Below are 922,746 nucleotides of genomic sequence, written 5' to 3'. Positions count from 1 at the left end.
GCTATTGAAGCTCTTTTAGAAGCTTTAAATCATTACACGGGGACCATTCTTTTTGTTAGCCACAATCGCCATTTTGTCACTCATCTTGCTAAAAAGGTCATAGAGATAAGCGACACCGGCGTACAAACTTACGATTGTAGTTACGTAGAATACATTGAAAAAAGAGAAATGGATTTGCTCAGTAAAAATTTAAAGTCGGTAAAGATGAAAGCTGATGAAAAGCTAACTGAAAAGTCAAGTTATCAGGATCAAAAAAACCTACGTAGCCAAAAATCACAACAGGAAAAAATAGCAGCTCAAGTGGAAAAAAAATGCCATCAACTTGAAGAGCAAATCAAAGACCTGGATGAAAAAATGGCAGCAGCAGATTTTTATCTTCATACACCTAACGAAGAAATTCAAAGATTCATAGCCCAAAAAGAGAAGCTAGAAAAACAATTTGAAGAAGCTTTACAAGCATGGGAAGAAGCAGCCTCTTCTGTATAAAATAATAAGCATGATAAAACTGTCTGCTGATAAGGTGCTATCATGCTGCTTAGTCCTTTCTCCCCTTTTGTATTTTAGGAAAATAAAAAAAGGAAAGCTTTTTTAAGCATTTTTTCAATCAATATACTTTTGACAAAGAATTGCTTATGTGGGCAAAACTTGCTTATAAACATTATAGTTTTAATTATTTATCTTTCTAACGAAGATATTTCCCCTTATGCTGGAACATTACTAATTTACTGAGGCATTCTTTTAAGCAACCCTACCCTTTATCTTTTCAATATTTTAGGAACCCCCCTATAAATCTGTGTTAGAAGTCAGGGTATATAAGGATTCCATAAAGGCTTTTAGGTTAACTTGAGAAGCTTCTCCCCTCCCCCTTTTTTTTAACCATGGAATAGAAAAGACTTTTGTTAAAATAAAGATAGCTAATCTATCCCTTCAGACTTGCACTTCAATTTTTTCTCATTTCTTAATTTATTCGTAAGAAACTAGCTCCTTGGGCTCCTAAGCCTCAACTGACCAGGCGTGGGGATTTTTTAACCGCGGAATAAGCTGATGCATTTCTGGACCAATGATCTCAAGTAAATGTTTATCTAAATAAGTCTTTAGCTCGGGATGATGCTTAGCAAGCCATAAACGAAACTTAAAAGTTTTACTAAAAAGTTCTTGTTTATATACAGTGGGATCAGAAATATTAAGATTGACTACAAACTGTCCGACATCTATGTGAAAAGGGACAGTACCAATCGCTCCCGTATTTTGCATTAAAGCATGATCATTATCGGCATATCCCCGCTGATATTCTGACAATATCATTTTAAGAAGGTTGTCTATAAGCTTTTTTGCTTCATCCATTTGATTATTTGTAACAAAATTATTAATAGTCGAGCATAGCATAGTGGCTCGCTTTTGAAGCAAAAATTCCATTTCATCCATGTTAAGCTGATGAGCAAAACCTAACTTATCGTAAATAGTAAGGGACTTCTTTAAGTCGTGGCTTTTATTAAGATGCACATACACTAAACCTGTCTCTGGCTTTAAATGTTCATAAGCTATCTTCCAGCTTGTAAATAGCATATTAAGCTTATTATGTTTTTTTTCTATTTTTGCTAGCCTATAGCGATTGACAAAGGGAATAGAAGCAAAATAATCTAGCCAGGCTTGAGGTCGAAAACGTTGATACTTGATAAATTTTAAAACATATAAGCCATCTTCGCTTGCAAACACATAGGATTGGCATCCTTTTCCCAAATATCTAAATTTTTGAGAAAGGATTTGATGTAGATCTTCCTTTTCTGACAAGGACAAGGGAGGAGTGACCCATTTTTCATTATAAGATAAGTTAGAGCTGATATTACCTAGGGTAAAGCCTCCCGTCAAAGCATAATAAAGACGGCCTGCACCATAAGCGCATATAATAAATAGACTAAAAAGGAAAAAAAATTTTAAATACTTTTTCATAATAAGCTTTAGATTTGTGGTAAAATTTGCAAGCTGGGAGTTTTAAAGTAAAAAGATTATATTTTTGTTCTCATTCATACGCAAGCTATTTGTCAGTAATAGTAAGGGAGATTTTTAGTAGCATCTATTTAGAGTCTTTTTATTCATCTAAGCAACCAAGCGATAAGGAATGCATTTCGTTGGTAAGTATATGCTTTTAAGCTTAAGGTATGCTGAGATTAACTTTTATTATCTTAAAATAGGCAGTCAAAGCTTATGGGCAGACATCCCTTTACAAGATCACTATAATTCTCTATTCTATCGTTCTTTAACTGTGAGGTATATATGCTAAAAATTGATCTTAAAGGAAAAAAAGCTTTTATTGCCGGTATAGGTGATGATCAAGGGTATGGATGGGCTATTGCTAAATCCCTTGCGGAAGCGGGTGCCGAGATATTAATAGGGACATGGACACCTATGATGAGAATGTTTTGTAATAGTTTAGCTAGCGGTAAATTTGATGAATCACGTGTTTTGTCTGACGGTTCCCTTATGCAAATAGCCAAAATATATTCACTTGATGCCTCTTTTGACTCCATGGATGATGTGCCTGAAGAAATTAAAGAAAATAAAAGATATAAAGAAGCTACTGAATATACTATTTGTGACGTAGCTGAATCTATCAGAAAAGATTACGGTAAAATTGATATTTTCGTGCATTCTTTAGCTAACGGTCCTGAAGTTCAAAAAAGCTTGCTTGACACCTCCAGGAAGGGATATTTGGCTGCAATTAGTGCTTCGTCTTATTCTTTCGTAAGTTTACTTGCTCATTTAGGTCCCCTGATTAATGCAGGTGGAGCTACTCTTTCTCTTACTTACATTGCTTCTGAAAAGGCTATCCCAGGATATGGAGGTGGAATGAGCTCGGCCAAAGCAGCTTTAGAAAGCGATACACGCACCTTAGCGTGGGAAGCGGGACGCAAGTGGAACATTCGTGTGAACACAATTTCCGCAGGCCCTCTTCGCAGCCGTGCTGCCAAAGCGATTGGATTTATAGAGCGTATGATTGGTTATAGCGAGGCTAACGCTCCTCTAGCCAAAAGTTTACAAGCGACAGAAGTGGGAAATGTGGGAGCTTTCTTACTCTCCCCCCTAGCCTCTGCAATCACAGGCTCGCTTATCTATGTGGATAATGGTTTACACTCAATGGGAGTAGCTGTCGACAGCCCTACTTTATCGAGTGTGTAAGCAACAACATATAAAATTTTAAAATCTAGGTTGAATGGCTTCATGGATTCATGGATGCTTTCAACCTTGATTTTATCTGGAATAAAATATAACAAAATAAATATTTTAATTGATAAAAAGCAATTGCTAATAGGCTTTCTTTATTACCGGTTTGGATATCTTTATAAAAACTTACAAAATTTTTTATACCTTTTTGAGCCGCCTCTTAAGCACTCCTATATTTAATCAAACCTCTCTTTAAGAAGAGAGAGCGGCTAGGAAGGTGATTCCCCTTTTTAAGCTTTACAGAAGTAGTTTCTTTAAAAGATATTACAAAGCTTTTAAGCGCAGGTAACGTTTAGGAAATAGGAAGAAATCTTCTTTTTTCCATCGACGTCGCAAAGGATACTTCTTTTTATACCAGGTAAGGGCTTCTTCGGCACGCCCTTCAGCTACAGCTTGCATTAAGCTTCTTTCTAATACATCAGGCGAGAAAAAGGTGATTTGAGAATAAAGAGGATCCTTCCACAAGCAAATTGTATGGTTTCCTATATGAAAAAATGGGTCTATTTTTAAGGTTATTTTACTCTCTAGGATGAGGCCTGCCAAGGCAGCTACTTGAGTAGCAAATGAGCAGCACTGATTACCTATAATGGCGTAGTTGGAGAAGGAATAATTTTTTATGAATTTTAAGATTAAGTGAAATTGCGAGGCTGTTAAATTTATTTTAGCTGCAAAGGTGGGATAATGGCGGCCAGGACCGTGTTGAAAAAAGCCATCATGCTGCGTCTGCCATAAATAAGCAATAGGGTTTTTCTCGCCCTGTTCAGCTTGAAGAAATACTCCTTCCATATAGCGGGGCTGCATACATCCTAATTCTCCCGAATGGCCTCCTTCTAGGAATACATAGCTGCTCTTTTCTTGGCTATCCTCCTCTAGTACTCCCTGCAGGTAAATCCAGGCATGCCCAACATCTCCATTTTTTGTACCGTCGCTAGGATGTTTAGCTAAAGTTTTAAAAAATGACCGCGGGCATGAATAGTCTAGATGCCGTGCCTCGACTAGAATAACTAAAAAGTAAGGGCTTTTTTCTTCACATACTTTTCTTGGGCAAGCTTGCTCTAAATGATGATAAAAAAGCCGGTAACTCTCACTTTGAGGCTTGTATGTACAAGCGCAAAGAAAGACCAGCAGCAATAATTTTAGTCTACACATCGCATAATTTGTAATCGGACTTTAAGTTTACAGGTGGCCTGGCGCCTTAAGGTTCTAATAAATACATTCCAATCATAAGATTGGAAACGATTAATCCCTTTAAGCTGATTTTGACTAGATCGGTTTCCACGCATTAGATGGCCCATAAATTTGCCCTCTCCCGCTTCTTTAACAATCCTTAAAGACAAAGCTATGTGGGAAGTATTTAAAATAAAGGTTTCCCCTAATTCAAAGGTAGAAGCTAATTGGCCTTCTAAACTTATTTCAGCTGTAGGATCAACGTCAAAAAAGAAAGAAAGCTCTCGGCATTTTTCGCGCTCTTCTAGTTCAGGTACAGCCGATAAAGCAAAATCTAGTTCAATTTCTTGATCTTTAATATTAAATTCTAGATTTTCCCAATTGCTTTTCTGGCATACAAAAGAATGAACCTTATACTCGTTCCCCCAAATGATGCTCAATGGATGAAAAGCATTTTCCTCGAACCCTTTAAAAAGAGCTTTTTTATCAATCAAGCTGTAGGCAAAGGTCTTCTCTTGATGGGTAAGCCAGCGGCTTTCTTGCCAGGAGCCTGCAAAAGTGAAAGGTAGACTTTTAACAGGCAAAAACTCTCCCGTAGGACGTATCTGTACGGCCTGTAGATGGTAAGCGGCTTCTTTTAAAGCTCGGCTAGAGAATTCTTTACCAAAATAACCTAGATATAGATCATATAAAGTCGGCTGAGGCTCATCCCTAGCTTGATAAAGCTTAAGCCATGGTCCAATATATGATTTTGTAGGCGCATGCCAAGTAGCTGCTAAATGCTGCCAAAAAGCGAGCCATTCTGAGTACTGAATATGCGTATAGGCTAGCTGTAAAGCAATGCAAATATCAGCAATAAAAGAAGGAATAAACCAGGCTGCCTGCATTTTCATCGAAAGAAGCTGCTGCAAAAGCTGCTCTCCATAGGTTTCAAATGCTTTGTTTTTTAACTCAATACCTAACATTTTCGCAGCAGCAGCAATTTTTAGCCCGATTGAATAGGTAGAAGCTTGTTCGGTATAAGCTTTTAATAGAAAAGATAGCAGATGACTTATCGCGGATTCTAAACGGTGTCGAAGATCAACCCCTAAAACAGCATGAAACTCTTTCAATATATAATAAAATGCAGGTAAAAGTTGAGCCCCAAAAAATTTATCTTTACAATGAGGGTACTCATGCATGTACACTGGAAAATTACCATCTAGTGGATTCTGAAAGTAAAGTAAGCGTTCTAAGCTATCTTTTGCTTCGGCTATTTGCTCGCCTGTTTTACTTCTTAGTAACGCCAGGATAAACCAAACATTTTCAGCAACAGGAATAGTTTGCGAAAGATCATCTTCTGGCTCAGGATAAAAGTAATGAATAAAGCCAGTTTGCTTGCTCTGCCTTTTGCGTCCGGCTGCTAAAGCCATCTCATTAAGCTGACGTTCCAAGGTGTTATGGATGGGTAAATCATCTTGCATGGTTATAGCCTTGTTCCTCCTGCAATTTCAATGTTTTGTCCGGTTATATATGAGGCTTGGTCAGACAGTAGGTATCCTATTAATTGTGCCACTTCATCTCTACGGCCTACCCGCTGCATAGGAATTTTTGTTATAGGATGAGGGAGATCCAAAGATTCTTCTAAATATCCTGGAGAGATCATATTTACTCGCACTTGATCAGCTGCAAGCTCAAGAGCTAGCGATTTAGTTAGCATCAAAAGACCTGACTTGGAGACTGTATAAGCGGTTGCATAAGTATCTGCACGGTTTGCATTCAAGCCAGCAACTCCAATATTGACAATTGATCCCTTCCATTTTTTGATGCTAGGTAAAAGATTCTTTATCAAACAATAAGGAACATGTAGATTAGTTTGAAATAGATCATGCCATTGACATATGCTTGTCTTTAAGCTAGACCCGAGTAGGTAATTTCCCACGTTATTAATTAAATTTTTAGTCTCAGCAAAATGCTTTTGATATTCCTTAATAAAGCGTTGGGTAGACTCAATGGTAGAAAAGTCGCCTTGGACTGCCTGGACAGGCACCTGGTAATAAGAGCATTTCTCTACAACAAGCTGAGCCTCCTCCTTGCTTGTATTATAATGGACGGCTATCGCATGCCCTTGCTTAGCTAACTCTAAACAAATCGCTGCGCCTAAATTTTTAGCTCCCCCTGTTACTAATGTCCACTTCATGTTGAAAGCCTATTTCCATATTCTAACTCGACAAATGCACAAGATGCTAAAGAAATAGCCTTTTCCTTTCTTATCATCACTTTTACCCAATGAAGAGAAAATTTATCTGCTAGCTTAAGAACAAGCTCGTGAGCTAAAGTTTCTAGCATTTGATAGGCACCTTCTTGGGCAACTTGACTGCAAAACTCTGCTAAGCTTGCATAGCAAACAGCCTTTGATAAGTCATCTGAAAGGGTGATAAGCGCAAAATCTATTTCGTAGCATACATCTATTGATAATTCTTGAGGATGCTTACGTTCGTATGGGTAGACACCGATAATACAAGAGAGACGATAATTTTTAAATCCGACGATTCCTAACATATTAAAAGTTTTGGTAAGGGTGTTGTATATACCATTCAATCAAGCTATATAGCTCTCGATTTAAGCTTAACCCTAAAGCTTTTTCGGGAGAGATCCAAATGTAGTGATCAGCTTCTGCATTAAGAATAACATGATTTTTAGAAGAATTTGGCGATAAACGTGCAACGTAGTCATTCATGACAAAATGATTGGGGTTAATAAATTCAGAAGAATATATAGAATCGTGGACCAAAGCAAAACGCAAATCTTTAATAAATAATCCTGTTTCTTCTAAAACTTCGCGAGTTACCGCTTTCTCTCTGGACTCCCCCAGCTCAACTTTTCCTCCTGGAATGGTAAAGTCCACCTTCCATTTAAAAGAGTGCACGAGCAAAATATCTCCATCATCGGCTACAATTAGGGCTCCCACAGTCACGAGAGGATATAGATTAGTACTTTTTGATACTTTCATTTACTGTGCGAGCGCTTCTTTTAAACCTTTTATGATTCCTAACGATGAAGCAGGGGGAGCAATAATATCTGCTTTGGCTTTAAGCTGCAAAGGAGCATCAGCCATAGCCACTTTAATGTGAGCTTGTTCAAACATACTTAAATCATTTAGATCATCGCCTGCGGCAATAACTACTCCTTCATATCCTAATTGATCAATTAGCTGGCGAAGAGCATAGCCTTTATTAGCTTGTGAGTGAGTGGCTTGAACGACATAATAACCCTCACCAAAAGGATCTTTAATAACAGGCGCATGCAATTCTAAGTTTTTTTCCATCCTTTCTGCGACATATTGAGCTGTCTCCTCCTCCCCAAAACATTTAACGGAAGGAAATTCTTTAAAAGAGATCTCCTTAAAATTTTCTACAGCAATCCACTCCTCATTAAAGCTTTGGCGTCGTTTTTCTAGATAGTATCGAAGGTTTGGAGAAAAATGGCTGGGACGGTAATAGCATAGGTTGTTTCCTTCTAGGCCCGTATAGATTACAAAATCAGTAGATGTACTTTCACAAATTTTTTCCATAGAAAGAAGAACGGAGCAATCCAAATATTTTTTAATGATGACTCTACGATCTGGCATGGACAAAAGTATAGCTCCATTGTGAGCTGCATAATAATAGCTAAAGGGAAGCTCTTTTAATACCTGATGGCCAAACTCAAATGTCCGTCCTGTTACAAAAACAAACATAGCTCCTTGCTGATGTAGGGTTGTCAAATAATGAATCACTGCGGGTGGAATGTTTTGCATTTTTACTGCTAGAGTTCCATCGATATCAAGAGCTATCAAACTACAAAAATTTTTAATCATGCATTTACGATAACATACGGACTCAATAAAGCTTAACCAGATTTTTGCGTTTGGACTTTTCTTTTTGGTTAGCCTTTAGTCTTTCTTTTAAAAGGAACTTTTTTGAGCATGTTTTTATAGGGTGCGTCTACTCTTGACACCCCTAACTTGATAGATAGACTTAACGCATGTGAGCTAAAGGGTAAACTTAAAAAGATTGATATGACAGATAGTAACCCTGCTCTTGAGAATATTTAGACTGAGCTTTGAAAAAAAATTCTGTCCTGTGCTGGTGATAATGTTTTGTGTTAAGAAAGGCTTTATTTATCATTGCCTACTTAAAGGCTTGCAAAATTTAACTGACTCTCTCTACAGGATTTTAAATAAATCTACACCCATATCCTCATTAGTATTTTTTAATATTTAAATGTATTTAGGTTAAATTAGCGAAGTTATGATGAGAAGATAGACGGTTAAATTAAGCAAAATCCTACTCTTCCAGGAGCGTAAAACGCTCCTGGAATAACTGGCTCATTAGAAATTTATTTTTTGCTTGTGGAATTATTCTTATTTTGCTGATGCGATTCTTGTTTCTGCGATGAAGAATTAGTTTTTGCGTTAGACTGTTGTGAGGAATTTTTTTGCTGATGTTGTTTTTTTGTATCCATAAGAGACCTCCTAAGAATTTATTTTTAAGGACATCTTCTTATTCGCATATTGCTTGTAAATCTGTCAATTTAAAATTAAAAATATACAAAAAGTGAAGCTCATAAGGTTAATTATTAGCAATTTAATTTCTAGGTAAAATTATCCAAAGAAAGTCATTTGCCTTTCATTAAATTTATTTTTTTTTGCTGGCATCTGCCTTTTAGGCTTGGAGGGTTCAAAAACGCTTTTTTGATTAGCATTTTCTTCTAAATGCGCTAAAATCTCTTTAGCTCTTAAAATAACTTGTAAAGGAAGGCCTGCTAGACGGCCTACATGAATTCCATAACTTTTATCTGTGCTTCCCCGCACAATTTTGCGCAGGAAAACAATGACATCTTCTGCTTCATGAACGGCTACATGATAATTGACTGCGCCCGGCACGCGTTCTTCTAATTTTGTTAACTCCCAATAATGCGTTGCAAATAGAGTTTTAGCCTGGCTACCTTCGGTTGTTAATAAATACTCAGCTACTGACCAAGCGATTGAAATTCCATCATAGGTACTTGTCCCTCTTCCAATTTCGTCTAAAATGACCAAAGATCTGCCAGTAGCATTATTTAAAATATTTGCTGTTTCAGTCATTTCGACCATAAAAGTGGATTGGCCTCGGGAAAGGTCATCGCTAGCTCCTATGCGTGTAAACACTTTATCGACGACACCGATATGAGCGCTTTTAGCAGGAACAAAAGAACCTATTTGCGCCATAATAGTTATCAAAGCTACCTGGCGAATATAGGTAGACTTGCCTGCCATATTAGGGCCTGTAATGAGCAGTAAAAGATTAGCCTCATTATCCATGAGAGTGTCATTAGGGACAAATTTTTCTCCCGTATTAATGGCTTCAATAACGGGATGCCGGCCGCTAATAATTTGTAAAATGCTACTATGATCTACGATAGGCCGCGTATAATCATAGAAAAGTGCTACTTCCGCTAATGAACGTAAGGCATCAATTTTGGCTATAGCTTGAGCAATGCTAAAAACTTGCTTTGTATACTTGGTTACTTCTTCGCGAAGGGCATTAAATAGGCCTGTTTCGATGGCTAAAATCCGCTCTTCAGCATTTAAAACTTTTTGCTCAAATTCTTTTAGCTCTGAAGTGATGTAACGTTCCCCATTGACCAGGGTTTGCCTACGCTGAAAAGTTGCGGGCATACGATCAGATTGACCTTTGCTCACCTCTATGTAATAACCGAACATGCGCGTAAAACCTACCTTTAAGGTTTTAATTCCTGTCTCCTCGCGTAAACGCGTTTGATAATTAGCTAACCAAGCTCTGCTATCTTGACGGATGGAACGCAATTCATCCAATTCATTATTATAGCCCTCCCGAAAGACTTGTCCGTCACTGATCTTTAAGGGTGGCTCATCGACTAAAGCGCGAGCGATTAGATCTGTCATTGAGGTCGGATTTTCTAACTTTTGTTCCTCTTGCTCCAATAAGGTTGAGTAAATGGTCAAAGGCTGCAAGGCTTGCTTAAGTTGGGGAAATTCTTCAAAAGAACATTTTAAAGCTACCAAATCTCGGGGCGAGGCATAGCCGGAGCTAATTTTCATCATTAAACGTTCTAAATCCCTGACTCTTCCTAGCAATTTTTTAACTAAATCAATAGCTGTTTTATTATTGAAAAAAGCCTCAATAGCATCTTGACGACGCTTAATTTCTTCTATAGATAGAAGTGGAAGCTTTACCCAGTTAAGCAACAAACGTGCACCCATGGGAGTACAGGTCTTATCTAGGATGTTCAATAGAGTACTTTTCCTAGAGCCATCATACAAGCTGGCTGTAATCTCTAAATTTCTTTGCGTGATGCGATCAAGAGACATAAATTGCGAGGTAGAATAGGTACGAACTTCCTGAATATGCTCGATCGATAAGCACAAGTTGTCCTGAAGATAATTCAAGATAGCCCCTGCTGCATTTATACCTGCTAGCATGCCTCTTAAGCCAAAACCATCCAAATTATGAACACCAAAATGGTTGATTAAAAAGTTATAAGCCGTTTGATGTTCAAAACGCCAATCTTCTTGAGCTGTTAAGAGAAAATCTTGTGCCTGTCGAAGATTTTTTAATAAGTCTTGATGCTTAGATTGAAATTTGTGAGAGACCAAGCATTCTGAAGGACGTAAACGAAAAATTTCGTTGAGTAGTTCTTGCTCATTTTCAAACTCTACCACTCTAAACTCACTAGTGGTTAAGTCAATAAATGAAAGTCCAAAAACCTCTCCTACTCGATGAATAGAAGCAAAAAAGTTGTTTGCTTTATCGGATAATAAGGTAGAGTTAATCACAGTACCAGGGGTAACAATTCTAACAATTTCCCTTTTTACTATCCCTTTAGTGGTTTTAGGATCCCCTATTTGTTCGGCAACAGCTACTCTAAATCCTTTAGATACTAATCTATCTATGTAAGCTTCGCTAGTGTGATGAGGAATGCCTGCCATAGGAATCTCGCCTCTTTTAGTAAGCGTAAGATCTAATTCCTTAGCAATTAAAACAGCATCCGCATCAAACGCTTCATAAAAATCCCCTAGGCGAAAAAGTAAAACAGCTTCTCCTGCTGCTTGCTTGCAAGCTTGCCATTGGCTCATCATAGGTGAAACTTTAAATTCAGAACTAACATCAAAAGAGGGAGTATTCATAATTTATTTAATCTTTTAGATTCATCGAATGGGATTATTTTGACAAACTGAAATGAGTTATGCAAGGAAAAAGGAGTAAGAGGTGCTGTTTTAAATAGGGAAAGAGATATCCATAGGGTCCCCGATTACTCGCCCTAAAAAAATTTATTCTTATAAAGTATTTAAAATATAATTTTTTATTCACAGAAGAAGCAAATCAGAGATTTAGGCTGAGGATAGAGCTTAAAAAAGTTTTAGCGAACTATACCTGCTTTAGATGAACATAAGATTTATTTTTCGGCTCATTAAATCCTCTGTTACAGAAGGCAAAGCCTTCAGGCAATGCATTGAGTAGAGGACAAAATAATATTTTTTTGCCCCTATCAATCCTTCCTAAGGTTTATAAATAAAGCTAAGCTTATAGGAAGCTTCATAAGCTTGGTACTCCTTAGAGAAGATGTAGATTTATTATTTAAATAAAAAGCGTGGCTCTAAAGATGGATTAGCTTAAGGGAATACAAATAATTTTTTTCAGCTATGAATAGCTTCGATAAATAATCTTAAGCAAGGTCTAAGCTAATTAGGTTAATTAGTTTTTCCATAAAATCTCTTAAAAAAAGTTAGCTAAAAAAGTAAATTTCTTTGCTCTATGCCTCGTAAAAAGAAATAGATTAATTTAATGAGCTTTGTTATGCTTCGGTCTAAGAAAGCATCTATGTGTTTAAAGCCTAGTTTTTTTGAATAAAAAATCAGAAGATGAGGTTTAGACAAATTAGAGGAATTTTTTCTCGTTTTCCTCTTTAAATATTTGAGAAAATAATCCACACCATTAGCCGAAATTTAAAGCTTTAATTTAGCGTGAGTATTTGAAACAATGCAAGCAAGTACATCTTACCACTTTTCTCCGGTAGTCCCCATTTCCTTCTTGGAAAAAATTAATATTTACTACCAGGCTGAAGAAGCTTTTAAAAATTCTTTCAATCCATTAAATCGAGGACTTAATTTAGAGCTCATAAAGAAATTGTTTGAAGAAATTGTGCAAGATCTATCTTACCCCCCTGAAGTCATCCTTCAATCTAAGTTAAATTTAATATTGATGGATATGCTAAGAAATGAACTGAGCGACCTTGCGGTGGTTGATGAAATTATTGACCAACTCTGTCCTGAGCAAGCGATATTATTAATTTTTTGCTTAGCCGAATCTTTATATTCGGCTAAAAGTGAAGATGATAGCAGGGCAACTTCTCTCTTAAAATTATATTATAAGCTTCAAAGCTATCCTCAGTGTCCTCCTTATCTAGCTAGTGTAGCAGCCTTTCATGCAGGCAAAATTTGGGCAGTAGGTGATAATAACAAAATAGAGAAAAATTTATTGCGAGCTAATGAATGTTATGACAAAGCTATTAAGTATTTATCGACTGATCTAGAGGTTTATCAGGTTAACGATCGTACGGCTTTAGAGCTCTACTACAACTCCCTGCCAACTTATGAAATAAATCATCTACTCTCTCGCATATATATCGACAAAGCTTATCTTTATTCTAAAGAGTCTAAAAATTGGTCCGCCTGCCTGTTAACTGCAGCAATTATTTATAATGAGATAATAGAAAATTCTCTCGATCGGACGAGCGTGGAAATGGCAAGATTGTCTTTAAAAAAAATGTATGAACAGCAGGTGATAGTTCCCAGATTGCTTATCCATACTCAAACCGAACTAGCTAATTTAATTAAAATCATTAGAACTTATCAGGAAACTATAAGAAATTCTTCCTCTTTTTTAATGGATTCCCCGCAACCTTGGCTTGAGTCATTTGGTACCCTCCCACAATTTTTAACCTTCCTGTTAGAGCCTTTAGACAAAAAAACATTAGGCTATGCAAACTCTATAATTATAAATCTAGTAGACGCAGGATATAATTTACATGAGCAAATAGAAACTAATTTGTCCCAAGAGAAAAAGAATAAAATAGCAAGTATCTTAGGAATAGCTTGCCTCACTTCTGCAAGAGAAGATGCAGCAGAGAAGCCTGAACTTGTTTATAGACGCTTACAGCATATTAGCCCTAAGGCTGATTGTTATTTCGATGCTTTACATGATTTGATAGTAAAAAAATATTATGAAGTAGCTAAACAAACATCTTCTAAATTAGCTGCTTATGAATCAATTAGAGAGCATATTTTAGATGCAATTGAAAATTTGAATGATGCTACTCTCTCCCCCCTATCTCCTCAGTTATTACTAATTAACACAGCTTTAAAGCTTGCTCAAAAATGGGAAATAGAAGCTGAAGCTGAAAAGCTGCTTCTAGATGCTAAATTATAGCCTCTAATCTCTCTTAAAAAAGTGTAGACATTCGAAGAACATGAGGTGAAGGAATGGCATGCAATAGTAAAGGCCTTCACTTTTCTCTATTTTACCTACTTTTTAATATTTTAACCTTTTTAGCAGTAGAAAAACTTGGATGGCATCTGAAAAGCCTGAGGGAACATACGGCTAGAAACCTAAATGGATATCTTAATTTTAATAGTTAAATTTATAAGTTGATAATCTATCGATTCATTAATACGGGTTCTTGCCATAAAACTCAGTAAAGCTTGCCTATTTCTAAGCTTCTTCTGCCCTAAGCCAGTCTGCTTGCTTGCCATTGGCTGCCAGGAAAGAATGGCCTTTAAGCTAGCATCTTTCTAACTTATCTCCTTTGCGGTTAGCCAACTAAGAAGGATTGCCATTCTGATCGCTTCGATTGAGGGTACCTTTTAGAGAAAGCTCTCTTTTGTAGACAATCGTACCGCCATGATGGGGTTTGCTTGGGAAGAAAATAGAGATTATAAAAGAAGAGGCTAGCCACTTGGTTCTAAAAGCAACTTGCATGCAAGCTTAAAAGCCCTTTTGCCTGATAGTTTATCAAAAAATAAGATAGAACGCTTGTCGCCTTTTTCAATATTCATAGCTTTAAGGCTCCTCTGCTTGCTGGAAGAAGGCAGCTAGGTATTTATATTTTCTTCTTGAGTCACTTATTTTTTGCTTTTAAAAAACTTATAAATATATATAGTCTTGAATGAAACAAAATATAAAATAACCTAAGCAGCTCACTATTAACAAGATGGTATCCATGACGTTCTTTACAAAATATAAACTTTTTTTCGTTTTTCCCACGTTATTTGTGTCTTTCTTTTACTCTTTGGCGCTTTTTGCTGAAATATCACCTGCTAGGGAAGATACACAAGGTCAAACTATCCAAGCTATCGCCTCTTTGCTTTTTTATATTCAAGAAGATATTGAATCTACTGCCCAAGAGGACTCCCCTCTTTCTCCTCTTACATTTGCGCCGGAGGAAATTGAATATTTATGGGCAAGAGCCATAGCATTCTATCCTGCCCTCTTTCCCATAAAAGAAGCTTATGAGAAAGCCCATTATATAAATGATGAAGGTATGCTAAAAAGATGCGAGGAAGAAGTTCGTTCGATATGGTTAACTCTGAATGATGAGCCTCAGTCCTCCGCAGAGCCATTGAATAAAACTTTAGCAGAGCGAACCTATAGCTTCAAAAATGTTTCAGATAATCCTCTAGTTAATAATAAAATTAAAAAAGAACTGGCTCCCTACCTATTACCAGCTAACTCAAAAATTACCGCCATTGCAGATCAAATCTTCCAAACCTCTAGGGTTACCTTTAACTCACAAACATTAACAGAAGCAGGTTTTAATATACTTTACAAGCAACCTAGAAGCTTTATCATTGTAGCTAAGCATCCTAGTTTACCTGATTATTTGATTAAGCTTTATTTTGATACTGAACTTCGCATTAAACGTAATGTTCCTGGTTGGAAATGGTTTGCTCGGCGTTGTGCAGGCGCTAATTTAGTAAGAAAAGTAATAAAGAAAAAAAATATTCAGTATTTTACTGTGCCCCAAAAATATATTTATGTATTGCCCTCTTTCCATGCACCTGCTAAAGCGGCCGGCGTAGATCCCAAAGTAGCAATATTGATCGTACAAGACATGCAGCTTGTTCCTAAGGAACAAAATTATTTAGCATGGAGAAGTAAGGTAACCCCTGAGATACTCAATGAACTTTATATTATTATCAGTCGCGCCAATGGATCAAGCTATAGACCTGATAACATTCCCTATACTTTATCAGGAAAATTTGCTTTTATTGACACTGAGTATCCTTTTAGAGATCCTGATTTCAAAAGTATACGCCCCTACTTATCTGCTGAAATGTGCCAATACTGGGATCAGCTCGTCAAGCAAGGCGGTCCTCTATAAAAAAGCAAGGTGTTAATGTAAAGTGGCACAATAGTTACAAAACATCTGTTAGCAAGTTTTCAATTGAATTGCCATAGATAGTACTTGAATTGACAAACATGGGTTACCTGGCAGATACTATTTCTGTCAGTTGTAACTCATCTAACATCTTTCCTGGCGCAAGTGTTTTGCATCTAAGAATTTTTGTAAAGGCGTCTTACCAAAACAATACTTTCCTGTATATGTTCCTTCGTTATTTTACTCCTTCTTCCATTTATCTACATCCCCTTGTAATTCTTCAACATTTTTAAACACTTTTTTCCTAAAAGCTATGGCATAAAATTCGTTCGGGATGGTCTGGTGAAACCTTTCGCAGATTCCATTTGTTTAAAGGATGTCGGGCTTTCGTGCGAAAATAGTCCATATCTTCGATGGCCAGATAAAGTTCATACCCATGGTGCTCTCTTGCGCCACAGTACTCTGTCCCACGGTCGGTTAACACTCTTAAAATCCGAACATCCTGCCCTTTAAACCAAAGAATGACTCGATCATTTAGCATATCCGCTGCTACCCAAGCATTTTTCCTATCATATAATTTGACGAAGGCTACCTTAGAATGAGTATGATCATTGTCTGTTGATAAATGCGTCCCACACCTTTAATAGTGCCTACATAATAAGTATCTTTAAGCTAGTAAATAGCCTGGATGTTCAGTTTCAATTTCGCCATGTGCCTCTTTTTCTTCCTTGGCTTTTTCAAAAGCTTTTAATTGGTCCTCTGTTAATATCATTTCTTCTTAAAACCATCTTAGCTTCCAATGCTTTGAGGCGTTTTTGGAAAGTCTTAAAGATTATATTTTAAGCCAAACAGAACGCACACCCCCTGGCGAAATGAGAACTCCTTGTTTCTTCAAGCTCATTACATACTCTTAATTGTCCATAAGCTGGCTTTTGAAGAGAAAAATCAACCACAGCTTTTTCGATAGATTCGTCCAATCTGCTTATTATGCAGGGCTTTTTGCGGGTCAGATCCTGAAGAGCTGCCTCTCCACCTGTTTCGTAAAGCTCTTTAAATCTATAAAAGCTATCTCTAAAATATCCCATCATCTTGAAAGCTTTAAGAGACATTTCCTAATGTTTCAGCTAACTTTAACACTCCTAACTTGTTTGTCATAACTTTCTGATGAGTTGCTAAATTTGATATTTTGATACTCCTTGTTGGTCTTAAAGCCATTCACCTTAACTTCAGCACTATCATTTTTTATGAGCGCCAGGACTTTAAGTTTCGCAGCTTTTAAATCGTGTTTCCTTTATTTTTATCACCAATGTCAGTTTAAGTCCTGTCTATTAAAATTAAGAATAGATTTATGAAGATTGATCAGTTTTCAAAAAAATTATTTATGTATTTTGATAGCTCCAAAATGACATCCTCAAATTTAACTTCCTGTTTACCCATGGTAGAAAGAAAGTTATTCCAACGTTGCTGAGTTTCCTTGGTGTCATAAAAGGCCCGTGTAAATGCTATCGGACGCTGTAAAGGAGTTTTGCGGTTTGCAAACACTTCGCGAAGGGCAACATTTAACTTTTCGGGTTTAATTTCATGATGTCTTAAGATAGTCCAGAGATCGTAAAAATCTTTCATCCGAGTATTCACAAGAGCAAGCTTTACAATTGATTCTAGTTTTTCCGCTATAACAGTTTCTAAAGTATAGCCTAGCAAGACTGGTTTTGGCATTCCAAGAAGCGTGGGATATTGAATACGCTGAGGTTTGGGGATGATGACATCATTAAATCCAATGTCAATAAGAACAGGCATTTTTGTCGTGAATAACTTTGCCGAGAAACTACTACTTACACCGTTGTAATCCCCACCAGTTTGTGTATTACGAAGTATGAGTTTTTGCGTGTCAAAAGAGATCCCATCTTCCTCGCAACTCATTCCTGAAACTTCTGTAATGATGCGTTGTAAATTATCAATCTGGTTAGATGTTCTAGCAAGTAGATCGATATCCATAGTGGCGCGATGATCCATTGAATCCCAGACTTTCAGCATGAGGCCACCTTTAAGAAAAAATTTCTCTGCATAAGGACTAAGGCTAAGGCGATACAAAAATCGTTCTATAGCATAGTAGCGGAGAATTTCATCAAATGGCCGATTTCTTTGCTCCGATAGATTCTTTAACCGTTGACGTATCGACTCGCCAAGATTCTTTCTAGGTTTTTCAACAGCTTTATCCACTGACAATCGTCTCCATAATTGGCTTTAGAATCTTCTTAACACGAAATAATTTAGCATATTCAAAGAGTTTATCTAAATTTGTCTTTCTGCTGTGCCAATACATCTTTAGCGCCTCAAGAACGACATCCATGCCGATTTTGTTGCGAAATTTCACACAATCAACCAAGGTTTTTTCTATGTCAAAAATCTTAAATATACACCCATCAATTGCGTGTTCTTGAACTCCTGTTTTTAGTAGCTCTTCAGTATACCAAAAATAGCGCATGGGTGGGTAAGAGATGGCAGGCTTATGGGTCTGACTTGGTAAAGCAACGTAAACGAAGTGAGGAATTTGAGTAGTGATCTCATGAAATGCTAGAGCAGAAATAAGACAAATGACCCCCCTTGGAATCTTTTTAGCAACGGGAATAAAGTCAGGCAAAGAAGGGGCAGGCATTTCGACTAATCGATATAAGCCTCTGCTAACAATTTCTAAATCTCCTCTATCTCGAAGGGTATAAAGTTCCCGTCGATGTATACCTATAGCAATAGCTTCCGACATAGTAAGAATTCCTCCTTGCTTCCGAAATGCTGCAAGTGCTAATTCAAGCTTTGATTTTTTTTTCATGGTACAAAATAGCGGATTTTTTCATTAATATCCGTAATATTGTACCAAAGCGTTTTGAGAGTCAAGAAATTCATGACATAGAAGGAGAAATTCATGGACAATTTAAATACGTATACATGTGATTGGCTCATTGATATAAAGTGCCAGTTTTAATTAGCGAGATACATTCATAGCTAGAAATATTTTTTTTAATATTAATAATTACTTGAATATCACCTTCTAACTTTTCTTACGGTTAGTAAGTATATGTTTTATTAAAAGCATTTTTTTTAAAACCACTTAAAAAACACAAGGTGCACATCACCCTTGAAAAAGAAAAAGACATCTCTCATAATGGTATAGTTCTATAGAAATTTAGGGAGTAACATAACATGCGTCGATCTATTTGCTATTGTGAACCGGCCTCTGCTCAAGCGGGAGAAGTTAATAATTGGAAGTTTGTTTATACTTCTGCCACCTCTCTTCCTAAAGGTACACGCCTAAAATTTGATATGCTGAGTAATGGTCGAGATATCGATTGGCAAATTCCAAGCTCTAATGTCAAAAAGATAACCAATATTATCTATGGAGAGCTTGAAAGTGGCAAAATAATTTCCGCAAAGGAAGTATCCTCAGCAGCTCACTTTACCCCGGATTTTGAATTTATTCTACCCAGTGCCTTAGAAGCCGGTAGCAACTTTACTATAGTGATTGGTACTACCGATATTAAAAAAGCTAATAAAGAAGGCAATCGGGCCCAGACAAATTCTCAACGTAGGCGACCATTCAATATTTATATAGATCCAACCGGGCAAGGAAACTATGGTGAACCAGAAGTGTTTTGCTTAGATATAAAAGGCAATACTCTCTGTTCGATTCGCGTAGTAGCTCCTTCTTATGTTACGCGTAATAAACGCTTTGATGTTATCGTGCGCTTTGAAGATCAATATGGAAATTTAACCAGTGATGCACCTGACGAAACACTCATAGAGCTTTCTTATGAACATTTACGCGAAAATCTCAATTGGAAATTATTTGTTCCTGAAACTGGCTTTATTGCTCTTCCTAATCTTTACTTTAATGAGCCAGGTATCTATACGATCCGGCTTTTAAATACCTATACGCAGCAAGTCTTCCAATCTCCTCCTATTAAATGTTTTGCAGATAATAATAAAAGTGTTTTTTGGGGAATCTTGCATGGCGAATCAGAAAGAATTGACTCCACAGAAAATATTGAGAATTGTTTACGTCACTTTCGAGATGATAAGGGGATGAATTTCTTTGGAGCCTCTCCATTTGAAAGTCAGGAGGAGACTTCTAATGAGATGTGGAAGCTTATTAGCCAAAACCTCTTAGAGTTTGATGAAAATGATCGTTTTACTACCTTTCTAGGAACTCAGTGGTCTGGAATCCCTGAAGAAGAAGGAACACGGCAAATTGTCTTCACTAAAGACCATAAACAACCTTTACGTAAAAAAGATGCTAAATATAGTACTCTTAAAAAGATTTATAAAAGTTTTTCTCCTAAAGAAATTATCTCTATCCCTACTTTTACTATGGGCAAAGGTTATGAATATAACTTCAAAAATTTTGATCCAGACTATGAAAGAGTGGTAGAAATTTACAATGCTTGGGGCTCTTCTGAATGTCTGAAGAAAGAAGGGAATTTACGTCCCATCCAATCGCATGGAAAAGTAGGAGTGCAAGAAAGTGCAGAAGGCTCTATTCAAAAAGCTCTTTTAAATAATTGTCGCTTTGGATTCGTGGCAGGAGGCTTGGATGATCGTGGTATTTATGCACCTTTTTTTGAAGGAGATCAGGTCCAATATTCTCCCGGGTTAACAGCAATTATTGCCGCGGAGCATACCCGTGCTTCTTTAGCTGAAGCTCTTTATACACGTTCTTGTTATGCCACCACTGGAGAGAGAATTATTGTTGGTTTATATATAGCAGGTATGCCAATGGGTAGCGAGATTTCTACCGCTCAAAAGCATGGACTACTTATTAATAGACATATCTCAGGCTTTGTTGCCGGCACTACCCGCTTAAAATCTGTGGAAATTATACGCAATGGAAAAGTTCTTAAATCTTTTCATCCGGAAAGCTACAGCTTAGATTTTACCTTTGATGATATGACTCCTTTAGAGACCGTTACAGTAGCTAGCAAAGATAAAAAACCGCCCTTTGTTTTTTATTATATTAGAGTGGTGCAAGAAGATGGCCACATGGCTTGGTCTTCTCCCATCTGGGTAGATTATGTCCCTAGTGCACCTAAACGCCCCGTTTCTAAAAATGCTAAGCCTACCGTAAAATTAGAATCTCTCAAGATTGCTGAAGAAGAGGAAGAGGATAATGATTTTGATTATGAAGATGATGAGGATGATGACGAATAAAAAACAAAAGCTTCACTCTTTTAAAACTGCACACCTACATTTCTAGATAAGCGATCTTGTTTAGGAAAAAGCACAAAGCTTATTAAGCAAGGGATGATTAAAAATGTGTGACTATGTCAGCATTCAAGTTTTTTTTAATTTTAAAATTCAAAATTGAGCTAATAGCTAAGCTTTATTACTCCTTATTATATAAAGGTAGTAGGGTTTAGCTTTTTCTATCGAAAGCTCTGCCCTTCCCTGCCCTTGAATTTATAAATGCTATCCTAAGAAAGAAGAACATAAGTTTTAAAATCATCCTAACTTTTTGCATAAATTTCTTAAAACACCTCTGGGCGAAGGCTTAGCTACAGGTTTACTCAAAAACTAGCCTTTTTAATTCTTGAACTATTAAATTTTTAAAACTTAAACTGACTTGATAAGCTTAAGTAATTCTAAGCCTAAAAGATAAAGAGAGGATAAAAAAGGATGGAAGGCTCCAAATCTTTATTCTCGCCTTGATGAAATTTAATTTATCTCTTTACGCTTTACATGCTAGGCTCTATTATCCCTAATAGATATTTAACAAGGTTTTTGCATGTCTAATTTAATGCTTACTGTCTTCATAGCTTTTGTCATTGTCTTAATTTCTCTTGCTTTGCTAGGAATTAGCTGGTGGTTCACAGGCAGAATAAAAATTAAGCCTGGGGCTTGCGGCCGTACTCCTAGGCAATTACAAAAAGAGAAATGTACAGAGGAGAGCGCCTCTTGTGGGCTATGTAAGAGAGGAGGAAAAAAAGATGAACTTTTACAATAAGGATAATCCAGAGTCTCTTCAGCAAATGTTTGGGAGCATCGCTCAGCAATATGATAAAACTAATGCTATACTTTCTTTTCAAATGCATAGATTGTGGAACAAAAAACTTATTTGGGCTGTAATGAAAAACCAAAACCCTTCCACTTACTTAGACTTATGCTGTGGCACTGGAGAAATTGCTTTTAAATATTTAAATAAGCGCTCTTTACCTTGTAAGGCTTACCTACTAGACTTTTGTCCAGAAATGCTTTATTGTGCTAAAGAAAGAGCGAACCATTTAAATCTTCAACCTCATACCCTTACTTATTTGCAAGCCGATGCTCAGAAAATCCCTTTGGCTGAGGAATCTATTGAAAGCGTTACGCTAGCCTATGGGATCCGTAATATTCCCCACCCTCAGCAATGTTTTAATGAAATTTATCGGGTGCTAAATACTGGAGGCACCGTAGGGATTTTAGAACTTACGCAACCTACACAGCCATTGATAAAGGCTGGACATAAATTATATTTAAAAACTATTTTGCCTATCATGGGCCAATTAGTAACTTCTAATCGCAAAGCCTATGAATATTTGTGTAATAGCATTCGTTCATTCATATCCCCTCAAGAATTAGAGAGCATGCTTAAAATAGCAGGATTTAAGCAAACTTCTGTGATTACCCTTATGGGCGGCATCGCTACCATTCTGGTCGCTAAAAAAGGTAATTAAAAAGCTTTTAGCTTACTTCTTTACACTCTCCTATGCTTTTAAGTAAGGAAGGCAGTTGATAAAGGCTTTATTTTCTTTTTAAAAAGGAGGGAGCTTTTTTAAGTGATAAAATTTTAATTTTGGGCTGTTTTATAGTCAAAGAAGCTTCTTCGTACGTTTCAATGATTCTCTTCTATAGAGAAGAAATGGCTTTTAGGCTTAGGTAGAAAATATATCTCTGCGGGAGGAAACCTTAAATATCACTTACGCAAGCCCTTGATTTTGAGCTTATTATGTTAATAAGACTGGGATGCAAGGCGAATTAACTCCCCTCTTAACAATTTTTTGAGAGGTGAGCGGGGAATGGCTTGTAAAATATGCACCTTTCTAATACGTTCAAATGGCAGTACGCGTTGATCATATAAAGTTTGCACAGATTGTACTAAAGGAGTAGTGCTAAATAAATGAATGGCATACCCTAACCGCTCATCTGGAATAGCTCCTAGCACCATATCTGTATGGATGCCTTGCTCTAACTTTATTCCTTCCAAAATTTCTTCCAAGCGTCCTACTTCTACATTTTCTCCTCCAATTTTTATGAAATCCCCTTTTCTGCCCTTTAACTTTAAAAGATTGTGATGTAGGGTGCCGACATCTTCAGTAACAAGCCACCCCTCTGCTACAGGATAGATAAGCTGCCACTCCTCTGCTTTAAAAGAGGCATAAGCAGTTAATAAAGCAGGGCTAGAAAGACAAAAGCATCCTTTCTCATTTGTTTTGACTTGTACATGAGGAAGGATTTCTAAGGGGGGAAATTGAGAAGTAGAAAGGCTATGTAAACTAGCCGTGGCCACCTGAGAAGAGCATTCAGTTAATCCGTAGCTAGGCAGCAAGGGCCAACCTAATTCACGTGCTTGGGTATACAAGGATCCTTGTAGCGCCCCTCCTCCTACTATAACTGCACGCAAGCTTTTAGGGGCTGGTAATTTATTGACCACTAGATCATAAACTTGTGCAGGCACAAGAGCAGTTAATGTTCCTTTTTTAGCTAAAAGCATTTCATAAAAATGCCGCACTGACCATTTTGTAGCGAAAGTGTCAACTGCTGCTCCGCTTAAATACCCACGTGCTTGGATAGCTAGACCTCCCACATGAAATAAAGGTAAAGGATTAATCCAAATGTCCGTTGAGGTAGCCTGAAGATGATGGTTAACTGCTTGGGCAGAAGCTAATAAAGCATCTTTAGAAAGGGCCACCAGTTTTTGTTGCGAGGATCCCGAGGTGGTTAACCATATATGCCTCTCAAATTTATTGATAAGCATTTTTCCTGTCTCCCAGAGCGAAGGTTTTATTACAGGGAGACGAGGATTTAACAATAGATGCGATTCAGCAGACTGCCAGTTAATCTTAATCATAGGTTAGCTATCAGATGATTATAAAATTTAAATTTCTTTATGCTTTTTGCCATACCTATGGCCTTGTTGCGTAAATGACCTAATAGTTGATCTGTTTAAAGGCTTATCAAGTTAGTACCCATTGTCCTTGGGGCATTCCAAGTTTTGTCATCTTGTTCATCGCCAAAGATTTAGCATATAATTCTGCTCGCTGATAGTCTAGCTTCCTAGAGCGAAAATCTCCTCCAAAGCTTCTTTTAAAACGCTACATCGCCGTTTCGGCAAGCGATCTTCTATGATAGCCACTAAGCTTTTTCCAAAGCTGCCTAGCCTCATTATCTCCACCCAAGCCTTGAATGACTTTTAAGTTATCATTCCTTTTTTTCATCCAAGGTTTGTCCGTCTCTTGGCTTAGCCTTCCTCCTCTTCTTGGAGGCACTACAGGATCTATCCCCCGAACATAAGAGGATCGATAGAAAGCTTGTCTATCATAAGCACCATCTCCGTAAGTGGTCTTTACGCTCTTTGGCAGCTTGGGGATCATTTGGCTCGCCACTAAATCATCAGCTTTATTGCTAGTTGTTAATTCACTCAAAATAATCTCATGCGAGTCTGGGCAAACGCTTAAGTGAATCTTTCTCCAAGTCCTCCGCTTTACTTTGCCATGCTGGCGTACTTTCCACTCTCCTTCACCATAAACTTTCACTCCAGTGGAATCAAAGACTATGTCTGTCGGACGCTTACGGCTTAGCTTTGTAAGCTCTTGCCCAAGCTCTTTAGCACGCCTACAAATGCGGGTATAACAAGGAACAGGCAATCCCAAAGCCAGCAAAGTAATCAGCGATGACACAAACCCTCGCACAGCACGGAGGGGTAAATGATAAACCGCTCTAATCATCAACACGCATAGGATAGCGTCAGCAGAGTAAATTCTTGGACGGCCCTTCTTCCCCGTGCTTTTATTTTCCCTCCATCCTTTAATGGTTTCATCCGAAAACCATAAAGTTATGCTTCCTCTTTGTTCTAAAGCTTTGTTATAATCGGACCAGTTACGTATGCGATAGTTAAGCTTTTTTTCCATAGCCTGCCTATATTTTTGTTTAAGCAAACTAAATTTTACAGCTCTTATGTGTTAAAGAGCAATCTTATCGCATACACTTCTTAGCATTTACGCAACAACGCCCATACCTATATAAAAATATATTAGGAAAGCTTTAACTTGATGAAAGATTACTATTATCTCATTGTTATCCATCTTCTCAAGCAAAAAATAGGAAAATGATCTCTTTCTCGGTAGAAGTATTTTAGTTCTCCCTTGAAAAATTAAGAAAGCCTTTTTACTATTTTATAGTAAGCCTAAGACTTAAAATAATCTTTGTTTTATCGGCTACTCAAATAAATACTATCCATTTAAAACCATAAAATATATTAAAATAAATATTCTATTCTATAATTTAGCCGAATATTATACCCAAGGCTTTGTATGTTAGATAAATATATTAAGATTAATTCCTATCAAAAATTTCAAATTGCCTTAAAAGAAAAAGAGATATTTCTCGACGAGACTAAATGTATTGTTAACCACGGAACCTTAGGAGAACGTGTAGTTAGCCGTACTCTATCTAAAGTAAGAGTAGGCTTATGGAATACCATCATGGATTTTGTTTTAGAAATATTTTCAAAAGCTTACAGAAAAGCTAAGCTAATTATTAAAGATAATCTAGAAAGGTTTGCCTACATGGCTCGCCATCCCCAAAAGCCGTGTATAGTTCTTTTTAAGAAACACTTGGAAACCAATAACCTAAGCGTAGAAGAAGAAAGACAAGCGTATAAATTACACAGGAGCTATTCGAAAGAGCAGGCCAACGCCGAGCTTGAAAAATTAAGTAAACCTATCGGCTTTTTAGATCATTTAGACCGGAAGATTTCCAGTGAAAGTATCTCCGATGTCTGTAAAAATAATTTAGCTAACAATGAAGTTGATAGCAAGAGAGATGACTTCCTCTTGAATGAAGCGATGCGAGAGAAACAGGTAGCAAACCCAGAACCTTCGATATATCCACAAAATATCACAATTTTAACTACCTTTCATGAGGGTAACACTTCGCTAGCCATTTTTAATGCTAACCTCGCAGATATTGAACACGAAAAAGCTGAGGTCAATTATGAAGCTGCAGAGGAGGCTGGAGACACTACACTCCCCTTCGCCCCTCAAGAGATTGATAGCCATGCTTTCCCTGAATTCCAAGAGGAGAAGGTGAATGTTTGCCAGGAAACTTTTATTTTTGAGTCTAGTGAAGCAAGTATATTGGTTAAACAATCTTTTGCTTCTGAGCATAGCTCGTTTGAGGATGATGCTATAAAGGCAAAAAAGATGGAATTAAACCACCAAATTGATGAGCTATTAAAAGATATTGGCCATCTAGCCTCTCAGCTTGCAGACTTAGATGAAGAATGCACGAGCCAATTATTTGAAAACCAGCTTCGTATAGAAGAAAATGCCAAGCTGTGGTGGTGGGCAAAGAAGTCTATAAAAGAGCCGCTGAAAATTAAAGAAGAATATGAGGAAAAAATGGCTAAAATAATAATTTTAAAGGAGATAAAAGAGGCTGAGCATGCCAATTTAATAGAACAGCAAAGAAAGTTAACTTCCAGGCAACCTCTGCTGTTTAAATACACTGCTATATAATATAACCACTTTTAAATTATAGAGAATTATGGAAGACTGCATCGCGCTCATTAGTTTTATTAAATCTCTTTATCAAATCCATGAAAGAAAAATTTATTACTATCCTACTTTTTTTCTCATCTGCTCATGATTTGCCTTAATTTTTTGCAGCTAAGCCTATCTACTTTATTAATCTATCTTAGACTATGGGGTTCTTCTTCGCCTATTGAGCTGCTAGCTACCCTCTATTGGAAGGTAAAATAGCCTTTTCCTGGGGGAAAAAATCAAACATTTGGTTATTAACGAAAAAATGCCCTGCATTAGGGGAGAATTTTATAGATGCGCAATAGAAAACATCGATTGGCAAGGTATATAGATATGTTCCTGTTTCTATTTCCCAAAAGTGAATACTCTTGTCATATACGCCGATTGCTATTGCTATCAAGTTGCTGTCCGGAGAAAATGCTACATGGCTATTCCCAATAAGTCCTGCCCAGGTATGCATACATTTTCCAGTTTCGACTTCCCAAAGGCAAATGCTATGATCATCATATTCACTTACGACAAGCCACTTACCATCCGGAGAAAACAAAAAGTTAGCATTTTGAGCCAAATTTTTTCCAAAGGTATGCTTGTATGCTCCCGTGCGAGCATTCCAGAGCTTGATAAAGCCATCTGCTTCCATTTGCAAATAAGTAGGCGGTGCAGTATTTGTAACAATCCACCTGCCGTTTGGGGAAAAAGCTACCCTCACAACTGGCTGAAGCTCTTCTAACTCCCATATGCACTTACCACTCTCTATTTCCCAAAGGCGAACAGTATGATCATCAGACGCTGTGACAATCAGCTTATCATCTGGAGAAAAAGCTAGGCTAGTGACAGAGAGGAGATGTCCTTGTAAGGTATGAAGACATTCGCCTGTTTCAACTCTCCATATGCGAGCAGCATGGTCAGCAGAGCTTGTGGCAATTAGCTGGCTATTTGAGGAAAACACTAGTGTGGTTATGTCTTGCTTATGTCCTTTCAAAGCACGTAAGAACTCTCCTGTTTTTATATTCCAAATAAAAGGTGTATGGTCATCAGAGCCAGTGGCTATCCATTCATTATTTGGAGAAAAAGCCATAAGCACCTTTTTTTTCTGGAAATTTTCCAAAGTATATAAAAGCTTTCCAGCTTTTACTTCCCAGATGCAAGGCTTAAATCCAAAGCTGTCAAAATAATTTAAAGTGGCAACTAATTGACCGTCTGCAGAACATAATAAGTAGCCAGACCCTAAATCATTTCTTGCCCCTCCTATATGTAAGATTCTTTGTACACGACCAGCTTTTATATTGGCTTGAGCTGCTAGTTGATCTTTGGGATGAATTTCTAATTTTTCTGATAGAGAATATAGGTGAGGAAAATTTTGTTTGAAAAGATGTCGCCAATGCATTTTTTCTGAAAATAGCTGATACCATTTGGTATTTACGCGGTGAGCAACAGAGGAGTCCTTAACAGACAAAAAGGAAAAAATATGTAGCAGCAATTCATTAGGCAAGCTATCAAGACTGCCTTTAGCATACATTAAAGGATGATGAAGATTGGCTTGATTAGTAGTAGATAAAATTTTAGCGAGAGAAAAAGGGGACGGCATCATATTGAACGTAGTCTCACCTATTATTGATAGATGATTTATAATATTTATTTAATATTCCTTGACTCTTATTTTATTCTTTAAGAAGAGCTTAAGTCAACCACTAATCTCTTCATAAAAAACTAGCCCAGTAACATACATTTTTTGATGAGAAATATATTATTATTCTTTTGCAAAAAAAAGAGTTATAAATTTTGATTTACATCATTCACTTATCCTTAAGCTCTTAAGCAGCCCCCTCCTCCTCGGGCCGTGATCGATTACTTTATTAGATAAAAAATCTTTAACTTTTAATATTTTTATGATGGGCCATAGGTCTTTATTATGCCCTCAAAATTTCCTTATAAGGATTAGATGTTAAATTTTTTTAATAAAAAAACAATTTCCAAAATGACAGCTAAGGTTTATTCAAAATGTTGGCTTGCAAGAAGCTCATCAAAGCCCAGACCATAACCTTGTACAGGTTGTAAAAAGGGGCCCCGATTGTTTATCCTTTCTGAAAAAGGATTATCCTGATAAATATGATGAGATAAGAGCCCGCAGGGCTCTGATGTAGTAAGTGAAGCTATATAAGCTGCACTCATTTGCCCTAAAGGATGATCCAAATAAGAAGTTACTATCAAACGCTGTCTAATATCTACCTGCTTCAATCTTTGTATAGCTGGCTTCATGATCAATACCTGGGCAGCTTCAGGCTGTCCATAGGCGCTTTTAAAAAATTCATCCGCTGCTAAAGGCACCTTGAAGGTTTCAAATGCTTTTTTCCAAGCTTTATAGGTAAAAGGAAAGGGATCTTCTATGTAATCAATAGATGTTTTAGGAACAGGTAAGCGTTCCATGAAGGACCAAAATTGTTCTGCATTTAATTTAGCATTAAAGTCTAATCGCCATTTGGCATTAGGAAACAAATGAGCCATCTCTGCAAAGATATCTTCTTCTAAAGAAAGATTATGACCTAATTTTACTTTAAAAAAAGTAAAGCCATTTTTCCACGCCTTTTGAAGATTAACAATACTGGAGGCATCCAAATGAGCCATCAGATAATGGCTCATAGGAATTTTAACACTTTCTAATAAATTTCGTTTATTCGCGCGCGCTTTTGCATCCGCGTGAGCAAAATAAATAGATTGGGCTGTTAGACGTGTACATTTTCCCTTTTGCAATAAATCAAGTTGCTGCTGCAAAGATAAATCGCCTAGCTCTTCCCAGGGGTGGCAGTCTGCATAGCCTACAATACCATCTTCAAAAGTTACTTTCAACAACGCTCCGCGCCTTAAAGAGTGAAGGATTTTTGATTGAATAGGCTGTTTGCTAGTTAATTCATAAAAGGAATGTTGGATTTTCATTGCAACCAAAAGCCTAGCGACAAGCACACCCCAAAGAATAGGTTTAATAAAGCAGCCATTCCTAGAAAAGTATTATAGATTTTAGAGGGTTCATAAAACCAAATGCAGCGTATAAGAGTAAAACCTAAAGGCAAGGTCACGAAGGGCAAGAGTCCGGCCTTGTAAAACCCTAGATCACTCCAAAGCAAGCTTAAAAAATAAGGCAAAAGAATTAAAAGGGTGATCTCTAAACGGGCAAAAGTTTTCCCAAATTTTACTGCAACCGTTATTTTTTTTGCCTTTTCATCACTCTCTATATCCCGTAGATTATTGATAGCATTAACTGCGGCTGCTAATAAACCAATCTGCAAACCAGCCAAAAAAGCTTTTTCTGAAACTTTACCAGCTTGCAAATAAAAACCCGCTTGGGTTCCTATAATTCCAAAAAAAATTATCACAAAAAATTCTCCTAGCCCATAATAAGCTAAGGGAAAGGGCCCCCCCGTATAGCCGTAAGCTAGTATCGAGGCAACGATAAGCAAAATTAAAAAAAGGATACCGCCTTGCATGATCATAGGCATGCCTATTATAAAGGCCAGAGCTAGACAAAAATATCCGCCATATAATACTTCATGGAAACTCAGCCAGCCTTTTTGTGTCGCGCGCTCCGGCCCTAATCTCGCTGCGTTATCAGCCCCTTTTTTAAAATCGAGAGCATCATTAATTAGATTTACAGCGACTTGAATGAAAAGGCCTGCTAGCAAAGCTGAAGCAAACGCTATTCCTTTAAAATAGGAAGTATAATTAAGGGCAAGTAAAGTTCCGACAAAGATAGGAACAACAACTAATATCAATGTCTTAGGGCGAGCAGCCCAAGTAAAAGCCTGCCATCTAGCTGGCTTTTTAAGAAAGTTACCATTCATCATTTAAATAACCTTTTATTCTTTTAAGGCAGCCTAGGAAAAGTAGAAAAATCAGGTGGCCGTTTTTCTAAAAAAGCTTTTTTTCCTTCTTGGGCTTCTTCAGTCATGTAATATAACATTGTAGCATTTCCGGCCAGTTCTAAAAGGCCCACTTGGCCGTCGCAATCGGCATTAAGAGCCGATTTTAAACAGCGTAATGCTAGAGGAGAATGCTGTAGCATTTCGCGGCACCAGCGAATAGTTTCTTGTTCGAGCTCTTCATAAGGAACCACACAATTTACCAGCCCCATTTCTAAGGCTTGCTGCGCATTATATTGGCGGCAAAGATACCAAATCTCACGCGCTTTCTTTTGGCCGACAATACGAGCTAAATAGCTGCAGCCTAAGCCTCCATCAAAAGAGCCTACACGTGGACCCACTTGCCCAAAACGAGCGTTATCGCTAGCGATAGTCAAATCACATACTATATGTAGGACATGTCCTCCTCCTATAGCATAGCCTGCTACCATAGCCACAACAGGCTTAGGTAAAGAACGAATCTGCTTTTGTAAATCCAATACATTGAGACGAGCCACTCCATCGGCGCCGATATACCCTTCATCTCCTCTAACGCGTTGGTCGCCACCAGCACAGAAAGCCTCTTTTCCCTCCCCTGTTAATATAACAACACCAATAGAAGATTCATTACGGCAGACTTCAAAAGCATCTTGCATTTCTATAACAGTCTCGGGCCGAAAGGCATTGCGTACCTCAGGACGATTGATAGTTATTTTAGCAATACCCTCTTCTGTTCTTTCTAATTTGATATCCACATATTGTTTAATAGACGTCCAAAGAAATGACGTTACGGACATGATAAAACCTCTTGAATAAATGATTGAATAATTTTAAGAAAAAGAATGGATTGCTCCCAGAGAGCTCGATGTCCAGCATGCGCGATGCTCTCCACACGTGATAAGGGATGAGAAAAAGTAAGTTCATGCGCCTTAGCTAAAAATTTGGTGTCTAATTGTCCGCTGATCCAAAGGATAGGAAGGGGCAAGCCTTTTAAAGCTTCAGATAAGTCATCCTGATGGCCTGTGGAAAAAAACCTCAGTTGATCTTGTAAATTTTTACGTAAAAACTGATGTTCTGAGCGCTTGACCGGAAAGCTTTTACCCCCGAAAACAGCTTGGCAATTCCAATCTCGTATAACATCTTGCCAGGGATCATTTCCAAAACGATCGGCCCAGGCCTTATCAGCTTGTAGTCTCCTTATCTTCTCTTTTTTGGAAGTCAATCCTGGGTGAGCTGAGATGATAATTCCTGCACGCCACTGGTTAGGATTATCCACTAAAGCATGCATTGCTAACCTTCCTCCTAACGAATAGCCCATTAGAATGTCATCATGCCTTGGCTGAGCCAAACGGTTAAAACGCTTGGCCCATCCCCATAGCCCATCAGCAGCAGGAGCAAGAGAAGAGTGTCTAAGGCTATATGCATGTAAATTAGGAAGGTTAAACCTTTGCCAATCGGTGGGAAGGCCTAAAAAACCATGAAGGGCATGAATTTTAGTCATAAACTTTCTACACAATTCCAAAAGCGCATAGTTGCTTGTTCATTTGGCACAATTTCAACCAACCGGTGTCCCCCATAAGATATACTGTTGGGTAGATGGGTGTAATGCTCATAGCGCATATTCCATAAATCTGCAAGAGCTTTAAAACGAAGGCAATGTTGGTTTTGTATCCGTTTATTTGCGTGCAAGTGGGCAAAAATTTTCCCCCCACCATTATTAATGACCAGGAGATTAAGATCTATTTCTTTCAACTGTTCTAATATCCAAGGTGCTGCAAGATCATAAAGAGTGGTTAAATCGCCCATAATCCCCCAATTTTGCTGGCGGCAAGAACACATTCCTAGAAAAGTAGAAAGTTGACCATCAATACCATTCAATCCACGATTAGCAAAAATATTTTCATGTTCTTCCTCTCGTGTGGCATAAGCGTCCCATTCTCGTATGGGCAGGCTATTGCCCAAGTACACTAAGGAGGAAGAGGCAATTTGCTTAGATAAATGATAAATAAGAGAAGCCTCAGATTGAGGCTCTTCTTTTAATAATGCTAAAAGTTTACTTTGATAACGCTGGTCTTCCTTTAGCCATGAGCTACAAGATTTATTTATAGCATAGCTATATTGATAAACAGAAAAAAATTCGTGCAAGGATACCGAGTAGTTTAAGCCCCAGCTTAAACCTGGGAAAGGTAATTCGCTGATCGAACAAACGTTTATTCTACCTTTAAGCTCTTCTAAATCGCGCCATAGACGGAAGGTGGGAATGCCACCTATGCGTAAAATCCCATCAATTGGATAGCCTGCCTTTTCAGCGGCCTTCCATATGTTATCACCTCGCGTTATGCTTAGCGTACGCAAGTAAGGATTTTCTCGTAGGCCTGAGGCTGCTTCTAGATAAACAGGAGCTTGATAATCAGCTAAAAATTTTACGGTAGCTGGCCTTGCCTGGCAAGATAGCCCCCCCACCACTACAAAAGGATATTTATTTTTTTGGATAAATTGATCCAGAGCTGCTTTTGCAGCCTCTATGTCCCCCTTTTGATGGGCCACTTTTGTACATCTATTATCTAGCTCTTCCCATGCGCTAAAATTTTGATTGAGGGGTTCTTCTAAGCAAACATTTATATGAGCTGCCCCATTTTGTTTCCACTTTTGAAGTGTACAGGGCTCGCCAGCGGCAATGTCTTGTTCAAAGACAGCATAATGGCCAAATATGCCTACTTGCTCAGCTGTCTGGGGCGATCCTGTGCCGCGAAAACGGCGGGGGCGATCGGCTGTTAATAAAATCAAAGGTATGCCAGTATAATAAGCCTCCATGGCAGCTGGCAAAAGCTCACCGACTGCTGTTCCCGAGGTAGTTAAAACTGCTGTGGGGCGATGCATAAGCTTGCTACGCCCTAAAGCAAAAAATGCAGCTGAACGTTCTTCGGGCCAATAATAAAGTTTAAACTGCTCCGTTTTCTCCAAAGCAGTGATAAAAGGGACATTACGGCCGCCAGGGCAGATACATATTTCTTTAACACCTCTATAAATCAGCTCTTGCAGGACTTGTATAACTAGCTTTTCATTATCTTTCTTAGGAAGGAGGTCCATATTCATAATGCTATCATCTCTTTGGTCGAAAGAAGCTTTAAATTAATTTCTTGCCATTCATGGTGCCATTGGCTAGCGGGTACAATTCCACAGCCTGCTCCAATTTTTGCCCCTTGGCTATTCCATTGAACATTACGAATGCCTACAATGCATCTAGCTTGCCTTTTATTATCGAAAAGGCAGCCTACAGGGGCACCATAACGCCAGCGATCGATCTTGTCATTGTATAAATGTAACCATTTCCTCCCTTCTTCTTTAGGAAAAGCCCCTAACGCAGGCGTAGGATGTAAAGCTTTTACAAGGGCTAAAAAATTTGAAGGTCCCTTCATTTTCAATTGGATAGGTGTCATAAGATGAGAAATTTTAGGAAGCTGTAATATTTGTAATTCTCCAATGGTTACTACTCCTAAAGAAGATAAAGATTCTTGTATGCCTTCAATGACCACCTGATGCTCATATAATTCCTTTGAATCCTGGATGAAAATAGAGTCAGAGTCCCTATATCTTTTAGTACCTGCGCAAGCTACTGTTTCGATCAGCCCTTCAGAAGCATTATGATAGTTGAATAATATTTCAGGAGAAGCTCCTAATATTCCTTCTGTCTCTTCCCAATATCCATATACATGGAGTTGCTGATCTTTTACATAATTAATTAAATGCTTAAGAGAACTGCCTAATCTATCTGGTGTCATAGTGCTTAAACTTTCTTCAAATATATAGGGCACAGCTTTTTTTAATTTTTTATTGTAAAAATGAGTGTGCAATTCTTTACAAGTATTTTCAAAATGAGCTAAGTAAGGATTTTTCCAGCTTAAAGGTAGAGGCGTAGCGGGATATGTATGCATAGCGGCTAGAAGTTCATGGTAGCTGACGATAGCTGTATATTTGTGCTGGAACCAAGGGCAAGGGGAGGATAGAAAAAAATCAGGAAAATAAAAAAAAGGGCTTGGTGACTCATAAATGTTTTCTAACCAGGTACGTGTTCCCCAGCCAATCAAATAATTATCTTTATTTAGGCGAATTAGGCTCCCCGATTCTATAAAGCAGCGCCAATCTTGCCTGGCCAGCCTCATGTTGCCTCCATCAAATTTTCTTTTATACTTCAAAGAATAATTTCTTTTTTAAATTAGGAAATCAAGGATAAGTATAAGGCCTTTCTCTATCTACTATATTTTGTAAAGCAGCTAAATCAGAGGCTTGGATTAGATCTTTGCTAAGAACTTGTATGAGTATCTCTCGTACTTTTGGACTTTTAAGAGAGGGTGAATTGATAAATTTAGCGGCTAACGTTTTTTTTACTTCTAAGTTAGTGATAGCATTTTCTAGCTGAACTTTATCAATGCTCATAGGCATTCTTGTTTTATCTTGTACGACTCTCCATTGGTTTTGCATAAGCTGTTCGGCCTCTTTAACTCGCATATTTATCTCCTGGTTTACCTGCTTAGTTTGCTCGAGGGTGAGAGAAGGGTACTTGAAAGCTGCAGGCGGATCTTTGCTGTCATTAGAGGAGGAAGACTCGCGTGTTATAGGCATGCTTGGAATGGGAGGCTCCTGCTTTAAGCGGCGCAATTCTTGCTTTAAATCTGCGTCCGTAAATGATTGTACACTAGCCGCATGCAGTTGATATAAGCTAGTCAAAGGAAGGGCAAAGCTTAACGTTTGTATGCTCACAGATAGAGGAAAAAATAGTAAAGTCATTGCTGCCCTACGGAGTGAAAGCTGATATTTTCTCATTGTGTACCTCTTTGTTAGTTGGCTTACCTGATGCCATCTCAACTTTTTTTTGGCAAGTGCCAATTTTAATAGAACTCTATTAAATGCAATTCGTTTTTTTTATTTAGTTTAATTTCCTTTATATATATAGTTTCCTGAATTATATAACCTTCATTGATGTAAGGATTTCTCAACTATGGCTAGTATTTTAAATGTTCCTAGAGAACCGTATCATTTAAATTTCGCACGCAAGCAGCTTCAATCGCCCATACAAAGAAATTATAATCCGTGCCAAGCGTTAAAAACAGCCCTCATTAAAGAAATCGTAAAAAAAAGTTTGCTTGAGTTAGCCATAGCTTTATCTTTTACTGGATTAGCTTGCTTGTTTGTAGCTACTCCATTAGGTATGGCCACGCTACTGCTTTCTACGATTGCCAGTTTGGCTATTACTACGTTGCTGAGGTTAGCACGAGCATACTGTATCTTCCGTGTATTTCAGCTAAAGCATTCTACTTCTAGGAAGGCAGTTGAAAAGAAAACACAATTTACCTCTTGGGTAGGTTTTATCAACGCTCTTATTCCCACAGCTTTTCGTCAGTTAGTGGATGCTAATACACGCGAGGTAATCGTACATGAGGGAGGGCATGCCCTAGCTGCAAAAATTTTAATAAAAAATCCTCTGGTAAACGTTTCTATTACTCCTTTTAATGGCGGTCAAACCACTTACTACGTTAGATCTTTAACTACGATAGGGCAATATATCGGACGCGCTAATTCTGAATTGCTAATCGTAGCTGCAGGCCCTGCTTTAGCAGTTTTAGCAGCCACTGCGGGTTACAGTGCTTCTCTTGCATTAAGTAAATCTCATCCTGAGCTTAGCAGATATCTTAAAACAGCTACTCTCAGCACCATCAGCCAGCATTTCTTATATGCTTTGTCCGCTTTGTGGACGACCACCTCTATACAAAAACATGATTTTGTCAATTTAATGGCTGCTGGGCTATCTCCAATTGTTGCGGCTATCTCCATCGTCGCTCTACCTATATTAATAAGAGTAGGTTTTTATATTTATCATCGAAATAAGGGTAGCCAAAAGGAAAAAACTAATGAAAAAGAAAAGATTGCTTTAAATAATAATGTTAGATTTCAAAGCCCTTTATATAACTCTCTAACACTTGAGGCTCCGCCTATCTAAAAGTTTTGTTTTTTCCCGATCAAATCTATTAGAAATTAGGTGATTGACTGAAATTAAAGAGATTTGCTAATTTAATTTCTATGAAAAAATTTACCTATCTTTTGTCTGAAACTTTTATTCCTCTTATTGGCAGTTAGCTGCCAAAATATATACTTTTCTTCATACTTATATTTATCGTTTAAAGTGCAAATAGCAAGGTAAGCTTTCTGCCTATACCCTCGACTATCAATAGGAATAAAATGAATACGAAGTTTTTGTTTGTGAGTACTGGATTTGCGCTATTTGCTATGTTTTTTGGTTCAGGAAATCTAGTTTTTCCCTTACTTGTAGGTATCGAAAGTCAAGGCCATTATTTAATTTCTTCATTAGGTATTATTTTTACAGGCGTACTTGTTCCTTTCTTAGGCGTTTTTGCTATGCTTTTATACAAAGGGGAAACAAATGAATTTTTAGGCACGATGGGAAGCTTTGCAAAATTTTGGTTTCCTCTTATTGCTTTATCTTTGATGGGGCCTTTTGGTGTACTTGCTCGTTGCATTACAGTAGCTCATGGAAGCTTTACGCTGCTTTTCCCTGACTGTTCTCTTATTGTTTTCAGCCTAGCTTTTTGCGGCATCCTCTTTTTGCTCACAACAAATAAAAGTCAGCTTATTCCTTTCTTAGGTTCTGCTTTAACCCCTTTTTTACTGCTTCTTTTATTAGCAATTATTGTAGCAGGTATGTGGTATGGCCAGCTATTGGAGCCTTACAATCCAAACTACTGGTCTGCTTTCCACGAGGGAGCTTTGCAAGGTTATCAAACGATGGATCTTCTAGCTGCCTTCTTTTTTTCGACTTTTGTTATAAAGCATCTCTCCAATCATTTTTCGGCTACTTCTGATAATAGTCAGCTTGTTAAAGTGTTTATAAAATCAGCTTTACTTGGCGGTGGCCTACTTGCTATAGTCTACTGTGGACTTGTTTACTTGGGAGCGGCTTTTGCTTCCGATTTAAAGGGAATAGCTCCCCAAATGCTTCTAGGAATTATCTCTCAAAAAACCCTTGGAGCTCTCTCTGCCCCTGTTGTCTGCTCTGCTGTTATCTTGGCATGTTTTACTACTGCCGTGGTATTGACCTCTCTTTTTGCCGATTTTTTCAAGCAACAAGTCTGCCGAGAAAGTATTCATTCCTCTCTTTCCCTTCTGTTCACTTTACTTATTGCTTTCGGGGTATCTACCAGAGAATTTTCCGGTATTGCTACCTTTTTAGCTCCTATTTTAGAGACATTATACCCCGCCCTCATCGTCTTGACTTTGATCAATATTGCCCACAAATTAGGAGGCATAAAGTTACGTCGATGGCCGGTAATGCTCACCTTTGCAGTAAAGTTATATTTTTTGATAGAGTAATAATCATGGAGTCCATATTTGAAAGTTTACTTATCAAGTAGGCTCTTTGCTTATATTAAAATTTAAGATAGGTAAGCATTATCAACAAGAAAGCAGATGAAAAACGTGTGTTTTTTGCTCTCGAAGTTAAGGCTCCTTGGCCTGAAAAATTGCCTAAGGGGCGTGTTTTAGATCCTCACACACGTCATGCTACCTTAGCTTTTGTAGGAGAAATTTCTCTTTCTGCTCTGTTTCAACATGCCTTTCCCCACCCTTCCTTCAGAGTAGGCCTAGTAGGAGCTTTTAATGAATGCCTTTTTTTACCTTTTCACCATCCTAATGTCGTAGCTTGGAAATTTGATTGGTATGATGAAAGTAAAGAATTAAGGGAGTATCGCCACAAGCTTTTAAATTGGCTAAGTATGCATCAGTATCCCCTGCGAGACAACCATAAAGATTGGCTGTGTCATGTAACCCTATCCAGAAAACCTTTTGATCAAAAAGAGTGGCAAGCAGCTTTTATGCCTTTACCCATGCTAACGCAGTCACTTCATCTTTATGCTAGTTTAGGTCACTTAAACTATCATCCTCTATGGTCCTATTCATTTATTCCCCCTTTTCAGGAAATTAAGTATCCTAATCAGACTGTTTATCTAATTAATGGAGAAAATCTTAATCAGATCTACCAGCATGCCTTTGCTGCCCTAGCTTTTCATTATCCTCCCCTTACCTCTTATCATCATACAAAAAACTATGATCAGTTAAAGGAGATTATTGCTGATTTAAATTTTTTGATTGCTCAGGTAAAAGCTGATCAAGACTGTCCCCTTAAAACCCTTCATGTGTATAAAGACATCCAGACAAAAGACTCTATTCTTCAATTTGAAATGATAATGGTTAAATAATTTAGAACTACTAAAGCTTTTTATTCATTTAATCTTTACCTAAAGAACAGGCTCATGCAAAGAATAGAATGGAAAGATTAAAGAGCAATAGGAGCTTATCAAAGAGGAGGGTATAGAAATCAAGCAAAGGCACTCACGCTTCAATCTTTTTATATGCTCATGGGATGATGAAGTTAAGATCAGCTTTCTAAGCAGCCGTTGATTAAATAGCAATCTTTAAGTATTTTTTCTGGCCATGTACTTAATATAATAGCTATAAATCCAGCAAGAACGCAAATGTTAGTAAATAGCGTGCTTCAAAAAACTTGAGTCTGAATACCTAATTCTTTAAAAGCTACCTCTCTACCTTGGGAAGATGATTATACAATAGCTGCATTTTTATAAAAAGCAGCTCAAAAGCATATAATAGTTTAAAAGGCAAAGAAAGCTATTTAACAATTTGTTGCTTTATAACTCGTCAATTTTTTTATAGCCTATAAAAAGTTTTATGAGTGCAAGAAGGACACTGGCTAATATGTCGCTAAAACTTCCCCACGTATATTTATGTACACCACCGCATCACTTATTTCTATAATAATCATCCGCTGATGCTGTTTTGTTTCTTTTTCTCCCCCCCATGCGTCACCAGCTTTTTGTGTGGTCCATTGAATCACGTACTGGCCTGGTAAAAGCTTAAAAACTTTTGATACCCTACGATTCATAAAGCTTTTTGGTGTTAAATCCATATCTTCTTCATTAAATTTAACAGAAGTAACGATAACCTGGGGCATTGCGCTATCTTCAATAGATAAATGCACTTCAACTTTATTGGCTACCATAATAGCATCTAGAGAAGGAGAATAAAAAAGTAAAAAAGTAAAAAGAAAAAAACAAGTTTTTAAAATTATTTTTAGCATACAATTCTCTTTAGGTTAAAAAATTTATTCGATAAACCCGAAAAATAAATTAGCACGGAAATTCTATCCTTGTTATATCATAACTTTTTAACATTTTCATTTAAATTTTCAAAGCTATGCAAAAATTAATGAATTCCCAGGTAAATTTATTAGAAATTGCCCGTCAGGCCATGCTAGCTAAAGGGTTATCTCCTGATTTCCCTTCAAAAGTACAGGCTCAGTTAAATAGACTACCAGCTCTAGTACTTGATAGCTCTAATGAACGTAGTGACATGACTAATAAACTGTGGTTTTCAATTGATAATGATGATTCATTAGATTTGGACCAGTTAACCTATGCAGAGCGTATAAACGATCATTTAATAAGAGTATATGTAGCCATTGCGGATGTAGATGCGTTAGTTAAAAAAGATACGCCTCTTGATCGACATGCTCTGGCAAACACCACCTCTGTTTATATGCCCATGATCGTCTTTCCTATGCTGCCAGAGAAGTTATCCACTAATTTAACCTCGCTTAATCCTAATGAAAAGAGAGCCTCTATTGTAGTTCAAATGGATGTAGAGGAATCAGGTAGAGTAGTGGATTATCATCTGTTTCAAAGCTACGTTTTTAATTATGCTAAACTTGCTTATAATAGTGTGGATGCGTGGTTGGAAACGGGAGCTTTACCTCCCGAGCCTATTCAAAAAATAAAAGAGTTGGCTTCTCAGATACGCTTGCAAGATGAAGTAGCTCAACGCCTGAAAAAACATCGCCAATCTTTAGGCTTCTTAACATGGGAAACTTACGATCCGCAACCCATTATAAAAGAAGGCCAGGTAGTAGATCTTCAAGAGGTAAAAATTAATCGTGCGCGTGAATTAATAGAAAATTTAATGGTTGCCGCTAATACCTGTATCACTTTATTTCTACAAAAAACTAAGTGCCCGATAATTAAACGGGTTATTTGTCACCCCAAACACTGGGAGCGCATTGTACAAATTGCTGATAAACATAAATTTCCTCTCCCTCTTAACCCTGATTCAAAAGCTCTTGAAAATTTTCTAATTAAAATGCGTGCTGAGGATCCTTTAAATGCTCGTGATTTATTTTTAGTGATTATCAAGCTTTTAGGACGGGGCGCATATACCGTACAATCCCCTGCTGATAAACCCAACCAACATTTTGGCTTAACCTTAGCGCCCTATACGCATGCTACTGCCCCTAATAGACGTTATTCAGATCTGATTGTGCAACGTCTGCTTAAAGCCCGCCTTGTAAATCAAGCTTGCCCTTATTCTCTTTCTGTTTTGCAAACCATGCTTCAAACATGCACAGAAAAAGAAATATGTGCAGACAAAGCCAAGCGCAGTGTAATGAAATCCGTATTAGCTTTATATCTAGAAGATGCAATCGGTAAAACTTTTGATGCTTTTCTAACAGGTAAAGGAGAAAAGGGTAACTGGATCCGACTGATTAGTACCGCCATTGAAGGCAAGCTTATCAATGGCTATCAAAATATTGAGGTAGGAGATCGGTTGAAAGTTAAGCTAGTTTCTGTCAATGCTGAAAAAGGTTTTTTGGATTTTGTCCAGGAAAAGCATTAATATATTATCTCTTTATGACAAAGCTATAATTTTTTAAGCTTGTAGTTGGGTAAAGAGCTGCTTAGAAGCATATAATCCTATAACCTTCTGCACAGGTTTATACCTAAAGCTTAACTTTTTCCTTGAATCCTCCCAGGGGTTTAGTGGAGCACTTCTTAATTCAAAGATGTGTATTTTATCCTCATGTAACAATCTCGATTCTATTTAAGAAGATATAAGATACTCATACCATCACTGTAAATAAGCTTTTTTCCGCCTTGCTTTAAGGGGCCGAAAAAAAATAGGGTCTGAATAAAGCAACTCCTGCCTCCATCTCTCCTTTTTCATTAAGTCCTTATCTTTTTTCTTTTTTGATGCGGCAATTTCCCTCATGATGGTCGACTCCCCTTCCTCTCGAAGGTATTTAAAAGTTTGGTTGGGATTAATAATGGGCTCCTACACTAAACCATGGTAGACTTGCCTAGTTTTAGGCTTACCTATAAATATTTTCTTTATTACAATGAAGATATGCACCCTAAGGAGGAGCTATATGACTGCACATTCTCATAGAGTAAAGGTCACTATTGACGTTTCTGAAGACGAAAGAACTTATATTAAAATACTAGCTGCTAAAAAAAGAATGACTATTAGTGATTTTATTATGTCTTTTGTTAGACCTAATATTCCTCATGATCAGCCCGATGCTGAAACTCAAAAAGCCATGCGCGATGTAGACGAAAGAAAGAATCTCACTCATTGCAAAACGATAGAAGAATTTTGGGCAGTAGTGGGAATAGACCCGAATGCTTGAGATTGAATTCACCAAAGCAATAAAGAAGGATTTAAAAAAGTATCAATATCAAAAAGATATACTTCTCGCCCTTCATGAAGTTATTGGCATATTAGAGAACCAGCATCCTCTGCCTTCTAAAAATCGGAATTATCATTTAACTGGCAATGGGGTAAATCATAGGGAATATCATGTTAAAAATGATGTCTTACTCATCTATCAAATCGATGGTAATATTTTATTTTTAACTCGATTTGGGTCTCATTCCGAGCTTTTCTAAAAAGATATGAGAGGATATCTTAAAGCTTACATTCCTCAGCAAAAAAAATAATTAGGAATTTTGAAGACTAATCAAGTAAGATGTTTTCTTTAAGAGTTTAAGCTAAACGACTAAAAGCTATGCAAATAGATACGCAAAACGTTGATCATTTAGGATTGGTAGCTGGAATGTGTGAGGAGATAGGGTTAGTTGACCTTATTTATTAATTGCTCAACATTCAGGCTATAAAGAAGGATTTAAAGAAGTATCCACATCAAAAAGATAACCTTCCTACCCTTCGTGAAGTTATTGGCATATTGGCGAAATAGAGTTCCCTGCCCCTTTAGAAAGTTGGGAAAGCAATAATTTATTCTTAAATTGCAGATTGCGGACATTCTTCAGGCTTAATCCTTCCACTTCTAAGCATCTAGGAATTTTCCACAAAAAGTGGAAGCGTTTTTTTTCAATTTTCCATGCATAAAGTTTTTTTAATCCCACTAGATTATTACGCCAGCAGACCACAAGCTTACCATGAGGCGAAAGGCGAACCTTTGGTGTAGAAAAAGACAGGGTCTCCTGAGCAATCTCTTTTTTATGTTCCATATTCCATAAGCTAAGCTTGGTAATACTGCGGTGTGAGTAGGCCTGAGGCGATTCTATAATTTTTTCAGCAATAATCATTAGAGAACCATCTAGAGATAGATCAAAGCTCTGCACCCGATTATTAAAATCTATTTTATTTGCTTTATCTGCATTGCTCTCCCATATAGAGATTGTGGAGCAGCTTTCCTGAAAGATGAGCCGAGAATCATCTAAAAAGCGTATATTGGTAATAGACGAAAGTTTTTTAGCTAGTTGTACTTGAGGAGTTCGCCAATCGATTTTCCAGATTTTGGTTTGTTCTGAACGCAGCTCATGTTCAATTGTGATGAGAGTAGCTATAGGAAAAACACTAGGGGAGAGGACAAGACCAATTTTTTTCCCACTAAGAGAAGAGATAGAAACAGTTGCTTTCCGTACCTTGGAAGCGATATCCCATATTTCAAATTGATTTTGATGGGCATTAACGAGGTGGCAATTATCTTCGGATAAAGCACATCCCAGTAGATCATTCACTCTAAACGTGTCGCGTTCTTTCTCGTTTTTAGCTTGAGAGAGAGTGATACAGGCCATTTCCTGCTGGCGCTGGATTCCTAAGATATAGTGGGCATGCGCGGAAAGAGCACAAACATCTGGGTCTTGCTTAGATATAGGCAAAGCATGTTCTGTGTTTGAAATAGCCCTGTAGAAAAGCCTCATACCCGATGAAGATTCGTATTCATAAAGCCTACCATTCGAGTTCAGAAGATAAATTGCCTCATCATTAGAAGAAAAACGTAAAGCGCGGAGGCGCGCGTTAAGAGGAGTTTCTTTCTTGCTATAAAAGCTTTCTAAAGTTCTGATAAAAATTTTTTCATTAGAAATTCTGAGCAGGCGTTTATTAGCTAAAAGGAATGTTATATTTGCCATACCAGATCTCTGAGTAGAGAATTGCTCTCGTACCATTAATTGATAATTCTTCGCGCTATCTCGCATGCAAAGCATGTCTGTACCTAGGAAGTAGGCAATAAGAGAACTGTTTGGCAAAAATTGCAAATTGCTTATCCCACTTTTTTCTGAAAAAAGTGGGACTATTTCCTTATTCTTGCTATCCCACGCACATACTTCTTCCCCTTTTTCTCCTTTCACGTTGAGCAGTAGGTCTCCCTTGGGAGTGAACTGAATATTACTAATATTGTCTATTTTCCCTTCCAAATAGATGGTCTTGTCATTTAACAGTTCTAATGTCGGAAAGGAATAAAATTTTATGCATTTACTTTGATAAATTTTAACTGCCAACACCGATTTCTCCTGAGAAAAGATAATATCATTTCCCCTCTCCTCTACTAGACCCTCTCTTCCCATCTTATTATCTTTTATTAGTATATCTTTTACTCGCTTAAACTGAGGAAAGTCTTCCTTATTTAAGTCTATCCTCCAACGGCAAATTGCCTTTTGGTCAGCCTCTATATTTGTACACCTACTTTTTAATCGAGTTCCACTAAGAATTAAGCCGTCGTTTGTAAGTGTAAATAAGGAAAAAGAGTCCATGTTTTCCAACTTTAATTGCCCCCTCTTTACTATTTTTAAAGGCTCAGTTTCCCCTCTCTCGATAGATTGAGTTTCCCATATCTCGATTTTTCCCTGGCCATAAGCCCTAAAAAGAAATTTTCCATCTTGAGAGAAGAGTAAAAAAATGCGTGAAATAGAGGGAGAAGTTGATGACCCAAGTGATGTCCTTGGTTTTGGTTTATTTACCTCCCATTCAGGTAGTGGGCTTGACATTTTACGAAAAGTTATTAGATCCCAAACATAAAGATTTTCCGCATCATTGGATACTAAATACCTTCCATCAGGAGAGAGAGCTGCCGCAAGTACAGGGTGAGGATGCTGTAAGTAAGGCCGATGTCCAAACTCGATATTTTCAAGATTAGCGCCATCCAAAATGGCATTTCTCAATGAACAATCCTTCAGCTCTGCATGGCTCAAATTAGACTCTGATAAGTTAGCCTTTGCCAATGAGCAATCTCTCAGCTTGGCATAGCTTAAATTAGCCTTTGATAAATCGGCTCCATCAAAAATCGCATGCGAAAGCCTTATATGCGGAATCTGAATTCTTTCAAGTTTCTGATCTACAAAAGAAAAGCCTGTCTTTTTTAAAATCATCATGGCATTGGCTGCGGCAACGCTCAACTTTGAGCAATCTTTAGAAGACTTAACAATCTTTAGGAGCATATGCTGGATTTCTAATAGTCCGGAAGCTTGCTGTAAATAATCTGCCGCAAAATAATGGACTATGTGGGAGTTCATTAATTGGCCGTTATTAGAAATTGCCTGGATAAACTCATCCTCCTTTTCTTGAATAAGCTGCTTCCACTCCTTACAAACCAGCTTTGCTTGGCTTTGATCTTTTGCGCCCAATTTTGCAAATATTTTTGAACTAATCTCTGTATAAGTCCTCAGTTTCATGTCTGGAGACTTTCTTTCCTCTATTGCTTTAAACTCCGGAAATATAAAATGATAAGAGCCTTGTGCTTCAGAATTAAGGGCTGGATAAATGTTATGAGCTTTATTTGATGAAATACACATATAACTATCTCCTAAAAAAGCCAGGTTAAAAGGTCAGGTTATTAGAATATTTTAAAAAATTAACAAACTCTCTTTTGTCTTTTTCATTCCTCCTCGCCCAGATTGATGAAGCTTATATTATATATTTTACCTCATCACAAATTTTGTCAAACCCAAATCCACTGAACTTTCTTATTCATAACCTTTTATGCCATTAGACCTCATTGAATTCCTTTAATTCTTGGGAGGGCTTTTGGCAGCATATAAAGCTAGAGACCCATAAGGTCCTTCTACAATAAAAACAAATGGCTAAAAAGCGAAAAAATAATTAATCTTAACATTATTAAAAAAACCTTAATTAGCTAATGTCTAAAAAAGTTTTCATATTCGAGCCTAGGGGTATAATTAAGTAATGGCTAAACTTTTCAAGGACTTAAGAAGCGATGGCAGTAGAAGAAGGTAGTAAAATCCTTTTCTTAAAAATGGGGGATTGGGGAGCTATAAGAGAAAGTTACAAGCATGAGGGTAGGCTATCCCCTTTCCACTACTCCGCAGACTTGGTTAAGGCAAGTATGACTGAAATAATAAGTAGGCAGCTAATTAACAAATCTACCTAAACTCTAATAAAGATTTTTACTTTAAGATAAGACGAGCTTTTCTCTTAGAGTCGGCAACAGATAGCTAAGAGTGGGTTAAGACTAGCCCTAGTGAAAAAATTAATGGAACCAGGCAAGAGATAGGGGCATGCCTGGTAAAAAACCACTCTTAGAAAGCCTGTCACCTATATTGAGATACATTTTCATGCGAGATTATAGCTAAATTTAAAGCGCCTTAGCTATTTAAAGCAAAAAAATATTGCATAATTTAAAATAATTATAAAGAATGGAGATGCGAAGGTTGTTTTTTAAACTCAAAAAAACAAAATAGCAGGCCATCAATCAAGATGGATGCAATTTTAGTTTTCAAACCATGAGGAGGAAGCTATGACAAGCACAAGTCCTACAATTTTCACCCAGCAGTCTCCAACTTTTACCCCCATAACTACCCATCTACCGCCAACAAAAGGAGAAGCTATTGCTAAAGTAATTTTTCGCCTAATTGGTCAGATTTCGAATAAACCAAAATATATCTACGATGTAAGCATACATCCTGAAAAAAAAGATGTAATAGCGAGCGTTAAACATAAAGATTCAAGTTTGATAAAGCACCATCCTCACTATTGGAATGTTAAGTATATAAATTTTCCTAAAGAATTTACCTTAAAGCAAATTTCCGAATTGATGATTCGACAGCATCCTGCGGTAAAAGTATCTAAAGAAAAGAGCATTGAACAGTTAAATTTAGAAGCTGAAAGCTATGATCGACAATATCCCGTTAAGGTAGAAATAGGAATTAAAGGCACGACCCACCAGGGAAAAGAATACTATTTAAAGCTATGCCCTGACAACCTTGAAAATAGCGCAGCTTATATTAAAGATGAACAGGGAAATGTGGTGCAAATTAGCCTCAACTTAGGACCTCTTAAGGATTATCGATATAAAGATATCCGTAACAATGTTTTACCTGATTTTAACTCTAAATATCAAGTTAACTTAGCTCAAGAAGCAAAAGGACCCTGCTTACGGTTGACTACTTTAGCCCCGCTTACACAACAAGTAGCTCCCGCCTCAGGGGAATTCCAGCAAGTCGCTTCGTCTTCATCTATTTCTTCTTCCCAAATACTTCCCCGAGCTGTGCCTTTGTTCTCTATCCGCAATACTCAGGACTTGGTTAATTATCTGACCGGTGAAGGCTCTAAAGATCCTTTAATTGACGAGATTGTTAAGAAGATGGTGGATAGCTTTACCCAGCTTCAGCAGCCTTCAGCAGAGGCGATTAAGGAAGTTATCAAACTATTTGATAAGTTGGAGGATTATGATCAATTTCGCATTCTCAAAAGTTTGATCACGCATTTTGTGGACAACCCTCTCACCGATAAGAAAATTTTACACGCACTGACAGACATTTTGGTGCATTTTCAAAAATTTATTTATCAGGATAATTTAGAAATCTCTTTTCACAAATCTGGTCAGCTTTCTTCTATGTCAGCAGAGTTTTTAGAAAGGCTTGAGCCTACGCATTTTGGGAAGATGCTGAAAATTTTAACAGATAATCTTGCGCCGACTGCTCAACCTAAGAAAAATTCTTTAATCAAACAACACCTCAGGGTAATCATTGCCCTAATTGAAGCTATGTTAATCAAGGAGGTAGAAGGCGTCGATAAAGAAATATACATAAACGCTTATGAAGCGATTAGCCAATTTACAAAAGATAAAGACTTAGAGGTGGCTTATCTTGCCAAGTATGGGGAAAATTCTTTTCTCAAAATATCAGATGACCAAACTACTGGAGACATCGTTAAAGATGTATGCTCTCGTACCTTTTACTTCCTAAGAGCGGTAGCAAAGATAGCAGATGCGGTTGACCTATTTGAACCTTGGCATATTGCTTCTGCTTTCGAGGCTCCAGCGGATTTTCAACAGGCTTTCGCCTTTCAGGGACCTGGAATTGTAAAAAAAGTTAAAGAAAAGTGGTTTCCTGAGGATTGGTTTAATGTGCTCTTTAAAGTGCGCTATACGCTTTTTGAATATCCCCATATCTTTGTCAAAGCCATTAACGCCTTAAGTACAGATGTTGAAATTCAAAAAAAAGAGACGCTCCATCATCCCTTTTTCCTAATGGGGTTTGTAAATCTGCTTTGGGAAGTGCTTCATTTTCCCCCTTCTGCTTCTTTAGACGACCTTGAGTTAAAAAAGGTAGCTGTTCAGGTTTTTAAACAAATTTACCAAGCCAATGACACGCAGAAAAATTATAATCCCCAGGAGGCATTTAGCTTAAAGAAAGAGAGGAATAGAACACAACTTCAAGAAATTACTAAACGTTATTTATTAACTTGCACGACTCATCCGCAGCAAGAGATTAGAGAGCTTGCTAAGGGAGTTGTAAACGCTTTGCCAATGGATAAAAGTCCAATTACCTCTTTTGAGTCTGCTCCACTAACCGATCTTTTCACTGAAGCTATTAAAAAAGTTCCTCTTTTTGAAACTATGCAACGCATTGCAGAAAAATTAAGGAAAGATGACCAACTTAAGAAAGAAAGAGCCTATTATATTTCTCCTAAAGCTAGCGATCCCGAACGGCAATTCTCTAACCCGCAACCTCTGGCAGAAGAATTAAAAGAGTTTTTCAGAAATGAGAGTGCTTATGCTCTTCATCTTGAAGGTGAAGGTGGGGCAGGGAAAACACTTGCTATGAAAATGCTAGCGGATCAGCTTTTAAAGAACTATTCTCATAAAAGTTATTTTCCTCTTTATACCTATCTCCCCAAGTTAAAGGATCCTATTCATAAAGCTCTGGAACATACTCTGGATTTTTATGGAGTGGATCGAGGTCAAGCCAATCAATTAAGGGATCGCAAAATTTTATTGATTTGCGATGCTTATGATGAAATTAACTTTGACAGATTTTCTCGTCGGTTTGAAGACCCTAAAAAAATTAATATTTATGTGACGAATGGATTTAAAGATAAAGAAATTTCCAAGGTTATCTTTGTCAGTAAAACAGGAACAGCAAAGAAAAGATGCTTTAAACCCCAAGGTGAAGACTTGCAAAGGCTACGTCTTACTCCCTTTGACGAAGCCCAAATTGTGGCCTATCTAAAAAAATTTGTGGCAGAGCGCCAAAAAGATAAAACCCTTCTTTGGACCGAACAAGAGTATTTGGATAACTTTCAAGCAATAAAAGACTCTTCTTTAGGGAAGGTTATTTCCAATCCTTTTCACCTAAAAATTACGGTGGAGGTTCTTCCTATTATTGTAAAAAAATACTTAAGCGAATGCCCCGACCTAGAATTGGAAAGCATATTTTTTGGAAGAAAAAAATTTGTTGTTTTGAAGGAATTATTCGATGTTTTTGCTTGTGTAACAGCTTATCGATCAAGTGTCAAAACTGAGGGAGAGAGTTATATAGCCCCCGAAAAATATTTGACTTATTCTGTTCAATTAGCCTTAAAAATGAGAAGTTGTAACAGGACTTTTATTCCTTGGCCACCCGAAAGTTTCATTGGAATTAAAGAACAGGAAAAAAACGATATTCGAAATAGCTTTAAAGATTTTTTTGAACCAGCTAAGAGCAGGGAAAAATTTTATAAAGAATGCCTAATTCAAAGAAATGAAGGATGGTCTTTTATTCATAAGGATTACCAAGAATATCTAGAGTTTTTAGGAAAGAAGTCGCCGGCAGAATTAGAGGAGTTCATGAAGAGAATTGTTAAGGAATATAAATTTAAGGAGCTTTTTAGCCATGACAGATGAAGCACAAGGAAACAAGAGAGGAGCATATCCCCTTTTTAAACTTAACGCCAGCTAATATACCCAACTTTTAAATAGGATCTTTAAAGAGCTTCATTTCAGTAAAAAATTTCTGCTTTCCTCTACAGAAATTAATGAAAGAAGCTCTTTTTTTTACCTTAAACCTCTTTCGGAATTTTTCAGTCCTACTTGAAAAGGAGAATTTCTTTTGATGGAAGCCAACAAATCTTTTGCATCTATCAAACACGAGCTATATTTAAAGCAGCTGAAGCTCTAGAAACAGCCTTTCTAAGCAATAGCTTAAAGAAGTCGATCTTTCCAGGCTTTTTTGAACGTTCTTAATTTTTTCCTCAACGAACTCTAACGGTAGAATTTCGCCGCGTTGATAAGCTTGGATAAGGTGTTTATGAAAGTCAGGGTTTTCTAGTAATTCTAAGCGTCCTCCCACATCTAGCAAATGTAAATCTCGATACCAAGATAAAATGTTTTTTAATAATGCTGTAGCCTGCTGATTTACCTGCATAGCTATCGCACCTTCTGTTTCTTTCTCAACTAAATTCTTCTGATAAGCGTTCATTTGATCGGCCGGTATCTTTTGAATTTCAGTTGTCCCAGCTTTTTCTTCTACTTTTTGAATTTCTTCAATTTGATGGGCAATTTGAGATGCATACGAGGAAAGTTTGGTATAGGTAGTCATTTTGCCTTCAGCCAATAATGATAAAATTTGGTTACGGCTAGGATCTTTTATCTTGGAAGCAGCATTTTTATTGGGAGATTGAAAACGAATCGTACGGCATCGCGACAAAATGGTAGGTAGAAGAGCATGCGCATGGCTAGAAAGTAAGATAATAAGGCTATTTAAAGCTTGTTCCTCAAATGTTTTAAGTAAAGCATTTGCACTATAATTTAACATCCTTTCGGCATCATAGAGCATAAAAATTTTCCAAGGGCTTTCATAGGGGGGCAAATAGACCTCTTCACAAAATTGACGCATCGAAGCGATACTATGCATCCCTATTTTACCTTCAGGACGGTAAATGTGAACATCTGGATGAACATTTCTATCAATTTTTGAATAAGAGTTTTCTCCCATTAGCAATTTTGCCAAGGAAAAGGCAAATTGATCCTTGCAAGCTCCTTCAGGTCCCGCAAACAATAAAGAATGCCCAATGGCTTGCTTTTGAACCATATTCACTAGATAATCTTTCACGTGCTCATTGCCTAGGATGTGGTCAAAAACTTCTCTCATATTGCTTGTCATAACCCAGGTTACCTTACAACCCTCGTATTAAGAAGGAATATAATTAAACTATTATTTATAAATTTAATTTATAGTTTTTCAATGGATGACTTTTTCTTCTAGCCACTGCTTAGCCTGGCGAAAGACAGCATCTTCGGCTTGATTAGCGTCAATGACCTGAATGCGCTCAGGAGATTGTCTTGCTAAACTTAAAAATCCTTGACGCACACGCTTATGGAAATCTAAACGCTCCGCTTCAATGCGGTCTACTTCCCCTCGTCCTGCATTTTCTTTGGAAGCTTTTCGCGTGCGCATAAGACCAATTTGTGGATCAACATCTAAAAATAAAGTAAGGTCTGGATTTAAATTTTCACTCACACACTCACAGATTTGCTTAACATAGTCCATCCCTAAGCCACGGCCTATGCCTTGATAAACAATTGTAGAATCATTAAAACGATCGCACAGCACCACTTTTCCTTTTTCAAGAGCAGGCTTAATTAATTCTTCTAAGTGTTGGGCACGCGCTGCTAAAAACAGCAGCAATTCAGCTTTATAACCAATCGGTAGATCAGCATTTCTATTAAGAAGCCATTCTCTAATATGAGTGCTTAATCGAGAACCACCCGGCTCCCGAGTTTTCACTACAGCGTACCCAAATGAGGTTAAAACGGCAGCTAACTTCTCTATAAGAGTTGTTTTACCGGCTCCTTCGCCGCCTTCTATTGTGATGAATAATGTCATAGGCTATTATTTTCTTCCAAAGTTTCTGTATCAATATGAGTAGGGCCTTCTAAATCAATTTCTGTTCCTGTTGCTACCCCATCAAGACTTTCTTCTTCTATGGCTACACCTACGCTAGCATCTTCTATACTTTCTTCTGCACTTTTCACTTTCTGAATAGCGACAAGATAATCATTATCACGTAAGTTGGCTAGTCTAACTCCTTGCGTATTACGTCCAAGCACGCGTAATTCACGCATACTAATACGGATAGCTTGCCCACTTGCTGTCATCATGACCATCCCATCCGTATCCGCTACGCAAAGAGCGCCTACTACATTTCCGTTCCGCTCGCTAGTCACAATTGAACGCACTCCCACGCCGCCACGATTTGTTTGCCTAAAATCTTCTACGAGGGAGCGCTTGCCAAAGCCATTCTCACAAACGACCAGAATGGTTTCATCCCCCTTTACGACTTCACAGCTGACGACATAATCATTCTCTTCTCTTAGGCTAACTCCTTTTACCCCTCGAGCCATACGACCCATGGGCCTAACCTTATCCTCAGCAAAGCGAACTGCCATACCCCTATGGGTAAATATCATCACTTGATACTCTTCTTTTACTAAGCGAGCTGCTACCACCTCGTCACCTTCATCCACATCTAACGCCCATATACCTTTACGACGTGGATTGCTGAAGTGGCTAAGCTCAGATTTTTTAACCACGCCTTTACGTGTAGCCATCAATATGCAGGCTTGCTCATCAAAAGAAGAAACACGCATGATGGTGGCAATCTTTTCATTAGGTTGAATATCTTCTAGCAAGTTAACGAGCGGTTTACCTTTAGATTTACGACTCGATTCTGGTATCTGCCAGACTTTTATCCAATAGCAACGCCCTAGATTTGTAAAAATTAATAGGTAGTCGTGCATGGTGGCAACATACAAGCCTTTAATGGTATCGTCCTCACGCTTCATCTGCATACCTGCAACCCCTTGGCCCCCTCTCCTTTGTTCACGGAAGGTATCCATAGGCATACGTTTAATGTAGTCATCTTCCGAAATAGTGATGATCACAGGCTCATTAGCAATCAGATCTTCCATGTTCATCTCGCTTTCGGCCGCGATAATCTGAGTCTTACGGGGAGACTTATGCTTTTCTTGAATTTCGTTCAGTTCATCTTTAATAATTTGACGGACCATGAGTTCGCTTGCAAGCACAGCTTTAAAATAGTTTATTTTCTCTAGTAAACTCTGGTACTCTTCATTAATTTTGTCATGCTCTAAAGCCGTCAGTTGATATAAACGTAAATCCAAAATTGCCGTGGCTTGCTTATCTGAAAAGGCAAATCTCTCAATTAAAGATTGTTTAGCCTCTTCACGGTTATTGCTAGCACGGATCAATCTCACAACTTCATCCAAATGATCGATAGCTTTTAAATAACCTTCCAAGATATGAGCGCGTGCTTCAGCTTTAGCCAATTCAAAACGGGTACGACGGCGGATAACTTCTATGCGATGTTCAATCCAGGCGCTAATGATATTTTTTACATTCATAATGCGCGGTAGACCTTTATCCAAGGCCAACATATGGCATCCAAAAGTAGTTTCCATATCGCTGAATTTATAAAGCTGATTGATGGTCACATCAGGGACTTCATTTCGTTTCAGCTCTAGCACAATCCGCATCCCATCTTTATCGGATTCATCGCGTAAATCAGATACTCCTGCCAAAGTCTTACTATTGATCAGGTCTGCAATCTGTTCAATTAAACGGGATTTATTAAGATTATAAGGAATTTCATCGATGACTAAGCGCTGGCGGTCCGGGTTATCTTCCATTTCTTCTACACGGATGACACCCCGTAAAATGATTTTACCATGGCCTGTATGAAAAGCTTCTTTCACTCCCCGATATCCACAAATAATTCCCCCTGTAGGAAAATCGGGCCCGGGCATTATTTGCATGATTTCTTCGATAGAAGTCATCGGTTGGTCTAGCACGAGTAAAGTTGCTGTAATTAACTCGTTAAGATTATGGGGCGGTATGTTAGTGGCCATACCCACCGCAATTCCTGAAGAACCATTACATAGCAAGTTAGGAAATTTAGCAGGAAAAACGACCGGTTCTTTCTTGGTCTCATCATAGTTAGGAACATGATCTACCGTATCTTTATCCAAATCTTCCATTAATTGCATAGAAGCATGAGTGAGTCGTGCTTCTGTATAACGCATGGCAGCAGGAGGGTCTCCATCAATCGAACCGAAGTTCCCTTGGCCATCAATTAAAGTGTAGCGCATCACCCAGCCTTGCGCCATACGCACTAAAGTGGGGTAGATGACCATTTCACCATGAGGATGGTAGTCCCCTGAAGTATCCCCTGATATTTTTGCGCATTTACGATGTTTGGCTCCCGGCGACAAGTTTAGCTGCCGCATCGCATAAAGAATACGGCGCTGAGAAGGCTTTAATCCATCGCGAACATCTGGTAATGCGCGTGAAATAATCACAGACATCGAATAACGCAAATAGCTGTCTTTCATTTCATCTTCGACATTACGAGGGATAATCACCTCATTTTTCGTATACGACATATTTACCTTAAAGTTGACGATTTGTTAGCTTATATATCTAAGTTTTTTACAGAAAGTGCATGCTGTTCAATGAAAGCTCGCCTTGGAGGTACTTCTTCACCCATCAGCATGGTAAACATATGATCAGCAGCTATCACATCAGGAAGGGTCACACGCAGCAATGATCTTTTAACTGGATCCATTGTAGTCTCCCAAAGCTGGTCTGCATTCATTTCACCTAAGCCTTTATAACGTTGAATTTCAATGCCTTTGCGGCCATTTACCCTTAGAAAATCAAGAATTTCATGAAGGGTAGAAAAATTATGGGTATGGTTATCTTCCTTAATTTCCATAATCGTTCCACTAGCCACAAGATAATAAGTCAAGTCATACCCAAAGTTTGCCAGCTTATTATTTAGCTGTTCAAGATGCTCCTCTTCATATAATTCCATAAAATTTAGACGCGTAGGTCTAAAAATTCTCATTTCCGGAGTAATTTCTTCTTCAGGGATAGAGGCTAAGGTTTGTTCATGCTGAGCTTTTTGCAAGCGCTCGTTCCGCTCTTTAAGCTCTTCAAATTCATCTAATGAATAAGCAAAGTGTACACCATCAGGCAGCGTAACCTGAAAACGAGGCAGCATCCCTTGAGGATTTTTTGCATGCAGAAATTCTCGGAAAGTGATTCCTTTACGCTCCATGCGTAAAACAAAGGATTCTAACTCTACCATCAGCTGAAGTAAATCTTTCATCTGGAGAATAGACATAGGCTCTTGATCTTTGGGAAGCTTCATTTTCACGTCGCTAATCCCCAATTCTAACAAGTATTCATCCATCTCTTTTTCGGAGTGAATATAGCGGCTAGTCTTTTTCCTAGAAACTCTATATAGAGGAGGTTGAGCAATGTAAATAAAGTTATTCTCTACTAAAGCAGGCATGTGACGATAAAAGAAGGTGAGAAGTAAAGTACGGATATGCGAGCCATCTACATCAGCATCCGTCATGATAATAATTTTATGATAACGCAGTTTTTCCAAGTGAAAACCATCAAGACCAATGCCACATCCTAAAGCAGAAATAATTGTTCCTACTTCGGTATTCTGAAGAACTTTTTCCAAACGAGCTTTTTCTACATTAAGAATCTTTCCGCGAATAGGCAAGATAGCCTGGAAACGTCTGTCCCTACCATTTTTAGCTGAGCCTCCTGCTGAATCACCTTCCACAATATAAATTTCGCATAGCTTAGGATCTTTTTCTTGGCAGTCTGTAAGCTTTCCAGGTAAGCGTCCACTGTCTAAAGCAGATTTACGCAAAGTCAATTCACGTGCTTTACGAGCAGCTTCCCGAGCTTGCGCAGCAAGAATAGCTTTATCCGAAATAGTTTTGGCGATTGCGGGGTGCTCGTCAAGGTAGATGGTTAACTCTTCACCAACAATTTGCTGGACGACGGAGCCTACGTCGCTATTACCTAGACGCTGCTTTGTCTGGCCTTCAAATTGAGGATTGGCAACTTTAACAGAAATAACAGCTGTCAAGCCCTCTCGCATATCTTCACCGCTAATCGATATTTTATCTGATTTTAGGAGATTATGGCTTTTAATATAGCTATTTAATACCCTTGTAAGAGCCGTTGAATAGCCAGTAAGATGAGTTCCTCCATGTCGTGTAGCAATATTATTGACATAAGAAAAGATAGACTCGGTATAAGTATCGTTCCATTGCATTGCCACTTCAAATTCAATGGGGGCATCATCACCGGGCCTAGATCCAGAAAAATATAAGGGCTCAGGAAAAAGGACATTTTTGTTTTCATTTAGATAAGATACAAAGGAAGAAAGACCTCCGCTATAACAGAAATGCACATCATCTTTATCTTCATTTCTTTCATCATGAAAATAAATATTGATCCCTTTATTGAGAAACGCTAACTCTCTTAAACGTTTGGCTAGAATATCATAGTCGAATTCTACGACTGATAAAATAGTATCATCCGGCCAAAATGTTATCTTAGTTCCCCGCTTCGTTGTCTCACCTATTTGTTCTATAGGTCTTACCACATGCCCTTGAGAAAATTCAATTTCATGAGTTTGGTTATTTTTATAAACCTGGACAACCATCTTTTTAGAAAGGGCACAGACACAAGAAACGCCTACCCCATGTAAGCCACCCGAGACTTTGTAAGTGTTTTTATCAAATTTACCGCCAGCATGTAAAATAGTCATCACCACTTCTATAGCTGAAACATCACGACCCTGCTTGATCGATTCTTTTTCATGCTTTTCTACAGGAATACCCCGGCCATTATCTTCAATAGTCGCAGAGCCATCTTTATGAAGGGTCACGCAAATGGCGGTGCAATAGCCTGCCATAGCTTCATCAATACAGTTATCTACGGCTTCATACACCAGCTGATGCAAGCCATTAGAAGAGGTGTCGCCTACGTACATACCAGGGCGCTCTCTAACAGCTTGCAACCCTTCTAAGACTGTGATAGAACTAGCATCGTACTCTTTAGTTACTTGCTTAGCACCTTCTGAACTTAACGTATCGTTAGTCATGCATACATCCTATAATATTTATCATCCAATCCGAAAAACGATGTTCTTGAGATGAATATGAGGGAACTTGGTTTTTAAACTAGCTATAATTCGATTTTTATCATTTTGGCTTAAAAGACTGTGTAAAGTAGAGTTTTTTACTTTAACATGCAGAACGCCATCAATAAAAGACATGGCTTGTGTCATAGATGCTAGCTTAGCTCCAATGACTTCAGGCCATGCTGCTAACACAAGATCTGGACGAAGGCGATAATTCTCGCGAATTTGAAAAACGAGCTGAGAAAGCACATCCGAAATTTTGTGTGTGGTAATTGCAGTGCCATCATAATTCTTAGGAGTTCTTCGAATTGCTTTTTGCACCGTTTAATTCCTTTAAAAAAGTAAGCTTTTTAACATAAAAGGTCTCGTCTTATCAAGGGTTTTTATGCTTTGTTTACTCTACTTCGCCTACAGGTAATGCTAAAGTAAATTATTCATTTACCTTCCCTAAATGATCAGAATTAATAAAAAAGATTAAGGAAGTTAAAAGTTAGAATAAATATGAGCATTTTTGCAAACTAGCTTTTAGCTATCTATCCATTAGCATGCATTTTAAGCTCCAAAACGCGCATTAACGATAGGCTTTGGAAGTTGAAAAACAACATCTTCGGTAGTAAACACTACATCTTCAACCTCTTTAACCCCTAAAGTAATAAGTTTCTTAATACAATCTTGCACGATTCCCTCAGGGGTAGAGGCACCTGCTGTAAGGCCTATAATTTTTACACCTTTTATCCACTGGGGATCAATTTCGCTATCATCGTTGATTAAATAGGAAGCAATTCCTTTATTAGCTGCTAACTCACGTAAACGGTTAGAGTTTGAGCTTTGTGGATCACCGACTACTAAAACTAAATCGGTAGCATCGGTAATCTCACGCAATGCAAGCTGTCTATTTGTAGTAGCATAACAAATAGAAGAACTAGGCAAAGTAACAATATGAGAATATTTGGCTATCAAAGCTTGCGTAATTTCTCCCACATCATCCAAGCTTAAAGTGGTTTGGGTAATGTAAAAAAGCTTATCACTACTTTGAAAAGTAAGATTTTCTACATCTTCCACCGATTCCACAATAGTTGTTACCTCAGGAGCTTCTCCTGCGGTTCCAATAATCTCTACATGATGGCGATGACCAATTAATATGATCTGATATCCTAAATTAGCAAAGCGTTTAACAGCTGAGTGAACTCTAGTGACTAAACCACAGGTGGCATCAATTTCAATTAAATTGCGTTTTTGGGCCGCGGCGCGTACAGCTGGTGAAACGCCATGCGCTGAATAAATGAGGCGTGCACCCCTAGGAACCTCATCTACCTCTTCTATGAAGATGGCGCCTTTAGCTTTCAAACTTTCTACCACATGTTTATTATGGACTATTTCGTGCTTCACATAAATAGGGCGACCCCATAAAGAAAGAGCTTTTTCTACTGTCTCAATAGCCCGTTCCACGCCTGCGCAAAATCCCCGAGGCTTAGATAACAGTAATTTCATAAACTTTTATTCCTATAAGGCTAGCATTGGAAAGGAGTTTATTTTATCACAAATTTGATATTGAGTAAAGGCTATTTCCCTAGTCAATCCATTCAATCTAAGGGGTACATCTACCTAAAAAAAATTTAAAAAAAAGAGGTTGATTAAACACTAGGCAGATGCTTCCGCATGTTTATTTCGAGTTTTTAAATGTTCGATAAATCCTTTACAAGCCTCTTCGATCATATCCAACACCTCATCAAAGGCTGTCTCTCCCTTATAAAAAGGATCAGGAATGTTTTGATGATGATAAATTTGACTAAATGCGGTCAATAAATGAATCTTTGCCTTTTGCTTTACTGTTTTAGCGCGCAAGTATAAATGATGCAGAATTTCCTGATCTGCAGCAAAAATGTAATCAAAATCTTCTAAAAACTTTGGATGAAAGGCTTGTGCAGGAGAAGTTAGATAAATGCCGCGCTTGGAAGCGGCCTGCCTCATACATGCATCAGGAAGTTGCCCTACATGCCATGAGCCTAATCCACAGCTTTGCACTTTTACATTTTTTAAAGCAACCTCTTGATTAATGAGGTGACGTAAGATTCCTTCAGCAGCTGGCGAGCGACAAATATTACCTAGGCACACAAATAATATAGTGATCACAGATATCCTTCATTGAACATCAGCAGCACAACGGAAGCCATAGGTTCCATTCACAGTACCTGGATTGTTCCGATGCCGCCTTGAGCACCGTAAGTCTTCTTTTAGACTTTTCCAACAGCCTCCCCTTAAGACCCGGTAAACACCTTGTAAAGGCCCTTTAGGATTTTCCGGCTCTTGAATGGATATCTCATAGTAATTATAACCGTACCAATCTTGACACCATTCATAGACGTTTCCTACCATGTCATAGAGGCCATACCCATTAGGAATATAACTCATCACCGCAGTAGTATCCGAACTGAAAAAGTTAGCTTGAGATTTTTCAATCTCTTCACCTGTAGGATAAAGAGAATTTTCTTGTCCACCTCGTGCTGCAATTTCCCATTCTGCTTCTGTAGGAAGGCGTTTTCCTATCCACTTGGCATAAGCTACAGCCCCATACCAGGTTACCCCCACCACTGGATGTTTAGCATATCCCGATTCAATACTTAATTTACCGCCACTACGTTTGATTCTTGAATCACGCATACGGATAATATCTTGATGATTGCTATCTTTTTCTCCACCCATGACCTCTAAAAAGCGGACAAACTGCTCGTTAGTTACCGGATGGATATCGATAGCAAAACCAGCTAAAATTACTTGATGGCGAGGTACCTCATCGCGGTTTCCATCATTACTACCGCGATAAAAACTCCCTCCTGATACAATGACCATATCAGTTAAAAGAGGTTGAATATTTTTTACTTCTTTATATTCGGGGCGGTAAGATTTTACGCTGGTATCAATCTGAAAGACAGCAGCCGGATCCGGATCTGTTTGAGGCCTTTCTAATTGGGCGGTACGAAGGATAGGCCTTAATGTAGCCGCTTGCTTTTCGTCATGCTTAATTACTTTTTGGGTAGCCCTTTCTGCCTCTTTTAATGCAGGTTGATCAAGTATATAAACCTCTGCTAAACCCTCCTCTGCTAAACCCTCAACAGAAAGAGCTTTAGCAGGCGAAGCTTGCATTTTATCAAGCTCGTACACAAGCGATTCTGGACGCTTAGCAGGATCATTTTGTAGACAACTTGATATTAATCTATCCCAGTTCCACCGCAAGTCTGGACGCTCGGAAGGCATTTCAAAAATGCCTTCTGGAAACTCATTCATCAATAAATAATACGCCAGCACTCCAAAAGCATAACAATCCACTTGCACATCTACTATTTTGGATGTATCCAAGCGTTTTTGCTCAGGAGCTAAAAAAAAGTAAGTCTGTAAAAAAGAAGCGTGCAAGGGAATTAACTTTGAATTTTCCACCGAGCTTACGTACCGTTCCTGCCCTGCTTTAATAGGATTTACGGCAGATCCAATACCTAAAGATTCGGCTACATTCTTATATATGCGCGTTAAGACAGATCCTACACCGACAATACGCGAAAGGCCGAAATCCGAAAGATAAAGGTCAATTTGTGCTCCTAGTCTATTACTTACCAAAATATTATTAAGCTTAAGGCCACGATGGACAAGTTTTTTTCCATGCGCATAATCCAATGCTTCAGCAATCTGTCTGAGCAGACGAAATAATTCTTCTTCCTCTAGTCGTTTGCCCCGGCCCACCATATATTGCATTAAATTGGTTGTTTCACCCAATTCATCTACTACACAATCGGTAACTAAAAAGTATTGTCCATGCGAGTAGGAAACATTATGAATTTTAACTATATGCGGATGATCTAGAGCGGATAAATTAGCTACATCTTCTTCAAAACGCTGAATAAAAGCTCTATCGGCACTCAGCTCTTCCGGAAGAACTTTTAGGATATAATGCTTTTTCATAAAGCGATGCTCGGCTAAATAAACATTCCCTAGCGATCCTTGGCCTATCTGTTTGATAACAGTATAATCCCCTAATATTTTCGCTTCTTTTGTTCTAAGTTCCATACTTTCCTAATTATTTTTGAAAATGACCACGCTTTTCATCTAAAAGCTTTTGGGCCAGATTAATTACACGACTAAAAGCATACCATTGCTTAGCTTTATCTAACAATCTTTGGGCTAAATCATATTGATGAAAAGCAAGAGCTATCTCAACATAATAAGGAATGTCTATACGCGATAATACTACATTTTGTTCGAGAATGCTGTTAAGGTAAGTCGATAAAACCTGCCCCTTGGCATCTTTCTGGGTAAATCCTAAGATCATCCGATAGAGACTTGTATCGTAAGGCTCTATAGCTACTGCTTTCCTAGCATGGCTTAATATTTGTAGACGTGCAGCCTGCCGCTCTTCTTCTGTTTTAGCTCTTTCGAAAAGTTTAATGTAGAGTGCAGCTTTAGCTTTATAAGCGAGAAAATGTTGGGGATCGTGAAGATAGGCATTGTAAAACAGCTCAAAAAATTGTTCGTATAAACCCAAATTTGCTTTACTCATTGCTAATAAGTAGCTTAGATGATAAAAATTAGGATTCTTTATAAAAAAAGGTTCAAATTGTGAAATGATTTTTGTGGCTGTCTTGTCAGGATCATAGCCAGCATCTTCTAAATAAATCTTTAAAGCTTGGTCATAAATTAGCTTTTCGTCTGGGGAGATGTTAACAGCCTCTACAGCTGGAACCTCTTTTAAAGATTCAAGGAAAGCTTTAAAGGATTTTTCTTGCTCCTGATCTTTATAATAAGCAATCGCCCAATTTTTTTGTGTTAACCCTCTATCTTTAGGGGAAACCTGGGGGGGTTGTGCTTCAACTGGCAAGGAGCTTTCACAGTTTGAAGCCTCTAATTTCTTTTCTGGCACAGCTGCAATTTCGGCTCTCCATGCCAGAAGAAGAGATAATAAAGCTTTCAATAATCTTTCTTTCATCCACTTATCTCTGGAGTAGAAACGTAGGGCTAAAAAAACCATTAGATATCCCATATCTTTGAAGGAAAATTATTTCACCAATTACTTAGATTTTTAGACATCTTCTTAAAAAAATTATAAGATTTAAAGTCTAGTATGATTAAAACCTTATCGACTCAATCAGCTATCTTTAACAGGTAAGGCTCATTGACTGCCGTAAAAACTGGAAATTTCATGATCTATCTGCTTAAAAGTTGCCCGTTATAAGGTCATTAAAAAACATGAGAATGAGCATCAAGGGTAGAGTAGTCTATTCTTTTTACTTCGAATGTCTGGTATCATGATAAAAAATACACCTCCTAAGAGACAAAATCAAGGGTAATCTTACACCCAATAAATATCGGATTTAACTCTATCATTTCTCTTCCCCTGACAAGGGCTCGTCTAGGGGAATTTAAATTGCATGATTAGAGAGATGTATGCTAATGTTCTTAATTTATCTTTAAACTTCAACAAAAAAGTCTACTTATGGATAAGCGAACCGCGCTATTTGTTTTGTGTCTAGCCTTGACCTTATTTGGTGTTAATTGGTACTTCGAGGGAAAAAATCAAGAAAACCTAAAGGAATGGACAGCCCAGCAAAAAGCTAAAGCTCTACAGATCGAGCAACAGTTAGATAAAGAGATTAGCCAGAAGACTGAAAATCCTAGCAACCTCCCCTTAATTAATTTGTATGCTGATGAGAACGCCACAAATTTTCTCACTACGGGTGTGGAGATTAATAATGTGGTGATGGCCCTTGCATGGGACGAACACCTTCCTCAAATTGCGTATAGCAGAAAACTTCTAGAAGATAGCAAGCCACGCGCATTTAAACTTCTTTTTAAAGAAGGCTCTATCGAACAGCCTGTAATTTATGCAGCAGAAAATGGAATTAAATTGCAAGTAAGCGAGCTTCCGGATTTTGGTTCATTTGATTTACAAATTGTAGAAGCTAATGGAAAGATTAACCCTAAAATGGCTGCTCCAAAAATCATATGGGGAGAATATAAAGATGGGCAGCTATCTATTCCTCTGGTCAAATTAGCCCTGCTAAAGCAGAAGGAGCAAGACTATGAGAATCAAATTAGAAATTACCTTCCTTCCAATGCTATTGCTTTATTAAATACCGCTTCGGGGTATCTACCCGTAGGAATTTATGAGCAAGAAAACGGTAGTCTTAAGTTAATGAATGAATTTATGGGCACCGAAAATATTATTTCAATGCCTAAAGCTAAACGAGCGTCCCCCTCGCTGCAAAAGGCAGAGGAAAAGTTTTTTGTGTTAGAAAATGCCTACCAGCAGCTTGTTTTTTCTAACCATGGGGGTTCCATTGTAGAAATTAATCTTCCTTTTCAAAGCGCTAAAAATCCGGCCAGTGTGGTAAAAGAAATTGAATATGATCGTGACATGGTTAAAAACCATCCTTCTAATGCTCATTTTCCTGCCCATGCTTATTATACTCCTGACAGAGCCTTGCATCAAAAAGGATCATTAGGCGGATATTATCCGCTTTTAAGACGCGATTTAGTAATAAAAGGGCAGAAAAAACCTACACGTCTACCACCACGCTTTTATGCAACTAATATTGTTTCAGAATATCCTGAATTTGCAGAGCTTATCTATGAAGTGAAGAAATTTGATAGCCATACAATTGTATTTGAGGCTAGCCAATCGCATCGAAAAATAACGAAAACATATACTTTAAGAAACGATGAGCAAACAGCCCCCTATACTTTTGACTTAACAATTGAGATAAAAGGAGACAGTCGCGGCTTATGGTTAACCTCAGGAGTTCCTGAGGTGGAATGGATATCTGGAAGTCCAGCACCTGCTTTAAAATATAGAATTACTCGTAACCATAAATCCTCGGTAGAAAATATTGACCTGCCTAAAGATGCCTTCACGGTAAGTTCTGTGTATGTAGATTGGATTGTGGATTCCAATGGCTTTTTTGGCATAATCCTTGATCCTTTATCTAAAATTGATGCAGGATACAGAGTACAGCAGGTTCCAGGAACGATAGCCCCTTCACGTTTGGTTCAATTGGACCAGCAGTATAATCGTTTTAAAGCAGCTAACATGCCCGGATACATGTCACTACTACCCCTTGCTAGTGACGGAGGCTCTATGAACTTCCGTATCTTCAGCGGCCCGTTTGCTGATAGTATTTTGAAAAAAGTGGATGCCATGTATAGTGATTCCACAACAGGATACAATCCTGACTACATTGCCTCTCAAACTTTTCATGGATGGTTTGCCTTTATCTCTGAACCATTTGCTAAGTTTTTGTTTATTTTGATGAAATTCTTTTATCGCCTCACAAGCTCATGGGCATTTTCAATTATTTTATTAACTATAGCATTACGGCTGATGATGTATCCCTTAAATGCATGGTCTACAAAATCCATGTTACGTATGCAGCAAATTGCTCCTGAAGTAACGGCTATTCAAGAAAAGTATAAAAAAGATCCTAAGAAAGCTCAGCTGGAAATTATGTCTTTATACAGAGAGCGAGGAGTTAACCCCATATCAGGTTGCTTTCCTTTACTGATACAGATGCCATTTCTTATTGGAATGTTCGATTTATTGAAATCCACTTTTGAATTACGGGGAGCTAGCTTTATTCCGGGATGGATTGATAATTTAACAGCCCCTGATGTGCTATTTAGTTGGAATACCCCTCTCTTTTTTATTGGAAATCAATTTCACTTACTTCCTATTCTTTTAGGCGGAGTGATGTTCATCCAACAACGCTATATGACTACAGGCCCTAAAGATCCTAGCCAGATGACAGAGCAACAAAGGCAGCAACGCTCGATGAGTACAATCATGACCGGAGTATTTGCCGTGATGTTTTATAATTTTCCTTCCGGGCTCAATCTTTATTGGCTATCCTCTATGCTACTAGGTATTTTACAGCAATGGTGGACTTCAAGGCAGCTTCAAAAAAAAGCCTTGCGTCCCCAAGTTATAGAAGTCGGCCAAAAAATTGTTAAAAAATAAAAAGGATGGCCTAACCCTTTTCAACAATCGTGCGAGTCCTCTCGCACGAGATTAAACCATAGCTGGGACAATCGAAATGCACGCATGGAATGAATTTCTCGCCTTACAGGAAATTGAACTAGGCAGTGAAACCGTCCATAAATGGCTGAAATCCTTAAAAATTCTCCGTTTTGATGCGGCTAATTTATATCTGGAAGCTAAAGATTCTTTTCAAGCCCTATGGTTTGAAGAACATATGCGTCAAAAGATCCTCACCAAATTTGTTAACAACAATAATAAAAAAATAAAAGTTCACTTAAGTGTTGCAAACAGCTTACCTCGTAAAGCAAAAAGCTCTTCATTAAAAAGTGCAGCTTTATCCAGTCACGCCCCCTTCACCTTATGTTTTGATGAATTAGACCCTTACTGTACATTTGAACATTATGTTTCTTCAGAAAAAAATATATTAGTAGAGAAATTATTACTTAGCTTGGCTCATTCTGGTCCATCTAAAGAACTAGGTACATTTAATCCTATTTTTATCCACGGTAGCTCAGGAGCTGGTAAAACGCATTTACTGATGGCTACTGCTCAAGCTCTGCGTAGTCAAGGGCTTCATGTCCTTTACTCTCGAGCCGAAACCTTTACTGAACATGTAGTCTCAGCCATTCGTGTAGGAGAGATGAGTATTTTCCGTCAGGCTTATCGTAATAGTGATGTCCTCATCATAGATGGGGTCCAAGAATTTTCTAAAAAAGGGGCCACTCAGGAAGAATTTTTTCATACCTTTAATACTCTTCACCTGGATAATAAACAGATTATCTTAAGTGCAAACTGCTCTCCTGCAGAACTTACCTACATTGAACCCCGCTTGGTTAGCCGTTTTGAATGGGGAGTTGTCCTTAATCTATTTCCCCTGTCTAGAGAAGAATTAGCTCTTGCCATTCGTAAGAAAGCCCAATTCTTTAACTTTCCTCTTCATGCTAAAATTATTGAGTTTCTATTAGATAATTTTCCTAGCAGTAGTAAAGCGCTGATTCGTGCTCTAGAAGCTTTAGTTTTACGCTCGCATCTCAATGAGCAAATGGCAAAGCACTCCACCGTAGGTATAACTGTCCCTATCGCTAAACAGATTTTAAGTGATCTACTGATTGAAGAAAAACAATATGTACTCACCCCCGACAAAATAATTAAAAGTATCGCTGAAATATTTGGCATTAAATCAGAAGATATTTTGGGAAAAGCGCAAAGCCGAGATTGTGTTTTTCCTCGACAATTGGCAATGTATCTCTGTCGGCAGACACTGCAAATGCCTTTTACAAAAATTGGCGATATCTTTTCTAAAGACCATTCCACAGTGATGTCTAGTGTACGTCTGATAAAAAAAGGCATGGAGATGAATGATAAAGATATTATTAGCGCCTATCAATCCATTCAGAAAAAAATTGATTTTAATGAGCCTAAAAGCTGAAGCATAGCTGTAGCAGAAAGTGTTTCTTAACCAATGACTTCTACCTGTAATGATTTCATATAAGCTTTTTCACATGGTCTCATTAATTTAAGGATCTATGCACATCTAAATAATATGTCTATTAAAAAAATTCTATTCAAGAGGTTGTTAAGAAGGCCCACTCAATTAGGTTCTCAAGCATTCAAGATTAGAGAAGATACTTCTTTTAAATAGGTCCAAGCATAACTTGGGGGATACCCAAGTTGTATTACATCCACTCTAAATAACTTTTTTTAGCTAAACCTGCCTATAAACGGTTATTTTGAGTTTTTAGGTAGAAATATCACTAAGCCCCTTAGAAATTGCTTGCTGGAAAAGACCCTCCTGCTTATAATTCGTCTTTTCTTCGGAGTATAGCGCAGCTTGGCTAGCGCGGCTGCTTTGGGAGCAGTAGGTCGGGGGTTCGAATCCCTCTACTCCGATCAAAAAGGCTCCTATGCCTTGACATAGGAGCCTTTGACTTCTAAAGGCTTTTTATATGCACCTATTGATCGCCTGGCTATACTGGAATCCCTCTAAAGATATTTTCACTCTTCCTCTTGTTAACAGGCCGATTGCCTGGTATGGCCTTTTTTTTGTATTGGGCCTTATATTAAGTTATTCCATCGTTCTTCATCTTATGCGAACTATGTTGTTGGAACGCTGTTGTCCTCAAAAAAATAGTAAAGATATATCCCCCATAGCCTTAGCCTTAACTGATCGTCTTACATGGTACGTAGTTACGGGTATCATTATTGGTGCTCGTTTAGGCCACGTTTTTTTTTATGATTGGCCTTATTATCAACATTACCCTATAGATATTTTAAAAGTTTGGGAAGGAGGTCTGGCCAGCCATGGAGGTGCTGTTGGCATTTTATTAGCCCTAGCTATTTACCGCTTATCTATTCGTAAAAAATTTCCTAAATTAACTTTCTTAACAATTGCAGATATGATAGCCGTGCCTGCAGCTTTAGCTGGCGCTTGTATTCGTGTAGGCAATTTCTTCAATCAGGAAATACTAGGGACACCTTCCCAAGCGCCCTGGGCGGTAATATTTGGAAATCCTGCCGATCATAGCCTTCCTCTGCCTCGTCATCCAGTCCAACTTTATGAAGCCTTTGCTTATCTAATTATCTTTACTCTCCTCCTTTTAATTTGGCAAAGAGCTCTCGTGCGCAAGAAATCTGGCTTTATGACCGGGTTATTTCTTATATTGCTTTTTTCCACTCGATTTTTTTTAGAATTTTTTAAAAGTTCGCAAAGTGCTGTTATTGACGAATCAAAAATGCAAATGGGCCAATATTTAAGCTTGCCTTTTATCCTCAGCGGTTTTTTTCTAATTATTTATACTAACAAAGCCTACAGAGCATTTACACGAGAAAACGAGAATATTTAATTGGCATTGTTCTTTATTAGATATATGCTTATAATGATTCCTATAATCATATAGCGGAGTCTTTAAAAGTGGCCAAGTTAATATTTGATCATAATGGCGAGGAGATCGAATTGCCTGATGATTCACCAATTGCTGAAGTTTGTGAAGAAGCAGGAGTGCCTTTCGCCTGTACCGAGGGTGTATGCGGAACCTGTGTTATCCTTGTTAAAGAGGGAAAAGAAAATCTCTCCTCCCCTACACAAGAAGAAGAAGATTTTCTTGGAGAAGGCACCTGCGATGAGCGACTTGCCTGTCAGTGTCGCATCAAAAAAGGCAATGTAAAAATATCATTTTAATGAAAAGGTTAAGAGCATGACAAGCACACAAAATCAAGAAAATACCATCATCCATCGTCAGATGACTATTGAGCAAATTTTATCTCTTTTTCCCTTTAAAGCGCAAAAATTAGCGCAAGAAATTACGCGTGCAGGACTTCATTGCGTAGGATGCCATGCAGCTACCTGGGAAACCCTAGAGGCTGGCATGCTAGGCCACGGAATGAATGAGGACCAAATTAATACGCTAGTAGAAAGACTTAACAACCTTTTACAAGAAGAAGCGGATTTATCTACCATTACCATCACTGAACGCGCTGCCAAAAAATACTTAGAGATTTTAGCCGAAGAGGGCAAACCAGGCTGGGGCATTAGATTCGAAGAGAAAATGGCGGGCTGCAGTGGTTTTGAATATGTATTGGACTTCTCTGAAAAAGCTGCTGAAGATGATGAGACATTTGTTTCCCATGCTATCGAAATTCACGTAAAAAAAGCTATAGTGCCTCGGCTTTTAGGTTCAGAAATTGATTATGTGGATGGACTCCAGGGAGCTGGTTTTAAAATTAGTAATCCCAATGCACGTTCATCCTGTGGCTGCGGCTCCTCTCATAATTACTAGGGGCTAATGTTTATTCTAGCTTAATTTAGGCAGTAATCTATTATTGTTCATTTCCAATAATTTTTATGCTTAGATTTTGATGTTATCTGAGCTTTTTTATTGCAAATCCCGCAAGGTAGTAATAAAAAGTTTGACATATTTACATTATAAGTTTGACTGAAGCTTTTTATGCACACTTATCTTCGACTTGCTTTCTTAGAATTTCTTTAAAGTGGTAAGCGGTCACGGGAGTAGAACTACTTAAGCTCCTGATAATAAAAAGCTAATGTAAATCAAAAAGTGCAATAAATAGAAAAAACAGCTATTTGCAAGCATTTTTGGCTTTGCAGATGCCCTCAGAATTACCTCTAAAGCTGGGCCTACCCCGTGACCGCTTACTTAAAGTGAAAAATTTAGAAAGCATACGAGTTAAATAATGACAAAAGAGGCCCTTGATTTGTTAGGGGCCTACTTATTTTCCTACTTAATAGGCCCCCCCCCCCGCGCAGAGGTTTATACTTTAGCTACTTTCAATTAATTCTTGTCCATAGAAACGTTCTAATACACGTAAGGGCGAGGTTTCTGGGTCCTGTAAACTTTCTACAGGAAGGTAGAAGGTTTGCTCCATGACATATTGGCCCGAAAGAGCCGCATGGGAAGCTTGATCTGTATATACTATCCAGCTGCTCCCAGGTGGAAACAACACTTCTTGCTGTTTAGCATTTTTTTGATACTCTTTATCTCCCTTCATTAAATCATGCAAACTCATCATATAATGATCATAAAGGGTGCGATAGTCTTTAGTAATGCCTACTACTTTTAACAACCAGGCTAGACCAGGGAACGGTTTTTTTAATTTTACTCCAAATTTTTGCACTACTTCAGAAAAAGGCTCCCCTAATTTCCAAACCCTAGGTTGTTGGGCTGGATTAATATTTGAAAAAAAACGCATGATTCGTTTTCCCTTTACAGGTGAAGAAGGAAAAGCATCGACATGGAGCAAAGTATCATCTTTACGCCAGGAACTAGATCTTCCTGCTATTTCTGCAGGACGAAAACTTGTACGCGCTTGATTTAAATGCCCTTTATAATGGGGAAATAGCTTTTCAATAAAGAGGCGACTTTGCAGAGCATAGCGCTGCATCATATTTTTTAATTTCTGCTCTTCCTCTCCTCTACAAATTGTTCCACCTAATCGATCTCTTATCACATCATAACTGATGTTCTTTGATTTAGGAGCTACAACCTGAGGAGAAAGAAATTGTAATTCATCTTCGTGTAAGTTAAAAGTTAGATGAGGAAAATAGACTACTTTGCCTTGCTCTAAAGTTTGAATAGCATCCTTTTTTATTTCTTCAGATAACGGATTTTCAAAAGATGTAATATCAAATGTTTTTATAACTTCTTGCATATTGGCACTCCATGAATAAGAATAAAAAGGATGTTAAAGAAGACAGATTATATTTGCTAATCTATTTTTGGCTTTTATAGCTAAAGGACTAAAATGTAGGCAGATCTATTTGAAATGTAAAGGATTCCATTCCTTATTTTTTGTATTTTTTTTCGTATAAATGCCTTTAAATATTGCTTATGGTGTGTATGCCCATACATCAATGGCAGGGTAATACTATCTATTAAGCAAGATAAACCTCAAATGGGATTAAAAGTCCATACATATCTCTTATCTTTATCTTTTCTTTAAAGTAGAGGATTAATGTGAATTCTATTAAAGCAGCCCTTACAAAAGTCTATAAGGAGAGGGTTTATGAATTTTCAAGCAATCAATGCAGCTGATATAAACCTAGTTTTAAGACAGCTGAGGTATCCAGAGGCCTCTAATAAAAACGTTCTTCACCCCAAGCCTTTGTCGCATCAGATGTGTCGCGGAATCACCTATGTGGGCACAGCCATGCAGCAACACGCTAATAGTAGACGCTGGCATGGAAAAATTATCGTTGTTTTGAGTAAAAGCTTTGTAGCTACAGGCTATCTATTAAATACGCCGATGGCCATAATTGAAGGATTGGTAACGGCAGCTTTAGCGGCTATAGCCCTTGCTGGCCATATACTTTTAAATGCCCGCTCGCCTCTTTTTCAAAAAATTACTCTTAAGCTATGCGCTCACTCCCTAAATTCAGCTTTGATCACTGACCTTCAAGTGACCTGCCTAAAGCAAGGCTTTTTCTCAAAATATCACAGTCTCAATGCAGCTGCTAGCCACGCTATCCATGGCATTTCTGCACTTATTCCTCAATTAATAGGGCATACTTTTGATCGTCAAGCTGGTAGATTACCTACTGATGGTAGCTTAGCACCCTCTGTGATAAAAGCTATTCGAATAGCTCTGGAGATAGCTCCTGCAGCTTTGCAAGACATTTCACGAGGGTTAGCAAGAGATTTTTCTTCCAGCATTAGGAATAATCTCTACGATAACATTACTTTAGAGATATTTTTACGCCAAAATCCTGACTGTATTGATATGTTGAATCGTTTGAATTTTGAAAGCCTACGTGATATCCATTATCGCTTACGGTTACTAAATTTAGTCGGAAGCTATCTAATGCAAGCAAGCTTATTAGAGGGATATCAAAATACTCATCATATTTATCGCTATAATGTGAATACTCATGCAAAGGATATAAAATATCAGACACACATCTTATACCTTATCAAGGCTGCTTTTATAGACTTATATGATAATGAGGAGTTAGTTTGCTTACTTAGTAAAGAAAAGGATAAAGTAAAAGCAATAGAAGATGGCCGAGAGCTGCTAGAAACGCTTTATAATATTAACCTGCAACTTGCCAATTACGCTCAATTACAAGAGCTCCGTGCTGAAATCGTATGTCCCCTTCAATTTAGAGCAGTAGACTTAAAGCCGTATAATGCAAGGTACCAACGTCTTGTTCATGCTAAAAATTGCCTAAATCAACTTTCTTCTGAAGAACAAGCAATTCTTATGAAAAAATTACTACAATTAGGCTCTTATGATATAGAAAAACAGGGTCTTTCCAAAAAGCGTGCCAAATTTGTACAACAGCTTTTTAATGAGATTGGCACCTTATCAGGAGAGCTACACCAAGGCAATTTACTATCTAGAACTTTTGTAGATGTAAATATTTTAAACCAAGGCGATGTGTACAGAGCTTTCGGAGCTGAAAACTTATTTGTCCAAGCTTGCCAAAAAGCCATTCAAGAGATTCAAGAGAGGACACAGGAGAATGCTCCCTAGCTTTTCCATATCCTTAGACTTTTTTATAGGCTTTTTGGCTTCTACCCAGTGCCCTCTTTTTATATAGGCCAGCAGCTTATTTAACCCCTCATACTTTGTTAGCATATAATTTTAGCTTTCAAAAAAAGTTAAAAGCTTTCATTGAGATAAACATCTTTGCAGGTAAGTTAACTTTTTTCTTTTTTTGTTTCTAATTGCTAGTATCCTTTAACTCGATGATATACTTTTTTCTTGTTGACTAATTTTTAATGAAATATTGTTATACCTTATCAATTAATTAAAAATAATTTTTTTGTCTATGTTTTCTCAACCGCTTCCCTTTATTAAAGAATATCTAAATCAACTGGAAGTTGCCCTCAAACAAGAAAATCCTCATAATAATTTATCCAAAATTCAATGGTGTTGGCTAGCGTTTTGTTTGATGGGAATATTAGTTACTAATTCAATCTGTTGGGCAAAATTTGAGAGGGCTGGGCTTAAAAGCTATAAAAAGATGGCTTTATCGGCCATGTTTAGACGTGCTAAGATTGCTTGGAATAGTCTGCTAATTTGTAGTGTTCGCGCGGTCCTGCATAAACATGGCATCACAGAAGGGGTCCTTGTTATCGATGATAAAGATCACAGTCGATCAAAAAATGCTGAGAAGTTGCATCATTTACATAAAATCCGTGATAAAAAAACGAGTGGTTATTTTTGTGGTCAAAATATAGTATTTCTTCAGCTAGTGACTAAAAAATTTTGCATTCCCGTCTCCTTTGCCTTTTATTCTCCCGATCCTGTACTCACAAGATGGCAACAGGAAGTGAGGAAGCTAAAAAAGTTGGGAATCTCTAAAAAAGACCGTCCAAAAGAGCCTAAAAGGTCAATAGAATATCCAAAAAAGTATACACTAGCTTTACAATTACTTAAAAATTTTGCCTGTGAATTTCCTGCTTTTAAGGTCACTTGTGTACTGGCTGATGCTCTTTACGGCAACAGCTTGTTTGTAGATGGAGTAGAAGGTATTTGGCCTGGAGTGCAAATCATTACTCAACTTAGAAAGAATCAAAAAGTCATGCGAGGTAAAAAGTCTCTCTCATGCCAAGAGTACTTTGAAGCCTACAAAGGCTGGAATCAGGAAATTTTCATTCGCGGTGATAAAAAAAATGGAGTGCAAGCCGGGGGAGCAAGATTATATGTTCCTTCTCATCACAAAAAACGATTAGTAATAGCCCTTAAATATGAGGGCGAAAATGAGTATCGCTATCTTATGGCTGCAAATCTTTCATGGAATATGAAAGATGTGATGCAAGGATATACTTTAAGATGGTTAGTAGAGGTTTTTATTGAAGATTGGAGTAGTCATTGTGGGTTTTGCAGTTTGGCCAAACAGTGCGGCGTTGAGGGATCAGAGCGACCTTTGATTCTAAGCTTGCTGTTTGACCACTGCTTTCTTTTTCATTTGTCTCAAACAAATCTCATCAAGAACAAACTCCCTTTAGCAACCTTGGGGAGTCTAGTAGAAAAGTCTAGAGTGGATGCTTTGTGTCAAGTCATAAGAGAAATTGTTGAGCATGAAAATTCAAAAGAACTCTTCCGTGATTTCGAAAAGACGCTAGATGAAATCTTTGTTTTAAGGCCTTCTCGTAAACATTTAAATGCAGTACAAGAAAATGTAACCTTTGAGTCATCAAGAAAAGTTGCCTAACTGTCAAGAATAAAAAAGTATATCATCGAGTTTAAAATGCTGGATTTTTTTCCTTTCACAGCCTTTCTATTTATCAATAAAAAATTTATTTTAAGCAAATAATTGTACTATCTTTATTACTAATAAATCGGATAGTATTAAGGCACAGCTTTAATCATATTGGGACCTTATGAATAAATTAGGTGGTATTAACTCTACGGCTCCTTCAATGCACCAGATTGTGCAAGCCGATTCTAGTCAAAAGGATATGTTGCATCCAACGCCTTTATGCCACCGTCTCCATTATGTAATCAGCAACCTTGGAACCCAAGCCTTGCAACATCTTGATGCAATAAATGATCAAGGGGCTTTAAAAAGAGGCATAATTAAAGGAATTCTTACCGGTGCTTATCTTTTAAACACTGTTTTTGCTAGTGTTGAGCTAATCTCAGCCCTATTTTTTTCTGTTCTTGCCTTTTCCATACAAAATTTTAGGAAAGACAGCAACTCCTCTATACAAAAAATCACTCTTAAAAGTTTTGCTTATACACTAAATATAAGCGCTATTGTTGTGGAGCAGTTTTTACAAATAATCAATATGTCATTCTCCAAATACCATAGCTATAATGCTTTTTTAAATGATGGTCTTCCTATCTTTGCCATGCTATCGGTACTTCCTTTTGGCAGCAAGACTAAGCTGTCTAAAATAAAAATAACTCCTACTAGCCTATTTTCTTACGCTGAAGTCCGTGCTTTACGTTTTCTTATTGACTACACTCCTTCGCTGCTTGATGATATCACTAAAGGGGCAGCAAGGGATTATGCAGTGTATGGTGCAGCACGTAAATTGTCTACCCACTACCCTCTTTCAAATGATGCTTTTCCTTCTACGTTTTTACGATATTACACTCCTGAGCGTCAGTTAAATGGTGAATACTATCATTATCTATTGTGTCTTCTTTTGAATGCTTACCAAACTTCTTATCTGCAGGAAATCACTCAGAAACTGGTTTTAAAACCTTCACCTATTTTAACGAATATTCCTGAAGATGAAAGTGCTTCTTTTATTTCTAACAGTTTAATTGCAGATGAAAAGGATGCTGCTTATCAAAACGACCTTAAATATATAATTAAGCTTGCTTATAAAAATATTTATGAAAATCCAGATTTAGTTTGTACGTTAAGTCAAACATTAGATGAAAAAAAAGCTTTAATTGAGGGGCGTGAAATTTTAGCAAGTCTTTTGGCCACAAGCCAAGTCGCTAATTATGCTCAATTTCAAGAAATCATTAGCCAGATTATATGCCCTGCTAAATTTAACTCCCCTTCCTTACAAGTTTTTAATAAAAGGAATCAGCTCATTACCAGTGCTAGACAAAGGATTGCTCAACTTTCCGTTCAAGAAGAGGATATATTAATTAACAAGCTTTTGAAAACAGGAAATTACGATCTTTATGCGCATCCTTTAACGGAAGAGCGCCTCAAACTTATTGAAGGGCTATTTAAAGATATTGTAAACTTAGCTGGGGCCCTTTATCACGGGCCTTTGTTACTACAAAATTTTAATAATCTCCACCAAGAAGCCTGCCAAGAAGCTCTTACAGAAATTGAAAAAAATGAAAATTTAATTAATTTTTTCACTAAATGTACCGCCGTTATTAAAAACTTTGGAGATGATCTTTATTAATAAACTACATCAGATTTTCTTCTGTCATCATTAGCTAAAAATACATAGCTGCCACTTTTAAAACAAAAAAACTTTTTTCCAATAATTAATCAAACAGAGCCAGCGCTTACCTGCTCTTTGCCCTTTTATCTATTTTTAAAGCGCCTAATAATAGCCGCAGGAAATGAAACATCGTCTCAACTATTATTGCTAGCTTAGCTTTTTGCAAAGAAGCAATCCTGCTTTCCAGAAGAAAAGAAAAGCTCCCCTGAACTACTCTGACAATCAATCACGAGCAACAGATTGAAAGTGATCCTTGATAATAAACCCTCCCTGTAGGTTAACCCTTCGGTACGCTTTTTCTTTAAAGAGAATTTTTCATTGGCTCTTCTTCGCCCTCAAAGTAAATTTTGAAAATTTTTTAATCAGTAATTAAGAGAAGGGAGCTTTTTCCTTGTCGCGCGTGAGTAATCAAAAAAATCTCCTGAAGAACAAAATCTATCTTTTAATCTGCTTAAGTAGGAATAAATATCTAGAATTTATTTCAGTAAAAACGTAAATAAAGAAGTTTTGAAAAATTACGCACCTATATCATGCTTGCTAGGCCAATGAAAAAATATAAGATACCTTCCTTAATTTCTACCTTAGCTTTCTTATCCCTTATCACAATCAATTTTACGAGCTGTTTAAAACAACGTCAACCCAATATTTATAAGTTTCCTACTAGAGCTTTAGAAGAATCGCTCCTCTCAACAATTAATGAAGGGCCATTTACTCCGGGTGAATGGCCCCAGGCCCACTGGTGGTTAATGTTTGGCGATAGCCAACTCGATAAGCTTATAAGCAAGGCGTTATCTGATAATCCAGGTATTAAAATTGCTCAAGCTCGTATAAAAATAGCCAATTATGCTGCTCGAGCAGCAGGTTCTGCTTTATGGCCTACGCTAGAACTTGAAACCGATATAGCTCGGTCGCGCACAAGTAAAACAGGTACAATTGCATCTATAGCTTCATCCTCCCCCCCAGCCTCAACTTTTACTACCCCTCCAGCTTCCCCTACTCGTTCCGGGGGCTTTATTTTTACGCAGACAGAAATTAATTTAGACGCCCATTACCAGCTCGATATATGGCAGCAAAATTTAAATAGCTTTAAAGCTGCTGTAGGCGAAATTTTAGCTAGCAAAGCAGATACAGCTTTTTCCTCCGTCATATTAAGTACTTCTATAGCCCAAACTTATTTCCGTTTGCAGGTTTCCTATGCGCAAAAAATATTGGCTTTAAAGAAACTTCATAATCGCGCTGAGTACCTCCAATTGGTAGAAAAACGCGTTAAAAATGATATTGATAACCAATGTGTTCTAAAAAAGGCTCAAACATATCATTTAGAAGCACAATTGCTACTCAAGCAAGTCCAACTTAAAATTAAAGCCTATAAAAATCAACTGCAAGCCTTAATAGCAGGAGATTTCTGTGAGCCGATAGAAGCAATCGCGATTGAAAATCAAGACCTCTTTCTCTTTTCGCTACCTACAAATCTACCCTTTAACCTTTTAGCGCATAGGCCTGATGTGACAGCAAGCGTCTGGCGAGTAGAAGAAGCGGCAAAAAAAATTAAAGTCGCACGAGCGGCTTACTATCCAAGCTTTAACATAATGGGGCTTTTTGGCTATCAAACTCTTCACCCTCATGACCTTTTTAAATGGAGAAGTATTTATGGGCAAGCAAGCCCCGCCATTAACTTGCCCATTTTTGAAGGAGGACTCCTTCAAGCTAATTTAGGCACAGCGCATGAAGAATATTACATTGCCATCGAACAGTATAATCAATCTATTCTCACAGCAGTCCAAGCTGTGTTAGATAGCATAGCGGAGTTAAAATATGCTTTTGAAGAAATGCAAGATTCTGTACAAATCACCAAGCTATCAGAAGAAAACTCACTACTTATTAAAGAAAAATTTAAACATTATCTAGCTTCTTACTTAGATGTATTAGACGCCGAGTTTGACCAAACCTCTAAAGAGAATAAAAAGCTAGTAGCCTTAGAAAATTATTACATTCGATTTACAAGCTTAATCAGTGCATTAGGGGGTGGATACGATAATGAAAGCCAATGAAGAAACGTCCAGGATGATAGAAGATACAATAAAAGATTCAGTAGCCCGGCCGCAGAAGATTAATAAATCCTCTGAAAAATCGCCTAACCCTGATAGTCTAGATAGCCAAGAGCCCTCATCTTCCCCTTTATCTCCCTCTAATACTATCAAGAGAAATAGAAAGCTTTGGGGATTTACATTAATCTTGGTCTTAGCAAGCCTAAGCTGGGGTTTACTCTATGTGCTATATCTTCAAGGTTACGAAACTACAGATGATGCTTACGCGAGTGGGAATATGATTAACATTAATCCCTCTATCACCGGTTCTGTAATTGCTTATTACGTGGATGATACGGATTTTGTGACCGAAGGCCAACTTTTAGTACAACTCGACCAAACAGAATATTTACTCAAATACGAGCACTCTCTGGCCTCCTTGGCTTCCACAGTCTTAGAAGTACGTCAGCTTTATGAGAAAGTAAAAGCAAGCCAATCGACCTTAGAAGCACGCAAGATTGCTTTGTCAAAAGCAAATTATGACTATGAAAATCGCTCGCACCTTGTAGAAATGCAAGCTATCTCTAAAGAAGAATATACTCATTCTAAAGCCGACTTATCTATAGCGAAAGCTACTCACCAAATTGCTGAGGCAGAGCTAGCGGCTGCTATAGCAGCCGTTGGAAATACATCTTTAGAATGCCATCCTCTGCTTATTGAAGCCAAATCTCAAGTCCGTAAAAGCTATTATGATTTACAGCATTGCCGCATTTATGCACCCGCCACAGGTTATGTAGCTCAACGTACCGTTAACGTAGGACAATCCGTACGGCCGCAAACGCCTCTTATGGCTATCATTTCCCAGAATGATTATTGGGTAGAAGCAAACTTTAAAGAAACTCAATTAAAATTTATGCGTATTGGCCAACCGGCTACGATCAATTTTGATATGTATGGTTCAAAGATAGAATATGTAGGAAAAGTCGTGGGCATAGCTTCAGGTAGCGGCAGTAAGTTCTCTTTAATCCCTCCTCAAAATGCGACAGGAAATTGGATCAAGATTGTTCAACGCCTACCTGTACGTATAAGCGTTGAGCCTGAGCAAATGAAAAAATATCCTTTGCGCTTAGGAATTTCTGCTAAAGTTAAAGTAGATATTAGCAATCAAGATTTACCTATGCTTGCCAGCACCTCTCCAGGCCGCCCTCTAGCTGCTACTACAGTGTTTAATGTTCATTTAGAACCCATCGATCATGTAATCGACGAAGTAATTCAAGCAAACTTAAAGAAAAAAGATGATTAGCGATGAAGAATGAACAATACGAACAAGGATATAGGCTTACTTTACTTAATGTGGCACTAGGCTTAGGAACATTTATTCAAGTGCTAGATACTTCGATTGCAAATGTAGCCATTCCCTATATTGCTGGCAATTTGAATGTAAGTACTGAGGAAGGCACCTGGGTGATCACTTCATTTTCTGCTAGCAATGCTATCATTCTTCCCCTTACCGGTTGGTTATCTGATTATTTTGGCCGAGTACGCCTTTTTTGCTGGTCTATCGCTCTATTTACCATTACCTCTTTCTTTTGTGGATTTTCTTCATCTCTTAGCATGCTTGTTTTTTTTCGTGTATTGCAAGGCGCTGTGGCGGGCTCGTTAATTCCCTTATCCCAAACTCTATTATTAGCTAATCATCCTCCGGAAAAGCAGGGGAACGCTTTAGGTTTTTGGGGAATGATTGTTATTGTAGCTCCAATTCTAGGACCTATTCTAGGTGGTTACTTGACCGATTTTTATAGTTGGCCATGGATATTTTATATGAATGTTCCTATTGGTTTATTTTCTGCCAGTGTAACCTGGTATTTACTTAAAGATAAAGACAGCCAAGTGGTAAGAAATCCCATCGATTGGATTGGGATTGCTTTGTTATCGCTAGGAGTAGGATGCTTACAGATTATGTTAGATAAAGGCAAGGATTTGGATTGGTTTAAATCTAACACTATTCTCGCACTTGCAATTGCTTCTATCATCGCCTTAAGCTATTTTATTATATGGACTTATTATCAACCTTATCCTGTAGTCGATCTTTCTTTTTTTAGAAATATCAATTTTGCTTTTGGCTGCCTTGCAACTACGATTGGCTTTTTATTTTATTTTGGTAGTACTGTGACCCTTCCTCTTTGGCTGCAAACAGAACAAGGCTATACCCCTTTTTGGGCAGGTTTGGCGGTAGCTCCTGTAGGGATTATCCCTTTTCTACTCTCTACTAGTGTAGGAAAATATATGAGCCGCTTTGATCTTCGCTTTATTTCGTCGTTAAGTTTTCTGTTTTTTGCTTTAAGTTTTTTTTACCAAGCTCATTTTACTACGGCTATTAGCTTGCAAGCAATTATGCTTGCCCGTTTCCTCCAAGGATTGGGGGTAGCTATTTTCTTTTTACCTCTTGTACAACTCTCTTTGGGTAATATCCCCAAAAACCGCTATGCAAGCGCCTCGGGTCTTTATAATTTTATCCGTATTCTTGTCGGGAGTGGATTTGGAACATCTTTGTCTATTGAGTTATGGACTCGCCTTAAAACCTTTCATCGTGCTCGCCTTACAGAAACTTTAACAATTTTCAACTCTTCTACAGAAAAATTCTATGAAACTCTAGAAAATTATCATCCTTCTTTTACATCCGACGTTTCTAATCAACTTTTAGAAAAGCTGATTGAGCAACAAGGCTATATGCTTTCTACCAATGATTTAGCTTGGCTAGCAGCTTGGGGCTTTTTAGCTATGATTCCTTTAATTTTTTTGTGTAAAAAAGTTAAGATGTCTAATAGTAAATCCTCTACTACGACTGCTCATTAAAGCAAGATGGTTGGCTCTAATCAAACTTTATTTAACCTTATCCTAATAAAGAAGCCTGCTGAGCGCCTGCTATAAACTACCTCTTGCTAATGAGCGACAGAGGGATGTCTACAAGCTCGATGTTATCCTCTGTATATTGCGCTTGTAAATGTTAGAAATAAAGCTAACTACTCCTTAACTTTCCACAATTTTAGTTCGTTGGCTCTTTAATATTTCCTTTAAACTTAGATAAGCACTTTCAGCGCTGATTGCTCCCTCGAAATAACTGTGTATAAGGCTTTCTTCTTTTTCTTTAACTTCCTTAGATAGAGACATCCACAAAAAGCGATTGATAAGAGCAAGATAGGAATCTTCTAAGCAATAATAACGCTTAATAAACTCCACTAACTTATCCCACTGCATTCTAAAAGAGCTATCCTGAAGTAATGCTTCAAATTTTTCTAGAAAGGAAGGAACGGGCCAATCTGCAAATTGCTTTAAGAGCTCGCAATACTTTAAAACTTCCGGCAGCATTAATTTTTGCGCTAACCGTATAAAAGCTTCTAGCGTTCCTGTTTTATGCCGACGCACTTCATAAAAAGGAATTTTGCCTGACTGAATGCAATCACTCAATGAGCCGTCGCCTGTACAGCCTACAATTTCTCCACTCAAATTTATTAGTTTGGTAAAATCTGAAGCTGGTAAAGGAAGAACGCAAACTAGCCGTAAAATTTTTCTTGGCGCCAAATTAATTTGATTTAATACTGTTTCTCTGACAGAAGGTACAAAATCGACTACAAGGATTTTAGAAAATCCATAAGCAAGCATCCAACTATCGCTAAAGTGAAGAAACTGTTCTTTTTTCTGCAGAGGAAGAATAATAGTAAGATGGCGGCTATCATGCAGATGGCGGCGGCACATCATCTCAATAAAAATTTCTCTATGAGCAGAAGAATGAGGCAAGTAGGCTACTTCTATAGCATAATCCATTAAATAATTTTTAAGATGCTCAGCATGGGGCTGATCAACTTGCCATAAATACTGGCATAAAGCTGTACAGCTCCAATGAGAGGTTGTATGGTGATTATTAAGAAAAACCCCCTCTTCAAATGCATTTAAGCCTATGCTAAACCAATGACGTTGAAGGTAATTGGCTATCCCTTGAAAATTTCCCGCTTCCGCAAAATAAAGAGATTTTGAAGCTAACCCAGGATTATCAAAAGTATTCAAGGCCAAAGCGATGTGAACAATAGCTAAGCTTTTTTTCATTAAAAGATAAAGCTTTTCCGCTTCTGCTTTTTTTTGCCGATAATAATAGTAAGATTGAATAGATCGCTGCACTTCATTAGAAAGCTCTTGAATGGCTACAGCTGCCTGAGGATGTGTTTCTTGCAAAGTTTCATACTCAGCTAAAAGTCTATTATGCTCGAGTAGTAATTGATCTAGCTGCGCTTCACATAAAAAATTTTTCTTCCCCTCTAAAATAGGTTCTAAGATAACGCTGCAAGCTTCCTCGGTTTCTTGAAAAGCATAAATATTTTCCTTTTTTATATGATAAGGATAAGGATCAATGGAAGGCAAAGATTGCTTATGCGTATAAGCAAGATAAACCTCTAAAGCAGGGTGATGTTCTTTTAAAATTTTAGCACATTTAAATAAGGTTACATAATCCCCTATTCCATCAGAATGCACGGCAGAAAGTAAAAAAACTGACCCAGGAATTTTAGGAGGATGTTGGAGATAAAGAGGTTGGAATAGGTGAAGAAAAGTAAAGCCTACCAAATTATATAAGGCATCCTCTACTTGTAACTTTTCTTCAGCAGAAACTTTTGCCTCTTTTAAGGCTATCCAATAACTATGTAGAGATTCAATTAGAAGAGGATTTAGTTTTCGGATCAAAAAAGGATCTTCAAAAGGGTTCAGACTATCAAGCATTTATTTTCTCCATAAGAGATCCTTTTCTATATTTTATTTACCAATTTTAGCCTCTAGCAAAACATCAGGGAGCTAAAAAATTATAAATTTTTACAGCCATCCCTTATAAAGTTCTAGTTATTCCAGCAAAAAATAAGCTCTACTTTTACCTCCGGATGTAAGCTATGATGTACAGGACAACTTGCAGCTATCCTTTCTAAAGCTTGCTTTTGTTCAAGAGAAAAATCTTGAGGAATCTGTATCTTTATTACAATGTTTCCAATGCGACGGATAGGTTGAGTAGTCATGCTTTTTTCTACTTCCAGTCGCATCCCAGTTACATCCCAGTTTTTTCTCTGCGCGTATAAAGCTAGAGTTGTCGCTATGCAAGTTGCTAAAGCACTTGCCATCAAATCTGTAGGAGAGAATGATACACCTGTTCCCCCACTATCTAAAGGAGCATCTGTCTCCAGTATAGCTCGTGGATCCTCACGAATAACTTGACAGTGCAGCTCACCCGTATATAAAACAGTCACTTTAACCATAGATATCCTCTAATAAACATTCATTAACTTGGTATCTTCCTAGCTTGCTTTCTTATAACATTTTTCACTATTTTTCCTCTTAGTTTCTTTCAAACAGGCCATCAAATAAGAAAGGTAAGACCTATTCAAATAGTTGATTAATTCTCTATTATTTAAATTTTAATAAAATGATTTTTCTATCTAGCGAACAGGATAAAACTTAAAATTTCTTATCCCTCGCTATCTCGGCCTCCTGCTTGCTCTTAAATCTCATTCCTTTGACTTTAATTTTTTCTCTTTCGTAAAGATTAAAAAGAGGGACTCTATTAAAAACGGTTAATAATTGCCATTTAAGCAAACAATAGTGTTAGATGGGGGACGTTAAAAGGTTTCTTACCTTTTAGATAAATTTCCTGCTAGCGTTTCCACCCTTTATAAAGATAATTTTCCTCATAAACTTTTCCTTGATCCCAAGAGACTATTTTTGCACTGCTCTATCAAGCTGCTTGTTCATGATATCTGTAGAAAGTAAAATCTGCTACCTTGTAAACTCTTCGCATAACAAGTTAGCTTCCTATTGCCCGCCTTGGAAGAAAAGCAAGAAGTTATCTTAAAAATTTATGTTTACTTAATCCTAGAGAGTTGATTATTTCATGAAAACACCTACCAAATTACCCCATCCAAAAGCTGCCTCATGGGAGCCTGCCAGCCAATGGTATAAAAGCCTTGTCGGCGAAGAAGGTCATTACTATCACCAGCAAATTATTATTCCGAATTTGTTACGGTTGCTAAACCTTCAAGCTTGCTCCTCTCCTGCTATATTAGATATTGCTTGCGGATCAGGCGTGTTAGCTCGCCATCTTCCTACCCATACAAACTATATGGGTATAGATCTTTCCCCTACTTTGATCAAAGAAGCCAAAAAATTGGATACTAACCTTCAGCATCATTACCGGGTAGCAGATGCTACAAAAAATCTTTCTTTAGATAACACGAAATTTACCCATGCTACCATTATTTTAGCTTTGCAGAATATTTCATCTCCTTTGCAAGTGTTTCACAATGCTTATAAACACTTGGAAAAGCAAGGAGTGTTAATAATGGTTCTTAATCACCCTTATTTTCGGCTTCCTCGTCAAACTTCCTGGCAGATAGATAAGGACAAAAAGCTTCAGTACCGTCGCGTAGATAGATATATGTCCCCTCTAGAAATTCCTATCTGTGCTCATCCTAGTAAGGGACAACACTCTGCACAGCTCACCTCTTATCATTTCCCCCTCTGTAACTATTTTCATTGGTTAAAAGAAGCTGGTTTTAACGTATACGATATGGAAGAGTGGTGCTCTAATAAGGTTAGCACAGGTGCAAATGCTAAAATGGAAAATCGTAGTCGCCAAGAATTTCCTCTTTTTATGACTTTATGTGCTCAGAAATAAAAGGTTTTCCCTATAAAGGGATGTCACGTTTTTCTACTTTATTACCCAAGTTTGTAAAAAAAGAAAAGCTGCATGGAAGCTTTTGCTTAAGAAAGCTACTTTATCTTTAGGAAAAGATCTAAAATGCTACCTAGCTTAACGCGAGCTATCGGATAAGAAAGCACTCAAAGGCTGCTTCAATTATACCTAAACTGTAAGCCAGCACATGTGTTACAAGGTAGAAGGAACCCTACAACTAGCTTTACAGGTTTAGCTGGCTGCCCTATCTTTTCTACGAACAGCTTATCAAACTCTTCTTCGAACTGCTTCCATTCAATCAATTTGGATAGCTGGATAAGAGGATAATCCGGATTAAGTTCATCGCTAAAGCGGGATTTAAAAAGACGGCCTTGTTGGTTATCTAGCCTGTTTGGTTTCATAGTAAACTTTGCAAGAAATTAAGAGCTTTATAATGATTTACTTGTAAAGAAAATATAGCATTAGACCTCTTTCGAAACTGGAATAAAATGTAAATTTTAGTATAATGGTGACTCAACATTTAAAGGAGGCACCATGAAATTTGATAAGATAGAGAAATTAGATGATGAACGATTTCGCAGATTGACAGGGGTAAAGCGTGGTACCTTTGATAAGATGGTGCAAATTTTACAGCAAGCCGATGCAGCTAAGAAGATTAAAGGCGGGCGTAAATATAAACTACGTTTAGAAGACATGCTGCTAATGACCTTGGAATATATACGAGAATATAGGACCTATTTTCATATTAGCCAAAGTTATGGAATTAGTGAAAGCTCAGCTTATAAAGCGGTGAAATGGATTGAAGATACGTTAATCAAGCATCCAGATTTTGCTTTACCGGGACGTAAAGAGCTTTTGAAAAACGATACGGAATATGAGGTTATTTTGGTTGATGCTACAGAAACGCCTATTGAGCGCCCTAAAAAAAACAAAAGCGCTATTATTCAGGGAAAAAGAAAAAACATACCCTAAAGACCCAAGTTGTAGTCGATAAGAAGAGTAAAAAAGTAATTTGTACCTCATTTGGCAACGGCAAAAAGCATGATTTTAGGCTATTCAAAGAATCCCAAGTTAAAATCAATCCACAAATAAGAGTGTTAACCGATTCAGGATATCAAGGATTAAAAAAGCTGCATGCCCAAACCCAGATGCCCAAGAAAAGAAGTAAGAAGAAGCCTTTAACTCAAGAGGATAAAAGAACAAACCAAAGTTTATCCAGAGAAAGAGTTGCCAATGAAAACGTGATTGGCCTCCTTAAGCGATTTAAAATTGTAGCCGATCGCTACAGAAATAGACGTAAAAGATTTGCACTTCGCTTCAACTTGATTGCAGCAATCTATAACTGGGAATTAAATACGTGAGTTTCGAAAGAGGTCTATTAAAAAAAAGCTCCTAGAATCTTACTTCAAGGCGAAAACACTTTAAATCATATTGGACTATATAGTAGGAGATAGTGCTCTCTATACGCCAAATACCTTACAAGTCTTTAAAAGAGAACAAAGCTTATTTGTCGCGCGTGTGCCCCTGCAAATCAAAGAGGTAAAAGAATTCATATTTGAAGCGCCTTACGACAAAACTGTAAAGATAGTAGAAGTCTATCGAGCTTTTAAGACTACATCTTGCTATGCAGGCGTTGAACAAAGATGGGTAGTCATCTTTAGCCAAGCGGCCTATCAAAGAGAATGCCGTACTTTAGCTAAGCCTTACCTTAAAGACAGTGAAAAAGAGGCTAAAGCCTTTATTAACCTCATGCAGTAAGAGTTTTCATGTCCAAACGATGCTGAAAATGCCAATTAGATAAGTTTGTAAAAAAAACTTAAATAAATACAGATTATAGAACCTCGATTTATTGCAACTCAAAAGCATACTACGTTTAGTCGTCCAAAGCTGAGCAAAAGCATTCTATATCTAGCTATCGCCTATAAGGCATAGTAGCTTGCTCTTTGCTTAACAAGTTAGCGGATACCCCTCTGGTGATAAAGATAGAAATTCGTTTGACTTGCTTTTTTAATTTTTTATATTGTCTTTAGAAAATAAAAATGCTAAGCAGTTATCACTGCCCAAGGAAATAAAATGCATCCTATCTCATCGACATCTATTGAAAGCTTGCCTAATGAATTGCTACTCCCTATCTTAGAGGCTTGCGCAGCTCCTTCCTTATTTAGCGTCTGTAAAAGATGGCATCATCTGCTGGCTTCTGAAGTGATGCCTTCTCTTTATAAAAAAATAGGTAAAGTACATGTTTCCCAAGGGGATATTAGCAAGCAGGCTTTTATTTTAGATAGGATTTATAAGCTGGATGATAGGCTTTCTGAAGGAGAAAAAGCTAAGGCAATCTTCAAGGAGGCCTTTACTCTAGCTAAATCCCTTGCTCCTGCGGAGCTAGAATTTAAATGGAAAACCCAGGAAAAAAGGTGTTTTACTTTGGCTAACTATGCCTCTTATCTTATAAATATTAATCGTCTGTTAATGTGGAAAGCACTGCCTGGTGGAACGGAATACTTAAGTCAAGAAAAAATCAAGTATTTACCTTTAGAAAAACAAGGGGAGCTTCTTAGAGGTTGGATTGAAGAAAATTGTAAAAATACCACGGCTTTAGATTTATCTTGGGTAGGCTTGACTTATTTACCCTCGGAGATAGGCCAATTGCCTCAGCTGCAAGGACTTAAGTTAAGCCGCAACCAGTTCACCAGTCTTCCTGCAGAAACCGGGCAGCTGTCTCAACTGAAAAGGCTTGATTTAAGCCAGAACCAGCTCACCAGCCTGCCTGCAAAAATCGGTCAGCTGTCTCAATTGCAAAGGCTTGATTTAAGCCAGAACCAGCTCACCAGCCTGCCTGCAAAAATTGGTCAGCTGTCTCAATTGCAAAGGCTTGATTTAAGCCAGAACAAGCTCACCAGCCTGCCCGCAGAAATCGGTCAGCTGTCTCAACTGCAAAGGCTTGATTTAGGCCAAAACCAGCTCACCAACCTGCCTACAGAAATCGGGCAATTGTCTCAGCTGCAAAACCTTTACTTATATCTAAACCAGCTCACCAGCCTGCCTACAGAAATCGGGCAGCTGTCTCGACTGCGACACCTTTGCTTAAATCAAAACCAGCTCACCAGTCTGCCAGCAGAAATCGGGCAGCTGCCTCAGCTGCTATGGCTTGAATTAAATCACAACCAGCTCACCAGTCTGCCTGCAGAAATCGGGCAATTGTCTCAGCTGCAAACGCTTTACTTAAATCAAAACCAGCTCACCAGTCTGCCTGCAGAAATCGGACAACTGTCTGAGCTGCAATGGCTTGAATTAAATCAAAACCAGCTTACCAGCCTACCTGCAGAAATCGGGCAATTGTCTCAGCTGCAAAACCTTTACTTAAATCAAAACCAGCTTACCAGCCTTCCTGGAGAAATCGGGCAGCTGTCCGAGCTGCAAACGCTTGAATTAATTCAAAATCAGCTCACCAGTCTGCCTGCAGAAATCGGGCAGCTGTCTCAGCTACAATGGCTTAACTTAAATCAAAACCAGCTCACCAGTCTGCCTGCAGAAATCGGGCAACTGTCTCAGCTGCAATGGCTTTACTTAAATCAAAACCAGCTCACCAGTCTGCCTGGAGAAATTGGGCAATTGTCTGAGCTGGAATGCCTTGACTTAAATCAAAACCAGCTCACCAGCCTTCCTGCAGAAATCGGGCAGCTGTCTCAGCTTACCAAGCTTGAATTAGCGGAAAATCCTTTGAAAGATATCGCCGAAAAAAAAAGGCAGCGTTTTCCATTGTAGAATGGCTGTAAGTACTTTTTAATTTGGGGAGGGCTAAAATGAAATAAAAAACTTTTAGCCATCTTATCTTTAAACAAGTTTTCTTCCAGCAACTAAGCAAGCTTAAGCTAACCTACAGATTTATAACGACAAGAAGCTTTTCTCTTTTTCTGCAGATTACTAGGCTGGGAGAACAACCTTTCTTGACAGGAAGAAACTAGGCCTATTGTATTCCATCATGCGGTAGAAGAATTAAAACATTGCGCCAAAAAGAGCCGTTTTTCTCAAATAAGGCAAAGAATTAATCTCATTCTTTTAGCCAAATCAAAATTGCCGCGTTACTTAATCGCCAAAACCTGTGGCTACTCCTGAATGCTTGGAAGGTCTCCCCCCTTTCGTTAAATCCTTTCCTTTCCTTAAATCTATACGAATTCGTTAGACTTGCTTTTTTAAGTTTTTTATATTGCCTTTAAAAAATAAAAATGCTGAAAAGTCATCACTACCCAGGGAAATAAAATGCATCCTATCTCTTCGGCCTCTATTGAAAGCTTGCCCAATGAATTGTTGCTCCCTATCTTAGAGGCTTGCGCAGCTCCTTCCTTATTTAGCGTCTGTAAAAGATGGCATCATCTGCTGGCTTCTTAAGTGATGCCTTCTCTTTATAAAAAAATAGGTAAAGTACATGTTTCCCAGTCAAGGGCTGCTATCCTAGATATGTTGCTTGAAAAAGTGTAAAGTATTAGTGCTCCCCGTAACAGCTTTAAGTTTTTTTAGTGCAAAATACTTTTAAAACGGGTGAAGGTCTTTTTTCAACTATTTCCTTTAACTCATGTTAGCTTACAAAAAATTTTGTTTAAACGTTTTTAGCAGGTGGAGTAGGTAGTAGATGCAAATACAAAAGAACAAAAAAAACTGAGGGCTAATCTAAAGATGTGAAAAAGTTGAAAAAAAAAGAAGGAAAGCTTCTAAAGCTTGTACAAATACAGCCTAGCTTTTTCTTTTTCTATTAAAAATAAAAATTGATCAAAATTAATTGTACTAAATGAAAAATTTTACCCTCTAAAGCTTTTTTTCTAATACTTTTTCTAGTACTTTCATGAGCAAGATTATTTGGAATAGAATCTTATTACTTTTCATATGCAAGGGGTATAGGTTTATTTTTCCTTCAGTACGAATTACCTCTCTAGCACGAGGGCGCTTTTTTCTTGCACCCGCTTTAGAAGCATTTGCATAATCTCTAAAAATAATCCCTCATTTAAGTCATCATTATGAAAAAATTTATCATAAAAAGTTTTAAGTACTTCTTGTAGGTGAATTTCATCCACGCTTGCCATCCATAAACCCCATTTACCTAATTGATTAGCCCAAAAACTTTGGTTTTCATTAACAAAGAAATTAATTAAATCATACAAGATGGTGGCAGTCAGTGATAAACCCTGCTGAAATTGCCTTTCTATCTTTGCTTCCTTCTCTTTTATTTTTACCGCTGAGGTCTCCATTTTTTTAACCTTTATTGCTCGTCGAATTTCTTCTAATTCTTCTTTCAGCCTTATAATTTTTTTGTTGTGCTGCTCAGCTGTATGATTATCCTCTGCCGCCTTTAATAGATTTCTTTTATCTTCAATCTTACGCTTTAATTGTTGTTCTTTAGCCTTTAAGGTATTTAAAGTCTCAGGATTTAATAAATTTTTTATAAATTGATCATTTAGATACTTTTTATTAAGAGCCTGAGCCGTTAAATCAGTGATTCCTAAAATAGAAGCTCGAACAGGATGCATGGCTGGTACTAAAACAGCTGTTAACGCATTTCTAACTCGAGAAGTCTTTGTAATGTGCTGTATAAACGTCTCTAGGAACGTAGTCTTAGATGCTGTGGGATCGCCTCCTAACTTACCCATTTTGATAATATTAGCAATCATGTCTACGTAAACCGTTTGTTTATCATTAGCTCCTATAAAGAAGTTGTTTAAAGTAGTATCAATATCGGCAGCTTCCAAGGTCGCATCGGGAGAGATTTTATGCAGCACTTTTTGCTTTTCTCTAAGTTCTATAACTATTATTTCTAATAGAGGATTAAGATAAATAACGAAATATTCCTGGCTTGCGGGATCTAATTCCATTTCTGGATGTTTTTCGCAGATTTTCTGCAAAAGAATATCAGCAATCCTTTTTACAGCTGCTCCGTTGGTTGGATCCTCAATTAAAAGCCTTAGCTGGGGGTGAGAAATATCACCAATATGATACTTTGCTAAAAATGTTAAGGTAAAATCTATTAAAATATCAGGTAGATGGTTTTCTAGAAAATTCACCTTGCTAATTTTAAGCTCCTTCCAAGAACATTTAAGTCTACTCGAGCACGACTCCCATAATTCCTCAACAAGCTTTCCTTTAAGTCGAGGCTGCAGATGGCTCTCAAGCATCCTGGCGAAAAAGTAGGTGGAGTGTTGCACATCGATAGTCATGGTATAGGAAACAAAAGATCTTATTATTTCCTTATGAATAAGAGGAAAAGTTTCTGCCAGGAACTCCATCCGTTTTTTTTCTTCAGATAAAATTGTAAAGATTCCTTTTAATTGTTGAGCTAAAACTTTGGTGGCATTTTGTCTAACTACATTGAGAATAAATTTTTTGCTTATCCTAACAACAGTGTTGTTTATAGTATCAATTTTGCTAGCAAATTTTGGAGGAAGCAAAGATTTAAGAAATTGGTGAAGTTCTCCCACCATATTTTGAATTTCAGATTCGATAATGATGTTGTCTAATAGCTCTTCAAAAGCATCTAGTACTATAACCTTCCCTTGGACAAGTTCTTGATGGCCCGTTGGCAAAGCATAATTTAGAAGCTTTTCAACGAGGGGCAAGAAAAATTTATTTTCTTCTACAGCCTTATACCCTTCTATATCTTCTTTTTTGATATAAGAAGGAATATCAATTAAAGCGCGTGCTAAATCAGGTAGATTGTATAGAGGCTCTCCCTTCGTATCCTTAGCTATCAGCTCCTGCGCTATATGCTCGCGCCAAACAGTTTCGTTTTCTTTTCCTTTAACCTGAGAGAGGTTGCCGCTAACAATTTTTTCTGCTTTAATTAAATTAACTAGCTGATTATTAAGCATTTGCGCTGAATTATCAAAAAGGTTTTTGTAATCTTCATCAGTAATGAGATTTATTAAAGTAGCTATACGATTAAAAAGCAGCGCAGATAAGCGTTGCATATTGTTAGTTAAGTGACGCTCTACCATACCGGAGAGCTTATTCTCCAAAAAGTATTGAAATTCATCCATGTGACTTTCCAATTTATATCTAATAAGCCACTGAACGGCTGCAACATAAAATTTAGAAATCATAATATCATATTTTACATCACGAGGACCTGTATATTCTGCTAAAGAATGAATTTCTTCCGGATGGTTGTACTTTTGGCTTGCCCATTGGCGAATGGGATCCAAATAAAGTTGTAAATCTTCATTTGTTGTTACAAGATTCATTTTTCGCAAATAGGTTTCCATCTTCTCGAACACGCCTTCTTTGAGAACCCCATCTTTATCTTTTAGCTCTTTAAGTAAAATATTAAAAAAGCTCTTGGTGGAGGTATCAAGCTCAAATTTATAACCATGCTTAATAACTTTTTTAAGAATAGTATTGACCCAAGGAGAAATGATTTTGGTTATCCAATCTAATACTTGAGGAATGCTCTCCGGAAGATTTTGAGCATTCCTTTCTACGGTTTGGGTGAGGGGTCGTATTTTCTCCTGGAAGATTTCTTGGCTAATTCGTGACATAAAATCAGCAACGAACTTGCCCACTTTTTGTAAAGAGGGATTTAAATCATGAATGTCTTCCTCAAAAAAGAAATTATGGCTAGGTTGTGCTGTCTCTGGTTTATTCTCCACTATTTTTATCTCTCGGATAGCACTGGCTACTTCCACAGAAGGCATGGAGGGAGTAGTTAATAGAGCGGAGTCAGGAGCTGCTTCTTTGTCCTTATTTATGTATTCCATCAGTCTAATTTGTTTATTGCTTAAACTTATTTTCTTTGTTTTAAATAAGCTAAATAAACGTGCAAATATTCCAACTATAAAACGGCGGATTTTTCCCCATGTAGACAATCTTTCCACTGTCAGGGGAATTTCAATCTTTAGGGTTGGAGTTTGGCGAGATTGTGCGGTTACAGGCACAGTAATATGATCAATTTTCAGCTGATTGTTTGGATGCAATAAAGGCTTTACTTCGCGATTGAGGGCCGTGCTCATATGGATAGCTGATAATGAGGTCAAAAGAATTTTATTGAGCAAATGCTCATTGAATGACTGGCGGCCAATAGTCCTAGTAATGACTCTGAGAGCTGTTTGTCCAATCTTATCAGCAGTATTACCTACCAATTGACGAAAAATAAATTTGCCGATCAGAGGCATTTTTTTCTTTGCTTTGTAAAGCATTATATCGTAACCAAGTCTTGCAACTTTATCTACTTCAACAGGAAGATTTTTCTGAGCATGGATTACTTCTTTTTGATGCTTATTATCTTCTGCTACTATTTCCTCTTTTAGCTTCAGTTTATTTTGCAAAATTTTTTTTGCTGATAGCAACTGATTAAGCAATCTGTCATCATTACCATTAAGGCCAACTTTTTCTTCTATTTGCTTTATGCGTTCTTCTATAGCCTGTATATCTATTTCAAGCTCTTCCAAGGAAGGATATTGCTTGATCAATTTCTTCATAACCTCTCGATCAAGATATTTATCTTCCATCAAAGGAATTAGGCGATTAAGGCCAGGCCTATAGGATTGACGAAGATTATGCAAAGAGTTAGTAATCAGCTTGCTGGACATATTGCGTAGGGCTTTTAGGTTAAATAAACGTGGAAGAAAACTGCCAAATTGGCCTGCACGCAAACCTACGTCAATAAAATGAGCAAAATGAGGGTTATTGTCTTTTGCATTTTCTTCTTTGTAGTAGGCTTTGATAATTGCAATAACTGATTTTACCCCATCTTTCTTAGGATCTCTTTTTTTTACTTCTTGGATCAGGTTAACGATTTCCTCTATACGTATTTTAACAATATCAAAAAAGATCGCTTCTTTTTCTTTAGAAAATCCGTAGAGCTTTCCTTCTTCGTTAGCTAATTGGAATAAAAGCTGTAGCAGTTTTTTTTCTGCTGCTTCATGAGGAAGCTTGTGGAAATAAGGAGCCAGCTTATTAAGATTATAGTAAATGAGATCATCTGCAAAAGCTTGAATCATTATCTCTACAGTAGACGGTAGTATATTACTTGCTATTACAAGATTAAGCTCTTCCGGCTTTGACATTTGTTTAATAAGAAGCTCTAATGCTTCGTTAAAGCCTATTTTGATTAATTCAGAGCATCCATCTAAGGCTAGCTCTTTAAAATCACTTGCGGTTTTACCTAGTTCAACCAATTCATTGTATTGCTCAGGAGTTAAAATCATTTGAGCTATTTCTTTAGCTTCGTTGAACAGTTCAGTAAATTCTTCAGGAAGTTTTATAGTGGATAATAGGTTTTCTAATCCCTTGATTTTTTTGCCATCTTTAATCACATCGGGTAAAAGAGTATTTAAGAAAAGCTTAGAGATTTCTTCTGCCGTGTTATTTTCTATCACAAACTCTTTGCTGCCATTAAGCGCGAGGAAAGTTTTAAATAAAATATCTTCCTCAATTGCTGGTACTCCTCCCATTTCTTGGAGCTTTTGTAAGTATTTTTTGCAAAGATTATAGTCTCTAATCTCTTTTTGAGTTTCAGGCTTGCATTTAATAACCTCTTGAGCATACTTTTCAAGTTTTGTATGCTCGCTAACGGCTTTTTCTGCTTCTTCATAGCTATCAGCAACATTTGTAAGGTGATTGCTTATGACCTCTACTATTTTATCAAATAGCACGGTAAATTGCTCATCTCCCATATTGTCTAAAATCTCAGCTAGACGTCCTGAAACTAAATCAGTTATATTTTTAGCATTCTCTTGTAAAGAAGTTTCAACAATGAGAGGGAGTCTATTTTGGAGGATATGATTAGCTTTATTTTTGTAAAAAATAATTTTCTTTTCCACTAGCAAATGTAAAGCTTGTTGGAAAACATGATTAATCATTTCTTCGGAAGGCTTGTAAGGCTCATCATCAAACAAGCTAAGAAGTGATTGGGTATGATTAGACTCAAAAAGCCAATCTACAATTTTAGTACTACAAGCCTCCAGGTGCTCTTTAATATTCTTGGAAGGTAAACTTTTAGGAGCACGTGGAAGCACAAAATCAACTCTGCCATCCATCTTTCTTAACAATTCTGCTTTAAAGGCCAGATGAAACTCTTTACGCTTTTCAGGCTCTTTAGGCTGAATATCTTGCACTGCCCAGCCCAGCAATTTATCAATTTGTTCTATAGCTTTTTGATTAACTTCAAATTTTTGAATTAATTCAAAAATAGGTTTTACGGAAAGACTACCGATCTTAATAGCTTGTTGAGCTAGATCACTGACAATATGAGGAATTTCTTCCGATTTCTCATTTACCCATTTCACAGGGGAAGCGATGTACTGTTTATGTATGCATTCCATCGCTAGTTGAGCTAGTTGGCGGGAAAAATCTCTCATACCCTCTAATGACTCATTAAAGTGTGAGGGGGTTTCCTGATCAGAAGAGGCTACAATTCTAAGCTTGTGGGGAAATTTATAAAGTTGAGTATGTTTAAATTTTTCAATTACTCTTAAATTTCTTTTATTTAAAGGAACATTATATAACTTTCCGCAACTAAAAAAACGTAGAGTGTGGCGCCATATTCTAGCAATCTTCTGAGAAAAAGAAGGGTGAGGATCATTTTTTTGAGGAGTAGAACTTGACACAGGTACAGTTAGCTTAGCAGGTTCAATAGAAGGAAAAGCATGCATAAATTCACTTAAATTTAAATTATTATTTGATCCCTCAAGTATATTAGATCTAACCTTTAAAGTAAATTAATGGAAGATTAAGGTCTTATAAATTTAGACCGGCTTAAATACCAACTAAGCATTTTTTAAAGTACGCTATAAAACTTTTTATTTCTAGTGTAGTGGGTAGATAAATCCCTAAAACTTTTTACTGAGAGGTCATTTAATCTATAGAATCGTCCTAAATGGGGAGGCAGCCAGAGGTAGGGCGCTACTTAAGTTATTACTGCTAAAAAGATAATGTTAACAAAAAAACTATAGTAAAAAATGGTTGAGTGTAAGCATATTTGGCTGCCTAGAGGCCTGTAGAATCCCCCCTCTATCGCTTGATATATTCCCGTGGCAACTTACTAGCAAACGCTCTCCTACTAAAGCCTACCTTTTCATAGCAAAACAGCGAAAAAATTCACTTCTAATTTTTTCTTTATAATGATAGAGAAAAAATAAATAATTAAGATTTTTTATAAGCATTGCCTTTAAAATTCAAAAACCGCTCTATTTTTTATCAAAGAGAAATGATTAGAGAGAAAATCTGTAAACTATTAAATCGATTCTAAAGATGCTTAGTGCAAAAAATATCATTCTTAAGTCCTTGTTTTTCTATCTTTTTATCTCAACATGAGCCTTTAGCCTATAATATTTTCTTTATTTGCGCAGGGCGACTCTATATAAGGAAAGATTACTATATACTTTAATTTATAAGGCCATCCTATATGTTAACTACCTATTTTAAAGCAGCGCAGGAAGGAGCCCTTGCTTCTTCTTACATTAACTTCGAAGACTTACAAGATGCTGATAAAACTCCTATTCAGTATCAACGGCTTTTTTTAAGAAAGATAGAAGAGCTCTCTGCTATTATTGAGAGGTTTAATAATTTGGATTTAGATGTAGTAGAAGCATGGGATGCCATTCGCGGGCAGATCATTCATTTAAAGTTGTCGGTTAAAAATGAAAATAAAATTTATGAATTGTTTAAAGAGGGTTTATCGTTACACGCCGAGTTTGAATTAAGAAAGGAGCGCTTAGAAGTACATTTTACAGACTTGGAATGGAAATTTAGGTTTAAGCCACACAGCGCTGAGAATAGCTTTAAGATAGCTTTTAAAAGGTTAAAATTTTTTACCCATTACTACTCTTCGCCTAAAGAGCAGGAACAACCCTTCAATACCGAATGGTTATATCAAAGGATCACTAAAATTCATTGCAGCCATGAGCATCAAAAAGAGCTTCTAAGGCTTATCTTTAATATCTGGTCTAATAGAGAAGGAGATTCCCCCCTAATATACCAATTACGCATTCAAATGGCAGCCCTTGAAGGTTATATCAATACCTTATCTTCTTTGTCAGTAGAAGAACAAAAAAGTGAAGAAACACCTACTTATAAAACTCTCTATGATAAGATCATTTTAACTTGCCAACAGCTAATCTTAAGACATAAGCAAAAAAGTTTGAGAGATGAGGAATGGGGCTTATTTTGTAGCGAAATCTGTAAAGTTCCTCTTAAATACCAGGATGAAAAAGAGCTGTGGGAATTTATCTCCGAGCAATTGAAGGTGAATGTTGCCGAAATAAGGTATCAACGTTATCTGTGGCAATATAATGCTTATTCTGAGAGTAAATGTTTTAGAAAAGAAAAATTTGAGACCTTACTTTTTACACTTGAAGATCTTTCTAATTGCTATGCTCAAGGAACTCTAGAAAAAGCTAAATGGGATTCGTTATGCGAAAAAATAGTTCAAGAAAGCTTTTTACCGCTAGGACAAAAGCAAGAATTAATTGAAGTATTTTTAAGAACATGGAAGACTCCTTCAGACTCATGGTTATCTACTCTCTGGCATATTCCTAATTATTTAGCAAGCTATTGGAAAGATGAAAAAGACGAGGAAAAAGTCATTTGGAAGGACGAAAAAATTTTTACTCTTTTAAACTCTGTGCACGAGTGGGTAGTAAATAACGAAGCTTTCATCCATGATAGGCTTTCTACCAGGCCTAATCACTCCCCTCTTGTGAAAGAAAAAGTAGAACAATTGATAAAATTTTTAAGGAACTTGCAACTCTCGCTTTCAAATGATACTGGTTCTAAGATTTGTAAATCTCCTGTCTATAATCAGAGGATGAAAGAGTCTCATATAGCCTATTTATCTAAACTTCGAGAGATATTAAAAGATGCTAAAGAAGATTTTGAATTATATAAATCGTTAGGTGAAGAGTCAGCTAGTGGTTATGCATTAGTGTTAAAGCATTTGTGTGATCACATGTTTACAGACATTAACGGCGTGGCATTAATGAGAAAGGCATTGCAAGAAACAATGCCTATAGGATTAGAAGAGTTAATTAAAAAGGAGACGCGCTTTATAGTTTATAGGCAAAGCAATCTTTTATTATTACCTAAAGAAGTGCAACACGCCGCTATAGTAGCTTTACCACCAAGCTACAAGCTTCCCTTGCTCGATTTATTAGGGTGGAAAAACCTGAAATATAAGGAGCATCATCAGCAGTGTAAGATTCCTTACAAGGTTTTAAACTTCACAATTAGTCAAAAAGATGGCTCAGAAAAAATAGTAAATTTTCATCGGTTTGCTAGACCTACCTCGAAAGCTGGCTTAAATGCTGAATTTGATATTTTTGCAGCTGGTTCGCGTCGCATATTATTGATTAATTTGCAAAGTAAAGCTCTTAAAAAGCATGAATCAGAAAGAGCTAAAACCGATGCATTGATTAGCCTTAACCATGAAAAATGGCTATCAACTTTTGCCGCTATTTTCCCCTTAAATCATTCGGCCCTATTCTACCCTAACGAGGCACACATAGATCCGGCCCCTCATATTCCTCGCTATAAAACTACGCAAGCCTTTATGGCAGCACTTATGGAGAAAATTATTTCTCCAGGAATAGTAGAAGAATCAAGTAATCGGGCTGACTATGTATTTCCTAAAGCGTGGAAGATTAGCCTGGAATTCAAGGAATTAGTCACTAAATGTATGTATGAAGTAAAGGAAATTTTTTTTAAAGATGTGGATCCCTTGATGCAAAGCCATCGACGTATTTTCATTAAATTGTTTAATGCTCGCCTTATATTAGCCCTCCTGCCCTTTATGAAAGCAGATGCTTTTGCTTGCTTCTCATCTGATTCCACAGATCGAACAGATATCGTAGTGAGCCTCTTGCTAAAAATGGTATTAATCATGTGCGATTTAGAAGATAAACCGATTTATCTAGAAGAGAAAGAAGCTCCTTTATGGAAAGAAATGGTGGCAATTTTTGAGGCTTCTACCTTGGTAACGGCCCCGCGCCAGCTTCATAAAAATGTTTTAGGATTAATGCAAGCATTCGAAATTTTTGATAAGCCTGGAGTTAGAGAAAGACTCCGCCATGCAAAAGAGCTAATGGGGGTTAGGGGTGCTGAGTTTCCTTTCATTTACAATAAAGAGGAATGGCAAATTGAAGCTCTGCCCCATGAAAAAAGGGAAGATTAAACAAACTTCGACAAGTGATTTAGCTAAGCTGAGGATGAAAAAAAAGGTGTTTGTAAAACTTTAATGGCATTTTTTAAAAATTATAGGCGTATCATCTAAAACGATTTCATCCTTTGGAAGCTTGCTTGCTCCTTAAAAAGATGGTTTTTATTAAGCAGAGCAGGGCCTAAAGAGCTGCTGCAAAATAATACGCTTTAAAAAAACTGAGTCTGTATACCTAACCCTCTGAAAGTTGACTCTCTACTTAACGAGAGCAGTTTTATAAACTATCGGATTACATAAGAAATAGCTTGAAAGCGTATAATAGGAATTTTATTATATCGATAAATATCATATCAAGGGTGATAGGCTTCTTGAAAAGGAAGATGTTTAGTAAGCAATGCAGCCATGCTATAAATAAAAATTTTAATAAATTTAAAACATTACGGTTAAACTCTTAAAAACAATAAGCCTAGCCCATAAGATGGGAGGGATGCTTATGCATCCCTTACCCTCTTAAAGGCTTAAGCAATGGTCAAAACTCTTTAATTTCAAGTTTTCCAATATTTACCTATCCATGAAAGGTAGCTGTTAAACATGCAAAAAAACTTACCTTTATAAAGGTCATCTATTTAAAATAAATATCAAATAGACCTCCTTTAAATTTTCAACCTATCACAATGTTTAATAATTTATTAGGCACAAAAATAACTTTTTTTACCATTTGGCCTTCTAAATGTTTAGTAACCAAAGGGTTTTTTTCTGCGGCGTTAAGGATGGCTTCTTGGGATAAATCAATAGGTAACGTTAATCTAGCCCTAAGCTTACCGTTGATCTGGACGATGTAAGTAACATGCGAATCGACTAAAAAATTTTCATCAATTTGGGGAAATGCGGCAAAGGATAATGCTTCCTTACAATCTAGTAACTCCCAAATTTCCTCGGCAAGATGGGGAGCAAAAGGCATTAAAGCTTGTGTAGCCATCTTAACGACTGAACGAGGATATAAAGGCAGTTTTGTAAAGTCATTTATAAATTCCATCATTTTAGCAATAGCGGTATTGAATTGCAAAGCTTCAATATCTTTTTCTACTCCATAAATTAGGCGATGGCCTAATTTAAAAGCTTCTTCAGAATCTTCGTACGTTAGCTTATCTGAGGTAGCCATTTCATAGAAACGAACAAGAAAACGTCGGCAACCACTCACCGCTTCTGAACTCCATACTTTCTCTTTATCTAAGGGCCCTAAAAACATTTCGTATAACCGCAACGCATCGGTACCATATTCTTCAATCACTTCATCAGGCGAGACACCATTAAGCTTAGATTTAGACATCTTATCAATCTGGCTTTTAAGCTCTTCTCCTGATTGCCGATGAAAGTAATGGCCTTCTCTTTCAATCACCTCTTCAGGTGACACATAGGCTCCTAAGCTATCTTGGTAGGAACGTGCTACCATTAAACCTTGATTGCGTAAAGTCTTAAAAGGTTCACAAAAGCTGACATATCCGCAATCGAAAAGCACTTTGTGCCAAAAGCGAGCATACAAAAGATGCAAGACAGCATGCTCTACTCCTCCCACATACATATCCACAGGGCCCCAATATTTTTCTGCTTCTTGGCTCCAGGCTTGTTGATCATTATGAGGATCACAAAATCGCAGATAATACCAGCAAGATCCTGCCCAATTAGGCATCGTATTTGTCTCTCGTCGAGCCTTCTTACCCGTTCTACTATCAAAGATATTTATCCACTCTTCTACTTTACCCAAGGGGCTTTGGCCATCGCCTAAGGGTTTATAGTTAGACACGGCTGGCAACATTAAAGGAAGTTCGTCTATTTCAAGAACGCGTTTCGTACCGTCTTCAAAATGCAAAATAGGGAAAGGTTCCCCCCAGTACCTTTGGCGCGAAAATAACCAATCGCGCAATTTATAAGTAACCGTACTTTTACCTATCCCTTTTCTTTCTAGCCACTCAATGATCTTTTTTGTGGCCTCAGCTTGCTTTAACCCATTTAAGGAAATTTCCTCATTTTCACTCTGGATACATACGCTCTCCTCCGTTACAGCTTGATAGACCATCGAATCTTCTGGATGACCGTTGTAGACATATACCAGTGGAAGATCAAATTTTTTAGCAAACTCAAAATCGCGCTCGTCATGGGCAGGAACAGACATAATAGCGCCGGTACCATATCCCGGGATCACATAATCCGAAATCCAGAGGGGAATGTCTTTGCCATTGGCAGGGTTAATGGCATAAGCGCCTGTAAAAACGCCACTTTTATTCTTATTTAGATCTGTTCTTTCCAAATCTGTTTTAGAAGCCGCTGTTTTTTGATACTCTGCTATGTAAGCGTGTTGGGTTTTTGAAGTAATCTGTGCAACTAAAGGATGCTCAGGAGCTAAAACCAGATAAGTTACACCAAAAAGTGTATCAGGACGAGTAGTATAAACTTCTAGGCAACAATCGCTATTTTTTATCGGAAAGCTTATAGAAGCTCCCTCACTTTTTCCAATCCAATTAATTTGTAATTTTTTTAAACTTTCTGGCCAATCTACTAATTCTAAGTCTTTAATTAAGCGCTCAGCATAGGCAGTGATTTTTAGTATCCATTGGCGTAAAGGCCTGCGTTCAACAGGATGTCCCCCTTCCTTGCTAAAACCATTTTCAATCTCTTCATTGGCTAACACTGTTCCTAAGACAGGGCAATAGTTCACCATCATTTCTGCTTCGTAAGCTAATCCTCTTTTATATAAAAGTGTGAAAATCCATTGCGTCCATTTGAAATAAGAAGGATCGCTAGTAGAAATCTCCCGATCCCAATCGTAGGAATAACCTACACGTGAAAGCTGACGCTTAAAATTAAGCACATTATTTTTTGTGGTTTCGGCTGGATGTGTGCCAGTACGGATAGCATATTGTTCTGCAGGCAATCCAAAACTATCCCACCCCATAGGATGTAATACATTAAATCCCTTTTGCCTTTTATAACGTGCCAAAATATCTGTAGCTGTGTATCCTATAAGATGTCCTACATGTAAACCTGCTCCCGAGGGGTAAGGAAACATGTCCAAAATATAATACTTAGGCTTTGAGGGATCAATTTCTGCTTTAAAAATTTTATTATCAGACCAAAATTTTTGCCATTTTGCTTCAATTTTTTTATGATCATATTTCATTCTTTTATCCAAAGTAGTATACATATAAATTTATGAGAAAGAACCGTTAGAACTTTATGCGAAAGAACAACAAAAAGTCAAAAAAAAAGGAGCTCGGCTCCATCCAAAAAAGTAAAGAAGATCGCCTGTATGAAAATTTGCTGAAAGTTACCCAAGAATTTATGGGTGGTAAAGGGTACTTAGCGATGAGTGAATCCGAGCTTTTTGAACGCTTGCACCTGCCCGAGCAGTACCGCGAAATTTTCGGTAGAGTCCTCACTCATTTACATCAGTCAGGCTTAGCTAGCCTGGAGCATAAGCGTTATGCTTTGAAAAGCTCGTCAGCCGAAATTGTTAAAGGCATTTTAAGTGTCCATCCAAGAGGATTTGGATTTCTAAAAGTTGAAAATCCCTCTATTTATTCAGAGGACATTTTTATTCCCAAGCATTCAATTCAAAATGCGGTAGAGGGGGATATAGTTGAAGTGTGTGTGGAGCCTCCCCCTTTTAAAGAAAAGGGACCGGAAGGTAAAGTAGTGGCCATTCTAGAACGAGCACGCACTCATGTAGCCGGGATAATAAGAAAAGTAGATCGCTATGGCGAAATTCTAGCCTATGTTCCTTTGCTGGGCCTTTCTCAAAGGGTGATTGTTGAGCCTTCAAAAGAAAGGAAACTTCAAGAAGGCGACAGAATAGTTATGCAGGTCACAGATTGGGGCAGTAAAGATACAGAAACATGCTGTAAATATTCTCACTACCTCGGGCATATCTCCGATCCTTCCTGTGACGTTAAAGCAGCAATCGAAGAATTTGGCTTACATTCTAATTTTTCTGAGCAAGCTATTGACGAGGCTGAAAGGATAGGGACACGAGTGGCCACAAAAGATCTTCTAGGAAGAGAGGATTTTCGTGAGATTGAATGCTTTACCATTGACCCGGATACAGCTAAAGATTTTGACGATGCCATCCATCTTTCCAAAGATCAACAAGGGCATTATCATCTAGGAGTGCATATTGCAGATGTATCTTATTACGTAACGCCTGGGACCGCTTTAGATAAAGAGGCTGCTATGCGTTGCAACTCTACTTATTTTCCTGGAACCTGCCTTCCTATGCTTCCCTCTGTTTTATCTGATAATTTATGCAGCCTTAAGCCTCAAGTAAACAGGCTTACCGTTTCTGTTTTAATTACTTTTGATCGTAGTGGAAACGAAATCGATTATCGTATTACCCGGAGTGTGATCAAAAGCAAGAAACGTTTTACCTACAAAGAAGCTAAGCAAATTTTAGAAGGTAAAAAGCTCTCTCCTCATGCTCCTACTCTCCATCTTATGGTAGAATTATGCAACTTATTGAAGAAAAAACGCTTTGAAAGAGGAAGTATTGAGTTTGCTTTGCCTGAACTGATCATTTTAGTGGATGAAAAAGGGGTTCCTCAGGGTACAGATTATATTACCTACGATATCACTCATCAATTGGTTGAAGAGTTTATGCTGAAAGCCAATGAAACAGTTGCCAGGCATTTGACCTCGCTAGGTAAAAATCTGACCTATCGTGTTCACGATGAGCCTGCTGAAGAAAGCATGAAAGAATTTGCCGCGTTAGCAAGAGCTTTTGGCTATAATTTATCGGATACGCCTAGCAATGCAGAAATTCAAAAACTTTTTGAAGAAGCTATGCATTCTTCCTATGGACAATATCTGGCTACCAGTTATATACGTCGCATGCGTTTAGCTATTTATTCGCCTGACAATATAGGTCACTTTGGTTTAGGCCTAACCCATTATTGTCATTTTACAAGCCCTATACGCCGTTATATTGACCTAGTAATTCATCGCTCGCTTTTCCAAGAAGAAGAAACCTATGAAGCTTTAGAAATAGTAGCCAATAATTGCTCAGAAAAAGAAAGGCAAAGTGCTCGAGCAGAAGCTAGTGTAAAAACTCTCAAAAAATTGCGTTTGCTATATTCTCGCCAGCAAAGAGAGCCCTACAAACAGTATGAAGCTGTTGTCACCCGTGTAAAAAGTTTTGGAATAATCTTTGAGGTTCTAGATGTAATGCTTGAAAGCTCTTTACATGTATCCGAGCTTAATGGAGATTACTATGTCTATGATGAAGGCAATTTAGCTTTAAAAGGACGTCATACCCATCAAACTTTTGTAGCAGGAGACAAAATCACTATTATGCTCAAAAAGGTTGATTTTATTACCTTAGAAAGCTCCTGGACACTTGTCCCTGAGGCAAAATCTAATCCACTAAAATCAAAGAAAATGATGAAACCCCTACCTTCTCGTCCTGTTTCTAAACCTAGGCTAAAAGATTTTCTATATACCGCCTCAAAAAGAAAAAGCTCAAAAATTTCCCCAGGCAAGAAAAAGTTAAGAAAATAATGGAAAAACTTCCTTTAGATTTTTATTTAAGAGACGATGTCCTACAGATTAGCCAAGAGCTATTAGGTAAAGTATTGATGACCTGCATCAATGGAGTGTATACGGGAGGAATTATTACTGAAACGGAAGCTTACAGGGGTCCTGAAGATCGAGCTTCCCATGCGTATGGCGGCCGTCGTACCAAACGGAATGAGGTGATGTATCATGCAGGTGGACATGCTTACGTGTATCGCATCTATGGAATTCACGCCATGTTTAACATTGTTACTAACAGTATTGAAATTCCCCATGCTATTTTGATTCGCGCTATTAAACCTATTATTGGCGTTGAACAAATGATTAAACGGCGCAATAAAACTAAAAATAAAGCTAACCTTACGGGTGGACCAGGGACATTAGCACAAGCTTTAGGCATTGATACTATTCATAATGGCTTACTATTGACAGGACCCCTTATCTGGCTAGAAGATCATCACATTTGTTGCGAAAAAAAGAATTTAGTCATAGGACCGCGTGTAGGCATCGACTACGCAGGTGAGCATGCTCAACTCCCCTGGCGTTTCATCTATGCGTTAGAAATGTAATTAGGATAAAATTTTAATACTTGTAAGCTTCTGACTTTCTTTTCCTATTTTTAAGATGGCCCTATCTTTACAACTTTTGAATAATTAATTCTTTTCTGCTATAGTAGTTTTATGAAAAAATACTTCATTACAGGTCTTGCCGTTCTTTTACCTTTAACTTTGACTCTCTTTATCGTAGTTTTTGTTTTTAATAGACTCACTGACCCTTTTGCAGGTATTACTAAAGAAATTCTTAGGCAAAATCATTTTCTTGAAAAGACCCCTCCTCAACTGCAACATTTAATCAGCCAAGTTATTATTGTGACCTTGATCTTTTTCTCTACTGTTTTTGTGGGAATGATTGGACGTTGGCTTATAGTTAGATATATTCTCCGATTTACAGAGAAAATTCTACGACGCATTCCTTTTATTCGCTCAGTCTACAATACTTGTAAAGATGTAATCAAAACATTATTTATTTCAGAGGGCAAATCTTTTAAGCAAGTTGTCATGGTGCCCTATCCCAATGCTACCACTTATTGTATAGGTTTGATTACACGAGAGAATATGGTAGGTTTAGGCAGCCATTCAGATGAAGAGCTAGTGGCTATTTTTGTTCCCTGCACCCCCAACCCAACTTCTGGCTTTTTAATGATGTTTAGGAAAAATGAACTGATTTATTTGGATATGAGTGTGGAAGAAGCTTTTAAATATATTATTTCCTGCGGAGTAATTTCTGTCTCTTTTAATCCTTTATTACCCTCTGCAGATATGTTATCTGCATCCCCGAGCGTACCCTTATGAAAAAATACTTTTTAACGGGATTGGCACTCCTTTTGCCTGTTATCCTTACACTAGCTATCGTAGCTTTTATAGTAAATTTATTGACCGATCCATTCATTCATCTTCTAAAAGCAGCTTTTCATTACTATCACCCTGCTAATGATTATCCCTGGAATTTAGATCAAACTCTAGGGCTGCTCCTCATTATTCGTCTATTTATTTTAATCATGGTCGTTATATTTATTATTTTTATAGGATTCTTAACGCGTACATTTTTCATGTATTCTCTGCTTAGCTTTACTGACAATTTGATTCGTCATATTCCTATCATTAATAGGGTGTATAAGTCCCTCCAAGATGTTATTCATCCTCTTTTTTCTTCCACCAGTTCATCTTTCAAGCAAGTTGTGCTTGTCCCCTATCCTCATGAAAACTCTTTATCTATTGGCTTTTTAACCTCAAATACCCTAAAAGAGACCGGCGAGATCAGATTAAAAGATAAAGTGGCAGTTTTTGTACCCGGTACACCCAATCCTACTTTCGGTTTTATTCTGATGTTTCCCCAAGATAAAGTCAGGTTAATTGATATGAAAGTTGAGGAGGCTTTCAAGCTTTTGGTGTCTTGTGGTATTATGCTTCCTTCCATACCAGGGAGCTCTGATCATGCAAAAACCTAATATCATCTTCATTCCTGTATTCTCTAACCAGCAAAAACTAGGATCTATCTGCCATTATATCCAGCATCATTTTGAAGTAGGGGATAACGTTTTAGTTGTCGCTCCTAATGAACAAGCTACTCGCTATATCGATGAATTGCTGTGGAAATTTTCCCCCGAGAGCTTTCTTCCTCATATAGCTTCAAATACTCCTTCATCAGAAAAAGTGGTCATCACTTCTGTGGCTCAAAATTTAAATCAGGCTCTTGTTTTGATAAATCTGTGTGCAGAAGTAAGCCCTATTGCAGAGCACTTTAATGTTGTTTATGAGCTGTATGATCAAACTCATCCTGAAAAGCTAGCGCAATCGCAACGCCGTCAGCAGATTTACACTTCAAAGCAGTTTACTATCGTCCACTCGGCAGCTTTGAAGTAGAGGGTAGATAAAAAGAATAAATTTAAAGAATATTTTTGCTAAAGCGTGAGTCCCCAGTTTTATTAAGAAATTCTTTCATTATTAGGGAAAATGAAAGCCACATTATCTTCTTTGTTTCTAATTTCTTCCATTAAGTAACGCGCTTGCCTAGCTTGATCTTGATAGGCTTGTGATAATTTAGGAAGATTATTATTAGCCATTACATAAGCGATGAAAATAGTCCCTACAGCAGCTATCACACTCCTAACATAGGCAGAAGTAAGCACAGCGAGGGAAGCCACAGCATGAGGAAGAAATAAACCACTCACTACTACAGCACTTGTCGCTGTGATTACTACTACTCGTTTGGTTAGGAAAGCTTTGATGCTTGACTCTCTTTCAATATTTTTTAATGTTCTTACTGCAAGCGACTTCGCTACCGGTCGATCTACAACAATTTTAAGCTTTTGTTGAAGGGTATCTATCAGATTTAAACGAAATTTATACCCAAATATTTCAAAATTAGCCCTAGATTGCCTATATACATATGCATATTGCATAAAAAACCTCAAAATAAATTATCAAGCCATCAATAGCAAATGTATTAAAGTACTAATCATGCATTAATTAAAGCAAAAATTAATAAACGCTTTCTTTTACCGATGAAGAGAGGTGAAAAAATTTAAAAATTAATTTTGATAAAATGGAAAAGGTCTTGTAGAGAGCTTATATAATTCAGTGCGTTGCATATTAACCACATTAACCTATGCCTATATTCTCTTAAATTTCCGTATTCTCTCCCTTTAAAGATAACATGATCTTTGACATTAATAAAGCACCATTTATAAAGAAAAAAATTAGAGCATAAGGAGTTAACATGTAGCCCTAGCTAAGCGATAAAAAATAGAGTTTAGAAGTTTCCAATTTATATAAATAAGCAAATTTAAAACTTCCATTTAATCCCGCTTTAAACTTTTATCCTAGAGGATAAATCCAATATTGCTTAAAAAAATTATTGTTTTAACCTAAAAAATTGCTTGCTTTATCATGCCATAAATAATTTTGCATTTTTATTTCATTTTTTAAATTCTGCTTATATTATTTTTTTTTAAATAATCATCATGCTTCTTCCTCTAAAATTAAAATATTATTTAGCAGATAAATATTTTTTTATAGCTTCTTTATTTTTCTTCTCATAATTATTTGCATGGGATTTTTTTTCAATAAATATCTAGCTTCCTTAGATATTAAAAATTGTTTTGTAATTAATAAATTATTTAGCTTTTTATTTTATCTCTCGGAAAATGCCTAGTCATCTTTCCATTCGAAAATATTGACAAGATGCAGGGATTGTTGATATGAAAACCCTCAGGTGAGGCTAATGTTTGCATGATGTTTTTAGGCCGTTTTTAGAGTCATACCCTTTTTATTGACTGTTAAACAGCATCTAAAGGTTTAAGGGTATTTCTATAAAGAATTTTTCATCTCAATATTTTACCGAAAAGTCCTAAATTTAAAGCTTATTTTTTTAACAGGTGCTTTTTTATAAAGAGACGGCTCCCCCACAATATGGTCATTGATCAAATTTTCCTCTAGATAAAACATTTGTTGCACAACCGCAGGACGGCTTAGCTTTTCATATCGCTACAGGCTTTTTAGTTTTCCCTTAGTAAAGCTTGCTGCAGCTTACAAGAACTTCTTAAAAACTCAGCTGATCAAGTAGTAATCGATTAATTTACAAATATTTAAGTAGAATAACAGCGTATAATAATAAGGTTGAGCGTTTTTAAGAGGCTTACCTGGTTTAAGCTTAGAGCCAAAGCTTTTTTTTCTTTAAGATAGTATTTACTCAACAGATCTAAGTGTCTTATTTAAGAAAAGCTTGGCCTGTAAGGAAAAAGGGGCGCACCCACTAGACAAAAAATCCATTTTAACAGGAGAGCAGCCTTATGAACATTTCTGAAACATTGGAAAATTTAAAAGTTCAATTAGGAGGGGGAATTATCAAAAAAACTTATTTTCTTGGAGAAGTAATCGTAGAGGTAGGCAAAGAAAATATAAAAAAGGCGCTTATATGCTTAAAGCAGGTAGGTTACGAGGTCTTAATAGATCTTACAGCCATTCATTCTCTGCTGCCTAACAAAAAAATAAAAATTGCATACTGGCTATATAACCCTATTCATTGTGAGCGTATGCGAATAATCAGCTATACCGAAAGTGACATGCTACTCCCTTCAGTAACAGATATATGGGAAGAGGCTGAAGGGTATGAGCGCCAGCTTTTTAATTTATTTAACGTTCGATTTACAGAGCATTACACGCCTAAAGGAATCTTGGTAGCCAAGGAGTGGGAAAAGCCTTCTTCATCGCAAGGATACGTACAACAAGAAGAGTGTATGAAATTTAAAACTTTCCTTAGCAATCAGGACCCTTCACTAATCATTCCTTGTGTCCATGCTAATCCTCCTATCGATTGAAAAATTTTAAATAATAAGGCTATAAAGCTTATGTAGTTAGAGGTAATAACAGCTTAATGACGAGCTGCTTTTCGCACAGGCCTTGTTGCGTAAATGATCTAATAGCTCGTCTGTTTAAGGCGCAGCCTTTATCTAGAAGCTAGCACCCACTGCCCTTTGGGCATTCCAAGCTTTGTCATCTTATTCATCGCTACAGATTTAGCATATAATTCTGCTCGCTGATAGGGTAGTTTCCTAGAGCGAAAATCTCCTCCAAAGCTTCTTTTAAAGCGGTACATCGCCGTTTCGGCAAGCGATCTTCTATGATAGCCGCAGAGCTTCTTCCAGAGTTGCCTAGCCCCTCATCTCCTCTAAAACCTTGAATGATTTTTAAAGCATCATTTCTTTTTTTCATCCAGGGTTTGTCCGTCTCTTGGCTTAGCCTTCCTCCTCTTCGTGGAGGCACTAAAGGATTTATACCCTGAATATAAGATGATTGGTAGTAAGCTTGCCTATCATAAGCACGATCTCCATAAGTGGTTTTTACGCTCTTTGGCAGCTTGGAGATCATTTGGCTCGCTACTAAATCATCGGCTTTATTGCTCAATGTCAATTCACTCAAAATAATCTCATGCGAGTCTGGGCAAACGCTTAAGTGAATCTTTCTCCAAGTCCTCCGCTTTACTTTGCCATGCTGGCGCACTTTCCACTCTCCTTCGCCATAGACCTTTACCCCCGAGGAATCAAAGACTATGTCCTGTTGGACGCTTACGGCTTAAATTTTTAAGCTCTTGTCCAAGCTCTTTAGCGCGTCTACAGATGCGGGTATAGCCAGGAACAGGCAGCTCCTAAAGCTAGCAAAGTAATCAGAGACAAGAGAAATCCTCGTACAGCGCAGAAGGGTAGATGATAAACAGCTCTAATCATCAACACGCATAGGATAGCTTCAGCAGAGTAAATTCTTGGGCGTCCCTTCTTACCCGTGCTTTTATTTTCCCTCCATCCTTTAATGGTTTCATCCGAAAACCATAAAGTTATGCTTCCTCTTTGTACTAAAGCTTTGTTATACTCAGGCCAATTACGTATGCGGTAAGTGAGCTTTTTTTTCATAGCTTACCTATATTTTTGTTGTAGCAAACTAATTTTATAGCTCCTAGCTGTTAAAGAGCAATCTTATCGCATACCCTTCTTATCATTTACGCAACAACACCTCAATTAGGGAAATATGTTCTAATTTTTTTGAGAAAACCATATCCTTTATAATCCAATAAACAACGATAATCTCATGACAATAAATTTTTTATCCAAAGCATGCCTATTTATTGATCATAAGGCTGATTACATTCCTATTGCCAGCACGGTGGTTAATTTAGTCGATATCTTTCAAAAAATAGTTGTCTTACCTTTAAAGCAAAAAGAAAATGTGCCTCATAACCCTTACTATGCTCACCTTAAACAAAAAACTTTTAAACGCTGCATAATTTTGCTGATTCCTGTGGTGGGAAATATACTCGTTGGAATTTGGGATTTTACTCATGCTAGCAAAGAGAATAATAGAATCGCTCTGCACACTGCAATTCAGAAGAATGATAAGAATGCTTTTAAAGAGGCTATCCGCAGGCTTAAAAATGATAAGGAGGCCATTCTTATCGCTGTTCAGTATGATGGCTTAGCCCTTCAGCATGCTAGTCTAAAGCTTCGAAATGATAAGCAAGTCGTCCTTGCGGCTATTAAGCAATACGGTTGGGCGCTTAAGTATGCTGGCAAAGAGCTACGGAACGACAAGAAAACCGTTCTTGCGGCCATTCAGCAAAACGGTTTGGCACTTGAGCATGCTAGCGAAGAGCTGCGGAATGACAAGGAACTCGTTCTTGCGGCATTTCAGAAAAATAGTTGGGCGCTTCGGCATGCTAGCGAAGAGCTTCGGAATGACAAAGAATTCGTTCTTACGGCTGTTCAGTATGATGGCTTAGCCCTTCAACATGCTAGTCTAAAGCTGCGGAATGATAAGCAAGTCGTCCTTGCGGCTGTTAAGCAATGGGGTTGGACGCTTAAGTATGCTAGTGAAGAGCTGCGGAATGACAAGGAATTCGTCCTTGCAGCAGTTCAGAAAAATAGCTGGGCGCTTCGGCACGCTAGCGAAGAGCTTCGGAATGATAAGCAAGTCGTCCTTGCGGCAGTTCAGAAAAATAGCTGGGCGCTTCGGCATGCTAGCGAAGAGCTTCAGAATGATAAGCAAGTCGTCCTTGCGGCTGTTAAGCAATGGGGTTGGACGCTTAAATATGCTAGCGAAGAGCTGCGGAATGACAAGGAATTCGTTCTTGCGGCTATCCAGCAAAACTTTTTGGCGCTTTGGTATGCTAGCGAAGAGCTGCGGAATGACAAGGAATTCGTTCTTGCGGCCGTTCAGCAAAGTGGTTTGGCGCTTAAGTATGCTGGCGGAAAGCTGCGGAATGACAAGGAATTCGTTCTTGCGGTTGTTCAGCAAAAAGGCTTAGCGCTTGAACATGCTAGCGAAGAGCTGCGGAACGACAAGGAAATCGTCCTTGCGGCTGTTCAGCGATACGGTTTGGCGCTTGAGTATGCTAGCGAAGAGCTGCGGAACGATAGAGAGGTCGTTCTTGCTGCTATTAATCAAGACAGCCGGGCACTTAGGTATGTTAGCCAAAAGCTTCAAAAGGATTTAACACCTAGGGATTAGGCAAAAACAAACAAATTTATAGCAACATTTTTTAAAAGCTTATGTCCTTTAAGGCAGGACGAGTTTAAATTAAAAATGAAAAAAGTTTGACTAATGCTATATAAGCTTTGATGCATCTTTTTCTTTTGAGAAGGAGGTACCTTATTGCATAAATGATCTAATAGCTCGCGCGTTTAAGATGCTTACATTTAAGGCATTATTTCTTTCTTTCATTCAGTTTTTTTTAACCTTCCTCCTCTTCTTGGAGGTGTTAAAAGATCTATACCCCAATATAAAATAGAAAGCTTGACTATCATAAGCGCCATCTCCATAAGCAGTTTGCACACTCTTTGATAGCTCAGAGATCATATGGCTCGCTATTAAATCATCGGCTTGATTACTCGACGTTAATTCACTTAAAAATAATTTCATGCGAGTCTGGGCAAACGCTTAAGTGAATCTTTCTCCAAGTCCTCCGCTTGGCTTTGCCATGCTGGCGCACTTTCCACTCTTCTTCGCCATAGACCTTTACCCCCGAGGAATCAAAGACTATGTCCTGTTGGACGCTTACGGCTTAAATTTTTAAGCTCTTGTCCAAGCTCTTTAGCGCGTCTACAGATGCGGGTATAGCCAGGAACAGGCAATCCCAAAACCAGCAAAGTGATCAGCGATGACACAAACCCTCGCAAGGCTTAGGAGGGGTAAATGATAAACCGCGCTAATCATCAACACGCATAGGATAGCGCCAGCAGAGTAAATTCTTGGACGGCCCTTCTTCCCCGTGCTTTTATTTTCCCTCCATCCTTTAATGGTTTCATCCGAAAACCATAAAGTTATGCTTCCTCTTTGTTTTAAAGCTTTGTTATAATCGGATCAGTTACGTATGCGGTAGTTAAGCTTTTTTTCCATAGCCTGCCTATATTTTTGTTTAAGCAAACTAAATTTTATAGCTCTTATGTGTTAAAGGGCAATCTTATCGCCTACACTTCTTAGCATTTACGCAACAACGCCTCTCGCACATGAGTCGGATTAGAATATAAATAAAAACATTTCTATCGAATCCCTGATTTTTTTATATATCTATGCAAGCCTTAAAAGATAATGCTAATCTGGACATAAGTCTATTTTATCATCAACTACTCCTTTACAATTTCCTTAATACTTTTCACCCTCTTTTTTCTCTTCTTGATTAGTTTTACAGTTTCTAAGAAAGCTTTAAATATTTTTTTGTTTTCTTTAGATATTTTTACATTAGCAGTAGCTCCTGTTTTTACTTCAGCATCAACGAAATACTCAGGATGAAATTGAAGAAAAATTTTAGGGCTTCCTCCCCTATCACTCTCCAAAGCTTTAGGGATTTCTTCTTTTTCGCTTGAATAAACAATGATTTCTTCTAAGTGATCGCCGATCCTATCCAAAGCTTGGTGATGGGCAGAAATACTACTAAATTTGCCATTGGCTACTTCTCTTAATAGGCCGCGAGAATGACCCACAGCAACTTCTTCAATATGGTATGTTTGGCGGCTTACTTGCCCTTCAACATGTTGTTTCAAGGTGCCTCCATAAAAAACATTGCCTACGTGCGAGCCTCTACAAATGCCCATTAATGGAATACCTTTTATTATGGCTTGTTGGATCAATGCAAACTCTAATAAGCTTCTTCTATAATCAGAATCAGTATGGGTGTGAGGGTCTTTTTTATCTCCATAAAATTCTGGTTCCAGATCAGCTCCTCCAGGTAAAATGATAGCATCGACATAAGAAGAAAGCTTAACAGCTATAGAATAGAGCTTGTATATTTCAGAATTTTCTAATTGCTTTAATTGATCATCCCTTATCCCTTTCATAATTTGTTCTGGGATGCTTGTACAGAAAGAGGAATTTTTCTGGATTAATCTAATTTGATTTTTTACCTGCTGGTCTAAGAGGAGAAGATTAATATTGTCCATCAAGTAATTATACTTTACAGGGATACCCTCTACCTCTTTTATGGCTAAGTTTACTTTAGTAGCGGTCAACCCAGGCTGACAAAAATTCCACGGAATGAGAATGGTAGGTTTAGTAACCGCATATCCTTTTCCTCCCATCCTATTAAACTTGTGTTTAGCATCAAATAGTAAACAGTCCGTTAGCTCGCAATCTATAAAATTACTGCTACGACTCTCGTCAATTTCAACTTCTAGGAAATTGCTACCGGTCAAGATAGAAGAAATGAAATCTACCGATTTAAGATTGCTTCCATAGAAATCTACATATTTTAAATCACAATTACTAAATTTTATGTTGTTTAAGCTACTACCAGCTAAACCCACCTCACTCATTGCACAACCATCAAAAGATGTGTTTATCATTTTGATTTTAAGCCACGCAGCATGATTGAGATTGCAATTTATGAAGCAACAGTCTTTAAATAAAGAATCTGTTAAATTTATGTATTTAAAGTTACAATTCTTGAAGGTAATATTGTTAAAATCTACGTGCGTTAAGATATCAGTGCCCCAATAAGGTTTTAATCCCATTCCTTCTATAGGATTTACAGTCATTCCAATCTCTTTTAAATCCAGAGAGACTACTTCTAAAGAATAATTCCCTTTTCTTAAATAATCCGTAAATTTGATTGAACAGGTCGCATCATCTTTTCTTCTCTCTTTTATTTCTCTTAAGATCTGTAAATATTGGCCTTTATTAACACACTTTATTTTATTGCTCATTTTATCTCCCCGTTAGCCAAGCGGTAATATTTAAAAATATCATTAACGAGTGCTCTTCATCCTTCTTAGAGCTCAAACGTTCACGAAAGATACCGAGCTTTAGGTGCAATTATACAGGCATCGGCAAAACCAAAAGCAGGAGGAAATAGCTATTATTTCTATTTGCTGCGCTTTTAGATTCCTATCATTCCCTCAGCCTCAGCCATTTAATGCACCCATGAACGCTTACTTTTAGGATATTTTCTCTTCCTCCCTCAAAATTTTTATAATAGTAAGCCAGTTAACAATTTATAGAGTTGCTTTTGATGATTTCTTAAGTAAAAATTATTTAATGTTTTTAATGTTAAATAAAACCATTTATTATAACATCTACTTCAAAACATATTTAAAAGGCATTTTTCTCAATAATTTCTTCATTTTATAGAGTGTTTTTTCTTACCCCTCCTTCCTCGAAGCCTCTATTTATTAAGGAGAAAAGGCCATTTCTTTTCCATTAAACGCGCAATTGGCCGACATTCACGAGCTATGGTATGCAAGTTGGTCAGATCCTCATACAGCATCCTATTTTCTTTTTTAGTAACATCTTGAGTAAAATTATGAGTAATTAGATTGATAATATTTCTAGCATCACTGACTCGCCCTTGTTTGATTGCCTTATATACACATTCGAACAGCTCTAGCCAGGTTTCTTCCGCCGATTCCTCTCCTTTAAGCTCCTTAATATGATTATAAACGACATAAGGTTGATAAAGATGGCGAATTACCCAACAATGGTGAAATATAATAGCAAAAATAATTGCAACGGTCAGCGCCAAAAACAACTCACTTAAATACTTTTCTATGATGGGTATTTGCTGAAGAGCTATTACAAGAAAACAAATAATAGCTGAAGTGATTAAGACATATAAGCCAAAATGGGCTCTCGGATTACTAGAAATGCGCGAGAAAAAGCCGGGTGATAGCCTTTCCTGTACCGCTTGAAAGGGAATCATAGTTAAAAATATGATAAGGCCGAAAATTGAGACTGAAAAAAAGCCAAGATCAAAAAACTTCTCTACTTTTATTTCGGCAAAAGGAAATCCAAGATAGACAAATGCGATAAAAAGGCACCATATTCCTCCTATGGTAAAAAGAGAAGATAGAGAAAGCTTAATAAAATTAGAAAATCTAAAACGCAACACTTTTTGAAAGGGCGACATTTTATACTCCTTAAAGTTGGTGTTTATTAGTATATTTCTTCTCTAAACAAGATAATTACTCATAAAATCATTTGCTATTTGGAAAGTAAAACACTTAAGGCCTACCCGAGAATCTTACCAGCAAGCCTTAAAAGAAAGCCTATTTAACAAATAGGCAACTTACCTAGTATAGTATGCGTCGCTTCAAAACAAAAGCTTAAAACTTTATTAATAGGCATATTTACTTCTCGATGGCCCCTCCCTACAGAGAAGAAAAAAAGAAAACAACCACTTTTATAGACTTTCATTTAGTTTTACTTCTCTTGGCTTGTTAATGTAAGCCAGCTTATCAGATTTACTCATCCTGACTTAGCATGATCAAAAAATTATGTCCTTCCCAAGCATTCTAGTCTAGTTTGAGTGCCGATATTTCAAATCCTTAGTGCCCTATCTTTCGCTTTTTTAACAGACTCTCCCTCCCGATAGCTTAAGATAGATCCTCCCTTCAGTAAATTGATTTCAATCGTTAAACTTTGAAATGAAAAAATATGACTGTTTTGAACCATTTCCTTAAGGTTTGCATTGACGTTAAGGAATATGCAGGCATTTCTTACTCCATTGAATCCTTATAATTTAATTCGTTTTTAAGAGATCTCTTTTGAATTTTTACTAGATGAAAATTTGTCAAGATAACACCGGGCGAAAAGGCGTTAACGCTGATATCTTGAGCCCTTTAGTTAGCCAAGGTAAAGTTTTTGGATAGTTGTCCTCATTCTACGTATGACAGAGAAGAGATTACGGAAGATAAAGATCCATTCCTCCTTTTTTGGAACCATTCTATATATCCGAGCCAACTTTTTATCATTTAGGGAAAACTCAATAGACTTGGGTGAAGGATGGCGAGCCATTGATTCAGGCTTCCCCCATACCAATTCTCTTCCTTTAAAATAGTAAGCAATCTGCTTTAAGACTATTCTGCTAAGGCTAATAAGCACTCTCATACGGCGCTTAAGTAAGATACCTTCATTCCCTCAGAAAGCTTTGCTTAAGGCGAATAATTGAATTTTTAAAAAATTGAAAATGAAATAAGGAACGTGAACTTCTCAGGCTCCTACAGATATGAAAGTTGCGCCTAATGCAGGAGAGGTTAAATACCTTAATTTCTCCAAATTTCTTTGCTCTCTCGTAAAGATTTCGTTTGAGGAATTGGCGGCATAGGATCTTCAATCTATCGTGGCCTATTTCGCAGCAAGGCAACATGGCAAATATTACTTATTGCCAAACTTTAGCACGCCTTCAACAGAAAAGAAATCGTAATGATAAGTTAGATCTTTAAGTAAACTTCACGTTTTAATTAAAAAACATAATTTTGCAAAGTCGTTCTTAATTATTTAATGGCTTTTTTGTATGGCATTACCTAAAAAAGGTAGAACTTAAATTTTGACTTATTGAATTTAAAATTGGATGAGAGAAAGATTCTTGTGAGACTGCTTAAGCTTTTTTTTGCATCACTTGCAGTATTGCATAAATTAACAAATCTCCAGTTACTGGGGGTGCACTTCGAACTTTTGACTGGATTGCTCTTAAAAAAAACCTCACATCTTGTTCATTTTTAGACGCTTAAATTTTACTTTAAAACAAATGTATCTTAAAGGATGCTTCCTTAATCAGAAAATGGATAGAGTTGGAAGTAGCTTTTCTTGGTAGATTAGTTGTTCAATATATGGTACAATGAAGAGAAAATACAAAATACTCGTAACAGATGAGTTTGAAGAATGGCTTGAGAGGGAACCCGCAAAATCTCGAGTTCAAATTGCTAAACGAATCGATAATATCCAAGAAGAAGGGCATTTTGGAGATCACAAGTAAGTAAGAGACCATGTTTGGGAACTTCGATGGGATAATGGACGAAGAATCTATTACTGTTTGATCCCAGTAAGCCAGGTATTACTACTGTTAGGGGGAAATAAAAATGGCCAAACTAAAGACATCAAACAGGCAGAAAAAATTTACAAAGAGTGGGTTTATGACTAAATTTAAGAGAACGCCTCGGGAATACAATCCAATGAAAGATCTTTTAGATGAAGAGCTTATTGCAAAAGCTGTTTGGGAGTGCTTAAAAGAAAATGATCCTGATGGTGTGATTGAAATTCTGGAAGCTCATATCAGTGCCAAGAATAAAAGCCAACTTGCTAGAGAGCATGATTTACCTAGAACGACCCTATATCATGCCTTTAAAAGCAAAAATCCTACCCTTCACACACTTGCTAAACTGGTAAATGCAACCGTTTAAAAGAGCAGGTTATGAGAAGAAGTACGAAATATCAAGATTGGCTTCTTGAAAAGCTTAAAGATCATGATGAAGCCGATGTACATCTAAACGATGCTTTGGAAGAAAGCCTTAAAGGCGATGAAGAGTCTCAGCAACTCTTTCTTATTGCTCTCCGCAATGTCGCAGAAGCTCAAGGTGGTATTGGTGCTCTCGCTAAAAAGGCTTACGTAGGGCGCGAAAGTCTTTATAAGACTCTTTCAGGCACAGGCAACCCAAAGTGGCATATACTTGTTTCTCTTGGCGTCGCGATGGGGCTTAATTTGAGATTAAGTTAGATTTTAAGAAATTAATTTATTGAACAAAAAATACTATATTTATTGATTGAGTTAGCGAAAATATACTATTTACAATTTATGTTTATTGTAGAATAGTAATTACATTATGAAAATCAATTCAATAAGATTACCTTCTTTTAATGTATCAATTTTTTCCAAAACAAAAAGGGAAGAATTTCTAGATTTCATTACTTGGATCTTCTTTCGCTTATCTCTTTTATAGGATGCAAGGCAGCGAGAAGAATATCACCAATTTTCCGTGAGGAGCTAGTCGAATTGAAATTACCCTTAAGAATCCTTTTTACTTTAGCGTTATGCGCGTAAAAGGAGAGCTATATCCGCATCGATATCCGATCTGAAGGCCTATTTGGCCAAGTACAGGATATTATGGCAGGTCACAATAAAGCTTCTATTCACTATGCGCGTCACATCCCATTCTTTTTAGGAGGTTGATTATGCGCGAACATTGTAGCTGCACTGCCACTAGAGACATTAAAAAGCAAAAATATATTTACTATAGCTGCAATAACTCCAAGCGAACATGCCAAAAGATTTGGGTTAGAGAGGAGCAGCTTTTAGCTCCTCTAATGGAATATCTTGATCAGATTCAAGCTACCCGATGCAGCAATTGAAGAGATTGTGACCTAGCTTAAAAAATCTTATACACATGGAGAAAAATTTTTTAAACATTCCCAAGACGCGCTTTGTAAAGAGCTACATCATATTCAAAACCCTCTATCCAAGCTCATTGATATGCATCTGGATGGAGCGCTTGATTAATTCCAAGCTCGAAGAATATAAGAAGGGACAGGGAGAGATAACCTCAGAGATGAAAGCACATGCCAACGCCAGTAAAACCTGTCTAATCACGGCAAAAATAGCGTTGGATTTGGCAAAACGAGTAAAGGAACTCTTCATGAGGTCGAAGATGAGCGAAAAGCAACAATTGTTGAATTTTGTCTTTTCGAACTTGAAATTGGATGGTAAAAAGCTGTCCGTAATACTGCTTGAGCCGTTTTTTTGCGTCACTTGCAGTGTTATATCTATTAACAAATCTCCGGAAGTAGGATTCGAACCTACGACCAATGGATTAACAGTCCACTGCTCTACCGCTGAGCTATTCCGGATCAGAAAGCGGTATATTACATAATAAGCTTAATATTTGGCAAGAAAAAGCGGCAAAATAAATTGCCGCTTTTATATTTTAGTAGTCCATCCCTCCAGGAGGCATGGCAGGGGCAGCTTTTTCATCTACAACATCAGCAATGAGTGCTTCTGTAGTAATTAACAAACCAGCTACTGAGGCTGCATTCTCTAATGCACATCGAGCAACTTTTGTAGGATCTAAAATTCCCGCTTTGATCATATCGGTAAATTCACCTGTTAAAGCGTTGTATCCTTGAGCATCTGATAATTTTTCTACTTGCTGAAGAATAATTGAACCTTCTTGACCTGCATTCTCTGCTATCTGACGAAGTGGAGCGCTAAGTGCTTTAGCAATAATTTTTGCGCCCGTTTTTTCGTCACCCTCTAAGCTTTCTGCTAAGCTTAGAACGGAAGGTACGCAACGTATATAAGCTACACCCCCACCAGGTAAGTACCCTTCCGCTACTGCAGCGGCAGTGGCATGATGCGCATCATCGACACGATCTTTCATTTCTTTCATTTCCACTTCAGTAGCTGCACCCACACGGATCACAGCAACACCACCGGCTATCTTAGCCAATCGTTCTTGTAGCTTTTCACGATCATAATCAGAATCAGTTTCTTCAATTTGGCGTTTGATAAGGGATGCACGCTCCTCTATCTTTTTCTTATCGCCCATGCCTTCAACAACCGTTGTTTCGTCTTTATTAACGATAATTTTCTTAGCGCGGCCTAGCATCTCTAATGTTGTACTTTCGAGCTTCATGCCAAGTTCTTCGCTGATCACTTGAGCACCGGTTAAAATGGCAATATCTTCTAACATGGCTTTACGACGATCGCCAAATCCTGGAGCTTTTACTGCACAAAACTTTAGCCCCGTGCGCAGACGATTTACTACTAAGGTAGCCAATGCTTCCCCTTCTACATCTTCAGCAATAACAAGCAGAGGCCTTCCGCTTTCAGCACAAGCTTGCAAGATAGGAATAAATTCTTTTAAAACTGAGATCTTCTTTTCATAGACTAACACAAAAGCATCTTCTAATACACACTCTTGGGTTTCTGGATTGGTCATAAAATAAGCAGAAAGATAGCCTCGATCAAAATTCATTCCTTCGACTACATCCAGAGTCATCTCAAAGCCTTTAGCTTCTTCGACCGTGATGGTTCCGTCTTTCCCCACCCTTTCCATAGCTTTAGCTATGATTTCTCCAATCTGCTGATCATTATTGGCAGAGATAGTGGCTATCTGAACAATCTCTTTAGAGTCTTGAACTTTTTTACTGCGGGATTGTAATTCTTTAACAACTGCTTTGACAGCTTTTTCAATACCACGGCGTAAACTGAGCGGATTTGCTCCTGCAGCCACATTACGAAGACCTTCAGCATAAATAAATTCAGCAAGCACTGTAGCGGTAGTTGTACCGTCTCCAGCTTTATCAGCTGTCTTACTAGCTACTTCTTTCACCATTTGAGCGCCCATATTCTCATGCTTGTCTTCCAACTCAATTTCTTTAGCTACGGTTACACCATCTTTTGTAATGTGAGGTGTTCCATATGCTTTATCAATAATCACATTGCGTCCTTTGGGACCTAGTGTAACTTTTACGGCATCAGCAAGAATGCGCACCCCTTTAAGAATCTTTTGACGAGCATCTTCTTTAAATTTAATATCTTTCGCGGTCATAATCTGTTTCTCCTTGAACCTATGTTATTCTACAATACCAATAATATCATCTGCCTTTAAGATGACATACTCTTCATCTTCTAGTTTGATATCTTGGCCTGAATATTTCTCCATAATAATGATATCGCCTATATTTACAGGGATAGGGATCAACTGCCCCTTTTTATCTTTTTTACCAGTACCAATGGCTACAACCTTGGCTTGCTCTTGCTTTTTCTTTGCGCTGTCCGGCAAAATGATGCCACCTTTCAACTTTTCTTCCTGCTCAAGACGACGAACAAGCACTCTGTTACCTAGAGGCTTAAATTTGATGTTCAAGTTTTGTTTTTCTTTTGTTTGTGTCTGTTCCATAAAAACTCCCTACTTTGCAAGATTTAAATACATGTTCCAGAGGATAGAAGCCTCACTATATTTTAAGAGATTAAATTTTCGCAAGCTAAATTTAGCAATCACCAACAGAAAGTGCTAAAACCTCTAACTTTTGTTTTTGGTAGTTTTTTTAGCTACGCTCTTTTTTTTGCCTAGCAAAGAAGCTAATTCTTTTACCAGCTCTTGAAATTTATGAATGGCTGATTCAACAGGTGCAGCCGAGCGCATATCTACTCCAGCTTTTTTTAATAACTCGATCGGATACTGACTAGAGCCGCTCTTTAAAAAAGATAGATAAGCATCACGTTCTTTTTTACCTCCCTGTGATACTTTTTCTGAAAGGGCTAAAGCGGCACTAATGCCTGTAGCATATTGATAAACATAAAAATTATAGTAAAAATGGGGAATCCTTGCCCATTCGTACTCTATTAAGCGATCGATTGTGGCAGGACCAAAATAATTCACATTAAGCTTGAAGAATTGCTCTTTAAGCATTTTTGGGGTAAGAGGTATATTCTTTTCGGCTCTTTCATGAATAAAAAGTTCAAATTCAGCGAACATGGTTTGACGGAATAATGTAGCACGAATATCTTCAATCTGCTGATTAAGCAAAAATATTTTCTCTTCTTTAGATTGAGCTTTTTTAAGCAGATAACGCATTAATAAGTCTTCATTAAATGTAGAAGCTACCTCTGCTAAGAAAATGGGATAATCGGCATATTGATAAGGCTGATTTTTACGACTTAGGTAGCTATGCATGCTATGGCCTGCTTCATGCGCAAGCGTGAAAACATCCCTTACAAGCCCCTTATAATTCATCAAAATATAAGGCATACTATCGTAGCAACCACTTGAGTAGGCTCCAGAGCGCTTATTTATGTTTTCATATCGATCTACCCATCGTTCCTCTATAAGCCCCCTTTTTAAAATATTTTGATATTCTGTTCCTAAAGGTGCAACCGATTCTATTACAGCCTCTTCTGCTTCTTCGTAACTCATCTTTATATCTACGTGGCTAGCTAAAGGAACATACATATCATACAAATGAAGAGGGCCTATGTTTAAAAATTCTTCCCGCAAGCGGATGTAATGATGAAGAACATCTACATTAGCATTTACAGCAGAGATCAAGGAATGATAAACCTCTACGTCGATGTTATTCGGCAGAAGTGAAGCCTCTAAACATGATTGGAAATTGTGGGCCCGAGCATTAAAAATATGAGCTTGCACATTTCCATTTAATAATTCACACATAGTATTCTCATGCTGCATATATTTGCTATGCATCTGCTCAAAAGCATTTTTCCGCAAAGTGCGATCTTGCTCCCGTATGAATACTCCATAGGAAGATTGCGTCAATTCATGCTTTTTTCCTTGGCTATCGCTCACTTTTTCAAATTTAAAATCTGCATCATTGATAGCAGAAAAAGCTTTAACTCCTGTAGACATTGCTTCCCCTGACAAGGCTACTAGCTCTTCCTTTTCTGCTGATAAAGTATATTTTTTCAGCCGAACAATTTTTTCTAGGTAAAAACGATAGCTTTTTAAAATCTCGGCTGCCCTTAATTTTTTTAACTCTGCACCCGGTAAAGCAAGAAGTTCAGGCTCAAACCAGGCGCTTTCCTGGTTAAAAGCATGATGTAAATGAGTAATTTTAGCCAAAGCTGCTTTATATTCATCATTAGTAATATCTTCGTCATGACGTAAGTGAGCATAGGTATATAGCTTAGAGAGCTTTCTAGAAATGTCAAAGAGCACTTCTAATGCTTTTTCAAGAGTTTTAGCATCTTTTCCCAGCTTGCCTCTAAAGCGAGCTAGTTGAGGCCAATGAGGAGATTTATCCATTTCAGCTACGGAGATGAAATCTTTTTGCCAATCGGCTAAAGAATAATAAAGAGATTCTACATTCCAACAGTCCTTTTTAGCTACTTGTGAACGTTTTTTGAGCATATTGTACCTTTTGTAATGAAAGGCTTGAATATACCTATTCACGAATTGTATGTACAGCATGACGGGAAGCAATCATAAGAAGGAGGAAAGTAGATATAAGAAGAAGTAACAAAATAAGCTTCAGCGTTACCTAACTTAATTGGATTTTAAAGCCACCCTTATCATTGATTGATAATTTTAAGAATTAAATCAATCTTCTTTGAAAAAAGCCTGGGGGCTTTTTTTCAAAAGGTTTGCTGATCCTATTCATCGCTCATCTTTATTAGCTAAATCAATTGATTAAAACCTATCCATATTTTGGCAAGAAGGCGCTAATTCTTGCATTCTCTAAGAGAATAAGCAATTTAAACCTTGAGAAGCTATTTATTAACCCTATGAACATATCCTATTAATATTGAAGTTTTTAAATTTGTGATCTATACACTACTTTTTTTAAGAAAGAGAAGACATATGCCAGGAAGATTTGAAGGACTTACAGACACCCAATGGAGAATCTTACAACCGCTTTTGCCGCAGAATCATCCAAAAAATTAAAAGAGAAAGCCTTATACTCTCTGCAGAAAAATTTGTAACAGCTTATTTTGGATTTTGATTACAGGGTCACGTTGTTGTGATTTTCCTAAAGGACCGAATTGGGGATCAAGAGCTGCTACTCATCGGTGTCTAGGTAAATGACAAGAAGATGGAGCTTTAAATAGCTTGCTATCGGCATTAAAGGAATGCGCGGACAAGAATGATTAATTTGGAAAGGATAGCCACTGGATGTAAAGCTACTTATATGAAAGCTGCATGTGCATAGGATTGAAAATAATAGAAAATATTCCACTTGCTACCAACGCAAGAATCTTGATTATTTAAAAAATTGTCAGCCACTTTGTCACTCAAAAAGATATTTATTTAAATGACAAAGTGTTCCTCAACCCTTATTCTTTTAAAGGGGGTAAAATAAGACTTTAAAAAACATCTCTTTCACTTCCCAGGTTAAATGCTTTATTTAAGAGCATATTCCATACTATTGTTAGCCAACTGCGTTAAGGCAAAAGGTGAAGCATTTTCTGGATTAAGATTCCGTATGCTGTCGAATCTAGCACGATTATTTCCTAGATTGAATCCTAGTAGCCCATACATAGAAAGCAATAGCATATATTCAAAACCACTTGAAACAGCCACATCAGAATTTAAAAGCATAAATTTTGTATGAAGAAAGAGATACAAGAATAAAATTCCATAACTATTGACGTTTAGCTCAAAATCAAGTTGATTGATTAGTCGATTATCCCACTTTAGCTGGCTAATTAAGAGTTCGACAGCTTTGCTTGTTACATATCCACCTGCAGAAGTTAAACCAAGTGTAAGCATGGCTGAACCTGTATGCCAATCATTTGTCATGATGCAAGCAATTGTAAAAGCTAAAAGTGCCAGCGATAGAACACCTGTTTTAACATACTCTGTTTTTCGAGCAGTAATTTCTAAACGACTTGCGCCTGTTTGGCTATCTAATCTTTCATAATCTCTTTCTTGCAAAACGCGGGTAACTGCCCCTAAACAACCTAAAGTACTATAGGAAAGAGTAGCGTTAAAGGGAAATAGAATGCCTGGTAAAACTTTACCTACTGTATCAAGCGTCCTTCTTCCGATACTCAGAAGTCTATTTTTGAGTGTCTTGGGATGATCCTCAATTTCGCGTAAATACTCTTTATATTTATAGCGGTTTTCTATCATCCAATCGTGAGCCTTTAAGCCATATCTACAAATGAAATTAGCTGCTGTATAACTTAAAGTTAAAATTCCTGCATGATAATCCACGTGAAGAATCTTTTTAGAATTTTCTGGCATTTGCTGACTAGCAATGATAAGTGCCGATCCAAAAGAAGCTAGAGCTAAATAGTGGACGGTTAAAGCCCATTTATTGGCTTTTTCTCCCAACATAAGCTGCCTTTTACGATTTTCTCTTGCCCAAGGGTATTCATTTTTAGGAAGCTTTCTGGGTTTGTTTAAAATGTTATGAGCCACAAAGAAAGCCATGGAAGCGTAGGTGATCACACGTATACTCGTTTTCATGTGGTAGGCATCATTGGAAGAAATACCTAAAGCTTCACAAATGTCGTCCAAATTAAGGTAGAGATTGGTAAAGGCAAATAAGCCTTCCGCTGCAAGACTGGCAAAAAAAGGATTTACCCATTGAGCGACTTTCTTGGGTGTACAGTAATGTGAATAAAGACGTACGGTAGCTCCCAATCCAGCAGCACTTAAGACCTCCACAGGGGAGTTGCCCCAGGTTGTAGCATTTAATGCAGTCAATGTGGTGGAGCTGATAAGCAGAAAAGGGAGAGTCGTCTGCCATGTTAATTTACACATACTAGGCAGCTTAGTCACTTTAGGCCGCTTAATGGCTTTTTTCTTTATCGGACGAGAAGAAGCACGCCCTACAGAAATTTCTTCATCCGAAGAAGAAAAACGTTCTATGTCACTATTGATAGCAGGAGGATTGGGAGACAAAAAATCTTCTGTCTCACTCCCTCCTTCCAATGAAGTATAAGGATAAGTAGCTCTTTCGGCATCACTGCTCTCCAAGTCAGAATCAAAATGATTTTCAAGGGACCTATGCCTATAATGATTAATAAATGAACTGATGCTCATAAATATATAAACCTAATTTTTAAATATTATTGAAATTATCCATGTTTTCAGAAGAGATTATAATTAGCAGAATGTCTTTATCTTTTAACCTTAAAAAACCTTTAGTCAAGTTTTTTTTAAACATCTAGCTTTTTGCTCTCCCCTCTTTTTATGAACTTTAGAAAAGAGAGAAAAATTTGGCTCTATTACATGCTTTGATTCCTATTTCCCTCTTTGCAAAGCATAGAAACAAACAACACATCGCCAAAAGCGATGTATATATGTTTAAACTTCTTAAGACCTTTAAATAGATCAGGCAAAAGAAACTTACAAACTTAAAATACCATCCGGCCATCTCGCTCTAAAGCTTATTCCTCCAGGTATTCTTAAAGCTTTAAAATAAAAATTACAAGTAAAAAAAGTTACTTAACACTCTAGTTAAATATAAAAAGCTTAGATTTAAACAAATATGTAAAAGAACCTTTAACTCATTTATTTATTGATTAGATAAGAACAGACTGTTTGTTTTTTATTTAGGGTTAAACGAAGAAAAAGAGTGGCAAATTTTTGTAAGCCCTGGCGAAAAAACATTTTCTCAATGAGAATTTCTATATTCCATGCAATTATTAGCGGCCTGCGCTAGTGCAAAGCTTGAAGCATTTTCGGGATTTAAATTGTGCACACTACCAAATCTTGCACGATTATTTCCTAAGTTAAATCCTAGCAATCCATACATAGAAAGTAATAGCGCATATTTAAAACCACTCGATACATCCACATCAGAATTTAGAAGCATAAACTTGGTATGGAGAAAAAGATATAAGAACAAGATCCCGTAGCTATTGACGTTTAATTCAAAATCAAGTTGATTGATCAGTCGATTGTCCAAATTTCGCTGGCTAATCAAGAGTTCAACAGCCTTACTTGATAAATATCCTCCCACAGAAGTTAAACCAAGCGTAAGCATTGCTGAACCCGTATGCCAATCATTGGTCATCATGCATGCGATTGTAAAAGCTAAAAGCGCGATAGACAAAATGCCTGTCTTAACATATTCAGCCTTTCTAGCTGTAATTTCTAAACGTGTAACTCTCGTGTAACTATGCAACCTTTCATAACTTCTCTCTTGAAGAACGCGTGTAGCAGCTCCTAGACATCCAAGAGCACCATAAGAAAGAGAGGCATTAAAGGGAAATAAAAATCCTGGCAAAACTCCACTAAAAGTTTCAAGAGTTCTTCTTGCAAGGATCAAAATTCTATTCTTAAGTGCTGTAGGCTCTCTGTCAAGACCTTGAAAATATTCTCGGTAGAACCTATAATTTTCTAACGACCAATCATGAGTCTTTAAGCCACACCTAAAAATGAAATTGGCTGCCGTATAACTCAAAGTTAAAATGCCTGCATCAAAATCTAAATGAAGAATTTTTCTAGAATTCTCTGGCATTTGTTGGCTAGCCACGATGAGAGTTGCTCCCAAGGAAAGCAAAGCTAAATAATGAGCAGCCAAAGCCACTTTATTAGCTGATCCTCCTAAAATAAGAAGCCTAGTACGTAGATCAGAATCCTGAGAAGGTAATTCTTTAGGTTTTGCTAAAATATTATGGGTGACAAAAAAAGCAGTGGAAGCATAGGTGATCGATCGAACAAGAGTTTTAAGGATATTTTCATAATAGCCGGACAATAATCTTCCCTCTTGACTCATATCATCCAAATTAAGGTAGAAATTGGTCAGTGCAAATAAGCCTTCTGCCGCTACACTGGCGAAAAAAGGAGGGGCCCATTGGGCAATCTTTCCAGAAGAGCAATAGTGTGAATAGATACGTAAAGTAGCTCCTAATCCGGCGGCACTCAGCATCTCAACTTGCCGATTATCCCATTGTGCTGCATTTGCACCTATAATGCCGGCAGACAATCCATACAGTAAAGGTAAGGCTGTTGTCCAGGTCGATTTGCAGCTGTTTGCAAAATCATTCTCTCTTAAAGGAGCAATACCCTCATTTGCCCTTTCAGATTCACTCTCATTTTCTTCATTAGAAATTTGATGGGAGGGATTGCCAAGAACCTGATTTAGGCTTCCAGCCTCCAGCCTTCTGTAGGGTTGGACACTATCCTCATTTATACGTGCGAAAGATCGCTCACTACAATAATTGCCAATTCGTGAAATAATGCCCATCAATCTATCAGCCTAATTTATATTTGTTATAATTATTTTTAATGGATGCAAAGTAAAGTTCTTATCTTCTCAATTCTAGTATTGATCTTTAGAAAAATAATAAAGCTATTCCTTAAACAGTCTCATCCGCATTTTTATCCTCCTCTACCTCTTGGTCTCCATCAGGCCCAGGACCAAAATTAATGGCATAAAGATTTTGCCGCTTCTCCTCCTCTACCTCTTGCCCCTGATCGCCTGTGGGTCCAGGGCCAAAATGGATGGCATGTAAGCGATTGCTAATCTTTAATCCTGCACCCAATATTGGCGTTAGGCTTAAGCCAGCTATCCCGAGAAAAAAACATATAGACTTTAACATCACCTTACTCCTTTAAACTTGTTCTTAATCTCTTTTTTAATCGCTAACAACTAAAAATACTATTAAAAATTTATTTAAAACTTCTTTTTAAACATAAAATGTTCATGGCTAAACGAATATGCTAAAATAATTTTTATTTTTTTTATGAAGGTTCTTAAAACTTTTAATTGCCTTTCTCTTAGGATATGAAGACAAAAAAAGAAACGATATTTTTTTTATTCAAGCGCTTAATTAGGAAATCCTTATAATAAAGCAGCCCCTTAAGAAAAAAATTTTATTGCAGAATATTAAATTAGGGCGTATCCCTTTTTGGGAGGCAGGGAATATTTTTAATTAAATTAAGGGTAGCTTGAAAAGCTTAAAGTGATGGCATGACAATCAAGCTAATTGTAAAACAAGGTTAAAGGATATGGCCAAACTTACGAATAATAAAAGATATACAGGAATTTTTGTCGTACAAAACGATCGAGGCTTACATACAAGACCTTCAACGGAAATTGTCAAATGCGCTACAAGCTTTAGATCAGAAGTCCATCTCATTTACCAAAAAAGTTATGTGAATGCTAAGTCTTTACTAGGTATTCTTATGTTGGCCGCTACTAAAGGCTCTAAAATTCAAATAGAAGCCGAAGGCGAAGATGCCGAAGAGGCTGTTGCTAGCCTAATTGCCTTAGCTAGAAACAATTTTAATATTAAATATTGATTGAACCAACGTTCATTCTTCCTCAATCGCCAAAGTTTTTTCCAAGACTTCGCGCGTACAAAAGACTGGAGCATTATTCATTAATGCAAGAGTTATACAATCGCTAGGCCTAGCATCAATCTCTACAATGTGACGTCGTCCCCCTGCATCTTGTTCTAAAAATAGGCGTGCAAAATATGTGGTATCCTGGATGTCATTGATAACAACTTGTTTAATTCTAATTTCATACCCGCGGAAAATATAACTAATAAGATCATGAGTAAGAGGCCTAGCTTTCTCTGCACCTGTCAAAAAAATTTGGAGATTACGGCCAATAGCAGGATCAGTATAGATAGCAAATTTTTTTCCCTGCCCTTTCAAGACTACTACCGTATAAGAGCGAGTTTGCATGATTTTATCAAAGGAAAGCTGAATAAGTTCGGAAAGCATAAATAATAAATCCTGAGTAAAAGAGGAGATCTCCTCGTTGATCTAAAAATTAACCGTTATTAACCTTAAGCTGTAAATCTATTTAGTTGATATTCTAAAGATTTTCTCTTTTATCTGTCTTTCCTTTCTTCTGGAAAGAGGCTTACCATCCTTTCCTCCAATGATTTACCGGGGCAAGGAAAAAAACTTTAAATTCCACAAAAGGATTTAAAATCCTAAAATTTCGACTATTTTAATTCTGTAAAAATTTTCACTTCCCCATCATTATAGCCAACAATAATCCTTCCCGCTAGACGAATAAAAAGGCCAGATTCTACCACACCTACAATTTCGCTCAGTCGCTGGTGCAATTGCTCAGCTTTTTCTAACTTTTCTTTGAAATAAATATCGTAAATATAATTTCCATTATCTGTGCAATACAACTTTTTTTCATCATGGGTCCTTAATTTACCTTGATAACCTAGCTGTTCAATACGATAAATAGTTGCAGGATAAGCGAAGGGAACAATTTCAACGGGTAAAGGAACTTGCCCGAGCTTTTTAACAAGTTTAGCTTGATCCACAATAATGATCGCTTCCTTACTCATGCTAGCTACAATTTTTTCTCTTAGTAGCGCTCCGCCACCACCTTTAATCATTGTTTTGTCAGGATCAATTTCATCAGCTCCATCCACCGTTAGATCAATAGAAAAAAGAGTATTGATATCAATTAAAGGAATGCCTTTTTCTAATGCTAACTTTTGAGATTGAGAGGAAGTAGCCACGGCTTGAATTTTAAGGCCCTCCTCACATCGTTGAGCAAGCTTTTCAATAAAAAAACTTGTAGTGGAACCAGTACCTAATCCTACTGTCATTCCGTTTTCAACCAAATTTGCCGCCGCATAGCCGGCCGATTTTTTAGCAATTTGCTGGCCGATAAAACTATTATCTGACATTATAATCTCTTTTAAAGTTTATTCGCATTATTAGTAGGCCTATGATTACATTACAAGAACTTTGTGTTTACTTAGATAAACTTTTAGAGCCCAGCTCCATCAAGGATTATGGCTTGAATGGCTTACAAGTCGAAGGAAAAAAAGAAATTTTAAAATTAGCTACAGCCGTATCGGCAAATTTGGAAACTCTTCAAGCGGCGGTTCACTGGAAAGCAGATGCTTTACTTGTACACCATGGCCTATTTTGGAATCAGGATAGCTATCAAATTCGAGGAATAAAAAAAGCTAAACTAGCTTTGCTTTGCCAACATAATCTTTCTCTAATCGCCTATCACCTCCCCTTAGACATCCATTGTGAATGGGGCAACAACTGGAGGGCTGCATTAGAAATGGGGTGGGATAATCTTCAACCCTTTGGTCTAGCTAACGGTCTATATTTAGGAGTTAAGGGCCGTTTGAAAAAAATGAGTCGTCTAGATTTTCAAAAAAAGCTGGAAGATTATTATGCCCATGTTGCTCATATAGCTCCAGGAGGGAAGGAAGAAATTGAAACTGTAGGTCTAGTAGCGGGAGGCGGTTATAAATTCTTATCCTACGCTGCGGATGAAAAATTAGACGCCTTCGTCTCAGGCAATTTTGATGAACCAGCCTGGAGCCAAGCCTATGAAGAAAAGATTAATTTTTTTGCTATGGGACATTCCGCTACTGAAAAAATTGGGCCTAGAGCTTTAGCTGCTCATTTGCACGAAAAATTTCAGATGGAATGCAGGTTTATAGACATCTATAATCCTTTTTAAGAAAACCAAGCTTAATATAAAAAACTATTTTATTTGGGTCTAAAGGGAGATTTACAAGAGCCCTTTATCAGCTTCAAATGTCCTATCTTTCTTCATCCGTATGCTTTAATTTTTTAGTCGCTTCTTAAGGGTAAGCTCACTTGATGAGTTTAAGGTAACTCACACAACCGGCACGAGAGGATTAAGATATCCTGGATTTGCTTTTAGCTAATAGAGCAATTTTTTCTTATCTACTTATTTCCTTTTACGGCTATTTAAGCGATGGGTCGGAAATCTTAAACCTTTTCATCTTTATCTTTCCCCTTTGGGCCTGATCTCTTTTTATCTTAATCTGTTTTGTAGATATCTCTCCTCTACCCTTTTACAAATAATTGGCTAGCTCTTTGCTCGCTATCCATCCTCTTTTTAAGCTAAATAATTTATGAAGAGGTAATTTATTTAGCTTTACATAATGGGAAATGGAGAGTAAGAAAAATTATCCTCATTATAAATCATCTTGCTATGCAGGAATAAATTTTTTCATACACTCATCTAGTTCATTGACAGAAAAATACTTAAAATTCAAAATAGCATCCATTCTCACCCTTTTTAAGGACTTACATGCCCAGCTTAATAGAAACTCTAGCTGAACGTGGCTTTATTGAAGCTTGCACAAGTGATGAGCTGAAAGATATATTAACACAGCCTACAAAAGTTTATTGCGGATTTGATCCTACTGCCGATAGCTTACATTTAGGCCACCTGATCTGCATGATGGGGCTTGCCTGGTTTCAACGCTTTGGACATACTCCCTTCGTTATATTAGGAGGAGCAACAGGCATGATTGGCGATCCTTCAGGTAAAATTTCTGAGCGACAAATCTTAGATGAAGAGACATTACTAAAAAATCTTATAGGTATTCGTAAAAATTTTGAAAAAATCCTTGATACTCATGGTCGTCCTAATGCAACGGTTTTTTTAAACAATTATGATTGGTTCAAAAATTTTTCGTTTGTAAGTTTCTTGCGCCAGATAGGTAAGTATTTTAGAATGGGCCCCATGCTTTCTAAAGATTCTGTTAAAGGACGTATGACTTCGGAAGAAGGCATGAGCTTTACAGAATTTGCCTATCAAGCCTTACAAGGATACGATTTTCTTCATTTATTTCAGAATTATGGGGTAAAAGTGCAAATAGGTGGAAGTGACCAATGGGGCAATATTACAGCAGGAACAGAGCTCATTCGAAAAGCACTTGGTCAATCCTCTTATGGCTTAACCTTTCCTCTATTAACCCGCAGTGATGGACAAAAATTTGGAAAATCTGAAAAAGGAGCCATCTGGCTTTCAGCAGATAAGCTTTCTCCTTATGAGTTTTATCAATATTTAGTACGTGTTTCTGATGTCGATGTCATTAAAATGATGCGCATGTTGACCTTTATGGATATGGAGGAAATTAGAAAATATCAAGAGCAAATGCAGCAACCCGATTACGTACCCAATACTGCTCAAAAACGCTTAGCAAAGGAAGTTACGCGTATCGTTCATGGAGAAGAAAATCTTAAAATAGCTTTAGGAGTTACCGAAGCGGCAGCCCCAGGAGCAAAAGCTAATTTGGATGCTCCCACACTTGAATTAATGGCGCAGAATATGCCCTCTCGTATCCTTAATAACAAGACGGTAATCAATGCTAAATTGCTTGAACTGATATGCCAAGTAGGACTTTTGCCTAGTAAGAGTGAAGCAAGGCGCTTGGCTCGAAATGGAGGAATATATTTAAATAACAATAAAGTTGAAGATGAGAACTATATCATACAACCTGATGACTTAATAGCAAATCGCCTGATGTTGTTAGCCGTTGGTAAAAAGAATAAGATATTAATAAGTATTGAAAATTAACATTTTCCTAGACGAACAGCTCTATCCTCAAAAATATAATGCCTAAAGTAAAGAATCTTCTTGAAACGAAAAGTTGATTGATTATCATAAGGTTTAAATATTTTTAGCTGCGTTCTACAGTTTTTCCAAGAAAGCAAGGTTAGGAAAAATAAAAAAGCTTGCTAGTAAATAAAGTAAATACAAAAAATAGCCCATAAACTCATCGCATATTCAATTAAGGAGTTCTAAAATTATGACAACTATGACCAAGAAAAGTACTATGACAAAAAAGAAATTGATCAATTCGATTTCTCAAGATAAAGGGATACATCCTAATGATGTACGCCATGTCATACAATCTTTTCTAGATAAAATGACTGAATGCCTCTCAGATGGGGATCGCCTTGAATTTCGTGATTTTGGTGTCTTTGAAGTGGTCGAACGAAAGCAAAAAATCGGTCGTAATCCTAAAAAAGCCGAGGAACCTATTGTTATTCCTGCACGCAATGCTGTTAAGTTTACTCCTGGTAAGAAAATGCGTAAACTCATTGAACGACCTCGTTCTATCTAATCATCCAATCGTTTAAGGATATAGGATAAGGAATAGAGGATTGTACATCCTTAATTCCATCCTTATCCCCTTATGGTGAGTCTTTAAAATATAGATAGCTAAGCATCTGTTTTCCAGTCTCTTTAACAGTGGATAAAAATTCATAAGATTTTTATTTCTTTATTGAGCAGAGGGTATAATCTTTTGGAAATAGGGTTTAACTTTTCAGCTGCCTAAGAAGTTTTAGTGGCCAAATTGCGCTTTGTTGTATTATACTTTACCCATAATTAAGCAAAGGCAGTCATTATCATGACCTTACCCAGATTATTAATCATTTCGGCCATTATTCTGTTTAGCATCATTGGCGTGGCAGCTTTATTCAAAAATAAGTCTCCTCACTCAAATTTTATTATTGAGCCCGCTACCTCTCATCCTCCTATTGAAATTGAGATAAAAAGCAATTCTTTTTCCAACTCTGCTCTTCCCTCTCTTTCTCAAACACCATCTTCTCCTCTTCCTACACCCTCCCTAAAAGCTAAGGATAAAGAATTATCCGATAAAGATTCTGATGACCATCTTAACTCTTCTGAGAAGGTATTAGAATTAAAAGCACAGCTCACTGAAGAAAACAGGGTGCTGGAATTTTTTAATACCACCAGTCCTAAATTTCCTATTGTAGAGACCATCACTTATAAAAGCCGCGTCAATTGGCAAAAAGGCAGGCCTGCCTGGCTATCGGATTATGCGAATTACTATAAAACTTCGCGTCATTTTATCGCTCGCAGTCTCAATGGAAAGCCTGATTATCTTAAACAAGATATAAGCGAAGGTGCACGCTTCAATATTTTACATCCTCACAAAATGATTCATTTTCATCTTTTGATTGACTTATCGCGCTGCCAGATGTGGTTCTACTATTATGATATAAATGCTAAGGAAAAAGTATTAGTTAAAACATATCAAGTAGGATTAGGGCGTTTGGATCCTTCCACAAACTCCGGCTTATTGACTCCTATTGGAATATATTCTTTAGGTCCGCGAGTAGCCGTCTATACCCCTAAGATAATGGGGATCCATCAAGGCGCAAAAGTAGAAATGATACGCATATTTGGGACACGCTGGATTCCTTTTGAAAAAGAACTTCACGGAACAACGGCACCAGCTAAGGGCTTGGGTATCCATGGCATGCCATGGCTAATAAAAAATGGCACATTAGTTGAAGATACCAATAGTCTAGGTAAATATGAAAGCGATGGCTGTATCCGTATGGCTGCTGAAGATATAGAAGAGCTTTATTCCATCATTATTTCTCGTCCTACCACTATTGAACTTACAAAAGATTTTTTTAAGGCCGAAAATAACATGCAAACGATCATTGAGATTGCCAACAAGTAGTGTCAAATTAAGTTCCTTTTTTCTATACTTTGCTCGAATAAATTTGAAAAAAATCCTGTAACTAGGGAGCGACTGTTTGGACATTTTACCACACGAAAGACAGATTCAAGAATATGTTAAAACTATAGAGCATCTTAAAAAGCAAAATAATGATAATCCGATTTTCAACACAGAAATTAAAAAACTTGAGCAGAAACTAGAAAAGCTTAAAGAGAAAATATATGCCGAGCTAACTCCCTGGCAGCGCGTTCAGATCTGCCGCCACCCTTCCCGCCCTCAATCTAGCGACTATATAAAAAACATATGTCAGAATTTTTATGAACTTTGTGGGGACCGCACGTATGGAGATGATCCTTCGATTATAGGGGGATTAGCTAAAATCGGCCCTATGAAATGTATGGTGATGGGCCAGGAAAAAGGCTGCGATACCGAAAGTAGAGTCCACCGAAACTTTGGGATGCTAAACCCTGAGGGCTTTAGAAAAGCCTTAAGGCTTATGCAACTAGCTGAAAAATTTAACCTTCCTATCGTAACATTTTTAGACACACCTGGCGCTTATGCTGGCTTAGAGGCTGAGGAAAGAGGACAAGGATGGGCAATCGCTTTAAATATACGCACGATGGCACGTATAAATACGCCCATTATTGTTACTATCATAGGTGAAGGTTGCTCAGGAGGCGCATTAGGCATGGGAGTAGGCGACGTGGTAGGCATGATGGAACATGCTTATTATTCTGTAATTTCTCCAGAAGCATGTGCTTCCATTTTATGGAAAGATGCAAAGAAAAATACGGAAGCTGCTAGTATTCTTAAATTAAATGCTGAAGATATGCTGCCTTTAAATATTATCGACGCCATCATCAATGAGCCCTTGGGAGGAGCGCATCACGATCCGCAAAAAGCTTATATAAATATGCAGCAATTCATTTTAGAGCAATGGCAAACACTTCGCCACATTCCCAAAGACATTTTACTTGAACAACGTTATCTTAAGTTTCGTAAAATGGGCCAGTTCACTAGCCATGCTAACAGATAGACTAGCCTCAACCTACACCCCTAATAAAAAGATAGAAGCAAAAGAAAGGAAGAGGAGTGTTTTTAGGGGCTCATTTCTTAACAATAAGAAAATATTCCTTAATTTATAGCCTTTAACCTCTCATTGGTTTTCATTTTTTTATATCACGTGTAGCCCTAACACAATATCTTGGATTTTAGGTTTAATATTAACATGATAAAAATTTTTAAAATTTCTTTTGATAAACATGTGCATACTACCCTCATCGTGTTTATTATATTAGCAATGTTATTACTCACGGTGGCCTCGCAGTTAGAAATATTGGCCTTAGGAATAATTACTAAGAAAGGGCCAGACATATTTGAGCTTTTCGCCCCCTTAAAAGAGGGCTCTTTGCAAAAAGTTGATAAAATAAGCTTGGCAGAGGTGCATCAACGCTTCGAGCAGCTAGATAGCAATCATAAAGGCTATATTACATCTGCCGAAATCGACCATTTTATGGCTAAGCTTAAAAATAAAAATCTTCTGGAAGAAGCTACGCGCCGTATCAATCATATATTGCCTATTAAAGAAAATCTGTCCAGTCTTGCTTTATTTTTAGTATTTGTTGCTTTTTTTAAAGCCCTTACACTGTTTGCTCATCGCTTCTCGACACGAGTCTTAGCTATTCGGGTGAGTAGTAAATTACGACAGCAGTATTTTGAACATATTCAAACCCTACCTTTAAAATTCTACCATGATCATCATATTGGCAGCTTATCCGCACGTGTAGTGGGTGATTCCTCAACCATCGCTGAAGCTATCAATGCTTGTCTCGTTAACTACCTTCAAACGCCTTTTACTGTATTAACTACCCTCTTGATGTGCTTTCTCACCTCATGGAAACTATCTTTGATTATATTCATTGGCTTCCCTCTAATTGTATTTCCTATTATTTTTCTAGCCAAACGTGTTAAACGTATTTCAAGGCAAATCCAACAAAATCAAGAACGCTTTGCTTCCGTTATAATTGATTTTCTAGCGGGTATTCAAACTGTAAAGCTGTTTGGGATGGAAGAGTTTTCGTTAAAAAAATACAAAGATCAAAATCAGAAAATGGCTGCACTTGAAAAAAAAAGTGCTTGTTATGATCTTGCTTCTCGCCCAATTATCCATACCATCGGAATGTTTTTCTTAGCCACGGCTCTTATGTATGGTTTATATGTGCTACACATGAGCATACCTGAAGTATTATTTTATTGTGGCTTATTATACATATTTTATGAACCCATTAAAAAATTTGCTGAAGAAAATAGCCATATTCAACGAGGAATCGCCGCTGCTGAACGGATGTGCGAAGTGTTGGATCTAGTTCCCTGCATCCGTGATGTTGATGGGGCGGAAACGATGGCTACATTTGAAGATTCTATTGAATTTGACAATGTGTGGTTTCGTTATGACCAGGATTGGGTTTTAAAAGGATTGAGTTTCAAAGTAGAAAAAGGTACCACGGTAGCCATTGTAGGGCCCACCGGAGCAGGCAAATCTACTATTGTTCATCTTCTTCCTCGCTTGTATAACATTCAGCAAGGAACGATACGTATTAACAATAAATCAATCACAACTTTTACTCAAAAATCACTTAGAGAACAGATTGCTTTTGTTCCTCAAAAACCCTTTCTTTTCCTTGATACAGTAGCTGAAAATATTTCTTATGGAAAAAACTTATCTATCCAGCAAATTGAAAATGCCGCTAGAAAAGCTTATGCTGAAGAATTTATTCTTCAATTACCTAAAGGATACGACACAGAATTAGCTGAAACAGGAAAAAATCTATCAGGCGGCCAGCAACAACGCTTAGCTATAGCGCGGGCTTTAGCCAAAGATGCTCCTATCCTTATTATGGATGAAGCCACCTCCGCTTTAGATGCTAGCAGTGAAATACATATTAAAAATGCAATTCATCAGCTACGAGGGCAAGTCACCCAGATCATTATTGCTCATCGCCTCTCTACCATTGAAGACGCTGATAAGATTATCTATCTAGAAAAAGGAGAAAAACTAGCCGAAGGTACTAAAGAGGAATTGCTACAAAATTGCCCAGGCTTTAAAAAAATGTGGGAGCATATGTATCATGCCAACCAAACATCCTAAGGAGGAAATGAGAAAAAAGAAAGCAGTTGTTATTCATTCAGGTGGTATGGATTCTTCTATCTGTTTAGCGCTTGCTATGCAAGAGCTTGGAAAAGATGCAGTCACTAGCCTATCTTTTTACTATGGCCAGCGGCATGCTTCTGAAATTATACAAGCAGAAAAAATTTGCAAAGATTGGAATGTAGCGCATGCCACGCTTAACTTAAGCTGCTTAAGTCAAGTTACCACCAATGCACTAATTAACCCAGCGGTAGCCATCGAGAAAGATCCACCTACTACTCCCAATACGTTAGTAGTAGGCCGAAATGGATTAATGGCTCGCCTAGGAGCCATTTATGCGGATTATCTTGGAGCTTCCTTTATCTATTTAGGGGTGATTGGCGTGGAAGGTAACTATTCAGGATATCGAGATTGTTCTCGAGAATATTTTGACCTTAAGCAGAAAATTTTGCGTATAGATCTAGCCAATCCACACTTTAAAATTTTAACCCCTTTAGTCTCACTGACTAAAAAGGAAACGTTGGAAATAGCTCATCGATTAGGTATCCTTGAATACCTCTTAAATACAACTATTACCTGCTATGAAGGGATTTCCCAAGCAGGCTGCCAACAATGCCCTGCTTGTAGGCTCCGTAATAAAGGCCTGCAAGAGTTTAAAGAGGCTAATCCAGGCGTCTTATTGAATGTGGAGCCTTAAATCGCAGTAAATTAAAAAATTTTAACGAGAAGATGGGGCTTTAAACTAAATAAGGCACCTTGTGTTTTATAACCTCAGCTTCACTTAGTAGGCTCCTTTAAGCTAACGCTTTATTCTTTCTTGCTCCAAAGAGTGAACTTTTTTTTAAAGAGAATAATCTTTATAAAAAAAGGGGCTTTTTCTTATGAAGGCTATATATATCAGCATGGTTAGCACTAAAGAGATCTTCCAAAGCTAGGCTAGCACTTAATAAGGTTTATATTCATGGTGAAGAGATGGGCTCTTATCTTTACAGCATTCGCACCCTTTCAAGATTTAGCTAAGTTTAGCCAAGCCTTTAGCTGCTCTGGTGTAATTCCAAGTCCTGCAAGTCGGCTTTGGTCTATTTCTTTAAGATCTTCCATCACGTCCTCTATAAAAAAAGCTTGCTCTTCTTTATTGGGCAATTTTAAAGTTTGGGAAAAAATGTATTTTTGCAAGCCTTTCTCTGTGAGCTGATTAAGGACAATATCGCGGATAAGGGCACGTCGTTGCTGCCGATAACGTACTCGTATTTCATCAAATCCCAGGGCTTTTACCGTTGAATCATACATGGAGCACGTTCGCATATAAGAGAACATATATAAATCAAGGAGCGGACGAATATCTTGTAGTTCGTAGATCGCAATTACCGCGGAGGTATAATCCTCTCTTTCTACATCATTAAAGGATAAGGGGACAAGATTACTTTTGATTAACGGAATATTTGCGCTAAGTCGCGCCGTGCGTTTATTTACATCAGAAAATCCTTGTAAAAAGGTAAAAAGTAATATTTGGCTGATAAGTATCAAACCAGTGATCATTGTAGGCAAGGGGCATACGTTCATAAAGAGGACGTCTCACTTGTTGAATGGCTTTTGTGCTTGCTGTTCCAAAACAATTACTTGTTTTGCTCATTTCTCGCTTAGCAAGCTGTATAGCATAGTATTTTGTTCCTCGTTTTTGCCCAAGTCGTTCCAGAAGCCCTTCACTTATCATCTCCGCCAGCCATCTTCGCACACTTCGCTCCGAATAGCCGCTGCCTAATTTCTCAAGCAAAATAGGTAGGCTAATAGGCTCTACCTCCTGGCTTAACTGCTGGAATACGGCCAGCTTTTTATCTTTAGTGCTTTTCATTAGACTTAACTTTGCCCTGCGTTCTTAACTTAGAGGAATATTACATCAAATACGGCCATTTTTCAAGAAAGATGGCCGTATTAATTTAAATACGGCCATCTTGACGTTTGTTCGGTAGCATAACTTTTTGATGGAGACAGCAAACAGCTTGAGCAAATATAAGGGAAAGCAAAAAAGGGCACCATTTGCACTATTTAAAAAAAAGGATTTTTTATAATAGAATTTCTCTTTACCTCGTTCATCAAATACCCTTATAAACCTCGTTAGACTCTAGATTTTTTTAGATTAACCACCCTTCTACTCCATTTATCGGACACTCCTATTTACCTTGCTTTTAAATGACTTAAGCTAAGTTCAAAAAGGTACATTTTTAATTAAGCTCTTAAAATTTGGAACTTCACTTGATCAAATTTAAATTTATTAGATAGCCTAATTTAGCATGGACAAAAGGGTGCTTTGTGATAAAATTTTCGTACGCAGACTTTTTCGAGCTTATTTTGTTTTTTATTGCATTTCTGTATGGCTTTTTATCGATTGACCCCCTTAAAATCCTAAATTTTTGATAAATTCTATAAATCTTTAAAAAGATTTTCTTAAAGTGATAAATACTTTTACTGGAAATAACTGGTTAGCGCAGAGATAGGAGCAAAGAGTTAAGGGGGTAAAGATTTTGCAATTCATAAGGTTATAGAAATGTTTTCTTAACAATTTATTAATATTTATTTAAATTAGGATAATAACTATTATTAAAAAAGGGGTAAACAATGAAAATTAATGAAGCCTACAGAGCTGTTTATAAAGCAAGAAACTATTGTGATCATAACCAAAAAAAAAGCTTAACCCAGCAGGAACGTAAGCTACTTTGGATATGTTGTACTACCTTGCAAAACCCTACGAAAAGCACACTTACCCTTCAACAAAGCCATCAGCTTAAATATTTACTAAAACGTTTAGATGCTCTTCCTACTAAGCCTTGTGATACTATGCATCCCTTATGCAGGGTGTTTCTTATCCTTTTAAAAAAGATTGCTAATCTGTGCCATCTTAGAATAAGTCTTAGTAGATTAGAAAACAAACTGGAAGACACTTTCTCTACCTATATGAAAATTGAACCCAATTTGCTAGAAAAATTTATCCATATAAAAGCTGAATTAGATGCTAATGAAGATGAATTGCAAGCTCATAAAATTTTAAAAAGCATTGAATCTTTTTGCTTACTATCTGCCTATTCTTCCCATATTAATAAGGCATTTTTGCAAGGTGAATCCCCTCAAGCACTACGCCGTTTGATTTATGATAAGACGGGCCTTAAGCTTGATAAACAACCTCTCCATGCAAAAACAATTGAAGCTATCTCAAAGGCTCCCCAGATCCTTTATAAAAAATATTGTTATGCTCACCAAAGGGGAATAACTGATCTTTTTTTTAAAAAAGCATTTAACAAAAAAGATAAAAATTTTCAAACGAAATTAAACCGCCTTCATGCTTTTAAAGTTAAGAAAGAAAAAAAATTAAGGGGAAAAGAGGAACTTATATGGAAAACATTTGAAAAGTTTATTAAAGAAGTGGAAAGGCATACCAAAAGTAATCGTAAAGAAAATAATTTTTACGCTGACTTTGCTACCCGAGCAAAATTTAACGATTATTTAAGGGAAGAACAGTTTATAGGCAAAAAGTACAGAAAGAATAATGTAAAAAAGAAAATGACTCAGGAAAAAATGATAAAATTGGAAAAATATTTAGCCGGACTACTAAATATTTGGGAGGGGCAAGTAAATCCTAATATTCCTCTTAAACCTCTTCTAAACAGGCCTAATTTTAATCGTATTAACCTCTTCAATCCAATTGTTAGACCTCTTAAATTTTTACCTATACTTGCTGATAATAAAACTACAGCAACTACTATCCCTCTGCAGGAAAAGATCATAGAAACAAATAAGCTAAATACTGTTTATCAAGAAATGCTGAAAGATCTCGAACTTCTTCATTATGCTAGCAACCTAAGAACTTATCATCATATCAAACAAACCATTCATGGCTTCTTCAAGATTTACTCCAATCGCTCTCAACTTTGGGATTATTATCTTAAACATTCCTCTTATGATTCTGCAACCTATATATACGATCTAACAGGCGTCTACCTACATACCGAACAGGCTAAAGATACAATAAAATTTTTAATTAAAACTTCGGCTAAATTATTCTTTAACACTTATCAAAAAGCCAAGGCTAATGCTCGTTTAAAGGAATTCTTCAACCAAGCATTTTCATCCTATAATTATTGCTTAGAAGCTCGCTATACATATCTGTGCGATAAATGGGTAGCCGCGGAATCTCAAAGCGCCTGCCTAGAGAAAGAACCTCTAGCAGAAATAATGAAAATTGACCCGCATATCACTAAGGAAAAAAATATTGAAAAACTTGTTGAAATCTTTGAAGATTTGCAAGCAAGGCAATATGCTAAAGATCACGAAATAATAATAAATAAAGCTTGGAACAAGCCTGAGGGGCCTAAGTATCAAAAGGTTTTCAAAGATAATAAGTTCAACAGCTATTACAACGTCCACAACTTCGAACAAGCTTTATTAGTAGAGATGAAAATAGTAGGACAAAAATGTATGAATGGTACGTATACAGAAAAAGAAGTTAAAGAACTTATTCAAAAAATGGTAGACGCCGATATTATTGATTAATAGTATTATTAATACTTTTATTTTCAGCTTTAAAAACGCCTAGTTACTTTTGATTGGCTCTTTTTCCTCTCTGTTCATTTATCGCTTAAATAGCCAATTGAATGTCCTCAGAAATAGATGTGGCCTCCGCAATTATTAAGAAAAACTTACTGCCCCGTGGATGTTCTAAGCTTTTAAGGCTATTGGAGTGCTAAGTAGGCTAGGTCTTCTATAATTCTTAATTACCTTAAAGAATTGAAGGTTTACTTTAGACTTCTTGAGTAATTAAATTTCAATTTCATAGTTGTAGATCCATCGCCATAAGATTAAAGCGCAAGCCAAGCCTTCTTCTTCGATTTCTGTATCTATCGCTTATGATTTTAAATCTTTTCAAACTCCCAATCACATTTTCGTTTACCACTCTTTCCGAAGATATTGCTCGGTTTTGCTTTTTTTCTTCCTGAGTTAACGGTTTTCTCTTTCTAGATTTTTTTGGTAGCCTGGAGTTTCTTTGAAGTTTTTTTATACCTGTATATCCACTATCGCTTATCGCGCAGCGGCTATCAGTCCAATCGGGTCGCCCAAGGGGACTTCCCCCTTAGGCTCCCACAGACACGTACGTGAAACTCTCGCTTCATACGGCTCCTATTGTTCTTCAAGCTTTCCAGCCTTTTCTCCACCCCCATAAGTTCCTCGTATTTCTACTTGACTTATTGAGTTGAATTGAACAATTCCAACCCCTTCGCTCCCTCTTCATTACAAAGACTTCCTCACTACTACGAGTTGATCTGCCCCTCATACATGCTTCGATATTTCCCACTTTGTGTTCTTCACTTATATGGTTTTCTCTTAACATCATCTATGAGGTTCCCACGTTCTATATAAAAGCCTAGACTAAGTTCACGCTATCTTTATGCCGGACGCCATTTAGGCAGTAAACAGGTTTCCCCTAAATTTATCTTGGAAGAATACGCAACCCCCAGTTTTGACGCCATTGAGCAAGCTTTCGACACTTGGGTCAATAGTTCACTTTCGTTCGTCTCCTTAGTCCTCACCTGATATGTTTATCATACCTTTTCCTTAACGCTCACTACCTTGGCTTTTGACCAAAGCAGCTTAAGGTGGTTTGAAATCTCTTCCTGCAAAGCGACTTCGAGGGAGCCATTTTCCCTCATCTTTCATATAGTTACGCACATCTACAATGTGCTCGTGGCACACGCGCACCTTGCTTTCTTTAAACAACTTATAATCATGCTTTTTACCATTGCTAAAGGCTGTACAAATAACTTTCCTACTCTTCTTATCGACTACCGCCTGACTTTTTAGGGTATGCCTTTTCTTTTTTCCTGAATAGAGATGCTTCTGCTTGTCGTTGCGATTCCTTATCTTTTTTTTCCTTAGCTCTTCTCCTCTTAGGTCGCTCTACAGATGATTCTGATGCATCTATAAGCACTACTTCGTATTCACTCTCCTTTTCCAGAAGAGCTTTCTTTCCAGGAAGCGAAAATTCTCCACTTTTAATTAATGTGTTTTCCACCCATCTACATGCTCGATAACAACCACTTTCGCTCAATCTATAACTTCTACCCAAATGAAAATAAGTTCGATACCCTCTTAAATACTCCAACGCCATCAAAAGCTTGTTTTGGATAGTTAGCCCACCTTTTCTTCCTGCTCTTCTGTATCTCCTGTTTTGTGCTTCTACTAAAACCTCGACCATTCTTTCAAATGTTTCAAGCTTTACTCCCGTCACCCTTTTAAATTGTTCGGCAGACAGCACTTTAAGTTCCTCATATTTCCCCATATCTTTCTCCTTAGTTTAAAGGATAAGAATATAGCAAAAATCTAATTAAGCAAGAAGTCTTTTTAAGGATCAAACATATGTTTCAAGTTTTTTAAGCCTTTGCCTTAAATTTTATTCTTTAAAAAAACTACGCCTACATAGCCGATCCTCTAGAAGCTGCTTCCGGTATTTTAAGGGAAGGTTTACAAAACAAAGGATGAAATCGTGTAAAGAATGGCTCAAAAACGTACTCTTAAAAAAGAATGCTGCGCAAACCGCTATTTTCCTTGTTGATCTGCCAGCCTGCAGTCTTTATTTTTTCATTAGAAACTTTTTTATTCCCTTGGAAAGAACTTTGCAATGAAGGATTCCATTGTACATCGGGCCAGCCATAGAATTTACTAATCTTCTTATACAGCTCTTTACGAGGAATATGAAAATCATCACAAAGGTTATAGATTCCTGCTAGCTTATTTTGCTGGGCATAAGCCATGGCAGAAACAATCTCATCAAGATAGATAAGGTTGGTATAATTATCCCCTGTGCCTGCGCAGACAGTGCCTAGCATACGCTTAACGCGCTCTACGATTGAACGTCCTGGTCCATAAATCTCCCCTAAGCGGAATACACATATTTGGCGGTAGGAAGTAGCAGCTTGAAATAGTATTTCTTCGGTAGACAACAAAATTTTGCTATTCGTTTGAGTAGGGTGGGGTTTAGTCTCTTCATCTACCCATAACCCTCCCTGCTCACCGTAAACCGAAGAACTACCTGTATAGATCACCTGGGAGACATGCGTATTCTTAAGAGCCTTGGCTAGCTTCTCAGCTGTACCTAGATAAGTTGGCCTATAATCTGCCGGGCTATCAGGAGCTACAGCCAAAATAACAACATCTTGTTTTTCTAACAACTTTTGCCAATCCTCGCCCAAAATATACACGTGATCTGTCCACTGTCTTAATTCTGAAGCCTTTTTTAAGCAACGCGTTGTGACAGTAATCTCATGCCCCTCATTCTTCCATTTTATAGCTGCCGATCTTCCTACATAGCCACATCCTATGATACAAATCTTCATGCATACACGAATGGTTAAAGGTAGCCAAGCTTTTCAAAGCAATTTTTTAGTTCTGTATTTTCGGCCTTATCAAAAGCTCCTGAGCTAGCGAGCCATTTGATATAATCACGCGGCACATCTTTTAAGGGGACCCCTTGATGCTTACCGAAAGGCATATGGTGAAGTTCGCGAGGTTTATTAATCAATTTAAAGATTGTTTCCATATCTAAATCATCGGTCATTAAAGAGAAGACTTGATGCAAGACAATAACATCATCAAGGGCTCGGTGGGCCTTGTTTGCTTCTATTTGATAGATCTCTCTTAAGAATTGTAAAGTATGTTTAGGAAGATCGGGACGATAACGTCTTGCCCATTTTAAAGAATCTAGAAATGACCATGAGGGCATTTGAATTTGATGACGCCCAAACTCTTGACGAAGAAAATGAAGATCAAAAGCATCATTATTATGGGCAATCAGAACCACATCGCCTTCACAAAAGTCTATAAACTCTTGTCCCACCTGCGCAAAGCTGGCGCATTTGGCAACCATCTCATCCGTAATATTGTGTACAGCAGTAGCTTCAGCAGGAATAGGACATCCTGGATTGATCAACTTCTCAAAAGAAGTATTATTTACTGGATCAAAAGCTGCAATCTCGATAATACGATCCCTATCAGCTTTAATACCCGTCGTTTCAGTGTCATAAAAAATAGCACGTCTTGGCATAGTGAGGCAGCATCCTTTTAACGTTATTATTTTACATTAAAGTCTTTCAACATTGTTCTTAGCTACTTTATATCCTGAAAAATTTAAAGATACTATATCAGCTGATCATGGTAATTAGCTTAACATGCCTTAAGAGAAAGAGAATAGAACATTTGACTCCCTTTTAAAGGGCCGAACTTAGCATAACTTAAATAAAAGAAGATTTGAGCAAATAAAGCTAAGTGCTTGTTTGGATCGAGCACAAGTACTTATGTCCATCTTTAACTACTTTTATACATTTTTTTATTTTCTTATTTTAGCCGCTTCCCCTTGTTTTACTACATCTATAAAGCGAGCTTTACCTGCTACCACAGCGGCGATAATAGGGAAGAATGTTTCTATCAAAAGAGGAATAGTATGGATATAATTACAAAGAATTTCCCCTGCAACCTTCTTATCGCTAGCTGGCAAGATGGTACGGTAAAAAACAATTTTAGCCCGTTCATCTAAGCCGAAACCAGGAATATCGATTTCTTTATTGAATAAATGTAAAACGCGTGCTACTTCAGTGATCGTTTGGCTCTCAAGAGCAATAGGAATAGGAGCAAATAATTGAAGAAGTTCTTCATCATTTAATAAGCCAATAAAAAGAGGAAAAGCTTCATTTTGCACTTTAAAAAGAGTATATATCTGCTTAGTCTCTGGTTGATGTTTTACATCTACAGATTTATTGATTAGGTATTCGTAAAGACTATCAATAGTGAGGGGAATCATATTTTTCTCTAAAACTTTTAAAAACCTACATTTGGCGCAAAATTATTTGGTTGCTTTTCTCGAATGACCTCAGGATTGTTAGTAGAAGGAACAACAGAGTATTCATCCTCTCTTGGCAAGCGATAACAAGCAAAAAGGAAGCCAATACAAATTAAATAAAACATCGAATAAATAAAAATTTGTTTGTTTTGCATATCCCCTCTTCTTCAGGCAGTGATAAAATCAATGATACTATCCTATTCGCTAATATTTTGGAAATCTAAAGCCTTATTTTTTTTGCATTTTACCTCTGCCTTTTGTTCAAACCTCTTTGCATGAGGTAAAAGGCAAGCTTAATGTTTAGTGTAAAAGAAAATAAGTTTTCAATAATACAAAGGCAAAGTAGAGTTGTTTAGATAAAAAAATGCAAGCGTTTATTTCTTGTTCTTTGATCATTTTCGAAGAAAAAAATTTAAGCTAAAGCTTGTATTACTCATAATGAAATATCTTTGTTCTCTATCCTCTCTTTAAACGATGAAGGTAGACTTTCCTCCGATTCATTATTTTCAAATGCACCTAGGTGTGTAACTCCATTAACAGATTCAGCTATAATAATTCCTTTTCCTTTTATTTCTAAAAGATAAACTGCCGTTTTTGGGGTTAACGAGCGATATTCGATGACTTTAATTAAACTGGTAGCGTTCAATTGATGAATTTTTCCTCTAAGCAATCTTTTAATCATCCAGGAAGCTATCAAAACTACTGCCACAATTAATCCTAAAGTGGTTAAGATATTGATAAGTTCATGAAAAAATCGAGCTCCTTCATTGTCGTCAGTTTTTGGGGAGAATTCGACTTTTGAAGTAGGGTGGGCAGAGTGAATAGGAGTTTCAAAATTTTCAGATTGATTTTTCTCCAGGGTATCAGAGTGGTCTTCCTCCAAGGCAGGAGAAAAGTGGGCCAAAGTCTGTGGATGATCGAAAGCTTGTTCACTATACCCTTGCTTACAAAGTATGTAAGCTGTGCAAACAATAACGAAACAAAGAAAATTATTTTTCATAAGATCTGATGGGTTAGAAATTAATAAGTGCAATTCTAGCATTTCAATATATTTTTGCACATTTTCTTATTGCCTTTTGTGAGTTTTTTGATAAGCTCAGATCTTTAAAGAGCAAGTCAGGTATGCGATCTCCTTATCACCTTCAAAATAACAATAGCCTTGTATTTCAATTCATGGTCAGTGAATACTTAGCCATTTGCCAAGCATTTAAAAGCTTTGAGATAGCGGTCCAAAATAACAATTATGAAGCCGCTAACATGGCACTCATTAGATTACTAGGCTATCAAGATAAAAATCTTTTTCCCGCCTTTTTTGGATATGCGGATAAAGGTCTACTCCAGCAATTGCAAAGTAGCTGCCAATCTTTTAACCTTAATGATGAGGACAAAAAACAGCCTGCGCAAAAATTAAACTTACATGCTCAAAAAACTTATTCTCTCTGCTATCAAGTTTGGAAGACAGTTGAAAACAGACCTTTATCGCCCTCATCTCCCTTATTTGAGCTAGCGTCTCCTTACATTCCAAAAATTCAAAATTTTCTCAACAAGATAGGGCGTTTAATTGCTAAATTATTCTTGCAATTTGAAGATGATGAAACCATACTGTTTTTTCTATTAGAGAATCATCAAACTGTGGATGAAGTCTATAAAGCACCATTTGTGAAAAAAGTTTTTACTAAAATGTTCCCACAAGGATTGAAAACAGCAGAAAAATATATAATTAAACAGTACAGTAAGCGAGGCTATTATCATCTTTTGCCTCAAGTTTTAGAAGCTGCGAAAGAACTTCAACAAAAAAAATAAAATGTCGTCTTTAAAAAGTGAATATTTATCCCTAATCGCTCAAGTGCAAAGCTACCTTATCCAAGAATTTTCTTCAAAAGCATTCTTAGAAGTTAGCCGATCAAGCTATGCGGATTATCGCCTATTTGCAGCTTCTTGCTTACCCCAAGCCATTAAAAAGGCATTGCCACCTCAATTTCCGGAAGCGTCTAAGGTTGAACCTTCACCTGTAGTTGCAGCTCCTCTCTCTTCTACGGTAATTACCCATGAAAAGCATCCAAAAGATACGCTTGAAGTGTTACCTGCTGATAGTAAAAGCAACTTGACAAGCGAGCAACTTCTTTCTTCTTCCTCCTCGCCAAACAGCACAGAATTTGTACCTAAAGCTATTAATTTGGAATTTTCAGCACCTGCTCTCACCTCTCCAGATTTTTCAGATTTTCATAAAATTTTTGCCGAGCGCTTCCCTGATCAAATGGTTCTAGCTGAGATTCCAAACGATGAAGCTGCGAAAAATGTTAAACAAATGTGGAAAAATGATAGCCAGCGAGATTGTTTATTATTAGTTTTAATAAGTGCATCTTCTGATCCGCGCCACGCTTTATTTTTAGCTAACCTACGTAAAGCTATTCAGATAGTCTATCGTGTACATACAGAAATTATAGAGAAGAATTGCTTAGACTCCAGCCAAAAAAATTTTATAATTGAGCTTGCCCCTTTGGATATATATTTCCAAGAGCCCCCCCGCAAAGTAGAGCTTTGGAATTTTATTTCTTCTCAACTTTCCAGGTAGGTTAAAATGTCGCTGTATGCCTCTGTTATCCTTGATAGTGCCCTGGACAAGCCTTTGGAATATAGCATTCCCCCTGAGTTTACTTTGCACGCTAAACCCGGTGTACGTGTTGAAGTACCCTTACGCCGTCAATTTCAACGAGGATATATCCTGAAGGTACAAAACCAGGCTACTTTTCCTTCCGTAAAGCCCATCGCTAAAATTTTATCAGAGGGAGAGCTTATCACTCCTCCCTTATTTGAACTAGCTTTATGGCTAGCCAAATATTATTGCACACCTCTCCACCAAGTTTTCAAAATCTTGCTACCCGCCAGTGTACGCAAAGATATACAGCACAAACAGCAATTTTATGTCCTGCGTAAAAAAACGCGTGAGGAATTAAAGATTTATTGCGAAAAAATACGTAACAGATTTCCAGCGCAAGCTGAAGTCATCGATATCATGCTTCAAGTAAAAAAAGGGATTTTACTCAGTGAATTGCTAGAAATATCCAAATGTTCTCGCAGCTCTGTAGATACGCTTATTAATAAAGATTATTTACAAATGGATATTGTGCGTATTGATCGTTCGCCCCTTATCGATGAAGAATATTTTAAGACCAAAGCTAAACAGCTTAATGCAGAACAACTTCAAGCTTTTGAAAAAGTAAAGCACAGCCTTAGCGAAAATCAATTTGAAACCCACCTTATTTTCGGGGTCACAGGAAGTGGTAAAACTGAAATTTATTTACAGGCTATAGAGCAAGCTTTAATGCAGAATAAAGGAACAATTATGTTAGTTCCGGAAATCTCTTTAACAGCTCAAACTATCGAACGTTTTCGCAGCCGTTTTGATCATAAAATTGCCATTCTTCATCATCAATTAAGCCAGGGAGAACGCTTTGATGAATGGCACAAAATTCGCCGTGGAGAGTCCCCTATTGTGATTGGAGCTCGCTCAGCAATCTTTAGTCCTGTTCCTAATTTAGGGCTCATTATCGTAGATGAAGAACATGAGCAATCCTATAAGCAATCTGAGGAACAGCCTTGCTACAATGCCCGCGATGTAGCGGTCATGCGAGGAAAAATGAGTAATAGCACAGTCATTCTTGGGAGTGCAACGCCAAGCTTAGAAAGCTATTATAATGCTTCGATTAGCAAATATACTTTAAGCAAACTTACCATGCGGGCCGCTACAGCAAACATGCCTCGCATGCATATTGTTGACATGGCAAAAGAATTTGAAAAAGCTAAAGGATATACGAATTTTTCAGAAAAGCTTATCACAGGAATAAAGCAGCGTTTTGAACAAGGGGAGCAAACCATCTTATTTCTTAACCGCCGTGGTTACCATACTACTCTACTCTGCCAGCAATGTCGGCAAGCAGTCAAATGTGAACATTGTGATGTCACCATGACTTTTCATTTAGGCGACAACGCTTTAGCTTGCCATCTATGTGGCTACACACTCACTCCTCCCCCAAAGCAGTGCCCTAATTGTCATCATGACCATCCCATGAAATATAAAGGGGTAGGAACTGAATTGATTGAAAAAAATATACATGCTTTATTCCCTGGCATTCGTACAGTACGCATGGATGCAGATACTACGAAGCATAAAGGCAGCCATCAGAAGCTTTTAAAAACTTTCAGCAGTGGCAAAGCGGATGTATTGATTGGCACCCAAATGATCGCTAAGGGTCTTCACTTTCCTTCGGTTACCCTTGTTGGAATATTAAATTGTGATTCTACCCTTAATCTCCCCGATTTTCGTGCTTCAGAGACAGTTTTCCAATTAATTACACAAGTTTCTGGGCGAGCAGGACGTGGCCAAATAGCAGGTGAAGTGATTCTACAAACAAGTTTACCTGATAATTCAACGATTTGCTTAGCGGCAGCTAACAATTATGAAATTTTTTTTGAAGAAGAACTAAATGTAAGGCAAGCTTTTAATTATCCTCCTTTTTCTAATCTAATCAAAATTACCTTTTCGGGCCCAGACCAAAAAAAGACCTCGGATTATGCTCATTATACGCGCTCGTGGCTTATGGATCATTCAAATGAAATTTGTAAATGGCATGAAATTATTCCTGCAGGATACGCAAAAGTTAAAGGTCAGTATCGGTATCAATTTCTTATCTGTTGTGCTAATGTGTATGCTTTGAATCGCGTTTTAGAAAGTTTCCGTCATACCCATCACTCTTTGCAAACGGTAAAAATGCGAGTAGATGTAAACCCTGTCTCTACATTTTTTTAAAACCTTGGTAGTACTCTTCAAAAAAGTTTTTTTAGTGATGGCGTCCTTTAGAATAAAAGAGCTAGACCTCGGAATGATAAAAAATACTCCCCTTAAGCTTGAGTTTTGCTACAACCTTCCACTTCTTCTAAAGCTTTTAGAGTAACCTCATTTAAATCTTTTCGATACTGGAGATGATCTGCAAGCACTGTAATGTAGCGAAAAACTTTTTGTACCTGTTGCCTGGTGGTACTATCGATTTCATATTTAATACCCGTGTACTTATCAATAAATGAATCTTTCTCGATCTCAAATTCCTTATCTTGCAAAATCATGCGTATTAATAAATTTTTGGCCTTATTATTATCTTTAATAGACTCATAGGCAATCAATGCTAGCTCAATTATTTGCTGGCGTCCTGGGCTAGGACATTTATATCTACACTTTTGTAAAGCTATCAACTCTAGCAATATAGCTAGTAAATTAATTTGAATAACCGCCTCTAAATCTTGAATGCAAGCTTTGACTACTTCTTTTTTAGAATAGCTATCTTCCTGCTCAACACCGAAGATGTTTATATATCTTTCAGAAGACATAACGTACTTAATAGAGTATTTTATATATATTTCTAGGTTTTTTTCGTAAGCTGCCTCGCTTTTCTCTGTAGAGGGTAAAGGGATCTCATTAAAATTAAAAATTTGATAAATTTCATCGTTAGCATCTTCCAAGGGCTGCATTTGATAAGCAGGGCTATAGCTTGCTTTTTCAAAACTTTTAAGTTTAAAAAAAATCTCTCTTTCTTTTAGTCGAGTAGGAAGGTGCGACGTTAGCCCTTGCATGTGTTCTAGTTTAGCGATAGGATTAGCTAATAAAAGGGAAGCATATTGCTGATGCTTGCACAACTGTAAAGTAATTAATTCTAAGAGCTCTTTTTGCTCATTCTTGTCTTCCGGTATGTTAGCCAGCAGTTTTAAATGCTGCAGAGAGTTTATAAGACCCTTCTTGTCTTCCAAAAATTCTATAAATTCGAAACGATCTATATCAGCAAGCTTTTGAGGATCAAATTCGTTTTGATCAGCATCTTGGAGAATAGGCATATATTTTTTAGCCTCATTGATTAAGTCTGGCATAGCTTCTACAGCTACTGCAAAACCATAAGCTTCGGAAGGTGAAAAATCTTCACTCATTTTGAAATCTTCGCCTATAAAATCAAAAGCCACTCTTAGTGACTGCGCTATCTGTGCGCTCTTAATTTTATGAAAATGCTCATGCCTTATCCTATCATATTTGCTTAAATGATTAAGTTGAGAGATGAGTAACCAAGGACTTTGGACCATTAGAAAACTCTGGATACAAAATCCCCAAGCCTGCACGGTATGATTTTGCAACAGTTCTGAGCGGCAAAATGATAGGAAATTTAAAGAGGTGAGAAAAACAGTATAAGCCAACGCAGCTACAGTTTCAGCTACAGCTAAAAGGCTAGTTGCCACACTACAAGTAATTGATCCTAAAGCAATAAGATTTAAGCTGCGAGACTTTAGATAAAAACTCATTAACTTTTGACTGAACCGATGTGTTTTACTGCTTAAAGGAGGGAAATGAAGGTGGCTAATCGAGTAATGATCTTCTACCGTTGCTATAGTAAATATATTCATAAAAATTTTACTCCCGGATAAAAAAAGCGAAATAGCCTATTTTAAGTGGCTTATCTATTTGTATTGCCATCAAACGCCCCATTCTTTTTATGTCAGGTAGATAGAAGTTTGCAACTTAAACGTTTATAATTAAGGCAGATAGACCAATCCGATCCTAGTAGGTGCTTAGTCGCAATATAATAGAGAATAAATTAAAAAGGCAATCTTTAGTTTCAATTGAGGAGATAAATAATAAGGGTTCGGCTTATTATTAGCTCACATCATCCTCTACTTTTTTAAAGATAAATTTTACATTTATCAAATTTTGATTTAAAAATATTCAATTAACCTTTATAGTTTTTATAACCTTATTTATTCCTGGAGAATTTTATTCATGCTACCGATGATCCCCAAAGACAAAAAACCATTAGCCCTCAAATCCTGTTGCTCAGATACAGCGGCATGCTGTGCCACCTCTTCTTCCTCTGACACCCTCTTAGCTAATGATAAAATTGATAATCTAGCTCTTCAAGAAGGAACTTTTCATTTTGATTACGATGGAAATAAAATTCATTTTATTAGCCTTGGATGCCCTCGAAATTTGGTGGATAGTGAAGTGATGTTAGGTATTTTGTTGAAAGCAGGCTATGAAGTTACCCAGGAATTATCTCAAGCAAATTATTTGGTCATCAATACTTGCGGTTTTTTGGAAGCTTCTCGTAAAGAATCTATGGATACAGTTAAGCATGCTCTACAACAGCGCAAAAAAACTGCCAAGCTGGTGGTCACAGGTTGCATGGTACAAACTCATCACGAGGAAATGGAAAAGCAATTCCCTGGTATTGATTATCTTCTAGGATCGGGAGACGTACAAGGTATATTGCAAGCTGTTCAGTCTACACAAAAAGGTAAGCTGGTTTCCAATGGACGCAGTTTTTTGGAAAATGGGGAGATTCCTCGCCAATTATCCACTCCTAAGCACTACGCTTATCTTAAAATTGCGGAAGGCTGCCGAAAGCGTTGCGCTTATTGTGTCATCCCTACTATCAAAGGACCTCTTAAAAGTAAAAGCAAAGAGCAGATTTTAAAAGAATTTAATTATTTGCTTAACGAGGGTGTACATGAAATTATTCTTATTGCTCAAGATCTTGGAGATTATGGTAAGGATATGGGGTCGAGAAATCAAGCAGCCTTGATCGATTTATTACAATCCATGCTAGCCATAGATAAAAAGTTCTGGCTGCGTTTACTTTACCTTTACCCCGATGAAATCACTGATGAACTGATTGCCCTTATCAAGAGTGATGCTCGCATCTGCCCTTATTTAGACATGCCTATCCAGCACATTAATAACGAGGTGTTAAAATCTATGCACCGCGCCACTTCAAGAGAAGATGTTATTAAGACTATTACCAAGCTGCGCCATGAAATTCCTCATATCGTCATCCGTACAAGCTTAATTGTAGGCTTTCCGGGGGAAACGGCAGACCAATTTGAAGAGCTGGCTCAGTTTATCCAAGATTATCCTCTAGATAATATTGGGATTTTCAAATATTCCCGTGAGCCAGGATCTTACTCTTTTAATCTACCTAACCAGATAGAGGAAGAGGTAAAAGAGAAACGTTATCGTAAATTAATGAAAATCCAACAAAAAGTACTAAAAAAAGCTAATAGCAAGTATGTGGGAAAAAAATTGATGGTCATCGTAGAAGGGTATCATCCAGAAACCAATCTATTAATGGTCGGTCGCTTCTATGGTCAGTGTCCTGAAATTGATGGCCAAATAATTATCAATGACAGCCGTAAAGTTAAAGCATTCGGAGAATTATATTTAGTGGAGATCACGGAAGCTGCCGGTTATGATCTAATAGGAAGAGTACTATAGGTATTTAAAAGCTATTAAGCTTAATTCGCAAGGCTTGCCATTATGAATTTTAGCCAGTATCAAGCACGATAAGACACTATATTACAAGAACTCAGAGGATAAAGATTAAGTAAGCAAAGATTAGGAAAAGCTTTAAGCAATAATAGTAAGATTGATCCAGGTTTTTCCTTATTCAGTTAAGGCGGGTTTGACCTATTATTATAGGTAATCAAGCTATTAGCAAAAAAATAGCCTTGTTATCGTTAAGCTAAAGGGAAATCTTTAAGTAGCAAGAGAAGAAGAATGCCTTTAATAATTAACCTTTGCAGCCTGCAAAAACCACTTAAATTAGCTTATCTTACTCGCCTCTTTATCTTTAATTAGGTAAGAGATATATTGCTTACTTGTCAGTCCCAAATGTACGAGTTTCTCTTTAAAGACAAAGCAATGAAATAAAAAGCCCAGCTTTCTTTTTTTTATAACTAAGCAATAAAAATATAAACTAACGTTGAAAAAATATGAATCCTACTCAAGATAACATGACCACCCCTTCTCTTCCAGCTTATCAACATCACGAAGAATTTAAAAATCGTTCGCGCAAGCTTGCCGAGCTAAGAAGCCTTGGAATCGATCCCTACCCCCATCATTATGCTCCCACTCACTCCACTCAAGCTGTTATTGAACAATATCAGCATGCAAATATTGGACATAGTGACGATGCGATGGCAGCTAAGACACCTTCTGTGCGTATAGCAGGAAGACTGGTACTTTTTCGTGCAATGGGGAAAAATGCCTTTGCTCATATTCAAGACGAAACTGGGCGTCTGCAAGTCATGTTTAATCGTGACCTTACTGAATTGTCCGGCTATCATCCTGAACAAAGTGAAGATGGCGCTGAACATCTTTCTGCCTATAAACTTATTGAAAAAAAAATAGATTTAGGTGATATCCTCGGCATCGAAGGATTTCTTTTCCATACAAATAAAGGTGAATTGACTATCTTTGTCCATAAAGCCACTTTACTATGTAAAACCCTTTTACCCTTAGCTGATAAGTATGCAGGGCTTGCCGACAAAGAGCTTCGCTATCGCAAACGTTGGCTGGATTTGATCAGCAACATGGAAGTGCAAGAAACCTTTCGCATACGCAGCAAAATTTTACGTTTTATTCGTAACTATTTTGAAAATCATAAATTTATGGAAGTCGAAACTCCTATATTGCAGAGTATATATGGTGGGGCAGAAGCTCGTCCCTTTACTACCACTTTAAATGCCTTAGAGCAGGAGATGTTTTTACGCATTTCTTTAGAAATCCCTCTTAAGAAATTAATCATTGGGGGAATGGATCGTGTATTTGAAATAGGAAAAGTTTTTCGCAATGAAGGGATTGATCGCAATCACAACCCTGAATTTACTTTACTAGAAGCTTATGCGGCTTACTGGGACTACAAAGATATGATGAGTCTTGTTGAAAACCTATTTGAAAAACTAGCTATAGAATTACATGGAACTACAAAAGTCCTAGCTACTCTGCCAGATTCAAAAGAACAGATAACGATTGATTTTAAAGCCCCCTGGCCGAGAATGAAAATGAAAGAAAGCCTTTCTCATTATGCGCAGATAGATGTTGAAAAGCTTTCAGAGAATGAAATGAGGAGCATGCTACTTGAGAGTGGACATGTAGATCCAAAAAAACTTGCTAATATGTCTAAAGGTTTACTTATCGCCGCACTATTTGCTGTACATGTTGAACCTCATCTGATCCAGCCCCATCACATCATCGACCACCCTATTGAAACCACCCCCTTATGTAAATTACATCGTGAGGCTACAGAGCGGGCAAATGGTATGGTCGAGCGTTTTGAAAGTTTTGTGCTGGGGCAAGAAATTTGCAATGCCTACAGCGAACTTAATGATCCAGAGTTACAAAGAAGCTTACTTGAACAGCAGTCCCAGCGTCGTGAAGCTGGTGATGAAGAAGCTTCTCCTTTAGATGAAGAATTCATTGAAGCTATTTGCCAAGGAATGCCTCCTACAGGGGGTGTAGGCATTGGCATAGATCGTCTCGTCATGCTGATGACCCATTCTCATTCCATAAGGGATGTATTATTTTTCCCCTGGATGAAACCACAAGAATAATTCCTTTGCTTTCTAGAAGTGAGCTACTTAATAGGTTGTAGGCTCACTTCACCTAATTCATTAGAATATTAATATTTCTCTAAACATTTATTTATATTTTTGCCCACTAAACCTATGCATCCCTACTCGTAAAAAACCCTAACTCTAAGCCACCCTCCCCCTGCCTAGCACCTTTAAAGCCAGCACAACGATTGATCAAAAAAATTAGAAAATCTCCTTCTTTAAGCATCTGAGAATTTATGTTACCAAAGTAAAAAATAAACTTTGCTATAACCTTTAGAAAAACAAATATTTTCTTGACATAATAGAGAAAACTCATTTAAAAGCTTAAATTTATTTTTCAATAAAATCGTTTGGGTGTTAAAACCTCTCTTTCATGTAATAAAAATTATGCGACTTTCTTCTCCCCTTTTACATTCCGCTACCTTATCCTTACTAGCAGCTATAAACAATCAAAGAAATTTAAAGAATTCATATGCAAATTACTCCCCTCTTAGACCCTTCGCCTTGCATCTTTTATCAAAAGCCAGAAATAGAAGCAAAAAGTACTAACAGCTTCGTTTCTGATGTTCCCATTACAGAAGAGAGTAGGAGCGCTCCTCCATTATCTTCTTTTTCCTCCTCGATATTATCCATAAATAAAAGCACGCGAGAGGAAAGGCTTTTGACCCAGCGTCTGACAGCCTACTTGGGTAAGGAAAAAGACTTATTAGGAGAAACCATCGCTCACCTTTACGCTGAATCTTCTTTATACACCCCCGAAGAAAAAAACAAACTAGCTAAGCTCGTATCTTACCTTAAGCTACCTTGGTTTATGATTAAAGAAGAAGAAAGAAAGCAGCTGATAGAGCAGGGAATAAAAGATTGTTTAGATCCACGCTTACAACCTTTTCATACAACCTTAGCCTATATTGCCGACACTTTAGCTTCAAGTCTAACTCTCTCATTTAAAGAAAAATTAGAAGTTTTAAAAGATTACTATACTACTTTTCTTAACCAACTCTTAACTGCTTATTCCGTCGAGAAACGAGAAGCTTTGCTTGCTTTAAAAGCCCAGGTTTGCGGGGATTCTATTGATTTTCTTCTCCTGGATATAGACAAAGCGCGTGCTATGCTTTCTATCGATGAGTTAGGATTGCCTTGTCGCACCAATACGCATGGCAGGCATGCGGTCGCCTCATTATACGGGCTCCATTGCAAAGCCAATCCTACTGCTGCGATAGTCTCTGACTATCTAAAGCCCGCTTGGGAATACGCGGCTGCTTCTTTAACTCAAGCTTTTTCTTCAGAATCTTTAATTGCTGCCCCTACCTCTTTCCTTAAAATATCTAACCTCCTAACTTTTAATTGGCAAGCTTCTATAGATCAGGGAGCAAAAAAAGTTTTTAATCAACAGCTGCACCAAGGTAAAACTTCTCAGCAAATCTTTAAAGATACTCCTCAGCTTAAAGAAAAGCTATGTAGGGTCACATACATGGAAGCTCGTACAGTCCAGGTCGGCTATACTATCGGCCATGCTGATGAAAGTACCCGCCCTCAAGCTATGCTACTAGCCGATCTAATTAGCGTTATAGAAATGTTTGATTTATTAAGTGATGAACGCTTGCTGACTACTCAGGAGGTTATTGAAAGCTGGCCTTTTCTTTTAGAAGAAGTGCACCAGTCTTACCCTTCCGATCCTGAAAGGCTTTTCCGGGAATATAAAATTTGGATGGAACAGCTATCTGAGGAACAACGTTTAAGCGAATTTTCGTCTGAAGGAGAGTTTAGCTTAAAATCCGAAAAACAAGCCTTGGATATTTTTCGCAAAGACTTTTTAAAAAAGAAAGAAGAAAGCAACTTCTGGCAACTTTTAGCCATATTAAAGTTACATCCTAAGTTAGCCTCAAATGCCTCGTTAGGCTCTTTAAGTGATTTGCCTGCAGCTTTACGTTGGACGGCTAAGCTATTTCCAAAAAAGCCTATAGAAGAGCTTTTTCGCCTTATACCTCCTTTATTGAAGAAAATTGATAAAGAATCATTTAGTAGTTTAGTGGTTGCCAGCCTCCTCATTTTACCTAACGATGGCAAAGCCGATAACTATATCGTAGAGCTTACTTGGAAAGATCAAGAGCTAGAAAGCTTAAAGCTGGCTTGCATTGATAATGACCGGGCTTTTGAGCCTGCTATTATTCCTTCAGGAAAAGGGCATAGCATCCATTTAAAATGCCTACCTTTATTGTTCAAAGGGTGCATGAGCCAATCTATAGCCCCTTCAGTCAAGAAATTCGTGGTCAATTTAAACTCTGTCGATTTCTTGCTGCAGTGGATTAAACAACTAGATAAAAGAAACCATCAGTACCAAAAACTCATTTACCAAGGGCAGCTAACTAGAGAAGACATTTTTGATGAAGCAACCGATAAAAAACTAGATCTCCCACTTTTATTGCCTAAAGGGCTATTAACGACATTCTTTACAAAATTGCAACTACTCCAAAACATATTTAAACAAGATAATGTGACTCACTATGACCTTTTTAAAGCTTTAGAGCCCACTACTTTTGCCTGCTATCAAGTCCTGATGCGAATGTATGCTAATCCTTTAGATGCTCTATTAGCTCTGCATCACCTTCACACAAGCGTTGAGGATCTCTTAGAGCCAACTGCTTTATCTATAGTGGCTGCTTTGCCATGTTTAGTGCCTTTAGAAGAGGAAGTGAGCGACTTTCTAATCACGCTTAACTGGTCAGCTTCTATACCTACCTTACTTAAATCCCTGAAAATAGTTGCAGGCCTTTCCTTCTACCCGTCTCTTCCTCTTTCTTTGATACAAAAGCAAAATCTCTTACTGATAGCTATTCAATTAGGTAAACCTTCCTTAGTTAAGTTAGCGCTACAGTTAGGGGCCAAAGTTAACCAAGTGGATGAAGCTGGACAAACAGCCTTGCACAAGCTGATGCGTACCTATGATTTACCTAACTTAGAAGATGAGCAGGTATTCTCTATTGTCGAGCTTTTGCTAGCGCAAGAAGATATTGACCCGAATGTTGTTGACGATCAGCATTCCCTTCCTCTTTTCTCTCTCATTAATCGTGCTGCCCTTGCACCTAAGCGTTTTTCCTTTATATTAGCTAAGCTGGTCAATAAGGGAGTGGATTTGGATTACCCCGATTACCTTCATCAAGGAAGAACCCCTTTAGAAAAAGCCATGGCTCAAGATAACTTATTTGTATTCATAGAGCTTGCTAAAAAGGGGGCGGGCACTAAAACGCATCCAGCTAAAATTTTAGAGTTTGCGACAAAGCATGCACAAAACTCTGAGATAGGAGAGGCTTTACATCTTTTAGAAACTCAATTACCCGCCTTTGCTTACTTACGATCTCTTGCTCTTTTTACTTTACCGGCTACTGGGCATGGGTTTGAATGGGAAGGAGTGGACTCTGGTCCAGCTGCATTACATCCTCTTGTCATACAACAGCTTCCGTTAAATGCGGGGTTAGAGTTTATTAAGCTTTCCGGCACTCCTGGGCGCAGCGCCATCGTAGCAGTAAGTTATCTCCATCGTAAGCTTCATTTTAAACCTAATCCGGAGATGGCAGGCAGGGAATATGCGGTAGGAAGCTTGCATCGCTTAATCATTGGGCATGGAACGCCGGAGACAGAGCTATTTAAATGCTACAATGCCCGTCATAACCCTTACCCTTTATTAATTTCAGAAACAAGCGAAGGACAAAATTTAGACGAGGCCTTAAAAGCTGGCAACACTTTGACTGATTTGGATTTACATCGATTGCATAATATGATGCTCCTCGCCATGCTCGTCAATCCAGAAGATGGCAAACCCGATAACTACATCTTACAATCTTTTATCAATCATCAAGGGGAGGAAAAAAAGCAGCTAGTGTGTGTAGACAACGATCATGCCTTTATTCCTTCTTTTTCAAAACAAGGAAAACTGCAGGTCAAATGCATTCTATTCTGCTTAAACCAGATGCATGAGTCTCTTCATCCTAAAACAATCAAACGTTTTTTACAGATTAAGCCCTTGGAACTTCTACAAACGTGGCTAAGAAATTTAGATAAACAGCAGCAACGTTATGCCAAGCTCTTTACCGAAGAAGACCGCGACTTTGTTTATATTTACCATAAGCAAAATCCGGTAGTTTCTATCCTTTTACCGCCTAGAACAGTAGCTAAAATCTATCAAAAGCTCGCCTGCCTCCAACGCGCTTTAGAAAACAATGCCAGTTTAACCCCTCTAGAGCTTTTAATCCGCTTAGATCCTCCTCTAGGAAGATGCTATACCGATCTTCTGCAATATGCTACCCTTTCCCCCTATGAGCGCTTTTTAAAAGGGCCAGGGCAATATTACGAAAGAAGTCCTAATGGCCTAGTGACTAGCAGTACAAGTCACTCCCTTTTAAAGTCAAGCAATATGCCTACTAAAGACTTAGCCAAGCATGAAGGGCGTTACCTCCCTCAAGAAGCATTAAAAGAGCTACAAACTTTGAAAGAGCAAAGCAATCCTAAGTACCTTCAAACGGTTGCTGCTGCCATAAAGACAGGAAATATTAAAACTTTTCATGAACTTTTGACTAACGACTTACGCGAAGCTGTCCTAGATTTTATAGATATCTCTCAGCACAAGCAGCAGCTTGCTTTGCTTAAAGCTATGACCTCTTCCTCATTCGAAACTTTATCTTTACAATACTGCCAAGCATTAAATGATGCTCTTTTAAGAAACCTGCTAGAAGCTTCGGCTGCCCTTACTAAGCTAGATGCCAGCCATTGTGAAGCTTTAAAGTCCTTTTCTTTCTCCGAATTGCCGTGTTTGACCTATCTTAACCTCTCTAGCTGCACCCGTCTTTCTAAGCTTATTTTAAAAGCTCCTAACCTGCGCTTTCTTGCTTTAAAAGGCAATCAAGCCCTAACTTTTATAGAGCTAGAAGCTCCCCTTTTAGAAGAACTGGAGCTAGAGGGTTGCACACGCCTTTCTTTCCTCCAGATTAAAGCCTTGGCTAAAAAATGCCTTTATCTTAAGAGTTTAACCTTAAGAGGGTGTGATCTACCTTTATTGCCATCTTCTGAGCTTATTAATCAGCGGCCTTTGCTTATTCGTTATAATTTAGAAAGTTTTTCGGGGGAAGAGATGAGGCACCTTCAAGGCCTGTTCGATAATTCTCTAACCTCGCTAAAGCATAGAGGAGCCATACCCCCGCTAGTATTTAGAGCATTAATGGATGGGCTTAAAGTAAATACTTCGCTCACTAAGCTAAACCTGCATAATAATCAACTTGGCGATCCAGGGGCTAGCACTTTAGCTGATGCCTTAAAAATTCATCCTTCACTCAGTGTGCTTAAACTTAACGGAAATAAAATAAGCAATCAAGGTGCTACCGGTTTAGCTAAACTCCTAGCAGCCAATCCTTCACTCAATAAGCTAGTCCTTAACCACAATCAGATAGGCAATCCTGGCACTACTGCTTTAGCTAATGCCTTAAAAACTCATTCCTCGCTCACTTGTCTCATACTTGGGAATAATTTCATAGGCAATACAGGCACTATCTCTTTAGCTAAAGCTCTTGAGGCAAATACCTCGCTAACGAGACTAGACCTCCAAGCCAATCAGATAGGCTCTGAAGGCGCTACAGCTTTAGCTAAAGTGCTCAAAATAAATACCTCTTTAAAAGAGCTAGATTTTCATATTAATCAAATAGGCGATCTTGGCACCTATCATTTAGCTAACGCCTTAGCAATTAACAGCTCCCTTACAAAGCTAGATTTACAAAGTAATCAGATCAGCGATAAAGGTGTGAATGCTTTAGCTAAAGCCTTAGAAATCAATTCGTCGCTCAGGGTCCTCAAACTTAGCGGAAATGAGATAAGTAACCAAGGAGCTAGCAGTTTAGCTAAAGCTCTCGAAATTAATTTCTCAGTCGTTCATCTCGAACTTTGGTGCAATCAGATAAACGATGAAGAAATTTTACTATCTATCGATAAATTGTTAGAAAGAAATCAAAAACAACAAAAACAGGTAGAAGAACAAAAATTTCCAACAGCTACTTTAACCAAAAAAATAGGGTCTTACCCTAGTAAGAAAGAGTCAGAACATGAGCTAATTTACCTAGACCAGACTACTCATAACTTCTCTATAGAAAAGTCTTTTTTAAGTGAAAGGATGGTGTTAGATTCTCTTTCCGCTGAGCCTATTCGACTGCTTGCTTTGCAACTCTGGACCGTACTTAACACCTATTTTTCATCGCCTGACTTTCAGCAAGCAAATGAAAAAATCAAACGCACGACGGCTCGCTTTCAGATTCAGTTACTGGATCTTCAATATTGTGATTATTCTCTATTTAACCCTACACAGCTTCAGCAAGCCTATAATTATTTAAATACTATATCCTCTTACCTGGCTGATAAAGGAATTACTTCAAAGACACACTTTTTTAAAGATAATAAGGAGTGAAAATGAAAGAATTTTCTAAACAGTGATAAGTTAAGTAAGAACGATTTCTTTAACTTAACTAAGTTGGTTAATACCTTAGGAGCGCTTATACAGTAGGCATTGTTGCGTAAATAAAAGTAAGTGCCAGCTGAAAGATCGCTATTATAGAGCTCGAGAAGTATAAAGTTTAGTCTGCTAACAGAGGGGCTTTAGGCAGGCTATAAAAAGACTTACTTAGCACATACACAATTGATCCGTTTATAACAAAGCTTTAGTGCAATGAGCAAACCTTATAGGTTTAGAGATGAGACCCTTGAAAGATGAGAAAAATGAGACGGCCAATTATTAGGATTAATCCCACTATTCTACTTGTTATAAGTACCTAAATATAGGCTTCAAAGGATTATTCATCTAACAACCGTAAAGCAAGCTGCTCTCCATTTTGGGTAAGATAAATTTCTTCATCAGAAATTTTTTTTATAAAGTTTGCTTGTATAAGCAATTTGCAAATAGCTTTAACTCCTTTATGCGTAATTCCTGCTTTTTCACCCACTTGATAGAAATTTAAAGGGGCTTCTTTATCATTTAAAGCTTCAAGAGCTTGATAGGCGCATATAATAAATCTTTCATCGGCTGTATGAGCTTTATGGGACATGTATTCCTTATATATTTTCAATTTTTTTTAAACGGGCACCCTCTGGGGTATCGTCAATAAGATAACCTTTGCTTACAATAAAATCCCTTAAAGCATCTGCTTGTGCCCAGTCTTTATTTTCTCGAGCTTTTGTACGATTAAGCAGGGCCTGCTGTAACTCATCCGGAATATCTTCATTAACTTTTTCGAAGTTAAGCACCCCTAAAACAGAGTCAAATTCGCGCATAGCCTGTAAGACCTCCTGAGCTTCGGTAACGCTCATATTTTGGGTATCGCTAATGGCATTTACTTCTCTAACCAATTCGAAAACAGCAGCTAAAGCTACAGAGATATTTAAGTCATCGGTTAAAGCATGGCTAAATGCATGGTAGGCTTTCTGCACAAGAGGTCCAACTAAACCCTTTTCGTTACCTTTATTATAAGTTAGAAGCCTTTGAATAAAATCATTAAGTCTTTGCAAAGCAGCTTTAACACTTTCTAAACCAGAAAAAGTAAAATTAAGTTGAGTCTTATAATGCGTTTGCAGGAGCATGTAACGCACTTGTGGTCCTGTGAAGCCTTTTTCTAAAAGATCTCGTAAGGTATAAAAATTCCCTAGGCTTTTTGACATCTTTTTATTCTCTACCACTAAATGTTCTGCATGCATCCAGTATTTAACAAATATTTTATCGCTATAAGCTTCGGATTGAGCTATTTCATTTTCATGATGAGGAAATATATTGTCTACCCCTCCACAGTGAATATCGATACTTTCTCCTAAAATTTTTATTGCCATAGCAGAACACTCTAGATGCCAACCTGGACGTCCAGGCCCAAAAGGACTTTCCCAAAAAATTTTTCCATCTCGCTCGGGATTATAATGCTTCCAGAGAACAAAATCTGAGGCGCTTTCCTTGTCATATTCATCTGCTGTGAGGCGCTCCGAGGCTCCTGATTGCAATTCCTCTAATTTGAGATGGGATAAACATCCATAGCGAGGAAACTTGCCGATAGCATAATAAATACTTCCATCGCCTCCTCTATAAGCAACTCCTTTATGTAATAAAGTTTGTATCATTTGGATCATGTCTTCCAAATAATCGGTAGCCGCAGGATAGTGTTCAGCAGGTTCAATATTAAGGCTTTTTAAATCTTCAAAAAATGCTTGAATATAAGGCTTTGTGTACTCTTGTAAGGTTATATTGTGAGCAATAGCACCTTTGATAGTTTTATCGTCTACATCTGTAAGATTCATGACTTGCATCACTTTATAGCCGAAAAATTTTAAAGTACGTCTTAACACGTCCTCAAAAATATAGGTTCTAAAATTGCCAATATGAGCAAAATTATAAACTGTCGGGCCGCATGTATACATACGGACCATTCGATCGTCAAAAGGTTTAAATATTTCTTTAGTTCGTTTTTCAGTATTAAAGAATTTGAGTGAATTTTTGCTTTTCTCGGCTTGCTCTATCATTATTTGCTATACTCATTTAAGTATCTATTTTTCAAAATCTTGTTTCTAATCATTTTTGCAAGTTTTATCCTAACAAACTATTAACATCCTTATGCTTTATTCAAATATTGGTTCTCTAACAGCCGATAATTGACCTTACCTGTACCCATGATAGGAATAGAATCAAGCTTATAGACCGCATTTACCTTGACTAAATTGCTAAATCCTCCTTCTTTTAAAATCTTGTTCACTTCATCGACTGTAGCCTCAAAACGGGTAAATAGATAAAGCTTGGTTTTTTCTCCATCCACTTCGTTGGCGCACATGGCTAGTAAGGGTCCCTCGTTTTCTACGGCATCCCAGCCCTTTTCCTCTTTCACATGTAAAAGCACGTTTTCAACTGAAGCTAAACTTATCATTTCGCCTCCTATCTTCACAAAACGCTTCATACGCCCAGAAATCGTTAAAGCATTGTTAGCGTCTAGAAACCCTAAATCCCCAGTCTTATACCACTCTTTACCATCTACCATTACAAAAGGATTAGACACCCCTGGATTGAGATACCCAGAAAAAACATTTGGCCCTCGTGCTAGAATTAATCCTTGGGTATCGGGAGGAAGAATTTCGAGAGTTTCAGGATGAACAATCATTAGCTCTACATTACTTAGGGGCTGGCCTACGCCTTTATGGGGTTGGTTAGGCCTATTAATAGTTAGTACGGGGGAACATTCCGTAATTCCATAGCCTTCAAGAAGATGATTTTTTTTCCCTATTTTTTCTATTTGCTGAAATAAGTCAAGAGGAGCTTTCTCTGCCCCCGTTACGCATAAACGCATTTTCTTCAAGTTTTCCGCTTTAGCCACTTTTAGCATGCCTTTTATAAAAGTAGGCGCCCCACAAATAAGGGTAGCTCCCCATCTTTCAAAAGCAGAGGCAAGCCCCTTTCCATCGGTCGGATTGGGATAAAAGGTGGTTCTAAAGCCCGAAAGAACTCCTAATAAACTACTCACAGTAAATCCAAAGGAATGAAAAGGAGGGAGCATGGCGAGAAATACATCATCACTAAAAATTTCTACATCATTTAGAGAAGCTCTTAAATTAGAAAGAATATTGGCATGCTTTAAAGGAACCCCTTTAGGCATGCTTTCCGTACCACTCGTAAATAGAAGAACGGCTACATTTTCGGGATTATTACTAAAACCTAGCTTTTTAAATATCTTATTATTGCTTTGTTTTGAACGCCATAAGGCCTTGAGCTTTTGCTTAATTCCTAAATGCGGGCGTACGTCTTCAAGCATTAAAAGTTTTTCTTCAATACCCTTCAACTCTACATTCTCTAAACGATCTAGAAAAGTCCATGAAGTTAGGACCACCTCAATCTTAGAAAGAGAAACTACGGATTCCAAATGACGAGAACCTACTGTCCAATTAATCATTAAAGGAACTTTCCCGGCTAGCTGTACAGCCAGTATAAGGATAGCAGTACCTGCAGAGGAGGGAAGAAGGATTCCAATATATTCGCCTGGTAGTTTTCGGATGTATTCAGCAAGGAGGATAGCACGTAACTTCATTTGAGAATATGTTAGAATGCCTGTACGGTCGTCGCTGCAAGCGGGTTGCTTACCCCTTTTTGAACATACATTAAAAAAAGCTTCAGGGATAGTATGACCTGGTGCAATGTAACAACGTGTACGAAATCCATTTACCTCCCATTTAGCAGAGGCTTTTGCATGGGTCTCTGTTATAAGCCGAGTAGTGATTTTTTTTGCGGCATATCCCATGAGTTTATTGACAGTGGTTAAATCCGTAACAGTTACTCCTTTAACGTCAAACTTTTCATCTAGATAAACCACCAACTCAGCCATATCCAACGAATCCAATCCTAAATCTGAAGACAAGATCATGGAAGATTTTATCTCTTTTCCCTCTATATCAGCCACTTCTGATAACTTATTAATGATTAGCTCCTGCACTTCATTAGGAATAGTGTCTAAAGGGATAACGGCTTCAGCAGGAGCTTTTAGATCCTCAATTTTAGGAATTTTATTGTTCCATATACTATAAGGAACAAGCACTAGTGTATCACCAGGAGCTTTATTATTTTCTTTAGAAAGGCCATCCGGCTGATTATACCAAGATTCTAAATATTTATTTATTTCGATACGTGTACCTTTATAAGGGAAATCTTCAGGTGCCACCTCAAAAGAAATGATTATCTCTCGTCGAGGTGTAAATAAAATTAAATTTTTGAGGACATGCTTGATTCCCTTTATAATTGTAGGAAACATAAGAGGAGATGAACCGGGTGTAAAAGCTCTTGAAAAGCTACTACCCCATAATCCTTTTGTTCTAACCAGTACGACATTTAGAGTAGGAGCTCCTTGTATGATTTTATGAGCCCCTGAAGCCCCTCCAATGATCTCGAGATTAGTGTCCTTGGTCTTACCCGCCGGGTAAACAAGAAAATTTTGCTTGTTATTAAGGCCGTCTATCACAGCCTGAAAAACCTCTTCATTTTTCTTGCGCTTTAAGCTGTTAGTGGTAGTATGAAAATTGGGCACTGGCAAAGCGTCTATAAGACGAGCAAACCTATTAATCGCCGGATGATAATACATATAGTCTGTAATCATGGGGCGAATAGGAAATTTTTTTATTACAGCCATAGAAACAGCTATTGGATCAACAAAAATGGCAGGATGGCTGGGAAGAAATAAAACCCCTCCTGGCCTTTTTAGAGTTTGGGAATTGATGTTTTCGAGCCCTTCTATTTTGATGCGATATCTAAACCATAGCATGCACTTCAATAAATAATAGGTAATAATAAACAAAAATTTTTTCATCATGTGGAAATTCCTTATAAGCTTTTATAGCCGAGCATTTTCATTTAATGGATTAAAATTTACAAGAAGAATTCTAGCTCCTTCCACGCTCTACTAATAGACCAGCCTTCTCTCCTAGCTTAATTCTTCGTTATTGATTAAACCGCACTAATTTCTATAAAGGAAAAGCCCATACATGCTCAGATTAAGAGATAGACTTCTTTTTTTCCCAATAGGCATGAGGAAAAGTTCATAAATAAAAAGTAAACAGGCTATCTAAAAAAATTAGTAACAGTAAATTTCATCCCTCGCATGCTAATTTGCATAAAAATTAATCAACCATTGAGAAGCATTCTGATTTACCACTTTTATCCTAAGGGCATCATCAATATATAAAAATGGTTAAGTTAAAAAATTTATTCCCTCTATCCTACCTATTTCCTACATTTTTTTCTTGCAAAAGAGAAAAAGTATAAATAAACTGCACTCTTATCTTTGTGAAGGAGAAATTACTGATGCAGCTAGCCATACCCTCTAGTTTTACACTTACAGACTCCTGGCCCTGCAGGCTTTTGATAAGCTTAGCAGGCTCTTTTTTAATAGCGCTAGGTGCTAAGGTTAGTCTTACCCTCCCCTTTTCCCCCGTTCCATTTACCTGTCAAACTTTAGCCGTTCTTTTTCTAGGCATAACTTTAGGCTCTAGGCAAGCTGCTGCTGCCACTCTTCTTTACTTACTAGAAGGCACATGCGGATTACCAGTTTTTAGTCCCTTAATTGCTCAACCTCTTATTTTGATAGGCCCTAAAGCGGGCTATCTTTTGGCCATGCCTTTACAAGCTTATCTAGCAGGCAAAGCCTCTTCACAAAAATCTATGCAAGATAATTTAGTAATTCTTACTCTTGCATGTTTACTTGTTTTAGCCCTAGGGGCTAGTATTTTAGCAATTTTTGTAGGGGGAAAAAATGCAATTTACATGGGATTATATCCTTTTTTATTTAGTGAGGTTTTAAAAATATTTATAGCGATGGGTTATCTAAATTCTCGTAAAATTCAAAGATGAAATTTTTATCTCTTGGTAAAGTTATGGGAGAAGTCCTTAGAAAAAGAATTTTATTTAGTGTGTACAAAACATCTCTTTTTTAAAGAAATGAATCCAGCTTTGTTAAAAGCTATCCTATACCAAAGCCTTTTGTGTCTTACTCCCCAGCCATGATAAAATAAAAAAGCTTTCAACTAATTAAACTTCCGTTCTTATCCAATCCTTGCTTAAAAGTCTTAATATATACCATTCCAAGGTAAAAACTGGGTTTTCTTCCTTAGAAAATTTATACAAACTACTCACCATCCTGGAGCTAGAGAGGTATAAAATTTTAGTAATATTACTTATCTTTAAAATAGCTCGGAGGCTTTGTGAATATCCCCTAAGCTCAGCGAGGTTTAAAAACACCTTATGGCTAAGCCTTCTTTACTTTTTTTTCTTAAAAGCATTTATTCTCTTAAATCTTCATGAGCATCTGTCAAACAAATCATATCGCTATATTCGTTTAAAAATTGCGAGAACAAGGGCGACGTCAATGCTTCTAAATCCACCTGTTTTTCCTTTTGATAGGTTACTTTCAAACCATGCGAGCCATACACAGCTCCTTCGATCCACTCACCGATAGCAGCGCTTCCCCTCTCAAAAGGCATAGCATGGGCCAAATAATATCTTAGTAAAGCCATCGTGTTTTTTAATTCATTAAGATTTTCTTGAGGCACTAATACAGCCTTGGCAAAAATAGAAGCGATCTCCTGAAGGGTTTCATTGATAAGCAAATTATCCTGATGGATTAAAATCACCGTGGAGCATTTCAACATACGTTCGACAGGACGATTTTCTGCATCACGATAAAGCCAAGTAAAATATTGGGTACTAGCAAATAACTTTTTGTTTACTTGCAAACGAGCTGTACCTAGTAGAAAGAAGGATTTGAAGTTTTTTGTATGGCCTTCATAATATTGTTGTCCATCTTGGGAAACAAGTTTAGGAGAAGGAAATTGTTTGTTCATCATAGAAAAAAATGAAACCATCTTGGTACGAATATATAACTCGATATTACTTTCTTTCAATTTTTTCATTGCTTGTCTACGTTCTCGAATTTCGTTTATAGATAGATCTTCTTCATTTATTTGCAATAAACTAATTTGGGACTCGTTAAAATAATGCTTAAACTCTTCCAAGCTTGTTGCCCGATTCCATTTCAAAGCAGTGTAATCTTCACTTTCTAATAGTTTAATTTCTAAAGAAAAATTATGATTTAAACATGTCTCGGCTAACTTCTTGTTTCTTTGAGATGATTTAGTTTCAAGAGCCATATCTTGCAAATGATTTGCTAATAATCCCAAAATTTTAGCATTATAATCTTGATAGACCCCATCTAAGATTGTATGGTACCAATCATTTAATCCGTCAATATCCCTTCGCAGCCCGAATTTAGCGGCTTCCAAAGTCTCATGGGCCTCTGCTATTTTACGCCGTTGAGTGCCAAACTGTTCTAACAAATTGAAGAAAAGAGCAGTTAAGGAATTATTATCTTGAGGAGAAATTTTAATTTTTCTTATTCCTTCGCGGATTATCTCTTTGCTTTTAAGCTGATAATCTTCTTGATAGCCGCCATATCTCATAGGCTCTCGGTCTACGATGTAGTTTGGAAATATATTATTCATTAACCCTCCTAGCTAAAAAAACAATAAAGTAATTAATAGCTATTTAATTTTAAAAGAACATTACTATATTCCTTAAAACTTTAAATGTAAAGAATTGAAACCTATCGATTAGACAGGAGCCTTCAATAAAGATCTGATAAGCAAATGGATCTTAAAAAGAAACGCTTGAAAGAGATCGATATGCTAGCCTAAAAAAGCGGGGTATAATAATTAGAGTTAACAAAGTGTACAGCAAAAAGCTTAAGGTCACGAGCGATTGGTATTAACAGGGTAAGAGATAGTTTGTCTTTCTTAAAAGAAATAGAATAATAGGATCTGAAGGACGATTCGAAGCAATCTGTCAGAGAGCTTAGGAATGAGCAACTGATATGAAAAGAGGATGTTTCTTTTCTTGGCCGAATACAAAGAGAAAAAGATTAACTAGGATTACCTATAATAAAGAGGATGTAGATAACCTACCACTGGCTACTTAAATGTAAATTTTATTATGAATAGCTCTCTTATGCATGCCTAGGATTTGAAGAGGCCAAATTATCTGCCAGCATACTTTAGCTCGCAACAAATTAAGATTAATTTATAAGTAAAAAAAAATGTGTCTTAGGCTAAAACCTAAGACACATTAAAGAAACGATACTCTAAGAGGTTTAAGCTTAGAAATAATATTTTAAGTTTACACCAACGTCATGGTTGTAATTGCTTCTTTCATGACGACGAGTTGTCGTATCAAAGAAACGATATTCAACAGCTAAATCCACATTGTAGTAGATTGGGTATGCAACGCCAGCGATTGCGTGCCATGCAAACTGATTATCGTTTTTATGGTATCTATGTTGTGCATAACCAGCATAGTTATAATGACGCTCATTTTTAATGTGAGCATAACCAATACCAACGCCAACATAAGGAGCCATAGTCCATTGCATGTCGAAATCGTAGAGGACATTAACCATTGCTGCCCATGTATCGCGGTGTCCACGATGACGATGGTTAGCTACTAAGTCACCATTGTGATAATGGTGGCGTTTTTTGCCCTTGTTATATCTGTAAGCAACTTCAGCTTCTAAATGGAAGCGATTGCACCAGCGGTATCCCAGATCTACAGTGCCGAAATAGCCTGTATCGTATTTACCTCTATGTTTTTTAGCATGTTGGAGAAAGTTTGCTGCTCCAGTTGCACCTACATAAAAGCCTTCCATGTCTACTGCTTTCACGCACTGCGGCACGAGAAAAGCGGCAAACAATATTGTTAATAGAACAAATTTTTTCATAACGAGTTCCTTGGTTACGTTGTTTTAAGGATGTCTCAACAACTGGTGAACATACCCTATGTTATTAAATTTTTCAATAGAGAAAATTAGTTTTTTTTCCTGCAGTACAATCTTTTCTTAAAAAAAACCTAATTTTTTATAAAGTAAATATCATTTAATATTTTTTTAAATGGCTTAAATCTTATTAATAATCAAAGAGATAAAATATCTCTATTTGGCTACTCTCTCTCCTCATAATTTTTTTTCATGGCGGGGATAAAAGTTTATTGCTTATGAAACTTTCTATAGCTATCAATAAAATTGAGGGTATAAGATAGGGAGAGAATTGAGATCCTCCAGATCTAAATTGGTCTCTAACGCGTAACCTAAATCCATTGGCTAAGTTTTAAAAGGAATTATGAAAAAGAACATAGGCACTGCTGATCGAATTTTAAGATTTACTTTAGCCTTTTTATTGGGCGGATTTGCCTTTCAATTTAAAAGCTGGCTTTTAGGCGTCATGGCTCTGTTTACCCTTTATGAAGCATTAGCAAGCTGGTGCATACTTTATCATTTGATAGGAAAAAACAGCTGCTCTCTGCCTACAAAGCCTAAAAGCAAGTAAGCCCTCTAGCTATTTTAAAACAAACTTAACAAAACGTTTACCTAAATATTTATAATTATATGCTTTTGAGCCGCTCTTTATGTAGTCACCTAATTAATCAAAAGCTTGTTTTTATGGTGAGAGTCAGCTTGGAAAAGGGTTAATATCTTTTGTGGATATGCAGACCTAGTTTCTTTAAAAGGTATTAGGAAGCCTTTTTTATCTTAAGCATGTTAAAAATTGTTATCTTAACACAATACAGCCCCTCCTCTAGCTGAAGAATCACTTTGTATGATGAATAAAAGCGATAAAGGAGAACTTCCTATCCTAGAATTTTTAAGTAAAAGATTATTAGAATATATAGCTTAGATTAAAGAGGCTTGAAAACAATTTTTTAAAGACTTTTCTTGATTTGCAGAAAGCATAAAACTTTACTATGCACTACCTAGCATGGCAACAGCTTTAGTTCTCCAGGCTGCATAATCAAACAAGCTTTAATTTTTCTCAATTTGGCTATAGATTTCTGCAAAGTAAAAATTATTATAAAATCATCACGCTCTCAAATTTAGCTCAACAAGACCTTTTTTGGTAAGCGGTCACAGGGATAAAACTGTTTAAGCTTTTGATTTGCAGAAGATAATGTAAATCAGAAAGTCGTGCAAATAGGAAAACCAGCTATTTACAAGCATTTTTGGCTTTGCAGATGCCCGCAGAATCGCATCTAAAGCTGGACTTGCCCCGTGGCCGCTTATCTTTTTTTGTTATATAGGCTCTTATGAATTTCAACTACATGATTTAGAACTTCTTATGAGAGATTAGGTATTACCTAATTTACATTTTTTAAGTTATTTTTTACATGCAATAGTAGCTGCTTTAAGGTTTATTATGTATTAAATTTGATAATGAATTGTGCTAATTTTCTACCTACATTTAGCACATCTTCTTGATCTTTGATATTTTTTAAATTTCCTTCTTCGCTAAATGCTAGATGTGCTTGTGAGATGGATTTCTGCTGAGGAATTATATAACAAAAAATATTGCAAAACATGGAACGTACATGCACAAGTCCCCGCATACCGCCAAGCTGCCCTGGGGAGGCACTCAAAAGAGCAACTGGCTTTTCAAAAAAACAGGATAGGAAAGGCTCGTTCTCTTCCGCTTTTCTGGAAGTCCAATCGATGACATTTTTCAAAACCGCCGGTATTGAGCTATTATATTCCGGGGAAGCAATCAGAAATCCATCATGTTGAACCATTAACTTTTTAAGTTTTAAAGCATTTTCTGGCAGACCTTGTTGATCTTCAATATCCTGATCATAGAGAGGTAAGGGGTAATCTTTTAAATCTATAAGAGTGACTTCGGCTTCAGCCTGCTGAGCGCCAGCTGCCGCAATTTTAATCAGTTTCTTATTTAGAGAGTCTTTGCGCAAACTGCCCGCGAAAGCTAAAATTCTAGGTTTTTTAGACATATCCATTACCATTTATAATTTCATTAACATCATACTTAGTCGATTAACATATAGAATGTTTAAAAAGCTGTCATCAGATTAATCTAATGACAGCTACGAAAAGAATCAAACAGCAGGCTTAATTAACGAGGACAGGGAGTGGGGCAGCCTGATTTTCCGCATATATGCTTATAGTAATATTTGGGAACATATTTAACATGACGATCGGAAACCCATTTTTTGCTTGGTATACATTCTTGAACATCATAGCATTCGGTTTCATATTTACAAACAGTCTCGGTATAATACTGAGGAACCATTCTACATTTCTGAACTTCGGTGTATTTTGGTACTTGGCGAGTACATTTTTTTGTACGGTATTTATTCTCTGTTACACAACGTTTGGTATAATAATAACAAGGCTCGTAATGAACATATTTACACCAGCATTCGCCAGTAGGGGCATCTGCTGCTCTATCTGCACAAGGGTGATCTTCTCCCTCGATAGAACAGGAGCCTGGATGCCAACGGCGGCCATCATGGCTCCAATAATGCTCTTCGGTGGTATTCTGATTGTTCTGATTCCATTCTTGCCCTTTTTGAGAGCTAGAAGCTTGGCTCTGAGCAAAGGCTGCGCCAGCAGAAGTAGCTCCGGACGTCTCTTGTGCATAGCTATGCGAAGCAACAAAGAGACCACACATTACCAAACCTGTGAGCAAAAGTTTCTTCATATTATAATCCTCCGAACATTTTTGAATGTTTGCGTCTACAGAATTTATCCTTTCTGTGAACGAATAATAATCTTTTCGCTTTGGCTGCACTTTGCAGCTTTTTGCGGCTAAAGTTTTATCAAACCTCACTTTCATTTTTTTTAAGTTTTGTGTAAATATTTTTTTTAACAATTTAAAAAAAAATTATTTATGTGATTGCCTTTATACCGATTGAAGAAAACAATTGATTCCGCGGCCCTATCCTTATCAGAAGATTACGTAATGTTAACCTTTTTTAGAAAATAGATAACTTGTATAGCTTCAGCAATTCAGGGAAAGGATTGGACCATTTAGTAACAACGGCTAATTAAGCGCTGTTAATGGGCTAGATTTTAATTCAAAAAGCTCTATTGAATGATTGGCTTTGATCGGGAGAAATTTAGCAGTTTTTTATTTTTACTCCCTTTATCTATCTTTTTAAAATTAAGATATTGCTAAAGGCATTGAAATACAGTAGTTCTTACAGGTTTAAAAACAATTAAAAAAACATCTTACATGAAAAAAGATGTTAGATAAGCTATATATGTATACCGCTGACGCACTAAAAGATATTTCCGATGATATGAAATGGGTAACGCGTGTTCCAGAACAAATAGGAGCAGCCTACGAGCTTGTATCTAGTTTTTCTAAAGAGGAAATGGAAAAGCTGTCTGCCGATTACTGGGCCGTTGAATTAGGTTCTATCTATGCAGGAATTCCTCAAAGGTGGCTTTTAGTCTATTCTGAATAAGCTTTTATAAGGGAAAAGAAAACTTTAGATAGGCAAATAGAAAAAGAGCTGCAAGCAAAAGTCAAAGAATTAAAGCAGCTTGCCTCAAAGGCTTTTGATTGCGAAAAAGATGCTAAAGCAGCCTTGAGAGCTTTTGAAAAAAAACTTAAATATCATCGTCTAGACAAAATAAATACTATTCAAAACGAAGCAAGCAAGAACCTGGCAGGCCTAAAAAAGAGCAAGCTTTATTAATCCAGTATAGAATGGAGGCAGCCTTAGCAAAAGATGAGCAAAAAATTTCCAATAGCTTACAAAGAAAAGGAAAATTTATCCTGGCCACTAATGAGCTGAATGCCGAGCTTCTTTCAAATGATGATCTGTTAGACAATTATAAAGGCCAACAATCGGTGGAAAGAGGATTCCGCTTTCTCAAAGATCCCTTATTTATGACTTCTTCGGTATTCCTTAAAAATGAGCAAAGGATTATAGCTTTAGCTATGATTATGTGTCTTTGCTTGCTAGTTTATACCCTTACCCAGCGCCATTTACGTCAACAATTAGAAAAGCTGTCTACCTCCATTCCTAATCAATTAGGAAAATCTACAAACATGCCTACCCTGCGCTGGATTTTCCAAGTTTTTGAAGGTGTACACCTCTTAATCAAACGTACTCCTGAGGGTATAAAAGAGTTAATCCTTAATCTAAATCCTAATATGAGGCATATTTTGCAGGTTTTAGGCCCTCCTTTTCAGAAATTATATGCTAATGGTAATTAACTTGCGGAATGTGGGCAACATGTACGTTTAACATTCTTCCTGGAAAAACTTTTAAAGAACTCCATCCCACTGCTACGTGAGAGATCTTTAAGGAAATGTGCCGTGCTTGGATAGGTTCCTCCGTTAAAGGAAATCGATAGTTTATACTATTAACAGCAATGCTAGTATAAGTATTTTCAGGAAGGTTGCTACTGACCAAATCTGATACTTGGGTATTGGTTAGACCAGTAAGTGGTTGCTCCTGATTAAAATGATAGATTGATGACATTTTCTATCTCTTTTTAATAGTTACATTTAACGTTTAATTTTAATTAATATAATCCTCCTTGTTATTCATTAAATTTTTTTAAGTACTTTAAGTCTTTAAGTTATACTTTGCCTCTTCTCCCTTACAATAGTCTCTCAGTCTCTTCTGTTTTTGAAAATGCATAAACAGGGCTAATCGTTTTGTGCAAGTTTGCATAATTATTAAAGATTTCTTAGTATGCTGCGTATTCCTATTGCTGTGTTTCTTGCTATAGTTATTGCTTTTTTGTCTGTTGAAGCTTCCACCTGTACAGAGTTACAATCTTCAGAGATATAAATCTCCAATTTTATGCCTCTTGCAAAAATTGCTTTCAAATCACTCACCGCTCTTTTCTCCTCTTCTTCATCAAGCTGGGGATCACCTAGTAGATAGTCTGCTACTAAATTTGCATTCACTATTCTGGGGGTATCGCGATAACGTTGGCTTGCTGCTTCAGTATTAAACTGTTGAAGAAAAAATGCTTTTGCCGTTTCCCGCCCCACAGACAGTGTTGATCTTCGTAAAGTGATTTTTCGCGCCTTTAATGGTTGTTCTTGCCCAAAAAAAGAATGATTTAATGTTTGGACCATTACACTTGAAAAAGTACCTTCTGGAACATGTGCGGCAATCAACTCTCCTACTATACGCTCGGCTCTACGATTGGGTAATTCTGCGAAATTAATTCTTTGTAGACTATTAATATTCATGCCAGCCCCCTTTGTTTTTTTTATGGTAAAGGGCTTTTTGATAAGCCCTGTTTAAGTAAAAGGATTCTTTCCATTTAATTTAATTTTCTATATAAAATATTGTCAATATTTTTTGGATAAGTAGCTCAATATTTGTGCTTTAAGTCAGAGTTTTTTTTCTTTTTTTTAATTCAAAAAAGTTAACTTTTTTATCCGAAACTAAATAATTTTTTAGTTTCCTTAAGTGAAAGCGCAAAGCCCTTTGCAAAGCTTCTTGGTTTCCATCTTGGATGCTTCAAAAATATAATAATTTCGTGGTTCTCTTAAGGGATTTTATTTGAAAGCTTTTTCTTTTAGACTTCCTTCCCACTATACTTTTCCCATGCATCCAGCTAGACCATGTGTTAGGTGAGCTCTTAAGCTTAACTTAAGTTCCGTCTTAAGCTTGTTCTATTCGGTGTTATCATAAAAATAAATTCATACCATTAGCTTATAGCTTAGAAAAGTCCTGCCTTGGAAGCCTTTTAAGTTTTATACTGCTACCTTTTCTTTGCAGTTTTATTTTCTTCTTTATCGCTTAGTCTGAACGGCTCTGTAGTGATTAACATTCGATATTTGATTATAGAAAGTTTTCTCTATACAGCTACAGAAGCTTTACGGACAAGTTTTAGTCCTTATGCTTTTAACTTGCTTCATAGCTTGGTCTTAGGAAAATACCGCTGTGGCTGATTTTATAAGTAAAGACCGTATCTCTTAAATGCCTGCATTTGGAAATTCCTCCCTACTTATTGATTTCACCGAGGAATACTGTTATGGAGTTATTCCAAAATAGGCTCTCACATTTTTAGACTGAGAAAACTTTGTGGGGTCACCTATAGACATTTTAAAGGTTCTCGCTGTAATTAAATCTGTTCTCGGGATTGTTTGTAAGAGCAGAATGTTAGCATCGGCATTACCAATTTTTTGGGGTTTTTCTTCAAGTTTAGCAAGTTGCCTTTCTATCGTCTCACATGTACCCAATAAAGTTTTAATAGACAATTGGACCAGTGGCAAAAATTTTCTTAGCTTGCTCCTCATACAACAAGCTTAAGACGGAACTTAAGTTAAGCTTAAGAGCTCACCTAACACATGGTCTAGCTGGATGCATGGGAAAAGTATAGTGGGAAGAAAGCCTAAAAGAAAAAGCTTTCAAATAAAATCCCTTAAGAGAACCACGAAATTATTATATTTTTGAAGCATCCAAGATGGAAACCAAGAAGCTTTGCAAAGGGCTTTGCGCTTTCACTTAAGGAAACCAAAAAATTATTTAGTTTCGGATAAAAAAGTTATTTTTTTTGAAACTAAAAAAAAGAAAAAAAAACTCTGACTTAAACCTCAAATATAGAGCTACTTATCCAAAAAATATTGACAATATTTTATATAGAAAATTAAATTAAATGGAAAGAATCCTTTTACTTAAACAGGGCTTATCAAAAAGCCCTTTACCATAAAAAAAACAAAGGGGGCTGGCATGAATATTAATAGTCTACAAAGAATTAATTTCGCAGAATTACCCAATCGTAGAGCCGAGCGTATAGTAGGAGAGTTGATTGCCGCAAATGTTCCAGAAGGTACTTTTTCAAGTGTAATGGTCCAAACATTAAATCATTCTTTTTTTGGGCAAGAACAACCATTAAAGGCACGAAAAATCACTTTACGAAGATCGACACTGTCTGTGGGGTGGGAAACGGCAAAAGCATTTTTTCTCCAACTGTTTAATACTGAAGCAGCAAGGCAACGTTATCGCGATACTCCCAGAATAGTGAATGCAAATTTAATAGCAGACTATCTACTAGGTGATCCCCAGCTTGATGAAGAAGAGGAGAAAAGAGCGGTGAGTGATTTGAAAGCAATTTTTGCAAGAGGCATAAAATTGGAGATTTATATCTCTGAAGATTGTAACTCTGTACAGGTGGAAGCTTCAACAGACAAAAAAGCAATAACTATAGCAAGAAACGCAGCAATAGGAATACGCAGCATACTAAAAAATCTTTAATAATTATGCAAACTTGCACAAAACGATTAGCCCTGTTTATGCATTTTCAAAAACAGAAGAGACTGAGAGACTATTGTAATGGAGAAGAGGCAAAGTATAACTTAAAGACTTAAAGTACTTAAAAAAATTTAATGAATAACAAGGAGGATTATATTAATTAAAATTAAACGTTAAATGTAACTATTAAAACGGAAGTTCCATTTTTTTTATAAGGTTAAAGTGTTTAATTATTTTATTATTAAAGCTTTATGGCTTTTTTATAAAATTTTGTAGTCACCAAAATTTTAATTAAAATTGTTTTTAATATTTACATAAATCTTTTTATTAGTGTATTTTGTAGGTATGCATATAGTGAAGTCAAAATTTAAATCAGCTGCCGGCAAAGTTTATGAAACAATTTTGCTACGAGAATCCTATAGAGAAGGCAAAACCGTCAAAAAACGCACGGTGGGTAATCTATCCAATTGCACACCTGAAGAAATTGCTGCTATCGAGTTAGCTTTAAAACATAAAGGTAATCTCCAAGCTTTAACCTCGTGTAGTGGAGCCACAATGCAAGAGGGATTATCTGTCGGTGGCGTATGGGTGATCTACCAAATGGCTAAACGTTTAGGAATTGTGGATGCACTTGGCAATAGCCGAGAAGGTCAGCTCGCGTTGTGGCAAGTGGTAGCACGCGTATTGGAGCAAGGCTCAAGGCTTTCTGCCGTCAGGTTGGCAGAAACGTATGCCATTGCACCTGTAATTGACTTGCAAAAGGGCTTTAACGAAGAAGATCTTTATAAGAATCTTTTGTGGTTATGCCAAAGCCAAGCCTCTATCGAAGATCGATTATTTACTAAAAGTTTTTGCAAGAAACCTCCTCACTTATTTTTGTATGATGTCACTAGCTCGTATTTAGAAGGCGAGAAAAACGAGCTTGCCGATTGGGGTTACAACCGAGACAAAAAGAAAGGTAAGAAGCAAATTGTGATAGGCTTGCTAAGTTCAGCCGATGGCACACCCGTATCAACCGAAGTGTTTAAAGGCAATACCCAAGATACTTCTACCTTCCATGCTCAGATCAAAAAAGCTAAAGAACGCTTTAAATGCGAGAAAGTCACTTTTGTAGGCGATAGAGGGATGATTAAAAGCGGGCAGATCGAAAATTTACAAGAGCAGGGTTTTCATTATATTACCGCTATGACAAAAGCTCAAATAGAGACCTTAATGAAAAAAGGTGTGATCGAATATACGCTATTTGATAATAACTTGGCTGAAGTCAAAGAAGATGGGATAAGATATATTCTTAAGCGCAATCCTGTGCGCGCCCAGGAAATCGCCCATTCTCGTCTCAGCAAGCTAGCTAGCATTGAAAAATTGGTCGCTATGCAAAATGCCTATCTACATGCGCATCCCAAAGCACAGGTAGAAGTAGCGCTGAAAAAAATTAAAACTAAAATCGAGCGTTTAACGCTTAAAACTTGCGTGACAGTTAGCGCACAAGATAGAAGTTTATCTGTATGCCTCAATCAAGAAATACTAGCTGAGGATGCTAAGCTAGATGGTTGCTATGTGATTAAAACCGATCTTGCTTGCGAAGAAGTGAGCATGCAAGAAGTACATGATCGTTATAAAGATTTAGCTAGAGTAGAATCAGCTTTTAGAACAGTAAAAAACGATCTTGAGATACGGCCAGTCTATGTACGTTCAGAAGAAAGTACAAGGGGCCATGTTTTAATTGTAATGTTAGCCTACATGATTATCAGAGAACTTGATAAAGCCTGGAAGGACCTTTATTTAACAGTAGAAGAGGGCTTGCGCAGTTTATCTACTTTAACGCTAATAGAATGGACAGTAAATGATGGCTTAAGTTTTCAGCAAATCCCCGAACCACGTCACCAAAACAGACAAATGCTTGAAGCCTTAAAAGTAGAGTTACCAAAAGTTTTACCAAAGAATCATGCGCATGTAGTCACTAGGAAGAAGCGCCGATAATTCACTTAAATTATTAATAATCAACAGCTTGATTGCTACCGATTGTTTCTAAAAAAGTGGAACTTCCGTTAAAAAGAGGTAGAAAATGTCATCACTCTATCATTTAAATCAGGGGCAACCACTTACTGGTCTAACCAATACCCAAGTATCAGATTTGGTCAGTAGCAACCTTCCTGAAAATACTTATACTAGCATTGCTGTTAATAGTATAAACTATCGATTTCCTTTAACGGAGGAACCTATCCAAGCACGGCACATTTCCTTAAAGATCTCTCACGTAGCAGTGGGATGGAGTTCTTTAAAAGTTTTTCTAGGAAGAATGTTAAACGTACATGTTGAGGAGGGAAATCTTCTTAATACAACTTTAATAGCATGTCAAATCTTGGGAAATCATGCTGGAAATAGCTACCTAGAAGCGAGAGGATTAAAAGAAATTAAAAAAGCATATAAAGAATGCTACAATATTACTCTCATCATCTCAGATGATTGCAATTTCTGTGAGTTAACTCTAAAGCAGCAAAGATTTTACATCATAGCCAGACAAGCCGGACAAATAGCTCAAACTACCCTCGCACTAAGTTTGGCAATAGCCCCTTTTGTTCCTATAATTTTGCTCTAGTTGTTTAGAAGAATTACTATTTTTAAAAGGAGTTAAAGTTATGCATCCAATAAATGCTTATACAGATTATCAAGTAAATGCTTATACAGGCTATCAAGTCCAACCAGTTCAAATAATGAGAGCTGAGGAGATACAATCAGAACTGGAACTGTTTTTAGATAATAATGGAATTATCTCAGTTTCAGAATGCCAAAAAAAAACGTGTGAAGAATTGGCTGAGTTTTTTGAAGTACAGGTTAATGAATTTAGCAAGGGGGCTGAAGCTGCCAAAGCTATTTTGAATGACACGAAAAATAGCTTAGACTATTCGCAATGTATGTCCGAAGCCGAAAAAAATGTAGAAAACATGAATAACATCTTGAATGCTCTTCGCAATAAACAAGCCTCTGTTACAATTTTTGAAACGCGCTATGAAGAAATAAAGAAAGCTCTTCAGGCTATGCGTTCCACCATTCCTTTAGGCCAAAGTATATTTTTAAGAAAAGATATGGAAATGATAAATACAATTCGTTCTATTCCGCAAGAAAAAGTTTACACTTCACTACCCCACGGCAATTTTTATGAACCACAAGTCCCTACATTGACTTTAGCGAGTTGGTTTCAAAAATACTTCCTTAATAAATGCTACGAGGGAGTAAGTGTGGGGCGTAAACTCGATCGCATTTATAGCCATGAGTTAAATACGATGTGCACGCTGATTGGTTTGAAAAAGAAGAAAACCAAAGAAGATGAAGCGCATGACAAAAAACCGTTTACTACTTCTCCTAAAAAACAAATTAAAGGATCTAGCACCACAACAGAAAGTAGGAAAGAGGCACATCAAATTGGGCGACCTTTATCCAATTTAATGACAGCAGTGTCTACAAAAGCATCTTCAGTGTTTTCCTTTAAACTAGGGAAAGAAAAAAGGCATGGTAAAGAAATGATTCTGGAAGATAAAAAAATATGGCAAGAAAACACTCTAGCCCATATCAAGCACGATTTATCTGAAATGCTAGGCAAATGGAACTACTCTCATTTTGAAGTAGGAACTTCAGAAGACCTTATTAACAAATATCACATCTCACCCGATTTAGCAAGTGAAGCAGACTATATCATACTTTTTCATAAAAAGTATGAATAGCTTTAATTAGACACCATCTAACACCATCGATATTTACCGATATTCCAAAAACTCAGCTTATTGAATTTCTTGTGTGGAAAAAAATAAGCTGAGTTTGGTTAAGATTCTTATCCTAGGCGCTACATAACCTAACAGGCACAGGCTACCTGACAGCCATTAATTCTGTCTGCTGTAACTTATCTAACATCTTTTTTCACGTAAGATGTTTTACAGTAGGCCTCTTTGGAAACCGTAATAAAATGCAAATTTTAGTAAGATGGTGACTCAATATCTAAAGGAGGCACCATGAAGTTTGATAAGATAGAGAAATTAGATGATGAGCGATTTAGACGATTGACAGGGGTCAAGCGTACCACCTTTAATAAGATGGTGCAAATTTTACAGGAAGCCGATAAGGCCAAGAAGATTAAAGGTGGTCGTAAATATAAACTAAGTCTAGAAGACATGTTGTTGATGGCATTGGAATATATGCGCGAATATAGGACCTATTTTCATATTAGCCAAAGCTATGGAGTTAGTGAAAGCTCAGCTTATAAAGCGGTGAAATGGATTGAAGATACGTTAATCAAGCATCCAGATTTTGCTTTACCGGGACGTAAAGAACTGTTGAAAAGCGATACGGAAATATGAGGTTATTTTAAATGATGCTACAGAAACGCCTATTGAGCGCCCTAAAAAAAACAAAAGCTCTATTATTCAGGGAAAAAGAAAAAACACACCCTAAAGACGCAGCTTGTAGTCGATAAAAAAAGCAAGAAAGTGATTTGCATTTCCTATGGTAATGGCAAAAAGCATGATTTTAGGCTATTTAAAGAATCCCAAGTTAAAATCCATCCATAAATAAATAAGGACACTTGTCATTAACTGGCATTTAACCTAATCTTTTTTCTGATTAATATTTTTTATCAACACCTTCATTTATTGTTATCTGGGTTCTTGTTTCAATTCCAATTTCACTTTTCAATAACGCGGCTATAACATAATTTTTCTCCTTATATTGTTCAATAATCTTTTCATATTCATTGACTAAGCGTAATGTCCTACCCACCGAAAAAGCTGCTTCTTCTGTAGACATACCTTTTTGTTTGCATAGCAATATTTGCTTGAAAGTGGATATATACCTTTGTATCGCCGGCAAAGAGTGTTTTGTTTCTCTGCTCACCTGCTGAACAGTCTTTTGCTCAATAAAGAGCTTTTCAATGATCATTGTTTTGTGAGTTAAAGTAGGGCCTATATCATGGATAGATCCTCTTCTGGGAAGAACCTCACGGTTTTCTAATTCCCACTCCTTAATATATTTGCCTACGCTGTGGGGTGATATCTTTAACAAAATAGCTAATTCTGCGTGGGTTAAGCAACCTTCTTGATCAAAAGCTTGCTTACACATCCGCGCCACAGCTTCTTTTTTTATAACCCTTAATTTTTTCCCTTTGGCTCTTTCTAAAGCATCTTGCGAGCTTACCAAATCTAAAATTACCGTTGTTAAACGTGTATTTTGAATAGATTTTCCATAAGATGAAAATTCGTTGCGGTGGACTGTCGGCCATGTAACTTGTCCCGGCTGCATATGAGAGGTCTGCGGATAAAATTGATGCACCATATCCGCTATTGATTTAACCAGTACTTGCCTTGTCCTTGTTCCTCCTAGCTGCGGGCACTCATGAGAAAAAAATGCTTCCAAAGCACCTTCAAAGCATTTAAATGCTTGAGGGCAAAATGTAGCATGGTTAGCATCGATGTTTTTCTTCATGGCAGCCTCCGCTCGTTCCTGATAGAGTCGTTCGACGACATCATTCTTTTTTTTTCATCTTGAGCGTGATAATATTGGGCACCAACTATATGAACTTCCTCCAATCTTTGTTTAAAAAAGGCTTTATCTTTAAACTCTTCATATAGCAGAGAAAAGGTTTTGGTAGCATAGATGGAAATTCCTACCGTTAAGGCTATTTCAAACTCATTGAAATGTTTGCTTTTAAGAAAGGCTACTCTTTTAAACTTCTGTAGATAGTTTTCCACAGCTTCTATGCTATGCTTAATATGCTGGGCAATAGCCACAGGCTCTTTGCCCTCCAGCCAAAGCCGTATGGCAATAGCTCTATGGCTGACACCAGGGCCTATATCTTTTTGTTGACCTCGGGTGGGTAATAAGATGCCTATTGTTCTAAGCTCTTTAATATCTCTTCGAATGGTTCTTATATCGCACATTAATAATTCTGCTAGGTCCTCTTGCGTTAAGTATCCTCCTTGCTCTTTAGCTTCTTCAGCTATACGCACAAGTCTTCTCCTTCTTAGCTCAACACTTCTATCTTTATTATTATCTTGGGAAAAATTTCCTTTGTCTCGTTGGTCAAACAACGTCAAAACTACAGGTAACATCTTGCACTCTTTTAAAGATTTGCCAGCTCCTTCTTCAGCTGCTACACAATGATATTTAATTTGCCCTGGTTTTAAATGGCTTTGGTTAAGTTCGGAAAAGTACACTTCCTCAATCAGACCTACTAAAATTTGAGCTTCCCAAGGACTAATTCCTGTTCCTTGAACAGCCAAATTTTTCATCTGCTGATGGATGTTTTTGATTTGAAGTCATCTTTCTTGATCTTCTCTAGAATTTATAGTAACATTTTTCATGGCGTTCCTTTTTATGGATGTTTTTGTTTTTTCTTTAATTAAACATTATAAAGGTGAACGCCAGTTTTTTTAATAGATTTTCCGTTTTAAAAAAAAATCTATAAAAAAGACAGATGACCTAATCGAAAAAGTGTTAACTGATTCAGGTTATCGAAGATTAAAAAAGCTGCATATCCAAACACAGATGCCTAAGAAAAAGGGTAAGAAAAATCCTTTCATTAACGAGGACAAAAAAGCAAATCAAAGCTTATCAAGAGAAAGAGTTGCTAATGAAAATGTAATTGGCGTTCTCAAAACAATTTAAAATCATAGCCGATCGGTATAGAAATAGACGTAAAAGATTTGCGCTTCGCTTCAACTTAATTGCAGCAATCTATAACTGGGAATTAAATGAGGAGTTTCGAAAGAGGTCTATTAAGGTACCAATGAAGAATTAGGGTAATTTAGCCTTTAATCGTTCGAGCCAGATGGAGCGTTGTGAGTAGGCAATCATGCAGCTAATGACCCTATCTAACGAGCTTCTCGGGTCATTAATTTCGAAATTTAAAAATGACTTTAATTTTAAAATCATTCTTTTTTATCCGTTTTCTTCCGCTAGACTGCATTCATTTTTTTCATAATTCTGCTTAACAATTGCTAACTAGATTATCAATGCCTAGATGGCTTAGGCTCTTTTATCCTCACCGTTAATCTCCTAGCGGCTGCAAATAATTGAATTTCAGCTTAAATATATTCCAAAATAAAAAAATACTATTAACGAAAACGGATAAGAATTTTCTAAAAATTTTGTTAAAATAGATATCAATTATTTAAGGCTTCTGCTACGATATCTGTTTAAACCTAACCAAAAGTTGAAGTACATGACATTTAGCGAATTAAATTTACATGCTGGGATTTTAAAAACTCTTGAAAATGAAGGGCTTACAACTCCCACCCCTATCCAATTAGAAGCTATCCCGAAAGTATTAGCGGGCTACGACTTGCGCGCATCCGCACAAACAGGCACCGGTAAAACCGCAGCTTTCCTTTTACCTGCTCTAAACCGCTTAACCACCCCCTCTGCTGTTCCTGGGCAAGGACCGCGTATATTAATTTTAGTTCCTACGCGCGAACTTGCAATGCAAGTAGCCGAGGAAGCTAGGCGTTTTAGTGCAAATTTATCAAGAGTAAAAACAGTATGCATTTACGGAGGAGCTCCTTATCCTCTACAAAACCGTGAGCTCTCACGTCCTTTTGAAATTTTAGTGGCAACGCCTGGAAGACTTATTGACCATATGAGCCGTGGCCGTATTAATTTTAATCGTATAGAAATGCTTGTGCTTGATGAAGCAGATCGTATGCTTGATATGGGATTTATCGAACCTGTGGAAAAAATATCGGCAGCTATTCCTAAACAAAGGCAAACGCTTCTTTTCTCTGCTACTCTTAAAGGAAATGTATTAAATCTTTCCAATCGTTTAATGAATAATCCTATAGAAATCAGCGTGATTTCTGAAAATTCCCGACACGAAAACATTGAGCAAAGACTACATTTCGTAGACGATATGCATCATAAAAGTCGCCTTTTGGATCACTTATTAAATGATCCATCCGTTAACCAGGCTATCATTTTTACGGCAACTAAGCGTTTTGCAGACCAACTTGTTGATATTCTGTATGAGAATGGACACCCTGCTGCAGCCTTGCATGGAGACATGAATCAAAGGCAGCGTTCAAAGACAATCATGCGTTTACGTGATGGCGAGATAAGAGTGTTGGTGGCTACCGATGTAGCAGCACGTGGTATCGATGTACAAACAATTAGCCATGTCATTAATTTTGATCTTCCTACAAATGCAGAAGATTATGTTCATCGCATAGGAAGGACAGGAAGAGCAGGGGCCAAAGGTATTGCACTTTCATTTGCAGCCTCTAAGGACATGCGTCTTGTTCGTCAAATTGAACAATTTACTGGCTATACCATTACCCCTTCAGTGATAGCTGGTATGGAGCCTAAATCAAAGCCTAGCAAGCCTTCTTCATCCTTTAAGCAAAAAAGGCCTTTTAAACCTCATTTTAAGCGTGCTCAGCGCTATTAAAAGAAGCCAAAAGCGAGGGTTCCCTAGAGTAACCCTTTCTTTTTTAAAAAGCTTTTTCCCCTCATCTACTTTAATTTCTATTTAAGCAAACCAAGCTTTATAGCTCTTAAGGGTTAAAAAGCAATTCTTGCCTACACTTCTTATCATTAAAGCTGCGATGCTCCTTTTTATTCAAACAAAGTAATCTCTACGATTGCAAATCCCTTGCAAATAATTTTTTAAGGTCGTATAAACTTATTATTTATTAATTTTTTTTAAAACATTAGTTTTTCTATGATTACCATGCTTTTATTATTTATTGGAAGTTTGCTGTTTTTGCCTTTGCAAGCTAGTCAAACTCTCCATAAGGAGATTGATCAAAAAGAATTGCATGGTAAAAGCATTGAATGGGAACAAACAGGTCTTACTCCCTGTAATGAACTCATCGTGTCCTGGGACGCTCAACGGCCTAAACATGGCTATTATCTAATTAAGATTAGCTTATTAACAGATAATAAATGGTCTCCCTGGCTCAACTATGCTTATTGGGGGTCCTCCCATCAATACACTTTTAACTGTCATCCTAGAAACTCTTCATGTAAAACCTATCAGGATGTGGCTAAGCCATTAGGTAGGAAAAAAGCTACGGGCTTTAAAATTAGAGTAGACTGTAGCGAAAGCTCTCTACTGAAAAACATGCATACGCTGCATGCCAGCTTCACTAATATTCAAGAGCACAAGGTTAGTTTTGGTTTAGCCCCACATTATTCTATTAATTTAAATGTTAAGGGATTGTCTCAAGTTACATTACCTGATGAACGCCATATGAGACTTTGTTCTCCTACCTCGACAACAGCTGTGATTAATTATTTATCACCTGGTATCCATCTATCCGCTCTAACTTTCGCCGATCATGTTAAAGATTCAGCGTTTGATATTTATGGAAATTGGTTGTTGAATACTGCTGAGGCATCTAATCTTCTCGGCCCCTCATGGCATAGCTATGTAGCCAGGCTAAATAATTTTGATCAAATTATGGAGAGTCTTAGCAGAGGCTTTCCCGTAGTAGTGAGTATAAAAGGCCCTTTAACGGGTAGTGCCTCCCCCTATAGCTCAGGTCATTTAATTGTTGTCAAAGGGTATGAAGCAGAAAAGCAGCAAGTACTATGCATGGACCCGGCTTTTCCTACTGATCAAAGCACCCTTGTAAGTTATAGTCTCAAAGATTTTCTAGTAGCCTGGAACAGAAGAAAAGGAATAGCTTATTTATTTTATAGATAAGCAAGCGATCTAATAAGTCATTTCCTTTAAAAATAAATACCCTCATCTACCCCTGTAAGCCTTCTCATAGGAAAAAGTAAACTCGATAAAGTCCTTAATCTTTTATGGATGTATTAGAAGATCATTCACTCATTATCATGAAAAATCTCACCCACGTTCGTCTGCTCATCTTTTTTTAATTATTTTTCTTGTGAATAATGTAAGTTTATTTCTAATATTTCCTAATATTTTAAGGTCGTTTCTAATTACATGGAATATTATGATGCTTATCTTTAAGGTACTTGTATGCTATTTACTCGCAGCATCTTCTTTTTTATATGGTACTCTCACACTTGAAAACTGTTATGATCTAGCTCTAAACTATAGCGAGATGATAACGGTTGCCGAGCTTAAAGCTCTAATTGAGCAAGACCGTACGCGTGAAGTTTACGGCCTACACCTTCCCCAGATGACCGCACAAATAGACTTTCTTACAAAGGGAAATTTGAAGCGGGTGCGGCATCAAGAGCGTACGAAAAATGCTCGTGTTTCTCTTGTTATTCCTCTTTACAACTTTGGGCATTCAACCCACACAATTAACGCCCAAAAAAGTAGAGAAGAGTCATCTTTTATTAAAATGACTACAGCTCGCCAAAAGATTCTACACGCTACCAATCATGCTTATTTTACTTTAGCAGAAGCACAAAAAATTATCTTAATCATTAAAGAATCCATCCGCTCTTTAAAAGGCCAATTACGAATCAGCAAAGATTTTGCAGAACAAGGTCTTATTCATGAAAATGAAATTTTAGTAGTAGAATTAGAATTAGCTCTCAGGCAGCAAGATTTATTGCAAGCTCAGAGTAATGTATCCATAGCAGCTACCCAACTAAATCGCTTAATTGGATACCCTTTAGATCGGCAGACTGTAGTTATAGATCTGCTTGAGCCAATACCTTATCATGCAAATCTTAACCAGCTATTAGAAGAAGCACGAAGCAATCACCCTCATTTAAAAGCCCTACAAGCAGATATTAAAGCCGCTCGCTCTACCCTTACAGCCGAGAAAGGAAAGCTCTACCCTTCAATTTATGGCTATACGAATTATAGTACCTCTGATAACTATGCTCTACCCTATCGACATGGTCTAGATGCGGGCATAGGCATCCAATTATCTCTCTACGATGGGGGGTCCACATGGGCAAAGCTTAGACGCTTAAGAAAAGAGATGTGTGAACTAGAACAGCAATATATTGCCGCAGAAAAAGATATGGAGCTATATATACGTACAGCTTTCTCTACTGTTGAAAATACCATTCAGAAGATTCCTCTTGCTTTAAAAACTATCCAGGTTGCTGAACACAATCTGACTCTGGTAAAAAATCACTTTGCTGAAGGTCTTATCACTAATGAAGATCTTATGATAGACGAAGAAAAACTGCTACACGCGCGCCATAATTATTATCAAACGCTCTGCCAATATTATAAAGCTAAAGCCGATCTGGCTTATGCTGCCGGCCTCAATTTTTTATAAGCAAGGAAGTAAACATGACGAGAAATAAATTTGTTCATTTTCTTTTTATGACCTTAATCATTCAAGGCTCATTAAAAGGAGAAGAAATTTGCGCAATAGGACATATACAGCCTTCTTCTAAAAGCTTAATGGGAGCCCAGGTATCAGGAAGGGTTGAAAAAGTTTTAGTCGAAGTGGGAGACAAAGTAGTAAAAAACCAGCCTTTAGTTCAACTAGATAAAAATTATTACGAGATAGAATTAGCGCTAAAAACAGCGGCATTGGAAGGAGCTAGAGTGGAGCTGTCTGATGCCGAGAAAAATTTCCTCCGCATGCAAAAGCTATGGGAAAGGCCAGATGGACAATTACCTTCTATTCCTTTAAAAAAATATGAAGAAGCCAAAAGCAAATACGATCATTCTCTTATTCATGTAAAACAATTTCAAGAAGACTTAAAGCGTGCTCAGTTATATTGGGAAGAAACTACTATTAAGGCTCCTTTTGAGGGAATTATTACAAAAAAACTTGTAGATATGGGGGAATACATTACCGTGCAACCTGTCACCAGCATGGTTGAAATCCAAGCTTTGAATCCTCTTTATCTTGAATTTTCTATTCCACAAGTGTATGCATCTACCCTAAGATTGGGTACTCCTCTTAGCTTCGAAATTGATGGAACCCATTTAGATTGCAATCACGCTCAAATAGATCTTTTTTATCCAACTCTAGATGAAACTACACACTCATTGCGGTGTCGAGCCATCCTTGATAACAGTGATTATAAAATTCGCCCCGGATCTCTTGCCCGAGTAATCATTAAAGCAGGTCAAGTAGCTAATAACCCTTAATTTGAGGAACACAAACCGTGATTTTGTCTGACCTATCGATCAAGCGACCGACTTTTATTTCTATGATTACCTTTGGCTTAGCAATTTTTGGGTTACTTGCCTATAAAGAGCTTGGCGTAGATCTTTACCCTAAAATCGACTTTCCTATCATCACCATTATTTCATCTCTTCCTGGTGCTGACCCCGAAAGCATAGAAAAAACAGTTACCGAGGTTATCGAAGAAGCCGTTGCTACCCTTAACTCTATTAAGCATCTTCGCTCGACTAGCGCTGAAGGGATATCTCAAGTAGTGGTAGAATTCGATTTAGAAAAAAACATTGATATTGCCTATCAAGAAATACAAGCTAAGTTAGGGACAATTAGAAAAGAGCTACCAAGCGATCTTCAAGAGATAGTGATAGGAAAATTTGATATTGACTCAGCTCCTATTATGGCTCTCCTTATTTCTGGAGATTTACCTATTCAGCAATTATCTTACCTTGCAGATAAGAGCATAAAAGATAAACTTCAACAAGTCTCAGGAGTAGGCCAAATTAAACTAATTGGTAAACAAGAACGTACCATTTGGATCTCCTTAGACCCTTATAAAATGGAAGGATTTTCTGTCACCGTGCAAGATATTTCCACTGCTCTTAAAGCCCAACATATTGAGCTGCCAGGCGGGCGTATATCTTCTTCTACGCACGAATTGGCCGTTAAGACAAAAGCTGAGTGGGAAGAGATAAAAAATTTGAAGGATATTGTTGTCGCTTACCGCCATGGTTATCCTGTGACACTGACTGATATAGGACATATTGAAGATGGGTGGGAAGAGCCAAGAACTTTAGCTAGATTAAATCATCAACAAGCTATTGCTCTTCTTATTACAAGGCAGTCTGGCACAAATACAGTGAATGTAGCTCAAGCTCTTAAAAAAACTATTGGAGAGATTCAGCAAGAGCTAAGGCCCCAAGGCATTAATATAGAGATTGCGCAAGATCTGTCCCTCTTCATTGAACATTCTATGAAAGACATTAATTTTCACCTAATGTTTGGCGGCCTATTAGCGGTCATCATCGTTTTCTTATTCTTAGGAGACTTAAAGATTACAATGATTAGCGCTTTAGCAATTCCTATAAGCGTTATTTTAACTTTTATTCTTTTACGTATAGTAGGCTTCACACTAAACAATATGACCATGCTAGCTCTGTCTTTATCTATTGGAATTTTAATAGATGATGCTATCGTAGTCGTGGAAAACATCTATCGCCATTTAAAAAGGGGTAAATCTGCTAAAGAAGCTGCAGCAATAGGTACTCAAGAGATTGGATTAGCTGCTTTTGCTATTACAATGTCTATCGTCGCTGTGTTTTTGCCTGTCGCCTTTATGAAAGGTATTATTGGCCGCTTTTTCTACCAGTTCGGTATCACAGTAACCTTTGCTGTTTTAATTAGTCTTTTCGTTGCCTTCACACTCACCCCCATGCTTGCTTCTCGTTTCCTTACCTTACACATGTCCACAGGCAAGCTAGCATTAAGCATGGAAAGAATACTCGATAGCTTGGATAGAGTTTACACAAAACTTTTATCAAAAGCTCTTAACTACAGCAAGACCACTCTCCTGCTAGCCATTAGCTTACTTATAGGCACTTTATTTTTAGGAAAATACATTCGCTCTGAATTTATTCCTTTAGAAGATCGCAGCGAGTTTTTTATCAAAGTTAAAGTTCCTTTAGGTTCCTCATTAGTTGTGACTGATGAGGCCATACGAAAAATCCTTCAAGATATTTCTCCTCAACCCTGGGTTAAGTATACTTTCACTACTATAGGAAGCGATAGTTTCAATAGAGTAAATGAGGGCACTGTATATGTCAAAATGACCGATAAAGAAAGCCGCTCTTTAAGTCAAGCAGAAGCGATGAAGTTTGCTCGTGAGAAATTATCTTCTTTACCTCATATTATAACAAGTATAGAGCCAGTTCCTGCAATAGGGGGCGGTGGGCGAAGAAATGCTGCCATTCAACTAGATATCAAGGGTGCAAACCTTGAAAAGATTGACCAGATTGCTAATCAGATCAAAAATCATTTAGAAGAAACTTCTGGTTATGTAGATGTAGACACATCCTATGAAAAAGGTAAACCTGAGATCGAAATTTCTATTAAACGAGATGAAGCAACTGCTTTAGGGGTCTTACCTATCTTTATCGCCCAGGAAATTAAAGCTCTCGTGGGCGGCTTAGAGGTCAGTAAATTCCGTAGCAATGGAGAACGTTATAATATCAGCCTGCGACTAAGTGAAGAATTTCGTAACAAGCCCCAAGATATTTTCCAACTTTCTGTAAAAAATAATAAAGGAAAATTAATCAAACTAAGTAACCTAGTCAATATTAAAGAGAAGCAGGGACCTGTCCAGATTAATCGCTATAATCGCGCAAGATTTATTTCTGTTTTCAGTAATCTACAAGAAGGAAAAAAAGTTCTTGGCGACGCTATTAACGAAATAAATAGCTTTATATCCCAAATAAAAATGCCTCTAGGTTACCGTACAAGTTTTTCAGGCGCTGCAGAATCGATGAAAGAATCTTTTCAGCATTTAATTTTTGCTTTACTGCTGGCCGTAGTCATCATCTATATGGTTCTCGCTTCTCAATTTGAGAGTTTTGTACAACCTTTAGTTATTATGCTATCGCTTCCCTTCTCTATCATAGGAGCCTTAGGAATACTGATCATAACGGATATGACACTAAGCATTTTTACAATTATAGGCATTATTATGTTGCTAGGATTGGTAACAAAAAATGCCATTTTACTTGTTGACTACATCAACACCTTAAGAACACAAGAGGGAATGGATAGAAAAGAGGCTATAATGCTAGCAGGTCCTACCCGGCTACGTCCTATTCTAATGACCACATTAGCCATGATTTTTGGAATGCTACCTATTGCCCTAGGCCATGGGCCTGGCTCTGAATCCCAAGCCCCTATGGCTATGGCTATTATCGGAGGCCTTTCAACCTCTATGCTACTCACCCTGATTATTGTGCCCATTGCTTATTTGATTGCCGAGGAGCTACCTGGAAAGACAAGCCAACTTTTTAAGAAACTTTGTAAACTTAAGGCTCGCTTAACAAAAAGCTCTTAAACAAGGATCTATGTATACTTGCTTCTGTAATGCTGCTTAGGAAAATAAAATTTAACTTACTCTACTTATCTTATCTCGGCAGAAAGATTGATAAGCTGGCTTATACTTAAAAAAAACCTCACAGCGGATTACTGTCTAAAATAACGCAAGTTAGAGGATAATGAAATAGCTGAAAAAAAGATCGTCACATGGCTAAAAGTATTTTACAAAAAAGCTTTAAACGTGGGAGATCAAAAATAAAGGAAGGGGATTGTAATAATTTTTCGTAAGAGTAGCTAGAACATATAAAGATGACCATGTCCAATATATTCTACCTTCTAAAGAAATTATGTCTGTAAAACCAAAAAGCAATTAACCCCGTTTCCAAGCTGATTTTCTTCAGCCACTTTCCGCTAACAACTCATAGCTTATTTTTCATCTCTTGGGGTAAGCCTTACGGCAAGCGATTAATTAATTCCTTAAAAGGCTAGGGAGTGACCCTAGCAAAAAAATTCCCGAAAGGTATCATCAAAGAGCGCAACTACCTTTTGTCCTCTTAAATCAGCAAGCCCACATGATCTTCTTTCTATAAAATGAGCAATAGCAGCCGTAATGTTGCCTCCTACTACCTCTCCAAAAAGTATAATCAAAAAATAAATGCCATAAAAGGAGAGACGCATCGCTTACCTCTTTGAGGGTCTAATATCTGCTAAGTTAGATTTTATGCTTTCTTTAAATTAATTCCTTCTGGTAACTCAGCAAAGTTTTACCAGTAGTCCTTTTCATTGTCATTGTTACCTTTTTCTTAAAAGAAGGAATGGATTTTACATCATATAACGTCAAATCTATGGCATCAATCAATTTTTTTTCATCCAGACTTTCTAGATCTTACCTTAGAGAGAACTAAGCTTTTAAAGAATATTACCATAAATTTATTTGCTTTTACCTAATCCCTAGGTTTTAAATCCTTTTGAAGCTGTTGGCTAGAATGCCTAAGTGCCCGGCTATCCTGCTAGACAGCGAAGGACTTCCGGGTCGTTCCTCAGCTTTTCGCTAGCGTACTTAAGCGCTAGGCCGTATTGCTTAACAGCCGTAATGACAACTTCCCTATCATTTCGAAGCTCTTCGCTAGCATATTCAAGCGCTGAACCGTCTTGCTGGACAGCCGCAAGGACGATTTCCTTGTCGTTCCTCAGCTTTTCGCTAGCGTGCCTAAGCGCCCAGCCCCATTCCTGAACAGCCGCAAGGACGATTTCCTTGTCGTTCCTCAGCTTTTCGCTAGCGTGCCTAAGATCATTACCGTGTTGCCGAACAACCGCAAGAAAGAATTTTCTATCATTTCGAAGATCTTCGCCAGCATATTCAAGCGCCCAGCTACATTTCTGAACAGCGGCAAGAACGACTTGCTTAACGTCTCGAAGCTTTGGACTAGCATATTTAAGGGCCTTACCGTCTTGCTGAACAGCGGAAAGAACAACTTGCTTAACGTTTCGAAGCTTTGGACTAGCATATTTAAGGGCCTTACCGTTTTGCTGAACAGCAGCAAGAACAACTTGCTTAACGTTTCGAAGCTCTGGACTAGCATATTTAAGGGCCATACCATTATGCTGAACAGACCGAATTGCAGCGCACAGAGCGTCTTTATCATCCTCTTTACTAGGAGCAAAATTCCAAATCCCAACGAGTATATTTCCCAACACCGGAATCAACAAAATCGCGCAACGCTTAAAAGTTTTTTGTTTGAGGTGAGTATAATAAGGGTTTCTAGAAAGATTTTCTTTTTCCTTTAAAGGTAAGACAATTACTTTTTGGAAGATGTTGACTAAATTAACCACCGTACTGGCGATAGGTATGTAATCAGCCTTATGATCAATAAATAGGCATGCTTTAGATAGAAAATTTATTACCATGGTATTCTCGGTGTGTATTCTTTTATAAAGAGTATGATTTTCTCAAAAAAACTAGAACATGTTTCCCTAATTGATTGACCTATCAACCTATCAAATAAATAAGCTTGTTTAAAAACTAAACTTTAATTGGTTGATTAATTAAATGTATTAGGTAAGATATTAAAATAAATTATACTAATTAATAGTTTTTTTAGCTAGGATAATGATTCTTTTCTTCGGGGCAGGATGTTTTGATGAGAATATTTGATAAACACCTTGCCTAGTAATCCTCTCAAATAATTGGGTGCATAAGCGGCACTTCGTCTAGCATCTGCCCTTCCTCACTGCGAATCAAAAGTTCTTATTATGTATAATAGATTCTTATTCTTATAATAAATTTTCACCACACAAACCTCCCCAGAGCCGCAAACTTTACCACCTACCTTTCTCTTCTAAGGATATTTTATTCCTATTCCCCTGTAGGAGATAGTATGATCAGCAGACTATCGTCTGTTTTTGCTACGTTTTTAGGATCCTTAATTTGCTGCTTTACAACTTCCAATTTTTCCTCTATTTCTTTTAGCTGGGCTTTCAAATCATTAGCGTTTTCTTCCTCTGGAGACCTGTTTATCTTATGATGAATTTCTATCATCTGCTGCTGTAAATCTCTCGCTTGTGTAACAACTTGATGCTGAGGATCTGTGATAAATTTAATATAATTATTTAGACGCTGGGCAATTTTTTCGTTATCGACAGAGGTGTCTATCACCTCATCTTTTGTAAATCTTTTCAAGTCCTCTGCTGTTGGCAAAGTAGGAGGATCTTTATCTAACCAGGGCTGCCCCTCTCTTTTTAGCTCTTCTAGGGATAAATCAAATTTCGAACTAAAGATAATGAGAGGGAGAATCAATTCTAGTTGTTTTTTTACCTCTGCTGCTCCCTCTTCAGAAGAAAGTCCTTCTAGATTTCCTGCATAAATATTATCCGCAAGGCCGTCACTAGCTAAGATAACGATATCATCGCGATTTACTTCTGCCGAAAAAGTTGAAATTTTCTCCAAATCACTTTTTTGCATTTCCCCTACTTGAAGGGCCCCTCCCGAATCTGCATGATCCATAGGATTTTGTTTAGTGATGGTGTTAAGCTGCTTTGCGGTGCCTTGAGCACGATTAACACTAACGGCTATTGTGTCCCCAATAGCCCCTCCATTGACTAGATAAACATCACTACGATCAGCAATATTCGCAAAAGTTGCAAATACAGCTGTAGCTGCCTTTGCATAAGTGTTATCATCTACCTTGACAGATTTTGAGGCGTTTACAAAAACTTCTTTTGTTAGCTCTTCTAATACAGTTGGCTCAAGGTTTTTATTAAGGCTGCCCTTTCTTATGAATGTTTCCATGCTTTTTGTGAAGGCTTGAGCTGCTTTCATTACATATTCCCCTGAGGAGGAGCCATCACAAACTATCCCATAATTTTTTCCATTCAGCTGCCCTGCTGCGCCTCTGTCCATGTTTCTAAAAATTTGTTCAGTTGGGGAGCCTTTAATCTTATATTCATTAGCAGGAACTGTACTCTCATGATACATCACCCGTGACTTACCTGCGGATACTTTTAGCCCTTGCGAGCCGTTATCATCATTTGTTCCTATTTTTTTAAAATAAATATCTTGGGTGTATTCTTGATCTTTTGCACTCAGGCTATTAAAAAAATTTTCATACGCTTGCTCAGCTTTTACGGTTACAGAAAATCCAAAAGTTTTACTAAAAAGGTGTTGAATCTGTCTTAGAATTCCTCCTTTTTTGATTTCTTGACGATGCTCATCGACCGCTGTCTTTAAATCAGCTAAAATTTTTGGATGCTTGTCTTTATCTTCGGTACTGATAGAAAGATTAGTTCGATTAAGAACTTCTCTAAGCTTTTCACGATTAGGGGTTTGTTCTGATACTGTTGTTCGGATTACTGCCGTGTTACTAAAACTTCTTTGATCCGTAGCTTTGGATGGTACTTCTATATTCTTTTGCAGCTGGCTAGTTTTTACTATCACTTGAGGATGGGCAAGAGAAAGGCCGGGAATTGCTTGAGGATTAGAAGAGGAGCTTTTCTGAACCTCTTGTTGATTATAAAGACGATTGGTCTGCCAATTATCATGGGTAGGGGATCTTTCTTTGTTGAAGATATTCATATTCTCCTCCTAAATGCTAACTTAATCATCTTGTAAATAAACTTTTTTAATAACTATGCAATAATCATGCCATTCCTTAATAATTCTATTAACCAGGAAGAAGCTTAACTAAAAAAGCCTGGTAAAAAGCTTCCGATCTCATTTTTTTATTATTTGAAGGAAGTTTACTGGCATATTTTTGTCTGATTATTTAGGATGAATTTTATAACTAATACTTGCGAGGTTTGCTGTGCTTGAAATAGCTGATATTGAAAGATTTCTTGGAGCTGAAGCTGATTCTTTACTCCACTACCAATGTAAAAAAGTTTCCAAAGAGGCACTTCATTTGCCCGGGCCAGAGTGGTTAAGTAAAATTCATGGTGTTAGCGATCGTCCCGTACGTGTACTTGCCAGCCTTCAAGCGCTCTTTAATCATGGGCGCTTGGGAGGAACAGGATATCTTTCCATCCTTCCTGTTGATCAGGGTATCGAACATTCAGCAGGTGCTACTTTTGCTCCTAACCCTATCTATTTTGATCCGCAAAATATTATGAAATTAGCTTTAGAAAGTGGCTGTAATGCGGTAGCTTCAACCTTAGAAACATTAGGACTTGTCGCACGAAAATATGCACATCGACTTCCTTTTATAGCAAAAATTAATCATAATGAGCTTCTTAGCTATCCTAACCGTTATGACCAAATTCTTTTCGGAAATGTTAAGCAAGCTTGGAATATGGGAGCAATGGCCGTAGGTGCCACCATTTATTTTGGTGCAACAGAAAGTAATCGTCAGATTAAGGAAATTAGTGAGGCTTTTTCACAGGCGCATGAATTAGGCATGGCTACCATTCTTTGGTGTTATTTACGTAACCCAGCTTTTAAAGTCGATGGCATAGATTACCATGAGAGTGCTGACCTCACAGGCCAGGCCAATCATCTGGGAGCAACCATTGGAGCAGACATTGTAAAACAAAAATTACCTCTTAATAATGGGGGCTATAAAGCTCTAAATAAAGATAAGAAAGGCAGTTACGGCAAATATGCTGAAGCTATGTACACAAACCTTTGTACTGATCACCCTATCGATCTTTGCCGTTATCAAGTATTAAATGGCTATAGCGGCCGTGTGGGGCTTATCAATTCAGGAGGAGCTTCTTTAGGGCAAAAAAACTTGGAAGAAGCAGTTCGTACAGCTGTGATTAACAAAAGAGCTGGAGGGATGGGCCTAATCAGTGGACGTAAAACTTTTCAATGCCCTCTTGACGAAGGCGTAAAAATCTTCCATGCCATACAAGATGTATATCTAAACAAAGCTATTACTATTGCCTAGCAAAGAGTTTAAAAGAGATCAGGAAAAATTTAAGTTATCGAAAAGGTTAAAAGATAAAAAGATATTCAACAGTTTGCACCCTCATAAATTTTAAGGAGATAGGCACTAAAAAGGATTAGGAAAGGATCTAATAAAGCCGAATTTGCGCTGCGAAAAATTTTTTAGCGATTTGGCTTTCAATGAACACTGCTTATTAATGGAGAGTCTATTGTTTCTTATGCATGGACTTCTCCAACATATTCTGATAGGCAAGTAGATTAGTATGCCTAACTTGCTCATAAATTTCTGATTTTTTTTTTAGATTTTTTTATCTGCTCTTTAAGTAAACCTACATGATAAATAAAGAGCTTTTAAGGGGCAAAAAAAGCCTCTATTATAAAATTTAATCCGGTAAAAAAGCTATGCCTAGCTTTAAAAATTTGATGATCTCTTTAGTCGTCTCCTCATTTCTTTGAAATCTAGTTTTTTTAAATCGATGATGCGCAAAAAGCTAGCCAAAAGCTTAAAAGACCGCATTTTTCTAGATAGCTTAAGAGTTAGATTTTTATCGAGCTTTATGGACACTCGATGCTTTAAGTTCATTAGCAAGAAGAGCTATAGCCTAATAAAAATTATTAGTAGATTACCTTCAAAGAGCAAAAGAATTTAAAGTTAAAATATAAAATTTAAAGCCTATTTAGGCAGCTTTTCAATTTAATTTATTTACTTTTATAACCACTAAGATTTTATAAATAAATAGCTTAAATATTTAATCTTGCACAATTGAGCTGTAAAATGCAAAATGCAGTCTTATAGATAGAAGGTAGAAGATATGAAGCTTGCGCAGATAGCATGGATAGCTTTTTTTTTGATGGGTGTAGCATGGAGTGAAGTGAATGTCAGCGATGCATCAAAAATGAATTTCCTGGCCGAGCCTCAAAAACTTATCCTTCCTTATGGATTACCTGAAATTCCTTGGCCTAAAGATAACCCTTATCATGCAAAAAAAGCAGAGTTAGGACGGCTTTTATATTTTGATACTAGGCTCTCATCAGATGGAACTGTTTCTTGTGCAAGCTGTCATGCGCCCTCTGAAGGTTTTTCAGACCGCAGACCTGTATCCATAGGAATTAAAGGACGATACGGTAGCCGCCACTCGATGACTATTATCAATTCCGCCTATCAACCTTTACTATTTTGGGACGGTAGAGCTAAAACTCTTGAAGAACAAAGTAAAGGGCCTATTGCCAATCCTAAAGAGATGACTTTAGCCGATAACCCTCATGAGGCCCATTGGCAATGCCAAGAACGTGTAAAAAACATTGCAGGCTATCGCCTTCTCTTTAAAGAAGTATTTTACAATGAAGAGTGTACAATAGATGATATTGCCAAAGCTCTTTCTACATTTGAACGTACCCTTTTATCTGGAAATTCTCCTTATGATCGCTACATTAAAGGTGACAAATCAGCCATGAACGCTGAGCAAGTGAATGGTTATCAAGTGTTTTTATCAAAAGGATGTATTGATTGTCATCATGGAGTTAATTTTAGCAGCGGAGATTTTGCTAACATTGGGATAGGGATGGCTTCTTCTAAGCCAGACTTAGGACGCTATGAAATAACAAAAAGAGATAAAGATTGGGGAGCTTTTAAAGTACCTATCCTCAGAGAAATAGTTAGCAATCATCCTTATATGCACGATGGAAGCCTTAAGACTCTAGAGGAAGTGATTGAGTATTATGATAAAGGAGGCACGCCTAATCCTAACCTGCACCCTTTGATGAAGCCCTTACATCTTAAAGAAGAAGAAAAAAAAGCTCTTCTTAGTTTCTTAAAAGCCCTCGATGGTGAAGGTTGGCAGCACATTCAATCGCCTTCGACTTTTCCTGAATAGTAGTGTTTCTATGGGTCTACTTTAAGAGGCTCAGTAGGATAAAAATATTAGAGGAATTTAGTTGATTTATTCGTCCCTCTAATAATAAAAAATGATTAAAAAGGTTATAAACATGAGCAAGCCAAAAGTTGTAATTGTGGGAGGAGGATTTGGTGGCCTTAATGCTGCTAAAGCTTTAAAAAAAGCAGCAGTAGACATCTTACTACTTGATAAAACTAATCATCACCTTTTCCAACCACTTTTATATCAAGTGGCCAGCGCTGCACTATCGCCAGCTAATATTGCTTCACCTATTCGTACCATCTTCTCTAAACAAGAGAACGTAACAGTTCTTTTAGCCAACATTACCGCCGTAGATAAAGAAAAAAAGGTAGTAATAGCAGAGAATGGGGAAACTTATAATTATGATTATTTAATCCTTGCTCCAGGCTCTCAGCATACCTATTTTGGACATGCAGAATGGGAAGTATTTGCCCCTGGTTTAAAAACATTGCAGGACGCCATAAGAATTAGAGAACGTATTCTTTTAAGTTTTGAAAGAGCCGAAAGATGCACCAAACCTGAGGAAACCTTAAAATTTTTACAATTCGTCATTGTGGGTGCAGGTCCTACAGGAGTAGAAATGGCAGGCGCGATTGCTGAAATTGCTCATACCTCTTTAATCCATAATTTTCGTCATATTAACCCTGAGCACGCACGTGTTTATTTGATTGAAGGCTCTGAACAAATACTATCTAGCTTTCCTAAAGATTTAGCCGAAAAAGCAGCTATAGATTTAAGAAAGCTGGGAGTGGAAATAATTTTAAAAACCAGGGTAACAGAAATAACTTCTGAAGGAGTAAGAATAGGAGATAAATTTATCGACAGTCGTAATGTCATTTGGGCGGCCGGTAACCAAACTTCTCCTTTATTAGATACATTGGAAGTCATGCAAGATCATTCCGGACGAATACATGTCAACAATGATTTATCTGTCCCTGGTTATCCAGAGATATTTGTAATTGGCGATGCTGCTCTTCTCTTAGACAGGGCAGGTCTTCCTTTGCCGGGTATAGCTCCCGTGGCCATCCAACAAAGCCATTACGTGGCTAAGCTTATAAGAAAGAATATTTGTGGCAAACAAAGAAAACCTTTCAAATACTTTGACAAAGGAATGATGGCAACAATTGGAAAAGCAAAAGCCGTAGCGGTCATAGGAAAATTAAAAATCTCAGGCTTTATTGCCTGGCTAGCATGGTGTTTTATCCATATCCATTTCCTTATCAGCTTTGCCAACCGAGTAGTGGTTATGCTCAACTGGTTTTATTTATATTGTCGTAATCAGCGTTGCATACGGCTTATTACTCGTCCCCTAACTGATAAAGATGAACCCCTTCGTTGATCAAACCTTTAAATTTTTTTAGCTTTTCAAGCAATACTACCTTAGCCAATAGGCACACATTTATCTTTGAGAGAATAAATGGTCGTACGCGTTCACTTAAGGCTTTAAGCCACTAAAAAGGCTATCCTAGCCAATTGTTTTACCCTTGCTTGATAAGCATTTGTGCATATTAGGCACCTAACTTTTTGAAGTGTTTATCTAAAGTAGATTGAGTGAAAAAACTTTTTAAAGGCTAGAGAGCTTTTTTTTCCCTAATAGTTTATTAACGCTAACAAGCAAAATGTCATATATCAATGCCAGCTTGCTATAGAACCGTGATTTCTCACCACATTTCAGAATAATAGAATTTTTGGTAAGGAGGCCCTAAGCATCTAAGAATAATTCTATGGCGTTCTTTCAGGTTGGTAATTTGCAATTTTTTATGGTCAATAAAGACCATATGTAGGCCTAGGAAACAGAAAAACACCCAGCGTGTGGTTGGCTTTTGTGTAGGTTTCTTAAGCTGATTTAAGAAGTTCTCACCATTTTCTCGCAATTTTTCTCGGATTTTATATTCAAGCGCAGAATAGACCAAAAGGCATAGAGTCATTACCATTAAAAGAGCTTCTATCCTTTCTGGCTTTTTTAAAAAGAAAGAAGAGACAAGGAAATCGGGGCTTTTCAAAAATCTAAATCCTCTTTCTACACTTTGCTGTGCCTTATATGTTTTCAATAACTCTTGAGCAGGAAAAGTAGTTACGTCCATGTCATTAGTTGCTAAGATGAAAAACCCTTTGCTCCTCTCTAACTCTGCTTTGTTAAGCAAAGAGCAAGCTACTGTACCTTCTAGGCGATAGCTAAGTATAGAAGGTGCTTGCCCAGCTTTTGGTCGACCAGACGTAGCATGCTTTTGAGTTGCTAAAACTTGAGGTTCTAAAATCTGTTGTAGCCTTGCACCAGACGAATACACGCTTCTCCTTGTTCTAATAGGCTCTCATAGTTTCCATCTACATGCAAACTTGTCGCATCCAAATGTAAACTTTTTACTTGGATACCAAGCACTTTGATCGTATGCAGAGCTATCTTAGTAAAAAGCTCGGTCACTCCCAATTCAAATAACTTGTCAAGCGCTCTGCCTAAAACATTATCATCAATTTGCTCTGGAATGACTGACGTACCTAGCAAATGATCGATGGGTTTGTCTTCAAAGTACTCAGAATACATGTAAAGCGTCCGACTTACAAATCTCAATCCGTTTAAAATCACGCATTTAACAGCTTGCCCATAGGTTAGATGCTTATTCTTCGCCTGGTTACCTACTGCTTGGTCAATAATGTCAACTAACCCTATCTCCTTACACATTCCAGCTACTAATCCTAAATGATCGACGTTTTGCGTATCTATCTGCATAACTTTTAGTCGTTTAGTTTAATCCCTTAAAGAAAACATCTTACTCGATTAACCTTCAAAACTCCTAATTATTTTTCTTGCTGAGGAATGTAAGATAGAAACTAGCAGGCCCATTTTTTTAGGCAAAAAGGGTATAGGCTAAACTTCGTGAGTCGAACTTGTTAAAAGAAAATTAAATAATAAAACCTTCGATTATCAAATAAAAATTTAGGCAATTTCGGTGGAAGAAGGGGTAGTTTTATATATAAAAGTTTCTAAGATGATGCATAGCATCCTCCATAAAAGCATCTAAATGGTTAAATTGCGAAGTTAACATTTGTTGGCGATAGCTTAATAACTGCGGGTTGGCTTTATAGAGAAAACTTAGTAATTGTTTCATCTTATTAATTTTATTGCGAACGGGACTTGTTAAAGGTATCTCTGACAAGTAGGTTCTAAGATAAGTATCTAAAGAATCCCAGATGGGTATAAAAGCCTTCCCTGAAAAATAAGCACGTATCTGATGAAAGATAAATGGGTTAATTACGCTTCCCCGTCCAACCATGAGGGCATCACAGTGGGTTGCTTTCAACATACGCACAGCATCTTCTACACACAAAATATCTCCATTGCCCACCACAGGGATTTTCAAAATAGACTTAGCTTCAGCGATCAAATCCCAGCGTGCAGGAGGTCCATATCCCTCTACTTTAGTTCGGGGATGTAGAGTAATAAAACATGCCCCACTTTCTTGCGCGGCAAGTAAATTTTCTTTAAAAAGAGAAGTGTCTTCATATCCTGAACGCATTTTAACCGTCACAGGAACCTTTACAGCTTTTACTAAAGCCCTTGCCACTTCATAAAGATGCCGAGGTTCTTTTAAGAGACTTGAACCTGCACCTCTGCCTGTCACTTTATTAGAAGGGCACCCACAGTTTAAATCTATGCGAGGCGCTCCCCTGCGAGCTATTTCTAGGGCCATTTCTGCCATTAAGTTAGGTTCCGACCCCATCAATTGAGCTGCTAAAGGAATAGGAGAAATTTCATGAGGGTCATAAACTCTAGCTAAGCTGGGCGCATGAGCATTGCTCGGCACCCGAATAAATTCGGTAACACCCTCATCGAATCCTCCCATGGTCGCCATCGCTTTACGAAAGCAGCGATCTCCTACTCCTTCCATGGGAGCAAGAAAAAGATAAGGACACCCAAAGGCGTCTTTTGAAAGTAAATCCATGATGGTTGATGCCTTTAGCTTACTTAATTACCAAGTCTATATTTTTTAGATATTAAAGCTTAAGCGTTAGGTTTATTTATCTATAGTTAGTAAGATTTTTTTATATTTAATAATTTTTCTAGGCAGCAAACGAGTGACTGTAACCTATTTTCAAGGAACAAGGCCAAAGACAAGAAAAATGATCCACATAATCTTCCGCAAATAAACCTGCTGCCTATAGTTAAAAAGTATAGATAGAGAATGTCCATTGGGTAGTAAAATTTCTAGAGAATTTACAAGAAAGACGCCTAGCTATGAAAAGCAGGTAAGATTTATTCCTACTAACAAGTAAATTTTATGAATATTTCTACTTAATTAAACCTAGGCTTAAAGACCTAATAAAAAAAATTTAAGAATAAAAAGAGGCTTTGATTTCTGAAGAGCGGTATAATGCCGCTCTTCTATTCATCAATTATTTTTCTTCTTCATCCTCTTCAATATCTTCTAATTCATCCTCATCTAATTCCTCAAAGTCTACTTCTCCGAATAAAGAATTAAATAAATTGATATAAGCCAAAAATTTTACATTGCTAGCAAGATCTTTTTTCTCTGGATTACTCTTACGTTTAACGATTTCTTCCTGAATCACTTTAATGACTTCTAGGATAACATCATCCTCATCTCCTTCAGCTTCTTCAGTGATTATCTCCTGCTTGAGTTCTTCTAAATCAGCTGAAAATTGGTCTAAATCCAACAAATTTAAAGATTCTATATCTGTAATCATAATTTTTAATCCTTTTGGGTTAAGGGGTAGAATAACATTATGGCAGTATCGGCTTCATCTACGCAAGCAAGATTTTCATCTTAAAAGAAATTCCTTCTCCTAGTAATATAGGTTCCTTACAAATATTTTTGGAGACACATCATGTCGCATCCTCAGCACTCTAACAAAGTAGTTTTTAAAGGTGCCAATTTCCTACCCCTTTTTATTGCTTGCACAGTGGGTGCATGCATAGGGTTCGCTCCCTCGCCGGCGGGTGTTGAGCCCAAGGCGTGGCAGCTGTTAGCCATTTTTTCTGCTCTGATTGTGGGATTAATAGGAAAAGCACTGCCTATGGGAGCCATTTCTTTTTTAGCTCTGACTACTCTTATTGTCACTCAGACTCTTACGTTGAAGGAAGCTTTAAGCGGTTTTTCCCATCCTATCATTTGGCTTGTTGTTGCTGCCTTCCTTATCTCCAAAAGTTTTATTAAAACAAAACTGGGAATGCGTTTAGCCTATCTATTGGTGGCTTTTTTAGGAAAAAAAACTTTAGGGTTAGGATACGGGGTAGCTTTTACCGAACTTATCTTAGCTCCTGCTATTCCTAGTAATACGGCACGGGCTGGAGGCATTATTTTTCCTATCGTCAGAGCGTTAGCTGTTAGCTTCGGAAGCTCGCCTGAGCGCCATTCTCAACGCCTCATAGGAAGCTATCTTACCCTTACGGCCTACTACTGCAATTTAATCACTAGCACCATGTTTATTACAGCCATGGCAGCAAATCCCCTCATCGTAGCAGTACTGCTTAACCATCATATCCCCATTACCTGGGGCCAATGGGCCTTAGCCGCCAGCCTTCCTGGAGTACTAAGTTTAATCACCATTCCCTATCTTGTGCATAAATTATATCCCCCAGAAATTAAAGAAACCCCTGAGGCTAAAGATTTAGCTATCAAAAATCTTCAGCAAATGGGGCCTATGTCAAAATATGAATGGATCACTTTGGTGGTATTTTTCTTGTTAATTGTTTTATGGATTTGTGGAGAGTCCTACCTTAGCATAGATAGTACGACAGTGGCCTTCTTAGGAGTATGCATTTTACTTTTAACAGGTGTGCTTACTTGGGAAGATATTAAGAGAGAACATGAGGCTTGGGATACGCTGATTTGGTTTTCTACGCTAGTGATGATAGCCACCTATTTAAATAATTTTGGATTAATTGGTTGGATGAGCAGCCACCTACGCGCTATGATGACAAATACTTCCTGGTACTGGGCATGGCCCATGTTGGTGCTTTCCTATTTTTATAGTCATTATCTTTTTGCTAGCAATACAGCTCACGTTAGCTCTATGTATGCGGCTTTTCTAACTGTCGGCCTACATCTACATATTCCCCCTTATCTTATAGCTCTTTCACTTGCCTTTTCTAGCAGCTTGTTCGCCTGCCTTACCCATTATGGAACCGGATCAGCACCTATTTTATTTGGATCTGAATATGTAAATCTTAAGACTTGGTGGAAAATGGGATTTATAATGAGTTTTATCTTTTTGACTATCTGGATAGGAATAGGGTCTTTGTGGTGGAAAATTCTTCATCTATGGTAGGCACATTTACTTCACCTTGCTTTGCTTCCTCCTTATGATGTTAAGGCGGGAAGCATAGTGATTGCTAATTGCAAGAAAAGGCATGCTTAAAAACGTTTGACATACACATGGCAATAAGGCTCTTTACCCACTTTAACATAGTAATCTTGATGATATTCTTCTGCGGGATAAAAAAAGCTTGCTGGCAAAAGACGGGTAGCTACTTTAATCCCTTTCTTTTCCAATTTTATTACCAAATTTTCGGCTATCTTCTTTTGAGCCTCCGAGAGATAAAAGATTGCCGAGCGATATTGTTCACCCTTGTCGGGTCCCTGACGATTGTGCTGTGAGGGATCATGAATTTCGAAAAATAATTTAGCCAATGTTTCATAAGTCACAATTTCAGGGTCAAATATAATTTCCACGCTTTCTGCATGGCCACTCATTCCCGTACAGACCTCTTGATAGGTTGGATGCACTGTTGAGCCTCCTATATAACCTACGGTAGTACTAATTACCCCTTCAACTTTTTTAAAAAGATGTTCGACTCCCCAGAAACAACCGGCAGCAAAAATAGCTCTGGCATAGCCCTCTTGAGTAAATGCAGGGTTAAATGTTAGCGATGTTGAATTTACACAGTGCCGCTGATTCTTTCTTGTCAGCCTCTCTCCAATAAAAAGATGTCCTAGATGCCCGCTGCAGCGTCGACAAAGAATTTCTGTACGCTCCCCATCTGCATCAAGCTTGCGCTCCACAGAACCCTTAATTTCATCCTCAAAACTAGGCCATCCGCATTGAGAAGGAAATTTATCAGAGGACATATATAAAGGAGCGTCACAATAACGGCATAGATAAATACCTCCTTCAGCAAAGTGGTAGTATTTACCCGTTCCAGGTTTTTCAGTCCCTTTTTTTAGAATGATAGATTCCTCGTAAGAATCTAAGGCATGATATCTTTCCATATAAACCTTTTATGTTATTCTTTCCCCTTTTTCCTAAGAGCCAGAGATCATTATAATATTTAAGAGCAAAAGCCTCAAGCCATCATCCATTTAAGTTTACAATCATTCTACCATTAAATTGTTAGACCCAGTTACATGCTTACGCATTTATTTGAAATGCTTACTACATTTTTCACTCGTCTACCTTTTCCTTAAATACTTAATTCGTGAAGTGGAGCACTTTACAATTAAGAAAGCTGGATTAACAAAGGACATTTAAAGCAAAAAAGCAGCATAAATGAAAGTTTTCTGTCTAATAGCAAGACAAAAGCTACCCAAGTATTTTACCAATGCTCACATATTTCCCGTTAAGCGTTCTTACCTCTATTAATTTTTTCATACTCATATTGATATTAATTATTTTAATAGCCTATAATAAAGTAATCAGGAGGAAAAAGTATGGGTGCTCCTATCAATAATAATTTTCGAGATCTTTATGAAGATGCTCATCTCATCGTTAGTAATAATCCTCTTGCCTCTACTCCCAAGCCTTTTGATATAAATGCTACCGAGCGAGCAGAAAAAGCCAAAAAAGATTTTAAAAAAAATCGAGAAGGCAAAAAAGATAAAAATGAAAAAGATAGTGAGGAAGAGGAAGATAAGCCTTTACCACGTCCTATGGGGCTTTAAGACGCTAGGCATAATTTATTAAAAACTCCTAGCTCTTTATCTTTCGGTTTATTTTTTTATCTGATTTTTAAGACTATCCCTATATTTAAGGTGTCTTACAATTTTTAATATAAACGCTCTATCCATTCATTTTTGGCAGCCCCAGTAAAGGTTGAAATAAATTAAATTGTGACGGCAAAAAAGCTTTCGCATATTGGAAATGCGTTCTACAAAAACTATACTATTTATCTTAAGGATTTAAGGATTGAATACCAAGGGGTTAAGAAATTTTGCTAAAGGTGTGGTGGCTTCGGTTGTTTAGACAGTTTTTTGCAAAATTAAGTAAGAAACTCTACCTTTTTAAGGTTTGTTCGATACAACATTAATCATCTTCTTCCAAAATTTAATTCGAATTTTACGTAGCTTGGAGTTTCAATGACCATGTTGGTTTTACGCCTATTATCTTATCTTACTTTTTTCATTTTCACCTAATTAATTATTATTCCATATGCCTCCGCTGGGGTCTTGTATTTTAAAGACTGATGGGGACGGTTTTTATTGTAAAACTCAAAATATCTGGTAAGTCCTTGATAAACCTCAAGTCCGTCTTGATAATCTCTCAGATATACATCTTCATACTTGACTGACCTCCACAAACGCTCTACAAATATATTATCTGTTGCTCTTCCTTTTCCATCCATGCTAAAAGCAATATTTTTTCCTCTAACAAAATCTACAAACCTGTTGCTTGTAAATTGTGATCCTTGATCTGTATTAAAAATCTCTGGAATACCTTTTAAAAATGCTTCTTTTACAGCTTCAATACAAAAATCAACATCTAGCGTATTTGAAAGGCGCCAAGAAAGAACATATCTACTGTACCAATCCATCACCGCTGTTAAATATAAAAATCCCTTCTTCATTGGTATGTACGTTATGTCCGTACTCCATACTTGATTACACTTATTTATCTGCAAGCCTCTCAATAAATAGGGGTATATATGATGCTCAGCATTAGGTTTACTTAAGTTCGGTTTTTGATAGATGGCTTCAATACCCATTAATCTCATAAGCCCACTAATCCGCCTTCTACCTACTTTTAAACCCTGATTATGCAAACAAATAGTCATCTTTCTAGATCCATAAAAAGGATGCCTGGTATATTCTTCATCTATCAAGCGCATTATTTTAAGGTTGAACTCACTTTCTTCTCTTGGATGATAATAATAGGTAGATCGTTCTATCCCAAGAAGTACGCATTGTCTTTCTACTGAAATCTCTTTTGATTGACGGTCAACTAAAGAGCGCTTTTCAAGCCTTGTCAGTATAGTTTTTTTTTAAGCCAATCTAACTCAACCTTTAAACGCCCGATCTGTTGATAAAGGTTGTCAACCAACTTTTGATCTGTCTTATTAACTTTATCCATGCTGCTAAAGAGTACGGGTAAAGCTTCTATGAGATGCTTTTTCCATTGAGAAATTTGAGTTGGATGCACCGAATATTCTGTAGCAAGCTCGTTAATGGTTTTGAACCCTTTAAATGCTTCTAATGCAACTTTTGCTTTGAACTCCGACGAGTGTCTTTTTCTTTTTGTGGACATAACTTTTCCTCTTTAATATTAAGTTTTTATTTTAAACTGAGGGAAAGTTTCTTACTTAAACTTTGTCCAAAAAAGCGGAGCCACTATAAGGTCCGTTTATTTTATATATCTACTTTCCTCTCTAAAATTGATGAATTTTCAAAGATTAAAGTTTTATAGACTCCTTTTATCTTTGACATACTTTTAATAAACGAGCTATTCATTTTGTATGTCTTTCTAGGATAATAAACATTTTAACTAGCCTTTAAGCCTAAAGGCTAGTTAGCTCTCATGCTTTTACCATAAAGAATAGAAATAGCTAAAGCTACTACCTTATAAAAACTCATGTCTTCATAGCTTAAGCATGAGAGCTTTATAATCTACAAAATTAATGGGGCATCATTTCTAAAAGCTTCTTTTATTTTCACTGCTTCGTAGAAGCCTTTGGGACGGATCCTAGTTAATCCTTTCCCCCCTACTTTGTTAAATAATTGAATTGACTCGTTGATAGCCTTAAAAGCTTGATGGGAAAGACCTTTTTCCAAATAAAGCCTAGCAAGGTAGTATTTGGACTTAGCGCCAATCATAAGATCGTTTTTGGATAGTTGCGAAGCCTTTTCAAAATAGTCTTGAGCTTTTCCAAGATCTCCAAAAGGACAGTCTTTATCTAAGTACAATTCTCCTAACATCAAGCAAATTTCTCCCGATCTTACATATTGCTGCATCATCTGGATGGCTCCTTGGAAAGGCACGCCTTTTTCAATTCCTCCTATTTCAAGTCTCTCGCGTGCTTTATTATAATATTCCTCTTTTTTTTCTTTATCCGCTTCTTGCTGTGCTAACTTTAAGTAGACTCTGCTCAATTGAATATTACAATATCTTTCATTAAACAGATCACGTTGCCCTGCAGGCATGCTAGGATTTTGTTTAAAGAGATTGAGATATAATTTTTCTGCTTGTAGCAAATCATCCTTATCGCCCTCTAAGAGGGCCCAACCTTTGCCTTGACGTTGGAAAACTATAAAGTCAAAAGGATTGGGATTATCATACCCATCCCGCTGGGTTGTTATTACTTCCTGGATATCAATAGCTTTTTGAAAATATTTTTTTGCTTGATCTAGCCCTTGGGTATGAAAATAGACTTTTCCTAAGTAGTGAAGAGCCTGAGCACATAAAGCTGGAAGTTCTTTGTGCGCTTTTAAATTATCACAAATTTGCTCAGCTGTTGTGTGATTTATTTGAACTTTCACAAGTTTTAAGCTTTTCTTAAAAGCTTGGCGAGCTTCGAAAAAATTATTGGATTGCAAATAATAATTTCCTAAAACATTGTAAAGGTGAACGAAATACGGCTTTAATTCTTCTTGCAACTCATATTTTTCTGCATGTCTTAAAAGAGTTTCTAGCTGATTTTCAATGGCTTTTGTTTTATTTAATCCATCGGCAAAACGCATGTCTAATTTAAAATTGTTTCTAAAAAAAACAAGAAGCTCTTTTAACGTTTCTGAAGGCTTTACTCCTTGTTTTTCCGCTTTTTCAATTAGCAACTCTTGCAAAGAGGAATGGACCTCCCATCCATCTTCTCCATCCATAGCAATCAAAGCATAGCTTTCTAGTAAATCTAATATGGGATTAAACAAACTAGTGTTACCTACATGCTTATCAAACCACAGCTGTAAAATAGATCGATCTATAAAGTAAGGATTTAAAAAGGGTATAATAGAGAGAAGGGCTTTGCTTTCGCTTTGTTTTTGTTCGCATTCTTCTACACTCAAAGAGTGGACAGCCTTTATAATCCGGGTAGCATCATCGATAGAACGTAAAGAAACTTTCTCGGATATCCCCGCAACCTCTTTTAATCTTTTAACATAGGATTCTATTGAGGCATCAAAGCTATTATCTTGTGGCGCATCTTTTAAATAGATAGCTGCTTGCTTAATAACTAAAGGAAGGTAAAAAAGTTCACTCGCTAATTGACGTTTTGAATTATTTGCTTTCTTAAGAGCCCAATGATCATCACCGAGATTAAGATTAAAAATGTCGAGAGCTTCTTGCATACTAAGCGTATTGCTTTGCATATCAAAAGGCTCAGCCCCATTTAACTTTTCCTTAGTAACAAGCAGAATCTTTCCTTTTTTATTATTTGGAAAAAACTTTTGCAACTTTTCGTAACTTTTGGCATCGACATTGTCCACTACAAAAAGCCAATAAGGCCTTCTTGCAAGCTTTTTATTGACTTTCTTGATAATAACTTCTTCTTGAGCTGCAAGCGGCACATGAACTCCTAAATCCTCTGCAAGTTTTCTGTACGCATGCAAAAATGTATCTTCGTCTCTCATGTCAGCAAAGAAAACCGTTCTTATTCTATCAGGTTGTTCTTTCATTTTCTTTTCATAATGCATTGCATATCGTTTAGCTAAAGTTGTTCTGCCCGACCCAGCCATGCCTACAATTGCTACCTTTTGAATGTTAGATTCTGGCTCTTTAAAAAATTCTTCTAGTTTATCCAAATTTTTTGTTTGAATCCAGTTTCCCTGCTGAGATGAAATTTCGTCCGAAAGTCCAACATGCACAGTTTCTTCTTTAAATGCTTTTTTTACATAGTCGGTAATTAGAGGGCGCAAGACATATAATACTAAAACACTACAGGTGGTCCCTATAAATAGCTTTTGCTTTTCAAAAGAGGTCATATTTTTAAAACGTTCCTGCTTTTGGCTAATATATTCTCGCACACTTTTAATTCTCTCTTCGTTCCCGCTCTTTTCTTTTATTTCTGTATGTAATCTTCTTTGCCCTTTGAAAACCCTTACAGCACTTGGCTGTAATTTATCCTTGAAGTTGGGGCGGCAGAAATATTTTCTTTTAGTCCAATAAGATCGCAGGCCTTGATTCTGGGAAATCCCTGAAAAAGTTAAGCAATTTATTTTATGATGCCCCAGCAGAGAGGTAGATGAATGGCTATTATAAAGGCCATGAAAAGCAGTGGATATAGATTTAGAATAGAATAAGGAAGAAATAACTCTAGGTCCTGCAGAGAAAGAAGGAATACTTCCTAACTTAGAATAAAGTCCTCTGCTAAGAGGAAAAGCTGATTTTGAAGAAGAAATTGACATATTGTTCACCTTAATTAATGTTAGAGAACATGTTTAAAAGCAATCTAGAAGCCAATTAACCTGGCTTAAATTTTTAATTTGTTTATAGCTTAAGTCCCGCATCTTTTGGATATTCACTCATCTTAACATTATATGTCAAAAACTTATCTAAAACTTTTTCTCCCCTCTTCTGAGTTCTAACAATTTTTTCGTAAGAGGTCACGAGATATAAAAGGTTTTTTAGATATCAGAAGGTATGGGTTGCTTGGTAGCAGCTGAATGGATAGCATCTGCTAGAAAATATAGAATAGATTCTCCTTGTCGATAAAAAGCTTTTATACAGCTATGCAGCACTTCCCTCCATCTCTTACCATAGATAGACTGGCTACCTAGACATAACTTCCGTACAATGACTAGATTTCTTAAAGATTCTTCGGCAGCATTATTGGTCATAGAAAAAGCAGGATCTTTCAAGTAAGCATGGAAATGTTTGACCTGCTTTAAAAGCTTGTGGCAAAAATTCTGCAACTTTTTGGTGCTACTCCAGCACTGCAACTCTTGCAATTCTTCTTGTATATAACGCCAGTTAAGATATCCATACTGTAGCCAAGTAGACTGACTGATTTGTCCTTTTTCTAGCCGATGCTTATCTTTAAAAAGCTCTTGCAAGGTATCATATAGGGCTCCTGAACGCTGGGTATCTTCTAAAGATATATTGGGCTGTTCTGCGTGTCCTTGTATATTATGGATTAGATGAGCTAGACAGTATTGTTTGATCTTTACCTTAATTTAATGAATAGCTAAACCTCGATCACTCACTAAGCAATGACTCTCCTGATCGACTAATGCCTTTAGGATAGCTCCATTTTGATAAGGTCTTAGTGCCTAAGCAATCACATTTCCTACGCGTAATACTAACAAATGTTCGTTAGTGGCGGCATGACGCCAGCTCATCGCATCTATATGCAAAGGCTGCTGTGTAGTAATAGCTGCTTTAACGATTGTTTCATAAGGCGAAACAAGTAAGGCAGCAGTGCGAGCTTTAACTTTAGAGATAAAACCTTGGCTTAAAGCTATGTTAGGCAGTAAAGCACTAATAATAGTGCGCACGGCATGATGGCTCTGGCGATATTGGCCCATCAGCAGATTAATAAAGCCTTCTAACCTAGGACCAAGCAAGAATTGCCCATTTTCTTTAAGTTCAGGCCGTTTTTCTAGATGGCAGCAAGGACATCTGCTCGTTACTAAATCTATTTGATGCACCAAAGGTTTAATTTCAGAAAGCTCGATCTGCTGCCATGAAAGAAACTTATCAGCTGCATGCATAGCGAAGTGGCAGTTTGGACAAACTTTTAGGCAACGCACCTCATGCGAGCTAACCGCACTAGTAGGTAAAAGTTGACGGCTAGCACCAGAATGATAAGATCGATTTTCTACTTTAAGTAATGGTGAACGATTAGCGTTTTGATCCTTCGATGGGGGCTTGGAACTATTCTTAGAATTTTGATTAAGCTGCTCTTCCAAGAGCAATGCGCGCTTTAAGCTTGATGATTATTTTTTCTAGTCTATTCACTAAGACTTTTAATTGTACATTTTCAGCTCGAAGCTGGGCATTTTCAACTCTTAGCTGTATAGTCTCAGCCCTTAGGTCTGCATTCTCTGTAAATAGCTGCTCATATGAAGGTTACATACTATCCAACATATGACTAAGCAAATATAAACTCTAGAAATTATTTTATTTATCAGAGAATAACTGGCAACCCCCGTGACCGCTACATAAACGCCAGTTCTAACTTTAAGATTGTTTAATGATTAGCTATTAAAATTAAGGGAACCGTTTTATCTTTCACATGCTTTTAATAAAGAGTTTTTCGTTTTGTATGCCCCGTATGCTAAAAAACATTTAATGTAGTACATGAGCTAAAGGCTAATTATACGCTTTTGAACTACTCCTTATGTATCCCCATACTTTATAAAATCCCTTTCGTGAAGCAGAGAAACATCTTTCAGAGGGTTGGGTATGCAGACTAAGGTGCGCCACGAACTTTGACAAGCCAACGGCGGGTCAAAGATGCTGTACAAGAGATTAGGGAAGGCCCCTAGTAACCGATGACTTAGGCATAGGTTACAAACCACCTTAAGCTGCATGGGTAAAGAGCCCATGTGGTGAGCGTTAAGGAAAAGGTATAGCAAGACTATATCAGGTGAGAGTTAAGGAGACGAATGCAAATGAATCACTGATGACGTGTCGAAAGCATAGGGATGATGTCAAAACTGGGGGGTCTTAGTTAACCCAGGACAAATCTAAGGGAAACCTAATATTAACTGCTTAGATGGCATCCGGCATAAAGGTGACGTGAACTTAACTACAGGCTCTTATACGGAACGTGGGAACCTGTCGCCTTGATGAAAAGGGAGAAGTTCAAATGGAAGCCCCATAAGAACCAGAGTACCGATGCAAGGAACAGGGGCGGAATAGCCCGTAGTAGTGAGGAGACCTCTGTAATGGAGGTGGAGCGAAGGGGACTATATTGTTTAGCTTAAGATTAATCGAACAACTGGAAACAGGAGGAATCGATGAATACAGCAAAGTCGTATTGTATTTCTAAATCCATTGTATGGGAAGCATACAAGAGAGTAAAAGCTAACAAAGGAGCAGCAGGTGTTGACGAAGAGTCTATAGAAGAATTTGAAAAGAATCTTAAAGACAATCTGTATAAACTTTGGAATCGCCTATCGTCGGGGAGCTACTTTCCGCCTCCCGTAAAGATAGTTGCCATACCAAAAAGTGATGGAAAGCTGAGAAAGCTGGGAATACCCACAGTATCAGACAGAATCGCACAGATGGTCGTTAAGCTGTATCTAGAGCCAGAGATTGACCCACATTTTCATCCTGATTCTTATGGGTACAGACCTGGAAAATCAGCGTTAGAAGCCGTAGGAGTCGCTAGACAGAGATGTTGGCGCAACGACTATGTTATTGACCTTGATATCAAAGGATTTTTCGATAATTTAGACCACGAGCTCGTGATGAGAGCCGTAAGGAAACACACCGAAAGCCAATGGATTCTTCTGTATATAGAACGCTGGCTAAAAGCGCCAGAGCAAGATGCAGACGGGAAACTTATAAAAAGAGATAGAGGGACTCCACAAGGGGGTGTAATCAGCCCTTTACTAGCCAATCTATTTCTTCATTATGCCTTAGACGAATGGATGAGGAAATGCTATCCAGGTAATCCATTCGAGCGTTATGCTGATGATATAGTGGTTCACTGTCAAACGGAAGCGCAAGCCAACGAAATAAAGAAAGCTATTGCAGAACGCTTAGCTCAATGCAAACTGGAGTTGCATCCTGCAAAGACAAAAATCGTCTATTGCAAAGATGATGAACGAAGAAAAAGATACCTAAACGAGAAATTTGATTTTTTGGGATATACTTTTAGAGCCAGAAGATCAAAGAATCGGTATGGAAAGCTCTTCATCAACTTTAGTCCCGCAGTAAGCAATAAAGCAAAGAAAGCAATAACGAGTACGATGAGAAGTTGGAAAATGCATCTGCGCAGTGACAAGAAGATTGTAGATTTATCAAGAATGTTTAACCCCATGATAAGAGGTTGGATCAACTACTATGGTAAATATTACAAATCAGAACTCTATCAAATTTTCAATGTTGCAAACCGTACATTAGCAAGGTGGGCGGAAAGGAAATACAAGAAGTTAAGAGGCCACAGCAGAAGGGCAATGCATTGGTTGGGAGGGATCGCAAAACGAGAACCTCAGCTATTTGCTCACTGGAAAATGGGCGCCATACCTGCGACTAGACAATAGGAGCCGTATGAGCTGAGAGGCTCACGTACGGAACTGTGAGAGCGTGAGGGTGTGATCCCCTCGCGCTACTCGACTTTTTTTAAAGCGTATTAGCTCTCATGCTTTTGCCATAAAGAATAGAATTAGTGAAAGCTACTATTTTATAAAAATTCATTCTTCTATGACTTAAGCATGAGAATCTCAAGTTTTATCACATTAAAGGGACAGCATTTTAAAAGTCTCTCTTGTTTTTATTTTTTCTGCTTCTTCGAGAAACTTGGGATGCCTTCTAGTTAAGCCTTTCCCCCCTATTTTATTAAATAATTGAATCGCCTCTGTAAGGGCATCCCAGCCTTGATTAGAAAAACCTTTTTCAAGATAAAGACTAGCTAGGTAGTATTCGGACTTAGCGCCAATCATAAGGTCAGTTTTGGATAGTCGAGCAGCCTCTTTAAAATATCCTTGCGCTTTTTTAAGATCCCTAAAAGGGCAATTTTCATCTAAGTATAACTCTCCTAACACCAGATACATCTCTCCCTTCTTCACATGCTGCGAATCTGATTGATCTTTTATATGGATGGCTCCTTGAAAAGATACCCCCTTTTCCTCACCTCCTGTTTCAATTCTCTTGCGCGCTTTCTCATAATATTCCTCTTTTTTTACTTTATCCGCTTCTTGCTGCGCTAATTTCAAGTAGACTCTGCTCAACTGAATATTACAATATCTTTCATTAAATGGATCGGACTGACCTGCAGGTATACAAGGGTTCTGCTTAAAGAGATTAAGATATAATTCTTCCGCGTCTAATAAATCCTTTTTATCCCCCTCTAAGAGGGCCCAACCTATCCCTTGGCGCTGGAAAATTAGAAAGTCGAAACGATTTGGAGTATCATACGCATCCGGTTTGGCTCTTATTATTTTTTGAATTTCAATAGCTTTTTGAAAATATTTTTTTGCTTGATCTAGTCCTTGTGTATGAAAATAGACTTTTCCTAGATAGTGAAGAGCCTGAGCACATAGAGCTGGAAGTTCTTTGTGCGCTTTTAAATTCTCACAAATTTGATCAGCTGTTGTATCAGTTATTTGAACGTTCACAAGCTTCAAACTTTTCTCAAAAGCTTGGCATGCTTCAAAAAAATTATTGGACTGTAAATAATGGTTACCTAAAACATTATAGAGATGAACAAAACAAGGTTTTAATTTTTCTTGTATGTTATATTTCTTTGCTTGCTCCAACAGAGTTTCTACTTGATTTTCAATAGCTTTTGGCTTATTTAATCCGCTCGCAGAACGCATATCTAGTTCAAAATTATCTTTAAGCACAACAAGAAGATTCTCTAAAGCTTCTGGAAGCTCAATTCCTTCTTTTATCGCTTTTTCAGCTAGCAGATCTTGTAAAGAGGAATGAACTTCCCATCCATTTTTCCCAACTCTAGCTATTAAAGAATATCTGCTTAGCAAGTTTAATGCGTCGTTAAACAAGCTAGCATCATTTGCATGCTTCTCAAAATACGACTGCAAAATGGAGTGGTCGATAAAGCAAGGATTTAAAAAGGATAAAATAGAAAGAAGGGTCTTACTTTCGCTTTGTCTTTGTTCGCATTCTTCTACACTCAAAGAATGGACAGCCTTTATAATCCGAGTGAGATCATCAATAGAACATAAAGGAACTTCTGCAGATATCCCTACAATCTCTTTTAACTTTACAATATATGATCGTATAGCTGTCTCAAAACTATTATTTCGCTGCGTATCTTTTAAGTGGATGGCTGCTTGCTTAATAGCTAATGGTAAATAAAAAAGCTCTTTCGCTAGGTCGCATTTTGAGCTATCCGCTTGCTCATAAGCCCAATGGTTTTTACCAAGATTACGATTAAAAATCTCGAGAGCTTCTTGCGTAGTAAGCGTATTGCTTTGTATATCGAAAGATTTGACCCCGCCTAAATTATCCGAAGTAACAATTAAAATCTGTCCTTCTCCATTATTTGGAAGAAACTTCTGCAACTTTTCGTAATTTTCAACATTAACATTGTCAACCACAAAAAGCCAATGAGGCCTTCTTTTAAGCTTTTTATTGACTTTTTTGATGATAGTTTCTTCTGAAGCGGTAAGCGGAGCCTTAACTTCTAAAGCCTCTGCAAGTTTTCTGTACGCACGCGAAAATGTGTCTTCGTCTCTCATGTCAGCAAAAAAAACAGTTCTTATTCTAGCAGGTTGTTCTTTCATTTTCTCTTCATAATCTATTGCGTATTGCTTAGCTAAAGTTGTTCTGCCAGAGCCAGATATTCCTATAATCGCCACCTTTTGAAGAGTAGAGCCTGATGTTTTAAAAACATTTTCTAATTCAATGAGATTTTGTGTTGAAATCCAAGATTTCTCCTCCTTGCGGATTTCTTTTGAAAGGCCCACGTGTGGAATTTCTCCATTCCATGCTTTAACAGCATAATCGCTAAATATTGCTTCACTACTCTTCCCTATAAGTCCATATACAAGAGACCTTTCTAAACCCCACATAAACTTTTCAAAAATTGTCATAGAGTTGAAAAGCTCGAGCTTTTGGCTAATATATTCTCGCACACTTTTAATTCTCTCTTCGTTCCCACTCTTTTCTTTTATTTCTGTATGTAATCTTCTTTGCCCTTTGAAAACCCTTAAAGCACTTGGCTGTAATTTATCCTTGAAGTTGGGGTTACAAAAATATTTTCTTTTAGTCCAATAAGATCGCAGACCTTGATTCTGGGAGATCCTTGAAGAGGTTAAGCAATTTATTTTGTGATGTCTCAGCAGAGAGGTAGATGAATGGCTATTATAAAGGCTATGAAAAGCAGTAGAGATGGGCCTAGAACAGAACAGAGAAGAGGAAATAGCTTGAGGACCTGCATGGAAAGAAGAAATACTTCCTAATTTAAAATGAAGTCCTCTGCTTAGAGGAGAAGCTGATTTTGAGGAGGAAATCGACATATTGTTCATCCAAGTTTATGTTAAAAATGTGTTTCATAATAGGCTAAAAGGCTATATCCTAGCTGAGCTTTTTAATTAATTTACAGCTTAAGTTGAGCTTCTTTTGGATATTCGCTAATCCAGTATTATAAGTCAAAAAATTATCAAAAATTATCAAAAATTTTCTTCCCCCAGTAAATCTTTATAAATTCTAATCAGATTGTTTCTCCCTGTTTTTAGGTGGTTGTGGTGTACGAATAAATTTGAGTATAGATCAATAAGGTTTACCAAAATAATTATCACCACGAATAAACTTATTATAAACAGATCAAAATGCTTTCTAAGAGCCTTTGCTTCCCATCTTATTAATTTCAAGGGTTTTATTAAGCAAATATTAATTTTGTTAAGAGGTATTTTTAAATTTAAAATAACACCGCAAAAATTTTATCATAAGCATGTAATTTTTAATGTTTTAAATTTTTTTTATAATTAATTTAGATGAAATAAAAAATATTATTGTTTTCTTAATTATTAAAAGATATATCTTTGGAAAAAAATTTAAAAGGCATTACATGGTTGTTGAAATGCCAGTAAAAGATAGGGAGTGATAATACATGAATCCAACCAATCTAACGAATATGAGGCAGCCTGTTACTTCTTCAGACCTTAAACCGTCCCCCTCTTCTAGGGAAAATATCATCACATATGGGAAAACTGATTTAAAGATATGCGCAGAATTAGGACTGCAAGACTTGTACCGCTTAAGATTAGTTTGCAAAGAATGGAAACAAATCGCTGAAGAGACTGATTTATGGAAAAAGTATTATGGTAATAAAAGTTGCTTTAATTTTTCGAAAGAAAAAAAGCAGCCTAGTATTGCATACAAGAAAGAAACTTTTAAGAATCCCAGCACTTTGATTTCATTATCTTCAGAAATTTATGAACAAATCCTTCCTTCTTTTGATAATTTAACAAATGATGAATTAAAAAAAATCATGAATAAGGACGTTTTTTCATCAAAGGCTAGCTTAGAACAAGCCGAGAAAGCCTATACATTAGCTTTGCAAATTGCTGTACAAAAAAAAGATACTATCCAAGAAAGCTTCTGTATAGAAAAGTTAGGTGATATCTATTTAGCAAAAAGAACTTCTGAAACGCTTCTTCAGGCTGCAGGGCTTTATAATTATGCGTTACGGGTCTTTTCAGAAGATATGAAGAAACAAGAAGTTCTTAAAGAAAAATTGTCAATGGTACAACAAACACTTATCTATGGGTGTCAGGGTGAAATTTTGGATTCTAGCTCGATGAGTAAACAATTTACAGCTAATCGTGAAGCATTAAAAGAGTTTAGAAAAATAATAGAGACGAAAGTCCAAGTTCTTGGCTCGAATCCTTCATCTGAGAAAGTAAGAGATCTTTACAAGGAAATTGCTAAATGGATGAAAGATTTCTTTGAAATTCTTGCCAAGCAGAGTATTGATACCTTAGGAGCTGTTCCCTGTGAGTATGCCATGATAGGCTTTGGTTCCCTAGCTAGAGAAGAGATGACTCCTTATTCCGATTTAGAATTTGGCATTCTAATCCAAGAAGATAGTGAAGATAATAGAAAGTATTTTAAGCGCCTGACTACTCTAATTCACCTTAGCGTTATTAACTTAGGAGAGACGATTCTTCCTGCTTTAAATATTCCCTGCATAAAAGATGCTAGTTTTTTTGATAGTGTTACTCCTAGAGGCTTTGCTTTTGATGGGGCAGGAGTAGAAGAGAAAGGTTGTAAAACTCCTTTCGGCAATAATGGTAAGACGTTTGAGCTTATTCAAACTCCTGAAAAGATGGCTCAGTACATCGCTAAAGATAAAGAAGGACAATGGTGGCATAAAAAAGAGCCTCATCTTCCGATGGAGCTTCTGAACTTTACCCATCTGTTAGGCAATCTTGAATTAACTGATCAATATAAAGAAAAAATTCAAGAAAAACTTAAAGTTCCTTATCAGGAACCCTTTAATCTACGCCAGTACTTGGCCATGAAGCACTTATTTCAAGCGGATATGGCGACATTTAATCCAGTAATGAATGAGTTAGAAAGACAAGGCATGCTTTTTAAAGTTAAGAATGATCTTTATCGTTTCCCTCACCTTGCTTTGGACCGACTAGCCCTACTTAAGGAAATAACAGCTTCCGATACTTTTGGTAGAATTGAGGAGTTAAATAGACAAGATATTTTAACAGAGGGCGCAGCTGAAAAGTTAAAGGATTGGATGAGTATCGCCCTATTTATGCGACTTAAAACCTATTCTCATTATCAGGCGCAGAGAGAAATGATGAACCCTCTTATACAGCCTTTTAGCTTAGAGAAGCCTCAACTCATAAAAGAACATTTCACTTTTAACAAAGACGTATTAAAACAAGTCGAGGGAATTTACCGCACATTTATCCCATTTTATCAAGGTATGATAAAATTTTTATCTGGCGATGAATCAATCCTTAAATCTTCCGACTTAAATGATGACTCCTTCCAAACGAGAGGAGATATTGCTTTAAGGCTTTATCAGCATGAAGAGGCAACAAAATGTTATCTTTCAGCAATAGAAGCAAATCAAGAAAATTCTGAGCTACTAAATTCCTTAGGAATACTCTACCAAGAACAAGGCGTGTTAGCAGATGCCATTAAGTATATTGAAAAAGCTCTCGATACTGATCTTAAGCTTTTTAGTGAAAACCCTGCCCCTGTGGCTAGAGATTATAATAATTTAGGACAAATCTACCTAGAACAAGGCAAGTTAGTAGAAGCTGCTGAGTATATTAGAAAAGCACTCGAGATTGATCTAAAGCTTTTTAATGAAAACCCTGCCGCTGTAGCTAGAGATTATAATAATTTAGGATTAATTTACATAAATGATGGCAAGTTAAATGAAGCTTTTGAATATATTAGCCAAGCTCTAGCAATTAACGAAAAGTTTTTTAAAGATAACCCTCTCACCACGGCTATACATTACAACAATTTAACATTAGTATACATAGAACAAGGAATGTTAGATGAGGCCACCAAGTGTATCAAGCAAGCCCTCGACATCAGTCTTAAGCTTTTAGGCGAAGACCATTCAAACGTGGCGCGCCTTTACACTAATTGGGGAGCAATCTACGAGAAGCAATATAATTTTGAAAAGGCCGCTGAAAAGGTTAGTCAAGCTCTCGACATTGATCTCGTGCTCTTTGGCAAAAAACATCCTACTGTAGCACATTATTATAATAACCTTGGAATGATATATCGAGAACAAGGCAAATTAGAAAAAGCTGCAGAGTACGTTGAGCAAGCGCTCGATATTGGGCTTCAGCTTTACGATAAAAAACATTTTACTATGGCTGTCTATTACACTAATCTAGGTATGATATACTACGATCAAAGGGATTTAAAAAAGGCACTTCATTATGCCAAGCAAGCTCATGCTATAAATTGTGAACTCTTGGGGGGAAATCATTTAAATGTAGTAAAGAACTATAATAATTTAGGACTCATCTATCAAGAGAAGGGGAAGCCAAAGGAAGCTATTAGGTTTATCAAGCAAGCGCTCGCTAACCGATCTAATTTTTTAGGAAAAAGCGATTTCATGTTCGCTTCACTTTATAATAATCTTGGAACAATATATCGAGAACAAGGTAAATTAGAAAAAGCTGCGGAGCATATTGAGCAAGCGCTTAGCATTAGTCTTAATTTGTATGGTAAAGATCATGCGGAGGTGGCTAATTATTATAATAATTTGGGAACTATCTATCATGCACAAGGCAAGTTAGAAAAAGCAGCTGATTATTCCACTCAAGCGCTCATTGTTGCTCGTAAGTTGTATGGTGAAACTCACCCCAATCTGGCCAAATATTACAACAATTTGGGAATGATTTATAAAGATTTAGGTACTTTAGAAAAAGCTGCTAAATATGTTGAACAAGCGCTCAACCTTGACCTTCAAATTCCAAGTAAGATTCATCCCAATATAGCCAAATATTACAACAATTTGGGAATGATTCATAAAGATTTAGGTAATTTAGAAAAAGCTGCTAAATATGTTGAACAAGCGCTTAATATTGACCTTCAGCTTTCGGGTGAAACTCACCCTGATTTGTTAACCTATTATAATAATCTACAGGCGATTTACCTAGCTCAGGAAGATTTAGAAAAAACTATTAAGTATATTAATAAAGCTGTCTTTATTAATCGTATGCTTCATGGAGAGACCCATTCTAAGATAGCAAGCCTTTATAACAAATTAGCTTCAATTCATAAAAAGCAAGGCAAATTTGAAGAGGCAGCTAAGCATTTAAATCAAGCAATTTCCATTGCTCATAAGCGATATAGTAAACCTCACCCTAAGCTGGCTAAATATTACAGTGATTTAGGGATGATTTACCAAGATCACGGCAAACTACAAGAGGCTATTAAGTCTGTCACACAAGCTCTTGACATACACCTTAAACTTTTTGGAGAAAATCATCCCACGGTGGCGACAGATTACAATAATTTAGGAATGATATATAAAGATCAAGGCAAATTAGAAGAAGCTGCAAGATACGTCCATCAGGCCGTAGATATTCACCTTGAGCTTCATGATGAAGATCATGCCACTTTGGCCAATTATTATAATAACTTGGGAGTTATCTACCAAGCCCAAAAGCAATTAGAAAAAGCTGCTGAGTATGCCAGGCAAGCCCTCAATCTTGGCCTTCGGCATTTAGCTAAAACTGACACTAAGCTGGCGCTATATTATTATAATTTGGGGATAATTTATCAAGAACTTAGGCAAGCTAGAAGAAGCTATTAGATGTATTATACAAGCTCTTGATTTACACCTTAAACTTTTTGGAGAAAATCCATCCCACTGTGGCGACAGATTACTATAATTTAGGAATAATGTATAAAGCTCAGGGCAGCTTAGAAAAAGCTACAGAAAATTTCACACATGTTCTAGATATTTATCTTAAGCTATAGGGTGAAAATTATCCAAAGATACCCCCACCTTTATAACAAATTAGGTACACTCTATCATGCTCAAGGCAATCTAGGAAAGGCATACAAATATGTTAGTAAAGCTCTTGAAATTGCCTACGTCTCTATGGAAAAAACCATGAAGTGGTAATAAATTTCTACAAAAACTTACAGGCTCTTATGCTACAAGCTTACTTTACTAACTCACCTTACGCAGGCATAAAATTCCTTTGTAAATTTTGCAATTCTTGATAGGCCATCTGATTGGCTCTAAGGATTAACTTATATTTTAAAGCAAAGTGGTTGAGTGAGGTGTTAATTTTAAGAAATTCAAGTTTGCAGTAAGCGATAAGAGATGAAAAAATATGATTTCTTTGAGAGCGAGCAATTTTGGTGGGCGATTTTTCAAGGCTAGTATTTTGCTTTATTGATTTGTGATACTGGTGAGTCGACCTGCGGAACTTCCCCACAGGCCTCTCTTAGAACGGTACAGGAACCTCTCAATTCATACCGCTCCCAATTAAGCAAACGCTCCTATCATTCCTCTTTTCCAATGTACAAATAGTCCTGGGTCTTTTCTGACCATTTTTTCCATAAAGGTAATTGCTCTTGTTTTGTGACCTGCAAGTCTCTTGTATTTGCGCATAGCCCTTGTGATTAATGATTTATTAAAATGACGGCAGATTTGATATAAAGCTGCTGGCCGATATTTCCCGTAGTATTCTAGCCATCCTCGGATGACTGGATTATACATTCTGGCTATATCTTTAAGCTCCAAATCTGTCTTATTTCTTATTTTCCATTGTCTTATGGCTGCTTGCATAGATTTTAACGCTGTTTTACTTACGGCTAGTGTAAAACTTACAAACATGCTATTTCGTTTGCTATTTTTGACCAATCTTGGCCGAAAGGTATATCCTAAGAAGTCAAATTTGATTTCCTTGTATTTTTCCTTACGATCTACATCTTTGCAGTAGACAATCTTTGTTTTATCGGGATGAAGTGTCAAACCACATTTTTCCATTCGCTTTTCAAGCATATGTAGGATTTGTTTTGCTTCTTGTTCCGTCTTACAATGTACTAGTGGTCGAGTAGCGCGAGGGGATCACACCCTCACGCTCTCACAGTTCCGTACGTGAGCCTCTCAGCTCATACGGCTCCTATTGTCTAGTCGCAGGTATGGCGCCCATTTTCCAGTGAGCAAATAGCTGAGGTTCTCGTTTTGCGATCCCTCCCAACCAATGCATTGCCCTTCTGCTGTGGCCTCTTAACTTCTTGTATTTCCTTTCCGCCCACCTTGCTAATGTACGGTTTGCAACATTGAAAATTTGATAGAGTTCTGATTTGTAATATTTACCATAGTAGTTGATCCAACCTCTTATCATGGGGTTAAACATTCTTGATAAATCTACAATCTTCTTGTCACTGCGCAGATGCATTTTCCAACTTCTCATCGTACTCGTTATTGCTTTCTTTGCTTTATTGCTTACTGCGGGACTAAAGTTGATGAAGAGCTTTCCATACCGATTCTTTGATCTTCTGGCTCTAAAAGTATATCCCAAAAAATCAAATTTCTCGTTTAGGTATCTTTTTCTTCGTTCATCATCTTTGCAATAGACGATTTTTGTCTTTGCAGGATGCAACTCCAGTTTGCATTGAGCTAAGCGTTCTGCAATAGCTTTCTTTATTTCGTTGGCTTGCGCTTCCGTTTGACAGTGAACCACTATATCATCAGCATAACGCTCGAATGGATTACCTGGATAGCATTTCCTCATCCATTCGTCTAAGGCATAATGAAGAAATAGATTGGCTAGTAAAGGGCTGATTACACCCCCTTGTGGAGTCCCTCTATCTCTTTTTATAAGTTTCCCGTCTGCATCTTGCTCTGGCGCTTTTAGCCAGCGTTCTATATACAGAAGAATCCATTGGCTTTCGGTGTGTTTCCTTACGGCTCTCATGACGAGCTCGTGGTCTAAATTATCGAAAAATCCTTTGATATCAAGGTCAATAACATAGTCGTTGCGCCAACATCTCTGTCTAGCGACTCCTACGGCTTCTAACGCTGATTTTCCAGGTCTGTACCCATAAGAATCAGGATGAAAATGTGGGTCAATCTCTGGCTCTAGATACAGCTTAACGACCATCTGTGCGATTCTGTCTGATACTGTGGGTATTCCCAGCTTTCTCATCTTTCCATCACTTTTTGGTATGGCAACTATCTTTACTGGGGGGCGGAAAATAGCTCCCCGACGATAGGCGATTCCAAAGTTTATACAGATTGTCTTTAAGATTCTTTTCAAATTCTTCTATAGACTCTTCGTCAACACCTGCTGCTCCTTTGTTAGCTTTTACTCTCTTGTATGCTTCCCATACAATGGATTTAGAAATACAATACGACTTTGCTGTATTCATCGATTCCTCCTGTTTCCAGTTGTTCGATTAATCTTAAGCTAAACAATATAGTCCCCTTCGCTCCACCTCCATTACAGAGGTCTCCTCACTACTACGGGCTATTCCGCCCCTGTTCCTTGCATCGGTACTCTGGTTCTTATGGGGCTTCCATTTGAACTTCTCCCTTTTCATCAAGGCGACAGGTTCCCACGTTCCGTATAAGAGCCTGTAGTTAAGTTCACGTCACCTTTATGCCGGATGCCATCTAAGCAGTTAATATTAGGTTTCCCTTAGATTTGTCCTGGGTTAACGACGCCCCCCCCAGTTTTGACATCATCCCTACGCTTTCGACACGTCATCAGTGATTCATTTGCATTCGTCTCCTTAACTCTCACCTGATATAGTCTTGCTATACCTTTTCCTTAACGCTCACCACATGGACTCTTTACCCATGCAGCTTAAGGTGGTTTGTAACCTATGCCTAAGTCATCGGTTACTAGGGGCCTTCCCTAATCTCTTGTACAGCATCTTTGACCCGCCGTTGGCTTGTCAAAGTTCGTGGCGCACCATCATCGGCGTATCTACACCATGGTATGTCAGGATAATCCCTTGTCATCCATGCGTCAAATACATAATGAAGAAATAGATTCGCAAGCACGGGGCTGATTACTCCCCCTTGAGGTGTACCCTTCGTTCTTTGAACAAGGGTTCCATTTTCTAGTTGGAGTGGTGCTTTCAGCCATCTTTCGATATACAAAATAACCCATTTGTTATCTGTATGTTTTCTTACTGCTTTCATTAGAAGGTCATGGTCTATATTGTCAAATAGACCTTTGATATCAAATTCCAGCACCCAATCGTATTTCCAACATCTTTGCCTAGTGATCCCTACAGCATCCAAAGCTGATTTATTCGGCCTATATCCATAGGAATTTTGATGAAAATGGGGCTCTACTGTTGGTTCAAACATCAGCTTTACAATCATTTGAGCTATTCTATCACTTACCGTAGGTATTCCCAAGATTCTTTCTCCACCACTTTTCTTTGGTATTGAAACCGCTTTTACAGGCGGTGGAAAATAGCTTCCCGAGGACATTCGGTTCCAGATTTTATAAAGATTGCTTTTAAGGTTTCGATCGAAATCTTCTAGCGTTTGCTGATCTATGCCAGCTGCTCCTGCGTTTGCTTTTACAAGTTTATAGGCCTCCATAACAAGTGTTTTAGAAATAATAAAAGGTTTTGTTTCACTCACGATTTCCTCCTAGAAATCTAGTTGAATAATGAATGTTACTACTTAATCCAACCTCTTTGCTTCAGCCGCATTACCAGCCTTCTTCGCTACTACAGGTTGTTCCGCCCCAGTTTTTGGCATCGGTACTCTCATTCTTATGATTTTTTTGTCATTTGAATTTCTCCCTTATCATCCAAGCGACTGGTTCCCGCAGTTCCGTACAAACGCCCAAATCAGACTCACGCCATCTATACGCCGGATGCCATCTACACAGTAATCAGGTATCTTGTAGATTCTTTACAGGAGATAGAAGTGCCCCTGCTTTTGACATCAAATCTCTGGTTTACGACGCATCAACAATGGTTCAGTTTTATTCGTCTTTCTGATTCATACCTTCCAAGTTTTATCTCGACTTTTCCTTAATGCTCACCACCATTACTCTTAATAACAGCAGCTTAAGGTGGTTTGAAGCCCGTTCCTGAAAACCGACTTCGGAGGGTCTTCTCCATCATTTGTACAGCTTATGCACAAAGCTTTTAGTTCATGTTTAACTTCTTTGTGCGCCTGCGGCGCACCCTCTATGCGCCACCTTTTGTGGTAGATTTCATAGATTCGGTCAGCCTCTTGATTTAGGTCGTTAGTTACAATGTGGAGAACCCCTGTAGAACCGTCTTTGTTTTTGAAGAACTTTGTGATTAAAGCTACGGGGAAGGCTAATTCTTTAAGCCAAACTATCCTTTTATCTCCGTCTTTGAAATTAAACGTATTTAAATTCTGATACTGGCCTTTTTTTCTTCCTTCCTCAGAGAAAGCAATTAATCGATTAGACTTTATGCCAAATATAAACATCTTTTTGAGTTTATAGTGGATAAATTCCATATTATCTTTAGCGCCAAACCAATTGTCAGCCAGCACATACTCAAACTTCACTTGATTGGCAACTGCCTGTTGGATAAGCGCTCTGAAATGTTGGTTTTTAGTAATGGATGACTGCTTTTTTTCTTTCTTTGTTTTCACATCACAAAAATGCATATCTTTTTTGATTACTTCAAAGCCGATGGGAAAAGTGTGATCTCCATAGCTAATAAGGCAGGAAAGTAGATTAATCCCTTTTACACTCCTTCCTTGAGTATGAGAAAAGTGCCAACAGACGATTTCGTTTTCATCTGTATAGGGCTTTTCCTCTATCGTATCGTCAATAATCAATACACCTCCTTTATCTTGCTCTAGATGGCGCACTTGCTTTTTAACATACTGCCATAGTTCTTTCGATCCCCCTGGATTGCTGTTAAGAAAACGGGTGATTTTATCATGGCTAACCTGGCCATCTAAAAGATTGGATAGCCCTGTAGCTGTGGCTTGTTGGTTTTGGCTGATAAGATAATCTGTATAAATATCAAGAAGATCAAGTTTCATTTTTTTCTCCTCTTTTCAAAGAAAAAAATATACCTTTAGAATAATTTTTTCAACTCATCTGTGCGTAAGGTGAGTTACTAACATGAAGAATTAACAGATACTCAATGGTACATTTTAGAAACGCTACTTCCCTCTAGAAACATTAAGCTCTCTATGCGTAATATGAGTAGATAATGAAAGCTTGGAAAGCTACTTTTTGGGTACTCTAAAGAAAAATTTAACGTCTTTCAAGAAGATAGATAATAGAAAGAACTATGACTTAGATAAGTAGAACGACAACAGTTATTAAAAAAATAATGAGTACTAACCTTCCCTCTCATAGAAAATGCTGTATATCTTAATAATAAAAAGATATTAGAAAAAAACGCGTTTGGACGACCCGCTCATAAGCTAATAAAAACACCTCATAAAAATTTTATACTTAGAAGGTGTTTTACGGCTGCCATTTTTAATCTCAAGCGAAAAATCAGTAAAAAATTTTTATTTGAAAATGCTTTTTATCTTATCCAAAAAAGAGTTACTTTTAGGTAAATTGGCAGGACCTTGCAAGGTAGAAAACTCTTTCAGCAATTTTATTTGCTTTTCGGAAAGCTGTGTAGGTGTTTCCACAAATATTTTAACTAGTAAATCTCCTTTTCCTTGTCCATGCACGCTGGGAAAGCCTTCATTCCTTAGGCGGAATACTTTTCCATTTTGGGTGCCTTCTGGGATGGTAATGCGACAGGTATGGCCATAAAGACCAGGTACATCTTTTTTACATCCTAAAGCAGCTTCTGTAAAGCTAATCGGTAGATCTAGCAGAACATCATTCCCTTCACGTTCAAAAATTTCATGCGGCTCGACGTTAATAAAGACATAAAGATCTCCTGCGGGCCCACCACCATGCCCTGCATCTCCATAACCGCTCATCTTAAGGCGCATGCCACTATCCACACCTGCTGGTATATGAATTTTAACATGCTGCTTTTCTTTAATTAAGCCCTCTCCTCGGCAATCTTTACAGGGCTCAGTGATAATTTCCCCTTCTCCATGGCATTGAGGACAGCCCATAGACATGCTAAAAAAGCCTTTCTGCTCATATACTTGTCCAGCCCCATGGCAACGCGGGCACTTTTTCTTGCCCTTAGAAGAGGGGGTACCTTTACCATGGCAAGTCTTACAAGTGACATAGTTATTGATGGCTAATTCCTTATCAACACCCTTAGCTGCTTCTAGAAATGAAATAGTGATATTGGCACGTTTGCTAGCTCCTTGGCGGCGCATTTGAGCTGAGCCTCCCCCAAAGTCATTTCCACCAAAATAACTTTCAAATATAGACTCCCCACCCATGCCACCAAAAGCACCCATGAAAGTACGTAAAGCTTCATCGACAGAAGAAAATCCTGAAAACCCTCCTCCAGCTGCTCCTGCCGCTGCTCCTAATCCTTCTTTACCATAGCGATCGTAAGTTTGGCGTTTTTTATCATTACTTAAAACTTCATAGGCTTCTGAAATTTCTTTAAAGCGTTTTTCAGCTTCAGCATTGCCGGGATTTTTGTCAGGATGGTATTTGATGGCTTTTTTGCGATAAGCCTTTTTAATCTCGTCTGCTGTGGCAGTTCGCGGAATTTCCAATGTTTCGTAATAGTCAGCCATAATGCTCACATAGATGTCTTGAGAGTGCATGTCTTTTAACAAAAAAACATAACACTCGGTGGAATTTAAAAACTTTAGCCTAAAGGGTATAGGTACTCATTGTAATAATAAATCTGAACACCCTTTGGGGAACTTATATTAAATCAATCGGCTTGTTACTTAAGCAAGCCTATCGGGTTTTAACGCTGTCTTTTGTATTTTAAAGCAGCCTTAGATTTTGCGCGCTTTTTAACCGATGGTTTAGCATAAAAGCGATGGGCTTTGACGGATTTCATTACACCCTCTTTATCTAATCTTTTCTTCAAGGCACGAAGGGCTTTATCGATGGGTTCGCCAATACGGACTTTTACTAATGACATTTCGCTCAATTCCTAATTTTATAAGTTTAGTAATCACGGCAACACTTTTGCCAGTTTTCTAATGATGAAAGCATCATACACAATCGATGAGTAATTTATCAATACTGAATACTCTTTTGCAATTCTTTCTCTATTTCTGCTTGGGTTTTACGCAAATATAAAATCTCGAGAGGCTCTTTTTGCATGATCTCTCCCCTTCTCCATTTATCTTCCGATAAACGACTTAAATAAAGCGCATCGGGGCTTTTTTCTTCCCATGTCCACTGCTGGTTAGGATACATATTTTCTATCTTTTGTTTAAGTAGGAGACTATTAGGAGTAAGCAGATAGTTTACATTTTGTAGATATACGCCTACTTCGCTTAAGGGAAGAAGTTGTACTTTTCCGTCCCTCTTATAAGCTCCTCGGCTAGCTTGGCCTTTTAGTACGTACACTCCCCCTATCTTTGCATCAAAAAGTGCAGCATACGAACCCTCCTGAGAAGGAAGAAATCCTTCCAAACTACAAAAAGTAACCAATGGCTTTCTTAGGGAAAAAGCGACTGCTTTAGCAACTACTACTCCTACCCTTATACCCGTATAAGAACCCGGACCAATTCCTACCGCTACATAGCTCAAGTCTGCCGCTTTTCTCCCCAAAGATTTTAATCCCCGTTCAATTTCGGGCAAAAGGGATTGAGAAGAATTTAATCCAAATGGAAAATTTCCTTGAAAGATTACTTCTCTCCCATCAAAGAAGGCTGCGCAGCCGCGCTCACTACTAGTGTCGATTACTAACGAAAACATTCTCTTAAGTCAATCCTACGGGGAAGAGTAAGTTTTTCTAAGGTACGTATAAAAAAGCTGTCGGTCATTCCAGAAATATAATCAACCACCATTTGTACTAAAGAAGTAGAATTTTTGTAATGCTCATTTTTATTAAAAGTATAATTTTTCCACACGTAACTTTCTTCATTTAAATGATTAAGATCTTCTAATAATAATTCAAATAAAAGACGATACGCTCGCTTGATTTTGCTAGATTCCACTTTGAGTTGAGGATGCACATAGATATGAGCAAAATTAAAATCACGCAAAAACTTTAAGGCTTCAAAAGCTTCCATAGAAATACCTATGTAAGCTTGCTCGTAACTCATTTTAATAATTTCTTTAGCAAGAGTCGCCAGAATTTCTTGATTTGTGGTACCTAAAAATGTTTTGGGCACCTGTTCTTTAGATATGATTCCTAAGCGAATAGCATCTTCAATATCTTTGCCTATGTAGCTCATTGTATCGCATAGTTTCACTAAGCATCCCTCTAAAGTTCCTGGAATTATGTTATACTCCGGTTCTCTTGCTTTCTGTTTTTTATCGTTAAAGTGATCTTCCCATGTTTTATCAAAGCTAGGATGGATCAAAGAGCTGTTCATTGCACCATCGTGGCAAAGAAAACCATCATAGACAGCAAGTCCAAGGTTAAGAGGTTCTATGTCAGTAAAAAGCCGGCATGATTGCAAAGGATGAGCAAACGCCCCATTCTCAAACATTATTGACAGTTCAGATAAATACTCCTCACCTTCGTGACCAAAAGGAGGATGTCCCACATCATGACCTAAAGAGATAGCTTCTACCAGATCAAGATTCAAGCGTAAAATCTCTGCAATTCCCCTAGCAAAGCTACTAACAAATTGTACATGTAAGCCACGATGAGTAATATGATCATTATCGACTAAGTATACGACCTGAGTTTTATCATTATAGCGAGCATACGCTCTAGAGTGGATAATTTTATCTACATCTCGTTTATAGGGTAAACGATAATCTTCCTCATTACCAGCCTGCCGACTATGGGTTGATGTACGTGCGGCTAAGGGATGCAAATAAGCTTTTTCCTGTTTTATTAATGCATGACGATAAAAGGAAAGAGTTTCACTAAAAGGGATAGTCATGTATTTACACTCATTCTTTTAAAAATTCCTCATAGTAAATCTTAGTGAAAAATAATTTATAAAACAAGTCGTTTGAGTTATAAACCAGAAAGAATAGCTGATAGAAAAAAAAGTCTTTCCAATCTTATTTAAAAGCAGCCTAGTTGACCCATATTAATAATTAAAGATTGTATTTAAATATTTTTTTTTAGAAACTTAACTTTCTTGTTTTTCTTAATAGGCTAGCTTAGAATAAAGCTTATCTAAAAACAACGCTGATAAGTACACCTTTGGCAGGATCTCTGCTGCCTAGGAAAAAACGCTTTCTTAATTGAATGTTTATTCTTTATCCTCCATAATATTATCACTCATATAATTTAAATGGTAAGAGGCCAAGTTTGAATCTAGAAGATATTGAAGACAGTTCTTTTACTCAGCAGCTGGAAAATGCTGTGATCAAGACACTTGAAAATCAACAAAAAACAGAGAAAAGAAACTCCTTTCCGAACGAGCTATGTATATTTCCTCTTTTGAAAAGACCTTTTTTTCCTGGGATGGCAGCTCCTATAGTTATTGAACCTGGACCTTTCTTTGAAACTCTAAAAATAGTGGCTAAAACTGATCATAAGTCTATCGGTTTGATTTTAACCAGGCAAGAAGATGTTGATATCTATAAAGCTAGCTTTGGGGATCTTTATCAAGTAGGGGTTATCGCTCGTCTGTTGCGAATCATTCCTTTAGAGCAAGGAGGCGCACAAGTTATACTTAACATGGAAAGGCGACTACGTGTTTTACGCCCTCTTTCTAACTCCAAAGTTTTAAAAGCCAAAGTTTCTTATTTTGAAGATAGTCCTACGCTTACCTCTGAGCTTAAAGCCTATGCGATCAGTATTATTTCTACCATTAAAGAATTACTGAAATTAAATCCGCTTTTTAAAGAAGAATTACAAATTTTTCTTAGTCATTCTGATTTTACCGAGCCTGGGAAACTTGCAGATTTTGCTGTAGCTTTAACAACCGCTTCCCGAGAAGAGCTGCAAGAAGTATTAGAAACGTTTGACATCCAAAAACGCATTGATCGAGCTCTTTTACTGCTTAAAAAAGAATTAGACTTAAGTGTTTTACAAAATAATATCAATCAAAAGATTGAATCCACCATCTCTAAAAGCCAGAAAGATTTTTTTCTGCGCGAGCAACTAAAAACAATTAAAAAAGAGTTGGGTATTGAAAAAGATGACAAGTCTCTTGACAAAGAAAAATTTGAAGGACGTATCAGAGAACGTAAAATACCTGCTGATGTATTAAAAGTCATAAAAGATGAGATGGAAAAGCTCTCTGTACTAGAGACGCAATCTGCTGAATACGCTGTATGCCGAGGATATTTAGATTGGTTGACCAATCTACCTTGGGGTATTCAAAGTGAAGAGTGTCAGGATATTATGAAAGCTGAAAAGATCCTTGCGCACGATCATTATGGCCTAGAAGACATCAAGCAACGCATCTTGGAATTTATAGGAGTAGGTAAGCTTGTTGGAGGGGTAAAAGGCAGTATATTGTGCTTGGTCGGCCCTCCAGGAGTCGGCAAAACCAGTATCGGTAAAAGCATAGCTCGAGCCTTAAATAGAAAATTTTATCGCTTCTCTGTAGGTGGCATGCGAGATGAAGCTGAAATTAAAGGACATCGCCGTACCTATATTGGAGCTATGCCAGGAAAATTAATTCAAGCACTCAAGTTTTGCCAGACCATGAATCCCGTGATCATGCTAGATGAAGTGGATAAAATGGGAAGTAGTTACCATGGAGATCCAGCATCGGCATTGTTAGAAGTTCTAGATCCCGAACAAAATCGTGAATTTTTAGATCACTACTTAGATGTTCACTGTGATTTATCTAATATTCTCTTCATTGTGACTGCCAATGTTTTAGACACAATCCCCGAGCCCCTTAAAGACCGCATGGATATTTTGCGCCTTTCGGGCTATATTATGCAGGAAAAAATTGAGATTGCCAAAAAGTATTTACTTCCTCGCAACCGTAAATTAATGGGATTAAAGGCTAAAGATATCACCTTTACGACTGAAGGCTTAAGAGCTATTATCAATGGTTATGCACGTGAAGCAGGAGTAAGAAGCCTTGAAAATAATATTAAAAAGATCATGCGTAAGATTGCCTTACGTATTGTCCGAGAGGCATCCATAGCTGCAGAAAAACCTCGTAAAAATAGCAAGCCAAAGGATACAAAAGTCTTAACTTCTTCTTATAGTGTGACTCCCACCAGTTTACATGAATATCTCGGTAAGCCTATATTTACCTCAGATCGTTTTTATGAACATAATCCTATAGGGGTTAGCACAGGCCTAGCATGGACTTCAATGGGTGGAGCCACCCTTTACATTGAAACAATTAAAGTAGCCGCAGAAAAAACGGAGATGAAGCTAACGGGCCAAGCAGGCCAGGTCATGAAAGAATCTTCTGAAATTGCTTGGAGCTATTTACATAGCGCCTTAAACAAATATGCTCCCAGTTATAGCTTCTTTGAAAAAGCGCAAGTTCATATTCATATCCCTGAAGGGGCTACCCCCAAAGATGGCCCATCGGCGGGCATTACCATGGTTACAGCCTTATTATCTTTGTTGACCAATACCCCTGTGCTTAACAATTTAGGAATGACAGGAGAGCTAACTCTAACCGGCCGCATTTTGCCTATCGGCGGGGTAAAAGAAAAACTAGTAGCAGCTAGACGCTCGGGTCTAAAAACTCTTATCTTTCCTAAAGATAATTTAAGAGATTATGAGGAACTTCCTGATTACATCAAAAAAGGAATAGACATACATTTCGTACAACATTATGACGAAGTCTTTCATATTGCCTTTCCTGATCTGGGGCATACTCTAGGCGCTAAGTTGGACAAATAGAGATTTTAAAGAATTCTCTATCATAGTTTGACCTTTCGGGAATGCATGAATAATAGCTTATACTTCTGAGCAGCTTCTTACGTAATCATCGACTTAATAGAAAAACCTCTCTTTTTTAAGGAGAGAGGGAACTCTCAGAAAGATGTTCCCCTTTTTAGACTCTATAGACGTAGGGTCTTTAAACGGTAAGATTTAAATGCCGCATGGAGAGGTTAGCACTTTATAAAAAACTTTATCTTCTGTTTAGGCAAGCTTTTATTAATAAAGGCCAAATTCAAGCAAGCGACTATCCACGCTACTATTAGTAATAACATGGCGACGACTCGCTGACAATCCAATTTCTTTGACCAAAGGAGTATTAGCCGTAAATATAAAGCCTCGCGCAGGTTTAGAAACATTATGCTTCATGAAGTCCCCCAGCGCTCTGTATAAAGGAATAAGAGTGTCTACATTGTCTAATCTTTTTCCGTGAGGAGGGTTTGTTAAAATCATGGTAGGCAATATTGAAGGACTAAATTCTCTAAAATCAGCTTGCTTAACTAGAACGTCCTTTAAAAACCCTGCAGCCCGCAAATTACCTTGACAGATACGTGCTACATTTTTATTAATATCTATCCCAAATAAATGATTTTTTGGGATCGCTTGTCTTAAGGCATCTACTTCTGTTTTTACTTTTAACCATTCTTCAAAAGAAAAATGAGGTAAAAGCATAAATCCCCACTTTTGACGCAAATATCCAGGTGCCGTACGAGAAGCGATTAATGCAGCTTCTATTAATAAGGTTCCTCCCCCACAACAAGGATCTAGTAAAATTTCGTGAGGTTGATAATCAGCTAGGCGTAGCAAGGCTGCAGCTAAAGATTCCTGCAAAGGGGCTTCTGCCGACTCTTGCCGATAACCTCTTTTATGCAAGGGAGTTCCAGAAGTATCTACGCTTATAGTTGCTTGATTATCGTGAATAAATAGATTTAATTGTACATCAGGATTTTTAACATTTACACTTGGGCGATTGCCGGTTTTTGCACGTATTTGATCACATATAGCATCTTTAAGAACCTGTGCTGCGAACAAGCTATTTTTTAGCTGCCGATGGGAAACATTGGCATCTATGGCAAAATTTTTTCCTGAAGGTAAATATTTTAACCAATCAATACTGCTTCCCCCTTTGTACAAGCCTTTTTGATCATAGCAGGGAAACTGAGCAAGTGGAAGTAAAACCCTTCCTGCTATACGAGAACAATAATTAAGGCGAAAAATAGCGGGGAAACTTTTATCAAAGACATAAACTCCTCGAAATCCTTCTCGTACCTGAGTAAAGCCTAATTCCGCTAATTCTTGGATTAATAAAGATTCTAGACCTTGTCCGCAAGTCACAAAAAGATGATTAGGATTTTCTAACACAATAATACCTGCTTAATTATGCATAAATAAAATAACATCGCCGTCTTTAACCACATATTCTCGTCCCTCAGAGCGAGCCTTTCCAGCTTCACGTGCGGCTACACGTCCTTTATAAGTAACCATATCTTCATAAGAAACCACTTCTGCACGAATAAATCCTTTTTGGATGTCTGAGTGAATTTTACCAGCTGCTTCTGCTGCCGAGGTACCTCTATTGATGGTCCAAGCGCGCGTTTCAATTTCCCCGGTGGTGATATAGCTAATAAGCCCTAACATCTCATAAGAGGCTCTAATTAAGCGCTGTAGCCCCGATTCTTGCAGTCCCAAGCTATCTAAAAATTGTTGGCGTTCACTTAAGTTAAGCTGAGCAATCTCCTCTTCTATACGGGCACAAATAGAAATCACAACATTCCCCTCTGCAGCCGCATAATCACGCACACGTTTTACATAAGGATTTTCCATGTCAGGAAGATCGTCTTCAGAAACATTAGTAGCATAAATGACTTTTTTCATGGTCAATAAGGGATAAAGCTGAAGAACTTCTCGTTCTTCAGGTGTAAATTCTAACATTCTCACCGGCTTGCTGGCATTTAAATGCTCTTGCACACGATTAAGCACTGCTAAGGTTAAAGCAAGCTCTTTTTTTCCTTTAAGCTGCTTTTCAACGCGCGGGATAGCATTTTCAATCATCTGCAAATCTGCTAAGCACAGCTCCAGGTTAATCACTTCGATGTCTCTGATAGGATCTGTTTGTCCTGATACATGCACGATATCGGAAGAATCAAAACAGCGAACCACATGAACAATAGCATCTGTTTCTCGAATATTTGCCAAAAATTTGTTACCTAAGCCTTCGCCTTGAGAAGCACCAGCAACTAACCCAGCAATATCGACAAACTCCATAGTCGCATAAATGATTTTATTGCTATGGGAGATCTCCGATAAGACATGCAGTCTGGCATCTTGTACTTCTACCACCCCAACATTCGGGTCGATAGTACAAAAAGGATAATTTGATGCAGGAGCTTGATTGGATGTTAGGGCATTAAATAAAGTAGACTTTCCCACATTTGGAAGACCTACAATACCGCAAGAAAGTCGGCCGGCTGCCATATAGATACCTCATAGTAATTAGTGGCAAAAGTATAGGATGAAATAGTAAAAAAAACAATAGAGAATCATGGGGAGGTCATAGAATAGGAAAAAATAGTGTTACAATATTTCTCCTTGCTATTTTCTTACGAAAATTAGAGGTTAATCTTAATTTTAGGTTTATAAAGGCGATATTCGTAAAAGATTGGTTTCTTAGTCAAAAGGCACTCGTTCCTTTAAAAGATATCCTCCACTTATTATTTCCTAATAAAATTCCCTGCCTTTATGAAAGAACTTTTCTGGTTTATTGAATTATCTTAAAGGATCTTTACAATCAAACCTCCTAGCTTAAGGCTTTAAGCTCAAGCCTTTTATTATAGAGATAACCTATCATACAGCACTTCTAGGTGCGCAGAATAAAGTTAAAAAATTATCATTTTTTGAATTAAAACTTTTTTGTAAATTTTAAAATAGACCTCTTTCGAAACTCACGTATTTAATTCCCAGTTATAGATTGCTGCAATCAAGTTGAAGCGAAGTGCAAATCTTTTACGTCTATTTCTGTAGCGATCGGCTATAATTTTAAATCGCTTAAGGAGGCCAATCACGTTTTCATTGGCAACTCTTTCTCTGGATAAACTTTGGTTTGTTCTTTTATCCTCTTGAGTTAAAGGCTTCTTCTTACTTTTTTTCTTGGGCATTTGGGTTTGGGCATGCAGCTTTGTTAATCCTTGATACCCTGAATCGGTTAACACTCTTGTTTGTGGATTGATTTTAACTTGGGATTCTTTGAATAGCCTAAAATCATGCTTTTTGCCGTTGCCAAATGAGGTACAAATTACTTTTTTACTCTTCTTATCGACTACAACTTGGGTCTTTAGGGTATGTTTTTTCTTTTTCCCTGAATAATAGCGCTTTTGTTTTTTTTAGGGCGCTCAATAGGCGTTTCTGTAGCATCAACCAAAATAACCTCATATTCCGTATCGCTTTTCAAAAGCTCTTTACGTCCCGGTAAAGCAAAATCTGGATGCTTGATTAACGTATCTTCAATCCATTTCACCGCTTTATAAGCTGAGCTTTCACTAATTCCATAGCTTTGGCTAATATGGAAATAGGTCCTATATTCTCGTATATATTCCAAGGTCATTAGCAGCATGTCTTCTAAACGTAGTTTATATTTACGCCCGCCTTTAATCTTCTTGGCTGCATCGGCTTGCTGTAAAATTTGCACCATCTTATCAAAGGTACCACGCTTTACCCCTGTCAATCTGCGAAATCGTTCATCATCTAATTTCTCTATCTTATCAAATTTCATGGTGCCTCCTTTAAATGTTGAGTCACCATTTTACTAAAATTTACATTTTATTCCAGTTTCGAAAGAGGTCTAATATATTTAGTTCGACCTGATTTACTCTAAAAAACTTCATCATTGCATCAGTTTTAGAAAGGAAAAATGTAATTTTTCTTTTAGTGTTAAGCTAAAAAAGTAGAAATCCAAGAATTTTTGTTAGTGAGAATGAAAATTGGCTAAAATTTAAGAGTTTTAGCGTAGGAGGTAGCCTTCAAGATAGGTTTTTAAAGCAATTTTAAGAAGAAATTAAGCTTATTTAGCCTGAATAAAGACGTTTGGGAGAACTTTGAGCGACTAGCCAGTTATAGATTAAACGCATGTTATGGCCAATCCCGCATAAAATGGCGTTAAAGCAATCTCCCAAACGGCCTTTAAGATAGTTGCGACCCAGTTTACCATCATTCTTCATATGGCCGATATGAGGTTCTATGGCTTGGCGCCTTTTAAGTTGGGACTTAATCCACTGTGTAAGGCCTTTTCTTTGCCCAGAGATAAATATGGTTTTACCTTCTACTGTATGGCCTCGATAACCTTTATCTACAAATGCTACTTCAATGTTTTTGCCGCTGTTGTTTTGAGCATTTCTAATAGCTTCTTCAAGGGTGTGCCCATCGTATGGGTTGCCATGAATGGCCCTAAGATCTAAAGCTAATCCCTCTTGATGAGTGATGACTAGCGAAGCTTTGCAGCCAAATTCATATTTTTTCTCTACTTTACCTTTAGCAATACATTCCACATGAGGTTCATGCAGGCTATAAACTTTGCGAGAATCATTTCTTTGTTGAGCATAAATACGCTTGATAATTTCTAAAAGATAAGAGCTTTCTGTCTCAAGAGCTTGCCCTTCTGTCTTTCTTTCAAAATCACGGATTAATCTTCCTAAATAATTATGCAGCCTTTTTTCTTCTCTTTTAGCTCTTTTCAGCTGACGGGCATGGGCATAGCGAGCACGCATGCACAATGCTGTTTTAGCTAGCTTTTTGTAGGTTTGGCGCAAAGTGATTTGGCTACTATCGGCCATTTTTACAAGCGCTTGAATAGACTTAAAGTAAAGTTTAGCATCGGTAGGAAAGGCGATGGCTTTAGGCATTACGGTTGTATCGGCAATGACTTTTTTAAGGCTTTTTTTTTCACTGCGCCTGTCAAAACAGCTGCTGCAATCGTCCCTTGTAAAATCTTGCTAAGTCCAGCTTCGCCTAATCTATGCCTCCATTTGATTAAAGAAGTAGGGTGGATAGGCAGCGCATGATGCCAAAATTCATACCCACAAAAGTATTGCCAATAAGGATTTTCTACCCATCGATGCACCACATTTACATCCGAAAGTCCATACATATGCTGTAAGATAAAGAGCCCTACAACTAGCTTTACAGGCTTAGCTGGCTGGCCTATTTTTTCTACAAACAGCTTATCAAACTCTTCTTCCAACTGCTTCCATTCAATCAATTTGGATAGCTGGATAAGAGGATGATCTAGATTAAGTTCATCGCTAAAGCGAGATTTAAAGAGGCGACCTTGTTGGTTATCTAGCTTGATTGGTTTCATAGTCAACTTTGCAAGAAATTAAGAGCTTTATAATGATTTAGGCGTAAACACATTATAGCAATTGGGGAGAAAAAGTGCTTTCAAAATATTGTTCAAGCATGAAACACACTTTAAATCATGTCAAACTATTTAGATTACTTTCTTGCAAAAGCTTGTGGATATCATTTTCCCTATTACCTTTAAGTCTTCCACAATTAAAGGGTCGCTTGCTCACTAAAATTAATGGAGTGTTTAGTTATAATCTAACTAGTTTTAAGAACCTGACTTTAATTTCTTTGTTAAATTATTGTAATTTCTACTTCGATTTTGTCATCCACCCCCTAAAAAGCTTACCTAACGCTTGTTAACTTTAAGTAAATTTTGGAAAAATTAATTTTCATCTCGTTTAGGAGGAGGGGTCATCCAAAACTCCTTGACCATTCAGAAAGAAAAGAATTATACTAGACTTGTAGAGTGAAAGAATGTCTTGTCATCATTTGCGCGCGGGCAAATATTTAAATTTTTCGTTATAACTGATAAAATTTCTTTATTTTTGCCAATTTATTCCTAAGCAGAGGCTGTGGCCATGGGCGAAAAAACCGAAGAAGCAACACCAAAAAAATTAAGAGATGCAAAAAAGAAGGGTCAGGTAGCTAAATCTCAAGACCTTCCTTCTGCTTTTACCTTCATTGTCTCGGTTTATGCAGTCGTAGCACTAAGTTCAACCCTTTATCAGCAACTTGGGGATTTTACAGTAGGGACTTTTCGCATGATAGCCACCACTAACTTGGAGGTAGCTATTCCTCAACTCTATTACCAATCAGCCATTGTAATCTTTATAGCTAGTATTCCTCTGATGGCTATCGTATGTGTAGTCGGCGTTATCGTCAATTTTTTAACTGTTGGCCCGGTTTTTGCTGTAGAAGTATTTAAGTTTGACCCCAAAAAATTTAATCCGATACAAAACTTAAAAGCAAAATTTAAGCTTAAGACTTTAATTGAATTGTTAAAGTCGACATTAAAGTTATTGATTGCTAGCTACTTAATCTACCAGGTTATGATGAAGAGTTTACCCATTTTGATAAAAACAGTGTCGATGCCGATGATATCTGCTTTGTTGGTTTTTGATGCTTTTTTAATGGAAGTGGTGGCTAAAATAGGCTTATTTTTTATTATCATCGCGGTAGCCGATTTTATCTATCAGAAGAAAACATTTGCTAAAGAAATGAAAATGGAAAAATTTGAGGTTAAGCAAGAGTATAAAAACTCGGAAGGGGACCCACATATTAAAGGTAAACGAAAGCAAATTGCCCATGAGATTGCTTATTCAGAAGGACCCGCAGCAGGTGTTAAAAAGGCCAAAGCAGTGGTCACTAACCCTACTCACCTAGCCATAGCGATAGGATACGAACGAGAAATAGACGCAGCCCCTTACATCTTAGTAATGGGTAAAGATTTACTAGCAGAAAGAATTATTAAACTTGCCGAAGAATACGAAGTTCCGGTTTTACGGAATATTAAATTAGCCCATCGACTCTGGGAATCTGGGGAAATATATCAGTACATCCCCGAAGACACCTATGAAGCCTTAGCAGAAATACTACGGTGGGTTAGCTCGTTAAATACTGAGGCTCAATACGATTATATAGGGGAAAAGTGACAGATGAACTTTTTTAGAAAAATTTTGGACGGAATAACTGCCCGCCTAGGAGGAGAAAGATCGCTTGAAAATATTTCAAGATCAAGTGATATATTCCTTGCTTGCTTGATCATCGGTATTTTAATGATGATTATCCTTCAGCTGCCCCCTTACCTCATTGACTACTTAATTGCCTTTAACTTAGCGATGTCAGTGGCTCTCTTAATGGTGGGGATGTATATCCCTAGTGCTGTGCATCTATCTATCTTTCCTTCTTTACTGCTAATTACTACCCTTTACCGTCTAGGCTTAAATATTGCTTCCACTCGTCAAATTCTATTACATGCTGATGCAGGCGAAATTATTTATGGTTTCGGTAACTTTGTTGTCGGCGGTAACTTTGTAGTGGGAGGAGTTATATTTCTTATCATTACCTTGGTCCAATTTATTGTAATCACTAAAGGTGCTGAACGGGTGGCAGAGGTAGCCGCACGTTTTACTTTGGATGCGATGCCTGGTAAGCAAATGAGTATCGATGCTGATATGAGGGCAGGCATTTTAGACCAAAACCAAGCCCGTGAAAAACGCCTAGCCATCCAAAAAGAGAGCCAGCTATATGGTGCGATGGATGGTGCAATGAAATTTGTGAAAGGTGACGCGATTGCAGGCATTGTAATTACCCTCATTAACATTATAGGTGGAATTATTATCGGTAATACGATGAATGGAATGACCATGGCGGATGCCGCCCAAACCTATAGCGTTTTATCGATTGGTGATGGTCTGGTATCTCAGATTCCTTCTTTATTGATTACTATTACTGCAGGTTTGGTTACTACACGTGTTTCTAATGAAACTTCCGATTCCAACTTAGGTGCTGAAATCTCAGGGCAAATTTTAAAGCAGCCTAAAGCTCTGCTCCTTGCTGCAGCCTTTTTAATGGGCATGGCCATTATGCCTGGATTTCCTGCCGCTCCCTTCTTAATACTTTCTGCAGGAATGGGTTTAATTGGCTACTCTCTTATGTCAGCAGCAAGGCAGAAAAGAGAAGCTGCGGGCGGCCTTACCTCAGCGGGAGGAGGAACTATTTCTTCAGTAGCCGCAGCAAGCCCTAGCATAGACACTTCTGTTTCCGGCCATAAAGTGATTGCAGGTGGAGGCATTGATAATTATGCTCTCACCCTCCCTGTGATTCTAGAATGTGGGAAACATTTAAGTGGAGAGATCCAAAAAGCCCAAAAAGGACAAAGTTTTGTCGATCAAATGATTCCTAAGATGCGTCAAGCTCTCTATGCAGATCTAGGAGTGAGATTTCCTGGCGTGCACGTACGTACAGACTCCCCTGTCCTTGAATCCGATGAATATTCCATTCACCTGAATGAAGTTCCTATTATCCGAGGAAGGGCTTTAGAAAACAGCGTGCTAACAAACGAGAGTGAAGAAAATCTTAAGCGCTACAACCTTCCTTACGTGAGCTATAAGAACTCATTAGGGATGCCTTCCTTATGGGTAAATATACAAAACAAAGAGCTTTTAGATAAAGCAGGTATCAAATATTGGAATGCCTTAGAGGTGATGGTTTTGCATGTGTCTTACTTTTTTCGCCATTATGCTAATGAATTTGTGGGCATCCAAGAAGTAAAATCGATGATTGAGTTTGTAGAGAAATCTTTTCCTGATCTGGTCAAAGAAGTTACCCGTTTAATTCCGCTCCAGAAAATGACCGATATCTTTAAACGTTTAATTCAAGAACAGGTCTCAATCAAAGACTTACGCACAATTTTAGAAGCTTTAAGTGAATGGGCCCAAACAGAAAAAGATACAGTTTTACTGACGGAATATGTACGTTCCTCCCTTAAACGCTACATTAGCTTTAAGTATTCACAAGGGCAATCTGTTCTTTCAGTTTATATCTTAGACCCTGAAATTGAGGATATGGTGCGCGGTGCTATTAAACAAACTTCTGCCGGCTCCTATTTAGCTTTAGACCCCGATTCTGTTCAATTAATTCTACAAAGCATCCGCAATACCGTGGCGCCTCCCCCTCCTGGCGGGCAGCCCCCCGTTATCTTAACAGCCATCGACGTTCGCCGTTTCGTTCGCAAACTTGTAGAAATGGAGTTTTCTGATATTTCGGTAGTCTCCTACCAAGAAATTGTTTCTGATATTCGTCTTCAACCCTTAGGGAGAATACAGATAGGATAGCCTAATTTTAACGTTAAGTTTCACAAGAAGGTAAGCTATGGTCGTAGATCTTGGACATTTACAAAACCCGGATGGATTAAAACAAATTCTGATGGGAATGAAAGAGGATCAAGCATCCGATAAATTGGTAGCAAAAGCTGCTATTATCGCTTCTGAGCAGAAAGCAGAATTGCAAGAGCAACAATCAGAGGAAAAAAATCCCTTAGCGGCAGCGCTGCGCCGCTCAGATCGTCAGATTAAAGCTCACACCTCTAGTGTGAAAAAAGCTAAGGAAGCCAAATTAGCGCAGAAAAAGTTAATGCCGCCTAAAGAGTTAGAGGAAAGGGCTCAAGAATTTTCAAGAAGAAACCCTCAATTTCCTCCTGCAGGCTTACTCGCCTTAACAGAAAAGCTTAAAGATGGCATGAGTAAGCAAGATATCTTGGAAATGATCCAAAAAGAATATCCCAATCCTATTGAAGCTAGCTTAGCATTAGAATTTCTTATTTCTGTGACCTTAGAGGATTTTAAAGAAACTCTTCAGTTTGCTCAGGTAGATTTAAACAAGGAAATCATTGATAAACGTGAACAGGAAGTAGCACAAAAGGTCGAGAAGGAAGCCAAAAAGGCTACACAAGAAGCCACAGAAGCTGCCTTAAAAATTGTGCAAGGAGGGGATCTCAATAAATTATTAGATTATTTGATGTCCACCCCTATTGAAGCTACAGCTATTTATAAAATGTTAGATGAAGGCTATGGAAAAAACTTAAAAAAAATTGAGTCTTTCCTTTTAAAAAAATGTGGGATAGAAATAAATAAGCTGAAGAAGCTAGAGGACAAAGAAGACGTGGCTCACATGAAAAATACGATGGCTCTTTTAAAAAAGTTGCAAGCTATCATGGGCGTTGACAGATATTTTGAAATTCGAAACGCTAACAAAACTACAAAAGCCGCTAGAGCTGGCTAGAATTTTTAACCACGATTGACTATGGCAAAATTTACTGCCCATGAAGTTTCTAGGCAATTCTTATATTTGGCCGCAGAAAGATTTTTGTCGTCGGATAAAATCATCCAGGCAGCCGTGAAAGCTGGTGCACAGACAATAGAAGATAAAATTACTTTGATCAACCAGATGCGTGATGCAGTTAGACAAGTTTCTATCCATCATATCTTTCGCTCTGTCCAACATCGCGATGAAATGTTTAGTGCTATCCTTGAAGCCTTAAGTGACTTAGAAGATCAATTAGAAGAAGAGCTAATTAAACAAGAAGAAGAACAGCAGCTACATATTAACCCTAATAATGAATGAGGTTTTAATGCCTTCTCATAATCTAGAATCGCTTTTGAAAGATCTTGGAGAGAAAATTGAACTTTCGCATTTAGAGCCTACAGGCAATAATAATATTACCCTTCTTTTAAAAGGCAATAATGAGGTGGTGTTGCAGAAGCATAACTCTCAGCCTTATCTGATCATTTCCTTCGAAATCCTTGAATTGCCTATCGGCCGCTTTCGTGAAAATATCTTTCGAGAAGCGCTTAAATTTAATCATCTAAACAAAGCTCATGAAGGCATATTTGCTTTTAGTAAAAAAACTCAAATGTTTTTTTTGTTTGATATGTTACCTTTTGATGAAATCTCCGGAGAGCAAGTGAACACAATTATGCAGAATTTATCAGAAAAAGTGACTCTTTGGAAAGAAGCTCTTAACCGCGGAGAAATTCCCACCATCGGTTTTTCTAGCTTAACTTCTCCAGGAGGAGCTGGTAGCTTTTTTGGCATACGGCCTTGATAGGCTGATATTTTTTTTAAGGGCAGGCAGGTAAGCTCTCTTCATCATTTCAAAGAGACTTTTGGCCAAGAAAATCTAAAAGCAAGCATAAAGCTGCTTATCTTATTTTGAAAATTAATGGCTAGGATGATTTAGCCATTTTTTTGTATTTATTCTTATATAGACTATCTATTAATTTGCAGGCATGACAATGATAACGCCCCAGCTTTGTAACTCGCTTTTGGCTACACCTTCAGCTCCCGGCTGGAAGGCGGTAGGCATAAAACAGCACCACGGAATTAATGTTCCCCTGTTTTCTTTACATACCAAAAATAGTGGGGGTATAGGCGAATTTCATGATTTAAAATGGGTGATTGATTGGTGCCATCAAGTTAATTTTAATGTGATCCAACTTCTTCCCCTCAATGATACGGGTCCCGAACCTAGCCCCTATAGCTCTATTTCAGCTTTTGCTTTAAATCCTTTACATATAAGTCTTTCTTCCCTTCCCGGTGTAGAAACTTATAAAGATTTAGCAGGCTTACTTGCTGAATTGCAATTACTCACAAAAAAACAGCGTGTGGATTACCCTACCCTCCATATTAAACGCGATCTTTTTTTACAGCTCTACTATCAATATACTTATGCCCATCAATCTCAATCGCCAGGCTACCTAAATTTTACTAAAGAAAATCCTTGGCTGCAGGGCTATGCTCTTTTTAAGGCATTAAAAGAAATTAGCAAGTGGCAACCTTTAGATAGCTGGCCTTCAGAACTTCAAGATCCTTGCCCAGCAGAAATAGAGCGGCTGCAAAAAAAATATGAGACCCCAATTTCCTATCATATATTCCTCCAATATCTTTGTTTTAAACAATTTGAAGAAGTACGAAAGTATGCTCAATCTAAGAACATCTTATTAAAAGGCGATATCCCTATCCTTATCAGCCGAGAAAGCGCCGATGTATGGCTTCATCGCAAACTTTTTATCATGGATCAAAATGCTGGTGCTCCCCCAGATATCTATAGTCAAGAAGGGCAAAATTGGCACTTTCCTCTTTACCATTGGCAGGAGATGGAAAAAGACCATTATACCTGGTGGCAAGAGCGTTTAAAGGTGGCTGGTCGCTTATATGATATTTTTCGCATTGATCATATTGTGGGCTTTTTTCGTATATGGGCCATACCGTTAGGTCAAGCTAGCGTTCAGGGAAAGTTTTTTCCTGAAGATGAAACACAATGGGCTCCTTTAGGTAAGAAAAATCTGACGATGATGCTAAAAAATTGCTCGATGCTACCCATTGGTGAAGACTTAGGAGCCGTCCCTTCGAAGGTAAGAGAATGCTTAAAAAACTTAGGGATTTGTGCTACAAAAGTTATGCGATGGGAGAGAAATTGGGAGGGAGATAAAAGCTTTATTGATATCCATGCCTATCCACCAGAAAGCATGACTACAGTTTCTACCCATGATTCAGAAACATTAAAACAGTGGTGGAAAAACCATCCCGAGGAAGCCCTTTATCTATGTCAAGCCAAAGGATGGAAGTATGAGCCTGATTTATCATTTGAGAAAAATCTAGCCATCCTTAAAGACAGCCATCGCTCTCCTAGCCTTTTTCATATTAATCTTCTCCATGAATACTTTTCCCTTTTTCCCTACATGGCATGGGATAAGCTCAGCGATGAGCGCATTAATGACCCTTCGGGGCAATCCAATAACAATTGGACCTATCGCTATCGACTTTGTTTTGAAGAGATTTATCATAATAGCGAATTAATAGCTCTTATGAAGAGCTTAGTTGAAGTTAACAATTAAATGAAAATGCGCCTGATTTTCTTTATCTTTTTTATTTTTTTCTATTCATCTTTGGGGGAAACAACAGAGCCTAGCCACCCTAAGATTAAAGCACTTTACAGTAGCTTAAATCCTCATTCGATTGCAGAACACCTTGCCTTCTATCAGCTTTATCCTCATAGCATAGAAGGCAAAAAAGCTTGCCATGAGGCATGGCAACTTCTTAATAAAAACAGTGGCAATGAAAAAGTCTCTTTATCCTCTTTACCCGATGTGAATTCTATCCTTCAAACGATCATTGCTTTAATTAACAAAGAACCTAATGAAGAGCTCCCTTCTCTTTCAGGGGCAGAGCTAAATGTGATAAATAAGCTCTGCAGCCAGCTAGACAATAGAAGGCTAAAAGGCTATAAGGCCACTTCAGAAGCAGATATTATCGCTTTGCCTTCCCAAGAGATTGATTTAGCACGAGGGATCTTTTTATCGCAGCTAGGTGAGGGACCGGCAGCCTTTTTACAAATTGATAGCTATGAAGCCCTGATAGATTTAATGGCTCTTCAAATATTAGCTCAAATTCCTACCCCTGCTACTCCTGAACAAATAATCAAAGCGATTAATCATTTTGTGTTTACCGAAATGGAGTTTCGTTTTCCTCCTCACTCTTTATATGCTAAAGATATAGATATTTATACATTTTTACCCGCTGTACTTGATTCTAGGAAAGGAGTCTGCTTAGGGGTTTCTATTCTTTACCTTAGCTTGGCCCAACGTCTTAGTTTACCCTTAGAGATGGTTACCCCACCTGGCCACATTTACGTCCGCTATCATCAAGGTGATAAAGTTATCAACATAGAAACAACGGCGCGAGGAGTTGATCTTGAAAGTGAAGAGTATTTGAGCCTCGACACATGCCAGCTGCAGTTGCGTGATCTTAAAGAAGTTATTGGCTTTGCTTATATCAACCAAGCTTCTGTATTTTTACAGGAAGAAAAATATGAGCAGTCCTTAGCCATTTATTTAAAAGCCCTTCCCTATTTACCTCACGATATCTTGCTAAAAGAGCTTTTGGGCTTTAATTATTTATTTGTAGGGAATCCTGAAAAGGCAATTGCTTTGCTAGAGGAAGTTAAAAATTATATTCCTATCTACACGATTAGCTCCAGTACTTTAGCAGAGGATTATCTTTTAGGGAACATAGACGCAGAAGGAATAAAAGCCATATTTATGCGAGTAGATGAAACAGCTGCCTCCATCCTCGAAAAACAAAGCCGACTAGCCCAAGCTATAAAAAAATATCCTCAGTTTCGAGCCGGAATGGCCGCTTTAGCTATCACATGGTTGCAGCTTCATCGCGAAGGAGAGGCACTTGAAATATTGGAGAAACATCATGCCCTTCAGCCCCTTGATCCTACTACCCACTATTACATGGCTGCACTCTATGCAGAAAGAATGGATTATAATAAAGCATGGAATCATCTAAAATTAGCAGAAAAAATTGCACATGGGCGTAATCATTTTCCACTTGCTTTAAAAGAGCTTAGATATAAAATTGCCTACTTATGCCCTGAATTTCTTGCGGATTAGATTGAAAGAAACTCAATACATGCTTGCAAGCTAACAGTAGTTAAAGCAATCCTATAGCTTAAAGATGAGTTAGCAAAATTTTAATGCTTACAGTGTGAAAGCAAGATGAAGAAAAAGCATTCTACATTTACTTCTGTTAGTTAAAATCCTTTTTTCTTAGAGGTAATAAAATTAAGAATGGATGACATTTGAATTCGTAATCTACATCTTAAAAGGATATAGCCGATGATAAAAAAAATCTCCCCCGCCCTTCTATTGATACTCATCATGACAGGTTTGGCTTTTTTTTACTTGGCTCCTCGCAAACAGTTTCTCCATTATCCCCAAAATACTATTTATCGTAGTCAAACGGTCCAGATCGCCGTACCTTCTTGCCCCTTGCAAGCCAACTCTTTGATAGTAGAATCTATATTTCCCGAAAAAAGTCTCTCTCAATGGACTAAAAGACAGCATGCTGAGTCTTATCATCTTCTGGAGAATACAGCTCAATTATGGAAAGATAATGAATTTATCGATAACTTTATGATTATTGCTACCATTCCTCCACGTATGCATGCGGATAATTTTTTCTGGGAAATTATTCCTTACACAAAAAAAAATTACAATTTATTTGAGCAGCTTTTAGTGCTAGGAAAGTTAACCTTTGATAGTCCCTGCCTTCCCAAAGCTGAACGTCAATCCATTAAAAGGAAATATCAAGACTATCTACCTTTCTTTTCCAAAAGTTATAGGCCTATTCCTGAAGACAACTTTTGCCCTCCGGTAGATGTCTTTTGCCAGCCAGAAATTATTACCAAGCAACTCCTCTACGAAGGCAAACATACTCATCTACTCTACAATCATGCCCCCATAGGAATAGGTGAAGAAAAACTTCATTTTATAATTATCCCTAAAGCTCATCGTACAAATTTTATGGAACTTACCTTGGAAGAATATGTAGAAGCTCAAGAGATTTCCTCTAAACTTATTTTATATTATAAGCAAAGAGGCTATCCTATTGTCTATATTTTTCATAAGTCAGGAAAGTATGCCGGGCAAACTGTACCTCATTGGCATGAGCACCTTATTTTTGCGCCGCGCCGCACCCATGAATTTATAGGAAAATTAATTGTCTTGCAAAAAATGCTTTTCCCTACCTCTCCTCTTAATGAGAAGAAATTTAAAAAGCTTGTTGATAAATATCGCCTACAAGTAAAAGAGGCTTTAAACTCTTTAAATGATAGGAATTACACTAAGGAATAGTTATGGCAAAGATTAAAATTTATACTAAAACCGGTGATAAAGGCGAAACATCATTATTTTCTGGCCAGCGTGTCCTTAAAGATGATCCTTTCATCGAAGCTTTAGGCTCTGTGGATGAATGCAATTCAGCGATTGGAACGGCTCTTTCCCTATTACCTAATGATCCACAATTACAGCTAACTAAAAAACAACTAGAAACCATTCAACATACTTTGTTTGATCTGGGAGCCGCCATCGCTACTCCCCTCAGTCAGGCTTCAGCAAGTAAAGTTGAGCGCACACGTTTTGATCAGGAAGGCATTGAATTTTTAGAGAAATGGATTGATCTAATGGAAGAGCAACTCCCCCAACTTCATACTTTCATCCTTCCTGGCGGCCATCCTGCCGGCGCTTTTTTACATCTAGCACGCAGCATTTGCCGCCGCGCCGAAAGGGATGTGATCCCTCTTAGCAGAAAAGCCGATATCTCAAAAAACGTTACCATTTATCTTAATCGCTTGTCAGATTATCTCTTTGTGTGCTCCCGATATGTCAATCATCTTTGTAAGCAACCGGAGACCTTCTGGACTATGCATAAACATTCTTCCCTTCTTGAAAGCTAAAGGAAAAGTGATCACCTCTAGAGGAGGTTATCTCTTGAAAGCTTAAATAAATTTAATAGAAAAAGACTCTTACATCGCTTATGAATTTTTCCTTTCAGGGCAACGCCTATTACCTATAGATAAAAAATGTGCTTAATCACACTCTCCTATATTTTTTGCAATGAATCAAAGCGTTTTATCCATTCATACAGTCTTAAGAAGTGCTTAATAGCGTTGAACTATCGCTTCTACAAAAAGGTATTAGCTGGGGTCTTTCGAAAGAATACTTATATCATTTTTTAAAGCTTTTTTCTCAAGTTTTTGAAGATGCTTAAAATATTTCTTAATACACACCATGATTTCATACCGAACCTTTCTTTCAGGGGTAGAATTTTTATTTGGCAAAAATTTACATTTTTGCTTGGCAAAATCTTTGACATCTAAAGAAGAGTCTAACAATGGCGAGTCTCCCTCTTGTTGGCGCTTTTTATCTAGCTTAAGCAGTTTTTTAGTAGCAAGGAAGTTACCCACTTCTATAGCGTGATATATAAAAGGAAGAGTTCCAGCTACATGAAGGTCAGCTCCTTTTGCTAATAGAAGCTTAATAATTTCAGGATAAAACCGTTTCTTACCGATAGTATAATGGAGAGGAGTTTTCCATTTCTTATCTATGACATTTATATCCGCCCCATAATCAAGTAAGCGAGACGTAATCCCCATTAGACCTCGCTTTGTTGCTAGATGAAGAGGAGTAGATCCTCTTTTACTGTTACAATCGCTTACTTGCGCATCTGCTCCTTTGGAGAGAAGGTAATGCACTAATTCTTCCTGACGAGAACACACGGCTTCACTTAAAAAACTCTTTTGTTCCTTAAAGAAAGCACAAAGAATCGACGAATTTTTAGCTTCTATAATTTGCTTGACTCGTTTGATCTGCCCCTGACGGCAAAACCACTGCAGGGTAGAAACATGCGGGTCTTTTCTTTCATCAATAAAAATTGGAAGGCTCTCATCTCTAGATAATTGGGTAAACTTTTTACACACTAGTCTTAGTTGGCGCATTTCCTCAGCACTTAGATAACGTAAGATAGCGAGAAACAATTCATCGGGCCAAGATTCAAATGGGCTTGCCTCCAGAGAGTATTTTTCACGAAGAACAGTAGATACAGAGATAGCCGAATTATTTTTTATTGGATGCATAAGGTTAATCTCCTGAATTCCTGCTTCCCTAATAAAAAAGAGGGTTGTGGTTCAATAGTAAGCGATCACGGAATATAAAAGGCTTTTTAGATATCAGAAGGTATAGGTTGCTTGGTACGAGCTGCATGGATAGCGTCTGCTAGAAAATCTAGAATAGATTTTCCTTATCGATAAAGAGTTTCGGTACAGCTAGGCAGCACCTCCCTTCATCTTTTGCCATAGGTAGGCTGGCTACCTAGGCATAACTTACATGCAATGACTAGATTTCTTAAAGATTTTTGGGCGGCATTATGGAGCATAGGAATAGCAGGATGTTCCAAGTAGCACGGAAGTGTGTGATCTGCTTCAAAAGCTTATGGCAAAATCTCTGCAATTTCTTTGCATTAGTTATAACCGAACTCAACCTGCTTTTATCACTTATAGGATCAGAAAAAGTTTTCCTGTTTTTATGCCAAACAGGGCTCTTGCCATCTGCCATACGATTTGAGTAATTCCACCAACTTGTCATCAGCTTCAGCGAAAGGAATATTTTTTTGGACACATTCTTTGCCTACATATAGATCGATCATTCCCGCCTTAGATCCTACATATCCGAAGTCAGCATCAGCCATCTCCCCTGGGCCATTGACAATGCAGCCCATAATAGCAATCTTTACTCCAGGCAGATGTGAAGTTCGCTCGCGTATCCTTTTAGTCACTTCCTGGAGATCGAATAAAGTTCTGCCACAGCTGGGACAGGAGATAAAGTCGGTCTTAACCATGCGCATACGAGCCGCTTGCAAGATACTAAAACTTAAATGACGCAAATAATTAATATCATGAGGGACATCCAGCCATATTCCTTCTCCAAGTCCATCGCAAAAAAGAGCCCCATATTCCATCGAAGATTGAATCACCAGATCTTCTTGGCTGCCGCTATAGTGAAAATTAAGGATGACGGGAATACCGATCTGGTTTTGCTTTAGCCAATCAAAAAAGCGTCGTGCTTTAAAAACGCGAGAAGAAGAGGGACGAAATATAATCAAGGAAGGCTGTAAAGAAGGAATAGCTTCCCATTCGTCAGGAGATTCATCACTAAGGGCTAGTGCCCAAGAAGCTTGAGAGTTTAACAAAAACTTATGCTGATTAACATATTGACGAGCTTCTATCAGATTCAATAAAGGTACTGCTCCTTCTTGAGAATGAGAAGAAAAAATGCTTATTCCTATTTCTTGTAAAGGTTGCAGCACTTGCTTATAAAAGTGACCATCCGGAATAACAAGACCATCTACTGAAGAGATTTTAGGTTGAGGCCGTCCCAACTGCACTTCGCAACCTAGATGCTGATAAAACAAGGCATCTTCTTGATTGTTTTTAGATGCTGAGACCCAAACTGTGCCATCTTTATGCATGCCGACGTGCTTTGGATAAGTAATTGCACGCCTTTCAATATTCTGGAAATCTCGGCAGTGCTCTTCAAAGATTAGCTCATTTTGTTGAGAATATTCTTGAGTAAATTTAATTAAACGTCTGCAAGGGTCAATCTCATGCCAGGGATCCTCCGTCAAAGACACCCGAATAGTATCTCCAATTCCATCTAACAGTAAACTCCCAATTCCCATGGCAGATTTTATCCTTCCATCTTCCCCTTCGCCAGCTTCTGTAACCCCTAGGTGTAAAGGATAGTCCCACCCTAATCTATACATCTCTGCTACAAGTAAGCGATAAGCCAAAATCATGACCTGAGGATTAGAAGATTTCATAGAAAATATAAAATCATGGTAGTCATTTTTACGACAGATTCGTGCAAACTCTAGAGCAGACTCTACCATTCCTGCAGGCGTATCTCCATACCGGTTCATAATCCTATCGGAAAGAGAGCCATGATTAGTTCCGATGCGCATCGCGCGCTTCAATCTTTTACATTTTTCTACTAAAGGGGTAAATTTTTCTTCAATTTTCAGTAATTCTTGAGCATACGAATAGTCATCATAATCGATCACTTTAAAGCTTGCTCTTTTATCGACAAAATTGCCCGGATTGATACGCACCTTATCAACGAAATCTATCACCCGCATAGCAGCGGGAGGAAAAAAATGGATATCTGCCACAAGCGGGATCGAATATCCTTTTTGAAGCAAGCCATTTTTTATGGCCTCGCAGCTGTCAGCTTCTTTCATACCTTGTACAGTCACACGAGCAATTTCACAGCCAGCATCGGCTAAACGCATAATTTGCTGGGTTGTCGCTTCAGCATCCCTTGTATTGGAAGTCGTCATAGACTGAATGCGAATAGGATTGTTACCCCCCACTCCTACAGGGCCAACCATCACCTCACGTGTCGGGCGTCTTTTCAGCTGTGCAATGGATTCGCAGTATTTCATGAAATATACTCACTATAAAATTTCCTTTAAGCCATGAATTCTATCTTGATAATCCTAATATTGCAAGCAATCCTTCAAGAGGATAAGGATAACCCTTAAAAGCTCTTTACTCTTTTATTATTAGCTTTAAAAATTGAAATAAAATTGGCTCTTCGGAGGTTTAGGTGGTAAAACATTTCTTTAAGGAGAAAAATAGTTAAATAAACCTTTTACCCGTAAACCTCCGAAGAGCCAATCAATTATCTATTTTTAGAAAACGTACAATCCATCTATTAAAAGTAAATACCAAGGCAAAAGCAGGGATAGAGATAAAAGAGCAAACCACTGAGATAGGAATTATAAGATAAAAATGCTTAATAAAATCTTTGTACAATTTTCCTGTAAGTTAAACTGCTTATATCTTAAGCTGCTTTATTGATTTCAAATAGGATTATTTTTAAAATGTAATCTACAAAAATTGATAAGCAAAGGGTTGCCATGCGAACAAATTTTTTATCTAACACCTGCCGATTTATCGTTAATAAGAGCGACTATTTGCCTTTTGTTAGTACTCTAACTAATTTAGCCTATATCTTTCAAAAAGCTGTTGTTTTACCTATCAAGCAAAAAGAGAGTATGCCTAAAAGCTCCTACTATAGTCACCTTAGTCAAAAAAGCTTTGGGCGCTGTATAATCTTGTTGCTCCCTGTATTAGGAAATATAATCGTTGGAATTTATGACTTTGCTCATAGAAAAAGTTACAATAAAAATACCGCGATAGAGCCAACCCAGTATAATGATGGCCCATCTACCCCTGCCAATCAACTGCTTAAAAATGATATAAAAATAAATCTTACCACTAAAGAGCAAAACGATTCGGATCTTGAGCATACTAACGAGGCTCCACTGTTTGGAAAAGTGTTTTATCAGGCGTGCCTTGAACTTGTCCAGAAAGATGGGTTGGTCCTTAAGTATACTCCTACGTTTCGCAATCATAAAGAATTCGTTCTTACTGCTGTACGGCAAAATGGTCTGGCCCTAGATTATGCTAGCCAAGAACTTCAAAACGATCGAGAGGTGGTGCTTACCGCTATTCAACAAAATGCTTCAGCCGTTCGGTATGCTAGCCAAGAGCTTCAAAATGATCCGATAATTATTGCCCTAGCTACAAGCAAATAAACTTACAAAAAGCTAAAGGCATCGCTTAAGTACGAAATCTCTTCCTAAAAAATCCTCTTAATAACCTGGGGAGGAAAAACTTTATTGTAAGCAATGCCGGAAGCTTAGCCATTTGGACCAGGTCGAAAGCAAAGAAACATTCTTAGGCTAAAAGTTTATTGGCTATTAGCATACAAGGCTTTTATAAATAAAAAGATTTTGCCTCTCCCTTTTATATCTCGTGGCCGCTTACTATTTTTAGGTATCTACTTAAGAGAGCGACTAGAGGTGATTTTTTCTTTCTTACAAAGAGATAGCTTCTCTCGTAAGCTTTTTGCTCGTTTGAAACAAACCAAGGAAATTACTAAAGGGATAAATGCAATCCTCCCATGCTTCTCATGTAAAGGGGCTAACAAAAAATAGCAAATCAAGAGAAGTAAGTCTTAAACGCAAATGTTTTTCATATTGACAAATGCCTACGTTATCCTTAAATTGATACTTCCTATCTTACAAGCGGAGAGTTGAAATGGCACAAAATTTCACAGAAGCCGTCATAAAAGCGTTAGAAGAAGCTTTCAAAATTGCTCAGCAACATAACAATACAGAAGCCACTGAAAATAATCTGCTTAAAGCTTTTTTAGATGATCCGCAAGGTTATTTCACTTCTATTCTTACGACTCTTAATACAAAGCCACAGGTATTAATAGAAGAAGTGCAGCGTGCTATCGAGCAACAGCCTACTTATGCAGGCTCCCCTCAACCTCCACAAACCGCCCGTAACTTACAGATGCGCATTGCTGATGCTCAGAACATAGCTAAGCAAATGAATGATACTTATACCAGTAGTGATCATTTTTTACTTTCTTATTGGAAAAATGGTGGAGAACCTTTTAACTCTTGGAAACAAGCTACAGGCATTTCTTTGAAAAATGTTGAGGAACAAATTAAAAAAATTCGAGGAGCGAGACATATGGATTCGCCTAACGCAGAAGCAAGTTTACAAACCTTGGAAAAATATTGTAAAAATCTTACTCAGCTTGCTAGCCAGGGCAAATTAGACCCTGTCATTGGCCGTGATGAAGAAATCCGACGTACTATGCAAGTCTTAAGTCGCCGCACTAAAAACAATCCCATGCTAATTGGGGACCCAGGAGTTGGAAAAACAGCAATAGCCGAAGGGCTAGCTCAAAGAATTATTTCCCAAGATGTGCCCGAATCCCTCAAAAATAAGCAGTTGTTAGCCCTCGATATGGGTAGTTTAATTGCGGGTACCAAGTATCGAGGTGAATTTGAAGAACGTTTAAAAGGCATCTTAACTGACATTGAAAATAGTGAAGGGCGCATCATCTTATTCATTGATGAAGTTCACACTCTGGTGGGAGCTGGTGCTACAGAAGGGTCGATGGATGCTGCTAACCTATTGAAACCCGCTCTTGCGCGCGGGACTCTCCATTGCATTGGAGCAACGACTCTTAATGAGTACCAAAAGTATATTGAAAAGGATGCCGCCTTGGAACGCCGCTTCCAGCCTGTCATGGTTCAAGAGCCTACTTTAGAAGATTCTATTGCTATATTAAGAGGCCTACGCGAACGTTTTGAAATCTTTCATGGCGTACGTATTACTGAATCAGCTATTCATGCTGCAGTGTTCTTATCCTATCGTTATATTACTGATAGACGCCTACCTGATAAAGCTATCGATTTGATCGATGAAGCTGCTAGTATGATTCGCATGCAAATTGGAAGCCGGCCGTTACCTATTGATCGTAAAGAACGGGAGCTAAGTAGTTTAATTGTAGAACAAGAAGCTTTGCGACGTGAAAACAGTCCCTCTTCTAAAGAGGAAGCTGATAAGCTTGAAGCTAGAATTGCTCAAATCAAAGAAGAGTTAGCAGTTTTAAGAGATCAATGGAATCATGAGAAGAAACTTATAGAAGAAGTACAAAAGAAGAAAAATGAGCTTGAGCAGCTGCGATTTTATGCCGAAGAATTAGAACGCAAAGCTGATTATAATAAAGTAGCTGAAATACGTTATAGCACGCTCCCTAAGGTGGAGGCAGAAATTACTGCTATTCAAAGTAAGCTCAATGAAAAAGTGGCTCGCTTACTCCAGGAAGAGGTAGATGAAAATTTAATCGCCCATATTGTTTCCAAATGGACCGGTATTCCTGTCAGTAAAATGCTAGAAGGAGAAGCCGAAAAGCTTCTTAAATTAGAAGAAGTGCTAGCAAAGCGCGTCGTAGGTCAAGAGCTTGCCGTCACTGCCGTCAGCGAAGCTATCCGACGTTCTCGCTCAGGCTTAAGTGATCCAGGGCGCCCTGTAGGTGTATTTCTATTCCTAGGCCCTACAGGGGTAGGAAAAACGGAGTTAGCTAAAGCGCTTGCCGAACAACTTTTTGATCAAGAAGATGCTATTATTCGCTTGGATATGTCTGAATATATGGAGAAGCATAGCATAGCTAGAATGATAGGCTCTCCTCCTGGATATGTGGGATATGAGGAAGGAGGGCAATTAACAGAAGCTATACGTAGGCGTCCTTACGCAGTGGTTTTATTTGATGAGATTGAAAAAGCCCATTCTGATGTCTTTAACCTTCTTTTGCAAATCTTTGATGAGGGCCGCATTACAGATAGCAAAGGAAGAACAATTAACTGTAAAAATGCTATTTTTATTATGACTTCCAACATTGGCTCGGATTTGCTATTAGAAAAGCTTGAGAAAAATCAAACGGGATTATCTAAAGAGCAAATTTTATCTATTTTACAGCCTGTAATAAAAACTTATTTTCGACCAGAATTTATTAACCGCTTAGATGATATCCTTCCCTTTCTGCCTTTGCAAGAAAAAGACATGGAAAAAATTGTCGCTCTTCAACTTAAACAGCTAGCTAAACGTTTAAAAGACCGCGATGTTAATTTAGAATGGACTCCAGAAGTTTTAAGTCATCTTTCTCGCGAAGGGTATGATCCTTTATTTGGGGCAAGACCCTTAAAACGCTATATTCAAACAGAAGTGATCAACATGCTTTCTAAAGCTATTCTTGAAGGCAGGATTCCTTCGAAAAGTTCTATTGAATTATATATGGAAAAAGACAAGATTGTGTTTAGAATAAAAGAAGGCCCTAAACCTTAAGGAAAAGAGCAAAGGTCAAACACCGACCTTTGAGCTCTTTTGCTCATCAGAATCTTAAGGTTCTTTGTACCTAGTGAATTCTTGCATCCAGCGGTTATTAACAGATTCACCAGTAAGGAGAAAATACATTAATATCAGCCCTATCCCGTAACTGAGATGGAAAATGCCCACAAAACAACCTAGCGTAAAGACTAGCATTTTCTTAAAACATCTCCAGGCAAAAGAGGCTTGTTTATTCACCCCAACAGATTGACGCAACAATATCAAAGAAATTGCCCCTATGCACAATGTCATGATTAAAGCTAAAATTGAGCCCAACGCCATCACTAATGTGGCTAAAAAGGCTAGCATTCTTAGATAAGAGGGATAATTTCCTTGGGACAAAGATTGAACGGATTCAAATATCTCCCCCGGATTTTGGCTTGATTCGAAACTAACTTTCTCAGCATCCTCTGCTGAAGAAGAATTTATATCCAAGAAAACATATTCGGTAATCTTTCCCTCACTGTCTTCTTTTAAAGGCTCGCTATCTCTAGCTTCTCCTCTTATATCTGATTTCTCTTTATTGTTTGACATCGACATACTTTTTATAACTAATTTTATTAAATCCATTGAGAGCAGCAATGCGATAGCCTTCCGCATAAGTAGGGTAATTAAAGACCTGATCAATAAAATAATCTATTTTTGCATTAAAACTCATGGCCACTTGACCGATATGGATGACTTCTGTAGCACTTCGTCCAATAATATGGACACCCAAGATTTCTAGTGTCTCGGCATGAAAAAGGATTTTAAACATTCCGGTATTACTTCCTACAATATGGCTGCGGGCGATCTCATAATAATAAGCTCTTCCTACTTCATAGCGAAAGCCCATCTCTCGCAACTCATCTTCATTATAGCCGCAACTTGAAATTTCAGGTATAGTATAAATACCGATAGGGTAAAGATTAGGGAATAAACGATGATGCACGCCAAAAGCATGGCGCGCTGCTAGACGTCCTTGCTCCATACTAGTCGAAGCTAAGCAAGGCCCGCCAATCACATCTCCTACGGCATAAATATTAGGTCGTTCTGTTTGAAATAGCGCATTGACAGGAATATACCCTTTGTTATTAACGCTTAAGCCCGCGTTTTCAATATGTAAGCCATCCACATAGGCGCTCCGTCCTAGCGCAAAAAGTAGCGCATCTGCTGATATCTCTGTACCATCCTTGCATTTTACATAAGCTTTATCATTAATACGAGCAATTTGAGCAGCCTCTTTATTTCCTAGAAAACGTAATCCCAAGTCCTTCAAGCAAGTTTGTAAAATAATGCCAATCTCGGGATCTAAAGAAGGTAAGATATGGTCTTTTTTATCAATGACTGTAACCTCGGTTCCTAAAGCAGCGAAAAAGCTTGCATATTCTGAGCCAATAATTCCTCCTCCTAATACAATGAGGCTGGAAGGAACTTTTTCTATCCCTAAAAGACGCGTTGAATCAAAAATAACATCATTATCGAAAGGTATATTATTAGGATTTCTCGGCTTGGAGCCGGTAGCGATAACAACAAACTCAGTGTTAATTTGATGAAGTAGCCGATAATCATCATCCATAACAATCAACATGTGAGGATTTTCAAAACGTGCTGTTCCATAAATAAGACGAATGCCATTTTTTCTTAATTGCCGATAAACAGTGCTTCTTTCTTCTTCAATCACTTTATGTAGCCGTTGGTTCAGTTGAGGAATAGAAACCTCTTGTAAGGCAAATTCCCCGCTATTAAATCCTCTCTCATAAAAGCGGGTTAAATCAATAATTGCTTCTCTAAGAGATTTAGATGGAATGGTACCTGAATACAGGCAGTTTCCTCCCGGTTCGGGTAATTTATCAATTACAATTACTTTTTTACCTAATTTGGCTCCTTGAATTGCTGCTTTTTGCCCTGCTGGGCCTGCGCCAATGACCACTAAATCGACTGTCATTTCTTCCATTCAAAAACTCGCATTGTTTAATAGGTTGGTAGGATAATGAGATATGCCTTGTAATGATTAGACTTTATCTAGGCGAGATATATTACAAGAATGCAAGTTTGTCAAATATAAATTTTAATGATAAGATAAAGCTAGCAAGTCATAACAAAAAATGAGTGGTCTTATGCCTAAAACTAATTTTACTAAAGTGGAAGAGTCTTTAATCCAAGGACTTGACAAATTAAACATAAAAAAAATCATCGACTCTACCTCCAAGGATATTAACGAAAAAAGAGCGTTAGATGAAATCCGTATTAATAAAAGAAAAACTGCTATCTATATGATCTCTGAACTTAAACGTCTTCATAAAAATGATGAACGTATTTATCTAAAACTTGGCACTAATCTTTCCCATATAAAAAAAATGTTAGAACATCCTTTAAAGCTGAATGCAGAAGAATGGGGAAACGTATTAAAGTTGCTAGATAAAATTGAGGCCTACAAAAGAGCATTTGCTCAAACTATAAAAGAAGTGAACAACGAAGAAATGGTAGAAAAAGAAAGAAAAAAGCAGAGCGATAAGCGCTTTAATATTCAAGAAAAGTGGCTTCCTATCGACTGAAATTTCTAATTGTATTTTCTAGGGTCTCCTTTATTATATTTTTCCTTGCTTATAACCCCTATAAATGCTAATATCCTCTTTTCAAATAATTACGCTTCATCGGAGTTACAGTTATGTCAAAAATCTGTACTGTTACAGGAAAAAAACCCGCCCGTGGTTATAAGTACACAATCAGAGGGATTGCTAAAAAGAAAAAAGGGATTGGCCTTAAGGTTACTGGTAAAACTAAGCGACGTTTTCAACCCAATCTTGTTTCTAAACGTATATGGTTCGGCGATGAAAAACGCTTTGTGACTTTACGCTTATCTACACAAGCTTTAAGAACTATTGATAAGGTGGGTGTCAGTACGATTATACGCCGCTTAAGAGCTCAAGGTCACACAGTTTAAAAAAAAGAGTGTAAGTTAAAGTTATTCTACAAACTTACACTCCTTGTAATTTTTTAATACTTATATGCCCCCCCTATTCCTCCTTCCAGCTTCTTCTCTAAGATTGATTAGGCAGTTGTTCCTTAATTGTTTTAAATCCAAAGAAAAAGATTTACCACCTTTTATCAGTCTTACTCATTTTTAATAGTTAGCTTTAGCTTAAAAGCAAGCAAAGCTACCCGCACGACTTTTGCAAGCTACTTACTGTACGTTTATAGTGCTATTTTTTAAGCATGATGGTGTTCTTTTGTATGTAAAGCCCATCCATTAGGTAAAAAACAAAAACTCCTAACTTTTAAAAGAGCGAAAAAAGTTAAGTTTCTCCTTAGCCATGCGGTTAGAATAATCCTTTTTAAACTCGAAGGATACAATCTAAAAAATTTAGCTCTTAAAAGCTAGCTCTTTTCTTGAAAGTAGGTTTTTTATTAAGTATATGTTTACCTATAAAAACCTTTTCAAAAGGATAGCATGCTTGATTTATCTACAGCTAGCTAGCCATCCACTTTTAAATTTAAAAGGAGAGCCTAGCTAACAACCGCACCAGGTGAAATATCTTGAATAGAAAGAAGTTCTAGTTTTTTCTCATCAGAGGCTGCTAAAAGCATTCCTTGGCTAACAGTTCCCATTAAAGTGGCAGGCTTTAAATTAGCCACTACGATAACTTTCTTCCCAATTAATGCTTGCGGTTGATATTGTTGGCTGATCCCTGAAACTATCGAGCGAGTCTCAAAGCCAAGATCTACTTCTAGCAACAATAATTTTTTACTTTTAGGCAGGCTCTTTGCATCTTTGATTACTCCTACGCGTAAATCTAACTTCTGCAGCGCTTCAATATCTACCATTTCTTTTAAAGGAGCGTAAACCATCTGAGAAGGATGATCTTTCTTTGCTTGCTCAGCTAGCGTCTGAAGATGATTGAGCTCCTTCTCAATCTGTTCATCTTCTACTTTTTTAAATAGTATCTGTGGCGTTTGAAGTTGCTGATGAGCAGGAATAGATGTATTTAAAATTTGAACCCAATTCCCCTTCTCTAATTGAGAAACATAGCCTAGAAGCTTCCACACTTTATCGGCTGACTCGGGAATGATAGGAGAAGAAATAAGTGCTAAGCATTTTAGACACTCTAAACAACAGGCGATAGTGGTAGCTACCGCATGCTTACTATCAGGGTTTTTTGCTTCCTTCCAAGGTTTTTTAGCATCGAAATAGACATTTCCTAGCTGGGCTAATTCCATAATTAATTGGCTAGCCCGGCGAACTTTAAAGGTTTCATAGCAGCAAGCGGCTTCATTGGCAAGTTTATTAATATTAAGTAAAAATTCTTCATCAATTGGCTCTAGAGCTTGCACGGCAGGCATCTGCCCTTCGCAATGATTTTTAGCAAATACTAAAACGCGATTGACCAAATTTCCATACTTACCTAGCAAGTCCGTATTGCAGCGCGACTGAAAATCTTTCCAAGTAAATTCCGCATCTGATGTTTCAGGAGCATTAGCTGCTAGAGTATAACGAATTTGATCTGTCGTATAATGATGAAAAAATTCTTCCAAATCAATAAACCATCCATCCGATTTGCTAAACTGCCTCCCCTCTAAATTTAAAAATTCATTGGCTGGGAGCTCATCGACTAGTTTAAAAGGTTGATTTTGCCCCATGGTCATAGCGGGAAATATAGCGGCATGAAAAGGGATATTATCCTTACCCAGAAAATGAACCAGTTTAGTATTAGGGTCACACCAATAAGATTTCCATAATTCAGGATCGCCTTCTTTTTGAGCCCATTCTACGCTTGCCGATATATATCCAATAGGAGCATCAAACCAGACATATAAAGCCTTTTGCTCCGCTTCTGGTAAAGGAATAGGAATCCCCCAGCTCATATCGCGCGTAATAGCACGCGGGCGTAAATCCTCTATATAGCTTTTGATAAAATTTACAACATTTGGCTTCCAATGCTTGGTCTCCATCCATCTCAAGAGTCTCTCTTTAAACTTATCAAGGAGTAAAAACCAATGCTTGGTAGGGCGAAGGACTAAAGGTGCCTCTGACAGCTGAGAACGAGGATTAATAAGATCTGTAGCTTCGTAGCTAGCGCCACATTTGGGACATTCGTCACCTCGCGCCTGCGCAAATCCGCATTTAGGGCACGTTCCCACGACATATCGATCGGCTAAAAATCGCTTATCTGCTTCAGAATATAGCTGGTCAGTAACTCTTTCTTCAATATATCCATTGGCCAGCAAGTCTAAAAAATACTGTTGAACTAAGGGCTGATGGCCTTCCCATGTAGTCCTGGAGTAATTATCAAAAGACACATTTAATTTTTTGAAAAATTCTCGATTAATCGTGTGATAAATATCTACATGTTCTTTAGGAGACCGGCCTGCTTTTTCAGCACCGATCGTGATAGCAATCCCATACTCATCTGAACCACACACATACAAAACATCATTTTGCATTAGGCGTTGAAAACGCGCATAGACATCTCCAGGTAGATAAGCACCAGCAATGTGGCCAAAATGGAGCGGCCCATTAGCATAAGGGAGAGCAGAAGTAATGAGTATTTTTTTTTGCATGAGATTATAATATTTCCTATTCAGTCAATTTTCCAAGCTAAGGATACATCTATTCAGAAAGCACTTTTTGGTTTTTGAACCACTAATACTTCTAGATTAGTTAAAGGAACGATTTTCCATCCTAACAATATCTTCTTTTCCATATCCACATATAAAGGGCCAGGAACAGCTTGGGTATAAAACTTTTCCGCCTTACTAGGTGCAGCCTCGGGACTAGAATATTCAGTCTGAAAACCCTCTAATGAAGAATGAGCTGAGCGAATAACTTCTTGTTGATAAATAGATAAGCTTCCCCAGGATACATAATGGCCTGGATAACGCTTGTTAAGAAAGCTCCAATCCACTTTAATTGCCCCATACCAGGTGATAGCATTAGAGAAAACCCGCCTTGTTTCTCTACATAAAGCCGCTTTTTCTAAGTTAAACATGCGATTATCATATTGGTGCATTTCAAAAAGAAAACGTAAAACGCGCTCTTTGCTCTCGTAAGACAGATCTGAAGCACGTCTTAAAGGCACCTTCCCATAAGGACTGTGGCTGGGTGCTTGATTTATTACTTTATATCCAATAATGCCAGTTATTGCAGCAAACATAAGAGTCAATAAGATGGCTACACATAAATAAATAATGTAAGCATAATCAGCAGTAGGATATGTCTCCAGCATTTTCTTTCCTCATCATGCCGCTTAATCGACGAGAATTTTACGAGCTCTTTTTCTCTCTGGAGCTCCTTTAGAAGAGCTTCCTGCGTCTTTTTCTCCTAAATAATGCCGAGTAACCTCTTTCTCCTCCTGCTTCTTATTTTCAAGAGCGACTGGTTCAAGGTGATCTTTGCCCGCAACGATTTCTTCTAAGATCTGTAAGGCTCTATTTTGTGTGTCTGATTTTACACGTGGATCTCGCCCCGTTAAAATCATATTTTCAGCTAAAGAAATGGCATAGCCTACCATCTCAAACTGATTTTTAAATTTCTTTTTTAAGGCTTCATTGGTGATATTTTTTTGTATCATTTATAAACTTCCCTTTCTGTAAATTTAATATATGCGATGCATTTCAGCTACAATTATACTTTTTAAAGCTTCGTAAGCTACATCCAATTGCTCATTAATAATTTTGTAGTCATATTTCTTTCCTTGCTCTATTTCTCTGCTTACACAGGATAAACGCTCTTCGATCACGCTAAGAGATTCTGTTTGACGCGCTAGCAAGCGCTTTCTTAACTCTTCAAGGGAAGGGGGTGCTAAGAAAATAAAAGTTCCTTGAATTTTATCTTTTAGTTTAAGCCCGCCTTGTGTATCGATAACCAGGACAATATGGTAACCTTTTTGCTGCTGTTCTTCAATCCAAACACGTGAGGTTCCATAATAGAAGCCATAAAGCTCTACGTACTCCAGAAACTCCCCTGCTTTAATCTTAGCTTCAAAATCATTTTTATCAATGAAATTGTAGTCTACACCATCTGTCTCTCCTACACGAGGCTTTCTTGTCGTGTAAGAAATACTGGGTTTTACATTCGATAGTTCTTGAACCAGTCTTTTAACTAAAGTCGTTTTACCTGTGCCTGTAGGAGCGCTAATAATAAATATTCGCCCTGTATATTGCTTGCTACTCGACATTTTGAATAATCTCACGGATCCTTTCCAGTAGACTTTTGATTTCTACGACCCGCCGTGAAACCTCTAGTTCGGAAGATTTTGCTCCAATCGTATTAATCTCTCTATTCAACTCTTGAAGAATAAACTCCAGCTTCTTCGCTACAGCTTCCTTTTGCGAAGATAAGACATCCTTAAATTGCTTAAGATGAGCTTGAAAAAGAGTAATTTCTTCACTGATGTCAATCCTTTCTGCATAAATTCCTATCTCCCGTAAAAGCCGTTCTTCATCTTCTCTTGGTCCTATGGAAAATTCTTTTAAACGCTCGGCTAGTTTCTCTCGATAACGCTTAGTCGCCTGAGGTGCATAGTGGGCAATTTGCTCAATATCTTGATGTAAAGTCTCTAAGCATTGAGAAATATCAATAAATATAGGGCGGCCTCCGTGTAGCTTCATTTCCACAAAGCTTTGCATAGCTTTCTCAAAAGCTGTACTTAGAGCTTCTCGATAAAGCTCTTCATCCTCCATCTGCTCGTCAAATAGCAGGATGCTAGGTTGCTCAGCCAACATTTTCAAGGTTAGCTCGTGCATTACAGGAAGCTTTAAAGTAAAAGCTAAATCCTCGGCAGCCTTTTGAATCTTTAGGGCTAGAGGGAGATTGGCTACTACATTTAAAGGAGTCGTCTGATTAAACACTACGGAAAACTTAACAGTTATCTGCCCTCTTCCTATTCGCGCAGAAATCCATTTTTTTATTTCAGCATCAAAACGCATTAACTCTTTTGGGAGTAATACATTTATTTCTAAATGCTTACGATTAACCGATTGAATTTCTGCGGTAAATCTTCCTAGTGCTGTCTCTATAGCACCCCGGCCATAAGCCGTCATACTTCTTAACATTTAAAAAAGCTTAAATTTATTAATAAGGGCGCATTTTATCAAAAATTTGCATAAAAATATAGCTTAATCTCTGGCATGTAGAAATTTGGAAGATTGCCTTTATCCTCAGAGGGGTGTAATTAAAAGTGTTGGCAAGATAAGGAAGGATTAATACATACTGAAAGCTTAGCAAAAGGAGGTTGCATATGCTTAACGAAGAAGAAGTTAATAATGTAGTAAATCGCTTAAAGAATCATCCCAACTTATTAGAATCCATTAGAGAATTATTAGATATTACCGAAGGAATTAAAGGAATTGAAGTGGCGGATGATGCTGAATTTGCTCTTATTCCCGAAGTTAGGGGTTTAGGGAAAAAATGCCTTGAGGATTGGGCAGAGCATCAAGTAAATGAACAAGAAGCTAAGGCTCGGGAAATGAAATTAAGGCAACGCTCAAAAAAAAACTAAGTTGGCATACAACATTTGGGATAGTAGGTATGGAAGAGAGATGCTTCCTACAAGCAGGAAAATTGATTAGGCCATTTTCCTTATCTTCTAAGGTTAGATGTAGAGGGTATTCTTTACCTTTAGAGCGAGCAATAACCGACTTTGGAGCAGATATTGCGTTTGGAAAAGTAGGGGAAAAGATGAAGGAGCATTATGGAATTGAAGCTTCTTCTTCCATGGTTAGATTGATTACCCAAAAGCATGCAAACAAAATAGCTAAGCTAAAAAAAGAAACGTCGAGTCAAGAAGCAATCATTATTAGTGAAACAGATGGGAGTATGGTACCCATTGTGGAGATAGATGAGGTTGACAAACAAGCAAAAAAAGATGCAAGAAAAGCAAGAAAAATATGTTGGAAAGAAGCCAAACTAAGTTTGGCAAGAGGCAAGGACAAAGTCAACCGCTTTTATGCTGGTAGTATTGGAACAGCAGAACAAGCAGGCCAACAGATGCTAGAATGTGCTTTTCTAGCGGGTCTGAAAGAAGGTAGTTATGTGCATGCCATAAGTGATGGAGCGCCGTGGATAGCTGAACAAGTAAAACTAAAGTTTTGCAATCGAAGCGGCCACTTAATTGATTTTTATCATTTATGTGAATATTTATCCGAGGCTGCGATTTGGTGCAATATTTTTGCGCCAAAAAAGTGGTTAGAAGAAAGTAAAGAAAAGTTAAAAGCTGGAAAAAGCCGAGAAGTTTTCAAAGAGATTGAAATTAAGTTCAAGGCGCTAGATCATCCTGAGCAGGAGAATGGCTTAGTAAGATGCTATAGGTATATGGAAAAAAGACTGGATATGATGAATTATAAAAGTGCTTTAGATAAAGGCTTACCGATTGGGTCAGGTGAGATAGAAAGTAGCCTTAAGGCATGTGGTACAAAAGAGGCTGAAGATAGCGGGAGCTTGGTGGAGGGTAGAAAATGCTAATGCGATGTTGAGCTTAAGAATAGGTAGATTAAATGGTTATTGGGAAGCTTACTGGAATTCCTACAAAGCTGCCGCTTAAAAAAGATTGCCAACACTTTTGTTTACACCCTCCTCAGAGCGTTCTGATGAAAATTATTTGACAAAGACCTTGCCTAGCAATCCCCTCAAATGCCCTAGACAGCACCTAACCTGACCAACCTGAGTTAACTGGCAGATACTATTTCTGTCAGTTGTAACTTATCTAACATCTTTTCTTGCGCAAGATGTTTGGCATCTAAGAATGTTTGTAAAGGCGCCTTGCCAAAACAATACTTTCCTGTATGTGTTCTCTCGTTATTATACTCATTCATCCATTTATCCACATCCTCTTGTAATTCTTCAACCTTTTTAAACACTTTCTTCCTAAAAGCTAGGGCATAAAATTCGTTCTGGATGGTCTGATGAAAACTATCGCAGATTCTATTGGTTTGAGGGTGCCTGGCTTTAGTGCGAGAATGGTCAATGTCTTCAATGACCAGATAAAGTTCATACTCATGATGCTCTCTTGCTCCACAGTACTCTGTACCACGATCGGTCAATATTCTTAAGACACGAATATCTTGCTCTTCAAACCAGGGAATGACTTGATCATTTAAGCATATCCGCTGCTACCAACGCATTTTTCCTATCATATAGTTTAACAAAAGCTACCTTAGAATAGGTATCGATCACTGTCTGTTGATAAATGCGTCCCACACCTTTAATAGTGCCTACGTAATAGGTATCCGGGGATAATAAGTAGCCTGGATGTTCAGTTTCAATTTCGCCATGTGCTTCTTTTTCTTCCTTGGCTTTTTCAAGAGCTTTTAGTTGGTCCTCTGTTAATATCATTTCTTCCTAAAGCCATTTTAGCTTCCAATACTTTGAGACGTTTTTGAAAAGTCTTAAAGATTGTATCTTTAGCCAAACAGAGCGCACACCTCCTGGCGAAATGAAAATCCCTTGTTTCTTCACAGCTCGTTGCCTACTCTTAATTGTCCGTAAGCAGGCTTTTGAAGAGCAAAATCAACAACAGCTTTTTCGATAGACTCGCCCACCCTGTTTTTTATACAGAGTTTTTTACGTGCCATATCCTGAAGAGCTGCTTCTCCACCTGTTTCATAAAGCTTTTTGAATCTATAAAAGCTATCTCTATAATATCCCATCATCTTATACGCCTTAAGATACATTTTCTAATGTTTCAGCTAGCTTTAAAACACCAAGTTTATTTTTTATAACTTTTTGATGAGTTACTAAATTTGACGTTTGATACTCCTTATTGGTCTTAGAGCCGCTCGCTTCAACTTCAGCCTTGCCAATTTTAATGAGCGACAAGACTTTAAGTCTCGCGGCTTTTAAATTATGTTTTCTTTATTTTTATTACAAATATCAGATTAAGCCCTATTTATTACATTTTTTTGGGGAGGGCTGCTTTATAGATAATCTTACAAACTTTTTGCCATCCCTAGTTGCACTTCACGCTGTATACTCCTTTGATTAAAGAATAGCTATCTTCCATTCTTTAACCAAAGGCTCTAAATGTTATTTTAAGGATACATATTTAGAAAACTATTTTTCTTTACCAGGCGATTACTCACATTTTTTATGAAATAATATAATATAATCAGCTTCTCTTGCTATACTAGGCGAAACTCCATACTTTGTTATAAGGTCTTCTGAAGTACCGATCTCCCATTTTTCATACTTCCACTGAGCTAGCATTTTGGGTAACTCCTTGGATATCTCTGCAAGAACATTTTCTTGTAAAGCTTTTACTTCTTCTAAACTTTTCTCTTTACTATGTCTAAGCATATTTCCACCCCAAGCTGAGCCACGACTGATAGAAACTTTGGACCAACTAATAGACGGATGCTCCATCTCTTGTTTATCTGCCTTTGAAGTAGATCCTTTAATAGACTTTCGAGAAGAAGAATGGTTTTGAATTACTTCTTCCTCTCCTTTATTTTTTTTCTTCTTGAGCCCTATGATTGTACACATTGTGTTTAGCTGATGGCTATACATACAATCCCTCTTACGCGCTATACTGACTCCTTTATAACACTCCTCAATAATATGGTTATGAAACCATCCACTTAAAGCTACTAGGCTAATTTGTGGTTCATAGAAAGTTCCATGAGCTGAAGAAATGTAAGTTTTTTCCTGAGGGACTGAAGAAATGATTTGCATCATTTCTACATCTTTTCTTAAAATTATGCTATTGCCTAAGGGGATGGAAGAACGCATATCTTGAAGGGTTTTTTCTGTTTTTTTAAACTCTTTATGATGGGTTGAGTTAGATGCTTTTTTTCTATGAAGGGCGCTTATAATATTTTTTATGCTTTCTACTTCTTTTTCTGCGGAAGATAGACATACAGAATATTGTTCACTATCATTAGATGTTTTTAAAATAGTAAAAGCTTCTTTTTCTAACTCTCTAATTTTATGAAGCTGCTTATCAAAAATGCGGTTCAGTTTATCACATGTTTGTTGCTGACAATAGTTGCTATCAAGAATCCCTTCATTATCTATAAACATCTCTAATTGATCGGCTAACTTACTTATTACTGGGGCCTGGATTTGGTTAGAGAATAACACTGTTTCTTTAGCGGAATTTATAGGTAAGGGTGTAATGTTTTTAGTCTTTATCTTTTGGCAATTTTTGGTGCTGCTATTTTTAGCATGTATACTGTTTTTATGGGAGTTTCGCCTCTCATAGCTAGGGTCCTTGCATCTTTGTTGAGCAAAATCTAGAATTGCTACAACTATGTTTCCTAATACAGGAATTAATAAAATGCTACAGCGTTTAAAGCTTTTTTTATTTAAATAACTGTAGTAATAGTGGCTTGATGGATTTTCTATGGGTTTGAAAGTCTGAATAGCCACTTTTTGAAAAATGTCTATTAAACTTGTTACAGTGCTTGCTAAGGGAAGTCGAGTAGCGCGAGGGGATCACACCCTCACGCTCTCACAGTTCCGTACGTGAGCCTCTCAGCTCATACGGCTCCTATTGTCTAGTCGCAGGTATGGCGCCCATTTTCCAGTGAGCAAATAGCTGAGGTTCTCGTTTTGCGATCCCTCCCAACCAATGCATTGCCCTTCTGCTGTGGCCTCTTAACTTCTTGTATTTCCTTTCCGCCCACCTTGCTAATGTACGGTTTGCAACATTGAAAATTTGATAGAGTTCTGATTTGTAATATTTACCATAGTAGTTGATCCAACCTCTTATCATGGGGTTAAACATTCTTGATAAATCTACAATCTTCTTGTCACTGCGCAGATGCATTTTCCAACTTCTCATCGTACTCGTTATTGCTTTCTTTGCTTTATTGCTTACTGCGGGACTAAAGTTGATGAAGAGCTTTCCATACCGATTCTTTGATCTTCTGGCTCTAAAAGTATATCCCAAAAAATCAAATTTCTCGTTTAGGTATCTTTTTCTTCGTTCATCATCTTTGCAATAGACGATTTTTGTCTTTGCAGGATGCAACTCCAGTTTGCATTGAGCTAAGCGTTCTGCAATAGCTTTCTTTATTTCGTTGGCTTGCGCTTCCGTTTGACAGTGAACCACTATATCATCAGCATAACGCTCGAATGGATTACCTGGATAGCATTTCCTCATCCATTCGTCTAAGGCATAATGAAGAAATAGATTGGCTAGTAAAGGGCTGATTACACCCCCTTGTGGAGTCCCTCTATCTCTTTTTATAAGTTTCCCGTCTGCATCTTGCTCTGGCGCTTTTAGCCAGCGTTCTATATACAGAAGAATCCATTGGCTTTCGGTGTGTTTCCTTACGGCTCTCATCACGAGCTCGTGGTCTAAATTATCGAAAAATCCTTTGATATCAAGGTCAATAACATAGTCGTTGCGCCAACATCTCTGTCTAGCGACTCCTACGGCTTCTAACGCTGATTTTCCAGGTCTGTACCCATAAGAATCAGGATGAAAATGTGGGTCAATCTCTGGCTCTAGATACAGCTTAACGACCATCTGTGCGATTCTGTCTGATACTGTGGGTATTCCCAGCTTTCTCAGCTTTCCATCACTTTTTGGTATGGCAACTATCTTTACGGGAGGCGGAAAGTAGCTCCCCGACGATAGGCGATTCCAAAGTTTATACAGATTGTCTTTAAGATTCTTTTCAAATTCTTCTATAGACTCTTCGTCAACACCTGCTGCTCCTTTGTTAGCTTTTACTCTCTTGTATGCTTCCCATACAATGGATTTAGAAATACAATACGACTTTGCTGTATTCATCGATTCCTCCTGTTTCCAGTTGTTCGATTAATCTTAAGCTAAACAATATAGTCCCCTTCGCTCCACCTCCATTACAGAGGTCTCCTCACTACTACGGGCTATTCCGCCCCTGTTCCTTGCATCGGTACTCTGGTTCTTATGGGGCTTCCATTTGAACTTCTCCCTTTTCATCAAGGCGACAGGTTCCCACGTTCCGTATAAGAGCCTGTAGTTAAGTTCACGTCACCTTTATGCCGGATGCCATCTAAGCAGTTAATATTAGGTTTCCCTTAGATTTGTCCTGGGTTAACTAAGACCCCCCAGTTTTGACATCATCCCTATGCTTTCGACACGTCATCAGTGATTCATTTGCATTCGTCTCCTTAACTCTCACCTGATATAGTCTTGCTATACCTTTTCCTTAACGCTCACCACATGGGCTCTTTACCCATGCAGCTTAAGGTGGTTTGTAACCTATGCCTAAGTCATCGGTTACTAGGGGCCTTCCCTAATCTCTTGTACAGCATCTTTGACCCGCCGTTGGCTTGTCAAAGTTCGTGGCGCACCGTAATCTGCATGCCTATCAATAAAAATGTATAGTTTAGCCAAGGTGCTTATTTGCATGTTCCCCCCCTTTATTTAGATATAATAGATTAAACATCTATTATCAAATTTACCTTTTAAAGTCCAGAATAAATCTTAGCATTTAAATCTAAATCCTGATCACCATGAAGTCACTCAGATTAAGCGATAAAGGAAAAAGGCGTTCTTGCGTAAATGATAAGAAACGTATGCGATAAGATTGCTCTTTAACGCTTAAGAGATATAAAATTTAGTTTGCCAAGACAAAAATATAGGCAAGCTATGGAAAAAAAGATTAACCACCGCATACGTAATTGGTCCGAGCATAACAAAGCTTTAGCGCAAAGAGGAAACATAACTTTATGGTTCTCAGAGGAGTCCATTAAAGGATGGAGGGAAAATAAAAGCGCCGGGAAGAAGAGTCGCCTAAGAATTTACTCCGCTAATGCTTTCTTATGCGCATTGATGATTAGGGCTGTTTATCATTTGCCCCTTTGCACTTTGCGAGGATTTCTCTTGTCTCTGATTACTTGCTCGTTTTGAGACTGCCTGTTCCTTATTATACACGCATTTGCAGGCGTGCTAAAAAGCTTGAACCAGAGCTTAAGAAGCTAAGTCATAGGCTTCCCAACCGACATAGTATTTAATTCCTCTGGGATGAAGGTTTATTGTTCTTTCCAATTAAAGGTTTTGGGTGGTTTTCAACCAATATTTTGCGCCATTCAGGCTCAAATTGTTTACAACAAGCCTCTACATCACAAAAAATAGAGATTAATAAATCGATATCTTTTTCAATCATTTTGACCTTCCATGTTTAAAATTTTTTGGTGAAAAACATTTTTAAACCATGTGAAGATCTTTTTTTAACTATTTCCTTATTTGTCAACTTAAATCTTCATGCAATTTCCCTGAATACTCGCCGCTTAAAAATTTAGAGAGTAATTTGAGGAGCTTCTCGATCTTCAAAATTAAGCTTTATGAAGCCTTTCTTGGCGAAGGCACAGCTTTCAAAATCTCTTTTTGCTTTTCAGTGGATTTAATAGCTCTAAGACGGCGCTTATCAGATTTTTCATCTAACTCTTTAGCCAATGTTAGCGCTTTACGCTTTTGAACGCGTTGTTTTTCAATGGCTTTTTCTTCTTCCACTTTTTTCTCTTTCTTAGATTCTTGAGATCGAGATCGATAGGTAAGTTTTTTCTCTTCAGATAGAGTTGCTTTAGCAGCTAATGCATGCTTTGAATTAACAGAAGAGTCAGCTACATGGTGATTAATGAGATGAGCTTGACTATTCACTTTTTTCTGAATGTCAAGCTTAAAGGTTGTTTGAAGGCTTTTAGCTATCCTTTCTAATAAGGAAATATCTTGATGCGACATCTCTTCTACTTGATCTTCTAAATTTTCTTTAGTGATATCGATGGAGATTTCTATCGGTGTCTTATCGGTTTTATCTTGCTTTTTTAAGATAATGCTTGCAATTTCGCTAGGTTTCAATCCTTTACCCACATATTTTACTGTGCCTTCGCGACGTTTACCGACTTTAAGCCAAATCTTACCCTCATTAAGCTTAGTAATTAAAGCTTCTATTCTTTCTATACTGTCGTGCTGATTTAGCTTCACTCTTTTGATCGTATAGTTTTTTTTTCCATTTTCACGTGATATGCTCACTGCCACTTCATATAAACGAAGGGCATTAATGTCGTTAAACAAGTCTTGCGAATTTATTTTCATACCTATACCTTAATTTTTAACCTTAAATTATCATATACATATATTAACTTTCAAATACAACTAATTTATAAATATTATATTAAGATTGTAATGAAGCTCAGTTAGCTAGGGAAAAACTAATTAGAAAGTTAAAGAGAATTGAGCATTTCTTATGCCAAGTTGATGCCTAACTGGCCCAAAACTTTGGCGATGGATCGGGCATACTCCATGCACCTTAAGTGCTTCTAAATGCTTGGCCGTTCCATACCCTTTATGTTGATCGAAACCATAAAGAGGCCATTGTTGATGATACTCAATCATCAGACGGTCGCGAGTTACTTTGGCAATAATAGAGGCAGCTGCAATAGATTGCGATTTAGTATCCCCTTTGATGATCTTTTGAGTAGGAATGCTAGGATGCGGAAGCTTTAAACCATCTACAAGCAAAAAATGAGGCTCTAAGCTTAACTGCGCAACTGCCATAAGCATAGCTGCTATAGTGGCCTGATAAATATTAATTTTATCAATAGTAGGAGAATCAATTACCCCTATTCCATAATGAATATCTTCATGGCGGGTAAGTATATTATACAATTCCGTACGTTTATCGCTGGATAATTGCTTGCTGTCGTTAACTTCGGGAATTAAAAGGCCTACAGGAATGATGCACGCTGCTGCAACTACAGGTCCTGCTAGAGGGCCTCGCCCTGCTTCATCGATACCTGCAATAATCTGATAACCTTGTTGCCGGGCTTCTTCTTCAAATGTAGTGAGGCTAAGCAAGCGCTTAGTTTCACGCTTGCCAATTTTCTTTAACTCTGACATTGAGTCATTTTAGCTTTCGTTAGCAACATTTGCAGCTACAGGCTCTTTTTCAACTGCAGCGCTTTTGCGATTAAAGCCTACGCGACCTTTAACTTTAGAAGCTTTTCCTGAAGTTCCTCTAAGATAGTACAATTTAGCACGACGCACTTGACCTTCTTTTATGACTTCAATTTTTGCTATGCGCGGGCTATGTAAAGGAAATAGACGCTCCATACCTTCTCCATAGGCTACCCGATGTAAAGAGAATGTTTCGGAAAGCCCTGAACCTTTACGGGCAATTACTGTGCCTGTAAACACCTGAATACGCTCTTTCTGACCTTCAATAATACGAGTATGCACACGGATAGTATCGCCAATTCTAAAATTGGGAATATCTTTTTTAAGCTGTTCGTTTTGGATCATTTCGACCAAAGCATGTTTTCTCATTTTTTCTACTCCTCAAGATTTATATTTAACTTTTGCCATAAATCGGGTCGTACACGTTGAGTTTTTTCTAACGATTTTTTACGACGCCATTCGGCGATCTTTTTATGGTCCCCACTTAATAGAATTTCGGGGACTGCTTTACCTTCATAGCTCTCTGGCCGAGTGTAATGAGGGCACTCTAATAATCCATTTTCAAACGAATCTTCGGCGGCCGCACTTTCATGCCCCAGTACACCAGGTACAAACCTAACGAGTGCATCAACAAGAACTATGGCACTTAAGCACCCATTCGTTAATACATAGTCTCCAATGCTAATCTCTTCATCTACCTCATCTAAAATACGCTCATCAATGCCTTCATAATGCCCACATAACAGAATAAGGTGATCTTGTTGAGCTAATTCTCTACATTTATCTGCCTTGAGGAGGGGCCCTTGGGGCGACATATAAATCACTTTAGCGCCAGGCTTTTTAACACTATGGATGGCACTAAGCACAGGTTGGGGCATCATGACCATTCCAGGTCCACCCCCATAAGGTCTGTCATCAACTTTATGATAGCGATTGTCTGCAAAAGTACGTATATCAATGAGATTGATATCTAAAAGGCCCTTTTTCCTGGCCTGCATGATAATGCTTTCATCAAACGGCCCTTTAAAATAGTTGGGAAATAGCGATAAGATATCAATCAGCATTGGTGTAAGTTTTTAAGTGCTCACTTTTTTACGAGCCTTACGTTTAGCAGCATATTTTGCTCGTAATGCTAGTTTCTTATCCACCAAACCACGTACAAGGCTAGGGGCGCTTTTTTTAATTAAAGCTTCTGCAGAATCGGTTAAGACAGCACCTTGGCTGAGCCAATGTTGTGCACGTTCTGCATCTAAAGAAAATTCTTGCTCTACCTGTGTAGCAAACGGATTGTACCAACCGATTGCTTCAACATATTTTCCATCACGTGGCGAGCGGCCATCAGCCACCACCAAACGGTAGAATGGACGATTGTGACGGCCTTGCTGTCGCAATCTAATTTTTAACGCCATAGGGATCCTCCCATCATTTTTTCTAAATTTTTTATATTAGGCATATTCTTAAAGAACTGCTTTGCTTGTTTAAATGATTTAACTAGCTTATTGATATCTTCTATTCCTGTCCCACTTCCTTTTGCTATTCTTTTGCGCCTGGAGACGGAAAGCTCTTCACTTTCTGCTCTTTCCTGAGGAGTCATAGATAATATAATAGCCTCTATTTTAAAGAACTCTTTTTCATCAATTTCTAAAGATTTAAGCGCACTCATGCCGGGCAGCATTCCTAAAAGGCTCTTAAGAGAACCCATTTTTTTTACCGCTTGAATTTGCTTAAGATAATCTTCATAAGTAAACGTAGCTGAACGTATTTTTTGTTCTAAGTTTTTGGCATCTTCTTCACTTATATGCTCTTGAGCTTTCTTTACCAAATTAATGGTATCACCCATACCTAAAATACGATGAGCCATAGACGAGGGATTAAAAACTTGAAGATCATCAGCTTTTTCGCCTATCCCTTCAAATTTTAAAGGTGCGCCTGTCACTTCTCGTATCGATATGGCTGCCCCTCCACGAGCGTTTCCATCCAACATGGTCAAAATTGAACCAGTTATAGCCATACGTTTGTTAAATTCTGCGGCACTGTTAACAGCATCTTGTCCCGTCGTTGCATTGGCAACAAATATAATTTCTGAAGGCTGCAAAACTTTTTTGATTTCTTCTAACTGCAGCATAAGTTCTTCATCAATATGCAGTCGCCCTGCTGTATCTACAATCAAAACATCAAATTCTTCTTTTTTAGCTTTTTCTAATGCATGTCGAGCCACTTTTATAGGATCTTTTTCCTCAGGAAGGTTAAAGACAGGGATTTCAATTTGCTGTCCCAACGTCAATAATTGTTCAATAGCTGCAGGTCTTTGTAAATCACAAGCTGCTAATAAAGGTTTTTTACATAGTCCTTTTTTCTTTAAATAGCGTGCTAATTTAGCAGCATGTGTCGTTTTGCCTGCTCCCTGAAGCCCACATAACATAATAACAGCGGGCTTCCCTTCTAACTTTAGCTCAGCTTCTCCCCCACCCATCAAAGAAACAAGTTCTTCATGAACAATTTTGATAAACTGCTGGCCTGGAGTAACTGCTTTGATAACCTCATCGCCTAAAGCTTTCTCTTTAACCCTTTTAATAAGAGTTTTAGCCACTCCATAGTTAACATCCGCTTCAAGCAGGGCTAAGCGCACTTCACTAACAGCGTCAGAAATGTTTTCTGCGGTAAGTTTTTTTGCACCAGCCAGTTTTGAAACTAAACCTCGCATTTTTTCAGTTAGAGCACCAAGCATGAAAATCCTTAAAAATTTCAGTGGAGACAATACTTGAAAACTTATTCATTTTCAAGGAAAAAGAATCGATCTAAACCAGCCCAATCTTTATCAACTCTATAATTTCTCCATCCAGATTGACTAAATAGTTTACATAGAGAGGGCCCTTGGCTACTTCCCATTTCAAGCCACACTTTTGCTAGAGGAGCAAGACATGCCTTCATTTGCTCACTTAAACGCTGATACATCTCTAAACCAGTAGGTCCCGAAATCAAAGCTAGGCGGGGTTCGAAATCCCGCACTTCATGGTCTAACCCTGCAAACTCATACTCGGCAATATAAGGAGGATTACATACTAGATAATCTACCTTTTTGCCCTCAAAAGGTTTTAATAAATCGCCCTGTAAAAAATGCACTTCTACCTGATTTTCTTTTGCATTTTTTTTAGCAAGCTCAAGTGCTTGAGGAGAAATATCAGACAAAGTAACTTCTAAAAGAGGAAACTTTTTCTTCAATGAAACTCCTATACATCCAGATCCACAACATACATCCCATAAATGCAGGCCGCACACTTCAACCTGTTCGAGTTGTTTAACAATCTTATCAACGAGAATTTCTGTTTCTTGCCGAGGAATAAGGACATCTTTATTAACAGATATCTGGCATCCATAAAAATCCATTTTTCCATGGATGTAGCCAAGAGGTTCTCCTTTAGCCCTGCGAGCTAGGCGCTCTCGGCAAATTTTTAATTCCTGCTCTTCTAAAGGACGATCAAACTGCTGGTAAAGTTGTATACGAGAGAGTTGTAAAGCATCACATAATAGATATTCAGCTTGAAGTTTAGGATTTTTGATTCCTTTTTGTGCTAAATATCCAGTTGATAAATCTAATATATCTTGAACGGTATTCAACCTTTACTCTTTATCTATTGTATTAGGGGCAGAGCTTTAAAAAAAATGCCTATTAGAGATAAAAAAAACCGCATCGCACCCCCTGCATGAAAGCTTAAGAATTTTTTACATCCTTTCTGCCTGATAGTCTCATTCTTTATCTTATTTGCTCTTCAAGTTTAGCATACATGAAAAAAACTTGTTCACTGACAGTAATAATTAAAGAGCCAGCAAAAAATAAATGCAGGGATTAAGCTCTCTCAACTTCCAAACATTTCTTTATAATAGTGAGCTACTAATGCAGAGGTTATATCTTCCATATCCCCTTCCATAATTTTATCCAAATTGTATTTGGTAAGATTGATACGATGATCTGTTAAGCGATTTTGTGAAAAATTATAGGTACGAATACGTTCTGAGCGATCCCCACTGCCTACTTGAGCTGCACGGTTTGAAGCTAACTCTTGAGCTTTTTTCTGTTGCTCTATCTCAGTAATTTTAGCTTTAAGTAAACGCAATGCTTTTTCTTTATTTTTATGCTGGCTGCGTTCTTCCTGACAATAAACGACAAGACCTGTGGGCATATGAGTTAATCGCACTGCACTATCCGTGGTATTTACGTGCTGCCCTCCTGCTCCTGAAGATCTATAGGTATCCACGCGTAAATCTTTTTCATCAATTTGTACATCTGAGTCTTCATCGGGTTCTAAAAGTACAGCTACAGTGATAGCAGAAGTATGAACTCTACCCTGCGCTTCAGTGGCAGGCACCCGCTGAACACGATGAGTTCCCCCTTCATAGCGCAAATTCCGATAGACGTTTGGACCGGATAGAACCATGACGTATTCTTTAAAGCCACCCATATCAGAAGGGGTGCAAGATAATAATTCATAATTCCATTGTTTATTGTCAGCATACATTTTATACATACGAACGCAGTCTCCCACAAATAAAGCAGCCTCATCACCTCCTGTGCCCGCTCGTAACTCTAGGATGGTAGGACGATTATCATTAGGATCAGGAGGTACAAGAAGTGTTTCCAAATGTTTTTGCAACTCAGGAAGCTTGCTTTCAAGTAGATGAATGTCTTCCTGTAAAACATGAGAAAATTCAGGATCGCTCTCAGCTTTTAGAAGTTCTTTATTGTCGGAAAGTTCTTGTTCAGCTTTTTTAAGATCATCCCAGGTAACTTTGATCTCAGCTAAGTAAGAATGCTCCCGCGTCAGTTCTTTATATTTTTTTTGATCATTAAAGATCTCAGGATGGCCTAAGATAGCTTCAACTTCAGCTAAGCGGAGGAGGAGCTGTTGGACTTTTTTTTCAATCATGATGAGGGAGATAAGTCTACAAAGCTTTCCTCTAACAAAGTTGTGGAGGAAAGCTTTATAAGGTAGAATTTAAAGAATTATTTCTTTTTCTTTTTGGAATCTTTTTTTGCTTCTTTTTCTTTAGGCTGCTCTTCTAATTTTCCTTCAGGCTCTTCGTTATTCACTTTGCTTTGAGCAGTAGCATAACGTTTTTTAAATTTATCAACGCGGCCTTCAGAGTCAACTAAAGCTTTGCTACCCGTAAAGAAAGGGTGAGAAGCTGAAGAGGTTGATAAATGATAAACAGGATACTCAGTGCCTTCAAATTTATCCATTTGTTTTGGCTGTAAAGTAGATCCACATACGAATTTATGTCCTGTCGAAGAATCAACGAACAAAATTTTTTGATATTTAGGATGAATATCTTTCTTCATCAGAATTAACTCCCAAAAAGGTTAACAAATTTAATTTTCTTAAGTTACGAAAAAATGATAAAATGTGTTCAATAAAAAAACAAGCCTTTTCTTCGCTGTTTTTCAACACATTTATTTTCAGAGTAGAAAACCTGGGCGAAGCTAAACAGGTTTTGTACTTAATGATTGGCAATTGATTGAAATTTTTGCTTCTTAACTCTAAGATGTCTAAACACTCGTATTTGCAAACCTTAACACCCAATTTTTTATTATGTTTTATCATTCTTCTCTATTCTCAAACTACGACAAGGTTCCTAAAAGCCTTAAAATCCTAATTTGCATGACAGCTATAGTTACTGTATGTAGCGCAGCACTAGAGCCTCTTTTTATCGCTATCTTTAAAATATATGGACCTCAAGAAATTTTAGGGCTCTCCCCCTGGGGTATGGCTAACTCCTATTATTGGCAACTTATTACATCTCTTTTTATTCAAAAACATGCAAATGGCATTAATTTATTTTTACTTATTAACCTTACCTTTAATATGTATATGCTCTGGCTTTTTGGATCCCAACTTGCTGAATATTATGGAGATAAATCTTTTCTAGTTCTTTATTTTATTAGCGGCATTCTTGCAAACCTAGCAGCTTTAGCTGCTGTTTCCCTCTTATCACCTTATAAGATGTTTATTATTGCAGGCTTGACTCCCTCTCTGTTAGCCATCTTTGTAGCCTGGGCCATGCTTCATCGAGAGACCACCCTTCTCCTCTTTTTTTTAATCCCTATTCAGGCTAAATCGCTTCTAGCTGTTGTAATTGCTTTTTCTCTTCTCATCCCCTTATCGGCACTAGATTTTGTGAACCTATTCTACCATATGGTAGGCATAGCGTCCGGCTATCTTTATAGCGCAGTTGTTTGGCAACAACCGACGCCTTACCTATACATGCAAAACATAGACAAAATTTTTATGGGGTGGGGCCACAAAGTGCATACTAAAATCCGACGCTACTTTTTTTCCACCCCGCAAAAGAGTAAAATTGTTGATATCAAAACAGGGAAAGCTAATCTAGGAGATGATGCATTTATTGACGAGATGCTAGCCAAAATTTCCCGCTACGGAGAACAATCTTTAACGCGGCAAGAAAAAGACCGCATGCGTAAAATTTCGGAAGAAAAAATGAAAGGGAACTAGGAAAGCTTGCATTTTGGGCAGCCAAATCACACTCTAACTTATCAGCTCTCTTGATCTCAAAGTGGCGTACGGTGACTTTTTATGATTATAACCCCTTCCGAAAACTAAATTTTGCTTGTTACCAAGTATATTTTATAGAACATGAGATAGCTTTTCCATGGAGGAAGATCGCACGAGTAAACGAAATAGGAGCTAGGAAAGAGGCATCTTCTGCTTACTAAATATAGTTTTAATAAAGATCCTTCCTGCGCAAAAAATTGAAACTTTTCCGCGCAATACTAAGAACTTAAAATCTATGCGCTATGCACTTTCTCTTCCAAGAACAGAAAACTTATGCTAGGACGATTTGAAGGCCTTACAGGCATCCAAAAAGAAGAAGCTCCCGGGCGCTTATATTATGGGGCCCTCCCTCCACAAAGCTTAAAGGGCAAGCCTTACCTCACTTGGAAAAAGCTTTATAAAGACTTTGAAAATACAATCAGCAAGAGGACGGCTCTGCAAGCTTTGATAAGAGTACCCAATTTTATTTTTCTACCTTATTCTCCAGATTTAAATCCCATTGAAGCCTCTTGAGCTAATTTAAGAAGATCAGAGACGCCAATTTAAGTAAATTTTCCCTCTTGCTCAAATCATTGATTACTCTTTTTAAGTAGGAGTCAATGATAAAAAATATAAAATTTAAATCACTCTAAAAAACATAATTTTGTTCTTCTTAAGATTATGTAAGATGTCTATCGCCAAAAATATTTGTCAAATAAACCTTATCTCCCTTATTCGCTGACCGTTTGCTAGAAGACCTCTCATTTATTAAAGGTTATTAATAGGCAGTAAACGCTCAGTTACAAGATTAAATCCCTTAACAACCTAAGCATCCATATTTTACTGCACATGAACGCAAAATAAGCTTTCTAATTATTTAATTTAGCTATGGGTCTACTTGACAAACAAACTTTTGAAACATTAAAGTTATGTGCTATATTTAAACCACTGCTCTTTTCTATCAAAAAAACTAAACCTTTAAAGACGCCAAGCAAGCATAAGAGCTTAAAGCCGTTAATTAAAATGAATTTAGTAAGTAAAATTTATATACTTTCTATCACTCTCGGAAAAATTAACTAATGCACTCTGCTTTTTTTCCTTCTTCTCCTTTATCCTCTTCCTTTTTTTCTTTGCCTGAGGAATTGTATTTGCATCTCTTTTCCTACTTTAATGCGAAAGAATTATGTCAGCTTCAGCGAGTATGCAAATATTTCCAAAGAATGATCGAAGATCCTTATCTGTGGAGCAAACGCTTAAAAAAAGATTACAACTATCACTTCACCTCTTACCAAAAGCAAGCCAATCTATTTTATAAGAATCAAGGCCGGTTACCTATGCAGGTAGCAGGGCTTCTCCCCCTCTCTTCTTACTCTGACAATTGGAAAACAAAGTATCGTAATCTAGTAAAAATAAAAACAAACATGGTTAATGGAGAATACACTTTCTCTACTTTACGAGAGCATGGCTCGTATGTTAAATGCTTAAAAATAGTGAATGGCTCGCTTTATAGTGGCTCTATTGACAGCAACATAAGCATTTGGAACATAGGTAATCAAGAGCAGCAAACTATTCTGAAAGGGCACAAATCTAGCGTGAATTGCCTTAAAACTGGGTATGGTCACCTCTTTAGTGGTTCTAGCGATAAAGCAATTCGCCTGTGGAATATTCAAACAAAAAAAAGCCAACGTGTTTTTCATGGGCATGAAGGCATCGTTACTTGCCTGAAAATAGACAATGGTATGCTATATAGTGGGTCTAGTGACAATACCATACGCATATGGGATATTGAGACTCAGCAACAGCTTACCGTATTAAAAGGGCATACTTGTAGAATTGAATGCTTAAAGCTAATTAATGGCCTGCTCTTTAGTGGTGCGCAAGACAGGACTATAGGATGTTGGGATATTGAAAGAGGAAAAGAGATTTGTTGGTTGAAGCACGACAACTGGGTGACATGTATGAAAGTGGCTCATGGCAAACTTTTTAGTGGCTCAGCCTGGGAAAATACAAAGGTAAAAATATGGGACATAAAAAAAGGGCTGATAACCCATTTACCTACGGAAGATGATTGGGGAATTACAGACTTAAAAAAAATGGGTAATAATATAATTAGCAGCTCGGGAACAGGTTCGATAAAAATATGGGATGCTAATACAGAGCAATGCCTCCTTACTTTAAATGGGCATACGAGAAGAGTTAATAATCTTCAAATTGCCTATGGAAAAATCATCAGCACTTCTGATGATACAACCATACGAATCTGGGACTCTCTAAAATCACAATCAATGGTGACCTTAAGAGAAAACACTGAAAAGACAACCTGTCTTAAAGTAAGACATGGAAGAATATTGACCGGCCATGCCACTGGTTCTATCTGTGAATGGGATTTTAGAGATTCTGTTCTTCAAGATGAAAGCCCTTCTCTTCTTCTCTAAATATTTCCAACTTTTTTTCCCTCCCCTTTAATTATACTACCAAAATTAAAAAGCAAGAAATAGATGATACGCTACTTGTAAGGTGTTTTTCTAGCTTTTTATGTCTACCTTCGATAAGATTAAAAACATTTATCAAACGAAAAAACATTCTTTGACCAAACTTTTTAAGCCATTAAAAGGATTTGAATAGCTAAAGCTATTGGCAGCGTTGAGATTGTTCTAGACATCGTTTAAGATGATCCTGACAAAGAAAAAAGCCCCATTGAATAACGCCTTTAATAACCTAGAAAATTCTTCCAGTCGTTTAAATTTTGCTAACTCCTTTTCTAGTTATCCAACAGATGCTTATAGTGTTTAGAGGAACTACGCTATTAAACTTTAAAGAATAAATCAATCTTTGAAAGGTGGCCTTCTTCTTAAAGATGAATTTTTATTAAGTAAAGGGTAAGATAAAAAGCCTCTCAAAAGCATACTACTTGGCTAGATAAAAAAATTATAAGCTAAATAAATTGCTTAAAAATTAGAAGATTAGGATTTGCAAGTAGGGAAGATGTGAGCAAGCTTCTACCGGTCGAGTCGACTTTTATAAGTACTTCTTTAGTTTTTTAAATAAGCAATCTAGCTATTCGTCAGTCAAAGCCTTTTTTTCTTGGCGACATTTTTTAAAAAAATCACGCATGAGGGCGGCTCCATATTCCTCTAGAATGCCTCTTTTAATGTTAAGATTGTGCGTAGGATGAACCTTCTCAAACACATCCATCCAACTCCCATTAGCCCCATGGCGTAAATCAGGTGCCCCCCATACTAGAGTGGAAATTCTTGATAAAAACATAGCTCCTGCACACATACAACAGGGCTCTATGGTGGTATAAAGTGTGGTGCCAGTCAACCGCCAGTTCTCCATTGCCCCTGCCCCTGCAGTAATGCATAGCATTTCTGCATGAGCAGTAGCATCTTTGAGCAGTTCTACTTGGTTATATCCCCTAGAGATTACTTGTCCTTCATGCACCAGAACAGCCCCTATAGGAACTTCGCCCTGCCTGAAAGCTTTCCATGCCTCTTTCAATGCTTCAAGCATAAATTTTTCGTCTTCTGACTGAGGCTTAAACGTAAAAGGAAAAAGCATAGCTACCCATTCAATCTTTTCTGTAGTAATGCCATTTGCTTTTTCAATGATTCTGTATCTTGAATATATTTTTTTTGCATTCCAATCAATTTTTTCTCATACTTATCCGCTAAGCGAGCGATTTGCTCTTCATAGTAATCTTTCAAAGATTGCTGGCTTAAATGTTCGTCCTGAGCATCTTCTACAGCTGCTAAGGCTTTTTGCTCTTCTTCAGCACGCTTATTAAGCTTTTCATAAATTTCTTTAGGAAATACTACCGAATTCATAACGGAAAAAAGATAAGTACGTACAGCTCCATATTGACTAGCTGCGCCCTCCACGATCTGTTGTGATTTATCTGCCTCAATTTCAGTTAATTGGGTAAAATCATTAGATATTTGCAACAACGCCCCTTCAAAATAGTCATAAAGCTCGGCATTCTTGAGGAGCCATCGATTAATGATAAACTCAGCAATTTTTTCTCCATTTTCTTCCTGCTCTAAAGCTAAGGTATAAGCATTTACTATCTCTTCATTAGTTAGCTTGTTTAAGTTCTTACCTAAAAAATATTTCTTTACAAATTTAAAATCGTTTTTAAGATGCTCGTGTTTAAGGTCTTTTTTTACCTCCTCAATGATTTGAGGCATCCATGATATTAACATTTTAGATTTTTCTTTATAAGTGGCGTCTTTCAGCATAGAGTAGTTCCTTACAAGGGTGTTTTAATTATGCACGGTCCAAGAATCTACCAACTTAGCAGAGAAAATGCAAGAAGAGAACCTTTTATTAAGGGGGGTTAATTTAAAAACTATGAAATAGGCCCTTCATCCTAAAAACCTCTTTTCTTCTTTTTTCTTTTACATTTCTCCTTTTATTCGCCATGGCTCCCTCCCGCCCTAACAAGATTGCTCTTGATTTTTAATAGTTACCTAGGTAAGATGGGATGATAGAGTGAGAAAAATAGATTTACATTTTTTTAATATATTAAGTCCCCATAACTATGGTCGGGCTTTAAACTTAAACGGGGGATTTTCTGAATGTCTCTAGACAAAGGAACGAAAGAAGAGATTACAAAAAAATTTCAGCTTCATGAAAAAGACACAGGCTCCGCTGACGTCCAGATCGCTATTTTAACAGAGCGTATTGCTGAATTAAATGAGCACCTTAAGCGTTCTCCTAAAGATCACGCTTCTAGGCTAGCTCTCTTTAAGCATGTTGGCCTAAGAAGACGTTTATTGGATTATTTAAACTCAACCGACACTTTGCGCTACTTGTCGCTTATTAAAAAGTTAAAATTAAGAAAGTAACGCAAGCAGCTTTATATTAAGTGGGGCAGATGGCCCATACCACTGCCCTTGTTAATCAAAGCTTAAGACTATTTATCCTTAAGAAGGCCTCAAGTTTAAGGAGAATTTTAAAGATTATAGAAATCAGAAATCGCGCTTTAAATCAGTCATTTAAAGTATGTTTTCTGAGTTCTATCTATTAGCCTTCTTTATAATCTTCGATGACACTTGCTGGAAAAACAGCATAAAATTATGCATATTTTTTTAGCCTTCGACCTATCTATAAATTCAAACTACATTTTAGGAGTATAATATGCAACCACACCTCATGAAGGTTAAAGTAGGCGAGCAAGAACTAATATTTGAAACAGGAAAAATTGGTAAACAAGCCAATGGGGCTGTTTTAATAAAAGCAGGCGAAACTTATCTTTTTAATAGCGCTTGTGCGGCAGCTAACGCGGCTGATAATATTGATTTTTTCCCTTTGAAAGTTGATTACCAAGAAAAATTTTCTGCGGTGGGTAAAACGATTAGCGGCTTTATAAAAAGAGAAGGGCGCCCTTCCGAGAAAGAAACCCTTATTTCACGCCTTATAGACCGTCCAATACGTCCCATGTTTCCCGAAGGCTATTATAATGAAGTTCAATTATTGTCTTACGTATGGTCTTACGATGGCATTAATATGACAGAGCCATTGGCAATCTGTGGCATTTCAGCCGCTTTAGTGATCTCCGATATTCCCTTATTAAAACCTATAGCTGGTGTACGTATTGGCTTAATAGATGGGAAGTGGCTTGTCAACCCCACTCAAGAGCAGATGACCAAATCTAAATTAGATTTAATGTTAGCAGGAACCGAAGATGCTATTCTTATGATCGAAGGCCACTGTGATTTTCTGACCGAAGATCAACTCATGGAAGCCATTGAAGTGGGCCATAATAGTATCAAAATTATTTGCCAAGCTCTACTCAATTGGCAAAAAGAGATTGGTAAAGAAAAAAATCTGACCACCCTTAGAAGCTTGCCTACAGAACTCATAGGAGAAGTTGAAAAACTTGCTACGCCTCTTTTAGAACCTGCTTTAAGAAGCAATCTAAAGCAAGATCGTGAAGAAAAATTGAATGCTATGAGAAAAGCTGTGGTAGATACCCTTTTACCTGAAGGAGAAGAACCTAAATATTCCGTTAACCAGGTTAATGCGGCTCTTAAAGATCTTCAGTCTAAATACATGCGTAAAATGATCTTAGAAGAAAATATTCGTAGCGATGGACGTGACAGTAAACAGATTCGTTCAATAGATATCGAGCAAGGCCTTCTGCCTCGTACGCACGGTAGTTCATTATTTACACGCGGTGAAACACAAGCGGTAGGTGTATGTACATTAGGTGGGGAAGCTATGTCTCAAAGATATGAAGATCTCGATGAAGAGAGTAGCCGTAGATTTTATCTTCAATATTTCTTCCCTCCCTTCTCTGTAGGAGAAGTAGGACGCATAGGCGCCCCAGGACGCCGTGAAATTGGCCATGGAAAATTAGCAGAAAGAGCTTTGTCAGCTATTATACCTGCTCGAGATATCTTTCCTTATACCATGCGCTTAGAATCCACCATTACAGAATCCAATGGTTCCTCATCGATGGCTACAGTATGTGCTGGCTGTCTTTCTATGATGGATGCAGGAGTACCTATTAAACGTCCAATTGCAGGAATTGCCATGGGATTGATCTTAGAAGAGGGACGGTACAAAATTTTGTCTGACATATTGGGAATCGAAGATGCTTTAGGCGACATGGACTTTAAAATTGCTGGTGATCAGCATGGCATTACAGCCTTCCAAATGGATATCAAAGTAGAAGGTATTACCCCTGCTATTATGCAAGCGGCTCTAAATCAAGCTAAAGAAGGTAGAATTCATATCCTTAACAAGATGTTGGAAGTTTGTCCTACTTTCAAACCGCAGATGTCTATCTATGCCCCGCGTATTGAAACCATGCAAATTAAACCTAGTAAGATTGCAACAGTGATAGGTCCAGGGGGAAAACAAATTCGAGCTATTATCGAAGCCTCCGGGGTAGAAATTGATATCAACGATGATGGTTTGATTAGCATAGCCTCTACAAACTTAGAAGGTATTGAAAAAGCCAAAGCTATTATTCATGGCCTAACAGCTGAAGTAGAAATAGGTAGAACATATACAGGTAAAGTTACCTCTGTAGTAGCTTTTGGAGCATTTATAGAAATTTTACCGGGTAAAGAAGGATTATGCCATATCTCTGAATTTGAACATACACGCATTGAAAACTTAGCCGATCATGTCAAACAAGGAGAAGTAATCTCTGTAAAAGTTTTAGATATCAACGAACGTGGCCAGCTTAAGTTAAGCCGCAAAGCCCTTCTTAGTAAATAATGCTGAGGAGATCGATAGTCTATTTCTATCGATCTCCCTTCATTTTATTCATTCCTTAATATATTCATATTTTATTATCATATCACTTTTCGCTTATCTTTTTGTGTCAAACTTTATTCCTTTCAATCTCATCTTAAGCCCCGCTACTTGGCTAAAAAATTTCTTTGCTATGTTCTTAGTAGGTGATCTAAATTTCTAAAACAGCTAGCTAGACCTGCTATCAGAAATCCCTTCTTAACAAACAATCATACCCTCTATTAGCAAGCCTCTTATTTTAACCTCAATTCTTTAATTTTAATGAGTATCTGATAAATTTTGGTAACTCTTAAGATCGCGATCTTTAAACAATGCTTTTGCGCTTACAGCCCCTTAATTTTCGCTCTACTAGCTTTCTTAAAGCTTTCTACTTAAGTCATTGATAATTAAAGCTCATTGATTTTGTGTCTTATCACTACCTTAGAAAGAAGGTTATTATAAAAGTAAATACTCCTTTTGCTTAATTCTTCCTAGCTTAAGCCTATCTTAAAGCTCCGTCAGCTAGCTATTAGCGAATAAGCTTATCCGGATATCCACCCTAAGATTAATAAACGCAGCATGAGTATTTTTAATTGCTTTCTAAAAAATTGCTTAACGCACCCATCAAGCAACATAAGGCATTAATTAGTCTCAAAAAAAGTATTCAGAAGACTTTTTAAAGCGTAACCTCTCTTCCCAAAAGCTAAGTAAAAAAATTAGCATATAGCTGATCTATCTTACAAGTGAGTAGGCCAAGCCAATCCTCAAGGCGCTTGCATAACTTTTAAACCCGCCATCCTAATTAAGGAAAATTAAAAAAATCTTATAATTACGATATTTAAGTTCTTTACAAATTTGAAGGGTATAGATATAAACTGCTTTAACACTGGCCAAAAAACTACAAACGGCAACATATCAACCATTTATTCAACTTTAGGCCCCATAACTGTAGGTAGTAATGAATAATATTTTTTCTTGGAATCCTCCTAGACCTCTTCTCAAGCAGCTAGAAAATTATTGCCGTGACTTAAATAAAACCCTCCCTACAACTGAGAGAAATAAAGACCCCACGCAAGACCTTACTGCTTTTTTCCAAAATTTTGTGCAAACAATCGAAGTAGAGCACCGCCCTCTTCGCAAAATCTTTGTACGTTGGCTAGGAAAAAAAGATTTAGTAGATAGCAATGGAAAGCTTGAACCTACTTTAATTGCGAATTATCTTTCTCCGCTTTGGAAAAAGGACCCTAATAAATGCCAAGCTAATCTCTATCTTTTATTCAATTACATGACCAAAATTACGAAAAGGTTTATTAAAAATAAATTCAGCGTAGCAGTAACTCCCTCCCTTGAAAAAATTGATATTAAAACTTTGGATCAGAAATTTTATAAAAGTTACCATAAAATTTTATCTACCGCGCAGTTCATTTGCTCGCTAGAAAAAATAAAAGATGAGTCAATTAAAATCATTATCACTGAGCTGAATGTCTGGTGTCTCCATTATTTAGTAGAATCAGCAAAAACGCCCTTAATCAATTTTGCTCAGGATAAATACAACTATCCATTTAGCGAATATATAGACGATAATGCTCCTCATTATCACCGGGAAGATGGAGGAGCAATTGTAAATATTTTTCTTAGGGAAATCCAGAAACGACACAATTGGCTAAAAGATATCAAAATCAGCCTCATAAAAAATGATGAATTTGAAAAATTAATTATTAATTGCTGTCAGATATTAAAAGGACGCTATCTTCCTGCTGAACCGAACGATCTGGAGAATATTCTTATAGAGATTAATAACAAACCAGCAGACAATGATTTTACTTTTGTAGATTATTCCGAAGCGTTCAAATTCTATGAACATGATAACTCAATTCTCCCTAACAAAAATATAAATGAAATTTTAGGTAGTGTTTTTAAAGGCAATCATTTAATTGTTGGGGTGGTATTAAAAATTGATGGCCAGTCTCTCTATTTTTTCCATGGCAATAATAAAGAAAACTTACAGAAATTTTTAACTACATTTAAAAGCCTTCAAGGAGCTCACGGAGCGTATCCTGATATTGTATTACTCAAAGAACTTTTAATTCGTACAGGCTATAGAATTACATCCCTATTAGACCACTATCCTATTCCCCAGAGAAGAGCTTACGAAACCTACCTAGAGATTCCTCCGTTAGAAGAGCGTGAGATTACTCTAGAGGAAGTAATAAATACCCATCAAAAACTTTTTGAGTACGTGAAATTTTTATCTGAATCAGCAGAAAACTCGACACTTACCTCACACTATTTGCAGTTTCTTTATAAACTACTCGCAGCCACAAATCCGGTCATAAGAGTAGAAAATCCTCTTATATATAAAGCAGCATTTCATTGTTTAATTAAGATAAAAAAACATCTTAGCCAGCTCAGCTATAATAATTTCCAAGATTGCCAAAATAAATTCATTCTTGTCTTCGAACATTTTCAACAGCTTCAAATATTGTACAAAAGAGAAGAAATTGAAACTATTCCTGAAGTCCTAAATTCCCAACCTACTCCTAAAGGAGTGGTAAGCAATGGATATACTTTTACAAGCGGTATTGCTTGCTTTGGAAACATTACGGAAGGGCTTTTGCAGATGCTTGCGGAAGGATCTCATCAGCCTGATGGAGAGCCTCTTAAACCCTCTGTAATATTTGACACCAATAGTTACTACGAAATCAGTGAGAGCACAGGCGGCCTTAAAGATTGCTTAAAAGAACGTTTTTCCTGCCAAACTGCCCAGCTAAGTAATTTTGAAACAATTCCGGACTTGGAAAATTATGACGTTATCTTTACAGATATCTATCCTAATCGGGTGGTAAGGCTTGTCATAGAAGAAATAAAAGTTAAAGAGATTATTAAAACAATTTTAGAAAAAAGAGATTCTATCTCTGTTACACATAAAGATAATAAACGTCCATTAGCAATGGTCCTTGATTGTGCCACTACGTTTTTCATGCATGAAGAAGTCCGCAGCCTAGTAGAAGAATTTGAAACCCCTATTAATGAAGGAAAATTGATTCTTATTTTAACCAACAGCCTAGCTAAGTATGGACAGCTTGGGCTAGATAAATTTCCGGGCGGAATAGTACAAGTTTATAGTTCCGATACATCCGCAGATGATTTATTAAGAGGTTTATTAACAAGCAGTGCAAACGATAACTTTTCCAAAGAAGCTTTCTGGTTTTTTCATCTTATGCTCAAACATTGCAGTGAAAATATTATAAATTATCTAGAAAAAATAAGAAAAAATACTGACTTTGTTTATAAGGAATTACAAAAACAGGGATTAGTCATAGAAAAAAAACAAGACATTACCGATCAAGGCTCCACTCAAAAGAATAATACTAAAAAACCTTTAATTCAAATAGGTTATAGAGATGAAAAAGTCCCGATGATAGGGATTCATATGAATGGTTTTCAAAGAGAACTTTTTGGAAAGGAGGATGAGCAATTTTTACATATTTTGGTAGTTATCATGCAGTATTATTTGTATGCTAGATATATCAAAAATAATCTACCTGTCACCATGAGCCAAAGCTTTGGATTTGCGAATGCCAATTTAATTGAGTGCTGGTCTGCATTGAGATTAACAATAGGCCTAGAGGAGGAAAAAGATTTACGTTCATATGCTGCGATAATCGGTCAAATTAAAGAAGAGCTAGATTGCTTAGTCGAAGATGATTTAAAAGAAAAGGTAAAAGATAACATCCTCAAGCTATCCAAGCAACAGGATTTAAAAAAATTATTTTATCATTACCATTCTAACTTTGTAGACGAAGTTCAAGGCGGTTTATCATCTTTTGTTAACTATCTTTGCACTCTTAAGGACTGCTAAGAAACCTTTTAGAATATTAAATAAGGCGAGTTACCTGATAAGGAAATAGCTCAAAGGAGAGCTTGAATCTATCTCACCCCTTGGTCAATTCATAAACCTGCAAACTAACAATCTTTGCCAATCCTTAATATTTTTCTTTCCTTTAACTACCATTCGCTGGAACTTTCTTTGCAGCTAAGATATCCATTTAACCTGCCATCTTATTCTTTTTAAACTAGAAATGACCCTTCTCCAGTCCTTTTGCCAGGATTTAGTGGCCTATAAATCCAAAGAAAAATTTCTCATGTCAAAAGCTTATCTCTAAGGTTCCGCTACCTGGCGTTTATTTCGGCAGCAATATTTTCTCAAACTTATAGATAACCTTTTCCTTTTGCTAATAAATAAGGGATGTCTTCTTTTCCTTTACACTGCTAATCGATTGTTTGCCCTCTGCGCGCCTCTTCCTGCTGAAAAAAACGTTGGCTGCTACGCGCTGCCAATCTAACTTTGTGGCTAGCTTAAGTTGCATCTAAGCAAGGTTTACAGCATTCTATCTTGGGCGATCTTAGTGGCATCTAAACACTATGAAAGAGCTCCTGGTCAGCAAAGCTTCACTCTTCTCTTTGAAGCACATCACATGACCGTAAATCTTTAATGAACACTCGACCAAATAGCGGTACAGATCTTTTTCGAGGATGCATAGGGTTAAGCGTCTAATACGCTTTAAAAGAACTTAGTCTATATACCCCACCCTCTGAAAGATGCCTCTCTGCTTAGCAAAAGGGATTTTATAAAGTACATGATAGCATAAGGAGTAGATTAAAAGCGTACAACTTATTTTTTACACTCCTTAAGAAGCTTGGGTGCTAAAATCTTGCGTTGTGTGCCCATAACTCTTCAAAACCATTTTGGCATCATATCTTAGCCATCATAGAAAGGTACTTATGTAAGACGAATAAAAAAACATGTGCTAGTGAAATACCTTCTTCACATGGTTTGATTTTTTTACAAAAAAAATTAAATAGTGAAGATCATGATGGTTAAGAGAGAGATTGATTAATGTCCCATTTCGGAGATAGAGGATAACTGTAAAAAGCTTGAGCCTTAAACAGTGCAAAATGTAGCTTGAAAGCTATTTGAGGCCTCTAATTGGCAAGAACAATAGAAGAAGTAGATGGCCAAAATTATCATTAAGCGAAGCGCTGGTTATGAGTATAATGTTTTATAAAAAGTGGCTATATCACATGCATAAACTTTTAATATGTTAGGGAACCCTTATCAACTCAAATATCGTCATCCTGACCGCCGCTAAGTTGTCTTTGCTAATTTAATAAAGAGAAGGGTAGCTCATGCTTACACCACCCGTAACCCCTGCAGCCACTTTGCTCGTAAGGAAAAATAAACATCAATGAGCTAGATGATGGAGTATAGGCTATGGTGTGAAGCAGTATAGGATTGTTATATTCTTATCCAATGAATAGCGTTAAATATGAGTACGAATATTTAGATTTTTATCCATGTTTGAATCATTGCACCTGGATCAATAATGCCCTGGAGTTTTACAGAAGCTTTATTGACCTTCGTGTTACCAATTTTAATGACTTTTAAATTCATGTTGTCTAAAAAAGGAGGCAGTTCTTCAAATGAATGATTTCCATTCAGATTTAGCTCTTGTAAATTAACCAATTCTTTTAGTTCAGAAGGTAAAGAAGTTAAATTATTAGCGCAAAGATTTAAATGCTGTAAGCCTGTCAGGTATTTAAAATAAGCAGGTAAATTTGTTAACTTTGCGCCACTCAGTTCTAAAAACTGGATTTGTTCAATTTGCTGCATGATATCTTTTAAGCATATTCTTTCAGCTTCTTTCGGATTAGAAAAATCATGGTTTAAGTATGTGTGCAGAATATGTCGAGCTATCGTGTGACCTTTTAAACTTCTCGAATACTGCACATAGATACGACCTTTCAGATACACATTCTTAACAATAAATTCACACAGTTGCTTGATTTCTTTTAACTGATTAATTTTCTGGGATATCTCACTAACACTTTTTGCTGCATCTTTTATGCCCTCATTAGAAGGAATCGATAGATCATAATCATTCTGCCCAGTTAAATGAGATTCAAGGAAATCAGGACAGGATCGGGAATCTAAACTAGAGGTTTGTGTTAATGCTTGCATACTGTACTCCTTTTTAACAAAATTTTTATTTTATTATAAAAAAAATGTCAATAAGTATTTAATACCAAACGATCTGGAAAAATTTTTTTTCAAGATAATATTTACCAACAAACCTGTCCAGGTAATGTTTGAAAGTGTTTTAAAAACTGATTTTGTATAATTAAGCGGAATTAAAACTTTCTTTTCTTTTTCTCCCATCTTTTGTAGAAGTGAAGAACTTACTTAGCAAAGATCAGGCTATATTTACTTAGTATTTAAAATTTTATTTAGTATCCTTAATAAATTTATTAAGCAATTACGCACGTTAGCTAGTAAAAGAACATATCCAGCTGCGGGCATTTACGTAAGAAATATTTTTTTTAATGTAAGATTACCTTTTATAGGTACACTAGGTTTAGGCCCTCAAATTTACCTAGGTAAATTTGAGGGCCTTTATCTATAGGGAGAGGCAGAACAGTCGATATATTGAAAACTTTATATATTAACTAGATGATGTTCGATTTCAGGGATGGGACAATCCGTCAAATCTTTGGCCACTTCAGCCACTATAGTTTTTTGTGTGCTAGTATTTATATGATGGCGCACTAATCCTAAAAACGCCGGATTAGCCATTAAATAAAGCCGTGTAAATTCACCTTTATAATGGGCAGCGCAGATATAATCTCCTAAGGATCTAGCAAATTTCTCCTTTTCAACCTCTTTAGGATCCGTTTCAGGTTCATAAGCATGACGAGTGGTGCCTCCACTTTGAAAGTTACGTCCAGGTTTTCTCCCTTCTAAAACCTGATCTTGTAAGCGGCTTTCAGGGTGATTGAGGACAAGAAGTTCTTCAATTTTAGGAAACTTTGCTAAACGATAAATCTTAGCTTTCGAGCTATTGGCAACTACGATCCAAGTTAAGGTATGTGGCATTCTTCCTCCTAATGCTATTAAAACAATTAATTTTATTCTTAAAAAAGCAACTGATTATTCTATTGTCTATCTTTTAGTCTCGAAAAACAGATTAAAACTTTTCTAAATTTTTCTATCACTTATGATTTATAAAGTCCGTCTACACCTTTTATAGAAAGGTTTTTTAATTGATGAAGCTCTCAAGAGGCTTATATTTAATCTATCTTTTAAAAGCATTTACTTAGCCCATAATCTAGTATTTAGCTTTTTAAAATACTATAAAAAATACAATTAGGCTCAGCCTTTATCTATTTCAAGTTATCACGTTACTTATTCTTAAGCCTATTTACCGAGCTTACAATAACACTCTTTTTTCCTCCTAGCTACAAGATTTTTTTATCCTTTCTTTTTCCTATTTATCCTTTAAATTCTTATTCCTTTTCCTACAAAAAAAATCCAGCTTTATTAGAATTTGGACACAGGCACAAAATAGTCTTATCAATCTAATTGCTACAGATAAATAAAACGATCCCTGCTCACCCATATGCTAGAGGCTTAAGGGTCTACAAAAAAAATTACTTAAAAAAAGCTCAGTTATCTTTTGTAGGGCTATAACTACTTATAGCCGGTGAAGTGCCCTTTTAGATAAAGTTAAAGATAGACCTTTTAAGTAATAACAACAACTTTAGCACTTAAAAAAAAACTACTTCAGCTTTTTTAGCAATTTAGCATTTTGGTGCCACTTTTCTGTATTTCATTCCTCAGTAGGTTAGTTACTAAACACAAGTTAGATGCCATGCCTAGAGTTGCCAATGCTTCTTCTATTGCATGGAATTATATAAATCTACACGAAAATATTCGATCGGCTTTAAAAGTTGGCAGTAAAACCTTTGCCGCTTCATTTCGGCTACCTTTGCATTTAAGTATGTGGCCATTCTTAAATATAATGTCACTTAAGATAACCCCTCTGTCACCAAACTGATCGGTTCTTTTTACGCTCCTTGTTTGTTTTAAAAAGCTTGTTTGAACTATCCCATACAGGGATGGCAAATAGACAAGCTCAGCAATATTACTTGGAGCTCTACTTTAACTTTAAAGATGGTTAAATCTTCGATCACTTAAAATTAAGCGATGAATCTTCTATTTAGCTAACGATTTTAAAATGAGGCGACCTTTTAAGGCCTTTTAAAGCCTAATCAATTTTCCATTCTACCATACCCGCCTATATCCTCATTAGTGGCTGCACAGCGCCCATTCACAGCGTTTTTAAGCCAACCCCTGGTGGGTAGCAATAAAAGCTCTTACAAGAGCTTATAAGATGAAATAAGTAAGCTTTAATCTTAGCAACAAAGCCCTGGCTTAAATAACCTCTCCTTAATAAAACCTTTAGATTTTAAGGGAGAATAATCGGGTCGCCCAAGGGAACTTCCCCCTTAGGCTCCCACAGACACGTACGTGAAACTCTCGCTTCATACGGCTCCTATTGTTCTTCAAGCTTTCCAGCCTTTTCCCCACCCCCATAAGTTCCTCGTATTTCTACTTGACTTATTGAGTTGGATTGAACAATTCAACCCCTTCGCTCCCCCTTCATTACAAAGGCTTCTTCACTACTACGAGTTGATCTGCCCCTCATACATGCTTCGATATTTCCCACTTTGTGTTCTTCACTTATATGGTTTTCTCTTAACATCATCTATGAAGTTCCCACGTTCCATACAAAAGCCTAGACTAAGTTCACGCTATCTTTATGCCGGACGCCATTTAGGCAGTAAACAGGTTGCCCCTAAATTTATCCTGGAAGAGCTTTTAACCCCCAGTTTTGACATCATCCTTAAGCTTTCGACACTTGGACCAATAGTTCACTTTCGTTCGTCTCCTTAGCCCTCACCTGATATGCTTATCATACCTTTTCCTTAACGCTCACTACCTTGGCTTTTGACCAAAGCAGCTTAAGGTGGTTTGAAATCTCTTCCTGCAAAGCGACTTCGAGGAGCCATTTTCCTCATCTTTCGTATAGTTACGCACATCTATAATGTGCTCGTGGCACACAAAAACCCAGCTTAGCTTTTTTTCGTAGTTTAGCACGCATTTCTAAATGGTAATAAGCGTATTTACTTGTTCTCAAGTATCCACAGTGGATTAAAAGTTGAAAATGAAAAAGCTTGATCTTTGGCCAAAACGTTTTATTTGGATTTGCCGTATGCACAGCCAAGCAGCACTGTCAACAGCTGTTAAGTAATGCGTAACAGGGCAGGCCATAGTGCTAGAAAGTATTAGCTGATAGCTAACCGAAGAGAGTAATTCAAATTCTCTACCTTTTTAATTTAATTTTCAGAAAAAATGCTGTAGCGTTTTATAGGAGGAGCTTTGTTTTGCTTTTTCTTGAAAAGCTGGGGCTAGTTGGGTAAGATTAAAACGTTTGAGGTTGAAAAAGTTAAGATAATTTGAAAAAAGCATGCAAACCTTGCTCGCTTCCCATCTGAAGATGAATTTAAAACATCTTATATCTCATCTGTTTCCTTCCTCACGAAAAGACAGTATAACTCTTTAAATGGAATTTTCCAATGGGGGGGGGGGGTATACAGACCGCAATAAATATAAAAAAAGCTAGAATGATAAAGGAAAAAAGGTGGAATAAAGCAAGATAGGCTAACAGGAGGACAGAAGAGCTTTTGGAAGCGATAGTTGAGTAAAAAAAAAGCTTGGCGGCGACCTACTCTCCCACACTCTTGTGTGCAGTACCATCGGCGATAAGAGGCTTGACTTCTGAGTTCGGTATGGGATCAGGTATTTCCCTCTCTCTATTGCCACCAAGCAAAATTGTTTTTAGCTTTAAAAAAGCTAGGCAAATGATTAGTTAAGAAATCGTATCAGCTTTTAGCTTTAACGCTTCACACACATAAATCAACGCTTGAATTTCTCTTTCTTACATTGGCTTATTTTGCGTCAGCTTGTAGTCTTTGTTACTTTGACCCAACTTGTCTCGATAAAAGAAAGTTGGTCAAGCCAATCGACTGATTAGTATTGGTTAGCTCAACACATTACTGTGCTTACACATCCAACCTATCTACCATGTAGTCTTCATGGTGTCTAATTGGGATACCTTATCTTGAGGGAGGCTTGGCGTTTAGATGCTTTCAACGCTTATCCTTTCCGAACATAGCTACCCGGCTATGCACTTGGCAGTACAACCGGCACACCATTGGTTCGTTCACTTCGGTCCTCTCGTACTAGAAGCAACTCCTCTCAAGTATCCTGCGCCCACAACAGATAGGGACCAAACTGTCTCACGACGTTTTGAACCCAACTCGCGTACCGCTTTAATTGGCGAACAGCCAAACCCTTGGGACCTTCTTCAGCCCCAGGATGCGATGAGTCGACATCGAGGTGCCAAACCGCCACGTCGATATGAACTCTTGGTGGCGATAAGCCTGTTATCCCCGGAGTACCTTTTATCCGTTGAGCGACGGCGATTCCACTTTCCACCGCCGGATCACTAAGCCCTACTTTCGTACCTGTTCGACTTGTTGGTCTCACAGTTAATTTGCCTTATACCTTTACGCTCTACTCGTGATTGCCAACCACGATGAGGCAAACTTTGGACTCCTCCGTTACTCTTTAGGAGGATACCGCCCCAGTAAAACTGCCCGTCTGGCAATGTCCGTTCCCCAGATTCATGGGTGAACGTTAGATTCCCGACTTGTCAAGACCAGTATTTCACCGTCGACTCCATCTTACCTGACGGCAAGACTTCTAAGTCTCCTGGTTATCCTACACATGACAAGTTAGGAGCCAATACCAGAGTACAGTAAAGGTTCACGGGGTCTTTCCGTCTTATTGCGGGTAAACGGCATCTTCACCGCTACTACAAGTTCACCGAGCCTCTCGTTGAGACAGTGCCCAGATCGTTATACCATTCGTGCAGGTCGGAACTTACCCGACAAGGAATTTCGCTACCTTAGGACCGTTATAGTTACGGCCGCCATTCACCAGGGCTTAAATTCGAAGCTTCGCATTGCTGCTAACCTCTCCTTTTGACCTTTTGGCATTGGGCAGGCATCACACCATATACTTCGACTTAGACGTCTTTGCATAGTGCTGTGTTTTTGTTAAACAGTCGCCTGGGCCATTTCTCTGCGGCCACGCTCCGCTTCACATGCTAGATGTGTCACGGCTCATGGCTCCCCTTCTCCCGAAGTTACGGGGATAATTTGCCGAGTTCCTTAACGAGAGTTCTCTCGCGCGCCTAAGAATATTCTTCCCACCCACCTGTGTCGGTTTTGGTACGGTCACCTTCGACAGCTAGAATCTATTTCTTGGAAACATCGCTCTACACCATCGGTTCATTTGCACTCCCCTTGTCCACTATCTAGAATCCTGCTGACGGATTTGCCTATCAGCCTTCCTCGTAGTGTCACGGACTCTTCCAATCGTCCGCGTGCTTTACTTATTTCGTCAATCCATCGCTGTTGTCTTCGGTGGCGCAGGAATATTTAACCTGCTTTCCATCGCTTACGCTTTTCAGCCTCAGCTTAGGGACCGGCTAACCCAGGGAAGACGAGCTTTACCCTGGAAACCTTGGGTTTTCGGCGAGGCAGATTTTCACTGCCTTTATCGTTTACTCATGCCATGCATTCTCACTAGTATGCGCTCCAATGCTCCTTTCGGTACATCTTCTGTGCCCATACTACGCTCCCCTACCGCGCATATTTTACAATATGCACCCGCGAATTCGGCTCTATGCTTTAGTCCCGGATATTATCGGCGCAAAGTTTCTCGATTGGTGAGCTGTTACGCACTCTTTAAATGATGGCTGCCTCTAAGCCAACATCCCAACTGTTTTAGAAACTTTACTTCCTTACTCACTTAGCATAGAATTAGGGGCCTTATTCGGCGATCTGGGCTGTTCCCCTTTTGACAATGAAGCTTAGCCCCCACTGTCTATCTCCCGGACTGCTTTACAGTATTCGGAGTTTGATTTCCTTTGGTAGACCGGTAGGTCCCCGCGTGAATTCAGTGCTCTACCCCTGTAAAGAATACGTCCGAGGCTAACCCTAAAGTTATTTCGAAGAGAACAAGATATCTCCACGTTTGATTGGCCTTTCACCCCTATCCACAACTCATCCAAAACTTTTTCAACAGTTACTAGTTCGGTCCTCCACAAGGTGTTACCCTTGCTTCAACCTGGTCATGGATAGATCACGTGGTTTCGTGTCTACGCCATATGACTTATTCGCGCTTTTAACGCTCGCTTTCACTTCGGCTCCGGAACGTAGGTCCCTTAACCTTGCCATATAGCGTAACTCGCTGGCTCATCATGCAAAAGGCACGCCGTCAGCCATTCCCTTATAAAGGGCATAGGCCTTCGACCGTTTGTAAGCTGCTGGTTTCAGGTTCTATTTCACTCCCCTAACAGGGGTTCTTTTCGCCTTTCCCTCACGGTACTGGTTCGCTATCGGTTATCAACGAGTATTTAGCCTTGGGAGGTGGTCCTCCCTGCTTCAAACCGGGTTTCACGTGTCCGGCTTTACTCAGGTGCCTATCCTGTCAGGTCCTCTTTTCGTCTACGGGACTATCACCCTATATTGTCCAGCTTTCCAGCGGTGTTCGACTAAGATTTCCTGATCTTTTGATAGGTCCTACAACCCCAGAGTCATTGACTCTGGTTTGGGCTTTTCCCATTTCGCTCGCCGCTACTTTGGGAATCTCTTTATTGATTTCTTTTCCTCTACTTACTAAGATGTTTCAGTTCAGTAGGTCTTGCTTCTTTAACCTATGGATTCAGTTAAAGATGATGAGGTATTACTCTCACCGGGTTTCCCCATTCGGATTCCACCGGGTCTACGCTTTCTTCCAGCTCACCGATGCCTATCGCGGGTTTCGCGTCCTTCATCGCCTGTTGATACCAAGGCATCCACCAGCAGCCCTTAATAGCTTGACCAAAAAATTTAATTTTTGGACTAAAGCTGACGTTTTACAATTACGTCATTAAGTTTAATGAGCATACTTTATTTTGTAAGTGTTTTCCACTTACTTTCGCCAATTGTTCAGTTTTAAATTTACATTTAAAACTTAGGTAAGAAGTTTACTCTTCAAGCGTCGATTTATGTCTGTGAACTTATCAGTGTTTAACGTTTTGCTTTCGCTTAACGTAAGATGCGTTTAATCGTTATTGCTAACGATTCGCTATTAACATGATACTTTTACTTTAATCATCAATCTTATCTTTTGAAGATTAACTCTTTTGTTTGATTTCTTATTAATCACTTGCCTTTCAAGATAACTGTTCTGCCTGAGCAGAGCCTGCGTGATAGCAGGTTATTTAATACAAAAATTTTTTATCGAAAATGGTGCGGTTACCAAGATTTGAACTTGGGACCTCGACATTATCAGTGTCGCGCTCTAACCAACTGAGCTATAACCGCAAGTGCAAACAATGGAGGCTAGGAGATTCGAACTCCTGACCTTCTGAATGCAAATCAGACGCTCTACCAACTGAGCTAAACCCCCAAGTATCTGGGTAACCTCTCATCGAGTCTGATTTGTGCTGATTAGACTTATAGTTCCCTCAATTTACCTAATGATAAATTTTAATACTTTTAAAAGATAGTATGAGGGCACCTTCGATGATTTACATTTTCGTCAAGAAAGCTTCTAGCTTCTTTGACAATAATAGGAAGACAATGTGCAGCTAAAGTTTGTTTCAACCTAAGAATGGTTATTCCTAACGCATTCTCTGTCCTTAAAAGGAGGTGATCCAGCCCCACCTTCCGGTAGGGCTACCTTGTTACGACTTCATCCCAGTCATCAGCCTCACCTTAGACGCCTCTCTCCTTGCGGTTGAGCCAGCGGCTTCGGGTAAAACCAACTCCCATGATGTGACGGGCGGTGTGTACAAGACCCGGGAACGTATTCACGGTGGTGTTGCTGACCCACCATTACTAGCAATTCCGTCTTCATGTAGTCGAGTTGCAGACTACAATCTGAACTGAGATCGGCTTTTAGGATTTGCTTCACCTCGCGGCTTCGCTGCCTTCTGTACCGACCATTGTAGCACGTGTGTAGCCCCAGACATAAGGGCCATGCGGACTTGACGTCATCCTCACCTTCCTCCTGGTTAACCCAGGCAGTCTCATTAGAGTTCCCACCCAAAGTGTTGGCAACTAATGATAAGGGTTGCGCTCGTTGCTGGACTTAACCAAACACCTCACGGCACGAGCTGACGACAGCCATGCAGCACCTGTGCAGATGCCCCGAAGGGAAATTACATCTCTGTAATGATCATCTGCATGTCAAGCCTGGGTAAGGTTCTTCGCGTTGCATCGAATTAAACCACATGCTCCACTGCTTGTGCGGGTCCCCGTCAATTCTTTTGAGTTTCACCCTTGCGAGCGTACTCCTCAGGCGGTATACTTATCGCGTTAGCTTCGGCACAACCAGGGTTGATTCCGGTTACACCAAGTATACATCGTTTACGGCAAGGACTACCAGGGTATCTAATCCTGTTTGATCCCCTTGCTTTCGCGCCTCAGCGTCAGGTGTAAACTAGAAAATCGCCTTCGCCACTGGTGTTCTTCCACATATCTACGCATTTCACCGCTACTTGTGGAATTCCATTTTCTCCGTCTACCCTCAAGAAAGGAAGTTTCAAATGCTGTTCCGAGGTTGAGCCCCGGGATTTCACATCTGACTTTCCTTCCCGCCTACGCGCCCTTTACGCCCAATAAATCCGATTAATGCTTGCACCCTCCGTATTACCGCAGCTGCTGGCACGGAGTTAGCCGGTGCTTCTTTACCTGGTACGCTCAAGTTCTCTAGATGTTAGCTAGATCCCCTTGTTCCCAGGCGAAAGAGTTTTACGACCCGAAGGCCTTCATCACTCACACAGCGTCGCTTCGTCAGGCTTTCGCCCATTGCGAAAGATTCTCGACTGCAGCCTCCCGTAGGAGTCTGGGCAGTTCTCAGTCCCAGTGTTGGCGGTCAATCTCTCAATCCGCCTAGACGTCTTAGCCTTGGTAGGCCTTTACCCTACCAACTAGCTGATATCCCATGGGCCTCTCTTTAACCGCGAGGTCCGAAGATCCCCCACTTTAATGATTTCAAGATGCCTTGTTATCACCACATTCGGTATTAGCGATCGTTTCCAATCGTTATTCCCAAGTTAATGGTAAGTTACCCATGTATTACTAACCCTTCCGCCACTAAATGTATTGCTACATTTCGTTCGACTTGCATGCCTCATCCACGCTGTCAGCATTCAATCTGAACCAAGATCAAATTCTCAAGAAAAATATATTCTTTGAAAACTTGATAAATGATTTATTTATCTCTGATTCTATTAACGAGATTAAAAGTTGCCTTTTAATCTTCGCACAAACTTTATGTTTGCTTGCACATTGTCTTTCTATCACTGTCAAATAGCTTTTTGCGTCACTCGTTGGTCACGCTTTTTTTGTTCTTCTTCTTAACTTTTCACTTAAGAAGCAGTAAACATACAAAATATCGAATTATTTTCGCAACCCCTATTTTCCTTTTTCCTCTTTTTTTTCCTAAACTCCTGAAAATTAGCAAACTTTTTCCTTAATTATCTTTGGCACCTAGCTTTTTTGTCTTATAGGCGAAGATAATATCGCTGGCTTAAAAAAATGGGTTAGGAAAATCAATTAAGTTGAAATAGGCACTTAGAGGGCTTATACTGTGAGAGTTAGTATAGCATATTCCTTTTATCATTCAACTATTATTTGCAGTATCTTTTTTATGCCCACCTAACTTTAACGCGTGCCCTACCAGTGATTAGCAAAATGAAGCGAACTCATTCATAAGCTATCCACTCAACTTTTATATGAATAAGCTCACACTACTTTTCATTTAGCTGTTTGGCGTATATAGCAAGAGCTTTTAATAGCAAAGGAATTTTGCTTGGCCTACTCTTCAAAGCTTTCTAATAGGTATTAACATTTTCCACTCATCTTATCAGCCAGAATCAACAAACGACAGCTACAAGGCTATCCAATCTTTAAGAAAGCCAGATTAGCCTTGATAAAACCTACCGGCTTTCTTAGTACCAAGCCAGAGATCAAAAGAACTAGAGTAGTAGGTTAAAAAGCAAGTGAACCATCTAGAACAGAGTAGGAGAGGTGTATTGATGCTTGATGAGACGAGGGAAGAAAAGCTCTATCCAAAGGAAAACAACTGTGTAGTGGTCTTTTCTCGTCGACAAGGGAGATCAAATATAAGAGGTAAATTACTTTCTAAACCTTATTTGCTAGGAAGAATATATTTTTCCTATCGGTTTTGAAGAGATTAAGAAATAGTGTATTTATGCCAGGTGAAAACAAAGAAAGAAAAAAGGCAGCCATCCCTCACTAAAAGCCAACTTTTAGCATACTTTATCCAACAAGTAGTTACAACTCTAAGTTAAGTTCGAGTAGATGCTGGCTGAGCAGGAGTTTGACGTTAAAGACTTTAGTCAACTTATTCATAGTAAACTTAAGAGAGCTGCCTAGAGATGGCATAAAGCCTAATTGATCAATTGCTTTCTCTTAAAGAAGCTAAGGGGAAAAAGGTCGGTGTCAAAATTTTAAACTCTTTACTTTTAAAAGGGAGATAAAAGGATAGCTTAGCCTGGCAAAATTACCCTTCTTTTTCAGCTTTAATCACACAAACCCTAAAAAATCGAAGACGGACCCAAAGATATTTCTTCCATTTGCTGTAAGATATAAGCTAATCCTTAAAGCCAATCTGATGACGTCGCTAGAATTCCATCATTCACAAAAGAATAGTAGGAGTGCTTAAGGTAGGCCATAAAGTTGCTGAAATAAATGGTACAAAAGGAAATCTTCAAAGAGTTTGGGAGAATTACTAGCAATTGCTAAGGCTAGCTTGAATAAAGAAATTTAAAAACTTAATGGGGAGGACAAGGAAATAACAAAAGGATAATCATCACTTGAGTTCAAAATCTTTTCGAAAAAAATGGGGGGGGGGGGTTATCCCTAGTAAGTCCCATCCCTTGATGCAAGTTAGGCAGACCAGAAGCTTTTAATAGAATTAATCTACAAAGCATCGTCTTTTGATAATTTAGGAAGCCCCCTATTTTTAAGCCCTTTAGCTAGAGATTATTATTAAAGCAGCTGCTAACCAAAATGGCCTTTACTTACAAAAGTTTTGCCAACAGCCTCTACCTTTTGTCGCCAATCTGCTGCTTTAAAATATTTATTCAATAAAGGTTTCTTCATCAGCAAGAGACTCTTCTTTAATGTAACCCAGCTGAAATAAAGGGTCCATATTATGGTAAATATATCTGCAGAACTCTTGTAATTCATCTTCTAGCTGCCACAGCTTGAGCTCTTTAGCACTTACTCTGCTTAGATCTCGAATACCATGCTCTTCGGGAAACTTCAAATCATACCAAATTTTGGTTACGAGCCGTCCATCTACTTTTGTTCTTGCTTCCACAGCATTATAAATGCTTTCACCAGGTAGGAAAGAAAAATGAATGGCACTGCGCATCATGTTAATGGTGTCTGCGGGAGAAATCCCTATTAATTTTATCGCTCTCCTTAACTCTTCCCTCAAGTTAGTGTCTACAATAGCAGGATCATCTGTATTTAAGTTAACGGCGATGCCTTGTTCTAACAAAGCTTTTAAAGGCACTTCTTCTATTTTAACGCCTGTAGTTGCTTGCACAGTAGTCAGACATATTTCAACTAGTTTATTTCTTTTTAAAAGTTTTAAATTTTTTATCAGATTTGTTGTGTCCGCGATCATCGTTCCATGCCCTATACGCTCGGACACCTTTAAGACACTAGAAAGCTCATCTTTCACATATTTATGTATGCTATCATAATGCGAACTGGCAAATTCAAGAGTATGATAGGTAACTTTAACTGCAGGATAATGCTTACGCAAGGTTTTAATAATAGCTATTTGATCATAAAAATTATTTATTGAATTGGCAGTATTCTGAGGGCCATCCACTGTCAAGCCAACTATTCGTTCTTTTTCATCAGTTGCAATGTATGCCGAGGCTGCCAATGCCCAAGCAAAAAATTCACCTAGCGAGTAATGGCGCATAACTTCAAAGATTAATTTAATAGTAATGGGATTTCTGGCATCAAATACATTCGGCCGCAGTTTAACATTCTGTTTTTTTAATAGAATATTAATCTGCTGATTAATATCTAGTTCGGCTTGATCAAGCTCATCAGTCATCACCTTTTTAAAGGCTTCTACGTATGTCATATTGAGTAAACTTTTCCACTCCTCCTCCAGATTCTCCATCTTTTTCTGTGGATCTTGGCCTACTTTATCTCTACATCTGCCTTGTAGCTTTCTTTTAAACTTGTTTTTTTCGCTATCCGTTAATAAGGCATCTAGAGTATGTTTCGGGTTAATAAGGTATTCAATAAAATGCTCAATTTTATCAATAGGCATCTCTTCGATGTGCTCATATTCATCAGCTTTAATTTGAAGTTCCACCTCTTCAATAAATGTGCTAGGTACAGGCACTACATACAAGCCAAACATGAGTTCATTATAAATAATATTGCTTAGCTCTGCTTGATATAAAATAATCAGAAGTTGCTCACTTAAAGGAATTCTATCTAAGATACTGCCTATCGGTCCAAAGGTTTCATCAAACTTTCTACTAAAAAAATCCTCTTTAAACTTAAAAGATAATTTCTCAGAAAGGGGCTGATTAACCGGAACGCAGCACAGTTGGTGTAAAAATGTACGTAGCGGCATACTATACCGTTCTTCAATTTCTTGCCATGTAAGCCTAGCAGGAGTATTATCGCTCTTTAGCCCATTTTTTGTGGGCGTCTTCTTCCTTCTCCAAGCTTTTTTGGCTTCGTCATAATAGAGGCTATATTTTTTTACTAACTTTTCAAGCTCCCAGGGTGGTATAGCACCCTCTGTGTGCTCATGTAAATTTGCAAAAGGAAAAGGTCCTTCTTTTTTGCTTCTCGCTCCATACATAGACTGAAATGAATACTCTTTCAGATGGTCAGTTAGATGGTCAGTCGTCACTCTTACATTATTATGCAATTCTTCTAGGACCCTATAAACGATTTTATTAACCCTTTCATCGCCTAATAGTAAAACCTCAGAGGGAGAAATATCTTGACGCTGGAGGGGCGAAGGGGGTAGAGATTTGGATCTTATAGATTTGCATTTAGCAGAAGTGCTCGAAGAAATTTTTTTTGGAACGGCATTAAACCTTTCTAAACTGGCAATAAGAGTGCAATCAGGACGCCGTAGATCTTTCACATAACTGTGTAAATCTGCTGCACAACTATAAGTATAATCATAGAAGGAAGAAAACCAACTTGTCATTTATTACTCCATCATACAATTTATAATAAATTTTAGCACACAAACGTTTGAGTTTGAATCTAAAGCAGTAGTTGACCATGGCACAATAGCCACTAATTAAATAATTTGCAATACTATTTTGATGTATGAATCATGGAATAGATTAACCCCCTTTATTAAAAGGGGGTATCTGAAAAGATTAAAAGAGGCTAATTCCATGCTGCAAGAATAGCTAGCAAGAGAAGAGCGACAATATTAACAATTTTTATCATGGGATTAATTGCAGGACCCGCCGTGTCTTTGTAAGGATCGCCGACAGTATCCCCGGTGATAGCAGCATGGTGAGCAAGAGAACCTTTTCCACCATAATTCCCCTCTTCAATTAGCTTCTTAGCATTATCCCATGCACCTCCACCAGAGGTCATAGATAAACCTACGAAAAGACCTGTCACTACTACCCCAAGAAGCATTGCGCCTAGGGTTACGAAGGCTTCATCTTGCCCTGCAACATACAGAATTACAAAATAGACTAGAAAAGGAGCGCATACTGGCAGCAAGGAAGGAATAATCATTTGTTTGATTGCAGCTTTTGTCAGCATGTCGACTGCGCTTCCATAATCTGGACGTGCAGTTCCTTGCATAATTCCTGGGATTTCTTTGAATTGACGGCGTACTTCTACGACTACAGCGCTTGCTGCACGGCCTACAGCCATCATACACAAAGCTCCGAATAGATAGGGAAGAAGGCCGCCGATGAACAATCCTACCACTGTATAAGGATTTTGCAAATGGAAGTTCGCCATATTTTCAGGAAAATAGTGAGCCAAGTCTTGTATAAAGGCTGCAAAAAGGACAAGTGCAGCAAAGCCAGCTGAACCTATAGCATAGCCTTTTGTTACAGCTTTAGTGGTATTTCCCACAGCATCAAGTGCGTCTGTAGTTTTACGGATAGATTCTGGTAAATTACTCATTTCTGCAATGCCCCCTGCATTATCTGTCACAGGACCATAGGCATCCAAAGCAACGACCATTCCGGCTAAAGCTAACATACTTGTAGCTGCCACCCCAATCCCAAATAAACCTGCATTCAAGTAAGAGACAAGAATACCAGCACAGATTACAACGACTGGAAGGGCAGTAGCTTCTAAAGAGATAGCTAAGCCTTGGATAACATTTGTACCGTGTCCTGTAGTAGACGCTTCTGCAATACTTTTCACAGGTCTATATTTTGTCAAAGTATAATATTCTGTAATCCACATAAGTAGACCAGTTACCACCAGACCAGTAAGTGCGCAACAAAAAAGATTAAATCCATTAAAGACATGATTATTTGCTTGATAAGCAATATCAAAGCCTAATAGCCAATGAGTCAACCCTGCAATAGCCATGGCAGAAAAGACTGCGGTAGCAAAAAATCCTTTATAAAGAGCTTTCATAATATCATGGGTAGCCCCAAGACGTACGAAAAATGTTCCGAGAATAGAGGCTATTACGCAAACTGCACAAATAGCTAGAGGATAGTACATCATTTTTTCTAAGATAATACCTTGAAAAAACATGCCAGCAAGCAGCATAGTCCCTACGATGGTAACCACATATGTTTCAAAAAGGTCTGCTGCCATTCCTGCGCAATCCCCTACATTATCCCCTACATTATCAGCAATAACAGCTGGATTACGTGGATCATCTTCAGGAATACCTGCCTCAATTTTTCCTACTAAGTCCGCACCGACATCTGCACCTTTGGTAAAAATTCCTCCCCCTAATCGAGCAAAAATAGAAATTAAGGAAGCACCGAAACCTAAAGCGACGAGAGACTCAAGAAGTTCGCGAGCAGGAATAGCAGAATTTTTTAAAAAAATGTAATATCCTGCAGTCCCTATTAAACCAAAGCCAACAACCAAAAGACCCGTAATGGCTCCCGATTTGAAAGATACATTTAAGGCTTGCTGAAGGCCTTGCTTTGCAGCTTCTGTGGTACGAACGTTTGCTCGCACAGAGATATTCATGCCAATATAGCCTGTTAGCCCAGATAAAACAGCTCCAATTAAAAAGCCAACGCTTACATACCAACCCAATAACCAGGTTAGAAGTGCAAATACTACGACTCCCACTAGGCCAATCGTTTGATATTGACGATTTAAATAGGCACGAGCCCCCTCTTGAATAGCTGCTGCTATTTCTTGCATCCTTTCATTGCCCGTGCTTAGGGATAAGACAGAACGTATTGTCAAAATTCCGTAAAACAAGGCTAAAAGGCCGCATACGATTAAAAATCCATCTTCGTATGACAACATTAGTTTTCCTCTTTGATTTTGGTTAATGAAAAAAATAAAAATAGTAGAGAGAGAGGAATTAGTTCAACAGGAAAAGATAAAACTTATGAAAGATAGAACCTATATCTGTATAGTTAAAATATCTTGCCAGCAGGTAGTATAGCGAGGAGAACAATTTTCTTGCCTAGCTTTCCATGGCTGCTTAATGCCTTCTGCAGCCATTTTTATTACTCGGCGGCCATATTGATGATTTAATTGATCTATTAAATTTATTAAGGTTTGCTCTTTTTTATTGCTAAAATGATTTTCTTCAAAAAGGTCAAGTTGGTAGTCACCTTTTGATACTAGCCCTCCCAGAGTCAAACCTGTCTTTTTATATAAAAAACCTTCGCGAAATAGGCGCCTTACTCCTTCCTTAGCATAAGTGATGATTTTGGGTGTATAGTCACTAGGTTGAGGTAGGGTAATTTGCATGTTATTGTAGTAATAAGGGGAATGATGATGCTTATTAGTCATCAAAAACACATCTATAAATGAAGCTCTGCTTTGCTGGTTGCGCAATTTCTCAGCCGCTATGGAAACATACGTTGAAATAGCTTCTAACAACTCATTTAAATCTGAAACAGCTTTGCTAAAAGAGCGTGAACAAGTGATGGATTTTTTAGATGCAGGCGCTTCTTTTAGGGATAGGCATGAGACTCCTCGCAGTTCCCATGCTATTCGTAAACCGGTAACTGAAAGATTTTTTTTTATCCATAGGTCTTCAGAATTTTTAAACTCACTGGCTGTGTGTATATTCTGGCGATGTAGATAAGAGGAAATTTTCTTTCCAATCCCCCAAATCTCATCAACAGAAAGTTGGCGCAGCACCTTTTCGCACATTTCAAAAGCCTCCATGGAAAAAACATTTTGGCAAGCAGAATATCTCTTAGCCATATCATTGGCTATCTTAGCAAGAGTCATGGTAGGGGCTAGGCCAATAGATGTAGGTATCCCTGTATGTTGGAGGATGATGCGCTGAATTTCTCTGCAATAAGCTTCCTTATCTACCGCATCTACCCTTAAAAAAGCCTCATCGATAGAGTATATATCTATTTCGGGTGAAAATTGCTGCAACGTGCGCATCACACGATGAGACATATCACCATATAGGGTATAATTGGATGATAAAACTTTTACATCATATTTCCTAAATAAATCCCTATATTCAAAAGCGGGAGCGCCCATTAGGATTCCTAAAAACTTAGCCTCTTTAGAACGGGCTATGATACACCCATCATTGCTTGAAAGCACTACTACAGGCTTTCCAATCAAACGCGGATTAAAAACTCTCTCACAAGAAACATAAAAATTATTACAATCCACCAAAGCATACATAAGTTTATTGCGGCCGGTGGATGACATAAGTAACAACCCCCCATACTTGAAAATCCAGGGCAGCATTTACGTATAAAGTCGAATAGGATGAATTAGCTGAAACTAACTGTATGCCTTGTGGTCCTAATACATAGCGTCTGACCATAAACTCACCGTTTATAATAGCTACTATGATTTTACCACTTAAGGGTTCTAGACTTCGGTCCACAACCAGAATATCTCCTGAAAAAACCCCTGCTTCACGCATAGAATCTCCCTGCACCCGTACAAAAAACGTGCTTGCAGGATGCTTGACCACCAGCTCGTTTAGATCCAAACGCTTTTCTATATAATTTTCTGCTGGTGAAGGGAAACCTGCCGAAACACTGTCTTGGAATAAAGGAATCCATAACTGTTTGGCAACCGAGGAGCTTGGATAAAAAATTTCATCTATCGTCTGTGTTTTCATGCAAAACTTCCTAATAAAACTACTTAAACCCTAGAGCATAAAATTTGCTTAGGTTTTTTTAAATTTAACCCCAACTATATTAAAATAAAGCAACTAATAAAAGCGTTTTTTAGGAATAGAGCTTCCCGGCCCCTGCCCATTACCTCAATTTCTTGTAACTCTATCAATCTTAAGAGACTGACAATCTTAAGAGACTGACTTTAAAGTTCTAATGAAAGGGATTTTTTACAAGTCAACTAAGAAGCTAAGCAGCCGTTCCTGTAGGAACTTAAGAATTTCAATCTTCTCAAATCCACTCATGCTATCTTTCTAAGCCTTAATGTACCCTAGAAAATACTGGACGGAGCCAACTTAAGTTATCTAGCAAAAACCATTTCTTTTAACTATACCTTATCTAGCATCTTTATCTAGCATCTTTTCTTGCGCACGGCATGTTAAACTAAAAATGTTTATAAAAGCCTCTTGCCAAAACGCTACTTTCCCGTATCCATTTTTATCCTTATTATGATTATTCATTCATTAATCCCCAGCTCCTGGAACCCTTCAACATTTTTAATCACTTTATTTCTAAAAGCTATAGCATGAAAATTGTTTGTGGATAGCTAGATAATACCTTCCGCAGCTGCTCCTCTTTAGAGGGAAGCCTATCTTCACTTTGGATATCCACATCCTCTTACTAACTATTTTAAAAGCTCCCTAAAGTTCAACAAAAGTATCTTAGTAAGACCTGAGTAGGCCTAAAGCTTCATTTGCGCTTTAACTTTAGCCTTAATCTAAATACTGCTTGTTTTGTGTGAAGCAAGTAGCTACACTTATCATAAAAAAATTGTAGATATCTCGTGAACAATACCGTTTATATTAACTGTGACAATATAAGTAAATCCTTTGGGACTCATCATTTATTTAAGGGTATCTCCGCCGGCATTTTCCAAGGAGATAAAATTGGAATTATCGGGCCTAATGGGGCTGGAAAATCTACCTTTATGAAAATATTGGCTGGTAAAGAAAGTGCCGATGAAGGAACAGTAGCGATTAGACGCAACTTACGGATTGCTTATGTCTCTCAAATGACTTCTTATCCAGATCAATCAATTTATGAAATTCTAAGAGAAACTTTAAGCTATAATGATCCTCATTTACTACCTCATGAAGCAGCCATGCGTATTGAATGTATGATGAGTAAAACAGGATTTCCAGACATCCAGCAAAGCGCTAAACTTTTGTCAGGAGGTTGGAGAAAACGCTTAGATATTGCCAAAGGACTTATTTGCAATCCTCAGCTACTGCTTTTAGATGAGCCTACTAATCACTTGGATCTGGAAGGCATTCAATGGCTTGAAAAATTACTCCAGCAGGAAAATCTAACCTTTATGGTTATAAGCCATGATAGATATTTTTTAGCCAAGATATCGTCTCGCATGTTTGAATTAAATGCCCAATTTCCCAAGGGACTATTTACGGCAGCAGGCAATTATGAAGAATTTCTACTTAGGAGAGAGCAATTTTTAAGTGGCCAGGCACAGTACCAAAAATCTTTATCATCCAAAGTACGTTATGAACAAGAATGGTTAAAGCAATCTCCTAAGGCACGTACCACTAAAGCTCAGGCACGCATACAGCAGGCAGGCAAGCTAATTGATGAACTAGCAGATGTTCAAACAAGAAATAAGCAAACACGTTCTCACATTAACTTTACTTCTACTGACCGTTTAACCCAAAAGCTGCTCGTTACCAAAAACCTCTCCAAATCTGTAGATAATAAATTGTTATTTTCTAAGTTAGATCTTACTTTTTCTCCTGGCATGCGTTTAGGAATCATTGGAGCCAATGGAACCGGCAAGACAACATTATTAAAAATGTTTGCAGGAATGATACCACCGGATTCAGGAACACTTAAATTGGCAGAAGGCTTGCGTATTGTCTATTTTGATCAACACCGTTCTCAGATGCCCGCCCACCTTACTTTAAGAGAAGCTTTAGCAACCAACGGAGAATATGTAAGTTATCGGGGACAACACATTCATGTCAACTCGTGGAGCAAGCGCTTTTTATTTTCTCCTGATCGTTTAGACTTACCTATTAGTCAATTATCTGGTGGAGAAAATGCTCGCATATTGATTGCTCGTTTAATGCTACAGCCGGCAGATATATTATTGCTTGATGAACCTACCAATGATTTGGATATACCTACTCTTGAAGTCTTGGAAGAAAGTTTATGTGAATTTACTGGGGCGATAGTTCTTATTACCCACGATCGCTACATGATGGATAAAGTTTGCAATGTAGTTTTAGGACTAGGGTTAAAAGAGCCTATTCAGCTTTTTGCTGACTATTCCCAATGGGAAAAATATAAAGCTAAATTTGAGGCTTTCGATAGCCTTAAAAAAGAAAAGCCTGCTGAGAAAGCTCGTGATAAAGTTGAGCCTTTAGTACCCAAACTATCCTACAAAGAAAAATATGAATTAGAGCAAATAGAAGCGAGCATCATTAAATACGAGGGACAAGAAAAGAAGCTTCATGAAGATATAGAAAGCGCTTCAGATGCTAACTTGCTACAGAAAAATTGTATGGAATTAAATCAGCTACAAGCAGAATTGGAAAAACTTTATGAGCGTTGGCAATTTCTTGCCAGTAAACAAACTTGATCAATGCTTTTCCAGCCAAGCAAGAAACAATTTTATAGATTTTGAAAACACCCAACCCGTTTAAGACGATCTCTTCTTGGAGATCTCGCTCTCTACTTAGAGGAATAGCTTTTAAATATGGGATTGCGCAAAGGGCTGGTTAAAAGTGTGTTACTTTATCCATGCATTTATTGGATAAAGGCTCATTGCCTTGTTCATGATCATGCCTAATTTTAATTATCTTTTTATTTAGATAGTATGCTAAGAAGCCTTATTACCTACATCATTCTCTTTTTCTTATGAAAATGCCTTAAAGCTAGCTATGTTTTACAAGGAATGATCACCGAATATAGAAAGCAGCTCTTTTGGCTATCCCATCAACAAGCCCACAGCTTAGGGTTTCATTTATCTATCTTTTCTTGTTTTTTCATAGATAGTAGGTGAAGTTGTCTCTTTTAAAACTAATCTATCATTACCCTTTTTTTATAAAAAGGCTAATAAGAGTATTGATAATAGCCACTACCACAGCAAAAGCTAGCGCCGAAAACGCGTCATTTACAAAAAACCCTGGAACTATCCAAGAAGCTAACATAACGCAAAAAGCGGAAACAAATAAGGTGGATAAGCCTAATGTTAAAATTGTAAGAGGAAAAGTTAGAATTAATAAAAAAGGGCGAACAAAAGTATTGATAAGCCCTAATGCTAAAGCGACACCCAAAGCATTTCTAAAATTTGAAAGGCGAATACCAGGTAAAAGGTTAGCAGTAATAAAGATAGCTATGCTGTTTACAATTAATGAAACAATCTTTTTCATATAAAATCCTTGCTAAGTAGTTAGTCCTGCAATATGTAGATGGATGGCTAAGATCTAGCTGCTTAATAAAACCTATTTTCTCATGAACCTGAATCATCTGCCTGTATCCGAGAGGATCGTGGGTGTAATTATATACATACTCTCTTGGCGTGCTTCATTAAATACTTTATTCATTGCGTACCTACCCCCTTATTTTGGCAGAGATGGCTGATTGTTAACTTAAGCTCGGCTCTTGAGCTGCCGCATTGCCCAATTAACATGAAACACTCATAGTACATAAAAAAAACTTATTAAGCTCTTTTTTTTCAGCTACCGCTGAAAGATAGCAATCAAAAAAGTTTGAGCAAATTTTTGCTAGCCTTCTATAAGCAATTCAAATTTCTAAACCCGTAACCTCAAAAAAGCGATAATATAAACTTTTTTCTGAAAATTCTTTATGAAAAGCTACTAAAGCCTCCTCCCCTTCTGGCCTTATAGGAGGGCTTATGTATTGGATATCATCTTTAAACTGAGCTTACATAACATAACAATAGGGAAAAGATTGGATAAAAGTATAATTTGCTAAAGCTAGGTCAGCATTAGAGCTTTTAGAAAAGAATTTTTTCTCATTTCAATTTTCCAATGAGGAAAGTTTTTGGGTAGATAATGCCACTGGCAGCCGGTTCTTAATACATAAAAGATAGCTTTCAATAGCTCTCTTTCGGTTAAGGAAATAGTTGAAAAAAAAGGCCTTCCTATGCTTTAAAAGTATTCTGCACTAAAAAAACTTAAAGCTAGAAGGCCGAAATGATTGAAAAAGATATCCACTGATTAATCTCCATTTTTTGCGATAAGATGATTTTTGTAAGCAATCGGAGGTTAATGGCACAAATTTTTGGCTGGAAGCCACTTATAAACCACTCACTGGAAAAGCAATAAAAGAAATAGATGATCAAAATTATCATTAAGTGAAGCGATGAGTACTGCCCCTTTCCTAAAAGTGGCTATAGAACATTTAAAGATTATTATAGGCGATAAGTCATTCCCTCGCTGAAGAAATAATTTCCTCCTGTTCTTTCCTATCATAAGTTCATCACTTTAATGAAAACATGCTTATTTCACCTTCTTGTTTATTCACAAGCTTGCTTATGGGAGTGTATAGGCATTTAGCCTATCACTTCTACTCTATTGGCAATGTGCCATACTCGTCGCATTCAACTCCTCTCCAAGTTTTTAAAAAATAGCAAAAAGCGGATTACTTGTTTAAAGATAAGATAGCTAAAAGTTTTTCACTCCATTTTAGCTCACCACCAATTTAAAAAGTACTTAAGGCCATTCTACAATTGGAAACGCTGCCTTATTTTTTCTGCAATATCTTTCAAAGGATTTCCCGCTAATTCAAGGCTTTGCCTTCGCAGCCGAGACAGCTGCCCAATTTCTGCAGGCAGGCTAGCGAGCTGGTTTTGATTTAATTCAAGCCTTCGCAGCTGAAACAGCTGCCCAATTTCTGCAGGCAGACTGGTGAGCTGGTTTTGATTTAATTCAAGCCTTCGCAGCCGAGACAGCTGCCCAATTTCTGCAGGCAGACTGGTGAGCTGGTTTTGGTTTAAGTAAAGCCTTTGCAGCCGAGACAGCTGCCCAATTTCTGCAGGTAGAGCGGTGAGTTGATTATAGCCTAAGAAAAGCCCTTGCAGCTGAGACAGCTGCCTGATTTCTGCAGGAAGGTTGGTGAGCTGGTTTTGGTTTAAGTAAAACCACCGCAGCTGAGACAGCTGCCCGATTTCTGCAGGAAGGCTGGTGAGCTGGTTTTGGTTTAAGTGAAGCTCTCGCAGCTCAGACAATTGCCCGATTTCTGTAGGCAGAGCGGTGAGCTGGTTTTGATTTAAGGAAAGTATTCGCAGCTTAGGCAATTGTCCAATTGCTCCAGGCAGACTGGTGAGCTGGTTTTGGTCTAAGTAAAGCTCTTGCAGCTGAGACAGCTGCCCGATTTCTATAGGCAGACTGGTGAGCTGGTTTTGGTTTAAGCAAAGCTCTTGCAGCTGAGACAGCTGCCCGATTTCTATAGGCAGACTGGTGAGCTGGTTTTGGTTTAAGCAAAGCTCTTGCAGCTGAGACAGCTGCCCGATTTCTACAGGAAGGCTAGAGAGCTGGTTTTGATTTAAGTCAAGCCTTTGCAGCTGAGATAACTGGCATATTTCTGGGGGTAAATAAGTCAAGCCTACTCCAGATAAATCTAAAGCCGTGGTATTTTTACAATTTTCTTCAATCCAATCTCTAAAAAGCTCCCCTTGTTTTTCTAAAGGTAAATACTTGATTTTTTCTTGGCTTAAGTATGCCGCTCCACCAGTCAGTGCTTTCCACATTAACAGACGATTAATATTTATAAGATAAGAGGCATAGTTAGCCAGAGTAAAGCACCTTTTTTCCTGGGTTTTCCATTTAAATTCTAGCTCCGCAGGAGCAAGGGATTTAGCTAGAGTAAAGGCCTCCTTGAAGATTGCCTTAGCTTTTTCTCCTTCAGAAAGCCTATCATCCAGCCCATAAATCCTATCTAAAATAAAAGCCTGCTTGCTAATATCCCCTTGGGAAACATGTACTTTACCTATTTTTTTATAAAGAGAAGGCATCACTTCGGAAGCCAGCAGATGATGCCATCTTTTACAGACGCTAAATAAGGAAGGAACTGCGCAAGCCTCTAAGATAGGGAGCAGCAATTCATTGGGCAAGCTTTCAATAGAGGCCGAAGAGATAGGATGCATTTTATTTCCTTGGGTAGTGATGACTTTTCAGCATTCTTATTTTTTAAAGGCAATATAAAAAAAATTAAAAAAGCAAGTCAAACGAATTCGTATCCTTATCAATGAAAAACAATTCAAAGATAATTTACCGGCGCTTTTTTTCAGATAGACCTAAGGAAAGGGGGGACCTTCCAAGCATTCAGGAGCAGCTACAGGTTTTGGCGATTAAGTGACGCAGCAATTTTAATTTGGCTAAAAGAATAAACTTAATTCTTTGCTTTATTTGAGAAAAACGGCTCTTTTTGGCGCAATTTTTTAATTCTTCTATCGAATGATGGAATAAAACTCTTTCAAAACTTACATATTTAATTCCCAGTTAGAATTTGCTGCAATTAAGTTGAAGCGAAGTGCAAATCTTTTACGCCTATTTCTGTAGCGATCTGCTATAATTTTAAATCGCTTAAGGAGGCCAATGACATTTTCATTGGCAGCTCTTTCTCTTGATAAACTTTGATTTGTTTTTTATCCTCTTTAGTTAAAGGATTCTTCTTACTTTTTTTTGGGCATCTGGGTTTGAATATGTAGCTTTCTTAATCCTTGATAACCTCAAATCTGTTAGCACTTTTGTTTGTGGATGGAGTTTAACCTGGGATTCTTTGAATAGCCTAAAATCATGCTTTTTGCCATTACCATGTGAAGTACAAATTACTTTTTTACTTTTCTTATCGACTACACCTTGGGTCTTTAGGATATGTTTTTTCTTTTTCCCTGAATAATAACGCTTTTGTTTTTTTTAGGGCGCTCAATAGGCGTTTCTGTAGCATCAACCAAAATAACCTCATATTCCGTATCGCTTTTCAAAAGCTCTTTACGTCCCGGTAAAGCAAAATCTGGATGCTTGATTAACGTATCTTCAATCCATTTCACCGCTTTATAAGCTGAACTTTCACTGACTCCATAGCTTTGGCTAATATGAAAATAGGTCCTATATTCGCGCATATATTCCAAAGCCATCAACAGCATGTCTTCTAAACGCAGTTTATATTTACGCCCGCCTTTAATCTTCTTGGCCGTATCGGCTTGCTGTAAAATTTGCACCATCTTATTAAAGGTGGTACGCTTGACCCCTGTCAATCGTCTAAATCGCTCATCATCTAATTTCTCTATCTTATCAAACTTCATGGTGCCTCCTTTAAATGTTGAGTCACCATTTTACTAAAATTTACATTAAGTAGTAGGAGATGAGGTGTAGGGAGTTTATCCCTTAAGAGCTTATCTAGAGCAAGAATGCTGTCCTTATATATTAGCTGTGCTATCTAACTACCATGTGAGCGTAGGTTTTGTTTGATCGAAATTCAGTCCAACGTTTCCTTGCAGAAATTAAGCCAAAAGACTGGCAGAGCTTATCAACAGGAAAAGGAGCAAAAGGCGAACGCTATTATCAGTGGTATCGTCTAGAAGTCAATTCAAATAGCACTTAAAGGGTGGGCACGCTGGTTTTTATTAAAACGTAACGTAAAAGATCCTCGTGATGTAGCTTATTATATACCTTGTTGTCCCAACAATGTTACTTTACAAGCTATGGCTAAAGCTGCAGGGAGCCGCTGGACGATAAAGGAATGCTTTAAAGCTTCTAAAGGAGAAATTGGGCTTGATCACTATGAGGTGAGAAGTTACATCGGTTGGTACTCGCACATGATGCTTTGTTGATTAGCTTTAACTTATTTTTCGGGCTTGCGCGATGCTTTCAACCCGCTGGAGAAGAAAAGAAAGCTCTTTAGGCTTCATATGAAGAAGTTTCTAAAAGCACCGAAATTTAATTTAATTAGATATACCTTGCAAGAAGCTAGGCGTCTAGGGATAGATGCCCACACCTCTATTAAGCAATGTTGGAGTTATTGGCTAGAATGGTCTAATTGGCATCATAAGCATCAAGCAAGAACCTGTTACTAACACTATCAAAGGCAAAGAAAGCTATGTTTATATTTACCACTGTAGTACTAAGAAGCTAAATTTTTTTAAAGCTATAACTTTCGAGAATACGTCCTGCTATCTCACGCAATTCTTGCCATGCTAAACGTACGAGCACGTAACTTAAGATAAAAAACCAACGCATAAGGTGATTTATCTGAACAAAAGAATTGCAAGCAAAAAGATAACTTCGGAAAATTGCTTTAGCAAGACGCATGGGCAATTCTTTAAGCTGCTTACCGATTAAGAAGATAAACTTGTAAAATTTTTGCAAAAACTTAAACAAACCTTTTTTAGAGGCTTCTAGAGCACTACTTAGCAAGTGTTTTGCAAAGCCCTGAAGCTTTTTCGCTTTTCCTAAAAAAAATTCTAGCATTTGCTGCCTCTTTTGCTTAAAACCGCCTTTAGGATTAAAAAATTGCTTTACAAAGCGAGGAACTATTGCTTTAAAAACGTCTTTTACTGAATTAACAATCAGATGTTGGCTAAAGCGCGATGCTTTTAAAGCTGATAACGTTAAGTTTTGCATAATGCTACTTAAGTGTGTCAAATGGTGGTTTAACTTTGCTCTGCCCGTTTGGAAAAGATTGACGCTGCGCTGGATTTGCGGCTTAGCCCATCCAATGAAGGGAAGAGCCGCATTGATTACAGTTAAAGTCATTATTTCTGCATGTTTAGAAATCTTTAGTCCTAAAGTTTGTAGGGTTTCATTGATTCGTTTCAGTTGATGTATTAGGTTATCGTTAAACTTCTGAATTTCCAGACGAGGCTTTTCTATCTGCTTTTTTAAATGCTTCTTAAAGGTATTAAATTTAGCTTTCAAATCATTGATATAAAGATTAAGAGGGCCAGCAAACTCTTCTTTAGCTATTTTCCACAATAATAATGCAAATTCGCGAGCCAGTTCTGCTTGCTTATCACCTCGTTGATAAGTCTTTTGCAAAAGCATCTTTGTAACTGCTTCCGCGGTTTGAATGCTTCTTTGCATGATAGGCAAATAAGGCTGCAATAGACGATAGCTTAAAGCAACCATAGAATGCTTTAAATGTACAAACAAAGCCTGGCTTGTGCGTTGAATCCATTGAATGTATTCCGCAGTATGCTTAAAAGCGTGCGAAAACAAGTTTTTTATACTGTAGATAACATTCTTGCTAGCTTCATGGCTTTTAAGTGCGTACCTTAGCTTGTGATGCATCATCTGGAAAGGCTTTAAGGAAAGATAAAATAAAAGGGGGACAGTATTTTCAACGACCCATTTAGGTAATCCGTATAGCAACAAATAAGGGGGTAGAGTGAATGCCAAAAAGATATATTTGCCGGCTCGTGCAACCACTAAAAAATTTTGCATGAATTTGCCAATTTTAGCCGTTGCTTCTCTTTCAAGGCGCAAACGAGAAGATCTTATTGTATCTACGGGCTTTGCCACAGGCGCTACCTTTGCCATAGGATTGCGAATCATGGCATAGAGATCATTGCCTGGCGTACACCTTCCTATACTGTCGCGCGCTACAGGACCCTTCATGTATCTTTATATTTTGGTTAGTTAGTAGGAATATCTATATTATTTATAATAAATTTTAATTGAATTTTACATTTATTATCAAGGGAAATAATCGTCTATAAGCTTTCCCCTGTCTAAATTTTCATTTTACTTGCATCAATTGGCTTAAATCCTTATAATCAGCTTGCTTTATGACTTTAGGAGTATAAAATGGTTCGTATTAGTAAACAAGCAGAAAGACGCAGCAAATCTCATCGCAAGCCTAGCCTTCCTGCTAAAAAAACTGGACCCCGTAAAGAAAATTTGAAAGAGGGATTTAAATCCCACTCAAATGCTTTGGAAGGCGCTATTGCCAAACAAGCTTTTATTCCAAAAATTAAGTAATCTAAGGATCGAGTTATGTCAAGACATCCAAGCTTTGGAAAAGCCAACAAAGGGGCCACCAAACGTAACGTTTTAAAAAGATTTGAAAGAATCGATGTATTAAAAAAATTAGGACGCTGGGATGCGGAAAAGAAAACTCGCATAACAGGTTTACCTAAAACACCAGTTCTTTAAAAGAGTTACGGAGCCCCTACAGGCTCCTGGCTTTCCATCTTTTAAAAAAATTTTTCTTCTTCTTGCATTCAATAGGTCTTTGTGTTAACAAAGTAGCTTTTAACCCACTTATTACATTTGTGCAAATACACGTCCACAATAAGCAAAAAAATTTATCTTTTCCCCTGCGCTTAGTCAAAAAAATTGCTGATGCTGTTATTAAGTTAGAAAATCAAAGTTGTGATGAACTATCTATATATTTTGTAACACCTCTCGTAATTTCCCAGCTCCATCAGCAATATTTTAATGACCCCTCGACAACTGACTGTATCTCTTTCCCTATGGATACAAATAATCATGGAGAAGGGCCGGAGAAATATAGAATTCTAGGAGAAATTTTTGTTTGCCCTCAAACCGCCTTTGAATATGCTAAAAAGCATTCAGGCGATCCTTACGAAGAATGTACTTTATATATTGTACACGGGCTGCTTCATTTAATGGGATACGAGGATACTGAAAGAAAGAAAAAGCTGATCATGCGAAAAGCGGAAAAAAAACACATGGTTAATTTAAAGAAACTTAATCTATTACTATTACCTAAATAGATAATAAAGGAGAAGTAGTTGTTTCTCATTTGGATGTTCTTTTTGACACTTTTTTTCCTCCTCGGATCCTTTCTCCTCACAGCGGTGATTAGCTCTTTCCGTCGTATGCATAAAAAAGATGCTCAAAAGCAAATTAAAGCGATGAATTCTTTTTTTTTGTACAGATCCTTTCATCATATTTTTTTTCCTCATCATGAATATGAAAGCCTATTTTTCACAGCGATTTGTGCTCAAAATTTAGCGCGTTTTGGTTATACAGCCTGCGGCATCATTTTTCTGTCGCAGACCACTCTCTTTAACTCCCTTCGCGAAAGGCCTGATTACCTGAATACATTATGGATAATTATAAGCCTTCTCATTTTAATTCTAGCCTCTTTTGTTCTGGGTGATTATCTACCAAGATTATTAGGCACACATCTACCAGAAAAAGCTCTCAAAATAGGGTTTTCTTTTTCTTCTGTTTACTTTTTTCTTGCATTTCCTCTAGCTTTTATTTTTCTAAAAATCTCCCATTTAAGATCTTATGACTTATACTTCGATTCAACGCAGGTACCTAGTGCTCAAGCTAAAAAAGAGATTATTGAATTAATTCAAGAAGCAGAAGTTAGCCCCACTCTAAATTTTCATGATAAAAAACTTATAGAATCTGTTTTAACTTTCAAGGAACGCTGTGCTCGTGAAGTGATGGTGCCCCGCCTCAATATGTTTAGCTTATCTGCAGACACATCCATTAAAGAAGCAGCCCGGCTTTTGCAACATGAGGGGTACAGCCGCACTCCTATCTATCGACATTCGTTAGATAATATCGTAGGAGTACTTATGTACAAAGATGTTTTGAAAAAATACATGGAATATGAGGAAAAAAAAGACTCGAGGATTCTTGATACACCCATTGAAGCTATACAAAAAAGCATTTTATATACACCGGAAACAAAAAAAATTTCCAATCTTCTACAAGAATTTCGCCAAAAACAAGTTCATTTTGCCATTGTGGTGGATGAATATGGAAGTACAGAAGGAATCATCACTATAGAAGATATATTGGAAGAAATTGTAGGAGAAATTGCAGATGAATATGATCAAGAAGAAGAAACTGTTAAACAATTAGCGGACGGTTCTTGGATTATTGATGCTAAAATGAGCATTTTTGATGTAGAGGCACAGCTTGGCATTCAAATTCCCCAGGAAGAAGAATATGATACTGTAGGCGGCTATGTATTCCATGTAGCTGGCGCCATTCCCTCTACAAACTTTATCATCCATCATGATAACTTTGAGCTAGAGATTTTAGAATCTAGCGATCGTTCAGTAGAAAAAGTGCGTATCAAACCTATTGAATCTTCTCCTCTTCTAAATGAAGAAAAGTAACCTATTAAAGAGAAGCTCTCTGACCTAGCTTCCTCTTCTAGTCCTATTTCAATCTTAGAAAGAAATTAAAGCTAGGCAAAAAATGTGCAAATTTCTACTCATGGCTAGTGCCTAAAGAATTAACTTAAGATCCTATGTAAATACAAGTTTAATCCTATGGTAATCAAACTTGCATAATCTTTTTAGATTAATGACCTGGACGTACGAAAGCTTTTGCCCCTGCCAGAGCATATTCTTTAGCTTCTTTATCCCCTGGATTGGCACAAGCTCCTATATTCATTCCCAAAGGACATCCTAGATTTGCCTCAGGAATCACATCAAGATTACCGGAATCTATATAGAGTTGATGTCCTATCTCTTTAGCCATAGCCCTTATTTTAGGCTCATTCACCTCTGCTTCTAATGAAGGATAACCTTCTAATGCATGAGTAAGCTGTAGCAATTTGTCTACCTCAAGATTAGCTAGGCCCGTACGGTCCTTGCCGCTTCGGCATCCAAAGTGTACCCCATCGCTTACTAAACTAGTTAACATGAGTACCCGAGAGACTAGAGCATAATAATTATTACCAAAAGCTTCTAATTTTTTACCTTCAGGGATATTTAATATAGATTCTACATCTTTCAAAAGATTTTGTAAGATTTTAACTTTCATCATTTTTGATTTTAAGTCAGAGGAAGTATTATTCTCCTCTATTTCTTTTTTCACCGCTAGTTCATATTCTACGACTTTTTGCGCTAGGTGTTTTATAGCTATTTGATTGGCCTCCCATTCTAGTGCATAAGCCTGCGTTGACCATTCTAAAGATTTAAAATAAAGGTCATTGCAGGGTATGTTCATATAGGTAATTTGAAATTGAAACTCTTGACCTTTAACTACCAAAGGTTTTCCATGCCAATATTCGTAAGCCTCTTTTGCTTCCTTTAGAAGCATGGCTTCATTATCTGCATTAGCCAATTTTCCAAAATAATTAGCCCAATCTAACACTGATGAGGGGGATAATAAAGTGACGGCTGCAAAATCCAATTTTATAGGAATTTCGCCGCTTGCTTGTCCTGAATGTTTTTTTAAATATTCTAGCGCATGTTCTTCTAGTATTTTTTTTACGATTTGTCTATTAATTTGCTCGCGAATTTCTTTGTTTGTCTGGTCAAACTCCACTGGGATAGCCGAACGAGTCACATTGTCCATTTTGATCGCTTTCATATCCGAAGTAGGAGAGGATAGATAAGGAAGGTAGGTTGTTCTAAAGAAGTTAGGGACAGCAGGGTTTTGAGTATCTTGGCGATTGCGCGGTGCGGCCGAGCTGTAAGGTTCTCCCACAGCTTTTAGTTGCACTTGAGCTGCGCCGAGCTCCTCTTTACTAAAATTGATTGTTTTATCGTACACTTCTCTCCACCAATGGTTAAAATGTACGACGCCTTGAAAATAGGCGTTTTGATAAATTTTGAAGCATTCGTCCGTTAAAGAGAGGAGATCTTTCTTATGCTGAGGCCATTTTTCAGCAGACTGCCTACATGCATCCTGTAACGCACTCATGATCTCGTTTTCATATTCTTTCGCAAGCCTTTTTCCTTTCTCCACAATAGGATCATTCGGCTTAATAAATTGCTCGATGTTATCGCTGTTAATGCCTAATCTTTCGTGGATTAAAAGAGCTTTTTTTCGTATCTGCTCGTTAAAATTTAAGATTAATTCAGAAAGAAGAGCAGGAGGAATTTCGTAATTAAGTATTTCTTGTATCCGTTTTGCAAGGTCATCTGCGGCATGATTGCCTGCTGTCAGAACATGTTGGATATAGGTATCGATATTTTCCCTTTTATAACGCGAGGAGAATTTACCAGCAAAAGTCACTCCTTCATCTTCTGTTTTTTCTTTCTCTGCAATTAAAGTCCATTCTGTCATTTCTCCTGAATCTGTCACCTGGGAGATATTATCATGAGAAATATCATCCTCAGGATGCATAGACCTGCTAAGACTTAGAGATCTATCTAAAGAAGGAAGCGTTTGAGCAAATTTGATGAATTCAATTTGCTCTAGCAAATGGTCTCTTTGTACTGTAATTTCTGCTAACTTACGCTCCACCGCCTCTAATTCTTGTTTTAAAGGTGGTTCATCTTTTAAAGTCTGATATTTACTTTTTAAACCCTCATATTTCATCTGTAGCTGTTCAACTTGAGAGACATATTCCCTTATCGTCTCTTGTGCTTGTGATAATTTACTGCTAAGATCCTCGCGTATTTGTTGCTCTTCTTTTAAAAATGTGGCTACAAAGCTTTCCTGGCTAGCAAGTTTTTTTCTTAGATCTATGGCTTCTTGCTTATTTAGCTCTAGCTCATCAATCCTCTGTTGTAGCTCCAAGTTTTCTTGCTCACGATCTTTCAAATGACTTGTGAGATTTATCACTTGATGTTTTAGCTTGCCATTTTCTATTTGTACACTTTCTACCGTTTCTTGAACGTTTGCTAAGCTTTCATGAGCCAGTTGCGAAGCCCTTGTTGCTGCTTCAAGGTTGGCCTCTTTACGCTGCAAGCTCTCTTGCGTACGCTGCAACTGCTGAATCAGATCATTTTTTTCTTTTTCAGCGTTCTCCAAGTTTTGTCGTATGGAATTGGCTTTCCTTTCCAATTCTTCAACTAATTGTTGTTGTCGATGTAAATCCTGATTTAATTTCTCCAAGTCTTCAGCTGAACCAAGGCTAGAATGTTGTTGAGCAAATGTTTGCTCTTGAGCTAAAGCTTTTCTTGCCTCTGCCAAATTTGCATAGGCTTTTTGCAATTCGTCTTGCGTCGTTTGGTAGATATTTGTGGCACCAATAAGCTCATCATTTTTATTGTCTATTAAAAGTTGAAGCTTCTCTTTTTCGCTAATAAGGTTTTCATTCTTTCTTCTAATTTTTTCAACTTTTTTATTAAGCTTTTTATTTTCATCTTTTGCCACAATCAATTGATTGTCTAATTTTTCTATTGTTTGCTCGTGGCTTCTAATTACTACATTTTGTTGCTGAATTAAAGCTTCCTTTTGCTTTAACTTTTCTTCAAGTTGCGCAATTTTTCTCTTAAAAGCCTCGTCTGTCTTACCTGTGGTACTCAAAGTGGAAGCAGAATGAGAGTTCGATGAGGTAGGCAATTCTTGCTTGGGCTTAGCTCCATAATATTTATGGTAAAGGTCATGAATCCCAAGAATAATGTTTCCTGCAATAGGCACACAGTCTAGTAAACCTCTTTTTCCGTGCCCCCAGCTGTCTGAAGAAATAACCTGGATATTGCGTTCATTTAATGGAGCGTTATACAAACTTTTTTTCGGCGAAAACTTTTCAAATAAGAGGATAGCAAAGTGAGCAATCGCTGATCCTATACTTATAATAGGAATATAATCAAAAAATTTATGAAAGCTGGATACGGGAGAAGTAGGAGTAGAAGGGGGAAGCATGTTTATCTCCTCTATTTGTTCAATAAATATTATAAAACATATTAAAAATATAAATAAACTTAAATTTTAGAAATCAATCTTAAACTATCTTATAAATTAAGATTTCAATTAAATTTCATCACCAAAACAAAACAACAAAATATTTTCCTTTCTAAATTAAAGGATAATCTATTTCTTTTCAATGATTTTAATGTTTTCCTTCTTGGCATCTTTATTTTTTCAAACTGAGGAGAGATACTTCCATTAAAATATCCTTTAAAGACAACTACAAATGTCAAGAATTTATAAAGCATTTTAAGCTGTGAAAACAATAATACTTTAATAAAAGTTAACAATTAAAAATTAAAATTATTCTAATATTAATCAAGCAAAAATAGTTAAAAAAAAGAGATTTTTTTAAGCAATTAAATAAATGAGTTATTTAAGGACAGGCAAGGTAAGCGGGCATGGGATATAAAAAATTTTAGATAACAGAAGGGATAGTTTGCTTGTTAGGAGCTGCATAGATGGCGTCTGCTAGAAAATCTAGAATAGACTTTTGTTGACGATAAAGAGTTTCGATACAGCTATGCAGCTCCTCGTCCATCTTTTGCCATCAATAGACTGGCTACCTAACTTACGTACAATGGCTAGATTTCTTAAAAATTCTTCGGCAGCATGATGGGTCATAGGAATAGCAGGATCTTTCAAGTAAGCATGGAAATGTTTGATCTGCTTTAAAAGCTTGTGGCAAAACTTCCGCCATTTTTTAGTGCTACGCCAGTACTGCAGTGTTTGCAATTCTTCTTGTATATAACACCAGTTAAGATACCCATACTATAGCCTAAGTAGACTGGCTGATTTGTCCTTTTTCTAGGCGATATTTATCTTTAAAAAGCTCTTGCAAGATATCATATGGGTGTCCTAAATGCTGTATATCGTCTAAAGATATATTGGGCTGTTCGCTTGCCTTTGTAGAGTACGGATTAGATGAGCTAAACAATACTGTTTGATCTTTACCTTAATTTGATGAATAGCTTTAGCCTCAATCACTCACTAAACAATAAATTTTCTGACCGACTAGCGCTTTTAGAGTAACGCCATTTTGATAAGCTCTTAATGCATAAGCAATCCCATTTCCTACACGTAGTACTAGCCAATGTTCGTTAATGGCAGCATGACGCCAACTTGTCGCATCTGTATGCAAAGGCTGCGGTGTGGTAATAGCTGCTTTAACGAGTATCATATAAGAGGAAAAAAGTAAGGCAGCGGTGCGAGCTTTAACTTTAGAAATAAGACCTTGGCTTAAAGCTACATTAGGCAATAGCGCACTAATCAGGGCACGCACGGCACGATGATCTTAGGCAGTATTGTTCCCTCAGCAGATTAATAAAGCCTACCAGTCTTAAGACCGATCAAGAATTGCTCATTTTCTTTAAGTTCAGGACGTATTTGTAGATGGCAGCAAGGGCATTTGCTCGTCACTCGATCGATTTGATGCACCAAAGGTTTAATTTCAGGAAGCTCGATCTGCTGCCGTGCAAGAAACTTATCAGTTGCATGCATAGCAGCGTGGCAGTATGGACAAACTTTTATACTACAAACCTCTTGCGAGGTAACTGCGCTAGCAGGTAATAACTTACGGCGAGCACCAGGGTGATAAGGTCGATTTTCTACTTTAGCTAATAATGAACGATTAGCTTTTTGATCCGTCGACGGTGGCTGGGAACTATTCTTAGAATTTTGATTAAGCAGCTCTTCCAAATGAGCAATACGCGCTTCAAGCTAGCTGATTACCTTTTCCAATCTATTCACCAGGGTTTTTAATTGTACATTTTCAGCTCGAAGCTGGGCATTTTCAGCTCTTAGCTCTGCATTCTCATTAAATAGCTGCTCGTATGAAGGTTGCATAGTACTTAATATATGATTAAGTAAATATAAACCCTAGAAATTGTTTTATTTATCACAAAGTAATTGATACCTCCCCTGACCGCTTACCAGGCAAGACTGACTTAAGCTAATCGCGATAAAGATTTGATAGAAAGAGAGGGTTCGGGCTTTCTAACTTCCCCTCAGGATGCTTTAAAGCATTTTATTAAGAAAAAGCCTGATAAGGCAGATCGGCTTAAAGTATTTTTAATTGCATGGCACAGCTACTATGCCTTAATGTAAGGCAAAATCTACTTTGCATTGTTTTATCCCTTTCAAGAATGCTTGATTAATTTCTTTATCACTTAAGCAATAATCGGCTTGCAAGGGCTAAATATATTTGCAAATAGATAGAAACATGATGCCACTAGACTTTCGTTTGCTTTTTTTCCTGTAGCCATGGCTCATCCTTTCTAACCTAACTGCTAGTAAAAGCAGCTGGCGAAAGTGGATAGAGAGCAAAAGTGTAAGCTAAAAGCAGAGCAAAATAAGGCGCCAAAGTTTAGCCACCGCTTAAGAAAGAAGAGGAAGAATGTTTTTTGAAAGCAAAGTTAGTCATAACCAAAGGGACAAAGCTTTAGCTGAAAGAGCTTTAAGGTAAAGCTTAAGTAAGCAAGCCTATATAAAAAAGGGAAAGCTAAAATATTAATATTCCTTACAAAAAATGCACATGCTATCCAGGTTCTTACTAGAGAAATCCAACAACTTTCTTCCTGCATATCCTAGATAGCTTTCGTTAGAAGAATTCTTTAAGGAAAAAATTTGGCGTTTAATAGGAGATGGTTAATGTTTCAAGGCGATGGCGGCAAAGCAAAGAAGGCTTTTAAAGAAAAATTTAATCTAAGAAAACTTTAAAAAATCAAATGTTTGAATGTGTAACAAATTATTTACTAATTAATCGTATGTTTGCATGTTAATAATGATTAATATACATTCAAGCAAAATTATTACAAATATAAAATATCTAATCTCTTCTAATAATAAGAAAACTTTTTCATTTTATTATTATTAACGCTGCAATTAGGATTGCAAAAAAAAATGTAGTGGGTTATCTTCCCTTGTATTATCACTTTTATTTAAAGCTTTTATGATTTTACAGCTTGCCTACTATGGAGATCCTATTCTTCGTAAGAAAACGGAGACTATTAAAGAATTTAATTCTGATTTGCGTCAGCTTGCAGCCAATATGCTAGAAACGATGTATGCAGAAAAAGGCATCGGCTTGGCAGGTCCTCAAGTCCATCAATCTATTGCTATATTTGTTACCTGTGTACCTACCTATATGAATGATGAGACTACCCTTCCTGGCGTGGAAAGAATTTTTATTAATCCTAAAATTCTTTCCTATAGTGAAGAAAGTGACACCCTACCAGAAGGCTGCCTTTCCATCCCTAAAGTTTCAGGGTTAGTTACACGCCCTTTAAAAATTGTGGTCCAAGCGATGGACTTAGATGCCAAAACATTTACCGAAGAATTCGTAGGCTATGAAGCTCGCTGCATCTTACACGAAAATGACCATCTTAATGGAAAATTATTTATTGATCGTATAGCAAGCCGATCGGACCGTCAGAATATAGAATCTAAACTTCGAGAAATTAAAAAGAAATACTCTTTTAAAAGTTAAAGCTCTAAATATTTTAGTTGTTTTTCAAGAGGCAGTATTTTATAAAATTACTCACCCTTAAGGCATTATCATAAATGGTAGAAGGTTGTTCATAGGAAGTTAAAAACTGATCTCTTCTCTTTTATTAAAACTTTGCAAAAAGGCAAAAATTTAGCTCTTTATTGAATAAGCAATTTTATAAAGATTAGGCTTTCCTTCTTCTCCTGAAACACTCATAAATGTAGTTTTTTCGGGGTAAGCCCTTTGCAAAAACTTGTTAAAACTAATAAAGTCAGGAGTAAAAATGTTTCCCTCCCATACTACACATGGCGGAATGGATACAACCCATCATCCAGCCTTGCTTGATAACAAGCCCCCTTTTCAAGCTCAGCTAAATTTTAAAATTTTATCGCTTACTCCTATCATAGGCACATTCGTTACCAAATACATCCTCAAGACCATTGACAAGGAACTTCAAGAAGTAAATCTAGATAATAATTTACGTAGAAATTCTCTTTATGATTTACGTATTTATTACAGCAAGATTGAACAATATCATGATTCTAGCCTTATTTCAAACCTAGTAAGCTTAGTAGCCATTGTTGCTCTCGTCACTTTAGTCGCCTCCAAGATTATTTTCATTGCAGCTACTTGCCTAGTGGCAGGAACAGTTTTCGGCGTCCTTATGGCTGCCACCTTGCGGCAAGTTAAATGGATTGATCAGTCGATAAAGCAGATTAATCAAGAAACATGAAAGCCCGAATAACGTTTATAAACGTTATTCGTTAAGCTTTTTATGGTTATGAGGATTCGGTATTTTCTAGGGTAAATGGCATGCTTTGCGCTTGATTAGCACGGCCTATAGCATTAGTCCATAAGGAGAGAATAATACAAGCAGCAAAAAAGATTACTGCTAGCCAAGCGGTAAATTTTTTCAAAACGTCAGCGGTAGATGTTCCAAATAACGACTCGCTTGCTTCTCCCCCAAAAGAGGCTCCTAACCCTGAGCTTTTACTTTCTTGGATCAAAATGACAAAGCACAATAAAGCACATAGCATCATGAAAAAAACCATAGTGGTGTAATATAAAAATGTCATTTAGTAATCCCTTCTTCATAAATAGAGTTAAAACAATTAATAATTTGAGCAAAATCTTTTGATGAAAGAGAAGCTCCTCCTACAAGTAAACCATCAATATCGGGCTGTTCTAAAAATTTTTTTGCATTTTCTGGTTTCACAGCTCCCCCGTACTGAATAATAATCTGTTCAGCAGCTTTTTCATCCCAGCCTTCATTTATTAATTGACGGCAAAATGCGTGCGCATCCTGGGCCGTTTCAGCTCCTGCTGGTTGAGGCATGCCTATAGCCCATATAGGCTCGTAGGCAATAATAATATGCCTGAGCTGCTCTACTGAAATATCCGCCAGCCCCTCTTTAAGCTGCCTAGCCAATACTTCATGAGTCTGTTGCGCTTCTCTCTCTTTTTTTGATTCACCCACGCAAAAAATCACTTGTAAATTATCCTCTAAAGCCCTTTTAATCTTTTTATTAATAAGATCATCTGTTTCATAGAAAAGGCGTCGCCGTTCGGAGTGACCTATAATCACAAATTCTGCCCCTGCATCTTTTAGCATTTTCCCGGCAATTTCTCCGGTAAAAGCCCCTTCAGATGCATCATTTATATTTTGGGCTCCCACAACTAAAACAGTATCTTTTGCTGCTTCTGAAGTAGCTTTAATAGCAGTAAAAGGTACCGCTAAATAAATTTGAGCTTGAGGGGTATTAATTAATGATACTAGCTCTGGAACAAAAGCTGTAGCCTCCTCAATTGTTTTATACATTTTCCAATTGCCAGCGATGACTACGGGACGGCTTGCGGACGTCATGAAAATTCCTTTTTTAAAAGTGATATTATCATTTTTTCTACCTAAAAAGCAAGCCATGCCTACGAATGTTTTGCTTCAGCCAAGAGGAATGCTGTAAAGTACACAATTTAAGGAAAATGAATAATTATATCCTTTATTTTAACGCAAATCTCTTTAACTTAAGGAGGTTTATAAGTTCCTTTTTTTGCTCTTAAAGGCGCTTTTCTTTTTCTAGCAAATCCAGCATTTTATAGCCAAACTGTGAAGAGAGAGATAAAAATTACTTAGCCTCTCTTTTCTCTTAAATACGAACTTCTTTATACTCTATATTACCTTAGAAAAAATAGGATATAAATTTCATTTTATGCATCTTCCAGCCTCAGAACCAGTAGTTTTATCTGTCACTCAATTGACTCAGGCAATCAAACTGTCTTTAGAAGGAACTTTCCCCAATGTATGGTTACAAGGAGAAATTAGTAATTGTAAACCTCATTCTTCTGGGCATGTATATTTCTCTCTTAAGGATGCCCATGCGCAGATCAGCGCTATCATCTGGCGACAAGAAGCGGCTTTATTGCGATCCCCTCCTAAAGATGGTATGCAAGTTTTAGTGAGGGGGGCAATTAATGTCTATCCTACACGAGGAAATTATCAGATTGTGATCTATGAGATGAAGCCAGTAGGTCTGGGGGAGTTGCTAATAAAGCTAGAAGAACTAAAACAAAAAATTCACCAACTTGGATGGTTTAGAAAAGAGCATAAGAAGCCCCTTCCTCGCATGCCTAACCGTATAGGTGTAATTACTAGTCCTACAGGAGCAGCTATCCAAGATATTTTAAACATTTTAACAAGACGTTCGGGAGGACTTAACCTTCTTATTAATCCAGTGCGAGTTCAAGGCTTAGAAGCGGCACAGGAAATCGCCCAAGCGATCCATTTTTTTAACGAACATGATTTAGTAGATGTAATAATTGTAGGCCGAGGGGGAGGGAGTATTGAAGATTTATGGTGCTTTAACCAAGAAATTGTGGCGGAGGCAATTTTTTATAGCCGTATCCCCATTATTTCTGCAGTAGGCCACGAAACAGATCATTGCATTGCAGATTATGTTGCTGATGTTCGAGCTCCTACTCCTTCTGCAGCTGCAGAAATCGTAATTGCTGATAAACTTGAGCAACTTAAACACTTAGAACAAATAAAAAGAAGGCTTACGCAAAGCATTTCTCACAAAGTTTTCCTATCCAGGCAACGCTTAAGCGCATTTCTTAAACAGCCTATGCTCTCTTCGCCTTATTATCTGTTAGGGCCGTGGATCCAAAGGCTAGATGATAACCGCCAGCAGCTCGATTATCTAATCAAGCAAAAAATTTGTAGGCTGCATCTTATCTTGGATGCTTCTAATAAAAGGCTGCGAACTCTCAGACCTTCTTCTCAAATTGCATACTTGCAAGAGAAAGTAAAATATTGGGATAAAAATATTTACCATCAAATGAGGCATATTATAGATTCCAAAAAAGAGCAATTAGAAAGTATTTCAGTAGCTTTGCACCTAATCAACCCTAAAAACCTTTTAACCAAAGGTTATTCTATTCTCTTTTCTGAAAAGGATAATTCAGTTATAACTTCCGTAACTAACATCCATAAGAATCAAGACCTTCGGATATATTTGTCAGATGGGGAAGTTCTTTCAACTGTAAAGGAAATTAAAGCCAGTGAATGAAAAAGAACTTAGTTTTGAAGCTGCTTTTGTACGGCTGGAAGAAATTTTAGAAAAAATGAATTCAGGGGCGATTAGCTTAGATGAATCATTAAAGCTATATGAAGAAGCTGATAGGCTTATTTCTAGCTGCCAAAAAAGGCTACTAGAAGCAGAGCGCAAAATTGAAATATTAGTGAAAAATCGTAATGGTGAGGTAGTATTAGACCCAGATAAAAAGCCACTCACGCAAGAATTTAATTCATAGTAAGGAAAGAAACAATAAAATGAGCACGACTATCCTGGAGACAATTCAATCCCCCGAAGACATCAAACCACTTCCTTTAGCCGCTTTAAACACTCTTGCCGATGAGATCAGACGACGTATTATTGAGGTAATGTCGATTAATGGAGGACATCTTGCTTCTAACTTAGGAGCCATTGAACTAACTCTTGCCTTACATAAAGCTTTTTCTTCTCCTCTGGACAAATTTTTATGGGATGTAAGCCACCAGACCTACACGCACAAAATTTTAACGGGACGCAATCAACTATTCCCTACCATCCGCCAATACAAAGGGCTATGTGGCTTTAGCCATCCTAAAGAATCCCCCCATGATCATTTCTATGCAGGACATGCTGGTACAGCCCTATCCTTAGGCTTAGGCCTGGCAAAAAACCGCGATCTAACCAAGCGTTCTGAGTATATCATCCCTATTATTGGGGACGCTACCCTTACCTGCGGCTTATCTTTAGAGGCATTAAATAATATTCCTCGGGATTTAAAACGCTTTATTGTGATCTTAAATGACAATGAAATGTCCATCTCTAAAAATGTAGGCGCTATTACGCGAATTTTAAGTCGTTTACTTAGCAACCCAACTACCGATAAGATTTATCAAGAGTTAGACACTCTGGTTTCAAAAATTCCTAGCTATGGACCTTTTTTGGCCAAACAGGGTCATAAAATTACTGAATCAATGAAAAATTTGGTAAGTCCTGCGGCTTTCTTTGAGCATTACGGCCTTTCTTATATCGGTCCCATTGATGGCCATGACATCAAAAAAATGGTAGAAATTTTTGAAGAAATTAAAGATGCCAAATGGCCTGTCCTTCTCCATATATTAACTAATAAAGGGCAAGGCATGGAAGAAGCCGTTAAAAATCCCATTTCTTATCATGGAGCACGACCCTTCAACCCAGGAACCGGTAAATTTTTACCAGCATTAACAGCCAAACTTACTTTTCCAAAAATTTTTGGAAGCCATCTTTTAAAGATGGCCGAAAACGATCCCAGTGTAGTTGCCGTTACACCTGCAATGTCTGCAGGTTCATGTTTAGAAGACTTTATGAAAAAGTTTCCTGAACGCTGTTATGATGTCGGAATTGCTGAATCTCATGCAATTACTTATTGTGGAGGCTTGGCATATGGTCGTAAAATGAAGGTATTTGCCTCTATTTATGCTACCTTTCTCCAAAGAGCTTTAGATAATGTCTTTCACGATGTATGTTTACAAGAGCTCCCTGTCATCTTTGCCATCGACAGAAGTGGAATTTCAGGCCCCGATGGAGCGACTCATCATGGAATTTATGATCTTTCATTTTTAAATGCTATGCCCAATATGATCATCAGCCAGCCTCGTGATGGCCATATGCTACGCGAGCTGATGGAATCAGCACCTACATGGGGCCATCCAGCTGCGATACGTTACCCTAATATGATGACAGAAGATAGAGAAGAACCTTTAAATTATCGCTTTCCCGGAAAAGGAGAAATTTTAGCCGAAGGCGAAGAGATATTAATTATTTCTTTAGGCCATATGAATACTATAGCCTTTCAAGTACGTGAGATTCTTCAGCAACAAGGCTATCATCCTACTATTATGGACCCCATTTTCGTAAAGCCTTTAGATGCAGACCTTATTTGTAAGATGCTGATGTCTCATCAAAAAATTGTCACTTTAGAGGAACATTCGGTCGCTTCTGGAATGGGTAGTATTATCAATCATTTCTTGCTTTCTAAAGGCTATACAAACATTCAAGTATTAAATTTTGGTATCCCAGAACTTTTTCTTGATCAAGGGAGCCATGCAGAGATTATTCAGGAAATTGGTTTAAGCGCACTCCAAATTGCTCATCGTATTCTCTTACATTTTTCCTTGCAAAAAACTCAGCAAGCTCACGCTTAAGGTATATACATGCATATTGCGCTTTTTCCTAACATGATAAAAAAAACATCTGGGGAAATTGCTCAACAAATTGCTGCTTTCCTTAAAAAAAGAAACGCACATGTTTATGCAGAAGATGAGGTAGCTGATGAAATTGATGCAGCATACCTATCAAGCATTTCTCCTGATAAAATCGATTATATTATTTCTTTAGGCGGTGATGGAACCATTCTTCGTGTGATTCAACGTCATCCCGAACTAACAGCTCCTTTAATGGCCATCAATTTTGGTGGCTTAGGATTTATGGCCGACATACCTATTCAGGAAACTTATCAAAGTCTTGAGAATCTTTTAGCAGATAAAATTGTTATAAGTGAACGTATGATGATGGCTGGGAAAACAGAGGATAATCGAACGTGCTATGCTGTTAATGATATTATTTTCCACCGGGCTGAAAATCCTTCCCTGATCGAAATTTCAATTTTCGTCGATGATATTTATTTAAATACCTATTGTGCCGATGGAATTATTGTGGCTACACCTAGTGGCTCTACAGCTTACTCAATGGCCGCAGGAGGTCCTATTTTAACTCCTAACTTAAAAGCTTTTGTCATTACTCCTATCTGTCCTCACACGACCTCCAATCGCCCTATTGTTCTTCTGCCCTCTCATCAAATCCGTATTGAATACATAAGCAAACTCAAGCCTATTGAAGTTACCTATGATGGATTTTCTAGCTTCCAAATGAAAACAGGGGAAAAATTTTATTTAAGCTGTGCTCAAAAAAAGTTTCGCTTGGTTAATATGCTCCATCATGATTTTTACTCTACACTTCGCTCTAAGCTAGGTTGGTCAGGAAAATTGAAGGCGGATGAAATATGAATACCCATAAAAAAACCCTCCAATTTCCTAATTATTTTCCTTCTTTTATAATTTTTTAATATGTCTATATTGGCTCTTCAAGCATAATAGCCATCAAGAAAGCGTCTTCTTTAAGACACTATCTTTGAATCTTAACAAGGCTTTTATTAAAATTAGTTTCAAGCTAAAAAAATTTAAACGTTTGTTTTTAAGGGAATTATGAAAATTTCATTCCAAAAAACTGATGAAATTAAAAATTCTAGTGGAAAGTTTATTAGCTAATGCGTATCTAAAAAGGGTAAATCCTTTTTTTTTGAAGTATACAAATTGTAGTACGGAAATGAATGAGACCAAAAATTACCTAATCAATAATGATCGTGCAGAGTAAATTAAATTTAAACCCAAGGAGTTAGTATGAAACAAGCTATAAAATTCTTTTCATCAGTGGCCTTATTTTTAAGTGTAATTGCATTAACAGGCTGCTGTGGAAATCGTGCTGGCTATGAGCCATGTGCAAAGCCTTGCTCTCCCCAGCCCTACTATACCAAGCCTTATGTTAAAAATGCTCCAAGGCCATGTGCTCCAGCACCAGTCTGTGACCCTGTTTGCTATTAAGAAATTAAGTAAAAAAGTTAAGCATTTTCTTAATTGAAATTAATGACTATTGAAACAAAACAGAAGGAAAAAAAATGAAAAAAACCTTTAACTTATTATCTTTAGCAATAGTTGCCACAGCATTGACTGGCTGTGGTTGCGGCTGGTGGACTAACAGCGAAACTGGCACTTCATGCGCTCCAAGAGCCTGTGAGCCTCGTCAAGCACCTTCCCCCTATATTTGGGAGAATACTACCAGTAGTGATACAACCTATTATTAGTTATAATCCCGACAGCATTAAAGCTGTCGGGACCTAATGGCTGTCACAATAATTGCCCCTTTTAATGGCTTAGGCATTCACTTAAGCTAAAAAAAAGGGCGATTAAACTAAACGACATATAAACATGTTAAATGCAGAGATAAACAAGGAAAAGCAGGATCGAAAGAACCTTAATATATTTTGAGCCAGTCGAAGCCATCATTAGATTAAGGTTTGAGATTAAATGATAAGCTCTTAGATTCATGATAACTTATCGCTGAAATTCACGAACATTCTCTCTACAATAAAAAATAGTGAAGGTTTTGTTCAATCGTGTTATATACATCTACTGTAGAAACGAGATTAGACCAACATTTAAGTTATTTAATCTACTATGACCAAAAACAAACGAAAGGAGTCATCAATGAAGAAACAACTAGGAATAATAGCCTCGTTGCTTTTTTTGTGCACTACCGCACTCATGTGGGTAGGTTGCGCTGATAACAGAACCAGCAATTCAGCCCCTGTTTATGAACAGCCAGCACCTATTTATCAAACAAACCAAGCATCTGAGGGAGTCACTTCAACTTCACCAGTTGCTGCAGCAAAAGCATTTTTCGCATCAAAATTCTCTAGCAAGCAAGCTAGTTCTGATGCTCAATACGAGCCAGATTGCAAACCTCCAGCTGGTTGCAAGCATCCTTCTGGAAGTGAACTTGTCTGTAAAGACGGTCTGATTGTTACTGCTCGTAATCCAAGAATATGCATGCTAAATGATCAATATCCTTTAGAATTTGACGTTAAAGCTTGTGATGATCTTTGTGAAGCGAATGTAACAACTACCCTACCAGATGGCGTAACATACATTAGAAGCCAGCCTGAAGGACGCGTGGATGGACGTAAAGTATCATGGAATTTTGGTTCCATGAGCAAAGGTGAATGCCGTCCAGCAAAAATATGGCTAAAGTGTGATATCGAAGGTGAACTTTGCGCCTGCTTCTGTGCTACAGCAGTCCCTGTTCGTTTTTGTTCCATACTTTGTGCTAAACCAGTTCTTACTTGCAAAAAAACTGGACCTGAGCAAGTAGCTCCAGGTGAACCTGTTGAATATGCAATTACTGTAACAAACCATGGAAGCTGCGCAGCAGAAGATGTGGTGGTCACAGATAATCTACCAGAAGGTGTAGAACATGTAAGCTGCCAAAAAACTTTAGTCTATAAGCTTGGCTCTTTAGAACCTTGCCAATCTAAGACTGTTAACATCTGCACTACAGCTGTTAAGCGTGGCAAGTTCACCAACACTGCCGTTGTGACCGCCTGCAATGCTGATTCTGTATCTTGCGAATCAACAGTATGCATTTCTTGCTGTCAAATGGAGTGCACAAAAGTAGGACCAAAAGAGCAACAAATCGGCAAAAATGCTGATTACCAAATTATAGTCATGAACACAGGTGACCTACCTTTGACAGATGTGGTAATCGTTGATCATGCTCCTCCTTCAACATCGATTGTAACTGCTAATGGAGCAACAATTAGCGGTAATACAGCGACCTGGAGATTAAGAGAAATGAAGCCAGGTGAAAAAGTATCTTTCAACACTACGCTTACCACCTGCGTAGCGGGATGCTTTACTAACAAGGTAGACGTCACAAACGCTCAAAATTGCAATGGTCATTGTGAATCGATGACTCATTGGAAAGGACGCCCTGCATTAAACGTATCAGTAGCTCAGACAGAGAACCCTATCTGTATTGATGACTCTACAGCCTACAATATTGTAGTTGTGAACCAAGGTTCAGAACCGGACAGTAATGTACAAGTTGTAGTTACCTTCCCAGAGGAAGTTCAAGCGATAGGAGTGTCTGGTGATGCTTCAGGCCAAATTTCTGGTAATACAGTTAAGTTTGCACCTGTTAAAAACGTAGCAGCTAGACAAACACTAAGATATCGTGTGGATGCCAAAGCAAAAAAATCTGGCGATGCACGCGTTAAATTTGAAGTTTCTTCAGATGCAATCAAGACACCTATCGTTCAACAAGAAAGTACGATAGTGAACTAATAAAGTAGTCTTAGGCTCTTTATGTAAAGGCTGGCTTTTGAAAAGCCAGCCTTTTTTATTCCCCTTCCTTGAAGATTTATGCGCTTTTAAAAAACTAGTTGCCAGTGTAAAAAGGGAATTAGCCTTTAAAGGTATCGCTTAATTGAAGGGGCATTAAGTTTCTCAAATATTCGATTTCCTAAGAAGCTGCCCAAGAGCATCTCCTTGTTCTTTTAAATTTCTTTTTATTCCAACCTTTACAAGTTAAAGAAAGGTGCGTTAATTTTTTTATGCCTATGCCTGATCTAAAAGATGGAGTTAACCTTAAAATTTTTATAGGATGTTCAATAACTTCTGAATTGCGTATGCATCTTAATCAAAGCTTATTATGGAAGCAAAATAAGATAGCGCCAGAGCTAAATAGTCCTTTACGAGAAATACATTTTCAGGATAAAGATTATATAGGCATTTATCCAACTACCGATAAAATATCTTTAATGGATTTAAAGAAAATAGAAAAAGAAATTTTACAATTATTGACAACTTACTGCCCTCTATTACCGGCAGAAAAAATCAGAATACTTATATTTTCACAAGTTTTTATCTCATAAAAGATTATTACGAGGACTCTACTGCATGGTGCGCCTTATTCTTGCTTCACAGTCAACACGTCGTAAAGAAATACTAAGCTATTTCAACCTGCCTTTCAAACAAGTTTCCCCATCTTTTGATGAACATAGCGTTATTTATAAACGTGACCCTATAAAATATGTTTCTTTAATAGCCGAAGGTAAAGCAAAAGCGGTAAAAGACATTTGCAATCACGAAGCAATTTTAGCAGCAGATACAATCGTATACCGCTCAGGTAAAATTTATCATAAACCCCAAACTGAGCAAGAAGCTTTTAGTATGCTCTGGGATCTAGCAGGCAAATGGCATAGTGTTTTCACAGGAGTCGTCCTCTTATACAAGGCGAATTTATACACCGGTTGGGAAGAAACCCGCGTTTTATTTAATTACCTAACAAAAGAAGATATCTACCGCTATCATCAAAAAATTCATTGGGCCGACAAAGCAGGTGGCTATGCGATACAAAGAGCGGGCAGCTTAATCGTAAATAAAATTGATGGGTGTTACTATAATGTGATGGGGCTTCCTCTTAATACCCTTCGCTCTTTGCTAAAAAAGTGTGAAATAGATCTGTGGGACTATGTACCCTAAGATAAAAATTAAGTGGTTGTATGGCTTGCTATGCTTTTTATTTCCTTATACCTCTGTAATGGCAGGTAAGGATAAAGGGTATACAGAGTATAACCACTCCCATTTATTGTTTCTTGTACGCATGGGGAATGTTTCTCAAGCCATAAAAGCTTATGAGTGTTATCACAAGCAAACTGGGAAGCATGATTTTGAGTTCCTTCAAGAAATGGCTCTTCTTTTATTAGATCAAGGTTATCGCTGTTCTGACTTGAACACCCGCCTGATGACTTTATTTGGAGCAGGCATTTGTCTCAATGAAAGAGCGCTTTATATCTTAAAAGAAGGAATAAGCAGCGGCATCCCAGAGCTGCAACTTATTAGTCTTAATTTCCTTTCTCAGTATCAAAATGATCAAGCAGATGAAAATGTACAACGCGCTTTAAACACTAAGCATCCCTTAATTCGTCTAGAAGCCGCCTATCTGCTAGCACAAAAAAAATCTCCTCGTGCCTATGCTTATGCGGAAGCATTAATGTATCGTTGGGAAGGAATTTTGGAAGAAGTATTTCCTGAATTCTTTGCCATGATTGGCACTCCTGAAGCCCTCCATATGCTATGTAAATTAATGTGTCATTCTCATGAAGAAGTGCGTTTAGCTGCCATTATTAATGCCGCTAAATATGGTTGTGATGAATTATTATATAAAATTCGTACTCTTGCCACTCATAAAGAAAAAGCACAACAAGAAGCCTCAGCATTTGCCTTAGGTCTGCTTAAAGATGAGAACTCAATTCCTACGCTCAAAAATTTATCTTGCTCGAATGTCTCCCATGTACAGCTTGCGGCCTGGAAAGCTTTATATGATCTAGGCTGTAAAGAATACAAAATACTTATAGAAAATGCAGCTAAGCAAAAAGATATCTATGCCATTTTCTTGTTAGGTGAGCTGCAGGAAAGTCAGGACTGTTTAGCTTTATTAATTAACGACCCTAATATACAGGTAAGGGTTAATGCCGCAATGGCACTGCTTTACCTTCAAGATCCCCGTTGTACAAAAGTCTTATTACAAGATATTTTAATTACCCATCCCCAAGACATGTGTTATTCCTCTGTATGTTCTCCAGGTAAAAGCCTTACAGCTTGGAGGGCAACTCCTGGCGCGCACCCACATTTTAAGGATAGCCTTTATGCTTTTGAAAGATCATTAAAGATGAGAGAAGAAGCCCTATCAAAAGCTCTTGATCTTCCGGAACAAGAGTTTTTACAGGTAGCTAAAACACTATTCGCTTGCCAGCAAAACGATCTCATCCCTCTTTTAACAGATTTACTTAAAAAATTAAATACCCCTGCAGCCATTGCTTTACTTCAAGCGCATCAACAGCAAATAGGTGCACCACTTATCCGTAATTACTGTAATCTGGCTCTCTACTCTTTAAAAGTAAAAGGCCCCTATAGGGAGAATTTGTATCGTTGGGTTACCAACAGTAAGAAAAATGAGCTCCTTCAATTTCGCCCCTTTTTACCTAGCAAATTGCGTGATTTAAAAGATAATTATCAATTAACTCTTGAAGAGCATTCACAATTATTGATCGCTTCATTCGAATCTCTTATACAAAATAAAGATGAACAAGTTGTTAATTTGTTATTAGAGGCTATGCAAGACGGAAATCCTATCAACAGGTATGCATTAGCAGGACTGCTCATGCGTGCTATTCACTAAAAGCTTTTATCTCGCATAAGCTTGGAGAATTAATTAGTAATGGTTTTTATTAATTTAATCCGAGGCCTTAGGAGCAGCAAAGGATAGAAAAAAATAAGCTAATTTTTAGTCCCTTAACTCTGGGAATGAGAACCTTGTAAACATGCCTAGTGAGACTATTGGATAAATTTTATAGGTAAGCTAAGATGGCAATAGAGTTACCCTCTTCAAAAGCTTTCTTCTTAAAAGCGCCCGTTCAACTTTTTTTCAGAATAGAAGCTTGACGGGGAAAAAACCATCTATGTGCCTAACTAACACAAGCATTTTCCTCTTAATTTAAAAGTTAAAGAAAAAGCCTATTGCACCCTCTAAGATAAATAGCTAAACTACTCCTTTATTTTCTTAGACCGGTAGATAGCATGAGCTTATCGCTAGACATTAAATATTTTATCCCTCTTTTTCTTATTCTCACGATCTCTTCTCTTTTTAGTACTTCCGTTGAAGAAATTAAAAGCCTGAATAGCAGCGTAGAGAAAGAGATTAAAGTGGATCTACGCAGCCCCGCTTTCGTCGATGGCGTATTATCTACTTCAGAAGGAGGTGTTATTACAGGCCCAAATCTACGCATCCAAGCCCGTCATATTGTTTACACCCGTAAGGTTACTAAAGAAGGGCTTGTCTTTCAGGTGACAGCCAAAGGGGACGTAGCTTTAGAGTGGGGAGAGTATTTTTTTATAGGAGAGTCTCTAGAGTATAATTTTTTAACTCAAACAGGCCTGATCTATCAGGCGCGTTCTGCCGTAGAACCCTGGTATTTTGGAGGGCGTGCGATCGAGCTTTGTGCCGATGGTTCTTACATTATTTATGATGGGTTTGTCACCACTTCAGAAAATTACCATACTGATTGGCAAGTGACAGCAGCCAAAGCACGACTTCGCGAAAAACATCTTTTTGATGCTAAAAATATTCAATTTCAATTTGTCCACCTTCCAGTTTTGTGCCTCCCTTCATTTAAAGCTAATTTAAACGCTATATTTGATAACCCTCTACGCTTTAATGTTACATGGCGCGGAGGACAAAATACCCGTCTTGAAATGCAATATGAACTATTTTCTTGGGCAGGGTTTAAAAATTTCTTGCGCCTTGACTATAGAATTAAGAGGGGCTTAGGAGGAGGCTTCTATACCCTTTATCATTCAGAAAACAATCAAGAAAATCTTGAAATGGTCAATTATATAGCAAGAGATTCATCGGTAGATCAACCAAGCCAACGCACGCGCTATAGATTTCAAGGTGCATATACTAGGCTATTTGATAAAGAAGGAGTCAGCCTTCATACTACATGGGATAAACTTAGCGATATCGATATGGCTACAGACTATATGGATAAAAATTTAGATATGGAAACGGCGGGCAAAACTCAATTGCAAGTTAAATTTCAGCAGAGTGACTCTTGGAAAGCTAACTTTTTTGCTCGAATACGAGCCAATACTTTTCAAACGATTAAGCAAGAATTACCCTCTTTGGAAATAAGCATTCGGCCTTTTTCTCTGGGCTCTACCGGAATAATATCGGAAAATTTTTGGCGCCTTTCTTATCTAGATTTTCAGTATGCTAAGCATTCCCATCATGTTTACAATTTTAACTCTACGCGTGCGCAATTTTATCATAGATTATACCGCTCATATCGAACCGGTCCTTTTACCACTACTCCTGAAGTTGGAACTTCAGCGATCTATTATGGAAGCAATCCTCATGCGCATAATCATTGGGTGGCCCTCGGGATGTTTTCTGTGGAAACAAACACTCAACTTAGGCGCCATTATTCTGGTTTCAAGCATGTTATAAAACCCTACGTAAAATATAAGTACTATACTAGACCAGGTATAAAACCCAATGAACATTACATTTTTGACATACACGATGGATGGTACCAGTTGAATATGCTTACTTGGGGAGTCGATCATAGCTTTTATTATGCTCGCCAAGGAAAAGGCTTGGACCGCTGGATGCAATGGCAACTATTTGCCCATACTTTTATTAACACTCCCACCATTCGCCGTGCAACTCCTAAAATTTACAGCCGTTTGACGTGGAACTTGCTTCCCACCTTACGTCATACTTTTACTGCAGGTTGGGATATGCAACGCCATCAATGGGATCATTTTAATTTTCGCAACGAATGGACGATTAATCGTCAGGCAGCCTTATCTTTAGAATGGAGACATCGTGGATCTTTTGCTTGGCGTAAAGCTGATCAATTAAATTTCATTTTAGATTCTTTCCATTCAGAAAAAAAGTTAAAAGACTCTCAACTTTCGGATAGAAGAGATACTTTGCTAATCCATCTATTTTATCGATGGCACCCTAACTGGGCGATAGAATTTGAATCACGGCATGGCTGGAACCGCCGCCATGAACCCAATTACAGTGAATATGAAATCGACATTTTAGCTACTGTACAAAAAGCATGGCATATTAAGTTATCTTATCAAAGGAAAGAATATGATAAGAAAGATAACCGCATAGCTCTTTATTTTAACCTTGGTTTAAGTCGGCCCAGCCATACCCCTTGTCCGACTGCTGTACCCCTATTAAATCTTTAAATTTTAAAGCCTTTCTGCTTTTAGGATTTTAAATCATCTGGTAAGATGTGTGGGCTTAAATTGAATATAGCTAGAGGCTTTTATGGAACTGCTCATTATTGGAACAGGATATGTAGGCTTGGTGTCAGGCACTTGCTTGGCTGAAATGGGTCATCATGTGACATGCCTAGATATCAATGAAAAAAAAATTCATCAGCTTAAACAAGGCTATATTCCTATTTACGAGCCTGGCTTAGAGGAAATGGTTAAAAGAAATGTGAAAGCCTCACGTTTAAAATTTTCTACTAGCTATGCTGAAGCTCTAGCCAAGAGCCAAGTGTGTTTTATCTGTGTAGATACTCCCCATCAGGAAAATGGCGAAGCTGATCTGCGTTTTGTCCATAATGTAGCCGCAGCTATTGCAGAACACATGACAGATTATCAGGTAATCGTTAACAAATCCACCGTGCCTGTAGGAACTGCTAATCTCGTCTCTAGCGTCATTGCTGCAGGCCTGCAAAGAAGGGGTGTGTCCATTGATTTTGATGTAGCCTCCAACCCGGAATTTTTAAAAGAAGGCTGTGCTATCCAGGACTTTATGAAGCCTGACAGAGTGATTATAGGAACTGATAAGACGAAGGTAGCCCAAATCATGCAAGAAATTTACAGTCCTTTCATGCTTAGTCATGAGCGGCTGATGATCATGGATATTGCTTCTGCTGAAATGACTAAATACGCTGCTAATGCTATGTTAGCTACACGCATCTCTTTCATGAATGAATTAGCTGGCTTATGCGAACATTTAGGAGCAGATATAAATAAAGTGCGTAGAGGCATTGGAGCTGATAATCGTATTGGCTACAAATTTTTATACCCTGGCCCCGGTTATGGAGGCTCCTGCCTCCCTAAAGATATTTCTGCATTACGCAAGCAAGCTGATCAAGTTAGCTATGACACACCACTTATTGATGCAGTAGCCTATGTAAATGAACAGCAAAAACAGCTAATGGGATATAAAATTATTGAATATTTTGCTAAATATTCTGGCTTAGCTAATAAAACGATTGCTATTTTAGGGTTATCTTTTAAGCCTGATACAGATGATATGCGAGAAGCCCCCTCCTTAGTATTGATTCAACAATTATTGCAACAACAAGCACACTTGCGCTTATTTGATCCGGTTGCTATGGAAAATGCTAAAAAGATCATCTCCGCTCATCCCGCTATAACCTGGTGTAATGACGAAATAGAAGCCGCTGAGGGAGTAGATGCAATTGTGTTGATGACCGAGTGGAAGCAGTTCCGCTTTTTGGATTTCGACGCTCTCCTTAAACAGATGAAAGGCAGAGTTTTTTTTGACGGCCGCAATCAATATAATCCTTTAGAAGTAGTTAAAAAGGGATTAGATTATTTAAGTATAGGTCAAAAGCCATATTACAGAGAAGAAGAGGAACATGCTTAAAAAGCTTTATTTATAAGACAGTGAATCGGCAAGAAATTAAGCCAATGAATATGAAAAACGTACAACCCAACATCCACGGCTATCTCCACGATAGATGCAAAAGCATAGAAAAACGGCTTGCTGAACTGACTGCAGGAAAAGATACGGCTTATTTTAACCTTTTAGAGGCTACCCGTTATTCCCTACTTGCTGGCGGCAAACGTATACGTCCTCTTCTGGTATTAGCTACCGCTACGGTTTTAGGAGGCTCAGAAGATTTAGCATTGGATCCAGCTTGTGCCTTAGAAATGATCCATACTTATTCTTTAATCCATGATGATCTACCCTGCATGGATAATGATGATTTTAGACGTGGAAAACCTTCGTTACATAAAGCTTTTACCGAAGGACATGCTGTTTTAACGGGTGATTATTTACTTACTTATGCTTTCGAGATTATTGCAAATGGAACCAGCCTTCAAGCTCATCAAAAAATAGAATTGGTAAATGTTATAGCCAAAAACGCGGGTGCAGAGGGAATGATTGGCGGACAAATCATGGATATCGAGTCCCAACAGAAGGCTATCGACCTTCATTTTCTACAAGATGTTCATCGACGTAAAACAGGGGCCCTCATCACTGCCTGTATTGAATGTGGGGTTATCATAGCAAATGGCAGCCCAGCAGATCGGGAAATTTTAAAATCATTTGGTCAAAAGATAGGGCTTGCTTTTCAAATCATCGATGATGTGCTAGATGTGACTTCTAACAAAAACTCAGATATAAAAAATCATAAAACTACCTACGCTACTTTATTGGGGCTATCCGAAGCTCAAGAATTAGCCTTTGAATATTATCAGGCAGCTATGGAGCAGCTGAAAAAGTTACCGTATGATACAGCTTTGCTCGTCTCTCTTGCCGATTTATTGGTCCATCGAAATTGTTGATAGATAATCGAGAACAAAGTGCTATAACAGATAACTTTAATAAAAGGGCAACCTCTCCTAGCTTTAGTAGGTAAGCGATAGACTAAGTAGCTTAATTAACGATTAGAGAAAGAGAAGAAGGTGTATTTTTCGCATCCTTTATTTTTTGTTACCCTTATCTCTTAAGCATCTGATCTATTCCCCTATCTAATAATGCCATTTTAAGAGTCTATCTCAATAAAATCCAAAAAAGGAATCGCCTTCCTGACAGCTCCTTTCTCCTAAAAAGAGATTCTTAGCAAGTATATGATTGCTTAAAAAACTGCCTAAAAGCGTATAATTATACAGCCTGATGCCAAGATTTTTTAAAGCAATATTAGGAAATAAAGCTTTTATGCCTTTTATAGGGTGGTGGAGTGAAAACTGTTATTGCTCCCAAAAATCGTAAAACTTTTACTTAAAGCGGGATGGGGGCAAAAAAGTTTATTATTTTAAAAATGATTAATATTACCTAGCTTTATTAAGTTCAAAAACTTTAACTTTTTTAAATTTTACAAACAAACAGGCAAATATCTACGATAAGTTTATTATTTTTTTTATTTGCCTAAAAATTACTTTGGATGCTATCTAAGAAATTCTAGTCGGTTAGCATTACCTATATAAAGAAAATATTTGTATAAAGATACAAAATGGTTGGCAAGCAAAAAATTATGGATAATTCCCCTCAATGGATGCAAGAATCTACAGCCCTTAGATTCTCCCCTTCTCTGGGTTTAACGGTCAAACGTAATCCAACTAAACGCTTGTTTGATATTATTTTTAGCCTTTGCGTGCTTATTATTACCTTGCCCGTGTTGGCAATAGTCGCTGTTTCCGTCTATTTTTCTTCTAAAGGTAAAATCATTTATTCTCAGGAGAGAATAGGCCGAGGTGGCAAGCCTTTTCGCTGCTATAAATTTCGAACCATGTATCCTGATGCCGATGCAAGGCTGGATGAAATTTTAGAGAGTTCCTTGGAATTAAAAAGGGAATGGGCTAATGCTCATAAACTAAAAAATGATCCACGAGTGACGCCAATAGGCAAATTTCTTAGAAAGACTTCTCTTGATGAATTTCCTCAATTTGTAAATGTTTTGAAAGGAGATCTTAGTGTGGTAGGCCCTAGGCCGGTCGTTCAATACGAAGTGGTTCGACATTTAGGGTATAAGGCTACAAAAATCTTGTCTGTACGTCCAGGCGTAACGGGTTTATGGCAAGTCTCAGGACGCAGTGACATTAGCTATGCTAATCGTATTAAACTCGATGAGCAATACATAGAATCCCAATCTTTACTTCTCGATATAAAAATCATTGCTAAAACTATCCCCATTGTATGCTTCCCCAGAGGAGCTTATTAATTTTTGGTACACTTTTTAAATATAGGATCAAAGGTAGCTAGAAAAATACTAGGATTTATAGGAAAAGAGGCTACATGGTGGCTATAACCCCAGAAAACAACCTCTTTTTTCAGAGAAAACTATAGATCTCCTCTAAGCAGCCTTTTAAAGTTTTATAAATTTTTTATGCATTTAAGTAGAAAAAATCTATTCCTTACCTTCTTTAGCGGCTTAGTACTTACCCTTGGCATGCCAGCTATAGCTCCTAGTATCCGGCTTATGTTCTTGGTGCCTTTTCTTATTGTTTCATTTTATCAAAAATCCTTCTCTCGCTGCCTGTGGTATGCATTTTTTTGTGGATTCCTCCTCGATTTACTGTCGGTACAGCCTCCTTTCGGTTTCTATGCTGGCAACTATACCCTGGGAGCTGCTGTGATTTATCCTCAAAAACGTCATTTTTTTGCCGATCATCTAAGTACGCTACCCCTCATGACCTTCCTTTTTTCCTTTACTATAACTTTCTTCCAAGTTATTTTCCTTTATATATTGGGAGCGCCTCTTTCTGTAGGCATACGATGGATAGTTTCCGATCTTTTTGTAATGCCTTTAGGCGATGCTCTTTTTGCTTTTCTATATTTTATCCTCCTTCCTTTAAGCTTAAAAAAAAAATCCCGACAAAGGTATATCTAATATGCAACAAAATCTTAACGAAAGGTTAATAAAATGTGGGGTTGACACCCTTAAACGCCATATCTTTTTGTGTAGCGACCAAGCAAATCCGCGCTGCTCTAGCTCAGATACGGCCTATGCTTCTTGGCAATATTTAAAGCAAAGGCTTCAAGAACTGAATTTGACCGGCGCAGGAGGCATCTATAGAACAAAAGTAAGCTGCTTAAGAATTTGTCAAAAAGGCCCTGTTGCTGTCATCTATCCTGATGGAATTTGGTATCATTCCTGTACCCCCGAAGTTCTAGAGATTATCCTTCAACAACATCTTATCGGTGGTAAGCCGGTAAAAGAATATATTCTTTATGATCACTCCAAAATCGCCTATAGCTCCTCTTGCTGAACAGATGCGTCCTGCATCTATCGAAGAAATCGTAGGGCAGGAACATCTGATAGGACCAGAAGGCTTTATAACAAAAATTATTTCTGCAGGCAGACCATTATCTATTATTCTTTGGGGGCCGCCTGGATGTGGGAAAACATCTATCGCCAGGCTATATGCAAAAGCTTTTAATATCCCTTTTTATTCAATGAGCGCTATCTTTAATGGCATCACTGACCTCAAAAAGCTTATAGAAGAGATAGAAAACACTCCCCTACTCCATCAAAGAGCTGTTTTATTTGTAGATGAGATTCATCGCTTTAATAAAGCTCAGCAAGATGCTTTTTTACCCTACGTGGAAAAGGGAACCATTGTTTTAATCGGGGCAACTGCAGAAAATCCCTCTTTTCATCTTAATACTGCTCTGCTTTCGCGGCTGCGGGTGTTATCGCTTCAGCCTTTAAATGAGAAATCTTTACATCATTTATTACAACGCTATGAAGCTCGAAAAAAAGTATTACCTCTTACCGACGAAGCCCGCCAGCTTTTAATTTTATCAGCTCAAGGGGATGGCCGTTTCCTCCTCAATCTAATTGAAAATCTCCAAGGTGTTAATGAAAATATTGTTTTAGATGCAGATACTTTACAAACATACTTACAGCAACGTACTGCTCGTTATGATAGGCAAGGCGATCAGCATTATCAGTTAATATCGGCTCTTCATAAAGCGGTAAGAGGCTCTGATCCTGACGCAGCTTTATACTGGTTGGCGCGTATGCTAGAGGGTAAGGAAGATCCTTTGTTTTTAGCACGCAGAATTATCAGAATGGCTAGTGAAGATATAGGATTAGCAGACCCGCAAGCTTTACCTTTATGTATCGCAGCACGCGATACTTATGAAATGTTAGGCTCTCCTGAAGGAGAGCTGGCTTTAGCTCAAGCTGTCGTTTATCTTGCTCTAGCCCCAAAAAGCAATGCTCTTTACAAAGCTTATGAAGAAGCCAAGCAATTAGCTGCGCAAACAACTCACATGGACCCCCCTCCCATTATTCTTAATGCATCGACTCCTCTAATGAAACAAATGGGATATGGAAAAGATTATATGTATGATCACGAGCTAGAACATGCTTTCTCAGGACAAAATTATTTTCCAGAAGAATTACCGCCTAGGAAATTTTACCGTCCTGTGGAGCGAGGTTTTGAACGTGAAATGAAAAAGAGGCAAAGCTATTTCGACAAGCTAAGAATTATTAAAAAAAACAAATAATCCTTTTATAATAAAGCTTCTAGGATAGCAAAGAAGTTATATACTTTTTGAGCAGCCTTTCATGCAAACTTATACGCCATGAAAATCATGCTTTTGGACAAAAAGCCAACTTTGCGAGGTTAAATCTTTTAGATTCTATAGACTTAGCTTCTTTAAAGAGCATGGCTTATGAAAACAAAGGATTGTCTCTAACTTTTCTATTTATGGTAAGCGGTCACGGGGGGTATCTCTACTTAAGGCATTAATGCTAAGGGCTTACTATAAATCAAAAAGGGCAGTAAATAGAAAAAACAGCTATTAGCGAGCATTTTTGACATTGCAGATCCCCGCAGAATCGCGTCTAAAGCTGGGCATACCCCGTGACCGCTTACTATTTATGGTTAAGGCAATAAGGCTTTAAAATTTTTAGACGGTTTTTCTTCCTTCCTAAAGGTTGTCCTTTCTAAACGAAAATAAAACTTCTACTCTTTACCGAGTGAATAAAAAAATAAGAGGAGATTAGTTTTTTTCTCCTCTTATAAAAGTTAATTCTTCTCTCCTAAAGTGGCTGAATTTTCAGCTTTGCTTTCGCCTTTAGAGTCTTCGGATGAGACTTTTTGCATACACATAGCAAAACGTTTAGCTTTTTGTTGTTGAATATCATTCAGCATATCGGTGATTTGCTTTCCATCCTTTATTCCATGGGCTTTCATGGTCAAAGCAAATAAATCTGTCAAAGTTTCTCTAAATAACCTCACGGCAGCTTGGCGCTGTTGAGGGTCTTTAAGAGGGTTTGGGTCTAATTTAGCTGCTTTTTCCTCCACAGTTTTGATGACTTGCTTATCTTTCTGAGCAAGTTCACTAGCAATTGCCTCCCACTTATCTGGAGGGACGTTATACTTTTTTAAAGTCTCTAGCACAAATACTTTAGGAAAATAGGAAATAAGTAATTCCTTAGAGCATTCATCATTCAACCCAACAGGAGTACTGGGCGGCGTTTGTAAAGGAGCATTTTGTGCAAAAGCATGAGTAGAAAGTAGAGCACCCAATCCTAAGAATGGCGCTATCCAGGTCTTGAGGACCGATTTATACATATTTCCTCCTAAAAAGGTTCTTGTAATCAACAATTTTTCCAAAGTTGTAAATCCACGTTACAATATACTATTATTTTTTTGCACTCTTTTGCTTTTCTAAAGCTTTTTTTTCTAGAAAGCAAGGATTCCTTTAGTAAAAATACTCTTACCGTAAATTTTCCTAACTTTTCTAAAGCTTTGGCTTTTATGCTTTCAAAAAGCTATCTCGGTGCTAACAAACTTAACTTCCCCCACAGTTCTTTCTCTGCGGCCAAGCCTAGTTTTTATAGTAGAGGATTCCATAATAAAATTGCTCACCCCTATTTTAAGCTACTAAAGAGATATTTATCTTAAAAAAAATTCCCTTAATTTTTTTCTCCTTCACTCTTTATCTTTTAATTCGTAGCTAGTTCATCTCCTCCCTCTTTCATAAAAAGAGCTAAATTTCACTAAAATCAACTTCAAAAAACATTTAGCTTATAGAGAAGCTAGGCAAACTTATTCCTTTTATTTATCCAAGGCTCATTCTTTCAAAAAGGCTAGAGTAAAGCAGAAAAGAAGAACATTCTAGGGGGTTTTCTCTTTATTTAATCTAATTCATAAAAGAGTGATGGCTTTTAAGCCTCGTTAGAAAAATAGAAGCAAAAGTTGGATTAAATGTAAAAATGGGTTATGCTAAGCCCCTCCTATATAAGCATAAAAGACATGAAAAATGCTTTAAGCAATTTTTCTTTCTTTACTTATAATAGTTGTAAAGTTTTCTTTACCTGCACCTTAAAGCCTAGCTCCTAATATTTTGATTGGAATTATAGAACAAGACAGTTAAATTCTCGCTATGATCATCAATGGAAAAAAAATTGCTCAAGAAATTGAGGAAGAGATAAAAGCTACTCTTTTAAATATGCATGGCCGTCCGCCATGCTTAGCTGTTATTATTGTTGGCGACCATCCAGCCTCTCAAATTTACGTGCAACGGAAAACCCAAGCTTGCAAAAATGTAGGAATTTTATCCTTAAAAATCCATCTACCTTCCTCCTTATCAGAAAAAGAGCTCCTCGACAAGATCCATGCTCTTAATTTAAATTCCACAGTAGATGGCATCCTTGTGCAATTACCTTTGCCGCCTCACATTAACCCATCGCTTGTTAATTTAGCCATCTTACCAGAAAAAGATGTCGATGGATTTCATCCTTTTAACGTAGGCAAAATGTTAATGGGAGAAACGGATGGATTTTTCCCCTGCACACCGCTAGGCATTCGTGCCCTCCTAGCCCGATCCCAGATAGAAGTAGCTGGCCGCCACGTGTTAATTGCTGGCCGCAGCAATATTGTAGGGAAGCCTATGGCGGCTATGTTAATGCAAAATAACCCTGAAGGCAATGCCACTGTTACCATCGCCCATAGTAAGACTAAAAAGATAGATAGCTTAACCTCTCAAGCTGACATTATTATCTTAGCGATGGGACAACCTTTATTTCTTAAAGCAGATATGATTAAAGAAGGGGTAACAGTGATTGATGTAGGAATAAATAAAATTAACGATTTAAGTCGTCCTGCTGGATATAGACTGGTGGGTGATGCAGACTTTGATCACATTAAAGACAAGTGTGCCTATATTACTCCTGTACCAGGAGGAGTAGGTCCTATGACAATTGCTATGTTATTAAGCAATACTCTTAAGAGCTACTCTAAGCGATTGGATTTGAACCTTCAAAAGGCTCAATAAATACTTAAGATGAAGATAGAATTGGGGTGTTATACAAAGGATAAGTTAAAGAAATATTATACGTTTAGCTATTTTTTTATCCTCTTTTTCTTGCTTTATTCTTGCTCAAATTCCACCCATGAAAAATTGACCCTCTTTTCCGGGAATGAGATGACGATTAACTATCGTATTCTCATTGGTCATCCGTTGAGCGCCTCAGAAAAAGCCCTTGTTTCTAAAATTATCCGAGACACTTTCGAAGAGGTAAACCATATTTATAATAAATGGAATCCTTTCTCAGAGCTTTCTTGCCTTAATCAATTAAAAGCAGGCACTGTAGTATCCATCTCTACCGAGCTTGAGCAATTATTAAAGTTGACAGGCAAGATAGTTTTATTATCGGAAGGACGCTTCGACCCTACCATAGAACCTCTGCAAGCTCTATGGAAAAAACATCTTGAGCAAGGACAAATTCCTTCTGAAGGCGCCATCTTGTCTGTTGCTGCTACAATAGGGTGGAATAAAATTCATTTTGGCCACGGAAAATTTCATAAAGATTTAGACGATATTCAACTAGACCTTGGAGGAATCGCTAAAGGCTATTGCGTAGATTTACTTACTGATAGGCTTAATGAAGCAGGCTATACGAATCTATTTGTGGAATGGGGGGGAGAAATAAGGACCATGGGGGAGCATCCTCAGGGTAGACCTTGGAATATTTTTATTAGCCGTTTGGGAAATATTAATCCAGAAAACGCTATCGCTAAGATAAATTTACGCAATCAAGCGATTGCTACAAGTGGGGATTATTTTCAAAGCTGGGCGATAAAAGCTAAGAAAGGCGACAATGCTTATCAAACTACTACCTATTTTCATATTCTTGACCCTGTTAATCTTACACCTCTTATTATAACGAGGGAAAATGTGGCTAGCGCAAGTGTTTTAGCCCCTTCGTGCGCACTAGCTGATGGATTAGCTACTACAGCCCTTATGTTTCGTTCTAAAGAAGAGGCTCAGCGATGGGCAGATAAAATTACCCACGATTATCCAGAGATTGCGTTTTGGATTGTTTCCCGAGAAGATCTCAATGAATAGATTCTTTTTCAAGCTCCTTGACTAACAAGCAATAGCCTTCCGCAAAATGCCGTTTAAATCTTTCAGGGCAATTATAGAAATGACTCCTTAAACGATGTGCGTAAACCTCAAAAGGGTCGGCATGGTGTACATCTCTTTTTAAGAGAGTCTCTGTCATTAACTCTGCAAATTCTATCATCAAATCCTGTGAGGAAAGAGGAAATTTTTCTATGGTCACTTAAGTTTACACTTTTGTTAAAATTTTAATTAGTCCCTACCCCCCCTGTCGGGGTAGATAGTTCAACAAAAAGGATTATACAAAAAACATTTAATAAATCAATTTTTTTGCCAGGCTTAAACACTCGCATTCCCCAAAGCCTAGCCAAATAAAAGGGTTGTCAATAATAACATTTTAAAATACAATGTTTTCAACAATTGAATTGAAATATTCCTCTGCTTTTGTAAACCTTCTTCACTAACTTTGATCGCTAACGAGCTTTCCAGCAAGAAACAATAAATCCTTTAAAGAAAGCCTATGCCCACTTTTACTACTCGAAAAAATAAAATAGTTTTAACGGATTATAACTATCGTAGAGACATTGAAAATCGTCTCTTTATGGCAGAGTTATCGATTTTGGAAGTCGATGTCTTGCAAGAAATTATTAATGGTTCGTTGAAAACCACCCTCACTACCCTTGCAGATAATTTGGAGATCGCTCCTTCTAAACTTCGCCCTATTTTAGATAAATTAGCCAAAAGCGGCCTTTTTCAAATCCAAGGAGATGGGGTGCTCGTTGATAAAGAGATGCGTAAGTATTACGAGGCGCATATTATCAAATTCGATGATGACTTTCGTCCTGACATGGAGTATTTACAAGGATTATTAAGTAAAGCACCCATTCATGCCCTTCCCTCCTGGTATGCCATCCCCCGTAGCTCAGACAATATCTTTAACTCTATTATAGAAAAGTTTTTGTTCACCCCAAAAATTTATGAACGTTATTTACAAGATCTCGTTTTCGATAACCCTATCATAAGCTCGATTGCAAAACAAGTATTTGCAGCTCCCGATTATAAAATTAGTGCAAGCGCACTTATAGAAAAATTTGGCCTTACTAGGGAGCAATTTGAAGAGTATATGCTTTTCTTAGAGTTTAGCCTAGTTTGCTGCCTCCGCTATGTTAAAACGAATGATGTTTGGGAAGAGGTCGTTACTCCTTTTCATGAATGGCATGAATTCTTATTATTCGTTCAGAATACTCATCCAGTAGCTATTCAAGATGTTACCCCTATTACTGCTGTCTATGAAAAAGAGTTTGGATTTTTAAATGAATTAAATGCTTTTGTAAAAAAATTGCTAAAAAAAGGTATTTCTTTTACCAATGCCCCTAAAGATTTATTAGAAGTAGCCCTTTTATTGGAAATTGCCAAGCAAGAAAAGCAAAAAATTGTGGCATCAGTTTATACGGAAGACTGGCTTAAGAAAACTCGCGCAGACCAAGCCATCATCCTTTATCGACAGTCACTGAATCGCTTGATTGCTAATGAGCAGTTTACATCTTTTTCTGAAAAAGATTTACGCGAGGTCGAAAAAAGTCTTAAAAATTTTGCTCATGGAAAGTGGGTTTACTTCGAGGATTACATCAAAGGTTGTTTGGCTGCTGTAGGAAGTGTTTTACCTACTTCTTTGGTTAATAGAGGTAAAAGATGGAAATATAGCACCCCTAATTACAACGAAGATGAAAGGCAATTTATAAAACTTATCACCTGCGAATATCTCATGCAAGCAGGTATGGTGGCTACAGGCTATCACCAGGATAAACTATGTCTTTGCTTGACCCCTTTTGGTCGTCTCTCTTTAGGTTAGCAGGCAATACGAATGATAAACCTCTTACTTAAAGTTCTTCGGTGGAGGTGATAAAAACTTGCCCTAAAGTTTTTAAGTGGATCAAAAGTTTTTGCCGACGTGTAGTATCTAAGCTAACCCCTACATCGTCAATCAGCATTAAAGGCAGTTCTTGGCTTAATTCCCGTAGCCGCTGCCATTCCGCTAATCGAAGAGCCATGACGCAACTACGTTGTTGCCCTTCACTTGCAAACAAACGCACTTCACGATCGCCTATCTTTATTAACAAATCATCACGATGGGGGCCATACAAAGTCATCCCCACTTCTTTTTCGCGTAAACGAAGCTTATCCCATTGCTGCAGATAATGTTGACGCAAAAGCTGCATATCCTTTATTTGGCGGCTACTATTTTTGTATTCCAAACTCAAAGGCGCAGTCTCCGCAGTTAACATTCCGTATAACCCATTTCCCCATTTTTGTAGATCTGCAATCGTTTGCTCTCTTTGCAGGGTCACATAAGCTGCGGCTCCTGCCATCTCTTGCTCCCAAGTTTGGATAGCAAGCATTTCGTTTTTCTTTAATAAAACATTACGTTGCCTCATAGCGCCTATATAACGCGTCAAATAATGTACATATAAAGGATCTATCTGGGCAATCTGCAGATCGAGAAAATGCCGCCGTAATAAAGGAGAACCTTTTATTAAAGAAGTACTGTCAGGAGTTAAGACGACTCCTTGTAAAATGCCTAATAGGTTAGCTACTGACGAAAAAGCTGTACTATTATGTATAATTTTTCGCTCACTGCCATCATAAAGAATCTTGAGTGTTTGCGCTATGCCTTGCTTAATGAAGCATGCTTCAATATGAAAATACTTTTGCCCATATTGAATCATATCGGAAATTTGCTGCGTGCGGAAAGAGCGGCCATTTATTAACAGCTGGATCGCCTCTAAAATGGTGGTTTTACCATAAGCATTAGGGCCTACAATCGTATTAATTGCGGGGGTAAAGTCAAAAGTGGCCTCCTCATAACGACGGAAATAGCGTAAATATAGCTTTTGAAGAAAAAGACCACTACTCAACTTTATCACCTCTTATTTTAGCTAATCTTCACTCAAGCGCATAGGCATTAACACAAACAGCGAGCTTTGTTCTGATTCTTTCTCCTCTTCAGTTTGGTCATAATTAAAGTCACTAATCAAGCCAGGATTATAAGGATCAGTAATTCCCAGGGAAATAGTTTCATTTTTACTATGACGCAAAATATCTAAAAAGAAATGAGGGTTAAAAGCAATTTCTAACTTCTCCCCTTTATAATTTACCGGCATGCTTACTTTACCTTCTCCTATTTCCATCGTGTTGGCTGTCAATTTCAACTCACCTTCGTCGAAAGTAAAACGAACGGAGTGATTATTTTCTGCAGCAAAAAGGGAGATTTGGCGCAATAAAGTCATCAATTCTTCACGGTGGAGATTGACGGTTATCCCAGTTTGAGAAGGGATGACACGGTTAACATCAGGATACTCTCCTGCTAATAGTTTACTAATAATAGTCGTATTAGAAGCTTTGATAGCAATTTTGTCCTGCATTAAAAACACTATAGCTTCGCCCTCTTCTTCCAGATTTTTAAGAATTTCCTCTACCGCTTTAAGAGGAATCACGTAAGTACCTTGGAAAGATGGATCGATATTAAGGGTAGTTTGGGATTTTGCTAGACGCTTTCCATCCGTTCCAATAAAGGAAGCTGTTCCTCCCTGCACTTGCAAACATACTCCTGTGAGCACATAACGATTGTCTTCACGAGAAACTGCAAAAGCTGTACGATAAAGCATGTCTTTCAAAATTTTTTGTTTAATTTTGAAATGCACGGCATCTGTCACATTAGGTAGGGCGGGAAACTCATTTTTGTTCATTCCATTTAACTTAAAGCGCGAAGTTTGAGCATTAATTTCAGTGATTTCATTTTCTGAAGTAGAAATTTCCACATTCATCGCTGTCAACTCACGTATTAACTGAGCCAAGCGCTTAGCAGGCAATGTTGTAGATCCCTCCTCAAGAATTTTTGCTTCAGTAAAGCAGCGGACGCCTACTGTTAAATCTGTAGCTGTAATAATGAGCTCATTATTAATAGCTTCGATCAAAAAGTTAGAAAGAATAGGAATAGTAGATTTTTGAGCAACTGCATTAAGACACTTATTAATTAAATAATTAAGCTCTTGTGTGGCTATGACGAATTTCATAGATAATTCCTTAAGCTAAATAAAAGAGAGACCCAAGATAAGTGACCATAAGCTCTTTGTCAAGCAATAAACATAGATGCTTTATGTGTTTATGCTTGCCTATCTAAAAAAATGCGAAAACCAAAGAATTTATAGATTGGAAAGGTTATAAAGGCCTTAAGAGATATTGACTCTGCAATCTCTCTTGCTTCGTTTATGCGTCTTCATTTAATATATTTGCATATGAATAATAAATCTTCCGATCTCGTATCTAATAAACGCGCTTTCCACCATTTCGAAATTCTCGAAACTTTTGAAGCAGGTATTGCCCTAGAAGGCACAGAAATCAAATCGCTAAGAGACAATGGAGGTAGCCTACAAGAATCTTATATCAAAGTGATTAACAGGGAAGCATGGCTTATTGGATCTCATATTGCTCCTTATAAGTATGGCAATATTCACAATCATCTGGAAACTCGTGACCGCAAGCTTCTTTTACACAAACGGGAGATCTTTAAACTACGCGAAAGCGTGCAGGAAAAAGGTTTAACGATTGTAGCCCTTGCCCTTTATTTAAAAGAGGGAAGAGTGAAAGTAAAGATTGCTATTGCTAAAGGAAAAAAGTCTGCTGATAAACGAGAAGCCATTAAAGAAAGAGACGAAAAACGCTATATGCAAAAAATGCTGAAAAGCCGTTAATTCCCTAAGGTTTGCGGGAAGCTTTCTTTAAATTTTTATATAATTAGATGCTTAGACTGAAAATTATTTCTATTGGTAAGACAAAAGAGGAATGGCTCAATGACGCCATCCAAGAATATGTTAAACGTCTATCTCCTGTTTTAAAATTCGAATTTGTAGAAGCTAGAAATAATGAGCATCTTCAAGAACTCATTTCCAAAGAAAAGCGAGTGATCTGTTTAGATGCGGCAGGCAAGCTTTTCGATAGCGAAAAATTTGCCAGCTTTCTGCAGGTTCAATTTATAGAAGGTGGATCCCGCTTAACTTTAGTTATCGGAGGAGCAAGCGGATTACCTGAGAAAATCAAACTTTCCTATCCTTGCCTTAGCCTCTCCCCTTTAACGATGACTCATCAAATCATTAGATTAGTACTTATAGAACAAGTCTATCGTGCTTTTGAAATTGCTAAAGGCACTCCTTACCATAAATAAGCTAAGCTTTTCTCCATCCACTGGTTAGCCTACCCACCATAAAGGAACGCCCTTTATTTTTATTACTCGTAAGCTGTCTATTAACTTCGATCTTCTAGAGGCTTTGTAAAAGCAAGCCTGAAATAGATCATTGCGCCATTAATAAGAGCAGAGCCAATGGCTACATCGATTAAGCCGCGAATGTCGGCAGGTATGCCTAAATATTTCATAGAAAAGCCAAGTCCCATCATCCCTCCTAAAAGAATATAATATTTGGAATCATATATATTCTGTAAATAGGTAGGATTAGGCAAAGAATAAATCCTTTCTACCCCTTTAACGGCCGCTTTACCCAACACATAACGTCCTTTGGAGTAACCTATAATTAATCCTAGAGCAATCAAAAACACAATGGTATTTTCTGAATTTGAGAAAACAGAAGAAAAAAGATTAAGCAAAGGATAATTATTTTTTTCTAGAACACGCATATCTTGGGCAGCGTGAAGTAGAAAATTTAGTCCCAAGGAAAGTAAAAAGCTTCCAACCGCTAACCAGATGATTCCCGAAAAAACAATTAATGCTTTGTGGCTTAATTTTAACATATTTTCCTCTCCTACATGATAATGATAAAAAAGAAATTTAACCTATTGAGAGATATAAGATAAAGAAAAAAGGAATAGTTAAATGATAGACAAATAAAGGCCATTTTTTTATATCTTTTCTAAATTTGAGAAAAAAGCTCTGAAGTTATACACACTCATTATCTAGTAAGAGATGCTAAATTTCAAAATTCATTACTCACGACAGTGAGATAAGCCTTTTTACTCACTTCATTGGCCTCCTATGTGAAGTTGCTTCACCCTTATTTTTTAGGGTATATATTCCTGTTACCTGGCAAGCTATCGGCTATCTTAAAATTAAAGCTGGGAGGAAGGAGGCCAATGAAGCTGCTGAAGCTATTAAAGAGTGCATTAAAACGCAAGTATGGATGTTAAAATATAGTCCCTCAGAACGTTTGATGACTTGTAAACTTCTTTTAAATAGAATTGCAGCAAGCTTTATCTCAGATGTTGACTTACCTTCTTTTAAAAAGGGATATATTTTTTTACTGGATAGATTACAAGGTAGCTAAGATGATTCGTGGCATTGGTATTGATATTATTGAAGTGGCTCGTATTGAGGCAAACATACATAAGTATGGCCAAAAATTTCTTGATAAGGTTTTCACCGAAGAAGAGCAAAAGTATTGCCAATCCTTCCGGCAATCGAGTAAAAACTTTGCAGGTAGATTTGCTGCTAAGGAGGCGGTTGTAAAAGCTTTAGGCACGGGCTTAACCGGAGGCCTGAGTTGGACAGATCTCGCTATCCTTAATAATGAACAGGGTAAACCCTATCTTGCTCTTACAGACACCTTTAAAAAACATTTCAAAAACCCTCTTATTCATATATCCATTAGTCATTGTCAAGAATACGCGACCGCCACAGCTATTTGGGAAGAATGAATTTGCAAAAAGAGACTACGTTTGCCGTCCTATCGTCTCTATATATCCAACAAAACACGCTAAATAAAACAAAAATTAGCTTCCTAATTTCGCTAGGAGGCATATGTTATAAAAAGAGGTTAAAATAGTAAGCGTTTGTTAGAAGACAGAAAACGCTAAGGCGATGCTAAGCTTAAGAATAGGTAAATTGAATGGTTATCGCGAAGCTTACCGAAATTGCTATAAAGTGGCTGCTTAAAAAAATTACCCACATTTTAGCTTACAGCTGCTTAATAGCCTATTCCTCATATTCTCTTGCATGTTTTATTTCTTTCTTATACTTTTTAAAAAGTTATCAAAAGCATGCATGACATTTAAAGAGGTTGTACAGTGAATCCTAGTCCTTCTATCAGCATTGAAAGTCTACCTAATGAGATGCTCACGCACATTTTGAAGTATTGCGCCACACCTTCTTTATCTAGCGTGTGCAGAAAATGGCGTGATCTTTTAGCTAGTGATAGTGAAATCATGCGATCTATCTATAAGCAAATAGTTGAGATTCATGTCCCTCGAGGAAATGTTAGGGAGCATGCTGTTATCTTAAACAAAATTTATAAGCTAGATAATGAGCTTCTTCCAGGACAAAAAGTAAAAGCAATCTTTAAACAAATCTTTACTCTAGCTAAACCTCTCTCACCACTAAGATGGAAAGATCACCCTAAAGAAAACATATATTTCACATCAGCTAATTACTCCTCTTATGTGGTAAATATTAGTCGCCTGTTAATGTGGAATAAACTCCCTGGGGGAAAGAAATACTTAGATCAACAAAGGATCAAGCACTTGCCTATAGCAAGAAAAGGAGAACTTTTTAAAGGATGGATTGAAAGATATGGCAAAGACATTAAAAACTTAAGTTTAACAGGAACAGGATTGACTTTTTTACCTCCTGAAATAGGACAATTATCTCAGCTGCAAGCCCTTTACTTAAACGGTACCCAGCTGACCATTCTTCCTGCAGAGATAGGACGACTCTTGCAGCTGCAAAGGCTTGACTTAGCCGATAATCACCTTACTACCCTTCCTGCAGAGATAGGGCAGCTATCTCAGCTGCGAAAGCTTGGCTTAGCCGATAATCACCTTACTACCCTTCCTGCAGAGATAGAGCTACTGTCTCAGCTGCAATGCCTTAGCTTGGACCACAACCAGCTTACCTCTCTTCCGGCAGAAATATGGCAGCTGTCTCAGCTGCGAAAGCTTGGCTTAGCCGATAATCACCTTACTACCCTTCCTGCAGAGATAGAGCTACTGTCTCAGCTGCAAACGCTTGATTTAAATAGAAACCAGCTTACCTCTCTTCCGGCAGAAATATGGCAGCTGTCTCAGCTGCAAGTACTTAATTTAAATGACAACAAACTTACCTCTCTTCCGACACAGATAAGGCAGCTCTCTCAGCTGCAAATACTTACCTTAAGCCACAACCAGCTCACCACTCTTCCTTCAGAGATAGGGCAGCTCTCTCAGCTGCAAAAGCTTATCTTAGGCAGCAACCAACTCACCTCTCTTCCGGTAGAGATAAGGCAGCTATCACAGTTGCGAAAGCTTGGATTAAATCAAAACCAGCTTACCTTCCTTCCAGCAGAGATAGGGCAGCTATCACAGCTGCAAGAGCTTGGCTTAGACCACAACCAACTCACCACCCTTCCGGCAGAAATAGGGCAGCTGTTGCAGTTGCAAAAGCTTGGATTAAGCAACAACCAGCTTATCAGCCTTCCTACAGAGATATGGTATCTATCACAGCTACAAGAGCTTTACTTAAGCAACAACAAGCTTAACTTTCTTCCTATAGAGATTGGGCAGCTCTCTCAGCTGCAAGCGCTTCATTTGATTAGAAACCAACTCACCACCCTTCCGGCAGAAATAGGGCAGCTGTTGCAGTTGCAAAAGCTTGGATTAAGCAACAACCAGCTTATCAGCCTTCCAGCAAAGATATGGTATCTATCACAGCTACAAGAGCTTTACTTAAGCAACAACCAGCTTACCAACCTTCCTACAGAGATAGGGCAGCTCTCTCAGCTGCAAATACTTACCTTAAGCCACAACCAGCTCACCACTCTTCCTTCAGAGATAGGGCAGCTCTCTCAGCTGCAAGGGCTTATCTTAGAAAATAACCAGCTTACCACTCTTCCGGCAGAAATAGGGCAGCTCTCTCAGCTGCAAAAGCTTATCTTAGGCAGCAACCAACTCACCTCTCTTCCGGTAGAGATAAGGCAGCTATCACAGTTGCGAAAGCTTGGATTAAATCAAAACCAGCTTACCTTCCTTCCAGCAGAGATAGGGCAGCTATCACAGCTGCAAGAGCTTGACTTGAATCACAACCAGCTCATCACCCTTCCGGTAGAGACAAGGCAGCTATCACAGTTGCGAAAGCTTGGATTAAATCAAAACCAGCTTACCTTCCTTCCAGCAGAGATAGGGCAGCTATCACAGCTACAAGAGCTTGACTTGAATCACAACCAGCTCACCACCCTTCCTGCAGAGATAGGACAGCTACCAGCTCTACGAGAGCTTCAGCTAGAAGAAAATCCGCTGAAAAATATTCCAAGAAAAATAAAGCAGCGTTTTTGCTTGTATTTTGTTTGTAACTGAAATGGCTTGCGTCTTCATCAGCTAATAGGTTAAAGGAACAAATCATATGCTTAAAAGATTCCAAGGATGTAGAGAGCCTTCCGGCTCATCAAAAGCCACTAATATCTTTTTTGCTATTTGTTTCTAAATCTTGCTTGCACGTTTTGGTTTGTTTAGGTATACATTGCCCTAAAAACGACTAAAATATGATTAATTTAAAGAAACACATACAATGAACCCTAGCTCTTCTATCACCATTGAGCATTTACCTAATGAAATACTAACCCCTATTTTAAAGGCCTGCGCTAGCCCTTCCTTATTTAGCGTTTGTGCAAGATGGCGACGTCTATTGAGTACAGAAGTAATGCCTTCTCTTTATAAACAAATAGGTAAAATGCACTTTCCTCAAGGAAATGTTAATGAACAGGCTCTTATCTTAGATAAAATTTATGAGCTAGATAATGAGCTTCTTCCAATGCAAAAGGTAAAAACAATTTTTAAGCAAACCTTTACTCTAGCTAAGTCTCTTTCACCTTTAGAGTTTAAAGAAGGCCTTGAGGAAAATAGATATTTCACATTGGCTAATTACTCCTCTTATCTATTAAATATTAATCGCCTCTTAATGTGGAAAAAATTACCCCGTGGAGAGAAATATTTAAATCGAAAAACAATTAAGTACTTACCTTTAGAAAAAAAAGGAGGGCTTTTCAGTAATTGGATTAAAAGGCATGGCAAAAGACTTACGAAGCTGGACTTACAAGGAATTGGCTTAACCTTTTTACCTCCAGAGATAGGGCAATTATCAAACCTGAAAGGTCTGGATTTAAGCAACAACCAACTCACTACCCTTCCGGTAAATATATGGCAGCTGTCTCAGCTGCAAGCGCTTGATTTAAGTAGCAACCAGCTTACCTCTCTTCCGGTAGATATATGGCAGCTGTCTCAGCTGCAATTACTTAATCTAAACAATAACAAACTTACCTCCCTTCCTACAGTGATATGTCAGCTATCACAGTTAAAAGTGCTTGGCTTAAATAACAGCCAGCTTACTACCCTTCCTGCAGGGATAGGGCTACTGTCTCAGCTGAAAAAACTTTACTTAAAGGATAACCAGCTCACTACCCTTCCGGTAGAAATAGGGCAGCTATTGCAACTGCAAGATCTCGACTTAAAAAGCAACCAGTTTACCAATCTTCCTGCAGAGATATGGCAGCTCTCTCAGCTGCAATACCTTTACTTAGACGGCAACCAACTTACCACTCTTCCTTCAGAGATATGCCAGCTATCACAGCTAAAAGAGCTTGGCTTAAACAACAACCAGCTTACCTCCCTTCCGAGAGAGATAAGGCAGCTCTCTCAGCTGCAAGGGCTTGATTTAAGTAGCAACCAGCTTACCAATCTTCCTAAAGAGATAAGGCAGCTATCTCAGCTGCAAATACTTATCTTAAACAACAACAAACTTACCTCCCTTCCAACAAAGATAGGGCAGCTCTCTCAGCTGCGACAGCTTGACTTAAACAACAATAAACTTACTTCCCTTCCGACAAAGATAGGGCAGCTCTCTCAGCTGCAATACCTTTACTTAGACAGCAACCAGCTTACCAATCTTCCTAAAGAGATAGGGCAGCTCTCTCAGCTGCAAGGGCTTGGCTTAGACCACAACCAGCTTACCAATCTTCCTAAAGAGATAGGGCAGCTCTCTCAGCTGCAAGTACTTAATTTAAACAACAACAAAATTACCTCACTTCCGACAGAGATAAGGCAGCTCTCTCAGCTGCGAAAGCTTGACTTAAACAACAACAAACTTACTTTCCTTCCAACAAAGATAGGGCAGCTCTCTCAGCTGCAATACCTTTACTTAGACAGCAACCAGCTTACCTTTCTTCCGGCAGAGATATGGCAGCTATTGCAACTACAAGAGCTTGGCTTAAGCAACAACCAGCTTAACACTCTTCCTGCAGAGATAGGGCATTTATCCCAGCTCAGTAAACTTTACTTAGACAGCAACCAGCTTACCTTTCTTCCGGCAGAGATATGGCAGCTATTGCAACTACAAGAGCTTGGCTTAAGCAACAACCAGCTTAACACTCTTCCTGCAGAGATAGGGCATTTATCCCAGCTCAGTAAACTTTACTTAGACAGCAACCAGCTTACCTTTCTTCCGGCAGAGATATGGCAGCTATTGCAACTACAAGAGCTTTACTTAAGCAACAACCAGCTCACCACTCTTCCTACCGAGATATGGCAGCTATCACAGCTACAAGCGCTTGGCTTAGAACGCAACCAGCTTACCAATGTTCCTAAAGAAATAGGGCAGCTACCACAACTACAAGAGCTTGGTTTAGACCACAACCAACTCACCACCCTTCCGGCAGAAATAGGGCAGCTGTTGCAGTTGCAAAAGCTTGGATTAAGCAACAACCAGCTTATCAGCCTTCCTACAGAGATATGGTATCTATCACAGCTACAAGAGCTTTACTTAAGCAACAACAAGCTTAACTTTCTTCCTATAGAGATTGGGCAGCTATCGCATCTGGAGGTGCTTAATTTAAGTAGCAACCAGCTCACCACCCTTCCTGCAGAGATGATAGGAAGCCTAACTGCTTTAAGAAGGCTTCAACTGAATGAGAATCCGCTGGAAAGCATTCCAGATGAAATAAGGCAACGTTTTTGCCTTTAACTGAAAAAGTTTGTTTTTTTATTACCTAATAGGTTAAAGGAACGAATTGATATTCTTAGAAGGTTTTAAGAATATAAGTGGGCCTTCCGGCCTATTAAGAGACATTAACATCGAAAGTTTTCTTTACTAAAGATTTTTTATCAGTCTATTACATTTCTCTATTTTTTAAATTTAAAGGCTAAGAATCTGTCTCTAAAATTTTCTTGTACATTCTGTTTTATTCATGTATGTTTGGCTCTAAAAAACTCATAAAAGATGTCTGTCACTTAAAGAGACCCTATAATGAATCCTAGCTCTTCTATCTGCATTGAACATTTACCTAATGAAATACTAGTTCCTATTTTAAAGGCCTGCGCTAGCCCTTCCCTATCTAGCGTTTGTGGAAGATGGTACCACCTTCTAGCTAATGAAGTCATGCCTTCTCTTTATAAGCAAATAGGTAAGGTGCATGTTCCTCAAGGAGATGTTAACGAGCAGGCTCTTGCTTTAGATAGGATCTATAATCTAGAAGAAGAGCTTTCTAGAACAGCAAAGGTAAATGCAATCTTTAGGCAAATCTTTTACTTTAGCCCGCTCGCTTTCACCTTCAGAATTAGAATTTAAATGGATAACCGAGGAAAAAAGATATCTTACTCTGACTAATTATTCCACTTATCTGGTGAATATTAATCGCCTGTTAATGTGGAAAGAAATCCGTGGAGGAAAGGAATTCTTAGATCAAGAAGAAATCAAGTACTTGCCTTTAGCAAAAAAAGGAAAACTTTTTAAAAGTTGGATTGAAAGTTATGGCAAAGATATGACGAGCTTAGACTTAAGAGGAATCGGCTTGACCTTTTTACCTTTCGAAATAGCTCAGCTTCCTCGGTTGCAAGCTCTTCACTTAAACAACAACCAGCTTACATCCCTTCCTGCAGAAATAGGACAGCTATTGCAACTGCAAACACTTGACTTAACCGATAATCACCTTAGCACTCTTCCTTCAGAGATAGGGCAGCTATCCCAGCTGAAAAGAGTTGACCTAGATCACAACCAGCTTACCTTTCTTCCCGCGGAGATAAGGCTACTGTCTCAGCTGCAATTGCTTCGCTTACCCAAGAACCAGCTCGCTACCCTTCCGATAGGAATAGGCCAGCTATTGCAACTGCAGGAACTCGACTTAAAAAGCAACCCTCTCACCGCCCTTCCAGCAGAAATAGGGCAGCTATCTAACCTGAAAGCTCTTTGGCTACAAAGCAACCATCTTACAGTCCTTCCGGCAGAGATAGGGTACCTTTCTGGACTGCAAGAGCTTGATTTATGCGATAACCAAATCACTACCCTTCCGGCAGAGATAGGGCAGCTCTCTCAGTTGGAAAAGCTTTACTTAAAGAATAACCAGCTCACTACCCTTCCGGCAGAGATTGGGCGATTATCAAAACTGCAAGATCTTGACTTAAATAACAACCAAATCACCTCCCTCCCTATAGAAATGAAGGGGCTAACTGCTTTAAAAAAGCTTCAGGTGAATGAGAATCCACTGCAAAGTATTCCAGATGAAATAAAGCGACGCTTTAGGCTATAACTAAGAAAGCTTGTATTTTTACCGCCTAACATACTAAAGAAATAAATTGATATGCTGAGTTGATATTGAGGATATAGATAATTTTCCAATAGCATCCGAAGCAGAGAGGGCCCATTCTGCTAAAAGTTTTGATTCCCCATAAAAAGAAAAAGTTTCACTTAATGCACAACAAGGGAACACAGCTTGGCAAGCTAAAAGTTTAGAAAGAAGGAGCTTCATCTGTAAGCAACGAATAAGCTCTTAAAACATAGGCGGAACCTTTAGGCCCAAAAGGATAAATATAGGAAATCGTCAACAAATTAACATCCTTAGGAAAATTATGAGCATATACCCGACGTGCATAGTCAATACTCAACAAGCCAGAGTAAGCAAATTCATAACAATAGCGTAACCCTAAATCAATAGAACGATGATCGATACGGCCATAACCGCCAAAGCTCCCGACTGTTAATTTTTGCTTACCTAAGCCCCATAAGCTGTTAATATATACACATATTCGATGAAGATAGGATCGATTCCATTCATATGCGGCATTTGCTACGACCCACGGCGTCCAACAATCGGCAGTTCCTACTCCTACTACTCCCCACCATCTGGAATACCAAGCAAAACCTTCAATATTTTGCTTACCAATGGCAGCATGTAAAAAGGCCTCATTTCTACCATGGTAAAAGAGACTCATATCATTTACCGCTTTTCTCCAAGATCTCTTAACGCTCAATCCCATGGATAGGCTAACAGGATCACCAAGGTTATCATCCAAGAAAAGATAACGGGCGGTTAAAGCGATATGATTGCAGTTAAAAGAACATTTTTTTGTATCAGCAAACGCAGTTTCTAGCTGAAGGCAATAAGGATCATAGGCCACTAGCAGGCTACCGTTAATCAATTGATCCTTGGATGAATAATGTCCACTTGCAGCATCTACAGAAGCGTAGGATTGAAAATGATAGGCAAGCTCTCCATGAACTTGTAAAGGGTTGGGATACCAGGGCTTAAACTCAACCCCTGGGAGCAGACTAGGCAAGACAAGCAATAAATAAGCGAGGCAATTTTTCATTAAGCGCCCAAACCCCTGGCAGAAAGTTCACGCTCAGCTTCGATAGCTGCCATGCAGCCGGTCCCGGCAGCTGTAATAGCTTGCCTGTAAACATGATCTTGCGCATCGCCTGCCGCAAAGACAAGCTCATGACTTGTTTGAGTAGTTCCCGGTTTAACTGCAATATATCCATTGTCATGCAATTCAATTTGCCCTTGCAAAAATTTTGTATTAGGCGTGTGACCCACGGCAAAAAAAACTCCACCTGCTTCCTGGGTCGTAAGCTCAAGGGTTTTTAGATTTTTGAGCGTGACGCTTTGCACTACATTTTCTCCGGTGACCTCTACAATTTCACTATCCCATAGGATTTCAATTTTTGGATGATTTAAAGCTCGTTCTTGCATAATCTTGGAGGCTCTAAGTTTATCACGTCGGTGAACGAGGTAAACTTTACTTGCAAATTTTGTTAAGAAAGTAGCTTCTTCGACAGCGGAGTCCCCCCCTCCAATCACGTAAAGTTTTTTATCTCGAAAGATAGGCATCGCACCATCACAGACCGCACAAGCTGTGACCCCTTTTTGCCAAAACTCTCCATCTCTTGTCCCTGGGATGTCTAAACGATTAGCCGTTGCTCCTGTAGCTAGGATAACCGCATCTGCATAGTAAGCATGCTCCTTTCCATTAATAATTAAAGGTGCCTTACTAAAATCAACAGATTCCACGTCGTCCCTTAAAATATGTGTACCGAAACGCAAGGCTTGCTTACGAAAGGCTTCCATCAACGCAGGTCCAGTTATCCCCTCAGGAAAGCCAGGAAAATTTTCTACCTCCGTCGTGGTCATCAGCTGACCCCCAGAAGGTCCTGAAAAAAAGCCTTCATAAAGTATAGGTTCTAAGTTAGCACGTGCTGCATAAATAGCTGCTGTATAGCCTGCCGGTCCGGATCCAATGATCACTAATTTTGCTTTTTTCATAGGGATAATCCTGGAAATAATAGGTAAATAGACGAAAATCATACTGTATAAAAAATAAAGGATAAAGGAAAAATCTACCTTTTAGGTCTTATTTCTAGCCCATTAGTTTTTATTTAAAAATCAAGCAGGAGGGCAAGAGAGGAAAAAACCTTAGAGGCAAAAGGAAGGTAGTAAGGCTCGATTGCCAAATAATCAGCAATTAATTTAGGATATAAACATTATAAAATTAGTTTTTTCATTTCTTATAAAGCATTCTTAAAGAAGGAGCAATTATGGGTTTTATTAGCCAAATTCAAGAATCTAATCAACCTGAAAGAGAACAAGTCTTGCAGATGCAAAACTCAAAAACTTCTTTAATTTATTTAAGTCCAGAGAGCAAAAGCACCGCACTGAAAGTAGCCAAATTTGTTGGCGCTACAGGTATATTAACTATTGTTGCTTATTTAGCTCTTTGTCCTTCCTTGGATTCTGAAGGTAAATCCCTTGATTTTCCCTCTACTCTTTCTTTTTTAAATGATATAAAAGGATTTTTAGAATAAAACCTTTTTCTTAAGGATATAAGAATGACTAGCGGTTGGGAAACCCACCGATAAAAGAAAATTTTTTCTATATATTTAGGCAATCCTTTTTTTTATCCGTATGTTTACTCGAGGGTGTTAGTCTCTTTTAGCCATCAATCCTACTTGTTGACACACAGAATAAACAATCGATGTAGCGACGCTCACTAGTGAAGCTTTTTTAACCAGCTCGTAGGTGGGATCCTGATCTTCTACCCATTCACAAGAAGCTGCGAGTGCATATAGGCTACCGACCAAACTAATACACGATAAAGAAATTTTTAACGTTTTATCCGCCGTATCTTTCCATGTTGAAATTGAAGGATTACGACGTAATAGAGGTTTTTCAATTTTTGCTTCACTGTAAATAGAAAGCAGATGTGTTCCAGCGTCCATAGTGCTTTGAGCACCATTCTTTATAAGAGGATGTGAGATTAACAGAGTACTTGCTTTCAAGATTCTAAGAGAAAGCACTGCTGCTTTCAGGTAGGCTTTAGAGAGCTGGTCGTCGATATCATCTTTCAATTCTTGGCTAACTGCATTGGCGGGTGCCAAACTAATCAGTTGCCTGTTTTCAAAATAATTGTTTTTTTTAATTTCCATTAAAAGCTTGATAAGTTGGTAGGCGTTCCATGCTGAGCTCCCTCCTGTAACTACCCCTATATCTTTTGCTTGCCTACCATAACTACTTATCTCTTTACTTAAAATCGTTACCAGTGCTTTTAAATTTAGAGGAATGGGTGGGTTAGTTTTAGCAGCCTGTTCGAATAATTTAAGCGCAGATTCAATTTCGGTTCCGCCGCGCGGTGGAGAAATAGATTCTAGGCTGACTAACTCATTTATTTTCTCTGGTAGCTTAACTTTATTACCTTCATTAATAGATGACATTTTACTCTCCTTTTGAGGTCATTAATAAGCTTAGATCTCAAGTCTCTCATATCTTGTGAGAACTTGTTCCATTGTAAGACGATCTTGAGTGTTAGTAAGAGTCATACTCTTCAAAAGATCTCCAAGAGCAATGAGCTTTTTCTCATCGGCCAGCTCTTTTTCTTTCATTTTTGCAATCAGAGCATCGATATAGCTATGGACCTCATTTTGTGCTGCAGCAGATACGCTTTCTGAAGGTTTCCAAAGCAGGCGTCCTAAAAGCTTTACTTTAGCTTTTAAACCTACCGCTTTGACTTGAGGACAGGCAGCGTTTTCGACAAGAAATCTTTCAACACCGCGCAAATTTAAAGATGAATGACCAGAAGATTTTCTTGTGGTGGGTGGATGGATCATTAAATCATTTTGCAAAAGCCCTTCTTCAAGCATGCGTATTAAAACTAAGGCAGAGCTATAAACCTCAGCTTTTTTGCTTATTTTTCCTTCTACCGCGGCAAAACGCTGATTACCCGTATGTATTTTTTCTTCGTTATCTTTTATCTTTTGGGTTTTACCAAAATCAGACAGTTTGACTTCTTTAACCATCCCCTCTTCTTTGGGCTGAGTATAGACTAGGATATTTTCTGGCTTTAAGTCGCCATGCACATAACCCGCCGCATGTAGATCTTTCACTCCTTTCAAAAATCCTCTAGCTAGCAAAGCTCTATTTTTAAAGTCATCTTGAAACTGTTCAAGGGTAGGTGTTTCTATTATCTGATCTAAAGAATCTCTAACTGTACGGATTTCCTTTTCTAAATCACGGGTAGCTTTAAAGGTTTTTACTGTATAAGCGCCGTTAATACGTTTAGAATCCACTACTTCTTCCATTTCAACAGCAAGATTAGCTCCTAGATTATCCCATTGCTCAAGTGATAATTTATCTAGCAAGATAGTTGCTTGCTCCATAGACATATTTATTTCTTCGATAAAATATTTCTTTATCTCTGATTGATCAGATAAAGCCTCGCTAAATGCAGCCAGATTAATGTATTTTTTAAGCACACCGTCTACAATCTTAGCAGCGTTTGCCGAATCAAAACTTTGAGCGATTAATGGATGGAGAGTAGCCCTAAAAAGGCCATTTTTTATGTCTTTGGCAGTTTTAACTTCTTCAGCTATCTCAGCTTTCTTGAAATAACTTTTGAGCGTAAAACCATTTTCACTTCCTACAGGAGTAAAGAAAGCGTGGGGGGATGGATCTAAAGAATTTGTAATCCATACACGTTTGGCTTTACCAAGCCCTACCTCTTTATATTCATTAATTTCTCCATCGAAATATTTTATGGCCCAAGCGGAGATTTTTAAAGGTTGCATTAGAACGATAATATCGTTACGTTTTCGAAAAATCTTTAAATAAATACCTTCTAGCTTTTTGTTCCCCGCCCCACTTTTATCGCTAATTTCTTGCGACTCTAATTGCTTGCATTGAGCATACAAAAGCTTTAACTCATCGATCTTTTTAGAAACCCTTCCTACTAATTTAAGATTTTGCCCACCAAGATTTAAGCTTAAAAGCTGTTCTTTAAGGTTATCTAATTGCTCAAGCTCTTCCCTAATAGCTATTAAAGGATTTTTAGCAGAAGCCATAGGCTTTAATTTTTGCGCGGACAAAGTTGAAGAGGGCGGGTAAAAAACCTCTGGGATGTTTCTCTGTTTTATCTTTATAGAGTGCGTAATCTTATTTTTAACTCTTTCTAGATGAGCTTTAATAGAGTGGATAAATTTTTCACTTGGGACTTGGGAAGGAGTAGATATCTTTTCTATACGCGCCGCTCTTACCTCTGAAGTGGGATGTTTAACAGCTTTGAGCCATTGGGACCGCTCAAGTGTGTTATCTTTTCTGTGGTTGCCAATTTGCCGGGAGACCTTCTCCAATTTTTGCTCAGCAAAGGATACTCTTCGAACTTCTGCAACATAACTAGATGAGGGGCTAATCATACTCATAGTTTTTTTCCTGTTCTCTCGAGTAAAAGCAAAATTCTTTCCTCTATACTTAAATTATATCCACTAATTGTTAATAAATTATTAATTAACATGCGTCCACAAGAAACAAAATAATAAAAACAAACTTAAATTATTTAAGAAAAAGTAATTATAAATATTTTCTATGAAGAAAAAGAAAAATTTTAAATAAATTAATAAATATCAAATTGACATAAAATCAACATTGCTATTTAATCAGAGAGTCTAACCGACCTGTAATCTCAAAAAACTATTAAAAGTCCAGCGATCGCTGCCCTAGATAGTGACAATCAAATTTACATTTATTTAAGAATTTACCACTAAAATGGAACAATAATGACTTTCTTATCTACTGTTCGTGAAACTCTATTCTCCCGAGAAAAGGTTGAAGAAAAAGAGAAAGGCTTTGGTACTTTTATCGGAGTATTCGTTCCTAGTATACTCATGCTTTTTGGTGTGATCATTTTCTTAAGACTAGGCTGGATTGTAGGCCAAGTAGGGTTATCTACCACTCTAATGATTGTCACTTCAGCAGCTTTTATCGCTTTTGTGACTACCCTTTCTATGACCGCCATAGCCACTAATATTGAAATAGGAAAAGGTGGTGTATATTATATACTCTCTCGTTCTCTAGGAATAGAGATAGGAGCTGCCATCGGACTTCCTCTCTATGTAAAGCAGTCGCTATCGATTGCTTTTTGTGTGATTGGATTTGCAGAGTCGTTACACGATTTAATCCCTCAATGGCCGATAGTCTCTATTAGCATAGGGACGCTTATCGTTCTTACCGCTTTAGCCTATTTTTCTTTAAGTGGAGCACTTAAGATACAAGTCTTCATTTTTGTAAGCTTGATAGCCTCTTTAATCTCTCTCTTCATGGGAGGTGGAGAATTTATTTCTCCCAGTCCTGAAACTTTTACTCCTGAGCCTGCCACATCCCTAGGCTTTTGGACTATTTTTGCTATCTTTTTTCCAGCTATGACAGGTGTAGAAGCCACAGTTTCTTTGTCGGGAGATCTACGCAAGCCTGAACGTTCTCTACCCTTAGGTACTTTAAGTGCTCTGCTTGTAGCTTACGCTATCTATATGCTTATTCCTGTCTTTTTAGTTAAAAATGTATCCCTCGAGCTATTATCTGCTGATCCCTTGATCATGCAGAATATAGCAAGAATTCCTTCTCTAATTATTTTAGGCATATGGGGAGCGACTATATCAAGTGCCTTAGGAGGCCTTTTAGGGGCTCCAAGAATGCTACAAGCGTTAGCAGAAGATGGAGTAGTTCCTCAAATATTTGCACGCACTTTTGGAAAAGATAAGCAACCTCGTATAGCCACCTTAACAACTTTTTGTATTTCCTTTTGTGGCGTCTATTTTGGAAGTGTTAACGTACTCGCTCCGCTTCTTGCCATGATCTGCCTGATCTGCTATGGGGTTTTAAACTTCTCCGCAGGCTTTGAAACTTTAATGGCCAATCCAAGCTGGCGCCCCCGCTTTCGCATCCACTGGAGTATATCCATGTTGGGAGCCCTCCTTTGTGTCTTAACAATGTTAATGATTGATGCCGGAGCTGCTATTATGGCAGTAGCGCTCATCATCTTATTCTATTTAATCGCCAAGCGCCGCGCTTTAAGTGGTGCCTGGGATGATATGCGCTATGGCATCCTTGTATTTTTTTCACGCTTTGCCATTTATCAGTTGGCTTACAGCAAAAGCGTAGCTAAATCTTGGCGGCCTCATTTTCTTGTTTTTTCCAAGAACACAGAAGGCTATTCTAACAACTTACTTGAGTTCACTCAAGCCATTAGCCAGAGTAAAGGCTTTTTGACCATGGCCTCTTTTGTTCCTCAAGAACTTGATAATGAAAAAGAAAAACAAGAATTAAAAAGAACGATTGCGAAAGATCTTCAAAAACAGAACATTCAGGCTCTTGTTCATATCATGCATACGCATAAAATTACGGCAGGTATGACGCAAATGATTAAAAGCTATGGCCTCGGCCCCCTTCAACCTAATACGCTTGTCTTCGGGGGAGTTGCCGACAACGAATCGCAAGAATTTGCGCAAGTCATGAAGGAAGCTTATCTCAAGCATTTCAATGTGGTGATCTTAAATGAAAATAGATCGAAAGATTTACTTCCTTTACAAGATAGAAAATTAGCGGGAGATATTCACATCTGGTGGGATGAAAAGAATATAGAAAATTCTGAGCTTATGTTGATTCTCTCCTATATGTTGCAAACAAGCCCTCTATGGAAAAAAACAAGAATTTGCTTAAAAGGAATTGTAGATAACGAAACTCTCCGTAAACAAGAAATGGAAAAGTTTAAGCAAATTGGCGTAAGCAAAAGACTTCCTTTAGATGTGGAAATTTTAGTTTCCGATGAAAGTAGAGCTTGCTTTTATCCCTTAGTAGAAGAATTTTCCAAAAATGCGGGTATCGTTTTTATAAGCATGCGCGCACCAAAAATGGGTGAGTCGATGGAAGACTACACGGCTTACTTAAATGAAATAACCCTATTTTCTACCAATCTTCCTCCCACCGCCTTAGTGCTAAGCTCAAAAAGCACACCTCTTGATAATATTTTAAAATAAAGAAGAAAAACTAGAGAATAAGCCTTTAAAAATTTAGCATTTTTTCAAGCATTTTAAGAAGTGATTCTTAAAGGCTAGATCTCTTATTGACTAATGCTACTTCTTTTTTTATAATGCCCTCCTTTCAAATAGGCAAAAAGAAAAATTATCTTTAAAAATCTCCTTTTTTTTCTTCCCTTATCTAAAGAAGCTCTCTTTAAGATAAAGGCTTAATGCTTTCTTTTTGCCTATATTAAAAGCTAAATCGATTATTTTAAAACCTACAGTAGAACGCATGCATTATTTTCTAGTTATATCCTTTTTCGCCTACTTTTTTATGCTACTTTGCATGGGGCTATACTTTCATAAAAAGCAAACATCCGCAGCAGATTTTATTATAGGCAATCGCTCACTCAACTTTTGGCTAACAGCTCTTTCTGCTCATGCCAGCGATATGAGTGCCTGGCTTTTTATGGCATTTCCAGCTGCCGTCTTCAGTAGTGGCTTACCTAAGATCTGGATTGCATGGGGATTAATTGGTGGAATGTTTGTTAATTGGCAATTTATCGCTACGCGTTTAAGAAAAGCTACCGAGAAATATAATGCTCATACTCTCTCTACCTTTTTCGAACGCCGTTTTAATGATACGTCAGGAACAATAAGATTCTTAACAGCTGCCATTGCTCTTTTTTTCCTCGCTTCCTATATAGCAGCTGGATTAATAGCCATGGGACTCTTATTTGAATCAGTCTTTGGCATTAACTACTATGTAGGCTTATCTGTTGCCATGCTTGTCGTCGTCATTTATACCTTGATAGGTGGATTTGTTACCGTGGCTTGGACGGATCTGTTTCAGTCTCTTTTTCTTATGGCCATGATTATCTTTGTTCCTGCTTATGCTTTCATGCACTTGCCAAATGGATGGCAATCTATTACAGAAGCGGCTAAAAACCAAAATGCCTCCTTATTTTTCTTTAAAGACCTCTCCACCTCTTCCATCCTCGAAGCTATATTTATGGCAACCTGGGGATTAGGTTATTTTGGGCAACCTCATATTGTGACTAAGTTTATGGGGATTAAAAATGTAGAAGAGATGCATAAATCCAAATATGTAGGGATGTCTTGGCTGATTCTTACCTTGCTAGGAGCAACAGCCGTAGGACTTATAGGCCTACCTTTTTTTGATGGCCAACTCCGTGATCCTCAGCTAGTCTTTATTGATATGGTCCCCCTCCTCTTTCATCCTCTTGTCACCGGCTTTATCTTATGTGCTATCCTCGCAGCCAATATGTCCACCATGGATTCGCAACTTCTAGTTTGTGCGTCCATCATCAGTGAGGATTTTTACAAAGGTATTTTTAGAAAAGAAGCCTCTGCCCAAAAACTACTTTTAATTTCACGCCTAGGTTTAGTCTTTACCGCCTTGTCCTCATTAATTTTAGCCTATAACAAAAGTACAACCGTTTTAGAAGCGGTACGATATGCTTGGGCGGGCTTAGGATGCTCATTTGGTCCTTTAATGCTCATGTCTCTTTATTCTCAATCGATCAATAAATATGGGGCTATAGCAGGCATACTTACTGGAGGAATAATTGCAGGCACCTGGGAGGCTTATAGCAAGCAGCTATTAGGACATAACGTTCCTGCCGAAATTCCTGCCTTTGCCGTCAGCTTAATCAGCATCTATCTGGTATCTAAGTGGACAGGAAAAATTACGGTTGAATGTGACAGCAAAGGGTCGTAAGCAGAAAGGTTTGGCAAATTATTTACTGATTTAATAGTTATGACAAGCAGGACTTATTTAACAATGATTGGCTCTTCAGGTGAATAGTTAATTTGGCAATACTTGCAGTACCTAGCTGCTGGCTGCTACATAAGCCATGCTCCTCTTCAATTAAGCGGCTAAAGTTGAAGCCTTCGATGCTCTCCTATTCATTTCCTTTTGTATTTACCCGTATAAAAGTTTGGTGGAGCTTTAGCCTTGTAATAAACATTCTTCTTATGATTAATTCGCTAGCTTTTCATCTCTTAAGACGGCCCCATACTTTCCTACTTTAGATTTCCGTATTTTTATTAGAGGTGTCTAAATTGCAATCATCTAGTGTCTCAGTAGAAGAACTTTCACTAGAAAGCTTAAGGTTAATGGCACGAGCTTTATCAGTACATTCAGCTGCTTTCTGCTGATTGCCTTGTGCTTGGTAAATTAATCCCAGGTTATTGTAACAATTTGCTACGTCGGGATGATTTTCATTGAATAATCTAAGGGCAATTGCCAGTGATTTCTCGACATACTCAGCCGCTAATCCTAAATTACCTTGTTTTTGGTAGATTTTCCCTAGATTATTATAATATATTGCCATCCAGGGATGAATTTCACCGAAAAATTTGCAGTTAATAGTGTAAGTTTTGCTAATGTGCTTAAATGCTTCTTCTAGATTATCTTGAGCAAGGTAAATTATTCCCAAGTTGTTATAATCTCTTGCCACAGAGGGATGATTTTCACCAAAAACCTCAAGATCAATCGCTAGAGCTTTTTTGCTACACTCTAACGCCTGTTCTAACTGTCTCTGTTCTTCATAACTTTGTGACAAATTGTTATAATCTAGGGCTATGCTAGCATGATTTTCCCCAAAAAGTTTATGCTCAATTGTGAGTGCTTTTTTAAAGTAGCCAATGGCCTTCTCTATGCTTCCTTGTTTTTGATAGATTACTCCTAAATTGGTGTAACAGTCTGCTACACTAGCATGATTATCACCAAAAAGCTTAAGATTGATGTCGAGCGCTTTGTTGATTTGCTCAGCAGCCTTGCCTAAATTTCCCTGTCCTTGATAGACTCCTGCTAAATTATTATGATTTCTTGCTATAGTAGGATGACTTTCACCAAAAACCTTAAGGTCAATTGCAAACGCCTTCTGGACAGACTCCGCAGCCTTGTCTAAATTTCCCTGTTCTTGATAAATTGCTCCTAAATTATTCCAACCGGTTGCAATTCTAGGATGGTATTTACCAAATAATTTATGGTTAATATCCAGCGCTTTGATAATATGCTTAGCGGCTTCCTCCAATTTTCCTTGATCTTGGTAAATTTGCCCAAGATTGTTGTAATCCCTTGCTACAGTAGGATGATTTCCACCAAAAAGCTTAGTATTAATGGTAAGGGCTTTTTTAACATATTCAGCCGCCTGACCTAACTTTCCTTGCTCTTGATAAATTGTTCCCAAATTATTGTAAGTTCTTGCTACATGGGGATGATTTTTACCCCAAAATTGAAGGTCAGCCTTAAGCGCTTTCTCGCCAATTGCAGCCGCCTTGCCTAGTTTTCCGTGAGCTTGATAAATTGTTGCTAAGTTATTATAGTAAGTAGCTATGATAGAGTAATCTTCCAAAAAAAGCTTAAGTTTAATAAAGTCAGCTTTCCTGCTAGGTTTGGCTGCATTTCCTAGCTTTGCTAGTTCTCGATAAAGTGCTGCAAAATTCTTATTACAAGCTTTCCCTAGGGAATAATTTTTGCAAAGAAACTGGGAACGGATTTTAAGCGCTTGTTCTATTTTTTTAGCTGCTTTATCTAATTTTCCCTGACCTTTATAAATATATCCAAGGACAACTAATATGTCAGCGTCTTCTGGATTTTTTTCTTGTGCTAATTTGTAAAACTTTTTTGCCTTTTTCTGCTGGAAAATCCTTAAGGCTATATCTCCTTGAGTTTTTGTAGAAATATTCTTCACATCCAATGATTTAAGGGCATTTTCATTTCCTGCTAAAAATTCCTTAACAGCCTGATAGAAAGGAATAAAAATATGATAAATTTTTTTTATCTTTTTTAAAGCTGCCAAATCTAAAGTAAACTGCTTTTCAACAAGCTTTGGATCCTCAAATCCAAAGGGCTTAAGCAGAGGATTCATCATTTCCCTTTGAGCTTTGTAATGAGAATAAGTTTTAAGGCGCATGAATAAAGCTATGCTCATCCATTCACTTAACTTTTCAGCTGCATTATCTGTTAAAACACCTTTATCTTTTAATTGAGTGATCCTAGTAAACGTATCGGAAGCGGCTACTTCTTTAAGAAGAGCTAAACGGTCCAAAGCCAGGTGAGGAAAACGATAGAAATCATTTTTAACTTTAAAAAGCAGTCCTTGCTTGTCTGGATCCTGCAGGCTTGGATTGAAAGTTATCCTATCTTCTCGAACTAAATGATATTTGGCTAAATATTGGCGGAGAGTAAGGCCTACTTGATAGGGAATTTCAAGCGCTCGTTGAGCATGGTGTCTATATTGCTTAGTTAGCTCCTCATCACCTAACAAATGAGTAAAGGTTAAAAGCTCCATAGGAAGATGAGGTTCTTCCTGATGCCACCATCTTCCTTTTTCATCTTTGCCAATATATTGAGCCATCTTTTCAGGGGTTTGGATAAGCTCAAAAGTATGGCGATTGCCAAAGGGAGTTTTACATCCTTTTCCTTCTACTCCTTCGCCATCAAAGGCAAGGCCACGTAGTGTTACGTCATCAAAAAAATTTATGGCTTTCAAGCAGGGAATATTTAAAGCAGGAAGAAGGGTTTCTCCTATATTGATCACTTTCAAATGAATTAGAGCCGTAAGGCGCTTAAAGTACTTTTTATTATCTTTACTATCTTCCTGGATAAGAATGCCAAATTCTAGATCGGAATAGGGAGTCATTTCCTCTCTAGCTAGGGAACCAAAGCCTATCATCGCATATTCACAGGGTGCCGGGCCTAAAACATCAATCGCCTGATTTACTAGAGTCTTAAAGTAATCTTTCATACCCAATGCAATTTCCTTGTAAAGCATTCTTACTTCCTCAGATGAAGGATCTGAGCCGAGAGCTTGAATTTTCTCTTTTATTCCCTCCCTAAGTTTTTTTAGCACTTCACGATTATCTCCAAATTGCTTTTTGGCTATAGAAATATTTGCAGGTTTTCCTTTGCAAAGCTTAGTGAGCAGATTTTCGGCTTTTAATAGCTTTCTTTTAATAATTTTTTGTTCGCCTACAGTAGAATCATGCAAGGCATAATTGTAAAGTCCTACCGCTTGAAGAAGAATCTTAGGTATTTCTTTGCTCGAATAGACGTCGCCTAGCTTTTCTATAAATAACCTTTCTTGGTTAACTTTTTTCTTTAGTGCAGCAATTTGTAAAGATAGTTTATAGGCGTCTTTTACCTCCTTTATCTCTTCCTCTGATAAAATTTTATCGTTTTCTAAGCTTTCAATAACGGCTTCCAATTCACTTTTGGGTATTAGAGACGGTACTTCCTGATCATCAACTTGCGTCTCCTCCTGGAAGTTAATATTAAGCTTTTCTACATTAAACATTTGCCATAAACTGGTTTGTTCAGTTAGCTGCTTCCATTCTTTACAGACTAGGCTTGCTTGGTATAAGTCTTTGCATCCTAGTTTTTCGAAGATTTCTACATAGGGATGTGGCTTCACACAAAGCTGTTTTCTTTTTTCTATTTCCTTAGATTCAGTAAATACATAAGAGCTAATAGGTGAACTCTCCAAACTCATTTGATTATCCTTATTTTAGCTTTCATTGCACATCAGTGGATTTGTAACGCTGTGGGCGATTTTTTTATCTTTTTAGAGCCATCCTCTTAAAAGAAAGATAAAAAAATAATGTTTTACTTTTCATACTAAAAACCTTGCTTAAAAGCTACCTCGTTATTTTTTTAGGTCTCAAAGCAAGCAGGGACACGTGCCTCTTTTTCTATCTATTTTGTTAATTTTTCAATCTAAAGCTCAGGCTTTTAAGCTTGAAAGGGGCAACCCATTTTTCAAGCCTCAAAAAAGTGGCCATATCTTTCGTAACGAAGCTTGTATAAAAAGTGATACGCTTCCAAGCTACTTCTTATGTAATCCCGTACTTTATAAAATTCCTCTCATTGAGTAGAGAGGCAACTCTCAGTGGGCTAGGTATACGGACTTAGTTTTTTTAAAGCGTATGATATAATGGATACAGCATTTTTGGAAGATAATCAGAGAACGAGTTTTAATCTAATTAATAAAAAATAAGATTATACGCTTTTGAGCTACTTCTTATGCAATCGCGTACTTTATAAAACCCCTCTCGCTAAGCAGAGAGAAGACTTTCAGGGTGTGGGGTATGCAGACTTAATTTTTTGAAGCGTATTATATATTTTTTAAATAGGTTAAGTGTGCTCGAGATAAAGAAAAAAATCGAACGATTTCCATACAGAGCTTATTAAAATTCACGATAGGCCCTTCTCAAGCTAGAGAGCATGATGAGAACAAGCATATAAAAAATTTAAATTTTATGAAGGTGGGTTACCTGATCCTGTAGCGGATACAAAATAATATTGAGAATACGTTTTCAAGCAGCCGTTTATGCAATCATATGCCTAAAAAAATATCCCCTTAAGTAAAAGAGGTAGATAAAGAAGACTTAAATTACCTTGTTGAAATACAGGCGGAACTTTTTATAGCGTAACAGTATCTGTCAAAGGCCCCAAATTAAGTTATGCAAATTTCATCTTAGTACGGCTAAAACTTCTAGTAATTGCCAACCATTAAAATAACTTAGTATAGCATACTGTTCAACGAAAAATGACATTAAGCAATAGAACGGTTTGTTGTTTCTTTTTTATACAGCTTAACGTGTAAAATTAAATAAAAATCGGATAAGAAAGCGAAGCAATTTTTTGCATAAAAATGCCAAAAGGTTTCACTTTGAACATGGCCTTTTAACCTATATCTTAGCCAGATAGAGGAAGGGAAGAAATTTTAAACTGGAGAGAAAACATTTTAGGCCTTAAATGCATTCATTTATTAGATAAATGCCTGCCTTAACATTTTGAAATGTAGGGCTCTGGCTTGCCTAGAGCCCTATATAAATGCTTTATTCTTTGGTGATACGATCGAAATATTGGATAATATCGCCTACAGTTTTAAACTTTTCAGCTTCTTCTTGAGGGATTTCTCTTCCTAAACGCTCTTCAAAAGTCATATTGAGCTCTGTTAAATCCAGAGAATCTGCATTTAGATCTTCGACAAGCTTTTTAGAAGGAGTTACATCATCTCTATCTACACCCAGCTGTTCTACAATGATGTCGATGACTTCTTGTTCTGTTGATGACATACACATTCCTTTTAATTAATAGATTTCTTAAAAAAAAATAAGATATCATTTTTATCAATTACATTCAATGATGTAATTAGGATTACATCACCATTCCTCCGTCCACCACCAACACTTGCCCAGTCATATATTGGGCCATCGAGCTGGCTAAGAAAACAGCTGCATGGGCAATATCTTCAGGCGCGCCCATCCTTTCCATAGGAATGGAAGAGAGTATGGCCTGACGCTGCTGTTCTGTCATATCTTTCGTCATCTGCGTGTCAATAAAGCCAGGAGCTATGCAATTGATGCGAATATTACGGGAGGCAAATTCTTTAGCAAGAGCTTTTGTAAAACCTATGATAGCAGCTTTTGAAGCCGCATAATTAGCTTGCCCACTGTTACCAATCAGACCGATCACGGAGCTAATATTTATAATCACCCCCTGGCGGGCTTTAAGCATATGACGGGTAAGAGCCTTGCAAGTATTGTAGCAGGATTTTAAGTTAACTTCCATGACTGTATCCCAATCTTCTTCCGTCATTTTCAACATTAGCTGATCGCGCGTAATTCCAGCATTATTAACTAAAATATCCACTTTGCCATAATTTTGCTGTACCTGTTTTATAGCAGCCTCTACCTCTAGAGTTTTAGCTATATTGACTTGAAAAAAAGAGGCTTTTTCTGCTCCAATTTCCTGTACTACTTCTTGGCCTCTTTTCTCATTTGTTCCGAAGATTGCCACAGTTGCTCCTTGGCGAGCAAATTCACGAGCAATTGCTTTGCCAATGCCAGCAGTTCCTCCGGTAACGATAGCTACCTGATTGTTTAAAAGATGATGCATCTAAAGTTTTCCTATATTTTAGCGAGCTGATCAAGTTCCGTTAATTTTTCTACAGAAATGGTATTTATGTGGGGAAGAATACGTTTATTAAAACCTGCTAGTGTTTTTCCACACCCTATTTCAATGAAAAGCTCGACTCCCTCTTCCCCCAGGTGGCGAATGCTTTGCTCCCAGCGAACAGGAGAGGTCACCTGCCTAATTAAATGACTTTTAATATCGAGAATATTTTCTACCTTTTTACCAGGCACATTCATGATTAAACCTATCGGGCTATTTTGGATGGAAGCATAATGGATATGTTCAACAAGACGTTCTTCCGCTGTCTTCATAAGACCACTATGAAAAGCTCCATATACATTTAAAGGCAAGACACGTTTGGCACCTTTATCTTTAAGAGCTGATGCAGCGCTATCAATTCCTTTTCGAGTTCCCGAAATAACTATCTGGCCTGGACAATTAAAATTAGCAATCCATAAATCATGAGGCAAATTCACCTCTTGCACAGCTTCCTCTACTTCGTGAGCTGTAAGACCTAAAACAACTGCCATACCCCCTGGATGAGCCTCACAGGCTTCATTCATATAATGGCCTCTATATTGAATAATAGAGAGGCAAGAGGCAAAATCTAGTTTCTGAGAAGCTGTTAATGCTGAATATTCACCTAAGCTTAAGCCGGCACACACATCTGGCTGTATGTTAGGATATAAATCTTTAATAATCCTTAGAAGCGCCATAGAGACAACATAAATGCCCACCTGGCTATTTTTTGTTTCAAGCAGTTCTTCCTCAGGGCCTTCTAATATTATTTTAGATAAATGGCGATGTAACACCTCATCGGCCTCTTGAAAAGTTTGCCTAGCTAGGGAGAAATTTTCATAAATATCTTTTGCCATCCCAAGATATTGAACTCCTTGGCCAGGAAATAAAAAAGCAATTTTTTTAAAATGCGACATATCTTTGTGTCCTTATAGCTTATCAGTCGAATGAAGAGGATAGATCATCTATTTGGGTTATAATGGCGGCTGCCCAAGTAAGCCCGGCTCCAAAACCTACCAATAGCAGCTTTTCACCTTGTAAAATTTGGTTTTCGCTCTTAAGCTCTTCCAAGGCTATGGCCACGCTAGATGCCGATGTATTTCCATATTTATGCAAGGTTTTATAAACGCGTTCACTCGGTAGATTAAAACTTTTAGCTAATGCTTCAATAATCCGTATATTAGCTTGATGGGGTACTAACCAATCAATCTCTTCTTCGGTTATACCGGCTTTAACTAAACATTCTTTTGCTGCAGCCCCCATTCTTCGTACGGCATGCTTGAAAACTTCCTTTCCTTCCATTTTCAAAAAATGCAACTCTTGGGTTACGGTTTCGATGCTTGAAGGCTGACGCGCGCCACCCGCCGGAATCATTAAAAGCTCGGCAACTTCTCCATCTGAACCTAAGCAAAATGCGTCGAGGGAAAATCCCTTTCCTTGATTAGAGATCACAGCGGCTGCCGCTCCATCGCCAAACAAAACGCATGTATTTCTATCTTTGTAATTGATAATAGTAGAAAGCTTTTCTGAAGCAATTAAAAGAATATTGCGATAGATGCCTGCTTCAATGTAAGCTTTAGCAATCGACAATCCATACAAAAAACCTGTGCAAGCGGCTTGTATATCTAAGGCCGCAGCAGAAGACGCCCCTAGCTTAGCCTGAATAATAGCGGCTGTACTTGGTGTGATGTAATCGGGTGTCATTGTTGCCACTAAAACCATGTCTATATCTGCAGCTGACACGCTACTTTCCTGCAATGCTTTTTGGGCCGCATAAAACCCCATTAAAGAAGGAGGCTCGTGAGTGCCGGCAATTCGACGTTCTTTTATTCCTGTACGCGAGACAATCCAATCATCGGTTGTTTCAACCATCTCTTCTAGATGTTGATTGGTTAAAATACGTTCAGGTAAAAAAGAGCCCATTCCTACGATACGCGCTTTAGGTTGAATTGGCATTTGTCTGCCCCCCTTATTTATTAAAAAGCAAAACTGTATCAAAAATGCTTATTAAAAAGAAGCGCTCCCTTTAGAGCCCCAAGCTATCTACATGGATAATATAGATAATTCAGTGAAAAGAGAGAGATAAAATTATAGGGGTATATATTTATGGGTTAAGCGTAGAAAAACTTAAAGTTAAGCAGACAAGGCAATTGAAAAAACTGCTTTTTTAAGGAAAAGACAAGGACTCGCTAAAAAACATAAATTTAAAAATAATAACTAAAAAAACAGCACCAGTAGCGATTACAAGAGGAAGTTTTTCTCCCACTCTTTAGGTTTTAAATAAAATAACCTTTTATGCTATGCTCTTTCTTAAAATTATGGCAAACCTATGCATTATCCTTCTCATTTATTAAAAGTTATAAACGTCTTGAAAAGGCTACCGGGAGTAGGTTCTAAAAGTGCCGAGCGTTACGCTTTCCATATGCTAGGATGGCCACAAGAATATTTAGATGAAATGGCTAGCACCCTAAAAGATATTCATGAAAAATTGCCGCAGTGTGAGGAATGTGGCTGCTTAAAAGGCGAATATGCTTGCCCTTTCTGTACAGAGCAACGCCAGCAATCTAAGGTTATTTGCATTATTTCGTGTGCAAGAGAAGCTTTTTCCATTGAAACAACAGGCGAATATAAAGGTCTTTATCACGTATTAGGAGGCTTATTGTCTCCTTTAGAAGGCATAGGTCCCGATAAACTGACTATTGCCGCATTAAAAACACGTATTGCTTTGCTAAAAATAGAAGAGATTGTCATCGCCTTAGATTCTACTCTCGAAGGAGATGCTACCTCTCTTTATTTAAAGCAAGAATTAGCTCCCTTGGGAGTTGCTATCTCTCGTTTAGCTTTTGGACTTCCTATGGGAAGCCCTCTCGATTATGTAGATGGAGGTACATTAGCACGAGCTTTCTCCGGAAGAAGCAAATTTTAATCTCAGTCCCCTCTCCTTTTCTTCTTCTTTACAATATTACAAAACTTACCCTATGATTACTCTTTTTTCGATTATCATCTATAATTTTCAGAGGAATCCGTGACAAATAAATTAATGCTTTTCCTTAATATAGGATTTTTGCTTCTAGTAAGCGGCTACTCATCAAATCTTTTCGGTCAATCTACCCAATATGAAAATCAAAAAATAGAAAAAATTGAAATTCTTCTTCAAGGGCCTTGCGACCATTTTGAAGAAGAGGCTCTCCTTAGCCGAATCAAAACACGGCAAGGAGATTTTTTTTCGCAAACACATTTTGATAACGATCTTAAAATTCTTTCTCAAGATTATGACCGTGTTGAACCCCTTGTTGAAAGCTTAGCTGATAAGCTATATATTACCTTAAAAATATGGCCCAAGCCTATCATTCGCTCTATCAACTGGCAGGGTAACGAACATATAAAAACTAAAAGGTTAAAGCAAGAGCTGAAAGTATCTTGCTTTTCTGTTTTTGACCGTAAAAGCTTTAATCAAGCTTTTCACAAGCTAAAAACTTACTATATTAAAAAAGGTTTTTTTGAAGCGGAGCTCACCTATGATGTACAGCTGGATGCCACTACTAACGAAGTAGATATCAACATCTCCATTAATGAAGGGCGCTCGGGCTATATCAAAGAAATTGTATTTGTTAATTTTACAGATCATGAACAAGAAGAGATAAGTGAACAGCTTGTGACTAAAAAATATAATATATTTTTAAGTTGGCTAAGCAATGAAGGAACTTATAATGAAGAGGCCATGCAGCATGATCAAGCCACCATTCTTAATTATCTTCATAATCAAGGATATGCTGATGCAGCTGTCGATCTTAAAGTTGTGGAAGCCACTCAAGAAAACCGCGTGGTCATTATAGTTACTGCAAACAAAGGATCTATCTATAGAGTAGGTAATATTACGATCGAGGGAAATCACCTATTTAGTACAGAAGAAATCTATCAGCAGTTAACTTTTTGTGAAGGAGGGATCTTTTCTCCTGAAAAAATTCGTCAAAGTATAGAAAATATTACAAATCTCTATGGGCGTAAAGGCTATATTGATGCCATCATTGATCATGAGCCTACTCTTTCTGAAAGCCAGGAACACATCTACAACCTCAAGCTTACTATTGAAGAAGGCGAGCAGTTTCGGGTAGGTTTAATTAAGGTATTTGGAAATTCTCAGACCCAAACAAAAGTTATTCTCCATGAAACCCTGATTATTCCTGGAGAAGTCTTTAATATTGAAAAACTGAAAAAAACTGAAGAACGTTTAGCCAACATTGGCTATTTTTCTCATGTAAACGTCTATGCTGTTAAATCAGAAGATTCTTATGGCTTAGGAGAAAATTATCGCGATGTCCACATTGAAGTCGAAGAAACCAGCACGGGACATTTTGGGGCATTCTTTGGGTTTAGCACCGCAGAAAGTATTTTTGGAGGCTTTAATATCACTGAAAAAAACTTTAACTATAAAGGCTTAGGTCGTTTCTTTCAAGATGGCTATAAAGCATTAAGAGGAGGAGGCGAATATGCCCATGCTACCGCTACAGTGGGCTCCAAAAGCCGCAGCTATGTTTTTTCTTGGACCAAGCCATTTTTTAATGATACTCAATGGATTGTAGGATTTGAGCTAGAAAATTCTGTCAATCGCTATATAGCCAAAGACTATGATATAAAAACTTATGGGGGAATGGTTAATGCTACTTATCAGTTAAATCAGTTTATGAAATTGGGGTGGCATTACCGCTTAAAACATACAGATATTCAAACCTCGCATGACTTGCTTTATGAAGAACAGTATAAATATTACGCCAAGCATGAGCATGGAGCTTCGTTAGTTGAAGAATCCCATAATGATGGAATGGTTTCAGCCACCGGATTAACATGGTCTTACGATTCTACTGATCACCCGGCCAAACCTACCCAAGGATTTAAATCACGATTAGAATTGGAGATAGCTGGATTGGGCGGTAACTATCGCTTCTTTGGCGCTGCCTACACCAATAGCTGGTTTCATAAATTAGACAGACGCAGTGTTTTAAAGCTACGCATGGATTTTCGCTTTCTTTATCCCTTCGGAGGGACGACTGCTAAAAAAATGCCCCTTGACGAGCGGCTATTTCTGGGCGGCGATAACATGATAAGAGGCTATCGTCCTTATAAACTGGGGCCACGTTTTATTGAAGGAGATCCACGAGGTGGGATGTCAATGGAGATTTATTCGATAGAGGCTTCTCGACGGTTCATGAAAAACCTCGAAGGTTTCATTTTCTGTGATGCCGGTCATCTTTCTTTTGCCACTTTTGATTTCGGGTTAAAAAAAGCACGCATTAGTACATCCGTTGGCTTGGGTATACGTTTCAAAATAGTCGAAAGCATTCCCCCTCTTACGATGGGTTATGGAATCCCTATCAATCCTAAAACACGCGGAGAGGTTAAAAGCTTCTTCATTAGCGTGGGCGGGCGTCTTTAAGATCTATCAAAACAAGGAGAAAATTTAATGAAAAAGTTATCTAAAAAAATCCTGCAAGCAGTTAGCGTAAGTTTTGCTTTAGTAGCCTTATGCCCTGCGGCAGCAGAAGCTTCCGTAGCTAAAGCTGATCAAGGAATTAAAATGCGTCTGGTGAACTTTAAGACTTGCGTAGAAAAATCCAAACTAGGCAAGCAAGAACAAGCTAGCTTTGAATCGCTCAAAAAGCAAATGGAGACAATGCTAGGCGAAAAAGAAAAAACATTGAATGAAATGGCCGATAAACTTAATGATCCTGACTATCTTGACAGCCTCTCCCCTGAAGCGGAAACAGAGCTTAAGCGTAAATTTAGAACTTTAAGCCAAGAAGCAAGCCAACAGCAGTCGCAATATTATCAAGCAATACAACAAGCTAATTATAAAATATTGGATAAGCTCGCTGATGTGATCACTCAAGCATCTGAAGCTGTTGCTAAAAAGCATGGTTACCATATGGTGATGAACGAAGAGGGAGCTTACTATTATGATAAGGAATTAGACATTTCCGATGATATTGTGAGTGTAATGGATGAGCTTTTTGATAAAGAAGCTAAAGAGCCAAAGGCATCCACAGGATCCAATCCATAAAGTCATAAGAGAAATCGATGAATTCCTTAAAAACCTTTAAGCTAGCCCATATAGCAGTGATGACACAATCAAAGCTGATAGGCAATCCCGATTATGAAATTGAAGGGGTTGCCGATCTAGAAAGAGCGAGTGCCAAAGAGGCCTCCTTTCTAGAAAATCCCCGCTATGAGCAAGCGATGCAAAAATCTCATGCAGGCGTGATATTTGTTAATTCGCATATGCCTTTGGCGGGTGATCGTAACTTTTTGATTAATGAAAACCCTTCTTTAGCATTTCAACAATTAATTGATGCTTTTTTTAAAGAGAAGGGAGAGCTTACGGGTTTTGCAGGAATTCATCCAACAGCTGTGATTCACGAAACGTGCCAAATTGGCGCTAATGTAAAAATTGGTCCCCATGCTGTTATAGATAAAGAAGCTAAAATAGATGACAATACCTTTATTGGTGCAGGAGTGTACGTAGGTCCTTATGTTACTATAGGAAAGGATTGCCTTATCCATCCTAAGGCTGTAATCCGTGAACGCTGCTCCCTAGGAGACAGAGTCATTCTACAACCAGGTGCTGTGATAGGAGCTTGTGGTTTCGGTTACATTACCAACAAAGCTGGTGAACACATTAAATTGCAACAATTAGGTAAAGTGGAAATAGAAGATGATGTTGAAATTGGAGCCAATACTACCATCGATCGATCTCGCTTTGAAACCACTCACATTAAAAGAGGCTCTAAAATAGATAACCTTGTGCAAATTGGCCATAACGTCACGATAGGGGCTCATAATATTATCGTTGCGCAGACAGGAATTGCCGGCTCCACTAAAACTGGCCGTCATGTCGTGATGGGAGGTCAAGTAGCGGTAGCGGGACATCTTAAAATTGCCGATGAAGTGATGCTAGCCGGACGTACTGGGGTGACCAAATCCTTGCCTACGTCTGGTAAATATGGAGGGCTGCCAGCCCAGCCTATCGAGATTCATAATCGTAATAGCGTTTTTCTCAACCATATAGAAAAATATATAAAAATAATTAAAGCTCTACAAGAAGAGATAAAAATTCTTAAAGATAAATCTCCTCATTAAAATTCCCATGAGAATCATTTGCTTAGGCAAAATTTAATTCCTATTCAATAAAAAGCGTGAGGGAAATCTCATGTTTGGTTTCTAGTTAATGCGAGTGATTTAGCATTTGTTCACTTACTTCTTTTATTTGCAAACAGTAGGATATGATAAACGCTATTTTATTTAACTACTTTAAGTATTAAATAAACCTTTTACCAAGTAACACACACACCCCGTGGAAGAGCCAAATTATTGTAGCGATAGACGGGTATTTAACTTAAATAATTATTCTTTAAATAAATGCTTGAAAATCTAGAAGTCTTAAACTACTCCCCTTTTTTCCTTTTTTTCTGGGGAGAAGGCGGAAGATGTTCCACTGCCGCTGAAATGTTGCTACTATCTTCTTGGCTTTTAGTACTTCTGGCTTTTCTTTTTTTAGATTCTTCTGTTACCAACTTTTCAGTGGGATTGTTTGCTCTCTCTTCCTTTTCTAGATTTCTTGGAGATTCCGCAGGTTGATAACTGTCGCTTTTAGCGGGGAAAAAATCGAAAACTTTCATTCCAATCAATAGTTGTCCCCCATTAGGAGAAAAGGATGCCGGCTCGTCTCCCCCGTATCCTAAGTGTTTTCCCAGAGTGCGCAAGTATTCGCCTGTTTGAGCATCCCACAGTTGAACATCATGGGGGTCAGAAATAACCAACCATTGGCTGTTTGAAGAAAAAAATGCTTGTCTGAAATCTCCAGTCTCTTCCAAATTTTTTAGACATTTCCCTGTTTGTGCATCCCAAAGGGAGATGGAGTCGATGAAGCGAATAACTACCTTTTCACTATTTGAAGAAAAGGATATTTTTTTAACCCAATCTTTTATTTTCCGTTGGTCTAAAGTCTGTAGACATTCTCCGGTGTTGGCATCCCAAAGGCGAATAAGATCTTTGGTACTGGCAATTATCCGCTGGTTGTCGGGAGAAAAGAGGGTTATTTCTGCGTATTCCCCCCTTAGCTCTTCATCCAAAGCTTTTAGCTTTTTTCCAGCTTTAGCATCCCAAAGACAAAGAAACTGCCTATTGTCAACAATTAGGCGCCGGCTATCTGAAGAAAAAGATATGAAGGGGATATCCCCGCTTTCATCCAAAGTGCAGACCCATTCTCTAGTTTTAATATCCCAAAGGCGAATGAATTCATAGTCGTCGATAACTATTTGCTGGCTATCTGGTGAAAAAGTTACTGAGTCTGGCACATTGATTTCTTCCCAAATATGTAAGCACTCCCCAGTGTTAGCATTCCAAAGGCTAACGGATTTAGAACTATCGATAGCCAGCCACTGGCTATCCGGAGAAAAAGATATTGTTGTGAACAGACTTTCTTTTCCCGGTTTTTCCAAAGTGTGTAGGTATTTCCCAGTTTTAGCATCCCAAAGGCTAACGGATTTAGAACTATTGATAGCCAGCCACTGGCTATCCGGAGAAAAATATATTTGTGAACTCCAACCGTTTGTTTCCCGTCTTTCTAAAGCCTGCAAACATTCTCCCGTTTTAGCATCCCAAAGGCGAATGAAACTACCCCTTGTAACTAGCCGTTCCTTATTTGGAGAAAAGAATACTTCTATATCCGATAGGTCTTCTTCTAAGGCTTTTAGACATTCTCCTGTGTTGGCATCCCAAAGACTAGTGGACTTAGATCTATTGATAATTAGCAACTGGCTACCTGAAAAAAGAAATAGATCTCTGCTCCAAGTAATTCCCTCCCAAACCTGTCGGCATTTTCCTGTATTAGCATCCCAAAGGCTAACAATGTCACAACGAGAGTTAATTATGTCATTATTAAAAATAATTACATGCTTACCATTAGAAGAAAACGCTGCTTGCGCGTTCTCTTTATGTCCTTTTTCCAATGCCAGAGGGAGTAAATCAATAATTTGCGCACGATTAGTTTTTATATTGTGTTGAGCCGCAATTAGATCTTTGGGAGAGATTTTCATCGTGTCGGATGTAGCAGATAAAGTAGGATAAGTTTTCCCAAGCAAACATTTCCAAAGTGCAGTGTCTGCGCCTAATTCATACCAGCTCTTGCATACCTGCTGGCTAAAGCCGAGTTCTTTAACAGGCAAAAAGGAAAAAATTTTTAACAACATTTCAGAAGGGAGTTTACCTATAGTGGATTCTTTTTCTGGCGAGAAAGCCCTGCTAGCTTTTTGGAAATAGAGCTTTTTCCATAAGTTACTTGCTTGAATTAGCTGCTTCCATTCTTGACAAGCTCCCTCTGCTCGACATAGATCGGAGGCTCCCAATTTTGAGAAAATCTTGGCTGCAATCTCCGCATAAACATTAGTTTCTTCTTTAAACCACGAAAGAGTCTTAAATACAGGAAATAAAACAGAGGGATTTGGACGCAATGGGTTCATTTGTTTAGCTTCTCTTTATCTAAATTTTAATTTCGCTACCTTTTTATAGGCAGGGATTTTTAAATTTCTTTGCAAATGATCGATGCGCTTGTCTTCAAAGTACTCAGAATACATGTAAAGCGTCCGACTTACAAATCCCAATCCATTTAAGATCATGCATTTAACAGCTTGCCTATAGGTTAGATGCTTATTCTTTGCCTGGTCACCTACTGCTTGGTCAATAAGGTCAGCTAATCCTATTTCCTCATACATTCCAGCCACAAATCCTAAATGATCGACGTTTTGTGTATCTATTTGCATAACTTTTAGTCGCTTAGTTTAAACCTTTAAAGAAAACATATTACTTGATTAGCCTTCAAATTTCCTAATTATTTTTTTGCTAAGGCATGTAAGATTTAACTACTTTAAGTATTAAATAAACCTTTTACCACGTAACACACACACCCCGTGGAAGAGCCAAATTATTGTAGCGATAGACGGGTATTTAACTTAAATAATTATTCTTTAAATAAATGCTTGAAAATCTAGAAGTCTTAAACTACTCCCCTTTTTTCCTTTTTTTCTGGGGAGAAGGCGGAAGATGTTCCACTGCCGCTGAAATGTTGCTACTATCTTCTTGGCTTTTAGTACTTCTGGCTTTTCTTTTTTTAGATTCTTCTGTTACCAATTTTTCAGTTGGATTGTTTGCTCTCTCTTCATTTTCTAGATTTCTTGGAGGTTCCGTGGGTTGATAACTATCGCTTTTAGCGGGGAAAAAATCAAAAACTTTCATTCCAATTAATAATTGTCCCTCATTAGGAGAAAAGGATGCCGGCTTGTGTCCCCCGTATCCGAAGTGTTTTCCCAAAGTGTGCAGGTATTCACCTGTTTGAGCATCCCACAGTTGAACATCACATGGGTCAGAAATCACCAACCATTGGCTATTTGAAGAAAAAAATGCTTGTTTGAAATCTCCAGGCTCTTCCAAATTTTTTAGACATTTCCCTGTTTGTGCATCCCAAAGGTGGATGGAGTCGATAAGGTGAATAACTATCTTTTCACTATTTGAAGAAAAAGATATTTCTGTATCCCAATCTTTTTTTGCCGGTTTTTCTAAAGTCCGTAGACATTCTCCTGTGCTAGCATCCCAAAGACGAATGAAATCTAAGGTATCGGCAATTATACGTTGGTTGTCGGGAGAAAAGAGGGTTATTTCTGCCCATTCCTCTAGCTCTTCATCCAAAGTTTTTAGCTTTTTTCCAGCTTTAGCATCCCAAAGGCAAAGAGACTGCCCATTATCAGCAATTAGGCGCTGACTGTCTGAAGAAAAAGATATGATGGAGGCATCCGCGCTTTCATCCAAAGTGCAGACCCATTCTCTAGTTTTAATATCCCAAAGGCGAATGAATTCATAGTCGTCAATAACTATTTGCTGGCTATCTGGTGAAAAAGTTACCGAGCTTCCCCCGCTGTATTCTTCCCAAATATGTAGACATTCCCCGGCTTTAGCATTCCAGAGGCTAATAGATTCATTACTATTGATAACTAGCGACTCGCTATCTGGAGAAAAAGATATTTTTGTGAACAGACTTTCTTTTTTCGGTTTTTCCAAAGTGTGTAGGCATTTCCCAGTTTTAGCATCCCAAAGGCTAACGGATTTAGAGCTATCGATAGCCAGCCACTGGCTATCTGGAGAAAAAGGTGTTTGTGAACTCCAATCTTTTGTTTCCCGTCTTTCTAAAGTCTGCAGACATTCTCCCGTTTTAGCATCCCAAAGGCGAATGAAGCTACCCCTGGTAACTAGCCGTTCTTTATTTGGAGAAAAGAATACTTCTGTACCCAATGAGTCTTCTTCTAAGACTTTTAGACATTCTCCTGTGTTGGCATCCCAAAGACTAGTAGACTTAGATCTATTAATAATTAGCCACTGGCTACCTGAAGAAAGAAATAGATCTCTGCTCCAAGTAATTCCCTCCCAAACCTGTAGACATTTTCCTGTATTAGCATCCCAAAGGCTAACAATGTCACAACGAGAGTTAATTATGTCATTATTAAAAATAATTACATGCTTACCATTCTGAGAAAACGCTGCTTGCGCGTTCTCTTTATGTCCTTTTTCCAATGCCAAAGGAAGTAAATCAATAATTTGCGCACGATTAGTTTTTATATTGTATTGAGCCGCTAGTATATCTTTGGGAGAGACTTTCATCGTGTCGGATGTAGCAGATAAAGTAGGATAAGTTTTCCCAAGTAAACATTTCCAAAGTGAAGTGTCTGCACCTAATTCACACCAGCTCTTGCATACCTGCTGGCTAAAGCCGAGTTCTTTAACAGGCAAAAAGGAAAAAATTTTTAACAACATTTCAGAAGGGAGTGTACCTATAGGGGATTCTTTTTCTGGCGAGAAAGCCCTGCTAGCTTTTTGGAAATAAAGTTTTTTCCATAAGTTACTTGCCTGAATCAGTTGCCTCCATTCTTGGCAAACCCCCTCTGCTTGACATAGATCGGAGGCTCTCAATTTAGAGAAAATCTTGGCTGCAATCTCCGCATAGATATTTGTTTCTTCATTAAACCAAGAAAGAGTCTTAAATACAGGAAATAAAACAGAGGGATTTGGACGCAAAGGGTTCATTTATTTAACTTCTCTTTATCTAAATTTTTATTTCGCTACTTTTTTATAGGCAGGGATTTTTAAATTTCTTTACAAATGGTCGATGAGCTTGTCTTCAAAGTACTCAGAATACATGTAAAGCGTCCGGCTTACAAATCCCAATCTATTTAAGATCATACATTTAACAGCTTGCCCATAGGTTAGATGCTTATTCTTCGCCTGGCTACCTACTGCTTGGTCTATAAGGTCAACTAATCCTATTTCCTCACACATTCCAGCCACTAATCCTAAATGATCGATGTTTTGTGTATCTATTTGCATAGCTTTTAGTCGCTTAGTTTGAACCTTTAAAGAAAACATATTACTTGATTAGTCTTCAAATTTCCTAATTATTTTTTTGCTGAGGCATGTAAGATTTAACTACTTTAAGTATTAGATAAACCTTTTACCACGTAAACCCCCGAAGAGCCAAATTATTGTAGCACTAGATGGGAAATTTGCTTAAATATTGCTCTTTAAAATAAATGCTTAAAAATATAGAAACCTTAACCTACTCCCCTTTTTCCCTTTTTTTCTGGGGAGAAGGTCGAAGATGCTCCCCTGCCTCTGAAACGGTGCTACTATCTTCTTGGCTTTTAGTACTTCTGGCTTTTCTTTTTTTAGATTCTTCTGTTACCAATTTTTCAGTTGGATTGTTTGCTCTCTCTTCATTTTCTAGATTTCTTGGAGATTCCGTGGGTTGATAACTATCGCTTTTAGCGGGGAAATAATCGAAAACTTTCATTCCAATCAATAATTGTCCCCCATTAGGAGAAAAGGATGCCGGCTCGTATCCCCCGTATCCGAAGTGTTTTCCCAAAGGGCGCAAGTATTCACCTGTTTGAGCATCCCACAATTGAACTTCACGTGGGTCAGAAATAACTAACCATTGACTGTTTGGAGAAAAAAATGCTTGTTTGAAATTTCCAGGCTCTTCCAAATTTTTTAGGCATTTCCCTGTTTGTGCATCCCAAAGGTGGATGGAGTCGATGAGGTAAATAACTACCTTTTCACTATTTGAAGAAAAAGATATTTTTGCAAGCCACTCTTTTTTTTCCAGTTTTTCTAAAGTCTGTAGACATTCTCCTGTGTTGGCATCCCAAAGGCGAATGAGATCCATCGTATCGGCAATTATCCGCTGGTTGTCGGGAGAAAAGAGGATTATCCGTGTGTGTGCCGCTAGCTTATCATCTAAAGTTTTTAGCTTTTCCCCCGCTTTAACATCCCAAAGGCAAAGAGACTGCCCATTATCAGCAATTAGGCGCTGACCATCTGAAGAGAAAGATATGATGGAGGCATCCCCGCATTCATCAAAAGTGCAGACCCATTCTCTAGTTTTAAGATCCCAAAGGCGAATGAATTCATAGTCGTCGATAACTATTTGCTGGCTATCTGGTGAAAAAGTTACTGAGCTTACCTCACTGATTTCATCCCAAATATGTAAGCACGCCCCAGTGTTAGCACTCCAAAGGCTAATGGATTCATTACTAGTGATAACTAGCAACGCGCTATCTGGAGAAAAAGATATTTTTGTGAACAGACTTTCTTTTTTCGGTTTTTCCAAAGTGTGTAGGCATTTCCCAGTTTTAGCATCCCAAAGGCTAACGGATTTAGAGCTATCGATAGCCAGCCACTGGCTATCTGGAGAAAAAGGTGTTTGTGAACTCCAATCTTTTGTTTCCCGTCTTTCTAAAGTCTGCAGACATTCTCCCGTTTTAGCATCCCAAAGGCGAATGAAGCTACCCCTGGTAACTAGCCGTTCTTTATTTGGAGAAAAGAATACTTCTGTACCCAATGAGTCTTCTTCTAAGACTTTTAGACATTCTCCTGTGTTGGCATCCCAAAGACTAGTAGACTTAGATCTATTAATAATTAGCCACTGGCTACCTGAAGAAAGAAATAGATCTCTGCTCCAAGTAATTCCCTCCCAAACCTGTAGACATTTTCCTGTATTAGCATCCCAAAGGCTAACAATTTCACAACGAGAGTTAATTATGTCATTATTAAAAATAATTACATGCTTACCATTCTGAGAAAACGCTGCTTGCGCGTTCTCTTTATGTCCTTTTTCCAATGCCAAAGGAAGTAAATCAATAATTTGCGCACGATTAGTTTTTATATTGTATTGAGCCGCTAGTATATCTTTGGGAGAGACTTTCATCGTGTCGGATGTAGCAGATAAAGTAGGATAAGTTTTCCCAAGTAAACATTTCCAAAGTGAAGTGTCTGCACCTAATTCACACCAGCTCTTGCATACCTGCTGGCTAAAGCCGAGTTCTTTAACAGGCAAAAAGGAAAAAATTTTTAACAACATTTCAGAAGGGAGTGTACCTACAGTGAATTCTTTTTCTGGCGAGGAAGCTTTGCTAGCTTTTTGGAAATAAAGCTTTTTCCATAAGTTACTTGCCTGAATCAGTTGCTTCCATTCTTGGCAAACTCCCTCTGCTTGACATAGATCGGAGGCTCCCAATTTTGAGAAAATCTTGGCTGCAATCTCCGCATAAATATTTGTTTCTTCTTTAAAACAAGAAAGAGTCTTAAATACAGGAAATAAAACAGGAGGATTTGAATGCAAAGGGTTCATTTATTTAACTTCTCTTCATCTAAATTTTTATTTCACTACCTTTTTATAGGCAGGGATTTTTAAATTTCTTTACAAATGGTCAATGAGCTTGTCTTCAAAGTACTCAGAATACCTGTAAAGCGTCCGGCTTACAAATCCCAATCTATTTAAGATCATACATTTAACAGCTTGCCCATAGGTTAGATGCTTATTCTTCGCCTGGCTACCTACTGCTTGGTCTATAAGGTCAACTAATCCTATTTCCTCACACATTCCAGCCACTAATCCTAAATGATCGATGTTTTGTGTATCTATTTGCATAGCTTTTAGTCGCTTAGTTTGAACCTTTAAAGAAAACATATTACTTGATTAGTCTTCAAATTTCCTAATTATTTTTTTGCTGAGGCATGTAAGATTTAACTACTTTAAGTATTAGATAAACCTTTTACCACGTAAACCCCCGAAGAGCCAAATTATTGTAGCACTAGATGGGAAATTTGCTTAAATATTACCCTTTAAAATAAATGCTTAAAAATATAGAAACCTTAACCTACTCCCCTTTTTCCCTTTTTTTCTGGTGAGGAGGTGGAAGATGTTCCACGGCCGCTGAAACGGTGCTACTATCTTCTTGGCTTTTAGCACTTCTGGCTTTCCTTTTTTTAGATTCTTTTGCTACCAATTTTTCAGTTGGATTGTTTGCTCTCTCTTCATTTTCTAGATTTCTTGGAGATTCCGCGGGTTGAAAACTACCGCTTTTAGCGGGGAAATAATCGAAAACTTTCATTCCAATCAATAATTGTCCCCCATTAGGAGAAAAGGATGCCGGCTCGTATCCCCCGTATCCGAAGTGTTTTCCCAAAGGGCGCAAGTATTCACCTGTTTGAGCATCCCACAATTGAACTTCACGTGGGTCAGAAATAACCAACCATTGGCTGTTTGGAGAAAAAAATGCTTGTTTGAAATTTCCAGGCTCTTCCAAATTTTTTAGGCATTTCCCTGTTTGTGCATCCCAAAGGTGGATGGAGTCGATGAGGTAAATAACTACCTTTTCACTATTTGAAGAAAAAGATATTTTTGCAAGCCACTCTTTTTTTTCCAGTTTTTCTAAAGTCTGTAGACATTCTCCTGTGTTGGCATCCCAAAGGCGAATGAGATCCATCGTATCGGCAATTATCCGCTGGTTGTCGGGAGAAAAGAGGATTATCCGTGTGTGTGCCGCTAGCTTATCATCTAAAGTTTTTAGCTTTTCCCCCGCTTTAACATCCCAAAGGCAAAGAGACTGCCTATTCTCAATAATTAGACGCTGACCATCTGAAGAGAAAGATATGATGGAGGCATCCCCGCATTCATCAAAAGTGCAGACCCATTCTCTAGTTTTAAGATCCCAAAGGCGAATGAATTCATAGTCGTCGATAACTATTTGCTGGCTATCTGGTGAAAAAGTTACTGAGCTTACCTCACTGATTTCATCCCAAATATGTAAGCACGCCCCAGTGTTAGCACTCCAAAGGCTAATGGATTCATTACTAGTGATAACTAGCAACGCGCTATCTGGAGAAAAAGATATTCTTGTGAACAGGCTTTTTTTATCCAGTTTTTCCAAAGTGTGTAGGCATTGCCCAGTTTTAGCATCCCAAAGGCTAACGGATTTAGAGCTATCGATAAACAGCCACTTGCCATCCGGAGAAAAAGGTGTTTGTGAACTCCGATGTTCTATTCCCCGTCTTTCTAAAGCCTGTAGACATTCTCCCGTTTTAGCATCCCAAAGGCAAATGGAGCTACCCCAGGTAACTAGCCATTCCTTATTTGGAGAAAAGAATACTTCTGTGCCCAATGGGTCTTCTTCTATGGCTTTTAGACATTCTCCTGTGTTGGCATTCCAAAGACTAATGGACTTAGATCTATTGATAATTAGCCACTGGCTACCTGAAGAAATAAATAGATCTTTGCTCCAAGTAATTCCCTCCCAAACCTGTAGACATTTTCCCGTATTAGCATCCCAAAGGCTAACAATGTCACGAGCAATGTCCCAAGGAAGGGTAGGTAGGTCATTATTAAAAATAATTACATGCTTACCATTAGAAGAAAACGCTGCTTGCGAGTTTTTATTATGTCCTTTTTCCAATGCCATAGGAAGTAAATCAATAATTTGCACACGATTAGCTTCTATATTGTATTGAGCCACAATTAGATCTTTGGGAGAGATTTTCATCGTCTCGGGTATAGCAGATAAAGTAGGATAAGTTTTCCCAAGTAAACATTTCCAAAGTGCAGTTTCTGCGCCTAATTCATACCAGCTCTTGCATACCTGCTGGCTAAAGACAAGTTCTTTAACAGGCAAAAAGGAAAAAATTTTTAACAATATTTCCGAAGGGAGTGTACCTATAGCGGATTCTTTTTCTGACGAGGAAACTTTGCTAGCTTCTTGGAAATAGAGCTTTTTCCATAAGTTACTTGCTTGAATCAGTTGCTTCCATTCTTGGCAAACTCCCTCTGCTCGACATAGATCGGAGGCTCCCAATTTTGAGAAAATCTTGACTGCAATCTCGGAATAAATATTTGTTTCTTCTCTAAACCAAGAAAGAGTCTTAAATACAGGAAATAAAACAGAGGGATTTGGATGCAAAGGGTTCATTTGTTTAACCTCTCTTTATCTAAATTTTCATTTCGCTACCTTTTTATATGTAAGGACTTTTAAATTTCTTTTTCTCTATATTCATCAACAATCATATTAGGGGGAGTTTGAAATAAATGCTATTAAAATAATATTTCAACATTCAAGCATGATGAATGGCATTTGAAAAATAAAATGGATAAGCTTTAAATCAATCAAAGGCTACAGTCTTATTTGAGAATTTTATCTTATGCCTATCAAGAGACGTTACCACAAAGCGATAAAAAACGGCTATTGAGTATAAGAGGATAAGCGCTAGCTCTTGTTATTTTTAATTCTACTTCCCAAGAACAAAAAAAGCCTTTTATTAAGAGCTAGGCTTTCAAGTTCCAATAGCTTAGCAAAACTTCCATTGCGCCGCCGTGCCTCTCACTCCTAGGGCTAAAGAAAAGGCAGCCGACCTTTACAGCGAGGCCGGCGTAGAAATAGCAGCCCACAACTACCAGTAAGCCACTGACTACACGCCGGTCAAAACGACCGGGACTCGGATAGACATTAAACTTTTCTTGACAGAGTGTGTAGGTAAAAGGGTTATTAGAAAATAGATGCTTCTTAAAGCGAATGGAGTGCATAAAAATAGAAATGGCAGCATCTAACGCAGGGGGAACTTCATACTCCATTCACGTTTTCAAGACGTATCCAGCAAGGATGGCTTGTTGGTTCATATAACTATTATTTTAGTTCCCCTCGACGATATCCTTTGCCATTAGCTCTCAATGAGATTAGGCGGTTAGATTGATGGCCCTAGGCATTGATACATTAACGCGAGTTATCGGATAAGAAAACAATCTAAGGCTGCTTCAAATCATGCCTTAAACTATTTCCTTATCCGATAACTCGCGTTAACTACTCTCTTAAAGTATCACCATGAGAAACTTTATTTTTAATGGAGCTTGAAAAACGTCGATGTCAATTTTCATAGTCTAACTCAATCTCAAGTTCAATCCCATTGCTACACATAATGAAACAAGCGTGTGCCATTTAGGATTACCGGCTCCTGAAAGGGTTTTGTAGAGGCTTTCACGGCCTACATGAGCTTTTTTAGCCAATGTGCCAACGCCGCCTTGAGCTTCTGCGACGTTACGTAGAGCCATTAAGAAAAGATGTTGTGATTCCTCATCGCCTTTAAGGCTTTCTTCTAGCGCAGCATTTAGGTATGCAACAGCTTCATCGTGATCCTTTAAGTGCTTAAGCAGAAATTCTTGATATTTTCACTTCTTGCCATGATCTAACTCTCTTGATTGATAATCTTTTGCTTTAGCTATATCCCTTTCTTGGGAGCTTTTATCACCGCCACAAAGAAGCATAATGACTTCATTTCCAATCTTTCCGTAATAAATTCTAATTTCGGATCTGTAATGAATCCTAAGCTCGCAAACCCCTTCTCGTAAGGTTTTGCAATCGCCGAAGCTTCCAAAGCCTTAAGCGATCAAGCCGTGTTAGGACTTTGGCCCGTGTATGGATTTCTTTGATATCCTTGATCCAGATTTCAAAGGGTCGCTTACCATTTGCTGTTTCGTATAATTCGATTTCTATTCCTTCCATATATCGTTATTGTAACTTATGGGATACATTTTCAAGAATCTTTTAAGCAACTAATACGAATTAGTACTTTTTTACGCAAGTTTTTGAGCAAGTTCTTCTTACCTCACCTTTCCAGTACTTTTTGGCGATCTGCCTGCATAAAATCCATTTTTGCCTATCCTCACTCACTATTTTCTATGGTCTCTTTGAAATAAAACGCAGGACAACCAATAAATTAATAAATAAAAAAATTAAAGCAAAAACACTGCTTTGAGAGAGGCAGCTCTATACACTCGGTCGTAAGGGTTAGAATGGATAACTTAAGCTCTCTCCCAGCGCCTTTGTTTGGACATTAATGATTAATTTATTTTACTTAAGGTTAGCCAGCCTTAATCTAAGACTCTCTATACAAAAAAATTTTTAAATAGAAAAACAAACTATCATTGCTTACAATCTTTTTAGCTTCCTACGTTAGATAAAAATTTATAAATTGAGGAATGTATGATTTTAACGACTCTCTTGGCTAGCCTTGCTTTGCTCACAAGTAGCAACTACAACGAACTTAAAGAAGATGATAATTTATTAATAAAGGCCTTGCAAAAACAACAAATAGAAGCTCAGCCAGTGATTTGGGATGATCCTCAAAACAATTGGAAAGACTATCAAGCGGTGTTAGTTTTTTCTACTTGGGACTATCATACCGATAAGTTTAACTTTTTCTTGCAAACCTTAAGCGAGATTGAAAAACAAAGAATCCCACTTTTTAACCCCCTTGGCACCATCCGTTGGAATGCTTCAAAAGTTTATTTAAAAAAGCTAGCAGAGAAAGGAGTTAAGGTCATTGATAGTATTTATTTATCCTCTAAAGATTTAAAAAATTTACCCAACCTTTTAGAAAAATATGGATGGGAAGAATGCGTGATAAAACCTAGTATCTCTGCTAGTGGAGATCACACTTTTAGGTTTAATTCTTCTACTGTTCAAAAAATGCAAGATCACTTTAAAGATTATCCTTATGACTTAATAGTTCAACCTTTTATGAAAGAAATCATGACAGAAGGCGAGTGGTCCTTTATCTTCTTCGAAAAAGAGTTTATCCAATGCGTGTTAAAAAAACCGGCAGATGGGCAATTTTTAGTGCAAAGCGCACATGGAGGCTCCGTTCAACCGGTCACCCCACCTGATTGGATGATCAACGAAGTCAAAAAAATTCTCCTTGCTACTGAACAACCTTATTTACATGCTAGGGTAGACGTGATCAAGAAAGGTTCTGCGTTAGCCGTGGTGGAAGTAGAAATGATTGAGCCCTCACTTTTCCTTAGCTATTTTCCTGGCTCTGCCGATAAGTTGGCTCAAAAAATTAAAGAGAGGCTCTCAGCTAGCTTAACGCCCCTTGAACCTCGGTCCAAAGGGAGGGCTTCTTTGTAACTCCTGCATTAAGAAACAAGTGGAGTGACTATACTCAATTTAAAGTAGAGAGTGCCGCCACCCGCTTGTTTGCAAGTATAAGAACTCCTAAGGTGAATCATCCAGCAGATGCACAACTCCATGGTTTCCACAGGATTTTACCTTCAAAGGCAAGACAAAGAGGATAACCCTAAAGTTGATCTCATGGGAGAACTTAAAACTCATCCTTTTGGGATGAGGTTTTCGCGCTCCCTCTACTCGCAGGCCTTTATTATTAATTTGATTTGAGAATTTACTTAGGATCTTTAGCGCTCTTATCTTTTAAGCTTCCCTTCTTAAAGATGGATTAAAGTCGGCCATTTCCTTTCCTGGTTAGAAAGCCATAAACTTAGGAGAGAAAAAACTTCCCCGACTCTCCCATAAGCATACCACAACTTTAGGTGCTTAAGGCTTGGGAAAGGCTTCAGCTATTTTGATAACTTACCTACTCCCTGTACCAAGCTAAAAAAAATTTTAAAAAACCTTTCTCTTTGCTCTTCGTGGCTTTTACTCTTTATATTTTAGGAGCTTTTTAGTCTTGTTAACAGCTCCCGCGCAAAGAAAGAAGAATGCTTATGCTTAAAAAAACTTTGCCAACCATAAAGTTTAAGGATACAAACTGTCTTTTACTAAATTTTAATAAGGAGGATAATTGAATGAGAAAAGGTATGGAAGAAGGAGGAGGCAACCATGTTTGTAGCAGCTTATCATACAATCGAGGAGCTAAACGCCCTGGCAAAGAGGCAACCATCTGCTAGATACAGCCACCCATTAAGAGCCATAGCCATGGCAATGGAAGGAAAAAGCGCTTATCAGATAGGAAAAGCTCTGGGATATAGTACAAGTACTATTCAGAAATGGGTACGACGATATAATCATCACCACTTGGAAAGATTACAAGACAATCGGCCTATGACTACCGAAAGAAAAAGAGCTGTAATGCCCCAGCAAAAAAAAGCATTTTCAGGACGGGCAGAAAGAAGACCTAGCGCTCAAGGGTCGAGCAGTCTTTCTCCCCTGGATGACCTTCCATTCACCGTCAAAGAAGAGCTTGATAAAAGCTTGGCTTTGCCTGAAGGGTCGAAAATTTTAGGTTACCCTCATTATACCACTTTAACATCCCGCATTCCGGGCTATCAAGCCAATAAAAAGGAATATACAGGTTTTAAAAAAGTCCCAGAAGCCATCGAGGCTTTAAGTAATCAATTTCCTAAGCACAAGATCGAAATTTGGTTTGAAGATGAAGCCAAGCTAGGCCCCCCTCCCGCCTATCGCCAGGGAGCAGCGAAAAAAGGAAAGCGGCCAAAAGTGCCTAAGCCAATAGCCTATCCTACCCTCTATATAGCGACAGCTATTTGTCCAGCTTTAGGAAAAGCAGAAGGACTCATTTTTCCTTTCTTAAATAGCAAAGCCATTGAGTATCTTCTCGAACAAATTAATCAATCCCTGCCAGTTTCTTCTCATGCCTTACTGATTTTGGACCGAGCCCGCTATCACGTTTGTAAAAAGCTTAGAATTCCTCCTAAGGTTCACCTTTTCTTCTTATCTCCTCCTTGCCCTAAAGCTCCCTCCTCTTAAAAAACTAGGGCCTTATAGGCGTAGTCTTTTTCGTTCTTATCGCGCCTATCAGGCTTACAAAGAACTAAAAAAAGGAGGAGGGCTTTTTAGAAGAATGTTTGCCTAGTAAGGAGAAAAAATAAAAAAAACTGATAAGCTATCCCTTAGATCCAACTATCTAAGGATTGAGCTAAAAGCGTTAAATAAAGCTCTAGGAGCTGCCAGGTCTTCCAGAGATACATTTAACTTTGATTTAAACACTTAGAGAAGATTCATTAACGATAGGAGAAGCAGCAGTATGAGGAGAAACTTCACTGTCAACGATGGTGGCTACACATGAGTCCGACCAAACATTCAGGGCTGTTTCCACCATATCAATAAGAGTGTAGAAAGGTAAAATCACTCCTAATATGTTAAGAGGAACATTCAAAGTGGCTAAAAAAGCGCTCGAAAGAAAATAGCAGCCCATAGGGACCCCTGCATTTCCTACGGCAGCAATAGTAGCAAGAAAAACCCATAGGATCATTTCTAAAGGTGTATAGGTCATGCCATTACTCATCGATACAAAAAGAACAGTAGTAAGGATGAAAGCGGCACAACCGTTCATGTTGATAGTCGTACATAGGGGAAAAGCAAAGCTCGCTACACGACGAGAAACTCCCACTCTTTCTTCGGCACATTTCATAGCCATCGGTAAGGCGGCATTAGAAGATTTGGTGAAGAAGGCAATAGATAAAGCTGGCAACATGCCTTTCACTGTCCTTAAAGGAGAAATTTTTTTAAATTTTAAAAGAAGAGGTAATACAATAATTCCCTGCACTAGGTTAGCTAAAATGACTACGGCTAAATAGAGAGCTAAACTTTCGATTTCTAGCCCTTCGTGTAAATCACGCATGAAAAGGGTAATGAACGCCCAGATGGCCAAGGGCATGAGCTTGATAATCCATGTTGTCATCTTCATCATTGCAGCATAGAGGCTTGAGAAAAAAGCATGTAGGATATGGCGATTTTCAGCAGGAAGAGCAATGATGGAAAGGCTGAATAAAAGAGCAATAAACAGCACGCCTATTACATTGTTATCATTAAAAGGCCTGATAACATTGGAAGGAATAATTTGCTGGAGATACTGCACATAACTTCCCTGCTTTTCCATCGGGGCTACCGATTCAAAATTTATTTCCTGAAGATGAGTGCGCACAGGATCGATAACTACAAATAAAATTAAAGCAGTAGAAGCCGCAATAACTGTTGTTAGCAACGTGTATTTTAAAACTTTTTGGCCTAAAACTTTTAGCTCACGCGCACTTTCCATCCCTGATGAAGTTGAGACAATGGAAAGAAAAATGATAGGCAAACTGACCAATTTAAGGAGATTAATAAATACGGCTGAAAAGCTTTCGGCCACGGTATTTACCATTTCATTATTCATGTACCCAGTGATAAGGCCACAGCAAACAGCTACAAAAAGTAAAAAAGTGGTGTTCAGGCGGATAGATTTATTTAACAGAGCATTCATAAAAACCCTATCTATAGGCGTAAAAAAAGTAGATAGAAGAATAAATTATTGGGGCATATATAGCACACTATTTTTAAACAAAAAGGTTAACTTTTCTTTTTATCTAATCAAGTGGAGGACAAAATGTGGCGCTGGATAGACCTACAAAAGTTGCTCATCGCGAGCAATTGCTCAAGCTAAAATTTATTTAAGGTTAATAAATAATTGAAAAAAGAGGAGAAAGATTCAAGGCCAAATCTTTGAGCCTATACGTAGTAAAGTTGCTCCCTCGCGAATGGCTAGTTTATAATCTTGGGACATTCCCATAGATAGATGAGGTAATTGATTAGAAGGTTTATAATCTTTTAACAAAGCTTCTTTTAACCGACGTAGCCTTTCAAAACTTTTAGCTATAATTTTCTCATTATCGGTCAAAGGAGCCATTGTCATTAATCCTTGCACATCAAGGTGGGGCAAAGAAAGAAAATCATTAAAATTTCGATAGCATTCCTCGCAAGTCATCCCTTGCTTAGATTGTTCTTGAGAGGTGTTTACTTGAAGTAAAATAGCTGTAATTAAATTTAATTGCTTAGACACCTCTGCTATTTTGTTAGCTAGGTCCAAAGAATCTACCGAATGAATCAAAACAAAAGGGCCCACTGCTTTACTTACTTTGTTTTTTTGTAAGGGCCCGATGAAGTGCCAATGGCAGTCAGAAGGAGCTTGTTTTATCTTAGGTAAAGCTTCTTGAATTCTATTCTCTCCAAAATTTCGACACCCTTCTTGATAAAGGGGAAAAATAAATTCCCAAGGTTGTTTTTTAGAGACCGCAATTAGTTTAATGTCTTCAATCTTTCTATTACAGGCGTGGGCTGTTTCCGCAATTTCTTGTTGTAAGGCTCGGTAATTATCAAGAATAGACATAGTTAAAATCTAAAACCCTTAGGGGGATTTAAAACTTCATGGATGACAATGAGATCTTTCTTAGTAGGAAGATGATGAATTAAACTTTTAATGCGAGAAGAGCGCTTATAAATCAAAGAAGGAGCAGATTTGCTTTCACGAAAGCCTTGGCTTAAAAGATGGTCACCATAATCCCCTTCATATTTATTTTTGCTATTCATATTAAATTGGCGTTCTTCAATCTGATTGCGCACCTGAAAGCCATCTAAATTTGACTTAAATTTATTTTCCTCTTTAGAAGTTTTCTTTTTGTAAGCAGGTTGATGATAGATTGTCTTCTTTTTATACTCAGCTGGTAGGCTCGCTGGCTTTAAATTTTTTGGGGAGGGAGGAGTAAAATTTTTGCTTTTTTCCATATCGGCATTCAAAGAATGAAGAAAATCTTGCAATCTTTTAGCTTGTAGAGGATCATCATCTTGGATGCTTGCAAGTTTTTTAGACCTTTTATTAGGCTGAACAAGCTTAATGAGCATATAGAGCATGGCTGCTACACTCACTAAGAAACCTATCGTATCGATAATATGCATCTTATTTTTCCCTATTCAAAGCTGTTAATGAGAGGGCTGAGAACAAAACTTTCTTAAAATTTTTATTCTTCCTTCTATAAGCTTACTTTTACTCATGAAAGCAGCTTGAAGGCCTTATTTTTCTATTAACTTAGCAATTAAGGCCTATCAAGCTTATAGCTTATTTTTTTCTATCGTCACTTTCTTCGGCAATAGATTTACGCATTTTAGTATCGGCAAGAATATTTTCATAACGGGTAAAATCCATAATGCCTATGTGCCCTGAGCGAAAAGATTCGGCAATCGCCATAGGAATAGAAGACTGAGCCTCAATTAGCTTAGCTTCCATGTCTTTAACTTTAGCCATATTTTCCTGTTCCATCGCAGCGGCCATTGCTCGCCTTTTTTCTGCTTCAGCTTGGAAGATACGTTTATCGGATTCTGCTTTATCGGCACGCAGCTTGGCACCAATATTTTCGCCTAAGTTCATCTCAACAATATCAATAGAAAGAATAACAAAAGCTGTAGAAGAATCAAGTCCTTTTTCTAAAACCACTTGGGAAATTTTATGAGGCGATTCAAGGACATGTAGATGGGTTTCAGAACTACCAATAGCAGTTACAATCCCTTCACCCACACGAGCAATAATCGTCTCTTCAGTAGCGCCGCCTACTAATTGCGCAATGTTTGTTCTTACGGTCACACGAGCTCGGACATTAATTTGAATGCCATCTTTAGCTACGCCTGTGATGTAGCCCCCATGGCTAGGACAGTCAATTACTTTGGGATTTACAGAGGTCTGCACCGCATCGCGAAGGTCTCTTCCTGCTAAATCAATCGCTGTTGCGCGACGCCAATCGAGCTGAATATTGGCTTTATCTGCAGCTATAAGAGCCGTAGCTACCTCAGAAACATGGCCTCCAGCTAGATAGTGTGTTTCCAAGTCTGAGACAGTCACTTGCTTTAACCCTGCTTTGAATAGATTAATGCGCGCATTGACGATGACTCGTAGAGGGATTTTACGCAAACTCATACCGATTAGATTAAACAAAGGGATCGGAGTACCCGAGACAAAAGCTTGAAACCAAAAACTAAGAAATTTTCCTAGAATGCTTAAAATAATAAGAGAAGCCAATGCAAGAAGAATCAGCAAAAAATATAATTCTGAGCTTAAATGCAAGGCCAATAGTTGATGAGTCATGTTTTATTCCTTTCTAACAATTAAATTAGATTCATTACCGCCAATCACAAGAACTTTAGTACCTTTGGAGAGATACCCTTCCTGAGAAATAGCAGGTTGCTGTTTGCCTTCTACGATAATAAAGCCCCCAGGTTTTAAATCTGTCAACACGATGGCTGACTTACCGATTGTGGAAGCATCATAATCGACAGCACGGTAACCATCTTGAGTATCTGCAGAGTAAATGCTATGCTGAGGCTTTTCGGTACGAATGCGCCAGAGAGCAAATTTAATTAAAAAAGCAAGAGCCACGCCACTCCCTATCACATATAAGATAACCAATAGAAAAGATTCTGTTTGCCTAGCAAACATGCTAAAGCTGGCTAATATGCAAATACCCCCGACAATCCCCATTAGGGCACCTGGCAGATAAAACTCTATAAATATTAATATAAAACCTAGCACTAAAAAAATTAAAGGACTCATTAAGTTAGCTCCTTATTTGAAGAGTCAATCGCATGGTTCGCAATAGGAGTGCTTTTCGCTTTTACAATAGCCATTCTTTCCACCTTTTTTCAATAAAATTGCTCCTAATTCCCCTCTCATATGATGCATTCTTTAGGCCTACTATCCCAGGAGGATAATAAATTATTTTACCAAAAATTTTCCGGCTTTGAAGCAGATCCATATTTATCTTCATAGTCTTGAAGAGCTAGTTCAATCACCTGATGAGCTTCTTTAACATCATAGAGGTGGGTGATTTGGACGGTGCCATTAGTTTTTTCGGGGAAATCTTTATAGGTTAAAAAATAATGACGAAGCCTTTCAATCAAACGTTGCGGACATTCATCAATGTTTTGAAGGTTGCCATAAACTAAATCGTCTGCCATCACAGCAATAATTTTATCATCCGCCTCATTTCCATCAATTAATCGAAATCCGCCAATAGGAATGGCTTTTAAAATAATGTCTCCTCGAGGAATGACTTTCTCGGTGAATACGCAGATATCTAAAGGATCTCCATCGCCTTGGATATTTTTAAGACCCGTTTTTTGCATACAATAACTCGCTAAGTGATGGCCGCAATAGGTCTTAGGCAGCAATCCATACAAGCTTGGACATACACTTGAATACTTTTGAGGCCTATCAACTTTTAGGATCCCCGTTTCTTTATCAAGCTCATATTTTATCGTATCCGTAGGCACGATTTCAATGTAACAATTAACAATTTGAGGCATCAAGGGCCCTAAAGAAAGGCCATGCCAGGGATGAGAACGATAGATCATGTTTGCCATGCCAATTCCCCATTTTTTTACTTTATTTTACTCTATACCATGATAGATATTTAACCTGCTCCTTAAAAATTGCTAGAGCAAAGACTAAGGAGATTGCCTTGTGGCTGCTTTATAGTTTTAGAGCCGATTACTCATACATTTAGCTAAATAAAAGACCCTGATGATTTGCTTCTTCAAAAAAACAAAAATTTCTTTTATATTGTTTGGAAACTAGTCATTGCACTATAAGACTTCTTTTAAATTATTTGAGGGATAAACATATGGATAATCAACGTAATTGGTGGCAATTATCAAGTATTCAAATAGGTGGCGTTATCTGCTTGCCTGTAATCGTTATTGGACAAACACTTTATCAAACTTATGGCTTTGCCTCTTCTATTGCAGCTATCCTCTTAGGAAATGCTATTTTGCTTCTTTTAGGCCTAGCTACGACGAAAATGAGCTGCGAAAAAAGAAAGACTACCCCTTTAAATGCTACCGAATATTTTGGGGAAACAGGAGTGACTTTTTTTGCCTTAACGATGTGTGTATCGCTAGTCGGATGGTTTGCTATCCAGCTCAATATGATGAGCCTAAGTGTATTTGACTTATTAGCTCTGGATAAAAACCAGGCTTTACCTGGTGTGCTATCCAATCTTATGCTCGGCAGTTTAATTACTGTGGCTGCCCTTTATGGGATTAAGTCTATTAATTTTCTATCTAATCTTAGCCTCCCTCTTTTAATCATTACTTTAGGCTATGCTTTCTTCACTGTTGAGGACGCCCCTCCATCGGCTCCTTCTGTACCTCTTTCTTTTGCAGGCATCTCGATGGTTATCGCTTTAGCTATCGCCTTTGTGATCGATTTACCTACCTATTATCGACATGCTAAAACAAGTAAAGATGGGTTTATCAGCATTTCTATCATTTTCGTGCTTGCTCTCCCTATTTTAGAAATTATAGGCGTCTACTTAGCTGCCGGAAGCTCGGGAGGAACAATCTTAGATGTTTTAAAACGATCCAATGGAAATTTTTGGAATCTATGGGTGGCTTTATTTCTTATCCTAGCAGGATGGACCACAAATAACATTAATCTATACTCAGGTGCCGTTTGCTTAGAGCCCCTCTTAAAAATCAAATCAGAAAAGTTAAGAACTCTACTTTTTGGAGGGGTAGGTACCTTCCTGTCTTGTTTCAATTTTCTCAATCATCTTATCATTGTTTTAGATGTGATGGGAATTTTTGTCGCTAGTATGGGCAGTGTGATTATTACCCGCTATCTCATTGAACAAGTAAAAAAGCTTCCCGTGACCTCCAACGATTATCCCTGTCACTTTCTTGCTTGGATGTTGGGATTAGCGATGGGCTTTTCTAGTCTGAATGGAGTTTCTTTAACCTCTATTCCCGTTTTAGATGCCACTATTGGCTCATCTTTAGGTACATTTTTTGTTTTAATTCAAAGGAAATATAGTGAAAAAGCTAACATTGCAAAACTTAGATGACTTAGCCATTGGAAGCGCGATTTTAGGATCGGGAGGTGGAGGCGATTCTACTTATGCTTACATGATGGCCCGCTATGAGATGGAAAAAAAAGCTTCCCTTTCAATTCTTAACTACGCCGATTTAAAGCCTGAGGCTCTTGTTATCCCCATAGGTTTTATGGGAGCCCCAACTGTTGAAATGGAAAAAATTGTTACCGGACGCGATTATGTCGAACTATTTAAGATTGTAGAAAAAAACTTAAATAAAAAGATTACCGCTATCATGCCTTTTGAGATTGGGGGTCACAATGCGTTTACCCCTATTATCACCGGTCTTCAGATGGGATTGCCTGTACTGGATGCTGATATGATGGGACGGGCCTTCCCTGAAGCTCAGATGAGTTCCGGTCACCTTTATGGGGTTTCTCCTAATCCTGGCTTTATTAGTGATAGCCTAGACAACGCCGTGGTTATCCACGCTAAAAACACCTTTGCTTTAGAAAAAATTGGACGTAGCGCTACCATTGCGATGGGATCAATAGCCGCCTTTGCGTTTTATCCTATTACCGGCGCTAAGGCCCGTGAATGCACGGTACCTAATAGCATCTCACGCGCTATTAACCTAGGAAAAGCTCACCGCTCGGCAAAAGAAAAAGGAGAAGATCCTTTAGAAGCTATTTTAAACCATTGCAAAGGTATTCTTATTGGCTCGGGAAAAATTACTGATATAGATCGCGAAATCTCCAAAGGTTTTCTTCAAGGGTCGATTACCATTCAGAATTCCAAAGATAAAATAGAGCTTATTTTTCAAAATGAATATCTATTAGCAAAAATTAATAGTAAGATCATTGCTACCACTCCTGATATCTTAATGCTGCTAGAGCAAGAAACAGGAGCTCCTATTACCAGTGAATTACTCCAATATGGCCTAAGGGTTAATTTAATAGCACTTCCAGCTCCAGAAATTTGGACCACCCCGCAAGGGCTTGCCTTGGTGGGTCCTAGAAAATTTGGCTATGAGACCGATTATAAACCCATTCATAAAGCACGTCAAAAAAGTAGCGTGCTAAGTATTACCACATGAAAATAAATCAAAAATATAAAATCGGCATTGACATTGGTGGAACTAACACAGATGTAGTGCTTTTAGACTCGGATAACGAGGTGATTGCCTGTGCAAAAACTGCTACCACTCCCGACTTAAATACAGGCATTAAAACAGCTTTAAAGCAAATCCTTGATGAAGCCTCTATTATCCGTGAAGATATTACGGGGATATTTTTAGGAACTACCCAGGTAGCCAATGCCATTCACCAACAGGATAATCTTTACCGCGTAGGAGTGATTCGCATTGCTGGGCATCATCCCCAATCGCTACCTAGTTGTTTACTATGGCCTCCTGCGCTTAAAAAAAGCATGTATGTAGATACCATTACTATTAATGGAGGCTTTGAATGCCATGGCGATCCTATCACGCCTATCAATCCTGCTGAGATTAGATCGGCTTTAAAAGAGTTGTTGAAAAAAAACATTGAAAGCTTAGCAGTTATTGGGGTCTATGCCTCATTAAATTCTCATCACGAGCTGCTGGTAAAAGAAATTGCGCAAGAGATGACGCAAGGAGAACTGCCTATCTCTCTTTCCCATCAAATTGGGGGAGCAGGCTTTATTGAACGCGAAAACTCCACCATTTTAAATGCTGCTTTAAAACAAGTCATGCCTACGGCGTTTAAAAATTTAGTGGCCATTTGTGGAGATCTGGGAATCGCTTGCCCTCTTTGGATTACACAAAACGATGGAAGTGTAGCGGACTTGGCAAACGCTAATGAATATCCTATCTTTACCATCTCAGCAGGCCCTACCAATTCATTTATTGGAGGCTCACGTCTAGCCCAAAAAGAAGATGCTATTGTTATTGATATTGGTGGCACCTCCACGGATATTGGAATCGTTCGTAAAGGCATTCCACGCCGCTGTTTTAATAATTCATGCATAGGGGGAGTGACTCTAAATTTTCCTATGCCTGATGTATATTCTATAGCTTTAGGAGGAGGCAGCCAGATTCAAATTACCCAAGAGAAAATTCATATTGGCCCTAAAAGCTGCGGCAATAAAACTTTCTCGCAATCACTCAGCTTTGGGGGAAAGCAATTGACTCTGACAGATATCGCCCTAGCTTTAGGCTATGTAGATATTGCTGGAGCCCGCCCCCAAAACGTATCCTTGCCTAGGAAAGGTTGTAAAGCAGTTATCGATGAAGTGGTCAAACAAATTTATGAGCTTATCTCAAAAATTGGGCCTGAAGAACGTTCCCTGCCTGTGATTATGATTGGAGGGGGCTCTGCTTTATTGCCGCAACATCTTTTTGACGGGCGCTTTATTATTCCTCCCTATGCTCATTATGCGAATGCATTTGGTGCTGCCCTTGCTACGATTTCGGCCACTATTGATACTGTCGTTTCTTTAGAACATCGCCAGGAGACCTTAGAAGAGCTACAGCAACAAGCTATTCAAGCTGCTATCCAAAAAGGCGCTGATTTTAAAACAGTTAGCATTGTAGATATAGAGATTTTACCTTATCACTATATACCTAATCGAATGGCTAGAGTCATTGTAAAAGCATCAGGCAATCAACCCAGGGCCATTTAGAGTAAAAAAAGCAAAAAGTTTCCTTGCCTCTTCCTATTTTTAAGAGCAAGGCATCTCTTTTTTTAAAAATTCTAAAATAAGATCGCGTGTTTTGATTAAATTTTCTTCCCTGTGCGCTTGCGAGATAAACCATGCTTCAATGTGCAAGGGAGGAATGTAGATGCCTTTTGCAAATAAATAGCGGAAGAAACGAGCAAACATTTCGTTATCCAACTGCTTGGTATCACCAAAATGCGTAACTTTTTTAGAACCAAAAAACAGAGTAAACATGGAACCTGCCTGCTGAATGCAAGCCTGCTTACCTGTGCTTAAAAGATATTCCTGGATAGGCTGAGTGATGAGATTAGTTTTACGTAATAGCTCTTCATAAAAACCCTCTTGATTTAAGAGCTTTAGGGCTTGTAAGCCTGCTTCCATAGCTACAGGATTTCCGGATAATGTTCCCGCTTGATAAACAGGCCCTAAGGGAGCCAAGCAATCCATAATATCACGGCGTCCTCCAAAAGCAGCGGCAGGAAAGCCCCCTCCAATAATTTTCCCAAAAGTAGTCAGATCAGGACGAACCCCATACAAGCCTTGCGCTCCCTTTAATCCCACTCGAAAACCTGTCATGACTTCATCAAAAATTAATAAAGCGCCTGTGGCAGAAGTTTCTTGGCGTAGCATATGGATAAATTCCTGCGTAGCAGGCACCACACCCATATTACCTGCAACCGGTTCTAAAATCACAGCAGCAATACGTTCCCGGTTTTTAGGGTCACGCATCACTTGGCGGCACCCCTCTATGTCATTATATGGCAAGCAGATTGTATAACGAACGACCTCGGGAGGGATACCTTGTGATGAAGCTTGGGGTAGGAAGCCTGCCACCCCTGAACCAGCTTGTACAAGAAAGAAATCTGCATGGCCATGATAGTTTCCTGCAAACTTAATAATTAACTCGCGTTGGGTGTAGCCCCTTGCTAGACGAATAGCGCTCATTGTCGCTTCTGTACCTGAAGAGACAAAGCGAATTTTATCAATCGATTCCATGAGCGTAATGACATAGCGAGCAAGCTTTTCTTCGATCGAAGTCGTAATGCCAAAAGTAGAGCCTAAGGCCATGCGTTTTTGCGCAGCTTCTATAATTTGAGGATGTGCATGGCCGTGAATGAGAGCTCCCCACGAACCGCAGTAGTCGATATAGGCATGCCCATCAGCATCATAGAGAAGATCTTGCCAAGCGCGTTCAGCCACTAAAGGAGGCTGATGCATATTTTGACAAGAACGCACAGGAGAATTGACTCCTCCTGGAATTACTTCACAAAGACGTCTATAAATTTCTAGACTTTTTGGGCGAGCAAGCATTTCTTACACCTTAGATGAGTAAGAAAAAAGCATAAGTGATCGTAAATTTGTTGAGAAGTTTTAAAACCTGCCGAGAAACTTATGCTCCTCTGGAAAGATAAGCCTATGATCTACGAACAGAAGGATAGAGCACCCAATCACCAGGCTAGAAGCCAGAGAGGCTAATTTACCCTAGTTAAATACGGCTGGAACAAAATCCCCTCTATCCTTCGCTAGAGACTCTTCCTTTATTTCTCTTTTTTAGAGATTCCATTAGCCTCATGAGCCTCTTCAAGAGCGGCATAAAACTTTGTGCAGGCAACCACAGCCTGCAAGTTAGGAGCAAGTTCTTTAACCTTCTCTTCCCCTTGCCCTTCTAAACCCTCTAAATCTAAGTGAGTTAAATTTTTTAATTCTTCAAGAGGCAGGCTAATTCTTGTTTCCATTCCACAATAAGCCATAACAGTCTCGGGATCTTCTTCTCTCATAATTTGATAAGTGAGCTTATAAGAAAAGTGAGCGATCCCCTTTTGCACCTCAATATTAAGCTCTCCTCCAGGTGCTTGCCCATATGCGTACCGGTTATTCTTTTCATTTGTATTATTAAACTTTTCCATTTTCTGAATGAACTTGTGCAAGAGTCCCACGGTGCAGGATTGATGAAAAAAACGTCCCACTACTAAGGTTTCTTCTCTTCCTAAGACCTCATATATTTTTTCTCCACAATTTTTTACCTCCTCTGCGGTTTTTTCTGTACGGGGGTACATATTTCTACCGTTAATAACAAAATTATCAGCACGCGGTAAGTCTAAAGAAAATTGAGTAGGTAATTGGACTCCAACAGACAGGTCATCGAATTTTAAATCGCTAAGTTGATGATCTACTTCTCTGCCTACAATCATTTCACTAATATCTTTTAATGTTCTCTCGTCATTTTTAATTTTAAAAGAATTAAACTTTGCTAAGTCAGACGGCAAGCCTTGTCTATGGAAGAAATTTAAAACAGCCGCCTTGATCGATTTAATAAAGGAGAAAAGAGGCGAGCTTGCCGTAATAAGAGCCGCTTTAAATGCTAAACCGACCTTTTGCAAACCTGACCATATTCCCTTAAAAGAAAAGGAGTTGAATTGGCTCTTAGCAAAGTTATCGATATTTTTATTTTCTTGGGAGTCTAAAGAAGAGATTCTCTTACCTTTATATAAGCCATGCTCTTTGGAAGACATAAAGTTTGGTTTAGAAGGAACTTCTTGCCTTGTCGTAAAAGAGGGAGTAGATTTAATTGCCCGCTTATATATCCTTTTTACCAAAGGATTAGCGGTTGGGAGGGAAGTGCGTTGAAAAGATTTAGGCTTTTCAGTTGCCGCTGCTCGACTTGCGCTTGCCAGCTGATGAACCGCTTGATCAACCTTCCCTCTTTCCCCTATGAAAATAGCTTTGGGGGAGGAAGAAGTATTTTTAACCTCTTTATTTCCTTCTCTTGAAGGATAGGTAGATTGCCACTGAGGTAATCCATTAGAAACTGACATACATTTCCCCCATTAATATTATTAATTAATAATATTCATTATAATAATAATTAATTAAAAAGTCTAATTATTATATTAAATAAAAAAAATATCACTTTTTATTTTATAGCAAATAACATGCCATTCTATCCCTGCGTGCTTTTTTTCTGTATGGGCTATAAAAAATTCTTAAGAAGAATGATCAACAACTAGTTGATAGTCAATCCATTTTGCAAAAATAAATGACTCTTTTCTTGTTGAAAATTTAGAATCAAGCAATAATGCTTACCTTACTGCTGGATAAAAGAAAATTAGGACTTTAAAGCATGATCGCCTCTTTCTCCAAAATACTATGCCTGATCATGTTTATAGCGATTTTGAATCTTTCTTTGTATGCTGTCGAAGCTTATCAGGTAATTTTTCAAGGGGTTTCTCATCCGGAAACTCTCTCTTTACTTCAAACAATCTCTAAAACGGTAGAGCTGCAAAGCTCCCCTCCTTCTACTAATCGTGGCTTAAAAAGGCGTGCTGAAGCAGATCTGCCTCTTCTCATTAAGGCTCTTCATAGCCAAGCCTATTACCAGGCTAAAGTCAATGTGGAAGTTAACTTCAACAATCAGACAGCCCAAGTAGTTTTTAAGATCAATACCGGACCGGTCTACCCTTTGGCCAGCTTTGAAATCCTCCCTTCCGACCTTAAAAACGATCTAACCTCTCTTTATACGAATTGGAATAAAGAAGAGTTAGGCCTCACATTGGGTCGTCCCGCCTTTCCTAAAAGTATTCTTGATGCCGAAGAGCTTTTAATATTAAAGTTAGAAAGAGAGGGTTATCCACTAGCAAAAATTGTAGATCGCGAAGTGATTGCTGATCAATCCACGCACTCTATCTATGTTGTCCTCCGTGTCAATACAGGGCCTAAATGCTATTTTGGAGAAGTAAAGTTTTTAGGCCTCCAGCGGGTTTCTTCCGAATTTGTTAGTAAAAAGATTGCCTGGCATCTAGGAGATATTTATCATCCTACGCCGATTGAAAGAACTCATGGTGCCTTAGAAGCTACCGGCCTATTTAGCTCTATTTCCATTACTCACCTCGATAATGCTTCACAAGAGGGCTTACTTCCCATAGAAATAGAAGTCTTAGAAGGTAAACATCGTAGCATTGCGGCAGGTATAGGATATTCTACAGACGATGGCTTAGGGATCTTAGGTGAATGGGAACATCGAAACATTCGAGGTCGCGGGGAAAAGCTTAGCTTTAAAGCATTAATGGCTCAACGCCTCCAAGAAGGAACTTTAGCTTATGTTATCCCTGACTTTCAACGCTCAAACCAGGACCTTATCTGGCTGGCAGAATTTCAACGCCAAACGACTAAAGGTTTTCATGCTTCCTCATTCAGTGTTTCAGGTATTCTTGAAAGGCAGCTTAATGATTACACGCGCCTTTCGTATGGAGGAATGTTTAAACGTTTACGTGATACTCATTCTGATAACAACGGAAATTTTAATCTGTTCAAAATTCCTTTCCAGCTGCGTTGGAAAAAAACTAATAATATTTTAGATCCCACGCAGGGCCTGGCCCTCCATGTTAAAATCATCCCTTCTTTACAGATTCTTCATCCCAAATTTGCCTATTGCATTAACACTTTTACAGGTTTTATTTATCTTCCTCTTACCTCGGATAAACGCTTTGTTTTTGCTGCTAAAGGAACTTTTGGCTCGATATTTGGGAAAAAACGTCATACCATACCTCCTTCTGAACGCTTTTATGCAGGAAATGAAAATCTTTTGCGGGGTTATCATTTCATGACAGTTAGCCCTTTACATGATAATGAACCGATAGGCGGGCGTTCCATGATGATTTATTCTTTAGAAGGACGTTGGCGAGCCACAGAAACATGGGGAGGGGTAATTTTTTATGATTTTGGAAATGTTTTTAAGAATTATTTACCCCAATTTAACAAACAAATCTTGCAATCTGCTGGTATTGGATTAAGATATAACACCCCTGTAGGCCCTTTACGGATAGATCTTGCAATTCCTTTACACCGTAGATATCATATTGACGAGAAGTTTCAAGTCTATTTAAGCATTGGGCAGGCATTTTAAGATGAAAAAAGTTTTATCTGTTTTTCTAGTGGGGTTGATTTGTGTATTTGTAGCAGTATGGGGTTATCTACAAACTTCTCACGCCCAAAAGGCTATTCTTTCCTTTCTAACGGAAATCATTCATGAAAAAACGGGTCATGAAGTAGAGATTGAGGAGCTGGCCTTCCCCCTGCCTTTTAATTGGGTTGCTTATAAGGTTAAAATTAAGCACAACCAGTCGATTTGGCTGACAATAGATGAAATTAAGCTTTCCATTCCCTATTGGCGATTACTCAGCAAAACTTTTGCTTTACGGGCAGTCTCTTTAAGCCATGTGCATCTCCTAGATTACCCTACTCCCCCATTAAATTCTCCTGCCGACAAGCCTAAACTCTCTTGGAAAATTTTTCCTTATAATATTCACTTTGCCGAGCTTTCTATTGAAAATCTTACGATTGCTCCCCATCTTTTACCTCATGAATTCCCTGCCCAACTTTTTCCGTTAGATCTTTCTGGCTCTTTAACTTTTCGTCCTCAAAATCATATCGCTCATGTAAATCTATCCTTAAAAAAAGAAGCTTTAAACCAAGAAGGAATGCGCCTAAATCTTTCTTGCCAGGGCTCCTCCCATTTCACCTATCATTTAGATCTGCTCGCCCCTAAACAAAGCCTTCTTTTTCAATGGCTAGGCTTAGAGCTGGCTCACGATGCCGCTCTAGAATTAGGAGGAACCCTGACTGCTGATCAATCTTACCAGGGGCAATTCAAATGTAGTGCGATAGAAGATATTAAAATAATAGAATCAGCCTCTGAGGATATACTTGGAAAATTTGCCTACCATCCAGACGGTTGGCTAAAAGTTCATTCAGTGGCAGGCCATATAGGACCTTTGCAAGTTGAAGGAGAGCTTTTACTTAATACCTCTACTTTTCAAATAGAAACAGGCAAATTCACGGGGGTTGTGGCCCATCTTTCACGCTGGAAAAATCCTTTAGATTTTCCTATAGAAGGTTCTATGCAATTCATCAGCTCCTTTGCGGGTACGGTCATCAATCCTATTATCGAGCTTAAAGTTGCGACAGACCATCTAAAAATTTGCAATGAAAGTTTAGAAAATTTAGAAGGGCAATTTACTTTTATTAAAACAAATGAAGAGGCTTTAAAAGGGCAACTTTTTTTAAGTTTTATCCACAATCAGCTAAAATTTAAAATAGATAATCCTTGGCAAGGGAGCCAGCAGCATATCCACTTAAAAGATATTGATGCCGAATATGGGAATGAAAAATTAACCGGAGACCTACATTATAAATTAGAGACTAAAACGCTCATCGGCAATTTAGAAGCCTCCATAAAAAACAGCTATTTACTGCAAAAATATTTAAATATCGATCTGTTAACTTCAAGCAATGTGTCCTTAAAATTTTACGATACAGCCTCATTAGAAGATAAGAAAGAATTGCAAAATATGGATTTTGTTTGGCAGATAGGTAAAGGACGGTATGGCGATTTTTATTTAGAAGAAGCTATCCTCTCAGGGAATATAACGAATGCTTTCAGCATTCCTCAAGCAGATCTACATTTAAAAGCTAAGAAAGCTTATAGCAGTAGCGGGAGCCTTACAGGATTAAACGCTGAGACAAAAGTGGAGAGGATGAAAGATTATTGGCCTTTTAGTATCTCCACTCAAGAAGATGAAGAGAGTATTTTGGCGGCCCAAGCCCAGGGTTTCTGGAAATTAAACAAGGAGGAGCTTACAGTAAAAGTAGAACTTCTTCAAGGGCACTTGAAAAAAAAGCCTTTTGATCTGCAAAAAACTTTTACTTTTACCAAATACAACAATTTCTTTGAACTTTCTCCTTTATCGCTGCGAATAGGCGCCGGTCATTTATTTTTTACCCTCGATCACCAAAAAGAAAATGCCTATGCAGCAGCCCGCTTTCAATTTCAAGATTTGCCGGCAGAATTGTTTTATCCCCTTCATTTACAAGCTCCTTTGATAGGATATCTACAAGGCGAGATTGATCTATTTGGCAATCCAGAAAATTTAAAGGGTCATATACGTGCCCATCTGTCTCAAATTAGATTAGTCGATGATCCTCTAGACTCTCCCACCTCTTTAGAAGCACGTATGATAGGAACCGTTTTAGAAAACCAAATGACAGGTTCTGCTCAGATCATAGGACTTACCCCAAAACCTATTGAAGTAACTGCTAGATTACCTATTCACCTTTCTATTAATCCTTTAGACATTCAAATAAGCAAGCATGACCCTCTCTTGGTTCATCTTGCTGCTGAAGGAGAAATCAGTCCTTTTTTGCCTTTATTTGAGATAGAGTCTTCTTCTATCTCAGGTCATACTTCTGTCGCTTTAGATGTTACAGGTTCCCTTAATGACCTTCATACTCAAGGAGATATTATTATTAAAGATGGTTCTTTTGAAAGTCCTACGACCGGGGCTGCTTTTCATCATCTCAATGCTAAAATTGAAGCTAACAATAAAATACTGACTCTGCAGGAATTTGAAGCTTTCGATATGAATGAGGGAGCGATCCGCGGTAGCGGTAGGCTAGAATTAAAAAAAGAGTTAAATTTTCCCTTCACGCTCAATATCCAACTCGCACGTATTAAACTGTTAAACCTTGATTTTGCCAAAGCCATCGCTAGTGGCGAAACGATCATTAAAGGTAATGCTCGTCAAGCCAAGGTAACGGGCCATCTTACTACTGATTCGCTCCAAATTACTATTCCTGAACAAGCTCCCGCACTCGCCTACTCTGTCGATGTTAGATATATTAATGTTCCCGAAGGAGAGGCATCCCCCCTTCTTAATTCTTCTCAGCCTACCTGGCCCGTAGAATTGGATATGCAAATTGATATAGCTCCTAATACCACCATTAAAGGCAAAGCACTCGCTAGCCTATGGCAAGGAGGCGTTAAAGTGAAAGGCACCCCTCAGACTCCTCAGCTTTTTGGAGATGTTAAAATCATTGAAGGAGACTACAACTTTAATGGAAAAACTTTCGATATTAAAGAGGGCACTATTTCTTTTGCAGGAGAGCCTGATAAAAAAACCAATCTTTATGTAATTGCTAGTAAAGATTTAGGTAAAATGGTCGCTGAAGTAATCCTTAAGGGCTCTGTAAAAAACCCCTCCATAGCCTTCCGTTCTAATCCTCCTATGTCTCAACGCGAGATATTATCCTGGATACTTTTTGGAAGAGGCGTCACCGACATTACTCCTTTCCAAGGAGCTGAACTTTCTCAATCTATAAGCAATTTAAGCAAAGAAGGCAACAAAGGCCCTGATGTACTAACTAGGATTCGGGATAGTATCGGCTTAGACCGCATAGATATTAACAAATCAGAGGGCGAGGAATCTAACGAAGTTTCCATACAAGTAGGCAAGTATATCTCCCGCGGGGTTTTTGTCTCTCTTAATAAAAGCATTACCTCTGAAGTTAACGAGATTAGCGTAGAAGCGAATCTATGGCGTAACATCAAGGCACGAGCACAAGTTGGAGATGACTCAAGCGCTCAGCTACAGCTTAAATGGAAGCGCGATTATTAGTCTTTAACCTTTCAAAGATATTTATGTGATAGCAAAAGAGCTGCTTTTCTAATAGCTGATTTTTTTTGCGCCAACCTATAGCTAGTTTTAACCTTTGGTTAAGAAAATAAATTTTCATAAAAAAAAACAAGTTTTTTAGAAATAAATTTTTTGAAAAGTCAAATAAATAAGTTTAGGAAGTTGAGGTTAATGCAATAAAAGTTAAATTTTATAGCTTTTTTGATATAAGCTAGAAAGCTTTTTAAAGAGAATTGCCTAAGCTAATTTTCCTCTCCTGTGCCATGGCTTTTCGTTCTTTTAAGGTTATGCTTTTCATTAAAGATTGTTTTCTAATAGAATGCTTTTTTTATGATGAGTTGTATGGCATGTCAAAACATTGGCTTTTGAGCTCACCCATTGGACGCAGTTTAGCCTCTTTGGGAGACTATATTGTATTTATTACCTCAGTGATTGCAGTAAGCTTGCGCAAGCCTCCTCAATGGGTCTTAATTCGCGACCAACTCTATGAAATCGGGGTTTTATCTTTGCCGGTCGTAGGCATCACAGGCTTTTCTACGGGCATGGTGCTTGCTGCCCAAGCTTATTTCCAGCTTTCAGATAAAGGGCTTGCTAGCGCTACAGGCTTAATGGTCACCAAATCTATGTTAGTAGAATTAGGTCCCGTGCTTACAGCTTTCATGATCACAGGCAGAGTAGGTGCCTCGATGTGTGCCACGTTAGGTACCATGCGGGTAACAGAGCAAATTGATGCCCTGAAATCCATGTCTGTCAATCCTTTACGTTATTTAGTGGCCCCTCGTTTTATCGCTGGATTAGTCATGATGCCCTTGCTTACCATTTTTAGCTGCTTATGCGGGATTTTAGGAGGCTACTTTATTGCAGTCTATTACTATGGAATGGCTCCTACCTCTTTTATTGATCCTTTGCCAGTCAATATTCAGCATTTCGATTTTTTTAGCGGATTGGCAAAAGCTTTTGTGTTCGGCCTGATCATTATCACCATTTCCTGCTACCGCGGAATGACCACCCGTGGAGGAGCTGCCGGAGTAGGGCGAGCAACCACCAACAGTGTGGTCATCTGCTATTCTGTGATTCTAGTAGCCAACTTCTTAATCACCGTAGCCTTAAATAGCTCTTACGCTTACATTGAATACTTTGCAAGCTAAAGGAATCTAAATGGCGATCATCGAAGTTCAAAATTTACATAAATCTTATGGTGCATTAAAGGTCCTTAAAGGTCTCACTTTAAATGTCTATGAAGGCGAAACGCTAGTTATTCTGGGAAGATCAGGAGTAGGTAAAAGCGTGCTTTTACGCCAGATTATGGGTATTGAATTTCCTGATCAGGGCACGATTAACATCAATGGTAAAGTTCTTCATTCTCTTAGCCAACATGAGCAGCTAAAGGTAACCAAGGAAGTAGGCATGCTATTTCAAGGAGCAGCCCTTTTCGATTCCATGAATGTCGGAGAAAACACCGCTTTTTATCTCCGTCAGCATGAAAAGGAAGTGGATGAGAGAGAAATCCAGCAGCGCGTAGCAGAGGCTCTTGCAATAGTGGGATTAAGTGGCAAGCAAAAGGCAATGCCCTCTGATTTATCAGGAGGAATGCGTAAACGTGCTGCCTTAGCTCGCCTAGTGATCTATCGACCTAAAATAATTCTTTACGATGAACCTACTACCGGTTTAGACCCCATTACGGCCCAGCAAATCAATCAATTAATCAATACTACCAAACATGAACTGAAAGCTACTAGTATTGTAGTCACCCATGACATTCATTCTGCTATGGAAGTAGGCGATCGATTAGCTTTCCATCATGACGGAAAACTCATCCATATAACTTCTAAGGAAGAATTTATTAAAATTGACGATCCCTTAATCAATGCTTTTTTTGAAAATGCTATCGTCACTCGCGCTTACTCGCCTTCCTCTAATTATAAAAATCTGGAGCAAATAAAATCATTATGACCGATCCATTGAAAAATATTATGATAGGAATTTTTGTTGTCACCGCTATGGCAGTCATTGTGTTTGCTCTAATGTTCTTACACCCTTCCTTAGGAGATGAAAAGCGTGTACTACGTGTACGTTTCCCTAATATCGATAAAATTTCAGTAGGTACTCGAGTGTCATTTGCTGGCAAGCCAGTCGGTGAAGTAGCAGCCATCCATGAGATAAAAGATGCTATAGAATCCCGCCAGCCATACCAGGGAATTATTTATGTTTATGAGCTGGTGTTGCATGTAGATTCTAATGTTAATGTGTTTAGCACCGATGAGATTTCTGTGCGTACCTCTGGCCTTTTAGGAGAAAGATCGGTAGTCATTATTCCCTTTCCTTCCAAGGCAGGAAAGCCTTTACGCCTTGTGAACGAGGAGATTTTGTATGCCACTGAAGCCGGTAGTGTGGAAGATACTCTTAAAGAATTTAAAGAGCTTGCAGGAAAATTTGATACCTCTCTTAATTCTATCTCTACGGTTTTTAATGAAATGTCCGAAGAAAAGATTGTAAAAAAACTAGGGATGGCTATTCAAAATGTTAATTCTATTACTCATGCTTTAAACCAGCCCTTACAACTCTCTCAAATGATAAAAAATGCGCATACACTTACTGAGAAAGTTCTTACATTATGGGACAGGGTAGAGGGGATGTTAAGTAACTTATCTGCCGCTTCCCACAACCTTCGTTTACTCACAGATAAAGGGAGTAATATTTTAAGTTATGTCGAAAAGGGGCAAGGAACCCTAGGAAAATTGTTGATGACTGATCAGCTATATTTAAAAGCTAACTCCTTTCTAAGCAAAGGAGAAACGATGATGAATGATATTAATCACTATGGCTTACTATTCAATATGGATAAAGGCTGGCAGCGTCTTCGCGCACGCCGTCTTAACCTCCTATATACCTTATCTACCCCTCAAGAATTTCGTAATTATTTCAACCAAGAAATCGATCAAATTAATACTTCACTCTCACGGGTATATGCTTTGGCTGAGCAAAGCCATGGAAGCTCATCAGGATGTAAGCTTTTTGAAAATCAGGAGTTCCAAAAAGTTTATCGAGAACTACTTAGACGAGTGGCAGATACTGAAGAAGCATTAAAGATGTATAATCAACAACTTATAGACATGAATGCTAAAAAAACAGAGTGAACAGACTTAGAGATTTACAAACAATTCTGCGCAAGTTATGAATGGTGTAAAAGATTAAGTTAGGTGAGTGATGGAAGCTATCCCCTATACACAAATACAAAAAGGCCATTTTCTGATCGCCTCCCCTGATATCGATAAAGGCATATTCTTTCGTGCCGTCGTTCTTATCTGTGAACATAACCCGAGTGGTTCTTTTGGCCTGGTTATCAATAAACCTTTAGATCTCGAATTACCTGAAGAAATTATTAGCGTTCAACATTTAGCTAATCCACGTGTAGGAATACGTGGAGGAGGACCTGTCCAAACTAACCAAATGATGCTTCTTCATACGGGCAAAGATATTTCCCATCAAGCTTTACAAATCACTAAAGATATCTATCTGGGTGGAGATTTACAATTCTTACAAGATTCCTTAAATGATGAGAATGGGCCTTATATCCATCTTTGCTTTGGATATGCCGGTTGGGGAGCAGGCCAATTGGAAAGAGAATTGCTAGATGAAACATGGTTCATCTATCCTGCCACGACTAAACATATTTTTCATACTCCCCCGGATAAACTTTGGCAAAGTCTTCTACGAGAGATGGGAGGGAAATATGCCTCGCTTTCTATGATTCCTGACGATCTATCGGTTAACTAATAAGAAATTAAGAAGAAAGGTTGTGATGTTTAAAGTTTTAACTCCATTACTTTGCTTGTTCTTATGCACATTTGCAAGGGCAGCAGAGACTCCTACACTTAGCCTTAAAGGACAAGCTGTTTTACATAAGCAAGCAGATCAGATTAGTCTAATCATTGGTATCACTAACTTGGGAGCAGAAGCCGATAATGTATTAGCGGAGAATTCAAAAAAAATGCAAACTATCATTGGAGAGCTAAACAAAAAAGGTTTTGATAAGTCTGAATACCAAACAGGTCAATTTAGTATCCAACCTACCTATACTCTCCCCCCTCAAAACCCGCCTGTGGGCTGGCGCCCTACTATCAATGGTTATGAAGTCTCTAATACCCTTAAGATAAAGACAGATAAAATCAAAGAGATTGGCGCTCTTATTGACACTGCTCATCAAGCAGGAGCCAATAAAATTGATCACATCTATGCTAGTTTAAAAGATGAAAGAGTTTATTGGGAAGAAGCCGTCGCCAAAGCCACTAAGAATGCTATTGCAGATGCTAAAATTATGGCTGAGGCTGCCCAGGTAAAATTAAACCGCCTCTTATCCATCTCCCTCAACGATACTCTTGCTAGATCTCCGCAATCTTTAACTCCTATGTTTCTTAAAACTATGGCTTCGGAGCTGACGCCTATAGAACCAGGTGATATTGAAATCAAAGCAAATATTAACGTTGTTTATGAAATAGATAAGCTAGAGTAATGGACTAATAGACATAAGAACAAAAGCCAAGGGATAAACGACACGATAAACCTATCCCTACCTTTTTAGAGGCTAACTAGACCAAGTCTTTCATTTCTACCCCTTCAATTAAATAACTTTAATGCCATTAAAAGGCATTAAATGTATCCCAAATCGCTAGTTATCGTAAGGGGTCGCCCGTCCTCGGAAAAAAGGGATGGGATAGCGCTACTTAAATTGTTGATACTAAAGAAAAAATGTAAATCAAAAAGCGCAGCAAATAGAAAAAACAGGTTATTGGCGAGCATTCTTGGCCTTGGAGAGGCCGGCGGAATTGCAGCTGAAGCTCTATACACCCCGTGACCGCTTAATAATTATCTAAGCTGAATGCCAAAAAAAACTATTTTTAAAACAAGTATTTCCTTGACGAAATAAAGAAACCTCATTTAAAAGCTTAGATTGCTTTTTAAATAAAACTATAGATATTTACCCCGCTTCAGCTTAAGGAATGAAAATTTATGCAGCTTTCTTCTTCACTAGACTACGATCCTTCCCGTCCAATCATCCACTGTGATGCTTCTTTAAATCAAATCAGTAGTGAGATGGCAAGAATTGAAAGAGAAGTTTATCGGTTAAGAGGAATTATAGGAGCTTTTGATGAAACTATGCAGGAAAATGCTGCTTTGACAACAGATATCATGGATGCTTATTTAAAAGAGCTTATGTCACCTCTTGATCAAAGAGAAATCTCAGTCATTCGACAGCAAATCGATACAAGAATAGGAAGCATTAAAGAAAACTGCTTAGAAAACTACCGAGGATTGTTAGACGCAAGAGAGCTAATTGTAATAGAAGGCCAGACAATCCAGCTGAATGCTCAAACAAAAGTTACCTTAGAGCATGCCTACCAACAAAGGCTAGAGGAAAATATCTATCAGCTTAAAGAAGAATTTTCTCTAGGGGAAGCAACCGATTTAGAGCAGATGCAAGCCCAGCTTAAAGAGAAGTTTGAAAGGTATCAAGATATCTTTGAAAAGCTTTTTGAGTGCAAGCAACAGCTGACAGATCAAGGCTATGAGCTGCAAGAAGCCATGGAGCCAGAACTAGCCAAACTAAGAGCCAAAAAGCAAGAGCTACAAAAGGATCTAAAAGTCACCGATCTTTTTATAGCCAGCCAGCTAGGAGCAATCGATTATCTTAAGCAAGAAATTAGCAAAAAATGGAGATGGGGTCGTAAAGATTTCGTTAATACACCTTCTCAGGTAGGCTTTGCTCCTTTACATTACGCCGCTTATCATAATCAAAGAGAAGCCATGCAGCTTTTAATTGATAAGGGTGCCGACCTAACTTTAAAGGATAGTGAAGGCTATTTACCTCTTCATTGGGCGGCCGAAAAAGGTCATGATGAGATCGTTCAGTTACTTATTCATCATAAGCCCTCTACTATTAATGCCAAAGGCAGACTGAATCGCACTCCCTTACATCGTGCAGTTTTTTGCGGCAAAGTAGAAACCACTCATCTTTTGCTTAAGAATGGGGCCCATATCAATGCACAAACTAATGAAAAAAACCACTGCCAAACGCCCCTTCATTTTGCTGTCCTACAAGGAAATATAAGCATGGTATTAGCATTGACTCGCTATCCAGAACTGGATATCCTTCAACAGGATAGCCAAGGCCAGGCACCTTTGCATTATGCTATTGAAGAGGGATTAATCGATATCCTCAATATCTTGCTTAAGCATCCTAGCTGGCAAAAAGCAACTGTTTCTACCCATGCTAAGCTCTTAGAGAGCCTTTTAAGTATAGTCCCTAAGCGGCAGGCTAAAGAAATTAAAGCTCAACTGCTTTTGAATTTTCCTAAGTAAACATTGATAGATTCGACAAGTAATCAAAAAACTAAAGAATTGATATGCAAATTACCCCTGCTCTAGGCTCTCCTACTCGTATTTTATATCAAGAGGATGAATTAGAAGCATAAGGCGCTGTAAACTTTATCTCTAATTCTTCGATTGCCGGAGAAAATATAACGGAAGTTCCATTTTTTTAGAAACAATCAATAGCAAATAAGTTATTGATTATTAATAGATTATGCGTATTATCGGCGCTTTTTCTTGGTGACTAAAGGCGCATGATTCTTTGGTAAAACTTTTGGTAACTCTGCTTTTAAGGCTTCAAGCATCTGTCTGTTTTGGTGACGTGGTTCTGGGATTTGCTGAAAGCTTAAGCCCTCACTTGCTGTCCATTCTATTGATGTTAAAGTAGATAAGCTACGTAAGTCCTCTTCTACTGTTAGATAAAGGTCTTTCCAGGCTTTAACAAGCTCACTGATAATTATGTAGGCTAACATTACAATCAAAACATGGCCCTTTGCACTTTCTTCTGAACGTACATAGACTGGCCGTATCTCAAGATCACTTTCGTCGTTTTTAATTTCATGCTGTAATTTATGTTAATATGGGAGATAGGCATAGAAGAAGGTAAAAACTGACTTTCAGCAGAACAAGCTAGACTAAAAAAATAAAAAAGGAGCCGGCAGGCTCCTTTGGGAAATAGTAAAATCTGTAAAAGGATAAGATTAACGCTTAGAGAACTGGAATCTCTTACGGGCTTTTGCATGGCCGTATTTTTTACGTTCTTTCTTACGTGCATCTCGTGTTAAAAATCCTTGGGATTTAAACTCTTGATGTAAGCCCTCTTCAATGAGCAATAGAGCACGAGCAACGCCTAGACGAGAAGCAATCACTTGACCTTCCACGCCTCCTCCTTTTACACGAATAATCATATCATGGCGACCATTACCATTCAGCTTTTCAAAGGGTGCCAAAATCGTGCGTCGTTGGATTTCTAAAGGAAAATATTCCTCAAAAGTACGGCCATTAATGTCGATATTGCCGGAACCTGGCCTAATCCTGACTGAAGATACGGCTGTTTTACGACGACCGGTTGCTACAAATTCTTCCATAGTGTCTACTTATCTTAAATGTTTGCTTTGATTGGTTTTTGAGCTTCTAGATTATGTTCTTTTCCGGTGGCATAGACGCGTAAACGCTTAAGCTGCGCGTTAGCTAGACGGGAATGCGGCATCATGCCTTTTACAGCATGCTCAATGATATATTCAGGCTTACGAGCTTTCATGACACGATAGGGTGTTCGACGAAGGCCACTCATATATCCTGTATAGGAAATATATTCTTTTTGAGCTTCTTTGTTACCAGTCACCCGAATTTTATCAGCATTCAGAACGATAACACCGTCCCCTGCATCAGAATAAGTAGTAAAGGAGGGCTTATGCTTACCTCTAAGTATTTTAGCAATCTCGGCAGCAAAGCGTCCTAGAGTTTTACCTGTAGCATCTAGAATAAACCATGTGGGTCGGCTATCTTCTTTACGATGCATGATTGTCTTATTTGTATATTGAGTCATGTTTAGAACCTAAAAATTCTATGTTTATTCAGAATGAAGATACATCTTACCCATTATCTGCCATTTTTGCCAATGTTTTTATTCATCTTTGTAAGTTTATTCCATAAAATTTCTTTAGTTTTTAAGCCGTATCCTCACTTCAGCAGGATGAAAACTTGAAAAAAGATTTCGTTTGCCCTACAATAACTCCTTCTTTTCTTAAAAACAGGTAAGTGGATTTATTATGCGTAAACTTCAAAGCTTTTTCGTGAGAACCTATGGATGTCAAATGAATGAACTTGACTCAGAAATTATGGTAGGCCTCCTTGAAGGGCGTGGCCTTGTGCGCACGGAAGATGAAAATCAGGCAGATCTATTACTCTTTAATACCTGTTCGATTAGAGATTTAGCAGAAAGGAAAGTCATGGGGAAGCTAGGAAAGTTAGGGCATTCCCTGCAGAACAACCCTATCATTGGTGTCACCGGCTGCATGGCCAACGCTAAAAAAGAGTCTCTTTTTCAAAAACTTCCGCATATCGACTTTGTGCTCGGTACGAATAACATCCATGAACTCAATCATGTGCTCGATGAAGTCTTAGCTAGCGATAAGCAAATTGTGCGCACGGACGAGCAATTTCAATTTGAACTAGATTATCTAAGCGCCAAACGAGACGATAAAGTTAAAGCTTATATTTCCATTATCCGCGGTTGTGATAAATTTTGTACCTATTGTGTGGTCCCTTATACACGCGGCCCTGAAGTCTCACGCTCACCGGAAAACATTTTAGAGGAATGCCGTCAATTAGTGAGTAAAGGATATAAAGAACTTATCCTTTTAGGTCAAAATGTTAATAGCTATGGAAAAGACCAGCCAGAATGGCAGTGCCGCTTTCATGATTTACTTTATCAAATAGATAAAATCCCAGGTCTTCAACGTGTACGTTTCATGACAAGCCATCCTGTGGATATCACTAAAGAGTTGATGGAAGCCATCCGTGATCTGAAAACACTTTGCGAGTTTGTGCATTTCCCTATGCAAGCAGGTTCTAACCGCATCCTAAAAAAAATGCATCGGATTTATACGATTGAGCAATATCTTGAGAAAGTCCACATGCTGCGAGAAATTGTGCCTAATGTAACTCTAGGCACAGATATTATTGTGGGCTTTCCTACCGAAACAGCAGAAGATTTTCAGCAAACTTATGATTTAATGAAGCAAATTGAGTTTTCGGTGGCTTTTCTTTTTTCCTATAGCCCACGAAAAGGAACGCCGGCAATGCGATGGAAAGATGATATTAGCGAAGAAGTCAAGCAAGAACGCTTACAGCAACTTCTCAAATTGCATGATGAGATAGCAGCTAAACAAAGACAACTCCTGCTAAATACAGAAGTCGAGGTATTGGTGGAAAAGCATAGTTCTAAAGATAAGACTTTACTGAAAGGGCGTACACGTTGCTGGAAAAACGTAGTTTTTGCTGGTAACGACGCTCTGATTGGCAGCCTACAAAAAGTGCGCATTCACGGATTTAATCATCAAACTTTAATGGGTACACTGACAGCTAGCCCAGAAGAAAATCTTACTAATATTTCTAAAGCTACTGAAATTAACAAGTTGCGAATAATCTAATTTTAACACTTCCCTCTTCTGCTAGATTTAAAGGATTAGAGCGTTTGTCTAGTAATCTCTCTATGTTTAGAAACAATTTCTTTGACATAGTTTTTAAGCAACTCTTGCTGTAGCCAGGCAACTTAATAAGGCTACACCTCTAAAGTAGGGGGTTGCGGATAAAAAGTTAACCTCTTTTTTAAACCTAGCATTTTAATTTTAGAGGTAAAACGCCCTGTCATAAAAGGCTCTCAAATTGATCTTCATTAAGGATAGTGATGTTAAGCTTTTGAGCCTTTTCTAGCTTAGAACCGGCACTCTCTCCGGCTAAGACATAATTAGTTTTTTTACTGACGCTATCTGTCACTTTTCCACCCCTTTCTTTAATGATGTAGGCAGCTTCGTGGCGCGAGTATTTTTCTAAGGTGCCTGTTAAGACAAATGTTTTACCATTAAACACATGTCCTTTAAAAGCAGCAGATTGCATCGGTTGCAGCTCTAGACCATTAGCTAGAAGCCTTTCTATTTCTAGGCGATTTTTAGGATCATTAAAATACTCAACAACCGCAGCAGCAACTTTTTCTCCCACTCCTTCTATTTTTAATAGATCCTCAACAGACATATGCATAAGATGATAGATATCTCCTGCTCTAATAGCTAAAGCTTCAGCAGTGCCACTCCCTACATATTTGATACCTAAGGCCATGATGAAGCGCGCTAAGCTTACCTTACGCGCTTTTTCAATACTGGTCAAAAGATTGTAGATAGATTTGGATTTAAAATTATCCAGCTGAGAAAGCTGCTCGGCGGTTAAGCAAAAAATGTCGGAAGGATTACGGACAAATCCTTTATTAAACAGCTGCTCAACCACCTTTTCTCCCAGATTTTCAATATCTAGGGCTTCCTTGCCGGCAAAGTAAATGAGCTTTTTTAATTGTTGCTCCGCACATTGAGAGGTGTTAGGGCATCGTACAGCTACCTCTCCATCTACATAAACAACTTTACTTCCACAACTAGGACAGGAAGAGGGCATTGCCCAGGGAAAGGCCCCTTCTACACGCTTGGATAAATCAATCTTTACTACTTTAGGGATAACATCACCCCCCTTTTCGATAATAGCAAGATCTCCAACGCGAATGTCTTTACGTTTGACTTCTTCTTGATTATGCAGCGTAGCACGGGCAATCCTACTCCCAGCTAAAAAAACAGGCTCTAGCTCAGCTACAGGCGTTAAAACTCCTGTGCGGCCGACTTGTACAGTAATAGCATGGATACGGGTAGCTACTTGCTCAGCTGCAAATTTATAGGCGATGGCCCAGCGAGGATTTTTGTCGGTACTTCCTAAAAAGTCCCATTCGCGAAGGGAATCTAATTTAATGACCACCCCATCAATATCAAAGGGAAGCTGTTTACGTAAAACCTGAACTTTTTCTGTATAATCCCAGATCTCTTCAATGTTATGGCATTTAGCATAGGCGTATAGGGCAGGTAGACCCAATTCTTTTATATAATGATGAAGCTCATATTGGCTGGTTAAACCATGAAGATGAGCGTTAGCAATGCCATAAAATACAATGTCCAATTTTCTTCTAGAAGACTCACGTGGATCCAACAATTTTAAGGAACCGGCAGCTGCATTACGCGGATTGGCCCATATAGGCTCTCCCGCTTTTACACGTTCCTCATTTAAACGCCTAAAAGCTTGATGAGGCATAAATACTTCTCCTCGCACTTCCAATACCTCGGGGATGTTCTCCCCATACAAACGCAAAGGCAAACGAGCAATCGTTCTAATATTATTGGTAATCACCTCTCCTTTACGCCCATCTCCCCGCGTTAAACCACGCACAAAGACACCTTTTTCATAACGCACCGATACAGCAATACCATCCATTTTTAGCTCAGTGCAAAAAGCTGAGTCCTGCTCACCTAACAGCTTTTGAATGCGTTTAATAAAATCCACGATTTCATCTTTGCTGTAGGTATTAGCTAAAGAAAGCATAGGAATTTCATGAGTAGCTGTCTCGAATCCTCCGCTAAGCATTTCTCCCACACGCTGTGTAGGAGAACTAGAAGTCACCCATTCAGGATGAAGGCGCTCAGCTTCTTCCAATTCCTTTAACAATAAATCAAATTCTTCATCGGAAATGACTGGATTATGCTCAATATAGTAATGTCTATTATGCTGCCAAATCTCTTTGCACAGCTCTTCGTATTCGTGCTTATTCATGTAAAAACTACCAAAAATTAACTCTTAAGATCATGGTGGATAAAGGAGCAAGATGGATTTTTAAGGCAGAGGCTTTTCCGTGAGAATCTGTCAGGACCTCGGGATAGGAATTAAGTTTTCCAGAGCCGCCATACTTTACATCATCCGTATTAAAAACCTCTTTCACCGAAGCTAAATTTTTTAAATTTACTCTATAGTCAGAGTAATAATTAGGTGTGAAATTATGTACGCAAAGTAGAATATCATGCAAGCTTTTACGAAGATAGCAAATCACACTATTGTGGCGATCTTCAAAATCTACCCATTCAAAGCCTGCTGGATCATTATCTCTTTCCCATAAACTGCGATTTTGCAAGTAAAAGTGATTGAGATCTCTGTTCATCTCTTTTAAGCCTTGATGAAGAGGAAATTGCAGCAATGGCCATTCAATTTGCCCTGTACTAGACCATTCATTCCACTGGCCAATCTCACCTCCCATGAAAAGCAATTTTTTGCCTGGCTGGCACATCATGTAACTCAGCAATAAGCGTAAATTAGCAAACTGCTGCCACATGTCTCCTGGCATCTTACTTAGCAGGCTTCTCTTTCCATGGACCACCTCATCATGCGATAAAACTAAAATAAATTTTTCGCTGAAAGCATAGAGCAATCCAAAAGTCAGATTATGATGATGATGCTGGCGATAAATAGAATCTTTAGCAATATAATCTAAGGTATCATTCATCCATCCCATATTCCATTTTATATCAAATCCTAAGCCTCCATCTTCCACAGGATGAGTAACTTTTGGAAAGGAGGTAGACTCCTCAGCAATCATCAGCACACCTGGATGGTTCTTATGGACGATGGAATTAAGATGTTTCATAAATTCAATCGCTTCTAAATTTTCATTTCCGCCAAACTGATTGGCAATCCACTGCCCCTCTTCACGACCATAGTCAAGGTAGAGCATAGACGCTACGGCGTCTACTCTTAAACCATCCACGTGCATCTTATCAAACCAGAAAAGAGCGTTAGCAATCAGAAAGTTTACAACTTCCTTGCGTCCAAAGTTAAAGATGTAGGTATTCCAATGGGGATGATAGCCTTGTTTGTAATCTTCATGCTCGTAAAGAGCTGTGCCATCAAACCGTCCTAAAGAAAAATTATCTGTGGGAAAATGCCCGGGTACCCAATCTAAGATAACGCCAATATCATTCTCGTGCATATGATTGACAAACCATTGGAAATCTTCAGGGCTTCCAAAGCGACTAGTGACTGCATAATATCCGGATACTTGATATCCCCACGATTCATCTAATGGATGCTCTTGGATAGGAAGAAGCTCCACATGCGTATAGCCCATATCCAGGCAATAAGGTGCAAGCTCTCGGGCTATCTCCCGATAATTCATAAAACGCCACCCCTCTTTTTTCTTCCAGGAGCCCAGATGAACTTCATAGATATGAATAGGTTTAGGCTGAGCGGCCTCTGCCTGGCGTTTCTCCATCCATTTAGCATCTTCCCATATAAATTCATCGACATTGGCTATAATTGAAGCATTAGCGGGCCGCATTTCACCGCATAGAGCCAAAGGATCCGCTTTGAGATGTAAATCATCTCCTTGAGAGCGGATTTCAAACTTGTACTTTAAACCTTCTTTTAATCCTGGCACAAATAATTCCCATATACCCGAGCTACCTAAAGAACGCATAAGGTTGCAGCGGCCATCCCAATGGTTAAAATCTCCTACCACCGCTACACTTTTGGCATTAGGAGCCCACACGCAAAAACGAACACCTTCCATCCCCTGATGGTTAATAAGCCTCCCTCCCATCATATTGTAAAGCTGATAATGCACGCCCCTACTAAAAAGATAGAGATCTAAATCTCCAAGCGAGGGGAAACAGGAATAAGGGTCATAATTTAATAGTCCATTATGATGATAAACTTTGTAATCTTTAAAAGAAGTATTGGCAGGAACTCGATATTCAAAGAGCCCGGTCGGATGGATGCATTTAGCTTTAACAATTTTATCAAATAGTTGTAAGTAAGCTTCGCTTGCGCCCGGCCGCCATAGACGTACAACTTTTTGCCCTCGTTTATTTTTATGTAAACCTAAAAAATGATGAGGATTGTATTCGTCAAAATGCATAAAAGCCTTTAAAAAATGGATCTGTTTATGTGCTGCTATTGTCATAAGAAATGCTCAAATAAAAAATTGCATCATATAAATTTCTTATTTCGTTTGCAAACGAGAAAACAGAATAAATTTCCTACTTAAACTTTTTATGCTGCCATTTATATTACCCTTTCATTTTTCTCTCTTTATTCCTTTGCAGTATCGCAAGTAGCCTGCCCATTCACCTTCAAAAGCTCTCTTTCAAAATCAATTTTTAAGCCATGAACTTTTTTAAAAAGCTTTTTTCAAAAAAATTTATCGTTTGTTCAAAGAAGGTTGCGATTAATCCAATGAGCAACTTTAAACATTAGCCTACCTACATGCTACCTTGGTAATTGCCCATCTATCCTTCTTTGTCTTAGCCTTTGATAATGGCATTGACAGGCTTTTCCTAAATGGTTTAAATCGCCCAATAAGAAACTATCTTAACCTTCTTATTCTGCTCTAAAGTAAATTTTAGCATCTTCTCCTTCAAGCTCAGATAAATTAATAAGTTAGCTACTCTCTCTACCTCCATTCCTTCCTAAAATCAACTAACGCAAACTACTCTATACTAAATACTTAGATAAATATTAGGCATATCCAGAAAGCAAGCTTATCTCATCGATTACCCTGCAATTTAATGTCTAGCTCTTCTGCTAAACTTTCTGTTAAACCTCCAATTTTTTTTAACCCATTGATGGCTAGACGCCAAGTAATAGGCCAGGTTTACTCTCTAATGATACGAACTTTTGCTCCTCTTTTCGTCGATAGGGGCAGAGTTGCTTTTTTTTTAAGATTTGCAAGATTTGATCTTGCCTTTCCTATTTTATTGATTACCTGTGTCCACGAAGGACTTAGTTCAGTCTAGGAAAGAGCGATACGTAAATCTTATAGCTTTTTCGAAAATGCAAGCCTCCTAAATCAAAACGAAAAGATTAGCTAACGAGACTGAGGCTACTCTTCCTCTCTAATCACCCTAACACCATTGCTTTTATCTTTCTGTTATCGGTAACCAATAACACGCTTTTTTCCATATTGGCATAGGAATTGCAAGAAAACAATGAGTTTAAGAACAGCTAATAATTTAGGGAGAGTAAGATTATGCAACCAGATTATGCTTCAAAAGCTAAACAAGATTTAACAAACCAATTGAGGGTTTTTACGCCTGTAATGAATGATCGTGCAGGAGAAAGCTTGCCTTCTACTTCTCTACCCGAGCAGGTAATAGAAGCTAAAGTTATCATGATTGGCGAAACTCATGGAGAAGCAGCGGAAGAGATTGGTAAGCTCGTAAATGCTTTAGCTTCTCAATACTTGAGTGAAAAAGAGGGGAAAATTAAGCTTTTAGTAGAAGGTGATGTAGAAAAAAGAGCAGAATATATTGCCTCATTACCTAATGCCTACCGAGACCATATCCAAATTTCATCATGGGATACAGATCTGTCCAAAGAAGTACTAGACTCTTTCTTCAATAAGGTTGTTAGTCGTTTTCATGTAAGGGTTTGCCAAGCCTTTATGAACTATTTATCCAACCCTTCTACAGAAAACAGAAAAACAATAATGGATATTTTGCAGCATTTAACATTTGCCCAGATACCAGGATGGATGGAAAAAGAGAGCCCCCCATCATTACGTCCAAATATAGAAGGGTACTTAGATGATTTAAAGCCCCATCTAATAGATCTTCAATCTCACGCTGATCAAAAAGAAGAAACTCTAGGCTTTTTATCATCTTTGAATTTTTATATAGAAACCTTTCATACAATGGTAAAAGAGATAGTGATACAAGCGACTCCTCAACGCAACATGAAAATGGTGGAAAATATTCAGACAAGTCTAAGCTCTGCTGACAAAGTCATAGTTATTGCAGGAAAAAGTCATCTTTTCGGCCCTGATACTTTTTCCGAAAGAGAAAGGCTTTCTATCAAGGAGGGTATCCAAATTATGGAGGAAAGTTTGTCACAACAACAGACTTCCTACATAATCCTTAATGCACCTTCTCCATTTGATACTACTGCGGAAACAGACGATCTTATTAAACCCCAATCTATTCCTCCAGAATGGCTAGAGGAACCTATAGTGTCCGAGAAAGGGAAGCAAAAGGAGCAAGAGAAGGATAAACCCAAGCCTCAACCCAGCAGTGTTTCTGGTGCATCTAGCCCTTCGCTATCTCCGACAGGTGATGTATCTTGGAGAGAAAAATTGCAGGCTAGCAAAGCTAAAGCTTCAGCAACAAGCAGTCAAGATGCAATCCGACAAGCCTTAATATTTAATATTGAAAAATTAAGAACGGTAAATACTAGAGAATCTCTTACTTTACAGTTCACAGGAAGTTTTAATGCAATATGGGGGGAAATAACGAGGAAAAATTTTATAGCTACGGAAGATGACGTCATATTGGCTAAGCTCCTAACAATTACTGTAAGAAAATTGATTGAATTGAAAAGTAGTTAAGCTCTTCAAGATGGGGGAAGGAGAAACTAAAGCAAACCTTTCTAATAATATTTTTATTTTACTTGTTTAGATTTTAGCAGTCTAAAATCTTTGAAAAAGGAACGCCTAAGAGGTACAAAACATCTGGAAAGGAGGAGAGAAGATTAAGGATGAATTTTTTATATCTTTGTTTGTTTTTTTATATCCACAAGTTTAAAGGCTGCTTTACGAGCCCTTGGCATTTCTAGACCAATCGGCGCCGCAATTGCTTTTAACTGTTTCCTTGGTATGTCCATTGTGGCTCTATTACCTAAAAAGATGGCCTTTTAGATGAATGCTTCTTATAGCGAAGGTGCTCATCCACTTTTTTTCAGAGCATTTGCTCCAGCATTTTGCCAATGAGGCGCTAGGACATAAAATTTTTTGCCTAAGTTGCCAACATTTTTACGTTTAGCAGGTTCAAAATGTTAATTAAATTCCTCAGAGATTGGCATAGTCTCTGCCTCTATGCGTATAAACTATTAGCTGTTGCCAAACTTCGCTTGCAGCTTGATTTACTTTTGAAGGTAAGATAAAAAGCTTACTTTCCTCATCATTTATTAACACATCTTTTTGGCAGACTTACCAACCGCATGCACATCTCCTGGAGAAATGAAGCAACCTTGTTTCTTAAGCTCTTTACATACTCTTAATTGCTCAGGAGCAGGCTTTTGAAAAGCAAAAATCAATACATCCTTTTCAATGAACTTATCTACTCTTTTTTAGAGGGTTTTTTTACGCGTTATCCTCTGAAAGGGCTGCTTCTCCACCTATTTCATTTGCCAAACCAAAAAATCTTAAAGCCTCATCGGGTCTAAGATCACCATGTTCTAAGGAGCTCAACAATTTATCTACTTTTCTCCATTGATGGTCAGCTTCAGATAGACTAAAATAGCTTTCTTTGTAAGTTTCCTCCACAGGCTCAATAACTTTAAAATACCGTTGATAAAGACTTTTCCATAAAGTCTCCTCCTCTGCCAAATTTTTCCATTGATGGCATGTCAGTTCAACTTCAAGGAGATCGGAAGCTTGCAAAAAAGAAAAAATATGTAATAGCAACTCATCGGGAAGCTGCTCTATAGAGCTAACAGCAAGCTGAGGGGGAAAAGAAGAAACCGCATTTTTATTGTTATCATTATTTGCTAATGTATTTACCATCCCATTCCCCTAATTCATACGCTTTAAAGCCCTTAAACAATTCATCTATTTTTCTCCAATCATGGTCAGCTTCAGATAGACGAAAATAGCTTTCTTTGTAAGTTTCAACCACAGGCTCAATAACTTTAAAATACCGTACATAAAGGCTTTTCCATAAAGTCTCCTCCTTGGCCAAATTTTTCCATTGATGGCATGTCAGTTCAACTTCAAGGAGATCGGAAGCTTGCAAAAAAGAAAAAACATGTAATAGCAACTCATCGGGAAGCTGTTCTATAGAGCAAACAGCAAGCTGAGTGAGGGAAGAAGCAGTCACATTCTTATTGTTATCATTATTTGCTAATATATTTACCATCTCATTTCCTTAATTAACACATTTTAAAGCTTTCAAACAATTCATCTATTTTTCTCCAGTGATGGTTAGCTTCAGATAGACGAAAATAGCTTTCTTTGTAAGTTTCACCCACAGGCTCAATCATTTTAAAATACCGTTGATAAAGGTTTTTCCATAAAGTCTCCTCCTTGGCCAAATTTTTCCATTGATGGCATGTCAGTCCAACTTCAAGGAGGTCGGAAGGTTGCAAAAAAGAAAAAATATGTAATAGCAACTCATCGAGAAGCTGTCCTATAGAGCAAGCAGTAAGCTAAGTGAGGGAAGAAGAAGCCACATTTTTATGGTTCTCATTATTAACAAGTGTAATTACCATCCCATTCCCCTACTTCATACACTTTAAAGCCCTTAAACAATTCATCTATTTTTCTCCATTGATGTTCGGCTTTAGACATACGAAAATAGCTTTCTTTGTAAGTTTTACCCACAGGCTCAATAACTTTAAAATACCGTACGTAAAGACTTTTCCATACAGTCTCCTCCTCTGCCAAATTTTTCCATTGATGGCATGTCAGTTCAACTTCAAGGAGATCGGAAGCTTGCAAAAAAGAAAAAATATGTAATAGCAACTCATCCGGAAGCTGCTCTATAGAGCTAACAGCAAGCTGAGGGGAAAAAGAAGAAACCGCATTTTTATTGTTATCATTATTTGCTAATGTATTTACCATCTCATTTCCTTAATTAAACCAATTAATATTTGTGATTTTTGTTTTTTAAAGCAAGCTTTTTTTGTTTAATAATCATATAAATGCATCAATTTAGTGAGCGGTCACAGAACAGGATATAAATGGTTCTGCCGATAATAAAAGTTATGGGTTACCTAGTATGATACATATAGAGCAACTGTCAAAAAACCTGCAATAGATTTTCCTTGGCCATAAAGAGTTCTAATGCAGCAGTATAACACTTTCCTCTTACATGCCATAACTACGTTTCTTAAACCTTCTGCTGCAACGCTATTGGCCTTAGCAATCACAGGATCCTTTAAGTAAGCGCGAAAATATTAATCTGCTTTGAAGTAAGGCAAAATCCTCTCCACTTTTTACTGCTACCCAGTACTTAAGCTCTTGCAATCTGCAAGATATGCCATTTAAGATTACCCCTACTATCGTCCAAGTAAACTGGCTGATTTATCTTCTTTCTTAGGGTATGTTTAATCCCTAATAAGCTTTTGCCAATTGTCATATCCAACTTTTTAAGCGTTATGGATCGCCTAAAGATACATTAGAATGTTCTAATTGCCCCTAATATTACGGATAGATGAGCTAAACAGTATTAAAGTTCCTCTCTTATGCTATGCAGAGAGGTTTATTGGCTGGCAAGCTTATTTTTACCTTTTATGCTTTTATGAACAACTTTTTTAAGGATTTTTCAAAAAGAAAAGAACTTAATTGCAGAAGAGAATTTTAACTAGCCAAGGTGAATAGCCTTAGAAATTTCAGGCACAATAAAGTCCAAGTGAGACTCACTTGCACTTTCTTAATTAAAAAGCTAATTGTACCAAAAGAGAGGTAAAAAATAATTTATCAATGCTGAAAATTATCAAAGGTATAAACTTTTCCCTTACTTATCTGGATAGGCTTTTCCACTAGCTGGAATTGTCCATTTAGACGGTAACGCTTGACATTTTTAGGAAAATGAAACTGAACCAGATCATCACTTTCAGCATGAAAAATCATACGCCGCATAAAATGCTTGGTCCATTCTAGATCTAGCAGGCCCAAGGAAGTACACTGAATATGAAGGAAACGTCCACAATGAAATTGTGCAGGAAGAGAGGGTAAAACAAAAATTTCATTAAGTTGGGTGCGGATAAACAAGGATCGAATGATGCGTGCCCCCTCGGTCAACAAAATAAGAGGCGATAAAGTGGATGGAGCAGCCTCCAGAGCAAATCCTTGATGTTGCTCGTCGTTCAAGCGGGGAGAAAGAATACCTTCAAAAGCTACTTTAAATAAATTGATAAAAGCATCATAAACATCTTCTTTAGAAGCTGAGAGGCAATCTTTAAACAAGGTTGCCGTCCCCACATAGGCAACCTCTGAAGGGGAAGTTAAAAGCTGCCCTAAACGTAGCCAGATGGGAAAGATTTCTGTTAAATTTTCTCTTATCGCTACCCTATCCCACTCTTGGCTTTTATGGCTACCTAGCGATAAACGCTCTGCTGAAAAATAGGAGCCCACCTCGTGATTTAAAATCAACTGCTCGGGTTTCCAAGCTGCCAATCCTTTATCAATGTAAAGAGCAAATTGTTTAGGTTGCTGGGTTGCAAGAATACGATAACGAAAATAAGCGTGTAAATCAAAGCCCCATACATCAATAGCTCCCTTTTCCAGATCAAGCTGTACCGTGAATTCTTTCACAGGTCCCTTCACAGGCACAGGAATTTCTTGGATTAATTTAGGAGTAGCATGAGAGAGATCATGCACACGTAAAAGGGCTGGAAATATTTGAAAACGCAAAAGTGAGCCTGGCAGCACACAATAGGTTCCGGCTGTATGCGAAAAAGGGCGAAGCCGTTCGGCAATGGTAATATGCATAGGGTTATCCGCAACTAGCCTGTCTGCTGCTCAAATGTCCGATCAGACCCTCAGGAGTATTAGCTATTAATTCTACTTCTAGGATCGCGTTTGGCGCATGGTTTGATCGAGGCACCCAAACCATCAAAAAATTTTCCGTATGGCCGCAAATTTCTTCAGGGCGCGAGGGATCGATATTTTCAGTCAAAATTTTCATGCGACGGCCGATAAATTGCTCTCGCAGCTCAAAGCTTATTTGCTCGGCAGTTCGTAAGACTTCATGCTTTCTCTTTTTGATAATTTCTTGAGGAATTTTATTAGGCATAAGAGCAGCTCTTGTACGAGCTCTCTCGCTATAGGGAAACATATGGACTTTAGCAAATTTTACTTGTTTCATAACCTCTAAGGTCTCAGCAAAATCACTCTCTGTTTCACCTGGAAAGCCTACAATCACGTCTGTGGTAAAGGTAAAGTCAGCACTTGCATTCTTTAATCTTTCTACCGTATTAAGGAAAATTTGGCGGGTGTATTTGCGGTTCATACGTTTTAAAATCACATTCGAGCCAGCTTGAAGAACGATATGCATAGAATGACAGGTATGCATCCCATTCAAGATCGCATCCGCAAGATCATCATCAACTTCGTCAGGATCAATCGAAGAGACTCTCAAACGCTCAAGCCCTGGCAGCCTATCTACTGCGCGCACTAAATCAGCTAAGCGATCAGGGTTTTCATTTTCGGGCTTGGCACCATCAAAATCCCCAATATTAATTCCCGTTAAAACAATTTCTTTATATCCATTAGCAATTAATCCTTTCGCTTCTTTAACTATTTCATCTAAAGAGCGAGAACGCGAGCGACCACGCACATAAGGAATGATGCAATAGGTACAAAAAGAATTACAGCCGTCCTGTACTTTAACAAAAGCACGGGTATGAGCTTCAAAGCGTTTAATGGAAAATTCAGGCAACTCTGCAGCAGGGAAGACAGATTCTAAAAGCTTTTCTTTATCTTTATTGGGAACCACATGAGTGACTCCTTGCAGGGATCCTACTAACTCAGGTTGCCTTTCTGCAAAACACCCTGTGATGATAAGCTTACTGCCAGGGTTATCTCTAGCCACCTGTCGAATTTCATGCCGGCTACTAGAATCAGCGGACTCAGTGACCGTACAGGTGTTAATAATACAGATCTCTGCTTGCTCATGCTTTGCGGCTTCTGAATATCCCATCGCCTGCAATTGATCATGATAAGCTTGAGACTCATACTGATTAGTTCTGCACCCTAACGTGACAATCTTGAATTTTTTTTCTACCATGCAAAGTATGATAAACGAAAAATAGATATAAAATAAAGCAGATAGAAGTGAAAAATTAGATCCCCTAAAAAAGAAGGAAGAGACTATTGAATGCTTAAATAGGTAGACTGGCCTTTCTACTTTTTCAAAGGATATCCCATAAGTTTTTATGGTTCTGCCTTAAAGAAACATAGCGGCCTAGTCCTATAATGAGATGATCATTGATAGCTATATCGACCAGACGTGCAGCTTGGATGAGGGATTGAGTTACCTCAAGATCTTCTGGAGAAGGAGTAGGATCGCCACTAGGATGATTATGCACTAAGATTAAGCTGGCAGCTTGATGACGGATCACAGGATGAAAAACATCTCTAGGATGAATAGGGGCATGCGAGAGAGTTCCTAAGGCTACAAGATGATGAGAGAGCACATAACCTTTTCTATCCTGTAGGATAACCACAATATGCTCAACTTTGGCATATTCTAATTCATCTTTAATGTAGTTATAAGCGTGCAAAGGTGTAACAATTCTAAATCTTTGGTCAATCGCCTGTTTTGAGGCTCGTAAACCTAAATTTAAGGCGGCTTTTAATTGAATAGCTTTAGCAAGTCCTAAGCCTTTGACTTGCTGGAGTTCTTCAATGGAAGCCTCAGCAAACTTTTGCAAGGTACCAAAGCGCATCAGTAGTTCTTGTCCTATGCGTAAAACCGAGCAACCTTTAGTCCCACTTCCTAAGACAATTGCTATTAATTCTGCTGATGATATAGCTTCAGGCCCATGCTGAAGAAGCCTTTCTCGCGGCCTTTCTTCTATAGGCATCTGCTGAATGGTATATCCTTCTAGCGGCTTATTCATCGATTACTAGTTTTTTAACTTGATGACGATCACAGTATTATTATCTTCACTTAACATTTTATAGCTTCCTTAACAAGCTTATCTGCAAGCTCTTCTTCATTTTGAAGTAGAGGAATTATCTCTTGTGAACCGAGCACCTCCATAGTCGCGTCAGTAGCTAGAACTAACACAACAGGCTCTTTAAATGGAGATAAATTTATCCTTTGAATTGCAGGACACGAAAAAAATCCTTTTATATCCTGATGGCCAATGCCGCGTAAAGGTTGAAGGATTCCTGCTAAACGATGAATGTTTTGCTCATCTTTATCTACCCATCCCTCTCTTAAGTGAATGGATGTTAAAAACTGCTTATTACCCACATTAAGATCTCCCTTTTCATTTCTATAACGAGCATCTGTGGTAAGCTGCTGGCAATCAGGGTCTATTCCTAATATAGCCCACGAATTTCCTAGGTTGCCAATCCAAACTTCTTCATTTTGGGTATAAGGATTATCAAATATTAAAGCAAAAGAAACCGTCGTTCCTGAAGTTGGCGCTTTTTCATCCATAAATCATTAACCTTTACCGATGCCAATTTCAGGGCATTCCATAGATCTAGTTCCCCTAAAGATTTTTTACTACTTAATCTAAATATGCCCACCGTGCGTGATTAAGGGTTCAATAAATAACAACAGGAGTAAAAAACGAAAGAGAAGCCATATTTATATCCTTGCTGATACCTTTAAAATATACGTAATTGGCTTAAATTAAAGAAATTCAATAATGGCTTTAAGACAAAAATCAAGAACAAACATTAACTATTTCGCTTATTTTCGATTAGCTTGGCATCAAAATTGCTTTGTGATCCAGTATTAACCCTAGGAGGTTTATATGGCCACTACAAATAATGCCAATAATAAAGCTAACTCTTTCTCCATCCCTTCCCTGCTTAAGTCAGAGCTCCCATCCCCTCTTGCTCCAGAAGAAAATCACGTTTCATCTTCCCCTGTAACTAAAAGTATATCTTCTACAGTAGAAGCTAAGCAAATGCTGCCCTCTGCCTCTAATCAAAAGATTTTAACAGCAGAAGGATGGAAAAGAATGATGTTACGTGATAAAAAACTTTAAAGAGCAAATAACACTTGATTTAGAATGTTAACGTACTTTAGCTTTAGCTCATGAAAAATCCAAAAATTAACATTATCATCCAGGCGCGCATGGGATCTACCCGCCTGCCTGGCAAGGTCTTGCAACCTATCATGCAGCGCCCTCTCTTAGGTTATCTCATCGAAAGAGTGCGGCGCATCCAAACCATGCACACTCTCATCATTGCCACAACTACTCATTCTCAAGATGATGTAATTGCCTCTTTTTGTGAGAAAGAAAAAGTTAATATTTATAGAGGTCATGAACATAATGTTCTTGATCGTTACTATAAAACTTGCTGTGAATATCCTGCAGATATTATTGTACGGCTGACAGGCGACTGTCCTTTAATCGATCCTGCGATCGTCGATCAAGCCCTTAATCTCCTTCTTAAAAAAAGCGCTAGTCTTGACTATGTGTCTAACACGCAACTGCGCACTTTTCCTAGAGGCATGGATGTAGAAGCTTTCAATTTCTCTACCTTAGAAAGCGCTCATCATAAAGCTACCAGTAAATTCGATCTTGAACATGTCACTCCTTTCATTTATAAGCATCCTGATCTTTTCCATCTAGCCAATTTTGTACACATGCGCAGCGCTGCCAACTATCGATTAACTGTTGATACTCCAGAAGATTTTTTGCTAGTCAGCAAAATCTTTGAAACTATATACCCTACTAATAGAAACTTTACTCTAGCGGATATTTTGAATGTCTTCAAAACCCATCCGCAATGGAAAAAGATTAATGCGCATGTGAAACAAAAAAAGGTCTGAGAATGGAAGCTGATAAAATAGGATTCGAAATTGTAAAACCTACTAAAGAAGATGCTTTCCAGATCCTGCAATGGCGTAATGATGCTGAGACTTTGCGTATGTCTATCCACTCGCAAGCTAAAAAATGGGATAGCTTTTATAAAGAATTTATTAACGATTATTTTTTATCTCCAGCGCTGCCCCCTTTATTTATCCTGCTTGATGGCCAGCGCGTTGCTTTCTTTTTATTCAAGCCCATTTCCCACCCTGAGCATGCCCATAAGCGCCGTTGTATAGAAGTTTCATTAAACGTGGCGCCGGAGCACCGTAATAAAGGGATAGGCACAGCTGCTTTGATTGCCACTAAGAAATGGGTGCAACATCAAGGATTCGATGATATTTTTGCAAAAATTAAAATCGAGAATATAGCTTCTCAAAAAGCTTTTATTTCTGCTGGCTATGAACTGCTTGAGCAGGCGGTCTTTCATGCAGAAGATACTCAAGAAAACATACCTATTTGCCGTTATATGGCCCGCTTGACTCCCTTCATGGAGAATAAGTCTATTTTTATTATCGCCGAAGCTGGCTCCAACTGGCGCATGGGAACTCTAGATAGAGACTTGAATATGGCTAAAACGCTTATCGATAGCGCAGCCGAAGCAGGAGCTGATGCGGTTAAATTTCAAATTTATCGCCCTGAGACTATATACGTAGCTAACGCCGGTATAAGTAATTATTTAGCTGCCACAGGAATTAAGAAGGAGATGCAAGAAATTTTTGCTGACTTGGCGATGCCTTATGAAATGATTCCTCAGCTAGCCGAATATTGCCAAGCAAGTGGCATTGAATTTATGGCCACAGCTTTTTCAATAAAAGATTTTCTTTCTATTGATCCCTATGTTAGAAGGCATAAAATTGCTTCTTATGAAATTGGGCATATACGTTTGCTTGAGTCAATCGCTCAAAGTGCTAAACCGACATTTATTTCAACAGGGGCTGCTACTGAAAATGAAATAGCTTGGGCAGTGGAAGCTTTTTTTGCCTATGGGGGAAAAGAACTGACCTTATTGCAATGCACAGCTAAATATCCCGCTGAAGCAGATAGCATGAACCTACGCTCAATCCTCTGGCTAAAAGAACGTTTTAAATGTTCTGTAGGCCTTTCAGATCATAGCCGGGATGCTATGGTAGCTCCTATTGAGGCAGTGGCGTTAGGGGCTAAAGCTATAGAAAAGCACTTTACCCTTGATCGACGCTTACCAGGCCCTGACCATGCTTTTGCTTTAAATCCTCAAGAATTAAAAGAGATGGTGCGTGCTGTACGACTGGCCGAGCAAATGCAAGGATCATGGGTTAAAACAATTCATCCCTCCGAACAAGAATTGCGTGATTTTGCTCGTAGAGGAGTGCAAGCTTTATGCCCCATCTCCGTAGGACAAGTTTTACAAGAAGGAGTCAATGTAGATATTCTACGTCCTGGAAAGCAAACCCTAGGTATCCATCCTAAATATCTTCAGCAAATAGAAGGTAAAAAAGCAGCTCGCTTTATTCCTTTAGGAGACGGTATTCAATGGGGAGATTGGGAATGAGATTATCTATGGATTTTCAACACTTGAAAGGAGTGTTGATTGATTTTGATGGTACGTTAGTCGACACCATTCCTTTCCTTTTTAAGCACTATCTTTCCTTTTTAAAAACATTTGGCCAGGAAGGCTCCCTTGAAGAGTTTAAAACTCTCATGGGTCCCTCTCTTGAAGAGTTTGTGCCTATTTTAATCGAACGCTATCGATTGCCGGAAAAAAAACATGTATTAATTTCTCTTTATCATCAGGGCTTGGCAGATACTTATAAACGCGAAGGCAAGCTTATTGCAGGAGCAAGAGAATTTTTGGACTTTTGCCAGCATAAAAAGATTAAAATGGGCTTAGTAACTTCATCGGCTCATTTATTAATTGCCAGCTGTATAGAGGCACTAAAAATAAAGGACTACTTTGATTTCATCGTTACCAAAGAGAATGTAAAAAAAACTAAGCCAGATCCAGAAATCTATTTACACGCTTTAAAAACGAGTTCTCTTCTAGCAGACCAAGTGGTAGCTATTGAAGATTCTAGGGCAGGCATTTTAGCCGCTTTAAATGCTCACATCCCCACTATAGCTATACGCAATCCTTATCTTATTTCCATTCCTTCGGGTGCTATGACTACAAATAGCTGGAAAGACCTTACCCTTTGTTTTGAGGAAGCTTATGCAAGACTTTGATATCTTTCCACTCTCCCCCTCTTTTAAAGTTCACATCAGCCGTATCCAACCTCCAAAAAGAGTGAGCCAGGCTACCCTCCTCTCTATTGAAGAAATTTGGAAAGAAGAGCTTCTCCGTACCCAAGGAAAACTTTTTAATGGAAAAATCCTTTGTGCAGATCATTTTGACGGAAAACATCTTTACGGGCGTTTTGTAGAGTATAAACTTTATCTTGCTCAAGTACGCGATCCTACTCTAATCCATGAACTTCATCTTAAGCCCATTTGTGTGTGTGGTTATACTTTAGCAGGCAATGAAATTCTCATGGGTAAGCGCGCAGAGCATGTTACCGATTATCCAAATTATCTTGAGCTAATGCCCGCTGGAGGGATAGACCCCTCCGCCTTAAACGAAGGGCATGTCGATATTATTAAACAACTAAAAACTGAACTTAAGGAAGAAGCAGGAATTGAAGAAGCAATGATTCATCATATTCTTCCCTCTTATTTAATTGTAGATACTCACTCTCATGCTTATGAAATCTGTGCAAAAATCCTCTTAGATCCTGCGGTACCTAAGAAAGAACTTAGCCATGATGATGAACATACAGAAGTATTTTGGATAAAACAAGATCATTTATCCACCTTTGTTCACCAAAATCGTCCTCTCATTAATCCCTTATCTATGCAGCTGCTACAGCTTTTTCTAAATAAATAGGCTTAAATTTTGGTTATCTATACAAACCTTTTTTAGCTTTTTCCTTCTCTTCTTTTCCATAAGCCAATAAAAAATTCAGCTTTCACCTTTTTAGCCTTTTTAGAAGGTAAATTAAAATTTTATTGATACCAAACGACTTCCTTTGTATAAGAAAATTTTTATCTTTTGGAAAAATAGCATGCGAAATTTTCTTTTTATTCTTTTCTTATACAGTGTTTGCTTACCTCTTCAAGCTACTGAGGAACCCCTTGGCTTGGCAAACTTTAATTCGCCCCAAGAAGCCCTTATAGGAGAGCAAAATATCGCCACTTTAGGTGGAGAGCCTTCAGCTATAGTAGACGGATGCGTTAACGTCATCACGGGCACCTTTATCGATAGTGCTATTGATGTATGGAGTCCAGGTCCAGATCCTCTCTATATAGAGCGTATTTACACCCATACCAGCGGCTGGAGTATTAACGAGCCAGAAAATGTAGAAATGCTTGGCGGCAGCTTAAACAGAGTTGTTCACGAAGAAAAAGGCATGAAGACTTTATATACCAATACCTTAATTGGGCGCACCCTTTTCATCAATGCAACCAATTACAGTCAGGGGTTGACCAATTGCTCTAAAGGATTCATCAGCGGAAAAAGCAATCCTCATAATCTTCAGATGCAAATTATATCTCCTAAACCAGGTACTTTCGCCGTGTACTTAAGAGATGGTTCAAAAAGCCTTAAATATTTTGGTTCTAGTCATCGCACGCCACTTTCTCTGACTGAGATTCGCTATCAAGATGGGCTTACTTATGAACAAAAACCTTATGGAATTAAGACGCAGTATACCTATCAAAAATCCCCTTTAGGGTGGAAAATTTATGAGATAAGTAATACCAATAGCCTCCAGCAAGATTTAGGAAAGATTCACTTTGAATATGATAATTTTAAGCTTAATCCCCGCATGGTAGCCTATGCTAATAAAGATAAAAGCGGAAGCTGCGAATATCTTTTCAGCAATTATCCGGCCAGACATGACCTCCATCAAGTGATTTCTACTAACGCCCCTAAAATCTGCTATTCTTACGATGATACTACCCACCGCATGAAACAAAAAGCCCTACCCAATGGTCGCTGCAAGCAAATTGAATATTATGATGAAACCAACCCTTACGCTTATACTAAAAAACCTTTAACTTTTTACGATGGATGTACTTCCCCTTATGAACGTGTATCTTGTTTAAAAGCTGCTGTAGGCACCGATCAAACCCTGCACCCTACCCATCGCTTTTACTATGAGGTAAACTTTATCAACCGTAAAAGTCGTATTTATAGCTATCCAGGTGGGACGACCCGCGTGCTCGATCTTCATAACCAAGAAACTCGCTATCATTATGACTCAAAAAGACGCTTAACAGGCATCGATAAGCTGTTAGACGCTAATCTTTATCGCACGCAAAGTTTTTTTTGGAGCTCTTTGCCAAATTTAGAGGGATGTTTAACAACTAAAACCCTACAAGATGGCCAGGGTAACTTACTAAGCAGCCGCTATTACGATTATGACAAAAATGGAAATATAAAACATGAATGGCTGCTTGGAAATCTTACAGGGAATGCAAAGGGCCCTGTGCTAAATAAAGAGGGCATTCCTATAGCAGGACAATATGACAGCTACATTCGCACTTATGAGTATAGTGATGATGGATACAACCATTTATTACGCGAGCAAGATGGATGTAAAGAGATCGTTTACGTCTATTACCCTAAATCTGCTTTACTCCATAAAAAATTCATGCGCGTGAATAACAAAATTATCTATCGCGAATTTTATGCTTATAACAGCAATGGTTCAATCACTCGCTATGTTTATGATGATGGGCATACTTTAGAAGAAGAGGATCTGGCAGGTGTTACAGAGCGCCATAGTGTGTATACAAGCTATCGCGATCAATTTCCTGTAGGTTTACCTGAAATTATCGAAGAAAAGTATTTAGACCTTGCCCTTAAAGAAGAGATTTTACTGCAAAAAACGCAAAATTTCCATGATCATCAAGGGCGTATAACCCAGCAAACACATTTTGATAGTAACGGGCAACCTCGCTTTACCTTGCATTGGGATTACGATGCCCATGGAAATATCCTTAAAGAGACCAATGCTTTAGGGCATACCTCTTTCTATCAATACGATGAAAACGACAACCTTATTTTTGAGCAATACCCTGGCAAAGATTATCATACTGTGCATGAATATGACTTTTCTAATCGACGCATTTGTTCTAAAGATATTCATGCTGATCAGACATTAGTGACGCATTATGCTTATAATGGCCTTAGCCAAAAAGTAGCGATGACCAATTGGCAGGGAGAGACCACTCAATACACTTACGATCATTGTGGACGTTTAATTAAAACAATTTATCCACGTTTATTAGATTCCGACGGTAATTCTTATCAGCCTTTTGAATGTATTGAGTATGATATTGCCGATAACCCTATCTGTAAAACTGATCGTCGAGGTTTTAAAACAACTTTTAATTATAATATTCGAGGCCAGCCCTCCTTCATCCAATATCCTGACGGATCTACCGAAAAAAATGCATATACCCTTGAGGGATATCTGGCTAAAAGCATCGCTTTAAATGGAAAGATTACCCAGACAGATTATGATTATTTAGGAAGAGCTTGTCGACAAATGACTTTTGCTCCTACAGGGGAAAAGCTTAGTGAAACCACTACTCATTACAACCATTTTCATAAGATAGCCGAAGTGGATGCTGGAGGGCAGTTTACTTATTATCAATACGATGCTGCTGGCCGCCTGGCCAGCATCACGAAAAATGAGGCAAAAACTGTTTATCAATATGATGCCTGCCAACGGCTCGCTAAGACTTTGGAATATTTTGGTCCCGAGGAAAAGGACTATATTGCCAACGTTAAAGAGTATGATGCTAAGGATCGCCTTATCGAAGAGCGGACTGAGGATGCTGAAGGACAGGTTTTAACTAAAATAGGCTATCTTTACAACGAGCAAGACCAGCCCATCCAAACAATTTCTTATCATCAATCAAAGCCTGTTATCACCTTTACCCACTATAATGCCTATGGAGATGTTGAAAGTATTGTTGATCCTCAAGGACATACCACACGCACCCTCTTTTACTATCTTCATCTTAATCAAGAGGGCCAATATGTATATGCTAAAGAAACCATCGATGCCATCGGCCAATCTTTTTTTCAGGAGCATGATAGCTGCGGGCATGTTCGCTTTGCAATTCGTCGCGACCCTATGGGCGTTATCCTGCAAAAACGTGAGTTTTTTTATGATGCAGAAGGGCTTTGCTGTAAACAAATTGAGCATGTTTTAACTCCTCATCAACCTGATCGCCTGGTCACCACTCATTTTGAGTATGACTTTGCCAAAAATCTGATCAGTTGTACGGAAGCCGTAGGAAGTCCTGAACAAAAGCAAACAAAGTATGTCTATAATGCTTATAGGCAAAAAGAAAAAGTTATCAAGCCCGATGGAATAGAACTTCACTACGCCTATGACTGGCTAGGTCGCCTTACCTCTTTTTCCTCTAACGATAACTCTTTGCATTACCACTATACTTATGATGCTAATTCTAATGTTGTGGGTGTGGAGGATAAGCATACAGGAAAGTCTACCACGCGTATTTTCGATAAAAATAAACGTTTGGTCCAAGAAACTTTATCCCATGGGTTAACTCAACAATATAGTTACGATAATTTAGATAGGCTCCAGGAAATTATACTTCCAGACCATTCTTCTATTCAATACTCTTACAAATCACTTTACCTTCATCAAATTAGCCGAGGCCCTTATCGACACACCTATCAACATTACAACCTTTCCGGGGCATTAGAAGAGGCTAAATTGATGGCTGAAGCAGGCTTAATTCAATACGCTTACGATGCCTATTCTCGTCTGATTAACATTTCGTCTAAGTCCTTAAAAGAAGATATTCCTGAGAACGGTTTTGATCAAGTGGGCAATCTTTTAAAAAGAACAACCCTCGACCCAGTAGGCAAAGTAAACAGTACCTATACATACGATGCTTTATATCAGCTTCAATCCGAAAAAGGCCTAGTGGATGATATTTATCGCTACGACTCCCTCAATAATATGGTGGAGAAAAATAAACGTCCCCATACCGTTAATGCTCTCAATCAGCTCCTCCATGATGGCTTAGATCCACATGCCTATGACCTAAATGGAAACCTTATCCGTAAAGGCTCTTTAAACTTATCTTACGATGCATTAGATCGCTTGATTGCCATTCATACTTCTACTCAGCAGGTCGCCTATGCCTATGATGAGCTTAACCGCCGTTTAAGCAGCACCTTCTATTCCCGCTCTAAAGTTGAAAACAAATGGATACCTGAGAAAGAAATTCGTTACCTGTACCACGGACTCAACGAAATTGGCGCCTGTGACTCTAAAGGTAACATTCAGCAATTGCGTATATTAGGTAAAGGTAAAGGAGCTGAAATAGAGGCTGCGGTTTTGCTAGAACTCCAAGGTAAGGCTTACATACCCATCCATGACACGTTAGGCAATATCCGCCTACTGATTAACGCCAAGACCCATACCATAGAAGAAACTTATCGATATACCGCTTATGGGCAAGAGTCTATCTATGGCAAAAATAATAAGCTTATCAAGCAATCGATCAACCCTTGGCGTTTTTCTTCTAAACGCGTAGACGCTGAAACCCAGTTTGTTTACTTTGGACGCCGCTATTACAACCCCACTACTACACGCTGGGTAACTGCCGATCCTTTAAGCTTTGAGGCGGGCCCTAATCTATATGCCTATCTTTTAAACAATCCTTTAAATGATAGAGACCTGTATGGATTAAGGGGTTCCAGTCCTAGCCGTGGGGAGAAACACCGCGAAAGTGTGATCATGTATGGCAAAGAGCGCGCCTCTTATAGAATCGAAAAAACACCCATTAGAGAAAGAGGTGAAAACACAAGAAGTCTGCCTAGAGTTAGCTTTACAGATAGATTTGAAAGAAGCTTTGTTCGTAGCGAAAGCTCCTCATTAGCCGTATTGCTAGGGAGTAAATCAGAAAATTTTCGTCTGGGTGTTCATAATGGCATTATGACAACCCAAATAGAGGCTATTAATAATGCCATCCACCTTAGAGAATTAGGGTGGGAATATTCAATAGATGTCATCCATAATGCTACGCACAATTTGCTTAACGATTGTGTTGAATCAGGCTTAGGTTTATGTTATATAGCTACTACTCCAGTACGCGTTAATCATGAAACATGGAATAGATTCTTTGACGAATATCCACGCGGAGAGTATTTTCAAATTTGCCATAGTCAAGGGGCTATAAATGTCAGAAATGCTCTTTTAAGTTATGATGAAAAGTTACGCAAGCAAATTACTGTGTTAGCCATTGCTCCAGCAGCTTATATATATGCTGACTCCTGTAGAAAAGCTTATCATTATCGAGCACAAGCTTGGCGCGATCCTATCCCTTATATTGATGTGGGAGGCTTAATACGGAGTAAACGCGACACAGTGACCTTAAATTCTTGCCCAGGGGCCGCTTTTCATGATCATTCCTTCCAAAGCCCTACGTATGAAGAAGTATTTAGATACCATTTTAAAGAAATTAAAAAAGCTAGGTAATTTATGAACAAAACTTATTTTCTATTTTTCTTCATTTTAATGTTTACTTTATCTAGCTGTATACTAAGCGTATTGGATAGTTACGAAGAACCTGAACAGGCGGTATTTGTTAGCGACATTTTAAATAAAACCTCTAAAAAACTTCAAAAAAAATATAGCATGCGTACTATTGGTACAGGTATAGGTATGCCTGACGGAGTGGTGACTATGCTAGCCTTAAGTTTTGAAAAAACGGGTCCCTTAAGCCGAGAAGAAGGGCGTAGAATCATTGTAGATTGTGTGCAAGAAATGCTTCAAATTATCAATACTCATGAAAGGATTAGACCCCATTTAAAAAATTATCCCTTTACCCCAAGTGATATCGAAATTGCAATTTTTTTAAAGGATCCATTAGGCTACAATATTTTTTATCCCCATTTCGGGGCTCTTTCTTCTACAAATGCACAAATAGATTATATGTTTACAGCTTCAGAAAACCCCAAAAGGTACTTGAAAATAGAGGAAGAAAAGTTTGAGGAAGCTTTGAAAATGGTTCAAAATGAAAGTAAGAAATAAATTTATATTCGCAATTTTATCGCTTTAAGCCGTCTATCTGGTGCTGTACTAAGCTTGCTAGATAGCTATGAATCACCTAAGCAGGCTAAATTTGTAGGCGAAATTTTAAGTAATACGCTTATAAAGGTAGGCTTGCATACACAATCCTTTCAAGCTACCAATCGACTTCAGGGGATGATTTTATAAAGTAGGGAGGTGCATGAGGGGCAGCTTAAAGGTGTATGAGACTTTTCCAAACTTTCCAGGCAAACTCTAACGTGCGTACCAGGGGGTATAGGGATGAGCATGCCTGGCGGAGTGGTAACAATGTTGATCCAAATTTTATATTTCTTATTATACGCTTAAAAAAAACTTAACCTGTCTACCCAACCCTCTGAAAGATGACTCTCTACTCAACGAGAGGGCTTTTATAAAGTAACTGGCTGCATAAGGATTAGCTCAAAATCATATTGCTAACCTGAGTTGCGAGGTTTTTTAGGAGTTAATCAGATTTTTTATAAAATCCTTTCAGACGACCTGTTGTTGAGATTTTTCTGCAATAAATCTACTCCTCATTCTTTCTTATTTCTTTGATAGATAAATCATTATGAACGTAATAATAGGGCATTACTTAAGAGAGAATTTACCCTTTTGCTGCTACAAATCCATGGGCCCTTAAGATGCATGCGTCGCACTGCCCACAAGGCTTTTGTTGCGGCGTCGGATCGTAACAGCTAAAAGTCATATGCATAGGCACGTCTAAAGCGATGCCCTGACGGATAATTTCGGCTTTATCCCAATGGATTAAAGGTGTTAAAAGCTGAGGCGCATTTCCTTCAGCAGCTTGCTTAGTGCCCACATTTAAAACCTGCTGAAAAGCTTGAATGTAGCTAAGTGTACAGTCGGGATAGGAGGGAGCATCTAACGCATTAGCTCCTAAATAAATCTCCTGGGCATCTAGTATTTCAGCTTGCCCCATAGCATAAGCTAGAAAGAGAGTGTTACGTGCTGGCACATAGGTATTGGGAGTTTTCCCTGAGCCTATATCTTCTTTTGATCGATTTTTTGGTACCGCTAGATCTGACACTAAAGAGGAAGATTTAAATACCCTTGAGTCAATTTGGACAATACAATGTTTAACCTGGTAGTATGTAGCAATTTTGCTGGCGTGCGTAAGCTCAATACGATGCCTTTGACCATAGTCGAAACTCAGAGCATAGCATTCTCTCCCTTGAGCTAGAGCAAGAGCTAATATAACTGTTGAGTCTAATCCCCCACTCAATAAAACGATAGCTCTTTTCATATCTAAACGCCTCTGGTATGGGGAGGCCATATAAATTTATGAATTTGCAAATTTAAGCGTACTGCTAGCTGATCTTCTAATATCCAATTGACCAAGGTGTGGGAAGGCAACACCTCAAATACAGGCGAAAACAATATCTCACTGACTTTCTTAAATAATTGGTATTGACTGCAGACCATCTTAGCATAATCGTAATCTTCCCGATTGCTGATCACAAATTTTATCTGATCATGAAAGCGCAAATGGTTAAGGTTATCCCAAAGGTTTTTATTGCTCATCTGGCTTCCCGGGCATTTAATGTCTAAAATAATGCGTACGTTTGCATTCACCTTTTGGGTAGACAAAGAACCGCCAGTTTCTAGACTGACAATATATCCTGCCTGGCATAATTGCTCCATTAAAGGGATGACGTTAGCCTGCAAAAGTGGCTCCCCTCCCGTCACACACACATATTGACAGCCAAAAGAAGCTACCTTTGAAAAAATATTTTCTAAGGTATAAGAGGCCCCTCGTCCAAATGAATAGGTGGTATCACACCATGAGCAGCGAAGATTACAGGCCGCCAGGCGTATGAAAGTTGTGGGTAGCCCGGCTAAGCTTGTTTCCCCTTGAATGCTACGAAAAATTTCAATAATATTAAGAGAATTCATTTATTTACAAAGAGTAATTTTTTATCAGAAATAATTTGACAATCGATAAGTTATAAGGAAAAAAACAATTTCAAGCCCCCCTAAGCATTTAGCACTTAAGAAAAAGATGCGGGTAGCTAAACACTTAATTTATATAGGCAATAAATATTTTTTGTCTAGATGAGATATCTCATCATATTAAGTAGGCTTTACTCTCTTTTAGAGTTTTACATGCATTAAAGCCATAATTTCCCTCCTCTTAAGAATTTAATATAAGAAAACAATAAAATTATATATAATTAGCAGTAAAATTATAGAGAGATTGTTAGCAATGAAAATATCAAATTTTTTTTCCTTAATTAACCCTTGTTCTTCTCAGCATCATGCTCTTCGAGATTTTAGCATTCTTAGTAGTAAATCAAAGCTATGGGTGGGTAGCCTTACTGCCTTAATTACCTTAGTGGCCCTCCCTCTTTTACCCTTAGCTGTGCCCATCGCTGTCTTCTCTTTTCGCACGTTAGTGAAAAAATTTTCTGCTGCTAAAATATCTACAAAACCTAGGCTTCAAGACCAGGCTAATGCGGTGCAATACACTGCCCGCCAAATTGCTTTTAAGCGGATAAATGTTGAGCATGTTAATAGAGCTGTCGCCGAGGATCTAGACAGCCCTAAGAAAGAAGTGACTTCTACAAGCAAGAATGAGATTTCCTTGACGGTTAGCTCTTCAAGCAATATAGATAGCATCTTGTTGCCAGAAACGGAGGAAATTAATTTAAATGAAGAGAAGCTCCCTCTTTTACACTTGGCAGCAAAAAGAGGAAAGCTAGATGAAGTCGAAAGACTTCTTCTCATTCATCCCATTAATGAAAAAAGCCCCAAGTCTCAGCGCACGGCTTTAAGTGTAGCCGCTGAAGCTGGGAAACTACACATTGTCAAATATTTATTGCAAAAAGGTGCTAATCCACAACTAAAAGATCAACATTTTCATCGTGCTTTGGAGCTAGCAGCTCAAGCAGGGCATTTAGATATTGTTAAAGCTTTGCACCAGCAGGACACCAATCCATTCAGAGAGCTTTTAAGCGAAGCGTTGCTTTTATCTGCCAGAACTGGAAAAAAAGATGTGGTTAGCTATTTACTAGAACAAAAGGCAGATGCAAATAGTACCGATAGAGAGGGCAATCTGCCCCTGCACCTTGCTGCCCAAGCTGGACATTTACAGGTTGTTGAGATCCTAGTAGGCCTTACTAAAAATATTGATGCTTTAAATCATGACAAGCGCACCCCTTTAAGTTGTGCAGCAGAATCAGGAGAAGTAGCAGTTGTAGAGTATTTATTAAATCAAAATTCTAACCCTGCCATTAAGGACAAAAATAATGAGCTGCCTATCATTTGGGCAGCTAAGAAAGGACATGTAGCTATTGTTGAAATCTTACTCTCAAAAATTGATAAGGCCTACGAGCGGGAAAAAGTCTTAACTTTAGCATTGAGATTTGCTTGCCATTATGGAAAGAAAAAAGATATTAAAACCTTACTCACCCTAGGGGGGGATGTTAACAAAGAAGATGATGATGGAAAGCTACCTTTACACCATGCTGCTGAGAAAGGCTCTTTATCTACTGTTAAAATTTTGCTTCCACTAACTCAAAATGTGAACGCCAAAGAAGGGGATAAGGATCAGACGGCTTTAAGCTTGGCAGCTGAAAGCGGAAAAATTGAGATAGTTAATTACTTATTAGAGCACGGTGCGGATGCTAATGAAGCTGACCAATCTAAAGCTTTACCTTTACATTATGCCGCTCTGGCAGGGCATTTGCCAGTTATTAGAGCTTTGATAAAAGCGACCCCTCATATTAATGAAAGAGATGATAGCGAAAGCACCGCTTTAAGTTATGCTGTACAAGGAAATCATCGAGAAATTGCCCAATTTTTATTAAAACACCACGCGGATGCAAACATCTCTGATAAAAACTTAAGGTTGCCCTTGCATTATGCTGCAAAGCATGGGAATGTAGAGTTAGTAAAAATTTTGGTAGATAAAACGACAGATATCAATGCCAAAGATTACCGGGGCATTACAGCTTTACGCTGGGCAAAAGAGCATCTTTCCGAAAAAAATCGGATGAACTACGAACAGATAATCCAACTTTTAGAGACTAAAGGCGCCTTAGAATAGCTGCATGGCAAAACTAAATATATAAAGGCATAGACACCATCTTTTAAAAGAAAACATAATATCTTTAATGATTGATGGATTGACTGCTGGAGATTTGCAAGATTTTTTACTCTCTATAAAAAATTTCTTTCAAAATATTGAGTGCATCCATGAAAATCTTAGAGGGAAAAAGCCATTATAGATTGTACCTTATAGAGGGAAATGACAGCTTCGCAACTATCTTTAGCCCCAAAAGAGTAACAAAGATAAAATTTTTCTTAAATTATGTAGGTAAGCTTCCAACCCTAGGTTCTTAAAGCTCCCTTGGCTCTATAAGTTTAGCTTAGCCAAAATTGAGCTTTACTTTTAGAATCCCCTTATTCTTTAATAGCAAAAAAGAAGAATTTTTATGCCTCAACCTCTGAAACGTATCGCTGTCACAGGCGGAGCAGGGCAAATCGCTTATAGCCTCTTATTCCGTCTAGCCAATGGCGACTTATTAGGCGCTACTCAGCCCATAGGATTGCATCTTTTAGAAATCCCAGAAGCCATGCCTATTCTCCAGAGTGTAGCTATGGAGCTTGAAGATTGTGCTTTCCCCCTTTTAAGAGAAATAATCATTGGAAGCAACGCTGATGAGGTCTTTAAAGAGATAGATTATGCCTTCTTAGTAGGTGCCAAGCCACGGGGCCCTGCCATGGAAAGAAAGGATTTGCTCAATGAAAATGGCAAAATTTTTGTTGAGCAAGGTCAAGCATTAAATAAGTCCGCTAACCCACATGTCATTGTGCTGGTCGTGGGAAATCCCTGTAATACTAATTGTTTAATTGCCCTCAGCCATGCTCCGCGGATTCCTCAACAAAATTTTCATGCGATGATGCGTTTGGATCAAAATCGTGCCGTAAGCTTATTAGCAAAAAAAGCAAATGTTAATAGCAATGAGGTGACAAGAGCCGTGATATGGGGCAACCATTCTTCTACGCAAGTACCAGACTTTACCCATGTGCATATAAAAAATAAGCCTTTGATAGATTTTCCGATAAGCCAGCATTGGCTGGAAAATGATTTCATGAGTGGAGTACGAGAAAGAGGGTCTGAAATTATTGCAGCCAGAGGAAAATCATCCGCAGCTTCAGCAGCCAGCGCAGCTATTGATGCTATGAAAGCCATTATTAACCCAACTCCCCTAGGAGAGTGGTATTCTTCAGGAGTAATTAGCAACAATAACCCTTATGGGATTCAAGAAAATCTAGTTTTTTCCTTTCCCTGTCGTACTAAGGAAGATAAAACATATGAGATCGTAAAAGATCTTTCTTGGCATAAGTGGATAAGAAATAAGATTATGGCCTCTGAAAGCGAGCTAATTGAAGAGCGCACTTTTGTGAAAGATAAGCTAGGTGCACGTTTACACATAATCTAGCAGCCTAGAAGATGAGTGAATTTTTATTTGGAATAACTTAAGGTCCCTTTAGAGATTAGCTTATACAGCTATCCATATAAATGAGGCCCTCTTGAGTTGATTTCTTCTGGAGTACTAGCTATTTTGATAAGTATGTGAATAAAATTACATTTGAGCTCTAACCTTTTATGAATACTGAGAAGGCCATAAAAGCAAAGATATCCCTATCATAGGAACTAAATATTTTTTACAAACCTCGAAATGAGATAAAAAACAATTATGACATTCGATGACTTACAATTAATGTTTAATAGAGCGTTAGCCCTCTCTCTTAATAAGAAAAAATTTTTGCTAGTCTTTACCATTTTAGCATTATGTGGTGTCTTGGTAGTGTTTTTTCGTGGCCTAGCTCTAGGAGCTAATGAATGGCTGATGATGAGTCTAACTTTTTTACCTATTTTTCTTTGTGCAGGATTTTTGCTTTCCACAGGGATTGTTCTTATTCGTATTTATCATGATGAAATAAAAAAAAAGCAGACCAGCTATACAGAGATATTAGCTAAATCGTGGGAAATCATGATTGGAGCTTCTTATTTTTGCATCCCTATTATTTTAAGCTACCTATTACTGTGGATGCTTTTGGGGCTCTTTTTCTTACTAGAAGAGATTCCTGCAGTAGGCCCCTTCTTCAGTGCTATTTTGGCTTTTGGTCCCTTTTTAATTAATCTAGGTACTCTGCTTTTATGCATATTAAGCCTGGCCATTCTCTTTTTTGTTACACCCGTGATTGCTTTGAAAGGCTTAAATCGCATACAAGTTGCTGACATATTATCTAAAAGAATGAGAGGGGATATATTTAGTAATATTATCTTGTCCCTAATAGCTACCTTTCCTCTATGGTGTCTTGCGGGCTTGCTAATTTTAGCCGCTTGGATAACAGGATCAGTATGTTTTTCGTGCCACAACCCTTTACATGCAATCCTTCAATGGTTTTTTACGATGATACCTTTCACTGCCGTCCTTACACCTGCTGTGATTTTTTTCTTTAACTTTGCGGCTGAAGCCCATGTTTTAATGATAAGAGGCCCCCAAAAAACTTCTCTATAAGTGCCTAACTTCGTATTAAGCTACAAATGAAGAGTTTTAAAATATGCATAAAAAACTGGTAGAGAATTAGCCGAGCCTGCAAGAGTAGGTTTATAAACCCATTCAAGCATCATCGAGCAATTTGAAAGAAGCCAGCAATATATAACATTTTGATAATTAAAAAGAATGGCATGATTGCCTTTCTTTCATCATATCGACTAGCTTTTCAGCATATAAAGCATGATATAGAAGGCCCTTGGATCCCATGCCGGTAATTACCCAAACGTTTACTCCTATTTTTTGTATGATAGGCATATGACCAGGAGTAGAAGCACGCACCCCTGCTCTGCAGTTTAACACTGTCGCACCTTCTAATGCAGGCAATAAAGCCAGGGCTTTAGGCATAATTTCTTCTGAAGCCATTTTCAAATTAGCTTGCGCTGATTGAAAGCCACGTTCATAAGTCGCCCCTAATATGCAGCTATTTTTTCCCTTATTCATAATTAGGTAGGCTTGTGAGCTTAAAGGACAGGGTAAAGGTTCCAAACTGTTAGGCCACACAATATCAATAACCTGGCCTTTTACTTCGGTCACAGGCAGCTTTTGCGATGTTAGCAACCTATTAACGAAGGCACCCGTAGCTAACACGATATGGTCAAAAGCTTTCAATTCATCCAATGTTTCTATTTCCTGTCTTTCAAGCACAGCTCCTTTTTCATTGCAGGCTTTCCATAGTCCCTCCAAATAAAGAGAGCAATCTACTGCCATGCATTTTTTAATAAAGAGTGCTGGATGAAAAGACAGTCCTGAAATTTTTTGCTTGGCCTCCTTTGCTTCTAGCCATAGCAAATCATCATACTGAAAAGCTGAGCGCTGAAAATCCTTTTTTTGTTGAAGTGAAAGAGCTACCCGCAAAAATCCGTTATAGCTCGCCACTGGCATGCCCATTTTTTCAGAGGCAAGGTTTAGCAGCTTCTCTGTGGCCTCAAAACCTTCTAGCCCATAACGATTAAGCTTAGCGGTAGCACCCACATAAGGGTGCAGCAGTCCGGCAGCTACTCCGGAGGCCCCTCCTCCCACCCCTAAATGGTCAAAGAAAGTGATACTAGGTCTTTGCTTGCAGGAAAATTTTTTTAGCAAAAACCACCCTGTGGCTAATCCTGATAGACCTGTTCCTATAATAGCTATACGCATAAGCACAACAGCTTATTTGATTTATAGTTAAAATACAATAAGCCATCTTGCATTATTCCTCATACACTGTATAATAAGAACTTTTATATTTAAAGCTGAGTAGAATTTTAACCATAATTCTTTCGCTCATAAAGCAAATAATAAAATTTTTAAACAAATCTGAGCAGGATGGCTACATGCATTCTTACTTGATCACTATAGATAAATAGCCTAACTATGCAAAAGCCTATGCACGCTGTTATTCTTAAAAGCCGCGAAATCTTTCCTCAAGCTAGTGCAAAATTTCTAGCAAACGATAAAGAGAGTACAGCCTATATTCATTCAATAATAAGCACAAACTTTTCCCTGGGAACTTTTAATAAAGGCAAAACTTATAATTTTTCTATGAGTGTTTTTTCATGAAAATTGCAGGCAAATTTTTATTCTTTGGAACAGGCAGTTCATTGGGAGTACCGGTAATTGGTTGTGAATGTGCAGTTTGCCGTTCAGAATCCCCTTACAATAAACGCTTACGCTCCTCTGGGCTGATTAAAATCCATGATAAACAAATTGTCATCGACTGCGGTCCTGATTTTCGCACTCAGATGCTTCACCATCATATTAAACAGATTGATGGCTTAATCTTAACGCATGCTCATTATGATCATACAGGAGGATTTGACGAGCTTAGGATCCTTAATGCTCGTTCCAAGCAGCCTATCCCTTGCCTACTGGCTGAAGCTACAGCAGAGGAGCTAAAAATGCGTTTTCCCTATGCTTTTGATAAAACTTCTTCCACAGAAAAATTAACGACTCAATCTGTCTTGCATTATCTGAAGTCTGAAAGAGGAAAAGTAAATTTTTTAGGATTACCTATTCATTATGTAACCTACCAGCAAGGTGGCATGTTAGTTAATGGCTTTAAAGTAGGCAATTTTGCCTACATTTCTGATATCCGCCATTACCCTCAAACTATTTTTGAAGATTTGCAAGGAGTAGAGACTTTAGTGGTAAGCTGTCTGCGTCAGCAGTCCTCCCCTTTACACTTCAATGTTCAAGAAGCGATAGATTTTGCTTCCAAAGTGGGTGCTGACCAAGCATGGTTTACTCACATCGCTCATGAGCTGGAGCATGATTATACTAATTCCAAGCTTCCACCAAACTATCAATTAGCTTACGATGGCTTAGAGATTGATTTTGAAATCCCCTTAACCTCCTCAATATAAAGAGTAAATGTATGCCCTCTATTAAACCAAAAATCCTAGAATCCTCGGAAGACGAATTTCAGCAGCCTAAAAAAGCTTTACTTGTTTCTGTTTATAAAGGATCTAACTTTCGCACAATCTGCGAAGAGCATCTGGATGAACTAGCCTTACTAGCTGAAACTTATGGCATTCATGTTAACTCTAAAGTTCCTTGTATGGTGCGTAAATATGATGCCTCTACTTTTGTCACGGAAGGTAAATTACAAGAACTTTTGCGGATGGCACAAGAGCAAAAAGTAGATTTAGTCATTTTTGATGATGAAATCTCACCAGGCCAGCAACGCAATTTGGAAAATATTTTTAAAATGCCTGTTATAGACCGTACGGGAGTTATTTTAGAAGTTTTTGCTCAACGAGCACACACTAAAGAAGCGCGTCTACAAATTGAACTAGCTAAAATTAAATATCAAGCACCGCGTTTAAAACGCTTATGGTCTCATCTATCGCGCCAAGCGGGTACAGGAGGTAAAAGCGGAGGAGCCTATCTCAAGGGGGAAGGTGAAAAGCAAATCGAAATTGATAAGCGAATTTTAAAAAAACAGATGGATAGCCTTCAAAATGAAATTCATGAAGTACGAGCTAATCGCCTCACACAGCGTACTCTTCGCACTCGATTAGAAATTCCGGTTTTCGCCATTATAGGTTATACAAATGCGGGTAAATCTACGCTTCTTAATGCTTTAACTGATGCTAAAGTTTTTGTCGAAGACAAACTTTTTGCTACTCTTGATACCACTACACGTAAATATTTATTACCTAATAATCAAGAAATTTTATTGATTGACACGGTGGGCTTTATACGCAAACTCCCTCACTTACTTGTTGCTGCATTTAAAAGCACATTAGAAGAAGCTTTGCAAGCAGATATTCTCCTTCATTTAGTAGATATTAGCCACCCTATGGCTGAAGAGCAAGCCGCCACCACTTACGAGGTATTAAAAGAACTGAACGCTGAAAATAAACCCATCATTACCGTACTTAATAAGATGGATGTATGTAATGATCCCCAGAAAATTACACGCCTACGCATTCTTTATCCCAAATCTGTTTGCATCTCTGCCCTTAATAAAATCGGCTTTGAAGATTTATTAGAGCAGATGATTCAAGAGCTCAATCGAAGACGTACTTCAGTCACCTTAAAAATCCCCCAGCTTGAATACCATAAAGTGAGTGAAGTCATGCGTTTAGGCAATATTATCCATCAAGATTATGAAGAAAATGATGTTTTAATTAGGGTAGATTTACCATGCGCATTAGCTGGCAAACTAAAAAATTATATTATCGAAGGCTCGGCATAATATCGCCTCATTAAGACTTCCATTGATCTATCTATTTAAATTTTTTGTAAAGTATGCTTGAAAAAAATTTTTATCGAATGGTCTCCAAGTTAAGAGGTAGCCTATAAAAAAAGAGGACGGTAAAGATAAAGTTAGAAGGACTTACAAAAAAATTTATGAGAGAGAAAAGGGTGAAAAAAAGTTTACAAAGAAAAATTGAAACCAATTTTTCAGAGAAGGAAGGAGAGGAAAATTTTATAGAAAGCCTCACAAGCAACTTGAGAAGCTATCCGCCCCAGTATTTTTTAGCTCAATTTTTTGCAGAAAGAAAGTCGATTAATAATCGCACCCCAAACCCTGTAGCATACTTTGGATGGTAGCGTTTTTTCTCACTGAAAAATGCCGTGCTTGCAATATCCAAATGAGCCCAAGGAGTTTTCTCCACAAATTCTTGTAAAAACATAGCTGCGGTAATAGAGCTAGCAGAACGGCCGGAACTATTTTTCATATCCGCAATATCTGATTTTAGATAAGTGTGGTATTCCTCGTACAAAGGTAAACGCCAGACTCTTTCAAACGTTTTTGAGCCTGAGCGCATTAAAGCATTTGCAAGGTCATCATTATTGGAAAACACGCCGCAAGCTTCGGGACCAAGAGCCACATCAATGCCTCCCGTCAAGGTAGCAACATCGATAAGACGAGTGGGTTTTAAATACTTAATGGCATAAGTGATTGCATCTGCAAGGACTAAGCGACCTTCAGCATCAGGGTTATTAACTTCAATTGTTAATCCCTTGCAACTCTTGTAGACATCCCCTGGTTTAAAGCTATTAGAGTCAATACTATTTTCTGTGGCTGGCACTACTACCGTTAGATTAACCTCAAGCCCTAAAGAAGCTGCGGCATAGAGAGCGCCTAGTACGGCCGCACCTCCTGCCATATCAGCTTTCATCGTTTCCATTGAGCCTACAGGTTTTAAATTAAGGCCCCCGGTATCGTAGGTGATCCCTTTACCAATTAATACTGTATGTTCTTTAGATAGGGGATGGCCTTGGTAGGACAAAATAATCATGGCAGGATCGCTGGTTGAGCCCCTATTCACAGCTAAAAGCAATTCTAATTTCTCTTTTTCTATCTGCTTTTTATTAAGGATAGTCGCTTTCACATGAGGAAGCTTACTTTCAAGAGCTTTTGCAAAGCTAGATAAGTATTGAGGGGTAACCTCATCGGCATTCCTATTTACCAAGTCGCGTGCCATGTAAACACCTTCAGCAATTTTACCACAGCGTTGCGCAATCGCTAGCTCTTGCTTAGATAGATTGATAAAGGTCACTTGCTGCAATAATACAGAATGCTCAGCTTTGGTGACTTGCTTAAGTTCATCAAAATTATAATTAGCTAATAAAATTCCTTCCGCTATACCAGTAAGAAGGGCATCTTTTGCTAAAGTATCTACCTGGGGGCAGAAGAGGCAAATATTTTTGATATTTTTTTGATGGCATAAGTGGGTTAACTTAGCATATATACGGCGCAATTTTTCTGTATCAATTTTTTCTTTAGCTCCTAACCCTATCAAAGCAAGCCTTTTGCCCTCTTTGGTGCTGGTATCATAGACTACCAGAATTTCACCTTCTTTTGCGGAAAAATCTTGCATCATAAGGGGAGCAAAATGAGAAGCATATCGATCGATTTGAGCCGCCTTTTCTGCTTGCTTTTTCCCTTGCCAAAAAGGTAAAACAAGCAGCTCAAATTTTTTGCTATCTTCATTAGAGGAGGAAAAAAAACGCATTCACGCCATCCTTAGTTGGATCAAAAGGGAATATTATCATCATCGGGTACATTAGGAGCCGGCTTATAACTTGATTGATTGCCAGGGTAGGAAGAATAGCCTGTATTCCCTGTCGATTGAGAAGTATAAGAGGGTTCAGAATAAGCACTCGGGCTATTGTAGGAAGAAGGAGTAGAAGCTTGGCCATAAGAGGCTTGACCAGAGGGCTCTTGACCAGCTCGGTCTGCTTTACCAAAGGGGCTAAAGCGAATCATTTCTGCTGTTAAATCAAGAGATACTTGAGGACGTCCTTCTTTATCTGTATAGATTTCAGGCTTGCCCATTTCGCCAATTACAATAAGTGCACTACCCTTTTTTATATAAGGCATCATCTTATCAAAACGCTCTCCCCAAATGGTCACACGCCACCAAACTGTTTCATCTTTCCCACTTTTACGAGTATTCGTTGCCAAGCGTAACACAGTAACTTTTTGGCCACCTGGTGTAAAACGAACTTCGGGATCTGTCCCTAAATGGCCTGCGATTTCAATGATAATCATTTTATTAAACCTCGCTAATTTTGTTCATATTGTACCTTTTCAAGGATACTTTTATTTTAATCTATACAATAGAGTATCAATCGAGCAAAAATCAAGGCAAAAATTAAGGACTGCTCCAAAGAGTCCCAATATAAAGTAAAACTTTTTTGACCTGAGCTGTTGTAAATCAAAAACAGCTTTTCAATTAAGTGTCCCCTTAAATAGTTTTTCAAAAATCAACAAAAATGCACCTTCTTTTAAGAGGGAAAGAAAATATATTTCTAATAATTTTTACAAGGAAGCTTGCTAATAAGGAGCTGAAGCTAAGAAAGCTTTAACATTAAAAGGAATGCTTTTAGAGAATAGAGAAAATTAACAGACATTTATAAAGCACCTAAAAACAGGTATACGCAAGACACCTACATGCCTTGCGATATATCTAGGATTAGATTTTGATAAATCCTGGAGTTTTCCCGCCGGGTCCCATGGAAGGTCCATCTGATAGATCTCCTAATAAAGAAGGTGAATCAGGCTGAGGTGCTTCATCGCGTCCGTCGCATACTTCTTGGCATGTCTTGCGCCATTTTTCAACAGTTTCAACATATAAAGGAGCAAAAGCGCGCAATCTATTGCCTTCAGCATGCTCCATTTCGATGGTGCAGTGAATCAAAATGAGTTCTTCTTTAACAGCTACTCCAACTCCGCCTCCAGCCATTTGGCCACCAAGCATCGAGCCCTCAAGCAAACGCTCATAGAGACGTAGCTTGGTTTTATTATCTTTTGGAAGGCCATCCAGTAGAGGTGAGTACAAATATAGCCTTTTTGAATTAGGCTCATAGGTAAGATGCAATGAAAATTCGTCATCTATCCCTAATATACACGTATTGTTTTCATCGAATTCAAGCCCTTCAAGGCCTAACTCTTTACCAAATTCTTTGAGATTTTCCTTCGCATTTTCAAAAGACATGTTAAAACCTCCTCAGGACATTTCTGCGAATTTTTTATTTATCCTATCATTAAACCAAGGTGGCATCACTTATTAAGCAAAGACCTTTTGAGAGATTACTACTCTCCTGATCTAACTTTAAGCTTCATTAACTCAATTATATTCTTGTTTAGCAATAAGAATCAATTAATTTTAGCAAGCAGAAAAAACCCTTGAAGCTATAGAACATCTAACAAGCCTAGAGAATTATTTAAGCTTCTTAAAATCAGGTGCTTAGTAAAAAAATTGGTTATTTACACCTCTCTATGTTTCTAAGGCAGTTTACAATTCATCACCCCTTATTTTTTTTATAAATTCAAACAATAAAGCCTAAAAAAGGCTAAGTTTTTACTTTTCCAGGCTCTAGCATCCTATCTTCTCTATAAGGCTTTACTCCCCTTGGACCCCCAAGCTAGGTTTTCTTTACCCTTAAACCTTTGGATTTTAAAAAAATCATTTTATAAAATTACCTTTATATTTATAAAATGCAGGAATGAATACTTTTAATTATAAAGTTGGAGCTGGGAGCCCTTTTCCCTTGGGAGTTACTTGGCAACAAGATGGAATTAACTTTTCTTTAGTCTCATCGAAAGCTTCATCGGTCATTTTAGCTTTATTCGATTCTCCCACTAATCAACCCTTTATAGAACTCTCTTTGGATCCTCTTCTAAATAAAACGGGCGATATCTGGCACCTTTTTCTGGCGACTACTCTTAGCAAGCCGTTAGGTTATGCTTATAAGATAGGAGGCCCTGATAAATATTTTGACGCCTTCAGCTATCTATTAGATCCGTATGCTAAAGCTGTTATTTCTCCTAAAATTTGGGGAGCTAGGCGCCAGGCGCCTAACAAAGATCATCCTCTTTTTTTAGGGCTGCTTTATCCTGAAGAAGAATTTGACTGGGAAGATGATAAAAAACCCCAAATCTCGCATAAAAGCTTGATTATTTATGAAATGCATGTGAGAGGGTTTACTCAACATCCCTCCAGCCAAGTCAAGGCACCCGGAACATATTTAGGAATGATAGAAAAAATTCCTTATTTACAACAGCTAGGCATTAATGCTGTTGAATTACTTCCCATTCAAGAATTCAATGAGTGTGAATACCCATTCCCTCATCTTTCTCTTCAAAAAAATTTATTTCAATATTGGGGATACTCCTCTATCAACTTTTTTGCTCCTATGAATCGTTATGCATTCAGCCTTGCTCCATGGGCAGCTCTACAGGAGTTTAAAAAAATGGTAAAAGCTTTTCACAAAGCAGGCATAGCAGTGATCCTGGATATTGTTCTTAATCACACGAATGAAGGGAATGAAGATGGCCCCCTTACCTCTTTTAAAGGTATTGATTGTAACACCTATTATTTGAAAGATAAAGAAAACAGATTCATGAATTTTACAGGTTGTGGGAATACTTTCAACACTAATCATCCTATTCTTCAGCATTTTATTCTGGATGTTTTACGGTACTGGGTTGTAGAAATGCGCGTAGATGGTTTTCGCTTTGATCTGGCTTCTATATTTAACCGTGGTATGCAAGGGGAAGTTCTTGAAACAGCTCCTATTGTCGAAGCGATTTCTTATGATCCTGTCCTTTCGCAAACAATTTTAATTGCTGAACCTTGGGATGCTGCTGGCCTCTATCAAGTAGGAACATTTTCCCCTAAAAAAAACCGATGGAGTGAATGGAATGCCCTTTATCGAGATACTGTTCGGCGCTTTATTAAAGGAACGCCTTACACAAAAGATCTGTTCGCCTCTCGCCTAGCAGGTTCTCAAGATATTTATAGCTTTCATTCACCTTTAAGCAGCATCAATTTTATAACGGCCCACGATGGATTTACTCTCTACGATTTAGTCGCCTACAATCATAAGCATAACCTAGAAAATGGAGAAAACAACCAGGATGGTACCAACCAGAATGAAAGCTGGAACTGTGGTCTAGAAGGGCCCACAGAAGATTTGCATATTAACGATCTAAGGGAACGGCAGCTGCGTAATTTTCATTTAGCTTTAATGATGTCCCAAGGAATTCCCATGTTACAAATGGGGGATGAATATGCTCATACAAAAAAGGGTAATAATAATACATGGTGCCAAGATAATGAGCTTAATTGGTTCCTGTGGGATAAACTTCAAGAGAATTCAGCATTTTACCGTTTTTATCGCTTAATGATTAAATTTAGAAAGCAAACCCCCGCTCTGCAACAAGGAAGATTTTTAAACGAACAGGATATTTTCTGGAGAGGAACTGACGGAAAAAAAATAGAGTGGGATAAAGAAACACAATTTTTAGCTTTTACTTTACTTGCTAGAGAAGAAAACGCAATTCTTTATTGTGCTTTTAATGCACAAAATATTCCTCAAACAATTTTCATCCCTATGCTTGAGAAGGCTGAATGCTGGCAATTAATCATCAACACGGCTAACCCCTCTCCCTATGATTTTTATGAGGAGGGACAAGAGCCGCGGATTGAACAGCCATTATTACAGATGCCAGCTTTTTCAGCTGTTCTACTCAAAAAAAAGCTTAACTAACTCATTAATAGCTAAATATTTGCTTTTTCTTCAAAAACCTTGATGGGCCAATTTTTTTATCCACCTTATCTAATAATTTTTTTTTCTTGTTTAGCAACAGTTTTCTCTCCCTGTATTTCGTTGGCCTTTTATTTCCAAGCTTTTCTAAAGCACAAGCACACTTTTGCCCCCTTGCTTATCCTAGGATGTATATCCATAGCTTTTAAAGAAACTCTATCTGTATAACGAAAAAGTCAACCTTTCTCTTAAGTGGGCTCTCCTCGTAAAAAACAAGCTCTTTATTAGGTATAGGATGCATAAAGAGCGACTCCAAGAAACCCTAGCACGCATTAACTCTTAAAAGTTAAAAGGAAAGAAAACTTTGTTCTAAAAATCTAAATTTTTTCATCCATACACTTAAACCCCACTAAATTAAAAATACTTTTGGCAAAGCTTAATTTGTACACGTGGGAGCCAATCTTTATACAATCATACCCTTAGCAAAATCTTAATTTTAAGTAGAAAAATAAGAGGTGGAAAATTATATGCTCAACTAGTTTTTTTTAAAGCCAATCCACTGATTATCTTATGGCAGCTAGCTAGCTTTTTAGCTATTGCTCTCCTAGCAGATAAAATTGGTTTCCTTTGATTTTTTAATATCCCTAGGCATTTAAAGTTCATGCTATTTTAGCCTCCCACTACCAGAAAAAAACCAACCTGCTAACTTTACCTTTATAGTTATTTCCTCTCTAGAGTTTTCCTAATTACGTTCTTTTAGCTTGCAAAGAACATAAGGCTGTATGCTTTAGGCAAAGCTAAATAAATTTATTCATTAAAAGGTTTTTTATGTATATTTAATTTACTTTTTAAAAATCGCCTGCTATACTAATTGTAAACCTAGCAGTGGTATCTCTTATGAATAAAGATTTTCCTTCCCTTCCTCCGGTGGCTCCTCCTCTTTTTGTCAACCCTATTTCTAACACGGAAGAGAGGAAAGTGCCGAATCAACAAGCTCAAAGAGTAGATAAAATTGCTTTACCAAAAATAAAGGAAATTACTTTATGGGAAAAGCTTTGCCACAAGCTCAATGTAATAGTTACCTGGCTGAAATCTATACCAAGCAAAATTTTTAACGTTTTTAGGTGCTGCTTTAAAGATTCTCATGAAGATTTCGATGAATTCGTGGAAGATGATGACGAAGAATATATTGGAAGACGCGTAAGCCAAGAAATGCAAATCTTTCCTCATCCTACGAATTCTACCTTAATAGGTAAGGAAGCACCACCTATAATAGAAAATCCTCTTGCTCAAAGATCTTTTCTAGATGAGCTGGAGGCAAATGTTTCCCAACTGAGGTTAAAGGTCGAGCTGCTAGAGACTGAATCCATGGTAGATAAAGAAACTTTAAAAAAGACAAACTCTAAGATTAATAACCTCTTAGATAAAATTTCTAATCTACCTGCTTCCTTAAAAGAAGGCGAGACTGACAACAAAATAAATGCATGGAAAAACACTTTAAAGACCGCCCAGAAAAAGTTAGAACTTATAAGATCTCCTCAGCAGGTGGTTCTCCCAGTAAAAATAGAAAGCGAATTTGCTGACTTCCTACAAGAGGTAAAAAATAGCCTAGAAACAGCTAAGAGCCAAAGAGTTCAAAAAACATCGAACATGCCCCCAGTTTTTAAGAATAAAAAAAATAATTGCTGGTTTCATGCTGCTATCCAGCTAGTATGGGCGATGGGCGATTCATTTCATCAGTTGGTAGCAGAAAAATACCAAGAACGCTCTATATTAGTAGACACCTACAATAAGGAAATGGATGAATATAATGAGTGCTTGTTAAATTACCCGACTAAATGTGAGCAACGCAAACAACTGCTGCTCGACCAACTTAAAGCTTTGAAAAACTTTAGAAAAGAACTTAAAGCCTATTCATTAGCTCAAAAAAGAGCTGAAGCTGAATATCGAAGAACTTTTCAACGCTATGAAGTAGAAAAAGAAGCTTGGGATATTTATTTGGAAGAAAAAAAGAGATGGCAGGCCGCGGACCATGCCACTGCACCACCTGTAAAACCTCAAGACAATGAGCCTATGCCACCTGTTATGGAAAACCTTGCTTTTCCTAAGGCTCCTGAGGTTGAAATAGAAGAGATAATTCAAAAGCCTAAGCTGCCCTCAGAGCCTATTGATCCAACACTTTTACTTGATTCCATTCATCTGCTAAGTGAAGCGTTGCAATTAGGCAATCAAGATGCTATCACTTCAGCAGCAAAATGCCTAGAAAAAGCTACTCCCTTGCTGGATGCTGAGTTCGTAAATAGAGGCGCGCAATACGATGCTGATGTTTTTATAACAGCACTCTTTTCCTATCTTTCCTCACCTTTTTTTAAAGTTGAAAAAGAAATCAAAGGTTTACCGGGGACCATTTTTAAGGATATATCCCATTTCCGAGAAGATAGTACATCAATTTTAAGGCTTTTAATTCCTACGGGCCACACAAATTTTCAAGAAGTTTTAAATGAAGCTTATAGCCCACAAGTATTTGATAAAGAGGCCGGGTGCTCTTTTGATCGAGAAGAAAATGGAGAGGTGAGAAGAGTAACCCAATATAGTGAGCAAGAGAAATTAGTAGAAATTAAAGAATGTGGGTTTATTCTTGTGCATGTAAAACGTTATAAATATTTTGTGTCCACCCAGAGAAAAGATAAATATGAACAACTTATTAATAACAGGGCCAAACAATTAATTAAAAAGGATAGAGCAAGCTCCATCAGTAAAGAAGAGGCAAAGAAAGCAGCGCTGGAAATGCTAAAAGAGGAAAAACTCATCCCTCCTTCCTATCCCCAAACGCGTTACGAATCTAGAAAAATTTCCACCCCTCTAAACTTCCCTAACAACCATCGCATTAACTTCTCCCAAGCTTTTAAAGAGCAAACGGATAAAGATTACGTATATGAATTAGTAGGAGCTGTCTTACAAGAAGGAACTTTAAATGCAGGTCATTACAAGGCAAATGTTATGGGAGTTAATCCCCATAGTGGAGAATCTCAATGGTATCATGCTGATGATTTGAAAGATCATATAGCTTCATTTACCCTCTCGGAAGCGCAGGCCTCGAATAGAAATGGCTACATCTATTTATTTAAAAAAGTAGCTAGGGCAAAAGATCCTTCCCCTCAAGCACCTGGATAAAAAAGCTTATCTTCTGATAAAAAACTGTTTTCAAAAAAGTCAGTTTTTAAAAGATAATGCTCTTTTCAACCGTACAGGGGTGATTTCTTAAGCCTAAAATGATAAGAGTAGGCATGGGCTTAATGCTTTTGCCGCCCATAAGAGTTTTTTAGCTGCTAGTTATAGCATTGCTTTTGAGATATGTGTGCATACAGGTTTAGCTTCTTGCATAGTGTATTTCATTAGATTAAACTCCTTCTTTGTAGAAACTTATCTTAACAACGCTTAAGAAGCTTTTATTTTGCAGGTCCTGCTGCTTTCGTCGCAGTTAATCTAGAGCCTAATCCCTTCAAAGCTTAGGTGGCCTTACCTGTCATTCGTGCAAGTTCTTGCTTGCGGGTAGAAGCATCTAATAAATTAACAAAAGTTACTGTCCGATCCCCTACCACCTTTTTAGAGATTTGAAGGTGATAATCAGCATGTTGAGCGACCTGAGGAAAATGAGTAATGCATAATACCTGCAGGTCTTTGCCAATGGCTTTAAGTTTTTCTCCCACGATTGCTGCTGTTGCGCCTCCAATGTTTGAATCCACTTCATCAAATATCAACGTAGGGATACGTTGTTTATCACTTAAAACAGTTTGCAAAGAGAGCATGACCCGAGATAGCTCTCCGCCGCTTGCACAGTCCTTGATAGGAATACGACGTTCTCCAAGATTCGGAAGCAGGAAAAATTCTATTTTATCATCTCCATAACGGTTTCTCTTAGAAGGATGAATATCTATTTGAAAATCTACCTTTGGCATATTCAAAGAACATAACTCCTTTTTCAAAGCAGCAGCTAACCTTACCGCAGCTTTTCGACGGCTATCCGATAATTGTGAAGCTCTCTGATTATTTTTCGTTTTAGCAAGTTCAAGTTTGTCTTTTAGCTCTTCAATTCTATTATCCGCATTTTCTAAAACTTGCAATTTTTTTTTACTTTCCTCTGCAAAGCTTTGCATATCTTCTACAGTAGGCCCGTATTTCTTCTTCAAACGGGTAATTAATTTTAAGCGTTCATTTATCTCGGAGGTACGCACAGGGTTATATTCTAAGCGCGATTGGTAAAGAGTTAATGCGCTTGCTACTTCTTGGAGCTCTAAAACGGCATTATGGAAAGCTTCAGAAAGGTCTTTTAAGGCAGGATCAAGGCTTGCTAAATAGCCTACAACATGCTGTTGACGATTCAAATGAGGGAGTAGGGCCGCTTTTTCACCATCCAATACTTGGCAGACCTCCTGCACTTTTGTACCCAATTCTTCTGCATGCGTTAAAAGGGTGTATTCGCTAAAGAGTTCCTCCTCTTCTCCTACCTTCAAATGAGCTTCTTCTAATTCTTCAAGTACCATATGGCAGACTTCCATTTCGCGCAATCTTTGAGCTTCGTTATTTATTAATTGCTCCAATTCATTTTGCAAGGCATTTTCTTCTTCCCAGCTAGTTGAAAAGGCTGCCACTTCCTCTTTAATATTACCGAAAAGGTCGAGTAGCTCACGATGGCGATCTAAAGAAAGTAAATCTTGATTAGCATGTTGCCCAACGAGATGAATCAAATGGGTAGATAGAGCACGTAGCAAGCTTAACTGCGCTAGCTGATGGTTAATGAAAGCACGACTTTTACCGGTAGCAAAAATCTCGCGACGTATATAAAGCTCTGCACCCTCTTCTCTATCAATTCCGCTTAATTCCAGTAAATTCTCTACTTCTACCAAGCCTTTTATATCAAAAACAGCCTCCACAACACCTTTATCAGCGCCTTTACGAATTATCCCTGTTTCTGCTCGCTCTCCCGCAGTTAAGCGAATAGCGTTCATGATCGCAGACTTTCCTGATCCCGTTTCGCCCGATAAAACGTTAAAGCCCTCGGCAAAATCTATTTCTGCAGATTCAATAAGTATGATATTTTTAATGCGTAATTGCTTTAGCATAGGTGATATCCTGCGGATAAAGAAATAAATCCACATACGTTTAGACTACCCATCATTTCTTTTTTAGCTCTCCCCGATTTTTTAATTTTTATTAGACTTAATTGAAATTAATTTTTAAAAACACTTTTTTAGTGCCGGCTTACTCTTTCCGTATCAAAAAAAGCCTACTTTCATCATCTGGAGTAAGAGATACCTATGATAAAAAACAGGGCTTATTTTCTTTATCTAAAACCATCTTCTATAAAGAATTGTCTACCCTTTAGATTTAACACCTTTTATACATTCTTTAAAGCTTAGAAGCTATCCCTTTTTACCTTTTAATTTTTTGGGCAAAAAGAAATCGATAAGCAAAAGTTAGGGCATTAACAAATATATTTATTTCTGTAGTGAAAAAAGATCCCCGTCTTCGTAGCCTTTAGCTTTTTTAACTTTTCTATGGCTTACTTAATTTTTCATAATAGCATCTAGCGTCTTAAAGTGTAATTTAGCCACATGTTCTAACACTTCGCTGCCGTAAGTTTGTACAAGCTTTTTTCCTATCTCAATTGTTTTCATAGATGCTCCTTTAGGAATCTCTATCTTATATTTTTCAGATAATTGATCAAGAGCTTCCACAAATGTTTGGCGGGCAAGTATGGAAGCAGCAGCCACTACTAAATCTTCTTCTCCTCGGTACCTTTGTGTGAGGTTAATCTCCATTTTTTTTCGCTGTAAGGCTCTAATGACCACTCGTTCATCTGCAAACTGATCGATAATTACATTTTGACAACCGGTCCTATTTGCAAGCTGTTCAATAGAGGTAGCGTGTCCCCAAGCTAAAAGATGATTGAGGTTTTTAAACTGGATCATCAATTCATTATATTTAGCCGGGTTTATCCTCACTATATGATGCGCATATTCGGCGCGAATCTTATTGCCAATTTTTATAATGGATTGATCGCTTAAAGACTTAGAATCTTTAACCCCTAAGGTTTTTAGATGATGGATAGCGTGGCCTTCAGCTTGCACTCCAGCGATACATAAAGGTCCAAAAAAATCTCCCTTACCTGATTCATCAATTCCTATACGAGCCGTTATATCGATCTCTAGATGCGCGTAACTAAACTTAAAATTCCCCAGAATGTGAGGCTCTAGATAAAATTCCATAAAAGAGGCCATTTCTTTCCCTTGAACCATTAATTTGCCTGATTGGTAAAGGGTGCAACTGATCCCTTTCTTTTTGGCAGAAAATAGAGTATAAAGAGGTTTTGTTATCTCAAAACCCTGATTTATAAGATCTTGCATTAGCTTATCGGCTATTTTTATGTCTAATTGGGTGACAAAGGTAGTGGACTTGCCAGAGGGAGATGAATCGGTCATGCATTAACTTGAGTTATTATTAATTTTATAGTATAAAAGGTAGTTTTGATAACTGTCAACATAAGGAGAAGGTTGATCTTGTAAAGATCGTTACCTAACATATGAAAATCCGAGAAGAATCTATTCAAATGGGTGAAATTTTTAAGCAGCGCCGTAAGGAGCTTAACCTCTCTCTCAAAGAAATTGAGAATGCGACCTCTATTCGCATATCCCATCTTCAAGCTATTGAAGAGGGGGAAATTGATAAACTTAATTCCCCTGTTTATGCTCAAGGATTCATTCGTCAATATGCAGCTTTTCTAGGCATCGATGGAGAAAAAATTGTTCGAGAGAATCCAGCCATCTTTTCACGTCCAGAAGCGCAAGAATTTGCTTATGGAATAGGAACGCTTGAAGTCCGTGGAAATCCGGGAGCGGGAGTCAAATGGTTTCCTAATGCCATCTGGATAAGTGCTTTTATTTTGCTCATCATTACGGCTTGGTTCACGGCACGGTACTTTGGAGTCATCTAATCATGTCCATATTGCTGCTTAAGCCTTCTCATAAGCTGCCTTTAGCAGCAGCAAGAGGTTGGCTATGCTTAATTTGCTTGGGCCTATGCATGGGAACAGCAGACATTATTCCTGGCATTTCTGGAGGTACCATTGCCTTCATCATGGGTTTCTACGAAGATTTCCTTTATAGTTTAAAAACTCTTAATCGCTCAGCATTTAAAACGTTATTAAAAGGTCATTTTCGAAAATTTTTTAATCTTATTGCTTGGAAATTTTTGTTAGGATTGTTAATAGGCATTATCCTAGCTATGCTCTGCTTAGCGCACCTAGTTTCCTACCTTTTAAATCATGAAACTTATCGTTCCTTACTCTATGCCACTTTTTTTGGATTGATTATTGCTGCCACCTTACTATGTATGGGTCAAGTCAAGCATTGGACCCTGCTATCAATCTTCTTATTTGCAAGCAGTGCTAGCCTAGCTTTTTTTCTAACTCAATCATCTTCCATGATATCTTCATCAAATGCTGATGATCTTTATGATATCAAAATTGATAATATCGTTTCTGATAAGCCTTTGCGCAATTATGATTTTTCTACCCACACGTTAAAAGCAGTTCCCGCCTCAATGCTCTCCGCCATGCTAGCTAAAGAAGCGATTCCACCTACAACGCTTGCCTACAGCTATAAGCTTGCCAATTGGGGGCCCGTAGAATTTTTTCTCCCCAACAGTAAGAGTAAAAGTTTGGACCCATGGATTATCTTCTGCGGAGCTCTGGCTGTGTGTGCCATGATTCTCCCGGGAATATCAGGAAGCTATCTTTTATCTATTCTAGGCATGTATACCATTGCGGTAGGAGCTTTAGCAGATTTTTCTAGTAGCTTAAAAAATGGGCATTTTGATCATCCCTCATTTCTTATTTTAGCCAACTTATTATTAGGGATTTTTTTAGGGGCCCTTTTTTTCTCACGCTTTATAAGCTGGATTTTAGATAAGCACCATGATTTAGCTATCGCTTCCTTAACAGGCTTTATGATTGGCGCCATAAAAGCAGTATGGCCTTTTTGGAGTTATCAATATGCTCTTTTACCTCTTCATCTTGAAAAAGGTGCTCAGCTAGAGACCCTTGAGCCAATCCTACCCTCATGGACTTCTTATGAAACATGGCTGGCCTTAGGACTTACTGTCTGCGGAGCCCTCTTAGTTTTTGGCCTGCATATTGCAGCCAAAAGTTTACAAAAAAGGCCTGCTTGATTAGCTGAGATATAAAGCTTGCGAGAAGGTGAATAGACAATTTTAAGTAAACAAGCCGTTTTAAGTAGATGAATAGTCTCCCGCTTTTTTCACAAGCAGTTATGTAAGATAGGACGGTAAAGAAGCAAAAGTCTGTCCTTCAAAAGGAAATTATTCCTTCAGCAAACTACCCCTCCTTAAAGGTCTATTTTTTTTAAATATGATCCTATAAGACACGGCCTGAAAAGCCTAGAAATATCTTTAATCTCTATGCAGGCTAATATTTGACTTGGTGGAGGCAAAGACCATGAGCCGGGGCAGTAATGCCAGCTAGTTTTCGATCACGATTTGCTAATATAGCAGGTATCTGTGACCCTAGCATTTTTCCCATGCCTACATAGGCTAAGGTGCCTACTATATTGCGTACCATTTTATATAAAAAGCTTTGACCTGCTACCTTAAATAGCAGCCGATCAGGAAATATTTCCTGAATCTCTATCCTATCCACCTGGCGCACAAAGCTAGCATAATGTACATGCTTTTTAAAGTTACAAAACGCGGAAAAATCTTTTTTTCCTACCAATAATCTTGCAGCCGCTTTCATTTCAGCAAGCTTAGACAAACGAGGGCAATGCCAAGAGTAAAGCCTATTTTGAGGCATTTGCACGGCTCCCTTGCAGATAAAATAGTGATATTCTTTCTGAATACAATCTAAAGTAGGATGAAAATTTTGGGGTGCTTCTTGAGCTTCTAGGACTACAAGGGAGGGCGGTAAAAGCTGATTTAAGCTAATCTTAAAGCTTTCGTAATTTAAAAGCTCTTTGGTGGTAAAAAAATTGATGACTTGCCTATGAGCATGAACACCTGCATCCGTACGGCTAGCAGCTTGCAAAGTGACGGGATGCTAAAGAACTCTTTCTAGGGCTTTTTCTAAAGAAGCTTCAATAGTGGGACCTAGAGAGGTTTTTTGCCATCCTAAATAGCTTGTGCCATCATAAGCAATTTGTAGCTTAATATTTTTCATTAAACCTCTCGGCTTATTGCTATGCTTCTAAGAAAAAAGAGCTATAAATTCTTGAATTCCTTCTAGGCATCTTTGCACAGCTAACATGACGAGCAGCATTCCAGTCAACCTCTCAGCTGCCATTAATCCATTATATCCTAAAGCACGCTGCAATTGGCGAGCGAATAGCAAAACAAAGGTGGAAACTACCCAGGCTATTAATATGGCAATTAGCATCTTGGGTTGACTAGACTCTAGATGAGCTAGCATAAGGATAGTAGCTAGCAATGAAGGTCCAGCAATTAGAGGAACAGCTAAAGGTATGACAAAGGGTTCACCTTTGGGCCAATTTGCCCGCAAACTATTGGAGGCAGGAAATAAAATTTTAATCGCTGTTAAAAATAAAATGATGGATGAGGCCATTTGAACAGTCGGATTATCCAGCTGTAGAATGTGAAGAATAAATTCTCCTAAAAAATTAAACACGAGCATAAATGCTAGAGCAATCAGCATTTCTCTAGCCACTAACCATCTTACTCTTTTAGATGGCAGCTCATCTACCATCTGTAAAAATGTAGAAATATTGCCGATAGGATCCATGATCAAAAAAAGAATCATTGTCATCGTAAACAAAGGAATTTCTATCATATTTCACTTCTTATGAATGTCTATAGTGTTCTATAAATAATTTAAGGCCCGTAAGTACCATACCCGCAGACATCATGGCTAAAAGCATACCCATTAACTGCTCTAAAGCCACCAGCCCCCTTTTACCTAAAAGCTTGTGTAAGTAAGGAGCTACTGCAATAATAAGGAGTACAAAGATCCAAGCTAAAAGAAGCGCTAGTGTTATCTTTATATTATTACCTTCTTGCCGAGAAAATAGCATGATAATCGCCATCAATCCAGGCCCCGATAATATAGGGGTAGCGATAGGCACAATAAAAGGTTCTTGCTTTTGTTGATTTGCAGATTTAGTGGAAGGCGCTGTGGAAAAGATCATTCGTAATGCAACTAAAAACAGCAAAATGCCTCCGGTTATGCTAACAGCAAAATCATGCACAAAAAGGACACCTAAAAAAATTTCTCCTAAATACTGAAAGAATATAGCAATAAGAAAAGCTATTAGGCCTTCGCGCATTAATATTTTTTTTTGATGCTCGAATTCAAAATCCTTAACTAGCGCTAGAATAGTTGGCGAATTTCCAATAGGATTGGTAACTAAAAAAAAAGTTAAAGCTATTTGAAATAAAGACACAGGATGAACCTATCATTTAACAAACGTGCTATAATAGTGTTTTAGGAAATTAAATACAACTTGCTCATTTTCATTCAGCTTTTTTAGTTCTTATCTAAATGAGTTTAAATAATTAGATCCCGAGAGAGTTACGTGCAAGTTAATTATTTTCTCTTCAAACTAAATTTTAATGCTATGCAAGGTTAATCTTTAAATTTTCTTTCTCAGGCCTACTTTACCCAGAAATTTATAGTCTATGGTTTCTGCTTTATAATTCGCTGAAAGGCTGCAAATAAAATAAAAACCCTCTTATCTTTTAATATTTTTTTATCCTTTAAAAATGCTTAAACCTCTAATACCTGCCTACCTACTCAACGCGGTAGTCTTGCTATGTATATCGATAAAGGATAAACAGCGACTTAAAAAAAATATAAAAATTAAAAATTTTACATAGACTTACTCTTGAAAAGGCGCTTTATAGTTTATCGGCTCTTTTAAATTAAGATCGGCTCTATAGAAGCTTCAAAACGATCAAAATTGGTCGAGACAATGAAAGCTTTTCTTATCCTACGCTTGGCTAGACCCAATAATATATCAAAGGGAAAAATTAAATTTTTTTAGATTTAATTATTTATGAGCATTTAACTTCTAGACAATTCGATAAGCTCCATATCCTTTTGAAGCTTATGGCTAGCATACTTAATAGACTGGCTAGAATGCTTAACGGCAGCAAGAACAACCTCCTTATCGCTCCTAAGAGCGGGGCTAGCATATTGAAGAGCCCAGCCAAATTTCTGGACGATAAGGAGTACTAATTCTTTATTATTTTGAAGCTCTGGACTAGCATACTTAAGTGCTAATCCATTTTGCATAGCGGCAGCCAAGATAACGTCCGCATCGTTTCTCAGCTCTTCGCTGGCAAACTCAAGTGCTAATCCATTTCTGTGTACAACACCCTGTACTAATTCTTTATCGTTTTGGAGTTCTTGGCTTGCATACTTAAGCGCCAAACCATTCTGTAAAGCAGCTGCCAATACTAGGCTCTTATCATTCTGAAAATCTTCACTGAGATACTCTAGCATCAAGCCATTATGTTGAAGAGTAGCAAGAATGAAATCTTTATCTTTTTGTAGCTTTTGGCTAGCAAATTTAAGCGCTGCGCCATCATTCCTCGCCGCCACAAACACCACTTCTTTATCATTTTTAAGCTTTTGACTAGCATATTCAAGAGCCAAGCCATTTTGCTCAACAGCAAGAAGAACTATTTCTTTATTGTTTTTAAGTTCGGCGCTAGCATGCTCAAGAGCCCAGCCATCTTGCAAAACAGCCGCCTCCACCACTGCCTTGTCATTCTGGAGTTTTCTGCTTGCAAACCTTAGCACCCAGCCATTTTTCTGGACAAGTGCATGGATTAGGCCCTTATTACTTTTAAGCTCTTTGCTAGCATATTTAAGCGCCCAGCCATTTTGCTCTACAGCAGCTACCATAATTTCATGATCTTTTTTTAATTCTTTGCTAGCACTTGCGAATGCTAAACCATCTTTCTTAACAGCAGAAAGCACGACCTCTTGATCATTTTTTAGCTGTGGGCTAGCATACTTAAGAGCCAGGCCATTGCGTTGGACAGCGGCAAGAACAATTTCTCTATTGTTTCTAAGCTCTTGGGAGGCATATTTAAGGGCTAAGCCATCCTGCCTGACAGCTTCAAGGACTACCTCTTTATCATTTTTAAGCCGTTCGCTAGCAAAATAAAGTTTACGGCCTTTTTTGCGCACTGAGGCAAGGATAAACTTTTTATCATGGAAAGATCGAGGCGTAAAGTCTTCCATCCCAATGAAAATATTTCCTAAGATGGGAATCAGTAAGATCAGACAACGTCTAAAGCTTTTCTTGTTAAGATGGGTATAATAGCGGCTTTTTGATATACTTTCTTTGTTTTTAAAAGGTAAGCAAACACATTTTTGAAAAATATCCATTAAATTAGTTAAAGTACTAATTAAGGGTAGATAGTCTGCTGTATTATCTATGAAAACACCTACGTTTGAAAATGTATCTATTTTCATAGCAAACCTTAAAATTTAGTCTATCTAAGACTATAGAATAAATTCATTTTTTGATCTTTAGAAAAAGCTATTTACGCAAAAAACATCCCATTCAGTTAGGAGGTATAATTGCATGAGAAGTTCCCCCCTTGGAAAACAGAAAGAAAGAGAGAGTCAATTCAAAATCCCTCTTTCCTTTAATGCGTTTTATTAAACATGAAAAAATTCTTTTATTTTCTTCGACTAGAGCAAACACTTTAATGAATAAAGTTCGGAAGATTGATGAACAAGGCCTAGCAAGGATTTGCAAGCCCAAGCAAGGTTGTTCATGATAGAAGAAAAGTCATTTATCATTCTTATGTAATAATGACAAATGACTTGGAAAAAAACTAAAAGGCATTAAACTAGGCTATTTTTTTACTTTAATATATTTTTTGAAAACTCCTGACATTTCTTTACCAAGGGCTTTGACGGTAGATTTTTTCAACTTCTCTTGAAGAGGATTTTGTAAGCAGAGTTGGGTAATCGACTTCTTCTTTAATTTTCCCTTTTTGATATAACCTGAGTGAATGATTTTACTCGCGTATCCTGCAATATCGCGACGATTTAAGGAGACTAATACGCAATTATTTTTACATTTTGCAGCTATTTCTGATTGGCGTCTATTTAACTTAGGAAAATCAGGCTGCCCAGAATTAAAGTAAATATGAAAGGCTAGCATATGGTCAGGAACATCTGCATTTAACTGGTCTGGAGTTATTTTATGGATCATGACCCGACCTAATTGCTTTTTCATCTCCTTTTCAATTTTTCTTACCCTTTCGTGAAGAGCTTTTTCCCGAATAATAACAATCGTATACTCTACGCGATTTTTTTCTTTTATTTTAGTCTCTTTAGATTGCTCAGCAGATTCAATAGAAGAAGCTTGGTACTCGGCAGATGAGGGGTCATTGTTAAGCTTAATCTTTTCCTTCTTTTTCGCTTGTTTAGTGCTTTCAAGCTCTTTCTGCACCAGAGCAAGCGAATTGCCGTTTTCTGGACCATTAATTTTAAGGCCTAAGTTATTTATAACTAGCTGCTTTTTCTTATTTTTGCGTGGTTTACCCCTAACTGCAAAAATTGCTGCTTCTACAAAACCTACAGCACTTCCTACGGCTGGCACAAACTGGGCAGCTGCCATTAAATTATGAAACCGAATAGCAGATTTCATTTTTTTCTTTTCGTTTAACTCATTTTTATCTAAACGTTTAATCTTACTAAGAAGCTGCCTGGATTTAAGGTAATGCAACACTCCCCCTACTAGAGGAATAACCCTTATAAATTCACTACCGACAGCACCGCAAATGCGAGGAATATATATTCTTTCGTAATCTATCCGTTTTTCTAAACATGTAACATTGTTGCCTATTGACATAGCTACTCCTTAAAGGTTGTTATAAATAATTTTCTTTATAAAAAAATTTGATTTATATCAAACACTTTTTAAGTTGTAGCTAGATAAAATTATAAAACAAAATTTACGAGCTGAAAAAAATTTAAAAATTTTATTTCTTTAGACTAGAGTGTATATTAGAAAGAGAAACCTTTTTATAAGGTCCCTCAAATTAATCTGCGCGAGCATTAAGCTAGATAAAGATCCACGGATAAAAAAAAGAAATTAGCAAGAAACGGTGCTTTTGCAGCACCGTTAGCAAGATTAAACAGCTGCAGCTCTCTTAACTGATTCAGTATGAGTACGTGCTAGCTCATTCATAATCGCAAATAATTGCTGACTAGATTGATGAATTTTTTCTATGCTTCGATCGCGATCATGGCGAGTTTGTTTTAGTTTCTCCCCTTCATGATCATGTTCGGTACGAGCAGCCATTTTTTTCTCAGATTCAATGTCCCCAATTTTGCTAGTAGCATGTCCAAATGAACTTATTCCTTGCGAAGTTTGTCCTAAATTTGTTAAGACTTTACCAAGCATGGAAGTGTCCCCTAGAATTTGGCCACCTAAAGGAGCAAAGGAAAGAGCAGCTCCCGTCCCTTGTAGAAACACGGAAACATAGGTCCAAGCACGTCCACCTTCAAATGTTTTCACTCTTTTTTTCACATTTACTTCTAGATGCTTAAATAAATCATCGATCTCTTTCTTGTTGTAACGATGGCCAAGCGATCCTAACAAAATGGAAATTTTGCACATCATTTCCATCATGGCTTTCATATTGCCGCCATTAGCATTTTGTAGCTCTAGTTCATAAGCAACAAGCGTATCTTCAATTTCTTTAATACGTTGAGCTTCGATATCCTCTTTTTTGTTAATTTTAGCAGGAGCTAGCTCACCACCAGTCGGCTCGATTGTCAAGGGGGCTGTTATCGAGGCGTTTTTACTGCTAGCTAGTTTGTTTTTTCCAAAAAGGCTAAATGCCTTATCTTTCCAGCTAACTAAGGTTTCTTTATTAAAAATTTGCCAAAAACTTTTTTTATTTCTTTTTAAAATTGCTTCCTTTTGCATAGCTTTTTGCATTTCAGCTATTTTTGGATTAGCTTCTTGTTCTGATTCAATAAAAAAATCTTTAGCAGCGTAAATAGGGAGGGGGAAATCTTTGCAAGATGCGACTGAGCTAGAATAACGCTCGGTAGCTTGAATGGCATCGCTAGCTTTAAAATCTAACGGATAGTCTTCACTTAATGGGCCGCGAGGCGCATAAGAGGAATAGTTTTCTTTTATTGCATCTTCACGCATAATTAATTCTCCTCAAAAATTATTATTTATTTACCATACTGGGCAGAAAGAAGTCCACTTCCCATTTCCGCATGGCTTATCAAAGAAACCAGCGCTTTTTTAATCTCTTGAACATCCACTTTAAGTTGAAATTGGTATTCATCGCGTTGGGATGATTTTGCTAGCATCTCACCTTGAAGTTTATTTAGTTTATTTTTAGTGTCACCTTTTAACCAAGTATTAAATGTTTGGCCTACTCCTGCCATGCCATTGAAAACTCCTGTTACAATTAAAAGGGGCAGGGCAACACCACCTGTAGCTATTGTAGCTGCAGCTGACACTACCATAGCAGCCGAGGCTATCCCCCCTAGGGCTTGCGTGACCGTTAATCCCACGCTGACTTTTTCTAAAACACCAGCGCGTTTACCTATCAGAGCAAGTTCAGCTTGAATTTGCATACGTTCGGCGTGCAGCGCTTTTAAGTCTTGCTGCCTGTGAAGAATTTGCTGATTGATTAGCGTAGCCTGCTCTTGGCGCAGCTCCCCTTGCTTAACTAATATGGCTAACATAGCTTTTAGAGGATCCATAGCGGTGATATCTAAATATTTAAAATCTTCATCAATCTCTTTAGGAGAACGGTGTGCTAGAGGCTTAGCTTGTGAAGAATACTCACGTTCAATGATCTTTTCAGCAGGCTTACTGCCTTTTGAGCTTCCGCTAAAAAAACTCCATTTTTCTTTAATCCAGTCACCTAGCTGGTATAGAAAACCTTTCTTTTGTTTTCCTAAAGCTTCTATTTTAATCGTTTCAGGTTGCTTATGAATAGCGGATGATCTATTTTTTAATTCCTCAAGTGCACAGGCTTGGGTAGTCGACTCAAGTGAAATCTTCATTTTTTGCTGAGCTTCTAATGCAGGCACAGAAGCCTTTTTTTGCTGAGCTCCTAGATAACTCATTAAAGTATTTCGCAGATTCTCCATCCAGGCAAAGGCACTTTTATTTTTCTTTCCGTGAAGTTGTTCATTTTGCACCGCTTGAGTAGCAACTTCAATAGGTTTTAAAGAAGTAATCGAACTTGCATACAGAGAAGGCTGGACCTCAGCAGGTGCAGAACCTTGCTTTTTCAAGTAACTGCTGCCATGCGTTTCGGCATTTGTATTTAATTCCCAAGTCCTTTCCAAACTTGAGTTAAGTTTATCTAACGGCATATGCTCCTCCTCAATTAACGGCCCATGATAGCACGCGCTTTGCTCATCTTATCGTCATGGATAGGCTTTAAGATAGCGCGAGCCATTTGGTAAGATTCATAACGTTCATTAATTAGTCGATTGACAGTCTGCATTTGCATATCATTTTTAGTATTATAATCGTCAATGGTCATCCGGATATTATCAATTAACCTATCGCGTTGATCTTTCGTATAGATCATTTTACCATTTTTAATAGAGCCTTCCTGAATATCAATCCCTAATTTTTCTCTAGCGTCTTTCAAATGGTGAGTTAAGTCATGCGAGGTATCAAAAGATAATTCACTGCGATCAGTAGTCTGGCTGTTAATCAGCTTTAATACTTTATGCATCTGTACCACTTCTTCCTGGCGTTTTTTCAATTCTTGAAATTCATCATTGCTTTTTTGCTGGAGTTGATTAAGTCGTTCGGTGAGCAGAAGAAACACGAGCTGTTCTAGTTCCATTTCTGTCGTCTCTTTGGAATCTTCGCTTTTAACTGCATTTAAAGCCTTCGTCCTCGACACTTCACTATTAAAACTTGTCATCACTTTTCTCCTTGAAAGATATGCCTAAACAAAACCTGCCCTAAATAAACCGGTTAATGTTTAATATTACATTTTAATTAAAAACAAAAACGTCATAAATTCCGATTGTATCATCAAACTCCCAATTAAAGCAATTTTTTTTAACTTATGCAGTTATTCTTTTTACTGCCGCTATCTAAAATCATCCCCTCTACCATTAGAAAATGACAGGCAAGATAATAAAAAGCTTAAAGTGTTCAAAAGGAAAAACTTTTTTAATATCTAAAGTTAACTGTAGCTTGCCAATCTCTTAGAATGGTTTATTACATCCCATCTGCTTTGAACTTACCAGCTATCGAATAGATTTTATAATGCAAATATTTAAAGACTTCGCTACACTTTTGGCAACCCTAAAAAAATACACCGCGCCTTTTAGATTATAAGCGGCCAAATTGCCAAGCTGAATAGATGATCAATGCCGGTTAACAAACAGGAACACTGAATGACAAGACCTTTATGGGGTTCTCGCCTTGGCTTTATCTTTGCCGTGGCAGGATCAGCGGTTGGACTCGCTAATATCTGGCGCTTTCCTTACATTGTGGGGCAATATGGAGGCTCTGCTTTTATTATCGTTTACTTACTGTGCTTATTCCTGATTGGATTTCCAGTCTTTATGGCAGAGATGTTAATCGGTCGAACAGCGCAAACAAGTCCCAGCGGAGCTTTCCGCCTTTTAGGAGGCAAATTAGCATGGTCCTGGGCAGGAAAGCTAACCATTCTTACAGGATTTATTGTTAGTTCTTTCTATAGTGCAGTCGCTGGGTGGGTGCTGGGATATCTAGTAGAGGCAGTCCAAGGAAATCTTTCGAATTTTACCTCGGCTGCTCAAGTGGCTGATCATCATCGCAACCTTATGAATAACCCACTATGGGGGATAGGCTTTCATTTTTGTTTTCTCCTTATCTGTATTGGCATTCTATATCTTGGAGTGCGTAACGGCATCGAGCGAGGTAACAAAATCATGATGCCCTTACTATTTTTAGTCCTTCTTTATTTAGTGGGCACCGGCTTAAAGATGCCAAATGCTCAGCGAGGGCTAGAATTTTTACTCAAACCAGATTGGAGCCTTATCACTCCCGCTGCTATCTTAGCCGCGCTAGGTCAATCATTTTTTACCCTTAGCATAGGGCAGGGCACTATAGTAACTTATGGAAGTTATTTAAAGCCTGATGAAAATTTAGTAAAAAGTAGCTATCCTGTTGTGCTTATGGATACACTAGTCTCCTTACTTTCAGCGGTCGCTGTCTTCACCATTGTTTTTTCTGTAGATTTAAAACCTGATCAAGGTTCGGGCCTTATTTTTCATACCCTCCCTTGGGTATTCAGTCATCTTCCTGGTGGGCATTTTCTAGCAAGCATGTTCTTTTTGCTCGTAGTTTTAGCAGCAACTACCTCAGAAATATCTGCAATGGAGCCTACAATCGCTTATTTAATGGACGAATGGGGATGGAAACGTCGGCAAGCCGTACTCATTTGTGGCTTAGGCGCTTTCTTAATAGGTATTCCTAGTGCTCTTTCAAGCAGTATCCTAGCTGATATACGCTGGCATGGGATGACTTTTCTTGCTCTTACTGATTTTCTTGCTAACGCTATCCTTATTCCGGTAGGAGGCTTTTTAGCCGTAATCCTTGTAGGATGGATATGGGGCACTACACATAGCTTAAATAGTTTAAAATTAGGCTCTTCTCATTTTTTTGACAATCATCCTTGGCTCTTGCATTATTTTAGGTTTTGCTTTAAAATTATGTCTCCTATCTTAATAATATTTGTTTTCCTAAACGCCTTAGGGTTCTTTTCCTAAAGATAAATTATGGAATCAAAAAATTACATTGAATCTACTCTAAGTCAAGAAGATGTTACTTTTGAAGTCCCCTTACGCCCTCAATCATTGGCTGATTTTATCGGCCAAGATCAGCTACGTGAACGGCTAACTGTTCTTATAGAAGCTGCCAAGCAACGTAAAGAAGCATTAGGGCATTGCCTTTTTTCTGGGCCACCAGGTTTAGGAAAAACAACGCTTGCTAATATTCTTGCTAAGGTAATGGGTACTAATATAGTGATAACCTCAGGCCCAGTCATTGAGAAACCTGGCGATCTTGCTGGCTTGCTCACTAACCTCAAAGATGGCGATATCCTCTTTATCGATGAAATTCATCGCCTCAACCGCACCATCGAAGAATATCTTTATCCTGCTATGGAAGACTTTGTGCTCGATCTTATGATCGATAGTGGACCCAATGCTCGTAGCGTTCAAGTTAAATTAAGCAAATTCACTTTAGCAGGCGCAACTACCCGCTCAGGACTGCTTTCTAGCCCTTTAAGATCTCGTTTTGCGCTTAATTGTCGCTTGGAACTTTATCCTCCGGAGATCTTGGTGCAAATCTTAATGCGTACAGGGCGCATTTTAAACTTAAATATTACGCCTGAAGCGGCTTTAGAAATTGCCCGCCGTGCACGCGGAACCCCACGAATTGCTAATAACCTTTTGCGCTGGGTCCGTGATTACGCTCAAATCCGTGCAAATAATAAAATTAACCCAGAAGTTGTTTCAAAAGCGCTAGAAATGCTCTCCATCGACCATAAAGGTCTGGATGAAATGGATATTAAGATTTTAGAAACGATGATTCATCATTATAAGGGTGGCCCGGTGGGGCTCAATACTATTGCTGTTGCTATTGGAGAAGAAGCTCATACGATTGAAGAAGTGTACGAACCTTACCTTATCATGCAAGGTTTTATTAAAAGAACTCCGCGCGGTCGTGAAGTCACATCTCTTGCCTACCAACATTTAAAATTAACGATCAATAATTAGGAGAACGACTATGATCAAAAAAATGTTCATCGCTTTCTTGGGTTTCATTCTACTGTCTAATGCAGCCCATGCAGGCATAGCAGATTCTTTATCTACATTTTTTAATAAGCCCTTGCCCGCAGCAAAGGACACCTTAAAAATTCTAATTACGCATAATAAACCAGGAGCTATGTTAGAGGTTAAAGGTAAATACAAAATCTATGATCCTCATACCAACAAGCATATAAGCACACGTTTTATCGGTAAAAAAAAATATATTCAGCCCTTAAGCGAAGGATTAAAATGGCAGGAAGAGTTTCCAGGCCTTTACCAGCTCATGATTCTGCCTGATGACAAAGCTACTACCATAATAGTCGACGGTATTGAATATAAAGGACGTATTTACATCTATGATATTGGGGGTACGATTAGCATTGTTAATGAGATTCCTTTTGATGAATATGTGAAAACAATCTTAGCAGCAAGATTACAAGCACCTCTGCCAGGAGAGGCTTTAGCTGCAGTAGCCATTGCGGCACGCACAAATGCCTATTATCTAAAGCAAAAAGCTCCTAGTGATTATTGGGACGTGGAAGCTAAACAAATAGGCTATCAGGGATATGCTCTTTCTCCTCCTTCTAAGCTTATCGAGCAAGCTGTTAAAGCAACTCACCATATGGTAATGACTTTCTCTTCAAGCCCGTTGATGGCTAAGTGGGATAGTATAGAAGCAATAGATGGAGGACATGCACAAGTTATCCATTCTAAAATTTCTTTAGATCAAGCTGCCATGCTTGCACATCAAGGTGAACATGCCGCTCAAATTCTTAAGAAAGCTTTTCCTGGTGCACAAATAGATTTAATCGCGAATTAATTAACATAGTAAAGCTCATTTAATAACCTTGCCTATAAAAGCTAGACAGAGATAGAAATAGAAAGCCAAGCTAGAAAAAGTAAAGATATAGAAAGCCTACGATTAAGAGACATTTTAAAGCTGAGTTAAAAGGGGATGGATATTCTCAACAAATTTTCATTCCTAGTAAACTTTTTAAATTTTTTCGATCCATCCTATAATGGTTTCTTGCTCTATTCCCTGTCACCTTTAAGGGCCTCATATCTAACCTTTTATGAAAGATTGGCATTCGCTAAATAATTATCTATATGATTTACCCGAGGAGTTGATCGCTCAATACCCGTGCGAGCCTCGCGATACCACAAGGCTACTTGTAGTCGACCGCGCTTCAGGAAATATGCATGAAATGGTTTTTCATGAATTAGCTGACTTCTTAGGTAAAGGAGATAGCCTAGTATTCAATAATACCAAGGTTCTTCCCTCTCGCCTTATCGGTTCCCGTTCTAGCGGTGGTAAAGCAGAGATATTTTTGATTAAAAGGCTTCCAACAGGCGATTGGGAAGCTCTAGTAAAACCAGGCAAAAAATTAGGCAAGGGAAGCAATGTGACCTTTAAAGAAGGTTTTTCCTGCAAAATTATAGACGTTTTAGCCGATGGCAAGCGTGTGGTCAATTTCGATTATGAAGGAGATATAGCGCAAGCTTTAGAAAAATTTGGCCATATCCCTCTTCCTCCTTATATGCGCCGCACAGCTATTCCTGCCCTAGATAAGGAGCGCTATCAAACCGTCTATGCGCAACATCCTGGCTCTGTAGCAGCACCTACGGCAGGCTTGCACTTTACAGATAATTTGCTACAAAAACTTGAAGAAAAAAGTGTTCAAGTAGATAAACTTACATTGCATATTGGTTTAGGAACTTTTCTGCCCGTTAAGGTAGAGGATATACGTGAACACCAAATGCACGCTGAATCCTTTGAGATTAGCCAAGAAACAGCCGAGCGCCTTAATAAAAGACCTATCAATAAACGACAAATTTGCGTAGGAACCACTTCTTGCCGTGCTCTGGAGGCCGCAGCTTCGGCTTCTGGGATGATAACTGGAGGAAAATATAACACCAACATCTTTATTCATCCGGGCTACCAATTTAAGTACGTGCAACATCTACTCACCAACTTTCATCAACCCGGTTCAAGTTTACTCATGTTAGTCAGTGCCTTTGCTTCACCAGAATTAATTAAAGAAGCTTATAATAAAGCTATTAAAGAACGTTACCGCTTTCTTTCTTACGGCGATGCCATGTTAATTTTATAGCAATCCTCCTTTAGAGCTCATCTTTTTGATCCCTAATGATAAATGCTGGCAGTTAAGTTGAAGCAAAGCATCAAGCTTTTAGGTCTATTTTTATGACAATTCTAGTAAAAGATTTTTTAGTTATAAATGGTGGGTAGGTAGCTTTTTTAATCCATGCCAAGATAGCCTTAGATTTATAAACACTCTCGTTGGTAGAATGATTTTAACGCGGGATGCGTTGTATAGCCTAAAATTATATTTTTTGCCATCACAGAAGGAGCAACCACCCTTTTGCTCTTTTTAGGCTACACTTTGGCTGCTTAGCAGGCTAGCAAAATAATCTTCTATACATTCCTATATAGCACTAATCTATTCAGCAAAGTAAGCTTGGCCATGCTCTTACCTTTACAAATATTAAGTTTTTTCACCTAAAATAGCAAACTCACTAGGAAGCTAACCTAGTAAAGTTAAGAAACTTATCTCCTTTAGCTTAACTATTTGAAATTCGAGAGAAGTTATGCTAGACTAACCCCCTAATTTTCAAAACCAAGGACCTTATTATGAAGGTAGCCATCAGCCCTTTCACCGCTGCCCCTTCTGCTCCCTTTTCTTCTGTAGGTTCGTCTCCCCCAGCTATTGAAAAACGTTTTCCCACTCCTAAAGCCCAGCAGCCTTTTTGGAGTTCCCTAGGTAAAAAGCTATTGAAGTGGATAAGAAAGGAAGAAACTCCTTTGATAAAAAACATCAACGCTCTTGCAAAACAAACGGGTATAATAAAAGAGAGCAGTCAAAAAGTTTCTCTTTTTTTAGAAGCCTTAAATTCTAAGCATTTATGTAGGCTCAAAAAAAATCTAAGGATCATTATAAAAAACATGTCCGACCTAGAGAGAAAATTGCTTTTAGAAGAAGCATTGAAAACAGATTTTGAGAAAGGTCAACGTTTTCGAGGGAATCAGTGTATTCAATGGATGTCTCTTAAGCACTTGCACTCTTTAATCTCGTTACCCTCAGGTGAAGGAGAAGAATCCCCTCCAATAGATCAAAAAGCTCTCGATGCTCACCTAATAGCTAAACATGTTTATACTGTTAGGCAAATTATCAAAAAATATGAAGGGGAGGATGCACGCATAAAACTCCTGCATACCTCTAAACAATTCTTTCTTTTTAGAATCTTTAATAATCTTATTCGTACACTTATTGTAGCTTTTAATTTATTAGAATTAGGCAAAGAACCCAATACCTATTTTGAAACCAAATATATGTTGGATATTTACTGGAGGCTTCTTGAAATTCCTCTTCATATTATCAAATTTGTTCTTCATCTAATCGTTAATCCCCTTATCTCTATAGCAATTATTGCCGGAGGGACGGTAGCAAGTGGAATTGCCAGTCTCTTCTTTAAACGATGGCTAAATAGATGTCCTAATCAGCTTCCTTATTGCATAAATCTAACCCAACAGATTAAAAATGGCTTGATTAAACCTATCTATGGAAGAGAGCAAGAACTTGATGAAATCATTCAAGCTCTAGCCTGCAACAATGAAACAGGCCGTAAACATCCGCTGCTTATTGGTAAATCAGGAATTGGAAAAACCGAGCTTATGAAAGGCTTAGGCTGGCGTTTAGCTACTGGAGAAGTTCCTGCCATCCTTAAAAACAAAAAGCTTTTTTATGTAAATAGTGGGGAATTAGCTCGAAATGGAAATCTATTTGATTTTAAATCTCCTCTAAAACAGCTTATAGACAAGATTGGAGAACATAGAAAAGATATTATTCTTGTGGTTGAAGAAGCTCATAACTTAAGTGATATTTCAGGCCAACGCTTCAATAGTGTGATAGACACTTCCCCCGACAGTTTATTTTATGTAGTAGGGATTACCACTCCTGAAGAATACGAAGCGAAAATTGAAACGACCACTTTAGACAGACGTTTTAAGAAAACACCTATTCAGGAAGCTTCATTAGAGCAGACTCGCACCATTCTAAGGCATATGAACCGCCAAGAAGCTAAGGATATCAAAATTTCTAAAAAGGTTTTAAATCATATCTATGAACAAACGAGTAGTAAAATTGTTAAACGTCACCAACCTGACAAATCGATTTTCGTACTATCCGAAGGCATAAAAAATGTGCGCTCTTTACAAGAAGGTGGTAGCTTTAAAGATAAATTGAACCAGCTAATGGCTAAAAAAGAAGATTTAGCTTCTAAACTTTCTCAAAAAAAATTGCATGGACTTGCTTTACAAGCTCCTCATCTTCGTAAAATTTCTCTTGATTTGCAAACAGTTGAAAGAAAAATTGAAAAGTGTCTTAAAAAGATAGAGGTAAAACAGAAAGCTTTTCAGACTTTTTTAGATTTAAAAAAACAACAAGAGTGGCATGAAAAATGGTTTTATAATACGAGCGAAGTCCTAGTTGATCAAGCCACAAAAGGAGTAAAAACTCCTAAAATTTTAGAAAAATTATATCTTTTTAATGCCTATTTTTTGCTTCCGCAACTTGATCAGCATCTTTCTAATTTTGTAGCTAAGCATCAAATGGAAGTGGAAGTAACTAAAGAAATCATCACTACAATTGTCAATCGTCTAGCTAAACAAGAAAAGATTGAGCCTACAAAGGTTTCTTAAAAGGTCAAAGGCATGTGCATTAGTAAAAAGCCTTTGAAAGTTAATCACTTAAAGATAAAAAGTTTTTTTATAAAAAATTTTACCTTGATTATTAATAACCCAAAAGTTTGTTGCTTGCTAAAAGTAAAAGGTATGTAGAAAGCTTATCCTTATTTTTTAAGCCCTTCTTCTTGAAAATGTTTTAATGCTGGCCAGACCTCTCTTTAGAAAATCAGGGAAATTAAGAAAAATTTTTCCATATTTAAAACAAATAACTTCAAAACCGTTTAAGAATTTATTCTTTCCTGTAGAATATAACCACTAGAAATTGCGTACAATTTAAAGAGGTAATAAAATGAGCCCTAACTCCACCCATCTTGAACACCTACCTAATGAAATACTCACCCCTATTTTAAAGGCCTGCGCTAGCCCTTCTTTATCTAGCGTTTGTATAAAATGGCATCATCTACTTGCTACGGAGGTAATGCCCTCTCTTTATGAGCAAATAGGTAAAATTCACTTTCCTAAAGGGAGTGCTACTGAACAAGCTCGTATTTTAGATAAGCTTTATAAGCTAGAAGCTAAGCTCTCTAAGCTAGAAAAGATAAATAAAATCTTTAAAAAAATCTTTACTCAGGTTAGCACTCTTTCTCCTCTAGATTTCAAAGGAATACCAGAAGAAAAGAAATATTTTACTTTGGCTAATTACTCCTTTTATCTCGTAAATATTAATCGCCTCTTAATTTGGAAAAAATTTCCAGGGGGAAAGGAATACTTAGAACAAGAAAAAATTAAGCATTTGCCTTTAGTAAAAAAAGGAGAGCTTTTTAGAGATTGGATTGAAAGTTGTAGCAAAAATATTATCCTGTTAGATTTAGAAAGAAGTGGCGTGACCTTTTTACCTTTAGAAATAGGACAGCTTTCTAAGTTACAAGAGCTTTTCTTACAGAATAACCAGCTTACCTCCCTTCCTGAAGAAATAGGGCAGCTTTCTCAGCTACAAGAGCTCGACTTAAGCAACAACCAGCTTACCACTCTTCCTGCAAAGATAGGACAGCTAACACAACTACAACACCTTGGCTTAAGCAACAACCAGCTCACCACTCTTCCTGCCGAAATAGGACAGCTTTCTCAGCTAGGGAGCCTTAACTTAATTAATAATCAGATTCTCACTTTTCCCAGCGCAATAGGAAGGCTATCTCAGCTACAAGAGCTTTACTTAAATAACAACCAACTCACCTCCCTTCCTAAAGAAATAGGGCATTTGATTCAGCTAAGGAGTCTTTACTTAAACAGCAACCAGCTTACTACCCTACCTGCTGAGATAGGGGAACTTGTGGGACTAGACGAACTTTACTTAAATGACAACCACCTCGCCTCCCTACCAGCAGAGATAAGGCAGTTATCACAACTCCAAACACTATGCTTAGATAAAAACCAGCTAGCTTCCCTTCCAGCAAAGATAGAGCAGCTTTCTCAGCTGCAAACGCTTTCCATAAATAACAACCAGCTAACTTCCCTTCCTATAGAAATAAGGCAGCTTTCTCAGCTGCGAGCACTTTTCTTAAATAACAACCAGCTAACTTCCCTTCCTATAGAAATTGGCCAGCTTTCTCAGCTGCGAACGCTTTCCTTAAATAACAACCAGCTTACCACTCTTCCTGCAGAAATAGGGCAGCTTTCTCACCTGCAAATACTTTACTTAAACAACAACCAACTTACCTCCCTTTTCCCCGCAATAGGACAGTTATTTTCATTGGAATACCTTGAGTTAAATTACAACCAGCTCACTGCCCTTCCGATAGAAATAGGGCAGCTCTCTCAGCTGCGAACGCTTTCCTTAAATAACAACCAGCTTACCGCTCTTCCTGCAGAAATAGGGCAAATATTCCAGCTAGAAGACCTTAACTTAGAGCACAATCAACTCGCCTCCCTTCCTATAGAGATCACACGGTTATCTAGATGGTTAACTCTTAATTTAGATGAAAATCTACTCCAAGATATTTCAGGGGAAATAAAACAGCATTTTAGGTTGTAGCTGCCAAAGCTTGTTTCTCCATTACTTAATATGTTAAAGACAGGCAGAGCTATTTAGAAAAATATAAAATATAGATAACCTTTAGCTTGCTATAAAGTCATTTAGCTTGCGAAGGTTCTAATTTTATTTCGGTGAGAGTCAAAAAGGTTTTGACTTACAGGAGATGATTTTGCTGGAGAAATGCCCTTTTTTTTAAGTCATTCTTGCTAAAAACAACTCAAACAATAAGAAAAAAACATGTCTGAATTGGAGATAAGTTAACTTCAGATCTAATTTACTCAGCACTTTACTGATAAAACCAGCTCTAGCAGGGTAAGGTTTTATCGAAAAGACTCTTCAACAAGCAATAAAGATTTTTATTTTTAAAACTCGCTTTTTCTGATATGGATTTCTCAATGTCGTTAGCAAAAAAAGCATCTTACATGCTAAAGTCAAACCTTTAAAGAATTTAAAGTAGGAACTATGGCATCTGTTCAAGCACAAAAAGATTATGAAGCCTTGCATGAAAAATCCCGTTATAGTCGAATTTTAAGTGGAATAACATCTATATTAGACTGGGATCAAGAGACTTATATGCCCCATGCCGCCTCCGCTATTCGCTCCGAGCAGCTAAAAGTACTTGCAGGAATTATTCACAAATCCAAAACCTCTCCTGCATTTGCCAAATCTCTTGCAAAGCTTATCGACCTTGAGACGGGTAAAACAATTGCTAAAGGATTAAGTGCTCAGCAAAAGGCTGCTTTGCAAGTTTGGAGAAGAGACTACCAACAAGAAAAATGTCTTAGTGCCAATTTTGTAGAAGAGTTTACTGCTACTACGTCTCAAGCCATCATGGCATGGCGTACCGCTAAACAGCAGAACAACTTTTCTATTTTAGCCCCTTATTTAGAAAAAATCATTTACATGAATCGCAAAAAAGCAGATTTACTAGGCTATCAAGATCACCCTTATGATGCCTTATTAGACCTTTACGAACCTCATACCTCTACCGCTGAAGTGGCTACTATCTTTGCAAATTTACAGAACTCTCTCACAAATCTTCTAAAAAAAATTAAAAGTTCTAAAAAAATAGACAACAGTTTCCTATTCGGAAGCTTTGATCCAAAAAAACAGCTAGAATTTGGACATCAGCTGATGAACGCGATGGGCTATGATCAGAGTAAAGGGCGACTGGATATATCTTCTCATCCCTTCTCTTCTGCTAGCCATCCTACGGACAGCCGTATCACCACTCGCCTACACCCTCATTCATTAATGAGCAGCATTTCTGCTATTATGCACGAGGCGGGCCATGGATTATATGAAATGGGATTACTTCCAGAACATTATGGAAGTCCGTTAGGAGAAGCTGTTTCTTTAGGGCTCCATGAAAGTCAATCAAGATGGTGGGAAACTCGTATTGGACAGAGCAAGCCTTTTTGGAAGCATTTCTTTCCATTATTACAAAAAATGTTTCCTCAACAATTAGAAAAAATTTCAATACCTTCATTTTATAAAGCGATTAATAAGGTGGAACCCTCATTGATTCGTGTAGAAGCTGATGAAGTTACCTATAGCTTACATATCATTTTGCGCTTTGAGCTAGAAAAAGCGCTGATTGAAGGCTCTTTATCAGTCGATGAAATCCCTGAGGCATGGAATGCTAAGATGCAAGAGCTCTTGAATTTAACCCCCTCCAATCCTGCGGAAGGATGCCTTCAAGATATTCATTGGTCAACGGGTTCTTTTGGCTATTTTCCTACCTATACCTTAGGTAATCTATTCGCCTCTCATCTTTTTTCCGCTTTTGAAAAACAACACCCTGATTGGCAAGAACAGGTTTCCAGAGGAGACTTACTATTTATAAAAGAATGGCTTAATCTGCATGTTCATCGTTATGGCAGACAATATGATAGCAAAAAGTTGCTAAAGCTTGTAACAAAAAAAGAGTTTAACGAGGAGGCCTATATGGATTATTTGTACAACAAATATAAAAGCATTTATAACCTCTAAAATAGATCTATAAAAGCAATTGTAGCAAATCTTAACCCGCGATTTAACTAAAACTTGCGCTTCTCATAAGCTCACGTGGGAGCTATCTTAGGATTTAACTTTTAGTGTCTAAAAGAGAAGATGAGAAGAAACGTCAAATAGCCTATAAGATAACTATAAAAAAGTTAAAGATCTGCAGATAACCTTAAAGACATGATGAAATGAATTCAATTTTTTCTAGCCCCATTGAAAGGCTTCCTAATGAAGTACTAATTCCTATTTTAGAGCATTGTGCTACACCCTCTTTGTTTAGTGTTTGTAGACGCTGGCAGCATCTTTTAACTACTGAAGTCATGCCCTCTTTATACAAAGGAATAATTAAGCTACATTTTCCTTCAAGTTCAAGGTATGATAGTATCCCCACTTGTATCCTCAATAAGCTTTACCACATAGAAGAAAATCTTCCTATAGTAAAAAAGGTAAGCTCAATTTTTCATCAAATTTTTATCTTAGCTACTTCTCTCTCCCCTTTTGAGTTTAAAGAGAAAACTGAAGAAAAAAGAACTTTCACTTTGAGTAATTATTTTTCTTACCTTTTAAATATTAATCGCCTTTTAATTTGGAAAGAAATCCCTGGTGGGGAGGAATTCTTAAGCCAGAAAAAAATCAAGCATTTACCTCTAAAAGAAAAGGGAGAGCTTTTTAGAAAATGGATTAAAAATCATAAAAAAAATATTAAGCATTTAGATTTAAATCTCAGCAGATTGACCTATTTACCTCCCGAAATAGGACAGCTGTCTCAGCTTCATATTCTTTACCTAAGCGAAAACCAACTGACCACCCTCCCGGTAGAGATAAGCAAGCTATTTAAACTTCAAAATCTTAACTTAAGCAGCAATCATCTTAGCACCCTTCCTACTGCTTTAGGACAGCTGCCTCACCTGAAATGGCTTAACTTAAATGATAACAAGCTTACCTCCCTTCCAGCAGAGATAACCCAGCTCTCTTGCCTACAGTGGCTTTGCCTAAACAGCAATCAATTAACTTCTCTCTCAATTAAGATAGAACAGCTACCTCAACTGCACACTCTTTATTTAATGGACAATCAGCTAAATACACTTCCTGGATCGGTGGGGCAGCTCTCTCAGCTGCAATGGCTCGATTTGGAGAGAAATGATCTCGCCTCTCTTCCGCCTGAGATAGGACAGCTCTCAAATCTACAGGATTTAAATATAAGCAATAACAAGCTTACTTTCCTTTCTTCCACGATCGGACAGCTTACTCAACTGCGCTGGCTTCGCTTAAACAACAACCAGCTCTCATTCCTTCCTTCAGCAGTAGGTCATCTCTCTCAGCTATACACCCTTTATTTAAGCCACAACCAGCTCACTTCTCTGCCCGAAGAAATAGGACAACTTTCTAAGTTACAAGAGCTTTACTTAGGCAATAATCAACTTACCCGCCTTCCTATTTCAATAGGCAGCCTACCTCAGCTACGGATCCTCTATTTAAACGACAACCAACTGAAGGTTCTTCCGGAAGAGATAGGCCAGCTCCCCGAGCTAAAAGAGCTTTACTTAGACAACAACCCCCTTATCCTTCTTCCACCCTCAATAAGTAGCCTACTACCTCAGCTGCAAAACTTTGAGATAAGCGAAAACTTATTAAAAGGTGTTCCCAAGGAATAAAATAGCATTTTTAACTTTAAAGAGACAAAAGCAGTCTCCATTTAATTAGAATCTGTTTCCGTTAAAGCAAAAAGGATTTAAGCCAGCTATATATTGTTAATAAATAAGGAAGAAAATTCCTGTAAGGCCATGCTTTAATTGATTGATTTTAGGTTAAGAAAAAATCAACGCTGAAAATAAGAGGGAGAGAAAATTTTAAAATTAAAGGGTAAAGCTTGCCAGCAGGTATCGATAAGCTCCCCCTTTAGCAAAACAGCTTTTTTTAAATCTAATAAAATCCATCTCCATAAAAGCGTATCCCTACTTAAATTTAGAATCGCTAATCTTCAAATATTTAGCTTGCACAAATAACTTTCTATCAGCTATAAGATACCATTCAGATTTTAAGGAAGAGTGGCAGAGTGGCCGATTGCGTCTGTCTTGAAAACAGAAGGCCCTTCACGGGGTCCGTGGGTTCGAATCCTACCTCTTCCGACCTTGGGATGATCAATCACTGCAATAAGCTTATCAAAGGGCTCAAGCAGTGTTGTGATCGCCTTTTTATCTTTCAATCCCACGCTCGAAAATAATACCTTCTAAAGAAACTTCCTCCCCATAACCAAAAAAGAAATTCACCTATTTCCAGGTTGGCTCTATCCGTAAAAGTAAACTTTTTATTAAGTATATGATTATATAAAGCGTTGCTCGAAAGCGTATAAGGATATCTTAAACCCTTTCTTTTGCCTTATTAATCCGATTTACCATCCGCTTAATCATGGATAAATAGATCCAATTCTCCCTTACAGGGGTTAAGCTACGGACTTTAGAATTTCTTTAATAATGTGCAAAAGGATAAGGGTAAAACAAGGGTTTTAAGATATTCTCTTATGCAATCTTAAGAGTGCCACAAACGCTTCAGAAAAAAAATAAACATGGACATAAAAAATTAACTTGCCATGCCATTCAGATAAGGATCCAAAGAGATCTGATGAAAGCGAGTCGAATTACATAATTAGAAAAAAAGAGCAGGGAAATTTCAAAGAAGCTTCGCTGACATTGGCAACTCTAACAAAATTGATACTTAGCTCACCTAAGACGTCATTGAAAATCCGCATAAATTTTTGTAGCTTCTTCAAGAATTGCCAGTATCTCTATAGCACAATAAATTTTATCGCGTCTAGTACTGTTGATCTGTTTGATAATTTTCGCTTCCTCAAGCTTTTGTATACCCCTTTGAGCTGTACTATAAGCGATTTTAAGTTCTTCTGCTATTCTGTTCGTGGTAAGATAGGGGTTCACTGCAAAGTGTTCTACAATCAGTACAGGAACATTAGATGTGCTGCTTGCAACCTGCATTTTCCATTTATTCAACAAGTCATTGATTCTCTCTACCCGCGACAACACATCTTCGGTTTGCACCGCAATGCCATTCAAAAAATAAATCAGCCATTCATGCCATGTGCCTCTAGCACTCACGTTATAAAGCTGCTTATAATACTCATCACGTGTAGCTTCAAAAAAGGCACTTAAGTACAAGATCGGAGTTGGCAACATTTTTTGCTCGATCAACAATAATATAATTAGCAGCCGGCCAATGCGTCCATTTCCATCCAAAAATGGATGAATGGCTTCAAACTGATAATGGCATAGGGCAGTATGAATTAAAGGCGGAAGCTGCCTTTCATGTAGAAATTTTTCAAATTCACCTAAGCAATCCATCAAGTGATCTGGTGGAGGAGGAACAAATTTGGCCGTATTGAGCGTACAACCTGGTGTTTCTATCCAGTTTTGGCTACGCCTAAATCCTCCAGGGGTTGCATGTGACCCTCTAACACCTTGCATTAAATGGTGATGAATTTCTTTAATGAGCCTCAATGACAAAGGAAGATCGCCTAATCGTTTTATCCCGTAATCGAGGGCTACAATAGACCTCTTTCGAAACTCACGTATTTAATTCCCAGTTATAGATTGCTGCAATCAAGTTGAAGCGAATTGCAAATCTTTTACGTCTATTTCTGTAGCGATCGGCTATAATTTTAAATCACTTAAGGAGGCCAATGACGTTTTCATTGACAACTCTTTCTCTGGATAAACTTTGGTTTGTTCTTTTATCCTCTTGAGTTAAAGGCTTTTTCTTACTTTTTTTCTTAGGTCTTGGGTTTGGGCATGTAGCTTTGTTAATCCTTGATATCCTGAATCGGTTAACACTCTTATTTGTGGATTGATTTTAACTTGGGATTCTTTGAATAGCCTAAAATCATGCTTTTTGCCATTACCCTATGAAGTACAAATTACTTTTTTACTCTTCTTATCGACTACAACTTGGGTCTTTAGGGTATGTTTTTTCTTTTTCCCTGAATAATAGCGCTTTTGTTTTTTTTAGGGCGCTCAATAGGCGTTTCTGTAGCATCAATTAAAATAACCTCATATTCCGTATCGCTTTTCAAAAGCTCTTTACGTCCCGGTAAAGCAAAATCTGGATGCTTGATTAACGTATCTTCAATCCATTTCACCGCTTTATAAGCTGAACTTTCACTGATTCCATAGCTTTGGCTAATATGGAAATAGGTCCTATATTCTCGCATATATTCCAAGGTCATTAGCAGCATGTCTTCTAAACGTAGTTTATATTTACGCCCGCCTTTAATCTTCTTGGCCGCATCGGCTTGCTGTAAAATTTGCACCATCTTATCAAAGGTACCACGCTTTACCCCTGTCAATCTGCGAAAGCGTTCATCATCTAATTTCTCTATCTTATCAAATTTCATGGTGCCTCCTTTAAATGTTGAGTCACCATTTTACTAAAGTTTACATTTTATTCCAGTTTCGAAAGAGGTCTAATATAATTTTGCACTTCCCGAAGATCATCGGGGTTTCGTTGTACACTAATCCCGACGCTAGCTGCTAGTATTTCTCCAATAGTTGCTTGAGTACCTTCGATTTTGCTCGAAAGAACAGCTTCACGGGTAATAAAGGGTCTCATTAATAGATGAGGATTGGGCAATTTGCCTCCTTCTCGAGCCAATTTACCTAATAAAAAATCTGCTCGTGACAAAGCACTTACTATTTGGGTGGTCCACTTGAATGGGGGTGGTAGTGGATTTGGTACGAAAGCTTTATATCCACTTAAAGATTTTATAATTTGTCCGGCAGGTGATTGTAGTATGTCCATTCATTCCTCTGTGGCTATAGGGATACCCTAGCACTTATTATCGAAAATGTCAATATTCGCTAATAACAAAGATCTTTATAATCACCTTTGGGAATGAGACTGCTTGTTATTCTCGAATTATTTAATGTTCGATAATAAGGTCGATTCTTTTCATCGCTAGTACAAATAAGACCGTTTTCTGTTACCAAAATTTGTGGTAAGCTGCAACAGGAAGCAATTCCTTTTGGAGAGTGCCGAATTCACGCCAGGAAAAAGTGCGAAGACCGCGCCCATCTTCTCCGCCACTTAGGAGTTTATCAGACAGGGCAATAAACCTATTTTGCCAGCACTGCTACTGCAAACACATTTATTTTTCTTGCTATCGCCTATAATTTACCCATCTAGGAGCCACATTCATTACCCCCTTAAAAATTTTCCCCTCTATCGTGCCTTAAGCTTGAGTAGCATCTTCACTAAAATTTTAGGCTTAATTAAAAGGGTTTCCAAGGACATGCCATTAAATACAACGATCTAAGAGCATTAGATTGCTTTAATCGCCTTTAAATATTTTTTTTCAACTTAGCTGTACATAACCTAAGCCCAGCATTCATATCGCCATCACTCTTTGGGTGTTTTTTCTTCTAGTGATCATTCCCCCTTAGAAGATCCACAATCTTCTGTAGATTCAACTATTTAGGCTAAAAAAAGAAATAATTCCTGCAGCAAATCGGCAAATTCTCACCATGAAAAGTGCGGAGAGGGCTCCCTGCCTTCATTCTTTCTCCACAAATAAAGCCGTATTGGTACTTCTAGATATTCATCCCTCTATAAAGCCAAAGTGCTTGTCGTGTGTACGTACCGCATCTCCATGCTCCAAGGCCTGCGAGGCAATCCACATATCATGTGTTGGGATAGGTCCACCCTTGCTTTTAAGAGTACAATAGATTTGCGAAAAAAAGGAGGGGTATCAGGTGTAATAGGATACACTCTTATTTTGGAAGATTCTAATAATCTCTGTAATTCCATCTTATTTTCGTTGGCTCTGCTATCTCCATCAAATCCTGCTATCACCTCTCCAATCACGATAAGACTTATGGCTATCCCTTCGACATGCTGGACAATTTCAATTATTGCTGCCTCATTTCTTTTAAAGGATGCTTAAGTATGGGTATCAAACAGAATAGGTGGAGGGCTAACGCTCTTTATAAAACTTTTCAAAAGATTTTATATGCTCATCAAATGCTTACTTAACGGCTCCATGTGCCGGCAAGATGATCTAGATCATGAAAAATAACCTTTTTCGTGGGGAGGGCAATACTGGGACCTTGTGCGATGATCTGCAAAATTAACGAATTGATACTGATTTTTTGTTTTTGTTGCTTCTCTTTTCAGCAACGCCACAACTGCAGAAGCAATATTTCTACGGTTGAAATTCGATGACGACATACGCTACCTTCAGGCAATATCGTCATCCTACCAATTGTAATATCGCCTAAATTTTTATCTCAACCTACCATTCCTTCTTTAAAACAGTGATCCTAAAATAACTTTTTTATTCTCTAAGAGAAAAAAAGGAATAATTTTTTCAGCTTATCTTCGCAGGTTCCTTATATAAAAGTGTGAAGATCGTTGTATGTTTTACGCCTTATCTTGTGCATTTGTCCAGCTATTCCTTACTCTTTAAGCAGGATCTCCCTAATGCTTGCTCTCTTCACTGTTTTTAACTTACTCATCTGTTACTAAAAATCTTATTTAAAAGGTGTTAGGAAAGCAAGTGCGCACGGATTGATTGTGCTCTAACACATCTATTTTTAAATCCACATATTGATCTTTACGTTTAATCAATAACCAATTTTTATCTTTCTCTTTTTTCCATTGCTGCAAGACAAAACCGCCTTTTAATTTATGGCCATACAACTCTATCTCTAAGTGGCCCTTTTCTAAACCTTTTAAGCAAGCATTCTCAATATCCTTTTTGGCCTTTAATCCCGCTAAAGTGTAAATCCCTTCATCCCAAAGAACCACTTCTCCTGCTCCATAATTCCCTGGAGGGATAACTCCTTCAAAATGACGATAAGCTAAGGGGTGGTCTTCTACACGAATAGCTAAGCGTTTGTTGTAAGGATTAAGGGAAGGGCCCTTGGGGATAGCCCAACTTATAAGCACGCCTTGACATTCGACTCTAAAATCATAATGTAAATGAGAAGCGGCATGTTTTTGTATACAAAAAATGGGCAAACCGCAAGAAGGGTCTAGAGATAGCTCTGGCACAGGGGCAAGAGGTTTTTTTAATGTCTTTTTTTGCTGATAAGCTTTTAATATCATTCTATTCTCGCTTAACGATTAAACTTTTTCGGCCAATTACCTGAGTTTATTTTTAATTAATCCTCATTAAGTGATTAAAAAGGTAAAGCTCATTAGCTTTAATTAAACCTTTTTTCTGTGGACTTTTGCTCATTATTTCTCCCTCTCTCTTAATATGTGTGTAGCCGTTTAAATATTATTAAGGCTGTAAAATCAAAGAATGAGCCATAAGTTTAAGAGCTTTAAATTTTTTAAAGGGAATATATCAAGTTAGAGGTGGAGAAATTAAGGATAATCACAAGATAGGCAGCTGCAGCTATTTCTTAAAAAACTTTTAAGAGCACTAATGCCTAAAGCCCTAAATAAATCTTTCTTTATCCCTTAAATTTTAATTTTTAGATAAATCATTTATCATTAATTAAGATTTTACCGAGATATTAAAAGTCGGTATTTTTTAAAACATTTTTCCGCGCCTAACATGTCGTACTCCCGAAAGCATGCTAAGCATGCTTTCGGAATAACCTCTTGATTGGTTATTTGGAGGCCTGCTTATTTATCCCTGAAGTAAACATGGAACCTTCAGCAAGCTTGGTCAGCTTTTTGTCGGTACTGGCCTCTTCTTGCAAGGTCTCATCCAAAAGGTTTACTACCTCGTCTAAACTCAGCCATGCCGCATGGGCTTTTGCCGTCCCGTAACCAGCAATTTCATAGTGCTCGATTTTTTGGGCTGCACCGATCAGACCAGCATCTTTTAGATCGTCAGGAGCATGAATTTTCATAATCTCCTCGCCCTCTGCAATCATACCTTTCATAGCCTTGCAAACGGTAGTATAACTAGCTTCTGCATCTAAGTAGGATAAAGCAATTTCTAATCGCTTAACCTGCTGTTTAGTTTCCTGCAAATGCTTTTCAAAAGCTGCTTTTAGCTCAGGATGAGAAGCGGCTTTTTGCATGAGGGGCAAGGCTTCCACCATCTGCATTTCCCCACTTAAAAGGTCTTGTAACTCATAGACAAGTAGATCTTCCATACTAGTAAGCTTCATATTTACCTCCCTAAGTGTGTGCTTTCATTTTTCCATTTACTTAATTCTTTTTCTGCTTGGTCTTTTTTATAACCATAGTTTTTTTCCAAGCTACCTAACATTTGCTCCCAGCTTCCATCAATCCTCAAAAGATCATCATCAGTCAATTTGCCCCATTTTTCCTTAATTTTCCCTTTGAGCTCATGCCAACTACCCTCGAAAAATTCTTTATTCATTTTTTCTCCTGTATAGTTAAAGGTTTAATCAGATTTTATTAAGTTAGGCTGGATTTACGGCTTTTATCCGTAATTACTTTTAGAAGAATTTTTTTTGCTAGTGAACGATGTGTTGCAGATTTACGTGCTGTATTTTTCTTTTGCGCTTTCATGAGACTCCTTTTATTAACCTTATAGAGGTTAATTTTAATAGTTTTCTTATGTTTCGAATATTTTCATCCGAAAGGCGACAAAATTTTAAGCCCTACTTAAGTGTACTCAAATAGGGTAGACGTAATTTAAATATGGCAAATGTGATCTTGAAGGTCAACATTATTTTAAGCAATTTTACGAATTTTTTAAAGCATGACAGCTTTTCTAGGAAAAAAGGTAAAAATATACTGCTCACTTTAGTGAAAGTGAAGAATCATTAGACCTCTTTCGAAACTCACGTATTTAATTCCCAGTTATAGATCGCTGCAATCAAGTTGAAGCGAAGTGCAAATCTTTTACGTCTATTTCTGTAGCGATCGGCTATAATTTTAAATCGCTTAAGGAGGCCAATGACGTTTTCATTGGCAACTCTTTCTCTGGATAAACTTTGGTTTGTTCTTTTATCCTCTTGAGTTAAAGGCTTCTTCTTACTTTTTTTCTTGGGCATCTGGGTTTGGGCATGTAGCTTTGTTAATCCTTGATATCCTGAATCGGTTAACACTCTTATTTGTGGATTAATTTTAACCTGAGATTCTTTGAATAGCCTAAAATCATGCTTTTTGCCATTGCCAAATGTGGTACAAATTACTTTTTTACTCTTCTTATCGACTACAACTTGGGTCTTTAGGGTATGTTTTTTCTTTTTCCCTGAATAATAGCGCTTTTGTTTTTTTTAGGGCGCTCAATAGGCGTTTCTGTAGCATCAATTAAAATAACCTCATATTCCGTATCGCTTTTCAAAAGCTCTTTACGTCCCGGTAAAGCAAAATCTGGATGCTTGATTAACGTATCTTCAATCCATTTCACCGCTTTATAAGCTGAACTTTCACTGATTCCATAGCTTTGGCTAATATGGAAATAGGTCCTATATTCTCGCATATATTCCAAGGTCATTAGCAGCATGTCTTCTAAACGTAGTTTATATTTACGCCCGCCTTTAATCTTCTTGGCCGCATCGGCTTGCTGTAAAATTTGCACCATCTTATCAAAGGTACCACGCTTTACCCCTGTCAATCTGCGAAATCGTTCATCATCTAATTTCTCTATCTTATCAAATTTCATGGTGCCTCCTTTAAATGTTGAGTCACCATTTTACTAAAATTTACATTTTATTCCAGTTTCGAAAGAGGTCTATTTTTATTTATTCTTTCCCTTTTTTTGAAAAAAGATTGTGTTTTGAATCTGTTTTTGGCAAGATATTTGCTCCAGGAAGAGTGGCAGAGTGGCTGAATGCGTCTGTCTCGAAAACAGATTTACTCGTAAGGGTAACGGGGGTTCAAATCCCTCCTCTTCCGATTTATTTTTTAACCCCCTACAAGTGATTATTTGTGATAGCAATCATTTTTTCCATCCATCGTTTTTTGAAAAAGATTTTTTAGATTCCCGCGCACGATAGAATCAATGGGCTGCCCCTCTTCAGGAGTATCAATATACAAATGATTAAGGGTCGCCTTAAAAAAAGTTGAAAAGTATAACACGGCCGGCTCTAAGCATTTTTAAATGGGATAGAAAAATAAGAGATGAATAAGGCCACCTTTTGGCTTACTCTTAGCTTTCTTGTCTGTTTATCAAAACCCAGATAAATTTAGAGCTTATAGTCATTAAAAATTGTATTCCTTGACAATTTTTGCTTATTAATTAATAGGGTTTTCTCTCCTTTTGATACAAAGGAAGAAGCGCTATTTTAGCCTGACGGATTTATATAAATAAAGGAAAGGTGTTGGCCCGAGTTTAGCCTCATTTCTTTGGAAAAGCCGTTTATTGAATATAAAGATAAAGCTGGCGATAAAAAGAGTTTAAATCAATAAGAGCATACTCTTTTTGTTTGATGTGTATTTCCATTTTTTTACATATTTCACAAGCCATGAAGCGACCATAAAAGCCTGCACTGCCTGCTATTTTGTGGACAATGAATTGTAATTCTTCCCAAGCAGGCTGATGGGAATTATTTTTGATTAGCTTTTCTATTATGCCTAATTTTTCATAGCTAGAGATCTCATAGGCCTTCATTAGCTGCTCTGGAATTTCTGCTACCCAGTCGCCTTTAAGTTTCTCGTAAGCTTCAAGCTGGCATAACTGAGCTAAGAGATAACGAGCTTCTTCAGAACTCATCATCTTTCCTGCTATATAACGTACTTTTTGAGTTGCTTTAAGCTCCTGCAATAATGAAACAGTAGGCAAATCATCATATGCTAAAGAAAAGGAAAGTTGATCAACCGTAGCTAGGTGATCGCAGTGAGAGGAATTGAAAATACAGGCATACGAGCTTTGATCCCTCATTCTTTCTTGTGCCTGGTCAAACGTCATTACTCCACTTACGCGCACCCCTAAAGCTTCCCCCTCTCTTTTTATAAAATTACAAAAGTTTTTATCTTGATCGACACATAAAACCTGCATGAATACTTTCCTTACAATTTAGCTTATATATTGTGTTAAAAGAAAGATTAGTTTGAGCTTTATCTTTTCTATTTTTAAAGCTTGCTCGCTGGCTCCCCTGCAGCTTATATGGCCGCTCAATCCGCCACTAATTGGCTGCTTGAATGATGGTTTTAAGCTTCATGCTAAAACTGAGGTTTTCTTGACAGCCTCTCTCCCCAAACAAGCTCTATAACTTTGGGGTGGGCTGCGGCAGTAAAGCACAAGATCTATTTGACAATTAACATTCTTATAACATAAAATGCATCTATTAATTTTTTGATTTAAGTATTATGTATGAAAGCCTCATTGAATAAACCTGTTTTCCCACTGATTCCAGGTTATTCTTCATTCTTTTCCTCCCTTTTTCTTAGCTTGTTACGCTAAAAAACTTAATTTTTCTTGCCAATGGTATGAAATTAAGGAAAATCATTTAAAAGATTAGAAAATTTGCTGACCAAGGAACTTTTTATATGTCGCAACCGCAAACAACCACCTGGAAAAGTCAGTCGGGATACGTATGGTCCTTAATAGGATCAGCGGTAGGCTTTGCCAATATTTTAAGCTTTAGTGCCCAAGTTTACAAAAATGGAGGAGGCGCATTTTTAGTCCCCTACGTCCTTGCTGTTTTTATATTAGGCGTTCCCATGCTCATGCTAGAAGGCCTTATTGGTTATACTTGGAAGCTGCCTATTGTCTCTGCTTATAATAAAGTATTAGGGAAAAAAGGAAAAGTGCTCGGCTGGCTCTCTGTGGTTGCTTGCTTAACAATAGGCGCCTTTTATATTGTCTTAACGGCTTATTCTGCAGCCTATACCTATTTTGCTGCCTCTAAACAGATCCCTTCTGACTCTAAGTCATTTTTTTTTCAAGAATTCTTAAAGACGACTGAAAGCATTCATCAATTAGGGCCTTTATCTTTTCCTGTCTTAATCGCTACAGTATCCATGTGCCTATTAACTTATCTTGTTATGATAAGAAATGTTAGAGATGGGATTGAAAAAATATGTACCTTATTCATGCCTTTACTAGCTTTTATCATGACAGCATTTGCCATTACTACTATGTTTCTTCCAGGAGGATTAGATGCTTTAAGACATTATCTATCCCCTGATTTCTCTCGATTAAATGACCCTACGCTTTGGCGTGATGTGTTTGGCCAGCTGTTTTTTAGCCTTTCTTTAGGTCTAGGAATTATTGTAGGCTACTCCCGTCATACTGATCAAAAAACGAATATAGCCCAGGCAATGTTTTGGGTAACCTTAGGAGACTTTGCTGTCTCATTCATTTCCGGCTTAGCAATTTTTGGATGCCTAGCCCACATCAGCCATATACAAAAGGTTCCATTTGAGCAAATTCTTTCCTCAGAGTCTACCTTTGAAATTGGTTTTATCTTATTTCCAAAAATCTTGCAATCTTTTGGTGAACATTGGGCTCAGATAGTAGGTACAATCTTTTTCTTCTGCATTTTCATAGCTGGCATTACGGGAGTATTTTCTATAGCAGAAAGCATTGTAGGCAATGTAGAAAAAGAATTTACGCTATCACGTAAAAAAGCTGTCACTGTCACTATGTCGGCACTTCTTGGCATGGCGGTCCTCTTTTGTTTTGGTAATGCCTCGCATATTATCGATGCCCTTGCCCCCATGGTTTTAGGCATCAATATGTTGATTGGAGGGATAGCCCTCATTATTACTTTCCAATATGCTTGCCCTGCTTTGCGAGAAGATGCTATTTGGTATAATGGCTCTCAAGCTAACTTCTTTTCTGTATCACTACGCTATGTAGGCCCTCTGCTGCTCACTATCATTTTACTTAGCAATCTATGGCATGAATTCCATACTCTTGACTTATCATCTTGCATTCGCTGGCTCTGGTTCACGATTGCCTTGATAGGCTCTGTGCTTATGGCTTATCAAAAGAAATATCAGCCTACACATGCATAAAGGGAATAAGCATAGAAGAAACCCAGGGCTTTACATTCCGTGCTAAGAGCAACATCTTTAACCTATCGCCTTTGCATGAAACTCTAACAGGTGTTGAATCGTTTAGGCTATTTGGAAAAAACGCTTACTATGCCAGCTTACACAGCTTTGTCTAAGTAAGTTATTCAGATACATAGTTGCTAACGTAAGAGCCATTAGGCAAAAATATTTTTCCTTAGGACTCTTACATTGAAATGCTTCTAGGATAGCTGCTACTAAGATATAAGCGGCATAACAATTTTTAGGAAGTTTATCCTCGCTTTGGATTTCTTACGTGAGGAGTCTAATAGTATTAATGTGATTTAGAGTTCTTTATTGAGTATATGATTACGTAAAGAGCTGCTCAAAAGTATAAGATTACTCTTTTGGGACTGCTTAGTGTTACACCCGCCCGATTATAGCTTGAAAAGTATCGTAAAACTGATTGGCTTAAATAAAAAAAATTGGGTAGCAGGATGGAGTTATCCACAGAAAAATGAAATGATTGTCACTTTTTAAACAAATATATTTTAAAAAGGGACAAAAAGCCTGGAAATTGAAGTTGCCCACCCATTATTAGAAGACTTTTAATCCAGAAATATCTGCCATCGAATAAATAAATTAAAAGATTTTCCAAGCCCTTGTCATTTAAATTTAACGTACAATAGGAAAACCTACAACAGCAAGTCTTAAGTTAAATTAATTCCTATTGTACGATGGCAAAGGAGCTTAGCTAAATTATTTTTCAATAGGCTAGCTTACTTAGAAGTCTTCTTTCCCTTAGGGGCTTCTTCAACCGATGGATTTAAATAATCTACATCCGTGGGAAATTCGTCATAATTCACATCAGTCACGTATTTACTATAATTTTGCGTAAGCTTACGAGTAGTCTGCGAAGAACTTTCTTGAAGAACAAGCTTTAATGCTTGCAGGTTGTTAACTTTACGATTAGTAACAGCTAAAGGGGCATAACGCTCTACAACACGAGAGGCAGCTCCTCGAGATTCTATAGCAGTACTACGGAATACGGACCCTGTTATGCTAGTCATACATTTTCTCCTTAGAAAACATGTTTTTAATATAAATTATTAATTCCTTATTTGGCTGTCTTTTATCCAGAAGAGAGATTTATCTTTTTAGCTTAAGGAATTAAAAAGCATAAGTATTTAAACTTTTTGCTTAATTTAACCATAAGTCATTGTTATCAAAAAATCAACTTTATTCTCTTCTCTGCATCATTTACAATAAATTCAAAACAGAACAATTTTTAAAAAATCAATCTTAATAAATGCCTTGCTAAACATTAGCGCAGCTGTAAACGAGCACGGGGTATACCAAGCTTTGGATGCGATTCTGCAGGCATCTACAAAGTCAAAAATGCTTGCAAATAGCTTTCATTTCAATTTAGCGTACTTTTTGATTTTCATTAAATCCTTAACTTCAAAAGATTAAGAAGCCCTACCCGTGACCGCTTACGATAGCTTTAATTCTTTTTAGTGCTTTACTGAAGCTACAACTATTCTTGCATAAGGGTCAAATTCTCTCCTTACTCCTGCAATATTTTTATCTACCTGAATTACATCCATACGCTTGAGGCCATGCATACTCATTAAATTATCAATTTGTACAGAAGTAAAAGCTGTTTGGACATGGTGGCCCTCTTTACGTTTCACTACCGTTAAAAACATATCTCCTACTTTTTCTTTAGCCAGAGAAAAGCTTTTACTTCCTGCCATTCTCTTTATATTTTCATCATATGTTGTATAATTGAATATAAATAAATCATTTTCTTTCATCAATCGAGAAGTGGATTTAAAGAATGCAAGCATATCTTGAGGCTCAATAGCAGATAAAAACCTTATGGCTATTATAGCTTTGTTTCTTTCATGGGAACATTCAAATAGTTTTTTTAAAGCAAGATCTGCTTTTTCATGCATAAATTTTATATGATCTGCTTGCACCACATAGCGATTAAAAAGGTTTGCTAGCTGGATTCCTGGGTGAATATCTATTCCCGTATAATCATGTATGTTTACACCTTCTTTAGCTAAGTGAAGATTGAAGAGAAAAGCATCATTATGACACATGCCTCCTACTTCGATAATGGAGGGAGGCATAGGGTATTTCATGTGCAGAATAGCTTTAGAGAGCTGATCTGCAATATAGGCAGCTGAAGGAGAAGAATATGTATGACTAGAACCTGTCAATGCTTCAAACTGGACAATTTTATAATTAGCCCAACGATTTTTTTCACCTGGCTGAGGTTGCACGGGCTCAGGAAAAAAATATTTTAATAATTCTAGTACATACTCAACATCCTCTTGACTATTTTTAAAGATAGGAAGACCCTTTTTTTCAAAAAAATCTAATCGATCTTTGTCCTCTAAATTTTTTAGAAGAATTCCCGTTAAGTCTTCATAATAATTTTCTGGTTTTTTGTCTTCTTTATAATAATTAATAAGCCGCTCTTGCCACCTTCCAGGTAGCCGTGTCGTAAAAGAGCGAGTATATGAATAGCTCATAGATATTTTACGCCTTAGAAATGAAGAGTAAGAAAAATCACTAAGTAAACTAGTACTAGAGGGCCCTATAATTTTTAAATATGAAGAAGGAACGGTTATATTCCCTTTTTTTAATGAATCAGGCTTTATTAAACTTAACGGTAAAGCTCGATTGCTTAATGAGCGAATTGGATAATGACTAGGAAAAGAAACTGTATTCATTTGTATTTTACGCCTTTAAAATTATTAGTTGAAAACTACCCTTGTAACTTTCTTTTTTAGATCTAAACTTTTAAGAAAAGAAGAAGAAATGATGTAATTTAATTAAATCGCTATATTTTTCTGCTTAACTTTAAAATTTGATTTATTTTTAAAATTAAATGATAGATAATACCTTCTTTATAATATATAATCAACCATAATTTTTCTTACTGTCTTATGTGGCTATTTATATTTGACTGGATATCAAATGGATAGAGAAAGTTAAGGACAAAAAAGTCTTTATTGTTTTTTAACCACATTCCGCAAGTTAATTTCCCTTGTCATCTAATTTCTGCCAAAGAGAACTAAAACAAGTAAAACATGTCTCATGGTAGGGTCTAAACTAAGGATTAATTCTTGTATGCTTTCATGTAAAAGACCTAAGGTAAAAGCCAATCCATTAATTATCATTAACTTGACGTTTTTCCTCTGATCATAATCGCTCTGGGATTTGAAGAGACCATATGGACTATCATCCTCCTTCATGTAATTTTGTTACCTATTGCAAAAACAATTTTAAGATGATCAAGACCCGTGCTACTCTACTTTTCCATCGTGTATGTTCTTACTTTCTTTGCTTTGAAAAGAACAAAATTAGCCTTTTCTAAAAAAATTTGAAGCAATTTCCAGTCTCAATAAAATAATATCAGGGAAGCGCTACAACCTGCCGAATGTGGGATTGCGGCCATATCCGTAGTATAAAAAGACTTTTTAAATAAAGCAGAATCTTTGAAAAAGAGGCGCACGGTGCTTAAAAAGTCCCGGCGCCTAGGTTTATTCACGATCTGAATTTGAGTTCTACATGATTAATAAGGAAAAGACAAAAGCAAAAAGAGAAACCGATTCGATAATACCGATAGCGGCAAAGCATTTACCAAATAAGGAAGGCTCTTTTAAAGTAGCTTGAATGCCTGTCGCGCAAACTTTACCTTGATAAATAGCGGAAAGCATGATGGCACCACCAGCACTTAGTCCAATAAATACCGCTGATAAGGGAGAAAGTGTCCCTTCTTGAATAGCTCTGCTCATTAGCAGCATCTCCAAAAAACCGTAGATACATTGAGAGGAAGGAGCAGCAGACATACCAATAAACTTACCGTGTCCTTCTTCTGTTCGGCTCATCGCCGCATGAGAAGCAGCGCCTGCAATATAACAGCCAATACAACTGCCAATCAAACTAAGTCCAAGAGCTATTGCAGGTCCTGCCATGCTAAAATCCATGATAATTCTCCTAATTGATGATTGAAAATGTTAATCTTTATCTTTGCTTATAAGGCGTAAAGGATTGAATTTTTTGCCGCCACCCTCGAATGAATAGTGATACCACTCAAGAAAATTAAGACGTAAGCCATGAATGACACCTCCCATAATGCTTAAAACAATATTAGTCGCATGTCCGAGTATAAAGAGAACTGCACCTATGGCAAAGAAAGTAGCACTGGCAAATTCATTAATGGTAGAGCTAACCATTGCTCCTGCTAAGCCAAGAGCGTAAATACGTAAATAAGACATCGCATCGGCAAAAATTTGGATAACGGTCATAGGCTCAAGAAAACCTTTCCAACGATGTTGGCATAGGCCTAAAATAAAGGCTACCAATACTCCTCCGCCGACAAGATAGAGTCCTCCTTCTCCCACTAATTTGGGCACGCCAAATGCAAAATGAATAATTGAGGTAGCATTCAGGTAATGAGGAATATACAGATAAGCGCCAAGCATAAATATTACCCATCCTATAGCACTCCAATTACGATCTAGATATCTAAGGAGGGAAAGAATGATATGAATGACTCCGACCATTAAAGCCATCTCGAAAAGAATATTATCGTAGAATCTAAAATACATCGGGTGCTCAACTTTTCCTTTCTTGATTACCGTGGCATTATCAAAAAATTCTGTGGGTGTTTTAGATTCTTTTAATTTAGGAATTTCTTGGACAAATTCTTCATATACATCATCTTTATGATAAAAATGATACTCCCCTTTTTTTTCTACCAGCCGATGGATTAAAGATATCTTTCTGATAGGACTGTTAATATCTAGATGAATGCCAAAATATGAAGCCGTCAAGGCACCCCAAGCCATACATGCTACACTTAGGATGAGAGCAAGCTTCCATATGCGATGCCCTAAGCCTTTCAAATTGGCATATTTATAACGGATGAATAAGGCCATCAGTAAAAAGATCAAACCATACCCCGCATCGCCTACAATCATCGCAAAAAAGACGGTAAATGATGTTAAAACCCACCAAGAGGGATCTTTGTCAGTAGAGGAAGGTGTGTCATAAATATCAACTAGATCTTCTCCAATCTTTTCATACCCTGTATTCTCAAGGTAGGTGGGAATAATTTCGCCTGGCTCTATAGCGACTTGTTCGATATGCACATCCGTTGTTTCGGCCAATAGCCTTAAATCAGCTCTTTTATCTACAGGAATCCATCCTGTAACAGCAAATAAAAAGCCTTCCAAAGGCTCCGAGGAATAGCTTGCCGCCGCCTGAAGATGATAGCTATTAAATCTGAATAGTAGAACGCGATGTAAAAAACTGTTATATTTAGCATAATCCTTGAGGCGATGTTCAACGTTGCGGATCTCTTTTTTAAGGAAAACTAAACGTTTTTTTAATTGGCTTGCCGTATGAGGAATCTGCATCTCACTCAAACCGTCATACTGAAGCGGCTCTTTGCTGATAGAGATAAAGTAATCTAGGCCATGATGATTACTATTAATAACAATCAGCTCTTGCGGAAGATCCTCGCGTTCTGCGGTTCCAGTTTTAGCAGCGAAAAATTGTATAGTTCGTTTTCCTTCTCTTTCAATAAAAGCTATATCCTCATGGGAAAAATCTCCAAACGCTTCAACACGTATAATTTCAAGATGGGTCAGCCTTTCCTCTTCAGTAAGCTTAATTAATTCCTGATTTAACTGAAGGATCTCGTTAACCCAATTATCAGCAAGCTCATATTCTTCTACTTCCTCCTGTTCCATTAAAGGCAAGCCGCGTAAGATCTTTATAGCAGCTAGCGTCTCTTGAATAGAAGAGGGAAGCTCTTGTGTGCCTGAAGGATGAGGATTAATAAAATGAATAAGCCCAGCTTTTTGAGCTTCCTCAAAAAAATAAGCCCGCTGCTCTTCTAGACCGACAATAAGAAACTTTTCTAGGTCAACTCTCATAGCTGTTCTCCTGCTTGAAGAGCTCTTTGTTCTAATAAATGCTTTTTATGGCCCTCAATTTTAGATTTAGCCACTTTAGCACGCGATACGGCAGCAAGCAGTTGATCTCCCAGAAATACTTTGATTTTTTTGATATTACTAAGAGCTCGTGGGATAAGGATTTTTTCAAAAAGGTTTACACGAATAGCGACTTCACGTAATTCATTTTCTAAGGCGGCTTTCTTTTCCTGGGCAATATCAATTTTTACCTGAGCCTCTGCTAAGCCGCGCACACCGAGCACTACTCCATCTAACCAAGGTGGGGTGTCAAATAAAGAGTAATGAAAATCAGCAAAATCAATCCTTTCAAAATAAGGGACTTCCACTCCAGCAATATTTTCATAATGCTTATGGATGGCCAGTATATTTGCAGCACCCATTGGGTCAATTTCTGACTTATCAGACAAGAGCTCTGCATAGCTTTTAACTTCGAGGCGCAATGAATGATAGTGATGTTCTAATTTCAAAATTTCAGAACGCGCTTCATTGACTTCAATTTGTAGCATGGCTTTTTTAAGCTGGAGCGTAGGCAAGTATTTTTGTAACTGCGCTAGCTTATTTTGCTGCATTCTAAGTTCGTTTTTCGTTAACTTAAATTCGGCCAACTTTCACTCCTACATTATTTAAGCATCTATCCCAGCAGATTCGATAGCCCACAATCCAAACACGTTAATAAATTAACGAGCAAAAAAAGAAGGTCACAACATTTTTAACCGTTTAAGTTGCATTGTTGTAAATAATTTTGCCAGCTAATTTTACTCCCTTCTTTCTGCCTTTATCCTACCTCTGTCCCTACATTAGAAGGCCAATATTTGGTCACTAAAGCTTGTTTAATACCGATTTCCTCGGATTTGAAACATTCAGCTAGAATACGCCATCCTAAGTCCAAAGCTTCTTCGATAGTAAGATTAACTTCTAATTTCATCATACGCTCTTCAAATAACTGCGCATAATGAATCAGCTGCTCATCCCAATGAGAGAGCTTAAAACCCATGCCTTGACGCTCTTTAGCTTTCTTAGATTCTGCGTAAAGCCGAATCATGCCATTGGCTAGATCCCCATGATCTTCTCGAGTCACATGGCCAATCACTAGCTGCTTTAAGCGAGAGAGTGAGCCAAAGGGATCAATTTGACGATTATGAAGATAAAACTGGCCTTCAGTAATATAGCCCGTATTGTCAGGTACTGGATGAGTCACATCATCTCCAGGCATTGTGGTAACTCCTACAATAGTGATAGAGCCACTCCCTTCAATTAAGACAGCTTTTTCATATCGAGAAGCTAAATCAGAATATAAGGAGCCTGGGTAGCCTCTATTTGAAGGAACTTGGTCCATGGTGATGGCTATTTCTTTAATCGAATCTGCAAAAGAAGTCATGTCTGTTAGCAAAACTAGAACATGTTTGCCCTCAATAGCAAACCTTTCAGCGCAAGCGAGAGCCATATCTGGTACAAGCAAACACTCTACCGCCGGATCTGTAGCCCGATGGATAAACATAACGGTTTTATTTAACGAACCTGAAGCCTCAGCATTATCAATAAAGGCTTGATAATCTTTAAATGTAAGCCCCATGCCCCCTAAAATCACGACGTCTGCATCGGTTTGATTAGCAATGCGCATTAAAAGAGGATTATAAGGTTCGCCTGCCACTGAAAAAATGGGTATTTTTTGGGATTTAACTAAGCAGTTAAAGACGTCGATCATGGGGATGTTAGTACGTACCATTTGACGAGGGACGATTCTCTTGACAGGATTAAATGAGGGAGTACCAATGTTGATACTTTCACCAAAAATTTCTGGGCCTCCATCAATGGGAAGGCCAGAACCACCTAATCGACGTCCTAAAAGAGCATCACCAAAAGCTGCTTGCATCTGACGTTTTAAAAAAATCACTTTATCCTGAGTAGAAATACCGCGCGTATTTTGGAAGACTTGTAAGGTCACCCGCTCTCCCTCAATCCTTAAGACGGAAGCATAGACGCTACGCCCATCTTGCAAGTCAATTCGGGCTAACTCTCCTAAGCTGACATCCGTCGCGATAAGAGTAATCAGATTTCCCCGCATGTCATTAATTCTTTCATAGACTTTTTTCATCTCAGCTGACCTTTTAGTTTGCTTTTTCAATAAGTTGCTCAATACGGGCAAATGTTTCACGATAGTGGCTTGAAGTTGTCGACATAAAATTCATATTTTTTATCTGGTTCTGAAGGCTGATAAAATATTGGCGTGCCTCATGATGAGTAGTAAATCTAAAGGGCTTGCCAAAAATTTTGTTGATTAATTTAAAAGTAGCAATCTGCCTTTTGAGAGGAGAATAAGCATCTTCTTTATCAAAAGCATTTTGTTGTAAATAAGCAAAATCATAAAGTTCGGCCTTAAGGAAGATTACCATGTCTTCAATCGCGGTGCCCTCCTCGCCGACTACTTCCATACGCTTACCAATTTCATAGCCTTTGCGTAAGATCATCTCCGCTGTCTGGACCATCTCTCCCCACCCTTCACATTCCTCGTCAAGTTCCTGACTTACTTGATCGATATACTTAGACCAAGAGATCAAAGGATCAATCGCTGGATATCTTCGAGAATCAGAACGTTCCCTTGAGAGACCTAAAAACGCTCCTACAACCGCTAAAGTTGCTTGGGTTACAGGTTCTTCAAAGTTACCTCCTGCGGGTGATACAGCTCCTCCAATAGTGACTGAACCTTGCTTTCCATTTTTTAAAGAGACAGCTCCTGAGCGCTCATAAAAATCAGCAATACGAGAGGCTAAATAGGCAGGGAAGGCCTCTTCGCCAGGAATCTCTTCAAGCCGTCCAGACATCTCTCTTAGAGCTTGCGCCCAGCGAGAAGTAGAATCAGCTAACAGAAGAATATCTAAGCCCATTTGACGATAATATTCAGCAATGGTAATACCCATATAGATTGATGATTCGCGTGCCGCAACAGGCATGGAAGAAGTATTACATATAATTACTGTACGAGTCATTAAAGTTTGATCGGTATGGGGATCGATTAAATGAGGAAACTCTCGCAAAATTTCTACCACTTCGCCTGCACGTTCCCCGCAGGCTACCAAAACAACGATGTCTACGGAAGAAAATTTTGAAAGGTGATGCTGAAGTACTGTCTTACCTGCTCCAAATGGCCCTGGGCTGCAAAAAGTGCCTCCTTTCATCAAAGGAAATTGTGTATCAATAATTCTTAAGCCCGTGTCCATCATTTTAGAAGGTTTAATCTTTTCACCCTCAAACAGTGAATTTTTAATCGGCCATTTTTGTACCATTGTAAACTGATGCTCATGGCCGTTTTCATCCGTTGCCTTAGCTACTACAGTATCAATACAGTAAGTCCCTGGCTTAATGACCCAAGTGATTTTATATTTTCCAAAATGGGAAAAAGGTAACATGATATGATGCTTGAAACGCTCTTCAATAGTGGTGCCTAGGGTATCTCCTCTTGTTAGAACATCGCCTATCTTAGCTACAGGTAGATATTCCCAATGACGTTGCCTATCCAAGGCAGGAAGATAGACTCCCCTTGATAAAAAAAAGCCTGCTACATCTGCCACATTTTCCAAAGGATTTTGAAGACCATCTAAAATAGAGGTTAACAGGCCAGGGCCCAACTCAGCTTCAAGCAGCTCTCCCATGAATCTAACAGGAGTGCCATATTCAATTCCCATCGTATCTTCATACACTTGAACTTTAGCTTCGTTTCCAATAATTTCAATTACCTCTGCCTTAAGCTCAATGCCCTGCACCTGAACCATAGCTATCTCGCCCTGACGAATATGACCTTCAAATTGCACCTGCAGTAAGTTGCCAAATGCTTTAACAACTTTTCCTTTACTCGAGCTTATTTTTTCTTGTTCTACTGTTGTATTAGCGGTCATAGTTTTCCTTTAATGATAGTATCCACAATTTGTAATCCCTGTTCTTTGTCTAAAGCACTCCACTTCTCAACGAGAATAAAGCTAGCTAGATAAGCTAATATGCTATCAAAGGAAAAGACATTTAAGCTTCTTATCTTTTCAAGGGTTTTTAAACGATATTCATTTAATGCTTTTTGTAAAGCTAAAGGAGTATTATATTTCTCATCCAGAATGGCTTTTAATTCCTCAAAACCCGCTGGAGGCTCAAATGTTTTAGAATCTTTTTGAGAAATTAATTGCACCACTATATCTTCCTCGAGATTTTCAAATTGAAGCTCTTTAGCCATATCGCGTTCTAATCTTTTTGCTCTATAGGCGGTTAGAATGAGTCGTAAGTTTCTCTCAAAACTAAGGTAACTTTTTAGAAAGCCTTGAGTGCTTGCCACCTCTTCTCTGAAAAAAGCTGCCATAAGCTGCGGAAAATGATCAATACGAGCTTCTTTGCTCTCATAGCGCTCTAAATATTCCATCATATAAGAAGGAAATAAAGCCGCCTCATCTACTATGGTTTCTTCTAGCTCGTTCAAGTCTAGGTTACCATATTTATCGATAGGTTCTTTTTTTAGATAAGAACGAATATTAAGGAGATCATAATAACGCCTTAAAACTTGGGTTTGGGCATAGTCAGCTTCAGACAGATTATCCACTAGTAATCTTTGCAAATCTCTCCAACTTATGTCAGGCTTTTCACCTAAATGAAGAGGAGGTAATAAAGTTCCTACAAAATAGTATTGACGATTCATAGCGCTTAACTACCAAAAAAGAATTTGCGAAAGTCTTTACGTACATAACGTGAGATTAAATCTTTCAAAGTTTCATCACTCATATCGATTGTTAAGCTTTTGTCAATGAATTTTATTCTTACTCCGCCTTTAAAGTCTCCTACCACCACACTTTGATCTTTCAAGCGCTTAAGGATACCATCAGCTAGTAAATCATTGACTTCTTGAGTAGAGACAGTATGCGGCACAACGACCGACAAATCTCCGGCTAGTCCTTCCTTCTCTATGGCTTTTATCAAAGCAGCAATTAGATCAGCGATCACTCGGGGGTTAATCGTTGACTGATTAAGTAGCGTATTGAGTTGATCATTAAAAAGATTATGCTCGATTGCTTGCTTGAGGGCTTCTAAAGATTGCTTAGAGGCTTGTTGTAGAGATGAATGGAATACATGGCGTTCTTGTTCAAGAGTTTTACGTCCAGCCTGAATTAAAGTTTCCACATGTTTTTCGGCTTCTTCAATGATATGATCAGCTTTTTGCTCAGCTTCTTGGATGATTTTTTTAGCTTCTTCTTTTGCAGGTTCTAAAATCTCGCTTCTTAATTGCTCGGAAATTTTTTTTATTTTATCTTGACCTTTTTCTAGTGTCTTCATTGTACTCATCCTCTAGCGGTGTTATCTCTCATTATATAAATCTGACAGCTTTAAAAAATAAAGATGCCAAAGGGGAAAAGAGCCATTGTTATTCGGAATGTTATTTTGCTTACTTAGATTTTTTCAAGACATTTTGCTCGCTAAAAATATATCTGCCATGGTAATAAATTATCTAGTTTCTCCTACTTAAGGACCTATGAAAAAATTATATAAATTTTTACACTCTATTTCTTTAATAGGTTTGAGTCTAACTTTACTTAGCCGATTAGAGGCCGTTGAAGAATTGGTCTCTTCAAGAATAGGCCGCAGTTCTGACTCCCCTAGTATAGCTATTTTCATTCCACCCAAGGGATGGCTGACAGCGGACCAAGAGGCTTTATCTTCGCATATCAAATATATGGTAGTTGGGCCTAAAGTGCAAAATGAAATGCCTCCAACCATGAATTTAATGATTGAACCTTATAATGGCACACTTAAGGATTACTTGAAAAGTGTAAAGAGAATTAATGAGGCGCATGGAGATAGTTGGAAAGACTTGGGGATGTTAAAAACAAAAGCAGGCGAGGCTAGTTTATCGCAAGTCGAAATGCGCTCAAAATGGGGCGGAGAAAAACTTATGCATGCTATTATTGTCAGAAACAAGTGCGCTTATGTCCTGACTGCGACTGCAGCTAAAAATGAATTCGGCAGGTTTTATCAGGAGTTTTACAAAGCCTTACGCTCCTTACAGATCTATGATGACATTTTAGATGTTGTAAAAGATCCTATGAAAAAAGCCCATCTTGAAAGTACTTTTGCAAAAATTCAAAAGGCTTTCGATGCGGCTTTAGCTAAGGCACAGGCTACACCCTCTTTTCTCTCTCAAGCTAACTGGAATGAGCAAATTTTTCACAACCCTGAGTTTCAGAGCAATCATTGGAGCCCATTTAAAACCATGCTAAAAAGCAATTATAATGAGCTCAGCAATGAAGAACAAAACGCTTTAATTGCAAACTATTACACTAAGCTACTGAATTAGAAGGAAAACAGCAAAAGAAAAAGAAGATTTTTAACTTTATATCTCTCTGATACACAAGGAGAAAAAAAATTTTTCCTCAAAAGCTAATATTAAAGGAAAGAAAAAAAATTGCAGAAAATGATTTTATATGCCATAACAGCATTGACGCATATATTTATAATTTTTAACACCAACACCAGGTACCAAAGGAGTACGTAAACATGAAAAAATTCAAAAAGATGATTGCCTTGACAACTCTGTTAGCGATATGTGGTTCTACTGTAGATATCAATGCTCAAGAATATGTTAGCAACGTGGGTGGAATTTGCTATGAAGAATCTCGCCAAGCCCATAGCTTAGCTCCAGCGATTGCACTTGGAACCATTGCAGCTGTTGCTATTATTGCTGTAGCAGTACAGAATAGAAGCCACGGACATGGACACGGCCACGCGCATTAATTTACATCGTAATGCATGAAATAATACGACCATGCAAAAAGATTACAAAGAAAGGGGCCCGTCTAGCCCTTTTCTTGCTCGTTTTACTCTCCTCCTGTTCAACATCTATGAGGAAGTGGAAGCTTAAATGCAATAAAGCCTCCTCTTGCGAATTTACAGGATCACGTTTATACCTTCCTCCTGAGAACGAATTTTCTGAAGTAGAGGTAGATATCATTAAAACCTCTCGGGAAAAGTTAATCTACCTTAATGCTAAAGGTTTAGAATTTCAAGCTGAACAAAAAGACTCGTCTGAACACGCTATTCTTCCCGTCGCTATTCATGTGGATGATCAAGAGCACTGCTATTCGGCCTTTCTTCTCCAAGGTAACCAGCGTATTTTATTACCAGAAAAGGCCTGTTCATTAATCATCTCCTCACTTCTTGATCATAAAAAAGTAACAATATTTGTATCCAATCGATCGACCGTACTTACCAACGAGCATTTTATAGCCCATTACAGCAAGCTAACTTAGTTCAACATGATTTAAAGGGTGTTTCTTGCTTAAACAAGATTTTGAGAGCCTTTTTTCTCCTAGTTAATATGATTTCTTTACGCATAAATCATTGTAAAGCTGTTAATTTCTTGCAAAGTTTGCTATGAAACCAATCAAGCTAGATAACCAACAAGGCCGTCTTTTTAAATCCCGCTTTAGTGATGAACTTAATCCAGATCATCCTCTTATCCAGCTATCCAAATTGATTGGATGGAAGCAGCTAAAAGAGAAGAAAAAAGGCTGAATAACTATTTAGGAAGGCTAATACGCGATTTTGAAAGAAAGACAGAAGAGCAAACCTTTGAGCCAGAAAGTTTTTTTTAGAAACTATCAGGCGTATTTATGCTCAACAAAGAAATGATTCTCGTAAAGTGTACAGCCTGCATGAGCCTCATGTAGAATGTATTGCTAAAGGCAAAGTGGAAAAAAATATGAATTTGGCTGCAAAGCTTTGCTAGTCATTACTCATCAAGAAGGGCTAGCTTTAGATGTTAGAACCATCCATGGCAACCCATACAATGGGCACACCCTTGAAGAAGCCATTAAAAAAGCTTACAACAACAACGGCAACTCCTCTTTGATCAGAACTCTATTTTTTGCTTTGCTTTAGAAACAATTAAATAAATCCTTCAATTTTCCTTGTTCACTTTTTTCATCTAGCTAGTGTCGTAGTTGATCCAAGTAAAAGTTCATTTAGCAATTTTCTTTCAAAAGAAAACACTTTCTATATTTTTTACTCCACATACTTAAAGCTCCGAGGCTTCCCAGGGAAATACAAAGGATCTACAGAGTACGTTTTCTTGCATGAGACCTCTAATTCTACCAAGAGCACAAATAGTATTTAGACAATTTTTCTTTCCATAAATTATTATAATAAAAGTTTCACAATTTCTGTAAATTTGCTTCCTTTCAAACTCTAACTAGCTAATTTAGATAATCCTAGCAAGTATTTCTAGTTTAGCCCCTCAAAATGACTAAAAAAGTTTGCTCTATTCCTAGGTAAGCTGTAAAATTGTGAAAAAAAGGAACAATTATGCAAAAAGGACATATTCTTCAGTTTGATTGCCAACAATGTCAGCAACAAGTCTCATTCTCGATCTTTGAACTTGATCAGCTTAGTCATAGCATCCAATGCCCTAGCTGCCATAAAAAATATGTTTTCCAAGATGAAACACTGATTAGGCAACTTAAAAAATTTGCTTTACTGTGCCGCCAAATTATCGATTCAGAAGAGATTTTAGGCAATACGGTAGTAGGTATTGATCTTTTAGATAAACATGTCAAAATTCCTTATAAATTGCTACTCACGCGCTTTACTTCTAGTTTAGACTTGCTAATAGGTGATCAACCTGTTAGCATCCGGTTTCGTATAGAACCTCTTAAAGATACTCCCTTAGAAAAGGAAATTCATCATGTCTAGTCAACTTGAACAGCTTAAACAAATAACTACTATTGTGGTAGATACGGGCGACATTGAGACTATAAAAAAGTTTACCCCTACAGATGCTACAACTAATCCCTCCTTAATTTTGGCTGCTACCCAGCAATCGCAGTATAAACATTTGCTTGATGACGCTGTCCAATACGCTAAAAAGAAAGCTGCCAATTCTAAAGAAATGCGTACTTTGATGATGGACAAGTTATTCGTTAACTTTGGGGTAGAAATTTTACGACTTGTTCCCGGACGAGTTTCAACGGAAGTGGATGCCCGCCTTTCATTTGATAGGGATGAGAGCATTCGTAGAGCACATACTCTTATAAAATTATATGAAGAAGCAGGGATCAAAAAGGAACGCGTGCTTATCAAATTAGCTTCTACCTGGGAAAGCACACGAGCAGCGCAAGAACTTGAAAATGAAGGCATTCATTGTAATATGACTTTATTATTCAGCTTACCACAAGCAATAGCTTGTGCGGACGTTAAAGCTACCCTTATCTCTCCTTTTGTAGGGCGCATTTTAGACTGGTATAAAAAGAATGAAAATGCAAGTAGTTATGCACCTTCAGAAGATCCAGGTGTGCAATCCGTTACCCAAATTTACAACTACTTGAAAAAATTTGGATACAAAACGCAAGTGATGGGTGCAAGTTTCCGCAATGTCGATGAAATTCTTGAACTTGCCGGCTGCGATCTGCTAACAATAGCCCCTTCTCTTTTAGAAAAGCTTAAAAATACTCAAGGCCCTGTTCCTCGTAAGCTTAATGCTGATCAAGCTCGTCATTTGAACTTAGAAAAAATTAATCTGGATGAGAAAAGTTTTCGTTTAATGTTAAATGACAATGCGATGGCTACAGAAAAATTAGCTGAGGGTATACGCAAATTTGCTGAAGATTTGGTTAAACTCGAGCAATATATGGCTGATAGCTATAGCTTATCTTTCTAAGTAGCTACTAACACTAGTCAATCGAGGTAGGAAGTTTAAAGTCTTTTTCAAATTCTATCTAAAAACTTTATAAACTTTCTACCTATAAGCTTTTCATAGGTGGGTAAAGCTTGTTTTTCTCTTTAGTGTCTATCTTTTTTGTCTATCTTTCCGCACAACTTTCCTGGATTAAAAGAGCAGTAGCAAAACGATAAGCCTGGTTAGGACCTACAAGGCAAAGGAGCAGCAAAAAAATTTTGCTTAAAAAGCTTGGAAATATTTGTTTACATTTGCAAAATTAAAAATAGAATCGTGCCATAAAAAACCCATCCCTCTACTACAAAAATCAGTCCATTTTATTTCTCATTCCTATTAGCGGCAACTTTCCAAACTCTATGGCGGCGCATCAAGCTATTTAAAAGTTTATGATTAAGAATAGTTTGGGATAAACTTTAAGCTAATGAGGATAAAACGAATACTCTTTGAAATACACACTTTAAATTAGACCTAGTAGCCATGACTTTAAAAAAGAGAGTTATCTAAGCTGTCGTGGTATTAAGGCGACTAGAAAGAAAGATAAGCTTTTTAACTTCTTGCTAAATAAAAAAACTATCCATCAAGTATAGACTCTTGATGGATAGTTAATACGCTTGGCAGAGGGTAGAGAATCACTCCCTCTTTTTAAAGGCAGTGAAGGTAGAAGCTTTATTATTTTACACAGAAACTTCTACAGGTTCATCTTCAAAGTCAAACAACAACTCTTCCTCGTGCTCTTTGTCGACAAACTTTTTAACTCGCTTATGATAGGCAAAGCCTGTTCCGCCCGGGATAATGTGTCCCATAATGACGTTTTCTTTAAAGCCCATCAAATAGTCAGTCTTGCCTGCACAAGCAGCTTCTGTCAATACACGGGTAGTATCTTGGAAAGAAGCAGCTGAAATAAAGGATTCGGTGCTCAATGAAGCTTTTGTAATACCCAACAGGACAGGAACTCCTTGCCCGGCTTTACCGCCTTCTTTAATCACCTTATTATTTTCTTGCTCAAATTCTCGTTTGTCTACCTCTTCACCAAACAACATACTTGTATCGCCTGGATCCAGCACACGCACTTTTTTGAGCATCTGGCGTACAATAATCTCAATATGTTTATCATTGATATCCACACCTTGGAGACGGTAAACCTCTTGTACTTGATTAACAAGATATTTCTGTAGTTCCCGTACCCCACACACTTCAAGAATTTCATGAGGGATGACTATGCCATCAGTCAGCTGTTGGCCTTTGATAACATGGTCGCCACGCTGAACGATTAAGTGCTTAGTGTGAGAAATGAGATGTTCTTCTTCCATTCCTGATACTTCATCACGCACTACGACTATTCGCTTGTTCTTTTGTACACCACGAAAATCTACCACCCCGTCAATTTTAGCTATTTCCGCAGAATCTTTCGGCTTGCGAGCTTCAAAGAGCTCAGCCACACGAGGAAGACCCCCTGTAATATCTTTCGTTTTCAAGGCTCCACGAGGCAATCTAGCAAGAAGCTTACCACCACTAGAATATTGTCCTTCAGCTACGGAAATAATAGCTCCAGAAGGAATAGGATAAGTACCTACAAGCTCTGTACATTCTTTATCGGCGTAGATTACAATTTGAGGATGAAGCTCACCACGGTGCTGCTTGACAACCAATTCCGTCTGACCCGTTTGCTTATTAACATCTCGTTCGGTAGAGATACCTTCCACAAGATCTTCATATTTAACGTAGCCCGGGCGATCGCAAATAATTGGAATATTATGTTGCTCCCACTCAGCAATTTTCTTACCTAGTTTCACTTTTGATCCATCGGGCACTAAAATTTTTGTACCCAATTCTACCGTGAAAGTTTGAAGAGCTTCAATTGATTTTGTGCTAAGCAATTTTTTATATTCTTCAATCGTTCGTCCTTCATCTCGGACAATGTTTAAAGACCCATTTTTGTTCAAAGCAATCCACAATCCCTCATCATTTTGTACAACGCGAAGATCCGTATAGATGACTATTCCTTCTTGTTCGGTAATAATCTCAGGGCTTACACTTGCTGAGGCGATACCACCTAAGTGGAAAGTACGCATGGTCAACTGTGTACCAGGCTCACCAATAGACTGCGCGGCAATAATACCTACTGCTTCACCCTGCCCAACAGTTCGCCCATTTGCCAAGTTAAGGCCGTAGCATTTTGAACATACTCCCCGGCGTGTTTCGCAGGTTAACACCGAACGAATCCTAATATGCTCAATACCTGAGTCATCAATAGCCTCAGCTTGTAGAATAGTCAAAATATCGCCTGCTTTAGCCAGTAATTTTGTGCTATCCCCGGGCAGATAAATTTCATCAGAGACAGTACGGCCGAAAATACGATCTTTTAAAGGCAATAACTCTTCCTGCCCTTGCTTAATAGCCGATACTTCAATACCATTTAAAGTTCCGCAATCCTCTTCGGTGATGATCACATCTTGGGCCACATCAACTAAACGACGAGTAAGATAGCCGGAGTCAGCAGTTTTTAAAGCTGTATCTGCCAGACCTTTACGGGCACCGTGAGAAGAGATCGAATATTCAAGAACAGTTAACCCTTCGCGGAAGTTTGAGGTAATAGGCGATTCGATAATTGCGCCTGACGGCTTTGCCATCAAACCACGCAACGCACCTAACTGCCTAATCTGTGACTTGTTACCACGTGCGCCGGAATCTAACATCATATACAAAGGGTTACGTTTGGAGTCTTTGACTTCTCCTACAAGTTTAAATAATTCTTCAGAAACTTGTTCAGAGACTTCTGTCCAAATACTGATAGTTTTAGAGTGTCGCTCTCCATCGGTGATAATCCCTTCTTCATACTGCTTTTTAACTTGGGCTACACGCTCATGAGCTTCTTGTAAAATTTTACCTTTAATCTCAGGAATGCGTACATCGCATACTCCCATCGATAAAGCAGCTTTGGTGGCTTCAGAAAAACCTAAGGATTTTAGATTGTCAAGAAAACGTACTGTGGCTTCCAACCCAGCTTTTTTATAACAATCCATGACTAGCTCTGACATCTTTTTCTTAGGCAAGCTATAATTTTGAAAACCCATTTCTTTAGGTACAATCATATTGAAAAGTACCCGTCCAGGTGTAGTTTCAATAATACCTGCTTCTGTTCTAACTTTGATTAACTCATGAATACGAACGCCACGGCTGTAATGCACTTTATTAGTGGCTTCATTATCAATACGCTTGCCACCTTTTTCGTCTTCATACCAGTTATAACTTCCGCTAGCATTTAAAGCCATTAACACTTCCTGAGCGTCTCGGAAGATACGTATTTTCTGTCCATGCTCTTCAGGGAAATAAAGAGGATCATGCATTAAATAATAAAGGCCGAGGGTCATATCTTGCGAAGGGACAGCTACGGGTTTACCCGAGGAAGGCAAGAAGATATTATCCGGAGCCATCATCAAAAGCTTAGCTTCCAATTGTGCTTCAATGGATAAAGGCACATAAACGGCCATTTGGTCTCCATCAAAGTCAGCATTAAATGCAGCGCAAACTAGAGGATGGATGCGGATAGCTTTTCCTTCTATGAGTACCGGTTCGAAAGCTTGAATACCTAGGCGGTGCAAGGTAGGTGCCCGGTTGAGTAGAACAGGATGCCCTTTAATGATATCTTCCAACACGTCCCACACCTCGGGTGCATGACGTTGAATCATCTTTTTAGCAGAGCGTATGGTATAAACATAGCCTAAATCTTTCAAGCGTTTCACAATAAAGGGCTCGAATAATTCAAGAGCCATTAGCTTGGGTAAACCGCATTGGTTAAACTTTAGCTCAGGGCCCACAATAATCACTGAACGTCCCGAGTAGTCTACCCTTTTACCCAAAAGATTTTGGCGGAAACGTCCTTGTTTACCTTTAAGCATTTCTGATAAGGATTTGAGAGGGCGGTTACCAGCTCCCATCACTGGATGTCCGTGACGGCCATTATCAAACAAAGCATCTACAGCTTCTTGCAGCATACGTTTTTCGTTACGGATAATCACTTCAGGGGTCTTTAGCTTAAGAATAGCTTTAAGACGATTATTGCGATTGATTACGCGACGGTAAAGATCGTTAAGATCAGAGGTCGCAAATCTACCACCATCTAAAGGAACAAGGGGTCTTAAATCAGGTGGAATGACAGGTACACATGCCATGACCATCCATTCAGGTTTATTAGTAGAGGAAACAAAGCTTTCTACAATTTTAAGACGCTTAGCTAACTTCATGCGCGCTTGCATGGATTTAGTTTTACGTAGTTTTTCTTTCAACTCAACTAAAACAGATTGTAAATCCTCTGTAGCCAGCAAATCGGCAACAGCTTCAGCACCCATTTTAGCTTTAAAAGAATCTCGGCCATATTGTTCTTGAGCTTCTCGGTATTCGACATCGTTGAGCAATTGTTTTTTCTCAAGGTCTGTATTACCTGGATCTGTAACTACATACTCTTCATAATAAATGACTCTTTCTAAATCGGTGGAAGACATACCTAAAACATTTCCAATACGCGAAGGCATAGTTTTGAAAAACCAAATATGCACGACTGGTACAGCTAATTCAATATGGGCCATTCTTTCGCGACGTACTTTGGAGAGAGTAACCTCGACACCACACCGATCGCAAACAATACCCTTATGCTTGATTTTTTTATATTTTCCGCAAGCGCATTCCCAATCGCGTGTAGGACCGAAAATCTTTTCACAAAACAAACCACCTTTTTCAGGCTTAAAAGTTCGATAATTAATCGTCTCAGGCTTTTTAATTTCTCCACGCGACCATTGATTTCTGATGATATCATCAGATGCAATTTTGATCGTGAGCTTATCAAATTGCTGCTCATCTCTTTGATTGTCTGTCATGCTTGTATCCTCTTAATAAATCTATTCAGTTATCACGGATTCTGTGCGAACATCAAGGCCTAAGCCTTGCATCTCTTTTATCAAAACGTTAAAGGATTCGGGTGTTCCTGCTTTAAGCAAATTATCACCTTTAACAATCGATTCGTATATACTTGTACGTCCCGACACGTCATCCGATTTAACCGTAAGTAACTCTTGCAACACATGTGCTGCACCGTAAGCTTCAGCCGCCCAAACTTCCATCTCACCAAAGCGCTGCCCTCCCATTTGTGCCTTACCACCCAACGGCTGTTGTGTAACCAACGAATAAGGTCCTACGGCGCGTGCGTGAATTTTATCAGCCACTAAGTGAGAGAGCTTTAAGATGTAAATGTAACCTACTACTACAGAGTTATCAAAACGTTCGCCTGTACATCCATCGTAGAGATAAAATTTCCCATCTCCTGGCATTCCTTGTGCTCTCATCATTTCCCAGATTTTTTCTTCTGGAAAACCTTCGAAAACAGGACTTTGCACCCAGATTCCTGCAGCACGAGCCGCAAAACCTAAGTGAGTTTCAAAAAGCTGACCCATGTTCATACGAGAAGGCACTCCAAGAGGATTGAGGATGACTTCAATGGGCCGGCCATCTTCCATATAAGGCATATCAGCTTCCCGCACAATTCTTGAGACCACCCCTTTGTTACCGTGGCGGCCTGCCATTTTATCTCCCACTTGTAATTTACGCTTAGAAGCTACGTAAACTTTAACTTGGCGTATAATACCGGGGTCTAAATCAGTATCCCCCTTCCTCATATGCTCTACTTCAGTTTTATACTGAGTGTCCAAGGTTTGCATGGCGATCGTGTAATCATGCAGAATTTGCTTAAGCGTTTGGAAAAGTTCATTATCAGGCGTCAGAAGATCTTCAATGTTCTCTTTTTCAATTGCTTCAATCATCTCTTGATTAATTAAAGAACCTTCTTCGAGAACAACTTCCGCAGTCTTGCGATGAACAATAGTACCTGGAGACATTTCATTTAATAGCAAGGCCCCTAAACGTTCGCGCCTTTCTATACGAATTTCATTAAGCTTAGCTTTGTATTCTTTTTGAATATCTTTCAAACGAGAAGCTTCTTCAACTAATTCATCATCGGTTTTAGATAAACGATCTCGCCTGCTGAAGACTTTTACATCCATGACTACGCCTTCAGTGCCGGGAGGCACTGTCAATGAAGCGTCTTTTACATCGGCCGCTTTCTCGCCAAAAATCGCGCGTAATAATCTTTCTTCGGGAGCAAGTTCAGTTTCAGACTTAGGTGTAATTTTACCAACGAGAATATCGCCTGGCTTTACCTCAGCACCTATGCGTATAATACCATCATCTCCTAAATTAAGTAAAGCCTCTTCTGATACGTTAGGAATGTCGCGTGTGATCTCTTCCTTACCCAATTTCGTATCGCGAGCTGTTAATTCAAACTCTTCGATATAAATTGAAGTGAAAGCATCCTCACGTAATAATTTTTCAGAAATGATAATGGCATCTTCAAAGTTATAGCCAAACCAAGGCATAAAGGCTACCAGTACGTTACGCCCAAGTGCAGCTTCACCTTTGTCTGTGGCAGGTCCGTCGGCAATTACATCGCCAGCTTTTATTTTATCTCCTACTTCTACAAGCGGTTGCTGATTAATACAGGTACCGGAGTTAGAACGTAAAAATTTCTTCAACAGATAAACTTTTTTCTCCATCCGATTATCCAAAGGAGAAATGACAATTTTTGTACCGTCCACATACTCCACAACCCCTTCTTCTTGCGCTATTACCACGGCGCCAGAATCCCTTGCAGCTCTTGCTTCTAATCCTGTTCCTACCAAAGGCGCTTCAGGTTTTAACAAAGGTACACCTTGACGTTGCATGTTAGAGCCCATCAAAGCCCGGTTAGCATCGTCATGTTCAAGAAAAGGAATTAATCCTGTCACAATAGAGACTAACTGTTTGGGGGAAACATCCATATGAGTAACTCGGGATGATTCAATTTCTAGCGGTTCACTGCGATAACGTGCCCATACGATTGAATCAGCAAACATATTATGTTCATCCAGGGTAGCAGAAGCCTGGGCAATTACACAGCGCTCTTCTTGATCTGCAGTCATGTACTCGATCTCTTCTGTGACTATGCCATTTCGCACAATTAGATAAGGGGTTTCAATAAAACCAAACTCATTAATCTTAGCAAAAGAAGATAAAGAGGTAATTAGACCAATATTCGGGCCTTCAGGAGTTTCAATGGGGCAAATTCTTCCATAGTGGCTTGTATGCACGTCGCGAACTTCAAAGCCAGCGCGGTCTCGATTCAGGCCGCCAGGTCCAAGCGAAGAAAGACGACGTTTGTGGGTAAGCTCAGCAATGGGGTTAGTTTGATCCATAAACTGAGACAATTGTGAGCGACCAAAGAAGTCTTTAAGCACACCCGAAAGGCCTTTTGCGGAAACAATTTTGCCAGGAGTCAAGGTATCCGAAGACAGATCAAAAAGATTCATTCTTTCTCGAATAATTTTCTCCATACGAGCCAAGCCAATACGACATTGGTTTTGAATTAATTCGCCCACAGAACGTACGCGACGATTACCTAAATGGTCAATATCATCAATATTAACATCATCGCGACCTTGCTTAAGACGAATTAAATACTTTAAAGCACCAATCACATCTTCTTTCGTCAGAGTGACTGTTTGGAGCTGTTCATCAGTAAGCTCCAGGCCCAATTTTGAGTTAAGCTTATAACGACCTACACGGCCTAAATTATAGCGCTTGGGATCAAAGAATAAACGCATAATAGCAGAACGGGCGTTCGACAAAGTAGCAGGTTCACCAGGACGAATTTTGCGATAAAAATCTTTCAGAGCTGATTCATAGGAATCTGTAGAATCCTTTGCTAACATTTTAATGATAGGGCTTGTTTCATCGGCATCTTCAGCAATACGAATAACTTCAATACCTGAGTCTATCATTCGCTTTAACATGGCTGTAGTTAATTTTTCTGCTGCTTTACCAAATATTAAACCACTATCTTCATCGATAACGTCTTGCGCAAGGATTTTACCTACATATTTAACAAATTCTTTTTCGTTTTTAATCTTAACTTTGCGGGTGCTAAAAAATTCTTCAATAATATCTGTATTGGTCGAGTATCCCAAAGCACGAATAAAAGTTGTGGCCAAAATCTTACGACGTCTTTTCTTACGATCGATGTAGATATGGATAAGATCATTGCTATCGAATGCGCCTTCTAGCCAGCTTCCCCTATAAGGAATAATGCGGAAAGAATAGATAACATTTCCTCTTGTATGCCGCTCCTGCTCAAAGCTAATTCCAGGAGAGCGATGCAACTGAGAAACAACTACGCGCTCAGCACCATTAATAATAAAGGTACCTTTATCCGTCATTACAGGGATAGTGCCCATGTACACTTCTTCTTCCTTGATCCCTGTCTCGTCTGTTAAACGGAACTTAACCTTTAGCGTGACGTTATAAGAAATTCCTCGGCGAATACACTCCTCGGGAGTATACTTAGGAACACCAAGGCTATAAGAGATGTATTCTAAAATAGTCTTTTCGTCATAAGACTTAATAGGAAACAGCTCGCTAAACACCTCCTGCAAACCGATATTTTCGCGCTCATCCGCGAACTTATTAGCTTGAAGGAACTGATTGTAAGATTTTATTTGGATTTCAATAAGGTTCGGAAGATCAATAATTTCTTTTTTATTGATAAAACTCATGCGTTGCGGCGGCCTTTTCAACATTCTGAAGGTCTCCCTGTGTAACTTAACTTAATTGTTTGGATGATAGGTATGGAATTAAAGATAGACTGATATTTACTCATAGTATCTACCACTAGCCATAAAGGACGGATATATCGACTATATTTTTCAAGAACCAAAATATCAATTCCTAATTTACAGTTTTAATTCTATACCAAAAAGCCAAACTTAAAAATAGATGAGCCCAGGTAGGGGAATATTAATTCCACTACCTGGGTGATAAAACTCAAAAAAACTTTCTTAGAGTCCTTTGAGTGTAACCTTAGCACCTGCAGTTTCTAGCTTCTTCTTAATATCTTCAGCTTCTGCCTTTGGGGCTGTTTCTTTGACCACTTTTGGAGCACCGTCTACTAGTTCTTTAGCTTCTTTTAAGCCAAGACCTGTAATCTCGCGTACAACCTTAATGACACCGATTTTTTTATCAGCTGGGGATTCAACCAAAGTCACTTGAAAATCAGTTGCTTCTGGAGCAGCAGGCGCAGCAGCTGCAGGTGCAGCAACTGCCACAGCAGCAGCAGCGGCCTTAACGCCCCACTTGTCTTCAAGCATAGTTTTCAACTCAGACATCTCTAATACGCTCAATTCGCTGAGGGTATTGACTAAATCTTCTGTTTTTTTACTCACAGTACTACCTCTTTAATTTCTAAAAACTTTATGTTAATGGGTTAATTATTATCTTCGCCGGCTTGCTTACATTTATTGTCCAAACAGTAAACCACGCTTGACAACACTGCATCCATGACTGCCAATGTCTCAGACATCGGTGCTTGAAGAACGCCAAGTAGCTGCGCACGCATTTCATCTTTATTGGGCAGCTTAGCTAAGGCCTCCATTTCAGCTGCATTGTACAGTTGGCCTTCAAAACGGCCACCAATCACTTCAACAACTTTACCATTGTCCTGGCTAAACTTATATACATACTTTGCTGTATCAAGCGGCTCATGCCCTGCCAAAACAATTCCTATATGCCCTTCTAGTGAGTCTATATCTATATCAAGCCCTGCTGCTTTAGCTGCTTTCACTAAAATACGCTTACGCACAACTTCAATGAAGCCACCCTGCTTAGCTAGGTCGCCACGAAATTCGTTAGCTTTATTAGCTGTAAAGCCTCTGTAGCGCATGATCAAAAAAGAATCATTTTTCTGAATATGATCTTGTACTTCATCTAAAAGGAGCTGCTTTTCTTCTCTCATAAAATAACTCCTTTAAGCTTGCTCAATTGCACGCAGGTCGATTTTTAAGCCGGGCCCCATCGTAGAGGAGAGGTACGCAGACTTCATAAATTGTCCCTTCGCTGCAGCTGGTTTGGACTTCTGCACAGCATGCAAAAATGCCATTATGTTTTCTTCAAGTTTATCATGCGCAAAAGACAGCTTACCCAATCCATTGTTAATCATTCCATGGCGATCCACTTTGAACTCAATTTTACCGGCTTTGAGCTCATGAATAGCTTTAACGATATCAGTGGTTACGGTGCCAGCTTTGGGTGTTGGCATGAGTCCTCGAGGGCCAAGAACTTTACCTAACTTACCTACTTCACGCATCATATCTGGGGTGGCAATAACGGCATCAAAGCCGCTCCATCCCCCGCTAACTTTTTCTAAAAGTTCATCGTCACCTGCGTAGTCGGCTCCAGCTGCTAAGGCTTCTTTAACCTTTTCACCTCTGGCAAAAACGAGTATTGAAATCGTTTTTCCTGTACCATTCGGTAGTGATACAGTTCCGCGGACATGTTGATCCGTTCTACGAGGGTCCACGCCCATTTTTAAAGCCACGTCAAGCGTCTGATCAAATTTAACAGGCGGACATTTCTTTAAAATTTCGACAGCTTCTTTAACAGTGTATGTCTTAGTCACATCCACTTGTTTTGCTGCCTCCCGAATTCTTTTGCTTTGGCGACCCATATTCTCTTTTTGTTTATAAGTTTATTCAGCGACTAACTCTAAGCCCATGGAACGTGCCGTTCCTAGAACGATATGTGTAGCAGCTTCTAAATCGCGTGCATTCATGTCTTGAATTTTTTCTTCAGCCACTTTTAACGCTTGCGCCTTAGTAATTTTGCCCACTTTGTCTCGATTAGGTACGGCCGACCCTTTTGCTACGCCTGTTGCTTTTTTCAATAGTTCTGCTACAGGGGGCTTTTTTGTAATAAATGTGAAGCTTTTATCAGCATACACAGTGATGACGACGGGCAAAATATCTCCTGCCATCGCCTGAGTTTTAGCATTATATTCCTTGCAAAATGCCATAATATTCACACCGGCAGAACCGAGTGCTGGACCAATAGGTGGAGCTGGATTAGCTTTCCCTGCTGGAATTTGCAACTTAATAATTTTAACAACTTTTTTTGCCATAATTTCCTTCTATCCACCATTCATCTTAACATGTGACACCCCGAGGCAGGGAACTGAAGCAGCTAAAGCATCAAAGCTGAGTTTTCTGTCACACTCATTTTATATTATCTTATTGACATCTTCATGATAGTGCTATTTAAAACCCTATCTCTTTATGATCTCTAGCTTGATTCTGCTTCTTCGTTAATTTCTTCCACTTGTACAAATTCTAGATCATCCACACGTGTATCACGCCCGAAAATAGAAACTAATACACTCAAACGGCCTTTATCATGGAAGACTTCAGAGACGGTTCCAATAAAGTTAACGAATACGCCATCGATAATTTTAACTTTGTCGCCTATTTCAAATTTGTGGCGCTGAGTAACTTTTTGTTTTTTATCTTCCAAATCTCTAAGAATTTCTTCAACCTCAGCATCAGATAAGGCTGTAGGTTTGTCTCCACCTAAAAACTCAATGACTCCTGCAGTCTGCTTAACATAATGCCAAGATTCATCCGTTAGAGTCATTTTTACAAGGAGATAACCCGGCCATAAACGTCTTTCAATAATTTTCTGTTGTCCTTTTTTGACCTCAGAAACATTTTCAATGGGCAGCAATATTTTTTCGATAAGCTCGCTCATGCCTTTGAGGTCTCGGTGCTCCTCTAATGCTTTCTTGACTTTTTTTTCATGTGTAGAGAAAACCTGTACGACATACCATTTGTGCATTTACCACCGCCGTTATTAATCTTAAACTACTAAACGCAAAGCCGACTCTAAAAACCAAAGGCACGCTTGAATGAGTAAATCCATAAAATATATACCCATCCCACAAAAAAATGTGGCACCGACCACAATAAGAGTATAAGTTTTTAATTCTTCCGGATTCGTCCAGTTAATACGTTTAAGTTCAGCTTTAATTTCACTAATAAAGTCGGCTACTTGTATTTTTTTATTAGCCGTCACAGTTTCTTTATTTTTAGAGGTATTAAGGGCAGGCTGTTGTTTTTTCTTTGCTTCCATTGATTTTACTTCGACTACCATATTTTACCTCCAATATACTCTCGTTGTGATTACTTCACTACGAGTGCGGAGGGATTCGAACCCCCGACCGGCGGCTTTGGAGACCGCTGCTCTACCAGCTGAGCTACACACCCTCATCATTAAGGTAAGTGTGTAGAAAATTGTAGGCTACCCACCTATTTCTCTACACACTCACACTAACACTTACTTGATAATCTCTGATACTGTACCAGCACCGATAGTATGTCCGCCTTCACGAATAGCAAAGCGCATACCTTTTTCCATGGCCACTGGAGCAATTAATTTAACGATAATTTCCACGTTATCACCAGGCATCACCATTTCTACACCTGCTGGCAATTCAATGGTACCGGTTACGTCTGTCGTACGGAAGTAAAATTGAGGACGATAACCTGTAAAGAAAGGTTTCTTACGGCCACCTTCTTCTTTAGTCAACACGTATACAGGCGCTTTGAACTCAGTATGAGGAGTGCAAGTACCCGGAGCTGCTAACACCATTCCACGCTCGATATCCGTCTTTTCAAGACCGCGAAGAAGAAGACCGACGTTTTCACCGGCACGTGCTTCATCCATAGACTTGTTAAACATCTCTACCCCTGTCGCTACAGTATCGCGTGTTTCACCTAGCCCGACCAACTGTAACTTATCGTTTAATTTGACTATTCCTCGCTCTACACGACCAGTAGCTACTGTACCACGTCCAGAAATTGAGAACACATCTTCAACAGGCATTAAGAAAGGCTTATCAATTTCTCGTGTAGGTGTAGGAATTTGCTGATCAACAGTACGCATTAACTGCTTAACTGCTTCCACATATTTTTCATCCCCTTCGAGAGCTTTTAAGGCAGATCCTCTAACAATAGGCACATCTTTATAGCCTTTAGATTCGAGTAACTCATGTAATTCTAATTCCACCAAGTCAAGTAACTCTTGATCGCTTTCACCTAGCATATCTACTTTGTTAAGAAAGACAACAATCGCAGGAACTTGCATCTGACGAGCCAATAAGATATGCTCGCGCGTTTGAGGCATGGCACCGTCTGTGGCAGCTACCACAAGTATAGCACCATCCATTTGTGCAGCACCAGTAATCATGTTTTTTACATAATCAGCGTGGCCTGGGCAGTCAACGTGTGCATAGTGACGAGCATCTGTTTCATATTCCACGTGAGTGGAGTTGATAGTGATACCACGTGCTTTTTCTTCAGGTGTATTATCGATTGAAGCATAGTCTCTAAAAGTTGCCCCGCCTGCTTCAGCCAATACTTTTGTTATAGCGGCTGTTAAGGTTGTTTTGCCATGGTCGACGTGGCCAATAGTGCCCACGTTTACGTGAGGCTTATTACGTTGAAATGATTGTTTTGCCATTATATCCTCCGTTAAACTCCAGTAAGGACGTTAATATATTTATTATTTTCTTTTTTGCCCAGAAAAGGAATTGAACCTTCGACCGCTTGCTTACCATGCAAGTGCTCTACCACTGAGCTATCTGGGCAAGCAATTTTTGTCTGCAAACTCAAAAGCATAAAAGTTTAGCTTTTTTTATATAAAAGATCAACAATTATCAGGATCTTCCATATTCTTAACGTTGGCGGAAAATTATCCGAGCTTTCGTTAAATCATAAGGAGACATCTCTACAGTCACCACATCTCCTACTAAAACACGAATATTTTTCATTCGCATTTTTCCACATAGATGGGCTATAACCTTTAAGCCATTTTGTAAGGACACTCTAAAGGTCATATTTGGAAGCAGCTCTTCTACAGTGCCGTCCAATTTAATAGTATCTTCTTTTGCCATGCTATATTTGGGTTTATGTCTTTGAAGAAATAGAAACGATTTATTTAGTGTAGAATAAATTAACACAAATTTGTTAAATGTCAAGCATAAATGTATAATCCATGGAAATTATTTTACTTTGGGGGGATATCACTTGGCTAATCTCCTTCTAGCTTTTCTGCTATATTGCAAACACCTTCTTGTAAGGACGAGTTTTTATATTTATCTTAAGGCTTAAGGACTCAACGTCTACCTTTTGTTAAGAATTTTTGATTGCACTTCTCTTTGCCTAACATCCTTACATGACCTAATGAATATTTAAAACCAGGCTTCTGCAAGCTCTTTCTGCAGGTAACTTACCAGTACTTTTATCTTCACTAGTCCCTTTAAGCTATTCCTATTTCCCTTTGCGAATAAGGATAAAAAAACATTCCTCTTTTTAATTTTTCAGTTTAGGAGAACAGAAGTTAAACATTATTCTAGAGGATTAAAGGCTGACCTATGAAATCTACAAAGCTAGAGAAAAATTTAATATGGTAAATAAACGATAGGAGAGCTATTATTTCCTTAGGATAGTCAATCACTTTACGCAGGCTCTTTATTCAAAGAATGCAGGCTCTTTATTCAAAGAATAAGGGGCGATAAATTAAAAGCTTTTATTTTTTGCAAAAACTTGCTAGCTGCAGTTTATTTAAACTTGGTTAGGTTTGCTATTTCTTAAATTTTTTAGCTTTAAGATAAAGTAGATAGTAGAGCTATATATTAAATTTGATAAAATGTTGTTTCCTTATGTCACCAACCTTTGAAAGAAAGCAAAACGAATTAAAAGCTCTTTTTGCAGCTTGTCCTGATGAAGAGTCTAAATACAAAAAGATCATTGAAATGGGTCGAACACTAACAAAGCTGGAACTCCATCGTAAAACCTCTGAGAATATTGTTAAAGGCTGCCAAAGTGCCATGTATTTACACTCTTTTTTAAAAGAAGGAAACGTCTATTTTGAAGTGGAGTCTGAAGCTTTAATTTCTGCCGGGCTAGCAGCTCTTCTTGTGTATGTCTATAATGGAGAGACACCAGAATCTATTTTAACCTGTGCACCCACATTCTTAGAAGACTTGGGTATTCGGGCTAGCCTAACACCTAGCCGTGCCAACGGCCTCTACAGTGTACATCTACGCATGAAACAAGATGCCCTCCGATTATTAACAGCTAAGTAAATAGCTTATTGCCCGCTAACCTAAATATTAAATTTTCTTAACCCAAGCCTCTACCCGCTTCTTGCAGGGCTTTTGCAATTTTACAGGTAGAGCCAGCCTTAAGCTACCTACAAGAAGATAAGCGTAAAAATTAAGATACAAAGCACTTAAGACAGGATGAAAAAACTAAAACTTCAGGTCACTTAAAGAAAAGGCCCCTCAATCTTTTTTATTGGCTGGCAGCTAACTACTTCATCAAGACGGATTTATTTCCTTACGTGTTTCAAATTCCAGCTTCCATTGACGTCCATCTGCTGATACACACCATAGCTCCAGTACACCCAATTCTGTCATCCGAGACTTTAACTTAACATTAATCACTTTTCCATCTCCTTCCATACGGTCTAGGCAGGCTTCCATGCTAGGTAACTCGGTCAGCTCCTGTTTCCAATTTTTAACTACGGTTCCTACGGAAGGTTCTATACCACTGGACAACGTTTTAGTTGCATGGCTAAAAAAGCGAAAGGTAGCTGTCTGTCCTACTACGAGGGCAAATTCCTGATCCGGTAAATCTTGTTCTGAGCCTTCTTCCATGCCAAAAGGTACTACACACACAGCTTTAAGAGGGGGTGTAATACCGGGCACGGCCAAGGTAGCCTCTTCTACGCCCACATAAAAGCTGCGGCTTGTACCGCTTTTAATTCTTATGGTCTGCCCTCGACAAGCAAGCCCATAGCTAACAGCTCCATAGCTCACAGCATAATCCAGATCGCCGTCTGCCAATACTTTTACCGTTTCTCTATGCATTTTTGTAGCCCAATAATTAAGTTGCTCTACCACTCTTTGGCAAAACGCTTCTGCTTTCATGGTTCCCCCGTTAAAGAGGACAGCGGTAGGCATTAGAAAATTATCCATGCTTGAGCTTTCACTTTCACCGGTCATAGACAAAAATTTAGCTAATTGACAGGTTATACGCGCATCTTGCGCATAAGGTAAGCCGATCTGCTGCAAGCCTAAACGTTTTTCATGATGAGCACGCTCTTCGAGAGGTACTATAGGCATAAAACCTTGCAAAATTAATTCTTGGGCTTCTGGCAAGGTTATAAATGTTTTTAAAGAATTGGCTATTAGTTTACGTCCTCTCCCCATGATAGTGATATCCACTTGCTGAGAGGGCTCTGCCGAAAACAGTTGTTCCTTTGCTTGCCGGCAAGCATGTGTTAAAGCTTTAAGCTGCCACCCATCAATAGAATGGCCTTGCTCTTCTAATTTAGATTTTGCAAGGTAAGCTAACGCTAGATCCATATTGTCTCCACCCAGTAATAGATGAGATCCTACGGCAATGCGGTTTAATCCTACCTCTCCTTCTTGGTCAATTACGGAGATGACACTAAAATCGGTAGTTCCTCCCCCAATATCTACTACTAAAATATGATCTCCCACTTTAAGGATTTTACGCCATTTTTGGGCATGCCTATGCAACCATGCATAAAAGGCTGCCTGAGGTTCTTCCAGAAGAATAATAGCGGGATATTCTGCTAAAGCTGCAGCTTCTTCGACAAGTTGGCGAGCTCGCGGATCAAAAGAGGCAGGAACCGTAATTAGGATCTGCTGCTCTTTAAATGGAACTTGCGGCATATTTTTTTCCCATGCTAAGCGCATGTGCCGCAATAATTCCGAACAAGCCTGCAAAGGACTTATTTTTGAGCTCTCTTCGTCCAAATCTGTAGGAAGGAGGGGGGCATGGGGATTGATGCCAGGATGACAAAGCCAGGATTTTGCTGATGAAATGAGCCGAGCAGGCAGCTCAGCCCCTCTATTACGAGCATACGATCCTACACACTTATTAGAGCTAAAAAAATCTGCTAGCTCTAGAGGAATTGCAGAAAGCTCCTCTGATAAGGGAAAATATAAAAAAGAGGGAAGAGCTTTACTCTCACCTAAGGTTGTAGCCTCCATGACCTGTGGAATAGAAAATTGATGAATGACGGAGCTATTATCATCAGCTTGCGTATAAGCTAAAGTACAATTAGTCGTTCCAAGATCAATACCGATAATATAATGGCTAGAAGAGACCATGATTAAAATACCTTATATACAATATATAGAGAGAAAAATAGTTTCTTTAATTATCCTTTAACTTCAATTTCTGCAGGGCAAATAATTTCGGAGGCTTGTTCTGCCATTTTCATAGGCAAAGATCGTTTATGAGCTTTCCAGCCTTGGTGAACAATAGTCCCTAGGTAGGGAGGCTCTCCCTTAACTTGGCCCGATACTTTTATAGCTGTAGTATCATATCCTTTGGGTACTGTAACCATTGCTCCCTCTTTTTCTAGCATGATAGGACGTATGGTTACCAGTTCTTCCAAGTTCTTACTACATTCTTGATGTATTTGGCGTACAGCCGCACCTACCTGAGCATCAGTAAAAGCATGAATATCTTCTTTTAAAAAATCAATAAGCCGCCCTGACTGTTGCAATAAAGCAAGCAAGCGCAAATGTGAATAGTCTTGCTTGATACTTTCTAAATTTTTCACCGAATCGTCTAAAAAAACTAGAGCCTTAGTGGGCTCCTTCCAAGCTTTAATAAATGCTTTTATAGCTAATAAAAAACGCATGACAATTTCTCCTAAATGTCGATTCTTTTTTCGATTAGTTCGTAGGCTTCATACACAGAAGATAAATACCCGGTGTGTACAAAAATCTCAAGCAATAAACATAGAAGAAAAAATATAAATACTACGCTTAGTAGTAATTTTCCTCCCGGCACGCGAAAATAAGCTGGATATCCTTTAGAATACCGCCCTACCCAAACCATTAAAACAGGAATAAAGCCATTTAAGATTGTATCCCCATAACCGCCCGACGAATCTAAAGCGACGACAAACACTCTTTCAAATTGAGTAGCAAAAACAAGGGTAGGCATGATGATTAAGATGCCTAATATTACGTTTCCCATTCCTATTTTTTTAATCTTTAATCCATCGGAAAGGAAATCAAATAACCCTAAAGCAATTCCCAAAAAAGAAGTGACAACGGCAAAAAAAGCAAAAAAATGGGCAATACTTGCTACATACTTTCCATGCACATGTTCATTTAAAAAAAGGGTGGCAGGCTTGCCATCTATCAAGGCTTGAGCCAAGCCATGGGTTCCTTCTACAGGCACAATCCCAAGCATCATACATTGCCATAAAGCATAGATCATAAAGGTGATAGAGGTCCCTCCAATAATTGCTAAACGTAAGCCCTTTAAATTCTTTTTTAAATAAGGGGTCAAACTTGGGACCATTGTTTGATAGCTGAAAGAGGCCAACATTAAAGGAATAGCTAATAGAAAACCTGTCCAATGACTATATTTCAAATAAGTAACTTGCACTTCAGGCATCCCTATGCTAATTAAGGCTACATAGGAAGCAAGCATAGCCATAAATAAAATTGCATTGACTCGGCCTACAATGGCACTCCCTAAATAGAGGACGAGTCCAAAAGTTAAGATATAAATCGTACACCCTAGTTCTTTAGTCAAGGGAATATTGAAAACGCTGTCGAAAGCTATAGCTAGCTGATGGCCTCCTGCTGCCGTATAGGCAACAAGCGAGGCATAACAAATAAAGAGATAAAGAATCCAGCTAATCCAACGTCCAACATTTCCTAAAAGGCGGTGTGTCATGGTATCAACATGGACACCTTCTTCCATCCACAGGCTAACTTCCAATAAAAGTAGACCTGTAATTGTCATCATTATCCAACAAATAACCATGACGACTAAAGAAGGTATAAAACCATTTACACCCGTGGCAACAGGCAAAGCAAGCATTCCTCCACCAATACAACAACCCGCTACAAGAAACATAGCTGACAAAACGGTTCCTTTAGAAGGAACGTGACTTTTTTCCACAACTCTCCTTAATGAATTTTAAAATTAGTGAAATGATCATAGATAATTTAGTGATAGTCATCAAGAGGAAACACCTATAGAACTAATAGTAGGGCACCATACAATCTAATTTATCTTTTATCTCCTTAAAAGTTAGCCAAACTCTCTACTTTTTTTCCTTTCCAGGAAGATACTTTCAAGACGCCAAAGGAGATGGAGATAAAAAATTTTCTAAGCTTTCCCCTAGAGATTGTTATAATAACACTCTTCATCTACAATCCATCTATTCATTCAATGTTCTTGAAAGACAGTTTATACATCTTTAAGCTTGTGTTTCATTCAATCCTCTCTTTTATTAAGATAAAAAAGACTCAACGAGTGAATATGCCAACATTCTTATTAAAAATTCAAAATCTCTCTTTTTCTTTTGGAGAAAAAAAGATACTAAAAAATCTTTCGTTAGATATATCACCTAACGAAGTTATTTCTTTAGTAGGATGGTCAGGATCAGGGAAAACGACTCTCTTTAAACTCCTCGCAGGCATATTACCGCTCGAAACAGGAGTTATTAGCGTGGCCACAGGTCAACCTGCAGAATCCATTGCTTTTATGGCGCAAGAAGATCTATTACTTCCTTGGAGAACCATTCTAGAAAACTTACTCCTCCCTACAGAATTAGGGAAAAAGCCTTCTTCTAGCTTATCTCTCCAGCAAAAAGCATTAAGCCTGCTTTCAGAAATGGGCCTCAAAGAAAGTGCTAACCTATATCCTGAGCAACTTTCTGGAGGAATGCGCCAAAGGGCTTCTCTCGCTCGTGCTCTTTTGCAACAACGCCCTCTTCTACTGCTAGACGAACCTTTTAACAAGCTAGATGTAGTGCTTCGTGAGCAGATTTATGAACTATTACGCAAAATCAAAGAAAAATTAAATTGTACGATTTTAATGAATACCCATGATTTCCGTGATGCTATTTATCTGGCAGACCGTATCTTATTGCTGCATGATGGGAGTATTCATAAGATATGGAAAATAGAAAATAAGCTGCGTCGTGATCCGCTCCACTATGCAACCCTTTCAGAGGAAATCCGGCAGGCCCTCTTTAATTTGATAGATTAAGCTTGATAAGTATGAACTTTTAATTTTCCTCCTCTAAAGGGCCTTGTTAAGTAAATAATCTAGTAGGTCGTTTGTTTTAAGGCCCTGCCTTATGCTACTAAATTAGCACCCATTGTCTTTTAGATATTCCAATTCTTCCATCTATTTCGTAGAGCAGCATTTAAATTATAAAGCATGCTTGCTGATAGGCCACTTTCCTAAAGAAAAAATTCCCTGCCAAGCTCTAAATGACTTTCAAAGTATTATTTCTTTTTTCTCCATCCAAGTCTTGCCAGTCTTTGGCTTAAGGTTCCTTCTCCTCGCGGAGAGGCTGAAGGATCTATACTCCGAATATAAGATGATGGGTAGAAAGATTATCTATCATAAGCTTCCTGTCTATAAGAAATTTTTAGGTTCTTTGGCAACTTAAAGGATCATCGATTTTGTTATTAATTCATCCGCTTTATTGCTCTTTGTCAAATCCCTCAAAATAATCTCCTATAGATTTGAACAAATGCTTAAGTGAATCTTTCTTCAAATTCTCCGCTTGTCATTCCCATGCTGGCAAACTTTGCATTCTCCTTCGCCTTACAGAGCTTCATCCCACAAAAATCAAAGGCTATGTCTGTTATGGAAGGGTATGGCTTAACTTCTTCACGTTCTTGCCCAAGCTCTTTAGTGCATCTACAGATGCATATCTAATTAAGATGGACGAATAGTAAGCAACCTTGAGTATTAACCCGCATAGAATATGCCTCTGCTAACTTTATTAAGCATTATAATTATTTAACTCTCTGCTAGATAATGAATTAAAAAGCTACATCCCATCTAAAACTTAAATTAAAAATATATTTTCCTATTTTAATTAATGGAGTTATAGCTTATGTTTAACTGCGGTTAAATTTTTGAATTAAAGCTTGAAAAGCAAGGATAACCTATAAACGCTTTCCTATAGCTACTTGCTAAAAATAAATCATCAATATTTTCTAGGATTGATTAGATTGTTAAATAATGAAAGCTTTGCTATTAGCCTTATAAAACATTAAAGAAAGGGCTTAACCTCATGCAAGTTCAAAATCTCTCCCCCGCTCCTCTATCAAAGACTTCACCTGCAACTCCTGTGTCTGCTATTTCTCCCGATGTCCATAAGATGTTACAAAATCCTGAGCTTTACGCTATGGTAGAGGGTACTCTATGTGGCCGGCTGGTTAAATTGCTTCTAGCACGCTGTAATACTACTCTAGAAAAGCATTTATATGCATACAAAGCTAAAGGAGTTGTGCTCTCAGAAAGTTTACAGATTATATTGGGAATAGCCCAAGCCACAGATAATCAAGAAGCCCTTGATATACTCTATAAGTATAATCCTAACTTAGCTTCCATTTGTCATATTAAACTTATGGCTCATCGATTTAGTATTGTCGGTAAAAGCCAAATAAATGGGCAGTTTTTTGAGTTAGAAGGTTCTGATCATCGCATTACTTTTCAAGCTCTTTATAATTCGCTTAAACAGCATCTAGATCTTCCTGAGCAAGAAATTATTCTTCCTATTATTGAAATGATCTTAAAAGTTGAAAAAGATCCCACTATAATGCCAGAAATTCTTTTAGACGCGTATCATCAAGGCAAAACAATTTTTTTGCCTTTGGTATTTAAGTTAATTACAGCCAGCCACATCTATGGTTTTCTCATTAAAGGCAACCGGCTAATCAAGCTGAATAAAGGACTTCATGCAGACCTACCCACCGGTTTGCATATTTATAAAATAGCTGATCCTTCTAAGATTAATATTGAATACATTCATAGATTACTGAACACGAATGTATTGAGGACATATTTTGAAAAAGGTGTGGATAAAGAACTTGGCCTTGTTCACGACCACTATATTCCTACTACCCTTCAAAAAGCAGGAGTTTGTTCTTGGTCTATAGCCAAACTAGCTTTACGAGGAGGATTTATTTTAGAAGGAATTGAAAATGGAAAAATAAAATATAAAAAATGGAGCCAAGCCGATCGTTTTGCAACAGTCATTGATTATCTAAAGCAAGAAAATGTAGATCCCCACTTAATCGCTTCTTTGTGGTGTAGAACTAAAGACCAAAAAATTAAAGAAGCTTTGGAAGATAGATTAACAACTACGCATATAGCTAATGAAAACTCTACCTCCCTTCATTTAGCAGCAGAAAGCAATAACTTTTCAGTAGTAGAAAAGCTATTGATGGAGGGAGAAAATATCAATAGTGAAGACGCTGAAGGCTGGACACCCTTAATTGCCGCAGCTTGCCAGGGCCATGTTGAAATGGTGGAATACCTGTTGGAAAGAGGAGCCTACGTTAATAAAACGGGCAAAACAGGCCTTAATGCTTATTGGCATCTATTATCTCAACAAGGTGAATGCTCTAAAAACCCTAAAATGGAAAACCATATTAAAAAGGTCAAGCAATTATTAATAGAGAAAGGAATTGACACCGACCTTTCCAATGGTTTTAGATTGATGGCCCAACGCCATGCGAAAGGATTTTAAAAATTTTGCTTTTGCATACGCTCCAGCCTTTCCACCACTTCATCAATCGTTGGCCTTGTTCTTGGGTCAGGGTTGCACATTTCTATGATGAGCCTTTCTAAATCACTCTCCGCTTTTTGTTTTAGTTCTTCTAGTTCCTTCTTATACCCTGCATCTGTTAAGTATAAGGTAATTTGAATAGCTTCCCTACCTACTTTCCAGGGAGCAGATCCATGGCTGATAAACATTTCTAGCAAACTGACCCCTAACGCATAAACATCAGCAGGCCTAGCATCCTCGACATGCTCTTCCTCTGAATATTCTGGTGGGATATAACCTGGCGTGCCTAGGGAATCTCTTCTCTTGCTGGCATCGCTATTCTTATGGACAGTATCAAAATCCCCTACCACAGCCTCTACTGTTTCCGGATTGGAGGGATCCCATTGCAAGAAGATGTTTTCAGGCTTAAGATCCCGATGAACCCATCCTTTCTCATGCATTCTTTGGATTCCTTGTGCAAGTTGAAGGGCTATTGGAATATGCAGTGGCTGGGAAGACTGATTGCTTTTAGCAAAAGAGAACATCTTTTCACCAGAAAAGGGGTAATACTTAGAGATAAAAGCCTCCTTGCGTCCCCCTGTTTTTTGCCCACTCCAGATAGAAACAGGGTTTTTAGGTATTGATTCCCAAACCACATGCTCCATTTGGCAAATATATGGTTGGTCTTTTACCTCCTCCATAAATTGAAATATAGCCTTTCGCTGCTTCTGATCAAGAGGTTTGAATAAGACTCCTCTGACTTTAATTTCTTCAGTGTCTATATCTTGCATTAACTTAGCTCTTTTATATCCCCCTTTGCCTAGCAAACCTGTTTTTATTTCATCTCCAACGCGAATCCATTCTTCTTTTTTCAGGTGAACTGAAATCTTTCCATTAGAATAAACAGTATATGAATGCGTCAACCCTTCTACTTTCTTAGCGCTAATTTTCGTAAGAGAATTAATGGGCTTTCCTCTTAAAATTTCCTTCAATATAGCAATATCTTGTTCAATAGCCTTAAAGTCAAATTGCTTTGATTTCTCACCCATCATTTTTAATGGCTGGCTAATTTGCCCTTCTACTGTAGCAAGCTGTGCAGAGTGAGTGGATTCTACCTCTACATCTACCACTAGGTTTTCTAATATTTTATCTAATTCCTCACTAAGCTGCTCTAAGTTGCTTTGAGGTAAGCTTATTTTCGGTATTAGCCGGCTTAATTGAAATTTCTCTAATTCTGAAGCACTCTTTCTAGCCTCATTGAGCTTTTTCCCTAAGTTGCCAACCTGTAAACAGAGGTCATCTCGCTCTGGCGATAGTTTGAATTTTTCTTCGCTTAATATTTTCTCAAGATCGCTAAGTTCCTCTCTAATTGCATTTAAATCTTCTAAGCTTGGTTTTTCATCTAGCCTTTTTTCATCTAGCCTTTGATTTAAACGATATAACTCCTCCTCAATTTCACTAAGAGCGGCTGCTTCCTTGGTAAGGTCTAAATTTGCTATAGATACTTCAGCTACAGCTTCTGTTTCCTTCTCTTTACCTTTCATCTTTCTTCTTATTTCTTTTTCTTCAGGTGTCATAAAGGCTAGAGGAATGGCTATTTTTCCAGGGGCAGCTTTACCAGCTTGGGACTGTTGTCCTTCATGGTTTTTTTCAAAAACCCTTCTCAATTTTTCAAGCTTTAGCGACCTTTCACGCCCTTTGACCTCCTCACTCGCTGGAGTAATTTCTTCCGAGGAAAACTTTCCTTCGAGTTGTGGAGGCTTATTTGATTTCTGTTCTGGCTTTGTTCTTTGAAGGAGACCTCTTTCGGAGGGCCTGTTTAAGAGATAATCGGTTTTCGCCATGATTTCTTTAACTTTTTCGCTTACCTTTACTTGCCCCGGCATCTTTCTCTCGCTGGATACTTGCTCTCTAGGAGTGACAGGTAGAGATTCTTTTTCTTTCCAAAAATTTAAAACTTTACCATAGTCATTATTCATAACTATCCTTTATTAATTATTATTAAACAAACAAATTTACCAATAATTTAATTATAAATTATAAATATAATTGTTAAAACAATTTATTTATTAAAATTAAAAGTAAATAATTGTAAGTTATTAAAAATTAACAATCACTTCATTATGTATTAAAAAAAACAATCAGTTTGTAATAAAAAAAACGTTATTAATTTTTATAAAAAAACTCAACTAATAAACAGTTAATTTATTAACAAGCAATATTTTTTAAACATATATTTGCGTAATAAGCTGATTTAAAACGCATGATTATTCAAATTAACTACTTCTTATTTATATGTAGCAACTGACAATTAAACTTCTCGAAAAGAAAATTTTAAGCTAAAACGACAATTTAAACAGAATTTCAGAAAGGATGTGAAATTAACCAATGATCCAAAAATGCTAGCTGGATATGCTAAACTAGATGGTTGCTATATGATCAAAAAAGGCTTTACTTGCCAAGAAGTGAACAAGCAAGAAGCGTATAACTGGCATAAAGATTTAGCTAAAATAAGATTAGCTTTTAAAATGGTAAAAGGAGACCTGGAAATACAGCAATCTACTTTCATAAGGAGCTGAAACAACAAACGAAGATGGATTTAGAAAGACTCTTCATAAAAATGTGCGACCCTGACCCATTATTATTAACGATTGATGAAGTGGTAGAAAGGCTGCAGAGAATGCAAAAGCAAAATTTTTAAAATCCTTTCGCATGGCGTTGAGCCATCAATCTAAAACCATTGGAAAGGTCGGTGTCAATTCCTTTCTCTATTAATAATTGCTTGACCTTTTTAATACGGTTTTCCATTTTAGGGTTTTTAGAGCATTCACCTTGTTGAGATAATAGATGCCAATAAGCATTAAGGCCTGTCTTGCCCGTTTTATTAACGTGGGCTCCTCTTTCCAACAGGTATTCCACCATTTCAACATGGCCCTGGCAAGCTGCGGCAATTAAGGGTGTCCAGCCTTCAGCGTCTTCTCTATGGATATTTTCTCCATCCATCAATAGCTTTTCTACCACTGAAAAGTTATTGCTTTCTGCTGCTAAATGAAGGGGCGTGGATTTTTCATTGGCTATATGCGTGGTTGTTAATCTATCTTCCAAAACTTCTTTAATTTTTTGGTCTTTAGTTCTGCACCATAGAGAAGCGATTAAGTGAGGATCTACATTTTCTTGCTTTAGATAATCAATGACTGTGGCAAAACGATCGGCTTGACTCCATTTTTTATATTTTATTTCTTCATTTTCAATCCCTTCTAAAATAAAGCTTCCGCGTAAAGCCATTTTGGCTAAAGACCAAGAACAGAATCCTCCTCTTTGAAGGGTAGTAGGAATATAGCGGTCGTGAATAAGACCCAGTTCTTTATCCACACCTTTTTCAAAATAAGTTATTAATGCATTCGTGTTCAATAATCTATGAATGTATTCAATATTAATCTTAGAAGGGTCAGCTATTCTATAAACATGTAAGCCAGTGGGTAGGTCTTCATGAAGTCCTTTATTCAGCTTGATTAACCGGTTGCCTTTAATGAGAAAACCATAGATGTGGCCGGCTGTGGCTAGCTTAAATATTAAAGGTAAAAAAATTGTTTTGCCTTGATGATAGGCGTCTATAAGAATTTGATCCTTTGTATGAGGATCTTTTTCAACTTTTAGGATCATTTCAATAATAGGAAGAATGAGCTCTTGCTCAGTAACATCTAGATGCTGTTTAAGGGAAGTATAAAGAGCGTGAAAGGTAATGCGGTGATCAGAACCTTCCAAGTCAAAAGACTGCCCATTTATTTGGCTTTTACCCACAATACCAAATCGATGAGCCATAAGTTTAATATGGCAGATGGAAGCTAAGTTAGGATTATACCTATAAAGTATATCGAGGGCTTCTTGATTATCTGTGGCTTGGGCTATTCCCCATACGGTTCCTAGCCTTTTTGAGAGTATAATTCCCTTAGCTTTGTATGCATATAAATGTTTTTCTAGAGTGGTATTACAGCGTGCTAGGAGCAATTTAATCAATCGGCCACATAGAGTACCCTGTACCATGTCGTAAAGTTCAGGATTTTGTAACATCTTGTGGACCTCGGGGGAAATCTCAGATACAGGAATTTCAGGTGAAATATTTGATAGAGGATGGGGAGAGAGATTTTGAACTTGCATAAGGTTAAACCCTTTCTTTAATGTTTTATAAGGCTAATAGCAAAGCTTTCATTATTTAACAATCTAATCAATCTAGGAAATATCGAGGATTTATTTTTAGCAAGAAGCTATAGGCAAGCGTTTATAAGCTATCCTTGCTTTTCAAGCTTTAATTCAAAAATTCATCCGCGGCTAACTATAAGCCCTATATTTATTAATTAAAATAAAAATATATGTTTTTTAGTTTGATTTTTCTATAAAAATTTACTTTTCTGATTCCTTATCTAGTAGAGGGCCCAGCCTTGTTAAGTAAATGATCTATTATTTTGTTTGGTTAAATTATAGGGGTTATATCAGGCTTTACCCCCTTTAAGTTAATGCCTATTGTCTTTTTAAGAATTTTGAGCTTCTTCATCCTTTTCCTAGCTAAAAGCCTTAACATAAAGTCCTGCTCGCTGAAAAGCTAGCTTCATAGAACGCCAACCTCTTCCAAAGTTTTTTTAAAACGATACATTACCGTTTCGGTAAGCATCTTCTAGGTACCCTCAAAGTTCTTCCAAAGCTGCCTGGCAGGGATCCTTTTGCCAAAACTTTGAATGGCTTTCAAAGTAGTCATTTCTTCTCGCTTGCCCATCTCGTAACCTAGCTTTCCTCTTCATGATAGAGATTCTAAAAGATTTACACCTCGAATATGAGTTGAGCAGTAGAAAGCTTATCTATCATAAACGCCATCTCTATAAGCAGTCTTTACACTTTTTGTTAGCTCAATAATCATAAGATTGGCCACTAAAGCACTCAACTGACGTGCAGAGGCGTTGGAAAAATTATTCGGTAGACGTACTATTTTTGAAAATAGAATAAAGAAATGAAGCCAAATCATCTTGGACATTTATAACGATTGCCTTGACCAACTGAAACTCATAAGCGACAGCTAGAACACTATCTAGCTTTTTAGGTGTTTCGGCTCCCTGCTTTCTTAATAGCGACCCTTAGGGATTAAAAGAACTATAGCAAGTTGTTATAAAGCAAGCACGCCATCTAGAACAAGACAAAGAGGGAGCATTGATGATAAATATAGAAGTAAAGCCTCCCTATAGATGGAAGCGATATCCTCGAAGAGCAAACGAAAGGTATTAGTTCGCTTTCAAGCCTTATTGGCTATGAGGACCATACTTTTCCGATAGAATGGGAAGAAGTCGGAAAAGGCATGCATTCTTAAAACCTGAAAATTAAAAAAGGAGAAAAGGTAGCCTTCTCTCACTAAAGATCAACAATTTAAGGTACTTATTCGACGAGTAGCTACCCATCAAGCGAAGTTTAAATAGCTATTAGCTGATAATCGGTTTGGCACTAAAGATAATATGTAATTTAAAATAGCTTGTAATGATGAAAGTTTGCTAAAGTAATAAACAAAACAAGGAGGTAAAACATGAAAAAAATATTAGCGTCTCTATCTATATTTTTAAATTGCTCACTGTTAGTCGCGGCTCCTAGTTCTGTTAGACATGGAGTCTCCCAACCGTCTCAAGTAAGACAAAGCAGACCTGCTTCATCGATTATCTACTTAAACGCCGATAATTTTCACCAAATTCTTAACAATCCTTTGCCTATCATTCTAGATGTTTATACTGATTGGTGTGGCCCCTGTAAGCAACTGGCTCCTATTTTTGAGGAATTGAACAAGGAATTAGGTAACCGTTATCTATTTGCTAAACTCAATGCTGATGAGCAAAAAAATTTATCCGATCATTTCAATGTTCAAGCTCTTCCTACGCTTATTTTTATCAAGGACGGCAAAGAGCTTGGTCGATCTTCTGGATTTGTGAATAAAAGCCAGCTAACTTCAATGATTAAAAGCTATTTTGGTCATTAAAACAGCTCATAAGTTGTCCGGTCATTCTTTTTATTAGGAATGCCGGGGGACTTAAAAAAGCTTCTAAATAAACAAAACTTCGCTTTTAGATAAATGAGCTGGAGAAGTATCAAGAAGAATAGCTTAATTAAAAACTTTTTATTAAATTATTTTTATAGCTTTAAAAAAATTAGCATAAATATTTAGCCCTCTGCAAGCTGTCCTTTTCTTCAACGAAAGGACTTTTATAAAGTAGGGGGTTGCATAAGAAGTAGTTCAAAAGCGTATTATAACTCTTCCATCCACCTTTTTAGATAAACCCACTCTTGCCTTGGAATCTGCTGCGATTCTGCCAAGGTTGGAACTGTGTTTAGCCACGCCTGTTTTTCCCATCTAAAGGTCGCAGCGCTTTTTTCAGGGTGATGATGAGCATACAGTTCAAAAGCTTCTTCAGGATAAGCTTTACAGTAATCAATGCTTTCCTGCATTGCTAGTTTAAAAGCCTCTAACCTATTAAAGTCATGTCGGCTGATAAAAATCAATTCGCTGTAAACAGGGTGACCCAATTGCGTTACTTTAAAATAAGAGTTTTTTATATTTAACGCTTTAAGATGTTCACCTTCAATATTCCAAAAAGCTCCATAAATGACATCGACTTGCCGATTGGCTAAGAGCGTGACAAGATCGAAATTTACATTGATAAGTTTCTTAGGAAGTAGATGATTAGCATGCAATAAGCGCTGTAATACTTTTAGATTGTTACCCCCTAAGCTATAACCAATGATTTTGCCGGACAAATCCTTAGGAGAGCTTATTCCCTCTCCTTGGCGGAAAATAAAACTATTCAATGGCTGGCCTACTAAAACGCCTGCTAATTTCACACCAGCACCTTTTTGCTGAGCCTGAATAAGGTCGGGTAGATAGTAAAGAGCTAAATCTGCTTTTCCCGATGTAAGATAGGGTACGCTATCCGAAGGATCATTAAGTTCTATGATCTGTAATTGAATACCATGCTTAGCAAAAATTTTTCTTTGTACGCCTGCATAAATAGGCACATGATTGCTATTGGGAAACCAGTCTAGTAATAAACGTAGGACTTGCTTTTTAGGCAATACAGTTTGCATGGAAGAAGGAAAAGCTCCTATTATTCCTATGAAAGTTAAGAGTAGCCCTATTACCCATCCCTTCATCGTTTGATGTTTATTATAACGGTATTCCGTGTAAGCAATGACACTATAAAGCAAGAGGCTAACCATAATCAGGCAAAGAAGGGCTCCGAATGTGATTTCAAGTTCTGTAGCCCTTCGGCTTTTTAGCATGAGTACCCCTAGGCCTGACTGTGCACCAGCCCATTCCCCTGCTATGGCACCAATTCCAGCACCGGCTGCCGCGATCCGAAATCCCGCAAAAATATGGGGCAAGGAATAAGGTAGCTGTAATTTGGAAAATGTTTGCCATCTTGTAGCCTGATTGATATGAAAGTAATCAAGTAAATCCTGTGGAGTGCTCATTAACCCCTGATAGATATTGAGGGTAAGAGGAAAAAAAATCATCAGGGCCGTAGGTAAGATAATGGACATATCAGACCATCCAAACCATACGATCATAATAGGGGCTAAAGTAAACATTGGAATTGATTGAAGCCCTACAAAAAAGGGCTGCAGAACTGTCCTAGCAGACTTATAAAGATACATGATCCAAGCTAAAGGAAAGGCCATAATTAAAGCCAATAAAAAGCCCCCTGCCATTTCTCGCAAGGTGACCTTGCTATTCATAATAAAAAGATCTGAGCTTTGCCACATCTGAACGACGATCGAGGATAAGGAAGGTAAAACGAATTGATATTGAATAAAATACTGACTCGTTAACTCCCACAAACAACAGAGGATGATAAAAGATAGGCATGCCACAAGAAAATTTTTTTTCATAATTTTTTGCTAATAAAAAAAGCCTTTTTTATCATCCTATAAGTAAGCTTAATTTTTTTTAGGATCCTTACTACTCCATTCAACTAAGCATCAGAGGTTAAAATTTTTAATGATATAAACACATAATAAGCCCTGCGGCAGCAATCACCCTTAACGATTGATAAGGATCTTGTAAGCAATCAAGAAGGAACGGTATTGACTGGGGCGAAGATACATGCATGATACCTTCTAAGATATGCTCTTTCATTTCTCTATCCACTCCAGGAAAAGCTTTTGATAAAGTTTCCAAAGCTGTCTCACTTTTGCCCCACCTTGCCATTATTAAAGCAGCTTGCACACGCACTTGTACATCCTCGTCATTCAAAAGATCTTGCACTAGGTCTAAGGCCATTTGATCGCCTTCAGACAGCAAAGTTGCTGAGGCCATAGCGGTAATACCCCATGTTTTTTCTTCCAGAAAAGATTTAATGGCTTGCTGGGCTTGCGGATATCTCATGATAGCCAAAATATTCAGAATCTCAAGTCGAGTGATTTGATCTATAATAGCAGGAGAAATATCAGGGTCATCTGAATGCTTCAGGCGATTAGGTATAAGAGCACGCACATGACTTTTTTCATCCCATGACCATTTTTCTTTAAGATGGGCAAGGCCCTGATATAAAGCCTGGCATGCTTTTTGAATTTCTACACGCTGACTAATTAGCCCTAAAGCTAAGTTTATCCTTACATAAGGATCTGTTGATTTCTTAAATTGCTCCTCGATTAAAGGAAAGCCATATTTTCCGCAAGCCGCCAAGTTTGCCGCTGCTACAATACGTACATCTCTACTAGAGCTTTCTAACCATTTTGTAAAAGCTTCTTGGCCTTTTAGAGAATTATTTAATGTCAGTAGCCAAGCGGCTTTTATGCCAACTAGAGGGTCAATATCTTCCAATTTTTTTTCTGCTATCAGCAGTAATGACTCTCCTTTAACTTCTTGAATGCGTAGATAACCACTCACCCACAAGGCCGCCTGGCGCACTTGCGCATGAGAATCATTGATTAAAGGTATAATTAAATCGATAGCATCTTTCATATCACAATGCGCGACCACTTCGCAGGCTAACAAGCGCAAAGCCGCACGTTTATTTTTTGCTAAACGAGAAATATCTTCTCGGGTAGCAACGCCCCATAAATTGACTAGAGATTCAATAACTACTCTGGTTTCTTCCGCCGGGGTGGTAGTTTTTTGTAATAAAGCCAACAATTCTTGCTTGGCTTCTTTCATTTTCATTAAACCAAGCGTACGAATCACTTGCAGTCTTACATTCCAAACTGTTTCTTCACGGAATAAGCGAAGGATTTCCTCTTTAATCTCTTGGTCACGGCAATGCGCACTCATTTGAGCAGAAGCACTCCTCAAAGCAGAATTTTTATCTTTAAGTCCTTTTAATAAAATTTTAATACCTTTTACATCTTGAGAAAAAAAGGCAGAAAGGATGGACATGAATCGAATGGTAGGTAAAGAAGAAAAAGTAGCATGCTCGATCACTCCCCAAGCTAAAGTTTCTATTAAAGCTCGATTATTTTTCTCCTCAGGAAAAATTTCTATATAATTTTTCCATGTAGCCAGCATCTCTTTTTCATTACCCTGCTTAGCAAGGGCTTTAATATAGGCTGCCCATAATTGTTTACTATAAGGAAATAAATAAAGGCCTTCTTTAGCTTCTTGGCTAGCCGATCCAAAGTCTTTAATGCGTAAATGGGCATGGACCGCTTGGACATATGTTTCTTCATTTCCATAGCCAGCTGCTGGGCAGAGGAAGGCAAGGGTACATCCTATCCAAAAAATTATTTCTCGCATAAATAAAATCTAGCTACTTACTTTATAATTTAATTAAAAAATCATTTTTATAAACATCCACTTTGGCATCTTTTATACGCGTTAAAACGCCATTACTGTGTAGTCTTAAGGCTTGCTTTACAGCAACCATTTTTCACTTTAGCGCCTAAAAAGCTGCGCATGAAGGGCATAAATTTTAAAGATAATCATTACAAACTATAATTTCTTTACGATAGCAAAGAAATTTTTTAAGGGTAGGTAGAATATCCTGGTGAATTTCTATAGAAATAAAGCAAACAGCTTTATTTAAAAACCGCTTTTTCTTTCACTAGAATAGCTTTTAAGTAAGAAAGCAACGTTTTGACTATAAATTCTGTACTCTCTATTAATAAAATTTTAATTTTTCCCAGAGGATAAACTCGAACGAGTAGAAGGCAACTCCAGCATCGCTGGGCTGTTCAATCTTTTATGTGATAAAGTTTATATTCTGCCCGCGGCTCTATCAAGTAAGCTAAAAGCTTAATGTATTTATCCATTTTAAAACTTTTTTCATTGAGTAAAAAATTATTGCTATCCTAGCGTTTCTAGCTTACGTCCTCCTATCAAATGAAAATGTAAGTGAAAAACCGTTTGTCCTGCTAAGGCCCCATTATTAGTTAATAACCGATAACCTTCAGTAATATGGTGTGTTTTTGCTAAGAGCTGAGCTACTTGTACAATCTCGCTAATTAAAGGCAAATCCTCTACTTGGACGGATTGAAGGTCAGCAATTTCCTTTTTTGGAATAATTAAAATATGCACGGGTGCTACGGGATGAATATCTTTAAAAGCCAGAATGCGTTCATTCTCAAATACTTTGTCTACCGCAATTTTACCCGCTATAATTTGTGCAAAAACATTGGTTGTCATAATTTTATTGTCTACTTTTTAAGTACATAATTTAAAGCTTTTAATGCATCGTTGTAAGTTTCCCATACAGAGATAAATCTTCCTTTATGACAAAAAATGGCTCCTTTTATCCCGCTCACCTCTTTCAATTCCTCTTCTAAGAGCCCGGCCCATTCACTAGGAAGAGGAGAGCGTACCTTCATTTTATCTTCATAGGTAGGAGGAATGCCGCGCAATTTCCAATGCGGTCCTGCGGGCATAATCACAAATTTTGCCGGATGATTAACTCCCCCTAATTCAAAAAACAATTCCAACCAAGGAATATTTTTCTCAAAAATTAGACAATCGTCTTTCTTTTCCATCGCTCTAGAAACAATTTCTCGGCAAGAAAGAATATAATTAAATCGATTAAGTATACGATTAAGATATTGATAAGCAAAATCAAGAGCCTCAAAAAAAGCTTTATCTTGTGTGGCCTCATCGGCATCCTGCTTAATGGGGGTAAAGCTAGAAATAATGGTAGAATAAGTACACAGGCCATAAATTTGCGGATCTCTACCATTATCATGAGCATCCACTCCCAAAACTAGATTTGCATTAAAGCAATCATACTCTTTAGGGGTGATAATATGTTGGTCTTTAAGATAAAGAAGAACCATTCCTGCGCTACTCATGGCTCCTTGATAATCTGCTTGATGATGATCAAACAATTTATTCTCAGGGTCATAGCATCCACCCACATCACATACGTATTCGCATTGACTTAAAAGCTGAGGATCTCTTGTGCGTATAATTTGCTCACGGTCGATTAAATTATAGAGAAGTAAAAGAGCACAAGCAGTCACCTCATCAGCATGAAAAGTCCCGCTATGGGTTCCTACGCTTCTGGGAAGCTTTTGATTATTCATAAATTAAATTTGCTATCTTGATCTGGTGTAAGGAAAAAATTATGTCACAAGCAAAATTTTTATTAAAACAAAATCCGAAGGCTTGTTTAAACTTTAGCTCAAATAAACTAGGGGTGATTTTTTTTTCGCTATTTTAAAAGACACGATAACTTATAAACAAAACTATTCTCTATTAAAGTTGTCTTTTTGCTTTGAAAAAGCTTTCTGTACGCTGGAGTACTGCTTGTACTTGTAAATTTAATCCATTAAATATGAGAGATTTAATTTAAAAGAAGAAAGAAAAAGCTGCCATTGAAGATAAAAGGCTAGCATTTTTTTCTCTTTGCTTCTTACTTTATTGACAGGCTATAAACACAATATTCACAAAAAATGGATCTAAAAGTAAAGCATTTATGTAAATTGGCGTACAAAGAACGTACTTAAAAATCTGTGCCTCCTTTTTGCTCTATAAGATTTTTAAGCGTTTGCTCACATTTTTTTACATAAGCAGTGACATTGACTAATTTTAGACAGGTTCATATGATCAGCCTTCTGCTAGGAGGTGTATGAATAGCCAATTATTTCTTGAAACAAAGTATTTAGATTTAGTCACTCCCGACGGTATAATTACACATTTAGGGCCTATCAATGAAAACACTAGAGTGGCAACAGTTTTTATTAATCAAATACCTTCACTCTTTGTTGGATTCGAGATAGATTTAAATCATATCTTCTTTAATATCAAAAGCACGCTTGCGCAATTAGGGGTAAATGGTATAGGCATTGAATATCAATTGGATAAGCAAAATGGCTGTGCTGAAGTTAAAGTTCATCTTTCCGCCCTCGGAAAGATAGGCGCGGAAATGCTTAAACAAATTGAAGTGGGAGCAACCATTGGTCGCCTCTTTGCTGCGGATGAGCGTCGTCGTGTGCGTGATCCTGATTATTTATTGCGCATGTTTGGGCGCTCTGATCGATGGGGAAGGCCTCTACTTTCATTAGGAGGATTACATGGAAGTGATCATTTAATCCTAGATAAAGTGGATGGGCGGACGGTAGCCTACCTATCCTTACTAAAAGGGCGGGGTGAATATGCCTCGACCATTCATGGTTTCCTTCCTACCGTCGCAAAAGCATTAAAATCCTCTCTTAGTATGCGGGAAATCTTAAAACTTCACCAAGAATGGGAGCTAGATCAGCCCCGAGAGGTAAACAAAGATGAGCTTTTACTTGTCCGCACTTTACCCTTACATATTAGAACGGTTTTTGGCCATGTAGCCCAAGAACTTCTTTCTACCGAAGTCCAGCACACAACAGCATCGGTTCTCCAGCCTGATACCTATGCTTCAGGTGACGTTTATGAATTGTATGGCAATAGTCAAAGAGAAATTACCGATATTCCTTTAGAATTTTATACTTTAGAACCTTACCGCGAACATGTGTATTTTTCTGATCGTGATCAGCTACAGTCTTGTCTAGAAGATACTCATGTACTTTTTGAAGCTTTTAAAACTGCACCTAAGCCTATAGAAAATCGTGCGGCAGTATTTGTGGTAAAAGGAGAGCAATTTCTCAATCTTAAACCAGAAACCTGGATTACACGCACGTCACGTTTTCAAGAATTTCCCAAATGGGGCCATGGAGCTAGGCAAGCACTCATGGTCGAACGTTTCATTGAGCAACAGCCCTCTTATCCCTTTTTAAAAGCTATCGATGATTCAAGTATTACGAGCCAAGGTATCCTCCTTACTCGTTATTTTCCCTCTCCTTTCATGAAACGTATGTTATTAAGCGATCAAGTGCAAAGATGTCTTAAAGGAATATATTTTCAATATGCCTCCCAATCCCATCTAGAGTTTTTTTCTGCAGAAGATCGTGCTCTTTTACACGATCTTAATAAGTTTGCCATCCCCGTGTTTTGGGTAGATGAAACTAGCCATAAGGTTCTACAATTTGTGCAAAAGCCCGGCTATGACTCAGGGCTCTTCGTTCCTCTTGGAAAAATCGAAACTTTTCTAAACTCTACAGTATTCGGTATTTATGGCTCTAACTTACTTGAAGGAAATTTTGAAACTGAGCTAAGGAAACTTCTAAAAGGCGTCATAGAAATGCGCCAAGAAATGAATCATCCTTTGCTAAAAAAAGATACACCTCTTGCTTTAATTACGGGCGGTGGGCCTGGGGCTATGGAGGTAGGAAATCGGGTCGCACAAGAATACCAGATGCTTTCTTGCGCTAATATAGTAGATTTTAGAGCAGGTCCTCAGACGGTGGTCAATGAACAGCGGCAAAATCCTTATATAGACGCTAAAATGACTTATCGCTTAGATAAACTTGTAGAGCGCCAAGCAGAGTTTAATCTCGATTTTCCTATCTTTTTAGAAGGTGGAATTGGCACAGATTTTGAATATTCCTTAGAGGAAGTGCGCCGGAAAGTCGGTTCAGTTCCTTCAAATCCTGTGTTGTTATTTGGAGAACCCGCTTATTGGAGACAAAAAATTACCAGCCGCTTCCAGTTAAATTATACCACCGGCACGATCAAAGGCTCGGAGTGGATTACTAATTGCTTTTACTGCATCCAGAATGCCCAACAAGGACTGAAAGTTTATCGCGAATTTTTTCAGAATAAATTAAAAATTGGTAAAACTGGCCCTATTTATGAAGAAGGCTTTTGTATCGTCGAATAAAGGCCTTTCCTCCCAAGAATGATGGATTTGCCTAGATTTTTTTAAACAGCATTATTTTAGCTCATCTTCTGACTAGCTTAAAGAAGCAGCTTTACAAATCAAAGCAAAGTTTTTAAGAAAACCTGAAAGAAAATAAGAGGAGTAAACAGCTTATTTTCACTATTTTTTACTCATAAGCTTGCGTTTAACCTCTTCTTATTTTTATTTTTTAAACTTTAATGGTTAAGTTCCTTTTTGTTCATCTGAAAAGATAGAAGGGTAAAGTGCTATAAGCTCTTCAGGAGGCCTTCTTAATAGCCCTTTTTGACGTAATTCTTTGATACATTCCATTGAAGGATTAGAAATAGTGCCCATTTCTATGAGCCTTGAGTCAAGATTTTCTTGCACAGTGATATTAGGAAAATTTTTCATGTATTCTTCCTTTTCTCTCGCAGGCATTCCTGCGGTGACTTTATCTATACAAGTTGCAAAAGGTTGTAAAGAAAATTCAGACGACCAAGATGCAAAGAAGATACTAGCAAATCGTCTCTGGCGTGCATATTTACCCCCTGGATTAACGACCTGGTGACGAGTGGCACGTATTAATCCTGCCGTTTTAAGTTGAAGTTGCTCTCCAGTGTTTACAATAAGATAGCCCTGAGGGATATTTACCGCTTTCCATTCTCCTTCTTTGGTCATTAATTGTAACCCAGGGACTGTAGAAGGAGGAAGCAAAGTCAATGCATTCAAGTCTTCATGTGCACTTGCCCAAACAGCTTGAGGCTCATCTTCAGGCCTGGGCGATGGGTAATGCGCTAAACGAAGCAAATTAAAAGCATCGTTAATACTCTTAGAGATATCTTCAGTTGGTTCTTCTAAATATTCAGCCAGATATCCCATAAATAAAGCGGCTAGTTTTGTAAGTTCCTTATGATAACCAGACATGATTTCTTTAAATTTTGGCGGGTTTTGGGGCCAATTCTCAGGCCAGGTATCATAATTAGGCGGAATGAAATAGGTCTCTTTAAGATCTGCTACCTTGGCTCCTGCGGCAGTTTCTCTCCCACGTTCAGAAAAACCGGTAACGTGACTGGCACGACGGTCTTTTAATTTTTCTTCTAAAGGTTGAGAAAAATATTTTTCCATCTCAATGTGGGCAGCTTCAATCAAAGGAATTAATGATTCGGCTTTAATGGCCACAAATCCTACGTCTTTAAGTCCATCACCAAATTGCTTGATAATTGCTTTTCTTTGCTCTCCTTGTGCTCGCTCTAATTCAATAAGATCAAATAAAGGAACAGGAGCATTATCAATAATTAAAGTTGGTAGATTCACAACTACAGAAGAAGGAAAGAGTTCATCTCTTTTTTCTGCTTTAGCTATAGAATCGGTAGGACTACTTCTTGGTGTTGCATTTGGCAAGGCTAAAGAAGAATTATATAAATCAGTCTGAAATTGTGTAGAGGCCTGATAATTGATCGGGGTGCTCATGTTATTCACCTAGTATGTTTAAAAGTTTATAAGTATTCCAAAGCTCGATAACAAGCTAATAATTTCTTGAACACTTTGTCAAGTTATTTCTCCTAAGCTCATAACTTTACTCTCACCTTTAGAATCCCGCTATTAAATGAAATATTCTTAAAATTCTTTTTAAGACGTCTTAAACCTACTCCAACAATTGATCTATCTAAGAAGCTATTAAACTAAGGGTAAGAAATATTTGCCAATCTTCTACTTTTCTTTCGATCTAGCTATGATTTGTCGAAATTTTCTTTACAGCTTTTTCGTTTAGATTAAAGCTAACATTCTGTAGCCGTTTTTTTCAGGCTTTTTTCTTCTATAGATCCAAGAAAAAATTTCCCGTATTAACAAGCCTATCTCTTAAGTATTCAGCATTCTCCTCTCTATCTGCTTACGCTAGATGAAAAAGCTCCCACAAATCTTTTTTTTATCGATGCGCTGCTGGGCTTGATTAATTAAGAGTTCCACCATTTGGCGTTCATCTCCATTGGCAGCAAGATTCTCAAAAACTACAGGCAAGCTTTTTCCTTTATATCCCTAATCGATCTCTTGTCCCTCTCTTTTTACACAAGAAAGATGAATAAACATGGCTAATTATAGAACGTTCATTAATGAGATAAATTCTTAGTCACACTATGTGAAATCGCTTTCCGCTTATTACCATCCCATTATCGTTCTTTTTCTCTAAAAATTAATTATTTTTTCCCCTTTTTTATGCAGAAGAGAAAAAATTGAAACCATGCACATCACACATTAAGGGTCAAATCCTATGTTTTACAAAAGATCCTATTCTCATATTCCTAAAAATAGCCTTATTGTCTATAATCTCCCCTATTCACTTTAGGGAAACTTGTATGAAAAAGATTCCTGTAGGCATTTTAGGTGCAACAGGTATGGTTGGCCAGCAATATCTACAATTACTGTCTAAGCACCCCTGGTTTGAAGTGGTTTTCCTAGCCTCATCAAAGCAATCAGCTGGTAAAAGCTATGTAGAAGCAGTTCAGAACCGCTGGCTTCCTAATACGCCTCTTAGCGAAACACACGGAAAACTTCCTGTTTATTCCATAGAAAATATTGAGCAATGCAAACGAGATTGTAGCCTCGTTTTTTCAGCTGTGGACTCCCCTATTGCTAAGCTATATGAAGAAAGTTATGCGGCTGCTGGCTTACCCGTTATGTCTAATGCTTCTTATCACCGTAACACTCCTGATGTTCCCCTCCTAATCCCTGAAATTAATGCTCATCATCTGAGCATGATTAAAGAACAACAAAAAAATCGGGGTTGGGCGCAAGGCTGCATTGTTGTCAAGCCGAATTGCTCCCTTCAAAGCTATATGATTCCTTTACAACCTTTGCATCAAAAGTTTCAGGTTAAAAAACTAATGGTGACTACCCTGCAAGCAGTAAGCGGGGCTGGATATCCAGGGGTTTCATCTTACGCTATCCAAGACAATATTATTCCCTACATTGAGGGCGAAGAACAAAAATCTGAAAGTGAGCCTTTAAAAATCTGGGGAAACATTCAAGAGGATAGGATTGTCAATGCTTCAGGTATTTCGCTCTCTGTAACCTGTAATCGCGTTCCAGTACTAGATGGCCATATGGCATGCGTTTCAGTAGAATTTGTTACTAAACCTTCCTTAGAAGATATTTTGCAAGCCTGGCAGACTTTTAAAGGAGTCCCTCAAGACCTTCATCTACCCTCTGCTCCCCTTTGCCCTCTTGTTTATCATGACGAAAAAGATCGGCCTCAGCCTCGTTTAGATAGGCTTGAAGGCAATGGAATGTCTATAGTAGCAGGACGCTTAAGAGAATGCCCTCTTTTTCATTACCGTTTTACAGCTCTTTCTCATAATACGATTCGAGGAGCAGCTGGAGGTGGGATCTTAACTGCTGAGCTAGTCTACCAACAAGGTTATATAAAAAACTAACGATATGATAAAAAGAAACGCTAATTTTGCAAAGCTTAGTAACGGATATTTATTTCCTGAAATCCATAAGCGTAAGCTTAAATTTATTTCTGATCATCCTCAAGCTGAGGTGATCAGTCTAGGAATTGGTGATACAACAGAACCCATTCCTTCTTCTATTGCTCATGCCATGTCACAAGAAGCTATGAAATTGGGAACCATCCAAGGTTATAGTGGCTATGGACCTGAACAAGGGCTTAATGAGCTTCGCGAGCGTATCGCTTCTCAACTTTATTTTAATCGCATTTCCTCCTCGGAAGTATTTGTTTCTGATGGCGCCAAGTGCGATATAGGCCGCCTTCAGATGCTTTTGGGAAAGCATGTATCGGTAGCTATTCAAGATCCAGCTTACCCTGTTTATGTAGATGGCAGTATTATCCAAGGAGTAAGCAATATTGTTTACATGCCTTGTACTCCTGAAAATAATTTTTTCCCCGATCTAGAAAGAACACCTCGCACAGATATCATTTACTTTTGTTCCCCTAATAACCCTACAGGAGCTGTAGCTACAAAAGATCAATTAACCAAATTAGTTGACTTTGCTAAAAGCAATCAAACGATTATCTTATTTGACTCTGCCTATGCCAACTTTATACAAGACCCTTCTTTACCCAAATCTATTTTTGAAATCCCAGGCGCCAAAGAAGTGGCCATCGAAGTAAGCTCTTTTTCTAAGCTTGCAGGCTTCACCGGAGTACGCCTTGGCTGGACAATCATCCCTCAAGCCTTAAAATATGAAGATGGAACTCCAGTAAATGCAGATTGGCAACGTCTGACTACTACTATTTTTAATGGGGCCTCCAATATAGCTCAGCAAGGTGGGATGGCCGTTCTTGAAGATAGAGGCCTCCAGGAAGTGAAAAAAACCTGCCAGCTCTATCTGGAAAATGCCCAACTAATCAAAGTAGCTCTTGAACAACAGGGCTGGGAAGTGTATGGCGGAACTAATGCCCCTTACCTGTGGGTACGGTTTAAAAATCGCAAATCTTGGGAGGTTTTTCAAGCTTTACTGGAAAACTATCACATCATTACCACACCTGGCTCAGGTTTTGGCCCCTCAGGAGAAGGATTTATACGTTTTACAGCTTTTGGAACACGTAATAATATTATGCTAGCTATAAATAGATTAAAAAAGCCGTTTGTATGTTAAATGAGACCCCTTTGTGCCTTTAAAATTAGCACAACATCTCCCACCTTTATTAATAGGTAGATTGATCAGCTTATTTAAGAGAAGAGATGGCCAAATCGTATGCTAGCCTTCTAATGCAATAGAAATAAAATATTTCTTTATATTATTACTCTCTTTGCCTTGAGTTTGAAGCAAGCTATCCTTGCTTTTTTATTTAATATTTTTTAGCAAATAAATTATAAATAATGTTTTATTTTTCCTTAACTTTTTCACCATCCATGTTCTCAGGTTAGCCCTTCTTTCCCTTAGTTTCCTTCCAGCATTTGCACTCTCGATGGCTCTCATCCCAATCAAACTTAAGAAAATCCGAGCCTACATTTTACTACCCTCTTATACAATCCTTTAGATAGCACAGTTGTAGTATAAAAAAGCCAATAACAGAGAACAAATATTGCTTGACTTAATAGCTTATTAACAACTATTATTATTCTTATGAAAAATCTTATTTTACCTTATTTGGTTTCCAGTAAACTATTCTTATTGAGTGTCCTAGTGGTGCGCTACGCGCACATCTAACGTTTCTTATCTATCTTTATTATCGAGCGAAAAAATAATAAAAAATCACCTCCCTTTAATTATTTCATAGAGGGACCATTTTATAGGGAGCTAAAACGGTGAAAATATCTCTTCATCTTAAAACTATAGCGACAGGCCTTGCGATGTTTTCCATGTTTTTCGGGGCAGGAAATGTGATCTTTCCTCTTGTTATCGGGCATTATGCTCAAGACAAAACATTTTTTGCTATTTTAGGTTTGCTGATTACGGCTGTGCTTGTACCTTTTGGGGGATTATTCGCCATGCTCCTTTTCGAGGGAGATCACAAACGCTATTTTGCGGTGTTAGGAAAGTTTCCAGGGTTTTTAATAGCTTTGTTTATCATTACCTTGTTAGGACCCTTAGGTTCACTGCCCCGTTGCATCGCTCTAGCCTCCTCTACAGTAAAAATGTCTGTAGGGGATTTCTCTCCGGTAGCATTTAACGCTCTTGCCTGCGGGCTTATCTTCTTCTTTACCTATCAGAAAAGATATATTATGGAATGGTTGGGATATATTTTAACGCCTCTATTGTTAGGATCTTTAGCCTATATTATTACTAAAGGGCTGCTAACAGCCGAAGTATCTTCCTTTTCCCCTCAACAGCAACCTTCTTTAACAGTGTTTTTAGAAGGGCTAAAAGAAGGCTATAATACTATGGATTTGTTAGCAGCTTTGTTCTTTTCCTCCATCATTTTTAATTCCTTAAAAAACACCCTTGCTTTATATCCTCAAGAAAGTCTAGTGAAAATCGGCTTAAAATCTTGTGCGCTAGGTGCTTTTCTCTTAGCCCTTACTTATATAGGCTTTAGTTATGTTGCCTCTTTTCATAGCGCCAAATTAAAAGTAGAAAGCGTCGAGCAGTTATTAGGAGCAATTACGATGGAGATAATAGGCCCTTCGGCAGGCATTTGGGTATGTTCGACCATTGCGCTAGCTTGCCTGACTACCGCCATCGCTCTTTCTAATGTATTTGCAGACTTTATTAGCCATACAGTTTTTCAAAATAAAATTAGCTACAAAGCAGCATTAATAGGTACCCTTCTTGCTACATTCATTGTAGCCAATCTACAATTTGCAGGCATTTCTGCTTTTCTAATCCCTATTTTAAAGGTGTGTTATCCTTTTCTTATGCTTTTAACGGTCTATAATATTGTAACACAAATATTTGCAAGAAAGACGCTAAGTATAGCTCAAGCAAAAGATTAGTCTTTATTAAAGGGAGTGATTGGATAGGAAGACAACCTAACACCGCTTCACGTTCTACTCTAAGCTTGCAAGTCAACCCATCATTTTTTTTGGCGAATAAACTAAGCTGAGGGCTTCCAGGAATCATAAGCACATGTTATTATTCCATCGATTAAATCTGAGAAAAACTCCAGGGAACGATTCGTAAGCCGTCTTTGTAAAGCTTTATAAGCCATGGCCTTGATAAATAATCTGTAGGCTTTTTTTTGTAAGCGGTCACGGGGTATGCCCAGCTTTAGACGCGATTCTGCGGGCATCTGCAAAACAAAAAATGCTTGTAAATAGCTGTTTTTCCTATTTACTACATTTCCTAATTTACATTGTTTTCTGAGCATCAATATTTTAAGCATTTTTGCCCCCCATGACCACTTACGCAATAACACCTAAGGTAGTCTACTATTTTTTATTTATTTAAAAATAATGAATGTAACATATATAAATTAATTATTTATTAAAAAGGTTAATTATCATATTATTTTTAATAGACAATAATTTAACGCTTAAATAACAGGAAAACAATAAATGGCTAGTACAACTTTAGCAAATTTTCAATTAATTAATGGATGGAAACCAGCCCTTGATAGCGCAAAATGGAGCGATGGGAGTCCGAAATATTTAATTGATACAAGTACAGGTAGAAAATATTGGAATGAGCCTAAAAACAGTGTTAGATTTAAATGTTTCCTACTTATTCTGGGTACACCTATCGTTCATTCACTTGCTTCTTTGGTAAATACAGCTTATCGAATTATGAAATTAGCTTCTTTTTCCCACTTCTGGACAGGTAAAGCAACAGAAAACTCCTATTCCTTTACAGGAAGGTTGAAAGATGCTGGGCAAGATTTATTAAGAGTTGTAACGCCCCCTGTTGCTTTGGTTGGCCTTGAATTAGCAGCTATATATGGAATATTTACTCCTTATAACGGTAGAAAACTATATGCAAGTATTGAAAGGGCACAGTATGGAAAATTCACACTAGCTCGGTGCTTTCAGCCCGGGCCTACTTGCCATGCTTCTAGAGGCGATCTTCAAAAGCGAGACGCGTTATAAATTTGTAGATAGAGAGATAGGCACATCCTAGTAGCAATTTCCTGCATACTGGGATGTAACTTTAGTTACCTGAGCAGCCCATTTTAAGGCGCCCTTTTCTTTTAGGAAATAAAGCCTTCTTTATTTTAACTAGCGCCTCTACAGCTTTAGAGAACCTTTTGCTGCTAGAAATCCTAGGTTAAAACCAAGGGCTAGCCCTCAGCCTGTTTGGATACCTTCAATAATATGCTTAAGAGCCTACCTTACCTCCCCCTTAGTTAGTCTTACTAACCTGTCTTATCAAGGATCTATAAGGTTGGTATGAAACAAATTATTTAAGATAATTCAGAGAAGAAAAGGAGGGTTAAGCACAAGAGATACCCCCTCTAGCCATTCATTAGGTTTTTGAATGGAAAAACTATAAAAGTTCCTGAGGAAGTCGCTTACAATAAAGGAGTCAATTCTTTTGGACATACAAAACGAAAAGATGACAAGCTATCCTTATAGGGTTGGGAAGCGCTTATCACGGGTACTACCATCTATCCTAAGGATTTCTTCCTTAGAAAGCATTTACGATTTATTGATAAGAGGAAATATCTCCCCTTGTTTGAGAAAAATTTCCTCTTTATTTAAGAAGAAGCTTTCAGAAGAAGCTACTCAGAAAAAACCCTGATTTTACGGCTACCTGTAGACATAGCCATTCTGTTAAAATATTCGAAAGCAGGAGGCTCTAAAGTTATGACGAAACCAACAAGGGCAAAGAACGTAATTGTCAGGGATACTTTTTTAAGATTCCCTTGCGTAGAGGCTATCTCTCATTAATAACCAATCTTCAATATTGCCTGGATAAATCCATAGAATTATTAATCAAAAGGCCTATAAGCTAGATGAGGAAGGGTAATTCCATAGGCATGCTAGCTCTTGAGGAGCCTCAAAATGAACAGGTTGTTCAGGAATGGCAGGAGGGGTAGACATCATTAAATTTGCTTTGTCTATAGCTGCTATAAATAAATTTTGAAGAAAAGCAAAGACTTTATCGGCCCAAGAAACTAACGTTTGGAATGCTTCAGGAAAGTATAAAGCGATGACGTAAAACAATAAACCAAAGAAAATAAAATATAAAATAAATTTCATGTACTCGCTCCCTACTTGATCCTATAAACGCTTCTCGAAAAACTAATTATAAGGTGACTTTTAATTATAAAACAACCTAAAAGCCTATCCCCTAACCATTATTTTAATACAGGCAGCAAGCTTAGCGGCCTGCATAGACAGCTTCTAATTAATTTTTCTACCCCCATTAAATTTTAAAGCCTACTCCAGCAATTAAAATTCATCGACTTTTAAAAAGAAATAAACTTAAATTGTTGGTAGCCCACTTGCTATTTACCATTCTATCTAAGGAGGCTACATGCTAAAAAAAAAGCTAATCATCCTTCTACTTTTCTTTGTAGCTTTTAACAAGCTAACCATTCAAGCCGAAGAGATCCCTTCAAAATTTTTTATTAGACAGCATTGGATTTCTCTTACCCATACTTTCGATATTCTTTCTAAAGATCAGCCCATGGGAACTGTGCATCGTAAGCATATTAAGGAAGGAGCTTCCCATTATTTGTTTTATGATGCCCATAATAAATTACAAGCAAAAGCTTATATGAGTTTTTTTGATTGGGGAGCCAGCCTTGACATTTATGATGGAGACGAACAATTATTAGGAAAAGTAGAAGAAAAAATTGTTCACTTTTTCCCCATTTTCGATCTATATCGTGCAGATGGCTATCATGCTGCTTCAGCAAAGATAAATCTTTGCGGCACTAAATATACCGTTATCGACCCTGCTTCCCATCAAGTGTTTGCCTACCTATGGAGGCATTTTTTTAGCTTAAAAGATGATTGGACGGTGGAGATCCTAGATCCTACTTTGTTCCGCGAACAGGCTATCGATTATCGTCTGCTTATACTGATGCTAACTTTCCAGATTGATCATTATCATTGGCAAAACATGAATCCCAATAGCTCTTTATAAAAGGCTTTGTTGCCCCTCGACCTTCTTACTTACATTCCTCAGCAAAAAAAATAATTAGGAATTTTGAAGACTAATCGAGTAAGATGTTTTCTTTAAGGGATTAAACTAAACGACTAAAAGTTATGCAGATAGATACGCAAAACGTCGATCATTTAGGATTGGTAGCTGGAATGTGTGAGGAGATAGGGTTAGTTGACCTTATTGATCAAGCAGTAGGTAACCAGGCGAAGAATAAGCATTTAACCTATGGGCAAGCTGTTAAATGCATGATCTTAAATGGATTGGGATTTGTAAGTCGGACGCTTTACATGTATTCTGAGTACTTTGAAGATAAACCCATCGATCATTTGCTAGGTACGCCAGTCATTCCCGAGCAGATTGATGATAATGTTTTGGGGAGAGCGCTGGATAAGTTATTTGAGTTGGGAGTGACCGAGCTTTTTACTAAAATAGCTTTACATACAATCAAAGTGCTTGGCATCCAAGTAAAAAGTTTACATTTAGATGCCACAAGCTTTCACGTAGATGGAAACTATGAGAGCCTATTAGAACAAGGAGAAGCATGCATTCGCCTAGTGCAAGGCTACAGTAGAGACCATAGGCCTGATTTAAATCAAGCCGTCTTGCAGCTTATCACCTCCAATGAAGGCAATATTCCTTTATACATGCAAGCGGCTGATGGCAATAGCAGTGATAAGGCCGCCTTTACGCAAATTGTTGGCGAACATCTTAAAAGCTTTCGGCAAGCGGTAGAGAATCGTTATATAGTAGGAGACAGTGCTCTTTATACGCCAGCTACCTTACAAGTTCTTAAAGAAGAACAAAGCTTATTTGTCACGCGTGTACCCATGCAAATCAAAGAGGCTAAAGAGCTCATATTTGAAGTGCCTTACGACAAGACGGTAGAAATAACAGAAGGCTATCGAGCTTTTGAAAGTACCTCTTGCTATGCCGGTGTTGAACAAAGATGGGTAGTTATCTTTAGCCAAGCGGCCTATCAAAGAGAATGCCGCACTTTAGCCAAGCATTATCTTAAGGGCAGTGAGAAAGAATCCAAAGCTTTCTTTAAGTTTATAAAGCAAGAGTTTTCATGCCCCAATGATGCTAAGCGCCAATTAGATAAGTTTGCAAAAAAGCTTAAATATATACAAATTATAGAACCTCAAGTTATAGCAACTCAAAAGCATACTACATCTGGTCGACCAAAAGCTGGGCAAGCACCTTCTATACTTAGCTATCACCTAGAAGGCACAGTAGCCTGCTCTTTGCTTAACAAAGCAGAGTTAGAGAGGAGTAAAGGGTTTTTCATCTTAGCAACTAATGATATGGATGTAATCGCTTTTCCTGCTCAGGAAGTTTTGAAAACATATAAAGCACAGCAAAGTGTAGAAAGAGGATTTAGATTCTTGAAAAGTCCCGATTTCCTAGTCTCTTCTTTCTTTCTAAAAAAGCCAGAAAGAATAGAAGCTCTTTTAATGGTAATGACTCTATGCCTTTTAGTCTATTCTGCGCTTGAATATAAAATTCGAGAAAAATTGCGAGAAAATGGTGAGAACTTCTTAAATCAGCTTAAGAAACCTACGCAAAAGCCAACCACACGCTGGGTGTTTTTCTGTTTCCTAGGCCTGCATATGGTCTTTATTGACCATAAAAAATTGCAAATTACCAATTTGAAAGAACGCCATAGAATTATCCTTAGATGCTTAGGGCCTCCTTACCAAAAATTCTATTATTCTGAAATGTGGTGAGAAATCACGGTTCTTAAGTTTTTTTCTCCACTTTTCTGCTTGATTAAGCCTACCTTAAGAATTATCAAGCCGAAGGGGGAGAAAGAGTGTAGATTGAATATTAGATCCCCTAACATAAAAGCTTATGGTTTAAAAGACACCTTCGCATGATCTTTAAATGATTACCTACGTGGCAATAAAAAATATATAGAGGCACAACTTTGGTTAGCTTCTCTTATGAATTAGCAATTTAAATCACTTTCACGCACGCCAAAGAGAAATTTTTCTGCTATTCTTTCATGACTTATTGCCAGCTATTTCTTAATTTGAATATAAACGTCCGCCTTCCCCCAGGTAAAAGGTGCTGAAAAACGTTTCATAATTTCGAAGGTAGGCTCTTCGGTATAGTCAGTTAGAGGATAGCTGACCGTGATGATGCGTGTACCTGCTGCTAACTGTTTTAACTGTTCAATTAACCTTTTGATGGTTTGAGCTTCTAAACAAGTACCATACAAATAGATGACAGAAGCTTTAGTAAGATCTGCTAATAAAAAATTTTCTTGCTTAAATTCTAAATGGGTAATTTTTAATTTATGCTGAATACGCTTAGCACGAAGAATAAAATCTGGAACCATATCCAAACCTACCACACGGCAGCCTGTAAACTTTTGTAGCCAAAAGCAGGTACGGCCACGCCCACACCCTAGTTCAATGACAAGATCCTGGGAATGAATACGCGCTTCTTTAGAAATTTTTTCTAATGTGGTTAAAGGTGTTTCTCCATAAATGTATTCTTCGCTATCTGAACGGCAAGAAAAATAGCGACGGCTGACTGTAAAGGGATTATCAAAAAGATACATAAGAAGAAGTGAGCTATCCACTACCGCGTAGGAAAGCTTGCGATAATAACGATAGATAACCTTTACATATTCTCGAAGATTTTTTACCTTTACTACTAAATTGACGCTAAGCAAAGTAAGATACTCTTTCACATCTTTTCCTGCAATTTTAGGCATAATTTTCCTTCCTTAAGGCCTCTTAAGCTTGTAAATTTAAAAACTGTGAGCGCTTATCAAAGTTTGCTTTTTCCTTTAAGTAATGAAAGCATAAACTAAGCGAGCAAAGAGAAAAAAGATCAAAGTGGATAATACATCATTGAAAGCTGTGACGATAGGTCCAGAAGCAACCGCAGGATCGATACCAAACCGCACAAAAAAGAAGGGCGAAAAAGAGCCTAGCATTGTTGCCGCTAAGCAGGCCCCAAACACTCCGCAAGAAACTGTAATCCCTAAGGATAAAGGATCAGCCTGAAGATGATGCACTCCAAAGTAATTAAGCAGATAGACTACAGTTCCACAAATTAAACCAAATACTAATCCAATCAGTAAGCCTATAGCAAGCTCACGGCTAATAGCCTCACTTTTATATCCGGGAGAAATATCCCCTGTTGACAATCCTCGTACGAGGATAGTGCTACACTGAATCCCTACATTACCCGACATACCCGTAATGAGAGGCACAAAAAAAGGTAGTAAAGCAAACCAAGAACGATCATAAAAATGAGACATGACCCCGGTAGAAACTAAGCCTGCACATAGAGTCACCATCAGCCAAGGAGCTCTTCCTAAAAATCTTTTTAAAATAGGTTCGTACTCCCTATAATCTTCGGCAGTACCAGCAATATTAGCAATCGTTTCATCGGCAATATCTTCCATGGCCTCTACTACACTTTCATAGGTAATTACTCCTCTTAAATGCTCATTTTCATCCACAACAGGCAAGGCAGGAATTTTATAACGCTCCACGACATCTACCACTTCATCACGAGAAACATCTACAGTGACTTTCTGCAAAATTGGACGCATGATTTGGCGCAAAGGCAGATAATGAGGATTTACAATAAGATTTCGACCCGGTACATAACCCACCAGCTGGCCCTCATCATTCAAAACAAAAATTCGACGTGTTAACTCTATCCCGGGATTATCCCGAATATAAGCGGACACTTCCCCAATTGTAGTATTCATATGAAAAGCAAAAAACTCGTCTGTCATTAAGCGACCTGCACTATGGCGGTCATGCTTTTGAAGCTCTTTAATACGTTGTGCTTTTTTGGGTTCTAAAAGATCAAAGACTCTTCTCATTCTTCGATCAGACATATCGTCTAAGATCCAGACTGCTTCATCAGGAGGCATTTTTTCTATCAAACTTTTAATTTCGCTATCATCAATCTGCCGAAAGATTGCAGAACGGGTAGAGCTGCTCGTATTGATCATAAAGATAATTTTGGCATTCAAATCCGGAAGATTTTCATAGACAATTACACGCGCCTGAGGAGGCAAACGGGTTACGGCGTGGGCCATATCAATGGGATCATGCTGGCTAGCAATTTTAGCTACATCATGCAAAAGAATATCAGAGGTATGCTGATGAAAAGCATCTTCAAGCTTTTCATTTAATACATCATCGAGATGGCTTCTTTTTGAATCTAATAAGCTAAAAGTATAGCCATGTTCTTCGTCATTATCTTCTTTTTTATTATGAATTGTAGCTTCCAAGACGCCTCCACATCGAATCTCCGAGAGAAGTTATTAGCTTTAGGGTTATTCAGTTTAAAGGCTAGATAGTAATTTAAACAACATAAAACGCTCTCTAGTTTTGCAAAAAATACTTTAAGCATTGAAATGTATACTTAAAGCGTGTTAGCATTAATAAGTTTCATATTAATAATTCACAAAAGTATACCTTTATGATGCCATCAAAGAATAAGATTCGTAATATAGCCATTATCGCTCACATTGACCATGGAAAAACCACTCTATTGGATGCCTTACTTAAGCAGTCCAATATTTTCCGAGATAATCAACAAATACCCGAACGTATCATGGATTCCTATGATCAAGAGAAAGAGCGGGGAATTACAATCTTTGCTAAACACACTGCCGTTCAATTTGAGGATTTCAAAATCAATATTATCGATACGCCTGGACACGCGGATTTTTCTGGGGAAGTGGAACGAATTCTTGGAATGGTTAACTCCGTATTATTGCTAGTCGATGCACAAGAAGGCCCTATGCCCCAAACGCGTTTTGTGTTATCTAAATCTCTTAAAATGGGTCTAAAACCTATTGTCGTTCTTAACAAGATCGATCGTCCCCATGCCAATCCCGACAAAGTTTTAGATCTTACCTTTGATCTTTTTAATGAGCTAGGGGCCACTGACGAACAATTAGATTTCCGCTATTGCTATGCCTCAGGGTTATCAGGATTTGCTACCCAACATGTTAATGATCCTCGAGAGGATATGCGTCCTCTTTTTGAATTGATTATCGATGCAGTTCCTGAACCTAAAGGGGACCTTGAGAATCCCTTTCTTATGCAAGTTTCTACCATCTATTATGATGACTTCCTAGGCCGCCAAGCTTCAGGACGTATTTTAGAAGGCTCACTTAAAAAAGGCCAACAGGTCATCCATATTGATGCTTCTGGCAAGCAGACAAAATCAACGATTTCCCGCATAGAAGGCTTTCGTGGCCTAGAAAGAATTGAACTCGAAGAAGCTTCTGTAGGCGATATTGTAATTTTATCCGGAATCCCTTCGATCATGATCGGCGATACCCTTACCGATCCAAGTAAAATTGTTCACCTTCCTCCTATCAAACTGGATGAGCCTACCGTCTCTATTGACTTTACAGTCAACAACAGCCCCTTTGTAGGTCGTAGTGGTAAGCATGTAACTATGAACAAACTCCGTGAGCGGCTAGAAAAAGAGAAAAAAGCAAATATTTCCTTACGTATTGACGCCACCGATGAAAAAGTTTCTGTCGCTGGAAGAGGTGAATTGCATTTGGCCGTACTTATTGAAGCAATGCGCCGCGAAAGCTTTGAATTTAGTATCTCTAAGCCTACCGTCGTGATTAAAGAAATCGAGGGTGAAAAGCATGAACCGATGGAACGTGTGCATATTGAAGTACCTGAGGAATATGCTGGTACAGTGATCGAAGAGTTATCCCGCCGTAAAGGGGAAATGCAGCATCTGGATACCGATGAGCATAAAATCACCCGTATGGAATTCTTAATGCCTACACGGGGATTAATGGGCTACCGTAATGAATTTTTAACCCAAACACGCGGCTTAGGGATTCTTACCTCTATCTTTGAAAACTTCTCCCCATGGAAAGGTGTAATTCCTGGTCGTCTGCGTGGAGTATTAGTCTCTATGGCTCCAGGAAAAGCCACAGGATACTCGCTTTTCAACTTACAAGATCGAGGCACCATGTTTGTCTCACCAGGTGATGATATTTATGAGGGGATGATCGTCGGCGAAAATAGCCGCGATAATGACTTGATGGTCAACGTTTCTAAAGGCAAACAGCTAACGAATATGCGTGCCTCCGGCAGTGACGAGAACGTTATTCTAGTGCCTGCCCGTAGATTTACTCTCGAGCAAGCAATCGACTATATTCAAGACGATGAACTGATCGAAGTTACCCCTGATGCTATTCGTATGCGTAAACGTTTTCTTACCGAACAAGAACGTAAACGTAAGTAAACTTATAAAAAGAAAGGCAGAGAAAGTATCTCCTGAATACTTTTTCTGCCTATGCTAAGCAGGCGATTTATTGATGCCTTTTCTTTTTCCTAGTCCCTTCTTTATTTACTCACCTTCCGCAACAACGCCATTTATCTGTAAAGTTTATAGTTCTTGATAAACCATCTGATTGGCTTTAAGGATTATTTTGTATTTTAAAGCAAAGTGATTGAGGGAGATTTTAATTTTAAGAAATTCAAGCTTGCCTGGCAATGGCTGAAAAAATAGCATCACATCCCTATTTGTAGCAGCGGTCTAGAGCTCTACCTAAACGATCATCAGATACATTTCCAGACTTACATGGCCTCCCTACTAATCGCTCCATAAATTGACTTGCACAAAATTGTGCTCTAGAGCTAAAGGAGGCAAAGTAAAACCTAATCCATTGATGACCATTAATTTGGCACCTTCTCCTGTTGCTATAATAGCTCGGAGAACAGGAGGAATTAGCTGATCTATCATGCTCACTCAATTAATTTTGTCACCCATGGCAGAAACAATTCCTAAGTGGTCCAGATCTTTGCTACTATACTCTTGCATTGTTTATATCCTCTTTTTCTTTGCTTTAAGAGGAACAAAGGTAGTTTTTTCTTAAAAAGGACTTCAGCCAATCCTTAAGAATTATTAGAAAAATAATATCACGCTATTATTTTGACCTGCGGAATGTAGGTTAAATGTTTCGAATGTATGCAACTGTCAAAGTCGGGATTCGCATATTGCAAAAGGGCTTTACAATCTAGGGGAAATTTGCCAAAGACAAGGAAGTCTCGAGAAAACAGAAAAATATTTCGCTAGCACGCAGAAATGGGCTTAAACTTGTAGGATTAAACAGCATAGCCGTCTTTCTAGTAGAACATTATAGATGATCTCTACCCTTCCACTGAGAAATTTTAAAAAGGCAATTGAATCTATCAATAAAGCGACCCACGGAATGCTCAACTTAAAGATCAAAGAACCAGATTAAGGCTTTGCTAAATCGGCAACCAATAAGGGCTTGCACGTCTTATATTTCGACCACCTTTTTACCGGCTAGTGCAAAGATGCGATTGTCTGCATTCTTAGAGACAGTAGAACCTCCTACAAAATCGCTGAAGGCTGGCAAAACAGCTAGAGAGTCGGAAATTTGGAAGCAGCGCAAATTTAGCTGATCGTGCCTACTTTTGAGTAAAATTTGAGGGTGAAGGTGCCCTGACCAAACAAAGTGGTTCTCTATGGTTATAGGAAAATGGTTAAAGTAAAAAGGCTTGATCGCCAAGTATTCTTGATGGACCTGTAATTTCCAGCTTGCCGGCATATAATTTTTTAACGCTTGATCGTGGTTGCCCAGGATAAGATCTACTGAGCAATTGATGATAGAAAGCCACTCGCCAAATTTTGATTGCACGCCTTCAGAGAGGCCATTTTGGGCATGAATAAGATCGCCTACCACGATACAGCGTTGAGCGCCTGTATGTTCGATTATATTTTTAAGGTTGATCAAGTCTTGATCCATAGCCCCTTCAGGTACAGCAATTCCCGCTCTTTGCATAGTGGCTGCTTTTCCGAGGTGAATATCAGCGACTATCAAAGCTTTATTCTCTTCCCAATAAGCAGCCCTTTGCGGTAACAAATGAATAGTCTGCCCACGGATTTTTATCGTTATCATTTTCTTTTCCAGCTACTTTTAATTTTCTCAATACGCTCTTCTAAAGTTTCATTGGTAAGATGACCACTCACTCTTTCTATATAAAGAGGCAGAGCCAATGGACTTAATTTGGGGGGGTGCGTAAGAATGATAAGGGAGGTGGATAATCTTTTCAATACTTGCAAAATTCTATTTAACTCAAACTGCTGATGGATTACCTCACTTTTTGCCTGTTGTATTAATAAATTCGAGGGGTCATATTTACTAAAAACTTCATAGAGCAAGCTACTACTCACCTGCACTTGACGATGAGTTTTATGTTTACCTGGATAGCCTTGAAAAATAAGCCCTGAAATGCGGGCGATGTCTCGAAAAGAAGAGCGCGCTAGCTCATGAAGATTGATAAGCGAGGTGATCTCTTCTTCCAGCTTATCGAAAGCAAATAAAGCATTATTTAAAATTTCTTCGTGGAAAGGCGCGCAGCTAAGAATTTCAAGGCCGTAATCGTTAGAACTTAAGGTAAATGTACCATGGTTACTTTTAGATAAGCGGGAAGCAATAATATAAGCAAGTCCCTGATGGACAGCTTTGCCTTCAAAAGGATAAAAAAAAAGATGCCAGCCCTCTCGTGATTTTAAACTCTCGATAAGCATCTCATTTTCGTGGGGAATAGAGGAAAGCTTTTTTTGTATGGCAAGAATTTGCTCTAAAAAAGCATTTTCCGGGTAGATCTCTGGAGAGGGATTTAAAGATTCTCTTAACATTTTTCCTAAAGGAGCTGAAAATGGAAGCCTGCCACCGCGCCATACGGCGGCAGTTTTAGGCACCCCTTTACTAAGGCGCACATAAGCTGTTAGGTCACGAAATTGAATAAGTTCTAAGAGACGTCCCCCAAACAAAAAACGATCGCCTTTTTTCAAGCTGGATAAAAAATTTTCTTCAATGATCCCTAAGGATTTTCCATTAGCCATCTTCACAGGAATATGAGGCTCAGAGGTGATCGTACCGATATTTAGGCGATGAAACTGAATGATTTTTTTATCGACAACTTTATAAAGATTTTCTTCTATCACAAGCTTTTTATATTCAGGATAGGCCGTTAAAGCTTTCCCTCCATGAATTAAAAATTCTAGGCAGCTATCAAATTCTTCTAGTGTTAAATCTTTAAAGGCATAGGTCGTTTTAATCTCTTTAAACATTTCATCTTTATTAAATCCTCCACCAATCGCACAAGTCACTAAGTGCTGGATAAGAACATCGAATGTATGCGTCAAGGGCATACGATTTTCGATCAACTGCTGCTGTAAGGCCTTACGATAGCTTTTCAATTCAGCAATCTCTAAAGCATGGGTAGGAACAATAAACAAGCGGCAAGGAGTAAGAGGACGGTGAGAGGAACGACCTGCTCTTTGCAATAAACGGGCAATACTTTTGGGCGATCCTACTTGAATCACTTGCTCTACAGGAGAAAAATCAATTCCTAAATCCAGCGAAGAAGTACACACTACGCATTTCAGGATCCCCTCTTTCAGACGTTGTTCAATGAGTTCTCTTTCTTTTTTGTCGATAGAGCTATGGTGCAAACCTATTAAATTTTTCCACTCAGGTTTAGCCTCTTCTATTGCTTGATACCAGCGCTCGGCTTGCGAGCGAGTATTGGTAAATATCAAGGTCGATTGGTGAGGAGAGAGCTTAGCAAGGACATAGGGAAGCATGCCTAGACCCGATTTTCCTGCCCACGGCAGCTTTTCTACGCTACTCGGTAATAAAGTCTCTAGGATAACTTCCCTTGGCATCTTAGTCACAATCAAAGAAGCTTTACGATCTATGCCTACACAAACCTGAGCGGCTTCCTCCAGATTGCCAAGCGTCGCTGTCAGCCCCCATATCCTTACACTTTTACTCCAGCTTTTTAAACGCGCTATACAAAGTTCTAGTAAGACACCACGTTTTGTTCCCAAAAGTTCATGCCACTCATCGATAATAATGGCCTGTAAGTGGGCAAGCTGCTCCTTGGCTCCTGCATTGCTTATCACTAGCGCCAAACTTTCAGGGGTAATCAGCAAAATCTCCGGAGGATTTTTAGCTTGTTTAACTCTTCGGCTTGTCGTGGTGTCTCCTGTTCTTTTTTCTACTCGATAGGGAAGCTTAAGATCAAGAATAGGTTGTTGAAGAGCTAGTTGAATGTCACTAGCCAAGGCTCTTAAAGGGGTAATATAAAGGATTTGCACACCTTTAGCTCGATGATGATGGAGGTGGGATAAAGCGGCAAGGTAAGCTGCGTAGGTCTTACCTGCCCCCGTAGGGACGGAAATTAACCCATCCTTTGCTTCAAAAAATGCTTTCCAAGCTTCTTGCTGAAAGGCAAGAGGGCTCCATTCTTTTATTTTTAACCAATCCAGAATGAAAGCTAATTCTTTATTGCTCATTCAAAAATTCTAGCTTAATTTGTTGTAGGGTGTCGCATTCAGTAAAAGGTTTATCATTTCTCCAGCGAGCAATGCGAGGGAAACGTAGAGCAATCCCCGATTTATGCCTTTTAGAACTTTGGATGCCTTCGAAAGCTATTTCAAAAACTTGTTCAGCTTTCACTTTACGCACAGGGCCAAATTTTTCTTCGGTGTTACGCCTAATCCATCGATCGAGCTTATCAATTTCTTGCTGAGATAATCCCGAATAGGCTTTAGTGATAGGAATGAGTTCCTGCTGATGCCACACTCCAAAAGTATAATCTGTATATAAATTTGCTCTTCTACCTGTACCCGCTTGAGCATAAAGAAGGACGGCATCGATGGTCATAGGATCTATTTTATATTTCCACCAATTTCCTCTTTGCCTCCCTGTACCATAGGGAGAGTTCAAGCGTTTAAGCATAATCCCTTCGGTTAAAGTATGCTTAGCCATTAAGCGTTTTTCATGGATCTGCTCCCACGCGTTAAAAGCAATGAGAGGAGAGATTAGAAATTTCGGATGAATTTCTGCTAATTCTTCTAAAATCTTACGCCGATTGATTAAAGCTTCTTTTCGAAGGTCTACATTGTTATATTCTAAAAGATCATAAATCATAAATACGACAGGAGCTTCTTTTTGGATAGCTTTGGAAGGGGCTTTTCTTCCTAGCCTTTTTTGTAATACCCCGAAGGATAAAGGGGTTTCATTCTCATAAGCAAGGATTTCGCCATCTAGCACTGTTCCATGGGGAAATTTTTGTATTCCTTCTAGGATCTCAGGAAATTGATCAGAGATAAGCTCATTACCACGCGACCAAATAGCTGCTGCTTTTTCTCTAAAAACAACTTGCGCGCGGATACCATCCCATTTCCATTCTGCCTGCCATTCATGGGGATGGATCAAAGCTTCCAAGTTACCTTCCAAAGGCGAAGCTAGGTAAAAAGGGTAAGGGTTTAAATAGTTATTTTTTTCTTCAACAACCCTTAAGCTATCAAAAAAATTGGCAGTAGGCTGCCAATGACCCATGACGCGTTGACTTAGCACTTCTTTCGGTACCTGAAGAGCTTGGCTTACAGCTTTAATAGCCGATAGCTGGGAAACACCGATGCGAAAGCCGCCTGTAAGAATTTTATTAAAGATAAAAATCTCTTTTTTACTGAGGCTCTTCCAAATTTCTACAACCGCACTTTTTTGCTCTTCCTCTTTCTTGGACTTTAAAGGTAGAATAAGGTTTTCCATCCAGGCAGACAAAGGCAAATCAATCAAATGATTTTTACTACAAGATTGCTCTAACAATAAAGATATTGTTTCGGCAGTATCCCCTACTGAAGCATAGGATTCTTCAATCAGCCAGGCTGGCAACTGGGTAATTTCTCCACACCAGGAGAGTAAAGTCTTAGAGCCTATTAACCTTTTTAACCTATGTCCACTTAAGAAAAATAATGCCCAGGCGCCATCTTCGGAAGGAACTTTTTTAAAGTATTCTTCCATATAGCGTAGCTTTTCATTAGTTGATGAAGTTTGATCAATCAGATCAAACAATTCCGTAAAATTTTTCAATCGATCTCTTCCTCTAACACATCTAATCCTCTTAATTCCCTAGCATCCACATGCAGCTGCTCACGCAAATATTTTGCTAGTACATCAGTGTTCCCATGAGTAGTTAACACAACTTTAGCTTGGCTCTGCTTAATCGTTTGTATTAATCCTTCCCAATCCGCATGATCGGATAGCACAAATCCTTGGTCCATGCCTTTCCTTTTACGGGCTCCCCTTACCAGCATCCATCCAGAAGCTGCAGCTGCACGAAAGTGAGGAAAACGTTTTAACCAAGGTGAGCCTGCGGCAGAAGGAGGCGCTAAAATCAGATCTTTTGAGAATGTATAGCCTTTTGGTTGTTCACTACAGGCAATAAAGGGCAGCATTTCAATCCCCTTTTCTGCATAGATTTTCGTCAATGGCATCATAGCTCCATGCAAATAGGCGGGCTGGTCTGTAAAAGACTTTAATAAAGAGAGAATACGTTGGGCTTTTCCTAATGAATAGGAATAAATAATGGAAGGGTGATTGTGGGCTTTGTTTTGTTCCCACCACTCAAACATCTCCTTAGCTATCTCCAAACTATCTTGCCAGCGATAGATAGGCAAGCCAAAGGTAGATTCGGTGACAAATATATCGCATTCTAATGTTTCAAAAGGCTGACAAGTGGGATCTAAAGCTCTTTTATAATCGCCGGAGATAACGGTAACGGTGTTACTTGTTTCTATACGTATTTGCGAAGAGCCTAAAATATGACCTGCCGGATGAAGCGATACCCAACAATCTTTTATTTTTATCTTTTCACCATAGGAAAGCACCTGTAACGAAATATGACTTCCTAATCTATGTAGCAGTAAATCTTTAGAATCTTTTGAAGCGATATAATGTTGATGGCCGCGATAGGCATGATCTCCATGGGCATGGGTAATGATAGATAAGGGCACGGGTTTCCATGCATCAATATAAAATTGCCCAGGGCAACAATATAATCCCTCCCGTCTCACTTCTAAGGGAATTCTCATTTAGACCTTTGCCAGTAAATAAATTTAACGTGCAAAAGCTTCTTTGCTGGCATCTACGGTTTTCTTATCTAGCCCCACAATCCTTAAAGGAATTAAATAAATTAACCAACCGCAAATCCCTTGCTAAAGCTATCTTTTTCTCTCCTTAAATGGACCAATAGTTAAGCTAAGTATCCAAGCAAAGGAGAATATTTAGAAATTACTTAAGTAAAAATTCTAAATTAGGCAGTTCTTTGGCTAGCTAGCATCTTACCTTTATTCATCTTACAGCTTTTTTAGTTTCTTTATCTCCTCGTGAGGGCCTTCAATCTTCTAGATGGTTTTGTTTAGAGGCAATGTGAGAGATAAATTGCCTAAAAGCAGGCGTGTCAATTAGATTTTCTAACCATTCATCATTAAGCATATCTTCTAAGGCTGGCAGCGTTCCCGCCTGCTCAGCTCGCTCTAAATAATGCATAGCCGAAGGATAGTTCTGTAATAAAGAATGCATACAAGCTAAATTATAAAACGTGTGGGCACAGCCTAGCGCCAACGCATGCATAAATTTCTGCTCGGCTTCCTGATAATAAGTTTTACTGCGCTCTGGACGAATTTCTTCATGCACTAATTCTGCTATATTTAAAAAAGCTAATCCGCAATCATTCCAAGCCATTTCATCTTCGATATCTATATTCAAGACCACTCGAAAATGTTCAATAGCGCTGTGCAAAATATCTACATCTGAGGTCGCTTCCCCTAGATGGGATAAAGTTACGGCTAAATTATAGCGAGCATTCGTAAAATTGGGATCCATTTCTAAAGCTTTATTTAAAACAGTGATGGCTTTTTCATAATGAGAAACCTCTTCTGAAAAATCCCCTAAAAAATCAAGGGCACAGCCATAATTATAAAGCCATTCAGGTTCATAATGCCGATGATAAAAAATTTCTTCCTGTAGATTAATCACCTTCTCAAATTTTTGGATGGCTGCTTCCAAATAATTTTTGTCATTTGTAAGCTCCGAAAGCTTCATTAAAGCTAAGCCCCAATCATTCCAAAACTGAAAAGAAGATTGTCCTCCTAAATCGCAAGCTTTTTGAAAGCAGTTAACAGCATTTTCCACTTGCTGAGAATCATTCCAATATTCACCAATATAAAAATACGAGGTGGCCAGGCCATACCATAATGCAGGATCTTGCTTTTGAAGAGTAAGCCCATGCTGGAATTTATCTACCGCTTGCACATAATAGCTTTCCTCACTAAAGTAGCGCCCGAGCTCATTTAAGCAAGCACCATATAAGGCCCAAATGTGTGGATTTTTAGGAATTAATTTAAGGCTACGCGTAATCTTGTGCTCTGCTGAATGCAAAAGAGCAAGAGACTCAGTATGTATGCCGAAAATCATTTCAGCCTCACCTCCGAAAGCAAGAAGTAAGGGATGATCGGGGTCAATTTCGGCAGCTTTAGTAAATTTCTCAATGCAAGCAACATTATAAGTAGGGTTTTTTTGTAGCTTACAAGCATTTAAATAGAGTTTCCCCCAACGCAGCCATAAGAAAAAGTTAGCTTCCTGCCCCTTGGAAGCCTCCTCAAAAGCAGTTTGAGCAAGTTCGAAATGCTGCAAATCACCCTTAAGTTCGTAGAGCTTCTCATAGCAAAGAGCAAGCTTAAGCCATCGATCGGAGCTTTCAGGCTCTTCACAAACAGCTAAATGATAGTACTCCACCGCCTCTTCGCAATATTTATGCTGTTTGATAAGCTCGCTGAGTTCCACTAAGGCTTCTGCCATATCCTGCCAAAAATCTGCACATTGGTGGCCTAATTGCTGGGCTTGTCGATATCTTTGGATAGCTTGATGAAAGTCTATAGGCTCTTCAGAAGAAAGGCCCATAAGGTAGCAACTTAATCCCCATTTCCAAAAAAAATGTGATTTAACTTCTACGGGCTGGTTTTCTAACAGGGCATACCCTGCCTGAAACTTATACTGAGCTTTTTGAAAATAATAAGGATTTTGATGAAATAAACCACTTAAGATTAAAGTTTCCGCCCTCATTAAGTAGGCTTCAAAAAAGTTAGCATCGATAGCAATAGCTTGGGCAAAAGCTTCTATGGCAGCAGCAAGACAGCGAGCATTTTCTTTTTGAGAAGCAAAAACCTTTCCTTTAAGGAAATAAATAGTAGCATTAGAAGGAGCGAGGCTTTCAGCCAAGGCAAAACTCTCATGGAAATTTACACTTCCTCTTTTAAGTTCTAACTCACCTTTTTTAATGAATAATTTAGCTAAAAGAATTTTTTCCTCATTCCTTAAAGAATGGAGGTTATAGGAAGCGGTGAAGCTATCTAATAAATCGAAAGCTTCTTTTTCTATAATTTCTTGCAGCTTTTTAGAAATTGAAATGTCATTATCCATAAACGACCATCTTATTATTCATAAAATGTTATACTTTTTTAAGATAATTTACAATCTTTACCTAGATGGGCCTTCTTTAGGCTCATCTTATTGATATACAAGATCCTTTATTATGTCTACCTCAACTTTTTTGTATACAGCCCTCGCTGCTTATCTTACTTTCTAAAAGCTGTTAGCAGCATCAATAAATTCACCTTACTATCAAGCACTTAAATCACTAAAACCCTTAAATAATTATTGGAAATTATTTATGACTTTTGATCAGTGGATTCTTTGTTAAAAAATTTTCATCGGCCTCTTATCCAACATACAAGCTATTTTACGTCTACAAACAGCTTATTCCCTGTAAAAAACAAAATAAATTTTATAGCTTATTCCCTTTCGCTGCATAGCCATTCGGTAGGTTGAGAGGAAATAAAATGCTACCTACCCAGAGATTCATTGGCCTATCTTAGGCATAATGCTTTTTATCATTTAAAGCTAGTCCTATCACCAAGACTGTTAGAACAAGCGCGCTAGACCTTGATATCCCTTTAATAATAAGTCCTAAAAAATAAAGATATAAAATATTTAATTAGCGCTTTAAAATATTTTTTAACAACCTTACGATGGCTCATCCTGTGGAATAGCTAAAGTAAATATTTGCCCTATTGTCATGAGCTAAAAAAAATCCACTCCCATTAAAACTAAGCTTGCCTTAGCATTTTAGAGGTTATCTTTATCTATTAAAAGCTTACGGCAGCTGTTATATTCTATATTCGTCAAGCCTCGGCTGGTTAGCGGCTAAGCCTATAATTGAGTACTTGCTAAGTTAGTTTCCTACAAATTCCTTAACAATGTTTATCCCATCCATGCTTTTGCTCTTCCCTTTATAATCAAATAAGCATCAAGTACTTTGCCTGGCGAAGCCTTTTTATTCCACAAAAGTGAGGGCAGTTAATCCAATATCAAAACATTTTGGATTATTTTCCAGGCTGTAAAGCCAAGGCCTTTTACTTAAAAATTCTTTATAATTCGCCCACACCTATCCCTAGCAAAACCATTAAGGTCTAAGAATTATCCCAAGCCGCTCGCCTTCTTCGCTTGACAAATCTACATACACCTCCGACTTGTAAGCTAAGTCTCTACTCCCACCATAAAGTGGGCTTATAGGAAAATGGATTATTTAAAGGAATTTTTTCTCTTATATTCAGAAGTAGGGTTAGACTGTTTGCCCATTTCAATCTGCAATCGTAATTAAAGCTATCCATTTGTTGTGATTAGGGCAAACAGAATTCTATCGCTTAGAGCACACTAAATACAGTACCAGCAATTTGTGCTGCACCACTTATTATTGATGCCGTGTCGCTCAAGTTACATTGACTGTCAGTGGCTTGTGTTGTCGTGGTCGGCCCCTCCTGGGGGAGGTAAGCAGATGGACGTGGCGCTTGCAATGCTTTCCATTGAGCGATGGCATATTTTATACTTTGCTTGACTTCACTGAGTTCAAACCCACTGCTAAATAATAAATCCAATTCTTTCTTAATCTCCTCAGCAAGCTTATTTCTAGAATTAGTTTTTTCATAGTCTTCCCCCACTAACGAAGCAAAAAAGTCACTAGAACCTAACTGATCAATAATAATGTTAAAAATTTCCTTACGTTCTTGGCTTGATATATTTTTGCCCGTCGTTATAAGCATTCTAACTGATCTACTTGCTACTTGAGTAGCACATTCTTTAGTTGCTTCATTATAGGCTTTACGTACAAAAATGGGGCGATTATGGCTCATGTGAACCGGTTGAGGATTTGAACTTAAATAAGCAACGCAAGCTGAAACCTTACATGACTTAGCTACTCCTAATGCTGTAATACCTTCACGATTAACATGATTGAGGTTGGCGCCTGCTTCAACTAATCTATGCACAATTTTCATATCAACATTTCCTCGACCTCGACATGCAAAAATAAGCGCAGTGTCAGAATTTACCTCATTTGCTATATTAATATCAGCACCTGCGTCTATCAATAAATCTACAATATTAGCATTCCTCTCAGTCTTATGTAAAAAGCAAGCTTCCATTAAGGGAGTCGAGCCTCCTTCATTCAAAGCCACAAGATTTACATCAGCACCATATTCAAGTAGAAGCCTAACAATTGATTCCTGCCTCAATATACAAGCCTTATGCAGGATTGAGTAGCCTTCTTCATCATATGTATCAAGATCTTTTGTTATGGGAATAAGATAATGAACGGCTGCAAAATTAGAATGTTTGTAAGCAAACATTAGAGGAGTCTTGTTAGCGTTATCTTTCTGATTGGGGTCAGCACCAGCGTTAACTAAATACTCGATAATCTTTAGGCTCTGATTACCATTAACGCAGCAGGCGTAATGAAGTGCAGATCGACCCGTTTTATCCAAAACATGTACATCTATTCCCTGCTGGATTAGAAGGTTTACAACTTCCACATTACCTTTTTCGGAAGCAGTATGCAAGCATGTTTGGTTATCGTCGGTAGTTTGATGAAGATTAGCCCCTGCACTTATAAGGCTGTGAATGATGTCAAAATGAATTTGTGCTTCATTACAGGCATGATAAAGGGGGGATTGATTAGATTGATCTACTGTATTTACATTCGCCCCTTGCTCTATCAAATAGTTAACAAGGCTAAGATCGCCCACGCTGCAGGCTGCAGTTAAGGGAGTATGGCTTCCGCTAAAATCTAATTCAGACCCTGCTGCAATTAAAATTTTTATTATTTCTAGATTAGTTTTTTTGCTAGCACAGGCTAAGACTAGAGCGGTATTATTTTTTTCATCTACTACATCAATGGAATAACGATTCTTTTTTTTAATTTCAATTTCAATAATTTTCTTTAGCTGCTTTACATTTCCCTTTTTGACTGCTTTATGGATAGCCCTTGCTTTCCCTCCCCCCAATCCCCTTGCATAAGATTCCAATTTGTAATCTCCGCTACTTAATTGATGAAGTTTGAAAAAATGATTTTCTACATACGATTTAGCCCCGTTTGTTGCCATTAAAGAAGGTATATTACTAAAATAGGAGGAAAGTTCTACTTGCTCGCCTTCTGATTTTATAAGAAGAATTTTTTTATCGGCAAAAATTTGAATTTTAGAAATCCTATTTTTCTCCTCAATGCCTGCCTGACATAAGTGCCTGGGGCCAAGCTCGACTAAGAATAGATTCTCGTATGGTCTTCTATCTTGCCTTTTTTCGACAAAAGACATGCGATTCTTGCATGCTTCAGGTTGATCTTTTTCATAAAAAAATTTATTTAAAAAATGGTTTACTATAGGCTCCATAAGGTTTACTCCCCGGCTAAATTTTTTATTAATTTTTGCCTAGAAAATATGATAGGCAAACTTTATTATTTACAAAATAGCACTAATTAAATTGATATAATTTTTATACAAGCTTTATTTTTTCGCAAGCAAATTGTAAATATTTGGAACTGAGTGGGTAGCAGGGCATTTTAATTAAATTTTTTTACAGATCACCCTAACTATTATTGACAAAAACCTTAGGGTCCAAGAATCATCCCGAACAGCCTGTCTTCTTCGCTTGGCAGTTCCACGCATACCTCCCAAAGTCTATTCTAATCAGGGTGCTTGCTAATCTTCTAAGAATGACTAGATTTTCAGCTGCATGATCTGTGGCTGGCAAGCTACTATCTTCTTTAAAATTCACATCACTATTTCCATGCAAATAATTTTTTACGGTCCAATAGCTCTTAGCATTCTTTCCTGCCTCTTTTGACGTAAGCACAATATTTACAGATATAATAGCTTTTGCTTCCGTTGTTTTTCCTTAGATTGTTAGCGTAGAGGTCACTTCTATTAGGAAGCTATAGGTCCTTCCAATCTTTTTTGCAATCTAACCATGCAAAGTCATTGTTAGCTACGCTCCACGTTCTTTTATTCTCCCATGCCTTTTCTCGCCATTGAATACTGTTTTGCACTCCGCTTCTTTATAGCCGATCGTTCTTGCTTGCTCAAAAAAACTTTCAGCTTTTAGACAGTAACTTTTCTTGATTACCTTATAGAGCAATTTACCGCAACCCTCCCTACCCCTCTCATAGTGATCGTAACATTAATATCCATAACCTCAAGCAATTCAGGGATCACCATAATCTCATTTGATTTTTCATCTGCTTTTATCAGCCTCAGCAATAAACTACGCCGACTATTCTAAGCAGAAACTAAGGATATTTTTTTGCTTCTTGCAGATCCTTTAAGATGTTTACCATCAATGGCAATCAGTTTGCTTTTTTCCATCTTCTGGTAAGGATAGCATCCATTTTACAAAATACTTCTCGATATGGTATGGATCTAATAGCTTGGTTCTTTATCTATCCCTCACAAACGCTTAAACATTTTTTATTTAATCTCTGCTAGGCGTGGATCTCAACTAGCATGTTGGCTCCTGCAAGGATTGCACCCAAAGTCGTGATTAAGGGGTTGCCAAGAGAATATGTCAGATTGTCGTTCGCATAAAGATTGTTAATCTCTCTAAAACCTTGGCAAATCGTTTCAATAAAGTTTTGGCTGTCGGCAAGTGGCTCTACACTCCTATGAGTTCTTTAGCCTCTTTGATTTGCATGGGCACACGCGTGATAAATAAGCTTTGTTCTCTTTTAAAGACTTGTAAGGTAGCTGGCGTATAAAGAGCACTATCTCCTACTATATAGTACTACCTCGTTAAGTAGGTTTCTAATATTAATGTAAGTAAGTTTTGTTAATTAAGGAGGGGGCAATGGATCTAGATCAATTAAATTCCATTCGCGAGCAACTTAATGAATGGATCAACGTTTTTAAAGTCTACTTAGGAAGATCAGAAAGAGTCCACTGGTGCAGATTATACATTTCAGGACTAATATTAGATGGAGAAAGAAAATCTATCGAACCCATGGCAAAAAGACTTCCTTATTGCATCCATTTTAGAAAGAAAAATTGTGAACTATTTGTTAGTGCTGATCTAAAAAAGCAAAAATTCAAGAAATTTTGTTGCTGAAGATGAAAATTGATTAAAAATTAAGAGTTTTGGAGCAGGGGGTAGCCTTCAAGATAGGGTTTTAATGCAATTAAAAGAGAAAATGAACTTTTGTAGCCTGAATAAAGACGCTTGGGAAAATTTTGAGCGACTAGCCAGTTGTAAATTAAACGCATATTATGACCAATTCCACATAAAATGGGTTTAAAACAATCTCCCAATCGGCTTTTAAGATAATTGCGTCCCAGTTTGCCATCATTTTTCATGTGGCCGATATGAGGTTCTATCGCTTGGCGTCTTTTGATTTGAGTTTTGATCCAATAATTTAAGCCTTTTCTTTGCCCAGAAATAAATATGTTTTTGCCTTCTAACGTATGACCTCGATAACCTTTATCTACAAAAGCTATTTCGATGTCCTTGCCGCTATTATATTGAGCATTTTTAAGGGCTTCTTCAAGCATGTGCCCATCGTACGGATTGCCATGGATGAATCTGCTATCTAACGCTAACCCTTCTTGATGAGTAATCACTCGCGAAGCTTTGCAGCCAAATTCATATTTTTTCTCAACTTTACCTTTAGCAATACATTCCACATGGAGCTCATGCAGGCTATACACTTTAGGTGAATCGTTTCTTTTTTGGTTAAAAATACATGTGATAGTTTCTAAAAAAGAGCTTTCTGGCTCAAAGGCTTGCTCTTCTGTCTTTCTTTCAAAATCGCGTATTAACCTTCCTAAATAGCCATTCAGCCTTTTTTCTTCTCTTTTAGCTCTTTTCATTTGGCGAGCGCATAGCCAGCACGCATGCACAAAGCTGTTTTAGCTAGCTTCTCGTAAGTTTGTCGCAGAGTGATTTGGTAATTATCAGCCATTTTTACAAGTGCCTGAATAGACTTAAAGTAAAGCTTGGCATCGGTAGGAAAAGCGATAGCTTTAGGCATCATTGTTGTATCGGCAATGACTTTTTTAAGGCTTTTTTTTCACTGCGCCTGTCAAAACAGCTGCTGCTATCGTTCCTTGTAAAATCTTGCTAAATCTAGCTTCTCCTAACCTAGACCTCCATTTAATTAAAAAAGTAGGGTGGATAGGCAGCTCATGCTGGAAATGATGATATCCACAAAAACATTGCCGATAAAGATTTTCTACCCATCGATACACCACATTTTCATCCGAAAGTCCATCCATGTGTTGCAAGATAAAAAGCTCTACAACTAGCCTTACAGGCTTAGCTGGTTGGCCTACATTTTCTACAAATAGCTTATCAAACTCTTCTTCCAGCTGCTTCCATTCAATCAACTTGGATAGCTGGACAAGAGGATGATTCTAGTTAATTCCATTGCTAAAGCGGGATTTAAAAAGGCGGCCTTGTTGGTTATTTGGCTTGTTTGGTTTCATAGTAAACTTTGCAAGAAATTAGGGGGTTTGGTAATGATTTACTTGTAAAAAAAATATAGAATTTTTGAGAAAAATGCTCCTAAAATCTTGCCTCAGGGAGAAAATGCTTTAAATCATGTCGAACTAAATATAGTCAAAATCATTAGCTTAAAACTCAATTTTATGAAATTATTTCCTTTAGACCTCTTCATACATTATAGAGGTAGGAGCATGTCGCCCGAAAGTGAAGTAGACGTAGAGAGTTTTTACGTGGGAGAAGATAATTATTTCTTACCCCTCAACGCTAAGAACTACTCAAAAATTATCAAAAAATAGGGTTCAAAAGCTTTCACGTTAATATTTTTAGGATTAACTTTTATTCCCCAAACAAGCAATTATTTAATTGGATAGAAATTGTTTTATTAGCAACCCCTTATTTTTTAACTTTCCTCTTAAAAATTCTCAAGAAGGTCTATCCTTTTAAGTAAGCAAAAAGAAGGGAAAAGAAACTCTTGACTAAACATTTTAGCGAGTTGTTCTTATCTTTTCGAGGACGTTTGTTACATACTCCTTAGAAGGCGGCTCTAATCCTTCGGCTGTGTAGTAAGCAAAAGCTGCTACTCCTGCAACAATAAATACAATAGGAGCCCAAGTGATAGTAAAGAAGGCTGTTACTATCCCCGCTATAAGTGCCACAGAAGCTATCTTTGCTATCAATATTTCTCGAATCTCTGAAGTGTTATTAAAGCGAAAATTGTTAAGGCAATCTCCACTGATTAGCCGAGTACTATAAAACTGAATTTGATCGATCAATCCCATACATCCTCTTTTATTTAATATTAATTTAAAAAACAAGTATAAAAAATGTTATTAATAGTGGCAATAATTATTATTAATATATTAAAAATCTACTCAGGAGGCAAATCATTTGTTAAGTTTCCCAATTTATCAAAATTGAAGCAAAAGGAACAAGAAAAATACTAGTCTTCTAAATGTAAAGGGGTGTATTCATCAATTAATAAAGAGTGACAAAGAGTAAAATGAATTTCTTTAGGATCTATCGCTTGAGGCATTTGAAATCCTTCTACAATTTTTTTAGAATCCCATTTCCATAGATAATGATTAGACAAAAGAATAATCCAATAATCGTGACTACACCTCCACAACTTTGCCCTTTTTTGCTTAATCTGAGAGGCAGCTGTAACTTCATCTAAAGAAAAGCCTTCTCTACATATACTTTTTATCTGCTGTAAAGCTAAGTTTAAAGTAGAATTAATTTGTTTATCATCCACATGAAATTGAACGGTTATCCACGGATATTCTAAAGAAGGATATAAGGGCAGCTCATACCTTACATCCATTCCCCTACTCTCCGAAGAATGGTTTTTTATATGGTTTCTTAAACGAGTTTCTATCATCTGGCAAGCAAGCTCCAAGTGTTCTAAGCGGGTAGGATCCAAGCAGAGATGGAGAGGCAAAGACAAATAAACTAAACTTTCTTGGTTATGGGGAAGATGGTGAATTTTAGTCACCCTAACTTTAGGAGCTTTCTTATAATGAGGAAGGATAAATTTCTGGTCTATCTTTTGGACATCCAAAGCAGAAAAACTGTCACTACAAAGTTTTTTTATTTTTTCGGGATTAACTTTACCTACAATGATGCAGACAAAGTCTGCAGGATTAGAAAAAGCTGCACGAAAAAACCTTTCAGACTGACTCACCCTAGCTTTTTTAAGATCTGTAAAACTTAAAGGGTTTAAAGCATGCTGCTCGTGCACCGCAATAACTTTTAAAAGCCTATCGCTATCTACTTCTCTGCCTCTTCGTGTCAATTCATCCTTTTTACTTTTTAGCACGTGATTGAAAGCTTCAGGAGTACATCTGGGCTGTTGAAAAATCTTCTTAACTAACGTAAAAAATATTTCCAGACTTTCAGGGGGGAAAGAAGCGTCAATGGATCGAACGAAAGGTTCTATTTTAATATTCAATTCTATGGATTGATCATATAAGAGCACCGCTAACTTGTCAGGGCACCATTCCCCTATTCCGGATTCCATAGCTACGCTAGCTGCCAATTCAGCTGAAGCACGATCTTCAGGTTCCACAGATCCATACCCCCCTAGGGCCACCAAACGCACAGAGATTTCATTTTCCTCATCATTTGTTTGCTTCAATATGACTTTCATACCATTCTTCAAGCGCCATTCACTTATAGGAAGAGTAGAAGCTTTCTTTTCATCAAAAACTACCTCTCGGACAAGATTCTCGGGATCGAAGGATAAAGATTTAGCGTTTTCTAAGCCCTCAAGAGAAAAGAAAGGCAAGATGTAGAGAAAAGAAAGATAAATTTTACCAAGCATGAATCGTTGTTTTTTAAAAAATTAAATATTATTTCGGAGTATATCAAGGGATTGTTAAGAAATATTAAAGAAACTTCTTCTCCTTTTGCTGATTTTAAGTAATACACATTGACAAGAAGGGTGGAAATTGCTTAACCTAGCCGCATATTTGTAATATTTGAGCCCAAGTGGTGAAATTGGTAGACACGCCAGATTTAGGTTCTGGTGCCGTAAGGTGTGTAGGTTCGAGTCCTATCTTGGGCAAATTTCCAGAAATAGTAATATTTCTGGTTTTTTCATTTTGTAGCTCGTTGTTTTTCTGCAAGATAAGAGATAAGGTTGGGTTCATTCCCTCGGCTCGATAATTTCCCTATTGAAAAACTAATTTTCCACCCTACATAAAAACAAGCATTTGCCGTTTCATATCCCAAGGCGCCATTTGGTGGTAAGCATCCCTATGTGTCAAAAGATTAATGCCATATACCTGCTCTATATTTCAAAGGCTGTATCATTAAACCTTTAGTGCTTCCCTATCAAGCTTTAATTTCTCCATTTGACTCCGACTATGAAGTTTGAGACGGTTATAAGAGTCAGCTTCCAGCTCGCCTGTTATAAATCCTTGTTAATCAAATTTAGGTACGCTAGCTTCATGGTTAGTTAGCTGGCTCTTGAATTTGCTGAGCTGCAGCTCTCTATCACCTTCTTTAGCTTTAAAGGTAGCTTCCATCATGACTAAATATAGCTCTACATCTTCTGGATTAGGACAAAGGCCTTTCAAATAAATATCGAGCTTATCATTAATCTCTAAGGCACTCACTTCCCTTCTACATCCTCTGGGATAGTGGATAACAAACCTATTTGCTGTCATAGCCGGAAGACTGACTTTCGGTGAAGTTTCGACCGCAATCCGAGACCTTAAGATGACAGTATATTGGATATATCTCACAATTTTCTCTCGATTTCGCCCACAAAGACTCTCATTCGAGGGTAAGCATTAAGTTACATGTGATACATGGCTCAGAAAAGAGCTTATCTAGGAAAAGCTTCAGCATAGGTCCGAGAAACCCGTGCAATATCCTCAGAATTCATATCTCTAATTTGTAGTCGAGTAGCGCGAGGGAATCACACCCTCACGCTCTCACAGTTCCGTACGTGAGCCTCTCAGCTCATACGGCTCCTATTGTCTAGTCGCAGGTAATACGACTTTGCTGTATTCATCGATTCCTCCTGTTTCCAGTTGTTCGATTAATCTTAAGCTAAACAATATAGTCCCCTTCGCTCCACCTTCATTACAAAGGCTTCTTCGCTACTACGGGCTATTCCGCCCCTGTTCCTTGCATCGGTACTCTGGTTCTTATGGGGCTTCCATTTGAACTTCTCCCTTTTCATCAAGGCGACAGGTTCCCACGTTCCGTATAAGAGCCTGTAGTTAAGTTCACGCCACCTTTATGCCGGATGCCATCTAAGCAGTTAATATTAGGTTTCCCTTAGATTTGTCCTGGGTTAACGACTACCCCCCAGTTTTGACATCATCCTTACCCTTTCGACACGTCATCAGTGATTCATTTGCATTCGTCTCCTTAACTCTCACCTGATATAGTCTTGCTATACCTTTTCCTTAACGCTCACCACATGGACTCTTTATCCATGCAGCTTAAGGTGGTTTGTAACCTATGCCTAAATCATCGGTTACTAGGGGCCTTCCCTAATCTCTTATACAGCATCTTTAACCCGCCATTGGCTTGTCAAAGTTCGTGGCGCACAATCATCTAGGGTTTAAGCCATTCCTCTTATTTTCCTAAGGCAGCAATAGGTTTATTCGAATGGGATTCACTAATCCAAGTGTGACCGCGTGATGCGGATTTGGCAGGACTAATCATAATGCTAACATCTTGGCCTAATTCGTTGAGGAAGCGGATAAGTCGTTCAAGTGAAAAGCTACGCAATCTTCCGCGAATTAAAGCAGAGATTTTTGGTTGGTCTATTCCTAAAATTTTCGATTAGGTCATCTGTCTTTTTATAGATTTTTTTCAAATTGAAAATCTATAAAAAAACTGGCGTTCACCTTTATAATGTTTAATTAAAGAAAAAAACAAAAACATCCATAAAAGGAACGCCATGAAAAATGTTACTATAAATTCTAAAGAAGATCAAGAAAGACGACTGCAAATCAAAAACATCCATCAGCAGATGAAAAATTTGGCTGTTCAAGGAACGGGAATTAGTCCTTGGGAAGCTCAAATTTTAGTGGGTCTGATTGAGGAAGTGTACTTTTCCGAACTTAACCAAAGCCATTTAAAACCAGGGCAAATTAAATATCATTGTGTAGCAGCTGAAGAAGGAGCTGGCAAATCTTTAAAAGAGTGCAAGATGTTACCTGTGGTTTTGACGTTGTTTGACCAAAGAGACAAAGGAAATTTTTCCCAAGATAATAATAAAGATAGAAGTGTTGAGCTAAGAAGGAGAAGACTTGTGCGTATAGCTGAAGAAGCTAAAGAGCAAGGAGGATACTTAACGCAAGAAGACCTAGCAGAATTGTTAATGTGCGATATAAGAACCATTCGAAGAGATATTAAAGAGCTTAAAGCAATAGGCATCTTATTACCCACCCGAGGTCAACAAAAAGATATAGGCCCTGGTGTCAGCCATAGAGCTATTGCCATACGGCTTTGGTTGGAGGGCAAAGAGCCTGTGGCTATTGCCCAACATATTAAGCATAGCATAGAAGCTGTGGAAAACTATCTACAGAAGTTTAAAAGAGTAGCCTTTCTTAAAAGCAAACATTTCAATGAGTTTGAAATAGCCTTAACGGTAGGGATTTCCATCTATGCTACTAAAACCTTTTCTCTGCTATATGAAGAGTTTAAAGATAAAGCCTTTTTTAAACAAAGATTGGAGGAAGTTCATATAGTCGGTGCCCAATATTATCATGCGCAAGATGAAAAAAAAAGAATGATGTCGTCGAACGACTCTATCAGGAACGAGCGGAGGCTGCCATGAAGAAGAACATCGATGCAAACCATGCTACATTTTGCCCTCAAGCATTTAAATGCTTTGAAGGTGCTTTGGAAGCATTTTTTTCGCATGAGTGCCCGCAGCTAGGAGGAACAAGGACAAGGCAAGTACTGGTTAAATCAATAGCGGATATGGTGCGTCAATTTTATCCGCAGACCTCTCATATGCAGCCGGGACAAGTTACATGGCCGACAGTCCACCGCAACGAGTTTTCATCTTATGGAAAATCTATTCAAAATACACGTTTAACAACGGTAATTTTAGATTTGGTAAGCTCGCAAGATGCTATGGAAAGAGCTAAGGGGAAAAAATTAAGGGTTATAAAAAAAGAAGCTGTGGCACGGATGTGTAAGCAAGCTTTTGATCAAGAAGGTTGCTTAACCCACGCGGAATTAGCTATTTTGTTAAAGATATCACCCCACAGTGTGGGCAAATATATTAAGGAGTGGGAATTAGAAAACCGTGAGGTTCTTCCAAGAAGAGGATCTATCCATGATATAGGCCCTACTTTAACTCACAAAACAATGATTATTGAAAAGCTCTTTATCGAGCAAAAAACTGTTCAGCAAGTGAGCAGAGAAACAAAACACTCTTTACCAGCGATACAAAGGTATATATCCACTTTCAAGCAAATATTGCTATGCAAACAAAAAGGTATGTCTACAGAAGAAGCAGCTTTTTCGGTGGGTAGGACATTACGCTTAGTCCATGAATATGAAAAGATTATTGAACAATATAAGGAGAAAAATTATGTTATAGCCGCGTTATTGAAAAGTGAAATTGGAATTGAAACAAGAACCCAGATAACAATAAATGAAGGTGTTGATAAAAAATATTAATCAGAAAAAAGATTAGGTTAAATGCCAGTTAATGACAAGTGTCCTTATTTCGGCAGCTTGCTTTTGTTTGAGTTTTTTCTTTTTAATAAGTTTAGCAATCTGACGAGCAAGCTCAGCTTTAGCTAAAGCTTCCTCAGGATTTTCAATGCCTAGATCAGCAAATACATTCCCTGAACTTTCTTCGTACTTAATCACTTTTTTCATAACCGTCTTCCTTTCTCTTTTAATTCCTTATATAGAAATTTTGCATCTTTTAAGCGACGTTTGACTGGCTTTTCAATCTTTTTTTAAGCTGTTGCTTTCTATCTTTTTTAGATTTAAAAGTAGTCGTTCATGGCTTGTAAACAAGAGAGAACTCTTTTTCTCAGCTTATCCTCATTCTCTTTCTTCCATCCATTATCTTCAAACTGTTCGTTAAGAAAACAAACGAATGCTTTGCTGTCGGTTTTCTGAAATTTTTTAATTAAATACATTTACAAGCCTACTAATCTGTTGGCTCATAGGCATTGGCAATAAGAGCCTAGCGTGTACTTCTTACACCCATGACCCTAAGAAGTCATCCTTGCATTAAAGAGAAGAGAGCTTTAAATCGCTGACGGTTATTCGATTGAATATCAAAGGAGCATTAAAATTAAAAACCTACGACTTTAGCGCAGGTATTCGAGGAATCGGCTGATGGTTTTGCCTTGCAAACCAAAGGTCATATCCATTTTGAAGATTAAGCCAAAATTCAGGCGAAGTCCCTAAGGCATCCGCAAAATCTAGAGCTATTGCCTCCGTTACGCCTCGTTTTTTGTTGATGATTTCACTAATTTTAGGTTGAGTCCAAGTCCCTCCCAGGTAACTAGCAAATTGCGCTTGCGAAAGCTTAAGAGGTTTAAGAAATTCTTCTAACAACACCTCTCCAGGATGTATGGGTGATCTATTTTTTGGAAGCACGATTTCCTCTTTTCTTGCCTAATGATCATCTATAATTTCAACTTGCTCTGGCCCTCGGATACCCCAAGTGAATACAACCGGATATTGATCATTAATACGAATGCTGTACTTACCTTTAAAGCTTCCTTTTAAAACCCCCAGCCTATTTGCTGGCTACCTTTTAAGATCCATCCAATTAATCGAGGCATTTAGCATATCTAACTTTCTACAAGCAATTGAGTATAATGGGGAATCTAATCTTTTTCTAGCACGCTTAGAATTTATTCCGTGCAAAATGTCTGAGGTGGGCTTCAACAAACAATTGAATTAAGCTTTTTATCTCATTTTTATTCCATTATATCGAATCTCGATATAGTGTAGTATAAAAAATCCAGTTACCTTAAAACAGAGTAGGCCTCTTGCAAGGCCTACATATTTAATTCCAAGTTATAGATTTTGCGATTAAGTTGAAGCGAAGTGTAAATCTTTTACGTCTATTTCTGAAGCGATCTGCTAGGATTTTAAATCGTTTGAAAAGCTCAATCATATTTTCATCGCAGGAAAGCGTTTTTAAGCGGACCTTAAGTTCCTGAGTTGTTGCCAGCAGCTCTTAAATTGGACTTATCAGTAACTATATCTGCTTCTCAAGAAGCTGAACATACGTTTAAACTTCTTGAAGAAGTGGGTGTAAAACACCCTCTCTAACTGTAAGTAATTTTTTTAATTTTAAGGTATTATCCAACCTAGCAAAATTCTTACGTAGAGGAAAAAACCGGAAGAATTACCTTTTCAATAACTATTTCTTCTGCGCTAAACATATATAAGCTCTTTTATTCAGCTTTATTCTTAATTGAAGTGTGATTTTTTAATTTACACTTCTTTTTCAATGAAAGCAAGCTTTTGGCTTGCCAATTGCTTTACAACTGGATCCGAAGAATGAAATGCTGCCTGACTATACCAATAGCGAGCTGATTCTCCATTTTTTTCTATTCCTTCTCCATTTTCATAGCAGTAAGCCAACATCAATACCGCTTTTGCATGGTTCGCTAGATTTATAGCTCGTCTGTAATATTCTAAAGCGTATTTCATATTTACTTCTACACTGTTTCCCTGGTAATAACAATTTCCTAGCTGAAATAAACATTCTGCCCTAACACTTTCTTCTAAAAGAGGATCATTAGCAAATAAGTAATTCCAATAAAGAGGAGATTCTAAATCTTTTTTGGTAAACAAAGGCTGAAGCTCTTGTTTATGGGAATTGAGGTAATAATAATAAATATTCTTAATTTTTGCTTGTGTGGACGGACTATATATTCCATCAACTTCTTGAAGGAAGCGGGTAAATTGGCACCCATCATAAAATGTAGTCTGATTGTTTTCATCTACCACTGCTGCTAAAATGTAATCTAAATTTTTTTTAGCATTTTCGTCCGCAAGTTCTACAAAACGTTTATTTCTGCACCACTCAATTTTTTCAAGGAGTCTAGAAAGTTCAAAACTAATCTTTGAGTTTTTTACTTCGTGCCCCTTAACTAAGGGAGGATTATAATTACTACTTATATTTGAATCATTTATAAACATAATCAACCTTATCATTTATTTTATTTATTATAATATTTTATTTGGAGAATTTATGTCTAGCCCGATACAACCTCCACGTCCTAGCTCTAATACTTCATATCTTCAAAAAGAACACAAGAAAAGAAAAGAAAAGAAAAAGAGAAGCGCCAGCCCCTTCGAGCGAAGAATCAAGCCAGGCTTCCCTTTTCCCACATGCTTCTCATGCAGAAAAAATACAAGCTGTAAAGGTTGGAAGAAATCAATCGTGCAAAGAAAATCAGACACACGCTTTCCCAAGAGTTAGTCGAGTAGCGCGAGGGGATCACACCCTCACGCTCTCACAGTTCCGTACGTGAGCCTCTCAGCTCATACGGCTCCTATTGTCTAGTCGCAGGTATGGCGCCCATTTTCCAGTGAGCAAATAGCTGAGGTTCTCGTTTTGCGATCCCTCCCAACCAATGCATTGCCCTTCTGCTGTGGCCTCTTAACTTCTTGTATTTCCTTTCCGCCCACCTTGCTAATGTACGGTTTGCAACATTGAAAATTTGATAGAGTTCTGATTTGTAATATTTACCATAGTAGTTGATCCAACCTCTTATCATGGGGTTAAACATTCTTGATAAATCTACAATCTTCTTGTCACTGCGCAGATGCATTTTCCAACTTCTCATCGTACTCGTTATTGCTTTCTTTGCTTTATTGCTTACTGCGGGACTAAAGTTGATGAAGAGCTTTCCATACCGATTCTTTGATCTTCTGGCTCTAAAAGTATATCCCAAAAAATCAAATTTCTCGTTTAGGTATCTTTTTCTTCGTTCATCATCTTTGCAATAGACGATTTTTGTCTTTGCAGGATGCAACTCCAGTTTGCATTGAGCTAAGCGTTCTGCAATAGCTTTCTTTATTTCGTTGGCTTGCGCTTCCGTTTGACAGTGAACCACTATATCATCAGCATAACGCTCGAATGGATTACCTGGATAGCATTTCCTCATCCATTCGTCTAAGGCATAATGAAGAAATAGATTGGCTAGTAAAGGGCTGATTACACCCCCTTGTGGAGTCCCTCTATCTCTTTTTATAAGTTTCCCGTCTGCATCTTGCTCTGGCGCTTTTAGCCAGCGTTCTATATACAGAAGAATCCATTGGCTTTCGGTGTGTTTCCTTACGGCTCTCATCACGAGCTCGTGGTCTAAATTATCGAAAAATCCTTTGATATCAAGGTCAATAACATAGTCGTTGCGCCAACATCTCTGTCTAGCGACTCCTACGGCTTCTAACGCTGATTTTCCAGGTCTGTACCCATAAGAATCAGGATGAAAATGTGGGTCAATCTCTGGCTCTAGATACAGCTTAACGACCATCTGTGCGATTCTGTCTGATACTGTGGGTATTCCCAGCTTTCTCAGCTTTCCATCACTTTTTGGTATGGCAACTATCTTTACGGGAGGCGGAAAGTAGCTCCCCGACGATAGGCGATTCCAAAGTTTATACAGATTGTCTTTAAGATTCTTTTCAAATTCTTCTATAGACTCTTCGTCAACACCTGCTGCTCCTTTGTTAGCTTTTACTCTCTTGTATGCTTCCCATACAATGGATTTAGAAATACAATACGACTTTGCTGTATTCATCGATTCCTCCTGTTTCCAGTTGTTCGATTAATCTTAAGCTAAACAATATAGTCCCCTTCGCTCCACCTCCATTACAGAGGTCTCCTCACTACTACGGGCTATTCCGCCCCTGTTCCTTGCATCGGTACTCTGGTTCTTATGGGGCTTCCATTTGAACTTCTCCCTTTTCATCAAGGCGACAGGTTCCCACGTTCCGTATAAGAGCCTGTAGTTAAGTTCACGTCACCTTTATGCCGGATGCCATCTAAGCAGTTAATATTAGGTTTCCCTTAGATTTGTCCTGGGTTAACTAAGACCCCCCAGTTTTGACATCATCCCTATGCTTTCGACACGTCATCAGTGATTCATTTGCATTCGTCTCCTTAACTCTCACCTGATATAGTCTTGCTATACCTTTTCCTTAACGCTCACCACATGGGCTCTTTACCCATGCAGCTTAAGGTGGTTTGTAACCTATGCCTAAGTCATCGGTTACTAGGGGCCTTCCCTAATCTCTTGTACAGCATCTTTGACCCGCCGTTGGCTTGTCAAAGTTCGTGGCGCACCAAAATCAGCAAAACGAAGAATCTGCTGCCGTCTCTTCTACTTTACCCTCACCTCCTCCTCAGCCTACTTACATACAACCTCCTCCTCCTCCTCCACAACCTCACTATTACTCTCAAGGTATATTACCCCTCCCTTCCTATCCATCACCTCTTTTTCCTCTTTGGCATACACAGATGCATCCTTCGCAACCGTTTAATATTTATCCTCAACGGAGGACATAGTGGATGAAGTGATTAACGAAATCGATGCTGAAGAAGAAGTAGAAGGAAGAACACTGGCTCTCAATTTACTAAGCCAGGTGGCAGAAGGAACACTAACCCCTTTTGAAGCAACCAGCCATTTAAAAGATCATATTTTAAAGATTTTTGAAAGAATAAAAAACGACCAATTTAAATGGAAGGCTGGATTAAAGAAGCAAATATTGCTAAACGGCGTGATAGAAGCGATGGGTGGGACCCAAAAAAGCAACAAGCCAAAGCCATTCAGATTGTTAAAGATTTTCTGGAATGAGGGTACGCTAAATCCTTATAAACCTGACTTAAAGTGCAATTAAAGGACTGGCATTACTATCATTAACTATACCTTCAAAAAATCTAGGAGTTTGATTTTCTATGTTATGCACTTTTGAGCAGCTCTTTATGCAAGCCTATGCTTAATAAAACTGTGTTTTTAAGGAGAAAGCCAGCTTAAAGGGTTAATTCTCTTTTTAGCTATACAAATAAAGTTTCTTCAAGAGGTATTATAAGCTTCATTAACAGTCTTGGGATAGTCTAAAGGAAATGTTTGCTTTGAGAGTGCTCGTATCAAGCCCAAGCTTGTTTGCATCCCTATCATGACAGAGTAATAAGCTGCTCCCCAGAAATATAGCAATCTTAACTAAGGTCCATCCTTAAAATCTTCCGCTAGCAAGAAAAAGTGCTTTAAATCAGCTCACCCTACTTTAACATTTTCTGCGTGATTCAAACTCAACTCGTAGTTTTACTTACTTAATTTTGTTAACCACCTTCCCCTTCAAATTTTTTTATCGTTCAAATGTTAGGGGAAACTTAAGCTAATTGAGTGCGAAGAAGAGAAACCATCTTTTCGGCAGCAGCTTCCTCATCCCACACCATGGGTACTTCTGCAAATTTAAGAAATTGATGATCTACTTTATAATGGGAGCGTGCAATAATTTTAATATAGGGGTTAATATGATAGGCCACTTGAATAATCGATTGAGTTATATGCAAATCGGGCGTAGTGACTACCATTAGCTGAAGGTTAGTAAGATCAGCTTTTTCCATGATCTGAAACTGGGTGGCATCGCCAAATATGGCTTCAATCCCCTTTTCTTTCATGGCAGCTACAGTATCGATATTCCTATCTATCACGAGAGGATGGAAGTTGCTTTCCTTAAGATAATGGGTGACTGCCCGGCCGACAGGACCATAACCGATGACTAAAGCTCGGGGCAGAAAAGATTGTTGAAGATCCACATTTTTATATAAGGCTTCTAAGGATTGATCCGCCTCCTTATTTTCAGGAAAAAGTTTTTTTGTTTTTTTGGAAGCTAAAGGTCTAAATAGCTGAAATAAAAGAGGATTTAACATAATACTAATAAAGGCGCAGGCTACTAAAATATCATAGGCGTTGTCTGACAATATCTTCAGCTGGTTTCCTTCTTCGGCTAAGATAAAGGAATATTCACCTATTTGGCTGATGGCCACTGCTACTGAAATCGCTATACTTTGCGGATACTTGGCTAACTTAATGATTAAAAATGCCATCATCGGTCTTAAAGCCAGAATGATAAAAAGCAAGCCGAAAAAAAGAGGCAAATTATTTTTAACTACTGCAGGATTAAAAAGCATTCCTACGGATAGAAAGAAAATAACCGCAAAAGCATCGCGCATAGGTAAGGCATTAGCAGCAGCTTGATGGCTCACTTCTGTTTTTCCTACGACAGTTCCGGCAATAAAAGCGCCCAATGCTAAAGACACTCCAAATAGATAAGCACTACCAATAGCAATAAAAAAGACACAAGACAAAATTGCTAAAGTAAACAATTCATGCGAGCGGGTCCGAGCGACGACAGTTAAAACTTCTTTGACCAGCTTTTCTCCCACATAATAAATGATGACCCCTAAGGCGATGATTTTTAAAATTAAAGTTCCTAGTGAGTACATAAATTCTACACCAGAATTTTCGCCACCTAAATTAGATTGCACCAACGTAGGCAATAAAATAAGTCCTAAGACGGAAATGATATCTTCTACGATCGTCCATCCTAATACTGTGTGACCTTGAGGAGTCTGAAGTAAATTTTGGTCTACTAAGCCCCGTACAATAACTACTGTACTAGAGACACAAATGGCCAAGCCAATCACAAATCCAGCTTGCATGGTTTGACCCAGATAAACGCTTAAAAATATGCCAGCTCCAATAGAGAGAAGGGAAAGAATGAGGGCGCCAGGCAATACAATCTTTTTTACAGCTGCCAAATCATTCCACTTAAAATTAAGGCCTACGGCGAACATCAGCAGAGTTACCCCGATGTTAGCTAATTGTTCTGATAAACGAGGATCGGCAACAAAACCGGGAAAATTAGGTCCAATCAAATATCCAGCAATTACATACCCTAGGATAGGCGATAATTTCATGCGATGAGCAGAATATCCCAAAAGGCACGCTAGCCCAAACCCTATAGCTAAAATCCAGATAATCTTTAACTCTTCTGACATATCTTCCCCAATTTCTTTAAGATTAAAAACTCTTAAGAACAAAATAAGTTCCAAATTTTTCTAGTAAGCAGGCAAAAAAACAGTAAAATTATTTATTCGCATACACAAGAATAAAGATCAATCATAAAGAGAGGATGGCTATAAAGCCTATCCATGAGCTCTAGGAAAAATTTCAAAATAATAACCAGTAAAAATTTTCTGAAAACCAGAATAGAGCTTCTTTGTCCGGCGGCGTCTTTTCCTATTTACTGGCTCAATTGAGCAACTTCGAGAAGAGGTTTGTAATAATCAAGCAAAACTTGCTTAAGCTTATAAATTAAATTTAAACATAAGGAGATTCTATTAAGAGAAAAAAGAAATATTTATTAGCAAAGAAAACACACAAAATGTAGGCATATAATTCTCATTTTATGTAAGATAACGCTTTTAATCAGAGGGTTGTATGTTCAGTATTCAATTCGCTTACCTTGCCATGATTGCTATCGTTACCAGCTGCAATTTTTTGGTTCAATTTCCTATTAATGATTGGCTTACATGGGGATCTTTTACTTATCCACTATCATTTTTGGTCACTGAAGTTAATAATTGCTTGCATGGCCCTAGAGTTGCTAAACGCGTCGTCTATGTAGGCTTTATGCTGGCATTTTTATTATCTATTTGGTTGTCTACACCTAAGATAGCTTGTGCTTCAGGGCTAGCTTTTTTGATCTCTCAGCTATTAGATATCAGCATTTTTGCTTCTATGCGAAAAAGGACATGGTGGTTTGCCCCTTTATTTGCTTCAATAGGAGCATCTTTTGTAGATACTTGCATCTTTTGGAGTCTAGCGTTTTGGGGAGAGCCTGTTCCGCTGATGAATTGGGCTCTTAGTGACTTAAGTATTAAAATACTTTTTGATTTTGTATTATTAATTCCTTTTCGCCTAGCTATCCAGAAAGCCACTAATCCCCTCCGAGAGTCTCTTCAAGCTTAAAATAAGAAGTGATTTATGGTAGGGGCGCAATAGTAGCGCGGATAGAAAAAACACGGTAGTTTTCCTTTGCCTTTCTTAAAAACATATCCGCTTCTATCTAGGAAAATCCAAACTAGCTTTCTTACAAAATCAGCATAGAAATGCTTGAAGAAAGACTATTTATTTTAATGGCTTCCAAAAAACTTAATGTCTTTTTCTAAAGGTGATCAAACGTTCTTTTCCAAAAAGTTTTTAGAATGCAGAGGATGAGGCAAACCTTATCTTTTTAAATAAAATAATTCATAGTAGACAAAGCAAAAGTAATGAAAATAGGTGCTTTTCGTGTTCTAATCTCGTATAACTTATTGATGATATTTGAAATGCTTAACACGATTAGGCTAGGACATAAGATATTAAGCAAAGGGGCAAGCATGCTTGCAATTCCACTAAAGCCTAAATTAGCAATTCCTAATGAGATACCTAATGTAATGCCCAAAGGTAATAAAGGACCTTTGTCGACAGGCAAAAGGTCATTCTGGATGTAATCGGCACAGATACTTACCAGCGGAATTGCCGTGGTCAAGCAAGCCATGGCTACCGCTAAACATGCCACAAAAGCGCCTTGAGGGCCTAATAAATGCATCGCAATAGCTGACAAGCGCTCCTCAGGTAAATGGTTGGCAGGCAATACATGAGTATAAAAGGAAGCCACCGAGGTCAGGCCAATATACATTGCAGAGAGTAGGCCTGCAGCTAAAAGGCTTGCTTTAAGCATTTTATTAAAAATCTCATGTCGTTTCTCCCCGCTGCTAGCCTCTTCATGGTCAGTCATAAAATGGCTTAAAACTAAAGGAGCAAAAATGAAAGCTGCAATTAAATCTAAAGTATTATAACCCACATGTAAACCCTGATTAAATGCTTCTACGGGTGCCCAGGAAACCAGATGGGCTTCAGGTGGATTAATAAAACCTACAACAAGAATACATCCTAGACAAAGTAATAGAAGAGGAGTCAAAACTAATCCCAAAAAATTAATCACTTTATTTTTTCTTAGAGTAAAGCCCAAAACGAGTAGAGAGGATAAAATGCTAAAGGTAAAAAGAGTCACATTTCCGGGCATATAAGGCTTTAAAGTAGCAAAGGAAAGTGTAATTAAGCGCGGAATAGAGCCAATGGGGCCCAAAATTGCCTGTATGATAAATACTAGGATAAGACCTGGCCATTTACCTGTTTGGCCAAAAAATTGTCGATAGTCACCTCGAAACATCATCATGGCTATCAAGCCTAGTAAAGGTAGGCTTACACCTGTTACTAGCAAGCCCAGCATAGCAAAAAAGTTTTTATCGCCAGCGTTTCCTCCTAAGATTAAGGGCCAAATGAGATCCCCGGCACCGAAAAACATGGAAAATAATGCTAACCCTGCTGCCATTACACTGGATGACTTTTTAAGAGACATGTTTTTCTCCATTCAAATAATAAGCAAAGCTACAAATAATACAATTAAACTCTTCAAAAAGGCAATAAACTTTTTCAAAAGGCGCGTGCATTAAGAGCCTTAGAGATTCAAAAGGATAAGATGAACTAAAAAAGAAAAAATTGATGAGTTAAAGAGAAAAATAGTGAACAACACTCCCTTCCTTGTTTTTTTCTTCAAGCATTCCTTTAAGAGCTCCTACAAAGAATGCTTAAAAAAAACTTTAGCTAATTAATTATCTGTTCAATATCAAGCCTCAAAGAGAGCTTAGCAGACTAATTATATAGAAAACGCTATTCTATGTCAATTAACAATAATGGCAGCAAAATATAAAGAATAAGCTAGTTATAACTGTTAAAAATACTTCATTTGCTTCTTATGATTCTATGCTTTACACTATTCGTTTAACTGCCTCTGGGACCTCTATTTATATGAGAAAAAATGCTGCTATAGGTGTGATTTTTAATTCCAATAAATCTCAAGTTTTGCTAGTCAAACGTCAAGATATTCCTCTTTGGGTCCTACCTGGTGGGGGCGTTGAAGAGAATGAAAACTCTTGTCAAGCTGTTATTAGAGAAGTGCTAGAAGAAACGGGTCTCACCGTAAAAGTCCTAAGAAAAGTAGCCGAATATACTCCTATCAATAAACTCTCGCGCTTTACTGAAATATATGAATGTTCCCCTTTAAAGGGAGAACTACAAAAAGGCGCTGAAACAAGAGAGATTGATTTTTTCCCCCTTCAACAACTCCCTAGCCACTTTTTTTTCCTACATAAGGAATGGCTTCAAGATGCACTTAGAAACGAGCCTCACGTTATTTATCGATCATTAAATCATGTAACCTATATAAATCTAATAAAATATTTTTTTAAGCATCCCACATGGGTTTTACGCTTTTTAATGACTTTGATGAAAAACAAGGAATAAGCTGCATAAAATCTGCTTTCAAGCTAAACCATCATTTGCGTACCTTTTAAATAATCCTTCTCAATAAAAACTCCCGAGAAAAAAATTTAAGCAGAACCCGGAAGAGCAAATAAAAAGCGCCCCCCTTATCTTTCTTATCCTTTAGGAAAAGGTGTGGCACTTTCCTAAAGGATAAGAAACTTGAAAAGGGCAGAAAAGCAGATTTAAATTTTTCTAGAGTGAGGAGTTTAAAACATTTATATCCATTATTTCCAAGCTCATCCACTCTCTTTAATATCTGCCTAGACCAAGCTTTTAAAAAAATAAGCTCTTATTCTTAATGAGTATGCTCATGATCATCTGAAGAATGCTCATGGTGCTCATTGGAAGTAGGATTTTCCGCAGAGGGAAGCTTGTCATTCAGCTTCTGCTGATCTTTAAGTTGGAAATCTCTCTCTCGTTTTCTGCGCTTAATGAGATCAATCTGGCATTCATAATTAATCACGTGAAACATCTGTTTAAAATTTTCCCACTCGTCAGCAAAGGTTTCTATCATCTTTATATTTACGTTCTGCTTAATAGCGGTAAGCTCAAATAACATTTTATGAGCACTTATTAAACGTTTAGGAGTGTCAGCCTCGGCCGGCTTTATCTTTTGCTGAAGAAAGTATGCCGTAATAAGATTGGCAATTTCATCCGAAGCTGAATCTTTAAGTTTTACCCATCGGATGAAGTTATTGCGTTCAAAGGGAGTAGAAAACTTACTATTATTAAGCTCGGTGATCCCTTTATACATAGTTTCGATATATTGATCGATCTGATTGAACACCAGCTCATCATGATAAATTCCACAAGGCATTTGACAGTGGGCCATTAAAGATCCTGTATGGCAGAGTAAGGCTATTATCCCCTGTACCAGAATAGTTTTTTTCATCGATTCTCCTTTTTTTAATCATCCCTTAAGTGTTGTATGTGTTAAACGAAAACTTAAGAAAAATTTATGGGTTTTAGCAAAGTAATAAGCAGGATAGGCTTTTATCTCATCTAAAAATATTTGACAAGTGCTTGCTTACTTTAATAGTTTAGAAAATGCTAGAAAAACATAGCATTTGCCTTGTTAACGATAAAAAATTATAGAGCTTAAAGGGCATGTCTAAAGCCTAATTTCTGTAATAAATAAAGAAAATAGAAAGAGATAAAAAACCTTATCTATAGACAAAAAAGCTGGCTGCAGGGCGGCAGTAAAAGTCAATCCTGCTTCCACTTAAATAGCGATTTATTCAGTTAAATCTTCTTTAAGATTTACCACTTTTATTTTTAGGCATTTTTTCTTAGAAATGAAAGCTAGGCTCTCCTCTATAGAAAAAAAATAAAGGGCCTTTAAAAAAGTTTTAATAAATATAATTGGTACTTAAAATGAGTTATAAAAGCTCTGCGATTAGGCAGAAAAATGGCCTAAGGGTTGAATTTTAATTTGAAAGAGTTAGGCTTAGCTTAAGCCAAATAGATTCTAAAAAACAAAGAAGACTTTCATCTAAGATTGTGCCCTTGAAAAATCCAATAAAAAATCGTTCTTGTGCTTTTTCTTATCAAATAAGAAACAGGTATTAGTCCATCTATCTAGATATTTTTCATGCTCCCTCAGATTGATAAGCTACTAGATGGTTAACTTGTGTTAAAACGCTGGATAGAAAAACAGTAAAAGAATATAAATTTGATGTATGCAGCTCTTTCTTCTTAAAATTAATCGATACGTAGAACAGTTTTTTTTTCAAGCTTGGTGGGTCATTCTGTTTGGCCTTTTTATCTATATGCTATTGGAACAGGGTATGAAAGTACGGGATAAAGAATATGCTACCCTTCAAGAGCATTACCAAGAGCTAGAAAAACAAAAGAAAGAAGCGTATGCTTTGCAAGAAAAGCTTTTAATTGAAATTAATAGCCAAAGCGATCCGGCATGGGTCGAGCAAGTTCTTATGAAAGGTTTAGGTCTTGTGCCCGAGGGACAAATTAAAGTCTTTTTTGATAAATCGATGGCAAGCAAGCCATGATAAGTAGTTTAATTTTAATTGTAGTTATCTTATTGCTCACACTTGCTTCTGGTTGGTGCTCTGCTTCAGAAGCAGCGCTTTTTTCTCTTTCTTCTACAAGAATTAAAAGCTTTAAAAACAGTGAAGATTCACGCGAACGCTTGATCTCTAGGCTGCTTGCACAGCCGCGTGAGTTGCTAATTACCGTTTTTCTTCTTAATACGATCGTCAATATTCTCCTGCAAAACGTTATCTCACATGCTTTTACAAACGCTGGTGGGTGGCTAATGGCCGTAGGCTTACCTTTTGTACTTTTATTAGTTTTTGGCGAGATTGTACCTAAGTACCTGGGGATACAAAACAATGTTAAACTTTCTAAGCATACCGCACCTGCTTTAGCTTCTCTACAACGCCTGCTATACCCGATCAAAACGTTTATCATCTACATTCTCTCCCCCATTTCGCGTGTATTTTTTTTCTTTCTAAAAAAAGATGCCGTTATATCGCGCGAAGAACTTCATCACGTGCTAAAAAAATCTGAGGAAGCGGGAATTCTTAACCATGAAGAACGAGAATTAATTGGAGGATATTTAAATCTGCAGGATACAAATGTAAGAGAAATCATGCGTCCGCGCCAAGAAATCCTATTTTATAATAAAGAAGATCCTTTAACAAAATTAATTCATCTTTTCGTGGATAAGCAATGCACTCGTCTCCCCGTCTGTGAAAACGGCATTGAAAATGTTTTGGGGATCATTGATGCCAAGCAGTATTTTCTCCATCGGCAAGCCATCCACACCTCCCAAGATTTAAAAAATTTCTTATGGCGCCCCTATTATATTCCAGAGACCACCCCTTCGCGTACTTTATTAAGGCGATTCGAGGAAAGTGGCCAAGAAATAGCTCTGGTGGTAGATGAATATGGCTCTATTTCTGGCTTAGTTACCTATGAAGATATCGTCGAAGTTGTCGTAGGGAAAATTAAAGATTTACGCGATCAAAAAGTTATCTTTACCCAAGCAGGAAAAGACGAGATTATTGCGAGTGGGAAAATGGAATTAGATGAATTCAATAACTATTTTGAAACGGATTTAAAAAGTGAAAGTATGGTTACCTTAGGGGGATGGCTAACAGAACAGCTGGGAGATATCCCTAAAAGTGGCACTAAATTTGAGAACCACACCTTTCTCTTTCAAGTTTTATCGGCTGATCCAAACAGGATAAGAAGAATATACGTTCGAAGGCTTAAAAGCAGGTAGCATTAAATGAATCTTTCGGCAGGCTGGTGGCTATTTTTTAATATTTTTTCTATTTTCGTTTTAGCTTTTTTCTCTATGGCAGAAATGGCTTGTGTCTCTTTTAATAAGATAAGACTGCAATATTACTATAGCAAAGGTCATACACGAGCAATTTGGCTTAACGATCTTCTTCATAACCCCTCGCGATTATTTGGGACCACCTTAATTATCGTTAATTTAGCCATGGTGATTGGATCGGAATGTGCTCGAGTTTTTCATCAAAGTATAGGCCTTGATCCTGATCTTGCCCCTTTATCGCAGGTTATCCTAGTCGTAATTTTTGGCGAGTTAGCTCCTATCTTGGCAGCTAGGCGCTATCCTGAGCATATTGCCATGATGGGAGTACCGATTGTTTATTTTACTGCCAAATTGATGGCTCCCATTTTATGGGTGATTAGCGGACTTTCAAAATTAGCCAATTATTTAATTGGAGGACGAGAATCTAATGCCAACTTCTATCTTAGTCAAAAAGAGCTTCAGAAGCTTTTAGAAGAGCAAGATGACATTAAACTCCACAGCTCGGAAAACAAGGAATTTGAAACGATTACTGCCAATATCTTTAAGATGAATAATAAGGAAGCACGCCAGCTCATGATCCCTATTGGCCAAATTCCTACCATAGGTGCTACTGCTACGATCTTAGATGCTAAACGTTTAATGGCTAAAACAAAAGAGCGTTTCTTAACCGTTCACCTTGGGGAAATGCATCATATTATAGGAATAGCTTTCCCTCGGCTATTGATTCGCGCTGCCGATAATAAACGGCTACGTGACTATTGCCTTCCTCCTTGGTTTATCACCCAAAATACTAACATCATGCAGATCCTCAAACAATTTAAAAGCAATAATCAGAGTGTAGCCGTTGTCTTAGATGTCAATGGACAAGCCTCCGGCATCCTTAGCCTAGACTGCATTATGCAAGCCATCTTTGGATCTCACCCTCACCCTATCCACAAGCAAGACACTTTACCTAATCAATTAATCATCGATAGAACCCTACCTGGTGATATGACGATTGAAGAGTTTTATAAACAATTTGATGTAAAACTAGCTGATGAGAAAAAATTAAAGCTATCAGAACTAGTCCTTTCTAAGCTAGGGCACATGCCTGAGGAGGGAGAATCGATTTATATCGAGCCCTTCGTTATTACAGTCAACGAAGCGACCCTACTAGAAATCAAAAGCGTGATGATTACCACTCTTCAAATTTGAAAACTAGAAAAAGCATAAAAATTTTCCTCTCTTGAAATTAAATTTATTATTTTATCAATTTTCTTTTACCTATTTAGGCTAGCTTCTTAAGTTTTTTGCTCACAAATCTTTCATTTTATCGCCTGCATAACATACTAAAAAGCTTAAAAGGAAAAGTTTTGCCAATTGTAGGCTACCTATCTGAAAACTTTGCTCAAAGGCTAGGGAAGGTAAATTCCTCTTTATTCACCATAGTAAATTAAAGAAATACATCAAAGACAAGCCTTTCTTCATAAGACCTTCTAAAGATGATTACCCTCCATATTAAGCCTCCCTACCTTAGGAAGGTGAGGAATAATGGTTAGCTGGTTATAGCTTAAGTCAAGCTCTTGCAGATGAGAAAGCTGCCCGATGGCTGCAGGAATAACGGTTAGCTGGTTGTTACTTAAAGCAAGCTTTTGTAGCTGAGAAAGTTGCCCTATCTGAGCAGGAAGAGTTGTTAGCTGATTATTACTTAAGTCAAGCTCTAGCAGCTGAGAAAGCTGCCTGATGGCTGTAGGAATAGCAGTTAGCTGATTATTACTTAAGTCAAGTTTTTGCAGCTGAGAAAGCTGCCCTATCTCAGCAGGAATAACGGTTAGCTGGTTGCTGCTTAGCCAAAGCTTATTCAGCTGAGAAAGTTGCCCTATCTCAGCAGGAATAGCATTTAGCTGATTACTGCTTACGGCAAGTATTTTCAGCTGAGAAAGCTGCCCTATCTCTAAAGGAATAACGGCTAGCTGGTTCATATGTAAACCAAGCTCTTGCAGTTGGGATAACTGCCCTATCTCAGCAGGAAGAGTGGTTAGCCGGTTAAAATTTATATTGAGCGCCGCCAACTCAGCAATCTGCCCTATCTCTGCAGGCAGGGCAATTAATTGGTTGAAGCTTAAATCAAGCCGTTCCAGCTGAAAAAGTTGCCCTATCCATGCAGGCAGAGCAGTTAACTGGTTATCGCCTAAGTTAAGCGCTTCTAGCTTAGTAAGCTGCCCTATCTCAGCAGGAAGAGTGGTTAGCCGGTTGTCTCTTAGCAAAAGCAGTTCTAGCTGAGAAAGCTGCCCGATAGCCGCAGGAATAACGATTAGATAGTTAAAGCTTAAGTTAAGGAGTTGCAGCTGCGATAACTGCCCTATCTCTGCAGGCAGAGCAACTAGCCGGTTGTAACTTAAGTCAAGAGCTTGCAGCTGAGAAAGCTGCCCTATCTCAGCAGGAAGAGTGGTTAGCCGGTTGTCTCTTAACAAAAGCAGTTCTAGCTGAGAAAGCCGCCCTATTTCTGCAGGAATAGCAATTATCTGATTATTGTCTAAGTTAAGAGTTCGTAACTGCGATAGCTGCCCTATCTCTGCAGGGAGAGCAGTTAGCTGGTTGTTACTTAAGCCAAGCGCTTGAAGATGAGAAAGCTGCCCGATTTCAGGAGGAATGATGGTTAGATGGTTATCGCCTAAGCCTAGAGCTATCAGCTGGGAAAGCTGCCCGATCTCTGGTGGTAAAAAGGTCAAGCCTACCCCATCTAAGTTCAAGTTAATAATATTTTTACTATGCTCTTTTATCCACTGCGTTAAAAGCTCTCCTTTTTTCTTTAAAGATAAAGCTATTATCTGGGGCTGGCTGAGGTAATCGGTTCCTCCCGGTAGCTTTTGCCAGAACAAGAGGCGGTTAATATTGAGCAGATAGGAGGAATAATTAGAAAGGGTAAAGGCCTGGCTTTCCTTAATATTCCCTTCAAATTCTGTAGGAGAAAGAGAAGCGGCTAAGGTAAAAAGCTTTTGAAAGATATAAGGTACTTTTTCTTCAATGGAAAGATTAGGCTTAATTTCATAAATCTTATCTAAAATGCCAGCTTGTGCTATGAAATCCCCGTTCCTCTCAGGAAAATGAAAATGAATCTGGAGGATTGCTTTATAAAGCGAGGTCATAGAAATAGGAGTAGTAGATGGAGGAGAAAGAGGCTGAATCCCTTTAGACGAGATAGTAGATGAAGAAGAAATAGAAGATTGGGAAGCAGCTGGGTAAAGAGAGGAAGAGCCCTGGTGGATTTGCCGCAGCTTTTCAACCACAAATTGCCTAACCTTTTTATTTTCTCCTAGTAATTTTTCTGTCCATTTATAGCTTACTTTTTCTTTCTCATTTAGCTCTTCACTCTCCTGGCTCATCAACTCTTCGACTTGATTCTCTAATATCTTCTTTAATATAGAGTTTTCTTGAATAGAAGGCTCTTCTAGCAAATTAAATAAGAGTTCGGTATAGCGCTCTTTAGAAGACTCTGTAGAAGAAAGGCTTTTCTCTTTGTCTTTACCTTTATCCTGAAAAGAAAGAGGAAGTGGTTGTGAGGGTAAAGAAGCTTCGGAAGAGCGCTTAAGGCAAAATTCAAGGTAGGCTTGGGCTTTTTCATACGTAGGAGTTAATTGCAAAGCTTGGAGTAAAGCTTCTATAGCAGTTGCATGCTCTCCTTTCTCAGAAAGTTCTTTACCCCTTAAGAAATGTCCTACAGCTTCTTCACTAGGCTCATGCTTAAGTTCTTCTAATGGATGGGAATCAGCTGTTTCAGCTAGGTGCCTCACGGTATAGTTAGGAGCATGCCTTTCAATAAGCCTTCTATCTAGGGGACAAAGTTTATTGTGCGCTAAGCATTGGATAACGGTATCTTCATTAAAGGTATGGCCACAAGGAAACAAAGTAACTGCCCGAATCATCAGATCTCCTGAGACCGCATCTTCTATATTCTCTGAAACTGTAGTGCGGAAAGTTACCTGGGTGCTAGAAGTAGAAGATGAAGGAATCATAATAAGCTCCTTAAAGTTTTTAGGATAAGTGATTGCCTTAAATGCTGATGTAACCTGCTTTTTAAGGTCTTGTCTTATCTTTTCGCCATTAACTTATTCTTTTCACCTTTATTCATCAATTTTTATTTTAAGAGAAATAAGAAGAGCTTTGCCCGTAATTAAACATCTTTACCTTAGAAAGGTGAGGAATAACGGTTAGCGGGTTGTTGCTTAAATGAAGCTCTTTCAAGCGAAGAAGCTGCCCTATTTCCGCAGGAATAGCTGTTAATTGATTATTACTTAAGCCAAGCACTTGAAGATGAGAAAGCTGTCCAATTTCTGAAGGAATAACAGTTAGCTGGTTGTTACTTAAGCCAAGCACTTGAAGATGAGAAAGCTGTCCAATTTCTTGAGAAATAACAGTTAGCTGGTTGTTGTTTAACCGAAGTATTCTCAGCCGAGAAAGCTGCCCAATTTCCGCAGGAATAGCAGTTAGCCGGTTTATATTTAAGTCAAGTTTTCGCAGCTTAGAAAGCTGCCAGATTTCTGGCGGTAAATAAGTCAAGCCTACATCATTTAAGTTCAGAATGGTAATGTTTTTACCCAGCTCTTCTATCCACTTCGTTAACAGCTCTCCTTTTTTCTTTAAAGGTAAAGCTTTAATATGCGCTTGGTTTAAATACTCCGTTCCCCCGGGTAGCTTTTGCCAGAGTAAGAGGCGGTTAATATTGAGAAAATAGGAGGAATAATTAGAAAGAGTAAAATCCTTACTTTCCTTAGTACTTCCTTTAAATTCTGTAGGAGAAAAAGAAGCCGCTAAGGTAAAAAGCTTTTGAAAAATATAAGAAACTTTTTCTTCAATAGAAAGAGTAGATTCAATTTCGTAAATTTTATCTAAAATGCCAGCTTGTGCTATGAAATCCCCTCTTCTCTCAGGAAAATGAACCTGCATAATAGCGTTGTAAAGCGAGGCCATGGAAATAGGAATAGTAGATGGAGGAGCAAGAGGTTGAATATCTTTAGACGAGATAGTAGATGAAGAAGAAACAGAAGATGGAGGAGTAGCGCTAAACACAAAAGAGAAAGAGGGGTTGGAAATAGAAGACTGAGGGGTAGCGCTAAACAAAAAGGTGTTAGTAGTAGCAGGTTGAGAGTTAGCGCTAAACAAAGAAGAGTTGAAAACAGAAGGTTGAGGAGTAGTACTAAACCAAGAAGGGAAAGAAGCGTTAGGAGTAGCAGGTTGAGAAGTAGGGCTAAACAATGAAGAGTTGGAAATAGAAGACTGAGGAGCGACTGGAGCAAGAGAGAAAGAGTCTGAGTAAATTTGGCGCAGTTTTTCAACCACAAACTGCCTAACCTTTTTATTTTCTCCTAGTAATTTTTCTGTCCATTTATAGCTTACTTTTTCTTTCTCATTTAGCTCTTCACTCTCATGGCTCATCAGCCCTTCGACTTGATTCTCTAATATCTTCTTTAAGATGGAGTTTTCATGAATGGAAGGCTCTTCTAACAAATTGAATAGAAGTTCAGTATAGCGTTCTTTAGAAGACTCTGTAGAAGATAGGCTTTTTTCTTTAACTTTATCTTTACTACGAAAAGAAGGCGGAAAAGGAGGGAGCGGCTGTGAAGGTAAAGATGCTTCTGAGGAACGCTTAAGGCAAAATTCAAGATAGGCTTGAGCTTTTTCATACGTAGGAGTTAATTGCAAAGCTTGTAGTAAAGCTTCTATAGCAGTTGTATGCTCTCCTTTTTCAGCAAGTTCTTTACCTCGTAGGAAATGTCCTACAGCTTCTTGGCTAGGCTCATGCTTAAGTTCTTCTAATGGATGAGATTCAGCTGTTTCGGCTAGGTGCCTCACCGTGTAGTTAGGTGCATGCCTTTCAATAAGCCTTCTATCTAGAGGACAAAGTTTATTACGTGCTAAACATTGGATGACGGTATCTTCGTTAAAGGTATGACCACAAGGAAACAAAGTAACTGCCCGAGTCATCAGCTCACCTGAGACCGCATCTTCTATATTCTCTGAGACTGTACTGCGGAAAGTTAACTGGGTGCTAGAATTAGAAGATGAAGGAATCATAATAAGCTCCTTAAAATTTTATGATAAGAGATTAACTTAAAAGCTGGTCAGACTTGCTTTCTAAGGTCTTGCCCTAACTTTTCGCCATTAACTTATTCTTTTCATCTTTATTGATCAATTTTTATTTTAAAGAAAAAAGAGAGAATCTTTGCTAGCATTTGGTAGAATGCTATAGCAGCTGTTATTACCTCTTATCAACTTTTATCTCATCTCTTTGGATTAGCCTCTCATAATTTTTGCTCTCAACTCTTTCATTTTATCCCGTACATAACCTGCTAAAAGGCTTAAAAAGGGAAATTTTTGCCAATTGTAGGCTACTTATCTGAAAAATTAGCTTAAAGGCTAGGGAAGGTAGATTCACCTTTATTCATCAAAGTAAAGAAGTGCACAAAAGACAGATCTGCTTTCATAATACCATCTAAACGGTATCACCCTCAATATTAAGCATCCTTACCTTAGGAAGGTGTGGAATAACGGTTAGCTGGTTGCGGATTAAGTCAAGCCAATCTAGCTGGGAAAGCTGCCCGATTTCCGCAGGAATAGAGGTTAGCTGGTTGTTATGTAAGCTAAGCATTTGTAGCTGAGAAAGCTGCCCTATCTCAGCAGGAATAGCGGTTAGCTGGTTGCAACCTAATTCAAGCCTTTGTAGCTGAGAAAGCTGCCCAATGGCTGCAGGAATAGCCGTTAACTGGTTGGAGCTTAAGTCAAGCCAATTTAGCTCAGAAAGCTGCCCTATCTCAGCAGGAAGAGCTGTTAGCTGGTTGCTATCTAAACAAAGCCTTTGTAGCTGAGAAAGCTGCCCTATCTCTGCAGGAAGAGTGGTTAGCTTGTTTTCGCTTAGCCAAAGCTCTTGCAGCTGGGAAAGCTGCCCTGTCTCTGCAGGAAGAGCCGTTAGCTGATTATTACTTAAGTTAAGAGTTTTCAGCTGAGGAAGCTGCCATATCTCAGCAGGAAGAGCGGTTAGATGGTTGTTACTTATGCCAAGCGCTCTCAGCTGAGAAAGCTGCCCTATCTCTGCAGGAACAGCGGTTAGCAGGTTGCTATCTAACCTAAACGTTTGCAGCCGAGAAAGCTGCCCGATTTCCGCAGGAAGAGCAGTTAACTGGTTGTTATGTAAACAAAGCATTTGCAGCTGAGAAAGCTGCCCAATAGATGTAGGAATAGCCGTTAACTGGTTGCCGTCTAAGCCAAGGCTTTGCAGCTGAGAAAGCTGCCCCATTTCCGCAGGGATGGTGTTTAGCCAGTTGTTGCTTAATAAAAGCAGTTGTAGCTGAGAAAGCTGCCCTACCTCTATAGGAATAGTGGTGAGTTGGTTGTTGCATAACCAAAGTTCTCTCAGCTGAGAAAGCTGCCCAATGGCTGCAGGAACAGCGGTTAGCAGGTTGCTATCTAGCCTAAACATTTGCAGCTGAGAAAGCTGCCCTACCTCTGCAGGAATAGCAGTTAAGTGGTTGAAGTTTAAGTAAAGCGTTTGCAGCTGAGAAAGGTGTCCAATAGATGAAGGAATAACAGTTAGCTGGTTGTTACTTAAGTTAAGCGCTTGAAGATGAGAAAGCTGCCAGATTTCTGGCGGTAAATAAGTCAAGCCTACATAATCTAAGTCCAGAATGGTAATGTTTTTACCATGCTGTTTTATCCACTGCGTTAACAGCTCTCCTTTTTTCTTTAAAGATAAAGCTTTTATCTGGGGCTGGTTGAGATAGTCGGTTCCTCCCGGTAGCTTTTGCCAAATTAAGAGGCGGTTAATATTTAGTAGAAAGGAGGAATAATTAGAGAGGGTAAAAGCTTTGCTTTCCTTGATATTTCCATCAAATTCTGTAGGAGAAAGAGAAGCAGCTAAGGCAAAAAGCTTTTGAAAAATATAAGGGACTTTTTCTCCAATAGAAAGATTAGGCTTAATTCCATAAATCCTATCTAAAATACCAGCTTGTGCTATGAGATTCCCATTCCCTTTAGGAAAATGAACCTGGAGGATTGCATTGTAGAGCGAGGTCATGGAAATAGGAATGATAGATGGAGAAGCAAGAGCTTGAATTTCATTAGTCGAGGTGGTAGATGACGAAGAAATAGAAGATTGAGGAGCGACCGAGGCAAGACAGGAGGACTGCTGGTGAATTTGCCGCAGTTTTTCAACCACAAATTGCCTAACCTTTTTATTTTCTCCTAGTAATTTTTCTGTCCATTTATAGCTTACTTTTTCTTTCTCATTTAGCTCTTCGCCTTCCTGGCTCATCAATTCTTCAACTTGATTTTCTAGTATCTTCTTTAATATAGAGTTTTCTTGAATGGAAGGCTCTTCTAACAGATTGAATAAAAGTTCAGTATAGCCTTCTTTAGAAGCTTCTGTAGAAGATAGGCTTTTCTCTTTACCTTTATCTTTACTATGAAAAGAAGGCGGAAGAGGAGGGAGCGGCTGCGAAGATAAAGAAGTTTCGGAAGAGCGTTTAAGGCAAAATTCAAGATAGGCTTGGGCTTTTTCATAAGTAGGAGTTAATTGCAAAGCTTGCAGTAAAGCTTCTATAGCAGTTGCATGCTCTCCTTGTTCAGCAAGTTCTTTACCCCGTAAGAAATGTCCTATAGCTTCTTCGCTAAGCTCATGCTTGAGTTCTTCTAAGGGATGAGATTCAGCTGTTTCGGCTAGGTGCCTCACCGTGTAGTTGGGTGCATGCCTTTCAATAAGCCTTCTATCTAGAGGACAAAGTTTATTGCGCGCTAAGCATTGGATGACGGTATCCTCGTTAAAGGTATGACCACAAGGAAACAAAGTAACTGCCCGAGTCATCAGCTCTCCTGAGACCGCATCTTCTATATTCTCTGAGACTGTAGTACGAAAAGTTAACTGGGTGCTAGAATTAGAAGATGGAGGGATCATAATAAGCTCCTTAATGTTTTATAATAAGTAATTGCCTTAAATGCCGGTCCAACCTGCTTTCTAAGGTCTTGCCCTAACTTTTCGCCATTAACTTATTCTTTTCATCTTTATTGATCAATTTTTATTTTAAAGAAAAAAGAGAGAATCTTTGCTAGCATTTGGTAGAAGCTATAGCAGCTGTTATTACCTCTTATCAACTTTTATCTCATCTCTTTGGATTAGCCTCTCAAAGTTTTTGCTCTCAAACCTTTCATTTCATAGCCTGAATAACCTGCTAAAAGGCTTAAAAAGGGAAATTTTTGCCAATTGTAGGCTACCTATCTGAAACCTTGGCCCAAAGGCTAGGAAAGATAGATTCCCGCTTATTCACCAAAGTAAACAAGCGTACAAAAGATAGGATTGACTTCATAATGCCATCTAAAGGAGATTACCATCAATCTTGAGTAATCTTAGCTTAGGAAGATGAGGAATAAAGATTAGCCGGTTGTTGCTTAAGTCAAGCGTTTGTAGCTGAGAAAGCTGCCCTATCTCTGCAAGAATAGCCGTTAGCTGATTATTACTTAAGTCAAGAGTTTTTAGCTGCGATAGCTGCCATATCTCTATAGGCAGAGCGGTTAGCTGATTATTACTTAAGTCAAGCTCTTGTAGCCTAGTAAGCTGCCCTACCTCTGCAGGAATAGCGGTTAACTGGTTGGAGCTTAAGTCAAGCCAATCCAGCTCAGAAAGCCGCCCTATCTCTGCAGGAATAGCGGTTAGATGGTTGTTATGTAAGGAAAGCGCTCTCAGCTGAGAAAGCCGCCCTATCTCTGCAGGAACAGCGGTTAATTGGTTGCTATCCAACCTAAACGTTTGCAGCCGAGAAAGCTGCCCTATCTCTGCTGGAATAGCGGTTAGATGGTTGTTATGTAATAAAAGTTTTCTCAGCTGAGAAAGCTGCCCAATGGCTGCAGGAACAGCGGTTAGCAGGTTGCTATCTAACCTAAACGTTTGCAGCCGAGAAAGCTGCCCGATTTCCGCAGGAAGAGCAGTTAACTGGTTGTTATGTAAACAAAGCATTTGCAGCTGAGGAAGCTGCCCTACCTCTGCAGGAATAGCCGTTAGCTGGTTGCGATCTAAGGCAAGGCTTTGCAGCTGAGGAAGCTGCCCAATAGGTGTAGGAATAGCCGTTAACTGGTTGCGGTCTAATGCAAGGGTTTGCAGCTGAGAAAGCTGTCCCATTTCCGCAGGGATGGTGGTTAGCCAGTTGTTGCTTAATAAAAGCAGTTGTAGCTGAGAAAGCTGCCCTACCTCTGCAGGAATATTGGTGAGTTGGTTGTTTGTTAAGTCAAGCGTTTGCAGTTGAGAAAGCTGCCCTACCTCTATAGGAATAGTGGTGAGTTGGTTGTTGCTTAACCAAAGCTCTCTCAGCTGAGAAAGCTGCCCAATGGCTGCAGGAAGAGTGGTTAGCAGGTTGCTATCTAGCCTAAACATTTGCAGCTGAGAAAGATGCCCTACCTCTGCAGGAATAGCAGTTAACTGGTTGAAGTTTAAGTAAAGCGTTTGCAGCTGAGAAAGGTGTCCAATTGATGTAGGAATAGCCCTTAACTGGTTGGAGTCTAAGAGGAGACATCTCAGCTTAGAAAGATGCCACATTTCGGGAGGAATAACAGTTAGCTGGTTGTTACTTAAGCCAAGCGCTTGAAGTTGAGAAAGCTGCCCTATCTCTGGCGGTAAATAAGTCAAGCCTACATTATCTAAGTCCAGAATGGTAATGTTTTTACCCAGCTCTTCTATCCACCGCGTTAGCAGCTCTCCTTTTTTCTTTAAAGATAAAGCTTTTATTTGTGGTTGGTTGAGATAATCGTTTCCTCCCGGTAGCTTTTGCCAAATTAAGAGGCGGTTAATATTGAGCAGATAGGAGGAATAATTAGAGAGGGTAAAAGATTGGCTTCCCCTAGTATTCCCTTCAAATTCTGTAGGAGAAAGAGAAGCAGCTAAGGTAAAAAGCTTTTGAAAAATATAAGGGACTTTTTCTTCAATAGAAAGATTAGGTTTAATTTCGTAAATTTTATCTAAAATACCAGCTTGTGCTATGAAATCCCTTTTTCCCTCAGGAAAATGAACCTGGAGAATTGCATTGTAAAGCGAAACCATGGAAATAGGTGTAGTAGATGGAGGAGCAAGAGCTTGAATCTCTTTAGACGAGATAGTAGATGAAGAAGAAATAGAAGGTTGAGGAGCGACCGAGGCAAGGCAAAGGGACTGATGGTGGATTTGCCGCAGTTTTTCAACCACAAACTGCCTAACCTTTTTATTTTCTCCTAGTAATTTTTCTGTCCATTTATAGTTTACTTTTTCTTTCTCATTTAGCTCTTCACCCTCTAGGCTCATCAGCCTTTCGACTTGATTCTCTAATATCTTCTTTAATATAGAGTTTTCTTGAATGGAAGGCTCTTCTAACAGATTGAATAAGAGTTTAGTGTAGCCTTCTTTAGGAGAGTCTGTAGAAGAAAGGCTTTTTTCTTTGCCTTTTTCTGATAAAGAAGGGGAGAGCGGCTGTGAAGATGAAGAAGTTTCTGAGGAGCGTTTAAGGCAAAATTCAAGATAAGCTTGGGCTTTTTCATAACTAGGAGTTAATTGCAAAGCTTGCAGTAAAGCTTCTATAGCAGTTGCATGATCTCCTTTCTCAGCAAGTTCTTTACCTCGTAAGAAATGTCCTACAGCTTCTTCACTAGGCTCATGCTTAGGTTCTTCTAATGGATGAGATCCAGCTGTTTCGGCTAGGTACCTCACCGTGTAGTTAGGCGCATGTCTTTCAATAAGCCTTCTATCTAGAGGGCAAAGCTTATTGCGCGCTAAGCACTCGATGACGGTATCTTCGTTAAAGGTATGACCACAAGGAAACAAAGTAACTGCCCGAGTCATCAGCTTACCTGAGACCGCATCTTCTATCTTCTCTGAAAGTGTTGTGCGGAAAGTTGTCTGGGTGCTAGAAGTTGAAGATGAAGGGATCATAATAACCTCCTAAAAGTTTTAGGATAAGTGATTGCCTTAAATGCTGGTGTAACCTGCTTTTTAAGATCTTATCTTACCTTATTGCCCTTAACTTATTCTTTTTATCTTTATTGATCAATTTTTATTTTAAGAGAAAAAAATATTCGTACTTGGTAGAGGCTATAGCCGCTGTTCATACCGCTTATTTTTTTTATACTTTCTATAAAGAAAGACATGGAGAAAAATTTCTTAGAAAGTAAGATATAAATCTATCTTGAAAAAAGAAACTTCTTGTTTTTCAGTAAGGGAAAACACAGGTATTCTTGGATGACCATGGAAATTTAAGCGAAATAAGGCAAAGATTTAATGCAAAGAGAAATTTTACGCTTTTTAGAATGCCTAAAATATTTTAAAAAGCTTTAAGATTTAAAGAGAAATTTTTATAAGACAGAATACCTGGCAACATTGTATACGCTATAATGGGATTATCAATTGACGTCTTTTAGAAAAAACGCCAGCAATTTTTTAGTCCCCTGTATGTCTGGCTTATTTGCAAGCCTCTATTCTTAAAGATAGCTTATAAAGCCTTTAGTTTGGCTACCAAATTCACAATTATATTAATCGCCCGATCTATTTCTTGTTGAGTGACATACCGGCTTAAAGAAAAGCGAATAGACTCTCTTACCCTTTTTAAAGGAATCCCCATGTTAAGAAGAATACGTGAAGGCTCCATGGCTCCTGAGGCACAGGCAGATCCGTGGCTAGCAGCTATTCCTGCCATATCTAAAGCTGCTAACAATGTTTCTCCATCTACCTCGTCGAAACTTAGGTTGATTGTATTGCAAACTCTGTCACCCTCTCCATTCACGTGCACTGCCTCGCCTAAATGCTTTTTTAAAGACTCTTCGAAATAGACCCTTAACTTTAACATCTTTTCAGAAGCTTCCGGTAAAGTTTGGGCCAGTATTTGTATGGCTGCAGCCATTCCAGCAATATCGGCCAGATTTTCAGTCCCTCCGCGGCGGTTATATTCTTGCAGCCCTCCGTGCAATAAAGGAAGTAATTTTTGGGAAGATTTTAGATAAATAAATCCACAGCCTTTAGGAGCATGAATTTTGTGTCCACTGAAAGACATTGCTGACACACCCGCAGGGATTTCCAATGGCTCTTTACCAAGCAAAGCTACGCCGTCTACAAAAAAAGGAACATTTTCCTCTTCTGCTATCTTGGCGATCGCTTTGATATCTGTTTTTACTCCTGTTTCATTATTTGCTCCTATTAAAGCAATCAATCGGGTATGGGGACGAATAGCAGCAGCTACATCTTTTGGCAGAACAGCTCCATGCAAACCTGCCGCAAGAGATGTAACCTCAATTCCTTGATGCTGCAATAAATCCATCACGCTATGCACACAAGCATGTTCAACATTAGAGGTCACTATATGCCCTTGAGTTAACGCACCTAGGATACCGCGAATGGCCATATTCGCCCCTTCTGTACCTCCAGAAGTAAAAATAATCTCTTGAGGACGTACTTTAAGATAGCTAGCAATAGCCTGGCGTGCCTGACTTAAAACCTGGCGGGCTTCACGGCCAAAAGAATGAGGGCTAGAAGGATTTCCCGGATAGGTGCGTAAGACTTCGGTCATTACCTGGATGACGTGAGGATCCACACAAGTGCTGGCGTTGTTATCTAAATAAATTCTATTCACGAGTTTCATCAATTTTAACAATCACTAAAGTGATATTATCATGCCCGCCTTTTTCATTAGCTTTGGCAACTAGAATGTGAGCAGCGACTTCAATATTTTGAATGCTGTTGAGCACGGATTCAATTTCTTTTGTGCTCAGCATATCGGTAAGGCCATCTGAGCACATTAGGTAAATGTCATTTTTAGCTACGTCGCTAATATGCACAGAAGGCTCCACCGATTTTTCTGTGCCTACCGCTTTAGTGATAATGTTTTTATAGATAAATTTATCTTTACTTCGTTCATTCACTTGACCTAAGTCCACTAATTCCCTTAGCAAAGAATGATCTTTAGTTAATTGTCGAAGACGAGCGTTATGTAAACGATAAATTCTACTGTCCCCTACGTGAGCATAAATAATACCCTGAGGATGGCAGAGTAAGCAGCATAGGGTGGTTCCCATTCCCCGCCACTCCTTTTCAGCTTTACTCAGCTCATAGACAGTATGATTGGCATGTTCGATAGATAGCTGAATAAGGCCATGAGCTTCATCAATTGAGAGCGAAGGGCCTGCGATAGCAAGTGTTTGCTGCAAGTGCTCACAAAGAGCTTTAGCTGCCTCACGAGCAGCTACTTCCCCTGCACGATGCCCCCCCATTCCATCTGTTAAAACCACAAAGTCCAACTCATGCACATGCGTCCAAAAATCTTCATTATTTGAGCGTACAAGGCCTTTGTCTGAGATACCGTAAACAGAGACCTTATAATACTTTAGGTTCATAAACATACAATTTTTGAGGAAAGGACTTACTAATCAGGTGCAGTTTAATGAAGGAATCATAATCCATTACAGAATTTTTTACTAGATGGGAGTAGAGAGAAAGAAAACAAGCCAAATTTGTGAGTCTTACCCTCTATCAAAATTGATTAGGCGCTTGATAGAGGATAAGTTTTTTTACAAGTTAGTAGCTAACTTTTATTAGGGTCGGTTACCCTTCCCATAAAGAGGATAGTACCTGTCTTTTTCTCATAAATCATATAAATAAAAGGATGGTCTACTTGAAAAACCATAGGAGCTTTCGGCTCCAAAATTGAGGTAACATTCATGCTAATGGAGGTGGCTGCTGCAGCTTCGCTACCATTCTCATCCATAGATAGATAGACTTTATGTAAAACATTTCCAATCTTTAACCCTTTAAATTCAGTTATCTTTGAAAAATTAGCTTGCTCACTAAAAGGCGTGTGCATTCCCATCTTTTCTAAGATATCTTTTAGATTGCTAGATTGGAGAACTTTAAATTTAGGAATCGTTATAAGGACCTTAGTATTTTCTAAATTTTTTCTCCATTCCTCTAGCTTTCTTGCCGTTAACCCTTTTTCTACTTCCCTCAAGGCCTCTTTTTGATGAGGTAAAATAATCATCATAGAAAATTCAGGACCTTCTTTTCGCGAGAGAATGTAAGGAAGTTCCACAACGGCTGCTTCCGGGGTATCTAAATAAGGAAGATAAGCTGTTTGAGTCATGGATAAAGCTGTCTGAACGACCCCATCCTCTGTAAAGAAAGGTTGTTGAGTAGTTAAATGGGGATCAAAGGGGTTTTTCCATTTTGCTTTCAAATAGAGAGCACTCACTAGGACCATGCGGGTTGATGAGTCTATGGCTTGGGAATGCAAAATATCAATGATCTTGCCAAAGGTATGATGCTTAACCCAAGCATTAATGGTAGCCCGTGCAGTTTCAGGTTGTCCTTTAAAGTCGATGACTCTAAATGTGCCATTAAAATATTTTTTCATACTTTCTTTGTAAGAAGGCAGTAACGGGAAATTGGTTTGAATCCACAAAGAATTGGCTACTCTAACGCGTATTTCATCAGAAGCACTGCTTGGATAAAAAGTAAAGAAATGGTTTAGCTCTGCTAAGCCTTTTCCCAATTTATCAACAGAGGGAGGATAGTGAAAAGCAGTAGAGATTTCTTTATGAGTATTTTCATCAGCTCCGGTATAAGCCATGGCAAAAGAAGAAAAAATACTATAGGGGGAAAAGCAAAGGTTATTCGTGGGGGGCAGCTGATTGTACATATCTACAGCAAACGCATTTGCACCTTGAGAGACTAAAAGTCTTTCATTCAGCTCATCATGAGAGGTTTTTTCTTCCTCCGATTGTATAGGTAGGGAGAATAGACTTATCCATCCTAATATCACTAATTTAAACCAAGTTTTTGTAAAGATGTGCTTCATTAAACCCCTCTTTTTGTATAAAAAATTAGCATAATATTAACCGCATTGAAAATAGCATGTAAGCTAACAGATGCCCAAATCGATTGCTGCCGCTCGTAAATGAATCCTAGAAAGCAAGACAAGACAAAAAGCGAAGCGATTAATTCAACATTTCCCCAGCCCTGCAGGGAAGAAAAATGTAAGAGGGCAAAGATTAAGGAAGTCAATCCAATCGCTTGCTTGGAGGTCATATATTTCTTTAATCCATTTTGTAAAAAACCTCTAAAAAGCAATTCTTCGATGATAGGGACGATAAATATAATGCATACACTTAAAGTCATTAGCAGAGGTAGAGAAGAGGTTGCCATCCTAATCTGCTGCACAGCTACTTGCTCAATTTCAACATTTTGGTAGGTGAGCATTAACAAAAGAGCAATAAATTGACCTGTTGCGATGACTAAAGGATAACTTAACACCCCACTTAGGCAAGCAATAAAAAAATCTTGTAGTTTATAAAGGCTGCCCTTTGAAGCACATACTCCTAGAATTATCTCTTGGTTTCCTTTAGATAAAGAAAAGTAATAGACACCTATTCCTATGCCTGTTACAAAAATAGCGTAGATGGTGTACCACCCTTGTATTTCTGGAGTAAGAGATGAAGGAGAAAAGGGCTCTTCGTGAGGATAAAAAAAAGCCCACAACTTAAAAGAGGCGGGAACGAGTAGAATTTGCAAAAGAAAAAAAATAGCAAAAGGGCAACTCCATACCTTTACAGCTAGCGCTTGCTTGGATTCAGGCAATCTTCTACTGGAGCTAAAATAATCATTTTTCCAGGCCACTAACAAAAATATTATAAATATAAAGCTTGCGCTAGTGAAAATCTGTAACCGCTCAACCATCAATGTTTGCATGTTTTCCATTGCTTAAACTTAAGTTTATAAATTAAAAAGAGTAAGGCTTGCTTGATCCTCCCTCTCTCCTCTTTCATCTACAGAACGTGTAATGCTACATTTTCTAAGCGTATGACAAGATCTCTAACTAAACGCTCGCTCAATTTTTTGAGGTAATACTTTTCTTTATCATTGTCCCAGGCTGTAGGAGGGAGCAAAAGTTGCTCTGTCATAATCTCTTGCAGGACCACTGTCGGTTGCTCTCCACGTAGATCAATCATACGCACCTTTAGCTTCATAGTTAATAGATTTTTATTATGCAGATGAGGAGGCATGCACTTCACTTCTACCTCTCCATACCTATCTTTTCGATATTCTACAAGTTCGGTAGCTACTATTACATCAGCTCCCCCAAAATTCTTCACAAAAGAAAAATCGGGATCAAAAAAGGAAACTTTTTTTATCTTTTCTAATTGTTTTTCAACGCACTCTTGAGGATAAAGATATAAGCTTCCCCTTTCTCTTAATTGATAACGCGTTTGCTTTATAAGATAATCGACACTAGAGGACCTCTCCGTAGCATCCACGGTAGGCAATAATACCACGCGCGGTTTGGCTTTACCATCGTCATGCATAGGATAAAAATCTCCATAGCGTGAACCACAAGAAATAGTAAGTAAACAGATTATTAAAAATAATACAATTTTATTCATTAAATTCACCTCAAATAGTACATAAAAATCTGTTATTAATAAGGAAATGATTTTATAGCTTTTAATTTTAACAAAAAGATTATTATCTTTCTACAAAAATTTTGACATCAAAGCGCTAGCAGCCAAGCATGAGAAGAATAAATAAAGAAATATATTTTTCCCACCTCATTCTCTAGAATGAAGAAAGGTAAAAAGATAATGACCTTATACGCTACAAGAAAAAAGGTGTTAGAAAGATAGCTTACTTGGAAGGCATACTATCGTTTAACTTTAAGAAGAATTTAATTAGAAAGAGTGCCGGAGATTATCTCAAGGCATAAACATTATCCTTAAGGCTGCTACATTCCTGTCCTGACCTGGTTCGAACTATTTCATTCCACAAGGTCCCCGGCAGCTATAAGAATAGCTTATTCCTCGTTATTTATAAATGCTTTTTTTTCAAAAAGTTGAAAATCTTTTTCTAAATGAGCGAGAGTTTTTCTTAAAGCATGCTCAGCATCTAGACCCTGTTTTTGAGCTACTCCTACCAAGAAAAGAAGATGCTTACCTAATTCATTTTCATTATGGATACAAGAAAGATCACCAGCCGGTAAATCTTTTAAATATCCGAAATTTTTTATTTTTTTAAGAACTTTTTGAGCGCGTGATAAAGCAGGCAAACACTTAGAAATGCCATCCAGGACACTTTTGCGCGTATCTTTACCTTTTTCACGCTTTTTTATTTCTTCCCACTGATGGGAAAGCTCTTGAGAAGTATTTATCTTTTTTCCCTCGCCAAAAACATGCGGGTGGCGTCGGATTAATTTCTCATTAAGCTCGTTAAGCACAGCACCAAAAGTAAAACGCTTCTCTTTTTCTGCTATCTTACACAGAAAAACAGCATTAAAAAAAAGATCCCCTAGCTCTTCTTGAATATGGCTATTGTGGCCTAAATCTATCGCTTCAATGACTTCACAGCATTCTTCTAAAAGCGAAGATCTTAGCGAATGTAACGTTTGCGCTTGGTCCCAAGGGCAGCCTTCAGGCGCTAGCAAACGCTCAATAATTTCTATCAGTTGATTAAATTCTTGCATAGCCACTTTTAAGTTTAGAGGATTAAATTAATAATCGAGGATTACAGGTCATGGAAGCCTTATTAAGGAATTTTAGCTTTTATCCTATGGCTCATTCCTGCTAAACACAGCTTAAAAGCCAGCCATTCACTAGACAAGATAGGACAAAACACAAGTAAACATTCCTTTAGCTACCCTATAAATAAAATTCCACCTTTAGGTTTATAGCTTTAATAGGCCTCTTCATTTATAAACTAAGGCGATGTAAAAAAACTAGAATAATCCTTCCTTAAGTGATAGGGTAGGAGGTTAAAATTTTAGATAAGGTTATATGGAAAAACAATGCACCGCCACCGCTTATATTTTTGATAATGAAAAAGTCTTACTCATTTTTCACCGGAAATTAAGTAAATGGTTGCCGCCTGGAGGGCATATGTATCCTCACGAAACTCCCCCTATGGCAGCCAAACGAGAGGCTAAAGAAGAAACGGGTCTTGAGGTTGAGATTATTCTTCAAGAAAATATATGGATTGAGCGGTGGAATGCGCATAGTTTTGAACGTCCCTATCTATGCTTGTTAGAAGAGATTCCTCCTTTCGGAGATCAACCTGCCCATCAACATGTTGATTTTATTTATATTACCCGCCCCATAGGAGGCGAGATCAAAGAAAATCCTTGCGAGACTAATGGGATACGCTGGTTTACCCTAGAAGAAATAGAAGCTTTAAACCCTGACGGAGAGATTTTTGTGGAAACCCAGCAAACGCTTCGCCATCTTTTCTTAAGAGGCTTTTAAAAAATGTGGCCCCTAAGAAAGTATACGAAAAAAGTAATACGCTTTCGAGCAGCCCTTTATATAATCCTATTTCCTTCTTATTACCTGCTCGCTTCCACAGAAAGTCTTAACAACACCCACTCTTAAAAAACATAAAAAAATTTATAAAGGGAAGGTAAAGATATCCAAAGAAGGATTCATTCATGCCAATCAGCCCCGCTATTGGCCGCCCTAGACCTTTCAACGAAATGCATAAAGTTCATATTTGGCTCTCTGTCCCACATATGAAGATAAGCCCCTGGAGCTAAGCACTCATTTTATTGCAAAAATCAGTGCTAAGGGTACTTTATTAAGGTGAGAAAGCTAGCAAGCTGGTAGAAGTAAATCTTAAGGAAACTTAAAATCTATAGAGATAGGGCTTTAAGATGACAAGCTTAAAAAGCTAGAGACCTAGCTCCCACTAAGAGAGAGTAATAGGCTTCTAGCTTTGTATCAGTTCTCATACTTTTTAGCTAAGCTTTATCCATGGATTTCTTCTTTTAAAAATCCACCAAAAACAGGCTAACAGCCATTGGCCAATTTTAATCAAAGGAGCCGCTAAATACTTGAAAAGCCTTGTGACTAGTGATTCTTGCTTAACTTCAGCCATTTTCCCCTTATCCCTTACCTTTTGAGCTGGTTCTAGTTTTGCTTCTACCCTTTCTTCAAGAGCAGCTCTTAAGGGGGAAGCCTGAACAGATGGCCTTGCTCCTGCTCTACCCTTTTGAGAAGTTATGTCAGGTGCTGTAAAAGCCTCTTTTAACGCTCCTTTCTCTCCTTTAATAGTGCCAGGGGCAGAAGGAGGAATGTTAGAGGTAGCTGGCTGAATCCCCTCTTTACCTTTTTTTTCTGTTAGTTGCATGCGTTCAAGCAGAGATAAAGGGCCTCTGCCAAAGTTTTTAGCTGCCTTTTGCTCTCCTTCATTTTTTTTAGGTGGGTTTAATTTTTTAAACTCCTCTAAGCTTGCAGCTAATGCTTCTGCTAGGGCTTTTTCTTCATCATAGCTTTCAGGGGTAAGATGATTTTCTTCCCGGGTGGGTGCCCTTTCCACACTAGGCTCTTCTCTAGCCCTTTCTTCTTCGGCATCCATTGCTGCTATTACAGCTAATAAGTCTGCTAGGTCTTTTTCTTCTTTTTGATGAATGCTATCTTGCAAGGGAGGAGTAGCTTGTCCTTCGTTTATGTTAGAAGGAGGGAGTGTACTTTGAATAGACAGTTGATGTTGCTCGCCATATAATCGATCAAACTCTCTTTCTTTATCAGCAATCTCTTCCTCAAGCGCTAAAATTTTATAGGCATTTTCATTCAAAGTTTTTTTCACCTCTGAGGCTAGCAGTTGATTGCCTGCAGGCAAATCACTTAGCATTTCAATATTATGAATATTGGCTTGGTGAAGGTAAGAAATGTTTTCAGGCTCGAAAATCCCCCAGTCCACCCCGGCGAGAAATTCGCGCATGCTAGCTTGCTCGGCTGCGGAAAGGTTTTTTTTATTGAGATCGTTGAGGGTGCGCAAAATTTTAATTATATGCGCTTGATGCTGCCAAAGAAGAGGATTCTCCTCTTTCAAAATGAATGCATCAAGTTTCTCAATCAAAGGCGATAAGTAGATAAAGGAAGGGCCTTCTATATCCTCAAGAATTGCTTGATTAGCTTTTAATAGGGCAAAACGCTCATTTTTGCTTTGAGCTATTTTCTCTTGTAGCCATTGCTTTTCATAAGCGGGGCTTTTTTTAAAGGCTTTTTCTTCCCCGCTGATAAAAGCTTCCCGCTCGGAATGATTGATCTTATCAAATAATTTTTCTAATCGCTTAGTTGTATCCTGATTTTTATCATCTATTTTAGAAGCTAGATAAGCGACCGACTGCTCAACTTTTATCTCTCTATCTGAGCAATTTCTATCGAGTAAGCGCTGTATAGCCTCTCGTAAGCGCCCTTCAGGGGTAAGCGTCTTATCAATTTTAAGGCGATTAAAGATTGCAATAGCATTTCTTAGCTTTGCTCGCCCTCCATTAGGCCGAGTATCTTTATAAAAGCTATATAAAAGCTCTCTTCCCTTTTCCGCCCCTTTGTCTACATTAAAGCTCATCAAGCCCCTCCTAAAATTATCTATGAATTAATCTGATGAATAGACAATAGCAATCTTTCTTAAAGATTTTATTAAAGCTTAAAATGGCCCTTTTAATTTTTTAACTGCGAATAAAAATGGGCAAACTGCTGAAACAAATACTTTCCTGATAATCCGCGAATACACAATCCCGTAGGACAAGACCTTAATACAGGGCAGCGCCTTTCAAAAGTCCGTCCATAAGGGCACTCCCCTTGTATAGCTTCATGTAGGCTACCTTTAGGCTTATATTTACGAGCAGAAGAAGCTCCGAACACACTAAAAGAAGGTGTCCCCGACATTCCAGCTAGATGTAAAGGCAAGGAATCCATCGCAATAACAGCATCCATCCGACTCATTAAATTTTGTAAAACCGCAAGAGAAACTTTGTCCAAAAGGCTTACGTTTGTCGCCAGGGCAGACTGAAGCTTTTGTGCTATGGCTAATTCCTCGGCATTTCCCCATACTAAAATAAGAGAAACTTTCAGGTTGCTAGAAATTTCATATAAAAAGCTTTCCAGGGCTTCATAAGAAAGCCTTTTATTTCTCCAAGCAGAGCCTGCACAGACTAAAATCTTTTGTCCAGGTAGCTCTTTTATCTTGGCCCAAAGAAGATCAAAAACGCCTTTTTGTTCCTTACTTAAATTTAAAATTAATTTTTCTTCTTTTAAGGGAGAATAGCATTGAAAATAGTGCTGAGCCAGATATACATTTTCATCTCGCACATTTAGCTCTTTGGGAGGATCGAAATGATGATGGGTTACCCACCGGTTAGGCCACTCATGGAGAGATTTAGCTCCAAACCCTACTTTATGAGCACTTCTTGCTAAAAAAGTAGCAATGGCAGACTTAGTGTTACCTTGCAGGTCAATCACAGCAGCATATTCTTGCTGTTGTAGGGCTGAGCGAAAGCTTAATATGCTGCTCCATGTTTTTAAGCTAAAAAGCTTTTTTCGCCAACTTTTTGTATCTATTTCAATGGCGCGTTCAACTAAGGGATGGCTTTTAACAATTTCGGCAAAGCTCTTTTCCACTACCCAATCCACTTTAATCTCCGGAAATTGTTGATGGAGAAAAGCAAGAACCGGAAAACCATGGATAATATCCCCTAGTGAAGAAGTTTTAACGATCAATATTCTCATAACACCTGCGCCATGGCTTGCTGAAAATCTAAAGGAATAGGGGCTTGAAAGTGCATTTTGCGTAGAAGAGTGGGATGAATAAAGGATAGCTCATAAGCATGTAAAAGACAACGTGGGCTATAATAAGAACAATGAAAGAGCTTCCCATACTGCCGATCCCCCAAAATAGGGTGTCCCATTTCACTCATGTGCACGCGGATTTGGTGAGTGCGGCCTGTGCGCGGGTAGCAGTGCACTAAAGAGGCTTTGGGGCCTTTTTTCTGAACTTTCCACGCCGTAAGGGCATGATGGCCCTCAGCGGAAGGGACAGCTCCCCATAATGACTGTCCAAGATAATCATGAAGTTTACCTAAATAGTTATTAATACTTCCTGATTCTTGCCTAGGAACTCCATCAATAAGAGCTAAGTAAACTTTATCGATCTCCTGCTTTTTAAAAGCAGCCACCATTTTCTCGCGAAACGCCTTACCTTGAGTGAACATCAACAGTCCGGTCGTATCCCGATCTAGCCGATGTAAAAGCTCCCACCTCATATTATAAGCTTTTAAAGCTTCTATCAATACTTGACCATCCGAGGTTACCCCTGCAGGCTTATTGTAAATAAGTAATTCTTTATCCTCATAAATAATCTGACTAAGTAAGAATTGGAAAGAAACAAGAGGTTTATTCTCTAGAATTCCTGCTGGCAAGGAAACTTTATCTCCTTTAGCGAGAACTGTGGAAGCAAAATGCTCTAGGTGATGATTCACATAACATCCATTATATTCAATACTGCTCTTAATTTGGCGAGCAGAATAGCGTGAACCTAGCTTGCCTTTAAGAAAATTGACCAGCTTTTGGCCACTTTCTGCTGTCTCCACCATCCATTGCATAATTAAACCTTAAAAAAAAGTCAAAAATAGGCTGAAAAATTTGCTTTTAGCGTTTTTCTACAACTTCTTAAGCATCCTTTGTTAGAGAGGATTAAAAATGGGTGAATTGCTCTAAAAAACGTAGATCATTTTCTGTAAATAGACGAATATCTTTTACTCCATGTTTTAGTAATACCATTCTTTCTACGCCTATTCCCCAAGCATATCCAGAATACACTTCCGGGTCAATTCCTCCATTTTTTAATACTTCGGGATGTACCATTCCAGCCCCTGCAACTTCGAGCCATCCGGAGTGCTTACAGAGCTGACATCCTTTTCCCTTGCAAGAAAGGCAGGAGATATCTACCTCTAAGCCTGGTTCAACAAAAGGAAAGTAACTTGGGCGATAACGAGTCTCAATTTCTCGTCGAAATAGTTTTTTAAAAAACTCTTGCATGGTAGCTAAAAGATCGGCAAAGGTCACTCCTTTGTCGATATATAGACCTTCTACCTGATGGAAGAAAACATGAGAACGAGCTGTAATGGTTTCATTGCGATAAGCTTTACCAGGAGTAATGATACGAATAGGAGGCTGATGGGCCTCCATGACGCGCACTTGCACATTACTGGTATGAGTGCGTAAAAGAACATCAGGAGTGATATAAAAAGTATCTTGCATATCACGTGCTGGATGATCGGAGGAAAAATTAAGGGCTTCAAAGTTGTAATAATCGGTATCAATGTCAGGGCCATATTGTACAGAGAAGCCCATGCCTACTAAAATATCTAGGATACTATCTAAGGCTTGTGTAATTATATGCTTGCGTCCAAGAGGAGGTCGCCTGCCAGGTAAAGTAATGTCGATTTTTTCTTGAGCCAATTGCTGATCTTCTTCTTTAGCTATCAGCTGCTTTTCATGTTCCTCAATTTGATGCAACACTTCTTCTTTAAGTTCATTAATTTCCTTGCCAAAGGCGGGCCGCTGTTCAGGATTAACCTCTTTTAAGAGTTTCATCAAATTTTGGATAAGGCCCTTTTTCCCTAAATATTTTATTTTCAAATTTTCTATCTCTGCCGTGGTTTTTACGGCAGTTATATCGGCAGTAAAGTCGCTATGAATGGCTTGAATGGAGCTATGCACAATCTTCCTCAAAAAAATAAAATAAAAAAAATAGCAGAGTCACACTCGGCGGCTCTGCTAAAAATGTAGGAAATCAATACCTTGTTATACAAGGGCTTGTTTTGCATGACTCACCACGGCAGCAAAGCCTTGGGGATCACGAATAGCCATATCGGCTAACATTTTTCTATCTAAATCACATCGCGCTTTTTGCAAACCATGAATAAACTTGCTATAAGAAATTCCATGGATTTTCGCAGCGGCTCCAATTCGCATGATCCATAAGCTACGGAACTCGCGTTTTTTCTCTTTGCGATGGCGGTAATTATAGGCCAACGCTTTATTAACCGCATCACTTGTAAGACGCAAGTGGTTTTTTCGATCACCGAAAAACCCTTTAGCTCTCTTAAGTAGTCTTTTTTTGCGACGATGTGAAGCAACAGCATTGGTTACTCTAACCATAGCTTATCTCCACTGTTATTTGTCTAATTCTTTAATTATTAAAATATTAGATCGTTTCATTCATTTTTCTGACTTTTAGCTAGTCAGATCTATATTTTATACGCACATTAATCGTTTGTACGTTTTCAAGTGCGCATCATTAACTAACGCCGGTTTGGATAGCTGGCGTTTACGCTTAGGTGTTTTTTTATTCAAAATATGCCGCTTACCTGGACGCCCTCTTTTGAGCTTACCAGTTGCCGTCAATTTGAATCTGGCCGCAACAGCCTTTTTTGTTTTCATCTTAGGCACGTGAACTTCTCCCTACATATCTTTTCATTTTGCCTATGCGCTTTCTTCTTCCCTGGTAGGCTGGCTCTCATTCGAGAGGCCTTTCGCGCCTTCTTTTTTCTTCTTTCCACCAGGTGCTAATATGACAATGAGCATTCTTCCAAATAGCTTAGAAGGAGACTCTACAGTAGCGATTTCTTCTAGATCTTCGCACACTTTACGAAGAACCTTTTCTCCAATCTCTGGATGAGCCATCTCTCGCCCTCTAAACATGCATGTTAACTTGACTTTATTGCCTTTAGCGATAAAATCTCGAGCATGTCTAATCTTTGTCTCTAGGTCATGGATATCAATATTCGGCTTGACCTTAATTTCTTTTACTTTAACTTGATGTTGAGCTTTCTTACTCTCTTTTTCCCGTTTCGTTTGATCGTAACGAAATTTGCCGTAGTTGATAATCTTACATACGGGTGGATTAGAGCCTGCTGATATTTCTACCAAATCTAATCCATTTTCTTCAGCTCTAGCTAAGGCCTCATGCAAAGGGACTACACCAATTTGCTCACCAGTTTGCGTAATCAAACGAACGCGCGGAGCACGTATTTCTCTGTTAACTTTCAACCGAAATTCCACCTTCGTTATAGAAGCACAAAGATGTTACCTTGCACTTCTTAGTTTTTATTAGACCTCTTTCTTAAAGAGGTAGACTTCATTTAAGCTTTTAATTCGTTTTCTAATTTCAATTGCTCAAGAAATTTATTTAAAACTTCCTCTTGCACGCTTTCTTGCTGATATTTCTTAAATATAACGGTGCGATTTTCCTCTTCTTTATCCCCTATTCTTACAAGATAAGGAATTTTCTCCTGGTGAGCGGCCTGGATTTTTAGCGCAGCACTGTGAGTAGAATCATCCATGCTCACACGGAAACCAGCTCTTCTTATCTCCTCAAATACCTGAAGAGCATAATCGAGGTTTTTATTCATCTCCGGAATCACGCGTATCTGTTCAGGAGCAAGCCATAAAGGCAGGTTCCCGGCATAGTGTTCAAGGAGAATAGCTGTTAAACGTTCAATTGAACCTAGTACTGCTTGACCTACCATGACCGGCACATGCATTTTGTCATCTTGCCCTGGATAGGACAAGCCCATCTTATCGGGATGATACAAATCAATATAAATGCAAGAGCTTTTCCAATCGCGCCCCAGGATATCGGTGAATCGCGCCTCTATAGCAGGACCATAATAATCTTGCGGCTCTTTGTCAATCACATATTTAAAGCCGCTTACATCCAAGGCTCTGACTAAATTAGTTTGAGATTCCTCCCACTTTTTAGGAGCTTTCTTATACTTTGTGCTTTTAGCAATCAGATGCCATTGGATCTCAAATCCCATTATCTTAATAGTTTTATTAATGAATTGCAAGGAAGAAATGAGCACATCTAAAAGTTGCTCAGCAGAACAGAAAATATGAGACTGATCGGCATAAAAGGAACGCGACCTTAACATTCCCCACTGGTGGATCTCTTTCCCCTGATTGTAAAATTCAGCGTATTCTGCGTAAGAGAGGGGCAGTTCTTGGTAAGAATGTGGCTTAGATTTGTAAAGAGAGGCGTGCAAAGATGCTTTAGTCGCACATAAAGCATAAGCTGCTCCTTCAGACTCAAAACGTAAAGCCAAAGGCTCTGTTGAATCGGCAAAAGGCTGCTTTAGCAACGCGGGAGTGGTTATCCATTGACATCCCTGCTGTCGATACTCGGCTTTCAACCAATTTAGTAGTATTTCGCGAAGAAGAACTCCTTTAGGGTACCAGGTCCAGCAGCCCGGGCACGTCTCGTCCAAGATAGTAAATAGGTTCATCTGCTTGCCCAGTTGCCGATGATCGCATTGCTTGGCAATCTCTCTTTTCTTCAGGAATTGCTTAAGGCTATAGCTTTCAGGAAATACGGCCCCTTGGATGCGTGTTAAGGAAAGATTAGGCCTACCCGCCAAGGAAACTTTAAAAGAGCTTATCTCTAATAATTTAAAGACCCCCACCTGCTTAGTCGTCTCAACAAAAGGAGGCGCCACCCAATCGTAAAACTCACCCACTTGACAAACATGCACTAAGGTCTCTGCACAAGCTTTTAATAAAATAACTTTAAGGGATTGCCCCTGATGTTTAAACAGCTCGATAGCATTTTTGCGCATCATTTCCATGGGCTTGAACGAAAGGCTTTGCCGCATAAAGTCACGCATGCGCTCTTCGATATACAAGAATTGCTCGTGAGTAATAGCTTCGGGAAGAAAAAAATCGTAGTAGAAGCCCACATCTGTGGCCTCCCCTTGGAATAGCTGTGCTTTTGGAAAAAGGCTACACATAGCAAGCGCTAATAACTCTGCAGCAGATTGTCTTAGAGTTTTTAGCGAATTAGTCATAACCATAAAATGGTGGGATATAGCTGACTCGAACAGCTGACCTCCACGATGTCAACGTGGCGCTCTAACCAACTGAGCTAATATCCCATCGGGATTAGTGAAGAAGGCATGTTAACGGAGAGCGCTGAATTTATTCAATCAAAAAAGAATAATCTCTTAATTTTTACTATTTAAGCAGTCCCATCATTTAGCATTTTTTTAAATATTCGGTTAAAGCTTTTATATCTTTTTGGGTAAGGCGAGGAAGTTGAGAGATCTCTTCTAGGGAAGCTTCCCTTAATTTTTTAACGCTACCGAAATGCTTTAGGAGCAAGGAACGTTTTTTAGGGCCTATCCCTGGGATATCATCAAGGGAACTTTTAATTGTTTTTTTTGTTCTTAAATGGCGATGGTAGGTGATAGCAGTACGGTGCGCTTCATCACGAATTTGCTGGAGTAAAAACAAAACAGGTGAGGTCTTATGCAATAAAAGAGGATCTTTAACACCTGGCAAGAAGACCTGCTCTTCTGTCATGCCGCGATCGTGTCGTCCCCTTTCTTTTGCTAAGCCGATCACATCGACCGTGGCGATATCTAAATCTGCTAGGAGCTTTAAAGCCATGTTAAGATGTCCTTTTCCTCCATCCACAATCAGCAAATCAGGTAAATCATTTTCTTCTTTAGCTCTTAGATAACGTCTGCTTAAAGCCTCTTGCATAGAAGCATAGTCATTCGATTGGTCGATCGTACGAATCTTATACTTTCGATAACGATTTGAGTCTTTTTGACCGTTAGTAAAAGCAACCATCGTAGCAACAATAGAGGTGCCTGCAATATTAGAAATATCAAAACATTCAATACGCTCAGGATACCTATTCAAATGGAATTTTTCTTCCATTTCTAATAAGGTTCGCTCCCTTACAGCCTGTAAATCTTTTTCTTGATGAAAAGAAGCTTTGGCATTAGCGATAGCCATTTCAACCATCGCTAATTTGTTACCCCTCTGAGGATGATAGATGCGTACTCCTCTTTTTCTTTGGCTAGAGAGAATTTCAGCAATAGCCGAAGAATTATCAACGGGCGCGGAAAGTAAAATTTCATGAGGCAATTCAGCTTGCTCATCATAATTTTGTAATAGGAAAGATTCGAGCAGCTCATGATCATTTTGAGCGATCTGACTAAAGTTATGACGCCTTGATCCTACAAGCTTGCCTGCCCTAAATAAAAGCTGGCAAAGAATAGCTTCATCGCCTTGACGGAAAATTCCAAAAGCATCCGCATCCTCCCCGAGAGGTTTATCTACTTTTTGCGTTTCAATCGTTTTCTCAATCTGACGAATGGTCTGTAAAATCTCTCCTGCCCTTTCAAACTCTAAAGCTTCCGACTGGCGCTCCATTTCAGCTTTTAAATCTTGCAAAACTTCCTTATCTTGCCCCCTTAAAAACTTGATAGCCCCATCCATGTAATGATCATACTCTTCTTTTGTACATTTATTGACACAAGGGGCTATGCAACGTTTGATATCATAAAGAATGCAGGGGCGATGACGACGGACTAGCTCCTGATCAGAACATTGCCTTAAGGGAAAAATGCGTTGGATTAAATCTAAAGTATGGCGAGCAGCTAGAGCACTTGTATAAGGTCCAAAATAGTAACCATCGGATTTAGGTTTACCTCGATACCGTATAAGACTGACCATAGGCCAGGGATGTCGATTGTTAATTTTTAAAGCAATATAACTTTTATCATCTTTGAGTAAAGCATTATACCTAGGCTGGTATTGCTTAATCAGATTATTTTCTAGTAACAAAGCTTCTTTTTCTGAATTAACAATAATCGTATCAATCTCCTCAACCTTTGCAATTAAAAAAGGGACCATTATACGCCCATCTCTACCTGCAGCAAAATATTGCTTGACCCGTTGACGCAAATTGTTAGCTTTGCCTACGTAAAGAATCTCATTTTGCTCCCCCTTCATCAAGTAAACGCCAGGCTGGGTAGGAAAAAGATCGAGTTTTTTGAGATCAAAAGACATAAATACCTTTTATTTCAGAGCATAATTTTAAAGGGAGCTTCTTATCTTAAGCAACCTAATAAATAAAAACGCTTTTCTCTTCCTCCCTAGAAGGCCAGAAAAAAATCTTTTCTTTAAAGCTTTTCCTCCCTTTTAAATGTAGCCGTCTAGGAAGAGAAAGCTTAAATAGGTCCTCCCTAAAAAGCTTTACTGCCAGGTAGTTAGATCCTACCACTGCCTATTTTATCCATCAACCGCTTGTTAAGCCAATTTCTTAAAAGTTTAACAATTTTTTCTTGTTATTTTTTTCCATACGATCCTGCTAGAGATTCATGGAGTAATTTCTGGTTTAACTGGATCCACAAGACTGGCCGATAGGCAAAAATGAGAGAAGGGTAGCTTTGACTTATTCTTTAGAGAGTAATAGTTGTGAATAGCCTTTATGCTTAAGGCTTAGCTCCCCTTTTAGGAGAGTGACGATTTTTCTTTCGCTCAGAGCTGGGCTCTTTAGAGCTATTGATTGGAGGAAGATTTAGCATTTTTTCAAGCTCTAGAATGCGCTTTTCAAGGCGCTTAATCGTCTGCTCCTGCTCAAAAACCATTTGGCTCTGATGCTGGACAAGTATGAAAAGATCTTCATAGGTGGGCTTCATCATTAAAAACCTACTACTTAAGCTTTTTTTTAGCAAGAGTGCTGAAAGCGTACTTCTCGATTAGCAGTTGCGTAAGGCATTCCCCTCAATTGATTAAAAAGTAGATCACTTATGTTTACTCTGGCATCATCGCTAAGGCAGGCTTTTGTAAATTTTGCTGCTGCATTGCCAATTGCCCACAGGCTGCTGCAATGTCATCACCTTTGGTGTAACGGCAAGTGTTAACGATCTTGCATCCAAACAAAACGCTTCTAAATTCTTTAATCGCTTTTCTATCAGGCCTCTGCAGCCTCACATTTGGAATAGGATTATAGGGAATTAAATTAACTGTACATTGTTTGCCTTTTAATAGATGAGCCAATTCATGCGCATGATCAGGATGATCATTGATGCCCGCAATCAGAGTATATTCATAGGTAATATCGCGCTTCGTTTTCATGCTATATTCATCCATAGCAGCTAAAATATCTTCTAAAGGATATTTGCGTGCATACGGAATAATTTTTTTGCGAATATTTTGATTAGGAGCATGAAGAGAAAGAACCAAATTAACTTTAAGATTTTCTGTGCTTAAACGCTTGATTCCATCCACAATTCCTACCGTAGAGACTGTAATTCTTCTTTGAGAGATGTTAAGAGTTTCCTCATCAATGATCAAATGAATGGATTTCATCACGGCCTCATAGTTTTTAAGGGGCTCACCCATTCCCATGTAAACCACATGACAAACACGTTCTTCTTTTTGCTTTAACCAATGGTTAATTTGCACGATCTGCTCTACAATTTCCCCAGGTCGGAGATTACGAAAAAAACCTTGTTTTCCTGAAGCGCAAAAGGCGCAGTTAGCAGGACATCCTACTTGCGAGGAAACACAAACTGTACGACGATCACCAGAGCAAATCAGTACAGATTCGACCAGATTACCATCCCTTAACTTCCAGAGAAATTTATAAGTTTCTAAGTCTGTGGAAGGGGTAACTTTTACCAATTGCAAGGTAGGCAGCAACAAGCCTTTTTTTAGCTTTTCACGCAGAGGCTTACTCAGGTTAGACATCAAATCCCAATCCAGGATCGATTTTTTATACACCCATTCAAAAAGCTGGCGTGCATGAAACTTTTTTTCCTCATAAGTTTCTAGCCAATCTACAAGTTCTGAATAGGTTAGGTCACAAAAATTTGTCATTATTTTCTCAATCAATAATTTTATTTATAGTGCAGCATACCATATGTATTAAATAACTACTAGTTAATTCCTTACTAATTATTTTAGATGATGTTAGAAAAACAAGCCTACTAAAGATCTGTAAAGCCTGCTTAAGACTTGCTCATTAGGGTAAGGCAAGCTGCCTTACCTCTTATATTCTTTATTAAAGGCCATTTTCTCTGGTAAGGATAAAAAAGTTATACATCCATCTAAAGACGTAGAGAGCTATTTATTGAATAGTTAGAGGGTTTTCCCTTAGATTTTTATGATTTCCTAGCTAGAGATGGTTCAGTTTAAGCTATTTAAAAAATGAAAAGCGCAAGTAGAGAACTTTTGGGCTATATAATAAAAAATAAAAGGGAAAGGAATAGGAGAGAAGTGAAGGTGATGAAAATGTAGCGTTATTTTTCTTAAATAAGATAACATCATGCCTTTCATAAAAAATGAGTATCTACATGATTACCTTTCAGGAAGTTTTAAGACGTCTCTCGCTTTTTTGGGAACAGCAAGGGTGTATTATCCATCAAGGATATGATCTTGAAGTAGGAGCAGGGACCTTTAACCCTGCCACCTTTCTACGCTGCCTGGGTCCCGAGCCTTATCGTGCAGCTTACATTGAGCCCTCACGCCGCCCTGCAGATGGACGTTATGGAACCAATCCCAACCGGCTTCAACACTATTTTCAATACCAGGTGATTCTCAAGCCCTCACCCTCGCATATTCAGGATCTTTATCTAAAATCCTTAGAAGCTATTGGCTTTAACCTGAGTGAGCATGATATCCGCTTTGTTCATGATGATTGGGAGGCCCCTACACTTGGAGCTTGGGGATTAGGATGGGAAGTCTGGATGGATGGGATGGAAGTTACCCAATTTACTTATTTTCAATGCGTAGGAGGCCTCAATTTAAAGCCTATCACCGGTGAGATTACCTATGGCATTGAACGTTTGGCCATGTATCTACAAAAAGTCAATAACATCTTTGATTTACAATGGAATGAAGAGATTACCTATAAAGATATTTATCACCGTAATGAAGTCGAATGGAGCCATTATAATTTCGAAAATGCTTCAACCGAAATGTGGTTTCGACACTTTAATGATTTTGAAAAAGAGGCTCAAGCATTAATGGCTGCAAGCTTGCCGCTGCCCGCCTATGATTTTGTCATGAAAGCTTCGCATGCTTTTAATATTCTGGATGCACGTGGCGCCATTTCTGTTACTGAGCGAACAGGTTATATTGCACGTATACGTAATCTTACTAAGCAAATTGCAGAAAGTTATACAAAGAGCCGCGAACAGCTTAACTACCCGTTACTAGGCAAATTCAACTCTGCGCCTCTATCCGGAAATGAAGAGATTATAGCTCCTACTCTTTCTAAAGAAGAAGAAATCGAGATGTTTGATCCTAATAAAAAAGAGACTTTTCTTTTAGAAATTGGCTCCGAAGAGCTCCCCGCTTCATTTGTCAGCTTAGGCTGTCAAAATTTAGAGAAAACATTTAAAGCTTTTTTAAATAAAGAAGGTATCGCTCACGGAGATATTAAAACTTATGGGACTCCTCGTCGCCTGACCTTGTATGTTGAAGATCTTCCTTATCTTAAGCCCCCCCAAATCCTAGAAAAAAAAGGGCCCTCTTTAGAACAAGCCTATAGCATTGATGGGCAATTAAAACCAGCGGGTGAAGGTTTCTTTCGCTCTCTTGGCATTCCCCCTATTTCCTTGGCTACTATCCGTGAAGCTCCCTGCGGCTCCGTGCGCATTCAGCAAATCAAAGGAATCGATTATCTATTTGCCTCTATGGAAACACCAGGAATACCGACAACACAAATCTTAGCTAAAAACTTACCCAATCTCATTTTAAGTCTCGATTTTCCTAAAAAAATGCGCTGGGGTTCTCTTGAAATTTCTTACGCACGTCCTCTGCGCTGGATCACCTGCCTTCATGGCACTCACATCATTCCCTTTAGCGTAGGCAATATTCAGGCCGGTCGAAAATCCTTTGGGCATCGTCAGCTGTGCCCGGGGGCTTTTGCTCTTGATAAAGCCCAAGAGTATGTGGAAATTTTAAAGAAACATCAGGTGATGGTAGACATGGCGGAAAGAGAACATACTATCATTACTGCCCTAAATAAGCTAGAACAGTCCTTACAAGCAAAGATTATCTGCCGAGAGGCTGTCATCCCGCAAGTCTTGAACTTGGTGGAGTGGCCCCAAGTAACTTATGCCTACTTCAATGCCTCTTTTCTTAATGTTCCTAAAGAAGTGTTAATTTCTGAGATGGTGGAACATCAAAAATATTTTCCTGTTGCCGATGCTCACGGTCAACTGCAAAACATCTTTATTATCACCGCTGACAACAATCCTTCGGATTACATACGGGCCGGTAATGAGCGTGTCTTATCAGCTAGGCTCTCTGATGGAGCTTTTTTATATGAGCAAGGCTTGAAAGTCTCATTAGATTTTTACAATGAGAAGCTTAAACAAGTGACTTTCCAAGCCCACTTAGGGAGCGTATGGGATAAGGTTAAACGAATTGTTTCCCATGTAGAAATTCTACAAAAATTGCTTAACAGAGGCAGCTTGGAAAAAGCTAAACGAGCTGCTTGGTTATGTAAAGCCGATTTAGCCTCAGAAATGGTTTATGAATTTCCTAACCTACAAGGTACGATAGGAAAATATTATGCGCTAGCTTCAGGCGAGGATCCCGAGGTAGCCGAAGCCCTGGATGAACATTGGATGCCGCGAGGAGAACATGCTCCTTTACCCCAAACCCTTACAGGCACCTTAGTAAGCCTTGCTGACAAAATCGATAATTTAATTGGTTGCTACTGTGTAAATCTTAAGCCTACCTCTTCTAGTGATCCTTATGCGCTAAGGCGCCAGGCTCTCGGCGTGATTAAAATGCTTATTAATGGGCGCTACCGCTTACCCTTAATGGAGGTCTTCCGGCAATGTTTAAATCATTTCCCTGAAGCTCTAATAAAAGATAAAGAGCATTTATTACAAGAGATAGAAGCTTTTATTACCAATCGTATTAAATCAGTTTTCCAAGAATATGAACTTTTTAAAGATGAAATTGAAGCTTCTCTTTCTTCTAACTTTAGTGATATCTACGATACTTTTTGCAAAGCTAAATCCCTTCATCATTTCAGACAAACAAACAAAAAGTTCCCTCTTCTCTTTGAAGTCTATAAAAGAGCTAAAGGTCAGTTAGCAAACATCCCAAGTACAGCTTTTTCAAAAGAATCACTTAAAGAAAATGCTGAGAAAAACTTGAATGCTTTACTAGACCAAAAGCAAATACAACTCACTCAGGCAATTACCTCGCATGATTATGATAAAGCTTACGAATTAATTGCAGATATCCAACCAGCTTTAGCCCAGCTTTTTGATGAAGTTAAAATCTTGGCGGATGATCTAAAATTGCGAGACAACCGTATAGCTTTGCTGCAGCGCGTTTTTGACATGTTCTCTCAATTGCTAGACTTTAGTAAAATTAGTGAGAAATAGTTATTAACTCTCTAGAAAGCTTTGAATAGGCTGATGAAAAAGGTTTAATAATCTACACCTTTAAAAAAGCAAGGAGATAAACATAAAATCGAAGATGAATTTTTTTTAGCTATTTCTTTGTCTTTTAACATTAATGGATTCTTTTATAGTTTTTTAGGCATGGACCTTAAAATAAAATCTTAGTTGCTGTTAGTACTGTCTATCTATCCTTGCTATTTGCTAGCGAAAAATGCTGTGGAAATTGTTATCTTGATTCTTAAACTCTTTTACAAGACAGCCAACCAGGGGCATTAGGCTGATTAGCCAGCCATCGATTTCTCTTAAACCCTATCGATAGCCATCATGAAACATTCGACCATAATCACTACGATAGAAAATAAAAACATTTGGCGGGCCCATTGCTTGTCATTATCACTTTTAAAACCTTTTAAACATAACACATACCACATTAACCCCATCAGAACAGCCACAGTCAAATAGGCATAGCCAGTATACCCCATGAACGTTAACATCACAGTCGCCACGATAAAAGCCATGATATATAGCCACATTTGTATTTTGGTTGCGTATATACCCTTTTCAAGCGGTAAAACTGGAATGGAGGCGGCAGCATAATCCTCTAGGCGATAGAGGGTAATTGCAAAGAAATGGGGCATTTGCCATAGGACCATAATGGTAAATAGGAGGAAAGCACCTAAGTCTAATTGATTGCTGGCCGCGCAATAACCCACCACGGGAGGGACGCCTCCTGCTAGGCTTCCTATCACCGTGCCATAAGAAGATCTATATTTCCATAGGCCATATACGACGACATAAAATAAAAAACCTGCTAGAGCTATCATAGCTGTCAAAAAATTAGCATACAAAGCTAACACGCCCATTCCTAACAAACCCAGAAAAGTACCATATATGAGCGCGTTTTTTTCAGAGACCAGACCCTTAACAAGCGCTCGATCTTTAGTCCTCGCCATTTTCTTATCTATCTCTCGATCCATATAGTTGTTAAATACGCATGCCGAGGCTATCACTAAAGATAGACCCAGCAGAGTCAAACAAAACAACCAGAAGTTAAAAGGCCCTTTTGAAGCAAGCATAAAGCCGCCAAAAGTTGTTACCGCATTACCTGCTATGATGCCAGGTTTAGTCAACATATAATAAGTTTTAATGATCATCGTCTTAAATAGCCTTATGATTTAATCCTTGAGAGGGTAGCAATATTTCCTATTCGCTGGGGTGAAACATCTCTTGCATAGACATCAGCCTTTCATCTAAATCATTCATAATCCATAGAGAGCCGACTACTAAAATGGCAATCACAGCTATCATAAAAGTTAAAGCCACTAGGTTCCAGCGGGGCTTATCTTCTTCTTTAAGATGAAGAAAAAATAAAAGCTGAATTAAAGCTTGCATGATCCCTAAGCTAACTAGAGCAGCAACTAAAACCTTACCGGTAAATAAATGTTCCTGGACAATTATATAGGCGGCTAAAGTCAACACGATGGATAAAGCAAAGCCCAGCCCATAGGATTTAAAGCATCCATGCCTAGAAGCTTGCGGAGTCTTTATAGGATAAAGATTATCTTTCATGTTAGTGGGCTCCCATTAAGTAGACAAAGGTGAAGATAAAAATCCATATAATATCTAAAAAATGCCAAAACATGCTAAAGCAAGCTAATCGTCTAAGCGTATTTGCGCTCAAGCCCCGTGACAAAATTTGCATTCCAAGGACTCCTATCCATAGTAAGCCTGCTAGAATATGCAAGCCATGCGTGCTAACTAAGGTGAAGTAGGCCGATAGAAAAGCACTTTTTTGCCAGCTATTTCCCTCCTGGATAAGATAGTTAAATTCCATTATTTCCAGGGTTAAAAAGGAAAGCCCTAATAAAAATGTTAAGCTTAAATAGCTTAACGCCTTATTTTTTTCTTGGCGATGAGCCGCTAACATAACCAATCCGCAGGTAAAGCTGCTCGTTAATAAGATAAGAGTTTCTATCAAAGCAAAGGTAGGGCTAAACAATTGGCCAGCAGAAGGCCCGCCATACGTACTATTGTGCAGCACTGCATACGTGGCAAAAAAGGTGGCAAACAAAATGCAGTCGGTCATTAAGTAAATCCAAAAGCCAAACAGCGTTTTAGCAGAGGTGGCTGGAGAAGAGTCCGCATGATTGATGGATGAAAGCGTAGTTAAATCTGTCATGGTTATCCCCTACTCCTGGCATGTTCTGCCTCTATTTTTTCTACCTCTGCGGCTGATAGGTAGTAGTCGGTATTATCATCTAAGAGACGTATAATGGTGACTATTATAGTACCTAGCAAGCTCAAGAGAGCAAGCCACCAAATATGCCAAATAACCGCAAAGCCAAAGAGGAGGCTAAAGCTAGCCACATAGATACCCATAGCAGAGTTTTTAGGCAGATGAATAACTTGATAACAAGGCTTCTTTGCATCCAGCACATGGGCCTGTTTTTTAGCCCAATAAGGATCGCGCTCGTTCACCTCAGGGATCATAGCAAAATTATAAATGGGTGGAGGAGAGGAAGTGGACCATTCTAGTGTCCTACCATTCCAAGGATCGTTACCTACCCTATTTTGTTTACGCTGGATCACACCTACAATAAGTTGTAAAAACTGGAGGAAAGCCCCACCAATAATGATGCAAACGCCTACCCCGGCAAGCACAAATAAGGGATGCCAGCCAGTGGCCTCCTCATAATGATTTAAACGCCGCGTGGCCCCCATTAAGCCAATGAGATAGAGTGGCATGAAGGCTAGGAAAAAACCTATAATCCAACACCAAAAGGCATATCTTCCCAGCTTTTCATGCAATTTGAATCCTAAAAACTTAGGAAGCCAATAAGCAAGGCCGGCAAAAAAAGCAAATAAGACGCCTCCAATGACCATGGAATGAAAATGAGCTACCAAAAACAAGCTATTATGCACTTGGAAATCAGCGGCAGGCACAGACATTAACACCCCTGTCATGCCTCCACTCGTAAAAACGACTACGAAACCTAAAAACCAAAGCATAGGCCGTGAAAATTGAATACGTCCTCTACACATAGTAAATAGCCAGTTAAAGATTTTTACGCCCGTGGGAATGGCAACAAGCATGGTCATAATACCAAAGAAAGCATTAACATTGGCTCCTGCTCCCATCGTAAAAAAATGATGCAGCCATACGATAAAAGACAGAAAAGTAATTGAAGCTAGCGCCCATACCATGGAGGTATAGCCGAATAAGCGCTTATGTGAAAAAGTTGCCACAACTTCTGAAAAAATCCCAAAACCTGGCAGCATGAGAATATAAACTTCGGGATGTCCCCAGGCCCAGATGAGGTTGATATACATCATAGGATTGCCTCCAAAATCTGCCGTGAAAAAATGGGTTCCTAAGGTACGATCTAGGCTCAACATGACCAGGGTGGCTGTTAAAATAGGAAAAGCGAAAATGACTAAAACCATGCTATTTAAAGCACTCCAGGTAAATAAAGGCATTTTCATCAGCGTCATGCCAGGACAACGCATCTTTAAAATGGTCACTAAGAAATTAATTCCTGAGAGCAAGCTGCCCATACCAGCAATCTGTATACTCCATATCCAGTAATCCACGCCTACATCAGGGCTGTATTGTAGACTTGAAAGAGGCGGATAAGCTAACCACCCTGTCGCAGAGAAATTTCCTATAACAAGGGAAAGATTGACCAAAAATGCACCCGCTGCAAACAGCCAAAAGCTCAAGGAATTCATAAAAGGAAAAGCCACATCCCGAGCGCCTATCTGTAAAGGCACGATTAAGTTCAACAAGCCGAACACTGCGCCCATGCTCACAAAGAAAATCATGGTGGTACCGTGAGCAGAGAATACTTGCTGAAAATGGGAAGAGGTCAATCGGGTCGCCCAAGGGAACTTCCCCCTTAGGCTCCCACAGACACGTACGTGAAACTCTCGCTTCATACGGCTCCTATTGTTCTTCAAGCTTTCCAGCCTTTTCCCCACCCCCATAAGTTCCTCGTATTTCTACTTGACTTATTGAGGTGGATTGAACAATTCAACCCCTTCGCTCCCCCTTCATTACAAAGGCTTCCTCACTACTACGAGTTGATCTGCCCCTCATACATGCTTCGATATTTCCCACTTTGTGTTCTTCACTTATATAGTTTTCTCTTAACATCATCTATGAGGTTCCCACGTTCCATACAAAAGCCTAGACTAAGTTCACGCTATCTTTATGCCGGACGCCATTTAGGCAGTAAACAGGTTGCCCCTAAATTTATCCTGGAAGAGCTTTTAACCCCCAGTTTTGACATCATCTTTACGCTTTCGACACTTGGACCGATAGTTCACTTTCGTTCGTCTCCTTAGCCCTCACCTGATATGTTTATCACACCTTTTCCTTAACGCTCACTACCTTGGCTTTTGACCAAAGCAGCTTAAGGTGGTTTGAAATCTCTTCCTGCAAAGCGACTTCGAGGAGCCATTTTCCTCATCTTTCGTATAGTTACGCACATCTATAATGTGCTCGTGGCACACAAAAGCCCTGCGATTCGCCTACCGCGAGTATCTGTTGAGCCCGTAACATCAAAGCATCTACCACGCCTTTGAATAACATTAAAAGAGAAACGATGATATACATCATGCCAATTTTCTTATGGTCCAGCGATGTTAACCATTCATTCCAGAGCCATTTCCACCTGCGGAAATAAAATAAGAGAGCAACAATCATTAAGCCAGCTATAGCCATGCCTATACCCGCACCACTTTCAATGGGGTCGTGCTTGAAAGCTTCAAGGTTTAATTTTCCAAACATGTCATTTCCCTATATGGATTAAGATCAAATACTTACTAATTATTCTAAAGAGGCGTCGCTTTTGCTTGAATGTGAGTCCATGGGCATCATGTAGCTCATAATAATCCAATCAAACAAATTTTCTTTTTGCAAGGTATAGGTATCTGCGGAGGAATCTTGAGTGGGCAGGATTAAGTTTTTATACTCGTTTAAGCTAAGCTGCTTAGGTGATTGCTTTACTTTTTCTACCCATTGCTCAAAATCTTCGGATGAAGTGGCTTCAGCCGTAAATTTCATGCCAGCAAACCCTTCTCCACTAAAGTTCGCAGAAGAGCCTCTAAAGCTCCCTAGTTCATGCGCTATAAGATGTAGCTTTGCTTTCATGCCGGGCATCGCATACACTTGCCCGCCCAGTTGCGGAATCCAAAATGAATTCATAGGAGCGTCGGCAGTGACTTCAAAATTAAGGGGTGTGTCTTTGGGAAACTGAAGAAAATTTACCGTAGCAATTTTTTGCTCGGGATAGATAAATAACCATTTCCACTGTAGAGCTACCGCTTGTATAGTCAGAGGCTTAGTGCTGGCCTGTAGCGGCTTGAAAGGATCTAATTCAAAACTGCTTTTCCAAGTGATAACCGAAAGGACCAGAACAATTACAAAAGGAATTGCCCACCAGATAAACTCAACAAGATGGCTATGATCCCAATCGGGTGCATATTTTGCTTTTGAGTTGCTCGCTCTATAGCGGCAAGCAATAGCAATCATCAAGATAAATACTGGAATAACCACAATCAACATCAGAAGAGTAGCTTGAATGATTAAGTCCAGTTCTCTTTGAGCGATCGCTCCTTTGGGATTGAGCACAGCGATATCGCTATTGTGCACAAACCATCCTACTACGAGGAAGAGGGCAAGAAGAGAAACAATAAAAAAGGCTAATTTGTAGATTTTGCTCATCTTTTTTAATCCCTAAAAAGATAATAGACACCAGCTACTTTTGCTGGCACCCCTATCTATTTATTCAAATTTTTCTTTATCCTTTTATCTGAGACGGGTCACTTTGTCTAGATAAATGAAAGAATGAACAATAAATCTTTTATTTCCGAATTCAAATCAACTTTTTTTTATGGTTTGCAATGAATAGATTAAGGAAATCCAGACAGCTGAAACTTTTTTATCCCCTTTAAGCCTTACTCATTATTTTCCACCTTAAGTTAGGAGCTTATTCCTGTAATCTTCAAAAGGCTTTTCCTTACCTTCTAAGATTTCCTATGCAAAAAAACTAGCTAACTTTAAATCCTTTTTTAAGAAGAAAGCACCAAAGCCAAGAAATGAAGCTTTTTTGGAGATCTAAGCCAATAACTCCCCCAAGTTTACGGTATTTTAAGCCCTGAGCAACCAAGGATTTAGCTTTGCTGCGTTTCGAAAAGAAACCAGGCTCGCCGCTCAGCCTCGTCGATATAAACTTCAAGAATACTAGTTGTAGCTACATCCTGATACTCTTGGCAAACTTTATGGGCAGCAAGCATACGAGCAGCTAAGTTTCTATTTTCCTCTTCTAAACGCTTAAGCATCTGGATGGCTTCAATGCATGGCTCGTCATCATCTTGCACATTTTGCAATTGGCTAATCTGTTTGATAGAGTGAATGGTAAGAGCTCCAAGCTTACGTACCCTTTCTGCAAGCACATCGATCATCGCAAAGATTTGCTCGGCTTGCTCATCCATTAAGAGATGATAATCGCGAAAGTGGGGGCCAGACAGATGCCAATGATAGCTTTTTGTTTTTACATATAAAGCAAAAGCATCCGCAATTAAGGGATTGAGAACGTGAGAAATTTTATGACTTGCTTCCGCTTGGAGATGAATGGGTACTGCCAGGGTGGAGGGGACAGGGTTGGATGCATTTTTCATAGAGGCTCCTTTAGTAAGCTTTCTGTATTCTTCAAGTTAACGCAAAAAAAATTTGTAGAATCTTTATCTTTTTAGCAGATATGGTTGCTTTTTATCCTGAACAGACCTTATCAACATCTTTACATTTTTGCAAGGTTACCTATAAATTTTATGTACATAAAATATTTTAAAACACATATTAAGCTTCAAAGATGGCACCTATAAGTCGCCTGGAGAATCCTTTAAACAAAGAAGGTTAAAAAGCTAATAAACTATTTTATTGGTGCGAGTTAAAGTTAAAAACCTTTCTGTAATAAGGAATTTCATGCAGGGCCTAATACAATTTTAAGCTAACATGCTATCATACAATATGAAGAGGAAATAAATGAGAGTCAGCCCACTAGCCGGAAAAATCAGTCCTTCTGATAAACTTGTAAATATACCCCAACTTATTACAGCTTATTACGCTGAAAAGCCCGATCCCCTAGACACAGCTCAACAGGTAGCTTTTGGAACATCGGGCCATCGTGGTTCTGCATTACAAAAAAGCTTCAATGAACATCATATCCTAGCTATTAGCCAAGCGATTTGCCAGTATCGTAAACAACAAGGGATTGATGGTCCTCTATTTCTGGGTATGGATACGCATGCGCTTTCTAAGCCAGCTTTAATGAGTGCTCTAGAAGTATTAGCAGCCAATGGAATAGAAATTTTGTTAGCCGAAGGAGAAGAGTATACACCTACGCCCGTTATCTCCCATGCTATAGTGTCTTATAACCGCCATCGCACCAAAAATTTAGCTGATGGTATCGTCATTACCCCTTCCCATAATCCCCCTAGTCAAGGTGGCATCAAATATAATCCCCCTAGCGGAGGACCCGCTGACCTCCATATTACCCAATGGATTGAAACAAAAGCCAATGAGCTAATGCGCCATGAGCTAAGAGACCTTAAAAGAATTCCCTATGAAAAAGCCTTAAACTTGTCTACCACTAAGCGCTATAACTATCTTGAAGCCTACGTTAGCGATCTTAAGAATGTAATCAATATGGAGATTATTCAAAAATCCCAAATAAAATTGGGAGTAGATCCGCTAGGTGGAGCGGGAATTCATTATTGGGAACCTATAGCCGAACGCTACAAGCTAAACCTTACCCTAGTCAACAAAGCTATTGATCCAACCTTCCAATTTATGACTCTAGACTGGGACGGTCAAATTCGTATGGATCCCTCTTCAGCCTATGCTATGCAAGGGCTAATCAATCTAAAAAATCGCTTTGATATTGCTTTTGCCTGCGATACAGATCACGATAGACATGGCATTGTCACTAAAAGTTCAGGCTTACTTCCCCCTAATCATTACCTCTCTGCCGCCATCTTTTATCTTTTTCAACATCGGCCTTTATGGAATCCCGGGACGGCAATAGGCAAAACGCTCGTCAGCAGCCAAATGATTGATCGTGTGGCCACTCAATTAAATCGAAAAATTTATGAGGTACCGGTAGGGTTTAAATGGTTTGTCGATGGGCTTCTTAATGAATCTTTAAGCTTTTGTGGCGAAGAAAGTGCTGGCGCCTCTTTTGCTCGTTTAGATGGTAAAGCCTGGACGACGGATAAAGATGGGATTATCCTGTCCTTATTAGCTGCTGAAATGACAGCCCAACAAGGCAAAGACCCAGGCGAAATTTATCAGGATCTAACCCGAGAATTTGGCAACCCTGCTTATGATAGAGTAGAAGCACCTGCCAGTCTTAAGCAAAGACAAATATTAAAAAACTTTTCTGCCTTGCAGATACAAGCAAAGGAAATAGCAGGCGAGACTATCCAGGGTATCTTTACCCATGCAGCAGGAAACAGTGCTGCCATAGGAGGAGTAAAGGTCGTCACCGAAAATGGGTGGTTTGCTGCTCGCCCTTCAGGAACAGAAGATATTTACAAGATTTATGGAGAAAGTTTTCGAGGTCAAGAGCATCTAGAACAAATATTAGATGAAGCCCAATCGATTGTGGGAAAAGCATTTGAAGAGGCTTATTTGCTCAAAACTCCCTAAGAATAAAAGCCAGTTAAGAGGGCCTCCATGAATATGGCTAGCTTATTGCTTATGCGGATAGGATCAATTAAAAAGTTTTCCTATTTTTTGCAATTTTCCATCCAGAGACAGCAACTTAAATTCTTTTCATGAAGAAAAGCGTAAAAGAATAGCAATTTGGATTATCCTATTGAATACAAGCTAGGCTTTAAGGTATTCCTTAAAGAAAGGCTCAAAGATAAGGACTTTAAAGAGGGAATTAAAGATATTATAAAAAACACTCCTTTCTTAAGCTTCACATTATCGCGAGCATGTTTAGGTTTTAACCCTCCCAACGAGCTTGCTGCTTGTAGGCGCGCTAATTACCAAGCAAATGCTTGAAGGCCCGATCACCGCAAACATGATTAATATTTTTACTTGATAATTTTTTCCTCATGAAACACATTTGTTAATATTAAAATTATGTTGAGGTAGCTAGCTCGTAGAGCTTTGTTAGCTAGTTCCTAGAGCTTTATTTTGTCTTTCTTAATCGATGAATGTAAAAAAAGCAGTATGGATAAACATTTAATCTTTTATGATGGCACCTGTGGCCTCTGCAGCCATGTTGTATATTTTCTTATAAAACATGATACAAAGCAGCAACTCCTCTTTGCACCTTTACAAGGCTTAACGGCAAAAAAGCTGCTAGGAAATCTGCCTAGAAAGGTTCAAACAGCAAATTCTTTAATTCTTCTTAAAAATTACACTTCCTCTCAAAAAGAAGTTTATTTATTGGGGCAAGCTGCTTTGCAAGTTTTGTGGTTATTAGGGGGAAGATGGAAGCTTATTGGCTGGATTTCCTTTCTTCCTTCTTTTTTATATAACTGGGTGTATCGATTAATAGCTCAAAATCGCCAACGTTTTTTCTTGCAAAATAGCTGTTTGCTTCCAAAAGAACAGGATAAAAATCGTTTTCTTCCCTAAATTATTTATTAAGAAAATAGCACTTCACGCTAATCTTAAAGCTAAGAAAGCAAATAAAGCAAATCAACCTTCATCTCCCTCTTTATCAATTTTTTCTTGAGATAAATTTAAAAAAAATCTATCAGTGAGTTTTTCCATTATCAACCCGCATAGGACATGCATATGAAAAATAATTTAAAAACCCTTTTAACAATTTGCTTGAGTAGTTGTACTTTAGTTTGCCCTTTGGGCAATTTAATGAGTGCCTCATTTTCTACTTCTACCTACAATGAGAGACATGTTGCTCAGCAATGGAGCTCTACTAGTATAGTATCTGCCGATGAAGCGCTGGTAATTGATAACCTCTCTGCTCTTCCTTCTAAAGAACAAAGGGAAGCTCTCAATGATTTCTCAGGCGAGCAATATGCTAATTTAATCCAGCCCAATCAAACAGCTTCCCAGACATTTATTCGTAGGATGTACCAGCCTATCCTCAATGATAGCCTAGGCTTACAATGTGGAGAGAACTGTGATGAATATAGAGCGTGGGGAGCTGTAGGAGGAGGACAGAGCCGTCTACGCAACTCTCATGGGGCTAAAGGCTATAGAATGGATAATTTCAATATTACCTTTGGTGCTCAAAAGCCATTGAATCTTAATTTTTTAAACTCTTGGTTAACTGTTGGTATTGCCGGTTCTTATGAAAAAGACCATATTCATTTTAAGCAAAATGGGCATGGTAAAGGTAATAATTGGCAAGGAGCTATTTATTACATGTGGAATAATCCCCACTTCTATTCTTTTTCGGGAACCATTCTTGGTGCCGACTGTGTAAGAGTCAAACGCTCTATTGATGTGGGTAACCTTACTAGAAAAGCTAAAGGAAAAGCTAGAGTCAGCGAATGGACCTCTTTTACAGAACTTGGCTTAAATTTAGGTTACGAGAACTTCTATGTACAGCCTTTCGCACGGCTAGAACATGCTTCTTACCGTCGCCATGCTCTCAGCGAACATGGTGCTCAATCACTCAACTTACATGTGCGCGGCAAAAACATCAGTGCCTCTGTAGGTTATTTAGGAACACACTTAAGTACTAATCTTCCTTGGTGGGAGCTTCATTTAAATGCTGATGCAGCCTGGAAATATCGCTTTAACTTGTTACAAGAACGTTTTCAAGCCCATTTTAAAAACCTAGGCTCACAATTTAGAATCAAAGGCGTGCACCAAAAAACTAGTGGTTTTGAAGGTTCCGTTAATATTGCTAAAACCTTTTATAACTGCTGGCAAGGCTATGTTGAGTTTTCTGGCGAAGTGTGGGATCGTTTTTCTGCCTGGAACCTTGCTGGAGGCGTAACAGTTACCTGGTAATAGCTACTCATTGATGATAGATAATAGGTAGCTAAAATCCGAGAGATCTAAGGGCCATTTCCTTAGATCTCTTGTTTTTTTTAGGAAATAAAAAAACTTTCTCAACCAACAATTTAAGATTTATTCTAAGCTTAAGTTACCTTTTTACAATTGACTATTCTAATGATGGGTCTTGAAGGACTCATTAAAATTAAAAAACTTTACATTCACTTACTCACTTTAAAATCATTTGTTACTGGCAAGAAAAGGTGGCCGCTATAAACTCAGCTTTCTTCCCAGATTTTTTTTGCTACAGATGCCCTTACCAATTCTAAGCTCTTTTAAGAGTTTAATAATCTTGTTTTATTTTTTAATTAAAGTTTAAATCGCTTCTTTATTTCATCAGGGATAGTTTGCAGAGGATTTCCTCTTACCGTAAAAGCCCTTAACCAAGGAAGATTTCTTATCTCTAGGGGAAGGGAGTTTAATTTGTTTTCCTTTACATCCAGTTCTTGCAGCCAAAACAGATATCCTATCTCTTTAGGAAGCGAGGTAAGCTGGTTATGACTCACTTCAAAAGTTTGCAGCCTAGCCAGCCTTCCAATCTCTTTAGGAAGAGAGGCAAGATTATTTCGCTGCAACTTCAGCTGCTTTAGTTGAGATAGCTTTCCTATCTCTAGCGGAAGTGAGTTTAATTCATTTTCCTTTACATTCAGTTCTTGCAGCCAAGACAAAGTTCCTATCTCTTTAGGAAGCAAGGTAAGCTGATTATGGCTTACTTCAAAAGTTCGCAGCCCAGCTAAGCTTCCAATCTCTGAAGGAAGATTGGTAAGATTATTTCGCTGCAACTTCAGCTGCTTTAACTGAGACAACCTCCCTATCTCTAGCGGAAGCGAGTTTAATATGTTTTCTTTTACATCCAATTCTTCTAGCCTAAGTAGATCTCCTATCTCTTTAGGAAGCAAGGTAAGCTGATTATCACTCAACCCCAAAGTTTGCAACCGAGCTAGCTTTCCGATCTCTGCAGGAAGAGAGATAAGCTTGTTGTGAGATACATACAACATTTTTAGCTTAGTTAGCTTTCCTATCTCTACAGGAAGAGAAGCAAGGTGGTTGCTAGTTAAGTAAAGCTCTCTTAAGTTAGACAATTGCCCTATTTCTGCAGCAAGAGAGGTAAGATTATTCTGCTGCAACTTCAGCTGCTCTAGCTGAGATAGCTTTCCTATTTCGGCTGGAAGAGTAGTAAAGTAATTTTTGCCTAACTCGAGTAATCGCAAGTTAGATAACTGTCCAATCTTTTGAGGGAAAATGATAAGCGCGTTATCGCCTAAAAAAAGCGCTTGTAGCCGAGAGCATTTCTCTATCTCTGGGGGAAGGGAGGTAAGCTGGTTCTGATATAGATCAAGCTTTTTCAACTTAGATAGATGCCCTATCTCTGCAGGAAGTGTAGTAAGCTGATTGCTTTTTAGTTGTAGCTGGGTAAGTTGAGACAATAAACCTATTTCTGGGCATAGATAGCTTAGATGAATTTCTGATAGCTTTAATTCTATAAGAGAGGCACAATGGTTTTTAAGCCACACTTTAAAAATCTTCCCTTTTACTTCTAAAGGTAAATGCTTGATATCTTTACGCTGTAAATATTTACAGCCATCGCCCACCTTTTCCCACAACAAAAGGCGATTAACATTTACAAAATAAAAAAAATAATTAGAAAGATTAAAGTATTTATTTTTATTGGCTTGCCCTTTAAATTCTGAAGGTGAAAAGGTTTTGGCCACAGTAAAGAGTTGTCTAAAAATTTCATTTACCTTCTTTATGAGAGGAAGGCTACCTTTCAACTTGTAAATCTTATCTATAACCAGCGCTTGCTCAGTAATATGCCCTGTAGGACAATGAAATTTACCTATCTTTTTATACAGCGATGGCATTACTTCAGTAGCCAGAAGATGACGCCATCTGGTACAAACCTTAGATAAGGAAGGAGTTACACATAACTCTAAGATATTTATGAGAACATCATTGGGCAGGTGGGCTACGGAGGTAGAAGAATGCATTTACGGCAAGCTCCATTAAAATTGATTTAATTTTTTTAAAGCTTCTATCCTACTCTATGTTTCTTCAAAAAAAGGCATTTTTAAAAAGAAACATTCACTTTAGGAAGGCTTTTTCTAAGCGTATTATATTCTTTGACTAATTCCAAAACTTCATCATCCGTACATTGGCCACTTTGAATTTTCATTTTAATAAGTTCACAAGTACCCATCCAATTTCGCGTTAAAATCTTTTGCAGAGTTTCCACAAAATTAGATTCGGCTTTCTCCTTATTAATCTTCTTTTCAAGCAGATCAGAGATTATCAATTGACTTTCCAAATCATCTGTTTTTAAAACAAGAGAAATGACATCAATAAATTCATTCTTTTGGCATGCATCCAACAAGGCTAAATACATTTTTTGACAGATAGGTACACGAAAATCTGAGGGTTTTAGATTCTCTTGGGCAAGTTTTAAAAGACGGGTGCGCTCCTCTGGCATCATGAGCAGCCAACGCAGCAAATCCATTTCTAGAATACGATCCGGATCAATAGTTTGTAATCCAATATTTGCTGCTTTTTTAATATACAAATTAGGTGTATGAATTTGTTCAAGCAAGAGTGTATTTTCAGGAACTTGCATCAAATAAGCTAACTTACGTAAGCTTTCTTGCACTAATACAGGTTGATCCCATTGGCGAATCTGCTTGGCAATTCTCTCGATACACTGATGCTTGGCAGCAGGTGAACGTAAATCATACTGCTGGGAGTAATGCTTAACAAGAAAATCTAGATAATCTGAACTTGTTTCCAGTAGCTTCAAAAAAGCTTCAGGCCCTTTTTCTCTTAGAAAAACATCGGGATCTAATCCTTTAGGCATCTGAGCAATTCGGACTTCTATCCCTTCGCGCTGGAAAAGATCTCCAATTTTTACACTCGCCTCTTGTCCTGCACTATCTCCATCCAATGCTAAGTAAACTAAATTTATGCCTAGCATCAATAGTTCTTTGGCATGTCCCTCTCCAAAAGCGGTACCTTGTCCTGCAACTGTAAAGTTAAAGCCTTCTTGGATCAGGCGCAATGCATCAATTTGGCCTTCTACAATAATTACTCGCCCTTCTTTAGCAAGACGTCTACGACAATAATTTAATCCAAAAAGAACGCGAGATTTTTTAAAAAGGCTAGTTTCAGGGGTATTAATATATTTACCTCCAAAAGTTTGCTCCTTATATTTTCGGGCAGAGAATCCAATCACTGCTCCTGCCGCATCACGAATAGGGAAAGTAATTCTATCCGAAAAAAAATCACGCCAACGGCCTTCCTTACCCTCTGCTATCAATCCTACCGTGCGTAAAATCTCATCCTTGATAAACTTTGCATGCATAACTTGGCGAAAATATCCAGGAACTTTGGGAGCTAACCCAATCTGAAAGCGTCTAATAAAATCAAGGTCCAGTCCCCTTTTATATAAGTAATGTAACACTTCATGGCCTTCCGGAGTATGAAGAAGATAGAAATGATAAAAATGACAAGCCTGCTCAAGGGCTTCTTTTAAGAGAGTCTTACTAGGGCCTTTATTAGATTCGGCCTCCTCCATAATTTCTAAAGGCACATGAAAACGCTCTGCTAAGCTTTCAACGGCTTCAGAAAAACTCATTTTAAGATGCGCCATTAAGAACTGGATGGCGTCGCCATGCGCTCCACATCCAAAGCAATGATAATGGGTGTCTCCCCGCTGAATCATAAAGGAAGGTGTTTTTTCATCGTGAAAGGGACATAGCCCTTTATAGGCGGCCCCGGCACGCTTAAGATCAAGATGGGCATTCAAAACATCGACAATGTCTATTCTTTGACGGAGATTTTCAAGGCTTTCTTTAGTGAAGAGTGGCATGAATAATATATTAAGAACAAGGGTTGATAACGATTTTACTCCATAAATTTTTCTCTAGCAAGCAAATAAGATATTAGAGAAGTAGGATGAACAAATAAATTTTGTTTCTTAAATTATGAGTGATAGCAAAAAAATCCTGCATCAATGGGAGTAGCTTAATGATTGTAAATTTTACTAAAATCTTCCTTTTCACCAGGGTGGGGTGCCTGTGTTATTCATAATGAAATTCAGCTAAACGGCAAAATTTATTTAACTTGTACTAAATTTGAAGCATAGGCAGATCAAGCTTGCTTAAAAAATCAAGACTCTTTATGGGTTAACTTAGAGTATTTACCTATGGCTATGGTGTTATTTAAAATGCCAGAAAGATGGTAAGAAAGATATCCTAGCTATAAAATAGGGTAAGGGGGCAGATTATTTTCCGTTTAACCCACATATACATTCTCAATCAGATGAAGTTCTTGCGGCTTAAGCAGTTGGCAAAAGTTATCTAAGCTGCTTGTGGCTAGAATAATAAATTCTACTTCTTGTAAAGAAGCTAAAATATGGATAAAGTCCTCTGAAGGCTTTTCATCACGGATATAGACAAGCAACTTCAGGTGATCCTGCTGAGCAATCTTCCTAATCGCCTGGAAGATAGTAGAAGTTAAGCCCTCCGCGCCAGAGACATTGATAATCGTAATTTTTTGCCCTTTTAGAGCTTGCTGTAATGCAAAGATATGTTCTTCATCGAACACCTTATTTTCTCCATCATATTTTAGCAGACGGCTAGCTAACTGCTTGAGTGTCACGCGCGCACATCCTAAATGTTCGATAGCAATTCCAGCTGCTACGTTCGCTAATTGAGCAGCTTCTGCTAAGGGAAGCTTGTTTCCAATTGCATAGGCCAACATAGCTAAAACGGTATCACCTGCACCCGTCACATCTTTGACTTCATGCACGCGCACAGGGAAATCTTGGCGCTCTCCTTTTCTCTCAAAAATGGAAATTCCTGCCTCAGAGCGAGTAATGAGGAGCACCTCTGCTTCTACTTGATGGAGAATCTTTTCAGCAACTTTTTCAAGAGCAGTGGCTAAGGATAAATTTGCAGCAGAATAGGCTTCTGTTAGATTCGGCTTAATTATGGTCGTGCCTATATACTTAGTAAAATCCGTTCCTTTAGGGTCTGTGATCACTGGTATACCCAGCCGCTTGGCATATTCAATGATAGCGTTAAGTAAAGTGTTAGTTAAAAATCCTTTTCCATAATCCGATAAGGCCACCACCTGAACCCCTTGAAAAAGAACCGGTAGATGATCAATAATTTGTTGCTCAAGCTGCTCTTCCAAATTCATGAACTTTTCATGGTCCACGCGCACCACTTGCTGATTTTCAGCAATGATACGATTTTTAACAGGGGTAAAGTAGCTCGATTGCGTAACAATCCCTTTAACATCGATTTTCTCGTGGGAAAGCAGCTCTTTTAAAGCTTGCCCATAAACGTCATTACCGACCCGGCCAACAGCTACTACCTCCGCCCCTAAAGATATCAGGTTGAGCATGACATTTCCTGCTCCCCCTGGACGGTTGTCCTCGTGCTGCACATGGATAATAGCTACAGGAGCTTCAGGAGAAATACGCAGGGCCTTCCCTATCGTATAAGTATCTAACATGAGGTCACCGGCTACCAGGATTTTACACACCCCTAGCCTGCTAAAAGGACCTGTCAACCTTACCATGTTTTACCGGGAAGTAAGTAGTTACAGATGTAATCTTCCACAGCAGCCTCTAAAGGTAGGGAAGTGGCCTGCTCCTGAAGAGCTTGGCGGGTTTTAGTCATATCAGCACATGTATAATTCTGGTATTTACCTACCAGCTCAGCAGGCATATTTACATAATCTATCTTAACAGGTTTATGAATAGCTTTAAAAACAGAAGAAGCTAAATCATTCCAAGTACTAGCATTTCCTGAACCGATATTATAAATTCCATTGACTTTGTTAAAAAGAAAAGCGCAAGTCATGCGAGCCACATCTTTAATGTAGACAAAATCACGTTTTTGTCCCCCATCAGGATATTTACTTGGCTCAGAAGATTTGAAAAGCCGGACGACATTTTCATGTTGGGCTGCGGGCAACATGCGCACAATGGCTGAAGCCATCTGGCCTTTGTGATTTTCATTGGGTCCAAAAACATTAAAATACTTTAGACCTACCACTTTATTCAAAACTCTTTGATTTTTTAACCATAAATCAAAAAGATGCTTAGAATAACCATACATATTAAGCGGTTGCAGGCTCTCTAATTGATTCTCATTATCTAAGAATCCTTGCGTGCCATCCCCATAAGTTGCACCCGAAGAAGCATAGATAAAGCGTTGGCCATGGGTGAATGCATATTCAGCTAGCTTAACACTATAACGGTAATTATTTTCCAAAAGATAGCTGGCATTTCTTTCCAAGGTGCTACTGCAGGCCCCTAAGTGAATAAAAGCTTTAATGGCATCTTCGCGTCCTACCATCCATGTTAACAGCTGACTTTTATCTAAAATGTCTATAAAACATTTGCCCACTAAATTTTTCCATTTCTCAGAGGCCCCTAGATCATCTACGAGAATCAAATTAGAGATTCCTCGATCATTTAAATAGCGCACTACGCCCGAGCCAATAAATCCAGCTCCTCCTGTTATGATAATGTACTGATCACTAAATGCTTTCATAAGAAATCTTATTTAAAGGATTAAAAATTTTACCCAAATGGTTCTCTCTGTCCAAGCTAAATTTACTCCTTCCCTACCTCTTTAGTGGACCTTTTATAAGGATAGAATTTAATTATTTTCTTAAAATTCAAATAGGCAAATATTAGCAAAGCTAGGAATAGATTGAAACACCCTCACTCATTTAATTAAAGACCCAAGGGACCCGCCTTCTATCAATAGCTTTAAATAGCATTTAATCGCGCGCAGAGTCAAAAGGGTACCATCTCTCTGCAGGACGATTGATGAAAGTTGCAGGATAAAAGGTAACTTGAGGAATGATAGGAGGAGCCACACGGCCCAAACAATAAAAAGCTGTTCCGCTGCCAGTCATTGAGACGGTCTCATATCCACTTTTTAGCAGCTCTTCTTTAACTGTTTTCAAATAAGGTTTTAATTCAAAAGCAGGCTCTTCTAAATCGTTAAAATAAAAAGGCTGATTAGAAAAAAAGCTTTGTAGTGCTAATTCGGGATCGTAGGAAGATATTTTAGTTAAATCGAGTTGCTTAAATACAAGAGGAGTAGATAGCCCCTCATAAGGTTTGGCTATCCACAAGCGCTGAATAGGTAAAGGATTTAAGCAACGAACTACTTCACCCCTTCCTGTACAGTAAGCTGTTCCTTGAGATAGAAAAAAGGGAACATCTGATCCTATTTCACTCGACCATTCTATTAGCTGCTCTAGGGGAACAGGAAATCCATGCAATTGGTTAAGAGCCCATAGTGTGGTTGCGGCATTGCTACTGCCGCCTCCTAGTCCTGATTGCATAGGAATATTTTTTTCTAGAACGACCTTTAAACCAAAATTTAAGCCCGTTTTTTTTCTAAAAAGATGTGTAGCTGCTGTAATTAAATTGGAAGAATCTTTAGGAAGGCTAGGATGTTCACACATGAGCACATCTTGGCTTCCTAGAGCGAAATGAAGGGTATCATGAAGGTTAATAGTTTGGATAAGGGAAGCCAGATTATGGTATCCATCTGAGCGACGGTTTAGAACCCTTAAAAAAAGATTAATTTTAGCTGGCGCTAAAAGAGTGAGCATAGGAGTAATGTTTTAAGGCTTATTGCTATTTTAAAATAGATATTTAATAGAGCAAAAAGTCTCTTGTAAAAACAGCTTACAAGAGACCTTAAATTTTACTTGGATTTTGTAACGCTTTCTTCCTTAGGAAGAGCAGCTTTACCTTCAGGTTCAATGGTTAAACTAAAGGAAGCTTGAACGCCTTCTTTAAGTTTTACGCTAATTTTATGCACGCCTATTACCTTAATGGCATGCTTGAGTTGAAGGGTACGTTTGTCCAAAGTAATGGACATCTGCTGTTCTAAAAGCTCAGCAATATCTCCAGTACTTACAGAACCATACATATGTCCTTCATGATCTACCTTAACGATGGTGGTAATATTTTGGCCTTCCAGCTTAGCAGCAAGCTCATCGGATTCTTGGCGATCAAGAGCCGCTTTTTTCTGACGTTCCTCCTGCAGACGAGCTTGCATACGCAAAGCCTTCTTATCTGCAACAACTGCCATTCCTTGAGGCAGTAGGAAATTACGTGCGTAGCCTGGTTTAACCCCAACAATATCTCCACTACGCCCCAGCGTTTCGATGTCCTTGAGCAACAGCAATTTATTTGCCATATTTAGTTCTCCTCAATTTTAAACTTCTGCCACAAAAGGCAACAGGGCCATGTGACGGGCTCTTTTAATCGCGTTTGTCAGATGTTTCTGATAATATGCAGAAACGCCTGTAATGCGCCTTGGCAGTATTTTACCTCTTTCGGTAATAAAGCGAGAGAGAGTATTAATATCTTTATAGTCGATATGTTTAACACCAGCAGCTATAAATGGACAACGTTTACGTTTCTTCGAACGAAAATCGCCTGGCTCAGAGAACCTTTGACCCATATTTCTCATAATCTGTGCTCCTTATGCGCTTTCTTCCAATAAAGGTTTAAATTCAATTTTTTCCATAACTTTATCCGCTTGGAGTGTGATAAAGCGAACAAGATCTTCGTTAAGATGATATTCCTGCCAAAGCTCAGAAATAGCTGCTGGAATTACTTCAAAATAAATAACGAAATAGTGCCCTTCACGATGTCCATCAATTTCATAGGCCAACCGGCGGCGACCTTGATCGTGAATTTTTAAAATTGACCCTTCACGCTCTGTAATTCCTTTTTGGATTCTATCGAGCGCTTTGTGACGGGCATCATCACTTAAGGTAGCGCTGATGATATACATTCCTTCGTAAAGGTTCTTAGGTTTTTGACTCATTGTTTTCTCCTGACCAGTATAAATTTAGGTCTTCCAAGCCTCTATTGAGGCTGTTTATTAACTGTTTTCATCACCTCAGTGATGCTTTCATTCACTAGCTGCTTAAGCACATCAACAGCTTGCTTGACATAAGAGGGAAGAACTTTTTGCTCTTCAGGGGTGAAATTATCCAGCACATAGTCAGCTAGGCTACCCATTCCATGGTACCCTATCCCCATCCTTAACCTAGCATACCGTTGCGTACCTAGATAAGCTTCTATGCTTTTTAAGCCATTGTGTCCGCCAGCTCCCCCTTCTGTCCTTAGGCGCATGTGCCCATACGGTAATGCCACATCATCCACAATGACAACAAGGTTATCTGGTACTAACTTCACATAATCCATATATCGACGCACTGCTTGGCCACTTCCATTCATATAAGTGGTGGGCATCAATAGATGTATTGTCGTTTCCTTCCAAGCAGTTTTAGCTATCCACCCCTGCACCTGGGGCTTTTCTTTAAATTGCACTCCCAGCGTTAAAGCCAACTCTTGTAAAACCATAAATCCAATATTGTGCCGTGTCAGCTCATATTTTTTACCTGGATTCCCTAGTCCTACAAAGAGGCGATGCATGTTGGATGACTTACTATCCCTATCTGTTAAGGCTTATTAACGTTTAACTATAGCTACTGCTACTTCGTTAAGATCAGCCAAAGGTCTAATGCTTTCAGGGATATTCAAATCGGCCAAACGACGAGTTTCTCGCTGATTCATATTCTTTATATCTAAAACAAAAGCAGAGGGTATATCTTTGGGCAAGCAGCGTACTTTTAAGTAGCGAATGACTTGACGTAAGACGCCCCCTAATTTAATACCTACACAATCCACTACACCTGTGCACTCAATAGGCACTTTTACATTGACCTGTACATCGTCTACCAATTCTTCAAAATCCAGATGAAGTACATCATATCTGGTTACATGATATTGGATCTCTTTGAGCAATGCACGTCGTTCTTGGCCGTTTTCATCTACCAAGGTAAAAACATTTGTTGATAGCCGTCCTGGTTGAACTTGTCGACCGAGAGCATTAAACTCGCTGATGTTCAGCGCTATATTGTCTGCTTGTTCATTTCCACGCTTATAAATAATAGCAGGAACTTGACCTGCGCGGCGAAGTTGCTTGGAGCTACTCTTCTTTCCTGCAGTTCTTTTAGTAACGTTTAGCTTCATGTAGCCTCCGATAGAATAAGAGTATTAAATTCAAAAGCATACTCTTTTTAAATATTGATTAACTTTTATGGATGTCTTCTTAAGTAGCGAGATTTAGTATAGCTCGAGCAAAGAGAGGCGCTGCAGAGGCAACATGCACATTTTTTGTGGTTTTTTCTGCAAGACCCTTGAAGGGGACAGTATTTGTCGTTATCAGTGCTTCAATGCAACTTTGGTTGATAAGCGGTAGAGCTTCCCCTACAAACAAACCATGCGTCATAGACGCCCAAATTCTTTTAGCACCCTTCTCTCGGCACGCTTTCGCAGCTGATGTTAATGTTTCTCCCGTGGAGCACATATCATCAGCGAGAAGTACATCTTTTCCTTTAACATCACCTATCACTTGTAAAGCTTCCACTTCACCAGCTTTAAGTCTTTGTTTATTAACAACAGCAAACCCAACATTTAGATGATTAGCATAATCACGCCCTAATTTGATGCTACCTACATCGGGTGTCACAACAACTAGCTCATCAGTCTCAAATTTCCTGAAAACTTTTGCTAAGAGAGGCATGCACTGGAGGTTGATCACAGGGATATCAAAAAACCCCTGGACTTGACCTGCATGCAAATCTGCAGCAATTATGCAAGCAACACCCGCTTTTTGCAAAAGATCGGCAACAAGCTTAGCAGTAATAGGCACCTGCGGCTTATCTTGACGATCTTGCCGGCAATACCCATAATAAGGAATAACGGCTGTGATGCGGCGTGCTGAAGCTCTTTTCAGCGCGTCTACCATAATCAAAAGCTCCATTAAATACTCATTGGGCGCAAAAGCTAATGATTGGATGACATACACATCTTTATTGCTAACATCTTCCAAAACTTCCAGAAAAATTTCCTGGTCAGGAAAACGTTGAATGCTAATCTTACCTAGCTTAACTTTTAAGTCTTTTGCTACTTCTTTGGATAGTTCAGGATGAGAAGTACCGGCAAAGACTACAAAGTTAGGGGCGGTGGGTATCATTTAACCTATTTATCTACTTACTAGATTTGGGGTGGAAGGATTCGAACCTCCGCATGGCGGTACCAAAAACCGCTGCCTTACCGCTTGGCGACACCCCAGTACAATTACTGTTTAGCGCGATAATCAAGTTTGATATGCTACAGGAATGGAAGATTTTTAGCAAACACCTTTTATTTTTTTTGTTTATTTGTTAGCTTCAATGCCCTAGAACAGGTTCTCTTAAATTTTTATTTCCTGGTTCTAAAGTTTAAATAGCCCTCTACAAGCTACCTTGCCCTTACGTTACATGAGTGAGCAAGAATGATTATTCTCGTTCCTCTTACTGAAAAAGCCCACCCCAAGCTTTATTTAATCTATAAAAATGCCTAGACTTTTTTTATTTACTTCCCTAGCCTTCTGGCGATTGGGGATTTGCCTACCTCTAGAAAAAAAACTATAGTAGAATCTACAAAAAAAAATTCTATAGCCCGCGCCTTCATTTGAAAGCGCCAAGATGTAAAAAACTTTACAAGATAATGCTTTAACGATGAGATACAAAGGCTATATAAAAAGCTTTCAAGAGATTTTCTGTATTTTTTTTAGGCTTGCCCCTATGATGAGGAAAAAAATTTTAACTAGATAAAACGAGCCCTTATACATTTATGCATATTATCAATATTGCTTCTGAACTAGCTCCAATTGCCAAAGTTGGCGGGTTAGGAGATGTCTTACTAGGTTTAAGCAGAGAACTTTCATGCAAGGGACATGATATTGACCTTATTATTCCCAAATATGATTGCATGGATACAGAAAGCATCCGCGATTTTGCTATCTATAATGATTCTCTTCCCTCTTTCTATAAAGGAACTTGGCATCGCAATACCATCTGGAAAGGCTGGGTAGAGAATCTTAAAGTCTATTTCATTGAGCCTCATCATCCCGCCCATTTCTTTCACCGCGGTTGTTTTTATGGCTGCGCAGATGATATGGAGCGCTATCTTTATTTCTCGCGAGCGGCTTTAGAATTTATAGAAAAAGAAGGGTTATCTCCTCATATTATACACTTGCATGATTGGCAAACAGCTGTGATTGCCCCTCTCTATCATGAGCTTTATCGACCCCAATGCGTTAAAGAGGCTAAAATCGTTTTTACTATCCACAATATCGAATATCAAGGACATTGCTCAAGTAGTGATCTTGATAATATAGGATTAAATGGCTCGCATTATCTTCTGCCAGATAATATGCAAGATGCTCAATACAAAGAGGCTATCAACCTATTAAAAGGAGCGATTATTTATGCAGATCATATCACCACCGTCTCACCTAATTATGCAAAAGAAGTGCTCACTCCTCTAGGAGGCCGCGGTTTAGATAAAACATTATACAAATACAAAAACAAATTTAAAGGGATTTTGAATGGGATTGATTATTCCTTTTGGAATCCTGAGATCGATCGTTATCTTCCCACACATTATTCTCCTCGAGAAGCACCGGAAAGCAAAAAAGATCGTCATACGCTAGATAAAAAAGCTTACATAAAAAATTTCTTAAGAGAACGCTTATTTTTAGCCGAAGAACATCGCCCGATTATAGGCTGCATTGCGCGTTTGGTTCCTCAAAAAGGCATCGAGCTTATTAAACACGCTCTTCATTATACTTTAGAGAAAAAAGGGCAATTTTTATTGCTAGGATCTAGCCCTATCGAGGGTATCAACGCCGAATTTCAACAGCTTAATCGCCATTTTCATGAGCACCCTCACGTGCGCCTAATTTTACATCATAGCGAAGAATTGGCTCATCTGATCTATGCGGCTTCAGATATGTTTATCGTACCTTCTTTATTCGAACCTTGTGGCTTAACCCAGATGATTGCTCTTAAATATGGAACTATCCCTATTGTGCGTAAGACGGGAGGGTTAGCAGATACGATTTGTGATGTAGACTATTCAGGAAAACCTATTGAAAAAACAAATGGATATGTTTTCGAATACCCTGATGCTAAAGGAATTGAGTCAGCTTTAGATAGAGCTTTTGAATGTTGGTTCCATTATCCTGACCGCTGGCGTCAGCTTATCATTCGTGCAATGAAGACAGATTTCAGCTGGAATACTCCTTCTGATGAATATTTAAACATCTATCAGAGCATCCTAGCCACCGAAAAAGAGGCTAAAAAATCCCCTTTATAGAGGGAAATTTACAAGTTGATCTTTTTTTAGAGAAAATAAATCTAAAGTTTTGTAAAAGTTAAGCTAAAATCCTTCAAATTATAGGTCACTTCTTGAGTATAGCTAATTACTTTACCTTTATTCGCATTTTTATCAGCCCCATTTTTCTTTTAGTCTATCTTCACCATGATTATTTAGAAATTAATCCATCTCTTCTACCCTATGTTTTACTTTTTTTACTTGGGGTTAGTGAATTATCAGATGCCTTTGATGGCTATTTGGCACGCAAATATAACCAAGTAACAGATTTTGGAAAAATACTAGATCCTATGGCTGATAGCATTGCGCGTCTCTCTTATTTTCTAACATTTACCGCAGAGCCTGTCAGGTTGCCCTTAGCTTTAATTTTTATCTTTGTCTATCGCGATTCTGTCGTTAGTACACTTCGAACCATTTGTGCGCTTAAAGGGTTTGCTTTAGCAGCGCGTACCAGCGGGAAAATTAAAGCAGGAATTCAAGCGATGGCTGCTTTAACTGTATTAATCCTGATGATTCCTCATTCCTTAGGTTATTTATCCAGCCATGATCTACAATACATAAGCACATGGGTTGTAGGTATAGCAGGAATTTATACTGCTTATTCTGGAGTAGACTATGTGTATGCCAATAGACAATACATTGCCAAGCTATTGTCTTTGCATCCAGCTAAACCCTAAGCCCTCATAAATTTTTAGGTGATTACCCCTTTGTTAGTAGGCCATGCCTAAAGGAGATTACCAAAGAGCCTTATGGTTAATTTCGAAGATGGATACCACAAGATAGTCTTATCTTAAAGAGCTAGCCTTCCTCCAGCTTCAATTACAAAGATCTTCAAAAAAAAAGAAGGTTTTACCGACATTTTCTCCTTGCGATTAGAGGTCTAAATCATGAGGTCGACTAAAAAGGGTGGAAGATAGGAAAGTATCGCCAATTAATAAAGCAAAATACTCACCTTGAGAGGTGGCCCAGCAAATTGCCCGCTCTCACAGGAATCATATTTTTTGCCCCTCTTATCGCTTACTACAAGATGGAGTTTCTTGCAATCTAACTCTCACTTAAATCAATTTGCTATAAATCTCAGAGTCCTATACTTTGGGACAACTTTTTACACAATTATACAGCTAATAAAAACTTCTTTTTTAAAAGAGAGCTGCTAGGAAGATGATTCTCCTTTTAGGCTCGGTAGACGTTGTTTCTTTAAGCGATATGATCCTTAAAATCAAGTAGATAATCTATCATGAATTATAAAATTTCAGGGAAACTTTATACAGACGTAAGATGACTCATAATTTCAATTGCTATGTACTAGCCAAAAACTCCATCTTCTAGTTTTTACTGAGCCCCTACCAAACCGAGAAACTTGTGATCACGAATATAAGGTGCATGGCCCCTTCTTTCCCCGTTGCAGCGCTCCATGATCGGAATATTGATAGCAGAGCTTCCACTAGGAAAGGGTAAGCAAATGAATTCTGAAAACCGAATATCTAGATGAGTTGTAGCTCCAATTAGGATATCAAGCAGAAGCATTTATTGAAGGTAAAAAAGAATTTCTAGCAAGCCCAAAGAGCCACTTAATGGCCTTATTAACAAACGCAAAAAACAAGTGTAATCGCGGTAGAAGGAGAGGATTCTTGAAAAAAAATTTAATTTTCGCATCATTAAATTATACGTTTAAAAAAACTCCGTCTACATATCCAACCCTCTGAAAGCTGTCTTTCTACTTACACAAGGGATTCTATAAAGTATGGGGTTGTATAAGAGGTAGCTCAAAAAGGCATTGTAGACTTTTTAGAAGTTCTTTATACCGTCCTCTAGTTAATGAAATTCGTTTCTTAAGGAAAGAGACCGGCTTTTAAAGGCTTTGTTTTTTTTGGGTTATAGAAACGTAGTCCCTTCAATGATATAAGGTTATCCTTCGCAAGGAACTAGGCGTCTAGCAATAGATGCCAAATCTCTATTAAGCAGGGTTAGAGCCCTATGTTAGTGTCTTAAGTGACGTTGAAAACATCCAGGGAGTACCCATTTCTATTATCACCCTAGATCCGCTGATACGGCTATAGAACGTCCTTCGGTTTTCTCAGTTTGAAGAAAATTGAAATTATAAGAGATTTCATGCCGTAATTTAAAAATTCCATAACAGTTCAGAACGAGTAAAAGTCCTCCAGCAATCGTCATGACAGTCTGTGCTTGTGCTGTATCTACCAAAGCAAACGCACCTAAAGTAATTACGGCATAGATATAATAGAGTTTACGACCTTTTCTAGGGTGCAAATATTCAGCGCACTTAAGACCTACGCAAAAATAAGCATTGATAGTGGAATATCCCAGCAAAAACAAAAACAAAGGCATAAACCATTCCATGTAAGGAAAATATTGAGCTAAAGCTGTTTGAATGAGCAGGCTAGAATTAATGGGCTGATGCCATAGATCTGTCACTAAAATGATAAGGACGCTAGTGGTACAAATCATGAAAGTGTCCACAAAAATATCAAAAATCACCAAGGAAGCCTGTTTTTCTGGTATTTTAACAAAGCTTTCACTATGAATAACAGAAGCATAGCCTACCCCTAGGTCACCTGTATAGCATCCTCGGCGAACTCCTTGCGATATAGTTCCCATTGCTGAGCTGCCAATAAAACCTCCCACGGCGGCATGGCCTGTAAAAGCTGTATTAAAAACTGCTTTTAAAACCTCGGGAATCCTATCGATATTTTGGATAAGTACCCAACATCCCATGCCTAGATAAACAAACACAAAAAGAGGAATAGAAATTCCTGAGATATTGCCTACTCGGCGCACGCCTCCCTGTCCTGCAAAAATCACTAAAGCTAGCAAGATAGCCAGAACAAGGTAAGGAGAAAGATTTACATTGGCTGTCACACTCTTTACAATCACATTAAATTGATAAACTTCCACTCCGTAAATGCACAAAAGACCACCTACAATAGTGGGAACAAAAGAGCCTTTGAACACTCTTTGCAAAAAATACATGGGACCCCCATTATACCCTCCGTGGGCATTGGGCACGCGGTAACGAATCCCTAGATATACCTCACTATATTTAATCATCATACCAGCAATAGCAGTGAGCCAAATCCACAATAAAGCACCGGGGCCCCCAATTTGCACAGCTGTAGTAATTCCCACAATATTCCCAATGCCTACGCATCCACCTACACAAGCAAAGAAGGCTTGTAAAGGATGGACACCACTTTTATCTTTATCTGGCACAAATAAAAAGCCAAAAAATGTCTTTACCACACGAGGAAACTGAACGATTTGCACCCAACGAGCTTGAAAGCTTAAAAAAACCCCCAATAGAAGAATGGTGGGAACGGCTACATATCCCCATAGAATATTTTCCACCTGTTCCAGGTGGATAAAAAAATTGTCTAGCATTAGATATTAAACTATAAAGATTTACAAAAATTATTTGAGCAATAATATATTATATTCTTACTATCTTGTATTAGTCAACAATTTCCCGCAGTTTACTCAGTATTGTTATCTTAATAAAATTTTCTTTGGCAAGCTGAGAGCTTTAATATAAAAAATTAAGATTTTTATGGGTTTTTTCTCTTGTATCTGCCGGCCGGTTTCCCTCACTAAATAGATAATTAACTAGGACAAGAGAGCTGAAATTTATTTAATCGCAAACCTTTTACTCATGGCAGCTACAAGCATTCTTGTTATTCTAAACTTTTTAACTTCTCAATTTTAAAGCTCAGATCAGGCTTACGATGGATGAAAGTCAAGTAAATTCAAGTAAATTGAAGTTTATAAATAAAATTATACCTTTTAAAGCCCCCCCCCCCTTTAAAGAAACCCCGTCTGTATAAACAAAAAAGAAGTTAACCTTTTTCCAAGCTAGCTCTCTCCGTAGCAACAATCTTTTTATTAAAGCTATGATTACATAAAAAGCTGCTCAAAAGCGTATCATAAAGTTTTTAAAAAATTTTAGAATAGAAAATCTAACCCTTCTTTTCAAATCCATTGATTTTCAAAAAATCTTCCTTCCAATGATAGTGGCTTAACACTTGAGTAGTATCACGGCCTAGGAGCGTATAAGCAACATAAATAGCCTCTATAGAGGCTAATCCCCGTGCTGGATCTATGCAATCTTCTTGACGCCGAGGATAAGCGGTGCGAAAATGAGAAGGCAGACTCCTTTTTGGTAGTTCGGCATGCCTTTCTACAAATTTTAGCATTTTTTCTGCATAGCGCCAGGTACTATCTAAAATAAACAGGCCCTGCCCTGCATCTTCTAAAGATAAAACCGGAGCCTCCAACGTTAACATGGTATATCCTACCAAGGAAGGTAAAATGCTTTTAGGATAGGTATAAAAATGGAAATCTTTAGCCCCTTCTAGACCCCTTAAACTACATTTTTTAAGGTTTTCTTTATGGTGCCGTAAAATTACAGTAGGAGGAAAGGATTGCATGATATAAATTAATTAGTTAATATGCATTAAAAAAAAGTATAGTAACATGAGTTTAAATTCATTTTCAAGAGGGAAAAATATATGAGGCCAGTGCTAACCTATATGTGTAGTATGATGGTGGGAGTGACCTTTTTTATTACTCCTGCTAAAGGTATCTCTACTGATTCCCTCCAGTGGATGACCAATTATGAGGAAGCAGAAAACCTTTCGCGCGCAACTTTTAAGCCCATTATTTTATTTTTTACTGGCTCAGACTGGTGTAATTGGTGCTCTAAGCTTGAGCAAGAAAGCTTAGATACACCAGAATTTGCACAAGCGGTAGGCGATAAATTTATTTTTATGAGGCTAGATTTTCCAGTAAATTCTACCCTACCAACTCCCTTAGCTGTCCAAAACAAACAACTCCAAAAAAAATATAATATACGAAGTTTTCCTACTTTAATCATTTTAGATGGTCAGCAACAAAAGCAGATCGGTATCACCGGATATCGCGCCGGAGGCGGAAAGATGTATGCCGCCCACCTTTCAAAAATTGTCGCGGACTATTTCGACTATCAAAAAAAGTTAGAGGCTATAAACAAACAAAAGTATTCGGGCGCCGAACTTAAAAAACTTTATGCAGTAGCCCAAAATTTTGGATATGAGAGTGATATTAACCAAATTATTAAAGTAGGCGTTAATTCGGAAGATAGCCATTTCTTCATGATTGAACGCTATCGCAAAATGACTCAAGAAGGCCTGTCGGGGCTTGCTGAAGCTACGGCATTAAAGAAAGAGTTGCAGCTAATGGATCCTAACAACGAAAAGATGACTCACTATCATCTGGCTCTTATCGATTTTGAAGGATATACAGAGGCGGGCGATAAACGCTCAGCTGATCTAGCTGTAGCTTCTCTTGTCAATTATATTCAGAAGTTTGGCCCTAAAGATAAAGAACATCTGTGGCGCCTGCAGATGATTATTTCACAAATTTATTTTGACCGAAATAATCTTGCAGAGGCCCTAAATTTCGCCGAAAGCTCTTTTACGTCTGCCCCTCCTACTGCAAAAATTGAGATCTCAACTGCTATTAAGAATATTAAATCTCAAATGGCTACTGAAACGGCGGTGGTCAGGCATTAATTAACAATGGAAGTTTAGCTTAAGTTATAATTGAAGCAGCGGTTTAGAATATTCTATCCCTTTAAATTATTCTTTATGCCCCCTATCCTTGTAAAACCCTTTCTTTAAATAGAGAGGCAACTTTTAAACAATGGGTTACGGGGAGTTAGTTTTTTAAAACGTATTACACCCTCATCTCCCCACAAAATTGTAGACTAGCCAGTTATCTGCCACCTCTTTTTAGGAATATTTGTTTAAACCGGGGGCAAGACAACCCTTAAGGACTTGCTATTTTACCCACCCCACTCCGTGACTCTCAAGAGCTCTTTGGGGATCTCATAGAGAAAACGTGAAGGCTTACAAGAGACTTTTTTTCCCATTTTATGGCGAGAGCAAGCCATGCTAATCACTAAATTTTGCATCGCCCGCGTCATCGCTACATACATTAAACGCCGCTCTTCCTCTACTCCTGTTTCTTTTAGGCTTTTCTCATGAGGAATAATATGATCCTCTATTCCTACTAAGAAACATACCGGAAATTCCAATCCTTTAGCACTATGGAAAGTCATTAAATTGACTTTATCTTCTCCTGTTTGCTGCTGACGAGCCATACGCTCCCAATCATTTTCTAAGCAAACGGTGCCTAAAAAATCATAGAGCCGGGGTTGCTTATGAAGCTTTTCTTTCACCTTACATGCATAATCTCTCAACGTCTCTACAAACTCCAGGCAATTTTCCCATTTAAATTCCCGCATCTGAGAACTTTTAACCTCTTCCTCGATAGCTTTACGGTAATCAATTTTTTCAATTAGCCATTCAAAAGTTTCTGCTAAAGGCATGTTTTCAAAGCGCTCTTGAGCTTCCTCAATAAGAGCTACAAACTCACGGATAGCTTTCAAAGTCTTTGCAGGTAAGGAACTCTTAATCTCTTCCTCTTTAAGCTGGTCATCACCTACCATTTTTAAAACTTCCCAAAGAGAAATATTCTGCTGGCGATTATAGGCCGTAAGAGCATCTAAAGAAACTCCACCTATATTACGTCGAGGTTGATTAATAATACGTAGTAAAGCTTCCTGATCTCTATTATTGACTATCACACGTAAATAAGCACATAAATCTTTTACTTCACGCCTTTCATAAAATTCTATGCCCCCGTAAATTTGATAAGGTATCCCTTTCATCCATTGCCCATTCTCTACCCACGTATATTTTAATAAAGCCGTTTCAAAAGCACGAGAAAGAGCATTAGAACGGTATAAAATAGCAAAATCATTCCAACGCAGGCCTTTTTCTTCCTTCATTTTTACCATTCTATACACGACAGCTTCAGCTTCATCACTCTCTTGAGGAGCATAAAAAATCTCAATGGGATCACCCTCTCCCTTGGTGCTCCATAAGGCCTTAGGATAACGAGACTGATTTTTGCTGATCACCGCATTAGCGGCTTTAAGAATACTATTGGTGGAGCGATAATTTTGTTCCAGCTTAATCACTACTGCTTGCTCAAAATCTAAAATGTTGCGTACTTCCGCTCCTCGCCAGCCATAAATAGACTGATCATCATCACCTACTACACACAAATTATTATATTTAGCAGAAAGCAATTTTGCTAAGCGATACTGAATAGGGTTGGTATCTTGATACTCATCGATCATGATATAACGATACTGTTCCTGATAGCGATTAAGGACGTCGGGATACTTTTCTAAAAGCTGGACCGTAAGCACCAATAAATCATCAAAATCAACAGCATTATAGGCACGCATACTTTCTTGCAAGCGACGATAAAGAGTGCTTGAAAATTGATCATGCCAGGCAGATCCTGTATTTTGAATCTGCTCTGCACAAAGCCCTTTATTCTTAGCCTGCGTGATCACCGCTAACGTAGCGGCTAATGAAGGCAGATCTTTTTCTCTTTCTAGCATATCACGTGCAAGAGTAGAAATGAGACGTTGCACATCCGACTCACGATAAATAGTAAATTCTTTGGTGTAACCCAAACGTACGATCTCTTCTCTTAGTATTTGAATGCAAAAACTATGAAATGTACATAAGGTAACCAGCTTGGCTATCTTATGAGGGACGAGTGAGACCATTCGATGATACATCTCGGCTGCAGCTTTATTGGTAAAAGTGAGGCCGAGAATATGGCTAGGATGAACGCCTAGGTTATTGATTAGATGGCCCATACGCATCGTAAGAACGCGCGTTTTGCCCGTACCAGCTCCAGCCAAGATTAAGACACGGCCTGTAATGGTATCCACAGCTTGCTTCTGCTGAGTATTAAGTCCCGCGCTCATGATGATTGGTACTTAAGAGCTTTATTAAATCCATATAAATGTCTAAAGACGTTGCCTGTTTAGCATTAACGCGCGGCTTTACATTAAGGTCTTGCCCTAATGGAAGACTTGACTGGCAATAGCGAAAAGCCTCACGCGTAATTCTTTTAAACCGATTACGATCATGAGCTTTACCATAGCGTTTGGTGACGGTAATCCCTAATCGGGTCATTTGCAAAGGATTAGGAACGATTTCTATGGTAATCCATCGCCCGATTAAACGTTTACTGCTGTGAGTAAACTTCTGAAATTGATAACGCTTGCGTAATCTAAAAAGCTTGGAAAAGCTGTATCTCACGCCCTTGTTAAAGCCTTACGACCTCGGCGACGACGGGAATTGATGATTTTACGTCCATCAGCAGTTTTCATTCTTTTACGAAAGCCATGCTCGGATTTACGACGACGTTTACTAGGTTGGTATGTGCGCTTCACATTAACTTCCTTGATTAAAATTTTCGACAATTAAATAAATATGAACAGCAGAATACAAAACAGGTAAAATAAATGCAAGAAAAGAAGTAGAGGAAACTGATCAGAAGGCAGCTAAAAAAATGAAAGAGAACAGTGGTATTTTAACTTAAGCTTACCTATCTACTCTTCATCAATGAGCCCCTCTCATCCCTACCTAGTATTTAAGGCTCCTTGAGAACTCTTCTCTTTACCTTTACAAGAAAAGGATTGAAAGGAAATTAAGGTTTAGGATATAAGAATCGCTTAACTTACAAATTATTGTAACATGCAGGAATAGATATGAAAGTAAAAGCATCCGTTAAAGCCGATCCATCGAAGGGTGATATCCTCGTACGTCGCCAAGGACGTCTTTATGTGATTAATAAGAAAGACCCGAATCGTAAACAGCGGCAAAAAGGCCCTGCTCGTAAAAAATAGGAAGATTATAATCATATGGCAAAAAGGTCCTCAATAGAAAAAGCAAAACGTCGTGAAAAAGTTGTTAAGCTGAAATGGGAAAAAAGACAAGCTCTTAAAAAAACAGCAGCTGACATCAACATTTCAGAAGAAGAACGCCATGAAGCTCGTGTAGCGCTTAACAAAATGCCACGTGACTCATCCCCTACTCGTCTACGTAATCGCTGCCTTTTAACAGGACGTGCAAGAGGATTTATTAGACAGTTTAAACTCTCCCGCCTTACCTTTAGAGAAATGGCTTTGCATGGATTAATCCCTGGGGTGACTAAGTCGAGTTGGTAAAAGCAAAAAAATCATAAGATGTAAGTTTAGGGTTGAAAGAATAAAACGCACGATTCTACAAAGCCTTAAGCTTACTATCCTCCTTTTTAGTTTGACCTCAATCGTTAGCTAATCTTTAAAGTTCGTAATCCTTCAGCTCATCATTTTTTTATAAAATTGGGAAGCTCGTTGATACGCTGCCAATCAGCCATCCCTTCTGACCATACATAAGTTAAGGGGGTTATTTTGTTATCTAGCCACAAGGTGTATAGCTCTCTAAAATAGATAGGGCCTTGTTGGTGGTGTGCCTGGTCCAAATAAAACCATTCTTTATTCTCATAAGAAACTTCTCCTATTTCTTCCGCTAAAGCCCCATATTTAGGAGTCAGATTCTCTTCTATCTTATTTTTTTGTTCTAGGTGATCACCTTCAAAAGGTTTTAAAACAAAAAGCAAAATAAGAGAAAAAATTCCTAAAAGTATGCCTAGCATAAACCATACTAATGGGTCCCGTCCCCTTTGTTTAGCCACATAAGCAGAAAAGGCAGCCAGAAAAAAAAGTAAAAAAAGACTAACCATCATACGCTTCTCTTCACATCCTGCTATCTTTAAGTATAAATTTCGATTTAATAGAGCAGCATCAACTATTTCAGTTAGCATTTTATTATATTCTTATTTATGATGCTGTCAACTATTATAAGGACAATTTAGCATGGGGGAGAAGAAAATGCCTATTGATGTGAAAAAAGTGGATACAAAAGAATTTGAGCTACCTGAAACGCTGTTTATTCGTGACGTTGACAACAAAGTCTTCCAAGGAATTGTTCTTGAATGCCTGAATCGCATTGAAGGCGTTACTTTGGTAGAAAGCACTTTCATCGACAGTATTTTTGGACGCAATACTACCGAAGGAGCACGTGGAATCATAGCAGAGCAAGATAATAAGAACCATTCTGTGGGTATAAAAATTGAGGTAAATGTCTTTTATGGAATTTCTATCCCTGAAAAAGCTGAAGAAATACAAACGCTTGTTTCTGAGGAAATTACCCATCTTACCGGTTTACACGTCTCCTATGTCCATGTGGTCTTTAAAAATGTAGTAACTGCCGATTCCAAGAAATCTCTTTCTCCCGTCACAAACCCTGTAAACTTGGTTAGCACCCAAGAAGACTATAGCGATGAGTTCTAAATTATGAACCAATTTTTTTATCCCTTGCTTACCTTTGTTATCTCTCTATTCTTTATGGTGCTTGGCTTACTAAGTATTTTGGTGCAAGCCTCCCCACATGTTCGTGCAGAGTTTGCAGCCTTTATTGAGAAAGATCAGCTTTTTCTTTCATTATTTGGGATAGGATGTTTGGCGATTGGAGTGGCTATCATTTTTTACTTACGGACTAATTTAAAAAAAAGTTATCTAAAAATTAATTCCAAAAATAATCATGCTTATTTTTTAGACGAAAACATTTTCCAAGAATATATGCATGATTATTGGAAACAGCTCTTTCCTAAAGAAGAGGTTCCTAGCTCCATTCTTATCAAAAAAAATAAAATAGTAATTACTGCCGATCTTCCTTATATTCCTTCTGCCAAACAAAAAGCATTGTTGGCACGCATAAATGATGACGTGAAAAAGATGTTAGCTCGTTTGCTAGGCTATCAGCAGGAATATGTCCTTGCTTTAAGCTTTCAAAAAGAAACCTCCTAATAATTTTTTAATACTTTTTAAAAATTCTATGCGAGCTCAATTTCCTCTTTTTAATTCCCATCTAGAACTTGCCCACCTATATTGGGAAAAATTAGTTCATAAAGGTGACCTTGTTATTGACGCTACATGTGGGAATGGCCAAGACACGTTAATATTGGCCCAATTATGCGCGGACCTTAAAGGAGGGTTAATCTATGCCTTAGACATTTTGCCAAGAGCAATAGAGCTTACTCAAAAATATTTACATGAAAAATTACCCTCTGTTCATTTTCAACGAGTGCGATTTATTTTAGGATGTCATTCTACCTTTCCTGAGGAAATCTTTCCTGAAAGTGTTAAATTGATTACTTATAATCTAGGATATCTACCAGGAGGTGGTGATAAAACGCTAACCACTACCGCAAAAACTACTATAGAAAGTATAAAAAAAGCGATGCTGCTGCTTCAACCGGGTGGAGCGATAAGCATTACCCTTTATCCAGGCCATCCTGCAGGGCAGTGTGAGGAGCAGAGTGTGCTATCTCTCGTAGAAAAACTGAACCCCTTAGAATGGAGCTGCAGTCATCATCAATGGATCAATCGACATAAAAAAAGCCCCCATCTACTCTTTATTCAAAAGCGTCTAGTCATATAAAAGCCTTCTCTTTAACTTATTAAAACATCTATAAATCAAAAACCGCTTACTTTTAAAACAATTATTAACCTAGGCACCATAAGCTATATCTAACTGATAAAAGAGCTTTTCTTTAGGTTCTAAGATTTTTTAGATAGGAAATGGCCAGGTGGGCAAAGAAGAAGAAAAGCGTAAAAGCTAAAAGGCAAGCGTTGATTGGTAGTAAAAAAAACAATCCGCGAGAGCTTAAAGCATGCTTTACCCCTTTGAGGAAAAGTGATGTTTAGGCTCTCATTCCGACGAGAAAAAGTGGCCTCATGTGCATCTTACTTTGCAAATAACCTAAAATTATATATTGCGAATTTTTTCTCCGCCTGGTTAAATAGGAGGTCAGTCATTCAAAATGAGCGGAAAGTGGGCAAATGTATAGCAGCACTTTCTGTTGTTAAAAAAACTTTTTTATTTTCTATACCAGATGAAAATGTTTAACTTTATCTATCGTATCTTACGACGATTCCGTTATCCCGTATCCTTGCCAGAAGATATCGCCCATGCTTTAGGGGTAGAGTTTTCGTATGGCTTGACTTTCGAGGAGTTTGTTGCTCAACTGCAATGCCCTCAGCTAAGATCTACTCGCTTAAAAAAATATATGCCCCGCCAACAAGCCGAGGAGGCATTCAAATCTGCTCTTCGTATCGATCGTTTCTCTCAAAAAAGCTTATTTTCCTATTACTTTAATGAAGGCTGGATGGAGTTTATTTTACAATTTGATGAGCAGGGATGCTTACGCCGAGTTTACCTTCAACACAAGTATATACCCGAAGAAATGGGATTAGAAATTCTTCTCAGCGCCCAAAATTGAATTCTTTATTTCACGCCTAGAACGCCTTCTCCCTAAAGGGAGGAACCCAGCCAAAGAAGCTACTGTGCTCCTTAAAGGATATCTAAATGGATGGCCTTAAAAAATTATTTATTATCTTAAAGGGTTGATTGGCTAAGGTTTCTCTTGAGGCTGATTGTCTATGCATGCGTATGTTTCTGCCTTCTATCACCCAGGCCAAGCAACCCTTCATCATTTCCTACCCAGCTCATAATAATGATTATCGCTATAGATAGAATAATTTCAGTTCAATCCTCACTTTGTTTTACGTTGATCCTTCTGAATCCCCTTCTTTATTTCTAAACGCGTATTTTTTAATGAAAAGATTCATGCCTTTAGGCCGGGATAAATTGGTTGCTTGCTAGTTAGTAGGTTTTCTGCCTTGGTTAGATGGAGTAGAAGATTCGACTTGCAGCTGATCATTAATATCAATCACCCCTTGAATCGCACGGACTCTACTCTCGACCTGTTGCCTATCATCTTCTGTTTCTACCGTACCAGACAGAGTGGCCATGCCCTGATAAAAGCGTATATTCACCAAAGGGTAATTTTTCTTTAAACGGTTATTTTTTAAAGTTTCTTCAATCTGGTAGTAAATTACGCTATCGGACCCCTTATTTTGATAGCTACTTATCTGCTTACTGTTTATCTCTCTTTGATCAGGATTTCCCTCTCGATTAAAGCCTCGCTGCACACTGCTTTCCCCGCCATTCTTCTTTTTACTCTCTGCCTTTAAGCTATTTTGCGAGCTAAAATCTTGGCTCTCTTGCGAAGTTTGAAGAGGGTAACTAGATGGAGAAGAAGCAGGATGATCAAAATAAGAATTAAAAATCGGACAATCCTCCCCTGTGCATTGCCCATAAGCCGAGCTCATTGTTGCAAGGATGATCCCCGTGCATGTATAAGAAAAAATAGAGAGAGAAATCTTCATAGCATCTCCTTTAAGATATAGATAAATGATTGTTTTTTGCTAATCCCCTAGCCAATTTAGTGGAAGAGCTGCGAAGTCGAGCATTAAAAAATGAGGCAGAAAGGCGCCTAGTTTAAAAATCTCTTTTTCTTTCCTGCCTTACCTAGCTATTTAGGCTGCTAGTTCACCCTTTAATTCGCACTTATTTCAAAACAAGGTGCTGAGTAAAAGGCACCTATAAAGGTGAATAAAACCAACTTTAAGTAGCAGCGCTCATTTAGGGATAAAGGAGGCATTATTTTGTAATATACCTTATCTAAAAAAATTGTAAATTATATTTTTTAATCATCCATTGTAAAAGCTTAGACTTTTAATCTATTCGATTCTTATTCAAATATTTATAGGAGAGGGATAGGACAACCTAAAGGAAAATTGAAAAAGAAGAAAGAAAAAAGCTAAAGTTAACTTCTATAAGCTTTTTAATAGCGTCCATCTTTTGAAATAGGTAAGGAGAGATTGACTTAATTTTTCTTTAAACGGGAAGTTCCATTTCTTTAGAAATAATCAGTAGCAATCAACTTATTGATTATTAAAAAGTTACGCGTATTATCGGCGCTTTTTCCTGATGACTACAGGCGCATAATTCTTTGGTAAAACTTTTGGTAACTCTATCTTTAAAGCCTCAAGCATTTGTCTATTTTGATGGCGTGGTTCTGGAATTTGCTGAAAACCAGCCTAAATAATTTTTTGGCGACTACAATTTTTAATAAAAAAACCTAAGTATTTAATAACCGTGATTTCTCACCACATTTCAGAATAATAGAATTTTTGGTAAGGAGGCCCTAAGCATCTAAGGATAATTCTATGGCGTTCTTTCAAATTGGTAATTTGCAATTTTTTATGGTCAATAAAGACCATATGCAGGCCTAGGAAACAGAAAAACACCCAGCGTGTGGTTGGCTTTTGAGTAGGTTTCTTAAGCTGATTTAAGAAGTTCTCACCATTTTCTCGTAATTTTTCTCGAATCTTATATTCAAGCGCAGAATAGACCAAAAGGCATAGAGTCATTACCATTAAAAGAGCTTCTATTCTTTCTGGCTTTTTTAGAAAGAAAGAAGAGACTAGGAAATCGGGACTTTTCAAGAATCTAAATCCTCTTTCTACACTTTGCTGTGCTTTATATGTTTTCAAAACTTCCTGAGCAGGAAAAACGATTACATCCATATCATTAGTTGCTAAGATGAAAAACCCTTTACTCCTCTCTAACTCTGCTTTGTTAAGCAAAGAGCAGGCTACTGTACCTTCTAGGTGATAGCTAAGTATAGAAGGTGCTTGCCCAGCTTTTGGTCGACCAGATGTAGTATGCTTTTGAGTTGCTATAACTTGAGGTTCTATAATTTGTATATATTTAAGCTTTTTTGCAAACTTATCTAATTGGCGCTTAGCATCATTGGGGCATGAAAACTCTTGCTTTATAAACTTAAAGAAAGCTTTGGATTCTTTCTCACTGCCCTTAAGATAATGCTTGGCTAAAGTGCGGCATTCTCTTTGATAGGCCGCTTGGCTAAAGATAACTACCCATCTTTGTTCAACACCGGCATAGCAAGAGGTACTTTCAAAAGCTCGATAGCCTTCTGTTATTTCTACCGTCTTGTCGTAAGGCACTTCAAATATGAGCTCTTTAGCCTCTTTGATTTGCATGGGTACACGCGTGACAAATAAGCTTTGTTCTTCTTTAAGAACTTGTAAGGTAGCTGGCGTATAAAGAGCACTGTCTCCTACTATATAACGATTCTCTACCGCTTGCCGAAAGCTTTTAAGATGTTCGCCAACAATTTGCGTAAAGGCGGCCTTATCACTGCTATTGCCATCAGCCGCTTGCATGTATAAAGGAATATTGCCTTCATTGGAGGTGATAAGCTGCAAGACGGCTTGATTTAAATCAGGCCTATGGTCTCTACTGTAGCCTTGCACTAGGCGAATGCATGCTTCTCCTTGTTCTAATAGGCTCTCATAGTTTCCATCTACGTGAAAGCTTGTGGCATCTAAATGTAAACTTTTTACTTGGATGCCAAGCACTTTGATTGTATGTAAAGCTATTTTAGTAAAAAGCTCGGTCACTCCCAACTCAAATAACTTATCCAGCGCTCTCCCCAAAACATTATCATCAATCTGCTCGGGAATGACTGGCGTACCTAGCAAATGATCGATGGGTTTATCTTCAAAGTACTCAGAATACATGTAAAGCGTCCGACTTACAAATCCCAATCCATTTAAGATCATGCATTTAACAGCTTGCCCATAGGTTAAATGCTTATTCTTCGCCTGGTTACCTACTGCTTGATCAATAAGGTCAACTAACCCTATTTCCTCACACATTCCAGCTACCAATCCTAAATGATCGACGTTTTGTGTATCTATCTGCATAACTTTTAGTCGTTTAGTTTAATCCCTTAAAGAAAACATCTTACTCGATTAGTCTTCAAAATTCCTAATTATTTTTTTTGCTGAGGAATGTAAGTAATAATAAACCAATTACTCACTTTAACCTTATAAAAAAATGGAACTACCGCTAAAAGTTTTTTATTTCATTTAGCTCACCACAATCTAAAAAGTACTTACGACCATTCTACAATTGAAAAACGCTGCCTTATTTTTTCAGCGATATCTTTCAAAGGATTTTCCGCTAATTCAAGCGTTTGCAGCTGAGACAACTGCCCTATCTCTGCAGGAAGACTGGTGAGCTGGTTTTGATTTAAGCAAAGCTCTTGCAGCTGAGACAATTGACCTATTTCTGCAGGAAGGCTGATGAGCTGGTTTTGATTTAAGTAAAGCTCTCGCAGCTGAGACAATTGCCCGATTTCTTCAGAAAGAGCGGCGAGCTGGTTTTGATTTAAGTAAAGCTCTTGCAGCTGAGACAATTGACCTATTTCTGCAGGAAGGCTGATGAGCTGGTTTTGATTTAAGTAAAGCTCTTACAGCCGAGACAGCTGTCCAATTTCTGCAGGAAGGCTGGCGAGCTGGTTTTGATTTAAGTAAAGCTCTCGCAGCTGAGACAATTGCCCGATTTCTTCAGAAAGAGCGGCGAGCTGGTTTTGATTTAAGCACAGCTGCATCAACTTAGACAGCTGCCCGATTTGTACAGGCAGGCTGGTGAGCTGATTTTGATTTAAGTAAAGCCTTTGCAGCTTAGACAGCTGCCCGATCTCTGCAGGAAGACTGGTGAGCTGGTTTTGGCTTGAATCAAGCCATCCCAGCTTAGACAGCCGCCCGATTTCTGCAGGAAGGCTGGTGAGCTGGTTTTGATTTAATTCAAGCCTTTTCAGCCGAGACAGCTGCCCGATTTCTGTAGGCAGAGTGATGAGCTGGTTTTGATTTAAGTAAAGCTCTTGCAGCTGAGACAATTGACCTATTTCTGCAGGAAGGCTGGCGAGCTGGTTTTGATTTAAGTAAAGCTCTTGCAGCTGAGACAATTGCCCGATTTCTTCAGGAAGAGCGGTGAGCTGGTTTTGATTTACGTAAAGCCATCGCAACTGAGACAGCTGCCCAATTTCTGCAGGCAGAGCGGTGAGCTGGTTTTGATTTAAGTCAAGCGTTTGCAGCTGAGATAACTGGCATATTTCTGGGGGTAAATAAATCAAGCCTGCTTCAGATAAATTTAGCAAAGTTAAGTCTTTACAATTTTCTTCAATCCAATCTCTAAGTAGCTCTCCTTTTTTTCCTAGAGGCAAGTGCTTAATTTCTTCTCGGCTCAAGTATTCTTCCCCCCCAGGAAGTTTTTTCCAAAGTAAAAGGCGGTTAATATTTAAGAGATAAGAAGAGTAATTAGCCAGCGTTAAGCCTCTTTTTTCTTCTGTTTTCCATTTAAATTCCAAAGGAGAAATAGATTTAGCTAAGGTAAAAACTTGCTTAAAAACTTGATAAACTTTTTCGGTAGAGGTAAGTCCAGGATCGAGTTGATAAACTTTAGCTAACATAAGAGTTCGCTGGGTAGTGGCATTCCTCTTGAGGAAATGAAGCTGTGCTATTTTTTTATAAAGAGAAGGTATCGCTTCAGAAGCCAGCAGATGATGCCATCTTTTACAGACGCTAAATAAGGAAGGAACTACGCAAGCCTCTAAGATAGGGAGCAGCAATTCATTGGGCAAGCTTTCAATAGATGTCGATGAGATAGGATGCATTTTATTTCCTTGAGTAGTGATAATTTTTCAGCATTTTTATTTTTTAAAAATAATATAAAAAATTAAAAAAGCAAGTCAAACGAATTCGTGTTCTTATCAATGAAAAGCAACTCACAGATAATCTACCTCGCTTTTTTTTCAGATAGATTCACGGAAAGGAGGGAGACCTTCCAAGCATTTAGGAGCAGCCACAGGTTTTGGCGATTAAGTGACGCGGCAATTTTGATTTGGCTAAAAGAATGAGATTGATTCTTTGCCTTATTTGAGAAAAACGGCTCTTTTTGGCGCAATGTTTTGATTCTTCTAACGAATGATGGAATACAATACGCCTAGCTTCTTCCTGCCAAAAAAGGTTGTCCTTCCAGCCATAACACTCTGCAGAAAAAGAGAAAAATTTCTTGGCGTTATAAATGTGTAGGTCAGTTTAAGCTTGCTTAGTTGCGGGAAGAAAAGCAGATTACTTGTTTAAAGATAAGATGGCTAAAAGCTTTTTTTTCATTATAGCTCATTCAATTTAAAAAGTATTTACGGCCATTCTACAACTGAAAACGCTGCCTTATCTTTTCTGCAATATCTTTCACTTTCAAAGGGTTTTCCGTTAATACAAGCATGTTAAGATAAGGCACCTGTCCGATTTCTGCAGGAAGGCTGGTGAGCTGGTTTTGTTTTAAGTAAAGCTGTTTCAGCTGAGACAGCTGCCCGATTTCTTTAGGAAGACTGGTGAGCTGGTTTTGATTTAAGTAAAGCTGTAGCAGCTGAGACAATTGACCTATTTCTGCAGGCAGGCTGGTGAGCTGGTTTTGATTTAAGTCAAGCACTTGCAGCTGAGGCAATTGACCTATTTCTGTAGGCAGAGCGGTGATCTGGTTTTCTCTTAAGCCAAGCGATTTCAGCTGAGACAGCTGCCCGATTTCTGCAGGCAGAGCGGTGAGCTGGTTTTGATTTAAGCCAAGCCGTGTCAGCTTAGACAGCTGCCCGATTTCTCCAGGCAGAGTGGTGAGCTGGTTTTGATTTAAGTAAAGCCATCGCAGCTGAGACAGTTGCCCGATTTCTGCAGGCAGAGTCGTGAGCTGGTTTTGATTTAAGTAAAGCCTTTGCAGCTGAGACAGTTGCCCGATTTTTGTAGGCAGAGCAATGAGGCGGTTATAATCTAAGTTAAACTCTTGCAGCTGAGACAACTGCCCGATTTCTCCAGGCAGACTGGTGAGCTGGTTTTGATTTAAGTTAAGTGCTTGCAGCTTAGATAACTGGCATATCTCTGGGGGTAAACAAGTCAAGCCTACTCCAGATAAACCTAAAGCCGTGGTATTTTTATAATTTTCTTCAATCCAATCTCTAAGTAGCTCCCCTTTTTTTTCTAGAGGCAAGTGCTTAATTTCTTCTCGGCTCAAGTATTCTTCCCCTCCAGGAAATTTTTTCCAAAGTAAAAGGCGATTAATGTTTAAGAGATAAGAAGAGTGATTAGCCAGCGTTAAGCCTCTTTTTTCTTCCGTTTTCTCTTTAAATTCCAAAGGAGAAAAAGACTTGGCTAAAGTAAAGATTTGCTTAAAGATTGCATTTACCTTTGCTGCTTCAGAAAGCTTTTCTTCTAGCTTATAAATCTTATCTACAATAAGAGCCTGCTCCTTAACATTTCCTTGAGGAACATGCACTTTACCTATTTGCTTATAAAGAGGGGGCATGACTTCAGTAGCCAGCAGATGATGCCATCTTTTACAGACGCTAAATAAGGAAGGAACTACGCAAGCCTCTAAGATAGGGAGTAGCAATTCATTGGGTAAGCTTTCAATAGATGTCGATGAGATAGGATGCATTTTATTTCCTTGGGTAGTAATGACCTTTTATCATTTTTATTTCTTTAAGACAGAATAAAAAAAATTAAAAAAGCAAGTCAAACGAATTCGTATAGATTTAAGGAAAGGGTGGAGACCTTTCAAGCATTTAGGAGCAGCCACAGGTTTTGGAAATTAATTGACGCGGCAATTTTGATTTGACTAAAAGAATGAGATTGATTCTTTGCCTTATTTGAGAAAATGGCTCTTTTTTGGTGCAATGTTTTAATTCTTCTATCGAAGGATGGAATACAATACGCCAGTTTCTTGCTGTCAAGGAAAGTTGTTCTCCCAGTATATCAATCTGCAGCAAAAGAGAGAAATCTCTTGTCATTATAAATGCGTAGGTTAGCTTAAGCTTACTTAGTTGTGGGAAGGAAAGCGGATGACTTGTTTAAAGATAAGATAGCTAAAAGTTTTTTATTTCATTTTAGCTCACCCCAATTTAAAAAGTACTTAAGCCATTCTACAATTGAAAACGCTGCCTTATTTTTTCGGGGATATCTTTCAAAGGATTTTCCGCTAATTCAAGCTTGGTAAGTTGAGACAGCTGCCCAATTTCTGTAGGTAGAGCGGTGAGCTGGTTTTGATTTAATTCAAGCCCTTGCAGCTGAAACAATTGCCAGATTTCTGCAGGAAGGCTGGTGAGCTGGTTTTGATTTAATTTAAGCCATTGCAGCTGAAACAGTTGCCCGATTTCTTCAGGCAGACTGGTGAGCTGGTTTTGATTTAAGTAAAGCTCCTGCAGCTGAGACAGCCGCCCAATTTCTATAGGCAGAGCGGGGAGCTGGTTTTGATTTAAGTAAAGCTGTAGCAGCTGAGACAATTGACCTATTTCTGCAGGAAGGCTGGTGAGCTGGTTTTGATTTAAGTAAAGCTTTTGCAACTGAGACAATTGACCTATTTCTGCAGGAAGGCTGGTGAGCTGGTTTTGATCTAGGTAAAGCTTTTGCAGCTGAGACAATTGCCCGATTTCTGTAGGAAGACTGGTGAGCTGGTTTTGATTTAAGAGAAGGGTTTGCAGCTCAGACAGCTGCCCAATTTCTGCAAGAAGGCTGGTGAGCTGGTTTTGATCTAAGTAAAGCTTTTGCAGCTGAGACAATTGCCCGATTTTTGTAGGAAGACTGGTGATCTGGTTTTTGCTTAACTGAAGCTCTTGCAGCTGAGATAACTGGCATATTTCTGGGGGTAAATAAGTCAAGCCTACTCTAGATAAATTTAAAGCCATGATGTTTCTACAATTTTCTTCAATCCACTCCCTAAGAAGCTCTCCTTTTTTCTCTAGAGGCAAATGCTTAGTTTCTTCTCGTCTCAAGTATTCTTCCCCACCAGGAAGTTTTTTCCAAAGCAAAAGGCGATTAATATTTAAGAGATAAGAAGAGTAATTAGCCAGAGTTAAGCCTCTTTTTTCTTCTGTTTTCTCTTTAACTTCTAAAGGAGAAAAAGACTTGGCTAAAGTAAAGATTTGCCTAAAGATTGCATTTACTTTTGCTGTTTCAGAAAATCTACTTTCTAGCTTATAAATCCTATCTAAAATAAAAGCCTGCTTGTTAATATCCCCTTGGGAAACATGTACTTTACCTATTTGTTTATAAAGAGAAGGCATCACTTCAGAAGCCAGCAGCTGATGCCATCTTTTACAGACGCTAAATAAGGAAGGAACTGCGCAAGCCTCTAAGATAGGGAGTAGCAATTCATTGGGCAAGCTTTCAATAGAGGCTGAAGAGATAGGATACATCTTATTTCCTTGGGTAGTGATAACTTCTCAGCATTTTTATTTTTTAAAGGCAATATAAAAAAATTAAAAAAGCAAGTCAAGCGAATTTGTATCCTTACCAAGGAAAAACAACTCACAGATAATCTACCACGCTTTTATTTTAGATAGATTTAAGGAAAGGGGAAGCCTTCCAAGCATTCAGGAGCAGCCACAGGTTTTGGGGATTAAGTGACGCGGCAATTTTGGTTTGGCTAAAAGAATGAGATTGATTCTTTGCCTTATTTGAGAAAAACGGCTCTTTTGGGCGCAATGTTTTAATTCTTCTATTGAATGATGGAATACAATACGCCTAGCTTCTTCCTGTCAAGAAAGGCTGTTCTCCCAGCCTAGCAATCTGCAGAAAAAGAGAGAAATTTCTTGTCATTATAAATGCGTAGGTTAGCTTAAGCTTGCTTAGTTGTGGGAAGAAAAGCAATTACTTCTTTAAACATAAGGTGGCTAAAAGTTTTTTATTTCATTTTAGCTCACCCCAATTTAAAAAGTACTTAAGCCATTCTACAATTGAAAATGCTGCCTTATTTTTTCTGCAATATCTTTCAAAGGATTTTCCGCTAATTCAAGTATGAGAAGCTGAGACAATTGCCCGATCTCTACAGGAAGACTGGTGAGCTGGTTTTGGCCTAAGTAAAGGATTTGCAGCCGAGACAATTGCCCGATTTCTGCAGGAAGGCTGGTGAGCTGGTTTTGGCTTAAGTAAAGGATTTGCAGCCGAGACAATTGCCCGATTTCTGCAGGAAGGCTGGTGAGCTGGTTTTGATTTAATTCAAGCCTTTGCAGCTGAGATAATTGCCCGATTTCTCCAGGCAGAGCGGTTAGCTGATTTTGGTCTAAGTAAAGCCCTTGTAGCTGAGACAATTGCCCGATTTCTCCAGGCAGACTGACGAGCTGGTTTTGGCTTAAATCAAGCCATTGTAGCTGAGGCAGCTGCCCAATTTCTGTAGGCAGGCTGGTGAGCTGGTTTTGGCTTAAATCAAGCCCTTGCAGCTGAGACAATTGCCCGATTTCCCCAGGCAGGCTGGTGAGCTGGTTTTGATTTAATTTAAGCATTTGCAGCTTAGACAATTGCCCGATTTCTCCAGGCAGAGCGGTGAGCTGGTTTTGGCTTAAATCAAGCCCTTGCAGCTGAGACAATTGCCCGATTTCCCCAGGCAGGCTGGTGAGCTGGTTTTGGCTTAAATCAAGCCGTTGTAGCTGAGGCAGCTGCCCAATTTCTGTAGGCAGGCTGGTGAGCTGGTTTTGGCTTAAATCAAGCCCTTGCAGCTGAGACAATTGCCCGATTTCTGTAGGCAGGCTGGTGAGCTGGTTTTGATTTAATTTAAGCATTTGCAGTTTAGACAATTGCCCGATTTCTCCAGGCAGACTGGTGAGCTGGTTTTGATTTAAGTTAAGCGTTTGCAGCTGAGACAGCTGGCATATTTCTGGGGGTAAATAAGTCAAGCCTACTCCAGATAAATCCAAAGACGTGATGTTTTTACAATTTTCTTCAATCCAACCTCTAAAAAGCTCTCCTTTTTTCTCTAGAGGCAAGTGCTTAATTTCTTCTCGGCTCAAGTATTCTTCCCCACCAGAAAGTTTTTTCCAAAGTAAAAGACGATTAATATTTAAGAGACAAGAAGAGTAATTAGCTAGCGTTAAGCCTCTTTTTTCTTCTGTTTTCTCTTTAAATTCCAAAGGAGAAATAGATTTACCTAAGGTAAAAACTTGTTTAAAAGATAGATAAATTTTTTCAGTAGAGGTAGGTACATGATTGAGTTGATAAACTTTAGCTAACATAAGAGTTCGCTGGGTAGCGGCATTCCCTCCTGGGAAATGAAGCTGGGCTATTTTTTTATAAAGAGAAGACATCACTTCAGTAGCCAGCAGATGATGCCATCTTTTACAGACGCTAAATGAGGAAGGAACTGCGCAAGCCTCTAAGATAGGGAGCAGCAATTCATTGGGTAAGCTTTCGATAGATGCCGAAGAGATAGGATGCATTTTATTTTCTTGGGTAGTGATAAATTTTCAGCATTTTATTTATTAAAGAATATATAAAAAAATTAAAAAAGCAAGTCAAGCCAATTCGTATCCTTATCAATGAAAAACAACTCGCAGATGATCTAGTCGCGCTTTTTTTCCAGATAGATCCAAGGCAAGGGTGGAGACCCTACAAGCATTTAGGAGCAGCCACAGGTTTTGGCGATTAAGTGACGCGGTAATTTTGATTTAGCTAAAAGAATGAGATGGATTCTTTGCCTTATTTGAGAAAAATGGCTCTTTTTGGTGCAATGTTTTAATTCTCCTATCGAATGATGGAATACAATACGCCTAGCTTCTTCCTGTCAAGAAAGGTTGTTCTCCCAGTATATCAATCTGCAGAAAAAGAGAGAAATTTCTTGTCATTATAAATAAGGACACTTGTCATTAACTGGCATTTAACCTAATCTTTTTTCTGATTAATATTTTTTATCAACACCTTCATTTATTGTTATCTGGGTTCTTGTTTCAATTCCAATTTCACTTTTCAATAACGCGGCTATAACATAATTTTTCTCCTTATATTGTTCAATAATCTTTTCATATTCATTGACTAAGCGCGATGTCCTACCCACCGAAAAAGCTGCTTCTTCTGTAGACATACCTTTTTGTTTGCATAGCAATATTTGCTTGAAAGTGGATATATACCTTTGTATCGCCGGCAAAGAGTGTTTTGTTTCTCTGCTCACCTGCTGAACAGTTTTTTGCTCAATAAAGAGCTTTTCAATGATCATTGTTTTGTGAGTTAAAGTAGGGCCTATATCATGGATAGATCCTCTTCTGGGAAGAACCTCACGGTTTTCTAATTCCCACTCCTTGATATATTTGCCTACGCTGTGGGGTGATATCTTTAACAAAATAGCTAATTCTGCGTGGGTTAAGCAACCTTCTTGATCAAAAGCTTGCTTACACATCCGCGCCACAGCTTCTTTTTTTATAACCCTTAATTTTTTCCCTTTGGCTCTTTCTATAGCATCTTGCGAGCTTACCAAATCTAAAATCACCGTTGTTAAACGTGTATTTTGAATAGATTTTCCATAAGATGAAAATTCGTTGCGGTGGACTGTCGGCCATGTAACTTGTCCCGGCTGCATATGAGAGGTCTGCGGATAAAATTGATGCACCATATCCGCTATTGATTTAACCAGTACTTGCCTTGTCCTTGTTCCTCCTAGCTGCGGGCACTCATGAGAAAAAAATGCTTCCAAAGCACCTTCAAAGCATTTAAATGCTTGAGGGCAAAATGTAGCATGGTTAGCATCGATGTTTTTCTTCATGGCAGCCTCCGCTCGTTCCTGATAGAGTCGTTCGACGACATCATTCTTTTTTTTTCATCTTGAGCGTGATAATATTGGGCACCAACTATATGAACTTCCTCCAATCTTTGTTTAAAAAAGGCTTTATCTTTAAACTCTTCATATAGCAGAGAAAAGGTTTTGGTAGCATAGATGGAAATTCCCACCGTTAAGGCTATTTCAAACTCATTGAAATGTTTGCTTTTAAGAAAGGCTACTCTTTTAAACTTCTGTAGATAGTTTTCCACAGCTTCTATGCTATGCTTAATATGCTGGGCAATAGCCACAGGCTCTTTGCCCTCCAGCCAAAGCCGTATGGCAATAGCTCTATGGCTGACACCAGGGCCTATATCTTTTTGTTGACCTCGGGTGGGTAATAAGATGCCTATTGTTCTAAGCTCTTTAATATCTCTTCGAATGGTTCTTATATCGCACATTAATAATTCTGCTAGGTCCTCTTGCGTTAAGTATCCTCCTTGCTCTTTAGCTTCTTCAGCTATACGCACAAGTCTTCTCCTTCTTAGCTCAACACTTCTATCTTTATTATTATCTTGGGAAAAATTTCCTTTGTCTCGTTGGTCAAACAACGTCAAAACTACAGGTAACATCTTGCACTCTTTTAAAGATTTGCCAGCTCCTTCTTCAGCTGCTACACAATGATATTTAATTTGCCCTGGTTTTAAATGGCTTTGGTTAAGTTCGGAAAAGTACACTTCCTCAATCAGACCTACTAAAATTTGAGCTTCCCAAGGACTAATTCCTGTTCCTTGAACAGCCAAATTTTTCATCTGCTGATGGATGTTTTTGATTTGAAATCGTCTTTCTTGATCTTCTTTAGAATTTATAGTAACATTTTTCATGGCGTTCCTTTTATGGATGTTTTTGTTTTTTTCTTTAATTAAACATTATAAAGGTGAACGCCAGTTTTTTTAATAGATTTTCCGTTTAAAAAAAAAATTATAAAATAGACAGATGACCTAATCGAAAATGTGTAGGTTAGCTTAAGCTTGCTTAGTTGTGGGAAGGAAAGCGAATGACTTGTTTAAAGATAAGATGGCTAAAAGTTTTTATTTCATTTTAGCTCAACCCAATTTAAAAATCACTTACGGCTATTCTACAATAGAAAACGCTGCCTTATTCTTTCTGCAATATCTTTCAAAGGATTTTCTGCTAGTTCAAGCTTGGTAAGCTGAGACATTTGTCCGATTTCTGCAGGCAGGCTGGCGATCTGGTTTTGATTTAAGTAAAGATATTGCAGCTGAGACAGCTGCCCGATTTCTGCAGGCAGACTGGTGAGCTGGTTTTGGCTTAAGTAAAACCTTCGCAGCTGAGACAATTGCCCGATTTCTGCAGGCAGAGCGGTGAGCTGGTTTTGATTTAAGTGAAGCATTCGCAGCTTAGACAGCTGCCCGATTTCTGTAGGAAGGCTGGTGAGCTGGTTTTGATTTAAGTCAAGCCGCCACAGTTTAGACAGCTGCCCGATTTCTGTAGGAAGGCTGGTGAGCTGGTTTTGATTTAAGAGAAGGGTTTGCAGCTCAGACAGTTGCCCGATTTCTCCAGGCAGACTGGTGAGCTGATTTTGATTTAAGTTAAGCGTTCCCAGCTGAGACAGCTGCTCGATTTCTACGGGAAGGCTGGTGAGCTGGTTTTGATGTAAGTAAAGCGTTTGCAGCTGAGACAGCTGCCCGATTTCTGCAGGAAGGTTGGTGAGCTGGTTTTGATTTAAGTAAAGCTCTTGCAGCTGAGACAATTGATCTATTTCTGCGGGAAGGCTGGTGAGCTGGTTTTGATTTAAGTAAAGCCATTCCAACTGAGACAATTGACCTATTTCTACAGGCAGGCTGGTGAGCTGGTTTTGATTTAAGTAAAGCCCTTTCAGCTGAGACAATTGGCCTATTTCTGGGGGTAAATAAGTCAAGCCTGCGTTAGATAAATCTAAAGCCGTGATGTTTTTACAATTTTCTTCAATCCAATCTCTAAAAAGCTCTCCTTTTTTTTCTAGAGGCAAGTGCTTAATTTCTTCTCGCCTCAAGTATTCTTCCCCACCAGGAAGTCTTTTCCAAAGTAAAAGGCGATTTATATTTAAGAGATAAGAAGAGTAATTGGCCAGAGTTAAGCCTCTTTTTTCTTCTGTTTTCTCTTTAAATTCCAAAGGAAAAATAGATTTAACTAAGGTAAAAACTTGTTTAAAAACTTGATAAACTTTTTCAGTAGAGGTAAGTCCAGGATCGAGTTGATAAACTTTAGCTAACATAAGAGTTCTCTGGGTAATAGCATTCTTCCTGGGGAAATGAAGCCGTTCTATTTTTCTATAAAGAGAAGGCATCGCTTCAGAAGCCAGCAGATGATGCCATCTTTTACAGACGCTAAATAAGGAAGGAACTACGCAAGCCTCTAAGATAGGGAGCAGCAATTCATTGGGCAAGCTTTCAATAGATGTCGATGAGATAGGATGCATTTTATTTTCTTGGGTAGTGATAACTTTTCAGCATTTTTATTTTTTAAAGCAATATAAAAAAATTAAAGAAGCAAGTCAAACCAATTCGTATCCTTATCAAGGAAAAACAACTCGCAGATAATCTACCACGCTTTTATTTCAGATAGATTTAACGAAAAGGGGGGGCCTTCCAAGCATTTAGGAGCAGCCACAGGTTTTGGGGATTAAGTAACGCGGCAATTTTGATTTGGTTATAAGAATGAGATTGATCCTTTGCCTTATTTGAGAAAAACGGCTCTTTTTGGCGCAATGTTTTAATTCTTCTACCGTATGATGGAATACAATACGCCTAGCTTCTTCCTGTCAAGAAAAGTTGTCCTCCCAGCCATAGCAATCTGCAGAAAAAGAGAGAAGCTTCTTGTCATTATAAATGTGTAGGTTAGTTTAAGCTTGCTTAGTTGCGGGAAGGAAAGCGGATGACTTGTTTAAAGATAAGATGGCTAAAAGTTTTTATTTCATTTTAGCTCAACCCAATTTAAAAAGTTCTTAAGCCATTCTACAATTGAAAACGCTGCCTTATTTTTTCTGCAATATCTTTCAAAGGATTTTCCGCTAATTCAAGTATGAGAAGCTGAGACAATTGCCCGATCTCTACAGGAAGACTGGTGAGCTGGTTTTGATTTAAGTCAAGCACTCGTAGCTTAGACAGCTGCCCGATTTCTGCAGGAAGGAATGTAAGCTGATTATTGTTTAAGTGAAGCTCTTGTAGATGGGATAGCTGCCCTATCTCTCTAGGAAGAGAAGTGAGCTGGTTGCCGTCTAAGTAAAGCTCTAGCAGGCGAGACAATTGCCCAATTTCTTCAGGCAGAGCGGTGAGCTGGTTTTGATTTAAGTAAAGGGTTCGCAGCTCAGGCAGCTGCCCGATTTCTGTAGGCAGGCTGGTGAGCTGGTTTTGATTTAAGTTAAGCCATTGCAGCTGAGATAACTGGCATATTTCTGCGGGTAAACAAGTCAAACCTACTCTAGATAAACCTAAATCCACGATGTTTCCACAATTTTCTGCAATCTAATCTCTAAGAAGCTCTCCTTTTTTTTCTAGAGGCAAGTACTTAATTTCTTCTCGGCTCAAGTATTCTTCCCCACCAGGAAGCTTTTTCCAAAGTAAAAGACGATTAATATTTAAGAGATAAGAAGAGTAATTAGCCAGAGTTAAGCCTCTTTTTTCTTCTGTTTTCCATTTAAATTCTAAAGGAGAAAGAGAACTAGCTAAAGTGAAGATTTGCCTAAAAATTGCATTTAACTTTGCTGTTTCAGAAAGTCTACTTTCTAGCTTATAAATCCTATCTAAGATAAAAGCCTGCTTATTAATATTCTCTTGGAAAACATGTACTTTACTTATTTGTTTATAAAGAGAAGGCATCACCTCAGAAGCCAGCAGATGATGCCATCTTTTACAGACGCTAAATAAGGAAGGAACTGCGCAAGTCTCTAAGATAGGGAGCAGCAATTCATTAGGCAAGCTTTCAATAGAGGCCGAAGAGATAGGATGCATTTTATTTCCTTGGGTAGTGATGAATTTTCAGCATTTTTATTTATTAAAGGCAATATAGAAAAAATTGAAAAAGCAAGTCAAACCAATTCGTATCCTTATCAATGAAAAATAACTCGTAGATAATCTACCACGCTTTTATTTCAGATAGATTTAAGGAAAGGGGGGGCCTCCCAAGCATTTAGGAGCAGCCACAGGTTTTGGCGATTAAGTGACACAGCAATTTTGGTTTAGCTAAAAGAAGGAGATTGATTCTTTGCCTTATTTGAGAAAAACGGCTCTTTTTGGTGCCTTGTTTTAATTCTTCTACCGAGGGGTGGAATACAATACGCCAGTTTCTTGCTGTCAAGGAAAGCTGTTCTCCCAGTTATAACACTCTGCAGAAAAAGAGAGAAACTTCTTGTCATTATAGATGTGTAGGTTAGCTTAAGCTTACTTAAGTTGCGGGAAGGAAAGCGGATGACTTGCTTAAAGATAAGATGGCTAAAAGTTTTTATTTCATTTTAGCTCACCCCAATTTAAAGATCACTTACGGCTATTCTAAATAGAAAAAGCTGCCATATTCTGTCTGCAATATCTTCCAAAGGATTTTCTGCTAGTTCAAGCTTGGTAAGCCGAGACAGCTGCCCGATTTCTACAGGCAGGCTGGTGAGCTGGTTTTGATGCAAGTAAAGCTCTTCCAGCCGAGACAACCGTCCTATTTTTGCAGGCAGAGCGGTGATCTGGTTTTCTCTTAAGCCAAGCGATATCAGCTGAGACAGCTGCCCGATTTCTGCAGGCAGGGTGGTGAGCTGGTTTTCTCTTAAGTGAAGCCTTTGCAGCTGAGACAATTGCCCGATTTCTGCAGGAAGGCTGATGAGCTGGTTTTGGCTTAAATCAATCTCTTGCAGCTGAGACAGCTGCCCGATTTCTGCAGGCAGACTGGTGAGCTGGTTTTGATTTAAGTAAAGCCTTTGCAGCTGAGACAATTGCCCGATTTCTGCAGGAAGGCTGATGAGCTGGTTTTGGCTTAAATCAATCTCTTGCAGCTGAGACAGCTGCCCGATTTCTGCAGGCAGACTGGTGAGCTGGTTTTGGCTTGAATCAAGCCATAGCAGCTGAGACAATTGGCCTGTTTCTGCAGGCAGAGCGGTGAGCTGGTTTTCACTTAAGTCAAGCGTTTGCAGCTTAAACAGCTGCCCGATTTCTGCAGGAAGGCTGGTGAGCTGGTTTTCTCTTAAGTGAAGCTCTTGCAGCTCATACAGCTGCCCGATTTCTGCAGGCAGGGCGGTGAGCTGGTTTTCTCTTAAGTGAAGCTCTTGCAGCTGAGACAGCTGTCCAATTTCTGCAGGCAGGGTGGTGAGCTGGTTTTGATATAAGTCAAGGGTTTGCAGCTGAGATAACTGGCATATTTCTGGGGGTAAATAAGTCAAGCCTACTCCAGATAAATCTAAATCTGTGAAGTTATTACAATTTTCTTCAATCCAACCTCTAAGAAGCTCCCCTTGTTTTTCTAAAGGTAAATACTTGATTTTTTCTTGACTTAAGTATTCCGCTCCCCCAGGAAGTTTTTTCCAAAGTAAAAGGCGATTAATATTTAAGAGATAAGAAGAGTAATTAGCCAGAGTAAAACACCTTTTTTCCTGGGTTTTCCATTTAAATTCTAGCTCCGCAGGAGCAAGGGATTTAGCTAGAGTAAAGGCCTCCTTAAAGATTGCCTTAGCTTTTTCTCCTTCAGAAAGCCTATCATCCAGCTCATAAATCCTATCTAAAATAAAAGCCTGCTTGTTAATATCCCCTTGGGAAACATGTACTTTACCTATTTGTTTATAAAGAGAAGGCATCACTTCAGAAGCCAACAGATGTTGCCATCTTTTACAGACGCTAAATAAGGAAGGAACTGCGCAGGCCTCTAAGATAGGGAGCAGCAATTCATTGGGCAAGCTTTCGATAGATGTCAATGAGATAGGATACATCTTATTTCCTTGGGTAGTGATGACTTTTCAGCATTTTTATTTTTTAAAGCAATATAAAAAAATTAAAAAAGCAAGTCAAAACAATTCGTATCCTTATCAAGGAAAAATAACTCGCAGATAATCTACCACGCTTTTATTTCAGATAGATTTAAGGAAAGGGGGGGCCTTCCAAGCATTTAGGAGCAGCCACAGGTTTTGAGGATTAAGTGACGCGGCAATTTTGATTTGGTTATAAGAAGGAGATTGATCCTTTGCCTTATTTGAGAAAAACGGCTCTTTTTGGCGCAATGTTTTAATTCTTCTACCGTATGATGGAATACAATACGCCTAGCTTCTTCCTGTCAAGAAAGGTTGTTCTCCCAGCCTAGCAATCTGCAGAAAAAGAGAGAAACTTCTTGCCATTATAACGAAAGTTCCATTTTTTTAGAGACCAACGGTAGTAAACAATTTATTGATTGTTAACAGCTTATATTTGTTACCGGCATTTTTTCCTAGTGACTACATGCGCCTGATTTTTTGGCAAAACTTTTGGTAACTCTATCTTTAAGGCCTCAAGCATTTGTCTATTTTGGGGACGTGGTTCTGGAATTTGCTGAAAACCAGCCTAAGTAATTTTTTGGCGACTACAATTTTTAATAAAGAAAATCTTAAGGGTTTAATAATAAGCCAATTACTCACTTTAACTTTATAAAAAAATGGAACTTCCGTTTAAACTTTTATTCATCCAAGCGAATGATCCTCTTGCCAAATGGCAGATGTGCCTAAAGATTAAAATTCTCCGTAGGCTTTAAAAATAATTTCTTCAAATGACTTTACATATCTTTTAACATCAGCAAATTGCTCATATTGCTTTTTTGCATGATGAGACCACTCTTTATGCATGGCTGGATTGGTTAGCAAATGGCAAGCAAGCTGAATATATTCCTCTTTCTTTCCCGTAGTTACAGCCCGATCGATTCCCATAAAAATCCCCCCATAGCGAGCTTGCTGAGGACCCTTAACATCAAACATAGTGACTACAGGACAACCCGAAGCCATTGCATCTAAAATAGCCAAACAACTTCCAAAAGGAAACTCATTTAAATATAGATGCATAGAGCGTGCATATTGACTGGGATTAGCCAGGGGCCCTAGATAATAGAAACGATTATCTACCCCATATTCTCTAAATATTTTTCTTATTCTTTCCAAATTGCTAATAGCTCCTATAGGGGCATAGACAGCCTGAGGGACTTTTTGAAGAATTTCAGCGATGGCATAACATAGCTCATTTGTCAGCCGTGTATCTAATTTAGTGGATATAGTAGTCATCACCAGGCTATCCTCAGGTAACCCTAAAGATTTTTTTTCATAAGGCTGAGGAAGCCAGTTTTTTCGGACATCCAAAGCAAAAGGCAACGCAACAACTTGCGTACGAATTTTTTTGTACAAGTCTTGGTAAACTTCTACAGCTGTATCTGTACTAACAATAGCTAGGTCAAAGCCGGGATAAGTAGGCTGACTACCATGCTCTAATAAAACCCTTAGCGGCACATCTACCATCTGCGCCGCCAGCGTATTAACCGTATCGGGACCATGGAAAACTGCTACATCTATTTTAGCCTCTTTGAGTAAAGAGCTTAAATGATGAGCTCTATGCAAATAAGTCGTCGGCTTTTCATGGATAAGAGTAGAAACCCCTAAAGTTTGGAATTGGTAGATTAGCGGCTCCCCTCTTTGCAAAGAAGATGAAGAGGTATAAAAATTGTAGGGATATTCTAAAAGATTTTCAGTTAATATTTCTGTACTTATTACCATGGGTTCAATATTTAAAGAATTATGATGAAGCACTAAATTCTGTAATAAGCGCGTGGGAGCATGGCCTCCACAGGCAATTTGAGGAACAATATGCGCTACTTTTATTTTATCTTTCGCTAGGCGAGCTCTTACAGTTCTTTTTTTAGCTAGATCGGAGAGCAAAACCTGCATCTTATCCGGGGCTTCTGGGCCCAGGAATTGGCTAGAAGAAGGCAAGCCCTTGTGGGTATCATACCACTTAAGCTGTCCCTCTCGCATATATAAAGCAGGCAGGCGACTAAAGCCTAAACGGTCTTGTTGAATAGAGAACCGTAGGCGTTTGGCAATTTCGTATAGCCCATTGCCTAGCGGGGTATCCACATTAAATTCAGAATAAGGTTGGGAAAAACAAGCTTGTAAAGCCTGCATCAGCGCGGGAGCATACACACGCAAATGAGAAGTAGGAATAAAAAAAATGGGGTAAAATTCTTTGCCTAAGAAATCTTTAAAATTTTGAAAGCTTATTTGTGCATGAGGGTAAAACTCTAAAATATAAATAAGATGATGAGCTTCCCCTGCCGCTTGCACAAAAGCTGGAAACTGCAGCATTTGAAAAAAAATAGCTAGGGAAGTAAAAGCAAAAACCGCTGGGCATTCTTTAAACTTTTCCAAAAAATTTGTTAAATCTTCCTTTAATGGCTCAAAAAAAATTACAGGAATTCTATCTAAAGGCAGCTCTTCCAAAGAGGGAGGAAATAAAGAATATTGTAAAGGATACCAAGGATGAGCCTCCCCATATTGGCAATTAAGACTTAAAAGATAAGAAGATTTACATTGAAGAAGGTGTTGCCATCCAGCGGCCATACGTAGATGAAATTCAAATAGGGTTTTAAAATTGTTGGGGACTAAAACTAAAATTTCTTTGATAGCTTCAGGGGATAAAGGTATCCTTCCTTGTTCAGCTTGAAAAATTTTTTCAAGGAAAGGAGGAGCATTTTTACCAAGACCAGAAGGTTCTTTTTCCTGGCAAGCAAAAGAGAGAAGAAACAATAAGAAACTTTCTTCCACTTTTAAATCATTAATAGCTTTCTCATACAGGGGAGGATGATCTTGCTTCAAATGATTTATAAGCATTAATTGATATCTAGCTTCTAGACTTTTGCCAAAAACTGCCGCATCTACAAAATTGATTACCTGCTTTACCCATTCGTTAGCAGGTTGAAGGGTATCATAGGTAGGCTCCGGAGAGTAGATAATCTGGCTTACAGCAGCTACTAGGTCTCCCCGGCTATAAAATTCAAAAAAGTTTTTTAGATATTCCTGCATTTTATCCAAACCATCGCTTGTTAGAAAAAATTTTTATATAACATGTAAAGGGCTTTATTAAAAAACTTAAATAGTAAGTTAGCTTTTTGAAGAGAGACTTTACTTGAAGGAGCTAATGAAGCGATAATAACTTTCTGGAGAGAGAATACGTAAGGGTGAAAGAGCCATTTGACAAAAAGATTGTCTTGCAACAGAGCGCTTAGGAGTAGCAAATAAGACAAACATTACAGCGCTTAGGATGACTAGAGGATAAAATAAAATGGCCATCACACCTATCACAGTATCGCGCTGTTTATTAATTTTTTTATCAGCATCATACCAGATTAATAAGGCTTCTTTAGATAAGAATCGCACTTTTTGCTTGGGCACATATTTAATGACTTCTCTTGGTTGATTGGAAAAGAAAGTTTTGATAAACACTTCCTCCATCTCCCCCCATTGAGAAGGAAGCAAATTTTTTAAAGCCTTGAGCAAATCTTTAGGTCGCAAGGTTTTCCTACTTAAAAAACTTTGTATTTGAAGAGAGGTAAGCTTCTTAAAAGTCTCTACCGTCATTCCTTGAGCCTCTCCTATTACTAAAGGATTTACACTTCTTAAAGCCTCAAGATTTAGATAAGGAAGGAAAAGTATAAGCTGCAAAGGAGCCACTCCCTGTACTTGGGTTTCATCTAATGCATTAATAATTTCTTGATCTAAAGCATGTTCAGGCTGTAATAAAGCAATTTGCTTGGCTAAAAGATAGGGATAAAATTTTTTATTTAGACGCAATAATGTCTCGCGACAAGAAATTTTCTTTACTTGCTCGACTGAAAGTTCTGCCAGGCCCTCTTTAGACAGGTGGCAAATTTGCTCTACATCTATTAAAGTTTGAATTAAGTGACGATGGGAGGCCGATAATTTAGCAATCTGGAATAAGTCAAGATAGGAGGCCAACGATGCATCCAGTAATTCTAGTTGGTCAATGTCTAAATAGGGCAAAGGGCAAGGTTGATTAATTTGTAACACTTGCTCATTAGAAAAATAAGAGGCTAACCGAGGGTCTACTTCATTCACCCAGGTAGGATTCATAGCTTGAATAAACGTTTGGGCCTCAGGGAAAATTTTTTCTTCCAAAGAATATTTTTTATAATCCTCAATTTTTAACAAATGCCAAGAATTAGAAGGCAATAAATGAAACTGCGAGGCCTTCAAGAGATAATATTTAACAGGCGCAACTTGTTGCAACTGTTCTAACTGAGTTAGATTGGCTAGACACTCATCAGGGATCAGTTTTATACATTCTGGCAGAAGAGCTGGGGCCATACAGGGACGGACGGTTTTAGCAAAACCTTCTAATCCTAACAGATCAATTTTTAATATTTGATAAGATCTTTGTCGATCTTTACTTAAGTTTACGAGTTCCTCGGGATTAATACGTCCCAGATGCTCCTTAGGCAAGTAATTTAAAGCCTCTCCTTTTAACCAATAGACTTTTTCTGCAGGCACTTGGGCAATTTGCTCAAGCAAACTCAGATGCCGCAAACGATAATTAGGGACTAGCTTTACCTGTTCAGGGGTGACATGTTCAAACTCTTCGGCAGGCAGATAATCAAAAAAGCTAGCACGTTCAAGCATCGCCACTTGCTTACTAGAAAAGAAACGAGCAAAGTGCCAGGGCACTTGATTTAACGCCTCTTGGTTTAAATTTGCAATTTCTTGATTCAACCACTCCGTTTCCTCAACTTTATTGCTAAAATGAAAAACGGGCGCCTCTGCAGGCTTTTGAGCTAAAATAGGATCTACAGCAAGTATCTGAGCTTGAATAGGATCTTTTGCTGCTTGTATGCTTAAGAAACGATACTTTAGCTCATAATTTTCCTTCTTTAGCTCATCTTCTACTAAGCGTGGATAAGCACGCAGGTAACACGCATTTCCATTAAAAAAATGGCCCCACCAAAGAGCTCGTTTGGTGATAGGTAGGCATTCTTGGGGAAGTATACTTTCTTCGTTTAATAAGTGTCCTTCTAAGTTCAGTAGCCAGCAATCCTTCAGCCGATAGTACTTGATTTGCTCCCGCCAAAAAGCCGCTTCTTTAAGATCAATAAATAAGGGAAAAAAGTGAGTGCCTTGTTGAATTAAAAGAAGATGAGCTGCCTTTTTCTGAGCTTTATGAAAAACTGGGAGGTCTATCTCATGAGAGCGAGCCAAATTTTCTGTCAAAAAAAGATCGGAGGGAAAAATTTGATAATAAGAAACTTCATAAGGAAGACGTTTAAGCAATTTGCGGAAAGTCGTTAAAGGAGGAAACTTGTAATCTAAGCAGTTCTCAGGGTTTTCCTTCAATTTTAACCAGGGAAATGACTCAGCGGCTGGCGCATCTACACGAACCGCATACTTTTGCACTTCCCTTAAAGATTCTTTTTGAATTTCCACATTAACTTCTAGCTGAATTTCCTTATGCTTTTGGACAAAAACTTGTGTCTCCCTATTAGAGGAAAAACCTTTAAAAATATGCCACGTTAAAGTATTTTTGGCCCATTCGACAATTTTTTCGGCTTTTTCTTCCAAGTTTTGTAATTCTATGGCCTCAAAATAAGGAAAACCCACTTTTTGGAAACGACTATTGGTAGCATTAAAATATTCTTGGACGACTTTATAGGCAGGCACCCTTTCTTTTAAATCTAGAAAAAGATTAGCAGGGTCTTCTTTAAAAGAGGTGTAAAAGAGCCACTCCATCGCTTGAAAAATTTCAAGGCCTTCCAACTGTGGGGTAGAAGTCATTAATTCTTGCATCATTTTTTGAATGACAGCTGCACAATAAATTTCTCGCACTTGCTGAAGAGCTGATTGCAATAATTGACTTTTTTTTCCCTCACTTTGATTGCGCAAGGCACAAGTGAAAAGCCTTTCTATTTCAGAAAGAGCAGGCTTGGACAAATTTTTAACGTTTTTAGTTAACACTTCTCCCGCCATTTTGTGGAAAATAATGTCCACGTTTTGGGCATAAAAAAAATTGCGCGCACGTAAAGTTCCTTGTAAGATAGTGCGTAAGGTAGTGGATAAAGGATCAAAAGTCATCGCCACCAGAGCATTGGCTTTAAAAGGAATATCAGAGCCTATCGCTCTTAGCTCATCAAAATAGATAAAGACCCGTTCTAAACGTACTCCTTGCTTTTCAAACTCTTCTCGACGGGTCATCGCTAGAGCGATAGGTTCCTTAAGTTCTCTTTTTAAGAGAAAAAATTTTTCCTGGGTCCCCCTCTTGCATAAAAATACTACGCCATCTATTTCCTCTTTTAAAGGCTGAAAATTTAAAATCTCTTCGGCTACTGCTTGATTAGTATAGCGTTTTAGCATCCCACTCGCATCAATTAAGGCTCTAAGACGGCTAGCAGCATCAGGCGTCCGTTTAATTAAAATAGCATTTAATATCTCCTGAGGGGTTGCTTTCTCAATTTCTGAAAGAAAACTTTTTTGGCTAGCGATATCCTGAGTAAGCTTGACTAAAATACGCCCTTCGATCCCTTGCTCAAGAATACAGCTGTCTGCTATTTCTTTAGGGAAGGAATCTTTATTGCCTAATGTTCCTGAGCAACCAATAAACTGTGCTCCCATGTGGCTAAGCGCAGCGGGCCCACAACTTAATAAAGAGCTATGATAGCGCAAGAATTGGTCAGAAAACTCGGCATAAAAATCTATACATCGCTGCGGGCTTGCATTTATTTCTTGAAGGGTTGCCTGTAGATGTTCTGGTGACCATTCCTGATGTAATGCTAATCCAATGAGTGCTTTAAAATGCTGAGCTTCAGCAGATTCTTCTGGTGAACAGTGGTAGATCTCAGAATAGTATAGAGAAGCTTCCCTCATTTGATCCCGGTATTTCATGAGGCGCTCTGGATGCACGCCCGCATTAATAGCTCCTTGAAAATAACAACAAGCGGCCACATAGATATTAGCAAATTCCGTATGGTTAGGAGCATCTACCCCTAAGTAAGGAATAATTTTGCCCTCCTCTGTAAAACCATATCTTTGTTTAAATCCTTTAGCAAGAGCGAGCGGCAAAATTTCATTACATAATTCTTTTATTAAAGCAACTGTTCCTAAGGCCTGTTGAATGGAACGTTGTGGCTGCATTTTTAAAGCTTCTAGGCTTCTCAAAAATTTAAGATGGCGCTTAGCCTGTTTACGCTTCTTTTCTTCTCTAATTCCTAACTTATCTAAAAATTCTACATCATCGGTAGCATTAATCCCTTTTAGCAGGCGTGTATCTATTTTCTCCAAAATGTAATCTTGCAAGGATACTTTGAAAGAGGCGTAGTTTTTGGGAGAAATTAAAGGAAAAAGAGGCGGATATTCACTTATAAGCACTTTTACGAGCCTAGGAAAGACCTGCTCTTGTAGTGTTTGCCTGGCCACGCAGGCTTGATTGTCTTCTAAAAGATTCAATAAAGGGGCAATTTTTGCATCGGTTGAAAGAACAACATAAATGTATTTAATGACTTCTAGGCTATCTTTTGAAATAGCAACTTCTAATCCAGCAGGAAAATTAATCTCTTCTAAGATGTTTAATAGGGAATCTACCTCATCGGCTAAAAAAAGACAGTGAGTTTTTATAAAATAAAGGATATGGGCTAGCTCTACAGCCCGTTTTAAGGTTAAAGGATCACAGTTGTCTGGCTCTTTAAATGCTTTAATTTGATCAATTAATTCCTGTCGGAGAATAAGCAAAAAACTAGCTTTCATTAATATTAAATAATTTTTGTCTTTGGCATGATGGAGTTGAGCTTTAAGGTAGTAAAGAATTTTAAGAGAAGCTAAATCTTCGCGATTAAAATCTAGATCTATCACATCTTGATGCAACCGTTTAAATTGTGTATTCATTAGATTGGACTTAAGAGAAGGATATTGGGAAGGGTGAGCTAAAAAAAGAGGCACGCGTGCGTTTTTTGAGGCTAACCTAGCAAGCTTTGCTAAGATCACACTTGTTTTTCCTCCCCCCATCATCATTTGAAAAACGACTGCAGGGCAATAGTCTCCTAGATTCTCTGTAAAAATCTTTCCTATCAGGAGATGCAATAATTGAGCTTGATCTTTGCGCATACGAAAACCCGCAATATGCTCAAAAAGCAAGGTTTCCAAATAGCTTTGGCTATCTGGGGAATAATTTTCGAAAGGATTTAAGAGCTCTCCAATCGCTTGCCATGCCTCCTGGGCAGCAGGCTCATCCTCCCAAGTTAGAGGGTGATGGCTTTGAATATGAATAATAGAGAGTAGATGACTTTTAACCGTTGCTATAATTTTGTTGCTAATGTGCCATTCTAAATATTCCTGCATACATCTTTGTAAAGATACTAGATCTTCTTCTAAAAAATAGGGATTGCGTCGTTGCAAAAAGGCTAGCTTTTGAGAGGATGTAGGGAGAAAAATGGTTTTAAGGCCATCTTCTAGCTCCATTTGAATTTTATCTTCTTTAACCTCTTTTAATTTTGCGAAAATTAGAGCGTTTATTTCCGTAGGCCTTCGATTTAAAATTCGCACAATGTTGTTGATCATCCCCACATCATTGCTTTCATAAGCATAGGTAGTGAGAATTTTATCAAGCTGCAAAATTGCTGGGAAAGTAGGAAGTAAGTAGTCTTGAGCGCCTTTTTGAAGCTCGATCCCTTTGTACCATTCCTTTCGATAGAAATCTAAATCATTTTTAAAAAAATCTTCTTCGTTACCTTCTATTTTAAAAGGACACGGTTCTTCATCGGATAAAGAAGGATAAACAGTGTAGTTAGCAAAATCCTCTTTGATTGCTTGAATGATCTGAAAAGGAGAAATGCTTTTACAATTTGCAAGTAGCAGGTTCATGTTGTAGGTAAAATCTAAGTCATGAAAGATTCTTCCCTTTTTTATTTCCTCTTTTTTTTCCTGTCTAGATTGCTGTTGGATAAGATTGGATTCTAGTTGAAAGGTGGGTAGAGTAGCTAGCAGTTGCTCAAACCACACCTGCACTTGCAAAGAATTTTCCGCATATCTCTTGGAATTTAAAGAGGGCAAAAGAGGGGCTCGATCTTCTTTTTGCAAGGCTACCTTAAGAGAAAGCTCGATAAAAGGGGGGATTTTTAGAGTCTCTAACGTATAGACTAATTCCCACTTTTCTAATGGAGAAGTATAGAGGGAGGAAAGCTTAAGATAATGATAGGCAAAAGCTTTTACAGGATAAGGTTGGCCCGGTAATAAGACCATTCCTAGGGGTCTTTCTATTCCTTCTATAAGCTCTAAAGTGAGATCTATAGGCTCTTTCCCACCGCTTAGGCCAGGATTTTTCCAACGAGCCAACAGGGACTTTTCCAAAATTTTGGCTGGCTTTTGGGTCATCACTATTTTCTGTCCTATTCTTAGCTCCTGTTTACGATTTTCCCATAAAGCTTTGTTCTTTTGGCCTGAATAAATTTTTAAATGCTCTGTGTTCTCAGATATCCAAAGCTCTATTTCTAAACTTAATCTAAGCGCTGGGGGGACTGAAGAGAGATGGCTTAAATAATGCTCGTATATTTCATCAATAAAGGTTAAAGGACTATGAAGAGGATCCCATCGACCTTTCAAATCGATTCCTTGATCAATTAAAACCTTATAAGCGATTAATTTTACTGAGGCTGCGGTAGCCGAGTGATCACACCCATCTGCTTGGCTATCAATAAGCCATTTTAGGATCAACTTTTCCGGCTGGTTTAAGCGATGGTGCGGTCTAATAGAATGCAAAAATTTAAAAGCTTGATAATAATCTTTACCGAGAAGAGATAAATAGGCGGCAAACAAATTTTCTTGGGGGGTCTCAGGACAAAAGCCATATAAGTTTACTTTAATTTCTATTCCTTCTATGGAAAGCAATTGAGAAGGAGTTTCTATTCCTCTTTTTTCTACCATAGGATAGACAATAGAGGAATGCCTATCTGCAACATGGCGTTGGAAGGGTAAGATTAGAGAAGTTTCTTCGTCTTCACTCAAGGGGTCCCCCCTTTTTCTCTTTATTTCGATCCCGTAAATTTTAAGAGGAGTGGATTTAAGTTTTATCCCATTTTCTATATGAAAGACTGAAGGTGCATAAAAACAAGCGCCTAATTGACGATCAAGGCTTCCTTTTTCATAAAAGTCTGTGTCCTGGCGTTCAAAAACAAGAGGTCTTCCGTGCGGCATACGTATATGGGGAAAAATCAATCGATCTCGATAATCGAAGAGGATCCCATGAATATAACGAGCAGCGTAAGTGTAATAATGCTGGCCAAACGCCCCCGTACACTTCTCCAGATTAGATAAAGATTCTTCCTCATTTTCTACCAGTTCAAGCCTCATGCCTTTTTCCGGGCCCTCTTGAAAGACAACAGCCCCTTGGTCATTTCTTAATAACCAAAGCTTATCTGGTTGAAAGTGATAATAGCCTCTAGCGGATAAATTTTCACAATTGAGCCACCATATACTGTCTTGACAAAGAGATGTAGGTAAATGCAAACATTTAGCCACTTGAAGAGGTGGCAGATAAAAATACCATTGCCCTTCGATCAAGCGTTGTAAAGAAAAAGGGAAGCTTTTATCACTGCTTAACCGATAAGTTCCGGTCAAAGAATCTGAAAGAATAATATAAGGATGGGATTTATCTACTTGCCAGACCCGCACACGATTAGAAAATAAACGTCTAAAGTCTACAGATTTAAGAATAGGGGCAGGAATAGGTAAATATTGACCTTTACTCGAAGATAAGCTGAGAAAGTCAAAATTTTTATTTTTTTGGATTTCTTGAATGAAGGCCGGCTGAGTCTTGTTTAGTTCAATATAGTGGCGCCACAGGCGGTAACGCATATTATACCACCAGGCCCCTGTCGCGGTATCCATAGAAACTAGTTTCTGCTCCAAATGCTTATGGAGTTCTGCGCCCTCATCTAAATAATCGTTCCAAACCTGTAAGGACAAATTTTTTCTTTCTTCTAATCCTATCAGCTTAAGTAAAAGGATTTTTATATCTGCAGCTTGCTGATCAAACGTTTTGGTTTTCTGCAGACATGCTTTTAAGTCTAGTATCCACTGCGCATGGAACATTTTTAAGGTATAACTAACGCTTTTGCAACCCACAGATGAAGATAGATCAGCTAAACGAATGGTAAGATTTAAAAGACATTTGCACTCTTCGCTAAGAATACCTTTATTTAAATTCTTAGCAAAAATGGCGGTAGAGTCTAAAAAACCTTTAAGAACAGTATTTAAAACTTGAGGGTAGAGCTTAAATTCCTCTAGTAAAGGAAATATTTCTGTCCCCTCTTTATTTATCACAATTTTAAAAAGATAACTTTCCAAAAAAAACCTAAAGCGCTCGATTTTGAAATTTGAAATTTGGTACTTTAATTTACTTAGTAGTTCTACAATCGTTAAAGTAGGTTCAGCAGCAGCTTCTTCAAATGTAAGGCTAAGATGGCTCATCTCTTCCTCTACACCTACAAAACGCTTTAAAGTTTTATTTTGATTTTCTCTCCACTTCTCTTTGGAAAGTAAATTTCTTTGATTAACATCTAGTCTTATTTTTTTATCCCTACCCTCCAAGAAGAAATCGAAGCGCTGCTGGTGATTCTTAGCATAGGTCAGGCTAAAGCCTAAGCCTTTATGGAAAGTGACAATATTTTCATGGCCTACATGATATCTAGATCTTTGATCGCTTAGAAGGTGAACATGCATAGCTATATTTACAAGTTTAGACAAAGCGTTAATCCAAGGATCGGCAAGGTCTAGCTTATATGGCAAATGGTTTTGAATTTTTACATTTACTAATTCGGCTAATAATAATTGCCCTGGAGTAACGGCTTGTAGGCTATCTAAGCGTGTCCTTCTTTTTAGATGGTAATAATGCTGGTTAATCTCATTTTTGATCGTAGGGTAAGCCTGTAAAATTTCTTCAGCAAAACGACCGTCGGCTGTATCGTCAAAACTTTCCTTGCCTTTTTCATGGAATAAAAAAGCAGGCTTTACCTCTGGGGTATGCCACCCTTTGATAAAACTTAGTGTATCTAACCTATCACTCCAGGAAGAATAGGACTCGCACTGAAAATAGGGACTAGTAGTTAAAGCTAGATAGCCCTTAAAAGCCGGTTTAAATTGATTTAATACCTTTTGATCATCCAGCTTTTCACAGAGAGCATAAGCAATTGCTAATAAGCGCACTCCACTATTTTGCAGAGAAGATAAAAAACGCCACTGTTGGTGAAATGCATGCTTAGCAAGCCTTTCTGAAAAAATAGATAATAGATGTAAAGCCTTCCTAGATTCCTGAATGGATAATTTCATCCAATCACTTTCAAGATGAGGTAATGATAAATTCATCACTTCTGAAGTTAAATAAGGTATCACCCATTCATAATCATAAGATTCAAAAAAATTTATTTTATCTTTTATATTTGATAGTTTATCAATGACCCCTTCATTAGCTATAGGCCCCTCTCTACTTACATCTAACTCCTTTACCGCAGGAGGGGTTAGAGGAGAATGCAATGTAGATTCAATAGAACTAAGATACTGTAAGCATTGTTGTGTACTTTTTTTAATAAGAAAAGATTGATTTACTGCCAACTTACAGGACTTAAATCTATCATCGGCAGGAATAAACTCGCGCAGCCATTGTTCGGATTCTTGCTTTAATTGTTCTAAAGTACCGACAGCAGCTTCATACAATTCATATAGGGCTATAGAAATTCTATCTTTACGCTTGAATAGATGGCGAGCCGAAGTAATTAAAGCCTTATTAAGGAGCCCTAATCTAGCATTTAAATTTTCGCTCCTACAAGAAAGAATAGATTTTCTAATCGCTAAGACTAAAACTAAACCGGCTATCACCATAAAGGCTTTATAGAGCTCTAAGGAGAACGGTGACGTCGTGTGAGCTTCTATCCATCGATGAATGAATGCTGTCATTGCTTTTAGCTTATGGGCATGCTGTAATTGGATTAGACGACTCTTAGACTGGGGATCAATCAAATAGGCACGCAAAGGCTCAAAAGCTATTAGGCAAGCATGCCCGGCAACATCGAGGGCCTGTGAAGTTTTCCATAAGATGTCTGCATGAATAGCTAGAGGTTGTTGAAAATTAGGTCCTAACAGATCATCGCTAGGAACAGCGGCGTAATATCTTAAGGGATAGGCTTTCTCATCGCCGAAAGCATATTCTCCGAAGAATTTTCTACTATTTTTCTCTACCGTAAAAAGTTCTATATCGAATGTATTGCCTACATTTTTGCGATAAAGAACGACATTTTCTAAACTTTGCCCCCACGCGGTTTGATGAGTTAAAGGAAGTATAAAAATTTTATTTTCCTCTAAATGAAAAAGACGAGAAGTAATTTCTGCAGGGGTAAGGGCTAAATTATCTAGCAAGCTTTGAAAAACATATAATAAATCTTCACCCATTTCTGCACCCAAAGCAGGTGCCAATTGAGGTAGACCAGCTGCCAGGGCTATCCATATTTTTAATAGACTTTGAGGATCAATTTTGTTAGGATTTTCTTCTGTTAACAAGGCTTCGGCTACTTCTTCAAAATTAGCTATTTTACTAATTTGCTCTGCCAGTTGATCATAAGCCTCATTTAAAAGGGGAGCTTTAGGATGGGTTTGAAGAAAAAGTTTAGAAATTTCGTTATCAAAAATTTTCTGTTCTTTTAAAAAACTTTTAAGCGCATGCGTAGCATTCATCCGTTAGTAAATACTTTCCTTCATTATAAATTAATAATAAAAGTTGGAATAGCTTATAATAAAAATTATTGACTCTACCCTAATGTGCGTTAGGCCTCGCTATATACAATCTTATGAATAGCACTAATATAAGTTTCTAATTGATCAAAATAGGGGCTAAAATCTAAATAAAAATCAATATCACAAACGGTAGGCTGACGATTTTTAAAAAATTCGCTTCTCTTCAGCTGTCTCACAAAGCTAAAAAATTTTGAATCATAAAATTTTGCATTTATCAAAGGTTCAATATCTACAAGCTTGCTTATAGAATCTCTAAAAATTGCTTGCTTACTATAAAATGATAACCGCTTAAATGCATGGAGGGTAGGAGCTGCCTTTAATAGCTTTTTAGCTTCTTGGTTTTTGGCTTTTTGCTTAGCAATTTCATGCAGGCAAGCATTCTCAGCAGCTCTCCTTGTATCCTTATCCTTTAACAGCCTTTTTAAGGCCTCTAAGGTTTCTTTAGTTTTTGTAAAGAAAAACAACCTAATGAAAGTATATCCTACCTCATTGGAATGAATGGCTGCCTCTAGCTCTTCTGTATACCCTTTTTCTACCAAGATATCTTTTAGAAATATACCGAGAGTATAGTAAACTTCGTAGGTAGGCCCTTGTATGTCTGCAGCTAGGTTTCTCTCTAGCTGCTCTTGAATGCAGGCAAAGTCTTGATACATTTGCCAGATGCTGGTTTTGAGGTCTTCATCAGCCGCTATTTCTTCCTGCATGGAGGCTAAACATTCGCTATAAATTTTTTCTTTAGCCTTGTATAAAGCTTGGAACTGCGGAGAATAATACTCCCCTAAAGCCAGCATTTCCTGAGCAAAATTAAATAAATCAGCTTTTCCACAAATCGAAATTAACCATTCTGCGGGAGAAGAAAGATCCGCGTAAGATTGTTGGAATTCCTCAAATTTTTCATGGTAAATTGTTCTTTGCTCAGGTAAAGTGTTTTTAGCATTCTCAATAGCTCTTTGGAAAGCAGCCATTAAATGAGCATCTTCTAAGAAAGGGGAAAGAAGTCGGATAAATTGGCAACAATCCTGCTGCTCTGTATATAAATTTAAAAACTTTTCTAGGGCAATAGCTATCTCTTTGCTCTCTTCATACAAATGATCTAAAAGACACGCTCGCTTACGTTTAATTAATTCCTCAACCCCTTGCTGCAGATGTCTATACTCTTTTGCCTGGTCTATTAAATTTTTATAAATTTTTTCTAAAGGAATAACTTGATTATCCGCTATATCGCTAGCAGAAGATTTGCTTCTTAAAGGAGACTCTCTAAATTCGAGGGCTGGAGCAAGGTCAAATAAAGGCTGCGGGGGTAAAGGATTTTTTTCATTAATTTCTAAGCTACTTTTTTTATAATAATGAATAAATTTTCTTTTCTTTAGATTAGCAAAATCAATCTGCGCCTCTCGGTTACATTTATAACAAAAAAGATACCCGCCCAAAGTATAGATAATTTTTATAGCTATTTGGGCAGCAATTTTTATCAACTGCCAGCGGGTCATGTCACTTTCGTACTTAAAATAGCGGTCATCTTCTGATGCTATTAACGTCCCCTTATCATTGCCTAAAGTTGAATCTGGATGATAGTACACCGTTAAAGACATCTATCACCTAAACCCAAGCAGACGGGGGAAAAGAAGCTTAACATTGCCTTTATTTATCATTATAAAGCCCCTCAAGCACTTAAAAAATTAGCTTAGCAAACTGTATGTTTTTTCCTTGAGTACTCAATAGATTGATCTTTACAGGATTAGCCTCACAGATAGCAAGAAGAAAACTACACGCCTTAATATGTAAAAGATTGCCGCTCCTGAGATCTATGGCGCATCATCATGCCTCTTACTACAAGCTTTTCTTAAACAAATGTTTTTTAGAAAATAAGCTGTCTGTCGCTCTATTCTCTTTTTTCCCATTAACTTATAAAAAATTGCAGGTAGCAAAGCGGATAAATTTTAGCAACAAAAGGAAGGGGTTTCAGAGCGCATATTTCTTTCCTTATAAACTTTAAGCCTTGCATATTTGCTAATATATGCTTACGCTAATAAGTATTTTCTGTTAGTTGGAAGCGATTTTGCGCACTAAAATTTATTATCCTATAAGTATAAGCTGCTGCCTTTCTCTTTAAAGAAAGCGCCAAAAACAAGTAAAAAATGCTTTTACTTAGCTTAACAAGTCGATCTTTCTCATCAATCAGGCGCACTCCCAGGAGCTGTTTTCTTTAGATAAATTTGAGGTGTATAACATTGAGGTGAATAGAGACACCAATCATCTTCCTCTAAGCTATCATTAATAGAGTTGGCTTTTAAAGCGTCTAACTTCTTCAAGATATCAGGAATTTTTTCCCTGGCAGCGCGCCTTCCTGCTTCATAAATCTGGTCTCTTAAATGATCACTAAAAGTACCAATATCACAAGTTTTAGGACGGATAATTACATCCGCATGATGACAGCAGGTCTCATTTTGCCACATAAAGGCTATCTCTGCACTACGGGTGGCTACTTCAAAAAGATTGGTGGGAAAAGTACGTGGTAAAAGTTCACAAAGATCTACCGCGATAATAAGCTCAGCTCCTATATCAAACGCCACCTCTACAGGAACTGGATTGACCACTCCCCCGTCCACTAGTATACGTCCTAGGTGTTCTTGAGGTACAAATATAAAAGGAATCGAGCAAGAGGCCTGGACGGCTTTTTCCACATCTCCTGACCCTATGGGAATCAATTCTCCTGAATTTAAGTCACTAGCCACTATCACTAAAGGAATTTTTAGCTCTTCAAAAGTTTCGGATTTTAAATATTTATTTAAAACTTTACTTAACGAGCGACCCTGACAAAGACCATAACGACACTGCCATAAATCAAAATCTAACAAAGAAGCTGCCTTTAAGTTCCAAACAGCTTCTTTAATATATTTAGCACAAGGGTTATCTGCATATAAAGCGCCTACAATACTGCCTGCACTACATCCAACTATTAAATCCACCGATATTCCTGCAGCTTCAAGTTCTTCAATAACTCCTACATGGGCCATACCACGCACGCCACCACTCCCTAGGACTAATGCGACACGAATCTTTTTAGGGACGTAAAATGAAGGCACAGAAGGAGGATTTACAGTCGGCACGAGACGATGAGAGTAACGACACCCACTCACAGAGAAGAGCAATAAAAGGAACATTAAAGCAGTAAAGAATCTAATTTTTTTTTCAACTGTAAGAAGTGTTTTATTAATAGGGAATCTCATTATTTCTCATCTGCAGGGATTTATATGGCTCTATTTTGCCTAGCACAGCGTATAAATAGTAAAAGAAAAATTTTATAGTCAACAAAAAAAAAATCATCTCTCAAAAAAAGCCATTTAACTCATGCATTCTTCCTGAAATATTAGTGAAATGTTTAGTGGGCCACTTAAGCTTGCCTAGACATAAAAAAGTTGCGATTTCATTTAAGAGCTTAAGTAAGTAGGTAGATCTCTCTCGGACTTTAAGACTTTAAAAAACAAGGCATTTAGCTTAAGCTAGCAGTTAATTCCTTGCTAGATTTTTTTAATATTCAGGGATAAAAAGAAATTAATACCCTTTAAAAAAGCTAAGTCTGCATACCTAACCTTATGAAAGTTGCCTCTCTACTTAATGAGAGGAATTTTATAAAGTACGGGATTACATAAGAAGTAGCTTGAAAGCATATAACTTTAAAGATAGCCTCTGTTATTCAACGACTTAAAGCTATAGGGAAGGAGAAGTAAGCAGATCCAAGTTAGATAAATTTTGTTTAAGTTACGAAACTTAACAAAGCTATAAATTTATCCAACAACATTGACTAGCATTTAGCCATAGTTCCAGCAACATCCTAATGGATGAATAGCAGCAACAGCTTTCAATCAGATAGGCAAATGCTAAAGGTTGTTGAAAAATTAGGCATTTCTTGCCTCTCTCGTAAGCTAGAACTTATCAATCAAGGCCCTAGAGCTAGGCGAAAAATGAACATACCACCGATTGGAGGTTGTATAGACTGTAAAGCTGCTTTAAAGCAGTAAATTGACCTTTAGATTCTTTCATCTTTTTTAACAATATAAAGTAAAATATCTCCTTGCTGTAAAATAGTAGGAGAAAGAGGATTTAAAATATGCTTCCCGTTCCTTTCTAAACCTACAATAAGCCCTTTTATATGCTGCTTAACAATGGCACTTGAGATAGGCACATGAAGAAGGCAAGGGTTTGCATCGACATACATTTTTTGAATCTCCATAGCTGGAGACTCCTCTAAATCCACAACCTCTTTAATACGTTGTATCGATAAATTGAATCGGTTAATTTCCTCATTTTCTCCCAAAACGACCAATTCATCCTCCGGCAAAATTCGCTCTTGAGCATTAGGTAACCAAATTGTCTTTAGATGCCTTTGGATGGCCACGATATTAATTCCAAAAGATGGACGTAAGCGACACTCCTCTAAACTTTGGCCAATAAAAGGAAAATGCTCTTTAACTTTGATTTTTACCAAGGTACTATCCCAAGGAGCTAAGCCTTGTAAGAGAGTCTCATCTAGCTCATGTTTGCAAGTCAAATTATTAATCAGGCGATTTTCCAACCATGTGTAACACCTCTTAAGCGGCCGAAAAAATAGGGTAAAGTAAATAGAGAGAACAATGCTTAGCGGAATTGCTACCCAGGGAAAGGAAAGGTATAGACAAGATAACATGCTCAATTCAGCGGCGGTGATGACCCAGAGCAATATCTGTAACATGCAGGCTTTTTTGTTGGCTTTTGAAGAAGGATAGGTAAATAACATTGCCCAAATAAAAGGAGAGGCTAGTATGTAGAGCATTAACCAAAAGATAAACTGAAATGGCCATTGTTGATCTACTATAGGAAGAAAGCGAGGAATAATCACTTGGGCACTTATTGTCGCTAAGATAGCCATAATGATAGCATTGACAATGAAGCGCACGATCTTTTTTTCTTCCATCCCCTTGGGCCCCAAGTGGCCCCTCACAATAGGAAGTATCCAAGCATGATATTTTTTCAATAGCATGGCCCCCTTCTGAGGCATAGAGTTTTCAATACGATAGCTAATCTGCAGGCTAAGTTTTATCAAATAAGGGGTAGCAAAAGTGGTAATTGCTGAAATAGCGACCACGATAGGATACAAGGATCCATCGGTAGCTACCAATGAACTTCCTAATCCAACAATGATAAATGAAAACTCTCCTATTTGAGCCATGCTAAAACCGATCCTTATTGAATCAGAAACCCTTTGTCCTGCTAATAACGCTCCTAAGCCGCTAGTTAAAAACTTGCCGGTAATAGTTACTAAAGAAAGGATGAGAATAGAAGGCCAATATTTTATAATTAGTAGCGGATCAATTAACATTCCTACCGATACAAAAAATACTGCAGCAAATATATCCCGGATGGGCAAAGTTAATTTTTCGATTTTATGGACTAAAGGTGTTTCGGCTAGAATAGAGCCCATAATAAAGGCACCTAATGCAGCCGAATAGTTAAAGTAAACGGCTACAGAGCTAAGGAAAAGGCATAATCCTACAGAGATAATAGTCAAAGTCTCGGCAGTAATATAATTTTGTATTTTCCGCATAATATAGGGCAAAGCAAAATAGCCTACAAGAAACCAGCTGGTAATTACCTGCAAAAGCTTTAAAGAGGTTGATACGATTCGGGTGGAGAGAACTTCTCCAGGAGCCCCCAAGGTTGAAACATATACTAGCAATAAGATAGCTAGCAAATCTTCCATTAGAAGTACCCCAACCATTAGCTCAGCAAATGAGAACCTTTTTAGATTAAATTCTTCCAAGGCTTTAACAATAATAGTAGTGGAAGAGATCGATAAAGCGGCGCCTAACAAAAGGCATTCATAGGGAGACCAGCCGAGTATTTTGCCCGCAAAAAAACCGATGATAACCATTAAGGCAACTTCGAATAAACCTATAATAATCGCCGATAGCCCTAGTCTTCTTAATTTACCGAAAGTAAATTCTAAGCCTAATGAAAACATTAAGAAAATTATCCCAAGTTCAGCGAGTAATTTAATTTCAAATTCATCATCGATTAAGGAAAAAGGAGGAGTGTAAGGGCCGATAATAATACCTGCTATCAGATAACCTAGGACAGTAGGCTGCTTAATCTTTTGAAAAAGTACAGTCATTATGGCCGCTATGCATAATACTACTGCTAGATCTTCTATAAGAGGTGGTTGATGCATAGTCACCTAATTTAATACTCTATTGGCCATTCTACCTATTTCATAAGAGTAATCAAATGAAAAACATTATTTTTTTTCATTGATGTATAAAGCTTTTCTATTCATCGATTATACATTTTGCTTTCATAGATAAATGAGGTTAGAGTCGGTTGTTGCTAAGCTTTTCAAACCTTTAATTCATAAAAGATTAGAGAAGATAGAATCAAAAAAAGACGAGGAAGACACTAGCTGTAGGCTTAATAAAAATTTAAAGAATGAAGCAAAAATTTTAAAAAAAACTGACTTGCAAAGATTTTATAAAAAGTTAAAGCGAAAAGATATCAAGGCTTTTGAACTATTTCTAGGCAAGATTAACTTATACCTATATGAAAGATAGCTGTCCTTTCTCTAATGATTAAATAAGCCATGCATGGAGTAAAAGTTAATAAAGGATATTAGAGACTTAAACGATAACTTATAAAAAATGAATGGAACAAGCAGACTGAAAAAATACCCCACTCCCTTTATGAAATTTATCCATGAAACGATCTCTTTTTAAAACGAGCCTAAAAAAATTTATCTTAAATATTAACTTTATTTTTTACTTCCCTACCCTTGTTCTGTATGCTTTTAAGCAGCTAACATTTTTATGGATGAGTAATCTTAAAAGCTGGGCTTATCAAACACTTGCCTTAGCCAAGAAAAAAAGCATACTAAGCGATTAGCTTTATTTAAGAACTCACTCATTGTAAAATGAGGTTCTTAAAGTTTATGCTTCATTAGTAGCCGGCTATATAAGATTCCCGCTAGAAGTCCACCTATGATAGGCCCTATCCAGTAGACATATTGATAAGCCCACTCGCCTGCCACAAGAGCAGGGCCAAAAGCTCTAGCAGGATTCATGGCAGCCCCGGTTAGTCCCCCTCCCATTAATATGCCACATAAGATAAAACCCCCGATCGCAAATCCGCCGATGCCTTTAGAATCCCCTCGTGTGTCTATAACCGTTCCATAAACCACTAGCACGAGTAAAAAAGTCAAGGTAGCTTCAGTAAAAATTCCTACGGAACTAGATAAGCTAGACTCTATCATAGGAGTTCCTAACTTAGCTAGAGAAAGAGTAGCAGCAGGAAATATCCCTTGTAAAGCAAAAGCTCCTACAATAGCGCCTAAAAGTTGAGCGACTATTTCAGTAAAGGTAAGAATCGTACTTTGCTGGCCACCAGCCCACACTGCCAAACTCACTGCGGGATTAAACTTTCCTCCCGAAATGTGTGCCAACGCTGATACCATTACTGCAAGGGCAAGGCCATGAGCAACAGCGATTCCTAACAACCCCACTCCCCCATGGGTCATCTCATTTAAGCAAATGGATCCTGCACCAATAAAGATGAGAGTAAATGTGCCAATAAATTCTGCTAACAACCAAGCTATATTCATATAAACCCCCTTTCCCCTCTATTTGTAAAAAAAAGACCGCTACATTTTGCTAACAAACAAGTAAATTTTATAAATTTTTATCATAAAACACTTCTATACATAATAAAATTAGCAAATAATCTCAAGACTTTTAGAAAAGAAAATATTTGAGGAATGTTTTTTATAAAATATTATTTACAAAAAATTGAGAGAAAAAGAGTAAGCGTTCGCGAGGGATAAAACTACTTAAGTTTCTAAAGATAAAGAAGTAATGTAAACCGGAAAGTGCAATAAATAGAAAAGACAGCTATTTGCAAGCATTTTTGACTTTGCAGATACCCTCAAAATCACCTTTAAAGCTGGGCCTACCTTGTGACCGCTTACAAAAAAGAGGGTTTTCTGCCTTTACCAGCAACTAAAAAGTTTTTTCTTAATATTTTTCTTTCAGGCTCTGGTGTTTAGCGGTTTAAGAAAAGGTATAGAGCTATTGTTAAAATTTGATGTTAAATAGACGAGGTTAATTGAATATCTAATTGATCTATCTCAAAAGTTTCTCCTATTAATTTCAGATCGAAAACCATTTCTTGCAAGGTTTCATGGTTTTCAAAGACTTTTTGAGGACAAGAAAAATAAAGATGTATCCCTGAGAAAAAAATCTCCAGCTCGGTATGGATAAGTTGGTGGGGATAAGGTAATTTAAAAGAATAAAGCTGAGTTAGTATGGCTTCTTTTTCAACAAGCCCATCCCTCCTTAAATATTTAAATTCACACGCCTGCTCGTTAAAAATAACATAAATTTGATTTTTTTCTTCCTTGGTAGAGAGCCTAGGGGTTTTAAGAGAAAGATTTTTTTGACGGAATTTGCTTCGTCTGGTGTTTAACATCGCATTACTAATTAAATAAACAAGGTTTTGCTGAAGAAAGTTATAACTTATTTTTAAATAAATTAAAGCTTGATCGAGAGAAATTTTTTTACTAAAGTTTTTTTCTACCTCTTCATTTAGCCTTTCCCTATCGATAAGATGGAAATTTATAAGCATCTCATATCCTTTTTGTAGGTCGGAAATTACTTTTTTTTCCTCGGGATAAAAGTTTTTTAATTTATCGATAAGAAATTTAAATAAGTGAGGGCTCCCAAAGAAGCGTGCACTAAAGATTTCTAATAAAGAATAAAAACGCTCGTCCGCTGTCTTTCCTGATATAGCGAGGGTTTGGCCTTCCTCATATAAATGGATAATATTATCCTCCTCTACTAAAATGCGTTCAATATCACTAAAATTCTCTAAAGGATTTTTTATTAAATTATCTATTACTTTCTCTTTTAAATCTTGCTTAGAAGAAATTTCACTTTCTCTTAATTTTAAATTTTCAAGCAATTTTAAATGAATAAATTCTAATTGGGGATTTAGCTGCCTCTCTAGGTGATCTTCAATCAAGCTAAGAGTTTTGACTAATATTTTTCCAATCAATTTTAAAGGTGTAGTATTGATGGTGGACAAAAGTGACGTTGCATTTTCATTTATTAAATAGACAATTTTTTCCACAAGTGTTCCCTTAAAACAATCTTGCATTCCTAACTTGGGATCAAAAGACTTAATATGTTGGCTAAACTTTAGCAAACTAACTTTATGGGCCTCTACGATAGATTTTAATTGCTTTAAGTAAAGATAATCATTGGAAATTTTGGCATATTCTAACGTTTCAATTGATTCTATGCTTATCTCCTCTTTTTTCCTCAAGGTAATATTTAATGAGGAAAGGGAAGAGAAAGAAGTACTTTGTTTTACCCCTGGTGAAAATGAGACATTTCTGCGAGGAGACGAAGAATTATTTATCTTTGAAGCCCCCCCTGCCATAAATAATTGTATTTTATCCTGCAATAAATAATTTCTTTTTTCAAGTCGACCGATATTATTAAATAATTCTGCTGTATGAGGAGCATACTTTTTAATAATTTTTTTATTACGTTCAGTCATCAACTCTGCATCCAAAAAGATTTTATCCTTTAAGAATTTTTGAACTAAATCTAAAAGCCTCGTTTCATGCTGGGCATCCCAGATTGGAGAAACCTTATCTAACGACGATTCGGAAAACTTTTCCGATTCCTCAAAAAACTTCTCTAAAGCTAGCTTTAAAGCCTTTTCCGCTTCCTTTAAGCCTTCCGAAAGATATATTTTTTCTTCAGAGGCTTTAATAACCTCGTAGCCTAGTAAACGTAAAGATAGTAAAACAGCATGCAAAGGGAGATTTCTAGCTTCTTTTAGAGAAATTACCCCTTCCTCGCTTTTAAAAAAATCGTAAATATTTATCTCCCTAGGAGTAGGTGAAAAAATTTTTATACAATCGCTACAACCAAAAGAGTTACTTTGAGAATAGGTACTCAGCTCAAAACTCGTGGAAGAGTTTAACCGATGCATGGAAAGTGATGAATCAGCACAATTGTTATTCAGGAGCGGGCGAGAAAAGAGTGAATTTTTTAAAGTAAGCTTCTCTCCCATTTCTTCCTCTTTAGCAGCTAAGCGTTCTTTTTCTAAGTTACGTTTCCGTACACTAGCTGTTATTTTTTTCTTAGTGGCCCCTTGTTCGGGTTCTTGAGGCGGCGTAAAGAGGGTAATAAGATCTTGTACTGAATGATGTTTTCCTTTGGTAGAACCACGAGCATCAAAATCTTTGCTATTGAGATTATTTTCTTGGCTTTTATGTATAGAATTAGGAATAGTATTCATCTGGCGCCCTCTTTTTTAAATTTATTTTATATATGCTTAATTTTCATGTTATATACAAGTATTTTATTCTTATAACAAAATGGATACCTAAGAATAAAACATTTAAAGAACTTTTTACCCCCTAGATTTAAATGAAAAAAAATTTAACTAACCTGCAGGAACGCCCACGATGTGCTTGGGTGCCAAAAGATCATCAACTTTATGAAGCATATCATGATAACGAATGGGGTGTCGCCGTCCATGACGATCTTAAGCACTTTGAGTTCTTAATTTTAGAAAGCGCTCAAGCTGGCCTCAGTTGGGAGACAATCCTTAAGCGCCGTCTACATTATGCCGAAGCTTTTGCTAATTTTAATTGGATAGAGATAGCTAAATTTAATCAGCAGAGAGTAGAAAATTTAATGAAAAATTCGGGGATTATCAAAAATCGTTTAAAAATCCAAGCGGCTATTAACAACGCTCAAAGATTCATGGAAGTCCGTGAAGAATTTGGCACTTTTGATGCCTACGTTTGGCAATTTATAGGAGGGAAAACTAAAAATAATTATCGGAAAAGTATCAAAGAAGTTCCCTCTGAAACAGAAGAATCGCGAGCCTTGAGTAAGGATTTACGACGTCGAAATTTCAAATTTGTAGGCCCTACTATCATGTATGCTTATATGCAAGCAGTGGGTATGGTTAATGACCATACACAAGACTGCTTCTGCTATGTCCAAGAAAGCTAAATATTGAATATTAATAGGTTAGAGATAAAAACCCTTGCTTACTATCCCTTGTTTTTTGGCTTTTTCTTTGCCATGGCAGTTTCTTAAGCTAATCCTTATGAAGCCTTCCATTTAGTTAATAATAGATCAGGATTATATGCATTTTTAGCTTGCCTAAGGGCAGGAATTCCTAAATCTTGCTCTAGGTTGATCCACTGCACACTATCAGGTAGGCTTAAAGCAAAATCTCGATAAAGAAAGGGTGTCGCTCCTTTAATAGAAGTTAAAGCTTTGGTAAAATGCAATAGAGCTGTTTTTGGAGTCAGGAGTTCACCCAGAGTAAATCCGAAGGCTTGGCCGTCAGCATAGGCAATTCTTCCAAAGAGATGTAATTTGGAAATGTATGTTAATGCTTCTAAACAAGAGTAGTAATCGGTTATTTCTTTAGAGTCTTCCTTTTGAGATTGCCATCTCTCCAGTAGCTTAAAAGCCTCCTGTATATTTTCCTCTTTAATTTCTTTGGACTCAAGAAAATATTTTCTTTCTAACTGATTTAATAAATTTCTTCGGCTGCTTAATTCTCTACCTTGTAAAGTTTGCAATTTGGACTTGCGAAAAAGATAGTCTGTATCGGCTCGGCAAGAGATCAAAGACATATTCATTTTTTGACAATCTTCTACCCAAGCATCTGGAAGAGGAAAAAAACAGCAGGTACAGCCTGGCAAAAGCTCGGAAAGCTTAAATTTTATTTGCTTAGGGGGCACGCTAGGAATGACAAAACAATCATTATTCTGCCATCTTCCTTGAAGGCAAGGAGTTGAGCATTCCACAAACTGGTAAGCATACTTTTTTCGAAATAAAAAAGCATTGGCAAAACTATACTCGGCAAAATGCAAGTCATAAGTTACACAAAGATCTCGCCAGGCCGGCGAAAGAAGAGGTTGATGCTCCAATGTAAGGGGCTTTATAATCATTCGGCAGACTGGGGTTGAAATTGATACATTCTAAGGCTTAAAATTTTCCATTGCTCTTTATTCTTTATTAAAATATACACAGCATGCTGCAAAAGGGAGTTAAGAGGATCATCTTTAACCCCCTTATCCAATCTGACTGTGCTATCCACTATTACAAGCTCAGGATTTAATAAACGAGCTGCATCTAAAGATTGACTGATTGTACTTTTTCCATAAAAGCCAAGTTTTCCTGATTTAAAGTGCTTCTCAAGTTGAGTTGGATTCATGATCCAGCGTCCCTGAGGAGTCATAAAATCTCCTTGTGGACTCCATAAAGAAATTAAAGCTTTTGTGTTATGTGTATTCCAAGCAGCATCAAAGGATTGTAAAAAATTGTTTATTTCCATAGAAGCAAGAGGCAATTCATTCTGGGCAAATAAAGAGGCACTCGCCCATAGGAATAAGCTAAATAAAAAGCGTGTCATCAGTTCCTCCTTTTTTTTGTTTAACTTATCTTTTAAAATTTATATTCGCAATCAGAAAGATATTGATAGTAAATTTTTTATTACTTTAGCTATTTTATGCTCTCTCCTTACAGGAGATATTTAAGCCTAAATCACATGCAAATTTAAAAGTCGTACACTTTTATATTTAACGCGAGTTAAAGGTCTTTTTTCAACTATTTCCTTATCCAATGACTCGTGTTAATTAAAGAAGTAAGATGGGTGGCGCCTGGTGCCAAAAGTCATACCCACAAAAATATTGCCAGTAAGCATTTTCTACCCATCGATACATTACATTTTCATCAGAAATCCCCCACATGTGTTACAAGGCCAGGAGCCCTACAACAAGGGCAGTGAAAAAGGAAGCCAAAGCCTTTATTAAGCTCATGCATCAAGAGTTTTCATGTCCAAACGATGCTAAACGCCAATTAGATAAGTTTGTAAAAAAATTTAAATATATACAGATTGTAGAACCTCAATTTATTGCAACTCAAAAGCATACTATGTCTAGTCGGCCCAAGGCTGAGCAAAAACCTTCTATATCTAGCTATCGCCTACAAAGCATATTAGCTTGCTCTTTGCTTAACAAGTTAGCCGATACCCTCTTGGTGATTAAGGATACAAATTCGTTTGACTTACTTTTTTAATTTTTTTATATTGCCTTTAAAAATAAAAATGATAAAAGGTCATTACTACCCAAGGAAATAAAATGCATCCTACCTCTTCGGCATCTATTGAAAGCTTGCCCAATGAATTGCTGCTCCCTATCTTAGAGGCTTGCGCAGTTTCTTCCTTATTTAGCGTCTGTAAAAGATGGCATCATCTGCTAGATTCTGAAGCGATGCCTTCTCTTTATAAAAAAATAGCCCAGCTTCATTTCCCCGGGAAGAATACCACTACCAAGCGAACTCTTATGTTAGCTAAAGTTTATCAACTTAATCCTGGACTTACCTCTACCGAAAAAGTTTATCAAGTTTTTAAACAAGTTTTTACCTTAGCTAAATTTATTTCTCCTCTGGAATTTATAGAGAAAACAGAAGAAAAAAGAGGCTTAACTCTGGCTAATTACTCCTCTTATCTCTTAAATATTAATCGCCTTTTACTTTGGAAAAAACTTCCTGGTGGGGAAGGATACTTGAGCCGAGAAGAAATTAAGCACTTACCTCTAGAGAAAAAAGGAGAGCTTCTTAGAGATTGGATTGAAGAAAATTGTAAAAACATCACGGCTTTAAATTTATCTAAAGTAGGCTTGACTTATTTACCCTCAGAAATATACCAGTTGTCTCAGCTGCAAGGGCTTGAATTAAATCAAAACCAGCTCTCCAGCCTTCCTGCAGAAATCGGGCAGCTGTCTCAGCTGCGAAACCTTGGCTTAATTCGAAACCAATTCACCAGTCTGCCTGCAGAAATCGGGCAGCTATCTCAGCTGCGATGGCTTTACTTAAATCAAAACCAGCTCTCCAGCCTTCCTGCAGAAATTGGGCAATTGTCTCAGCTACAAAGGCTTGAATTAAATCAAAACAAGCTCGCCAGTCTGCCTGCAGAAACCGGGCAGCTATCTCAGCTGCGATGGCTTTACTTAAATCAAAACCAGCTCTCCAGCCTTCCTGCAGAAATCGGACAATTGTCTCAGCTGGCATGGCTTAACTTAAATCAAAACCAGCTCACCAGTCTGCCTGCAGAAATCGGGCAGCTGTTTCAGCTGCAAAGGCTTGAATTAAATCAAAACCAGCTTGCCAATCTTCCCACAGAAATCGGGCAACTGCCTGAGCTGCGAGCGCTTCTCTTAAATCAAAACCAGCTCACCGCTCTGCCTACAGAAATCGGGCAGCTGTCCAAGCTGCGAACGCTTGAATTAAATCAAAACCAGCTCACCAGCCTGCCTACAGCAATCGGGCAATTGTCTCAGCTTACCATACTTAAATTAGCGGAAAATCCTTTGAAAGATATTGCAGAAAAAATAAGGCAGCGTTTTCAATTGTAGAATGGCCTTAAGCACTTTTTAAATTGGGGTGAGCTAAAATGAAATAAAAACTTTTAGCCATCTTATCTTTAAACAAGTAATCTCCTTTCCTTCCCGCAACTAAGTAAGCTTAAGCTAACCTACACATTTATAATGACAAGAAGCTTTTCTCTTTTTCTGCAGATTACTATGCGGAGAGAACAACCTTTCTTGACAGGAAGAAGCTAGGCGTATTATATTCCATCATGCGGTGGAAGAATTAAAACATCGCGCCAAAAAGAGCCGTTTTTCTCAAATAAGGCAAAGAATCAATCTCATTCTTTTAGCCACACCAAAATTGCCGCGTCACTGAATCCCCAAAGCCTGGGGCTGTTCCTAAATGCTTGGAAGCCCCCCCTTTCCTTAAATCTCTCTAAAATAAAAGCGTGGTAGATTACCTGTGAGTTGTTTTTCATTGATAAGGATACGAATTGGTTTGACTTGCTTTTTTAATTTTTTTATATTGCCTTTAAAAATAAAAATGATAAAAGTTCATCACTACCTAAGGAAATAAAATGCATCCTATCTCTTCGGCGTCTATTGAAAGCTTGCCCAATGAATTGCTGCTCCCTATCTTAGAGGCTTGCGTAGTTCCTTCCTTATTTAGCGTCTGTAAAAGATGGCATCATCTGCTGGCTTCTGAAGTGATGCCTTCTCTTTATAAGAAAATAGCCCAGCTTCACTTCCCCAGGAAGAATATCACTACCCAGCGAACTCTTTTGTTAGCTAAAGTTTATCAACTCAATCCTGCACTTACCTCTACCGAGAAAGTTTATCAAGTTTTTAAACAAGTTTTTACCTTAGCTAAATCTATTTCTCCTTTGGAATTTAAAGAGAAAACAGAAGAAAAAAGAGGCTTAACACTGGCCAATTACTCTTCTTATCTCTTAAATATAAATCGCCTTTTACTTTGGGAAAGACTTCCGGGTGGGAAAAAATACTTGGGCCGAGAAGAAATTAAGCACTTGCCTCTAGAGAAAAAAGGAGAGTTTTTTAGAAATTGGATTGAAGAAAATTGTAAAAACATCATGGCTTTAGATTTATCTAAAGCAGGCTTGACTTATTTACCCTCAGAAATAGGCCAATTGTCTCAACTGCAAGTGCTTAACTTAAGAGAAAACCAGCTCACCACTCTGCCTGCAGAAATCGGGCAGCTGTCTCAACTACTAGTGCTTGATTTAAATCAAAGCCAGCTCACCGCTTTGCCTGCAGAAATAGGTCAATTGTCTCAGCTGCAATATCTTTACTTAAATCAAAACCAGCTCACCGCTCTGCCTGCAGAGCTATGGCAGCTATCACAGCTGCGGGGGCTCGGCTTAAACAACAACCAGCTTACCAATCTTCCTAATGAGATAGGGCATTTATCTCAGCTGCAAACGTTTGGCTTAAGCCAAAACCAGCTCACCAGCCTTCCTGCAGAAATTGGGCAGCTGTCTCAGCTGCATGGGCTGGAATTAGCAGAAAATCCTTTGAAAGATATTCCAGAAAAAATAAGGCAGCGTTTTCAATTGTAGAATAGCCGTAAGTAATTTTTAAATTGGGAGGGGCTAAAATGAAGTAAAAACTTTTAGCCATCTTATCTTTAAACAAGTAATCCGCTTTCCTTCCCGCAACTAAGTAAGCTTAAGCTAACCTACACATTTATAACGACAAGAAGTTTCTCTCTTTTTCTGCAGATTGCTAGGCTGGGAGAACAACTTTTCTTGATAGGAAGAAACTGGCGTATTGTATTTCATCATTCAGTAGAAGCATTAAAACATTGCATCAAAAAGAGCCGTTTTTCTCAAACTCATTCTTTTATCCAAACTAATATTGCCGCGTCACTTAATCCCCAAAACCTGTGGCTGCTCCTAAATGCTTGGAAGGTCTCCCCTCTTTCCTTGAATTTATCTGAAAAAAAGAGCCGGTAGATCATCTGCGAATTGTTTTTCATTGATAAGGATACGAATTCGTTTGACTTGCCTTTTTAATTTTTTTATATTATCTTTAAAAAATAAAAGTACTGAAAAGTCATCACTACCTAAGGAAATAAAATGCATCCTATCTCTTCGGCCTCTATTGAAAGCTTGCCCAATGAATTGTTGCTCCCTATCTTAGAGGCTTGCGCAGTTCCTTCCTTATTTAGCGTCTGTAAAAGATGGTATCATCTGCTGGCTTCTGAAGTGATGCCTTCTCTTTATAAACAAATAGGTAAAGTACATGTTTCCCAAGGGGATATTAACAGGCAGGCTTTTATTTTAGATAGGATTTATAAGCTAGAAAGTAGACTTTCTGAAACAGCAAAGGTAAATGCAATTTTTAGGCAAATCTTTACTTTAGCTAGTTCTCTTTCCCCTCTAGAATTTAAATGGAAGACTGAAGAAAAAAAATATTTTACTTTAGCTAACTACTCCTCAAAAGTTTATCAAGTTTTTAAACAAGTTTTTACCTTAGCTCAATCTATTTCTCCTTTGGAATTTAAAGAGAAGACAGAAGAAAAAAGAGACTTAACTCTGGCTAATTACTCTTCTTGTCTCTTAAATATTAATCGCCTTTTAGTTTGGAAAAAACTTCCTGGGGGGAAGAATACTTGAGCCGAGAAAAAATTAAGCACTTGCCTCTAGGAAAAAAAGGAGAGCTTCTTAGAGATTGGATTGAAGGAAATTGTAAAGACTTAACTTCGCTAAATTTATCTGAAGTAGGCTTGACTTATTTACCCCCAGAAATATGCCAGTTATCTAAGCTGCAAATGCTTAACTTAAATCAAAACCAGCTCACCAGTCTTCCTGCAGAAATTGGGCAGATGTCTGAGCTGCAATATCTTTACTTAAATCAAAACCAGCTCGCCAGTCTGCCTGTAGAAATCTGGCAGCTGCCTCAGCTGCAAGGGCTTTACTTAAATCAAAACCAGCTCACCAGCCTGCCTGTAGAAACAGGTCAATTGTCTCACCTACAATTGCTTTACTTAAATCAAAACCAGCTCACCGCTCTGCCTGCAGAAATCGGGCAGCTGTCTCAGCTGCAAAGGCTTGACTTAAATCAAAACCAGCTCACCAGTCTTCCTGTAGAAATTGGGCGGCTGTCTCAGCTGGCATGGCTTCACTTAAATCAAAATCAGCTCACCAGCCTACCTGCAGAAATAAGTCAATTGTCTCAGCTGCAAGTGCTTGAATTAAATCAAAACCAGCTCATAGCTCTGCCTGCAGAAATTGGGCAGCTGTCTCGGCTGCAATGGCTTTACTTAAAGCAAAACCAGCTCACCAGTCTGCCTGCAGAAATCGGACAATTGTCTAAGCTTACCAAGCTTGAATTAGCGAAAAATCCGTTGAAAGATATTGCAGAAAAAATAAGGCAGCGTTTTCAATTGTAGAATAGCCGTAAGTAATTTTTAAATTGGGAGGGGCTAAAATGAAGTAAAAACTTTTAGCCATCTTATCTTTAAACAAGTAATCCGCTTTCCTTCCCGCAACTAAGTAAGCTTAAGCTAACCTACACATTTATAACGACAAGAAGTTTCTCTCTTTTTCTGCAGATTGCTAGGCTGGGAGAACAACTTTTCTTGATAGGAAGAAACTGGCGTATTGTATTCCATCATTCGATAGAAGAATTAAAACATCGCGCCAAAAAGAGCCGTTTTTCTCAAATAAGGCAAAGAATCAATCTCATTCTCTTAGCCACACCAAAATTGTCGCGTCACTTAATCCCCAAAACCTGTGGCTGCTCTTAAATGCTTGGAAGGCTTCCTCTTTCCTTGAATTTATTTGAAATAAAAACACTCATAGGACGTCTGTGAGTGGTTTTTTATTGATAATACGCTTTTAAATTACTCCTTACACAATTAGGCATACGATACAGCACATAAACTTTTCATTCTTTTTTCTTGCAGACATACCTTTCTCCAAGAAGCTATTGCCATCTTTTCTAGTTCTTTATAACCCCGATAAATACGATTAGACCAAAAATGGCTACGCAAGTAATGCCATAAGTTTTCAACAGGATTAAGTTCAGGACTATAAGGAGGTAGAAAGAGCAGGTGAATATTGGAAGGAACTTTAAGCGTTTTACTAGTATGATAGCTAGCTCGGTCTAAAATTAGCAAAGCATGGGAAGAAGCAGGCAGCGATTGACTAACTTGCTTAAGAAGAATTTCCACTCCTTGGCTATTTAAGAAAGGTAAAATCATCCCTTCTGCTTGCCCTGAACGTGGGCAAACAGCTGTAGCTACATACAGATTTTTATATTCTGTCTGCCTAGGAGCTTTTGGCCGCGTTCCTTTTTTTGCCCATACCTTAGTAGAGGTGCTTTGTTGCCCAAGCCGTGCCTCATCTTCAAACCAAATTTCGATGTTTTTCTTGGGAAATTGTTTGTTTAAGCTGGTGATGACTTCTGGAATTTTTTTTTAAAGGCTTCTTGGTCCCTTAGGTTAGCTTTATAATGCTGAGGACGAGGAACCAAAGGCGTATAGCGGCTGCGACGTAAGATTGTCCAAATTCCTTGCAAGGTTAAGTTTTTACCAAACTCTTTTTTTAGAATAGCTTGTAGATCAACTAGGTGGAAAACATTGATGCTTTCGTCAGGTTCAGGCCCTTTTTCTACCCTCTCTAAGAAAGCTTTTTCTTGCTCAAACGTTAAAGCTCTTTTTCTTCCTGTTATTACAGGCCTCCTATCTTTCAGGCCCTCTAAATTTTGAGCATTATACCTTCGGATCCATTTTTGAATAGCGCTTGTACAATAACCTAGCGCTTTTCCTATCTGATATGCGCTTTCTCCTTCCATCGCCATCACCACTGCTCTTAGTTTACAACTGTAACTGCCATAGGCTTTCTTTTTTGCCATGGCGTTTAATTCCTCTATTGTATGATAAAAAGCTACAAACATGGTTTCCTCCTTTCCAAACCTTTTCTCTCCCTAAATTATCCTCCTTATTTGAATTTAGAAAAAGACTGTTTGCAATTCTCAATAGCTGCTACTTACGGAGTTCGTTTAAATGGTATAAGGATACGAATTCGTTTGACTTGCTTTTTTAATTTTTTTATATTGTCTTTAAAAATAAAAATTAATAAAAGGTCATCACTAACAAAGGAAATAAAATGCATCCTATCTCTTCGGCATCTATTGAAAGCTTGCCCAATGAATTGCTGCTCCCTATCCTAGAGGCTTGCGTAGTTCCTTCCTTATTTAGCGTCTGTAAAAGATGGCATCATCTGCTAGCTTCTGAAGTCATGCTCCCTCTTTATAAGCAAATAGGTAAAGTGCATGTTCCTCAAGGAAATGTTAAGGAGCAGGCTCTTATTGTAGATAGGATTTATAAGCTAGAAGAAAAGCTTTCTGAAGCAGCAAAGGTAAATGCAATCTTTAGGCAAATCTTTACTTTAGCCAAGTCTCTTTCAACTTTAGAATTTAAATGGAAAACAGAAGAAAAAAGAGGCTTAACGCTGGCTAATTACTCTTCCTATCTTGTAAATGTTAATCGCCTTTTACTTTGGAAAAAACTTCCTGGCGGGGAAGAATACTTGAACCGAGAAGAAATTAAGTACTTGCCTCTAGGAAAAAAAGGAGAGCTTCTTAGAGATTGGATTGAAGAAAATTGTAAAAACATCACGACTTTAGATTTATCTAGATTAAACTTGACTTATTTACCCCCAGAAATAGGCCAGCTATCTCAGCTGCAAACGCTTGACTTAAGAGAAAACCAGCTCGCCAGTCTGCCTGCAGAAATCGTTCAGCTGTCTCAACTACGAGAGCTTTACTTAAATCACAACCAACTCACCAGTCTGCCTATAGAAATCGGGCAGCTGTCTCAGCTGCAAGGGCTTTTCTTAATCCAAAACCAACTCACCAGCCTGTCTGCAGTAATAAGCCAATTGTCTCAGCTACAATTGCTTGACTTAAATCAAAACCAGCTCACCAGCCTGCCTGAAAAAATCTGGCAACTGTTTCAACTACGAGGGCTTAACTTAAATCAAAACAAGCTCACCAGCCTGCCTGCAGAAATTGGGCAGCTGTCTCAGCTACGATTGCTTTACTTAAATCAAAACAAGCTCACTAGCCTGCCTGCAGAAATCGGGCAGCTATCTCAGCTGCAAAGGCTTGAATTAAATCAAAACAAGCTCACCAGCCTACCTGCAGAAATCGGGCAATTGTCTCAGCTGCAAACGCTTTACTTAGATCAAAACAAGCTCACCAGCCTGTCTGCAGAAATTGGGCAGCTGCCTCAGCTGCAAGCGCTTCAATTAAATCAAAACAAGCTCACCAGTCTGCCTGCAGAGATAGGGCAACTATCTCAGCTGCGAGTGCTTAAGGTAAGCCAAAATCGGCTCACCGCTCTGCCTACAGAAATCGGGCAGCTGTTTCAGCTTACCAAGCTTGAATTAGCAGCAAATCCTTTGAAAGATATTGCAGAAGAAATAAGGCAGCGTTTTCAATTGTAGAATGACCGTAAGTACTTTTTAAATTGGGGTGAGCTAAAATGAAATAAAAAACTTTTAGCCATCTTATCTTTAAAGAAGTAATCAGCTTTTCTTCCGGCAACTAAGCAAATTTAAACTAACCTACACATTTATAACGACAAGAAGTTTCTCTCTTTTTCTGCAGATTGCTATGGTTGAGAGAACAACCTTTCTTGACAGGAAGAAACTGGCGTATTGTATTCAATCATGCGGAAGAAGAATTAAAACAAGGCACCAAAAAGAGCCGTTTTTCTCAAATAAGGCAAAGAATCAATCTTATTCTTTTTAACCAAATCCAAATTGCCGCGTCACTTAATCCCCAAAACCTGTGGCTGCTCCTAAATGCTTGGAAGGTCTCCCCCCTTTCCTTGAATCTATCTAAAAAAATGTGCTGGTAGGTCATCTGTGAGTTGCTTTTCATTGATAAGAGCACGAATTCGCTTGACTTGCTTTTTTAATTTTTTTATATTGCCTTTAAAAATAAAAATGATAAAAAGTCATTACTACCCAAGGAAATAAAATGCATCCTATCTCTTCGGCCTCTATTGAAAGCTTGCCCAATGAATTGCTGCTCCCTATCTTAGAGGCTTGCGTAGTTCCTTCCTTATTTAGCGTCTGTAAAAGATGGCATCATCTGCTGGCTTCTGAAGCGATGCCTTCTCTTTATAAGCAAATAGGTAAAGTGCATGTTCCTCAAGGAAATGTTAAGGAGCAGGCTCTTATTGTAGATAAGATTTATAACCTAGCAGAAAAGCTTTCTGAAGCAGCAAAGGTAAATGCAATCTTTAGGCAAATCTTTACTTTAGCCAAGTCTTTTTCAGCTTTAGAATTTAAAGTGCAAATAGAAGAAAAGAGGTATCTTACTCTGGCTAATTACTCTTCTTATCTCTTAAATATTAATCGCCTTTTACTTTGGAAAAAACTTCCTGGTGGGGAAGAATACTTGAGCCGAGAAGAAATTAAGCACTTGCCTCTAGAGAAAAAAGGAGAGCTTCTTAGAGATTGGATTGAAGAAAATTGTAAAAACATCACGACTTTAGATTTATGGGAAGTAGGCTTGACTTATTTACCCCCAGAAATATGCCAGTTATCTCAGCTGCAATCGCTTAACTTAAATCAAAACCAGCTCACCAGCCTGCCTGCAGAAATAGGTCAATTGTCTCAGCTGCAAATGCTTAAATTAAATCAAAACAAGCTCACCAATCTGCCTACAGAAATCGGGCAGCTGTCTCAACTAGGGGTGCTTTACTTAAAGCAAAACAAGCTCGACCGCCTTCCTACAGAAATAGGTCAATTGTCTCAGCTACAATTGCTTGACTTAAATCAAAACCAGCTCACCGACCTTCCTCCAGAAATAGGTCAATTGTCTCAGCTGCAAACGCTTGACTTAAATAAAAACCAGCTCGACCGCCTTCCTGCAGAAATAGGTCAATTGTCTCAGCTGCAAGGGCTTTACTTAGATCAAAACCAGCTCACCGTTCTGCCTGCAGAAATAGGTCAATTGTCTCAGCTGCAAGAGTTTTACTTAAATCAAAACCAGCTCACCAACCTGCCTGTAGAAATTGGGCGGTTGTCTCGGCTGCAAACGCTTGACTTAAATCAAAACCAGCTCACCAGCCTGCCTGTAGAAATCGGGCAGCTGTCTCAGCTGCACACGCTTGACTTAAATCAAAACCAGCTCACCGCTCTGCCTGCAGAAATAGGGCAGCTGTCTCAGCTTCAATGGCTTCACTTAAATCAAAACCAGCTCACCGCTCTGCCTACAGAAATCGGGCAGCTGTCTCAGCTTACCAAGCTTGAATTAGCGGAAAATCCTTTGAAAGATATCGACGAAAAAATAAGGCAGCGTTTTCAATTGTAGAATGGCCGTAAGTACTTTTTAAATTGGGGTAAGCTAAAATGAATAACAAACTTTTAGCCATCTTATCTTTAAACAAGTCATCCGCTTTCTTTCCCGCAACTAAGTAAGCTTAAGCTAACCTACACATTTATAATGACAAGAAGTTTCTCTCTTTTTCTGCAGATTGCTATGCTGGGAGAACAACCTTTCTTGACAGGAAGAAGCTAGGCGTATTGTATTCCATCATTCGTTAGAAGAATTAAAACAAGGCACCAAAAAGAGCCGTTTTTCTCAAATAAGGCAAAGAATCAATCTCATTCTTTTATCCAAACTAATATTGCCGCGTCACTTAATCCCCAAAACCTGTGGCTGCTCCTAAATGCTTGGAAGGTCTCCCCTCTTTCCTTGAATTTATCTGAAAAAAAGAGCCGGTAGATCATCTGCGAATTGTTTTTCATTGATAAGGATACGAATTCGTTTGACTTGCCTTTTTAATTTTTTTATATTATCTTTAAAAAATAAAAGTACTGAAAAGTCATCACTACCTAAGGAAATAAAATGCATCCTATCTCTTCGGCCTCTATTGAAAGCTTGCCCAATGAATTGTTGCTCCCTATCTTAGAGGCTTGCGCAGTTCCTTCCTTATTTAGCGTCTGTAAAAGATGGTATCATCTGCTGGCTTCTGAAGTGATGCCTTCTCTTTATAAACAAATAGGTAAAGTACATGTTTCCCAAGGGGATATTAACAGGCAGGCTTTTATTTTAGATAGGATTTATAAGCTAGAAAGTAGACTTTCTGAAACAGCAAAGGTAAATGCAATTTTTAGGCAAATCTTTACTTTAGCTAGTTCTCTTTCCCCTCTAGAATTTAAATGGAAGACTGAAGAAAAAAAATATTTTACTTTAGCTAACTACTCCTCAAAAGTTTATCAAGTTTTTAAACAAGTTTTTACCTTAGCTCAATCTATTTCTCCTTTGGAATTTAAAGAGAAGACAGAAGAAAAAAGAGACTTAACTCTGGCTAATTACTCTTCTTGTCTCTTAAATATTAATCGCCTTTTAGTTTGGAAAAAACTTCCTGGGGGGGAAGAATACTTGAGCCGAGAAAAAATTAAGCACTTGCCTCTAGGAAAAAAAGGAGAGCTTCTTAGAGATTGGATTGAAGGAAATTGTAAAGACTTAACTTCGCTAAATTTATCTGAAGTAGGCTTGACTTATTTACCCCCAGAAATAGGCCAATTGTCTCAACTGCAAATGCTTAACTTAAATCAAAACCAGCTCACCAGTCTTCCTGCAGAAATTGGGCAGATGTCTGAGCTGGAATATCTTTACTTAAATCAAAACCAGCTCGCCAGTCTGCCTGTAGAAATCTGGCAGCTGCCTCAGCTGCAAGGGCTTTACTTAAATCAAAACCAGCTCACCAGCCTGCCTGTAGAAACAGGTCAATTGTCTCACCTACAATTGCTTTACTTAAATCAAAACCAGCTCACCGCTCTGCCTGCAGAAATCGGGCAGCTGTCTCAGCTGCAAAGGCTTGACTTAAATCAAAACCAGCTCACCAGTCTTCCTGTAGAAATTGGGCGGCTGTCTCAGCTGGCATGGCTTCACTTAAATCAAAATCAGCTCACCAGCCTACCTGCAGAAATAAGTCAATTGTCTCAGCTGCAAGTGCTTGAATTAAATCAAAACCAGCTCATAGCTCTGCCTGCAGAAATTGGGCAGCTGTCTCGGCTGCAATGGCTTTACTTAAAGCAAAACCAGCTCACCAGTCTGCCTGCAGAAATCGGACAATTGTCTAAGCTTACCAAGCTTGAATTAGCGAAAAATCCGTTGAAAGATATTGCAGAAAAAATAAGGCAGCGTTTTCAATTGTAGAATAGCCGTAAGTAATTTTTAAATTGGGAGGGGCTAAAATGAAGTAAAAACTTTTAGCCATCTTATCTTTAAACAAGTAATCAGCTTTTCTTCCGGCAACTAAGTGAGCTTAAGCTAACCTACACATTTATAATGCAAGAAGTTTTTCTCTTTTTTCTGCAGATTGCTATGGCTGGGAGAACAACCTTTCTTGACAGGAATCGGGTCGCCCAAGGGAACTTCCCCCTTAGGCTCCCACAGACACGTACGTGAAACTCTCGCTTCATACGGCTCCTATTGTTCTTCAAGCTTTCCAGCCTTTTCCCCACCCCCATAAGTTCCTCGTATTTCTACTTGACTTATTGAGGTGGATTGAACAATTCAACCCCTTCGCTCCCCCTTCATTACAAAGGCTTCCTCACTACTACGAGTTGATCTGCCCCTCATACATGCTTCGATATTTCCCACTTTGTGTTCTTCACTTATATGGTTTTCTCTTAACATCATCTATGAGGTTCCCACGTTCCATACAAAAGCCTAGACTAAGTTCACGCTATCTTTATGCCGGACGCCATTTAGGCAGTAAACAGGTTGCCCCTAAATTTATCCTGGAAGAGCTTTTAACCCCCAGTTTTGACATCATCTTTACGCTTTCGACACTTGGACCGATAGTTCACTTTCGTTCGTCTCCTTAGCCCTCACCTGATATGTTTATCACACCTTTTCCTTAACGCTCACTACCTTGGCTTTTGACCAAAGCAGCTTAAGGTGGTTTGAAATCTCTTCCTGCAAAGCGACTTCGAGGAGCCATTTTCCTCATCTTTCGTATAGTTACGCACATCTATAATGTGCTCGTGGCACACAAAAGCTAGGCGTATTGTATTCCATCATTCAATAGAAGAATTAAAACATTGCGCCAAAAAGAGCCGTTTTTCTCAAATATGGCAAAGAATCAATCTCATTCTTGTAGCCAAACTAAAATTGCCGCGTCACTTAATCGCCAAAACCTGTGGCTGCTCCTGAATGCTTGGAAGGTCTCCAATCTTTCCTTGAATCTATCTGAAAAAAAAAGCGCTGGTAGATCATCTTTGAGGTTTTTTACCCTTGATAAGGATTCGAATTCGTTTGACTTGCTTTTTTAATTTTTATATTGTTTTTAAAAATGGAAATGTTGAAAAGTTATCCCTACCAAAGGAAATAAAATGCATCCTATCTCTTCGGCACCTATTGAAAGCTTGCCCAATGAATTGCTACTCCCTATCTTAGAGGCTTGCGTAGTTCCTTCCTTATTTAGCGTCTGTAAAAGATGGCATCATCTGCTAGCTTCTGAAGCGATGCCTTCTCTTTATAAAAAAATAGCACAGCTTCATTTTCCCAGGAAGAATACCACTACCCAGCGAACTCTTATGTTAGCTAAAGTTTATCAACTCAATCCTGGACTTACCTCTACCGAAAAAGTTTATCAAGTTTTTAAACAAGTTTTTACCCTAGCTAAATCTATTTCTCCTTTGGAATTTAAATGGAAAACAGAAGAAAAAAGAGGCTTAACGTTGGCTAATTACTCTTCTTATCTCTTAAATATTAATCGCCTTTTACTTTGGAAAAAACTTCCTGGTGGGGAAGAATACTTGAGCCGAGAAGAAATTAAGCACTTGCCTCTAGAAAAAAAAGGACAGCTTCTTAGAGATTGGATTGCAGAAAATTGTGGAAACATCACGGCTTTAGATTTATATAAAGTAGGCTTGACTTATTTACCCCCAGAAATAGGCCAGTTATCTCAGCTGCAAACGCTTGACTTAAGAGAAAACGAGCTCACCAGCCTTCCGGCAGAAATAGGCCAGTTATCTCAGCTGCAAACGCTTGACTTAGGAGAAAACCAACTCACCGCTCTGCCTGCAGAAATTGGACAGCTGTCTCAGCTGCAAGAGCTTTACTTAAATCAAAACCAGCTCACCAGCCTGCCTGTAGAAATCAGGCAATTGTCTAAACTGCAAGGGCTTTACTTAGATCAAAACCAGCTCACTAGCCTGCCTGCAGGAATAGGTCAATTGTCTCAGCTGCAAACGCTTGACTTAAATCAGAACCAGCTCACCGCTCTGCCTGCAGAAATCGGGCAGCTGTCTCAGCTAGAATGGCTTCAATTAGATCAAAACCAGCTCACCAGCCTTCCTGCAGAAATCGGGCGGCTGTCTCAGCTGCAAGAGCTTTACTTAGATCAAAACCAGCTCACCTACCTTCCTGCAGAAATATGCCAGTTATCTCAACTGCAAACGCTTTCCTTAAATCGAAACCAGCTCACTGCTCTGCCCATAGAAATTGGGCAGTTATGGCGGATGTACAAGCTTGAATTAGAGGAAAATCCTTTGAATGATATTGCAGAAAAAATAAGGCAGCGTTTTCAATTGTAGAATAGTAAGTACTTTTTAAATTGGGGTGGGCTAAAATGAAATAAAAAAACTTTTAGCCATCTTATCTTTAAACAAGTAATCCGCACTTAAATCAAAACCAGCTCACCAGCCTTCCTGTAGGAATAGGTTAGCTATCCAAGCTGCAAAAGCTCCACTTAAGTGGCAACCTGCTAACCATCCTTCCTATAGAAATAGATTAGCTATCTCAGGTTAAACACCTTCATTTAAATAGCAGCTAATCGGGTCGCCCAAGGGGACTTCCCCCCTTAGGCTCCCACAGACACGTACGTGAAACTCTCGCTTCATACGGCTCCTATTGTTCTTCAAGCTTTCCAGCCTTTTCTCCATCCCCATAAGTTCCTCGTATTTCTACTTGACTTATTGAGTTGGATTGAACAATTCAACCCCTTCGCTCCCTCTTCATTACAAAGACTTCCTCACTACTACGAGTTGATCTGCCCCTCATGCATGCTTCGATATTTCCCACTTTGTGTTCTTCACTATATGGTTTTCTCTTAACATCCTCTATGAGGTTCCCACGTTCCATATAAAAGCCTAGACTAAGTTCACGCTATCTTTATGCCGGACGCCATTTAGGCAGTAAACAGGTTTCCCCTAAATTTATCTTGGAAGAGTACGCAGCCCCCAGTTTTGACGTCATTGAGAAAGCTTTCGACACTTGGGTCAATAGTTCACTTTCGTTCGTCTCCTTAGCCCTCACCTGATATGTTTATCATACCTTTTCCTTAACGCTCACTACCTTAGCTTTTGACCAAAGCAGCTTAATGTGGTTTGAAATCTCTTCCTGCAAAGTGACTTCGAGGAGCCATTTTCCCCCATCTTTCATATAGTTACGCACATCTATAATGTGCTCATGGCACACGCTTACCATTCTTTCTATAGAAATAAGCCAGCTATCGCAACTGCAATTGCTCTTCTTGCAGAACAATCAGCTCACCTCCGTTCCTACAGAGATTGGACAGCTATCGAAGCTGCAATGCCTTAACTCAGATAATAAACATCTTACCAATATTCCCCCAGAGAAAGGGCAAATTTTTCAGCTTAATAGACTTTCCTTAAGATACAACCAACGCAGAAGATTTTCTTCTAAAAAAAGATTTAACCTTTCAGGAAATTGTCTTATCTCTGCAGGAACGGAAGCAAGCTAGCTGTTTTCTAAACTAGACACTTGTAGTTGAGAAAGCTGCTTTATCTTAGAGTAAAAGTAAGATATAAAAACTCTTACGAGGGTAATCTCTGCAATAAAGCTCTTAAACTAGCACAGAAAAAGCTCCCCTCCCCCGGAATAAAAAAGCTCCTTCCTCTTATGAGTTAAATGAAATACTTATGTAAGATGAGGCAATGAGATAATGCTGCTTCCCCTAGTTTTTGTGGTAACGTTAGAGTTTTTTCATCCATCGGCTTATATCCTCCTTCATTTTAATCAAAGAAGATTTTTGAACATACATCATATGCCCTGCCGGGTAATAATGTATATTGGCCCGGCCCTGTAAGTCCGAGGCAAGCCGTAGATGATTAAAAGTATAGTCAGTAGCAAAAAAGGGGGTAGCTAAGTCGTAGTAGCCGCTTCCTACGAATACTTTTAAAGCCTTATTTTGAGTCATTACGTTACGCAACGCCGTTGACATATTTAAAAATTGATTGGTATATTTACTATAATTCCAAGTTGAGTGAAGATTTGCTAAAATCTTATATTCTTGATCATTTTTAATTTTGAGCTCTTTTCTAATGTACTGATTGAAGGCAGCTGTAAAAGTTCCTGCAATTGCATCAAAGCTCGGATCGTAGCTAGGATAATCGTTACATGGATTTAATGCTTCCCCTTTAAAGCGAGAATCAAAACGCCCTACAATCAAATCTTGAGCCCTTAATAATTCTTTGGAAAAACGTTGCGGGCTAATCCGCAAATTAGCCTTTTTGATAAATTCAGGTGACAATCCTGTATAATCAGCCAATTGGGCTACAATCTTAGCATATTCATGGGCACTTAAACTATCTCCTTTCATTAAAGCAGATGTATAATCTGTTAAAGCAAAGTCTTTAACGATTTCCAATGTTTTATCTAAGTCTCCTTGTAAATTTTCCCCTAGCTTTTTATGGTACCAGGCGGTAGCTGTATAAGTAGGTAAATAAAGAGGGTAAGGAAGATCATTACCTTCATTATAATCATTGAGCGTTTGAAAGTTTAATACAGAGGAGATAAGAATCATCCCATTTAGATAAATATTTAGCTCATCATGCAAATAACCTGCTAATCCTGCTGCACGCGTCGTTCCATAGCTTTCGCCTGCTAACAGCTTGGGAGAATTCCATCTTTCATACTGCGTAATAAATTGACGGACGAACTCACCCAGTGACTCAATATCTTCGTCCACCCCATGAAATTGTTTAGCATCTTCTCCCGAGGCCACACGGCTATAGCCTGTAGAGATTGGATCAATAAATACCAGATCAGCTAAATCTAAGAGAGAATGAGGATTATCAATCACTTGATAAGGAAAAAGCCCCTCTCCTTCATCGCTTAGAAGGACACGGCGAGGTCCAAAAACACCTACATGTAACCATATAGACGAAGACCCTGGGCCTCCATTAAAACAAAAAATAAGAGGGCGTGCAGCTGGTTCTAAAACCTCTTCTTTAAAATAAGCAATATAAGAAATACTAGCTTTTGGCTTCGATTGATCATTTCTAAGCAGGATATTACCAGCAATTGCTTTATAAGGTATTTCTATATTATTAATTATTATTTGATGCTTAGTCTCAGAAATTATTTCTTTAAGGCAAAAGGTTATGGATCCTTCCTCTTTTTTATCTGCCTTTTCTTCTGCAAAAAGATGAAGATGAGCTGTGCCAGATATTATTCCAATCACTGCCCATAAAAAAATTTTATACATACTCGCCTTTCCGTTTTTATTAAGCATTTTATAGCATGGAGAAAAATGAAGGGCAAGTTCTAATAAAAATAAGAAAGGAATGAACAATTGAAAGATAAAGCTAAAAATAAAGGCTTAACAGGAGGCCTTATATTTCACAAGAAAGCTGTAGGCTTCTAGGAATAGATTTTCTTTGAGAATAAAGGAGCTTAACTAGAATAAAGTAAATCATTCTTTTCTTCTAGGCATCGCAATCGCATGGGCTATCTATTCTCTAAGGACCATAAATATATTATATTTTTCATCTTTCCAAATTACTTTTCTGCAAATGAGTAGAACAGTCTAATCCCTGGCAATAGGGCAGCCTTGCCTTAGAGCTAACAGCTTTTTTTTTACCTCTTCTGCAAGACTTGCAAGCTAATTTATATGCTTTTGAGCCGCTCTTTATACAAATATATGCTCAATAAAATTCATATTTTGATAAAAAAATCAGCTTTTAAGAGATAATTTTTTTAGATTGGGCAAAGAGAGCTTGTCTAAACGCCATTATTTACTTTAGTAATTTTTGATAAGCGATCATAGACGTCAGAGCTGCTTAAACTCTTAATCCACAAAAGATAATGTAAAGCAGAAAGTGCAGTAAATAGAGAAAACAGCTATTTACAAGCATTTTTGGCTTTGCAGAGGCCCACATAATCACATCTAAAGCTAGGCTTACCTGTAACCGCTTAAAATTTCTGACTGTTTTTTCTTTTTTAGCCCTCTTTTCTATTAAATAAGTGATAAGCCTCTACTCTTTCAAATTAATTTGAATTTGATGCCTATCATTTTGGCTAACAACATCGCGATACTTTTCTTTATACTTATTAGCTCTTAGCTTGGCTTTTACCAAGTGTGCTTTCAACGTCACAACTTTTCTTTTTCTTTTAGCCTCTTTTTCACTTAAAGTACCAAAAACCTCCCAAAGCTTATGCTCCTCAAATTGCTGCTTAAGATGCATAGCTTGATAGTGCTCTTCTTGATAATTAATCCCATTCACTCCAAGGTATGTCTCTCTAATGCGTGTCTTATTAAACCTGTATCTAGCAGCTACCTTTTTAAAGACTTTTTTACTTTGTCTTACTAGTTTTTCTAGCTCTTTAAATGTAAACTCTGTGGTTGAAAGACGTCCATCCATATACTCAGCATTAGCATTCCTCATACGCTCATGGCCCTTGAAAATTATCTGAGCAGAATTTATATCTTCGTTCTCAGGTATAATAATAGTAACATCTGCATAGTTTTTATCAGGTCGAATGGCTTTGTTATCTATAGGCAAATTGCTTTCATGACCTTCAGGCAAGTCTACTCTTTTTATCCACTGTTTAAATAGTACCCTTTTACCATCTGACCTTTCATGCATCCTTTTCATAATTTTATGAAAAGCTTGTCCGCGTCTATTTTCTAAGAGGGAAAAATTTTTATTATACTTCCTTAACCATAGCTGCTCATAAAGTCTAGGAACTTCAATTTTCTCATAATGTTTTTTTAATATCTCTCTATCTTGACTAGATAGTGACTGGGCATTACTTTGAGCTAATCTACTTTCAACCTGGCACTCTACAGCATTTTTTGCTGACTCCATAATCGCCTGGTCGATTGTTTTATCGTTCTTTAGGTCATACGCTGTGTTTTTAAAAGAAGAGCTGGTGAATAGACGGTTTAATTGCCTTGTAACTATATCTTTTAATTTAGAAAAATGCTCAATGGAAGAAAAATCTTTTCGGTCTTTCGCCCTTCTCAGACGCTTTACTACTTCTGCAGTTGCAGCAGTCATTCTTTGCTTAAGATGATGGCTTGCCTGCAAAGCAAAATCTTCCAATTCTTTGCGCGCAGCCTCATTAAACTCGTAAGCTTGATTCTCGATAATGTAGTGAATCTTAGCCATGGATAAATTCTGATTAACACGGGCCGCCTCTAGAAGCGTCTCTTGTGCTTTAATAAATGCTTTTATTTCTTGATCTATTGCCTCAATTTCGCCTGCAGATAAAATTTTTCGTTGTTCTTTTGCTTTTGCTTGTAAAGCTTTCTCAATTCTTCGATCATAATCGATACACTTCTGCTCTTTCAAGACGGTATGAAAATATAAAGCATAGTAAGTGTCTCGGGTAGCTTCTATCCTAGCCTTTTTCTTCTCTCGAGGTAAAATAATTGAGCTTATAGTTTGACTAACTTCTTCAGGAGTAAGATTCCAGCGATAATAGCAAGCCATATAAGCGTGATAAAGGCTAAGGGACTTAAAAGCGAAAGGTTGATTTTTTACTATCCCCTCACTTCTCCAATTAAAGTAGTAAGTTAAAAATGGGTGAAAATCTGGCTCTAATTCCTTTTTAAATACGAACGGATCGGTTAAGTTCTTCCAATATTTAGCTTTAATTAAATCCCATTCAGCTGAACCTAACGCTCGACCCCGTTGCTTTTCGTAATTAATTTTAGCTTCTTCACGTTTCTTTTTTGTAGCTTCCTCGATAGCTAAGCATAGCCGACTTTTACCTAGTAGCCCCTCTTTTATAGCGGATGAAGGAGCTAATAAATGCTCTCTTAGCTTCTCTTCCGTATGCTCATCAATCCTTTTCCTAATTCTTTTTCTATAAGGCTTTGTACATTCTATCTTTTTTAGATGCATGATAGCTTTACTTTTGCGCTTTTGCTTTGCAAGCTCTGGATTACAAATCAAGCCTAACTGATGATGAATCCATAGATTGGCCTTAACCGAAATAAAACCTACAATCAAAGAAGAAAAAAAGCCCAGGCTATAATTAACTATCTTTAGAATGCTTTTTCCTAGGTCTCTAGCAGTGGGACAATGAGACACAACAATAGGTAAAACTTGCATACATTTGCGTCGAAATGTAGCAGCTGGGCGATCTACCCTTGTTAAAGATATTACTCTCCGCGCAAGAGAGGCTCCGGTGGATACCATAGAAGAAGCAGGTAAGATGAGAGCTATCAGAGGGAACCGTAAAGTATTACAAAAAACTCCTTGGAGATCCAGCGCAAGCACCCCCAAATTAGCAACGCGCGCTCTTCCAGCTGCCCCCTTCTTCTCCCATTTAGAGATTTTATTCATAAGGCTATCGAGAGGATGGGAATGAAACCAACTGCTAAATGTAGAACCTGTCATATTTTCTATAGTCATACTCCCTCAACCTATAAATTTAGCTAGAAACTTTTAATAATAAGATTTAATATATTTAATTATTAGAAAAAAATCAATCGATAGATAGAGTGCTTTATAAAATATTAGTAATTATCCTTTTCCGCTTTAATCACGGATGCTTGCAGTCTTTAATTAATGTTTTATTACTTATTTCTGATAGCTCAAGGTTAAACTTTTAATAACCTCTTTTGCCTCAATAAGAGAGCCGCCCGCTTGCAGAATTTCATTTAAGTGTTTTTCTTCAGCTGCCGGCAATGAGTTAACAGGTTTACAGGCATCAATAATTACATACACCTGATAATTTAAGTTTAAAGCATCAAGAGCAGAGTATTTCACACAATACTCGGTAGCCAACCCTCCTAAAAAGATCTTTTTAATTCCCTTACTTTGTAAAAAGTTATGTAATTCTGTAGCTTTGCTTCTTCCATTATCAAAAAAAGCACTATAGCTATCCATTCTTTTATCCGTGCCCTTATAAATCACTTTTTGCACTCTATGAGAATCCCAGCCTGCAGAAAATTGCGCTCCTACTGAATCTTGCACACAATGTATAGGCCATAAAACTTGCTCTAAGCCACCTAAATGGATCACCTCTCCTACCTCTTTTCCATGGGAAGAGGCAAAGCTCACATGACCGAGAGGATGCCAATCTTTTGTAGCTACAATCACCTCAAAAGGATGGCGTATAATTTTATTAAGATTAGGGAGAATCTTTTCAGCATCTTTAATGGCTAAAGCTCCTGGAGGAAAAAAATCGTTCTGAACATCGATAATCAGCAAAGCGGTCATAAATTATTCTTCCTTCATACCCTTTTTAGTAAAGAAAGAGCTTGGGCAAATTTGGGGGCGTATGTGATTAACTACTTGGCTTTTGTAAGCATGTAGAGATTTCTCCATGCCTACCAGGTAAGGACAAGGGTGTTTTAAAAGCTTAGAATTTTTAGGAAACTTTTCGAGTTCTTTAAGAGTTCTTTCACGAATTTTCTCTAGATTAGGCAATGGATATACACATTTTCCTTGGCGGAAAATAGGGACTAACAGCTCTTCACTTTGCAATTCCTTTTTTAGAACAATTTGTTCGGTCGAATCATTAAGGTTAATAAGGCAAGGTTCAGGGCTCACAGGCATATTTATATCATAAATCATATCAGCAATAGGAGAAGAACTTGTATTGCGAAAACGGCGCACTTGCAAAATCCCAGGATTAGAAATTTTTATCATCTGTTCGGATAATTTTAATTTATATTTCCAAGGCCCCTCAGGATCGCGCAAAGCCGACAGCTTATAAACACCATCTAGCGCCGGGCAATCGTGAGAAGTAACTAATTTGGTGCCTACTCCCCATACCCCTATGGGAGCTTTTTGATATTTAAGCTCACTAATCTGGGTTTCATCTAATTCATTACTTGCTACAATGACTGCCTGAGGGAACCCGGCTTCATCTAGCATTTTTCGGCTTGTATGACTTAAATAAGCTAAATCGCCTGAATCCAGGCGTATGCCATGAAAGATTTTACCTTGGCTCTTTAGCCACTGACCTACTTGTATAGCTTTTTTTACTCCTTCAACGCTATCATAAGTATCTACAAGAAAAAGGCTATTAGCGGGCATAGTTTGGGCAAGAGTCTTAAAAGATTCTAATTCATCATCAAATACCATTACCCAGCTATGAGAATGAGTGCCTTTAACCGGTATGCCAAATAATTTTCCTGCTAAAACATTGGAAGTTGCATTACATCCCCCTATATAAGCTGCTCGGCTAGCTGTAAGGCTGCCATCAAAGCCTTGAGCTCGCCTTAAGCCAAATTCTAACACTTGGTCACTTTGCGCAGCAACACGCACTCGAGCGGCCTTAGTTGCTATTAAAGTAGGAAAATTAATTAAATTTAGTAAGGGACTTTCTAAGATTTGGCATTGAATTAAAGGGCCTTGAATGCGCAATAAAGGCTCATAGGGAAAAACAATAGTCCCTTCTGGTATTGCATCTAAATGACAAGAAAACTTCATATTAGATAAATACTCTAGAAAGTCATTTGGAAAAGCAGGCGTTCCCTCAGGGTTTTCTAAGCTTGCTAAATAGCTTAGATCGCTAGAATCAAAGTGAAAATTTTCTATAAAATTAATGGCGGCTTCAAGCCCTGCTGTAATAGTAAATCCCCCCTGGAAAGGAGCACGGCGAAAAAACAGTTGAAATACGGCTTCTTTATGCTCCAAACCCGCTTTCCAATATCCATAAGACATAGATAGCTGATATAGATCTGTGAATAAGCCAACAGATTGATTATACAATTGCAAACCTATTTTTCCTCCATTTAACGGGCTTTCAAATAAACAGCTTTAGCATACAAATTTTAAGATGTTTTATTCTACCGTTAAAAATTAAAGAAAGATAAGATATTCTAGGATAGGTTGATCAATTAGGAAGCGTATGCATAAAAATTTTTACATTTTTTTAATCGCCTTCTTTTGCTGCCATTTTTTTCAGTTAAATGGGCAAGAGCTTTATTTAAAAGATAAATTGAGAAAAGCAACCCCAGGGGATTATATTGTTACTTTACAAAATAAAACTTATACTTTTTTGCTTATCGACACTTTTGCCTCCCCTGAAATCTCTTTAGAAGAAATTACAGTTCCTAGCCAAAGTATTCAATTAGAGGGATTTTCGTGGAAAAAGTGGGTTGAACAGAATGCTCCTGGGCATACCTCTTGGGTGCGGTATGTAATCGATACTGCTTCGGGGCATCTAGGTGATTATTTTTCTTATACAAAAAATGGATGGTATACAATCCCAGAGGGAGAAAATTTCTTATCCACTTTATTAAATTTAAAATTCTATAACATTCCTATCAAAGAACGAAGGAAAGTAGGCCCCCCTCCTCCTTCACAAGCTAGCGACAGAAGACCCTACTGGCAACCTAAATTAATTTTCGAAGGAAAGGTAATCCCAGGGATAAGTTTTGAAGCATGGCGCACTTTTTGGCCGAAAGATGGGAGTGAACTATCGGGCAAAATCATTGAAATCTATTTACCCCAAACGGCGGGTCTTTATCCTTCTTATTTTCCTTATTGGTTGCAAGTCAGCGGAATTGTTGGGAAAGCCAAAATTCACATGATTGATAGCGGCAAAGGAGCGCGCGGTAGAGGAGCTCCTGCTAAAGAGAGCCCTCTAAGGAAAGCTGGCTAAGTTATCAACAAAAACTTAGCATTTTCCACTTTTTATTTTTAAATTTTTTTTCTCGCTAACAATCCACTAAGATTTCTTCTTATTTTGTTTATAGTTAAGCGTTTACTTATCTTTTCTTGTATTTTTTAGCCTGATATTTTTTCCAAAATTTTGTTTCATTTTTCGTTATAAGAAACTTTTTACACACACCTTCTAAACAAAATTTCCACAGAATTAGTCCTCCTAGCTCTCCATTTTTAGGGCATAAAGCGTACAAAAAGCGCACAAAAAAAGGAGGCTTACTAGCTGTTTGCAAAATTTAGAAGTGTTCTTATTTTTATATTTGCTTTTGGTAAGCGTTTTATTTACGATGCTAATCTTTAAAAAATTAGGGATTCCATGAAAATTTATACTCTTAGCAAATCCCGCTCCATTCTTGTGGCCGGCTGTAAACGCTATAAAAGAAAATATAAGGCCTTAGCTTTAGAGCAAAAAGCTACTCTAGAAAACCTTTTAGAGAATTTGGATCAAGCCATTCTTCAAAAAAATAAAGAAGAAGCTAGTAAATTAGCACGTATCCTAGAAACGTATAACCAAGTAACTTTAAAAAAATCCTTATTTGAATACCTCCGAGAATTTGGCGTAGTTATCATCATCGCCCTATTTATGGCAACCCTTTTACGTCAGCTAGTATTTGAAGCCTATGAAATACCCACAGGTTCGATGAGACCTACTTTCCGAGAACAAGATAACGTGTTAGTTAGCAAAACAAGTTTTGGTATTAACACCCCTTTTACGACAGGTCACCTCTATTTTGATCCTTCTCTTGTACAAAGAACCGGGATTGTAATTTTTTCAGGGGATAATATTGATTTGCCGGATACTGACTCTCACTACTTATGGCTTTTTCCTTATAAAAAACGCTATATTAAACGCTGTATGGCTAAGCCTGGAGATACGGTTTATTTTTATGGCGGTAAGATTTACGGAATGGATAAGAATAAAGAAGATCAGGCCGAGCTACGTAATAGCCCTTGGATAAAAGATTTAAGTTATATTCCTTTTTTTTACCTAGAAGGTCTAGTAACGCGTCCGAGAAAAAATCAATTCGTTTTTAATCAAATGCACCAATCCATTGGCCGTATGACTATCATCCCTTCCAATCAGGTAATGGGTGAAATATACAATGGCAAGGAATGGATTAAAGATGAGCCCCTGGCTTCTGTCATACCTCATCAGGAGATCAAAACCTACAGTGATTTTTGGGGGTTTCGCAATTTTGCGCTTTCTCGTCTTCTAAATCAACAGCAGCTAGCAGATCAAAAGTTGTTTAATCAAGATGAAGTTAGCCCAGGCCTTCTTTATTTAGAAATGCGGCATACTCCTTGCCTTAATTACCCAGAAACGCTTTTCCAGCAAAGTCGATTGGGTATTAAGCCACTGGTAGGTGCTTTTACCACACTCATTCCTTTATCTCAAAACCATATCGATACCTTAATGAACACTATGTATACGGCTCGTTTTGTGGTGCGGGAAGGACGTGCTTCACGCTATAGCTACAATTCTTCTAGCTTAGCCAAGGATAGTCCTTTAATGCCGACAATCCCCGACGGCACTTATGAATTCTACAATGGTATCGCCTATCAAATAGGCCTTGCAAGTCTGGCTTGGGAACTTCCTAGAAACCACCCTATTTATAGTCGGAATCCTGCTCATGTTCAGCTGCTATACAATCTTGGCATGGAAATGAGCACTCATTATGAACCTACAGCTGCTAACCAATTTTTATATCCTGCACGTTATGCCTATTTTAGGGACGGAGCATTATGCACCTTAGGCGCGCCAATTTTTATGCCAGAAGATCCTTATCTTCTTGACTTTAACGAAAATGAGAAGAGGCGAGAAGAGAAAGCTCCAAAAAATGCACCCTATATTGCTTTTAAGGACCATGGAGCTCCTTTAAAAGAAGATGGCTCTTTAGATAAAGATTTTATTGAAACTTTTGGCCTAAAAATTCCTGAAGGATACTATCTAACTTTAGGAGACAATCATGCAATGAGCGCAGATAGCCGTGTTTTTGGCTTTGTACCAGAAGCTAATTTACAAGGCGCCCCTGATTGGATTATATGGCCGCCAGGACCTCGGTGGGGTACGCCTCCTCAGAAGCCCTATCCTTGGTTCAATATTCCTCGCTTGATCGTGTGGACAGTTCTTAGCCTAATTAGTATCATTTGGTATATGCTACGCTCCTATCGCTTGAAGAGACCTCTTTTTAAAAGATTATAAGAAAACTAAGCTGTTTTTTAATAATGCGTTCTTGAGCAACCCTTTATGCAATCATATACTTAATAAAAAGCTTGTTTTTAAGGAGAGAGTCAGCTTGGGGAAAGGTTAATTTCTTTTTTGGTAAGGTATAAGTTAAGGATTGGGCTTTTGTAACTAACCGGACGCTTTTGAGCAGCACTTTATGCAAACATCTATTCAATAAAGACTCATTTTAAAGAAAGAGTGAAGCTTTTAAAAGATTAATTCTCTTTTTTAGATTCTATCAAGGTATTTTAAACGGAATAATAGGCTTAAAAAAAAACTTAACCTACATATTCAACCCTCTGGAAGCTGTCTTTCTACTTAACGATAGGGGCTTTATAAAGTACGGACTGCATAAGAAGTAGCTTAAAAGCGTATAGTTAGAAGAGCGTCTTGCAGCTTTTAACTGCCTAGGCATAATGAAGCTGCTTTTTGGCTAACCTCGCAAAAGAAAATTTAAAAGATAATAAACCAATATTCTTTAAACAGCCGAAAGATATCTCTTGGTTTTAGTTTAGCAAGCTCTCCAGCTAACTTAAAAACACGTGATATTTCTTGAACTTTTTAAATAAAGCCTAGGATTTAATAGACTTCCACTAAGCTAGAGTTTAGGAAAGCCAAAGATTCAAATTTATATCCTGCGCTTAATGTAGTGTTTGGTTTTTTCTATGAAACCCTCCCAATGAATCTTTCCTTCAACAATTTTCAAATTCATCTTTAACCAACCGATTGGCTGGCCAGATAGAGCTAATTCATCAAGTTTTACCCTATCTTTTTCCGTGCATAAGATCCACTCCGCTCCCTTTGCCTTAGCTCTTTCACAAAATTGGATTAAACTTTCCGTAGTAAAAGTTAAATGATCTAACATGAATTCGGTATCCACCGGCTCTGCCCCTAATTGTTTCACAGTTTGATAAAAATAATCAGGATGAGCGATTGCGCAAAAGATTCCTACTTTTTTTCCTACTAACTCCGCTAAGGGCTGTCCTTGTAAATCCAATACCTCTGCTACTTCCATTTTTGTGGCTATCAGCGGAGCTTCTGAAAACTTGCGAATCTCTTTTGTTATTGACTGAAACTGCTCTTTATCTTGTATATGATTAAGGACAATCAAATCTGCACGAGAAAGAGAAGAAACAGCTTCCCGCAGAAAGCCACGTGGTAGAAAGTACCCCTGGCCAAAGGGATCTAAAGCATTAACAACCACAATCTCATAATCGCGAGCTAATTTACGATGCTGCATCCCATCATCTAGTAAAATTAGCTGGGCTCCTGCCCTAACCGCCATCTTGGAAGATTGCTGGCGGTTTTTACCTACAATGATATGAGCTTTTGGTAAATTCTGTGCTAAAAGGTAAGGTTCATCCCCACAATAAGCTGCAGGATGTACAGGTCCGTTGCCATAGCTTAAAATCACAGGTAAAGGAAGATGCTCGGCTTTAGAACGATAACCACGCGATAAAATAGCAAGAGTAAAGTCATTGGAAAAAGCTTGTGCCACCATCAAGGTAACAGGAGTCTTGCCAGTACCTCCAACCACAATATTGCCAATGCTAATCACCACGGGCACAGGTGCATGATACTGCTTACAACAACCTTGATCAAACGCCCAATTGCGGCCAGCTATAATCAGTTGATAAATCCAGCTAAGAAATCTAAGTAAAGTTTTGGCTATATGAGCCAAAGCCCCTTGCTTTTTACCTTGAATAAGATCAACCAAATAAAGTTCTAGCTTTTTTAACATACAAGTTTAAGTCATAGATTACAGGGTTATGAAGAGCCAAAACTTTTATTTACCTAAAGCGGATGCTGAAGAATAAAAAAGCCTATTTTCTACCAGTTCAATGATGATATGGATAGCAGCCATGTGTGCCTCTTGAATTCTATCAGAGGTTTCAAATCCATCAATAACTATTTCTAAATCTGCCATGCCTTTTAGCCGCCCACCGGTCTTTCCTAAGAATGCGATTATTTGCATTTGATAAAGACGAGCAGCTTCAAAAGCTTTAACAATATTCAAAGAATTTCCACTAGTGGTCAAGCCAACAAAGATATCGCCAGGCTTTCCCAGCGCCTCTATCCCTCGAGAAAAAATATTTTCATAGCCTAAATCATTCCCCACGCAAGTAAGATGACCAGGTTCTGACAAAACAAGAGCGGGTAAAGCAGGTCGTGTCTGCCGAAAAACTCCTGTAAGCTCCTCTGCAAAGTGTGCGGCATCACATAAACTACCACCATTGCCGGCAATAATCAATTTATTTCCCCGACTAAAGCACTCTGCAATCAAAGAAGCTGCCTGCTGCAGGAAAGCTTGATTATGGGGCAATAAAAGCTTTTCAACGGCTTGAATGCTTTGCCGAATGGCCGTAAGGACCTTAGAATTAGACATTATTATTCTCAATTTTTAATAACATTCATTAAATGCTAGCAAGCTTGCCTATTTCAAATCAAGAAAGGAAAAAGCAACGCTGTAATTCCTGCAAATAAAAATTTTAATATTATGAGGTAAACAATCTGCAGAAAGTTTTTTTATAAGTAAAAGTTTCCCCCGCGATTTTGCTACAGGGTGTTTTCTATATTACATAAAACCTTTGAAATCAGAGGGTTAGGTTTCATTTTAAAATTTTTATATCAATAAGTACCAGAGGGTTATTAGCCGTGCATATATGCTATCGACAAATTAGGGAACAAGAAATGTGGCAAAAAATTTCGCAAACCGTTTTTAGACGAGCTAAATTGAATAAAGAAAAGATTTTACGCCCACCGAAAGAAGATTTTAGGTCCTCCAAGCAAGCCCTGTTATGTTTTTTTAAGATAAGTATCCTTTGGCCCTTTTAAGATCTTAAGTAGGCCCTTATTTGAAGGCTCAGGATTGAAGAGGAAAATCATTCGGCCAAGTTAACCGCTATTGAACCGTAACAGGATATCAGCAAATAAGGTCATCTTTGGCTTAAAAAAAACTTTAAATTTGTATACCCGCTCCTTTAAAACCTGCCGCTCTACTTACAAAATGACTTTATAAAGTAGGGGGTTACATAAGAAGCAGCTTAAAAAACATATCAATAACGCTTCTTAGTCGTAAGGATTACACATTTATTAACGCTATTTAGAATAAAATCCTCATCGAGTAGCTTTAACAATTGCAATAACCACATTGATGGCAATATCCACAAGGCGTTTCCTCTTCAAAGTTTGAAAGGATCCCCGAACTTTCTTTGCTCAAAATCGTAGATATAATATCCATAATTAGACAAATTAAACCCCCAAGGACAGGAATACTTTCAAAAACTCCTCTTGCCATCCATTTAAAGCTTCGGGTGGTTAGTGAATGCAAGTGTATACTATTAAAAAAACGATACTCTTGAATCCCTTTATAAATTCGAAAAATCCCCATAGCAGTCCCAATGACAGGGACATAGCCTAAAACTTTAGAGGAGCGTGTAGTAGTAAAGCTAATTGTAAGTTTAGCGCCCGAAGGAAAAAGCTGGATCAGTTTGTTTAAGGAGTAGCTTTCCGATTTCCAAGCAAACGGACACTCCATTTCTGATGTTAGAGGCATTGGTTTTATCTCGGAGAACAGTTGAGATATTGGCCCTGCCTTCAAGAGGGGTTGAGATATTAGCTCTGCCTTCCAGAGGGATTGAGATATTGGCTCTGCCTTTGGTAACAGCCGGGATATTAGCTCTGCATTCGGTAAGCTGTGAGATATCAGTTCTGTTTTCGGAAACGTTTGAAATACTAGGGGCGTATTTGATAACGTTTGAACCATTGGCTGTGCCATTGGTAACGTTTGAAATATCGGTTGTGTTGAGAAAATCGACATTTAATCACCTTAGTTAACCTTATTGAATAAGTTATAATTATAGCTATCAAAAACAATAAAAACCAGCAATTTAATTTCCAGCCCAAACAAAATAATTATTAAACTTTCCCAAGGATGTATTAGTGCTAGCACCTGTAATTTATACTCATTAGGGATTCTAACGCCAGAATATGAGAGAGGCTCTCCCCGTCCCGTCCTTCCTCTAAAATTGCTTTTTCTCCATCAATCTCCTTGTAAACCACTAGATTATATGTTGTAAAAGGAAATGTCTTTATAAGTTACTGTGAATGAAATCACATTTAGAGCTTGTCAAGCGTCACTGTTCATGCTAAAAAAGGCAATAAATTCATTAAGTTTTGGAAGTGGCTTACTATAAAAGGCGATTCGAAACTAAAAGCCTGCTAAAAAGAAGAAGCTATCCATCCATTTTTTTGAGAATAGATACACAAAAATTAAGTTTATGATAACCTTCGCTTAAATTTATAAAGGTATCCAATGATTGGAATTTTTCTTTCTGCACTCGCCGCCCTCTTTATACTTTTTACTCCTTTTACGCTAGTTAGCCTGCCGAATGAAAATTTACTAGGCTGCCTCTTATTGATAACAGGCACGACTTTCTTTGTCCTCTTTTGTTTGACAATTGCTGGCAGTTTAATACCTCTGCAAAAAGCTGGGCAAAACTCTACTCCCTATTTATTAAGCTTATTTAAGAGAGATAAATATTTTTTAGGGATTTATAGCTGGATAGTGCTCTTCGCCCTGCTAAGCTACATGCTTGCCTTGGATACCCTCTGGCTAAATTACCTGCAAAAGAGCCACCGATTAGCTCTCTGGGTTTTTAGCATAGGAATTACCCTGGATATTTATTATACGCTTTTAAAAAGACTTATCACTTATTTAAATCCTTTGGATCAGGTGCTTTTATTCACCCAAATAGCCAAAGAGAGCATTCAAAATGATAAAAAATCAGAGCTTTGTGAAGCTGTGGAGGCGCTTACCGAAACAGCTTTAATATCTACTCATCATATGAACCCCACTCTTTGCAACCAAGCTTTACAAGCAATGCCAAACATTATAAGAAACTTCCTATCTTCCTCTAAAAGGATAGCACAGATCGCGGCAGAGGCGCGGGATAAAAATTCAGATATTCATGATCACACAAGTTATATATTGTATTATATATATGAACGTATCTCACTCATTAATGAAAAAGCCTTAGCAAAAAAGCTTGTGCAAGTGGCTGCTACACTTGTAGCAGTATGGGGAAAGATAGTCCTTCATTGCGCAAAATTTGATTTAACCTTGGTCAACTATCCTCTTCACCTCCTAAGCTGCCATGCGAAGGCAGCGATAATTCAAGGCTTACCTGATATAGGTGTTAAAGCCAGCTTGACCCTTTTAGAAATAAGTAAAACCATTTTAGAAGAGATTGATTACACCTCTTTGAATTTAAAAGATCCTTTTTTTAGCCTTATCAATGGATTGGAAGAAATTACTCACTCTACTTTCCTTCAAGATAAAAGCATTAACCTGAAGATTCTAATGCAGCCTTTTCAGGATTTGAAAGATTTATTTAACAATCCTAAAGTAGCCGCCCACAGGGATACCTCTCTTATTATAAAGAATATTGACCGCGTGTTAGGAGAATATGAAGCCTTAGAGCTCGTCATGAAAACTATCCCGCCACTTCCAGACATTCCTGAAGAAAAAAGTAAAATCTAAGATTTTAGGTTAATCTACATGCCCTTCTGCAACTTTCGCCTGCTATCTGTTGCTTTTTTCTTCTTAAAGATAGCTTGCAGCTGATGATGATGCTTGGTTATAAAAGCTTAAGCATCCCTTCGGGCAAGGTAGCATGCAGGGTAATAGACTTTCCTAAAGTAGGATGAGGAAACATTAACTCCGAATGATGTAAAGCAATACCTGGAGAAAAACAAGGTTTTTGACTTCCATACTTAGCATCCCCCACAATAGGTTTTCCAATGGCAGCTAGCTGAGCACGAATCTGGTGATAGCGGCCCGTCTCCAAAATAACCTCCACTAAAGAAGTCTGGTTAGCATGCTTAAGAACTTGATAATGTAAGCGGCATAATTTTGCGCCAGGTCTATTGCATGAAACTACTAGACTTTGATAGGCATCATGCAAAAGATAATGCTCTAAAGTATCTACCGACTTTTCAGGAAGACCTTCGACGATTGCCAAATATACTTTACGAAATTGTTGCTGGCGTAGCGCAGCATTTAATCGGCTAAGAGCTTTACTCGTGCGTGCAAAAACTACAATGCCGCTTACAGATTTATCTAAACGATGAACCGCTTCTAGAAATATATTGCCCGGCTTATTATAAGTTTTTTTAAGCCAGGCTTTACAAATATCTTCTAAATTTTTTTGCTGAGTGCCACTAGGTTGCGTTAAAATTCCTGCAGGCTTGCAAACGACAAAAAGATGATTATCTTCATAGAGAATTTGGGGGTCCATATGACTTACCCTCGTCGTTGACGTAAAGCTTCATATAAAAGTAAGGTAGTGGCCATAGCCACATTTAGTGAATCGGCTACCCCAAGCATAGGAATTTTTACCTGGATATTAGCCTGCTGCATCCATGCCTCCGATAGCCCCAGCTGCTCGGTGCCAACAGCAATAGCTACCGGTTGCTTTAAGTCTGCTTGCGTATATTCTAACTTAGCGCTAGGAGTAGCAGCAACAATAGAGATGTTATGCTTTTTTAACCAGTGAATGGTTTCATGGCCTTTGCTTTCTATCACGGGAACAGTAAACAAAGTCCCTACACTAGCACGTACTACATTAGGATTATAAATATCTGTACATTTATCGCAAACAATCAAGGCATCAAGGTGAACAGCATCGGATGAACGTAAAATGGTACCTAGATTGCCAGGTTTTTCAATAGCTTCTGCCACCACTAAAAGAGGAGAATGAGTATTTTTTTTAATTAAGCTTGGTAACTGATCTAGCCCTCGCCGCTGTTGAGCAGCTATAGCAATTAATCCGTCGGGACGATCACGATACGACATTTTTCGAAAAATATTTTCCCGACAAAGAAAAAGTTGAGCTCCTTTACTACTTAAAGATTGGATCAAAGGCTTTTCATTTTCCCCTAAGAACAGTTCCAGGCAATAAAAGAGACTATCAATTTTATATCCTGCTTCATAAGCACGTAAAATTTCTCGATATCCCTCTATAATGAATTGCTCGGACTTATCACGTACCCGGCGCTCACGAAGGTCAATCACTTGCTTAACACGAGAATTTTGTAAGCTGGTTAACGCAATGACTTTACCCTGCATATTGCCACCTTGCAAAAGTTCCACTAGGAATAGGAAAGGTTTCAGTAGAACCTTCTAATAACATTTCTCCTTCATCAATCGTTCCGGAAAGTCCATCTAAGTTTTGATGGAGAAGATGCTTCATCACTAAAGGAGAAAAGCCAGGAGTATGGCAAGAAAACAATATGAATAAAGGTTTGGGGGTCAGCAGCTCTCGACAACTTCTTAAAAGCTTGTTGATCTCCTCCTCAATTTTAAAAACCTCTCCATTAGCCCCCCTGCCGAAGCTAGGAGGGTCGAGAATGATGGCATCATAGCGAGACCCACGTCTTAATTCCCGCCCCAAAAACTTGAAAACATCATCAATAATCCAACGAATAGGAGCCTTTTCAAGATGATTTAAAGCTGCATTTTCACGGGCCCAGGCTACCATTCCTTTGGAAGCATCTAAATGGCACACTTCTGCTCCAGCTTGTGCGGCTGCAAGAGTTGAACCACCTGAGTAGGCAAATAAATTTAACACACGCTTGCCTTTAATAGGCGTGCTTTGAATCCACTTCCAAAAAGCTCTTTGCTCGGGAAAGATGCCTAGATGGCCAAAATCTGTTGGAGAAATTTTGAAGGCTATATCTGCCACTTTGATCTGCCACATATCTGGAAGCTTTTCTTTCCGAAAAGTCCATTTATTTTGTCCTTCTCGAGAAAAAAAAGCATGAGCATGATCCCAGCTTTCTTGAGAAAGGCGTGGCTCCCATACTGCTTGTGAGCATGGTCTTGATATTGTATAAGGACCAAATTGTTCTAATTTGTAACCGTTTCCACTATCTATTAAAGAATAAGTATGCATGCAATTTTTCATGGTTTCTAATATACACTACCAAGCAATAAATTATCTATAGTGACCTCTACTTCCGATCTGCTTAAAAAGCTTCTTTTTCATTAATTTTCAGCCCCTCTGCCAGCTTATGAAAGCTTATTTTAAGCCCTGGCTATTTAGCAAAAGATCTTCTTATGCTAGCCTTTTAAAAAGTGGCTTTTATCCGGCTTTTCTATTCAGGGATTGAAGATTTCGTAGGGTGAGGAATTTGGACTTGCAAACCTCTATTTTCTAGCTGCGGATGTTGATTAATCCATGAAAAACACTTTTTTCCTAAGCGCATAGGCACATTTATCAATTTATTTTTAATTAAGAAAGGGGTGGGTACAGTATATTTTCTTTGCCATTGTTGAATCAATCGAAACAAAGCTGTATTAACATAAGCTTCTCCTACTTTATACACGGCATGTGTTTGAGGATCTTGATAAAGTTGGGGATATGAAAACTGCAGCCCCCACGAGACGGGATCTTTTCCTAACACCATCGAACGAAATTTGTTGTCAGCTACCGAATAATCGAGAGTGTGCAGCTGCAGCTGCACGACCGGTTTTGCAATGCGTATGAGTTGGCGATCGTTGCCTATTGACAAAGCATATAAATGATCTGCAGAAGAAGTCAGCACAGAAGTAAAGAATGTACGAAAATATTCCATTTCATAAGTTCGTCTACTTTTTAGTGATTGAATGTATTGAGTATAATTAGCTAGAAAAACTTCATGAGAAATTTGTCCTTCTCCGCTTTTTTCTACCCTTCCTATGGAAAAAATTTTAAAATCTCCTAGGGCTTGAAAAAGAGTCTGTATTTCATCTTCATCAATCAACATAGCTAACGAAAGCCATTTGGAGGCTTGATAAGGAACAGGAGTAGATTTTACATTTAGCATAGCAGCAGGTTATATGGTGGACTTTTCTTTTTCAAAAAGGGAGCTAATTAATAGCCAGGCTACTCCCACTGTGATACAAGAGTCGGCTACATTAAAGACAGGAAAATCATACCCCCAGAGAACAAAATGAAACATATCTATTACATGCCCATAAAGGAAGGTATCGATAATATTTCCTGCCGCCCCTACGATAATTAATAGAAGAGGTAGCTGCCAGCTTTTATTTCGATTATAAAAAAGAAAATAACCTATCAATCCCCCCATCATGAAGAGGCGCAAGACTAGCAAAAAGTCCTTTAATTCAGCAAACATTCCCCATGCAGCCCCATGATTAATGGCATGATTGATAGAAAACTCCACTCCCAGAAAGTTTTTAAACAGTCCAATTCCTCCATAAGGATACCATAGGAACAAATGATTGGAAATAGGTAGGTAATAATGAGTAAGGTATTTTGTAACAATGTCTACCATTAAAGCGCTACATCCAATGAAAGCTAGCATCTGACATGATAAACAAAGGGTAAAACACTTCATCATGATCAAAGCAAACCTTTTTCCAGCTGCTCCTGGGCTTTTACAGTCATAGTAGCATAAGGAACTGCTTCCAAGCGAGCTAGCGGGATATCTTCACCGGTAAGATCGCAAATTCCATAAGTATTTTCATCAATTTTCTCCAATGCTCTTTCGATCTGTCGAAGAATATGGTATTCACGGCTAGTCACTTCAAGGCTAATGGTTCTATCAAAATCATCCGTGCCTTGATCTGCTTGATGCTGAGAATAACCTGTAGCTTCATCAGGAGTTTTAACTTCAGCAGTCGAACCTTTTAAGATATGGGTTAGCTGGGCGCGCATTTCTTCTAGCTTCTTTTTAAATTGGGCAACCTCATTTTTCTTTAATCCCATGGGGACCTCCTATTAAAATATAACTTTTTAATTTTTTAGACTTTCCGCTAAAGGCTTTTCCGTGGGACAAGCCTGGGAACTTTTATTTAAACTTTCTTTAGGTTGAATGGTTTTAATTGCTTGCATAAGTTCTTCAATATCTTTGAATCGCTTATACACGCAAGCAAACCGAATATAAGCAATCTCATCTAATGCTTGTAAATGCTTCATGGCTATTTCGCCAAGTTCCTTAGTACTGACCACATGAACTTGGCGTTGTGAGAGCTCCTCACTAATTTCGGCAGCCAAAGCAATGACATGGTCATGACTAATAGTTGTATGGCGGCATGCCGCCTCTAAACCATTCACCAGTTTTTGCTGTTGAAAATCTTCATAATGTCCATCACGTTTATGCACTTGTACCGTAAGTTCTACTGTCTCAAAAGTAGTAAACCTTCTTAAGCATCCTAAGCATTCTCTTCTACGCCGAATAGCATTTAGTTCAGCAGCATCGCGCGAATCGATAACCTTAAGCTCACGATGATGGCAAAAAGGACATTTCATTAAACACTCTTTTGTTACAGTTGTGCGTTCATATACATGATTTTTAACTCACATTGCAAGTATAAAATAATATACTTTGAAGCAAATTTTAATCTGTATTTATCGACGTTTTAAGGATCCATAAAAAACACCCATTTTACTCAACTTTTAGAGTATAAGTATACATTTTTATTCAATCCTTCCTTACATTTATTTCATTCCCTTTTTCTATCTCTCAAATGCCCTACATTTATCTTTTAACTTTCTAATGAAAGAATTAAGAAACTACCCTTCAAAAATTTCAAAAATAAATTAAATCATTAAAGTCTTGAGAAGGGATTATCTTTTAGGATAGCTTAAGCCAAGTAGCTTTCTTGGCAAAAGTCTTCCCTAGCATTTTGCTCTTCTAATTATCTTTACTCAATAAACATTAAGATAAAAGGAGGGTCTGTAAGAAGAAAAACTTATAAGGTCGAAAAAGATTCAATAACAGCAACAGCCGCGACTTAAAAAAAAGACCTCCTTCTAAACCCTTAATTTATAATCAAAGGCCAGCAGCCAAGCAAGCAAGAGCATTTAAGACAAAAGACTCTATAGCTACATGGCTCCTCAGTCTATCTGGAAGCCTGTTGCTTATTAGGCTATTACTTTTCCAAGCTGTTCCTCCATTTGTTGGGCATCTCTTTCAGTACTTCTTAAAAGATTAGCTTAAAAAAATATAGCAAATTTGAATGTGATCGCATTAATTGAGAATGGCCGCCAATTTTGCTTTTGCATTTTTTATCAAAAACTAGAAGACCTGGTAATAAACGTGAAAGAGTATCGCTAAGCTTATAGGAAGCTATCCATTCTTCTTTAACTTTCTTTAGCTTTTTGTGCAAACTAAGTTTTATCTTTAGGAGCAAACAAACGCTCCCCTGTAAGCCAGGAAGAAAAATGGATATCTCCGTAATCTTATAACCTGTTAAAGGAGGGATCTACAAAGCTAGGGAAGCCAGTTTAAGAGAGCATAAAAATTAATTTAACCTCTTCTTTTTTTTATTTATAAATGGCTTATGAAGCTAATGAGAAAAGGCTACAGGCTCAAAAGTATAATATTTAAAGATGTTTAATCCATGCTTATCATATTTTTTGGCTCTAGGCTCGCTTAAAAAGCAGGCTTATATGCATATTTAAACGAGCAAATTTTAATGTCTGTAAAAAAAATCATTTTTTTGTTTAAGCTTAAGTAATTGATTTTAAAGGGCTAACGCTTTAACTTTTTTCTTTTTTTAGCTTTTTGCAATATAAAGATGAAATTCCTGCTTGTCAGCAAATTCTTATCTTTTCATAATTCAAGTCATAAGGTGATACTACAAACTCTATTCTATCGTAGTGAATAGGAGAACTGAAAATTACACCTGAAATTATCGCATTACGAACTTTCAAACTAGCAAGCTAGCAAGCGCCTAATATCTCTTATCACCTGTCAGTGTCCTTTTACTAACATTTGAAGGAGGTTATTTATGCCTACTAGAAAATCGTCTGGAGCGACTCGCCAAGAAGCAGGCCAAAAAGGAGCTGAAGCTCGTTCAGGTAGAAGTTCTTCTGATCGTGGTGGACGCGGTGGCCGTGGACATCAAGAGCCTATGAGCCGTCAAGAAGCAGGCCAAAGAGGCGGCAGAGCTGTCTCGGAAAAATATGGGCCAGAATTTTACCAAGAAATTGGACATAAAGGTGGCCAAGCTGTGGCTTCCAAATATGGTCCTGACTTTTATCGCGACATTGGCCACAGAGGAGGAGAAAAGGTAGCTTCCGAACGTGGACATGAATACTATCAAGATATTGGTCATCGAGGCGGACAAAGAGTCGCCGAAGAGTATGGTCCTGACTTTTATCGCGACATTGGCCGAAAAGGTGGCCGTGCCGTCGCTTCTAAATATGGTCCTGACTTTTATCGTGAAATTGGCCACAAAGGAGGAGAAAAAGTAGCTTCCGAACGTGGACATGAGTTCTATCAAGACATTGGTCATAAAGGCGGACAAAGGGTCGCTGAAGAGTATGGCCCTGATTTTTATCGCGAAATTGGCCGAAAAGGCGGTCGTGCCGTCGCTTCTAAATATGGTCCTGACTTCTATCGTGAAATTGGCCACAAAGGAGGAGAAAAAGTAGCCTCCGAACGTGGACATGAGTTCTATCAAGACATTGGTCATAAAGGTGGACAAAGGGTCGCCGAAGAGTATGGCCCTGACTTTTATCGCGAAATTGGCCGAAAAGGTGGTCGTGCCGTCTCTTCTAAATATGGCCCTGACTTCTATCGTGAAATTGGCCACAAAGGAGGAGAAAAAGTAGCCTCCGAACGTGGACCTGAGTTCTATCATGATATTGGTCATAAAGGCGGACAAAGGGTCGCCGAAGAGTATGGTCCTGACTTTTATCGCGAAATTGGCCGAAAAGGTGGCCGTGCCGTCTCTTCTAAATATGGTCCTGAATATTACCGTGAAATAGGCAGCAAAGGAGGCCATGCACGCGGGGGCTATGAGGAAGGTCATGAATCTGATGAAGATTATGAAGAGGAGGATGAAGGTTATAGAGGCCACCGAGGTGAAAGCCATGGCCGCTATCAAAGAGCTGGCTATCACAGCGAGGAGCCTCATCACGGCCATGAATCCGATGAGGATTATGAAGACGAAGATGAAGGCTATAGAAGCCATGGTGGCTACCAAAGTGGCCGTCACGGCGAGGAATCTCATCAAGGCTATGAATCCGATGAGGATTATGAAGATGAAGATGAAGGCCATAGAAGCCAAAGGGGTGCAAGCCATGGCTATAGCCAAAGAAGCCAGCACCAAGGTGCGGAAGCGCATCACGACGAAAGTGATGAAGAAGAAGGCGATGAAGAGTATAGCCACCAAGGTAGTGGCAAGATGAGCCGCCAGGAAGCTGGTCGTAAAGGCGGCCTAGCTACAGCCTCTCATCGTTCTCGCGAAGAGTATAGGGAAATGGGCCGTAAAGGCGGCCTAGCTCGCCGAGAAAATAGATAATAAAATTATTTACTTTCTCAAACAGCAGAAGAAGGGGTTGTTTTTAACAACCCCTTCTCTTTTTCTTCAAAAAAGATTGAGTGTATCAATCATTGCTCGCAAGATTCCAAAATCACGATGGGTATGCTGAAAAACCAGACGTGGTAAATTTAAATGGTCGATTTCCTGGGGTAATGGTCCGCTTTTCTCTATCTTTCCTTCAACAACAAGAAGTTGATAATGCTTATTTAGATACTCTACTTCTCGATCTGTTAGCTCCCTATTTAGACGGATGACAAGCTGTGAACCTACATAGCGACTAGAATGATAATGACGGTAAAACTGTTGGACATGTAAAACGGCATCTTCAACCGAGCGAGCAATGTAAAAAAGATTAAGATCTTCAGGACTAATCCAGCCATTAGCTAACAAATGCTCATCGATATTCATTTTCCAATGAGGCCAATAGACTCCATTTTTACTTTCAACTAGGACTAAAGGCATTAAATTTGCTTTTCCTGTTTGCATAAGAGTTAGCAATTCAAACAATTCGTCCATCGTCCCAAATCCCCCAGGAAAAACAGCTACTGCATCTGAATGAGTTAAGAACATTAACTTGCGTATGAAGAAATAACGAAAAACAATTAATTTAGGGTCGCCTGCAATAACTGTATTAGTGGGTGCCTCAAAAGGCAAACGAATAGAAAGGCCAAAGCTTGATTTTTTCTGAGAACCTTCTAAGCCTGCTTTCATAATTCCATCAGCTCCTCCTGTAATGCACATCCAGCCTAGCTCTGCAATTTGAGTGCTAAAGCTTTTGGCTGCAAAGTAATCAGGATGATTTTCGGGAGTGCGTGCTGATCCAAAAATACTGATACAACGCGACTGCTTAAATTTACTAAAGATGCGATAAGCATGCCGCATCTCTTTTAAGGAGCGATTAATAAGTTTTAATTGTCCGGTATCATTATTCTCGATAAGCAACTTAAGGCTCGTTTCAATCATCTGCGTGACTAGCTCTGCTTCGAACGTATCAGAAGGTTTTCCACACATTTCTATAAGATTTTTAATCGCCAGCTGAGCCTTCTCATCCTTAAGCTCTACCATAAACCTAGCTCCTTTTTTTTCAGTGGCAAACCTATTCTTTTTTTAAGCAGAAAGCCCCTCAATTATCAAGCTAATAACCGCAAAAGAAAATAGCCATGCATAGCAAAATAAGCATTTATGAATCTACAGCAAATATAGCAATCTGCTAAAGAAGCAGGAAAAATATTTGTCTATTTTATAGCTAGCTGCTTGCTTTTTTCTTCCCTACTTATGCACTATAGATGATTAAACGCTCGATAAAATGTTTTATGATTTTCTTATTACCTTTGCTACTCCTTCTTTTCATTTTAATTATTGTCTGGTCCATAAAAAATGGTATCGGTCCTATGCCTACTTCCCCTGCTGTAAAACAGATCTTAATGGACAAGCTGCCATTGCAGGAAAAAGGTCTTATTTATGAGCTAGGCGCAGGATGGGGAACTCTAGCATTCTTGCTTGCTCACAAATATCCTCAATGTACGATTCTAGCTTACGAAAGCTCTCCTATCCCTTATTTTTTTTGCCGCATACGCCATTTCTTTTCGCGTTCACCTCATTTGCATCTTCAGTACCATGATTTTTTTAAAGCTAACCTTACAGACGCCAAGATGATTATCTGCTATCTCTATCCTTTAGCCATGCAGAAATTAAAAAAGAAATTTGAGGAAGAATTACCTAAAGGGGCATGGATAGTCACCCATACCTTCGCTGTTCCTTCTTGGAAAGCTGAGCAAATTATAGAGGTTCCCGACCTTTATTCCACTAAAATCTATATTTATAGATACACCTGATTCATTTTACTCCCTTCTACAACCTAGTAAACAAACTTTTTAGAGCGCTCTGAGGATAAATTTTAGGTAAACTTCAGCTTACCTTAAATAAAAAAACACGCCACTATTTTGATAACTAACTATTTATAATAGAACCCATATTCTCCACGTTTTTTTGTAAGCATCTGAAGCTGAGAGAATTATATAATTTAAATTTAAGAACTAACTTTTATAACACCTTAGAAATCAGCATTTTAAATTTCGGGTGAGGAATATGGGATAGAATATACACGTAGCCTATGCACTTTTCGAAATAATTACCTAGAGGTCGGGATTTTAAAAGATTTAAATAAACTTCGGCGACTCCTTAAATGCTAAAATAAGTTTTCGCTGAGCGAGGAATAGGGATTTTTATGCAAGCATACACCTTAAGCTCTTGCCAATCTCTGTTCTTAAAAATAAAAATATTTCTCTTGCTTCTTCATTACTTTGGCAACATTTCCTATTATTAATGTAGGCAAAAACCACTCTTTTCCATTAATGTATGTAAAAAATAGGCCTTGTTGCGTAAATGATTTAATAGCTCGTATCCCTAAGTTAGCACCCATTGCCCTTTGGGCATTCCAAGCTTTATCATCTTATTCATAACCAAGGATTTGGCATATAATTCTGTTTGTTGATAGGCTAATTTCCTAGAGGGAAAGCCTCCTCCAAAGCTTCTTTTAAAGCGGTACATCGCCGTTTCGGCAAGCGATCTTCTGTGCTAGCCGCAAAGCTTCTTCCAGAGCTACCTGGCCTCCTCATCTTCTCCAAAGCCTTGAATGATTTTTAAAGCATCCTTTCTTTTTTTTTATCCAGGGCTTGTCCTCCTCTTGGCTTAGCCTTCCTCCTCTTTTGGGAGGTACCAAAGGATCTATACCCCGCACATAAGATGATCAACAGAAAGCTTGTCTATCATAAGCGCCATCTCCATAAGCAGTTTGTACACTCTTTGGTAGCTCAAAGATCATTTGGCTTGCCATTGAATCATCGGCTTTATTGCTCTTCGTTAATTCTCTTAAAATAATCTCACTCTAATCTGGGCAAATGGCTAAATGAATTTTTCTCCAAATTCTTCACTTGGTTTTGCCATGTTGGCGCACTTTCCACTCTCCTTCGCCATAGACCTTTACCCCAGTGGAATCAAAGACTCTGTCTGTTGGACGCTTTAAGGCTTAGCTTCTTAAGCTCTTGTCCAAGCTTCTTAGCACGCCTGCAAATGCGGGTATAACAAGGAATAGGCAAACCCAAAGCCAGCAAAGTAATCCGCGATAGCAAAAATCCTCGCAAGGCTTAGGAGGGGCAAATGATAAACCGCTCTAATCATCAGCGCGGATAGGATAGCATCAGCGGAGTAAATTCTTGGGTGTCTCTTCTTACCCGTGCTTTTATTTTCCCTCCATCCTTTAATGGTTTCATCCGAAAGCCATAAAGTTATGCTTCCTCTTTGCACTAAAGCTTTGTGATACTCGGGGCCAATTACGTATGCGGTAGTTAAGCTTTTTTTCCATAGCTTGCTTATATTTTTGTTTTTGTAAACTAATTTTATAGCTCTTAGGCGTTAAAGAGCAATCTTATCGCATACACTTCTTATCATTTACGCAACAACGCCACTTTAAGGCGAAAATGCTTTAAATCATGTTGGACTATATAGTAGGAGATAGCGCTCTCTATACGCAAACTACCTTACAAGTCTTTAAAAGAGAACAAAGCTTATTTGCCACACGTGTGCCCATGCAAATCAAAGAGGCCAAAGAACTTATATGTGAAGCGCCTTACGACAAAACGGTAGAGATAGTAGAGGGCTATCGAGCTCTTAAGAATACCCCTTGCCATGCAGGCGTTGAACTAAAGATGGGCAACCATCTTCAGCTAAGTGGCCTATCTAAGAGAATGCCGTACTTTAGCCAAGCATTACCTTAAGGACAATGAAAAAGAAGCCGAAGCCTTTATTAAGCTCATGCGGTAAGAGTTTTCATGTCCAAACGATGCTAAGCGCCAATTAGATAAGTTTGTAAAAAAACTTAAATATATACAAATTATAGAACCTCGATTTATTGCAACTCAAAAGCATACTACGTCTGGTCGGCCCGAAGCTGCGCAAAAACCTTCTATTATCGCCTACAAGACATAGTAGCTTGCTCTTCGCTTAACAAGTTAGCTAATGCCCTCCTGGTGATAAGGATACGAATTCGTTTGACTTTCTTTTTTAATTTTTTTTATATTGCCTCTAATAAATAAAATGCTGAAAAGTCATCACTACCCAAGGAAATAAAATGCATCCTATCTCTTCGGCCTCCATTGAAAGCTTGCCCAATGAATTGCTACTCCCTATCTTAGAGGCTTGCGTAGTTCCTCCCTTATTTAGCGTCTGTAAAAGATGGCATCATCTGCTGGCTACTGAAGTCATGCCTTCTCTTTATAAAAAAATCGGTAAAGTACATGTTTCCCAAGGGGATATTAGCAAGCAGGCTTTTATTGTAGATAGGATTTATAAGCTGGATGATAGGCTTTCTGAAACAGCAAAGGTAAATGCAATCTTTAAGCAAATCTTTACTTTAGCTAAGTCTTTTTCTTCTTTAGAATTTAAAGAGAAAACAGAAGAAAAAAGAGGCTTAACTCTGGCTAACTATGTCTCTTATCTTATAAATATTAATCGTCTGTTAATGTGGAAAGCACTGCCTGGTGGAGCGGAATACTTAATTCAAGAAAAAATCAAGTATTTACCTTTAGAAAAACAAGGGGAGCTTCTTAGAGGTTGGATTAAAGAAAATTGTAAAAACTTCACGGAATTAGATTTATCTGGAGTAGGCTTGACTTATTTACCCCCAGAAATATGCCAGTTATCTAACCTGCAAACCCTTTCCTTAAATCAAAACCTGCTCACCAGTCTGCCTACAGAAATCAGGCAGCTGTCTCAGCTGAAAGAGCTTGATTTAAACCAAAACCAGCTCACCAGCCTACCTATAGAAATCGGGCAGCTGTCTCAGCTGGAATGGTTTTACTTAGATCAAAACCAGCTCACGAGCCTTCCTGCAGAAATCGGGCAATTGTCTCAGCTGCAAAGGCTTTCCTTGAATCAAAACCAGCTCACGAGCCTACCTATAGAAATCGGGCAGCTGTCTCAGCTGGAATGGTTTTACTTAGATCAAAACCAGCTCACGAGCCTTCCTGCAGAAATCGGGCAATTGTCTCAGCTGCAAAGGCTTTCCTTGAATCAAAACCAGCTCACGAGCCTACCTATAGAAATCGGGCAGCTGTCTCAGCTGGAATGGTTTTACTTAGATCAAAACCAGCTCACGAGCCTTCCTGCAGAAATCGGGCAATTGTCTCAGCTGCAAAGGCTTTCCTTGAATCAAAACCAGCTCACGAGCCTACCTATAGAAATCAGGCAGCTGTCTCAGCTGGAATGGTTTTACTTAGATCAAAACCAGCTCACGAGCCTTCCTGCAGAAATCGGGCAATTGTCTCAGCTGGAATGGTTTTACTTAGATCAAAACCAGCTCACGAGCCTTCCTGCAGAAATCGGGCAATTGTCTCAGCTGCAATATCTTTACTTAACTCAAAACCAGCTCACCAGTCTGCCTGCAGAAATCGGGCAATTGTCTCAGCTGCAATATCTTTACTTAACTCAAAACCAGCTCACGAGCCTTCCTGCAGAAATCGGGCAATTGTCTCAGCTGCAAAGGCTTTCCTTGAATCAAAACCAGCTCACCAGCCTACCTATAGAAATCGGGCAATTGTCTCAGCTGGAATGGTTTTACTTAGATCAAAACCAGCTCACGAGCCTTCCTGCAGAAATCGGGCAATTGTCTCAGCTGCAAAGGCTTGAATTAAATCATAACCAGCTCACCAGCCTGCCTACAGAAATCGGGCAATTGTCTCAGCTGCTAAGGCTTTCCTTGAATCAAAACCAGCTCTCCAGCCTTCCTGCAGAAATCGGGCAGCTGCCTCAGCTTACCGAGCTTGAATTAGCGGAAAATCCTTTGAAAAATATTCCAGAAAAAATAAGGCAGCGTTTTCAATTGTAGAGTGGCCATAAGTACTTTTAAATTGGGAGGGGCTAAAATGAAATAAAAACTTTTAGCCATTTTATCTTTAAACAAATAATCCGCACTTACATCAAAACCAGCTCTCCATTCTGACAGCAGAAATCGGGCAGATATCCAAGCTGCAAAAGCTCCACTTAAGAGGCAACCTGCTTACCATCCTTCCTATCATCTTATGTGCGGGTATAGATCCTTTGGTACCTCCAAGAAGAGGAGGAAGGCTAAGTCAAGAGGCGGACAAACCCTGGATGAAAAAAAAGAAAGGATGCTTTAAAATCATTCAAGGCTTTGGAAGAGATGAGGAGGCCAGGCAGCTCTGGAAGAAGCTTTGCGGCTATCACAGAAGATCGCTTGCCGAAACGGCGATGTATCGCTTTATAAGAAGCTTTGGAGGAGACTTTCCCTCTAGGAAATTAGCCTATCAACAAGCAGAATTATATGCCAAATCCTTGGCTATGAACAAGAGGACAAAACTTGAAATGCCCAAGGCAATGGGTGCTAACTTATGTGATATATCTTTAGAGGAGCTATTAGATCATTTACGCAACAAGGCCTAAAAAATACCAAGCTCTTTTTTGAAAGCTAATAAAAAAACTATGACTTTATATGCATAATGAATACTCCAGCAATAAACACTCCTCTTTAATCCATTTTCTTAAAAACTTAAGAGATGAGATTATCATCGCTTTTGAAACATTTGAAAATAGCAATCGTTTTACAAGGAAACCATGGCAACATTCCACAGGGGGAGGGGGTGAAATCTCTATTTTACGAGGAGAAGTTTTTGAAAAAGCAGCAGTTAATTGGTCGGGAGTCTATGGGCCTCATTTTCCTATGAGTGAGAGCTCCGGGCCTTTTTTTGCTACGGGAGTAAGCTTGATTACTCACATGGTCAACCCTCACGCACCAACCGTCCATATGAACATTCGCTACATCGAAACGCAAGAACGCTCATGGTTTGGAGGAGGCTTTGATTTAACTCCCATGGGCTTTAGCTATGCCGAGGATACTGCTCACTTTCATCAAACAACTCAAGAGTTTCTAAACTCTATCGATCCTACTCTATATCCTAACTTTTCGCAAAATGCTCGTGAGTACTTTTATATCCCCCATCGTCATAAAGAACGGGGGGTGGGAGGCATTTTTTTTGACCATTATAACAGCGGCGATTATGAAAAAGATCTACACCTATGGCAAATGGTAGGAAAGCAATTTTTAGCAGCAATCCTTCCTATCTACATAAAACGCGTACCTCTTCCTTATTCTGCTCAAGAGAAAGAAAAGCAGCTAGAAGCTCGAGCTCATTATGTAGAATTTAATTTAATGTATGACCGAGGAACAAAATTCGGATTTCAATCTGGAGGCAATCCTGAAGCCATTTTATGCTCGCTGCCCCCATTAGCCAAGTGGTAGCTTGATTGTCACCTCTTAAGCCTATTTCTTTACAGCCAGGGTGGATATTTTTTTTCCTTAAGCGATTGAGAAATCGACAAAAAAGCTAAGTTTCAAGATATAAGCACTTAAGAGGAATATGCATAAAATCTAATCCTTCGCCATCGCCTGGCCAGCAATCCAACCCGTTGTCCAAGCATTCTGAAAGTTAAAGCCACCTGTGACTCCATCAATATCCAGTACTTCGCCAGCAAAAAATAAGCCAGGGCATTTTTTACTTTCCATAGTTTTGAAATTAACATCATCGAGATGCACTCCCCCGCAAGTCACAAACTCCTCTTTAAAAATTGTTTTCCCTTGAATGTTAAAAGTAGAATTCTGTAACAATTCTAGTAGCGCATTTAAATGAACTTTTGATAGATAGGAACAGCGCATGTCATACGGGATGCCAGCCATGATAGTAAGCTTTTTCCAAAGATTTTTTGGAAGAGCTACAGGACTGTCTGAAGAAATTAATTTGACAGGATTTTTTACTTTATAATTGCCTAAGCATGCTGCTAGGGTCTCTTTATTCATCTCTGGCAACCAGTTAACTACTAAGGTAGCTTGATAATTCATGCCATGCAAGATTCTTGCACCCCAAGCTGATAGCTTTAATACTGCTGGTCCACTAAATCCCCAATGAGTAAGCAAGAGAGGACCTGTTTGCTTAAGATCAGTGTGCTGAATACGTAAGCCCACATTAGAAATCGACATGCCGGCAAGGTCTAGCAAGGGAGAATTAGGAACATTAAAAGTAAATAATGAGGGCACCGGAGGCACAATCTGATGTCCTAAAGCGGCTAATAATTCATACATTTTAGAGTTACTCCCTGTGGCAAACAGTAACTTTTTACACTCTACCACTGAGCCATTCGTAAGGTGAATAACAAACCCCGCCGATTGGACCTCAATTTTTTCAATTCCACTCTCTGTACGAACCTCTACATGGGCAGCTTTGGCAGCACGCATTAAACAGTCTATAATGGTAGCAGAATCATCCGTAAGGGGAAATAGGCGCCCATCTTCTTCTACCTTTAACTCCACGTGACGCTCTTTAAACCACTGAATAGTATCTCGAGGTTGAAAACGAGTGAAAGGACCAAGTAAAGCTTGGCTTCCGCGTGGATAATTTTTTACTAAAGCTACTGGGTCAAAGCAAGCATGCGTGACATTGCAGCGCCCGCCCCCTGAAATGCGCACTTTAGATAAAAGCTGTCTATTCTTTTCTAAAAGAATCACTTTTTTGGCTATACAAGCTTGCGCGCATGCAATGGCTCCGAAAAAGCCTGCAGCTCCCCCACCTACTACCACAAGATAATCTTTTATATGATTGGCATTTAAATTTTTAGGCATTTGAGAAGCGTGTTGTAGGTATGCTTATGTGAACCATTTGAAAAGAGGTTTAAGCACAACTTATATTTTTGTAAAGCGTCGTTTATAAGTTAGCCCGCAAAGGCAATTTTCTTATAAAGGAAATAATTGCCTGCATGCTGCTCGAAGGTTGTAACTTACTTTTGACAAGCCAGTTTACCCGAGCATTCATTTGTTTTTCAAGAAAGCCTAACATTTAGGAAAAATTCTTGTTAAACTTTACATTGCAAGCTTGACCAGCTAACCAAGAAAAGGCTTTTTAAATTAAAGGAGATGCGAGGGATAAAAGAGCAAGGGTATTTAACAGAGGATAAACATTCCTATAGGCTAAAAAACTTTACTTCTTATGTTCTTAAAAATGATCAGTTGTCCGATATTGATAACATTAAGTCTTTTTCATACACTCATTAAGCTTAAAAAAATTTCACAAGGCCCCCTTCATGCTCTTTACTTTAGAAAAAGTTGTACAGCAATATATCAAACTTGATTTTCCTTTACACTCAAGAATTCATAAACTTAAAAGCTATAGCTCTTCCCACCTTCATTGTTATATTAAGCGAGATGATGAGCTAGGGCTCATGGGCTCTAAAACAAGAAAATTTAGCTCGTTAATGACCTTTTTGATTCATCAAAAAGCTAAGACAGCAATTGTCATTGGAGGTATTAACTCAAATCATGTATTAGGCATTTCTCAGCTCTTAATTGAAAATCAAATCCAGCCTTTTCTTTTCCTATGCAAAAGCCATCAACAGAGGCTAAAAGGTAACGCTCTTCTCACCCAGCTACTCGTTCCCAAGCATCAAATTCATTGGATAGAAAGACAAGATTGGCCAACGGTCTATAAAGCTGCCTTGGATTTTGCAGATCTGCAAGGCAATCAAAGCACCTACATCATTCCTGAAGGAGGATGCATGCCAGAATCTTTTCCAGGAGCGCTTACACTTCCTATGGATATCCTTTATAATGAGTTCCAAGAACAGATCCTTTTTAATCATATTTTTGTGGATAGCGGAACAGGCCTTACCGCAATTGCCTTAATAGTAGGCCTGGCTTTTTTACAGCATTCAGCACATGTACATGTGGTTTTAATGGCGGGCAAGGAAGACGAATTTCTAGATAATTTAAAATGTTACCATCAACATTTTGAAAAACTTGTTAAATTACCTTGTCGGATGCCTACTCATTTCTCTTTATGTCGCCCCCATCAAGCAAAATCTTTTGGTGCGACCTCGGCAAAAACCTTTAAAGACATTCATGAGATAGCCCAAACAGAAGGAGTTCTTTGTGATCCTATCTATAACGTCAAACTTTTTAAAGAAGCCCAACGGATCATTCAACAAAAAAATTTAAAAGGAAAAGCCTTGGTAATACAGTCAGGTGGAACTTTATCGTTGCTGGGTTTTTTATAATTTCTATGCTATGACTTTTTAAGTTAAAGAAAATTAGCATCTTTACTTTAGGGCTCCTTTCCTACCAATTATTCTGGTTATTCTGGTTATACCGAAAAGGCAAACTTTACCCCTCCATGAAATTATATGCTTATACTACTCACTCGGCCTCTTTTCTTTAAATCAATAGGTATACTTTTGATTAACACTTAACTAAATTCCCCTAATTTTCATCAGTTTTCTACAGGCACACAAAGCAATTCTTATAGCCTCACATATCAACCCGAGTGTTGAGAGAGTGGTAACCTGTATGAAAAACAGTGAAAAAATTACTTTGCCAATAATAAATTTTTCCTAAGGTAAGCAAGAAGTAGATGTACTGAGTCTATATACATTTAGATTGACTTATCAATAAATGCTACTCCCTTATACTCCTAATGATCCTATTAGATAGCCTTGAAAGTAAGGAGTTTATAGGATAGTTAAGCGACAGGAACAACCAACAGCCTTTTTGGCAACAGTATCCCCACCCTCCTTTCTCCTAGCTCTTTTATCTCTTTATATCTAAATTTTCAAAAAGGATTTGAAAATAAAATATTATTATAGAATATTGGAGCGAGGATTCCTTAAACTTTATTCCAAAGGAGAACAATTATATGGAACTTACTAACGTAAATATTTGGGTAGTACTAGTATGCACGATGATTAACAACTTTTTAGCCTCTATTTGGTATTCCCGTAAAGTTTTAGGCGATGCTTGGGCCAAAGAACACGGCTTTAATGTGGAGCTATTGAAACCAACTCCTTGGCATTTTGCAGGCGCTTTTCTGGATGCTTTTATTTTATGTTTTGTCTTGAATATGTTCTTCAATAATTTTGCCATCCATGGCATGGGAAATGGCATGACTATAGGCTTTCTTATCTGGCTAGGTTTTATTGCAACGACTCATTTCTCTGGCGTCATATGGGCTAAGAAGCCTTTTAAGGCTTATTTGATAGATTCAGGATATTTACTCTTGAATTTGATTTTGATTGGTGCAATCATGGGTACCTGGCAGTAATTTAGCAAATTAAAATGCATGAGGTTGATTGTGAAAAATAAGACACTTACTTTAATCCTAGGAATGATAGCTATTTGTGGGTCTATGGATGCACATAGCGAAGAGGCTGTTTGTCATAAATGTGAAAAAGTTCGGGAGTATAATGCTGCCCATCCTGAAAATAATTATTATTGGTATGACGATTACTTAAAAGAGAAGAAAGAAGAGAGTCAGGGAGCTAAACCTCAAAAGGAACCTACCTCGACCTCTAAATTATAGCGGACTTATCCATAGCTATATTTAGCTTAATCATAAGGGCGAAAAGTTAAAAAAACCTTTCCTTTATTAGATAAAAAAGCTTTTTAACGTCAATCTAAAAAGCTTTTTTATCTATGAACCTATCCCGCTTACCAGCCTATCCAACACATTATAAGACTAAAATTTAATAATCCTTTCCACCATTTCACTTGTCTTTCCCATCGCACAACGGTTCTTCTAAACTTCCGTTGTAGCCAAGATATTGCCCTTTCAACTTGCCATCTCCATTTCTTAAGGTGGCAGATAACTATCTCAGCTTTCTTGATAGCCCCCATCCTTTGCCTAGGTATAAACAAATATATTTTTCTTTTTAGCAACTATCCTCAATTTCCTCAGAGTTGTATCCTTTATCAGCTTCTAAAATAAGGATGAGTTAACGGAATTCTTAGAGTCTCCGTAGCTTATCCCCCGGATCAATCAGCTTTTCCACCTGTTTCCTTTCATCCTTCAGCACTGGTTACTTCAAAACTTAAAGGGCTGCCATTATCGTCTACTAAAAGATGGGTAGGCTTGTCTTTACCCTTGTGACCATAGTCTACTAGCTTACCGCCTCCTTTTCCCCCTGAAAAAAAACCATCAATGGCTAGTCTCTCCCCATTAATCATTCTTCGCTACTAAGCTATTTGCTGAGCTGCTATACGTTGAATGTCTTTATCTTTTTTGAGCTCTTCGCTCGCTGAATGAATTGCCCTGCCATTTTGCCGTACTGCTGCAAGTACAATTTCTTTATCATTTTTAAGCTTTTCGCTAGCAAATTGAAGTGCCGAGCCTTCTTGCTGAACTGCTGCAAGTACAATCTCTTTATCATTTTTAAGCTCCTCACTAGCAAATTGAAGCGCCGAGCCTTTTTGTTGAACTGCTGCAAGTACAATATGCTTATCATTTTTAAGCTCTTCGCTAGCAAATTGAAGTGCCCAGCCTTCTTGCTGAACTGCTGCAAGCACGATCTCTTTATCATTTTTAAGCTCTTCACTCGCATATTTTAACATGCCACCTTCTACCTTGACAATAGCATGTACACAGCTTTTGTTCTTCATAAAGATATCTATAATTTCATCTTCATTATTTTTTCTAAACTCTTGTCCAACATACTGAAGGGCTAACTTATTTTCTATAAAAGCAGCAACTATAACGTCTTCATCGTTTTTAAGATCCTCACTAGCGTATTGAAGCGCTAAACCATTCTGCTTAACAGCAACAAGTACGACTTCCTTATCCTGCTTTAATTCTGGGCTAGCATATTGAAGCGCTAAACCATTTTGCTTAACAGCAATAAGTACGACTTCCTTATCTTGCTTTAATTCTGAGCTAGCGTACTTAAGTCCTAAGCCTTTTTGAGAAAGCCTCCTAAGCATGTAGCTTTTATCCCTCATGCTATAGCGATAGAAGTCATATACCCCTACAATAATATTTCCTAAAACAGGAATTAATAAAACTACACACCGCTTAAAACTTTTTCGATCCAGATAATCATAGTAATGACTTAGAGTAACATTTTTTTTAAAATTTAAAAGAACGCATTTTTGAAAAATATTTACTAAATTAGTTATGCTACTTACTACAGGCACATAGTCCAACTTATTATCCATAGTCGCACATAGCTTAGATAAAAAATTTATTTCCACACCGACCTCAAAATTAGATTTAAATTTAATTCTTTATCCCTTAAGAGAAGGGAAGATTAATAATAAGCTATTTCTATATAAAACGAAAATATTTAATTTAAAGATTAAAATTCAATAAAAACAAATCCATCTCCTAATAAGAAACTTGGGCCAGGCGTTTATAATTTTTGGCAATCTTTTAGTAAGGCAGCATTACTTTCTAAAAAAATTTACATGCTAGGAGCATAAGTTATCTGCCTTGCTTAATTTTGAGCAATCTCTCTTCTATAATATGAGGTTTTTAAGACAAATTACTTTCTTAAACAAACCTGGCCTATAGAGAAAAAAGCGCCTCCTTCCAGAGGAGGGCACTTTGGCAAAAAAATTACTCTTCAGGAACAGCAGCGTCGGGCTTTAAACTAGGCGAAGGCAGCTGATCATTAAGATTGAATGGAGCATTTTCTTCTTCTTTATTTTCTAAAGAAGGAGATGGCTCCTGAGGAATAAGCGAAGGGACGTTATCTTCGGTAATAGGCGGTATAATAACAGAGGGAGGAAGTTCTTCCTCTACAGTAGGAATTTCAGGTTTCTGTAAGCTTTTCTTAAGCTTTTCCCATGCCTCTTTCACTTGGTCTAGCGAACTGCTTCCAATTTTAACATGGTCTTTTTCCATAAAATTAATAGTCACTGAGAGAGCTGCACTTTCCTTTGAAGCTTCATTTGCTAAGCTCAGAAAAAAATCTATAATTTTTTCTTCCTTATCCTCATCTATGATGCTTAGGGATAAAGGTTGCTTGTTAAATTCAGCGATTTTTTCCAAAACAGGATGAATACGATTAAAATAAGCAACTAGGTCATGAATCATTTGTTTGTAATTTTTCCATTCAAACTCATACTTACCCTGAGGGTGGTTTTCAATAAACTCGGCTTGACCATAAGATTTAATTCCATAAGGCTGTGTAATCAAATCAAAATTATGGATAATTATTTGATGAAGAGAGGGTTTTTTTGCCACATCTCTAATCTTCACATCTGTATCAAAGATAAAGCTCTTTTTACCCAGTTTGGTGTAATCGGGTATGATGTCTTGTAATCTATCTTTACAGCATTTTAATAGCTCATCTAATAGCTGACTCTCTTGCTCTGAAGCAGAGGAAGCAGACTCTGAGGCTTTCAACTTAAGCCCTTCCATAAATTGCCGGTGTATAGCTTCTATGCCTTGGGGTGTTAAGGTAGAGTCTGTACGAAATTCAAGATGAAGGTTTCTGTGATCATTCTCTTCCTGTGTATGAGCGATTTTGAAGGTAGCCGAAACTTGGCCATATAGATTTTTTATATTCAACTTATGAAGGGTGATGTCGAAATTCTCAGCACTTAAAAAATTCCATAGCGCAAGATGAGGAGGTAAGCTAGCTTCAAACTCTAAATTAATCGTATTTTTCCCCGAGCTTAGAAGGTAAGAAATATCTACAGCTATATCTGGATTAAGCTCCATAATTTTCTTGAAATGTCCTAGCAGAGCTTTACCTTGTTTTGCTGCCTCAGCATCTTCTATGCCCAAGTTAAATAAAAATTTATTTTCTTTATTTTTATGGGGATGATGCTTCCAACATAGCGCTCCTTTAGAAAAGCTTAGCCATTGTTTTTGATCCTCACCATTTTTTTCAAATAAAACAAAATCGTGGTCTTCATAGCTTACCATTTTCGATTCTCTTAAAATCTCGTAAATAGAAAAATTTTCTGCATTGAAGCCTTTGGGTAGCTCTGTAAAGGGATGTATAAAAGCATAAGAATAGTGGGGATGAGCTGTCTCTAACCTAATTTCTCTATTGCCCTTGCATATGTATTCTTTGGCATTTGCCTGACTAGAATTTGGAACTATATACTTCAGATCGCCTTCCTGTTTTAGCCAGTAAGATTTTCCTAAAATATCCATTCCTATTTTCAAAGACCCCTCGATGCCCAAAGTCGGAGAGAGCAGGGATTTTTCCCCTTCTTGAAGTAAAGTATAGCGAGGTTTACTTAATTTAACCTCGTAGCTAAAAGGAAATCCTTGCACTGATACATCCTCAGTTTCTAAACGATAGAAGCCCGACGATCGTTTTTCATAATTTTTAAGGTGAGCCAGAACAAATTTTTTTGCTTGATGGGCGCGGTAGAACCAATGGCCTACATAGAGAAGAGCAAAAATGGCAACAATAGAAACTGTAAGACGATTGATAATTTTCATGGTTTCCTCAAAATGTTTATTAGGCTTTTGCCACAAATCTCTTAATGCTTAGCCTAGTTTAGAGCTTGTGTTTTTCTTTCACTCTAGGAAAAGAGAAATCATTTATTTACACGTCATATCCTGGAGTTAATCTTACTTGTATATTAACGCTTTCCCTATAATAAACAAATATTTTAGTAAGAAAAATTATGGAAAATTAGTGGAAAAGCTTATTTGCTTCTTAGAAGAGAATATTTATCCTTATTGACAAACATGATAATTGCCTTGGACAAGCCTCTTATAGCTCATCAATTCTTTTAAGGCGAGAGGGCCTGGAATGCGGAGCTTATGGAGATTAATTAATGTTTCTGGCTCTCCACCCCTGGAGGCTCCATCTAGAAAACGAAGAGAGGAATTAATCATAATAACTTCAGAGCTTACTAAAGAGGAAAATTGCATGGCATGTACAGGGTGATCAGAAAGAATGCCATCACAGCTTCCTGATCCATGCAGATGGATATGTTCGATAGCCTCCTCCATGTCTTTAACCAACTTAATATTTAAGACATTTGAATGCCAAGCTGTATCCCAATCTTGTAGTACAGCCAACTGAGCATTTCCAAGATTTAAATAACAAGAGACAAACAGATTCCAACATCTATCATCCAAACGCAAAGAAATGCCTTTGTCAAGTAATGTTTTAAAAAGGAAAGGAAGAAAAGAATCTGCTAAAGCTTCATGGACAAGCAAAGTGCTGAGGGAATAGGTAGTCTCTGCCTCGTGCATTTTAGCATTATGGATGACTTCAAGCGCTTTCTCACTATTGATCAATTGATCAATATAAAGATGGCAGACACTTTTATTCTCATAAATAAGAGGAATGAGGCTATTTTTTTGGCAAAAAGATGTAAGAGAGGCACTTCCTGCTAAAAGAACGAGATCCACGCTTTTTTTACATTGAACAAAATCTTTTAATTGCTCTTCGTCATGAGAGTGAAGAAGCTGAACGCTCTCGATAGGTAAATCAGCTGCCTCCAACCCCATTTGAATTATCTTAACTAGAAAATAACAAGTGTTTTTGGTCTCTTTTCCTGCCCAAATGATTAAAGGATTTCCTGATTTGATAGCTAGAGCTGCCACCCTTATAAGCGCAGCGGGATTAGTATCTAAAACATATCCTAGGACACCTATAGGAACACGATATTTTGCTAATCTCAAACCATTGGAAAGTGTTTGATCATCAAAAATTTCTCCATTCAGATCAGGCATTCTTCTAATATCAGATATATATTCTATCACCTGATCTAAGCAACCAAGTTCTATTAATTTCTTTTTATCCTCACCTGACGGAGAAAGATCCTGTAGATTAGCCTGCTTTATTTGTTCTAGGGAAGCTGATAAAGCTTTGGATATTTCACTTAAAGCCAGGTTTTTTTGGCTTTCGGAGGCGTTAGAAAGGATTAAAAACGCGTTTTTGGCTTTGCTTGCTTTTTTATCTAAATCCGACATCGTCCTATCCATAAGTTCTACTCTCCTTAAGCATAATTTGCATGCTATTAAGTGAAAAGGTGCCCTGTCAAGTAAAAAAGCCTTTAAGGAGCAATACCTCCTCCCCTTGTGAGATAAGCGAGCAAAGAAATGAGCAGTAAGCCCTGTCTGGCTCTATGTTTGTTTGACTTACAAGCTCATTGCATAGTTAAAATACCTGGCATAATTTTTAAACTTTTTGCCAATTTTTTAAGATGATACCTATTATCATACGAATTATCATACAAAAGCTGGTAACTTAAAATTTTGATAGTCGGCAGGATTTTTTCTCAATTTTTATGAGTTTTCCCTTGAAAACAGCTTAAAAGCTAGCTATTTCCAAGGGAAAAAAATCCGCAAAATAAGAGCTAAAACTCTTAGAGGATTTTCAGAAAACCCCGCTCTTTTTAAATTTTATAAAAAAAGGATGGCAATGCAAGTTTCTTTGGCTATTCTTTTTAATATCAAGCTAGCATTATCTAAAAATCTTAATCTTTGTTTAACTTAAGCGCTGCATGCTAGGCATTCTTCTTTATTATTTGCACTACAAGCCACAAAAGGCTTGGCTTCTAAAGTAAATTTAATTGCATCCACAGCAGCTTGCGTTCTTAAATAATACATGCCCGTCTTTAAGCCACATTTCCATCCATAAAAATGCATAGAAGTCAGTTTGGCAAAGGTAGGATTTTGTACAAATAAGTTTAGCGACTGAGATTGGCAAATAAAGGGTCCACGCTCTGCCGCCATCTCCACTAATGTTTTTTGCTTGATCTCCCAAGCTGTCTTATAAAGCTCCTTAATATTTTCAGGAATTTCTTTAATGGCTTGCACGGAACCATTAGCAGCGATCAGCTGATTTTTAAGCTCTTCACTCCATAAACCTAGATGGATCAAATCTTTTAACAGATGCTTGTTCACTACGATGAATTCCCCCGATAGCACACGGCGTGTATACAAATTTGAAGTATAGGGTTCAAAGCATTCATTATTTCCCAGGATTTGGGAAGTAGAAGCTGTGGGCATAGGGGCTACTAAAAGTGAGTTTCTTACTCCATATAAAGCTACTTCAGCTTTAAGAGAGGGCCAATCCCAGCGCTTCCCTGGCACCACATTCCACATATCATATTGAAAGATTCCTTTAGACATAGGAGAGCCTTCATAAGTTGAATAAGGGCCATGAATTTTAGCCAGCTCTTTTGAAGCTGTTAAGGCAGCAAAATAGATTGTCTCAAAAATCTCGCGATTTAATTGCTTAGCCTCCTGAGACTCAAAAGGCATTTTTAATATCAGAAACACATCTGCCAAGCCCTGCACCCCAATGCCAATAGGGCGATGACGCAGATTAGAATATTCCGCTTCCGCCACAGGATAATAGTTGACATCAATAATTTTGTTTAGATTCCGCGTGACCACTTGAGTAACCTCAAATAGCTTAGGATAATCAAACTGTCCATCTTTGATAAAACGTGGTAAAGCTAAAGAAGCCAGATTACACACGGCTACTTCTCCTGGAGCTGTGTACTCTACAATTTCGGTACATAGGTTACTCGATTGAATAGTCCCTAGATGTTGCTGATTCGATTTTCTATTACAAGCATCCTTATAAACCATGTAAGGACTGCCTGTCTCAATTTGTGCCTCCAAAATTTTAAACCAGAGCTCTTGAGCTTTAATTACTCTACGGGCACGTCCCTCTTTTTCATACTGTTTATAGAGTTTTTCAAACTCATCTCCCCAGCAGGCATCTAAGCCTGCCGCTTCATTAGGACAAAACAAAGACCAATCTTGGTTAGCCTCCACCCGCTGCATAAAAAGATCTGGAATCCAAAGCGCTGTAAAAAGATCACGCGCACGCATTTCGTCCTTCCCTTGATTTTTTCTTAAATCTAAAAATTCAAAAATATCAGCGTGCCAAGGTTCTAGATAAACAGCAAAAGATCCTTTACGCTTTCCTCCTCCCTGATCTACATAGCGAGCAGTATCATTAAATACTTTAAGCATAGGGATAACTCCATTGGAGATACCCCCTGTTCCACGGATGTAAGAACCTGTCGCACGGATACCATGGATACTTAAGCCTATGCCTCCTGCAGCTCGAGAGATTTTAGCACATTGTTTAAGGGTATCAAAAATACCGTCGATGCTGTCTTCTTTCATTTGTAGTAAAAAACAAGAAGAAAGCTGAGGAGTTGGTGTACCAGCATTGAAAAGGGTAGGAGTAGCCTGAGTAAACCATCGATCGCTCATCAGATGATAGGTTTCCATGGCAGACTCAATATCTCCTTTATGAATGCCTATCGATACCCGCATTAACATATGCTGAGGCCTTTCCACTACTTTACCTTGCATTTTTAGTAAATAAGCTTTTTCTAAAGTTTTAAATCCAAAGTAATCGTACAAAAAATCTCGATCATAGATGAGAGTAGAGTCTAGAAGCTCTGCATGTTGTTGGATAATCTCATAAACATCTTCAGCAATGAGAGGCGCATGTTTCCCGCTTTTAGGATCCACATAAAGATAGAGGGCTTTAATGGTCTCAGAAAACGATTTATTGGTATTTTTATGCAAATTAGAAATCGAAATTCTAGCCGCTAAAATCGCATAATCAGGATGGTTAGCCGTTAGCGTTGCCGCTACCTCAGCAGCTAGGTTGTCTAGCTCACTGGTAGTCACCCCATCAAAAACACCTTCGATGACACGCCTAGCTACTAGCACAGGGTTAATATGCTTAGCATCTAGGGCGTAGCATAACTTTTGAAGCCGAGCTGTAATTTTATCAAACTTCATCGCCTCTTTTCTTCCGTCGCGCTTAATTACAAACATACCACCTCCTTTAAAATTCTTCATTTAGAGTAAATTCGTGATTCCTTTGAGTAGACATCACACCTGGTTTTTGATATTCAGAGACTCTTTTTTCAAAGAAATTAGTTTTACCCTGCAGCGATATAAGTTCCATGAAATCAAAAGGATTATTCACGTGATATAATTTAGAATACCCCAGCGCATTTAATAATCGATCGGCTACAAATTCGATATACTGGCACATCAAATCTCCGTTCATGCCAATCAATTTGACGGGTAAAGCCTCCATGACAAATTCCTTCTCAATCTTGACTGCATCTCCAATAATCTCTTTAACAAGTTCTTCGGATAGTTTATGAGCAAGTTGCGAATAGATTAAACAAGCAAAATCACAATGCAAGCCTTCGTCTCTAGAAATTAATTCGTTGGCAAAACTTAAGCCTGGCATAAGGCCCCGTTTTTTAAGCCAAAAAATTGAGCAAAAGCTTCCTGAAAAGAAAATACCTTCGACGGCAGCAAAAGCTACTAAACGTTCAGCAAATCCCCCTTTAGAAATCCACTTTAAGGCCCATTCTCCTTTTTTAGCTACACAAGGAAGGGTATCTAAGGCATGAAAAAGCATGCTTTTTTCTTGCGAATCTTTGATATATGTCTCAATTAATAAAGAATAAGTTTCAGAATGAATGTTTTCGATCATGATTTGAAATCCATAAAAACATCTTGCTTCAGGGTATTGAACCTCGTTAAGGAAATTCACAGCCAGGTTTTCATTTACAATACCGTCACTAGCAGCAAAAAAAGCTAGAATATGCTTGATAAAGTGTCTTTCATTTTCATTAAGTTTTTTCTCCCAGTGCTGTACATCCGTAGACAGATCGATCTCTTCAGCTGTCCAAAAGCTAGCTTCAGCTTTTTTATACATCTGCCAAATATCTTGGTGATTGATAGGAAATAAAACAAAGCGTTCTTTGTTTTCTAGTAAAATTGGTTCATGCAAGGCCTGCATAAGAAACTCCCAAAAAAAATAAGCTTAAGGTCTACCATCCTATCTAGAATGATAAGCCCACGATTTAATAATTAAAGAAAGGGAGAAAATAGACCGAGCAGATTGGCCAAAAAGAGAAAGAATATCACTCTTTATTTTCCCCATCCTGTCTTTAACGAGACAGTTCACCTTTTATAAAAAAGATGCGATGAGCAAAGATAAGCAGGTCTTCTGACTCTGAGATCATCCTACTTGCCAGCCTTCCCACTAATAAAAGCAGTGGCATTTTAGCTTTCGTCACTCATTACAGCGGCGTTACCGCACAGGATTTACACCTGTTTCCCTATTCTCTTCTAGCCTTAACTAAAAGCACTTATCTTAAATCCAATGAATTTCTCATTGTGCTAGTAAATATATACGTTGCCAAGATTTTGTCAATAGGAATCAAGAATCTGAACAGTTTTCTTAAATTTTTCATGCCATTAAAAAAATTTTTGAGGAGGATACAATCTGCCCCTCTCTATTTTAGCTAGATAGTCAAAAGCTTATATTGCTGGAGAGAAAAAAGAAAAAAGTGTATCAATTTGCAAGCAGTTAATCTTAATGCTTTTTTAGAGAGTGCATCAGGAAAGTCCGCTTCCCACTAAATTTCTTGAAGAATAAAAAAGCAAGCCGATAGCTTTAATATTTTTTAACAATCATTCATTTTATTTTAAGGAGTAGCGATGAGTTCCCTTACGATTTCTTCAGAGAGGTCCCCTTTCATTCCCTCTTCCCTTAACCAAGAAAAAACTACACGCTTTCCAAGGGAGAGTTTGCAGAGATTTTCCCCAGAGGTTATCCTTGGCCTTATGCAAAGACGAGGAGATTTGGACAATCCTCTTTCTTCTTATAAAATTAAAGGAACACCATCCCAAGGAGAATGGCATTACTTTAAGTCTCCTAGAAGAAACTTTCCTTCTTCTAGCTTATCCTCTAAAGCCCCTGTACTTTCTTCTGAGCGCGCCAGAAGGGAAAAAATTAATTTTTTTTCTAAGGAAGCAATTAAAGAAATTGGTTGTGAGACAGTTATATTAACAATTGCTCATCTTTTAAAAGCGCTAAATTCTTCAGGCTTTCAAGAAATAAAAATAGGAGGCATCACAGCTACAGCTTTGCTACCTATCCTGATGATTAACTTTAATAGATTGGCCCCTCAATTTCCTACAGAGAAAGTTCAGTTATATGGCCTGGGGTATTCTGCTGAACAAAAAGAATTTCTAAATTTAAGTATCGAGGCTCTCTTAAAAACCAGAGGGAAAAAGAACATTACCATTACTGGCTTTAGTGAGGCTAATCTTCTTCAAAACATAAACTTGCAAGAAAAGTATGAACGTCACATTGGCACATTTGACATTATTTATACTAATCTCTCTTTAGATAAGCTGTCAGAGCTTAAGGCTCTTTTAAAAGTAGGAGGGGCCCTAATTTTTAAAGAAACTCTTATTATACAAAAAAGAGCAAAATCGCATAAAAATTTGCTTTCTGAAGAAGAAAATAATTATTATAAAAAGTTTCAAGAAGTTTTCGACAGCATCCATGCTCCTGTGGAACATCATCTTCCCCTCTATGCAATATGTAAAAAAATCCTCCAAAGTGGTTTTCATTTCCACAAAAGAAATATTAGCTCCTCTTATCAACCTACTTATGTTTTTCTTTTAATAAATAAATAGCTTGATTAAGGAAAGAGTCTAGTGTACTTATTCAATAGCAAGAAAACCTAAAGATAAGCTGAGGATAGGAATGAAATCGCCCAACTTTCGTAATCAATTATATAACAATGCGGTAGCTATCATTAGTTTAATAGTGGCCGTTATCGCTTTAGCTGTAAACACCTGGCGCTTAGAGCAAACGGAAAGAAACCGAAACATCCGCCAAGCAGGTTTTGAAATGCTTAAAAACTTAGGAGGATTGCAAGCGGTTGTTAACACCACTCTATATAAAGACACGCATTCAAAAATAGAGGCTATTGAGGGATGGAATTATATTGCCATGATGAGTGACATTGTTATTCTTCTCCCCTCCCCTGTCCCAGAAAATCTTAAACAGCTGGCTAAAATATGGAGTGTGCATTGGAAAAACTTAGCTACAAACCATAATAGTGTCTCTCAGGTTAATCATCAAATAGATACAACAAGAGAAGCCGTTATGCATGCTTTAAATCAATTACATTAAAATTAAGGTTAATTTCCAAAAAAAGTAAAGGGTTCCTAGGATAAAAGCCTAGCTATAGGGGATCAAGCTAAAAGATTCAAATGCTTTGAAGAAGTAGGAAAGACTAAGAAAGTTTTTTCCTATTCTTCGTAAGAGGGTTTCTATATAATATTTTCTACATTTAACTTTTCTAGCTAAAGTGTGAAGAGAAAAGTAATAAATTTACTCCTTTAGCTGAGCTAAGGAGGCGTTTATCAAAATGGTTACATTTATTGCCCAGGAAATTTAGAAGATTTAACTTTAACTTTGAGGATCTTAAAGGAATTTAGCTTATGCGCAAAACGATAATACAATTATCAGAAATTAAACTGGTAGGCATTACAAGCCGTACTAACAATTCATTAGAGAAGGACCCCTCCTCTGCTAAAATTAGCCCAACGATCCAAAGGTATTTTCAAGGTGCATGTTCAGAAAAAATTCTTTATCGCGCAAAGCCAGGTACAACCTATTGCGTTTATACCGATTATGAATCTGATTTTAATGGAGATTATACTTATTTTATTGGTGAAGAAGTAAGTAAATTCGATGCAATGGCTGAAGGATTTTCCGCCCTTGTTATACCTGCTCAAAATTACGTAAAATTCATAAGCAATCCAGGTACTCTACCTTCCCTATGCATTAATATGTGGCAAAAAATTTGGTCGATGTCCGCCCAGGATTTGGGTGGTGAAAGAGAATATTTGGCTGATTTTGAGATTTACGATGATCGTGCAAGCGATCACCAGAATGCAATACTTGATATTTACATTGGCATTAAAAGCGAAAATCAAAGGCTTCATTACGCTTAAGAGGTAAAGTTTAAAAAGTGGCGATTTTCCTCTCAGGTTTTCCTACTATAAGCCATAGCCCCTTACCCCCGATAAGGAGCTAGAAAGATCCTGTGGATACGCATAGAAGTTGCTCTATTGGGCTTGCCTATTGGAATTAGCAAGCCCTCACTCATCTAAACTTAAAGCAAGATTGTATTTCTCTTGAGGCAATGTCCAGATTCATCGGGCAAGCCTTATAATTATTAGTATAGCTCTTATATTTTGATAAAGGATTTGTCTAGAACAGAGTATGGTAGAGGTTCTAAAATAGCGTTTTGCATGCTTAAAAAAGTGTTAACTTTTAAGTTGGGTAAACTTAAAAAATTAATACTTTTTACTAAGTGTTGTGGAAGGTGAAAGAAGGACAAAGTGTGGAAAAACTTAAGCCCAATAAAAAGAGAAAGCAAAGCAGATCTAGGGTGTAAAATTTATGTCCTCTTCTGAAAAGCCCGCCAAATGCAAGGCTTTAAAGCTTTATCTGCCTTTTGCTGAAGTAAAAGAGAAAAATTCACTCAGGTAAATAGGACGGAGAGGGTGGGATTCGAACCCACGGTACGTTTAAAAGCGTACACACGCTTTCCAAGCGTGCTCCTTAAGCCACTCGGACACCTCTCCAAGATTAAGGAATCTGCAGTAGATTAATTCATCTTTAAAATAAGTTGCAAGGATAAAAAAATTTTAATCGTTTGGTCTTTTGTTTTTTTATATTAGCAAATTGCATTCATTACTACATGAGAAGACGTTCATGAGTTTTTTTTCAAGATCTTTATTGATAGTTTAATTACTTGCTTTAATTCTTAATTCTCAGCATAGTGGATGTAAATTATTCTATCTTATAACCTTTATTTATGATGATAAGCTTTAAAAAACGTTTAATATTTTTTACTATTTTCCTCTCTTTTTTTTCGCTATCCCATCAGATATTTTCTCGGGAAAATTCAGTCCACTCTCATTATGTGCTAGTCAGTGTAGCTCCTCATAAATTTTTTGTAGAAAAGCTTGCTGGGTCTACTCTTCAAGTAGGAGTTATGGTGCCTGCGGGCGCTAGCGCTCATACTTATGAGCCGACGCCTAAACAGATGTTAGAGGCTACTCAAGCTGATCTTTGGTTTTATGTAGGAGAAGGATTTGAGCCAAAAGTTAAGTCAGCCTTAAAAAGCTATAATCCACGCATGCAATTGATCGATTTAAGGCAAAATCTTGATCTTATTTCTTATGAGAGCAAACACCCTCACCATTGCTGTCACTCCCAGGAAAACAGCTATGACCTTCATTATTGGCTAAGTCCCATTCAAGCTAAAATTCAAGCTACCACTATTGCAGAAGCTTTAATTAAAACTTATCCAGAAAATGCATTGCTCTATCAAAGCAATTTAGCTCATTTTCATCAAGAGCTCGATCACCTCCATCAGGAGATTCATACTCTTTTAAGTAAGCCTCATAATCCTGTTTTAATGGTCTCTCATCCAGCTTATGCTTATTTTTGCCGTGAATATAATTGTCGACAGCTTTCTATTGAGTTTGAGGGCAAAGATCCTACCCCTCAACAGCTTACTCGATTGATTAAAGAGGCGCAGAGTAATCACATAAAAACTATTTTCGTGCAAGTTCAATACAGTAGTAAAGGGGCCAAATTAATTGCTGCCCAATTAGATGCTCGCCTAGTTAATCTAAATCCGTATGCTGAAAATTATTTGGAAAGTATGCGGGAGATTGCTAAAGCTTTTGGGGCCTCCTAAAATAATTTGACCCCATTTTTCCTATGCTTAAGAGAGGTCTTTGCCAAATATTCTTTATCTTAAAGCTTACCCCCTGTTTTTTTTAGTGTATGCGCAGCAAAGCTTTTACCTTACTTTTTCTTCTACCAAACAGCCTACGAGAAGAAAGTACATCAAACTTTCCCGCCCTGCAATTGGTCTCCTAATAGAAAGCTTGCCTGCACACCTAAAGCTGGGTGTGTGTACCTAATTTCCTGAAGATTTTTGCCCCTTATCATTTACGCCCTTCCTTCTTAAATTTTGCTGATAGCCTATCTATTTAAAAGCCATCCTATATGAGCAAAAAAAAACTACTCGTGGTAATCAAATCAAGAAATCCAGGACTTAACATTTACCAAGCTGTTTAATTTTCTGATCGTGCAAATTCAAAAATATGGGTTAATTTTCAGGACTTCAGAGATAGATGGACAAATTAATTCTAAAGACTTTAATATAAAAAACCATTAAATTTAGTCTAAAGGCTTTTCTTGATGCCTCCTGTTATCCATATAGATCATCTCAATTTCGCCTATGCCGAAACGCCCGTTCTTACTGACATCCATTTAACTATTGAGTCGAATGATTTCATTGGTATTATAGGACCTAACGGCGGGGGTAAAACCACCCTTCTTAAGCTGTTGATGGGATTTTTAAAACCCTCTTCTGGTAAAATAGAAATTTTAGGATCACCTCCTCAATCCTCTCGCCATCAAATTGCCTATGTTCCTCAAACACACCGTTATGATCGTGAGTTTCCCATTTCAGTTTTAGAAGTGGTGTTAGCCGGGCGCCTTTCTAAACTTCCCTGGTATGGAAAGTTCTCTTCAGCTGATAAAGAAGCTGCTAAAGAAGCTTTAAACCGCGTAAAGCTGCCTAACTTTTATAACAAACCTTTTGGTACATTATCAGGTGGGCAAGCTCAGCGAGCATTGATTGCTAGAGCTTTAATCTCCGATCCGCAGCTACTGCTGTTAGACGAACCGACAGCTCATGTGGATTCACAAGCAGAAGCTGATATTTATGATATCTTATACAGCCTTCGCCAAAAAATGGCTATTCTTATGGTAACCCATGATTTAAACACTGCGATCGAACAAGTAAAACAGGTTCTTCTCGTCCAAAACACAGCTTTATTGTTAAAGCCAGAAGAAGTTTGTGAACATTTCGCTATGGGTCTTTACCATTCACCTTTGATTCAGTTAAAGCGAGAAATTCAATGACCTCTTTTTTTGACGCCTTACATACCAATCCACTTTTATTAGCAGCTATATTAGCGGGGATAGCAGCTTCATTTGTAAGCGGAATTATAGGCTCTTATGTGGTAGTAAAAAGGATTATTTTTATTTGTGGCAGCATCTCTCATGCAGTTCTTAGTGGAATAGGCATTTGCTTATGGTTAGAAAGGGCTAAGGGCTTTGTAGGGGTCTCGCCTTTGCTAGGTGCTCTTATTGCAGCCATAGTTTCTTCTTTGCTCATCGGATGGATTCATCTTCATTATCGCCAGCGTGAGGATACTGTCATTGCTGCCATTTGGTCAATAGGTATGGCAGTAGGGATTCTATTTATTTCGCAAACCCCTGGTTTTAACGTTGAACTCACCAATTTTCTTATTGGAAATATCTTATGGGTCACTCCTACTGATCTAAAAATTTTACTTACCTTAGATATCGTCATCTTTTTAACCGTGCTTTGTCTCCATAAACGCTTTTTAGCCATTTGTTTTGATGAAGAACAAGCTCAGCTCCAAGGCATCTCTGTTAATTCACTTTATCTTTTATTGCTGGTGTTAACGGCTGTTTCTATTGTGCTTTTGATTCAAGTGGTGGGTATTATCTTAGTGATGACCATGCTTACCATCCCCGCTGCGATTGCCAATCTATTCACAACCAGGCTTTCTCAAATGATGGCCATTGCTATTTGTATCAGCGCAGGATTTTGCTTTTTCGGAATGCAAGCAGCTTTTTATATGGATTGGCCCGGTGGAGCAACGATTGCGCTAGTAGCAGGCTTAACTTATGTGCTCACCTTACTAGGAAAATATGGGATAAAAAGAGCTCGGAAGACTAGCTTAGCTATCCCTTCCGATAAATAAAATAAGAGTAAGATCTATCACAAGTTTTGTTAACTTGCATAGCCTTAAGTTAACTACGGAAAGAGAGGGATTCGAACCCTCGATACCCTTGAGAGGTATGCGTCCTTAGCAGGGACGTGCTTTCGGCCACTCAGCCATCTTTCCATAAATACGCTGATTAAACAGATATCCTAGCGTGCAGACTGTTTTTACGCAACCCTTTATATAGAAAAAGAGAAGTTTTTAAGAAGAAAACTGATTTAAGACCCTCGAACATTCCTAAGCTTTATAATTTCTTCCTATAATTTAAAATCATAAACAAAAGGTAGGGCTGTGCTTAAAGCTTTTAAGAATAGTCTTGTAGCCATCTTTGGCCTGGCTAATCTGCAACTTTTTATGGTGATTAGCCATTCTATGAAGAGGTAATGAAAAGGTATGCAATTTAAAGTAAAGGCTATATTTTTTTACTTCTTTAAGAAAATCCCGCTTTTTTTGCCTTCTGCCTTAAATTCTATAATTACGACATTTTCTTCGCCTCTAGCCCTTTTCCCTTTAATAAACTAGTCTTGAAGATACAAACTTTTTCAGCCACAGCCTAAAAACTGGCTAGTTTACCTGAATTATATTCCAACGGATTTCCTTCCAACTCTATGTATAGCCGTTCATATGATGGCTTTATTTCTGAAGGAAGAGAGGTGAGTTGGTTAAAGCGTACATAAAGTCTTCGCAGACTAGACAACCGCCCTAACTCTGCTGGAAGGGAGGTAAGCTGGTTATCGTTTAAATAAAGCGCTCTCAAATGAAATAAATGCCCTATCTCGGGAGGAAGGTCAGTAAGATGGTTATCGTCTAAAGAAAGTAATTCCAGATGAAATAAATGCCCTATCTCGGGGGGAAGGCCAGCGAGAAGGTTGTTGCTTAGCTCAAGATTTTTTAGCTGGAAAAGCTCCGTGATCTCTAAAGGAAAAATGGTGAGCTGGTTATCATTTAAGTCAAGTGTTTCCAACTGGGATAGCTGCCCAATCTCTGCTGGAAGAGTAGTCAGATGGTTGTCAGTTAATTTTAACCAACCTAATTGCGATAAATGCCCTATCTCTGCTGGGAGAGTAGTGAGTTGGTTTTTATCTAAGTGGAGTCTTACTAGCTGAGATAGCTGTCCTATCTCTGATGGAAGAGCAGTGAGTTGGTTTTTATCTAAGTGGAGTCTTACTAGCTGAGATAGCTGTCCTATCTCTGGTGGAAGAGCAGTGAGTTGGTTTTTATCTAAGTGAAGTCTTACTAGCTGGGATAGCTGCCCTATCTCTGCTGGAAGAGTAGTAAGATGGTTGTCAGTTAATTCTAACCATCTCAATTGCGATAATTGCCCTATCTCTGCTGGGAGAGTAGTAAGATAGTTATCATTTAACATAAAATATTTCAGTTGCGATAAATGGCCTATCTCTGCAGGAAGAATAGTGAGTTGGTTATTAATTAAATGAAGCCTTGTTAGTTGGGATAGCTGCCCTATCTCTTTAGATAAAAAAGTCAAGCCAATGCTTATTAAGCCTAGGCACTTAATATCTTTATTATACTTTTCAATCCACTCTTTAAAAATCTCTCCCCTACTTGCTAAAGGCAGGGCTTCGATTTCCTCTTGATTTAAATAGTGCTGCCCACCAGGAAGATTTTTCCAAAATAAAAGGCGATTAATATTTATAAGATAAGAGAAGTAGTTATCCAGGGTAAGATATCTTGTTTCCATAGGCTTATCTTCAAGTTCTAAAGGAGAAAAAGACTTAGCTAAGATAAAGAGATGTCTAAAAATTGTAGTTATTTTTATGGCTTCAGGAAGATTGGCTTCTAGCTTATAAATCTTATCTATAATAAAAGCCCGCTCGGTTACATCTAACTGAAGAGCATGTATTTGACCTATTTGCTTATAAAGAGAGGGCATTATTTCAGTATCCAATAAGTGTCGCCATCTTGTACAAACCCTAGATAAGGAAGGGCTAGCGCAAGCCTTTAAAATAGGGACTAATATTTCATTAGGTAGATGTTTAATAGAGATGAAAGAGCTAGGATTCATTATACGGCCTCTTTAAGATAGATATATATATTTTGAGGTTATTTTTGGCCCGATCTATATACAAAAAAAAACACAATAGCTAGGCACAGCTTAGGAAAGCTTAAGCAAGTTATTAATATAAAAACCATGAGAAATTCTTTTTAACTTTTAACCAGAAAAGCCCACCCTCGGAGAGTAATGATTCTTTAATGAGTCTGAAGGTGATCTGTATTCTCAATACCTTTCTGTCTAACAAGCTAGGTGATGCAAATGCAAGCTTTTTCAGCTATAACCTAAAAGGTGGCTTATCTCATCTGGAATACTTTTCAGCTAATTTTCTTTAAACTCGAGATTTGACTTTTCATGCAGCTCTCTATCTCAGCAGGAATAGATGGAGAAATACAGGCCGACATTTATCACCTAAAAAATTTAACTTCCAGGTTATACGCTTTTGAGCTAGTCTTTATGCCATTTCATATTTTATAAAATCATCTTCTTACATAGAGGAAGCAGGTTTAAGAAGATTGGGTATATAGTAGTTTGCTTAAAGAGTAGTATTAAGGAATGGTAAATATTAAATCGTGGACTTTAATTTTTTACCTCATTCTTTACCGCGCTTGTTTCTCTTTAAGAAATTGCTAATTAGCTCATAATTTTTTAATGAATCTCTATCTTAAATTAAAGCATTCTTTAGCAATTAACCACTCTTCACGCACATGCACGACAAAAACCTTTACTTTAGAAGCGGCTGGTGATATCTCTCCATCATTTTTCCATGTGCCGTTTAAACTAGAATCTACTTTAACACCCAAATATTCAAGGCCCTCTATAACCTTTTGTCTTACTGTGGCAGCATTCTCTCCAATTCCTCCTGTAAAACATAGAATATCTAGACCATTTAAGGTAGCTGCTAAGGCCCCCACCGCTTTTTTCAAACAATGTACATATAGCTCTAAAGCTAAAATTGCTCGCGAATCTTTCATCTCTGCAGCTTTTAAAATCTTACGCATGTCGAAGCTACCCCCAATGCCTAATAAACCTGATTTTTTATTTAAGCAATGGTCCACTTCCTCAACAGTCATGTTTTTCTGCTTTTGGAGATAAAGAATAATACCAGGATCGATAGAACCACTGCGTGTCCCCATCATTAATCCTTCCAAGGGAGTAAATCCCATGGTCGTATCTATCCCTTTTCCATTTAAAATAGCTGTACAAGAAGAACCATTTCCTAAATGACACGTTATCAATTTATGGTTATCCGAACCTAACCTCTCTTGAATGGTTTCCATGCAATACTGATGGCTAATTCCATGAAACCCATAACGACGAATTCCCTCTTTAGTCCATTCACTAGGAACAGGATAAGTCCATGCTACTTCGGGCATGCTAGTGTAGAAGGCCGTATCAAATACTCCTATTTGTGTGGCAGAGGGAAAATAATGCTCAGCTTCCTGTATTCCTTCCAAATTTATAGGATTATGTAAAGGAGCTAAATGAGAGAGCTTTTGAAGAAGCTTTATAGTTTCAGGAGTAATAAAAGTAGGCTTTTGAAAGAGAGAGCCTCCATGGACGATACGATGGCCCACTCTATCAATGGGCGTTGGAACTTCCTCGAATGCTCTCTTAATAGCTGCTCGGCGATCTTCCCAGCTATTTTCAAATTCTATACTCTTTTGCCATAAGGGCTCAAGATCGCGCAAAAAAACGCTTTCTGCTTCAAATAAAGCAAATTTAAAAGAGCTTGACCCCCCATTAACCACTAAAATTTTCATGCAAGCCTTTGCTCTGTTAAGTCCCAGTGAAGAAGTAATAATTAAAAATAAAAATTGAAAGGCATAATCATTATCTAAAATGCTTTATACATTATTCTATAAAAACAAAAAAACTTTTTTTAGAATTCTTATTCGGCAGGTAAGCCTTTTCCTATTTTATAATGCCCTAGGTCTGCCACATTATTTCCTATTTAATTTTTCCTCTATCTTTTGCTACTTTGAATTCATCTTTGGAGTCTGGATTCTTTAAAAGCTAAAATAAGCCATCTAAATAATGAGGGCTTTTTTAATATATGTTGTGTGTGTTAGCTACCTATCTTCATTATGCTTTGCTTTAAGCTCAACATAATGTAAATCTACTTGATCTATTTTTTCATAAAGAAAGCAAAAAACCTCTTTTACTTTTGCTCTACTATTAGTCGAATCCTTTAGGCTGAAAAAAGATAGTACGCCTACTTACCCACACCATTAAGCTATTAAGGATAGATACAGAACACGAGAGAAAGAGTAGATAAGAGCCAAGCGGTAAAAGCCAATGATAATAATTTTTTGCTGGCCTATCCTCATAGTGCTAATTATACCAAAACCTTTTTCTCATTATTTAAAAAATTGAGGTTTTTTGATTGTATCAAAACCTGCGCCTTCTTAAGATAATTTATCATTCTCATCCCTAAAGGTAAATTTATGCAAGTCCTTGGAACATCTATACCTGAAGTCAAAATTATAGAACCCCAGATTTTCGGGGATGCCCGCGGCTTTTTTTTTGAAAGCTTTAACCTGACGATGTTTCGCGAAAAAGCCCATATTCATGATGTTTTTGTCCAAGACAATCACTCTCATTCTCCTAAACATGTCTTACGTGGACTCCACTATCAGATTCATCAGCCCCAAGGAAAGCTTGTTCGGGTTGTTAGCGGTGAAGTTTATGATGTTGCTGTGGACTTACGCAAACATTCGCCTACCTTTGGTCAATGGGTAGGATTAATATTATCCGCGCAGAATAAACGGATGTTATGGATTCCTAAAGGCTTCGCCCATGGTTTTCTAGTATTGTCAGACCAGGCTGATTTCCTATATAAAGCATCGGATTTTTACGATCCTACGTCGGAGCGTACAATTATTTGGAATGATCCCGATTTAGCCATCGAATGGCCCCTTCAGGGAGATGTACCTATTCTTTCGGCTAAAGATCAAAAGGGAAATTTATTCAGACATGCCGAGGTATTCCTATGAAAAAAATTCTTATCCTAGGCAAACAAGGACAAGTAGGCTGGGAACTCTGTCGCACTCTTTCACCTCTGGGGCAGCTTGTCACCTATGATCGGAAAGCCTTAGATCTTGCTTCTCCCCGCTCTATTCGCGAGCTTTTAAACGGATTAAAGCCCCATATGATCGTTAATGCGGCGGCCTATACAGCGGTTGATAAAGCTGAAGCTGAGAAGGAAGCTTGTATGGCCATCAACGCACGCGCTCCTCAAATTCTTGCTGAGGAGGCTAAAAAGCTTAATGCGCTTCTCGTTCACTATTCCAGTGATTATGTCTTTGATGGATGCTCGCCCAATCCTTCTACCGAAGATACTGTTCCTAATCCTCAAAATTTTTACGGCTACTCTAAACTTGAAGGAGATCGTGCTATTCAGGCCTCAGGCTGCGCTCATCTAATCTTACGTACTAGTTGGGTTTATGGAAACCGAGGCCGCAATTTTTTGCTAACTATGCTAAAATTAGGGTTAGAGAAAGATACATTAAAGATTGTAGACGATCAAATGGGTGCTCCTACCTGGAGCCGTTTAATTGCAGAAGCTACAGCACAGGTGATGGCCCGTTATGAAGGGCAGGATGGCATCTACAATCTTACCTGCCGCGGAAAAACCTCGTGGTTCGGCTTTGCTAAAGCCATCTTTGATTACTATAGGCTTAAAAAAGGAGTAAAGATGCCTACACTTGTAAACATTCCCTCATCAGCCTATCCAGTAGCTGCCCAACGCCCTCATAATTCTTTACTAAGTCACGAAAAAACAGAAAAAACATTTGGCATTCAACTCCCTGATTGGAATGAAACACTGCAGATGTGCCTCGAGGAGGTATAATTTATAGAAGTTGTTAGTGCACAAGCTAGAAAAGTACGCTAGAGCGCTAATTCTTAAGTTTTTTAGAGGCAGCTATTTGTACCCTCTGCCTTAAATCCTTTTAAGAATCATTTAATTACACTTGCTGTTGAATATTTAAACGAATAGCTTCACGTAATTCAGGCAGGCCATTACCCAGCATAGCTGAAATTTGGAAAATCTTCTCCTTAGCAGCAAACTTATTCTTTAAAAAGACTTTAATATGCTGAGAAGCTTCCTCAGTATCTACTTTATTTAACACGATAAGATAAGGACGTTCAAGCATTTCAGGATTATAAGCCTGGATTTCATGACGTAATACTTCAAAGTCTGAGCTGGGATCTCGTCCATCGATACCTGAGGCATCTAAGACAAATAATAAAAGTTTTGTACGTTCTATGTGTCTTAAAAATTCAAAGCCTAATCCTCGATTACAATGAGCGCCTTTGATAATACCGGGAATATCAGCAATAAAAATGCGTTGGTGTTCTTTATAAGTAATAAAACCAAGGTTAGGTCGTAAGGTAGTAAAAGGATAGGGAGCTATTTTTACTTTGACAGAAGCCAAAGAGGAAAACAGTGTGGATTTTCCAGCGTTAGGAAAGCCTACCAATCCTACGTCAGCAATTAATTTTAGCTCTAATTCGATGCTACAGGCTTGGCCTTCGGTGCCTTCTGTGCGCGTATTGGGTGCACGATTAGTAGGAGACTTAAAGCTATCATTACCACGTCCACCTCGGCCACCTTTACAAATTTCCCACTTTTCTCCATCCTGGGTAAAGTCATGAAGAATTTCACCCGTATGAATATTCTTTACTAAGGTGCCACAAGGAACTTTCAGAATAAGATCTTTCCCATTACGCCCCTGCTGGCAATTGGGACCTCCTTCACGGCCATTTTCTGCTTTTAAAATACGGCGATTGCGAAACCACTCTAAAGAAAAAACCTGTGCATCGGCTTGAAGGATAAGCGAACCGCCTTTACCTCCATTGCCACCACACGGCCCTCCCTTAGGGATATACTTTTCCCGCCGCCAAGCAATAACACCATTTCCGCCTTTACCGGCAGCTAGATCTATAGTCACACGATCAACAAACATATTTTTATATAAAAAGGGAAAGTTAAAAGAGAATAATAATTGACAAAGAAGAATGAAGAGAAGAACTAGTGCTCATCATTCCTCTTTCTGTGCTCTAAAATGGTTAGGCTCCAGCTTCGATAGAGATGTAAGTGCGATCGGATTTACGAAAAGAAACGCATCCATCAGCAAGAGCGAAAAGCGTATCATCGCTACCACGGCCTACATTTTTACCTGGGTGCCATTTTGTGCCCCTTTGTCTAACCAAGACGCTACCTGTCTTGACGATTTCACCCATACCTACTTTAATTCCCAGACGCTTTGAGTGAGAGTCGCGTCCGTTACGGGTTGAACCCTGTCCTTTCTTATGTGCCATAATTCTCCTTCCTTATGCTTTGGCAATCTCAGTAATTTTTACACGTGCATAATGTTGACGGTGGCCAAACTTCCTGTAATTATTATGACTCGGTTTATATTTTAAGCTTACAACCTTAGGACCTGCTACAATATCTAGCAGCTCACCCATAACTTTGAAGCCTTCTAAAGCTTGGGCACTAACATGGGAAGAGTTTTCTTCACCGACAAAAAGCACTTCAGCAAATTCAACTTTTTCTCCTGGTTCTGCGTCAAGCATTTCTACTTGGATGATGTCATCTTTAGCTACACGATACTGTTTTCCGCCAGTTTTGATAATCGCGTATGATTTGTTGGAACTCATTCTAGCCCCCTTAGGCATTGTAAAACGATAAAGTTTTTTTAAGGAAATCAATAAACTGTATGCAGTATAGCGCATTAGTGGTTTCCAATCAATCGAAATCTAAAGCCATCCAATGAGTCGATCTCTTGTCAATAAAAAAGTGCATCTTAAAATTAGCCAAATACTCTTTTGGGGCAACCTGCTGCCAATGTTCTTCATAAAAATTACCCAACACCTATTTTTTTATATACTTAATAATCGCTAGCCCTTTTATGCCTTGTTTGATAACGCGTGAAGTTACAAACTTGTACTACTCCTTCTCTCATAAATTCTTACGCCCTTTAAGCTAAGTTATAAATATATTGAAAATATCCGCGCTAACTCTTAGTATGGATTCATTAAATAAAAAAACTGATTTATAGTTATGCAGGCATTTGCAATCATCCCCTCACTTTTCTACTTACCTTCTTCCCAGCATGCTGGTCGCGAGAAGTTAGCTAAAGCGGAAAGACTGCTGGCTCAAGGCCAGCTCGAAAAAGCGCAAACATTTTTAAAAGAAATTCTTGATGACACTCATCTCAACCCAGAAACAATCATTAAAGCTAAGCTAAACAGCCAAATTATCCTTGCATATAATAATGAGGCCAAGTTTAACGAGGGTTTATTCTTAGAACTATTTGATACACTCCGACATTCCAGCTGGCTGGAAGAAGAAGAGAAACACAAAACTTTATTGAGTATAGAGCTTATCGGGCTTTATAATCCTAGCTTAGCAAATGCTTCATCTATAGAAAACATCATCGATAATTATCCAGAAAGCCATCCTCTTGCAATTTTAGGGAGATTTTGCCTAGCTGAACGCTTACGTACACAATCTACTAATGATGATGAGCAAAAAATATTAAGCTTGTATAAAAGTGTTCATACACAGCAAGTCAGCTCTATATTTACCTACATACGAGGAATAGCCGCCCTGCAAGCCGCAGAGATTATATCCTCTAGCACTTACTCTGGCGAGCAAAGTTGGTTAGATGCCGATGAGTTATACAGTGCAGCCCTAGCAGATTTTTCTCCTCAAGCGCTCACAGACTTTGATGAGAAAAAATGGGATCTTTTTTTTGAATTTTCTCGCCTTATTTTAGAAAAGATCTATCCTTGCCCCTATCTCACACATCTAGCTTACGTAGGAAAAGCCTATATGTATGGCATGGGCAGCAAAGACTTAAAACCTTCAGTAGAAAAAGCCATTTTTTACTATGAAAAGTCTTTAGAGACTAATATCGCCCTCGAAGGGCAAATAGAGCCTAAGTTCTGCTTAGCAGAGTTGTATTTTTCTCATGGCGAAGCTTCTAAAGCTCTTTCACTTTTTGATGAAGTCATCGATTCTTCTACTCATGATAGCCATATAGCCTATTCTTTTATGTCCAAATGCTCTAAAGCTGATATTTTGCGTCAGGATTTTCCTGATATAACTAAAAATTTGGCACTTTCACAAAGTTTATACCAAGAAGTATTGGAAAGTTCTTATAAAAATGATCTTCTTTTGGCTAAAGCTGGGCTAGGATTAGCCATTATTTTTCGCGATGGAGATGACCGAAATATTCTCAATTGGCCCGATGCTATCTTTTTATTTAAGCAAATCATCGAAGCTAAAGATTATTTAAAAGAAGCTCCCCAACTTGTCAGCCAAGCCCAGTTAAATTACGCAGAAATGTTATATAAAGGGGGTAATGAGATTGAACAATGCTTACCTGAGGCGATGCAATTGTTTACTTGTCTTTTGCTGGATGAAAAGCAGGAAGAAGCAATAATAGCTAAAGGCTTAAATAGCTTGACCCAATTAATAGAAAAAGAGCCTCAGGCTGGACAGATCCAAAAAGTTTTAGATCTATTTGAACAAGTTATCCAGCAGAAACACTTATCCAAAGCCTTAGTTGCTCAGACCTATTATTGCAAAGCTAAAATCTATAGGCTCCAAAATCGGCTAGAAGATGAGCTCTATCATCTTTTTGGGGCCCATATATTTGGTGACTTCATCATGCAACAAACGATTAGCGAAGAAGTTCAGCGAAGTCCTTGCACTGCAATTTCCAAAATAGTTGCTTACCATTCAATACTAAAAAATGTAGAAGCAAGCCTTGCACCCGCACCCGATTTTTGGATTCCTCCTTTAGGCCCTCTTTCCCAATTTCTTGAAAGCTTTTTAATTGCTAAGGACCTAAACACCTATGCTATTAAAAAAAGCATTCTTATTGGTTTAATAAAGCATGAGTATCAAATCACCAGCTACATTGATCCCCTCCTGCCTGAACCCATAAAAAATGAATTATATGATGTTTTAGGTAACTTTTGTCTTTCGGCTGCGGATGAACATCCCCACTTAGCTATCAAACTCTTAAGAAATGTGAGCGAAAAAGCCTCATGTTATCCTGCTTCTTTAGGTAAATTAATTAATTTAGTTTATACCTCTAAACTTGAAAGTTTAAGATCTGAATGGAAAGCTTATGAGGCTATAACCTCTTATTTAGAAAAAGCAAAAAAAGCAAATCGGCTTTCCCCCACCCCTCTCCTTGACCTTCAACATACTGAAAAATGGGAGTTGGCTGCTAGGAAAGAAAAACTTAAGTTTATTCAACAGCATCCCATCGATCGCCTTATTAGCTGCCCCATTAATAGATTCAGCATTTAACATAATGCTCTGGGAAGTTTAGTTGAATCCTATAGGTAGTTTATAGGGGGTTAAGATTTGCTATTCTGTGAAATCTTACCCATTTAATTTTTCAAAAAATTTTTAAACATAATCGCTTATTCAAAATCATGTCTTTTATACCTTAGGTCGCTTGGATTGCGTATTGGCTTAAGTGCAGATAGCTATTTTTGAGGATAGGCTAACAAAAAGAAAAAGAATCCTGCTGCTACTCATTTCTGAAAAATCTCTATTTAATTTATAGGGTTCGTATTGTCATTTCAAGAAGACTAGATCTTTGATGAACTTCAATTCTAAAGTCTCTAAGGCGCCTCAGTCGAAGGAAGCTTATGCATTTGATAATGAAAATATTTAGAGAAAAAAGAGAAGCACAAGTTTCCAAAAACATACTTTCTCTTATCAATCTTTTGCCAGGCAGAGCGGGAATTTTTAAGTGGGGTAGAGTTGCTCTAACGCCGGCAAAAATAACTTTTCCCGTAAAAAAAAGTCTTCTGCTAGCTGCTTCCATGGTTTGCTAACTAAAGCTGCCCTGCCTCAATCTTCTTCTGGCAACAAACTAAAGATAGCTACTTGTAGCTCATTAGGTAGATAATTAAAGTTAGGATAGAAATCTATTCTTATCGCTTTTTTTCAAGGCTCTGCTTGTTCGATTATAAGTTGGGCAAGAAATCTAAACTATAGCTAGCTTTTTAAAGCCCATCTAAATTTTTTAGAATTAAACTGCGATGCCTCTAAGCGAAGTCTAATAAGAATAGGACAAAAAAAAGCCGGATTAATAGGATTAATCCGGCTAAAGTGGCCAGAACTGGAATCGAACCAGCGACACAAGGATTTTCAGTCCTCTGCTCTACCGACTGAGCTATCTGGCCAGAGATAAGTAAGCAAGATAGACTATCATCCCTTTTTTATGCAATCCTTAATTTGCTGTAGCAGCTTAAAGAGGAGCAATACCGCCTTTAACCTCTTGATTCTGACGTTTTTTGCTATGCAAATAAATCATATCTTTGAGTACATTTATAGTCTCTTGCATCTGTAGATCTTCTTTGCCGTAATTGTTTGATTCCTTGCCAAGCTCATCTTCGGTAGGCGATCCAAAAAGCTTTATGTCATCTGTATTTCCTGCTTTTTTTTGCTTTAAAAACATTTGATAATTTTTATTGTTTTCGATGCGATAAGCACTATTTTTCTTTAAATAAGGCAGTATTTCTTGCCAGGTTGAGACCTTGGCTTGAAGAGTAGGCGTATAGTATTTCATATACCAAGACTTTACACTAGGCTCAATATCTTGAAGACTATCTTCAAAATCTGCCTTAATAAGATCGGGCTTCCACGGTTGCTCTAGATATTCCTCTCCGATAGGCTCATTATGATAAGGGCCAGGCACTACGATATCAGCTTTTACTCCCTCCAATTGAGGAGTTTTCCCTGAGACCGTGTAATATTTGCCCACGGTCACCTTAAAAAAAGAAGTGGTTTCCCCCTCATTGCCCGTCACCGTTTGACTTTGAATAGTGCCCTTTCCATAGGTATGTTCGTCTCCAACAATTAAGCCTACCCCATAATCTTGTAAAGCTTGTGCCACAATTTCAGCAGCAGAAGCAGTAGCTTTTGAAGTCAAAATAATAAGAGGTCCCTGATAAGCAGTCCTAACATCTATATCGCGATAAATACGCTTTTCTCCGTCAGAATATTTAGAAATTACAATGATACCGTTGGAAATAAATAGACCAGCTACCTTTACAGCTTGGCTAAGAAAGCCCCCACTATTTTCCCGTAAATCTAAAATTAGCCCTCGCAAATTACCTTTTCGATCTAACTCTTTTAAGGCTTTTTGCATATCACTGTCGCTACCCGTTCCATCTTCACCCTGGTAAAAAGAGTGAAGGGTGATAATGCCAATAATGCCGTTGCCCACTTTTTCCTGTTTTACATCTATTCGCTCACCTTTAATAGGAATAGATTCTTTTTTAAGAATGACCGTTTCCTGCTTTTCCATCTGCTCTCCATTTTCTTCTTGGAAAGATCTACTGATGACCAGCTCTATAGAAGGCTCTTTTGAGGCTCTTATTGTGTTCATCACCTCAGGCAACGTTTGGCCGGACGTGGCCTTACCATTGATTTGAAGAAGGTAATCATTAGCAAAAATTTTGCCACTTTTGGCAGCCGCTCCTCCTTCGATTAGGGAAGAAATAATTATTCCTTGAGGAGTAGACTGTAAAACCACCCCTATACCATCAAACTCTTTTTCAAGGCGTACTTTCATATCATAGGCTTCTGCATCACTGTAGAAAGCCGTATGAGCGTCTAAAGAACTAGCTAAAGCTTTTAAAATATGTAAAGCTAAAGCACTTTCTTTTTTACCTTCACTATACGCCTTACCCTCACTCGTTTGATAGAGATATCCCTCTTCAATATTTTTCAATGCCTGATCAAACATGACAAGGAGTTTGGATTTGTAGTTAGAGACCTGAGCTTTTCCATATCTTTTCTGCTCAGCCTGAATGAAAGTTATCATTTGCTCTTTGGTACGTCTTTTAAGCTGCTCAAAATTAGAAGCAAATGAACCATTTAAATTAAGCTCTAATCCCTCTGTATTTTTATTGCTTGAACGACGCTCATCTGCTGCTTTGAAAAGCTCTGCGGTATTTTTTATAAGATCTTGGCGATATTGACGTGCCCGCACGATAGATCTTTGAATGATCGCATTAAGCTTTTCAAAAGAAGAAAAGTCTTCATTTTTGTAGGCGGTAATGTAGATTTCCATTTGCTCAGAAGATAATCCCAGGAAAGGCTCTACCTCTGCTTGGGTTAAATAGGTACGATCAGGATCGAACTGGTCGATATAATTTTTAAAAGCATTTTTTAAGATTTTCTCGTCAATCGTTTTCTGACCTAAATGCTCAGCAAAAATCTGTCGCATAATTTTGCTAATATCTTGCCTCTTAAGCTGCTCGGGTTCCTGGCCTAAAAGAAAAGAATTAACTAGAAAAATAAAGATGATAAATAAACTAAAACGATTAAGCAAGCGCATATCTTCAACCCTAATTTGCTAATAATGAACTACTTGTGAAATAAAAACTCTTCACCTCTTTCTGGATTATAGAGAGCACCAGGTTTAACAACAACATTTTTGAAAAATTATAAAATTACTTTTATCAACAATTTATTCTTATCTCGATAGCTGATTTTAATGGATTTTTTCTTAAAGGTAAGATTTTTATATTTATAGAGAATTCTTGCTCTAGTAGACTTATTGATATGAAAAACTTATATAGTGAAGATGTATTTGCTCTAGAAAACTTTGAAGGATCGCTGGATTTTTTGCTCCATCTTGTTCAAAAGCATGAGATTGATCCCGTCGAAATTTCTTTAAAAAAAATTACCGAGCAGTATATCCAAAAGCTAAAAGAATGGCAGGCCTCCTCTGTGGATTCAGGGGCTGAATTTATTGCTTCAGCATCCTTTCTTTTATGGCTTAAAAGCCGTATGCTTCTGCCTACGCATGAACAGCCTCTCTCTTTGGGAGAGGAAGAGCATGATCCCCGTTTTGATATTATTCATCAATTACTTGACTATTGTCGTTTTAAGGAAGCAGCTAAAAACCTTACCCAACTGGAGATGTCTCAAAGTGCTTATTATTTACGTGAGCCAGAGCCCCTAGGAGAAAATAACAAACCGTTGGGTATCGAGCATTTGACTTTAGAAGACTTAGCGGATCTCTTTAAGCAAGCTTTAGCTAAAGCACCGATCAAAACGGCAAAATTTATTCAAGAAGAAGAGTGGAAAGTTGCTGATAAAATTAAAGCTATTCGTCAATATTTAAAGGTCAATCATCAGCTTGAAATCGAACAACTTTTTTTAAATGCTACAAGCAAGCTAGAAATTATTGTTATCTTCCTGGCTGTACTTGAACTGATGAAAATTGGTGAGAGCTATTTAATCAAGGATGTTGCCTCTCAGAAAATACTATTATGCGTGAACTTATAAATATTTATGGCTAAAGAAATTAACTTTTTCGAACAACAAATGGAAACGACGGCAAGCGAATTAATTCCTGTGCTTCCTTCTGAGGATCTTCCTCCTTCTCCTCCAGAAAAGCTTACAGCTCCTAAAGCCTTCTCTCCTAAAAAGCAATATGTCCAAGGCTCTCTTCCAGGCATTCCCGTTAATAATCAGGCTATAGAACAAAAAGCCACTGAAAAAACTACAAGAACACGCCTTAAAAGAATCATAGAAGCCCTGCTTTTTGTCAGCCGTGAGCCGCTTAGCTTTAATAAAATCCGGGAAGTGCTGGATGCTGTTGAGCCTCTTAAACCCCGTCAAATTCAAGACTTATTGCAAGAGCTAGCGGAAGAATTTATCTTGCAACAGCGCGCCTTTAGATTAGAAGAAATTGCCCAAGGTTATATTTTACGTACCTGTAAAGAATATAGCCCTTACCTAGATTTACTTTTTCGTAATAAGCGAACGGAGAAGCTTTCCCCCGCTGCTGCTGAAGTGTTGGCCATTATTGCTTATCGGCAACCTATCACCCGTCCTCAAATTGATGCTATCCGCGGTGTAGATAGCTCGGGTACCCTTCAAAGTTTGTTGGAGAGGCAACTTGTCGAATCTGTAGGCCGCTTAGAGGCACCTGGCCGCCCTACTCTCTACGGGATCACCCCCTACTTCCTTAAGCACTTTGGACTCCGGGATTTAAAAGAACTGCCTGGTTGGCAGCCTCCTGTAGAAAGTTAAAATACAATTAAAATCCTCACTTCCCTAATAACTAACACCTATGAATGCCAAAAATACGATCCCGTATGGCGTTAATTATCAAAGTTTAATAGCATGATAATTGGCCTACTTCTTCGTAGCTCACCCTCTTCAAAATCAAATGAAGTTTGCTCTAGTTTTTCGATTGTAGGAAAATTGGGTTTCAGAATTTTAGCAACTTCTAACTCCTTATTGCTTCTATTACACTATCCCTTTTCAAGGCTAAGGGATTGCATAAAGCCTATTGACAGATCCTTTTGCAACTTAAATAAGGACACTTGTCATTAACTGGCATTTAACCTAATCTTTTTTGTAACAGTTCAGATACCCCCCAACCAATGCCTGTTCACCTCAACGAAATGGCATCAATAAATATTGATTCCCTTTAGTATGAGAGATTTGCTATTCTATAGACATGAATGCAGATAACCCAAATTTTATGCCCTCTATTTCCGGTAAAGATTTTGATGCTCTTCCAGCTTTCATTCGCACTTATATTCGCTATCTTGAAAAGATCATCGAACAGCAGCAATCTCAGATCCAACAGCAACAGGCCCAGATTCAACAGCTGCAAGCTCATATCCAACAGCAGCAAGATCGTATTAGTAGCTTAGAGGATCAACTTACAAAGAACAGTTCTAATAGCAGCAAACCTCCTAGCAGTGATGGCTTGAAGCGGAAGCCAAAAAGCCAACGTCGCCCATCAGGCAAAAAACCAGGTGCTCAACAAGGACATGTTGGAAAAGGTCTTTTGCAGGTCGAAGAACCCGATTTCTTGGTGATTCATACACCCACAATGTGTCAAACATGCCAAACAACCCTTAGTGAAATCAAAGGTGCTTGTGTAGAAAGACGTCAGGTTTTTGAAATTCCTCCTTCTAAGTGTGAGGTGACAGAACATCGGGTGGAGGAGAAAAAATGCCCTTGCTGTGGAAAAAATAGTAAAGGAATATTTCCTGAAAACGTTAGAGGGCCTGTGCAATATGGCGAGAGAGTTCAAGCCCTGGCAGCTTACTTTGCCGATCAACATTTTATACCCGTGGACCGCGTCTGCGAAATTTTTGAGGATGTGTTTGATGTAACTCTTTCACCTGGCACTTGTGTAAATATCGACAAAAAACTCTTTGAGAAACTTGAAACCTTTGAAAATAGTCTGAAAACATACTTGCTAGCCACACGCGTTTTACACTTTGATGAGACAGGCATCCGCTGTGAAAAAAAACTATCGTGGGTGCATGTAGCCTCTTCACCAAGGGCTACTTTATACACCCTGCATGCTAAGCGCGGGCAACAAGCCATGGATGAGGCAAACATTTTACCTCAATTTAAAAGTATAGCCATTCATGACCATTGGTTTCCTTACTTTTCTTATGAACAAATGTTGCATGGATTGTGCAATGCGCATCATTTGAGAGAATTGACGTTTATGCATGAGGAAAAACAGGAAATGTGGGCAAAACAAATGAAAGAATTACTGCTTTTTGCCCAGCAAGAAGTAGAAAAACATGTAAATCAAGAAGCTCTACCTCCAAAGCTTTTACAAGACATTGAGCAGGCTTATAAACAGAAAATTGTTGATGGGCTTACCTATCATTCTAGCCTGCCTCCATTGCCAAAAGGTAAAAGAGGTAAGCAAAGGCAACGGGAAGGTAAAAACCTTCTGGACCGTCTAAAAGAAAAGCGAGAGTGCGTGTTGCGGTTCATGTACGATTTTGCCGTACCCTTTACCAATAACCAAGGCGAACAAGACATTCGTATGGTTAAGTTAAAGCAAAAGATATCGGGTTGTTTCCGTAAGCCTAAAGGAGGGCAGATTTTTTGCCGCATCCGCAGCTACATTTCTACGGCACGCAAACAAGGCTGGAATGTCTGGGATGCCTTGGCAGATGCCATCCGAGGCAGCCCTCGTCTATTAGCCATAGATCGACAGGCCAACTTGCAAGAAGCCATTACCTAACTTCTATTCCATTCAAACGTTCCTGAATAAAAAAAGGGGTATCTGAACTGTTACGAAATAAGAAGAGTAATTAGCCAGCGTTAAGCCTCTTTTTTCTTCTGTTTTCCATTTAAATTCCAAAGGAGAAATAGATTTAGCTAAGGTAAAAACTTGTTTAAAAACTTGATAAACTTTTTCAGTAGAGGTAAGTACAGGATTGAGTTGATACACTTTAGCTAACATAAGAGTTCGCTGGGTAGTGGTATTCTTCTGGGGGAAATGAAGCTGGGCTATTTTTTTATAAAGAGAAGGCATCGCTTCAGAAGCCAGCAGATGATGCCATCTTTTACAGACGCTAAATAAGGAAGGAACTACACAAGTCTCTAAGATAGGGAGCAGCAATTCATTAGGCAAGCTTTCAATAGATGCCGGAGAGATAGGATGCATTTTATTTCCTTCGGTAGGGATAACCTTTTATCATTTTTATTTCTTAAAGACAGAATATAAAAATTAAAAAAAGCAAGTCAAACGAATTTGTATCTTTAACAAGGAAAAACCACTCACAGATGATCTAATAGCGCTTTCTTTTCAGATAGATTCCAAGGAAAAGGGGTAGACCTTCCAAGCATTTAGGAGCAGACACAAGTGTTAGCGATTAAGTGACGCGGCAATTTTGGTTTAGCTAAAAGAATGAGATTGATTCTTTGCCTTATTTGAGAAAAACGGCTCTTTTTGGTGCCTTGTTTTAATTCTTCTACTGAATGATGAAATATAATACGCCAGTTTCTTCCTATCAAGAAAGGTTGTTCTCACAGCCTAGCAATCTGCAGAAAAAGAGAGAAACTTCTTGTCGTTATAAATGTGTAGATAAGTTTAAGCTTGCTTAGTTGCCGGAAGAAAAGCGGATTGCTTCTTTAAAGATAAGATGGCTAAAAGTTTTTTATTTCATTGTAGCCCACGCCGATTTAAAAAGTACTTACGGCCCTTCTACAAATAGAAACGCTGCCTTATTTTTTCAGCGATATCTTTCAAAGGATTTTCTGCTAGTTCAAGCTTGATAAGCTGAGAGAGCTGCCCGATTTCTGTAGGCAGACTGGTGAGTTGGTTTTGATTTAAGTAAAGCGATTGCAGCTGAGACAATTGACCTATTTCTGCAGGCAGAGCGGTGAGCTGATTCTGGTTTAAGATAAGCCCTTGCAGCTGAGACAATTGACGTATTTCTGCAGGCAGGCTGGTGAGCTGGTTGTGGTGTAAGCTAAGCACTTGCAGCTGAGAAAGCTGCCCGATTTCTGCAGGCAGAGCGGTGAGCTGGTTTTGATTTAAGTAAAGCGCTTGCAGCTCAGACAGCTGTCCGATTTCTGTAGGCAGAGCGGTGAGTTGGTTTTGATTTAAGCCAAGCATTTGCAGCTTAGACAGCTGCTCAATTTCTGCAGGAAGACTAGTGAGCTGGTTTTGATTTAAGAAAAGCCCTTTCAGCTCAGATAGCTGCCCGATTTCTGCAGGAAGACTGGTGAGCTGGTTTTGTCCTAAGTTAAGACTTTTCAGCTGAAGTAGCTGCCCTATCTCTGCAGGAAGGCTGGTGAGCTGGTTTTGATTTAAGTAAAGCCGTGTCAGCTGAGACAATTGACCTATTTCTGCAGGCAGAGCGGTGAGCTGGTTTTGATTTAAGTCAAGCGTTTGTAGCTTAGACAGCCGCCCTATTTCTTCAGGCAGGTTGGTGAGCTGGTTTTGATTTAAGTAAAGATGTTGCAGCTCAGATAGCTGCCCAACTTCTGCAGGAAGGCTGGTGAGCTGGTTTTGATTTAAGTAAAGCCGTGTCAGCTGAGACAATTGACCTATTTCTGCAGGCAGAGCGGTGAGCTGGTTTTCTCTTAAGTCAAGCGTTTGCAGCTGAGACAATTGACCTATTTCTACAGGAAGGCTGGTGAGCTGGTTTTGATTTAAGTGAAGCGTTTGCAGCTGAAACAATTGGCATATTTCTGGGGGTAAATAAGTCAAGCCTGCTTTAGATAAATCCAAAGCCGTGATGTTTTTACAATTTTCTTCAATCCAAGCTTTAAATAGCTCTCCTTTTTTTTCTAGAGGCAAGTGCTTAATTTCTTCTCGGCTCAAGTATTCTTCCCCACCAGGAAGTTTTTTCCAAAATAAAAGGCGATTAATATTTAAGAGATAAGAAGAGTAATTAGCCAGCGTTAAGCCTCTTTTTTCTTCTGTTTTCCATTTAAATTCCAAAGGAGAAAAAGACTTGGCTAAAGTAAAGATTCGCCTAAAGATTGCATTTACCTTTGCTGTTTCAGAAAGCCTACTTTCTAGCTTATAAATCCTATCTAAGATAAAAGCCTGCTGGTTAATATCCCCTTGGGAAACATGTACTTTACCTATTTGTTTATAAAGAGAAGGCATCACTTCAGAAGCCAGCAGATGATGCCATCTTTTAGAGACGCTAAATAAGGAAGGAACTGCGCAAGCCTCTAAGATAGGGAGCAGCAATTCATTGGGCAAGCTTTCAATAGATGCCGAAGAGATAGGATGCATTTTATTTCCTTGGGTAGTGATGACTTTTCAGCATTTTTATTTTTTAAAGACAGAATATAAAAATTAAAAAAAGCAAGTCAACCGAATTCGTATCCTTATCAATGAGAAAAAACTCACAGATAATCTACCTCGCTTTTTTTTCAGATAGATTCAAGGAAAGGTTGGAGGCCTTCCAAGCATTTAGAAGCAGCCACAGGTTTTGGCGATTAAGTGATGCGGCAATTTTGGTTTGGCTAAAAGAATGAAATTGATTCTTTGCCTTATTTGAGAAAAACGGCTCTTTTTAGCGCAATGTTTTAATTTTTCTACCGCATGATGGAATACAATACGCCTAGCTTCTTCCTGCCAAGAAAGGTTGCTCTCCCAGCCTAGCAATCTGCAGAAAAAGAGAGAAGCTTCTTGTTATTATAAATCTGTAGGCTAGTTTAAGCTTGCTTAGTTGCTGGAAGGAAAGCGGATTACTTGTTTAAAGATAAGATGGCTAAAAGTTTTTTATTTCATTTTAGCTCACCCCCAATTTAAAAAGTACTTAAGGCCATTCTACAATCGAAAACGCTGCCTTATTTTTTCTGCAATATCTTTCAAAGGATTTTCCGCTAATTCAAGCTTGGTAAGCTTAGACAGCTGCCCGATCTCTGCAGGTAGAGCGGTGAGCTGGTTTTGATTTAATTCAAGCCATTGTAGCTGAGACAATTGACCTATTTCTGTAGGCAGGCTGGTGAGCTGGTTTTGACTTAAGTAAAGCCATTGCAGCTGAGACAGTTGCCCGATTTCTGCAGGCAGAGCGGTGAGCTGGTTTTGGCTTAAACCAAGCCATTGCAGCTTAGACAACCGCCCGATTTCTGCAGGCAGACTGGTGAGCTGGTTTTGATTTAATTCAAGCGCTCGCAGCTGAGACAATTGACCTATTTCTATAGGCAGAGCGGTGAGCTGGTTTTGATTTAAGTCAAGGGTTTGCAGCTGAGACAGCTGCCCGATTTCTGTAGGCAGAGCGGTGAGCTGGTTTTGGCCTAAGTGAAGCTGTAGCAGATTAGACAGCTGCCTGATTTCTGCAGGTAGACTGGTGAGTTGGTTTTGATTTAAGAAAAGATATTGCAGCTGAGACAATTGACCTGTTTCTGGAGGAAGGCTGGTGAGCTGGTTTTGAGTTAAGAAAAGCCGTGTCAGCTCAGACAGCTGCCCGATTTCTGTAGGCAGAGCGGTGAGTTGGTTTTGATTTAAGTAAAGCACTTGCAACTTAGACAGCTGCCCGATTTCTGCAGGAAGACTGGTGAGCTGGTTTTGATTTAAGTAAAACCATTGCAGCTGAGGCAGCCACCCGATTTCTGCAGGCAGGCTGGTGAGCTGGTTTTGATTTAAGTCAAGCCATTCCAGCTGGGACAGCCGCCCAATTTCTGCAGGCAGAGCGGTGAGCTGGTTTTGATTTAAGTAAAGATATTGTAGCTCAGACAGCTGCCCAATTTCTGTAGGCAGAGCAGTGAGCTGGTTTTCTCTTAAGTCAAGCTCTTGCAGCTGAGATAACTGGCATATTTCTGGGGGTAAATAAGTCAAACCTGCTTTAGATAAATTTAAAAAAGTTAAGTCTTTACAATTTTCTTCAATCCAACCTCTAAATAGCTCTCCTTTTTTTTCTACAGGCAAGTGCTTAATTTCTTCTCGGCTCAAATATTCTTCCCCACCAGGAAGTATTTTCCAAAATAAAAGGCGATTAATATTTACAAGATAGGAAGAGTAATTAGCCAGCGTTAAGCCTCTTTTTTCTTCTGTTTTCTCTTTGAATTCTAAAGGAGAAATAGATTTAGCTAAGGTAAAAACTTGTTTAAAAACTTGATAACCCGCATTCCGCAAGTTAATTTCCCTCGTCATCTAATTTCTGCCAAGGAGGCCTAAAACCAGTAAAACATGCCTCATGTCAGGGTTTAAATTAAGGATTAATTCTTTTATGCTTTCATGTATAGGGCCTAGAGTAAAATCTAATCCATTAACTATCATTCACTCGACGCTTCTCCTGTGATCATAATCGCTCTAGGATCTGAAGAGACCACCTGGACTATCATCATCCCTTGGGTAATTTTGTCACTCATTGCAAAACCAATTTTAAGGTGATCAAGTCGCGTGCTATTATACTTTTCCATCGTTTATATTCTCACTTTCTTGGCTTTAAAAAGAACAAGATTAGCCTTTTCTAAAAAAACTTAAGGCAATTTCCAGTCTCAATAAAAATAATATCCGGGAATCGCTACAACCCGCGGAATGTGGGTGATAAGCTTTTTCAGTAGAGGTAAGTACAGGATTGAGTTGATACACTTTAGCTAACATAAGAGTTCGCTGGGTAGTGGTATTCTTCTGGGGGAAATGAAGCTGGGCTATTTTTTTATAAAGAGAAGGCATCGCTTCAGAAGCCAGCAAATGATGCCATCTTTTACAGACGCTAAATAAGGAAGGAACTACACAAGTCTCTAAGATAGGGAGCAGCAATTCATTAGGCAAGCTTTCAATAGATGCCGGAGAGATAGGATGCATTTTATTTCCTTCGGTAGGGATAACCTTTTATCATTTTTATTTCTTAAACTCGATGATATACTTTTTTCTTGTTGACTAATTTTTAATGAAATATTGTTATACCTTATCAATTAATTAAGAATAATTTTTTGTCTATGTTTTCCCAACCGCTTCCCTTTATTAAAGAATATTTAAATCAACTTGAAGTTGCTCTCAAGCAAGAAAATCCTCATAATAATTTATCCAAAATTCAATGGTGTTGGCTAGCCTTTTGTTTGATGGGAATATTAGTTACTAATTCAATCTGTTGGGCAAAATTTGAAAGGGCTGGGCTTAAAAGTTATAAAAAGATGGCTTTATCGGCCATGTTTAGACGTGCTAAGATTGCTTGGAATAGGCTGCTAATTTGTAGTGTTCGCGCGGTCTTGCGTAAACATGGCATCACAGAAGGGGTTCTTGTTATCGATGATAAAGATCACAGTCGATCAAAAAATGCTGAGAAGTTGCATCATTTACATAAAATCCGTGATAAAAAAACTAGTGGTTATTTTTGTGGTCAAAATATAGTATTTCTTCAGCTAGTGACTAAAAAATTTTGCATTCCCGTCTCCTTTGCCTTTTATTCTCCCGATCCCGTACTCACAAGATGGCAACAGGAAGTGAGGAAACTAAAAAAGTTGGGAATTTCTAAAAAAGACCGCCCAAAAGAGCCTAAAAGGTCAATAGAATATCCAAAAAAGTATACACTAGCTTTACAATTACTTAAAAATTTTGCTTGTGAATTTCCTGCTTTTAAGGTCACTTGTGTACTGGCTGATGCTCTTTACGGCAACAGCTTGTTTGTAGATGGAGTAGAAGGTATTTGGCCTGGAGTGCAAATCATTACTCAACTTAGAAAGAATCAAAAAGTCATGCGGGGTAAAAAGTCTCTCTCATGCCAAGAATTCTTTGAAGCCTACAAAGGCTGGAATCAGGAAATTTTCATTCGCGGTGATAAAAAAAATGTGGTGCAAGCCGGGGGAGCAAGATTGTATGTTCCTTCTCACCACAAAAAACGATTTGTAATAGCCCTTAAATATGAGGGCGAAAATGAGTATCGCTATCTTATGGCTGCAAATCTTTCATGGAATATGAAAGATGTGATGCAAGGATATACTTTAAGATGGTTAGTAGAGGTTTTTATTGAGGATTGGAGTAGTCATTGTGGGTTTTGCAGTTTGGCCAAACAGTGCGGCGTTGAGGGATCAGAGCGACCTTTGATTCTAAGCCTGCTGTTTGACCACTGCTTTCTTTTTCATTTGTCTCAAACAAATTTCATTAAGAACAAACTCCCTTTAGCAACCTTGGGGAGCCTAGTAGAAAAGTCTAGAGTGGATGCTTTGTGTCAAGTTGTAAGAGAAATTGTTGAGCATGAAAATTCAAGAGAACTCTTCAGTAATTTTGAAAAGACGCTAGATGAAATCTTTGTTTTAAGGCCTTCTCGTAAACATTTAAATGCAGTACAGGAAAATGTAACTTTTGAGTCATCAAGAAAAGTTGCCTAACTGTCAAGAATAAAAATGTATATCATCGAGTTAAAGACAGAATATAAAAATTAAAAAAAGCAAGTCAAACGAATTTGTATCTTTAACAAGGAAAAACCACTCACAGATGATCTAATAGCGCTTTCTTTTCAGATAGATTCCAAGGAAAAGGGGTAGACCTTCCAAGCATTTAGGAGCAGACACAAGTGTTAGCGATTAAGTGACGCGGCGATTTTGGTTTAGCTAAAAGAATGAGATTGATTCTTTGCCTTATTTGAGAAAAACGGCTCTTTTTGGTGCCTTGTTTTAATTCTTCTACTGAATGATGAAATATAATACGCCAGTTTCTTCCTATCAAGAAAGGTTGTTCTCACAGCCTAGCAATCTGCAGAAAAAGAGAGAAACTTCTTGTCGTTATAAATGTGTAGATAAGTTTAAGCTTGCTTAGTTGCCGGAAGAAAAGCGGATTGCTTCTTTAAAGATAAGATGGCTAAAAGTTTTTTATTTCATTGTAGCCCACGCCGATTTAAAAAGTACTTACGGCCCTTCTACAAATAGAAACGCTGCCTTATTTTTTCAGCGATATCTTTCAAAGGATTTTCCGCTAATTCAAGCTGTAGCAGCGGAGACAGCTGCCCAATTTCTATAGGCAGACTAGTGAGCTGGTTTTGATCTAAGTCAAGCCATTTCAGCTGAGACAATTGCCCGATTTCTGTAGGCAGAGCGGTGAGTTGGTTGTGATTTAATTCAAGCCTTCGTAGTTGAGACAGCTGCCCGATTTCTACAGGCAGAGCGGTGAGCTGGTTTTGATTTAAGTAAAGATATTGCAGCTGAGACAGCCGGCCGATTTCTACAGGAAGGCTGGTGAGCTGGTTTTTATCTAAGTGAAGCAGCCCTAGTTGAGACAATTGACCTATTACTGCAGGCAGAGCGGTGAGCTGGTTTTGATTTAAGTAAAGATATTGCAGCTGAGATAGCTGTCGGATTTCTGCAGGAAGGCTGGTAAGCTGGTTTTGGCTTAACTTAAGCTCTTGCAGCTGAGACAGCTGCCCGATTTCTACAGGCAGAATGGTGAGCTGGTTCTGATTTAAGTAAAGGTTTTGCAGCTGAGACAATTGACCTATTTCTGCAGGCAGGCTGGTGAGCTGGTTTTGATTTAAGTAAAGATATTGCAGCTGAGACAATTGGCCTATTTCTGTAGGCAGAGCGGTGAGCTGGTTTTGATTTAAGTAAAGATATTGCAGCTGAGACAATTGCCCAATTTCTGCGGGCAGGCTGGTGAGCTGGTTTTGATCTAAGTCAAGCCATGCCAGCTGAGACAATTGCCCGATTTCTGTAGGCAGAGCGGTGAGCTGGTTTTGATTTAAGTTAAACATTAGCAGCTGAGACAGCTGCCCGATTTCTGCAGGCAGAGCGGTGAGCTGGTTTTGATTTAAGTCAAGCCGTGTCAGCTTAGACAGCTGCCCGATTTCTGCAGGCAGAGTGGCGAGCTGGTTTTGGCTTAAGTTAAGCTCTTGCAGCTGAGATAACCGGCCTATTTCTGGGGGTAAATAAGTCAAGCCTACTCTACATAAATCTAGAGCCTTGATGTTTTTACAATTTTCTTCAATCCAATCTCTAAGAAGCTCTCCTTTTTTCCCTAGAGGCAAGTGCTTAATTTCTTCTCGGCTCAAGTATTCTTCCCCACTAGGAAGTTTCTTCCAAAGTAAAAGACGATTAATATTTACAAGATAGGAAGAGTAGTTAGCCAGAGTTAAGCCTCTTTTTTCTTCTGTTTTCCATTTAAATTCTACTAGAGGCAAGTGCTTAATTTCTTCTCGGCTCAAGTATTCTTCCCCACCAGGAAGTTTTTTCCAAAGCAAAAGGCGATTAATATTTAAGAGATAAGAAGCGTAATTAGCCAGAGTTAAGCCTCTTTTTTCTTCTGTTTTCTCTTTAGATTCTAAAGTTGAAAGAGACTTGGCTAAAGTAAAGATTTGCCTAAAGATTGCATTTATCTTTGCTGCTTCAGTAAGCTTTTCTTCTAGCTTATAAATTTTATCTATAAGAAGAGCTTGCTCCTTAACATTTCCTTGAGGAACATGCACTTTACCTATTTGCTTATAAAGAGAAGGCATTACTTCAGAAGCCAGCAGATGATGCCATCTTTTACAAACGCTAAATAAGGAAGGAGCTGCGCAAGCCTCTAAGATAGGGAGCAGCAATTCATTGGGTAAGCTTTCAATAGATGCCGAAGAGATAGAATGCATTTTATTTCCTTGGGTAGTGATGGCTTTTCAGCATTTTATTTATTAAAGGCAATGTAAATAAATTAAAAAAGCAAGTCAAACGAATTCGTATTGATTTAAAGAAAGGGGGGCTTCTAAGCATTTAGGAGCAGCCACAGGTTTTGGCGATTAAGCGACGCAGCAATTTTGATTTGGCTAAAAGAATGAGATTGATTCTTTGCCTCATTTGAGAAAAACGGCTCTTTTTGGCGCAATGTTTTAATTCTTCTATCGAATGATGGAATACAATATGCCTAGCTTCTTCCTGTCAAGAAAGGTTGTTCTCCCATACATAACACTCTGCAGAAAAAGAGAGAAACTTCTTGTCGTTATAAATGTTTAGGTTAGTTTAAGCTTGCCTAGTTGCGGGAGCGGGAAGGAAAGCGAATTACTTGTTTAAAGATAAGATGGCTAAAAGTTTTTTATTTCATTTTAGCTCACTCCAACTTAAAAAGTACTTATGGCCATTCTACAATTGAAAACGCTGCCTTATTTTTTCCGGAATATCTTCCAAAGGATTTCCCGCTAATTCAAGCTTGTGAAGCCGAGAAGACAATCGCCAGATCTCTACAGGAAGGCCGGTGAGCTGGTTGTGATATAAGTAAAGCGATTGCAGCTGAGACAATTGCCCGATTTCTGCAGGCAGGCTGGTGAGCCGGTTTTGGCTTAAACCAAGCCTTTGCAGCTGAGACAGCTGCCCGATTTCTGCAGGAAGGCTGGTGAGCTGGTTTTGATTTAAGTTAAGCCATTCTAGCTGAAACAATTGCCCGATTTCTGCTGGCAGAGCGGTGAGCTGGTTTTGATTTAAGTTAAGCCATTCTAGCTGAAACAATTGCCCGATTTCTGCTGGCAGAGCGGTGAGCTGGTTTTGATTTAAGTAAAGGTTTTGCAGCTGAGACAGCTGGCCGATTTCTGCAGGAAGGCTGGTGAGCTGGTTTTGGCTTAAGTGAAGCTGTAGCAGATTAGGCAGCTGCCCAATTTCTGCAGGAAGACTAGTGAGTTGGTTTTGATTTAAAAGAAGCTTTTGCAGATGAGACAGCTGCCCGATTTCTACAGGCAGATTGGTGAGCTGGTTTTCATTTAAGTAAAGCTTTTGCAGCCGAGGCAGTTGCCCGATTTCTCCAGGCAGACTGGTGAGCTGATTTTGGCTTAAATCAAGCCTTTGCAGCTGAGACAGCTGCCCGATTTCTACAGGCAGGCTGGTGAGCTGATTTTGATTTAAGTAAAGCCCGTGCAGCTGAGATAGCTGCCCTATTCCTGCAGGAAGGCTGGTGAGCTGGTTTTTATTTAAGTTAAGCTGTACCAGCTGAGACAGTTGTCCTATTTCTACAGGAAGGCTGGTGAGCTGGTTTCCTCTTAAGTCAAGCCTTTGCAGCTTAGATAACTGGCATATTTCTGGGGGTAAATAAGTCAAGCCTGCTTTAGATAAATATAGCAAAGTTAAGTCTTTACAATTTTCTTCAATCCAACCTCTAAGAAGCTCTCCTTTTTTTTCTAGAGGCAAGTGCTTAATTTCTTCTCGGCTCAAGTATTTTTCCCCACCAGGAAGTTTTTTCCAAAGTAAAAGGCGATTAATGTTTAAGAGATAAGAAGCGTAATTAGCCAGCGTTAAGCCTCTTTTTTCTTCTGTTTTCTCTTTAAATTCTATTAGAGGCAAGTGCTTAATTTCTTCTCGGCTCAAGTATTTTTCCCTACCAGGAAGCTTTTTCCAAAGTAAAAGACGATTAATATTTAAGTGATAAGAAGCGTAATTAGCCAGCCTTAAGCCTCTTTTTTCTTCTGTTTTCTCTTTAGATTCTAAGGTTGAAAGAGACTTGGCTAAAGTAAAGATTTGCCTAAAGATTGCATTTACCTTTGCTGCTTCAGTAAGCTTTTCTTCTAGCTTATAAATCCTATCTACAATAAGAGCCTGCTCCTTAACATTTCCTTGAGGAACATGCACTTTACCTATTTGCTTATAAAGAGTGGACATGACTTCAGTAGCCAGCAGATGATGCCATCTTTTACAGACGCTAAATAAGGAAGGAACTGCGCAAGCCTCTAAGATAGGGAGTAGCAATTCATTGGGCAAGCTTTCAATAGAGGCCGAAGAGATAGGATGCATTTTATTTCCTTGAGTAGTGATAAATTTTCAGCATTTTATTTATTAAAGAATATATAAAAAAATTAAAAAAGCAAGTCAAGCCAATTCGTATCCTTATCAATGAAAAACAACTCGCAGATGATCTAGTCGCGCTTTTTTTCCAGATAGATCCAAGGCAAGGGTGGAGACCCTACAAGCATTTAGGAGCAGCCACATGTTTTGGCGATTAAGTGACACGGCAATTTTGATTTGGCTAAAAGAATGAGATTGATTCTTTGCCTTGTTTAAGAAAAACGGCTCTTTTTGGCGCGATGTTTTAATTCTTCTATCGAATGATGGAATACAATACGCCAGTTTCTTCCTGTCAAGAAAAGTTGTTCTCCCAGCTATAACACTCTGTAGAAAAAGAGAAAAACTTTTTGTCCTTATAAATGTGTAGGTTAGTTTAAGCTTGCTTAGTTGCGGGAAGAGAAGCCGATGACTTGTTTAAAGTAGATGGCTAAAAGTTTTTTATTTCATTTTAGCTCACCCCAATTTAAAAAGTACTTAAGCCATTCTACAATTGAAAACGCTGCCTTATTTTTTTCTACAATATCTTTCAAAGGATTTTTCGCTAATTCAAGCTGGGTAAGCTGAGGCAATTGACCTATTTCTACAGGTAGAGCGGTGAGCTGGTTTTGATTTAATTTAAGCGTTTGCAGCTCAGACAGTTGCCCGATTTCTTCAGGCAGACTGGTGAGCTGGTTTTGATTTAATTTAAGCGTTTGCAGCTCAGACAGTTGTCCTATCTCTGCAGGTAGAGCGGTGAGCTGGTTGTGATTTAAGTTAAGCACTCGCAGCTGAGACAGTTGCCCAATTTCTGCAGGCAGACCGGTGAGCTGGTTTTGATTTAATTCAAGCCATTGCAGCTGAGACAACTGCCCGATTTCTCCAGGCAGGCTGGTGAGCTGGTTTTGATTTAAGTAAAGCGTTTGCAGCTGAGACAACTGCCCGATTTCTGCAGGCAGAGCGGTGAGCTGGTTCTGATTTAAAGCAACGCCTTGTAGCTGAGACAGCTGCCCTATTTCTGCAGGAAGACTAATGAGCTGGTTTTGATTTAAGAAAAGCGTTTGCAGCTCAGACAGCTGCCCGATTTCTACAGGAAGAGCGGTGAGTTGGTTTTGATTTAAGCAAAGCCGTTGTAGCTGAGACAGCCGCCCTATTTCTGTAGGAAGACTGGTGAGCTGGTTTTGATATAAGAAAAGGTATTCCAGTTGAGACAAATGCCCGATTTCTGCAGGTAGGCTGGTAAGCTGGTTTTGATTTAAGTCAAGCCATGCCAGCTGAGACAATTGCCCGATTTCTGTAGGCAGAGCGGTGAGCTGGTTTTCTCTTAAGTCAAGCGCTTGCAACTGAGACAGCTGCCCGATTTCTACAGGAAGAGCGGTGAGCTCGTTTCCTCTTAAGTCAAGCGTTTGCAGCTGAGATAACTGGCATATTTCTGAGGGTAAATAAGTCAAGCCTGCTTTATATAAATCTAAATCCACGATGTTTTTACAATTTTCTGCAATCCAATCTCTAAGAAACTCTCCTTTTTTTTCTAGAGGCAAGTGATTAATTTCTTCTCGGCTCAAGTATTCTTCCCCCCCTGGAAGTTTTTTCCAAAGTAAAAGGCGATTAATGTTTAAGAGATAAGAAGCGTAATTAGCCAGCGTTAAGCCTCTTTTTTCTTCTGTTTTCCATTTAAATTCTACTAGAGGCAAGTGCTTAATTTCTTCTCGGCTCAAGTATTCTTCCCCACCAGGAAGTTTTTTCCAAAGCAAAAAACGATTAATATTTAAGAGATAAGAAGCGTAATTAGCCAGCCTTAAGCCTCTTTTTTCTTCTGTTTTCTCTTTAGATTCTAAAGTTGAAAGAGACTTGGCTAAAGTAAAGATTTGCCTAAAGATTGCATTTACCTTTTCTGCTTCAGAAAGCTTTTCTTCTAGCTTATAAATCCTATCTACAATAAGAGCCTGCTCCTTAACATTTCCTTGAGGAACATGCACTTTACCTATTTGCTTATAAAGAGAAGGCATCACTTCAGAAGCCAGCAGATGATGCCATCTTTTACAGACGCTAAATAAGGAAGGAGCTGCGCAAGCCTCTAAGATAGGGAGCAGCAATTCATTGGGTAAGCTTTCAATAGATGCCGAAGAGATAGGATGCATTTTATTTCCTTGGGTAGTGATGACTTTTCAGCATCTTATTTATTAAAGGCAATATAGAAAAAATTAAAAAAGCAAGTCAAATCAATTCGTATCCTTATCAATGAAAAATAACTCATAGAGAGATTTAAGGAAAGAGCGGAGGCCTTCCAAGCATTTAAGAGCAGCAACAGGTTTTGGGGATTAAGTGATGCGGCAATTTTGGTGTGGCTAAAAGAATGAGATTGATTCTTTGCCTTATTTGAGAAAAATGGCTCTTTTTGGCGCAATGTTTTATTTCTTCTATCGAATGATGAACTACAATACGCCAGTTTCTTCCTATCAAGAAAAGTTATTCTCTCAGCAATAACACTCTGTAGAAAGAGAGAAAAACTTCTTGTCGTTATAATGTGTAAGCTAGTTTAAGCTTGCTTAGTTGTGGGAAGATAAGCGAATTGCTTCTTTAAAGATAAGATGGCTAAAAGTTTTTTATTTCATTTTAGCCCCCCAATTTAAAAAGCACTTACGACCATTCTACAATCGAAAACGCTGCTTTATTTTCTCTGCAATATCTTTCAAAGGATTTTCTGCTAAATCGAGCTCAGTAAGCTGAAACAGTTGTTCTATTTCTACAGGAAGGCTGGTGAGCTGGTTTTGGTTTAAGTAAAGCTTTTGCAGCTGAGGCAGTTGCCCGATTTCTCCAGGCAGACTGGTGAGCTGGTTTTGGTTTAAGTAAAGCTTTTGCAGCTGAGATAATTGCCCAATTTCTGCAGGCAGACTGGTGAGCTGGTTTTGATTTAAGTAAAGCTTTTGCAGCTGAGATAATTGCTCAATTTCTGCAGGCAGACTGGTGAGCTGGTTTTGATTTAAGTAAAGCTTTTGCAGCTGAGACAGCTGCCCGATTTCTATAGAAAGACTGGTGAGCTGGTTTTGGCTTAAATCAAGCCATAGCAGCTCAGGCAGCTGCCCGATTTCTAAAGGCAGACTGGTGAGTTGGTTTTGATTTATGTAAAGCACTTGCAACTGAGACAGCTGCCCAAATTCTGCAGGTAGGCTGGTGAGTTGGTTTTGATTTAAGTAAAGCAAGTGCAGCTGAGATAATTGCCCGATTTCTGCAGGTAGGCTGGTGAGTTGGTTTTGATTTAAGTAAAGCCCCTGTAACCGAAACAATTGACCTATTTCTGCAGGTAGACTGGTGAGCTGGTTTTGGCTTAAGTTAAGCCATTGCAGCTTAGACAGCTGCCCAATTTCTACAGGTAGACTGGTGAGCTGGTTTTGATTTAATTTAAGCGTTTGCAACTGAGATATTTGGCTTATTTCTGAGGGTAAACAAGTCAAGCCTATTCTAGATAAATCTAAAGCCGTGGTATTTTTACAATTTTCTTCAATCCAATCTCTAAGTAGCTCTCCTTTTTTCTCTAGAGGCAAGTGCTTAATTTCTTCTCGGCTCAAGTATTCTTCCCCACCAGGAAGTCTTTTCCAAAGTAAAAGGCGATTAATATTTAAGAGATAAGAAGAGTAGTTAGCTAAAGTAAAATATTTTTTTTCTTCAGTCTTCCTTTTAAATTCTAGAGGAGGAAGAGAACTATCTAAAGTAAAGATTTGTCTAAAAATTGCATTTACCTTTGAGGAGTAGTTAGCTAAAGTAAAATGTTTTTTTTCTTCAGTCTTCCATTTAAATTCTAGAGGAGAAAGAGAACTAGCTAAAGTAAAGATTTGCCTAAAAATTGCATTTACCTTTGCTGTTTCAGAGAGTCTACTGTCTAGCTTATAAATCCTATCTAAGATAAAAGCCTGCTTGTTAATATCTCCTTGGAAAACATGTACTTTACCTATTTGTTTATAAAGAGAAGGCATGACTTCCGTAGCCAGCAGATGATGCCATCTTTTACAGACGCTAAATAAGGAAGGAACTGCACAAGCCTCTAAGATAGGGAGTAGCAATTCATTGGGCAAGCTTTCAATAGAGGCCGAAGAGATAGGATGCATTTTATTTCCTTGGGTAGTGATGACTTTTCAGCATTTTATTTATTAAAGGCAATGTAAATAAATTAAAAAAGCAAGTCAAACTAATTCGTATCCTTATCACCAGGGGGGGGGATCGGCTAACTTGTTAAGCAAAGAGCAAGCTACTATGCCTTGTAGGCGATAGCTAGATATAGAAGGTTTTTGCTCAGCTTTGGGTCCACCAGATGTAGTATGCTTTTGAGTTGCTATAAGTTGAGGTCCTATAATCTGTATATATTAAACTTTTTTACAAGCTTATCTAATTGGCGCTTAGCATCGTTTGGACATGAAAATTCTTGCTGCATGAACCTAATAAAGACTTTGGCTTCTTTTTCACTGCCCTTCAGGTAATGCTTGGCTAAAGTGCAGTATTCTCTTTGATAGACCGCTTGGCTAAAAGATGACTGCCCATCTTTGTTCAACGCCTGCATAGCAAGAAGTGCTCTCAAAAGCTCGATAGCCTTCTGCTAGCTCTACCGTCTTGTCGTAAGGTACTTCAAATATGAGTTCTTTGGCCTCTTTGATCTGCATGGGAACACGATTCACAAATAAGCGTTGTTCTTCTTTGGAAACTTGTAAGGTAGCTGACGTACAAAGAGCACTGTCTCCTACTATATAACAATCCTCTACGGCTTGCCGAAAGCTTTTAAGATGCTTTAGCAACAATTTGCGTAAAGGCGGTTTTATCGCTGCTATTGCTATCGGCCGCTTGCAAAGGGATATTGCCTTGATTAGAGGTGATAAGCTGCAAGACGGCTTGATTTAAATCAGGCCTGTGGTCTCTACTGTAGCCTTGTAATAGACGAATGCACGCTTCTCCTTGTTCTAATAGACTCTCATAAGTTTCCATCTACATGAAAACTTGTCGTATCTAAATGTAAGCTTTTTACTTAGATACCCAGCACTTTGATTATAAGCAGGGCTATCTTAGTAAAAAGCTCAGTCACGCCCATTTCAAATAACTTATCCAGTGTTCTGCCTAAAACATTATCATCAATTTGCTTTAGTGTAACTGGCGTACCTAGCAAATGATCGATGAGTTTGCCTTCAAGGTACTCAGAATACATGTAAAGCGTCCGGCTTATAAATCCCAATCCATTTAAGATCATGCATTTAACAGCTTGAACATATGTTAGATGCTTGTTCTTCGCCTGGTTGCTACTGCTTGATCAATAAGGTCAACTAACCCTATCTCCTCACACATTCTAAGCTACCAACCTTAAATGATCGACGTTTTGCGTATCTATTTACATAACTTTTAGTCATTTAATGTAAACCTTTAAAGAAAACATCTTACTCAATTAGCCTTCAGAATTCCTAATTATTTTTTTGCTGAGGAATGCAAGTTATAGCTTTAAATATAGGGCAATATTTCTTTAGAAAAATTTCCCCACCGACTTCTATTTAGCTCTAGATTTAACTCGTTTAGCAGATGCTCTATTTCTGCCGGAAGAGTGGTAAGCGGGTTATTTTTTAAATAAAGCTCTTGCAACTGCCGTAGCTGTCCTATTTCGGCAGGAACAGTGGCAAGGTTGTTATTGCTTAAATCAAGATTTTGTAGCTGAGATAGCTGTCCTATTTCTGCCGGAAGAGTGGTAAGTTCATTATTGCTTAAACCAAGTCTTTGCAGCTGAGATAGCTGCCCTATTTCTGCCGGAAGAGTGGTAAGCTGGTTATTTTCTAAGCTAAGCCCTTGCAGCTGCAATAGCTGCCCTATCTCTGCAGGAAGAGTGATGAGCCGGTTGTTATGTAGGAAAAAGAATTGCAGCTGAGACAGCTGCCCTATCTCGGCAGGAAGTGTTGTAAGCTGGCTGTCTGCTAAGAAAAGCCATTGCAGCTGAGATAGCTGCCCTATTTCTGCCGGAAGAGAGGTGAGTGGGTTGTTTTCTAAGAAAAGGCTTTTCAGCTGTACTAGCTGCCCTATCTCGGCAGGAAGAGTTGTAAGCTCGTTATTTTTTAGACTAAGCACCTCGAGATTTGATAGCTGTCCTATCTCTGCAGGTAATAAGGTTAAGCCAATTTTTTCTAAATGCAATTCCGTAATATCTTTGCTATAATTTTCAACCCATTCCTTAAAAAGCTTGCCTTTTTCTTCTAAAGATAAAGCTTTAATTTCTTCTCTTTCTAAATATTCTCCCCCTCCGCCAAGTTCTTTCCACATTAAGAGGCGGTTGATATCTACAAGATAAGAGCAGTAATTAGTGAGGGTAAAATATCTTTTTTCCTCGGTTTTCCACTTAAATTCTAAAGGAGAAAGAGAGGTAACTTGAGTAAAGATTTGGCTGAAGATTGCATAGACTTTTTCTGTCTCTGAAAGCTTTTCTTCTAGCTTATAAATCCTATCTAAAATAAAAGCCTGCTTATTAACATCTCTATGAGGAGCATGCATCTTACCTATTTGCTTATAAAGGGAAGGCATGATTTCCGTAACCAGCAAATGACGCCATCTTGTACAAACGCTAGATAAGGAAGGGTTAACGCAAGCTTCTAAAATAGGGGCTAGTATCTCATTAGGTAATTGTTCTAAGGTGATGGAAGAAATAGGATTCATTATACCGCCTGTTGTAATAAGTTTTATGTATGCTTTTATTATCTAATAATCTAGAAATATATCTAAAAGAAAACAAATTTACAAGAAAATAAGGAAGTAATTTATTTAGATTATCAAGTGTAAAAGTTTTACATGAACCTATCCCGATAATATTGAAAAATTTAAACTTGTGATGTAAGGTCTTCTTTTTTAGAAAGGAAAAGACTTATGCTAGGAGGATTTGAAGGATTTACAGATATTCAATGGATAATCTTAAAACAGTTTTTGGCACAGAGCCCTCCAAAAAATTTAAAGGGAAAGCCTTATACTCCATGAAGAAAGATTTGTAATAGCTTATTTTGGATTTTGACTACCGGCTCGCGTGATTGTGATCTTCCTAAAAGCCCGAACTGAGGGTCAAAACCTGCCACTCATCGATAGTTAGATCCGTGATTTCTCACCACATTTCAGAATAATAGAATTTTTGGTAAGGAGGCCCTAAGCATCTAAGGATAATTCTATGGCGTTCTTTCAAATTGGTAATTTGCAATTTTTTATGGTCAATAAAGACCATATGTAGGCCTAGGAAACAGAAAAACACCCAGCGTGTGGTTGGCTTTTGCGTAGGTTTCTTAAGCTGATTTAAGAAGTACTCACCATTTTCTCGCAATTTTTCTCGAATTTTATATTCAAGGGCAGAATAGACCAAAAGGCATAGAGTCATTACCATTAAAAGCGCTTCTATTCTTTCTGGCTTTTTTAGAAAGAAAGAAGAGACTAGGAAATCGGGACTTTTCAAGAACCTAAATCCTCTTTCTACACTTTGCTGTGCTTTATATGTTTTCAAAACTTCCTGAGCAGGAAAAGCGATTACATCCATATCATTAGTTGCTAAGATGAAAAGCCCTTTACTCCTCTCTAACTCTGCTTTGTTAAGCAAAGAGCAGGCTACTGTACCTTCTAGGTGATAGCTAAGTATAGAAGGTGCTTGCCCAGCTTTTGGTCGACCAGATGTAGTATGCTTTTGAGTTGCTATAACTTGAGGTTCTATAATTTGTATATATTTAAGCTTTTTTGCAAACTTATCTAATTGGCGCTTAGCATCGTTGGGGCATGAAAACTCTTGCTTTATAAACTTAAAGAAAGCTTTGGATTCTTTCTCACTGCCCTTAAGATAATGCTTGGCTAAAGTGCGGCATTCTCTTTGATAGGCCGCTTGGCTAAAGATAACTACCCATCTTTGTTCAACACCGGCATAGCAAGAGGTACTTTCAAAAGCTCGATAGCCTTCTGTTATTTCTACCGTCTTGTCGTAAGTCACTTCAAATATGAGCTCTTTAGCCTCTTTGATTTGCATGGGCACACGCGTGACAAATAAGCTTTGTTCCTCTTTAAGAACTTGTAAGGTAGCTGGCGTATAAAGAGCACTGTCTCCTACTATATAACGATTCTCTACCGCTTGCTGAAAGCTTTTAAGATGTTCGCCAACAATTTGCGTAAAGGCGGCCTTATCACTGCTATTGCCATCAGCCGCTTGCATGTATAAAGGAATATTGCCTTCATTGGAGGTGATAAGCTGCAAGACGGCTTGATTTAAATCAGGCCTATGGTCTCTACTGTAGCCTTGTACTAGGCGAATGCATGCTTCTCCCTGTTCTAATAGGCTCTCATAGTTTCCATCTACGTGAAAACTTGTTGCATCCAAATGCAAACTTTTTACTTGGATGCCAAGCACTTTGATCGTATGCAAAGCTATTTTAGTAAAAAGCTCGGTTACTCCCAATTCAAATAACTTATCCAGCGCTCTGCCTAAAACATTATCATCAATTTGCTCAGGGATAACTGGCGTACCTAGCAAATGATCGATGGGTTTGTCTTCAAAGTACTCAGAATACATGTAAAGCGTCCGACTTACAAATCCCAACCCGTTCAAGATCATACATTTAACAGCTTGCCCATAGGTTAGATGCTTATTCTTCGCCTGATTACCTACTGCTTGATCAATAAGGTCAACTAACCCTATCTCCTCGCACATTCCAGCTACCAATCCTAAATGATCAACGTTTTGCGTATCTATTTGCATAACTTTCAGTCGTTTAGTTTAAACCTTTAAAGAAAACATCTTACTCGATTAGCCTTCAAAATTCCTAATTATTTTTTTTGCTGAGGAATGTAAGTTAGATAGATGGCAAGAAGATGGCACGTTAAATAGAATCCTACAAGACTTGCTTGATACAGCCGACCTTGCCGGAAAGTTAGATTGGCAACTTCTAGCAGCCGACGGTTTTTTTCAGCGCGGAAGGGAGGGGGCGAGAGATTGATTTAAGGATATAAAGGAAAAGGAGCGACCACTTATTGATTAGTAGAAGGAAAGGACTGGCCTGTAGCTTTTAAGAACAGGGCTGCCAATGGAGATAAACGCCAAATGGTGGAACCTTTAATTAATCAAATTTAGCATCGCAAAGATAAGATAAAAGATGGATTAGAGCTTTTTCCTATAGTTGAAGCAGATAAAAGAGATGATGCTGAGTACTTAAGGGATAGACTATTAATACGAAAAAATTTTCCTTGGATTTATAGGCGGAAAAAGCCTGGGAAAATGGCTAAAGAAGGCTAGCTTTACTTTAAAAAGAGTGAGATAGCAAGTTGAACGAGCAATATCTTGGCTGCAAAGAAAATTTCGGCGTCTCATAGCTAAAGGGGAAAGAAAAGTAAAATATGGGCAAGCATTCTTACCATTTACTTAATAGGTTTTTGGATGGATCAATTAGTGAGCTAGGCTCATGCTATCTAGGCTTGTCACCACCTCAAGAAAATGATTTGAATGAGGCTCATTGACTGGCTGCTACCTATTCTTTCCATGGAGAAGTTAGTGATATTAGAGACAACAGTCCTAAAAAGATTCCCATCCCATTTGACTTACTATCTTTTTACTAGTTTCTTTGATGATTTACACTAGGGTTAGCTTATGAAGAGTCCTCAAAAAGGGGAGCTTCTAAAGCCTTTTCTAGCAAGCATGCAGATAAATTTTCCCGCTTGTATTAGATCCTTAGTAAGCAATACTTTTAAAAGTTAACAGGAAACACCTGCTAATCTTTAAATCTTTAGCCTTTCCCCTCTTCTCTTCTTTACAAATAAAGATTGCGTGGAGCCTTACTAAAAATGTTTATGAGCGACTTAAGAGTTAGTAGAGTATTTTAAAAATAGAAGCACGAAGTGCTCTTCCTTATAGATGAAAACTCTTTGAAAAAATAAAACCCTTACTTAAAATAAGTCTTGATTGTTACCTTAACAATCAATATTTATATCTAATCTTTACTTTGAAAATAATGAATAAATGTACGGACAAAGACCCTTTTTTAAATAGCCAAGCTTTAAGCCTTAATAATATGATGGTAGCAGAGAGAGGGGCAGGCAAATGGAGACGAATCATTATAAAATGGAACCAAATCTGTCCTCACGATTCTACAGCAAGAATCCAGCATTGTTATGCCGCGGTTATTCATACCAAAAATATGAATATTTATGGGGATGATGAAAAATCACTTTTAGCTTGGAAATTTGGGGCACTCACTCTCTTCAGCCCAATTTTTTATATAACCAAAACTATTTTTCATCTTTTTTTTCCGTTATCTATTTACAAGTATTACACTCTTGAAAAAAAGAACTGGGAAGCACTAAAGGTAAGGGCTAAACACCATCCATTAAACCTTTCGCCTTCTCTTCACCAAAAACAACCAAAGATAATAAAAATCATTTTAAAAAACTGCTTAGATATTTGTAGAACTCCTCTTTATGCTTTGACTATTTCTATTGCATCTTTAGGAACCCTTATTTTATCCCTTTTTAATTCGAACTACTTATATGAAGGGCGAGAAATTCTAGGAAATTTACAGTTATCTCTTAATTGGGAACAGCGAAAACCTTATTATTTTGAAACCATAGCTCCATGTATGCTCCCTATTGATAACCTGCAAGATGTTGCCTCTAGACGCTCCTACACACAACGTGATACGGATTATGAAGGCCCACCAGGTACTCTTGTGCATGGGCTTAATAATTTGGCGCGCTGCCATGTTCTTTATTGGAAAAGTTTTAACAAGAAAGAAAAAACTATTAAGCCTTATAGGAGCAGCTTCTTAGAGAAAAAATCTTTATAAATTCAATAAAGTCTTAAAAAATAGGAAGGACTAGATCTCTCGACTTAAGCAGTTTTACTTTTATTGTTTTAACAATCAAAGTAAAGCCAAACAAGGTAGTAATAGTGCAAACCACTAAACCTGAAGTAGAAAGAGGTATGTGATAGACAGTTAAAATATGGCGTGCCAGGGCTACACCTATAACTGAGGCTAGACTACCTAAAGCAGCAGCTAAAAATAACAACATTTTAAGATTGTGAGTTATAAGCCTAGCTGTTAATACAGGCCCCGTAATAAAAGCCAATACCATTAAAACCCCCACCGCTCTAAAAGCTCCCATCGTAGTGGCAGCCACCTGAACCATGAGTAAATAATTAAAGAACACCGTCGATATTCCTAAAGCTTTGGATAGATAGGGATCAAAGGTAGTAATCTTAAATTCTTTAATAAACAAAATGATTGAAAGAACATTTAAAAACACAATAACCCATACAAATTTACAATCTTCCTTTTGCAAAGCATCTACATTTCCCATTACGACTTCTATACCTACATGGGCATTACGTGTCAACAAGGTAACTAACACGATTCCTAAGGCGAATAAGCTGGTAAATACAATGCCCATGCTGGCGTCTTCTTGTAGGCGGGCAATTTTAGTCAGGCAGTCAGTTAATAAAGCAGTCAATAAGCCTACAGCCAATGAAGCCAAAAGCATGATTTTAATATCAATAGGAGAATAATAAGCCTCATTTTCTAATAAACTGTTTTGCGTCAATACAAAAGTAATCACAATCCCTAATAATATTGTATGAGATAAAGAATTGGCTAGCATTGTCATTTTACGCAAAACCAGAAAAGTTCCTACTAAAGCTGCTGAAATGGCCACGCCTATTAACACAACCATTTGAATTTCATCCGAAACCATTTCACTTAAAGAAATTTTACCAACAATAAAACTGTATAGACGCACGAACAGCTGCAGAAAAAAGCCAAAAAAGTTTTGGTTGGTATAGGGATTGAAATAGGTAGAGTTTATACTATTCATAAGTTAATTTGGGCAGGAATAAGTTGATGATGCGGGTCTTGCTTGGGATCATTTAATAATATGATTAATTTATCTTCCAACTCAGGAGTGATAACATGCTCCATCTCTTCAGCATTCAAGTGTACTTTTTCTGCCCCTATTCCTAGATAATCTACCAGATAAACCTCCCAAAGGCGATGCAAGCGAACAATTTTAGCCGCCCAAACATTTCCTTCTTTGGTTAGCTGATAAGCTTTCTTGCCAGCTTTTACCATCCAGCCATTGCGTACAAGCCGCCAGAGAGCAAAACGCAAATATAGCTTGGAAGCACTTTGATGCTTGGCAATTTGCTCAAAAGATACAGGATGGGGCCCTTGAATACGCCAAATAGCTTTAAGAAGATTTTCACACATGCAGCGGTGGCGGAATTTGGCTATGCGTAGTACCCGTAAAAGCACACCTCGCTCAGGAGCTAATAGAAGGGAAAGCAAGCAAATACAAGAGGAGACTAAAACAACCATAGGACCTGTAGGAAGCGCTAACCGAGCTGAAGGATAAAGAGAAGCTAAATAGTTAGAAATTTCTATGGAAAGATAGTTGCCCAAATACCCACTAATCAACCCAAAACAGGCTGCCCAAACAAACATTATTGAAAGCCTGTTCGTGTATTGCCGAGCTGCCGCTGCAGGGCTAATCAACATAGCAGACATTAATACTACCCCTACTGAACGAATGCCAATTACCACGGCTAAAACGATCAAGACAAAAATAATAGCATCGATTCCTGAGACATTTATTCCTAGACTTTTGGCATAATCTTTATTAAATAAAATAGTTTGTATCTCTTTATAAAGAAATATAAGGGTTAAAGTAATCAATAATGCCAAAGTCCCATAAACGAATATATGGATATCTGTCATGGTAGCAGCTTGGCCGTAAAGATAGACTTGCGCCTGTCGATAAAGAGTGGAAAAAGAAAATTGAACTTGGCTAGCCAACGTTAGGCCTATCCCAAAAAAAGCCGCTAAAATAAAACACAATGCTGAATCGCTAGGGACCTTTAGAGAGTTTTCTAACCAGCGGATAGCCCACAGGCCTCCTAACGCTGTCAGTCCAGCGGCTACCATAATCAGGCTGGCCACCACCATCTCTTGATCTTCACCTAGGTGAAGTATTCCTGCCAAAATAACACCTATCATCACACCTGGGTAGGCTGCATGTGAAAGACTCTCTCCTAGTAAAGACTCTTTACGTAAAAAAACTAATACACCTACTAGAGAAGCTCCTAAACACATCAGCATCGAACCAATTGTAGGAGCTCTAAGAACAGCGTCGGTAAAATAATAGTAAGGGGAGTTAGCAAATAACATATGTTTATGAAGCAGCTCCCTTGATTTTATCTTGGGATAATTTCACTGCTTCATCAAATAAAGAAAAGCTTTTGCCATAGGTAGCTTGTAAATTATCAGCTTTGAATATTTTTTCCACAGGACCACATGCGACTAAACGCATATTAAGTAATATGGCCCAATCAAAGTAATTTTCAACATTGTTTAAATCATGATGGACAATAAAAACACTTTTTCCTTGAGCTTTCAGTTGAATTAGAATTTTCATAATAATTTTTTCTGTTGCTATATCTATGCCAGCAAAAGGTTCATCCATAAAATATAAATCTGCTTCTTGCAACATAGCACGAGCAATGAATACCCGTTGTTGCTGCCCACCTGATAGCTGGCTAATTTGCCGATCGGCATAAGCTCCCATTCCAACCATTTCTAGATAGCGATTGGCAGCCATTCGATCTGCTTTACGCGGCCATCTCAATAAGCCTAGCCTTCCATAACATCCCATTAAAACCAAATCGCGCACTGTAATAGGAAAATCCCAATCTACACTTTGACGCTGGGGAATATAAGCAATCCTTTTACGGGCTTCTTTTAAAGGCAAACCAAAAAATTCAATTTTTCCTGAAATAGGTTTTATGAGCCCTAGAGCAGATTTTATAAGAGTACTTTTGCCAGCGCCGTTAGGACCTAGAATACCTACAAGCAAACCTGGAGGCACTTTAAAATTAATATCCCATAGTACAGGTGTTTTGTCATAGTTAACGGTAAGCTGATGAGCTTCTAGTACGGAAGGTTGTGTCTGCGGTTTTTTCATCCATCAACCTTTAAGCATTTTTTAATCCAATCGGCATCATGTTGAATCATTTTCTGATAAGTTTCCCCGCTAGAACCAGCAGCACCCATAGCATCAGCATAGAGACAACAAGGAGCAATAGTGATGTTTAATCCTTTTTCCTTACCTGCTGAAATGATTTTACGAAGAGAATCCTTGCTAACATTAGATTCTGGAAAAATAACCTGTATTCTATGTTTAGAAAGATAATCTATAATCTCTTGGATATGGCTGGTACTCAATTGACTCTCAGGTGCTAAACCTTCTGGGGACGCAACCCTTTGAACCCATTTCCCATTTATTCTCTCTTCTTGTGTAGCTAGATAAGCTCTGGCAAAATAGTTAAATGCATCATGACTGGTTACTAAGTAACGCTTCTCAGAAGGAATTAACCCTAGCTCGTATTTAATCTCTTGATCACTCTGAAGTAAATCCTGCATAAGTTTTTCACCATTAGCATGAAATACCTCAGCGTGCATGGGATCATTAATGCTTAATACTTCAACAATATAGGGAATGATTTTTGCCCATATAGCCATGTCCATCCAGATATGAGGATCAATCTGCCCTTGACTATAAATAACTAAAGAAGGGTAATCTTTAATTATCTTATTTCCTAAACCCACTGCCTTTTTATTACTCTCTAAGAATCTTTGTAAGCTGGGTCCATGTTCTAAACCTAATCCATTGTAAAACACCACATCCGCATAAGCTAACTTCTCATCATCCCCTTTCACAAGCTGATAAGTATGTGGATCTAGATCTCCTCTCATTAGGGTTAAATTATCGACATGTTCTCCCCCTACTTGTTGCACGATATCGCCAATCATGGCAATGGTCGACAAAGCTTTAATTTTACCATTCTTTAGACCAAAGCCCTCTCTTTCTATACGACGATGCTGGTCCTCAGAGGTACAAGCTACCATCAGAAACACGCTCATCCATATACCCATTTGTAGCCACGATTTCATGAATTTTGCTCCTGAGCCATTTGACGCAAAAAACTAAAGGTATAGATGCCTTGATTGCAACCAGACGTAAAATAAATGCGTAAAGCATAATGCCCTACCCTTTCAATAGTAGAGACCCGCAGCTCGTCGCGATTAGTTTTTTTATCCCCTGCTTTGTTTTCTACGCTTTTTTCTATACATCCAGCACAAGGACAACGACGTTGCAAATCAGACAAATAGAAGTCTGCCATTAAGCCATCGCTCCATTGCAAAGTAAAGGTAGCGGGATCTTTTTGAAAAAACTTTTCCACTTCCGCAGTTTCACGCTTTTTTATTTCTACTAATTGTTCCATTACTTTCTTTGCTAAATTTATAAAAATCTTACTAATCGCTTGGGCGTCTGGGGTCTTTTCCTCAAAAAGTGAGTTCCCCTTATCGCCACTATGGGAAATTTCAGAGCTTATCGGGATTTGGCCTAGAAGAGAAAAGCCTGCTTCTTTAGCTAAACGCCCCCCTCCCCCTTGGCCCAAAGGATAAACACGTTTTAAATTTGGGGAGATCTGATAATAACTCATGTTTTCTATAACACCTATGATAGGAATTTTCATTTGATAAAACAGGTCCATGGCTTTTCTTACATCCATTAACGCAACTTCTTGGGGAGTTGTCACCAAGATGGCAGCATTCAATTGAGCATTTTGGCTCAAGGTTAGTTGAATGTCACCCGTTCCCGGTGGAAAATCAATTAATAAAAAATCTATTTCTCCCCAATCTACATTTTTAATGAATTGTTGAACAATAGTGTTAGCTATGGGAGCACGAATGGCTGCAGCTTCATCTTCGCGCCTAAAATAAGCCATGGATATAACCTTAACTCCTTGGCATATAGCTGGTAGAATACGTTCATTGCATTGCTCAGGCATTTTATCTTCAGGTAACATGCGACGGATGGAAGGACCGTAAATATCAGCATCCAGTATTCCCACCTTAAAGCCTAAATCCTTTAAAGCTCTTGCAAGGTTAACTGTGACGCATGATTTTCCAACTCCGCCTTTCCCAGCAGCAATACCAATAATAGCATGCACAAAATTTGCTGAAGCCTTAGAAATAGCTGGAAACATAGGTAGTGGCATGATGCACCTAGCATATAAGGTTTTACAGACAAAGGAAGTCGCTAGCCATTCTTTAAAAGCCTATAGTACTAAATGAACAGATTACCTTCAAACTTTTAAAAAAACATATTCTTACTCTACTATTATTTGTACGGGTAGTAATGAGGCAGAAATTATATGTTTATGAATAAATTTTAGGTTGCACAAAATTCATATAAATCTATAATTTTCATTAGTAAATAAAGAAATCAAAACTTTTCCTCTTCCCGCTCCCCTATAAACAAAGTTTAGGAAAAATCAAGGTTTCGGAACGCAATAAAAACCAGCGTTATTTATAACTCTAACGAAAAATAAAAATTAAGTAGGTATATCAATGAGTACAAACTCAAAATCCGATTCAAAACAATTGGAAAGTCTTATTCAAACGGCTGTTAAGAAGTTAGGTGCCAAAAAGGAAAATGATATTTGTCGCTACATTCCTTCTTCAACAGGTGGCTACATCCATCATTTTACCATGCGTAAAATGAAAACAGAAGATCCTGAACAGCTCACTGATATGATTTTAAAATACATTATCAATGTCGACAAACCCTCTCCTGTAACACCCAAGCAACGAGCTGCTAGAGGCTCACGCAAGCGTAGAGACCAGATTCTATTTTCCAAACAGGACATTGAACGCATGTTAAACATGGCCCGCTTAGCAGGTGATAAAGAAATGATTCGTAAACTAACTCCAAAAAAAGACTTACGTTCTATTAAGAGAGAGCTCATTGCATCAATCAGGCACGGTAAAGTTGAACAAGACCTTTGGACATCTTATGTTGAAGCCATCAGCTTAAACAATAATCTTGCTGCCTCTGCCAACTCCTTGGCCCCTCAATATAGCTAAATCATTAGGCCTTCGAAATGTACATGATTACTTATGCTTCGAAGGCTTTTCATCCACTTATCTTCTCTTTTATATTTTTAGCTTTTAAACCTAGCCCTGCTCAATCACAAAATTAAACATATTTTGTCTCTTTTCTAGGTTTTCTTTTAAACACCTTAGCAAAGCTCCTTTCCGCTTCTAAGAGCTTTGCATTTACTCCTAACAAAAGTTCAAAAGGTTGCTATATAGTGAAAGATAGACTCAACCCTGTTTTCAAACAATTCTTCAACCTATCATAGGTTAACAAGGCCATATTTTTAGATAGATAAACCCGCATTGTCTAAATGCTTTTTAAAGCCTACGGATTGCAGAATTTCAGCGTAAATTATAAACCTAACAAAAAAGCCTGCCCATAGCCTATTATTTAAGGTTTAGCAAAAGCTTTTTTACTCTAATCTACTTTGTGAAGCCACGTTGATGTAAGCTATTTTAACAAAATGAAAGTAAGTTGTGGATCATAGCCCTCTTTCCAACCCCTTATCCTTTCCCTTCTTTACTCTTGCCTATTAATTAAAAATGTTTTACATTGTGCATTCTCATTATAAACAAAAGTGTTTTTTATTAAATTCTTAAGTGTTACAAGTGGATGCTAATTAAGCACATATAACGCTTATTTTACAATCAGAGGTTTTGATATATGGCACAAAATGCTGGACAAGAATTTAGTAAGGCGCGGTCATTTTTTTGGCCCGTCCATAACTATGAGCTTAAAAAGCTTTTACCTATGTTCTTGATGTTTTTCTTTATTTCTTTTAACTATACTATCCTGCGTGATACAAAAGATACGCTAATTGTAACAGCTTCTGGAGCTGAAACCCTCCCTTTCTTAAAAGTATGGGGTGTGGTTCCTGGTGCAATTATTTTCATGCTCTTGTATGCTAAACTAAGCAATATTCTTAGCAAAGAGGCCCTTTTTTATACGGTCCTTGCACCATTCTTGGTCTTTTTCGCTCTTTTTGCTTTTGTTCTCTATCCCAATAGAGAGCTTCTTCATCCCACGACCTCAGCAGATTATTTGCGGTCAATCCTACCTGCAGGTTTAAGCGGCTTAGTCGCTTGCTATAGAGATTGGACATTTTCTCTGTTTTATATCTTAGCAGAACTATGGGGAAGCGCCGTTTTATCTTTGATGTTTTGGGGCTTTGCCAATGATATCATGCGTGTAACTGAAGCGAAGCGTTTTTATACTCTACTTGGCCTTGGAGCAAACGTTGCTTTGCTTGTTTCTGGCCCTACGATTGTCTATTTTTCTAACATCCAGAGCCGCATTCCCGCTGGTGTAGATCCATGGCAAGTTTCTCTTAACTATCTAATGACTTTTGTTGTTTTAGCTGGTGTATCGGTGCTTGCTATTTACTATTGGATGAATAGAAACGTTTTGACAGATCCACGCTTCTACAACCCAGAAGAAGAAAAGAAAGGAAAAAAATCTAAACCTAAAATGGGTATTTTAGAAAGTTTTGCTTTCCTAGCTAAATCCAAGTACATCCTCTGCATTGCTTTGCTTGTCATTTCTTATGGTATTTGCATTAATTTAGTTGAAGTAACTTGGAAAGGACAACTTAAGCTACAATACAAAAATCCTAATGATTATAATGCTTTTATGGGCATATTTTCTACCATCACAGGATTGGTGACAATTATAATGATGTTCTTAGGCGGTTGGATTACCCGCAAAAAAGGCTGGGGCTTTGCCGCTATGGCAACACCTCTTGTTTTATTAATAACAGGGATCGGTTTCTTTTCTTTTGTTATATTTAAGGACCACCTTGCCGGCTTCATTAGCTACTTTGGCACTACCCCGCTCATGCTAGCAGTAATCTTTGGCATGATACAAAATATTATGAGTAAATCGACGAAATACTCTTTATTTGATCCTACCAAGGAGATGGCTTACATTCCTCTTGACCAAGAATCTAAGGTCAAAGGCAAGGCTGCTATTGATGTGGTTGGTGCACGTCTTGGTAAATCTGGAGGTTCTTTTATTCAACAAGGTCTGCTTGTTGCCTTAGGATCGCTAGCCGCCATTACTCCTTATGTAGCTATCATTATGACCTTCTTTATCCTTATTTGGATAGCGGCAGTAAGATCGCTAAACCGCCAATTTATAGCTTTAACTCATGAAAAAACTGATACTTCTGAAGGGTCTACTCTGGTAGAAACAGAGGGAACTGCAAAAATATCGGGTTAATTTAAAACTTGGCCTTAATGCAAGCCACCTGCTTGAACCTCTGTTCAAGCAGGTGGCTTTCTTATTTATGGAAGATTTAAAAGAAATCAATATCTATCATTTGTTTATCTAGCCACTTTTCTTAGGCCATGCATCCTATAAACACAGCTAGCACTAGGTAAGTTAGATAATAACAATAGATTTATTGATTAGAGTTTACTTATGCAACAACTGCTCTAGCCTTTTTGGACTTCAAGGGTAGCCGCATAGACCAAACCCGGGTTAAGCGACAACTTGGAGTTCTCTTTCAATTTTATAGACAGAATGACCTTTTCTTTGTTATCCTATTTGCTTACCCTTTTCTATCAAATGAAAGCTTTAAATAAGGAAACGAATTGTCATGGAAAAACAAAAGCGCTGGCAATTATATCTGATATTAGCGGTCATCATTTTGACGCTATTCAACATTTTGCCAACAATTTTTTACTATACTAAACCTCTTAAATCCCCTATCGACGCAACTCGTGCCCAAAAAATTGCTGTTGCTATCGCCAATAGGACGAATGAACTTGAGCAGGATGCTACTGATTGGCTGCATTCGTTTGCTAAGCTACTAGGTGTAAAGCCTCGATCTATCGAGCTACAAAAAAACAATCCTCAATATGTTGAAGTAAATTTTAGTAATGTGCAAGACGCTTCTCTTTTCAGGCGTTTTTTACCTAGAGCTGGAGCATTAATCCCGTTTGTTCCTGCTCAACTCGAGCTGTATCCTCAGGTAGATGAGCAAGACACACAAGTCATCGTTTCTCGAAAAGTAAACATTCATTTTAATCCTCAAGATTTACAAGAATTTTTTCAGTATGCTTACAAACAAAATGCCGAGGGACAAATTACTGACTTTTATCGTCAATTAGTTGAAGACCGCGTGGCCCAGTTAGCTCTAGCTTTTGGCAGCACAAGCAAACCAGCCACTCTTTTGCAAGCAATTAAAGATAATCCTACTAGCTCTTACGATGATCTTGTGCTCAACCTTGCCACTGAAATTGTAGAAGCAAATAAAGCCTTACAAGCTAATCAGGCAATGGCTAAACGTTATTTTGCTAGCTTTACACAGATGGGTTCTCCCTCTAAGGATAATCTAGTTAGCAAATTTTTATCTCGCGCAGAAGCTCTGAAGGTAGGCTTAGGAGCTAAGAAAGAAACCTTGACTCAAGAAATAAAAAAAGCTGAGGAGAGCAAGCAAACAGTTGATTCTAGCCAACGCCAAGCTTTAACTCTTTTAGAAGGACAACGCCATACTTTAAGCCAAGCCATTTCTATCCTTCACCAGCGGGCAGCTGATTTTAAAGTTAGCCAACAAGCTTTAACGCCAGAAAAAGTTAAAGATTTAATCCAAACTAGCCAAAAAGCCTCTAAAGCTAATGATAAGTTACAAATAGTCTCTCTAGATGGAAGTAATCCTTTTGTCCAAGGGCTGGTTATTGATTGGTCAAATGAGAAAATCTTTCTTCAACTTTATCCAGATATTCAAGCCATCCGCCAAGCTCCTAGCAGAGATGAAGAAGCTGATGTCCAGCGAGATAAAATAAACAATTTAATAATCAACGATATAGCACGTGCAAGCCGTTTAACGGATGAAAATTTAATACCTTGGGAAGAGACTTTTGGTGTTAATCTTTCCCAATTAACCAATCCTCGCAGTTTTTTAGCGTTAAATTTAACAGCCGTTGCTAAAAAACAAATCCAGCAACTGCTGAATCAGTTAGAAGAAATATGGCTACCAAAACATGCTGAGCTAACCCGTGAAGCCTATCCTCTGAGAGACTATGCTTCGTATACAAAATCAAAGCCTGAAGAGCAAAAGCTAGGCTTACTCGTATACGCACCTTCTGCACAGCAGAGCCCTACCTTACCAGGTTTTAACAATGGCTCTATCTATGTGATTGCTAGAGGAATGGATAGCATCATGCAAAAATATCGCCAAATGCCCGATTCTCCTGAAAAACAAGAGTTTCTTCATGATATCGAGCAGCTACATTATACCTTGCAAGCAAATGGTTTCGTAGGCTATTCAGGGGCCACCTTCGGATTGCCTGCCGAATTTAGCAAAGATTATATTTTTGAGCTCAATGATTACTATGATACCTTGCTTAAAGCTACACGCGAAAATTTCTATGCTAAAGGCAGCAAGCGTCACGCTTTGCTAGACTTTACAGATGTCGAGCAGCGCATGCTAGCTATAAACGCTATCGAAGATCATCAGCAAGAAGACTTACTTAAATGGGAAGAAGAATATCGCTCTGCTCAGGTAGACTTGGATATTACTAACCATTATCTAGTTCCTGCCCCTACCAAAAACCCCTACTGGCAAAATTTCAAGCTTAGCATCGCAAAATTTTTCCGCGGTGATGATCGCAAGATTCTTAAGCTTGGCCTAGATCTTTCTGGGGGTAAAACAGTGCGCATAGGCCTCAGAGACCAAAATGGGCGAGAAGTCACCAATCCTGAAGATTTAAAGCAAGCTGTTAATGAATTATATACACGTATTAACAAAATGGGGGTCTCGGAACGTACCATTCACCTAGAAGGCAATAACATTGTTTTAGACTTTCCTGGCTCGCAGAATATGTCAGCTACGGATCTTGTTAAAGCTTCTGCCATGTATTTTCATGTAGTCAACGAGAAATTTACTCCTAACAATCCTGCTTTAAAAGAAGCTGTCAACCAGTTTTTACAAAATGTATGGAATGAAGCGGTAGTTACTAATCGTACAGACATTGATAGTGTGAATGAAATTGCCTGGCATCATTTAGGAGGTGACTTGGCTACAGGTGAGCTGACAGGCCCACGTTCAGAATATGCTACCCTGCTTTATGAAAGCGGCTTGCGCCTAGCTGATCCTAAGCATAAGGAAGTAAGCAATACTTACAACGATACGCTTTCTTCAGTAGCCATTTTACGTGGTAAGGATTTTTCAGAATGGAATAACCAAGCCCATCCCTTGCTAATAGTTTTCCACCATTATGCATTAGAAGGTTCTAGCCTAACAAACATTCAAGTGGGCTATGATTCTTCTGAAGGAAATACACTTTCCTTCAGTGTAAAAAGCTCATATGATGGTTCACGCATAGGCAGCCCACGAGATGACTTTTATACCTGGACCTCACAATTTGCCGAAGATAAAATTGTCGGCACTCCCAAAGAAAGTTATTCTCGAGGAAAAGGGTGGCGTATGGCAGTGGTTTTAAATGGGACGATCATAAGCTCGCCCAGCCTTCGTGCCGCTCTAAAAGATTCTGCGCAGATTACTGGTCGCTTCACCCAACGTGAAGTTAATCAACTAGCTGCCGACTTAAAAGCTGGATCATTAAGCTTTACACCAAAAATTCTTTCAGAAGAAAATGTAAGCCCTGAACTAGGTCAAGAAGAACGCACTCGAGGAGTAGTAGCCTCTGTTGTAGCACTTACCTTGGTGGTTATCGCTATGATTGGCTATTATCACTTCGCTGGAGTAGTCGCTTCTACAGCTGTTCTTTTTAACATCCTCATCCTTTGGGGAGTAATGCAAAATATCGGCCAACCCTTAACATTGCCAGGACTGGCGGGTATTGTCCTCACTATTGGTATGGCAGTCGATGCAAATGTGCTAGTTTTTGAAAGAATTCGTGAAGAGTTTAAGCAATCCGGACGTTTAGCTTCAGCTATTCAAGCCGGCTATCGTAAAGCTTTTAGTGCTATTGTTGATTCTAATATCACTACCATCATTGCTGCCCTCATTCTTATTCAATTTGATTCTGGACCAGTCAAAGGTTTTGCTGTAACTTTAATCATTGGGATTATCTCCTCTATGTTCACGGCCCTGTTCATGACGCGTTACTTTTTTGCTGGGTGGGTACAAAATCCTAAGCATAAATCCTTGTCTATGTCCCAGCTAATCGGCAATACTCACTTTGATTTCTTAAAGCATGCTAGAAAAGCTATAATAATCTCTTTAGCTATGATAGCAATAGGAGGCTATTTTTTCTCTGTGCAATATAAAACAATGTTGGGTATGGACTTTACGGGCGGTTATTCATTAAATGTTGAACTTGAAGAAAAGCCGGAGGAAGTAAACTATCGTCAGTTGGCAGCAGAAGCTTTACTCGCCCATGGAGCCACTGCTAATGATTTCCAGTTGCGCACCTTAAGTAAGCCTAATCAATTACGTATTCAATTAGCCACAAGCATGGAACAAAAAGGCCATCCTTTTTATCAATTGCCCGAAACCTTCGTGGAAGACAAGTTTGCTCATGAATACCAAAAAAATCCTCGAATTGTTTGGCTGGTTAATACTTTGACAGATGCAGGATTAAATGTAGCTTCTTCACAATTGGACCAGTTGCATACTCATTGGACAGTCATTAGTGGTCAGTTTTCCGAGGCCATGCGTAACAATGCGGTCATCGGTTTAACCATTGCTTTAGCAAGTATTTTGCTATACATTACCTTCCGCTTTGAATTTAAATTTGCCTTAGGAGCTGTAGCAGGGCTAACCCATGATGTGATTATTACTCTAGGTATTTTGGCAATCTTTCAAGCAATGGGCTTTGCCGTCCAGATTGATTTGCAGGTTGTAGGAGCCATTATGACAATTATTGGTTACTCTTTAAATGATACAATCATTGTATTTGATAGAATTCGTGAAGATATGAGGCTTATGCGTAAAATGAAGTTTAAGGATATTGTCAATCATGCTTTAAACATTACTTTGAGCCGTACGCTCATGACTTCGGGTACTACTCTACTAGTCTTGCTATCATTAGTATTGCTAGGAGGCCATTCTATCTTTGCCTTCTCACTAGTTATGACGATTGGTGTCATAGTTGGTACACTCTCTTCACTATTTATCGCATCCCCCGTAATGCTTTATATTCACAATCGTGAAATAAAAAAATTAGAAGAGGAAATGCATCCTACCAGAAGACTATCTTCTTAGAAAGAAGGCTCTTTTAAGAGCCGTTTATTGCTTAAACAACTCCCTAAAATCACTTGGCTAAAGGGATCTTTTTGGAGTTGTTTAAGATTCTAAGGGTCTAGTATATGGCCTTCTTTTTTATAGCAAAATTCCTTCAAGTAAATAAGCCTACCGCCGATAACTTCATAGACGCCCATGGAATATTTGCAAAAGAGTTCGAAATTATGGTTTTTAATAATTCCTTTGGTCTGAGAGTTAAAAAAACTCTTAGTTTTTAAATTTACCCATCGATTAGCTAAGAGCTTTTTCCCTTTCTTTCATAATTTTTTATGCAAAAACAACCTCTTTAGTAATTATTAAGAAAAGGGCAAAAGATGAAAGCGGCAACCTTTTGAATATGAGGCCAATAAACTCAAACTTCTTAGGTTGAAATGAAGCTGTCCCTGCTGCATAGAGAATCGATAGAAAATGCTCAAACTTTTTCTTTTCTGCTTAGTCATACGCTGCTTGTATAGATTTCTTGACAAGAGCTTTTTATAAAGCTAGAATGAAGATTATCATCACCAGGACCATAACTGAATGCATTCCATTTTCCACCATCAAGAAGCACCTGTTTGGATTTATCCGAAAATCGACAACGAGTGGAAAGAACTTATTACTAAAGAATTTAAGATACATCCTGTCACCGCTCAAATCCTCATTGCTAGAGGCTTTACCACGTTAGAGCAAATTCATGATTATCTTTATTCTAAACTCCCTGATCTATACGATCCTTTTTTGATGCCAGAAATGCAACAAGCTGTGGATCGCATTAGCCAAGCCATTAAAAATAAAGAAAATATCCTTATTTATGGGGATAATGATGTGGATGGGATGACAGGCACAGCTTTGCTGACTGAATTTCTACAGTTTGTGGGGGCTAATGTATTCTTCTATGTCTCTAATCGGGGCACTAACCGCCAAAGCTTGATAGTAGAAGCCTTAGAATATGCGCTGAAAAATGAATGTAAACTATTGATTACCGTAGACTGTGGAATTACAGCAGCTACAGAGATTGCCAAAGTCGTGGAAAGGAATGTCGATGTAATCATCACTGACCACCATGAGCCTACCGATAAAATACCCCATTGCGTGGCTACCCTTAATCCTAAGTTACTCAATAGCTCCTATCCTAATCGAGACCTAACAGGTGTAGGTGTGGCTTTTAAGCTAGCACATGCAGTCACTCTCCAAATGGTAGCCGAAGGGCTTATCTCCCCTAAAAAAATTGATCTTAAACGTTATCTGGACCTGGTTGCTCTGGGAACGGTGTCTGATATGGGCTCTCTGCTTGGCGAAAATCGCATTCTTGTAAGTTATGGTTTACGTCAGCTTAAGAAGAATAAACGCATTGGCCTAGCTAAACTCATTTCTATATCCGATGCAGATCTGAACGAACTTTCCACTTTTATGATAGCTTCCAAGCTAGCTCCTCGCTTAAACAGCTTAGGGCGTATTGCTGACCCCCAGAAAGGCGTTCAGATGCTTTTGGCACGTAACGTTATTGCAGCTGAGAAACTTGCTGTAGAACTCGATCTTAACAATATGGAACGCCAAAAAATTGAACGTACCATGTCTTTAGATATTGAAAATACGGTAGCCATACATCCTGAAATTTTCAAAAATAAAGCTATTGTTTTACATTCTGATAAATGGCATCCAGGAGTAATCGCTATCCTATCTACACGTATTTCAAAGCAATACAATCGCCCAACTGTCATGATTGCCATTGACCATGGGGTCGGTAAAGGTTCTTTGCGCTCTATTCACGAATTCCCTCTTCTTAATGTATTAAAAGATTGTTCAGATATTCTTGTCAATTTTGGAGGACATGATTTTGCGGCAGGCTTAACAATTAAAGAGCAACATATCGAAGAGTTTAAAAGACGTTTTATCAAGGCAGCCGATGAGAAACTACGTGATCATGATGTAATGGCCAAACTGATGTTGGATGCAGAAGTTAACTTTCATGAGCTTACCTTTGATTTTATGGAATCCATTCGCCTACTTGAGCCTTATGGCAATGAAAACCCTCAGCCTATCCTTTATACCATCGCCAAGCAAGCTTGGCCTCCCAAAGTGGTAGGTAAAACACATCTGAAGCTCTATCTAGAGCAAGATGATCGTATGTTAGAGGGAATCGCTTTTGGACAAGCTGCACAAAGTCCTCTCCTGCGTAAAAAGAATTTAAAGCTACGTATAGCTTTTACTCCACAGATTAATAATTTTCAAGGCCCCAGCATCCAACTGCTAATCCGCGATTTCCAGATTATTGATGAAAACAAGCCCTATGTCTGAGATTCTCGTTGGCAAGGTGATTGCTCTTAACTCTGAGGGGCAGGGAATCGTTCGTGAAGACAGCTTGGTTGTTTTTATCCCTTTTACTACTCCCGGCGACACGATTCGCTATCATATTGTAAAGCGTAAAAAAAACTTTGCGACGGGAAAATTACTAGCCGTAATTAAACCAAGCTTGCAACGAGTAAAACCCCTTTGCCGTTACTATGGCGAGTGCGGTGGATGTCAATTGCAGCATCTAACTTATGAAGCTCAGTTAGAAAACAAACGCCAGATTATTGAAAATGCTTTAATACGCATTGGAAAATTTTCAAAGCTTGCGGTTTTACCTGTGGTTGCTGCTCAGATGAACTGGATGTATAGACGTCATATCACCCTCAAAATTATTCCCCATCAAGGGGTTTTTAGGGCAGGCTATATAGCTATTGATAACCAAACTCTGCTAACCATTCAGCATTGCCCTTTATTCCTTGCCGAAGATAATGTGGCTCTTGCCGAAGTGCAGACCTTGCTAGGGAAGATATCTTCTCAACAAGCTACTGAAGGAAGAGCAACTCTTTTTAAAACGGAAGTAAACCAATTAATTTTAAGTTTAAATTTTGAGAAGCTAAATAAGATAGAAGCAGAGATTATCGAAGAATTTTTAAAACAATTTCCCCGCTGGAAAGGAGTAATAGTAAAGGGAGGATCAAAAAAATGGGTGTGGGGTGATCCCACCAACTTTCTCGAGATCGGACACTTAAAATTTCTTTGCTCCCCTGAAGTCTTCATACAAAATCATGCAGAGCAAAGCTTAAAGATCTATCAGCAAATCATTGATTTGCTTTCTAAGAAGAAGCAAGCTACCATTCTTGATCTTTATTGTGGCATTGGTATCTCCTCTTTACTTTTAAGTCAACAAGGCCATCGGGTCATTGGAATAGAATGCAATCCTTTATCAATCGCTATGGCCAAAGAAAATGCCTGCCTTAACAGATTAACGACCCCTCAATTTATTGAAGGAGATGTGGAAAAAGTCTTACAAAAAGAACTGCAAGAGCAGCAAGCCGATCTTATTATTCTCAATCCTCCTCGCCAGGGAATCACACCCGCCGTCGGAGTAGAAATTTTACGACGTTGCCCACAAGAAATTATTTATGTTTCCTGTATGCCTTCTACTCTTGCTAGAGACCTCTCCCTTATCTGCGTTAAAGGTTATAGAATCTCCCTTATCCAGCCTTACGACATGTTTCCCCAGACAAGCCATGTTGAAACTCTTGTACATTTGATACGTAGCTAAAAATAAGATTAACAATGTTAACATACAGGCTCTTGTGATGCCCCTCCCATTGAAGCATGAGGGAAAAATTTATGGTAGACCTATTAAACGATTTTAATGGGGAAAGCTGTCAAAAAAGAGTTAGGAGCTCAGCTAAAAGGGTGCCTGTTTGATCTAGATACTTGCAAGAGGCAAAGTAACATCTTTAGAAAAACAAAGTCCTATCTCGTTTCAAATTAATAACAGCACTTCTTGAGCATTCCACCCTTTGGCAAAAATACGATTAAATCATTTACTTGCTAGATAGCTCAAGAAGCTCTTCATCTTTCTGCAATTTCTCACTAGCATACTGAAGCGCCCAGCCATCTTGCTTAACAGCCTCAAGAACGACTCTCCTATCGTTCTGAAGCTTTTGGCTAGCATACTCAAGCGCCAAACCGTCTTGCTGGACAGCAATAATTGCAACTTCTCTATTATTTCGGAGCCCCAGGCTAGCATGTTGAAGGGCCCGGCCATTACACTGGACTGCAGCACCTACAACTTCTCTATCGTTTTGAAGCTTTTGGCTAGCATATTGAAGAGCCCAGCCGTTTTGCTGCACAGCAGCAAGAATAATTTTTTTATCATGCCGAAATTCTTGGTTAGCATACTGAAGCGCCCAACCGAATTGCCTAACAGCAGCAAAAACAACTTTTCTGCTATTTCGAAGCTCGGGACTAGCATACTGAAGCGCCCAGCCGAATTGCCTAACGGCAGCAAGAACGACTTCTTTATCATTTTGTAGCTCTTGGCTAGCATACTGAAGCACCAAACCCTTATGCTGAACAGCAGCAAGGACAAATTCTCTATTATCTCGAAGTTCAGGACTAGCGTACTGAAACCCTAAATCGTCTTGCTGAATAGCAGCAAGAACGACTTCTCTATCATTTTGAAGCTTTAGGCTAGCATGCTGAAGCGCCAAACCACTATGCTGGACAGCAGCAAGAACGATTTCTTTATCATTTGAAAGTTCTTGGCTAGCATACTGAAGCGCCAAGCCATTTTTCTGAACAGCAGTAAGAACGATTTCTCTATCGTTTTGAAGCTCTGCGGGAGCAAATTGAAGGGCCAGGCCATTTTTCTGAACAGCAGCAAGAAGGGCTTCCCTATCGCTTTGAAGCCCTTGGAGGGCAGATCGAAGCGTTAAGCCATCTTTCTGAACAGCCACAAGAGGGGCTTTCCTATCTCTTTGAAACTCTTTGGTAGTAGGCTGAAGGGTCAAGCTATTTATCTGAACAGCAGCAAGAGGGGCTTCCCTATCCCTTCGAAGCTGTTTGGTAGTAGGCTGAAGCGTCAAATCACTTTGCTGAACAGCGGTAAGCACGAATTCTCTATCATTCGAGGACGGGGGGACAGCCTTCTTAGAAGCTTTGTTATTCTTTTGAGCAGCAGTATGCCCAATCTTTTTATCAATTTCTTTCTTATGAGCAACGTCCCAAATCCCCACCAGTATATTTCCTAATACAGGAATTAACAAAACTACACATCGTCTAAAACTTTTTTGATTAAGATGAGCATAGTAAGGATCTTTGGTCTCTTTTTGCTTAAAAAGCAAAATAACAGCTTTTTGAAAGATATCGATTAAATTAGTCACCGTGCTAAAGATAGGTACGTAGTCAGCCTTATGATCTATAAATAGGCAGACTCTAGATAAAGAATTCATTCGCATAGCACCTTATATTGTTTATTAACCTAATGTAGAGGTTATCTTATTTCCAATAAATAGTTAAATTTGAGACACACACTTCTAATCTATTTGAAAACATTTATTTCCTAAATAACCTCTGACTACAAAAAATTAAAAATGCACTCTCCAATTATAGGCTACTCTGTAATTGTTGGAAATCTTTTAGCAAAGAATGGGATAAACATTTTATTAATTTAAGCCACATTTAAATATATTCCTAATGGGCATTGTTGCATAAGTAAGAAGCGTAGGCGATAAGATTGCTCTTTAACGCTTAAAAGCAATAAAATTTAGTTTGCAAAAACAAAAATATAGGCAACCTATCAAAAAAAAGCTCTCTTCCCTTAACCGCCTAAGTAATTGGTCCGATTATAACAAAGCTTTAGTACAAAGAGGAAGCATTACTTTATGGTTTTCGGATGGAGGCATTAAAGGATGGAGAGAAAATAAAAGTTTAAGGGAAGAAAGAATACCCAAAAATCTATTCTGCTGCCGCAATCCTATGCATGCTGATGATTAAAGCCGTTTATCATTTTCCCCTCCTGGCCCTTCTAAGGATTTTTTTGACGTTGATTATCTTGCTGGCCTCCAAGGCTGCCTTTTCCTTGCTATACCCGCATCTATAGGCGCGCTAAAAAGCTTAGACAGGAATTTGAAGGAGCCAAGCCTTAAAGTGTCTGACAAACGCAGCCTTTACTTCCTCTCGGATGAAGGCCTATGGTAAAGGAGAGTGGAAAATGCGCCAGCCTGGCAAAGCAAAGCGGAGGACTTGGAGAAAGATTTACTTAAGCATTTGTCCAGATTCGCATGAAATTATTTTTAAGTAAATTGGCATAAAGTAATAAAACTGTTGATTTAGTGGCGAGCCAAATGATCCCCAATCTGCCTAAGAGCACAAAAGCCGCTTATGGAGATAGTGCTTACGATAAGCGAGCTTTCTATCGATCATCTTATGTTCAAAATATAGATCCTTTAGTACCTCCAAGAAGAGAAGAAAGATTTAAAGCCAAGAGACAGACAAGCTGTGAAAGAAAGAAATGATGCCTTAAAACCCCTTAAAGATTTAGGAGAAGACAATGAGGCCAGGCATGTTGAAACTTTGCGGCTATCATCGAAGATCGCTTGCCAAAAGAGCGATATACCGCTTTAAAAGAAACTTTAGAGGAGATTTTCGCTCTAGGAAGCTAGCCTAACAGCGAGAAAAATCGTAACTTTAAAAAACTTATGTTTATATAAATAAAAAAGAAATCAACCTTCCCCCAAGCTAGCTCTCATCGTAAAAGCAAGCTTTTTATTAAGTATATGACTGCATAAAAAGTTGTCCGAAAGCGTATTATATACTACATCTTTGGCGATGAATAAGATGGCACAGCTTGTCATGCTCGAGAAGCAATGTCCAAAGAGCAGTGGATGCTAACTTTGGTGATAAGCTTAGTGCAAGACTCCTCTTTAAGCAGGCAAGCTATTAGACCATTTACATAGCAAGGCCCCTTACGCCTATAAAACAAAAATTCTTTCTCTATATCCTTAAAACTTTCTAGGTCAGCAATTTGCCCTTTTAATATTATAGGTGAGGAAGCAGATATTTTTTCAGCTACCGCTAAAAACGTTGTTTTAATTCCTCTGGTATGTTTTCCAGCAGATTTCCGTCTAACTTAAAATCTAAATCTTCAAAGCACAGTGCTATCTCTGCAGAAAGGACAGTGAGATGGTTATCATTTAAGAGAAGCCATTGCAGCCGCGAAAGCTACCCTATCTCGGAAGGGAGGGTGGTAAGTTAGTTATGATTTAAGCAAAGTAGATAGATATGAGAAAGCTGCCCACTCTCTGCCAAAAGAGACGTAAACTGGTTACACGGTAAGTGAAGCTCTTCTAGCTGAGAAAGGTGCTGAATCTCTGCCGGAAGGGAGGTGAGCTGATTATCGAATAATTCAAGCCTTTTCAGCTGAGAAAGCAGCCCTATTTCAGCAGGAAGAGAGGTAAGTTGGTTATCCTTTAAGCAAAGGTACTCCAGCTGAGAAAGCTGCCCTATCTCTGCAGGAAGAAAGATGAGCTGATTATCGAATAAGTAAAGCCTTTTCAGCTGAGAAAGCAGCCCTATCTCTGGAGGAAGGACAGTGAGATGGTTGTGGCTTAAGTCAAGGTTTCCCAGCTGTGAAAGCTGCCCTATCTGTGCAGAAAGAGCGGTGAGTTGGTTGCTGCTTAGGTTAAGCTCATACAGCATAGAAAGCTGCCATATCTCTGATGGAAGAGAGGTAAACTGCGTATTCGCTAAGTGAAGGCTTCGCAGCTGGGCAAGCTGCCCAATCTCTGGAGGAAGGGCAGTGAGATGGTTGTGGCTTAAGTCAAGGTATTGCAATCGCGAGAGCTGGCAAATTTCTTTAGGGATCATGGTAAGCTGGTTGTTGCTTAAGTGAAGCCCTCCCAGCTGGGATAATTGCCCTATCTCAGCAGGAAGGGAAGTAAGCTGGTTACCGTTTAAGTAAAGCTCTTGTAGCTGAGAAAGCAGCCCTATATTAGCAGGAAGAGTGGTAAGTTGGTTATCCTCTAAGCAAAGGTATTCCAGCTGAGAAAGCTGCCCTATCTCTGCAGAAAGGGAGATAAGCTGGTTGCCCTTCAGGAAAAGGTTTTTTAACTGGACTAACTGCCCTATCTCAGCAGGAAGAGAGGTAAGTTGGTTATCCTCTAAGCAAAGATATTCCAGCTGAGAAAGCTGCCCTATCTCTGCCGGAAGGAAGGTAAGCTGGTTGTTGTTTAAGTCAAGCCGCCACAGCTGAGAGAGCTGCCATATCTCTGGAGGTAAAAAGGTCAGGCTAATCTCGTTTAAATATAACTCTTCAATATCTTGGCCATATCTTTCAATCCACTCTCTGAAAAGCTCTCCTTTTTTTGCTAGAGGCAAATACCTAATTTTTTCTTGCTCTAAGTATTTTGTGCCATCAGAAAGGTTTTTCCACATTAAGAGGCGGTTAATATTTATAAGATAAGAAGAATAATTAGCCAGGTTAAAATACCTTTTTTCCTCAGTTTTCCACTTAAATTCTAACTCTGCAGGAGAAAGTGAGTTAGCTAAAGTAAAGATCTGCTTGAAGATAGCATTTACCTTTCCTGTTTCAGTAAGCTCTTCTTCTAGCTTATAAATCCTATCTAAAATAAAAGTCTGTTCGCTAATATCTTGTTGAGGAAAATGTATCTTACCTATTTGCTTATAAAGAGAGGGCATTATTTCTGCGTTCACCAGATGTCGCCATCTTGTACAAACGCTAACTAAGGCAGGCGAGGTGCAAACCGTTAAAATGGGAGTTAGTATTTCATTAGGTAAATGTTCAATGGTAATAGAAGAGTTAGGATTCATGGTATGGCCTCTTTTAAGCTTTATGCCTATTTTATTTACTTTTTAGGCACTTTTATATATATAAAAAAAGCAAGATAGGCAAGAAAATGTAAGAAGGTGCTCGGAAACCTATTTTTGAATTTGCTTTCATTTTATCAAAAAGCGAAAGTTTCGAGACACCTTCTTAAAAGCATATTAGATAGCTCATATGAGGAAGACAGAAACCAGGCTTGAGGGCCTCAGCCGTATAAATTTATCTGTTTTAAAAGGCGTACAATGAATCTATTAAAAGCTGGTGCAAAAACAAAAGCAGAAATTAAGGGAAAAAAATAAATCCTCATGGAATCGAGATTACATGAGGAAAATGTAAAACGGTAAGTAAAATCTTTATGCAATTTCCCTGCAGAACAGAAGTCTCCTTTGCTTTAAATTAATAATAGCATTTCTGTTGAGTACTCCCTCTCTAGCAAAAGCACAATTAATCATTTACTTATTACATAGCTTAAGGAACTCTTTATCTTTCTGAAGTTGCTCACTAGCATAACGAAGTGCCATGCCATTTTGCTTAGCAGCGGCCATGACGACTTTCCTATCGTTTCGCAGTGCTTGACTAGCATATTGAAGGGAGCAACCCTGTTGCTGAACTGCGGCAAGTACCACCTCTTTATCATTCTTCAGATCTTCTCCAGCATACTGAAGTGCCAGGCCGTTTTGCTGGACGGCCGCAAGCACAACATCTTTATCATTTCTAAGTGCTTGACTAGCATACTGAAGAGCCTGGCCGTTTTGCTGAACTGCGGCAAGTACCACCTCTTTATCATTCTTCAGATCTTCTCCAGCATACTGAAGTACCAGACCGTTTTGCTGGACGGCCGCAAGCACAACATCTTTATCATTTCTAAGCGCTTGGCTAGCATACTGAAGAGCCTTACCATTTTGCTGAACTGCGGCAAGTACCACCTCTTTATCATTCTTCAGAGCTTCTCCAGCATACTCAAGTGCCTGGCCGTCTTGCCGAACGGCCGCAAGCACAATATCTTTATCATTTTTAAGTGCTTGACTAGCATACTGAAGAGCCTTGCCTTTTTGCTGGACTGCGGCAAGTACTACCTCTTTATCATTCTTCAGATCTTCTCCAGCATACTCAAGTGCCCGAACGTCTTGCTGGACGGCCGCAAGCACAATATCTTTATCATTTCTAAGCTCTTGACTAGCATACTGAAGAGCCTGGCCGTTTTGCTGAACTGCAGCAAGTACCACCTCTTTATCATTCTTCAGATCTTCTCCAGCATGCCGAAGTGCCAGACCATCTTGCTGGACCGCCGCAAGCACAATATCTTTATTACTTTTAATCCATGGGCTGGCATAAAAGAGTAGGCTGCCAGCTTGCCGAACAGCGATAAGTAGCAGATATTTATCATCCCTTAGGGGCTTGGAGGCATACTCAAGTGCCCATACATTTTGCTGAATGGCAGCAAGCACGACTTTTCTATTGTCTTTAATTTCTTCACTGGCATATTTAAGGGCTAAGCCATCCTGCTGAACAGCAGCAAGCATGACCTCTTCGTCGTTCTTAATTTTTTTGCCCCCATACTGGATAGTCAAGCACCGATGCTTAAAATCAACAAGCACAAATCTCTCATTATTTATCACCGTTTTATCAAGGTACTGGAGGGCCGGATCTTGGTGATGAATAGCAGCAAGCACGACCTCCCTGTCGTTTTTAAGCGCTTGGCTAGCATATTTAAGAGATGCGCCATTTTGTTTAACAGCAGCAAGCACCACCTCTTTATTATTTTTAAGCTCTTGGCTAGCATACTCAAGAGCTAAGCTATCTTGCTGGACGGCGGCAAGTACGACTTCCTTATCATTCCTAAGTTCTTGGCTAGCATATTTAAGGGCTAGACCATCTTGGCTAACAGCGGCAAGTACGATATTTTTATTATTTTGTAATTCTGGATGAGCATACTTAAGAACTAAGCCGCTTTGCTTAACAGCAGCCAATACGATATCTTGATCTTTTTTAAAATCTTCTCTAGCTTGAGAAAGCTCCCATCCATTTTTCTGCATCTCAGCAAGGGAGGTAGCCTTATCTTTTTTAAACTCCTCGCTGAGATTGTCAAGCGTTAACTCACCTTTTTGAACAATAACCAATGGAGCCGGTTCATTATTAATTTCTTTCACGGCATCTTGGGGCAAGTTAATCGTCTGGTCTGCTCTTAGCGGTTTTGGGTTCTTATTATTGAGTCTATAACGATGAATATCCCAAACTCCAACCCATATATTTCCTAAGATGGGGATTAATAAAACAATGCACCTGCCAAAACTTTTTTTATTAAGATAGCGGTAATAACTTTTGCTTACAGATAAGTTTTTTTCTTGCAGGGTCGGTATATAAACACATTTTTGGAAAATATTGACTAGGTTAGTCACTGTACTGATTAAAGGCACGTAGTCAGCCTTACGATCAATCCATATGCATAATTGAGGAAAACCGCTTAGTTTCATTTTGACCCTATTTATTCTTTAAGTTCAATAAATTTTAACAACTATGGCTTATAAAATCAACAGAATTTATTTTAAAAGCTAATCTTCTATACAACTAAAAAACATCGTATAAATTAATATATTAGTACTCTCTTTCTCACTCTAAGACGCACCCTACTAACAAGAGCAAGAGGTAGTTGGTGTTTGGCAAACTTTTATCCTACCTTTTATAGAAGCTATGTCTGCATAACCCAAAAAGAAATTAGCCTTGTTCCAAAGTGGCTTTCTCCTTAAAAGCAAGCTTTTTATTAAGCATATGATTACATAAAGAGCAGCTCAAAAAACGTCTAACCTTTAATTTGATAGATCCATACCCTCATATAAAGCTGCTTACATTTTCATCTTTTCTTGGCTATAGTCTGCATGTGCAACTATTCCTTACCCCTTTAAGCTTTTGCAGGAAAGAAATAAAACAGGACTCTTAGCCTATCCTTTTCGCTGCAAACTACTCTCTGCTTATCAACATTGCTATTAACAATCCCTCCTAGTTCATCCATTCATGCCTTTTCCTACTTTTAACTTTCTTGCCTAAAGTCATACCTGCAAAGCCTTTTTTCTCTAGCTATTTTGATACTTTGGCTATCGGCTATATTTGAGCTTAAATTATGCTAGCTTAACCCAGCTTCGGCGCATCGATCGGCATAAATAAGTATTAATTTGTTCGAATAAATTACTTTATTTTACTTTAAATTAATGAATCCATCCATTTCCCCCCAAAAAAAGGGGATCACGAAGAAGATAGGCTTCTTGATATTCTCTCTTTAAAATGTAAAAGATAGCATTAGCAGCTGCTACCTAGAGTGCTCGGATAGCTTACCTGCCTTTTTCTTACCTACAATAGGTGCACACACCTGCCATTCTCGATTATTTAACTTTTTAGGATAAAGTTAGTTTATCCTCATTACGTTCTTAAGCTAAACAGCTTAAATTTTAAATGATTTTGTAAGGGATCATGGGGGTCATATCTACTTAAGCTATTGATGCTAGGGACTTACTATAAATCAAAAAAGGCAGTAAATAGGAAAAAACAGCTATTTGCGAGCATTTTTGACATTGCAGATGCCCGCAGAATCGTGTCTAAAGCTGGGCATACCCCGTGAACGCTTACATGATTTTGATAATTTAAAAATGCTTATCAAGAAATAATCTTTTTATAAATTTAGAGAAATCTAGGTCTATCCATAAAATAAAGAGGAGTTAAAAAAAGAAGCTAAAAAAATTAAAAAGCTTATTGTGCTTTTTCCCTCTATAAAATTTGTCATTCCTTTTGAGCTTTATCCCATGCATCTAAAGCTAAATTAAGTTTTAGCACGTTAATATAAGATGTGCCTAGGAAGCCCCAGCGCGGCAATTCTATGGATGCTTCGATGAGTCGAAAAATAGCCTCTTTATTATTTTCATTCCAACCTCTTGCTTTGATTACCCGTTCTACCTGGAAGTAGGCGGTTTGCGGAGAAATATGTGGATCTAATCCGCTGGCAGAAGCAAAAAGTAACTCACTAGGAATTAAGCGATCACTTTTCTCCTCGTAGGTTGTTTTTATCTTTACTTTGCGTTTTTCAATAACCTTTTTTAAAGCCTCGCTGGTAGGGCCTAAATTACTTCCCCCTGATGCTAAAGGATTATAATTATTTATCGATGGACGTCCCCAAAAATAGCGATTGCTTTCAAAGTTTTGCCCGATCAGGGCAGCCCCTATCCACTTTCCATTAAAAGAAATAAAATCCCCTTCCGCTTTATTTTTGATAGTTAAATACGCTATAAGAGTAATGAAGAGAGGGTAGATAATCCCTGTTAAAGCTGTTAACCACAGAAACATCTTGAAGCTAGTCCAAATTCTTAACATATAAACTCTCTTACTCTACAAAGCCAAAAAAGGTGATTAAAATATCGATAAGTTTTATTCCTACAAAAGGAGCCACAAGACCTCCCAATCCATAGATGAGGAGATTATTTCTTAACAAAGCCTGTGCCGACTGAGCATTATATTGGATCCCTCTTAAAGCTAGAGGTATTAAAGCCACAATGATTAAGGCATTAAAGATAATAGCACTTAAAACAGCACTCTGTGGTGAATTTAAGCCCATAATATTAAGTACAGACAGAGGACCAGAGCCTCCTTCATCTCCTATATACAGTGCTCCAAAGATCGCTGGAATGATGGCAAAATATTTAGCCACATCATTCGCTATACTAAAAGTTGTTAAAGCACCCCTTGTCATCAACATCTGCTTGCCAATTTCTACAATGTCTATTAACTTGGTAGGATTGCTATCTAAATCTACCATATTGCCAGCTTCTCTAGATGCCTGTGTACCTGTATTCATTGCTACACCTACATCCGCCTGAGCTAAAGCAGGTGCATCATTGGTGCCATCGCCTGTCATAGCCACTAGCCTTCCATTTTCTTGCTCGCTTTTAATTTTTTCTAGTTTTATTTCGGGTGTAGCCTCAGCAATAAATTCATCTACTCCAGCTTCTGCTGCAATAGCTGCAGCGGTCAATTGATTGTCACCAGTAACCATTACGGTACGAATACCCATGCGCCGCATCTGCGCAAATCTTTCTTGGATGCCTCCTTTAATGATATCTTTAAGGTGAATGATCCCTACAATTTTATCCTCATCGCTGACCAATAAAGGTGTTCCTCCTTTACTTGCTATAGCTTGTATAGCAGCATCTAGCTGATCAAGATAATGTCCTCCTAAACTTGTTAGATGCTTTTTAATGGCTTCTGTAGAGCCTTTGCGTATGCGCCGTATAACCTTTCCTAAACCGTCTACGAAATCGATACCGCTCATGCGTGTAGTGGCCGAGAAAGGAACAACGATAGAGTTTCTTGTATCCAAAGATTCAGCCCTTAAGCCAAATAATTTTTTAGCAAGAACTACAATAGAACGGCCTTCTGGAGTCTCATCAGATAGAGAAGCTAACTGAGCAATTTCTGCAAAAGCTTTTTCATCCATGCCTACAGCAGGTAAAAAAGCTGTAGCCATTCTATTGCCGATAGTAATCGTGCCTGTTTTATCGAGTATCAACAAATCTATATCTCCTGCGGCTTCCACCGAGCGGCCGCTTAAAGCTATCACGTTGCGCCTAAATAAACGATCCATCCCTGCAATTCCTACCGCACTTAGCAATGCGCTAATGGTCGTAGGGATTAAGCAAATTAGCAGAGCCACTAAAATAGGAAAGGTTAGGAGTTGGGAAATATCTTGCTTAGAAGCATGGGCACTATATTCTCCAAAAGCTTTCAAAGAAGCGATGGTGATAAGAAAAATAATGCTTAAAGCCGAAAGCACGATATGCAAGGCAATTTCATTAGGTGTCTTCTGCCGTTTGGCGCCTTCAATTAAGCGTATCATGCGGTCTAAAAAATTATTTCCGGGCTCTGCAGTCACTTGAATACGCAGGCGATCGCTCAGCACCCTAGTTCCTGCCGTTACAGCGCTTCTATCTCCTCCACTTTCTCTAATGACAGGTGCCGATTCACCTGTTATAGCTGATTCATCAATTGTAGCAGCCCCTTCCACGACATCCCCGTCGGTAGGAATAATATCCCCTGCTTCGCAAATTATTACATCCCCTTTTTTTAACTGGTCTGCAGGAATTTTTATCTCTATTCCATTGATCTCCTGACGAGCATTAGCTTGAACTTTTGTTTTTCTTAAACTTGCCGCTTGTGCTTTTCCTCTACTTTCGGCAATAGATTGAGCAAAATTAGCAAAAAGGATGGTAAACCATAACCAAACGGCAATTTGCAAATTAATCCACGCTAACTGCTGATAAAAAATCTCCTGGATGACATAACTTGTGGTAGCCAGGGCTCCAAGATAAGTCACAAACATGACAGGATTTTTAAATTGATCCTGGGGAGCCAGCATCCGGATTGCTTCTTTAAGAGCCTCTGCAGCAATTTTCAAAGTTAACAAGCTCTTTTGGTTGGACTGCATTCGATCTCCTTTATCCCTAAAGTTTTGATCCCTTATTGGACATTATTTTCATCTATCAATTTTTCTGAATTTAAAATGTCTGTCCTTTAAGCATTAAAAGATGCTCCGCTAAGGGACCTAACGACCATGCAGGAAAAAATGTTAAAGCTCCTACGATAAGGATCACGCATAAAAGTAAAAAAGCGAACAAAGGAGAGCTAATGGAAAAGTCCCCTGAAGAAAGAGGAGAAGCCCTTTTAGAGGCAAGTAAACCCGCTATAGCAAGGCTAGACAAAATTATTGAACTCCTACTTATTAACATGACTATTCCCAGGAAGAGATTGTAATAAAGTGTATTAGCATTTATTCCAGCAAACGCACTACCATTATTACCTGCAGCCGATGAAAAAGCATATAAAATTTCTGATAAACCATGAGGACCCTGGCTTCCTAAGCTAGCAAGGGCTTCTGGCAGTATGCAAGAAAGTCCACTCCCTATGAGGATGAGAAAGCTAGGCATTAAAATAGCTAGCATTAGCCATTGCATTTCTTTTCTCTCAATTTTTTTACCTAAGTACACTGGCGTCCTTCCTACCATAAGACCTGCAAGAAAAACTGTAAGGATGGCAAACATGATCATCGAGCATAGCCCTACCCCTATCCCTCCAAAAACTATCTCTCCTAGCATCATGTTAAGCATAGCCATTCCTCCGCTTAGAGGGGATAGACTAGAAAGCATAGCATTAACTGAGCCATTTGACGTAGCTGAGGTTGACATAGCCCATACAAGACTAAGGTTAGTTCCTAGCCGGGTCTCTTTTCCTTCGAGGAAAGGAGAGGCATCCATAGCAAGATCCATGAGTTTTTCCGCATAGAAGGAAATACTTAAGCCGACCACCCAAAGAGCTATCATAACAGCGAAAAGATTCCATGCATGCTTTTTAGAATCGATTAAGATTCCATAGGCATATACGGAAGCTGTTGGTATTAGCAAAATAGCAAGCATTTCAAAAAGATTGGTAACAGGGGAAGGATTTTCAAAAGGATGTGCACTATTAGCATTAAAAAAGCCTCCACCATTTGTTCCCAGCTGTTTGATAGCTACCTGTGAGGCTACTGGCCCTAGAGGAATGATTTGCTGAGAATTTTCCAAAGTAGTCACTTCACTATAAGGAGAAAAGGTTTGAACGACCCCTTCGCTAACCAATAATAAGGCTAGTAGTATAGAAAGAGGTAACAGTATATAAACGATAGAACGGATAAGATCGCTCCAAAAATTGCCTATGTGTTTAGTATTTTTGCTCACAAGGCCCCGAATTAAAGCTAATAAGGTAGCCAATCCAGTGGCTGCGCTCAAAAAATTGTGCACGGCCAGCCCAAGCATTTGCGTCAGATAGCTCATCGTGGTTTCGCCTGCATAGGCTTGCCAATTAGTATTAGTAATAAAGCTTATCGCAGTATTAAAGGCTAATGGCCATGGAACTGATGGAAAATGCTGAGGATTAAGAGGAAGGAGGTGCTGTAAAAGCTGCAGAAAAAAAAGGCCTAAAAAGCTTATGATATTAAAAATAAAAAGAGCTGTCGCATATTCAAGCCAGCTCATCTCTTTTTTTGCATCTACGCTACTGACGCGATAAGATAAATGCTCTAAGCCTCCTAAGAGAAAATGCACGGCAGTTTTTTGACCGGTAAATATTTTAGCCATATATCTACCTAGAACAGGTGTTAACACCATGAGAAGAGCAGGAAAGAAAAGGAGTGTAGCCCAATCGGCATAGGACATAAGTACTCTTCTCTTAGAATTTTTCAGGGTGAAGTAGGGTATATATCAAATAAGCTAAAACGGCAAATGTTAAGGCTCCCGCTAAAATAAAATCCATCGGCATACTCATCCTGCACAATTAAAAGCTATCCTATAAATTGTACATTAGCTATCTCAAAAAAATTTTACAAATAAAATAAGCAAAATAGCAATAGAAAAGTGATCCAGAAAAAAAGCCATTCTTAATTTTTTGTTAAATTTAGGATAGCTATTTTTACAATAAAGGAGCTGGATTTTTGATAAGATGAGCATAATAATGAGAAAAGGCTGCCGCTTGATCGCCATCTATGATCCTATGGTCAAAGCTCCATGATAAATTGAGAACATCCCTGAGCACTACTTGATCATTACAAGCCCATGGCTGTTTTTGAATACGATTAACGGCTAAGATAGCTACTTCAGGATAATTGATGATAGGCGTTGCCCATAGCCCCCCATCCCCTAAGACTCCAAAGTTACTGATAGTAATAGTCCCTTCTTTCATCTCACTCGGCTGAAGCTTATTGGTATTAGCTTTGTTTTTAAGTTCTTCATAAGCATAAATCAAATCGATTAAAGAAAGAGCTTGAACATTTTTAAGTACCGGTACAATTAATCCCAAGGGCGATGCCATGGCAATGCCTATATGATGATGCTGATGAATGATCAGCTTATGTTGATCCACCGAACTATTAAACTGAGGAAATTTATTTAAAGTTAAACTTAAAGCTTTAAGCAGAAAAGGCATATAAGTGACTTGAATATTCTTCTTAGCCCCCTCTTCTTTAAATTTTTGGCGTAAACGCACAAGCCTTGTCGCCTCAGCTTTTTCAAAATAAGAAAAATGAGGAATTTTACGTTTAGATTCTACCATTTTCTGGTACATTAAATTTTTAATACCTATGATAGGAAGCTCTTTATCTCCTTCAAGACGAAGAACATTGGTATCTAAATTTTCCTTGAGCGAGGGTCGAACATATTGACGTAAATCTTCTGGTCTTACGCGGCCTGCTTTGCCCGTTCCCTGAATCTGAGAGATATCAATTCCCATTTCTTGAGCTAATTTCCTTGTAGAAGGCAGAGCTAAAACATCTGACGATTCAGGTGCAAGAGCAGAGGCAGCGGTATGGCTAGGAGCAAGTGGGGACAAAGGACAAGGCTTAGGGAGAGAATTTTCTTTAAGCCTAGACTGAGGCGGGGGCACTGCTGTATGCCCTTCAAGTAATTCTATATCGTAAAGAGGTTTTCCTTTAATCGATATCTCTCCAGGCTTATAGTAATGTTTGACGACTTTTCCAGGATAAGGGGAAGGAAGTTCTACAGTAGCTTTATCAGTCATTACAATTACGACAGCTTCATCTTGCAGGACGGTATCCTGGATATCTTTAAGCCATTCAACCACTTCTCCTTCGATAACCCCTTCCCCAATATCAGGCAAGGTTACGGTATGAATTTTAGCCATGGAGTCTTCCGTTTAGTAATCAAGGGTTTCTAAAATTGCCTTTTTAACGCGAGGAGTATCAGGCAGATATTCTTTCTCTAAAGTATGAGGAAAAGGCGTATCTAAGCCGCAGCAACGTTTAACAGGTGCTTGAAGTTTTAGTAAGCAACGCTCATGAATCAACGCCGAGAGCTCGGCACCAAAACCTTGAGTTAAAGGCGCTTCATGACAAACAACGCAGCGACCTGTCTTATTGACTGATGCTACCAAGGTGTGAATATCTAAAGGATTTAAAGTACGTAGGTTTATAACTTCTACCTCAATGTTTTCTTGCTGGGCCAGCTCCTCTGCCGCCTGCTTATTTTGATGATGCTGTGCTCCCCAGCCAATCAAGGTTATGTCCCTACCTGTACGTTCCACATGGGCTTGGCCAAAAGGAATTAAATATTCTTCTTCGGGTACTTCTTGCTTTAAAGAGCGGTAAATCCTTTTGGGTTCTAATAAAAGGACAGGATCATTGGAGCGAATAGCAGAAGCAAGCAATCCTTTAGCATCATAAGGAGAAGAAACTACTGCTACCACCAGGCCAGGAATATGGAGGAAGAAAGCCTCTGGCGATTGAGAGTGGTAATGTCCTCCATGAATCCCTCCTCCATAAGGAGTGCGTATAACCATTGCGCTGCTGTACTGGTTACCCGTGCGATAGCGCATCTTAGCCATCTCGTTGACAATCTGGTCAAAAGCTGGATAGATATAATCGGCAAATTGAATTTCGCAGATAGGCTTAAGGCCTTTTTGTGCAATGCCTATGCCAAAACCTATGATGCCAGCCTCTGCCAAAGGAGTATCAAAGCAACGCTCTTCTCCAAATTTTTCTTGCAAGCCTGTGGTTACGCGAAAGACCCCTCCGAAGGCACCTACATCCTCGCCAAAAGTTAGCAAACGTGAGTCACGTGCAAACTCTTGATGAAGAGTGTGATTTAAAGATTGGATAATATTCATGATTGCCATGTTAACCTACTAAACAAATATGGGGTGGTTTATTCATGATAAAGAGATTGGATGTCTTCGTACTGAGCTGCAAGGCTAGCTGGCACTTCAAAATATACATCTTCTATAAGAGAATGTAAAGCAGGCCTACCGGTCTCTTTGGCCACCTGGATGGCTTCTGTAATTTCTTTATTAATAGAGTCTAAGTAACTTTTTTCTTGTTGCGCATCCCATAAACCTTTCTTTTCCAAAAAATTCTTTAAGCGAGTGATAGGACAAGCTAGTTGCTTTTCTAAAACTTCTTTCTCTTGACGATAAACCGAAGGATCATCCGAAGTAGAATGAGCTCCTAAGCGATAGGTCATGGCTTCAATGAAAACGGGGCCTTGACCTTCTATGCATGCCTGTCTAGCTTGGGACACCGCTTCATAAATAGCAAAAAAATCGTTACCATCGACGCGATAAGTCGTTACATTTCTTCCTATCACTTGGGGTGCCACTCCATCGCTAGTAAACTGGCATGAGGCTGGCGTAGAAATGGCATATCCATTATTTCGACAAAAGAAAATCGCAGGAGCTTTTCTTACCGCCGCAAAATTCAAGCCTACATGAAAGTCCCCTTCGGAAGTGGCTCCTTCACCAAAATAAGCTACAGCCACTGTATTTTCTTTTTGAATTTTCATGGCATAAGCACAGCCAGCAGCATGAGGAATTTGCGTACCAATAGGGGAAGATACTTGTACAACATTTAAAGCACGAGATCCAAAATGATTGGGCATTTGCCTTCCCAAAATAAGATCTTCTTTATTACAAAACATATGGTGAATATATTGCTGGGGAGTGAATCCGCGCCAAAGGATAATACCACTTTCCCTATATTGAGGATAAAGCCAATCTTCAAATGAAAGAGCAGCAGCACTTGCAACAGAGCAGGCTTCCTCCCCCAAAGAGCTTAAAGCAAAGGAAATCATTCCTTGCCGTTGAAGGGTTATCATTCTTTCATCTAAGCGGCGTGTTAAAACCATTGTTTGATAAGCTTTAACTAAAACCTCGTCCGCAATATTTACCTTACAATCCGGAGAAAGTTCACCTTGGGCATTTAAATAGGTACGCGTTGGAATGGCCATTTTTATTTATTCTCCCATCAAGCTTGATCGTATTAAGGCGAGCTAAATTCTCCACAATTTTAAATGGCTAGCAAACTCAGTCGTACATTTTAACATAAAAAAATTTATGAAGCTGCTTATTTTATTCTTTCTATTGATTTTGGCCAATTACTGTTCGCGTTAAGAGGGAAATGGATGAGGAGAAGTTTAAAGAGTAAGAGAGTTTTTTTAGGCGATTAAAATCGGTTAAAATATAATCATTTAACCTTAAGCCTCCTTTCGCAGAAAAAGCTTCTCCTAAAAACCTAAATAATACTACTACGTGTCAGCCCCCTATGTTGTGTCTGAATTTTTGAATGTAATCCTTTAATAATTAATTACTTAGAAAATAACTTCAAAGTCGGGATTACCATTTACCCTTTTTGCCAAGCTATTCACGACTCATCTAAAACGCTATTTTTTGATTCCTCTTAAATTTAACGTAGTAGTAATAAGGCGACAGGGGCTTAGAATCAACGGTATGCAAAAAAAAGCTGGTTAATTCCCTAGGTGCTCTAGAGGAAAAAGGGTTGAATATCATCTTTTAAGTTTTAAGGGTAAGTTGCCAGCCAACCGACCCTCCTCAGGATCTTCCACCTTGGAAATTAGCCTATCCTTCGGTTTTAAGACGACAATGAAAGCATTAATCCGGACAAATTAGCTTTTTTTCAAAGTAATCCCCTCTACTAAGCTTTAAGTACAGCCATAGTCGATAGCCAAACTGCCTAGGCAACTAAAAACACTTTATAACCAAGCAAGGGTAAAGAGTTAAAGATAGCAAAAGCCTTCAAGAGTATATGCGTTCACCAGCTTCCCCACCTATTAAATGCTTATTTATCGCCCAATTGCCTGCTACTGATCAATAAGGTTAATTCTCGCTAAATCGGTAAAGAAATGGATTATATTCGGGAGAGGCATGCCAAGAGGCAACCACTAGCTTAGCTTTCCGGTCTATTAATTCCCAGCGGCTATAAAAAAGATAACTATTCCTAAAAGTTCGAGCTTTTTTTGGACAAAAGCTAATATGTAAGGGTTCGTCTTTGAAATGCTGTTGATGATGTGTTTTCCACAATGTCTCTTCATCTCCTATTCTTTTCCAGTGTTTACATACCTGCTGAGCATTCACAAGCTCTTGGGGGGAGAGAAAAGAAAAAATATGCACAATCAATTCTTCTGGTATCGTTTTTATTGAGGGAGGGGCCTCAGTAATAAGACGCCAAGGGTGCAGATCTATACAATTAAAAGGATTAAAGTTAAAAAAAAAGCATCCCATTATAATGACTCCTTGATTAATAGAGTTAAAAAATTCCCAAAACAAATTGTTTTTTTAAATTAAAAAAAATTTAGCAAACAACAATATTACCTAATTTTCTCTATTCTTCTTTTTGCCCGCCTCCCTTCACAACCTTAAGCTCTTTTGATGATTAAAGCTTTGACTTTGATTCATCCATAACAGCCTCTCGGAAAAAATTGGATTATATGCGGGAGAGTCACGCAAAGCGGCAGCCTCTAGCTTAGCTTTCCGGTCTATTAATTCCCAGCGGCTATAAAAAAGATAACTATTCCTAAAAGTTCGAGCTTTTCTTAGAAACAAGCTAATATATAAGGGTTTGTCTTTGAAATGCTGGTGATGATGTCTTTTCCACAATGTCTCTTCATCTCCTATTCTTTTCCAGCGTTTACATACTTGCTGAGCATCCACAAGCTCTTGGGGGGAGAGAAAAGAAAAAATATGCACAATCAATTCTTCTGGTATCGTTTTTATTGAGGGAGGGGCCTCAGTAATAAGACGCCAAGGGTGCAGATCTATACAATTAAAAGGATTAAAGTTAAAAAAAAAGCATCCCATTATAATGACTCCTTAATTAATAGAGTTAAAAACATTCTCAACGCAAATTGTCTTTTTAAGTTACTCACCTTACGCACAGATGAGCTGAATAAATTATTCTAAGAATATATTTTTTTCTTTGAAAAGAGGAGAAAAAAATGAAACTTGATCTTCTTGATATTTATATAGATTATCTTATCAGCATTATTCTCTTTGCCCGTCTCCCCTCACAACCTTAAGCTCTTTTGATGATCAAAGCTTTGACTTTAATTCATCAATACCAGCATCTCGGAAAAATCTCTTCCCTTATAATCGGGATGGGCGCGCAAAGCGGCATCCTCTAGCTTAACTTCCCGTCTTATTGATTCGTACAGGCTATAAAAAAGATAACTATTCCTAAAAGTTCGAGCTTTTTTTGGACAAAAGCTAATATGTAAAGGTTCGTCTTTGAAATGCTGTTGATGATGTCTTTTCCACAATGTCTCTTCATCTCCTATTCTTTTCCAGTGTTTACATACCTGCTGAGCATTCACAAGCTCTTGGGGGGAGAGAAAAGAAAAAATATGCACAATCAATTCTTCTGGTATCGTTTTTATTGAGGGAGGGGCCTCAGTAATAAGACGCCAAGGGTGCAGATCTATACAATTAAAAGGATTAAAGTTAAAAAAAAAGCATCCCATTATAATGAATCCTTGATTAATAGAGTTAAAAAATTCCCAAAACAAATTGTCTTTTTAATTTAAAAAAATTTAGCAAACAACAATATTACCTATCTACTATAATTATTCATGCCAACATGGTAAGCGATCGCAGGATAGATAGGGCTTTAGAGGAGATTTTATGGAGCACCTACACCGCCAAAAATACTCCCAAATAGCTATTTTTTCTATTTGCTAAGCTTTTTGATTTGCATTTGTTGCTTAGCATCAAAGGCTTAGTTAGCCTGCACGATTGGCCGCTTACCATTTTATACCTTTTGCCTTTCAATAGTTTATGCAAGATGTTATGAAGAATGGACTTAATGACTACTTAGCGAATAATCATCTAAAAATTTATCAGAAGACCTTAAGGACATAACATGTTTATCAGTTATAACAAAGTAAGAATGCATGACACGGATATGGCAGGTATCCTTTATTTCGCTAAGCAATTTCGCTTTGTACATGACGCGCTAGAAGATCTAATGGACCAGGAAGGAATTACTTTGGATCACCTTTTCCACCATTCCTCGTTCGCCTTCGTAGTTGTACATGCTGAAGCAGACTACCTAAAGCCGGTTAAAGTAGGAGATGCATTAGAGGTGCATGTTGAAGTTGCTCATTTAGGAACAACCTCCTTTTCTTTTGCTTACAAAATTTTCAGAAAAGTAGACCATCTGCTGATCGGTAAAGCCAAAACTGTACACGTTTGCCTGGATACTCAGACCCGCTCAAAAATAACACTTCCCGACGAACTAAAAAATATATTTAAGAAATATCAGCCTATTCAGCAAAAAACTTAGCTTTTCTCTTTTAAAAAGTTGTATGAGCGCCTGAATAATAGCCTTAATTTCCAACCTCTCCTTATTTTGGAGGAGGCAAAAATGAAAATTTTTTTGGCGTATTTTTTAGCTTATACGCTTTAAAGAAACCTAGTCTACATATCCAACCCTCTGAAAGCTTTCTTGCTAGTTAAAAAGAGGACTTTTATAAAGTATGGGGCTGCATAATAAATAACTCAAAAGCGTCTTCCTATAAATTTGTTTGTTCTTGCCTAACCATAGGTTTTAAATCTTTTTGAAGCTTGTGGCTAGCATACCTAAGTGCCCGGCTGTCTTGCTGGACGGCCGCAAGAACAATTTCCTCATGGTTCCGCAGTTCTTCACTAGCATACTGAAGCGCCAAATCGTTTTACTTAAATAGCGCTAAGAACGATTTCCCTATTATTCTGTAGTGCTGCGCTAGCATAATAAAGCGCCGAGCCGTTTTGCTGGACAGCCGCAAGAACGATTTCTCTATTCTTCTGAAGTGCTGCGCTGCTATACCGAAGCGCCAAACCATTTTAAGGAAAGCAAGGCTGATTATTGTGGGAACCAATAGACAGGTAGGGTAGACAGGTAGGGGGGAAAACATTAATATTTTAACCTTAGCTATGGCTTATAAAGGAAAAGCCTTTCCTTTGGCGTGGTTTGCAATGAATAAAGCTGGTAATCCTTAGCAGATTAAAATTGAACAGCAGATACATAGGCGAAATTAGAGGATTTCAATCTTTTAAAAGGACTACTTAAAGCCTCTACTCAGATTTCCTAGGCAGGTATTCAATATTTCCTGCGTTAAGTAAATACTTAATGATGCTAAGCATGCGATAAACATGCTCGAGACAACTTTAAAGAATAAAAATCTAGGCTGCTAAAAAGGACGAGCACATTTAAGGCTAGAAACTTTTTGCCTTTTATGTTAAAAGTTTACTTTTTAATAGGATGTATTGATGAAAAACTTATTCTCACTTTTAAGCTTTTGCTTATCTATAGTTGCTTTTCCTTGTTTACATGGAGATTGCCGAGGCAAGATTGATGTTGCTCCTACTTTCGTCCATCTAGATATTGTGAACTTTGGAAAAACTGTTAAAACCATGGACCTCCCTACTATAAAAATCGACGCTAATGCTCTTGTCTATAAAGGGTTATGCATTAGGCCTGGTTTTATGTATGGATCCAATCGAGGCACCTTGTTAACCACAGGTTGTGGCTTAGGCTTTACTATTCCTTCTAAAAGGTGGTGTTTTACTCCTGCGATCGGTGCTAACTACACTCAGCTTAAGACTAAGATTCCCTTAAAAATCGCAGATTTTAAGTTAATAGCTAAAGAAAAATTTCGCTCTTGGTCCCCCTATATTTCTATCGAAGTTTTTTATAGAATTGCAAAGGGCTGCCGAGTAGGCTTAATGGTACAATATGCCTGGAGTCGCAGTCATACGACCATTAAAAGCATGGGCACAGACAAAAGCAAGAGCAACGCTAAAGGTCCTAGCTATGCACTCCTGATAGAAAAAGACCTTCATGAACAATGGTCACTTAATCTAGGTTTTGCTTACAACATTAGCTTAACACGCGAGAAGCATGGCCTTAGAGGCTATGGCATGAAAACAGGCTTAGCCTACTGGTTTTAGAAGGTAGATTCTAATAAACTTGCTTACTTTAGAAAGTCGGGCGAAACCAAACAGCTCACCCGGCTTATAAAGAAATATGCTTAGGTAAGGCTTTATTCTGATGATAATAGGATACTCCTGCCGACTGAATGATTGCTCCTCCTAGGCATTTTTCGCCTTCATAGAATACAATTGACTGCCGAGGGGTGACGGCACGTTGAGGAACATCAAAGACAACCTTTAACTGCCCGTCTGTTTCTGTCATAATGGTGCAGGCTTGATCTGTCTGCCGATAGCGCACTTTGGCTCTGCAAGCCAAGGGTAAGGTTGGCCTTCCATGAGGAGAGACCCAGCTGGCTTCACAAGCGACTAATTCATCACAAAAAAGGGCGGGATGATGAGCCCCCCGTTCAATATAAACCACATTACGCTCTAGATCTTTACCAACAACAAACCAGGGCTCTCCTTGTCCTCCAATCCCCATTCCCCTGCGTTGACCTATGGTATAATAGGCCACTCCATCATGTATACCTATGACTTGCCCTTCAAGAGTTTCAAAGTTTCCAGGCCGATAAGCAATATATTGACTTAAAAATTGTTTAAAATTGCGCTCACCAATAAAGCAGATGCCTGTACTATCTTTTTTAGCAGAAGTAGCTAAACAATGCTCCTGTGCAATTTTTCGAACCTCCGGCTTGTGAAGGTTGCCAACAGGAAAAAGAACTTTAGAAAGCACGTGGGATTTAATGGTATATAAAAAATAGCTTTGATCTTTACCAGAGTCTATCCCTTTTCCCAGAATGCTTTCCTTATCATGGGTAAAAGATTGGCAATAATGTCCGGTAGCTAAATAATCAGCGCCTAATGCCAATGCCTTTTCAAACATGACTTTAAACTTGATCTCGCGATTGCATAAAATGTCAGGATTGGGTGTATATCCCTGCTTAAACTCTTCTAAAAACTGATTGAAAACATTTTCTTTATATTCTTTGACAAAATTAACCGCATAATAAGGAATGCCTATTTGCTCACAAACGCGTACAACATCTTCATATTCATAAGAAGCTTTACAGGTTCCATGCTCATCGGTTTCTTCCCAATTTTTCATAAACATTCCAATTACATGATACCCTTGCTGCTTTAGTAGCAGCGCCGCTACAGACGAGTCTACGCCCCCAGACATTCCTACAACAACAGTTTTTTGCCTATTTGGTATCATCATAGCCTTATCTTATTAATTTTTATGCTTTGCCGGAAAGAGATGTTAAAGTGTTTTTTTCTTTTTCAGACCGGGCAACTAGCACGGCACAGCAAGAAGTCCCAAAAACGTTAACTACTGCTCTACACATATCTAAAAGGCGTTCTACTGCTAATACTAAACCAATAGCATCTACAGGCAATCCTATCGTATGTAAAACCAAGATAGCTCCTACAAGACAAGCTGAAGGTATTCCTGCCATGCCTATAGAAGAGAAAATAATTAAAAGAAAAATAGTCGCAATCGAGCCGAGACTCCAAGTCACACTATAAACCTGGGCGATAAAAAAAACGGTCACACAAATAAATAAGGCCGAAGCTGTAAGATTTAATGAGGTACCTAGCGGCACGGTAAAGCTGCAAATCCTATTCGACACATGGGCACGTTTTTCTAAGCATTCTAAGGTTAAAGGCAGGGTAGCTGCAGAAGAACTAGTAGAAAAAGCTGTTAACAAAGCAGGAGCCATTGCGCGCACATGAGCAAGAGGGCTAACTTTAGCGACAAACTTTAATAGTAGCGGCAAAACAATCCCCGCATAAATAAATAAAGCAATAAAAAATGTTAAAGTAAACCAAGCTACTGAGCGAAAAGTTTCTATTCCTGTAGTAGCTACTACTTTAGCTACAAGACCAAAAACACCGATCGGCAAAGCACGCATAACCAAATGAGTAATTTTCATCATCACCTGAAAGATAGCATTCCAAAAGCCTAGTATAATCTGACTGGGGTAGGGGTCTATAGTAGAGGTAAAATATCCAAACAATAAACTAAAAAAGATGAGCCCTAGCATCTGCCCTTGGGAGGCAGCAGCTAAGATATTAGAAGGCACAAGCTTCAAAAGGAGCTGTTCAATTTTTTGAAAACTTCCGCTTTGCCCTTGAGCATGAAGTTCTACTAATCTACTTGCTTGTGGATGGCTACTTTTTAACTCTTCTACTGGCTGGCCTATGCCTGGCTTAATGAGCATAACGCAAACCAATCCCACCACTACAGCTAGCACCATAGTCAAAATAAAATAACTAAAAGTTTTATAGCCTAAGGTCCCTAATGCCCCTTCACTTCCCATACGAGCAGCCCCTACAATGATTGAAGAAGACACTAGAGGTACAACCACTAATGTTAGAGCATTCAGAAATAATTGACCTATTAAGTTATATAGCTGAACGAAAGGCACTCCCCCCAACGCTTTATCTGCTCCCGACCAAAGACCGGCCCCCACAGCTAAAAAAATGGAGGCAAAAACTTTAATCAAAACTTTATTTTTCATATAACTACCCAAGTAAAATAAGGAAATTATAAAGAAAAATTTCTTTTTTCAAAATGAAATAATATAAAGACCGCCTGAATCGGGTGTAATTAAAAGTGTTGGCAAGATAAGGAAGGATTAATACATACTGAAAATGTAGCAAAAGGAGGTTCATATGTTTAACGAAGAAGAAGTTAATAAAGTATTTAATCGCTTAAAGAATCATCCCAACTTATTAGAATCCATTAGAGAATTATTAGATATTACCGAAGGAGTTAAAGGGATTGAAGTGGCGGATGATGCGGAATTTGCTCTTATTCCCGAAGTTAGAGGCTTAGGAAAAAAATGCCTTGAGGATTGGGCAAAGCATCAAGTAAATGAACAAGAAGCTAAGGCTCGGGAAATGAAATTAAGACGGCACTCAAAAAAAAACTAAATTGGCATACAACATTTGGGATAGTAGGCATGGAAGAGAGATGCTTCCTACAAGCAGGAAAATTGATTAGACCCTTTTCCTTGTCTTCCAAGGTTAGATGTAGAGGGTATTCTTTACCGTTAGAGCGAGCAATAACCGACTTTGGAGCAGATATTGCGTTTGGAAAAGTAGGGGAAAAGATGAAGGAGCATTATGGAATTGAAGCTCCCTCTTCCATGGTTAGATTGATTACCCAAAAGCATGCAAGCAAAATAGCTAAGCTAAAAAAAGAAACGTCGAGCCAAGAAGCAATTATTATCAGTGAAACAGATGGGAGTATGGTACCCATTGTGGAGATAGATGAGGCCGACAAACAAGCAAAAAAAGATGCAAGAAAAGCACGGAAAGTATGTTGGAAAGAAGCCAAACTAAGTTTGGCAAGAGGCAAGGATAGAGCCAACCGCTTTTATGCTGGTAGTATTGGAACGGCAGAACAAGCGGGTCAACAGATGCTAGAATGTGCTTCTTTAGCGGGTCTGAAAGAAGGCAGCTATGTGCATGTCGTAAGTGATGGTGCTCCGTGGATAGCTGAACAAGTAAAGCTAAAATTTTGCAATCGAAGCGGTCACTTAATTGATTTTTATCATCTGTGTGAATATTTATCCGAGGCTGCGATTTGGTGCAATATTTTTGAGCCAAAAAAGTGGTTAGAAGAAAGTAAAGAGAAGTTAAAAGCTGGAAAAAGCCGAGAAGTTTTCAAAGAGATTGAAATTAAGTTCAAGGGGCTAGATCATCCTGAGCAGGAGAATGGCTTAGTGAGATGTTATAGATATATGGAAAAAAGACTGGATATGATGAATTATAAAAGCGCTTTAGATAAAGGCTTACCGATTGGTTCAGGCGAAATAGAGAGTAGCCATAGGCATGTGGTGCAAAAGAGGCTGAAAATAGCGGGAGCTTGGTGGAAGGCAGAAAATGCTAATGCGATACTGAACTTAAGAATAGGTAGATTAAATGGCCACTGGGAAGCTTACTGGAGTTCCTACAAAACTGCTGCTTAAAAAGAATTGCCAACACTTTTGTTTACACCCGCCTGAATCCAAACCTTTAAAGTCAACCACAAGTTAGCTAAAGATAGAAGCTTTATGCCCACACGCTAAGATATCTACTTCTGCAGGCAAATTAAAAGATTGCGCCCTCATCCCTAGAGAAACAGGAAGATAAGCCTAACCTTTAATAAAAGAGAAGAAAAGTCACTTCTTTACTTTTTAAGAATAGAGTGGCTAGCTTAATTGAGAAAAATAGCTTTTTATTAGCTCATCCTTTTCTTTTTAAGCCATCTTACTTGCCTTTATACTTTTTAGGTTAAAGGAATTACCATCCTCCCTTGTAATCAATCATAATGAGGCTTTTATAAAAGATAAGCTCAATTCCTGCGGTTAGGCGTTTTTAAGTTCCATCCAAGAGTTTAAATTGTTAAACCAAGAGATTTAGTTTCTTGATAGATTTCTACATAGCTGCAAGGATTGCAAGCTTACTCTTGCTATAGATAGTTAGAAAATTTTAACCAGCAAGTTAGGCATATAAGTGTAGAGAAAAGGCCTTGCATTGGATAATCTACGAGGTTAAATGCTAAATCTTTTCCAAAAATTTTTCTAATTTTTCATGCTCTCTTATCAAAGGAGAGATTAACATCAAAAGAGGGAGGTTGATTAATTGTAGAAAAAGCTCTTATAATTTACTCCTATGTTTACCCATATTTTTTTCTTAATTTTAGCTCTCCTGCTAATGAATAGCTTACCAGAGACTTCAGCGCCAGCAGTTCACTCTGCCTGGAGTGCTTTTGGCATATCCTTGCTTCTTTATATAGGATTATGCAGTACCTTCTTTTTCCAATACCCTCTTTTAAAGAAGCTGTTTAAAAGAAAGCCGAGTTTTATTCTCTTCATTATAAATATAGAATTGTTAGCCTACCTTAGCGTTTATCAATATCTCTTAGATGCTGGCCGTCTATTTCATAGAATTCCCTTCATGCAAAACATGCATTTTCCTAACATTCTGTGGGAACTTAGCCTATATTTAGGAGGGCTAGGACTTTTTTATGCTCTTTCATTTGTAAAGTTTTATTCTTACAGCATTTCGGAGACACGCTTTTATTATGCTCAACGGCAGCTACAGCTATTGATTCCCTTTTTCCTTCCCTTTGTTATTATCACCCTGGTTTTAGACATTTTTAACGCCCTGGTAAGCTCGCAGGTTTCTGCAAAAACTCTTGAATGGATGTCTGCCTCTTTCAGTCTCTTCATCGCTATCTTGCTATTCATTTTTCTTCCCTTTTTCCTTCAAAAAATTTGGAAATGCAAACCCTTACCTGCAGGAACGTTAAATAATCGCTTAACAATGATTTGTCAAAAGTCGGGATTTAAACATGCAGGCATGAAAACATGGACGGTAATGCACGATCAACTGACCGCGGGTATTATGGGAGTCATATCTCCTTTTCGATATGTGATGTTCACAGAGCGACTTTTAAAAGAACTTTCAACGGAAAGTATTGAAGCCATCCTGGCCCATGAAATCGGCCATAATACTCATCGTCATTTATTGCTTTATCCCTTTATTTTAGGTGGTATCATTCCACTTACCGGTATATTTTTTTATTTTTTTTCTGCCCCGTTGTCCTACATTCTAGCTCAAGAAAAGGCTTGGCCTCTTTCCGTGGCAGGAAATTTTTTCCATACACTCAAGATTTTTTCTTTTTATGCTCTTATTACCTTAGGCTATTTTCGCGGCATGTTTGGCTTCTTCTCTAGGCTTTTTGAAAGACAGGCAGACTTGCATGTCTTTAAAGTCGGTTTACCTTTGGAATCTATGATTAATGCTTTAGAAGCTGTAGCCTATGCTAATGGAGACTATGCCACTCCTAACTGGCATCATTACAGTATCAAAGAAAGAGTAGAGTTTTTAAAGTCTTGCCTGCTAAACCCTCTATTAATCGAGCATCATCATCGTAAAGTAAAAAAAGCTCTTCTGATCTATTTTGCCCTTTTCGCCACTGCTTTAACCTTTCTGCTTTATCTCATGATTAGCTTATAGAACCATTCACTAAGCCGCAATTTATACCTCAGCGGGAACTTTTATTGAGAGAAAAACATAAGCAATGGTATAGATCTTTTTAAGTTTCATTCAACGTTTATCCAGAGGTCAATTGATGCCAAACTCTTTCCCTTCCCTGCATATTTTGCAGGACTATTATAAAAAGCAGGAAAAAAATGCTTTGGAAGAATATTTTACTTTTTTACGTTTTCAAAGTATTAGCTCAGAGATAGGCTATAAATCCCAGATGGAAGCCTGTGCCCAATGGGTGATGAGCTATCTTAAAAGGATGGGTTTTGAGGCTGAAATTTGGCCTACTAAAGGGCATCCTGTCATCTTTGCCTCTTACATGAGGGCCGGCCCCTCTCAGCCCACCTTATTAATTTACAATCATTATGATGTTCAACCTGTTGATCCCCTAGAGGCATGGCACACTCCCCCTTTTGAGCCTACTATTCGCCACGGAGAGGTCTATGCACGTGGCGCCCAAGACAATAAAGGACAATGTTTTTACACACTTTTTGCCCTCAAAGCTCTCATGAATATTGATGGAAAATTACCAATTAATGTTAAATTTTGCATCGAAGGAGAAGAAGAATGTGGCAGCTTAGGCCTTTCAGAACTATTGGCACATAAAAAGAAAGAACTTGAAGCAGACTATCTTGCCATTGTTGACTTAGGACTTCGCCATCCTACAGCTCCTGCAGTTACCTTAGGGGTTAGAGGAATTGTAACCATGGATGTGGAAGTTAAAGGTACTAAGACAGATTTACATTCAGGTTCATATGGAGGAATAGCTTATAATCCCCTGCATGCGCTTGTAGATATTTTATCACAGCTAAGAGATTCAACAGGCCGTATAAAAATTCCTGACTTTTACAAAGATGTGCAGGAGCTTAGCCCAGAGGAAAAACAAAGAATTACTTTTGATTTTGACGAGCAAGAGTATTTCTCTACATTTGGAGCTAAGCCTACGGGAGGAGAAAAAAACTATACACCCCTAGAAAGAAGCTGGCTTAGACCGACAATAGAAATTAACGGAATCTCAGGAGGATATGTAGGAGAAGGCTTTAAAACTGTCATTCCTTCTCAAGCTATAGCTAAGTTATCGTGTCGGTTAGTCCCTCACCAATCTCCTGAGGAGGTTGCTAGGAAAATAGCTAACTTTATTGAACAAAAAGCTCCCGAGGGCGTGGAAGTGAAAGTTCATATCCATGCAGGCGGAGGCAAGGCATTAAGAGTAGAGCCTTCATCTAAATGTGTACAAGCTTTCGCTAAAGCTTATGAGGAGGTGTATAAGACTTCATGTGCTTTTACATATTCTGGGGGATCGATACCGATCGTCCAGCAGCTTTCTGAAGCCAGCCAAAGCGAGGTTGTTCTCATGGGATTGGGCTTGCCTGATGATCAGATTCATGCTCCTAACGAGCATTTTGGAATCGATCGATTAGAAAAAGGTTATTTAATTATTGCACGAACTCTTGAATTTTTAGCCAATTAGGAAGGTAATTATGCATCTAATTAAACGTAATTTATGGACCCTGGTATGGTTTTCCTTAGTTTTTAGCCAAGGTTCTCTTTTAAGTTCTAAAGAAATCAGTTCAAATGTTCTTTTACAAGACTTTACACAAATTGCTGACCAAGCAATTCCTGCTGTCGTTTCCATTCAAGTTAAAACAAAAAGCTTTTTTCCTCCGCGCAGCAATTTCTTTAATGATGAGTTTTTTCAACCTTTTCAGCCTTTTTTTGGTGCTCCTCTTTATCCTGAGCCCTTGCCTGAACTAGAAATCAATCAAGGTTCTGGATTTATTGTCTCCTCTGACGGTTATATTATTACTAATAGCCATGTTGTCAACAAAGCTACTGAAATAGAGATCATCCTCAATGATAAAAGAAGCTTTACTGCTACTATTATTGGACAAGATCCTAGCACCGATGTAGCAGTGTTAAAAATTGATGCGCAAGGTTTACCTTACCTTAAGCTAGCTAACTCGGATGAGATTAAAGTAGGCCAATGGGCTGTGGCTATTGGCGCTCCCCTAGGCTTAGAGGCCAGTTTAACCGTCGGCGTGGTGAGCGCTAAAGGCCGGAATAACCTAGATATTGCTCAAATTGAAGATTTTATTCAAATAGATGCTGCGGTTAATCGGGGTAATTCGGGAGGTCCTCTTCTGAATTTAAAGAGTGAGGTGATTGGCATGAATACAGCCATTATATCAAGAAATGGTAGCGGCCATATGGGTATTGGCTTTGCAATCCCTAGCAATATCATTAAAAATGATTTTGAACAAATTTTAGAAAGCGGAACCATCTCCAATGGTTTTATAGGGGTTGCTTTGCAGATAGTCGACAAAGACCTTGCCAAAGCGTTAGGCTTAGAAAAACCTCAAGGAGCCCTTGTAGCAGAGGTAAGTAAAGATTCACCCGCAGAAAAAGCTGGCATTAAACAAGGTGATGTCATTCTCCAATATAATGATCGTTCATTTAACACTATTGGAGAGCTAAGGAATGCGATTGGCTTGATGAAGCCAGGCAGCAAATTAACCCTTACCATTCAGCGCAAAGATATACCACCTTTTACCCTCACTCTAGAAGTTGGCAGGATGCCTAGCTTAGGAGAAAGAACTTCTAGCTTGACGCAAAAAGAAAACAAATTAGGTCTTGAAATACAGGAACTTACACCTGAACTTTCCCGCTCTTTAGGATATGGTGATCAAAAGGGCGTAGTGATCTCAAAGATTTTACCTAATAGCGCCGCTGCATGGACGGGTCTAAAAAAAGGAACCTTAATCTTAAGCCTTGATCAACAGCCTGTTAGCAGCGTGGATCAGTTTAATAAGCTTTTGGATACCCATGATAGCAATAAGCCAGTCCTTCTGCTGGTTAAGCAAGGAAATACCACACGTTTTATTTCTTTATGGGTAAAATAAGGGAGATAATTAAGTGCGAAGCTATATTTAGCTTCGCACTTCTTCTAAAGACTTAATTTTGCTTTACATCGTATTTTTGAAGTTCTTGTAGTTCTTCTTCTTCCCCATCTAGCTCTGCTTCGCTAGAGTCTAAAGGAATAGCAAAAACATCTGTTGTATCCGGATTGCTATGTAGATTGAAAGGAACTTTTTCCTCTGTAACAGCTGATTGATCGGCTGCAGGTGCTGCTGTAACTAACATAGGTATCATCGTATACAATAAGATAGAAACTAATTTTAATTTCATCGGTTCTTCTCCACAGGGTTTAATTTAGAAACAGCACTTTTATAGCAAATTCTTTCAATTTCGGTAAAGGAAAGCTCTATTTCCTAAAAAAATAGAACTTAAAAAAAACTGAAAAGGTAGGAAAAAACCTCCTGGCTATCAGATAAATAACCTCCACAGTGGGCTAAATAGCTTACCTAAATTAAAGGCAGGCTGATCATCTAAGAAAAGATAAGAGTTGGCAAGCAATTGCAGATAAAGAGCTAAGAAGCTAAACCTCTTAGGCCAAAGAGGGAGCTATTTCTTAGGAAAACAGAAAAGCTGCAAGCTAAATTTGATTATTTTCAGACACGGTCACTTTGCAAGCGTTATTTTTTTCTTTTTCTCTTGCTTCCTTTTCCTCTTTAGCTTTTTTCTCGATAAGGAGATTAGCCACTCCCCCCGACCAATAAAGAGTTTTGTCATCAATTTTTTTGATAAGAAAGCCTATTCCTACAATAGCTAGAGGAGTAGCTACTAATAAAGCAACTCCTAGAGGAGAAGCTAAGGTGAGACCAGCTACGATTGAACCTACCACAGAAAGAAGCGTTAAAGATAAGGTTCCAATCACAATTGCCAAGGCAATAATTTTTTTTTGCTTAAAGTCGGTAGGATATTTTTCTTTGCATATTTGTATGGCTCTAACTGTGGGGTTCTCTTGTTCCTCTATTTTAATAGAGGGAGGTACCCGGGAGGTTGTCCTTACAGAAGGGTGGATCATGGCTCATCCAAATTTTATTACTCAAAAGTAATTATAGTTAATACCTTTAAATAAAACAAGTCATATAAACTAAAAAAAACTCTTTTTTATATTACTTGCTATAAACAAAAAAACTTAATTTAATTCATTAAGGCAATTTTTTAACAAATTTTGGAAAGCTGAGCTAGAGCGGATAGAATCAAACTCAACTTTAGAAAGAATAGGGGCGGTATAAGGCATCCCGTGCCTAATTGCAGATTCTAACCACCTTACAGCAGGTTTAGCTGCACCTAACTGAGCATAGCTGAGGGCATTGGTAAGAGCTGCTTGGTAGCTAGGGGCCTCGCTAAATATTCGATCACCTAATTGAATGGCTTCTTTCCACTCTTGATTATGATAAGCTAAATCTTGTAATAGCTGCCAAATTGGCAGATGAAATTTATTTTTAAGAGGGTAAAGAATTTCATAGGCCGCTTTATACTCTCCTTTTTCACTTAATAAAAGAGCTTCATGATAGGTGGCCTGCCTATATATCACACCTGATTGCGTCAGGTTTCGAATATTTCTAAATTTCTCGGAGGCCTCTTGCTTTCTGCCTTCCTCTAGGTCTTCTTCTGCAGCTTTTAATAAATTTTTAATCGCATCGTTTTGATCCTGCTCCTGCATAGAGGAAGTACTTTGCCAGGAGCGATAGCTTTCAAAAGCTAAAATTAAAAACATAGATCCTGCCAAAGTGGCCTGGAAAGCAAAAAAGAATAAACCTACACCTGTAGCAATAAGAATACTTAAAAGAGAGGCAATTTTAATTCCTCGTAAGCCTAATAAACCTTCCAAAGCTATACTTAAAAGGCGCCCTCCATCCAAAGGCTGTACAGGCAGCAGATTAATGATTGTCCAAAAGGTATTGACATAGAAACAGATTTCCAAAGCAAAAATTCCTAGATTGGAAGAATGTTCACCCCATCTGTTTAAAAATAGATAAGTGCCCCATGCCAGTGCAAAGCCAAAAAGAGGACCCGCAAGGACAATGATAAATTCTTGCCATAGCTTAAGCTTAGGGCCTGTTCGATAGGTTGCTCCTCCTAAGCCAGCAAGCTCTATAGTAGAACTTTGGCCAAAAGCAAGCGCGGATAAAGCATGCCCATATTCATGCACAATTATGGAAAACGTAATAACGATTACCCAAAGAACAGTCTTAATCAAAGCAGCATGGATAGAAGTTATCTCTGAAAAACTGTTTAACCAGCCGATAATCAAAGTTAAAATCCAAAAAAAAGGATAGATACGCAGAGGGATTTTTCCAGGAATAGTAACCATTATTTCTTTTATGCCTTTTGCTTCTTTTTAAGACAGCTTGTTATATTATATTTTTTGAGCTTTCCATCTGTTTTATCTTATCAGCAGCTCTTCCTTTTGTGCCACTAGAATTGCAGTCACCTATTTCTCCTAGGAGGAGGCCTAATGGGCCAAAAGTTATGGCTACAAATTTGTTTTCCTAAATTTTCATTTATTAGGCAGCCTTTCCCTCGCCATCCCTGCTCCTTTCTCGCTTATTATTGGGTAGATCCCTTCTTTCTGACTTTTTTCTAAATAAACCTATAAATTTATAAAAGAGAAAGTAGCAAGAGAAAATGCTTCAGCAGCGATGGCTTAAGTTCAGCAAAGAAGGGATATAATTCTTTAAATGTTAAATAAACCGGCAACAAAACTCTGTTCCCTAAGATGGGACTCTTCCTACTTTTCTTGCTCTAATCCTTAAGCTTGCCCTTGCCTCATTTCATCTATTTTACGATCATATCGCCCGTTCTTCCCTTTGCTTAATTAAAGGCAATTACAAAAACACCTAAGCTAGCCGATATTTTTTAAGACTGAAAGGCATGAAGATCCATCATCAGTCTCCTCAACCTCAAATCACTTAACCCATTTTTTCTTTTTATTCTTCAAGCCCTATGTGGTATACTTTCTTTTTACTTAACCTAATTTACGAAAAAACTTTTTATGATTTTAGATTTTTTAAAAGGCAGCTATACTAGATTAAAAAAAGCCTTATCCAAAACAAGTGCTGTATTAGGACATAAGCTTAAGGCCCTTTTTACCAAACCCCTCAATGAGGAAACTTTAGAGCAAATAGAACGTACTTTATATGAAGCGGATTTAGGGGTTAAAATGTCCGCAACTTTAACGGAGAAAATTCGCCAGTTACACATCAGCCATCCTCTTTTAAAACCGGAAGATTTAGTCAAAGAAATCCAACAAGAGATTATCCAAAGTCTTAAGAGCCCTTCCCTTTCTGTCCCAGCTATGGACTCCTCTATCCCTCATGTTATTTTAGTTGTGGGAGTTAATGGGAATGGTAAAACCACTTCAGCTGCTAAGCTCGCCAAGTTCTACCATAGCCAAGGTAAAAAAGTCTTACTCGCCGCAGCTGATACCTTTCGCGCTGCTGCCGTCGAACAGTTGGAGCGCTGGGCGCAGCTCTTAAATATTCACATTGTTAAAGGAGCTGCCAAAAGTGACCCTGCCTCAGTTGCTTTTGATGCGGTAACCTCAGCCAAAGCAAGGGGAGCAGATATATTAATCATTGATACTGCTGGAAGGCTACATACCAAAGCTAATCTTATGCAAGAGCTTGAAAAGATCAAAAGATCCTGTCATAAAGTGCAAAATAGTACACCTCAAGAAATTCTTTTGGTGCTTGATGCAACCACAGGACAAAATGCAATCGATCAGGCCACTATTTTTCATAAACATACCCCTATTACTGGTTTAATTCTTACTAAGGTTGATGGAACAGCAAGAGGAGGAATTGCTATTAGCATTCAACAACAGCTGGGCATTCCTATCAAATATATTGGTTTTGGTGAGGGGGTAGAAGATTTTGAGCCTTTTAATGCTGAACGCTTTGTAAAAGCGCTGTTTGATGAATAAAAAGTTATAAACTCCAATTTTTATATTAAAGTCATTCGATTGGAAATATCATCCTTACCTAAGCAAGATTTAAACTTACCAAATCTTTAAGAAAATTAATTTTTTTTCTCTAGCTTTTCATAATTTCTGAAAAGCAGGCCTCTTATATTCTATATGTTTGAAAGCAAGCATAATAAAATATTTTTACATTCTCCTCCATTACCTTCTTGTTCAAAACTCATAAAATCGTTAAAAGAAATTATAAGTTAAAATGGAGATTAATCATGAAAAAAATCTTAATTCGCGTCACAATTTGGAGCGCCACGCTTGCTATTTCATCTCTTAGATTGTTTGCACACGGTGGAGGTGATCATGGAAGCGTTAAGGGAGAAGGGCATCCTTCTTATGAAGGCTTTCATGGAAAACACGATCATGGTTGGGAACATCATCATGAAGATCATCAGTGGCATCATGACCATGGGCATAGCAATGTGTATGTGGTAGATCCCTGGTATAATCCAAGCTTCGTCTATAGTGATACTTCTGTCACCTATCCCTATTATTACAATGGTTATCCTTATTACTACTATCATCCTAATTATTACTGGGATAATGGGATTAATGTTAACTTAAATATAGGTAGTTAATCTTTTTTACATGACTGGGCTTAATTATTATAAACTCTTGCTAGGTAATTTTTAAAATTATTAGAAGAAGATTCCTGCTCATTTATTAAGGGAGAAGCAGCTGAAAAGAGCGGGTAGAAATTAAGTTTCTTATAACCAAGCATTTATACTAATCAGTATTAGAACATGAATGCAATTTTTAAAAGTTATTTAGTACTCTTTAAACCACAACGGTAAATTAGATAGGAAAAGATTGAATATCTGGATAATGAGTTTAAAGTTAAATTTAATTACTTCAAGAAGTTAGTAGGGAAAATCACACACTTTAAAATAAATGAAACAGTTAGCTAAATTTTTCTCCTCATTAAAAAAGCTTCAAATAAATACGAATGAAAGAGCGTGGCATCAGCCAGAAAAGTGGGGGCCATTTTAAGCCTTTAAAATTTAGTGAGTAGGATTGATTAGCGGTTGAATTTAAATGTGTATGTTCGATAGCTTGGAAGGTTTTTTTCTTCCCTTTAAGGACTGTTCTATTGAGGAAAAGGCCTGCTTAAAACCTTTTTTTTAAGAAGTAAAGCTCAGTGGATAGATGAAGCTAGCAAAATATTAAGTAAATGTCCCCTAACTTAGAGGTTAGTAAAAAGATCTAAATTTTTGACTAGTAAGAAAAATTTTGCGGTTATGGCTATCTATAAAAGTACTTGCAAGGTGCAAGGTTATCTAACACAAAGACAGCTTTAGCAGTAAAATAGGAAGCATAGGTTGATTTGATTAACAATCTAGATATTAATTATAAAAAAATTTTAGTTCGTGTCTTAAGAGCTTGAATGGCTACTATTAATATAACCCTGGAGACTCTATGTACAAAAGATATGGCTTTTTTATCGCTTTTTCCTTTCTATCTATGGGAATTTTTTCCTCACTTACTTTGCAAGCTGATGAGAATCAAAAAATTAAAGGTAATCTACTGATAGCTCAAGGAAAGGGACATCATGGGGGTAGGAATGGATACCATAAAGGCGGACATCATGATAGGGATGAAAAACATCATGATCATAGGCATGGAGGAGGAAGTAATTATTATTACTATGGTGGATTAGGAATTGGCCTAGGCTTTGGAGCCTCCTACCCCTATTACTATGACTCTTATAGAGGACCTTCCTCATCCTATTATTATCCCTCTAGCTATTCGATTTATCTCAATCCAAGCTATCCTGCTCCCTATGAAAGACGCCTTGAAAGCCGTTTTCCCTATTAAAAAGAGGGATAATCGTCTTTCTTGATTGAATAAAAGAAGCGGATATCAATTAAGAAGTAATCTTAACTTTTAAAAAGGGCTCGATGAAACATAGAAGATTGATTTATTTATTATCCCTCCTTTCTTTTTTTATTCCCTACACTTTGGAAGCGTATGACCGTATAGGCAAAAATTTAAAAATCTATTCCTACACTCAACCACGGCGCCCGAGGCGCCATGGGCGCCAGCCTACTTCTCGTGCTAATTCTCCTTATCCCTCTAAATTTACTCCTCAGCGCTCTTATCGCTATCCCCCTCAAAGCGTTCATCCATCTTCTAAATATCCTTAAAAATTAAGGAAAACATTTTTAAAAAAGTAAGTAGCTATCTTTATTTTATAAACTTAATGTAGCTTTCACAAGCTAGCTCAAAGATTACAAATAAAGAGAGAAAAATTAAAGATATACGCCCACCCGGAAAAGTATACTCACCTTTAAATCCATGCACATACCGTCCTGTCCATACCATTAAGACAGGCAATAAGCCTAATAAAAGAGCACAGCCATACCCACCGGCATAATCTAAGGCTTCTAGAAAAATATGAGGATGACTATAGGAAATTAATAAAGGAGGCACAAAAATAGCTAAGCAAATAAAGAACTTATTTGCGCTACTTTTTTTCAATTGTAATCCATCGGCAAGAAAATCTAGCAGTCCTAACGTCACTCCAAAAAATGAGGTCACTAAAGCAAAAAAAGCAAAAAATTGGCCAATAATATAGATAACAGGAGTGCCTAAAAAATGCTTTAGCGGCACTACAGCATTCTCTCCTTTTTGCAGGGTCTCTATTAATCCTCCTGCACCAAAAGTTGGCACTATGCCTTGAATTAACCATTGCCAAATCATATAGGTTACCAAAGGAATAAAACTACCTATCAAAATAGCTAAGCGTGTTAAACGTAGATCGCTACGCATATAGTGCACTAAAGTGGGGATAATTCCTTGGTAGGCAAAGGCAGTAAAAGCAATAGGTAATCCTACCATTGCTAAAGACCAGTTTTGATACAATAGATGTTGGGAATTTACATGGGGAGCTCCTAAAATCACAAAAGCTGCATAAAAAACAGCTAATCCACCCATGAGCATGACATTCAAATGGCTAATCACTTGAGCGCCAGCATAAACAAAAGGACTAAATAAAAGCACGAACAACAAAGAGCCATAGTGAGCAGGAACAATATTGACTAAGAACTGGGAAACCAGATTTCCACACCCTACTATATAAGCCAAATTGAGGCAGTAAAATAAAAATAGATAAATGATCCATGCTGCCCATTTGCCTAAACTTCCCAAAGTAGTGTAGGCCATCGTTACAATATTAGCTTCGCCCTTCATCCAAGTAGAAACTTCTAGAAATAATAAGCCTGTGGAGGCCATGAAAACCCAACAAAAAAAATAAGTGAGTAAAGAGGGAACAAAGCCGCCTAAGCTTGTGGCTACGGGTAGAGCAAGCATTCCACCTCCAATAGAGGTTCCTGCTACTAATAAGGCGCCTTTAAGTAAACTTGCAGTATTATTCATGGGATCATCTTCTTAAATAAGTTAAATTAGGTGCGAGTATAGGGAGGAAGTTTCAAAAATTCAAGATAGAAGCCATAAAAGCAATAATTCCTGAGGAATATACAATTGGATGAAATTTTATACTTTTAGAAATTATTTCATATGAACGTTAGGAAATTTTTTTTCATTTAACGGATTGAAAGCATAGCGGAGGCTATAAAAAAAGTTAATGCTAAATAACGAAACGCTATATGTGGATACCAGCTTGTGTAGCTTGTCGCCTTCTAGCCCTCCCTGCCCAAAATTTTCTTTAGAACGGAAGTTCCACTTTTTTAGAAACAATCGGTAGCAATCAAGTTATTGATTACTAATAATTTAAGTGAATTATCGGCGCTTCTTCCTAGTGACTACATGCGCATGATTCTTTGGTAAAACTTTTGGTAACTCTACTTTTAAGGCTTCAAGCATTTGTCTGTTTTGATGGCGTGGTTCGGGGATTTGCTGAAAACTTAAGCCATTATTTACTGTCCATTCTATTAGCGTTAAAGTAGATAAACTGCGCAAGCCCTCTTCTACTGTTAAATAAAGGTCCTTCCAGGCTTTATCAAGCTCTCTGATAATCATGTAGGCTAACATTACAATTAAAACATGGCCCCTTGTGCTTTCTTCTGAACGTACATAAACTGGCCGTATCTCAAGATCGCTTTTTACTGTTCTAAAAGCTGATTCTACTCTAGCTAAATCTTTATAACGATCATGTACTTCTTGCATGCTCACTTCTTCGCAAGCAAGATCGGTTTTAATCACATAGCAACCATCTAGCTTAGCATCCTCAGCTAGTATTTCTTGATTGAGGCATACAGATAAGCTTTTATCTTGTGCGCTAACTGTCACGCAAGTTTTAAGCGTTAAACGCTCGATTTTAGCTTTAATTTTTTTCAGCGCTACTTCTACCTGTGCTTTGGGATGTGCATGTAGATAGGCATTTTGCATAGCGACCAATTTTTCTATGCTAGCTAGCTTGCTGAGACGAGAATGGGCGATTTCCTGGGCGCGCACAGGATTGCGCTTAAGAATATATCTTATCCCATCTTCTTTAACTTCAGCCAAGTTATTATCAAATAGCGTATATTCGATCACACCTTTTTTCATTAAGGTCTCTATTTGAGCTTTTGTCATAGCGGTAATATAATGAAAACCCTGCTCTTGTAAATTTTCGATCTGCCCGCTTTTAATCATCCCTCTATCGCCTACAAAAGTGACTTTCTCGCATTTAAAGCGTTCTTTAGCTTTTTTGATCTGAGCATGGAAGGTAGAAGTATCTTGGGTATTGCCTTTAAACACTTCGGTTGATACGGGTGTGCCATCGGCTGAACTTAGCAAGCCTATCACAATTAGCTTCTTACCTTTCTTTTTGTCTCGGTTGTAACCCCAATCGGCAAGCTCGTTTTTCTCGCCTTCTAAATACGAGCTAGTGACATCATACAAAAATAAGTGAGGAGGTTTCTTGCAAAAACTTTTAGTAAACAATCGATCTTCGATAGAGGCTTGGCTTTGGCATAACCACAAAAGATTCTTATAAAGATCTTCTTCGTTAAAGCCTTTTTGCAAGTCAATTACAGGAGCAATGGCATATGTTTCTGCCAGCCTGACGGCAGAAAGTCTTGAGCCTTGCTCCAATACGCGTGCTACCACTTGCCACAACGCGAGCTGACCTTCTCGGCTATTGCCAAGTGCATCCACAATTCCTAAACGTTTAGCCATTTGGTAGATCACCCATACACCACCGACAGATAATCCCTCTTGCATTGTGGCTCCACTGCATGAGGTTAAAGCTTGGAGATTACCTTTGTATTTTAAAGCTAACTCGATAGCAGCAATTTCTTCAGGCGTGCAATTGGATAGATTACCCACCGTGCGTTTTTTGACGGTTTTGCCTTCTCTATAGGATTCTCGCAGCAAAATTGTTTCATAAACTTTGCCGGCGGCTGATTTGAATTTTGATCTTACTATATGCATACCTACAAAATACACTAATAACGGCATTTATGTAAATCTTAAAGACAAGTTTAAGTGATATTTTGGTGACTACAAATTTTTATAAAAAAGCCATAAAGCTTTAATAATAAAACAATTAGTCACTTTAACCTTATAAAAAAAATGGAACTTCCGTTAGAAACTCTAAAGCATTCCTCTCTTGTCCGGACGTTGCCCGCAGCTTTGACCCTATCCTATAGAATGGCCTCACCAGGACAACAAGCTATATCACAAGTGCCTTTTATGCTCCGTTTTACAAAAAGCCAATGTCCCCACCGATTATCTTAAGTTTATTTTTCATCAGTCTCTCTTATGATACTGTTCACCTTTTATCCTTTTTCCTTTGATAAACTCTATTCCTTTAGCGTTAAAATCAACAACCAAGCTAGAGAAAATAAAGAAAACAAGCCTGGCACATTCCATCTATTTTTCCTCCTTAAAACCTAAAGGTTACTCTATTAATTCCTTAAATAAGTAAAGTGCTTCTTTTGCTTTCCTTCAATATAGATCCTAAAAATACATTTTTTCTTAGATTATTTTATCACTCCGCCTAAGATCTTTGCATGCGCTAGAATCTTCCAGTGGCTACTCGCCTCATAAGACGTGATTAAATTGGCTAATAAGGTAGCTAGATAAATATTTAAGCCCTCCTTAAGCTCTTTTTCCTACTCCTCATTAAAACAATCTTTTTCTCCTTTAAAGCATGGAAGCTTAAGGGGAATTGATCATCTTTAGACCTCTTTTAACCTTCTCCTTTTGAAGAGCATTTTCTCTCTCCTCAAGCAATTGGCATGAAAACTGCATTACCTACAGCGAATTACTAAAAATCTAATTCCATATAGGAAAAAGGAGCGTCTTATGAGTAGTCCTATACGTCCTAATTCTTCTTCGTCTTCTGAGTTTTTACAGATAAAGAGCTTAAAAAGGCCTAGAGAAGATGAAGAGAAAGGAAAAGAGAAACAATTAGACGAAAGAGTAACTACACTTTTTGTAAATCGAGTTAAGGAAGAAATTGAAGCAAATCCGCAGTTTAAAGCTCATCTTTATACCTACCTGAGAATGGAAGAAGGAGATAATGATTCTTTGGCAATATTTCAATTTGCTAAAGAAATTTTTTCTTTGAAACTCAGGCCTGCAGGTCCTTTAGATAGCAACCCTGCCACTAACCGTCAAGTTGTCCTCAATGTCCATGAACTCATTCCTAGCTTAACCAGGACGGCTGAACAAGAGGATTGGCTTAAATTTTCTCACCTTCAGCAGGTGATAGGCAAAATGGATAAATACAACAATACGAAAGATGGCATCCCAGGTAGCGAATTATCCTCCCCTGTGAAGCTACATGCTGAAGCACGCTTATTGCTTTTTTTTCATCTATCAGTGGCTTTCTTTAAATCCGAAAGTAAAATTGAGCCACGTGGAGCAAAGTTCCAACTTCATCAGGGTTCTGAAGCGCAGGGTACGGAGGCTTGCCATCATTCATTATTTCCAGAAATTAGAGACGATTATTTAGAAAAATTAAAGCAAGAAGTTTTTAAAGCTGTGCGAAAGGAAAGAAAGGAAGGAAAGGAAAAAGAAGACATTCCACCCACTTTGATTTTAAAATTATTGGCTCTTGGTATACCTGGAGAAGCTCTTCAAGAAACTTTAAAGCAAATTATAGATAAAAGGGTAGGAGCTGAAGAAGGCATTAACAGATTATGGAATAATTTTTTTCCTGCTTCCCGTTCCCGTTCCTTATTTAATGAACAAAGTAAGTTTTACTATTTAAATAATCATACCATAATAGCTCCTGCCACCCTTAACAGAGTGGATGATATCATTGAAAGAAATGTTCGTAAGTTTGCCATAGATCAATTAGAAAACGTTTCATCGGGAAGAAGCTGGACGCCGATAGCGGCTACAGTGCGTGTAAGTAAAGAAATTGAAAAAGTATTGGGTCAAAGCTTACTGCAGACCGATGAAAAACTCAACATGCTTAAAGATTTAGAACAAAGCGTGCGAGCGCTTGATAAGCATCTTTTTAAAAACAACCAACATTTGACTACTCAAATTTCTGCTTCTTTTGATGAAAAGTTTGAAAATCTTGAAAACATAAATAATTTGATTCTACGTATCCCTGAGTTATTAGATAGCATTTCTAGCTTAAATGATTCTCACTCTCTTCCCCTTATCATTCCTAATTTAGGAGACACGAAAGGATTGCTTGCAAGTTTACCGCAGGGTTTCCAAGCATTCAAAAATAAATATGAAGTTTATCAACAGCAACAAAAAGAAATTTATGGCCCGATAGACGAAAAAATTCAGCGTCTTGAAAGCGCAATACATCAGAAAGAAGAGGTCACTAGAAAATTTGTTAACAAGCTGAAGGAATATAAACTTACCGCGCAGGAGGATTGGATTCTTTCACTGGACCAAACTTCACCACATTTTCCGGGAATAGAAAAAAAGCATAAAAGCTATCAAAAAATGTCTGAGGATCTGAGGAAAGTTCAGGAAAAATTAAAAAAAGATAAGGAAAGCCTTTCAGCTTTGCAGGAGAAAAGAGCTACACTAAGAGCTCCGGACGATCGACTCTTACAAGCAGAATTTAAAAAACGTTTAGCTTACATAAAAACATATTTTGGCTCTTCAATTTCTTCCCCCATTGACCCCTCTTCTTTTGCTAGGCTCGAAGAATCTAGACATTTTATAGATGATCAGCTTCAAGCAACTTCTCAGCTCACCGAGAAGCTTAGCGAAGAAGTAATGCAAAGAAAATATTCCTCTTATCGCTCTTATGAACAGTTGCAATCTATTTTAATTAGCCAAACGCTTCAGGTAAACAAATAGCTTTCCTAAGCATCGCGAGGAGCGACTAAAATAGGCTCCTTTCCTTGTAAATGAGCAAAGTCCCATAGATGCAGCCATCCATGTTCATCACAAAAGACTAGTTTGCGGCCATCGTAGCTAGCATGGATAGTATTAGAATCTACCAATGGATATTCTCTAGGCGGCAAAGGCCACAATGCTCCACAACACTCTATAATAGGAGTATGTTGATAAAGATTGAAGCTTTTGAATTCAGGATGAAAAGTAGAGGCGAGGAAATAGTTTTCATCTAAGGCAAGAAAACGCACAGGCGTTAAGCAGCCTAGATTTGATTGAGTTAAAAAATTTCCCTCATCAAAATTATAAGTTAAAACAAAACCTATACTTAGTCCTACTGCTAAGCGCTTGCCATCATAACTAGAGGTTGTTAGAATTGACTTCGTGTCCCAACGTTTTTCCATAGGTCGAGGTTCCAAGGTAAACTCTATCTTTTTTTTTCCGTTAGAAGCATCCCATACATGGCATCTTCTTTGTAAATCATCCTCGCATAAAATAATGACTCGCTCTTCATCAAACTGACAGAGTTCTTGATTAAGAGGAATTTTAAGAATGCCTTCCAAGGCTATCAAGTTCATAGAAAAAGAGTTTTCTATATCATTAATAAAATAAAGGCTGCCATCTAGACAGTGGATTAAGGCTTGATTATTTCGGCAGAGGATAAAACTAATCGGTGCACAGGTGTTTTTATGGTAGCTTAATCCTGTGCGTACATCCACAATTTTAAATTGCATGCGATGAGGATTAACTAAAAATAAATGGTTTTGAGCCAAGTAAGCATTTTCAAAGTTTCCAAGGTGACAGAGAGAAGTTTGGGGGAAAGCCTCATTAACTTTCCAACGGTAAAGATAACCTTCCTGTGTTACTTGAATAATATGGCCTTCTTGATAATGAATCAGACGAGAATTTTTATCTTCCACATTATCATACACTAACTGACAACTTTTTTCGCCCAAGTGATAGATTTGCGCTGTACCTGCTGTAGCTTTTATAAAAGCAAATTGTTTTTCTCTTTTAAGCGCAAGAATTTTTCCTGAGAAATTAGGTAATTTGTAGATAGTCTGTTTACATTCATTTTTTGAATGCTCGCCTTTCGTTAGCCTCATCGTTTTTGACATCTGCACTTGTTTCTTACAGATTTTTTGCCAGTTCTTTCCTGGGGAAGAAGAGTGGCTAAGGTTTTTCCAGCGTCGTTGGCAAATAGGCCGCCATAAAGAAGGATCCTGCGCCATTCGCTGCCAATGTTTGTTAACAAGGCCTGCAATCGGTAACTCTTTTTCATCTAAAAGGCTAAGAATCTTTAATTGCACTTCTTCAGGTATTCTTATACTAGGGATTAAGGAAAATGGTGTCATGTTATTTACCATAAATTTAGATTTGTTTTTATTTATTATGAGATATTAGTGTTTTACTAATTAAAATCCAATAGAATATTTCAAATATTAAATAACCTAGGGCCCGTAAAGAAATTGAATAAAATTTATCTTTCACCTATGAACGATTTATCTTAAGCAAGTTTTTCCAGAAGTTATTATATAGATTCTGGCTCATTAATCGATTTTTATAGTAGCAAGCTTAGCTAAGCTTGAAAGCCACAAAACATCTTTTGACTTTTCAATTTCTTTATCGGTTAATCCCTCTTCTTTCACTAGTCTGGAAGAATCTAGACATTTTATAGATGATCAGCTTCAAGCAACTTCTCAACTCACCAAGAAGCTTAGCCAGGAAGTAATGCAAAGAAAATATTCCTCTTATCGCTCTTAAGAACAGTTGCAATCTATTTTAATTAGCCAAACGCTTCAGGTAAACAAATAGCTTTCCTAAGCATCGGGAGGAGCGACTAAAATAGGCTCCTTTCCTTGTAAATGAGCAAAGTCCCATAGATGCAGCCATCCATGTTCATCACAAAAGACTAGTTTGCGGCCATCGTAGCTAGCATGAATATGATAAGAATTTACCCATGGATATGTGTCAGGTAGGAAGGGCAATATTATTCCACAACCTTTTATAGCAGGAGTATGTTGATAAAGTTTAAAGATTTTGAAGTCAGGATGAAAAGTAGAGGCAATATAATAGTTATCCTCTAAAGCAAGAAAGCGCACAGGCTCTACGCCGCCTATGTTTGATTGAGTTAAAAAAGCTCCCTCATCCACATTATAAATTAAAATGAAACCTATACTTAGTCCTACTGCTAAACGCTTGCCATCATAACTAGAGGTTGTTAGAATTGACTTCTTGTCCCACAATTTTTCAACACGTCGAGGTTCCAAGGTAAATTCTACCTTTTTTTTCCCATTAGAAGCATCCCATACATGGCATCTTCTTTGTAAATCATCCTCGCATAAAATAATGACTCGCTCTTCATCAAACTGGCAGAGTTCTTGATTAAGAGGAATTTTAAGAGTGCCTTCCAAGGCTATCAAGTTCATAGAAAAAGAGTTTTCTATATCATTAATAAAATAAAGGCTGCCATCTAGACAGTGGATTAAGGCTTGATTATTTCGGCAGAGGATAAAACTAATCGGTGCACAGGTGTTTTTATGGTAGCTTAATCCTGTGCGTACATCCACAATTTTAAATTGCATGCGATGAGGATTAACTAAAAATAAATGGTTTTGAGCCAAGTAAGCATTTTCAAAGTTTCCAAGGTGACAGAGAGAAGTTTGGGGGAAAGCCTCATTAACTTTCCAACGGTAAAGATAACCTTCCTGTGTTACTTGAATAATATGGCCTTCTTGATAATGAATCAGACGAGAACTTTCCTCTTTCACATTATCATACACTAGCTGACAACTTTTTTCGCCCAAATGATAGATTTGTGCTGTACCTGCTGTTGCTTTTATAAAAGCAAATTGTTTTTCTCTTTTAAGAGCAAGAATTTTTCCTGAGAAATTAGGTAATTTGTAGATAGTCTCTTTACATTCATTTTTCGAATACTCGCCTTTCGTTAGCCTCATCGTTTTTGACATCTGCACTTGTTTCTTACAGATTTTTCGCCAGTTCTTTCCTGGGGAAGAAGAGTGGCTAAGGTTTTTCCAGCGTCGTTGGCAAATAGGCCGCCATAAAGAAGGATCCTGCGCCATTCGCTGCCAATGTTTGTTAACAAGGCCTGCAATCGGTAACTCTTTTTCATCTAAAAGGCTAAGAATTTTTAATTGTACTTCTTCAGGTATTCTTATACTAGGGATTAAGGAAAATGGTGTCATGTTATTTACCATAAATTTAGATTTGTTTTGATTTATTGTAGAATTTTAGGGCTTTATTATTTAAAATTTAATAGCGTATTTTAAATATCAAATGATTCATGCCCAATCCATTGCCTTTTTGAAGGAAAATTATTTATACCAATGAACGATTATTTTAGACACACTTTGCCAAAATTTGCTTTATAAGTTCTGACCAATTAATCGATTTTTATAGTAGCAATCTTAGCCAAGCGCGAAAAAAACAAAAACATATTTTGGCTTTTCAATTTCTTTATCGGTTGCCCCCTCTTCTTCCACTAGGGTTGAAGGATTCAGGCATTTTATAGCCAATCAACTTCAAGCAACTTCGCAACCTCCCGAGGTGCTTAGCCAAGAAGTAATGCAAAGAAAATATTCCTCTTATCGTTCTTATGAGCGGTTGCAATCTATTTTAATTAGCCAAACGCTTCAGGTAAACAAATAGCTTTCCTAAGCATCGGGAGGAGCGACTAAAATACGCTCCTTTCCTTGTAAATGAGCAAAGTCCCACAGATGCAGCCAACCATGTTCATCACAAAAGACTAGTTTGCGGCCATCGTAGCTAGCATGAATATGATGAGAATCTACCACTGGATATTCCCTAGGCGGCCAAGGCCATAAAGCTCCACAGTATTTTGTAACAGGAGTATGTTGACAAAGGTTAAATTTCTTAAATTCAGGATGGAAACGAGAGGCTAGGAAATAGCCTTCGTCTAAAACAAGAAAACGCACAGGCGCTACGCCGCCTATGTTTGATTCAGTTAAAAAAGCTCCATCATTCACATTATAAGTTAAAACAAAACCTATACTTAGTCCCACTGCTAAGCGCTTGCCATCATAGCTAGAGATAGTTAAGATCGACTTCTTGTCCCACAATTTTTCAACACGTCGAGCTTCCAAGGTAAATTCTATCTTTTTTTTTCCGTTAGAAGCATCCCATACATGGCATCTTCTTTGTAAATCATCCTCGCATAAAATAATGACTCGTGCTTCGTCAAACTGGCATAATTCTTGATTAAGAGTAATTTTAAGAGTGCCTTCCAATGCTATCAAGTTCATAGAAAAAGAGTTTTCTATATCATTAATAAAATAAAGGCTGCCATCTAGACAGTGGATTAAAGCTTGATTATTTCGGCAGAGGATAAAATTGATGGCTGCAGAGGTAGTCTTGTAGCAGCTTAATCCTGTGCGTACATCCACAATTTTAAATTGCGTGTGATGAGGATTAACTAAAAATAAATGATTTTGAGCCAAGTAAGCATTTTCAAAGTTTCCAAGGTAACAGAGAGAAGTTTGGGGAAAAGCCTCATTAACTTTCCAACGATAGAGCTGCCCTTCTTGCGTCACTTGAATAATATGGCCTTCTTGATAATGAATCAGACGAGAACTTTCCTCTTTCACATTATCATACACTAGCTGGCAACTTTTTTCGCCCAAATGATAAATTTGTGCTGTACCTGCTGTTGCTTTTATAAAAGCAAATTGTTTTTCTCTTTTAAGAGCAAGAATTTTTCCTGAGAAATTAGGTAATTTGTAGATAGTCTCTTTACATTCATTTTTCGAATACTCGCCTTTCGTTAGCCTCATCGTTTGCGACATCTGCACTCTTTTCTTACAGATTTTTCGCCAGTTTTTTCCTGGAGAAGAAGAGTGGCTAAGGTTTTTCCAGCGTCGTTGGCAAATAGGCCGCCATAAAGAAGGATCTTGGGCCATTCGCTGCCAATGTTTGTTAACAAGGCCTGCAATCGGTAACTCTTTTTCATCTAGAAGACTAAGAATCTTTAATTGCACTTCTTCAGGTATTCTTATACTAGGGATTAAGGAAAATGGTGTCATGTTATTTACCATAAATTTAGAGTTGTTTGATTTATTGTAGAATTTTAGGGCTTTATTATTTAAAATTTAATAGCGTATTTTAAATATCAACTGATTCATGCCCAATCCATTGCCTTTTTGAAGGAAAATTATTTATACCACTGAACGATTATTTTAAACACACTTTGCCAAAATGTGCTTTATAAGTTCTGACCAATTAATCGATTTTTATAGTAGCAAGCTTAGCCAAGCGCGAAAAAAACAAAAACATATTTTGGCTTTTCAATTTCTTTATGGGTTGCCCCCTCTTCTTCCACTAGGCTTGAAGGATTCAGGCAGTTTATAGCCAATCAACTTCAAGCAACTTCGCAACCTCCCGAGGTGCTTAGCCAAGAAGTAATGCAACCAAAATATTCCTCTTATCGTTCTTATGAACAGTTGCAATCTATTTTAATTAGCCAAACGCTCCAGGTAAACAAATAGCTTTCCTAAGCATGGGGAGGAGCGACCAAAATACGCTCCTTTCCTTGCAAATGAGCAAAGTCCCACAGATGCAGCCAACCATGTTCATCACAAAAGGCTAGTTCACGGCCATCATAGCTAGCATGGATATGATGAAAATCTAACCATGGATATGGGTCAGGCAAGAATGGAAATATTGTTCCGCAACATTTTATAGCAGGAGTATGTTGATAAAGGTCAAAGCCCTTGAATTCAGGATGGAAATGAGAGGCAAGAAAATAGTTATCATCTAAAACAAGAAAACGCACAGGCGCTAATAAGCCTATGTTTGCTTCAGTCAAAAAATTTCCATCATCAGGATTATAAGTTATAATGAGGCTCGTACTTAGGCCCACTGCTAAGCGCTTGCCATCATAACTAGAGATAGTTAAGATCGACTTCTTGTTCCAACATTTTTCAACAGGCCGAGGTGTCATGGTAAATTCTATCTTTTTTTCCCCATTAGAAGCATCCCATACATGGCATCTTCTGTGTAAATCATCCTCGCATAAAATAATGACTCGTGCTTCGTCAAACTGGCATAATTCTTGATTAAGAGGAATTTTAAGAGTGCCTTTCAATGGCATCAAGGTCGTAGCAAAAGAGTTTTCTATATCATTAATAAAATAAAGGCTGCCATCTAGACAATGAATTAAGGCTTGATTATTTCGGCAGAGAATAAAATTGATGGCTGCAGAGGTAGTCCTGTAGCAGCTTAATCCTGTGCGTACATCCACAATTTTAAATTGTGTTTGGGATAGATCAGTTAAAAATAAATAATTTGGAGCCAAGTAAGCATTTTCAAAGTTCCCAAGGTAACATAGAGAAGTTTGGGGAAAAGCCTCATTAACTTTCCAACGGTAAAGATAGCCTTCCTGTGTTACTTGAATAATATGGCCTTCTTGATAATGAATCAGACGAGAATTTTCCTCTTTCACATTATCATACACTAACTGACAACTTTTTTCGCCCAAATGATAGATTTGCGCTGTACCTGCTGTTGCTTTTATAAAAGCAAATTGTTTTTCTCTTTTAAGAGCAAGAATTTTTCCTGAGAAATTAGGTAATTTGTAGATAGTTTGTTTACATTTGTTTTTTGAATATTCGTCTTTCGTTAGCCTCATCGTTTTTGACATCTGCACTTGTTTCTTACAGATTTTTCGCCAGTTCTTTCCTGGGGAAGAAGAGTGGCTAAGGTTTTTCCAGCGTCGTTGGCAAATAGGCCGCCATAAAGAAGGATCCTGCGCCATTCGCTGCCAATGTTTGTTAACAAGGCCTGCAATCGGTAACTCTTTTTCATCTAAAAGGCTAAGAATCTTTAATTGCACTTCTTCAGGTATTCTTATACTAGGGATTAGGGAAAATGGGGCCATGCTATTTACCATAAATTCAAATTAGTTTTATCTACCATGAAATACTAATACTCGATGATGTACTTTTTTCTTGTTGACTAATTTTTAATAAAATATTGTTATACCTTATCAACTCATTAAAAATAATTTTTCGTCTATGTTTTCCCAACCGCTTCCCTTTATTAAAGAATATCTAAATCAACTTGAAGTTGCTCTCAAACAAGAAAATCCTCATAATAATTTATCCAAAATTCAATGGTGTTGGCTAGCCTTTTGTTTGATGGGAATATTAGTTACTAATTCAATCTGTTGGGCAAAATTTGAAAGGGCTGGGCTTAAAAGCTATAAAAAGATGGCTTTATCGGCCATGTTTAGACGTGCTAAGATTGCTTGGAATAGGCTGCTAATTTGTAGTGTTCGCGCGGTCCTGCGTAAACATGGCATCACAGAAGGTGTTCTTGTTATCGATGATAAAGATCACAGTCGATCAAAAAATGCTGAGAAGTTGCATCATTTACATAAAATCCGTGATAAAAAAACTAGTGGTTATTTTTGTGGTCAAAATATAGTATTTCTTCAGCTAGTTACTAAAAAATTTTGCATTCCCGTCTCCTTTGCCTTTTATTCTCCTGATCCCGTACTCACAAGATGGCAACAGGAAGTGAGGAAGCTAAAAAAGTTGGGAATTTCTAAAAAAGACCGTCCAAAAGAGCCTAAAAGGTCAATAGAATATCCAAAAAAGTATACACTAGCTTTACAATTACTTAAAAATTTTGCCTGTGAATTTCCTGCTTTTAAGGTCACTTGTGTACTGGCTGATGCTCTTTACGGCAACAGCTTGTTTGTAGATGGAGTAGAAGGTATTTGGCCTGGAGTGCAAATCATTACTCAACTTAGAAAGAATCAAAAAGTCATGCGAGGTAAAAAGTCTCTCTCATGCCAAGAATTCTTTGAAGCCTACAAAGGCTGGAATCAGGAAATTTTCATTCGCGGTGATAAAAAAAATGTGGTGCAAGCCGGGGGAGCAAGGTTATATGTTCCTTCTCATCATAAAAAACGATTGGTAATAGCCCTTAAATATGAGGGCGAAAATGAGTATCGCTATCTTATGGCTGCAAATCTTTCATGGAATATGAAAGATGTGATGCAAGGATATACTTTGAGATGGTTAGTAGAGGTTTTTATTGAAGATTGGAGTAGTCATTGTGGGTTTTGCAGTTTGGCCAAACAGTGCGGCGTTGAGGGATCAGAGCGACCTTTGATTCTAAGCCTGCTGTTTGACCACTGCTTTCTTTTTCATTTGTCTCAAACAAATTTCATTAAGAACAAACTCCCTTTAGCAACCTTGGGGAGCCTAGTAGAAAAGTCTAGAGTGGATGCTTTGTGTCAAGTTGTAAGAGAAATTGTTGAGCATGAAAATTCAAAAGAACTCTTCCGTGATTTCGAAAAGACGCTAGATGAAATCTTTGTTTTAAGGCCTTCTCGTAAACATTTAAATGCAGTACAAGAAAATGTAACTTTTGAGTCATCAAGAAAAGTTGCCTAACTGTCAAGAATAAAAAAGTATATCATCGAGTAATAATTTATTAATTAGTAACCAATAAAAAAATTTTAAACCTTAGCTAATACGCTTTTAAAAATGTTAATTTGCTTTCCTAATCCTCTGAGAGACATCTCTCTTCTTGAGAAAGATATTTTTCATAAAGTAAGCAATCATATAAAGAGCAGCTCAAAACTATATAATTGCTGCCCAATCCCTTGCTTTTTTGAGGAAAAATCATTTATACCCCGTAACGCTTACAACTCAACATTGTGTGATTTTATCTTAAAGCTTTAAATTATAAGCTATTCAGCAGGTTTTTTATGCAATCTCTTACTTAATAATGCGCTTTTGAGCAGCTTTTTATGCAATCCTATGCTTAATAGAAACATGTTTTTAAGGAGAAGGCTAGCTTTTAAGGGGCTAATCCCTTCTTTGACTATGCAGACGTATTTTCTTTAAATTGGACTATTTATTATACTCCCACACTTTTTAAATTAAGGTCGGCAAAAAGTAAAATAAAAGTGAAAAATAATTAATTTTTAAGATTTAAAATAGTCTAATGCTAGTTTAAAATAAGCTTTTAAGAAGGCAGCCGCAAAGGCTTTCGATTATTCAACAGTAACTGATTTAGCTAGATTACGAGGCTGATCAATATCTGTCCCTCTTTCTCGTGCAATATAATAAGCTAGTAATTGATTAACTACAGTAACCGGAATGCTCGCTAGCTCATCCAGCGTAGGGGGGATGCGTATAATATCATCCGCTACTCCTTTCAAGCTATCTTCCCCTTCTTCAGCAATAGCTATGATAGGGCCTTTACGCGCCTTCACTTCCATCAAATTGCTCAATAGCTTACCGTAGGTAGTTTTATTAGGACAAAGAGCTACGGTAGGACAATGGCCATTAATTAAAGCAATAGGCCCATGCTTTATTTCTCCTGCTGGATAACCATTGGCATTAATGTAGGAAATTTCTTTCAGCTTAAGAGCTCCTTCTAAAGCTGTAGGATACATATAGCGCCGCCCTAGAAAGAAAAAGTTTTCATACTGGGCATATTTTTTAGCTACGTTTTCTATATAATAAGCATTATCCAATACTAACTGAATTTGCTCGGGTAAAACCCGCAAAGCTTTTAAAAACTCTTGCCCCTCACTCTTGCCTAAGTGTCGCATTCTAGCCATCCTTAAGGTCAATAAAGCAAGAACAACTAATTGGCTTGTGAAGGCTTTAGTTGAACATACACCGATTTCAGGACCACACTTTAAAAAAAGAGTTGCATCTGCCTCTCGCGCCAATGTTGAACCAACAACATTACAGAGTGCAATTACTTTTCCACCTTTAGCTTTAATCTCTCTGACGGCTGCTATAGTATCTGCTGTTTCTCCAGATTGGCTGATGGCAATTACTAAAGTATGCGGAAGAATAATAGGATTTTTATAACGAAATTCAGATGAAATTTCTACTTCGACAGGTATACGTGCTTTTTCTTCGATCATGTAAGAAGCCACGTAGCCTGCATTCCAGGAGGTCCCACAGCCCAAAATTAAAATACGCTGGGCTGCTAAAAGCTCTGTCAGATCCAGCTCTAACTCCTCAAAAACTGCTGTGCCATATTCTTCGGAAAAACGTCCTTCCAAGGCGTTGAAGATAGCCTGAGGCTGCTCGTTAATTTCCTTAAGGGTATAATGTTCAAAATGACCTTTATGGGCATCATTAGCTGTTACAGGTAAGCATTCAATCTTTTTTTCAATCTCATCCCCTGCAGAATTGTATATCCTTACCTCTTTATGGCTAACCACAGCGATTTCAGAGTTAGTTAGATAAACCACATTCTGAGTAAAATTTAAAAAAGCATTCGAGTCTGAAGAAATAAAAACTTCATTGTCGCCTATACCCATCACTAAAGGGCATTCTTGAGCGATAGCAATGATTTGATCAGGATGATCTTTATGAATAACTGCAAGAGCAAAAGCTCCTTTTAGCAAATGTGAAGCTTGTTGAACAGCTTGTAGAAAATTCCCTTGGTAAAAGCTACCAATTAGATGGGCCACGACTTCGGTATCTGTATCAGAAACAAAGCTGATCCCTTTTTTAATCAAATCTTGCTTTAAGCTCTCATGATTTTCAATAATTCCATTATGCACAACAGCCAAGGAATGTGGCGTATCAAAATGGGGATGAGCATTAATCTTGCTAGGCACCCCATGCGTAGCCCAGCGTGTTTGCGCAATGGCAGCATCGGCTAAACAAAAATTACAAGCTTGCAGCTCTTTCTCCAAAGCCGATATTTTGCCTAGCTCTTTGCAATACGCAATTTGTCCTTCTTTGATGCCAGCCACGCCCGCGGAGTCATAGCCACGATATTCAATTTTCTTTAGTCCCGCTAAAGCTATTTCAAGCGAGTTTCTAAAGCCTATATAAGCAAATATTCCGCACATAAATCATTCCTTTGAAGTCGGCTAATAAGATCCTATTTCTTCTTTAACGCTGTTGCTGATCGTAAGCGCCATTTGCTGCACTTGTTTTAACTTAGGACCTTCTACCATTACTCGGCAAATATTTTCCGTGCCTGAATAGCGTACTAACACGCGACCTGCATCGCCCAGCATTTTTTCCACATTAGCGATAGCTTCTTGCACATTTTTAAGTTCATTTAAAGGGGGTTTGGACTGAATGCTTACATTGATGCAAGACTGAGGGTAACGTTGTACGATTAAAGCTAAATCTGACAGCTTAGAATCGGTCTCTATCATAATACGCAAAACTTGTAGGGCACAAACTAGCCCATCACCGGTAGTATTATGGTCCAAGAAAATCATATGTCCACTTTGCTCACCACCTAGATTAGCCTCATGCTTCAACATATCTTGAAGGACATAACGATCTCCCACTTGCGAGCAAACCACTTCTATCTGTTCAGCTCTCATAGCCTTGACAAAGCCAAAATTTGACATCACAGTCGCTATCACTTTGTTATTCTTGAGAAGACCTTGTTTTTTTAAGTCCCGTGCACAAATTGCCAATATAGTATCTCCATCTACAATCTGCGCATTCTCATCTACCATAATCACGCGATCTGCATCCCCGTCTAAGGCTATCCCTACATCTGCCCGGTGATCGATCACAGCTTTTTGCACAGTCTCAGGATGTAAAGAACCGCAATCATCATTGATATTTAGACCATTCGGGCTATTACCATACACAAATACTTGGGCATCAAGCTCCCTAAATACTAAAGGTGCCACTTTATAACCTGCCCCATTAGCACAATCTAAAGCGATCTTTAAATTTTTAAGAGATAAACGACGAGGAAAAGTGGCTTTTACAAATTCTATATACCGTCCATCCGCATCGTTAATTTTGCTATTTTTTCCTATATCAAACTCAAGAGGGAGGCTATCTTCAAAGCTATTCGTAGTGATCAACTCTTCCATTTCAGCTTCCCAAGCATCTGGTAATTTAAAGCCTTCGGAAGAGAAAAACTTAATTCCATTATCATAATAAGCATTATGAGAAGCTGAAATAACAATACCAGCATCTGCACGGTAAGCTCTTGTAATAAAAGCTACCCCTGGAGTAGGGAGAGGCCCTACCATCAAAGTATCTACTCCCATGGAGCATAAACCAGCTATTAAAGCATTTTCAAACATATAACAAGATAGACGTGTATCTTTGCCAATGACTACCCTATGTTTACCATTGTGACGTCGAAAAATCTTACCTGCCGCTCGGCCCAAAGCTAAGGCAATCTCTACTGTCATAGGAGTATAATTTGCACGTCCCCGCACACCGTCTGTTCCAAAGACTTTTGTCCTTTTCTTTGTCATCAACCTCTCCCTAAAACTATAAATTAATCAAAAATCTAGACGGCAATCAAGAAAAATGATAGGTGAGTATATACAATTTTCCATTTATCCTACACTTTCTTTATAATAAAACTCATGGAGAAAAAAAATGATTTTGAAAATGGGCAGTAAAGAAGCTGGTTTATTTTTGAGTTTTTATTAAACTAAGGGTTTGAAGTTGACTTTTGCGCATGGCTTGCTTAAAATATCATCTCATTGATTGAATAAGTTTTTTTATTACCTTAAGACCTTGCATAAAAGAGCGTGACAAAAGAAAGAAACTTGACAACCTCATTATTTATAAACAGTCGATTAAGGAGAGCTAAAGTCTTTGCAAGCTAAAATTTTTCATGCGACAGACCATGAGATCGAGCATCACTTGATTGATAAAGATGCCCTTTATGTAATCAACCGATTGAAAGAAGCTGGCTTTAAAGCTTATTTAGTAGGTGGGGGTGTCCGTGACCTTCTTATCAAGAAAACTCCGAAAGATTTTGATATCTCTACCTCGGCCAAGCCCGAACAAATTAAGCAACTTTTCGGTAGAAGCTGTCTTTTAATTGGTCGCCGTTTCCGATTGGCGCATGTACGATTTGGGCCTAAAATCTTAGAGGTAGCCACTTTTCGATCAGGAGAAAATGATAGTGATCTAATCATTCAAGACAACGTATGGGGCACACCCGAAGAAGATGTCTTGCGCCGCGACTTTACTATTAACGGCTTATTTTATGATCCTACTAATCATAGTGTAATTGATTATGTGGGTGGATGGGAAGATATTCATCAAAGAATTTTAAGAACGATTGGAGAGCCTTCTACCCGTTTCAAGCAGGACCCTGTGCGCATGATCCGCTTATTGAAATTTCAAGCGCGCTACAACTTTACCGTCGTTCCCGAAGTACAAACAGCCCTACTTGAATGCAAAAAGGAGTTAATTAAAAGTTCACCTGCAAGGATTTTGGAAGAGATATTTCGCATGCTAGAATCAGGTTATTCCTCGTCTTTTTTTCACCTGATGTCCCAAGTTGGTCTATTAGAGCTTATTTTTCCCTGCCTAGCTCATTTTATTCAAAGCCATCAAGGAAACGAGATTTACCGCTATCTAACAACTGCTGACCAAATCAATCTTTATAGCAAAAAGACTCTAGATCGTTCTCTCCTAACCAGCAATATGCTTTTCCCCATCTTAGAGCAAGAAATTAAAACCCAATACCTTGACAAAGGGCGTCACCCTCATATGGGTGAGATCACGATGCTCACATCCTCTCTCATTAAGGGATTTGTCACCTCCTCGTTTTCTCATTTTCCTCGCCGCCATAGCGCCGTGATGAATTTTATCCTGTCCACGCAATACCGTCTCACTCCTTTTTCTGGCAAGCGGCATTTACGGACAAAATTAGTTCACAATAAAGAATTTGAAGCCTCTCTTATTTTTCTAAAAATTCGTGCAAGCATACAGCCCCACCTGCAAGAAGCGTACATATATTGGCGAGACCAATACAAAAATGCAGGCGGCTCTTCTCAGGTTAATCGTTATTCGCATCCTCCAAAAAAGAGGCGATACGGCCGCCCTCCTCAACCTCAAAAAAAAGATGTCAAAGCTTAAGAAAATGAGGAACAGAATCCATGAAGCGCAAAGAGGTTATAGCTTCTCCTACAACTTTACCCATCTATATGCAAGGAGAACCTCTTGCTGCCGGTCCTTTACCCGCTTTTTTTTATTTTGCTCTTTCAGCGGAAGAGAGTCTTTATCAAGAGCCTTACAATCAGCCTATACTTTTTCTAGAAAAATTTCCTATACGCTGCTATTCGTTTACGCTTCCTTTTCATGGTCAAGGGTATGATTCTAATCAGGCGCTAGCCCTATGGATGCAGGAATTTGCAACTCATCCGCATTCTTTTTCTCATTTCCTACAAAGCTGTATAAAAAATATAGAGTATCTTATTCAACAAGGTTTCGTAGATGAAGAAAGGATAGCTGTAGGGGGGCTCTCGCGTGGAGCATTTATAGCCACCCATTTAGCTGCCCGAGAACCGCGCCTCAAATATGTCCTAGGTTTTGCTCCTATGACTAAACTTTCATCTTTAGAAAAAACAAACCACTTAGAGAAAGAATGGGACTTACATGGCCTTATCTATCAGCTAGTGAATAAACAATTTCGCTTTTATATAGGCAACCGTGACAACCGAGTTGGCACCTACGCCTGCTTTGATTTTATCCACCAGCTAGCTGAGGCCGCTTACCAGCAAGGGCACCGCTCTCCTGCTATAGAACTAATCATTTCTGCTTCTATAGGTTACAAAGGCCATGGAACTTTACCTCCTATCTTTAAAGAGGGAGCCGAGTGGGTTAAACATAAATTAATTTAGCAAAAATTTTAGCTTTATAACTGCAATTTAAGCTTTTTTACAGGATGCCAAGTAGGAAGAGGAAGATAAATTTAAGGCCAGCATTTTTTATTCCTCTTTTGCTTAATTTCGCAAAGTTTGCCTAACTTTAGATTCCTATTAAAAAACTTCTTGTCTAGGTAAACCTTAAGATGATATGATGCTTTCTTATTCATTAAAAGCCTAAGCTATCCATGACCATTCAATACTCAGTCGTTATCCCTCTTAAAAATGAGGAGGACAATATTGTTGAGCTCATTGAAGAACTTGAGCCCATCATGCTCAGTTTAAAAAAACCTTGGGAGCTTATTTGTGTAGATGATGGATCTACAGATCAAACGCTGGCTCTTTTAACTCACTTATTGCATAAAAAAAATTATCTAAAGCTGCTAATTTTTAAAGAAAACTATGGACAATCTAGCGCCTTTGCCGCAGGTTTTAAAGCCGCTAAAGGAGAATTTGTAATCACCTTAGACGGAGATCGACAAAATGATCCTGCAGATATTCCTAAACTCGTGGAAGCAATCAACAATTGTGACTTGGTATGTGGAGTACGCGTCAATCGTAAAGACCCTTTGTCAAAAAAGCTTATCTCCACAGTAGCTAACTTGATTCGGCGTTCAATTTGTGAAGATGGCGTAAGCGATACAGGTTGCTCTTTAAAGATCTATCGCACCTCTGCTTTGCATAAAATCAAAATGTATAATGGCATGCACCGTTTTCTTCCGGCCCTTTTTAAAATTGAAGGATTGGAAGTACAAGAAGTTGCTGTTAACCACCGCGAGCGTATAAAAGGCAAAACTAAATATAATTTTTTTAATCGATCTTTTAATACGATTGCAGATCTTGCAGCTGTACGCTGGATGAAAAAACGTCAGCTAAAATATCAGATTAATAAAGAATTACCATGAACGAGCAGTGGCGTGAAATCTTTTATCCCTTAGGATTTATAGCCTCCTTAGCTTTTGGAGCACGCTTTATCATTCAATGGCTTAGAAGCGAAATTAGCAGAAAAAGTGTAGTTACGCCTCTTTTTTGGAAGCTATCCCTGCTGGGAAATCTCCTTTTACTTATTCATTCCTTTATCCAGATGCAATTTCATGTAGGCATTGTTCAAGTCATAAATGCTGTTATCTCCTGGCGTAATCTTAATCTCATGAAAGAAACTTCACAGAGCATGCCCACAGTAAGGGTGATAGAAATCATGCTAAGCTTTCTGGTACTAACGACTTTAGCTTTTTATTTTCAGCACCTTTACTTAGCCGAGAATAAATCTGCCTGGTTACGTTTACCTAGTCATGCATGGAGTTCTAATAGCTTGCCTATCCATAATTCATGGCATATTGTTGGCTTTATAGGCCTCCTTCTATTCAATTGTCGTTTTTGGATACAATGGTGGCAAGTTGAAAAGACGCATACAAGTCAACTCGGCGCTTCATTTTGGTGGATTAGCCTTTTAGGAGCCTCTTTTTCAATCGTTTACTTTATTCGGATCTATGATCCGGTTAATATTATAGGCCCTGCTCTAGGCATTGTCCCTTATATTCGTAATCTTATGCTTCT

Annotated in this window: 689 protein-coding genes, 14 tRNA genes, 3 rRNA genes, 1 other RNA gene, 19 pseudogenes and 1 riboswitch (2 of these 727 only partly in view); of the genes and pseudogenes, 292 read left to right on the top strand and 434 right to left on the bottom strand. The window is 38.2% G+C overall.

What is annotated here, in order from left to right:
- Window positions 1-486: the 3' end of a ribosomal protection-like ABC-F family protein gene (gene abc-f, locus TY21_RS04185; RefSeq protein ID WP_042239043.1), read on the top strand. The gene continues 1,425 nt to the left of window position 1, outside the view; only the last 486 of its 1,911 coding nucleotides appear in the window; its start codon lies beyond the left edge, outside the window; it ends in the stop codon at window positions 484-486.
- Between the two features lie 507 nt (window positions 487-993).
- Here abc-f and TY21_RS04180 read toward each other — a convergent pair.
- Window positions 994-1,950, bottom strand: coding sequence for a hypothetical protein (locus TY21_RS04180; protein ID WP_197725085.1), 957 nt, complete (start codon window positions 1,948-1,950; stop codon window positions 994-996).
- Between the two features lie 324 nt (window positions 1,951-2,274).
- On the opposite strand from TY21_RS04180, the gene TY21_RS04175 reads away from it, so the two are divergent.
- A complete protein-coding gene (locus tag TY21_RS04175; protein ID WP_042239046.1) occupies window positions 2,275-3,177 on the top strand; it encodes an enoyl-[acyl-carrier-protein] reductase in 903 nt (300 codons plus the stop codon).
- A gap of 309 nt (window positions 3,178-3,486) precedes the next feature.
- Here TY21_RS04175 and TY21_RS04170 read toward each other — a convergent pair whose 3' ends face one another.
- The 7 genes from TY21_RS04170 to mutS form a co-directional block, all read right to left on the bottom strand.
- Complete coding sequence (locus tag TY21_RS04170; RefSeq protein ID WP_052354315.1) at window positions 3,487-4,371, bottom strand: hypothetical protein; 885 nt, start codon at window positions 4,369-4,371, stop codon at window positions 3,487-3,489.
- Window positions 4,359-5,852 (bottom strand): hypothetical protein, encoded by a 1,494-nt coding sequence (locus tag TY21_RS04165; protein WP_042239049.1) that lies wholly within the window; start codon window positions 5,850-5,852, stop codon window positions 4,359-4,361. Before TY21_RS04165 ends, TY21_RS04170 begins: the two co-directional genes overlap by 13 nt.
- Window positions 5,853-5,854: 2 nt before the next feature.
- Entirely contained in the window at window positions 5,855-6,568 is a 714-nt protein-coding gene (locus TY21_RS04160) for an SDR family oxidoreductase (RefSeq protein WP_042239051.1), read from the bottom strand.
- Window positions 6,565-6,930: a dihydroneopterin aldolase gene (locus TY21_RS04155; protein ID WP_052354317.1), complete on the bottom strand. Its 366-nt coding sequence runs from the start codon at window positions 6,928-6,930 to the stop codon at window positions 6,565-6,567. Before TY21_RS04155 ends, TY21_RS04160 begins: the two co-directional genes overlap by 4 nt.
- 1 nt (window position 6,931) lies before the next feature.
- A complete protein-coding gene (locus TY21_RS04150) occupies window positions 6,932-7,381 on the bottom strand; it encodes an NUDIX domain-containing protein (protein WP_042239053.1) in 450 nt (149 codons plus the stop codon).
- A complete protein-coding gene (locus TY21_RS04145; protein ID WP_042239056.1) occupies window positions 7,382-8,227 on the bottom strand; it encodes an HAD-IIB family hydrolase in 846 nt (281 codons plus the stop codon).
- Window positions 8,228-9,013: 786 nt separating this feature from the next.
- Entirely contained in the window at window positions 9,014-11,557 is a 2,544-nt protein-coding gene (gene mutS, locus TY21_RS04140; protein ID WP_042239059.1) for a DNA mismatch repair protein MutS, read from the bottom strand.
- A gap of 853 nt (window positions 11,558-12,410) precedes the next feature.
- On the opposite strand from mutS, the gene TY21_RS04135 reads away from it, so the two are divergent.
- Both TY21_RS04135 and TY21_RS04130 read left to right on the top strand, forming a co-directional pair.
- On the top strand, window positions 12,411-13,859 hold the full coding sequence (locus TY21_RS04135; protein ID WP_042239061.1) for a hypothetical protein: 1,449 nt from the start codon (window positions 12,411-12,413) through the stop codon (window positions 13,857-13,859).
- A gap of 790 nt (window positions 13,860-14,649) precedes the next feature.
- Window positions 14,650-15,810: a hypothetical protein gene (locus TY21_RS04130; RefSeq protein ID WP_042239064.1), complete on the top strand. Its 1,161-nt coding sequence runs from the start codon at window positions 14,650-14,652 to the stop codon at window positions 15,808-15,810.
- 141 nt (window positions 15,811-15,951) lie between these two features.
- Here the strand turns inward: TY21_RS04130 and TY21_RS04125 are convergent.
- The 3 genes and pseudogenes from TY21_RS04125 to TY21_RS04115 all read right to left on the bottom strand — a co-directional run bounded on the left by TY21_RS04125 (window position 15,952) and on the right by TY21_RS04115 (window position 18,634).
- Window positions 15,952-17,022, bottom strand: a pseudogene (locus TY21_RS04125) (helix-turn-helix domain-containing protein).
- Between the two features lie 144 nt (window positions 17,023-17,166).
- Entirely contained in the window at window positions 17,167-18,027 is an 861-nt protein-coding gene (locus tag TY21_RS04120; RefSeq protein WP_042239067.1) for a nucleotidyl transferase AbiEii/AbiGii toxin family protein, read from the bottom strand.
- Complete coding sequence (locus TY21_RS04115) at window positions 18,020-18,634, bottom strand: type IV toxin-antitoxin system AbiEi family antitoxin domain-containing protein (protein WP_042239070.1); 615 nt, start codon at window positions 18,632-18,634, stop codon at window positions 18,020-18,022. The genes TY21_RS04120 and TY21_RS04115 overlap by 8 nt, the downstream gene beginning before the upstream one ends.
- 371 nt (window positions 18,635-19,005) lie before the next feature.
- Between TY21_RS04115 and TY21_RS04110 the strand changes: the two genes are divergently transcribed.
- The 3 genes from TY21_RS04110 to ubiE all read left to right on the top strand — a co-directional run bounded on the left by TY21_RS04110 (window position 19,006) and on the right by ubiE (window position 22,508).
- On the top strand, window positions 19,006-21,006 hold the full coding sequence (locus TY21_RS04110; RefSeq protein ID WP_042239073.1) for a DUF3604 domain-containing protein: 2,001 nt from the start codon (window positions 19,006-19,008) through the stop codon (window positions 21,004-21,006).
- 574 nt (window positions 21,007-21,580) lie between these two features.
- The gene (locus TY21_RS04105) at window positions 21,581-21,799 is read left to right on the top strand and encodes a hypothetical protein (protein WP_039384729.1); all 219 of its coding nucleotides are present in this window, start codon (window positions 21,581-21,583) and stop codon (window positions 21,797-21,799) included.
- Window positions 21,783-22,508 (top strand): bifunctional demethylmenaquinone methyltransferase/2-methoxy-6-polyprenyl-1,4-benzoquinol methylase UbiE, encoded by a 726-nt coding sequence (ubiE, locus tag TY21_RS04100; RefSeq protein ID WP_042239077.1) that lies wholly within the window; start codon window positions 21,783-21,785, stop codon window positions 22,506-22,508. The genes TY21_RS04105 and ubiE overlap by 17 nt, the downstream gene beginning before the upstream one ends.
- 275 nt (window positions 22,509-22,783) lie before the next feature.
- Here the strand turns inward: ubiE and TY21_RS04095 are convergent, their stop codons facing one another.
- Complete coding sequence (locus tag TY21_RS04095) at window positions 22,784-23,902, bottom strand: AMP-binding protein (RefSeq protein ID WP_052354318.1); 1,119 nt, start codon at window positions 23,900-23,902, stop codon at window positions 22,784-22,786.
- 244 nt (window positions 23,903-24,146) lie between these two features.
- Window positions 24,147-24,962 carry an IS5 family transposase gene (locus TY21_RS04090; RefSeq protein WP_052354319.1) on the bottom strand — a complete coding sequence of 272 codons (816 nt, stop codon included), beginning with the start codon at window positions 24,960-24,962 and terminating at the stop codon, window positions 24,147-24,149.
- 402 nt (window positions 24,963-25,364) lie between these two features.
- On the opposite strand from TY21_RS04090, the gene TY21_RS04085 reads away from it, so the two are divergent.
- Window positions 25,365-26,570 carry a hypothetical protein gene (locus TY21_RS04085; protein WP_042239079.1) on the top strand — a complete coding sequence of 402 codons (1,206 nt, stop codon included), beginning with the start codon at window positions 25,365-25,367 and terminating at the stop codon, window positions 26,568-26,570.
- Between the two features lie 217 nt (window positions 26,571-26,787).
- Here the strand turns inward: TY21_RS04085 and TY21_RS04080 are convergent, their stop codons facing one another.
- The 8 genes from TY21_RS04080 to TY21_RS04045 form a co-directional block, all read right to left on the bottom strand.
- A complete protein-coding gene (locus tag TY21_RS04080; protein ID WP_042239081.1) occupies window positions 26,788-28,185 on the bottom strand; it encodes an F-box/WD40 repeat-containing protein in 1,398 nt (465 codons plus the stop codon).
- 401 nt (window positions 28,186-28,586) lie between these two features.
- Window positions 28,587-29,528: an enolase C-terminal domain-like protein gene (locus TY21_RS04075; RefSeq protein WP_042239084.1), complete on the bottom strand. Its 942-nt coding sequence runs from the start codon at window positions 29,526-29,528 to the stop codon at window positions 28,587-28,589.
- The gene (gene menA, locus TY21_RS04070; protein ID WP_042239087.1) at window positions 29,525-30,433 is read right to left on the bottom strand and encodes a 1,4-dihydroxy-2-naphthoate octaprenyltransferase; all 909 of its coding nucleotides are present in this window, start codon (window positions 30,431-30,433) and stop codon (window positions 29,525-29,527) included. The genes TY21_RS04075 and menA overlap by 4 nt, the downstream gene beginning before the upstream one ends.
- Window positions 30,434-30,453: 20 nt before the next feature.
- Window positions 30,454-31,284, bottom strand: a complete 831-nt coding sequence (gene menB / locus TY21_RS04065; protein WP_042239090.1) for a 1,4-dihydroxy-2-naphthoyl-CoA synthase — start codon at window positions 31,282-31,284, stop codon at window positions 30,454-30,456.
- Window positions 31,275-31,988, bottom strand: coding sequence for an alpha/beta fold hydrolase (locus TY21_RS04060; protein ID WP_052354322.1), 714 nt, complete (start codon window positions 31,986-31,988; stop codon window positions 31,275-31,277). Before TY21_RS04060 ends, menB begins: the two co-directional genes overlap by 10 nt.
- Window positions 31,985-33,583, bottom strand: a complete 1,599-nt coding sequence (gene menD / locus TY21_RS04055; RefSeq protein ID WP_052354324.1) for a 2-succinyl-5-enolpyruvyl-6-hydroxy-3-cyclohexene-1-carboxylic-acid synthase — start codon at window positions 33,581-33,583, stop codon at window positions 31,985-31,987. Before menD ends, TY21_RS04060 begins: the two co-directional genes overlap by 4 nt.
- Window positions 33,580-34,650: a chorismate-binding protein gene (locus TY21_RS04050; protein WP_042239093.1), complete on the bottom strand. Its 1,071-nt coding sequence runs from the start codon at window positions 34,648-34,650 to the stop codon at window positions 33,580-33,582. The genes menD and TY21_RS04050 overlap by 4 nt, the downstream gene beginning before the upstream one ends.
- Window positions 34,651-34,711: 61 nt before the next feature.
- Window positions 34,712-35,311: a hypothetical protein gene (locus tag TY21_RS04045; protein ID WP_052354326.1), complete on the bottom strand. Its 600-nt coding sequence runs from the start codon at window positions 35,309-35,311 to the stop codon at window positions 34,712-34,714.
- A 175-nt stretch (window positions 35,312-35,486) separates the two neighbouring features.
- On the opposite strand from TY21_RS04045, the gene TY21_RS04040 reads away from it, so the two are divergent.
- The 3 genes from TY21_RS04040 (at window position 35,487) to TY21_RS04030 (ending at window position 38,757) form a co-directional block, all read left to right on the top strand.
- Entirely contained in the window at window positions 35,487-36,485 is a 999-nt protein-coding gene (locus tag TY21_RS04040; protein ID WP_042239097.1) for a hypothetical protein, read from the top strand.
- A gap of 239 nt (window positions 36,486-36,724) precedes the next feature.
- Complete coding sequence (locus TY21_RS04035; protein WP_042239100.1) at window positions 36,725-37,873, top strand: branched-chain amino acid transport system II carrier protein; 1,149 nt, start codon at window positions 36,725-36,727, stop codon at window positions 37,871-37,873.
- A 107-nt stretch (window positions 37,874-37,980) separates the two neighbouring features.
- Window positions 37,981-38,757 (top strand): 2'-5' RNA ligase family protein, encoded by a 777-nt coding sequence (locus tag TY21_RS04030; RefSeq protein ID WP_042239103.1) that lies wholly within the window; start codon window positions 37,981-37,983, stop codon window positions 38,755-38,757.
- 509 nt (window positions 38,758-39,266) lie between these two features.
- Here TY21_RS04030 and TY21_RS04025 read toward each other — a convergent pair.
- Window positions 39,267-39,653, bottom strand: coding sequence for a hypothetical protein (locus TY21_RS04025; protein ID WP_042239106.1), 387 nt, complete (start codon window positions 39,651-39,653; stop codon window positions 39,267-39,269).
- A 128-nt stretch (window positions 39,654-39,781) separates the two neighbouring features.
- On the opposite strand from TY21_RS04025, the gene TY21_RS04020 reads away from it, so the two are divergent.
- From TY21_RS04020 to TY21_RS11825, 4 genes are all read left to right on the top strand, one after another.
- Window positions 39,782-41,242 (top strand): RNB domain-containing ribonuclease, encoded by a 1,461-nt coding sequence (locus TY21_RS04020; protein WP_042239108.1) that lies wholly within the window; start codon window positions 39,782-39,784, stop codon window positions 41,240-41,242.
- Window positions 41,243-41,771: 529 nt separating this feature from the next.
- The gene (locus TY21_RS04015) at window positions 41,772-42,032 is read left to right on the top strand and encodes a hypothetical protein (protein WP_042239110.1); all 261 of its coding nucleotides are present in this window, start codon (window positions 41,772-41,774) and stop codon (window positions 42,030-42,032) included.
- Entirely contained in the window at window positions 42,025-42,291 is a 267-nt protein-coding gene (locus TY21_RS04010; protein ID WP_042239112.1) for a type II toxin-antitoxin system YafQ family toxin, read from the top strand. Before TY21_RS04015 ends, TY21_RS04010 begins: the two co-directional genes overlap by 8 nt.
- Before the next feature lie 119 nt (window positions 42,292-42,410).
- Window positions 42,411-42,497, top strand: a complete 87-nt coding sequence (locus tag TY21_RS11825; RefSeq protein ID WP_130589708.1) for a DUF4277 domain-containing protein — start codon at window positions 42,411-42,413, stop codon at window positions 42,495-42,497.
- A 79-nt stretch (window positions 42,498-42,576) separates the two neighbouring features.
- On the opposite strand, the gene TY21_RS04000 is transcribed toward TY21_RS11825, so the two are convergent.
- Window positions 42,577-45,438: a pentapeptide repeat-containing protein gene (locus TY21_RS04000; protein WP_052354328.1), complete on the bottom strand. Its 2,862-nt coding sequence runs from the start codon at window positions 45,436-45,438 to the stop codon at window positions 42,577-42,579.
- Window positions 45,439-45,860: 422 nt separating this feature from the next.
- Here TY21_RS04000 and TY21_RS10965 point away from each other — a divergent pair, with 422 nt between their 5' ends.
- Window positions 45,861-46,034, top strand: a complete 174-nt coding sequence (locus tag TY21_RS10965) for a hypothetical protein (protein ID WP_158623019.1) — start codon at window positions 45,861-45,863, stop codon at window positions 46,032-46,034.
- 366 nt (window positions 46,035-46,400) lie between these two features.
- Window positions 46,401-49,769: an NACHT domain-containing NTPase gene (locus TY21_RS03995; RefSeq protein WP_042239115.1), complete on the top strand. Its 3,369-nt coding sequence runs from the start codon at window positions 46,401-46,403 to the stop codon at window positions 49,767-49,769.
- A gap of 253 nt (window positions 49,770-50,022) precedes the next feature.
- On the opposite strand, the gene TY21_RS03990 is transcribed toward TY21_RS03995, so the two are convergent.
- The 9 genes from TY21_RS03990 to TY21_RS03950 form a co-directional block, all read right to left on the bottom strand.
- Window positions 50,023-51,027, bottom strand: a complete 1,005-nt coding sequence (locus tag TY21_RS03990; protein WP_052354330.1) for a hypothetical protein — start codon at window positions 51,025-51,027, stop codon at window positions 50,023-50,025.
- Between the two features lie 78 nt (window positions 51,028-51,105).
- Window positions 51,106-51,750, bottom strand: a complete 645-nt coding sequence (gene tmk, locus TY21_RS03985; protein ID WP_042239118.1) for a dTMP kinase — start codon at window positions 51,748-51,750, stop codon at window positions 51,106-51,108.
- On the bottom strand, window positions 51,747-54,326 hold the full coding sequence (gyrA, locus tag TY21_RS03980; protein ID WP_042239119.1) for a DNA topoisomerase (ATP-hydrolyzing) subunit A: 2,580 nt from the start codon (window positions 54,324-54,326) through the stop codon (window positions 51,747-51,749). Before gyrA ends, tmk begins: the two co-directional genes overlap by 4 nt.
- Window positions 54,327-54,355: 29 nt before the next feature.
- Window positions 54,356-56,860: a DNA topoisomerase (ATP-hydrolyzing) subunit B gene (gene gyrB / locus TY21_RS03975; protein ID WP_042239122.1), complete on the bottom strand. Its 2,505-nt coding sequence runs from the start codon at window positions 56,858-56,860 to the stop codon at window positions 54,356-54,358.
- A gap of 21 nt (window positions 56,861-56,881) precedes the next feature.
- On the bottom strand, window positions 56,882-57,220 hold the full coding sequence (locus TY21_RS03970; RefSeq protein WP_042239125.1) for a DUF721 domain-containing protein: 339 nt from the start codon (window positions 57,218-57,220) through the stop codon (window positions 56,882-56,884).
- A gap of 231 nt (window positions 57,221-57,451) precedes the next feature.
- Window positions 57,452-58,390, bottom strand: coding sequence for a 4-hydroxy-3-methylbut-2-enyl diphosphate reductase (ispH, locus tag TY21_RS03965; RefSeq protein WP_042239129.1), 939 nt, complete (start codon window positions 58,388-58,390; stop codon window positions 57,452-57,454).
- A gap of 150 nt (window positions 58,391-58,540) precedes the next feature.
- Window positions 58,541-59,032 (bottom strand): low molecular weight protein-tyrosine-phosphatase, encoded by a 492-nt coding sequence (locus TY21_RS03960; RefSeq protein WP_042239131.1) that lies wholly within the window; start codon window positions 59,030-59,032, stop codon window positions 58,541-58,543.
- 9 nt (window positions 59,033-59,041) lie between these two features.
- Window positions 59,042-60,958: a bifunctional serine/threonine-protein kinase/formylglycine-generating enzyme family protein gene (locus tag TY21_RS03955; protein WP_042239134.1), complete on the bottom strand. Its 1,917-nt coding sequence runs from the start codon at window positions 60,956-60,958 to the stop codon at window positions 59,042-59,044.
- 10 nt (window positions 60,959-60,968) lie between these two features.
- Window positions 60,969-61,916: a hypothetical protein gene (locus TY21_RS03950; protein WP_052354332.1), complete on the bottom strand. Its 948-nt coding sequence runs from the start codon at window positions 61,914-61,916 to the stop codon at window positions 60,969-60,971.
- Window positions 61,917-62,381: 465 nt separating this feature from the next.
- Between TY21_RS03950 and yidC the strand changes: the two genes are divergently transcribed.
- The 6 genes from yidC (at window position 62,382) to TY21_RS03920 (ending at window position 68,695) form a co-directional block, all read left to right on the top strand.
- Window positions 62,382-64,898, top strand: coding sequence for a membrane protein insertase YidC (yidC, locus tag TY21_RS03945; RefSeq protein ID WP_042239137.1), 2,517 nt, complete (start codon window positions 62,382-62,384; stop codon window positions 64,896-64,898).
- Between the two features lie 76 nt (window positions 64,899-64,974).
- Window positions 64,975-66,348, top strand: a complete 1,374-nt coding sequence (locus tag TY21_RS03940) for a DnaA/Hda family protein (RefSeq protein ID WP_042239139.1) — start codon at window positions 64,975-64,977, stop codon at window positions 66,346-66,348.
- 386 nt (window positions 66,349-66,734) lie between these two features.
- Window positions 66,735-66,809 (top strand) — tRNA-Pro (locus TY21_RS03935).
- A 56-nt stretch (window positions 66,810-66,865) separates the two neighbouring features.
- Complete coding sequence (gene lgt, locus TY21_RS03930; protein ID WP_042239141.1) at window positions 66,866-67,762, top strand: prolipoprotein diacylglyceryl transferase; 897 nt, start codon at window positions 66,866-66,868, stop codon at window positions 67,760-67,762.
- A gap of 68 nt (window positions 67,763-67,830) precedes the next feature.
- Entirely contained in the window at window positions 67,831-68,097 is a 267-nt protein-coding gene (locus tag TY21_RS03925) for a 2Fe-2S iron-sulfur cluster-binding protein (protein ID WP_039384800.1), read from the top strand.
- A gap of 16 nt (window positions 68,098-68,113) precedes the next feature.
- Entirely contained in the window at window positions 68,114-68,695 is a 582-nt protein-coding gene (locus TY21_RS03920) for an iron-sulfur cluster assembly accessory protein (protein WP_052243902.1), read from the top strand.
- Window positions 68,696-69,194: 499 nt separating this feature from the next.
- On the opposite strand, the gene TY21_RS03915 is transcribed toward TY21_RS03920, so the two are convergent.
- Window positions 69,195-70,085 (bottom strand): Kdo hydroxylase family protein, encoded by an 891-nt coding sequence (locus TY21_RS03915; RefSeq protein WP_042239144.1) that lies wholly within the window; start codon window positions 70,083-70,085, stop codon window positions 69,195-69,197.
- A 354-nt stretch (window positions 70,086-70,439) separates the two neighbouring features.
- On the opposite strand from TY21_RS03915, the gene TY21_RS03910 reads away from it, so the two are divergent.
- From TY21_RS03910 to TY21_RS03885, 6 genes are all read left to right on the top strand, one after another.
- Window positions 70,440-71,906, top strand: coding sequence for a hypothetical protein (locus TY21_RS03910; RefSeq protein WP_042239146.1), 1,467 nt, complete (start codon window positions 70,440-70,442; stop codon window positions 71,904-71,906).
- 298 nt (window positions 71,907-72,204) lie between these two features.
- Entirely contained in the window at window positions 72,205-73,593 is a 1,389-nt protein-coding gene (locus TY21_RS03905) for a transposase (RefSeq protein WP_130589527.1), read from the top strand.
- Window positions 73,594-73,762: 169 nt separating this feature from the next.
- Window positions 73,763-75,259 (top strand): hypothetical protein, encoded by a 1,497-nt coding sequence (locus TY21_RS03900; RefSeq protein ID WP_042242836.1) that lies wholly within the window; start codon window positions 73,763-73,765, stop codon window positions 75,257-75,259.
- Window positions 75,260-75,846: 587 nt separating this feature from the next.
- A complete protein-coding gene (locus tag TY21_RS03895; protein ID WP_158623018.1) occupies window positions 75,847-77,352 on the top strand; it encodes an efflux transporter outer membrane subunit in 1,506 nt (501 codons plus the stop codon).
- A gap of 13 nt (window positions 77,353-77,365) precedes the next feature.
- The gene (locus tag TY21_RS03890) at window positions 77,366-78,631 is read left to right on the top strand and encodes an HlyD family efflux transporter periplasmic adaptor subunit (protein WP_158623017.1); all 1,266 of its coding nucleotides are present in this window, start codon (window positions 77,366-77,368) and stop codon (window positions 78,629-78,631) included.
- Between the two features lie 2 nt (window positions 78,632-78,633).
- Complete coding sequence (locus tag TY21_RS03885) at window positions 78,634-80,184, top strand: DHA2 family efflux MFS transporter permease subunit (protein WP_042242853.1); 1,551 nt, start codon at window positions 78,634-78,636, stop codon at window positions 80,182-80,184.
- Window positions 80,185-80,358: 174 nt separating this feature from the next.
- On the opposite strand, the gene TY21_RS03880 is transcribed toward TY21_RS03885, so the two are convergent.
- Together TY21_RS03880 and TY21_RS03875 are read right to left on the bottom strand one after the other, a co-directional pair.
- Entirely contained in the window at window positions 80,359-82,098 is a 1,740-nt protein-coding gene (locus TY21_RS03880) for a hypothetical protein (RefSeq protein ID WP_042242856.1), read from the bottom strand.
- Between the two features lie 113 nt (window positions 82,099-82,211).
- Window positions 82,212-82,622 (bottom strand): OsmC family protein, encoded by a 411-nt coding sequence (locus TY21_RS03875; RefSeq protein WP_042242859.1) that lies wholly within the window; start codon window positions 82,620-82,622, stop codon window positions 82,212-82,214.
- Window positions 82,623-83,254: 632 nt separating this feature from the next.
- Between TY21_RS03875 and TY21_RS03870 the strand changes: the two genes are divergently transcribed.
- Window positions 83,255-84,037, top strand: a complete 783-nt coding sequence (locus TY21_RS03870) for a class I SAM-dependent methyltransferase (RefSeq protein ID WP_042242862.1) — start codon at window positions 83,255-83,257, stop codon at window positions 84,035-84,037.
- Between the two features lie 176 nt (window positions 84,038-84,213).
- On the opposite strand, the gene TY21_RS03865 is transcribed toward TY21_RS03870, so the two are convergent.
- The gene (locus tag TY21_RS03865) at window positions 84,214-84,456 is read right to left on the bottom strand and encodes a hypothetical protein (RefSeq protein ID WP_042242865.1); all 243 of its coding nucleotides are present in this window, start codon (window positions 84,454-84,456) and stop codon (window positions 84,214-84,216) included.
- 133 nt (window positions 84,457-84,589) lie between these two features.
- Between TY21_RS03865 and TY21_RS03860 the strand changes: the two genes are divergently transcribed.
- The 4 genes from TY21_RS03860 to TY21_RS11640 all read left to right on the top strand — a co-directional run bounded on the left by TY21_RS03860 (window position 84,590) and on the right by TY21_RS11640 (window position 88,444).
- A protein-coding gene (locus TY21_RS03860; protein ID WP_232044404.1) for an IS5 family transposase occupies window positions 84,590-85,416 on the top strand; the annotation gives its coding sequence in 2 pieces (ribosomal slippage) (window positions 84,590-84,977 and window positions 84,977-85,416; 828 coding nt in all).
- 70 nt (window positions 85,417-85,486) lie between these two features.
- On the top strand, window positions 85,487-85,813 hold the full coding sequence (locus tag TY21_RS03855; RefSeq protein WP_042239697.1) for a hypothetical protein: 327 nt from the start codon (window positions 85,487-85,489) through the stop codon (window positions 85,811-85,813).
- A gap of 315 nt (window positions 85,814-86,128) precedes the next feature.
- The gene (locus tag TY21_RS03850) at window positions 86,129-87,820 is read left to right on the top strand and encodes a leucine-rich repeat domain-containing protein (protein WP_130589525.1); all 1,692 of its coding nucleotides are present in this window, start codon (window positions 86,129-86,131) and stop codon (window positions 87,818-87,820) included.
- Window positions 87,821-88,315: 495 nt separating this feature from the next.
- On the top strand, window positions 88,316-88,444 hold the full coding sequence (locus TY21_RS11640; protein WP_255501520.1) for a hypothetical protein: 129 nt from the start codon (window positions 88,316-88,318) through the stop codon (window positions 88,442-88,444).
- A 530-nt stretch (window positions 88,445-88,974) separates the two neighbouring features.
- On the opposite strand, the gene TY21_RS03845 is transcribed toward TY21_RS11640, so the two are convergent.
- Window positions 88,975-94,692 carry a hypothetical protein gene (locus TY21_RS03845; protein WP_042240828.1) on the bottom strand — a complete coding sequence of 1,906 codons (5,718 nt, stop codon included), beginning with the start codon at window positions 94,690-94,692 and terminating at the stop codon, window positions 88,975-88,977.
- Window positions 94,693-95,444: 752 nt separating this feature from the next.
- Between TY21_RS03845 and TY21_RS03840 the strand changes: the two genes are divergently transcribed.
- Window positions 95,445-98,207, top strand: a complete 2,763-nt coding sequence (locus TY21_RS03840) for a hypothetical protein (RefSeq protein ID WP_042240830.1) — start codon at window positions 95,445-95,447, stop codon at window positions 98,205-98,207.
- A gap of 646 nt (window positions 98,208-98,853) precedes the next feature.
- Here the strand turns inward: TY21_RS03840 and leuS are convergent.
- A complete protein-coding gene (gene leuS, locus TY21_RS03835) occupies window positions 98,854-101,370 on the bottom strand; it encodes a leucine--tRNA ligase (RefSeq protein WP_042240833.1) in 2,517 nt (838 codons plus the stop codon).
- 56 nt (window positions 101,371-101,426) lie between these two features.
- Between leuS and rnr the strand changes: the two genes are divergently transcribed.
- The 5 genes from rnr (at window position 101,427) to TY21_RS03810 (ending at window position 106,177) form a co-directional block, all read left to right on the top strand.
- Window positions 101,427-103,739, top strand: coding sequence for a ribonuclease R (gene rnr, locus TY21_RS03830; RefSeq protein ID WP_042240835.1), 2,313 nt, complete (start codon window positions 101,427-101,429; stop codon window positions 103,737-103,739).
- On the top strand, window positions 103,739-104,323 hold the full coding sequence (locus TY21_RS03825; protein ID WP_042240837.1) for a DNA-3-methyladenine glycosylase: 585 nt from the start codon (window positions 103,739-103,741) through the stop codon (window positions 104,321-104,323). The genes rnr and TY21_RS03825 overlap by 1 nt, the downstream gene beginning before the upstream one ends.
- Before the next feature lie 111 nt (window positions 104,324-104,434).
- Window positions 104,435-105,106, top strand: coding sequence for a DUF502 domain-containing protein (locus TY21_RS03820; protein ID WP_042240841.1), 672 nt, complete (start codon window positions 104,435-104,437; stop codon window positions 105,104-105,106).
- The gene (locus TY21_RS03815) at window positions 105,103-105,762 is read left to right on the top strand and encodes a DUF502 domain-containing protein (RefSeq protein WP_042240845.1); all 660 of its coding nucleotides are present in this window, start codon (window positions 105,103-105,105) and stop codon (window positions 105,760-105,762) included. The genes TY21_RS03820 and TY21_RS03815 overlap by 4 nt, the downstream gene beginning before the upstream one ends.
- Window positions 105,749-106,177: a DNA polymerase III subunit chi gene (locus TY21_RS03810; protein WP_042240849.1), complete on the top strand. Its 429-nt coding sequence runs from the start codon at window positions 105,749-105,751 to the stop codon at window positions 106,175-106,177. The genes TY21_RS03815 and TY21_RS03810 overlap by 14 nt, the downstream gene beginning before the upstream one ends.
- A 62-nt stretch (window positions 106,178-106,239) precedes the next feature.
- Here the strand turns inward: TY21_RS03810 and TY21_RS03805 are convergent, their stop codons facing one another.
- Complete coding sequence (locus tag TY21_RS03805) at window positions 106,240-106,716, bottom strand: hypothetical protein (protein ID WP_042240851.1); 477 nt, start codon at window positions 106,714-106,716, stop codon at window positions 106,240-106,242.
- Between the two features lie 1,389 nt (window positions 106,717-108,105).
- Here TY21_RS03805 and TY21_RS03800 point away from each other — a divergent pair.
- On the top strand, window positions 108,106-108,633 hold the full coding sequence (locus tag TY21_RS03800; RefSeq protein WP_042240853.1) for an NADH-quinone oxidoreductase subunit C: 528 nt from the start codon (window positions 108,106-108,108) through the stop codon (window positions 108,631-108,633).
- A gap of 190 nt (window positions 108,634-108,823) precedes the next feature.
- Here the strand turns inward: TY21_RS03800 and TY21_RS03795 are convergent, their stop codons facing one another.
- Together TY21_RS03795 and TY21_RS03790 are read right to left on the bottom strand one after the other, a co-directional pair.
- Window positions 108,824-109,366 carry a transposase gene (locus tag TY21_RS03795; RefSeq protein WP_079979901.1) on the bottom strand — a complete coding sequence of 181 codons (543 nt, stop codon included), beginning with the start codon at window positions 109,364-109,366 and terminating at the stop codon, window positions 108,824-108,826.
- A 59-nt stretch (window positions 109,367-109,425) separates the two neighbouring features.
- The gene (locus TY21_RS03790) at window positions 109,426-109,722 is read right to left on the bottom strand and encodes a transposase (protein WP_052354513.1); all 297 of its coding nucleotides are present in this window, start codon (window positions 109,720-109,722) and stop codon (window positions 109,426-109,428) included.
- A 175-nt stretch (window positions 109,723-109,897) separates the two neighbouring features.
- Here TY21_RS03790 and TY21_RS03785 point away from each other — a divergent pair, with 175 nt between their 5' ends.
- The gene (locus tag TY21_RS03785) at window positions 109,898-111,313 is read left to right on the top strand and encodes a DUF4116 domain-containing protein (protein WP_052354514.1); all 1,416 of its coding nucleotides are present in this window, start codon (window positions 109,898-109,900) and stop codon (window positions 111,311-111,313) included.
- A gap of 424 nt (window positions 111,314-111,737) precedes the next feature.
- Here the strand turns inward: TY21_RS03785 and TY21_RS11430 are convergent.
- From TY21_RS11430 to TY21_RS03765, 5 genes and pseudogenes are all read right to left on the bottom strand, one after another.
- A pseudogene (locus tag TY21_RS11430) lies at window positions 111,738-111,845 on the bottom strand (IS5/IS1182 family transposase); the annotation flags it as partial.
- A complete protein-coding gene (locus TY21_RS11635) occupies window positions 111,835-111,969 on the bottom strand; it encodes a hypothetical protein (protein ID WP_158623016.1) in 135 nt (44 codons plus the stop codon). The pseudogene TY21_RS11430 and the gene TY21_RS11635, both read right to left, overlap by 11 nt.
- Window positions 111,905-112,132 (bottom strand): annotated as a pseudogene (locus tag TY21_RS11820) (transposase); the annotation flags it as partial. The gene TY21_RS11635 and the pseudogene TY21_RS11820, both read right to left, overlap by 65 nt.
- 296 nt (window positions 112,133-112,428) lie before the next feature.
- Window positions 112,429-114,003, bottom strand: coding sequence for a gamma-glutamyl-gamma-aminobutyrate hydrolase family protein (locus tag TY21_RS03770; protein WP_052354515.1), 1,575 nt, complete (start codon window positions 114,001-114,003; stop codon window positions 112,429-112,431).
- Window positions 114,004-114,461: 458 nt separating this feature from the next.
- The gene (locus TY21_RS03765; RefSeq protein ID WP_042240856.1) at window positions 114,462-115,202 is read right to left on the bottom strand and encodes a hypothetical protein; all 741 of its coding nucleotides are present in this window, start codon (window positions 115,200-115,202) and stop codon (window positions 114,462-114,464) included.
- Between the two features lie 1,951 nt (window positions 115,203-117,153).
- Between TY21_RS03765 and TY21_RS11425 the strand changes: the two genes are divergently transcribed.
- The 3 genes from TY21_RS11425 (at window position 117,154) to TY21_RS10960 (ending at window position 118,420) form a co-directional block, all read left to right on the top strand.
- Window positions 117,154-117,474 (top strand): DNA-binding protein, encoded by a 321-nt coding sequence (locus TY21_RS11425; protein WP_232044403.1) that lies wholly within the window; start codon window positions 117,154-117,156, stop codon window positions 117,472-117,474.
- 11 nt (window positions 117,475-117,485) lie between these two features.
- A complete protein-coding gene (locus tag TY21_RS03755) occupies window positions 117,486-117,788 on the top strand; it encodes a DNA-binding protein (protein ID WP_042240862.1) in 303 nt (100 codons plus the stop codon).
- A 455-nt stretch (window positions 117,789-118,243) separates the two neighbouring features.
- On the top strand, window positions 118,244-118,420 hold the full coding sequence (locus TY21_RS10960; protein WP_158623015.1) for a hypothetical protein: 177 nt from the start codon (window positions 118,244-118,246) through the stop codon (window positions 118,418-118,420).
- Window positions 118,421-118,843: 423 nt separating this feature from the next.
- On the opposite strand, the gene TY21_RS03750 is transcribed toward TY21_RS10960, so the two are convergent.
- The 7 genes from TY21_RS03750 to TY21_RS03720 form a co-directional block, all read right to left on the bottom strand.
- A tRNA-Asn gene (locus TY21_RS03750) sits at window positions 118,844-118,915 on the bottom strand.
- A gap of 77 nt (window positions 118,916-118,992) precedes the next feature.
- Window positions 118,993-120,618 carry a chaperonin GroEL gene (gene groL, locus TY21_RS03745; RefSeq protein ID WP_042240865.1) on the bottom strand — a complete coding sequence of 542 codons (1,626 nt, stop codon included), beginning with the start codon at window positions 120,616-120,618 and terminating at the stop codon, window positions 118,993-118,995.
- A gap of 24 nt (window positions 120,619-120,642) precedes the next feature.
- Complete coding sequence (gene groES / locus TY21_RS03740) at window positions 120,643-120,969, bottom strand: co-chaperone GroES (protein ID WP_042240868.1); 327 nt, start codon at window positions 120,967-120,969, stop codon at window positions 120,643-120,645.
- 123 nt (window positions 120,970-121,092) lie between these two features.
- Window positions 121,093-122,937 (bottom strand): oligoendopeptidase F, encoded by a 1,845-nt coding sequence (gene pepF / locus TY21_RS03735; RefSeq protein ID WP_042240870.1) that lies wholly within the window; start codon window positions 122,935-122,937, stop codon window positions 121,093-121,095.
- A gap of 990 nt (window positions 122,938-123,927) precedes the next feature.
- Entirely contained in the window at window positions 123,928-125,577 is a 1,650-nt protein-coding gene (locus TY21_RS03730; RefSeq protein WP_042240874.1) for a hypothetical protein, read from the bottom strand.
- 574 nt (window positions 125,578-126,151) lie between these two features.
- Window positions 126,152-127,729: a hypothetical protein gene (locus TY21_RS03725; protein ID WP_042240876.1), complete on the bottom strand. Its 1,578-nt coding sequence runs from the start codon at window positions 127,727-127,729 to the stop codon at window positions 126,152-126,154.
- A gap of 112 nt (window positions 127,730-127,841) precedes the next feature.
- On the bottom strand, window positions 127,842-128,084 hold the full coding sequence (locus tag TY21_RS03720) for a hypothetical protein (protein WP_039384876.1): 243 nt from the start codon (window positions 128,082-128,084) through the stop codon (window positions 127,842-127,844).
- A 409-nt stretch (window positions 128,085-128,493) separates the two neighbouring features.
- Here TY21_RS03720 and TY21_RS03715 point away from each other — a divergent pair, with 409 nt between their 5' ends.
- Entirely contained in the window at window positions 128,494-128,787 is a 294-nt protein-coding gene (locus TY21_RS03715; protein ID WP_042240879.1) for an HPr family phosphocarrier protein, read from the top strand.
- A 12-nt stretch (window positions 128,788-128,799) separates the two neighbouring features.
- Here the strand turns inward: TY21_RS03715 and TY21_RS03710 are convergent, their stop codons facing one another.
- Both TY21_RS03710 and rpiA read right to left on the bottom strand, forming a co-directional pair.
- On the bottom strand, window positions 128,800-129,216 hold the full coding sequence (locus TY21_RS03710) for a bifunctional nuclease family protein (RefSeq protein WP_042240881.1): 417 nt from the start codon (window positions 129,214-129,216) through the stop codon (window positions 128,800-128,802).
- Between the two features lie 227 nt (window positions 129,217-129,443).
- Entirely contained in the window at window positions 129,444-130,151 is a 708-nt protein-coding gene (gene rpiA / locus TY21_RS03705; RefSeq protein ID WP_042240884.1) for a ribose 5-phosphate isomerase A, read from the bottom strand.
- A gap of 41 nt (window positions 130,152-130,192) precedes the next feature.
- On the opposite strand from rpiA, the gene TY21_RS03700 reads away from it, so the two are divergent.
- The 7 genes from TY21_RS03700 to queC (TY21_RS03670) all read left to right on the top strand — a co-directional run bounded on the left by TY21_RS03700 (window position 130,193) and on the right by queC (TY21_RS03670) (window position 138,592).
- Complete coding sequence (locus TY21_RS03700; RefSeq protein WP_052354516.1) at window positions 130,193-130,948, top strand: Nif3-like dinuclear metal center hexameric protein; 756 nt, start codon at window positions 130,193-130,195, stop codon at window positions 130,946-130,948.
- 600 nt (window positions 130,949-131,548) lie between these two features.
- On the top strand, window positions 131,549-132,823 hold the full coding sequence (gene tyrS / locus TY21_RS03695; RefSeq protein ID WP_042240888.1) for a tyrosine--tRNA ligase: 1,275 nt from the start codon (window positions 131,549-131,551) through the stop codon (window positions 132,821-132,823).
- Window positions 132,824-133,055: 232 nt separating this feature from the next.
- Window positions 133,056-133,373 (top strand): HU family DNA-binding protein, encoded by a 318-nt coding sequence (locus TY21_RS03690; RefSeq protein ID WP_197725083.1) that lies wholly within the window; start codon window positions 133,056-133,058, stop codon window positions 133,371-133,373.
- Window positions 133,374-133,661: 288 nt separating this feature from the next.
- Window positions 133,662-134,747, top strand: coding sequence for a L,D-transpeptidase (locus tag TY21_RS03685; RefSeq protein ID WP_042240890.1), 1,086 nt, complete (start codon window positions 133,662-133,664; stop codon window positions 134,745-134,747).
- 76 nt (window positions 134,748-134,823) lie between these two features.
- Window positions 134,824-135,783 carry an acetyl-CoA carboxylase carboxyltransferase subunit alpha gene (locus TY21_RS03680; protein WP_042240892.1) on the top strand — a complete coding sequence of 320 codons (960 nt, stop codon included), beginning with the start codon at window positions 134,824-134,826 and terminating at the stop codon, window positions 135,781-135,783.
- Window positions 135,784-135,975: 192 nt separating this feature from the next.
- Window positions 135,976-137,895 (top strand): ABC transporter ATP-binding protein, encoded by a 1,920-nt coding sequence (locus tag TY21_RS03675; RefSeq protein ID WP_042240896.1) that lies wholly within the window; start codon window positions 135,976-135,978, stop codon window positions 137,893-137,895.
- A gap of 7 nt (window positions 137,896-137,902) precedes the next feature.
- A complete protein-coding gene (queC, locus tag TY21_RS03670) occupies window positions 137,903-138,592 on the top strand; it encodes a 7-cyano-7-deazaguanine synthase QueC (RefSeq protein ID WP_042240900.1) in 690 nt (229 codons plus the stop codon).
- Window positions 138,593-138,900: 308 nt separating this feature from the next.
- Here the strand turns inward: queC (TY21_RS03670) and TY21_RS03665 are convergent, their stop codons facing one another.
- Both TY21_RS03665 and TY21_RS03660 read right to left on the bottom strand, forming a co-directional pair.
- Entirely contained in the window at window positions 138,901-139,422 is a 522-nt protein-coding gene (locus TY21_RS03665) for a hypothetical protein (RefSeq protein ID WP_130589522.1), read from the bottom strand.
- The gene (locus TY21_RS03660; RefSeq protein WP_042240905.1) at window positions 139,370-139,747 is read right to left on the bottom strand and encodes a hypothetical protein; all 378 of its coding nucleotides are present in this window, start codon (window positions 139,745-139,747) and stop codon (window positions 139,370-139,372) included. Before TY21_RS03660 ends, TY21_RS03665 begins: the two co-directional genes overlap by 53 nt.
- A gap of 764 nt (window positions 139,748-140,511) precedes the next feature.
- On the opposite strand from TY21_RS03660, the gene TY21_RS03655 reads away from it, so the two are divergent.
- Complete coding sequence (locus tag TY21_RS03655) at window positions 140,512-142,440, top strand: hypothetical protein (protein WP_042240908.1); 1,929 nt, start codon at window positions 140,512-140,514, stop codon at window positions 142,438-142,440.
- Between the two features lie 264 nt (window positions 142,441-142,704).
- Here the strand turns inward: TY21_RS03655 and TY21_RS03650 are convergent.
- The 7 genes and pseudogenes from TY21_RS03650 to TY21_RS03620 form a co-directional block, all read right to left on the bottom strand.
- Window positions 142,705-142,972 (bottom strand): annotated as a pseudogene (locus tag TY21_RS03650) (transposase family protein); the annotation flags it as partial.
- A gap of 671 nt (window positions 142,973-143,643) precedes the next feature.
- Window positions 143,644-144,223, bottom strand: a pseudogene (locus TY21_RS03640) (transposase family protein); the annotation flags it as partial.
- Between the two features lie 232 nt (window positions 144,224-144,455).
- The gene (locus TY21_RS03635) at window positions 144,456-145,277 is read right to left on the bottom strand and encodes an SDR family oxidoreductase (protein ID WP_042240917.1); all 822 of its coding nucleotides are present in this window, start codon (window positions 145,275-145,277) and stop codon (window positions 144,456-144,458) included.
- 14 nt (window positions 145,278-145,291) lie between these two features.
- Entirely contained in the window at window positions 145,292-145,984 is a 693-nt protein-coding gene (locus TY21_RS03630; RefSeq protein ID WP_039384918.1) for a DUF3820 family protein, read from the bottom strand.
- 282 nt (window positions 145,985-146,266) lie between these two features.
- Window positions 146,267-146,737, bottom strand: a complete 471-nt coding sequence (locus TY21_RS03625) for a YbjN domain-containing protein (RefSeq protein WP_052354517.1) — start codon at window positions 146,735-146,737, stop codon at window positions 146,267-146,269.
- A gap of 17 nt (window positions 146,738-146,754) precedes the next feature.
- Window positions 146,755-146,931 (bottom strand): hypothetical protein, encoded by a 177-nt coding sequence (locus TY21_RS10955; protein WP_158623014.1) that lies wholly within the window; start codon window positions 146,929-146,931, stop codon window positions 146,755-146,757.
- A 278-nt stretch (window positions 146,932-147,209) separates the two neighbouring features.
- Window positions 147,210-147,836: a flagellar biosynthetic protein FliO gene (locus tag TY21_RS03620; RefSeq protein ID WP_042240920.1), complete on the bottom strand. Its 627-nt coding sequence runs from the start codon at window positions 147,834-147,836 to the stop codon at window positions 147,210-147,212.
- A 62-nt stretch (window positions 147,837-147,898) separates the two neighbouring features.
- Between TY21_RS03620 and TY21_RS03615 the strand changes: the two genes are divergently transcribed.
- The 3 genes from TY21_RS03615 to priA are packed head-to-tail and all read left to right on the top strand — an operon-like array spanning window position 147,899 to window position 151,586.
- A complete protein-coding gene (locus TY21_RS03615) occupies window positions 147,899-148,579 on the top strand; it encodes a hypothetical protein (RefSeq protein WP_042240922.1) in 681 nt (226 codons plus the stop codon).
- Between the two features lies 1 nt (window position 148,580).
- Window positions 148,581-149,351 carry a hypothetical protein gene (locus TY21_RS03610; RefSeq protein ID WP_042240925.1) on the top strand — a complete coding sequence of 257 codons (771 nt, stop codon included), beginning with the start codon at window positions 148,581-148,583 and terminating at the stop codon, window positions 149,349-149,351.
- A gap of 6 nt (window positions 149,352-149,357) precedes the next feature.
- Window positions 149,358-151,586 carry a primosomal protein N' gene (gene priA, locus TY21_RS03605; protein ID WP_042240928.1) on the top strand — a complete coding sequence of 743 codons (2,229 nt, stop codon included), beginning with the start codon at window positions 149,358-149,360 and terminating at the stop codon, window positions 151,584-151,586.
- A 92-nt stretch (window positions 151,587-151,678) separates the two neighbouring features.
- Here the strand turns inward: priA and TY21_RS03600 are convergent, their stop codons facing one another.
- Window positions 151,679-153,220 carry a hypothetical protein gene (locus TY21_RS03600; RefSeq protein ID WP_130589521.1) on the bottom strand — a complete coding sequence of 514 codons (1,542 nt, stop codon included), beginning with the start codon at window positions 153,218-153,220 and terminating at the stop codon, window positions 151,679-151,681.
- A gap of 373 nt (window positions 153,221-153,593) precedes the next feature.
- Here TY21_RS03600 and rimO point away from each other — a divergent pair, with 373 nt between their 5' ends.
- The 3 genes from rimO to TY21_RS03585 all read left to right on the top strand — a co-directional run bounded on the left by rimO (window position 153,594) and on the right by TY21_RS03585 (window position 163,649).
- Window positions 153,594-155,084: a 30S ribosomal protein S12 methylthiotransferase RimO gene (gene rimO, locus TY21_RS03595; RefSeq protein WP_232044402.1), complete on the top strand. Its 1,491-nt coding sequence runs from the start codon at window positions 153,594-153,596 to the stop codon at window positions 155,082-155,084.
- A 518-nt stretch (window positions 155,085-155,602) separates the two neighbouring features.
- Entirely contained in the window at window positions 155,603-157,201 is a 1,599-nt protein-coding gene (lysS, locus tag TY21_RS03590; RefSeq protein WP_042240976.1) for a lysine--tRNA ligase, read from the top strand.
- A gap of 475 nt (window positions 157,202-157,676) precedes the next feature.
- Entirely contained in the window at window positions 157,677-163,649 is a 5,973-nt protein-coding gene (locus TY21_RS03585; RefSeq protein ID WP_052354518.1) for a hypothetical protein, read from the top strand.
- Window positions 163,650-164,031: 382 nt separating this feature from the next.
- Here the strand turns inward: TY21_RS03585 and TY21_RS03580 are convergent, their stop codons facing one another.
- The 3 genes from TY21_RS03580 to TY21_RS03570 form a co-directional block, all read right to left on the bottom strand.
- The gene (locus TY21_RS03580; protein WP_042240937.1) at window positions 164,032-164,283 is read right to left on the bottom strand and encodes a MarR family transcriptional regulator; all 252 of its coding nucleotides are present in this window, start codon (window positions 164,281-164,283) and stop codon (window positions 164,032-164,034) included.
- Window positions 164,284-164,290: 7 nt separating this feature from the next.
- On the bottom strand, window positions 164,291-165,736 hold the full coding sequence (gene cysS, locus TY21_RS03575; protein WP_042240983.1) for a cysteine--tRNA ligase: 1,446 nt from the start codon (window positions 165,734-165,736) through the stop codon (window positions 164,291-164,293).
- A 92-nt stretch (window positions 165,737-165,828) separates the two neighbouring features.
- On the bottom strand, window positions 165,829-168,561 hold the full coding sequence (locus TY21_RS03570) for an AMP-binding protein (protein WP_232044400.1): 2,733 nt from the start codon (window positions 168,559-168,561) through the stop codon (window positions 165,829-165,831).
- A 491-nt stretch (window positions 168,562-169,052) separates the two neighbouring features.
- On the opposite strand from TY21_RS03570, the gene TY21_RS03565 reads away from it, so the two are divergent.
- On the top strand, window positions 169,053-169,598 hold the full coding sequence (locus TY21_RS03565; protein WP_042240939.1) for a biotin transporter BioY: 546 nt from the start codon (window positions 169,053-169,055) through the stop codon (window positions 169,596-169,598).
- A 428-nt stretch (window positions 169,599-170,026) separates the two neighbouring features.
- Here the strand turns inward: TY21_RS03565 and TY21_RS03560 are convergent, their stop codons facing one another.
- Together TY21_RS03560 and TY21_RS03555 are read right to left on the bottom strand one after the other, a co-directional pair.
- A complete protein-coding gene (locus TY21_RS03560; protein ID WP_042240942.1) occupies window positions 170,027-171,244 on the bottom strand; it encodes a hypothetical protein in 1,218 nt (405 codons plus the stop codon).
- Window positions 171,245-171,894: 650 nt separating this feature from the next.
- A complete protein-coding gene (locus tag TY21_RS03555) occupies window positions 171,895-172,512 on the bottom strand; it encodes an outer membrane protein (protein ID WP_042240946.1) in 618 nt (205 codons plus the stop codon).
- Between the two features lie 397 nt (window positions 172,513-172,909).
- On the opposite strand from TY21_RS03555, the gene TY21_RS03550 reads away from it, so the two are divergent.
- Complete coding sequence (locus TY21_RS03550) at window positions 172,910-173,116, top strand: DUF2892 domain-containing protein (RefSeq protein WP_042240947.1); 207 nt, start codon at window positions 172,910-172,912, stop codon at window positions 173,114-173,116.
- Between the two features lie 862 nt (window positions 173,117-173,978).
- Here TY21_RS03550 and TY21_RS03545 read toward each other — a convergent pair.
- The gene (locus TY21_RS03545) at window positions 173,979-174,563 is read right to left on the bottom strand and encodes an NADPH-dependent FMN reductase (RefSeq protein WP_042240950.1); all 585 of its coding nucleotides are present in this window, start codon (window positions 174,561-174,563) and stop codon (window positions 173,979-173,981) included.
- Window positions 174,564-174,685: 122 nt separating this feature from the next.
- Window positions 174,686-175,273, bottom strand: a complete 588-nt coding sequence (locus TY21_RS03540; RefSeq protein WP_130589520.1) for a hypothetical protein — start codon at window positions 175,271-175,273, stop codon at window positions 174,686-174,688.
- Between the two features lie 544 nt (window positions 175,274-175,817).
- On the opposite strand from TY21_RS03540, the gene TY21_RS03535 reads away from it, so the two are divergent.
- Window positions 175,818-176,042, top strand: a complete 225-nt coding sequence (locus tag TY21_RS03535) for a hypothetical protein (protein ID WP_130589519.1) — start codon at window positions 175,818-175,820, stop codon at window positions 176,040-176,042.
- 149 nt (window positions 176,043-176,191) lie between these two features.
- The gene (locus TY21_RS03530; RefSeq protein WP_130589518.1) at window positions 176,192-176,800 is read left to right on the top strand and encodes an IS1634 family transposase; all 609 of its coding nucleotides are present in this window, start codon (window positions 176,192-176,194) and stop codon (window positions 176,798-176,800) included.
- Here TY21_RS03530 and TY21_RS03525 read toward each other — a convergent pair.
- From TY21_RS03525 to TY21_RS11815, 3 genes are all read right to left on the bottom strand, one after another.
- Complete coding sequence (locus TY21_RS03525) at window positions 176,787-177,068, bottom strand: hypothetical protein (RefSeq protein WP_042240957.1); 282 nt, start codon at window positions 177,066-177,068, stop codon at window positions 176,787-176,789. The two genes, TY21_RS03530 and TY21_RS03525, sit on opposite strands and share 14 nt — an antisense overlap.
- 200 nt (window positions 177,069-177,268) lie before the next feature.
- Window positions 177,269-177,793 carry a hypothetical protein gene (locus tag TY21_RS03520; RefSeq protein ID WP_130589517.1) on the bottom strand — a complete coding sequence of 175 codons (525 nt, stop codon included), beginning with the start codon at window positions 177,791-177,793 and terminating at the stop codon, window positions 177,269-177,271.
- A 789-nt stretch (window positions 177,794-178,582) separates the two neighbouring features.
- Window positions 178,583-178,849, bottom strand: a complete 267-nt coding sequence (locus tag TY21_RS11815) for a transposase (protein ID WP_042243563.1) — start codon at window positions 178,847-178,849, stop codon at window positions 178,583-178,585.
- Window positions 178,850-179,282: 433 nt separating this feature from the next.
- On the opposite strand from TY21_RS11815, the gene TY21_RS03510 reads away from it, so the two are divergent.
- From TY21_RS03510 to TY21_RS03490, 5 genes and pseudogenes are all read left to right on the top strand, one after another.
- A complete protein-coding gene (locus TY21_RS03510; RefSeq protein ID WP_130589516.1) occupies window positions 179,283-179,807 on the top strand; it encodes a hypothetical protein in 525 nt (174 codons plus the stop codon).
- A gap of 342 nt (window positions 179,808-180,149) precedes the next feature.
- Window positions 180,150-181,784, top strand: a complete 1,635-nt coding sequence (locus TY21_RS03505; RefSeq protein ID WP_130589515.1) for an IS1634 family transposase — start codon at window positions 180,150-180,152, stop codon at window positions 181,782-181,784.
- 85 nt (window positions 181,785-181,869) lie between these two features.
- The gene (locus tag TY21_RS03500) at window positions 181,870-182,403 is read left to right on the top strand and encodes a hypothetical protein (RefSeq protein ID WP_042242140.1); all 534 of its coding nucleotides are present in this window, start codon (window positions 181,870-181,872) and stop codon (window positions 182,401-182,403) included.
- 40 nt (window positions 182,404-182,443) lie between these two features.
- Window positions 182,444-183,526 (top strand): hypothetical protein, encoded by a 1,083-nt coding sequence (locus TY21_RS03495; RefSeq protein ID WP_042242142.1) that lies wholly within the window; start codon window positions 182,444-182,446, stop codon window positions 183,524-183,526.
- 285 nt (window positions 183,527-183,811) lie between these two features.
- A pseudogene (locus TY21_RS03490) lies at window positions 183,812-184,363 on the top strand (transposase family protein); the annotation flags it as partial.
- 55 nt (window positions 184,364-184,418) lie between these two features.
- Here TY21_RS03490 and TY21_RS03485 read toward each other — a convergent pair.
- Both TY21_RS03485 and TY21_RS03480 read right to left on the bottom strand, forming a co-directional pair.
- Window positions 184,419-185,276: a DUF1670 domain-containing protein gene (locus TY21_RS03485; RefSeq protein WP_130589514.1), complete on the bottom strand. Its 858-nt coding sequence runs from the start codon at window positions 185,274-185,276 to the stop codon at window positions 184,419-184,421.
- Window positions 185,273-186,082 (bottom strand): DUF1670 domain-containing protein, encoded by an 810-nt coding sequence (locus TY21_RS03480; protein ID WP_130589513.1) that lies wholly within the window; start codon window positions 186,080-186,082, stop codon window positions 185,273-185,275. Before TY21_RS03480 ends, TY21_RS03485 begins: the two co-directional genes overlap by 4 nt.
- Before the next feature lie 199 nt (window positions 186,083-186,281).
- On the opposite strand from TY21_RS03480, the pseudogene TY21_RS11420 reads away from it, so the two are divergent.
- The 6 genes and pseudogenes from TY21_RS11420 to TY21_RS03450 all read left to right on the top strand — a co-directional run.
- Window positions 186,282-186,591: pseudogene (locus TY21_RS11420) on the top strand (transposase family protein); the annotation flags it as partial.
- A gap of 423 nt (window positions 186,592-187,014) precedes the next feature.
- A complete protein-coding gene (locus TY21_RS03470; protein ID WP_079979978.1) occupies window positions 187,015-188,232 on the top strand; it encodes a DEAD/DEAH box helicase in 1,218 nt (405 codons plus the stop codon).
- Between the two features lie 282 nt (window positions 188,233-188,514).
- On the top strand, window positions 188,515-189,492 hold the full coding sequence (locus tag TY21_RS03465) for a C39 family peptidase (protein WP_042242830.1): 978 nt from the start codon (window positions 188,515-188,517) through the stop codon (window positions 189,490-189,492).
- A 259-nt stretch (window positions 189,493-189,751) separates the two neighbouring features.
- On the top strand, window positions 189,752-191,005 hold the full coding sequence (locus TY21_RS03460) for a TolC family protein (protein ID WP_042242818.1): 1,254 nt from the start codon (window positions 189,752-189,754) through the stop codon (window positions 191,003-191,005).
- Window positions 191,006-191,019: 14 nt separating this feature from the next.
- Window positions 191,020-191,832, top strand: coding sequence for an efflux RND transporter periplasmic adaptor subunit (locus TY21_RS03455; protein WP_042242815.1), 813 nt, complete (start codon window positions 191,020-191,022; stop codon window positions 191,830-191,832).
- A 17-nt stretch (window positions 191,833-191,849) separates the two neighbouring features.
- A complete protein-coding gene (locus TY21_RS03450; protein WP_130589512.1) occupies window positions 191,850-194,954 on the top strand; it encodes an efflux RND transporter permease subunit in 3,105 nt (1,034 codons plus the stop codon).
- Between the two features lie 983 nt (window positions 194,955-195,937).
- On the opposite strand, the gene TY21_RS03445 is transcribed toward TY21_RS03450, so the two are convergent.
- Together TY21_RS03445 and TY21_RS03440 are read right to left on the bottom strand one after the other, a co-directional pair.
- The gene (locus TY21_RS03445) at window positions 195,938-196,843 is read right to left on the bottom strand and encodes a DUF4116 domain-containing protein (protein ID WP_042242806.1); all 906 of its coding nucleotides are present in this window, start codon (window positions 196,841-196,843) and stop codon (window positions 195,938-195,940) included.
- A 448-nt stretch (window positions 196,844-197,291) separates the two neighbouring features.
- The gene (locus TY21_RS03440) at window positions 197,292-199,007 is read right to left on the bottom strand and encodes a hypothetical protein (RefSeq protein WP_042242804.1); all 1,716 of its coding nucleotides are present in this window, start codon (window positions 199,005-199,007) and stop codon (window positions 197,292-197,294) included.
- Window positions 199,008-199,236: 229 nt separating this feature from the next.
- On the opposite strand from TY21_RS03440, the gene TY21_RS03435 reads away from it, so the two are divergent.
- The 3 genes from TY21_RS03435 to TY21_RS03425 all read left to right on the top strand — a co-directional run bounded on the left by TY21_RS03435 (window position 199,237) and on the right by TY21_RS03425 (window position 203,570).
- Window positions 199,237-200,316: a class I fructose-bisphosphate aldolase gene (locus TY21_RS03435; protein ID WP_079979977.1), complete on the top strand. Its 1,080-nt coding sequence runs from the start codon at window positions 199,237-199,239 to the stop codon at window positions 200,314-200,316.
- Window positions 200,317-201,127: 811 nt separating this feature from the next.
- Window positions 201,128-202,189, top strand: a complete 1,062-nt coding sequence (locus TY21_RS03430) for a cytochrome-c peroxidase (protein WP_052354604.1) — start codon at window positions 201,128-201,130, stop codon at window positions 202,187-202,189.
- Window positions 202,190-202,301: 112 nt separating this feature from the next.
- Window positions 202,302-203,570: an NAD(P)/FAD-dependent oxidoreductase gene (locus TY21_RS03425; RefSeq protein ID WP_042242800.1), complete on the top strand. Its 1,269-nt coding sequence runs from the start codon at window positions 202,302-202,304 to the stop codon at window positions 203,568-203,570.
- Between the two features lie 322 nt (window positions 203,571-203,892).
- Here TY21_RS03425 and TY21_RS11415 read toward each other — a convergent pair whose 3' ends face one another.
- From TY21_RS11415 to TY21_RS03410, 4 genes are all read right to left on the bottom strand, one after another.
- Window positions 203,893-204,519: an IS1634 family transposase gene (locus TY21_RS11415; protein WP_079979976.1), complete on the bottom strand. Its 627-nt coding sequence runs from the start codon at window positions 204,517-204,519 to the stop codon at window positions 203,893-203,895.
- Entirely contained in the window at window positions 204,483-204,959 is a 477-nt protein-coding gene (locus TY21_RS11410; RefSeq protein ID WP_042238678.1) for a DUF4277 domain-containing protein, read from the bottom strand. Before TY21_RS11410 ends, TY21_RS11415 begins: the two co-directional genes overlap by 37 nt.
- A gap of 238 nt (window positions 204,960-205,197) precedes the next feature.
- Window positions 205,198-206,172 carry a tRNA-dihydrouridine synthase gene (locus TY21_RS03415; RefSeq protein ID WP_042238681.1) on the bottom strand — a complete coding sequence of 325 codons (975 nt, stop codon included), beginning with the start codon at window positions 206,170-206,172 and terminating at the stop codon, window positions 205,198-205,200.
- A 451-nt stretch (window positions 206,173-206,623) separates the two neighbouring features.
- Window positions 206,624-206,935, bottom strand: a complete 312-nt coding sequence (locus tag TY21_RS03410) for a hypothetical protein (protein ID WP_039384970.1) — start codon at window positions 206,933-206,935, stop codon at window positions 206,624-206,626.
- Window positions 206,936-207,076: 141 nt separating this feature from the next.
- Here TY21_RS03410 and TY21_RS03405 point away from each other — a divergent pair, with 141 nt between their 5' ends.
- Window positions 207,077-208,519 carry an anion permease gene (locus TY21_RS03405; RefSeq protein WP_042238686.1) on the top strand — a complete coding sequence of 481 codons (1,443 nt, stop codon included), beginning with the start codon at window positions 207,077-207,079 and terminating at the stop codon, window positions 208,517-208,519.
- Window positions 208,520-208,605: 86 nt separating this feature from the next.
- Here the strand turns inward: TY21_RS03405 and TY21_RS03400 are convergent, their stop codons facing one another.
- Window positions 208,606-209,460, bottom strand: a complete 855-nt coding sequence (locus TY21_RS03400; protein ID WP_042238688.1) for a bifunctional methionine sulfoxide reductase B/A protein — start codon at window positions 209,458-209,460, stop codon at window positions 208,606-208,608.
- A 438-nt stretch (window positions 209,461-209,898) separates the two neighbouring features.
- Here TY21_RS03400 and TY21_RS03395 point away from each other — a divergent pair, with 438 nt between their 5' ends.
- Entirely contained in the window at window positions 209,899-210,129 is a 231-nt protein-coding gene (locus TY21_RS03395) for a hypothetical protein (RefSeq protein ID WP_042238690.1), read from the top strand.
- Window positions 210,130-210,596: 467 nt separating this feature from the next.
- Here the strand turns inward: TY21_RS03395 and TY21_RS03390 are convergent.
- From TY21_RS03390 to TY21_RS03375, 4 genes are all read right to left on the bottom strand, one after another.
- Window positions 210,597-211,708 (bottom strand): IS3 family transposase gene (locus tag TY21_RS03390; RefSeq protein ID WP_130589511.1). Its coding sequence is split into 2 segments (ribosomal slippage): window positions 210,597-211,435 and window positions 211,435-211,708, totalling 1,113 coding nucleotides; the frame shifts between segments, so codons are not numbered across the junction.
- Between the two features lie 359 nt (window positions 211,709-212,067).
- Window positions 212,068-214,797 carry an NB-ARC domain-containing protein gene (locus TY21_RS03385; protein ID WP_042241043.1) on the bottom strand — a complete coding sequence of 910 codons (2,730 nt, stop codon included), beginning with the start codon at window positions 214,795-214,797 and terminating at the stop codon, window positions 212,068-212,070.
- A 219-nt stretch (window positions 214,798-215,016) separates the two neighbouring features.
- Window positions 215,017-215,553 carry a transposase gene (locus TY21_RS03380; protein WP_255501531.1) on the bottom strand — a complete coding sequence of 179 codons (537 nt, stop codon included), beginning with the start codon at window positions 215,551-215,553 and terminating at the stop codon, window positions 215,017-215,019.
- 108 nt (window positions 215,554-215,661) lie between these two features.
- A complete protein-coding gene (locus TY21_RS03375; RefSeq protein ID WP_130589510.1) occupies window positions 215,662-216,300 on the bottom strand; it encodes a DUF6444 domain-containing protein in 639 nt (212 codons plus the stop codon).
- 1,053 nt (window positions 216,301-217,353) lie between these two features.
- Here TY21_RS03375 and ltrA (TY21_RS03370) point away from each other — a divergent pair.
- Window positions 217,354-218,604, top strand: coding sequence for a group II intron reverse transcriptase/maturase (gene ltrA, locus TY21_RS03370; RefSeq protein WP_174232785.1), 1,251 nt, complete (start codon window positions 217,354-217,356; stop codon window positions 218,602-218,604).
- A 195-nt stretch (window positions 218,605-218,799) separates the two neighbouring features.
- On the opposite strand, the gene TY21_RS03365 is transcribed toward ltrA (TY21_RS03370), so the two are convergent.
- A complete protein-coding gene (locus TY21_RS03365) occupies window positions 218,800-221,544 on the bottom strand; it encodes an NB-ARC domain-containing protein (RefSeq protein WP_042242155.1) in 2,745 nt (914 codons plus the stop codon).
- A 593-nt stretch (window positions 221,545-222,137) separates the two neighbouring features.
- Here TY21_RS03365 and TY21_RS03360 point away from each other — a divergent pair.
- Window positions 222,138-226,337, top strand: coding sequence for a DUF2225 domain-containing protein (locus TY21_RS03360; protein ID WP_079979956.1), 4,200 nt, complete (start codon window positions 222,138-222,140; stop codon window positions 226,335-226,337).
- 684 nt (window positions 226,338-227,021) lie between these two features.
- Here TY21_RS03360 and TY21_RS11810 read toward each other — a convergent pair.
- From TY21_RS11810 to TY21_RS03320, 9 genes and pseudogenes are all read right to left on the bottom strand, one after another.
- Entirely contained in the window at window positions 227,022-227,540 is a 519-nt protein-coding gene (locus TY21_RS11810; protein ID WP_130589509.1) for a group II intron maturase-specific domain-containing protein, read from the bottom strand.
- Between the two features lie 121 nt (window positions 227,541-227,661).
- Window positions 227,662-228,690 carry a group II intron reverse transcriptase/maturase gene (gene ltrA, locus TY21_RS03350; protein ID WP_232044399.1) on the bottom strand — a complete coding sequence of 343 codons (1,029 nt, stop codon included), beginning with the start codon at window positions 228,688-228,690 and terminating at the stop codon, window positions 227,662-227,664.
- A gap of 7 nt (window positions 228,691-228,697) precedes the next feature.
- On the bottom strand, window positions 228,698-228,913 hold the full coding sequence (locus TY21_RS11405) for a hypothetical protein (protein ID WP_232044398.1): 216 nt from the start codon (window positions 228,911-228,913) through the stop codon (window positions 228,698-228,700).
- Between the two features lie 544 nt (window positions 228,914-229,457).
- A pseudogene (ltrA, locus tag TY21_RS03345) lies at window positions 229,458-230,102 on the bottom strand (group II intron reverse transcriptase/maturase); the annotation flags it as partial.
- Window positions 230,103-230,564: 462 nt separating this feature from the next.
- On the bottom strand, window positions 230,565-231,539 hold the full coding sequence (locus TY21_RS03340; protein WP_130589508.1) for a transposase: 975 nt from the start codon (window positions 231,537-231,539) through the stop codon (window positions 230,565-230,567).
- A gap of 480 nt (window positions 231,540-232,019) precedes the next feature.
- A complete protein-coding gene (gene dnaJ / locus TY21_RS03335; protein ID WP_042238892.1) occupies window positions 232,020-233,174 on the bottom strand; it encodes a molecular chaperone DnaJ in 1,155 nt (384 codons plus the stop codon).
- A 179-nt stretch (window positions 233,175-233,353) separates the two neighbouring features.
- Window positions 233,354-233,533: a 30S ribosomal protein S21 gene (gene rpsU / locus TY21_RS03330; protein ID WP_039384980.1), complete on the bottom strand. Its 180-nt coding sequence runs from the start codon at window positions 233,531-233,533 to the stop codon at window positions 233,354-233,356.
- Between the two features lie 98 nt (window positions 233,534-233,631).
- A complete protein-coding gene (gene tsaB, locus TY21_RS03325; RefSeq protein ID WP_042238889.1) occupies window positions 233,632-234,318 on the bottom strand; it encodes a tRNA (adenosine(37)-N6)-threonylcarbamoyltransferase complex dimerization subunit type 1 TsaB in 687 nt (228 codons plus the stop codon).
- Window positions 234,306-235,460, bottom strand: a complete 1,155-nt coding sequence (locus TY21_RS03320) for a deoxyguanosinetriphosphate triphosphohydrolase family protein (protein ID WP_042238887.1) — start codon at window positions 235,458-235,460, stop codon at window positions 234,306-234,308. The genes tsaB and TY21_RS03320 overlap by 13 nt, the downstream gene beginning before the upstream one ends.
- Window positions 235,461-235,837: 377 nt before the next feature.
- On the opposite strand from TY21_RS03320, the gene lon reads away from it, so the two are divergent.
- The gene (gene lon, locus TY21_RS03315) at window positions 235,838-238,354 is read left to right on the top strand and encodes an endopeptidase La (protein ID WP_042238884.1); all 2,517 of its coding nucleotides are present in this window, start codon (window positions 235,838-235,840) and stop codon (window positions 238,352-238,354) included.
- A 258-nt stretch (window positions 238,355-238,612) separates the two neighbouring features.
- Here lon and TY21_RS03310 read toward each other — a convergent pair whose 3' ends face one another.
- From TY21_RS03310 to TY21_RS03290, 5 genes are all read right to left on the bottom strand, one after another.
- A complete protein-coding gene (locus tag TY21_RS03310) occupies window positions 238,613-239,755 on the bottom strand; it encodes a class I SAM-dependent RNA methyltransferase (RefSeq protein WP_174232788.1) in 1,143 nt (380 codons plus the stop codon).
- A 12-nt stretch (window positions 239,756-239,767) separates the two neighbouring features.
- Window positions 239,768-240,868: a redox-regulated ATPase YchF gene (ychF, locus tag TY21_RS03305; protein WP_042238878.1), complete on the bottom strand. Its 1,101-nt coding sequence runs from the start codon at window positions 240,866-240,868 to the stop codon at window positions 239,768-239,770.
- 467 nt (window positions 240,869-241,335) lie between these two features.
- Window positions 241,336-242,162, bottom strand: a protein-coding gene (locus TY21_RS03300) for an IS5 family transposase (RefSeq protein ID WP_232044397.1) whose coding sequence is annotated in 2 segments (ribosomal slippage) — window positions 241,336-241,775 and window positions 241,775-242,162 — 828 coding nt in all. Because the reading frame shifts where the segments join, the coding sequence is not laid out codon by codon here.
- 292 nt (window positions 242,163-242,454) lie between these two features.
- A complete protein-coding gene (locus TY21_RS03295) occupies window positions 242,455-243,288 on the bottom strand; it encodes an IS5 family transposase (RefSeq protein ID WP_130589507.1) in 834 nt (277 codons plus the stop codon).
- Entirely contained in the window at window positions 243,288-243,743 is a 456-nt protein-coding gene (locus tag TY21_RS03290; RefSeq protein WP_130589506.1) for a transposase, read from the bottom strand. The genes TY21_RS03295 and TY21_RS03290 overlap by 1 nt, the downstream gene beginning before the upstream one ends.
- 565 nt (window positions 243,744-244,308) lie before the next feature.
- Between TY21_RS03290 and sctU the strand changes: the two genes are divergently transcribed.
- From sctU to TY21_RS03245, 9 genes are all read left to right on the top strand, one after another.
- Window positions 244,309-245,382, top strand: coding sequence for a type III secretion system export apparatus subunit SctU (sctU, locus tag TY21_RS03285; protein ID WP_042240403.1), 1,074 nt, complete (start codon window positions 244,309-244,311; stop codon window positions 245,380-245,382).
- 3 nt (window positions 245,383-245,385) lie between these two features.
- The gene (gene sctV / locus TY21_RS03280) at window positions 245,386-247,566 is read left to right on the top strand and encodes a type III secretion system export apparatus subunit SctV (protein ID WP_042240401.1); all 2,181 of its coding nucleotides are present in this window, start codon (window positions 245,386-245,388) and stop codon (window positions 247,564-247,566) included.
- Between the two features lie 37 nt (window positions 247,567-247,603).
- Window positions 247,604-248,512: a hypothetical protein gene (locus tag TY21_RS03275; protein ID WP_042240398.1), complete on the top strand. Its 909-nt coding sequence runs from the start codon at window positions 247,604-247,606 to the stop codon at window positions 248,510-248,512.
- A 21-nt stretch (window positions 248,513-248,533) separates the two neighbouring features.
- Window positions 248,534-248,854 carry a TyeA family type III secretion system gatekeeper subunit gene (locus TY21_RS03270; protein WP_039384997.1) on the top strand — a complete coding sequence of 107 codons (321 nt, stop codon included), beginning with the start codon at window positions 248,534-248,536 and terminating at the stop codon, window positions 248,852-248,854.
- A 7-nt stretch (window positions 248,855-248,861) separates the two neighbouring features.
- Window positions 248,862-249,335, top strand: coding sequence for a CesT family type III secretion system chaperone (locus tag TY21_RS03265; RefSeq protein WP_158623012.1), 474 nt, complete (start codon window positions 248,862-248,864; stop codon window positions 249,333-249,335).
- Window positions 249,336-249,525: 190 nt separating this feature from the next.
- A complete protein-coding gene (locus TY21_RS03260; protein WP_042240392.1) occupies window positions 249,526-251,127 on the top strand; it encodes a 4-alpha-glucanotransferase in 1,602 nt (533 codons plus the stop codon).
- Entirely contained in the window at window positions 251,128-252,690 is a 1,563-nt protein-coding gene (locus tag TY21_RS03255; RefSeq protein WP_232044396.1) for a transglutaminase family protein, read from the top strand. It begins immediately after the preceding gene.
- A gap of 225 nt (window positions 252,691-252,915) precedes the next feature.
- The gene (locus TY21_RS03250) at window positions 252,916-253,932 is read left to right on the top strand and encodes an HIT family protein (protein WP_052354492.1); all 1,017 of its coding nucleotides are present in this window, start codon (window positions 252,916-252,918) and stop codon (window positions 253,930-253,932) included.
- Between the two features lie 11 nt (window positions 253,933-253,943).
- Window positions 253,944-254,534 (top strand): cob(I)yrinic acid a,c-diamide adenosyltransferase, encoded by a 591-nt coding sequence (locus TY21_RS03245; RefSeq protein ID WP_042240408.1) that lies wholly within the window; start codon window positions 253,944-253,946, stop codon window positions 254,532-254,534.
- A 240-nt stretch (window positions 254,535-254,774) separates the two neighbouring features.
- On the opposite strand, the gene TY21_RS03240 is transcribed toward TY21_RS03245, so the two are convergent.
- Window positions 254,775-255,713: an ankyrin repeat domain-containing protein gene (locus TY21_RS03240; RefSeq protein ID WP_042240389.1), complete on the bottom strand. Its 939-nt coding sequence runs from the start codon at window positions 255,711-255,713 to the stop codon at window positions 254,775-254,777.
- Window positions 255,714-256,159: 446 nt separating this feature from the next.
- Window positions 256,160-258,076, bottom strand: coding sequence for a (E)-4-hydroxy-3-methylbut-2-enyl-diphosphate synthase (gene ispG / locus TY21_RS03235; RefSeq protein WP_042240386.1), 1,917 nt, complete (start codon window positions 258,074-258,076; stop codon window positions 256,160-256,162).
- 615 nt (window positions 258,077-258,691) lie between these two features.
- Here ispG and TY21_RS03230 point away from each other — a divergent pair.
- Complete coding sequence (locus TY21_RS03230) at window positions 258,692-259,234, top strand: DUF4116 domain-containing protein (protein WP_158623011.1); 543 nt, start codon at window positions 258,692-258,694, stop codon at window positions 259,232-259,234.
- Between the two features lie 505 nt (window positions 259,235-259,739).
- Window positions 259,740-262,346, top strand: a complete 2,607-nt coding sequence (locus TY21_RS03225; protein WP_042240377.1) for an ATP-dependent Clp protease ATP-binding subunit — start codon at window positions 259,740-259,742, stop codon at window positions 262,344-262,346.
- Window positions 262,347-262,400: 54 nt separating this feature from the next.
- On the opposite strand, the gene TY21_RS03220 is transcribed toward TY21_RS03225, so the two are convergent.
- Both TY21_RS03220 and sthA read right to left on the bottom strand, forming a co-directional pair.
- The gene (locus TY21_RS03220) at window positions 262,401-262,922 is read right to left on the bottom strand and encodes a hypothetical protein (protein ID WP_042240374.1); all 522 of its coding nucleotides are present in this window, start codon (window positions 262,920-262,922) and stop codon (window positions 262,401-262,403) included.
- Complete coding sequence (gene sthA / locus TY21_RS03215; RefSeq protein ID WP_232044394.1) at window positions 262,909-264,315, bottom strand: Si-specific NAD(P)(+) transhydrogenase; 1,407 nt, start codon at window positions 264,313-264,315, stop codon at window positions 262,909-262,911. Before sthA ends, TY21_RS03220 begins: the two co-directional genes overlap by 14 nt.
- 172 nt (window positions 264,316-264,487) lie before the next feature.
- Between sthA and TY21_RS03210 the strand changes: the two genes are divergently transcribed.
- Both TY21_RS03210 and rpmB read left to right on the top strand, forming a co-directional pair.
- Complete coding sequence (locus TY21_RS03210; protein WP_042240368.1) at window positions 264,488-264,925, top strand: hypothetical protein; 438 nt, start codon at window positions 264,488-264,490, stop codon at window positions 264,923-264,925.
- A gap of 113 nt (window positions 264,926-265,038) precedes the next feature.
- Entirely contained in the window at window positions 265,039-265,314 is a 276-nt protein-coding gene (gene rpmB / locus TY21_RS03205; protein WP_039385022.1) for a 50S ribosomal protein L28, read from the top strand.
- Window positions 265,315-265,877: 563 nt separating this feature from the next.
- On the opposite strand, the gene metG is transcribed toward rpmB, so the two are convergent.
- Genes metG through TY21_RS03180 form a run of 5 tightly spaced genes read right to left on the bottom strand, consistent with a single transcriptional unit; the run spans window position 265,878 to window position 270,422 of the window.
- Complete coding sequence (gene metG, locus TY21_RS03200) at window positions 265,878-267,929, bottom strand: methionine--tRNA ligase (RefSeq protein WP_042240365.1); 2,052 nt, start codon at window positions 267,927-267,929, stop codon at window positions 265,878-265,880.
- Window positions 267,930-267,982: 53 nt separating this feature from the next.
- On the bottom strand, window positions 267,983-268,594 hold the full coding sequence (locus TY21_RS03195; RefSeq protein WP_052354491.1) for a hypothetical protein: 612 nt from the start codon (window positions 268,592-268,594) through the stop codon (window positions 267,983-267,985).
- A 21-nt stretch (window positions 268,595-268,615) separates the two neighbouring features.
- Window positions 268,616-268,939, bottom strand: a complete 324-nt coding sequence (locus TY21_RS03190; RefSeq protein ID WP_052243922.1) for a hypothetical protein — start codon at window positions 268,937-268,939, stop codon at window positions 268,616-268,618.
- Between the two features lie 24 nt (window positions 268,940-268,963).
- A complete protein-coding gene (gene gmk / locus TY21_RS03185; RefSeq protein ID WP_042240363.1) occupies window positions 268,964-269,545 on the bottom strand; it encodes a guanylate kinase in 582 nt (193 codons plus the stop codon).
- Window positions 269,535-270,422, bottom strand: a complete 888-nt coding sequence (locus TY21_RS03180; RefSeq protein ID WP_042240361.1) for a YicC/YloC family endoribonuclease — start codon at window positions 270,420-270,422, stop codon at window positions 269,535-269,537. The genes gmk and TY21_RS03180 overlap by 11 nt, the downstream gene beginning before the upstream one ends.
- 185 nt (window positions 270,423-270,607) lie before the next feature.
- Here TY21_RS03180 and TY21_RS03175 point away from each other — a divergent pair, with 185 nt between their 5' ends.
- A complete protein-coding gene (locus TY21_RS03175; RefSeq protein WP_042240358.1) occupies window positions 270,608-270,868 on the top strand; it encodes a hypothetical protein in 261 nt (86 codons plus the stop codon).
- A 29-nt stretch (window positions 270,869-270,897) separates the two neighbouring features.
- Window positions 270,898-271,830 carry a hypothetical protein gene (locus TY21_RS03170; protein ID WP_130589505.1) on the top strand — a complete coding sequence of 311 codons (933 nt, stop codon included), beginning with the start codon at window positions 270,898-270,900 and terminating at the stop codon, window positions 271,828-271,830.
- A gap of 203 nt (window positions 271,831-272,033) precedes the next feature.
- Here the strand turns inward: TY21_RS03170 and TY21_RS03165 are convergent.
- From TY21_RS03165 to TY21_RS11620, 4 genes and pseudogenes are all read right to left on the bottom strand, one after another.
- Window positions 272,034-273,084, bottom strand: a pseudogene (locus tag TY21_RS03165) (IS481 family transposase).
- A gap of 354 nt (window positions 273,085-273,438) precedes the next feature.
- Entirely contained in the window at window positions 273,439-274,383 is a 945-nt protein-coding gene (locus TY21_RS03160; protein WP_130589504.1) for a hypothetical protein, read from the bottom strand.
- Between the two features lie 469 nt (window positions 274,384-274,852).
- Window positions 274,853-276,103, bottom strand: a complete 1,251-nt coding sequence (gene ltrA / locus TY21_RS03155) for a group II intron reverse transcriptase/maturase (protein ID WP_174232785.1) — start codon at window positions 276,101-276,103, stop codon at window positions 274,853-274,855.
- Window positions 276,104-276,577: 474 nt separating this feature from the next.
- Window positions 276,578-276,706, bottom strand: coding sequence for a hypothetical protein (locus TY21_RS11620; protein WP_255501514.1), 129 nt, complete (start codon window positions 276,704-276,706; stop codon window positions 276,578-276,580).
- A 240-nt stretch (window positions 276,707-276,946) separates the two neighbouring features.
- Here TY21_RS11620 and TY21_RS11805 point away from each other — a divergent pair, with 240 nt between their 5' ends.
- Window positions 276,947-277,207: a transposase gene (locus TY21_RS11805; protein WP_052354606.1), complete on the top strand. Its 261-nt coding sequence runs from the start codon at window positions 276,947-276,949 to the stop codon at window positions 277,205-277,207.
- A 100-nt stretch (window positions 277,208-277,307) separates the two neighbouring features.
- Here the strand turns inward: TY21_RS11805 and TY21_RS10950 are convergent, their stop codons facing one another.
- The 10 genes and pseudogenes from TY21_RS10950 to TY21_RS03105 form a co-directional block, all read right to left on the bottom strand.
- Window positions 277,308-277,463 carry a hypothetical protein gene (locus TY21_RS10950; protein ID WP_158623010.1) on the bottom strand — a complete coding sequence of 52 codons (156 nt, stop codon included), beginning with the start codon at window positions 277,461-277,463 and terminating at the stop codon, window positions 277,308-277,310.
- A gap of 176 nt (window positions 277,464-277,639) precedes the next feature.
- Window positions 277,640-278,392 carry a hypothetical protein gene (locus tag TY21_RS03145; protein ID WP_042242918.1) on the bottom strand — a complete coding sequence of 251 codons (753 nt, stop codon included), beginning with the start codon at window positions 278,390-278,392 and terminating at the stop codon, window positions 277,640-277,642.
- 120 nt (window positions 278,393-278,512) lie between these two features.
- Window positions 278,513-279,196, bottom strand: a complete 684-nt coding sequence (locus tag TY21_RS03140; protein ID WP_042242916.1) for a ribonuclease HII — start codon at window positions 279,194-279,196, stop codon at window positions 278,513-278,515.
- A gap of 9 nt (window positions 279,197-279,205) precedes the next feature.
- Entirely contained in the window at window positions 279,206-279,622 is a 417-nt protein-coding gene (gene rplS, locus TY21_RS03135; RefSeq protein ID WP_039385073.1) for a 50S ribosomal protein L19, read from the bottom strand.
- Window positions 279,623-279,657: 35 nt separating this feature from the next.
- Window positions 279,658-280,317 (bottom strand): annotated as a pseudogene (trmD, locus tag TY21_RS03130) (tRNA (guanosine(37)-N1)-methyltransferase TrmD); the annotation flags it as partial.
- Between the two features lie 12 nt (window positions 280,318-280,329).
- Complete coding sequence (gene rpsP / locus TY21_RS03125; protein ID WP_042242912.1) at window positions 280,330-280,662, bottom strand: 30S ribosomal protein S16; 333 nt, start codon at window positions 280,660-280,662, stop codon at window positions 280,330-280,332.
- Window positions 280,653-281,981: a signal recognition particle protein gene (gene ffh, locus TY21_RS03120; RefSeq protein ID WP_042242910.1), complete on the bottom strand. Its 1,329-nt coding sequence runs from the start codon at window positions 281,979-281,981 to the stop codon at window positions 280,653-280,655. The genes rpsP and ffh overlap by 10 nt, the downstream gene beginning before the upstream one ends.
- 41 nt (window positions 281,982-282,022) lie before the next feature.
- Window positions 282,023-282,871, bottom strand: a complete 849-nt coding sequence (gene prmC / locus TY21_RS03115; protein WP_042242906.1) for a peptide chain release factor N(5)-glutamine methyltransferase — start codon at window positions 282,869-282,871, stop codon at window positions 282,023-282,025.
- A 239-nt stretch (window positions 282,872-283,110) separates the two neighbouring features.
- Entirely contained in the window at window positions 283,111-284,175 is a 1,065-nt protein-coding gene (gene prfA, locus TY21_RS03110) for a peptide chain release factor 1 (protein ID WP_042242921.1), read from the bottom strand.
- An 80-nt stretch (window positions 284,176-284,255) separates the two neighbouring features.
- On the bottom strand, window positions 284,256-284,591 hold the full coding sequence (locus tag TY21_RS03105; protein ID WP_039385088.1) for a type B 50S ribosomal protein L31: 336 nt from the start codon (window positions 284,589-284,591) through the stop codon (window positions 284,256-284,258).
- A 319-nt stretch (window positions 284,592-284,910) separates the two neighbouring features.
- On the opposite strand from TY21_RS03105, the gene TY21_RS03100 reads away from it, so the two are divergent.
- The 3 genes from TY21_RS03100 (at window position 284,911) to TY21_RS03090 (ending at window position 288,236) form a co-directional block, all read left to right on the top strand.
- Window positions 284,911-285,762, top strand: coding sequence for a rhomboid family intramembrane serine protease (locus TY21_RS03100; RefSeq protein ID WP_042242899.1), 852 nt, complete (start codon window positions 284,911-284,913; stop codon window positions 285,760-285,762).
- 333 nt (window positions 285,763-286,095) lie between these two features.
- Window positions 286,096-286,335 carry a hypothetical protein gene (locus TY21_RS03095; RefSeq protein WP_042242896.1) on the top strand — a complete coding sequence of 80 codons (240 nt, stop codon included), beginning with the start codon at window positions 286,096-286,098 and terminating at the stop codon, window positions 286,333-286,335.
- A gap of 545 nt (window positions 286,336-286,880) precedes the next feature.
- Window positions 286,881-288,236: an F-box/WD40 repeat-containing protein gene (locus TY21_RS03090; RefSeq protein ID WP_042242889.1), complete on the top strand. Its 1,356-nt coding sequence runs from the start codon at window positions 286,881-286,883 to the stop codon at window positions 288,234-288,236.
- Between the two features lie 622 nt (window positions 288,237-288,858).
- Here TY21_RS03090 and tadA read toward each other — a convergent pair.
- Window positions 288,859-289,362 carry a tRNA adenosine(34) deaminase TadA gene (gene tadA, locus TY21_RS03085; RefSeq protein WP_042242886.1) on the bottom strand — a complete coding sequence of 168 codons (504 nt, stop codon included), beginning with the start codon at window positions 289,360-289,362 and terminating at the stop codon, window positions 288,859-288,861.
- A 2-nt stretch (window positions 289,363-289,364) separates the two neighbouring features.
- Window positions 289,365-290,039: a hypothetical protein gene (locus TY21_RS03080; RefSeq protein ID WP_042242883.1), complete on the bottom strand. Its 675-nt coding sequence runs from the start codon at window positions 290,037-290,039 to the stop codon at window positions 289,365-289,367.
- A gap of 339 nt (window positions 290,040-290,378) precedes the next feature.
- Here TY21_RS03080 and rpsO point away from each other — a divergent pair, with 339 nt between their 5' ends.
- The 3 genes from rpsO to TY21_RS03065 all read left to right on the top strand — a co-directional run bounded on the left by rpsO (window position 290,379) and on the right by TY21_RS03065 (window position 296,908).
- Entirely contained in the window at window positions 290,379-290,648 is a 270-nt protein-coding gene (gene rpsO, locus TY21_RS03075; RefSeq protein ID WP_039385127.1) for a 30S ribosomal protein S15, read from the top strand.
- Window positions 290,649-290,940: 292 nt separating this feature from the next.
- The gene (gene pnp, locus TY21_RS03070) at window positions 290,941-293,031 is read left to right on the top strand and encodes a polyribonucleotide nucleotidyltransferase (RefSeq protein ID WP_039385129.1); all 2,091 of its coding nucleotides are present in this window, start codon (window positions 290,941-290,943) and stop codon (window positions 293,029-293,031) included.
- Between the two features lie 973 nt (window positions 293,032-294,004).
- Window positions 294,005-296,908 (top strand): hypothetical protein, encoded by a 2,904-nt coding sequence (locus TY21_RS03065; RefSeq protein WP_042242880.1) that lies wholly within the window; start codon window positions 294,005-294,007, stop codon window positions 296,906-296,908.
- Between the two features lie 1,482 nt (window positions 296,909-298,390).
- Here the strand turns inward: TY21_RS03065 and TY21_RS03060 are convergent.
- The 12 genes from TY21_RS03060 to TY21_RS11615 all read right to left on the bottom strand — a co-directional run bounded on the left by TY21_RS03060 (window position 298,391) and on the right by TY21_RS11615 (window position 316,891).
- Window positions 298,391-299,068 (bottom strand): leucine-rich repeat domain-containing protein, encoded by a 678-nt coding sequence (locus TY21_RS03060; protein WP_042242877.1) that lies wholly within the window; start codon window positions 299,066-299,068, stop codon window positions 298,391-298,393.
- A 474-nt stretch (window positions 299,069-299,542) separates the two neighbouring features.
- On the bottom strand, window positions 299,543-299,980 hold the full coding sequence (locus tag TY21_RS03055) for a host attachment protein (protein ID WP_039385137.1): 438 nt from the start codon (window positions 299,978-299,980) through the stop codon (window positions 299,543-299,545).
- A 2,679-nt stretch (window positions 299,981-302,659) separates the two neighbouring features.
- A 5S ribosomal RNA gene (gene rrf, locus TY21_RS03050) occupies window positions 302,660-302,774 on the bottom strand.
- Between the two features lie 182 nt (window positions 302,775-302,956).
- Window positions 302,957-305,900, bottom strand: a 23S ribosomal RNA gene (locus TY21_RS03045).
- Window positions 305,901-306,307: 407 nt separating this feature from the next.
- A tRNA-Ile gene (locus TY21_RS03040) sits at window positions 306,308-306,384 on the bottom strand.
- A 12-nt stretch (window positions 306,385-306,396) separates the two neighbouring features.
- A tRNA-Ala gene (locus TY21_RS03035) sits at window positions 306,397-306,469 on the bottom strand.
- Between the two features lie 235 nt (window positions 306,470-306,704).
- Window positions 306,705-308,248, bottom strand: a 16S ribosomal RNA gene (locus tag TY21_RS03030).
- The 16S, 23S and 5S rRNA genes sit together here with 2 tRNA genes alongside, the layout of an rRNA operon.
- 1,923 nt (window positions 308,249-310,171) lie before the next feature.
- Window positions 310,172-312,295 (bottom strand): hypothetical protein, encoded by a 2,124-nt coding sequence (locus tag TY21_RS03025; RefSeq protein WP_042239557.1) that lies wholly within the window; start codon window positions 312,293-312,295, stop codon window positions 310,172-310,174.
- Between the two features lie 188 nt (window positions 312,296-312,483).
- A complete protein-coding gene (locus TY21_RS03020) occupies window positions 312,484-314,571 on the bottom strand; it encodes a sodium-translocating pyrophosphatase (protein ID WP_042239559.1) in 2,088 nt (695 codons plus the stop codon).
- A 99-nt stretch (window positions 314,572-314,670) separates the two neighbouring features.
- On the bottom strand, window positions 314,671-315,954 hold the full coding sequence (locus TY21_RS03015) for a Y-family DNA polymerase (RefSeq protein WP_042239561.1): 1,284 nt from the start codon (window positions 315,952-315,954) through the stop codon (window positions 314,671-314,673).
- A complete protein-coding gene (locus TY21_RS03010; protein WP_079979846.1) occupies window positions 315,932-316,375 on the bottom strand; it encodes a LexA family transcriptional regulator in 444 nt (147 codons plus the stop codon). Before TY21_RS03010 ends, TY21_RS03015 begins: the two co-directional genes overlap by 23 nt.
- Window positions 316,376-316,765: 390 nt before the next feature.
- The gene (locus tag TY21_RS11615; protein WP_255501513.1) at window positions 316,766-316,891 is read right to left on the bottom strand and encodes a hypothetical protein; all 126 of its coding nucleotides are present in this window, start codon (window positions 316,889-316,891) and stop codon (window positions 316,766-316,768) included.
- Window positions 316,892-317,214: 323 nt separating this feature from the next.
- Between TY21_RS11615 and TY21_RS03005 the strand changes: the two genes are divergently transcribed.
- On the top strand, window positions 317,215-319,020 hold the full coding sequence (locus TY21_RS03005) for an ABC-F family ATP-binding cassette domain-containing protein (protein WP_042239563.1): 1,806 nt from the start codon (window positions 317,215-317,217) through the stop codon (window positions 319,018-319,020).
- A gap of 451 nt (window positions 319,021-319,471) precedes the next feature.
- Here TY21_RS03005 and TY21_RS03000 read toward each other — a convergent pair whose 3' ends face one another.
- The 4 genes and pseudogenes from TY21_RS03000 to TY21_RS02985 form a co-directional block, all read right to left on the bottom strand.
- On the bottom strand, window positions 319,472-319,813 hold the full coding sequence (locus TY21_RS03000; protein ID WP_042239565.1) for a phage holin family protein: 342 nt from the start codon (window positions 319,811-319,813) through the stop codon (window positions 319,472-319,474).
- Between the two features lie 615 nt (window positions 319,814-320,428).
- A pseudogene (locus TY21_RS02995) lies at window positions 320,429-320,518 on the bottom strand (transposase); the annotation flags it as partial.
- A 611-nt stretch (window positions 320,519-321,129) separates the two neighbouring features.
- Window positions 321,130-322,551, bottom strand: a complete 1,422-nt coding sequence (locus tag TY21_RS02990) for a leucine-rich repeat domain-containing protein (protein ID WP_174232787.1) — start codon at window positions 322,549-322,551, stop codon at window positions 321,130-321,132.
- A gap of 336 nt (window positions 322,552-322,887) precedes the next feature.
- Window positions 322,888-323,712, bottom strand: a pseudogene (locus TY21_RS02985) (IS5 family transposase).
- Between the two features lie 606 nt (window positions 323,713-324,318).
- Here TY21_RS02985 and TY21_RS10945 point away from each other — a divergent pair.
- Window positions 324,319-324,483: a hypothetical protein gene (locus TY21_RS10945; RefSeq protein WP_158623008.1), complete on the top strand. Its 165-nt coding sequence runs from the start codon at window positions 324,319-324,321 to the stop codon at window positions 324,481-324,483.
- Between the two features lie 55 nt (window positions 324,484-324,538).
- Here the strand turns inward: TY21_RS10945 and TY21_RS02980 are convergent, their stop codons facing one another.
- Complete coding sequence (locus TY21_RS02980; RefSeq protein ID WP_042240717.1) at window positions 324,539-326,023, bottom strand: hypothetical protein; 1,485 nt, start codon at window positions 326,021-326,023, stop codon at window positions 324,539-324,541.
- A 189-nt stretch (window positions 326,024-326,212) separates the two neighbouring features.
- On the opposite strand from TY21_RS02980, the gene TY21_RS11210 reads away from it, so the two are divergent.
- The 4 genes from TY21_RS11210 (at window position 326,213) to TY21_RS02965 (ending at window position 328,512) form a co-directional block, all read left to right on the top strand.
- The gene (locus TY21_RS11210; protein ID WP_174232786.1) at window positions 326,213-326,386 is read left to right on the top strand and encodes a hypothetical protein; all 174 of its coding nucleotides are present in this window, start codon (window positions 326,213-326,215) and stop codon (window positions 326,384-326,386) included.
- A gap of 15 nt (window positions 326,387-326,401) precedes the next feature.
- On the top strand, window positions 326,402-326,560 hold the full coding sequence (locus tag TY21_RS02975; protein WP_079979899.1) for a small basic protein: 159 nt from the start codon (window positions 326,402-326,404) through the stop codon (window positions 326,558-326,560).
- Between the two features lie 119 nt (window positions 326,561-326,679).
- On the top strand, window positions 326,680-327,144 hold the full coding sequence (gene ybeY, locus TY21_RS02970) for an rRNA maturation RNase YbeY (RefSeq protein WP_042240715.1): 465 nt from the start codon (window positions 326,680-326,682) through the stop codon (window positions 327,142-327,144).
- A 141-nt stretch (window positions 327,145-327,285) separates the two neighbouring features.
- Window positions 327,286-328,512 (top strand): hemolysin family protein, encoded by a 1,227-nt coding sequence (locus TY21_RS02965; protein ID WP_368665346.1) that lies wholly within the window; start codon window positions 327,286-327,288, stop codon window positions 328,510-328,512.
- 187 nt (window positions 328,513-328,699) lie between these two features.
- On the opposite strand, the gene TY21_RS02960 is transcribed toward TY21_RS02965, so the two are convergent.
- From TY21_RS02960 to TY21_RS11610, 5 genes are all read right to left on the bottom strand, one after another.
- On the bottom strand, window positions 328,700-331,942 hold the full coding sequence (locus TY21_RS02960; RefSeq protein ID WP_042240709.1) for a hypothetical protein: 3,243 nt from the start codon (window positions 331,940-331,942) through the stop codon (window positions 328,700-328,702).
- Between the two features lie 525 nt (window positions 331,943-332,467).
- Complete coding sequence (locus tag TY21_RS02955; RefSeq protein WP_130589503.1) at window positions 332,468-332,722, bottom strand: hypothetical protein; 255 nt, start codon at window positions 332,720-332,722, stop codon at window positions 332,468-332,470.
- A 244-nt stretch (window positions 332,723-332,966) separates the two neighbouring features.
- A complete protein-coding gene (locus TY21_RS02950) occupies window positions 332,967-333,269 on the bottom strand; it encodes a hypothetical protein (protein WP_042240706.1) in 303 nt (100 codons plus the stop codon).
- A 38-nt stretch (window positions 333,270-333,307) separates the two neighbouring features.
- The gene (locus TY21_RS02945) at window positions 333,308-333,694 is read right to left on the bottom strand and encodes a DUF6444 domain-containing protein (RefSeq protein WP_255501529.1); all 387 of its coding nucleotides are present in this window, start codon (window positions 333,692-333,694) and stop codon (window positions 333,308-333,310) included.
- Between the two features lie 12 nt (window positions 333,695-333,706).
- The gene (locus tag TY21_RS11610) at window positions 333,707-333,832 is read right to left on the bottom strand and encodes a hypothetical protein (RefSeq protein ID WP_255501511.1); all 126 of its coding nucleotides are present in this window, start codon (window positions 333,830-333,832) and stop codon (window positions 333,707-333,709) included.
- Between the two features lie 1,105 nt (window positions 333,833-334,937).
- Here TY21_RS11610 and def point away from each other — a divergent pair.
- On the top strand, window positions 334,938-335,474 hold the full coding sequence (def, locus tag TY21_RS02940) for a peptide deformylase (RefSeq protein ID WP_042240700.1): 537 nt from the start codon (window positions 334,938-334,940) through the stop codon (window positions 335,472-335,474).
- 283 nt (window positions 335,475-335,757) lie between these two features.
- Window positions 335,758-336,207 carry a DUF423 domain-containing protein gene (locus TY21_RS02935; protein ID WP_042240697.1) on the top strand — a complete coding sequence of 150 codons (450 nt, stop codon included), beginning with the start codon at window positions 335,758-335,760 and terminating at the stop codon, window positions 336,205-336,207.
- 46 nt (window positions 336,208-336,253) lie between these two features.
- Here the strand turns inward: TY21_RS02935 and secG are convergent, their stop codons facing one another.
- Entirely contained in the window at window positions 336,254-336,550 is a 297-nt protein-coding gene (secG, locus tag TY21_RS02930; RefSeq protein WP_042240694.1) for a preprotein translocase subunit SecG, read from the bottom strand.
- A complete protein-coding gene (gene tpiA, locus TY21_RS02925) occupies window positions 336,547-337,338 on the bottom strand; it encodes a triose-phosphate isomerase (protein WP_042240740.1) in 792 nt (263 codons plus the stop codon). The genes secG and tpiA overlap by 4 nt, the downstream gene beginning before the upstream one ends.
- Window positions 337,339-337,681: 343 nt before the next feature.
- Between tpiA and xseA the strand changes: the two genes are divergently transcribed.
- The 15 genes from xseA (at window position 337,682) to TY21_RS02850 (ending at window position 356,476) form a co-directional block, all read left to right on the top strand.
- The gene (xseA, locus tag TY21_RS02920) at window positions 337,682-339,037 is read left to right on the top strand and encodes an exodeoxyribonuclease VII large subunit (protein ID WP_042240691.1); all 1,356 of its coding nucleotides are present in this window, start codon (window positions 337,682-337,684) and stop codon (window positions 339,035-339,037) included.
- The gene (locus TY21_RS02915) at window positions 339,030-339,281 is read left to right on the top strand and encodes an exodeoxyribonuclease VII small subunit (protein ID WP_039385194.1); all 252 of its coding nucleotides are present in this window, start codon (window positions 339,030-339,032) and stop codon (window positions 339,279-339,281) included. Before xseA ends, TY21_RS02915 begins: the two co-directional genes overlap by 8 nt.
- Window positions 339,282-339,300: 19 nt before the next feature.
- Window positions 339,301-341,202, top strand: coding sequence for a 1-deoxy-D-xylulose-5-phosphate synthase (locus TY21_RS02910; protein ID WP_042240687.1), 1,902 nt, complete (start codon window positions 339,301-339,303; stop codon window positions 341,200-341,202).
- A 9-nt stretch (window positions 341,203-341,211) separates the two neighbouring features.
- Window positions 341,212-342,063, top strand: a complete 852-nt coding sequence (locus TY21_RS02905) for an NAD(+)/NADH kinase (RefSeq protein ID WP_042240684.1) — start codon at window positions 341,212-341,214, stop codon at window positions 342,061-342,063.
- 668 nt (window positions 342,064-342,731) lie between these two features.
- Window positions 342,732-342,917, top strand: a complete 186-nt coding sequence (locus TY21_RS02900) for a hypothetical protein (protein ID WP_042240678.1) — start codon at window positions 342,732-342,734, stop codon at window positions 342,915-342,917.
- 403 nt (window positions 342,918-343,320) lie between these two features.
- Complete coding sequence (locus TY21_RS02895; RefSeq protein ID WP_042240675.1) at window positions 343,321-344,955, top strand: DUF11 domain-containing protein; 1,635 nt, start codon at window positions 343,321-343,323, stop codon at window positions 344,953-344,955.
- 269 nt (window positions 344,956-345,224) lie between these two features.
- Entirely contained in the window at window positions 345,225-345,545 is a 321-nt protein-coding gene (locus TY21_RS02890; protein WP_042240673.1) for a hypothetical protein, read from the top strand.
- Between the two features lie 25 nt (window positions 345,546-345,570).
- The gene (locus TY21_RS02885) at window positions 345,571-346,155 is read left to right on the top strand and encodes a nucleoside triphosphate pyrophosphatase (protein WP_042240670.1); all 585 of its coding nucleotides are present in this window, start codon (window positions 345,571-345,573) and stop codon (window positions 346,153-346,155) included.
- A gap of 25 nt (window positions 346,156-346,180) precedes the next feature.
- Window positions 346,181-347,854 carry a HEAT repeat domain-containing protein gene (locus tag TY21_RS02880; RefSeq protein WP_130589502.1) on the top strand — a complete coding sequence of 558 codons (1,674 nt, stop codon included), beginning with the start codon at window positions 346,181-346,183 and terminating at the stop codon, window positions 347,852-347,854.
- 398 nt (window positions 347,855-348,252) lie between these two features.
- Window positions 348,253-350,439, top strand: a complete 2,187-nt coding sequence (locus TY21_RS02875) for a hypothetical protein (RefSeq protein ID WP_052354506.1) — start codon at window positions 348,253-348,255, stop codon at window positions 350,437-350,439.
- Between the two features lie 82 nt (window positions 350,440-350,521).
- Window positions 350,522-351,880, top strand: coding sequence for a UDP-glucose/GDP-mannose dehydrogenase family protein (locus TY21_RS02870; protein ID WP_042240667.1), 1,359 nt, complete (start codon window positions 350,522-350,524; stop codon window positions 351,878-351,880).
- Between the two features lie 44 nt (window positions 351,881-351,924).
- Complete coding sequence (locus tag TY21_RS02865; protein WP_130589501.1) at window positions 351,925-352,806, top strand: polyprenyl synthetase family protein; 882 nt, start codon at window positions 351,925-351,927, stop codon at window positions 352,804-352,806.
- 689 nt (window positions 352,807-353,495) lie between these two features.
- Window positions 353,496-354,182 carry a sugar transferase gene (locus tag TY21_RS02860; protein WP_232044392.1) on the top strand — a complete coding sequence of 229 codons (687 nt, stop codon included), beginning with the start codon at window positions 353,496-353,498 and terminating at the stop codon, window positions 354,180-354,182.
- A 670-nt stretch (window positions 354,183-354,852) separates the two neighbouring features.
- The gene (locus TY21_RS02855; protein WP_039385215.1) at window positions 354,853-355,230 is read left to right on the top strand and encodes a ferredoxin; all 378 of its coding nucleotides are present in this window, start codon (window positions 354,853-354,855) and stop codon (window positions 355,228-355,230) included.
- Window positions 355,193-356,476, top strand: coding sequence for a replication-associated recombination protein A (locus TY21_RS02850; RefSeq protein WP_042240659.1), 1,284 nt, complete (start codon window positions 355,193-355,195; stop codon window positions 356,474-356,476). Before TY21_RS02855 ends, TY21_RS02850 begins: the two co-directional genes overlap by 38 nt.
- A 524-nt stretch (window positions 356,477-357,000) precedes the next feature.
- Here the strand turns inward: TY21_RS02850 and TY21_RS02845 are convergent.
- On the bottom strand, window positions 357,001-357,549 hold the full coding sequence (locus TY21_RS02845) for a hypothetical protein (RefSeq protein WP_052354505.1): 549 nt from the start codon (window positions 357,547-357,549) through the stop codon (window positions 357,001-357,003).
- 814 nt (window positions 357,550-358,363) lie between these two features.
- On the opposite strand from TY21_RS02845, the gene folD reads away from it, so the two are divergent.
- Both folD and TY21_RS02835 read left to right on the top strand, forming a co-directional pair.
- Window positions 358,364-359,254 (top strand): bifunctional methylenetetrahydrofolate dehydrogenase/methenyltetrahydrofolate cyclohydrolase FolD, encoded by an 891-nt coding sequence (folD, locus tag TY21_RS02840; RefSeq protein ID WP_039385223.1) that lies wholly within the window; start codon window positions 358,364-358,366, stop codon window positions 359,252-359,254.
- 150 nt (window positions 359,255-359,404) lie between these two features.
- Entirely contained in the window at window positions 359,405-360,328 is a 924-nt protein-coding gene (locus tag TY21_RS02835) for an FAD:protein FMN transferase (protein WP_052354508.1), read from the top strand.
- On the opposite strand, the gene TY21_RS02830 is transcribed toward TY21_RS02835, so the two are convergent.
- Complete coding sequence (locus TY21_RS02830; protein WP_042240648.1) at window positions 360,318-360,545, bottom strand: hypothetical protein; 228 nt, start codon at window positions 360,543-360,545, stop codon at window positions 360,318-360,320. The two genes, TY21_RS02835 and TY21_RS02830, sit on opposite strands and share 11 nt — an antisense overlap.
- Before the next feature lie 297 nt (window positions 360,546-360,842).
- Here TY21_RS02830 and TY21_RS02825 point away from each other — a divergent pair, with 297 nt between their 5' ends.
- Entirely contained in the window at window positions 360,843-362,174 is a 1,332-nt protein-coding gene (locus TY21_RS02825; RefSeq protein ID WP_042240645.1) for a hypothetical protein, read from the top strand.
- Window positions 362,175-362,202: 28 nt separating this feature from the next.
- Here the strand turns inward: TY21_RS02825 and TY21_RS02820 are convergent, their stop codons facing one another.
- On the bottom strand, window positions 362,203-363,237 hold the full coding sequence (locus tag TY21_RS02820; protein WP_042240643.1) for a DNA replication/repair protein RecF: 1,035 nt from the start codon (window positions 363,235-363,237) through the stop codon (window positions 362,203-362,205).
- Between the two features lie 21 nt (window positions 363,238-363,258).
- The gene (dnaN, locus tag TY21_RS02815) at window positions 363,259-364,395 is read right to left on the bottom strand and encodes a DNA polymerase III subunit beta (protein WP_042240640.1); all 1,137 of its coding nucleotides are present in this window, start codon (window positions 364,393-364,395) and stop codon (window positions 363,259-363,261) included.
- A 222-nt stretch (window positions 364,396-364,617) separates the two neighbouring features.
- Between dnaN and smpB the strand changes: the two genes are divergently transcribed.
- Both smpB and TY21_RS02805 read left to right on the top strand, forming a co-directional pair.
- A complete protein-coding gene (gene smpB, locus TY21_RS02810; RefSeq protein ID WP_039385262.1) occupies window positions 364,618-365,073 on the top strand; it encodes an SsrA-binding protein SmpB in 456 nt (151 codons plus the stop codon).
- Window positions 365,074-365,120: 47 nt separating this feature from the next.
- A complete protein-coding gene (locus tag TY21_RS02805) occupies window positions 365,121-365,543 on the top strand; it encodes a 23S rRNA (pseudouridine(1915)-N(3))-methyltransferase RlmH (RefSeq protein ID WP_042240636.1) in 423 nt (140 codons plus the stop codon).
- Between the two features lie 80 nt (window positions 365,544-365,623).
- On the opposite strand, the gene TY21_RS02800 is transcribed toward TY21_RS02805, so the two are convergent.
- Window positions 365,624-366,124, bottom strand: a complete 501-nt coding sequence (locus TY21_RS02800) for a hypothetical protein (protein WP_042240634.1) — start codon at window positions 366,122-366,124, stop codon at window positions 365,624-365,626.
- Between the two features lie 531 nt (window positions 366,125-366,655).
- Here TY21_RS02800 and acpS point away from each other — a divergent pair.
- The 5 genes from acpS to TY21_RS02775 all read left to right on the top strand — a co-directional run bounded on the left by acpS (window position 366,656) and on the right by TY21_RS02775 (window position 373,872).
- Entirely contained in the window at window positions 366,656-367,024 is a 369-nt protein-coding gene (gene acpS / locus TY21_RS02795; RefSeq protein WP_042240631.1) for a holo-ACP synthase, read from the top strand.
- A gap of 369 nt (window positions 367,025-367,393) precedes the next feature.
- On the top strand, window positions 367,394-369,652 hold the full coding sequence (locus TY21_RS02790) for a leucine-rich repeat domain-containing protein (protein ID WP_130589500.1): 2,259 nt from the start codon (window positions 367,394-367,396) through the stop codon (window positions 369,650-369,652).
- Window positions 369,653-369,863: 211 nt separating this feature from the next.
- On the top strand, window positions 369,864-372,311 hold the full coding sequence (locus tag TY21_RS02785; protein WP_079979914.1) for a leucine-rich repeat domain-containing protein: 2,448 nt from the start codon (window positions 369,864-369,866) through the stop codon (window positions 372,309-372,311).
- Window positions 372,312-372,593: 282 nt separating this feature from the next.
- The gene (locus TY21_RS02780) at window positions 372,594-372,914 is read left to right on the top strand and encodes an F-box-like domain-containing protein (protein WP_042241068.1); all 321 of its coding nucleotides are present in this window, start codon (window positions 372,594-372,596) and stop codon (window positions 372,912-372,914) included.
- Window positions 372,850-373,872, top strand: coding sequence for a leucine-rich repeat domain-containing protein (locus tag TY21_RS02775; protein WP_052354522.1), 1,023 nt, complete (start codon window positions 372,850-372,852; stop codon window positions 373,870-373,872). The genes TY21_RS02780 and TY21_RS02775 overlap by 65 nt, the downstream gene beginning before the upstream one ends.
- Window positions 373,873-374,071: 199 nt before the next feature.
- Here TY21_RS02775 and TY21_RS02770 read toward each other — a convergent pair whose 3' ends face one another.
- Window positions 374,072-374,932 (bottom strand): hypothetical protein, encoded by an 861-nt coding sequence (locus TY21_RS02770; RefSeq protein ID WP_042241074.1) that lies wholly within the window; start codon window positions 374,930-374,932, stop codon window positions 374,072-374,074.
- On the bottom strand, window positions 374,932-375,885 hold the full coding sequence (gene trxB, locus TY21_RS02765; RefSeq protein WP_042241077.1) for a thioredoxin-disulfide reductase: 954 nt from the start codon (window positions 375,883-375,885) through the stop codon (window positions 374,932-374,934). The genes TY21_RS02770 and trxB overlap by 1 nt, the downstream gene beginning before the upstream one ends.
- 272 nt (window positions 375,886-376,157) lie before the next feature.
- On the opposite strand from trxB, the gene TY21_RS02760 reads away from it, so the two are divergent.
- Entirely contained in the window at window positions 376,158-376,424 is a 267-nt protein-coding gene (locus TY21_RS02760) for a hypothetical protein (protein ID WP_042241081.1), read from the top strand.
- Window positions 376,425-376,541: 117 nt separating this feature from the next.
- On the opposite strand, the gene TY21_RS02755 is transcribed toward TY21_RS02760, so the two are convergent.
- Both TY21_RS02755 and TY21_RS02750 read right to left on the bottom strand, forming a co-directional pair.
- The gene (locus TY21_RS02755) at window positions 376,542-377,330 is read right to left on the bottom strand and encodes a hypothetical protein (RefSeq protein WP_042241084.1); all 789 of its coding nucleotides are present in this window, start codon (window positions 377,328-377,330) and stop codon (window positions 376,542-376,544) included.
- Between the two features lie 30 nt (window positions 377,331-377,360).
- The gene (locus TY21_RS02750; protein WP_042241088.1) at window positions 377,361-379,310 is read right to left on the bottom strand and encodes a protein kinase; all 1,950 of its coding nucleotides are present in this window, start codon (window positions 379,308-379,310) and stop codon (window positions 377,361-377,363) included.
- Between the two features lie 354 nt (window positions 379,311-379,664).
- Between TY21_RS02750 and TY21_RS02745 the strand changes: the two genes are divergently transcribed.
- Together TY21_RS02745 and TY21_RS02740 are read left to right on the top strand one after the other, a co-directional pair.
- The gene (locus TY21_RS02745; RefSeq protein WP_042241090.1) at window positions 379,665-381,920 is read left to right on the top strand and encodes an amino acid permease; all 2,256 of its coding nucleotides are present in this window, start codon (window positions 379,665-379,667) and stop codon (window positions 381,918-381,920) included.
- A gap of 328 nt (window positions 381,921-382,248) precedes the next feature.
- A complete protein-coding gene (locus TY21_RS02740) occupies window positions 382,249-383,643 on the top strand; it encodes a sodium/proline symporter (RefSeq protein ID WP_232044391.1) in 1,395 nt (464 codons plus the stop codon).
- A gap of 310 nt (window positions 383,644-383,953) precedes the next feature.
- On the opposite strand, the gene TY21_RS02735 is transcribed toward TY21_RS02740, so the two are convergent.
- The 5 genes from TY21_RS02735 to TY21_RS02715 all read right to left on the bottom strand — a co-directional run bounded on the left by TY21_RS02735 (window position 383,954) and on the right by TY21_RS02715 (window position 391,827).
- Complete coding sequence (locus TY21_RS02735; RefSeq protein WP_042241096.1) at window positions 383,954-387,424, bottom strand: tetratricopeptide repeat protein; 3,471 nt, start codon at window positions 387,422-387,424, stop codon at window positions 383,954-383,956.
- Between the two features lie 1,348 nt (window positions 387,425-388,772).
- Window positions 388,773-389,018, bottom strand: a complete 246-nt coding sequence (acpP, locus tag TY21_RS02730; protein WP_039385299.1) for an acyl carrier protein — start codon at window positions 389,016-389,018, stop codon at window positions 388,773-388,775.
- A gap of 76 nt (window positions 389,019-389,094) precedes the next feature.
- Window positions 389,095-389,835, bottom strand: coding sequence for a 3-oxoacyl-ACP reductase FabG (fabG, locus tag TY21_RS02725; RefSeq protein WP_042241102.1), 741 nt, complete (start codon window positions 389,833-389,835; stop codon window positions 389,095-389,097).
- An 11-nt stretch (window positions 389,836-389,846) separates the two neighbouring features.
- Complete coding sequence (gene fabD / locus TY21_RS02720) at window positions 389,847-390,788, bottom strand: ACP S-malonyltransferase (protein WP_042241105.1); 942 nt, start codon at window positions 390,786-390,788, stop codon at window positions 389,847-389,849.
- 22 nt (window positions 390,789-390,810) lie between these two features.
- On the bottom strand, window positions 390,811-391,827 hold the full coding sequence (locus tag TY21_RS02715) for a beta-ketoacyl-ACP synthase III (RefSeq protein WP_042241109.1): 1,017 nt from the start codon (window positions 391,825-391,827) through the stop codon (window positions 390,811-390,813).
- Between the two features lie 373 nt (window positions 391,828-392,200).
- Between TY21_RS02715 and recR the strand changes: the two genes are divergently transcribed.
- The 4 genes from recR to lpxD all read left to right on the top strand — a co-directional run bounded on the left by recR (window position 392,201) and on the right by lpxD (window position 397,005).
- Window positions 392,201-392,797, top strand: coding sequence for a recombination mediator RecR (recR, locus tag TY21_RS02710; RefSeq protein WP_042241110.1), 597 nt, complete (start codon window positions 392,201-392,203; stop codon window positions 392,795-392,797).
- Between the two features lie 99 nt (window positions 392,798-392,896).
- Entirely contained in the window at window positions 392,897-395,305 is a 2,409-nt protein-coding gene (gene bamA, locus TY21_RS02705) for an outer membrane protein assembly factor BamA (protein ID WP_232044390.1), read from the top strand.
- 27 nt (window positions 395,306-395,332) lie between these two features.
- Window positions 395,333-395,929: an OmpH family outer membrane protein gene (locus tag TY21_RS02700; RefSeq protein WP_042241116.1), complete on the top strand. Its 597-nt coding sequence runs from the start codon at window positions 395,333-395,335 to the stop codon at window positions 395,927-395,929.
- A 17-nt stretch (window positions 395,930-395,946) separates the two neighbouring features.
- Window positions 395,947-397,005: a UDP-3-O-(3-hydroxymyristoyl)glucosamine N-acyltransferase gene (gene lpxD, locus TY21_RS02695; RefSeq protein ID WP_042241119.1), complete on the top strand. Its 1,059-nt coding sequence runs from the start codon at window positions 395,947-395,949 to the stop codon at window positions 397,003-397,005.
- Between the two features lie 305 nt (window positions 397,006-397,310).
- Here lpxD and TY21_RS02690 read toward each other — a convergent pair whose 3' ends face one another.
- From TY21_RS02690 to TY21_RS11400, 9 genes are all read right to left on the bottom strand, one after another.
- The gene (locus TY21_RS02690; RefSeq protein WP_042241122.1) at window positions 397,311-399,386 is read right to left on the bottom strand and encodes an F-box-like domain-containing protein; all 2,076 of its coding nucleotides are present in this window, start codon (window positions 399,384-399,386) and stop codon (window positions 397,311-397,313) included.
- Between the two features lie 15 nt (window positions 399,387-399,401).
- Window positions 399,402-399,686, bottom strand: coding sequence for a DUF4277 domain-containing protein (locus tag TY21_RS02685; protein WP_130589499.1), 285 nt, complete (start codon window positions 399,684-399,686; stop codon window positions 399,402-399,404).
- Window positions 399,687-399,924: 238 nt separating this feature from the next.
- Window positions 399,925-401,997 (bottom strand): F-box/WD40 repeat-containing protein, encoded by a 2,073-nt coding sequence (locus tag TY21_RS02680; protein ID WP_130589498.1) that lies wholly within the window; start codon window positions 401,995-401,997, stop codon window positions 399,925-399,927.
- Between the two features lie 69 nt (window positions 401,998-402,066).
- Entirely contained in the window at window positions 402,067-402,297 is a 231-nt protein-coding gene (locus TY21_RS02675; protein ID WP_158623007.1) for a DUF4277 domain-containing protein, read from the bottom strand.
- Between the two features lie 229 nt (window positions 402,298-402,526).
- A complete protein-coding gene (locus TY21_RS02670; protein ID WP_130589496.1) occupies window positions 402,527-404,599 on the bottom strand; it encodes an F-box-like domain-containing protein in 2,073 nt (690 codons plus the stop codon).
- 69 nt (window positions 404,600-404,668) lie between these two features.
- Window positions 404,669-404,899: a DUF4277 domain-containing protein gene (locus tag TY21_RS02665; protein ID WP_042238868.1), complete on the bottom strand. Its 231-nt coding sequence runs from the start codon at window positions 404,897-404,899 to the stop codon at window positions 404,669-404,671.
- 229 nt (window positions 404,900-405,128) lie between these two features.
- The gene (locus TY21_RS02660) at window positions 405,129-407,213 is read right to left on the bottom strand and encodes an F-box/WD40 repeat-containing protein (protein ID WP_130589495.1); all 2,085 of its coding nucleotides are present in this window, start codon (window positions 407,211-407,213) and stop codon (window positions 405,129-405,131) included.
- A gap of 962 nt (window positions 407,214-408,175) precedes the next feature.
- A complete protein-coding gene (locus TY21_RS02655; RefSeq protein WP_042238938.1) occupies window positions 408,176-408,448 on the bottom strand; it encodes an addiction module antidote protein in 273 nt (90 codons plus the stop codon).
- A 15-nt stretch (window positions 408,449-408,463) separates the two neighbouring features.
- Window positions 408,464-408,616, bottom strand: coding sequence for a hypothetical protein (locus tag TY21_RS11400; protein WP_232044411.1), 153 nt, complete (start codon window positions 408,614-408,616; stop codon window positions 408,464-408,466).
- A 661-nt stretch (window positions 408,617-409,277) separates the two neighbouring features.
- Between TY21_RS11400 and TY21_RS02645 the strand changes: the two genes are divergently transcribed.
- Together TY21_RS02645 and TY21_RS02640 are read left to right on the top strand one after the other, a co-directional pair.
- Window positions 409,278-410,204, top strand: coding sequence for a RimK family alpha-L-glutamate ligase (locus tag TY21_RS02645; RefSeq protein ID WP_042238942.1), 927 nt, complete (start codon window positions 409,278-409,280; stop codon window positions 410,202-410,204).
- 708 nt (window positions 410,205-410,912) lie between these two features.
- The gene (locus TY21_RS02640) at window positions 410,913-411,800 is read left to right on the top strand and encodes an IS630 family transposase (protein ID WP_079979812.1); all 888 of its coding nucleotides are present in this window, start codon (window positions 410,913-410,915) and stop codon (window positions 411,798-411,800) included.
- 232 nt (window positions 411,801-412,032) lie between these two features.
- Here TY21_RS02640 and TY21_RS02635 read toward each other — a convergent pair whose 3' ends face one another.
- From TY21_RS02635 to TY21_RS02610, 6 genes are all read right to left on the bottom strand, one after another.
- Entirely contained in the window at window positions 412,033-413,295 is a 1,263-nt protein-coding gene (locus TY21_RS02635; protein ID WP_042238952.1) for a dicarboxylate/amino acid:cation symporter, read from the bottom strand.
- A gap of 225 nt (window positions 413,296-413,520) precedes the next feature.
- The gene (locus TY21_RS02630) at window positions 413,521-414,198 is read right to left on the bottom strand and encodes a YggS family pyridoxal phosphate-dependent enzyme (RefSeq protein WP_042238954.1); all 678 of its coding nucleotides are present in this window, start codon (window positions 414,196-414,198) and stop codon (window positions 413,521-413,523) included.
- Between the two features lie 2 nt (window positions 414,199-414,200).
- Complete coding sequence (locus tag TY21_RS02625) at window positions 414,201-414,764, bottom strand: hypothetical protein (RefSeq protein WP_042238958.1); 564 nt, start codon at window positions 414,762-414,764, stop codon at window positions 414,201-414,203.
- 160 nt (window positions 414,765-414,924) lie between these two features.
- Window positions 414,925-415,944, bottom strand: coding sequence for a flotillin-like protein FloA (gene floA / locus TY21_RS02620; protein ID WP_039385329.1), 1,020 nt, complete (start codon window positions 415,942-415,944; stop codon window positions 414,925-414,927).
- Between the two features lie 3 nt (window positions 415,945-415,947).
- Window positions 415,948-416,409 carry an NfeD family protein gene (locus TY21_RS02615; RefSeq protein ID WP_042238962.1) on the bottom strand — a complete coding sequence of 154 codons (462 nt, stop codon included), beginning with the start codon at window positions 416,407-416,409 and terminating at the stop codon, window positions 415,948-415,950.
- Window positions 416,410-416,576: 167 nt separating this feature from the next.
- Window positions 416,577-417,218, bottom strand: coding sequence for an inorganic pyrophosphatase (locus tag TY21_RS02610; RefSeq protein ID WP_042238964.1), 642 nt, complete (start codon window positions 417,216-417,218; stop codon window positions 416,577-416,579).
- A 260-nt stretch (window positions 417,219-417,478) separates the two neighbouring features.
- On the opposite strand from TY21_RS02610, the gene TY21_RS02605 reads away from it, so the two are divergent.
- From TY21_RS02605 to TY21_RS02595, 3 genes are read left to right on the top strand one after another with little or no spacing between them, the layout of a single operon-like run.
- Window positions 417,479-418,699, top strand: coding sequence for a hypothetical protein (locus TY21_RS02605; RefSeq protein ID WP_042238967.1), 1,221 nt, complete (start codon window positions 417,479-417,481; stop codon window positions 418,697-418,699).
- Complete coding sequence (locus TY21_RS02600) at window positions 418,668-419,762, top strand: DUF917 domain-containing protein (RefSeq protein WP_039385338.1); 1,095 nt, start codon at window positions 418,668-418,670, stop codon at window positions 419,760-419,762. The genes TY21_RS02605 and TY21_RS02600 overlap by 32 nt, the downstream gene beginning before the upstream one ends.
- Entirely contained in the window at window positions 419,759-421,327 is a 1,569-nt protein-coding gene (locus TY21_RS02595) for a hydantoinase/oxoprolinase family protein (RefSeq protein WP_042238969.1), read from the top strand. The genes TY21_RS02600 and TY21_RS02595 overlap by 4 nt, the downstream gene beginning before the upstream one ends.
- A gap of 39 nt (window positions 421,328-421,366) precedes the next feature.
- Here TY21_RS02595 and hemL read toward each other — a convergent pair whose 3' ends face one another.
- Both hemL and TY21_RS02585 read right to left on the bottom strand, forming a co-directional pair.
- Window positions 421,367-422,674, bottom strand: a complete 1,308-nt coding sequence (hemL, locus tag TY21_RS02590; RefSeq protein ID WP_042238971.1) for a glutamate-1-semialdehyde 2,1-aminomutase — start codon at window positions 422,672-422,674, stop codon at window positions 421,367-421,369.
- Between the two features lie 227 nt (window positions 422,675-422,901).
- A complete protein-coding gene (locus TY21_RS02585; RefSeq protein ID WP_042238974.1) occupies window positions 422,902-424,179 on the bottom strand; it encodes a hypothetical protein in 1,278 nt (425 codons plus the stop codon).
- A gap of 305 nt (window positions 424,180-424,484) precedes the next feature.
- Between TY21_RS02585 and TY21_RS02580 the strand changes: the two genes are divergently transcribed.
- From TY21_RS02580 to TY21_RS02545, 8 genes are all read left to right on the top strand, one after another.
- Entirely contained in the window at window positions 424,485-426,266 is a 1,782-nt protein-coding gene (locus TY21_RS02580; protein WP_042238976.1) for an autotransporter assembly complex family protein, read from the top strand.
- Between the two features lies 1 nt (window position 426,267).
- The gene (locus TY21_RS02575) at window positions 426,268-429,813 is read left to right on the top strand and encodes a translocation/assembly module TamB domain-containing protein (RefSeq protein WP_042238978.1); all 3,546 of its coding nucleotides are present in this window, start codon (window positions 426,268-426,270) and stop codon (window positions 429,811-429,813) included.
- A 365-nt stretch (window positions 429,814-430,178) separates the two neighbouring features.
- Window positions 430,179-430,979 (top strand): ABC transporter permease, encoded by an 801-nt coding sequence (locus TY21_RS02570; protein WP_042239026.1) that lies wholly within the window; start codon window positions 430,179-430,181, stop codon window positions 430,977-430,979.
- A gap of 10 nt (window positions 430,980-430,989) precedes the next feature.
- Complete coding sequence (locus tag TY21_RS02565; protein WP_042238981.1) at window positions 430,990-431,784, top strand: ABC transporter ATP-binding protein; 795 nt, start codon at window positions 430,990-430,992, stop codon at window positions 431,782-431,784.
- On the top strand, window positions 431,781-432,968 hold the full coding sequence (locus TY21_RS02560) for an MlaD family protein (protein WP_042238982.1): 1,188 nt from the start codon (window positions 431,781-431,783) through the stop codon (window positions 432,966-432,968). The genes TY21_RS02565 and TY21_RS02560 overlap by 4 nt, the downstream gene beginning before the upstream one ends.
- A gap of 70 nt (window positions 432,969-433,038) precedes the next feature.
- Window positions 433,039-433,608 (top strand): YqgE/AlgH family protein, encoded by a 570-nt coding sequence (locus tag TY21_RS02555; protein ID WP_039385351.1) that lies wholly within the window; start codon window positions 433,039-433,041, stop codon window positions 433,606-433,608.
- Window positions 433,609-433,633: 25 nt separating this feature from the next.
- Window positions 433,634-434,344, top strand: a complete 711-nt coding sequence (locus TY21_RS02550) for an SIMPL domain-containing protein (RefSeq protein ID WP_042238984.1) — start codon at window positions 433,634-433,636, stop codon at window positions 434,342-434,344.
- A 497-nt stretch (window positions 434,345-434,841) separates the two neighbouring features.
- A complete protein-coding gene (locus TY21_RS02545) occupies window positions 434,842-436,191 on the top strand; it encodes an ankyrin repeat domain-containing protein (RefSeq protein ID WP_042238989.1) in 1,350 nt (449 codons plus the stop codon).
- Window positions 436,192-436,421: 230 nt separating this feature from the next.
- Here the strand turns inward: TY21_RS02545 and TY21_RS02540 are convergent, their stop codons facing one another.
- The 3 genes from TY21_RS02540 to rplM all read right to left on the bottom strand — a co-directional run bounded on the left by TY21_RS02540 (window position 436,422) and on the right by rplM (window position 437,749).
- Window positions 436,422-436,682 carry a hypothetical protein gene (locus TY21_RS02540; protein WP_130589494.1) on the bottom strand — a complete coding sequence of 87 codons (261 nt, stop codon included), beginning with the start codon at window positions 436,680-436,682 and terminating at the stop codon, window positions 436,422-436,424.
- Between the two features lie 219 nt (window positions 436,683-436,901).
- Window positions 436,902-437,288 (bottom strand): 30S ribosomal protein S9, encoded by a 387-nt coding sequence (rpsI, locus tag TY21_RS02535; protein ID WP_042238994.1) that lies wholly within the window; start codon window positions 437,286-437,288, stop codon window positions 436,902-436,904.
- Window positions 437,289-437,302: 14 nt separating this feature from the next.
- On the bottom strand, window positions 437,303-437,749 hold the full coding sequence (rplM, locus tag TY21_RS02530) for a 50S ribosomal protein L13 (RefSeq protein WP_042238997.1): 447 nt from the start codon (window positions 437,747-437,749) through the stop codon (window positions 437,303-437,305).
- Between the two features lie 223 nt (window positions 437,750-437,972).
- Here rplM and miaB point away from each other — a divergent pair, with 223 nt between their 5' ends.
- A complete protein-coding gene (gene miaB / locus TY21_RS02525; protein WP_079979813.1) occupies window positions 437,973-439,355 on the top strand; it encodes a tRNA (N6-isopentenyl adenosine(37)-C2)-methylthiotransferase MiaB in 1,383 nt (460 codons plus the stop codon).
- 217 nt (window positions 439,356-439,572) lie between these two features.
- Here miaB and ligA read toward each other — a convergent pair whose 3' ends face one another.
- Both ligA and glgB read right to left on the bottom strand, forming a co-directional pair.
- Entirely contained in the window at window positions 439,573-441,564 is a 1,992-nt protein-coding gene (ligA, locus tag TY21_RS02520) for an NAD-dependent DNA ligase LigA (protein WP_042238999.1), read from the bottom strand.
- Between the two features lie 7 nt (window positions 441,565-441,571).
- A complete protein-coding gene (gene glgB, locus TY21_RS02515; protein WP_079979814.1) occupies window positions 441,572-443,743 on the bottom strand; it encodes a 1,4-alpha-glucan branching protein GlgB in 2,172 nt (723 codons plus the stop codon).
- Between the two features lie 1,065 nt (window positions 443,744-444,808).
- Here glgB and TY21_RS02510 point away from each other — a divergent pair.
- Window positions 444,809-446,161 carry a hypothetical protein gene (locus TY21_RS02510; RefSeq protein WP_042239003.1) on the top strand — a complete coding sequence of 451 codons (1,353 nt, stop codon included), beginning with the start codon at window positions 444,809-444,811 and terminating at the stop codon, window positions 446,159-446,161.
- Window positions 446,162-446,914: 753 nt separating this feature from the next.
- Here TY21_RS02510 and TY21_RS02505 read toward each other — a convergent pair.
- The 8 genes from TY21_RS02505 to TY21_RS02470 form a co-directional block, all read right to left on the bottom strand.
- Window positions 446,915-447,337 (bottom strand): F-box protein, encoded by a 423-nt coding sequence (locus tag TY21_RS02505; protein WP_042239005.1) that lies wholly within the window; start codon window positions 447,335-447,337, stop codon window positions 446,915-446,917.
- Window positions 447,315-447,689, bottom strand: coding sequence for an F-box protein (locus TY21_RS02500; RefSeq protein WP_042239006.1), 375 nt, complete (start codon window positions 447,687-447,689; stop codon window positions 447,315-447,317). Before TY21_RS02500 ends, TY21_RS02505 begins: the two co-directional genes overlap by 23 nt.
- 13 nt (window positions 447,690-447,702) lie before the next feature.
- On the bottom strand, window positions 447,703-447,942 hold the full coding sequence (locus tag TY21_RS02495; RefSeq protein ID WP_042239008.1) for an F-box-like domain-containing protein: 240 nt from the start codon (window positions 447,940-447,942) through the stop codon (window positions 447,703-447,705).
- A 79-nt stretch (window positions 447,943-448,021) separates the two neighbouring features.
- On the bottom strand, window positions 448,022-448,393 hold the full coding sequence (locus tag TY21_RS02490; protein ID WP_042239010.1) for an F-box protein: 372 nt from the start codon (window positions 448,391-448,393) through the stop codon (window positions 448,022-448,024).
- 858 nt (window positions 448,394-449,251) lie between these two features.
- Window positions 449,252-450,265, bottom strand: a complete 1,014-nt coding sequence (locus TY21_RS02485; RefSeq protein ID WP_042239012.1) for a hypothetical protein — start codon at window positions 450,263-450,265, stop codon at window positions 449,252-449,254.
- A gap of 4 nt (window positions 450,266-450,269) precedes the next feature.
- Window positions 450,270-451,562, bottom strand: coding sequence for a tRNA (N(6)-L-threonylcarbamoyladenosine(37)-C(2))-methylthiotransferase MtaB (gene mtaB / locus TY21_RS02480; RefSeq protein WP_042239013.1), 1,293 nt, complete (start codon window positions 451,560-451,562; stop codon window positions 450,270-450,272).
- Window positions 451,563-451,686: 124 nt separating this feature from the next.
- Window positions 451,687-452,397, bottom strand: coding sequence for a DNA repair protein RadC (radC, locus tag TY21_RS02475; RefSeq protein ID WP_042239015.1), 711 nt, complete (start codon window positions 452,395-452,397; stop codon window positions 451,687-451,689).
- A gap of 50 nt (window positions 452,398-452,447) precedes the next feature.
- Complete coding sequence (locus tag TY21_RS02470) at window positions 452,448-452,945, bottom strand: hypothetical protein (RefSeq protein WP_042239017.1); 498 nt, start codon at window positions 452,943-452,945, stop codon at window positions 452,448-452,450.
- A 322-nt stretch (window positions 452,946-453,267) separates the two neighbouring features.
- Between TY21_RS02470 and TY21_RS02465 the strand changes: the two genes are divergently transcribed.
- The 7 genes from TY21_RS02465 (at window position 453,268) to TY21_RS02435 (ending at window position 463,430) form a co-directional block, all read left to right on the top strand.
- Window positions 453,268-453,504: a hypothetical protein gene (locus TY21_RS02465; protein WP_042239018.1), complete on the top strand. Its 237-nt coding sequence runs from the start codon at window positions 453,268-453,270 to the stop codon at window positions 453,502-453,504.
- Between the two features lie 50 nt (window positions 453,505-453,554).
- Window positions 453,555-454,295 carry a glycosyltransferase family protein gene (locus TY21_RS02460; RefSeq protein WP_042239021.1) on the top strand — a complete coding sequence of 247 codons (741 nt, stop codon included), beginning with the start codon at window positions 453,555-453,557 and terminating at the stop codon, window positions 454,293-454,295.
- Between the two features lie 2 nt (window positions 454,296-454,297).
- Window positions 454,298-455,863, top strand: a complete 1,566-nt coding sequence (locus tag TY21_RS02455) for a GNAT family N-acetyltransferase (RefSeq protein WP_079979816.1) — start codon at window positions 454,298-454,300, stop codon at window positions 455,861-455,863.
- Complete coding sequence (locus tag TY21_RS02450) at window positions 455,845-456,534, top strand: HAD family phosphatase (protein ID WP_079979817.1); 690 nt, start codon at window positions 455,845-455,847, stop codon at window positions 456,532-456,534. The genes TY21_RS02455 and TY21_RS02450 overlap by 19 nt, the downstream gene beginning before the upstream one ends.
- Entirely contained in the window at window positions 456,521-457,231 is a 711-nt protein-coding gene (locus tag TY21_RS02445) for an NUDIX hydrolase (RefSeq protein ID WP_042239023.1), read from the top strand. The genes TY21_RS02450 and TY21_RS02445 overlap by 14 nt, the downstream gene beginning before the upstream one ends.
- A gap of 253 nt (window positions 457,232-457,484) precedes the next feature.
- Window positions 457,485-462,875 carry an RHS repeat-associated core domain-containing protein gene (locus TY21_RS02440; RefSeq protein ID WP_158623006.1) on the top strand — a complete coding sequence of 1,797 codons (5,391 nt, stop codon included), beginning with the start codon at window positions 457,485-457,487 and terminating at the stop codon, window positions 462,873-462,875.
- Window positions 462,876-462,878: 3 nt separating this feature from the next.
- Window positions 462,879-463,430 carry a hypothetical protein gene (locus tag TY21_RS02435; protein ID WP_042243726.1) on the top strand — a complete coding sequence of 184 codons (552 nt, stop codon included), beginning with the start codon at window positions 462,879-462,881 and terminating at the stop codon, window positions 463,428-463,430.
- A 622-nt stretch (window positions 463,431-464,052) separates the two neighbouring features.
- Here the strand turns inward: TY21_RS02435 and queC (TY21_RS02430) are convergent.
- Window positions 464,053-464,712, bottom strand: a complete 660-nt coding sequence (gene queC / locus TY21_RS02430; RefSeq protein ID WP_042241831.1) for a 7-cyano-7-deazaguanine synthase QueC — start codon at window positions 464,710-464,712, stop codon at window positions 464,053-464,055.
- A gap of 2 nt (window positions 464,713-464,714) precedes the next feature.
- The gene (locus tag TY21_RS02425) at window positions 464,715-465,362 is read right to left on the bottom strand and encodes a radical SAM protein (protein WP_042241833.1); all 648 of its coding nucleotides are present in this window, start codon (window positions 465,360-465,362) and stop codon (window positions 464,715-464,717) included.
- A gap of 310 nt (window positions 465,363-465,672) precedes the next feature.
- Between TY21_RS02425 and TY21_RS02420 the strand changes: the two genes are divergently transcribed.
- The 3 genes from TY21_RS02420 (at window position 465,673) to TY21_RS02410 (ending at window position 469,999) form a co-directional block, all read left to right on the top strand.
- A complete protein-coding gene (locus TY21_RS02420) occupies window positions 465,673-467,514 on the top strand; it encodes an ankyrin repeat domain-containing protein (RefSeq protein ID WP_042241836.1) in 1,842 nt (613 codons plus the stop codon).
- A gap of 388 nt (window positions 467,515-467,902) precedes the next feature.
- Window positions 467,903-468,913, top strand: coding sequence for a malate dehydrogenase (locus TY21_RS02415; RefSeq protein WP_042241838.1), 1,011 nt, complete (start codon window positions 467,903-467,905; stop codon window positions 468,911-468,913).
- Window positions 468,914-469,171: 258 nt separating this feature from the next.
- On the top strand, window positions 469,172-469,999 hold the full coding sequence (locus tag TY21_RS02410; RefSeq protein WP_042241839.1) for a hypothetical protein: 828 nt from the start codon (window positions 469,172-469,174) through the stop codon (window positions 469,997-469,999).
- A gap of 156 nt (window positions 470,000-470,155) precedes the next feature.
- Here TY21_RS02410 and TY21_RS02405 read toward each other — a convergent pair whose 3' ends face one another.
- Window positions 470,156-471,172, bottom strand: coding sequence for an FAD-binding oxidoreductase (locus TY21_RS02405; protein WP_042241844.1), 1,017 nt, complete (start codon window positions 471,170-471,172; stop codon window positions 470,156-470,158).
- Window positions 471,173-471,570: 398 nt separating this feature from the next.
- On the opposite strand from TY21_RS02405, the gene TY21_RS02400 reads away from it, so the two are divergent.
- Entirely contained in the window at window positions 471,571-472,377 is an 807-nt protein-coding gene (locus tag TY21_RS02400; RefSeq protein ID WP_042241850.1) for an MBL fold metallo-hydrolase, read from the top strand.
- An 11-nt stretch (window positions 472,378-472,388) separates the two neighbouring features.
- Window positions 472,389-473,714 carry a GTPase HflX gene (gene hflX / locus TY21_RS02395; RefSeq protein WP_042241851.1) on the top strand — a complete coding sequence of 442 codons (1,326 nt, stop codon included), beginning with the start codon at window positions 472,389-472,391 and terminating at the stop codon, window positions 473,712-473,714.
- Between the two features lie 289 nt (window positions 473,715-474,003).
- Here the strand turns inward: hflX and TY21_RS02390 are convergent, their stop codons facing one another.
- The 3 genes from TY21_RS02390 to TY21_RS02380 form a co-directional block, all read right to left on the bottom strand.
- The gene (locus TY21_RS02390) at window positions 474,004-475,482 is read right to left on the bottom strand and encodes a leucyl aminopeptidase (protein ID WP_042241852.1); all 1,479 of its coding nucleotides are present in this window, start codon (window positions 475,480-475,482) and stop codon (window positions 474,004-474,006) included.
- A gap of 20 nt (window positions 475,483-475,502) precedes the next feature.
- The gene (gene ssb / locus TY21_RS02385; RefSeq protein WP_042241853.1) at window positions 475,503-476,021 is read right to left on the bottom strand and encodes a single-stranded DNA-binding protein; all 519 of its coding nucleotides are present in this window, start codon (window positions 476,019-476,021) and stop codon (window positions 475,503-475,505) included.
- Window positions 476,022-476,445: 424 nt separating this feature from the next.
- Window positions 476,446-476,967: a CesT family type III secretion system chaperone gene (locus TY21_RS02380; RefSeq protein WP_042241857.1), complete on the bottom strand. Its 522-nt coding sequence runs from the start codon at window positions 476,965-476,967 to the stop codon at window positions 476,446-476,448.
- A 556-nt stretch (window positions 476,968-477,523) separates the two neighbouring features.
- On the opposite strand from TY21_RS02380, the gene TY21_RS02375 reads away from it, so the two are divergent.
- Entirely contained in the window at window positions 477,524-479,524 is a 2,001-nt protein-coding gene (locus tag TY21_RS02375) for a glycogen-debranching protein (RefSeq protein ID WP_232044388.1), read from the top strand.
- An 894-nt stretch (window positions 479,525-480,418) separates the two neighbouring features.
- Window positions 480,419-482,695, top strand: coding sequence for a hypothetical protein (locus TY21_RS02370; protein WP_042241864.1), 2,277 nt, complete (start codon window positions 480,419-480,421; stop codon window positions 482,693-482,695).
- 335 nt (window positions 482,696-483,030) lie between these two features.
- Here the strand turns inward: TY21_RS02370 and recN are convergent, their stop codons facing one another.
- Together recN and rnhC are read right to left on the bottom strand one after the other, a co-directional pair.
- Window positions 483,031-484,644, bottom strand: a complete 1,614-nt coding sequence (recN, locus tag TY21_RS02365; protein ID WP_042241865.1) for a DNA repair protein RecN — start codon at window positions 484,642-484,644, stop codon at window positions 483,031-483,033.
- A gap of 444 nt (window positions 484,645-485,088) precedes the next feature.
- Complete coding sequence (gene rnhC / locus TY21_RS02360; protein ID WP_039385453.1) at window positions 485,089-486,003, bottom strand: ribonuclease HIII; 915 nt, start codon at window positions 486,001-486,003, stop codon at window positions 485,089-485,091.
- A gap of 101 nt (window positions 486,004-486,104) precedes the next feature.
- Between rnhC and TY21_RS02355 the strand changes: the two genes are divergently transcribed.
- Window positions 486,105-486,515 carry a RodZ family helix-turn-helix domain-containing protein gene (locus TY21_RS02355; protein ID WP_039385455.1) on the top strand — a complete coding sequence of 137 codons (411 nt, stop codon included), beginning with the start codon at window positions 486,105-486,107 and terminating at the stop codon, window positions 486,513-486,515.
- Window positions 486,516-486,517: 2 nt separating this feature from the next.
- Window positions 486,518-487,750 carry a DUF368 domain-containing protein gene (locus tag TY21_RS02350; RefSeq protein ID WP_052354565.1) on the top strand — a complete coding sequence of 411 codons (1,233 nt, stop codon included), beginning with the start codon at window positions 486,518-486,520 and terminating at the stop codon, window positions 487,748-487,750.
- A 256-nt stretch (window positions 487,751-488,006) separates the two neighbouring features.
- Here TY21_RS02350 and TY21_RS02345 read toward each other — a convergent pair whose 3' ends face one another.
- From TY21_RS02345 to TY21_RS02310, 8 genes are all read right to left on the bottom strand, one after another.
- Entirely contained in the window at window positions 488,007-488,621 is a 615-nt protein-coding gene (locus TY21_RS02345) for a tRNA pseudouridine(38-40) synthase TruA (protein ID WP_232044387.1), read from the bottom strand.
- 159 nt (window positions 488,622-488,780) lie between these two features.
- Window positions 488,781-489,380 carry a MarC family protein gene (locus tag TY21_RS02340; RefSeq protein ID WP_042241866.1) on the bottom strand — a complete coding sequence of 200 codons (600 nt, stop codon included), beginning with the start codon at window positions 489,378-489,380 and terminating at the stop codon, window positions 488,781-488,783.
- A gap of 10 nt (window positions 489,381-489,390) precedes the next feature.
- Window positions 489,391-489,990, bottom strand: a complete 600-nt coding sequence (locus TY21_RS02335) for a MarC family protein (protein WP_042241869.1) — start codon at window positions 489,988-489,990, stop codon at window positions 489,391-489,393.
- Window positions 489,991-490,610: 620 nt separating this feature from the next.
- A complete protein-coding gene (locus TY21_RS02330) occupies window positions 490,611-492,032 on the bottom strand; it encodes a DUF4116 domain-containing protein (RefSeq protein WP_042241871.1) in 1,422 nt (473 codons plus the stop codon).
- Between the two features lie 388 nt (window positions 492,033-492,420).
- Window positions 492,421-493,425: a hypothetical protein gene (locus tag TY21_RS02325; protein ID WP_042241874.1), complete on the bottom strand. Its 1,005-nt coding sequence runs from the start codon at window positions 493,423-493,425 to the stop codon at window positions 492,421-492,423.
- Between the two features lie 282 nt (window positions 493,426-493,707).
- Window positions 493,708-494,739, bottom strand: coding sequence for a hypothetical protein (locus tag TY21_RS02320; protein WP_042241876.1), 1,032 nt, complete (start codon window positions 494,737-494,739; stop codon window positions 493,708-493,710).
- 26 nt (window positions 494,740-494,765) lie between these two features.
- Window positions 494,766-495,926 carry a hypothetical protein gene (locus tag TY21_RS02315; RefSeq protein ID WP_042241879.1) on the bottom strand — a complete coding sequence of 387 codons (1,161 nt, stop codon included), beginning with the start codon at window positions 495,924-495,926 and terminating at the stop codon, window positions 494,766-494,768.
- 14 nt (window positions 495,927-495,940) lie between these two features.
- Window positions 495,941-496,492 carry a hypothetical protein gene (locus TY21_RS02310; protein ID WP_042241884.1) on the bottom strand — a complete coding sequence of 184 codons (552 nt, stop codon included), beginning with the start codon at window positions 496,490-496,492 and terminating at the stop codon, window positions 495,941-495,943.
- 481 nt (window positions 496,493-496,973) lie between these two features.
- Here TY21_RS02310 and TY21_RS02305 point away from each other — a divergent pair, with 481 nt between their 5' ends.
- The 9 genes from TY21_RS02305 (at window position 496,974) to TY21_RS02265 (ending at window position 510,243) form a co-directional block, all read left to right on the top strand.
- On the top strand, window positions 496,974-498,332 hold the full coding sequence (locus TY21_RS02305) for a sodium-dependent transporter (protein WP_042241887.1): 1,359 nt from the start codon (window positions 496,974-496,976) through the stop codon (window positions 498,330-498,332).
- A gap of 9 nt (window positions 498,333-498,341) precedes the next feature.
- Window positions 498,342-499,343, top strand: coding sequence for a Holliday junction branch migration DNA helicase RuvB (ruvB, locus tag TY21_RS02300; RefSeq protein ID WP_042241890.1), 1,002 nt, complete (start codon window positions 498,342-498,344; stop codon window positions 499,341-499,343).
- A gap of 10 nt (window positions 499,344-499,353) precedes the next feature.
- Entirely contained in the window at window positions 499,354-500,196 is an 843-nt protein-coding gene (locus TY21_RS02295; protein WP_042241892.1) for a SpoIID/LytB domain-containing protein, read from the top strand.
- Window positions 500,197-500,449: 253 nt separating this feature from the next.
- Window positions 500,450-501,487 carry a tRNA preQ1(34) S-adenosylmethionine ribosyltransferase-isomerase QueA gene (gene queA, locus TY21_RS02290; protein ID WP_042241894.1) on the top strand — a complete coding sequence of 346 codons (1,038 nt, stop codon included), beginning with the start codon at window positions 500,450-500,452 and terminating at the stop codon, window positions 501,485-501,487.
- A 539-nt stretch (window positions 501,488-502,026) separates the two neighbouring features.
- On the top strand, window positions 502,027-504,093 hold the full coding sequence (locus TY21_RS02285) for an ATP-dependent Clp protease ATP-binding subunit (protein WP_042241897.1): 2,067 nt from the start codon (window positions 502,027-502,029) through the stop codon (window positions 504,091-504,093).
- A gap of 334 nt (window positions 504,094-504,427) precedes the next feature.
- The gene (locus tag TY21_RS02280) at window positions 504,428-506,110 is read left to right on the top strand and encodes a leucine-rich repeat domain-containing protein (RefSeq protein WP_052354566.1); all 1,683 of its coding nucleotides are present in this window, start codon (window positions 504,428-504,430) and stop codon (window positions 506,108-506,110) included.
- 462 nt (window positions 506,111-506,572) lie between these two features.
- The gene (locus TY21_RS02275; RefSeq protein WP_042241900.1) at window positions 506,573-508,102 is read left to right on the top strand and encodes a carboxypeptidase M32; all 1,530 of its coding nucleotides are present in this window, start codon (window positions 506,573-506,575) and stop codon (window positions 508,100-508,102) included.
- Window positions 508,103-508,302: 200 nt separating this feature from the next.
- A complete protein-coding gene (locus tag TY21_RS02270; RefSeq protein ID WP_052354567.1) occupies window positions 508,303-509,769 on the top strand; it encodes a leucine-rich repeat domain-containing protein in 1,467 nt (488 codons plus the stop codon).
- A 387-nt stretch (window positions 509,770-510,156) separates the two neighbouring features.
- Window positions 510,157-510,243 (top strand) — tRNA-Ser (locus tag TY21_RS02265).
- Between the two features lie 603 nt (window positions 510,244-510,846).
- On the opposite strand, the gene TY21_RS02260 is transcribed toward TY21_RS02265, so the two are convergent.
- The 3 genes and pseudogenes from TY21_RS02260 to TY21_RS11800 form a co-directional block, all read right to left on the bottom strand.
- Window positions 510,847-511,629: a Fic family protein gene (locus TY21_RS02260; RefSeq protein WP_197725079.1), complete on the bottom strand. Its 783-nt coding sequence runs from the start codon at window positions 511,627-511,629 to the stop codon at window positions 510,847-510,849.
- Window positions 511,630-511,690: 61 nt separating this feature from the next.
- A pseudogene (locus tag TY21_RS02255) lies at window positions 511,691-512,516 on the bottom strand (IS5 family transposase).
- Window positions 512,517-512,563: 47 nt separating this feature from the next.
- A complete protein-coding gene (locus TY21_RS11800) occupies window positions 512,564-512,752 on the bottom strand; it encodes a Fic/DOC family N-terminal domain-containing protein (protein ID WP_368668644.1) in 189 nt (62 codons plus the stop codon).
- Between the two features lies 1 nt (window position 512,753).
- Between TY21_RS11800 and TY21_RS11395 the strand changes: the two genes are divergently transcribed.
- On the top strand, window positions 512,754-512,951 hold the full coding sequence (locus TY21_RS11395) for a hypothetical protein (protein WP_232044386.1): 198 nt from the start codon (window positions 512,754-512,756) through the stop codon (window positions 512,949-512,951).
- Window positions 512,952-514,180: 1,229 nt separating this feature from the next.
- Here TY21_RS11395 and TY21_RS10940 read toward each other — a convergent pair.
- The 5 genes from TY21_RS10940 to TY21_RS02230 form a co-directional block, all read right to left on the bottom strand.
- Complete coding sequence (locus tag TY21_RS10940) at window positions 514,181-514,345, bottom strand: hypothetical protein (RefSeq protein WP_158623005.1); 165 nt, start codon at window positions 514,343-514,345, stop codon at window positions 514,181-514,183.
- A gap of 306 nt (window positions 514,346-514,651) precedes the next feature.
- Window positions 514,652-515,224 carry a DNA polymerase ligase N-terminal domain-containing protein gene (locus TY21_RS02245; RefSeq protein WP_042244097.1) on the bottom strand — a complete coding sequence of 191 codons (573 nt, stop codon included), beginning with the start codon at window positions 515,222-515,224 and terminating at the stop codon, window positions 514,652-514,654.
- A 512-nt stretch (window positions 515,225-515,736) separates the two neighbouring features.
- Window positions 515,737-516,246, bottom strand: coding sequence for a ferritin-like domain-containing protein (locus TY21_RS02240; RefSeq protein ID WP_042244095.1), 510 nt, complete (start codon window positions 516,244-516,246; stop codon window positions 515,737-515,739).
- Between the two features lie 2 nt (window positions 516,247-516,248).
- The gene (locus TY21_RS02235) at window positions 516,249-516,461 is read right to left on the bottom strand and encodes a CsbD family protein (protein ID WP_039385490.1); all 213 of its coding nucleotides are present in this window, start codon (window positions 516,459-516,461) and stop codon (window positions 516,249-516,251) included.
- Between the two features lie 427 nt (window positions 516,462-516,888).
- A protein-coding gene (locus tag TY21_RS02230) for an IS5 family transposase (RefSeq protein WP_232044385.1) occupies window positions 516,889-517,715 on the bottom strand; the annotation gives its coding sequence in 2 pieces (ribosomal slippage) (window positions 516,889-517,328 and window positions 517,328-517,715; 828 coding nt in all).
- 146 nt (window positions 517,716-517,861) lie between these two features.
- On the opposite strand from TY21_RS02230, the gene TY21_RS02225 reads away from it, so the two are divergent.
- Window positions 517,862-517,948: transfer RNA gene (locus TY21_RS02225), tRNA-Ser, on the top strand.
- 27 nt (window positions 517,949-517,975) lie between these two features.
- On the opposite strand, the gene TY21_RS11390 is transcribed toward TY21_RS02225, so the two are convergent.
- Complete coding sequence (locus TY21_RS11390; RefSeq protein WP_232044384.1) at window positions 517,976-518,131, bottom strand: hypothetical protein; 156 nt, start codon at window positions 518,129-518,131, stop codon at window positions 517,976-517,978.
- A 280-nt stretch (window positions 518,132-518,411) separates the two neighbouring features.
- Window positions 518,412-519,050 (bottom strand): phosphorelay protein, encoded by a 639-nt coding sequence (locus TY21_RS02220; RefSeq protein ID WP_042244090.1) that lies wholly within the window; start codon window positions 519,048-519,050, stop codon window positions 518,412-518,414.
- Window positions 519,051-519,541: 491 nt separating this feature from the next.
- On the opposite strand from TY21_RS02220, the gene TY21_RS02215 reads away from it, so the two are divergent.
- The gene (locus TY21_RS02215) at window positions 519,542-521,014 is read left to right on the top strand and encodes a sodium-dependent transporter (protein WP_042244088.1); all 1,473 of its coding nucleotides are present in this window, start codon (window positions 519,542-519,544) and stop codon (window positions 521,012-521,014) included.
- Window positions 521,015-521,790: 776 nt separating this feature from the next.
- Here TY21_RS02215 and TY21_RS02210 read toward each other — a convergent pair.
- The 9 genes from TY21_RS02210 to TY21_RS02170 form a co-directional block, all read right to left on the bottom strand.
- A complete protein-coding gene (locus TY21_RS02210; RefSeq protein WP_039385495.1) occupies window positions 521,791-522,081 on the bottom strand; it encodes a hypothetical protein in 291 nt (96 codons plus the stop codon).
- Between the two features lie 444 nt (window positions 522,082-522,525).
- Window positions 522,526-523,554, bottom strand: a complete 1,029-nt coding sequence (locus tag TY21_RS02205; protein ID WP_130589491.1) for a hypothetical protein — start codon at window positions 523,552-523,554, stop codon at window positions 522,526-522,528.
- Between the two features lie 1,038 nt (window positions 523,555-524,592).
- Window positions 524,593-525,018, bottom strand: coding sequence for an ATP synthase subunit C (locus tag TY21_RS02200; RefSeq protein ID WP_042244083.1), 426 nt, complete (start codon window positions 525,016-525,018; stop codon window positions 524,593-524,595).
- 27 nt (window positions 525,019-525,045) lie between these two features.
- A complete protein-coding gene (locus tag TY21_RS02195; protein WP_042244081.1) occupies window positions 525,046-526,971 on the bottom strand; it encodes an ATP synthase subunit I in 1,926 nt (641 codons plus the stop codon).
- A complete protein-coding gene (locus TY21_RS02190) occupies window positions 526,968-527,615 on the bottom strand; it encodes a V-type ATP synthase subunit D (RefSeq protein WP_052354679.1) in 648 nt (215 codons plus the stop codon). The genes TY21_RS02195 and TY21_RS02190 overlap by 4 nt, the downstream gene beginning before the upstream one ends.
- 170 nt (window positions 527,616-527,785) lie before the next feature.
- Window positions 527,786-529,105: a V-type ATP synthase subunit B gene (locus TY21_RS02185; RefSeq protein WP_042244111.1), complete on the bottom strand. Its 1,320-nt coding sequence runs from the start codon at window positions 529,103-529,105 to the stop codon at window positions 527,786-527,788.
- A gap of 13 nt (window positions 529,106-529,118) precedes the next feature.
- Complete coding sequence (locus tag TY21_RS02180) at window positions 529,119-530,903, bottom strand: V-type ATP synthase subunit A (protein ID WP_042244079.1); 1,785 nt, start codon at window positions 530,901-530,903, stop codon at window positions 529,119-529,121.
- Window positions 530,900-531,685: a DUF2764 family protein gene (locus tag TY21_RS02175; protein WP_042244077.1), complete on the bottom strand. Its 786-nt coding sequence runs from the start codon at window positions 531,683-531,685 to the stop codon at window positions 530,900-530,902. The genes TY21_RS02180 and TY21_RS02175 overlap by 4 nt, the downstream gene beginning before the upstream one ends.
- Window positions 531,686-531,690: 5 nt before the next feature.
- The gene (locus tag TY21_RS02170; RefSeq protein ID WP_042244075.1) at window positions 531,691-532,317 is read right to left on the bottom strand and encodes an ATP synthase subunit E; all 627 of its coding nucleotides are present in this window, start codon (window positions 532,315-532,317) and stop codon (window positions 531,691-531,693) included.
- Window positions 532,318-532,732: 415 nt separating this feature from the next.
- On the opposite strand from TY21_RS02170, the gene TY21_RS02165 reads away from it, so the two are divergent.
- The 7 genes from TY21_RS02165 to tal all read left to right on the top strand — a co-directional run bounded on the left by TY21_RS02165 (window position 532,733) and on the right by tal (window position 536,692).
- Window positions 532,733-533,335 carry a hypothetical protein gene (locus TY21_RS02165; RefSeq protein ID WP_130589490.1) on the top strand — a complete coding sequence of 201 codons (603 nt, stop codon included), beginning with the start codon at window positions 532,733-532,735 and terminating at the stop codon, window positions 533,333-533,335.
- A gap of 200 nt (window positions 533,336-533,535) precedes the next feature.
- Window positions 533,536-533,772: a hypothetical protein gene (locus TY21_RS02160; protein WP_039385512.1), complete on the top strand. Its 237-nt coding sequence runs from the start codon at window positions 533,536-533,538 to the stop codon at window positions 533,770-533,772.
- Between the two features lie 107 nt (window positions 533,773-533,879).
- On the top strand, window positions 533,880-534,287 hold the full coding sequence (locus TY21_RS02155) for a hypothetical protein (protein ID WP_042244073.1): 408 nt from the start codon (window positions 533,880-533,882) through the stop codon (window positions 534,285-534,287).
- A 124-nt stretch (window positions 534,288-534,411) separates the two neighbouring features.
- Window positions 534,412-534,552 carry a hypothetical protein gene (locus TY21_RS10935; protein ID WP_158623004.1) on the top strand — a complete coding sequence of 47 codons (141 nt, stop codon included), beginning with the start codon at window positions 534,412-534,414 and terminating at the stop codon, window positions 534,550-534,552.
- 207 nt (window positions 534,553-534,759) lie between these two features.
- Window positions 534,760-534,918 carry a hypothetical protein gene (locus TY21_RS10930; protein ID WP_158623003.1) on the top strand — a complete coding sequence of 53 codons (159 nt, stop codon included), beginning with the start codon at window positions 534,760-534,762 and terminating at the stop codon, window positions 534,916-534,918.
- 423 nt (window positions 534,919-535,341) lie between these two features.
- Entirely contained in the window at window positions 535,342-535,728 is a 387-nt protein-coding gene (locus TY21_RS02150; RefSeq protein WP_039385528.1) for a hypothetical protein, read from the top strand.
- Complete coding sequence (tal, locus tag TY21_RS02145; protein WP_164480474.1) at window positions 535,721-536,692, top strand: transaldolase; 972 nt, start codon at window positions 535,721-535,723, stop codon at window positions 536,690-536,692. The genes TY21_RS02150 and tal overlap by 8 nt, the downstream gene beginning before the upstream one ends.
- Window positions 536,693-537,384: 692 nt before the next feature.
- On the opposite strand, the gene rpoC is transcribed toward tal, so the two are convergent.
- From rpoC to infA, 12 genes are all read right to left on the bottom strand, one after another.
- Window positions 537,385-541,584, bottom strand: coding sequence for a DNA-directed RNA polymerase subunit beta' (gene rpoC / locus TY21_RS02140; protein WP_042244069.1), 4,200 nt, complete (start codon window positions 541,582-541,584; stop codon window positions 537,385-537,387).
- A 21-nt stretch (window positions 541,585-541,605) separates the two neighbouring features.
- A complete protein-coding gene (gene rpoB, locus TY21_RS02135) occupies window positions 541,606-545,367 on the bottom strand; it encodes a DNA-directed RNA polymerase subunit beta (protein ID WP_042244108.1) in 3,762 nt (1,253 codons plus the stop codon).
- 261 nt (window positions 545,368-545,628) lie between these two features.
- The gene (gene rplL / locus TY21_RS02130; protein ID WP_039385535.1) at window positions 545,629-546,012 is read right to left on the bottom strand and encodes a 50S ribosomal protein L7/L12; all 384 of its coding nucleotides are present in this window, start codon (window positions 546,010-546,012) and stop codon (window positions 545,629-545,631) included.
- Between the two features lie 41 nt (window positions 546,013-546,053).
- Window positions 546,054-546,581: a 50S ribosomal protein L10 gene (gene rplJ, locus TY21_RS02125; protein WP_042244067.1), complete on the bottom strand. Its 528-nt coding sequence runs from the start codon at window positions 546,579-546,581 to the stop codon at window positions 546,054-546,056.
- Between the two features lie 12 nt (window positions 546,582-546,593).
- Window positions 546,594-547,292 carry a 50S ribosomal protein L1 gene (gene rplA, locus TY21_RS02120; RefSeq protein ID WP_039385539.1) on the bottom strand — a complete coding sequence of 233 codons (699 nt, stop codon included), beginning with the start codon at window positions 547,290-547,292 and terminating at the stop codon, window positions 546,594-546,596.
- 21 nt (window positions 547,293-547,313) lie between these two features.
- Entirely contained in the window at window positions 547,314-547,742 is a 429-nt protein-coding gene (rplK, locus tag TY21_RS02115; protein ID WP_039385540.1) for a 50S ribosomal protein L11, read from the bottom strand.
- A 161-nt stretch (window positions 547,743-547,903) separates the two neighbouring features.
- Window positions 547,904-548,452, bottom strand: a complete 549-nt coding sequence (gene nusG, locus TY21_RS02110; RefSeq protein ID WP_039385542.1) for a transcription termination/antitermination protein NusG — start codon at window positions 548,450-548,452, stop codon at window positions 547,904-547,906.
- Window positions 548,453-548,473: 21 nt separating this feature from the next.
- Window positions 548,474-548,767, bottom strand: a complete 294-nt coding sequence (gene secE / locus TY21_RS02105) for a preprotein translocase subunit SecE (RefSeq protein ID WP_052354677.1) — start codon at window positions 548,765-548,767, stop codon at window positions 548,474-548,476.
- 40 nt (window positions 548,768-548,807) lie between these two features.
- Window positions 548,808-548,880 (bottom strand) — tRNA-Trp (locus TY21_RS02100).
- A gap of 70 nt (window positions 548,881-548,950) precedes the next feature.
- Window positions 548,951-550,135: an elongation factor Tu gene (gene tuf, locus TY21_RS02095; RefSeq protein ID WP_130589489.1), complete on the bottom strand. Its 1,185-nt coding sequence runs from the start codon at window positions 550,133-550,135 to the stop codon at window positions 548,951-548,953.
- A gap of 55 nt (window positions 550,136-550,190) precedes the next feature.
- Window positions 550,191-550,262 (bottom strand) — tRNA-Thr (locus TY21_RS02090).
- A gap of 87 nt (window positions 550,263-550,349) precedes the next feature.
- Window positions 550,350-550,568 carry a translation initiation factor IF-1 gene (gene infA, locus TY21_RS02085; protein WP_039385545.1) on the bottom strand — a complete coding sequence of 73 codons (219 nt, stop codon included), beginning with the start codon at window positions 550,566-550,568 and terminating at the stop codon, window positions 550,350-550,352.
- Window positions 550,569-551,336: 768 nt separating this feature from the next.
- Between infA and TY21_RS02080 the strand changes: the two genes are divergently transcribed.
- Complete coding sequence (locus TY21_RS02080; protein WP_042244043.1) at window positions 551,337-551,762, top strand: SufE family protein; 426 nt, start codon at window positions 551,337-551,339, stop codon at window positions 551,760-551,762.
- A 234-nt stretch (window positions 551,763-551,996) separates the two neighbouring features.
- Here the strand turns inward: TY21_RS02080 and TY21_RS02075 are convergent, their stop codons facing one another.
- The 3 genes from TY21_RS02075 to TY21_RS02065 are packed head-to-tail and all read right to left on the bottom strand — an operon-like array spanning window position 551,997 to window position 555,639.
- The gene (locus tag TY21_RS02075) at window positions 551,997-553,820 is read right to left on the bottom strand and encodes an Hsp70 family protein (protein ID WP_042244041.1); all 1,824 of its coding nucleotides are present in this window, start codon (window positions 553,818-553,820) and stop codon (window positions 551,997-551,999) included.
- 50 nt (window positions 553,821-553,870) lie between these two features.
- Window positions 553,871-554,359 carry a DUF2760 domain-containing protein gene (locus tag TY21_RS02070; RefSeq protein WP_042244039.1) on the bottom strand — a complete coding sequence of 163 codons (489 nt, stop codon included), beginning with the start codon at window positions 554,357-554,359 and terminating at the stop codon, window positions 553,871-553,873.
- A gap of 11 nt (window positions 554,360-554,370) precedes the next feature.
- Window positions 554,371-555,639: an amino acid permease gene (locus tag TY21_RS02065; RefSeq protein ID WP_052354676.1), complete on the bottom strand. Its 1,269-nt coding sequence runs from the start codon at window positions 555,637-555,639 to the stop codon at window positions 554,371-554,373.
- Between the two features lie 363 nt (window positions 555,640-556,002).
- On the opposite strand from TY21_RS02065, the gene TY21_RS02060 reads away from it, so the two are divergent.
- Complete coding sequence (locus TY21_RS02060) at window positions 556,003-556,734, top strand: ABC transporter ATP-binding protein (RefSeq protein WP_042244056.1); 732 nt, start codon at window positions 556,003-556,005, stop codon at window positions 556,732-556,734.
- Window positions 556,735-557,776: 1,042 nt separating this feature from the next.
- A complete protein-coding gene (locus TY21_RS02055; RefSeq protein WP_052243959.1) occupies window positions 557,777-559,237 on the top strand; it encodes an ankyrin repeat domain-containing protein in 1,461 nt (486 codons plus the stop codon).
- On the opposite strand, the gene TY21_RS02050 is transcribed toward TY21_RS02055, so the two are convergent.
- From TY21_RS02050 to TY21_RS10925, 3 genes are all read right to left on the bottom strand, one after another.
- A complete protein-coding gene (locus TY21_RS02050) occupies window positions 559,234-561,234 on the bottom strand; it encodes a protein kinase (protein WP_042244035.1) in 2,001 nt (666 codons plus the stop codon). The genes TY21_RS02055 and TY21_RS02050 overlap by 4 nt on opposite strands.
- Before the next feature lie 718 nt (window positions 561,235-561,952).
- Complete coding sequence (locus TY21_RS02045; protein ID WP_130589487.1) at window positions 561,953-563,413, bottom strand: ankyrin repeat domain-containing protein; 1,461 nt, start codon at window positions 563,411-563,413, stop codon at window positions 561,953-561,955.
- Window positions 563,414-564,104: 691 nt separating this feature from the next.
- Complete coding sequence (locus tag TY21_RS10925) at window positions 564,105-564,281, bottom strand: hypothetical protein (protein WP_158623002.1); 177 nt, start codon at window positions 564,279-564,281, stop codon at window positions 564,105-564,107.
- Window positions 564,282-564,821: 540 nt separating this feature from the next.
- Here TY21_RS10925 and trxA point away from each other — a divergent pair.
- A complete protein-coding gene (gene trxA, locus TY21_RS02040) occupies window positions 564,822-565,265 on the top strand; it encodes a thioredoxin (protein WP_052354673.1) in 444 nt (147 codons plus the stop codon).
- 266 nt (window positions 565,266-565,531) lie between these two features.
- Here trxA and TY21_RS02035 read toward each other — a convergent pair whose 3' ends face one another.
- From TY21_RS02035 to TY21_RS02020, 4 genes are all read right to left on the bottom strand, one after another.
- Entirely contained in the window at window positions 565,532-567,172 is a 1,641-nt protein-coding gene (locus tag TY21_RS02035) for an ABC transporter substrate-binding protein (RefSeq protein ID WP_130589486.1), read from the bottom strand.
- Window positions 567,173-567,278: 106 nt separating this feature from the next.
- Entirely contained in the window at window positions 567,279-569,015 is a 1,737-nt protein-coding gene (locus TY21_RS02030) for a HEAT repeat domain-containing protein (RefSeq protein WP_042244029.1), read from the bottom strand.
- Window positions 569,016-569,564: 549 nt separating this feature from the next.
- On the bottom strand, window positions 569,565-569,903 hold the full coding sequence (locus tag TY21_RS02025; RefSeq protein WP_042244027.1) for an HIT domain-containing protein: 339 nt from the start codon (window positions 569,901-569,903) through the stop codon (window positions 569,565-569,567).
- An 11-nt stretch (window positions 569,904-569,914) separates the two neighbouring features.
- Complete coding sequence (locus TY21_RS02020; RefSeq protein WP_042244025.1) at window positions 569,915-570,790, bottom strand: MYG1 family protein; 876 nt, start codon at window positions 570,788-570,790, stop codon at window positions 569,915-569,917.
- Between the two features lie 545 nt (window positions 570,791-571,335).
- Between TY21_RS02020 and TY21_RS02015 the strand changes: the two genes are divergently transcribed.
- Entirely contained in the window at window positions 571,336-573,456 is a 2,121-nt protein-coding gene (locus TY21_RS02015; protein WP_042244023.1) for an LOG family protein, read from the top strand.
- 222 nt (window positions 573,457-573,678) lie between these two features.
- On the opposite strand, the gene TY21_RS02010 is transcribed toward TY21_RS02015, so the two are convergent.
- Both TY21_RS02010 and TY21_RS11605 read right to left on the bottom strand, forming a co-directional pair.
- Entirely contained in the window at window positions 573,679-574,926 is a 1,248-nt protein-coding gene (locus tag TY21_RS02010) for an isopenicillin N synthase family oxygenase (protein ID WP_079980020.1), read from the bottom strand.
- Between the two features lie 426 nt (window positions 574,927-575,352).
- The gene (locus TY21_RS11605) at window positions 575,353-575,475 is read right to left on the bottom strand and encodes a hypothetical protein (RefSeq protein WP_255501508.1); all 123 of its coding nucleotides are present in this window, start codon (window positions 575,473-575,475) and stop codon (window positions 575,353-575,355) included.
- A 335-nt stretch (window positions 575,476-575,810) separates the two neighbouring features.
- Between TY21_RS11605 and asd the strand changes: the two genes are divergently transcribed.
- The 3 genes from asd to TY21_RS01995 all read left to right on the top strand — a co-directional run bounded on the left by asd (window position 575,811) and on the right by TY21_RS01995 (window position 579,857).
- Entirely contained in the window at window positions 575,811-576,887 is a 1,077-nt protein-coding gene (gene asd / locus TY21_RS02005; RefSeq protein ID WP_042244021.1) for an aspartate-semialdehyde dehydrogenase, read from the top strand.
- A gap of 4 nt (window positions 576,888-576,891) precedes the next feature.
- Window positions 576,892-578,076: an LL-diaminopimelate aminotransferase gene (locus tag TY21_RS02000; RefSeq protein ID WP_042244019.1), complete on the top strand. Its 1,185-nt coding sequence runs from the start codon at window positions 576,892-576,894 to the stop codon at window positions 578,074-578,076.
- A gap of 653 nt (window positions 578,077-578,729) precedes the next feature.
- Window positions 578,730-579,857 (top strand): branched-chain amino acid transport system II carrier protein, encoded by a 1,128-nt coding sequence (locus TY21_RS01995; protein ID WP_052354672.1) that lies wholly within the window; start codon window positions 578,730-578,732, stop codon window positions 579,855-579,857.
- 101 nt (window positions 579,858-579,958) lie between these two features.
- On the opposite strand, the gene TY21_RS01990 is transcribed toward TY21_RS01995, so the two are convergent.
- Window positions 579,959-580,246 (bottom strand): hypothetical protein, encoded by a 288-nt coding sequence (locus TY21_RS01990; RefSeq protein WP_042244017.1) that lies wholly within the window; start codon window positions 580,244-580,246, stop codon window positions 579,959-579,961.
- Window positions 580,247-580,418: 172 nt separating this feature from the next.
- Here TY21_RS01990 and TY21_RS01985 point away from each other — a divergent pair, with 172 nt between their 5' ends.
- Window positions 580,419-580,946, top strand: a complete 528-nt coding sequence (locus TY21_RS01985; RefSeq protein ID WP_042244015.1) for a hypothetical protein — start codon at window positions 580,419-580,421, stop codon at window positions 580,944-580,946.
- 855 nt (window positions 580,947-581,801) lie between these two features.
- Here the strand turns inward: TY21_RS01985 and TY21_RS01980 are convergent.
- Window positions 581,802-582,059: a hypothetical protein gene (locus TY21_RS01980; RefSeq protein WP_130589485.1), complete on the bottom strand. Its 258-nt coding sequence runs from the start codon at window positions 582,057-582,059 to the stop codon at window positions 581,802-581,804.
- 277 nt (window positions 582,060-582,336) lie between these two features.
- Here TY21_RS01980 and TY21_RS01975 point away from each other — a divergent pair, with 277 nt between their 5' ends.
- Together TY21_RS01975 and TY21_RS01970 are read left to right on the top strand one after the other, a co-directional pair.
- Window positions 582,337-582,951 carry a hypothetical protein gene (locus tag TY21_RS01975; RefSeq protein ID WP_052354671.1) on the top strand — a complete coding sequence of 205 codons (615 nt, stop codon included), beginning with the start codon at window positions 582,337-582,339 and terminating at the stop codon, window positions 582,949-582,951.
- Window positions 582,952-583,073: 122 nt separating this feature from the next.
- Window positions 583,074-584,699: an IS1634 family transposase gene (locus TY21_RS01970; RefSeq protein ID WP_130589484.1), complete on the top strand. Its 1,626-nt coding sequence runs from the start codon at window positions 583,074-583,076 to the stop codon at window positions 584,697-584,699.
- A 293-nt stretch (window positions 584,700-584,992) separates the two neighbouring features.
- Here the strand turns inward: TY21_RS01970 and TY21_RS01965 are convergent, their stop codons facing one another.
- Window positions 584,993-585,694 carry a class I SAM-dependent methyltransferase gene (locus TY21_RS01965; RefSeq protein WP_042239466.1) on the bottom strand — a complete coding sequence of 234 codons (702 nt, stop codon included), beginning with the start codon at window positions 585,692-585,694 and terminating at the stop codon, window positions 584,993-584,995.
- Window positions 585,695-585,769: 75 nt separating this feature from the next.
- Complete coding sequence (gene mgtE, locus TY21_RS01960) at window positions 585,770-587,224, bottom strand: magnesium transporter (protein WP_042239490.1); 1,455 nt, start codon at window positions 587,222-587,224, stop codon at window positions 585,770-585,772.
- A 206-nt stretch (window positions 587,225-587,430) separates the two neighbouring features.
- On the opposite strand from mgtE, the gene typA reads away from it, so the two are divergent.
- Window positions 587,431-589,230 carry a translational GTPase TypA gene (gene typA / locus TY21_RS01955; RefSeq protein ID WP_042239491.1) on the top strand — a complete coding sequence of 600 codons (1,800 nt, stop codon included), beginning with the start codon at window positions 587,431-587,433 and terminating at the stop codon, window positions 589,228-589,230.
- A 351-nt stretch (window positions 589,231-589,581) separates the two neighbouring features.
- Here the strand turns inward: typA and TY21_RS10920 are convergent, their stop codons facing one another.
- The 7 genes from TY21_RS10920 to TY21_RS01925 form a co-directional block, all read right to left on the bottom strand.
- Window positions 589,582-589,731 (bottom strand): hypothetical protein, encoded by a 150-nt coding sequence (locus tag TY21_RS10920; RefSeq protein ID WP_158623001.1) that lies wholly within the window; start codon window positions 589,729-589,731, stop codon window positions 589,582-589,584.
- A gap of 541 nt (window positions 589,732-590,272) precedes the next feature.
- Window positions 590,273-590,914: a ligase-associated DNA damage response endonuclease PdeM gene (pdeM, locus tag TY21_RS01950; protein ID WP_052354376.1), complete on the bottom strand. Its 642-nt coding sequence runs from the start codon at window positions 590,912-590,914 to the stop codon at window positions 590,273-590,275.
- On the bottom strand, window positions 590,911-593,322 hold the full coding sequence (locus TY21_RS01945; RefSeq protein WP_042239468.1) for a ligase-associated DNA damage response DEXH box helicase: 2,412 nt from the start codon (window positions 593,320-593,322) through the stop codon (window positions 590,911-590,913). Before TY21_RS01945 ends, pdeM begins: the two co-directional genes overlap by 4 nt.
- On the bottom strand, window positions 593,312-594,904 hold the full coding sequence (locus TY21_RS01940) for an ATP-dependent DNA ligase (protein ID WP_042239470.1): 1,593 nt from the start codon (window positions 594,902-594,904) through the stop codon (window positions 593,312-593,314). Before TY21_RS01940 ends, TY21_RS01945 begins: the two co-directional genes overlap by 11 nt.
- The gene (locus tag TY21_RS01935) at window positions 594,901-595,905 is read right to left on the bottom strand and encodes a ligase-associated DNA damage response exonuclease (protein ID WP_042239472.1); all 1,005 of its coding nucleotides are present in this window, start codon (window positions 595,903-595,905) and stop codon (window positions 594,901-594,903) included. The genes TY21_RS01940 and TY21_RS01935 overlap by 4 nt, the downstream gene beginning before the upstream one ends.
- A 304-nt stretch (window positions 595,906-596,209) precedes the next feature.
- On the bottom strand, window positions 596,210-598,294 hold the full coding sequence (locus TY21_RS01930) for a tetratricopeptide repeat protein (RefSeq protein WP_042239474.1): 2,085 nt from the start codon (window positions 598,292-598,294) through the stop codon (window positions 596,210-596,212).
- 1,283 nt (window positions 598,295-599,577) lie between these two features.
- A complete protein-coding gene (locus TY21_RS01925) occupies window positions 599,578-601,596 on the bottom strand; it encodes an ankyrin repeat domain-containing protein (RefSeq protein ID WP_042239476.1) in 2,019 nt (672 codons plus the stop codon).
- Window positions 601,597-603,046: 1,450 nt separating this feature from the next.
- Here TY21_RS01925 and TY21_RS01920 point away from each other — a divergent pair.
- A complete protein-coding gene (locus TY21_RS01920; protein WP_042239480.1) occupies window positions 603,047-603,304 on the top strand; it encodes a transposase in 258 nt (85 codons plus the stop codon).
- Between the two features lie 20 nt (window positions 603,305-603,324).
- On the opposite strand, the gene TY21_RS01915 is transcribed toward TY21_RS01920, so the two are convergent.
- The 5 genes from TY21_RS01915 to TY21_RS01900 all read right to left on the bottom strand — a co-directional run bounded on the left by TY21_RS01915 (window position 603,325) and on the right by TY21_RS01900 (window position 607,016).
- On the bottom strand, window positions 603,325-604,062 hold the full coding sequence (locus TY21_RS01915; RefSeq protein WP_042239482.1) for a DDE transposase: 738 nt from the start codon (window positions 604,060-604,062) through the stop codon (window positions 603,325-603,327).
- Window positions 604,059-604,226, bottom strand: coding sequence for a hypothetical protein (locus tag TY21_RS10915; RefSeq protein WP_158623000.1), 168 nt, complete (start codon window positions 604,224-604,226; stop codon window positions 604,059-604,061). Before TY21_RS10915 ends, TY21_RS01915 begins: the two co-directional genes overlap by 4 nt.
- A 22-nt stretch (window positions 604,227-604,248) precedes the next feature.
- Window positions 604,249-604,578 carry a transposase gene (locus TY21_RS01910; RefSeq protein ID WP_052354378.1) on the bottom strand — a complete coding sequence of 110 codons (330 nt, stop codon included), beginning with the start codon at window positions 604,576-604,578 and terminating at the stop codon, window positions 604,249-604,251.
- A gap of 603 nt (window positions 604,579-605,181) precedes the next feature.
- Complete coding sequence (locus tag TY21_RS01905; protein ID WP_042239484.1) at window positions 605,182-605,475, bottom strand: hypothetical protein; 294 nt, start codon at window positions 605,473-605,475, stop codon at window positions 605,182-605,184.
- Between the two features lie 161 nt (window positions 605,476-605,636).
- Complete coding sequence (locus TY21_RS01900; protein WP_042239486.1) at window positions 605,637-607,016, bottom strand: insulinase family protein; 1,380 nt, start codon at window positions 607,014-607,016, stop codon at window positions 605,637-605,639.
- A 161-nt stretch (window positions 607,017-607,177) separates the two neighbouring features.
- On the opposite strand from TY21_RS01900, the gene TY21_RS01895 reads away from it, so the two are divergent.
- Window positions 607,178-607,259, top strand: a tRNA-Leu gene (locus tag TY21_RS01895).
- A 358-nt stretch (window positions 607,260-607,617) separates the two neighbouring features.
- Here TY21_RS01895 and TY21_RS01890 read toward each other — a convergent pair.
- Together TY21_RS01890 and TY21_RS11795 are read right to left on the bottom strand one after the other, a co-directional pair.
- A complete protein-coding gene (locus TY21_RS01890) occupies window positions 607,618-607,941 on the bottom strand; it encodes a hypothetical protein (protein WP_130589483.1) in 324 nt (107 codons plus the stop codon).
- Between the two features lie 844 nt (window positions 607,942-608,785).
- Entirely contained in the window at window positions 608,786-608,980 is a 195-nt protein-coding gene (locus TY21_RS11795; protein WP_368668645.1) for an XRE family transcriptional regulator, read from the bottom strand.
- A gap of 133 nt (window positions 608,981-609,113) precedes the next feature.
- Between TY21_RS11795 and TY21_RS01880 the strand changes: the two genes are divergently transcribed.
- A complete protein-coding gene (locus TY21_RS01880) occupies window positions 609,114-609,995 on the top strand; it encodes a DUF1670 domain-containing protein (protein ID WP_130589482.1) in 882 nt (293 codons plus the stop codon).
- Window positions 609,992-610,849, top strand: a complete 858-nt coding sequence (locus TY21_RS01875; RefSeq protein WP_130589481.1) for a DUF1670 domain-containing protein — start codon at window positions 609,992-609,994, stop codon at window positions 610,847-610,849. The genes TY21_RS01880 and TY21_RS01875 overlap by 4 nt, the downstream gene beginning before the upstream one ends.
- 12 nt (window positions 610,850-610,861) lie before the next feature.
- On the opposite strand, the gene TY21_RS01870 is transcribed toward TY21_RS01875, so the two are convergent.
- The 6 genes and pseudogenes from TY21_RS01870 to ltrA (TY21_RS01845) form a co-directional block, all read right to left on the bottom strand.
- On the bottom strand, window positions 610,862-611,053 hold the full coding sequence (locus TY21_RS01870) for an XRE family transcriptional regulator (RefSeq protein ID WP_052354582.1): 192 nt from the start codon (window positions 611,051-611,053) through the stop codon (window positions 610,862-610,864).
- A 435-nt stretch (window positions 611,054-611,488) separates the two neighbouring features.
- The gene (locus tag TY21_RS01865) at window positions 611,489-611,788 is read right to left on the bottom strand and encodes a HigA family addiction module antitoxin (RefSeq protein ID WP_042242378.1); all 300 of its coding nucleotides are present in this window, start codon (window positions 611,786-611,788) and stop codon (window positions 611,489-611,491) included.
- An 18-nt stretch (window positions 611,789-611,806) separates the two neighbouring features.
- Window positions 611,807-611,929, bottom strand: coding sequence for a type II toxin-antitoxin system RelE/ParE family toxin (locus tag TY21_RS11790; protein ID WP_197725091.1), 123 nt, complete (start codon window positions 611,927-611,929; stop codon window positions 611,807-611,809).
- A gap of 266 nt (window positions 611,930-612,195) precedes the next feature.
- Window positions 612,196-612,323 (bottom strand): annotated as a pseudogene (locus tag TY21_RS01855) (IS5/IS1182 family transposase); the annotation flags it as partial.
- Window positions 612,324-612,637: 314 nt separating this feature from the next.
- Window positions 612,638-613,348: a sel1 repeat family protein gene (locus tag TY21_RS01850; RefSeq protein WP_052354581.1), complete on the bottom strand. Its 711-nt coding sequence runs from the start codon at window positions 613,346-613,348 to the stop codon at window positions 612,638-612,640.
- 356 nt (window positions 613,349-613,704) lie between these two features.
- The gene (gene ltrA, locus TY21_RS01845; protein ID WP_174232785.1) at window positions 613,705-614,955 is read right to left on the bottom strand and encodes a group II intron reverse transcriptase/maturase; all 1,251 of its coding nucleotides are present in this window, start codon (window positions 614,953-614,955) and stop codon (window positions 613,705-613,707) included.
- A gap of 536 nt (window positions 614,956-615,491) precedes the next feature.
- On the opposite strand from ltrA (TY21_RS01845), the gene TY21_RS01840 reads away from it, so the two are divergent.
- Both TY21_RS01840 and TY21_RS01835 read left to right on the top strand, forming a co-directional pair.
- Window positions 615,492-615,722: a hypothetical protein gene (locus TY21_RS01840; RefSeq protein WP_042240118.1), complete on the top strand. Its 231-nt coding sequence runs from the start codon at window positions 615,492-615,494 to the stop codon at window positions 615,720-615,722.
- A complete protein-coding gene (locus TY21_RS01835) occupies window positions 615,722-616,054 on the top strand; it encodes a hypothetical protein (protein ID WP_042240122.1) in 333 nt (110 codons plus the stop codon). Before TY21_RS01840 ends, TY21_RS01835 begins: the two co-directional genes overlap by 1 nt.
- A 493-nt stretch (window positions 616,055-616,547) precedes the next feature.
- Here TY21_RS01835 and TY21_RS01830 read toward each other — a convergent pair whose 3' ends face one another.
- Window positions 616,548-618,221, bottom strand: a complete 1,674-nt coding sequence (locus TY21_RS01830; RefSeq protein ID WP_042240199.1) for a cation:proton antiporter — start codon at window positions 618,219-618,221, stop codon at window positions 616,548-616,550.
- Between the two features lie 442 nt (window positions 618,222-618,663).
- Between TY21_RS01830 and TY21_RS01825 the strand changes: the two genes are divergently transcribed.
- Entirely contained in the window at window positions 618,664-619,194 is a 531-nt protein-coding gene (locus TY21_RS01825) for a VUT family protein (protein WP_039385714.1), read from the top strand.
- A 265-nt stretch (window positions 619,195-619,459) separates the two neighbouring features.
- On the opposite strand, the gene TY21_RS01820 is transcribed toward TY21_RS01825, so the two are convergent.
- A complete protein-coding gene (locus TY21_RS01820) occupies window positions 619,460-620,629 on the bottom strand; it encodes a branched-chain amino acid transport system II carrier protein (RefSeq protein WP_042240129.1) in 1,170 nt (389 codons plus the stop codon).
- Window positions 620,630-621,078: 449 nt separating this feature from the next.
- Between TY21_RS01820 and TY21_RS01815 the strand changes: the two genes are divergently transcribed.
- Window positions 621,079-621,573, top strand: a complete 495-nt coding sequence (locus TY21_RS01815) for an NUDIX hydrolase (protein WP_042240202.1) — start codon at window positions 621,079-621,081, stop codon at window positions 621,571-621,573.
- A gap of 316 nt (window positions 621,574-621,889) precedes the next feature.
- Here TY21_RS01815 and TY21_RS01810 read toward each other — a convergent pair whose 3' ends face one another.
- Window positions 621,890-622,486 carry a superoxide dismutase [Ni] gene (locus TY21_RS01810; RefSeq protein ID WP_042240132.1) on the bottom strand — a complete coding sequence of 199 codons (597 nt, stop codon included), beginning with the start codon at window positions 622,484-622,486 and terminating at the stop codon, window positions 621,890-621,892.
- Between the two features lie 787 nt (window positions 622,487-623,273).
- On the opposite strand from TY21_RS01810, the gene TY21_RS01805 reads away from it, so the two are divergent.
- The 3 genes from TY21_RS01805 to TY21_RS01795 are packed head-to-tail and all read left to right on the top strand — an operon-like array spanning window position 623,274 to window position 626,092.
- Window positions 623,274-623,603, top strand: a complete 330-nt coding sequence (locus TY21_RS01805) for a hypothetical protein (protein WP_042240136.1) — start codon at window positions 623,274-623,276, stop codon at window positions 623,601-623,603.
- Entirely contained in the window at window positions 623,600-624,841 is a 1,242-nt protein-coding gene (locus TY21_RS01800) for a hemolysin family protein (RefSeq protein ID WP_042240139.1), read from the top strand. Before TY21_RS01805 ends, TY21_RS01800 begins: the two co-directional genes overlap by 4 nt.
- Before the next feature lie 6 nt (window positions 624,842-624,847).
- Window positions 624,848-626,092, top strand: coding sequence for a CNNM domain-containing protein (locus TY21_RS01795; protein WP_042240142.1), 1,245 nt, complete (start codon window positions 624,848-624,850; stop codon window positions 626,090-626,092).
- A 281-nt stretch (window positions 626,093-626,373) separates the two neighbouring features.
- Here the strand turns inward: TY21_RS01795 and TY21_RS01790 are convergent, their stop codons facing one another.
- From TY21_RS01790 to TY21_RS01740, 11 genes are all read right to left on the bottom strand, one after another.
- Window positions 626,374-628,893: a leucine-rich repeat domain-containing protein gene (locus TY21_RS01790; protein WP_052354479.1), complete on the bottom strand. Its 2,520-nt coding sequence runs from the start codon at window positions 628,891-628,893 to the stop codon at window positions 626,374-626,376.
- Between the two features lie 127 nt (window positions 628,894-629,020).
- Window positions 629,021-630,952 (bottom strand): leucine-rich repeat domain-containing protein, encoded by a 1,932-nt coding sequence (locus TY21_RS11260; protein ID WP_052354480.1) that lies wholly within the window; start codon window positions 630,950-630,952, stop codon window positions 629,021-629,023.
- A gap of 418 nt (window positions 630,953-631,370) precedes the next feature.
- Window positions 631,371-633,824 carry a leucine-rich repeat domain-containing protein gene (locus TY21_RS11255; RefSeq protein WP_197725078.1) on the bottom strand — a complete coding sequence of 818 codons (2,454 nt, stop codon included), beginning with the start codon at window positions 633,822-633,824 and terminating at the stop codon, window positions 631,371-631,373.
- A 417-nt stretch (window positions 633,825-634,241) separates the two neighbouring features.
- Window positions 634,242-636,818 (bottom strand): leucine-rich repeat domain-containing protein, encoded by a 2,577-nt coding sequence (locus TY21_RS01775; RefSeq protein ID WP_052354481.1) that lies wholly within the window; start codon window positions 636,816-636,818, stop codon window positions 634,242-634,244.
- A 556-nt stretch (window positions 636,819-637,374) separates the two neighbouring features.
- The gene (locus TY21_RS01770) at window positions 637,375-638,517 is read right to left on the bottom strand and encodes a cysteine desulfurase family protein (RefSeq protein ID WP_042240215.1); all 1,143 of its coding nucleotides are present in this window, start codon (window positions 638,515-638,517) and stop codon (window positions 637,375-637,377) included.
- Entirely contained in the window at window positions 638,501-639,268 is a 768-nt protein-coding gene (locus tag TY21_RS01765; protein ID WP_255501528.1) for a Stp1/IreP family PP2C-type Ser/Thr phosphatase, read from the bottom strand. The genes TY21_RS01770 and TY21_RS01765 overlap by 17 nt, the downstream gene beginning before the upstream one ends.
- 188 nt (window positions 639,269-639,456) lie before the next feature.
- A complete protein-coding gene (locus TY21_RS01760) occupies window positions 639,457-640,725 on the bottom strand; it encodes a serpin family protein (RefSeq protein WP_042240150.1) in 1,269 nt (422 codons plus the stop codon).
- Window positions 640,725-641,615, bottom strand: coding sequence for a CPBP family intramembrane glutamic endopeptidase (locus TY21_RS01755; protein ID WP_052354482.1), 891 nt, complete (start codon window positions 641,613-641,615; stop codon window positions 640,725-640,727). Before TY21_RS01755 ends, TY21_RS01760 begins: the two co-directional genes overlap by 1 nt.
- A 77-nt stretch (window positions 641,616-641,692) precedes the next feature.
- Window positions 641,693-642,307, bottom strand: coding sequence for a hypothetical protein (locus tag TY21_RS01750; RefSeq protein WP_042240153.1), 615 nt, complete (start codon window positions 642,305-642,307; stop codon window positions 641,693-641,695).
- Window positions 642,308-642,600: 293 nt separating this feature from the next.
- An RNA gene (gene ffs / locus TY21_RS01745) (signal recognition particle sRNA small type) lies at window positions 642,601-642,699 on the bottom strand.
- A 15-nt stretch (window positions 642,700-642,714) separates the two neighbouring features.
- A complete protein-coding gene (locus TY21_RS01740; RefSeq protein WP_042240155.1) occupies window positions 642,715-643,380 on the bottom strand; it encodes a MazG family protein in 666 nt (221 codons plus the stop codon).
- 310 nt (window positions 643,381-643,690) lie between these two features.
- Between TY21_RS01740 and TY21_RS01735 the strand changes: the two genes are divergently transcribed.
- Entirely contained in the window at window positions 643,691-644,155 is a 465-nt protein-coding gene (locus TY21_RS01735) for an NUDIX hydrolase (RefSeq protein WP_042240158.1), read from the top strand.
- 487 nt (window positions 644,156-644,642) lie between these two features.
- On the opposite strand, the gene TY21_RS01730 is transcribed toward TY21_RS01735, so the two are convergent.
- The 12 genes from TY21_RS01730 to rlmN all read right to left on the bottom strand — a co-directional run bounded on the left by TY21_RS01730 (window position 644,643) and on the right by rlmN (window position 656,365).
- Complete coding sequence (locus tag TY21_RS01730) at window positions 644,643-646,259, bottom strand: hypothetical protein (RefSeq protein ID WP_042240163.1); 1,617 nt, start codon at window positions 646,257-646,259, stop codon at window positions 644,643-644,645.
- A 92-nt stretch (window positions 646,260-646,351) separates the two neighbouring features.
- Entirely contained in the window at window positions 646,352-647,419 is a 1,068-nt protein-coding gene (gene waaC, locus TY21_RS01725; RefSeq protein ID WP_042240166.1) for a lipopolysaccharide heptosyltransferase I, read from the bottom strand.
- Entirely contained in the window at window positions 647,416-648,291 is an 876-nt protein-coding gene (locus TY21_RS01720; RefSeq protein ID WP_042240169.1) for an RluA family pseudouridine synthase, read from the bottom strand. The genes waaC and TY21_RS01720 overlap by 4 nt, the downstream gene beginning before the upstream one ends.
- A 91-nt stretch (window positions 648,292-648,382) precedes the next feature.
- Window positions 648,383-649,411, bottom strand: coding sequence for a phenylalanine--tRNA ligase subunit alpha (gene pheS / locus TY21_RS01715; protein WP_042240172.1), 1,029 nt, complete (start codon window positions 649,409-649,411; stop codon window positions 648,383-648,385).
- Window positions 649,412-649,495: 84 nt separating this feature from the next.
- A complete protein-coding gene (rplT, locus tag TY21_RS01710; protein WP_039385742.1) occupies window positions 649,496-649,852 on the bottom strand; it encodes a 50S ribosomal protein L20 in 357 nt (118 codons plus the stop codon).
- A gap of 96 nt (window positions 649,853-649,948) precedes the next feature.
- Window positions 649,949-650,143, bottom strand: coding sequence for a 50S ribosomal protein L35 (rpmI, locus tag TY21_RS01705; protein ID WP_039385743.1), 195 nt, complete (start codon window positions 650,141-650,143; stop codon window positions 649,949-649,951).
- A gap of 33 nt (window positions 650,144-650,176) precedes the next feature.
- Entirely contained in the window at window positions 650,177-650,755 is a 579-nt protein-coding gene (infC, locus tag TY21_RS01700; RefSeq protein WP_368668643.1) for a translation initiation factor IF-3, read from the bottom strand.
- An 80-nt stretch (window positions 650,756-650,835) separates the two neighbouring features.
- Entirely contained in the window at window positions 650,836-652,536 is a 1,701-nt protein-coding gene (locus TY21_RS01695) for a threonine--tRNA ligase (protein WP_158622999.1), read from the bottom strand.
- Window positions 652,537-652,546: 10 nt separating this feature from the next.
- Window positions 652,547-652,623 (bottom strand) — tRNA-Val (locus tag TY21_RS01690).
- A gap of 100 nt (window positions 652,624-652,723) precedes the next feature.
- Entirely contained in the window at window positions 652,724-654,550 is a 1,827-nt protein-coding gene (gene uvrC, locus TY21_RS01685; protein ID WP_042240181.1) for an excinuclease ABC subunit UvrC, read from the bottom strand.
- 425 nt (window positions 654,551-654,975) lie between these two features.
- Window positions 654,976-655,185, bottom strand: a complete 210-nt coding sequence (locus tag TY21_RS01680; RefSeq protein ID WP_130589480.1) for a DUF6444 domain-containing protein — start codon at window positions 655,183-655,185, stop codon at window positions 654,976-654,978.
- A 112-nt stretch (window positions 655,186-655,297) separates the two neighbouring features.
- Window positions 655,298-656,365, bottom strand: coding sequence for a 23S rRNA (adenine(2503)-C(2))-methyltransferase RlmN (gene rlmN, locus TY21_RS01675; protein WP_042240184.1), 1,068 nt, complete (start codon window positions 656,363-656,365; stop codon window positions 655,298-655,300).
- Window positions 656,366-656,841: 476 nt separating this feature from the next.
- On the opposite strand from rlmN, the gene TY21_RS01670 reads away from it, so the two are divergent.
- Window positions 656,842-659,898 (top strand): glycine--tRNA ligase, encoded by a 3,057-nt coding sequence (locus TY21_RS01670; protein ID WP_052354483.1) that lies wholly within the window; start codon window positions 656,842-656,844, stop codon window positions 659,896-659,898.
- Between the two features lie 320 nt (window positions 659,899-660,218).
- Here TY21_RS01670 and cyoE read toward each other — a convergent pair whose 3' ends face one another.
- From cyoE to TY21_RS01635, 7 genes and pseudogenes are all read right to left on the bottom strand, one after another.
- Entirely contained in the window at window positions 660,219-661,067 is an 849-nt protein-coding gene (gene cyoE / locus TY21_RS01665; RefSeq protein WP_079979880.1) for a heme o synthase, read from the bottom strand.
- Between the two features lie 52 nt (window positions 661,068-661,119).
- Entirely contained in the window at window positions 661,120-661,485 is a 366-nt protein-coding gene (cyoD, locus tag TY21_RS01660) for a cytochrome o ubiquinol oxidase subunit IV (RefSeq protein ID WP_042240192.1), read from the bottom strand.
- Between the two features lies 1 nt (window position 661,486).
- The gene (cyoC, locus tag TY21_RS01655; protein ID WP_042240196.1) at window positions 661,487-662,095 is read right to left on the bottom strand and encodes a cytochrome o ubiquinol oxidase subunit III; all 609 of its coding nucleotides are present in this window, start codon (window positions 662,093-662,095) and stop codon (window positions 661,487-661,489) included.
- A gap of 2 nt (window positions 662,096-662,097) precedes the next feature.
- Window positions 662,098-663,786 (bottom strand): annotated as a pseudogene (locus tag TY21_RS01650) (cbb3-type cytochrome c oxidase subunit I); the annotation flags it as partial.
- A gap of 610 nt (window positions 663,787-664,396) precedes the next feature.
- On the bottom strand, window positions 664,397-664,705 hold the full coding sequence (locus tag TY21_RS01645; protein WP_042243054.1) for a hypothetical protein: 309 nt from the start codon (window positions 664,703-664,705) through the stop codon (window positions 664,397-664,399).
- A gap of 39 nt (window positions 664,706-664,744) precedes the next feature.
- Window positions 664,745-665,641, bottom strand: a complete 897-nt coding sequence (gene cyoA, locus TY21_RS01640; RefSeq protein WP_052354608.1) for a ubiquinol oxidase subunit II — start codon at window positions 665,639-665,641, stop codon at window positions 664,745-664,747.
- Between the two features lie 449 nt (window positions 665,642-666,090).
- A complete protein-coding gene (locus TY21_RS01635; RefSeq protein ID WP_042243052.1) occupies window positions 666,091-666,597 on the bottom strand; it encodes a Dps family protein in 507 nt (168 codons plus the stop codon).
- A gap of 364 nt (window positions 666,598-666,961) precedes the next feature.
- Here TY21_RS01635 and pgm point away from each other — a divergent pair, with 364 nt between their 5' ends.
- The 3 genes from pgm to TY21_RS01620 all read left to right on the top strand — a co-directional run bounded on the left by pgm (window position 666,962) and on the right by TY21_RS01620 (window position 670,915).
- Complete coding sequence (pgm, locus tag TY21_RS01630) at window positions 666,962-668,626, top strand: phosphoglucomutase (alpha-D-glucose-1,6-bisphosphate-dependent) (RefSeq protein WP_042243049.1); 1,665 nt, start codon at window positions 666,962-666,964, stop codon at window positions 668,624-668,626.
- Window positions 668,627-669,157: 531 nt separating this feature from the next.
- A complete protein-coding gene (locus TY21_RS01625) occupies window positions 669,158-669,568 on the top strand; it encodes a thiol-disulfide oxidoreductase DCC family protein (RefSeq protein WP_042243045.1) in 411 nt (136 codons plus the stop codon).
- 162 nt (window positions 669,569-669,730) lie between these two features.
- Window positions 669,731-670,915 (top strand): autotransporter domain-containing protein, encoded by a 1,185-nt coding sequence (locus TY21_RS01620; RefSeq protein WP_042243043.1) that lies wholly within the window; start codon window positions 669,731-669,733, stop codon window positions 670,913-670,915.
- Between the two features lie 353 nt (window positions 670,916-671,268).
- On the opposite strand, the gene TY21_RS01615 is transcribed toward TY21_RS01620, so the two are convergent.
- The 12 genes from TY21_RS01615 to TY21_RS01560 all read right to left on the bottom strand — a co-directional run bounded on the left by TY21_RS01615 (window position 671,269) and on the right by TY21_RS01560 (window position 682,139).
- Complete coding sequence (locus TY21_RS01615; protein WP_052354607.1) at window positions 671,269-672,948, bottom strand: leucine-rich repeat domain-containing protein; 1,680 nt, start codon at window positions 672,946-672,948, stop codon at window positions 671,269-671,271.
- An 80-nt stretch (window positions 672,949-673,028) separates the two neighbouring features.
- On the bottom strand, window positions 673,029-674,816 hold the full coding sequence (dnaG, locus tag TY21_RS01610; RefSeq protein ID WP_042243040.1) for a DNA primase: 1,788 nt from the start codon (window positions 674,814-674,816) through the stop codon (window positions 673,029-673,031).
- 425 nt (window positions 674,817-675,241) lie between these two features.
- Complete coding sequence (locus tag TY21_RS01605; RefSeq protein ID WP_232044380.1) at window positions 675,242-676,498, bottom strand: bifunctional heptose 7-phosphate kinase/heptose 1-phosphate adenyltransferase; 1,257 nt, start codon at window positions 676,496-676,498, stop codon at window positions 675,242-675,244.
- A 29-nt stretch (window positions 676,499-676,527) separates the two neighbouring features.
- A complete protein-coding gene (gene rfaD, locus TY21_RS01600) occupies window positions 676,528-677,514 on the bottom strand; it encodes an ADP-glyceromanno-heptose 6-epimerase (protein ID WP_042243035.1) in 987 nt (328 codons plus the stop codon).
- Window positions 677,515-677,746: 232 nt separating this feature from the next.
- The gene (gene ispE / locus TY21_RS01595; RefSeq protein WP_042243032.1) at window positions 677,747-678,592 is read right to left on the bottom strand and encodes a 4-(cytidine 5'-diphospho)-2-C-methyl-D-erythritol kinase; all 846 of its coding nucleotides are present in this window, start codon (window positions 678,590-678,592) and stop codon (window positions 677,747-677,749) included.
- A gap of 95 nt (window positions 678,593-678,687) precedes the next feature.
- Window positions 678,688-679,185, bottom strand: coding sequence for a 50S ribosomal protein L9 (gene rplI / locus TY21_RS01590; RefSeq protein ID WP_042243029.1), 498 nt, complete (start codon window positions 679,183-679,185; stop codon window positions 678,688-678,690).
- Window positions 679,186-679,203: 18 nt separating this feature from the next.
- A complete protein-coding gene (rpsR, locus tag TY21_RS01585; protein WP_130589701.1) occupies window positions 679,204-679,452 on the bottom strand; it encodes a 30S ribosomal protein S18 in 249 nt (82 codons plus the stop codon).
- Window positions 679,453-679,473: 21 nt separating this feature from the next.
- The gene (gene rpsF, locus TY21_RS01580) at window positions 679,474-679,821 is read right to left on the bottom strand and encodes a 30S ribosomal protein S6 (RefSeq protein WP_039385771.1); all 348 of its coding nucleotides are present in this window, start codon (window positions 679,819-679,821) and stop codon (window positions 679,474-679,476) included.
- A gap of 41 nt (window positions 679,822-679,862) precedes the next feature.
- Window positions 679,863-680,435: an aminoacyl-tRNA hydrolase gene (gene pth, locus TY21_RS01575; RefSeq protein ID WP_042243024.1), complete on the bottom strand. Its 573-nt coding sequence runs from the start codon at window positions 680,433-680,435 to the stop codon at window positions 679,863-679,865.
- A 36-nt stretch (window positions 680,436-680,471) separates the two neighbouring features.
- The gene (locus TY21_RS01570) at window positions 680,472-681,035 is read right to left on the bottom strand and encodes a 50S ribosomal protein L25/general stress protein Ctc (RefSeq protein WP_039385775.1); all 564 of its coding nucleotides are present in this window, start codon (window positions 681,033-681,035) and stop codon (window positions 680,472-680,474) included.
- Between the two features lie 79 nt (window positions 681,036-681,114).
- Window positions 681,115-682,041 (bottom strand): ribose-phosphate pyrophosphokinase, encoded by a 927-nt coding sequence (locus TY21_RS01565; protein WP_042243020.1) that lies wholly within the window; start codon window positions 682,039-682,041, stop codon window positions 681,115-681,117.
- Window positions 682,042-682,067: 26 nt separating this feature from the next.
- Window positions 682,068-682,139: transfer RNA gene (locus TY21_RS01560), tRNA-Gln, on the bottom strand.
- 543 nt (window positions 682,140-682,682) lie between these two features.
- Here TY21_RS01560 and glgA point away from each other — a divergent pair.
- Window positions 682,683-684,209, top strand: a complete 1,527-nt coding sequence (glgA, locus tag TY21_RS01555) for a glycogen synthase GlgA (protein ID WP_042243017.1) — start codon at window positions 682,683-682,685, stop codon at window positions 684,207-684,209.
- A 92-nt stretch (window positions 684,210-684,301) separates the two neighbouring features.
- Window positions 684,302-684,904 (top strand): CDP-diacylglycerol--glycerol-3-phosphate 3-phosphatidyltransferase, encoded by a 603-nt coding sequence (gene pgsA, locus TY21_RS01550; RefSeq protein ID WP_042243015.1) that lies wholly within the window; start codon window positions 684,302-684,304, stop codon window positions 684,902-684,904.
- Window positions 684,905-686,258: 1,354 nt separating this feature from the next.
- Here pgsA and TY21_RS01545 read toward each other — a convergent pair.
- The gene (locus tag TY21_RS01545) at window positions 686,259-687,626 is read right to left on the bottom strand and encodes an amino acid carrier protein (RefSeq protein WP_042243009.1); all 1,368 of its coding nucleotides are present in this window, start codon (window positions 687,624-687,626) and stop codon (window positions 686,259-686,261) included.
- A gap of 572 nt (window positions 687,627-688,198) precedes the next feature.
- Window positions 688,199-688,525, bottom strand: coding sequence for a DTW domain-containing protein (locus tag TY21_RS01540; RefSeq protein ID WP_232044379.1), 327 nt, complete (start codon window positions 688,523-688,525; stop codon window positions 688,199-688,201).
- Window positions 688,526-688,750: 225 nt separating this feature from the next.
- Here TY21_RS01540 and TY21_RS01535 point away from each other — a divergent pair, with 225 nt between their 5' ends.
- Window positions 688,751-689,791 (top strand): thioredoxin family protein, encoded by a 1,041-nt coding sequence (locus tag TY21_RS01535; protein ID WP_042243003.1) that lies wholly within the window; start codon window positions 688,751-688,753, stop codon window positions 689,789-689,791.
- Window positions 689,792-690,063: 272 nt separating this feature from the next.
- Here the strand turns inward: TY21_RS01535 and TY21_RS01530 are convergent, their stop codons facing one another.
- Genes TY21_RS01530 through rpmH form a run of 3 tightly spaced genes read right to left on the bottom strand, consistent with a single transcriptional unit; the run spans window position 690,064 to window position 692,541 of the window.
- Window positions 690,064-692,070 carry an ATP-dependent helicase gene (locus TY21_RS01530; RefSeq protein ID WP_042242998.1) on the bottom strand — a complete coding sequence of 669 codons (2,007 nt, stop codon included), beginning with the start codon at window positions 692,068-692,070 and terminating at the stop codon, window positions 690,064-690,066.
- On the bottom strand, window positions 692,054-692,407 hold the full coding sequence (gene rnpA / locus TY21_RS01525; RefSeq protein WP_079979983.1) for a ribonuclease P protein component: 354 nt from the start codon (window positions 692,405-692,407) through the stop codon (window positions 692,054-692,056). The genes TY21_RS01530 and rnpA overlap by 17 nt, the downstream gene beginning before the upstream one ends.
- Window positions 692,404-692,541 carry a 50S ribosomal protein L34 gene (gene rpmH / locus TY21_RS01520; RefSeq protein WP_042242994.1) on the bottom strand — a complete coding sequence of 46 codons (138 nt, stop codon included), beginning with the start codon at window positions 692,539-692,541 and terminating at the stop codon, window positions 692,404-692,406. Before rpmH ends, rnpA begins: the two co-directional genes overlap by 4 nt.
- A 318-nt stretch (window positions 692,542-692,859) precedes the next feature.
- Between rpmH and rpmJ the strand changes: the two genes are divergently transcribed.
- Both rpmJ and rpsN read left to right on the top strand, forming a co-directional pair.
- On the top strand, window positions 692,860-692,997 hold the full coding sequence (gene rpmJ, locus TY21_RS01515) for a 50S ribosomal protein L36 (protein ID WP_039385792.1): 138 nt from the start codon (window positions 692,860-692,862) through the stop codon (window positions 692,995-692,997).
- Window positions 692,998-693,012: 15 nt separating this feature from the next.
- Entirely contained in the window at window positions 693,013-693,318 is a 306-nt protein-coding gene (gene rpsN, locus TY21_RS01510; protein WP_039385795.1) for a 30S ribosomal protein S14, read from the top strand.
- Between the two features lie 140 nt (window positions 693,319-693,458).
- Here the strand turns inward: rpsN and TY21_RS01505 are convergent, their stop codons facing one another.
- A complete protein-coding gene (locus TY21_RS01505) occupies window positions 693,459-693,878 on the bottom strand; it encodes a DUF4339 domain-containing protein (RefSeq protein ID WP_232044378.1) in 420 nt (139 codons plus the stop codon).
- Between the two features lie 145 nt (window positions 693,879-694,023).
- Between TY21_RS01505 and TY21_RS01500 the strand changes: the two genes are divergently transcribed.
- From TY21_RS01500 to TY21_RS01485, 4 genes are all read left to right on the top strand, one after another.
- Window positions 694,024-694,485 (top strand): Asp23/Gls24 family envelope stress response protein, encoded by a 462-nt coding sequence (locus TY21_RS01500; RefSeq protein ID WP_039385850.1) that lies wholly within the window; start codon window positions 694,024-694,026, stop codon window positions 694,483-694,485.
- 3 nt (window positions 694,486-694,488) lie between these two features.
- The gene (locus TY21_RS01495) at window positions 694,489-695,001 is read left to right on the top strand and encodes a hypothetical protein (RefSeq protein ID WP_042242986.1); all 513 of its coding nucleotides are present in this window, start codon (window positions 694,489-694,491) and stop codon (window positions 694,999-695,001) included.
- A 28-nt stretch (window positions 695,002-695,029) separates the two neighbouring features.
- Window positions 695,030-695,635 carry a class I SAM-dependent methyltransferase gene (locus TY21_RS01490; RefSeq protein ID WP_042242983.1) on the top strand — a complete coding sequence of 202 codons (606 nt, stop codon included), beginning with the start codon at window positions 695,030-695,032 and terminating at the stop codon, window positions 695,633-695,635.
- A gap of 460 nt (window positions 695,636-696,095) precedes the next feature.
- On the top strand, window positions 696,096-696,476 hold the full coding sequence (locus TY21_RS01485) for a hypothetical protein (protein ID WP_232044377.1): 381 nt from the start codon (window positions 696,096-696,098) through the stop codon (window positions 696,474-696,476).
- A gap of 379 nt (window positions 696,477-696,855) precedes the next feature.
- Here the strand turns inward: TY21_RS01485 and TY21_RS01480 are convergent, their stop codons facing one another.
- From TY21_RS01480 to TY21_RS01385, 20 genes and pseudogenes are all read right to left on the bottom strand, one after another.
- The gene (locus TY21_RS01480) at window positions 696,856-697,425 is read right to left on the bottom strand and encodes a BON domain-containing protein (RefSeq protein ID WP_042242976.1); all 570 of its coding nucleotides are present in this window, start codon (window positions 697,423-697,425) and stop codon (window positions 696,856-696,858) included.
- A gap of 780 nt (window positions 697,426-698,205) precedes the next feature.
- Complete coding sequence (locus TY21_RS01475) at window positions 698,206-699,831, bottom strand: IS1634 family transposase (RefSeq protein ID WP_130589478.1); 1,626 nt, start codon at window positions 699,829-699,831, stop codon at window positions 698,206-698,208.
- A gap of 191 nt (window positions 699,832-700,022) precedes the next feature.
- A pseudogene (locus TY21_RS01470) lies at window positions 700,023-700,367 on the bottom strand (leucine-rich repeat domain-containing protein); the annotation flags it as partial.
- 12 nt (window positions 700,368-700,379) lie between these two features.
- Window positions 700,380-701,585, bottom strand: coding sequence for a leucine-rich repeat domain-containing protein (locus TY21_RS01465; protein ID WP_130589476.1), 1,206 nt, complete (start codon window positions 701,583-701,585; stop codon window positions 700,380-700,382).
- 536 nt (window positions 701,586-702,121) lie between these two features.
- Entirely contained in the window at window positions 702,122-703,399 is a 1,278-nt protein-coding gene (locus TY21_RS01460; RefSeq protein WP_052354592.1) for a leucine-rich repeat domain-containing protein, read from the bottom strand.
- A gap of 484 nt (window positions 703,400-703,883) precedes the next feature.
- On the bottom strand, window positions 703,884-705,155 hold the full coding sequence (locus TY21_RS11250) for a leucine-rich repeat domain-containing protein (RefSeq protein ID WP_197725077.1): 1,272 nt from the start codon (window positions 705,153-705,155) through the stop codon (window positions 703,884-703,886).
- A gap of 534 nt (window positions 705,156-705,689) precedes the next feature.
- Window positions 705,690-707,171 (bottom strand): leucine-rich repeat domain-containing protein, encoded by a 1,482-nt coding sequence (locus TY21_RS01450; protein WP_197725076.1) that lies wholly within the window; start codon window positions 707,169-707,171, stop codon window positions 705,690-705,692.
- Window positions 707,172-707,629: 458 nt separating this feature from the next.
- Window positions 707,630-708,487 carry a DUF1670 domain-containing protein gene (locus TY21_RS01445; protein ID WP_130589475.1) on the bottom strand — a complete coding sequence of 286 codons (858 nt, stop codon included), beginning with the start codon at window positions 708,485-708,487 and terminating at the stop codon, window positions 707,630-707,632.
- Window positions 708,484-709,365 (bottom strand): DUF1670 domain-containing protein, encoded by an 882-nt coding sequence (locus TY21_RS01440; RefSeq protein WP_130589474.1) that lies wholly within the window; start codon window positions 709,363-709,365, stop codon window positions 708,484-708,486. The genes TY21_RS01445 and TY21_RS01440 overlap by 4 nt, the downstream gene beginning before the upstream one ends.
- Before the next feature lie 254 nt (window positions 709,366-709,619).
- Window positions 709,620-710,963 (bottom strand): leucine-rich repeat domain-containing protein, encoded by a 1,344-nt coding sequence (locus tag TY21_RS01435; protein ID WP_130589473.1) that lies wholly within the window; start codon window positions 710,961-710,963, stop codon window positions 709,620-709,622.
- A gap of 535 nt (window positions 710,964-711,498) precedes the next feature.
- Window positions 711,499-711,984, bottom strand: coding sequence for a leucine-rich repeat domain-containing protein (locus TY21_RS01430; protein ID WP_052354544.1), 486 nt, complete (start codon window positions 711,982-711,984; stop codon window positions 711,499-711,501).
- 24 nt (window positions 711,985-712,008) lie between these two features.
- Window positions 712,009-712,494: an F-box protein gene (locus TY21_RS01425; RefSeq protein WP_042241494.1), complete on the bottom strand. Its 486-nt coding sequence runs from the start codon at window positions 712,492-712,494 to the stop codon at window positions 712,009-712,011.
- A gap of 515 nt (window positions 712,495-713,009) precedes the next feature.
- Window positions 713,010-714,446, bottom strand: a complete 1,437-nt coding sequence (locus tag TY21_RS01420) for a leucine-rich repeat domain-containing protein (protein ID WP_197725075.1) — start codon at window positions 714,444-714,446, stop codon at window positions 713,010-713,012.
- Between the two features lie 768 nt (window positions 714,447-715,214).
- Complete coding sequence (locus TY21_RS01415; RefSeq protein ID WP_042239836.1) at window positions 715,215-717,548, bottom strand: glycosyltransferase; 2,334 nt, start codon at window positions 717,546-717,548, stop codon at window positions 715,215-715,217.
- 99 nt (window positions 717,549-717,647) lie between these two features.
- The gene (locus tag TY21_RS01410) at window positions 717,648-728,243 is read right to left on the bottom strand and encodes a DUF3638 domain-containing protein (RefSeq protein WP_042239833.1); all 10,596 of its coding nucleotides are present in this window, start codon (window positions 728,241-728,243) and stop codon (window positions 717,648-717,650) included.
- 89 nt (window positions 728,244-728,332) lie between these two features.
- Window positions 728,333-729,895 (bottom strand): hypothetical protein, encoded by a 1,563-nt coding sequence (locus TY21_RS01405; protein WP_042239831.1) that lies wholly within the window; start codon window positions 729,893-729,895, stop codon window positions 728,333-728,335.
- A gap of 582 nt (window positions 729,896-730,477) precedes the next feature.
- The gene (locus TY21_RS01400; RefSeq protein WP_232044376.1) at window positions 730,478-731,533 is read right to left on the bottom strand and encodes a patatin-like phospholipase family protein; all 1,056 of its coding nucleotides are present in this window, start codon (window positions 731,531-731,533) and stop codon (window positions 730,478-730,480) included.
- An 800-nt stretch (window positions 731,534-732,333) separates the two neighbouring features.
- On the bottom strand, window positions 732,334-734,511 hold the full coding sequence (locus TY21_RS01395; RefSeq protein ID WP_052354441.1) for a cation:proton antiporter: 2,178 nt from the start codon (window positions 734,509-734,511) through the stop codon (window positions 732,334-732,336).
- 741 nt (window positions 734,512-735,252) lie between these two features.
- Complete coding sequence (locus tag TY21_RS01390; RefSeq protein ID WP_042239820.1) at window positions 735,253-735,930, bottom strand: MIP/aquaporin family protein; 678 nt, start codon at window positions 735,928-735,930, stop codon at window positions 735,253-735,255.
- A gap of 482 nt (window positions 735,931-736,412) precedes the next feature.
- A complete protein-coding gene (locus TY21_RS01385; RefSeq protein WP_042239819.1) occupies window positions 736,413-738,635 on the bottom strand; it encodes a hypothetical protein in 2,223 nt (740 codons plus the stop codon).
- A 131-nt stretch (window positions 738,636-738,766) separates the two neighbouring features.
- On the opposite strand from TY21_RS01385, the gene TY21_RS01380 reads away from it, so the two are divergent.
- Window positions 738,767-739,360, top strand: a complete 594-nt coding sequence (locus TY21_RS01380; protein WP_042239817.1) for a DNA-3-methyladenine glycosylase I — start codon at window positions 738,767-738,769, stop codon at window positions 739,358-739,360.
- 95 nt (window positions 739,361-739,455) lie between these two features.
- Here TY21_RS01380 and TY21_RS01375 read toward each other — a convergent pair whose 3' ends face one another.
- From TY21_RS01375 to TY21_RS01365, 3 genes and pseudogenes are all read right to left on the bottom strand, one after another.
- On the bottom strand, window positions 739,456-740,313 hold the full coding sequence (locus TY21_RS01375) for a DUF2156 domain-containing protein (protein WP_042239815.1): 858 nt from the start codon (window positions 740,311-740,313) through the stop codon (window positions 739,456-739,458).
- Complete coding sequence (locus tag TY21_RS01370; protein ID WP_042239813.1) at window positions 740,310-740,777, bottom strand: DUF4440 domain-containing protein; 468 nt, start codon at window positions 740,775-740,777, stop codon at window positions 740,310-740,312. The genes TY21_RS01375 and TY21_RS01370 overlap by 4 nt, the downstream gene beginning before the upstream one ends.
- A gap of 253 nt (window positions 740,778-741,030) precedes the next feature.
- Window positions 741,031-741,144, bottom strand: a pseudogene (locus TY21_RS01365) (transposase); the annotation flags it as partial.
- Window positions 741,145-741,148: 4 nt separating this feature from the next.
- On the opposite strand from TY21_RS01365, the gene TY21_RS01360 reads away from it, so the two are divergent.
- From TY21_RS01360 to TY21_RS01340, 5 genes are all read left to right on the top strand, one after another.
- On the top strand, window positions 741,149-741,442 hold the full coding sequence (locus TY21_RS01360; RefSeq protein WP_042239811.1) for a hypothetical protein: 294 nt from the start codon (window positions 741,149-741,151) through the stop codon (window positions 741,440-741,442).
- Between the two features lie 62 nt (window positions 741,443-741,504).
- Window positions 741,505-742,779 (top strand): F-box-like domain-containing protein, encoded by a 1,275-nt coding sequence (locus TY21_RS01355; RefSeq protein ID WP_052354440.1) that lies wholly within the window; start codon window positions 741,505-741,507, stop codon window positions 742,777-742,779.
- A 533-nt stretch (window positions 742,780-743,312) separates the two neighbouring features.
- Entirely contained in the window at window positions 743,313-744,311 is a 999-nt protein-coding gene (locus tag TY21_RS01350) for an F-box protein (protein ID WP_197725074.1), read from the top strand.
- A 519-nt stretch (window positions 744,312-744,830) separates the two neighbouring features.
- Window positions 744,831-745,370: an F-box protein gene (locus tag TY21_RS01345; RefSeq protein ID WP_130589470.1), complete on the top strand. Its 540-nt coding sequence runs from the start codon at window positions 744,831-744,833 to the stop codon at window positions 745,368-745,370.
- Window positions 745,337-746,146: a leucine-rich repeat domain-containing protein gene (locus TY21_RS01340; RefSeq protein ID WP_197725073.1), complete on the top strand. Its 810-nt coding sequence runs from the start codon at window positions 745,337-745,339 to the stop codon at window positions 746,144-746,146. The genes TY21_RS01345 and TY21_RS01340 overlap by 34 nt, the downstream gene beginning before the upstream one ends.
- A gap of 468 nt (window positions 746,147-746,614) precedes the next feature.
- On the opposite strand, the gene TY21_RS01335 is transcribed toward TY21_RS01340, so the two are convergent.
- Together TY21_RS01335 and TY21_RS01330 are read right to left on the bottom strand one after the other, a co-directional pair.
- Window positions 746,615-747,157, bottom strand: a complete 543-nt coding sequence (locus TY21_RS01335) for an IS630 family transposase (protein ID WP_255501527.1) — start codon at window positions 747,155-747,157, stop codon at window positions 746,615-746,617.
- Window positions 747,145-747,654: a winged helix-turn-helix domain-containing protein gene (locus tag TY21_RS01330; protein WP_130589469.1), complete on the bottom strand. Its 510-nt coding sequence runs from the start codon at window positions 747,652-747,654 to the stop codon at window positions 747,145-747,147. Before TY21_RS01330 ends, TY21_RS01335 begins: the two co-directional genes overlap by 13 nt.
- Window positions 747,655-747,866: 212 nt before the next feature.
- Here TY21_RS01330 and TY21_RS01325 point away from each other — a divergent pair, with 212 nt between their 5' ends.
- The 5 genes from TY21_RS01325 (at window position 747,867) to TY21_RS01305 (ending at window position 756,496) form a co-directional block, all read left to right on the top strand.
- Entirely contained in the window at window positions 747,867-749,207 is a 1,341-nt protein-coding gene (locus TY21_RS01325) for a leucine-rich repeat domain-containing protein (protein WP_130589468.1), read from the top strand.
- Window positions 749,208-749,745: 538 nt separating this feature from the next.
- On the top strand, window positions 749,746-751,086 hold the full coding sequence (locus tag TY21_RS01320; protein ID WP_130589467.1) for a leucine-rich repeat domain-containing protein: 1,341 nt from the start codon (window positions 749,746-749,748) through the stop codon (window positions 751,084-751,086).
- A gap of 537 nt (window positions 751,087-751,623) precedes the next feature.
- Window positions 751,624-752,940, top strand: a complete 1,317-nt coding sequence (locus tag TY21_RS01315; RefSeq protein ID WP_197725072.1) for a leucine-rich repeat domain-containing protein — start codon at window positions 751,624-751,626, stop codon at window positions 752,938-752,940.
- Between the two features lie 1,181 nt (window positions 752,941-754,121).
- Window positions 754,122-755,327, top strand: coding sequence for an F-box protein (locus TY21_RS01310; protein ID WP_130589466.1), 1,206 nt, complete (start codon window positions 754,122-754,124; stop codon window positions 755,325-755,327).
- Between the two features lie 866 nt (window positions 755,328-756,193).
- Window positions 756,194-756,496, top strand: coding sequence for a hypothetical protein (locus TY21_RS01305; protein WP_042243786.1), 303 nt, complete (start codon window positions 756,194-756,196; stop codon window positions 756,494-756,496).
- Between the two features lie 231 nt (window positions 756,497-756,727).
- Here TY21_RS01305 and TY21_RS01300 read toward each other — a convergent pair whose 3' ends face one another.
- The 4 genes from TY21_RS01300 to TY21_RS01285 all read right to left on the bottom strand — a co-directional run bounded on the left by TY21_RS01300 (window position 756,728) and on the right by TY21_RS01285 (window position 763,721).
- Complete coding sequence (locus TY21_RS01300) at window positions 756,728-758,242, bottom strand: S10 family peptidase (protein ID WP_079980009.1); 1,515 nt, start codon at window positions 758,240-758,242, stop codon at window positions 756,728-756,730.
- 769 nt (window positions 758,243-759,011) lie between these two features.
- The gene (locus TY21_RS01295; RefSeq protein WP_042243783.1) at window positions 759,012-761,399 is read right to left on the bottom strand and encodes a hypothetical protein; all 2,388 of its coding nucleotides are present in this window, start codon (window positions 761,397-761,399) and stop codon (window positions 759,012-759,014) included.
- A gap of 168 nt (window positions 761,400-761,567) precedes the next feature.
- A complete protein-coding gene (gene pncA / locus TY21_RS01290; RefSeq protein WP_042243780.1) occupies window positions 761,568-762,209 on the bottom strand; it encodes a bifunctional nicotinamidase/pyrazinamidase in 642 nt (213 codons plus the stop codon).
- A 3-nt stretch (window positions 762,210-762,212) separates the two neighbouring features.
- Window positions 762,213-763,721, bottom strand: a complete 1,509-nt coding sequence (locus tag TY21_RS01285; protein WP_130589465.1) for a nicotinate phosphoribosyltransferase — start codon at window positions 763,719-763,721, stop codon at window positions 762,213-762,215.
- Window positions 763,722-763,848: 127 nt separating this feature from the next.
- Between TY21_RS01285 and TY21_RS01280 the strand changes: the two genes are divergently transcribed.
- Entirely contained in the window at window positions 763,849-764,604 is a 756-nt protein-coding gene (locus TY21_RS01280; protein ID WP_052354647.1) for a hypothetical protein, read from the top strand.
- A 378-nt stretch (window positions 764,605-764,982) separates the two neighbouring features.
- Window positions 764,983-766,869 carry a signal peptidase I gene (gene lepB / locus TY21_RS01275; RefSeq protein ID WP_042243777.1) on the top strand — a complete coding sequence of 629 codons (1,887 nt, stop codon included), beginning with the start codon at window positions 764,983-764,985 and terminating at the stop codon, window positions 766,867-766,869.
- Window positions 766,870-767,521: 652 nt separating this feature from the next.
- Here lepB and lpxK read toward each other — a convergent pair.
- From lpxK to TY21_RS01260, 3 genes are all read right to left on the bottom strand, one after another.
- Window positions 767,522-768,634: a tetraacyldisaccharide 4'-kinase gene (lpxK, locus tag TY21_RS01270; protein WP_042243774.1), complete on the bottom strand. Its 1,113-nt coding sequence runs from the start codon at window positions 768,632-768,634 to the stop codon at window positions 767,522-767,524.
- A gap of 45 nt (window positions 768,635-768,679) precedes the next feature.
- Complete coding sequence (locus TY21_RS01265) at window positions 768,680-769,279, bottom strand: SIS domain-containing protein (RefSeq protein WP_042243771.1); 600 nt, start codon at window positions 769,277-769,279, stop codon at window positions 768,680-768,682.
- Between the two features lie 744 nt (window positions 769,280-770,023).
- Entirely contained in the window at window positions 770,024-770,713 is a 690-nt protein-coding gene (locus tag TY21_RS01260) for a hypothetical protein (RefSeq protein WP_042243768.1), read from the bottom strand.
- Window positions 770,714-771,208: 495 nt separating this feature from the next.
- On the opposite strand from TY21_RS01260, the gene TY21_RS01255 reads away from it, so the two are divergent.
- On the top strand, window positions 771,209-772,435 hold the full coding sequence (locus tag TY21_RS01255; RefSeq protein ID WP_042243765.1) for a hypothetical protein: 1,227 nt from the start codon (window positions 771,209-771,211) through the stop codon (window positions 772,433-772,435).
- A gap of 97 nt (window positions 772,436-772,532) precedes the next feature.
- On the opposite strand, the gene TY21_RS01250 is transcribed toward TY21_RS01255, so the two are convergent.
- From TY21_RS01250 to nrdR, 7 genes are all read right to left on the bottom strand, one after another.
- Entirely contained in the window at window positions 772,533-773,192 is a 660-nt protein-coding gene (locus tag TY21_RS01250; protein ID WP_042243762.1) for an RluA family pseudouridine synthase, read from the bottom strand.
- Between the two features lie 5 nt (window positions 773,193-773,197).
- Window positions 773,198-774,022, bottom strand: a complete 825-nt coding sequence (locus TY21_RS01245) for an RNA methyltransferase (RefSeq protein WP_042243759.1) — start codon at window positions 774,020-774,022, stop codon at window positions 773,198-773,200.
- Window positions 774,012-774,848, bottom strand: coding sequence for a class I SAM-dependent methyltransferase (locus TY21_RS01240; protein WP_130589464.1), 837 nt, complete (start codon window positions 774,846-774,848; stop codon window positions 774,012-774,014). The genes TY21_RS01245 and TY21_RS01240 overlap by 11 nt, the downstream gene beginning before the upstream one ends.
- A gap of 202 nt (window positions 774,849-775,050) precedes the next feature.
- The gene (locus tag TY21_RS01235; protein ID WP_042243753.1) at window positions 775,051-775,761 is read right to left on the bottom strand and encodes a hypothetical protein; all 711 of its coding nucleotides are present in this window, start codon (window positions 775,759-775,761) and stop codon (window positions 775,051-775,053) included.
- 9 nt (window positions 775,762-775,770) lie between these two features.
- Window positions 775,771-776,298, bottom strand: a complete 528-nt coding sequence (gene lspA / locus TY21_RS01230; RefSeq protein WP_232044374.1) for a signal peptidase II — start codon at window positions 776,296-776,298, stop codon at window positions 775,771-775,773.
- 2 nt (window positions 776,299-776,300) lie between these two features.
- A complete protein-coding gene (locus TY21_RS01225; protein ID WP_042243749.1) occupies window positions 776,301-776,666 on the bottom strand; it encodes a TraR/DksA family transcriptional regulator in 366 nt (121 codons plus the stop codon).
- A gap of 27 nt (window positions 776,667-776,693) precedes the next feature.
- Window positions 776,694-777,209: a transcriptional regulator NrdR gene (nrdR, locus tag TY21_RS01220; RefSeq protein WP_042243746.1), complete on the bottom strand. Its 516-nt coding sequence runs from the start codon at window positions 777,207-777,209 to the stop codon at window positions 776,694-776,696.
- Between the two features lie 1,484 nt (window positions 777,210-778,693).
- Between nrdR and TY21_RS01215 the strand changes: the two genes are divergently transcribed.
- The gene (locus TY21_RS01215) at window positions 778,694-780,211 is read left to right on the top strand and encodes a KGG domain-containing protein (RefSeq protein WP_052354646.1); all 1,518 of its coding nucleotides are present in this window, start codon (window positions 778,694-778,696) and stop codon (window positions 780,209-780,211) included.
- A gap of 66 nt (window positions 780,212-780,277) precedes the next feature.
- Here the strand turns inward: TY21_RS01215 and TY21_RS01210 are convergent, their stop codons facing one another.
- Window positions 780,278-781,297, bottom strand: coding sequence for an LOG family protein (locus TY21_RS01210; RefSeq protein WP_042243741.1), 1,020 nt, complete (start codon window positions 781,295-781,297; stop codon window positions 780,278-780,280).
- A 326-nt stretch (window positions 781,298-781,623) separates the two neighbouring features.
- Here TY21_RS01210 and TY21_RS01205 point away from each other — a divergent pair, with 326 nt between their 5' ends.
- On the top strand, window positions 781,624-782,067 hold the full coding sequence (locus TY21_RS01205) for an SAM-dependent methyltransferase (protein WP_232044373.1): 444 nt from the start codon (window positions 781,624-781,626) through the stop codon (window positions 782,065-782,067).
- 1,222 nt (window positions 782,068-783,289) lie between these two features.
- On the opposite strand, the gene TY21_RS11785 is transcribed toward TY21_RS01205, so the two are convergent.
- Window positions 783,290-783,538, bottom strand: coding sequence for a transposase (locus TY21_RS11785; RefSeq protein ID WP_158622998.1), 249 nt, complete (start codon window positions 783,536-783,538; stop codon window positions 783,290-783,292).
- 185 nt (window positions 783,539-783,723) lie between these two features.
- On the opposite strand from TY21_RS11785, the gene TY21_RS01195 reads away from it, so the two are divergent.
- The 4 genes from TY21_RS01195 (at window position 783,724) to hemF (ending at window position 787,547) form a co-directional block, all read left to right on the top strand.
- Window positions 783,724-784,008 (top strand): hypothetical protein, encoded by a 285-nt coding sequence (locus tag TY21_RS01195; RefSeq protein ID WP_042239390.1) that lies wholly within the window; start codon window positions 783,724-783,726, stop codon window positions 784,006-784,008.
- Between the two features lie 353 nt (window positions 784,009-784,361).
- A complete protein-coding gene (locus tag TY21_RS01190; protein WP_130589463.1) occupies window positions 784,362-786,116 on the top strand; it encodes a leucine-rich repeat domain-containing protein in 1,755 nt (584 codons plus the stop codon).
- Between the two features lie 266 nt (window positions 786,117-786,382).
- Window positions 786,383-786,691, top strand: coding sequence for a hypothetical protein (locus TY21_RS01185; protein WP_052354667.1), 309 nt, complete (start codon window positions 786,383-786,385; stop codon window positions 786,689-786,691).
- Between the two features lie 49 nt (window positions 786,692-786,740).
- Entirely contained in the window at window positions 786,741-787,547 is an 807-nt protein-coding gene (gene hemF, locus TY21_RS01180) for an oxygen-dependent coproporphyrinogen oxidase (protein ID WP_042243995.1), read from the top strand.
- Window positions 787,548-787,676: 129 nt separating this feature from the next.
- On the opposite strand, the gene TY21_RS01175 is transcribed toward hemF, so the two are convergent.
- Window positions 787,677-788,921, bottom strand: coding sequence for an NAD(P)/FAD-dependent oxidoreductase (locus tag TY21_RS01175; RefSeq protein WP_042243993.1), 1,245 nt, complete (start codon window positions 788,919-788,921; stop codon window positions 787,677-787,679).
- Window positions 788,922-789,379: 458 nt separating this feature from the next.
- On the opposite strand from TY21_RS01175, the gene TY21_RS01170 reads away from it, so the two are divergent.
- The 3 genes from TY21_RS01170 to TY21_RS01160 all read left to right on the top strand — a co-directional run bounded on the left by TY21_RS01170 (window position 789,380) and on the right by TY21_RS01160 (window position 791,646).
- On the top strand, window positions 789,380-790,348 hold the full coding sequence (locus tag TY21_RS01170) for a pyridoxal-phosphate dependent enzyme (protein ID WP_042243991.1): 969 nt from the start codon (window positions 789,380-789,382) through the stop codon (window positions 790,346-790,348).
- Between the two features lie 635 nt (window positions 790,349-790,983).
- Window positions 790,984-791,388, top strand: a complete 405-nt coding sequence (locus tag TY21_RS01165; protein ID WP_042243989.1) for a DUF1761 domain-containing protein — start codon at window positions 790,984-790,986, stop codon at window positions 791,386-791,388.
- Window positions 791,389-791,418: 30 nt separating this feature from the next.
- The gene (locus TY21_RS01160; protein WP_044881832.1) at window positions 791,419-791,646 is read left to right on the top strand and encodes a hypothetical protein; all 228 of its coding nucleotides are present in this window, start codon (window positions 791,419-791,421) and stop codon (window positions 791,644-791,646) included.
- 479 nt (window positions 791,647-792,125) lie between these two features.
- Here the strand turns inward: TY21_RS01160 and TY21_RS10910 are convergent, their stop codons facing one another.
- The 6 genes from TY21_RS10910 to TY21_RS01135 form a co-directional block, all read right to left on the bottom strand.
- Window positions 792,126-792,290: a hypothetical protein gene (locus tag TY21_RS10910; RefSeq protein WP_158622997.1), complete on the bottom strand. Its 165-nt coding sequence runs from the start codon at window positions 792,288-792,290 to the stop codon at window positions 792,126-792,128.
- Window positions 792,291-792,299: 9 nt separating this feature from the next.
- Window positions 792,300-793,310: a DUF4116 domain-containing protein gene (locus tag TY21_RS01155; protein WP_130589462.1), complete on the bottom strand. Its 1,011-nt coding sequence runs from the start codon at window positions 793,308-793,310 to the stop codon at window positions 792,300-792,302.
- Between the two features lie 364 nt (window positions 793,311-793,674).
- Window positions 793,675-795,519, bottom strand: a complete 1,845-nt coding sequence (locus TY21_RS01150; protein ID WP_130589461.1) for a hypothetical protein — start codon at window positions 795,517-795,519, stop codon at window positions 793,675-793,677.
- 240 nt (window positions 795,520-795,759) lie between these two features.
- Entirely contained in the window at window positions 795,760-797,019 is a 1,260-nt protein-coding gene (locus TY21_RS01145) for a glutamate-5-semialdehyde dehydrogenase (protein WP_079980015.1), read from the bottom strand.
- 510 nt (window positions 797,020-797,529) lie between these two features.
- Window positions 797,530-799,848, bottom strand: a complete 2,319-nt coding sequence (locus TY21_RS01140; RefSeq protein ID WP_042244003.1) for a ribonucleoside-diphosphate reductase subunit alpha — start codon at window positions 799,846-799,848, stop codon at window positions 797,530-797,532.
- 10 nt (window positions 799,849-799,858) lie between these two features.
- The gene (locus TY21_RS01135; RefSeq protein WP_042243978.1) at window positions 799,859-800,833 is read right to left on the bottom strand and encodes a ribonucleoside-diphosphate reductase small subunit; all 975 of its coding nucleotides are present in this window, start codon (window positions 800,831-800,833) and stop codon (window positions 799,859-799,861) included.
- A gap of 182 nt (window positions 800,834-801,015) precedes the next feature.
- Window positions 801,016-801,204: riboswitch (cobalamin riboswitch) on the bottom strand.
- 333 nt (window positions 801,205-801,537) lie between these two features.
- On the opposite strand from TY21_RS01135, the gene TY21_RS01130 reads away from it, so the two are divergent.
- From TY21_RS01130 to TY21_RS01120, 3 genes are all read left to right on the top strand, one after another.
- Entirely contained in the window at window positions 801,538-802,524 is a 987-nt protein-coding gene (locus TY21_RS01130) for a hypothetical protein (RefSeq protein ID WP_042243976.1), read from the top strand.
- A gap of 70 nt (window positions 802,525-802,594) precedes the next feature.
- Entirely contained in the window at window positions 802,595-803,026 is a 432-nt protein-coding gene (locus TY21_RS01125; protein ID WP_052354666.1) for a hypothetical protein, read from the top strand.
- A gap of 311 nt (window positions 803,027-803,337) precedes the next feature.
- On the top strand, window positions 803,338-803,853 hold the full coding sequence (locus tag TY21_RS01120) for a GyrI-like domain-containing protein (RefSeq protein ID WP_042243974.1): 516 nt from the start codon (window positions 803,338-803,340) through the stop codon (window positions 803,851-803,853).
- A 547-nt stretch (window positions 803,854-804,400) separates the two neighbouring features.
- On the opposite strand, the gene TY21_RS01115 is transcribed toward TY21_RS01120, so the two are convergent.
- A tRNA-Ser gene (locus tag TY21_RS01115) sits at window positions 804,401-804,489 on the bottom strand.
- A 233-nt stretch (window positions 804,490-804,722) separates the two neighbouring features.
- Between TY21_RS01115 and TY21_RS01110 the strand changes: the two genes are divergently transcribed.
- The 3 genes from TY21_RS01110 to TY21_RS01100 all read left to right on the top strand — a co-directional run bounded on the left by TY21_RS01110 (window position 804,723) and on the right by TY21_RS01100 (window position 807,723).
- Window positions 804,723-805,613 carry a metal ABC transporter solute-binding protein, Zn/Mn family gene (locus TY21_RS01110; protein WP_130589460.1) on the top strand — a complete coding sequence of 297 codons (891 nt, stop codon included), beginning with the start codon at window positions 804,723-804,725 and terminating at the stop codon, window positions 805,611-805,613.
- Window positions 805,614-806,122: 509 nt separating this feature from the next.
- Window positions 806,123-806,851: a metal ABC transporter ATP-binding protein gene (locus tag TY21_RS01105; RefSeq protein WP_039385946.1), complete on the top strand. Its 729-nt coding sequence runs from the start codon at window positions 806,123-806,125 to the stop codon at window positions 806,849-806,851.
- Window positions 806,848-807,723 carry a metal ABC transporter permease gene (locus TY21_RS01100; RefSeq protein WP_039385948.1) on the top strand — a complete coding sequence of 292 codons (876 nt, stop codon included), beginning with the start codon at window positions 806,848-806,850 and terminating at the stop codon, window positions 807,721-807,723. Before TY21_RS01105 ends, TY21_RS01100 begins: the two co-directional genes overlap by 4 nt.
- 56 nt (window positions 807,724-807,779) lie before the next feature.
- Here the strand turns inward: TY21_RS01100 and TY21_RS01095 are convergent.
- From TY21_RS01095 to TY21_RS01085, 3 genes are all read right to left on the bottom strand, one after another.
- Window positions 807,780-807,867 (bottom strand) — tRNA-Ser (locus TY21_RS01095).
- A 430-nt stretch (window positions 807,868-808,297) separates the two neighbouring features.
- Window positions 808,298-809,767 carry a leucine-rich repeat domain-containing protein gene (locus tag TY21_RS01090; RefSeq protein ID WP_052354665.1) on the bottom strand — a complete coding sequence of 490 codons (1,470 nt, stop codon included), beginning with the start codon at window positions 809,765-809,767 and terminating at the stop codon, window positions 808,298-808,300.
- 647 nt (window positions 809,768-810,414) lie between these two features.
- Entirely contained in the window at window positions 810,415-811,518 is a 1,104-nt protein-coding gene (locus tag TY21_RS01085; RefSeq protein ID WP_042243968.1) for an acetate/propionate family kinase, read from the bottom strand.
- A 684-nt stretch (window positions 811,519-812,202) separates the two neighbouring features.
- Here TY21_RS01085 and rfbC point away from each other — a divergent pair.
- Together rfbC and rfbD are read left to right on the top strand one after the other, a co-directional pair.
- A complete protein-coding gene (rfbC, locus tag TY21_RS01080) occupies window positions 812,203-812,751 on the top strand; it encodes a dTDP-4-dehydrorhamnose 3,5-epimerase (RefSeq protein WP_042243966.1) in 549 nt (182 codons plus the stop codon).
- The gene (gene rfbD, locus TY21_RS01075) at window positions 812,748-813,608 is read left to right on the top strand and encodes a dTDP-4-dehydrorhamnose reductase (RefSeq protein ID WP_042243964.1); all 861 of its coding nucleotides are present in this window, start codon (window positions 812,748-812,750) and stop codon (window positions 813,606-813,608) included. The genes rfbC and rfbD overlap by 4 nt, the downstream gene beginning before the upstream one ends.
- A gap of 115 nt (window positions 813,609-813,723) precedes the next feature.
- Here rfbD and obgE read toward each other — a convergent pair whose 3' ends face one another.
- From obgE to rplU, 3 genes are all read right to left on the bottom strand, one after another.
- Complete coding sequence (gene obgE, locus TY21_RS01070; RefSeq protein ID WP_039385954.1) at window positions 813,724-814,725, bottom strand: GTPase ObgE; 1,002 nt, start codon at window positions 814,723-814,725, stop codon at window positions 813,724-813,726.
- Between the two features lie 103 nt (window positions 814,726-814,828).
- Complete coding sequence (gene rpmA, locus TY21_RS01065) at window positions 814,829-815,080, bottom strand: 50S ribosomal protein L27 (protein ID WP_039385956.1); 252 nt, start codon at window positions 815,078-815,080, stop codon at window positions 814,829-814,831.
- Window positions 815,081-815,092: 12 nt separating this feature from the next.
- Window positions 815,093-815,422: a 50S ribosomal protein L21 gene (gene rplU / locus TY21_RS01060; RefSeq protein ID WP_039385975.1), complete on the bottom strand. Its 330-nt coding sequence runs from the start codon at window positions 815,420-815,422 to the stop codon at window positions 815,093-815,095.
- 403 nt (window positions 815,423-815,825) lie between these two features.
- On the opposite strand from rplU, the gene TY21_RS01055 reads away from it, so the two are divergent.
- Window positions 815,826-818,090: a hypothetical protein gene (locus TY21_RS01055; RefSeq protein ID WP_042243961.1), complete on the top strand. Its 2,265-nt coding sequence runs from the start codon at window positions 815,826-815,828 to the stop codon at window positions 818,088-818,090.
- 814 nt (window positions 818,091-818,904) lie between these two features.
- Here the strand turns inward: TY21_RS01055 and TY21_RS01050 are convergent.
- A tRNA-Phe gene (locus TY21_RS01050) sits at window positions 818,905-818,977 on the bottom strand.
- Between the two features lie 65 nt (window positions 818,978-819,042).
- Window positions 819,043-821,139: a S41 family peptidase gene (locus TY21_RS01045; protein WP_042243957.1), complete on the bottom strand. Its 2,097-nt coding sequence runs from the start codon at window positions 821,137-821,139 to the stop codon at window positions 819,043-819,045.
- A 227-nt stretch (window positions 821,140-821,366) separates the two neighbouring features.
- Between TY21_RS01045 and TY21_RS01040 the strand changes: the two genes are divergently transcribed.
- From TY21_RS01040 to TY21_RS01030, 3 genes are all read left to right on the top strand, one after another.
- Window positions 821,367-822,095, top strand: coding sequence for a ScpA family protein (locus tag TY21_RS01040; protein WP_042243955.1), 729 nt, complete (start codon window positions 821,367-821,369; stop codon window positions 822,093-822,095).
- Between the two features lie 6 nt (window positions 822,096-822,101).
- Complete coding sequence (gene scpB / locus TY21_RS01035; RefSeq protein WP_052354664.1) at window positions 822,102-822,845, top strand: SMC-Scp complex subunit ScpB; 744 nt, start codon at window positions 822,102-822,104, stop codon at window positions 822,843-822,845.
- A gap of 457 nt (window positions 822,846-823,302) precedes the next feature.
- Window positions 823,303-824,820: an IS66 family transposase gene (locus TY21_RS01030; protein ID WP_158622996.1), complete on the top strand. Its 1,518-nt coding sequence runs from the start codon at window positions 823,303-823,305 to the stop codon at window positions 824,818-824,820.
- Between the two features lie 12 nt (window positions 824,821-824,832).
- Here the strand turns inward: TY21_RS01030 and TY21_RS01025 are convergent, their stop codons facing one another.
- The 5 genes from TY21_RS01025 to TY21_RS01010 all read right to left on the bottom strand — a co-directional run bounded on the left by TY21_RS01025 (window position 824,833) and on the right by TY21_RS01010 (window position 829,857).
- Entirely contained in the window at window positions 824,833-825,246 is a 414-nt protein-coding gene (locus TY21_RS01025) for an F-box protein (RefSeq protein ID WP_130589458.1), read from the bottom strand.
- A 540-nt stretch (window positions 825,247-825,786) separates the two neighbouring features.
- Entirely contained in the window at window positions 825,787-827,334 is a 1,548-nt protein-coding gene (locus tag TY21_RS01020; protein WP_197725071.1) for a leucine-rich repeat domain-containing protein, read from the bottom strand.
- A 540-nt stretch (window positions 827,335-827,874) separates the two neighbouring features.
- Complete coding sequence (locus TY21_RS01015; protein ID WP_232044372.1) at window positions 827,875-829,182, bottom strand: leucine-rich repeat domain-containing protein; 1,308 nt, start codon at window positions 829,180-829,182, stop codon at window positions 827,875-827,877.
- A gap of 140 nt (window positions 829,183-829,322) precedes the next feature.
- Window positions 829,323-829,469, bottom strand: a complete 147-nt coding sequence (locus tag TY21_RS10905; RefSeq protein WP_158622995.1) for a hypothetical protein — start codon at window positions 829,467-829,469, stop codon at window positions 829,323-829,325.
- A gap of 40 nt (window positions 829,470-829,509) precedes the next feature.
- Window positions 829,510-829,857, bottom strand: a complete 348-nt coding sequence (locus TY21_RS01010; protein WP_130589457.1) for an F-box protein — start codon at window positions 829,855-829,857, stop codon at window positions 829,510-829,512.
- A 134-nt stretch (window positions 829,858-829,991) separates the two neighbouring features.
- Here TY21_RS01010 and TY21_RS01005 point away from each other — a divergent pair, with 134 nt between their 5' ends.
- Window positions 829,992-831,380 (top strand): transposase, encoded by a 1,389-nt coding sequence (locus TY21_RS01005; RefSeq protein ID WP_130589456.1) that lies wholly within the window; start codon window positions 829,992-829,994, stop codon window positions 831,378-831,380.
- A gap of 527 nt (window positions 831,381-831,907) precedes the next feature.
- Here the strand turns inward: TY21_RS01005 and TY21_RS01000 are convergent.
- The 9 genes and pseudogenes from TY21_RS01000 to TY21_RS00960 all read right to left on the bottom strand — a co-directional run bounded on the left by TY21_RS01000 (window position 831,908) and on the right by TY21_RS00960 (window position 844,494).
- The gene (locus tag TY21_RS01000; protein WP_130589455.1) at window positions 831,908-833,608 is read right to left on the bottom strand and encodes a leucine-rich repeat domain-containing protein; all 1,701 of its coding nucleotides are present in this window, start codon (window positions 833,606-833,608) and stop codon (window positions 831,908-831,910) included.
- A gap of 487 nt (window positions 833,609-834,095) precedes the next feature.
- Window positions 834,096-835,730, bottom strand: coding sequence for a leucine-rich repeat domain-containing protein (locus TY21_RS00995; protein ID WP_130589454.1), 1,635 nt, complete (start codon window positions 835,728-835,730; stop codon window positions 834,096-834,098).
- A gap of 494 nt (window positions 835,731-836,224) precedes the next feature.
- Entirely contained in the window at window positions 836,225-837,898 is a 1,674-nt protein-coding gene (locus tag TY21_RS00990; protein WP_197725070.1) for a leucine-rich repeat domain-containing protein, read from the bottom strand.
- 510 nt (window positions 837,899-838,408) lie between these two features.
- The gene (locus TY21_RS00985; protein ID WP_197725069.1) at window positions 838,409-839,863 is read right to left on the bottom strand and encodes a leucine-rich repeat domain-containing protein; all 1,455 of its coding nucleotides are present in this window, start codon (window positions 839,861-839,863) and stop codon (window positions 838,409-838,411) included.
- A 411-nt stretch (window positions 839,864-840,274) separates the two neighbouring features.
- On the bottom strand, window positions 840,275-840,544 hold the full coding sequence (locus tag TY21_RS00980; RefSeq protein ID WP_052354619.1) for a hypothetical protein: 270 nt from the start codon (window positions 840,542-840,544) through the stop codon (window positions 840,275-840,277).
- Window positions 840,528-840,731 carry a hypothetical protein gene (locus TY21_RS00975; protein ID WP_052354618.1) on the bottom strand — a complete coding sequence of 68 codons (204 nt, stop codon included), beginning with the start codon at window positions 840,729-840,731 and terminating at the stop codon, window positions 840,528-840,530. The genes TY21_RS00980 and TY21_RS00975 overlap by 17 nt, the downstream gene beginning before the upstream one ends.
- Window positions 840,732-840,771: 40 nt before the next feature.
- Window positions 840,772-841,023 (bottom strand): annotated as a pseudogene (locus TY21_RS00970) (DUF4277 domain-containing protein); the annotation flags it as partial.
- Window positions 841,024-841,235: 212 nt separating this feature from the next.
- Complete coding sequence (locus tag TY21_RS00965) at window positions 841,236-842,432, bottom strand: leucine-rich repeat domain-containing protein (RefSeq protein ID WP_052354616.1); 1,197 nt, start codon at window positions 842,430-842,432, stop codon at window positions 841,236-841,238.
- 436 nt (window positions 842,433-842,868) lie between these two features.
- The gene (locus TY21_RS00960) at window positions 842,869-844,494 is read right to left on the bottom strand and encodes an IS1634 family transposase (protein WP_130589453.1); all 1,626 of its coding nucleotides are present in this window, start codon (window positions 844,492-844,494) and stop codon (window positions 842,869-842,871) included.
- 1,246 nt (window positions 844,495-845,740) lie between these two features.
- On the opposite strand from TY21_RS00960, the gene TY21_RS00955 reads away from it, so the two are divergent.
- Window positions 845,741-846,571: a hypothetical protein gene (locus tag TY21_RS00955; protein WP_042239803.1), complete on the top strand. Its 831-nt coding sequence runs from the start codon at window positions 845,741-845,743 to the stop codon at window positions 846,569-846,571.
- Between the two features lie 13 nt (window positions 846,572-846,584).
- On the opposite strand, the gene TY21_RS00950 is transcribed toward TY21_RS00955, so the two are convergent.
- The 5 genes from TY21_RS00950 to TY21_RS00930 are packed head-to-tail and all read right to left on the bottom strand — an operon-like array spanning window position 846,585 to window position 851,838.
- Entirely contained in the window at window positions 846,585-847,595 is a 1,011-nt protein-coding gene (locus TY21_RS00950) for a metal ABC transporter permease (RefSeq protein ID WP_042239801.1), read from the bottom strand.
- Window positions 847,592-848,944 carry an iron chelate uptake ABC transporter family permease subunit gene (locus TY21_RS00945; RefSeq protein ID WP_042239799.1) on the bottom strand — a complete coding sequence of 451 codons (1,353 nt, stop codon included), beginning with the start codon at window positions 848,942-848,944 and terminating at the stop codon, window positions 847,592-847,594. Before TY21_RS00945 ends, TY21_RS00950 begins: the two co-directional genes overlap by 4 nt.
- Before the next feature lie 4 nt (window positions 848,945-848,948).
- Complete coding sequence (locus tag TY21_RS00940) at window positions 848,949-849,737, bottom strand: metal ABC transporter ATP-binding protein (protein WP_039386017.1); 789 nt, start codon at window positions 849,735-849,737, stop codon at window positions 848,949-848,951.
- A complete protein-coding gene (locus TY21_RS00935; protein WP_042239797.1) occupies window positions 849,734-850,726 on the bottom strand; it encodes a metal ABC transporter solute-binding protein, Zn/Mn family in 993 nt (330 codons plus the stop codon). The genes TY21_RS00940 and TY21_RS00935 overlap by 4 nt, the downstream gene beginning before the upstream one ends.
- Entirely contained in the window at window positions 850,723-851,838 is a 1,116-nt protein-coding gene (locus TY21_RS00930) for a P-loop NTPase (protein ID WP_079979861.1), read from the bottom strand. Before TY21_RS00930 ends, TY21_RS00935 begins: the two co-directional genes overlap by 4 nt.
- A gap of 352 nt (window positions 851,839-852,190) precedes the next feature.
- On the opposite strand from TY21_RS00930, the gene TY21_RS00925 reads away from it, so the two are divergent.
- The 5 genes and pseudogenes from TY21_RS00925 to rlmD all read left to right on the top strand — a co-directional run bounded on the left by TY21_RS00925 (window position 852,191) and on the right by rlmD (window position 863,485).
- Complete coding sequence (locus tag TY21_RS00925; protein ID WP_042239796.1) at window positions 852,191-852,706, top strand: hypothetical protein; 516 nt, start codon at window positions 852,191-852,193, stop codon at window positions 852,704-852,706.
- Window positions 852,707-853,382: 676 nt separating this feature from the next.
- Window positions 853,383-854,864, top strand: a pseudogene (locus tag TY21_RS00920) (NTP/NDP exchange transporter); the annotation flags it as partial.
- A 451-nt stretch (window positions 854,865-855,315) separates the two neighbouring features.
- Window positions 855,316-859,890 (top strand): protein translocase subunit SecDF, encoded by a 4,575-nt coding sequence (locus tag TY21_RS00915; protein WP_042239792.1) that lies wholly within the window; start codon window positions 855,316-855,318, stop codon window positions 859,888-859,890.
- Window positions 859,891-860,448: 558 nt separating this feature from the next.
- Window positions 860,449-862,206: a single-stranded-DNA-specific exonuclease RecJ gene (gene recJ, locus TY21_RS00910; RefSeq protein ID WP_039386029.1), complete on the top strand. Its 1,758-nt coding sequence runs from the start codon at window positions 860,449-860,451 to the stop codon at window positions 862,204-862,206.
- Window positions 862,199-863,485, top strand: a complete 1,287-nt coding sequence (gene rlmD, locus TY21_RS00905; RefSeq protein WP_042239789.1) for a 23S rRNA (uracil(1939)-C(5))-methyltransferase RlmD — start codon at window positions 862,199-862,201, stop codon at window positions 863,483-863,485. Before recJ ends, rlmD begins: the two co-directional genes overlap by 8 nt.
- Before the next feature lie 271 nt (window positions 863,486-863,756).
- Here rlmD and TY21_RS00900 read toward each other — a convergent pair whose 3' ends face one another.
- Window positions 863,757-865,166 carry a DUF4116 domain-containing protein gene (locus TY21_RS00900; RefSeq protein WP_052354438.1) on the bottom strand — a complete coding sequence of 470 codons (1,410 nt, stop codon included), beginning with the start codon at window positions 865,164-865,166 and terminating at the stop codon, window positions 863,757-863,759.
- A 319-nt stretch (window positions 865,167-865,485) separates the two neighbouring features.
- Here TY21_RS00900 and TY21_RS00895 point away from each other — a divergent pair, with 319 nt between their 5' ends.
- Window positions 865,486-865,710 (top strand): hypothetical protein, encoded by a 225-nt coding sequence (locus tag TY21_RS00895; RefSeq protein ID WP_042239787.1) that lies wholly within the window; start codon window positions 865,486-865,488, stop codon window positions 865,708-865,710.
- Between the two features lie 1,257 nt (window positions 865,711-866,967).
- On the opposite strand, the gene TY21_RS00890 is transcribed toward TY21_RS00895, so the two are convergent.
- The 12 genes from TY21_RS00890 to TY21_RS00835 all read right to left on the bottom strand — a co-directional run bounded on the left by TY21_RS00890 (window position 866,968) and on the right by TY21_RS00835 (window position 882,888).
- Window positions 866,968-868,545 (bottom strand): leucine-rich repeat domain-containing protein, encoded by a 1,578-nt coding sequence (locus TY21_RS00890; protein WP_197725068.1) that lies wholly within the window; start codon window positions 868,543-868,545, stop codon window positions 866,968-866,970.
- A gap of 465 nt (window positions 868,546-869,010) precedes the next feature.
- A complete protein-coding gene (locus TY21_RS00885; RefSeq protein WP_042239785.1) occupies window positions 869,011-871,032 on the bottom strand; it encodes a DUF4116 domain-containing protein in 2,022 nt (673 codons plus the stop codon).
- A 1,297-nt stretch (window positions 871,033-872,329) separates the two neighbouring features.
- Window positions 872,330-872,917 (bottom strand): potassium-transporting ATPase subunit KdpC, encoded by a 588-nt coding sequence (gene kdpC / locus TY21_RS00880; protein WP_042239783.1) that lies wholly within the window; start codon window positions 872,915-872,917, stop codon window positions 872,330-872,332.
- Between the two features lie 10 nt (window positions 872,918-872,927).
- Window positions 872,928-875,024: a potassium-transporting ATPase subunit KdpB gene (kdpB, locus tag TY21_RS00875; protein ID WP_042239781.1), complete on the bottom strand. Its 2,097-nt coding sequence runs from the start codon at window positions 875,022-875,024 to the stop codon at window positions 872,928-872,930.
- A gap of 70 nt (window positions 875,025-875,094) precedes the next feature.
- Window positions 875,095-876,786 (bottom strand): potassium-transporting ATPase subunit KdpA, encoded by a 1,692-nt coding sequence (gene kdpA / locus TY21_RS00870; protein ID WP_042239780.1) that lies wholly within the window; start codon window positions 876,784-876,786, stop codon window positions 875,095-875,097.
- 13 nt (window positions 876,787-876,799) lie between these two features.
- On the bottom strand, window positions 876,800-876,883 hold the full coding sequence (locus TY21_RS11780) for a potassium-transporting ATPase subunit F (protein WP_368665340.1): 84 nt from the start codon (window positions 876,881-876,883) through the stop codon (window positions 876,800-876,802).
- A 156-nt stretch (window positions 876,884-877,039) separates the two neighbouring features.
- Entirely contained in the window at window positions 877,040-878,266 is a 1,227-nt protein-coding gene (locus TY21_RS00860) for a dihydrolipoamide acetyltransferase family protein (RefSeq protein ID WP_042239777.1), read from the bottom strand.
- A 12-nt stretch (window positions 878,267-878,278) separates the two neighbouring features.
- Window positions 878,279-879,256 carry an alpha-ketoacid dehydrogenase subunit beta gene (locus tag TY21_RS00855; RefSeq protein ID WP_042239776.1) on the bottom strand — a complete coding sequence of 326 codons (978 nt, stop codon included), beginning with the start codon at window positions 879,254-879,256 and terminating at the stop codon, window positions 878,279-878,281.
- 29 nt (window positions 879,257-879,285) lie between these two features.
- The gene (locus tag TY21_RS00850; RefSeq protein WP_042239774.1) at window positions 879,286-880,362 is read right to left on the bottom strand and encodes a thiamine pyrophosphate-dependent dehydrogenase E1 component subunit alpha; all 1,077 of its coding nucleotides are present in this window, start codon (window positions 880,360-880,362) and stop codon (window positions 879,286-879,288) included.
- Between the two features lie 886 nt (window positions 880,363-881,248).
- Window positions 881,249-881,653 (bottom strand): F-box protein, encoded by a 405-nt coding sequence (locus TY21_RS00845; RefSeq protein WP_130589451.1) that lies wholly within the window; start codon window positions 881,651-881,653, stop codon window positions 881,249-881,251.
- 126 nt (window positions 881,654-881,779) lie between these two features.
- Window positions 881,780-882,229: an F-box protein gene (locus TY21_RS00840; protein WP_130589450.1), complete on the bottom strand. Its 450-nt coding sequence runs from the start codon at window positions 882,227-882,229 to the stop codon at window positions 881,780-881,782.
- Between the two features lie 245 nt (window positions 882,230-882,474).
- A complete protein-coding gene (locus TY21_RS00835; protein ID WP_130589449.1) occupies window positions 882,475-882,888 on the bottom strand; it encodes an F-box protein in 414 nt (137 codons plus the stop codon).
- 398 nt (window positions 882,889-883,286) lie between these two features.
- Here TY21_RS00835 and TY21_RS00830 point away from each other — a divergent pair, with 398 nt between their 5' ends.
- Window positions 883,287-883,709: a thioesterase family protein gene (locus tag TY21_RS00830; RefSeq protein ID WP_042239871.1), complete on the top strand. Its 423-nt coding sequence runs from the start codon at window positions 883,287-883,289 to the stop codon at window positions 883,707-883,709.
- A gap of 229 nt (window positions 883,710-883,938) precedes the next feature.
- On the opposite strand, the gene TY21_RS11775 is transcribed toward TY21_RS00830, so the two are convergent.
- Both TY21_RS11775 and TY21_RS11770 read right to left on the bottom strand, forming a co-directional pair.
- Window positions 883,939-884,091: a DUF4116 domain-containing protein gene (locus tag TY21_RS11775; protein ID WP_079979867.1), complete on the bottom strand. Its 153-nt coding sequence runs from the start codon at window positions 884,089-884,091 to the stop codon at window positions 883,939-883,941.
- Between the two features lie 10 nt (window positions 884,092-884,101).
- Window positions 884,102-884,242: a DUF4116 domain-containing protein gene (locus tag TY21_RS11770; protein WP_079979866.1), complete on the bottom strand. Its 141-nt coding sequence runs from the start codon at window positions 884,240-884,242 to the stop codon at window positions 884,102-884,104.
- 432 nt (window positions 884,243-884,674) lie between these two features.
- Here TY21_RS11770 and TY21_RS00815 point away from each other — a divergent pair, with 432 nt between their 5' ends.
- Window positions 884,675-885,355, top strand: coding sequence for a hypothetical protein (locus tag TY21_RS00815; protein WP_042239868.1), 681 nt, complete (start codon window positions 884,675-884,677; stop codon window positions 885,353-885,355).
- A 64-nt stretch (window positions 885,356-885,419) separates the two neighbouring features.
- Here TY21_RS00815 and mnmA read toward each other — a convergent pair whose 3' ends face one another.
- Together mnmA and TY21_RS00805 are read right to left on the bottom strand one after the other, a co-directional pair.
- Window positions 885,420-886,556, bottom strand: coding sequence for a tRNA 2-thiouridine(34) synthase MnmA (gene mnmA, locus TY21_RS00810; protein WP_174232784.1), 1,137 nt, complete (start codon window positions 886,554-886,556; stop codon window positions 885,420-885,422).
- A 19-nt stretch (window positions 886,557-886,575) separates the two neighbouring features.
- On the bottom strand, window positions 886,576-887,859 hold the full coding sequence (locus TY21_RS00805) for a dicarboxylate/amino acid:cation symporter (RefSeq protein WP_042239864.1): 1,284 nt from the start codon (window positions 887,857-887,859) through the stop codon (window positions 886,576-886,578).
- A gap of 154 nt (window positions 887,860-888,013) precedes the next feature.
- On the opposite strand from TY21_RS00805, the gene TY21_RS00800 reads away from it, so the two are divergent.
- The 5 genes from TY21_RS00800 to TY21_RS00780 all read left to right on the top strand — a co-directional run bounded on the left by TY21_RS00800 (window position 888,014) and on the right by TY21_RS00780 (window position 894,279).
- On the top strand, window positions 888,014-888,274 hold the full coding sequence (locus TY21_RS00800) for a hypothetical protein (RefSeq protein WP_042239862.1): 261 nt from the start codon (window positions 888,014-888,016) through the stop codon (window positions 888,272-888,274).
- Window positions 888,275-888,303: 29 nt separating this feature from the next.
- Window positions 888,304-889,314: a hypothetical protein gene (locus TY21_RS00795; protein WP_130589448.1), complete on the top strand. Its 1,011-nt coding sequence runs from the start codon at window positions 888,304-888,306 to the stop codon at window positions 889,312-889,314.
- A 727-nt stretch (window positions 889,315-890,041) separates the two neighbouring features.
- On the top strand, window positions 890,042-891,349 hold the full coding sequence (locus tag TY21_RS00790; RefSeq protein ID WP_158622994.1) for a M48 family metallopeptidase: 1,308 nt from the start codon (window positions 890,042-890,044) through the stop codon (window positions 891,347-891,349).
- Between the two features lie 115 nt (window positions 891,350-891,464).
- Entirely contained in the window at window positions 891,465-892,850 is a 1,386-nt protein-coding gene (locus tag TY21_RS00785; protein ID WP_042243151.1) for a dipeptidase, read from the top strand.
- A 10-nt stretch (window positions 892,851-892,860) separates the two neighbouring features.
- Window positions 892,861-894,279, top strand: a complete 1,419-nt coding sequence (locus TY21_RS00780; RefSeq protein ID WP_052354613.1) for a Do family serine endopeptidase — start codon at window positions 892,861-892,863, stop codon at window positions 894,277-894,279.
- Between the two features lie 52 nt (window positions 894,280-894,331).
- Here the strand turns inward: TY21_RS00780 and TY21_RS00775 are convergent, their stop codons facing one another.
- The 3 genes from TY21_RS00775 to TY21_RS00765 form a co-directional block, all read right to left on the bottom strand.
- Window positions 894,332-894,565 (bottom strand): hypothetical protein, encoded by a 234-nt coding sequence (locus TY21_RS00775; RefSeq protein WP_042243148.1) that lies wholly within the window; start codon window positions 894,563-894,565, stop codon window positions 894,332-894,334.
- 307 nt (window positions 894,566-894,872) lie between these two features.
- On the bottom strand, window positions 894,873-895,304 hold the full coding sequence (locus TY21_RS00770; RefSeq protein WP_042243145.1) for a hypothetical protein: 432 nt from the start codon (window positions 895,302-895,304) through the stop codon (window positions 894,873-894,875).
- A 114-nt stretch (window positions 895,305-895,418) separates the two neighbouring features.
- On the bottom strand, window positions 895,419-896,600 hold the full coding sequence (locus tag TY21_RS00765) for a site-2 protease family protein (RefSeq protein WP_042243143.1): 1,182 nt from the start codon (window positions 896,598-896,600) through the stop codon (window positions 895,419-895,421).
- A 681-nt stretch (window positions 896,601-897,281) separates the two neighbouring features.
- Between TY21_RS00765 and ftsY the strand changes: the two genes are divergently transcribed.
- The 4 genes from ftsY to TY21_RS00745 all read left to right on the top strand — a co-directional run bounded on the left by ftsY (window position 897,282) and on the right by TY21_RS00745 (window position 900,403).
- Window positions 897,282-898,211, top strand: coding sequence for a signal recognition particle-docking protein FtsY (ftsY, locus tag TY21_RS00760; RefSeq protein WP_042243140.1), 930 nt, complete (start codon window positions 897,282-897,284; stop codon window positions 898,209-898,211).
- A gap of 263 nt (window positions 898,212-898,474) precedes the next feature.
- A complete protein-coding gene (locus TY21_RS00755; RefSeq protein WP_042243137.1) occupies window positions 898,475-898,837 on the top strand; it encodes a hypothetical protein in 363 nt (120 codons plus the stop codon).
- 838 nt (window positions 898,838-899,675) lie between these two features.
- Window positions 899,676-900,074: a hypothetical protein gene (locus TY21_RS00750; protein ID WP_042243134.1), complete on the top strand. Its 399-nt coding sequence runs from the start codon at window positions 899,676-899,678 to the stop codon at window positions 900,072-900,074.
- An 83-nt stretch (window positions 900,075-900,157) separates the two neighbouring features.
- The gene (locus TY21_RS00745) at window positions 900,158-900,403 is read left to right on the top strand and encodes a hypothetical protein (protein ID WP_042243131.1); all 246 of its coding nucleotides are present in this window, start codon (window positions 900,158-900,160) and stop codon (window positions 900,401-900,403) included.
- 40 nt (window positions 900,404-900,443) lie between these two features.
- On the opposite strand, the gene TY21_RS00740 is transcribed toward TY21_RS00745, so the two are convergent.
- On the bottom strand, window positions 900,444-901,634 hold the full coding sequence (locus tag TY21_RS00740; protein ID WP_042243128.1) for an amino acid permease: 1,191 nt from the start codon (window positions 901,632-901,634) through the stop codon (window positions 900,444-900,446).
- Window positions 901,635-901,997: 363 nt separating this feature from the next.
- Window positions 901,998-903,659 (bottom strand): IS1634 family transposase, encoded by a 1,662-nt coding sequence (locus tag TY21_RS00735; RefSeq protein ID WP_130589447.1) that lies wholly within the window; start codon window positions 903,657-903,659, stop codon window positions 901,998-902,000.
- A gap of 849 nt (window positions 903,660-904,508) precedes the next feature.
- Between TY21_RS00735 and TY21_RS00730 the strand changes: the two genes are divergently transcribed.
- Window positions 904,509-906,479 (top strand): hypothetical protein, encoded by a 1,971-nt coding sequence (locus tag TY21_RS00730; RefSeq protein ID WP_042241817.1) that lies wholly within the window; start codon window positions 904,509-904,511, stop codon window positions 906,477-906,479.
- Window positions 906,480-906,484: 5 nt separating this feature from the next.
- On the opposite strand, the gene TY21_RS00725 is transcribed toward TY21_RS00730, so the two are convergent.
- The 4 genes from TY21_RS00725 to TY21_RS00710 form a co-directional block, all read right to left on the bottom strand.
- On the bottom strand, window positions 906,485-907,870 hold the full coding sequence (locus TY21_RS00725; protein WP_158622993.1) for an F-box protein: 1,386 nt from the start codon (window positions 907,868-907,870) through the stop codon (window positions 906,485-906,487).
- Window positions 907,871-908,335: 465 nt separating this feature from the next.
- Window positions 908,336-909,721, bottom strand: coding sequence for an F-box protein (locus TY21_RS00720; RefSeq protein ID WP_158622992.1), 1,386 nt, complete (start codon window positions 909,719-909,721; stop codon window positions 908,336-908,338).
- 468 nt (window positions 909,722-910,189) lie between these two features.
- Window positions 910,190-911,575, bottom strand: coding sequence for an F-box protein (locus TY21_RS00715; RefSeq protein ID WP_158622991.1), 1,386 nt, complete (start codon window positions 911,573-911,575; stop codon window positions 910,190-910,192).
- 467 nt (window positions 911,576-912,042) lie between these two features.
- Window positions 912,043-913,428: an F-box protein gene (locus TY21_RS00710; RefSeq protein ID WP_158622990.1), complete on the bottom strand. Its 1,386-nt coding sequence runs from the start codon at window positions 913,426-913,428 to the stop codon at window positions 912,043-912,045.
- 136 nt (window positions 913,429-913,564) lie between these two features.
- On the opposite strand from TY21_RS00710, the gene TY21_RS00705 reads away from it, so the two are divergent.
- Entirely contained in the window at window positions 913,565-914,953 is a 1,389-nt protein-coding gene (locus tag TY21_RS00705) for a transposase (protein ID WP_130589442.1), read from the top strand.
- Between the two features lie 605 nt (window positions 914,954-915,558).
- On the opposite strand, the gene glmS is transcribed toward TY21_RS00705, so the two are convergent.
- Together glmS and glmM are read right to left on the bottom strand one after the other, a co-directional pair.
- Window positions 915,559-917,388 carry a glutamine--fructose-6-phosphate transaminase (isomerizing) gene (glmS, locus tag TY21_RS00700; RefSeq protein ID WP_042243113.1) on the bottom strand — a complete coding sequence of 610 codons (1,830 nt, stop codon included), beginning with the start codon at window positions 917,386-917,388 and terminating at the stop codon, window positions 915,559-915,561.
- Between the two features lie 21 nt (window positions 917,389-917,409).
- The gene (gene glmM / locus TY21_RS00695) at window positions 917,410-918,777 is read right to left on the bottom strand and encodes a phosphoglucosamine mutase (RefSeq protein ID WP_042243110.1); all 1,368 of its coding nucleotides are present in this window, start codon (window positions 918,775-918,777) and stop codon (window positions 917,410-917,412) included.
- A 349-nt stretch (window positions 918,778-919,126) separates the two neighbouring features.
- On the opposite strand from glmM, the gene pcnB reads away from it, so the two are divergent.
- The 4 genes from pcnB to TY21_RS00675 all read left to right on the top strand — a co-directional run.
- Complete coding sequence (gene pcnB / locus TY21_RS00690; protein WP_042243107.1) at window positions 919,127-920,401, top strand: polynucleotide adenylyltransferase PcnB; 1,275 nt, start codon at window positions 919,127-919,129, stop codon at window positions 920,399-920,401.
- 20 nt (window positions 920,402-920,421) lie between these two features.
- On the top strand, window positions 920,422-921,165 hold the full coding sequence (locus tag TY21_RS00685; protein ID WP_042243104.1) for a prolyl oligopeptidase family serine peptidase: 744 nt from the start codon (window positions 920,422-920,424) through the stop codon (window positions 921,163-921,165).
- 212 nt (window positions 921,166-921,377) lie between these two features.
- On the top strand, window positions 921,378-922,094 hold the full coding sequence (locus TY21_RS00680) for a glycosyltransferase (RefSeq protein WP_039386079.1): 717 nt from the start codon (window positions 921,378-921,380) through the stop codon (window positions 922,092-922,094).
- Window positions 922,091-922,746: the 5' portion of a lipid-A-disaccharide synthase N-terminal domain-containing protein gene (locus TY21_RS00675; RefSeq protein WP_042243102.1), read on the top strand. The gene runs 49 nt beyond the window's last position; 656 of the gene's 705 nt are visible here — the first part of the coding sequence; its start codon is at window positions 922,091-922,093; the stop codon falls past the right edge of the window. Before TY21_RS00680 ends, TY21_RS00675 begins: the two co-directional genes overlap by 4 nt.

Source organism: Neochlamydia sp. S13, from assembly GCF_000648235.2.
Classification (GTDB): domain Bacteria; phylum Chlamydiota; class Chlamydiia; order Chlamydiales; family Parachlamydiaceae; genus Neochlamydia.
This window is presented reverse-complemented; position numbering and strand designations above follow the sequence as displayed.

Excerpts from the sequence above, each read along its gene's own strand:
- TY21_RS04180 (WP_197725085.1), bottom strand. The coding sequence starts at position 1,950 with ATGAAAAAGTATTTAAAATTTTTTTTCCTTTTTAGTCTATTTATTATA.
- TY21_RS04175 (WP_042239046.1), top strand. The coding sequence starts at position 2,275 with ATGCTAAAAATTGATCTTAAAGGAAAAAAAGCTTTTATTGCCGGTATA.
- TY21_RS04170 (WP_052354315.1), bottom strand. The coding sequence starts at position 4,371 with ATGTGTAGACTAAAATTATTGCTGCTGGTCTTTCTTTGCGCTTGTACA.
- TY21_RS04165 (WP_042239049.1), bottom strand. The coding sequence starts at position 5,852 with ATGCAAGATGATTTACCCATCCATAACACCTTGGAACGTCAGCTTAAT.
- TY21_RS04160 (WP_042239051.1), bottom strand. The coding sequence starts at position 6,568 with ATGAAGTGGACATTAGTAACAGGGGGAGCTAAAAATTTAGGCGCAGCG.
- TY21_RS04155 (WP_052354317.1), bottom strand. The coding sequence starts at position 6,930 with ATGTTAGGAATCGTCGGATTTAAAAATTATCGTCTCTCTTGTATTATC.
- TY21_RS04150 (WP_042239053.1), bottom strand. The coding sequence starts at position 7,381 with ATGAAAGTATCAAAAAGTACTAATCTATATCCTCTCGTGACTGTGGGA.
- TY21_RS04145 (WP_042239056.1), bottom strand. The coding sequence starts at position 8,227 with ATGATTAAAAATTTTTGTAGTTTGATAGCTCTTGATATCGATGGAACT.
- mutS (WP_042239059.1), bottom strand. The coding sequence starts at position 11,557 with ATGAATACTCCCTCTTTTGATGTTAGTTCTGAATTTAAAGTTTCACCT.
- TY21_RS04135 (WP_042239061.1), top strand. The coding sequence starts at position 12,411 with ATGCAAGCAAGTACATCTTACCACTTTTCTCCGGTAGTCCCCATTTCC.
- TY21_RS04130 (WP_042239064.1), top strand. The coding sequence starts at position 14,650 with ATGACGTTCTTTACAAAATATAAACTTTTTTTCGTTTTTCCCACGTTA.
- TY21_RS04115 (WP_042239070.1), bottom strand. The coding sequence starts at position 18,634 with ATGAAAAAAAAATCAAAGCTTGAATTAGCACTTGCAGCATTTCGGAAG.
- TY21_RS04110 (WP_042239073.1), top strand. The coding sequence starts at position 19,006 with ATGCGTCGATCTATTTGCTATTGTGAACCGGCCTCTGCTCAAGCGGGA.
- TY21_RS04105 (WP_039384729.1), top strand. The coding sequence starts at position 21,581 with ATGTCTAATTTAATGCTTACTGTCTTCATAGCTTTTGTCATTGTCTTA.
- ubiE (WP_042239077.1), top strand. The coding sequence starts at position 21,783 with ATGAACTTTTACAATAAGGATAATCCAGAGTCTCTTCAGCAAATGTTT.
- TY21_RS04095 (WP_052354318.1), bottom strand. The coding sequence starts at position 23,902 with ATGATTAAGATTAACTGGCAGTCTGCTGAATCGCATCTATTGTTAAAT.
- TY21_RS04090 (WP_052354319.1), bottom strand. The coding sequence starts at position 24,962 with ATGGAAAAAAAGCTTAACTATCGCATACGTAACTGGTCCGATTATAAC.
- TY21_RS04085 (WP_042239079.1), top strand. The coding sequence starts at position 25,365 with ATGTTAGATAAATATATTAAGATTAATTCCTATCAAAAATTTCAAATT.
- TY21_RS04080 (WP_042239081.1), bottom strand. The coding sequence starts at position 28,185 with ATGATGCCGTCCCCTTTTTCTCTCGCTAAAATTTTATCTACTACTAAT.
- TY21_RS04075 (WP_042239084.1), bottom strand. The coding sequence starts at position 29,528 with ATGAAAATCCAACATTCCTTTTATGAATTAACTAGCAAACAGCCTATT.
- menA (WP_042239087.1), bottom strand. The coding sequence starts at position 30,433 with ATGATGAATGGTAACTTTCTTAAAAAGCCAGCTAGATGGCAGGCTTTT.
- menB (WP_042239090.1), bottom strand. The coding sequence starts at position 31,284 with ATGTCCGTAACGTCATTTCTTTGGACGTCTATTAAACAATATGTGGAT.
- TY21_RS04060 (WP_052354322.1), bottom strand. The coding sequence starts at position 31,988 with ATGACTAAAATTCATGCCCTTCATGGTTTTTTAGGCCTTCCCACCGAT.
- menD (WP_052354324.1), bottom strand. The coding sequence starts at position 33,583 with ATGAATATGGACCTCCTTCCTAAGAAAGATAATGAAAAGCTAGTTATA.
- TY21_RS04050 (WP_042239093.1), bottom strand. The coding sequence starts at position 34,650 with ATGAGGCTGGCCAGGCAAGATTGGCGCTGCTTTATAGAATCGGGGAGC.
- TY21_RS04045 (WP_052354326.1), bottom strand. The coding sequence starts at position 35,311 with ATGAGAAAATATCAGCTTTCACTCCGTAGGGCAGCAATGACTTTACTA.
- TY21_RS04040 (WP_042239097.1), top strand. The coding sequence starts at position 35,487 with ATGGCTAGTATTTTAAATGTTCCTAGAGAACCGTATCATTTAAATTTC.
- TY21_RS04035 (WP_042239100.1), top strand. The coding sequence starts at position 36,725 with ATGAATACGAAGTTTTTGTTTGTGAGTACTGGATTTGCGCTATTTGCT.
- TY21_RS04025 (WP_042239106.1), bottom strand. The coding sequence starts at position 39,653 with ATGCTAAAAATAATTTTAAAAACTTGTTTTTTTCTTTTTACTTTTTTA.
- TY21_RS04020 (WP_042239108.1), top strand. The coding sequence starts at position 39,782 with ATGAATTCCCAGGTAAATTTATTAGAAATTGCCCGTCAGGCCATGCTA.
- TY21_RS04015 (WP_042239110.1), top strand. The coding sequence starts at position 41,772 with ATGACTGCACATTCTCATAGAGTAAAGGTCACTATTGACGTTTCTGAA.
- TY21_RS04010 (WP_042239112.1), top strand. The coding sequence starts at position 42,025 with ATGCTTGAGATTGAATTCACCAAAGCAATAAAGAAGGATTTAAAAAAG.
- TY21_RS11825 (WP_130589708.1), top strand. The coding sequence starts at position 42,411 with ATGCAAATAGATACGCAAAACGTTGATCATTTAGGATTGGTAGCTGGA.
- TY21_RS04000 (WP_052354328.1), bottom strand. The coding sequence starts at position 45,438 with ATGTGTATTTCATCAAATAAAGCTCATAACATTTATCCAGCCCTTAAT.
- TY21_RS10965 (WP_158623019.1), top strand. The coding sequence starts at position 45,861 with ATGGCAGTAGAAGAAGGTAGTAAAATCCTTTTCTTAAAAATGGGGGAT.
- TY21_RS03995 (WP_042239115.1), top strand. The coding sequence starts at position 46,401 with ATGACAAGCACAAGTCCTACAATTTTCACCCAGCAGTCTCCAACTTTT.
- TY21_RS03990 (WP_052354330.1), bottom strand. The coding sequence starts at position 51,027 with ATGACAAGCAATATGAGAGAAGTTTTTGACCACATCCTAGGCAATGAG.
- tmk (WP_042239118.1), bottom strand. The coding sequence starts at position 51,750 with ATGACATTATTCATCACAATAGAAGGCGGCGAAGGAGCCGGTAAAACA.
- gyrA (WP_042239119.1), bottom strand. The coding sequence starts at position 54,326 with ATGTCGTATACGAAAAATGAGGTGATTATCCCTCGTAATGTCGAAGAT.
- gyrB (WP_042239122.1), bottom strand. The coding sequence starts at position 56,860 with ATGACTAACGATACGTTAAGTTCAGAAGGTGCTAAGCAAGTAACTAAA.
- ispH (WP_042239129.1), bottom strand. The coding sequence starts at position 58,390 with ATGAAATTACTGTTATCTAAGCCTCGGGGATTTTGCGCAGGCGTGGAA.
- TY21_RS03955 (WP_042239134.1), bottom strand. The coding sequence starts at position 60,958 with ATGGAACTTAGAACAAAAGAAGCGAAAATATTAGGGGATTATACTGTT.
- TY21_RS03950 (WP_052354332.1), bottom strand. The coding sequence starts at position 61,916 with ATGGTTTTTTTAGCCCTACGTTTCTACTCCAGAGATAAGTGGATGAAA.
- yidC (WP_042239137.1), top strand. The coding sequence starts at position 62,382 with ATGGATAAGCGAACCGCGCTATTTGTTTTGTGTCTAGCCTTGACCTTA.
- TY21_RS03940 (WP_042239139.1), top strand. The coding sequence starts at position 64,975 with ATGCACGCATGGAATGAATTTCTCGCCTTACAGGAAATTGAACTAGGC.
- lgt (WP_042239141.1), top strand. The coding sequence starts at position 66,866 with ATGCACCTATTGATCGCCTGGCTATACTGGAATCCCTCTAAAGATATT.
- TY21_RS03920 (WP_052243902.1), top strand. The coding sequence starts at position 68,114 with ATGACAAGCACACAAAATCAAGAAAATACCATCATCCATCGTCAGATG.
- TY21_RS03915 (WP_042239144.1), bottom strand. The coding sequence starts at position 70,085 with ATGCAAGAAGTTATAAAAACATTTGATATTACATCTTTTGAAAATCCG.
- TY21_RS03910 (WP_042239146.1), top strand. The coding sequence starts at position 70,440 with ATGAATTTTCAAGCAATCAATGCAGCTGATATAAACCTAGTTTTAAGA.
- TY21_RS03905 (WP_130589527.1), top strand. The coding sequence starts at position 72,205 with ATGTTTTCTCAACCGCTTCCCTTTATTAAAGAATATCTAAATCAACTG.
- TY21_RS03900 (WP_042242836.1), top strand. The coding sequence starts at position 73,763 with ATGAATAAATTAGGTGGTATTAACTCTACGGCTCCTTCAATGCACCAG.
- TY21_RS03895 (WP_158623018.1), top strand. The coding sequence starts at position 75,847 with ATGAAAAAATATAAGATACCTTCCTTAATTTCTACCTTAGCTTTCTTA.
- TY21_RS03890 (WP_158623017.1), top strand. The coding sequence starts at position 77,366 with ATGATAGAAGATACAATAAAAGATTCAGTAGCCCGGCCGCAGAAGATT.
- TY21_RS03885 (WP_042242853.1), top strand. The coding sequence starts at position 78,634 with ATGAAGAATGAACAATACGAACAAGGATATAGGCTTACTTTACTTAAT.
- TY21_RS03880 (WP_042242856.1), bottom strand. The coding sequence starts at position 82,098 with ATGCTTGATAGTCTGAACCCTTTTGAAGATCCTTTTTTGATCCGAAAA.
- TY21_RS03875 (WP_042242859.1), bottom strand. The coding sequence starts at position 82,622 with ATGGTTAAAGTGACTGTTTTATATACGGGTGAGCTGCACTGTCAAGTT.
- TY21_RS03870 (WP_042242862.1), top strand. The coding sequence starts at position 83,255 with ATGAAAACACCTACCAAATTACCCCATCCAAAAGCTGCCTCATGGGAG.
- TY21_RS03865 (WP_042242865.1), bottom strand. The coding sequence starts at position 84,456 with ATGAAACCAAACAGGCTAGATAACCAACAAGGCCGTCTTTTTAAATCC.
- TY21_RS03850 (WP_130589525.1), top strand. The coding sequence starts at position 86,129 with ATGCATCCTATCTCATCGACATCTATTGAAAGCTTGCCTAATGAATTG.
- TY21_RS11640 (WP_255501520.1), top strand. The coding sequence starts at position 88,316 with ATGCATCCTATCTCTTCGGCCTCTATTGAAAGCTTGCCCAATGAATTG.
- TY21_RS03845 (WP_042240828.1), bottom strand. The coding sequence starts at position 94,692 with ATGCATGCTTTTCCTTCTATTGAACCTGCTAAGCTAACTGTACCTGTG.
- TY21_RS03840 (WP_042240830.1), top strand. The coding sequence starts at position 95,445 with ATGTTAACTACCTATTTTAAAGCAGCGCAGGAAGGAGCCCTTGCTTCT.
- leuS (WP_042240833.1), bottom strand. The coding sequence starts at position 101,370 with ATGAAATATGATCATAAAAAAATTGAAGCAAAATGGCAAAAATTTTGG.
- rnr (WP_042240835.1), top strand. The coding sequence starts at position 101,427 with ATGCGAAAGAACAACAAAAAGTCAAAAAAAAAGGAGCTCGGCTCCATC.
- TY21_RS03825 (WP_042240837.1), top strand. The coding sequence starts at position 103,739 with ATGGAAAAACTTCCTTTAGATTTTTATTTAAGAGACGATGTCCTACAG.
- TY21_RS03820 (WP_042240841.1), top strand. The coding sequence starts at position 104,435 with ATGAAAAAATACTTCATTACAGGTCTTGCCGTTCTTTTACCTTTAACT.
- TY21_RS03815 (WP_042240845.1), top strand. The coding sequence starts at position 105,103 with ATGAAAAAATACTTTTTAACGGGATTGGCACTCCTTTTGCCTGTTATC.
- TY21_RS03810 (WP_042240849.1), top strand. The coding sequence starts at position 105,749 with ATGCAAAAACCTAATATCATCTTCATTCCTGTATTCTCTAACCAGCAA.
- TY21_RS03805 (WP_042240851.1), bottom strand. The coding sequence starts at position 106,716 with ATGCAATATGCATATGTATATAGGCAATCTAGGGCTAATTTTGAAATA.
- TY21_RS03800 (WP_042240853.1), top strand. The coding sequence starts at position 108,106 with ATGAACATTTCTGAAACATTGGAAAATTTAAAAGTTCAATTAGGAGGG.
- TY21_RS03790 (WP_052354513.1), bottom strand. The coding sequence starts at position 109,722 with ATGAAAAAAAAGCTCACTTACCGCATACGTAATTGGCCTGAGTATAAC.
- TY21_RS03785 (WP_052354514.1), top strand. The coding sequence starts at position 109,898 with ATGACAATAAATTTTTTATCCAAAGCATGCCTATTTATTGATCATAAG.
- TY21_RS03770 (WP_052354515.1), bottom strand. The coding sequence starts at position 114,003 with ATGAGCAATAAAATAAAGTGTGTTAATAAAGGCCAATATTTACAGATC.
- TY21_RS03765 (WP_042240856.1), bottom strand. The coding sequence starts at position 115,202 with ATGTCGCCCTTTCAAAAAGTGTTGCGTTTTAGATTTTCTAATTTTATT.
- TY21_RS11425 (WP_232044403.1), top strand. The coding sequence starts at position 117,154 with ATGGCCAAACTAAAGACATCAAACAGGCAGAAAAAATTTACAAAGAGT.
- TY21_RS03755 (WP_042240862.1), top strand. The coding sequence starts at position 117,486 with ATGAGAAGAAGTACGAAATATCAAGATTGGCTTCTTGAAAAGCTTAAA.
- TY21_RS10960 (WP_158623015.1), top strand. The coding sequence starts at position 118,244 with ATGCGCGAACATTGTAGCTGCACTGCCACTAGAGACATTAAAAAGCAA.
- groL (WP_042240865.1), bottom strand. The coding sequence starts at position 120,618 with ATGACCGCGAAAGATATTAAATTTAAAGAAGATGCTCGTCAAAAGATT.
- groES (WP_042240868.1), bottom strand. The coding sequence starts at position 120,969 with ATGGAACAGACACAAACAAAAGAAAAACAAAACTTGAACATCAAATTT.
- pepF (WP_042240870.1), bottom strand. The coding sequence starts at position 122,937 with ATGCTCAAAAAACGTTCACAAGTAGCTAAAAAGGACTGTTGGAATGTA.
- TY21_RS03730 (WP_042240874.1), bottom strand. The coding sequence starts at position 125,577 with ATGAGCATCAGTTCATTTATTAATCATTATAGGCATAGGTCCCTTGAA.
- TY21_RS03725 (WP_042240876.1), bottom strand. The coding sequence starts at position 127,729 with ATGGGCATTATTTCACGAATTGGCAATTATTGTAGTGAGCGATCTTTC.
- TY21_RS03720 (WP_039384876.1), bottom strand. The coding sequence starts at position 128,084 with ATGTTAAAGTCTATATGTTTTTTTCTCGGGATAGCTGGCTTAAGCCTA.
- TY21_RS03715 (WP_042240879.1), top strand. The coding sequence starts at position 128,494 with ATGGCCAAACTTACGAATAATAAAAGATATACAGGAATTTTTGTCGTA.
- TY21_RS03710 (WP_042240881.1), bottom strand. The coding sequence starts at position 129,216 with ATGCTTTCCGAACTTATTCAGCTTTCCTTTGATAAAATCATGCAAACT.
- rpiA (WP_042240884.1), bottom strand. The coding sequence starts at position 130,151 with ATGTCAGATAATAGTTTTATCGGCCAGCAAATTGCTAAAAAATCGGCC.
- TY21_RS03700 (WP_052354516.1), top strand. The coding sequence starts at position 130,193 with ATGATTACATTACAAGAACTTTGTGTTTACTTAGATAAACTTTTAGAG.
- tyrS (WP_042240888.1), top strand. The coding sequence starts at position 131,549 with ATGCCCAGCTTAATAGAAACTCTAGCTGAACGTGGCTTTATTGAAGCT.
- TY21_RS03690 (WP_197725083.1), top strand. The coding sequence starts at position 133,056 with ATGACAACTATGACCAAGAAAAGTACTATGACAAAAAAGAAATTGATC.
- TY21_RS03685 (WP_042240890.1), top strand. The coding sequence starts at position 133,662 with ATGACCTTACCCAGATTATTAATCATTTCGGCCATTATTCTGTTTAGC.
- TY21_RS03675 (WP_042240896.1), top strand. The coding sequence starts at position 135,976 with ATGATAAAAATTTTTAAAATTTCTTTTGATAAACATGTGCATACTACC.
- queC (WP_042240900.1), top strand. The coding sequence starts at position 137,903 with ATGAGAAAAAAGAAAGCAGTTGTTATTCATTCAGGTGGTATGGATTCT.
- TY21_RS03660 (WP_042240905.1), bottom strand. The coding sequence starts at position 139,747 with ATGAAAAGCACTAAAGATAAAAAGCTGGCCGTATTCCAGCAGTTAAGC.
- TY21_RS03655 (WP_042240908.1), top strand. The coding sequence starts at position 140,512 with ATGAAAATTAATGAAGCCTACAGAGCTGTTTATAAAGCAAGAAACTAT.
- TY21_RS03635 (WP_042240917.1), bottom strand. The coding sequence starts at position 145,277 with ATGAAGATTTGTATCATAGGATGTGGCTATGTAGGAAGATCGGCAGCT.
- TY21_RS03630 (WP_039384918.1), bottom strand. The coding sequence starts at position 145,984 with ATGCCAAGACGTGCTATTTTTTATGACACTGAAACGACGGGTATTAAA.
- TY21_RS03625 (WP_052354517.1), bottom strand. The coding sequence starts at position 146,737 with ATGATTCCCCTCACTATTGATAGTCTTTACGAATACCTAATCAATAAA.
- TY21_RS10955 (WP_158623014.1), bottom strand. The coding sequence starts at position 146,931 with ATGCAAAACAAACAAATTTTTATTTATTCGATGTTTTATTTAATTTGT.
- TY21_RS03615 (WP_042240922.1), top strand. The coding sequence starts at position 147,899 with ATGCGATCTCCTTATCACCTTCAAAATAACAATAGCCTTGTATTTCAA.
- TY21_RS03610 (WP_042240925.1), top strand. The coding sequence starts at position 148,581 with ATGTCGTCTTTAAAAAGTGAATATTTATCCCTAATCGCTCAAGTGCAA.
- priA (WP_042240928.1), top strand. The coding sequence starts at position 149,358 with ATGTCGCTGTATGCCTCTGTTATCCTTGATAGTGCCCTGGACAAGCCT.
- TY21_RS03600 (WP_130589521.1), bottom strand. The coding sequence starts at position 153,220 with ATGAATATATTTACTATAGCAACGGTAGAAGATCATTACTCGATTAGC.
- rimO (WP_232044402.1), top strand. The coding sequence starts at position 153,594 with ATGCTACCGATGATCCCCAAAGACAAAAAACCATTAGCCCTCAAATCC.
- lysS (WP_042240976.1), top strand. The coding sequence starts at position 155,603 with ATGACCACCCCTTCTCTTCCAGCTTATCAACATCACGAAGAATTTAAA.
- TY21_RS03585 (WP_052354518.1), top strand. The coding sequence starts at position 157,677 with ATGCAAATTACTCCCCTCTTAGACCCTTCGCCTTGCATCTTTTATCAA.
- TY21_RS03580 (WP_042240937.1), bottom strand. The coding sequence starts at position 164,283 with ATGTCCCATAAAGCTCATACAGCCGATGAAAGATTTATTATATGCGCC.
- TY21_RS03570 (WP_232044400.1), bottom strand. The coding sequence starts at position 168,561 with ATGATGAAAAAATTTTTGTTTATTATTACCTATTATTTATTGAAGTGC.
- TY21_RS03565 (WP_042240939.1), top strand. The coding sequence starts at position 169,053 with ATGCAGCTAGCCATACCCTCTAGTTTTACACTTACAGACTCCTGGCCC.
- TY21_RS03560 (WP_042240942.1), bottom strand. The coding sequence starts at position 171,244 with ATGAATAATATATTTCCAAACTACATCGTAGACCGAGAGCCTATGAGA.
- TY21_RS03555 (WP_042240946.1), bottom strand. The coding sequence starts at position 172,512 with ATGAAAAAATTTGTTCTATTAACAATATTGTTTGCCGCTTTTCTCGTG.
- TY21_RS03550 (WP_042240947.1), top strand. The coding sequence starts at position 172,910 with ATGAAAAAGAACATAGGCACTGCTGATCGAATTTTAAGATTTACTTTA.
- TY21_RS03545 (WP_042240950.1), bottom strand. The coding sequence starts at position 174,563 with ATGTCTAAAAAACCTAGAATTTTAGCTTTCGCGGGCAGTTTGCGCAAA.
- TY21_RS03540 (WP_130589520.1), bottom strand. The coding sequence starts at position 175,273 with ATGAAGAAACTTTTGCTCACAGGTTTGGTAATGTGTGGTCTCTTTGTT.
- TY21_RS03535 (WP_130589519.1), top strand. The coding sequence starts at position 175,818 with ATGTTAGATAAGCTATATATGTATACCGCTGACGCACTAAAAGATATT.
- TY21_RS03525 (WP_042240957.1), bottom strand. The coding sequence starts at position 177,068 with ATGTCATCAATCTATCATTTTAATCAGGAGCAACCACTTACTGGTCTA.
- TY21_RS03520 (WP_130589517.1), bottom strand. The coding sequence starts at position 177,793 with ATGAATATTAATAGTCTACAAAGAATTAATTTCGCAGAATTACCCAAT.
- TY21_RS11815 (WP_042243563.1), bottom strand. The coding sequence starts at position 178,849 with ATGAGGAGCAAGCTAAGAAAATTTTTGCCACTGGTCCAATTGTCTATT.
- TY21_RS03510 (WP_130589516.1), top strand. The coding sequence starts at position 179,283 with ATGAATATTAATAGTCTACAAAGAATTAATTTCGCAGAATTACCCAAT.
- TY21_RS03505 (WP_130589515.1), top strand. The coding sequence starts at position 180,150 with ATGCATATAGTGAAGTCAAAATTTAAATCAGCTGCCGGCAAAGTTTAT.
- TY21_RS03500 (WP_042242140.1), top strand. The coding sequence starts at position 181,870 with ATGTCATCACTCTATCATTTAAATCAGGGGCAACCACTTACTGGTCTA.
- TY21_RS03495 (WP_042242142.1), top strand. The coding sequence starts at position 182,444 with ATGCATCCAATAAATGCTTATACAGATTATCAAGTAAATGCTTATACA.
- TY21_RS03485 (WP_130589514.1), bottom strand. The coding sequence starts at position 185,276 with ATGAAGAAAAACATCGATGCTAACCATGCTACATTTTGCCCTCAAGCA.
- TY21_RS03480 (WP_130589513.1), bottom strand. The coding sequence starts at position 186,082 with ATGAAAAATTTGGCTGTTCAAGGAACAGGAATTAGTCCTTGGGAAGCT.
- TY21_RS03470 (WP_079979978.1), top strand. The coding sequence starts at position 187,015 with ATGACATTTAGCGAATTAAATTTACATGCTGGGATTTTAAAAACTCTT.
- TY21_RS03465 (WP_042242830.1), top strand. The coding sequence starts at position 188,515 with ATGCTTTTATTATTTATTGGAAGTTTGCTGTTTTTGCCTTTGCAAGCT.
- TY21_RS03460 (WP_042242818.1), top strand. The coding sequence starts at position 189,752 with ATGATGCTTATCTTTAAGGTACTTGTATGCTATTTACTCGCAGCATCT.
- TY21_RS03455 (WP_042242815.1), top strand. The coding sequence starts at position 191,020 with ATGACGAGAAATAAATTTGTTCATTTTCTTTTTATGACCTTAATCATT.
- TY21_RS03445 (WP_042242806.1), bottom strand. The coding sequence starts at position 196,843 with ATGGTAATAAATTTTCTATCTAAAGCATGCCTATTTATTGATCATAAG.
- TY21_RS03440 (WP_042242804.1), bottom strand. The coding sequence starts at position 199,007 with ATGAATATCTTCAACAAAGAAAGATCCCCTACCCATGATAATTGGCAG.
- TY21_RS03430 (WP_052354604.1), top strand. The coding sequence starts at position 201,128 with ATGAAGCTTGCGCAGATAGCATGGATAGCTTTTTTTTTGATGGGTGTA.
- TY21_RS03425 (WP_042242800.1), top strand. The coding sequence starts at position 202,302 with ATGAGCAAGCCAAAAGTTGTAATTGTGGGAGGAGGATTTGGTGGCCTT.
- TY21_RS11410 (WP_042238678.1), bottom strand. The coding sequence starts at position 204,959 with ATGCAGATAGATACGCAAAACGTCGATCATTTAGGATTAGTAGCTGGA.
- TY21_RS03415 (WP_042238681.1), bottom strand. The coding sequence starts at position 206,172 with ATGGATTTACTTTCAAAAGACGCCTTTGGGTGTCCTTATCTTTTTCTT.
- TY21_RS03410 (WP_039384970.1), bottom strand. The coding sequence starts at position 206,935 with ATGATTACAGATATAGAATCTTTAAATTTGTTGGATTTAGACCAATTT.
- TY21_RS03405 (WP_042238686.1), top strand. The coding sequence starts at position 207,077 with ATGTCGCATCCTCAGCACTCTAACAAAGTAGTTTTTAAAGGTGCCAAT.
- TY21_RS03400 (WP_042238688.1), bottom strand. The coding sequence starts at position 209,460 with ATGGAAAGATATCATGCCTTAGATTCTTACGAGGAATCTATCATTCTA.
- TY21_RS03395 (WP_042238690.1), top strand. The coding sequence starts at position 209,899 with ATGGGTGCTCCTATCAATAATAATTTTCGAGATCTTTATGAAGATGCT.
- TY21_RS03385 (WP_042241043.1), bottom strand. The coding sequence starts at position 214,797 with ATGTCAATTTCTTCTTCAAAATCAGCTTTTCCTCTTAGCAGAGGACTT.
- ltrA (WP_174232785.1), top strand. The coding sequence starts at position 217,354 with ATGAATACAGCAAAGTCGTATTGTATTTCTAAATCCATTGTATGGGAA.
- TY21_RS03365 (WP_042242155.1), bottom strand. The coding sequence starts at position 221,544 with ATGTCGATTTCCTCCTCAAAATCAGCTTCTCCTCTAAGCAGAGGACTT.
- TY21_RS03360 (WP_079979956.1), top strand. The coding sequence starts at position 222,138 with ATGAATCCAACCAATCTAACGAATATGAGGCAGCCTGTTACTTCTTCA.
- TY21_RS11810 (WP_130589509.1), bottom strand. The coding sequence starts at position 227,540 with ATGCTTGAAAAGCGAATGGAAAAATGTGGTTTGACACTTCATCCCGAT.
- ltrA (WP_232044399.1), bottom strand. The coding sequence starts at position 228,690 with ATGAGAAAGCTGGGAATACCCACAGTATCAGACAGAATCGCACAGATG.
- TY21_RS11405 (WP_232044398.1), bottom strand. The coding sequence starts at position 228,913 with ATGAATACAGCAAAGTCGTATTGTATTTCTAAATCCATTGTATGGGAA.
- TY21_RS03340 (WP_130589508.1), bottom strand. The coding sequence starts at position 231,539 with ATGAAACTTGATCTTCTTGATATTTATACAGATTATCTTATCAGCCAA.
- dnaJ (WP_042238892.1), bottom strand. The coding sequence starts at position 233,174 with ATGGCTGACTATTACGAAACATTGGAAATTCCGCGAACTGCCACAGCA.
- rpsU (WP_039384980.1), bottom strand. The coding sequence starts at position 233,533 with ATGTCATTAGTAAAAGTCCGTATTGGCGAACCCATCGATAAAGCCCTT.
- tsaB (WP_042238889.1), bottom strand. The coding sequence starts at position 234,318 with ATGTTTTCGTTAGTAATCGACACTAGTAGTGAGCGCGGCTGCGCAGCC.
- TY21_RS03320 (WP_042238887.1), bottom strand. The coding sequence starts at position 235,460 with ATGACTATCCCTTTTAGTGAAACTCTTTCCTTTTATCGTCATGCATTA.
- ychF (WP_042238878.1), bottom strand. The coding sequence starts at position 240,868 with ATGGCAGCCGGCCGACTTTCTTGCGGTATTGTAGGTCTTCCAAATGTG.
- TY21_RS03295 (WP_130589507.1), bottom strand. The coding sequence starts at position 243,288 with ATGCCTAAAGCCATCGCCTTTCCTACCGATGCTAAACTTTACTTTAAG.
- TY21_RS03290 (WP_130589506.1), bottom strand. The coding sequence starts at position 243,743 with ATGAAACCAATCAAGCTAGATAACCAACAAGGTCGCCTCTTTAAATCT.
- sctU (WP_042240403.1), top strand. The coding sequence starts at position 244,309 with ATGGGCGAAAAAACCGAAGAAGCAACACCAAAAAAATTAAGAGATGCA.
- sctV (WP_042240401.1), top strand. The coding sequence starts at position 245,386 with ATGAACTTTTTTAGAAAAATTTTGGACGGAATAACTGCCCGCCTAGGA.
- TY21_RS03275 (WP_042240398.1), top strand. The coding sequence starts at position 247,604 with ATGGTCGTAGATCTTGGACATTTACAAAACCCGGATGGATTAAAACAA.
- TY21_RS03270 (WP_039384997.1), top strand. The coding sequence starts at position 248,534 with ATGGCAAAATTTACTGCCCATGAAGTTTCTAGGCAATTCTTATATTTG.
- TY21_RS03265 (WP_158623012.1), top strand. The coding sequence starts at position 248,862 with ATGCCTTCTCATAATCTAGAATCGCTTTTGAAAGATCTTGGAGAGAAA.
- TY21_RS03260 (WP_042240392.1), top strand. The coding sequence starts at position 249,526 with ATGATAACGCCCCAGCTTTGTAACTCGCTTTTGGCTACACCTTCAGCT.
- TY21_RS03255 (WP_232044396.1), top strand. The coding sequence starts at position 251,128 with ATGAAAATGCGCCTGATTTTCTTTATCTTTTTTATTTTTTTCTATTCA.
- TY21_RS03250 (WP_052354492.1), top strand. The coding sequence starts at position 252,916 with ATGATAAAAAAAATCTCCCCCGCCCTTCTATTGATACTCATCATGACA.
- TY21_RS03240 (WP_042240389.1), bottom strand. The coding sequence starts at position 255,713 with ATGCATCCAATAAAAAATAATTCGGCTATCTCTGTATCTACTGTTCTT.
- ispG (WP_042240386.1), bottom strand. The coding sequence starts at position 258,076 with ATGAAATACTGCGAATCCATTGCACAGCTGAAAAGACGCCCGACACGT.
- TY21_RS03230 (WP_158623011.1), top strand. The coding sequence starts at position 258,692 with ATGCCTAAAAGCTCCTACTATAGTCACCTTAGTCAAAAAAGCTTTGGG.
- TY21_RS03225 (WP_042240377.1), top strand. The coding sequence starts at position 259,740 with ATGGCACAAAATTTCACAGAAGCCGTCATAAAAGCGTTAGAAGAAGCT.
- TY21_RS03220 (WP_042240374.1), bottom strand. The coding sequence starts at position 262,922 with ATGTCAAACAATAAAGAGAAATCAGATATAAGAGGAGAAGCTAGAGAT.
- sthA (WP_232044394.1), bottom strand. The coding sequence starts at position 264,315 with ATGACAGTCGATTTAGTGGTCATTGGCGCAGGCCCAGCAGGGCAAAAA.
- TY21_RS03210 (WP_042240368.1), top strand. The coding sequence starts at position 264,488 with ATGCCTAAAACTAATTTTACTAAAGTGGAAGAGTCTTTAATCCAAGGA.
- rpmB (WP_039385022.1), top strand. The coding sequence starts at position 265,039 with ATGTCAAAAATCTGTACTGTTACAGGAAAAAAACCCGCCCGTGGTTAT.
- metG (WP_042240365.1), bottom strand. The coding sequence starts at position 267,929 with ATGCAAAAAAAAATACTCATTACTTCTGCTCTCCCTTATGCTAATGGG.
- TY21_RS03195 (WP_052354491.1), bottom strand. The coding sequence starts at position 268,594 with ATGCTGGAGACATATCCTACTGCTGATTATGCTTACATTATTTATTTA.
- TY21_RS03190 (WP_052243922.1), bottom strand. The coding sequence starts at position 268,939 with ATGATACAAAAAAATATCACCAATGAAGCCTTAAAAAAGAAATTTAAA.
- gmk (WP_042240363.1), bottom strand. The coding sequence starts at position 269,545 with ATGTCGAGTAGCAAGCAATATACAGGGCGAATATTTATTATTAGCGCT.
- TY21_RS03180 (WP_042240361.1), bottom strand. The coding sequence starts at position 270,422 with ATGTTAAGAAGTATGACGGCTTATGGCCGGGGTGCTATAGAGACAGCA.
- TY21_RS03175 (WP_042240358.1), top strand. The coding sequence starts at position 270,608 with ATGCTTAACGAAGAAGAAGTTAATAATGTAGTAAATCGCTTAAAGAAT.
- TY21_RS03170 (WP_130589505.1), top strand. The coding sequence starts at position 270,898 with ATGGAAGAGAGATGCTTCCTACAAGCAGGAAAATTGATTAGGCCATTT.
- TY21_RS03160 (WP_130589504.1), bottom strand. The coding sequence starts at position 274,383 with ATGTTTATAGATAATGAAGGGATTCTTGATAGCAACTATTGTCAGCAA.
- ltrA (WP_174232785.1), bottom strand. The coding sequence starts at position 276,103 with ATGAATACAGCAAAGTCGTATTGTATTTCTAAATCCATTGTATGGGAA.
- TY21_RS11620 (WP_255501514.1), bottom strand. The coding sequence starts at position 276,706 with ATGCAAATAAGCACCTTGGCTAAACTATACATTTTTATTGATAGGCAT.
- TY21_RS11805 (WP_052354606.1), top strand. The coding sequence starts at position 276,947 with ATGGAAAAAAAGATTAACCACCGCATACGTAATTGGTCCGAGCATAAC.
- TY21_RS10950 (WP_158623010.1), bottom strand. The coding sequence starts at position 277,463 with ATGATTGAAAAAGATATCGATTTATTAATCTCTATTTTTTGTGATGTA.
- TY21_RS03145 (WP_042242918.1), bottom strand. The coding sequence starts at position 278,392 with ATGAAAATAAATTCGCAAGACTTGTTTAACGACATTAATGCCCTTCGT.
- TY21_RS03140 (WP_042242916.1), bottom strand. The coding sequence starts at position 279,196 with ATGTCAGAGTTAAAGAAAATTGGCAAGCGTGAAACTAAGCGCTTGCTT.
- rplS (WP_039385073.1), bottom strand. The coding sequence starts at position 279,622 with ATGAGAAAACATGCTTTGGTCGAAATGATCCAAAACGAACAGCTTAAA.
- rpsP (WP_042242912.1), bottom strand. The coding sequence starts at position 280,662 with ATGGCGTTAAAAATTAGATTGCGACAGCAAGGCCGTCACAATCGTCCA.
- ffh (WP_042242910.1), bottom strand. The coding sequence starts at position 281,981 with ATGCTTGGTGCTCTAACTGAAAAAATGCGAGGTTTAGTTTCAAAACTG.
- TY21_RS03105 (WP_039385088.1), bottom strand. The coding sequence starts at position 284,591 with ATGAAGAAAGATATTCATCCTAAATATCAAAAAATTTTGTTCGTTGAT.
- TY21_RS03100 (WP_042242899.1), top strand. The coding sequence starts at position 284,911 with ATGACAGCTATAGTTACTGTATGTAGCGCAGCACTAGAGCCTCTTTTT.
- TY21_RS03095 (WP_042242896.1), top strand. The coding sequence starts at position 286,096 with ATGCTAGGACGATTTGAAGGCCTTACAGGCATCCAAAAAGAAGAAGCT.
- TY21_RS03090 (WP_042242889.1), top strand. The coding sequence starts at position 286,881 with ATGCACTCTGCTTTTTTTCCTTCTTCTCCTTTATCCTCTTCCTTTTTT.
- tadA (WP_042242886.1), bottom strand. The coding sequence starts at position 289,362 with ATGCTTTTTCCTTTTACGTTTAAGCCTCAGTCAGAAGACGAAAAATTT.
- TY21_RS03080 (WP_042242883.1), bottom strand. The coding sequence starts at position 290,039 with ATGCTGAAAGACGCCACTTATAAAGAAAAATCTAAAATGTTAATATCA.
- rpsO (WP_039385127.1), top strand. The coding sequence starts at position 290,379 with ATGTCTCTAGACAAAGGAACGAAAGAAGAGATTACAAAAAAATTTCAG.
- pnp (WP_039385129.1), top strand. The coding sequence starts at position 290,941 with ATGCAACCACACCTCATGAAGGTTAAAGTAGGCGAGCAAGAACTAATA.
- TY21_RS03065 (WP_042242880.1), top strand. The coding sequence starts at position 294,005 with ATGAATAATATTTTTTCTTGGAATCCTCCTAGACCTCTTCTCAAGCAG.
- TY21_RS03060 (WP_042242877.1), bottom strand. The coding sequence starts at position 299,068 with ATGCAAGCATTAACACAAACCTCTAGTTTAGATTCCCGATCCTGTCCT.
- TY21_RS03055 (WP_039385137.1), bottom strand. The coding sequence starts at position 299,980 with ATGCCACATACCTTAACTTGGATCGTAGTTGCCAATAGCTCGAAAGCT.
- TY21_RS03025 (WP_042239557.1), bottom strand. The coding sequence starts at position 312,295 with ATGACAAGTTGGTTTTCTTCCTTCTATGATTATACTTATAGTTGTGCA.
- TY21_RS03020 (WP_042239559.1), bottom strand. The coding sequence starts at position 314,571 with ATGTTGTCATACGAAGATGGATTTTTAATCGTATGCGGCCTTTTAGCC.
- TY21_RS03015 (WP_042239561.1), bottom strand. The coding sequence starts at position 315,954 with ATGTCATCCACCGGCCGCAATAAACTTATGTATGCTTTGGTGGATTGT.
- TY21_RS03010 (WP_079979846.1), bottom strand. The coding sequence starts at position 316,375 with ATGAAAACACAGACGATAGATGAAATTTTTTATCCAAGCTCCTCGGTT.
- TY21_RS11615 (WP_255501513.1), bottom strand. The coding sequence starts at position 316,891 with ATGAATAATCATAATAAGGATAAAAATGGATACGGGAAAGTAGCGTTT.
- TY21_RS03000 (WP_042239565.1), bottom strand. The coding sequence starts at position 319,813 with ATGAAAAAGATTGTTTCATTAATTGTAAACAGCATAGCTATCTTTATT.
- TY21_RS02990 (WP_174232787.1), bottom strand. The coding sequence starts at position 322,551 with ATGCATCCTATCTCTTCGGCCTCTATTGAAAGCTTGCCCAATGAATTG.
- TY21_RS10945 (WP_158623008.1), top strand. The coding sequence starts at position 324,319 with ATGAAGAAGTTTCTAAAAGCACCGAAATTTAATTTAATTAGATATACC.
- TY21_RS02980 (WP_042240717.1), bottom strand. The coding sequence starts at position 326,023 with ATGAAGGGTCCTGTAGCGCGCGACAGTATAGGAAGGTGTACGCCAGGC.
- TY21_RS11210 (WP_174232786.1), top strand. The coding sequence starts at position 326,213 with ATGGTTCGTATTAGTAAACAAGCAGAAAGACGCAGCAAATCTCATCGC.
- TY21_RS02975 (WP_079979899.1), top strand. The coding sequence starts at position 326,402 with ATGTCAAGACATCCAAGCTTTGGAAAAGCCAACAAAGGGGCCACCAAA.
- TY21_RS02965 (WP_368665346.1), top strand. The coding sequence starts at position 327,286 with ATGAATTCTTTTTTTTTGTACAGATCCTTTCATCATATTTTTTTTCCT.
- TY21_RS02960 (WP_042240709.1), bottom strand. The coding sequence starts at position 331,942 with ATGCTTCCCCCTTCTACTCCTACTTCTCCCGTATCCAGCTTTCATAAA.
- TY21_RS11610 (WP_255501511.1), bottom strand. The coding sequence starts at position 333,832 with ATGCAACCTTCATACGAGCAGCTATTTAATGAGAATGCAGAGCTAAGA.
- def (WP_042240700.1), top strand. The coding sequence starts at position 334,938 with ATGATTTTACAGCTTGCCTACTATGGAGATCCTATTCTTCGTAAGAAA.
- TY21_RS02935 (WP_042240697.1), top strand. The coding sequence starts at position 335,758 with ATGTTTCCCTCCCATACTACACATGGCGGAATGGATACAACCCATCAT.
- secG (WP_042240694.1), bottom strand. The coding sequence starts at position 336,550 with ATGACATTTTTATATTACACCACTATGGTTTTTTTCATGATGCTATGT.
- tpiA (WP_042240740.1), bottom strand. The coding sequence starts at position 337,338 with ATGACGTCCGCAAGCCGTCCCGTAGTCATCGCTGGCAATTGGAAAATG.
- xseA (WP_042240691.1), top strand. The coding sequence starts at position 337,682 with ATGCATCTTCCAGCCTCAGAACCAGTAGTTTTATCTGTCACTCAATTG.
- TY21_RS02910 (WP_042240687.1), top strand. The coding sequence starts at position 339,301 with ATGAGCACGACTATCCTGGAGACAATTCAATCCCCCGAAGACATCAAA.
- TY21_RS02905 (WP_042240684.1), top strand. The coding sequence starts at position 341,212 with ATGCATATTGCGCTTTTTCCTAACATGATAAAAAAAACATCTGGGGAA.
- TY21_RS02900 (WP_042240678.1), top strand. The coding sequence starts at position 342,732 with ATGAAAAAAACCTTTAACTTATTATCTTTAGCAATAGTTGCCACAGCA.
- TY21_RS02895 (WP_042240675.1), top strand. The coding sequence starts at position 343,321 with ATGAAGAAACAACTAGGAATAATAGCCTCGTTGCTTTTTTTGTGCACT.
- TY21_RS02890 (WP_042240673.1), top strand. The coding sequence starts at position 345,225 with ATGCCTATGCCTGATCTAAAAGATGGAGTTAACCTTAAAATTTTTATA.
- TY21_RS02885 (WP_042240670.1), top strand. The coding sequence starts at position 345,571 with ATGGTGCGCCTTATTCTTGCTTCACAGTCAACACGTCGTAAAGAAATA.
- TY21_RS02875 (WP_052354506.1), top strand. The coding sequence starts at position 348,253 with ATGAGCTTATCGCTAGACATTAAATATTTTATCCCTCTTTTTCTTATT.
- TY21_RS02870 (WP_042240667.1), top strand. The coding sequence starts at position 350,522 with ATGGAACTGCTCATTATTGGAACAGGATATGTAGGCTTGGTGTCAGGC.
- TY21_RS02865 (WP_130589501.1), top strand. The coding sequence starts at position 351,925 with ATGAATATGAAAAACGTACAACCCAACATCCACGGCTATCTCCACGAT.
- TY21_RS02860 (WP_232044392.1), top strand. The coding sequence starts at position 353,496 with ATGGATAATTCCCCTCAATGGATGCAAGAATCTACAGCCCTTAGATTC.
- TY21_RS02855 (WP_039385215.1), top strand. The coding sequence starts at position 354,853 with ATGCAACAAAATCTTAACGAAAGGTTAATAAAATGTGGGGTTGACACC.
- TY21_RS02850 (WP_042240659.1), top strand. The coding sequence starts at position 355,193 with ATGATCACTCCAAAATCGCCTATAGCTCCTCTTGCTGAACAGATGCGT.
- TY21_RS02845 (WP_052354505.1), bottom strand. The coding sequence starts at position 357,549 with ATGTATAAATCGGTCCTCAAGACCTGGATAGCGCCATTCTTAGGATTG.
- folD (WP_039385223.1), top strand. The coding sequence starts at position 358,364 with ATGATCATCAATGGAAAAAAAATTGCTCAAGAAATTGAGGAAGAGATA.
- TY21_RS02835 (WP_052354508.1), top strand. The coding sequence starts at position 359,405 with ATGACGATTAACTATCGTATTCTCATTGGTCATCCGTTGAGCGCCTCA.
- TY21_RS02825 (WP_042240645.1), top strand. The coding sequence starts at position 360,843 with ATGCCCACTTTTACTACTCGAAAAAATAAAATAGTTTTAACGGATTAT.
- dnaN (WP_042240640.1), bottom strand. The coding sequence starts at position 364,395 with ATGAAATTCGTCATAGCCACACAAGAGCTTAATTATTTAATTAATAAG.
- smpB (WP_039385262.1), top strand. The coding sequence starts at position 364,618 with ATGAATAATAAATCTTCCGATCTCGTATCTAATAAACGCGCTTTCCAC.
- TY21_RS02805 (WP_042240636.1), top strand. The coding sequence starts at position 365,121 with ATGCTTAGACTGAAAATTATTTCTATTGGTAAGACAAAAGAGGAATGG.
- TY21_RS02800 (WP_042240634.1), bottom strand. The coding sequence starts at position 366,124 with ATGTTAAAATTAAGCCACAAAGCATTAATTGTTTTTTCGGGAATCATC.
- acpS (WP_042240631.1), top strand. The coding sequence starts at position 366,656 with ATGATTCGTGGCATTGGTATTGATATTATTGAAGTGGCTCGTATTGAG.
- TY21_RS02785 (WP_079979914.1), top strand. The coding sequence starts at position 369,864 with ATGAACCCTAGCTCTTCTATCACCATTGAGCATTTACCTAATGAAATA.
- TY21_RS02780 (WP_042241068.1), top strand. The coding sequence starts at position 372,594 with ATGAATCCTAGCTCTTCTATCTGCATTGAACATTTACCTAATGAAATA.
- TY21_RS02775 (WP_052354522.1), top strand. The coding sequence starts at position 372,850 with ATGCAATCTTTAGGCAAATCTTTTACTTTAGCCCGCTCGCTTTCACCT.
- TY21_RS02770 (WP_042241074.1), bottom strand. The coding sequence starts at position 374,932 with ATGAAAAATTGCCTCGCTTATTTATTGCTTGTCTTGCCTAGTCTGCTC.
- trxB (WP_042241077.1), bottom strand. The coding sequence starts at position 375,885 with ATGAAAAAAGCAAAATTAGTGATCATTGGATCCGGACCGGCAGGCTAT.
- TY21_RS02760 (WP_042241081.1), top strand. The coding sequence starts at position 376,158 with ATGGGTTTTATTAGCCAAATTCAAGAATCTAATCAACCTGAAAGAGAA.
- TY21_RS02755 (WP_042241084.1), bottom strand. The coding sequence starts at position 377,330 with ATGTCATCTATTAATGAAGGTAATAAAGTTAAGCTACCAGAGAAAATA.
- TY21_RS02750 (WP_042241088.1), bottom strand. The coding sequence starts at position 379,310 with ATGAGTATGATTAGCCCCTCATCTAGTTATGTTGCAGAAGTTCGAAGA.
- TY21_RS02745 (WP_042241090.1), top strand. The coding sequence starts at position 379,665 with ATGACTTTCTTATCTACTGTTCGTGAAACTCTATTCTCCCGAGAAAAG.
- TY21_RS02740 (WP_232044391.1), top strand. The coding sequence starts at position 382,249 with ATGGGGCTATACTTTCATAAAAAGCAAACATCCGCAGCAGATTTTATT.
- TY21_RS02735 (WP_042241096.1), bottom strand. The coding sequence starts at position 387,424 with ATGAGTTTGGAGAGTTCACCTATTAGCTCTTATGTATTTACTGAATCT.
- acpP (WP_039385299.1), bottom strand. The coding sequence starts at position 389,018 with ATGTGTATGTCATCAACAGAACAAGAAGTCATCGACATCATTGTAGAA.
- fabG (WP_042241102.1), bottom strand. The coding sequence starts at position 389,835 with ATGCATCATCTTTTAAACAATCAGGTAGCTATCGTTACCGGAGGAACT.
- fabD (WP_042241105.1), bottom strand. The coding sequence starts at position 390,788 with ATGTCGCATTTTAAAAAAATTGCTTTTTTATTTCCTGGCCAAGGAGTT.
- TY21_RS02715 (WP_042241109.1), bottom strand. The coding sequence starts at position 391,827 with ATGCCAATTCAACCTAAAGCGCGTATCGTAGGAATGGGCTCTTTTTTA.
- recR (WP_042241110.1), top strand. The coding sequence starts at position 392,201 with ATGCATTATCCTTCTCATTTATTAAAAGTTATAAACGTCTTGAAAAGG.
- TY21_RS02700 (WP_042241116.1), top strand. The coding sequence starts at position 395,333 with ATGAAAAAGTTATCTAAAAAAATCCTGCAAGCAGTTAGCGTAAGTTTT.
- lpxD (WP_042241119.1), top strand. The coding sequence starts at position 395,947 with ATGAATTCCTTAAAAACCTTTAAGCTAGCCCATATAGCAGTGATGACA.
- TY21_RS02690 (WP_042241122.1), bottom strand. The coding sequence starts at position 399,386 with ATGAACCCATTGCGTCCAAATCCCTCTGTTTTATTTCCTGTATTTAAG.
- TY21_RS02685 (WP_130589499.1), bottom strand. The coding sequence starts at position 399,686 with ATGCAAATAGATACACAAAACGTCGATCATTTAGGATTTGTGGCTGGA.
- TY21_RS02680 (WP_130589498.1), bottom strand. The coding sequence starts at position 401,997 with ATGAACCCTTTGCGTCCAAATCCCTCTGTTTTATTTCCTGTATTTAAG.
- TY21_RS02675 (WP_158623007.1), bottom strand. The coding sequence starts at position 402,297 with ATGCAAATAGATACACAAAACATCGATCATTTAGGATTAGTGGCTGGA.
- TY21_RS02670 (WP_130589496.1), bottom strand. The coding sequence starts at position 404,599 with ATGAACCCTTTGCATTCAAATCCTCCTGTTTTATTTCCTGTATTTAAG.
- TY21_RS02665 (WP_042238868.1), bottom strand. The coding sequence starts at position 404,899 with ATGCAAATAGATACACAAAACATCGATCATTTAGGATTAGTGGCTGGA.
- TY21_RS02660 (WP_130589495.1), bottom strand. The coding sequence starts at position 407,213 with ATGAACCCTTTGCATCCAAATCCCTCTGTTTTATTTCCTGTATTTAAG.
- TY21_RS02645 (WP_042238942.1), top strand. The coding sequence starts at position 409,278 with ATGATTTTAACGACTCTCTTGGCTAGCCTTGCTTTGCTCACAAGTAGC.
- TY21_RS02640 (WP_079979812.1), top strand. The coding sequence starts at position 410,913 with ATGTTTGTAGCAGCTTATCATACAATCGAGGAGCTAAACGCCCTGGCA.
- TY21_RS02635 (WP_042238952.1), bottom strand. The coding sequence starts at position 413,295 with ATGAATGCTCTGTTAAATAAATCTATCCGCCTGAACACCACTTTTTTA.
- TY21_RS02630 (WP_042238954.1), bottom strand. The coding sequence starts at position 414,198 with ATGTCTATTCTTGATAATTACCGAGCCTTACAACAAGAAATTGCGGAA.
- TY21_RS02625 (WP_042238958.1), bottom strand. The coding sequence starts at position 414,764 with ATGCATATTATCGATACGATAGGTTTCTTAGTGAGTGTAGCAGCCATG.
- floA (WP_039385329.1), bottom strand. The coding sequence starts at position 415,944 with ATGACTCATCAACTATTGGCCTTGCATTTAAGCTCAGAATTATATTTT.
- TY21_RS02615 (WP_042238962.1), bottom strand. The coding sequence starts at position 416,409 with ATGAGTCCTTTAATTTTTTTAGTGCTAGGTTTTATATTAATATTTATA.
- TY21_RS02610 (WP_042238964.1), bottom strand. The coding sequence starts at position 417,218 with ATGGCAAACATGATCTATCGTTCTCATCCCTGGCATGGCCTTTCTTTA.
- TY21_RS02605 (WP_042238967.1), top strand. The coding sequence starts at position 417,479 with ATGGATAATCAACGTAATTGGTGGCAATTATCAAGTATTCAAATAGGT.
- TY21_RS02595 (WP_042238969.1), top strand. The coding sequence starts at position 419,759 with ATGAAAATAAATCAAAAATATAAAATCGGCATTGACATTGGTGGAACT.
- hemL (WP_042238971.1), bottom strand. The coding sequence starts at position 422,674 with ATGCTTGCTCGCCCAAAAAGTCTAGAAATTTATAGACGTCTTTGTGAA.
- TY21_RS02585 (WP_042238974.1), bottom strand. The coding sequence starts at position 424,179 with ATGTCAGTTTCTAATGGATTACCTCAGTGGCAATCTACCTATCCTTCA.
- TY21_RS02580 (WP_042238976.1), top strand. The coding sequence starts at position 424,485 with ATGATCGCCTCTTTCTCCAAAATACTATGCCTGATCATGTTTATAGCG.
- TY21_RS02575 (WP_042238978.1), top strand. The coding sequence starts at position 426,268 with ATGAAAAAAGTTTTATCTGTTTTTCTAGTGGGGTTGATTTGTGTATTT.
- TY21_RS02570 (WP_042239026.1), top strand. The coding sequence starts at position 430,179 with ATGTCAAAACATTGGCTTTTGAGCTCACCCATTGGACGCAGTTTAGCC.
- TY21_RS02565 (WP_042238981.1), top strand. The coding sequence starts at position 430,990 with ATGGCGATCATCGAAGTTCAAAATTTACATAAATCTTATGGTGCATTA.
- TY21_RS02560 (WP_042238982.1), top strand. The coding sequence starts at position 431,781 with ATGACCGATCCATTGAAAAATATTATGATAGGAATTTTTGTTGTCACC.
- TY21_RS02555 (WP_039385351.1), top strand. The coding sequence starts at position 433,039 with ATGGAAGCTATCCCCTATACACAAATACAAAAAGGCCATTTTCTGATC.
- TY21_RS02550 (WP_042238984.1), top strand. The coding sequence starts at position 433,634 with ATGTTTAAAGTTTTAACTCCATTACTTTGCTTGTTCTTATGCACATTT.
- TY21_RS02545 (WP_042238989.1), top strand. The coding sequence starts at position 434,842 with ATGCAGCTTTCTTCTTCACTAGACTACGATCCTTCCCGTCCAATCATC.
- rpsI (WP_042238994.1), bottom strand. The coding sequence starts at position 437,288 with ATGGAAGAATTTGTAGCAACCGGTCGTCGTAAAACAGCCGTATCTTCA.
- rplM (WP_042238997.1), bottom strand. The coding sequence starts at position 437,749 with ATGACTCAATATACAAATAAGACAATCATGCATCGTAAAGAAGATAGC.
- miaB (WP_079979813.1), top strand. The coding sequence starts at position 437,973 with ATGCGTAAACTTCAAAGCTTTTTCGTGAGAACCTATGGATGTCAAATG.
- ligA (WP_042238999.1), bottom strand. The coding sequence starts at position 441,564 with ATGAATAAGCACGAATACGAAGAGCTGTGCAAAGAGATTTGGCAGCAT.
- glgB (WP_079979814.1), bottom strand. The coding sequence starts at position 443,743 with ATGACAATAGCAGCACATAAACAGATCCATTTTTTAAAGGCTTTTATG.
- TY21_RS02510 (WP_042239003.1), top strand. The coding sequence starts at position 444,809 with ATGCAACCAGATTATGCTTCAAAAGCTAAACAAGATTTAACAAACCAA.
- TY21_RS02505 (WP_042239005.1), bottom strand. The coding sequence starts at position 447,337 with ATGGTAAATACATTAGCAAATAATGATAACAATAAAAATGCGGTTTCT.
- TY21_RS02500 (WP_042239006.1), bottom strand. The coding sequence starts at position 447,689 with ATGGTAAATATATTAGCAAATAATGATAACAATAAGAATGTGACTGCT.
- TY21_RS02490 (WP_042239010.1), bottom strand. The coding sequence starts at position 448,393 with ATGGTAAATACATTAGCAAATAATGATAACAATAAAAATGCGGTTTCT.
- TY21_RS02485 (WP_042239012.1), bottom strand. The coding sequence starts at position 450,265 with ATGCATATTACCATTGCCGAACGGCTTCGCCCTTTTTCGCATACAGCC.
- mtaB (WP_042239013.1), bottom strand. The coding sequence starts at position 451,562 with ATGGTAGAAAAAAAATTCAAGATTGTCACGTTAGGGTGCAGAACTAAT.
- radC (WP_042239015.1), bottom strand. The coding sequence starts at position 452,397 with ATGAATAAGCCGCTAGAAGGATATACCATTCAGCAGATGCCTATAGAA.
- TY21_RS02470 (WP_042239017.1), bottom strand. The coding sequence starts at position 452,945 with ATGGATGAAAAAGCGCCAACTTCAGGAACGACGGTTTCTTTTGCTTTA.
- TY21_RS02465 (WP_042239018.1), top strand. The coding sequence starts at position 453,268 with ATGGCCACTACAAATAATGCCAATAATAAAGCTAACTCTTTCTCCATC.
- TY21_RS02460 (WP_042239021.1), top strand. The coding sequence starts at position 453,555 with ATGAAAAATCCAAAAATTAACATTATCATCCAGGCGCGCATGGGATCT.
- TY21_RS02455 (WP_079979816.1), top strand. The coding sequence starts at position 454,298 with ATGGAAGCTGATAAAATAGGATTCGAAATTGTAAAACCTACTAAAGAA.
- TY21_RS02450 (WP_079979817.1), top strand. The coding sequence starts at position 455,845 with ATGGGGAGATTGGGAATGAGATTATCTATGGATTTTCAACACTTGAAA.
- TY21_RS02445 (WP_042239023.1), top strand. The coding sequence starts at position 456,521 with ATGCAAGACTTTGATATCTTTCCACTCTCCCCCTCTTTTAAAGTTCAC.
- TY21_RS02435 (WP_042243726.1), top strand. The coding sequence starts at position 462,879 with ATGAACAAAACTTATTTTCTATTTTTCTTCATTTTAATGTTTACTTTA.
- queC (WP_042241831.1), bottom strand. The coding sequence starts at position 464,712 with ATGAAAAGAGCTATCGTTTTATTGAGTGGGGGATTAGACTCAACAGTT.
- TY21_RS02425 (WP_042241833.1), bottom strand. The coding sequence starts at position 465,362 with ATGAATTCTCTTAATATTATTGAAATTTTTCGTAGCATTCAAGGGGAA.
- TY21_RS02420 (WP_042241836.1), top strand. The coding sequence starts at position 465,673 with ATGAAAATATCAAATTTTTTTTCCTTAATTAACCCTTGTTCTTCTCAG.
- TY21_RS02415 (WP_042241838.1), top strand. The coding sequence starts at position 467,903 with ATGCCTCAACCTCTGAAACGTATCGCTGTCACAGGCGGAGCAGGGCAA.
- TY21_RS02410 (WP_042241839.1), top strand. The coding sequence starts at position 469,172 with ATGACATTCGATGACTTACAATTAATGTTTAATAGAGCGTTAGCCCTC.
- TY21_RS02405 (WP_042241844.1), bottom strand. The coding sequence starts at position 471,172 with ATGCGTATAGCTATTATAGGAACAGGTCTATCAGGATTAGCCACAGGG.
- TY21_RS02400 (WP_042241850.1), top strand. The coding sequence starts at position 471,571 with ATGAAAATTGCAGGCAAATTTTTATTCTTTGGAACAGGCAGTTCATTG.
- hflX (WP_042241851.1), top strand. The coding sequence starts at position 472,389 with ATGCCCTCTATTAAACCAAAAATCCTAGAATCCTCGGAAGACGAATTT.
- TY21_RS02390 (WP_042241852.1), bottom strand. The coding sequence starts at position 475,482 with ATGCGTTTTTTTTCCTCCTCTAATGAAGATAGCAAAAAATTTGAGCTG.
- ssb (WP_042241853.1), bottom strand. The coding sequence starts at position 476,021 with ATGATTATCATTGAAATCGCAGGCCATTTAGGGACAGATCCCGAAGTT.
- TY21_RS02380 (WP_042241857.1), bottom strand. The coding sequence starts at position 476,967 with ATGTCTTTTGAAAATGCGAAGGAAAATCTCAAAGAATTTGGTAAAGAG.
- TY21_RS02370 (WP_042241864.1), top strand. The coding sequence starts at position 480,419 with ATGAATAAAGATTTTCCTTCCCTTCCTCCGGTGGCTCCTCCTCTTTTT.
- recN (WP_042241865.1), bottom strand. The coding sequence starts at position 484,644 with ATGCTAAAGCAATTACGCATTAAAAATATCATACTTATTGAATCTGCA.
- rnhC (WP_039385453.1), bottom strand. The coding sequence starts at position 486,003 with ATGACCGATTCATCTCCCTCTGGCAAGTCCACTACCTTTGTCACCCAA.
- TY21_RS02355 (WP_039385455.1), top strand. The coding sequence starts at position 486,105 with ATGAAAATCCGAGAAGAATCTATTCAAATGGGTGAAATTTTTAAGCAG.
- TY21_RS02350 (WP_052354565.1), top strand. The coding sequence starts at position 486,518 with ATGTCCATATTGCTGCTTAAGCCTTCTCATAAGCTGCCTTTAGCAGCA.
- TY21_RS02340 (WP_042241866.1), bottom strand. The coding sequence starts at position 489,380 with ATGATAGAAATTCCTTTGTTTACGATGACAATGATTCTTTTTTTGATC.
- TY21_RS02330 (WP_042241871.1), bottom strand. The coding sequence starts at position 492,032 with ATGAAAATAGATACATTTTCAAACGTAGGTGTTTTCATAGATAATACA.
- TY21_RS02325 (WP_042241874.1), bottom strand. The coding sequence starts at position 493,425 with ATGTCAATAGGCAACAATGTTACATGTTTAGAAAAACGGATAGATTAC.
- TY21_RS02320 (WP_042241876.1), bottom strand. The coding sequence starts at position 494,739 with ATGCGTGAAGATGCAATAAAAGAAAACTATTCCTCTTATGCGCCTCGC.
- TY21_RS02315 (WP_042241879.1), bottom strand. The coding sequence starts at position 495,926 with ATGCCGTTAGATAAACTTAACTCAAGTTTGGAAAGGACTTGGGAATTA.
- TY21_RS02310 (WP_042241884.1), bottom strand. The coding sequence starts at position 496,492 with ATGACAAGTTTTAATAGTGAAGTGTCGAGGACGAAGGCTTTAAATGCA.
- TY21_RS02305 (WP_042241887.1), top strand. The coding sequence starts at position 496,974 with ATGACAAGACCTTTATGGGGTTCTCGCCTTGGCTTTATCTTTGCCGTG.
- ruvB (WP_042241890.1), top strand. The coding sequence starts at position 498,342 with ATGGAATCAAAAAATTACATTGAATCTACTCTAAGTCAAGAAGATGTT.
- TY21_RS02295 (WP_042241892.1), top strand. The coding sequence starts at position 499,354 with ATGATCAAAAAAATGTTCATCGCTTTCTTGGGTTTCATTCTACTGTCT.
- queA (WP_042241894.1), top strand. The coding sequence starts at position 500,450 with ATGAAAGATTGGCATTCGCTAAATAATTATCTATATGATTTACCCGAG.
- TY21_RS02285 (WP_042241897.1), top strand. The coding sequence starts at position 502,027 with ATGAAGGTAGCCATCAGCCCTTTCACCGCTGCCCCTTCTGCTCCCTTT.
- TY21_RS02280 (WP_052354566.1), top strand. The coding sequence starts at position 504,428 with ATGAGCCCTAACTCCACCCATCTTGAACACCTACCTAATGAAATACTC.
- TY21_RS02275 (WP_042241900.1), top strand. The coding sequence starts at position 506,573 with ATGGCATCTGTTCAAGCACAAAAAGATTATGAAGCCTTGCATGAAAAA.
- TY21_RS02270 (WP_052354567.1), top strand. The coding sequence starts at position 508,303 with ATGAATTCAATTTTTTCTAGCCCCATTGAAAGGCTTCCTAATGAAGTA.
- TY21_RS10940 (WP_158623005.1), bottom strand. The coding sequence starts at position 514,345 with ATGTCGTCATCGAATTTCAACCGTAGAAATATTGCTTCTGCAGTTGTG.
- TY21_RS02245 (WP_042244097.1), bottom strand. The coding sequence starts at position 515,224 with ATGATATTAAAAGCTTATCAGCAAAAAAAGACATTAAAAAAACCTCTT.
- TY21_RS02240 (WP_042244095.1), bottom strand. The coding sequence starts at position 516,246 with ATGAAGCTTACTAGTATGGAAGATCTACTTGTCTATGAGTTACAAGAC.
- TY21_RS02235 (WP_039385490.1), bottom strand. The coding sequence starts at position 516,461 with ATGAATAAAGAATTTTTCGAGGGTAGTTGGCATGAGCTCAAAGGGAAA.
- TY21_RS02220 (WP_042244090.1), bottom strand. The coding sequence starts at position 519,050 with ATGCAGGTTTTATGTGTCGATCAAGATAAAAACTTTTGTAATTTTATA.
- TY21_RS02215 (WP_042244088.1), top strand. The coding sequence starts at position 519,542 with ATGTCGCAACCGCAAACAACCACCTGGAAAAGTCAGTCGGGATACGTA.
- TY21_RS02210 (WP_039385495.1), bottom strand. The coding sequence starts at position 522,081 with ATGACTAGCATAACAGGGTCCGTATTCCGTAGTACTGCTATAGAATCT.
- TY21_RS02205 (WP_130589491.1), bottom strand. The coding sequence starts at position 523,554 with ATGAGCTATTCATATACTCGCTCTTTTACGACACGGCTACCTGGAAGG.
- TY21_RS02195 (WP_042244081.1), bottom strand. The coding sequence starts at position 526,971 with ATGAGAGTTGACCTAGAAAAGTTTCTTATTGTCGGTCTAGAAGAGCAG.
- TY21_RS02185 (WP_042244111.1), bottom strand. The coding sequence starts at position 529,105 with ATGAAAAAAGTCTATGAAAGAATTAATGACATGCGGGGAAATCTGATT.
- TY21_RS02180 (WP_042244079.1), bottom strand. The coding sequence starts at position 530,903 with ATGACCGCTAATACAACAGTAGAACAAGAAAAAATAAGCTCGAGTAAA.
- TY21_RS02175 (WP_042244077.1), bottom strand. The coding sequence starts at position 531,685 with ATGAATCGTCAATACTATTTTGTAGGAACTTTATTACCTCCTCTTCAT.
- TY21_RS02170 (WP_042244075.1), bottom strand. The coding sequence starts at position 532,317 with ATGAAGACACTAGAAAAAGGTCAAGATAAAATAAAAAAAATTTCCGAG.
- TY21_RS02160 (WP_039385512.1), top strand. The coding sequence starts at position 533,536 with ATGAAAAAATTCAAAAAGATGATTGCCTTGACAACTCTGTTAGCGATA.
- TY21_RS02155 (WP_042244073.1), top strand. The coding sequence starts at position 533,880 with ATGAGGAAGTGGAAGCTTAAATGCAATAAAGCCTCCTCTTGCGAATTT.
- TY21_RS10935 (WP_158623004.1), top strand. The coding sequence starts at position 534,412 with ATGAAACCAATCAAGCTAGATAACCAACAAGGCCGTCTTTTTAAATCC.
- TY21_RS02150 (WP_039385528.1), top strand. The coding sequence starts at position 535,342 with ATGCAAAAAGGACATATTCTTCAGTTTGATTGCCAACAATGTCAGCAA.
- tal (WP_164480474.1), top strand. The coding sequence starts at position 535,721 with ATGTCTAGTCAACTTGAACAGCTTAAACAAATAACTACTATTGTGGTA.
- rpoC (WP_042244069.1), bottom strand. The coding sequence starts at position 541,584 with ATGACAGACAATCAAAGAGATGAGCAGCAATTTGATAAGCTCACGATC.
- rplJ (WP_042244067.1), bottom strand. The coding sequence starts at position 546,581 with ATGAGAGAAGAAAAGCAGCTCCTTTTAGATGAAGTACAAGATCATATT.
- rplA (WP_039385539.1), bottom strand. The coding sequence starts at position 547,292 with ATGGGTCGCCAAAGCAAAAGAATTCGGGAGGCAGCAAAACAAGTGGAT.
- rplK (WP_039385540.1), bottom strand. The coding sequence starts at position 547,742 with ATGGCAAAAAAAGTTGTTAAAATTATTAAGTTGCAAATTCCAGCAGGG.
- nusG (WP_039385542.1), bottom strand. The coding sequence starts at position 548,452 with ATGCACAAATGGTATGTCGTACAGGTTTTCTCTACACATGAAAAAAAA.
- secE (WP_052354677.1), bottom strand. The coding sequence starts at position 548,767 with ATGGTAGTCGAAGTAAAATCAATGGAAGCAAAGAAAAAACAACAGCCT.
- tuf (WP_130589489.1), bottom strand. The coding sequence starts at position 550,135 with ATGGCAAAACAATCATTTCAACGTAATAAGCCTCACGTAAACGTGGGC.
- infA (WP_039385545.1), bottom strand. The coding sequence starts at position 550,568 with ATGGCAAAAGAAGATACTATTAAATTGGACGGCACTGTAGAAGAGCTG.
- TY21_RS02080 (WP_042244043.1), top strand. The coding sequence starts at position 551,337 with ATGTCACCAACCTTTGAAAGAAAGCAAAACGAATTAAAAGCTCTTTTT.
- TY21_RS02075 (WP_042244041.1), bottom strand. The coding sequence starts at position 553,820 with ATGGTCTCTTCTAGCCATTATATTATCGGTATTGATCTTGGAACGACT.
- TY21_RS02070 (WP_042244039.1), bottom strand. The coding sequence starts at position 554,359 with ATGCGTTTTTTATTAGCTATAAAAGCATTTATTAAAGCTTGGAAGGAG.
- TY21_RS02060 (WP_042244056.1), top strand. The coding sequence starts at position 556,003 with ATGCCAACATTCTTATTAAAAATTCAAAATCTCTCTTTTTCTTTTGGA.
- TY21_RS02055 (WP_052243959.1), top strand. The coding sequence starts at position 557,777 with ATGCAAGTTCAAAATCTCTCCCCCGCTCCTCTATCAAAGACTTCACCT.
- TY21_RS02050 (WP_042244035.1), bottom strand. The coding sequence starts at position 561,234 with ATGAATAATGACTATGGTAAAGTTTTAAATTTTTGGAAAGAAAAAGAA.
- TY21_RS02045 (WP_130589487.1), bottom strand. The coding sequence starts at position 563,413 with ATGCAAGTTCAAAATCTCTCTCCCCATCCTCTATCAAATATTTCACCT.
- TY21_RS10925 (WP_158623002.1), bottom strand. The coding sequence starts at position 564,281 with ATGTCCAAGATGATTTGGCTTCATTTCTTTATTCTATTTTCAAAAATA.
- trxA (WP_052354673.1), top strand. The coding sequence starts at position 564,822 with ATGAAAAAAATATTAGCGTCTCTATCTATATTTTTAAATTGCTCACTG.
- TY21_RS02035 (WP_130589486.1), bottom strand. The coding sequence starts at position 567,172 with ATGAAAAAAAATTTTCTTGTGGCATGCCTATCTTTTATCATCCTCTGT.
- TY21_RS02030 (WP_042244029.1), bottom strand. The coding sequence starts at position 569,015 with ATGCGAGAAATAATTTTTTGGATAGGATGTACCCTTGCCTTCCTCTGC.
- TY21_RS02025 (WP_042244027.1), bottom strand. The coding sequence starts at position 569,903 with ATGACAACCAATGTTTTTGCACAAATTATAGCGGGTAAAATTGCGGTA.
- TY21_RS02020 (WP_042244025.1), bottom strand. The coding sequence starts at position 570,790 with ATGAATAATCAAAAGCTTCCCAGAAGCGTAGGAACCCATAGCGGGACT.
- TY21_RS02015 (WP_042244023.1), top strand. The coding sequence starts at position 571,336 with ATGAATAGCCAATTATTTCTTGAAACAAAGTATTTAGATTTAGTCACT.
- TY21_RS02010 (WP_079980020.1), bottom strand. The coding sequence starts at position 574,926 with ATGAGCACCCCGATCAATTATCAGGCCTCTACACAATTTCAGACTGAT.
- asd (WP_042244021.1), top strand. The coding sequence starts at position 575,811 with ATGAAAAAGATTCCTGTAGGCATTTTAGGTGCAACAGGTATGGTTGGC.
- TY21_RS02000 (WP_042244019.1), top strand. The coding sequence starts at position 576,892 with ATGATAAAAAGAAACGCTAATTTTGCAAAGCTTAGTAACGGATATTTA.
- TY21_RS01990 (WP_042244017.1), bottom strand. The coding sequence starts at position 580,246 with ATGCTTAAAATATTGATGCTCAGAAAACAATGTAAATTAGGAAATGTA.
- TY21_RS01985 (WP_042244015.1), top strand. The coding sequence starts at position 580,419 with ATGGCTAGTACAACTTTAGCAAATTTTCAATTAATTAATGGATGGAAA.
- TY21_RS01980 (WP_130589485.1), bottom strand. The coding sequence starts at position 582,059 with ATGAAATTTATTTTATATTTTATTTTCTTTGGTTTATTGTTTTACGTC.
- TY21_RS01975 (WP_052354671.1), top strand. The coding sequence starts at position 582,337 with ATGCTAAAAAAAAAGCTAATCATCCTTCTACTTTTCTTTGTAGCTTTT.
- TY21_RS01970 (WP_130589484.1), top strand. The coding sequence starts at position 583,074 with ATGCAGATAGATACGCAAAACGTCGATCATTTAGGATTGGTAGCTGGA.
- TY21_RS01965 (WP_042239466.1), bottom strand. The coding sequence starts at position 585,694 with ATGCCTAAAATTGCAGGAAAAGATGTGAAAGAGTATCTTACTTTGCTT.
- typA (WP_042239491.1), top strand. The coding sequence starts at position 587,431 with ATGCCATCAAAGAATAAGATTCGTAATATAGCCATTATCGCTCACATT.
- TY21_RS10920 (WP_158623001.1), bottom strand. The coding sequence starts at position 589,731 with ATGATAGATCAGCTAATTCCTCCTGTTCTCCGAGCTATTATAGCAACA.
- pdeM (WP_052354376.1), bottom strand. The coding sequence starts at position 590,914 with ATGATAACGATAAAAATCCGTGGGCAGACTATTCATTTGTTACCGCAA.
- TY21_RS01945 (WP_042239468.1), bottom strand. The coding sequence starts at position 593,322 with ATGAGCAATAAAGAATTAGCTTTCATTCTGGATTGGTTAAAAATAAAA.
- TY21_RS01935 (WP_042239472.1), bottom strand. The coding sequence starts at position 595,905 with ATGAGAATTCCCTTAGAAGTGAGACGGGAGGGATTATATTGTTGCCCT.
- TY21_RS01930 (WP_042239474.1), bottom strand. The coding sequence starts at position 598,294 with ATGGATAATGACATTTCAATTTCTAAAAAGCTGCAAGAAATTATAGAA.
- TY21_RS01925 (WP_042239476.1), bottom strand. The coding sequence starts at position 601,596 with ATGGAGCCTATAGTAAACCATTTTTTAAATAAATTTTTTTATGAAAAA.
- TY21_RS01920 (WP_042239480.1), top strand. The coding sequence starts at position 603,047 with ATGGATCTAGATCAATTAAATTCCATTCGCGAGCAACTTAATGAATGG.
- TY21_RS01915 (WP_042239482.1), bottom strand. The coding sequence starts at position 604,062 with ATGAAAAGAGCTAAAAGAGAAGAAAAAAGGCTGAATGGCTATTTAGGA.
- TY21_RS10915 (WP_158623000.1), bottom strand. The coding sequence starts at position 604,226 with ATGATGCCTAAAGCTATCGCTTTTCCTACCGATGCCAAGCTTTACTTT.
- TY21_RS01905 (WP_042239484.1), bottom strand. The coding sequence starts at position 605,475 with ATGGGATTGATCGATCAAATTCAGTTTTATAGTACTCGGCTAATCAGT.
- TY21_RS01900 (WP_042239486.1), bottom strand. The coding sequence starts at position 607,016 with ATGCTTGGTAAAATTTATCTTTCTTTTCTCTACATCTTGCCTTTCTTT.
- TY21_RS01880 (WP_130589482.1), top strand. The coding sequence starts at position 609,114 with ATGAAAAATGTTACTATAAATTCTAAAGAAGATCAAGAAAGACGACTG.
- TY21_RS01875 (WP_130589481.1), top strand. The coding sequence starts at position 609,992 with ATGAAGAAGAACATCGATGCAAACCATGCTACATTTTGCCCTCAAGCA.
- TY21_RS01870 (WP_052354582.1), bottom strand. The coding sequence starts at position 611,053 with ATGAAAAAAGTGATTAAGTACGAAGAAAGTTCAGGGAATGTATTTGCT.
- TY21_RS01850 (WP_052354581.1), bottom strand. The coding sequence starts at position 613,348 with ATGTTTATAAATGATTCAAATATAAGTAGTAATTATAATCCTCCCTTA.
- ltrA (WP_174232785.1), bottom strand. The coding sequence starts at position 614,955 with ATGAATACAGCAAAGTCGTATTGTATTTCTAAATCCATTGTATGGGAA.
- TY21_RS01830 (WP_042240199.1), bottom strand. The coding sequence starts at position 618,221 with ATGTCAGAAGAGTTAAAGATTATCTGGATTTTAGCTATAGGGTTTGGG.
- TY21_RS01825 (WP_039385714.1), top strand. The coding sequence starts at position 618,664 with ATGTTCAGTATTCAATTCGCTTACCTTGCCATGATTGCTATCGTTACC.
- TY21_RS01820 (WP_042240129.1), bottom strand. The coding sequence starts at position 620,629 with ATGTCTCTTAAAAAGTCATCCAGTGTAATGGCAGCAGGGTTAGCATTA.
- TY21_RS01815 (WP_042240202.1), top strand. The coding sequence starts at position 621,079 with ATGAGAAAAAATGCTGCTATAGGTGTGATTTTTAATTCCAATAAATCT.
- TY21_RS01810 (WP_042240132.1), bottom strand. The coding sequence starts at position 622,486 with ATGAAAAAAACTATTCTGGTACAGGGGATAATAGCCTTACTCTGCCAT.
- TY21_RS01805 (WP_042240136.1), top strand. The coding sequence starts at position 623,274 with ATGCAGCTCTTTCTTCTTAAAATTAATCGATACGTAGAACAGTTTTTT.
- TY21_RS01800 (WP_042240139.1), top strand. The coding sequence starts at position 623,600 with ATGATAAGTAGTTTAATTTTAATTGTAGTTATCTTATTGCTCACACTT.
- TY21_RS01795 (WP_042240142.1), top strand. The coding sequence starts at position 624,848 with ATGAATCTTTCGGCAGGCTGGTGGCTATTTTTTAATATTTTTTCTATT.
- TY21_RS01790 (WP_052354479.1), bottom strand. The coding sequence starts at position 628,893 with ATGATTCCTTCATCTTCTACTTCTAGCACCCAGGTAACTTTCCGCACT.
- TY21_RS11260 (WP_052354480.1), bottom strand. The coding sequence starts at position 630,952 with ATGATTCCTTCATCTTCTAATTCTAGCACCCAGTTAACTTTCCGCAGT.
- TY21_RS11255 (WP_197725078.1), bottom strand. The coding sequence starts at position 633,824 with ATGATCCCTCCATCTTCTAATTCTAGCACCCAGTTAACTTTTCGTACT.
- TY21_RS01775 (WP_052354481.1), bottom strand. The coding sequence starts at position 636,818 with ATGATCCCTTCATCTTCAACTTCTAGCACCCAGACAACTTTCCGCACA.
- TY21_RS01770 (WP_042240215.1), bottom strand. The coding sequence starts at position 638,517 with ATGAAACTCGTGAATAGAATTTATTTAGATAACAACGCCAGCACTTGT.
- TY21_RS01765 (WP_255501528.1), bottom strand. The coding sequence starts at position 639,268 with ATGAACCTAAAGTATTATAAGGTCTCTGTTTACGGTATCTCAGACAAA.
- TY21_RS01760 (WP_042240150.1), bottom strand. The coding sequence starts at position 640,725 with ATGAAGCACATCTTTACAAAAACTTGGTTTAAATTAGTGATATTAGGA.
- TY21_RS01755 (WP_052354482.1), bottom strand. The coding sequence starts at position 641,615 with ATGCAAACATTGATGGTTGAGCGGTTACAGATTTTCACTAGCGCAAGC.
- TY21_RS01750 (WP_042240153.1), bottom strand. The coding sequence starts at position 642,307 with ATGAATAAAATTGTATTATTTTTAATAATCTGTTTACTTACTATTTCT.
- TY21_RS01740 (WP_042240155.1), bottom strand. The coding sequence starts at position 643,380 with ATGCAAGAATTTAATCAACTGATAGAAATTATTGAGCGTTTGCTAGCG.
- TY21_RS01735 (WP_042240158.1), top strand. The coding sequence starts at position 643,691 with ATGGAAAAACAATGCACCGCCACCGCTTATATTTTTGATAATGAAAAA.
- TY21_RS01730 (WP_042240163.1), bottom strand. The coding sequence starts at position 646,259 with ATGAGCTTTAATGTAGACAAAGGGGCGGAAAAGGGAAGAGAGCTTTTA.
- waaC (WP_042240166.1), bottom strand. The coding sequence starts at position 647,419 with ATGAGAATATTGATCGTTAAAACTTCTTCACTAGGGGATATTATCCAT.
- TY21_RS01720 (WP_042240169.1), bottom strand. The coding sequence starts at position 648,291 with ATGCAATGGATGGTGGAGACAGCAGAAAGTGGCCAAAAGCTGGTCAAT.
- rplT (WP_039385742.1), bottom strand. The coding sequence starts at position 649,852 with ATGGTTAGAGTAACCAATGCTGTTGCTTCACATCGTCGCAAAAAAAGA.
- TY21_RS01695 (WP_158622999.1), bottom strand. The coding sequence starts at position 652,536 with ATGACTAATTCGCTAAAAACTCTAAGACAATCTGCTGCAGAGTTATTA.
- uvrC (WP_042240181.1), bottom strand. The coding sequence starts at position 654,550 with ATGTCTTTTGATCTCAAAAAACTCGATCTTTTTCCTACCCAGCCTGGC.
- TY21_RS01680 (WP_130589480.1), bottom strand. The coding sequence starts at position 655,185 with ATGATGAAGCCCACCTATGAAGATCTTTTCATACTTGTCCAGCATCAG.
- rlmN (WP_042240184.1), bottom strand. The coding sequence starts at position 656,365 with ATGACAAATTTTTGTGACCTAACCTATTCAGAACTTGTAGATTGGCTA.
- TY21_RS01670 (WP_052354483.1), top strand. The coding sequence starts at position 656,842 with ATGATTACCTTTCAGGAAGTTTTAAGACGTCTCTCGCTTTTTTGGGAA.
- cyoD (WP_042240192.1), bottom strand. The coding sequence starts at position 661,485 with ATGAAAGATAATCTTTATCCTATAAAGACTCCGCAAGCTTCTAGGCAT.
- cyoC (WP_042240196.1), bottom strand. The coding sequence starts at position 662,095 with ATGACAGATTTAACTACGCTTTCATCCATCAATCATGCGGACTCTTCT.
- TY21_RS01645 (WP_042243054.1), bottom strand. The coding sequence starts at position 664,705 with ATGTTTGGAAAATTAAACCTTGAAGCTTTCAAGCACGACCCCATTGAA.
- cyoA (WP_052354608.1), bottom strand. The coding sequence starts at position 665,641 with ATGAGCAAAATCTACAAATTAGCCTTTTTTATTGTTTCTCTTCTTGCC.
- TY21_RS01635 (WP_042243052.1), bottom strand. The coding sequence starts at position 666,597 with ATGAAAAATGCATCCAACCCTGTCCCCTCCACCCTGGCAGTACCCATT.
- pgm (WP_042243049.1), top strand. The coding sequence starts at position 666,962 with ATGAGAGTCAGCCCACTAGCCGGAAAAATCAGTCCTTCTGATAAACTT.
- TY21_RS01625 (WP_042243045.1), top strand. The coding sequence starts at position 669,158 with ATGGATAAACATTTAATCTTTTATGATGGCACCTGTGGCCTCTGCAGC.
- TY21_RS01620 (WP_042243043.1), top strand. The coding sequence starts at position 669,731 with ATGAAAAATAATTTAAAAACCCTTTTAACAATTTGCTTGAGTAGTTGT.
- TY21_RS01615 (WP_052354607.1), bottom strand. The coding sequence starts at position 672,948 with ATGCATTCTTCTACCTCCGTAGCCCACCTGCCCAATGATGTTCTCATA.
- dnaG (WP_042243040.1), bottom strand. The coding sequence starts at position 674,816 with ATGCCACTCTTCACTAAAGAAAGCCTTGAAAATCTCCGTCAAAGAATA.
- rfaD (WP_042243035.1), bottom strand. The coding sequence starts at position 677,514 with ATGAAAGCATTTAGTGATCAGTACATTATCATAACAGGAGGAGCTGGA.
- ispE (WP_042243032.1), bottom strand. The coding sequence starts at position 678,592 with ATGCTCACTCTTTTAGCGCCAGCTAAAATTAATCTTTTTTTAAGGGTT.
- rplI (WP_042243029.1), bottom strand. The coding sequence starts at position 679,185 with ATGGCAAATAAATTGCTGTTGCTCAAGGACATCGAAACGCTGGGGCGT.
- rpsR (WP_130589701.1), bottom strand. The coding sequence starts at position 679,452 with ATGGGTCAAAGGTTCTCTGAGCCAGGCGATTTTCGTTCGAAGAAACGT.
- rpsF (WP_039385771.1), bottom strand. The coding sequence starts at position 679,821 with ATGAGTCAAAAACCTAAGAACCTTTACGAAGGAATGTATATCATCAGC.
- pth (WP_042243024.1), bottom strand. The coding sequence starts at position 680,435 with ATGCATCGCCTCTTTGTAGGACTAGGGAATCCAGGTAAAAAATATGAG.
- TY21_RS01570 (WP_039385775.1), bottom strand. The coding sequence starts at position 681,035 with ATGAAGCTAAACGTTACTAAAAGAACTGCAGGAAAGAAGAGTAGCTCC.
- TY21_RS01565 (WP_042243020.1), bottom strand. The coding sequence starts at position 682,041 with ATGATACCCACCGCCCCTAACTTTGTAGTCTTTGCCGGTACTTCTCAT.
- glgA (WP_042243017.1), top strand. The coding sequence starts at position 682,683 with ATGCATATTATCAATATTGCTTCTGAACTAGCTCCAATTGCCAAAGTT.
- TY21_RS01545 (WP_042243009.1), bottom strand. The coding sequence starts at position 687,626 with ATGCTAGACAATTTTTTTATCCACCTGGAACAGGTGGAAAATATTCTA.
- TY21_RS01540 (WP_232044379.1), bottom strand. The coding sequence starts at position 688,525 with ATGTTAACGTTGGAGGCTCCGGTTTTATCTTTAGAAGATGCAGGGCAG.
- TY21_RS01535 (WP_042243003.1), top strand. The coding sequence starts at position 688,751 with ATGAGGCCAGTGCTAACCTATATGTGTAGTATGATGGTGGGAGTGACC.
- TY21_RS01530 (WP_042242998.1), bottom strand. The coding sequence starts at position 692,070 with ATGAGCGCGGGACTTAATACTCAGCAGAAGCAAGCTGTGGATACCATT.
- rpmJ (WP_039385792.1), top strand. The coding sequence starts at position 692,860 with ATGAAAGTAAAAGCATCCGTTAAAGCCGATCCATCGAAGGGTGATATC.
- rpsN (WP_039385795.1), top strand. The coding sequence starts at position 693,013 with ATGGCAAAAAGGTCCTCAATAGAAAAAGCAAAACGTCGTGAAAAAGTT.
- TY21_RS01505 (WP_232044378.1), bottom strand. The coding sequence starts at position 693,878 with ATGATGGTTAGTCTTTTTTTACTTTTTTTTCTGGCTGCCTTTTCTGCT.
- TY21_RS01500 (WP_039385850.1), top strand. The coding sequence starts at position 694,024 with ATGCCTATTGATGTGAAAAAAGTGGATACAAAAGAATTTGAGCTACCT.
- TY21_RS01495 (WP_042242986.1), top strand. The coding sequence starts at position 694,489 with ATGAACCAATTTTTTTATCCCTTGCTTACCTTTGTTATCTCTCTATTC.
- TY21_RS01490 (WP_042242983.1), top strand. The coding sequence starts at position 695,030 with ATGCGAGCTCAATTTCCTCTTTTTAATTCCCATCTAGAACTTGCCCAC.
- TY21_RS01485 (WP_232044377.1), top strand. The coding sequence starts at position 696,096 with ATGTTTAACTTTATCTATCGTATCTTACGACGATTCCGTTATCCCGTA.
- TY21_RS01480 (WP_042242976.1), bottom strand. The coding sequence starts at position 697,425 with ATGAAGATTTCTCTCTCTATTTTTTCTTATACATGCACGGGGATCATC.
- TY21_RS01475 (WP_130589478.1), bottom strand. The coding sequence starts at position 699,831 with ATGCAGATAGATACACAAAACGTCGATCATTTAGGATTGGTAGCTGGA.
- TY21_RS01465 (WP_130589476.1), bottom strand. The coding sequence starts at position 701,585 with ATGCATCCTATCTCATCGACATCTATTGAAAGCTTGCCCAATGAATTG.
- TY21_RS01460 (WP_052354592.1), bottom strand. The coding sequence starts at position 703,399 with ATGCATCCTATCTCATCGACATCTATTGAAAGCTTACCCAATGAATTG.
- TY21_RS11250 (WP_197725077.1), bottom strand. The coding sequence starts at position 705,155 with ATGTATCCTATCTCTTCAGCCTCTATTGAAAGCTTGCCCAATGAATTG.
- TY21_RS01450 (WP_197725076.1), bottom strand. The coding sequence starts at position 707,171 with ATGCATCCTATCTCTTCGGCATCTATCGAAAGCTTACCCAATGAATTG.
- TY21_RS01445 (WP_130589475.1), bottom strand. The coding sequence starts at position 708,487 with ATGAAGAAAAACATCGATGCTAACCATGCTACATTTTGCCCTCAAGCA.
- TY21_RS01440 (WP_130589474.1), bottom strand. The coding sequence starts at position 709,365 with ATGAAAAATGTTACTATAAATTCTAAAGAAGATCAAGAAAGACGATTT.
- TY21_RS01435 (WP_130589473.1), bottom strand. The coding sequence starts at position 710,963 with ATGCATCCTATCTCATCGACATCTATTGAAAGCTTGCCCAATGAATTG.
- TY21_RS01425 (WP_042241494.1), bottom strand. The coding sequence starts at position 712,494 with ATGCATCCTATCTCTTCGGCCTCTATTGAAAGCTTGCCTAATGAATTG.
- TY21_RS01420 (WP_197725075.1), bottom strand. The coding sequence starts at position 714,446 with ATGTATCCTATCTCATTGACATCTATCGAAAGCTTGCCCAATGAATTG.
- TY21_RS01415 (WP_042239836.1), bottom strand. The coding sequence starts at position 717,548 with ATGCAGGAATATCTAAAAAACTTTTTTGAATTTTATAGCCGGGGAGAC.
- TY21_RS01410 (WP_042239833.1), bottom strand. The coding sequence starts at position 728,243 with ATGAATGCTACGCATGCGCTTAAAAGTTTTTTAAAAGAACAGAAAATT.
- TY21_RS01405 (WP_042239831.1), bottom strand. The coding sequence starts at position 729,895 with ATGTCTTTAACGGTGTACTATCATCCAGATTCAACTTTAGGCAATGAT.
- TY21_RS01400 (WP_232044376.1), bottom strand. The coding sequence starts at position 731,533 with ATGAGATTCCCTATTAATAAAACACTTCTTACAGTTGAAAAAAAAATT.
- TY21_RS01395 (WP_052354441.1), bottom strand. The coding sequence starts at position 734,511 with ATGCATCAACCACCTCTTATAGAAGATCTAGCAGTAGTATTATGCATA.
- TY21_RS01390 (WP_042239820.1), bottom strand. The coding sequence starts at position 735,930 with ATGAATATAGCTTGGTTGTTAGCAGAATTTATTGGCACATTTACTCTC.
- TY21_RS01385 (WP_042239819.1), bottom strand. The coding sequence starts at position 738,635 with ATGAATACTATTCCTAATTCTATACATAAAAGCCAAGAAAATAATCTC.
- TY21_RS01380 (WP_042239817.1), top strand. The coding sequence starts at position 738,767 with ATGAAAAAAAATTTAACTAACCTGCAGGAACGCCCACGATGTGCTTGG.
- TY21_RS01375 (WP_042239815.1), bottom strand. The coding sequence starts at position 740,313 with ATGATTATAAAGCCCCTTACATTGGAGCATCAACCTCTTCTTTCGCCG.
- TY21_RS01370 (WP_042239813.1), bottom strand. The coding sequence starts at position 740,777 with ATGACACGCTTTTTATTTAGCTTATTCCTATGGGCGAGTGCCTCTTTA.
- TY21_RS01355 (WP_052354440.1), top strand. The coding sequence starts at position 741,505 with ATGCATCCTACCTCTTCGGCATCTATTGAAAGCTTGCCCAATGAATTG.
- TY21_RS01350 (WP_197725074.1), top strand. The coding sequence starts at position 743,313 with ATGCATCCTATCTCTTCGGCGTCTATTGAAAGCTTGCCCAATGAATTG.
- TY21_RS01345 (WP_130589470.1), top strand. The coding sequence starts at position 744,831 with ATGCATCCTATCTCTTCGGCCTCTATTGAAAGCTTGCCCAATGAATTG.
- TY21_RS01330 (WP_130589469.1), bottom strand. The coding sequence starts at position 747,654 with ATGTTTGTAGCTTTTTATCATACAATAGAGGAATTAAACGCCATGGCA.
- TY21_RS01325 (WP_130589468.1), top strand. The coding sequence starts at position 747,867 with ATGCATCCTATCTCTTCGGCATCTATTGAAAGCTTGCCCAATGAATTG.
- TY21_RS01320 (WP_130589467.1), top strand. The coding sequence starts at position 749,746 with ATGCATCCTATCTCTTCGGCCTCTATTGAAAGCTTGCCCAATGAATTG.
- TY21_RS01315 (WP_197725072.1), top strand. The coding sequence starts at position 751,624 with ATGCATCCTATCTCTTCGGCCTCTATTGAAAGCTTGCCCAATGAATTG.
- TY21_RS01310 (WP_130589466.1), top strand. The coding sequence starts at position 754,122 with ATGCATCCTATCTCTTCGGCACCTATTGAAAGCTTGCCCAATGAATTG.
- TY21_RS01305 (WP_042243786.1), top strand. The coding sequence starts at position 756,194 with ATGTGCTCATGGCACACGCTTACCATTCTTTCTATAGAAATAAGCCAG.
- TY21_RS01300 (WP_079980009.1), bottom strand. The coding sequence starts at position 758,242 with ATGTATAAAATTTTTTTATGGGCAGTGATTGGAATAATATCTGGCACA.
- TY21_RS01295 (WP_042243783.1), bottom strand. The coding sequence starts at position 761,399 with ATGACTATAGAAAATATGACAGGTTCTACATTTAGCAGTTGGTTTCAT.
- pncA (WP_042243780.1), bottom strand. The coding sequence starts at position 762,209 with ATGACCGCTTTGCTGATTATCGATGTTCAGAACGATTTTTTTCCTCCA.
- TY21_RS01280 (WP_052354647.1), top strand. The coding sequence starts at position 763,849 with ATGCATAAAAATTTTTACATTTTTTTAATCGCCTTCTTTTGCTGCCAT.
- lepB (WP_042243777.1), top strand. The coding sequence starts at position 764,983 with ATGAAAATTTATACTCTTAGCAAATCCCGCTCCATTCTTGTGGCCGGC.
- lpxK (WP_042243774.1), bottom strand. The coding sequence starts at position 768,634 with ATGTTAAAAAAGCTAGAACTTTATTTGGTTGATCTTATTCAAGGTAAA.
- TY21_RS01265 (WP_042243771.1), bottom strand. The coding sequence starts at position 769,279 with ATGTCTAATTCTAAGGTCCTTACGGCCATTCGGCAAAGCATTCAAGCC.
- TY21_RS01260 (WP_042243768.1), bottom strand. The coding sequence starts at position 770,713 with ATGTCGATTTTCTCAACACAACCGATATTTCAAACGTTACCAATGGCA.
- TY21_RS01255 (WP_042243765.1), top strand. The coding sequence starts at position 771,209 with ATGATTGGAATTTTTCTTTCTGCACTCGCCGCCCTCTTTATACTTTTT.
- TY21_RS01250 (WP_042243762.1), bottom strand. The coding sequence starts at position 773,192 with ATGGACCCCCAAATTCTCTATGAAGATAATCATCTTTTTGTCGTTTGC.
- TY21_RS01245 (WP_042243759.1), bottom strand. The coding sequence starts at position 774,022 with ATGCAGGGTAAAGTCATTGCGTTAACCAGCTTACAAAATTCTCGTGTT.
- TY21_RS01240 (WP_130589464.1), bottom strand. The coding sequence starts at position 774,848 with ATGCATACTTATTCTTTAATAGATAGTGGAAACGGTTACAAATTAGAA.
- TY21_RS01235 (WP_042243753.1), bottom strand. The coding sequence starts at position 775,761 with ATGCTAAATGTAAAATCTACTCCTGTTCCTTATCAAGCCTCCAAATGG.
- lspA (WP_232044374.1), bottom strand. The coding sequence starts at position 776,298 with ATGATGAAGTGTTTTACCCTTTGTTTATCATGTCAGATGCTAGCTTTC.
- TY21_RS01225 (WP_042243749.1), bottom strand. The coding sequence starts at position 776,666 with ATGGGATTAAAGAAAAATGAGGTTGCCCAATTTAAAAAGAAGCTAGAA.
- nrdR (WP_042243746.1), bottom strand. The coding sequence starts at position 777,209 with ATGAAATGTCCTTTTTGCCATCATCGTGAGCTTAAGGTTATCGATTCG.
- TY21_RS01215 (WP_052354646.1), top strand. The coding sequence starts at position 778,694 with ATGCCTACTAGAAAATCGTCTGGAGCGACTCGCCAAGAAGCAGGCCAA.
- TY21_RS01210 (WP_042243741.1), bottom strand. The coding sequence starts at position 781,297 with ATGGTAGAGCTTAAGGATGAGAAGGCTCAGCTGGCGATTAAAAATCTT.
- TY21_RS01205 (WP_232044373.1), top strand. The coding sequence starts at position 781,624 with ATGCCTACTTCCCCTGCTGTAAAACAGATCTTAATGGACAAGCTGCCA.
- TY21_RS01195 (WP_042239390.1), top strand. The coding sequence starts at position 783,724 with ATGTTGGACTATATAGTAGGAGATAGCGCTCTCTATACGCAAACTACC.
- TY21_RS01190 (WP_130589463.1), top strand. The coding sequence starts at position 784,362 with ATGCATCCTATCTCTTCGGCCTCCATTGAAAGCTTGCCCAATGAATTG.
- TY21_RS01185 (WP_052354667.1), top strand. The coding sequence starts at position 786,383 with ATGAAAAAAAAGAAAGGATGCTTTAAAATCATTCAAGGCTTTGGAAGA.
- hemF (WP_042243995.1), top strand. The coding sequence starts at position 786,741 with ATGCATAATGAATACTCCAGCAATAAACACTCCTCTTTAATCCATTTT.
- TY21_RS01175 (WP_042243993.1), bottom strand. The coding sequence starts at position 788,921 with ATGCCTAAAAATTTAAATGCCAATCATATAAAAGATTATCTTGTGGTA.
- TY21_RS01170 (WP_042243991.1), top strand. The coding sequence starts at position 789,380 with ATGCTCTTTACTTTAGAAAAAGTTGTACAGCAATATATCAAACTTGAT.
- TY21_RS01165 (WP_042243989.1), top strand. The coding sequence starts at position 790,984 with ATGGAACTTACTAACGTAAATATTTGGGTAGTACTAGTATGCACGATG.
- TY21_RS10910 (WP_158622997.1), bottom strand. The coding sequence starts at position 792,290 with ATGATTAATGGGGAGAGACTAGCCATTGATGGTTTTTTTTCAGGGGGA.
- TY21_RS01150 (WP_130589461.1), bottom strand. The coding sequence starts at position 795,519 with ATGAAAATTATCAATCGTCTTACAGTTTCTATTGTTGCCATTTTTGCT.
- TY21_RS01145 (WP_079980015.1), bottom strand. The coding sequence starts at position 797,019 with ATGGATAGGACGATGTCGGATTTAGATAAAAAAGCAAGCAAAGCCAAA.
- TY21_RS01140 (WP_042244003.1), bottom strand. The coding sequence starts at position 799,848 with ATGTTTGTAATTAAGCGCGACGGAAGAAAAGAGGCGATGAAGTTTGAT.
- TY21_RS01135 (WP_042243978.1), bottom strand. The coding sequence starts at position 800,833 with ATGCAGGCCTTGCATGAACCAATTTTACTAGAAAACAAAGAACGCTTT.
- TY21_RS01130 (WP_042243976.1), top strand. The coding sequence starts at position 801,538 with ATGAGTTCCCTTACGATTTCTTCAGAGAGGTCCCCTTTCATTCCCTCT.
- TY21_RS01125 (WP_052354666.1), top strand. The coding sequence starts at position 802,595 with ATGAAATCGCCCAACTTTCGTAATCAATTATATAACAATGCGGTAGCT.
- TY21_RS01120 (WP_042243974.1), top strand. The coding sequence starts at position 803,338 with ATGCGCAAAACGATAATACAATTATCAGAAATTAAACTGGTAGGCATT.
- TY21_RS01110 (WP_130589460.1), top strand. The coding sequence starts at position 804,723 with ATGATGATAAGCTTTAAAAAACGTTTAATATTTTTTACTATTTTCCTC.
- TY21_RS01105 (WP_039385946.1), top strand. The coding sequence starts at position 806,123 with ATGCCTCCTGTTATCCATATAGATCATCTCAATTTCGCCTATGCCGAA.
- TY21_RS01100 (WP_039385948.1), top strand. The coding sequence starts at position 806,848 with ATGACCTCTTTTTTTGACGCCTTACATACCAATCCACTTTTATTAGCA.
- TY21_RS01090 (WP_052354665.1), bottom strand. The coding sequence starts at position 809,767 with ATGAATCCTAGCTCTTTCATCTCTATTAAACATCTACCTAATGAAATA.
- TY21_RS01085 (WP_042243968.1), bottom strand. The coding sequence starts at position 811,518 with ATGAAAATTTTAGTGGTTAATGGGGGGTCAAGCTCTTTTAAATTTGCT.
- rfbC (WP_042243966.1), top strand. The coding sequence starts at position 812,203 with ATGCAAGTCCTTGGAACATCTATACCTGAAGTCAAAATTATAGAACCC.
- rfbD (WP_042243964.1), top strand. The coding sequence starts at position 812,748 with ATGAAAAAAATTCTTATCCTAGGCAAACAAGGACAAGTAGGCTGGGAA.
- obgE (WP_039385954.1), bottom strand. The coding sequence starts at position 814,725 with ATGTTTGTTGATCGTGTGACTATAGATCTAGCTGCCGGTAAAGGCGGA.
- rpmA (WP_039385956.1), bottom strand. The coding sequence starts at position 815,080 with ATGGCACATAAGAAAGGACAGGGTTCAACCCGTAACGGACGCGACTCT.
- rplU (WP_039385975.1), bottom strand. The coding sequence starts at position 815,422 with ATGAGTTCCAACAAATCATACGCGATTATCAAAACTGGCGGAAAACAG.
- TY21_RS01055 (WP_042243961.1), top strand. The coding sequence starts at position 815,826 with ATGCAGGCATTTGCAATCATCCCCTCACTTTTCTACTTACCTTCTTCC.
- TY21_RS01045 (WP_042243957.1), bottom strand. The coding sequence starts at position 821,139 with ATGCGCTTGCTTAATCGTTTTAGTTTATTTATCATCTTTATTTTTCTA.
- TY21_RS01040 (WP_042243955.1), top strand. The coding sequence starts at position 821,367 with ATGAAAAACTTATATAGTGAAGATGTATTTGCTCTAGAAAACTTTGAA.
- scpB (WP_052354664.1), top strand. The coding sequence starts at position 822,102 with ATGGCTAAAGAAATTAACTTTTTCGAACAACAAATGGAAACGACGGCA.
- TY21_RS01030 (WP_158622996.1), top strand. The coding sequence starts at position 823,303 with ATGCCCTCTATTTCCGGTAAAGATTTTGATGCTCTTCCAGCTTTCATT.
- TY21_RS01025 (WP_130589458.1), bottom strand. The coding sequence starts at position 825,246 with ATGCATCCTATCTCTCCGGCATCTATTGAAAGCTTGCCTAATGAATTG.
- TY21_RS01020 (WP_197725071.1), bottom strand. The coding sequence starts at position 827,334 with ATGCATCCTATCTCTTCGGCATCTATTGAAAGCTTGCCCAATGAATTG.
- TY21_RS10905 (WP_158622995.1), bottom strand. The coding sequence starts at position 829,469 with ATGGAAAAGTATAATAGCACGCGACTTGATCACCTTAAAATTGGTTTT.
- TY21_RS01010 (WP_130589457.1), bottom strand. The coding sequence starts at position 829,857 with ATGCATCCTATCTCTCCGGCATCTATTGAAAGCTTGCCTAATGAATTG.
- TY21_RS01005 (WP_130589456.1), top strand. The coding sequence starts at position 829,992 with ATGTTTTCCCAACCGCTTCCCTTTATTAAAGAATATTTAAATCAACTT.
- TY21_RS01000 (WP_130589455.1), bottom strand. The coding sequence starts at position 833,608 with ATGCATTCTATCTCTTCGGCATCTATTGAAAGCTTACCCAATGAATTG.
- TY21_RS00995 (WP_130589454.1), bottom strand. The coding sequence starts at position 835,730 with ATGCATCCTATCTCTTCGGCCTCTATTGAAAGCTTGCCCAATGAATTG.
- TY21_RS00990 (WP_197725070.1), bottom strand. The coding sequence starts at position 837,898 with ATGCATCCTATCTCTTCGGCATCTATTGAAAGCTTACCCAATGAATTG.
- TY21_RS00985 (WP_197725069.1), bottom strand. The coding sequence starts at position 839,863 with ATGCATCCTATCTCTTCGGCCTCTATTGAAAGCTTGCCCAATGAATTG.
- TY21_RS00975 (WP_052354618.1), bottom strand. The coding sequence starts at position 840,731 with ATGGAAACTTATGAGAGTCTATTAGAACAAGGAGAAGCGTGCATTCGT.
- TY21_RS00965 (WP_052354616.1), bottom strand. The coding sequence starts at position 842,432 with ATGAATCCTATTTCTTCCATCACCTTAGAACAATTACCTAATGAGATA.
- TY21_RS00960 (WP_130589453.1), bottom strand. The coding sequence starts at position 844,494 with ATGCAAATAGATACGCAAAACGTTGATCATTTAGGATTGGTAGCTGGA.
- TY21_RS00955 (WP_042239803.1), top strand. The coding sequence starts at position 845,741 with ATGAATAAATGTACGGACAAAGACCCTTTTTTAAATAGCCAAGCTTTA.
- TY21_RS00950 (WP_042239801.1), bottom strand. The coding sequence starts at position 847,595 with ATGAATAGTATAAACTCTACCTATTTCAATCCCTATACCAACCAAAAC.
- TY21_RS00945 (WP_042239799.1), bottom strand. The coding sequence starts at position 848,944 with ATGTTATTTGCTAACTCCCCTTACTATTATTTTACCGACGCTGTTCTT.
- TY21_RS00940 (WP_039386017.1), bottom strand. The coding sequence starts at position 849,737 with ATGAAAAAACCGCAGACACAACCTTCCGTACTAGAAGCTCATCAGCTT.
- TY21_RS00935 (WP_042239797.1), bottom strand. The coding sequence starts at position 850,726 with ATGAAATCGTGGCTACAAATGGGTATATGGATGAGCGTGTTTCTGATG.
- TY21_RS00930 (WP_079979861.1), bottom strand. The coding sequence starts at position 851,838 with ATGCCACTACCTATGTTTCCAGCTATTTCTAAGGCTTCAGCAAATTTT.
- TY21_RS00925 (WP_042239796.1), top strand. The coding sequence starts at position 852,191 with ATGAGTACAAACTCAAAATCCGATTCAAAACAATTGGAAAGTCTTATT.
- TY21_RS00915 (WP_042239792.1), top strand. The coding sequence starts at position 855,316 with ATGGAAAAACAAAAGCGCTGGCAATTATATCTGATATTAGCGGTCATC.
- recJ (WP_039386029.1), top strand. The coding sequence starts at position 860,449 with ATGCATTCCATTTTCCACCATCAAGAAGCACCTGTTTGGATTTATCCG.
- rlmD (WP_042239789.1), top strand. The coding sequence starts at position 862,199 with ATGTCTGAGATTCTCGTTGGCAAGGTGATTGCTCTTAACTCTGAGGGG.
- TY21_RS00900 (WP_052354438.1), bottom strand. The coding sequence starts at position 865,166 with ATGAATTCTTTATCTAGAGTCTGCCTATTTATAGATCATAAGGCTGAC.
- TY21_RS00890 (WP_197725068.1), bottom strand. The coding sequence starts at position 868,545 with ATGAATCCTAACTCTTCTATTACCATTGAACATTTACCTAATGAAATA.
- TY21_RS00885 (WP_042239785.1), bottom strand. The coding sequence starts at position 871,032 with ATGAAACTAAGCGGTTTTCCTCAATTATGCATATGGATTGATCGTAAG.
- kdpC (WP_042239783.1), bottom strand. The coding sequence starts at position 872,917 with ATGTTAAGAATTTGGACTAGCTTCAAGATGTTTCTGTGGTTAACAGCT.
- kdpB (WP_042239781.1), bottom strand. The coding sequence starts at position 875,024 with ATGCAGTCCAACCAAAAGAGCTTGTTAACTTTGAAAATTGCTGCAGAG.
- kdpA (WP_042239780.1), bottom strand. The coding sequence starts at position 876,786 with ATGTCCTATGCCGATTGGGCTACACTCCTTTTCTTTCCTGCTCTTCTC.
- TY21_RS11780 (WP_368665340.1), bottom strand. The coding sequence starts at position 876,883 with ATGGATTTTATTTTAGCGGGAGCCTTAACATTTGCCGTTTTAGCTTAT.
- TY21_RS00860 (WP_042239777.1), bottom strand. The coding sequence starts at position 878,266 with ATGGCTAAAATTCATACCGTAACCTTGCCTGATATTGGGGAAGGGGTT.
- TY21_RS00855 (WP_042239776.1), bottom strand. The coding sequence starts at position 879,256 with ATGGCAATCATGAATATTATCCAATCTTTAAATCACACTCTTCATCAA.
- TY21_RS00850 (WP_042239774.1), bottom strand. The coding sequence starts at position 880,362 with ATGGCCATTCCAACGCGTACCTATTTAAATGCCCAAGGTGAACTTTCT.
- TY21_RS00845 (WP_130589451.1), bottom strand. The coding sequence starts at position 881,653 with ATGGGATGCTTTTTTTTTAACTTTAATCCTTTTAATTGTATAGATCTG.
- TY21_RS00840 (WP_130589450.1), bottom strand. The coding sequence starts at position 882,229 with ATGGGATGCTTTTTTTTTAACTTTAATCCTTTTAATTGTATAGATCTG.
- TY21_RS00835 (WP_130589449.1), bottom strand. The coding sequence starts at position 882,888 with ATGGGATGCTTTTTTTTTAACTTTAATCCTTTTAATTGTATAGATCTG.
- TY21_RS00830 (WP_042239871.1), top strand. The coding sequence starts at position 883,287 with ATGTTTATCAGTTATAACAAAGTAAGAATGCATGACACGGATATGGCA.
- TY21_RS00815 (WP_042239868.1), top strand. The coding sequence starts at position 884,675 with ATGAAAAACTTATTCTCACTTTTAAGCTTTTGCTTATCTATAGTTGCT.
- mnmA (WP_174232784.1), bottom strand. The coding sequence starts at position 886,556 with ATGATGATACCAAATAGGCAAAAAACTGTTGTTGTAGGAATGTCTGGG.
- TY21_RS00805 (WP_042239864.1), bottom strand. The coding sequence starts at position 887,859 with ATGAAAAATAAAGTTTTGATTAAAGTTTTTGCCTCCATTTTTTTAGCT.
- TY21_RS00800 (WP_042239862.1), top strand. The coding sequence starts at position 888,014 with ATGTTTAACGAAGAAGAAGTTAATAAAGTATTTAATCGCTTAAAGAAT.
- TY21_RS00795 (WP_130589448.1), top strand. The coding sequence starts at position 888,304 with ATGGAAGAGAGATGCTTCCTACAAGCAGGAAAATTGATTAGACCCTTT.
- TY21_RS00790 (WP_158622994.1), top strand. The coding sequence starts at position 890,042 with ATGAATAGCTTACCAGAGACTTCAGCGCCAGCAGTTCACTCTGCCTGG.
- TY21_RS00785 (WP_042243151.1), top strand. The coding sequence starts at position 891,465 with ATGCCAAACTCTTTCCCTTCCCTGCATATTTTGCAGGACTATTATAAA.
- TY21_RS00780 (WP_052354613.1), top strand. The coding sequence starts at position 892,861 with ATGCATCTAATTAAACGTAATTTATGGACCCTGGTATGGTTTTCCTTA.
- TY21_RS00775 (WP_042243148.1), bottom strand. The coding sequence starts at position 894,565 with ATGAAATTAAAATTAGTTTCTATCTTATTGTATACGATGATACCTATG.
- TY21_RS00770 (WP_042243145.1), bottom strand. The coding sequence starts at position 895,304 with ATGATCCACCCTTCTGTAAGGACAACCTCCCGGGTACCTCCCTCTATT.
- TY21_RS00765 (WP_042243143.1), bottom strand. The coding sequence starts at position 896,600 with ATGGTTACTATTCCTGGAAAAATCCCTCTGCGTATCTATCCTTTTTTT.
- ftsY (WP_042243140.1), top strand. The coding sequence starts at position 897,282 with ATGATTTTAGATTTTTTAAAAGGCAGCTATACTAGATTAAAAAAAGCC.
- TY21_RS00755 (WP_042243137.1), top strand. The coding sequence starts at position 898,475 with ATGAAAAAAATCTTAATTCGCGTCACAATTTGGAGCGCCACGCTTGCT.
- TY21_RS00750 (WP_042243134.1), top strand. The coding sequence starts at position 899,676 with ATGTACAAAAGATATGGCTTTTTTATCGCTTTTTCCTTTCTATCTATG.
- TY21_RS00745 (WP_042243131.1), top strand. The coding sequence starts at position 900,158 with ATGAAACATAGAAGATTGATTTATTTATTATCCCTCCTTTCTTTTTTT.
- TY21_RS00740 (WP_042243128.1), bottom strand. The coding sequence starts at position 901,634 with ATGAATAATACTGCAAGTTTACTTAAAGGCGCCTTATTAGTAGCAGGA.
- TY21_RS00735 (WP_130589447.1), bottom strand. The coding sequence starts at position 903,659 with ATGCCGTTATTAGTGTATTTTGTAGGTATGCATATAGTAAGATCAAAA.
- TY21_RS00730 (WP_042241817.1), top strand. The coding sequence starts at position 904,509 with ATGAGTAGTCCTATACGTCCTAATTCTTCTTCGTCTTCTGAGTTTTTA.
- TY21_RS00725 (WP_158622993.1), bottom strand. The coding sequence starts at position 907,870 with ATGACACCATTTTCCTTAATCCCTAGTATAAGAATACCTGAAGAAGTG.
- TY21_RS00720 (WP_158622992.1), bottom strand. The coding sequence starts at position 909,721 with ATGACACCATTTTCCTTAATCCCTAGTATAAGAATACCTGAAGAAGTA.
- TY21_RS00715 (WP_158622991.1), bottom strand. The coding sequence starts at position 911,575 with ATGACACCATTTTCCTTAATCCCTAGTATAAGAATACCTGAAGAAGTG.
- TY21_RS00710 (WP_158622990.1), bottom strand. The coding sequence starts at position 913,428 with ATGGCCCCATTTTCCCTAATCCCTAGTATAAGAATACCTGAAGAAGTG.
- TY21_RS00705 (WP_130589442.1), top strand. The coding sequence starts at position 913,565 with ATGTTTTCCCAACCGCTTCCCTTTATTAAAGAATATCTAAATCAACTT.
- glmS (WP_042243113.1), bottom strand. The coding sequence starts at position 917,388 with ATGTGCGGAATATTTGCTTATATAGGCTTTAGAAACTCGCTTGAAATA.
- glmM (WP_042243110.1), bottom strand. The coding sequence starts at position 918,777 with ATGACAAAGAAAAGGACAAAAGTCTTTGGAACAGACGGTGTGCGGGGA.
- TY21_RS00685 (WP_042243104.1), top strand. The coding sequence starts at position 920,422 with ATGAAGCGCAAAGAGGTTATAGCTTCTCCTACAACTTTACCCATCTAT.
- TY21_RS00680 (WP_039386079.1), top strand. The coding sequence starts at position 921,378 with ATGACCATTCAATACTCAGTCGTTATCCCTCTTAAAAATGAGGAGGAC.